At 61.3% G+C, this 866028-nt stretch carries 767 protein-coding genes, 22 tRNA genes, 1 other RNA gene and 14 pseudogenes; 295 read left to right on the top strand and 509 right to left on the bottom strand.

Translation table 11 applies throughout. The features are described from left to right. The 3 genes and pseudogenes from LJY18_RS07110 to LJY18_RS07120 form a co-directional block, all read left to right on the top strand. Positions 1-193: pseudogene (locus LJY18_RS07110) on the top strand (alginate export family protein); the annotation flags it as partial. 80 nt (positions 194-273) lie between these two features. After that, positions 274-1047 (top strand): type IV pili methyl-accepting chemotaxis transducer N-terminal domain-containing protein, encoded by a 774-nt coding sequence (locus LJY18_RS07115; RefSeq protein WP_238041130.1) that lies wholly within the window; start codon positions 274-276, stop codon positions 1045-1047. 68 nt (positions 1048-1115) lie between these two features. After that, the gene (locus LJY18_RS07120) at positions 1116-1793 is read left to right on the top strand and encodes a Crp/Fnr family transcriptional regulator (protein ID WP_238041131.1); all 678 of its coding nucleotides are present in this window, start codon (positions 1116-1118) and stop codon (positions 1791-1793) included. A gap of 66 nt (positions 1794-1859) precedes the next feature. Here LJY18_RS07120 and LJY18_RS22665 read toward each other — a convergent pair whose 3' ends face one another. The 9 genes and pseudogenes from LJY18_RS22665 to norR all read right to left on the bottom strand — a co-directional run bounded on the left by LJY18_RS22665 (position 1860) and on the right by norR (position 11123). Then, positions 1860-2708: a methyl-accepting chemotaxis protein gene (locus tag LJY18_RS22665; RefSeq protein WP_442964478.1), complete on the bottom strand. Its 849-nt coding sequence runs from the start codon at positions 2706-2708 to the stop codon at positions 1860-1862. Between the two features lie 18 nt (positions 2709-2726). Further along, positions 2727-3455, bottom strand: a pseudogene (locus tag LJY18_RS22670) (type IV pili methyl-accepting chemotaxis transducer N-terminal domain-containing protein); the annotation flags it as partial. A gap of 97 nt (positions 3456-3552) precedes the next feature. Then, positions 3553-4056 (bottom strand): ubiquinone anaerobic biosynthesis accessory factor UbiT, encoded by a 504-nt coding sequence (gene ubiT, locus LJY18_RS07130; protein ID WP_238041133.1) that lies wholly within the window; start codon positions 4054-4056, stop codon positions 3553-3555. Then, the gene (locus tag LJY18_RS07135) at positions 4053-4940 is read right to left on the bottom strand and encodes a U32 family peptidase (RefSeq protein WP_238041134.1); all 888 of its coding nucleotides are present in this window, start codon (positions 4938-4940) and stop codon (positions 4053-4055) included. Before LJY18_RS07135 ends, ubiT begins: the two co-directional genes overlap by 4 nt. 10 nt (positions 4941-4950) lie before the next feature. Continuing rightward, complete coding sequence (gene ubiU, locus LJY18_RS07140) at positions 4951-5946, bottom strand: ubiquinone anaerobic biosynthesis protein UbiU (RefSeq protein WP_238041135.1); 996 nt, start codon at positions 5944-5946, stop codon at positions 4951-4953. A 131-nt stretch (positions 5947-6077) separates the two neighbouring features. After that, entirely contained in the window at positions 6078-7310 is a 1233-nt protein-coding gene (locus tag LJY18_RS07145; RefSeq protein ID WP_238041136.1) for a molybdopterin molybdotransferase MoeA, read from the bottom strand. Further along, complete coding sequence (gene moaB, locus LJY18_RS07150) at positions 7307-7864, bottom strand: molybdenum cofactor biosynthesis protein B (protein WP_238041137.1); 558 nt, start codon at positions 7862-7864, stop codon at positions 7307-7309. Before moaB ends, LJY18_RS07145 begins: the two co-directional genes overlap by 4 nt. Positions 7865-8036: 172 nt before the next feature. Then, positions 8037-9383, bottom strand: coding sequence for a coproporphyrinogen III oxidase (locus LJY18_RS07155; RefSeq protein ID WP_238041138.1), 1347 nt, complete (start codon positions 9381-9383; stop codon positions 8037-8039). A gap of 210 nt (positions 9384-9593) precedes the next feature. Continuing rightward, a complete protein-coding gene (gene norR, locus LJY18_RS07160) occupies positions 9594-11123 on the bottom strand; it encodes a nitric oxide reductase transcriptional regulator NorR (RefSeq protein ID WP_238041139.1) in 1530 nt (509 codons plus the stop codon). 157 nt (positions 11124-11280) lie between these two features. Between norR and ytfE the strand changes: the two genes are divergently transcribed. Next, a complete protein-coding gene (gene ytfE, locus LJY18_RS07165; protein WP_238041140.1) occupies positions 11281-11946 on the top strand; it encodes an iron-sulfur cluster repair protein YtfE in 666 nt (221 codons plus the stop codon). Between the two features lie 65 nt (positions 11947-12011). On the opposite strand, the gene LJY18_RS07170 is transcribed toward ytfE, so the two are convergent. The 5 genes from LJY18_RS07170 to LJY18_RS07190 form a co-directional block, all read right to left on the bottom strand. Beyond that, the gene (locus tag LJY18_RS07170; RefSeq protein WP_238041141.1) at positions 12012-12455 is read right to left on the bottom strand and encodes a CopD family copper resistance protein; all 444 of its coding nucleotides are present in this window, start codon (positions 12453-12455) and stop codon (positions 12012-12014) included. Positions 12456-12507: 52 nt separating this feature from the next. Continuing rightward, the gene (locus LJY18_RS07175; RefSeq protein ID WP_238041142.1) at positions 12508-13698 is read right to left on the bottom strand and encodes an NnrS family protein; all 1191 of its coding nucleotides are present in this window, start codon (positions 13696-13698) and stop codon (positions 12508-12510) included. A 40-nt stretch (positions 13699-13738) separates the two neighbouring features. After that, entirely contained in the window at positions 13739-13912 is a 174-nt protein-coding gene (locus tag LJY18_RS07180) for a hypothetical protein (RefSeq protein WP_238041143.1), read from the bottom strand. Between the two features lie 86 nt (positions 13913-13998). Beyond that, a complete protein-coding gene (locus LJY18_RS07185) occupies positions 13999-14349 on the bottom strand; it encodes a hypothetical protein (protein ID WP_238041144.1) in 351 nt (116 codons plus the stop codon). Positions 14350-14757: 408 nt separating this feature from the next. Further along, positions 14758-15774: a zinc-dependent alcohol dehydrogenase family protein gene (locus LJY18_RS07190; protein ID WP_238041145.1), complete on the bottom strand. Its 1017-nt coding sequence runs from the start codon at positions 15772-15774 to the stop codon at positions 14758-14760. 245 nt (positions 15775-16019) lie between these two features. Here LJY18_RS07190 and LJY18_RS07195 point away from each other — a divergent pair, with 245 nt between their 5' ends. The 4 genes from LJY18_RS07195 to LJY18_RS07210 all read left to right on the top strand — a co-directional run bounded on the left by LJY18_RS07195 (position 16020) and on the right by LJY18_RS07210 (position 22998). Then, positions 16020-16937 carry a LysR family transcriptional regulator gene (locus LJY18_RS07195; protein ID WP_238041146.1) on the top strand — a complete coding sequence of 306 codons (918 nt, stop codon included), beginning with the start codon at positions 16020-16022 and terminating at the stop codon, positions 16935-16937. 232 nt (positions 16938-17169) lie between these two features. After that, positions 17170-18411, top strand: coding sequence for a multidrug efflux RND transporter periplasmic adaptor subunit MexE (mexE, locus tag LJY18_RS07200; protein ID WP_238041147.1), 1242 nt, complete (start codon positions 17170-17172; stop codon positions 18409-18411). A gap of 13 nt (positions 18412-18424) precedes the next feature. Continuing rightward, complete coding sequence (locus LJY18_RS07205; protein WP_238041148.1) at positions 18425-21598, top strand: efflux RND transporter permease subunit; 3174 nt, start codon at positions 18425-18427, stop codon at positions 21596-21598. Further along, complete coding sequence (locus LJY18_RS07210) at positions 21595-22998, top strand: efflux transporter outer membrane subunit (protein WP_238041149.1); 1404 nt, start codon at positions 21595-21597, stop codon at positions 22996-22998. Before LJY18_RS07205 ends, LJY18_RS07210 begins: the two co-directional genes overlap by 4 nt. Before the next feature lie 127 nt (positions 22999-23125). Here the strand turns inward: LJY18_RS07210 and LJY18_RS07215 are convergent, their stop codons facing one another. Then, complete coding sequence (locus tag LJY18_RS07215) at positions 23126-23338, bottom strand: hypothetical protein (RefSeq protein ID WP_238041150.1); 213 nt, start codon at positions 23336-23338, stop codon at positions 23126-23128. A 136-nt stretch (positions 23339-23474) separates the two neighbouring features. Between LJY18_RS07215 and LJY18_RS07220 the strand changes: the two genes are divergently transcribed. Continuing rightward, positions 23475-23984, top strand: coding sequence for a disulfide bond formation protein B (locus LJY18_RS07220; protein WP_238041151.1), 510 nt, complete (start codon positions 23475-23477; stop codon positions 23982-23984). Between the two features lie 11 nt (positions 23985-23995). Here the strand turns inward: LJY18_RS07220 and LJY18_RS07225 are convergent, their stop codons facing one another. Then, complete coding sequence (locus tag LJY18_RS07225) at positions 23996-24730, bottom strand: SDR family oxidoreductase (RefSeq protein ID WP_238041152.1); 735 nt, start codon at positions 24728-24730, stop codon at positions 23996-23998. 364 nt (positions 24731-25094) lie between these two features. Here LJY18_RS07225 and LJY18_RS07230 point away from each other — a divergent pair, with 364 nt between their 5' ends. Continuing rightward, a complete protein-coding gene (locus tag LJY18_RS07230) occupies positions 25095-26102 on the top strand; it encodes a TRAP transporter substrate-binding protein (protein ID WP_330872720.1) in 1008 nt (335 codons plus the stop codon). Positions 26103-26176: 74 nt separating this feature from the next. Here LJY18_RS07230 and LJY18_RS07235 read toward each other — a convergent pair whose 3' ends face one another. The 3 genes from LJY18_RS07235 to LJY18_RS07245 all read right to left on the bottom strand — a co-directional run bounded on the left by LJY18_RS07235 (position 26177) and on the right by LJY18_RS07245 (position 31739). Continuing rightward, positions 26177-27718 (bottom strand): response regulator, encoded by a 1542-nt coding sequence (locus LJY18_RS07235; RefSeq protein WP_238041153.1) that lies wholly within the window; start codon positions 27716-27718, stop codon positions 26177-26179. 17 nt (positions 27719-27735) lie between these two features. Then, entirely contained in the window at positions 27736-28095 is a 360-nt protein-coding gene (locus tag LJY18_RS07240; RefSeq protein WP_238041154.1) for an Hpt domain-containing protein, read from the bottom strand. A 65-nt stretch (positions 28096-28160) separates the two neighbouring features. After that, complete coding sequence (locus LJY18_RS07245; RefSeq protein ID WP_238041155.1) at positions 28161-31739, bottom strand: response regulator; 3579 nt, start codon at positions 31737-31739, stop codon at positions 28161-28163. A 191-nt stretch (positions 31740-31930) separates the two neighbouring features. Between LJY18_RS07245 and LJY18_RS07250 the strand changes: the two genes are divergently transcribed. Continuing rightward, positions 31931-32782: a transporter substrate-binding domain-containing protein gene (locus LJY18_RS07250; RefSeq protein ID WP_238041156.1), complete on the top strand. Its 852-nt coding sequence runs from the start codon at positions 31931-31933 to the stop codon at positions 32780-32782. A gap of 4 nt (positions 32783-32786) precedes the next feature. Here LJY18_RS07250 and LJY18_RS07255 read toward each other — a convergent pair whose 3' ends face one another. From LJY18_RS07255 to sohB, 7 genes are all read right to left on the bottom strand, one after another. Next, on the bottom strand, positions 32787-34253 hold the full coding sequence (locus LJY18_RS07255; RefSeq protein ID WP_238041157.1) for an efflux transporter outer membrane subunit: 1467 nt from the start codon (positions 34251-34253) through the stop codon (positions 32787-32789). Beyond that, positions 34250-37357, bottom strand: coding sequence for an efflux RND transporter permease subunit (locus tag LJY18_RS07260; RefSeq protein WP_238041158.1), 3108 nt, complete (start codon positions 37355-37357; stop codon positions 34250-34252). Before LJY18_RS07260 ends, LJY18_RS07255 begins: the two co-directional genes overlap by 4 nt. After that, positions 37354-40446 carry an MdtB/MuxB family multidrug efflux RND transporter permease subunit gene (locus tag LJY18_RS07265; RefSeq protein ID WP_238041159.1) on the bottom strand — a complete coding sequence of 1031 codons (3093 nt, stop codon included), beginning with the start codon at positions 40444-40446 and terminating at the stop codon, positions 37354-37356. The genes LJY18_RS07260 and LJY18_RS07265 overlap by 4 nt, the downstream gene beginning before the upstream one ends. After that, complete coding sequence (locus LJY18_RS07270) at positions 40443-41654, bottom strand: MdtA/MuxA family multidrug efflux RND transporter periplasmic adaptor subunit (protein ID WP_238041160.1); 1212 nt, start codon at positions 41652-41654, stop codon at positions 40443-40445. Before LJY18_RS07270 ends, LJY18_RS07265 begins: the two co-directional genes overlap by 4 nt. A 156-nt stretch (positions 41655-41810) precedes the next feature. Beyond that, complete coding sequence (tpx, locus tag LJY18_RS07275) at positions 41811-42311, bottom strand: thiol peroxidase (protein ID WP_238041161.1); 501 nt, start codon at positions 42309-42311, stop codon at positions 41811-41813. Positions 42312-42772: 461 nt separating this feature from the next. After that, positions 42773-43765 carry a YhdH/YhfP family quinone oxidoreductase gene (locus LJY18_RS07280; RefSeq protein ID WP_238041162.1) on the bottom strand — a complete coding sequence of 331 codons (993 nt, stop codon included), beginning with the start codon at positions 43763-43765 and terminating at the stop codon, positions 42773-42775. Positions 43766-43846: 81 nt separating this feature from the next. Beyond that, positions 43847-44866, bottom strand: coding sequence for a protease SohB (sohB, locus tag LJY18_RS07285; RefSeq protein ID WP_238041163.1), 1020 nt, complete (start codon positions 44864-44866; stop codon positions 43847-43849). 213 nt (positions 44867-45079) lie between these two features. Between sohB and LJY18_RS07290 the strand changes: the two genes are divergently transcribed. The 4 genes from LJY18_RS07290 to LJY18_RS07305 all read left to right on the top strand — a co-directional run bounded on the left by LJY18_RS07290 (position 45080) and on the right by LJY18_RS07305 (position 48279). Beyond that, positions 45080-45790, top strand: a complete 711-nt coding sequence (locus tag LJY18_RS07290) for a histidine phosphatase family protein (RefSeq protein WP_238041164.1) — start codon at positions 45080-45082, stop codon at positions 45788-45790. Between the two features lie 56 nt (positions 45791-45846). Next, positions 45847-46161 carry an SCP2 sterol-binding domain-containing protein gene (locus LJY18_RS07295; protein ID WP_238041846.1) on the top strand — a complete coding sequence of 105 codons (315 nt, stop codon included), beginning with the start codon at positions 45847-45849 and terminating at the stop codon, positions 46159-46161. A 205-nt stretch (positions 46162-46366) separates the two neighbouring features. Beyond that, complete coding sequence (locus LJY18_RS07300; RefSeq protein WP_238041165.1) at positions 46367-47434, top strand: phosphotransferase family protein; 1068 nt, start codon at positions 46367-46369, stop codon at positions 47432-47434. Between the two features lie 77 nt (positions 47435-47511). Further along, positions 47512-48279: an SDR family oxidoreductase gene (locus LJY18_RS07305; RefSeq protein WP_238041166.1), complete on the top strand. Its 768-nt coding sequence runs from the start codon at positions 47512-47514 to the stop codon at positions 48277-48279. 135 nt (positions 48280-48414) lie between these two features. Here the strand turns inward: LJY18_RS07305 and LJY18_RS07310 are convergent, their stop codons facing one another. Beyond that, on the bottom strand, positions 48415-49062 hold the full coding sequence (locus tag LJY18_RS07310) for a hypothetical protein (RefSeq protein WP_238041167.1): 648 nt from the start codon (positions 49060-49062) through the stop codon (positions 48415-48417). 106 nt (positions 49063-49168) lie between these two features. On the opposite strand from LJY18_RS07310, the gene LJY18_RS07315 reads away from it, so the two are divergent. Next, the gene (locus LJY18_RS07315; RefSeq protein ID WP_238041847.1) at positions 49169-49948 is read left to right on the top strand and encodes a TSUP family transporter; all 780 of its coding nucleotides are present in this window, start codon (positions 49169-49171) and stop codon (positions 49946-49948) included. A 33-nt stretch (positions 49949-49981) separates the two neighbouring features. Here LJY18_RS07315 and nudC read toward each other — a convergent pair whose 3' ends face one another. The 4 genes from nudC to LJY18_RS07335 all read right to left on the bottom strand — a co-directional run bounded on the left by nudC (position 49982) and on the right by LJY18_RS07335 (position 55867). Then, complete coding sequence (nudC, locus tag LJY18_RS07320) at positions 49982-50812, bottom strand: NAD(+) diphosphatase (RefSeq protein ID WP_238041168.1); 831 nt, start codon at positions 50810-50812, stop codon at positions 49982-49984. Beyond that, on the bottom strand, positions 50813-52492 hold the full coding sequence (locus LJY18_RS07325; RefSeq protein WP_238041169.1) for a ferrous iron transporter B: 1680 nt from the start codon (positions 52490-52492) through the stop codon (positions 50813-50815). A gap of 50 nt (positions 52493-52542) precedes the next feature. Next, on the bottom strand, positions 52543-53355 hold the full coding sequence (locus LJY18_RS07330) for a crotonase/enoyl-CoA hydratase family protein (protein ID WP_238041170.1): 813 nt from the start codon (positions 53353-53355) through the stop codon (positions 52543-52545). A 241-nt stretch (positions 53356-53596) separates the two neighbouring features. Then, positions 53597-55867 carry an Orn/Lys/Arg decarboxylase N-terminal domain-containing protein gene (locus LJY18_RS07335; protein WP_238041171.1) on the bottom strand — a complete coding sequence of 757 codons (2271 nt, stop codon included), beginning with the start codon at positions 55865-55867 and terminating at the stop codon, positions 53597-53599. 327 nt (positions 55868-56194) lie between these two features. Here LJY18_RS07335 and pfkB point away from each other — a divergent pair, with 327 nt between their 5' ends. Further along, on the top strand, positions 56195-57130 hold the full coding sequence (pfkB, locus tag LJY18_RS07340; RefSeq protein ID WP_238041172.1) for a 6-phosphofructokinase II: 936 nt from the start codon (positions 56195-56197) through the stop codon (positions 57128-57130). An 8-nt stretch (positions 57131-57138) separates the two neighbouring features. On the opposite strand, the gene LJY18_RS07345 is transcribed toward pfkB, so the two are convergent. Beyond that, complete coding sequence (locus LJY18_RS07345; RefSeq protein WP_238041173.1) at positions 57139-57543, bottom strand: 2-oxoadipate dioxygenase/decarboxylase family protein; 405 nt, start codon at positions 57541-57543, stop codon at positions 57139-57141. An 11-nt stretch (positions 57544-57554) separates the two neighbouring features. On the opposite strand from LJY18_RS07345, the pseudogene LJY18_RS07350 reads away from it, so the two are divergent. From LJY18_RS07350 to LJY18_RS07380, 7 genes and pseudogenes are all read left to right on the top strand, one after another. Then, positions 57555-57749: pseudogene (locus tag LJY18_RS07350) on the top strand (DUF1302 family protein); the annotation flags it as partial. A gap of 341 nt (positions 57750-58090) precedes the next feature. Continuing rightward, positions 58091-59188 (top strand): saccharopine dehydrogenase family protein, encoded by a 1098-nt coding sequence (locus LJY18_RS07355; RefSeq protein WP_238041174.1) that lies wholly within the window; start codon positions 58091-58093, stop codon positions 59186-59188. Between the two features lie 348 nt (positions 59189-59536). Then, the gene (locus tag LJY18_RS07360; protein ID WP_238041175.1) at positions 59537-60310 is read left to right on the top strand and encodes an ABC transporter ATP-binding protein; all 774 of its coding nucleotides are present in this window, start codon (positions 59537-59539) and stop codon (positions 60308-60310) included. A gap of 14 nt (positions 60311-60324) precedes the next feature. Next, on the top strand, positions 60325-61077 hold the full coding sequence (locus LJY18_RS07365) for an ABC transporter substrate-binding protein (protein WP_238041176.1): 753 nt from the start codon (positions 60325-60327) through the stop codon (positions 61075-61077). A 58-nt stretch (positions 61078-61135) separates the two neighbouring features. After that, on the top strand, positions 61136-61831 hold the full coding sequence (locus LJY18_RS07370) for an ABC transporter permease (RefSeq protein ID WP_238041177.1): 696 nt from the start codon (positions 61136-61138) through the stop codon (positions 61829-61831). Continuing rightward, a complete protein-coding gene (locus LJY18_RS07375) occupies positions 61828-62517 on the top strand; it encodes an ABC transporter permease (RefSeq protein ID WP_238041178.1) in 690 nt (229 codons plus the stop codon). Before LJY18_RS07370 ends, LJY18_RS07375 begins: the two co-directional genes overlap by 4 nt. Positions 62518-62639: 122 nt before the next feature. Further along, positions 62640-63101, top strand: a complete 462-nt coding sequence (locus LJY18_RS07380) for an Lrp/AsnC family transcriptional regulator (protein WP_238041179.1) — start codon at positions 62640-62642, stop codon at positions 63099-63101. A gap of 48 nt (positions 63102-63149) precedes the next feature. Here the strand turns inward: LJY18_RS07380 and LJY18_RS07385 are convergent, their stop codons facing one another. From LJY18_RS07385 to LJY18_RS07405, 5 genes are all read right to left on the bottom strand, one after another. After that, positions 63150-64832: a thiamine pyrophosphate-binding protein gene (locus LJY18_RS07385; protein ID WP_238041180.1), complete on the bottom strand. Its 1683-nt coding sequence runs from the start codon at positions 64830-64832 to the stop codon at positions 63150-63152. An 86-nt stretch (positions 64833-64918) separates the two neighbouring features. Beyond that, positions 64919-66319, bottom strand: a complete 1401-nt coding sequence (gene hglS / locus LJY18_RS07390) for a 2-oxoadipate dioxygenase/decarboxylase HglS (protein WP_238041181.1) — start codon at positions 66317-66319, stop codon at positions 64919-64921. 174 nt (positions 66320-66493) lie between these two features. Continuing rightward, positions 66494-67726 carry a DUF3422 domain-containing protein gene (locus LJY18_RS07395; RefSeq protein ID WP_238041182.1) on the bottom strand — a complete coding sequence of 411 codons (1233 nt, stop codon included), beginning with the start codon at positions 67724-67726 and terminating at the stop codon, positions 66494-66496. A gap of 107 nt (positions 67727-67833) precedes the next feature. Beyond that, positions 67834-69084, bottom strand: a complete 1251-nt coding sequence (locus tag LJY18_RS07400; RefSeq protein ID WP_238041183.1) for a 2-aminoadipate transaminase — start codon at positions 69082-69084, stop codon at positions 67834-67836. A 107-nt stretch (positions 69085-69191) separates the two neighbouring features. Then, on the bottom strand, positions 69192-70100 hold the full coding sequence (locus LJY18_RS07405) for a LysR family transcriptional regulator (RefSeq protein ID WP_238041184.1): 909 nt from the start codon (positions 70098-70100) through the stop codon (positions 69192-69194). 145 nt (positions 70101-70245) lie between these two features. Between LJY18_RS07405 and amaB the strand changes: the two genes are divergently transcribed. Next, the gene (gene amaB / locus LJY18_RS07410; protein ID WP_330872721.1) at positions 70246-71736 is read left to right on the top strand and encodes an L-piperidine-6-carboxylate dehydrogenase; all 1491 of its coding nucleotides are present in this window, start codon (positions 70246-70248) and stop codon (positions 71734-71736) included. 132 nt (positions 71737-71868) lie between these two features. Here the strand turns inward: amaB and dnaQ are convergent, their stop codons facing one another. The 3 genes from dnaQ to LJY18_RS07425 are packed head-to-tail and all read right to left on the bottom strand — an operon-like array spanning position 71869 to position 73846. Beyond that, positions 71869-72597, bottom strand: coding sequence for a DNA polymerase III subunit epsilon (dnaQ, locus tag LJY18_RS07415; protein WP_238041185.1), 729 nt, complete (start codon positions 72595-72597; stop codon positions 71869-71871). Next, the gene (rnhA, locus tag LJY18_RS07420) at positions 72590-73042 is read right to left on the bottom strand and encodes a ribonuclease HI (RefSeq protein WP_238041186.1); all 453 of its coding nucleotides are present in this window, start codon (positions 73040-73042) and stop codon (positions 72590-72592) included. Before rnhA ends, dnaQ begins: the two co-directional genes overlap by 8 nt. Positions 73043-73087: 45 nt before the next feature. Beyond that, on the bottom strand, positions 73088-73846 hold the full coding sequence (locus LJY18_RS07425) for a class I SAM-dependent methyltransferase (RefSeq protein ID WP_238041187.1): 759 nt from the start codon (positions 73844-73846) through the stop codon (positions 73088-73090). A 76-nt stretch (positions 73847-73922) separates the two neighbouring features. Between LJY18_RS07425 and gloB the strand changes: the two genes are divergently transcribed. Then, the gene (gene gloB / locus LJY18_RS07430) at positions 73923-74696 is read left to right on the top strand and encodes a hydroxyacylglutathione hydrolase (RefSeq protein WP_238041188.1); all 774 of its coding nucleotides are present in this window, start codon (positions 73923-73925) and stop codon (positions 74694-74696) included. Between the two features lie 99 nt (positions 74697-74795). Beyond that, on the top strand, positions 74796-76352 hold the full coding sequence (locus tag LJY18_RS07435; protein WP_238041189.1) for a LysM peptidoglycan-binding domain-containing protein: 1557 nt from the start codon (positions 74796-74798) through the stop codon (positions 76350-76352). Between the two features lie 11 nt (positions 76353-76363). Here the strand turns inward: LJY18_RS07435 and LJY18_RS07440 are convergent, their stop codons facing one another. Next, complete coding sequence (locus tag LJY18_RS07440) at positions 76364-77809, bottom strand: HDOD domain-containing protein (RefSeq protein WP_238041190.1); 1446 nt, start codon at positions 77807-77809, stop codon at positions 76364-76366. A 146-nt stretch (positions 77810-77955) separates the two neighbouring features. Here LJY18_RS07440 and LJY18_RS07445 point away from each other — a divergent pair, with 146 nt between their 5' ends. From LJY18_RS07445 to fabI, 6 genes are read left to right on the top strand one after another with little or no spacing between them, the layout of a single operon-like run. Next, positions 77956-79785 carry an extracellular solute-binding protein gene (locus LJY18_RS07445; RefSeq protein ID WP_238041848.1) on the top strand — a complete coding sequence of 610 codons (1830 nt, stop codon included), beginning with the start codon at positions 77956-77958 and terminating at the stop codon, positions 79783-79785. Then, complete coding sequence (locus LJY18_RS07450) at positions 79782-81626, top strand: extracellular solute-binding protein (protein WP_238041191.1); 1845 nt, start codon at positions 79782-79784, stop codon at positions 81624-81626. The genes LJY18_RS07445 and LJY18_RS07450 overlap by 4 nt, the downstream gene beginning before the upstream one ends. A gap of 1 nt (position 81627) precedes the next feature. Next, positions 81628-82701, top strand: coding sequence for a microcin C ABC transporter permease YejB (locus tag LJY18_RS07455; protein WP_238041192.1), 1074 nt, complete (start codon positions 81628-81630; stop codon positions 82699-82701). Position 82702: 1 nt separating this feature from the next. Continuing rightward, the gene (locus tag LJY18_RS07460; protein WP_238041193.1) at positions 82703-83722 is read left to right on the top strand and encodes an ABC transporter permease; all 1020 of its coding nucleotides are present in this window, start codon (positions 82703-82705) and stop codon (positions 83720-83722) included. Position 83723: 1 nt separating this feature from the next. Continuing rightward, a complete protein-coding gene (locus LJY18_RS07465) occupies positions 83724-85337 on the top strand; it encodes an ABC transporter ATP-binding protein (RefSeq protein WP_238041194.1) in 1614 nt (537 codons plus the stop codon). A gap of 31 nt (positions 85338-85368) precedes the next feature. Further along, the gene (fabI, locus tag LJY18_RS07470; RefSeq protein ID WP_238041195.1) at positions 85369-86163 is read left to right on the top strand and encodes an enoyl-ACP reductase FabI; all 795 of its coding nucleotides are present in this window, start codon (positions 85369-85371) and stop codon (positions 86161-86163) included. Positions 86164-86225: 62 nt separating this feature from the next. Here the strand turns inward: fabI and LJY18_RS07475 are convergent, their stop codons facing one another. From LJY18_RS07475 to LJY18_RS07520, 10 genes are all read right to left on the bottom strand, one after another. After that, entirely contained in the window at positions 86226-88100 is a 1875-nt protein-coding gene (locus tag LJY18_RS07475) for a SurA N-terminal domain-containing protein (RefSeq protein ID WP_238041196.1), read from the bottom strand. Between the two features lie 97 nt (positions 88101-88197). Next, positions 88198-88274: transfer RNA gene (locus tag LJY18_RS07480), tRNA-Asp, on the bottom strand. A 49-nt stretch (positions 88275-88323) separates the two neighbouring features. Continuing rightward, a complete protein-coding gene (hupB, locus tag LJY18_RS07485; protein ID WP_025165694.1) occupies positions 88324-88596 on the bottom strand; it encodes a nucleoid-associated protein HU-beta in 273 nt (90 codons plus the stop codon). Positions 88597-88732: 136 nt separating this feature from the next. Then, a complete protein-coding gene (gene lon / locus LJY18_RS07490; protein WP_238041197.1) occupies positions 88733-91129 on the bottom strand; it encodes an endopeptidase La in 2397 nt (798 codons plus the stop codon). 153 nt (positions 91130-91282) lie between these two features. Beyond that, the gene (gene clpX / locus LJY18_RS07495) at positions 91283-92563 is read right to left on the bottom strand and encodes an ATP-dependent Clp protease ATP-binding subunit ClpX (protein ID WP_238041198.1); all 1281 of its coding nucleotides are present in this window, start codon (positions 92561-92563) and stop codon (positions 91283-91285) included. Between the two features lie 108 nt (positions 92564-92671). Next, positions 92672-93313, bottom strand: coding sequence for an ATP-dependent Clp endopeptidase proteolytic subunit ClpP (clpP, locus tag LJY18_RS07500; protein ID WP_238041199.1), 642 nt, complete (start codon positions 93311-93313; stop codon positions 92672-92674). 92 nt (positions 93314-93405) lie between these two features. Beyond that, entirely contained in the window at positions 93406-94716 is a 1311-nt protein-coding gene (gene tig, locus LJY18_RS07505; RefSeq protein ID WP_238041200.1) for a trigger factor, read from the bottom strand. A gap of 127 nt (positions 94717-94843) precedes the next feature. Continuing rightward, positions 94844-94928 (bottom strand) — tRNA-Leu (locus tag LJY18_RS07510). Between the two features lie 54 nt (positions 94929-94982). Further along, positions 94983-95058: transfer RNA gene (locus LJY18_RS07515), tRNA-His, on the bottom strand. Between the two features lie 33 nt (positions 95059-95091). Further along, positions 95092-95168: transfer RNA gene (locus LJY18_RS07520), tRNA-Arg, on the bottom strand. 270 nt (positions 95169-95438) lie between these two features. Between LJY18_RS07520 and folD the strand changes: the two genes are divergently transcribed. Further along, complete coding sequence (gene folD, locus LJY18_RS07525) at positions 95439-96293, top strand: bifunctional methylenetetrahydrofolate dehydrogenase/methenyltetrahydrofolate cyclohydrolase FolD (protein WP_238041201.1); 855 nt, start codon at positions 95439-95441, stop codon at positions 96291-96293. A gap of 61 nt (positions 96294-96354) precedes the next feature. Here the strand turns inward: folD and LJY18_RS07530 are convergent, their stop codons facing one another. The 6 genes from LJY18_RS07530 to LJY18_RS07555 all read right to left on the bottom strand — a co-directional run bounded on the left by LJY18_RS07530 (position 96355) and on the right by LJY18_RS07555 (position 102358). Beyond that, complete coding sequence (locus tag LJY18_RS07530) at positions 96355-98097, bottom strand: ABC transporter substrate-binding protein (RefSeq protein WP_238041202.1); 1743 nt, start codon at positions 98095-98097, stop codon at positions 96355-96357. 85 nt (positions 98098-98182) lie between these two features. Then, complete coding sequence (locus LJY18_RS07535) at positions 98183-98455, bottom strand: DUF2160 domain-containing protein (protein ID WP_238041203.1); 273 nt, start codon at positions 98453-98455, stop codon at positions 98183-98185. A 12-nt stretch (positions 98456-98467) separates the two neighbouring features. Next, the gene (locus LJY18_RS07540) at positions 98468-99268 is read right to left on the bottom strand and encodes a carbohydrate ABC transporter permease (RefSeq protein WP_238041204.1); all 801 of its coding nucleotides are present in this window, start codon (positions 99266-99268) and stop codon (positions 98468-98470) included. A gap of 8 nt (positions 99269-99276) precedes the next feature. After that, positions 99277-100140 (bottom strand): carbohydrate ABC transporter permease, encoded by an 864-nt coding sequence (locus LJY18_RS07545; protein WP_238041205.1) that lies wholly within the window; start codon positions 100138-100140, stop codon positions 99277-99279. Then, positions 100137-101264, bottom strand: a complete 1128-nt coding sequence (locus tag LJY18_RS07550) for an ABC transporter ATP-binding protein (RefSeq protein WP_238041206.1) — start codon at positions 101262-101264, stop codon at positions 100137-100139. The genes LJY18_RS07545 and LJY18_RS07550 overlap by 4 nt, the downstream gene beginning before the upstream one ends. Then, entirely contained in the window at positions 101264-102358 is a 1095-nt protein-coding gene (locus LJY18_RS07555; RefSeq protein ID WP_238041207.1) for an ABC transporter ATP-binding protein, read from the bottom strand. The genes LJY18_RS07550 and LJY18_RS07555 overlap by 1 nt, the downstream gene beginning before the upstream one ends. Positions 102359-102634: 276 nt before the next feature. Between LJY18_RS07555 and LJY18_RS07560 the strand changes: the two genes are divergently transcribed. Together LJY18_RS07560 and LJY18_RS07565 are read left to right on the top strand one after the other, a co-directional pair. Continuing rightward, entirely contained in the window at positions 102635-104491 is a 1857-nt protein-coding gene (locus tag LJY18_RS07560; RefSeq protein WP_238041208.1) for a sigma-54-dependent Fis family transcriptional regulator, read from the top strand. Positions 104492-104713: 222 nt separating this feature from the next. After that, positions 104714-105694, top strand: a complete 981-nt coding sequence (locus LJY18_RS07565) for a polysaccharide deacetylase family protein (RefSeq protein ID WP_442964479.1) — start codon at positions 104714-104716, stop codon at positions 105692-105694. Between the two features lie 436 nt (positions 105695-106130). Here LJY18_RS07565 and cysS read toward each other — a convergent pair whose 3' ends face one another. Both cysS and LJY18_RS07575 read right to left on the bottom strand, forming a co-directional pair. Further along, positions 106131-107513: a cysteine--tRNA ligase gene (cysS, locus tag LJY18_RS07570; RefSeq protein ID WP_238041209.1), complete on the bottom strand. Its 1383-nt coding sequence runs from the start codon at positions 107511-107513 to the stop codon at positions 106131-106133. Positions 107514-107575: 62 nt separating this feature from the next. Continuing rightward, positions 107576-109240, bottom strand: a complete 1665-nt coding sequence (locus LJY18_RS07575; protein ID WP_238041210.1) for a glutamine--tRNA ligase/YqeY domain fusion protein — start codon at positions 109238-109240, stop codon at positions 107576-107578. Between the two features lie 188 nt (positions 109241-109428). Here LJY18_RS07575 and LJY18_RS07580 point away from each other — a divergent pair, with 188 nt between their 5' ends. Together LJY18_RS07580 and lpxH are read left to right on the top strand one after the other, a co-directional pair. Beyond that, entirely contained in the window at positions 109429-109923 is a 495-nt protein-coding gene (locus LJY18_RS07580; protein ID WP_238041211.1) for a peptidylprolyl isomerase, read from the top strand. Next, positions 109920-110642 (top strand): UDP-2,3-diacylglucosamine diphosphatase, encoded by a 723-nt coding sequence (gene lpxH / locus LJY18_RS07585; RefSeq protein WP_238041212.1) that lies wholly within the window; start codon positions 109920-109922, stop codon positions 110640-110642. Before LJY18_RS07580 ends, lpxH begins: the two co-directional genes overlap by 4 nt. Here lpxH and LJY18_RS07590 read toward each other — a convergent pair whose 3' ends face one another. Beyond that, entirely contained in the window at positions 110643-111533 is an 891-nt protein-coding gene (locus LJY18_RS07590) for a LysR substrate-binding domain-containing protein (RefSeq protein ID WP_238041213.1), read from the bottom strand. Between the two features lie 135 nt (positions 111534-111668). Here LJY18_RS07590 and LJY18_RS07595 point away from each other — a divergent pair, with 135 nt between their 5' ends. Continuing rightward, positions 111669-112871, top strand: a complete 1203-nt coding sequence (locus LJY18_RS07595) for an MFS transporter (RefSeq protein ID WP_238041214.1) — start codon at positions 111669-111671, stop codon at positions 112869-112871. Between the two features lie 33 nt (positions 112872-112904). On the opposite strand, the gene LJY18_RS07600 is transcribed toward LJY18_RS07595, so the two are convergent. Beyond that, the gene (locus LJY18_RS07600) at positions 112905-113507 is read right to left on the bottom strand and encodes a tRNA-(ms[2]io[6]A)-hydroxylase (protein ID WP_238041215.1); all 603 of its coding nucleotides are present in this window, start codon (positions 113505-113507) and stop codon (positions 112905-112907) included. Positions 113508-113687: 180 nt separating this feature from the next. Between LJY18_RS07600 and LJY18_RS07605 the strand changes: the two genes are divergently transcribed. Continuing rightward, complete coding sequence (locus tag LJY18_RS07605; RefSeq protein WP_238041216.1) at positions 113688-114551, top strand: universal stress protein; 864 nt, start codon at positions 113688-113690, stop codon at positions 114549-114551. A 249-nt stretch (positions 114552-114800) separates the two neighbouring features. Beyond that, positions 114801-115703: a universal stress protein gene (locus tag LJY18_RS07610; RefSeq protein ID WP_238041217.1), complete on the top strand. Its 903-nt coding sequence runs from the start codon at positions 114801-114803 to the stop codon at positions 115701-115703. A gap of 51 nt (positions 115704-115754) precedes the next feature. On the opposite strand, the gene LJY18_RS07615 is transcribed toward LJY18_RS07610, so the two are convergent. Further along, positions 115755-116231 carry a DUF1289 domain-containing protein gene (locus tag LJY18_RS07615; RefSeq protein WP_238041218.1) on the bottom strand — a complete coding sequence of 159 codons (477 nt, stop codon included), beginning with the start codon at positions 116229-116231 and terminating at the stop codon, positions 115755-115757. A 550-nt stretch (positions 116232-116781) separates the two neighbouring features. Between LJY18_RS07615 and acnB the strand changes: the two genes are divergently transcribed. From acnB to alaC, 7 genes are all read left to right on the top strand, one after another. Continuing rightward, positions 116782-119391 (top strand): bifunctional aconitate hydratase 2/2-methylisocitrate dehydratase, encoded by a 2610-nt coding sequence (acnB, locus tag LJY18_RS07620; RefSeq protein WP_238041850.1) that lies wholly within the window; start codon positions 116782-116784, stop codon positions 119389-119391. 137 nt (positions 119392-119528) lie between these two features. After that, the gene (locus tag LJY18_RS07625; protein WP_238041219.1) at positions 119529-119738 is read left to right on the top strand and encodes a YgdI/YgdR family lipoprotein; all 210 of its coding nucleotides are present in this window, start codon (positions 119529-119531) and stop codon (positions 119736-119738) included. Between the two features lie 292 nt (positions 119739-120030). Next, entirely contained in the window at positions 120031-121242 is a 1212-nt protein-coding gene (locus LJY18_RS07630; protein ID WP_238041220.1) for a CmpA/NrtA family ABC transporter substrate-binding protein, read from the top strand. A 17-nt stretch (positions 121243-121259) separates the two neighbouring features. Next, entirely contained in the window at positions 121260-121838 is a 579-nt protein-coding gene (locus LJY18_RS07635; protein WP_238041221.1) for an ANTAR domain-containing response regulator, read from the top strand. Between the two features lie 224 nt (positions 121839-122062). Further along, positions 122063-123004, top strand: coding sequence for a pyridoxal phosphate-dependent decarboxylase family protein (locus LJY18_RS07640; RefSeq protein WP_238041222.1), 942 nt, complete (start codon positions 122063-122065; stop codon positions 123002-123004). 6 nt (positions 123005-123010) lie between these two features. After that, on the top strand, positions 123011-123427 hold the full coding sequence (locus tag LJY18_RS07645) for a hypothetical protein (protein ID WP_238041223.1): 417 nt from the start codon (positions 123011-123013) through the stop codon (positions 123425-123427). Positions 123428-123558: 131 nt separating this feature from the next. Beyond that, the gene (gene alaC, locus LJY18_RS07650) at positions 123559-124800 is read left to right on the top strand and encodes an alanine transaminase (RefSeq protein ID WP_238041224.1); all 1242 of its coding nucleotides are present in this window, start codon (positions 123559-123561) and stop codon (positions 124798-124800) included. 64 nt (positions 124801-124864) lie between these two features. Here the strand turns inward: alaC and LJY18_RS07655 are convergent, their stop codons facing one another. After that, on the bottom strand, positions 124865-125257 hold the full coding sequence (locus LJY18_RS07655) for a hypothetical protein (RefSeq protein WP_238041225.1): 393 nt from the start codon (positions 125255-125257) through the stop codon (positions 124865-124867). Between the two features lie 211 nt (positions 125258-125468). On the opposite strand from LJY18_RS07655, the gene LJY18_RS07660 reads away from it, so the two are divergent. From LJY18_RS07660 to sufT, 13 genes are all read left to right on the top strand, one after another. Further along, positions 125469-125786, top strand: coding sequence for a transcriptional regulator (locus LJY18_RS07660; RefSeq protein ID WP_238041226.1), 318 nt, complete (start codon positions 125469-125471; stop codon positions 125784-125786). A gap of 602 nt (positions 125787-126388) precedes the next feature. After that, a complete protein-coding gene (locus tag LJY18_RS07665) occupies positions 126389-127708 on the top strand; it encodes a CmpA/NrtA family ABC transporter substrate-binding protein (RefSeq protein ID WP_442964480.1) in 1320 nt (439 codons plus the stop codon). Between the two features lie 59 nt (positions 127709-127767). Next, on the top strand, positions 127768-128757 hold the full coding sequence (locus tag LJY18_RS07670; protein ID WP_238041228.1) for an ABC transporter permease: 990 nt from the start codon (positions 127768-127770) through the stop codon (positions 128755-128757). A gap of 22 nt (positions 128758-128779) precedes the next feature. Continuing rightward, a complete protein-coding gene (locus LJY18_RS07675; RefSeq protein ID WP_238041229.1) occupies positions 128780-129574 on the top strand; it encodes an ABC transporter ATP-binding protein in 795 nt (264 codons plus the stop codon). 230 nt (positions 129575-129804) lie between these two features. Next, positions 129805-130494, top strand: a complete 690-nt coding sequence (locus tag LJY18_RS07680) for a polysaccharide lyase family 7 protein (RefSeq protein ID WP_238041230.1) — start codon at positions 129805-129807, stop codon at positions 130492-130494. A gap of 108 nt (positions 130495-130602) precedes the next feature. Next, a complete protein-coding gene (locus tag LJY18_RS07685; RefSeq protein ID WP_238041231.1) occupies positions 130603-131049 on the top strand; it encodes a thioesterase family protein in 447 nt (148 codons plus the stop codon). Between the two features lie 253 nt (positions 131050-131302). Further along, positions 131303-131617, top strand: coding sequence for a Rieske (2Fe-2S) protein (locus LJY18_RS07690; RefSeq protein ID WP_238041232.1), 315 nt, complete (start codon positions 131303-131305; stop codon positions 131615-131617). Between the two features lie 116 nt (positions 131618-131733). Beyond that, entirely contained in the window at positions 131734-133182 is a 1449-nt protein-coding gene (gene sufB, locus LJY18_RS07695; protein WP_238041233.1) for a Fe-S cluster assembly protein SufB, read from the top strand. 15 nt (positions 133183-133197) lie between these two features. After that, complete coding sequence (gene sufC / locus LJY18_RS07700) at positions 133198-133959, top strand: Fe-S cluster assembly ATPase SufC (protein WP_238041234.1); 762 nt, start codon at positions 133198-133200, stop codon at positions 133957-133959. Beyond that, complete coding sequence (sufD, locus tag LJY18_RS07705; RefSeq protein ID WP_238041235.1) at positions 133956-135275, top strand: Fe-S cluster assembly protein SufD; 1320 nt, start codon at positions 133956-133958, stop codon at positions 135273-135275. Before sufC ends, sufD begins: the two co-directional genes overlap by 4 nt. Beyond that, a complete protein-coding gene (locus tag LJY18_RS07710; protein WP_238041236.1) occupies positions 135272-136537 on the top strand; it encodes a cysteine desulfurase in 1266 nt (421 codons plus the stop codon). The genes sufD and LJY18_RS07710 overlap by 4 nt, the downstream gene beginning before the upstream one ends. Continuing rightward, on the top strand, positions 136534-136989 hold the full coding sequence (sufU, locus tag LJY18_RS07715) for a Fe-S cluster assembly sulfur transfer protein SufU (RefSeq protein WP_238041237.1): 456 nt from the start codon (positions 136534-136536) through the stop codon (positions 136987-136989). The genes LJY18_RS07710 and sufU overlap by 4 nt, the downstream gene beginning before the upstream one ends. Before the next feature lie 3 nt (positions 136990-136992). Next, positions 136993-137823, top strand: a complete 831-nt coding sequence (gene sufT / locus LJY18_RS07720; protein WP_238041238.1) for a putative Fe-S cluster assembly protein SufT — start codon at positions 136993-136995, stop codon at positions 137821-137823. A gap of 258 nt (positions 137824-138081) precedes the next feature. Here sufT and LJY18_RS07725 read toward each other — a convergent pair whose 3' ends face one another. The 3 genes from LJY18_RS07725 to LJY18_RS07735 all read right to left on the bottom strand — a co-directional run bounded on the left by LJY18_RS07725 (position 138082) and on the right by LJY18_RS07735 (position 141298). After that, positions 138082-138555, bottom strand: a complete 474-nt coding sequence (locus tag LJY18_RS07725; protein ID WP_238041239.1) for a YbhB/YbcL family Raf kinase inhibitor-like protein — start codon at positions 138553-138555, stop codon at positions 138082-138084. 114 nt (positions 138556-138669) lie between these two features. Next, a complete protein-coding gene (locus LJY18_RS07730; RefSeq protein WP_238041240.1) occupies positions 138670-139827 on the bottom strand; it encodes a trans-sulfuration enzyme family protein in 1158 nt (385 codons plus the stop codon). 106 nt (positions 139828-139933) lie between these two features. Further along, entirely contained in the window at positions 139934-141298 is a 1365-nt protein-coding gene (locus tag LJY18_RS07735) for a pyridoxal-phosphate dependent enzyme (RefSeq protein ID WP_238041241.1), read from the bottom strand. A gap of 299 nt (positions 141299-141597) precedes the next feature. Here LJY18_RS07735 and LJY18_RS07740 point away from each other — a divergent pair, with 299 nt between their 5' ends. From LJY18_RS07740 to LJY18_RS07760, 5 genes are read left to right on the top strand one after another with little or no spacing between them, the layout of a single operon-like run. Continuing rightward, complete coding sequence (locus LJY18_RS07740) at positions 141598-143061, top strand: c-type cytochrome (RefSeq protein WP_238041242.1); 1464 nt, start codon at positions 141598-141600, stop codon at positions 143059-143061. Between the two features lie 41 nt (positions 143062-143102). After that, positions 143103-144878 carry a cytochrome c oxidase subunit I gene (ctaD, locus tag LJY18_RS07745; protein ID WP_238041243.1) on the top strand — a complete coding sequence of 592 codons (1776 nt, stop codon included), beginning with the start codon at positions 143103-143105 and terminating at the stop codon, positions 144876-144878. Next, positions 144875-145564, top strand: a complete 690-nt coding sequence (locus LJY18_RS07750; RefSeq protein ID WP_238041244.1) for a cytochrome c oxidase subunit 3 — start codon at positions 144875-144877, stop codon at positions 145562-145564. Before ctaD ends, LJY18_RS07750 begins: the two co-directional genes overlap by 4 nt. Positions 145565-145568: 4 nt before the next feature. After that, positions 145569-146276: a heme-copper oxidase subunit III family protein gene (locus tag LJY18_RS07755; RefSeq protein ID WP_238041245.1), complete on the top strand. Its 708-nt coding sequence runs from the start codon at positions 145569-145571 to the stop codon at positions 146274-146276. Positions 146277-146297: 21 nt separating this feature from the next. After that, on the top strand, positions 146298-146633 hold the full coding sequence (locus LJY18_RS07760) for a cytochrome C oxidase subunit IV family protein (RefSeq protein ID WP_238041246.1): 336 nt from the start codon (positions 146298-146300) through the stop codon (positions 146631-146633). Between the two features lie 29 nt (positions 146634-146662). On the opposite strand, the gene LJY18_RS07765 is transcribed toward LJY18_RS07760, so the two are convergent. Further along, complete coding sequence (locus LJY18_RS07765) at positions 146663-147217, bottom strand: magnesium transporter (RefSeq protein ID WP_238041247.1); 555 nt, start codon at positions 147215-147217, stop codon at positions 146663-146665. A gap of 758 nt (positions 147218-147975) precedes the next feature. On the opposite strand from LJY18_RS07765, the gene LJY18_RS07770 reads away from it, so the two are divergent. The 6 genes from LJY18_RS07770 to cobA all read left to right on the top strand — a co-directional run bounded on the left by LJY18_RS07770 (position 147976) and on the right by cobA (position 157729). Continuing rightward, positions 147976-149187 carry a nitrate/nitrite transporter gene (locus tag LJY18_RS07770; protein ID WP_238041248.1) on the top strand — a complete coding sequence of 404 codons (1212 nt, stop codon included), beginning with the start codon at positions 147976-147978 and terminating at the stop codon, positions 149185-149187. A 197-nt stretch (positions 149188-149384) separates the two neighbouring features. Then, positions 149385-151052, top strand: coding sequence for a bifunctional protein-serine/threonine kinase/phosphatase (locus tag LJY18_RS07775; RefSeq protein ID WP_238041249.1), 1668 nt, complete (start codon positions 149385-149387; stop codon positions 151050-151052). A gap of 273 nt (positions 151053-151325) precedes the next feature. Further along, positions 151326-153779, top strand: coding sequence for a nitrite reductase large subunit NirB (gene nirB / locus LJY18_RS07780; RefSeq protein ID WP_238041250.1), 2454 nt, complete (start codon positions 151326-151328; stop codon positions 153777-153779). After that, positions 153776-154102, top strand: coding sequence for a nitrite reductase small subunit NirD (nirD, locus tag LJY18_RS07785; RefSeq protein WP_238041251.1), 327 nt, complete (start codon positions 153776-153778; stop codon positions 154100-154102). The genes nirB and nirD overlap by 4 nt, the downstream gene beginning before the upstream one ends. A 60-nt stretch (positions 154103-154162) precedes the next feature. Beyond that, positions 154163-156880, top strand: a complete 2718-nt coding sequence (locus tag LJY18_RS07790; RefSeq protein ID WP_238041252.1) for a nitrate reductase — start codon at positions 154163-154165, stop codon at positions 156878-156880. Between the two features lie 111 nt (positions 156881-156991). Further along, positions 156992-157729: a uroporphyrinogen-III C-methyltransferase gene (cobA, locus tag LJY18_RS07795; protein WP_238041253.1), complete on the top strand. Its 738-nt coding sequence runs from the start codon at positions 156992-156994 to the stop codon at positions 157727-157729. Positions 157730-157835: 106 nt separating this feature from the next. Here the strand turns inward: cobA and LJY18_RS07800 are convergent, their stop codons facing one another. The 8 genes from LJY18_RS07800 to ppsA all read right to left on the bottom strand — a co-directional run bounded on the left by LJY18_RS07800 (position 157836) and on the right by ppsA (position 165938). Then, complete coding sequence (locus tag LJY18_RS07800; protein ID WP_238041254.1) at positions 157836-158804, bottom strand: OmpA family protein; 969 nt, start codon at positions 158802-158804, stop codon at positions 157836-157838. 109 nt (positions 158805-158913) lie between these two features. Beyond that, positions 158914-159504: an RNA polymerase sigma factor SigX gene (gene sigX / locus LJY18_RS07805; protein WP_238041255.1), complete on the bottom strand. Its 591-nt coding sequence runs from the start codon at positions 159502-159504 to the stop codon at positions 158914-158916. 90 nt (positions 159505-159594) lie between these two features. After that, positions 159595-160419 (bottom strand): mechanosensitive ion channel family protein, encoded by an 825-nt coding sequence (locus tag LJY18_RS07810; protein WP_238041256.1) that lies wholly within the window; start codon positions 160417-160419, stop codon positions 159595-159597. A gap of 1 nt (position 160420) precedes the next feature. Continuing rightward, positions 160421-160678, bottom strand: coding sequence for a CrfX protein (locus LJY18_RS07815; RefSeq protein WP_079201792.1), 258 nt, complete (start codon positions 160676-160678; stop codon positions 160421-160423). A gap of 54 nt (positions 160679-160732) precedes the next feature. After that, positions 160733-161728, bottom strand: coding sequence for a zinc transporter ZntB (locus LJY18_RS07820; protein WP_238041257.1), 996 nt, complete (start codon positions 161726-161728; stop codon positions 160733-160735). 18 nt (positions 161729-161746) lie between these two features. Beyond that, complete coding sequence (gene rraA, locus LJY18_RS07825; protein WP_238041258.1) at positions 161747-162235, bottom strand: ribonuclease E activity regulator RraA; 489 nt, start codon at positions 162233-162235, stop codon at positions 161747-161749. A gap of 191 nt (positions 162236-162426) precedes the next feature. Continuing rightward, positions 162427-163425: an alpha/beta fold hydrolase gene (locus tag LJY18_RS07830; protein ID WP_238041259.1), complete on the bottom strand. Its 999-nt coding sequence runs from the start codon at positions 163423-163425 to the stop codon at positions 162427-162429. Between the two features lie 140 nt (positions 163426-163565). Further along, positions 163566-165938 carry a phosphoenolpyruvate synthase gene (gene ppsA, locus LJY18_RS07835; RefSeq protein ID WP_238041260.1) on the bottom strand — a complete coding sequence of 791 codons (2373 nt, stop codon included), beginning with the start codon at positions 165936-165938 and terminating at the stop codon, positions 163566-163568. Positions 165939-166114: 176 nt separating this feature from the next. Here ppsA and ppsR point away from each other — a divergent pair, with 176 nt between their 5' ends. Then, positions 166115-166933, top strand: a complete 819-nt coding sequence (gene ppsR / locus LJY18_RS07840) for a posphoenolpyruvate synthetase regulatory kinase/phosphorylase PpsR (RefSeq protein ID WP_238041261.1) — start codon at positions 166115-166117, stop codon at positions 166931-166933. Between the two features lie 14 nt (positions 166934-166947). On the opposite strand, the gene prpD is transcribed toward ppsR, so the two are convergent. From prpD to LJY18_RS07870, 6 genes are all read right to left on the bottom strand, one after another. Beyond that, positions 166948-168432, bottom strand: coding sequence for a 2-methylcitrate dehydratase (prpD, locus tag LJY18_RS07845; RefSeq protein WP_238041262.1), 1485 nt, complete (start codon positions 168430-168432; stop codon positions 166948-166950). A gap of 258 nt (positions 168433-168690) precedes the next feature. After that, positions 168691-169881 carry a 2-methylaconitate cis-trans isomerase PrpF gene (gene prpF, locus LJY18_RS07850; RefSeq protein ID WP_238041263.1) on the bottom strand — a complete coding sequence of 397 codons (1191 nt, stop codon included), beginning with the start codon at positions 169879-169881 and terminating at the stop codon, positions 168691-168693. Positions 169882-170035: 154 nt separating this feature from the next. Then, complete coding sequence (acnD, locus tag LJY18_RS07855; protein ID WP_238041264.1) at positions 170036-172627, bottom strand: Fe/S-dependent 2-methylisocitrate dehydratase AcnD; 2592 nt, start codon at positions 172625-172627, stop codon at positions 170036-170038. Between the two features lie 2 nt (positions 172628-172629). After that, on the bottom strand, positions 172630-173793 hold the full coding sequence (gene prpC, locus LJY18_RS07860) for a bifunctional 2-methylcitrate synthase/citrate synthase (RefSeq protein WP_238041265.1): 1164 nt from the start codon (positions 173791-173793) through the stop codon (positions 172630-172632). A 72-nt stretch (positions 173794-173865) separates the two neighbouring features. After that, entirely contained in the window at positions 173866-174762 is an 897-nt protein-coding gene (gene prpB / locus LJY18_RS07865; RefSeq protein ID WP_238041266.1) for a methylisocitrate lyase, read from the bottom strand. Beyond that, positions 174759-175481, bottom strand: coding sequence for a GntR family transcriptional regulator (locus tag LJY18_RS07870; protein WP_238041267.1), 723 nt, complete (start codon positions 175479-175481; stop codon positions 174759-174761). The genes prpB and LJY18_RS07870 overlap by 4 nt, the downstream gene beginning before the upstream one ends. A 304-nt stretch (positions 175482-175785) precedes the next feature. On the opposite strand from LJY18_RS07870, the gene rloA reads away from it, so the two are divergent. The 4 genes from rloA to pabB all read left to right on the top strand — a co-directional run bounded on the left by rloA (position 175786) and on the right by pabB (position 180518). Further along, positions 175786-176337, top strand: coding sequence for a retropepsin-like aspartic peptidase RloA (gene rloA, locus LJY18_RS07875; RefSeq protein ID WP_238041268.1), 552 nt, complete (start codon positions 175786-175788; stop codon positions 176335-176337). A gap of 5 nt (positions 176338-176342) precedes the next feature. After that, on the top strand, positions 176343-177869 hold the full coding sequence (gene rloB / locus LJY18_RS07880) for an osmotic stress tolerance membrane protein RloB (protein ID WP_238041269.1): 1527 nt from the start codon (positions 176343-176345) through the stop codon (positions 177867-177869). A gap of 3 nt (positions 177870-177872) precedes the next feature. Beyond that, entirely contained in the window at positions 177873-178859 is a 987-nt protein-coding gene (locus LJY18_RS07885; RefSeq protein WP_238041270.1) for an alpha-L-glutamate ligase-like protein, read from the top strand. A gap of 309 nt (positions 178860-179168) precedes the next feature. Continuing rightward, positions 179169-180518 carry an aminodeoxychorismate synthase component I gene (gene pabB / locus LJY18_RS07890; protein ID WP_238041271.1) on the top strand — a complete coding sequence of 450 codons (1350 nt, stop codon included), beginning with the start codon at positions 179169-179171 and terminating at the stop codon, positions 180516-180518. A gap of 80 nt (positions 180519-180598) precedes the next feature. On the opposite strand, the gene thrH is transcribed toward pabB, so the two are convergent. Then, positions 180599-181216, bottom strand: coding sequence for a bifunctional phosphoserine phosphatase/homoserine phosphotransferase ThrH (thrH, locus tag LJY18_RS07895; protein ID WP_238041272.1), 618 nt, complete (start codon positions 181214-181216; stop codon positions 180599-180601). A gap of 232 nt (positions 181217-181448) precedes the next feature. Between thrH and LJY18_RS07900 the strand changes: the two genes are divergently transcribed. After that, the gene (locus tag LJY18_RS07900) at positions 181449-182183 is read left to right on the top strand and encodes a phosphoadenylyl-sulfate reductase (protein WP_238041273.1); all 735 of its coding nucleotides are present in this window, start codon (positions 181449-181451) and stop codon (positions 182181-182183) included. Positions 182184-182243: 60 nt separating this feature from the next. Here the strand turns inward: LJY18_RS07900 and cysB are convergent, their stop codons facing one another. The 3 genes from cysB to LJY18_RS07915 form a co-directional block, all read right to left on the bottom strand. After that, a complete protein-coding gene (gene cysB, locus LJY18_RS07905; RefSeq protein ID WP_238041274.1) occupies positions 182244-183218 on the bottom strand; it encodes an HTH-type transcriptional regulator CysB in 975 nt (324 codons plus the stop codon). Positions 183219-183348: 130 nt separating this feature from the next. Then, positions 183349-183849: a universal stress protein gene (locus LJY18_RS07910; RefSeq protein WP_238041275.1), complete on the bottom strand. Its 501-nt coding sequence runs from the start codon at positions 183847-183849 to the stop codon at positions 183349-183351. A gap of 178 nt (positions 183850-184027) precedes the next feature. Further along, the gene (locus tag LJY18_RS07915) at positions 184028-184933 is read right to left on the bottom strand and encodes a 5'-nucleotidase (RefSeq protein ID WP_238041276.1); all 906 of its coding nucleotides are present in this window, start codon (positions 184931-184933) and stop codon (positions 184028-184030) included. Between the two features lie 535 nt (positions 184934-185468). Between LJY18_RS07915 and LJY18_RS07920 the strand changes: the two genes are divergently transcribed. Both LJY18_RS07920 and LJY18_RS07925 read left to right on the top strand, forming a co-directional pair. After that, the gene (locus tag LJY18_RS07920; RefSeq protein ID WP_238041277.1) at positions 185469-185885 is read left to right on the top strand and encodes a PilZ domain-containing protein; all 417 of its coding nucleotides are present in this window, start codon (positions 185469-185471) and stop codon (positions 185883-185885) included. A gap of 167 nt (positions 185886-186052) precedes the next feature. Continuing rightward, positions 186053-187129 (top strand): 3-deoxy-7-phosphoheptulonate synthase, encoded by a 1077-nt coding sequence (locus LJY18_RS07925; protein ID WP_238041278.1) that lies wholly within the window; start codon positions 186053-186055, stop codon positions 187127-187129. A 55-nt stretch (positions 187130-187184) separates the two neighbouring features. Here LJY18_RS07925 and LJY18_RS07930 read toward each other — a convergent pair whose 3' ends face one another. Together LJY18_RS07930 and LJY18_RS07935 are read right to left on the bottom strand one after the other, a co-directional pair. After that, the gene (locus LJY18_RS07930) at positions 187185-187466 is read right to left on the bottom strand and encodes a GNAT family N-acetyltransferase (protein WP_238041279.1); all 282 of its coding nucleotides are present in this window, start codon (positions 187464-187466) and stop codon (positions 187185-187187) included. 209 nt (positions 187467-187675) lie between these two features. Further along, positions 187676-189052, bottom strand: coding sequence for a GntP family permease (locus LJY18_RS07935; protein WP_238041280.1), 1377 nt, complete (start codon positions 189050-189052; stop codon positions 187676-187678). A 433-nt stretch (positions 189053-189485) separates the two neighbouring features. On the opposite strand from LJY18_RS07935, the gene LJY18_RS07940 reads away from it, so the two are divergent. Further along, the gene (locus tag LJY18_RS07940; RefSeq protein WP_238041281.1) at positions 189486-189737 is read left to right on the top strand and encodes an Lpp/OprI family alanine-zipper lipoprotein; all 252 of its coding nucleotides are present in this window, start codon (positions 189486-189488) and stop codon (positions 189735-189737) included. A gap of 292 nt (positions 189738-190029) precedes the next feature. On the opposite strand, the gene LJY18_RS07945 is transcribed toward LJY18_RS07940, so the two are convergent. The 5 genes from LJY18_RS07945 to LJY18_RS07965 all read right to left on the bottom strand — a co-directional run bounded on the left by LJY18_RS07945 (position 190030) and on the right by LJY18_RS07965 (position 195023). After that, the gene (locus LJY18_RS07945) at positions 190030-191037 is read right to left on the bottom strand and encodes an NAD-dependent epimerase/dehydratase family protein (RefSeq protein ID WP_238041282.1); all 1008 of its coding nucleotides are present in this window, start codon (positions 191035-191037) and stop codon (positions 190030-190032) included. Positions 191038-191206: 169 nt separating this feature from the next. Beyond that, positions 191207-191938: a hypothetical protein gene (locus tag LJY18_RS07950; protein WP_238041283.1), complete on the bottom strand. Its 732-nt coding sequence runs from the start codon at positions 191936-191938 to the stop codon at positions 191207-191209. A gap of 250 nt (positions 191939-192188) precedes the next feature. Further along, positions 192189-193502 (bottom strand): MFS transporter, encoded by a 1314-nt coding sequence (locus LJY18_RS07955; protein ID WP_238041284.1) that lies wholly within the window; start codon positions 193500-193502, stop codon positions 192189-192191. Between the two features lie 136 nt (positions 193503-193638). After that, entirely contained in the window at positions 193639-194421 is a 783-nt protein-coding gene (locus LJY18_RS07960; RefSeq protein WP_442964475.1) for a class II aldolase/adducin family protein, read from the bottom strand. Positions 194422-194429: 8 nt separating this feature from the next. Continuing rightward, positions 194430-195023, bottom strand: coding sequence for an HD domain-containing protein (locus LJY18_RS07965; protein ID WP_238041286.1), 594 nt, complete (start codon positions 195021-195023; stop codon positions 194430-194432). A 208-nt stretch (positions 195024-195231) separates the two neighbouring features. Between LJY18_RS07965 and LJY18_RS07970 the strand changes: the two genes are divergently transcribed. Next, the gene (locus LJY18_RS07970; protein WP_330872722.1) at positions 195232-196173 is read left to right on the top strand and encodes a LysR family transcriptional regulator; all 942 of its coding nucleotides are present in this window, start codon (positions 195232-195234) and stop codon (positions 196171-196173) included. A 383-nt stretch (positions 196174-196556) separates the two neighbouring features. Next, entirely contained in the window at positions 196557-197345 is a 789-nt protein-coding gene (locus LJY18_RS07975; protein ID WP_238041288.1) for an SDR family NAD(P)-dependent oxidoreductase, read from the top strand. 726 nt (positions 197346-198071) lie between these two features. On the opposite strand, the gene LJY18_RS07980 is transcribed toward LJY18_RS07975, so the two are convergent. Next, positions 198072-199061 (bottom strand): NADP-dependent oxidoreductase, encoded by a 990-nt coding sequence (locus tag LJY18_RS07980; protein WP_238041289.1) that lies wholly within the window; start codon positions 199059-199061, stop codon positions 198072-198074. Between the two features lie 380 nt (positions 199062-199441). Between LJY18_RS07980 and LJY18_RS07985 the strand changes: the two genes are divergently transcribed. From LJY18_RS07985 to LJY18_RS08025, 9 genes are all read left to right on the top strand, one after another. Next, positions 199442-200857, top strand: coding sequence for a VOC family protein (locus tag LJY18_RS07985; RefSeq protein WP_238041290.1), 1416 nt, complete (start codon positions 199442-199444; stop codon positions 200855-200857). Between the two features lie 64 nt (positions 200858-200921). Beyond that, complete coding sequence (locus LJY18_RS07990) at positions 200922-201932, top strand: thiamine pyrophosphate-dependent dehydrogenase E1 component subunit alpha (protein WP_238041291.1); 1011 nt, start codon at positions 200922-200924, stop codon at positions 201930-201932. A gap of 16 nt (positions 201933-201948) precedes the next feature. After that, positions 201949-202992 (top strand): alpha-ketoacid dehydrogenase subunit beta, encoded by a 1044-nt coding sequence (locus LJY18_RS07995; RefSeq protein ID WP_238041292.1) that lies wholly within the window; start codon positions 201949-201951, stop codon positions 202990-202992. A gap of 10 nt (positions 202993-203002) precedes the next feature. Beyond that, positions 203003-203245, top strand: coding sequence for a lipoyl domain-containing protein (locus tag LJY18_RS08000; protein ID WP_238041293.1), 243 nt, complete (start codon positions 203003-203005; stop codon positions 203243-203245). Between the two features lie 14 nt (positions 203246-203259). After that, on the top strand, positions 203260-203949 hold the full coding sequence (locus LJY18_RS08005) for a 2-oxo acid dehydrogenase subunit E2 (protein ID WP_238041294.1): 690 nt from the start codon (positions 203260-203262) through the stop codon (positions 203947-203949). Positions 203950-203953: 4 nt separating this feature from the next. After that, complete coding sequence (locus LJY18_RS08010; protein ID WP_238041295.1) at positions 203954-204664, top strand: lipoyl protein ligase domain-containing protein; 711 nt, start codon at positions 203954-203956, stop codon at positions 204662-204664. A 19-nt stretch (positions 204665-204683) separates the two neighbouring features. After that, the gene (locus LJY18_RS08015; RefSeq protein ID WP_238041296.1) at positions 204684-206324 is read left to right on the top strand and encodes an arylsulfatase; all 1641 of its coding nucleotides are present in this window, start codon (positions 204684-204686) and stop codon (positions 206322-206324) included. 451 nt (positions 206325-206775) lie between these two features. Further along, positions 206776-207855 carry a zinc-binding dehydrogenase gene (locus tag LJY18_RS08020; protein ID WP_238041297.1) on the top strand — a complete coding sequence of 360 codons (1080 nt, stop codon included), beginning with the start codon at positions 206776-206778 and terminating at the stop codon, positions 207853-207855. 198 nt (positions 207856-208053) lie between these two features. Beyond that, positions 208054-208842: a hypothetical protein gene (locus LJY18_RS08025; protein ID WP_238041298.1), complete on the top strand. Its 789-nt coding sequence runs from the start codon at positions 208054-208056 to the stop codon at positions 208840-208842. Between the two features lie 538 nt (positions 208843-209380). Here the strand turns inward: LJY18_RS08025 and LJY18_RS08030 are convergent. The 16 genes from LJY18_RS08030 to LJY18_RS08105 form a co-directional block, all read right to left on the bottom strand. Then, positions 209381-210991, bottom strand: coding sequence for a long-chain fatty acid--CoA ligase (locus LJY18_RS08030; protein WP_238041299.1), 1611 nt, complete (start codon positions 210989-210991; stop codon positions 209381-209383). 291 nt (positions 210992-211282) lie between these two features. Next, positions 211283-212482: a BatD family protein gene (locus LJY18_RS08035; protein ID WP_238041300.1), complete on the bottom strand. Its 1200-nt coding sequence runs from the start codon at positions 212480-212482 to the stop codon at positions 211283-211285. Then, the gene (locus LJY18_RS08040) at positions 212479-213942 is read right to left on the bottom strand and encodes a VWA domain-containing protein (protein ID WP_238041301.1); all 1464 of its coding nucleotides are present in this window, start codon (positions 213940-213942) and stop codon (positions 212479-212481) included. Before LJY18_RS08040 ends, LJY18_RS08035 begins: the two co-directional genes overlap by 4 nt. After that, the gene (locus tag LJY18_RS08045) at positions 213942-214907 is read right to left on the bottom strand and encodes a VWA domain-containing protein (protein ID WP_238041302.1); all 966 of its coding nucleotides are present in this window, start codon (positions 214905-214907) and stop codon (positions 213942-213944) included. The genes LJY18_RS08040 and LJY18_RS08045 overlap by 1 nt, the downstream gene beginning before the upstream one ends. Continuing rightward, positions 214894-215370, bottom strand: coding sequence for a DUF4381 domain-containing protein (locus LJY18_RS08050; RefSeq protein WP_238041303.1), 477 nt, complete (start codon positions 215368-215370; stop codon positions 214894-214896). The genes LJY18_RS08045 and LJY18_RS08050 overlap by 14 nt, the downstream gene beginning before the upstream one ends. Further along, positions 215363-216334 carry a DUF58 domain-containing protein gene (locus LJY18_RS08055; RefSeq protein ID WP_238041304.1) on the bottom strand — a complete coding sequence of 324 codons (972 nt, stop codon included), beginning with the start codon at positions 216332-216334 and terminating at the stop codon, positions 215363-215365. Before LJY18_RS08055 ends, LJY18_RS08050 begins: the two co-directional genes overlap by 8 nt. 6 nt (positions 216335-216340) lie before the next feature. Then, the gene (locus LJY18_RS08060; protein ID WP_238041305.1) at positions 216341-217315 is read right to left on the bottom strand and encodes an AAA family ATPase; all 975 of its coding nucleotides are present in this window, start codon (positions 217313-217315) and stop codon (positions 216341-216343) included. A 279-nt stretch (positions 217316-217594) separates the two neighbouring features. Beyond that, a complete protein-coding gene (locus tag LJY18_RS08065) occupies positions 217595-219055 on the bottom strand; it encodes a GGDEF domain-containing protein (RefSeq protein WP_330872723.1) in 1461 nt (486 codons plus the stop codon). Positions 219056-219316: 261 nt separating this feature from the next. Further along, positions 219317-221671, bottom strand: coding sequence for an arylsulfatase (locus tag LJY18_RS08070; RefSeq protein WP_238041307.1), 2355 nt, complete (start codon positions 221669-221671; stop codon positions 219317-219319). Between the two features lie 83 nt (positions 221672-221754). Further along, a complete protein-coding gene (locus LJY18_RS08075) occupies positions 221755-224109 on the bottom strand; it encodes an efflux RND transporter permease subunit (RefSeq protein ID WP_238041308.1) in 2355 nt (784 codons plus the stop codon). Continuing rightward, positions 224106-225230, bottom strand: coding sequence for a WD40/YVTN/BNR-like repeat-containing protein (locus LJY18_RS08080; protein WP_238041309.1), 1125 nt, complete (start codon positions 225228-225230; stop codon positions 224106-224108). Before LJY18_RS08080 ends, LJY18_RS08075 begins: the two co-directional genes overlap by 4 nt. Before the next feature lie 105 nt (positions 225231-225335). Beyond that, entirely contained in the window at positions 225336-226685 is a 1350-nt protein-coding gene (locus LJY18_RS08085; RefSeq protein ID WP_238041310.1) for a DUF1329 domain-containing protein, read from the bottom strand. A gap of 14 nt (positions 226686-226699) precedes the next feature. Next, positions 226700-228559, bottom strand: a complete 1860-nt coding sequence (locus LJY18_RS08090) for a DUF1302 domain-containing protein (protein ID WP_238041311.1) — start codon at positions 228557-228559, stop codon at positions 226700-226702. Between the two features lie 739 nt (positions 228560-229298). Next, positions 229299-230843: an arylsulfatase gene (locus LJY18_RS08095; RefSeq protein WP_238041312.1), complete on the bottom strand. Its 1545-nt coding sequence runs from the start codon at positions 230841-230843 to the stop codon at positions 229299-229301. Positions 230844-231453: 610 nt separating this feature from the next. After that, positions 231454-232476, bottom strand: coding sequence for an NAD-dependent epimerase/dehydratase family protein (locus LJY18_RS08100; RefSeq protein WP_238041313.1), 1023 nt, complete (start codon positions 232474-232476; stop codon positions 231454-231456). A gap of 55 nt (positions 232477-232531) precedes the next feature. Continuing rightward, on the bottom strand, positions 232532-233044 hold the full coding sequence (locus LJY18_RS08105; protein ID WP_238041314.1) for a 2,4'-dihydroxyacetophenone dioxygenase family protein: 513 nt from the start codon (positions 233042-233044) through the stop codon (positions 232532-232534). A gap of 281 nt (positions 233045-233325) precedes the next feature. On the opposite strand from LJY18_RS08105, the gene qhpR reads away from it, so the two are divergent. After that, positions 233326-234384 carry an AraC-like transcriptional regulator QhpR gene (gene qhpR, locus LJY18_RS08110; RefSeq protein ID WP_238041315.1) on the top strand — a complete coding sequence of 353 codons (1059 nt, stop codon included), beginning with the start codon at positions 233326-233328 and terminating at the stop codon, positions 234382-234384. 106 nt (positions 234385-234490) lie between these two features. Continuing rightward, positions 234491-235543, top strand: coding sequence for an AraC family transcriptional regulator (locus tag LJY18_RS08115; RefSeq protein WP_238041316.1), 1053 nt, complete (start codon positions 234491-234493; stop codon positions 235541-235543). Here the strand turns inward: LJY18_RS08115 and LJY18_RS08120 are convergent. Next, positions 235528-237819, bottom strand: coding sequence for a cytochrome c3 family protein (locus LJY18_RS08120; RefSeq protein ID WP_238041317.1), 2292 nt, complete (start codon positions 237817-237819; stop codon positions 235528-235530). The genes LJY18_RS08115 and LJY18_RS08120 overlap by 16 nt on opposite strands. 158 nt (positions 237820-237977) lie before the next feature. Between LJY18_RS08120 and LJY18_RS08125 the strand changes: the two are divergent. Next, positions 237978-238196 (top strand): annotated as a pseudogene (locus LJY18_RS08125) (IS110 family transposase); the annotation flags it as partial. Between the two features lie 31 nt (positions 238197-238227). Here LJY18_RS08125 and LJY18_RS08130 read toward each other — a convergent pair. From LJY18_RS08130 to LJY18_RS08200, 15 genes are all read right to left on the bottom strand, one after another. After that, positions 238228-238935: an NAD(P)H-dependent oxidoreductase gene (locus LJY18_RS08130; RefSeq protein ID WP_238041318.1), complete on the bottom strand. Its 708-nt coding sequence runs from the start codon at positions 238933-238935 to the stop codon at positions 238228-238230. A gap of 164 nt (positions 238936-239099) precedes the next feature. Next, complete coding sequence (locus LJY18_RS08135) at positions 239100-240518, bottom strand: aldehyde dehydrogenase family protein (RefSeq protein WP_238041319.1); 1419 nt, start codon at positions 240516-240518, stop codon at positions 239100-239102. Further along, positions 240511-241701 (bottom strand): pyridoxal phosphate-dependent aminotransferase, encoded by a 1191-nt coding sequence (locus tag LJY18_RS08140; RefSeq protein WP_238041320.1) that lies wholly within the window; start codon positions 241699-241701, stop codon positions 240511-240513. Before LJY18_RS08140 ends, LJY18_RS08135 begins: the two co-directional genes overlap by 8 nt. Positions 241702-241720: 19 nt before the next feature. Beyond that, positions 241721-243331: a 5-guanidino-2-oxopentanoate decarboxylase gene (locus tag LJY18_RS08145; RefSeq protein WP_238041321.1), complete on the bottom strand. Its 1611-nt coding sequence runs from the start codon at positions 243329-243331 to the stop codon at positions 241721-241723. Positions 243332-243341: 10 nt separating this feature from the next. Then, positions 243342-245447 (bottom strand): acetate--CoA ligase family protein, encoded by a 2106-nt coding sequence (locus tag LJY18_RS08150; protein WP_238041322.1) that lies wholly within the window; start codon positions 245445-245447, stop codon positions 243342-243344. A gap of 10 nt (positions 245448-245457) precedes the next feature. Continuing rightward, positions 245458-246618, bottom strand: a complete 1161-nt coding sequence (locus tag LJY18_RS08155; protein ID WP_238041323.1) for an acyl-CoA dehydrogenase family protein — start codon at positions 246616-246618, stop codon at positions 245458-245460. A 29-nt stretch (positions 246619-246647) separates the two neighbouring features. After that, complete coding sequence (locus LJY18_RS08160; protein ID WP_238041324.1) at positions 246648-247439, bottom strand: enoyl-CoA hydratase/isomerase family protein; 792 nt, start codon at positions 247437-247439, stop codon at positions 246648-246650. A gap of 252 nt (positions 247440-247691) precedes the next feature. Beyond that, entirely contained in the window at positions 247692-249188 is a 1497-nt protein-coding gene (gene nhaC / locus LJY18_RS08165) for a Na+/H+ antiporter NhaC (RefSeq protein WP_238041325.1), read from the bottom strand. A 127-nt stretch (positions 249189-249315) separates the two neighbouring features. Further along, positions 249316-251604 carry an ATP-binding protein gene (locus LJY18_RS08170; protein ID WP_238041326.1) on the bottom strand — a complete coding sequence of 763 codons (2289 nt, stop codon included), beginning with the start codon at positions 251602-251604 and terminating at the stop codon, positions 249316-249318. After that, positions 251601-252398, bottom strand: coding sequence for a substrate-binding periplasmic protein (locus LJY18_RS08175; protein ID WP_238041327.1), 798 nt, complete (start codon positions 252396-252398; stop codon positions 251601-251603). The genes LJY18_RS08170 and LJY18_RS08175 overlap by 4 nt, the downstream gene beginning before the upstream one ends. After that, a complete protein-coding gene (locus LJY18_RS08180) occupies positions 252395-253120 on the bottom strand; it encodes a response regulator (RefSeq protein ID WP_238041328.1) in 726 nt (241 codons plus the stop codon). The genes LJY18_RS08175 and LJY18_RS08180 overlap by 4 nt, the downstream gene beginning before the upstream one ends. Before the next feature lie 125 nt (positions 253121-253245). Then, on the bottom strand, positions 253246-253875 hold the full coding sequence (locus LJY18_RS08185) for a TetR family transcriptional regulator C-terminal domain-containing protein (protein ID WP_238041329.1): 630 nt from the start codon (positions 253873-253875) through the stop codon (positions 253246-253248). 319 nt (positions 253876-254194) lie between these two features. Then, the gene (locus LJY18_RS08190) at positions 254195-255094 is read right to left on the bottom strand and encodes a crotonase/enoyl-CoA hydratase family protein (protein ID WP_238041330.1); all 900 of its coding nucleotides are present in this window, start codon (positions 255092-255094) and stop codon (positions 254195-254197) included. A 77-nt stretch (positions 255095-255171) separates the two neighbouring features. Further along, positions 255172-255822 carry a TetR/AcrR family transcriptional regulator gene (locus tag LJY18_RS08195; protein WP_238041331.1) on the bottom strand — a complete coding sequence of 217 codons (651 nt, stop codon included), beginning with the start codon at positions 255820-255822 and terminating at the stop codon, positions 255172-255174. Between the two features lie 78 nt (positions 255823-255900). Next, the gene (locus LJY18_RS08200; RefSeq protein WP_238041332.1) at positions 255901-257085 is read right to left on the bottom strand and encodes an acetyl-CoA C-acyltransferase family protein; all 1185 of its coding nucleotides are present in this window, start codon (positions 257083-257085) and stop codon (positions 255901-255903) included. A 204-nt stretch (positions 257086-257289) separates the two neighbouring features. Here LJY18_RS08200 and LJY18_RS08205 point away from each other — a divergent pair, with 204 nt between their 5' ends. The 3 genes from LJY18_RS08205 (at position 257290) to LJY18_RS08215 (ending at position 261808) form a co-directional block, all read left to right on the top strand. Next, the gene (locus tag LJY18_RS08205) at positions 257290-258300 is read left to right on the top strand and encodes an AraC family transcriptional regulator (RefSeq protein WP_238041333.1); all 1011 of its coding nucleotides are present in this window, start codon (positions 257290-257292) and stop codon (positions 258298-258300) included. A gap of 743 nt (positions 258301-259043) precedes the next feature. After that, positions 259044-260459 (top strand): site-specific integrase, encoded by a 1416-nt coding sequence (locus LJY18_RS08210; protein ID WP_238041334.1) that lies wholly within the window; start codon positions 259044-259046, stop codon positions 260457-260459. 245 nt (positions 260460-260704) lie between these two features. After that, complete coding sequence (locus LJY18_RS08215) at positions 260705-261808, top strand: hypothetical protein (protein WP_238041335.1); 1104 nt, start codon at positions 260705-260707, stop codon at positions 261806-261808. A gap of 28 nt (positions 261809-261836) precedes the next feature. Here LJY18_RS08215 and LJY18_RS08220 read toward each other — a convergent pair whose 3' ends face one another. From LJY18_RS08220 to LJY18_RS08240, 5 genes and pseudogenes are all read right to left on the bottom strand, one after another. Beyond that, a complete protein-coding gene (locus tag LJY18_RS08220; protein WP_238041336.1) occupies positions 261837-262928 on the bottom strand; it encodes an inovirus-type Gp2 protein in 1092 nt (363 codons plus the stop codon). A 326-nt stretch (positions 262929-263254) separates the two neighbouring features. After that, the gene (locus tag LJY18_RS08225) at positions 263255-264787 is read right to left on the bottom strand and encodes a YfjI family protein (RefSeq protein ID WP_238041337.1); all 1533 of its coding nucleotides are present in this window, start codon (positions 264785-264787) and stop codon (positions 263255-263257) included. Next, positions 264784-265113, bottom strand: a complete 330-nt coding sequence (locus tag LJY18_RS08230; protein ID WP_330872724.1) for a helix-turn-helix transcriptional regulator — start codon at positions 265111-265113, stop codon at positions 264784-264786. Before LJY18_RS08230 ends, LJY18_RS08225 begins: the two co-directional genes overlap by 4 nt. Positions 265114-265532: 419 nt before the next feature. Continuing rightward, positions 265533-266628: pseudogene (locus LJY18_RS08235) on the bottom strand (IS3 family transposase). Positions 266629-267152: 524 nt separating this feature from the next. Then, complete coding sequence (locus LJY18_RS08240; RefSeq protein WP_238041338.1) at positions 267153-267776, bottom strand: hypothetical protein; 624 nt, start codon at positions 267774-267776, stop codon at positions 267153-267155. Positions 267777-268949: 1173 nt separating this feature from the next. On the opposite strand from LJY18_RS08240, the gene LJY18_RS08245 reads away from it, so the two are divergent. The 4 genes from LJY18_RS08245 to LJY18_RS08260 all read left to right on the top strand — a co-directional run bounded on the left by LJY18_RS08245 (position 268950) and on the right by LJY18_RS08260 (position 275311). After that, positions 268950-269954 (top strand): helix-turn-helix transcriptional regulator, encoded by a 1005-nt coding sequence (locus LJY18_RS08245; protein WP_238041339.1) that lies wholly within the window; start codon positions 268950-268952, stop codon positions 269952-269954. Positions 269955-270066: 112 nt separating this feature from the next. Then, positions 270067-270336, top strand: coding sequence for a hypothetical protein (locus LJY18_RS08250; RefSeq protein ID WP_238041340.1), 270 nt, complete (start codon positions 270067-270069; stop codon positions 270334-270336). Between the two features lie 20 nt (positions 270337-270356). Continuing rightward, positions 270357-273608, top strand: coding sequence for a DUF726 domain-containing protein (locus LJY18_RS08255; RefSeq protein WP_238041341.1), 3252 nt, complete (start codon positions 270357-270359; stop codon positions 273606-273608). Beyond that, complete coding sequence (locus LJY18_RS08260; RefSeq protein ID WP_238041342.1) at positions 273608-275311, top strand: LeoA/HP0731 family dynamin-like GTPase; 1704 nt, start codon at positions 273608-273610, stop codon at positions 275309-275311. The genes LJY18_RS08255 and LJY18_RS08260 overlap by 1 nt, the downstream gene beginning before the upstream one ends. A 55-nt stretch (positions 275312-275366) precedes the next feature. Here LJY18_RS08260 and LJY18_RS08265 read toward each other — a convergent pair whose 3' ends face one another. Continuing rightward, complete coding sequence (locus LJY18_RS08265; protein WP_238041343.1) at positions 275367-276014, bottom strand: HEPN domain-containing protein; 648 nt, start codon at positions 276012-276014, stop codon at positions 275367-275369. 354 nt (positions 276015-276368) lie between these two features. On the opposite strand from LJY18_RS08265, the gene LJY18_RS08270 reads away from it, so the two are divergent. The 3 genes from LJY18_RS08270 (at position 276369) to LJY18_RS22490 (ending at position 277590) form a co-directional block, all read left to right on the top strand. Continuing rightward, positions 276369-276818, top strand: a complete 450-nt coding sequence (locus LJY18_RS08270) for a hypothetical protein (RefSeq protein ID WP_238041344.1) — start codon at positions 276369-276371, stop codon at positions 276816-276818. An 81-nt stretch (positions 276819-276899) separates the two neighbouring features. Beyond that, complete coding sequence (locus LJY18_RS08275) at positions 276900-277454, top strand: DUF4339 domain-containing protein (protein ID WP_238041345.1); 555 nt, start codon at positions 276900-276902, stop codon at positions 277452-277454. Between the two features lie 13 nt (positions 277455-277467). Next, positions 277468-277590: a hypothetical protein gene (locus tag LJY18_RS22490; RefSeq protein ID WP_269137754.1), complete on the top strand. Its 123-nt coding sequence runs from the start codon at positions 277468-277470 to the stop codon at positions 277588-277590. 130 nt (positions 277591-277720) lie between these two features. Here LJY18_RS22490 and LJY18_RS08280 read toward each other — a convergent pair whose 3' ends face one another. Next, positions 277721-277960: a hypothetical protein gene (locus LJY18_RS08280; protein WP_238041346.1), complete on the bottom strand. Its 240-nt coding sequence runs from the start codon at positions 277958-277960 to the stop codon at positions 277721-277723. Positions 277961-278163: 203 nt separating this feature from the next. On the opposite strand from LJY18_RS08280, the gene LJY18_RS08285 reads away from it, so the two are divergent. The 6 genes and pseudogenes from LJY18_RS08285 to LJY18_RS22680 form a co-directional block, all read left to right on the top strand. Continuing rightward, complete coding sequence (locus LJY18_RS08285) at positions 278164-280359, top strand: ankyrin repeat domain-containing protein (protein WP_238041347.1); 2196 nt, start codon at positions 278164-278166, stop codon at positions 280357-280359. Then, on the top strand, positions 280353-280694 hold the full coding sequence (locus tag LJY18_RS08290) for a hypothetical protein (RefSeq protein ID WP_238041348.1): 342 nt from the start codon (positions 280353-280355) through the stop codon (positions 280692-280694). Before LJY18_RS08285 ends, LJY18_RS08290 begins: the two co-directional genes overlap by 7 nt. Beyond that, complete coding sequence (locus LJY18_RS08295; protein WP_238041349.1) at positions 280691-281917, top strand: B12-binding domain-containing radical SAM protein; 1227 nt, start codon at positions 280691-280693, stop codon at positions 281915-281917. The genes LJY18_RS08290 and LJY18_RS08295 overlap by 4 nt, the downstream gene beginning before the upstream one ends. A gap of 1 nt (position 281918) precedes the next feature. Next, entirely contained in the window at positions 281919-282482 is a 564-nt protein-coding gene (locus LJY18_RS08300; protein ID WP_238041350.1) for a dTMP kinase, read from the top strand. Positions 282483-283737: 1255 nt separating this feature from the next. Then, positions 283738-283923 (top strand): annotated as a pseudogene (locus tag LJY18_RS22675) (hypothetical protein); the annotation flags it as partial. Positions 283924-284382: 459 nt separating this feature from the next. Further along, positions 284383-284493: pseudogene (locus tag LJY18_RS22680) on the top strand (SEC-C metal-binding domain-containing protein); the annotation flags it as partial. Between the two features lie 322 nt (positions 284494-284815). Here the strand turns inward: LJY18_RS22680 and LJY18_RS08310 are convergent. Next, a protein-coding gene (locus tag LJY18_RS08310) for an IS3 family transposase (RefSeq protein ID WP_238041352.1) occupies positions 284816-285903 on the bottom strand; the annotation gives its coding sequence in 2 pieces (ribosomal slippage) (positions 284816-285651 and positions 285651-285903; 1089 coding nt in all). 187 nt (positions 285904-286090) lie between these two features. Between LJY18_RS08310 and LJY18_RS08315 the strand changes: the two genes are divergently transcribed. Then, positions 286091-287293, top strand: a complete 1203-nt coding sequence (locus tag LJY18_RS08315) for a PDDEXK-like family protein (RefSeq protein ID WP_238041353.1) — start codon at positions 286091-286093, stop codon at positions 287291-287293. A 271-nt stretch (positions 287294-287564) separates the two neighbouring features. Here the strand turns inward: LJY18_RS08315 and LJY18_RS08320 are convergent, their stop codons facing one another. From LJY18_RS08320 to LJY18_RS08360, 9 genes are all read right to left on the bottom strand, one after another. Further along, positions 287565-288026, bottom strand: coding sequence for a hypothetical protein (locus LJY18_RS08320; RefSeq protein ID WP_238041354.1), 462 nt, complete (start codon positions 288024-288026; stop codon positions 287565-287567). Between the two features lie 93 nt (positions 288027-288119). Beyond that, the gene (locus LJY18_RS08325) at positions 288120-288779 is read right to left on the bottom strand and encodes a hypothetical protein (RefSeq protein ID WP_238041355.1); all 660 of its coding nucleotides are present in this window, start codon (positions 288777-288779) and stop codon (positions 288120-288122) included. 11 nt (positions 288780-288790) lie between these two features. Then, positions 288791-289249, bottom strand: coding sequence for a hypothetical protein (locus tag LJY18_RS08330; protein ID WP_238041356.1), 459 nt, complete (start codon positions 289247-289249; stop codon positions 288791-288793). Between the two features lie 461 nt (positions 289250-289710). Continuing rightward, complete coding sequence (locus tag LJY18_RS08335) at positions 289711-289896, bottom strand: hypothetical protein (protein ID WP_238041357.1); 186 nt, start codon at positions 289894-289896, stop codon at positions 289711-289713. A gap of 38 nt (positions 289897-289934) precedes the next feature. Beyond that, positions 289935-291746: a DUF262 domain-containing protein gene (locus LJY18_RS08340; protein WP_238041358.1), complete on the bottom strand. Its 1812-nt coding sequence runs from the start codon at positions 291744-291746 to the stop codon at positions 289935-289937. A gap of 198 nt (positions 291747-291944) precedes the next feature. Further along, a complete protein-coding gene (locus tag LJY18_RS08345; RefSeq protein ID WP_238041359.1) occupies positions 291945-292559 on the bottom strand; it encodes a hypothetical protein in 615 nt (204 codons plus the stop codon). Between the two features lie 410 nt (positions 292560-292969). Beyond that, positions 292970-293377 carry a hypothetical protein gene (locus LJY18_RS08350; protein ID WP_238041360.1) on the bottom strand — a complete coding sequence of 136 codons (408 nt, stop codon included), beginning with the start codon at positions 293375-293377 and terminating at the stop codon, positions 292970-292972. 32 nt (positions 293378-293409) lie between these two features. After that, positions 293410-294426, bottom strand: a complete 1017-nt coding sequence (locus LJY18_RS08355) for a helix-turn-helix transcriptional regulator (protein WP_269137755.1) — start codon at positions 294424-294426, stop codon at positions 293410-293412. Positions 294427-294496: 70 nt separating this feature from the next. Then, positions 294497-295192 (bottom strand): hypothetical protein, encoded by a 696-nt coding sequence (locus LJY18_RS08360; protein WP_238041362.1) that lies wholly within the window; start codon positions 295190-295192, stop codon positions 294497-294499. Between the two features lie 203 nt (positions 295193-295395). On the opposite strand from LJY18_RS08360, the pseudogene LJY18_RS08365 reads away from it, so the two are divergent. Continuing rightward, positions 295396-296072: pseudogene (locus tag LJY18_RS08365) on the top strand (tyrosine-type recombinase/integrase). Positions 296073-296203: 131 nt separating this feature from the next. On the opposite strand, the gene LJY18_RS08370 reads toward LJY18_RS08365, so the two are convergent. The 3 genes from LJY18_RS08370 to LJY18_RS08380 form a co-directional block, all read right to left on the bottom strand. Then, entirely contained in the window at positions 296204-298066 is a 1863-nt protein-coding gene (locus LJY18_RS08370; RefSeq protein WP_238041363.1) for a nuclease-related domain-containing DEAD/DEAH box helicase, read from the bottom strand. Positions 298067-298166: 100 nt separating this feature from the next. Continuing rightward, complete coding sequence (locus LJY18_RS22495) at positions 298167-298523, bottom strand: topoisomerase DNA-binding C4 zinc finger domain-containing protein (RefSeq protein WP_330872740.1); 357 nt, start codon at positions 298521-298523, stop codon at positions 298167-298169. Continuing rightward, on the bottom strand, positions 298417-298671 hold the full coding sequence (locus LJY18_RS08380; protein ID WP_238041880.1) for a hypothetical protein: 255 nt from the start codon (positions 298669-298671) through the stop codon (positions 298417-298419). Before LJY18_RS08380 ends, LJY18_RS22495 begins: the two co-directional genes overlap by 107 nt. Positions 298672-299608: 937 nt before the next feature. Here LJY18_RS08380 and LJY18_RS08390 point away from each other — a divergent pair. From LJY18_RS08390 to LJY18_RS08420, 7 genes are all read left to right on the top strand, one after another. Next, positions 299609-299938: a hypothetical protein gene (locus LJY18_RS08390; protein ID WP_238041364.1), complete on the top strand. Its 330-nt coding sequence runs from the start codon at positions 299609-299611 to the stop codon at positions 299936-299938. Between the two features lie 73 nt (positions 299939-300011). Then, a complete protein-coding gene (locus LJY18_RS08395) occupies positions 300012-300980 on the top strand; it encodes a DUF932 domain-containing protein (RefSeq protein WP_238041365.1) in 969 nt (322 codons plus the stop codon). 79 nt (positions 300981-301059) lie between these two features. Next, on the top strand, positions 301060-302064 hold the full coding sequence (locus LJY18_RS08400) for a YqaJ viral recombinase family nuclease (protein WP_238041366.1): 1005 nt from the start codon (positions 301060-301062) through the stop codon (positions 302062-302064). An 80-nt stretch (positions 302065-302144) separates the two neighbouring features. Beyond that, positions 302145-303071, top strand: coding sequence for a recombination directionality factor (locus tag LJY18_RS08405; protein ID WP_238041367.1), 927 nt, complete (start codon positions 302145-302147; stop codon positions 303069-303071). Positions 303072-303118: 47 nt separating this feature from the next. Beyond that, complete coding sequence (gene radC, locus LJY18_RS08410) at positions 303119-303616, top strand: RadC family protein (protein WP_238041368.1); 498 nt, start codon at positions 303119-303121, stop codon at positions 303614-303616. 854 nt (positions 303617-304470) lie between these two features. Next, positions 304471-304692, top strand: a complete 222-nt coding sequence (locus LJY18_RS08415; protein WP_238041369.1) for a hypothetical protein — start codon at positions 304471-304473, stop codon at positions 304690-304692. A 184-nt stretch (positions 304693-304876) separates the two neighbouring features. Beyond that, complete coding sequence (locus tag LJY18_RS08420) at positions 304877-305032, top strand: DUF4113 domain-containing protein (protein ID WP_238041853.1); 156 nt, start codon at positions 304877-304879, stop codon at positions 305030-305032. Between the two features lie 9 nt (positions 305033-305041). On the opposite strand, the gene LJY18_RS08425 is transcribed toward LJY18_RS08420, so the two are convergent. The 22 genes and pseudogenes from LJY18_RS08425 to LJY18_RS08535 form a co-directional block, all read right to left on the bottom strand. Next, the gene (locus LJY18_RS08425) at positions 305042-305497 is read right to left on the bottom strand and encodes a hypothetical protein (RefSeq protein ID WP_238041370.1); all 456 of its coding nucleotides are present in this window, start codon (positions 305495-305497) and stop codon (positions 305042-305044) included. 68 nt (positions 305498-305565) lie between these two features. Continuing rightward, positions 305566-305796, bottom strand: coding sequence for an AlpA family transcriptional regulator (locus LJY18_RS08430; RefSeq protein ID WP_238041371.1), 231 nt, complete (start codon positions 305794-305796; stop codon positions 305566-305568). 231 nt (positions 305797-306027) lie between these two features. Next, a pseudogene (locus LJY18_RS08435) lies at positions 306028-306262 on the bottom strand (IS3 family transposase); the annotation flags it as partial. An 8-nt stretch (positions 306263-306270) separates the two neighbouring features. Beyond that, a complete protein-coding gene (locus LJY18_RS08440; RefSeq protein ID WP_238041372.1) occupies positions 306271-306711 on the bottom strand; it encodes an EcoRII N-terminal effector-binding domain-containing protein in 441 nt (146 codons plus the stop codon). After that, positions 306708-308531 carry a DEAD/DEAH box helicase gene (locus LJY18_RS08445; protein WP_238041373.1) on the bottom strand — a complete coding sequence of 608 codons (1824 nt, stop codon included), beginning with the start codon at positions 308529-308531 and terminating at the stop codon, positions 306708-306710. The genes LJY18_RS08440 and LJY18_RS08445 overlap by 4 nt, the downstream gene beginning before the upstream one ends. Beyond that, positions 308524-309348 (bottom strand): HNH endonuclease, encoded by an 825-nt coding sequence (locus LJY18_RS08450; protein WP_238041374.1) that lies wholly within the window; start codon positions 309346-309348, stop codon positions 308524-308526. The genes LJY18_RS08445 and LJY18_RS08450 overlap by 8 nt, the downstream gene beginning before the upstream one ends. A 1-nt stretch (position 309349) precedes the next feature. Then, positions 309350-310978: an ATP-binding protein gene (locus LJY18_RS08455; protein ID WP_238041375.1), complete on the bottom strand. Its 1629-nt coding sequence runs from the start codon at positions 310976-310978 to the stop codon at positions 309350-309352. 49 nt (positions 310979-311027) lie between these two features. Continuing rightward, complete coding sequence (locus LJY18_RS08460; RefSeq protein WP_238041376.1) at positions 311028-312110, bottom strand: hypothetical protein; 1083 nt, start codon at positions 312108-312110, stop codon at positions 311028-311030. A gap of 3 nt (positions 312111-312113) precedes the next feature. Beyond that, entirely contained in the window at positions 312114-313316 is a 1203-nt protein-coding gene (locus tag LJY18_RS08465; RefSeq protein ID WP_238041377.1) for a type II restriction endonuclease, read from the bottom strand. Positions 313317-313326: 10 nt separating this feature from the next. After that, a complete protein-coding gene (locus LJY18_RS08470; RefSeq protein WP_238041378.1) occupies positions 313327-314283 on the bottom strand; it encodes an HNH endonuclease in 957 nt (318 codons plus the stop codon). Positions 314284-314380: 97 nt separating this feature from the next. After that, positions 314381-314815: a very short patch repair endonuclease gene (locus tag LJY18_RS08475; RefSeq protein ID WP_238041379.1), complete on the bottom strand. Its 435-nt coding sequence runs from the start codon at positions 314813-314815 to the stop codon at positions 314381-314383. After that, the gene (gene dcm, locus LJY18_RS08480; RefSeq protein ID WP_330872728.1) at positions 314812-316125 is read right to left on the bottom strand and encodes a DNA (cytosine-5-)-methyltransferase; all 1314 of its coding nucleotides are present in this window, start codon (positions 316123-316125) and stop codon (positions 314812-314814) included. Before dcm ends, LJY18_RS08475 begins: the two co-directional genes overlap by 4 nt. A gap of 537 nt (positions 316126-316662) precedes the next feature. Continuing rightward, positions 316663-316739: transfer RNA gene (locus tag LJY18_RS08490), tRNA-Pro, on the bottom strand. A 90-nt stretch (positions 316740-316829) separates the two neighbouring features. Beyond that, positions 316830-317186: a MerR family transcriptional regulator gene (locus LJY18_RS08495; RefSeq protein WP_079202152.1), complete on the bottom strand. Its 357-nt coding sequence runs from the start codon at positions 317184-317186 to the stop codon at positions 316830-316832. Next, positions 317167-317469, bottom strand: coding sequence for an integration host factor subunit alpha (gene ihfA / locus LJY18_RS08500; RefSeq protein WP_003243414.1), 303 nt, complete (start codon positions 317467-317469; stop codon positions 317167-317169). The genes LJY18_RS08495 and ihfA overlap by 20 nt, the downstream gene beginning before the upstream one ends. 3 nt (positions 317470-317472) lie before the next feature. Then, a complete protein-coding gene (gene pheT, locus LJY18_RS08505) occupies positions 317473-319851 on the bottom strand; it encodes a phenylalanine--tRNA ligase subunit beta (RefSeq protein WP_238041380.1) in 2379 nt (792 codons plus the stop codon). Positions 319852-319890: 39 nt separating this feature from the next. Further along, positions 319891-320907: a phenylalanine--tRNA ligase subunit alpha gene (gene pheS / locus LJY18_RS08510; protein ID WP_238041381.1), complete on the bottom strand. Its 1017-nt coding sequence runs from the start codon at positions 320905-320907 to the stop codon at positions 319891-319893. Positions 320908-321002: 95 nt separating this feature from the next. Further along, positions 321003-321359 carry a 50S ribosomal protein L20 gene (gene rplT, locus LJY18_RS08515; RefSeq protein WP_079202155.1) on the bottom strand — a complete coding sequence of 119 codons (357 nt, stop codon included), beginning with the start codon at positions 321357-321359 and terminating at the stop codon, positions 321003-321005. A gap of 25 nt (positions 321360-321384) precedes the next feature. Beyond that, entirely contained in the window at positions 321385-321579 is a 195-nt protein-coding gene (gene rpmI, locus LJY18_RS08520; protein ID WP_079202156.1) for a 50S ribosomal protein L35, read from the bottom strand. Between the two features lie 59 nt (positions 321580-321638). Then, positions 321639-322190 (bottom strand): translation initiation factor IF-3, encoded by a 552-nt coding sequence (infC, locus tag LJY18_RS08525; protein ID WP_238041854.1) that lies wholly within the window; start codon positions 322188-322190, stop codon positions 321639-321641. Continuing rightward, positions 322190-324112 carry a threonine--tRNA ligase gene (thrS, locus tag LJY18_RS08530; protein ID WP_238041382.1) on the bottom strand — a complete coding sequence of 641 codons (1923 nt, stop codon included), beginning with the start codon at positions 324110-324112 and terminating at the stop codon, positions 322190-322192. The genes infC and thrS overlap by 1 nt, the downstream gene beginning before the upstream one ends. A gap of 237 nt (positions 324113-324349) precedes the next feature. Beyond that, positions 324350-324426 (bottom strand) — tRNA-Val (locus LJY18_RS08535). Positions 324427-324610: 184 nt separating this feature from the next. On the opposite strand from LJY18_RS08535, the gene LJY18_RS08540 reads away from it, so the two are divergent. Then, positions 324611-325894 carry an NAD(P)/FAD-dependent oxidoreductase gene (locus LJY18_RS08540; RefSeq protein WP_238041383.1) on the top strand — a complete coding sequence of 428 codons (1284 nt, stop codon included), beginning with the start codon at positions 324611-324613 and terminating at the stop codon, positions 325892-325894. A gap of 56 nt (positions 325895-325950) precedes the next feature. Here LJY18_RS08540 and LJY18_RS08545 read toward each other — a convergent pair whose 3' ends face one another. The 10 genes from LJY18_RS08545 to pqqA form a co-directional block, all read right to left on the bottom strand. Then, positions 325951-326925, bottom strand: a complete 975-nt coding sequence (locus tag LJY18_RS08545; RefSeq protein ID WP_238041384.1) for a PA2778 family cysteine peptidase — start codon at positions 326923-326925, stop codon at positions 325951-325953. Further along, complete coding sequence (locus tag LJY18_RS08550) at positions 326910-327311, bottom strand: PA2779 family protein (RefSeq protein WP_238041385.1); 402 nt, start codon at positions 327309-327311, stop codon at positions 326910-326912. Before LJY18_RS08550 ends, LJY18_RS08545 begins: the two co-directional genes overlap by 16 nt. Positions 327312-327427: 116 nt before the next feature. Beyond that, positions 327428-329173, bottom strand: a complete 1746-nt coding sequence (locus tag LJY18_RS08555) for a hybrid sensor histidine kinase/response regulator (protein ID WP_238041386.1) — start codon at positions 329171-329173, stop codon at positions 327428-327430. Next, a complete protein-coding gene (gene ercA / locus LJY18_RS08560) occupies positions 329157-330320 on the bottom strand; it encodes an alcohol dehydrogenase-like regulatory protein ErcA (RefSeq protein WP_238041387.1) in 1164 nt (387 codons plus the stop codon). Before ercA ends, LJY18_RS08555 begins: the two co-directional genes overlap by 17 nt. 216 nt (positions 330321-330536) lie before the next feature. Continuing rightward, the gene (locus tag LJY18_RS08565) at positions 330537-332414 is read right to left on the bottom strand and encodes an alpha/beta hydrolase family protein (protein ID WP_238041388.1); all 1878 of its coding nucleotides are present in this window, start codon (positions 332412-332414) and stop codon (positions 330537-330539) included. 16 nt (positions 332415-332430) lie between these two features. After that, positions 332431-333585, bottom strand: a complete 1155-nt coding sequence (gene pqqE / locus LJY18_RS08570; RefSeq protein ID WP_238041389.1) for a pyrroloquinoline quinone biosynthesis protein PqqE — start codon at positions 333583-333585, stop codon at positions 332431-332433. Beyond that, positions 333557-333835: a pyrroloquinoline quinone biosynthesis peptide chaperone PqqD gene (gene pqqD, locus LJY18_RS08575; RefSeq protein ID WP_238041390.1), complete on the bottom strand. Its 279-nt coding sequence runs from the start codon at positions 333833-333835 to the stop codon at positions 333557-333559. Before pqqD ends, pqqE begins: the two co-directional genes overlap by 29 nt. Continuing rightward, positions 333832-334584: a pyrroloquinoline-quinone synthase PqqC gene (gene pqqC / locus LJY18_RS08580; RefSeq protein WP_238041391.1), complete on the bottom strand. Its 753-nt coding sequence runs from the start codon at positions 334582-334584 to the stop codon at positions 333832-333834. The genes pqqD and pqqC overlap by 4 nt, the downstream gene beginning before the upstream one ends. A 12-nt stretch (positions 334585-334596) precedes the next feature. Next, on the bottom strand, positions 334597-335511 hold the full coding sequence (gene pqqB / locus LJY18_RS08585) for a pyrroloquinoline quinone biosynthesis protein PqqB (RefSeq protein WP_238041392.1): 915 nt from the start codon (positions 335509-335511) through the stop codon (positions 334597-334599). 46 nt (positions 335512-335557) lie between these two features. After that, positions 335558-335629 (bottom strand): pyrroloquinoline quinone precursor peptide PqqA, encoded by a 72-nt coding sequence (pqqA, locus tag LJY18_RS08590; RefSeq protein WP_003284930.1) that lies wholly within the window; start codon positions 335627-335629, stop codon positions 335558-335560. Positions 335630-336219: 590 nt separating this feature from the next. Here pqqA and LJY18_RS08595 point away from each other — a divergent pair. From LJY18_RS08595 to nuoN, 14 genes are all read left to right on the top strand, one after another. Beyond that, positions 336220-336558 (top strand): DUF190 domain-containing protein, encoded by a 339-nt coding sequence (locus LJY18_RS08595; RefSeq protein ID WP_238041393.1) that lies wholly within the window; start codon positions 336220-336222, stop codon positions 336556-336558. A 203-nt stretch (positions 336559-336761) separates the two neighbouring features. Next, the gene (locus tag LJY18_RS08600) at positions 336762-337178 is read left to right on the top strand and encodes an NADH-quinone oxidoreductase subunit A (RefSeq protein WP_238041394.1); all 417 of its coding nucleotides are present in this window, start codon (positions 336762-336764) and stop codon (positions 337176-337178) included. 9 nt (positions 337179-337187) lie between these two features. Further along, entirely contained in the window at positions 337188-337862 is a 675-nt protein-coding gene (locus tag LJY18_RS08605; protein ID WP_238041395.1) for an NADH-quinone oxidoreductase subunit B, read from the top strand. Positions 337863-337897: 35 nt separating this feature from the next. Next, entirely contained in the window at positions 337898-339679 is a 1782-nt protein-coding gene (gene nuoC, locus LJY18_RS08610) for an NADH-quinone oxidoreductase subunit C/D (protein WP_238041396.1), read from the top strand. A gap of 1 nt (position 339680) precedes the next feature. After that, a complete protein-coding gene (nuoE, locus tag LJY18_RS08615; protein ID WP_238041397.1) occupies positions 339681-340178 on the top strand; it encodes an NADH-quinone oxidoreductase subunit NuoE in 498 nt (165 codons plus the stop codon). Then, positions 340175-341518 carry an NADH-quinone oxidoreductase subunit NuoF gene (nuoF, locus tag LJY18_RS08620; RefSeq protein ID WP_238041398.1) on the top strand — a complete coding sequence of 448 codons (1344 nt, stop codon included), beginning with the start codon at positions 340175-340177 and terminating at the stop codon, positions 341516-341518. Before nuoE ends, nuoF begins: the two co-directional genes overlap by 4 nt. An 81-nt stretch (positions 341519-341599) precedes the next feature. Next, positions 341600-344329, top strand: coding sequence for an NADH-quinone oxidoreductase subunit NuoG (gene nuoG, locus LJY18_RS08625; protein WP_238041399.1), 2730 nt, complete (start codon positions 341600-341602; stop codon positions 344327-344329). Next, on the top strand, positions 344326-345306 hold the full coding sequence (nuoH, locus tag LJY18_RS08630; RefSeq protein WP_238041400.1) for an NADH-quinone oxidoreductase subunit NuoH: 981 nt from the start codon (positions 344326-344328) through the stop codon (positions 345304-345306). The genes nuoG and nuoH overlap by 4 nt, the downstream gene beginning before the upstream one ends. Before the next feature lie 10 nt (positions 345307-345316). Beyond that, the gene (gene nuoI / locus LJY18_RS08635; RefSeq protein WP_238041401.1) at positions 345317-345865 is read left to right on the top strand and encodes an NADH-quinone oxidoreductase subunit NuoI; all 549 of its coding nucleotides are present in this window, start codon (positions 345317-345319) and stop codon (positions 345863-345865) included. 16 nt (positions 345866-345881) lie between these two features. Next, positions 345882-346382 (top strand): NADH-quinone oxidoreductase subunit J, encoded by a 501-nt coding sequence (gene nuoJ, locus LJY18_RS08640; RefSeq protein ID WP_238041402.1) that lies wholly within the window; start codon positions 345882-345884, stop codon positions 346380-346382. Next, complete coding sequence (gene nuoK, locus LJY18_RS08645) at positions 346382-346690, top strand: NADH-quinone oxidoreductase subunit NuoK (protein ID WP_238041855.1); 309 nt, start codon at positions 346382-346384, stop codon at positions 346688-346690. The genes nuoJ and nuoK overlap by 1 nt, the downstream gene beginning before the upstream one ends. Then, positions 346687-348534 (top strand): NADH-quinone oxidoreductase subunit L, encoded by a 1848-nt coding sequence (nuoL, locus tag LJY18_RS08650; RefSeq protein ID WP_238041403.1) that lies wholly within the window; start codon positions 346687-346689, stop codon positions 348532-348534. The genes nuoK and nuoL overlap by 4 nt, the downstream gene beginning before the upstream one ends. Before the next feature lie 25 nt (positions 348535-348559). Beyond that, positions 348560-350092: an NADH-quinone oxidoreductase subunit M gene (gene nuoM / locus LJY18_RS08655; protein WP_238041404.1), complete on the top strand. Its 1533-nt coding sequence runs from the start codon at positions 348560-348562 to the stop codon at positions 350090-350092. Positions 350093-350097: 5 nt separating this feature from the next. After that, a complete protein-coding gene (gene nuoN / locus LJY18_RS08660) occupies positions 350098-351564 on the top strand; it encodes an NADH-quinone oxidoreductase subunit NuoN (protein ID WP_238041405.1) in 1467 nt (488 codons plus the stop codon). A 60-nt stretch (positions 351565-351624) separates the two neighbouring features. Here nuoN and LJY18_RS08665 read toward each other — a convergent pair whose 3' ends face one another. Next, on the bottom strand, positions 351625-352944 hold the full coding sequence (locus LJY18_RS08665; RefSeq protein ID WP_238041406.1) for a Na+/H+ antiporter family protein: 1320 nt from the start codon (positions 352942-352944) through the stop codon (positions 351625-351627). A gap of 560 nt (positions 352945-353504) precedes the next feature. On the opposite strand from LJY18_RS08665, the pseudogene LJY18_RS22685 reads away from it, so the two are divergent. Together LJY18_RS22685 and LJY18_RS22690 are read left to right on the top strand one after the other, a co-directional pair. Further along, a pseudogene (locus tag LJY18_RS22685) lies at positions 353505-354572 on the top strand (PDC sensor domain-containing protein); the annotation flags it as partial. 345 nt (positions 354573-354917) lie between these two features. Then, positions 354918-355430 (top strand): annotated as a pseudogene (locus LJY18_RS22690) (methyl-accepting chemotaxis protein); the annotation flags it as partial. A gap of 248 nt (positions 355431-355678) precedes the next feature. Here the strand turns inward: LJY18_RS22690 and LJY18_RS08675 are convergent. Next, positions 355679-356530 carry an HD domain-containing phosphohydrolase gene (locus LJY18_RS08675; protein ID WP_238041408.1) on the bottom strand — a complete coding sequence of 284 codons (852 nt, stop codon included), beginning with the start codon at positions 356528-356530 and terminating at the stop codon, positions 355679-355681. Between the two features lie 264 nt (positions 356531-356794). After that, positions 356795-357139 carry a hypothetical protein gene (locus LJY18_RS08680; RefSeq protein ID WP_238041409.1) on the bottom strand — a complete coding sequence of 115 codons (345 nt, stop codon included), beginning with the start codon at positions 357137-357139 and terminating at the stop codon, positions 356795-356797. Positions 357140-357305: 166 nt separating this feature from the next. Here LJY18_RS08680 and LJY18_RS08685 point away from each other — a divergent pair, with 166 nt between their 5' ends. The 6 genes from LJY18_RS08685 to LJY18_RS08710 all read left to right on the top strand — a co-directional run bounded on the left by LJY18_RS08685 (position 357306) and on the right by LJY18_RS08710 (position 362469). After that, on the top strand, positions 357306-358028 hold the full coding sequence (locus LJY18_RS08685; protein ID WP_238041410.1) for a transglutaminase-like cysteine peptidase: 723 nt from the start codon (positions 357306-357308) through the stop codon (positions 358026-358028). A 456-nt stretch (positions 358029-358484) separates the two neighbouring features. Beyond that, positions 358485-359564: a patatin-like phospholipase family protein gene (locus tag LJY18_RS08690; RefSeq protein WP_238041411.1), complete on the top strand. Its 1080-nt coding sequence runs from the start codon at positions 358485-358487 to the stop codon at positions 359562-359564. Positions 359565-359634: 70 nt separating this feature from the next. Next, positions 359635-360477 (top strand): hypothetical protein, encoded by an 843-nt coding sequence (locus tag LJY18_RS08695; RefSeq protein ID WP_238041412.1) that lies wholly within the window; start codon positions 359635-359637, stop codon positions 360475-360477. A 196-nt stretch (positions 360478-360673) separates the two neighbouring features. Further along, positions 360674-360943: a hypothetical protein gene (locus tag LJY18_RS08700; protein WP_238041413.1), complete on the top strand. Its 270-nt coding sequence runs from the start codon at positions 360674-360676 to the stop codon at positions 360941-360943. A 247-nt stretch (positions 360944-361190) separates the two neighbouring features. Then, entirely contained in the window at positions 361191-362186 is a 996-nt protein-coding gene (locus LJY18_RS08705) for a GlxA family transcriptional regulator (RefSeq protein ID WP_238041414.1), read from the top strand. 28 nt (positions 362187-362214) lie between these two features. Further along, a complete protein-coding gene (locus LJY18_RS08710) occupies positions 362215-362469 on the top strand; it encodes a DUF1272 domain-containing protein (protein ID WP_238041415.1) in 255 nt (84 codons plus the stop codon). A gap of 225 nt (positions 362470-362694) precedes the next feature. On the opposite strand, the gene LJY18_RS08715 is transcribed toward LJY18_RS08710, so the two are convergent. The 3 genes from LJY18_RS08715 to nfuA all read right to left on the bottom strand — a co-directional run bounded on the left by LJY18_RS08715 (position 362695) and on the right by nfuA (position 365429). After that, the gene (locus LJY18_RS08715; RefSeq protein WP_238041416.1) at positions 362695-363651 is read right to left on the bottom strand and encodes a sensor domain-containing diguanylate cyclase; all 957 of its coding nucleotides are present in this window, start codon (positions 363649-363651) and stop codon (positions 362695-362697) included. 2 nt (positions 363652-363653) lie between these two features. Next, complete coding sequence (locus tag LJY18_RS08720; protein WP_238041417.1) at positions 363654-364652, bottom strand: response regulator; 999 nt, start codon at positions 364650-364652, stop codon at positions 363654-363656. A 192-nt stretch (positions 364653-364844) separates the two neighbouring features. Further along, positions 364845-365429 carry a Fe-S biogenesis protein NfuA gene (gene nfuA / locus LJY18_RS08725; RefSeq protein ID WP_238041418.1) on the bottom strand — a complete coding sequence of 195 codons (585 nt, stop codon included), beginning with the start codon at positions 365427-365429 and terminating at the stop codon, positions 364845-364847. Positions 365430-365573: 144 nt separating this feature from the next. Here nfuA and LJY18_RS08730 point away from each other — a divergent pair, with 144 nt between their 5' ends. After that, positions 365574-366335 carry a DUF1223 domain-containing protein gene (locus LJY18_RS08730; RefSeq protein ID WP_238041419.1) on the top strand — a complete coding sequence of 254 codons (762 nt, stop codon included), beginning with the start codon at positions 365574-365576 and terminating at the stop codon, positions 366333-366335. Between the two features lie 157 nt (positions 366336-366492). Beyond that, the gene (locus LJY18_RS08735) at positions 366493-366909 is read left to right on the top strand and encodes a universal stress protein (protein WP_238041420.1); all 417 of its coding nucleotides are present in this window, start codon (positions 366493-366495) and stop codon (positions 366907-366909) included. 62 nt (positions 366910-366971) lie between these two features. Here the strand turns inward: LJY18_RS08735 and LJY18_RS08740 are convergent, their stop codons facing one another. After that, positions 366972-369251: a fatty acid cis/trans isomerase gene (locus LJY18_RS08740; protein ID WP_238041421.1), complete on the bottom strand. Its 2280-nt coding sequence runs from the start codon at positions 369249-369251 to the stop codon at positions 366972-366974. A 156-nt stretch (positions 369252-369407) separates the two neighbouring features. On the opposite strand from LJY18_RS08740, the gene metH reads away from it, so the two are divergent. The 3 genes from metH to LJY18_RS08755 all read left to right on the top strand — a co-directional run bounded on the left by metH (position 369408) and on the right by LJY18_RS08755 (position 374402). After that, positions 369408-373124, top strand: coding sequence for a methionine synthase (metH, locus tag LJY18_RS08745; RefSeq protein ID WP_238041422.1), 3717 nt, complete (start codon positions 369408-369410; stop codon positions 373122-373124). Between the two features lie 446 nt (positions 373125-373570). Beyond that, positions 373571-373936 carry a RidA family protein gene (locus LJY18_RS08750; RefSeq protein WP_238041423.1) on the top strand — a complete coding sequence of 122 codons (366 nt, stop codon included), beginning with the start codon at positions 373571-373573 and terminating at the stop codon, positions 373934-373936. Positions 373937-374264: 328 nt separating this feature from the next. Continuing rightward, complete coding sequence (locus LJY18_RS08755) at positions 374265-374402, top strand: hypothetical protein (protein WP_238041424.1); 138 nt, start codon at positions 374265-374267, stop codon at positions 374400-374402. A 209-nt stretch (positions 374403-374611) separates the two neighbouring features. On the opposite strand, the gene LJY18_RS08760 is transcribed toward LJY18_RS08755, so the two are convergent. The 3 genes from LJY18_RS08760 to LJY18_RS08770 form a co-directional block, all read right to left on the bottom strand. Then, complete coding sequence (locus LJY18_RS08760) at positions 374612-375595, bottom strand: L,D-transpeptidase family protein (RefSeq protein ID WP_238041425.1); 984 nt, start codon at positions 375593-375595, stop codon at positions 374612-374614. A 126-nt stretch (positions 375596-375721) separates the two neighbouring features. Further along, on the bottom strand, positions 375722-376006 hold the full coding sequence (locus tag LJY18_RS08765) for a hypothetical protein (RefSeq protein WP_238041426.1): 285 nt from the start codon (positions 376004-376006) through the stop codon (positions 375722-375724). A 58-nt stretch (positions 376007-376064) separates the two neighbouring features. Then, positions 376065-376670 carry an arylesterase gene (locus LJY18_RS08770; RefSeq protein ID WP_330872731.1) on the bottom strand — a complete coding sequence of 202 codons (606 nt, stop codon included), beginning with the start codon at positions 376668-376670 and terminating at the stop codon, positions 376065-376067. Between the two features lie 10 nt (positions 376671-376680). On the opposite strand from LJY18_RS08770, the gene LJY18_RS08775 reads away from it, so the two are divergent. The 3 genes from LJY18_RS08775 to greB are packed head-to-tail and all read left to right on the top strand — an operon-like array spanning position 376681 to position 380400. After that, the gene (locus LJY18_RS08775) at positions 376681-377364 is read left to right on the top strand and encodes an ABC transporter ATP-binding protein (protein WP_238041428.1); all 684 of its coding nucleotides are present in this window, start codon (positions 376681-376683) and stop codon (positions 377362-377364) included. Continuing rightward, entirely contained in the window at positions 377364-379868 is a 2505-nt protein-coding gene (locus LJY18_RS08780; RefSeq protein WP_238041429.1) for an ABC transporter permease, read from the top strand. Before LJY18_RS08775 ends, LJY18_RS08780 begins: the two co-directional genes overlap by 1 nt. Positions 379869-379902: 34 nt before the next feature. Then, positions 379903-380400 carry a transcription elongation factor GreB gene (gene greB / locus LJY18_RS08785; protein WP_238041430.1) on the top strand — a complete coding sequence of 166 codons (498 nt, stop codon included), beginning with the start codon at positions 379903-379905 and terminating at the stop codon, positions 380398-380400. Positions 380401-380425: 25 nt separating this feature from the next. Here the strand turns inward: greB and LJY18_RS08790 are convergent, their stop codons facing one another. Beyond that, positions 380426-380734, bottom strand: coding sequence for a class I SAM-dependent methyltransferase (locus LJY18_RS08790; protein WP_238041431.1), 309 nt, complete (start codon positions 380732-380734; stop codon positions 380426-380428). Between the two features lie 224 nt (positions 380735-380958). Between LJY18_RS08790 and thpR the strand changes: the two genes are divergently transcribed. After that, positions 380959-381507 carry an RNA 2',3'-cyclic phosphodiesterase gene (thpR, locus tag LJY18_RS08795; protein WP_238041432.1) on the top strand — a complete coding sequence of 183 codons (549 nt, stop codon included), beginning with the start codon at positions 380959-380961 and terminating at the stop codon, positions 381505-381507. 165 nt (positions 381508-381672) lie between these two features. On the opposite strand, the gene LJY18_RS08800 is transcribed toward thpR, so the two are convergent. Both LJY18_RS08800 and LJY18_RS08805 read right to left on the bottom strand, forming a co-directional pair. After that, the gene (locus LJY18_RS08800; protein WP_238041433.1) at positions 381673-382107 is read right to left on the bottom strand and encodes a DoxX family protein; all 435 of its coding nucleotides are present in this window, start codon (positions 382105-382107) and stop codon (positions 381673-381675) included. A 99-nt stretch (positions 382108-382206) separates the two neighbouring features. Continuing rightward, entirely contained in the window at positions 382207-383622 is a 1416-nt protein-coding gene (locus LJY18_RS08805; RefSeq protein ID WP_238041434.1) for a transglycosylase SLT domain-containing protein, read from the bottom strand. Positions 383623-383855: 233 nt separating this feature from the next. Between LJY18_RS08805 and LJY18_RS08810 the strand changes: the two genes are divergently transcribed. Continuing rightward, complete coding sequence (locus LJY18_RS08810) at positions 383856-384689, top strand: TatD family hydrolase (RefSeq protein WP_238041435.1); 834 nt, start codon at positions 383856-383858, stop codon at positions 384687-384689. 1005 nt (positions 384690-385694) lie between these two features. Beyond that, the gene (locus LJY18_RS22695) at positions 385695-386399 is read left to right on the top strand and encodes a methyl-accepting chemotaxis protein (protein ID WP_442964481.1); all 705 of its coding nucleotides are present in this window, start codon (positions 385695-385697) and stop codon (positions 386397-386399) included. 49 nt (positions 386400-386448) lie between these two features. Here LJY18_RS22695 and LJY18_RS08820 read toward each other — a convergent pair whose 3' ends face one another. From LJY18_RS08820 to selD, 11 genes and pseudogenes are all read right to left on the bottom strand, one after another. Next, a complete protein-coding gene (locus LJY18_RS08820; protein ID WP_238041437.1) occupies positions 386449-387246 on the bottom strand; it encodes an acyl-CoA thioesterase in 798 nt (265 codons plus the stop codon). Positions 387247-387621: 375 nt separating this feature from the next. Next, complete coding sequence (locus LJY18_RS08825; RefSeq protein WP_238041438.1) at positions 387622-388392, bottom strand: CHAD domain-containing protein; 771 nt, start codon at positions 388390-388392, stop codon at positions 387622-387624. 109 nt (positions 388393-388501) lie between these two features. Continuing rightward, entirely contained in the window at positions 388502-390532 is a 2031-nt protein-coding gene (locus LJY18_RS08830) for a transglutaminase TgpA family protein (RefSeq protein WP_238041439.1), read from the bottom strand. Beyond that, complete coding sequence (locus tag LJY18_RS08835) at positions 390529-391485, bottom strand: DUF58 domain-containing protein (RefSeq protein ID WP_238041440.1); 957 nt, start codon at positions 391483-391485, stop codon at positions 390529-390531. The genes LJY18_RS08830 and LJY18_RS08835 overlap by 4 nt, the downstream gene beginning before the upstream one ends. Further along, positions 391482-392399, bottom strand: coding sequence for an AAA family ATPase (locus LJY18_RS08840; protein WP_238041441.1), 918 nt, complete (start codon positions 392397-392399; stop codon positions 391482-391484). The genes LJY18_RS08835 and LJY18_RS08840 overlap by 4 nt, the downstream gene beginning before the upstream one ends. 118 nt (positions 392400-392517) lie before the next feature. Further along, the gene (locus tag LJY18_RS22700; RefSeq protein ID WP_442964482.1) at positions 392518-393390 is read right to left on the bottom strand and encodes a methyl-accepting chemotaxis protein; all 873 of its coding nucleotides are present in this window, start codon (positions 393388-393390) and stop codon (positions 392518-392520) included. Continuing rightward, positions 393373-394482, bottom strand: a pseudogene (locus tag LJY18_RS22705) (HAMP domain-containing protein); the annotation flags it as partial. The pseudogene LJY18_RS22705 and the gene LJY18_RS22700, both read right to left, overlap by 18 nt. A 145-nt stretch (positions 394483-394627) precedes the next feature. After that, positions 394628-395233, bottom strand: a complete 606-nt coding sequence (locus LJY18_RS08850; protein ID WP_238041443.1) for a flavin reductase family protein — start codon at positions 395231-395233, stop codon at positions 394628-394630. After that, the gene (locus LJY18_RS08855) at positions 395233-395511 is read right to left on the bottom strand and encodes a hypothetical protein (protein ID WP_079202388.1); all 279 of its coding nucleotides are present in this window, start codon (positions 395509-395511) and stop codon (positions 395233-395235) included. The genes LJY18_RS08850 and LJY18_RS08855 overlap by 1 nt, the downstream gene beginning before the upstream one ends. 100 nt (positions 395512-395611) lie before the next feature. Beyond that, on the bottom strand, positions 395612-396712 hold the full coding sequence (gene mnmH / locus LJY18_RS08860) for a tRNA 2-selenouridine(34) synthase MnmH (RefSeq protein ID WP_238041444.1): 1101 nt from the start codon (positions 396710-396712) through the stop codon (positions 395612-395614). Continuing rightward, entirely contained in the window at positions 396712-397746 is a 1035-nt protein-coding gene (gene selD, locus LJY18_RS08865) for a selenide, water dikinase SelD (RefSeq protein ID WP_238041445.1), read from the bottom strand. The genes mnmH and selD overlap by 1 nt, the downstream gene beginning before the upstream one ends. 110 nt (positions 397747-397856) lie before the next feature. Between selD and LJY18_RS08870 the strand changes: the two genes are divergently transcribed. Beyond that, positions 397857-398876, top strand: coding sequence for a patatin-like phospholipase family protein (locus tag LJY18_RS08870; protein WP_238041446.1), 1020 nt, complete (start codon positions 397857-397859; stop codon positions 398874-398876). On the opposite strand, the gene LJY18_RS08875 is transcribed toward LJY18_RS08870, so the two are convergent. From LJY18_RS08875 to LJY18_RS08920, 10 genes are all read right to left on the bottom strand, one after another. Continuing rightward, positions 398873-399955, bottom strand: coding sequence for an AI-2E family transporter (locus LJY18_RS08875; protein WP_238041447.1), 1083 nt, complete (start codon positions 399953-399955; stop codon positions 398873-398875). The two genes, LJY18_RS08870 and LJY18_RS08875, sit on opposite strands and share 4 nt — an antisense overlap. Before the next feature lie 245 nt (positions 399956-400200). Further along, on the bottom strand, positions 400201-401016 hold the full coding sequence (locus tag LJY18_RS08880; RefSeq protein ID WP_238041448.1) for a DUF4892 domain-containing protein: 816 nt from the start codon (positions 401014-401016) through the stop codon (positions 400201-400203). An 8-nt stretch (positions 401017-401024) separates the two neighbouring features. Further along, positions 401025-401687, bottom strand: a complete 663-nt coding sequence (locus LJY18_RS08885) for a glutathione S-transferase family protein (RefSeq protein WP_238041449.1) — start codon at positions 401685-401687, stop codon at positions 401025-401027. Between the two features lie 50 nt (positions 401688-401737). After that, positions 401738-402601 carry an alpha/beta fold hydrolase gene (locus LJY18_RS08890; protein ID WP_238041450.1) on the bottom strand — a complete coding sequence of 288 codons (864 nt, stop codon included), beginning with the start codon at positions 402599-402601 and terminating at the stop codon, positions 401738-401740. Next, positions 402598-403407 carry an alpha/beta fold hydrolase gene (locus LJY18_RS08895; RefSeq protein WP_238041451.1) on the bottom strand — a complete coding sequence of 270 codons (810 nt, stop codon included), beginning with the start codon at positions 403405-403407 and terminating at the stop codon, positions 402598-402600. The genes LJY18_RS08890 and LJY18_RS08895 overlap by 4 nt, the downstream gene beginning before the upstream one ends. Before the next feature lie 147 nt (positions 403408-403554). Continuing rightward, a complete protein-coding gene (locus LJY18_RS08900) occupies positions 403555-403950 on the bottom strand; it encodes a hotdog fold thioesterase (RefSeq protein WP_238041452.1) in 396 nt (131 codons plus the stop codon). A 112-nt stretch (positions 403951-404062) separates the two neighbouring features. Further along, complete coding sequence (locus LJY18_RS08905; protein ID WP_238041453.1) at positions 404063-405730, bottom strand: AMP-binding protein; 1668 nt, start codon at positions 405728-405730, stop codon at positions 404063-404065. A gap of 115 nt (positions 405731-405845) precedes the next feature. After that, positions 405846-406310 carry a phosphohistidine phosphatase SixA gene (sixA, locus tag LJY18_RS08910; protein ID WP_238041454.1) on the bottom strand — a complete coding sequence of 155 codons (465 nt, stop codon included), beginning with the start codon at positions 406308-406310 and terminating at the stop codon, positions 405846-405848. A gap of 10 nt (positions 406311-406320) precedes the next feature. Next, a complete protein-coding gene (locus tag LJY18_RS08915) occupies positions 406321-406668 on the bottom strand; it encodes a DUF4389 domain-containing protein (RefSeq protein ID WP_238041455.1) in 348 nt (115 codons plus the stop codon). Positions 406669-406693: 25 nt separating this feature from the next. Next, complete coding sequence (locus tag LJY18_RS08920) at positions 406694-407716, bottom strand: NAD(P)H-dependent glycerol-3-phosphate dehydrogenase (RefSeq protein ID WP_238041456.1); 1023 nt, start codon at positions 407714-407716, stop codon at positions 406694-406696. Positions 407717-407949: 233 nt separating this feature from the next. On the opposite strand from LJY18_RS08920, the gene LJY18_RS08925 reads away from it, so the two are divergent. The 5 genes from LJY18_RS08925 (at position 407950) to fabB (ending at position 414833) form a co-directional block, all read left to right on the top strand. After that, positions 407950-410025 carry a TonB-dependent receptor plug domain-containing protein gene (locus tag LJY18_RS08925; protein ID WP_238041856.1) on the top strand — a complete coding sequence of 692 codons (2076 nt, stop codon included), beginning with the start codon at positions 407950-407952 and terminating at the stop codon, positions 410023-410025. Between the two features lie 31 nt (positions 410026-410056). Continuing rightward, a complete protein-coding gene (locus LJY18_RS08930) occupies positions 410057-410950 on the top strand; it encodes an ABC transporter substrate-binding protein (RefSeq protein ID WP_238041457.1) in 894 nt (297 codons plus the stop codon). Continuing rightward, complete coding sequence (locus LJY18_RS08935; RefSeq protein ID WP_238041458.1) at positions 410947-412875, top strand: response regulator; 1929 nt, start codon at positions 410947-410949, stop codon at positions 412873-412875. Before LJY18_RS08930 ends, LJY18_RS08935 begins: the two co-directional genes overlap by 4 nt. Before the next feature lie 209 nt (positions 412876-413084). Then, the gene (gene fabA, locus LJY18_RS08940; protein WP_238041459.1) at positions 413085-413600 is read left to right on the top strand and encodes a 3-hydroxyacyl-[acyl-carrier-protein] dehydratase FabA; all 516 of its coding nucleotides are present in this window, start codon (positions 413085-413087) and stop codon (positions 413598-413600) included. 12 nt (positions 413601-413612) lie between these two features. Next, complete coding sequence (gene fabB / locus LJY18_RS08945; protein ID WP_238041460.1) at positions 413613-414833, top strand: beta-ketoacyl-ACP synthase I; 1221 nt, start codon at positions 413613-413615, stop codon at positions 414831-414833. An 88-nt stretch (positions 414834-414921) separates the two neighbouring features. Here the strand turns inward: fabB and mddA are convergent, their stop codons facing one another. The 4 genes from mddA to LJY18_RS08965 form a co-directional block, all read right to left on the bottom strand. Continuing rightward, entirely contained in the window at positions 414922-415683 is a 762-nt protein-coding gene (gene mddA / locus LJY18_RS08950; protein ID WP_238041461.1) for a methanethiol S-methyltransferase, read from the bottom strand. A 54-nt stretch (positions 415684-415737) separates the two neighbouring features. Further along, a complete protein-coding gene (locus LJY18_RS08955; RefSeq protein WP_238041462.1) occupies positions 415738-416013 on the bottom strand; it encodes a DUF4242 domain-containing protein in 276 nt (91 codons plus the stop codon). A gap of 115 nt (positions 416014-416128) precedes the next feature. Continuing rightward, entirely contained in the window at positions 416129-418930 is a 2802-nt protein-coding gene (locus LJY18_RS08960; RefSeq protein WP_238041463.1) for a PAS domain S-box protein, read from the bottom strand. 100 nt (positions 418931-419030) lie between these two features. Next, positions 419031-419759, bottom strand: coding sequence for a response regulator (locus LJY18_RS08965; RefSeq protein ID WP_238041464.1), 729 nt, complete (start codon positions 419757-419759; stop codon positions 419031-419033). A 174-nt stretch (positions 419760-419933) separates the two neighbouring features. On the opposite strand from LJY18_RS08965, the gene LJY18_RS08970 reads away from it, so the two are divergent. Continuing rightward, on the top strand, positions 419934-420368 hold the full coding sequence (locus tag LJY18_RS08970; protein ID WP_238041465.1) for an OsmC family protein: 435 nt from the start codon (positions 419934-419936) through the stop codon (positions 420366-420368). Positions 420369-420383: 15 nt separating this feature from the next. Here LJY18_RS08970 and LJY18_RS08975 read toward each other — a convergent pair whose 3' ends face one another. Both LJY18_RS08975 and LJY18_RS08980 read right to left on the bottom strand, forming a co-directional pair. Continuing rightward, the gene (locus LJY18_RS08975) at positions 420384-420848 is read right to left on the bottom strand and encodes a DUF3859 domain-containing protein (protein WP_238041466.1); all 465 of its coding nucleotides are present in this window, start codon (positions 420846-420848) and stop codon (positions 420384-420386) included. A 64-nt stretch (positions 420849-420912) separates the two neighbouring features. Then, positions 420913-421935 carry an amidohydrolase family protein gene (locus LJY18_RS08980; RefSeq protein ID WP_238041467.1) on the bottom strand — a complete coding sequence of 341 codons (1023 nt, stop codon included), beginning with the start codon at positions 421933-421935 and terminating at the stop codon, positions 420913-420915. A 209-nt stretch (positions 421936-422144) separates the two neighbouring features. Between LJY18_RS08980 and LJY18_RS08985 the strand changes: the two genes are divergently transcribed. Continuing rightward, complete coding sequence (locus LJY18_RS08985; RefSeq protein ID WP_238041468.1) at positions 422145-423023, top strand: pirin family protein; 879 nt, start codon at positions 422145-422147, stop codon at positions 423021-423023. Positions 423024-423068: 45 nt separating this feature from the next. On the opposite strand, the gene LJY18_RS08990 is transcribed toward LJY18_RS08985, so the two are convergent. The 5 genes from LJY18_RS08990 to LJY18_RS09010 form a co-directional block, all read right to left on the bottom strand. After that, positions 423069-423854 (bottom strand): dienelactone hydrolase family protein, encoded by a 786-nt coding sequence (locus LJY18_RS08990; RefSeq protein WP_238041469.1) that lies wholly within the window; start codon positions 423852-423854, stop codon positions 423069-423071. A 103-nt stretch (positions 423855-423957) separates the two neighbouring features. After that, the gene (htpG, locus tag LJY18_RS08995) at positions 423958-425862 is read right to left on the bottom strand and encodes a molecular chaperone HtpG (RefSeq protein ID WP_238041470.1); all 1905 of its coding nucleotides are present in this window, start codon (positions 425860-425862) and stop codon (positions 423958-423960) included. A 240-nt stretch (positions 425863-426102) separates the two neighbouring features. Continuing rightward, positions 426103-427359: an MFS transporter gene (locus LJY18_RS09000; RefSeq protein ID WP_238041471.1), complete on the bottom strand. Its 1257-nt coding sequence runs from the start codon at positions 427357-427359 to the stop codon at positions 426103-426105. Between the two features lie 50 nt (positions 427360-427409). Beyond that, entirely contained in the window at positions 427410-427856 is a 447-nt protein-coding gene (locus LJY18_RS09005; RefSeq protein WP_238041472.1) for a PaaI family thioesterase, read from the bottom strand. Next, positions 427853-428329, bottom strand: coding sequence for a PaaI family thioesterase (locus LJY18_RS09010; RefSeq protein ID WP_238041473.1), 477 nt, complete (start codon positions 428327-428329; stop codon positions 427853-427855). The genes LJY18_RS09005 and LJY18_RS09010 overlap by 4 nt, the downstream gene beginning before the upstream one ends. 277 nt (positions 428330-428606) lie before the next feature. Here LJY18_RS09010 and LJY18_RS09015 point away from each other — a divergent pair, with 277 nt between their 5' ends. Then, complete coding sequence (locus LJY18_RS09015; RefSeq protein ID WP_238041474.1) at positions 428607-428798, top strand: hypothetical protein; 192 nt, start codon at positions 428607-428609, stop codon at positions 428796-428798. Between the two features lie 101 nt (positions 428799-428899). Here LJY18_RS09015 and LJY18_RS09020 read toward each other — a convergent pair whose 3' ends face one another. Both LJY18_RS09020 and LJY18_RS09025 read right to left on the bottom strand, forming a co-directional pair. After that, the gene (locus LJY18_RS09020; protein WP_238041475.1) at positions 428900-429289 is read right to left on the bottom strand and encodes an MAPEG family protein; all 390 of its coding nucleotides are present in this window, start codon (positions 429287-429289) and stop codon (positions 428900-428902) included. After that, a complete protein-coding gene (locus tag LJY18_RS09025) occupies positions 429286-430023 on the bottom strand; it encodes a DUF599 domain-containing protein (protein ID WP_238041476.1) in 738 nt (245 codons plus the stop codon). The genes LJY18_RS09020 and LJY18_RS09025 overlap by 4 nt, the downstream gene beginning before the upstream one ends. Positions 430024-430368: 345 nt before the next feature. Here LJY18_RS09025 and LJY18_RS09030 point away from each other — a divergent pair, with 345 nt between their 5' ends. Then, positions 430369-430506 (top strand): hypothetical protein, encoded by a 138-nt coding sequence (locus tag LJY18_RS09030; RefSeq protein ID WP_238041477.1) that lies wholly within the window; start codon positions 430369-430371, stop codon positions 430504-430506. A gap of 72 nt (positions 430507-430578) precedes the next feature. Here the strand turns inward: LJY18_RS09030 and brnQ are convergent, their stop codons facing one another. The 10 genes from brnQ to sdhC all read right to left on the bottom strand — a co-directional run bounded on the left by brnQ (position 430579) and on the right by sdhC (position 443546). Continuing rightward, entirely contained in the window at positions 430579-431892 is a 1314-nt protein-coding gene (gene brnQ, locus LJY18_RS09035; RefSeq protein ID WP_238041478.1) for a branched-chain amino acid transport system II carrier protein, read from the bottom strand. Positions 431893-432174: 282 nt separating this feature from the next. Continuing rightward, positions 432175-433062, bottom strand: coding sequence for a succinate--CoA ligase subunit alpha (gene sucD / locus LJY18_RS09040; RefSeq protein WP_238041479.1), 888 nt, complete (start codon positions 433060-433062; stop codon positions 432175-432177). Beyond that, the gene (sucC, locus tag LJY18_RS09045; RefSeq protein WP_238041480.1) at positions 433062-434228 is read right to left on the bottom strand and encodes an ADP-forming succinate--CoA ligase subunit beta; all 1167 of its coding nucleotides are present in this window, start codon (positions 434226-434228) and stop codon (positions 433062-433064) included. Before sucC ends, sucD begins: the two co-directional genes overlap by 1 nt. 206 nt (positions 434229-434434) lie before the next feature. After that, on the bottom strand, positions 434435-435871 hold the full coding sequence (lpdA, locus tag LJY18_RS09050; RefSeq protein WP_238041481.1) for a dihydrolipoyl dehydrogenase: 1437 nt from the start codon (positions 435869-435871) through the stop codon (positions 434435-434437). Positions 435872-435934: 63 nt separating this feature from the next. Beyond that, entirely contained in the window at positions 435935-437158 is a 1224-nt protein-coding gene (odhB, locus tag LJY18_RS09055) for a 2-oxoglutarate dehydrogenase complex dihydrolipoyllysine-residue succinyltransferase (protein ID WP_238041482.1), read from the bottom strand. 70 nt (positions 437159-437228) lie between these two features. Then, on the bottom strand, positions 437229-440060 hold the full coding sequence (locus LJY18_RS09060) for a 2-oxoglutarate dehydrogenase E1 component (RefSeq protein WP_238041483.1): 2832 nt from the start codon (positions 440058-440060) through the stop codon (positions 437229-437231). A gap of 248 nt (positions 440061-440308) precedes the next feature. Continuing rightward, complete coding sequence (locus LJY18_RS09065) at positions 440309-441013, bottom strand: succinate dehydrogenase iron-sulfur subunit (protein ID WP_238041484.1); 705 nt, start codon at positions 441011-441013, stop codon at positions 440309-440311. A gap of 11 nt (positions 441014-441024) precedes the next feature. Then, the gene (gene sdhA / locus LJY18_RS09070; RefSeq protein WP_238041485.1) at positions 441025-442794 is read right to left on the bottom strand and encodes a succinate dehydrogenase flavoprotein subunit; all 1770 of its coding nucleotides are present in this window, start codon (positions 442792-442794) and stop codon (positions 441025-441027) included. A gap of 3 nt (positions 442795-442797) precedes the next feature. Beyond that, a complete protein-coding gene (gene sdhD, locus LJY18_RS09075) occupies positions 442798-443166 on the bottom strand; it encodes a succinate dehydrogenase, hydrophobic membrane anchor protein (protein WP_238041857.1) in 369 nt (122 codons plus the stop codon). Beyond that, positions 443160-443546: a succinate dehydrogenase, cytochrome b556 subunit gene (gene sdhC, locus LJY18_RS09080; protein WP_238041858.1), complete on the bottom strand. Its 387-nt coding sequence runs from the start codon at positions 443544-443546 to the stop codon at positions 443160-443162. Before sdhC ends, sdhD begins: the two co-directional genes overlap by 7 nt. Before the next feature lie 373 nt (positions 443547-443919). Here sdhC and gltA point away from each other — a divergent pair, with 373 nt between their 5' ends. Continuing rightward, on the top strand, positions 443920-445194 hold the full coding sequence (gene gltA, locus LJY18_RS09085; protein ID WP_238041486.1) for a citrate synthase: 1275 nt from the start codon (positions 443920-443922) through the stop codon (positions 445192-445194). A 21-nt stretch (positions 445195-445215) separates the two neighbouring features. Here gltA and LJY18_RS09090 read toward each other — a convergent pair whose 3' ends face one another. The 5 genes from LJY18_RS09090 to LJY18_RS09110 form a co-directional block, all read right to left on the bottom strand. Then, positions 445216-445869 (bottom strand): START domain-containing protein, encoded by a 654-nt coding sequence (locus tag LJY18_RS09090; protein ID WP_442964483.1) that lies wholly within the window; start codon positions 445867-445869, stop codon positions 445216-445218. A gap of 30 nt (positions 445870-445899) precedes the next feature. Further along, positions 445900-446160, bottom strand: coding sequence for a YkgJ family cysteine cluster protein (locus LJY18_RS09095; RefSeq protein WP_238041488.1), 261 nt, complete (start codon positions 446158-446160; stop codon positions 445900-445902). Between the two features lie 89 nt (positions 446161-446249). After that, positions 446250-448148 carry a sensor histidine kinase gene (locus LJY18_RS09100; protein WP_238041489.1) on the bottom strand — a complete coding sequence of 633 codons (1899 nt, stop codon included), beginning with the start codon at positions 448146-448148 and terminating at the stop codon, positions 446250-446252. After that, on the bottom strand, positions 448148-450367 hold the full coding sequence (locus LJY18_RS09105; protein ID WP_238041490.1) for a putative bifunctional diguanylate cyclase/phosphodiesterase: 2220 nt from the start codon (positions 450365-450367) through the stop codon (positions 448148-448150). Before LJY18_RS09105 ends, LJY18_RS09100 begins: the two co-directional genes overlap by 1 nt. A 271-nt stretch (positions 450368-450638) precedes the next feature. Further along, entirely contained in the window at positions 450639-451517 is an 879-nt protein-coding gene (locus LJY18_RS09110) for an NAD(P)-dependent oxidoreductase (protein WP_238041491.1), read from the bottom strand. Between the two features lie 131 nt (positions 451518-451648). Between LJY18_RS09110 and LJY18_RS09115 the strand changes: the two genes are divergently transcribed. From LJY18_RS09115 to rhtA, 3 genes are all read left to right on the top strand, one after another. Continuing rightward, positions 451649-452191, top strand: coding sequence for an exonuclease domain-containing protein (locus LJY18_RS09115; protein WP_238041492.1), 543 nt, complete (start codon positions 451649-451651; stop codon positions 452189-452191). Positions 452192-452269: 78 nt separating this feature from the next. Continuing rightward, positions 452270-452551, top strand: coding sequence for a pyrimidine/purine nucleoside phosphorylase (gene ppnP / locus LJY18_RS09120; RefSeq protein WP_238041493.1), 282 nt, complete (start codon positions 452270-452272; stop codon positions 452549-452551). Positions 452552-452698: 147 nt separating this feature from the next. Further along, entirely contained in the window at positions 452699-453571 is an 873-nt protein-coding gene (rhtA, locus tag LJY18_RS09125) for a threonine/homoserine exporter RhtA (RefSeq protein WP_238041494.1), read from the top strand. On the opposite strand, the gene LJY18_RS09130 is transcribed toward rhtA, so the two are convergent. The 3 genes from LJY18_RS09130 to LJY18_RS09140 all read right to left on the bottom strand — a co-directional run bounded on the left by LJY18_RS09130 (position 453568) and on the right by LJY18_RS09140 (position 457183). Then, positions 453568-455349 (bottom strand): ABC transporter transmembrane domain-containing protein, encoded by a 1782-nt coding sequence (locus LJY18_RS09130; protein ID WP_238041495.1) that lies wholly within the window; start codon positions 455347-455349, stop codon positions 453568-453570. The two genes, rhtA and LJY18_RS09130, sit on opposite strands and share 4 nt — an antisense overlap. 134 nt (positions 455350-455483) lie before the next feature. Beyond that, positions 455484-455918, bottom strand: coding sequence for a thiol-disulfide oxidoreductase DCC family protein (locus tag LJY18_RS09135; protein WP_238041496.1), 435 nt, complete (start codon positions 455916-455918; stop codon positions 455484-455486). Between the two features lie 149 nt (positions 455919-456067). Next, positions 456068-457183: an ATP-NAD kinase family protein gene (locus LJY18_RS09140; RefSeq protein WP_238041497.1), complete on the bottom strand. Its 1116-nt coding sequence runs from the start codon at positions 457181-457183 to the stop codon at positions 456068-456070. 181 nt (positions 457184-457364) lie between these two features. Between LJY18_RS09140 and LJY18_RS09145 the strand changes: the two genes are divergently transcribed. Next, positions 457365-457544 carry a PA1571 family protein gene (locus LJY18_RS09145; protein ID WP_238041498.1) on the top strand — a complete coding sequence of 60 codons (180 nt, stop codon included), beginning with the start codon at positions 457365-457367 and terminating at the stop codon, positions 457542-457544. Between the two features lie 132 nt (positions 457545-457676). Here LJY18_RS09145 and pdxB read toward each other — a convergent pair whose 3' ends face one another. Then, entirely contained in the window at positions 457677-458819 is a 1143-nt protein-coding gene (gene pdxB, locus LJY18_RS09150; protein ID WP_238041499.1) for a 4-phosphoerythronate dehydrogenase PdxB, read from the bottom strand. A gap of 137 nt (positions 458820-458956) precedes the next feature. Between pdxB and LJY18_RS09155 the strand changes: the two genes are divergently transcribed. Both LJY18_RS09155 and LJY18_RS09160 read left to right on the top strand, forming a co-directional pair. Then, positions 458957-460345, top strand: a complete 1389-nt coding sequence (locus tag LJY18_RS09155; protein WP_238041500.1) for an MATE family efflux transporter — start codon at positions 458957-458959, stop codon at positions 460343-460345. Then, entirely contained in the window at positions 460345-461427 is a 1083-nt protein-coding gene (locus LJY18_RS09160) for a DUF3080 family protein (protein WP_238041501.1), read from the top strand. Before LJY18_RS09155 ends, LJY18_RS09160 begins: the two co-directional genes overlap by 1 nt. Here LJY18_RS09160 and LJY18_RS09165 read toward each other — a convergent pair. Both LJY18_RS09165 and tusA read right to left on the bottom strand, forming a co-directional pair. Beyond that, a complete protein-coding gene (locus LJY18_RS09165) occupies positions 461385-461840 on the bottom strand; it encodes a gamma-glutamylcyclotransferase family protein (protein ID WP_238041502.1) in 456 nt (151 codons plus the stop codon). The two genes, LJY18_RS09160 and LJY18_RS09165, sit on opposite strands and share 43 nt — an antisense overlap. Before the next feature lie 2 nt (positions 461841-461842). Further along, positions 461843-462094, bottom strand: a complete 252-nt coding sequence (tusA, locus tag LJY18_RS09170) for a sulfurtransferase TusA (RefSeq protein WP_238041503.1) — start codon at positions 462092-462094, stop codon at positions 461843-461845. Between the two features lie 132 nt (positions 462095-462226). Between tusA and LJY18_RS09175 the strand changes: the two genes are divergently transcribed. Continuing rightward, on the top strand, positions 462227-462427 hold the full coding sequence (locus tag LJY18_RS09175) for a hypothetical protein (RefSeq protein ID WP_238041504.1): 201 nt from the start codon (positions 462227-462229) through the stop codon (positions 462425-462427). 58 nt (positions 462428-462485) lie between these two features. Here the strand turns inward: LJY18_RS09175 and rlmM are convergent, their stop codons facing one another. Further along, complete coding sequence (gene rlmM / locus LJY18_RS09180; protein ID WP_238041505.1) at positions 462486-463535, bottom strand: 23S rRNA (cytidine(2498)-2'-O)-methyltransferase RlmM; 1050 nt, start codon at positions 463533-463535, stop codon at positions 462486-462488. A 441-nt stretch (positions 463536-463976) separates the two neighbouring features. Here rlmM and acnA point away from each other — a divergent pair, with 441 nt between their 5' ends. The 3 genes from acnA (at position 463977) to LJY18_RS09195 (ending at position 470037) form a co-directional block, all read left to right on the top strand. After that, positions 463977-466718, top strand: coding sequence for an aconitate hydratase AcnA (acnA, locus tag LJY18_RS09185; protein ID WP_238041506.1), 2742 nt, complete (start codon positions 463977-463979; stop codon positions 466716-466718). Positions 466719-467009: 291 nt separating this feature from the next. Next, positions 467010-468575 (top strand): methyl-accepting chemotaxis protein, encoded by a 1566-nt coding sequence (locus LJY18_RS09190; RefSeq protein WP_238041507.1) that lies wholly within the window; start codon positions 467010-467012, stop codon positions 468573-468575. Between the two features lie 487 nt (positions 468576-469062). Beyond that, positions 469063-470037 (top strand): phosphoethanolamine transferase, encoded by a 975-nt coding sequence (locus LJY18_RS09195; RefSeq protein ID WP_238041508.1) that lies wholly within the window; start codon positions 469063-469065, stop codon positions 470035-470037. A 121-nt stretch (positions 470038-470158) separates the two neighbouring features. On the opposite strand, the gene LJY18_RS09200 is transcribed toward LJY18_RS09195, so the two are convergent. Further along, on the bottom strand, positions 470159-470506 hold the full coding sequence (locus LJY18_RS09200) for a DOPA 4,5-dioxygenase family protein (RefSeq protein ID WP_238041509.1): 348 nt from the start codon (positions 470504-470506) through the stop codon (positions 470159-470161). A 1147-nt stretch (positions 470507-471653) separates the two neighbouring features. Here LJY18_RS09200 and LJY18_RS09205 point away from each other — a divergent pair. Then, positions 471654-473747, top strand: coding sequence for an autotransporter family protein (locus LJY18_RS09205; protein WP_238041510.1), 2094 nt, complete (start codon positions 471654-471656; stop codon positions 473745-473747). Between the two features lie 1380 nt (positions 473748-475127). Here LJY18_RS09205 and rpsA read toward each other — a convergent pair. The 8 genes from rpsA to mtnA form a co-directional block, all read right to left on the bottom strand. After that, positions 475128-476813: a 30S ribosomal protein S1 gene (rpsA, locus tag LJY18_RS09210; RefSeq protein ID WP_079202462.1), complete on the bottom strand. Its 1686-nt coding sequence runs from the start codon at positions 476811-476813 to the stop codon at positions 475128-475130. 151 nt (positions 476814-476964) lie between these two features. Beyond that, on the bottom strand, positions 476965-477654 hold the full coding sequence (gene cmk / locus LJY18_RS09215; protein WP_238041511.1) for a (d)CMP kinase: 690 nt from the start codon (positions 477652-477654) through the stop codon (positions 476965-476967). Beyond that, positions 477651-479873: a bifunctional prephenate dehydrogenase/3-phosphoshikimate 1-carboxyvinyltransferase gene (locus tag LJY18_RS09220; RefSeq protein ID WP_238041859.1), complete on the bottom strand. Its 2223-nt coding sequence runs from the start codon at positions 479871-479873 to the stop codon at positions 477651-477653. Before LJY18_RS09220 ends, cmk begins: the two co-directional genes overlap by 4 nt. A gap of 44 nt (positions 479874-479917) precedes the next feature. Beyond that, on the bottom strand, positions 479918-481024 hold the full coding sequence (gene hisC, locus LJY18_RS09225; protein ID WP_238041512.1) for a histidinol-phosphate transaminase: 1107 nt from the start codon (positions 481022-481024) through the stop codon (positions 479918-479920). A gap of 88 nt (positions 481025-481112) precedes the next feature. Next, positions 481113-482219, bottom strand: coding sequence for a prephenate dehydratase (pheA, locus tag LJY18_RS09230; protein WP_269137758.1), 1107 nt, complete (start codon positions 482217-482219; stop codon positions 481113-481115). After that, positions 482219-483304 (bottom strand): 3-phosphoserine/phosphohydroxythreonine transaminase, encoded by a 1086-nt coding sequence (gene serC / locus LJY18_RS09235; RefSeq protein WP_238041513.1) that lies wholly within the window; start codon positions 483302-483304, stop codon positions 482219-482221. The genes pheA and serC overlap by 1 nt, the downstream gene beginning before the upstream one ends. Positions 483305-483399: 95 nt before the next feature. Then, the gene (gene gyrA / locus LJY18_RS09240; protein ID WP_238041514.1) at positions 483400-486105 is read right to left on the bottom strand and encodes a DNA gyrase subunit A; all 2706 of its coding nucleotides are present in this window, start codon (positions 486103-486105) and stop codon (positions 483400-483402) included. Between the two features lie 244 nt (positions 486106-486349). Next, positions 486350-487426 carry an S-methyl-5-thioribose-1-phosphate isomerase gene (mtnA, locus tag LJY18_RS09245; protein WP_238041515.1) on the bottom strand — a complete coding sequence of 359 codons (1077 nt, stop codon included), beginning with the start codon at positions 487424-487426 and terminating at the stop codon, positions 486350-486352. Between the two features lie 198 nt (positions 487427-487624). Here mtnA and LJY18_RS09250 point away from each other — a divergent pair, with 198 nt between their 5' ends. The 5 genes from LJY18_RS09250 (at position 487625) to LJY18_RS09270 (ending at position 492570) form a co-directional block, all read left to right on the top strand. Next, positions 487625-488947 (top strand): TRZ/ATZ family hydrolase, encoded by a 1323-nt coding sequence (locus LJY18_RS09250; protein ID WP_238041516.1) that lies wholly within the window; start codon positions 487625-487627, stop codon positions 488945-488947. Positions 488948-489154: 207 nt separating this feature from the next. Continuing rightward, positions 489155-489853 carry a bifunctional 2-polyprenyl-6-hydroxyphenol methylase/3-demethylubiquinol 3-O-methyltransferase UbiG gene (gene ubiG, locus LJY18_RS09255; protein WP_238041517.1) on the top strand — a complete coding sequence of 233 codons (699 nt, stop codon included), beginning with the start codon at positions 489155-489157 and terminating at the stop codon, positions 489851-489853. Beyond that, a complete protein-coding gene (gene mupP, locus LJY18_RS09260) occupies positions 489853-490524 on the top strand; it encodes an N-acetylmuramic acid 6-phosphate phosphatase MupP (RefSeq protein WP_238041518.1) in 672 nt (223 codons plus the stop codon). The genes ubiG and mupP overlap by 1 nt, the downstream gene beginning before the upstream one ends. Positions 490525-490676: 152 nt before the next feature. After that, the gene (locus tag LJY18_RS09265; protein ID WP_238041519.1) at positions 490677-491417 is read left to right on the top strand and encodes a YciK family oxidoreductase; all 741 of its coding nucleotides are present in this window, start codon (positions 490677-490679) and stop codon (positions 491415-491417) included. 226 nt (positions 491418-491643) lie between these two features. Then, the gene (locus LJY18_RS09270; RefSeq protein ID WP_238041520.1) at positions 491644-492570 is read left to right on the top strand and encodes a GGDEF domain-containing protein; all 927 of its coding nucleotides are present in this window, start codon (positions 491644-491646) and stop codon (positions 492568-492570) included. A gap of 59 nt (positions 492571-492629) precedes the next feature. On the opposite strand, the gene rluB is transcribed toward LJY18_RS09270, so the two are convergent. From rluB to LJY18_RS09290, 4 genes are all read right to left on the bottom strand, one after another. Continuing rightward, a complete protein-coding gene (gene rluB / locus LJY18_RS09275) occupies positions 492630-493781 on the bottom strand; it encodes a 23S rRNA pseudouridine(2605) synthase RluB (protein ID WP_238041521.1) in 1152 nt (383 codons plus the stop codon). Positions 493782-494181: 400 nt separating this feature from the next. Further along, on the bottom strand, positions 494182-494967 hold the full coding sequence (scpB, locus tag LJY18_RS09280) for an SMC-Scp complex subunit ScpB (RefSeq protein WP_238041522.1): 786 nt from the start codon (positions 494965-494967) through the stop codon (positions 494182-494184). A gap of 2 nt (positions 494968-494969) precedes the next feature. Continuing rightward, on the bottom strand, positions 494970-495668 hold the full coding sequence (locus tag LJY18_RS09285; protein WP_238041861.1) for a segregation and condensation protein A: 699 nt from the start codon (positions 495666-495668) through the stop codon (positions 494970-494972). Positions 495669-495818: 150 nt separating this feature from the next. Continuing rightward, positions 495819-497033, bottom strand: coding sequence for a tryptophan--tRNA ligase (locus LJY18_RS09290; protein ID WP_269137759.1), 1215 nt, complete (start codon positions 497031-497033; stop codon positions 495819-495821). A 200-nt stretch (positions 497034-497233) separates the two neighbouring features. Between LJY18_RS09290 and LJY18_RS09295 the strand changes: the two genes are divergently transcribed. After that, complete coding sequence (locus tag LJY18_RS09295; RefSeq protein ID WP_238041523.1) at positions 497234-497587, top strand: PA2779 family protein; 354 nt, start codon at positions 497234-497236, stop codon at positions 497585-497587. Positions 497588-497635: 48 nt separating this feature from the next. On the opposite strand, the gene LJY18_RS09300 is transcribed toward LJY18_RS09295, so the two are convergent. Both LJY18_RS09300 and LJY18_RS09305 read right to left on the bottom strand, forming a co-directional pair. After that, positions 497636-498262 (bottom strand): L-threonylcarbamoyladenylate synthase, encoded by a 627-nt coding sequence (locus tag LJY18_RS09300; RefSeq protein ID WP_238041524.1) that lies wholly within the window; start codon positions 498260-498262, stop codon positions 497636-497638. 13 nt (positions 498263-498275) lie between these two features. After that, positions 498276-499139, bottom strand: a complete 864-nt coding sequence (locus LJY18_RS09305) for a PHP domain-containing protein (RefSeq protein WP_238041525.1) — start codon at positions 499137-499139, stop codon at positions 498276-498278. Positions 499140-499456: 317 nt separating this feature from the next. Between LJY18_RS09305 and LJY18_RS09310 the strand changes: the two genes are divergently transcribed. The 5 genes from LJY18_RS09310 (at position 499457) to LJY18_RS09330 (ending at position 502885) form a co-directional block, all read left to right on the top strand. After that, complete coding sequence (locus LJY18_RS09310; RefSeq protein ID WP_238041526.1) at positions 499457-499756, top strand: YciI family protein; 300 nt, start codon at positions 499457-499459, stop codon at positions 499754-499756. A gap of 59 nt (positions 499757-499815) precedes the next feature. Continuing rightward, on the top strand, positions 499816-500214 hold the full coding sequence (locus LJY18_RS09315; RefSeq protein WP_238041527.1) for a translation initiation factor 2: 399 nt from the start codon (positions 499816-499818) through the stop codon (positions 500212-500214). A 7-nt stretch (positions 500215-500221) separates the two neighbouring features. Then, entirely contained in the window at positions 500222-500899 is a 678-nt protein-coding gene (locus LJY18_RS09320; RefSeq protein WP_238041528.1) for a response regulator transcription factor, read from the top strand. A gap of 129 nt (positions 500900-501028) precedes the next feature. Continuing rightward, the gene (locus LJY18_RS09325) at positions 501029-501457 is read left to right on the top strand and encodes a Spy/CpxP family protein refolding chaperone (protein WP_238041529.1); all 429 of its coding nucleotides are present in this window, start codon (positions 501029-501031) and stop codon (positions 501455-501457) included. A 96-nt stretch (positions 501458-501553) separates the two neighbouring features. Next, entirely contained in the window at positions 501554-502885 is a 1332-nt protein-coding gene (locus tag LJY18_RS09330; RefSeq protein WP_238041530.1) for a sensor histidine kinase, read from the top strand. Positions 502886-503089: 204 nt separating this feature from the next. Here LJY18_RS09330 and LJY18_RS09335 read toward each other — a convergent pair whose 3' ends face one another. Further along, a complete protein-coding gene (locus LJY18_RS09335) occupies positions 503090-503653 on the bottom strand; it encodes a nitroreductase family protein (protein WP_238041531.1) in 564 nt (187 codons plus the stop codon). 370 nt (positions 503654-504023) lie between these two features. Then, positions 504024-504395: a YkgJ family cysteine cluster protein gene (locus tag LJY18_RS09340; RefSeq protein ID WP_238041532.1), complete on the bottom strand. Its 372-nt coding sequence runs from the start codon at positions 504393-504395 to the stop codon at positions 504024-504026. Positions 504396-504651: 256 nt separating this feature from the next. Between LJY18_RS09340 and LJY18_RS09345 the strand changes: the two genes are divergently transcribed. Then, complete coding sequence (locus LJY18_RS09345) at positions 504652-506103, top strand: TrkH family potassium uptake protein (protein ID WP_238041533.1); 1452 nt, start codon at positions 504652-504654, stop codon at positions 506101-506103. A gap of 93 nt (positions 506104-506196) precedes the next feature. Next, a complete protein-coding gene (locus LJY18_RS09350) occupies positions 506197-507651 on the top strand; it encodes a TrkH family potassium uptake protein (protein ID WP_238041534.1) in 1455 nt (484 codons plus the stop codon). A 17-nt stretch (positions 507652-507668) separates the two neighbouring features. On the opposite strand, the gene LJY18_RS09355 is transcribed toward LJY18_RS09350, so the two are convergent. Continuing rightward, complete coding sequence (locus LJY18_RS09355; RefSeq protein ID WP_238041535.1) at positions 507669-508670, bottom strand: AraC family transcriptional regulator; 1002 nt, start codon at positions 508668-508670, stop codon at positions 507669-507671. A gap of 164 nt (positions 508671-508834) precedes the next feature. On the opposite strand from LJY18_RS09355, the gene LJY18_RS09360 reads away from it, so the two are divergent. Together LJY18_RS09360 and LJY18_RS09365 are read left to right on the top strand one after the other, a co-directional pair. Beyond that, positions 508835-509152, top strand: a complete 318-nt coding sequence (locus tag LJY18_RS09360) for an Mpo1-like protein (RefSeq protein ID WP_238041536.1) — start codon at positions 508835-508837, stop codon at positions 509150-509152. Between the two features lie 192 nt (positions 509153-509344). After that, positions 509345-510733, top strand: a complete 1389-nt coding sequence (locus LJY18_RS09365) for an adenylate/guanylate cyclase domain-containing protein (RefSeq protein WP_238041537.1) — start codon at positions 509345-509347, stop codon at positions 510731-510733. A gap of 67 nt (positions 510734-510800) precedes the next feature. Here LJY18_RS09365 and LJY18_RS09370 read toward each other — a convergent pair whose 3' ends face one another. Together LJY18_RS09370 and LJY18_RS09375 are read right to left on the bottom strand one after the other, a co-directional pair. Then, positions 510801-511838 carry a glycosyltransferase family 4 protein gene (locus tag LJY18_RS09370; protein ID WP_238041538.1) on the bottom strand — a complete coding sequence of 346 codons (1038 nt, stop codon included), beginning with the start codon at positions 511836-511838 and terminating at the stop codon, positions 510801-510803. Then, positions 511835-512665 carry a UDP-2,3-diacylglucosamine diphosphatase gene (locus LJY18_RS09375; protein WP_238041539.1) on the bottom strand — a complete coding sequence of 277 codons (831 nt, stop codon included), beginning with the start codon at positions 512663-512665 and terminating at the stop codon, positions 511835-511837. The genes LJY18_RS09370 and LJY18_RS09375 overlap by 4 nt, the downstream gene beginning before the upstream one ends. Positions 512666-512999: 334 nt before the next feature. Here LJY18_RS09375 and LJY18_RS09380 point away from each other — a divergent pair, with 334 nt between their 5' ends. From LJY18_RS09380 to LJY18_RS09390, 3 genes are all read left to right on the top strand, one after another. Beyond that, a complete protein-coding gene (locus LJY18_RS09380; protein WP_238041540.1) occupies positions 513000-513752 on the top strand; it encodes an AraC family transcriptional regulator in 753 nt (250 codons plus the stop codon). Between the two features lie 80 nt (positions 513753-513832). Beyond that, positions 513833-514168 (top strand): tRNA-binding protein, encoded by a 336-nt coding sequence (locus LJY18_RS09385; RefSeq protein WP_238041541.1) that lies wholly within the window; start codon positions 513833-513835, stop codon positions 514166-514168. Then, positions 514165-515016, top strand: a complete 852-nt coding sequence (locus LJY18_RS09390; protein ID WP_238041542.1) for a DMT family transporter — start codon at positions 514165-514167, stop codon at positions 515014-515016. Before LJY18_RS09385 ends, LJY18_RS09390 begins: the two co-directional genes overlap by 4 nt. A gap of 65 nt (positions 515017-515081) precedes the next feature. Here LJY18_RS09390 and LJY18_RS09395 read toward each other — a convergent pair whose 3' ends face one another. The 3 genes from LJY18_RS09395 to ffs all read right to left on the bottom strand — a co-directional run bounded on the left by LJY18_RS09395 (position 515082) and on the right by ffs (position 517111). Then, the gene (locus tag LJY18_RS09395) at positions 515082-515891 is read right to left on the bottom strand and encodes an SDR family oxidoreductase (RefSeq protein WP_238041543.1); all 810 of its coding nucleotides are present in this window, start codon (positions 515889-515891) and stop codon (positions 515082-515084) included. 373 nt (positions 515892-516264) lie between these two features. Beyond that, entirely contained in the window at positions 516265-516633 is a 369-nt protein-coding gene (locus LJY18_RS09400) for a DUF2784 domain-containing protein (RefSeq protein ID WP_238041544.1), read from the bottom strand. A 381-nt stretch (positions 516634-517014) separates the two neighbouring features. After that, positions 517015-517111: signal recognition particle sRNA small type (ffs, locus tag LJY18_RS09405), an RNA gene on the bottom strand. 589 nt (positions 517112-517700) lie between these two features. Here ffs and LJY18_RS09410 point away from each other — a divergent pair. Beyond that, positions 517701-517979, top strand: coding sequence for an HU family DNA-binding protein (locus tag LJY18_RS09410; protein ID WP_238041545.1), 279 nt, complete (start codon positions 517701-517703; stop codon positions 517977-517979). A 229-nt stretch (positions 517980-518208) separates the two neighbouring features. Here LJY18_RS09410 and LJY18_RS09415 read toward each other — a convergent pair whose 3' ends face one another. The 14 genes from LJY18_RS09415 to LJY18_RS09480 all read right to left on the bottom strand — a co-directional run bounded on the left by LJY18_RS09415 (position 518209) and on the right by LJY18_RS09480 (position 531587). After that, positions 518209-519252, bottom strand: a complete 1044-nt coding sequence (locus tag LJY18_RS09415; protein WP_238041546.1) for a tetratricopeptide repeat protein — start codon at positions 519250-519252, stop codon at positions 518209-518211. 1 nt (position 519253) lies between these two features. Beyond that, positions 519254-520222 carry a type II secretion system F family protein gene (locus LJY18_RS09420; protein WP_238041547.1) on the bottom strand — a complete coding sequence of 323 codons (969 nt, stop codon included), beginning with the start codon at positions 520220-520222 and terminating at the stop codon, positions 519254-519256. 24 nt (positions 520223-520246) lie between these two features. Then, positions 520247-521233: a type II secretion system F family protein gene (locus LJY18_RS09425; protein WP_238041548.1), complete on the bottom strand. Its 987-nt coding sequence runs from the start codon at positions 521231-521233 to the stop codon at positions 520247-520249. After that, positions 521230-522666: a CpaF family protein gene (locus tag LJY18_RS09430; RefSeq protein WP_238041549.1), complete on the bottom strand. Its 1437-nt coding sequence runs from the start codon at positions 522664-522666 to the stop codon at positions 521230-521232. The genes LJY18_RS09425 and LJY18_RS09430 overlap by 4 nt, the downstream gene beginning before the upstream one ends. 3 nt (positions 522667-522669) lie before the next feature. Continuing rightward, positions 522670-523893: an AAA family ATPase gene (locus LJY18_RS09435; protein ID WP_238041550.1), complete on the bottom strand. Its 1224-nt coding sequence runs from the start codon at positions 523891-523893 to the stop codon at positions 522670-522672. Next, positions 523887-524396: a TadE/TadG family type IV pilus assembly protein gene (locus LJY18_RS09440; protein ID WP_238041863.1), complete on the bottom strand. Its 510-nt coding sequence runs from the start codon at positions 524394-524396 to the stop codon at positions 523887-523889. Before LJY18_RS09440 ends, LJY18_RS09435 begins: the two co-directional genes overlap by 7 nt. A 14-nt stretch (positions 524397-524410) precedes the next feature. Then, on the bottom strand, positions 524411-524896 hold the full coding sequence (locus LJY18_RS09445; RefSeq protein ID WP_238041551.1) for a TadE/TadG family type IV pilus assembly protein: 486 nt from the start codon (positions 524894-524896) through the stop codon (positions 524411-524413). A gap of 153 nt (positions 524897-525049) precedes the next feature. Beyond that, complete coding sequence (locus tag LJY18_RS09450) at positions 525050-526342, bottom strand: Tad domain-containing protein (protein ID WP_330872734.1); 1293 nt, start codon at positions 526340-526342, stop codon at positions 525050-525052. Positions 526343-526413: 71 nt separating this feature from the next. Continuing rightward, on the bottom strand, positions 526414-526686 hold the full coding sequence (locus tag LJY18_RS09455) for a hypothetical protein (RefSeq protein ID WP_238041553.1): 273 nt from the start codon (positions 526684-526686) through the stop codon (positions 526414-526416). 268 nt (positions 526687-526954) lie between these two features. Beyond that, the gene (locus LJY18_RS09460; protein ID WP_238041554.1) at positions 526955-528463 is read right to left on the bottom strand and encodes a type II and III secretion system protein family protein; all 1509 of its coding nucleotides are present in this window, start codon (positions 528461-528463) and stop codon (positions 526955-526957) included. A 195-nt stretch (positions 528464-528658) separates the two neighbouring features. Beyond that, positions 528659-529471, bottom strand: coding sequence for a Flp pilus assembly protein CpaB (gene cpaB / locus LJY18_RS09465; RefSeq protein WP_238041555.1), 813 nt, complete (start codon positions 529469-529471; stop codon positions 528659-528661). 35 nt (positions 529472-529506) lie between these two features. Continuing rightward, positions 529507-530835, bottom strand: coding sequence for an AAA family ATPase (locus LJY18_RS09470; RefSeq protein WP_238041556.1), 1329 nt, complete (start codon positions 530833-530835; stop codon positions 529507-529509). Between the two features lie 11 nt (positions 530836-530846). Further along, positions 530847-531362, bottom strand: a complete 516-nt coding sequence (locus tag LJY18_RS09475) for an A24 family peptidase (protein WP_238041557.1) — start codon at positions 531360-531362, stop codon at positions 530847-530849. A 15-nt stretch (positions 531363-531377) separates the two neighbouring features. After that, positions 531378-531587 carry a Flp family type IVb pilin gene (locus LJY18_RS09480; protein ID WP_238041558.1) on the bottom strand — a complete coding sequence of 70 codons (210 nt, stop codon included), beginning with the start codon at positions 531585-531587 and terminating at the stop codon, positions 531378-531380. A gap of 791 nt (positions 531588-532378) precedes the next feature. Here LJY18_RS09480 and LJY18_RS09485 point away from each other — a divergent pair. After that, a complete protein-coding gene (locus LJY18_RS09485; RefSeq protein WP_238041559.1) occupies positions 532379-533302 on the top strand; it encodes a response regulator transcription factor in 924 nt (307 codons plus the stop codon). A 256-nt stretch (positions 533303-533558) separates the two neighbouring features. On the opposite strand, the gene ligA is transcribed toward LJY18_RS09485, so the two are convergent. The 4 genes from ligA to LJY18_RS09505 form a co-directional block, all read right to left on the bottom strand. Continuing rightward, positions 533559-535937 carry an NAD-dependent DNA ligase LigA gene (ligA, locus tag LJY18_RS09490; protein WP_238041560.1) on the bottom strand — a complete coding sequence of 793 codons (2379 nt, stop codon included), beginning with the start codon at positions 535935-535937 and terminating at the stop codon, positions 533559-533561. Between the two features lie 347 nt (positions 535938-536284). Beyond that, positions 536285-537112, bottom strand: a complete 828-nt coding sequence (gene zipA, locus LJY18_RS09495) for a cell division protein ZipA (RefSeq protein WP_238041561.1) — start codon at positions 537110-537112, stop codon at positions 536285-536287. 316 nt (positions 537113-537428) lie between these two features. Beyond that, the gene (gene smc / locus LJY18_RS09500) at positions 537429-540917 is read right to left on the bottom strand and encodes a chromosome segregation protein SMC (RefSeq protein WP_238041562.1); all 3489 of its coding nucleotides are present in this window, start codon (positions 540915-540917) and stop codon (positions 537429-537431) included. Between the two features lies 1 nt (position 540918). After that, entirely contained in the window at positions 540919-541578 is a 660-nt protein-coding gene (locus tag LJY18_RS09505) for a GntR family transcriptional regulator (RefSeq protein ID WP_238041563.1), read from the bottom strand. Between the two features lie 657 nt (positions 541579-542235). On the opposite strand from LJY18_RS09505, the gene LJY18_RS09510 reads away from it, so the two are divergent. The 6 genes from LJY18_RS09510 to guaD all read left to right on the top strand — a co-directional run bounded on the left by LJY18_RS09510 (position 542236) and on the right by guaD (position 550922). Then, positions 542236-544212 (top strand): S8 family peptidase, encoded by a 1977-nt coding sequence (locus LJY18_RS09510; protein ID WP_238041564.1) that lies wholly within the window; start codon positions 542236-542238, stop codon positions 544210-544212. A gap of 450 nt (positions 544213-544662) precedes the next feature. Beyond that, the gene (xdhA, locus tag LJY18_RS09515) at positions 544663-546102 is read left to right on the top strand and encodes a xanthine dehydrogenase small subunit (protein ID WP_238041565.1); all 1440 of its coding nucleotides are present in this window, start codon (positions 544663-544665) and stop codon (positions 546100-546102) included. Next, on the top strand, positions 546095-548494 hold the full coding sequence (gene xdhB, locus LJY18_RS09520; RefSeq protein ID WP_238041566.1) for a xanthine dehydrogenase molybdopterin binding subunit: 2400 nt from the start codon (positions 546095-546097) through the stop codon (positions 548492-548494). The genes xdhA and xdhB overlap by 8 nt, the downstream gene beginning before the upstream one ends. 50 nt (positions 548495-548544) lie before the next feature. Beyond that, positions 548545-548694 (top strand): hypothetical protein, encoded by a 150-nt coding sequence (locus tag LJY18_RS09525; RefSeq protein ID WP_238041567.1) that lies wholly within the window; start codon positions 548545-548547, stop codon positions 548692-548694. Next, positions 548691-549527 carry a xanthine dehydrogenase accessory protein XdhC gene (gene xdhC, locus LJY18_RS09530; protein WP_238041568.1) on the top strand — a complete coding sequence of 279 codons (837 nt, stop codon included), beginning with the start codon at positions 548691-548693 and terminating at the stop codon, positions 549525-549527. The genes LJY18_RS09525 and xdhC overlap by 4 nt, the downstream gene beginning before the upstream one ends. 90 nt (positions 549528-549617) lie before the next feature. Beyond that, positions 549618-550922 carry a guanine deaminase gene (gene guaD, locus LJY18_RS09535; protein ID WP_238041569.1) on the top strand — a complete coding sequence of 435 codons (1305 nt, stop codon included), beginning with the start codon at positions 549618-549620 and terminating at the stop codon, positions 550920-550922. Between the two features lie 261 nt (positions 550923-551183). Here the strand turns inward: guaD and LJY18_RS09540 are convergent, their stop codons facing one another. Continuing rightward, on the bottom strand, positions 551184-551954 hold the full coding sequence (locus tag LJY18_RS09540; protein ID WP_238041570.1) for a GntR family transcriptional regulator: 771 nt from the start codon (positions 551952-551954) through the stop codon (positions 551184-551186). Positions 551955-552582: 628 nt separating this feature from the next. Between LJY18_RS09540 and LJY18_RS09545 the strand changes: the two genes are divergently transcribed. Both LJY18_RS09545 and LJY18_RS09550 read left to right on the top strand, forming a co-directional pair. Continuing rightward, the gene (locus LJY18_RS09545; RefSeq protein ID WP_238041571.1) at positions 552583-553932 is read left to right on the top strand and encodes an NCS2 family permease; all 1350 of its coding nucleotides are present in this window, start codon (positions 552583-552585) and stop codon (positions 553930-553932) included. Positions 553933-554002: 70 nt separating this feature from the next. Next, complete coding sequence (locus tag LJY18_RS09550) at positions 554003-554629, top strand: LysE family translocator (RefSeq protein ID WP_238041572.1); 627 nt, start codon at positions 554003-554005, stop codon at positions 554627-554629. A gap of 38 nt (positions 554630-554667) precedes the next feature. Here the strand turns inward: LJY18_RS09550 and prmB are convergent, their stop codons facing one another. Beyond that, positions 554668-555582: a 50S ribosomal protein L3 N(5)-glutamine methyltransferase gene (prmB, locus tag LJY18_RS09555; RefSeq protein ID WP_238041573.1), complete on the bottom strand. Its 915-nt coding sequence runs from the start codon at positions 555580-555582 to the stop codon at positions 554668-554670. A 235-nt stretch (positions 555583-555817) separates the two neighbouring features. Between prmB and nhaD the strand changes: the two genes are divergently transcribed. Further along, positions 555818-557047 carry a sodium:proton antiporter NhaD gene (gene nhaD, locus LJY18_RS09560; protein WP_269137761.1) on the top strand — a complete coding sequence of 410 codons (1230 nt, stop codon included), beginning with the start codon at positions 555818-555820 and terminating at the stop codon, positions 557045-557047. Positions 557048-557077: 30 nt separating this feature from the next. Here nhaD and LJY18_RS09565 read toward each other — a convergent pair whose 3' ends face one another. Beyond that, entirely contained in the window at positions 557078-557215 is a 138-nt protein-coding gene (locus tag LJY18_RS09565; protein WP_238041575.1) for a hypothetical protein, read from the bottom strand. Positions 557216-557372: 157 nt separating this feature from the next. On the opposite strand from LJY18_RS09565, the gene LJY18_RS09570 reads away from it, so the two are divergent. The 4 genes from LJY18_RS09570 (at position 557373) to folE (ending at position 559684) form a co-directional block, all read left to right on the top strand. Next, complete coding sequence (locus LJY18_RS09570) at positions 557373-557969, top strand: cysteine hydrolase family protein (RefSeq protein ID WP_238041576.1); 597 nt, start codon at positions 557373-557375, stop codon at positions 557967-557969. Positions 557970-558084: 115 nt separating this feature from the next. Further along, on the top strand, positions 558085-558405 hold the full coding sequence (locus tag LJY18_RS09575; RefSeq protein ID WP_238041577.1) for a hypothetical protein: 321 nt from the start codon (positions 558085-558087) through the stop codon (positions 558403-558405). Between the two features lie 73 nt (positions 558406-558478). After that, positions 558479-559054, top strand: coding sequence for a Smr/MutS family protein (locus tag LJY18_RS09580; RefSeq protein ID WP_238041578.1), 576 nt, complete (start codon positions 558479-558481; stop codon positions 559052-559054). An 81-nt stretch (positions 559055-559135) separates the two neighbouring features. Then, the gene (gene folE, locus LJY18_RS09585) at positions 559136-559684 is read left to right on the top strand and encodes a GTP cyclohydrolase I FolE (protein ID WP_238041579.1); all 549 of its coding nucleotides are present in this window, start codon (positions 559136-559138) and stop codon (positions 559682-559684) included. Positions 559685-559774: 90 nt separating this feature from the next. On the opposite strand, the gene LJY18_RS09590 is transcribed toward folE, so the two are convergent. Then, a complete protein-coding gene (locus tag LJY18_RS09590) occupies positions 559775-560431 on the bottom strand; it encodes a transglutaminase-like domain-containing protein (protein WP_238041580.1) in 657 nt (218 codons plus the stop codon). Between the two features lie 157 nt (positions 560432-560588). Here LJY18_RS09590 and LJY18_RS09595 point away from each other — a divergent pair, with 157 nt between their 5' ends. Together LJY18_RS09595 and LJY18_RS09600 are read left to right on the top strand one after the other, a co-directional pair. Continuing rightward, positions 560589-563036: an acyl-CoA dehydrogenase gene (locus tag LJY18_RS09595; protein WP_238041581.1), complete on the top strand. Its 2448-nt coding sequence runs from the start codon at positions 560589-560591 to the stop codon at positions 563034-563036. Positions 563037-563139: 103 nt separating this feature from the next. Then, positions 563140-563550: a PA2817 family protein gene (locus tag LJY18_RS09600; RefSeq protein ID WP_238041582.1), complete on the top strand. Its 411-nt coding sequence runs from the start codon at positions 563140-563142 to the stop codon at positions 563548-563550. 111 nt (positions 563551-563661) lie between these two features. On the opposite strand, the gene LJY18_RS09605 is transcribed toward LJY18_RS09600, so the two are convergent. The 4 genes from LJY18_RS09605 to LJY18_RS09620 all read right to left on the bottom strand — a co-directional run bounded on the left by LJY18_RS09605 (position 563662) and on the right by LJY18_RS09620 (position 564084). Then, a tRNA-Gly gene (locus LJY18_RS09605) sits at positions 563662-563737 on the bottom strand. Between the two features lie 19 nt (positions 563738-563756). After that, a tRNA-Glu gene (locus LJY18_RS09610) sits at positions 563757-563832 on the bottom strand. 73 nt (positions 563833-563905) lie between these two features. Further along, positions 563906-563981, bottom strand: a tRNA-Gly gene (locus LJY18_RS09615). A gap of 27 nt (positions 563982-564008) precedes the next feature. Continuing rightward, positions 564009-564084, bottom strand: a tRNA-Glu gene (locus tag LJY18_RS09620). 222 nt (positions 564085-564306) lie between these two features. Between LJY18_RS09620 and LJY18_RS09625 the strand changes: the two genes are divergently transcribed. Then, the gene (locus tag LJY18_RS09625; RefSeq protein ID WP_238041583.1) at positions 564307-565077 is read left to right on the top strand and encodes a hypothetical protein; all 771 of its coding nucleotides are present in this window, start codon (positions 564307-564309) and stop codon (positions 565075-565077) included. A gap of 39 nt (positions 565078-565116) precedes the next feature. Then, on the top strand, positions 565117-565779 hold the full coding sequence (locus LJY18_RS09630; protein WP_238041584.1) for a glutathione S-transferase family protein: 663 nt from the start codon (positions 565117-565119) through the stop codon (positions 565777-565779). A gap of 30 nt (positions 565780-565809) precedes the next feature. Here the strand turns inward: LJY18_RS09630 and LJY18_RS09635 are convergent, their stop codons facing one another. Next, positions 565810-566292 carry a GAF domain-containing protein gene (locus tag LJY18_RS09635; protein ID WP_238041585.1) on the bottom strand — a complete coding sequence of 161 codons (483 nt, stop codon included), beginning with the start codon at positions 566290-566292 and terminating at the stop codon, positions 565810-565812. After that, positions 566289-567185, bottom strand: a complete 897-nt coding sequence (locus LJY18_RS09640; protein ID WP_238041586.1) for an ATP-binding protein — start codon at positions 567183-567185, stop codon at positions 566289-566291. The genes LJY18_RS09635 and LJY18_RS09640 overlap by 4 nt, the downstream gene beginning before the upstream one ends. Positions 567186-567286: 101 nt before the next feature. Here LJY18_RS09640 and LJY18_RS09645 point away from each other — a divergent pair, with 101 nt between their 5' ends. After that, on the top strand, positions 567287-569611 hold the full coding sequence (locus tag LJY18_RS09645; protein ID WP_330872735.1) for a response regulator: 2325 nt from the start codon (positions 567287-567289) through the stop codon (positions 569609-569611). Here LJY18_RS09645 and LJY18_RS09650 read toward each other — a convergent pair. The 3 genes from LJY18_RS09650 to msrB all read right to left on the bottom strand — a co-directional run bounded on the left by LJY18_RS09650 (position 569595) and on the right by msrB (position 571102). After that, entirely contained in the window at positions 569595-570065 is a 471-nt protein-coding gene (locus LJY18_RS09650) for a MarR family winged helix-turn-helix transcriptional regulator (protein ID WP_238041588.1), read from the bottom strand. The two genes, LJY18_RS09645 and LJY18_RS09650, sit on opposite strands and share 17 nt — an antisense overlap. Beyond that, complete coding sequence (locus LJY18_RS09655; protein ID WP_238041589.1) at positions 570062-570547, bottom strand: glutathione peroxidase; 486 nt, start codon at positions 570545-570547, stop codon at positions 570062-570064. Before LJY18_RS09655 ends, LJY18_RS09650 begins: the two co-directional genes overlap by 4 nt. A gap of 156 nt (positions 570548-570703) precedes the next feature. Beyond that, positions 570704-571102, bottom strand: coding sequence for a peptide-methionine (R)-S-oxide reductase MsrB (gene msrB / locus LJY18_RS09660; protein WP_238041590.1), 399 nt, complete (start codon positions 571100-571102; stop codon positions 570704-570706). 169 nt (positions 571103-571271) lie between these two features. Between msrB and LJY18_RS09665 the strand changes: the two genes are divergently transcribed. The 4 genes from LJY18_RS09665 (at position 571272) to htpX (ending at position 574654) form a co-directional block, all read left to right on the top strand. Then, a complete protein-coding gene (locus LJY18_RS09665; RefSeq protein WP_238041591.1) occupies positions 571272-572483 on the top strand; it encodes a pyridoxal phosphate-dependent aminotransferase in 1212 nt (403 codons plus the stop codon). Between the two features lie 12 nt (positions 572484-572495). Next, on the top strand, positions 572496-573239 hold the full coding sequence (locus LJY18_RS09670) for an SDR family NAD(P)-dependent oxidoreductase (RefSeq protein WP_238041592.1): 744 nt from the start codon (positions 572496-572498) through the stop codon (positions 573237-573239). Continuing rightward, positions 573239-573691: a hypothetical protein gene (locus LJY18_RS09675; RefSeq protein ID WP_238041593.1), complete on the top strand. Its 453-nt coding sequence runs from the start codon at positions 573239-573241 to the stop codon at positions 573689-573691. Before LJY18_RS09670 ends, LJY18_RS09675 begins: the two co-directional genes overlap by 1 nt. Before the next feature lie 90 nt (positions 573692-573781). Next, the gene (gene htpX / locus LJY18_RS09680; RefSeq protein WP_238041594.1) at positions 573782-574654 is read left to right on the top strand and encodes a protease HtpX; all 873 of its coding nucleotides are present in this window, start codon (positions 573782-573784) and stop codon (positions 574652-574654) included. A 127-nt stretch (positions 574655-574781) separates the two neighbouring features. On the opposite strand, the gene LJY18_RS09685 is transcribed toward htpX, so the two are convergent. Continuing rightward, complete coding sequence (locus LJY18_RS09685; protein ID WP_238041595.1) at positions 574782-575441, bottom strand: thiopurine S-methyltransferase; 660 nt, start codon at positions 575439-575441, stop codon at positions 574782-574784. 101 nt (positions 575442-575542) lie between these two features. On the opposite strand from LJY18_RS09685, the gene LJY18_RS09690 reads away from it, so the two are divergent. Both LJY18_RS09690 and LJY18_RS09695 read left to right on the top strand, forming a co-directional pair. Next, positions 575543-576310: a DODA-type extradiol aromatic ring-opening family dioxygenase gene (locus LJY18_RS09690; protein ID WP_238041596.1), complete on the top strand. Its 768-nt coding sequence runs from the start codon at positions 575543-575545 to the stop codon at positions 576308-576310. A 153-nt stretch (positions 576311-576463) separates the two neighbouring features. Continuing rightward, a complete protein-coding gene (locus LJY18_RS09695; protein ID WP_238041597.1) occupies positions 576464-576685 on the top strand; it encodes a hypothetical protein in 222 nt (73 codons plus the stop codon). A 92-nt stretch (positions 576686-576777) separates the two neighbouring features. Here the strand turns inward: LJY18_RS09695 and LJY18_RS09700 are convergent, their stop codons facing one another. Beyond that, on the bottom strand, positions 576778-578481 hold the full coding sequence (locus LJY18_RS09700) for a DEAD/DEAH box helicase (RefSeq protein ID WP_238041598.1): 1704 nt from the start codon (positions 578479-578481) through the stop codon (positions 576778-576780). Positions 578482-578916: 435 nt separating this feature from the next. Here LJY18_RS09700 and LJY18_RS09705 point away from each other — a divergent pair, with 435 nt between their 5' ends. After that, entirely contained in the window at positions 578917-579708 is a 792-nt protein-coding gene (locus tag LJY18_RS09705) for a crotonase/enoyl-CoA hydratase family protein (RefSeq protein WP_238041599.1), read from the top strand. A gap of 6 nt (positions 579709-579714) precedes the next feature. On the opposite strand, the gene LJY18_RS09710 is transcribed toward LJY18_RS09705, so the two are convergent. Continuing rightward, positions 579715-580488: a spermidine synthase gene (locus LJY18_RS09710; RefSeq protein WP_269137763.1), complete on the bottom strand. Its 774-nt coding sequence runs from the start codon at positions 580486-580488 to the stop codon at positions 579715-579717. A 261-nt stretch (positions 580489-580749) separates the two neighbouring features. On the opposite strand from LJY18_RS09710, the gene LJY18_RS09715 reads away from it, so the two are divergent. Beyond that, positions 580750-582096 carry a class II 3-deoxy-7-phosphoheptulonate synthase gene (locus LJY18_RS09715; protein ID WP_238041600.1) on the top strand — a complete coding sequence of 449 codons (1347 nt, stop codon included), beginning with the start codon at positions 580750-580752 and terminating at the stop codon, positions 582094-582096. An 18-nt stretch (positions 582097-582114) separates the two neighbouring features. Here LJY18_RS09715 and LJY18_RS09720 read toward each other — a convergent pair whose 3' ends face one another. Together LJY18_RS09720 and LJY18_RS09725 are read right to left on the bottom strand one after the other, a co-directional pair. Next, complete coding sequence (locus LJY18_RS09720; RefSeq protein ID WP_238041601.1) at positions 582115-583032, bottom strand: response regulator; 918 nt, start codon at positions 583030-583032, stop codon at positions 582115-582117. Between the two features lies 1 nt (position 583033). Further along, positions 583034-584338 (bottom strand): sensor histidine kinase, encoded by a 1305-nt coding sequence (locus tag LJY18_RS09725; protein ID WP_238041602.1) that lies wholly within the window; start codon positions 584336-584338, stop codon positions 583034-583036. 269 nt (positions 584339-584607) lie between these two features. Here LJY18_RS09725 and LJY18_RS09730 point away from each other — a divergent pair, with 269 nt between their 5' ends. From LJY18_RS09730 to LJY18_RS09740, 3 genes are all read left to right on the top strand, one after another. Continuing rightward, positions 584608-584793 (top strand): DUF2897 family protein, encoded by a 186-nt coding sequence (locus LJY18_RS09730; protein WP_238041603.1) that lies wholly within the window; start codon positions 584608-584610, stop codon positions 584791-584793. A gap of 67 nt (positions 584794-584860) precedes the next feature. Next, entirely contained in the window at positions 584861-586159 is a 1299-nt protein-coding gene (locus LJY18_RS09735) for a hypothetical protein (protein WP_238041604.1), read from the top strand. A 49-nt stretch (positions 586160-586208) separates the two neighbouring features. Further along, complete coding sequence (locus tag LJY18_RS09740; protein WP_238041605.1) at positions 586209-586967, top strand: CPBP family intramembrane glutamic endopeptidase; 759 nt, start codon at positions 586209-586211, stop codon at positions 586965-586967. Here LJY18_RS09740 and LJY18_RS09745 read toward each other — a convergent pair. The 3 genes from LJY18_RS09745 to LJY18_RS09755 all read right to left on the bottom strand — a co-directional run bounded on the left by LJY18_RS09745 (position 586918) and on the right by LJY18_RS09755 (position 589332). After that, positions 586918-587739 carry a transporter substrate-binding domain-containing protein gene (locus LJY18_RS09745; protein WP_269137764.1) on the bottom strand — a complete coding sequence of 274 codons (822 nt, stop codon included), beginning with the start codon at positions 587737-587739 and terminating at the stop codon, positions 586918-586920. The genes LJY18_RS09740 and LJY18_RS09745 overlap by 50 nt on opposite strands. Before the next feature lie 72 nt (positions 587740-587811). Next, a complete protein-coding gene (locus LJY18_RS09750; protein WP_269137765.1) occupies positions 587812-588597 on the bottom strand; it encodes a substrate-binding periplasmic protein in 786 nt (261 codons plus the stop codon). Between the two features lie 111 nt (positions 588598-588708). Further along, complete coding sequence (locus tag LJY18_RS09755) at positions 588709-589332, bottom strand: TetR/AcrR family transcriptional regulator (RefSeq protein WP_238041607.1); 624 nt, start codon at positions 589330-589332, stop codon at positions 588709-588711. Between the two features lie 241 nt (positions 589333-589573). Here LJY18_RS09755 and LJY18_RS09760 point away from each other — a divergent pair, with 241 nt between their 5' ends. The 7 genes from LJY18_RS09760 to LJY18_RS09790 all read left to right on the top strand — a co-directional run bounded on the left by LJY18_RS09760 (position 589574) and on the right by LJY18_RS09790 (position 598950). Further along, entirely contained in the window at positions 589574-591373 is a 1800-nt protein-coding gene (locus LJY18_RS09760) for an acyclic terpene utilization AtuA family protein (RefSeq protein ID WP_238041608.1), read from the top strand. Between the two features lie 2 nt (positions 591374-591375). Then, positions 591376-592245, top strand: a complete 870-nt coding sequence (locus LJY18_RS09765; protein ID WP_238041609.1) for an SDR family oxidoreductase — start codon at positions 591376-591378, stop codon at positions 592243-592245. 5 nt (positions 592246-592250) lie between these two features. Continuing rightward, on the top strand, positions 592251-593867 hold the full coding sequence (gene atuC, locus LJY18_RS09770) for an acyl-CoA carboxylase subunit beta (RefSeq protein WP_238041610.1): 1617 nt from the start codon (positions 592251-592253) through the stop codon (positions 593865-593867). Positions 593868-593937: 70 nt separating this feature from the next. After that, positions 593938-595098 (top strand): citronellyl-CoA dehydrogenase, encoded by a 1161-nt coding sequence (atuD, locus tag LJY18_RS09775; protein ID WP_238041611.1) that lies wholly within the window; start codon positions 593938-593940, stop codon positions 595096-595098. 73 nt (positions 595099-595171) lie between these two features. Then, on the top strand, positions 595172-595969 hold the full coding sequence (locus LJY18_RS09780) for an enoyl-CoA hydratase/isomerase family protein (RefSeq protein ID WP_238041612.1): 798 nt from the start codon (positions 595172-595174) through the stop codon (positions 595967-595969). A 76-nt stretch (positions 595970-596045) separates the two neighbouring features. After that, complete coding sequence (locus LJY18_RS09785) at positions 596046-598034, top strand: acetyl/propionyl/methylcrotonyl-CoA carboxylase subunit alpha (RefSeq protein WP_238041613.1); 1989 nt, start codon at positions 596046-596048, stop codon at positions 598032-598034. Between the two features lie 91 nt (positions 598035-598125). Continuing rightward, a complete protein-coding gene (locus LJY18_RS09790) occupies positions 598126-598950 on the top strand; it encodes an SDR family oxidoreductase (RefSeq protein ID WP_238041614.1) in 825 nt (274 codons plus the stop codon). Positions 598951-599096: 146 nt separating this feature from the next. Here LJY18_RS09790 and LJY18_RS09795 read toward each other — a convergent pair whose 3' ends face one another. The 8 genes from LJY18_RS09795 to LJY18_RS09830 form a co-directional block, all read right to left on the bottom strand. Beyond that, entirely contained in the window at positions 599097-601451 is a 2355-nt protein-coding gene (locus LJY18_RS09795; protein ID WP_238041615.1) for an efflux RND transporter permease subunit, read from the bottom strand. Between the two features lie 18 nt (positions 601452-601469). Then, complete coding sequence (locus LJY18_RS09800) at positions 601470-602549, bottom strand: WD40/YVTN/BNR-like repeat-containing protein (RefSeq protein ID WP_238041616.1); 1080 nt, start codon at positions 602547-602549, stop codon at positions 601470-601472. A gap of 580 nt (positions 602550-603129) precedes the next feature. Continuing rightward, positions 603130-605817, bottom strand: a complete 2688-nt coding sequence (gene pepN, locus LJY18_RS09805; RefSeq protein ID WP_238041617.1) for an aminopeptidase N — start codon at positions 605815-605817, stop codon at positions 603130-603132. A gap of 53 nt (positions 605818-605870) precedes the next feature. After that, the gene (locus LJY18_RS09810) at positions 605871-606707 is read right to left on the bottom strand and encodes a DUF2797 domain-containing protein (protein WP_238041618.1); all 837 of its coding nucleotides are present in this window, start codon (positions 606705-606707) and stop codon (positions 605871-605873) included. After that, a complete protein-coding gene (locus tag LJY18_RS09815) occupies positions 606707-606970 on the bottom strand; it encodes a YeaC family protein (protein WP_238041619.1) in 264 nt (87 codons plus the stop codon). The genes LJY18_RS09810 and LJY18_RS09815 overlap by 1 nt, the downstream gene beginning before the upstream one ends. A 75-nt stretch (positions 606971-607045) precedes the next feature. Further along, a complete protein-coding gene (locus LJY18_RS09820; protein WP_238041620.1) occupies positions 607046-607906 on the bottom strand; it encodes a rhomboid family intramembrane serine protease in 861 nt (286 codons plus the stop codon). Further along, positions 607903-608877: a metallophosphoesterase gene (locus tag LJY18_RS09825; RefSeq protein WP_238041621.1), complete on the bottom strand. Its 975-nt coding sequence runs from the start codon at positions 608875-608877 to the stop codon at positions 607903-607905. The genes LJY18_RS09820 and LJY18_RS09825 overlap by 4 nt, the downstream gene beginning before the upstream one ends. Next, positions 608878-609768: an NAD(+) kinase gene (locus LJY18_RS09830; RefSeq protein WP_238041622.1), complete on the bottom strand. Its 891-nt coding sequence runs from the start codon at positions 609766-609768 to the stop codon at positions 608878-608880. It abuts the gene before it with no gap. A 142-nt stretch (positions 609769-609910) separates the two neighbouring features. On the opposite strand from LJY18_RS09830, the gene LJY18_RS09835 reads away from it, so the two are divergent. Then, a complete protein-coding gene (locus tag LJY18_RS09835; protein ID WP_238041866.1) occupies positions 609911-610870 on the top strand; it encodes a DUF1853 family protein in 960 nt (319 codons plus the stop codon). Between the two features lie 50 nt (positions 610871-610920). On the opposite strand, the gene LJY18_RS09840 is transcribed toward LJY18_RS09835, so the two are convergent. From LJY18_RS09840 to LJY18_RS09860, 5 genes are all read right to left on the bottom strand, one after another. Further along, positions 610921-612030, bottom strand: a complete 1110-nt coding sequence (locus LJY18_RS09840; RefSeq protein ID WP_238041623.1) for a cyclic nucleotide-binding domain-containing protein — start codon at positions 612028-612030, stop codon at positions 610921-610923. A gap of 69 nt (positions 612031-612099) precedes the next feature. Further along, entirely contained in the window at positions 612100-613044 is a 945-nt protein-coding gene (locus LJY18_RS09845; RefSeq protein WP_238041624.1) for a 1-aminocyclopropane-1-carboxylate deaminase/D-cysteine desulfhydrase, read from the bottom strand. A gap of 3 nt (positions 613045-613047) precedes the next feature. After that, positions 613048-614418 (bottom strand): chromosome partitioning protein ParA, encoded by a 1371-nt coding sequence (locus LJY18_RS09850; RefSeq protein ID WP_238041625.1) that lies wholly within the window; start codon positions 614416-614418, stop codon positions 613048-613050. A gap of 266 nt (positions 614419-614684) precedes the next feature. After that, the gene (locus LJY18_RS09855; protein ID WP_442964484.1) at positions 614685-615056 is read right to left on the bottom strand and encodes a nuclear transport factor 2 family protein; all 372 of its coding nucleotides are present in this window, start codon (positions 615054-615056) and stop codon (positions 614685-614687) included. Positions 615057-615130: 74 nt separating this feature from the next. Continuing rightward, positions 615131-617164: an NADPH-dependent 2,4-dienoyl-CoA reductase gene (locus LJY18_RS09860; protein WP_238041627.1), complete on the bottom strand. Its 2034-nt coding sequence runs from the start codon at positions 617162-617164 to the stop codon at positions 615131-615133. Positions 617165-617346: 182 nt separating this feature from the next. Here LJY18_RS09860 and LJY18_RS09865 point away from each other — a divergent pair, with 182 nt between their 5' ends. Both LJY18_RS09865 and LJY18_RS09870 read left to right on the top strand, forming a co-directional pair. Then, positions 617347-618291, top strand: a complete 945-nt coding sequence (locus LJY18_RS09865) for a hydrolase (RefSeq protein WP_238041628.1) — start codon at positions 617347-617349, stop codon at positions 618289-618291. Further along, positions 618288-619325: an AraC family transcriptional regulator gene (locus tag LJY18_RS09870; RefSeq protein ID WP_238041629.1), complete on the top strand. Its 1038-nt coding sequence runs from the start codon at positions 618288-618290 to the stop codon at positions 619323-619325. The genes LJY18_RS09865 and LJY18_RS09870 overlap by 4 nt, the downstream gene beginning before the upstream one ends. Positions 619326-620100: 775 nt before the next feature. Here the strand turns inward: LJY18_RS09870 and LJY18_RS09875 are convergent. The 12 genes from LJY18_RS09875 to gspE form a co-directional block, all read right to left on the bottom strand. Then, positions 620101-620177, bottom strand: a tRNA-Asp gene (locus LJY18_RS09875). Positions 620178-620277: 100 nt separating this feature from the next. Further along, positions 620278-620354, bottom strand: a tRNA-Asp gene (locus LJY18_RS09880). Positions 620355-620389: 35 nt separating this feature from the next. Then, positions 620390-620465, bottom strand: a tRNA-Val gene (locus LJY18_RS09885). Positions 620466-620613: 148 nt separating this feature from the next. After that, a complete protein-coding gene (locus tag LJY18_RS09890; RefSeq protein WP_238041630.1) occupies positions 620614-621138 on the bottom strand; it encodes a type II secretion system protein M in 525 nt (174 codons plus the stop codon). A 2-nt stretch (positions 621139-621140) separates the two neighbouring features. Continuing rightward, a complete protein-coding gene (gspL, locus tag LJY18_RS09895) occupies positions 621141-622277 on the bottom strand; it encodes a type II secretion system protein GspL (RefSeq protein ID WP_238041631.1) in 1137 nt (378 codons plus the stop codon). Beyond that, positions 622274-623239 carry a type II secretion system minor pseudopilin GspK gene (gene gspK / locus LJY18_RS09900; RefSeq protein ID WP_238041632.1) on the bottom strand — a complete coding sequence of 322 codons (966 nt, stop codon included), beginning with the start codon at positions 623237-623239 and terminating at the stop codon, positions 622274-622276. Before gspK ends, gspL begins: the two co-directional genes overlap by 4 nt. Next, complete coding sequence (gspJ, locus tag LJY18_RS09905) at positions 623236-623913, bottom strand: type II secretion system minor pseudopilin GspJ (protein ID WP_238041633.1); 678 nt, start codon at positions 623911-623913, stop codon at positions 623236-623238. Before gspJ ends, gspK begins: the two co-directional genes overlap by 4 nt. After that, a complete protein-coding gene (gene gspI / locus LJY18_RS09910; protein WP_238041634.1) occupies positions 623910-624302 on the bottom strand; it encodes a type II secretion system minor pseudopilin GspI in 393 nt (130 codons plus the stop codon). Before gspI ends, gspJ begins: the two co-directional genes overlap by 4 nt. Beyond that, the gene (gene gspH, locus LJY18_RS09915; RefSeq protein ID WP_238041635.1) at positions 624299-624859 is read right to left on the bottom strand and encodes a type II secretion system minor pseudopilin GspH; all 561 of its coding nucleotides are present in this window, start codon (positions 624857-624859) and stop codon (positions 624299-624301) included. The genes gspI and gspH overlap by 4 nt, the downstream gene beginning before the upstream one ends. A 17-nt stretch (positions 624860-624876) precedes the next feature. Next, the gene (gene gspG, locus LJY18_RS09920; RefSeq protein WP_442964476.1) at positions 624877-625311 is read right to left on the bottom strand and encodes a type II secretion system major pseudopilin GspG; all 435 of its coding nucleotides are present in this window, start codon (positions 625309-625311) and stop codon (positions 624877-624879) included. Between the two features lie 139 nt (positions 625312-625450). Further along, positions 625451-626668 (bottom strand): GspF family T2SS innner membrane protein variant XcpS, encoded by a 1218-nt coding sequence (gene xcpS / locus LJY18_RS09925; protein WP_238041637.1) that lies wholly within the window; start codon positions 626666-626668, stop codon positions 625451-625453. 3 nt (positions 626669-626671) lie between these two features. Continuing rightward, a complete protein-coding gene (gene gspE, locus LJY18_RS09930; RefSeq protein WP_238041638.1) occupies positions 626672-628159 on the bottom strand; it encodes a type II secretion system ATPase GspE in 1488 nt (495 codons plus the stop codon). Between the two features lie 225 nt (positions 628160-628384). Here gspE and LJY18_RS09935 point away from each other — a divergent pair, with 225 nt between their 5' ends. Both LJY18_RS09935 and gspD read left to right on the top strand, forming a co-directional pair. Further along, the gene (locus LJY18_RS09935; RefSeq protein WP_442964477.1) at positions 628385-629029 is read left to right on the top strand and encodes a type II secretion system protein N; all 645 of its coding nucleotides are present in this window, start codon (positions 628385-628387) and stop codon (positions 629027-629029) included. A gap of 4 nt (positions 629030-629033) precedes the next feature. After that, positions 629034-630965, top strand: coding sequence for a type II secretion system secretin GspD (gene gspD / locus LJY18_RS09940; protein WP_238041640.1), 1932 nt, complete (start codon positions 629034-629036; stop codon positions 630963-630965). A 156-nt stretch (positions 630966-631121) separates the two neighbouring features. Here gspD and LJY18_RS09945 read toward each other — a convergent pair whose 3' ends face one another. Continuing rightward, a complete protein-coding gene (locus tag LJY18_RS09945) occupies positions 631122-632306 on the bottom strand; it encodes a thiolase family protein (protein WP_238041641.1) in 1185 nt (394 codons plus the stop codon). Between the two features lie 146 nt (positions 632307-632452). Then, the gene (gene pap, locus LJY18_RS09950) at positions 632453-633940 is read right to left on the bottom strand and encodes a polyphosphate:AMP phosphotransferase (protein WP_238041642.1); all 1488 of its coding nucleotides are present in this window, start codon (positions 633938-633940) and stop codon (positions 632453-632455) included. 185 nt (positions 633941-634125) lie between these two features. Between pap and mnmC the strand changes: the two genes are divergently transcribed. Then, positions 634126-636135 (top strand): bifunctional tRNA (5-methylaminomethyl-2-thiouridine)(34)-methyltransferase MnmD/FAD-dependent 5-carboxymethylaminomethyl-2-thiouridine(34) oxidoreductase MnmC, encoded by a 2010-nt coding sequence (gene mnmC, locus LJY18_RS09955; protein ID WP_238041643.1) that lies wholly within the window; start codon positions 634126-634128, stop codon positions 636133-636135. A 176-nt stretch (positions 636136-636311) separates the two neighbouring features. Here the strand turns inward: mnmC and LJY18_RS09960 are convergent, their stop codons facing one another. After that, entirely contained in the window at positions 636312-636785 is a 474-nt protein-coding gene (locus tag LJY18_RS09960) for a MarR family winged helix-turn-helix transcriptional regulator (RefSeq protein WP_238041644.1), read from the bottom strand. Positions 636786-636896: 111 nt separating this feature from the next. Here LJY18_RS09960 and LJY18_RS09965 point away from each other — a divergent pair, with 111 nt between their 5' ends. The 5 genes from LJY18_RS09965 (at position 636897) to LJY18_RS09985 (ending at position 645185) form a co-directional block, all read left to right on the top strand. Then, a complete protein-coding gene (locus LJY18_RS09965) occupies positions 636897-638666 on the top strand; it encodes an N-acetylglutaminylglutamine amidotransferase (protein ID WP_238041645.1) in 1770 nt (589 codons plus the stop codon). A 164-nt stretch (positions 638667-638830) separates the two neighbouring features. Next, on the top strand, positions 638831-640567 hold the full coding sequence (ngg, locus tag LJY18_RS09970) for an N-acetylglutaminylglutamine synthetase (protein WP_238041646.1): 1737 nt from the start codon (positions 638831-638833) through the stop codon (positions 640565-640567). Positions 640568-640684: 117 nt separating this feature from the next. Continuing rightward, entirely contained in the window at positions 640685-641875 is a 1191-nt protein-coding gene (locus LJY18_RS09975) for an osmoprotectant NAGGN system M42 family peptidase (RefSeq protein WP_238041647.1), read from the top strand. A 92-nt stretch (positions 641876-641967) separates the two neighbouring features. Next, positions 641968-644721 (top strand): hybrid sensor histidine kinase/response regulator, encoded by a 2754-nt coding sequence (locus tag LJY18_RS09980; RefSeq protein WP_238041648.1) that lies wholly within the window; start codon positions 641968-641970, stop codon positions 644719-644721. A gap of 224 nt (positions 644722-644945) precedes the next feature. Further along, on the top strand, positions 644946-645185 hold the full coding sequence (locus LJY18_RS09985) for a YheU family protein (protein ID WP_238041649.1): 240 nt from the start codon (positions 644946-644948) through the stop codon (positions 645183-645185). A 163-nt stretch (positions 645186-645348) separates the two neighbouring features. On the opposite strand, the gene rlmKL is transcribed toward LJY18_RS09985, so the two are convergent. Continuing rightward, entirely contained in the window at positions 645349-647616 is a 2268-nt protein-coding gene (gene rlmKL / locus LJY18_RS09990; protein ID WP_238041650.1) for a bifunctional 23S rRNA (guanine(2069)-N(7))-methyltransferase RlmK/23S rRNA (guanine(2445)-N(2))-methyltransferase RlmL, read from the bottom strand. A 442-nt stretch (positions 647617-648058) separates the two neighbouring features. On the opposite strand from rlmKL, the gene rmf reads away from it, so the two are divergent. Then, positions 648059-648274 carry a ribosome modulation factor gene (rmf, locus tag LJY18_RS09995; protein ID WP_079201465.1) on the top strand — a complete coding sequence of 72 codons (216 nt, stop codon included), beginning with the start codon at positions 648059-648061 and terminating at the stop codon, positions 648272-648274. 151 nt (positions 648275-648425) lie between these two features. Here the strand turns inward: rmf and LJY18_RS10000 are convergent, their stop codons facing one another. Together LJY18_RS10000 and LJY18_RS10005 are read right to left on the bottom strand one after the other, a co-directional pair. Continuing rightward, the gene (locus tag LJY18_RS10000; protein WP_238041651.1) at positions 648426-649454 is read right to left on the bottom strand and encodes a quinone-dependent dihydroorotate dehydrogenase; all 1029 of its coding nucleotides are present in this window, start codon (positions 649452-649454) and stop codon (positions 648426-648428) included. 206 nt (positions 649455-649660) lie between these two features. Further along, the gene (locus LJY18_RS10005; RefSeq protein WP_238041652.1) at positions 649661-649882 is read right to left on the bottom strand and encodes a DUF2835 family protein; all 222 of its coding nucleotides are present in this window, start codon (positions 649880-649882) and stop codon (positions 649661-649663) included. Between the two features lie 150 nt (positions 649883-650032). Between LJY18_RS10005 and LJY18_RS10010 the strand changes: the two genes are divergently transcribed. Then, a complete protein-coding gene (locus LJY18_RS10010; RefSeq protein WP_238041653.1) occupies positions 650033-650956 on the top strand; it encodes a DUF6685 family protein in 924 nt (307 codons plus the stop codon). 188 nt (positions 650957-651144) lie between these two features. On the opposite strand, the gene ahpF is transcribed toward LJY18_RS10010, so the two are convergent. The 3 genes from ahpF to LJY18_RS10025 form a co-directional block, all read right to left on the bottom strand. Beyond that, positions 651145-652701: an alkyl hydroperoxide reductase subunit F gene (gene ahpF / locus LJY18_RS10015; protein ID WP_238041654.1), complete on the bottom strand. Its 1557-nt coding sequence runs from the start codon at positions 652699-652701 to the stop codon at positions 651145-651147. A 244-nt stretch (positions 652702-652945) separates the two neighbouring features. Beyond that, a complete protein-coding gene (ahpC, locus tag LJY18_RS10020) occupies positions 652946-653509 on the bottom strand; it encodes an alkyl hydroperoxide reductase subunit C (RefSeq protein WP_238041655.1) in 564 nt (187 codons plus the stop codon). A 117-nt stretch (positions 653510-653626) separates the two neighbouring features. Beyond that, positions 653627-654592 carry an NAD(P)H-quinone oxidoreductase gene (locus tag LJY18_RS10025; RefSeq protein ID WP_238041656.1) on the bottom strand — a complete coding sequence of 322 codons (966 nt, stop codon included), beginning with the start codon at positions 654590-654592 and terminating at the stop codon, positions 653627-653629. A 128-nt stretch (positions 654593-654720) separates the two neighbouring features. On the opposite strand from LJY18_RS10025, the gene LJY18_RS10030 reads away from it, so the two are divergent. Both LJY18_RS10030 and LJY18_RS10035 read left to right on the top strand, forming a co-directional pair. After that, entirely contained in the window at positions 654721-656802 is a 2082-nt protein-coding gene (locus LJY18_RS10030; RefSeq protein ID WP_238041657.1) for a carboxy terminal-processing peptidase, read from the top strand. Between the two features lie 106 nt (positions 656803-656908). Beyond that, a complete protein-coding gene (locus LJY18_RS10035; protein ID WP_238041658.1) occupies positions 656909-658669 on the top strand; it encodes a bifunctional diguanylate cyclase/phosphodiesterase in 1761 nt (586 codons plus the stop codon). A 178-nt stretch (positions 658670-658847) separates the two neighbouring features. Here LJY18_RS10035 and LJY18_RS10040 read toward each other — a convergent pair whose 3' ends face one another. Genes LJY18_RS10040 through LJY18_RS10050 form a run of 3 tightly spaced genes read right to left on the bottom strand, consistent with a single transcriptional unit; the run spans position 658848 to position 659998 of the window. Next, positions 658848-659315, bottom strand: a complete 468-nt coding sequence (locus LJY18_RS10040; protein ID WP_238041659.1) for a sel1 repeat family protein — start codon at positions 659313-659315, stop codon at positions 658848-658850. Further along, complete coding sequence (locus tag LJY18_RS10045) at positions 659316-659681, bottom strand: hypothetical protein (RefSeq protein WP_238041660.1); 366 nt, start codon at positions 659679-659681, stop codon at positions 659316-659318. Further along, entirely contained in the window at positions 659678-659998 is a 321-nt protein-coding gene (locus LJY18_RS10050; protein ID WP_238041661.1) for a helix-turn-helix domain-containing protein, read from the bottom strand. Before LJY18_RS10050 ends, LJY18_RS10045 begins: the two co-directional genes overlap by 4 nt. A gap of 176 nt (positions 659999-660174) precedes the next feature. On the opposite strand from LJY18_RS10050, the gene LJY18_RS10055 reads away from it, so the two are divergent. Continuing rightward, positions 660175-660873 carry a substrate-binding periplasmic protein gene (locus LJY18_RS10055; RefSeq protein ID WP_238041662.1) on the top strand — a complete coding sequence of 233 codons (699 nt, stop codon included), beginning with the start codon at positions 660175-660177 and terminating at the stop codon, positions 660871-660873. Positions 660874-660877: 4 nt separating this feature from the next. Here LJY18_RS10055 and LJY18_RS10060 read toward each other — a convergent pair whose 3' ends face one another. The 4 genes from LJY18_RS10060 to LJY18_RS10075 all read right to left on the bottom strand — a co-directional run bounded on the left by LJY18_RS10060 (position 660878) and on the right by LJY18_RS10075 (position 662803). Continuing rightward, positions 660878-661327, bottom strand: a complete 450-nt coding sequence (locus tag LJY18_RS10060; RefSeq protein WP_238041663.1) for a YkvA family protein — start codon at positions 661325-661327, stop codon at positions 660878-660880. A gap of 410 nt (positions 661328-661737) precedes the next feature. Further along, entirely contained in the window at positions 661738-662442 is a 705-nt protein-coding gene (locus tag LJY18_RS10065) for an FKBP-type peptidyl-prolyl cis-trans isomerase (protein WP_238041664.1), read from the bottom strand. 188 nt (positions 662443-662630) lie between these two features. Continuing rightward, positions 662631-662707, bottom strand: a tRNA-Asp gene (locus LJY18_RS10070). Between the two features lie 20 nt (positions 662708-662727). Then, positions 662728-662803 (bottom strand) — tRNA-Val (locus tag LJY18_RS10075). Between the two features lie 161 nt (positions 662804-662964). Between LJY18_RS10075 and rdgC the strand changes: the two genes are divergently transcribed. Beyond that, positions 662965-663885, top strand: a complete 921-nt coding sequence (gene rdgC / locus LJY18_RS10080; RefSeq protein ID WP_238041665.1) for a recombination-associated protein RdgC — start codon at positions 662965-662967, stop codon at positions 663883-663885. 222 nt (positions 663886-664107) lie between these two features. On the opposite strand, the gene uvrB is transcribed toward rdgC, so the two are convergent. Next, positions 664108-666123 carry an excinuclease ABC subunit UvrB gene (gene uvrB, locus LJY18_RS10085; protein ID WP_238041666.1) on the bottom strand — a complete coding sequence of 672 codons (2016 nt, stop codon included), beginning with the start codon at positions 666121-666123 and terminating at the stop codon, positions 664108-664110. Positions 666124-666298: 175 nt separating this feature from the next. Between uvrB and LJY18_RS10090 the strand changes: the two genes are divergently transcribed. Together LJY18_RS10090 and LJY18_RS10095 are read left to right on the top strand one after the other, a co-directional pair. Then, positions 666299-667495, top strand: a complete 1197-nt coding sequence (locus LJY18_RS10090) for an amino acid aminotransferase (protein WP_238041667.1) — start codon at positions 666299-666301, stop codon at positions 667493-667495. A 65-nt stretch (positions 667496-667560) separates the two neighbouring features. Continuing rightward, positions 667561-667636: transfer RNA gene (locus tag LJY18_RS10095), tRNA-Asn, on the top strand. A gap of 241 nt (positions 667637-667877) precedes the next feature. Here the strand turns inward: LJY18_RS10095 and zapE are convergent. Beyond that, complete coding sequence (zapE, locus tag LJY18_RS10100) at positions 667878-669005, bottom strand: cell division protein ZapE (RefSeq protein ID WP_238041668.1); 1128 nt, start codon at positions 669003-669005, stop codon at positions 667878-667880. A gap of 171 nt (positions 669006-669176) precedes the next feature. After that, on the bottom strand, positions 669177-669500 hold the full coding sequence (locus tag LJY18_RS10105) for a ComEA family DNA-binding protein (RefSeq protein ID WP_238041669.1): 324 nt from the start codon (positions 669498-669500) through the stop codon (positions 669177-669179). A gap of 257 nt (positions 669501-669757) precedes the next feature. Here LJY18_RS10105 and LJY18_RS10110 point away from each other — a divergent pair, with 257 nt between their 5' ends. The 6 genes from LJY18_RS10110 to LJY18_RS10135 all read left to right on the top strand — a co-directional run bounded on the left by LJY18_RS10110 (position 669758) and on the right by LJY18_RS10135 (position 674225). Next, positions 669758-669982: a DUF2061 domain-containing protein gene (locus tag LJY18_RS10110; RefSeq protein ID WP_238041670.1), complete on the top strand. Its 225-nt coding sequence runs from the start codon at positions 669758-669760 to the stop codon at positions 669980-669982. A gap of 131 nt (positions 669983-670113) precedes the next feature. Continuing rightward, positions 670114-670596, top strand: a complete 483-nt coding sequence (locus LJY18_RS10115; protein ID WP_238041671.1) for a GNAT family N-acetyltransferase — start codon at positions 670114-670116, stop codon at positions 670594-670596. A 93-nt stretch (positions 670597-670689) separates the two neighbouring features. Next, on the top strand, positions 670690-671988 hold the full coding sequence (locus LJY18_RS10120; protein ID WP_238041672.1) for a serine/threonine protein kinase: 1299 nt from the start codon (positions 670690-670692) through the stop codon (positions 671986-671988). A 34-nt stretch (positions 671989-672022) separates the two neighbouring features. Continuing rightward, positions 672023-672757, top strand: coding sequence for an MlaA family lipoprotein (locus LJY18_RS10125; RefSeq protein ID WP_238041867.1), 735 nt, complete (start codon positions 672023-672025; stop codon positions 672755-672757). Positions 672758-672830: 73 nt separating this feature from the next. Next, the gene (locus LJY18_RS10130) at positions 672831-673274 is read left to right on the top strand and encodes a MerR family transcriptional regulator (protein WP_238041673.1); all 444 of its coding nucleotides are present in this window, start codon (positions 672831-672833) and stop codon (positions 673272-673274) included. A 96-nt stretch (positions 673275-673370) separates the two neighbouring features. Beyond that, positions 673371-674225, top strand: a complete 855-nt coding sequence (locus LJY18_RS10135; protein WP_238041674.1) for a pirin family protein — start codon at positions 673371-673373, stop codon at positions 674223-674225. A 190-nt stretch (positions 674226-674415) separates the two neighbouring features. Here the strand turns inward: LJY18_RS10135 and LJY18_RS10140 are convergent, their stop codons facing one another. The 10 genes from LJY18_RS10140 to ccmA all read right to left on the bottom strand — a co-directional run bounded on the left by LJY18_RS10140 (position 674416) and on the right by ccmA (position 681682). After that, positions 674416-674736: a hypothetical protein gene (locus tag LJY18_RS10140; RefSeq protein WP_238041675.1), complete on the bottom strand. Its 321-nt coding sequence runs from the start codon at positions 674734-674736 to the stop codon at positions 674416-674418. Further along, positions 674733-675938: a c-type cytochrome biogenesis protein CcmI gene (gene ccmI, locus LJY18_RS10145; protein WP_238041676.1), complete on the bottom strand. Its 1206-nt coding sequence runs from the start codon at positions 675936-675938 to the stop codon at positions 674733-674735. The genes LJY18_RS10140 and ccmI overlap by 4 nt, the downstream gene beginning before the upstream one ends. Continuing rightward, entirely contained in the window at positions 675935-676420 is a 486-nt protein-coding gene (locus LJY18_RS10150) for a cytochrome c-type biogenesis protein (protein ID WP_238041677.1), read from the bottom strand. Before LJY18_RS10150 ends, ccmI begins: the two co-directional genes overlap by 4 nt. After that, positions 676417-676953, bottom strand: a complete 537-nt coding sequence (locus LJY18_RS10155) for a DsbE family thiol:disulfide interchange protein (RefSeq protein ID WP_238041678.1) — start codon at positions 676951-676953, stop codon at positions 676417-676419. The genes LJY18_RS10150 and LJY18_RS10155 overlap by 4 nt, the downstream gene beginning before the upstream one ends. Beyond that, complete coding sequence (locus LJY18_RS10160) at positions 676950-678923, bottom strand: heme lyase CcmF/NrfE family subunit (protein ID WP_238041679.1); 1974 nt, start codon at positions 678921-678923, stop codon at positions 676950-676952. The genes LJY18_RS10155 and LJY18_RS10160 overlap by 4 nt, the downstream gene beginning before the upstream one ends. Continuing rightward, entirely contained in the window at positions 678920-679387 is a 468-nt protein-coding gene (ccmE, locus tag LJY18_RS10165) for a cytochrome c maturation protein CcmE (RefSeq protein ID WP_238041680.1), read from the bottom strand. The genes LJY18_RS10160 and ccmE overlap by 4 nt, the downstream gene beginning before the upstream one ends. Next, positions 679384-679560, bottom strand: a complete 177-nt coding sequence (gene ccmD, locus LJY18_RS10170; protein ID WP_238041681.1) for a heme exporter protein CcmD — start codon at positions 679558-679560, stop codon at positions 679384-679386. Before ccmD ends, ccmE begins: the two co-directional genes overlap by 4 nt. Next, positions 679557-680315 carry a heme ABC transporter permease gene (locus LJY18_RS10175; RefSeq protein WP_238041868.1) on the bottom strand — a complete coding sequence of 253 codons (759 nt, stop codon included), beginning with the start codon at positions 680313-680315 and terminating at the stop codon, positions 679557-679559. Before LJY18_RS10175 ends, ccmD begins: the two co-directional genes overlap by 4 nt. Positions 680316-680378: 63 nt before the next feature. Beyond that, positions 680379-681050, bottom strand: a complete 672-nt coding sequence (gene ccmB / locus LJY18_RS10180; protein WP_238041682.1) for a heme exporter protein CcmB — start codon at positions 681048-681050, stop codon at positions 680379-680381. Then, positions 681047-681682, bottom strand: coding sequence for a cytochrome c biogenesis heme-transporting ATPase CcmA (gene ccmA, locus LJY18_RS10185; RefSeq protein ID WP_300650390.1), 636 nt, complete (start codon positions 681680-681682; stop codon positions 681047-681049). Before ccmA ends, ccmB begins: the two co-directional genes overlap by 4 nt. 152 nt (positions 681683-681834) lie before the next feature. On the opposite strand from ccmA, the gene fliK reads away from it, so the two are divergent. Both fliK and LJY18_RS10195 read left to right on the top strand, forming a co-directional pair. Next, positions 681835-683379 carry a flagellar hook-length control protein FliK gene (fliK, locus tag LJY18_RS10190; RefSeq protein ID WP_238041683.1) on the top strand — a complete coding sequence of 515 codons (1545 nt, stop codon included), beginning with the start codon at positions 681835-681837 and terminating at the stop codon, positions 683377-683379. After that, a complete protein-coding gene (locus LJY18_RS10195) occupies positions 683376-683702 on the top strand; it encodes an EscU/YscU/HrcU family type III secretion system export apparatus switch protein (protein WP_238041684.1) in 327 nt (108 codons plus the stop codon). Before fliK ends, LJY18_RS10195 begins: the two co-directional genes overlap by 4 nt. A 202-nt stretch (positions 683703-683904) precedes the next feature. Here LJY18_RS10195 and LJY18_RS10200 read toward each other — a convergent pair whose 3' ends face one another. The 60 genes from LJY18_RS10200 to LJY18_RS10495 all read right to left on the bottom strand — a co-directional run bounded on the left by LJY18_RS10200 (position 683905) and on the right by LJY18_RS10495 (position 746881). Then, positions 683905-684300, bottom strand: coding sequence for a DUF2802 domain-containing protein (locus tag LJY18_RS10200; protein WP_238041685.1), 396 nt, complete (start codon positions 684298-684300; stop codon positions 683905-683907). A 3-nt stretch (positions 684301-684303) separates the two neighbouring features. Beyond that, a complete protein-coding gene (locus LJY18_RS10205) occupies positions 684304-684783 on the bottom strand; it encodes a chemotaxis protein CheW (protein WP_238041686.1) in 480 nt (159 codons plus the stop codon). A gap of 102 nt (positions 684784-684885) precedes the next feature. After that, positions 684886-685686 (bottom strand): CheW domain-containing protein, encoded by an 801-nt coding sequence (locus tag LJY18_RS10210; protein ID WP_238041687.1) that lies wholly within the window; start codon positions 685684-685686, stop codon positions 684886-684888. Positions 685687-685773: 87 nt separating this feature from the next. After that, positions 685774-686562, bottom strand: coding sequence for a ParA family protein (locus tag LJY18_RS10215; protein ID WP_238041688.1), 789 nt, complete (start codon positions 686560-686562; stop codon positions 685774-685776). A gap of 51 nt (positions 686563-686613) precedes the next feature. Then, complete coding sequence (motD, locus tag LJY18_RS10220; RefSeq protein ID WP_238041689.1) at positions 686614-687486, bottom strand: flagellar motor protein MotD; 873 nt, start codon at positions 687484-687486, stop codon at positions 686614-686616. A 2-nt stretch (positions 687487-687488) separates the two neighbouring features. Continuing rightward, positions 687489-688229 carry a flagellar motor protein gene (locus tag LJY18_RS10225; protein ID WP_238041690.1) on the bottom strand — a complete coding sequence of 247 codons (741 nt, stop codon included), beginning with the start codon at positions 688227-688229 and terminating at the stop codon, positions 687489-687491. After that, positions 688229-689341, bottom strand: coding sequence for a protein-glutamate methylesterase/protein-glutamine glutaminase (locus tag LJY18_RS10230; RefSeq protein WP_238041870.1), 1113 nt, complete (start codon positions 689339-689341; stop codon positions 688229-688231). The genes LJY18_RS10225 and LJY18_RS10230 overlap by 1 nt, the downstream gene beginning before the upstream one ends. 43 nt (positions 689342-689384) lie before the next feature. Next, complete coding sequence (locus LJY18_RS10235) at positions 689385-691556, bottom strand: chemotaxis protein CheA (protein WP_238041691.1); 2172 nt, start codon at positions 691554-691556, stop codon at positions 689385-689387. 11 nt (positions 691557-691567) lie between these two features. Further along, positions 691568-692356, bottom strand: a complete 789-nt coding sequence (locus LJY18_RS10240; RefSeq protein WP_238041692.1) for a protein phosphatase CheZ — start codon at positions 692354-692356, stop codon at positions 691568-691570. A gap of 19 nt (positions 692357-692375) precedes the next feature. Further along, positions 692376-692750: a chemotaxis response regulator CheY gene (locus tag LJY18_RS10245; protein WP_177345177.1), complete on the bottom strand. Its 375-nt coding sequence runs from the start codon at positions 692748-692750 to the stop codon at positions 692376-692378. 136 nt (positions 692751-692886) lie between these two features. Continuing rightward, entirely contained in the window at positions 692887-693633 is a 747-nt protein-coding gene (gene fliA, locus LJY18_RS10250; RefSeq protein WP_238041693.1) for an RNA polymerase sigma factor FliA, read from the bottom strand. Continuing rightward, positions 693630-694460: a flagellar synthesis regulator FleN gene (gene fleN, locus LJY18_RS10255; protein ID WP_238041694.1), complete on the bottom strand. Its 831-nt coding sequence runs from the start codon at positions 694458-694460 to the stop codon at positions 693630-693632. Before fleN ends, fliA begins: the two co-directional genes overlap by 4 nt. A gap of 117 nt (positions 694461-694577) precedes the next feature. Then, a complete protein-coding gene (gene flhF / locus LJY18_RS10260; protein WP_238041695.1) occupies positions 694578-695879 on the bottom strand; it encodes a flagellar biosynthesis protein FlhF in 1302 nt (433 codons plus the stop codon). Between the two features lie 15 nt (positions 695880-695894). Continuing rightward, positions 695895-698003 (bottom strand): flagellar biosynthesis protein FlhA, encoded by a 2109-nt coding sequence (flhA, locus tag LJY18_RS10265; RefSeq protein ID WP_238041871.1) that lies wholly within the window; start codon positions 698001-698003, stop codon positions 695895-695897. A 264-nt stretch (positions 698004-698267) separates the two neighbouring features. Continuing rightward, positions 698268-699404 carry a flagellar biosynthesis protein FlhB gene (flhB, locus tag LJY18_RS10270; protein ID WP_238041696.1) on the bottom strand — a complete coding sequence of 379 codons (1137 nt, stop codon included), beginning with the start codon at positions 699402-699404 and terminating at the stop codon, positions 698268-698270. A gap of 3 nt (positions 699405-699407) precedes the next feature. Next, a complete protein-coding gene (gene fliR, locus LJY18_RS10275; RefSeq protein WP_238041697.1) occupies positions 699408-700184 on the bottom strand; it encodes a flagellar biosynthetic protein FliR in 777 nt (258 codons plus the stop codon). A gap of 103 nt (positions 700185-700287) precedes the next feature. Further along, entirely contained in the window at positions 700288-700557 is a 270-nt protein-coding gene (fliQ, locus tag LJY18_RS10280; RefSeq protein WP_238041698.1) for a flagellar biosynthesis protein FliQ, read from the bottom strand. Continuing rightward, complete coding sequence (gene fliP / locus LJY18_RS10285; RefSeq protein ID WP_238041699.1) at positions 700554-701315, bottom strand: flagellar type III secretion system pore protein FliP; 762 nt, start codon at positions 701313-701315, stop codon at positions 700554-700556. Before fliP ends, fliQ begins: the two co-directional genes overlap by 4 nt. After that, positions 701315-701746, bottom strand: a complete 432-nt coding sequence (gene fliO / locus LJY18_RS10290) for a flagellar biosynthetic protein FliO (RefSeq protein WP_238041700.1) — start codon at positions 701744-701746, stop codon at positions 701315-701317. Before fliO ends, fliP begins: the two co-directional genes overlap by 1 nt. Before the next feature lie 20 nt (positions 701747-701766). Next, the gene (gene fliN, locus LJY18_RS10295; protein ID WP_238041701.1) at positions 701767-702237 is read right to left on the bottom strand and encodes a flagellar motor switch protein FliN; all 471 of its coding nucleotides are present in this window, start codon (positions 702235-702237) and stop codon (positions 701767-701769) included. A 62-nt stretch (positions 702238-702299) separates the two neighbouring features. Beyond that, complete coding sequence (gene fliM, locus LJY18_RS10300) at positions 702300-703271, bottom strand: flagellar motor switch protein FliM (protein WP_238041702.1); 972 nt, start codon at positions 703269-703271, stop codon at positions 702300-702302. Positions 703272-703284: 13 nt separating this feature from the next. Further along, entirely contained in the window at positions 703285-703806 is a 522-nt protein-coding gene (gene fliL / locus LJY18_RS10305) for a flagellar basal body-associated protein FliL (protein ID WP_238041703.1), read from the bottom strand. 336 nt (positions 703807-704142) lie between these two features. Then, positions 704143-705438, bottom strand: a complete 1296-nt coding sequence (locus tag LJY18_RS10310; RefSeq protein WP_238041704.1) for a flagellar hook-length control protein FliK — start codon at positions 705436-705438, stop codon at positions 704143-704145. Positions 705439-705577: 139 nt separating this feature from the next. Next, on the bottom strand, positions 705578-705931 hold the full coding sequence (locus LJY18_RS10315; RefSeq protein WP_238041705.1) for an Hpt domain-containing protein: 354 nt from the start codon (positions 705929-705931) through the stop codon (positions 705578-705580). A gap of 30 nt (positions 705932-705961) precedes the next feature. After that, the gene (locus tag LJY18_RS10320; RefSeq protein ID WP_238041706.1) at positions 705962-707659 is read right to left on the bottom strand and encodes a fused response regulator/phosphatase; all 1698 of its coding nucleotides are present in this window, start codon (positions 707657-707659) and stop codon (positions 705962-705964) included. 16 nt (positions 707660-707675) lie between these two features. Next, entirely contained in the window at positions 707676-707981 is a 306-nt protein-coding gene (locus LJY18_RS10325) for an STAS domain-containing protein (protein ID WP_238041707.1), read from the bottom strand. A 137-nt stretch (positions 707982-708118) separates the two neighbouring features. Then, entirely contained in the window at positions 708119-708568 is a 450-nt protein-coding gene (gene fliJ / locus LJY18_RS10330; protein ID WP_238041708.1) for a flagellar export protein FliJ, read from the bottom strand. Next, positions 708569-709933 (bottom strand): flagellar protein export ATPase FliI, encoded by a 1365-nt coding sequence (fliI, locus tag LJY18_RS10335; protein ID WP_238041709.1) that lies wholly within the window; start codon positions 709931-709933, stop codon positions 708569-708571. After that, the gene (gene fliH / locus LJY18_RS10340) at positions 709923-710723 is read right to left on the bottom strand and encodes a flagellar assembly protein FliH (RefSeq protein ID WP_238041710.1); all 801 of its coding nucleotides are present in this window, start codon (positions 710721-710723) and stop codon (positions 709923-709925) included. Before fliH ends, fliI begins: the two co-directional genes overlap by 11 nt. A 15-nt stretch (positions 710724-710738) precedes the next feature. Beyond that, complete coding sequence (fliG, locus tag LJY18_RS10345; protein ID WP_238041711.1) at positions 710739-711755, bottom strand: flagellar motor switch protein FliG; 1017 nt, start codon at positions 711753-711755, stop codon at positions 710739-710741. Then, positions 711748-713544, bottom strand: coding sequence for a flagellar basal-body MS-ring/collar protein FliF (gene fliF, locus LJY18_RS10350; RefSeq protein ID WP_238041712.1), 1797 nt, complete (start codon positions 713542-713544; stop codon positions 711748-711750). The genes fliG and fliF overlap by 8 nt, the downstream gene beginning before the upstream one ends. A 16-nt stretch (positions 713545-713560) precedes the next feature. Beyond that, positions 713561-713890, bottom strand: a complete 330-nt coding sequence (gene fliE / locus LJY18_RS10355; RefSeq protein ID WP_238041713.1) for a flagellar hook-basal body complex protein FliE — start codon at positions 713888-713890, stop codon at positions 713561-713563. Between the two features lie 353 nt (positions 713891-714243). Then, on the bottom strand, positions 714244-715635 hold the full coding sequence (locus LJY18_RS10360) for a sigma-54-dependent transcriptional regulator (protein WP_238041714.1): 1392 nt from the start codon (positions 715633-715635) through the stop codon (positions 714244-714246). 4 nt (positions 715636-715639) lie between these two features. Continuing rightward, positions 715640-716854: a sensor histidine kinase gene (locus tag LJY18_RS10365; protein WP_238041872.1), complete on the bottom strand. Its 1215-nt coding sequence runs from the start codon at positions 716852-716854 to the stop codon at positions 715640-715642. Between the two features lie 709 nt (positions 716855-717563). Next, the gene (locus LJY18_RS10370; protein WP_238041715.1) at positions 717564-719036 is read right to left on the bottom strand and encodes a sigma-54 dependent transcriptional regulator; all 1473 of its coding nucleotides are present in this window, start codon (positions 719034-719036) and stop codon (positions 717564-717566) included. 419 nt (positions 719037-719455) lie between these two features. Further along, a complete protein-coding gene (gene fliT, locus LJY18_RS10375; RefSeq protein WP_238041716.1) occupies positions 719456-719752 on the bottom strand; it encodes a flagellar protein FliT in 297 nt (98 codons plus the stop codon). A 29-nt stretch (positions 719753-719781) separates the two neighbouring features. Then, a complete protein-coding gene (gene fliS / locus LJY18_RS10380) occupies positions 719782-720162 on the bottom strand; it encodes a flagellar export chaperone FliS (protein ID WP_238041717.1) in 381 nt (126 codons plus the stop codon). 156 nt (positions 720163-720318) lie between these two features. Continuing rightward, a complete protein-coding gene (gene fliS, locus LJY18_RS10385; protein ID WP_238041718.1) occupies positions 720319-720705 on the bottom strand; it encodes a flagellar export chaperone FliS in 387 nt (128 codons plus the stop codon). A gap of 3 nt (positions 720706-720708) precedes the next feature. Further along, positions 720709-722130 carry a flagellar filament capping protein FliD gene (gene fliD, locus LJY18_RS10390; protein ID WP_238041719.1) on the bottom strand — a complete coding sequence of 474 codons (1422 nt, stop codon included), beginning with the start codon at positions 722128-722130 and terminating at the stop codon, positions 720709-720711. An 82-nt stretch (positions 722131-722212) separates the two neighbouring features. Continuing rightward, positions 722213-722584 (bottom strand): flagellar protein FlaG, encoded by a 372-nt coding sequence (locus LJY18_RS10395; RefSeq protein WP_238041873.1) that lies wholly within the window; start codon positions 722582-722584, stop codon positions 722213-722215. Between the two features lie 80 nt (positions 722585-722664). Next, positions 722665-723843: a flagellin gene (locus LJY18_RS10400; RefSeq protein ID WP_238041720.1), complete on the bottom strand. Its 1179-nt coding sequence runs from the start codon at positions 723841-723843 to the stop codon at positions 722665-722667. Positions 723844-724037: 194 nt separating this feature from the next. Then, positions 724038-727682, bottom strand: a complete 3645-nt coding sequence (locus LJY18_RS10405) for a glycosyltransferase (protein WP_238041721.1) — start codon at positions 727680-727682, stop codon at positions 724038-724040. A gap of 57 nt (positions 727683-727739) precedes the next feature. Continuing rightward, positions 727740-728459, bottom strand: a complete 720-nt coding sequence (locus LJY18_RS10410; protein ID WP_238041722.1) for a WbqC family protein — start codon at positions 728457-728459, stop codon at positions 727740-727742. After that, positions 728456-729655, bottom strand: coding sequence for a DegT/DnrJ/EryC1/StrS family aminotransferase (locus tag LJY18_RS10415; protein ID WP_238041723.1), 1200 nt, complete (start codon positions 729653-729655; stop codon positions 728456-728458). The genes LJY18_RS10410 and LJY18_RS10415 overlap by 4 nt, the downstream gene beginning before the upstream one ends. Further along, positions 729652-730848, bottom strand: coding sequence for a DegT/DnrJ/EryC1/StrS family aminotransferase (locus tag LJY18_RS10420; protein ID WP_238041724.1), 1197 nt, complete (start codon positions 730846-730848; stop codon positions 729652-729654). The genes LJY18_RS10415 and LJY18_RS10420 overlap by 4 nt, the downstream gene beginning before the upstream one ends. Continuing rightward, a complete protein-coding gene (locus LJY18_RS10425; RefSeq protein WP_238041725.1) occupies positions 730845-731534 on the bottom strand; it encodes a class I SAM-dependent methyltransferase in 690 nt (229 codons plus the stop codon). Before LJY18_RS10425 ends, LJY18_RS10420 begins: the two co-directional genes overlap by 4 nt. A gap of 91 nt (positions 731535-731625) precedes the next feature. After that, positions 731626-732732 carry a methyltransferase domain-containing protein gene (locus LJY18_RS10430; RefSeq protein WP_238041726.1) on the bottom strand — a complete coding sequence of 369 codons (1107 nt, stop codon included), beginning with the start codon at positions 732730-732732 and terminating at the stop codon, positions 731626-731628. 167 nt (positions 732733-732899) lie between these two features. Continuing rightward, a complete protein-coding gene (gene flgL / locus LJY18_RS10435) occupies positions 732900-734138 on the bottom strand; it encodes a flagellar hook-associated protein FlgL (protein ID WP_238041727.1) in 1239 nt (412 codons plus the stop codon). A gap of 113 nt (positions 734139-734251) precedes the next feature. Then, positions 734252-736270, bottom strand: a complete 2019-nt coding sequence (gene flgK / locus LJY18_RS10440; RefSeq protein WP_238041728.1) for a flagellar hook-associated protein FlgK — start codon at positions 736268-736270, stop codon at positions 734252-734254. A gap of 8 nt (positions 736271-736278) precedes the next feature. Then, positions 736279-737460 (bottom strand): flagellar assembly peptidoglycan hydrolase FlgJ, encoded by a 1182-nt coding sequence (gene flgJ / locus LJY18_RS10445; RefSeq protein ID WP_238041729.1) that lies wholly within the window; start codon positions 737458-737460, stop codon positions 736279-736281. A 10-nt stretch (positions 737461-737470) separates the two neighbouring features. Next, complete coding sequence (locus LJY18_RS10450) at positions 737471-738568, bottom strand: flagellar basal body P-ring protein FlgI (protein WP_238041874.1); 1098 nt, start codon at positions 738566-738568, stop codon at positions 737471-737473. A 17-nt stretch (positions 738569-738585) separates the two neighbouring features. Then, on the bottom strand, positions 738586-739281 hold the full coding sequence (gene flgH, locus LJY18_RS10455; RefSeq protein ID WP_238041730.1) for a flagellar basal body L-ring protein FlgH: 696 nt from the start codon (positions 739279-739281) through the stop codon (positions 738586-738588). A 61-nt stretch (positions 739282-739342) separates the two neighbouring features. Continuing rightward, the gene (gene flgG / locus LJY18_RS10460; RefSeq protein WP_079201391.1) at positions 739343-740128 is read right to left on the bottom strand and encodes a flagellar basal-body rod protein FlgG; all 786 of its coding nucleotides are present in this window, start codon (positions 740126-740128) and stop codon (positions 739343-739345) included. Between the two features lie 46 nt (positions 740129-740174). Further along, complete coding sequence (locus LJY18_RS10465; RefSeq protein WP_238041731.1) at positions 740175-740915, bottom strand: flagellar basal body rod protein FlgF; 741 nt, start codon at positions 740913-740915, stop codon at positions 740175-740177. Between the two features lie 475 nt (positions 740916-741390). After that, positions 741391-742794 (bottom strand): flagellar hook protein FlgE, encoded by a 1404-nt coding sequence (locus LJY18_RS10470; RefSeq protein WP_238041732.1) that lies wholly within the window; start codon positions 742792-742794, stop codon positions 741391-741393. Positions 742795-742838: 44 nt separating this feature from the next. Beyond that, positions 742839-743504, bottom strand: coding sequence for a flagellar hook assembly protein FlgD (gene flgD / locus LJY18_RS10475; protein ID WP_238041733.1), 666 nt, complete (start codon positions 743502-743504; stop codon positions 742839-742841). Positions 743505-743525: 21 nt separating this feature from the next. After that, positions 743526-743969, bottom strand: a complete 444-nt coding sequence (gene flgC / locus LJY18_RS10480) for a flagellar basal body rod protein FlgC (protein WP_238041734.1) — start codon at positions 743967-743969, stop codon at positions 743526-743528. Between the two features lie 14 nt (positions 743970-743983). Then, positions 743984-744391 (bottom strand): flagellar basal body rod protein FlgB, encoded by a 408-nt coding sequence (gene flgB / locus LJY18_RS10485; RefSeq protein ID WP_238041735.1) that lies wholly within the window; start codon positions 744389-744391, stop codon positions 743984-743986. Between the two features lie 519 nt (positions 744392-744910). Next, positions 744911-745738 carry a protein-glutamate O-methyltransferase CheR gene (gene cheR, locus LJY18_RS10490; protein WP_238041875.1) on the bottom strand — a complete coding sequence of 276 codons (828 nt, stop codon included), beginning with the start codon at positions 745736-745738 and terminating at the stop codon, positions 744911-744913. A 210-nt stretch (positions 745739-745948) separates the two neighbouring features. Then, the gene (locus LJY18_RS10495; protein WP_238041736.1) at positions 745949-746881 is read right to left on the bottom strand and encodes a chemotaxis protein CheV; all 933 of its coding nucleotides are present in this window, start codon (positions 746879-746881) and stop codon (positions 745949-745951) included. A 76-nt stretch (positions 746882-746957) separates the two neighbouring features. On the opposite strand from LJY18_RS10495, the gene flgA reads away from it, so the two are divergent. From flgA to LJY18_RS10515, 4 genes are all read left to right on the top strand, one after another. Then, the gene (gene flgA, locus LJY18_RS10500) at positions 746958-747740 is read left to right on the top strand and encodes a flagellar basal body P-ring formation chaperone FlgA (protein ID WP_238041737.1); all 783 of its coding nucleotides are present in this window, start codon (positions 746958-746960) and stop codon (positions 747738-747740) included. 166 nt (positions 747741-747906) lie between these two features. Further along, complete coding sequence (flgM, locus tag LJY18_RS10505) at positions 747907-748248, top strand: flagellar biosynthesis anti-sigma factor FlgM (RefSeq protein WP_238041738.1); 342 nt, start codon at positions 747907-747909, stop codon at positions 748246-748248. A gap of 76 nt (positions 748249-748324) precedes the next feature. Then, the gene (locus tag LJY18_RS10510; protein WP_238041739.1) at positions 748325-748792 is read left to right on the top strand and encodes a flagella synthesis protein FlgN; all 468 of its coding nucleotides are present in this window, start codon (positions 748325-748327) and stop codon (positions 748790-748792) included. A gap of 125 nt (positions 748793-748917) precedes the next feature. Continuing rightward, the gene (locus LJY18_RS10515; RefSeq protein WP_238041876.1) at positions 748918-749625 is read left to right on the top strand and encodes a flagellar brake protein; all 708 of its coding nucleotides are present in this window, start codon (positions 748918-748920) and stop codon (positions 749623-749625) included. A 252-nt stretch (positions 749626-749877) separates the two neighbouring features. Here LJY18_RS10515 and LJY18_RS10520 read toward each other — a convergent pair whose 3' ends face one another. The 4 genes from LJY18_RS10520 to LJY18_RS10535 form a co-directional block, all read right to left on the bottom strand. Next, a complete protein-coding gene (locus tag LJY18_RS10520; RefSeq protein WP_238041740.1) occupies positions 749878-750495 on the bottom strand; it encodes a TIGR04282 family arsenosugar biosynthesis glycosyltransferase in 618 nt (205 codons plus the stop codon). Beyond that, positions 750492-751184 (bottom strand): TIGR04283 family arsenosugar biosynthesis glycosyltransferase, encoded by a 693-nt coding sequence (locus LJY18_RS10525; RefSeq protein ID WP_238041741.1) that lies wholly within the window; start codon positions 751182-751184, stop codon positions 750492-750494. Before LJY18_RS10525 ends, LJY18_RS10520 begins: the two co-directional genes overlap by 4 nt. Continuing rightward, the gene (locus LJY18_RS10530) at positions 751181-752503 is read right to left on the bottom strand and encodes an MFS transporter (RefSeq protein ID WP_238041742.1); all 1323 of its coding nucleotides are present in this window, start codon (positions 752501-752503) and stop codon (positions 751181-751183) included. The genes LJY18_RS10525 and LJY18_RS10530 overlap by 4 nt, the downstream gene beginning before the upstream one ends. 233 nt (positions 752504-752736) lie before the next feature. After that, the gene (locus LJY18_RS10535; protein ID WP_238041877.1) at positions 752737-753978 is read right to left on the bottom strand and encodes a glutamine synthetase family protein; all 1242 of its coding nucleotides are present in this window, start codon (positions 753976-753978) and stop codon (positions 752737-752739) included. Between the two features lie 549 nt (positions 753979-754527). Between LJY18_RS10535 and LJY18_RS10540 the strand changes: the two genes are divergently transcribed. After that, on the top strand, positions 754528-754776 hold the full coding sequence (locus tag LJY18_RS10540) for a hypothetical protein (protein WP_442964485.1): 249 nt from the start codon (positions 754528-754530) through the stop codon (positions 754774-754776). An 84-nt stretch (positions 754777-754860) separates the two neighbouring features. Here the strand turns inward: LJY18_RS10540 and LJY18_RS10545 are convergent, their stop codons facing one another. Next, complete coding sequence (locus LJY18_RS10545) at positions 754861-755526, bottom strand: YceH family protein (protein ID WP_238041744.1); 666 nt, start codon at positions 755524-755526, stop codon at positions 754861-754863. Between the two features lie 305 nt (positions 755527-755831). On the opposite strand from LJY18_RS10545, the gene sstT reads away from it, so the two are divergent. The 4 genes from sstT (at position 755832) to LJY18_RS10565 (ending at position 762683) form a co-directional block, all read left to right on the top strand. Then, complete coding sequence (sstT, locus tag LJY18_RS10550; protein WP_238041745.1) at positions 755832-757076, top strand: serine/threonine transporter SstT; 1245 nt, start codon at positions 755832-755834, stop codon at positions 757074-757076. Positions 757077-757433: 357 nt separating this feature from the next. Continuing rightward, positions 757434-759356: an IucA/IucC family protein gene (locus tag LJY18_RS10555; protein ID WP_238041746.1), complete on the top strand. Its 1923-nt coding sequence runs from the start codon at positions 757434-757436 to the stop codon at positions 759354-759356. Then, positions 759346-760563 (top strand): MFS transporter, encoded by a 1218-nt coding sequence (locus tag LJY18_RS10560; protein WP_238041747.1) that lies wholly within the window; start codon positions 759346-759348, stop codon positions 760561-760563. The genes LJY18_RS10555 and LJY18_RS10560 overlap by 11 nt, the downstream gene beginning before the upstream one ends. Next, the gene (locus tag LJY18_RS10565) at positions 760560-762683 is read left to right on the top strand and encodes a TonB-dependent receptor (RefSeq protein ID WP_238041748.1); all 2124 of its coding nucleotides are present in this window, start codon (positions 760560-760562) and stop codon (positions 762681-762683) included. Before LJY18_RS10560 ends, LJY18_RS10565 begins: the two co-directional genes overlap by 4 nt. Positions 762684-762742: 59 nt before the next feature. On the opposite strand, the gene LJY18_RS10570 is transcribed toward LJY18_RS10565, so the two are convergent. Further along, a tRNA-Arg gene (locus tag LJY18_RS10570) sits at positions 762743-762817 on the bottom strand. A 121-nt stretch (positions 762818-762938) separates the two neighbouring features. Between LJY18_RS10570 and LJY18_RS10575 the strand changes: the two genes are divergently transcribed. Further along, a complete protein-coding gene (locus LJY18_RS10575; protein ID WP_238041749.1) occupies positions 762939-763418 on the top strand; it encodes a GNAT family N-acetyltransferase in 480 nt (159 codons plus the stop codon). 106 nt (positions 763419-763524) lie between these two features. Here LJY18_RS10575 and LJY18_RS10580 read toward each other — a convergent pair whose 3' ends face one another. The 3 genes from LJY18_RS10580 to LJY18_RS10590 form a co-directional block, all read right to left on the bottom strand. Beyond that, entirely contained in the window at positions 763525-764925 is a 1401-nt protein-coding gene (locus tag LJY18_RS10580) for a sodium-dependent transporter (RefSeq protein WP_238041750.1), read from the bottom strand. A gap of 123 nt (positions 764926-765048) precedes the next feature. Next, positions 765049-766107 (bottom strand): Glu/Leu/Phe/Val dehydrogenase dimerization domain-containing protein, encoded by a 1059-nt coding sequence (locus tag LJY18_RS10585; protein WP_238041751.1) that lies wholly within the window; start codon positions 766105-766107, stop codon positions 765049-765051. Between the two features lie 99 nt (positions 766108-766206). Then, complete coding sequence (locus tag LJY18_RS10590) at positions 766207-769674, bottom strand: indolepyruvate ferredoxin oxidoreductase family protein (RefSeq protein WP_238041752.1); 3468 nt, start codon at positions 769672-769674, stop codon at positions 766207-766209. 201 nt (positions 769675-769875) lie between these two features. Between LJY18_RS10590 and LJY18_RS10595 the strand changes: the two genes are divergently transcribed. Beyond that, on the top strand, positions 769876-770343 hold the full coding sequence (locus LJY18_RS10595; RefSeq protein WP_238041753.1) for an Lrp/AsnC family transcriptional regulator: 468 nt from the start codon (positions 769876-769878) through the stop codon (positions 770341-770343). Positions 770344-770460: 117 nt separating this feature from the next. Here LJY18_RS10595 and phnP read toward each other — a convergent pair whose 3' ends face one another. The 13 genes from phnP to phnC form a co-directional block, all read right to left on the bottom strand. After that, positions 770461-771210, bottom strand: a complete 750-nt coding sequence (gene phnP, locus LJY18_RS10600; RefSeq protein WP_238041754.1) for a phosphonate metabolism protein PhnP — start codon at positions 771208-771210, stop codon at positions 770461-770463. Next, positions 771207-771767 carry a phosphonate metabolism protein/1,5-bisphosphokinase (PRPP-forming) PhnN gene (gene phnN / locus LJY18_RS10605; RefSeq protein ID WP_238041755.1) on the bottom strand — a complete coding sequence of 187 codons (561 nt, stop codon included), beginning with the start codon at positions 771765-771767 and terminating at the stop codon, positions 771207-771209. The genes phnP and phnN overlap by 4 nt, the downstream gene beginning before the upstream one ends. Beyond that, positions 771767-772912 carry an alpha-D-ribose 1-methylphosphonate 5-triphosphate diphosphatase gene (locus tag LJY18_RS10610; RefSeq protein ID WP_238041756.1) on the bottom strand — a complete coding sequence of 382 codons (1146 nt, stop codon included), beginning with the start codon at positions 772910-772912 and terminating at the stop codon, positions 771767-771769. The genes phnN and LJY18_RS10610 overlap by 1 nt, the downstream gene beginning before the upstream one ends. Then, a complete protein-coding gene (gene phnL, locus LJY18_RS10615; protein ID WP_238041757.1) occupies positions 772902-773621 on the bottom strand; it encodes a phosphonate C-P lyase system protein PhnL in 720 nt (239 codons plus the stop codon). Before phnL ends, LJY18_RS10610 begins: the two co-directional genes overlap by 11 nt. Before the next feature lie 103 nt (positions 773622-773724). Further along, positions 773725-774534: a phosphonate C-P lyase system protein PhnK gene (phnK, locus tag LJY18_RS10620; RefSeq protein WP_238041758.1), complete on the bottom strand. Its 810-nt coding sequence runs from the start codon at positions 774532-774534 to the stop codon at positions 773725-773727. Further along, a complete protein-coding gene (locus LJY18_RS10625; RefSeq protein WP_238041759.1) occupies positions 774531-775409 on the bottom strand; it encodes an alpha-D-ribose 1-methylphosphonate 5-phosphate C-P-lyase PhnJ in 879 nt (292 codons plus the stop codon). Before LJY18_RS10625 ends, phnK begins: the two co-directional genes overlap by 4 nt. Continuing rightward, positions 775406-776497: a carbon-phosphorus lyase complex subunit PhnI gene (locus tag LJY18_RS10630; RefSeq protein WP_238041760.1), complete on the bottom strand. Its 1092-nt coding sequence runs from the start codon at positions 776495-776497 to the stop codon at positions 775406-775408. Before LJY18_RS10630 ends, LJY18_RS10625 begins: the two co-directional genes overlap by 4 nt. Continuing rightward, positions 776497-777117 (bottom strand): phosphonate C-P lyase system protein PhnH, encoded by a 621-nt coding sequence (phnH, locus tag LJY18_RS10635; RefSeq protein WP_238041761.1) that lies wholly within the window; start codon positions 777115-777117, stop codon positions 776497-776499. The genes LJY18_RS10630 and phnH overlap by 1 nt, the downstream gene beginning before the upstream one ends. After that, positions 777117-777563 (bottom strand): phosphonate C-P lyase system protein PhnG, encoded by a 447-nt coding sequence (gene phnG, locus LJY18_RS10640; protein ID WP_442964486.1) that lies wholly within the window; start codon positions 777561-777563, stop codon positions 777117-777119. Before phnG ends, phnH begins: the two co-directional genes overlap by 1 nt. Positions 777564-777591: 28 nt before the next feature. Next, entirely contained in the window at positions 777592-778296 is a 705-nt protein-coding gene (gene phnF / locus LJY18_RS10645) for a phosphonate metabolism transcriptional regulator PhnF (protein WP_238041763.1), read from the bottom strand. 36 nt (positions 778297-778332) lie between these two features. Then, positions 778333-779127 (bottom strand): phosphonate ABC transporter, permease protein PhnE, encoded by a 795-nt coding sequence (phnE, locus tag LJY18_RS10650; protein ID WP_238041764.1) that lies wholly within the window; start codon positions 779125-779127, stop codon positions 778333-778335. 66 nt (positions 779128-779193) lie between these two features. Further along, entirely contained in the window at positions 779194-780198 is a 1005-nt protein-coding gene (gene phnD / locus LJY18_RS10655) for a phosphonate ABC transporter substrate-binding protein (RefSeq protein ID WP_238041765.1), read from the bottom strand. A 43-nt stretch (positions 780199-780241) separates the two neighbouring features. Next, positions 780242-781078 (bottom strand): phosphonate ABC transporter ATP-binding protein, encoded by an 837-nt coding sequence (phnC, locus tag LJY18_RS10660; RefSeq protein ID WP_238041878.1) that lies wholly within the window; start codon positions 781076-781078, stop codon positions 780242-780244. A 370-nt stretch (positions 781079-781448) separates the two neighbouring features. Between phnC and LJY18_RS10665 the strand changes: the two genes are divergently transcribed. After that, positions 781449-781775 (top strand): Arc family DNA-binding protein, encoded by a 327-nt coding sequence (locus LJY18_RS10665; RefSeq protein ID WP_238041766.1) that lies wholly within the window; start codon positions 781449-781451, stop codon positions 781773-781775. Positions 781776-781883: 108 nt separating this feature from the next. Here the strand turns inward: LJY18_RS10665 and LJY18_RS10670 are convergent, their stop codons facing one another. The 4 genes from LJY18_RS10670 to mgtE form a co-directional block, all read right to left on the bottom strand. Beyond that, positions 781884-783020, bottom strand: a complete 1137-nt coding sequence (locus tag LJY18_RS10670; protein WP_238041767.1) for a sodium ion-translocating decarboxylase subunit beta — start codon at positions 783018-783020, stop codon at positions 781884-781886. A 10-nt stretch (positions 783021-783030) separates the two neighbouring features. Further along, positions 783031-784812 carry a sodium-extruding oxaloacetate decarboxylase subunit alpha gene (oadA, locus tag LJY18_RS10675; RefSeq protein ID WP_238041768.1) on the bottom strand — a complete coding sequence of 594 codons (1782 nt, stop codon included), beginning with the start codon at positions 784810-784812 and terminating at the stop codon, positions 783031-783033. A 25-nt stretch (positions 784813-784837) separates the two neighbouring features. Beyond that, complete coding sequence (locus LJY18_RS10680) at positions 784838-785089, bottom strand: OadG family protein (protein ID WP_238041769.1); 252 nt, start codon at positions 785087-785089, stop codon at positions 784838-784840. Between the two features lie 187 nt (positions 785090-785276). Next, positions 785277-786719 carry a magnesium transporter gene (mgtE, locus tag LJY18_RS10685; protein WP_238041770.1) on the bottom strand — a complete coding sequence of 481 codons (1443 nt, stop codon included), beginning with the start codon at positions 786717-786719 and terminating at the stop codon, positions 785277-785279. Positions 786720-787042: 323 nt separating this feature from the next. On the opposite strand from mgtE, the gene LJY18_RS10690 reads away from it, so the two are divergent. After that, entirely contained in the window at positions 787043-787534 is a 492-nt protein-coding gene (locus LJY18_RS10690) for a DUF4124 domain-containing protein (RefSeq protein WP_238041771.1), read from the top strand. A gap of 160 nt (positions 787535-787694) precedes the next feature. Here the strand turns inward: LJY18_RS10690 and LJY18_RS10695 are convergent. The 44 genes and pseudogenes from LJY18_RS10695 to aspS form a co-directional block, all read right to left on the bottom strand. Then, positions 787695-787771, bottom strand: a tRNA-Arg gene (locus LJY18_RS10695). Between the two features lie 71 nt (positions 787772-787842). Next, positions 787843-787919 (bottom strand) — tRNA-Arg (locus LJY18_RS10700). A 108-nt stretch (positions 787920-788027) separates the two neighbouring features. Next, a tRNA-Ser gene (locus LJY18_RS10705) sits at positions 788028-788118 on the bottom strand. Between the two features lie 62 nt (positions 788119-788180). Beyond that, positions 788181-788366: a carbon storage regulator CsrA gene (csrA, locus tag LJY18_RS10710; RefSeq protein WP_010490393.1), complete on the bottom strand. Its 186-nt coding sequence runs from the start codon at positions 788364-788366 to the stop codon at positions 788181-788183. A 184-nt stretch (positions 788367-788550) separates the two neighbouring features. Continuing rightward, complete coding sequence (locus tag LJY18_RS10715) at positions 788551-789789, bottom strand: aspartate kinase (protein ID WP_238041772.1); 1239 nt, start codon at positions 789787-789789, stop codon at positions 788551-788553. A 92-nt stretch (positions 789790-789881) separates the two neighbouring features. Next, positions 789882-792521, bottom strand: coding sequence for an alanine--tRNA ligase (gene alaS / locus LJY18_RS10720; protein WP_238041773.1), 2640 nt, complete (start codon positions 792519-792521; stop codon positions 789882-789884). 261 nt (positions 792522-792782) lie between these two features. Further along, positions 792783-793841: a quinolinate synthase NadA gene (nadA, locus tag LJY18_RS10725; RefSeq protein ID WP_238041774.1), complete on the bottom strand. Its 1059-nt coding sequence runs from the start codon at positions 793839-793841 to the stop codon at positions 792783-792785. Between the two features lie 258 nt (positions 793842-794099). Then, on the bottom strand, positions 794100-794888 hold the full coding sequence (pcaD, locus tag LJY18_RS10730) for a 3-oxoadipate enol-lactonase (protein WP_238041775.1): 789 nt from the start codon (positions 794886-794888) through the stop codon (positions 794100-794102). A 194-nt stretch (positions 794889-795082) separates the two neighbouring features. Then, on the bottom strand, positions 795083-796288 hold the full coding sequence (gene pcaF, locus LJY18_RS10735) for a 3-oxoadipyl-CoA thiolase (RefSeq protein WP_238041776.1): 1206 nt from the start codon (positions 796286-796288) through the stop codon (positions 795083-795085). After that, positions 796285-797067 carry a CoA-transferase subunit beta gene (locus tag LJY18_RS10740; RefSeq protein WP_238041777.1) on the bottom strand — a complete coding sequence of 261 codons (783 nt, stop codon included), beginning with the start codon at positions 797065-797067 and terminating at the stop codon, positions 796285-796287. Before LJY18_RS10740 ends, pcaF begins: the two co-directional genes overlap by 4 nt. Next, the gene (locus LJY18_RS10745; protein ID WP_238041778.1) at positions 797067-797939 is read right to left on the bottom strand and encodes a CoA transferase subunit A; all 873 of its coding nucleotides are present in this window, start codon (positions 797937-797939) and stop codon (positions 797067-797069) included. Before LJY18_RS10745 ends, LJY18_RS10740 begins: the two co-directional genes overlap by 1 nt. A 124-nt stretch (positions 797940-798063) precedes the next feature. Then, positions 798064-798450 (bottom strand): annotated as a pseudogene (locus tag LJY18_RS22710) (methyl-accepting chemotaxis protein); the annotation flags it as partial. A gap of 631 nt (positions 798451-799081) precedes the next feature. After that, positions 799082-799810, bottom strand: coding sequence for an ABC transporter ATP-binding protein (locus LJY18_RS10755; protein WP_238041779.1), 729 nt, complete (start codon positions 799808-799810; stop codon positions 799082-799084). Further along, on the bottom strand, positions 799810-800568 hold the full coding sequence (locus tag LJY18_RS10760) for an ABC transporter ATP-binding protein (protein WP_238041780.1): 759 nt from the start codon (positions 800566-800568) through the stop codon (positions 799810-799812). Before LJY18_RS10760 ends, LJY18_RS10755 begins: the two co-directional genes overlap by 1 nt. Next, a complete protein-coding gene (locus tag LJY18_RS10765) occupies positions 800565-801596 on the bottom strand; it encodes a branched-chain amino acid ABC transporter permease (protein ID WP_238041781.1) in 1032 nt (343 codons plus the stop codon). The genes LJY18_RS10760 and LJY18_RS10765 overlap by 4 nt, the downstream gene beginning before the upstream one ends. A gap of 22 nt (positions 801597-801618) precedes the next feature. Beyond that, positions 801619-802479, bottom strand: coding sequence for a branched-chain amino acid ABC transporter permease (locus LJY18_RS10770; protein ID WP_238041782.1), 861 nt, complete (start codon positions 802477-802479; stop codon positions 801619-801621). Between the two features lie 242 nt (positions 802480-802721). Continuing rightward, on the bottom strand, positions 802722-803915 hold the full coding sequence (locus LJY18_RS10775) for an ABC transporter substrate-binding protein (protein ID WP_238041783.1): 1194 nt from the start codon (positions 803913-803915) through the stop codon (positions 802722-802724). 105 nt (positions 803916-804020) lie between these two features. Then, entirely contained in the window at positions 804021-805295 is a 1275-nt protein-coding gene (locus LJY18_RS10780) for an OprD family porin (protein WP_238041784.1), read from the bottom strand. A 143-nt stretch (positions 805296-805438) separates the two neighbouring features. Further along, positions 805439-806668 carry a benzoate/H(+) symporter BenE family transporter gene (locus LJY18_RS10785; protein ID WP_238041785.1) on the bottom strand — a complete coding sequence of 410 codons (1230 nt, stop codon included), beginning with the start codon at positions 806666-806668 and terminating at the stop codon, positions 805439-805441. A 120-nt stretch (positions 806669-806788) separates the two neighbouring features. Continuing rightward, positions 806789-807730, bottom strand: coding sequence for a catechol 1,2-dioxygenase (gene catA / locus LJY18_RS10790; RefSeq protein ID WP_238041786.1), 942 nt, complete (start codon positions 807728-807730; stop codon positions 806789-806791). A gap of 32 nt (positions 807731-807762) precedes the next feature. Beyond that, on the bottom strand, positions 807763-808053 hold the full coding sequence (gene catC / locus LJY18_RS10795; protein WP_238041787.1) for a muconolactone Delta-isomerase: 291 nt from the start codon (positions 808051-808053) through the stop codon (positions 807763-807765). 15 nt (positions 808054-808068) lie between these two features. After that, positions 808069-809190 carry a muconate cycloisomerase family protein gene (locus LJY18_RS10800; protein WP_238041788.1) on the bottom strand — a complete coding sequence of 374 codons (1122 nt, stop codon included), beginning with the start codon at positions 809188-809190 and terminating at the stop codon, positions 808069-808071. A gap of 30 nt (positions 809191-809220) precedes the next feature. Further along, positions 809221-810558 (bottom strand): MFS transporter, encoded by a 1338-nt coding sequence (locus LJY18_RS10805; RefSeq protein WP_238041789.1) that lies wholly within the window; start codon positions 810556-810558, stop codon positions 809221-809223. A gap of 73 nt (positions 810559-810631) precedes the next feature. Next, positions 810632-811408, bottom strand: a complete 777-nt coding sequence (locus LJY18_RS10810; protein ID WP_238041790.1) for a 1,6-dihydroxycyclohexa-2,4-diene-1-carboxylate dehydrogenase — start codon at positions 811406-811408, stop codon at positions 810632-810634. 121 nt (positions 811409-811529) lie between these two features. After that, positions 811530-812540: a benzoate 1,2-dioxygenase electron transfer component BenC gene (benC, locus tag LJY18_RS10815; protein WP_238041791.1), complete on the bottom strand. Its 1011-nt coding sequence runs from the start codon at positions 812538-812540 to the stop codon at positions 811530-811532. 108 nt (positions 812541-812648) lie between these two features. Then, positions 812649-813137 (bottom strand): benzoate 1,2-dioxygenase small subunit, encoded by a 489-nt coding sequence (gene benB, locus LJY18_RS10820; protein ID WP_238041792.1) that lies wholly within the window; start codon positions 813135-813137, stop codon positions 812649-812651. After that, positions 813138-814499 (bottom strand): benzoate 1,2-dioxygenase large subunit, encoded by a 1362-nt coding sequence (benA, locus tag LJY18_RS10825; protein WP_238041793.1) that lies wholly within the window; start codon positions 814497-814499, stop codon positions 813138-813140. It lies immediately after the preceding gene. 236 nt (positions 814500-814735) lie between these two features. Beyond that, complete coding sequence (locus LJY18_RS10830) at positions 814736-815689, bottom strand: AraC family transcriptional regulator (RefSeq protein WP_238041794.1); 954 nt, start codon at positions 815687-815689, stop codon at positions 814736-814738. A 261-nt stretch (positions 815690-815950) separates the two neighbouring features. Further along, a complete protein-coding gene (locus LJY18_RS10835; protein WP_238041795.1) occupies positions 815951-816796 on the bottom strand; it encodes an IclR family transcriptional regulator in 846 nt (281 codons plus the stop codon). 506 nt (positions 816797-817302) lie between these two features. Beyond that, positions 817303-817378, bottom strand: a tRNA-Lys gene (locus LJY18_RS10840). Positions 817379-817435: 57 nt separating this feature from the next. Continuing rightward, on the bottom strand, positions 817436-818110 hold the full coding sequence (gene queC, locus LJY18_RS10845; protein ID WP_238041796.1) for a 7-cyano-7-deazaguanine synthase QueC: 675 nt from the start codon (positions 818108-818110) through the stop codon (positions 817436-817438). Between the two features lies 1 nt (position 818111). Beyond that, a complete protein-coding gene (gene queE, locus LJY18_RS10850; protein ID WP_238041797.1) occupies positions 818112-818759 on the bottom strand; it encodes a 7-carboxy-7-deazaguanine synthase QueE in 648 nt (215 codons plus the stop codon). Between the two features lie 129 nt (positions 818760-818888). Continuing rightward, positions 818889-819704, bottom strand: coding sequence for a tol-pal system protein YbgF (gene ybgF, locus LJY18_RS10855; protein ID WP_238041798.1), 816 nt, complete (start codon positions 819702-819704; stop codon positions 818889-818891). A 5-nt stretch (positions 819705-819709) separates the two neighbouring features. Continuing rightward, on the bottom strand, positions 819710-820210 hold the full coding sequence (gene pal, locus LJY18_RS10860; RefSeq protein ID WP_238041799.1) for a peptidoglycan-associated lipoprotein Pal: 501 nt from the start codon (positions 820208-820210) through the stop codon (positions 819710-819712). Positions 820211-820279: 69 nt separating this feature from the next. Continuing rightward, positions 820280-821578, bottom strand: coding sequence for a Tol-Pal system beta propeller repeat protein TolB (gene tolB / locus LJY18_RS10865; RefSeq protein ID WP_238041800.1), 1299 nt, complete (start codon positions 821576-821578; stop codon positions 820280-820282). Further along, positions 821575-822573: a cell envelope integrity protein TolA gene (gene tolA, locus LJY18_RS10870; protein ID WP_238041801.1), complete on the bottom strand. Its 999-nt coding sequence runs from the start codon at positions 822571-822573 to the stop codon at positions 821575-821577. The genes tolB and tolA overlap by 4 nt, the downstream gene beginning before the upstream one ends. Further along, positions 822573-823025: a protein TolR gene (gene tolR, locus LJY18_RS10875; RefSeq protein WP_238041802.1), complete on the bottom strand. Its 453-nt coding sequence runs from the start codon at positions 823023-823025 to the stop codon at positions 822573-822575. The genes tolA and tolR overlap by 1 nt, the downstream gene beginning before the upstream one ends. A gap of 32 nt (positions 823026-823057) precedes the next feature. Beyond that, the gene (tolQ, locus tag LJY18_RS10880; protein ID WP_238041803.1) at positions 823058-823753 is read right to left on the bottom strand and encodes a protein TolQ; all 696 of its coding nucleotides are present in this window, start codon (positions 823751-823753) and stop codon (positions 823058-823060) included. A 2-nt stretch (positions 823754-823755) separates the two neighbouring features. Further along, positions 823756-824208, bottom strand: coding sequence for a tol-pal system-associated acyl-CoA thioesterase (gene ybgC / locus LJY18_RS10885; RefSeq protein ID WP_238041804.1), 453 nt, complete (start codon positions 824206-824208; stop codon positions 823756-823758). A 53-nt stretch (positions 824209-824261) separates the two neighbouring features. Beyond that, positions 824262-825314, bottom strand: coding sequence for a Holliday junction branch migration DNA helicase RuvB (ruvB, locus tag LJY18_RS10890; RefSeq protein WP_238041805.1), 1053 nt, complete (start codon positions 825312-825314; stop codon positions 824262-824264). A 6-nt stretch (positions 825315-825320) separates the two neighbouring features. Then, a complete protein-coding gene (gene ruvA, locus LJY18_RS10895; RefSeq protein WP_238041806.1) occupies positions 825321-825926 on the bottom strand; it encodes a Holliday junction branch migration protein RuvA in 606 nt (201 codons plus the stop codon). 21 nt (positions 825927-825947) lie between these two features. After that, positions 825948-826472: a crossover junction endodeoxyribonuclease RuvC gene (ruvC, locus tag LJY18_RS10900; protein ID WP_079201317.1), complete on the bottom strand. Its 525-nt coding sequence runs from the start codon at positions 826470-826472 to the stop codon at positions 825948-825950. Positions 826473-826648: 176 nt separating this feature from the next. Beyond that, entirely contained in the window at positions 826649-827395 is a 747-nt protein-coding gene (locus LJY18_RS10905; protein WP_238041807.1) for a YebC/PmpR family DNA-binding transcriptional regulator, read from the bottom strand. 88 nt (positions 827396-827483) lie between these two features. Beyond that, entirely contained in the window at positions 827484-829259 is a 1776-nt protein-coding gene (gene aspS / locus LJY18_RS10910; RefSeq protein WP_238041808.1) for an aspartate--tRNA ligase, read from the bottom strand. A gap of 282 nt (positions 829260-829541) precedes the next feature. Between aspS and LJY18_RS10915 the strand changes: the two genes are divergently transcribed. The 6 genes and pseudogenes from LJY18_RS10915 to LJY18_RS10935 all read left to right on the top strand — a co-directional run bounded on the left by LJY18_RS10915 (position 829542) and on the right by LJY18_RS10935 (position 834205). Continuing rightward, complete coding sequence (locus LJY18_RS10915; RefSeq protein WP_238041809.1) at positions 829542-830660, top strand: HD domain-containing phosphohydrolase; 1119 nt, start codon at positions 829542-829544, stop codon at positions 830658-830660. 100 nt (positions 830661-830760) lie between these two features. Further along, positions 830761-831579, top strand: a complete 819-nt coding sequence (locus tag LJY18_RS10920) for an SDR family oxidoreductase (RefSeq protein WP_238041810.1) — start codon at positions 830761-830763, stop codon at positions 831577-831579. Positions 831580-831715: 136 nt separating this feature from the next. Then, on the top strand, positions 831716-832186 hold the full coding sequence (locus tag LJY18_RS10925) for a Dps family protein (protein ID WP_238041811.1): 471 nt from the start codon (positions 831716-831718) through the stop codon (positions 832184-832186). A 173-nt stretch (positions 832187-832359) separates the two neighbouring features. Next, positions 832360-833427, top strand: a complete 1068-nt coding sequence (locus LJY18_RS10930; protein WP_238041812.1) for a GGDEF domain-containing protein — start codon at positions 832360-832362, stop codon at positions 833425-833427. Positions 833428-833596: 169 nt separating this feature from the next. Beyond that, positions 833597-833917: pseudogene (locus tag LJY18_RS22565) on the top strand (cold shock domain-containing protein membrane protein); the annotation flags it as partial. A 63-nt stretch (positions 833918-833980) separates the two neighbouring features. Further along, positions 833981-834205, top strand: a complete 225-nt coding sequence (locus tag LJY18_RS10935) for a cold-shock protein (RefSeq protein WP_172147515.1) — start codon at positions 833981-833983, stop codon at positions 834203-834205. Positions 834206-834274: 69 nt separating this feature from the next. Here the strand turns inward: LJY18_RS10935 and LJY18_RS10940 are convergent, their stop codons facing one another. Both LJY18_RS10940 and LJY18_RS10945 read right to left on the bottom strand, forming a co-directional pair. Beyond that, the gene (locus tag LJY18_RS10940) at positions 834275-834481 is read right to left on the bottom strand and encodes a SlyX family protein (RefSeq protein ID WP_238041813.1); all 207 of its coding nucleotides are present in this window, start codon (positions 834479-834481) and stop codon (positions 834275-834277) included. 3 nt (positions 834482-834484) lie between these two features. Continuing rightward, positions 834485-834910, bottom strand: coding sequence for an HIT family protein (locus LJY18_RS10945; protein WP_238041814.1), 426 nt, complete (start codon positions 834908-834910; stop codon positions 834485-834487). A gap of 746 nt (positions 834911-835656) precedes the next feature. Between LJY18_RS10945 and LJY18_RS10950 the strand changes: the two genes are divergently transcribed. Then, complete coding sequence (locus tag LJY18_RS10950) at positions 835657-836934, top strand: OprD family porin (protein ID WP_238041815.1); 1278 nt, start codon at positions 835657-835659, stop codon at positions 836932-836934. 212 nt (positions 836935-837146) lie between these two features. Here LJY18_RS10950 and LJY18_RS10955 read toward each other — a convergent pair whose 3' ends face one another. Continuing rightward, positions 837147-837554 carry a PaaI family thioesterase gene (locus LJY18_RS10955; RefSeq protein WP_238041879.1) on the bottom strand — a complete coding sequence of 136 codons (408 nt, stop codon included), beginning with the start codon at positions 837552-837554 and terminating at the stop codon, positions 837147-837149. Between the two features lie 116 nt (positions 837555-837670). Here LJY18_RS10955 and LJY18_RS10960 point away from each other — a divergent pair, with 116 nt between their 5' ends. The 3 genes from LJY18_RS10960 to LJY18_RS10970 are packed head-to-tail and all read left to right on the top strand — an operon-like array spanning position 837671 to position 840945. Beyond that, a complete protein-coding gene (locus LJY18_RS10960; RefSeq protein ID WP_238041816.1) occupies positions 837671-839386 on the top strand; it encodes a proline--tRNA ligase in 1716 nt (571 codons plus the stop codon). Positions 839387-839410: 24 nt separating this feature from the next. Continuing rightward, the gene (locus LJY18_RS10965; RefSeq protein WP_238041817.1) at positions 839411-840364 is read left to right on the top strand and encodes a hypothetical protein; all 954 of its coding nucleotides are present in this window, start codon (positions 839411-839413) and stop codon (positions 840362-840364) included. Between the two features lie 41 nt (positions 840365-840405). After that, complete coding sequence (locus LJY18_RS10970; RefSeq protein ID WP_372866785.1) at positions 840406-840945, top strand: transglycosylase SLT domain-containing protein; 540 nt, start codon at positions 840406-840408, stop codon at positions 840943-840945. Between the two features lie 269 nt (positions 840946-841214). Here LJY18_RS10970 and LJY18_RS10975 read toward each other — a convergent pair whose 3' ends face one another. Then, positions 841215-841490, bottom strand: a complete 276-nt coding sequence (locus tag LJY18_RS10975; RefSeq protein WP_238041819.1) for an acylphosphatase — start codon at positions 841488-841490, stop codon at positions 841215-841217. 4 nt (positions 841491-841494) lie between these two features. Then, entirely contained in the window at positions 841495-841938 is a 444-nt protein-coding gene (locus LJY18_RS10980) for a TlpA disulfide reductase family protein (RefSeq protein ID WP_238041820.1), read from the bottom strand. Between the two features lie 66 nt (positions 841939-842004). Here LJY18_RS10980 and LJY18_RS10985 point away from each other — a divergent pair, with 66 nt between their 5' ends. After that, a complete protein-coding gene (locus LJY18_RS10985; protein WP_238041821.1) occupies positions 842005-843414 on the top strand; it encodes a PilZ domain-containing protein in 1410 nt (469 codons plus the stop codon). Between the two features lie 127 nt (positions 843415-843541). After that, entirely contained in the window at positions 843542-843934 is a 393-nt protein-coding gene (locus LJY18_RS10990; protein WP_238041822.1) for a hypothetical protein, read from the top strand. Positions 843935-843986: 52 nt separating this feature from the next. On the opposite strand, the gene LJY18_RS10995 is transcribed toward LJY18_RS10990, so the two are convergent. Continuing rightward, positions 843987-844187, bottom strand: coding sequence for a hypothetical protein (locus tag LJY18_RS10995; protein WP_238041823.1), 201 nt, complete (start codon positions 844185-844187; stop codon positions 843987-843989). A 159-nt stretch (positions 844188-844346) separates the two neighbouring features. Further along, on the bottom strand, positions 844347-845567 hold the full coding sequence (locus LJY18_RS11000) for a virulence factor BrkB family protein (RefSeq protein WP_238041824.1): 1221 nt from the start codon (positions 845565-845567) through the stop codon (positions 844347-844349). A gap of 121 nt (positions 845568-845688) precedes the next feature. Here LJY18_RS11000 and arsC point away from each other — a divergent pair, with 121 nt between their 5' ends. From arsC to LJY18_RS11015, 3 genes are read left to right on the top strand one after another with little or no spacing between them, the layout of a single operon-like run. Beyond that, positions 845689-846042 carry an arsenate reductase (glutaredoxin) gene (arsC, locus tag LJY18_RS11005; RefSeq protein ID WP_238041825.1) on the top strand — a complete coding sequence of 118 codons (354 nt, stop codon included), beginning with the start codon at positions 845689-845691 and terminating at the stop codon, positions 846040-846042. Further along, positions 846039-846644 (top strand): NAD(P)H:quinone oxidoreductase, encoded by a 606-nt coding sequence (gene wrbA / locus LJY18_RS11010; protein WP_238041826.1) that lies wholly within the window; start codon positions 846039-846041, stop codon positions 846642-846644. The genes arsC and wrbA overlap by 4 nt, the downstream gene beginning before the upstream one ends. Continuing rightward, a complete protein-coding gene (locus LJY18_RS11015; protein WP_238041827.1) occupies positions 846637-847047 on the top strand; it encodes a DUF2069 domain-containing protein in 411 nt (136 codons plus the stop codon). The genes wrbA and LJY18_RS11015 overlap by 8 nt, the downstream gene beginning before the upstream one ends. Before the next feature lie 166 nt (positions 847048-847213). Here LJY18_RS11015 and hda read toward each other — a convergent pair whose 3' ends face one another. The 3 genes from hda to LJY18_RS11030 form a co-directional block, all read right to left on the bottom strand. Continuing rightward, positions 847214-847918 carry a DnaA regulatory inactivator Hda gene (gene hda / locus LJY18_RS11020; protein WP_238041828.1) on the bottom strand — a complete coding sequence of 235 codons (705 nt, stop codon included), beginning with the start codon at positions 847916-847918 and terminating at the stop codon, positions 847214-847216. Beyond that, the gene (locus LJY18_RS11025; RefSeq protein WP_238041829.1) at positions 847915-849006 is read right to left on the bottom strand and encodes an AI-2E family transporter; all 1092 of its coding nucleotides are present in this window, start codon (positions 849004-849006) and stop codon (positions 847915-847917) included. The genes hda and LJY18_RS11025 overlap by 4 nt, the downstream gene beginning before the upstream one ends. 138 nt (positions 849007-849144) lie before the next feature. Next, complete coding sequence (locus LJY18_RS11030; protein WP_238041830.1) at positions 849145-850188, bottom strand: DUF2066 domain-containing protein; 1044 nt, start codon at positions 850186-850188, stop codon at positions 849145-849147. 200 nt (positions 850189-850388) lie between these two features. On the opposite strand from LJY18_RS11030, the gene purM reads away from it, so the two are divergent. The 3 genes from purM to LJY18_RS11045 are packed head-to-tail and all read left to right on the top strand — an operon-like array spanning position 850389 to position 852822. Continuing rightward, the gene (purM, locus tag LJY18_RS11035) at positions 850389-851447 is read left to right on the top strand and encodes a phosphoribosylformylglycinamidine cyclo-ligase (RefSeq protein ID WP_238041831.1); all 1059 of its coding nucleotides are present in this window, start codon (positions 850389-850391) and stop codon (positions 851445-851447) included. Continuing rightward, positions 851447-852097: a phosphoribosylglycinamide formyltransferase gene (gene purN, locus LJY18_RS11040; RefSeq protein WP_238041832.1), complete on the top strand. Its 651-nt coding sequence runs from the start codon at positions 851447-851449 to the stop codon at positions 852095-852097. Before purM ends, purN begins: the two co-directional genes overlap by 1 nt. Before the next feature lie 8 nt (positions 852098-852105). After that, entirely contained in the window at positions 852106-852822 is a 717-nt protein-coding gene (locus tag LJY18_RS11045) for a DUF3108 domain-containing protein (protein ID WP_238041833.1), read from the top strand. A gap of 139 nt (positions 852823-852961) precedes the next feature. Here LJY18_RS11045 and LJY18_RS11050 read toward each other — a convergent pair whose 3' ends face one another. From LJY18_RS11050 to cysM, 5 genes are all read right to left on the bottom strand, one after another. After that, positions 852962-853501: a DUF2058 domain-containing protein gene (locus LJY18_RS11050; RefSeq protein WP_238041834.1), complete on the bottom strand. Its 540-nt coding sequence runs from the start codon at positions 853499-853501 to the stop codon at positions 852962-852964. Positions 853502-853558: 57 nt separating this feature from the next. After that, the gene (gene mazG / locus LJY18_RS11055; protein ID WP_238041835.1) at positions 853559-854395 is read right to left on the bottom strand and encodes a nucleoside triphosphate pyrophosphohydrolase; all 837 of its coding nucleotides are present in this window, start codon (positions 854393-854395) and stop codon (positions 853559-853561) included. 184 nt (positions 854396-854579) lie between these two features. Next, positions 854580-856823 carry a GTP diphosphokinase gene (gene relA / locus LJY18_RS11060; protein WP_238041836.1) on the bottom strand — a complete coding sequence of 748 codons (2244 nt, stop codon included), beginning with the start codon at positions 856821-856823 and terminating at the stop codon, positions 854580-854582. A 173-nt stretch (positions 856824-856996) separates the two neighbouring features. Further along, positions 856997-858349, bottom strand: coding sequence for a 23S rRNA (uracil(1939)-C(5))-methyltransferase RlmD (gene rlmD / locus LJY18_RS11065; protein ID WP_238041837.1), 1353 nt, complete (start codon positions 858347-858349; stop codon positions 856997-856999). After that, positions 858349-859254 carry a cysteine synthase CysM gene (cysM, locus tag LJY18_RS11070; RefSeq protein WP_238041838.1) on the bottom strand — a complete coding sequence of 302 codons (906 nt, stop codon included), beginning with the start codon at positions 859252-859254 and terminating at the stop codon, positions 858349-858351. The genes rlmD and cysM overlap by 1 nt, the downstream gene beginning before the upstream one ends. A gap of 185 nt (positions 859255-859439) precedes the next feature. Here cysM and LJY18_RS11075 point away from each other — a divergent pair, with 185 nt between their 5' ends. From LJY18_RS11075 to LJY18_RS11090, 4 genes are all read left to right on the top strand, one after another. After that, a complete protein-coding gene (locus LJY18_RS11075; RefSeq protein WP_238041839.1) occupies positions 859440-862193 on the top strand; it encodes a response regulator in 2754 nt (917 codons plus the stop codon). Between the two features lie 231 nt (positions 862194-862424). After that, the gene (locus LJY18_RS11080) at positions 862425-863420 is read left to right on the top strand and encodes a 2-hydroxyacid dehydrogenase (protein ID WP_238041840.1); all 996 of its coding nucleotides are present in this window, start codon (positions 862425-862427) and stop codon (positions 863418-863420) included. A gap of 27 nt (positions 863421-863447) precedes the next feature. Beyond that, on the top strand, positions 863448-863885 hold the full coding sequence (locus tag LJY18_RS11085; protein ID WP_238041841.1) for a hypothetical protein: 438 nt from the start codon (positions 863448-863450) through the stop codon (positions 863883-863885). Further along, entirely contained in the window at positions 863882-864286 is a 405-nt protein-coding gene (locus LJY18_RS11090; protein ID WP_238041842.1) for an META domain-containing protein, read from the top strand. The genes LJY18_RS11085 and LJY18_RS11090 overlap by 4 nt, the downstream gene beginning before the upstream one ends. Positions 864287-864340: 54 nt before the next feature. Here the strand turns inward: LJY18_RS11090 and dinB are convergent, their stop codons facing one another. Further along, entirely contained in the window at positions 864341-865402 is a 1062-nt protein-coding gene (gene dinB / locus LJY18_RS11095) for a DNA polymerase IV (RefSeq protein ID WP_238041843.1), read from the bottom strand. A 28-nt stretch (positions 865403-865430) separates the two neighbouring features. Next, positions 865431-865643, bottom strand: a complete 213-nt coding sequence (locus tag LJY18_RS11100) for a zinc ribbon domain-containing protein (RefSeq protein ID WP_238041844.1) — start codon at positions 865641-865643, stop codon at positions 865431-865433. Between the two features lie 262 nt (positions 865644-865905). Between LJY18_RS11100 and LJY18_RS11105 the strand changes: the two genes are divergently transcribed. Next, positions 865906-865982 (top strand) — tRNA-Met (locus LJY18_RS11105). Positions 865983-866028: the final 46 nt, after the last annotated feature.

The following is an 866028-nucleotide window of genomic DNA, read 5'->3' on the forward strand; positions in this document are numbered from 1 at the left end:
GGCGGCCTGGTACCACGACTTCAGCGCCGAACGGGGTAGCAGCCAGTACGGCGATGAAATTGATGTCTCCTACGCCCACCCGATTCCCGGCGTGAAGGGCCTGGTCGGCCTGATCAAGTACGCTGCCTACGATGCCGATGAGTTCTCCGTGGACACCGACAAGCTCTGGCTGCAGGCACAGTTCAGCTATTGATCGATAGGCTCGGTCGATTTTACCGAGCGCACCCTGGGCGCGTCTTCCCTGTGGGAGGCCGCCCCACCTGGAGAGATTCCATGCGCAAGAAAAGCTGGTACGGACTGCTGTTCGGCCTGGTGCTCCTCAGCCCTTCGCTGTGTGTGGCCATCGGCGTCGCTGAGGCGGTCAACCTGTCGGGCATGCAGCGCATGCTCAGCCAACGCATCGCCAAGAATTACCTGATGATCGGCGCCGAGGTTCGGCCTGAACAAGCCAATCAGCAGCTCGATGAGAGCCTTGCACGTTTCGAAAGCAACCTCCTGGCCCTGGATGGCTATGCCTCCAGCCCGCCCATCGAGCAGCAACTGCAGCGCGTCGCCCTGCGTTGGCAGGAGTACCGCAGCCTGATTCTGCAGCGCCCCGACCGCGACTCCGCGCTGCGGGTGCTGACCCTCAGCGACCAACTGCTCGCCGAAAGCGAGACCTTGGTGGCACAGATCGAACGATCCAGCGGCGGTCGCACTGCGCAACTGGTCAACCGCAGTGGACGCCAGCGCATGCTCAGCCAGCGTATCGCCAAGCTGTATCTGGCCTTGAGCTGGAAGCTGCCGCAGCAAGAGCTGCAGATCCAGTTTGAGCAGGCCGTGGACGAGTTCAACCAGACCCTGGACGAGTTGCGCGCGGCACCGGAAAACAATGCGGCTATCAATGCGGCACTGACCAAGGCCAGTGCCCAATGGGAATTCTCGCGACAGGGTTTTCAGCTGTCCGAGGACGCCCGCTATGTGCCGACGCTGATCAGCATAACCTGTGAGACGCTGCTCGAGCAGATGAACGGCCTGACTCGGGCCTACGCCGAGCTGCCCCTTTAGAGGTAGTCCTGAGGAGGAATGGGCAGCCCCGGTTGGCACACCTAAGATGGTGCCTACTGAGGTGAACCATGCTGAGCGACTCTACAACCCTTGCCATTCTGCGCGAGCACCAGTTGTTCGATAGGCTGCCCGACAGCGCTTTTCAGGAAGTCGGCAACCTGGCGATTCATCGACGCTTGCACAGCCTCGACATCCTTTTCCACCAGGGCGATGTGGCGGAGCGTTTCTACCTGTTGCTGGAAGGGCAGATCATCCTGACCCGCGTGCTGCCGGAAGGTAACGAAAAGCTGGTCGAGGTGATCCAGCCGGGGCAGATTTTTGTCGAATCCCTGCTATTTAGCGATACCCGCCACTATCCGGTAACCGCCAGCGCACTGAAACCCAGCAGCCTGGTGAGCATCGACGGCGCCCACTATCGCCATCTGCTCGAAGTTCAGCCGAGTATCTGCCTGGAACTGCTGGCCAGTTTCAGTACGCGCCTGGACCAACGCCTGACCGAAATCGACACCCTGGCCGTGGCCAATGCCAGCCGCCGCGTGGTGCGCTTCCTCTGCCAGGAACAGGCGGCCGGCAATGGGCAGATCAAGCTCAGCGTGCCGAAACGCCTGATTGCCTCGCAACTGGGAATCCAGCCGGAAACCTTCTCGCGCATCCTCCATCGGCTGATCGATGCCGGGCTGATCGCCATGGAGCGGCGCAATATTCGCATCATCAATACGCCCAGACTGGCCAGCTACTACGAGTGAAAACGCACGCCCGACGTCGCAGTCGGGCCGTAATGGGCAGACCAGCGCTGCCCATCGAGCGCCCGATCAATCCTGCAAACGGAAACGCCCGGTCAGCGCTTGCAGGCCATCCATGCTCTGGGTGATGGCCTGGCTGGTCGACGCGGTATCGCGGGTGGAAACGGCCGCCTGATCGGCGACTCCAGCGATATGGGTCAGCGAACGGTGCATGTCGTCGGCCACCTGGCACTGCTCCTCAGCCGCCGTGGCGATCTGATTGGTCATGCCGCGAATCGACTGCACTGCACCGACTATATTTTCCAGAGCGCCCTGGGCGGCTTCGATCTGCTGCAAGGTGGCATCGCTGCCGCGCCGTGACTCGTCCATGGCCCGGCCGGCACGCCCGGTTTGCTGCTGCAGGCGTTCGATCAGGCCGCTGATCTCGCCGGCAGAACTCTGCGTCCGTGCGGCCAGGCTACGCACCTCATCGGCGACCACGGCAAAGCCCCGGCCCTGCTCCCCCGCCCTGGCGGCTTCGATGGCAGCATTCAGTGCAAGCAGGTTGGTCTGGTCGGCAATCGCGCTGATCACTTCCAGCACCCGACCGATTTCCTGACTGTCGGCGGCCAGCTGCAACATCAGCTCGGACAATCCCTCGACATGCCCGGACAGTTCGCGAATGGCGGCGACCGAACTGCGCATGACTTCACGGCCATTGCCGGTTTCGCTGTCGGCGGTATCGGCCGCCAGCGCGGCCGCCACGGTGCTGCGCGCGACCTCCTGGGCGGTGGCGAGCATTTCGTGCATGGCGGTGGCCACCTGGTCGATCTCGGCCTGCTGGCCGACCACGCTGCGTGCACTCTCGCCGGCCACCGCGGCCATGTGACCGCAGTGACCATCGGCCTGATCGGCGGCCAGACGAACCGCACGGATCATCTCGCTGACCTGTTGCAGCAGTCGGTTATAGTCGCTGCCGATCCGGCCCAATTCATTGTCGGCGTAAGCCACCACCAACTGCTGGGAAAAATCGCCCTGGCTGACCCGTTCGAGCCTGCCGCGCAGCTCTTCGAGTTGGCGCATCAGCCAACTCATCCCGGCCACCCGCCCGAGTATCACCAGCAACAGGATGGCCAGGGTCGAACCGAGCGCCACCCAGCGCTGCACGCTGGCACTGCGGTTGGCCTCGGTCGAGATCAACAGCACCACCTCATTGCTCGCGGCCAGCAGGGATTCCGAGTCGCTGGCAAGCGTCTGCAGCGCGGCGCTGTCGCCCTGGGCAACGGCCAGCACCAGCGTGCGGTACCGGTTCCAGGCCTGATCGACCTGGCGCAGACGCTCCTGGGCGGCCGGCAGTTCCACCGCGGCGACGCCCTGCGCCGGATCGCCGTTAACCAGCAGTCGATGGGCGCGTTCGAAGCGTTGCAGGGTCGCCTCCAGACTTGCCAGCGGCAGCGCCCCCTGCGCGACCAGCAGGCTCTCCTTGGCCATTTTCTGGCTGAGCATGCGTTGCGCGCCGGCCATGTCCAGTTGCCTGGCATCCTGGTCGGAAGTGAACAGCACCCCCGCGGTGAGCGCCGCGCAGAGGAAGATCAGGCTGTAGGAAAAGAAGAACTGGGCGTTGAGGGTGCGCAGGCCAAAACCGCGCAATAGCCGCTGAATTCCGTGCGCCAAGGTGTCAGACATGTCGAGTCCTTTTGCATCATGCAGTTTGATTGATCATTCTTGGTAGCTCGGCACAGCGTTGCAATCAGACCTCAGGTGTAATTGCTCAGCGGCCGGCCTAGGAAAAAACTTCGGCCTTGGCCTTCTTCTGTGCGGGGACTTCAACCGCCTCGCCCAGCGCGCAGATCAACTGCCACAGCCGCGGTGGCAAGCCATCGGGATCGAGGCTGTCGAGCAGGTTCTTGATGCCCAGGCCCAGGTCGGTATCGCCTTCGATCATCAGGCGGCGGCGGAAGAACAGGGTGTCCGGGTCCTCCTGACGACTGGCCAGCAGGAGGAACTCGCGCCAGTTGCCGCGGATGCAGACATCCACCGGCGCCTCGGCGGCGATGCGCAGACCATTCTGGTCGCGGGTCAGGCACCAGGCCAGCTGCAAATCGCTGATTTCCAGGCGTAGCCAGCGGCCCTGCAACAGATCGAACTCACCCTCCGCCAGGGGTTCGGCGAACAGCCGGGCAATGACCTTTTCCAGTACCAGGCGCTGCAGCGGGAATGGCACATGGCGGCCCAGCGGCAAGAGTGGCGGGCCGACCCGCATGACCAGGCGGGCAAAGGTCTTCATAACACCACCTCGTCGGCGCGCAGCATGCCGGCGCGACCGTGCCAATAACCGTTGCAGCCTTCCACCGCCAAGGGCGGCAGCGCGCCGCAACGTACCGTGTCGAAGGCCGAAATGACCCCGGTCATGCCCTCGGCGCGCGGGCTCAGGCGTAGCAGATCGGCGCCGGTCTCGGCCAGTTGCGCATAGTCGGCGAGCAGGTTGTTGACCTTGGCCGACATGGTCTGGATGCCGTTGAGGGTGAACAACGCCTCGCCCTCCTGACTGTGCAGGACGATGCCTTCCGGGAAACTCTCGCAGCAGATCTGGCAGTCGTCCTTGGGCCGGTTTTCCGCGCGGGCGGTAAAGCAGCGTGCCGAGTAGGCCAACGGCAGATGCCCGTAGGCGAACAGTTCCACCTGCGGACGCGCCAGGCCGAGGCTGTCGAGTTGCTCCAGGGTGTTGCGGATCAGCGCGCCGGAGCATTCGACCGGCGGCACCCAGCGCTGCAGGCCGCAGTCAATCAGCTCGGCCAGGGCATGGCCGTTGTACAGGTTGAGGGCGGGCCCGGCGACGAAAGGCAGCTTGCGCTCGCGCAGGAACTGCACCGCGCCCATGTCGTTGGCCTCCACCAGCAGTTCGCCGTTGTCGCACAGGCGCTTCAGGCTGGACAGCTCGGAAGCCGCCTCGACCAGCGCCAGGCCCGACAACACCAGTTCGGCGCGCGTGCATTCGGCCAACTCACGGGCCAGGCCGAGCCAGTCATCCAGACCGAGGGCGCGCCGCTTGGAGCACACCGTCTCGCCGAGGTAGATGACATCGAGTGGCTGCTCGGCCATTTCGGCATAGAAATCCAGCAGCTTTTCGCGGCTCCAGTAGAACAGGACGGGGCCCAGACTGAGCTTCATGATGATCTCCTCATTGCCAGGAACGATGGTAGGCGCCCAGCGTGGTCTGGCTGCCCTCGGACAAGCTGTCCAGGGCGCTGCGCCACTGCGGCTGCACCGTGAAATTCTGTGGCGCGCTGGCGTAGGCATCCAGCGCCGAGCGCCAGACCCGGGTGACCTGCTCGACATAGGCCGGGCTGCGTTGGCGCCCCTCGATTTTCACCGCGGTCACGCCGATCGCGGCGAGCTGCGGGATCAGGTCGAGGGTATTCAGGCTGGTCGGCTCTTCCAGAGCATGGAAGCGCTGGCCGCCAACCAGGAAGCGGCCCTTGCACAGGGTCGGGTAACCGGCCGGTTCATCCTTGCCATAGCGGTCGATCAGCACGCCATTGAGGCGCGAGCTGAGCCCCTCGGCATCCTCCTGCCAGCGCACCGCCTTGGCCGGCGAACAGACGCCGCACAGGTTGGGCGACTCGCCCGTCAGATAGGATGAAAGGTGGCAGCGGCCCTCGGCCATGATGCACAGGCTGCCAAAGGCGAACACCTCGATCGGCACCGGACTTTTTTCCGCCACCTGGCGCACCTGCGCCAGCGACAGCACCCGGGGCAGCACCGCGCGGCGGATGCCGTAGCGCTGCTGATAAAGTGCCAGCGCGGCGGCATTGGTCGCCGAGCCCTGCACCGACAGGTGCAGGTTGAGACCGGGATGCCGGCGGCTGGCATATGCCAGCACCCCCGGATCGGCGGCGATCAACGCATCCACGCCCAGCGCCGCGGCCTGGTCGACCGCCCGCTGCCAGCGGGCCCAGCCATCCGGCTGGGCATAGGTATTGACCGCGATATACAGCTGCCGACCCTGCGCCCGGATCAGCTGCAGACCGCTTTCGAGCTGCTTGTCGTCGAGGTTCAGGCCGGAGAAATGCCGGGCGTTGGTGTCATTGCGAAAACCGACATAGACGGCGTCGGCGCCCTGCCGCACCGCGGCCTTGAGGGCAGGCAAGCTGCCTGCTGGACAAACCAGTTGCATGAAAACTCCTTCCGGGCGGAATACTGTCGGGCACTTTAGGGGGTGGCTCCGAGCGGGGCCTTGACCGCGGTCAACTAGCCTCGACTCGCGGGCAGGGCCGACTGCAATGTGCAGCCGGCAACGCTCAGGCGTTAATGCAGAAGCGCGCTGAACGGCAGGTAATCGAGCAGATCGCCCTCCTCCAGGGTCTGCCCGACCTCGACCAGCGCCAGGCCATCGGCCCAGCAGGCCGAGGTGAGCATGGCCGAGCCCTGCTGCGGGTGCAGGCACACGCGCAACTGGCCGTCGCGCGCTTCCAGCCGTGCCCGCAGGTACTGGCGGCGAGAATTGGCCTTGCGCCAGGCGAATCCGGCCGACAGGCGCAGGGCCTGTGGCATGACATCCAGGCAACCCTGGGCGCGCAGCAGAAAGGGCCGCGCCACCACCAGCGCGGTGATCAGGGCGGCCGCCGGATTGCCCGGCAAGCCCAGCCAGGGTTTGCCGCCCACTTCGCCGAAGGCCAACGGCTTGCCTGGCTGGATCGCCAGGCGCCACAGGTGCAACTCGCCCAGTTCGCGGATCGCCTGCTTGAGGTGATCCTCCTCGCCGACCGACACCCCGCCGGAGGTGATCAGCATGTCCCACTCCGAAGCGGCCAGGCTCAGGGCATCGCGGCTGGCCGCCAGTTCGTCGGCCATGATTGCGTAATCGTGGACTTCCAGGCCGAGACTGCTCAGCACTGCGGCCAGGCTGTAGCGGTTGGCGTTGTAGATTTGCCCGGGCTGCAGCGCCTCTCCCGGTTCGCGCAGCTCGTTACCACTGCTCAGCAGGCCGACCCGCAAGCGCCGATAGACCGCCACCCGGTCGATGCCGAAGCTGGCCAGCAGGCCCAGTTCCTGCGGCCGCAGGCGCTGCCCGACGCTCAGCACCGGGGTGCCTGCGGTCAGTTCCTCGCCACGCCGGCGCACATGCTCGCCGCCCGTTACCGGCGGCAGCCACACCCGCCCCTCCTCGAGCCGGCATTGCTCCTGCATCACCACGCTGTCGGCGCCCGCCGGCAAGGGGGCGCCAGTGAAGATGCGCACGGCATGGCCTGCCGGCAAGGCTTGCGCCGCCGCATCGCCGGCCGCGATCCGCCCGGCCAGTGGCAGGCAACCACCAGCGGCCGGCAGATCGGCGGCGCGCAGGGCATAGCCGTCCATCGCACTGTTGTCCCAGGCCGGCACCTCGAATGGCGCATGCAGCGGCTCGGCCAACACCCGCCCGAGGGCCTGGCCAAGGGCTACCCGCTCCACTGGCGGCGGTGTCGGCGCGCGCGCCAGCAGTTCGGCGATGGCCTGGTCTACCGGCCGCAGGTTGTTGCCGTCGCAGCCGCAGGCACTCATGAACGGGCTCCGCAGCGCGCGACTTGCGGCTGATCGGCCAGGCGCTTGAGGTGGGCGACGAAGTTGCACGGCCCGGTGCGACTGTCCAGCTGCTCACGGAGGATCTTCTCCCAGGCCGTGCGACAGGCATTGGGCGAACCGGGCAGGCAGCAGACCAGCGCGCCATTGCTGATCCCGGCCAGTGCACGCGACTGCAGGCTGGAGGTGCCGATCTCATCCAGGGAGACCTGGCGGAACAGTTCACCGAAGCCATCGACCAGCTTGTCCAGCAAGGGCGCCACGGCTTGCGGGGTATTGTCGCGCGCGGTGAAGCCGGTGCCGCCGGTGATCAGTATCACCTGCACCAGCGGGTCGGCGATCCAGGCACAGACCCGCGCGCGGATCTGCCAGATATCGTCGATCACCAGCGCCCGTTCGACCAGCGCGTGGCCGGCCGCCTCCAGTCCCTCGATCAGGGTCTGCCCCGAACTATCGGTAGCCAGAGTGCGGGTGTCGCTGACGGTCAGGACGGCGATGCGTAATGCCTGGAATTCGGCGCTGGACAGATGAGCCATGCTGGAAGCCTCCATAGAATGTCTGGCCGCAGACTGCACCGGTAGTTTGCTACAGCCCATTCCTCGTTGGAGGTATGCCCCCGGCTGAACGGGCCTCACCCCCTCGTTGCCAGCGGCTTGCAGCGGCGTTTACAGCGGCTGCGACTCAGGGTCGCAGGGGCCTGATGAGCGACTAGACGGCCCGGGAAACCGATTGCACGCGCGGCGCCCCGCTGTAGCGATCGAACAAGCGGCACACCGAGTACACCAGCAATCGGCCGGCGGGAAGAATAGCGATGGACGCTGCGTCGAGCATGATCAGACCGTCGCGCTGCATCTGCTCCAGGGCCGGCCAGGCATCGGCGAAGTACTCGCGAAACACCAGGCCGAAACGCGCCTCGATGCCTCGAATATCCAGGCCAAAGTCGCAGATCAGGCGTTCGATCAGCTCGCCACGCAGACGGTCGTCAGGCCCGCAGCGAAAGCCACGGCAACTCGCCAGCTGGCCCCTGTCAAGCTGGGCCTGATAGCCCTGCAGATTGCTGGTGTTCTGTACGTAAAGGCCGTCGATCTGGCTGATGGCGGCAACGCCCAGGCCGACATGATCGCAGTCTGGGTGCCGGCTGAAGCCCTGGCAGTTGCGCTGCAAGCTGGCGTTTTCCTGAGCGATGACCAGATCGTCATCCGCCAGGGCGAACAAGCCCATGCCGACATAGCGATAGCCCGCCAGGCTGAGCTGCTCGACGCCCTGGCGCTGCATGGCCAGCTTGTCCTCGCGGTCAGACAGGCCTCTTGCGGCCAAGCGGCCCAGCGGCCGATAACGCTGCGGCGGATCGGCATAGTCGAATACCGTCACCCGATTCGGCTGCAGTTCGACGATGGCCGCCACCTTGCGCGCGAAACTCGCGCGGGTTTGCCAGGCCCGGCCATAGCCAATATCGATATTCACCGAGCGATAGTTGAGCGCGCGGGCGGCATCGATCAGCGAGCGGATGTGCCTTGGGTCCTGCCAGGCCAGCGTAGCGTCACTGCCCGCGGCCAGATCAGGAACGCCAATACTGACGTGATTGAAGCCCAGTTCGCGCAACCGGCCCATGGTCGGCCAATCCGAATCGGCCAACTGGATCTCGATGCTGTAGTCGCCCGTGTCGTAATCGAGAAAATTGAAGCGCTTGCGCAGATGAGTCATCAGCCGCAGCAACTGAGCGGCGCTGGGCGTACTGCCGCCCGCCAGGTGAAATTGTTCGACGCGCTGCTGAGCACCCAGGTGGCAGCCGATGGTGTCGATCTCCCGCTCCAGGCGCTCCAGGTAGGCGGCGAAGTCGCTTGGCGAGCCACTGGCGCGCTGCTGGTTGATCGGCAACTGCACGGCAAGCGATAGCGCTCGCCGGGCCAGTCGGCTGCCACGCAAGGCGCGCAGCAGATCCAGCGAACCAATACCGCGATGAAAGGCGCTGGTCTCGGGATAGCAGCTATGGCTGGCATCGCCATGGGCGTAGCGACCGAGCAGCTTGCTGTCCCAACTGTTGGATTCACGCATCTGGCTCTCCCCCGTATGACCGCTAACACAGTGTCGGGGTATTGCCGGAATGCCTCATTGACCTGAGTCAACCTTGGGAAAAGCCGCGTATCCGGGTCGATCTGCTGCGCTCGAGCGAAGGTTGGCGCAAGACCACGCCTAGGTCCTGTGTGCCTATGCAGGATCTGCGACACCGCTCACCTGGCTTGAGTGAGCTGGCTTGCGGGCCAATCACTTCAAGCGCAGACGCCGCGCCAGTTTGTGCAGGTTGCTCGGGTCGAGGTCGAGCAGGCGCGCGGCACTGGCCCAGTTATCGGCGCACACCTCCAGGGCTTGCAGGATGCTCTGACGCTGACAGGCTTCGACGGCCTCGCGCATCGAACAGACGGCCGCTACGGGCGTATCTTGCTGCGCCAGCGCCTCGCTGGCGCCTGACCGGCGCACGCCATTGTCGAGGTCGAGCAGGTCGGGTTCCAGGGTCAGAATCTGCGTGCGACTGGCACCGCGACTGAGCAGCTTGATCGCCGCACGGCTGATCACATGCTCCAGTTCGCGCACATTGCCCGGCCAGCCATAGGCCAGCATGGCCCGCTCCGCCGCTGGCGACAGGCGCATGCTGCGCAAGCCCAGGCGCGCGCGATTGAGTTCGAGGAAGTGTCCGGCCAGCATCAGCACATCGTTGCCGCGCTCGCGCAACGGCGGAATCGGCACCGGATACACCGACAGCCGGTGATAGAGGTCGGCGCGGAAATGGCCGTCGCGAATGCTGTCCGGCAGGTGGCGATTGGTCGCGGCGATGATGCGCACGTCGACATGCAGTGGCTTGTCCGCACCCAGGCGCTGGATCTCGCCATTCTGCAGGGTGCGCAACAGCTTGGCCTGCACGCTGAGGGGCAGTTCGCCCACCTCGTCGAGCAACAGGGTGCCGCCATTGGCCGCATCGAAGCGCCCGGGGCGATCGCTGGTGGCACCGGAAAAGGCGCCTTTGACGTGACCGAACAGCTCGCTTTCTGCCAGTGACTCGGGCAGTGCTGCGCAGTTGACCTGAATCAGCGGCTTGTTGCGGCGCCGCGACAGACGGTGCAGGTGACGGGCGAACAATTCCTTGCCCACTCCGGTTTCGCCCAGCAACAGCACCGGCAACTCCGAGTCGGCCACCACCTCCAGCTCGTTCAACAGTTGGTGGATGGCCTGGCTATGGCCGAGGATTTCACTTTCCTCGGTGACCTGGGCGGCCGTCTGTACATCGCTGCGGGCCAGGCGCAGGCTGCGGTTTTCCTGCTCCAGGCGCGTCACCCGGACCGCCGCTTCGATCATCAGGGCATAGCGCTGCAGATCGCGCCGGGCATTGCTGTCGAAGGTGCCGGCATGCAGGGCGTCGAGCGTCAGGGCGCCCCACAGTTGGCCCTCGACATACAGGCTGACGCCCATGCAGTCATGCACCGGCAAGGGCTCGCCGACATGCGCGTCGAGCAAGCCGTCGTACGGATCCGGCAGGCGACTGTCCGGCTCGAACCAGGTCGGCTCGCGATCAGCCATGATCGCCGCCAGGCGCGGGTGCTGGGCGATCACGAAACGCCGGCCGAGCGCTTCATGCACCAGGCCCACGGCGGCCAATGGCCGCAGGCTGTCGCCATCCAGACGCAACAAGCCCACGGCGCCACAATTGAAGTGCTCGCGCAACGTATGCACCAGACGCTGCAAGCGCACGGCATTGGGCAGTTCGGTGATGAGATCGGCGAGCAGACTGCTTTCCATCATGGTATTTATCACCCTAATTGGTCGATCGGACCCTAACAGATCGGGGTTTTATCGACCATATGAAATAGAAATACCTTTGTTTTCAAGTGCTCGATCCTGGCACGGGTGCTGCTATTGACCTAAGCACCCCCATCGACCGATGCACAAGGAAATCGCCATGAGTCCGACCCTTCTCGACCAGCCCCTTGGCAGCCTGGCCTGCGAGATACCCGGTGCCACACGGGTGTTTCATGCCTTCAATCTCGACTTTTGCTGCGGCGGCCACAAGAGCCTGCGCGAGGCGGCGGCCCTGCGCGGCATCGAACCCGACGTGGTCGCCGCCGAACTGGACAGCCTGCAGGCCCGCGGTGGCACGCAACTGGACTGGCGCACCGAGCCCAGCACACGCTTGATCGAGCATATCCTCAAGCGCTATCACGCCCGCCATCGCGAGCAACTGCCGGAACTGATCCGCCTGGCCTGTCGGGTGGAACAGGTCCACGGCGACCGCGCCGATTGCCCGAACGGCCTGGCCGACTTGCTGCGCGACATGCAGCAGGAACTGGAGAGCCACATGCTCAAGGAGGAGCAGATCCTCTTCCCCATGCTCCTGAGCGGTTACGCCAAACAGGCCAGCGCACCGATCTCGGTGATGCGCTTCGAACACGACCACCACGGCTTGGCACTGGAACAGATGGAAGCCCTGACCCACGGTCTCACCCCGCCGCAAGACGCCTGCAATACCTGGTGTGCGCTGTACCGCGGGCTCAACGAACTGCACGATGACCTGATGCAGCACATCCACCTGGAAAACAACGTGCTGTTCGTCGCCGACCAGGCTTAACCCTATTCAGCGGTTCAATCGCCGGCATGCCGGCGATGCCTGGGTATCCGCCAAACCGGGCCAGATCACCAGCTCAGATAGAACATGCCCTTGGCCAGCAGCACGATGCCAACCATGTGCGCGAAAAGGCTGACGTGGATGATGCGCAGATATCGCGCATTCATGCGCTTGCTCCTGAACAGCCACATGGCGCTGAAAAAATGCCCCAGCACACTGGCGGCGAGCATGATCTTCAGGGTCAGCAAGGTATTGAAGGACGACGCCAGCGGCGCGGCCAACGCCGGCAGATAACGTAGCCAGAGCATGCCGAGGCCGGCGCCGAACAACGCCAGCAACACCCAGGGCATCAATTGCCGGGCACGCCGACCGACGCCCCGCTCGATCAGACGCATCGCCTCGGCCGGCACCTGCTTGCGCACGCTTTCCAGGATCAGCACTTCGAAGAACACCGTGCCGATGAAGATCAGCGCGGCGAACAGATGGAGGGTCAGCAGAATCGGATACATCATCGGCTACTCGCAGGCAGGACAGCTATTGACAAGGCATCACGCCCATACGCATTCACCCCGGATGGCCATCCACGCGGGCACTGCACAACATCGGCCCGTAGCGCCAGGCGAACAGGACAAAGGCCAGGCTCCAGCATCCGGCGGCCAGCCACAGCCCCCACAACGGCCAGACTTCGATCAGGCCAACGCGAATCAGGCAGGCCAACTGCATCAGGATAAACGCCAGGGTCATCCCGCTCGGCGGCGTCAGCGGGCGACCGGTATGGCCCAGGCTGACGCGGGCAACCATGGCCAGGATCAAGCCGCCAATGGAGCCGACGGTCAGGGCATGCAGCGGCTGGCTGGGGTTGCTCAGCAGGCCAAGGTGCCACAGCGCCATGCCCAGGCAGGCCAGGCCCAACCAGGCATAGGCCAGGTGCAGCGACCAGAGCAAGGGCACCCGCCACATGCCCGGGTCATACCAGCGCGCCAGGCGCAGCAGATGGCCGATCGCGAGTAGCGCGAAGAGCAGGCCAAGCCAGGCGCCGGGCTGCAAGGCGATGCCGGCGGCATACAGGATGGCGACCAATGCCGAGCCCAGCAACAACAGCAGATCGAGCCAGGGCCAGGGCTGCACGCCCGTCACTCGACCCAGCCCGCGCTGGGTGAAGAATGGAATCACCCGCCCACCGATCAAACCCATCATCGCCGCAACCAGCCAGACTCCGGCCAGGACGCCCTGGCGCTGCAGGACGTCGCTGGCACCGGCCAGCCCAAGCACAGCAACGGCATCCGCAGCCGTCAGCAGCAGCAACACCGCCACAATCGGGTAGTTGCGTTTCTGCCGGGCCTGCCATAGCGCGCGGCCCATAACCGCGGCCACCGCCAGCGGGAACGCCAGCTCCAGCACGGCCAGTACTGGCAACGGCAGGTCGCTGAGCCAGGCCAGTCGCGCCGCCAGCCAGAGCAGCGCCAAGAACGTCAGCGGGCGCCCCTGCAGCCCGGGCTGGCCGGTCCAGGTCTGCACTGCTGACAAGAGAAAGCCGGCAATGATCGCCAGGGCGAAACCGAACAACAGCTCATGCCGGTGCCAGGCCAACCAACCGCCGGCGGGCTGCCACTCGCCGATCCAGCCACTGTAGGCTGCCAGCCAGAGCGGCACGGCCAGCAGGGCGAACAGGCAGCCGCCCAGAAAGAACGGCCGAAACCCCAGACGCCACACCGGGGTAATCGCCAATGCCTTGCGGCGGTCAAGCACTTGCATGATGCAACTCCTTAAGCAGGCCGAGCGCAGCCGGGTCCGTTTACTCAACCAGCATGAAGGCAATCCAACCGAGCGCCAGCAGGCCCAACAGTGACCAGTGATTGATCAAGCGCGAGCATGCGCCAGCAACGGCAGCCTGTCGCCCGCGGCGAGCCAGCTGTGCGGCAAAACACTCGGCCCCTTGTTCCAGATTGCCAGTCATGACTTCAAACATAATGATCGCTCCTTTGCAGTAACAGGCCACTGACCAGCGTCAAGCAACCGCTGAAGTAGCCTGACAAATACGGATCGCCTTGAGCATCAGTGGATTGCTTGCAGGCGGCCAGCCTGGCGACTGACCCGATCGCCCTGGTGGAACTGCGCATTGGGCGAACGCACTGTGGTTTCCTCGCCTTGCGCGGTCTTGACCACATAGGCGCGCTGGCTCAACCCGCTGACCTGCTGAGCCCCCTCCCCGGCAAACACGCCAATGCCCGCGCCGACTAACGCGCCCAGCGGGCCGCCTGCGGCGCCACCTATCAGCACACCGCTGAGCCCGCCGTATAACGCACCGACGCTGTTGTCGGCAGTTTCCTTGATCACCTCGTCTGCCTGTGCACCGGCAGCGCCGAGCAAGGCGGCGCTAAGGAAAAGCATGTTGAACAATTTCATGACTGACTCCGGTTCAATGATTCGTTTCACCATTACTAATCCAGAAATCGTGCCAACATTTAAGCTATATAATTCAATACCTTGAGAAGGTTAAGGTCATTATAACCATCCATCAAATGGTTATAATGACCCATAAAAAGTCAAAATGACTACATTGCCGTACGAGGTATCGACTAGAGAGAAGGGCTAGGTTGGCGCTCAAGCCTGGAGACATTACGACCGGGTGGCGTTTCGCTTCGAAGGGATGATCTCCAGGCCGCTACGATCTGGAATGATCCGCGATCCACCGGCAGGGCGGCTTCGGAGCCAAGCGGCAACCCGCCAGATGTGCGCCGCGACAAGCAGCCACACTGCACTGCCTGCGGCGAAGCGCGCCAGGGCAACGCAGTCCGGCACAGGCTGGCGCGATCAGGGTAGCAGCAGCGCTACTCGCCCACGATTGGGGCAGGTTTCCATGTAGCGATGAGCCGCGATGAAGTCTTCGAAGGCAAATACCTTGTCGATGACCGGCGTGAGCACCTGATCCGCGGTCAACTGATTGATGTGGTGCAAGGCACGCTGCACGGCTTCCTGATTGGGCTCGATGCCCATTTCTGGAAGGCCGGTGAAGTCGAGCACGCAATGACGGAAGAACTGCAAGTGCTTCTTGAACGCGGCGCACGCCGGAAAAGCCGTGTCGTTGCCCCCGTTGACGCCACACATGATCAGTTTTCCGCGCAACGCGGCGACATCTCCGAGCAGCTTCATCTGCTGGCCGGCGCACTGATCGAGGATCACCTCGACCCCCTTGCCCTCGGTGTAGCGCTCGATTTCCAGGACCAGGTCCTGCTCTTCGGTGACCACCACCTTGTCGGCGCCCAACCCGCGCAGGAACTCGCGGTTACCCGCCTCGCTGGTCGAGGCGATGACCGTGGCGCCCAGCGCCTTGGCCAGTTGCACGGTCTGCGGGGCCAGGCAACGGCTGGCCTCGGTGATCAGTACATGCTGGCCGGGTTGCAACTTGGACAGGTCGACCAGGGCAAAATAGGCGAACAGCAGCGCGGAGTAATGCACGCTGGCCTGCAGCGGCGACAACACCTCCGGGTATCGGGTCAGGGCGTAGCGTGGCATCAGCACCAGATCGCCCCAGGTCGGGTAGCGATTGGCCGTGCTGGCCGGGAAGCTGGCGACCGGCGTACCGACTTCAAGGTCGTCGACGCCCTCGCCCAGGGCCTCGATGGTACCGGCCAGTTCGCTGCCCATGCCGGCGGGTAAGCGGGCCTGCTCGGCGGCCAGATTCTGCCGCCACAGAACATCGTTCCAATTCAGCCCTACGGCCTGGACGCGCACCAACACCTCGCCTGGGCCAGGTGTCGGGGTTGGCAACTCTTCATGCTGAAGCACTTCAGCGTCGCCGAATTTATGGAAACGGATCATGTGGGACATCGTTACCTCAACCTCTGATCACGAATTGACACTTCAATGACTGTGGACTTTATCTGCTGATGTCCGCCAACACCACCCGCTGACATTGATAGTTGTCATGCCTGGCAGTGATTGCCGGCTTTCCTTAACGGCATTACAGCTCGTACTATTCCCCGGCGCAGGCGCACATTGGCAACGCATTGCTGGAAAGTGCAGCATGCCACGCCTGATCGCATCAAGGCCGCTTCACTTCGAATGGTAACCGGATGAACCGTAACGACCTACGCCGCCTCGATCTCAACCTGCTGATCGTGTTCGAGACGCTGATGCACGAGCGCAGCGTGACCCGCGCGGCGGAGAAACTGTTTCTCGGCCAGCCGGCGATCAGCGCCGCCCTCGCCCGCCTGCGCAGCCTGTTCGACGACCCACTGTTCGTGCGCACCGGTCGCAGCATGGAACCGACCGCCCGCGCCGAGGAAATCTTCGCCCTGCTCTCACCGGCGCTGGATTCGATCTCCACGGCGGTCAGCCGTGCCGCCGACTTCGATCCGGCAACCAGCACCGCGGTGTTTCGCGTCGGCCTCTCGGATGACGTCGAGTTCGCCCTGCTGCCCGCCCTGCTCCGGCGCCTGCGCGCCGAGGCGCCCGGGGTGGTGCTGGTGGTGCGCCGGGCCAACTACCTGTTGATGCCCAACCTGCTGGCATCCGGCGAGATCTCGGTGGGCGTCAGCTACACCGAGGAACTGCCGGCCAACGCCAAGCGCAAGACCCTGCGCCGCAGCAAGCCCAAGCTGCTGCGCGCCGACTCGGTGCCGGGGACCCTGAGCCTGGATGACTATTGCGCCAGGCCGCATGCCCTGGTGTCCTTCGCCGGCGACCTCAACGGCTTTATCGACGCGCAACTGCTGAAGATGGGCCGCAGCCGCAAAGTGGTGCTGGCGGTACCGCAGTTCAACGGCCTGGGCACCCTGCTAGCCGGCACCGACCTGCTCTCGGTGGTGCCGGACTACACTGCCGCCGCCTTGACCGCCGCCGGTGGCCTGCGCGCCGAGGACTTGCCCCTCGAGACCCAAAGCTTCGAAATGTCGATGGCCTGGCGCGGTGCCCAGGACAACGACCCCGCCGAGCGCTGGCTGCGCTCGCGGATCCAGATGTTCTGCGGCGACCCGGACAGCCTCGACTGAAGCGCCGCGGACAACTGCGCTCCGGCATCAATCTCGCTGCTGGCACGCGCCAGTCTGCCCGCCAGCAGCTGCAGAACCGTAGCGGTCCTCCTGCACCAATATGACCTGCTCTTGATACGGGCCGTGCAATCATCATTCCCGGTGATATCCATCTTCGCGGCATTCGATTCGTCCGCCGCCACCTCGCCCCGCAGACTCCGCCCATCCATAACACCCTGCGGCGGAATCATCCATGGAACAGCCCAACAACCCTATCTGGCAGTTGCCTTTGGCCCTTGCCACCGTACTAGTGCTCAGCGCCTGCGGTAAAACCCCGGAAGCGAGCGCACAGATGCCGGCCGCGCAGGTCAGCGTCGCCGAGGTGATCGAACAGCCGATCAACGAGTGGGATGAGTTCACCGGCCGCCTGGAAGCCCCGGAATCGGTGGATATCCGCCCGCGGGTATCCGGGTTCATCGACCGGGTGGTGTTCGACGAAGGCAGCCTGGTGAAGCAAGGCGACCTGCTGTTCCAGATCGATCCGCGGCCGTTCGAGGCCGAGTTCAAGCGTCTCCAAGCCCAGTTGCAACAAGCCCGCGCCAGCCAGACCCGCGCCCTCAGCGAAGCACGTCGTGGCGAGCGCTTGCGCAAAAGCAATGCGATATCCGCCGAACTGGCCGACGCCCGCGCCAGCGCCGCCCAGGAAGCCAAGGCCATTGTCGCCGGCATTCAGGCCGAACTGGACAATGCCCGCCTCAACCTGAGTTTCACCCGCGTCACCGCGCCCATCGACGGCCGGGTCAGTCGCGCCGAAGTCACCGCCGGCAACCTGGTGACTGCCGGGCAAACCCAGCTCACCTCGCTGGTCAGCACCGACCGGGTCTACGCCTACTTCGATGCCGATGAACGGGTGTTTCTCAAGTATGTCGAACTGGCCCGCAAGGCCGGCAGCAATACCCGTGATGCCAGCCCGGTCTATCTCGGGCTGTCCAATGAAGAGGGTCATCCGCACTTGGGCCAGCTGGATTTTATCGACAACCAGGTTAACCCCGAGACCGGCACCATCCGCGGCCGTGCGGTATTCGACAACGCCGCCGGGGCCTTCACGCCGGGCCTCTATGCACGGCTGAAACTGGTCGGCAGCAGCCTCTATGACGCCACCCTGATCAAGGACGAAGCCGTCGGCACCGACCTCGGCAAGAAGTACGTCCTGGTGCTCGGTGCTGACAACAGCGTGAACTACCGTGCCATCGAACTGGGGCCGAAGCTGGACGGTTTGCGCATCGTCCGCAGCGGCCTGGCCAAGGGCGAGCAGATCGTGGTCAACGGCTTGCAGCGCGCCATGCCAGGCTCGATTGTCGACCCGCAGAACGTGCCCATGGCCGATGCAGAAACCCTGGCCAGCCTCGCGCGCCAGCGTCAGCTCGTCGAAACCCGCAACACCCCGAGTATGGCGGTGAAGAACCTGTCCTCTCCTTCGGCGCCGCGCAGCTAACAGGGTTACGACGATGAATTTCTCTCAATTTTTTATTCAGCGACCGATCTTCGCCGCGGTGTTGTCGCTGTTGATCCTGATCGGCGGGGCCATCTCGCTGTTCCAGCTGCCGATCAGCGAATACCCGGAAGTGGTACCGCCGACGGTCGTGGTCCGCGCGGCCTTCCCCGGCGCCAACCCCAAGGTGATCGGCGAAACCGTGGCTTCGCCGCTAGAACAGGCGATCACCGGCGTCGAAGGCATGCTCTACATGTCATCCCAAGGGACTGCCGACGGCAAGATGTCGCTGACCCTGACCTTCGCCCTGGGCACCGACCTGGACAAGGCCCAGGTCCAGGTCCAGAACCGCGTGACGCGGACCATGCCGACCCTGCCCAGCGAAGTGCAGCGCCTCGGTGTGACCGTCGACAAGGCGTCGCCCGACCTGACCATGGTCGTGCACCTGACCTCGCCGGATGACCGCTACGACATGCTCTACCTGTCCAACTACGCCGCGCTCAACGTCAAGGACGAGCTGGCGCGGCTGGACGGTGTCGGTGACGTGCAGCTGTTCGGTCTGGGCGACTACTCGCTGCGCGTCTGGCTCGATCCCAACAAGGTCGCCTCGCGCAACCTCACCGCCACTGACGTGGTCAACGCCATCCGAGAACAGAACCGCCAGGTCGCTGCCGGCTCCCTCGGCGCGCCGCCAAGCGACGCGGGTAACAGCTTCCAGTTGTCGATCAACACCCAGGGCCGACTGGTCAGCGAGGAAGAGTTCGAGAACATCATCATTCGCGCCGGGGATGACGGCGAGATCACCCGCCTGCGAGACATCGCCCGCATCGAGCTGGGCTCCAGCCAGTACGCCCTGCGCTCGTTGCTGAACAACAAACCGGCCGTGGCCATTCCGGTATTCCAGCGTCCCGGCTCCAACGCCATCGCCATCTCCGATGCGGTGCGGGCACGCATGGCCGAGTTGAAGCAGAGCTTTCCCCAGGGCGTGGACTACGAAATCGTCTACGACCCGACCATCTTCGTCCGTGGCTCCATCGAGGCGGTGGTGCACACCCTGCTCGAAGCCATCGTGCTGGTGGTACTGGTGGTGATCCTGTTTCTGCAGACCTGGCGCGCCTCGATCATCCCCCTGGTCGCCGTGCCGGTGTCGCTGATTGGCACCTTCGCCGTGATGCACCTGCTCGGCTTCTCGCTCAACGCCCTGTCGCTGTTCGGCCTGGTGCTGGCGATCGGCATCGTCGTCGATGACGCCATCGTCGTGGTGGAGAACGTCGAACGTAATATCGGCCTGGGTAAAACGCCGGTGGAGGCCACCAAGCAAGCGATGAAGGAGGTCACCGGACCGATCGTCGCGACCGCCCTGGTGCTCTGCGCGGTGTTCGTGCCGACCGCCTTCATCTCCGGCCTCAGCGGGCAGTTCTACCAGCAGTTCGCCCTGACCATCGCCATTTCCACCGTGATCAGCGCCTTCAACTCGCTGACCCTGTCGCCGGCCCTGGCCGCCGTGCTGCTGCGCAGTCACGATGCGCCCAAGGACGGTTTCTCCCGCTTGCTGGAAAGGCTCTTCGGTGGCTGGTTGTTCACACCCTTCAACCGCCTGTTCGACAGTGCCAGTCATCGCTATGTCGGCGCGGTGAAGCGTGTGCTGCGCGGCAGCACGATAGCCCTGGTGATCTACGCCGGCTTCATGGGCCTGACCTACCTGGGCTTTGCCAACACCCCGACCGGGTTCGTCCCGCCACAGGACAAACAGTACCTGGTGGCCTTCGCCCAGCTGCCGGATGCCGCCACCCTCGACCGCACCGAGACGGTGATCAAGCGCATGTCGGAAATCGCCAGCAAACACCCCGGCGTGGAAAACACCGTGGCCTTTCCGGGGCTGTCGATCAACGGCTTCACCAACAGCCCGAACAGCGGCATCGTCTTTACCCCCCTCAAGCCTTTTGACCAGCGCACTGACCCGTCGATGAGCGCAGGTGCTATCGCCGCCGAACTGAACGCCCAGTTCAGCGAGATTCAAGATGCCTATATCGCCATCTTCCCGCCACCACCGGTGCAAGGCCTGGGCACCATCGGCGGTTTCCGCGTGCAGGTGGAGGACCGTGCCAACCTGGGCTATGACGAACTGTACCAGCAGGTGCAGAACGTCATCAGCAAGAGCCGCAACGTGCCTGAACTGGCCGGGCTGTTCACCAGCTACACGGTCAACGTGCCGCAGATCGACGCCGACATCGACCGCGACAAGGCCAAGACCCACGGCGTAGCAATCAGCGACATCTTCGACACCCTGCAGGTCTACCTGGGTTCGCTGTACGCCAACGACTTCAACCGCTTTGGCCGCACCTACCAGGTCAACGTCCAGGCCGAGCAGCAGTTCCGCCTGGAACCGGAGCAGATCGGCCAGCTCAAGGTGCGCAACAACCGTGGGCAAATGGTCCCCCTGGCGGCCTTCCTCAAGGTCAGCCCGAGCGCCGGACCGGATCGGGTGATGCACTACAACGGCTTCCTCACCGCCGAGATCAACGGCGCCGCGGCCCCCGGTTACAGCTCCGGGCAGGCTGAAGCCGCCATGGAGAAGCTGCTCAAGGAAGAGCTGCCCAACGGCATGAGCTACGAGTGGACGGAGCTGACCTACCAGCAGATCCTCGCCGGCAACAGCGCGCTGTTCGTCTTCCCGCTCTGCGTGCTGCTGGCCTTCCTGGTGCTGGCCGCGCAGTACGAAAGCTGGAGCCTGCCCCTGGCGGTGATCCTGATCGTGCCGATGACCCTGCTGTCGGCCATCACCGGGGTGATCCTCACCGGTGGCGACAACAACATCTTCACCCAGATCGGCTTGATCGTATTGGTGGGCCTGGCGTGCAAGAACGCCATCCTGATCGTCGAGTTCGCCAAGGAGAAACAGGAGGAAGGGCTCGACCGCGTCAGCGCCGTGCTGCAAGCCTGCCGCCTGCGTCTGCGACCGATCCTGATGACCAGCTTCGCCTTCATCATGGGCGTGGTGCCGCTGGTGCTGTCCTCCGGCGCCGGCGCCGAGATGCGTCACGCCATGGGCGTCGCGGTGTTCAGCGGCATGCTCGGGGTGACCTTCTTCGGCCTGCTGCTGACCCCGCTGTTCTATGTGCTGATCCGCGCCTTCGTGGAGAAGCGCGAGGCGAGCAAAGCCGCGCGTTTGCTGGAGGTGCAGGCATGAGAGCAGTCGTTGGCAACACCCTGACAATCAGCCTGCTCGCCCTGGCGCTGAGCGCCTGCGCCGTCGGCCCGGACTATATAAGCCCACCAACCGCGCCGGCCAAACTGACCAGCGCCGCAACCGGTCACTACGACCGCACCCAGTTCGAAGCGGTCTGGTGGCAGCAATTCGATGACCCGACGCTGAACCAGCTGGTGCAGCAGTCGCTCGCGGAAAACCGCCAGCTGCGGGGGGCTTTTTCCCGCCTGCGTGCGGCGCGGGCGATCCGCGACGACGTGGCCAACGACCACTTGCCAACCATCAGCAGCCGCGCCAGTGGCGCGTTCGGCAAGGCCCAGCAGCCCGGCATCAGTAGCCAACGGGTCACAACCGAGCGTTATGACCTGGGCCTGGACATGGCCTGGGAGCTGGACCTGTTCGGCCGTATCCAGCGCCAGCTGGAAGCCAGCGAGGCGCAGATCGAGGTGGCCGAAGCCGACTTCTACCAGTTGCAGGTCAGCCTGATCGCCGAACTGGTGGATGCCTACGGCAACTTGCGCGGCGCACAACTGCGTGAACGTATCGCCCGGGAGAACCTGGCTAACCAGCAGGAGTCGCGCGGCATCACCGAGCAACTGCGTGATGCGGGGGTCGGCAGCGAGCTGGATGTATTGCGCAGCGACGCGCGCCTGGCCGCCACCGAAGCCAGCCTGCCGCAACTGCAAGCCGAACAACTGCGCGCGCGCAACCGCATTGCCACCCTACTAGGTCAGCGACCCGAGCAATTGACGGTGGATCTGTCTGCGCAGCCATTGCCGGCGATAGCCAAGGCGCTACCGATCGGCGACCCGGCTGAACTGCTGCGCCGCCGCCCCGATGTGCGCGCCGCCGAACGCCAGCTGGCGGCGGCTACGGCAAGCATAGGCGTGGCCACCGCCGACCTGTTCCCGCGGGTCAGTCTGTCGGGTTTTCTCGGTTTCACCGCCGGGCGCGGCTCGGCGCTGGGCTCCTCGGCGGCGCGGGCCTGGGGCGTGGCGCCGAGCATCAGCTGGGCGGCGTTCGATCTGGGCAGCGTGCGCGCCCGCTTGCGCGGCGCCGAAGCCGAGGCCGATGGTGCCCTGGCCAACTATGAGCAGCAGGTGCTGCTGGCCCTGGAGGAATCGGAAAACGCCTTCAGCGACTACGCCAAGCAACAGCAACGCCTGCTCGCCCTGCTGCGCCAGTCGGAAGCCAGCCGCGCCGCCGCCGAGCAAGCGGCGGTGCGTTACCGCGAAGGTGAAGTGGACTTTCTCGTGCTGCTGGATGCCGAGCGCGAGCGCCTGGCCGCCGAAGACGCCCAGGCCCAGGCCGAAGTCGAGCTGTACCGCGGCATAGTCGCGATCTACAAGGCGCTGGGCGGCGGTTGGCAGCCCAACGCCTAGCGTCGAATCTCTCCCCAAGGTTGGCCAAGCCAACCCCTTCCCGCCCCACGGCAGTTGCTCCTTGCCGTGGGGTTTTTTTTTGGGTTCTGGACACGTTAAGTATTGCCCAACCTGCGCTGACAGCTGTTCAGCAGAGATCATGGGCAAGATTCGACATCACGCTGTCGCGCAGCACACTGTGCAGTAGCCAGGGGGACGCCCAGTTCTTGCTGGCAATTGGCAGATCAACAGGATCCGCCGGAGTGCCGGACTGCAGCAAGCCGTTACCTACAGGGTTTTGCTGCATGCAACACATAACCGGGACAGTGCCTTTAACATCAGCCAGGCTGTCCAGCATCATTTGCGCCACCTGCTCGATTGCGCGCGAGGGTTTCAGCCGGCACCATAGCGCGCACGTCGACCAACGTTATCGCTCGCGATAGAACCACGACGTGGCAACCGCTTCAGGCCACTTCCAGCTTCCCACGGAATTTCACATGACCCGCCAGAAACCCATCATTGCGCTGCTCTCGATCATCACCGTTGCCTGTTTCGCCATGCTTGGCGGTGCGTTGCTCTTGCAGCACCTGTTCGGCTGGGAACCCTGCACCCTGTGCGTGCAGATCCGTTTGTGGCTGCTATTGGGCGGCACGCTCAGCCTGCTGATCATTGCCGCCGAGGCTGTCGGGCAACGCTGGTTGACCCTGATATTCTGGCCCCTGTTGCTGGCCGCAGGCTTTATGGCGGTGTTCGACAATACCCATCTGGTGCTGATCGAAACCGGCATCATGGAAAGTTTCAGCTGCTCCCCCTTCCCGTTCTATGCCTTCTACCTGCCCCTGCATGAGTACCTGCCCGGGGTATTCATGAGCGCCGGCGTTTGCGGGCAAAACGACTATGCAATCCTCGGCATATCCTTCACCAACTGGACGTTGCTGAGCGTCACCCTGCTGTTTGCATTGATGTTGTTTGTGGCGTGGCGTGCGCTCGGCAAAGCCAGGGGCTAGCCGCTGCTCGGCTAGACGATGCCGCCATTGACCCGCAGCGTCTGGCCGTTGACCCAGCCGCCCTGCGCGCTGACCAGAAAGGCCACGACACCGGCGATGTCCTCGGGCGTCCCCAGGCGCTCCAGCGGCGGTTGCTTGGCCAGGCGCTCGACCTGCTCGACGGATTTACCCTTGAGGAACAGCTCGGTCGCCGTAGGTCCGGGGGCTATGGCGTTGACGCAGATCCCCCGCCCGCGCAGTTCCTTGGCGAAGATTGCGGTGAAGATTTCCACCGCCGCCTTGGACGCGGCGTATACCGAATAACCAGGCAGCGCCAAGCCAACCACGCTGGTGGAGAAATTGACAATGCGCCCGCCATCGCGCAGGTGCTTGGCCGCCAGCCGCAGGGTATTGAAGGTGCCCTTGGTGTTGATCGCGAAGATTCGCTGGTACAGCGCATCGTCGCTGTCGGCCAGGCTGACCATGCCGGGCTGGATGACGCCGGCGTTGTTGATCAGGATATCGATACCCCCGAACTTCATCTGCGCCTGGTCGAACAAGGCTTCGACCGCCACCGAATCGCTGATGTCGGCCAGTACGGCATAGGCCTGACCGCCCGCTTTGACGATTTCGTCGACCACACGCTCGGCCTCCGCGGGCTGTGCGGTGTAATTCACCACCACACTGATGCCGTCGGCGGCCAGGCGTTTGGCGATGGCAGCGCCAATACCCCTTGAGGCGCCCGTGACTATGGCTACTTTTGACATGCTGACTCCTCCGATGAGGGCAACTCGCGCTGCTCAGGCTGTAACTACTGGTATAGCTGTGATCGGCGCGGGACGTTCAACCGACGGTCACGCGAGAGACGGTGCCGCCATGCACGGCCACGGCGAAACCAGCGAATAACCGCTCATCCATAGACCGAAAAGGCGTAAAGCCGCCAGCCCATGCGAACTGGATCACAGACCTGCGGCGGCGATGCCAGGGCTGCACGGCACCCGCATGGTTGGCACAGGCATTGCGATACACGGCGAGTGCTGGACGGGTCGCCACCCGCCGCTCTAACCACGGATGCCCCGCCGGTTCATGCCTGTAGGTGCAGACCGATCAATAACAAGAAAGGAAAGCCAGATGTTCAAGTCGATCTTCACCATGGCCGCCTGCGCCCTGGTGCTAACTTCTGCCAGCGCTTATGGCGCACCAACGCACAACCCCATCCTGGTCAAGTTCTCCCATGTGGTCGCCGACAACACGCCCAAGGGCCAGGGCGCCCTGCTGTTCAAACGCCTGGTCGAAGAGCGCCTGGATGGCAAGGTCAAGGTCGAGGTCTACGCCAATTCCTCACTGTATGGCGACGCCAACGAGCTGGAGGCACTGCGCAACAACGAGGTCCAACTGCTGGCGCCTTCGCTGGCCAAATTCGAGAAGTACACCAAGCAACTGCAGGTGTTCGACCTGCCCTTTCTGTTCGATGACCTGAACGCGGTCAACCGCTTCCAGAAGCGCGCCAAGGGCCGTCAATTGCTACGCGTCATGGAGGATCGGGGCATCGTCGGCCTGGCCTATTGGCACAACGGCATGAAGCAGCTGTCGGCGAACAAGGCGCTGCTGGTGCCAGGCGATGCGGCAGGCTTGAGCTTCCGTATTCAGCCCTCCAGCGTGCTCAAGGCACAGTTCCAGCAGCTACACGCCACAGCCCAAGTCCTGCCCTTCGCCGAGGTCTTCGCCGCCTTGAAGAGCGCCAAAGTACAGGGCGCGGAAAATCCCTGGTCGAACATCTACAGCAAGCAATTGCACAACGTCCAACCCTTCATCACAGAAACCAATCACGGCGTGCTGGACTACATGCTGGTGAGCAACCCACGCTTCTGGTACGCCATTCCCCATCAGATCCGCAGCGAGCTGGAAGGCATCATCGACGAAGTGACCTACGCGGTGAACAAGCAGGCCGAAGCCGCCAACCAGGCCGATCGCCAGCGCATCGAGACCTCGGGAAAAAGCCGATTGATCACCCTCGATGATCAACAACGCGCGGCCTGGCGCCAAGCCATGCAGCCGGTGTGGCAGCAGTTCGAGCAGGAAATAGGTGCCGATGTGATCAAGGCGGCGCAAACCGTCAACCGCAAGCAGCGCAACTGACCCGACGGACAAGCACCGCCGGGCCTGCGCCCTTTGCTCACTAGCCGCGATTAGCGGCATGAGGCGGTGACTCGCTAGGCAATCGGTTCGCTCGGCGCGGCCCCGCTGGCGGTCCGGGCCGGGAGCGAGGGATCGCTGCCCTCCGCCTGGTGCTTGGGTTCGACCAGGATCAGGCCGACGACCATCAGCCCGAGGGATAGCCAGGTCCAGGCCGACAGCTGTTCGCCCAGCAGCAGCATGCTCCAGGCAATGCCGGACAAGGTGATCGCATAGGCATTCTGGCTGGCGAAAACCGAGCCGGTGGTCGCCACCAGGTACAGGAGCAGGACGCCGCCGAGGACGTTGGCGCCTGCAATCAGCAGCACAGCCAGTTCCAATCCCCCTGGTGCAAGCCCCAGCGGCAGGTAGTCGTCGCTGAGTACCACGATCGGCAGCAACAGCAGGGTCGCCAAGGCCATCATCAGGCCCACGGCGGCCACCCTGTCGACGCCATCGAGGACATCGCTGGCGAACATGATGTCCTCGATCGCGTAGACCAGCGGAATCGCCATGGCCACCAGCAGCCAGCCCCAGTTGGCCAGATGATCGCCGTTGCCGCCTGGGATGATGATCAGCAGGATCGCACACAAGCCCAGGCCGAGGCCGACCAGGCGCTTCGCATTGGGCTGTTCGATGCGCATCAGCGCGGCAAAAGCAAACACCATGAAGCCTTCGAGGACGATGACGATGGAGATGAGCGAAGCCGGCAGCTTCTCCGCCACCCAATAGATCAGCGTATGGCCGATGACACCCCCCAGCAGCGCCCAGGCCAACAGATAGCGCGCCAGGGCCAGGCTGAAACCCGGCAGGCGACCGCGCGCCATGGACAGCCCCAGGCAAACCACCGCACCTAAGCCGTTGATCCAGAGCGCCAGCCCGAACGGGTGGGCATCCTCGATCGCCACCATGCGCGCCAGCGGCGCGATCAGGCCCCACAGCGCGCCGACTGCCAGCAGCACCAGGCTGCCCTTGAGCGTGCGGATGTTCTGCCGCAGACGCAGTTCGCGTTGATAGACCTGCTCGGCCATGCCGACGAAGACCCGCGCCAGCCGGCCCAGGGCGTCGTCGCGCGCGGCCACCTCCTGCAAGCCGAGGCGGCCGGGGTTGCAGCTGCCGGCCTCGAGAATGGCCGCGGCATCGGTCAGCCTCTCCACCTGCTGCAGGTACTCGACCTCCAGATCGCGCAGCCGCTTCTTTTCCAGACAGGCGTTGACCCTGGCCCGCAACAGCACCGGGTCGAAGGCCTTCGGCAGGAAATCCTCGGCACCCAGTTCGATGGCCCTGACGACGCTGGCCATGTCGTCGTCCAGCGAGGAAATCACGATCACCGGGATGTCGCGCAGGTGCTTGTCCGCCTTCATCCGCGCCAGCACCTCGAAGCCATCCATCTGCGGCATGACGATGTCCAGCAGCACCAGATCGAAGGGCTGCGTCTGCAGCAATTCCAGCGCCGCAGCGCCCTGTTCGGCGGCCTCGGCGACGTGACCCAGGGTCTTGACCGCCAGGGTCATCTTCAACCGGCTGGTGCCCTGATCGTCGACGACCAGTACCCGTCCGCTCTCCTTCTGCGCGGCCATGCCGCCCTCCTCATTCGTCAGCACAGGCTGCGCTTGTAGTCAGCCAGGGCACTCATTGCTGCGGGATAAGCCTCGGCAATCGCCGCCAACAGGCGCGCAGCGGTCGTCAGGTCGCCGTCGCGGCAATGCTGTTCGGCGCTGGCACACAGGGCCGAGAGTTCGCCGGCGCCAAAGTCGCGGGCACCAGACTTGAGCGAGTGCGCCGCACGCCGGAAGTCATCCAGGTTGTTGCTGGCGCTGGCGGCCCGCATCGCCTGCAGGAGGACCGGAGCTTCGGCTTCGAAGCTGTCGATCAGTTCCACCAGCGCTGCCGGGTCGCCACCGATGATTTCCAGCAGCCTGTCGAGGGCTGAACTGTCCAGAACGGTCTTCATCATCTGCCCTCCCCATCCAGTTGACATAAGCATAGCCAGTCGAGCACGCGTGACCTTTCGCGCCGAGCTCAGCCCGCAGGATCGCGGCGCAGGTGTTCGACGGCCTTGCCCAGACAACTGACCAGCTCGTTGGGACGCAGCGGCTTGCTCAGGTAGTCGTCCATGCCGGCCGCTCGGCAGCGTTCGCTGTCGCCGACCAGGGCATTGGCGGTCACCGCGACTATGTAGGGACGGCCAAGTTCAGGGCGCTGACGTATCTGCCGAGTGGCCTGCAGACCATCCATGACCGGCATTTCCACGTCCATCAGCACCAGGTCGTAGGCCTGTCGCTGCAGCGCTTGCAGCGCCTGCTCACCGTTCTCGGCAAAGTCGGCCGTGTAGCCGAGGCGCCCGAGTACCATGCCCCCCAGCTTGCGGTTGGTCGCGTTGTCATCGACCAGCAGGATGCGCAGCGGCAACCTGCTCGCCATCTGTCCATCGTGCTCGGCCGGCACGCGCTTGGCCGGTGCCGACGGCGCATGCGCCAGAATGCCGAGCAAGGCATTGAGCAGGGCCGATGACTTGATCGGCTTGGCCAGCACGGCAGCGAAGCCGATTTCGCCGATTTCGCCCTTCAACTGGGCATCCAGCGGCACCAGGGAGCCGAGCAGCACCAGCGGCAATTGCAGCGCCCCGGCGGCACGCAGCCTGCGCGCCAGTTCGATGCCGGTCATTTCCGGCATGTGCAGGTCGAGGATGGCCAGATCGAAGCCTTGGCCCTCGCCAATCCAGTGCAGCGCCTCGGATGGCTGCCCCGTCGACTGCACCTGCAGCCCCCAGCCCTGCGCCTGCAAGGCAAGGATTCGCCGGTTGGTCGCGTTGTCGTCGACCACCAGCAGACGCTTGCCGTCGAGCCCCTGCATCTCGACAGGGTCAGCCTGACTCGGCGCCGTCGCGTGCTCCGCTCGAAGGGTGAAATGGAAGGTGGTTCCAGCGCCCTCGACGCTTTCGACCCAGACACGGCCGCCCATCAGCTCGACCAGACGCTTGCTGATGGCCAGTCCCAGCCCGGTGCCGCCGTAGCGCCTGGTGGTCGAGGCATCGACCTGGCTGAACGACTTGAACAAGCGGTCCATGCGATCCGAAGGAATCCCGATGCCGGTGTCGCGCACGGCAAAATGCAACATCACCGCGCCTTTGCCCTGCCCGGCTTCAGCCGATTCGACGCCAGCGGGCTCGACGCTCAGGACGATCTCGCCCTGCTCGGTGAACTTGATCGCGTTGTTCAGCAGGTTCAGCAGTATCTGGCGTAGCCGCGTGCTGTCGGCCAGCAGCCGCTCGGGGGTGCCCGCCTCGATCACACAGGCCAGTTCGAGGCCCTTCTGCGCCGCTTTCGTCGCCACCAGATCGATCGCGCTCTCCAGGCATTGACGCAGGTCGAACGGCTGAGGGTCGAGTTCCAGCTTGCCGGCCTCGACCTTGGAGAAGTCGAGGATGTCGTTGATGATGGTCAGCAACGCTTCGGCACTGGCGTTGATGGTCTCGGCGATCTCCCGTTGCTCGGCGTCCAGCTCGCAACCCAGCAGCAGATTGCTCATGCCGATGACCCCGTTCATCGGCGTGCGTATTTCATGGCTCATGGTGGCGAGGAAACTCGATTTGGCCTGATTGGCCGCCTCCGCTGCCTCCTTGGCTTCCTGCAGAGCGGCCTCGGCCTGCTTGAGCCCGGTGATATCCTGGGCCGACACCATCACGCTCGACCAGTCCGCTTCGGGCTCGTCCGGCAGCTGGTAGGTCGCGATCACGAACAGCTCCGCGCCATCCATGCGCCGGTCCGGGCAATCGATGACGACCCGCCGGCGACCGGCGCAGAACTGGTGCATGGCTTCGAGGCAAGGCTCGCGGAACACTCCGCCGTGCAGTTCCACCATGTAGCCGTGCAACGCGGCATGATCGGGCGCCCGATAGAGCTTGAGCGCCGCCTCGTTGAAGTCCTTCCAGTGGATGCTGTGCGCGAGCGAGTCCAGCAGCCCGGCATGCGCGTGCAGGTGCGTACGCAGATCGTCGACGCCGCCACGCTGCAGGTCCTGCAATAGCGGCTGCAGGGCCGACCAGTCCTCCTCCCAGATGGCATTGGGCGCGGCATCGAACAGGTGCTGAAAGCGCACCGCGCCTTCGCGCATGGCCTCTTCGGCCTGCTTCAGCTCGCTGATATCGGAATACACCGCGACCGTGCCGCCGTCATCGGTGCGCCGCTCGCTGATTCTGACCCAGCGCCCATCCCCAAGCCGCAGGACATATGGCAGGCCAGGTCGCCGATGCTTCTCCAGGCGCTGGGCCAGCCAGTTCTCGCCCTCGCCTGGAGCCAGCGCGATCAACCCGCGGGCCAACGCCGTACGCACGACCTCCTCGAAAGGCATGCCCGGCTGCAACTCGCTGCCGCCGCTGTGCATCATGCTGGCATAGCGCGAATTGTGCAGGACCAGCCGGTCATCGGCGTCATACAGGGCAAACCCGTCGGAGATACTCTCGATGGCGTTGGTCAGGCGCAGCTGGCTGCTGCGGACCTGTTCGTCGCGGCGATTGATCTCCTCGGCGAAGTGGACGAAGGCACCGGCCATCTCGGCGATCTCGTCGCGCCCGTCTGCCAGCTGGTAGGCAATGTCCGGCAGCTCTTCGCTGAGCATGCTGTCACGCAGGGACTTCAGCCTGCGCACCACGGCCAGCTGGATGTACAGGGCGGCGGCAATGGCACAGAGCGCGCCGACGCTGGCGAGGCTCTGCAACAGCAAGGCGCGGGTCGAAATCCGCTGGCTCTGCTCACTGTTCTGCTTGGCAATGTCCACACGCACACTCTCCATCAGCGTGCTGACGGCATCGATCATCTGCTGCGCGGTACCTTCGTTCTGTTCCAGCAGCGCCCGCAGTTGAGTGTTCAGTTCGAGTATCTCGCGCAACGACCCCAGCGCCCCGGTGGAGTCCAGCATCGCTGCAACCAGGCGCGCATGACGCTGCAGGTCGGCGGGCCGGGCCCCGGGCGCGGCCGGCTCGGCGCGCTGCAAGAGACTGCGTACACGCCTGCTCAGGCGATCAATCTCCTGGCTGTCGGTCGCCGCCAGGGCCGTGAACAGCAAGGCGTCGCTACCGCTCAGATGTTCGCGCCAGACAGTGGTCGTGGGATCCGCTGCCGCCTCGGCCTGGATCGCGGCAATGCTCAGCAGAGCCTGGTGCAGCCGGCCCTCCGCCGCCGCCTTGGCGAAGATCGCTGTCGACAGACGGTCAATGTTATCGAACAGCAGGGCAGAGGAAGACTTGATGGTCGCCAGGCTGTCACTGGGGCCAACCACGCTACCGAGCTGCTCAATCAGCTTCTGCAGGCTTTCCTGCTGCAGATAGACCTGCAGGGAAAACTGCACCAGGGACGTCTGATCCAGGCCCTTGGCGAACAGCTTGGGGGCGAAACCGGCAAGTGCCTCGCTGCTCTGGCTCAGGCGCGCGGCGGCGATCAGCGAGTCTGTCTGGGTCGAGGCCACGCGGTCGAAGATCCGATGGATGTCCTTGAGCGAGAAGGCCGCGAGCAGGCCATTGACCAGCGTGAGCAGGCACAGGATGCCGACGATCGTCATCAGCGTCTTGCCAACTCCCAGGCTCGGCAAGCGGAATTGCATTCTAATGCTCCTCGCGCACGGCTGGCGGTCGGACGGGCTGGAGGCCGCCGGCTCAAAGTGCCGTTGACTTCTCCCCGGATGGGTATTCACTGAATGACGCTAGCCAACAAAACGCTGCCTCGCCAACAGCCCCCGCGGCGATCAGCGGGGTGATGTGCGGGCCCACCGGCGTTAGGCAGAGAGGTACCCGTATGCGCATCGCAAGCATTGGCATTCGCCTGCTGCTTCCCCTCATCCTGGGAGCGGCTCTCGCGGGGCCGGCCATGGCGGGAGAGGTGCTCGACCGGGTGCTGCAATCCGGTGAACTGCGGATCCCCAACGAACCGGGCTGGCCGCCCTACTCATTCATCGATGCGCAGGGCACCTACACCGGGTTCGACGTCGAGGTCGCCCGGGAGGTTGCCCGGCGCCTGCAGGTGCAGCTCAAGGTCGTCGATAAGCCGGACGGCTCCCACTACACCTGGGATGAGCAGACCGCCGGCAACTGGAACGGGGCCTATGACGCGGTGATCGGCAGCATGACCCCCACCGCCAAGCGCGACGAGAATCTCGACTTCCCGGTGATCTATTACTACGCAATCGGCTCGCTTGCCGTGCACCGCGACAACCACAGCATCCAGACGCCGAGCGATGCCAGCGGCAAGCGCATCGGCGTGCTGCTTGGCGCCAACTACGAATACTACGTGCGGCGCCAGGCCTTCGGCATCACCGGCATGGAACCGGTCGCCTACCTGATCGACAACCCCGTCGTGCGCACCTACGAGATGGAAAGCGATGCCTTCGATGCCTTGGCCAAGGGCGATGGCGTGGAACTCGACGCGGTCATCAACTACTTGCCGGTGATCATGGATCTGATCAAGCAGGGCAAACCGTTCAAGGTGGTCGGCAAGCCGCTCTATCGCGTGCCGCAAGCCGTGGCGATCGAGCCGGGCGATGCGGAGTTCGCCGCACGCCTGCGCGAGGTGGTCGAGGCGATGCACCGCGACGGCACGCTCAGCGCGCTGTCGGAAAAGTGGGTCGGCTTCGACATGACCCGGCAGTAGGCGCTCAGGGCATCTGCAGCCCCTGCCAGCCCCCACCCAGCGCGGCGATCAGCTGCACGCTGGCGGTCAGGCGGCTGCCGAGCAGGGTCAGGTTGCTGCGTTCGTTGCTCAAGGCGGTGGCCTGCACGTTGACCACGCTGTTGAAATCGACGGCACCGGCGCGGTACTGGTTCTCGATCAGGCGCAGGGACTCGCGGGCAGCGTCCAGTGCCTGCTGTTGCAACACCGCTTCCTGTTCCAGCACCCGCAGCTGCACCAGGTAGTCTTCGACTTCGCGGAAGCTGTCCAGCACGGCCTGACGGTATTGCGCGACCGTCTGGTCATAGGCGGCTTCGCTGCGCTCCAGCTCGGCGCGGCGGGCGCCAGCGTCGAACAGGCTCAGCGCCAGATCCGGGCCGAGCGACCAGAAGCGGTTGGGCAGGCTGACCCAGTCGGCGAAACTGCTGCCGCGGTAGCCGCCCGTGGCGGAGAGGGTCAGATCCGGGTACCAGGCGGCCTCGGCCACGCCAATCTCGGCGTTGGCGGCGATGACCCGGCGCTCGGCAGCGGCCACGTCCGGACGCCGTTCCAGCAGTTGCGACGGCAGCGCCACGGGAATCGCCGGTAAGGCCGGCAATTGCTCACGCGCGGCGATGCTCAGCTCGCTCGGCGGCACCCCGATCAGCACGGCGATGGCGTGTTCCAGCTGGGCGCGCTGCCACTTCAGGTCGATGGCCTGGGCTTCGGTACTCCGCAGCTGAGTCAGCGCCTGGCTGACGTCGGATTTCGGCACTATGCCGGCGTTGTACTGGTTTTCGCTGAGGCGTAGCGAACGCGCGTAGGCGGCCACGGTGGCATCGAGCAGGCGCTGCTGATCGTCCAGCACGCGCAGCTGCAGGTAAGTCTTCACCAGCTCGGCCTGCAGGCTGAGCTTGAGCGCGGCCAGATCGGCGGCGCTGGCCGCGAAACCGGCGCGGCTCGACTCCAGCGAGCGGCGCAGCTTGCCCCAGATATCCAGCTCCCAGGCGGCGTTCAGGCTCAGGCCGTAGCTGTTCGAAATGCTCGACGCAGTCGAAGCGCTGGCGCTGGCCGCGCCTGAGGGGCCCAGGCTGCTGTCGCCGCCCTGCCCGGCCCGGGTCACTCCGGCGCTGCCCGACAAATTTGGATAGAAGGCCGCCCGGGCGCCACGTACCAGCGCACGGGCCTGGCGATACTGGGCCTCGCTGGCGGCGAGGGTCTGATTGGACAGGTTGAGGCGAGCGACCAGGGCATTGAGTTCGGCATCGCCGTACAGCTCCCACCAGGCCCCGCGCTCCAGCGCATCGCCGGGCGCTGCGGCGGTCCACCCTTCGATCTGCTTGAACTGCAGCGGGGTGGCCAGTGGCGGGCGTTGGTAATCCGGGCCGATGGTGCAGGCACCAAGGCTCAGGCTCACGGCCAGTAGCGTGGCCACGCGGGTGCCGCGAATGCCGATAACAGATGAGAGGCTCATAGCGGAGTTTCCAGGGCAGCGTCGGTACGCACGCCACGCCAACGGTTGACCCGGTGGCGCAGGCGATCGAAATACAGGTAGATCACCGGGGTGGTGTAGAGCGTCAGCAACTGGCTGAGAATCAGCCCGCCGACGATGGTGATGCCCAGCGGCTGGCGCATCTCCGAGCCTTCGGCACTGCCCAACACCAGCGGCAGGGCGCCGAGGATCGCCGCCAGGGTGGTCATCATGATCGGCCGAAAACGCAGCAGGCAGGCGCGGCGAATCGACTCCTGCGGGCTCAGCCGCTCCTGGCGTTCCAGCTGCAGGGCCAGGTCGATCATCAGGATGGCGTTCTTCTTGACGATGCCGATCAGCAGGAACAAACCGAGCAGCGAGATCAGGCTGAATTCGATGCTCATCAGCTGCAGGGCAAGCAAGGCGCCGACCCCGGCCGAGGGCAAGGTGGACAGGATGGTCAGCGGGTGGATATAGCTCTCATAGAGCACGCCGAGGACGATATACACCACCCCCAGCGCCAGCAGGATCATCCACGGCTGGCTCTGCTGGGTCTGCTGGAAGGCGCCGCCGGTGCCGCCGAGCCGACCTTGTACGGCTGTCGGCAGGTTGAGCCGCGCCACCGCCCGTTCGATCGCCACGCTGGCCTGTTCCAGGCTGACGCCTTCGGCCAGGGCGAAGCCGATGTTCTCCGCCGCGAACTGACCCTGGTGGTACACCCGATCCTCTTCCAGGCTGCGTTCCCAGCGGGCGAAACTCGACAGCGGAACCCGGGCGCCCGCGGCGGTGATCAACTGGATCTGCGCCAGCGCCTCGGGGTGCTGGGCGTATTGCGGATTGACTTCCATCACCACGCTGTACTGGTTGAGGCTGTCGTAGATGGTCGACACCTGACGCTGGCTGAAGGCGTTGTTGAGCACCCCGGTGACCATGGCCATGTCCACGCCCAGGCGCTTGGCCGCATCGCGGTCGACCAGCAGGCGGATCTGCTGGGTGCCATCGGTTTCCTTGGCGTCGATATCGGTCAGCTCGGGCAAGCCGCGCAGCGCTTCGCGCACTTTCGGCAGCCAGATGCGCAACTGCTCCAGGTCGCCGGACAGCAGCATGTATTCGTTCTCCGAGCTGCGTCCTTCGCGCCCGCCGATCTGCAGGTCCTGATCGGGCATGAGGAACATCCGCCCGCCGGGAACCTTGGGCACCGTGCGGCGCAGGCGATTGATCACGGCCTGGGCAGACAGCTGGCGCTCGCTCAGCGGTTTCAGCCGCACGATTATGAAGGCGTTGTTGATCCCGCCCGAACCGCCGATAAAACCGGCCACGCTCTCCACCGCCGGATCGGCCAGCAGCGCGCGGCGGAAGATTTCCATCTTCGGCTGCATGACCTGGAACGACAGGCCGTCGTCGCCCCGCACGAAACCGATCAGCTGGCCGGTGTCCTGTTGCGGCAGGAAGGTCTTGGGCACGCTGACGAACAGGAACACATTCAGCGCGATGGTCGCCAGCAGGCTGAACAGCATCAGCAAGGCGTGCTGCAAGGCCCAATCCAGGCTGCGCTGATAAACGCCCAGCACCCGCGTTTGCACGCGCGCGCCCAGGCGTTGCATGGCATTGGCCGGCCGCTCGGACTGTTCGGCCTTCAGCCAGCGCGCGCAGAGCATCGGCGTCAGGGTCAGCGACACCAGCAGGGAGATGACGATGGCCACCGCCAGGGTGATGGAGAATTCGTGGAACAGCCGTTCGACGATGCCACCCATGAACAGGATCGAGATGAACACCGCGACCAGCGACAGGTTCATCGCCAGCAGGGTGAAGCCCACCTCGCGCGCGCCCTTGAAGGCGGCGGCCATGGGCGCGGCGCCGGCCTCGATATGCCGGGTGATGTTTTCCAGCACCACGATGGCGTCGTCCACCACCAGGCCGGTGGCGATGATCAGTGCCATCAGCGACAGATTGTTCAGCGAGAAGCCCAGCAGGTGCATCACCGCGAAGGTGCCGACCAGCGACACCGGCACCGCCAGAGCCGGGATCAGCGCCGCGCGCCAGCGGCCGAGAAAGGCGAACACCACCAGCAGCACCAGAACCACGGCAATCGACAGGGTGCGCTCGGCCTCGTGCAAGGTGGCGCGGATCACCGGCGAGCGGTCCATCGCCACTTGCACCGTGACGCTAGCCGGAATCACCGCACGCAGCGTCGGCAACAGCTGGCGGATGCCGGCGATGGTTTCGATGATATTGGCCCCGGTCTGGCGATTGACCACCAGCAACACCGCCTGTTCGTCGTTGTAGAAACCGCTGTTGTAGCGATCCTCCACCCCATCGCTGACCGTCGCCACATCGCCCAGGCGCACGGCGGCGCCATCCTGGTAGCGAATGATCAGCGGCAGGTAGTCGGCGGCTTTCTCCAGCTGGTCGCTGGCCTGCACCTGCCAATGGCGGTCGCCCTGTTCCACCGCGCCCTTGGGCCGCTTGGCGTTGGCTGCGGTGATCGTCTGGCGCACCTCGTCCAGGGCAATGCCGTACTGGTCGAGCAGGCGCGGTTCGAGGGCCACCCGCACCGCCGGCAACGAGCTGCCACCGATGCTCACCTCGCCGACGCCGCTCACCTGGGAGAGCTTCTGCGCCAGGATGGTCGACGCCACATCATAGAGCTGGCCCTTATCCAGCACCTCGCTGGTCAGCGACAGCACCATGATCGGCGCCTGCGACGGGTTGACCTTGCGGTAGCTCGGCATCGTGCGCATGCCGCTGGGCAGCAGCTCGCGCGCGGCATTGATCGCCGCCTGCACCTCGCGGGCGGCGGCGTTGATGTCCTTGTCCAGATCGAACTGCAGCATGATCCGCGTATTGCCCTGACTGCTGCGGCTGTTCATCTGGCTGATGCCGGCGATGGTGCCGAGCGAGCGTTCCAGCGGTGTGGCCACGCTCGACGCCATGATCTGCGGGCTGGCGCCCGGCAGGCTGGCCTGCACCGTGATGGTCGGGAAATCCATCTGCGGCAGCGGCGCCACCGGCAACAGGCCGAAGCTGACGCCGCCGAGCAGGAGGATCGCCAGGCTCAGCAGCAGGGTCGCCACCGGCCGGCGGATAAAGGGCGCCGAGAGGTTCACACCAGCACTCCCGCTGCGCTACGCCCACTCAGGCGCCGCGACAGGCGGTCGAAGTACAGGTAGATCACCGGCGTGGTGAACAGCGTCAGCACCTGGCTGAACAACAGGCCGCCGACCATCACCAGCCCCAGTGGCTGGCGCAGCTCGGCGCCGGAACCGCTCGCGAGCATCAGCGGAATGGCGCCGAACAGTGCCGCCAGGGTGGTCATCAGGATCGGCCTGAAGCGCAGCAGCGCCGCCTGATAGATCGCCGCCTCGGGCGTCATGCCCTGGTGGCGCTCGGCGTCGAGGGCGAAGTCGATCATCATGATCGCGTTCTTCTTGACGATGCCGATCAGCAGGATGATGCCGATGATCGCGATCAGACCGAGCTCATTTCCGCTCAGCAGCAACGCCAGCAGCGCGCCGACCCCGGCCGAGGGCAAGGTCGAGAGAATGGTGATGGGGTGGATATAGCTCTCGTAGAGCACGCCGAGGACGATGTACATGGTGACGATGGCCGCCAGGATCAGCAGCAGGGTGCTCGACAGCGAGGCGCGGAAGGCCTCGGCCGCGCCCTGAAACTGGCTCTGCACCCCGTCCGGCAGACCGATGTCCTGCTCTACCCGCTCGATCACGGCCACCGCCTCGCCGAGGGACACCCCTGCAGCCAGGTTGAACGACAGGGTCGCCGCCGGAAACTGACCGATATGGTTGATCAGCAGGCTGGCGGCGCGCTCGTCGATGCTCGCCAGCGACGACAAGGGAATTTGCCCGCCGTCGGCCGTGGCCACATGGATCTGGCGCAACGCGGCCGGGCCGATGCTGCCGGCGTTCTGGCTTTCCAGCACCACCCGGTACTGGCTGGCCTGGGTAAAGATGGTGGAGATCTGCCGCTGGCCGAAGGCGTCATACAGCGCGTTGTCGATATCGGCGATGCTCACACCGAGGCGCGAGGCAACGTCCCGATCGATCTGCAGGAACACCTGCAGGCCGCGACTTTGCAGGTCGCTGGCTACATCGTCGAGTTGCGGCTGCTGACGCAGCGCGGCGACCAGCTTGGGCACCCATTGCTCCAGCAACGCCTGATCCGGCGACTCCAGGCTGAACTGGAACTGGGTGCGGCTAACCCGGTCCTCGATGGTCAGGTCCTGCACCGGCTGCAGGTACAGCTCGATGCCGGGCAGTCGGGCCAGTTGCGGGCGCAGGCGCTCGATCACCTGGCTGGCGCTGACGTCGCGCTCGGCATGGGGCTTGAGGTTGATCAGCAGACGCCCGCTGTTGAGGGTCGGATTGTCGCCATCCACGCCAATGTAGGACGACAGGCTGACCACCGCCGGATCGTCCAGGATCACCTCGGCCAGGCGCTGCTGGCGCTCGCTCATGGCCGCGAAGGAAATCGACTGCGGCGCCTCGGAAATGCCCTGGATCACCCCGGTGTCCTGCACCGGAAAGAACCCCTTGGGCACGGCCAGGTAAAGCAGCACGGTCAGGCCCAGGGTGGCGATGGCCACCAGCAGGGTCAGCGGCTGACGTTTGAGCACCCACTGCAGCCAGATGCCGTAGCGCGCGATCATGCCATCGATAACCGCACCACTGGCCTTATAGAAACGCCCCTGCTCCGCCTCCGGCTCATGCTTGAGCAGACGTGCGCACATCATCGGCGTCAGCGTCAGCGACACCAGCAGGGAAATCAGGATGGCCACCGTCAGGGTGATGGCGAACTCGCGGAACAGTCGGCCCACCACATCGGCCATGAACAACAGCGGAATCAGCACGGCGATCAACGAGATGGTCAGCGAGATCAGGGTGAAGCCGATCTGCCTGGCGCCCTTGAGCGCCGCATTCAGTGGGGTTTCGCCCGCTTCCAGGTGGCGGGCGATATTCTCCAGCATGACGATGGCGTCGTCGACCACGAAGCCGGTGGCGATGGTCAGGGCCATCAGGGTCAGGTTGTTGACGGTGAAGCCGGCCAGGTACATCACGCCGAAGGTGCCGATCAGCGACAGCGGCACGACGATGGAGGGAATGATCGTCGCCGCCAGCTTGCGCAGAAACAGAAAGGTCACCAGCACCACCAGCAGCACCGCCAGCAGCAACTCATGTTGCACGTCCGTCACCGCCGCGCGAATGGTCTGGGTGCGGTCGGTCAGCACGCTGACCTCGACATTGGCCGGTAAGCCGGCGGTGAGGCTGGGCAGCAAGGCCTGGATCCGGTCGACCACCTCGATCACATTGGCGCCGGGCTGGCGCTGCACATTGACCAGTACCGCTGCGTTGCGGTTGGCCCAGGCCGCCAGGCGATTGTTTTCCGCACCGTCGATGATCTCGGCGACATCCTTCAGGCGCAGCGCCGCGCCGTCCTGATAATTCAAGATCAGCTCGCGGTATTCGTCCGGCGATTTCAGCTGGTCGTTGGCATCCAGTTGCGAGACCCGGGTCGGACCGTCGAAGTTGCCCTTGGGCTGGTTGACGTTGCTCGCGGTGATCAGGCTGCGCACATCCGCGAGGTTCAGGCCATAGGCAGCCAGGGCTTGCGGATTGACCCGGATGCGTACCGCCGGGCGTTGGCCGCCGGCCAGGGTGACCAGGCCGACGCCACTGGTTTGCGCCAGCTTCTGCGCCAGGCGGGTATCGACCAGGTCGAAGACCTGCGGCAATGGCATAGTGGCCGAACGAATCGCCAGGGTCAGCACCGGGGTGTCCGCCGGGTTGACCTTGTTGTACACCGGCGGCGCCGGCAGATCGGCGGGTAGCAGGTTGCTCGCACCGCTGATTGCCGCCTGTACCTCCTGCTCGGCGACGTCCAGTCGCACCTGCAGATTGAAGCGCAGGGTGATCACCGAAGCGCCAGCGGAACTGCTCGAGGACAGTTGCTGCAAGCCCGCCATCTGGCCGAACTGGCGCTCCAGCGGCGCGGTCACCGCGCTGGTCATCACGTCCGGGCTGGCGCCGGGATACAGGGTCAGGACGCGAATGGTCGGGTAATCCACCTCAGGCAGCGCCGACACCGGCAGCATTCGGTAGGCGATCAGGCCGCTGAGGAAGATCGCCAGCATGATCAGGGTGGTGGCGACCGGGCGCAGGATGAACAGGCGGGAAGCGTTCATGCGTCTGCCGGAGTCCGCACGCTGGTTTGCTTGGCGGTCGGTGCCTGGCCTTCGCCGACCACCTCGACTGCGCTGCCATCACGCAGGCGGTCGGTACCCTCCAGCACCAGGCGTTCGCCCACGGCGACCCCCTGCTCGATCAGCGTCATCTGGCCATTGCTCGGCCCCGCCACGATCGGCCGTATCTGCACCTTGTCTTGTTCATCGATCACATAGACGAAGGTGCCGCGCGCGCCGAACTGCAAGGCCGCTGCAGGAATCAGCAGGGCCTGTTCGCGAGTCTCCACCAGCAGGCGGACGTTGACGAACTGATTGGGAAACAGCAGCTCTTCGGCATTCTCGAAGCGGGCCTTGAGCTTGACCGTGCCGGTGGCCGTATCGATCAGGTTATCCAGGCTGTCCAGGTACCCTTCGGCCATTTTCAATTTATCGCTGCGGTCCCAGGCCTCGACGTGCAAGCGCTGCCCCGCCCTGAACTGGCGCAGCACCGCCGGCAACTCGGCCTCGGGCAAGGTGAACATCAGGGAAATCGGCAGGGTCTGGGTAATCACCACCAGCGGCAATGTATCGCCGGACTTGACCAGGTTGCCGCGATCCACCTGACGCAGGCCGAGACGCCCACTGATGGGTGCGCGCACCTGGGTGAAGTCGAGGTTCAGACGCGCCTCGGCGACTGCGGCCTGATTGCTCTTGAGGGTGCCGCGGTACTGGCTGACCAGGGCCTGCTGAGTGTCGAGGGTCTGTTTGGCGATCGAGTCTTCGGCGTACAGACCACGGTAACGGGCCAGGTCCAACTCGGCATTGCGCAACTGCGCCTGATTTTCCTGCTGCACCCCCAGGGCCTGTTGCAGGGCCACTTCATAAGGCCGCGGATCGATCACTGCGAGCAGATCACCGGCCTTGACCCGCTGACCATCCTCGAACAGCAACTTGACCAGCTCACCGTCCACCCGGCCACGCACATTGACCGTGTTGTAGGCAGTCACGGTGCCCAGGGCTTTCAGCTCGATCGGGAAACTGCCTTGCGTGACAGTCGCCACCCGCACCGGCACCGCACCACCATCGCCCCAACGACTGCCGGCCTGGCTCTGCGGTTTAGCGGGCCAGAACCACCAGATCAGCACGAGCAGAAGCGCCAACAAAACCAGGCCAACCAGCCATTGGCGTGACTGCTTAGCGGTACGGGGGATTGCAGTTGTTTCAGGCATGGCAGGATCACTTCCTTGGAATGCCTGAACGATAAGCAGTGTCAGGCATGAAGCAAAGCCTCTTTACCGGCTATTTACCTCCAGCTGACGTGCTAAGCCCCTGAGCCACAACTGAAAACGGCCTCCAAGGGAGGCCGTCGGCTGTGTTGCCGGGTATTACTTGAGGACGCTCAGCGCCGCCTCGTAATTCGGCTCGTTGCCGATCTCGGCAACCAGTTCGCTGTGCAGGACCTTGTCGTTCTCGTCCAGCACCACCACGGCGCGGGCGGCGACACCGGTCAACGGGCCGTCGGCGATGGCGACGCCGTAGTCCTTGAGAAACTCACTGCCACGCATGGTCGACAGGTTCATCACGTTTTCCAGGCCTTCGGCGCCACAGAAGCGCGCCTGGGCGAATGGCAGGTCGGCGGAGATACACAGAACTACCGTGTTATCCAGCTTGCTGGCCCCGGCGTTGAAGGTACGTACCGAGGTCGCGCAGGTCGGGGTGTCGATGCTTGGGAAAATGTTCAGGACTTTGCGCTTGCCGGCCAGACTGGCCAGGCTGACATCGGCCAGGCCAGCACCGACCAGGGTAAATGCCGGGGCTTGCTGGCCGGGTTGTGGCAGCTGACCAGCGACTTGTACCGGATTGCCATGCAGGGTTACTTGAGTCATGGAGACGTCCTCTTTTGTCGGGGGAGTAAAAGCGAAAGCAGAGTTAAGCATGCCAGCTATGAAAAAACTCCGAAACACAGGGCTTTATCCTGGCACTGCCCAGCGCGTAATAAGGCTAACCCATTCAACCCGCACATCAGGGCCAGCTTGCTGACGCTAGTCGTAGCAGACAACGTTTTGCAAATACCGCCAGGCCCGCACACTTGCCCTGCCGACCTGGGCCAACAACTCGCGGTATGGCAGTGGGATCCCTGGGCAAGGCCGACAGCGCAGCCGTCGACTGGAACAGCCCAGACGGTGCGACGTAGCGGTGAGGGCCGAGGTCGGCGACAAAGCAGTATTGCGCGCCGAGATCACTATCTACGTGAGCCGCGCCTGAAATGCGACGGCCCGGAACAACCGGGCCGTCGTTGGCATTCGAACAACTGCCGGTCGCAGGTAACAGAACCAGGCAGTATTTCTCAGTCCACCCGGACCAGCACCCGGCCAACCAGCTTGCCGGCGATTATCTGGCCGATGGCCTCAGGCAACTGCTGCAGGCTGACTTCAGTCACCAAATGCTCGAGGTCGTCGAGCTTCCATTGCAGCGAGAGTTTGTCCCACATGGAGGCTTTGACCACCAGCGGCAGTTCGACCGAGTCGACCCCCAACAGGTTGACCCCACGAAGGATGAACGGCAGCACGCTGCCCTTGAACGCCACCCCAGCAGTCAACCCGCAGCAAGCGGCGCTGCCACCGTAGCGCAGCGACTTGACCACATTGAACAGAATATCGCCGCCGACGGTATCCACCGCCGCAGCCCATTGCTCCTTGAGCAGCGGACGCTCCGCACCTTCCTGCAGCTCGTTGCGCGGGACTATCTGTCGTGCGCCCAGGCTCTTCAGAAACTCGCCCTGCTCGGCCTTGCCGGTAGACGCCGCCACGCTGTAACCAAGCTTGCTCAACAAGGCCACGGCAACGCTGCCAACGCCTCCGGTCGCCCCCGTCACCAGGACAGGTCCGGCATCCGGGAGCACGCCGGCTTGCTCCAGTTTGGCGACGCAGAGCGCCGCAGTCAGACCCGCGGTACCCAGCACCATGGCCTCACGCAGGGACAAGCCTTGCGGCCGTTTCAGCGCCCAGGCCGACGGAATCCGAATATATTGAGCAAAGCCGCCCGCGGTATTCATGCCCAGGTCATAGCCGGTCACGATCACTTCATCGCCCACGCTGAATTCGGCGACACTAGAGTGCTCGACCACACCCGCGGCATCGATGCCTGGCGTATGCGGAAAATGCTTGGTCACGCCACGATTACCAGTGGCGGACAGGGCATCCTTGTAGTTCAAGGACGAGTAGCGAACCCGGATCAACAGCTCGCCGGCCGGCAGTTCGTTGATAGTGCGCTGGACAATCGCTTGTTCGAACTCGCCCGTCGCACTTTCGCGGGCCTGCAGTGCTGTGAACATGGTCATCTTCATCCCCTAGGGTAAAAGTGGATTATCAGGCTGTTGGAAAACGACCTGCGTGGCCGATCCTGCGTTGCACATGGCTTGCTACCAGAAACGCTGCTGATTCAGGCGGCTTAGCCAATTCAAACTGAAACGATCCAAGGCTACGCTGGCCGCCAACCCGACACGCTCCTGCAAACTTTTCTTCTCAACGTAGTGCAAGTGAAACAGCTCAGCCTGCTTGGCCCGTTCAGCCAGGTATTCGTCGCTGGTCTTGAGTTCATCGACCAGTTGTTTTTCCAGCGCGGCCAGGCCCAGCCAGACTTCGCCGGTGGCGATGTCGTCGATGTCCAGTTGCGGCCGATAGCGGGCAACGAAGTTCTTGAACAGCTCATGGATGACTTCCAGGTCTTCCTGGAATTTCTCCCGACCCTTCTCGGTATTTTCGCCAAAGACGGTCAGGGTGCGTTTGTACTCGCCAGCGGTAAGCACCTCGAAATCGATGTCGTGCTTTTTAAGCAGGCGGTGCACGTTGGGCAACTGGGCAACCACGCCGATGGAACCGAGCATGGCAAAGGGCGCGGAAATAATCCTCTCACCGATACAGGCCATCATGTAGCCGCCGCTGGCCGCGACTTTATCGATGCAGATGGTCAGCGGGATGCCGGCCTGGCGAATACGCACCAGTTGCGAGGACGCCAGGCCATAGCTGTGCACCATGCCACCGCCGCTTTCCAGGCGCAGCACCACTTCATCCTCAGGTGTAGCCAGGCTCAGCAAGGCGGTAATTTCATGGCGCAAGCTGTCAGTGGCCGATGCCTTGATATCGCCATCGAAGTCCAGGACAAATACGCGCGGCTTGTGCACCCCGGCTTTCTTCGCCAACTTGTCTGCCTTGGCCTCTTCCTTGTGCGCTGCCTTGAGTTGGCCCTTGTCCAGCACGGCCTGCTCGAGTCGTTGGCGCAGCTGCTTGTAGAAATCGTTGAGCTTGTCCACCTGCAACTGCCCGCCAGCGCGGCGACCCTTGCCGCGTGCTGCAACTGCTGCCGCCAGAATCACCAGAACAGCCACTACCAGCGTTACCGTTTTGGCCAGAAAGGCCGCATATTCTGCGAAAAACTCCACGCATGTCCCCTCAATTATTCATTGCAGCGCACAGCGCCTGTCAGCGCTCATTGCAATCAAGCATACCGACGCCACCGGCTGCCGACCAGTTGCCTGCCGTGCACGCATGAATGACAGCCCATAAATTCAAACAAGCGTATGTTTTTTCGTTGACAGGTCTGCACGATCCTCATACGCTCGGCGAACTTTTACCGAACCAGGGCAGTGGCTAACGTGGGCAGCATTTACCTGATCAGACATGGCCAAGCTTCATTCGGCGCCGCTGACTACGATGTGCTATCACCCGTCGGGATTCGTCAGGCTGAAGTGCTGGGCGCCCACCTGGCTGATCTCGGTATTCGCATCGATCGCAGCCTGAGTGGCGCATTACGCCGCCAACAGCACACCGCCAACGCGGCAATGAGCCAGTTGAGCAACAGCGGCCAAGCCATTCCTGAACTGCACGTGGATGCCGCCTTCAACGAATTCGATGCCGATGCGGTGATCCACCGCCTGCTCCCCGGTCTGCTGGACGATGAACCCGAAGCCCTGCATGTGCTGCGCAACGGGGCACAGAACCGCGCCGAGTTCCAACGCCTGTTCTCATTGCTGATCGGCCGCTGGATATCCGGCGAACACGACCAGCCCGGCCTGCAAAGCTGGCAGGCATTCGTCGAACAGGTCCAGGGTGGACTGACCCGCCTGCTGCAACAGGCCGATAGTAAGCAGAACATCGCGATCTTCACCTCAGGCGGTACCATCACCGCATTGTTGCAGTTGATCACCGGCGTCCCGGCGGCCAAGGCCTTCGAATTGAATTGGCAAATCGTCAACACGTCACTGAGCTGCCTGAAATTTCGCGGCAGCCAAGTGAGCCTGGCTTCCTTCAACAGCCATGTGCATTTACAGCTGTTGAAGGAGCCGGAACTCATCACCTACCGCTGAGTACCGGCCTACCGCGCCCATAAGGGCGCGTGAAAACCCTGAAAACAAAGGAAGACATCATGAGCGTTGCAGACATCATCAATACCATGCAGTCCAAGTTCAATGCCTCTGCCGCTGCGGGTCTGGACCTGGTGTTCCAGTTCAACATCGAAGACGGTGAGAACCACTACCTGGTCGTCAAGGACGGCACCTGCGACGTCAAGCAAGGCGATGCCGACAACGCCAGCGTGACCCTGATCATGGACAGCGAAACCCTCAAGGGCATCACCAGCGGCGAGACCGATGGCATGCAGGCCTTCATGGCCGGCAAGCTGCGCGCCGAAGGCGACATGATGTTGGCCATGAAGCTGGGTGAGCTGTTCCCGGTCTAAGCATCATTGCAGTAGCCTCAGCGTAAAACCGGAGCCCCGTGCTCCGGTTTTTTTTCGCCTGCAGACTTGCCTGCAGATCGATCAGGCTGCTTGATTAAGCGGCAACACGATCGTCTATAACGACGTGTATTGCTTGTTACGGCCAGGGTGCAGTATTAGATTGACCAATAATCTAGGGTACCCATTATAAGTAGAAGGGATAAGCATGGCGCTTACTGACCAGTCCACTCGCATCCGCGAGGGCGAAGAGCTCGACTCTGCGATCATCGATCCGTACCTCAAGGCGCATATACCCGGCCTGACTGGCGAGCCACGGATCAGCCAGTTCCCCGGCGGCGCTTCGAACCTGACCTACCTGATCGAATATCCCGAGAAGGAATTCGTCCTGCGTCGTCCGCCCTTTGGCCACAAGGCCAAATCCGCTCACGATATGGGCCGCGAATACCGCATTCTCAACCAGCTCTACGAGGCCTTCCCCTACTGCCCGAAAGCCTATGTGCACTGCACGGACGAATCGGTGATCGGCGCCGAATTCTATGTAATGGAACGGGTCAACGGCATCATCCTGCGCTCCGACATGCCGGCCGAGCTGAACCTCGATGCCGACAAGACCCGTCAGCTGTGCAAGAGCTTCATCGACAAGATGGTCGAACTGCACAACGTCGACTACGCCGCTTGCGGTCTCGGCGACCTGGGTAAACCGGAGGGTTATGTAGAGCGCCAGATCGGTGGCTGGAGCGCTCGCTACGAGAAGGCTCTGACCCCTGACGCGCCATTGTGGGAGCCGGTCAAGGCCTGGCTGAAAGACAAGATGCCGGCCGACCACCCCAAATCGGCCATCGTGCATAACGATTACCGCTTCGACAACGTGATCCTCGACCCGCAAAACCCGATGCAGATCATCGGCGTGCTCGACTGGGAGCTGACCACCATTGGCGACCCGCTGATGGACCTGGGTAACACCCTTGCCTACTGGATCGAGGCCGACGATCCCGCGCCGGTGCAAATGATGCGCCGTCAGCCAAGCAATGCGCCCGGCATGCTCAGCCGTCAGGCGTTCGCTGACTACTACGCCGAACGCTCCGGCATCGACATCAAGAGCATCGACTTCTACTACACCTACGGCCTGTTCCGCCTGGCCGGGATCGTGCAGCAGATCTACTACCGCTATTACCACGGCCAGACCCAGGACAAACGTTTTGCGCAGTTCATTCAAATGAACAAACTGCTGGAGCAGATGAGCCTTCAGGTCATCAACAAATCGCAGCTGTAATTAAATGGCCCGGGGCTGGTTGATTGGATCGATTAACCCCTGCCGCGAACTCAGTACCTTTGAACAAGGGGAACCACATGTCCAAGACCCACCTGTTTGACCTCGACGGCAAGATCGCGTTCGTATCCGGCGCCAGCCGCGGAATCGGCGAGGCCATCGCCAAGCTGTTGGCTCAGCAAGGTGCCCACGTGATCGTCTCGAGCCGCAAGATCGATGGCTGCCAGGGCGTCGCCGACGCCATCATCGCCGACGGCGGCAAGGCTACCGCGATGGCCTGCCATATCGGCGAAATGGAGCAGATCACCAACGTGTTCGCGCAGATCCGCGAGCAGTTCGGTCGCCTGGACATCCTGGTCAACAACGCAGCCACCAACCCACAGTTCGGCAACGTCCTGGAGACCGACCTGTCGGCCTTTCAGAAGACCGTCGATGTCAATATCCGCGGCTATTACTTCATGTCCATCGAAGGCGGCAAGCTGATGAAGGAAAACGGCGGTGGCAGCATCGTCAATGTCGCCTCGATCAACGGCGTATCCCCAGGCGAAATGCAGGGCATCTACTCGGTGACCAAAGCCGCAGTGATCAGCATGACCAAGGTCTTCGCCAAGGAATGCGCGCAGTTCGGCATTCGCTGCAACGCCCTGCTGCCAGGCCTGACCGACACCAAATTTGCCTCCGCACTGACCAAGAACGATGCCATCCTCAACCTGGCGCTGCAGCGCATCCCACTCAAGCGCGTGGCCGACCCGAGCGAAATGGCCGGTGCCGTGCTGTACCTGGCCAGCGACGCCTCCAGCTACACCACCGGCGTGTCACTGAACGTCGACGGTGGCTTCCTGTCCTGATACGGATCAGGCGGGCATGCAAAGGGACCTTAGGGTCCCTTTTTGTTGCTATGCCCTGAACGCGGCGCATACGGCACGCCACAGCGGCGATAGAAGCAAGCAGCGCTTCCTCCCTGGATGCTTGCGCGCCTTGCTCTACTGCCAGTCCTGCAGCGCTTGCTTGGCCGCCTGGTTCATCGGCTGCGCCAGCAGACCGGTCGGCGTAAGACTGATGCTGTATACCGCCTGATCGGCAATTGGCAGATAGGAAACCCGACGTGCCTGGGCATCGAACATGAGCAGGTCGTGCTGGCCCAGACGCAGCCAGCGCCAAAGGTCGACACCGTAGGGGCTTTGCGTCAGCTCGACCTGACCCTGCTGTGCCTGCGCCTGTTGCTCGATGGAAAGGAAACGACCCGAGAGATTATCCAGTCGGTAGCCGGGCTCCAGCCCGATCAGAGCAGCGAGCCCCTTCCATTGGAGAAAACGCACATCCAGCTGCCACAAATCCCCCTCCAGCAGCACGCTGCGCTCGCCCCCGCCCTCCAGCAGATTGACCCGATATCGTGGGCCGTCAGCCTCGAAGCTCAAGGTCACCAGCGGCTTGTCCTCCGGCAATGGGGCATAGCTGTGAAGGTCGTAGGCCACCAGGCCGATGAAACCGGCCAGAGCCAGAAAAGCCAGGCCGCAGGTGCCACGCAACCAGCCGAGAAACCAGTGACTGTTGAACAGAATGCGCGCGGCAACCAACACCACCAGCACTGCCAGCAACGCTGTCGCCCATGCCAGACCGTTATATTGCATCGAGTCGATTCCTTGCCCGTGAAAATGTCGGCATTATGCGCAGCAACCCCGCCAGCGAACAGCAGCTTCGCTGCACAATCGGACACAGGTCGTCTTTTCCATGCCCTTGCCTTTCGAGCTTGCCATTGACCCGGCAACCCTAGCCATTCTCGCCCTAGTGGCCTTCATCGCCGGCTTCGTTGATGCAATTGCCGGCGGCGGCGGCCTGCTGACCATTCCGGCCCTGCTGATGGCCGGCCTGCCGCCGCACCTGGTGCTAGGCACCAACAAACTGTGCGCAACCTTCGGCTCGGCCACTGCCAGCTATACCTTCTACCGCCGCAAGCTGTTCGCTCCCCTGCCCTGGCGCAATGCGCTGATCGGTACCGCGATCGGTGCCCTGCTGGGGGCGACACTGGTGCACTGGCTGCCGGCCGCCTGGCTCAATCAACTGTTGCCGGTGGTGGTATTCGCCTGCGGACTCTATCTACTGTTCGGTCGCACCCCGGCGGCTCCGCTCAACGCCGATGCGCCTATTGCGCAAGGCCGGCAGTGGCCGCAAGGCCTCGGCCTGGGCTTCTACGATGGCGTCGCCGGGCCGGGCACCGGAGCCTTCTGGACAGTCAGCAGCCTGCTGCTCTACCCGCTCGACCTGGTCCGCGCCAGCGGCGTGGCACGCAGCATGAATTTCGTCAGCAATGCCTGCGCCCTGGCGGTATTCATCGTCGCCGGGCAAGTGGCCTGGCTGCTCGGCATCAGCATGGGCATCGCCCTGATGGCCGGGGCTTTTCTCGGTGCACGCTCGGCAATCCGCGGCGGCTCGAAATTCATCCGGCCGGTGTTCATCCTGATGGTGCTGCTACTCGCCGCGCGCTTAGCCTGGCAGCACTGGTTCGGCCTGGTGTAGATGGATGGCACTGCATCCACCCACCGAGCGCGGCTATTCCAGCAGCGCCGGCTCCGGCAGCCCGAGCCGGCGCGCCACATAGAGGTCGATCAGGTAGCGGGCGATCGAGCGCGGGGCTGGCAACGGCGGCAACTGGTGCACGCTGAACCACTGCGCATCCTCAATCTCGTCGACCTGCATGACAATTTCGCCAGTCGCATATTCGGCATGAAAACCGAGCATCAGGGAATGCGGAAACGGCCAGCCCTGGCTTCCCAGGTACTGCAGGTTCTTGACCTCGACCCCGACTTCTTCGCGCACCTCGCGGGCCACGCACTGTTCGACCGACTCACCCGCTTCGACGAAACCGGCCAGAGTGCTGTAGACGCCGGGGACGAAGCGCGGCGAGCGGGCCAGGAGGACTTCATCCTCGCGGGTGACCAGTACAATCATGCTCGGTGACAGACGCGGATAGTGGTGCAGCTCGCAGCGCGGGCAATGCATGGCGCGCTCGCCAGCGAAATGCAGCATCGGTTCGCCACAGCTGCCGCAATAACGGTGTTGGCGCGCCCAGGTACCGATCTGCGTCGCATAGCCGAGCATCTTGAAGGTCTCGGCATCGCCCTGCAGCATGAACTGGCGCAGGCTTTGCCAGCTGCAACCGGGCATATCGAACGGGTCCTGCAACTCCAGCAGGTAGATGGCATCGCCATCGAAATGGCCGATGCCGTGCTCGGCCAGAATCGGCAGCTCCTGCTTTATCAACCATTCGCGGGGAAACAGCACGCCGTTGCTGTCCGCCAGAAACTGCTGCCGGCAATGCACCAGCGCCCAACCACCGGGCAGCTGGCTATCGAGTAAGGCGGGCTGCCAACGCTGGGGCATTTATGCGGCCACCTGTATGCCAAGGGCGCGCACGCTCTCTGCGGCCAAATCGAGCACGCTGGGCTGGGTTTCCGGGCGCATTACCGCACCCGCCTCCAGATAGTATTCAAGACTGCTAAGCGCGTCGGCAAGGGTCTCCAGCATTTGCTCGGAAGGCATCTTCGGCGCTTCGAACATCTGCGTCTGGATGTATTCGGCGCAGGCGCCAATCAGCAAGGCCGCCCGCTCCTGGCCGAGGAACCACAGCCCGCCGCGCACCGCCTGCAGGCTGAACGGCACATTGGACAGGTGCATGCGGTCGCCGTCGGCTTCCAGATAGGCCGTGATCGCGCGCTTGGCCAACGCCAGACCGCCACGGGCCTCATCGACCACGACGATACGGGCCTCGTTGAGCTGGTAGTAGGCAAAGGATTCAAGCTCCTTGCCCGGCGCTGGCTGCCCGGCGCTGTTGTCACGCCGCTCACCGCGCTCCAGGCTGGCGACCATCCCTTCGACATAGAGCACCGCATCGGCCAGCTTGAGTAGTTCCTGCTGTTGCGGGGCGCGCGCCTCGCTCCAGAGCGCAACCGTCTGCAGTTGCGCATTCAGCATATTGCCCGCCGAGCTGAGGCCGACCATGCCCAGGGTCTTGCTCAGCTTGCCAAGCAGGGCATGCAGATTGCCGATGCTTTCAGCCTGCACGGTGCCCCGTTCGATCAGGTCGAGCATGTCTTTGACGCTGATCAGCTCTTCGCGAATGGCCGTGCTCAGCGAGCGCATCACCGCCTGCCCGGGGCCAGCCAGGCGCTGGTATTCCTCTTCCAGCAGATGATCGGTGAATGGCAGCGAGGTCAGAGCAAACAGCTCGCGTACAGGCGTGGCCAGAGATCCGCGGCTGTCGGCCAAGGCCACCAGATAAAGCAGTTCCTTGAGCAGGCTGCGCGGCGGCTCATACTGACTGTTAGCCAGTACCTGCTTGAGCTCACGGTCGATGCGCGAGAACAACTGCTTGCGCGACTTGCGCGCCAACAGCTGACCATCGAGCTGAGCCTCCATTGCCGCAGCGCCAAGCCAGCTCAGGCGACCACGCGGCTCATTGGCGTACAGGCTGTCCAGTCGACTCATGGCGCGACCCATCAGCTTCAAGCTGGCCTGCGGATTCTGATCGCGGATAAAGCCCAGCAAGCCCACCTGATACATGTGGCGCAAGCGCCGCCCTTCGGTTTCCTTGGCGGCTGCGTCCAGCGTTGCCGGTGCCGTACGCGGGCGGGCATGATCGAGGCGCACGCTGAAGAAGAAGCTTTCCGGCAGTGCCGGCTGGCCACCGGCCTGGCGCAGGTCATTGATCGCCGGCAGCAGCAACTCGGGCATTTCCTGACGGTGCACGTCGACGTTTTCCAGATAGCGACGCAGTACATGCAGCGCATTGCTCAGCGCCGAGAGCTGCACATCGCGCTCTGCACCAGCGCCGACAGGAATATCGGTGGCCTGTTCGAGCACTTCCTGCGCGAGCAACTCGGCACCGGCCAACTCGACCACATTGAGCGTACCGCGGACCTGATGAAGACTTTCCACCGCCTGTTGCAGCAAGCTGCCGTTATGTCGCTCGGCAATGAAATGCTCGAGGCTCGACTCGGCCTCCTCCATGGTGGTGAACAGTTCGTTACGCACCAGACTCAGTGACGTGGCTCCAGAAACCATGCGCTAGTGCGCCTCCCGCGCCGGTAGAGAAGACAATTGCATGGCTCGCATCAGTCGGCGAACTCCGGCTTCTGCTTGCTCATATGCGCAGCCATGGCCACGCGCAAGTCAACTGATTGCAACATCGCAGCGTTCCAGGTGGCGATGTACTCGAGGCCATCGTCAACCCGATGGTCGCGCATGTAGCGAATCATTTCCTTGGTACCACGCACCGCCACCGGGGATTTTTCGGCGATTTCACGGGCAATCTCCATCACCCCGTCGAGCAAGGCGGGCATGTCAGTGTAAGTGCGATTGACCAGGCCGATGCGCCGCGCCTCTTCACCGTCGATGGTGCGCCCGGTGAAGGCCAGCTCACGCATCATGCCGTCGCCAATGATCCGTGGCAGGCGCTGCAAGGTACCGACATCGGCGGCCATGCCAATATCGATTTCCTTGATCGAGAACTGCGCGTCGACCGTCGAGTAGCGCATATCGCAGGCCGAGACCAAGTCGATGGCGCCGCCCAGGCAATAACCCTGGATCGCCGCCAATACCGGCTTGCGACACTGGTCGACGGCATTGAAAGAGGCTTGCAGCTCGAGAATCTTGCGCCGCAGTTTTTCCGCGTTGCGTCCGACATCCGGCCCCATCTGGCTGCCGAGCTGGGCCAACATCATCAGGTCGATACCGGAAGAAAAATGCTTGCCGGCCCCCGATAGTACGACCACCCGCACCTCGTCCGTGGCGTCGATCCAGCGAAAGATCTCGATGATCTCCGTCCAGAAATCGGCATTCATGGCGTTGATTTTTTCCGGGCGGTTGATCAACACGTGGGCGATCTTATCTGCCAACTCGACACTAAAGGCTTTGTAGTCGGACACGGCAGTCATCCTCAGCAACTAAAGGCGCGAACGCGCGCAGAGACATTCTTGTGGTCATTGCCGCGCAACTATAACAAGCACGGCATAAATGTCGATGCCGGCCACTGTGACGCAGAACACGCCACTGGACTTAAGCAGCGCTTTGACTGTTGACGGTAACCACTTGATCTAGCGGAAATAGTCCGGCAAGGGCGCTGATCGCAGGGCGCACCCGCCCAAGCGCCAACGCCCTGCTCGCACCTCAGAGCTTGATGCAGTCCACCGTGTAGGCGTTGCCGTCCGGGCCTTCATTGCGTTGCAGGCCGTGCACGTCGGCGTCGAAGCCTGGGAAGCTGCGGTCGAAGGTGCGGGCGAACTCCAGGTAATCGATGATCGAGCGGGTCGCCGGGGTGAAGCGCTCGCCCGGCATGATCAGCGGGATACCTGGCGGATAGGGGACCAGCATGACCGCGGCGATCCGCCCGTCGAGCTGCTCGATCGGCACGGCCTCGACTTCGCCGCGTACCAGCTGGTTGTAGGCATCGGCGGGCCTCAGGGCGACTTCCGGCAGCACCGTGTACATGCGCTTCATGGCCTTGGCCGTGGCGTTGTCGCCGTAGCAGCGGTGCAGCGCATCGCACAGGTCACGCAGGCCCATGCCGTGGTAGTGCGCACCGCCGACCTTGGCAATCGAGGGCAAGGCGACCGTCAGCGGCAGGTTGACGTCATAGCTGCGCTTGAACTCCAGCAGCTCAGTGAGCAAGGTGCTCCACTTGCCCTTGGTGATGCCCATGGAGAACAACACCAGGAAGGAATACAGGCCGGTTTTCTCGACCACCAGGCCACGCTCCCAAAGGAACTTGCTGACCACCGCTGCCGGAATCCCGCACTGATCGAGCTTGCCGCCCGCGGTCAGTCCCGGGGTCACCAGGGTGACCTTGATCGGATCGAGCAGCACGTAATCCTCGGCCACCTCGCCGAAGCCATGCCACTCGGCTTGCGGTTGCAACAACCAGCTCTCGGTCGCCACCTCGTCGACGCCCTCGGCCTGGGGCGGTTGCCAGATACTGAACCACCAATCGTCGACACTGAGATTCTGCCGCAGGTTGGCCAGGGCACGACGAAAACTCAGCGCCTCATCGAAGGTTTCCTGGATCAGCGAACGCCCTGCCGGGCCTTCCATCATCGCCGAGGCCACATCCAGCGAAGCGATGATGCCGTACTGCGGCGAGGTCGAGATATGCATCATGAAGGCTTCGTTGAAGCGATCGCGATCCAGCTGACGGGCACCGCCATCCTGTACATGGATCATTGAGGCTTGGCTGAACGCCGCCAGCAGCTTGTGCGTGGAGTGGGTACTGAACACCAACGGCGCATTGGCTGAGCGGGTTGTGCCCATTCCATAGCGCCCGGCATAGAACTCGTGGAAGGCCGCATAGGCATACCAGGCCTCATCGAAATGCAGCACCTCGACGCTGTTACCCAGGGTTTGCTTGATAAGCTCGGCGTTGTAGCACAGCCCGTCGTAGGTCGAGTTGGTCACCACCACCAGCTTGACCATGGCCCCGCTACTGTTGGGCACGCGGCCTCGGGCCAGCGGGCTGGCGTCAATCTTCGCCTGGATCGACTCGCGGCTGAACTCGGATAGCGGAATCGGCCCGATGATGCCCAGTTCGTTACGCTCCGGGCACAGATACAGCGGAATTGCGCCGGTCATGATGATCGCGTGGAGAATCGACTTGTGGCAGTTGCGGTCGACCAACACCAGGTCGTCGCGCCCGACCATGCCGTGCCAGACGATCTTGTTGGCGGTCGAGGTGCCGTTGATCACGAAGTAGGTGTGATCGGCACCGAAGTTGCGTGCGGCGCGGGCCTCGGCCTCGGCCAGGGGGCCGGTGTGATCGAGCAGCGAACCCAGTTCCGGCACCGACACCGACAGGTCTGAACGCAGGGTGTTCTCGCCAAAGAACTGGTGGAACGCCTGGCCCACCGGACTCTTGCGGTAAGCCACCCCGCCGCCATGGCCGGGCGTGTGCCAGGAGTAGTTGGATTGTGCGGTGTGCTGCACCAGCGCTTTGAAGAATGGCGGCAGCAGGCAGTCCAGGTAATTACGCGCGGCGCGGGCGACTTGGCGGGCGAGGAACGGCACCGTATCCTCGAACAGATAGAGGATACCGCGCAGCTGGTTGAGGTCGGCCATGGCTTCGGCCGGCGCATTCTCGATGGTCACCTGCTCACCCAGGGCGAAGATCGGCAATTGCGGCGCCCGTCGCCGGGCGATGCGGATCAACTCGACCATGTCCTGCAGCAGATGCTCATTCTCCCCCGCGCCCTCGGCAGTGACCAGGATGCAGGCGAGGCCGTGATGGGTCGAGGCGACGATCCGCCCCTCGGCGGAGCTGGCAGTGGACAGGATGCTGAAACCGTCCTGCTCCAGCTCGTGAGCGATGGCCCGCACCCGATCACCGGCCACGGTATCGGCCTTGATATCGCGGTGCACGATCAGCACGGGAAACTTGAGGTCTTTATACATTGGGGTAATCCGGTATTCACGGCATGATTTGATAGTTGCCGTCAGTAAACACCATGCAATAACCTTTTAGGAAACCGGACCGTCGACCTTGGTAATGCTTTGTCGCTTTTTTGAATCATTACAGTATCCGCGGCCTTATCGAGTCGTGGATTGCCAGGTGTCGACAACCCCTGCGGTGACCACTTCGGTTCGAGGTTGTGGAAATAGCCAGTGTCGAAGTAGGCGGGTGTTTTTTCCTAAGCCCCTCCTCCCAGGCACTATCGTTATCCTCGAGGCCAGCCAATGGGCGCGGCCAGTGCGGGCATCCAGCCGCCCGGGGAGTCTTGCATGGCCAGTATCGTTACCCTGACCCTCAGCCCGGCGCTCGACAGCGCCACCAGCATTGCGCGCCTCCGTCCGGACGCCAAGCTGCGCTGCAGCGAACCCCGCTATGCGCCCGGCGGCGGCGGCATCAACGTTGCCCGCGCGATTCACCTGCTCGGCGGCAGTGCCCTGGCGCTGTTCCCGGCCGGCGGCCCCACCGGCCTGCACCTGGCCGAGTTGCTGGTCGCCGAAGGGGTGGCCTGCCAGGTCCTGCCGATCAGCGCCTGGACCCGCGAATGCCTGAATGTGGTGGAGCAGGCCAGCGCCCAGCAGTACCGCTTCATCCTGCCGGGTGCGCGCCTGAGCGAGACCGAACAGACGCAGCTGCTGACGGCGTTGGCCGACCTGCCCGCGCTGGACTACCTGGTGATCAGCGGCAGCCTGCCTGCCGGGCTCGCCGACGACTTTATGGCGCGCCTGCTACAGACCGCCGCGCAGCGTGGCGCACGCTGCATCCTCGACAGCTCGGGCGAGGTATTGCGCCAGGCGCTGGACATCGGTGGGCTGTTCCTGATCAAGCCTAATCTCAATGAGTTCGCCGCCCTGACCGGGGAGAACGTCGACGAATCGGACCAGCTGCTCAGGGTGGCTCGCAGCCTGGTCGATGCGGGCAAATGCGAAGCTGTGCTGGTCTCGCTCGGGCCCCAGGGCGCGCTGCTGGCAACCCGCGAGCTGACCGAGCGGATCATCGCGCCGACGGTGAAAAAACTCAGCACTGTGGGTGCCGGCGACAGCCTGGTCGGCGCCCTCACCCTCAAGCTCGCCCAGGGCGCGGGCCTGGCAGAAGCCGCACGCTATGGTATCGCCGCCGGCAGCGCGGCGATCATGACGACAGGCAGCGAGCTGTGCCGCCGCGCCGATACCGAGCGACTATTTGCCTGGCTGCAGGCCCGGTGCTGAACATCTTCCTAGCAGAGACTCAGACCAGGCAAGTCCAATTGCTCGGCGCACCGCTCCAGGGAGCGCTGCTGGGTGGCCGCGTAGAGTGCCAGCTCATCGAGCAGCGGAGCGCCCAGCGCGCGCTCGAATGTGTCCCTACTGGATGACTGCCCATAACAGCCGCGAGATGCATCACCCAGATTGGACTGAAAGATGCCGGCCGCGCTGACCGGCAAAAAGTCCTCATAGATCAGCGGCTCGAAACCCAGATGGCCCTGCTCGACCAGTCCGTCAAGGCTGTCGGCCAACTCGCCGCGGGCCTTGGCGACCAACCCCGCCGCGCTGACGCTGTAGCGGAAGTAGGCCAGGCCCTGCTGGCGCAGGCTGGGATAATCATCCGGAAAGGCGGCGAACTGCTTGCTCAGCACGGTCATATAGGCCGCGCGGCATCAACAGCATCAACCCGGTGGACGGCGCCAAGTTCAAGGAAGGCTTGATCCCGGTGAACATGTGCTATCTGCCGCAGAGTCTAATCGAGAAGCTGTCGGCCGAAGCCTTCTACCAGCTGGATTGGTAGCAGACGGTGATGGACAACTGCAGCACCTTCTTCTCGCAAAACGATTTCGTCGCCGTTGGCTGCCAGCCCCTCCCGGTCGGCCCGAATCTCAGCGCCAACCACAGACCCAACCCTTCCTTCGCACCTGGCATGTTTAGGCCAATCGCCAAGTACTTCACCGAGCTTGCGGGTAGTGATGGGGTATCAAGTCAAGTGGGCAGTTTCCTGATACGTGGCCGTTTACACAAATCGATGCGTCACCCTCTCTTGTCTCGCGTCGCATCAATGCAGATTCGACTAAACGTACACGCAGCCCGTCAGATCGTATTATTTTTTCATCTTATCGATATTTTATGAGTCTTATTGTCACACCAGGTGCTCTTTAGACTGAGCCGGTCCGAAATAAACCCCTGGAGAAAACAACAATGAACGTCCTCCTACTTGGCGCCGGCCACATCGGTTTCACCATCGCTCAACTGCTGCACAACTCCGGCGACTACAAGCTGCTGGTGGCTGATCGCGAGACCAGTTCGCTGAAGGCGATCGATGCCCTCGGCATCGCCACTCAGCAGCTCGATTCGGCCGATGCCGGCGCCCTCGAAGCACTGATGCAAGGTTACGATGCCGTGCTCAATGCCCTGCCGTACCACATGGCCATCAGCGTCGCCCAGGCGGCCAAGAACAGCACCACCCACTACTTCGACCTGACCGAAGACGTCCACGCGACCAAGAGCATCATGGAGCTGGCCAAGGACGCCAAGACCGCCTTTATGCCGCAGTGCGGCCTGGCGCCTGGCTTCATCGGCATTGCCGCGCACTCCCTGGCCCGCGATTTCGACAGCGTGCGCGAGGTCAAGATGCGCGTCGGCGCCCTGCCGGAGTTCCCCACCAACGCCCTCAAGTACAACCTGACCTGGAGCGTCGACGGCCTGGTTAACGAGTACTGCCATCCCTGTGAAGCAATCCGCAACGGCAAACTGCAGATGGTCCAGCCCATGGAAGGCCTGGAACACTTCTCTCTGGACGGCGTCGAGTACGAGGCGTTCAACACCTCCGGCGGCCTGGGCACCCTGTGTGAAACCCTGCAAGGCAAGGTCGAAGTCCTCGACTACAAGACCGTGCGTTACCCGGGTCACCGCGACCTGATGAAGTTCCTCCTGGAAGACCTGCGCCTGGCCAGCCATCAGGAAAAGCTAAAGGACATCCTGCGCGGCGCCGTGCCGAGCACCATGCAGGACGTGGTGCTGGTGTTCGTCACCGTCAACGGCATGAAGGATGGCAAGCTGGTGCAGCAGGTGTTCAGCCGCAAGATCTTCGCCGCGGTGCAGAACGGCCGCCTGACCAGCGGCATCCAGATCACCACCGCCGCCGGTATCTGCGCGGCACTGGATCTGTTCCGCGAGAAGCGCCTGCCGCAGGCAGGCTTCATCAGCCAGGAGCAGGTTTCCCTGGACGACTTCCTCGCCAACCGCTTCGGCCTGGCCTACGAAGAGCACAGCGATCAGACCCAGGAAGCTGCCTGAGTGTGTCCGGCGCGCGGCGGCCAAGCCGCCGCGCGCCACTGATTGCTGTACAAGGTGCCGGGATGGCTCGACCGCCCGGCCGCCGCAAGACCCGGCTCGCTCAGGCGGCAAGTTGAGTCGTTTGCGGAATGATACGTGCCCTTGTTTTCGCTGGCTGGATGCCCGCGGAGTCCGCTCGCACGCCCCGTCGAGGCGCCCCCGACAGCCATCTGGAACCCCCGTACTGGAGGGCCTGCAACTGGTCAACCTGACGCAATACTGAACGCCTTCGACGCATAACGAGCAGCAGCGATCGGCGTGACCCGGCAGTATCCGCTACGCGAAAAAAGAATAATAAGAGGTGCCTCAATGACTGGTTCTCCACCTGCACTTGAAATCCGCGACCTGCACAAGCGCTACGGCGCGCACGAGGTGCTCAAGGGCATTTCCCTGACCGCCCGGGACGGCGACGTCATCTCCATCCTCGGCTCTTCCGGCTCCGGCAAGTCGACCTTCCTGCGCTGCATCAACCTGCTCGAGTCGCCCCACCGCGGACAGATCCTGCTCAACGGCGAAGAACTGCGCCTGAAGAAGAGCCAGGATGGCGCCCTGGTTGCGGCCAGCAACCAGCAGATCAACCGGCTGCGCAGCGAGATCGGCTTCGTCTTCCAGAACTTCAACCTGTGGCCGCACATGAGCGTGCTCGACAACATCACCGAGGCGCCGCGCCGCGTGCTGGGCCTGAGCAAGGCCGAGGCCGTCGAGCGAGCCGAGGCCCTGCTGGCCAAGGTCGGCATCGCCGACAAGCGCCACGTCTACCCCAACCAGCTTTCCGGCGGCCAGCAGCAGCGCGCGGCGATCGCCCGCACCCTGTGCATGGAGCCCAAGGTGATCCTGTTCGATGAGCCGACCTCGGCCCTCGATCCGGAAATGGTCCAGGAAGTCCTCAACGTGATCCGCGCACTGGCCGATGAAGGCCGGACCATGCTGCTGGTCACCCACGAAATGAACTTCGCCCGCCAGGTGTCTAGCGAAGTGGTGTTCCTCCACCAGGGCCTGGTCGAGGAACAGGGCCCGCCGGCTCAGGTGTTCGACAACCCGAGTTCGGCGCGCTGCAAGCAGTTCATGTCCAGCAACCACTAACGGAGTGTCATCGCATGCATAAGTACAAGAAAATCTTGCTGACCACCGCCGCTACCCTGGCTTTCGCCAGTAGCGTAGTCGCCGCCGACAAACTGAAGATCGGCACCGAAGGCGCCTACCCACCGTTCAATCTGATCGATGCCAGCGGCCAGGCGGTCGGCTTCGACGTGGAAATCGCCCAGGCCCTGTGCACCAAGATGCAGGCCGAGTGCGAGGTGGTCACCTCCGACTGGGACGGCATCATCCCGGCCCTGAACGCCAAGAAGTTCGACGCCATCGTCGCCTCCATGTCGATCACCGAGGAGCGCCAGCAGGCCGTCGACTTCACCGCCCCCTACTACACCAACAAGCTGCAGTTCATCGCCCCCAAAGGCGCCGAGTTCAAGACCGACGCCGCCAGCCTGAAAGGCAAGGTGATCGGCGCCCAGCGTGCCACCATCGCCGGCACCTGGCTGGAAGACAACCTCGGCGAGGTGGTCGACATCAAGCTGTACGACACCCAGGAAAACGCCTACCTCGACCTCACCTCGGGCCGCCTCGACGGCGTCCTGGCCGACACCTTCGTCAACTGGGAATGGCTCAAGAGCGACGCCGGCAAGGACTTCGAGTTCAAGGGGGCGCCGGTGTTCGACAACGACAAGATCGGCATCGCCGTGCGCAAGGACGACCCGCTGCGCGAGAAGCTGAACAGCGCGCTGCAGCAGATCGTCGCCGACGGCACCTACCAACAGATCAACGCCAAGTACTTCCCCTTCAGCATCTACTGACCAGCCTGACGGGCGCGGCGCCTGTCGCGTCGTGCCCGTCCCTGTGGTGGGACGAACCATGACTCTCGATCTCTACGGCTTTGGCCCGGCGCTGCTGACCGGCGCCCTGATGACCATCAAACTGGCGCTCTCGGCGCTCTCCCTCGGCCTGGTGCTCGGCCTGCTCGGCGCATTGGCCAAGACCTCGGCCTACAAGCCACTGCAATGGCTCGGCGGCTGCTATTCGACCCTGGTGCGCGGGGTACCCGAACTGCTCTGGGTACTGCTGATCTATTTCGGCACGGTCAGCCTGCTGCGCAGCCTGGCCGACCTGCTCGGCCTCGACAGCCTGGAACTCAGCGCCTTCGCCGCCGGCACCATCGCCCTCGGTCTGTGCTTCGGCGCCTACGCCACCGAGGTGTTTCGCGGCGCCATCCTGGCCATCCCCAAGGGCCATCGCGAGGCCGGCCAGGCCCTCGGCCTGTCCAAGCCGCGCATTCTCTGGCGCCTGATCCTGCCGCAGATGTGGCGCATCGCCCTGCCGGGCCTGGGCAACCTGTTCATGATCCTGATGAAGGACACCGCGCTGATCTCTGTGATCGGCCTGGAGGAAATCATGCGCCGCTCGCAGATCGCCGTGACCTCGAGCAAAGAGCCATTCACCTTCTTCCTGGTGGCCGCCTTCATCTACCTGAGCCTGACCATCCTCGCCATGATCGGCCTGCACCTGCTCGAGAAGCGTGCCGGCCGCGGCTTTATCAGGAGCGCCGCATGAACTGGGAACTGATCATCAAGTGGCTGCCGAAGATCGCCGAAGGCGCCATGCTGACCCTGGAGCTGGTGGCGATCGCGGTGATCGCCGGGCTGATCCTGGCCATTCCTCTGGGCATCGCCCGGGCATCACGATACTGGTGGCTGCGTGCCCTGCCCTACGCCTACATCTTCTTCTTCCGCGGCACGCCGCTGCTGGTGCAGCTGTTCCTGGTCTACTACGGCCTGGCTCAGTTCGAGGCCGTGCGCGAAGGGCCGCTGTGGCCGGTCCTGCGCGATGCCTACTGGTGCGCCGTGGTCACCCTGACCCTGCACACCGCCGCCTATATCGCCGAGATCCTGCGCGGCTCGATCCAGGCCATTCCGCCCGGCGAGATCGAGGCGGCACGGGCCCTGGGCATGTCCAACCTGCGCACCCTGGTACACATCATCCTACCGCGCGCGGCGCGCATCGGCCTGCCCGCTTACAGCAACGAGGTGATCCTGATGCTCAAGGCCAGTGCCCTGGCCAGCACCATCACCCTGCTGGAGCTGACCGGCATGTCGCGCACCATCATCGCCCGCACCTACCAGCCGGTGGAGATCTTCTTCGCCGCCGGGGTGTTCTACCTGGTCGCCGCCTACGTGCTGGTGCAGGGCTTCCGCCTGCTCGAGCGGCGTCTGCGGGTGGACGCCTGCCAGGGTCGCTGATCTCCCCCTCAACGCGCCCTCCCTGAATCGCCGCGTTTGCTCCCTGCTCCCGCCCGGCCGCCCACAGCGGCCCGGGCGGTGCTTTGCTAAGATGCCGCCCCTGTTTCCTAGGTAGCCCCGTGATGTCCGAGTTTTCCCCCGTTCGCCTGGACGATATCGACCGCCAGCTGATCGCCGCCCTGCAACTCAATGCCCGCGAGAGCGTCGCCATGCTCGCGCGCAAGCTGGGCATCGCCCGCACCACTGTGATCTCGCGGATCGCCCGGCTGGAGAAGAACAACATCATCACCGGCTACGGCCTGCGCCTGGGCCAGCGCGTGCTCGATGGCGGCCTGCAGGCCTATGTCGGCATCACCCTGCAGCCGCGTTCGGGCAAGGAAGTGCTGCGCCGGCTGACCCACATGGCCGAGGTCCAGCAACTCTGTACGGTCAGTGGCGAGTTCGATTTCGTGGCCTGGCTGCGCGCCGAGTCGCCCGAGCGGCTCGACGAACTGCTCGATGAGATAGGCGCGGTGGATGGGGTGGAGAAGACCACCACCTCGATCATCCTGTCCTGCAAGCTGGATCGCGGGCAGAAACTCTGAGGATCAAAACGGCGGGCGTCGGACGCGCCCGCCTCGGCTCTATGGCAGTCAGGACTGCGCCAGGGCCTGCTCGCGGATCTGGCTGAGGCTCTGTCGCGGGGTCAGGGCCTCGGGGTCCAGGCGAATCTCGATCAGCGCCGGCACGCCGGCCTGGGCGGCCCGTTCAAAGGCCTCCGGGAACTCCGCGGTGGCCGCCACCACCTCGCCATGCACGCCATAGGCCTGCGCCAGGGCGGCGAAGTCCGGGTTGTGCAGGCTGGTGCCGGACACCCGCCCGGGGTAATGGCGCTCCTGGTGCATGCGGATGGTGCCGTACATGCCGTTGTTGACCACGATGACAATCAGGTTGGCGCCATACTGGGCCGCCGTCGCCAACTCCTGGCCATTCATCATGAAGCAGCCATCGCCAGAAAAGGCCACCACCATGCGCTCAGGCGCGGTCAGCTTGGCGGCGATGCCGGCGGGCACGCCATAGCCCATGGAGCCATTGGTCGGCCCCAGTTGCGTGCGGAAACGGCGGTACTGGTAGAAGCGCTGGACCCAGACTGCATAGTTGCCGGCGCCGTTGCTGAGGATGGCATCCTCCGGCAGACGCTCGCGCAGCCAGGCCATGATCTCGCCGAGCTGCACCGGCCCCGGCGAAGGCGGACAGTCCAGATTGGCCAGGTAGTGGACGTTGAGGCTGCGGGTCCAATCGGCGTGCAGGGCATTGCTGCCGGGTTCGAGCGTCGCAGCCAGCGCGGCGAAGGCCACCATGCCGCTGTTGATCGCCAGGGTCGGCTGATAGACCCGCCCCAGTTCCTCGATACCGGCGTGCACATGCACCAGCTTCTGGCGCGGCACCGGGATGTCCAGCAGGCTGTAGCCGCCAGAGGTGATCTCGCCCATGCGCGCGCCGACCACCAGCAGCAGGTCGGCATCGCGCACCGCCTGTGTCAGTTGCGGCCCGGCCGCCAGGCCCAGGTCGCCGGCGTAATTCGGATGGCCGTTGTCGAACAGGTCCTGGCAGCGGAAGGAGGCCGCCACCGGCAACTGGCGGCGCTCGGCAAAGCGCTGGATCGAGGCCACCGCTGCCTCGTTCCAACCGCCGCCACCGACGATCAGCAGGGGTCTCCGGGCCGCATCGAGCAGCTCGCTCATGGCCTGCAGATCGGCGGCGGCCGGGCTCGCCTCGATGCGCCGGCAGGGGCCGGCATCGGCCACTTCGACGCAATCGGTCAGCATGTCCTCCGGCAAGGCCACCACCACTGGGCCGGGACGGCCGTTGATGGCGCGGTGGAAGGCCTGGCTGAGCAGTTCCGGCAGGCGCCGGGCATCGTCGATCTGCACCACCCACTTGGCCATCTGGCCGAACATGCGCCGGTAGTCGATTTCCTGGAAGGCCTCGCGCTCCATCTGGTCGCGGGCCACCTGGCCGATGAACAGGATCATCGGGGTCGAGTCCTGGTAGGCCGTGTGCACGCCGACCGCCGCGTTGGTGGCGCCAGGGCCGCGGGTGACGAAGCAGATCCCCGGCTTGCCGGTCAGCTTGCCGTAGGCCTCGGCCATATAGGCGGCGCCGCCTTCCTGGCGGCACACCACCAGGTCGATCTGCTCGCGGGCATCGTGCAAGGCATCGAGCACCGCCAGGTAACTCTCCCCCGGCACGCAGAATGCGCGCTCGACGCCGTTGATGCGCAAGGCATCGACCAGAATTTGCCCGCCGCTGCGGGTACCCTTGCTGTTATCCATGTTGCAACTCCTCGAACACGGCCAGGCTCGCGCCTGGCGGCAAATGACTGAATACACCGAGCACGCGAAGTTGGCGGGCGTCGCCGTCAGTCGAGCAGCAGTGCCGCCAGCCCGAGCTGCTCGGCACACTGTGCCAGCGAGCACTGCTGGGTCTCGGCATAAAGCGCCAGCTCGTCGAGCACCGGCGCACCCAGGTCGCGCTCGAAGGCGTCCTGATTGGCCGAATGGGCATAGCTGTCGCGGGCGGCATCGCCGAGGTTGGACTGGAAGATGCCCGCCGCGCTGACCGGCAGAAAGTCTTCGTAGACCAGCGGCTCGCAACAGACATGTCCGGCAGCGAGCAGCGCCTCCAGCTCGCCGGCCAGCTCGCCGCAGGCCTTGGCGGCCAGGCCGGCCGGGCTGGCGAAATAGCGGAAGTAGGCCAGCCCCTGGCGGCGCAGGCTGTCGTAGTCATCCGGGAAATCGGCGAACTGGGCGGTCAGGGCCGACACGTAGTCGCCGTCTGCCTGACGCGCGTTGTCCAGCAAGCGGTCGTACAGTGCCCGGCCTTTGGGGGTCAGGGCGGCGCCACGCTGCTCTATCTCGCCGAAGCGGGCCGAGTGGCTGCCCAGCGCCCGCTCGCCATTCTCCTCGACGAACACCACCTGCTCGTGCAGCGCCTTGAAGCTGGTCTGACGCAACAGGATCGGGCAACGCCGTGCGGGCGGGCCTTCGACGATGACCTTGGGGTCGATACCGCGGCGCGGCATGCCGGCCTGCACCGCGTCGATGTCCAGGGTGCGCGGGGTCAGGTGATTGATGTGCGGGCCCTTGAAGGCCACCACATCGGCGATCAGCCGGTGCTGCTCGCTCAACTGCTGGTAGAGCGCCGCACTGACCGTCGCCTCGCGGTGCCAGCGGAACGTCTCCAGGGCCTGCGCGACGAATTCGGCTGCCTCGGTCTGATCCAGGCCGCCGGCCTGTTCGAAGCGCTCGATCAGCGCGAGGGCCCTCGGGGTGAAGATGGAGCGGCGCTCGAGTACGCTGTGCGCCAGTTCGCGCAAGCCCGGGTTTTCGATCAGCTCCAGACGCAGCAAGGAGGTGAACACCCGGAATGGGCTGTGTTGCAGGGAGCCTTCGTGAATCGCCCGGAAGGCGGTGGAATGCACCGGCACGCCGGCGCAGGAGAGGTCGTAGTAACCGACCGGCGACATGCCCATGACGGCAAACAGGCGGCGCATGGTGGCCAGCTCACGGGCGCTGCCGAGGCGGATGGCGCCATGGCGCTCCATGTCCAGGCGCTGGATCTCTCCGGTCAGCTCCAGCCGCTCGGCCAGTTCGCGGTCTTCGCCCAGCACCTGCCGGTTGACCTGGCTCACCAGCTCCAGCAACTCGCCGTAGAGTGGGACCTCTGCCCGGTACATGGCCGACATGGCACGGGAAAACTGCGCGCGGATTTCGTCCGGGTGGACCCACTCATCTTGGTTGGCGGCCGCTTGCACACTCATGGGGATTCGACTCCTTGCTTCGCCTGATCGATCGGACCGGGGTCTCCAGTGCGAAGACCTATTCCGGTGATTCATGCGAAACATTCTGGCGAGCTGAATAGCCCCTTTCAAACGACTAATCCTCTCCTGATCATTCCCTCAAAGAATCGTCAGCAGTGGCTGATGGCAATCCCGTCAGTGTTGCCCCGCCTGCTTCAGACGCCGCGCCAGCAGTACCAGGGTAAGCAAGAACAGCGGCGCCAGCAGGGCGAACAGCACCTTGCTGGAAAACGGCGAACCCAAGGCTGCCAGCCCTTCCAAGGTCATCTTGAGCAGGCCGATCAGGTAGTAGCTGATGGCGATCAGGGAAAAGCCCTCGACCGCCTTCTGAATCTTCAACTGGGTGTTGCTGCGTGCATTGAGGCTCTCGAGGATCTTCGAGTTCTGCTCTTCCACCTCCACCTGGGCCTTGGTCTGCAGCAACTCGCCAAGGTTGGCGATACCGGCGGCCAGGCGGTCGAGGCGCTGTTCGGTGGCCGCACAGTAGCGCACGCTGGGTCTGAAGCGGCGCTCGATGAAGACGCCGAGACGCTGGTGTCCGTCGGCATGGTTTTCTCGCAATTCGGCGATGCGCTCGAAGACGATCTGGGCATAGGCCGCGGTGGCGCTGAAGCGCTGCCGGCAGCCGGCCGAGCAGCGCATCAGCCGCGCCGAGAGCGAGGTCAGGCCATCGAGCAAGGCCTTGGCCTGGCTGTTGTCGGCGGCGGCATTGCGCTCGGCCAGGTCGATCAGCTCGCGGTCCAACTCCTGCAAGGTATCGCCAAGCTGCTGGGCGGTCGGCAACGCCAGCGAGGCGAGCATGCGGTAGGTCTCGATCTCCACCAGGCGGCGGACCATCCGCCCCAGCCGATAGGCATTCAGGCCGCGATTGACCAGCAGCATGCGGTTGAAGCCCTCCGCCGACAGGCGAAAGTCGCTCCAGACCGTGGCGTCGCCGCTGCCGACAAGCGAGGCGGCCGGGTCCTTGAAGCCATAGTTCGACAACTGCACATCGGCGTCCTGCTCGTCCTCGACCAGGATCACCAGGGCGTTGATGATCAGGTCGCGATGGCTGTCGAGCAAACCCCGCAGCGGCTGTGGCAGTTCGACCCAGCGCGCGTCGTCGGCCTGACGCGGCACCACCCAGGTCAGCGAGAGGAACTCGCTGTGACGCTCCCATTTGAAGCCCCCACCGGCGATGCGCAGCAAGCCGTGCCGCTGCACGCCACGCCCCGGGTTGTCCGCCAGTTCGTCCAGGCGGCGGACGATGCCGTCGAGGGACTTGCCGTCGTCCAGCAGGGCGAAGTGGTAGACATGGGCCGGACCACTGAAATAGATCGACGGACGGGCGTGCAGCTCATTGTGCAGGCTTTCTCTCAACGGGTGCATCAAGGGGTCTCCTGGAAATGCGCCGGCAGGCCTGAAGTTAAAGCCCTGCCCCTTGTTTCTAGACTGCACCCGCACCCGCGAGGGCACATCCGTATGGCGGCACCCGATCAGGTCAGCGCGGCCAAGCAGCGCTCGAAGATATCGAAACCCTCCTCGAGGCGCTCGCGTTCGCAGGTCAGCGGTGCCAGCAGGCGGATGATGTGCCGCGCCTTGCCACTGGGCATCAGCAGCAGCCCCTGTTCGCGAGCGGCGTCGAGCAGCGCGGCCAGGCGTTCGCTGCCCGGCCCGCCCGCGGCGCTGCGCAGTTCGATCCCGCGCATGGCGCCGACCCCGGTCAGACGCCCGAGCAGCGGCGCCCAGGGCTGCCCTTGCCAGTGCTGGTAGCGCGCCTCGATGGTACTTTGCTGCAGTTCGCCCCAGGTCGCCAGGTTGGCATCGCTCATCTCCACCAGGCTGACCAGGGCCGCGGCGCAGGCGATCGGATTGCCCGAATAGGTGCCGCCCAGGCCACCCCTGGGCAGCGCGTCCATCAGTTCGCGACGGCCGACCACCGCGCCGAGCGGCAAGCCGCCGGCGATGCTCTTGCCGAGCAGCAGCAGGTCCGGCTCGATGCCCAGGCGACTGAAGGCGAAGCGCTGGCCGCTGCGACCAAAACCGGACTGGATCTCGTCGATGATCAGGAGGATGCCGTGGTCATCGCAGAAGCGCCGCAGGTCCTGGGCGAAGGCCGCATCCAGTGCCTGGAAACCGCCCTCGCCCTGAATCGGCTCGACGATGAAGCAGGCGACTTCGGCACGATCGATCTCCACGCTGAACAGCCGTTCCATGGCCGCCAGCACCTGTTCGCGGCTGATACCGTTGTCGGCGCTGGGATACGGAAGGTGATAGACCGGTCCCGGCAGGGTGCCGACCTTCTGCTTGTAGGGTGCGACCTTGCCGTTGAGGTTGAGGGTGGCCAGGGTGCGGCCGTGAAAGCCTCCATCGAAGGCGATCACCGCGCTGCGCCCGGTGGCGGCGCGGACGATCTTCAGGGCATTCTCCGCCGCCTCGGCGCCGCTGTTGGTGAGCATGCCGGCCAACGGGTAGCTCACCGGCACGAAGCGCGCCAGCGCCTCCATCAGCTGGCCGTAGCCTTCATGCGGCACGGCATTGAAGGCCGAATGGGTCAGCCGGCCGGCCTGTTCGCGCACCGCCTCGACGATGCGTGGATGACAATGTCCCAGGTTGAGCACGCCGATGCCGCCGACGAAATCGATATAGCGCTTGCCCGTGGTATCCCAGACCTCGGCATTGCGCCCATGGCTGAGACTGATCGGATGGACGATGGCCAGGGAGTTGCTGATCGACGCGTGGCTCATGGGCGGGTTCTCTGGGTCTAGTTGGATGGGCAACTATAAAAACGAGAGAGCGCCCCGGCGCACAAACGAAAAAAAGCGCGGCTGTTATTCCTTAATTTCCGAGATCCCTACCCTCTGCGTGCCGATTCAAGCCTGACCTGCTCCTCGATCCACCTGACGAAGCTGCGAATCTTCGGCACCTCCGCCGCATGCTCGGCGTAGGCCAGGAAGTGCGCCCCCTTGCTGGGCACCGGGTGATTCCAGGGAATGACCAGCTTGCCTTCGACCAGTTCATCCTCGACCAGAAAGCGCGGCACCAGCGCCACGCCGCAACCGGACTGGGCCGCGCGGATGCACATATAGAAGGTTTCGAAGCGCGGACCGTGGTAGCTGTGCTCGGTCTGCAGGCCCAGGCCCTGGAACCACTCATGCCAGGCCTCGGGACGCGACGCGCACTGCAACAGGAGCATGTCGGTCAGCTGCAGCGGGCTGTCCAGCGCCGCAACCGGGATGATGTCCGGGGCGCACACCGGCACCACCTCCTCGCCGAACAACTCGATGCACTCGGCGCCCGGCCAGGTGCCCTGACCGAAGAAGAACACCACATCGGCCCGCGACTGGAGGAGGTCGAAGGGTTCCAGCTCGTTGCAGATATCCAGGTGGATACCCGGATTGGCGGCGCCGAAGCCCTTGAGATGGGGAATCAGCCAGCGTGCGCCGAAGGTCGGCTGGGTCGCGACCTTGAGCACCTCGGTCTCGCCGCCGTAGGAAAGGATGTAGCGGGTCGACATCTCCACCTGCGTGAGGATCTTGTTGACCTCGGTGAGGTACAGCGAGCCGGCCGGGGTCAGCTGCAGGCGCCGGCGGATGCGCCGGAACAGCAGGTGCTGGAGCATTTCCTCCAACTGCGCGACCTGCTTGCTCACCGCGCTCTGGGTCAGGAACAGCTCCTCGGCGGCGCGGGTGAAGCTGAGATGCCGGGCCACGGCCTCGAAACACTGCAGGGCGGCCATCGACGGCATCAGGCGTTTGGACATGGGGTACTCGCGAAGGCCCATCGGGGCAAATGAATGAATCCTAGGAATGACATGGCGAATAATGGTCGCTTGTTGTCTTCCAATCGGAAGATTAATACTGACCCGGATCGCAATTTTCAACCACCCGTATAAACAGGAGATAGCCATGGTTGACGGACTTTTGAGCCGCCTCGGGGTTAGCGCCCACGCAGTAGAGAATGGCAACCACCCGGTTCACACCCCCATCGACGGCAGCCAGATCGGTTCGGTCAGCCTCGAGGACCGCGCCGCGGTACTGACCAAGATCGAGCGTGCCGAGCAGGCCTTCCAGGCCTGGCGCACCGTGCCCGCCCCCCGTCGCGGCGAGCTGATCCGCCTGTTCGGCGAGGTGCTGCGCAAGCACAAGGCCGATCTCGGCGAGCTGGTCTCCTGGGAAGCCGGCAAGATCACTCAGGAAGGCCTGGGTGAAGTGCAGGAAATGATCGACATCTGCGACTTCGCCGTCGGCCTGTCGCGGCAGATCTACGGCCTGACCATCGCCTCCGAGCGCCCGGGCCACCACATGCGTGAAACCTGGCAGCCGCTCGGCGTGGTCGGGGTAATCAGCGCCTTCAACTTCCCGGTCGCGGTCTGGGCCTGGAACACCACGCTGGCCCTGGTCTGCGGCGATTCGGTGATCTGGAAACCCTCGGAAAAGACTCCGCTCACCGCCCTCGCCTGCCAGGCCCTGTTCGAGCAGGCCCTGCAGGCCTTCGGCGACGCCCCGGAAGGTCTCAGCCAGCTGGTCATCGGTGACCGTGACGCCGGCGAAGCCCTGGTCGAGGACCCGCGCGTGGCCCTGATCAGCGCCACCGGCAGCACCCGCATGGGCCGCGAAGTAGGGCCGCGCGTGGCAGCCCGTTTCGGCCGCAGCATCCTCGAACTGGGCGGCAACAACGCCATGATCCTCGCCCCGAGCGCCGACCTGGACATGGCCGTGCGCGCCATCCTGTTCGGCGCCGTCGGTACCGCCGGCCAGCGCTGCACCACCCTGCGCCGCCTGATCGCCCACGAATCAGTCAAGGACGAGATCGTCGCCCGCCTGAAAGTGGCCTACGCCAAGGTGCGCATCGGCAACCCGCTGCAGGGCAACCTGGTCGGCCCGCTGATCGACAAGGGCAGCTATGAGGCCATGCAGAGCGCACTGAACCAGGCACGCGAGGAAGGCGGCCAGGTATTCGGCGGCGAGCGCCAGCTGGCCGAGCAGTTCCCGAACGCCTACTACGTGGCCCCGGCCATCGTCGAAATGCCGGGCCAGAGCGCGGTGGTGCGCCACGAGACCTTCGCGCCGATCCTCTACGTGATGAGCTACAGCGACTTCGACCAGGCCCTGCGCCTGAACAACGAGGTGCCGCAAGGGCTGTCGTCCTGCATCTTCACCACCGACCTGCGCGAGGCCGAGCAGTTCCAGAGCGCCGCCGGCAGCGACTGCGGCATCGCCAACGTCAACATCGGCACCAGCGGTGCGGAAATCGGCGGCGCCTTCGGCGGCGAAAAGGAAACCGGCGGTGGCCGCGAGTCCGGCTCCGACTCCTGGAAGGCCTACATGCGCCGCCAGACCAACACGGTCAACTACTCCCGCGAGTTGCCGCTGGCCCAGGGCATCGTCTTCGACTGATTAACCATGCAATAACGAAGCAGCCCCGGCGCATTGCGTCGGGGCTGCTTTGTTATTGCGTGGATACGGCCAAACAACCTCTGTAGAAGCCCGTCTGCCGGCCCCTACAGAAGCGCCATCGGACTGTCCGGCCTAAGGCTCCAACGTCGACCACAAGGCAGGGCCGCCGGCCGCCTTCTCGATCGCAGCCAGGCGCGCGGCATGTGCCTCCAACTCGGCCTGAGAGGCGCGAACTACCAAGGTAGGCTGGCGTTCGGCAGGTAACCGGCGAATCGCGCTGGCTTGTTGGCGACCATTGCTGTCACCCTCAGAACCGTCGCCGGCGAGGGACAGATTGGTCTGCCCGCCAGTCATGGTCAGGTAGACATCGGCGAGGATCTCAGCATCGAGCAAGGCGCCGTGCAGGTCGCGTCCGGAGTTGTCGACGCCATAACGCTTGCACAGGGCATCGAGGCTGTTGCGCTGCCCCGGATGGCGTTCGCGGGCCATCAACAGGGTATCGAGGATCGAGCAATGCTCGCTGATGTCGGCGCGATCCTGCTGCTTGATCAGGGCAAATTCGTTGTTGATAAAGCCAACGTCGAACGCCGCGTTGTGGATGATAAGCTGCGCACCCTTGATGAATTCGAAGAACTCCTCGGCCACTTCCTTGAAGCGCGGCTTGTCCTGAACGAAATCGTTGGTGATGCCGTGCACCGCAATGGCGCCCTCGTCGATCTCGCGATCGGGCTGCAGATAGGCGTGGAAATGCCGCCCGGTCAGACGCCGGCCCATCAGCTCGACACAGCCGATCTCGATAATCCGGTGACCATCGGTGACCGGCATACCGGTGGTTTCAGTATCCAGTACTACGCTACGCACGTTGCAGCCCTCTCACTTCTTCGACGCCACGGTTGGCCAACTGGTCGGCACGCTCGTTGCCGGGATGGCCGGTATGTCCTCGCACCCACTGCCAGGTCACCTTGTGTCGATTGACCTGCTCGTCCAACTCGCGCCACAGATCGGCATTCTTCACCGGCTGCTTGGCGGCGGTTTTCCAGCCGCGTTTTTTCCAGTTCGGCATCCAGTCCTGGATACCTTGCATGACGTACTGCGAGTCGGTCACCAGACGCACATCGCAAGTCCGCTTCAACTCAGCCAGGGCGCGAATCGCTGCGGTCAGCTCCATGCGGTTGTTGGTGGTCTCGGCCTCACCGCCCCAGAGCTCCTTCTCCACGCCCTTGAAAATCATCAACGCGCCCCAGCCACCGACCCCGGGATTGCCCTTGCAGGCACCATCGGTGTAAATCTCGACTTGTTCATTCATGCAGAGCATTTCTCTCAGTAAATTCCGCTCGGCAGGCTCTGGCACTTACGGCTTCGAATCGCGGCGGATGACCTTGGCCACCGGCATGGGCACCAGCTTGCCCATGGGGGCTCGCTGCGTCTGCCGTAACGGGCGCAACCCGATCACCAGCTTGCGCGCCACCAATATATAGAAGCCGCCTCCTGGCGATTGCCAAGCGTCGCCCCAGGTTTCCAGTGGAGCCAGACGAGCCTGCCAGGCAGTGGAAGCAAGCGGCGGACGATAGCACCCGAAGCGGCGTTTCTCCAGCGCGAAGCCCAATAGGTGCAGCCAGTCACTGACTCGATTGGGTGCAATGCAGCGTGCCTGGCGCAAGGCATCACGGGCGAACAGGTGACGCACGCCCCAGGCGCTCATCGGGTTGATACCAACCACCAGCAGATGGCCTCCTGGGCGAACGCTGTGGGCGGCCTCGCGCAACAGGCCATGGGGCGACAGGCTGAAGTCCAGGCCATGCTGCAGCAGCACGACATCGGCGGCATACTCGGTCAGCGGCCAGGCCTGCTCCTCGCAGACGATCTCCACCCCGCTGAAAGGCGCGCCGACCCGTACGCTGCGCTGGATCTGCGCAGCATTCGGCAAGGCTTGCGCGGAAGGGCCGTAATGCACCATGTAGCCGCCAAAGAAGCGCGCCAGCTCTTCCTCGAGCAAACGCTGCTCGTCCTCCAGCAGCATCTGCCCATAAGGCCCATTGAACCAATGCCGGGCGGTGCCAATAAGCTTGAGCCAATCGGCATCGGCCTGGGCGAAAGGATGATCGGACATAAAGGATTACCTGCATAGCCAGCACCGCCAATGAGTCCTAAGATGCACCTTTATGACCTGCTTAGCGACCCGCATCATGATAAAGATCGACGCCCTGCCCGCCTTTTCGGACAACTATATTTGGTTGCTGCAAGACCTCGAACAACGCCGCTGCGCGGTGGTCGACCCCGGTGACGCGGCGCCAGTGCTGGCCTGGCTGGACAACCACCGCGACTGGCAATTGAGCGATATCCTGATCACCCACCATCACCCCGACCATGTGGGCGGCATCAAGCCGCTGAAGGCGGCCACGGGGGCACGGGTACTCGGCCCGGCGCAGGAAAATATCCCCGCGCGCGATCTGGCCTTGCGTGAAAACGACGAGATCGAGGTACTCGGCCAGCGCTTTCGCGTCATCGAGGTACCGGGCCATACCCTGGGGCATATCGCCTATTACCAGGCGGAGCAGCACTGGCTGTTTTGTGGCGATACCCTGTTCGCCGGCGGCTGCGGCCGCCTGTTCGAGGGCACACCTGCGCAGATGCACGACTCGCTCAGTCGCCTGGCCGCACTACCGGGGCAAACCCAGGTGTACTGCACCCATGAATACACCTTGAGCAACCTGCGCTTTGCGCAGGCGGTCGAGCCAGACAACCCGCAGATCGCTCAGCGTCTGAAAGAAGTAACCGCCTGGCGCGCCGAGGGCCGCATCAGCCTGCCCTCCAACCTGGCCCTGGAGTGCGCCACCAACCCCTTCCTGCGTAGCGCCGAAGAAGCGGTCAAGGCAAAGATTAACGAGCATGACGGCGTTCAATACCGCTCGCCCAGCGAGGTTTTCGCACGCCTGCGAGCCTGGAAGGATGATTTCTAAATAGTCGATAAGCCCACAAATAAGTGGTTAAAACTTGACCACCCCGGCATCGGTTCCTAGAATCGCCCGACCTTTACCCCGGGAAACCCCAGCCAACCAATGCCTTTATCACTACGTAACACATTGAATATAAAGGCATTTACACAAGGCGCGCAGGCGCTGATGGTGGTGTTTTGTGCACTAGTGGCCGGCTGTCAGACCACCGGCAAAAAACCCGAGGATAGCGGTAGCAACACCGAGCTGACGGTGGGTCTGGAGCGAGAGCCCGTCTGGCTGACTGATAGCATCGCCCCCGCCGAGCCCGAAGATATTTGGCAACGTGTGCGTGACGGTTATCAAATGCAGGATGACATTGGTGTCAATCCTCGCATCGAACAACAGCGCCTGTGGTTCGTCAGCAACCCTTCCTATATCGAGAAGTCCGGCGAGCGCAGCAGCCCCTATATCCATTACATCGTCGAACGTCTGGCCGAACGCAATATGCCGATGGAGCTGGCGTTGCTGCCGATGATCGAAAGCTCCTACAACCCCTTGGCCTATTCCAGCGCCAACGCCGTCGGTTTATGGCAATTCATCCCCTCCACCGGCCGTCATTTCAATCTGCGCCAGACCAGTTGGTACGACGGTCGCCGCGATGTCATGGCCTCGACCACTGCCGCGATGAACTACCTGTCGCGCCTGCATGAAATGTTCAATGGCGACTGGCTGCTGGCCCTGGCTGCCTACAATGCCGGCGAAGGCCGCGTCAGCCGGGCCATCGAGCGCAACCAGAAACTCGGCCTGCCGACCGACTACTGGAATCTGCCACTGCCCAAAGAGACGCAGAATTACGTGCCCAAGTTGCTGGCTCTGTCACAGGTGGTAATGTCCCCACAAGCTTACGGTGTGGACCTCGAGCCTATACCGAACGAGCCGTATTTCGAGCAGGTCGAACTCAAGCAGCACATGAACCTGTCGAGGGTCGCCGCCATGGCTGACCTGGATGAAGACGAGCTGTATCAGCTCAACCCCGCTTTTAAAAAGCGCATCACCCTGGACGGTCCGCAGCAGCTGTTGGTACCGACTGCCAATGCGGAACGACTGACCGCCAACTTGCTGCTGATGAAACCACAGGACCTGGTCGACTGGCAGCAGTACAGCGTCCGCTCGGGCGACAGCCTCAGCGGCATCGCCAACCGCCACCACCTGACGGTCAGCATTCTTAAAGATATCAACAAGCTTTCCAATAACCACTTACGCATTGGCCAGGTGCTGAGCATACCCGGGCAACCCGGTGTCACGCCGAAAGAGCCGCTGTTTCAGGCCGCCGCCGGACGCACCACGAAACCTCGCACTTACCGGGTCAAAAATGGGGACAACCTCTGGCAAATCGCCAAGACCCATCAGATTTCGGTCAAAGATGTAAAACGCTGGAACAACATCAAGGGCAACTCCCTGCGTGCCGGCCAGGCCCTGGCCTTATACGACGCTCAGGCGACAACGAAGACCAGCACCGGCCCGCGCGGTGGCGTGACCTATTACAAGGTGCGCAAAGGCGATTCGTTATATGTGATTGCCAAACGCTTCAAGGTCGAGATGCAGCACCTGCAACGCTGGAACCCACGTACGGGCAGCACCATCAAGCCGGGGCAGACCCTGACCCTGCGCCTGCCCTGACCATCGAGAGTTCAATCACGCTTGATCAGCGCCTCCAGGCAACGCCGGGTCAGCTGAGTGAAGCGCTGGAATGCAACAAACTGCTCATGCTTCAAGGCGCGTCCGGAAACCCGATTGTCCGCATAGATCACACCAATCTCGCGGCTGCCGGCCAATAACGGGGCGATAAAGAACATGCCCTGACCCAACCGCTGACGAATCGGCTGGGTCACCAGTTCGTTGAGGCTATGGCTGGCCGGTACGCCCATCCACAAGGCTTCTTTATTGCGCAGCACGTAGCTGAAGATATGCGGCTGTTCGCGCTGCTCGACCGGCAGGAGGAAATCGCTCATCCAGCCCTCGGCACCTTCGCCAACCACCCGCTTGGTCCGAAAGCAACTCTGCCCATCGGCCAGCACCACCAGCATCACCCGCTCCAGCCCCGCCCCCTGATGCAGGCCTTTGAGTAAGGTATCGAGGATCAAGCCCAGATCGCCTCGGCGAGACGCCAGCAAGCCCAGATCCTGCAGGGCTTGTTGCAGCAGCTGCAGATTGGGTTGCAGCAGGCGCGCCTTGCGCTGCTCCTGCTGCAGACGAATTTGCTCGGGATCGGTATTGGGGATCAGGCGGCAGAGCTGGCTGGCACCAAAGGTGGCGGCCACCTTGACCGCTTCATCGGCGCTGGCCAGTATCTGTTGCATCGCCTCTTCCGGGCTGACCCCGATGAATATCGCCATCTCAGCGACCAGGGCCTCCATCGCTGGCGAGTCCCAGCCTTCGAGCGCCGCCTCACTGATTCGTGCGCCAAGATTGACCGCGCGTACCGCCGGGTCGTTATGGTTGACGCTGTTATGCGCCAAACTGGCGATCTCGCCGATATTCCAACCTTTCACCAGACCCTGCGTCAACTGGCGGAAGCTGGTGCCAAGCACTGCGCGCACCGCTTCCTCGACAACGACGCCCGGCTGGGCCAAGGCACTGGCCAGCTCATCCGCCTGCTCACCGCCACAACCCCAGAAGGCCAGTTCACCCAAGTGATAGAGCAAGGCCGCGATGAAGACCTCCTCCTCATGCCGTGCCAGCACGTAACCGGCAATATTGCGTGCCTGTACGGCTGCGTGGAACGACCTCGCGAGCAACTCCTGCAACTGCTCGCGCGGAGCGCGGGTGAGCAATCCATCGATCAGGCTCACGGAGAGACTGATCAGGCGCACGTTGTCGAAGCCGATCAGCACGATGGCCCGCGAGATGGTCTTGATGGTTTCTTGCGAAGGGTTGTAATACGCACTATTACCGACACGCAGTACCTTGGACGTCAGCGAAGCATCGCGAAGCAGGACGTCCGCCAGCTGCTGAACAGACGAGTGTTCTTGTTGCGCCAAGCGCTGCAGATCCTGCACCACAGCCGCCAGGGCCGGCAATTCGGCCTCGTTCAGACGATCAATCCATGACTGCAGACCATGGCTACGTGTATCCAAGTTCAAGGCCTCGTTGTGAGTAAGCCAAAGATAGTAATAATGCCAGCATGCCTAGCCAATAGGCCCGGCCTTTTTCCTGCGGATACAAGCTGTTACTGTACCGGACTAGAAGCCCTAAAGCCGCTCCGGATCGGATCTTTCACTTGATACGTCCCCTCCTCTCGCTAATCATCAGTTTGGCCATCGGCTTTCCCGCGTGGGCGACCGTCAGCGAAAGCCACGGCTATGCGCAATTTGGTACGCTGAAGTATCCCGCCAGCTTTACCCATTTCGACTGGGTCAATCCCGATGCGCCCAAGGGCGGGGCAGTGCGATTCATGGGGGCTGGCACCTTCGACACCCTCAATGCCTACACCTTCAAGGGCACCAGCCCGATTTCCACCGCCAATTTCCTGCAATACGGTGTCACCGGGCTGAACGAAACGCTGATGGCGGGCACCGGTCATTACGATCCGTCCGGCGATGAACCGACCTCCAGCTACGGCCTGATCGCCAAGTCAGTCGAGTACAGCGAAGATCGCAGCTGGGTGGTGTTCAACCTGCGCCCACAGGCGCACTTCCATGACGGCAAGCCGATCACCGCTTATGACGTGGCCTTTTCCTATCGCCTGCTGCTCAAGGAGGGACACCCGCAGTACCGAACCAGCCTGCAAGAAGTGAAGCGAGTCGACATCCTCAATCGTCACCGCATCCGCTTTGTGTTCAAGCGCTCGGGCAACCCATTGCTGATTCTGCGTCTGGGCGAATTGCCGGTACTGCCGCAGCATTACTGGAAAGACCGCGACTTCAAGGTCACCACGTTCGAACCACCGCTGGGCAGCGGCCCCTACCGCATTACCCAGGTCAACCCGGGGCGCAGCCTGACCTTCGAGCGGGTCAAGGACTGGTGGGGCAAGGATCTGCCGGTCAATCGCGGCAAATACAACTTCGACCGGGTCGAGGTCGAGTTCTATCGCGACAGCCATGTTGCCTTCGAAGCCTTCAAGGCGGGCGAATTCGACTTCTATATCGAGCAACAAGCGAAGAACTGGGCCAACGGCTACCACTTTCCGGCGGTGGCTGGTGGCGAGGTGATTCGCGCCGAGATCCCGCACCAGATTCCCACGCAAACCCAGGCCTTGTTCATGAACAGCAGGCGTGCCGCATTCGCCGAACGCAAGGTACGTGAAGCCCTGGGGCTGATGTTCGATTTCGAGTGGACCAACCGCGCGCTGTTCAATGGTTCCTATGTGCGCGCCAAGAGCTATTACCCAAACAGCGAGTTCTCCGCCACCGGTACGCCCCAAGGTGCCGAGTGGCTGCTGCTGTCGCCTTACCGCAAGCAACTGCCGAAACGCTTGTTCAGCGAACCCTTCACCATGCCGCAAACCGATGGTCGCGGTATCCCCCGGGAAACCTTGCGCCGCGCCCTCGGTCTATTGGCCGAGGCTGGCTGGGAACCGTCCGGCCAGCAGATGCTGAACGCAAAGGGTGAGCCGCTGCGGTTCGAGATCTTGCTGGTCAACCCAAACCTCGAGCGAATCCTCCAGCCATTCACCGAGAACCTTGCCAGCATTGGCATCCAGGCCAACCTGCGCACCGTCGATCGTGCGCAGTACAAACAGCGCCTGGATCAATTCGATTTCGACATGATTTTGCTGACCTTGCCACAAAACCTCAGCCCGGGCCTGGAGCAATCGCTGTACTTCCACTCCAGCCAGGCAACGGTCAAGGGTGGCAAGAACTACGCCGGCGTCAACCATCCGGTGGTCGACGCCTTGCTCGACAAGCTGTTGGCGGCGCAAACCCGCGATGAACAGATCGCAGCCACCCGCGCACTTGACCGGGTGCTGCTGTGGCAGCACTACACCATCCCGAATTGGTACATCAACTATCACCGCCTGGCCTACCGCAACCGGTTTGCCTTCGTCACTACGCCGCCTTATACCCTGGGCCTGCGCACCTGGTGGCTGAAACCCACGGAGAATGCCCAATGACGCCGCCTCTGCGCTCATTTCTATTGCACGGCAGCGCTATCCTGCTGTTCAGCCTGGCCAGTTTGACCCAGGCCGCCGGCAAGCACGCTCTGACGCTGTATGACGAACCACCGAAATACCCGGCCAATTACCAGCATTTCGACTATGTGAACCCAGATGCCCCCAAAGGCGGCACCTTTCGCCAGACCGGTTTTGGCGGCTTCGACAGCCTCAACCCCTTCATCAACAAGGGTGTGGCGGCCGATGATATCGGCTTGATTTACGACACCCTGACACGCCATAGCCTGGACGAACCCTTCAGCGAGTACGGTCTGCTTGCTGAAAAAATCGAAAAAGCCCCAGACAACACCTGGGTGCGTTTCTATCTGCGCCCCGAGGCCCGCTTCAATGACGGTCAGGCAGTGACTGCCGAGGACGTCAAGTTCACCTTCGAAACCTTGGTGACCCATGGGGCGCCCACTTACCGCGGCTACTATGCCGATGTCGATCGGGTCGAAGTCGAAGGCCCGCGCCAGGTACGCTTCGTCTTCAAGCATGCCGGAAACCGCGAGTTGCCACTGATTCTCGGCCAGCTGCCGGTGCTGCCCAAGCACTGGTGGGCCGAGCGCGATTTCAGCAAAGGCAACCTGGAAATTCCGCTGGGCAGTGGTCCCTACACAGTGGCCGAGGTCAAAGCCGGGCGCTCTATTCACTATGAGCGGGTCAAGGACTGGTGGGGCAAGGATCTGCCGGTCAACCGCGGCTTCTACAACTTCGACACCATGCGGATCGAATACTACCGCGACAACACGGTAGCTCTCGAAGCTCTGAAAGCCGGGCAATTTGACTACTGGCTGGAAACTAGCGCGAAGAACTGGGCCACCGCCTACGACACCCCTGCCGTCGCCAATGGCCAATTGATCAAGGAAGAGATCGAGAACCACAACCCCACTGGCATGCAGGGCTTCATCTTCAACATCCGCCGGCCACTGTTCCAGGATAAACGGGTGCGCGAGGCACTGGGCCTGCTGTTCGATTTCGAATGGACCAACCGCCAGCTATTCAATGGTGCCTACACCCGCACTCGCAGCTATTTCGACAACTCCGAACTGGCCTCCAGCGGCCTACCAGGCGCCGACGAATTGAAACTCCTCGAGCCGCTGCGGAACATGATCCCCGCGCAGGTGTTCAGTGAGGAGTTCAACGTTCCCGTCACCGACGGCAGCGGCATCATCCGCGAACAGCAGAGGCGCGCCTACCAACTGCTGCAGGAAGCCGGCTGGCGGATCGAAGGCGACCATATGCTCAACGCCGAAGGCCAGCCGGTCAGCTTCGAGTTCCTCCTCGCCCAGACCGAGTTCGAGCGCGTGCTGCTGCCACTCAAGCGCAACATGGCCGATCTCGGCATGGAGTTGGTCATTCGCCGGGTCGATGTCTCGCAATATATAAACCGCCTGCGCTCGCGCGATTTCGACCTGATCGTGGGCGGCTTCGGTCAGTCCAATTCACCGGGTAACGAGCAGCGCGAGTACTGGCACTCCAGCAGCGCCGACAATCCCGGAAGCCGCAACTTCATCGGCCTGAAAGACCCAGTCATCGACCAGTTAGTCGATGGCCTGATCAACGCCAACTCACGACAAAGCCTGGTCTCCCATACCCGAGCCCTCGACCGCGTGTTGTTATGGGGCCACTACGTCATTCCCAACTGGCATATCAAGACTTGGCGCGTGGCCTACTGGAACCGAATCGAGCACCCGAAAACCACCCCTAAATATGACATCGGCCTGAATACCTGGTGGGCTCGCCCACAACAGGAACCCGCCACCATGGACAACGCCGAAGCGGCGAACACGGAGCAATAAGATGCTGGCGTATATCTTTCGTCGCCTGTTGCTGATCATTCCCACCCTGTTCGGCATCCTGCTGATCAACTTCATCATCATCCAGGCTGCCCCGGGCGGCCCGGTGGAACAGATGATCGCCAAGCTGGAAGGCTTTGAAGGCGCCACCAGCCGTATCGCTGGCGGCGGCACCGAAGTTGCTATCGCAGGATCTAACTATCGTGGCGCACAGGGCCTCGACCCGGAGCTGATCGCCGAGATAGAACGCCTGTACGGCTTCGACAAGCCGGCACCCGAGCGCTTCTGGATCATGCTGAAAAACTATGCCCGCTTCGACTTTGGCGAGAGCTTTTTCCGCGATGCCAAGGTGGTTGACCTGATCATCGAGAAGATGCCGGTGTCGATCTCCCTGGGGCTGTGGAGCACCCTGATCATGTACCTGGTCTCCATACCGCTGGGAATCGCCAAAGCCACCCGCCACGGCAGCGCCTTCGACGTGTGGACCAGTTCGGCGATCATCGTCGGCTATGCGATTCCGGCCTTCCTCTTCGCCATTCTGTTGATCGTGGTTTTTGCCGGCGGCAGCTACCTCGACTGGTTTCCGCTACGCGGTCTGACCTCGAACAATTTCGACGAGCTCAGCCTCACAGGCAAGATCCTCGACTATTTCTGGCACCTGGCGCTGCCCGTGACAGCCCTGGTAATCGGTAACTTCGCGACCCTGACCCTGCTGACCAAAAACAGCTTCCTCGACGAGATAAACAAACAGTATGTGACCACCGCCAGGGCCAAGGGCCTGAGCAATAATGGCGTGCTCTATGGTCATGTGTTCCGCAATGCCATGCTGATCATCATTGCCGGCTTTCCCTCCGCCTTTATTGGCATCTTCTTCACCGGCTCCTTGTTGATCGAGGTGATTTTTTCCCTCGACGGTCTTGGCCTGATGAGTTTCGAGGCAGCCATCAACCGCGACTACCCGGTGGTATTCGGCACCCTGTTCGTCTTCACCCTATTGGGATTGGCCGTGAAATTGATCGGTGATATCACCTATACCCTGGTCGATCCGCGTATCGACTTTGAAAGCCGGGAGGGTTGAAATGACACTCTCCCCACTAAATCAGCGACGCCTGCTACTTTTCAAGGCCCACAAGCGCGGCTGGTGGTCGTTGTGGATCTTCCTCGTGCTATTTGGCCTGAGCCTCGGCGCCGAACTGATCGCCAACGACAAACCCCTGGCCGTGCACTACGACAACGAGTGGTATTTCCCGGTGCTGAAACGCTACCCGGAAACCGTCTTTGGCGGCGAATTTCCCTTGCAGGCCAATTACAAGAGTCCCTATATCCAGGAACTGATCGCCCAGAGAGACGGCTGGATGCTCTGGCCGCCGATTCCCTTCAGTTACTCCAGCATCAATTACGATCTGCAAGTGCCGGCGCCAGCGCCGCCGTCGCGCGACAACTGGCTGGGCACCGACGACCAGGGCCGCGACGTCATGGCCAGGGTGATCTACGGCTTCCGCATTTCGGTGTTGTTCGCCCTGATCCTTACCATCCTTAGCTCAATTATCGGCGTATTCGCTGGAGCCCTACAGGGCTTCTATGGTGGCTGGGTCGACTTGGTCGGGCAACGCTTCCTGGAGATCTGGTCAGGCCTTCCGGTGCTCTACCTGCTGATCATCCTCGCCAGCTTCGTGCAACCGAACTTCTGGTGGCTGCTGGGCATCATGCTGTTGTTCTCGTGGATGAGCCTGGTCGATGTGGTGCGCGCCGAATTCCTCCGCGGGCGCAATCTGGAATACGTGCGCGCTGCACGGGCGCTAGGCATGCAGAACGGCGCCATCATGTTCAATCACATCCTGCCCAACGCCATGGTCTCAACCATGACCTTCATGCCCTTCATTCTCACCGGCGCCATTGGCACCCTGACCGCGCTGGACTTCCTCGGCTTCGGCCTGCCGCCGGGTGCGCCTTCGCTGGGCGAGCTGGTCGCCCAGGGTAAATCCAACCTGCAGGCCCCCTGGCTCGGTATCAGCGCCTTTACCGTGCTGGCACTGATGCTCAGCCTCCTGGTGTTTATCGGCGAAGCAGCCCGCGATGCCTTCGATCCGAGGAAATAAGATGACCCGATCCGATACCCTTATCGAAGTACGTGACCTGGCCGTCGAATTTGTCAGTGGTGAGTCGAAGCAACGCGTGATCGAGGGCGTCAGCTTCGATATACACCGCGGCGAGACCCTCGCCCTGGTCGGTGAAAGCGGCTCAGGAAAATCGGTTACCGCACACTCGATCCTGCGCCTGCTGCCCTACCCCTTGGCTCAGCATCCCAGCGGCACTATTCACTATGCCGGGCAAGACCTGCTCAAGCTGAGCGAGAACAAACTGCGCAATATCCGTGGCAACCGCATTGCCATGGTGTTTCAAGAACCCATGACATCGCTGAACCCGCTGCATTGCATCGAAAAGCAGATCAATGAAGTGCTGGCCCTGCATAAAGGATTGTCAGGCAAAGCCGCCACTGCGCGCACCCTGGAATTGCTCGGACTGGTCGGCATCCCCGAGCCGCACAAACGCCTTAAAGCCTACCCGCATGAACTCTCCGGCGGCCAACGACAGCGGGTAATGATCGCCATGGCCCTAGCCAACGAGCCGGAATTGCTCATCGCCGATGAGCCAACCACCGCACTAGATGTCACCGTGCAGCTGAAAATCCTCGAACTGCTCAAGGATCTGCAGGCGCGCCTGGGCATGGCGCTGCTGCTGATCAGTCACGATCTCAACCTGGTTCGACGAATTGCCCATCGCGTATGTGTCATGCAGCAGGGAAAGATCGTCGAACAAGCGTCGTGTGAGCAACTGTTCCACGCACCGCAGCATCCCTACACCAGGGAACTGCTAGGTGCAGAGCCAAGTGGCGAGCCGGTGGCCAACCCTGCCGGGGAGCCACTGCTGGAAGTCGATGATCTGCGCGTCTGGTTCCCGATCAAGAAAGGACTGCTGCGCCGTACTGTCGATTATGTAAAAGCGGTGGATGGCATCAATTTCAGCCTGCCCCAGGGTCAAACCCTGGGCATCGTTGGCGAAAGCGGTTCAGGCAAATCCACCTTGGGCCTGGCAATACTGCGGCTGATTGGCAGTCAGGGCGCCATTCGCTTTCAGGGCCAGACCCTGAATGGATTGACCCAACCGCAGGTTCGTCCGCTGCGCCGACAGATGCAGGTGGTGTTCCAGGATCCGTTCGGCAGCTTGAGCCCGCGGATGACGGTGGGCATGATTGTCGGCGAGGGTCTGCGCATTCATCACATGGGCACGGCGGCGGAACAGGAACAGGCGATCATCGATGCACTTTTGGAGGTAGACCTGGATCCGGATACTCGGCACCGCTACCCTCATGAGTTTTCCGGCGGGCAACGGCAGCGGATTGCCATAGCCCGCGCACTGGTGCTGAAACCGGCGCTGATACTGTTGGACGAGCCGACGTCGGCGCTCGACCGCACGGTACAGCGTCAAGTAGTGGAGTTGCTGCGTTCATTGCAGGCCAAGTACAACCTGACTTACCTGTTTATCAGCCACGACTTGGCGGTAGTTCGGGCGATCAGCCACCACCTGATCGTGGTCAAGGAGGGGCAAGCGGTCGAACAAGGCCCGGCGGCGGCGATTTTTGCCGCGCCACAGCATATTTATACCCAGCAGTTACTGGAAGCGGCTTTATTGGCTCCAGGCGCTGCTGACTAAATCCTTAAAAGCAGGAAGAGGAAGAGCACACATGGGTTTTCTAAGCGGTAAGCGCGTACTGATCGTTGGCGTTGCCAGCAAATTGTCCATTGCCTCGGGCATTGCCGCGGCCATGCACCGTGAGGGCGCCGAACTGGCCTTCACTTATCAGAATGAAAAACTCAAAGGGCGCGTCGAAGAGTTTGCCGCTGGCTGGGGTTCCGGTCCCGAGCTGTGCTTCCCCTGCGACGTAGCCAGCGATGAAGAGATCGCCACAGCATTCGAAGCCTTGGGCAAGCAATGGGATGGCCTTGACTGCATCGTTCACTCGGTTGGGTTCGCGCCCGGCGACCAACTCAATGGCGACTTTACCGACGTCACCACGCGTGAAGGTTTTCGGATCGCTCACGACATCAGTGCCTATAGCTTCGTCGCCCTGGCCAAGGCCGGCCGCGAAATGATGAGGGGCCGCAACGGCAGCCTGCTCACCCTCTCCTACCTGGGGGCCGAGCGCACCATGCCCAATTACAACGTGATGGGTATGGCCAAGGCCAGTCTGGAAGCCGGCGTCCGCTACCTGGCCGGCAGCCTCGGCCCTGAAGGCACTCGGGTCAACGCAATCTCCGCCGGCCCGATCCGCACCCTCGCCGCATCGGGGATCAAGAGTTTCCGTAAGATGCTTGCCGCCAACGAGAAGCAGACTCCCCTGCGCCGCAATGTGACCATTGATGAAGTTGGCAACGCCGGCGCCTTCCTCTGCTCCGATCTGGCATCGGGCGTCAGTGGCGAAATCATGTACGTCGATGGCGGCTTCAACACCACGGCAATGGGTGCAATGGAAGATTGATTTCCGCGCCATAAATAATAAAAAAGGCCGCTTATAGCGGCCTTTTTTATACACAACAGATATCAGAATCGCTCGATATCTGCCTTGGCTTCCAACTGCTTACGGAAGGCCGCAAAGTCCTGCTGACCACTGCGCGAGGCAAGGAAACGGCTGTAGATAGCCTTATCTTCATCCGCCAATGGCCCTTCAGGCTCGCTCACACCATCGAGGCGCACCACCACAAAATCACCATTATTCAGCGTGATCCCGGTAAACGTCGACTGGCCAGCCGCGCTCGGCTTGGGCATACGGAACAACGCCTGCAGTACCGCGGGTTCAACCCCCTCCTGACTGCGGGTCGCGGCTTCAACCACATCCCAGGTCTGCCCCGATCCCGCCTGCTCAACCGGCGTCTTGCCTTCATTCAAGGATGCCAGGAGAGCCTCACCTTCAGCCTTGGCAGCTTCAGTGGCACGGACCCTGGTCAACTGCTCACGAATGCTTTCTTCAACCTGCTCGAGAGCCAGTTGCTCAGGCTTCCTGTGCTCCTTGACGCGCAACACAACCACGGTATTCGGATCGAGTTCAATGGCATTGCTGTTACTGCCATCCTCCAACACCTCAGCACTGAAAGCCGCCTGAATCACTTGACGGTTAGCGGTCAACCCCTCGCCACCCTCACGCCCAAAGGCTTCGCTGGTTTTGACTTCCAGCCCCAGTTCCTGGGCAGGCTGCGCCAGATCTGACGCTTCGAATGCAGCATCTTCAAGCTGTTTGCTGACCTCAACAAATCGCCGTTCCAGCTTGCGCGTTTTCAAATCACGTACCAGCTTGTCTTGCAGGCTGGCGAAGCTCGGCACCTCTGGAGCCTGAACAGCCAACAGCTTGATCAGGTGCCAGCCAAATTCGCTGCGTACTGGTGCCGACATCTGGCCTTCGCCCAAGGCATACAGCGCCTCTTCAAAGACTGGGTCGTAGACGCCAGGGCCAGCAAAACCGAGATCGCCACCATTGGCAGCAGAACCTGGATCGTCAGAGTATTCCTTGGCCAGCGCTGCAAAGTCTTCGCCTTGCTCCAGGCGCTTCTGCACTTGCTCAATCTTGGCTTTGGCCTGCTCATCGTCGAGCGAATCGCTTACCTCTACCAGGATATGCGCGGCCTGGCGCTGCTCAGCCAGATTGGCAATTTCATTTTCGTAAGCGCTCTGCAGCTCTTCATCACTGACTTCAACCTGATCGAAGAATGCATCCTTCTTCAGTTCGACATACTCCAGCACGACCTGCTCAGGGCTCATGAATTGGCTAGCCTGTGCATCGTAGTAGGCCTTGATGTCGTCATTACTGAGCTGAACCGCATCGCTATCAGCCTTCAGCGTCAGGGTCGCGAAGTCACGAGTCTGCTTTTCCAGCCGCGCGAAAGCAGTTACTTCAGCATCGGTCACGAAGGCGCTACCGGATAGGCCCGAGCGCAACTGGCCAATCAGCATTTCCTGCTCGAGCATCTGGCGGAACTGCATGCGCGTGTAGCCGAGCTGGCGGATTACCTGATCGAACCGAGCGGCATCGAACTTGCCGTCGACCAGAAATTCGGGCGTTTGCAGAATCAACTGATCGAGGGCCTGCGGGGAAAATGCGAATTTTGCATCGATTGCACCCTGCAACAGCAAAGTACGCTCGATCAGGCCTTTCAGTGCCGCTTCGCGAAGCAACTTCTCGTCCAGCAAGGAAGCATCAAAATCACGCCCAAGTTGCTGCAAAAGCTGACGCCTCTGCATCTCGACCGCTTGGCCAAGCTGATTGATGGTGATTTTTTCGCCATTGACCTCTGCAGCATTCTGACTGTTGCTGGTACCGGTGAAAATGGCTTCGATACCGGTCAGCGCAAGCAGCACCACGATGAGACCGATAATGGTTTTGGCAATCCAACCTTGTGAATTGTCCCTGATATTCTGCAGCATGCTTCCCCCAGAACGACTGTACAAAATCAGCAGTCGTGCAGTGTGGGTAATAACCGGATAGAAGAAAGGCGCATCCGAGGATGCGCCTTCTCGTAACTGGCGGAGCGGACGGGACTCGAACCCGCGACCCCCGGCGTGACAGGCCGGTATTCTAACCGACTGAACTACCGCTCCGCTGCCAGATCAGCGATCAGGCTGACCTGGGGCAATGCTCGAAGGACGCTTAGTTAACGGCGTCTTTCAGTGCCTTACCGGCTTTGAAACCTGGAATCTTCGCAGCAGCAATACTGATCGGCTTGCCCGTTTGTGGGTTGCGACCAGTGCGCGCTGCGCGCTCTTTGACAGCAAAGGTACCGAAACCAACCAGTACAACGGAGTCACCAGCCTGCAGAGCACCAGTGACAGATTCAATTACTGCATCCAGCGCGCGGCCAGCAACAGCTTTCGGGATATCAGCAGATGCAGCAATGGCATCGATCAGTTCCGACTTGTTCACTCTAAGTCCCCTTAATTTCTGATGAGATTGTTTCTTGATTTTTAGTGTAAGCAAAACGAGTGCTGGATGATCTTCCGACACAATAAGAGCCGCTTTATAACAAGGGCTCTAAAATTGTGTCAAGGAAGCCTCCCAACTAGTGCGTGCTAATTCGCCCCTTGGAATCCGTCTCGCGCTTGTCATCCTTTGCAACCAGCTCAGGAGCCGCGTCAGGCAAGGGCTCCGGCGCGTATTGCAGCGCAATTTGCAGGACTTCGTCAATCCATTTAACCGGTTTAATCTGCAAGTCTTGCTTAATGTTCTCCGGAATCTCTTTCAAATCGCGCACATTCTCTTCCGGAATGATCACAGTTTTGATTCCGCCCCGATGTGCAGCCAAGAGTTTTTCTTTCAAGCCACCGATGGCCAACACTTGGCCACGCAAGGTGATTTCGCCGGTCATTGCTACATCTGCACGTACCGGAATCTGAGTCAGGGCCGAGACCAGCGCCGTGCACATGCCCACGCCTGCGCTAGGGCCGTCTTTCGGGGTTGCCCCCTCCGGCATATGGATATGGATGTCGCGCTTCTCATAGAAGTCCAGAGGGACTCCCAGGCTCTTCGCCCGACTACGCACCACGGTCTGCGCTGCAGTAATGGACTCAAGCATCACATCGCCCAGCGAACCGGTCTTGATTAACTGCCCCTTGCCCGGCACCACTGCGGCCTCGATGGTCAGCAACTCACCACCGACCTGAGTCCAGGCCAACCCTGTCACCTGACCGATCTGATCTTGCAGTTCCGCCAAGCCATAACGGTGCTTGTGCACACCGAGGAAATGCTCCAGCGAGTCCGCTGTCACCAGCACTTCGAAACGTTTCTCCAGACTGTGCTCTTTCACTGCCTTGCGGCAGACCTTGGCAATCTGCCGCTCCAGGCTGCGCACACCGGCTTCGCGAGTGTAGTAGCGAATGATGTCGCGAATGGCTTCGCGCTCGAAACTGAGCTCGTTCTTTTTCAGACCGTTGGCCTGGATCTGCTTGGGCGCCAGGTACTTGATGGCGATGTTGATCTTCTCGTCTTCCGTATAGCCGGGCAGACGGATCACCTCCATCCGATCGAGCAAAGCTGCCGGAATGTTCATGGAGTTGGCAGTACAGAGGAACATTACATCCGAGAGGTCGTAATCGACTTCCAGATAGTGATCATTGAAATTGTGGTTCTGCTCCGGATCGAGCACCTCAAGCAATGCAGAGGCCGGATCGCCCCGCATATCCTGTCCCATCTTGTCGATTTCATCGAGCAGGAACAGCGGATTACGTACGCCCACCTTGGTCATTTTCTGAATCAGGCGACCCGGCATCGAACCGATATAGGTACGGCGGTGACCGCGAATCTCTGCTTCATCGCGTACACCACCGAGCGCCATACGCACGAACTTGCGGTTGGTGGCGTGAGCGATGGACTCCGCCAACGAGGTCTTGCCCACACCCGGCGGCCCGACCAGACAGAGGACTGGCCCCTTGATCTTCTTGACGCGCTTCTGCACAGCGAGGTACTCGAGGATCCGATCCTTGACCTCATCGAGCCCGTAGTGATCGGCATCCAGGATAGCTTCGGCACGCGCCAGATCCAGGCGCACCTTGCTACGCGCCGTCCACGGCACATTCACCAGCCAGTCGATATAGGAGCGCACTACTGTGGCTTCTGCCGACATCGGCGACATCTGCTTGAGCTTGTTCAGTTCGGTCTGGGCCTTGCTGTAGGCCTCCTTGCTCAAGCCACCGTTCTCGATGCGTTTTTTCAGCTCATCGAGTTCATTGAGGCCGTCCTCACTGTCGCCAAGTTCTTTCTGAATGGCCTTCATCTGCTCATTCAGATAGTACTCGCGCTGACTGCGCTCCATCTGCTTCTTGACCCGGCCACGGATACGCTTTTCGACCTGCAACAGATCAATCTCGGCATCCAGCAGGGCGAGCACATGCTCAACCCGCGCCGACAAATCGGTGATTTCCAGGATTTCCTGTTTCTGTTCAATCTTCAGCGCCATGTGCGCTGCCATGGTATCAACTAGGCGGCTCGGCTCATCAATACCGCTGAGCGAGGACAACACTTCTGGCGGAACCTTTTTGCCAAGCTGCACATATTGCTCGAATTGACTGAGCAGAGTGCGGACAAACACCTCGGACTCACGTCCCGGGGCATCGACCTCGTCGATCAGCTGCACTTCCGCGCGGCAGTGGCCGTCCACCTCGATAAATCGCTCGACTTCACCGCGCTGCTCACCTTCGACCAGCACTTTTACGGTGCCATCGGGCAGCTTCAGCAGTTGCAGTACCGTCGCAACGGTACCGACACGGTAGAGCTCTTCTTCACCGGGATCATCATCGGCGGGATTTTTCTGAGCGATCAGCAAAATCTGCTTCTCGCCGGTCATCGCGGCCTCCAGGGCCTCGATGGATTTCTCGCGACCAACAAACAGCGGGATGACCATGTGCGGATAGACCACGACATCGCGTAGCGGAAGGAGAGGCAATTCGATGGTTGTCTTCATGATTTTTGGCTCTACAGCGGCCCTTAAGGCCTTAAATAGATGGGATAACCCTTAACCCTAAGATGGGGCTAGCCCCAGCAAAAAACAAGCGTTTCGACTGCAAAAGCAAAGGGGCCCGCAGGCCCCTTTGCTTTCAACATGTAACAGACCAACTCAGGCGTCAGGAGCCGCCTTGGCAGCAGGCTCGCTGTTCTCGTAAATCAACAGGGGCTTGGATGTTCCATCGACAACACTTTCGTCGACAACCACCTTGCTGACTTCCGACTGCGAAGGAATCTCGTACATGGTATCGAGCAGAATCCCCTCAAGGATCGAGCGCAAACCACGGGCACCGGTCTTACGCTCCAAAGCCTTGCGCGCAACGGATAGCAGCGCGTCAGGACGGAACTCCAGATCAACACCTTCCATCTCGAAAAGCTTGGCATATTGCTTGGTCAGGGCATTCTTCGGCTCGGTCAGAATCTGCATAAGTGCAGCCTCATCCAACTCGTCGAGGGTTGCAATGACCGGCAAGCGACCGACAAATTCTGGAATCAAACCAAACTTGACCAGATCGTCCGGCTCGACAGCACGCAGCGACTCACCAATCTTCTTACCCAGATCCTTGCTGCGAACCTCGGCATTGAAGCCGATCCCACCCCGAGTCGAACGACCCTGGATGACTTTTTCCAGGCCAGAGAACGCACCGCCGCAGATAAACAGGATATTGCGCGTATCAACCTGCAGGAACTCCTGCTGTGGATGCTTGCGCCCGCCCTGCGGAGGTACCGAGGCCACAGTACCCTCGATCAGTTTCAACAAGGCTTGCTGCACACCCTCGCCCGAAACATCGCGGGTAATCGACGGGTTATCAGACTTGCGCGAAATTTTGTCGATTTCGTCGATATAGACAATGCCCATCTGGGCCTTTTCCACATCGTAATCGCACTTCTGCAGCAGCTTCTGGATGATGTTCTCGACATCCTCCCCTACATAACCAGCTTCGGTCAGCGTGGTGGCGTCAGCGATGGTGAACGGAACATTAAGCAAGCGCGCCAGTGTTTCAGCCAGCAGGGTTTTACCCGAACCGGTTGGACCAATCAGCAGGATATTGCTCTTGCCCAGCTCGACATCGTCCTTCTTTTCGCGCTGATTAAGCCGCTTGTAGTGGTTATAAACGGCCACTGCCAGGATTTTCTTCGCCCGCTCCTGACCAATCACATACTGATCGAGGATGGCGCTGATTTCCTTTGGCGCAGGCAGCTTGTGCGCGCTGCTTTCGGCCTGGGCTTCCTGCACCTCCTCTCGGATGATGTCATTGCACAGGTCGACGCACTCGTCGCAGATAAAGACCGAGGGGCCGGCAATCAATTTACGCACTTCATGCTGGCTTTTGCCGCAGAAGGAGCAATAAAGCAGCTTGCCGTTGTCCTCGCCATTGCGGGTGTCAGTCATTCGATCAATCCAATACGGTAGGCTTGAAAAACAAGATGGAGGCAAATGCGAGCATTTTCAAGCCCGCAATGCGACCGACTGCATGCCGGCCGCGCACGATCACCTTAACTAGCTCGAAGCCAGGCGCTTATCGAGAACTTTGTCGATGAGGCCATAAGCAACCGCTGTCTCACCACTCATAAAGTTGTCGCGATCGGTATCACGCGCAATCACGTCCAGCGGCTGACCGGTATGACTAGCCAGCACGTTATTCAAGCGATCACGAATGGTCAGGATTTCGCGGGCATGAATCTCGATATCCGATGCCTGCCCCTGAAAACCACCCAACGGCTGATGAATCATCATCCGCGAGTGCGGCAGACAAAAACGCTTGCCCGCAGCACCAGCAGTCAGCAGCAGAGCACCCATACTGCATGCCTGGCCGATACAGATAGTCGACACGTCTGGGCGAATGAACTGCATGGTGTCGTAGATCGACATGCCTGCAGTCACCGAGCCACCCGGCGAGTTGATATACAGGTGGATGTCCTTGTCCGGGTTTTCCGCTTCGAGGAACAGCAGTTGCGCGGCTACCAGATTGGCCATGTAGTCTTCGACCGGGCCGATCAGGAAGATCACGCGCTCCTTGAGCAGGCGTGAGTAGATGTCATAGGCGCGCTCACCGCGGGCCGTTTGCTCGATAACCATGGGCACCAAGCCGCCAGCGGCCTGGATGTCTGGCATTTGTTGCATAAAAGGATTGCGGGACATTTCTTGCACTCGCTCCCTAAACAGTCATGTATCAAATACGCATAAGCCAGCACGGTGGCTGGCTTATGGTGTGCTCGAACGAGATAAAGAAATCAGGCGGCTTGCGGAGCTTCCACCGGCTTGACAGCTTCTTCGTAGGAGACCGATTTATCGGTCACATTAGCCTTCTGCAAAACAGTATCTACAACTTGCTCTTCCAGCACAACCGAACGGACTTCGTTCATTTGCTGGTCGTTTTTGTAGTACCAGGCCACGACCTGCTCAGGCTCTTGGTAGGCCGAGGCCATTTCCTGGATCATCTCGCGCACACGAGCATCGTCAGGCTTGAGCTCGAACTGCTTGACCACTTCGGCAACGATCAGACCCAGCACCACGCGACGCTTGGCTTGTTCCTCGAACATATCCGCCGGCAGTTGCTCGGGCTTGATATTGCCACCGAACTGCTGCACCGCCTGCACGCGCAGACGATTGATCTCATTGCCGATCAGGGACTTCGGCACTTCGATCGGATTGGCAGCCAGCAGACCGTCCATCACCTGGTTCTTCACCTTGGACTTGATGGCCTGACGCAGCTCGCGCTCCATGTTCTTGCGCACTTCAGCGCGGAAACCTTCCAGACCGCCTTCCTTGACGCCGAACTGGGCAAAGAATTCGTCGTTGAGCTCAGGCAGCAGGGGGGCGGAAACACTGTTCACGGTAACAGTGAACTCAGCAGTCTTGCCGGCCAGATCCAGGTTCTGGTAGTCATCCGGGAATACCGGGTTGATTACCCGGACATCGCCGGCTTTGGCACCAACCAGTGCATCTTCAAAGCCAGGGATCATGCGGCCGGAGCCCAGAACCAGCTGAGAACCGGTGGCAGAACCACCCGCGAATGCTTCGCCGTCGATCTTGCCAGCGAAATCGATATTCAGCTGGTCGCCATTCTCGGCAGCACGCTCAACCACTTCAAAGCGGGTGTTCTGCTTGCGCAGAATTTCCAGCATGTTGTCCAGATCGGCATCAGCCACATCGGCCTGAAGACGCTCGATAGCGATGGTCTCGAGACCAGCTACCTCGAATTCCGGAAAGACTTCGAAAGTCGCGACGTACTCAAGGTCCTTGCCCTTCTCGAAGGTTTTCGGCTCGACGGCCGGAGAGCCTGCCGGGTTGAGCTTCTGCTCGACCACGGCTTCGTAGAAGGTGGCCTGGATCAGGTCGCCCAGGGCTTCCTGACGAGCGGCGTCTTCATAGCGCTGGCGAATCACGCTCATCGGCACCTTGCCAGGACGGAAGCCAGCAACTTTAGCCTTGCGGGCAGTCTGTTGCAGACGCTTGTTGACTTCAGTCTCGATGCGCTCGACGGGCACGCCGACGGTCATGCGACGCTCAAGAACAGAAGTGCTTTCAACAGAAACTTGCATGGGTATTCCTCGTTGCACAGACATAGGCCGGCCGTTTACCGGCCCCGAATCAAGGGCATGCATTCTAGAGGGTCAATTTGCAGAAGTCACCCTAGATGCTAGCGGCAAACGGGAGGGAGCTAAAAGATGGTGCGGACGGAGAGACTCGAACTCTCACACCTTGCGGCGCTGGAACCTAAATCCAGTGTGTCTACCAATTCCACCACGTCCGCGTGGTAAGGCCTTCAAACAAAAACGCCAGGCTTTTGGCCTGGCGCCTTTAAATATGGGGTGGACGATGGGGATCGAACCCACGACAACAGGAGTCACAATCCTGCGCTCTACCAACTGAGCTACGCCCACCATATTGCATTTACTTGCGCCAAAGCTGCCAAATGGCACGCCCGGCAGGACTCGAACCTGCGACCATCCGCTTAGAAGGCGGATGCTCTATCCAGCTGAGCTACGGGCGCCTATCCATCTGCAAGAGCAGACTTAAAGCTTTCGGCTGCAGCAGAAGCCTTGCGACCTTTGCGTTTGCCGTCTTACCCAGCGACTGGCTGTGCTCGACAAGCGGGGCGAATGTTATAGAGGCGCCGGTAACACGTCAACAGGGAAAGCTAAAAAAATTCAGTTATATAAAGGAGTTACGCGAAAACCCTCGCACGCGCCTTTGCCCTGGGGTTTCGTCATGCGAGAATGCGCCTCCTTTTTCAATCCTTTCCAATGGTTAACCAAGCGCAATGACCGCACAACTGATCGATGGCAAAGCGATCGCCGCCAGCCTCCGCCAGCAGATCGCCAAACGCGTCGCCGAAAGGCGTCAGCAAGGCCTGCGAGCACCAGGCCTCGCGGTGATTCTGGTTGGCAGCGATCCTGCCTCTCAGGTCTACGTTTCGCACAAGCGCAAAGACTGCGAAGAAGTCGGCTTCGTTTCCCAGGCCTATGACCTTCCCGCCAGCACCAGCCAAAGTGAGCTTCTGGCGCTGATTGAACGGCTGAACGATGACCCGAGCATTGACGGCATCCTCGTGCAGCTGCCGCTGCCGGAAAGCCTGGATGCATCCTTATTGCTCGAGCACATCCGCCCGGACAAGGATGTCGACGGCTTCCATCCTTACAACATTGGCCGCCTGGCCCAGCGTATGCCGCTGCTGCGGCCCTGCACACCCAAAGGCATCATGACCCTGCTGCACAGCACCGGCGTGGATCTGTATGGCCTGCACGCCGTGGTGGTCGGGGCATCCAATATCGTCGGCCGGCCGATGGCCATGGAGCTGCTGCTGGCCGGTTGCACCGTCACCATCACCCATCGCTTCACCAAGGACTTGGCCAGCCATGTGGCACAAGCCGACATCCTGGTGGTGGCGGCCGGCAAACCTGGCCTGGTCAAGGGCGAGTGGGTCAAGCAAGGCGCCATCGTCATCGATGTCGGGATCAACCGCCAGGCGGACGGAAAATTGATCGGCGACGTGGAGTATGATGCCGCCCTGCCTCGCGCCGGCTGGATCACCCCGGTACCGGGCGGAGTTGGCCCCATGACCCGCGCCGGCCTGCTGGAAAACACCCTGCATGCGGCCGAACACCTGCACAAATAGCGTGTTCGACGGTCATGAAAAACGGCACCCGAAGGTGCCGTTTTTTATGACCTGTTAACTATCAATCACGCGCCTGCTCCCAGGACTTGAGCAGTTCGTTGTAATTGATGGTTTCACCCTTGGGCTTCTCGTTCGCCAGTTTCGGCTTGGGGGCGCCCGGCTGATCCAACCAGTACTGCGGATCTTTCGCCTCGTTCAGCTTAGGCCCGCATTCACCCAGCACGCCAGCGCGCTCCAGACGACCGAGCATGGTGTCCTGGGCTGCCGCCAGACCATCCAGCGCTTCTTGCGGCGACTTATCGCCACTGGCCGCTTCGGCGATGAACTGCCACCACAGCTGCGCCAATCGCGGATAATCCGGTACGTTGGTACCGGTCGGTGTCCACTGCACCCGTGCCGGGCTGCGATAGAACTCGACCAAACCGCCCAACTTCGGCGCGATATCGGTCATCGCCTGCGAGTTGATATCCGACTCGCGGATCGGCGTCAGACCAACCAGAGTCTTCTTCAGCGACACGGTTTTCGAGGTGACAAACTGGGCATACAGCCAAGCCGCCAGGCGCTGTTTGTCCGGGGTGGACTTGAGGAAGGTCCAGGAACCGGCATCCTGATAACCCAGCTTCATGCCCTCTTCCCAGTAAGGACCTTTCGGTGATGGCGCCATGCGCCACTTCGGCGTGCCATCTTCGTTGACCACCGGCAGACCGGCCTTGGTCATATCGGAGGTAAAGGCGGTGTACCAGAATATCTGCTGAGCGATGGCGCCCTGAGCGGGCACAGGGCCAGCCTCGGAGAAGGTCATGCCCTGAGCTTCCGGCGGCGCGTATTGGCGCATCCAGTCGACGTACTTGGTGGTCGCATAGACCGCCGCAGGGCCATTGGTAGCACCACCGCGCGCGACACTGGAACCGACCGGGCGGCAACCGTCTACCCGGATGCCCCATTCGTCCACCGGCAGGCCGTTAGGCAGCCCCTTGTCGCCGCCACCGGCCATGGAGAACCAGGCATCGGTGAAGCGCCAGCCCAGGGAGGGGTCTTTCTTGCCGTAATCCATGTGCCCGTAGACGCGTTGGCCGTCGATTTCCTTGACCTTCTCGGAAAAGAACTCGGCGATGTCTTCATAGGCCGACCAATTGACCGGCACACCCAGCTCGTATCCGTAGATCTCTTTGAACTTGGCCTTGAGTTCAGGGCGCTCGAACCAGTCGGCGCGAAACCAATAGAGGTTGGCGAACTGTTGATCAGGCAGTTGATACAACTTGCCATCCGGCGCGGTGGTGAAGTCCAGGCCGATAAAGTCCGGCAGGTCCAGGGTCGGTGAGGTGAAGTCCTTGCCATCGCCGGCCATCATGTCGGTCAGCGGCACGGCCTTGCCGTAGCGGAAGTGCGTACCGATCAGATCCGAGTCGTTGATATAGCCGTCGTAGATGTTCTTGTCCGACTGCATCTGGGTTTGCAGTTTCTCGACCACATCGCCCTCTTGCATCAGGTCGTGCTTGAGCTTGATCCCGGTGATTTCACTAAAGGCCTTGGCCAGCACCTTGGACTCGTACTCGTGGGTGGCGATCGTCTCCGAGGCAACGCTGATCTCCATGCCGCGGAACGGCTCCGCCGCCTTGATGAACCATTTCAGCTCTTCGAGCTGTTGCTGCGCGGTCAACGTAGAGGGACTGAACTCATCGGCAATCCATTTTTTTGCCGCTTCCTCATAAGCATCCGCCCAAGCTGCGCCGCTTAATCCGGACAACGTCAGCAAGGCAGCCAGCGCCATGCTATGTCGAGTTTTGTTGTTATTGTCGAACATAGAGAGACCTCCATCTCAGGGTTTTGGGCGAGGTAAGTTGGTTGCAGATCGCGACCCCAACGGTCGCGACCGGTGACAACCCGGCTTAGCCCCAACGCATCACTGCAAACAGCCAGAACAAGGACAGCACCGAGGCTATCCACACACTCCAATCGGTCGTACCCACCACCAGCAAATGCAGGTAGGCGCTTCCCAGCAGACCGATAAACAACCGATCACCACGGGTGGTGCTGATCGGCAAGAAGCCTTTGCGCTCGATACAGGGAGAGCGCAGTTCCCACACCGTCATGCCCGCCAGAATCGCGGCGATAGTGCCGAAGAACAACGCGGTGGGCAGAGTCCAGGCCATCCAATCCATAATCTTTACTCCTTAGACCCGGCCCAGGGCGAAGCCCTTGGCCACGTGGTTGCGAACGAACCAGATCACCAGCATCCCCGGCAGGATGGTCAGCACACCGGCAGCCGCCAGTACCCCCCAATCGATACCGGAAGCCGAGACTGTGCGGGTCATCACCGCGGCTATGGGTTTGGCGTTCACCGAGGTCAGGGTGCGTGCCAGCAGCAGCTCGACCCAGGAGAACATGAAGCAGAAGAACGCGGTGACACCGATGCCGGAGCCGATCAACGGGATAAAGATCTTCACGAAGAATTTCGGGAAGCTGTAGCCGTCGATATAGGCCGTTTCGTCGATCTCCTTCGGCACCCCGGACATAAAGCCTTCGAGAATCCACACGGCCAGCGGCACGTTGAACAGGCAGTGCGCCAGAGCCACGGCGATATGGGTATCGAACAGGCCAATCGAGGAGTACAGCTGGAAGAACGGCAGCAGAAAAACTGCTGGCGGCGCCATGCGGTTGGTCAGCAGCCAGAAGAACAGGTGCTTGTCGCCGAGGAAACGGTAGCGCGAGAAGGCATAAGCCGCCGGCAGCGCTACTGTCAGGGATATCAGGGTGTTCAGAGTCACGTAGTACAGCGAGTTGAGGTAGCCCTCATACCAACTGGGGTCGGTGAAGATCACCTGGTAATTGGCCAGGGTGAAACTCTGCGGCCACATGCTCAGGCCACCGAGAATCTCGGTATTGCTCTTGAACGACATGTTCAGCAACCAGTAGATGGGCACCAGCAGGAACAGGATGTAGAGCCCCAGCACCACTTTTTTACGTAGGGTCATGGTCGGCCTCAGCGCGTCTTGTCGTTATGGGTCATGGCGGTATAGAACAGCCAGGACACCAGCAGAATGATCAGGAAGTACACCAGCGAGAACGCCGCCGCCGGGCCCAGATCGAATTGGCCGATGGCCATCTGGGTCAGGGTCTGGCTGAGGAAGGTGGTGGCATTGCCCGGACCGCCCCCGGTAAGCACGAAGGGTTCGGTGTAGATCATGAAGCTGTCCATGAAACGCAGCATCACCGCGATCAGCAGCACGCTTTTCAACTTGGGCAGCTGGATATGCCGAAACACCGCCCAGGCCGAGGCGCGGTCGATGCGCGCCGCCTGGTAATACACATCGGGGATAGCCCGCAGACCGGAATAACAGAGCAGCGCCACCAGCGAGGTCCAATGCCAGACATCCATGATCAGCACCGTGACCCAGGCGTCACTGGTGTTGGCGGCGTAGTTGTAGCTGATACCCAGGCTGTTCAGCGCCCAGCCCATCAGACCGATGTCGGCGCGGCCGAAGATCTGCCAGATGGTACCGACCACGTTCCACGGGATCAGCAACGGAATCGCCATGACGATCAGCACCAGCGATGCCCAACGGCCCTTGGTCGGCATGGTCAGGGCGATGGCAATGCCCAGAGGAATTTCAATCAGCAGCACACAGCCTGAATAGATGAACTGACGCAGCAGCGAGTCATGCAGGCGCGTGTCCTGCAGCACCTGCCTGTACCAATCGACCCCGACGAAATAGCGCGTCGAATGGTCGAAGATGTCCTGCACCGAGTAGTTGACCACTGTCATCATCGGCACGATGGCGCTGAACGCCACCAGCAGAAATACCGGCAATACCAGCCACCAGGCCTTGTTGTTATATACTTTCATGGCTGCGCCTCCACTGATGGCGATCGAGCTGGCAGCTCTTGCACCAGGTATTCGTCGGCATAGAGCATCAGCCACTGCGCGGGAAAGCTCAGGTAAACCTGCTGGTGCGGTACCGGCTGATCCTCCTGCAGGCGCACTTTGAGCAGCTGGCCGTCCAGGCGCAGGGTGAGGATTTTATAAGTGCCCAGATCTTCGAGATGCACCACCTCACCGCACAGCGCGTCTTCGTTGGGGCCTTCCCAGACATGGACGAACTCAGGGCGAATACCGACTTTCAGACTGCTCCAGTCCAGCTCGTCCAGCCGCTGATTCAGTGCCGGCGACAAGGGCAGCACGGTATCGGCGAAACGTACACCGCCCTCGCAGCGGCCGACCTCGATCAGGTTCATCCCCGGGCTGCCGATGAAGTAGCCGACAAAGGTGTGACTGGGCCGCTCGAACAGCTCGCGCGGAGTGCCGAACTGGACGATCTGGCCGCCGTACATCACCGCGATCTTGTCGGCGAAGGTCGAGGCCTCCAACTGATCGTGGGTGACGTAGACCATGGTGATATTGAACTGCTCGTGGATCTGCTTGAGCTTGCGCCGCAGTTTCCACTTCAGGTGCGGGTCGATCACCGTCAGCGGCTCGTCGAAGAGAATCGCCGAGACGTCATCGCGCACCAGGCCGCGGCCCATGGAGACCTTCTGCTTCTCGTCGGCAGTCAGGTTGCTCGCTCGCTTGTGCAACAGCGGATGCAGATCCAGCACTTCGGCGATTTCGTTGACCTTGGCCAGAATCCTGGCCTTGTTCATGCCCTGGTTACGCAGCGGGAAGGCCAGGTTGTCGAACACCGTCATGGTGTCGTAGACCACTGGAAACTGGAAAACCTGGGCGATATTGCGCTGCTCGGGATGCAGGTGGTTGACCACCTTGCCGTCGAACTGCACCTCGCCGTGGGAGGGGCTGAGCAAGCCGGAAATGATATTGAGCAGGGTCGACTTGCCGCAGCCGGACGGTCCGAGCAAGGCGTATGCACCGCCCTGCGCCCAGACATGGTTCATCTCGCGGATCGCGTAATCCGCCGCGCCATTGGGCGCACGGCTGTAGCTGTGCGCCAGGTTGTGCAAGCGTATCTCGGCCATCAGGCGCTCCTCGCTAAACGGCGGCTCGGCGCCTGGATCAATCGGCCATTGGCCTCGAAGACGAACAGCTTGTGGGTCGGGATATAAATCAGAATCGGCGTATCAACGTCGTACTCGTGCACGCCCGGTAGGTGCAGCACCAGCACGAACTGTTCATTGCGCACATGCAGGAAGGTTTCCGAGCCACTGATTTCCGCCAGCTCCACGGTCACGGCCAATTCCAGATCGTCGTCGTTGGACGGCACCAGGCCGATATGGCTAGGGCGCACGCCGAAGCGGTACTCGCCTTCGGCGATGCTTTTCAGATCGGAGTTGAGCGGAAAATGCACGGCATCGGCAAAGCTCACCTCGGTGCCACTGATGCGTCCTGGCATCAGGTTGATCGCCGGCTCCGAGAACAGCTCGGCGGCCAGCACCTGCTGCGGCTGATGGTAGACCTCGGCGGTCTTGCCGCTCTGCACCACCCGCCCCTCATGCAGGATGGTGGTGGTGCCACCTAGGGCCAGGGCCTCGTTCGGCTCGGTGGTGGCGTAGATGGCGATGGTATGACGCGCGGCAAACAGCTCGCGCATCTCCTGGCGCAGCTCTTCACGCAGCTTGTAGTCGAGGTTGACCAGTGGTTCGTCGAACAGAATCAGCGATGCATCCTTGACCAGAGCCCGAGCCATGGCCGTGCGCTGCTGCTGGCCGCCGGACAGCTCCAGCGGGTGGCGCTGGAGCAACGCCTCGATGCGCAGCATCTTCGCGGTGGCATGCACCTTTTCGAGAATCTCGGCCTTGCTCACCCCGGCTTGGCGTAGCGGCGAGGCGATGTTCTCGAATACCGTCAGGGTCGGGTAATTGATGAACTGCTGGTAGACCATCGACACGTTGCGCTGACGCACCGAGACATTGGTCATGTCCGCGCCATTCATCAGGATGCGCCCACTGCTCGGCTTGTCCAGGCCAGCCATCAAGCGCATCAGGCTGGTCTTGCCGGACAGGGTGCGGCCGAGCAACACATTGAAGGAACCGGGTTCGAAGCTCAGGCAGACATCGTCGATGTGCACCTGCTGCTCGACGATACGCGTGACATTCTCAAGCGTAAGTGACATGGGCCGTCCTATTTTCTTGTTATTTGCTTTCTATCTGCGCAGTGACAAGGCGAGTTCCGTGCCAAGCGCCTGTAAAACCTGCTAACTGACTGATTTATTTGTACTTAGCCGAATATTGCCGCTGCTGGTATTTTCGCAAATGAACAATTTTGCACAGTCAATCATGAACAATTGAACAGTCATAACGTTGACTTTGAACAGCTATAGGCGACACTGGGGGCACGTCGGCGAAGACCGGAACCTAATAACAACAAGACCCACTGCGAGACTTACGTCATGGCTGAAACTGCCAGTGTCCTGCCCCACGAGACCATCATTCAGGACTCCTGGTCGCGTTGCCGCGACTTCGGTCTGACTCACCAGAGCACCCCCATCTTCACTCAGTCCAGCCCTGGCGAAGTGTCTGCCCTGCTGGAAAGTCAGCACGCTCTGGTGCACACCACCCATAAAGAAGTGCTGCCCTACTACGGCAACATCCTGGCCAACTCCAATTGCCTGATCATGCTCGCCGACAAGCAGGGTCAGGTGTTGCAGTCCTGGGGCGACCAGCGCTTTATCGAGCCCAGCCGCGCGCCCGGCTTCGTCGCCGGAGCCAGCTGGCTGGAGCGCTACACCGGCACCAATGCCATTGGCACCGCTCTGAACTGCGCGCAACCCGTGCATATCCAGCACGATGAGCACTTCCTTAAGGTCAACCGTTTCATGACTGGCTCGGCCTCGCCGATTTTCGACGAGCAACGGCAAATGATTGCGGTACTGGACGTTTCCAGCGACAGCTACCTGCCGCCCTCCCACACCCTGGGCATGGTCAAGATGATGAGCCAGTCGGTGGAAAACCGCCTGATCCTCAACCTGTTCCAGCAGCGCTACTTTCAACTGACGTTCAATACCAGCCTGGATAACCTGGAAAGCCCCTGGGCAGGTCTGCTGATCTTCGATGACCAGGGCCAGGTGGTGTCGGCCAACCGCCGCGCCGACAGCCTGCTCGGCGTCGGTCTGGCTCGGGTGAGTATCGAAAGCCTGTTCGATGTGCCCCTGCAACACCTGCTCAACCAGCCCGAAGCCCTGCCCTTCTGCCTGCGCGCCGGTGGCCGTTTCCGCTTTCACGCGCAGGTCAAACGCCCGCAGCAGCCGGCGCCGATCCAGGCCAGGGATTTCCGTCAACCCATCGAGCCCGAGGCCAGCAGCAAAGGCTTTACCCTAGCCTCGATCAACCTCGGCGACCCACGTGTCGATAAAGCCGTGCGCCAGGCCGAGCGCCTGCTGGAAAAAGACATCCCGATCCTGGTGCATGGCGAAACCGGCGTCGGTAAGGAAGTGTTTGTCAAAGCCCTGCACCACGCCAGCTCCCGCGCCAAGCATGCGTTGATCGCGGTCAACTGCGCGGCCATTCCCGCCGAGCTGGTGGAGTCGGAACTGTTTGGCTACGAAAAAGGGGCCTTCACCGGCGCCAACCAGAAAGGCAGCGTCGGCCTGATCCGCAAGGCCCATCAAGGCACCCTGTTTCTCGACGAGGTCGGCGACATGCCGCTACGCGTGCAGGCCCGTCTGCTGCGGGTGTTGCAGGAACGCTGCGTGCAACCGCTGGGCAGCAGCGAACTCTACCCGGTGGATATCCGCCTGATCTCCGCCACCAACCGCTCCCTGCGCCAGGACGTCGATGCCGGTCTGTTCCGCCAGGACCTCTACTACCGCATCAGTGGCCTAAACCTGGAACTGCCGCCCCTGCGCGAACGCACCGATATTGCCGCTATGGTGCAACGCATCTGGGAATACCATCGCGAACCCCAGCAATGGGCCAAACCCACCCCTGAAGTGATGGGACTGTTCGAGCGCCACCCCTGGCCAGGCAACCTGCGCCAACTCAGCAGCGTGCTGCAAATCGCCCTGGCCATGGCCGATGACCAGCCAATTAGGCCGGAGCATCTGCCGGATGATTTTTTTGCCGATCTGCAGGAAACCGATGACGGCAACTCGGCAACTGAGCAACCGGGGCTATTGGCAACCGCTGATGAGGATCTGGCCAGCCAGTTTAAGGCCTGTGGCGGCAATATTTCGCACCTGGCAAGGCGCCTGGGCCTGAGCCGCAATACGCTGTACAAGCGCTTGAGGGAGCAGGGGCTGAAGCTTTAAAACGCTGCCATCGTTCGCCCCTGCACCGCAATGCGGTGACGGGTTGAACTCAGGCAGCAGGCAAGCTCTTGTGGCGAAGAGTGGACCAACTCCAGTGATAATCGCTAATAAGGTGGCGAAACGAGCATAACCGCCAACGATCGATCCGCGCAGCTTGCGAGTTCTCCATCTTCCGCCGTCAGCCGGCAGTTGCCGGCCTCCACAGTAAAACCCCGAACCACCCTGGCTGCTGTACCCTTCGCCCCCGGTCTTCACGAGTCAAACAACCCGATGAGCTTTCCATTGCACCCTGCAGTCGCTGCTTCACGAGCATTGGCATGGTTTTGCCGCGCCCCACGAAAGCTATGCACATGGGGCTGGGCGTTGTCGGCTCTGGCGCTGTTGAGTGCCTGCGTCAGCACACCACCTCCCCTGCCATCACCCGGGATTGCACCGATACGTTTTCTGCTCAGCTTCGACGACGGCCCAAGTGGCCGCGTGGGACTCAATCCGACCCGGCAGATTCTCGACGCCCTGTCAGACAACCCCATCCAGCCCGGAATCAAGGCGCTGTTCTTTATCCAGACTCGCGCGCCTTACGCTGGCGGTAGTGCTCAAGGACAGGCATTGCTGCATCGCCAGCAGAAAGATGGCCACTTGCTGGGTTTTCACAGCGCCACCCCCAGGCATTCCAATCATCGTTTCCTCAACCCGGCCGAACTGGAACAGTCGCTACGCGATGGCGTGGCCGACCTCAGTGCCGTCAGTGACAAGCCGCCGCGCTTGGTCCGGCCGCCGTTCTGGAACTACGACCAGCGCACCTTTGCCGCCTACCAGGCGCATGGCCTGCATTTGCTGCTGACCGACCTGAGCGCCAACGACGGCAAGACCTGGGGCATCAACGGCAGCCTGCGCCGGCGCAGCAACCTGCGCGACCAACTCGCACTGATAGCGACTCAGGTCCAAGCCGGCCGCATGCCGGTCGTGGAGCGGGTAATCCCTGTGGTCGTGACCTTCCATGACCTCAACACCTACACCGCACGGCATATGCAGGAGTACCTGCAGATTCTGCTGGATGTGGCCGTTGACGTCGGTCTCGCCACTGACGCCAAACCCTTCTACGACCAGCGCCTGCCCCTCGAGCGGGCAGCCTTGAAGCGCAGCCTCAGCGACCCGCTGCAGCATGCCCGCCTGCCTGGAATCTGGAACTGGCTATGGAACTGAGCCTGACTCCCGATGACCTGCTGCAGCCAATGTGATGACCTAGGCGGGGGTGGCATGCGCACTGGGCGCCCCTCCGTAGCAAGCAATATCGCCAGCAGCTGGATCCTGCAAAAGCCTGTATCCAGTCATCACCGGCGCCCCCAACTCTTGGGCAGCCGCAGATATTCACGAGGCTGCAACAGATTGTTGGGCTGCGGCACCACAGGCTAATGCCCGGCCGGCATGAAGCCCCGCACGCTCTGCAGATTTCTCGAATTTGTAGCGCACTTGCCCAGAGCCCGGGATACACAAAACCGATTCATCGTCCTTACCGGGATAAATCGCTCTGGTTATCAGGCAGAAGGCTGACGATCGCGTCGCTCAAACGGCTGCCGCGCCTCATCCTGCAAAAAAGAAAAAGGCCGCTCGAAAGCGGCCTGTTTGGTCCGGCGAACGGTTATTCCGCCAAGCGCCAGGTGGTCCCACCCTTGCCGTCTTCCAGCACCACCCCCATGGTGGTGAGCTGGTCACGGATACGGTCGGATTCACCCCAGTTCTTCTCGGCGCGGGCTTGCAGACGCGCGGCGATCAGCGTCTCGACCTCTGCGGCATCGACCTTGCCTGCGGCACCGGCCTGGAGAAACGCGTCCGGTTGCAGCTGCAGCACACCGAGCACGCCGGCCAGTTCCTTCAAACGCGCCGCCAGACCGGCAGCCGCCGATTGATCGCTGTCGCGCAGACGGTTGATCTCACGCGCTAGTTCGAACAACACGGCGCAGGCTTCCGGCGAGTTGAAGTCGTCGTCCATGGCCGCGCCGAAACGCTCGACGAAGGCCTCGCCGCCGGCAGCGGGCGCATCCGGTAACCCCTTGAGCGCATTGTAGAAACGCTCCAGGGCGCCCTTGGCTTCCTTGAGGCTGTCTTCGGAGTAGTTGATCGGGCTGCGGTAGTGACTGGACACCAGCAGGTAGCGCACCACTTCCGGGTGGTACTTTTCCAGCACCTCGCGGATGGTGAAGAAGTTGCCCAGGGACTTGGACATCTTCTCGCCATCCACGCGCACCGCGCCCGCGTGCATCCAGGCGTTGGCATAAAGCTTGCCCGTGGCCGCCTCGCTCTGGGCAATCTCGTTCTCGTGGTGCGGGAACACCAGGTCCGGGCCGCCGCCGTGAATGTCGAAGGTCTCGCCCAGGCAGCAGGTGGACATCACCGAACACTCGATGTGCCAGCCTGGACGCCCCGCCCCCCAGGGCGATGGCCAGCTCGGCTCGCCGGGCTTGACCCCCTTCCACAGGACGAAGTCCAGCGGATCCTGCTTGGCTTCGTCGACCTCGATGCGCGCACCGACCTTCAGGTCTTCGATCTTCTTGCGTGACAGCTTGCCGTAACCGACGAATTTGCCGACCCGGTAATACACGTCGCCATTGCCCGGGGCATAGGCGAAGCCCTTGTCGATCAGGGTCTGGATCATCTGGTGCATGCCCGCGATGTGCCCGGTAGCACGCGGTTCCTGATCCGGGCGCAGCACGTTGAGCCGCGCTTCGTCTTCATGCATGGCGGCGATCATGCGCTCGACCAGGGCTTCGAACGGCTCGCCGTTCTCATGGGCGCGCCTGATGATCTTGTCGTCGATGTCGGTGATATTGCGCACGTAATTCACGTCGTAGCCGCGATGGCGCAGCCAGCGGGTGACCACGTCGAAGGCCACCATCACCCGCGCATGACCGATATGACAGAAGTCGTAAACCGTCATGCCGCACACGTAGATGCGCACCTGATTGTCCACCAGCGGTTTGAAGACATCTTTGCTTTTGGTCAGCGTGTTGTAGATCGAGAGCATCGGGATTCCTTGGAAACCACGGGCCAGCGCACCGGCCCGGTTCAAATCAAAGCACCTGAGCCTTAAGCCCAGGAGTCGCGCAGGGTCACGGTCCGGTTGAACACCGGGGCACCGGGCTTGCTGTCCTTGATGTCGGCACAGAAGTAGCCCTCACGCTCGAACTGGAAACGCTCCTCGGGCTGCGCCTGGGCCAGCGACGGCTCGGCGCGACATCCCTTGAGCACCACCAGCGACTCAGGATTGATGTTGTCGAGGAAGCTGCTGCCCTCTTCTGCCTTTTCCGGGGTCGGCGAGCGGAACAGGCGGTCGTACAGGCGCACTTCGCACTCGATGCTGGCGGCGGCCGGCACCCAATGGATCACGCCTTTGACCTTGCGTCCCTCGGGGTTCTTGCCCAGGGTATTTTCGTCGTAGCTGCAGCGCAACTCGACGATATTGCCCTCGGCATCCTTGACCGCTTCGTCGGCGCGGATCACGTAGCTGCCACGCAACCGGGCTTCGCCACCTGGGATCAGGCGCTTGAAACCGGCAGGCGGGACTTCCTCGAAGTCGCCGGCGTCGATATAGATCTCGCGGGCAAACGGCAGCTGACGTACGCCCATGTCCTGCTTGGGATGGCGCGCCAGCTCGAGGTTTTCCACCTGACCTTCGGGGTAATTGGTGATCACTACCTTCAAGGGCCGCAATACGCACATGGCCCGCGAAGCGGAGGCATCGAGGTCTTCACGAATGGCGAATTCGAGCATGCCGATATCCACCAGGCCACCTGCGCGGTTGACGCCGACCATGTCGCAGAAGGTGCGGATCGAACCCGGGGTGTAGCCGCGCCGGCGATAGCCGCTGAGGGTCGACATACGCGGATCGTCCCAACCCTGCACATGACCCTCATCGACCAACTGCTTGAGCCGGCGCTTGCTGGTGATGGTGTAGTTCAGGTTGAGACGGGCAAACTCGTACTGACGCGGCTTGGCCGGCACCGGCAGGTTGTCGAGGAACCATTCGTAGAGCGGTCGATGATCCTCGAACTCCAAGGTGCAGATCGAGTGGGTAATGCCCTCGATGGCGTCCGACTGACCGTGGGTGAAGTCATAGCTCGGGTAGATGCACCACTTGTCACCGGTCTGGTGATGATGGGCGTGGCGGATGCGATAAAGGATCGGATCGCGCAGGTTCATGTTCGGCGAGGCCATATCGATCTTCGCGCGCAGGGCGCGAGCGCCATCGGGGAACTCACCGGCCCTCATGCGGGCGAACAGGTCGAGATTCTCTTCCACCGAGCGCTCGCGGAACGGGCTGTTCTTGCCCGGCTCAGTCAAATTGCCGCGGTACTGGCGCGCCTCATCGGGCGACAGGTCACAGACGTAGGCCTTGCCGGCCTTGATCAGCTCGACGGCCCAGTCATACAACTGGTCGAAGTAATTGGAGGCGTAACGTTCCTCGCCGGCCCACTGGAAGCCCAGCCACTGCAGGTCGCTCTTGATCGCGTCGATGTATTCCTGGTCTTCCTTGGCCGGGTTGGTGTCGTCGAAGCGCAGGTTGCACTCGCCGCCAAACTCCTTGGCCAGGCCGAAGTTCAGGCAGATCGACTTGGCATGGCCGATATGCAGGTAGCCATTGGGCTCCGGCGGGAACCGGGTGATGATCTTCGTGTGCTTGCCGCTGTCCAGGTCGGCCTGGACGATGGGACGAAGAAAGTTCGAAGCGGCGACAATCTCTGGCTTGCTCATGGGGTCCTTGATCATGCAGGTTCGCGGCACAGGGTAGGCCGACTAAAACAAAGCGCTTATCATAGCCGAAGCTGTCAACCCCCTGACAGGCCCACGAACCGGTTCTCTATCCCCCGCACATCGCTAACGTGGTGTCAGCAAAGGATGGCGAGCAGGCTAATGGATTTCTCGACAGAGCGATTACCTACATGATCAAGCTGCACACCAACCATGGCGTCATCACCCTAAAGATGTTCGAAGACAAGGCGCCCGAAACCGTGGCCAACTTCAAGCAATACTTGAAGGAAGGTCATTACGACGGCACCATCTTCCACCGCGTGATCAGCAACTTCATGGTACAGGGCGGCGGTTTCGAGCCAGGCATGAAGCAGAAAGCCACCCGTGCGACCATCAAGAACGAAGCCAACAATGGCTTGCTCAACAAGGTCGGCACCGTGGCCATGGCCCGCACCATGGAGCCGCATTCGGCCTCCGCGCAGTTCTTTATCAACGTTGCCGACAACAGCTTTCTCAACCACAGCGCCCCCACCGTACAAGGCTGGGGCTATGCAGTATTTGCTGAAGTGGTCGAAGGCATGGACGTGGTCGAAAAGATCAAGGGTGTTGCCACCACCATGAAATCCGGCCACCAGGACGTACCGGTCGACGACGTCATCATCGAGAAGGCCGAGATCATCGAGTGATCCTGCTGATCTCCGACCTGCATCTTGAACAGGAGCGCCCGGACATCAGCCGGGCGTTTCTGCATTTTCTAGAGAGCCGCGCACGCGAAGCCGAGGCGCTGTATATCCTTGGCGACTTCTTCGAGGTGTGGATCGGCGACGACGCCATCAGCCCCTTCCAGCGCAGCATCGCCCAAGCCCTGCGCCGCCTCAGTGACAGTGGCACGCGCATCTACCTGATGCATGGCAATCGCGACTTCATGATTGGCCAGGCCTTTTGCCGCGAGGCTGGCTGCACCCTGCTGCGCGACCCCAGCCTGGTCGAACTCGGCGGAGAGAAAGTCCTGTTGATGCACGGTGACAGCCTCTGCACCCAGGATGAGGCCTACATGCGCCTGCGCCGCTGGCTACGCAACCCGCTGTCGCTGTTGATCCTGCGCAACCTGCCGCTGGCCACCCGCCGCAAGCTGGCGCGCAAACTGCGCAATGAAAGCCGCGCGCAAACCCGCATGAAAGCCAGCGACATTGTCGATGTCACCCCGGCAGAAGTGCCGCGGATCATGGCCACCCATGGCGTGCGCACGCTGATTCACGGCCACACTCACCGCCCTGCGATACATCCGCTGCAAGTGGCAGGTCAGCCTGCCAGACGGATTGTCCTGGGTGACTGGGACAGTCAAGGCTGGGCCTTGCAGGTCGACGAGCAAAACTGGCAGCTGGCCCCCTTCTCTCTCGGTTGATCAGCGCTGCTGCGGGCTTAACGCTCTAGCAGCAACGGCCTGGCGTCGGTATTGCGGGCTTGCCTCAATGGTTTGCGCCAGGCGTTGAGTCGCCTCGTTGACCTGCTCGGCGACGAACAAGGTGATATCCGTTCCTGGCAGACACGGCAGCCCTTCCTCGATCACGTGTAGACCAGGCTCCAGAGTCGAACGGGGAATGATCCCCACACCGATCCCTGCACGTACGGCCGCCAGGACGCCAGCCCGGCTCTGACTGGTGAAGGCGATCCGGTACGGGATCTGCGCGTTGGCCAGGGCCTTGCGCGCCGAATCACGGTGATAGCAGCCCTCGGCAAAGACCGCCAGCGGCAGCGGTTCGCGCTGGTGCGTCGAATGTGCCTCGTTGCACACCCAGACCAGTTCGTCGCGAAACAAGCGCTGCCCGCCATCCGACAAGGCCGGCATCTCAACCAGGGCCAGGTCCAACTTGCCCTCGGCCACCAGCGACGCCAGGTATTCGGGCCGATGATCACAGACCACCTCCAGATTGGCCTCTGGGTAGCTCAGCACGAAGGTCTCCAGCAGAGGGGCGAGGTTCCGCGTGGCGTATTGGTCATGGGTACCAAGGCGCACCTGCCCGCCTACATCGGCGTGCCGGAAGGTGCCGAGGATGCGGTCATGCAGGTTGAGCAGCTCTTGGGCGCAGGACTTCAGCTGCTCTCCGGCAGGGGTCAGCCTGACCCCGTACTGGCCGCGCTGTAGCAGTTCGGTCGCTACCAGCTCTTCCAGCCGCGTGAGCTGCATGCTGATGGTCGAGGGCGCGCGATGCAGGCGCTGGGCCGCGGTGGTCAGGTTTAGCGTGCTGGCAACCACGACAAAGGTGCGCAGCAAGACGATCGGCAGATCACGCATGGCAGAATTCAACTTTATTGAAGGTCACAATCAATATTTATCGTTTTTCTGAACGCTGGCAAGCCGATATGTTAGCCAGCACCCAGCTTGCCCATGTGGATTCCCGAGCACTGTCACGGAGCACGAATGATGCGAATGCCCACCACGTTCGGCATGAACCAGATCGTCAGCCATGGTTTCGGCATGTTCCTGTTTGCCGCCCTGATGCCCTATATGCGCGAGTCCATCGAGATCAGTGCCTGGCAGCTGGCGACCATCGGCGCCCTGACCCAATTGGCCTATCTCGGCGGCGCCATGCTCCTGGGCCTGCTCGGCCATCGCCTGGGCACCGGCCGCCTGGCCCTGATCACCGGCATCACCTCCAGCACCCTGCTGCTCACCATGTCGCAGCTGCGTGATCCCCTGCTGATCACGCTGGCCCTGACCTGCCTGGCCGCCAGCGCGGCGATCAGCTGGGGTTGCATCGTCGAGATCGTCAGCCGCTGCGCCCGCGCCGAGTCGCGCTCGACCTACCTGTCCTGCGCCTCCAGCGGCACGGCCTGGGGCTATGCGCTCAATGGCCTACTGATCCTTGTCGTGGTGCCGCTGCTTGGCTGGCAGGCCAGCTGGCAGGTCGCAGGGCTGTTCGGCCTGCTGGTCGTGGCCCTGACCTGGCACATGCTGCGCGACCTCAAGCCGGCGCCCGTCAATCCGACCGCCAGCGCCGGCCCGGTGGACTCGGTGATCCCCACTTCCCGGCTGTTCGCCACCATCATCGGCGAGCGCACCGCCCTGTTCGCCTGCCTCATCTGCCTGCTCGTCGGCTTCACTACCATGCCGTTTTCCTACTGGCTCAACAGCTACCTGGATGAACTCAGCCTGCCGGCGGCTCTGGGCGGCTACACCTGGGCGACGGTCGGCGGCACGGGCATGGTGGCCGGTTTCCTCACCGGCAAGTTGGCCGACCGCAAGGGCCATGGCACCGCGCTGATGGTGATCTTCAGCGGCTTCACCCTGGGCTTGCTGGCATTCGTCGCGGACCCGGGCAAGTTCGCCCTGGTCGCCGGCTTCGGCTATGGCCTGATGTACTTCCCTATGTGGGGCATCGTCGCCGGCTGGCTCAACCAGCACTATTCATCGACCGCGACCATGCAGATCAGCGGCATCTGCATGGTGACCTTCGGCCTGGGCGGCACCCTGGGCAACCTGCTGGCCGGCTATATCCGCGAAACCACAGGCTCGCTGCAGGACGTGTTCTTCGTGCTGACAGGCGCCTCGCTGCTGCTGGTGGCCCTCGCCATCGTCATCCTGCGCGGCGACCGCCAGGCAGCGCTGATGGCGAGGCCGGCAGCCGCGTAGTCCTGCTGATTTCCGATAAAGGTGGCGCTTGCCCTAAGCGGCTGCGCCGCTGTGAAAGCGGAATTCCTTGTCGGGCGTGAGGATCGCCTCGCGCTCGACCTCGGCGAAGTACGCCACTCGCTCATCGATAGGCTCTGCCGAATAGTCGCGCGCCATCTTCAGGTAACCCTGGTAGTGCCGCGCCTCGGACTTGAGCAGCGAGCGATAGAACTGACCCAACTCCTCATCGAGATGCGGCGCCAGGCGAAAGAACCGTTCGCAGGAACGCGCCTCGATAAAAGCGCCGACAATCAGGGTGTCCACCAGCTTGTGCGGCTCACTGGTGCGCATGTGCTTGTGCAGCCGCTGGGCATACAGGGCAGCGCTGACCGGACGATAGGTGATCCCACGCTTCTTCATCAGCGCCGCGACCTGCTCGAAATGACGCAGTTCCTCACGGGCCAAACGCGACAAATTGTGCTGCAAATCGGCCTTTTCGATATAGCGAAAAAGCAGGGTCAAGGCGGTTGATGCGGCCTTCTTCTCGCAATTGGCGTGATCTATCAGCATCAGATCCTGATTCTGCAAGGCTTGGGCAATCCAGGCGTCAGGAGTTGGGCACAACAGGAAGGCTTCAATTTCAGGTAACAGTTGCATAAGCTCACGAGATCCAATGGCAGCCTCGTCTGACGGGCTGGGCCGGCCATTATACGAGTGAAGCGGCGCGCGACCAGCCGGTCAGTTGATACCGGTCAAGAACTCAGTACTGTTGCTGCATCTATGCTGTACCTATAGTTAGGTGTTACGAGTCACAACCCACTTCGGACGGAGGCGAGCATGCAAGCCATTCGCAACATTTTAGTCGTCATGGAACCAGAACGACCCGAAGGCTTGGCTCTCAAGCGGGCCAAATTGATCGCTGGCGTGACCCAATCGCACCTGCACTTGCTGGTCTGCGGCAAGAAGCATGACCACTCGAGCTATCTCAGTGACCTGTGCGCCACACTCGACAAGGAGGGCTACAGTACCTCCAGTCAGCAGGCATGGCATGAAAACCTGCACCAGACCATCATCACCGTGCAGCAGGCCGAAGGCTGTGGCCTGGTGATCAAGCAGCACTTTCCTGACAATCCACTGAAAAAAGCCCTGCTCACCCCTGACGACTGGAAACTGCTGCGTTATTGCCCGGCCCCGGTGTTGATGGTGAAAACCGACAAACCCTGGACTGGCGGCACCATACTCGCCGCGGTCGATGTCGGTAACGCCGACGGTGAACACCGCACCCTGCACAACAGCATCGTCAACCACGGCTACGACATCGCCGCGCTGGCCAAGGCCAACCTGCATGTGATCAGCGCCCATCCTGCGCCGATGCTCTCGGCCGCAGACCCGACCTTCCAGCTGAAAGAGACCATCGAGGCGCGTTATCGCGAGCAGTGCAAAGCCTTCCAGGCCGAATACGACATTGCCGAAGAGCGCCTGCATATCGCCGAAGGCCCGGCCGATGTGCTGATTCCGCAAGTTGCTCATCAACTGAATGCCGCCGTGACCGTGATCGGCACAGTGGCTCGCACCGGACTGTCAGGGGCGTTGATCGGCAACACTGCCGAGGTGATCCTCGACGCGCTGGATTGCGACGTCCTGGTGCTCAAGCCCGATGACATCATTGCCCACCTGGAGGAACTGGTAGCACAGCACTGACCCCCCGCCACCCAAGCCGCCTGCCGGTGGCTTATTGCCTGCCGCCTACCTGTGCGGGTGCAACGGCAATAGCACCGCCTGGCGGCGGCTCCTCAACTAGCCGACATACGGCAAGGCAAAAGCGTTGAGCATCGACCATGCTGGCTAGGTTCCAGTCAGGCCAGCAGTACCTCTCCCATTGCACGGCATCATGAGGTCGGCCTCTATCACAGTCACTGTGGTGTAGATCGAACCTTGTGGGAGATAGCCATGCATAGCATTCGCCGCATCCTGGTGGCGCTCAATTCCGAGCAACCCGACAGCCTCCCATTGAGACGCGCCAAGCACATAGCCACGGGTATTCACGCAGAAATCCACTTATTGCTTTGTGACAACCGGCGCGACCAGGCGCCGTTCCTCCGCCACCTTAGCGAACAGCTCAAAGGGGAGGGATTTGTTGTATCCACGCAACAGATCGACTGCGACCATTCGCAACCAGCAAACGCAATTCTCGCCACCCTGCAAGCCAACCCTTGCGACTTACTGATCAAGCAGCATTACCCCGATAACCTGTGGATCAAGCACCTGATCACCCCTGAGGACTGGAGGCTGCTTCGTCAATCCCCGGTTCCGGTATTGCTGACCAAGACCGGGCGGCCCTGGAGTGGCGGCCGGGTTCTGGCAGCCATGGATATAGAAAACGCCGAGAACCAGCATCGTGAACTGCAAGGCAGCATCATAGGACATGCAGTCGATCTCGCCGCATTGATCGGTGGTTCCACCCATGTGGTCAGTGCCTATCCGGCAACACCCTTTCCCGCAGCTGACTCCTGCGCGCCACGCTACGACGGCAACGCGTCCCACTGTCTCGAGGCAAGCCGCTGGTTCAAAGAGGAATATCAGCTCCACGATTATCAACTGCATATTGGCGAAGGCCCTGCCAAGGCGCTGATCCTGCAGATCGCCCATCAACTGGAGATAGCAATCACCGTCATTGGCACCGTCGGGCGCAATGGTCTCGCGGGAATGCTGATAGGCAATACGGCAGAAGCGATACTAGACCGGCTCGACAGCGACCTGCTGGTTCTGAAACCTCACGACCACGCAGTCCATTTGCTGGAGCCCTACGAGGAACTCCAGCAAACACCGGACGAGACTATCCATCGGGCTTAGCCGCGAATAACCAATTCCGTGAGCAGACTGCCCTTTTGCTCCAGGCAATGATCAGAAGCGTGACTGCAAGCCCTCACGCATGAACTTCGGGGCCATGTAGCGCTCGTAGTGTGCCTCGGAGAGCAGGAAAAATTCGCGATCGATGGCATCACGCAACTCGGGAAGGCTCCAGTCGCGAAACTCGGGCAGCAACACCATGCCGTAGGCCTCCAGCTGGTTGATCGCCCGGGCGCCACGGGCAATCAGCTGGTATGCCCAGCAGTAAGGCGACTGCTGCGGCACGAAGCGGATTTTCCGTTGCTCCAACTGGTTGCGCAGGCGCGCCCCATCGAAAACTTCCAGCTTGGATGTCATCACCTGCACCAACAACACCTCGAGGCGCAGCCAGACCGCGTATTTTTCCTCGTCGCTATAGCTGTTCCAGTTGATCACTTCATGGTGAAAGCGTTTGCAGCCACGGCACACCACGTCACCGTAGACAGTGGAGCAAAGGCCGACACACGGGGTCTTGATGCGCTGATTGGACATGGCAAGGATGGATACATGCTGGCGGAAAGGCGGGCATGTTAGCCCTTTGTCTAAGTCAGTTCACCCCTGTCGAGCGACCGGCTGACAGCTACCGCACACTTGCCGGCAGCATGGACAAGAGACCGGATACCCACCTTGACCCGAGGAAAACTCGACGTTTCACCGACGTTCTCTACATCTGCCCTTTGCAGATGCGATTTGTACCTGGTCTGCTCGCTGCGGGGCTTTAGCTTAACTTTACCGAAGCTTTCCAGTAGAATCGGCCCGCCTTTTATAGGCGCCAATGTCCGTTGGAAGCTGTTTTCAAAGCGTCACGAGCACAGTAAATCCTGCAGGTACGATGTTGACGCAGGCCCTTGGAACGCCCTTTCAAGTGCCTGCGCCAGCCCTCATCAATCCGTCCTGCCGGCGTAAAACTTTGAAAACAGCTTCTGCAAGAAACCTCTGAAACCATGGCTGAGGGGCCCATAAAGCCACGAAGCGCCTGGTTCAGGGTTTTCTGGATCGCGTCCCGGACAACCCTTTGGGACCACTGATGAGGGTAATAACTGTGCTTGAAGCCTATCGCATACACGTAGCAGAGCGTGCCGCTCAGGGTATCGTGCCCCAGCCGCTGAACGCCGAACAAACCGCAGGCCTGATCGAGCTGCTGAAGAACCCGCCGGTTGGCGAAGAAGCCTTTCTCCTCGACCTGATCACCAACCGCGTACCGCCAGGCGTGGACGAAGCTGCCTACGTCAAGGCCGGCTTCCTCTCTGCCATCGCCAAAGGCGAAGCCACCTCCCCGCTGATCGACAAGCAACACGCCGTCGAACTGCTCGGCACCATGCAGGGCGGCTACAACATCGCCACCCTGGTTGAGCTGCTCGACGACAGCGAACTGGCCGCTACTACTGCCGCCCAACTGAAGCACACCCTGCTGATGTTCGACGCTTTCCACGACGTTGCGGAAAAAGCCAAGAACGGCAACGCTCACGCTCAAGGCGTGCTGCAGTCCTGGGCCGATGGCGAGTGGTTCAAGAACCGCCCGACCCTGGCCGACAAGATCAGCCTGCGCGTGTTCAAGGTGACTGGCGAAACCAACACCGACGACCTTTCCCCTGCGCCTGATGCCTGGTCGCGCCCGGACATCCCGCTGCACGCCCTGGCCATGCTGAAAATGGCTCGCGATGGCATCGTGCCCGATGAGCAAGGCGTCACCGGCCCGATGAAGCAAATCGAAACCATGCGTGGCGAAGGCTTCCCTATCGCTTACGTGGGTGACGTGGTCGGTACCGGCTCCTCGCGCAAATCCGCCACCAACTCGGTGCTGTGGTTCTTCGGCGACGACGTACCAAACGTGCCAAACAAGCGCGCGGGCGGCTTCTGCTTCGGCAACAAGATTGCTCCGATCTTCTACAACACCATGGAAGACGCCGGCGCTCTGCCGATCGAATTCGACGTATCTCAGATGCACATGGGCGACGTGATCGACCTGTACCCGCATGCCGGGAAGGTCTGCAAGCACGGCAGCGACGAAGTCCTGACTCGCTTCGAGATGAAGACTCCGGTGCTGCTCGACGAAGTCCGTGCCGGCGGCCGTATCCCGCTGATCATCGGTCGCGGCCTGACCGAGAAAGCGCGGGCCGAACTGGGCCTGGGCCCAACCGATCTGTTCAAGCTGCCTGAGCCGCCTGCTGAAAGCACCAAGGGTTTCACCCTGGCGCAGAAGATGGTTGGCAAGGCCTGCGGTCTGGCGGAAGGTCAAGGCGTACGCCCTGGCACTTACTGCGAGCCGAAGATGACCACCGTCGGCTCCCAGGACACCACTGGCCCGATGACTCGCGACGAGCTGAAAGACCTGGCGTGCCTGGGCTTCTCCGCCGACCTGGTCATGCAGTCGTTCTGCCACACCGCGGCCTACCCGAAGCCGATCGACGTGACCACCCACCACACCCTGCCGGATTTCATCCGCACCCGTGGTGGCGTGTCCCTGCGTCCAGGCGACGGCATCATTCACAGCTGGCTGAACCGCATGCTGCTGCCGGATACCGTCGGTACCGGTGGCGACTCGCACACCCGCTTCCCGATGGGCATCTCGTTCCCGGCCGGCTCCGGCCTGGTAGCGTTCGCTGCCGCCACCGGCGTCATGCCGCTGGACATGCCGGAGTCCATCTTGGTGCGCTTCAAGGGCAAACTGCAACCAGGCATCACCCTGCGTGACCTGGTCCATGCGATCCCTTACTACGCGATCCAGAAAGGCCTGCTGACCGTTGAGAAGAAGGGCAAGATCAACGCCTTCTCCGGCCGCATCCTCGAGATCGAAGGCCTGGACGAACTGACTGTCGAGCAAGCCTTCGAGTTGTCCGATGCCTCCGCCGAGCGTTCCGCTGCCGGTTGCACCATCAAGCTGCCGGAAAAGGCCATCGCCGAGTACCTGCAATCGAACATCACCCTGCTGCGCTGGATGATCAGCGAAGGCTACGGCGATGCACGGACCATGGAGCGTCGCGCTCAGGCGATGGAAGCCTGGCTGGCCGATCCTAAGCTGATGACTGCCGACAAGGACGCCGAGTACGCCGAAATCATCGAAATCGATCTGGCCGATATCAACGAGCCGGTCCTCTGCGCCCCGAACGACCCGGACGATGCCCGTCTGCTGTCCAGCGTTCAAGGCGAAAAGATCGACGAAGTGTTCATCGGCTCGTGCATGACCAACATTGGTCACTTCCGCGCGGCTGGCAAGCTGCTGGAGAAAGTCGAAGGCTCCCTGCCTACTCGCCTGTGGCTCTCGCCGCCAACCAAGATGGACCAGCATCAGCTCACCGAAGAAGGCTACTACGGCATCTACGGCAAAGCCGGCGCGCGCATGGAAATGCCAGGCTGCTCGCTGTGCATGGGTAACCAGGCACGCGTTGAAGCGAACTCCACCGTGGTGTCGACCTCGACCCGTAACTTCCCCAACCGTCTGGGCGATGGTGCCAACGTCTACCTGGCTTCGGCCGAGTTGGCTGCGGTTGCGGCGATCACCGGCAAACTGCCGACCGTCGAGGAGTACATGGTCTACGCGAAGGAAATCGACACCATGGCAGCCGATGTCTATCGCTACCTGAGTTTCGACCAGATCGCCGAGTTCCGTGAAGCTGCAGCGAACGCCAACATCCCGGTCGTTCAAGCCTAACGCTACAACGCTACAAAAAAAGCCCCGCCACCGTGCGGGGCTTTTTCTTGGCTGAAGCCCTTGCAGGCGAATGCCCAGCAGCTACCTTTTGCGAGAGGGGGTAACAGCGGACTCACTTCCAGCATAAGAAGCATTTCATGAAAATCTGGCTTATCGCAGCGCTATGCGCTTCTGCCCTGGCCGGCTGTAGCAGCGAATACATCATCACCACCACCGATGGCCAGATGCTGACCAGCGAGTGCAAGCCTCGCCTGGATAACGACACGGGCATGATCGAATTCACCGACAGTGAAGGGCGCAAGCTGCAAGTCCCGCCGGGCACCATCAAGCAGATGCTCGAACGTTGAGTGCAACCTGGGCTGGGGCTGTGAACAGATCGAGCGCCTTCGCGAGAGCGACTTCAGGCGCTTGCCGCCAGCGAAAATCATTTCACGACCCCCAACGCCTTCCCTTTCATTGCCCTGCGCCAGTCATGGTTCTGCCAACAGATCCCGCGTACTGGCATATCACTTGCTTAATCCCAAACAACAGAGCCCTTCCAACGGCGGAATCGGCTTGATAGACAATGGTGTCGCTCCAATCGCTGGGTCATGCAGCCATTGGAACGGCACCTTTTTGTATTGATCTGGGAAAAGCGCCATGAGCGAGCATACACACAGCCGTATCGATACACAGGCATGGCCTGCTGGAAGCGAGGCTCCGGAAAAGCGCGTACTGAACGTGGGCTTCATGGCCCTGACCGATGCCGCATCGGTGATTGTCGCCGCCACTCAGGGCTTCGCCGAGAAGCATGGGTTGACCATCAACCTGCAACGCCAGGCATCCTGGGCCAGCCTGCGCGACAAACTGCTCAGTGGCGAGCTCGATGCAGCGCACAGCCTCTATGGCCTGATTTATGGCGTGCAACTTGGCCTTGGCGGCGCGCCGGCCACCGATATGGCGGTGTTGATGGGCCTGAACCAGAACGGCCAGAGCATCAACCTGTCCCATGCCCTGCAATTTGCCGGCGTGACCACAAGCGACGCACTAAAGCTGCGCGCGCACCAAAACGGCGCAAGACTGACCTTCGCCCAGACCCTGCCCACCGGCACCCATGCCATGTGGCTGTATTACTGGCTGGCCAGTCAGGGCATTCACCCACTCAACGATGTCGATAGCGTGGTGGTACCGCCGCCACAAATGGTCGCTCACCTCAAAGCCAGGCGCATCGACGGTTTCTGCGCGGGCGAGCCTTGGTGCGCCCAGGCGGTCGATGAAAATCTTGGGTTTACCCTGGCCACCACTCAGTCGATCTGGCCGGACCACCCGGAAAAGGTCCTCGGCTGTACCCGCGCCTTTGTCGAGCAGCACCCCAATAGCGCCCGCGCCTTGGTGATGGCCGTACTGGAGGCCAGTCGCTTCATCGACGACAACGAAGAGAACAAGCGCAGCACTGCGCAATTGCTCAGCGGCAACGACTATGTGGGGGCGCCACTGAGCGCCATCCAGCCACGCTTCCTCGGTCAGTATCAGGACGGCCTCGGCCACGCCTGGCTGGATCCGCACCCGTTGCGTTTTCATGCCGACGGGGCAGTCAACATGCCCTACCTCTCCGACGGCATGTGGTTCATGACCCAGTTTCGCCGCTGGGGCCTGCTGCGCGATGACCCCGACTACCTCGGCATTGCCCGCCAGGTACAGCAGCTTGACCTCTACTGTCAGGCGGCAGAGGCTTTGCATATCAGGGTACCGGCCGAACAACGTAGCGCCACACTGCTCGATGGCAAGACCTGGAATGGCTCAGATCCAGCTGGCTATGCCCGCAGCTTCACGCTCCACGCCTTGGCCGACAGCGACGCTGTCGCCCTGTAATTGCCCGGAGAGTTCCTATGCTGCGCATCCTATTGATCAACGACACCCCGAAGAAGGTCGGGCGCCTGAAAGCCGCGCTGATCGAAGCCGGGTTTGAGGTGATCGACGAATCAGGGCTGACTATCGACCTGCCCGAACGCGTCGAGGCCGTACGTCCTGACGTAATCCTGATCGACACCGAATCCCCAAGCCGCGATGTGATGGAGCAAGTGGTACTGGTCAGCCGCGACCAACCGCGACCGATCGTCATGTTCACCGACGAGCACGACCCTGGGGTAATGCGCCAGGCCATTCAGTCCGGGGTCAGTGCCTACATCGTCGAAGGCATCCACGCTCAACGCCTGCAGCCGATCCTCGACGTGGCCATGGCCCGTTTCGAGAGCGATCAGGCGCTACGCGCACAGCTACAGGCGCGCGACGCACAGCTTGCCGAGCGCAAACGAATCGAACTGGCCAAAGGCCTGCTGATGAAAATGAAAAGCTGCAACGAGGAAGAGGCCTATACCCTGATGCGTCGCCAAGCCATGAGCCGGCAGCAGAAACTGTTACAGGTCGCCGAGCAGATCATCGCCATGCACGACATGCTGGGCAGTTGACCCAACTAGCGGCCATCGTCCGGTGGCCGCCCTCTATCATCAGCTTCGCCACCCATCTCCTCTAGCACCCGACTGTACTGCTCGACGGTCGACTGTTCCTATTGCCTGACGATTGCGCGCGCAACTGTATGGCCCCATGCGCCTGGGTGTGTGACTGTTGCGTCACTGCTCGGCCGACTAGGGTGGAGGCATCCGCATAGCCATCCGCCGACAGTGAGAACCCCATGTCCAGCCATGACGAAGAGCGCCAACTCCTGGCCGAAGCCGACCGGCGCGCGCTGCATTACCTTGACAGTATCGCGACCCGCCCGGTGTTTCCGCCACTCGCGGCCATCGCCGCTTTGCGCGCATTCGACGAGGCGCTGCCCGAAGACGGCAGCCCTTCGAGCCAGGTACTGCAACGCCTGGATGACATAGGCTCGGCCGCGACCGTGGCCTCCAATGGGCCGCGCTATTTCGGCTTCGTCATCGGCGCCACGCTACCGGCTGCCGCTGCAGCGGAACGCCTGGTGCTGGCCTGGGACCAGTGCGCTTCCTCATTCGACAACTCGCCGGTGGCCGATACCCTGGAGCGGATTGCCGGGCGCTGGATCGTCGAGCTGCTCGGCTTGCCGTCGTCCAGTGCAGTAGGATTCGGCCCCAGCGCCACCGCCTCGACCCTTGCCTGCCTGTCTGCCGCACGGCGTGCCTTGCTCGCGCGCAGGGGCTGGGATTTCGACGGAGACGGCCTGGCCGGCGCACCGGAAGTACGCGTGGTGATTTCCGCAAGCTGCCATGTAACCGTGCAGAAAGCCCTGCGCATCCTCGGTTTCGGCATCAAGCGCCTGATAGTCGCGCCAACCGATGCACAAGGCCGGATCGACCCCACACAACTGCCGGAGCTGGACGAGCTGAGTATCCTCTGCCTGCAGGCCGGCGAGGTGAATACCGGCGAGTTCGATCCCTTCGCCGAACTGATCCCCAGAGCCAAGGCCGCCGGCGCCTGGGTGCATGTCGACGGCGCCTTCGGCCTGTGGGCGCGCGCGTCCTCCTCAGCCGCACTCGCCGATGGCGTCGAGCTTGCCGATAGCTGGTCCACCGATGGCCATAAATGGCTGAACACGCCCTACGACGGCGCCATGGCCATCTGCCGCGATGCAGATGCCCTGGCCAGCGCGATGAACTGAGATGCGGTGTACGCCAGTGCTTCCAAGGATGCGCAGAAGAACCTGACCATGGAGTTCTCCCGCCGCGCGCGGGGCGTACCGATCTGGGCGGCGCTGTCCTCTCTCGGCCGCGCCGGCCTGCGTGAAATGATTGACCGGCATATCCGCCAGGCCAGCCATCTGGCGACCCAGTTGCGCGCAGCCGGTTACCAGGTGCTCAACCGTGTCGTGTTGAATCAGGTCCTGCTGCGCGCAGACAGCGACCGGCAAACGCTGGCGATCCGCGTCGCCGCACAGAGTTCGGGGCAGGTCTGGTTCGGCCCTACCGTCTGGCAGGGGCGCCCGGCGTTTCGTCTCAGCGTGTCATCCTGGCGTACCGGCGATGCCGATATCGAAACACTGATCGAGGTGTTGCGCGAACTCAAGCGCACCACCCCAGCTTGAATCAACATGCCCGCCCGGTGCATCGAGAATCCACTCGACAAGCGCCGGGCGCTGCGTTTATCGTCGCGCCTGGCCACCGCAGTGGCCAACGTCGCTCGGACGGTTCCGGGCGCTTACGTTTCGAGGACAGCATGGCTGACCAAGCTCCGCGCCGCTTTGCGCGCATCGATCGACTCCCGCCTTACGTATTCAACATCACTGCCGAACTGAAGATGGCTGCCCGTCGCCGCGGCGAGGACATCATCGACTTCAGCATGGGCAACCCCGACGGCCCTACGCCGCCGCATATCGTCGAGAAGCTGGTACAGGTCGCCCAGCGCGATGATACCCACGGCTACTCCACCTCCCGCGGCATCCCGCGCCTGCGCCGCGCCATCTCGCGCTGGTACCTGGATCGCTACGACGTCGAGATCGATCCGGACAGCGAAGCCATCGTCACCATCGGCTCCAAGGAAGGCCTGGCGCACCTGATGCTCGCCACCCTGGACCATGGCGACACCGTGCTGGTGCCCAACCCCAGCTACCCGATCCACATCTACGGCGCGGTGATTGCCGGCGCCCAGGTACGTTCGGTGCCGCTGGTACCCGGCGTGGACTTCTTCGCCGAACTGGAACGGGCGATTCGCGAATCCATCCCCAAGCCGAAGATGATGATCCTCGGTTTTCCCTCCAACCCCACCGCCCAATGCGTGGAGCTGGACTTCTTCGAGCGCGTGGTGGCCCTGGCCAAGCAGTACGACGTTTTGGTGATCCACGATCTGGCCTATGCCGATATCGTCTATGACGGCTGGAAGGCTCCGTCGATCATGCAGGTTCCGGGGGCCAAAGACATTGCCGTGGAGTTCTTCACCCTGTCGAAGAGCTACAACATGGCCGGTTGGCGTATTGGCTTCATGGTCGGCAACAAGGAACTGGTCAACGCCCTGGCGCGGATCAAGAGCTACCACGACTACGGCACCTTCACTCCACTGCAAGTCGCCGCCATCGCAGCGCTGGAAGGCGATCAACAGTGCGTGCTCGATATCGCAGAACAGTATCGCCAGCGCCGCAACGTGCTGGTCAAAGGCCTGCATGAGATCGGCTGGATGGTGGTGAACCCGAAAGCCTCGATGTACGTCTGGGCCAAGATTCCCGAAGCCTACGCCAAGCTCGGTTCGCTGGAGTTCGCCAAGAAACTGCTGCTGGATGCCAAGGTGTGCGTGTCACCCGGCATCGGTTTTGGCGATTACGGTGACGACCATGTGCGCTTTGCCCTGATCGAGAACCAGGATCGCATTCGCCAAGCCGTACGCGGGATCAAGGCGATGTTCCGGGCCGATGGCTTGATTCAGGCCCCAGCGCCGAGCAAAACGCGCAAGAGTACAGATAGCTAAGCAATTTGCTGCGTGCCCGCTGATGCATCTTGGCGGGCACGACAGCCAGCAGCTCGCCTGCGCCTTAGCCCGAATAATCCAGCACTGTCCAGACCCGGGCCAGCCCGCTGCCAAGCATGCAGCCAGCGCCACCAAGCTGCTGCTTGTTACGCGGCGATATCAGAGTGGTGGCACCGCCCGCATCATCGGCGCGTTCGGTCAGCCACTGCACCCGGCCGCAGTTGGCCGTTTCGATCACATAGCTGGCGGCCACTGCAGAATGCGGGCTGGGCAGCTTGATCACGTCCATCACGGTGCCGCGCTCCTCCACCCGCTTGCCATCCGAAACCATTACCGCCCAGGCCTCGCTGTTTTCAATTACCAGGTAGGAGCCATTGGCCTTGGGTCGCTCGACCTGCGGCTGGGCGCAGCCTGCCAGCAGCCCCAACAGCACAACTGTCATCAGCATCTGTTGCATTACTAGTTGCTCCTCTGCAGTCCCGCCGGTCAGTGGCTGTGCCAGCGAATGACCGGGGGTGATCGAGTGAATACCCAGTAGGGCCTGGTCTTACTATTGTTTAATACTGTTTATTTGTACAGTCTTTTTAGGCTACCCTTGTCCCTGCTACCTCGTCAGGTCTGCAGACAGCGAATCTGGCCAATCCACAGCGTCAATCAGGAGCACAACGATGCTGGATGTCTTGCAACTGAAACACAGCGTGAACCGGATGCCTCTGGATAGAGTTCGCGCCACAGCCGCCGAACTGCACCTGGAGGGGATTGTCACCGAGGGCCGAACCCCTTTCACCCGCGTGCACTTCAACACCTGCTTCGCCGAAATCGAAGCACTGCTGCAACGCGCCGGCTATCACAAGCAACTGGACGTGGTGGGCTATCAGGGTCTTGCCTATGCCATGTTCGACCCGGCGCGCTGGGATGCTGTCGATGTGCTCAAGTGGCTCAAGGAGTTTGTCGAGGAGGCGCAGATGAAACCTGCCGCTCGATAAACCGAGGCACCAGGACTCCTCGATTGCACAGGCTGCGGCGCATTGCGAAATGGCGCAGCCATCTGGTTTGCATTGACGACAGCTAGCGGCCAAACCATCCCCTTCGGGATACCGGGCAGGCCGCATGCAAAGCGAACCAAAAACGCTCATCCCCCCGTCAGCGCGCCCGCCATTGAATCAAATTACCGCCAACAGACAGACACTTCTACGCGTCTGTCTCCAGCGAGCGCCGCGCACATTAAATATATTCAACATTAGATAGCCATCTTATCTAGTTGATATATATAGCTTACATAACGCTGACCTAGAACCGGTCGAGGTACCGCAATAGCGACAGGCAAGCCGCCATGCCAATCGCCGCAGAAAACCTGGCAAGCCCTTTGCATTTATCTCCCCAAGACCTAACACCCGTCTTCGGATCGCCAACGGCGGTGATCGAGACGAATAGACAAAGACGTCAAAGGCACCCTGCCCTAGCTGGCAGAGTTGTCCGTTGACGTCTTTTTTTCGTTTCCGAGAACTGAGGAACCACCATGCGCAACTCCACCGCTCGCCGCTCCTTCATGAAAAAGACCCTGACTGGCCTGGGCTGCGCCGCCGTCATGCTGCTCACGCCACTGAGCATGCAGATTGCCCACGCCGCCAACCCGGAGAAGGACGAACTCAAGCTTGGCTTTATCAAGCTGACCGACATGGCCCCACTGGCGATTGCCTACGAGAAAGGCTTCTTCGAGGACGAGGGCCTCTACGTCACCCTGGAAGCCCAGGCCAACTGGAAAGTCCTGCTGGACCGGGTGATCACCGGCGAACTGGACGGCGCGCACATGCTCGCCGGCCAACCCCTGGGCGCCACCATCGGCTTCGGCACCAAGGCCGACATCGTCACCGCCTTCTCCATGGACCTCAATGGCAATGGCATCACCATGTCCAACGCCGTCTGGGATGAAATGAAGAAGCATGTGCCGATGGAAAACGGCAAGCCGGTGCACCCGATCAAGGCCGATGCACTGAAGCCGGTGATCGAGCAATACAAAGCCAAGGGCAAGCCGTTCAACCTGGGCATGGTGTTCCCGGTGTCCACCCACAACTATGAGCTGCGCTACTGGCTGGCCGCCGGCGGCATCAACCCCGGCTACTATGCCCCGGCCAAGGGCGACATTACCGGCACCCTCAACGCCGACGCCCTGCTCTCGGTGACCCCGCCGCCGCAGATGCCGGCCACTTTGGAAGCAGGCACCATCAGCGGCTACAGCGTGGGCGAGCCCTGGAACCAGGCCGCCGTGTTCAAAGGCATCGGCGTGCCGGTGATCACCGACTACGAAATCTGGAAGAACAACCCGGAAAAAGTCCTTGGGGTCTCCAAAGCCTGGGCCGACGCCAACCCGGAAACCCACAAGCGCATGGTCAAGGCACTGATCCGCGCCGGCATGTGGCTGGATGAGAACGACAACGCCAACCGCGAGGAAGCCGTAGAAATCCTCTCGCGTCCCGAATACGTTGGCGCCGATGCCAAGGTGATCGCCAACTCGATGACCGGCACCTTCGAGTACGAGAAGGGTGACAAGCGCGAGGTCCCGGACTTCAACGTGTTCTTCCGCTATAACGCAACCTACCCTTACTACTCCGACGCCATCTGGTACCTGACCCAGATGCGCCGCTGGGGCCAGGTTGGCGAAGCCAAACCGGACAGCTGGTACTTCGATATCGCCAAACAGGTCTACCTGCCGGCGGTGTACCGAAGTGCCGCCAATGAGCTGATCGCGGAAGGCAAGGCCAAGGCCGAAGACTTCCCCCCGGCTGGCGAAGAAGGTTTCCGGGCTCCCACCAGCGAGTTCATCGATGGCCTGACCTATGACGGGCGCAAACCGAACGAGTACATCAACCAGTTCAAGATTGGCTTGAAACCCGACTCAGTTCTGTAACGCAGCTATTGCCCTGGGGGCCGGACACGCCGGCCCCCCTCTGCTCCGAGGACAAGACGATGAGCAACCCCGCCGTCGCCCAGCCCATTCAAGACACCCTGAAATCCGCTCGCAACCTGGCCATCAAACGCTGGCTGCCCAGCGTGCTGATGCCCATGTTCGGCATTCTCGCCTTCCTGTTGTTCTGGCAGATGGTTGCCGGCAGCATTGATACCAGCCTGGGTAAATTCCCCGGGCCGGCCCAGGTGGCCAGCCAGTTCGGTACGCTGATCGATGAACACCTGCGCGAGCAGAAGCGCGCCGATGCCTTCTTCGAGCGTCAGGAAGTACGCAACGCCGAGAAACTGGCCAAGGACCCCGACGCCAAGGTCAGCATTCGCCCCTACACCGGCAAGCCAACGTTCTTCAAACAGATCGTCACCAGCCTGTACACGGTGATGACCGGTTTCTTCATCGCCTCGCTGATCGCCATCCCGCTCGGGATTGTCTGCGGCCTGAGCAAGCCGATCTACAACGCGGTCAACCCGCTGATCCAGATCTTCAAACCGGTTTCACCGCTGGCCTGGCTACCGCTGGTGACCATGGTGGTCAGCGCCGTCTACACCAGCAGCGACCCGCTGTTTGCCAAATCCTTCGTCACCTCGGCGGTGACCGTGGCGCTGTGCTGCCTGTGGCCGACCGTGATCAACACCACCGTTGGGGTGGCCAACCTGGACAAGGACCTGCAGAACGTCAGCCGCGTGCTCAGCCTGTCGCCCCTCAGTCATGTGCGGCGCATCGTCCTGCCGGCCGCGATCCCGATGATCTTCACCGGCCTGCGCTTGTCCCTGGCCACCGGCTGGATGGTGCTGATCGCCGCCGAAATGCTGGCGCAGAACCCAGGCCTGGGCAAATTCATCTGGGACGAGTTCCAGAACGGCAGCTCCAACTCGCTCGGGCGGATCATGGTCGCGGTGGTGGTCATCGGCCTGCTTGGCTTCGCCCTCGACCGGCTCATGCTCATGCTCCAGCGCTACGTGAGCTGGGACAAGAACGCCGACCTGCGCTAATCGCCACTTTCAGGAGCTCACCATGATCAATCCACACCTCGAACTGACCGGCGTCGGCATCAGCTTTCCCACCGACAAGGGCCTGTACTGCGCCCTGCAGAACGTCAATCTGAAAATCGACAAGGGCGAGTTCGTGTCCTTGATCGGCCATTCCGGTTGCGGCAAATCGACCGTGCTGAACATAGTCGCCGGCCTCTACCAGGCCAGCACCGGCGGGGTGATCCTCGACAGCCGCGAGGTCAACTCGCCAGGCCCGGAGCGCGCGGTGGTGTTCCAGAACCACAGCCTGCTGCCCTGGCTGAGCTGCTACCAGAACATCGAACTGGCCGTGCGCCAGGTGTTCCAGGGCAAGAAGTCGCGCAGTGAAATGCGCGAATGGATTGAACACAACCTCGAACTGGTGCACATGAACCACGCGCGCGACAAGCGCCCCAGCGAGATTTCCGGCGGCATGAAACAGCGCATCGGCATCGCCCGCGCACTGGCCATGCAGCCCAAGGTGCTGTTGATGGATGAACCCTTCGGCGCCCTCGATGCCCTGACCCGTGCCCATCTGCAGGACTCGCTGATGGAGATCCACGCCGACCTCGGCAACACGGTGATCATGATCACCCATGATGTCGACGAGGCCGTGCTGCTGTCCGACCGCATCGTCATGATGAGCAACGGCCCGGCGGCCAGTGTCGGCGAGATTCTCCACGTAGAACTGCCGCGCCCGCGCGAGCGCATCGCCTTGGCGCATGACCCGCGCTATCACGAATACCGCGCCGCCGTGCTGGAATTCCTCTACCAGAAACAACAGCGCCCGGCTGCTTGAGCGGAGCCGCTGTAAAGCCGCTACAACCCACGCAGGCGCGGCGCGGGTTGTAGCGTTCTTGCCTGAATCCAGGTCAAACGACGCCCCTGCTACCCCCGATAAAGCGGCCCTCCCCACGCGCTCAATCCCCGGCCGGCGGGTTGAGCAATTCTCGATCCAATGGAACTTAGTGCGCTGGCGGCCACCGAAGCCAAGCCATTCACAGTCGTGCAGACCATTAAGGATCAGTCGTGCTTGATCTCACCACCTGGAACCTCTCGATTCCCACCGACCCGTCTCCCACCACCATCGAAACCCCACGCCTGAACAACGGTTATGACAGCCAGTACTTTCGCCGCAATGGCGACGGCAGTGTCACCTTCTGGGTGCCGGTCGACGGCTCGCATACCGCTGATGCCCGCTACCCGCGAAGCGAGCTGCGTGAAACCCAGGCCGACGGCACACTGAGCAACTGGTACCACGCCAGTTCCGACAGCTACCTCAGTGCAGTTGTGTCGATCAACCAGCTGCCGAGCAAGAACAAGGTCGTGATCGGCCAGATCCACAGCAAGGACCAACCCGGCAGCGATAATGACCCATTGCTCAAGCTGCAATACCACTACCTGCGTGGCGTTGGCCGCCTCGAACTGTTGCTGCGCAAGCGCCCTGGTGACGCCGACGTGGAGAACATCCTGCTGGCCGAGCACATCCAGCTCAACGAGCGCTTCAGCTACAAACTGCGCATCACGCCGAGCGGCAAGCTCGGCGTCAGCGTGCTGAGCAGCGATGGCGACCATGGCTCGCTGTATCAGCAACTGAGCGGCTACTGGAGCAAGGAGCAGCTGTACTTCAAGGCAGGCGCCTACGTTCAGGATAACTATGGCCCGAGCAATGAAGGCGGCCGGGTAACCTTCTACCACTTGAATAGCCTGCATCGCTGATCCGTGGCCAGGGGCCGGCGGCGCGTCATTCACCGGGCAAATCATGCAATACCGGCACAAGCCCACGTACAATTGCGCCGCCCTATCCTGCCTGCACGAGACCTGCTCATGGCCCGCCTGAAACTCGAATTCCCCGAAAACCAGTTCTGCTACAGCACCCATCTGAGCGTCCGCGTTACCGACATCAATGCGGCCAACCACCTGGGTAACGACTCGATGATCTCGATGATTTCAGAGGCAAGGGCACGTTTCTTGTTCGAATTCGGCATTCAGGAAACCCGCGAAGATGGCACCGGCATCATCGTCACCGACCTCGCCACCACCTACCGGATGGAAGCCCATGCGCGCGATCAATTGCTGTTCGAGGTCGGCGTGATGGATTTCAACAAATACGGCGGCGACATCACCTTCCGCATCACCCGCCCGGCTGACGGCAGCCTGGTGGCGATGGCCAAGTCAGGCTTTGTCTTCTTCAATTACAAAACCGGCCAGGTAGTGGCGATGCCCGAGTCGTTCAGCGTCCTGTTCCCAAAGGTCAACTGGCTCGAGCAGTGACCTTTGGGTTGGTTACTGCCAGTTTGCCGCCGCAGAACTGCTTGCAGAAGTTCGCCGCCTGAGCGATCGCACAGTGGCTTTCCAGCAACTCCAGCGCGGCAGCTTGCGGGTCGCTCGGACTCGCTGCTGGCAACGTCCATCGCCCCGTCCTTTTTGCCAATAGGCAAACTTTGTACAGTGAGTTGTTGGCACTCTGCACGTGCTGGTCCAGCCGGCGGCCGCCTCTGGTCGCCGAGCGATACGGAGGTAGGCCATGAGTGAATTCGTCAAGGTCGCCCAGGTCGGCGACATCGCCCCTGGCACCGGTAAGACCCTGTACCTGGAGGCGACGCCGATCGCCCTGTTCAACGTCGATGGCCAGTACTACGCCATCCATAACGACTGCCCGCACGAGGACGGCCCACTGGGCGAAGGCAGCCTAGCTGGCAGCGTGGTGACCTGCCCCGTGCACGCCTACGAGTTCGACGTCTGCAGCGGCGAGTGCCTCACCGATTCGGCCTATTGCGTCGAGCGCTTCGAGGTGCGCGTGGAGGGTGCCGACATCCTGCTGCGCCGGCCCGAGCCTTGATGGCCGCGCCGCCTGCTCAGGCCGAACAGGGTATCTATACTTGGTGGAGAGCATTCTTGCCAAACTTGTCAAAGGAGTAGAGTGAAGGCAGTTGCCCGCAGCGCGAGGAGGCAACGATGAGCACTGACAATGCGAAGATCCGCGAACTCAGCGGCCGCGCCTACAAGTACGGCTTCGTCTCCGACCTGGAGAGCGATGCCGCTCCGCGCGGGCTCAACGAGGACGTCGTACGCCTGATCTCGGCGAAGAAGCACGAGCCGCAGTGGCTGCTCGACTGGCGCCTGAAGGCCTATCGCCACTGGCTGACGATGCGCGAGCCGACCTGGCAGAACGTCCACTACGCACCCATCGACTACCAGGACATCATCTATTACTCGGCGCCCAAGCCGAAAAGCGCGGGGCCCAGAAGCCTCGACGAGGTCGACCCCGAGCTGCGCGAGATGTTCGCCAAGCTCGGCATCTCGCTGGCCGAGCAGGAGCGCCTGACCGGCGTCGCGGTGGACGCCGTGGTCGACTCGGTGTCGGTGGCGACCACCTTCAAGCGCAAGCTGGCCGAGGTCGGGGTGATCTTCTGCTCCTTCGCCGAGGCCGTGCAGCAGCATCCAGAGCTGGTGCGCCGGTACTTGGGATCGGTGGTGCCCTACAGCGACAACTTCTTCGCCACCCTGAACTCGGCGGTGTTTTCCGACGGTTCGTTCTGCTACGTGCCCAAGGGCGTGCGCTGCCCGATGGAGTTGTCGACCTACTTTCGCATCAACGCCGCCGATACCGGCCAGTTCGAGCGCACCCTGATCGTCGCCGAGGATGGCGCCTACGTCAGCTACCTCGAGGGCTGCACCGCGCCGATGCGCGACAACAACCAGCTGCACGCGGCGGTGGTCGAGCTGGTCGCGCTGGATGACGCGCAGATCAAGTACGCCACCGTGCAGAACTGGTACCCAGGCGATGCCGAGGGGCGCGGCGGTATCTTCAACTTCGTGACCAAGCGCGGCAAGTGCGCCGGCAGACACGCGAAGATCTCCTGGACCCAGGTCGAGACCGGCTCGGCCATCACCTGGAAGTACCCGGGGGTCATCCTCCAGGGCGACGACTCGGTCGGCGAGTTCTACTCGGTCGCCCTGACCGCCAACCACCAGCAGGCCGACACCGGTACCAAGATGATCCACATCGGCCGCAACACCCACAGCACCATCCTGTCCAAGGGCATTTCCGCCGGGCACGGGCAGAACACCTACCGCGGCCTGGTCAAGGTGCAGAAGGCGGCGAGCGGCGCGCGCAACCACACCCAGTGCGACTCGCTACTGCTGGGCAGCCAGTGCGGCGCGCACACCTTCCCCTATGTCGAGGTGAAGAACCCCAGCGCCCGGGTCGAGCACGAGGCCTCGACCTCGAAGATCGGCGACGAGCAGCTGTTCTACTGCCGCCAGCGCGGCATCCGCGAGGAGGACGCAGTGCCGATGATCGTCAACGGTTTCTGCCGCGAGGTGTTCAAGGAGCTGCCGATGGAGTTCGCGGTGGAGGCGCAGAAACTGCTCGGCGTCAGCCTGGAAGGCTGCATCGGCTGAGGCCGGAGGTGACGCATGCTGGAGATCGAAGACCTGCACGCCAGTGTCGAGGGGCACGAAATCCTGCGCGGCATCAGCCTGCATATCCGAGCCGGCGAGGTGCACGCGATCATGGGGCCGAACGGCTCGGGCAAGAGCACCCTGGCCCAGGTGCTCGCCGGTAACCCGAGCTACCAGGCCAGCGGCGTGGTGCGCTTCCAGGGCAAGGATCTGCTCGCCATGCCAGCGGAAGCGCGCGCGGCCGCCGGCATCTTCCTCGCCTTCCAGTACCCGGTAGAGATCCCCGGGGTCGGCAACCTGTACTTCCTGCGCACGGCCCTGAATGCCATACGCCAGCAGCGCGGACTCGAGGAGCTGGACGCGATGGACTTCCTCGCCCTGGCCAAGGAGCGCATGCAACTGGTCGAGATGGACCCTGAGCTGATGAACCGCGCGGTCAACGAGGGCTTCTCCGGCGGCGAGAAGAAGCGCAACGAGATCTTCCAGATGGCGGTTCTGCAACCCAGCCTGGCGATCCTCGACGAGACCGACTCGGGTCTCGACATCGATGCCCTGAGCAGCGTCGCCGCCGGGGTCAACGCCCTGCGCGGCGGCGACCGCGCGCTGCTGCTGATCACCCACTACCAGCGCCTGCTCGACTACATCGTGCCCGACTACGTCCACGTCATGGCCAACGGGCGGATCGTGCGGTCCGGCGACAAGGCCCTGGCCGTGGAACTGGAGCGACACGGCTACGCCCACTTCGAGGCGCCGCCGGTGCCTGGGGAAGGCTCATGAACACTGCCACCCTGGTTCCCCTGCTGACCAGCCTGCAGGCCGCCGAGCCGGCCCGCCAACCCGCCTGGCGCCGGCAGTCGCGCGACGCGGCCTGGCGGTGGCTGGCCGAGCACGGCTTTCCCACAACCAGGGACGAAGCCTGGAAGTACACCCGGCTGGCGCCCATCCTGGCGGTGCCGTTCCAGGCGGCCGCCGCGCCACCGAGCCGGCGGCTGTCGACCGCCCGCCTGGCGCAGTGGGTCGGTGACTACGGCGGGCCGCGGCTGGTGTTCGTCAATGGCCTTTTCGTCACGCGCCTCTCGGCGCTGGCGGGGCTGCCCGCGGGCGTGCGCCTGAGCAACCTGGCGGCCTTGCCGCAGGCAGAGCGCGCGGCCCTCGAACCCCTGCTGACGCATAGCCTGCAGGTCTCGCCGCATGCCTTCGGTGCACTCAATGCCGCCCTCGGCGAGGATGGCGCCGTGCTGCAGATCCCCGCCCACTGCACGCTCGAGCGGCCGATCCACCTGGTGTTCCTCGCCGATCCGGGCGCCGCGCCGCTGGCGGTGCATTCACGCAGCCTGATCCAGCTCGGCGCCGGCAGCCGCGCGACCCTGGTGGAGAGCCATGTGGCCAGCGGCGCCGGGGTCTACCTGAGCAACCCGCTGAGCCAGGTCGTGCTCGAGGCCGGCGCAGCACTTGAGCACTACAGCCTGCAGGACTCTGGCCGCAGCGCCTTCCATCTCGCCCGCCTGGACGTGCGCCAGGCCCGGGACAGCCGCTTCAGCGCGCACCTCACGGCCTGCGGCGGGGCCATCGCCCGCCACGAGGTCCGGGTCGCGCTCGAGGGCCCTGGCGCCCAGGTGGCCCTGGACGGCCTGTACCTGCCCGGCGGTGAGCAGCATCTGGACAACCAGACCTGCATCGAGCACCTGGCGCCGTACTGCACCAGCCGCGAGCGCTACAAGGGGGTGATCGGCGGCCGCGCCCACGGTGTCTTCGACGGGCGGATCATCGTGCGCCCGGGTGCGATCAAGACCGATGCCAGCCAGACCATCAAGAACCTGCTGCTGACGGCGACGGCCCAGGCCAACGCCCAGCCGCGCCTGGAGATCTTCGCCGATGACGTCAAGTGCGCCCATGGCGCCGCCGTCGGCCAGCTGGATCGACAGGCGATCTTCTACCTGCGCTCACGCGGACTGGACGAGCCGGCGGCGCGCTCGCTGCTGACCTACGCCTTCGTCGGCGAACTGCTCGAGGCGATCCACCTGGCGCCGCTGCGGGCCGAGGTGCAACGCCTGGTCGTCGCGCAGTTGCGCAGCCTGGAGCTGACGCCATGAACCGGCGCGGGGGCAGCCTGCCCCCCCTGGCTGAGGGCTTCGTGCCCTACCAGGTCGAACGCTTGCGCCAGGCCTTCCCGATCCTCGCCCAACGCATCTATGGCAAGCCGCTGGTCTACCTCGACAGCGCCGCCACCAGCCAGAAGCCACAGGCGGTGATCGAGGCCATGTCACGCTTCTTCCTCGAGGAGAACGCCAACGTCCACCGTGGCGTGCATTACCTCTCGTTGCGCGCCACCGAGGCCTACGAGCAGGCGCGGGCCAAGGTCCAGCGTTTCCTCAACGCCGCGCACCCCGAGGAAATCGTCTTCGTCCGAGGCACCACCGAGGCGGTCAATCTGGTGGCGCAAACCTATGGCAAGGTGCATGTCCATGCGGGCGACGAGGTGCTGCTCAGCACCATGGAGCACCACTCCAACATCGTGCCCTGGCAGATGCTCTGCGAGCAGAGCGGCGCGCGGCTGCGGGTGGCGCCGATCGACGACAGCGGCGAGCTGCTGCTCGACGAGCTGGAGCGGCTGATCGGACCGAGGACCAAGCTGGTGGCCGTCACTCACGTGTCGAACGTGCTCGGCACCGTCAACCCGATCCAGCGCATCGTCGAACTGGCCCACGCCCAGGGCGCGCGGGTACTGGTCGACGGCGCCCAGGCGGCGCCGCACCTGAAGCTCGACGTGCGCGCGCTGGGCTGCGACTTCTACGCCCTGTCGGGGCACAAGATGTATGGCCCCACCGGCATCGGCGCGCTCTACGCTCGCCGCGAGCTGCTCGAGGCGATGCCGCCCTACCAGGGCGGCGGCGACATGATTCTCTCGGTCAGCTTCGAGAAAACCCTCTACAACAAGCCGCCTTACCGCTTCGAGGCCGGCACGCCGAACATGGTGGGTGCGATCGGCCTGGGCGCGGCGGTCGACTTCCTCACCGGCCTGGACCCGATTGCCTTGGCCGCCCATGAGCAGGCCGTGCTGACCTACGCCCAGCGGGCACTGGCAGCGCTGCCGGGGCTCAGGCTGATCGGCACCGCGCGGGACAAGATCGGCGTGCTCTCGTTCGTCCTCGACGGCATCCATCCGCACGATATCGGGACCATCCTCGACCGCGAGGGCATCGCCATTCGCACCGGCCATCATTGCGCCCAACCGTTGATGCAACGCTACGGCCTGGCCGCCACCGCCCGCGCCTCGCTCGGCTGCTACAGCAGCGAGCAGGACATCGATGCGTTGCTGGCCGGCCTGGCCAAGGTGCAGGAGGTGTTCCGATGAGCGACGCACTGCGCGAGCTGTACCAGGAGGTGATCGTCGACCATGGCAAGCGGCCGCGTAATTTCCACCGGCTCGAGGCTCCCAGCCACTCGGCCGAGGGCTTCAACCCGCTGTGCGGCGACCAGCTCAGGCTCGAACTGAAACTGGTCGACGGGGTGATCGAGGACATCGCCTTCCAGGGGCAAGGCTGCGCCATTGCCCAGGCCTCGGCCTCGTTGCTGACCCTGGCGGTCAAGGGCATGCGCCAGGAGCAGGCGCTCGAGCTGTTCGCCCGCGTGCATGCGCTGCTCACCGAGGGGCCGAGCGGTCAGGTACCCACGGAGGCGCTCGGCAAACTGGTGGTGCTCGCGGGGGTCTGGGAGTTCCCGCTGCGGGTCAAGTGCGCCACCCTGGCCTGGCACACCCTGCGCAGCGCTCTCGCCGGCGACACCACGCCCGTCTCGACGGAGTAAGCCATGACCACCGAAAGCCCGCTCCCATGCATTCGCCTCAGCGAGGCGGCCCGCCGCACTTTGGCCAACGCCCTGGCCCAGGGCGGCAGCAGTTGGCTACGGCTGAAGATCGACCAGCACTTCGCCCATGAGTTGCTGTTCGAGCCCGGCGCCGAGGGCGATATCGCCGTCGAGGTGGACGGCATCACCCTGCTCCTCGATGCGCCGAGCGCGCGGCGCGCCGATGGCCTGAGCATCGACTTCGTCCGGGACCTGCACGGCGCCGGCTTGCGCTTCGACAATCCCAACCAGCCGGGGCACGTCGAGCAGACCCTGCTCAAGCGCGACTGCATGGCCACCCTGATTCCGCGCGGAGAGCCGCTGCGGCTGGCACAGGGCGAGGCCGTGGTGCTGACCCAGGCGCTCGGCGGCAGCTTCACGGTGCGGACCGCCAAGGGCCAACTGGCACGGATCGCCGCCGAGGATGCCGACGCCCTCGGGCAGGTACTGGCGCCGGCGAGCGAGCCGGCGGCGGCCGGCGCCTTCGACCTCGACCAGGTGTTCGCCGTGCTGCGCAGCGTCTACGACCCGGAAATTCCGGTCAACGTGGTCGATCTCGGGCTGATCTACCAGTGCCAGGCGCAACCGCTGGCCGATGGCAGCCAGCGGGTGAGCATCAAGATGTCGATGACCGCGCCCGGGTGCGGCATGAGCGACATACTCAAGGAAGAGGCGCGGGCCAAGGTGCAGACACTTCCCGGGGTCAGCCAGGTGGAGGTCGAGCTGGTCTGGGAGCCGCCCTGGGATCAGAGTCGCATGTCCGAGGCGGCGCGCCTGCAGCTCGGTTTGTTGTGAGCGGCCGCTCATGAGGGCTCGTCTGGCCGGGAAAACTCGGCCGCTCTGCCGCTCTGCGCCAACACGCGGACTACCCCCTGCCCCTGGCGCCCTGTGATGGCCCGCGAATCCTTCGCCTGCCCGGACCTCGTCCGGGTACTGCATCACCATCAAGGTCGACTGTCGGCAGCCTCCCGACCTCGACCAGCGCTATCAAGGCGCAACGCCGCAGCGGTCGTGTGCAGGCGGCCGCAGAAGGCGAGCGTTTTTCACAAACGCTCAGCCACGCTGCTTGCGGTAGGTGCCGATCAACTCGGCCTTGGCCAGAACATGACCCTGCATGGCGCCTTCGAGCTGGGCCTTGGTCGGTCGTCCGAAATCCGGCAGGGCGCAGTCCAGCGCGTAGAGCTTGTGGAAATACCGGTGAGTGCCGATCGGCGGGCAAGGCCCGCCGTAGCCGGTCCGGCGCCAATCGTTGAGCCCCTGCAGGGTTCCGGGCGGCAGAGAATGCACGTCTTCCGCCAGCTCGCGAGTGGTCGGCGGCAGGTTATACAGCAGCCAGTGCACCCAGGTGGTCTTGGGCGCGGCCGGATCCGGCGCATCTGGATCGTCGACGATCAGCACCAGGCTCCCACTGCCCGGCGGCACGCCGCTCCACGCCAGCGGCGGGGAAATATCCTGACCCTCGCAGGTATAACGCGTGGGGATGCTGCCCTGGTCAGGAAAAGCGGCGGAACTCAGCCTCAATGTCATAACCGTTACTCCTTGGCGAACTTGCATGGACAAGCACTGGGCGCTGCTGCCCGCTAAGGAAAACTATAGTCAGCCGCACACCTCGCTGCGGCAGCAGATGCCATGCGGTCGTGATCAAGGCGCGATGGCCGCCAATGCCTGCCGCAGATCGCCGCGCAGGTCCTCGACATGCTCGATGCCCACCGACAGGCGCACCAGGTTGTCACTGATGCCGAGTTGCGCCCGTCGTTCCGCGGGAATCGAGGCATGGGTCATTTTCGCCGGCTGGCTGATCAGGCTTTCCACCCCGCCCAGACTCTCGGCCAGGGTGAACAACTGGGTGGCCTCGAGAAAACGCCGGGTGCCATCGCTGTCGCAGGCCAGGTACAGGCTGATCAGGCCGCCGCAACCGCGCATCTGCCGGGCCGCGAGTTCGTGCTGCGGGTGGCTGGGCAAACCGGGATAGAGCACCGACGCCACCTGCGGCTGGCGCTCCAGCCAGGCGGCCAGCTCGTCGGCGTTGGCGACGTGGCGTTGCAGCCGCAGGGCCAGGGTGCGCATGCCGCGCAGGCAGAGGAAGCTGGAGAACGGATCGAGGATGCTGCCCACCGAGTTCTGCAGGAAGGCCAGCTGCTCGGCCAGTTCCGCGCGGTCGGCGATAACCACCAGACCGGCGATCACGTCGGAGTGGCCGTTGAGGTACTTGGTCGCCGAATGCACGACTATGTCGAAACCGTGTTCCAGCGGCCGTTGCAGGTAGGGCGAGGCGAAGGTGTTGTCGGCCACGGTGAGGATGCCGCGGGAACGGCCCAACTGGCCGACCATCGCCAGGTCGCAGAGCTTCAGCGTCGGGTTGGTCGGCGTCTCGACCCAGATCATCCGCGTTTCGGGCGTCAGCGCGGCGGCCAGGGTAGCGGCATCGGCATTGGCCGGCACGTAGCTGACCCGCAACCCGGCACTGGGCTTGCGCACCCGCTCGAACAGGCGGTAGGTGCCGCCGTAGAGGTCGTCGACCGCGACTATGTGGCTGTTCGCCGGCAACAACTCGAGCACCGTGGCACAGGCCGCCAGGCCCGAGGCGAAGGCATAGCCATGGGCACCGCCCTCCAGTTCGGCGATGGCCCGTTCCAGCGCCTGACGCGTGGGGTTCTGGCTGCGCCCGTATTCGTAGCCGGCGTGCACCCCCGGCGACTGTTGACGGAAAGTCGAGGTGGCGTAGATCGGCGGCATCACCGCCCCGGTCCAGTCCGGCTCGTAACCGGCGTGCACGGTAAGGGTTTCGAACTCGCTCATTTGGGACTCCGGAAAAGTCATGCAGCCACGGCCGGCATTGCGCTCCGCAGCATGGGCCAGCCACGCAGCGCGCGTAATCCAGCCGGCGCATCCACGCACTGATTACTTAGCGCAGAGTGCGGCGCCACAGGTTGAGCACATCGCTCTTGGTGATCAGCCCGAGAAAACGGCCCCGCTCGACGATCAGCGCCACATGGCCCTCGTCGAAGGTTTGCAGCAGGCGCTCCAGCGGCACGTCCGGGTCGAGGGTCTGCAGGTTGCTGACCATCGCCTCGCGCACCGGCAACTGGAAATGCTCAGGGGCGTCCTTCACCGCGCGCAGCAGATCCCACTCGTCGATCAGGCCAATCACGTGATCACCGTCCATCACCGGTACCTGGTCGATGTCGTGAAAGCGCATGCGTCCGTAGACCGCCGCCAGGGTTTCCTCGGGTTTGCAGGTGACGGTGGTGCCCTCCTCGTAGCGCCGGGCGATCAGGTCGCGCAAGTTGCCCTGCTTGGGTCGTTCGATCAGGCCCTGATCGAGCATCCAGTAGTCGTTGAACATCTTCGACAGGTACTTGTTGCCACTGTCGCAGGCGAAGGTCAGCACCCGCTTGGGCATGGTCTGCTCACGGCAGTAGCGCAGCGCGGCGGCCAGCAGGGTGCCGGTGGACGAGCCGGCCAGCACGCCCTCCTCCTTGAGCAGCAGGCGCGCGGTGTTCAGGCTCTCGGCATCGCTGATGCGGTAGGCGCGCCTGACCAGGGCAAAGTCGGCGATGGCCGGGACGAAATCCTCGCCGATGCCCTCCACCAGCCAGCTGCCGGCCTCACCGTACTGCCCGGTCTCGACATAGTCGGCCAGCACCGAGCCTTCGGGGTCGGCCAGAACCATCTCGACCTGCGGCGCCACCTTCTGGAAGAAATGGGTCAGGCCGCCGAGGGTGCCGCCCGAGCCGACGCCGACCACCACCGCATCGACCCGCTGCTCCATCTGTCGCCAGATTTCCGGGCCGGTGCCGCTCTCATGCGCCCAGGCGTTGGCCGGGTTGTTGAACTGGTCGATGTAGAAGGCGCCCGGCATCTGCGCGGCGATGCTGCGGGCCAGGTCCTGGTAGTACTCGGGGTGGCCCTTGGCGACATCGGAGCGGGTCAGGCGCACCTCGGCACCTAGGGCCTTGAGGTGGAAGATCTTCTCGCGGCTCATCTTGTCCGGCACCACCAGCAGCATGTGGTAGCCCTTCTGCGCGGCGACCAGGGCCAGGCCCAGGCCGGTGTTGCCGGCGGTGGCCTCGATGATGGTGCCGCCAGGCTGCAACTGGCCGCCGAGCTCCGCGGCCTCGATCATGGTCAGGGCAATGCGGTCCTTGATCGAACCGCCGGGGTTCTGGTTTTCCAGCTTGACGAACAGCTGGCACGGCCCAGTGTCGAGGTGGGTGAGCGGCAAGACCGGGGTGTTGCCGATCATGTCGAGCAAGGGATTGGCGGACATCGTCTTGGCCCTCCGCGACCCTGTCGATCGCATTGCCGAGTCGGAATGACGCCTTAACTTATAGGTGCTGCACCCGCGGAGGGCCAATCCGCCCGACCGGCGACCCCTCGCCTGGTACACCTCCGGTTGACTTGGGCAGCGGGACTTTTCCTCCCCTATACTTCCCCCAGCGTTGCTCGCCGGCCTACTGCCAATGCCTGACGCGACGCAGGATGAATTGCTGGCCGAATTTATTCGACCTTGCTGTTTGGCAGGATGTTTGTGTAGCCAGTGTGCGACAGGAACAGGATGCAAAACACATGGTATTTGCAATTGTCTTGGTGCTAATCGTTGTGGCATCGGTACTGTTCCATGTACTGAGCCCTTGGCAGGCAACGGCGGCAGCCTCCAACTGGGGTTCGATAGACGCCGCACTGTTTATCACCCTGCTCATCACCGGCATCTTCTTCATCGCCGTCACCCTGTTCATGGCGCTGGCGATCATTCGGTACCGCCATAAAGAAGGACGCCGGGCGGCCTATCAGCCCGAGAACAAGAAGCTGGAATGGTGGTTAATCGGCGTCACCAGCGTCGGCATCATCGGCCTGCTGGCACCGGGCCTGGTGGTGTACCACGACTTCGTCCGGGTGCCGCAAGGCGCTCATGTACTGGAAGTGGTTGCCCAACAGTGGCAGTGGTCTTTTCGCTTCCCGGGCCAGGACGGCAAGCTGGGCAAGTCGGATATCAAATGGGTCAACAGCGCCAACCCCTTCGGCCTCGACCCCGATGACCCGGTCGGCCAGGACGATGTGCTTATCCGCAACAATGAAGTGCGCCTGCCGCTCGATCAACCGGTGAAGGTACTGCTGCGCTCCAAGGACGTGCTGCACAATTTCTATATCCCACAGATCCGCAGCAAGATGGACATGGTCCCCGGCATGGTCTCCCACTTCTGGTTCACCCCGACCAAACTCGGCACCTATGAAGTGTTGTGCGCCGAGTACTGCGGCCTGGCCCATTACAATATGCGCGGCAACATGATCGTGGAGCAACCCGCAGCCTTCGAGCAGTGGCTGAACAGCCAGCCGACCTTTGCCCAGACCCTGCGTAGCGCCGCCAAACCCAGCCGTGAAAGCGTGCTGGAGCAGGGCCGCCAGTTGGCGCAGAACTATGGCTGCCTGGCCTGCCACAGCCTGGATGGCAGCGCCAGCTTAGGCCCGAGCTGGAAGGACCTGTATGGCCGCACCGAGCGGCTGGCCGACGGCAGCAGCGTGCAGGTCGACGAGGCTTACCTGAGTGAATCGATCCTCGAGCCCAAGGCCAAGCTGGTGCAAGGCTATCCGCCGGTCATGGTGCCCTACACTTTCAAGCAGGAGGAGCTGGATGCGTTGCTCGCCCTGATCAAGTCGCTCAGCGGCGCGACGCCAGACGAACAGGCTCCAGCCGGCGCAGCGGCAGCCTCTGATGATCTGGCGGCGCAGGGCCGGCAACTGGCCAGTTCCCTCGGCTGCCTGACCTGCCACAGCGTCGATGGCAAGCCGGGCGTCGGGCCGACGTGGCATGGCCTGTACGGCAAAACGGAGAGCCTGGACGACGGGACCTCGGTGGTGGTCGACGAGGCCTATCTCAGGGAATCCATTCGCGATCCCAATGCGGTGATCGTCAAGGGATTTACCCCGATCATGCCGGCCTTCGAACTGACGGATGAGGAACTCGACGCCTTGGTCGCGTTGATCAAATCCACCGCCGGCGACGGAGACAGCACACCGGGAGCAGCACCCTAAGCCGCCAATATGCACTCAACCCTCACCCGGAGGATGATGTGATGGCCTACGCGGAACAGGTCGAAACAGAGGCTCTACACGAACCCAAGAGCTTCCTGACCCGCTATATCTGGAGCCAGGACCACAAGGTCATAGCCATTCAGTATGCCTTGACGGCGATCTTCGTCGGCCTGATAGCCCTGGTCTTGTCCGGCCTGATGCGCATGCAACTGGGTTTCCCCGGCAGTATCGGGTTCATGGACGCCGGCGCCTATTATCAGGCGATGACCATGCACGGCATGATCATGGTCATCTACCTGCTCACCGCCCTGTTCCTCGGCGGCTTCGGCAACTACCTGATCCCGCTGATGGTGGGATCGCGCGACATGGTCTTCCCCTATGTCAACATGCTCAGCTACTGGTTCTACCTGCTCTCGGTAATTATCCTGCTCGCCAGCTTCTTCGCCCCCGGCGGCCCCACCGGTGCGGGCTGGACCCTCTACCCACCGCAGTCCATCACCCAGGGCACCCCGGGCACCGAATGGGGCATCGTGCTGATGCTGGTGTCCCTGGCGATTTTCATCGTCGCCGCCACCATGGGCGGCTTGAACTACGTGACCACGGTGCTGCAGGCGCGCACCCATGGCATGACCCTGATGCGCATGCCGCTGTCGGTCTGGGGCATCTTCATGGCCTCGATCCTGGCCCTGCTGGCCTTCCCGGCATTGTTCGTCAGCGCGGTGATGATGCTGTTCGACAAGCTGCTGGGCACCAGCTTCTTCATGCCGGCGATCATCTCGATGGGCCAGTCACTGGAGCACCAGGGCGGCAGCCCGATCCTGTTCCAGCACCTGTTCTGGTTCTTCGGCCACCCGGAGGTCTACATCGTCGCCCTGCCTGCCTTCGGCCTGGTCTCGGACCTGATCAGCACCCATGCACGCAAGAACATCTTCGGCTACCGCATGATGGTCTGGGCCATAGTCGCGATTGGCGTGCTCAGCTTCGTGGTCTGGGCGCACCACATGTATGTCAGCGGCATGAACCCCTACTTCGGCTTTTTCTTCGCCACCACCACCTTGATCATCGCGGTGCCGACCGCGCTTAAGGTCTACAACTGGGTGCTGACCCTGTGGCAGGGCGACATCCACCTGACCGTGCCCATGCTGTTCGCCCTGGCCTTTATCCTCACCTTCCTGGTCGGCGGCCTGACCGGGCTGTTTCTCGGCAATGTGATCGTCGACATCCCGCTATCGGACACCTATTTCGTGGTTGCCCACTTCCACATGGTCATGGGCGTCGCGCCGATCCTGGTGGTGTTCGGCGCCATCTACCATTGGTACCCGAAAATAACCGGGCGCATGATGAATGAGCGCCTGGGTAAGCTGCATTTCTGGATCACCTTCCTCGGCACCTACGCCATCTACTTTCCCATGCACTACCTGGGTTTCCTCGGTATGCCGCGGCGCTACTACGCCTACGAGGACTATGCGTTCATCCCGCAGTCGGCGCAGGACCTCAACGCCTTCATCACCGTGGCCGCCCTGACGGTCGGCGTGACCCAGCTGCTGTTCCTGGTCAACCTGGCCTGGAGCGCCTTCAACGGCAAGCCCGCCGGTGGCAATCCCTGGAAAGCCACCAGCCTGGAATGGCAGACGCCGCAAACCCCGCCGGTCCATGGCAACTGGGGCACCAAGCTGCCAGTGGTGCACCGCTGGGCCTATGACTACAGCGTGCCGGGAATCGAACAGGATTTTGTCCCGCAGACGGTGTCCGCCGAGGAGTTGGAGCGTATGCGTCAGCGCGACAGCAAGACCACCCCAGCGGATGAACGACCATGAGCCGGCTGCTATTGAGGAACACCGACAGCTTCGAGCCCAGTGGCGGCTGGAACCCCAGCGCGGGCATTCCCAGCCCTGCCGCGATGGATAGCGCACGCACGGCAAGAGTCGGCCTGCGCCTGTTGCTCGCGGTGGTCAGTTCGCTCTTCCTGCTGTTCCTGATCGCCTTCATCATCCGCTCGCAGGTACCCGACTGGCAGCCCCTGACCGAACCGCTGGCGCCTCTGGCCCAGACCAACGCGCTCTGGCTGAATAGCGCCGCACTGATAGGCGCCAGCATCGCCCTGCAGTGGGCCCGGGTGGCCGCCCGCCGGGGCAACGCGCAGGCGACGCTGGCCGGCTTCACCCTCGGCGGCGTGCTGGCGATCGCCTTCCTGCTGGGCCAACTCTGGGTCTGGCAGCTATTCGCCGCCTGGGGCTATTTCGTCGCCAGCAACCCGGCCAACAGCTTCTTCTACCTGCTGACCGGCCTGCACGGCCTGCACCTGCTGGGCGGCCTGGTGGCCTGGGGCAGAACCCTGGTCAAGTTCCTGCGGCGCGTGCCCCTGGCGCGGCTCGCCGGCAGCGTCGAACTCTGCGCCATCTACTGGCATTACCTGCTGGGGCTTTGGCTGCTGCTCTTCGCCCTGCTGACCAGTACACCGCAAACCTATGAGGCCATCGCCGCATTCTGCGGCCTGAGGTGAAGCCATGGCAGCGCACTCAGCAACACCCATAGATCGCCCAGAGCTTGCACCCGATGCATCTGCCGCGGGCTGGCAGGGCATCACCCGCGACTGGTCGTCGGATAAGGATGCGTTCAAGCAGGTGCCCTGGGGCAAGGCGATGATGTGGATCTTCCTGCTCAGCGACACCTTTATCTTCACCTGTTTCCTGACCGGCTACATGGCGGTGCGCATCAGCAGCACCGAGCCCTGGCCGAACACCAGCGAAGTCTTCGCCCTGACCATCGCCGGCAACCACATCCCGCTGATCCTGATCGCCATCATGACGTTCGTGCTGATCAGCAGCAGCGGCACCATGGCCATGGCAGTCAACTACGCCTACCGCCGCAACCGCGGCAGGACCGCCGCCCTGATGCTGGCCACCGCCTTCTGTGGCGTGGCCTTCGTCAGCATGCAGGCGTTCGAATGGAGCAAGCTGATCGCCGAAGGCGTTCGCCCCTGGGGCAACCCCATGGGTGCGGCGCAATTCGGCGCGAGCTTTTTCATGATCACCGGATTCCACGGTCTGCACGTGTCGATCGGCGTGCTCTACCTGTGCATCATTGCGCGGAAGGTATGGCGCGGGGACTACGAGCGTTCCGGCAACTACCAGAACGTCGAGATAGCCGGGCTGTACTGGCACTTCGTCGACCTGGTATGGGTGTTTATCTTCGCTTTCTTCTATCTCTGGTAGCGCTGCAGAGGAGCACTGGCCATGACGCACACCGGACAACAGCATCCGATCAGCCTGTACCTGAAGATCTGGGGGCTGCTATTCGTCCTCAGCACCTTCTCCTACCTGGTCGACTACTTCCACTTTGCCGGCTACCTCAGGTGGACGCTGATCATCACCTTCATGCTGCTGAAGGCCGGGTTGATCGTCGCCATCTTCATGCACATGGCCTGGGAACGCCTGGCCATGGTCTACGCCATTCTGGTGCCGCCCCTGTGCCTACTGGTACTGGTGGGGCTGATGGTCAGCGAGGCGGACTACATTTTCCTCAGCCGGGTGCTTTTCTTTGGCCAAGGCTTAACCACGCCGTCACCTTGATGACCCCGGCGGTTGCGGTAATCACGGCTCTAGATCGTTCGCTTGAACTGATGCCATCTGTGTAGCCAGGCCACGATCCAGTGCGGGGCCGCCGAGCCCGTTCCGGCAACCTGCAGCCGCGGATGATGGTTGACCACCTGCTCCAGCACGGCCTCCTGTTCCGGCTCGACATCGACAAAAAAGACGTGCTTGCCCTCTTGGAGATTCTTCCTGAAACGGCGGAAGTGGGTATTGGGCACCTGGATGCCGAAAAAACCACCTTCCCAAGTACAGAAACCCAGCAGCACGATCGCCAGGAAGATAAAGGGCACCCACCCTGCAGCGGTTGCGGTCCACCCCAGCAGGTAGGCGCCACCTAGCATCAGCGAGGCAAGTACCACACCGACGACTGCACCAATCTCTCCGGAGTGAACGACATCCTGCTTCATGAAGGAAGGCACATCGTGCAGGTGATGTTGTTCGACATCGGCGTCCTTTTCACTGAGCACGTGAATCTGCTCGGTGCTGATGCCATTGGCCTCCAACTCCTGCTCGACGGTTTCAAGATCGTCGAGATTGTCACTGGTGTAATAGTGCCTATTCATGACGTACCTCCCATCTAGCGTAGCCGCCTCTGCAGCATCGCAATCGCCCGGCCATCAGCGAACGAGCCCTCCAGCCCGGTGCAGCGACATGGGCCTTTTTTCTCTTGTTCGATCAACTATAAGTATAGGTGCCGCGATAAAAACAACAATCAAGCAAAAGTCAAGGCTAAAAATCAAAACCTCTCAAAAATACTCGACTTAGAGCCCAGATCACGGATTCAGACCATAACTGCAGCCTTAGGCCTTTCTGACCAATGGAGCCGCGCTGGCGCCTGTGCACTAGAGGTTGTGAAAGAACTATCGACCACAGCGGTCGCCTGCCACACCTCAACTGACGATCCCGCCCCATCTCGGCGCACAAACAAGCATCACGCTCCTTTTTGCACCACAAACAGCACCAGGCGTTACCTGGATATCCCCTGAAACCGTTGAGTTCCTCTATTGGCTCGGGTCTTGCTAAGACATTGCCATAGGCAGCCAATGGCGGCTGCCCTCATGAACGACAAAGACGTCGCCTCACCCTCGCCCAAGCGCGAACGGTGACGCGGCGTTTTTTAGTTTCTGCCCCAACGCCTGGGGATGGTGGCTCCTCTGCGATCCAGAGGTTCTGCTTGTCACTCTCTCAACCCAGCTGTGGCCTCGGCCGCAGGGCCTTGCACCACAAGTGCATAGCCTCCCCGGCCAGTTGCGGTTCGCCGTGTCCACGACCACGACGAACCATAACTGGCCGGGACCCTTTTTTGCTGACGAGGTATTCGATGAATAACAGTTTCTGGAAAGCCGGCCATACACCGACACTGTTCGCCGCCTTCCTCTATTTCGACTTGAGCTTCATGGTCTGGTACCTCCTCGGCCCCCTGGCCGTGCAAATTGCTACCGACCTCGACCTGACGGCGCAACAACGCGGCCTGATGGTCGCCACGCCGATCCTGGCAGGCGCCATACTGCGCCTGCTCATGGGTTTTCTGGCCGATCGGCTATCGCCCAAGACGGCCGGCCTGATTGGCCAGGTAGTAGTCATAGTGGCGTTGTTCTGCGCCTGGCAGATCGGCATTCAAACCTATGAGCAGGCACTGTTATTCGGCCTGTTTCTCGGTTTTGCCGGCGCCGCCTTTGCCGTGGCCCTGCCGCTGGCCTCGCAGTGGTATCCGCCGCAGCACCAGGGCAAAGCCATGGGCATCGCCGGCGCGGGCAATTCCGGCACCGTATTGGCCGCTTTGTTCGCCCCGGGCCTGGCGGCGCTGTTCGGCTGGCAGAACGTGTTCGGCTGGGCGCTGATCCCGTTGCTGCTGACCTTGGTGATCTTTGCCTTTATGGCGAAGAACTCGCCTGAGCGGCCCAAGCCGAAGGCCGCGGCCGACTACTTGCGCGCCCTGGGCGACCGCGACAGCTGGTGGTTCATGTTTTTCTACAGTGTCACCTTCGGTGGTTTCATCGGCCTGGCCAGTGCCCTGCCCGGTTACTTCAGCGATCAATACGGGCTTAGCCCGGTGACCGCCGGCTACTACACCGCCGCATGCGTCTTTGCCGGCAGCCTGCTGCGCCCGCTCGGCGGCGCCCTGGCCGACCGCATTGGTGGCATCCGCGCCCTGCTGATGATGTATACCCTCGCCTCGCTGAGCATCGCCGCCGTCGGCTTCAATCTGTCCAGCTCCACTGCCGCTTTGGCCTTGTTCGTCACCGCCATGCTCGGCCTGGGTGCGGGCAATGGCGCTGTGTTCCAACTGGTGCCACAGCGCTTTCGTCGGGAGATTGGCGTCATGACCGGCTTGATCGGCATGGCCGGCGGTATCGGCGGATTTCTCCTGGCCGCAGGCCTGGGGGCGATCAAGCAGCAGACCGGCGACTACCAGTTGGCCTTGTGGTTTTTTGCCAGCCTCGGTGTACTGGCCTGGTTCGGCCTGTATAGCGTCAAACGCCGCTGGCGCACCACTTGGGGCTCGGCCGCAGTGACCGCAGCCCGAGTGTAATTGCATGGCGCAGGGTGGATCGGCAAGGTGCGATCCACCCTGCGCCCAACCCCGGGAGGATTGAGGCAAAGGCGGGGCTGACTGGCAGAGTTGAATCGCACTGGTCAGGAACGATGGGTGAAGCCGGCAACGGCCAACCCTGCAGCCATGCCCCGGCCCCGCCTTTGCCTCAACCCTTCATCCTCAGGAACGCCGCCATGGCCCTGCAACTCACCTTCGGCGAAGCCAGCGCTACCGGCCCGCGCCCTGAGAACCAGGACGCCATTCGCGTGGTGACCCCGGCTCCGGCCCTGGCCGCGAGCAAAGGCTACCTGTTTGCCCTGGCCGATGGCGTCAGCCAATGCGCCGACGGCGGCCTGGCCGCTCGCGCGACCCTGCAAGCGCTGGCGCTGGACTATTACGCCACCCCGGAAACCTGGGCCGTGGCGCAATCGCTGGATCGCCTGCTGGTCGCGCACAATCGCTGGTTACAAGCCAATGGGGGCGGCCAGCCGTTGCTGACCACCCTCACCGCCCTGGTGCTGCGCGGCCGGCGCTTCACCCTGGCGCATGTCGGCGACTGCAGAGCCTATCGCTGGCACTCAGGCCAACTCGAGCGCATCAGCGAAGACCACGTCTGGGAACAACAGGGCATGCAGCATGTGCTCAAACGCGCCATGGGCCTGGACCAGCACCTGGTGGTCGACTACCTGGACGGTGAGTTGCGCGAGGGCGAGAGCTTCCTGATGGTCAGCGATGGCATCTGGGCGACACTCGGCGACCCGGGGATCCAGCGCATCCTGCACGATGAACAAGACCCGGCAGCCGCAACCCGCGCGCTGGTCAGCGCGGCGCACCTGGCCGGCAGCCAGGACAATGCCAGCGCCTTGCTGGTGAGGATCGACGGCCTACCGGAAAGCGCCCTGGCCGATACCCTCGCCCAACTCGAGCATTGGCCCTTGCCGCCGAAACTACGCGAAGGCCAGGAGTTTGAAGGCTGGCAGATCGAGCGCTTGCTGGCCGAGTCGCGCCAATCGCTGATCTACCGCGTGCGCGATGGCCAGGCGCGCCGCTGGCTGTTGAAGACCCTACCCGCCAGCCGCGTCGACGAGCCGCAGGCAGGCCCCGCCCTACTGCTCGAAGAATGGTTCTTGCGCCGAGTGGCGGGGCGCTACTTCGCCGAAGTCCATCCCCTGCCGCAACGCCAGCACCTGTACTACCTGCAGCGTGAATACGCCGGGCAGACCCTGGCCGAACAGCTTCGCCTATCCGGCCCTCTCGGCCTGCCCGAGTGGCTGGATCTCGCCCCGCGCCTGGTCCGGGCTCTGGGCATGCTGCACCGGCGCAACATTCTGCACCGCGACATCAAGCCGGAGAACCTGTTGTGGGGCGACGACGGCGAACTGCGGGTGCTGGATTTCGGTCTGGCCTACTGCCCCGGCCTGTCGCGCGATGAGCCTAATGACCTGCCGGGCACCCCCAGCTACATTGCGCCTGAGGCCTTTACCGGCATCGCGCCCAGCGCCCAGCAGGATCTCTATGCGGCGGGCGTGACCCTCTACCACCTGCTGACCGGTCACTATCCCTATGGCGAGATCGAGGCCTTCCAGCATCCGCGTTTCGGCAACGCAACGCCGGCCAGCCGCTATCGCCCCGACTTGCCGAACTGGATCGACGAGAGCCTCAGTCGCGCCGTCAGCGCCGACCCGAAGCAACGCTACGAGACCGCCGAGGAGTGGTTGCTGGCCCTGGAACAGGGTGAGCGCCAATCACTCAGCAGCAGGCCACGGCCATTGCTCGAACGCGAGCCGGTGAAAGTCTGGCGCACCGTGGCCCTGATGTCCCTCCTGGTGAATCTGGCCCTGCTGGTCCTACTGCTGAAGTGACTCCGCAAACGCACCAGTACGGCGCAACACGCCTTATACAGGTGCAATTAACTACCGACCCAGCAGCCAGACCCTGCTCTAGCCCGTGAATATCCAGGTAATTGCCAAGTTGGCATAAGCCCTGCATTGATATTCGCAAATTTAAATAAAGTGTGTTCTTCAACGTTGAAGGCCGCACTTCCCGAGAGAACGGGACTTGGACAAAGGCGTCCTCGCTAGGTGACTAGCGGGACGCCTTTTTTGTTTTCCGGTTATGCGTGACGGTGAGGAACCATGAAAAAACTCAAGCTGGTAATGATCGGTAATGGCATGGCCGGAGTGCGTACCCTCGAAGAGCTGATCAAGCTCGCTCCCGATCTCTACGACATCACGGTGTTTGGCGCCGAGCCGCACCCGAACTACAACCGCATCCTGCTTTCCCCGGTACTGGCCGGCGAGCAGACCTTCGAGGAGATCGTGCTCAACGACCTCAACTGGTACACCGACAACGGCATCAGGCTGCTGCTCGGGCGCAAGGTGGTGCAGATCGACCGCAAGGCCCGCGTCGTTGTGGCCGATGACGGCAGCGAAGCCGAATACGATCGCCTGCTGATCGCCACTGGCTCCAACCCCTTTATCCTGCCGATACCGGGCAAGGACCTGGACGGCGTGATCGGCTACCGCGACATCGCCGACACCCAGACGATGATGGACACCGCCAAGACCCATAAGCATGCGGTGGTCATCGGCGGCGGCCTGCTCGGCCTGGAAGCGGCAAATGGCCTCAAGCTGCGCGGCATGGATGTCACCGTGGTACATATCGGCGACTGGTTGCTGGAACGTCAACTCGACGTTACCGCCGGTCGTTTGCTCCAGCAATCGCTGGAAGACCGTGGCCTGAAATTCCTCCTGCCCAAGCACACCGCCGAGCTGCTGGACAACGGTGAAGGCCGGGTCTGCGCGGTGAAATTCAAGGACGGTGAGGTGATTCCCGCCGACCTGGTGGTAATGGCCGCCGGCATTCGCCCCAACAGCGACCTGGCGGAACAGTCAGGGATCGCCTGCAATCGCGGCATCCTGGTCAACGACACCATGCAGACCTACGATCCGCGGGTCTACGCGATTGGTGAATGCGCCAGCCACCGCGGCATCGCCTACGGCCTGGTGGCGCCGCTGTTCGAGCAGGCCAAGGTCTGCGCCAACCACCTGGCCCAGCTCGGTTTCGCCCGCTACCAGGGCTCGGTGACCTCGACCAAACTGAAAGTCACCGGCATCGACCTGTTCTCCGCCGGCGAGTTCATGGGCGCCGAAGGTACCGAGACCATTACCCTGTCCGACCCGATCGGCGGCGTGTACAAGAAGCTGGTGATCAGGGACGACGTGCTGGTCGGCGCCTGCCTGTACGGCGACACCGCCGACGGTGGCTGGTACTTCCGCCAGATCCGCGAGAACCACAACGTCAGCGAGATCCGCGACCACCTGATGTTCGGCGAGAACGCTATTGGCGACGCCGGCCACCAGGGCCAGAGCAGCACCGCCAATATGCCTGACGACATGGAAGTGTGCGGCTGCAACGGCGTGTGCAAGGGCACCATCGTCAAAGCCATTCAGGAAAACGGCCTGTTCAGCGTCGACGATGTGAAAAAGCACACCAAGGCCGCCAGCTCCTGTGGCTCCTGCGCCGGCCTGGTCGAGCAGATTCTGATCAATACCGTGGGCGGCGCGGCGGACGTCAAGCCGAAGAGCGAGAAAGCCATCTGCGGTTGCAGCGATCTCAACCATGGGCAGATCCGCAAGGCCATCCGCGAAGAGCACCTGACCAGCATCCCGGCGGCCATGACCTTCCTCAACTGGAGCACGCCGAATGGCTGCGCCACCTGTCGCCCGGCCCTGAACTACTACCTGATTTCCACCTGGCCGGGCGAGGCCAAGGACGATCCGCAGTCGCGCTTTATCAACGAGCGCGCCCACGCCAATATCCAGAAGGATGGCACCTACTCGGTTATTCCGCGGATGTGGGGCGGCGTGACCAATGCCTCTGAGCTGCGCCGCATCGCCGACGTGGCCGACAAGTACAACGTGCCCATGGTCAAGGTCACCGGCGGTCAGCGTATCGACCTGCTGGGGATCAAGAAGGACGACCTGCCCGGCGTGTGGAAGGATCTCGACATGCCGTCCGGTCACGCCTATGGCAAGTCCATCCGCACCGTGAAGACCTGCGTCGGCAGTGAGTTCTGCCGCTTCGGCACGCAGAACTCGACGCAGATGGGCATCGACCTGGAACACGCGCTGTTCAACATGTGGTCGCCGCACAAGGTCAAGCTGGCGGTCTCCGGCTGCCCGCGCAACTGCGCCGAATCGGGGATCAAGGACGTCGGCATCATTGGTGTCGATTCCGGTTGGGAGCTGTATATCGGCGGCAACGGCGGGATCAAGACCGAGGCCGGCGAGTTCTTCGTCAAGCTCAAAACGGCCGAAGAAGTCATGGAATACAGCCTGGCCTTCCTCCAGCTCTACCGCGAAGAAGCCTTCTACCTCGAACGCACCGTGCATTACATGCAGCGCGTCGGCATGGAGCACATCAAGAAAGGCGTGCTGGAAGATGCCGAAAAACGCAAGGCACTGCACAACCGCCTGCTGTTCTCGCTGTCCTTCGAGCAGGATCCGTGGAAGGAGCAGCTAGCCAAACCGCAACTGAAGAAAGAATTCGACCGTATCGCCCTGCGCGACCTGGAGGTGCAAGCATGAGCTGGCTGGATATCTGCGCCCTGGAAGAAATCAACCCGCTGGGCTCGCGCATAGTCGCCGGCCCCAAGGGCGACATCGCCATTTTTCGCACCTCGACCGATGAGGTATTCGCCCTCGACGATCGCTGCCCGCACAAGGGCGGGCCGCTGTCCCAGGGTCTGGTCTACGGCAAGCGGGTGGCCTGCCCGCTGCATAACTGGCAGATCGAACTCGACTCCGGCGAAGCGGTGGCGCCGGACGTCGGTTGCGCGCACCGGCATGAGGCCAAGGTCGAGAACGGCCGGGTGCTGCTGACCCTCAATACCGCCACCGAATGTGCCTGATAGGTCATGCGTAGGCCCCGCATTGCGTGGCCTACAGGATTACCGCAGAGAGATGACGCCATGACCCAATCCCATCAGATCACCGCCTCCACCTGCTGCTATTGCGGCGTGGGCTGTGGCGTGCTGATCGAACACGATGACGAGAAGATTCTCGGTGTCCAAGGCGATCCCGAGCACCCGGCCAATTTCGGCAAGCTGTGCAGCAAGGGCTCGACCCTGCACCTGACCGGCGACCTCGATGCCCGTGGTCTCTACCCCGAACTGCGCCTGGGCAAGGGCCTGGCGCTTGCACGCACGGACTGGGACAGCGCCCTGGATCACGCGGCCAACGTCTTCGCCGCGACCATCCGCGAACACGGCCCGGACAGTGTCGCCTTCTACATCTCCGGCCAGCTGCTGACCGAGGACTACTACGCCTTCAACAAGCTGGCCCGGGCCCTGGTCGGCACCAACAATATCGATAGCAACTCGCGCCTGTGCATGTCCTCCGCCGTGGTCGGCTACAAGCGCAGCCTCGGCGCCGACTCGCCGCCGTGTAACTACGAAGACATCGAGCAGAGCGACTGCATACTGATCGCCGGCAGCAACATGGCCTACGCCCATCCGGTACTGTTCCGCCGCCTGGAAGAAGCCAAGGCCAAGCGCCCGGACATGCGCGTGATCGTCATCGACCCTCGGCGCACCGACACCTGCGACCTGGCCGACCTGCACCTGGCGATCCAGCCGGGCAGCGACGTCGCCCTGTTCCACGGCATCCTGCACATCCTCATGTGGGAAGGCTGGATCGACCGCCCTTTCATCGACCAGCACACCGATGGTTTCGAGGCGCTGAAGACCCTGGTGCGCGACTACAGTCCGCAAATGGTCAGCGAGCTGTGCGGCATCAGCCACGAAGACCTGCAACAGTGCGCGCGGATGATCGGCAGCGCGCCGAGCTTCCTCTCGCTCTGGTGCATGGGCCTGAACCAGTCGAGCAGCGGCAGCGCGAAGAACAGCGCGCTGATCAACCTGCACCTGGCCACCGGCCAGATTGGCAAGCCCGGCGCGGGCCCCTTCTCCCTGACCGGCCAACCGAATGCCATGGGCGGTCGCGAAACCGGCAGCCTGTCCAACCTGCTGCCAGGCCATCGTGATGCCGCCGATGCCGACCACCGCGCCGAGGTCGCCGATTACTGGGGCGTCGATACCCTGCCGCAAAGCACTGGCCTGAGCGCCATCGAGTTGTTCGAGGCGGTGCGGGTCGGCAAGGTCAAAGCCTTGTGGATCGCCTGCACCAATCCGGCGCAGTCCATACCGGATCAAAACAAGGTGCATGAAGCCCTCGCCGCCTGTCCATTTGTCGTGGTGCAAGAAGCCTTCTTCACCACCGAGACCTGCCACTACGCTGACCTGCTGCTGCCCGCCGCCAGCTGGGGTGAGAAGGAAGGCACTGTGACCAACTCCGAGCGCCGCGTCAGCCATGTGCGCCGCGCCGTGCCAGCACCTGCAGAGGCGCGGCCGGACTGGGCGATCACCACGGATTTCGCCCGCCGTTTGGAAAAACTGTTACGCCCCGGCCTGCCCAGCCTGTTTGCCCTCGACAGCAGTGAAGCTCTGTTCGAGGAATACAAATACCTGACCCAGCATCGCGACCTCGACCTCAGCGGCCTGAGCTACGCCATCCTGGACAACCAAGGTCCCCAACAATGGCCGTTCCCGGCCGGTGCCACCCAGGGAACAGCGCGCCTGTACGGCGACGGCCAATTTCCCACAGGCAATGGCCGTGCGCGGTTTCATGCCGACCCCTACCGGGCGCCCAAGGAAAAACGCGATGCGCGCTTCCCGCTGACCCTCAATACCGGCCGCCTGCGCGATCAGTGGCACGGCATGAGCCGCACCGGCACCGCTGCGCGCCTGTTCGGCCATGTCGAGGAAGCAGTGCTCAGCCTGCACCCGGACGAACTGCGCCGCCTGCGCCTGCAAGCCGGCGACCTGGTCAAGGTGCGCAGCCGCCGCGGTAGCCTTATCGTGCCGGTGCAGGCCGACGACTCGGTTCGCGCCGGCCAGGCCTATCTGCCCATGCACTGGGGCAACCGCTTTCTCAAGGGGCTGGGCACCAACGTGCTGACCCTGCCGGCCTTCGACCCGCTGTCCAAGCAGCCCGAGCTCAAGCACGCCGGTATCCAGGTGGAAAAGGTCGAGCTGCCCTGGCAGTTGTTCGCCCTGGTCGAGGGTGACGTACAGAAGCGCTTCGAGGCATTGCGTCCGCTGTTCGAGTCCTTGGCCTACGCCAACCTCAGCCTCACTGGCCGCGAGCGCCCGGCGCTGGTCATCCGTGCGGCAAGCGCGGTAGCACCCGAAGCCGAACTGCTGACGCAGATCGATCGATTGCTGGGCCTGCACGAAGGGCCGGTTCTGGCCTACGACGACCCACGCAAGGCGGTGGGCAAGCGTGTGCGCATCGAGGACGGCCGCATCACAGCCATCCGCCTGGCCGGAGAGACCGCGGCCCGCGACTGGCTGAAGAGTCTGTGGAGTGAAGGCCAGGCCGATGCCGACCTGCGCCGCTGGCTCCTGGCGCCGCTGTCCACCCCGCCGGGTGCTGCTGCAGGCATGAAGCCCGGCAAGACCCTGTGTAACTGCCTGAACGTCGGCGAAAATGCAGTCTGCGCCGGCATCGCCCGCGGCCTCGACCTCGACGGCCTGAAGCAGGAGCTGAAGTGCGGAACCAGTTGTGGCTCTTGCGTACCGGAAATCAAACGGCTCTTGGCCACCCAACAGGTGGTGCTGAATGCATAGCCGCAGGGTCGAAGGCCACCCCGTGGTAGGCCACGAAGTGTTTATTACCAAGGCAACTACCGCGGTGGGTATAGCTTCGCGCTTAGCCACCCCCACGACGAGGATTTTGATATGAGTGCAAAAGTCTGGCTGGTAGGGGCAGGCCCAGGTGACCCGGAGCTGTTGACGCTCAAGGCAGTGAAAGCCTTGCGTCAGGCTGAGGTCGTGATGATCGACGATCTGGTCAATCCGGCGGTGCTGGAGCACTGCCCAAACGCACGAATAGTCCCGGTGGGCAAGCGCGGTGGTTGCCGTTCGACACCACAAGCCTTTATCCATCGCCTGATGCTGCGCTATGCGCGCCAGGGCAAGTGCGTGGTTCGCCTGAAGGGCGGTGACCCGTGCATATTCGGCCGCGGCAGCGAGGAGGTCGACTGGTTGCAGCAGCACGGCATCGAGGTGGAGATGGTCAATGGCATCACCGCTGGCCTGGCTGGCGCCACCAACTGCGGCATTCCCCTGACCCTGCGCGGCGTTGCTCGCGGCGTGACCCTGGTGACAGCCCACACTCAGGACGACAGCACCCTGAACTGGCAAGCCCTGGCCCAGGGTGGCACCACCCTGGTCGTGTATATGGGCGTGGCCAAGCTGGCGGACATCCGCGATAGCCTGCTGGCCGGCGGCATGTGCGCCGACATGCCGGTGGCGATGATCGAAAATGCCTCACTGCCCCACCAGCGCGAATGCCGCAGCTCACTGGCGGCGATGCAACAAGATGCCCTGGCTTTCCAGCTGAAAAGTCCGGCCATCCTGGTGATAGGCGAAGTCGCTGCCGGACATCAAGCACAAGCCATGGCCGCGATTGCCTGACCTCTTCGCTCCTGCGGAGTAGTCTTTGCCCGGCCTGCGCCGGGTTTTTTTATGGACAAAGAAAAACCCGGCCGAGGCCGGGTTTTTCCTAGCAGCTTAAGACCAGTTACTGGACTTGAGCTTCTACTTGAGCTTCAACACGACGGTTGATGGCACGGCCCGACTCGGTTGCGTTGTCGGCAACCGGCTGAGTTTCGCCATAACCAGCGGCGTTTACGCGCTGACCTTCAACACCGTACTGGTTAACCAGAACTTCACGCACAGCGCTCGCACGCTTTTCGGACAACATCTGGTTGTAGGTATCAGTACCGACGGAGTCAGTGTGACCTTCAACAGTGGTGCTGGTCTGCGGGTACTGCTTCATGAAATCAGCCAGGTTCTTGATATCGCCATAGCTTTCTTCTTTGACTTGAGCCTTGTCGAAGTCGAATTTCACGTCCAGCTCAACGCGTACAACCTGGGCTGGCTCTTCAGCAACCGGAGCCGGCTCTGCCATCGGCTCTGGAGCGGCCTCTGCAACCTGGGCAACCGGCTTGCTGCCGCCACCGAAGTTCATGCCAATACCGATGCTTGGAGCCCACTCGGTGTCGCCCTGGTCGATGTTGTACTGGGCTTCAACGCCAGCACGAGCATAGAGATTCTCGGTGATGAAGTACTTGGCACCGCCGCCAATGTTGGCAAAGGTGGAGCCGTTACGACCGCCGCGACCGGTTTGACCGATGCTCTGATCCGAGAAACCTGCAGAGAGGTAAGGACGCAGCGCGTCACCTGTATTGTTGAAGTGGTACAGAGCATCGAGGGCGGTATTCGAGCCTTTGATGTTACGGCCGTCTTCGCCACGGGCGTTGTGCACTTCGTCGTAGGCCAGACGCAATTCAACGTCGTCGGTCAGGTAGTAACCGATGCTGCCGCCGAACAGATTGCCGTTGTTCTTGAAGTCACGAGCGCTGTCGAAGATTTCCTTCTTGGCAAAACCCTCCACTTCGACCGCACCTTGGCCCTGCGCTAGCACGCTAAGCGAAGAACTAGCGATTATCGAGCCGATGACAACGCCTAAAGTGTTTTTAAATTTCATCCGTAAATCCCTATATATCATTGGTGGCCAGTAAGTTGTCTGACAAACAAGACAACCAAGGAGCGAGTCTAACAGAAGCGCTCCGAGTGTTAGAGCAGGCTATATATAATTAAGTTTCAATATTGCCTGAAAATTTTTCTCGCAAGCGGTCGAGGGCGCGCTTGTAGCGCATTTTAGTGGCGCTCAGGCCCATGTGCATGATGTCGGCAATCTCTTGAAACTCCAGCTCTGCGACAAAACGTAGCACCAGGATTTCACGGTCGATGGGGTTGACATGCACAAGCCAGCGATCCAGCCCACCTCGGTCCTCAACTTTAGGTATCTTTTCTTCAGAGGCCTCTTCCAATGGATCCAGGCTCAATGCATCCATCAGGCGACGCTTGCGCCGTTCTTTACGGTACTGGGTGATGCATTCGTTATAGGTAATGCTGTAGAGCCAGGTCTTAAACTTGGATTTACCTTCGAAGTTCTTCAAGCCATAAAGAACCTTCAGCATCACCTCTTGACAAACATCATCGGCGTCACGCTCGCTGCCTAAATAACGTGCGCACACGTTAAATAGCGTGCGCTGGTAACGACGCATCAATTCTTCATAAGCGCGGGTAACGTGAAAAAGCTCGCCATGCGCACGAGCGACGAGCTCCTCATCCGAGAGTTCGCGGGGGTCATAGCGCAAGGACATCGGTTGGGCTTTATTCAAAACGAGTCAGGCCGACAGTCGGGGCGGAGGCTGCCAGCACCTGATGCATCAGGCGCTGGGTTGGCGGCATACATTAGCAGGATTGGCGCGTTAGCGACTGCACACCCGTTGCTCGAGCAGGGTGCGATTAGCCACCGAGACCAACTCGCCCGCATCGGTTAGCAGGATAGTCTTGACCGTGCCAATTTCCTCGATCTGTCCTTCGACCTCACCGATCTGAACTTGTTGCCCTACCTGGTACAACTCGCGCACATAAATTCCGGCCAGAATCTGCCCGGCAATTTCCCGGCTTCCCAAACCCAGTGCCAGAGCGGCAGCCAGCCCCACCGAAATCAACACGATGGCAATGACGTTGTTCAGCAAGTCGGTTTTGATCTCAAGCTGGCCGATGGCCACCGAAATACTGATGATGATCACCAGCCCCTGACCAATGCGGGCCAGGCCATGCGCATAATCCAGGCCCACGCCCTCGGCGGCTCCTCGAACCACACCACTGACCAATTGTGCCAGCAGTACGCCGGCGACCAGCACCAGTGCGGCACCGAACACCTTGGGCAGATAGGACGCCAGTACATCGAGCGTGGCCGAGACACGTTCCAGTCCTAGCGATTCCGCAGCCGAGACAAGAAAAATCAACAGCACGAACCAGTAGATGATCTTGCCGATCAAGGTCGAAACCGGCACCTGGATACCGGCGCGGCTCAGTATCTTGGTCAGCCCGGTACCCGCCATCAGGCGATCCAGACCGACCTTGCCGAGCAGCTTCGACAGCAAGGTATCGAGCAGCTTGGCCACGACAAAGCCGAGCAGTACCAGGATCAACGCCACGAACAGGTTCGGGATAAACACAGCGACTTTGGTCCAGAGCGCAGTCATCGCGGCTATCAGGCTTTGAGTCCAGGGATCTAGTTCCATTTCAGTCAGCCTTATTAGTAGAAGCAGAATTGGTAGAAGCGCTAGAGTCGCGACGGGTAACCGGTGCGACATGGGCCGAGCCGCTATTCAGGGCGATCATCAAGGCGCCGAGCCAATGGCCCATGAGCGCGAACAGATCGCCCGCGCCGACCTGGCGATTGGCAGTCTTCAATACGCGGTGCAAACAAGCGTCGTCGTCGTGATCGGACGCGCCGGACTTAAGCATATCGCGCAGGGATTCTTCAAATGGATCGGGCATGACGCACCTCACAGGACGTCTCGGCTAGACGAGACCAACTCAGGGCAAGTCACATCAGGCCCAGCGCAAACGGCGCAGCAGCCACCACTGAGCAAGGCCGACCACCAGCATGCTCAGGCAGGCGATAAGGAAGCCATAGGCGTTCTCAGCGCCAGGTATGCCGCCAACATTGATACCCAGCAGCCCAGTGAGGAAGCTCATCGGCAGAAACACCCCGGTGATGATGGCGAAGCGATACATGATGCGATTCATTCGCTGATCCATACGGCGGTTTTCCGCCTCCAGCAGCAGACCGACTCGTTCGCGACTGAGCTCCAGTTCTTCCAGGTATCGAGTCAGACGGTTGTGCAGTTCGTTCCAATAGCCGGGGTCATCGGCGAGGAACCAGGCCTGCTGCTTGCGCGTTAACTGCGCGAAGATTTCACTCTGTGGCGCGAGGAAGCGGCGCAGGCCGGCAGCACGCCGCCGCACGTGCAGCAACTGTGCGTGATCCGGCACGGCGTGTTCATCGGCATCGACCAGGTCTTCCTGCTCGTCGACCCGCTCGGACAACTCGGTGACCAGGGCGTCGACCTTGTCGGTCAGGTAATCGGCGAGAGTCAGGATCAGTTCTGACGAAGTTTTCGGCCCACGACCGGCGGCGAGGTCGGCGATCACATCTTCGGTCGCGCGCAATGGGCGCAGGCGCAAGGAAATAACCCGCCGCGCAGCGGCGAAGATGCGCACCGACACCATGTCCTCCGGTTCTGCGCCCGGGTTGAGATTGATCCCACGAAGAAACAGCAACAGCGCATCATCGGGCAGTGTCAGCAGGCGCGGCCGGGTATTTTCCTCCAGCAGCAGATCGCAAGCGAACTCACTCAAGCCACTTTCGCAGCGCAGCCAGTACTGAGTCTGCGGATGGCTGCGATCCCAGTGCAACCACAGACTTTCCTGCTCGGCTAGTTCCAGGCTCGCCAATTGCCCTTGAGCGATCGCACGCGCCCCGCCTGCACCATCCAGGACAAAAGCATGCACCAGCCCCCACTGCGAATTGTCTTGCTCGTGCATGCCCACTCCTGGCATTACTTATTCCGGCATTTTCAGTGCAGCGGGCGAAATGATGATGCCGTTGTTATCGGCATACAGATACTCGCCCGGGCGGAAGGTCACACCAGCAAAGGTCACGGCCACATTCAGGTCTCCAATACCGCGCTTGTCGGTCTTCATCGGATGGCTGGCCAGCGCCTGGACACCGAGGTCGGTCTGCGCCAGCACATCGACATCGCGTACGCAGCCATAGATCACCAGGCCTTCCCAGCCATTCTTCGCGGCTTTTTCCGCGAGCATGTCACCAAGCAGAGCGCGGCGCATGGAGGCACCACCGTCGACCACCATCACCTTGCCCTTGCCTGGCTGCTCGACCTGCTCCTTGACCAGCGAGTTGTCTTCAAAGCACTTGATCGTGACGATCTCGCCACCGAAGGAATCGCGGCCGCCGAAATTGCTGAACATCGGCTCGACGACCTGGACCAACTCCGGGTAGGCGTCACACAAATCTGGGGTGATGTAATGCATGGGAAAACTCCTGGTTAACTAGACATTGAAAATCAGTTTTCACAGATCGATGCTGGCCCGCTCACCGCCTAGATCACCAGCCGTGGCGCCAGGCCGCGCAGCACCTGACATATGACCGCGGACCCGTGCAAGGGTGCCTTCTTGAGGACAGCAGATCTCCCGAGCAGCCAACTGGCGGCATATTAGCGTTATCACTGCTCAGGCGGAACGCCCTGCCTCGGCTCAAGCGCGGCTCTTTTGATAGTCTGAGTCTTGTCCAGCCAGCGCGCCACCAGCGGCCATACCTCGGATTGCGCTTCTTTGCTGACCAACATCTCGACATGACCGAAGTCACTGGCGAAACCGTGTTCCTTGCCCAGAAAAAGGAACTCGCTGAGCGGCGAGCCAAACTGCTCGAGCAACTTGCGGCAGGCCCATGGCGGATCCTGCCGATCACCCGCTGCCGCTACCGCCAATACCGGAACCCGCACCTCGGCCAGGCCAGCCCACCAATCGCGCTCGGCATCGCCAAAGCGGCCAAACAGCCCATGCCAGCGCAAACTCTCCAATGCCAGACCAATCGGCTCATCTTCCGGCCCGCGTTTGAGCCGGCTGCCGGACAATACGGAAAAACGCTTGAGCAACAAGCGCCCGCCCCACTCCACCGGCGGTACTTTCAGCGGCCAGTAGGTGCGGCTGATCTGGCTGCCGAACAGCGCCGCCGACGCCACTCGATCTTGATCAAGATAATGCCCGCCCAGCGCACCGGCCAGGGTGATGCCGCCCAGCGAGTGCCCCAGCCAATGGGCCGGCTGTGGATTCTGCTCATGGACGAAATCGGCTATCGCCGGCAAGTCGTAGCGTACGTAGTCGCTGACGCGGTTGTGCCTGTAGCCCTTGTTGCGCGGCGACAGCCCATGCCCGCGCATTTCGGCGATCCACACATCAAAGCCGGCACGCGCCAGGTGAGGACCGAGACCAAGCCCCTTGGGCGAATACCAGAAGCGTCGATTGGAGAAACTGCCGGGCAACAGAATCACCGGCACGCCGCGCTCGGCCGCGTGACCGGCCACGCCCAAACGGGTGAGGGCCAACTGGACGCTGGCGTCAGGGCTGTTGCCGGGTTTGAGGCGATAGACATCCTCACTCAAGTCGAAACGAAATTCCGCGCTGATCAAGGCGACGGGGAAAAGCTCACTGCTACTTTGCATCGTCTTCGCTCTGGTACAACAAATTGCCGGGAGCAATTTTTCACGCCGCTAGCGACGGCCCTAAGGGTGGCCGCCAGGTATGGCAGGCCACAAAAAAGGGCAGGATTAACCTGCCCTTGAATCAGAAGGTTAACGGTTAATCAGGATGGCTGGGCTTCCGCCAGGAAGAACCAGGTATCCAATACCGAGTCAGGGTTCAGCGACACACTCTCGATGCCCTGCTGCATCAGCCATCTGGCCAGATCCGGGTGATCGGATGGACCCTGGCCACAGATGCCGATGTACTTGCCGGCCTTGTTGCAGGCCTGAATGGCATTGGACAGCAGCTTCTTGACCGCCGGATTACGCTCATCGAACAGGTGCGCAACGATGCCGGAATCGCGATCCAGGCCCAGGGTCAGCTGGGTCAGGTCGTTGGAGCCGATCGAGAAGCCATCGAAGAACTCGAGGAACTCTTCAGCAAGAATCGCGTTGGACGGCAGTTCGCACATCATGATGATGCGCAGCCCGTTCTCGCCGCGCTTGAGGCCATTGCTGGCCAGCAGGTCGATCACCTGACTGGCTTCGCCGAGGGTGCGCACGAAAGGCACCATGATCTCGACGTTGGTCAGGCCCATCTCGTTGCGCACCTTCTTCATCGCCCGGCATTCCAGCTCGAAGCAATCGCGGAAGGACTCGCTGATGTAGCGTGAGGCGCCACGGAAACCGAGCATCGGGTTCTCTTCTTCCGGCTCGTAGAGCTTGCCGCCGATCAGGTTGGCGTATTCGTTGGACTTGAAGTCGGACAAACGCACGATGACCTTCTTCGGCCAGAACGCCGCAGCCAGGGTGCTGATACCTTCGACCAGCTTCTCGACATAGAAGTTGACCGGATCGCTGTAACCGGCGATGCGCTTCTCGACACTGTCTTTGATTTCAGGCGGCAAGCCGGCGAAATTCAGCAGCGCCTTGGGGTGCACGCCGATCATCCGATTGATGATGAATTCCAGGCGAGCCAGGCCCACACCGGCGTTCGGCAGCTGGGCGAAATCGAAGGCGCGATCAGGATTGCCGACGTTCATCATGATCTTGAACGGCAGGTCGGGCATGGCATCCACGGAGTTTGTGCGGACATCGAAGCCCAGCTCGCCCTCGAAAATGAAGCCGGTGTCGCCCTCGGCGCAAGAGACGGTGACGCCCTGGCCATCTTTGAGCACCTGGGTGGCATTGCCACAGCCAACCACCGCCGGAACACCCAGCTCACGGGCGATAATCGCCGCGTGGCAAGTCCGCCCGCCCCGGTTGGTGACGATGGCACTGGCACGCTTCATGACCGGTTCCCAGTCCGGGTCGGTCATGTCGGAAACCAGCACGTCGCCTGGTTGTACCTTGTCCATTTCAGAAATGTCATTGATAACCCGCACCTTGCCGGCGCCGATCTTCTGGCCGATCGCGCGGCCCTCAACCAGAACGGTGCCAGTTTCCTTGAGCAGGTAGCGCTCCATCACATTGACATTGGTGCGGCTTCTCACGGTTTCCGGACGGGCCTGGACGACATATAGCTTGCCGTCATCGCCGTCTTTGGCCCATTCGATGTCCATCGGCCGGCCGTAGTGCTTCTCGATGATCATGGCTTGTTTGGCCAGCTCGCTGACCTCGGCATCGCTCAGGCAAAAGCGGGCACGCTCGGCACGGTCAACATCGACCACCTTGACCGACTTGCCGGCCTTGGCTTCATCGCCGTAGATCATCTTGATCGCCTTGCTGCCCAGGTTGCGGCGCAGGATCGCCGGACGCCCGGCCTCAAGAGTCTGCTTGTGCACATAGAATTCGTCGGGGTTGACCGCCCCTTGCACCACTGTCTCGCCGAGACCGTAAGCGCCGGTAATGAAGACCACATCGCGAAAACCCGACTCGGTGTCGAGGGTGAACATGACCCCGGCGGTGCCGGTTTCCGAACGCACCATGCGCTGCACGCCGGCAGACAGGGCCACCAGCTTGTGGTCGAAGCCCTGGTGCACGCGGTAAGAAATGGCGCGGTCATTGAACAGTGAGGCGAAGACTTCCTTGGCCGCGCGGATCACATTGTCCACGCCACGGATATTCAAGAAGGTCTCTTGCTGGCCGGCGAAGGAAGCATCCGGCAGGTCTTCCGCAGTGGCCGAGGAACGCACGGCTACAGCCATGTGCTCGTTGCCGCCGGACATGGTGGCGAAGGCCTTGCGGATCTCCGCATTGAGCTTCTCCGGGAAAGGAGCCTCCATCACCCACTGGCGAATTTGCGCACCGGTCTTGGCCAGAGCATTGACATCGTCAACATCGAGGGCATCCAGCGCCGCATGGATCTGCGCATTCAGGCCGCTCTGCTCGAGAAAGTCGCGGTAGGCCTGAGCGGTAGTGGCGAAACCACCGGGAACCGATACACCGGCGCCAGCAAGGTTGCTGATCATCTCGCCCAGGGAGGCGTTCTTGCCCCCTACGTGCTCAACATCGTGATTGCCGAGCTTATCGAGGGAAACTACGTACTCTACCAAGGTGATCTCTCCACTAAGGTGTTGGAAAAGCTCAAGGGGCTGGGAAATTCGGCGGCGCATGTCCGCACGATTGTGGCCGGGCCCTGGAAAATAAGTAACAATGCAGCCACTTCCGGCCTGCAAAAGCGGGCCCATGATAGCCAAGAATCGTCCTCAGCTTAAGGCCCACGGTACAAATGAAACGAACCGCTTTCTTCATCTCCGACGGCACCGGCATTACGGCCGAAACCCTGGGTCAGAGCTTATTGGCGCAGTTCGAAACCATCAGCTTCAAAAAACTCACGCGTCCGTATATCGACAGTGTGGAAAAAGCGCGCGCAATGGTACAACAAATCAATACTGCTGCCGAGAATGACAGTGCGCGGCCAATCATCTTCGATACCATCGTCAACCAGGAAATCCGCGAGGTTCTGGCCGAATCCGAAGGTTTCATGATCGACATCTTCTCGAGCTTTCTCGCGCCCCTCGAGCAGGAATTGAGCTCGCATTCGTCCTATTCGGTCGGCAAGTCGCACTCCATCGGGCACAACTCCAATTACATGGAACGTATCGAGGCGGTGAACTTCGCCTTGGACAATGACGACGGCGCCCGCACCCACTATTACGACAAGGCCGACCTGATCCTGGTCGGCGTTTCCCGTTGCGGCAAAACGCCGACTTGCCTGTATATGGCCATGCAATACGGAATTCGTGCCGCAAATTACCCGCTGACCGAAGACGACATGGAACAGCTGCAGCTTCCTGCCGTGCTGAAGAAGTACAGAGACAAGCTGTTCGGCCTGACCATCGACCCGGATCGATTGACCGCCATTCGCCATGAACGCAAGCCCAACAGTCGCTATGCCAGCTTCGCCCAGGCCGAGTTCGAGGTGCGCGAGGTGGAGAGCCTGTTCCGCCGCGAAAATATCAACTTCATCAATTCCACGTATTTCTCCGTGGAAGAGATTTCCGCGAAGATTCTGGTGGAAAAAGGCGTCGAACGCCGCCTGAAGTAGGCTGGAGTGGGCATTCATATCACCCACATATCCATGAACCGCTGCACCGGCGTGGCTTCTAGCGCCGCCTGATCCTTGCACAGGTGGAAAATCTGCCCGCTGCGCTGGGCGCTGAAGCGGGTTGCCAGATTGGCCTTGAATTTGGCCTCCAGCAACGCGATGCCCTCGGCGCGACGGCGACGGTGACCGACTGGGTACTCAACCGCGACCTGCATGGTCGATGAGCCATCCTTGAAGAACACCTGAACGGCATTGGCAATCGAACGCTTGTCGGCTTCCAGGTACTCGCGGGTGTAGCGCGGGTCCTCGACTATCTCCATCTTCTCGCGCAACTCGTCGATGATTGGGTGGGCGGCATGAAAGTCATCCTCGTACTGCTCGGCCACCAGATTGCCGAAGACCAGCGGTACGGCGGTCATGTACTGGATGCAGTGATCGCGATCGGCCGGATTGGCTAAGATGCCAACCTTGGAGATGATGCGAATCGCCGATTCGTGGGTGGTGATGACGATTTTATCGATCTCGTGCAGGCGATCCCGGACCTGCGGATGCAGGATGACTGCCGCTTCGCAGGCGGTCTGCGCATGGAACTCGGCCGGAAAACTGATCTTGAACAGCACGTTTTCCATCACGTAGCTGGCAAACCCCTGCGAGAAACTGAACTGGCGCGCCTCGACCGGCTTCAGCGCCAGGTCATTGTTGGTGTGACTGAACAGCACATCATAGAAACCCCACTGCGGCGCGCTTAGCGCGCCAGGAATACCCATCTCGCCACGCATGGCGATATCGGCCAGGCGCACACCGCGGCTGGTGGCGTCGCCGGCCGCCCAGGACTTGCGCGACCCGGCGTTTGGTGCGTGGCGATAGGTACGCAGCGCCTGGCCGTCGACAAAGACATGGGAGATAGCCGACAGCAGTTGCTCGCGACTGGCCCCCATCAGCCTGGCGCAGACGGCGGTAGAGGCCAGTTTGACCAGCAGCACATGATCCAGACCGACCCTGTTGAAGGAATTCTCCAGGGCGAACACGCCCTGGATCTCGTGGGCCATGATCATCGCATCGAGCACCGCACGCATGCTCAGCGGCGATTCACCCTGGGCCAATCGCTGCTGCGACAGATGGTCGGCCACGGCCAGAATACCGCCGAGATTGTCGGACGGATGACCCCATTCGGCCGCCAGCCAGGTGTCGTTGTAATCCAGCCAGCGCACCATGCAGCCGATGTCCCAGGCAGCCTTGAGCGGATCCAGGCGAAAACTGGTACCCGGCACGCGCGCCCCATGCGGCACCACAGTGCCCTCGACGAACGGCCCGAGATGCTTGGTGCACTCGGGGAAGCGCAGCGCCAGCAAACCGCAGCCGAGGGTGTCCATCAGACAGTTTCGCGCGGTATTCAGGGCTTCGGCGGACTCGACCTTGTAGGTCAAGACATAGTCGGCGACGTCCTGGATCACCTGGTCATAATCGGGGCGGATGTTCAGATCGACATTGGCGCTCATGGCTTCACTCCTTCTTCGGCTGCTTTGGAGCCCTGCCTCCCGGGGAAACGCGATACCACTGCGGGCAACACGGCGTTGGTGCAATCTGCAGCCCGCCCGATTTCAGCGAGCAGGTGCCGATGCCATGCGGGAGCAATCCGGGCCGAGTCAGCAGGCCACGGTTGGCCGCCTTGCGCCCCGACCTGGAACCACAACATGCCGGCCCAGAAGGCGAAAAACCCGCTTGCGCGGGCTCCTCTTCAGCTTAGGCCAAACCCCTCAGAACGCATCGCCGGGTACGCGCACCCAGCCCTCCATCAGCACGCGGGCGCTGCGGCTCATGATCGCCTTGACCACCGTCCAGTCGCCGTTGACCTGGCTAGCTTCGGCGCCAACCCGCAGGGTGCCCGAGGGATGGCCGAAGCGCACGGCGCTACGCGCACCGCCGCCAGCCGCGAGGCTCACCAGGGTGCCCGGAATCGCCGCGGCGGTGCCGATGGCCACGGCCGCCGTGCCCATCATGGCGTGATGCAGCTTGCCCATCGACAGCGCCCGAACCAGCAGGTCGATATCGCTCGCGGCCACTGGTTTGCCACTGGAAGACAGGTAGTCCGCCGGCCTGGCGACGAAGGCGACTTTCGGCGTGTGCTGGCGCTGGGCGGCTTCATCGACGCTCTGGATCAGCCCCATACGCAGTGCACCATAGGCGCGGATAGTCTCGAACATGGCCAGGGCCTTGGCATCACCGTTGATGGCGTCCTGCAGTTCGGTGCCGGTGTAGCCGATGTCCTCGGCGTTGACGAACACGGTAGGAATGCCGGCGTTGATCATCGTCACCTTCAAGGTCCCGACCCCCGGCACTTCGAGATCGTCGACCAGGTTGCCAGTGGGGAACATCGAACCACCGGCACCCTCCTCGTCAGCGGCCGGGCTGATGAATTCGAGCTGCACTTCAGCCGCAGGAAAGGTCACCCCATCGAGCTCGAAGTCACCGGTTTCCTGCACTTCACCCTGGGTGATCGGCACGTGGGCGATGATGGTTTTGCCGATATTGGCCTGCCAGATCCGCACGACAGCCACACCGTTCTCGGGAATGCGACTGGCATCGACCAGGCCGGCACTGATGGCGAACGAGCCAACCGCCGCGGAAAGGTTGCCGCAGTTGCCGCTCCAGTCGACGAAGGCCTTGTCGATCGACACCTGGCCGAACAGGTAATCGACGTCGTGGTCGGCTTTCTCGCTTTTGCTCAGGATCACCGTCTTGCTGGTACTGGAAGTCGCCCCTCCCATGCCGTCGATCTGCTTGCCATAGGGATCGGGGCTGCCGATCACGCGCAATAGCAAGGCATCGCGGGCCGCACCCGCAGCCTGCGCGGGCTCGGGAAGGTCTTGCAGGCGGAAGAACACGCCTTTACTGGTGCCGCCACGGATATAGGTGGCAGGAACCTTGATTTGGGGTACGTGAGCCATGGAATGCCTTTCCTCTGCAGCTGCGGCGGCAACTTGCCGCCGCGCTCAATCATGTTCGATGGGTTGTCGATCGGGCCACGCGGGTTAAGTGCAGCGATACCCACGCGCCTTGGCACGCGGGGCATCACTGCGCTCAACAGCAACCATCGGGCTGTCAGGCCGAGACAGTCGACTCCAGGAAGTCCTGGGCAAATCGCTGCAGCACACCACCCGCCTCGTAGATCGAGACTTCCTCGGCGGTATCCAGACGGCACGTCACCGGCACCTCCACACGCTCGCCATTCTTGCGGTTGATCACCAGAGTCAGCGTGGCCAGCGGCGTGCGCTCGCCAATCACGTCATAGGTTTCAGTACCGTCGATATTCAGCGTGTGGCGATTAGTACCCGCCATGAACTCCAGCGGCAACACCCCCATGCCGAGCAGGTTGGTGCGGTGGATACGCTCGAAACCCTCGGCGGCGATGGCCTCCACACCGGCCAGACGCACGCCCTTGGCGGCCCAATCACGCGAGCTGCCCTGACCGTAGTCGGCGCCGGCGATGATGATCAGCGGCTGCTTGCGCTCCATGTAGGTCTCGATCGCTTCCCACATGCGCGTGACCTGGCCTTCCGGCTCGATGCGCGCCAGCGAACCCTTCTTGACCTTACCGTCGACCACCGCCATCTCGTTGACCAGCTGCGGGTTGGCGAAGGTGGCGCGCTGTGCGGTCAGGTGATCGCCGCGGTGGGTCGCGTAGGAATTGAAGTCCTCTTCCGGCAGGCCCATCTTGTGCAGGTACTCGCCAGCGGCACTGTCGAGCATGATGGCGTTGGACGGCGACAGGTGATCGGTGGTGATGTTGTCCGGCAGCACGGCCAACGGGCGCATGCCCTTGAGCGAGCGCTCACCGGCCAGCGCGCCTTCCCAGTACGGCGGACGGCGGATATAGGTGCTCATCTCGCGCCAGTCGTACAGCGGGCTGATCTGTTCGCGGGCCTCGCGGGTGATGTCGAACATCGGGATATACACCTGACGGAACTGCTCGGGCTTGACCGAAGCCTTGACCACCGCGTCGATCTCCTCATCGCTCGGCCAGATGTCCTTGAGGCGAATTTCCTTGCCATCGACCACGCCCAGCACATCCTTTTCGATATCAAAGCGGATGGTACCGGCAATGGCGTAGGCCACCACCAGCGGTGGCGAAGCGAGGAAGGCCTGCTTGGCGTACGGGTGGATACGCCCATCAAAGTTGCGGTTGCCCGACAATACGGCGGTGGCGTACAGATCGCGCTCAATGATTTCCTGCTGGATAACAGGATCCAGCGCGCCGCTCATGCCGTTACAGGTGGTGCAGGCAAACGCCACTACGCCAAAGCCCAGCTGTTCCAACTCAGGCAGCAGCTGCGCTTCTTCCAGGTACATCTTTACGGTTTTAGAGCCCGGCGCCAGGGACGACTTGACCCAGGGTTTACGCGTCAGCCCCAGCTTGTTGGCGTTGCGCGCGATCAGGCCGGCGGCAATCATGTTGCGCGGGTTACTGGTGTTGGTGCAGCTGGTGATGGCGGCGATGATCACCGCGCCGTCTGGCATCTTTCCCGGCTGGTTTTCCACCACGCCGCTGATGCCTCGGGCAGCCAGCTCGGCAGTCGGCAGCAAGGCATGCGGGTTGGACGGGCCGGCCAGGCTGCGTGCAACACTGGACAGATCGAAACGCAGCACCCGCTCGTACTCGGCGCTCGTCAGGCTATCGGCCCACAGGCCGGTGTGCTTGGCGAACTGCTCGACCAGTTTGACCTGCTCGTCCTCGCGGCCGGTAAGCCTGAGATAGTCGATGGTTTGCTGGTCAATGTAGAACATGGCCGCCGTGGCGCCGTATTCCGGGGTCATGTTGGAAATCGTGGCGCGGTCACCGATGGTCAGCGCATTGGCGCCTTCGCCGAAGAACTCCAGGTACGCCCCCACCACCCGCTCGCGCCGCAGAAACTGGGTCAGCGCCAGCACCATGTCGGTACTGGTAATGCCCGGCCGCAGCCGGCCAGTCAATTCGACGCCGGTAATATCGGGCAGGCGCATCCAGGAGGCGCGACCGAGCATCACGCTCTCCGCTTCAAGGCCGCCGACGCCCACGGAAATCACACCCAATGCATCGACCATCGGGGTGTGGCTGTCGGTACCGACACAGGTATCGGCAAAGGCCACCCCGTCGCGTACCTGCACCACCGGCGACATCTTCTCCAGATTGATCTGGTGCATGATGCCGTTGCCCGGCGGGATCACGTCGACGTTCTTGAACGCCTTCTTGGTCCAGTTGATGAAGTGAAAACGGTCTTCGTTGCGCCGGTCTTCGATGGCGCGGTTCTTGTCGAAGGCGTCAGGATCGAAACCACCCGCCTCGACCGCCAGCGAATGGTCGACGATCAGCTGGGTCGGCACCACCGGATTGACCAGTGCCGGATCGCCACCCTGATCGGCAATCGCATCACGCAGACCAGCCAGGTCAACCAGTGCGGTCTGACCGAGAATGTCGTGGCACACCACACGGGCCGGGAACCAAGGGAAATCCAGGTCGCGCCTGCGCTCGATAAACTGGCTCAGCGAGGCTGTCAGCGTGGCCGGGTCACAGCGCCGCACCAGGTTTTCCGCAAGCACGCGGGAGGTGTAGGGCAATTTGTCATAAGCACCCGGCTGGATCGCATCGACCGCGGCACGGGTATCGAAGTAATCCAGCGCGGTGCCGGGCAGGGATTTGCGGTATTGGCTATTCATGGTTATGGGCGGTCCTTGAGCGGCACGAACTTGAGGTCTTCAGGGCCGACGTAGTTGGCGCTCGGCCGAATGATCTTGCCGTCGATACGCTGCTCGATGACGTGGCTGGACCAGCCCGAGGTGCGGGCAATCACGAACAGCGGGGTGAACATGGCAGTAGGCACGCCCATCATGTGGTAGCTGACCGCACTGAACCAATCGAGATTGGGGAACATCTTCTTGATTTCCCACATGGTCGATTCCAGGCGCTCGGCGATGTCGTACATCTTGGTGCTGCCCTGCTCGACGGAGAGCTCGCGGGCCACTTCCTTGATCACCTTGTTGCGCGGGTCGGCCACGGTGTAGACCGGATGGCCGAAGCCGATGACCACTTCCTTTTTCTCGACCCGCGCGCGAATGTCAGCCTCGGCCTCGTCCGGGTTGTCGTAGCGCTTCTGAATCTCGAAGGCGACCTCGTTGGCCCCACCGTGCTTGGGTCCGCGCAACGCGCCGATGCCACCGGCAATGGCGGAGAACATATCCGAACCAGTGCCGGCGATCACCCGTGAGGCAAAGGTCGAAGCATTGAATTCGTGCTCGGCGTAGAGGATCAAGGAGGTGTGCATGGCACGCACCCAGGACTCGCGCGGCGTCTCGCCATGCAGCAGATGAAGGAAGTGACCACCGATGGAGTCATCGTCGGTTTCCACCTCGATGCGCTTGCCGTTATGGCTGAAGTGGTACCAGTACAGGAGCATGGAGCCCTGCGAGGCCATCAGCTTGTCGGCGATATCGCGGGCACCGGGGTGATTATGATCATCCTTCTCCGGCGACAGGCAGCCGAGCACGGACACCCCGGTACGCATCACATCCATTGGGTGAGCGGACGGCGGCAACTGCTCCAGGGCGGCTTTCAGCGCCGCCGGCAGGCCACGCAGGGCCTTGAGCTTGGCCTTATAGCCCGCCAGCTCGGCGGCATTGGGCAGCTTGCCGTGTACCAACAGGTGAGCAATTTCCTCGAACTCGCAGCTGGTGGCGACATCGAGGATGTCATAGCCACGGTAGTGCAGGTCGTTACCGCTGCGACCGACGGTGCACAGCGCGGTGTTGCCGGCGGTGGTGCCGCTCAGGGCTACGGATTTCTTCGGCTTGAAGCCTGGGGTAGTGGTTTCTGGGGTCGGGCTCATCGCTTGTCTCTCCTCATCCGATCCGGTCGGGTATTTCTTGTTATGCGCAGGCCGCGGCGGCTCGCGCGCCGGTTATTTCTTGGCAGCAAACAACGCGTCGAGATGCTGTTCGAAGGCGTGGTAGTTGATGCGCTCGTAGAGCTCCATGCGGGTCTGCATGGTGTCGATTACATTCTTCTGGGTACCGTCACGGCGCAGCGCGGTATAGACGTTTTCGGCCGCCTTGTTCATGGCGCGGAAGGCCGACAGCGGATAGAGCACCAGGGACACGTCGACACTCGCCAACTCATCGGTGGTGAACAGCGGAGTGGCGCCAAACTCGGTGATGTTGGCCAGGATCGGCGCCTTGATGCGGTCGGCGAAGGTCTTGTACATCGCCAGCTCGGTGATCGCCTCGGGGAAGATCATGTCGGCGCCGGCCTCGATGCAAGCCTCTGCGCGATCCAGCGCCGAGTTCAGGCCTTCGACGGCCAGGGCATCGGTGCGCGCCATGATCACGAAGCTGTCGTCGGTGCGCGCATCCACCGCCGCCTTGATCCGGTCGACCATCTCCTGCTGGGTGACGATTTCCTTGTTCGGCCGATGACCGCAGCGCTTGGCGCCCACCTGGTCTTCGATGTGAATCGCCGCGGCGCCAAACTTGATCATCGACTTGACGGTACGCGCCACGTTGAACGCCGAGGAGCCGAAGCCGGTGTCGACATCCACCAGCAGCGGCAGGTCGCAGACGTCGGTGATACGTCGTACATCGGTCAACACATCGTCCAGCCCGGTGATTCCCAGGTCCGGCAAGCCCAGCGAGCCGGCTGCCACGCCGCCGCCGGACAGGTAGATCGCCTTGAAACCGGCGCGCTGGGCCAGCAGTGCATGGTTGGCATTGATCGCACCCACGACCTGCAAAGGATGCTCTGCTGCAACCGCATCGCGAAAACGCTGGCCGGGACGGCTCTGGCTGGAAAGCTGACTCATGACTCACCTCGGGGTTTGGCTGTCTTGGTTGACGCGCCTTGGTAGTGGCGCTCGATATTGCGTTTGGAGGCACCGATGTGACGGCGCATCAGCAACTCTGCGAGTTCGCCATCGCGGTCGGCGATGGCGTCGAGAATGCGGTGGTGTTCGGCGAACGCCTGACGGGGGCGGTTCGGTGTAGCCGAGAACTGCAGGCGGTACATGCGCACCAGTTGATACAGCTCACCGCAGAGCATCTGTACAAGGGTACGGTTGCCGCTGCCTTGGATGATCCGGTAGTGGAAATCGAAGTCTCCTTCCTGCTGGTAGTAGCCGACGCCCGCCTTGAAGGCCGCATCCTGCTCATGCAGATCGAGCACCCGGCGCAGGTCATCGATTTCCGCCTGGCTCATTCGCTCGGCGGCCAGGCGGCAGGCCATGCCTTCCAGCGACTCGCGGATCTCATAGAGTTCGATCAGCTCGGCGTGATCTAGCGACACCACCCGCGCACCCACATGGGGAATGCGCACTAATAGACGCTGACCCTCCAGGCGGTGAATCGCCTCGCGCAGCGGCCCGCGACTGATGCCGTAGGTGCGCGCCAGTTCCGGTTCGGAAATCTTGCTGCCTGGTGCGATCTCGCCCTTGACGATAGCAGCCTGAATGCGGCGAAAAACATGCTCGGACAGCGTTTCCGAATCATCTTGAACGATACGGGGCAACTCAATGGTATCGGGCATATTGTCGACACTGCCTACTAGATTTGCCCAAAAAATTACCCGCTAACCGAGTAAATGTCAAATAACCAATCAAGACTGTCGACAATCGTCCGGATAACAAAAAGTTCTGACCTAGCCTAATTTCTTGGATAAACGCCTATAAGCGTCTGTCGCAGCGGCAAAACCCCCGTGATAGAATGTCGACCACTTGCGTCCGGCCTAGCTTTGCTGCCATGCCCGCTAGAGATCACACCAGGCGCAGCGGCCATGCCGCCTCGCCCGCTGGTCTTGTTATCCGATGACCGCGCTATACCTAATAGGACTTATGAGACTCAAGCCCTTCGCCCTGCTGTTCTGCCTGCTGTTATCGCCTGGCCTGGGTCTCGCCGCCGCAGAGAAGGCCGTATACGGCCTGAATGAACACGCCATGCTGTTCAACCTAGGCCTGCAAATACCGGCCAAGCTGGACACAGGCGCCAAAACGGCGTCCTTGAGCGCGCGGGATATCAAACGCTTCAAGCGAGAAGGTGAACCGTGGGTGCGCTTCTACCTGGCAATCGACGATGCCCACGCCCACCCGATAGAGCGCCCGCTGGCGCGGATAAGTAAAATCAAACGCCGCGCTGGCGACTATGATCCAGAGGAAGAAAAAACTTATACCGCACGCCCTGTCATCGAACTGGATATCTGCATGGGTTTAGCCCTGCGCACAATCGAAGTGAACTTGACCGACCGTAGTGCATTCCAATACCCGTTATTGATCGGCTCCGATGCCCTCAAGCGTTTCAGCGCACTTGTCGATCCAAGCCTTAAATACGCAGCTGGGAAACCTGGCTGTCCTCCTGACGCAAACATTGGCGCCACCCCTAATGAGTAATGCCTATGCGCTCTCTTAACCTGCATCTGAAAATCCTGATCACGCTATTGGTGGGTCTGGGCATTCTGATTACGGCCTATCAAATTTTCATTCTCGGCATACCGCTGACCGAAGATGAAACCGATGACCTGTGGAATATCGACGCCAGAGTCGAGTTCCAGGCCAGCCCGCGTGAGCCAGTCAAGCTACAGATGTTCGTGCCACCATTGAATCAGGATTATGTCAGCCTCAACGAGAGCTTCATCTCCAACAATTATGGCGTGAGCATCAACCGCGCCAACGGCAACCGCAAGGTCACCTGGTCTGCCCGGCGCGCCAGCGGCAAGCAAACCCTGTACTACCGCCTGGTATTGACCAAGCGCTACAGCGGCGAGCAAACCAAGAGTGAAGGCCCGATCTTCCGCGACAGCATCCCCGTGGAAGGTGCCGAGAAGATTGCAGCCGAGGCCCTGCTTGCACCGATCCGGCAACACTCGGCGGACGTCGAAACCTTTATCAGCGAGACCATCAAACGGGTCAATAACGTCAACGACGACAACGTCAAACTGCTGCTGGGCGGTGATGCCTCGACCGCGAAAAAAGCCGATGCCATCGAGCTGCTGCTGTCCATTGCCCACGTGCCCATGGAGCGCGTACACACCATTCGCCTGGCTGCCGAGATCCAACAAAGCCCTGAGTTGTGGTTGCGCAGTTTCAACGGTGAAAAATGGCTCTATTTCAATCCTGATACCGGCCAGCAAGGTATGCCGAACGATCGCCTGATCTGGTGGATCGGCGACGACAACCTGGTCAGCCTCGAAGGCGGCAAGCAAGCGAGCGTCAGCTTCACCCTGAGCAACAGCGAGATGAATGCCATCCGCCTGGCCAAATTGACCGACGAAAACACTGACGCCGACTTCCTCGAATACTCAATGTACAGCCTGCCGCTCTCTACCCAGAAGACATTCCAGATCATGATGGTGATCCCGCTCGGCGTGCTGGTGATCCTGGTCCTGCGCAACCTCGGCGGCCTGCAGACCCTGGGCACCTTCACACCGGTACTGATCGCCCTGGCCTTCCGTGAAACCCAGCTGGGCTTCGGCATCATGCTGTTCACCATCATTACCGCCCTGGGCCTATCACTGCGCTCCTACCTCGAGCACCTGAAACTGCAGATGCTGCCCAGGCTATCGGTGGTCCTGACCTTTGTGGTGGTACTGATCGCGACAATCAGCCTGTTCAGCCATAAACTCGGCCTCGAACGCGGCCTCTCGGTGGCGCTGTTCCCGATGGTGATTCTGACCATGACCATCGAGCGCCTGTCCATCACCTGGGAGGAACGTGGTGGCGGTCATGCCTTCAAGGTCGGAATCGGCACCCTGGTTGCCGCGACCCTGGCTCACCTGCTGATGAGCGTGCCGCAGCTGACCTACTTCGTCTTTACCTTCCCGGCCGTGCTGATGATCCTGGTGGGCTTCATGCTGGCGATGGGCCGTTACCGCGGTTACCGCCTGACCGAACTTTTCCGCTTCAAAGCCTTCCTGAAGGATTGAGCCATGCTAGGTCTCTGGAAAACATGGAAGGCCCTTGAAGCCAAGGGCATCATGGGCATCAACCGCCGCAATGCGGACTACGTACTGAAGTACAACAAGCGCAACCTCTACCCGATCGTCGATGACAAGATCATCACCAAGGAGCGCGCCATTGCCGCCGGCATCGATGTGCCGGAAATGTATGGCGTGATCGAGACCGAAAAAGGCATCGACAAGCTGCGCGATATCATTGGCGACCGCCCGGACTTCGTGGTCAAGCCCGCACAAGGCGCTGGCGGTGACGGCATCCTGGTCATCGCCGACCGCTTCGAGGACCGCTATCGAACCGTGTCCGGCAAAATCATCAGCCATGAGGAAATCGAACACCTGATCTCCAGCATCCTCACCGGCCTGTACTCGCTGGGCGGTCACCGTGACCGCGCCCTGATCGAATACCGCGTCACTCCCGACCCCATCTTCAAGAGCATCAGCTACGAAGGTGTACCGGACATCCGCATCATCGTGCTGAAGGGCTACCCGGTGATGGCCATGCTGCGCCTGCCGACCCGCCAGTCTGGCGGCAAGGCCAACCTGCACCAAGGCGCTATCGGTGTAGGCGTGGATCTGGCGACCGGCGTCACCCTGCGCGGCACCTGGCTGAACAACAAGATCAGCAAGCACCCGGACACCACCAACTCGGTAGACGGCGTGCAGCTACCTAACTGGGATGGTTTCATGAAGCTGGCCGCCGGCTGCTATGAACTATGCGGCCTGGGCTATATCGGTGTGGATATGGTCCTCGACCAGGAGAAAGGCCCACTGATCCTCGAGCTCAACGCGCGCCCCGGCCTGAACATCCAGATCGCCAACGACTGCGGCCTCACTCACCGCGCCCATGCAGTGGAAGCACGCTTGGTCGAACTGGCGAAAAAAGGCATTACCGAGACTCCGGAGGAACGCATGCGCTTCGCCCAGGAACTGTTTGGCCACGCACCCAAAGCAGAGCCCTGAACCAGACCGCCTAAAGGGCTTTCACGCTACAGCCACTAAGCCAGGCGGGCGCCCCCAAGAAGCCCGAGAAACCTGAAATACCGCTCATTCAAACGAAGTGAGCGGTATTTTTGTAACCGGCCCATGGCCGGATTTACAGCCGCAGACACCGTCTTTCTCCGCAACAAGCATGACGCCGCTATTTCAGTGCAGACCCATGGATAAAGAGGAACCTGGCAACTCTTCCCCGCTCAGCCCCCAGACAGAAGCACTAGGATGAATGTTGCCGGCGTTCTACAATCGCCTGCCGCGCGCCTCTGAAAGCCTCGCATGCCTAATTGCCTTGTACACGCCCTGCCCTACAGCGCCGATCCGGCCACCTATTTCAGTGTCGTCTGTCACGCACCAGGCGCGGTGCTGTTGGATGCCGGCCGCCCGGCCGCCCAGCGTGGGCGCTATGACCTGATCAGCGCCTGGCCAACGGCCGAACTGATCCCGGCGCCTGACGAGCCGGCCAATGACTTCCTGCAACGCCTGCGCGCCAGCCTGGCGACGCTGGGCGAGGCCAAAGCACCTGACGACTGCCCACTGCCCTTCGTCGGCGGCTTGATTGGCTACCTGGGCTACGATTTCGGCCGGCGGCTGGAAAGCATGCCCGAACAGGCAAGCGACGACCTGGGCTTAGCCGATGCGCAACTGGGCTTGTATGCCTGGGCCCTGATTACCGACCATCACCTGGGCACCAGCCAGCTGATGTTTCATCCAACACTGCCCATTCATCAACAGCAGCGCCTGATCGAGCTGTTCGATGCGCCGCAGGCGCAGGCGCAGGCGCAGGCACCTTTCAAATTGGCGGGGACATTCCGGGCAGATATCGATGAACGCGAGTATCGCCATGCCATCGAACGTATCCAGGCCTATATCCAGGCCGGCGACTGCTACCAGGTGAACTTTGCCCAGCGCTTTCGCAGCCACTACCAAGGCGATCCCTGGACGGCTTATCGCGCCTTGCGCGCTGCCTGCCCGACGCCCTTCGCCGGCTACCTGGCACTGGCGGACAACGGCGCGATCATCAGTTTGTCGCCTGAACGCTTCCTGCGCGTCAGCGAAGGTCATGTAGAGACCCGCCCGATCAAGGGCACGCGCCCACGCCACAGCGACCCCGAGCAGGATGCCGCGCAAGCCGAAGTGCTATTGGGCAGCCCCAAGGATCGTGCCGAGAACCTGATGATCGTCGATCTGCTGCGCAATGACCTCGGCCGCAGCTGCACAATTGGCTCGGTGCGCGTGCCGGAGCTGTTCGCCTTGGAGAGCTATCCCAACGTGCACCACCTGGTCAGCGCGGTGACGGGCGAACTGGCGCCAGACAAAGACGCCCTTGACCTGGTCGCCGGCAGCTTCCCCGGCGGCTCGATCACCGGCGCGCCAAAAATCCGCGCCATGCAGATCATCGACGAGCTGGAACCCACACGCCGCGCACTCTATTGCGGCTCATTGCTGTATCTGGACGTGCGCGGCGAGCTGGACAGCTCGATTGCCATCCGCAGCCTACTGGCCAAAGACGGACAGATCAGTTGTTGGGGCGGCGGCGGGATAGTCGCCGACTCCGACTGGCAGGCGGAATACCAGGAGTCCATCACCAAGGTGAAGGTCTTGCTGGAAACGCTGGAGGGGATGTAGCGGCAAGCTGCAAGCGAGTCTTGATACGAATTGACGACCGTCATCCGCTTTCACCCTACGCTTGCAGCTTGCCGCTGCAGTTACAAGCTCAGGTCGCGATTGGACGCCTTGATGAACTCGCGCTTGAGGTCGTCAAAGGTGTGCACCGCCGGGAACTGCGGAAATTCGCGAATCACGTTTTCCGGCGCATGGAACAGGATGCCCGCATGGGCCTCGCTGAGCATGGTGGTGTCGTTGTACGAGTCGCCTGCGGCGACTACTCGGTAGTAGAGACTCTTGAGCGCAATCACCGACTGACGTTTGGGATCCTTCTGGCGCAACTGGTAGCTGACCACGCGACCATTCTCGTCGGTCACCAGCTTGTGGCACAGCAGCGTCGGGAAACCCAGTTGGCGCATCAGCGGCTGGGAGAACTCATAGAAGGTGTCCGAGAGAATCACCACCTGAAAGCGCTCACGTAGCCAATCGACGAACTCCACCGCGCCGTCCAACGGCTTGAGGGTGGCGATGACTTGCTGGATGTCGTTCAGCTTCAGGCCATGCTCATCGAGAATGCGCAGGCGCTGCTGCATCAGCACGTCGTAATCCGGAATATCCCGGGTGGTCGCTTTCAGCGATTCAATGCCGGTTTTTTCCGCGAAGGCGATCCAGATCTCCGGGACCAGAACACCTTCCAGGTCGAGACAAGCGATTTCCACGGGACACTCCTAGATTGAGCTTGAAAGAAGGCGGCACTCTAGCGGCTCGCTGGAGGCTGCGCAACGCAAGGCTTATACCCAAACCTAACGGACACCCTTGCACTTGGTTATTTAGCGGTATAACGCCTATTTGCTACCATCGGCGCACAGAGCGTCCCGAGGGCGCAAATATGCCAGGCACAGCAGCCTGGCGGCATCCTCCTAGCGCCACCCCAACCAGGAATCCAGCCCGATGAGCCACCCATTCGATGTAGCCGAACTGGCCGCAACCTACGCCAACAAATCCCCCCAGGACATTCTCAAACTTGCCTTCGAACACTTTGGCGATGAACTGTGGCTGTCCTTCAGCGGCGCCGAGGACGTGGTGCTGGTGGACATGGCCTGGAAACTGAACAACAACGTCAAGGTTTTCAGCCTCGACACCGGCCGCCTGCACCCGGAGACCTACCGCTTCATCGAGCAGGTGCGTGAGCACTATGGCATTGCCATCGAAGTACTCTCCCCCGACGCGGCGGCACTAGAGGCACTGGTCAAGGAAAAAGGCCTGTTCAGCTTCTACAAGGACGGCCACGGCGAATGCTGCGGCATTCGCAAGACCGCCCCGCTGCGGCGCAAGCTCGCCACGGTCAAGGCCTGGGCTACCGGCCAGCGCCGCGACCAGAGCCCCGGTACCCGCAGCCAGGTCGCGGTGGTGGAAATCGACACGGCCTTCTCCACTCCGGAAAATACCCTGTACAAGTTCAACCCACTGGCACAGATGAGCAGCGAAGACATCTGGGCCTATATCCGCATGCTGGAAATCCCCTACAACAGCCTGCATGAGCGCGGCTTCATCAGCATCGGCTGCGAGCCGTGCACCCGCCCGGTACTGCCCAACCAGCACGAGCGCGAAGGCCGCTGGTGGTGGGAGGAAGCCACGCAGAAGGAGTGCGGCTTGCACGCCGGCAACCTGATCGCAAAGAATTGACGCACTGATCAACAAGAAAAACCCGGCACGTGACCGGGTTTTTTCTTGCTTTCAAGCCACTCAGTAAGTCGGCAACTCGACATCGCGGAACATCTCTTCGAGCTCGGACTTGTTGTGACACTGCACGGCCTTGGCCAGTACCTCGCGGGTCAGGTGCGGGGCGAATTTTTCGATGAAATCGCACATGAATCCACGCAGGAAGGTGCCACGGCGAAAACCTATCTTGGTCACGCTGGACTCGAACAGATCGCTGGCATCGAGCACCACCAGATCAGGATCGAGTGTGGCGTCCACCGCCATCTTGGCCACGATACCCACGCCGAGGCCAAGCCGCACATAGGTTTTGATCACGTCGGCATCGGCGGCGGTGAAGACCACCTTGGGCGTCAGGCCGCGGTGACCGAAGGCTTCGTCGAGCTTGGAGCGACCAGTGAAGCCGAATACGTAAGTGACTATCGAGTGCTCGGCGAGGGCCTCCAGGGTCAGTTTCGGCAGCTTGCTCAACGGATGCCCCTGAGGCACTACCACGCAGCGATTCCAGCGGTAGCAGGGCATCATCACCAGGTCATTGAACAGCTCCAGCCCCTCGGTGGCGATGGCGAAATCCACGGTGCCGTCGGCGGCCATTTCGGCGATCTGCATCGGTGTGCCCTGGTGCATGTGCAGAGCGACATCCGGGTATTGCTTGATGAATGCGCTGATCACGGCCGGCAAGGCATAGCGCGCCTGGGTATGGGTCGTGGCGATGGACAAGGTGCCCTTCTTCTCGTTGGAGAACTCCTGGGCAATCTGCTTGATGCTTTCGACCTTGCGCAGAATTTCTCCGGCGGTGGTGATGATTCGCTCGCCCGCCGGGGTAACGCGGGTCAGGTGCTTGCCGCTGCGCGCGAAGACCTCCACGCCCAATTCGTCCTCGAGTAAACGTATCTGCTTGCTGATGCCCGGCTGCGAGGTATAGAGGCTTTGCGCTGTGGCCGACACATTGAGGTCGTGATGCGCGACTTCCCAGATGTAGCGCAGTTGCTGAAGCTTCATAAAAATCCCTCAAAGCAGATAAAAGCCGGCCACAGGACGGCTGCGCTATATAACCATATATATGGTTTAACCATTAAATCTAGACGATTAATTTAACTTTGCTGATTATTCGCCACCGTAAACAACCGCCTCATGCCTCACCCCGGGCTCGATGCTGCAGCATTGGAACCAGATACACGGGAACTTCGGACAACTGCACCAGCCGCGCAGCAGTGCGCCCCAAGGGGATATCCGAACAGGCACCATGACTGTGACTGCCGACGACCAGCATATCCACCCCCCGTTTCTGCGCCTCCTCGAGAATCACCAAGGGCGGATCGCCCTGCACCACCTGCACCGAACGGATCACTTCGAGTTCATGCTGGGACTCGCCGAGCTCATCACGAAAACCCTCCAGCACCCGCTGCTCGATACTCGCCATCACCGTACTGAGGCCTTTAGAGCGCAGTTCCTTGAGCCGCTCTTCATCCAGGTAGGTTTGCAACACCGACTCGGCAAACAACCCCATAGGCTCAACGGCATGCACCACATGCAGGCTGGCATTGAAAGCGCGAGTCAGCGCCAAGGCATGCTGCAATACATAGGGCGCATAAAGACCAAGATCGGTGGCATAGAGAATCGAGCGAATCATGCGGTCTCCTAGACTGCCTACGTCTGGCAGGCCTCTCTTGAGCTTAGCAGTGTCATCTGCAAGTCAACAAAACTGCGGTCATTCAGGACGAATGGTTATATGCACAGAATCTGCACCCCGCTGGATGCGACGTGCAGATCCCAGCCCTGGCAATAGAAAAGACCAAGATCGGGAGATTCTAGAGCTGCGGCTCGTTACTCACGCCATGCGGTACATGCCCGGTAGCAACGACCTCGCGGGCTTTCTCGCAGTGCCCCGCCTGGTCGTCGAAGAATACGTCGGCACCGAAGGTCTCGAGGATCGCCGCCTTCTCCAGCCCGCCCAGGAAGAACGACTCATCCAGGCGAATATTCCACTCGCGCAAGGTGCGGATCACCCGCTCGTGGGCCGGTGCCGAGCGGGCAGTGACCAAGGCCGTACGAATCGGGCAGGCCTCCTCGGGAAACTCCTGCTGCAGGAGGTGCAGCGCCGCCAGGAAGGGCTTGAAGGGCCCCCCGCCAAGCAACTCGCGAGCCGACTCGCGCTCGTGACTCTGGAAGGCTTCCAGGCCGCCCTGCTGATAGACCCGCTCGGACTCGTCAGAAAACAGCACGGCATCGCCGTCGAAAGCGATACGCAGCTCGTTGCTGGCGGCCCGCCGTGCCCCACCAGAGAGAATAGTGGCTGCACCAAACCCCGAGCGCAGGGCGCTGCGTACATCTTCGGCGTGAGTGGAGAGAAACAGGTGGCAGCCGAATGCCGCCAGATAGGGATCAGGGCTGCGCCCACCGACAAAAGCCGCACGCGAGATGCCAAGGCCATAGTGCTGGATCGAGTTGAATGCGCGCAATCCGGTATCAGCACTGTTGCGCGATACCAGAATCACTTCCACCCGCGCCTGACCCAGCGTCGTGTTCAATCCCAGCAGCTTCTCGACCAAGGGAAACGCGTCGCCAGGCATGAGAATTTCGTCCTCATGCTCGATCTGGTAGCGACGATAGGCTTCGACCCCTTCCCCCTCATACACGCGATGACTCTCACGCAGGTCGAACAGTGCCCGTGAGGAAATCGCCAGCACCAGCTTGTCGCCCATTCCCTTGCTCATGCTTACCTCGGTGTCTGTGAAAAATGTTCGATTGCAAGGCCGCTTCACGCAAGGCCGGAGGCGGCAGTCTTCTTGCCAGCCCTCAATCCTGCTGGTTACGCCGCTCGAAAAAAACAATGACTGATAAAAAGCGCGCATACGCGGCAACTTGCAACCCGCCTGTTCAGCGGCGTGGCGTAAATTGCCTGCAATTCCATTGACCCTGGTTGGACTAAATCGTGAGACATGCTCGGCAGGTAATCGGGCATACGATCAATCGCGACCAACAGTCTCCCAGGGTATCCCTGCGGCATCTTATGCTCACTGGCAAGTGTTGCGTCGACGTGTGGCGGCTTCGCTACCGGCACCCGAGGGATCGCCAAAGTAGTTTAGGTGTGCCCGCCAGCAACGGCTACAGGCTGTACTGGCGAACATAACCGGAGCAGTGATCGGCCGATCAATAAAACAATAATCTGCATCAAAGTCAGTGCGTTGCAATCCATTCACTATACTAATCACAACGGTGTCAAATTGACGGCATAGGGAGTTGGTTGTCATGCGACGTTTTCTGCGTCACCCCAGTGATATGCCAGTGGAGTTGGTGCTCCGCAAACAACCCTTTATCCCCAAACAACGCCTGAACAATATCAGCCTCGGCGGAGTGGCGTGCAATTCCAGCTGCGGCTTTCGTCGTGGCACTGCGATAGAACTGCGCATCCCACTGCTGGGCGAGCAGGCACGCTACCCTGGGGTAGTAGCCTGGTGCCGCACACGGTCCGATGACTACCTGGTTGGCATCGCCTTTATCGACGAAGACACGTTATTTCGCGCACGCATGGTCGAACAGGTCTGTCAGATCGAACATTACCGCCAGCAACGTGAACTGGAGCTGGGCAGACATCTGGCGATAGAGAGCATTGCCGAGGAATGGATCGCACATCACGCTGCAGAGTTCGCCGATGCAAGCCTGTAATCCCTGTTTCCTTACGTTTAACGGCCTTAGACCCATTGTCTAGCCCGCCCGTAACGCGCTAAGGTTCTGTATCCCCGCTGTGCTCATAAATGGCTGTGCTCCGCCACACGGGGATCGCTGGCGGCCGGCACCCGTGACCTGACGACCCTGACCTGATGAAAAGCACGATGGCTGACTTACCGATCGATGACCTCAACGTTGCCTCCAACGAAACCCTGATCACTCCCGATCAGCTAAAGCGCGAAATTCCGCTGACCGATGCCGCACTGCACACTGTCGCCACTGGCCGCCAGGTGATTCGCGACATCCTCGATGGTAAAGACCATCGCTTGTTTGTCGTGGTTGGCCCCTGCTCGATTCACGATATCAAAGCGGCCCACGAATACGCCGAACGCCTCAAGGCGCTTGCGGCAGAAGTGTCGGACACCCTGTATCTGGTGATGCGCGTGTACTTTGAAAAGCCGCGTACCACAGTGGGTTGGAAAGGCTTGATCAACGACCCTTACCTGGACGACTCATTCAAGATTCAGGACGGTTTGCACATTGGCCGCCAGTTGCTGCTCGACTTGGCGGAAATGGGCCTGCCAACCGCTACCGAGGCACTCGACCCGATCTCCCCGCAATACTTGCAGGACCTGATCAGCTGGTCGGCCATCGGCGCACGCACCACAGAATCGCAAACTCACCGCGAAATGGCCTCTGGCTTATCCTCGGCAGTTGGCTTCAAGAACGGCACCGACGGCGGCCTGACCGTAGCGATCAACGCGCTGCAATCGGTTTCCAGCCCGCATCGCTTCCTCGGCATCAACCAGGAAGGTGGCGTGTCCATCGTCACCACCAAGGGTAATGCCTACGGTCATGTGGTGTTGCGCGGCGGCAACGGCAAGCCGAACTACGATTCGGTCAGTGTGGCCGTTTGCGAGCAGGAACTGACCAAGGCCGGTATTCGCCCGAATATCATGGTCGACTGCAGCCATGCCAACTCGAACAAGGATCCGGCGCTGCAACCTTTGGTGATGGACAACGTTGCCAACCAGATCCTCGAAGGCAATCAATCGATCGTTGGCTTGATGGTCGAGAGTCATCTGGGCTGGGGCAGCCAATCTATCCCGAAAGAGCTCGATGAACTCAAGTACGGCGTGTCCGTCACTGACGCCTGCATCGACTGGGATACCACTGAAAAAACATTGCTCAGCATGCATGCCAAACTCAAGGATGTACTGCCTAAGCGCCACCGCGGCTAAACGCTGCAGTTACAAAAACGCCGGGCTATGCCCGGCGTTTTTGTAAGCCTGATCGTCAGCCTTTGAGACTATGGCGCTGACGGCGCTCCATATAACGTTCGACGTAGGAACACGAAGGAATCACCGTGTAATCCATACGCTCGGCGTACTGCAAGGCATGCTCGGTCAATGCTGCGGCAATGCCACGACCACGCAGCGGATTCGGTACGAAGGTGCGGTAAATATCCAAGGTCTGCTTGCCCAGATCCATATAGGCCAGGTATGCACGATCACCACCCACTGTGGTCTCGAACTGGTGACCCTTAAGGTCATGGTGAATGGACAACGCCTCGCTCATCGCAACTCCTCTGTAAATAACCTGCAAACCATACCTGCACCTTAGCGATATTTTCCGATCGAAGCGACCTCGGCATTTCGCCATCATCGCACTTGCAGCCGCAATCGTCGGCATTCATCAGCGCTGCGCCTACCCAAAGGCATGTTCAGGAAAAGGCGAAGACGTACACGGAAGCCCCGACAGCCCTGGCAATCTTGACCTCGCCTTGCCTAGAACACACTCAGGAAAGCGATGCAGCACAGCACCGCAATCACCGGAATCAATACCGTCACCACGAAAATATCCTTGTAAGCCTGCTTGTGGGTCAAGCCCATGATCATCAGCATGGCAATCACTGCGCCGCAGTGTGGCAGCGAATCAAACCCGCCCGAGGCAATAGCGGCTATTCGGTGAAGGACTTCAGGTTCGACGCCCATTTCCAGGTATTTTGGCGCCAGGGTCTGCATGAATATCTGCAAGCCACCGGAGGAAGAGCCGACGATTCCGGAAACCACACTGGCCGAGGCAAAAACCGACAGCAGCGGCGGCAAGTCAACCGCCAGAATCCACTGGGAAAATTGGGCGAAGCCAGGCGTCTGGGTGACCACACCACCAAAACCAATCACCGCAGCGGTATTCAGCAGCGGCATGATCGCATCGTCGGCGCCCTGCCCGAGCAACCCCAGCGTATTGCGCCGCAAGCCAGCGAACAGCATGACCGCAACCCCGGTCGCGACCACCAGCGCCAGGCTCGGCCAGAGAATGGGCTGCTGTTGACTGAAGCCCACCAACGAACCCAGCATGCCCTGCCCGGGGACGACTGCACCACTCAACAACAGCAAGCGCGGCAGTATGATGATGCCCAGCACCACCAGGATAGGCACCAGAGCCAAGCTCCAATGCGGCCCCGCGCCAGGCGCGCTGGCCAATTGCTCCATGCGCAGATCCTGCGCATTGGCCTCAAAACCTTCGCCGCGCTCGCGCGCCAGGCGCCATTCACGCTGAACATAAGCCATGCCCAGCGCCACCATCAACACGCTCGCGGCCACACCGATCCAAGCCCCGGCAAACAGGTCGGTGCCCAAGGCGCTGGCGGCGATGACATTGTGAATCGAGGGCGTGCCCGGCATCGCAGTCATGGTGAAGGTACCGGCGCCCAAGGCGGTGGCTGCACAGAATAAACGCTTGGGCAGGTTGGCCTCACGCATCAAGCCGATGCCCAGCGGGTACATGGTAAAGATCACCACGAACACCACCACCCCGCCATAGGTCAGCAATGCACAGACCAGCATGGTGACCCACAGGGTTCGGCCAATGCCCAGACTGCGCGTAATGGCCTGAGCAATACTACTGGCCGCCTGGCTTGCGGCCATGACCTTGCCAAATATGGCGCCGCAAAGAAACAGCACGAAGAACTTGCCGGCAAAGGTAAAGGCGCCCAAGGGGCCGAAAGGGAAATACTCGAGTAGTGCCTTGGGGGCTTGCAAACCATTGCTAAGCGCCACAACCAAGGCACAGAGCAAGGCCGCGATGAATATATTCACCCCACGCAATGCCATGAAAATCAGTAAGGCCAAACCAACCAACAACCCTGCATTCCCGAGCATTTGTAACCCTCCATTATTGTTGTACTTCTCGCCTAACCTTCAAAAATCACAGTGCATACCTCGCCCTCTCCAGCCAGGGCCGGCTCAATATGGATCACTTAGCGCCGTGAGCGGCATTGTGTTTGGCCATAAAGCCCAGGGAGCCCAGCGTCTACAAACGCCCGCAGATTTTATCCAGAACCCTGCTTGCGATACACGAAGTAGCAGAGCCCTTCAAGCGCAGGCACGACGTGGCAGAAACCACGAGAACTGTATATTTTTCATACAATGCAGCACAACTTGTTGTGCTGCTTCCTTAGCCAGCATAAAAAAACATGCTGCACTTGCACAGCCTACATTTACTTACTAAAAGTTATGGGTAGTATGTACGCCGGCCAATTTCCGACTGTTTGGGAATTGCTTATATGGAAAATTCCACCTCAAGGGGAACACGATGAACAACGTTCTGAAATTCTCTGCTCTAGCTTTGGCCGCAGTTCTGGCTACCGGTTGCAGCAGCATGTCCAAAGAAACTGAAGCACGTCTGACCGCTACTGAAGACGCTGCTGCACGCGCTCAAGCCCGTGCCGATGAAGCCTATCGCAAGGCTGATGACGCTATGGCAGCCGCTCAGAAGGCTCAGCAAACTGCTGACGAAGCCAATGAGCGCGCTCTGCGTATGCTGGACAAAGCCAGCCGCAAGTAATAGCCCTTCAAGGCTAATTAAAGCCGACCCCTCCAAGGGTCGGCTTTTTTATGGTACTGAAATGGGTGAAGTCAAAGGCCTGCTGCGCTATGACTTAGCTCCCGCCGGTACCCCGATTGCCGAAAATATCATATGAAAGGATGGATAACGTCACTCCGCCAAGCCCTGGTTCGACTCTCACCAATAGCGATTTAGCGCTCACTTCCGGACACGGCCGAGGCTCATCAAATCAACTCATACGACATCTCCCTGACGCGGCAACATCTCCACCAATATAAGCTTACGGGCCGTATCAATGAGTCAATCGAGGGGCACTCTGCGTCGCTTTCCACCACTGGCAAAACTCGTCCAGTGCAGCCCACACACTGACTTGCGGCGCATAGTTGAGATGCTGTTGCGCTCGACTGATATCCAACGAGAAGTCCTTCGCCATTACCGCAACCCCGAGGCGGAACAGGCTCGGTTCCGGTCGCCCCGGGAGCAGTTTGCAGAGCGTTTCGTTTAGGGTCGCCGCCGCGTATGCCACGCCATAGGGTAGATGTCGGGTGACTGGCGGCAGATTGAGTTGCTGCAGTACGTAATTGACTGCATCCCAGAGTGGCACCGGCGTACCGTTGCTGATGTTGTAGACCTTGCCGAGTGCCGGGCCGGTGTCCATTAGGCCACTGAACAGCGCATCATTGAGGTTCTGCATACTGGTGAAATCGACCTGATTGAGGCCGTTGCCGATAATCGACAATCGACCTTTGCGCTGCATATCAATCAAGCGCGGGAATATATTGGTGTCACCGGCACCAGTAACAAAGCGTGGCCGATAAGCAATCACCTCCAGGCCGAGCGCCTCGGCAGCGAAAACCTTTTCCTCCGCCAGGTACTTGGTCGCGCCGTAATGGTCGGAAAAGCGCTTGGGGACTTGGCCTTCCTTGATCCCAACATGCGCTTGGCCGTCGAAATAAATCGACGGCGACGACAGGTGCAGCAAGCGCCGTACCTTCTGACCCAGGCAGGCCTTGATGACGTTTTCGGTGACCGTGACATTGGCCTGATAGAAGTGCTGGTAATTTCCCCACACACCCACAGCGCCGGCGCAATGCACCACGACGTCGATGTCTCGGCACAACCGTTGAACCAACAGCGGATCGCCCAGATCACCCTGAACAAACTGGGCACCGTGCTTAACCAGGTGCTCTACAGCTTCAGGTCGCCGACCGTTGATCCGCACCGACAGCCCCTGTTCGAGTGCGAACTTGGCGAAACGCCCACCGATGAAGCCACTCGCCCCGGTCACCAGAATTTTCATGCTATCGCTCCGTGTGGCAACTTCAGCCGTTGCTCATTTAAGTTTCGAGTGTGTCGCGCAACCGTGCGCAAACCATGTATTCCTCGTCGCGGCCACCGCGATCGATGAGGGTCGCCGTCGTGTACACCTGAAAACAGCCAGCCTCCCTACGCGGGGTGGCCGGCTATGCTCAGCGCCACTCGCCCATTACGGCTTCAAAGGGCGTGTCGCCGACGTTGGTCAGCGTCAGGGTGGTGGGACCGTCGCGCCACACATGGTCGCCCGGTTCGTAGGAAACGACCTGACTGCCGCCGGTGGCCTCATCTATCTTCAGGCTCGACTGGCTCAGCACCACGGTCAGGGCGGAGAAGCCGTAACGGATCTCGCCAGTGGACATGCCCGGGACCAGCTTGATGCGGTACATGCGCACCCGGTCGACGTCGAACATGTTCGGCGCCAGTTCGTGATGCAGGGCTTGCAGCGGCGCCTCAGTGGTGACCGCTGGGCGCTTACGCACCTCGGCACCGATCATGCGCATCGGGCCCTCGCCCGTGTTGCTGACCTGATGGATCAGTGGCTCGCCCAGGTGACCGCGACACATGCTGAACCCTGCAGGCAGATCGTGCTCGGCACCTTGCTCGGCATCGAGCGTCTGGTCGTAGACCTTGGTCGCGTGCACCGCTACGTAGAAGGTGTCTTGGCTGTGGCGGTGATAGAGCGATTTCTCGCCCGCCGCGAAACGCACGTCGTAAACCCGCGCGTAGTCATTTTCGAAGCGATGGAAGTGTTGCGGCTCGTCAGCTACATCGACCCACTCTGGTTTCGACATATCGCTCTCCTGGGTTGGGTTCGCCTGAACTTGCGCCAGCAGGGATAGCGCCACGGCGCCCCCCAGGCTGGCGAAAAAGGCTTTGTTGCTCATGATGTATTTATCCAAGATCGGAGGATTTACGCCGCTACGCAGAGGTGACCGCTAAGTCGCTGGCTAGGCTGGCCCCATGCAGTTGGCCGAAGCCAAGGCGCTGACCCGCTCGCGCTCGAACAAGGCTTCACCACCCTGCCCCATCCGTCCGTTCTCTCGGTAGACAGCGCATTTCACTGCACCGGTCCGCCATAAAAAGCGCACGACAGCAACGGCCGTAAGATCAAGATCCCACGCCCCGCACAGGGGCTCAGCGCACCAGCCGCACGCTGATGGCAGTCCACAGCATGCCCAGCAACAGCAGCCCGGCGATCACCAAAAAGCCTGGCGCCAGACTGCCGGTGAGGTCGCTGAGCTTGCCGGTCAGCACCGGCGCGACAAAGCCGCCCAGGTTGCCTACCGAAGCAATGATCGCGATGCCCACGGCCGCCGCCGAGGGCGTCAGCATGCGGGTGGGGATGGTCCAGCTCATCGGCACCCCGGCGAGAATGCCGGCATGGGCGATGCTCAGGCCCAACAGCATCCCCGGCACGCTACCCAACTGGTTCGCCGTGATGATGTAGCCAACGGTGGCCAGGGCGAAGCAGCCGGTCAGGTGCCAGCGGAACTCCTGGGTCTTGTCCGAATGCCGGCAGATCAGCAGCATCGCCACCACGCCGACTAGGTTGGGCACGGCCACCAGCAGGCCGATATCGACGTTCGAGACTACGCCGGCCTTGCTGAACAGGCTCGGCATCCAGAATGAAAGACCGTAACCACCGCACACCAGCAGGAAGTAGATCCAGGCGCTGTTCCAGCTCCAGAAGTTGATGAAGCCGGCCCGCATCGAAGCCTTGGGCCGTTCGTGGTTACCCAGGCTGGCTTTAAGCACGGCCCGTTCGCGATTGCTGAGCCAGCGCGCCTGATCGGGATGATCGGTCAGCAGAAAGTAAATGCCCACGCCGACCAGCAGGCAAGGCGCCCCGGTGGCAATCATCAACCATTGCCAGCCCGCCAGGCCTACACTGCCGTCGAGAAACTCCATGATCGCCCCGCATAGCGGCCCACCCACTACCCCGGAGATCGCCAGCCCGGTCATGAACAGCGCCATCATGCGGCCGCGGTGCGAGGCGGGGAACCAGTAGGTCATGAACAGCACCACCCCTGGGAAAAAGCCCGCCTCGGCAAAGCCGATCAAGAAACGCAGCAGGTAGAACTCCAGCGGCGTGCTGACAAAGGCCAGGGCGGCAGTCGCCAGCCCCCAGGCGACCATGATGATTGGCACCCAGCGGCGCGCGCCGATACGCTCCAAAATCATGTTGCTGGGCACTTCAAAGAAGAAGTAGCCGATGAAGAACATCCCGGCCCCAACGCCGAAAGACACATCGTCGAGGCCCAGGGCGTGGCCCATCTGCAGCTTGGCGAAGGAGATGTTGATCCGGTCGATGAAGTTGATCAGGTAGGCGACAAAGAGGATCGGGAGCAGGTGCCAGGCGGCCTTGCGGACGACGGCATCGAGCTCACTGGAGGGCTGAACGGGAGCCAGGAGCTCGACGTCAGTCGGCACGGCAATGGGCGTGTTCAATTTATTGTTCTCCGGGGCGTGACCGGCAGGTACTGCCTAGCCTGCACGGGTCGCCCCTTTTATAGGAATAACCAAAACTTCAGGGGCAGCACGCAAGTGATTGCACCTTGTTCGATCTACGCCCGGTGAACGGGTATCAAAACTTGTAGCTTGGGTCGAGCCTATCCAGCTTGCGCAGCAGCGCCGGCCAGGCGATGTCGGCCCCCATGCCACTGGTTGCCTGCTTGAACACCTCGTCGAGCCCGCGGCGAATAGATGGATCGACCTCGATCAGCTTGCCGCCCGCCTGGGCATCGATCTGGATCCGGCAGGTGTTCTCGAAGGTGTACATCTTCAGAAAGGCGTCCGCCACGCTGCGCCCCACGACCAGCAGACCGTGATTGCGCAACATCAGGTAATCCGCCGTCCCCAGATTGGCCTGCAGGCGCGGCTTCTCGTCCGCGCGCAGCGCCACGCCCTCGTAGTCGTGATAGGCCAGCGAATTGAGCACGAAGATCGACTGCTGACTGATCGGCAAAATCCCGCACTCCTGCGCGCTCACAGCAACGCCGCTGCGCGTATGGGTGTGCAGCACGCAGTGCGCATCTTCACGCACGGCGTGGATGGCGCTGTGGATGGTGAAGCCGGCCGGCGTTACCGGGAACGGCGAGTCGCTGAGCTTGTTGCACTCGGCATCAATCCTGATCAGGCTCGACGCCGTGATCTCGTCGAACAGCATGCCATAGGGGTTGAGCAGGAACTGTTCCGGCTCACCCGGGGCCGTGGGCAGGCGCACACTGATGTGGGTAAACACCAGGTCGGTCCAGCCATACAGGCCGGCCAGGCGGTAACAGGCGGCAAGGTCCACGCGCAGTTGCCATTCGGCGTCGCTGACCTTGCCTTTCAGGGAATCGATTTGCATGAGTTTCTCCGGGGCCAAGGGTGGGTTCAGATCTGCTTCATGACGTGTTCCAGCGCCGCCTTGTACAGGGTGTGCTTGGGCTTGCTGAAGACGTTGCGCAGCATCGGTTCGAAGAACTCGATTGGCAGGATTTCGCCCTTCGCATCGAACGCCGGGTTGTCGTAAAGATCGACGAATTCGCGGGTGTACTCGTAATGCGGATGATCGGCAAACATCTCGCGCATGTTGCGATCCATGCCGATGAAGTGGAAAAAATTGTAGCCCTGGAACACCCCGTGATTCTGGATCATCCAGTGGTTGGCCTCACTGACAAAGGGCTTGAGGATAGCGGCCGCCACCTCTGGGTGGTTGTAGGAACCCAGGGTGTCGCCAATGTCGTGCAACAAGGCGCAGACCACGTACTCCTCGTCGCGGCCAGCACGATAGGCCAAGGTGGCCGTCTGCAGGCAGTGGCTCAGGCGATCGATGGGGAAACCGCCATAGTCGCCGCCGAGCAACTGCAGATGGGCGATGACGCGATCCGGCAAAGCCTTGACGAAGTGCTGGAATTCGGCGCCGATCAGGTCCCAGTCGGCCTGGACGCCTTCATCCATGCGGGTAAAGCTGGCGTGCTGGTTCATAGTCTGTCCTCACGAGAGTGGCACCGTGGCGGTGCGCATTGTTGTTATTAGCGTGATCATCGCAGCGGGCGCTGGCTCACGCAGGCACTGCGCATTGCGAATGCTGAGCACTGATCAATCAGCGACCCGGACTCCATACGCGGCATTTGCCAATACACTAGTGCCGGCCTACGATCAGCGTCCAATGCATGTTTATTAGGTAACTTATGTGCCCAGAGCAACAATCGACTTAAAGAGGCTTCAGCATCTTGTGTTGCTGGCCGAGGAGCTGAACTTCTCCCGCGCGGCCGAGCGGGCCCACCTCTCGCAGACCGCCTACAGCCGCAGCATCCAGTCGCTGGAAGCCGACTTCGGCCTGCGCTTGTTCGACCGCAACACCCGCTCGGTAAGGCCGACGGCCGCCGGACGGCATCTGATCGCGCGAGCCAAGTCCTTGCTCGGCCGGGCCCGTGACATGTCGGACGAGATCTACTACCTGGCCCACGCCGAAGCCGGAGAGCTGAACTTCGGCACCAGTCTGCTGGCCATTGACGGCCTGGTGCGCCAGGCCCTGATCGAGCTGAAGCAGCAAAGCCCGAAACTGAAACTGCATATCGAAGCCAGCCAGACGCCCAACTTGCGCCAGCATCTGGAGCAGGAGCGCATCGAGTTTTTTGTCGCCTACCCTGGTGCCCTGGAGCTGGACGAACGGTTCTTGCTGACCTGGCTGCCCGCAGAACCCGCCTCCATCTACTGCCGAGCGGGCCATCCACTGCTTCAGCAAGATTCGCCCCCTGCACCCAGCCAGGTAGCGGACTACCCCTGGGCCGCCTTGCTGCTCGACGAAGCGCTGGCCCCGCGCTTGCGCAAGATATTCGGCATGAAACCGAACCAGGCGCTGCCAGTGGGGCTGTCCTGCGACAACCTTTCGCTGCTGCGCGACCTGACCCTGTGCAGCGACAACCTGCTGTTTACCTGGAACTCCTGGCTCAAGCGCGGCGGTCGGCACGACGGGCTGGTGAACCTTGGGGCCTTGTTGCGCCCGGCGCTCTCACCTGCCGACCTGCGCATCGACTGCGCCATCGTGCAGTTGGCGGACCGAACCCTGTCGCCCCCGGCGCAACGCCTGGTAGATCTGATCCTGCGCCATGCCCAGGGGGCGATGGCATAGCAGACGCCCGGCCAGATCGCCGGGCCTCAATGGCCGTGTCAGGTCAGTGCGGCGCAGTACCTCGCTGGTGACCTCATCAGTCTTCATCAGCACCACGGTCAGGCCAGAACACTCGTGGCACTGGTCTCGCGGGGCCGCTCAGCAGCGACCCACAGACCGGCGTCCTTAGAAATGTCAACTTTTCGGCGTGATCTGCCAAGTTCGTCCCGGCTCATCTACCTAGGCTCAATCCCACCCGGCACAGCCTTCTGGCTGGGGCTGCATGTCTTGCTGCCCTGTTCCAGCCAGCCCAACAACTGGCCCACCAGCGCATCAAGAACGTGGCACTAGCCGCGCAGCCGGGAGCCATTGAGCCCCTCCCCACCACAAAAAAGGAGATCCCCATGGGATTGCTGAACAATAAGAGAGCGATTGTCACCGGAGGTGCCTCGGGCATCGGCGAACAGGCCGTGCGTCTGTTCCTGGAACAGGGTGCCCGTGTCGTGATTGCCGACATGAACGCAGAGCGCGGTCAGGCGCTGGCCGACGAACTGGGTGACGATGCCATCTTTTGTGAGGTCAACCTGACCGAGCCGGGGCAAATCGAGGCCATGATCAACCAGGCCGTGCAGGCACTCGGCGGCCTGGACATCCTGATCAACAACGCCGGCTACGGCATCTACGGCCGCACCCACCTGATCGACCCGGTGGACTGGTACAAGATCATCGAAGTCAACCTCAACGCCCTGTTCCACACCTGTCGCCACGCCCTACCGCACCTGATGAAACAGGGCGGCAGCATCATCAATACCGCCTCGGTATCCGGCACTCGCGCTGACTATGGTTTCAACGCCTATGCCGCGGCCAAGGGTGGCGTGCTCAACTACACCCGCAACCTGGCCCTCGACTATGCCGAGGACGGCATTCGCGTCAATGCCATCTCCCCCGGACTGATCGAAACGCCGTTGACCACGCCACTGCGTGGCCACCCTGGTGCCCTCGAGGAGTACCTGCACAACATCCCCATGGCACGCGCCGGTCAGCCGATCGAAATCGCCAAGGTCATGCTGTTCCTGGCCTCTGACATGGCCTCTTATGTAACAGGGCAGGAAATCGCCGTGGACGGCGGCGTCACCGCCTGGAACGGCCAACCGCGCTTCTCTCGCCACTTCGGTGACACCGTCATCCGCTGAGTCAGCGACTCGCCCGACCAGTATCCCTGGATCTAAGCCCTGGCCCACTCACAAGGTGGGCCAGTTGCATTCCAGCTGCTTTCACGGACAACGCGACAAACCCACGCCAATTCCCAACAAAGACTCGCTCGCAACCACCAGCGGCAAGAAACAATCGCAGAGCAGCCCTGCCCACGCTTAGGTCTGCGGATCATGGGCAGCCAGGTCTTTCATCACTGGCCAGTCCGACTCGGCAGCAAGCAGAGCAGTTCGCGCTCCATCAGGCCTTGAGTCAGCCCCCAGCAGACCGGGATCCTCGCGGGTGATGCGACACTCTGCCTGGAGTGACTCAAGCGACGACGCTGGCGACCCCATGCTGGTGGCGTCAGCATCACGCAGGGGCACCGGCAACCACCAGATCGCCGCGATGGTCGGGCGCGACCGCCTTGGGCTCCATACCCACAACCTCAAGGTCTATCTCAGCCGGATCAAGCTCGGGATGAGCTGTCTTCATGGCCTCCCGCTGTCTGCTCAACCAGCTAGGCTGGTGGCGCAAACCGGAGCGCTAGCGGCGAGCCCCCAGCCTGTCCTCTGCGGTCAAGGAAGCCGTTGGCGCCCCCTGCAACACCTAACAGGCCGTTGAAAAACGCAGGTGGTTTTTCAACGGCCTGCTAATGGTTACATGGCCAAACAAAAAGCCCCGGGGCTAGGGCCCGGGGCTTGGTGAAGCAAGCCTTAGCTGAACGCTTAGAGCTCGACCAGCAGTTTGCCCTGATTATCGCCGTTGAACAGCAGGTTGACACCTTCTATGGCGCTCTCCAGGCCTTGCAGCACGTGGGCGCGATACTTGATCTGGCCCTTCTGCAGGTAACCGGTCAGCACCTCGACAGCCTTCGGGGCCTTGTCGTAATGGTCGACGATCACGAAGCCCTCGACACGCAGTGCCTTGAGGTTGATGTCCATCCAGTTTGGCCCCGGCAATGGGGTCTCACGGTTGTAGTCGGAGATCATGCCGCAGACGCTGATCCGGCCGAAGCGGTTCATACGATCAAACACCAGCTGCTGGATCGGCCCGCCGGTATTCTCGAAATAGGCGTCCACGCCGTTCGGTGTGGCTTCAGCCAGTTGCTCGGCCAGGTTAGCGGAGCGGTAGTTGATGGCACGATCGAAGCCGAGTTCCTCTTCCAGCCAGCGACACTTGTCGTCGCTACCGGCGATGCCGATCACCCGCAGCCCCTCGGCCTTGGCCATCTGGCCGACCAAGGAGCCCACCGAACCGGCCGCGCCCGAGACCACCAGGGTCTCGCCCGCCTTCGGTCGCAGCACTTCGAACAGGCCGACATAGGCGGTCAGGCCCGGCACGTGCAGCACGCACATAAGCGCCTCGACCGGCAGCTCGTGCGGGACGATCTGCATGTCCGCACCGCCCAGTACATATTCGGCCCAGCCGGTGATGCCAATGACACGGGCGCCGACCGGGAAGGCGGGGTTCTTCGACTCGACCACCTCGCCGACACCGAAGGAGCGCATCACCTCACCGATAGCGATCGGGGGAATATAGCTATTGGGGTTGTCCTGCATCCAGGTACGCATGGCCGGGTCGAGCGACATGTGGGTCTGCTTGACCAGGAATTCGCCATCCTTGAGGACCGGAGTCTCCAGGGTGACCAGCTCGAAGGTATCCGCGGTGATATCGGCAATAGGACGTTTTACAAAGGTAATGGCTTTGTACTGCATTAGGTTCTCGCTCGCTAGGTATGGGAACGGCAAAGGAGGAAGCCGGCATGCAGGCACATTTCAACTGCCGCCGAGCGACGGATGATCAACCAGTCGATGGTCATCACCTCGATCCACCCGATTCATGCAGCAGCCTAATAAGCCCCCCAACCCAATACTTACCATTTCGCGCCAGGTAATTGGTATTTCATACAGCGCATCGCTCATTTAGCCGCCCTGCTGGCGCCAGCCAATCCAAGGGGCCGGCCGCTGTCATGGAATGCACGGCCATTGACGCCATTTGACAAGTTAGCCCCGGCGAGTCGCCGAATAATTCGTTGACCCGCAGTTTGACGTGGGTACGGGCAGACCCATTCATCACAACAACAAAGGTCAAATCCATGAGCCAGCGGCTTTCTCAGATCGCCTTCAGCGTCAGCGACCTACGACGCTCTCACCAGTGGTACCAGGACCTGTTCGGCTTCACCCCTGCCGGTGGTACCGAGTCGTTCAAGGGCAAAGCATGCTCCACGGTGCAGGGCATACCCGGAGCTCGCACCACCTGCTGGTGGCTGCTGGATACCCAGGAACAGTTTCAGATTGAGCTCTTCGAATATGATCGGCCGCTAAGTCGTCCGCTCCCGGACGATTGGCGCATGTGCGACATCGGCTACAACCTGGTCGGCATCCATGTGCCGGACTTCGATGCTGCCCTGCAGCGCGCCGAACGCCTGGGCGCGAATCTTTACGGTGACGTGGTTGGCCAGCCCGGCCAGCGCCGCGCCTGCCTGCGCGACCCCGATGGCGCCCTGCTGGAGCTGATGGAGGACGATCCGCGCGCGCCGAACCCGCGTTTACGTCCACGCGGTGGCCAGCGTCCGACCGTGCGCTTCATTACCCTGTCGGTGGCCGATCTGGAGCAGAGCCGCGACTTCTTCCGCAATGCCCTGGACATGGAAGAAGCCAAGGGTGTTCGCCTGCACGGCCCCGAGCACGAAGCCCTGTGGGGCCTGGCCGGTGCCGAGCGCAAGAGCGCGCTGTTCTGGGCCGATGACATGCTGATCGAGGTGGTGCAGTACCTCAATCCGTTGGGCCGTGCATTACCGGCCGACTACCGCATCAGCGACCTGGGTATCCTCAATATCGCCTTCGGCTTCCGCCAGGAAACCGAGCTGCGCCGCGTCTTTAAACGCACGGTCAACGCCGGTGCCAAACCCAACTTTCCGATCCCGATCAGCGTGCTCAACTGGGCGGTGATGTACGTCAACGACCCGCAAGGCTTCTCCATCGAGTTGCTCAGCGTGCGCCCCTATTTCGACCGGTTCATGGGCTTCACCGCCAAGCACTTCGATACCCAGGTACACCACCAGGTTCGAGTGAACGCCCCGCGCGAAGTGATCTGGGACGTGCTCGCCGACCACGCCAACATCGGTGACTGGTGGTGCTACCAGGGCAAGTTGCTGCAAGAAGGCCGCGAGCATCCCGCCGGCGTCGGCGCCCTGCGCGAGCTGACTCGTCTCGGCGAGAAAGTGGTTGAGGAAGTGATGACCTTCGAACCGCTGCAGCGCATGGACTATCGCCTGATCAGCGGCGCACCGGTGAAGTTTCACTTCGGCCGTATCGATTTGCGCGAAACCGCCGATGGCCGCGTCTTTGTCGATTACAGCATCCGCTTCAAGGCCAAGATCCCCGGCACCCAGTGGCTGATGCGCCTGCTCATCGGCGGACGTATGAAACAGGCCACCGAACGCCTGAAAACCCTCTGTGAACAACGCAGCCGCCAAGCCTCGCAGGCGTCGGTTAGCCACGCGGCCTGATAGTTCTGCGGTCCGGTAACGGGCCGCCGACACGGTCGCCACTCAACCCAAGGGAGACACCTCCATGCAAGCAACCCATGACCAGCTGCTGTGGATGTACCACCGCATGCTGCTGATTCGCGAGTACGAAGACACCCTGGCCATGGTGTACTTCGAAGGCAAACTGCCGCCGCACATCCAGAAAGGCCTGGCCTTCGACATCGGCGCCGGCACCATCCCCGGCGAGATGCACCTGTCCGCCGGTCAGGAAGCCGCCGCCGCCGGTGTCTGCGTGCACCTGGAGCCGCAGGATTCGGTGTGGGGCACCCACCGTGCCCACCACTTCGCCATCGCCAAAGGCGTCAACCTGGACCGCATGACCGCCGAGATCTTCGGCAAGGTCGACGGCCTGTGCCGCGGCAAGGGCGGCCACATGCACCTGTACGACCCCGAGGTCAACTTCGCCTGCAACGGCATCGTCGGCGCCGGCATCCCGCATGCCGTCGGTGCGGCGCTGGCGGCCAAGCTCAAGGGCAACGGCGCCGTGGCCATTGCCGAGTTCGGTGAGGGTGCGGCCAACCAGGGCTCGTTCCACGAGTCGCTGAACCTGGCCAGCCTGTGGCAGCTGCCGGTGGTGTTTGTCTGCCAGGACAACAACTACGGTATCTCGGTAAGCAAAAAAGCCTCGACCGCCGTGGAAAGCAACGTCGAACGCGCCGCTGGCTATGCCATGCCGGGCATTCGCGTGGCCGAAAACGATGCCGTGGCCATGCACGTCGCCGCCGGTGAAGCCATCGCCCGCGCCCGTCGTGGTGAGGGCCCGACCCTGATCGAGATGAAGGTCGACCGTTACTACGGTCACTTCCAGGGCGACCCGGAAGGCTACCGCCCGAAAGGCGAAGTGCGTGCCCTCAAACAGAGCGACCCGATCATCCGTCTGGAAAAGCAGCTGCTGGAACAGGGCGTACTGAACGAAGAGCAGGTCAAGCAGGCCCGCAGCGCCGCCAGCGAGCGGGTCCAGGTGGCCATCGCCTTCGCCCGCGCCAGCGCCTACCCGGACGCCGCCGAAGCGCGTCAACACCTCTTCGCCGAATAGCATCAGGAGCCAGCCAATGAGCAATGCCAACACTGCGGCCGAAGTCCGCAAGCTGCCCTTCTACATGGCGATGGTTGAAGCCATCCGCCAGGAAATGGCCCGCGACAGTTCCGTGTTCTGCCTGGGCGAAGACGTCGGTCAGATCGGCGGTGTGTTCCAGTCCACCGTCGGCCTGCACAAGGAGTTCGGCGCCGAGCGCGTGCGTGACACGCCGATCTCCGAGACCGCCATCCTCGGTACCGCCCTCGGCGCCGCGGCTCAGGGCATGCGCCCGATCGCCGAACTGATGTTCGTCGATTTCATGGGCGTGTGCTTCGACCAGATCCTCAACAATATTTCCAAGACCACCTACATGTCCGGTGGTGCGGTGAAGCTGCCGCTGGTGATCACCGCCTCCACCGGCGGCGGCATCTGCGATGCGGCCCAGCACTCGCAGACCCTGCACGGTTACTTCGCCCACACCCCGGGTATCAAGGTGGTGATCCCGTCCAATGCTTACGACGCCAAGGGCCTGATGACCACCGCGATCCGCGATGACAACCCGGTGGTCTACCTGTTCCACCGCGGCCTGCTGGGCCTGCCGGTACTCAACTTCATCGACGCCCAGTTCGCCACCGACGTACCGGAAGAGCCCTACGCCATTCCCTTCGGCGAAGCGCGCATCGTCCGCAAGGGCAGCGACGTGACCATCGTCGCCTTCGCCCAGATGGTGCACAAGGCTCGTCTCGCCGCCGCCGAACTGGAAGCCCAGGGCATCAGCGTCGAGATCATCGACCCGCGCACCCTGGTGCCGCTGGACATGGACTCGATCTACACCTCGCTGAGCAAGACCGGCCGCCTGCTGGTGATCGACGAGGATTACCTGAGCTTTGGCGTGACCGGCGAGATCATTGCCCGGGTGGCCGAAAACCTCGGCCGCTTCACGCTCAAGGCCGCCCCGCGCCGCCTGGCTATTCCAGACGTCAACATCCCCTACAGCCCGGCCCTGGAAAACCAGGTTATCCCGCAGGTCTCGAACATCGTCGAGGCCGTGGAATCTCTGATGAACAACCCCCTTTGAGGTGCACACCATGACCGCAATCCATCTGCAAGACGACGCTTGGGAAGACATCGAAGAAGGCACCGAGGCCCTGCTTGACGAGTGGCATGTCAAGGAAGGCGACGTGGTCGAGGCGGGCCAACTGGTGGCCAGCGTGATGGTCATCAAGACCAGCTTCGACGTGCTCGCCCCGGCCGCCGGCACCATCGGCAAGCTGCTGGTCGCCGCCCAGGACAACTTCACCCGCGGCCAGGCATTGGCCGAGCTGAACTGAACTGAGAGTCGAACATGAGTGAGCAAGCACAGGCACCGGATCGTACCCTGGTGCCACTGACTGGACTGCGCGGAATCATCTCGCGCAGCATGACCCAGGCCTGGCAGGCGCCCCGCGTTGCCCTTGGCCTGGACGTCCCCATGGACGCCCTGCTGGCACGGGCCAAGGCCATCAGCGCCGAGCGTGGCGTCAAGGTCACCCCGACCGCGCTGATGTTGCAGGCCCTGGCACTGACCCTCAAGGAGCATCCGCGCCTCAACGCCCTGCTCACCGACAAGGGCATCGAGGAAATCCACGCGGTCAACCTGGCCGTGGCCGTACACACCGACAAGGGTCTGGTGACTCCGGTGATCCGCGACGCCGAAACCAAGGATGCGGTGCAACTGGCCGAGGAACTGGGGCAGATGGCGACGGCGGCACGCACCGGCAAGCTGGCGCCGGCGGCCTACCAGAAAGGCACCTTTACCCTGAGCAATCTGGCGGCGGCCGGGATCGACTGGGTGACGCCGATCCTCAACCCGCCCCAGGTCGGCATCCTCGGTGTCGGCCAGACCCGCGAAGCCGTCGTGGTGCGTGATGGCGTCCCCGCTGTGGCCAAGGTCGCCACCCTCAACCTGGTGTTCGACCACCGCGCGGTGGATGGCTACCCGGCCAGCCTGTTCCTCCGTGACCTGGGTGCCCGCCTGCAAGCGGCCGAGCTGTAAGCCCATGACGACCCGGGTCAGGATCAGTCGACTGCAAAGCGGCCAAGCCGAACAGTTGTGGATCGACCAGCACCTGGCCACGGGCCTCACGGCCCCGGCACTGGCCTTCATCAACTATCGCAGGCCCTGCCTGATTTACGGTCGCCGCGGTGGCGACAACGAAGCCGCGCAGGGACGAGCCGCCCTGCTCTACTGCGGCGTGACCCAACGCCGCAGCGGCGGCGGTGCAGTCCTCGCCGGCCCGTGGATGCTCGGGCTCAATCTGCTGTTGCCCGCCGAACATCCCCGCGCGGCACTCAGTCATGTGCAAGCCTTCAGCTGGTTCGGCCGCTGCTGGCAACACGCATTGGCCGATCTCGGTATCTCCACCCACCTGGCCACACCCGATGTATTTCAGCAGCACCAGGACCTGGTCCGCCAGCACAGCCTGGACTGGGTCTGCTTTGCCGGTATTTCCCACGGCGAACTGCTCGACGCCGACGGCCGCAAGGTGCTCGGCCTGGCTCAGTACCGCGGTCGTTGGGGCACCTTGCTCAGTGCCGGCCTGCTGGTGGGCCAAACGCCCTGGGAACAACTCGAATTTATTCACTCGGGACACATGCCCGAGTACTCACACCTGCATGCCCTGACGGCACCCGTTCCTCTCGGTGAGTCCGAGCAGGCCCGCCAGCGCTTGCACACGCACCTGCTTGGTCATTTGCACGACACCCGATAACAACAACAGGAAAATGCTCATGCAAAGAACAACGAAACACCTCGATGTCGTTACCGCCATCCAGCGCCCTGGACTGCTCAAGACCCTGGCCGTGGTCCTGGGGATTGGCCTGGGGGCAATCGCCACTGGCGCACTGGCGCAAAACCCTTTTATCCAGGCGCAGCCCATTTCCGAGTCGCTGGAGCCGGCCCGACTGCATGCCGACCAGCAGAGCGAAGTGGCCAAACACCTCAAGGAGCTGGAGGCGCGCACCGGGCGTAAGCCGAACGTCCTCATCATGCTGGTCGACGACATGGGCTGGGGCGATCCGGGTGCATTCGGCGGTGGCATCGCCATCGGCGCACCCACGCCACACATCGACAACATGGCCCGTGCCGGACTGAAGCTGACCTCCACCTACGCCCAACCCACCTGCACCCCGACCCGCTCGGCGATGATGACCGGCCGCCTGCCGGCGCGTACCGGCCTGACCCGCCCGACCCTCACCGGCGAGCGGGTACTGGTCAACCCATGGGAAAGCGAGAAGACCGCCGCCGGCCTGCTCAGCGAAGCCGGCTACATGACTGCCCTGTCGGGCAAGTGGCACCTCGGCGAAGCCGACGGTGGCCAGCCGCACCAGGTGGGTTACAACGAATACCTGGGCATCCTCAGTGTGGTCAGTGAAGTGACCCAGGGCCTCGATCCGCGCCGCTACCCGGAGCTGACCCTGAACCCCGAGCGCATGGCCGCGCTGCACCAGGTCAGCCACCCTGCCGTAACGGCCGGGCACAAGGGCAAAGCGCTCAAGGTCATCACCGAACTGGACTCGCTGGAAAAAGTCGCGGAGATCGACCAGCAATTCGCCACCTACTCGGAAGACTTCATCCACCGCGCCGTACAGGCGAAGAAGCCGTTCTACCTGGTGCATTCCTTCTCCCGCGTGCACAACGACAACTTCCCGGCCAAGGCCTTCACCGGCAAGAGCCCGGCCAGAACGCCCTACAAGGATGCCGTTATAGAAGTCGACGACATCGTCGGCCGTCTGCTGACCAAACTGAAAGAAGAAGGCGTCGCCGACAACACCCTGGTGTTCTTCACCTCCGACAACGGTGCCAACGAAGACGCCTGGCCGGATGCCGGTTTCCACCCGTGGCGTGGCGGCAAGGGCACCACCTGGGAAGGCGGTGTGCGGGTCCCCGGTATCGCCTACTGGCCCGGCATGATTGAACCCGGTCGTGAGAGCGATGAGCTGTTCGACCTGATGGACCTGTTCAACACCAGCCTGACCCTCGGCGGCGTGAACGTGCCAACCGACCGCTACATCGACGGCGTCGACCAGACCTCCTTCCTGCTTGCCGATAACGGCCTGAGCAACCGTGAAGCGGTGTTCATGTACAGCGAACGCAACTTCACCGCCCTGCGCTGGAACGAATTCAAGGTGCACTTCAAGGTGTTCCAGACCCCGGTGCCGGGTTCCAACATCGACGAATCCATGCTGATCGGCACAGGCATGTCGCCCTGGGTCTACAACCTCTACCTCGATCCCAAGGAGATGAAGAGCGTCGGCCACCGCACCTTCGAGTGGGGCCTGCCGAACATTCTCAACCTGGTCACCCGGCACATGGCCAGTTATCGCCAGTACCCGATGAAGGAGCTTGGCCTGGCCAAGCCCGTTCAGTAAGTCGCCGAGACGCCGCGTCAGCGGCGTCTCGGCGTCTGCTTATTGAGCACCAGGCGTTGCGCAAGACCTAACCATGTACAACGCCTGGCACCTCAAACCACTGGACGGCGGCGCCCTCGCCGTCTGGCGGAGCCCGGTTCGGAAGACGCCAATGCCTGGTTTCCCCAGCGCGCCGGCCCTCAAACAGCCGAGACCCTGCAACGCGACCAAGCGCTTGTTGCGCCTGTCATGTAATGCATGGCGATTGTCGTCATTTGTTAATTATTTGCACAAAGGGATCGAATAATCTTTTGACACCAGCCAGAACAGTCACCTCCAGCGCCGAGGCAACGGGACAGCCCCTTGACCCGGACAACCCGCTAACACTGTTCGGTCAAGTCCATAGCTATTCGTCGCTCCACAGCCTCGCTACACGAGCGACAACAGTACAACCACAAGAGAGGACAACCCCATGAAAGCGGTCGTAATGCGTGACCAACAGCTGTTGGTAGACGAAATCCAGGCGCCGACACCAGGCCAAGGCGAAGTACTGGTCAAGACCCTCGCCTGCGGTATCTGCGGTTCCGACCTGCACATGTTCCACCATTGCGAGCCGGTGCTGGCCACCTTCAAGCGCGCCAACCTGCCGATCGATTTCGACACCAAGCAGGATGTGGTGTTTGGCCACGAGTTCTGCGGCGAGGTCCTCGATCATGGTCCCGGCAGTGACAAGAAGCTCAAGGTGGGCACCAAGGTCTGCTCGCTGCCATTCGTGATCCGTGGCGACAAGTTTCACCACGTTGGCTATTCCAACCAGTACCCCGGTGGTTACGGCGAGCAGATGGTGCTGGCCGAGCAGATGGTGATGCCGGTACCCGGCGACCTGCCTGCCGATATCGCTGCGCTGACCGAGCCGCTGACGGTCGCGGCACATGCCGTCAACCGTGCCCAGCTGAACGGGGATGAGGTGCCGGTGGTCATCGGCTGCGGGCCGATCGGCCTGGCCGTGATCGCCATCCTCAAGTCGCGTGGCATCGGCCCGGTGGTGGCCTCTGACTTCTCGCCCAAGCGCCGTGCACTGGCGGAAAAACTCGGTGCCGATATCGTGGTCAACCCCGCCGAGCAGTCGCCCTACCAGTCCTGGCTGCAGGTCGCGGCACCGGAAGGCTACGACATCAACGGCCCGATGGCCCTGCTCGGTCTCGGCCCGCAACCGCGCCCCTGCGTGGTGTTCGAGTGCGTGGGGATTCCCGGCATGATCCAGCAGGTGATCCAGCATGCGCCGCCGCGTTCGCGCCTGATCGTCGTCGGCCTGTGCATGGAAACCGACAAGATCGAGCCGGCTGTCGCCATTGGCAAAGAAGCCAACGTGCACTTCTCCTTCGGCTATAACGGCGAGGAGTTCCATCAGACCCTGCACGCGCTGGCCGATGGCAAGCTCGATGCGTCCCCGATGATCACCGGCCACGTGCCGATGACGGGCGTGGCCGATGCCTTCAGCACCCTGGCCAAGCCGGATGAGCACGCCAAGATCATCATCACCTTCGAGTGAACCACGGCGTCGACCCTGCAACAGAGGCGCGGGCGATCCATCGCCGTGGCAGTGGTCGCCCTTGTCAGACAGAGGCAGCGCCAACCGCAACTACCCGATGAAGGACCTGGGCCCAACTGGGCCCCATCCCCGTTCAATGACCCCCAGAAGCGCGAGCCACAAGCCTGTGCTTCTACCCTCACACCCTGGAGCGAAGCGATGAACACACAGGAATGGCAGCCCTGCCCGATCGACATGCACGATCTCGACCTGGCCGGCGAAGGCCTGCAGCAACACTGGGAAGCCCTGCACCAGGGGTGCCCGGAGTCGTTCCCGGCAGATCCGGCTGTTCAGGATGCCTGGCGCCACTACCACTTGGGCGAGTTCGCCCAGGCCTATGAGCAAGGCCTCGCCGCCGGAGGAGTAGGCGTGGTTCCGGCAGCCTTCGCGGCCACTATCTATGCGCAGTACATCGAAACCGATGACAAGCGCCGTGGCGCACTGTTCAAGCAGGTCATGAAGCTTTGCGAAGAAGCCGAGGATGCCGGCCTGGTCAGCGCCAACCTGCACTACATCCATGCGGTAGCCATGGGCCGCTACAGCCAGTCGATCTCCATCATCGAAGCCCTGGCCCAGGGCTTCGGCGGGCGCATCAAGGAGCAGCTGCAGAAGTGCCTGGAACTGTCGCCCAGGCACCCGGAAGCCCACGCCACCTTCGCCGGCTGGCACGCGGCGATCTCCGACCAGGCTGGCGCCCTGATGGGCCGCATGCTCTATGGCGCCACCCAGGACGGCGCACATGAGCACTATGAGCAAGCCGTCGATTACGCCCCCCAGGCCCTGATACCGCGCACCGAGTACGCGCGCGGCCTGGAAGTGATGTACGGCGACAAGGAAGCGGACATTCGCGGCCACCTGGAGCAGGCCATGCAGCTCAAGGCTCTGGACGCCATGGAGCGCCTCGACCAGCAGGCCGCCCGCGAGCACCTGGCCCGCCTGATCGCCTGATCCCCTTGCCCCGCCTAGCCATCGGTGCGGTCATAGGCGGGCGCATCAGCCCCAGCGGACGGTCAATCGTCGATGCAGAGAAGGCTGCTGGCCACCCTCTCTGGCGCAACCCCGGCCACGGGCAGCGGCTTGACTACCACTCGATCGCGCCCGAACTCCTTGGCACAGCACAACGCCTGATCCGCAATTGGCGATCCGTATCATGGCTTCGAGGCTGCCGGATGCCTGAGGCGAAGCGCTGGCGCCAACGCTGACGGAGCAAGCAATCGATAGCCCCTCGCCCAACGCGTTCCGGCTGTCGACGCATCTCACGCGGATTTGTTGGCTGAGCGAGCAATTGGGTAGCAGCGCTATGGCAAGCTCATGGATGGCTTGACGGTCAAGCAGACCACTCAACTGGTCACGGTCAGCGCCGGCAGATTTGAGTAACCGTCCAGCTCAAGGTACCGCCGACCAATTGCTGGACGACGGGTTGCCTTGTTACAGCGCAGCAGGGAAGCAATGGCGCCAGAAAGTCTTCTGGCGCAGGTGCGACGACTCAGTGGGGCCACTGGTAATCGGCGAAACGCTCGCGCAGGTCCTTCTTGCTGACCTTGCCGGTGGCCGTGTGCGGCAACTCCTCGACCAGTTCGCAGGCGTCCGGCAGCCACCACTTGGCCACTTTGCCCTCCAGGAAACCGATAAGTTCCGCCGACTGTGGCGCATGGTCGGGCCGCGCCACCACAACCATCAGGGGGCGTTCTCCCCAGCGCGGATGCGCCAGACCAATGACCGCGGCCTCGGCCACCGCCGGATGGGCCATGACGGCGTTCTCGATATCGATCGAGCTGATCCACTCGCCGCCGGACTTGATCACATCCTTGGTGCGGTCGGTAATCTGCATGTAACCCTGGGCGTCGAGCATCGCCACATCGCCCGTGTCGAACCACTCGCCACCGGGCTCCTTGCCGAAATAGCCACTGCACACCCAGGGACCGCGTACCTGCAGTGCGCCGGCACTCTTGCCATCGCGCGGCAGTTCGGCGCCTTGCTCGTCGACAAGCCGCATGCGCACACCAAACATCTGCCGACCGGCCTTGACCCGCTGCTCCCCGCGAGCGCGCTCATCGAGCTGGGCATACCAGGGCTGTTCGCGATTGTAGGAGCCGAGCGGACTGGTTTCGGTCATGCCCCAGCCAACCTCCAGGGCCACCCCATGCCGCTGCATGGTTTCGATCAGCGCCAACGGGCAGGCCGAGCCCCCGGACACCGCCCGGGTCAGGCTGGGAATCGACTCGCCGGTCTTTTCCAGATACGTGGTCAGGGCGAGCCAGACGGTCGGCACGCCCAGGGCGAAACTCACGCCCTCATCATTGATCAGACTGGCCAGGGTCGCCCCATCGCCAGCCTTGGGCCCTGGCAGCACCAGCTTGGCGCCGACCATGGCGGCGTTATAAGGCATACCCCAGGCATTGACGTGGAACATCGGCACGATCGGCAGCACGCTGTCGCTGGCGCGCAGGCCGACCGCATCCGCCAGGTTGCCGGCCAGGCTATGCAGCACGGTGCTGCGGTGGCTGTAGAGCACGCCCTTGGGATTTCCGGTCGTACCGGACGTGTAGCAGAGCCCGCTGGGGGTGCGTTCCTCCACTTCGGGCCAGTCATAATGCGGCGTCTGCGCCGCCAGCAGCGCTTCATAGCTCTTCAGTTCGAGCAGCGTCGAACCCGGCAGCTCCGCCTCGGCGCAGAGCACGACGATGTGGCGCACGTCAGACAACTGCTCGTGCAGCGTCTCCAGCAGGGGAACGAACTGGGGGTCGACGAAGATGGCTTCGTCCGCGGCATCGTTGATGATGAAGGCAACCTGTTCGGCGAACAGGCGCGGGTTGATGGTGTGGCAGACCCGGCCGGAGCAAGGCAGCGCGTAGTAGAGCTCGAAATGGCGGTAGTCGTTCCAGGCCAAGGTGGCGACTCGCGCGCCTGGGCTGATCTCCAGGCGGTCGAGCGCATTGGCCAGCTGGCGGGCACGGGCGAAGGCGGCCGCATAGGTGTAGCGATGACGCTGCCCCGTGCCGAGCACGGAGACAATCTCAACATTGCCGGCGATCTCTTCGGCATGCTGCATGATCATGCGGATATTGAGCTGGTCCTTCATCATCAGGTCTTGCATGGCAAACTCCAGATTGTTGTCGTTGTCAGGAGACTTGAGGAGCAGGCCAGCAGGCGGAAGATGCCGCCGCTCGGGCAGCAGGTCCCCACCCGGCTATCGGGACAGCGCCTCAAATGTGCTTGGTGGTGGGAGGTTGCCCGCAACGACCGTTGAGAACTTAGCAATTTGCGCCAACCGACTGACATTTCCTGACGGCCTGCCCGGCAGACTGAGCGTCGCGGCTGCCGGGCTACAGCCAGCAACCGCCACTTGCCGTAAGCCGTTCTGCCGCACCGGCAAGGCCTGTCGAAACTAGGGATTGAGACCGTCGTGGGTGACCGCCGGCTTCGCCGGTCGAGGCAGGCGCGCCGCAGCAGCGAGCAGGGCCTTGGGATCCCAGGCGACCACGTTCCTGCCGTAGCGGTAAACCAGCAACTGCTGTCGAGCCTGCTGCAGCCCCGGCAACTGCTCGCTCGCGGACGGGTGCAGGGCGAGCCAGGCATCCAGGGTCACTTCCGTCTCTGCCGCCTGTCTCGCGTGACAGGCCTCGCGCAGCCGGCGCCAGCGGCGGCGCCGCTCAGCGCGGGCGGCAAGCCACTGGCGCCAGGCCTGCGGTGCGAAGCGCCACAGCAACACGGCCAGCAGGACCAGCAGCACGCCGCCAGCCAGCAGCCAACGCCAGAGCGGTGCCGGCGCGTCCTGCACCGCGGCGCGTGGGGCAATCTGCAGGATCCTGGATGGCAGGGCCAGCGTCTGCCAGCGGCCGCTGCGGGTATCGCGCCACCGCAGCTCGATCGCCGGCAGTACCACGCTACCCGGCCTGGTGAACAGGTAACGCACCGTCTCGCGACTGATCCGCCGCCGCTCGCCGCGCTGATCGTCCAGCTCCAGCCGGGGCGCCGTGCGATACAGGCGTACGCCAGCCGGCGTGGCCAACGGCGCGCGCGGCGGCAGCAAATTGCCGGCGTCATGCAGTTCGGTGGTGAGCTGGCGAACCAGCACGTCGCCCACCTGCAAGGTGGCGGCGGCCGGCTCGTAGCTGTCGCTGAGCGACAGCTGTCCAGGCCCGGCCTCCTGCGCCTGCGCCGCACTACCCGCCCCGGCCGGCCTGACCTGGAAATGCCGGCTCGGCAACGGCAGGCGCGCTTCCAGCGGCTGCCCGTCCTCGCCGGCAAAACGCAGGCGGATCTCGGCAGGCGCCAATTCATGCTCGCCCGCTGGCAGTGGCGGCAGCTGGTAGCGGCGGGTGATCCCGGCGTAGGTCTGGCCATCGATCCGCTCGACCCGATTGGCCGAACCGCCGACCTGCTCGGCCAGGGTGCCGTCGCGCAAGCGCAACGGCTGCACCACCGGTGGCGCGAGGAAGTAGTTCGGCACCAGTATCTGCAATTCCAGCACCGGTGCCTGGCCGGCGACCAGCTCGCCTTCCGGCTCGACCTTCATCCGCACGAACGGCTCGCCCGCCCAGGCGAGCGGCGCCAGCAGCACCAGTAGCAGGATCCAGGCTCTCATGGCATGACCTCGCGCCGTTGCTGCTCCAGTTGCAGGGCCATCTTGTGCCGCAGGAAGCCAGCGGGGCCGGCATCCAGGCTTTCCAGCCAGCGCTGCGCCTGCTCCTGCTCGCCCTGCTGCTCCGCCGCCTCGCCGCCCTTGCGGGTCAGGTCCAGGCGTACCTCATCCGGCTCCTCGGTCACCTCGCCGCCCTCGTTGTCAGCCGCCAGCTGCTCCTGCAGGCGCAGGACCAGCCCCAGGTTGTCCTGCGCCTGCTGCCACTCGGGGGCCAGGGCCAGTGCCCGCTGATAGCGCTCGGCACTCTCGGCGTAGCGTCCCAGCATGGCCAGGGCGTTGCCCTGGTTGTAGAAGCCGTCGGCCGAACCAAGCGCCTCGAAGGCCGCCAGCGCCGCGGCGAAATCGCCGACGCGGTAGAGCGCCGCGCCGCGCCACAGGGGATCCTCGAACAACTCGGCGGCGCCATCAAAGTCACCCGTGCGGTACAGGTGCAACGCCTGCTGAGCGGGGGTTCGCCAGAGTTGCCAGAGCGCCAGCTCGGCCGCCATGGCAGGCGGCGGCAGGCCCAGCAGCGGCAGCAACAGCAGCGCCGCCAAGGTCCCACGGCGAAAGCGCAGCAACAGCAGCAACGCAGCCGGCCACATCAGCCACCAGCCCTGGTCCCGCCACTGCGCATCGGGCTGATCCGCCAATGCGGCGCGGTAGTGGGCATTCAGTTCACGGTCGATACGCGGCACATCGCTGTCGTCCGTGCTCATCGCCACCACGGGCACCCCCAGCTTATCTGCCATGCGCTCGGCATCGCCTCCCGCCGCCCAGATCACCGCGGGCTGCCGAGCTAGGCGCTGCGCCAGCTGCGGCTCCAGCGCATCGGTCACCAGCAGACGCATGGCCGGCCGCTCCAGGCTCGCCTGCAAGCGGTCCAGGGTGTCCAGTGCGGCCTCGGTATTCTTGCCGGAGCGCGGCATCAGGCTGGTTTGCAGGCTGTCCAGATACAAGGCGAACAGACCGCGGTCTTCGGTCAGCGGCAGCAGCACATGGGCACTGCCGGCGTAGACGATCAGCGCAGTACGCCCGCCTTCGCGGCGCTGCAGCAGGTCGTGCAGCTTCAGCTTGGCCCGCTCCAGGCGACTGGGGGCCAGATCACTGGCGTTCATGGCCGACGATAGATCGAGCGCCACCAGCAAGGGCGCGCGGCGCTCGGCAAAGGGCAGTGGCTGCTTGAACCAGGCGGGCCCGGCCAGGGCCAGCAGCAACAGCGCGAGCAGCACCAGCAAGCGACCATGGCCGCGCAGGCGACCCGCGCCAGGGACCAGCAGATACGGCAGCAACTCGGGCGCGATCAGGCGCCGCCAGCTCGCCAGACTGCCGCGGCGCTGCAGGCGCCAATAGGCCAGCAGCAACACGGGCAACAGCAGCAGCCAGCCGGGACGCAGCAAGTGCAGGGGCAGCCAGGCGTCCATCAGCCCTCCTCCGCTACGCGCCGGGAGCGCCCAGGCAACAGCTGCAGCAACAGCAGGCCCAGCGCCAAGGCCAGCGGATAGGCATAGAGCGGCGTGCGCGGCTGGAACTGCAGGGTCTCCTGCAGCTGCGGGGTCGCGGCATCCAGTTCGGCGAACACCGCCTGCAGCTGCGTCAGGTCGCGGGCCTGCAGGTAGCGCCCGCCGGTCACGCTGGCGATGCGCTGCAATTGCGCCTCGTCGAGGCGTTGCTCGCCCTCGCCATCCGCCTGGCCGAAGCCGATGCAATGGATACGGATACCGGCCTGGCGGGCAATTTCCGCGGCCTTGTCGGGCGCCATGAGGCTGGCCGTATCGCTGCCATCGCTGAGCAGGATGAGCAGACGCTCGCGCGCCGCGCTGTTCTGGAACAGGCGTATGGCCAGGCCGATGCTATCGCCCAGCGCCGTTCGCGGGCCGGCGATGCCCGGCTGCAATTCGGCCACCAGGGCATGCAGGGCCTGGCGGTCCTGGGTGAAGCCGGCCTGGGTATGCGGCCGGTCGCCGAACACCAGCAGGCCGATGCGGTCCTCGGCCCGCCTCTCGATGAAGCCATCGAGCACCTGCTGCACCGCGGCCATGCGGGTGAGCCCCGCCCCGGCATCGGCCGTTTCCATCGACAGCGAGGTGTCCACCGCCAACAGCAGGTCGCGCAGTGGCCGCGCCTGGGTCAGCGGCGGCTCCAGCCGGCTGGGGGCGGCCAAGGCCAGTACCAGCAGGCACCAGGCCAGCGCGTCGAGCACAGCCCGCCAGCGACCCGCCGCAAGCGGGCTGGCATCCGTCGGTGTGACGCCGGCGATGGCGGCCAGCTGGCGGAAGAACGGCAGGCGCACGGCGTCCTGGCGCACGCGCTGGCCAGGCAGATAGCGCCGCAGCAGCCAGGGCAAGGGCAGCAGGAGCAACAGCCAGGGCAGCTCAAGGACGTACATGGCGCTGCAGCCACAGGCGCACGGCCTGAATCAGTTGGGTACGCGCAGGCGCGGAGAGCCGTGCGAAATGCTCGGGGGGCCAGCCGGACAATTCGCCCAGTGCCTCGGGCAACTCGCACCCCGGCGCCTGCTGGCGCAGGAAGCTCAGCCAGGCCGTGCCAGACAGCGCGGCCACCTGCTGGCGCGGCCAGGCCTGCAGCGCGGCCAGCTTGAGCAGCTGTGCCAGCTCGCCCAGCGTGGCGGGTTCGCGGCTGGCCTGTAGCTCGATCCGCACCAGCCAGGCCAGGGCGCGACGGCGATAGGCGTCGGCCCGCCAGCGCCGCCAACGGCGCCAGGCCAGCAGCCCGGCCAGTGCCAGCAACAGCCCGGCCAGGCCCAGCAGAAAAGGCGCCGGCGGCCAGTACGCCGACAGCGGCGGCAAAGCCAGGTCGTGCAGCTGCTGCAGGCTGGCCCGTTCAGCCACGGCGCACACTCCCGGCCTGTACCGGGCCGAGCAAGCCGCGCAGTTGCTCGGCCACCGGTTCGGCCGTGGACACCGGCAGCAGCGGTATGCCCAGTCCATCGGCCCAGGCGAAGATTTCCTCACTGCGCTGTTCACGCATACGCCCCAACGCCTGCCGCAGCTCGGCCCGCCCGAAGTCGAGGGTCATCTGCAGGCGGCCATCGCTGACGACCAGGTCGTCGCTGGGGGACAGACCGGTCAACAGGGGATCCTGGGTCCAGCAGGCCAGCACCTCGTTGTGCCGGCGCAATTGCGTGAGCAGCGCCCGAGTGTGCGCGTCCATGCCGTAGAAGTCGCTGATCAGCACGACCTGGTGATCGTGGCGCGCCAGGCGCAGCGCCAGGCCGAGCGCCGCATTGAGCTGCTGCGGGGCATCCCCCGGGTTCAGTGCGTGCAGCGCCTGATTCTGCTGCACCAGGCAGCGCAGCAGGTGCAGAAAGCTGCGGTCGCCGCGGCCCGGGCGCAACTCCCGGCAGCGCTGGTCGTCGAACAGGATGGCGCCGACCCGGTCGTGTCGGGCCAACCCCGCCCAGCCGAGCAGGGCCGCCACCTCGGCCGCGATGACGGACTTGAACGCACGCTGGCTGCCGAAGAACTGGTTCATGCGCTGGTCCACGACCAGCAGCACCGGACGGTCGCGCTCCTCGGTAAACAGGCGCAGGAATGGCCGGCGCAGGCGGGCGGTCACCTTCCAGTCGATCAGCCGGGCATCATCGCCGGCCCAGTAGGGCCGCAGCTCCTCGAAACTCAGGCCGCGCCCGCGCAAACGGGTGGCATGACGCCCCGCCGACAGGCTGTGGGCCGGTTGGCGCGACCCCAGGGCCAGATCATTGGCATGACGGCGCAAGGCGACCAGCTGTTGCAGGTCGACATAGGCGCCCGCTGCCACGCCGGTGGCCGTGGCCGTGCCTGGAGCGCGGGCCACCATGCCTCAGGCCACGGCAACGAGTTGCAACAGGCGCAGGAGGATGTCATCCGCACGGATGCCGGCCGCCTGGGCCTCGTAACCGAGCAGCAGACGATGACGCAACACCGGCAGAACCACCGCACGCACATCATCGGGGCTGACGAAATCGCCGCCGCGCAGCCAGGCCTGGGCACGCGCCACGCGCTCCAGCGCCAGCGTGCCGCGCGGGCTGACGCCGACCTCGATCTGCCGCGCCAACTCGACGTCGTAGCGCCCGGGCTCACGCGTGGCACGTACCAGGTCGAGGATGTAGCGCTCGATACTGGGGCTGACATGCAGCTGGGCGATTTCGCGACGCGCCGCCAGCAACACGGCCTGCGGCAGCAACTCCGCCTCCTCCCGCCCTGGCGAGCGGCCAGCGGCCAGCTCCTCGCGCAGCAGGCGCATCATCGCCAGCTCGGCGCCCTCGTCCGGATAGTCGACCTTCAGGTGCAGGAGAAAGCGGTCCAGCTGGGCCTCGGGCAACGCATAGGTGCCCTCGTGCTCGATCGGGTTCTGGGTCGCCATCACCAGGAACAGTTCCGGCAGCGGGTGACGCACACCGGCCACCGTCACCTGGCGCTCCTCCATGGCTTCGAGCAGAGCCGATTGCACCTTGGCCGGTGCCCTGTTGATCTCGTCGGCCAGCACCAGGTTGGCGAACAGCGGACCTTGGCGGAAGGCCAGGCCGCCCTCACCGAGCTCGCCGAAATACTGTTCGGCACCGGTGACGTCCGAAGGCAGCAGGTCGGGGGTGAACTGAATACGCGAGAAACTGGCCTCGACGAAACCGGCCAGGCACTTGATCGCGCGCGTCTTGGCCAGGCCGGGCAAGCCCTCCACCAGCAGGTGACCGTCGGCCAGCAGGCCTAGCAGGATGCCCTCCACCAGCCCCGCCTGACCGAGAACCGCTCCTCCCAGGCGTTCGCCCAGACGAAGTAGTGCTTGTCGATTGTCCATTAGCGCCCCCGGATTGCTTGGTCCACGCACAGTGATGCCTTACGCGCACTACCCTTCAACTTATTAGCTTAACTGCAGACGCGTCGATTATTTTTTGCATATCGCGCCATATCGCAGGCATCTGCTGCCAGCACAACAGCCCAGGGCTCACGCTGCAACCTGTCAGGTAATGCATGGCCATTGTCGCCCTCTGACAAGTTAGCGGCGGCAAGGCGTCGAATAATCCTCGGAAGCAGTCACTGCACAGCGCTCGGGATGGCGGGGCTGTCCCAGCATGACTCAAGCCTCTCCAGTGACTGCAGGCAGGCTCTCCAATATCCATCCGTTTTCGACGCGATTGCGCCCCAGCCGCTTGGCGCAGTACAAGGCTTCATCCGCCGCCTGCAACATCCGCTCGAGGGAGTGCGAGGACTGCTCTACCACGATCAAACCGATGCTGACCGAGCAAGAGATGCTGCGCCCGTCGTCGAGCTCTATCTCTGTGCCGGCAAAGCTGGCGCGAATGCGTTCGGCGATGATTTGCGCCTGCTCCTGCGAGCAGCCGGGCAGCAGCACGGCGAACTCTTCACCGCCCAGCCGCGCCAGGGCATCGTCGCCCCGCACGCAGTCACTGGCAACTCGGGCAAAGGACTTAAGCGCAATATCACCGGCGACGTGGCCATAGGTGTCGTTGACTCGCTTGAAGAGATCAATATCCAGCATCAGCAAGGCCGTAGGGCGTCCATTGCGCTGGAACTTGGCCAGCAGCTGCGCGGCGATCTCGTAGAAGGCCCATCGATTGAGCAGACCACTCAGCTGGTCGTGGGTGGCCATGAACTGCATGCGCTCCAGCAGTGCATTACGCGTGACCATGACGCTCGCAACCGTGAGCGGCGCAAAGGCCACCATCGACACGCCCAGGCGCAACGAGAGCAGCATCGGTCGCGAGTTCATATCGAGCATCGCCAGCGGCAGACTGCCGTAGGAGATCGAAACGAGTATCCAGCCGCTATACCCCAGGGTCAGCAGCGCGGTGCTGAAAAGACTGTAGCTCAGGGCACACCAGAGCAGCGCAGGCACCGGAAAGACGATCGCCCCCGGGCCACCGATCACCAAAGCGGCGCAACCGGACAGCAGCAGGCTGACCGCCGGCAACGCCTTGAGCAACTCATTACGCCCCCACTGCGCCGCCCGTCGCCGCTCCACAGGGCGCTTGGGCCACTCCGGCAGGGTGAGCAGGGCCGGAAGAATGGCCATGAAGTTAACCAGTTCGGTAACGAACCAGAAGCTCCAGCCGCTGATTGCGCTGCCACCAAACAGCAGGGGCTCGGCAATCGCGCCGACCAGCCCCGCAGCACTGGAGGCCGCTACGATGACCAGCGCCAGATACAGTACCGAATAGGGGGTACGCAGGCGACGCTGGTCATCGCCCAGACGCCGCAACAGCAGATACCCGACCACCACCCCGGCGAGGTTTGCCAGCGTCAGCAACAGAGTCTGCAGAGCACTACCGCCGGTCATGGAATCGGCCAGTACGTAGCCTGCAACTGCCCCCAGCCAGCCCGCCGGGCTGGCCAGTCGCGGATAACGTACCAGGAGGCCGAGGAGCAGGGCATTGGCCGGCCACAATGCCGCTAGATGCCCCAGGGGCCTGGTCATGATGCCCAGCAGGCAGGCGCCGAGAACCAGCAGCAAGACCAAGCAGGCAATAGTGAAATGGCCGGCCCAGGCCTTTGCAGAAAAATTGGCGCCACTATCCACAGCTCAACTCCGAATAACCGCTACTGACAACAGTTCGGGTAGATCCGGAGTTCATCCGAAGCTCGCACTTTACGGCGCGCATTTTCCTCGGTTTTATCCACATATACCATGTTGATATACCTCGCCGCGCCAGCGTGCTCGTCGCCAGATACCTCCATTAGATCGATAGCAGCCACCGCGTAAGCCAGCTACCGCATTTACCTGCCCCTCTACACCTTCCCCGAGTTGGGTTAACGCAGAGGGCCGTCAACCAGAGTTCGCTTACTTGATAACCGGCCGGGTCGGCGAGATCTCCACGGCGACCTCCTCGATGGTGCCGGTGAAGGCAAAGGGCAGCTGCTCGCGGTAGACCGCCGAGGCCGGCGAGCCTAGATCCATGCCGACATCCAGGGTCTCGGTGGCCGAGAAACGCACCGGCACCACCTTGTCCACCCTTCCCTCGCCGATGCGCTTGCCATTGGCCAACAGTTCGACAGTGCCGCCGGTCTGCTCGGCCAGGAAGCGGAACGGTTCCTGCTCGTACTTCATCTGCACCTGCAGCTTGCCCTTGGGCAGCGGTTGCTCGGAGACCACGCTGTAGGTGGTTTTGCCGAAGAAGTTGTAGTCGTAGTGCAGGCGCCCATCACGCACATACAGGGCGAAACCGCCGGCGCTACCGCCCTCGGCGAGGATCACCCCTTCGGCGCCCTGCTCCGGCACCACCAGGTTGGCGCTGATGCTGTGGCTGCGCTGGTAGATGGGCAGCGCGCTGCCTTCCGGCACGCGACTGATGCCGGCGACGTAGCGCACTCGAGTGCGGCCGGCGACGATGGAGGGACGTACGCTCAGCGCGCGCTCGACGAAGCGGTCGTCCAGCGGATAGACCTGATTGGCGCGCGCCTGCTGGTCGAACAGGGCCTGCAACTGCTTGAGCTTCTGCGGCTGCTGGGCCGCGAGGTCACGGGCCTGGGAGAAGTCCTCATCGACGTGATACAGCTCCCAGCGACTGTTGCTGAAGCCCTGCGAGCCAACCAGCTTCCATGGCACGCCCTGCATGGCCGCGGCAATCCAGCCGTCATGGTAGATCGCCCGGTGGCCACCGCTCTCGAAGTACTGGGTAGTGCGGGTTTCAGGGGCCTTGGCACTGGCGAAAGTGGAGCTGAAATCATGCCCGGCCATCGGCGTCTGTTCGATGCCATCGACCGCCTTCGGCGCCGGCAGGCCGGCAGCGGCAAGAATAGTCGGGGCGACGTCGATGACATGCTCGAACTGTGAACGCAGGCCACCGCGATCCTCGATGCGCGTGGGCCAGGAGACAATCACGCCGTTGCGGGTGCCGCCGAAATGCGAAGGCACGCGCTTCATCCACTGGAATGGCGCCGACCCGGCCCAGGCCCAACCCACCGGATAGTGGTTCTCGTGCAGCGGCCCGCCGATCTCGTCGAGCTTGGCCAGTTGCGCCGGCACACTGTCCGGCACGCCGTTCTGGGTCATCACGTTGTTCAGCGTGCCGGTCATGCTGCCTTCGGCGCTGGCACCGTTGTCGCCAGTGACATAGATCACCAGGGTGTTGTCGTCACGCACCGCATCGAGCAGGCGTCCGACCTCGTGGTCGGTATGGGCGACGAAACCGGCGAACACTTCCTGGTGGCGGGCGAACAGTTTCTTCTCGTCGGCGCTGAGTGAGTCCCAGGCCGGGATCTGCGCCGGTCGCGGGGTCATCTCGGTGTCTGCTGGGACCACCCCCAGGCGCTTCTGCCGGGCCAGGGTTTCCTCGCGCAGCTTGTCCCAGCCCTGATCGAATTGCCCCTTGAAGCGTTCGATGTATTCGCGCGGCGCATGCAAAGGCGCATGCACCGCGCCCGGGGCGAAGTAGAGGAAATACGGTTTGTCCGGGGTAATGGCCTGTTCGCGCTTGACCCAGGTGATGGCGTCATCGACCAGGTCGGTGGTCAGGTGATAGCCCTGCTCGGGCTTTTTCGCCGGTTCCACGGCCAGGGTATTGCGGTACAGCTGCGGCTCGTACTGGCTGGTCTCGCCGCCGTGGAAGCCGTACCAGTATTCAAAACCGACGCCGCTGGGCCAGTGCTGGTAGGGGCCATTGGGCTGGGTCTCCCAGTCCGGGGTGTTGTGCCACTTGCCGAAGGCGGCCGTGTGGTAGCCGTTGTCGCGCAGCACCCGCGCCACGCTGGCGGTCGACTGCGGCCACACGGTGTTGTAGCCGGGAAAACCGGTAGCCAGCTCGGTGATGGTGCCAAAGCCGGTCTGATGATGATTACGCCCGGTCAGCAGCGCGGCACGGGTCGACGAGCAGATGCCGGTGGTGTGGAAACGGTTGTAGCGCAAGCCCTCGCTCGCCAGCTTGTCCATCCCCGGCGTGGGCACCGGACCGCCGAAGGTACCCGGTTGGCCAAAGCCCAGGTCGTCGAGCAGGATCAGTACCACATTGGGCGCCCCGGCCAGTGCCGAGTGCGGTTGCGGGAAGTCGGCCGTGGAATCGGCGAAGGTGGTGCCGACCTGGCCCTGGAAGGCCGGATCGGCGAGGGGCAAGGACGTACGATCGGGTTCGCCAGCCATGGCGCCAGCGCATAGCAGCGCCAGGGATGCGATACGGAACAACAGCTTGCAAGCTCGCATGGCGAGACTCTCCTTATTTTTGTTTTCCAGTTCGCCCGTTAGTTATCAGCCGCGACCCGCATGGCGCGGGTCGCGGCACTGACTCAGCGGGTCTCGCGGTTGCAGACCAGCAGCGAGGCGATGGCCGGCAGCAGCACCAGCGCGCCGATCATGTTCCAGATAAACAGCAGCACCAGCAGCAGGCCCATGTCGGCCTGGAACTTCAGCGCCGAGAAGGACCAGGTGGCGACACCCACGGCCAGGGTCAGGCCGGTGAAGGCAATCGAGGTGCCGGTGGTCTTCAGCGCCTCGAAGTAGGCCGCCTGGAACTTCAGGCCCTGGTGCAGGAAGCCTTCCATACGGCTGTACAGGTAGATGCCGTAGTCCACGCCAATACCCACGCCGAGAGCGATCACCGGCAGCGTGGCGATCTTCACCCCCAGGCCCATCTGCGCCATCACCGCCTCGCACAGCACGGTGGAGAGGTACAGCGGCGCCATCAGGGCGATGGTCACCTTGAGCGACTTGAACTCCCACCACACCACCAGCGAGATGATCACGAACACCAGGATCAGCATCTGCTTCTCGGAAACCTTGATGACCATGTTGGTGGCTGCTTCGATACCGGCGTTGCCCGCGGCCTGGAGGATCTCGATCTCGCCGGTTTCGTACTGCTTGCTGAAGGCCTCCACGGCCTGGGCTACACGGCTCAGGGTCTCGGCCTTGTGGTCGCTCAGGTAGAGGTTGATCGGTGCCACGCTGCAGTTGGGATCGACAAACTCACTGGGCGCACCGGAGCGGGCGTTGTTCATGACGTACTGGTCGCGGGAGAACTCCGCCCATTTGGGGTTGCCCTCGTTACGCGCAAAGATCGAAAAGCGCATGTGGCCATACAGCGAAGCCACCGATTCCACGCCCTCGACATCGCGCAACGTCTGCTCCATCTGATTGGCCAGATCCGCGGCCGCGAAACGCGAGCACTGCTCCTGCGGGGTCTTGAACATCACCACATAGACGTCAGTGCTGGTGGTGTAGTGCTTGAGCAAATAGGCATTATCGCGGTTATAGCGCGCCTCGGGACGGAACTCCGGTGCACCGACGTCGAGGTCACCGATCTTCAGATCGTGGCGGGCGTAGTAGCCCACCCCCAGCAGCACCAGACTGATGAGAATCAGTGGCATGGCGAAGCGCGGCTCCACCACCCGCGCCAGGCGACGGAATACCGGCCAGGAGGAATTGGCACGCTTTTGCTGCTGACGCATGCCACGCGCACTGACGCCAGCGTAGGACATCAACACCGGCAGCAGGAACATCTTGGTGAAGATGGCGACGAACACGCCGATGCTGGCGGTAACAGCCAGTTGCTGGATCACCCCGATATCGATCACCAGCAGGGTGATAAAGCCCACCGCGTCGGCCAGCAGCGCAGTGGTGCCGGGGATGAACAGGGCGCGGAAAGTACGCCGCGAGGCCTGGACCGGCGTACAGCCGTGGCCCATCTCGCTCATCATCAGGTTGATGTTCTGCACGGCATGACTGATGCCGATGGCGAAGATCAGGAACGGCACCAGGATCGAGTAAGGATCCAGGCCATAACCCAGCACACTGAGCAGGCCGAGCTGGCAGATCACCGTGAGCAGGCAGGTCAGCACGGTCACGGCAGTGCTGCGCCAGCAATGGCAATAGAGGTACAGCAGCACGGTGATCAGGCCGACGGTGATGGCGAAGAACAATGCGATATCGGTGGCAGCCGCAATCAGGTCACCGATGATCTGGGCGAAGCCGATCACGCGGATGGTCACGCCCTGTGCGGCGAAGTGCTCGCGTACCTGGTTTTCCAAGGCCTGGGTGAAGCTACCGTAGTCCAGCGGCTTGCCGGTCTCCGGATCGACCTCCAGCAGTGGCACGCGGATAATGGTGGAGCGGAAGTCGTCGGCCACGTAGCTGCCGAGCATGTTGGCGCGCAGGATGTTCTGCCGCACCTGGGCCAGCGATTCCTCGCCGCCGTCGTAGCCGTCGGGAATGATCCGTCCGGCACGGACACCGTCGGTGGCCACCTCGGTCCACAGCGCGTTGGGTGTCCATAGTGACTTCAGGTTGCCGCGGTCGACGCCTGGCAGGTAGAAAATCCGGTCGCTGACCTCGCGCAGGGTTTCCATGTACTTCTTGGTAAAGATCTCGCCATCGGGATTCTCGACGACCACACGCAATACGTTACTTTGCGGACGCAGCACATCCTCGAACTTCAGATAGTTCTGGATGAACGGATGGCTTGCCGGAATCATCCGGGTGAAGCTGGCATCTGGACGTATCTCCAGTGCCTTCCAGCCCAGCAGCAGCGAGGCGATAAGGAAGAAAGCCAGCACCAGCAAACGGTTATGGAACAGGGCTCGCTCGGTGAGGCTCACCAGGCGCTGCAGCGCGGATTCGCTGCGCACCAGCTCGGTCTGGGCGTTCATTGCAGTTGCTCCGTGAGTGCAGCGCGAGACAAAAATTGCAGGCCGTCATTGCCGACCAGCGCCAGCTCCTCCTGACTGAAGGAAGCCACGCCCAGCAGGGCAGTCTTATCCGGCGCCTGCCAACGCTTGAAGTCTTGCCCGTCCTGGCTGACCAATAGCACGCCGCCCTGGCCGACGAGCAGCAGCGTGCCGTCGCTCAGTTCGTCGGCGCCATACAGGCTGGCGCGCACTGGCAGAGTGACGCTCTGCCAGTTCTGTCCTTGGTCGCGACTGAGCAGCAGCGTTCCGCCGAAGCCAAGGGCAAGCAGACGGCCGTCAGCCACTTGCAGCAGCTTGTATAGCGAGGCATCGGTGAGTTTTCTGACTGGCTCCCAGGTCTGGCCGCCATCGCTTGAGCGATGCACACGCCCCCCCTCACCAGCAACCAGCAGGCTGCCGTCGGCAAGACCGAGAACCGTGTTCAGGTGCAGTCGCTCGGGATTTTCCAGGGTAGAGACGAATGTCCAGTTCTGCCCACCGTCTCGGGTGTGCACGATCATGCCGTAGGCACCCACTGCCCAACCTTCCTGGGCGCTGCGGAACCATACGTCGAGCAGTGGCCGTGAAGGGCCTGCCTCGACACCTGCCCTGGCGTCATCGACCGCGAAATAGGCGTTATCCAGCGCCGTGCTCAGCGCGTCATCATCGGGTGCAGCAGCACTGGCCTCCTCCAGACGCGCCACCTCGGACTCTGCCCAATCCAGCATCAGCTTACCGATGGCACGACCGTCGAGTTGCTTGCTCCAGCTCTTCCCCGCGTCCGTGCTGTGCAGGATCACACCGTCATGGCCCACAGCCCAGCCGAACTTGTCATCGACAAAATGCACGGCCGTGAGCAGAAGATCGACCGGGACTTGAGACTGCTCGAGCGAGCCACCAGCACCTTGCACGAGAACATGGCCGCTGGCACCGACCATGACCATGTCATCGCCAACGCGCTGCAGGTCCGTCAGTGGAGATTGGGCCGCCAGCGGTGACATGCGCGACGGACGTTCGAGGCGATCGGGTAGCCCGGCCGCGACGACCGGCAGCGCTACCAGCGCGCCCAGCAACGGCAGCAGGGAAGCAAATTTGGCCTTCATTGCACGTAATCTCAAAAAAAGGGGGCACGGGACGCAGGTTCCCTGCCCCAAAGCATGAAGTAACTCGATGGACCTGCCTCGCCCAACGGGCGAGGCAGGTCAAGGTCAACGGCCGGCGCGACGCAGCGCGGCAGCGCTGAAGTCCTTGAGCGTGGCCTTAAGGCCGAACGTATACGGCTTCTCTTCGTTCCCCAGGCCGTAGACGATGTAGCGACGGGCCTGCAGGTCATAGGACAGGTCGCTGACCAGGAGCGAGGAAAGCACGTCATAGCGTTGCAGGCTGTGCGACTCCTGCAGGCGCCACAGCTCGCCACGACCGTCGTACAGATCAACTGCGAGGATCTGCCAGCCGTCCTCATCCACGTAGAACACGCGCTTGGCGTAGATGTGACGCTCACCCGGCTTCAGGCTTGCCTCGACCACCCAGACGCGGTGCGGCTCGTAACGCACCAGATCCTGATTGAGGTGGTTGGTCTGGATGATCTGGTCGTACTTCAGCGAAGTGTCGGCCAGTTTGTAGGTGTTGTAAGGCACCAACATTTCCTTCTTGCCCACCAACTTCCAGTCGTACTTGTCCAGCGCACCGTTGAACACGTCGACCATGTCGGTGGTGCGCAGACCGTCCGCGGTGGCCACCGGGTTGTCGTAGGACACCTGCGGAGCACGCAGTACGCGACGCTGGCCCGGGTTGTACTGCCAGGCCAGACGCGACTCGGCGGCCTGGTTCATTGGCTCATGCACCAGGGTCTGCAGACCCGCCACCGACTCCGGCGCGACGACCTTGTCCAGGTAGTAGAACAGGCGGTTCGGCTCCGGGTTACCCATCGCCCAGGCCATGACCAGCTTTGCCTCGCGGCGCACCGGGGTGAAGCTGCCGTTGGACTGAACCACCATCTCGGTCGGGTGGTACTCGTAACCGCTGGTGCGGTAGCGCACCAGGTGGTTGAACATCACTTCGTTGCCCGACTTGGGAATCGGGAAAGGCACCGAGGTGGACTGATAGCCAACCAGGCCCTGGCCGCCCGGCGCCAGATCGATCTGGGTCGCTTCCTTGGCAATCTTGTCGTATTCGGCCTGCGGCAGTGCCGCGGTACGGTGGCTCGGGTAGACGTCCATCTTGTAGCTGGGGTACTTCTCCAGCATCGCCTTGTGGCCGACCGTCAGCTGCTCGGCGTACTGCCCCATGTTGGCCGCGGTCACGGTGTACAGCGGCTTCTCGTTGGCAAACGGGTCGACATAACCCTTGTCGGCGCTGTAGCCAGCCGGCGGCTGGGTGATACCGCCATCCCAGGCGGGGATGGTGCCCGAGGCATTGCCGGCCTTTTCGGCACCGACCGGAGTCAGATCCTGGCCCAGACGGGCCGCTTCGCTGGCATCGATCTTGGCCAGGGCCTGACCGCTGGCCAGGCAGAACAGACCGCTCAGAATAGCGGCGGAAAGCAGATTCTTTTTCATAGCAAACCTCATGATCAGAAGCCCATACGCAGGCTGAGGGCGACGAAGTCGCGGTCGGTCGCACCCCAAGGCGTGTTGCCGGTACCGGCCCAGGACAGCTCGGCGGAGTATTTCTGCAGGTAGTCGGCCTTGACGCCGACCGAGCCGAGGAGACGGTCTTCGACGAAGTTGCCGTCGTAGGACCAGCCCTTGACGTCATGACCGAAGGCGACGAACGGCGAGAGGTTGACCCCGGCGAACACGTTCGAATAGCTCAACTGGCCACGCACGCGATAGCCCCAGGAGAAGGCGGTGGCGTTGCCATCCTTGGAGCAGGCGTACTTTTGATATTTCGCTGTGACTAGCGCATTACAGGCAACAGTGTTTCCGTCGGAGAGATCGGAGCCATACAGGTCGCCCTTGATATAGCGGCGCTCATCCAGCCCTGGCATATCGTGCACGTACTTGGCAGCCACTTCGCCGATCAGGCTCAGGTTGTCGGCACCCAGTACCTGAGGGAAGGACTTGATAAAGCCCAATGACATCTGCGAGATCTTGCGCCGGTCATAGCCGTTGTACACCGAGCCCGGTGCGGCATTGATCGCATCCTCACCCAAGGTGGTGCCAAAGAACTGGCTCTGCGCATCGCTGAGCAAGGCGAAGGCCGGGATCAGGTCGCCGGTAGCCAACTGGATCGGCTGATTGGGCCGGTAGCTGTACTCACCGAATACCGAGGTGCCCAGAATGTTGCTCGAAAAACTCAGGCCATAAATGCGGATGTCTTCGGCGTAATCGGCAAAGTACTGGACGTTGCTATCCTGCTGGCCGGCCTGCCAGCCCGCACCCGTATCGTTACGCGAGTTGGTGAGCACACTGGCATTGGGCGTGCGCGAGTGGATGTTCATCGCATAGGCGCCGAACTCGGTACCGATGCTGTCGGCGAAGTAACGGAAGGCCACGCCAAACTGGCCCTCGTCTTTCGCATCGTTGTCCTTGCCGCGGCGGATGATCAGGTCGGCAGGGCCATAGGCGACATCGTCCGCCACGGGTCCCAGGGGCACACCAAAGCAGCCATCCTGGTCACCGGTGATGTAGTCGTTGGCCGCAAAGTAGGTGCCGCAACCTTCCAGCACGGTCTTGCGCCATTTCAACTGGTAGAACGCTTCCATACTCAGGGCGTCGGTCAGGCCGAGGTTGAAGTAGGCGATGGGCACCGGCAGCAGGGCTTCCTTGAGCTGCGAACCGGGACGACGAAAGGCCGCAACGTCGATCGGGTTGATCGAGTTGATGCCGTTCTGGAAGAACAGCCCCTCGCCCCAGCTAACTACCTGGTTACCCACGCGGACATGCAGAGGGTGTTCGGCAATCTCGAAGTCGCCAAACACGTAGGCATCGAGCAGGGAAGCGCCCTGGAACTTGGCCAGTCTGTCGAAGTTGCTGTCATCGAGCTTGCTGTCGTGCTGGTAGCCGTTGGCCGAATGGCCGTAATCCACCTTGTTGTTGCTCAGGCTGTAGTCATACCAGGCCTTGCCACGCACGAAGGCACCGTAGTTGTGCCAGTTCAACTCCACTTCGCCCAACAGGGTAATCGGAGACGAGACGATGTCGTGCTTGCGGTAGTTCAGGCGGCTGTCGTCGATGGTACGAGCACCCCCGGGGTTACTCCCGGTCCGACCGATGCTGGCCGCATCACGTTGATTGATGTAGTTGCCATCTGCATCTTCGGCACTCCAGAGAGTACCGACGCTGAGGCTGCCGTTATAGCGACCACTGACTTCACCCAGGTCGAATTCGCCAGCGAATGCCTGATGCGAGATGGCCAGAGCCAGTGGAGTGAGTACGGTTCCAGCCAGCAAGTTGCGGGCGCGGGCGGTTAGGCCCAGTGATGAGGTCATGGAGCACCCTCCGATTGTTGTTATTAGGGTGGCTCTGGGCGGAATCGACTGAGCGACTCTGATGCGTGAATTTTCCGCATCACCAGAGAACCCGATCATGGATCCAACCCCCGGGCCATAACTTGTCAAACCACGCCATATTGCTGACATTTAACGCATCAAACCCCAACCGAGGACTCACCCCAGCGGTGCCTGCGAACCGCCTGCAAATCAGCTGCAGCCACTCTTGCAGATGGCCACACGAACTCCCCTCGCCCCCTACAACAGAGCGTTCTGAGTCTTCGCCAGAGATCAAGGAACCGGCATCATCTACCGCGCATGGGCAGGGACTGGATTGCATGCTTGGGCAGCAGCGGCTATCGATACCGATCAGGCGATACCCATGCACCTGCGGCCTTCGCAGGTCTTGGACGGGCGGCGCGCTGGCAGGATCGGCAGCACCGACAGACAAGGCAGCCTGCAAGAGGCACCAGGCGAGGGATCATCGGCTTCGTCAGTCGAGGTCCTGGCTCGTGCCATCGACAACCGCACAGAGTCAGGGCAAGCCCTCGATGGCCCGACAGCAAACAGTCCATTCGCCACTTGCGCCAGCGGCAGGGCTGCCCCGCCGGGGAGCAAGGAGCTAGGCCCATTTCGAACCTGAAGGGGGGGAAAGCGGCCAACCCGGCATTGCTGTTGCCCTTGCCGGAAAATTGCCCGTGAACGATGAAAACGGGCGCCTATGCGCCCGTTTTTTGTTTCATTGCGCCTGATAGCGCATGAACTTCTCCATCATCTGGTCGACGGTGAACGATGCCGGGCGCTGCCGCGGCGGGAACTCCTGGAAGGTGCTGAGGAACTGCTGAACCCTGATCATTGCCGGCATAGCGACGATGGGTGCTTTCTTGTCCCACCAGACGTTGTAACTGTTGGAGTCGGTGTCCGCGCGCTCGAACGGGTCGCGTCGCAGGTTGAAGACTTTGGGCGCACGCAGCTCCACGAACGGGTCACGCCAGACATCGAAGCGATGCGCGCGTTGCTCGGCGAAGACCACCTTCCAGTCACCATCGCGGACGGCCAGCAGCTTGCCGTCGTCGCTGAAATAGTAAAAGTCGGTACGCGGCGACTTCGGTTCCTTACCCTCCAGGTACGGCAGGAAGTTGTAACCATCGAGGTGCACCTTGAAGTTCGTGCCGCCGGCCTGATAGCCCTTGAGCAGCTGCTCCTTGACGTTGCTCACACCCGCCGCCGCCATCAGGGTTGGCAGCCAGTCCTGGTGCGACATGATCTCGTTGGATACGCTATTGGGCTTGATGTGATTCGGCCAGCGCACGACCGCGGGCACGCGGAAGCCACCCTCCCAGTTGGTGTTCTTCTCACCGCGGAACGGGGTGATGCCCGCATCCGGCCACTGGTTGAAGTGCACGCCGTTGTCGGTGGAATAGATGACGATGGTGTTGTCGGCAATACCGAGGTCATCGATCTTGCTCAGCAGCTGACCGACATGCCCATCGTGTTCAACCATGCCATCGTTGTAGAAGTCCTGCCCAGACTTGCCTGCCACCTTCTCGCTGATGTGGGTGTAGTAGTGCATCCGCGTAGAGTTGAACCAGACGAAGAACGGCTTGTCGGCCTTGGCCGCGCGATCCATGAAGTCGAGCGAGGCGCCGAGAAACTCTTCGTCGATGGTCTCCATGCGCTTCTTGGTCAGCGGCCCCAGATCCTCGACCTTGCCATCGGCGCTGCTCCGGATCACGCCGCGCGGGCGAATAATTTTGTCGATGGCCGGATTCTTGGTCCAGTCCGGATCCTCGGGACCCTCCTCGGCGTTGAGGTGGTAGAGGTTGCCGAAAAACTCGTCGAAACCATGGTTGGTCGGCAGGTACTCGTCGCGGTCGCCCAGGTGGTTCTTGCCGAACTGCCCCGAGGTGTAGCCCAGTGGTTTGAGCAGCTCGGCCAGGGTCGGATCTTCGGGCTTCAGGCCCACGGGTGCGCCAGGCAAACCGACCTTGGTAAGCCCTGTACGCACAGGGTGCTGACCAGTGATAAAGGCCGAACGGCCAGCGGTGCAACTCTGTTCACCGTAGTAGTCGGTGAACATCACGCCTTCGTTGGCGATACGATCGATGTTGGGCGTCGGATAACCCATCATGCCGTGGCTGTACTTGCTGATATTAGTGATGCCGATGTCATCGCCAAAGATCACCACAATGTTCGGCTTGTTCGCGGCAACCGCGACCGATGCCATGCAGGCCGAGGCCAAGAGCATGACGGTGCTGCACCAGCGCTTGAGCTGTGTTCCCATTTTGTTCACCCCTAGGGTTCTCATTCTGATTGTTGTTCGAGAGTGGCGCCGCGACTTCGCACATAAGGGCAAGCGTAGCCGACAAGATCAGCTCGCCCAGCGCCAACGGCTGAAGCCCAGTCGGTCAGTAATACCTGAAGACCTCACCGATAGTGGCGACTGGAATTCCCACCGGGGGGCTGGCCACACTCATTGGGGTAGGCCGAGTGGTGAGGTAGGCAGTGCCGGCGATCAAAGCCACGGCCAGGCAGACGAGCAGGATTGGACGCATTGGTAACCTCCGTCATCCGGCCTTGAACCGAATGCAGTGTCTTTTGTTCTTGGAAGCTTTGATTCTGGTCGCCGCCAAGCCAGAAAACTTTGCAGATAGCGCCATAATCCATACCTGTCATACCTGCAAACAGACGTTGGTCGCCTTGCCTCACTGGATCACGCCCTCCCCACCACAAAAAAAACCACCCACCGCTTTAAGCAATGGGTGGCCTGGGAATGCCCCACAAGAGGGGGACGCGTAGTGTGTACGACCCCGAGTCTGCTATCAGTTACCAAGGCTGGCTGCCACCGCAGTACGCCCAGCCCCGGTTAGACAAAATCCTCTGCACCCTGGCTATCAGCCCAGTTGCCCGGTCTCGCGCAACCAGGTTTCGGAACGGCGAAGCCCTTCCTCCAGCTTCACCTTGGGCTGGTAACCCAACAGCTTTCGCGCCTTGGCACTGGACACGCCGGCCTTGCGCGCAAACATGTACATGACATCCGGGGCCACCTCGTTTGGTCGCCTGAACAGCGTGTTAAATCCCCAGATCATCCGGGTGAGCAGTACCGCCAGTGCCAGCGGGAGGGTACGCGGCGAGCCGGTGCGACCGGACCAGCGCCAGTGGTTGGAGAAGAAGTCCATGCAACTGACCGCCTCTTCGCCGCCGATGATGAAGATCTGCCCGCTAGCCTGAGGCAAGCCGGCCGCCAGCATCACGCCGTCAAGCAGGTCATCGACAAAGACCGGGGCAAAGATGCCGCTACCGCCGTTGGGCAGCAGCAGATTGCCGGACTTGGCCATCTTCAGCGGCTCGCTGAGCCAGGCTCGCGAGCCAGGGCCATAAACATCGGCTGGCCGTATGACGGTGCAGTCGATTTCGCCAGCGGCGTGTGCCGCCAGCACCATATGCTCGCAGGCGCCCTTGGCAACGCCGTAGCGATAGTCGGAACCGATCACCACGCCATTCTTTTCATCGGCCGTGCTGGTGTAGTCCCAGCCCATCGCCGCAATCGAGGAAAACTGCACGAAGCGCTTGGCGCCACCGGCGATGGCAGCGTCGAGACAGTTACGCACGCCAGCGACCGAGACCGCGCGATAGGCCTCCCAGGAGGCGGCCAGGGAAACGATTGCCGCCGTGTTGATGAACAACTCGCAGCCCTTGGCGTGCTCGGCCCACTGCGACGGCTGGGTCAGGTTGCCGGCAACAACGCCGTGCGCCGGGTCGGCCTGCAGATCCATGCCGCGCACCTCGACGCCCAGCGCCCGGTAGCGGTTGAGCAGCGCCCGACCGATGAAGCCGTTGGCGCCCGTGATGAATACACTGGCAGGCAGGCCCGGCGTCTGGCCATCGGCGCCGACGGGCATCTGGGTATCAGTCATTTTATTGTTCTCGATCGATGCCGCGGCAGCCTGCTCGGGCTGCCGCGCCAGGTCATCAGGCGCCGGTAGTGTAGTCGGGCTGCTGCGGGCGGATGTAGCGGGCCGGTTCCAGGCCACGGTCGCGGATCAGCTCGTCGATCATCCTCATGATGTCGCTGGCGTCCATCAGGCCGAGGTAGTTGCCGTCCTGGTCGAAGTTGACGTTGGCGCCATGGACGACCATGAAAGTGTCAGTGATCTCGGTATTGTCGGCCGGCACCATGAGGCTGTGGATCGAGCCACCCGGCTCGAACAGGTAGCTGCCAGCGGTCTGCGGCTGGTCGGGATACTCAACATAGTTCCAGCAGCCAGACATGGTAAACAGGTGCACCACGCCGGTGTGGTAATGCGTGGGCAGGAGTACCCCGGGGTGAAACTTGACGCGCAGCACCCACACGCCGCCCACCGGGTCGAGGAACAGCGGTTGTACATCGACCCCCGGAACCAGGGCGTCGTGGTAGGTAGGCAGCTCATTGGTATTGAGCGTGAGCAGGCTTTTATGATCGGCAATGATAGTTGGGAAGGCCATAATTGTTCTCATTGTGTGGGGATTGGCAGATTTCCGACACTGTTACTGTCGCGCTCAATCACTCATATAGCTTTGCATATCACGCCATAAACCAGACAATTAGCGACACGCACATCCAGCGATCAGCCCTCGGGTGTAGCATCCATGTCCAAGGGTGTGGCAACGCACCCGGTCGGGAGCCCGCTATTGGCTGGGCTATATTTTCAACGCCGCGGCGAGCGCAGGCCCGGATTTGTCACATCAAATCCCGGCATCCTCGCTGACTCAACTGGGCACTTGATATGACCTCCGTAGTCCGTGCCATCGCCCTTCTGGGATTTGACGAGTTCGCCTCCAGCCAGGGCCTCGACCCACGCCAACTGTTGATGGACGTCGGGCTGCCCGTCGATACACCGGAGCGTCTGGAAAGCATGATTGCCTATTCGAGGTACATCGCGCTGCTGGATCTGTGTGCCAAGCAATCCGGCAATCCGTTGTTCGGCCTGCAGTTCGGTCTGCATCAGGGTGCGCAGGTGCTCGGAAACCTGCTGTATATCATCCAGAACGCCAAGACCGTGCACGAGGCGCTCAAGGCCTTGAAAACGTTTTTCCATGTCCACAGCAGCGGAGGGGAAGTCCGCCTCGAGTTCCACGGCGAGAACGCATGGCTCACCTACGATGTGACCGATGGCGATGCCACATCCGTACGGCAAGACGTCGAACTGGCCATGGGAGTGGGTACGCGTTTGATGCAAAGTCTGTTGGGCAGCCGCTGGCATCCAAGCGCTTTGCAGCTACGCCACTCCGCCGCTGCCGCACCGAGTGTCTACAGGCATCTGCTGGGTGTCACACCGCGGTTCGACAGCCAGTGCAATGCCTGGATATTTGATGCCCGGCTACTGGATGCGCAGCTGAGCGCTGCGGACGAACGACTCCAGCAACTGATCCAGCGCCATGTGCAAGACCTGGAGCGGATCACCCTGCAGGAGCTACCGGCTTACGTGCAGAGACTGCTATGGGACATGCTGCCCAATGGCAAGGTCACCATCGAGGACGTGGCCGGGTACATGATGATCAGTCCGCGCACGCTGCAGCGTTATCTCCTGGCGGAAGACACCGGCTTCCAGGAGCTGCTGGACAAGACCCGACAGTCGATGTCCATACGCTACATCTGCGACTCGTCGATCAGCCTGACACAACTTGCCGGGCTACTTGGCTATGCCGAGCTCAGCACCTTCTCCCGTGCTTTTACCCGCTGGAACGGTGCAAGCCCGCGCAAGTGGAAGCAGCGTTATATCCAGGATCAGGCTGGCAGGTTGCATGCAGCAGAAGCCGCCAGCCAACAGCCACGGCCTGACTGAATCTGGCCGTTTCACTTCGCGTCATGCATGTCCAACGATGGCATTGCAGGCTGAAATCGCCCGCTACACTGATGTGGCGCCGATCGACCCTATAAGAATAAAAACTATGAATGTGAACCCGTTTGTCCGTGCACTCAGCTTGTCCTGCTTCGAGGAATTTGCCTCCAGCCAGGGGCTTAACCCCGTGGAGATGCTCCGCCGCGTCTCGCTACCGGCGGAGCTCCTGCGACGGCCGGAAGGCATCCTCTCCTATCGGCGTTTCTGCGCCCTACTGGACCTCTGCGAGTTGCAATCGGGCAACCCGCTGTTCGGCCTGCAATATGGACTGCACCAGGGTGTCAGCATCTTCGGCCCCCTGCTCTACCTGATTCGCAACGCGAAGACGGTCGGCGCCGCGCTGACAGAGCTGCGCCAGAATTACTCACTTCAGAACGGCGCCGCAGAGGTCCGGCTCGAGCTGGAGGGCGAACTGGCCGTTCTCAGCTATCACATCATCGAGTCCGACCTGCCGGGCGTCTGTCAGGCCGAGGAACTGGCCATAGGCATCGGCGTAAAGCTGATGCGAACCCTGGTGGGCGGCAGCTGGCAGCCGGGCACCGTGCTACTCAGGCATGCCCCGCTGACGGATCCCGCCGCCTACCGGCGCACCCTGGGCCTGATCCCGACTTTCGAGGCCAGCTGCCCCGGCCTGGTCTTCAGCTCCGACGCCCTCGACTTGCCGCTCAACTCAGCGGACGTGACGCTGCATCGGTTGCTCGAGGAACACATCGGCAACATGGAACGCCTGACCGCCGACGATTTGCCCTGCCATGTCAAACAGCTGCTGCGCAACCTCCTGCCCAGTGGCCGCGTGACCATAGAGAAAATCGCCGACTGCATGGCCTTCAATCCGCGCGCACTACAACGCCGACTGGCTCAGGAAGGGATCTCTTTCCAGGACCTGCTTGACGAGACACGCCAATCGATGGCCCGCCACTACCTGGAAGACCCGTCGATCAGCCTGGCGCAGATGTCGGGGCTGCTCGGCTACTCCGACCTCAGTGCATTCTGCCGCGCCTTTCATCGCTGGTTCTCGGTCAGCCCCCGCGAGTGGCAGAAGCAGCACTGTCCGAACAAGCAGCCACACCTACTCAGGAGCCGCCGCTACAAGCCCAGCTGACGCAGTACGGCGGGCAGACGAGGATCTGACGGGGCAACCTGGCGCATGCGCCTGGCGTATCCCATCGCCCGCTCGCGATCACCCGCCGAACCGTGCAGGAAAATCAGTCCATACAGCAGGTCGGCATCATCCGGTGCCAGGGCCAGACCTGCCTCCAATGACGCCCGGGCTTCATCCCTGCGCTGCAACTGGAGCAAAAGCAGGCCGTGGTTGTAGTGGATCCGCGGATTGTCCGGCAGCGCCTTGGCCGCCTCCCCCATCCAGTCGACCGCTTGTCCCGGCTGGCCATGTTCGACCAGCAGCAGGGCCAGCATATAGGCAAGGTTGCCCCTGTCGCCGCCGGGCATATCCGGCAGTCCCAGGCCGTCTTTCAACACCTGGATGGCCTCGTCCGCTCGCAGCGTGTCATTGGCCAGCGTGGCCAGGTTGACCCGCGCCGGGGCAAAATAAGGGTCCAGGCGCAACGCCATGCGGTACTGCTCCAGGGCCTCCAGCTTGCGCTCCTCGCGCTCCAGCAGCACGGCCAGGTTAAGCCGGTTGCCTGGCAGATCGGCGTTGCCACGCAGCCTATTCTCGTAGTCCGCCAGTGCGGTCTGGAACGATGCCCGACGCGCTTCGGGAAGGGCGATCCGCGGAATACCGGACAAGGCTCGCAGCGCCTCATCACGCACCGCCCGGTTGTCATCGTCGAGCAGTGGCAGCAGCCGCCTGACTCGCTCTACCGGCGGCAGTTCGGCGAAAGCCGGTATCGCATAGGCGCGGACCAGTGCACTGTCCTGCTGCAGCGCGGCCTCCAGAGTCGGTATGGCCGGCGCCCCCAGGTCGGCCAACCGCTCGGCGGCGGTTGCCCGGACGATCTCGGGCTTGCCCAGATCGCCAATCACTTCGGCCAGGCGCTGCACGGCATCGCGGCTGCCCTGTCGCGCAGCCTGCAAGGCTTCGCCATAGTGCGGCGGGCGGTTCGGTGCGTCGAACCAGCTGTCGATCTGGGTTGCCGCCCAGCTGGCGTCCTTGTCTTCATGGCAGCGGGTGCAGGCGTCCGGGCTGGCAGTCTTGTGCGACAGGTCCGGGCGCGGCAACCGGAAGCTGTGGTCGCGGCGCGAATCCACGCCCATGTAGGTGGTGGCGGGCATGTGGCAATTGACGCACTGCGCCCCCTGAGAGCCCGGCGCATGGTGGTGGTGTTCGACGCTGTCATAGTGCTTCGCCCGCAGGCCAGGGAAGCGCGCCGACGGCTCTTGCTGGTGGCACTGGCCACAGAGTGCATTGCCCTCCAGCTTGACCCGCGAACTGTGCGGGTCATGACAGTCGGTGCAGGTAACCCCCGCGGCGTACATCTTGCTTTGGGTGAACGAGCCATACACATAGACCTCGCCCTGAATCTGCCCATCGGCGTGATAGAGATCCGGACGCAGGGTTGCCGGCAGCGCGGCATCAAGCAGCGGATGCCCGGGCTGCTGGCCCACCCCCAACCCCTGGCGGCGACTGTGGCAGAACGCGCACTGCTCGATCAGGCCCTTGCCGCCCAGTGCCTTGAAGTCGACCTTCAGGCCCATCTCGGTCGCGGAGGCGGCATGCCCGGCGGCGCCCGCCGGATAGTTCGCCGCCCAGTCGACATGCGCCTGAGCGGGGCCGTGGCAGGCCTGGCAGCCGACGGTCTGCTCGCTCCAGGTCGTGGCAAACGTATCGGTCTGGTCGTCGTAGTGCTTCTGCAGGTTGGTCGAGTGGCAGTCCGCACACATGGCGTTCCAGTTCTGGTAGCGCCCGGTCCAGTGCAAGGAGTCCTCGGGCCTGAAGCGCTGGCCAGGGTAAAGCGAGAACCAGCGTTGACCACCCTGCTCCTTCGCCCGACTGTCCCAGGCGATGGTCAGCGCCTGCAACTTGCCCCCAGGGAAGGCAACCAGGTACTGCTGCAAGGGGTAGTGGCCAAAGGTGTAGCGAATCTCGAAGTCCTGCGCCTTGCCATCCGCGCCCTCGGTGTTGACCAGGAACTTGCTGCCTTGGCGAAAGAAGCGCGCCGCGACGCCGCTGTCGGAGAAACGCACACCAGCGAAGTCGCCCAGCACGTTCTGATCATTGGCATCGCGCAGCGCCCAGGCATGGTCGGACTGCGCCCAAACCTTCGCTTCCTCGGCATGGCAGCCCTGGCAACTCGCCGCCGGCGCATAGCCAGCCGCCTGCGTAGACAGCGTAGGCAGCTGCGCATCCTCGCCGTAGGCGGCCAGGGCAACCAGCAGAAGCCCTCCCAGGCCAAGCAGATATCGAAAAGCGGCCAAAGGGCCTCCTCAGGCAGTCTCGGTGATCTAATCGGCCAATACGCCGAAGGCACGCAGTCTAGCGACTGGCCGGAGAAACGGCTTGGCAGATCACGCCAGGATTGACTACTCCCAATCCTAAAAACATTTCTCAGCTGGCTGGTTCACATGGCGCATACGTCGCGGTCAACCAGGCTGATCAGCGGGCGATCCTCTCGCTGCATCGCATCTGCGCCCAACTGCTGAACTTTCGGATTATGCAGAGCAACGGCTTACGGGGCCTGCTTTATGCATTTTCGATTCTGCTGCCCGAGGGTTATGCCCAGCGGAGTAACGCCACTGCGGATGCCCTCGCCGCCGTTAGCCAACAGCCCGAGGCGCTAGCTGTCAGCAGGCGTCCCATGAGATGGCAACCAGAGTGGCCTCCGCTCAGGCTTGCGGCAAGGGATAGAGTCGCTCGTCGAACTGCTCCAGGCGCGGGAACGCCAGGGGCTGATCCTGTTCCAGTCCGCTCAGGCGCTGCTGGTAGGCAATCAGGAAACTTTGACGCGCCTCATGACTTATATAGGGCACGTGCCAGGCAATAAAGGGCGCCAATACGTCCATACCGACATAGGCCAGGGTGCCGCGCAACAAGGGCCGCAACATGTCCTCCAGCGGGCCATGAATGGCGCCATCGCCAAACATGTGCTCGCGTCCGCCCAGGGTCAGGCTGACCAGCACCCGCTTGCCACTCAGGCCGCCCTGGTCGTAGAAACGCTTGCCCCCGTAACAGACACCGGACACGAGCACCCGGTCAATCCACCCTTTGAGGATGGCTGGCACCGAGAACCAGTACAACGGAAAGTTGAGTATCAGCGTGTCGGCCCACAGCAGCTTGTCCAGCTCGCCCTGGATATCTGCAGCCAAACAGCCTTTCTTGACGCCCAGGCGCTGTTCCAGGGCATACACCAGATATTCTGGGTTCTCACGCTCGACGAAATCGGCAGCGCTGGCCACCGGATTCCAGTTCATCGCATAGAGATCGGAAACCTGCACTTCATGGCCCTGGCCCTGCAGGGTTTCCACCGCCAGGTCGCGCATCGCCGTGGTGAAGGATTGCGGTTCGGGGTGAGCGTGGACGATCAGTATCTTCATAAAAACTTCCTTTGAGCTTACAGGGCCTTTGTAGGGTGGGTTAGCCGAAGGCGTAACCCACCAAGCGGGTATCAGGCCAATATGGCCGATACCGAGGGCATCCATGGTGGGTTACGCCGCTGCGGGGGCTAACCCACCCTAGGAAAAACACGAAAAGCCGTGCCTCAACACTGCACGGCCTTGATTTCGACAAACTCGGCCAACCCCTCCTCGCCCCATTCGCGACCATTGCCCGACTGCTTGTAGCCGCCGAAGGGCGCGTGGTAATTGAAGGCCGCCCCGTTGATAAAGCATTGGCCCGCGCGCAACTGCCGCGCCAGACGCAAGGCGCGCTCTGGAGTACCGGCCCAGACGCCGCTGGACAGGCCAAACGGCGATTCGTTGGCCAGCTGCACGGCCTGCGCTTCGTCGGCATAGGGGATCAGGCAGAGTACCGGGCCGAAGATTTCTTCCTGGGCGATACGCATGCGGTTGTCGACGTCGGCGAACAGGGTCGGCAACTGGTAGAAGCCGCGCTCGAGCCCGCTGGGTAGTTCGCTGCCACCACAGAGCAGGCGCGCGCCTTCATCCTGACCGATACGAATGTAATCGCGCACCGTGCGCCGCTGTCCGGCCGAACACATGGGACCGAGGAAGCTCTGCGGATCCAGCGGATCGCCCAGGCGCAGGCTAGCGGTCTCCGCGATGGCCAGTTCCAGGGCCTCGGCGTATCGGCTGGCCGGCAGCAGCATGCGGGTCAGGGCGGTGCAGGTCTGCCCGGAGTTGAGCATCACGTCCTGCACGCCGTGGCGCACTGCGGCGGCCAGGTCGGCATCCTCGGCGATCAGCAGCGGCGACTTGCCGCCCAGCTCCAGGCACACGCGTTTGACCGACGGCGCGGCGGCCTGGGCCACGCGCACCCCGGCACCGGTGGAACCGGTGAACGACACCATGTCCACCTCTGGGTGCTTGGCCAACGCTTCGCCGACCTTGGCGCCTGGGCCACTGACCAGATTGAACACCCCCGCCGGCAAGCCGATGGACTGGATAATCTGGGCCAGCAGGAAGGCATGCAGCGGCGTCTCCTGACTCGGTTTGACCACCACGGTGCAGCCAGCCGCCAGAGCCGGAGCGAGCTTGCCGAGCAATTGGTGCAGCGGGTAGTTCCAGGGATTGATGAAGGCGCACACCCCCACCGGCTCGCGCAGCACCAGGGAGTTGCCGACCTCGCGCACCTCATCCATCAAGGCGGCGACCTCTACGTAGTGGCGCAAGCCTTCGAGTGGCCCGTCGACCTGGATAGACCGGCACCATTGCACCGGCATGCCCAGCTCGGCGGTGATCAATGCCGCCATCTCGTCGGCGCGGGCCTCGAGCTGATCGGCCAGGGCCTGGATATAGCCGGCGCGCACCTTGGCCGAGGTCGCGGCCCAGACTGGGAAGGCCCGACGCGCGGCCTGCACCGCACGCTCGACATCACGCTCGTCGCCCAACGGCACCAGCCCTGCGACCTGCTCGGTCGCCGGATTGAGCACCTCGGCCAGGCCATTGCCTGCGGGCGCCACCCAGGCTCCATCGATAAACAACTGGGTGTGCTTATGCATGACACGGCTCCTCGACCAGTTCGGCAGCGCAGCGGGCAATGCGCCGGCAGGCGTCCTGCAACGCCGCACTGCCGAGCACCAGGCCCAGACGTATATGCCCGGCAGCGCTGGGACCGAAGGCTTCGCCGGCCAGCACCGAGACGCCATGGCGGTCGAGCAGGCGGTCGGCGAAATCCTGGGCAGACAGCCCGGTGGCGCGGATATCGACCATCACGAACATACCACCGTCTGGCTTCAGAGGACGTAATCCGGGGCAGTCGGCGAGGCACTCACAGACCAGATCGCGTCGCTGCCGATAGGCTTCACGCATCGCCTCCAACTCTGGCATTTGTGCCTCCAGGGCGACACAGGCGGCGTCCTGGATAAAGTCCGGCGAGCCATACAGCATGCACAACGCCAGGTTACCGAGGTGCTCGGCAAGCTCTGGCGGCGCCACCACCCAGCCGACCCGCCAGCCGGTCATGGCGTGGGACTTGGACAGGCTGTTGAGGGTCGCGGTGCGCTCGGCCATGCCCGGCAGGCTGGCCGGGCTGACATGCTCACCCTCGTACAGCAGCTCGCTGTACACCTCATCGGAAATCAGCCACAGATCATGGCTAATGCACAGCTCGGCCAGGGCCTCCCAGGTGGTGCGCGGCAGGCTGGCGCCGGACGGATTGTGCGGGCTGTTCAGCACCAGGGCGCGGGTGCGCGGCGTGATGGCCGCAGCGACGTCCTCGGCCTGTACCCGGAAGCCATGCTCGGGGCGCACCGGCAGCGGAATCACCTTGGCTCCGCAGGCACCGAACACTGCCTCGTAGGTCACGTACATGGGCTCGGCGACTATCACTTCATCGCCGGGCTCGAGCACACACTGGGCCACACAAAACAGCGCACATTGGCCGCCGGCCAGCACCACCACCTGCTCGGCATCGACTGCCTGACCGCTGCGCAGCCCATGGCGCTTGGCGATGCTTTCACGCAGCGCACGCTTGCCGGTGACCTCGGTGTAGTGGGTATTGCCGGCCAGCAGGCTGTCGATGGCGGCCTGCACCACCGGCTGCGGAGTGTCGAAATCCGGGTCGCCGACCGACAACAGCAGCACGTCCTCACCGAGCGCCTGGCGAGCCAGGGCACGGTAGTGAATATCCCAGGCAGCGGCGCCGTCACCGGCGATACGTTGGGTCAGGGTGGAAAAACGCATTTAGATCTCCTTGCCCGCCTTATTGGGCGCAGGCGTGCTTGAGTTCGATCAGGGTCACGCCGGGATGGCTGAAGCCCGCCGCCAGCTGGTCTTGCAGCTGATCCAGGCTCTGCGGCTGGCGCACTTGGCAACCAAAGGCACCGGCCAGCGCGGCGAAATCCGGGTTGCGCGGCAATACGCCAATCGGCTCGATGTCCAGATCGAGCATGTCGTCGCGGATCTGCCCCAGGGCATCGTTGTTCCACAGCAACACCACCAGCGGGCTGTCCAGCTCTTCCACCGCGGTGGCCAATTCCTGGGCGGTATAGAGAAAGCCGCCATCGCCGACCAGCACTAGGCCAGGCCGCTCGGGGGCGCCCAGCTTGGCGCCGATACCCGCCGGCAGACCGTAGCCGAGGGTGCCGTATCCGGTGGGGTGCAACCAGCTACGCGGCGCACGGCTGGCAAACAGGTAGTTGCCGCTGTAGGCCAACTGGGTCATGTCGGTGCTGATAAAGGCGTTGTCCGGCAGCACGGCGGCGATGCGCGCCAGAATGGCCTGATGAATGCGTTGCAACGGCCCCTGGCCGTCCTCGACCGCCGCACGCAGCCCGGCCACCGCGGCAATTGCCGACGCTGGATCACGCGCCTGCTGCGGCAAACGTACCAGCAGCGCCTCGACGGTCTGCCGCGCATCGCCCTTGAGCGCCACTGCGCAGGGGTAGAAATCGTTGAACTTGCGCGGGTCGATATCCACCCGCAACAGCTCGCCGGTCAGCGGCAGGCGTTCGCGCCAGAAATCGGTATCGGCCATTTCGCTACCGACTGCCAGCACCACGTCGGCCTGCTCGATCAACTGCCAACCGGGTTCGACGCACAGGGTCGCACCGGCATGCAGTGGCGCCTGTGGTGGCAACAAGCCCTTGCCGGCGACGCTGGTGAACAGCGGCGCCGCCAGCCGTTCGCTGAGCGCGGCCAGTGCCGCACCGGCCTCCAGGGCACCGCCGCCGGCGATGATCATCGGCCGCTTGGCGCCAACCAGTTTGTCGGCGGCCTGTTGCAGCGCCTCGGCACTCGGCAGGCCACGGCCTGGCCGACGTACCACCTCGGCACTCCAGTCGCGGGCGATCGGCTCGGCGAGTACATCCAGCGGCACCGAGATATGCACCGGCCGCGGCCGTTCGCTGTCGAACACCGCATAGGCGCGGGCGATCAGTTGCGGCAGGTCCTCGGCGCTGGTGGCCACGGCCGAGAAGGCGGTGATCGGCGCGGTCATCGCCCGCTGATCCTGGGTTTCGTGCAGGCAACCCCAGCCCTTGCCGAGACTGGCGCTGTGGTTGACGCTGGAGATCACCAGCATCGGGATCGAGTCGGCATGCGCCTGGCCGATCGCCGTGGCGGCATTGGTCACGCCGGGGCCGGTGATGACGAAGCACACCCCGGGCTTGCCGGTCACCCGCGCATAGCCGTCGGCCATGAAGCCGGCGCCCTGCTCGTGGCGGGTCAGCACGTGGCGAATACCGCTGCCGGGCAGACCGCGATAGAGTTCCAGGGTGTGCACCCCGGGAATCCCGAATACGGTGTCTACGCCGTAATTGGCCAGCAGGCGCACCAGCGCCTGGCCGCCGGTCAAAGCTTTTGTTGTTGTCATGGGGTGGTCCTCAACAATGATCGGCGGGTTGGCCGAGGCGGATCAGGGCATCCACGGCAACGGCGCCCTGGGCATTAACCAGCAGCGGGTTGACGTCCAGTTCCAGCAGCTGCTCGGCGTACTCGCAGGCGTACTCCGCCACCGCGCGAATCGCCTGCACCAGGGCATCCAGATCGACCGCCGGGCGGCCGCGGAAACCTTGCAGCAGCGGTGCGCTACGCAGACTCAGCAGCGCCTCGCGAATTGCCGCATCGGTGGTCGGCAGTAACAGGCTGCGGCTGTCCTTGAGCAACTCCACAAGAATCCCGCCGGCGCCGAGCACCAGGGCCAGGCCAAAGCCGTTCTCACGTTTGATGCCGACGATCAGCTCGGCCAGCGGCGCCGGCGCCATGCGCTCCAGCAGCACCTGCTCGAAGGCCAGCTCAGGAGCATGCCGCGCCAGACTGACGCGCATGTCGTCGAGCGCCGCCTGCAGAACCTGAGCGTTGCCCAGATTGAGCGCCACGCCACCGGCCTCGGTCTTGTGCGGCAAATCGGCACTGACCACTTTGAGCGCCAGCGGATAACCCAACGCCTGAGCCGCCTCCAGCACCTGCCCGGGGGTGCTCAGCATGCCCTCAGGCAAAGGCAGGCCGAAACCGCCCAGGGCCTGCTTGGCTTGCCACTCATCGAGCAAGCGGCCGCTGCCCGTCAGTGCTTGTGGGCAGATCGGCGTCAGGGCCGATTCACCGCGCGCCAGCAGGGCCTCGCGGCGCTGCCGGTAATGGGCGATACGACCCCAGGCCGCCAGGCCATCTTCGACCCCCTGCAGAGCCGCCACGCCGTGCGCGTGCAGACGCTCGCGAGCACTGGCCGGGAGCAGTTCGGGGAAGGCCGAGGCGACGAACCCCGGTTTGCCGTGACGCGCCAGGGCGGCGCAGTACAGCTCCAGCAGCAGGTCGCACTGCGGGCGCTCAGCCGAGGCTTCATCGGGATAGTCGAGCACCAGCAGAGCGGCATCGGCCGGGCTGCGCAAGACACTGTCGAGCATTCGCTCGAGGGCTTCGCTTTCGCCCCAGATGGCGGTGGTGAAGTCCAGCGGATTGACGATATTGGCGTAGCTCGGCAACACCTCGGCCAGTTCGCTGCGCTGCTTGTCGTCCAGCGGCGGCAGACCCAGGCCGTTGCGTTCGGCGTAGTCGGCAATCAGCCCGGCATCGCCACCGGAACAGGCCATTGCGGCCAGGCTCGGCCCCGCCGGCAAATTGCCACAGGCCGCCGCCTTGAGGGTTTCTACGAAGCTCACCGGGCCGCTCACGCGGATCACCCCGAGGCGCTCGAACAGCGCGTCATACAAGGCATCGGAGCCGGCCAGGGAACTGGTGTGGCTGAGTGCCAACTCGGCGCCGATCTGCGATACCCCGGTCTTCAGGGCGATGATCGGGATGCCTTTTTCCAGCGCCTTGTGCGCTGCCTGGGCGAAACCGGGAACGTTTTTCAGCCCCTCCAGGTGTAAGCCGATGGCGGTGACGCGTGGCTCGTCGAGCAGCACGTCCATCAGCTCGGCGACGCCCATTTGCGCCTGATTACCCACCGAGGCCATGTAGGCCACCGGCAGCGAGCGGTCGCTCATCGACAGGTTGTAGGCGAAGTTGCCACTCTGGGTCAGCACCGCCACGCCCTTCTCCACCTGCTCGCCACCATGGGCCACCGGCCACAGTGCGGCGCCGTGCAGGTAGTCGAGCAGGCCGTAGCAGTTCGGCCCGAGCAGGGCCATGTCACCAGCGGCTTCGAGCAAACGGGCCTGCAGCGCCTCGCCCTCGGCGCCGGTTTCGGCGAAACCGGAGGCGTAGCAGATGACGCCGCCCGCCCCTTTGGCGGCCAGTTCAGCCACCGCCTGCACGGTCAACTCCTTGTTAGTGGCGATAAACACCGCATCCGGCCCACTGGGCAACTCGGCGATGCTGGCGACGCAGGACACGCCTTCCAGCTCGGCATGCTGCGGATTGACCAACCACAGGTCACCCGCATAGCCGCCTTCGGCGCAGCGCTTGAGGGCGCGGGCCATGCTGCGCCCGCCGATAAAGGCCAGATGGCGCGGCGCCAGCAGGCGCTTGAGGTTATCTCTTTGGCTCATGACGATCCCCTTAGCGCAACAGCGGCCGCAGCATTTCACGGGAAATGATGTGACGCTGGATCTCAGACGTGCCCTCCCAGACCCGCTCGATCCGCGCATTACGCCAGATGCGTTCCACCGGACCTTCATCCATCAAGCCCATGCCGCCGAATATCTGCACCGCTTCGTCGGCCACCTTGCCCAGTACTTCGCTGGCAAACAGCTTGGCCATGCCGGCGTCGGCATCGGTCATGCTGCCCTGGTCCATCTTCCAGGCGACATTCAGCGCCAGTAACTCCGCTGCGCGAATCTGCGTGGCCATATCGGCCAGCTTGAACGACACACCCTGATAGGTGCCGATCGGCCTGCCGAACTGTTGGCGGTCGGCTGCCCATTGCAGCGACAGATCCATGGCGCGCTGGGCCTGACCGACACAGTTGGCGGCGACCATCACGCGGCCTGCCGTCAGCCAGGCGTTGGCCACTTCCCACCCCTTGTCGACTTCACCAAGGACTTTGCTTGCGGGTACGCGGCAGTCGTCGAAGAATATTTCATAGGTGTGATAACCGCGGTTGCTCACGCACTTTGGCCCACGGCGAATGGTCATCCCAGGGGTGTCGCGGTCGACCAGAAAGGAGGTCACGGCGTTGCGCTTCTTGCCGTTTTTCTCGTAGCTGTCGGTGACGGCGAAGACGATCGCATAGTCGGCGTGACCGGCGTGGCTGATAAAGTGCTTGCTGCCATTGAGCACAAAGTCATCACCATCGCGCAGCGCGCGGGTTTTGATGGCGTTGGCATCGGAGCCGGCACCCGGCTCGGTGAGGGCGAAGCAGTCGATTTTTTCGCCGCGCACGGTGGGCAGCAGATAGTCGTCGATCTGCTGACCCTTGCACGCCATGAGAATTTTCGACGGCCGCGCGACAAATACATGCAGGGCCCATGAACACTTGGACAACTCACGCTCGATCAGGGCCTGGGAGAAATAGTCCAGGCCACCGCCGCCCACTTCTTCGGGCATGTTGAAGGCATACAGACCCGCCGCAATCGCCTTGTTGCGAATCTCTGCGGCCAACTCGGGGGAGACTGCATCGGCGCGGTCGACCACCTCTTCATGGGGCAGCAATTCTTTTTCAACGAAGCTGCGCGCCGTGTCGACCAGCATTTCGTGTTCATGACTGAGTTGGAAATTCATCACTATGTCCTGTGGTGTAAGGCGGCGCTTCAGCGGCCAATAAATAGGGGGGCACGTTTTTCCATGGCGGCGCGCAGGGCCTCGGCGCCATCCTCACTGCGACCGCAGAGCAGGCCGGCTTGGCGCTCGGCCTCGAGCTGCTGAGCCAGGCTGCGCTGGGCGCCGGCCTCGATCAGGGTCTTGGTGTGGGCGAAGGCGAAGGTCGGCCCGCTGGCCAGGCGCGTCGCCAGTTCGCCGGCCACTGCCAGCAACTGCTCATCGGCGCAGACTTCACCGACCAGGCCGGCAGCCAGGGCCCGTTCGGCGCCCCAGAGTTCGTCGAGAAACAACAGGCGCTTGGCCTGCTCGCTGCCGATCAGGCGCGGCAGGTGCCAGCTGGCGCCGGCATCCGGGGCATAGGCCATGCTGGTGTAGCCGGCCTTGAAGCGTGCCGACTGCGCGGCCAGACGAAAATCGCAGCACAGGGTCAGATCCATGCCGGCACCGACCGCGGTGCCGTTGATGGCGACGATGGTCGGCTTGGCAAAGGCATGCAGACGAGTCATCAGGGCATGGGCGGCTTCGGTCCAGCCGTAGCTTTCCAGATCGCCACGCGCCTCGGCCGCAGCCCACTCGGCCAGATCAGCACCGGCACAGAAGCTTCTGCCGCTGCCGGTCAGCACCAACACGCGCACGGCGGAGTCGGCGCTGAGCTCATCGAGCAAAGCATGCAAGGCCTTGAGCGTGGGAATGTCCAACGCATTGCGTTGCTCGGGGCGATTCAGGGTGATCCAGGCGACGCCGCCTTCCACTTGGGTCAACAGACTCGATGCAGTGCTCATGAGAATCCTCGGCTTTTATTTTGGTGAGAAGGACGGGATACACGCCCTTCCGAGAGGCAATACTAAACACTTGTTCAATAGCATGGCAATCAATTACCGCAGTTAGAAAAACACTCTATCTATCTGTATTTAATAGGTTTTATATTTTTAACCGACCACGCGTTACAACTTCGAACAACCGCTTACAGCAGCAAAACAAAGGCCTGACCGTTGCCGGCCAGGCCTGTGTGATGCACCCAGCGAAGCCCGTGGTTAGCCGGCAGCACCGACCAGCGGCTTGGCTGAGGCGAGTTGCGGCTCAGGCTCAGAGTCGTGGCTGACCAGCGGCAGGATCTTGATACAGAAGATGCCGTAGATCAGCGCGATGATCGGGTTGATCCAGTTGAAGAAGGCGAAAGGCGCATATGACAGGGTGGCGACCCCCAGGGTCGCGGCCATGTACACGGCGCAGGCGTTCCAGGGGATCAGCGCGGATGTCACGGTGCCGCCGTCCTCGATGGTGCGTGACAGGTTGACCGCAGCCAGACCGCGAAGACGGTACTCCTCCTTCCACATCTGCCCAGGCAGTACCAGGGACAGGTATTGGTCACCGGTCAGCACGTTGACGCCGATGCTGGTGGCCAGGGTCGCGCCGATCAAGGCGCCGACTGAGTGCACGCTGCGCACGATCAAAGCGAGCAAGAAGCGGATGAAGCCAATACGCTCGAGCACGGCGGTCATCATCATCGAGCAGAACACCAGGAAGGCCATGAACACCATGCCGGCCATGCCGCCACGGCTGAGCAGGCTGTCGACCACCTCGTTACCGCTGCTCGAAACAAAGCCGGTGGCCATCACGGTCCACAATGCCTTAACCACCATGAGCGCACCGGTCTGCCCGCTATCAGCCATGAAGCGCTCGATCACCGGCGCCTGGAACAGCACCGCAAACACACAGGCCAGAATGCTGCACAGCATGATCGCTGGAAAGGCCGGCGCCTTGCGCACCGACAGACCTAGCAAGGCCAGTAGTGGAATCAGGTTGTACCAGGCGATATTGAACGAGCCGGCCAATTGCGCCTTGAGTTCGCCGACATTGGAAACGGCTTCACCCTGGATATCCGCAGTCAGCGCCAGGATGGAAAACAGCACCAGGGCAATCAGGAAGCTGGGGACCGACACCCAACTCATGTGGCGAATATGGGCGAACAGATCAGAGCCCACCACGGCCGGAGCCAGGTTGGTGGTTTCCGACAGCGGCGACATCTTGTCGCCAAAATAGGCGCCCGCGACTACCGCACCCGCGGTTATTTCCGCCGACAGGCCGAAACCGTGGGCGGTGCCCATCAGGCCCACGCCGATGGTCGCAGCGGTGGTCCAGGAGGAGCCAATGCACAGCGAGACGATGGCGCAGATCATACAAGCCAGGGGGTAGAAAAAGGCCGGCGACAGCAGGCTGAGCCCGGCATACAGCAGGGTTGGCACTGTACCCGCGATGATAAAGGCACCGATCAGCACGCCGATCGATAGAAAAATGAAGATTGCCCCTACCGTCTTGGCGTTGGTGGCGACGATCTCGCGCTCCAGTTCACCCCAGGTGACCCCATTCTTCATGCCGATCAAGGCGGCAAAGCAGCCCACCATGATCAACGCGAGTTGCAGCGGACCGGACATCGGATCGTCGAACAGGCTCAGCGAGCCGGCGATCAGTGCCAGCAGGACGGCGCCGACCAGCAGCGCGTCCAGAGCGGACAGTTTGCGGAGCTTCATTGTTGTTATCTCCCAAAGACCAAGGTTTTACCGGGACCAGTGCCCGGTTCCGCCTTGAGTATTGGCAAGCGATGTAAGCCCCCGTTGAACACCGGGAAAGAAGATGTAAGAAGTGGTAACGCGACTGTTACACGGCGGGCAGCTGCACCAGGGTTTGCCTAATCGCCTGCTGGGTGTCCGCGATCAGTTGGCGCAGCGGTTCCGCCAGTTCCATACAGAGGGTCTCGACTTCCGCTTCGCCGGCCGCTTCAAGACGGCGCAGCATTACCGCCAGTTGCCGCCCGCCGAGTGACTCGCTGGCGCTGGCCAGGCGATGGGCTGTGCCGGCGATTTCCGGGTAGTCCAAGGCCTGCAGGGCCGTCAGCAAGAGCTCGCCCTGTTGCTGCAGGAGGCCTTGCAGCAGGCGCAACAGCTGGGCGAGTTTACCGCCCCCCAGCGCTTCGCGATGGGTGTGCAACACGTGCGGATCGAGCAGTGCCTCGCCCGCCATCACCAGCTCATTTTGCACCATGCCGGCCAGGGCCTGACGCAAGGCCGGCAGCTGGATCGGCTTGGCAATCACCCCCTGCATACCGGCATCCAGGTAGCGCTGGACCATGGCCGGTTGCAGGCTGGCGGTGAAGGCGAAGATCGGCGTCTGCCGATTGGCCCCCAGCGGGTCCTGACGAATTTGTCGACACAGCTCCACTCCGCTCAGCCCCGGTAGCTGCACATCGAGCAGAATCAGGTCGAAACGGCATGCCTGGCAGTGGCGCAGGGCCGGCGCAGCATCTTCGGCCAGGCTCACCCGGTGCCCTTCGCGCTCCAACAGGCCCTGGGCCACCTCGCGATTCAGCGCAATGTCTTCCACCACCAGCACATGACGAGCCTCAGGGGGGGATTCCAGTGCCGCACTGGCCGCGAGCGGCTGCGGGGGCTGCGCCTGCTGCAGCCAAATATCGAACCAGAACCGGCTGCCATGGCCTTCGCGGCTGTGCAGGTGGATCTCGCCGCCCATGGCCTGCACCAGACGCTTGCAGATGGCCAAACCAAGTCCGGCACCGCCATAGCGCCTGGCCACCTGTTCGTCGGCCTGCACGAAGCGCTCGAAGATCCGCGCCTGCATCGCCTCGGGGATGCCTATACCGTCATCCTCCACTTGGATGCGCAGGCGCTGGCGTCCTGCATCCTGTTGCAGCAGCGCCACCTGCAGCTGGATCCGCCCGTGGTGGGTGAACTTGATGGCATTGGCCAACAGGTTGGTCAGAACCTGCCGCAGGAACTGCTCGGGGCCGCGGAAGTAGCTGCCCAGGCCCGGATCGAGGTGACTCATGAGCTGGCTGGCACTGGCCTGCGCCCGAGGCTCGAGCAAGGTGAGTACCTCGTCCAGCAACTGTTGCAGAGAAAAGCCCACCGGCTCGACGCGGGCCTCGCCCTCCTCCAGCTTGGCGAAATCCAACAGATCGTTGAGCAACGCCAGCAGCCCCTCGCCGGCCTTGTGCAAGGCCTGCAAGCGCCGCTGGCCGAGCTTGTCCCGAGGTGCGTCGCGCAGCAGCTCGGCCATGCCCAGTATGCCGTTCAGCGGGGTACGCAGTTCGTGGCTCATGGTGGCAAGGAAGCGTGACTTGGCCAGGTTGGCCGCTTCGGCCTCCTCCTTGGCGCTGTGCAGACTGGCGGTACGCCGCTCGACCATCTTCTGCAGTTCGTCCTTCTTGTCCTGCAGGGCCAGGCGGTCAGCCTCGCGCCGGCCCATATCCTCGACTATGGCCTGGCGCATCTCGTCCAGGGCATGGGCCACCGCATCGATCTCATCCTCTGCCGCGCCGCGGCCTTTTTCCAGACGCAAGGGCAGCTGCCACTCGCCACCGGCGAGTTGCCTCGAGAAGGCCGCCATGGCCAGCAGGTGGCGAGTCACCAGACGGTGGAATAACCAGGACAGGGTTATGGCCAGGCCGCAGATGAACAGCCCCATCCACAACAGGTTGGTCAAGCCGCTGGCATACAAACGCCGGTGTACCGCCTCCAGATCTACGCCTATCTCCAGGGAGCCGAGTGCGCGCAATTCGCCATCGGCCATGCGGTAACTCAGACCGAAGCGCTCGGTGCGCGCCGCGTCGGCGGGCAGCTGATGGCCTTGCAACAGATCGAAATCGGTACTGCGCAGCCGAACCCAGGCGATATCGGGGAAGTCGACCAGGCCGCGCAGTTGCACGTCCAACTGAGCCTGGTTGAGGTCCCACAGGCTGCGCTCGATGCTGGCCAGGTAACCGCTGCGGATCAACTCGAGTCGCGAGACGATGCCCTGCATCTCGCGACGATACTCGAAGTACAGTTGCAGGGCGCTGGCCAGCAGGGTGAAGCACAGACTGAACAGCAGAATGAAACGCAACAGGCGTCGCGACAACTCGCCGGACGGTGACACGGCCCAGGACTTCACGGCTGCCTGTCCGACTGCGACTGCAGCAGCCGATAAGCATGCTCGCTTTCCCGCAGCCAGCGCTCGACGTACTCACTGCTCGCCAGACGTTGCAGCTCCCGGTCGATATCGGCCATCCGCGCCGCCAGCGGCGAGCGCTTCGACACCGCAAAATAAAGGTGGTCCACGGCCAGGGTCAGCGGCAGCACCTCGATCTCGTCGGCGCCCGGAAGGTATTCGAGGAACAGCTTGCCGGTGCGCCGTTCATGGGCGATGAAGTCGATCCGCCCGCGGATCAGTTTGCCAAAGTTCTGCCGATTACTGGCCACCCACTCGACATTGCCATGAACGGCCACGAAACGGTCGAAGGCCTGGCCATAACTCTCGCCAAACAGCAGGCCGCCGCGATAGCGCGCCAGGTCCTCAAGTCGGGTCACCGCCAGTGGCTTGCGCCGGTTGTAGAAAACCGCCACCTCTTCGCGCAACAGGGCCACCTGGCTGAACAGCAAGCTGCGCTCGCGCTCGGCCGAGCGGTAGGCAATCACCAGATCGACACGGCCCTCGGCCGCATCCGTCAGGCACCGCTTCCAGTTGCCGAGCACCACCACCTCCAGCGGCAGGCCGAGCCGGCCGACCACCTCGCGCACCGCGCGGGGCGCCAGGCCCTGCACCTCGCCACTGGCATCGCTCCAGGAAATCGGCGGATACACCGGATAATCGCAGTAGCGCACAGGCGCAGGCGCAGGCGCCGCCAGGCTCGCCGCGCTCAGGCACAGTCCAGCCAGCAGCAGCGCCAGGCGCAGGGGAACAGTCATTGCCTACTGCTGACCGCAGCGCTGAACAGGTAACCGGCGCCGTGAATGGTGATGATCAACTGCGGGTCGGCCGGGTCGTCGTTCAACTTGCGCCGCAGACGGCCAACCAGTACGTCGATCGATCGGTCATTCGGTAGCCACTCACGGTTGCGGATCTGATCCATCAGTTGGTCGCGGCTCAGGGTGTGCCCGGCGTTGCGCAGCAGCACGCTGAGCAGCTGGAACTCGCCCTGAGTCAACAGGCCCTCGCTACCGTCGGCGGCCACCAGCCGACGCCTATCCACGTCCAGAGCCCAGTCGCCGAAACACTTCAGATGGCGGGCTTTCGCCTGCGGCTGTAACGCCTGAACGTGGCGCACACGGCGCACCAGATTCTTCGCCTTCGACACCAGCTCACGCGGATTGAAGGGCTTGACCACGTAATCGTCGGCGCCGCACTCGAGGCCGACGATACGGTCGATTTCATCATCACGGCCGGTGATCAGGATGATCCCCACCTCCGAGCGCACGCGTAACTCACGCGTCAGGGTCAGGCCATCCTTACCCGGTAAGCGGATGTCCAGCATGACCAGATCTACCGGGAACTCCAGCAGCCTGTCCTCAGCCTGTTCCGCGGTCTCGGCGCAGTGCACCTGATAACCATCGCGCAGCAGATAGGATGCGAGCAATTCGCGGATCACTGGATCGTCATCAACGATCAGTACACAGGGTTTTGTCGTCATCACTGTGCCCCCACCGCAACATAGGCGCGGCCAACTCTTGGATTTATTTTGGGTAAAACAGGGTACTTGCTTTGCCAGCCAATGTAGTCATTACTGAACGAATGATCAATAGCCTCAAAGAGTGGCTACACACAACGACGAAAGCCGCTCACTTGCAGGCCATCGACCCAAGCTTCGCAGATCTGCACACCCTGCGCCGGAGTGAAAGTCGCACTGCTGAGCCCGTACTCCAACCACAGGCCATCGAGCAGAGCGCTCAGGCCGATGGCCGCAAGTTCGGCATCGAAGTCGGTCCAGCCTTTCGATTCAGCCAGCTCTGACAGGGCGAGCGCGAGGATGGCCCGGTATTCACCGTAAGACTGTTCGTGGGCCAGATTAATCACTTCGGCCGTTTTGACTGCCCCCCAGAACGCTAACCAAGCGTCGAGAAGTTCGGGGGCGAGTACCTCGGGGGAAAACGACGCACGAAATAACGCCGATAACCGCGCCCTGGGATTTGCTGCAGTGGCTCCGATGGCTTCGCGCAATAGCCCCATAACCCGCCCGGTGACCGTCAGATAAGCCTCAGCCACAAGCTCTTCCTTGCCCCGGTAGTGGTGATTGATCAGGCCGACCGACACCCCCGCCTCGGCGCATATCTTGCGGATCGAGGCTCCCTGAAAGCCATGGCGCTTGAGGCACACCAGAGTCGCTTCGACCAAGTGCGCCTTACGTTGTTCAGGTTCCAGGCGAGAGAAACGCGTTCCCAGGGTCATGCCGACAACTCCATTGCTGATTCCGATCGATTTGAACGAATGTACAGCAAGATCGGTGACCTTACCTACCCGACAGGGGTATGGCTGCGCGCAAACCAGGCTTGGATAATGGCGCCAGCCGCCTGATTGGCAACCATCTCCAGTGAACATGCGTCGGGCTCTGAAAGGCATGTTTAGAACCGTTCAGACCGCTTGAGGTTGAACCTGGAATGCAGGGCAATTCAGATGTTGAACTGACCCGCTGCCATGCTCCACTTCCGGCCTGCGGAGATTTCTTATCCCGCTTAGCCTGTTACACCGACCAACTCAGGCATAGCCTTCATGTTTGTTCATCGGCGATATTAGCCGTCCACTGCTCGTAGAACGCGGGCAGCTCTGAAGCCTTGCCGACAAAGCGTGGCGCACGTTTGTCGAGAAAGGCTGCGACACCTTCCTTGCCATCACCAATGCTGGTGTAGAACATTGCCAGCGATTCGATGCGATGCGCCTCAAACGGATCGGCTTGTGCACTGTTTCGATAGAGCATCTGCCGGCTGAGCGCGGTGGCAACGGGCGAGCGATCCTGCACCAGTCGTCGTGCAAATACCTCAGCCTCTTCCAGCAGTGCGTCGGCGCTGTGAATCGAGCGAACCAGGCCGCCACGCAGAGCTTCGTTCGCATCAAATATGTCGGCGGTGTAGACCCACTCCAGCGCTTGCTGCAAGCCTACGATGCGCGGCAGAAACCAACTCGAACAGGCTTCGGGGACGATGCCAAGACGACCGAAAACGAAACCAAAGCGTGCTTTTTCCGAGGCGAGGCGAAAATCCATCGCCAGCGTCATGGTGGCCCCGATGCCTACCGCAGGGCCATTAATCGCGCCAACCACAGGCTTGCGGCAGGCCTGGATGGCCAAGGTCACTTGACCGCCGGTATCGCGAACCCCGTTACGAATTTCCGGCGTATCAATGCCTTCGTGCATGTCCCTCAGGCTGGGCGAGAGAGTCTCATCCAGGCCGAAAACGTTGCCCTCCACCGACAGATCCATGCCGGCACAAAAAGCTCGACCCGCGCCCGTCACCAATACCACGCGAACGTCATCATCCACGCTGGCGCGCTTGAAGGCATGCTCCAGCTCGCCCGCCATCTCGACGGTAAACGCATTCAACAGTTCGGGTCGGTTGAGTGTCAGCTTCAACAAGCCATCGTCGACATGCCAGTCCAGCGTTGCATAGTTCATCGAATCATCCTCGTGGTCTGGCTTTGATCGTAACGCCATGTAGGCGCCGGGCATGCCTCGAGCCCCGAAGCGAGGCATCACCCGGTTGCGCCATGGCCCGGCAAGGGCACTATGGCTGGATTGCCAACATGTAGCGGCTGTTGGATGACGCCGGACAGCGAGCCCAAGACGATCCCCTTGACCAGTGCTTGTCGCTCCGCTGGTTCCAAAGCGGACTGTTGCAGCCAACTCGGCAGATTGTTCAGCCACGCAATCACAGCGTGCACAGTCGCCCTGAGCAGCCGAATCGGGCCCGTGGCGCCGGCATCGAGCAAGCGCCTCAGGACGCTGTCCTCATAGCGCTGGCGCATCTGCTGGATCTGCTTCTGGTGTTGTGGGGAAAGGCAGCGGAACTCCTGCTCGGCCATCATAAAATTCAAACTGCGCCGTTCATGCAGGGCGATATGCGCCCACAAAAGGCTTAGCAGGCGCTCATGAGCGTTGCCCCGGGACGTGGTGAAAACCGCTTCGAGCAGATCGTCATAGAGCTCCTCGATCAGCTCGAACAGCAGGCGCTCCTTGCTTTCGAAATGGTGATACAGGGAACCGCAGCCGATCTCCACGTGGAGGGCAAGTTCGCGCATGCTGACCCGGGCGAAGCCGCGCTCGGCAAACAACTCAAGTGCCTTGTGCCGAATCTGTTCCAGCCGCGAGAACGGGGCTTCGCCGGAGCCTGTGGGCAATGCCACGGGAGCACTACAGGGTGCGCGCCGGCTATGCATATCGACCCATTCCCCGCCCAGAACCAGTGGCGCGCCCGACAGTCATCAGACTCGCTCGAAGATCGCGGCAATGCCCTGGCCACCACCGATGCACATAGTCGCCAAGGCATAACGACCCTGAATACGATGCAGTTCGTGGATGGCCTTGGTGACGATGATCGCACCCGTGGCACCCACAGGATGACCAAGGGAGATGCCGGAACCATTCGGATTGACCCTGGCCGGATCGAAATCCAGTTCGCGGGCCACCGCACAGGCCTGTGCGGCAAATGCCTCGTTGGACTCAATCACATCCAGGTCGGCGACGCTCAGTCCGGCCCGTTTAAGTGCCAAGCGCGTGGCAGGAATGGGCCCCAACCCCATAAACTCGGGCTCGACACCGGCATGCGCATAACTGACCAGACGGGCCAACGGACGCAGATTGTCGGCCTGTAGCGCCGCACCCGTGGCCAACACCAGCGCCGAGGCGCCGTCGTTGAGTCCTGAGGCATTGCCGGCCGTCACACTGCCGCCCTCCTTAAAAGCAGGTTTCATTCGCGCCAGCTGCTCGAGTGAAAAGTCATTACGGACATGCTCATCGACCTCGAACACTTGAGTGCCTTTGCGGCTTTTGATTTCGAGCGGCACGATCTGACCGAGGAAATGCCCCTGAGCTATCGCCCGGGCTGCGCGCTGCTGGCTCTCAAGAGCCAGGCCATCCTGTGTTTCACGACTGATGCCATAGCGCTCGGCAACATTTTCCGCGGTGATGCCCATATGAATACGATGCAAGGGGTCATGCAGAATACCCAGCATGTAATCGACGGCCTGCATATCGCCAAGACGCCCCCCCCAGCGAGCACCGGGCAGCAGGTATGGGCCACGGCTCATGCTTTCGACACCGCCCGCAACGGCAATATCGGTTTCGCCCAGTAGCAGGCTCTGGGCCGCCGAGATGATCGCCTGCAAACCCGAACCACACAGGCGATTGACGTTGAACGCGGGGGTTTCCTGCGGAATCCCGGCGTTGAGGGCGGCGACACGCGAGATGTAGCTATCCTGCGGCTCGGTCGGGATCACGTTGCCCATTACCACATGGCCGACGCGCTCGGCGGCGCAACCGCTCCGCTGCAGAGCGGCCAACACCGCTGTCGTAGCCAGCGAGGATAGCGGGATGTCCTTAAGCGTACCGCCGAAGGAGCCGATTGCGGTTCTCACGGCGCTGACAATGTAAACTTCGGGGTTGGGCATAGGGCACTCCGGCGGCTTGGCCGCGACGGACGCGGCCTGATTCGACTGATTAACAACGACCAGGAAGGACACGGCATCGAACCGGCCTGGCGCAAACATCCAGTTAGTCTAAAGACCAGGCCAGTGCGGGCCTATGCCGAAAATAGCCGATGTGGCTGATGTTTTTTGCCACCCCAATGAGTGGATTCGCAACGGATCAAGGCCATGCAAGAGAAAGATTCGGTGTCCGTTTATTTCGTCCAGGCGGCGCTGTATCGCCTGCGCGATCAACCAGTTCGAATGGATGCTCTCTTGGCGCAGGCAGGTATACCTAAGCAGCTGCTCTGCGATAGTGCGGCTCGGGTACCGGCCACGGCATTTGCCAAGTTGTGGCTGGTGGTAGCCGAAGAACTGGACGATGAGTTCTTTGGCTACGACTCCCACGGCATGCCCGTGGGCAGTTTCTCCTTGATCTGCCGAGGCCTGATCCAGACAGCATCCATTGGTCAGGCGCTGCGCCAATGCCTGTCCAGTTGCCGGCTGTTTCTCAGGGATATCCAGGGCAGTGTGTCGCTGCGCGGAAAACACGCCGTGATCACATTGCACAATCGCCAAGAGTCCCCGTTCCTGCGCAGCATCCTCGAGGAAACCTTCTTGACGGTGGTCATCAGCCTCATGTGTTGGCTGGCTGGCCGACGCATACCGATTAGTCGTACGCAATTTGGCCACCCGCGACCCGCCCATGATGACGATCACCTGCTATGGGGACCGGATCTGACATTCGAGGCCACACATACCGAAATCGAGTTCGATGCCGACTATCTGAAACTGCCCGTTGTGCAGGATCTAGACTCGCTAAAAGCCTTCCTGCGCACGGCTCCGCAATGGGTAATCATCCGCTTCAGCAATCGCCAAGGACTGAGCGCTCAGGTGCATAGACGACTGCGCAATTGCCGTTACGAGCAATGGCCGACCCTGGCGGACTTTGCCCTCGAACGCGCCTTGAGCGTCACCAGCTTCCGTCGCCAGCTGCAACGGGAAGGTTTCTCCTTTCAAGAGATCAAGGATGAAGTGCGCCGCACCATAGCCTTTGACTACCTGCGCAACACCGACCTGAGTGTCACGGCAATTGCAGAGATGGCAGGTTTCCGTGAAGCAAGCGCGTTTCATCGAGCGTTCAAGCACTGGACAGGAGAGAGTCCGGGCAGCTATCGGTTGAAACAACGCCCAAGCTGAAACACCCCGAAGTTTCGTAGGCATCTCCCAACCTTAAAATTAGGCCCATTAGGAGGTGCCCTGAGCAACCCGCGTTACCCCCGAAGAATTCAAGATGGAAGCAGTCAAGCAAGTGACCGAGGACGGCCTGCCTGGCTGGCTGGGTAACCCAAAACGACGACATGGCTTCAACAATCAGCTATCCCCGGTAGCGTTTGAAAATCGCTTTTTCCAGAGTAGGGAGAGTGCCTAAAAAACCAGGGGCGATTCAGCCACCAGGAAAGCCACTCGCGCGGACACAATCGGCGGGCAATCCATAAGGGGGCACGCAGAGGGTGAGCCACGACGCCCTCCCCCCTCAAAGCCCACAACCGAGCCAAGTAGCTCTGCTAAGTACAAATTGGAACCGCACACTCACTCGGCGGGGCAAAAAGTGGGGGGAAATTCTGAATCAACGCAAAATACTCGCCCATAAAAAAATCCAGTCACTGCTAAGTGACTGGATTTTTTAGGATTATATGGTCGGGACGGAGTGATTCGAACACTCTACCCCTAGCACCCCATAAAGGTGAGTTATAGTCCTACCAGCTCCAACCACATTCAATAATTCCTCATAAATCCCCTTATTTTAAAGGCCTGTAGCCATTCCATCATCCTAATCCATCCGATACCATCTCCTCGAAGCCAATCTCAATTGGCAACCAATTGGCAACCAGATCACCTTAATTGGCAACCAATTGGCAACGGAGAAACCGGAGCATTGCATGGGCAAGATCACAGACCGGCAGATGACCGCCAAGCCGGGCAACAGCGACAAGTGGCTTAGCGAAGTCGCCATCTGGGGACATGGCAGTCTCGTGGCAAGGATCACTCCCAGCGGCGAACGCCTCTTCTATTTCCGGTACCTGAACAGCAAGAGCGAGCGAATTACCTACCCCATCGGCACCTACAGTCGTGACAACTTAGAAGGCACCATGACCCTTGCAGAGGCAGGCCAGCGAGCCAAAGAGCTCGCTGGCCTACATAAGGCAGGTATGCGTGATATTCGAGAGTACTTAAAGACCGAGGAAGAGTCCCGTATTGCAGCACGCGATGCCGAGCTTGCCCGCCTGACCTCAGCAAAGGTCGCTGCAGAAGTAGAAAAGGCTCGGTATGCCGCGAGGAAAAGTGTCACCGAGCTATTCGAGCACTGGGCCAAGGTTGATCTGATCAACCGCAAGGACAAGGGCGCAGAGGTACGCCGCATGTTTGAAAAAGATGTCCTTCCTTTTATAGGAAGCTTGGCTGTAGCTGACATTAAAAAGGGCCACATCACAGAAGTGACAGACGCCATGCTAGCCCGCGGTGTCAATCGAGCGGCGAAAATTGCCTTTTCCCTGATGCGCCAAATGTTCCGTTTTGCAGTAGATCGTGACTTAATTGAATACGACCCTTCTGCCAGCATCCGCAAAGCCAAGATTGGCGGCAAGGATGTCGAGCGCGACCGTGTCTTGAGCGACGATGAAATTCGCAACCTAGCCAAACTTGCTCCAGAAGCAGCCTTGCTGCCATCCACCGAAGCTGCAATTTGGATTGCCTTGTCTACCTGCTGCCGGGTTGGTGAACTGCTCAAGGCACGCTGGGAACACTTGGATCTTACCCATGCCACATGGCTGATTCCAACTGAGAACAGCAAGAACGGAAAGCCCCACAAAGTGACGCTATCGGCCTTCGCAGTTAAACAGTTTAAGCGCGTTCACACGCTCAATGGGAGTTCGACCTGGTGCTACCCCAACACAGACAATAGCGGTCCGGTCTGCTCCAAGACCGTAACTAAGCAGCTTGGCGATAGACAACGCCAACCGGGGCAAAGCAGCATGAGTCGTCGAAGCGCCAAAGCTCATGTCTTGCTTCTGCCGGGAGGGAAATGGACGCCCCATGATCTCAGGCGTACAGGAGCTACAATCATGACCGCTCTCGGTGTACTCCCTGAAGTGGCAGAGCGCTGCCTGAACCACACAGAAGAAAACAAGGTAAAACGCACCTATCAGCGACATAGCTATACTCAAGAGATGACTGAGGCTTGGCGCTTACTTGGAGAGCACCTAGAAGCACTAGCCACGATAAACATAGAAAACCCGGCGCGCTTTAACTCACACGATGACTCTCCTGAACAACTAACTAGTGACCTGATAGGTTAGTCCGTTTATCTACATGCTCAAACTTGTCCAAAATCTTGCAGGCGGCGCGCCCAGCGACGGATGCATCATGAAGGGCTGCCAGTTTGTGGTATCGCGGTGTAGGCAAAGGTTGCGCCCTAGGTCGACCTCCCACAGACAAAGCTCAAGCCTGCGAATTTGAGCAAATCAGCTAACCGAACATGCCACTAGCATTTGTTATAAACCTGTGATAAACAACCAGCAACCACAGAGCAACGAGTATACGAATGACATCCATCAAGGATAGAAGCCAGAAAGTACTCTCAGTCGAAAAATCAATAAACGATCTAAGCATTAATCGTCAGGTTTTTTTTGACATCGTAGAAAAACTAGACATCAAGCTACTCATCTACCCTCCTGACAATGCAGAAGTCCATCTGGTAGAGAAGCATTATTACAACCCAAAGATGCGGCTCCATTTCCCGAACTACATTAACAGCTCACTTACAATAAATGTAACCAAAGCAATAAAATTTATTTGCCTCTCGCCAAAAGAGTGCAAGGCGGCATTGCGTTTCGAAGGACTAAAACAGAGCAAATTCCACGCAGTAGCAAAACACTGCGCCGAAAGTGATGAAATAATCATCACCTACCCTCACAGCAACACAAAAGGCTGCCAACAAAGAGGCTTGCTTAAAAGCCCATACCTAGACGGTCTATTTATCACCACAAAACTCAATCCACCCTCGCAAGACCCTAAATCAACAATGAGAGCAATAGAAAAACCCATCAAGATAAAACCAAAAAAAATGTTTATCCTCAGCGAGGACCTTAAAGAAATTAGAAAAGAATTGAATCACAACACCGACTACGAAAATTTCAAGCCAGGGAAGTGGACTTCATTAAAGCTAGCTCAACTTAACGAAGCGTCTACTCATTTTTTCTCAGAAAATAATTTGAACGGAAAACACCCAGACGACATAGAAACTATCGCGATTGAAAAATGGCTTAGAACACTCTGGGGACCGAACTCAGGAGTAGACCTAACAGAACAAGCCATCAATGCAATTCTTCCTGACCACCGCTACTCAAACTCACCACCCAAGGATAGAGTAAGCAATGTGCAGAGAAAAAAATATAACACCTACACTTCAACAACCCTAGTAATGATTAACGAAATAGCAATAAAATATTGGCTGGAAATGATCGACAGAGGTCGAATCTACGGGAGAGAAAAATACCCAACAAGAGACAGCATCAAAACGGAATTATCAGACACATCAGGCCCCTGGAAAGTAACCGCTAGGCTCGCCGCCGCAATTGCGACAATTATCAAGCCTGATGACGCTGATAAAACGAAAAAACAAAAAAACGAAAAAGGCCCATCATAAAAGCTACGAAGATTCCACACACTACCCGTCAACTGTTTACTTTTAACACGTCGCATGCACCACCTGAGCCACCTATTCTTGGCCGCCCTCTCTTTACGCCGGTCAGTTTAGGCATATTCCCCCGAAAGAATGTTCTTCCACAACGAGGGGAAAACCTCACCCAGTAATCAGTTTTAGCAAGGTAGCCCGCTACCCCGCCCTTTAAGTTCTGAATGAGATCAGCGTCAAGGTGACCTACGACGCCTATGCCTCTGTGCCGGTATTTCCACTGCTGATTATTACAGTTAAAATAACGCCCTTTCCCCTTGGTTATAACGTTCTGCCAGTGCTCACCTAGTAATTTAGCCAAGACAACATCCTGGCAATACATCGCCCCGTCATAGAAAGCCAAAAGGTGAAAGTGAAAGCCCTTGCTATGACCGTATTCCAGCTTACAAGCAAATCCTAACAGCCCCTTGATAGGAACACCTTTGTACAAATCACGCTGCATCCTAGCCCAGTCGTCCTTCACCTGTAACAAGGGTCCCTGCAGACCTACCTCCCGGTGAAACAACCCCGACCCATAAGACAAATCCAAACGAATTACCACCAACCTAGAGCGTTTTTCAAACAAGGCGTCAATATAGGCATCTAGACTCTTGGCTCTTTTGTTTGCCGCCTTCGCAAAGCCCCTGATAAGGCGTTTAAATTGATGCCCGGATGCCATCTGCCTCATGTCATCGACAAGTCCGTTCAACGCCTCCACGGCGCTCTCAAGCTGTTCCGGGCGACTCCTAGTCGGAGTTGAGAACAGCAATGTACTTTCAATTCCTCTAGCGCAGCTAAATAGTAGATCCACATATGGGTTCAGTTCATGAACTGGGAAATAATAAGCGAACTCACCTTGCCCATTACTTAATACTTTGAGCAGTCGCTTCCCAATCAACGACGCCTGGAAGCCGAGCTTACCGTCAGCACTCTTAATCACAGAAAACAACTGCTCATCACTGCTGGTTATTTCAACCACTAGCGGCTCAATTACTTTCAACCGGCCTAGCAAGCCATCCTCTACCGCCACCTCAAGGAGCGGTCTTTCCTCCACATCATTAGCAAACCCACGATGAACTTCGTCTAGGTACATCCCCACACCACCAACTAATTAAATTGAAGAAGAATATGTATACACCACAAGCCAAAAGCATGACCTCATACTGCAACAACAACAAGCGCCTCAAGCACAATAGTTAACCTTGCATATTGGCTATACTGGCCATATGCACCACCCACTGCACCTATAACACCACAGAGCACCAAATGATCATAATACTTATAATTTTATAATTAAATAACACTCCATAATCAACATATCAACACTACTCCAGCCAAACACGCCACGCAAAGCCAGACCACCAAGACAACCTATGAATAAGCAGAAGTAAAATTAAACTAAGTTAGTTCCAACACCACTCAAATCACACTACCACTATACTCATAAATAAAATCACCATGCATAAATTGCGGTTCTGGAGGCAACCCTGGCTTCAGGTCAATGAACACCTTCGCCCCCAACCCGCAGAGCGAAATCATGCGATGAGAACAGAGACATTCTAAAGCAAGGTCTAAGCGACTCTTCTTTCGTATTTTATTAGGCCCGTATTGAAGGACATGATTTTTTAACACGTATCGCTGACCACCATAGCTACGCCCACGTAACCACTCCATCAATTCCACAGCGTCAGATTCATCTTGCGGAGACGGTACAAAAATCCTAACAAACTCATCTGAATACCACTTACATAGATTAATCGCGATGTTAAGCGTATCTAGAGAAATATCACCATCTAACCCTTCAAAATAGTGAAGTACCGCCGCCACCCTTGCTATATTTTCAAACAGCTTAGATGCATGATCACCCGCACCATGCAATCGCCCCCCTTTGCGAATCTCCACCTCGATGGTATTGGCAATTTGTATCCCACGCTCACAAGCTTCTGCCGTAAATTTAACAACTTTCCTTTCTCTATCCGGCTCTTCCAACAGACCCAGATTCTGCTGGAGCACCTCTGTCATGCGCTGGTTGTACTTGTCACGATGCTCCCATGATCGAGTAATGTTATTTTCCATACGGATGCCCTGGGTCGATTGTGGCTCGCACACTAGAAACCGTGCGAACAAACCTGACCCGCGCGCCAACTCTCCACGTCGAACCATATAGTCTTTGAAGCCCGCCCCCTGCACCATAATCGATACAGTCAGGCGCCCATCCTTCAGCTCAAAGCAGTCGGATGTCTTACGGTCAACGGTGATTGAATCTCCACTCCAGATAGCATTCTGCTTTGATAAGTCATTAAATGCCCGCCCACTTAAAACGCCACCACCCTCGCTTGAGATCAATCCTGCGGTTCGCAAATTTTGGTACATTCCGTAAAAAAATGCCTCAGACGTAGCGTCCTCATAGAGGAATTTGAACTCTTTAGGCCTTTCCGGTTTAGCCATCTCATGCTCATGCATCCGAAGCACTTCATCGTCCGAAGGCAGCCCCTTTTCAACGTTTTTTGTCACGCACCTCAAAATTGCTTTTTTCTTTGATTCCCAAATGGACCGTTCAACGTCCCACGCCCTAAACAGCTTCTGATATTGCACGCTTTGCTGTTCCTGGAAATCACGAATTGAATTCATCAAGATTTTTTCTGTCGCGGACTTCCGCTCCCCTGAATCCGCAATAATGAGTAGCATCAGTGATACAGGGACAACTTGACCGGTTGGTTTTTGCACATCTATTAGTCCTTGTACAGCAACAGAAATTGCTGCCAAAGCTGTTGATAAAATCAAGGGGCGAGGAGCCTTAATATTGCCCTGAAGCTCATCGATTACTGCGTTCAACAATGGTAGTAGGGTTAAACTTGGCAATACCGCCTCAGCGCCTGATAGTGGTGGCTGATAGCCCGGAACACCTACCCACGTAGCGGATTGATCTCCAAAACGGAGATGTGAACTCATTGCCCACACCTGCCGGCAACCAAAGCACTCTGCACCATGAGCGACTGAGGAACCGTTGTGCTAACCGCTCTAGACGAGTACACACACTGCTCCAGCCATGCGTTTACTTCTGCTTCAATAAAGCGAACCGCTGAGCCTCGGCCAAGACGAACCTGTTTTGGAAAGGTCGAATCGTAATGCGTCGAGTTTTGATCAAGCTTACTGTAGATGGTCGACCGCGACAGGCCCGTTCGCTGGACTACCTGCGTCAGCCTAAGCATGACCAGGGGTGATTGGTTTATAGGTGTCATCGTGTTACTCCGTTTAGTGGGTGGGTTTGTGCCCATCCTAGGAGCTTTGAGGATGAAAACTAAAGAACGTGACCGTAACCTTTGCTAACGGTGCCAGCCTAAAACGGCGAGGCCACGGATACCGTGGCTTTGGCGGACAATGACAGCACCTGGCTCGCTTAGCGTAACGGTGGGAGTGGGGGGATATAACGACGTGAAAAGCCTAAAGCAGGCCTAGCCATATATAAGCAACCGCACTGAAGGTTTAAACAAGAATCCGGCATGAACCGCTATTCCTGCTATTAAGTAGCGGAAATAGCAGTTCGACTGCGCACCACTCTGTCGACTTGCGCTTTCCAGGGTCGTCTGGAGAACCATCACCGTCTGCCCCCATCAGCGAGCTGTAGCTCCGTTGGGCCTGAAAGACTTTCCTCCTGAAACAACTTTTTAGAGTCTGCTTCATCGCCCCGGGTTTTCTAGACACTCCCCAAGCCCTGGAAATACCGCTTTTCGAACTCTACCGGTGACAGCTGATTGTTGAAACCATGCCGTCGTTTTGAGTTGTAGAACATCTCGATGTAATCGAATACATCACTGCGGGCATCCTGCCGAGTGCCGTAGATCTTCCGCTTGATCCGTTCCCGCTTCAGCAGCTGGAAGAAGCTTTCCGCCACCGCGTTGTCATGACAATTTCCTCGACGGCTCATGCTACCGATTAAAGTTGTTGGCTCTCAGAAAACTCTGCCAATCGGAGCTGCTGTACTGACTGCCCTGGTCTGAGTGGATCATCACTTCCTGCCTCGGCTTACGTCGCCAGACCGCCATTTGCAGCGCATCAATCGCCAGGCCGCTCGTCATCTGCGGCTTCATTGACCAGCCGATGACCTGCCGTGAAAACAGGTCGAGCACCACTGCCAGATACAACCAGCCTTCATAGGTTCGGATGTAGGTGATGTCCGTGCCCCAGACCTTGTTGGGCTCTGTGACGTTGAAGCGGCGCTCCAGACGATTGGGGGAAGCTACCGGCGGCTTGCCACCATAACGGCCAGGGCGATGCCGATAACCGGTCTGCGAACGCAGTCCCTTCAGGCGCATCAGCCGGGTAACCCGATGTCTGCCGCACTGCTCGCCGATCTCACGCAGGTCGTCATGGATTTTGCGGTAACCATAGACGCCGCCGCTCTCCAGCCAGCAATGCTTGATCACCCCGAGCAGCCGCTGATCTTCCTTTGCTCGTGCAGATTTCGGCTCTGCCAGCCAGGCGTAGTAACCGCTGGCATGCACTTTCAAGGTCTGGCAAAGACGCCGAACCGGGTAATCCACTGACAGTTTTTTAGGATGTCTCGCTATTCGGTCACGCGCTTGAGTTCGGCACGCAGGCGACGCAGTTCCGGTTGCTGATCATCCTCTTGTGCTCGCTGCTCCTGGGGCTTGCTGTAGCGCTTGATCCGCATACAGGCTATGCACGGACATACCTAATCGGGCAGCTACCTCGGCGACAGGCAGGCCTCGCTTGGTCACTTGCTTGACCGCTTCTATTTTGAATTCTTCGGGATAACGCTGGTTGCTCATGACACCTCCTAATGGGCCTCAGTTTAAGGCTTGGAGGTGTCTACGAAACCCGGGGCGATTCTGGGGCAGCGAGGTGCAGGAAGGAAAAAGCCCAGCACAATGGCTGGGCTTTTACAGAGCAGAGAAGCTCAAATCAGAGCAGCATACAGGGCACTTGCAACGCATCCGGCACCCACATTGCTGATGGTGTCGAGAAACGCGGTATCAATGTTAGCGATAAAACTAACCTCCTTCGTAGACGGAGCCACTACGGTTGGCTGTTGCAGTTTAAGACTTAGGAACCTCGTTGCTACAAGTACTAAGAATCCAACAGCGCCGAATACGAGCAATAACCCTGCTGCTGATACTCCTTGCGGGAGAAGATCACCGACCCTAGAAATCTAGGGCCGACAGGATTTGGAGATTTTTTTCGATCTGGCAATAAAAGTCAAACTGAATCGTCTCCCGTAAACGCACTTACACATGTCTGCCATCGACCAAAAGCGTTCACTCCTGAACAGTTGTAGTTGGCCGGACACAGTTTTTCAGCCAGTCATTGACTCGAGCAATTTCTTGCCATCGTTCAAATAGGTCAGTGTCTGAGCGAATTTGATGTTACGCCCAAGCCGCTGGCAGATGTCCTTTGCCGATACTGGCTTCTCTAGAATCTTGAAATTCTCAAGGCGCTGGAATCGGGTCTTACCGGGCACTCCAAAGTGATCTCGCTCCTCGGTCAGGCCGTTCGCCCAACCGTACGCCACGATCCCTTTCCCTGACTCATACAAGAAAACAACGTCGCCCTTCCTGAGGCGATCAATCTTTTCCTTGTAACCATCTTCAAACGCAGCAGCGATGCTCTCAGACAACATTGCATCGTGATCGTCAGAACAGTTGGCTTTGTTGGTGTTTAAAACGTAGTGGAATAGGTTGTCATCATCCCTTGGTGGTGGGGGTGCCATCTGAGCCAATGACTCGGTTTCGACCTTCCGCCAAGTGGGTAGGACATATTCAACTATCAAATCGTGTATCAGGTCTTGCCGGGTCAGATCGTAAAAGTTTGCAAGCTCCTTGATGGCAGCGTCCTCCTCGACCGTCACACGTATCGTCATTGATTCCGTTAATGCCGCGCGCTTCCGCTTTGCCTCAAGCTTCGAGAAAAAGTCACTCATGATTGATACCTCGCCAAAAAATGGGTAAAGCCCCAAGAATAACCCCAGCGTGATTCTATATGGATCCACAAAAGAATCACAGATGAATCTATAAAGAATTTAACACAGCAAGCCAAGGGCAGCCCCTGCCTTGACTGACGCTCAGAAAACCAGCTTTGAATGCGAGATCAGCATCTTACTAGCGGCGAGCCGAACTCCGGGGTTATGGGTATGAAAGTGATAGTGAAGCGCAGTGTTCGCTTGCGTGCCCTTACGCAGTCGGCCCAGCGGCCGTTTCGCTCTGCACATTCGGTTTCCACCCCCGATCCGGTGGGCTCATCAACGGCCTTTGCGTCGAAAGTAGCCAGACGTGAAGCTGTTATTGGCCGCTTTCTGCCCGTCGCCACCGACCGCTTTGGGTCGGCAGCAGCCTTTCGTGACCGGCAGCTACCGACCCAGCAGCCATTAGTTGAACCTAGTGAGTTGCTGACAACACGCGAGCCCGCAAGCGGTTCTCACTATCTGCCTTTACCGGATTTGGGCGTGCGGGCTGTTAGCCCGTCTTGGCGAAGCCGAAATGGCGATGGCCTCCTGAGCATTCCGACTTTCCTCCAAACGAAGAGTATGGATCATTGGTCATGGAGTCACCAAAATCCAAAAATGGAGACTTATGTCGAAGGTCTTAAGTAAAAATATTGCCGTGCCGGAGTCAGGTTCATCGATTGAAGATGAAACCCAACGAGCAATTGGGAAAGTGGCTGCTATCGGCTGTAGCTTCAACAAAAGCGACGCGTGCATGAGCCGAGGCGAACAGCCGAGTACCAGCTAGATACCGCGACAGGATTTGACGCTACGACTGTGTATTGTCTTCTACAGCCGCCAGAAAAAGGAGACTCGGCGAATGAGAAAGGCTCTGACCCACTGCTGCCTCCAGTGTGACTGGCAGCAGACGTTGATGCTCGACGATGGAGAGAGAGGCATGCAAGTACGCTTCGATCACTGCCCTCGGTGCCGCTCGCATGGCCTTCTAAAGCGCCAAGCAAGCCGCCTAGAGACCCTAGCGGCCAGTGCCGTTCTCTCGGGCTCAATCGTCACCTACCGCCGACATAGCAAATTGCCATTAAAAAGGTTAGATTCGCCATATAAGTAGCGCCAATAAAGTCCACGCCATTTCAATACGACAGGGAAGTAATTATGTCCGAGGCTAAGGACACGCTCCTAAGGCTCATCGCTCTGCTACGCCTTATCCCGCGAACACCAGGTCGCATAGCGACCACAACCTTGCTGGAGAAGCTCAAGGATGATGGTTTCTCGGTAAGTCTACGTACAGTTCAACGCGACCTTGACCGACTCTCTATTCCGTTCGCCCTACAGCGTGACGAGAGTTCCCCGTCATTTCGCTGGAGTCTGTCGGACAAAGCACCTATCGATTTGTCGGCTATGGACACCCCCACAGCACTGGCGCTGTACCTCGCGGAAAGCCACCTGCAGACACTGCTCCCACAATGCGTGCTGGATCAGCTCGGCCCACAGTTCCGCATGGCACGCGATTACCTCGACAATCTGGAAAACAACGGCCTGGCGCGCTGGGCGCACAAGGTTCGGGCGATTCCCAACGGCAAGTCCCTGCAGCCCGCGCAGATTGCCCCATATGTCTGGGGCCAGACCTCCACCGCCCTACTGGAACGTAAACAGCTGCAGATCCGCTACCTAAGTCGCAGCAAAATCGAAGTGAAGCAACTGCTGATCCACCCCGCCGGCCTAGTTTCCCGACACGCCATCAGCTACCTGATCGGCAGCGTCGACGGCTACGACGACCTGCGCCAGTTCGCCCTGCACCGTATTCACCAGGCCGAGTGCCTGGAAGCTCTGGCCCGAGTCCGTGACGACTTTGAGATCGAGCGCTACATCCGCCAGGATTTCAATACCGACACGCCCATTGAGCAGGTGGAGCTGGTCGCCGACGTATCACCGCAGATCGCTTGGCTGCTAGGCGAAACTCCGCTAAGTGCGCAGCAGAGTCTGGAGCTTCTGGAAGGCAGCGACTGGAAACGTCTGCGCGCCTGGGTGCCGGACGATCAGGAGACTCGGTGGTGGGTATTTAGCTTGGGGGAGAATGTGCGGGTGTGGGCACCAGCAGCATGGGCTCAGACCATCCGACACAAAGCCGCCAAAGTAGAGGCTCTATATGCACAATAAGCGCGACAGAACGGTCGATGGGCAAATAACGCATTACAACCACCCGGCTCGGGAGACCTCCCAAAACGAGTCTTCTGGCAAAAACGCAATCAAGGATGCCAACAGGTAAATCATGGGCATCGTAGTTGGCATCGTCATCTTTCTCGTCGTGCTTGGCACCGCGGCAAGCCTTATCGAGCGCGGGGCCGCATCGAGGCTATTGCGCCCTTACATTGGCCTGCTACTGATAGCCGCACTGATCGCCGGCCTGGGCGTGATTGTGGGTTTTCTTTTCAGCGGTCTGCAGGGCTTCTTTCTCATCACCGCCAAGATCATCGCCATATTCGCCTGCGCGGGCTTGTGCCTGCATTTGATCGTCATAGTCGCCAGGCGCTGGCTGTAACTCCCGGCTAAGGAAATAAGATGATCAACGCCTTCAGCTTCCAAGCTTCGCCAGTCGCCAATCCAGGCACGACTGAAGCCAATATCTTCGTACACGGCTACAGCGCCGGGCATAGCGCCGAGGATAAACAGCTCTTACTCGACAAAATCCCGGATCAACTCTGTCACTACACCAATATCTTCGCGTTCTGGCCCTCGAATCACTACCTCCATTTCGACAAGTCGTCGCTCCTGGCATTTGGCACGGCAGGCCTGAGTTTGATAACCGGCGGCCTAGCGTCCCCCATTGCTTATTCGAGCCTTGCTGGTTCTTTCGCCAAGGACCGGCGAAAAAACTTTACCGACGCTCGCTCTCGTGCAGACAGGATGGGTGCCGTATTGCTTGAGCAATTGGGCGAATACCTGCGCCACAATCACCCACAGATCGAAACGATCAACCTGATCGGCCACTCGCTCGGAGGCCGACTGGTCGTCAACAGCCTAAAAACCTTTACCAAGAGGCAAAGGCTAGCGATCAATGATGTCTTGCTGATGGCCGCCGCGGTCGAGGTCACCCCTGACGAAGCACAACAAATGCGCGGCCTGCTCCAGGGTCGACTGATCAATGCTTACTCCAAGGCAGACCGAACTCTTCTGCTGAATTGGGGGGAGACCTGCCTTGGGCGTATCGAGGTAGAGCATTTCGAGAGTGTGGAAATGGAAGACTTCGGCCATACCCACTATTGGGAGCGGCTGCAGGATGTACTGAACAAAACCAAGTTCAAAGCCTCGATAAAAAACTCAGCGGTGCCTGCGCAAGAACCTGCCTACGCCACGACCGCTAATACCTCCCAGCCTGAACAATCATTCGCAGAGCCACCCATGACGACACTTGACCTGAAGGCCCCAGGCGACATTTACCAGCACATCAACGAGGAATTGGTCCGCATCATCGACTCATTGAGCGTGCAGTCGAACGACCCCACCTTGGCCCAAGCGAAAAGCGATGCGCACTCGCGGCTTACCCAGTACCAAACAGCGTTAGAAAAACAACTAGCCGAACTGCAAAAGAATGCCGAGTGGAATACCTTCACCATCGCCTTCTATGGCGAAACCGGAGCAGGTAAATCGACCATCATCGAGACCCTGCGCATTCTGCTGCAGGAACCTAAGAAGCTCGCCAGCCAACAGGTGTTCCGCGAACTGAAAAGCCAGTACAACCTGAGCGAGGAAAGCCTGCAGAACCTGCAACTGGCCATTGCGCAAACCGATGCCCAGCTCCACGAACTAGCGCAGAAGCTGAGTGCCACGCTGCAGCAATACGAACAACCGTACAAGCAAACCCTGGCGGCCATCGACCAAGCCGACGCCCACAGCAACGAGCGGGCAAAGCAGCTGGGCAGACAATTCCAGCAGCATGAACAGCTCTATGGCAGCGCCATTGATGCTGTCACGCAGCTTCAGACCCTTCTCGCCGAGCGCAAAATGAACGCTTCTCTCTGGCAGAAGCTGTTAAATCTGTTCAGGAAAATGCCGGAAGAAATCGAGCTAGACCAAGCAACTGTCACACTCTCGGAAGCCACCGCGACGCGTGACAGAGCAGCATCGACCCTAGGAGCCGAAGAGCAGCAGGCCAGGCAGGAGCGGCTCGCACTGGAGCGGCAGCTAGGCGAGATCGTCGCGGCCCGCGACAACGACAGCGCAACTCTTGTCGCCCAGCAGACCGAAGCGGAACACAACCAGCAAGGCCTCGTCCAGCAGCGCCAGAAACATGAAAGCCAGTTGGCACAACTACTGGCTGAACTGGAGAAACAGGCCGACGGTGAAATAATCGGTGACGGCAGGGCCGATTTCACCCGCCAGACACAGCGTTATGACCTCGTGCTGAACGGCCAGCCCTTCGCCCTGCTGGATGTGCCCGGCATCGAAGGCAAGGAAGGCCTGGTGCTAAGCGAGATAGAGAGCGCCGTCCAGACCGCGCACGCGGTGTTCTATGTCACCAACCAGCCCGCACCACCACAAACCGGCGACAAGCAGCGCCAAGGCACGCTGGAGAAGATCAAGCAACACCTCGGCGCGCAAACCGAGGTGTGGACAATTTTCAACAAAAAGATCACTAACCCCAAGCAGTCACTGACTGGCCGGCCACTGACCTCCGACGATGAGAACACCAGTCTGACCGGGCTGAACGAAAAAATGCGCGAGCAACTCGGCAAGCACTACCGCGAAGTGTTCCCGCTCACCGCACGACCTGCGTTCCTGGTTTCGACGGATCACTTCACCCCAGAGTCGAAGAACGCCAGAGATCGCGACAAGAGTCTCACGGACTTCAGCTGCGACGAACTGCTGGAAAAGTCCCGTGTGCGCGCCTTTCTACAGTTGCTCGACGACCAGTTGCTCCACGACGGTCAAGCCAAGATCACTCGGGCCAATTTCAACAAGGCCAAGGAATCGCTCGACCAGACCAGCCAAACCCTCTCTGGAGTTCAACAGACCCTGGCCACGCTAGCAGAAGAACTTTCCCAGGAAGGACAAAGCGCCAAGAGCCAGTTGAACAGTAGCTTCCAGGCCCTGAAAAAACGCGTGGAGTCGTGCGGTGAAACCTTAATCGATGATTTCACCAGCAAGGTGCGCAACAACATCTATGCGCGTATAGCGAACGACATCAGCAACGATGCCTTCAAGGATGCATTACACAGCCAGTTCGAAACTCAACAAGAACACCTGGGCAAGCAACTCCCCAGCGTCGTGAGCGCAGAGATCGGCAAATTCCAGCAAGCCGCCGATGACATCCTCACGCGCTTCGAAGAGCATGCCAAAGAGTTGGCCGCAAGCTATGAAAAACTCGGCAGCACACGGTTCAACGAGAGGTTCGACCTCAAAATAAAAATCGACAACGGCATTAAGGTTGCTGGATTACTGGGTGGCCTTGTCGGCCTCGCACTGGCGCCTTTCACCGGAGGAGCCAGCTTGTGGCTCGCCGGGGCCGCTGTTGTTTCCGTGCTCGCCTCTATCGGTAAGGCCGTCTGGGGCGCCCTCAGCTCCGATTACAAGAAATCCCAACAACGCGAAGCTACCGAGAAGAACCTGCGCAGCGCCACCGAGCAATTGCGTAATGCGCTGCGCGACAACGTGGAAAAGGCCCTGTCCGAAATGCAACGCACTATTCACCAGTTAGACCTGGCACTTGAAGCACCAGCCAAACAGGCCGCCGCACAGGTGCAAGCTCTGGATAGTTCTACCAGCCGCCTGAAAACCCTATCCCGCCAAATCGAAACCGCAGGAAAACTGTAATGGAACACACTCTCGACACCTTCAAGGCCCAGCAGGCAAGCGCGCTGGAGCTGCTCGGCAAGCTGCAACATTTCCTCGGTCAAGGCGTGGCAGCCGGTGTGCCTATCGACCCAGCCTTGAACAGCAAGCTGCAAGCTGCCATCGACAGCGTATCCGGCGAAAAACTCAAGGTCGCTCTGATTGGCGGCTTCTCCGAAGGCAAAACCTCAATCGCGGCAGCCTGGATGGAGAGGCTGGATAAATCCAGCATGAAGATCAGCCACCAGGAGTCCTCCAATGAAGTGAAGGTCTACGAAGTCGGTGAAGACTTCGTCCTGATCGACACGCCCGGGCTGTTCGGCTTCAAAGAGCAGGAAAACGCCGAGACCCACGCCATCGAGAAATACAAGGACATCACCAAGAAGTATGTGAGCGAAGCTCACTTGGTGCTCTATGTGATGAACTCGACCAACCCCATCAAGGAAAGCCACCAGGACGATCTGACCTGGCTGTTCAGTACCCTGGGTCTGCTGCCGCGCACCATTTTCGTCCTCAGCCGCTTCGACGAAGTGGCCGACGTGGAAGACGAGCAGGACTATCAGACCAACCTGCAAATCAAACGCGCCAATGTGACCGGTCGCCTGCGCGAGCTGATCGGGCTGACCGAGCAGGAGGTCGCTGAACTGTCCATCGTCGCCGTGGCCGCCAACCCGTTCGACCTGAGCGCGGAGCACTGGCTGGCCAACGTCGAACAGTTCAAGGCGTTGTCGCATATCGCCACACTGCAATCGGCCACTACCGACAAAATCCAGCAAAATGGTGGTAATGCCGCGCTGGCCAACGAGATGCGCGCCAGCGTGATCCGTGACGTACTCAGCAACCAGTTGCCGATCGCCATCGAAAACGACCAGAAGGTATCCCTTGAAGTCGGCAAGCTCGACGAACTCAATGCCCGCCTGGCAACACAGCTGGCAGGAACCGGGCAGCAAATTGAAGACGCACGCAATAGCCTGCGCGAGTTCGCCATGCGCTATTTCACCGACCTAATCCTACAGGCCAAGGGTTGCAGCCTGGAAACCTTTGGCGACTTTTTCGAGCGAGAAGTCGGGGCTGAAGGTATCATCCTGGCCACACGTATGCAGGCCGAGTTCAGCCGCCAGACTCAATCCATCACCCTTGAAGTGCAAAAAATGCAGGTCGGCTTCGATAGCGAGGTCAACCACTTCAACACCACCGTCAAGGCGCTGGGCAAGCAGGGCATCAATCACGTGCTCAAGGGCAACCTGATCAACAACACCACGGTACTGGCCGCCCGCGACGGCATCGCCACCATAGCCAAGACAGTGGGCATGGATATCGGCAAATACCTAAAATTCAAACCCTGGGGCGCCCTAAAGTTCGCCAAGGGAGCCAACGGTGCACTGGCCTTTATCGGTGTGGCTCTCGAAGCCTGGGATAGCTGGGAGCAATACAAGCGCGAAGAGGCGTTCAAAAAGGTCATTACAGAAATGGTCAGTAACTTCGAACAGCAGCGCCAGGACTTTCTAGACCTCGTGAACTCCGAGCGCTTCAAAGAAGAGTTCTTTCCCGACTACCTGCTGCTCACTAACCGCCGACAAGAGCTGCAAAACAATCTGGATGAAAGCCGCAAGCGCCAGCAGCGCTTCCAAGCATGGCGGGTCGAAGCAGAAACTATAGACGCGGAATTCAGAGCACTTGATTGAATCCCGGTAGCATCTACGCCCGTTGCAAGGTGCCGCGGGCCTTATGCGTGCAGGACTAATCCACCACCGGATAACAAGCATCCCCCCATAAGGTATCCGCGCTATCCATCATGAGTTCGATGATCAGCGGCACCAGCTTGCCCAGCAAGCTCGTACAGTCGCGCATCTGCTCGCGATTGACCGAGCCGCTCCAGGTGGCACCGCCGTGGATGAGCTGGTTACGCAGGGTATACAGGCGGTTGAACAGCACACCAAGCAGCGCTGGTGAATCACCGCTGGCCAGAGCCTGCTGAGCGGAGCGCTTGCCGCTGGCGAAGCGAGATTTCCAAATGCTTTCGTCGATCTTTCCGTTCTGGTAATCCCAGAAACTCTGAAACACATACGGGTTATCCAGCAGGACTCTAATGCTGCCGGAAAACTCCTGCCAGACCAATGCATCGATGTGCTTGCTCTTGTCCAGAGAGCAGAGTTTCTCCAGAAAGGCCTTGAAGGTCTCTTGCTCCGATAGGCGTTCTCGCTCGTCGATCTCGGTGGCATAGGCTGCGTTGAAGGCAATCCACAGGAAGATGAAGCGACCGTCGAGATCGTCCGCCTGCTCAGCACGGTCGAGCCAGCTCAGTGCACGATGGACACGCAGACGCAGATTGGGGTGTTGGGCATCACGCTCCTGGCGGTGACGTTGCTTCAGCGACTGGAACTGCATGGTTCTCTCCTTGAATCAGCTCCGTACCCTAACAGAGCAGTACTGAGTCGCAATACCGCGACACAATCTGCCGCGCTACTCCGGCACAGTCTCTTAAAGCACAACGGAGAGACCATACATGCCAATACAGCCCCATCCTCGCACTTTCATCTGCGCACACTGCGGCTGGCAACGCACAGCCATTCCTGTCAGCGATGCCCTCCGGTTGGAAGTCGACTGGTTCTTCCAGTGCCCAGCCTGCCAACACACTGAATTGGAAACCCGCCCGGCCAACCGCGCAGAAATCATGCGAGAGCGGCTGGCCCAGTTCTTTCGCTAGCCACGGATCTGAACCACATGACAGGAAAACGCATCATGCACAAAGCCAAGATACTGCTGCTCTGTAGCCTGCTGACCTGCGCCAGCGCCCATGCCGGCACCTACGAATGGACTTCCGGCTGGGGCATGGGTGTCAGCGAGCATCTAGTGGACGACGGCAATGGCAACGAGCTGAACATCTCCTTTCCGAACCATGAGGAGGATGGCTACGTCCGCGCCTACGCCAGCATCGGCGGCCAGCAATACAGCTCCGATGAGGGCAACGGCTTCGATGTGATCGTCGACGGCGATACTTATAGCAACCCCTTCTTCACCGACTGCCGAGCTTGCGGGGCCAACTTCCCGGGTTTCTGGGAGGCCCTGCGTAAGGCCAACAACCTGAAGCTTGCTGCTGGCGGACAGACAGTCAATCTGCCCACCCAAAATATAACCACCGTACTCCAGCCGCTGTACAGCCCGGAAAACAGCTGCAACTCGGCCTGGTAAGACAGCCAAAACAGCGACACAGGCTGTCGCCAGGAGCAGAGACACTGCTCCACGCAATCATTCGAATCGAGGAGTGAATCGATGTCCGATACACAAAGCAGTACGAGCCTGTGGTTCTACGAGGAAAGGGGCGAGCGTAAGGGCGGTGCCAGCGAACAGGAGATGGTCGAGCTGATTCGCTCGGGGCACCTCGGCTACGGCAGCTCCGTGTGGATGCCCGGCTTCAACGAGTGGGCGAAGCTGGAGGACACCCCACTGCGGCAACACCTGCAGCAGATTCCGCCACCACTGACCGGTAGCCGAGTGAACAACACCTTGGTCTGGGTGCTCGCCTTCGCCCCCATCATCGGCTACCTGATGGAATGGTTCATCGCTGGTGCCCTCAATGGCAGCGAGTCGGCAGCTGCACGAGCGATGGAAAACGGCAGTTATTGGTACATCACGCTAGCGCTCAATCTGCTGCTGTCCTTCTTTGACGAGAAGCGCTTGCAAAAGGCCGGGCACAATACCAGTCGCTTCAGGGGCTGGGTCTGGCTGGTACCGGTGTATTTGTATCAACGTGCCCAAAATCTGCAGCAGAACCTGGCCTACTTCATTGTCTGGCTGGTGTGTTTCGCGCTGGTTCTTCTGGCCTGACGGAGCCCACTACATGTTCAAGAATCTTCTTGCCACCATAGGCCTGGCTGTTGTGATCAAGGCCGCCTTTGAACACTACCGCGAGTTCCAGGAGCTGAAGCGCGAAAAGCAGGGCAGCAGGGAGCCGAATCCCTGAATGGCTGCGGGCTTACACTGCTCTACTAGCGACTGCAGCTAACTGACAGTGTCGGAATTAGCAAATGTTGATTGAGGTTCATCTGATTGAGATGAACCTCATCCATTTTTCGCAAGCGAACGCTCGCAAATCACTTTAACTCTTCCTTAAGAGCTTCAATCAGAGCCTGCAGCGCAGACTCCAAACGAGATGCCTCCCATGGGTCAGACGAGCATTGCTCCCGTGCATTAACTTGCTGTGCAAAACGCAGCAGAGCTTCAGCGTCGGCGTTTGGAATCTCAAGCGTGATCGAGCTCATCTCTACCTCTTCAATACTAAAAGCGCCACTAGCTAACGGCAGAAACAGCCACTGCTCAATTACTTTTTGCACGGAAGCCTGCTCTACTCCCGGAGCATATGCCCCCCTGACTAGATTACCTGAACCTCTGAGTAGCATTGTCCTAGGGGGATTTGGACAACTCTGCTCAACATCACAGAGGCTCAGACAAGCCCAAGCGATAACAAACCCACCAATGTCTGTACAAAAGCTGACCTCTCCGGTCGATAGAAAATGGCACACAGCAAGGAAAAGCAATGAGTGATTTGGCGGTTTTGCCTACACCCAGCAATCTCTTTCGGACGTTGTTAACCGCTACCGGTTACCGCCCCTGCCTAGAAAGCAAAGGGTTGGGTCGGGACATCGATCACCTAGCCCTAGAAGAGCGCCCGGGCAGCAACTTCGACTTATTGGAGAACTGCCAAACTCAACTGCTACGCGCCATTCGGGACGATGCTGGTGCGGACTGGAGCAATCTGGTCGAGTCGGCCTGGAATAGGCACAGCAACCTGTTGCGCTTACTGGCGCGAAAGACTGATACAACCAGGATGATTCAAGATCGTGCGCGACCTGCCATCTTCAGGATGGTGGTGATCCCTGAAATTTCAGGCTTTGTTCGTCGCGTACATCAGGAGTTACCGTTGCTGGATGTGCGGCAGTGGTGGGATTCCCCCTTTGCCACCTGGCTTATCGTTGCACAGCAACAAAGCTCACTTTCTGCACAACAATTGTTAGAGCGGCTTGCCAATCATGTGGATTTGGACGGGCGCACGTTGGAGCGCTGGCAGCAAGGCAAAGCTATCGGTAAAGGGTTGTGGCCTTACCGCGATACGATTGCGGCACTCATTGGCGACTGCCAATTGCCCCGCCAACAGGTCGAGCGACTAACAGGTTGGCTGATCATAGTGGTCGCAATACAGTCATTGACCGCCGAGCTACGCGATACCGTCAAACGCGACTTTTTTATGCAAGGTCAGCAGCCTACAGAGGAGCAGCTCATTGCCTTACTGAACCGCGAGGCAGCAGACCGGCATAGCCTGCCTGTGCGCGACCAGGGTGCACCTGTACTCAACGAGATGCATAGCTTGTTTGCCAATCCAGTGGGCAACCAAAAGGCCATTCGTGATCGCCTTGACTGGCTACGCTCGCTCTGTGAGCGCAGCACACCTGAAATCTCTGCAGCCCATGAGTATCTTTGGCGTTGGTTTTCGGCAAAGCTGGCCGCGAATCTTGGTGAAAAAGACAATGCACTAAAACTCTACGCAACAGCATGCCATGCGGCCTGGTGGAGAGCCGGGCCGAGCCAGCATCCACTTCTCCATGAAGCGTTGTGCTATGCCGTAGGCGTGGGTGAACAGGTGCAAGCAAACCACTACTGGGACAAATGTTTTTTGCTTGGATTGAATAGACCGCCAAAACAGACGTTGGATAAGCAGAAGATGCACCTTCTCTCAACCGAGTTCGAGCGGCTGTATGCGCCACAAAAGGCTGCGCAACGTATTCCACCAGCCATACGTGTAGTGGGACCGTTTGTCCTGTCACCCAAGGATCTGACCAATCCAAACCGCAAGCGCTCCCAAGCCGATGGACGTGTTCGCTATACGCCGCTGATGGATGCAGTGCTGCTGGGGACGCTTGAGGATGTCAGAAAGCTTGTGTTGGCAGGCGGAGATCCAAATGTTTTTATCCCGGAATCTGGCGAGAACGCGCTGATCATGGCGCTGCGTCGAGCCTATGATCGCAAGGATCCGGAAATTCTGCAGTATTTGCTGACTCTGGATATCGCTCCAGAAACGGCCAACCGGCCGGCGTCCAGCAAGCGTGAAACGCCGTTACAGATCGCACTGAACATGGGTGATGCCGAAGTCGTCACCAAGCTGATCGAACTGGGAGCAGATGTCGAACAGTCCTGCTTCACTTCGCCCAGCGCGCTGGTTTACGCCATGGCGTTGCTACACGACAGCATTCATGTGAATGACCCCGCACAATTAAATGCCTACATTGAGGGGCGTGTCCCGGCAGATTCCTTCGATGCCAAAAATGGCGCGATTCTGGATTGCGAGCTGTCGGGCCAACGCCATGGTTGGTTGTCTATGCTTGAGGAACCGCGCAAGAAGCTGATCTTCGAGGGTGTAGCACAGTATTACAACCGGACCGCCGATGAGCGTCGTAAGGTGGTCATGACTTTGTTGGAAAAAAACGCTGACCCCAACCGGCGCTACCCAGACCTCAATGGTTATCGCGATCTCTGGACGCCAACGCTGTTTTCCGCACAGATTGGTGATTTGGCTGTGCTGAAGTCCATGATCAAGGTAGGCGGCAATCCGTGGGTTTCGTTGGACGATGAATCATCTTTGAACGAGAAAAATGCACTTTGGGTTGCCGTCGCCTACAAGCGTGAAGGCGTCGTCGAATACCTTCGGTCTCAGATTCCAGAGCCTTCCAGTTGCTGATCGATCATTTTCGTTTTTTCTTTCGTTCGGCTGTCGGGCTTGAGCCGAGCCTCTGTTGCATCGTTCGCGAAACGCAACGCAACAGAGGCATCACCATGTATTTCAGCAAGAACAAAGACATCAACCAGCTCACGTTTGAGCTGGTTCAAATGGGCTGGACCTACGCCAAAGGACGGCACTACAAGCTTTTCCCACCCAACGGCTGCGGCATGGTAATAGTCCCCACCACGCCCGGCGACCGAAGGGCCTTCCAGAACTTCCGGCGCGATGTGCGACAACGCTTACGCGGCCACGCCGAACGATACCGACACGCCCGCCAGGAGCTGATGCCATGAGGCCGGTAATCCTGGTTTCATTGGATTGGCGTCGGCCGCAGGACGGTAAAACCGGATTAGGGATCGCCTCTATTGCTGCGGCCCTGCGCGCAGCGGATGTGCCATTTCAGATCATCGACGCACAAGTTAACAGCCTTGCTTTCTCACTAGAGCAAGTACTCGCTCGCCTCCTGCAAGCCATCACGCAGGCTGGCTCTGGCTGCCTGATTGGCTTCGGCACCTTTGTCTGGAACGACGCCGAGGTTCGCACCTTGACTCATTCGATTCAGAACACTGGAGCAGAGGTTGTTCTTGGTGGGCCACAAATCTCCTATATGGCCAAGGGGCAATTGGAAAGCACATATCCGCTAGTAAGGTATTTCGTTCGTGGCCAGGGCGAGATGGCCATGGTTGCACTGGCCTGCGGCACCACACCCGATGACTGTGGCATCCATATCGCCGGTACTCCCGATCAGGGCCGCAAAGCAGATCATGATCTGCTGAGTCTGCCCTCCCCTTATCTACATGAAACCGCAGAGTTGCAGAGCAACATTCGCTGGGAAACTCAGCGCGGATGTCCGTTCAAGTGCTCATTCTGCCAACACCGCGAGCCAGGCATACGTCTCAAGCATCAATGGTTTGATGGCCATCGACTGGAAAAAGAACTCGCGATGTTTGCCACCGCGAAGGTGAAGCGCATCTCGGTGCTGGATCCGATTTTTCACACTGATGCCAAGCGTGCCATTCAGATCCTGAACAGCGTTAAAGCGGCGGGCGTGACTGCGCATCTTTCTTTGCAATGCCGCTTCGAGACCTGCAGCACGGACTTTCTAGATGCACTTGAGGGACTCAATGTCACTCTGGAGTTCGGACTGCAGACCACAGTAGAAGCCGAATACCAAGCGATCAAAAGGCCCAACCATCTGGATATCATTTGCAGCCGAATCCGTCAGTTACATGAACGGCAAATAGACTTTGAGGTTTCACTGATTTACGGCTTGCCCAATCAAACTCTGGACAGTTTCCGTAGAAGCGTTGATTGGTGTTTGCAGCGGCGAGTGCCTCGCGTAAGGGCCTGGCCACTGATGCTGCTCAGGGGAACGCCGATATACGAGCAGAAACAGCTCTATGGATTCAAGGAAAGCTACGATCAGGTCATTCCCATTGTGATCGCCAGCAATAGCTTTTCTGAAACGGAGTATGCCGAGATGGCTCGCATTGCCCAGTTGCTGGAGGAGAACTGAAATGGCTGGATTTGTTGTTATTGAGGGCCTCGACGGTGTTGGAAAGTCTACAGTTCTGGACAAGCTGGCCGAGCGTTTCTCGGGCCACGCAATGAGTACCCCTGGACCAGCATTGCGTAGCAGCCGCCCAGCCATCCTAGAGGCTTTTGCCCATGATGAACTTGCCAAGGCGCTGTTCTATGCGGCCAGCGTTTCTAGTGAAGGGAGGCATGCACTCAGCCTTGTTGAACGTGGCGAGTGGGTATTTATGGATCGCTACTGGGCCTCGACGCTGGCATACGCAAAAGCTCGCGGTGTATCGGCCGAGCTGGAGCTTTTGGGCCAAAGCCTGATCAAGCCGGACATAACGATATTGCTTCTGCTAGACGAGCCTGACCGCCAACAACGTCTCCTTGCTCGTGGCGCAACCGCAGAGGATATGGAAACGCTTGATCCCGGCTTTCGTGAGTGCGTACTTGATGAGCTAATGGCGCATGCAGACATTTCAGTGAATGCCACTCACCTTACTGCGGAAGCCTTGGCGATTGAGCTGGAGCAGATGATAAGACGACAGTCTTGTAGCTGATCAGACATGTTCATGGACGGACCGCTGATCACCCATTCATACGGCCATGCTGCGCAACTCTTACGGAAAACCGCTTACAGTCCCCCTGAGGAAACTTTATTCGCGTGCCCCAGGATTTCCTGGATGGACTCAAAGCAGAAGATCCAGGGCCTGCTAGCGGAGTAGGATCTCGCTTGGGTGCATTTGTCATGGGATCACCAAAATCCCAAAACATTGATGCTCCGAGCCTTGAGCAAAATGTTGCTACATCGGCAGACAGGCTCATCGATTGAAGACGAGACTGATCAATTATCGATGACTGCTTACGGCCAATTGCAGTCACTCGCCAACCCTTCGACCTCTAAAAACAGCGCCGCACTAGCATGGCGGTGAGTGAGTCAAGGCCTGTCACACATCCTGTGACCATCCGTGCGAGTCGAGGTATCTTGAATCTAGATTTTCTGCCCCTTGATTTGGATGCGCATGAGAGTCTCGATAGCTCTAGCCCGCATATAGGCCATCCATGAACGATATTGAGTTTGCCCACAGCGTCAGCCCCCGGCTGGGGGCGTTATACGAACAGGCAAAAGAACTAGCATCCACGACACCAGGTCACGCACTCACCTTTTTGCGCAGCTTTGCGGCTATTTTCTGCGAAACGCTTGATCCAAGTACTAAGGGAGAGCCAAACCTAAACCGCAAGATTGCCACCGTGCTAACCGGGGGACTGACAAGCGAGAAGGTTCTGGCTAAACTGCGCACCCTGCAAAACAGTGGGAATAAGGCGGCTCATCCCGAGGAATATGATTGGACCACCCTTGACTTCCCAGCAATGGTTGAAGAGGCACTTCCCGCTGCCCGTTACCTGCTTGAGCATCTGCGCTGGCTCAGTCAAGGCCCCGCGCTGCCTGAATATACGGTCTCCAAACCTACCCTGCACAATCAGCGGGAACTCAGCTTCAGAGCCATTTTTGAGGAAAACCCTGACGCGCAGTACACGCTAGGAATCCATTTCAAAGAAAAGGCAGATCACCTAAAAGCTTCAGATTATATTTTCAGATCCGATGATGGTTACGGCTTTACCTCGCGCTCAGCCATCGATCAAGCCATTCACTGGCTCAAACTCGCCGCAGTGAGTTCACACATTGAAGCAATGTATGAATACGGAGCATACCTTGCTCGCCTACAAGGCGATGCATTCGAGGATAAGCGCCGAGAGGGAGAGCATTATGTATGGCAGGCAAGCGAAAGGAACCATGCCGAAGCCTTGGCAGTCATGGGCGACTACTACTTTTGGGGCTCAGCTCGATACGAGCAAGATCTTGAATACGCACGAGAGCTCTACCAGCAGGCAGCGGTCCATTCTCACCCAAGAGCACTTGCTCAGTTAGGGAGAATGCACGAGCGTGGACTCGGCGGTCGGGTAGATTTCCATGCTGCTTTCCAATGCTCTCTACAGTCTGCTGAGGCTGGATTCCCGCAAGCTCAATTTCACTTATACACGTTGCATCTCCAGGGGCATGCTTTTGCCGGTGAAAGCTCTGCAGCCGTCAATTGGCTAATTGAGGCGGCAGAACAAAAGCATCCAGAAGCCATGCTGGAGCTTGCTGGCCTAATCACTCAAAAGCGTGTTCCAGACCGAACTGTGATTGATGCTCAAGCCCTCTATGAGCAGTGCATCGGCCCCCATCACACTCGCATAAAAGCTTTATATGCGTTAGCCAACCTATTGGCGATACGCTCTGAGGAGCTCGATGCACTGAACCATGCACTGTCGTACGTGTACAATTGCAAGGATGAGATTGTGAATAGGGCGGAACATCATGACCTGCTTCCGGGCTGCGAAAGACTTACTGCGTTCATCGGGGAGAAGATCAACACCCTTATGGCTCGTGCCTACCCTCAGTTTTCTTTTCGCGCCGCCGTCCCGCCAACCATAACGCACCAGCCAGCCTACATTGGCCCGCCGGTAGGCCGGAACGAGCCTTGCCCTTGTGGCTCAGAGAAGAAATACAAGCACTGCTGCCGCTAACAACTTTCTTAAAAGCGATGCCTCTTTGCAGCGCGACTTAACTCTGCAACTGACCCACTTTGAGATCGAAGCTGCGTGAAGGGAATGGCCGCTTTTGGCCGGAAGCTGCCCCGATAATTGGTCGGTTTCTGGGAGCGCTGCGCTTCTTTTCGGCAGCTCAAAAACCGCTCGATTTCGACGTTTCTACTTAAGATCCAAGACAGCTCCGTCTTCTGAGCGAACCAAATTTCAACGTCGATAACGCACTTTCATTGCCTGAAGCCGCCATTCGGAGAACTCCCAAGGTAATCCCCCCATTTTTAGCACTCGCCAGAAGTAGAGGTCAGGCCGCGCGGGCCAACTTCTGTTTGGGGGTGATGCCTCCCAGGGCCATGTTTGGCCGTTCGTGATTGTATGTCCACATCCAGCGAGTTGCATGTTCCTGCACCTCAGTAATCGACTCGAACAAATAATGCCCCAGCCAGTCGTAACGCACCGTGCGGTTGTAGCGTTCGACGTAGGCGTTCTGCTGTGGATTTCCTGGCTGGATATACTCCAGGCGAACGCCGTGCTTTTCCGCCCAGAGCACAAGCTTGCTGCTGATGTACTCTGGGCCGTTGTCACTACGGATGGCCTGTGGTTTACCGCGCCACTCGATGACTTGATCCAGTGCGCGCACCACTCGCTCCGCAGGGAGTGACAGGTCGATATCCATGGCCAGGACTTCGCGGTTGAAGTCGTCGATCAGGTTGAACAGGCGGAAGCTGCGGCCATCGGCCAACTGATCGTGCATGAAGTCCATCGACCAGCAGTGATTGATCGCCTCAGGTACTGCCAGTGGCTCGGGTTTCTCCCGCACGATGCGTTTGCGCGGTTTGATTCGCAGGTTCAGCTCCAACTCCCGATAGATCCGATACACCCGCTTGTGATTCCAGCGGTAGCCTTTCACGTTACGCAGATATAGGAAGCACAGGCCGAATCCCCAATTACGCTGATTGTGCGTAAGCCGGATCAGGTGATCGGCAATCTCGGCATTTTCCGAGGACAGCCGTGGCTGGTAGCGATAGCAGGTCGTACTGATGCTGAACGACAAACACGCCAGCTTGATGCTGGCCTTGCCCGAGCGAACCGTCTGTTGCGCCATCTCTCGCCGCTGAGATGGCTTCACCACTTTTTTGCCATGGCTTCCTGGATGATCTCGGCCTTCAGGCGCTCCTCGACGTACATCTTCTTGAGGCGGCGGTTTTCTTCCTCCAGCTCACATAGCCGGGCCATCAGAGAAGCGTCCATACCGCCGAACTTGGCGCGCCACTTGTAGAAGGTCGCCGAGCTGATGCCGTGCTCTCGGCACAGCTCTGGGACTGGGCTGCCGGCCTCGGCCTGCTTGAGGATGGCGATGATTTGGCTGTCCGAAAAACGCGATGTCTTCACGCAAAATTTCCTTGATCCGATTAGGAGAAAATTCTACTTCTGACGAGTACTGATTTCAGGGGGGATTACCCCAAAATGAGGTGCGATTCATACTGAATCACACCCCGACTTCATAAAGTGGCCATGTTGTGGTTCAAAATGCTGGCGAGCATACTGCGACATAAAATCCAAACCGCAGGTATTACACATGGATGTCACTCCGCGCTTCGACGAGCTAACTGCGTGTGATCAATTCTTGGCGTTAACTCGATACACGCGGCTATTCGACCCGTTCAGGGTGATGGGTGTTAGCACTAAAGAGCTACTGCACTCCAGAGTCATCGCGGTGTTTCTCAACGCCAACGAACCCCATGGTTTGGGTAGCAAATTTCGTGACGACTACTTAGCGTCGCTAAAAAATTGCCGCCAGGTAGGCGCTGCTCAGCCTATTGATGCAACGGTACTATTAAACGCTGCAGGCGCTCGCGCCAAGGTCGTCAGGGAACTGGCGGATATCGATATACTCCTGGACTTTCCCGACTTGCGCCTGGTCATTGGCATCGAAAATAAAATTCATGCGCTTGATCAGGATAAGCAAGTGGCACGGTATCAAGCGTCGCTGTGTGAGCTTTTCCCACATTACCAGCACCGCGCAATGGTGTACCTGACACCCACCGGACGCGACTCCCCAACCGCGAACTTGGACTGTCAGCGTGTTCCGGTTTATTACCAGTCCTATGCAATGGTTTCAGACTTGCTGAAACGTTCCCGCCCCCTCGCAACCCCCCCGGCCGGTCAGTTTCTTGACCAATTCGTCACCCATGTTGAGCGCACCATGACCGATAGTACTGAACTCAAAAGCCTGTGCTGGGGCGTCTTTGAACAAAACGAAGAAACATACGAACATTTGGCAGAGCATCTTTTTTATTGCCGGCAGCGCAAGTACAAAGAGCGATTTGATGCTCTGGAGCAGGAGGTAAAGAACAGCGGCCAGTTCAATGAATGGGTAAGCGAGGTACAGACGCAGATTGTCAAGGGACGTAAGGGCGACAACCCATTATTTGCTCTGGATGTCCGGTTGCAATCGTGGCCAGACGGCGTATGGGTAAAGCTCTATAAGCACGACTGGCTCGGCGCATTCCCGTACTTTCTAGAGAAGGATGGTGAAATGGTTTCTCAGCGCCTTGGGCAATTCTGCAGGCCGTCACGAGATGTGCCGGGCTGGGCCGGGCACAAGTTTGCATCCTTGCGGTTTCAGGTAAAAGAAGATCGGGCAATAAACGTGCAAGGCAATCGCGCAACTGATTCAGACTACAACACGGCTCTGGCTCGTGTGCGTGAACTCATCGTGGAAATCAACAATGCCCTGAATCCCGCACTTACCTTGCCCAGCGAACTATCAATAGCGTGACCCTTTGAATCTGTTGTCTTAGACATAGCCGAAGTCAATTTTTTGCTCGGCTTGATATAGGTGCGTAATTGCATCCATCTGACAAGTCAGTTGCATTTGTGCTGACCACGGATTGCATCCGAGTATACCTGTAGACTTGAGTCGTTAGACCGGCAGAAAGCGGCCAAAAGGAGCTACTCGGATGAGCAGGGTAATTTAAATCAATGTGCACGTGGCATAAGAGGATGGCGGGTGCGAATCGCACGGAGCGTGGCCACCTATTCGAGGTTGGCTAGGAAATCTTGTTGTCGCGATATTCGAGATCTTTCGCGTTGAGAGCCTTCGTAGCCTTCTTGCTAGCTCTTGCCTGGTGTCTTTTCTCTATAGCGCTGTAACGCCAGCACCGATCAAATCTAGAAACAAAGACCCCACCTAAGGCTCGGATCGGAACGGCCATCAACATCGCGACCACTAACCGATCATCAGGATCATTACAAAGTAATCTGACTGTTGTAAAGATAAGTAAAAAGCAGACCGCTATTAGCAAGAATGTTTTTTTAAATCCATATCGGTACCATCCAATGACTATGAAACCATAGAAGAATGCAGAAAACAGAGCCCCCCAGAGAAAGCCCCAGGTACCTTCGCCCTTTTTTACGTACTCAGAACCTCTTCCCACCATTAGCCACGCAAAACAATAAAGAACAACAGCTGCAATAGTTAGAGCAGCTAAAATCGAACTAATTTCGCCCATAAAACTACCTGGTCAGACTGAGATAGTGAGTCCAGCAGATAGCTGGCCACAAGAATCCTGCGCCGTGTAAGCTTTCGGTTACTCACGATTACCCTAGTTTCGAGAAAATGCCCTGCCCTTCAGATCGATAGCTCGAAGGCGTTGCGCGGCGCGTTCTAGACTCAAATGACCTTTCTCAACCAAGGATACCACTCGTTGTGCAGCCTCAGGGGTGATAACACCAGCCTCAAGTCGCTCACCGATCAAGCGCCCAATCTCGAGATCACTATCTATGGCGCACCGTTGTTCAAGAGTGTTCAGCCGAGTGTTCAGCCGATCACTCATTTCGGCTCGCAGACGATCCTGCTTGCCGCCTGATCGCACCAGCTTCACCGCTCCGTAACCTAGGGCGCCGGCCACAACAGCCGAACCCAGCACCCAGCCGACTGGGGTTGCCGTTACAAATACGCCACCAAGTACTCCAGCTAAAGTAGTGGAGCCGAGCAACGTGCTTGCACCCGCTGCGCCGGCAACACTCCCTGCCAAAGCAGCGCCTGCGGCAGCGCTGCCCGCCACTGCCGCACTTTCACCGGCCACTCCTACACGGTCTCGTCCTCTCATCATATCCAAGGCATAGCGCAGCTTCTCGACTTCCGCTCGCTGCTCATCTGACAGAACTGAGGACTGAATCTCTGCTCTATTTTTTCGCTGAGCACGTTCACTCGCAGCTTGTCGTAGCTTCTTTACCTTCGACAGATAAGTGTCAATACCCATAGCCCGCGCCCTCAATTCGCCGAGTAATAATCTCGGACAGCCAGAAAGATTGACTGAAGGAACTCAAAGAACGCTCTCGCCAACTGGATCATCGCCATCAGCGGGTCGCTAGAAGGGGCCCCTGCATCAAAAGTCGCCCCAATAGCTGCACCTGCGAGCATCGAAGCGCTGGCTGCGATTGGCGCTAACAATGGGCCAATAAAGGGAAATCCTGCAGTCAATGCGCCAACCGCAGCCCCAAGCAACACACCGATCGCAATACCTGGGTGGGCCCTCAGAAACGCAAAAATCTGCGTCACGAGAATTCTTCCGATGGCAATCACCTCACCTGCGATGGCCTTGGTGACAGTCCAAAGCGACTCCAGCCGAGTCATGATCTCTGCCGGAACGCCAAGCGCTAGGCCCTCGACCAAAATATCGTCGAACTGATCTCGGGCGTGTTCAGCGTTCAGCAAGGTCAGTTCGAACATCCCCTGCTCCCTTGTTAAAACCTGCATACATATCTCCCTCTGTTGGCGATGATGTCTTGGCAATCTAGCTATAGCGCTAATTTGCACGAGCCCCATCTTCACTATAAATCCTGCCTTCAAATACTAAGGCGTTGCAGCCGATGCACTTTTGACCCACGTACCGGAATTTCATTGACCCTGTTTCGGACGCCGAACTCGTTGTTGCATTTCGCTTTTCAGACTGCTGGGTTGGGTCAGCATAGGGTCGGCACCCGGGTCAATAATGCGTCGGCGGCGACACGATGTTTTTCTTTTCAGTCCAGCAGTTACGTTGGCCCGCGCCGGAGAGGCTCGAATTGGTAGTTATGCAAACCAATGTAGGTTCAGACATGAAATGCTCGCTCTCGCGCCAATGAACATTGCCTGGCCCGCATTTCAACTCCGATCAATACGCAGAGATGCCAGCCCATGGTCGCATCGATTCAAATCATCACCCAACGTACTACTGCCACAATTCCCCAGTTTCCTTTTTCATTTGGTCGACGCCAATAGGCCGTGGGCAGGCTCGCCAAATACACCAGCGCATTTCCATAGCCATGTATTTTTCTCTCGTCGCCCTTGCGTCCCACGGTGAACCAGCCGTCACGTCCTAACGTGGGTAAGAACATGGAGCCGTCTCGCGCTTGCGGAATGTAGGTCGACGAGATTAGTGCTTTTTTTCCGTATCTACCTCTTCGATATACGACTCGGAGGTTTCAGCGCTCACTTGCTCTTCAAAGCCCAATATCTGGGCATAACGAGTTCGCAATAAACGCTCCCGAGCCTTGAGAAAGTCGAGAAATTTATTGGTTTGGTAGAGCTGTGAGTCGGAAGGAATTGAGTGCTGGTCGGTGAACTCTAGGCTGCGCGATTTTAACCATTCGTCAAAGACGGTGTCGGACTTTTCGATGTTGTCTCGATATGGCAATAGCTGCAGATTACCGAGGCGATCTTTAGCCTCTACGTAGGCGTCGACGGCCCATTCAGAAACGCCTTGGCTGAGGAGCTTTGACTTAGTGAGGGCGGCTTGGGGGAAGATATGATCAATATGGTATTGAGCTGTACCCCACCGGGTGTCTGGGTGTAGTAACGACAACGCGAAAAAGCTTGTCCTGTCTTTGTAGGTCAGCGATAGCAAGTCGTCCAAGCTGCGTGAATCAGTGAAATCGATCTGGCTTTGGCGACGCAAGCCGAGAAGCAGTGCTCTTTCCGGGAATTCTTTTGAGGTCTCAAGGCTTTCTTGAATGATTTTGCGGGACTGGCTGATAGTAAGGTCTGAGGAGCCGCCAAATGTGCTACCGAGAAGTGCCTTGACCAACCACCGGTGCATGGCCTGTATCGCGCCAACGTGATGGGCATCGGTAGAGTTAAAGCGTACTGATGTACGGAAGAAATAATATGCAATCGGCAGTAACGTGTTGGCACTGGTCAGCGTCTCGCGGTCTATGCCGAAATCGTTTGCCATGCGCACAGTCATTTCCAGCGCCGCCTTGATTCGTTCCCAGTTATCGCGGATGAGCTCCAGGTTCTTCTTCGTGAAGTTCGAGACTTTGTACGCATTCGGGAGGTCGGACAGAACCAGGCAGGCTTTCATCACCCAGTCCTTGTCAAAGTTATTGTTCCTCGCAAGCCCCGTATTTAGGTATTCCACATAGCGATAGATCTCCTCACGAGCATTGAGATCGCCCCAGGTGGTGGTAATGGTCGAAAGCAGAAGATCCGACTTACTGAGCTTCGTACCACCTTCATTCGCGCGCACGAAGATGTCCAAGACTCGCTCAAGTGAGCGGCTGGTTTCGGTGAAGTACGCTATCGATTCGTCACGCCATATGGAGGAGTAGAGCTTGCCTAGATTTCGCTCAACGATTTTGCGATCAGTTCGGTCTACGTTTTTGTCCTCCAGAGTCTGGAGGAGGTTGTCGAGGTAGGCTTCGTACTGATCCTTGTCATCGAATTGCATGATTCGGCTGACCGGAAACCAATGAGACTGTTCGGATGTCGCTGGAGGGGCATCGAAGAACGCCAGTCCGTAAGTAACGTCAGTTACTGCTTCCTCGTCGCTCGCGTCGAGCATTAGATCGAGATAGAGATTCTGTCGTACCCACGCGTCGGGGTTCTCCCAACGCTTACCCTTCAGCTTCACTTTGTAACTACCACGTAGGCCTATCAACAGGGATGTTAGTCGCTGCTGGCCATCGAGCACCAAGGTCAACGCCTTATCTGTGATCGTAGCAGCATCGTTATGGAAGTCGCCGTATTTGAAATCTTCGACAAATTTATAGATGTCGAGGTTCTCTGTACGGCCTGGCTCAATATCCCAAAAAAGAAACGAGCTAATGGGGTAGCCCTTCAACAAACTGTCAAAAAGGCGAACTATCTGGTCGGGAGTCCATACGTAGGGGCGTTGAATCGCGGGGAGGTAATAGTCCCGGTTCAGTCGGCGAATGACACTCGCAATAGTGCTGGATTTGTAGGCCATTTCTTTCCTTGGGCATGGGTTGCTCACTGAGCGATGGTATCGTGGAGGTTGCTTATGGGATCTCTGAGTCAAAAAACTGGCTCCCCAACACACTGGATGTCGTCAAAGCTGGTTTATATCAGCACACGAGATGGTATCGCCGCCCCCTACCAGGCGGGAACAGCCCGTAACCGTCAGCTTGCTTGGCGAGTTCCATGATTAAACAACCTCTGTTGGGTTAAAGCTGCGACGTCCAGACAACCACCTGAGTGCCTCAGAGGTCTCGACAACGGTTCGTGTGCCTTGCTTGGAGGTAATGAGTCGATCCTGAGCGGTCGGCAGTGTCGCGTTCCTGACAGACTTCTCACTCATCTGAGCCATGATCGCGATCTCGATCAAGGTCAGAAACTCCGAGTAGAGTCCCTCCAAGACTGCCGGAACCCCTTCAATGTCAGGTCTGTCGGAGTCCAGACTCGCGCGGACTCCCCCCATCACCAACACCTTTTCCAACATCTTGGGCGGCGCCGCTCCGTAGTGCTCTACAAAAATTCGACCCGTTCTCACAAAAGCACTCAAATCCAGCCAGTCCGCGTCATTGTCATGACCTTGAACCGGCCATTTACCTTCCACTGCATATTCGTAGCAGACCTGAGCCAACTGCTTGGGACGATTGGCCCCCCCAAGGGTAAGCCTCACCGCTGCCTCACTAACCTTGTAAAGCGTGGATAGTGCGGTGACCTGAACGTCGAATATTTCTTCGACTTCTTTCAGCAGGGCTCGTAGGGAAACAGGGTCGGTAGGTTGGACGAACTGTAGGTGTTGGCTGGTCTTCATGGCACGAATCTCCGCTGGATGTAGGAATCCTGGATTCACTAGCCGTGCGCGTCAAGATAATTTACAGGAACATTTGGAATAAATACTTAATCTGCCATTGATCCCACTCCGACGCCGCGCGCTAAGCCACTAAAACCCAGTACATCTGGTGTTGAGTTATGCAGCGTAAGCTGAATCGGATCGACCACAGCATGTGTGTCGAGAGTCCGTGAGGTGCAGGATGCCGTGTCTCGCGAAAGACCGCTCCTGGCCGTTTTCTGCCTGTCGCGAACGGCAAAAAACGACCCGGAGTAGAGGTCCAGGATCATCAATATCGCGGTCTGTCCCCTGCTCACCTGCTGGAAAGCGGCTATGAAGCGCGTCAGTATCCAGTTCGAAGATCGGTTGATGCCGGATTAATAGATATCCCTTTACGCATAATCCGCCACCCTGGGACTCAAGCTTATGTTCACCGAAACAGTACGAGTGATCTTGCGTCGGATACTATCGGACGGCCCGCGTGCCTGCTCGAGCGGATCGAAAAAACGCTTTCCATCAAAGGCAACCCAGTGACGATATCTCTCGCAATACACCACATAGACCGCGGACCAAGGTGAGACAGTAGAGTGGTTCGAGACCCGCACAGCTTTTTTATCGAAGTAGGCACCAAGCGCCGCTTTCATTTGTATGGTTGTCATATGGTGACCACGAGGACCAACCCACCCCCCTTTCAGCAGATAAGCCAAAGACTCTTCAAATTTCATATGCGTCAGCATCGCAAACACGGCAACGCCGCAGCCCGTCTCTTGCTCTGGCTGCTTCACCATTTTCATTTCCATACGCCATCTCCTTTGGATTTTGTGACGGTTGATCAGAGATCTTGAATTTCAAGGCCGGCTTTTAATCGGCGAATGTAGTTTTCGCGAAGGCTGGCCGGCTCTTGTACTTGGATTGAGCCCGCATGGGAGAGCAACCACCAGAGCAGCTCCCAGGAGTTCTGGACTGTGGCCGTTAAAGTTGCCCCACCCTCTTCAGGGGCCAATTCCATGTCATCTGAAAGAGGGCGCTCTCGCAGCAATTGGGACAGTCCTTCGTTGACCCACGCACGAAGCTGGAGCATTTCCATCCCACCAAACTGTGCATTGCCATTGCTGAGGTATCCGGCGAGCGTGAAACCCTCGACTTTCCGACATGCTGTCTCCAGTACCTGAGCCTGCATGAAGCGATGAAGGACGTAGCGACGGATATCGCCGAAGGGTTCGGCGGTGGCTAACAGGTAGGTGACCTGCCCCCGCTGGATCAAGGCGTGGGGATTGAGGGTGAAGTCGTGAGTCTTGCCCTTGAATGCGGCGCTGTATCGACATGAGAGTTGCTTGCTATCCATCAGGGCCTGCTGAATCGCATCGAGACATTCCGTCCGGACGTTCGGTGGCTGCAGATGGAATTCCGGCGGGATGCTCACGACGTTGTTTATCCAGCGGGCTGCAGGATTTTCCTCAGCGAGCACTTTCAACTTCTGCCTGGCTTGATCGAAGCGTGGCTCCAGGCTTTGCAGCATGGAATGGGGAATCAGCGGTCGAATGCCGTCTTCAACCAGACGCAACGTCAGTGCCTCACCCAGAGTGATACCGGGCAGGTGGCATGACACTCCCGGCTGCCAGGACCAGCCGTAGGGCATGCCTTTATCGTTGCAGAGAAGCGGAAAGAGATGTTGCAGCTCCTGCAGATCTCGCTCAATCGTCCGTTTGGTGGCGTCATGGCCGGCGTCCCGCAAGAGGATCGTCAGCTCCTGTGCAGTTTGACCATTGCCGCGAGTTGGGAGCAACTTGAGCAGCTCCCACTGACGGGTAAGAGCGCGGCGGGTTGAGTTGGCAGGCACAACAGGCATCCGTGTCGAGTTTTCAGACTGCAGAGTGGCAGATTGCCGCTATCTCTGGCAACCAAGAAGGGGCCCGCTCTCAGAAGCCCGCGGGATCAATTGTTTTGCATGCAAGGCTCGCCGAGATATCAGTCTCAGGCTCCCCAAGCAGCAACAGCATGGGAGGCTCGCAGGGGTAGAACTTGAGACCTAGTTTGTAGAAGACGAGGTGAGGGTTGAAGTTGGGCAGCGCTTCATCCAACTCGATGTACATGGCCAGTGACAAGTCGGCTCTGCCGAACAAATTGGCGAAAACAGTCTTGAAGCTGAGACCATCCAGTTTGGCTGCCGGGAGCTGCGAGGGATGGTCGTAACTAATCAGCTCGCACCGTAACCGGCGGCTGGTCGATTCGGCCAACACGCTCACGAAATCAGCGTAGTCAGTGCAGATCATTCCGCTTCCCAGCAAAGCCTCCCGCAGATAGGGCATCACGGCTTCGGCCCAGGCTCTGAAGTCCGAGTCTGCGTCTCCGGCCTGATAAATCACTTGGTAGCCATTTTTCGGCAGTTTGCGATCCATTGGCATCTGGTCAAGGAAGAAAACCACTTCCGAATGAGTATCGACGGCAGTGTAATCAAACGGCGCGTTGACCGCGAAACACACGTCGCTATTGCCAAGACTTGCTCTAGGTGCGTCACGCCAAAAGGTGGTGTGTAGGGATTCATCGCAAGCGTCGAAATCCATCGTGCGGATAGTCAAACTCAGAGACACCGGTTCTTCTTTCAGCTTTGCCATACCTATCACTATCTCAGTTGGTGGTGTAGGAGCCCGTCTTTGCTCAGCGGGTAAGCCCGGACGCAATAATCTACCTACAGCGCGACAGAATAAGACGCATGAAAAATGTTACGCAGAGCACTACGCCGAGCAACGACCACGTCTCATTTTGTCGCGTTGCTATTGGATGCTGTTTCCGTCAGCCATCTAAGGCAGCAGTACCAATGAAAAATAGAGATCTAATCATCAGCAACCTCCGCGAGAGCATTTACTCTCTGGAAACGATCATCGCTACCTGCAGCCGTCAGCCCTGGAACAAAGGAAAATTGGTCGGGCAGAAAACCCCACTCCGACTAAGAGATATCTGGGCCATCCGAGTAAGGCTTCAAATTGCAGAAAGAACCCGGGATCTGGCTCTTTTCGATCTGGCCATCGCCAGCAAGCTTCGAGCCTGCGACTTAACCAAGCTCCGAGTGCGCGACGTTGCCCATGGCGAGCACGTGTTATCACGAGCCATGGTGCTGCAGCAGAAAACGCAGCGGCCAGTGCCGTTCGAGATCACTGAGCAAACACGGTCTGCTCTCGCTGCCTGGATACTTCAAGCCCATCTCTCCGCAGCGAGGACTGCCTTTTTCCGAGCCGGCTGCGTACCTCAGACCATCTATCCACTTGGCAATACGCTCGTATCGTCAAAGGCTGGGTGAAAGCCATTGACCTTGATCCAGCCATCTATGGCACTCACACAATGAGACGTACGAAAGCATCACTGATCTATCGCAGGACGAAGAACCTGCGGGCGGTTCAACTGCTGCTCGGCCATACGAAGCTTGAGAGCACCGTTCGATATCTGGGGATTGAGGTCGATGACGCCCTAGAAATGGCGGAACAGACCGAGGTTTGACCATGCATAGCGACGGTCGAAGTCAGGCCGTCGCTAACCGGCCAGAAGCAGTCAGTGCCTAACGCCTGAATTAAGCCGTGCCGCGAAGCGGCGTCGGCTTGAATGAATTAATAGGCCACAATTCGCACACACTACTTTTCCTCATAGCTTGGCCATGACTTTCCGAACTCAGTAAGAGCGGCTGCGCACGAAACAACCGTTAAATAACTGCCTTTTTCATGACGCTTTAGCCGTGTGAGCCCCGTATAAATTAATGCACAGGCTTGATTGTCAATTCCCCCCCCCACAAAAAGAACAATTGCACGAGACTCCCAGCCTTTAAAGCTATGAAGTGTTGTTGCCTTGACTCTGGCATCCCCCATATAGAACCCCATCTTCTTCCGACGAGATTCTTTTTTGTCAGAGCTGTATGTGTGGACTGCGTTTACTCCTTTGGAATCAAGAGCATTTACTACATCCGCGCCCATCGCTTGGCTGCCCGTCAAAAAAGTAATATCTGTAATTGCCAGAATGTCATCTTTAGCTCTGGGCGCCATTCTTAGGATTTCTTCCGCACAGATTTGCACGCATTCTTCAGGGCGTATTTGTACCCACCGCAAGTGGCATGGATACAGATCAAGCTCCCCCTGAGGGCCGTTGGGCAAATCGACTGTGTCACTGGGCAAGTACCGACTAGCAAAATTGCGCGCAGCCTCCATCGCTCTTGGCGGAAGTCTGTAACAAGTCTGAAGCTCTGCCCATCTACCACCAGGAAACCCAGCGCCAGTCATAGCCTCGTCGGTCCAAGATCGGGCAGTCCCATAGATATCCTGTGTCGCGTCAGCGACGAGCAGCATCTCTCCATTCTTCCGACATACCTTTCTTAACACACCCCACCAAGTTGGAAGGAAATCCTGACCTTCATCGACAAGCACAGCATCATATCTTTGTATGATTTCTTCAGCGTCTGCGTCTATACAACTTGCGACGAGTGCAGGAAGTCGTGTGCTCAGGACTTGATGTTCCTCCCCTTCGCTTCCTTTCCAAAGATCGCGATACTCATCCTCACGGTCAGATTCTTCGCAAACCCGTTTACACCAAGCGTGGAAGTTAAGCCAAGTTACTCCTTGCCTTGTCCGCCCATGAGCATTTGGCCACCTCACCGCTACATCCATAAGGTAGTGCAGCAATGTAATGTTGAAGGTTACAACAAGGACTTCCTTGCCTTCGCTAAGCAATTGCGCTGCTCGGGCTGCAAGAATTAGAGACTTTCCAGAACCTGCTGGGCCTTTGATTCGCCTGTAGCCTGATTGAGTACGTGAAGTTACATAGCTTCTTTGTGCAGCATCTAGCTCGATAGGCTTTCGTTGCGTGGCAGCGTAATCTGGTTCAACAAGCCAGTTTCTCATGTCGTTAGCCTGATCCTCAGTCATAAATCGTGACGAAGATCGACGGCTTTCTGGAAACACCAAGTTAATTCTGCTTTCTGCAATTGCTTCAGAACCAGAGATCGGATTGTATTGGGGCCAATCCAGCATTCCTCTATAAGCTAGGCAGGGCCTCAGTAAGCTATTAATCTGCTCTTGCTTTGCAAACGGAAATATCACGCCTGCCGTGATGGTGGCAAAACCTGCATGTCCGTCCAACCTTGGGCAGTATAGATTGTGTATTTCCTGCTTATACCTAAATATTTTCTCAACAGGGTTCTGACTTTGAATTGAGAACGACTTATTTCCATCGCTTGCAAATAGCTTGGGAGCCTTCCCGTCTTTCTCCTCAGTCCAGTACCGCATTGCATCGAAGCTCCAGTCTTTAACCTCGAATACCGCAATCCCAACATTAGGATTAAGAAGAACGAAGTCCGGCCTCAAGCCATTTAGATGCGGCTGGATGTAAATTTCCCATTCGGGTGCCAGTCTTTCGTTGAAGAGATTGAAAACAAGTCGTTCGCCTGCGGTAAGAGGCTGGCGGAGTCTCTCTAATTGGTCAATCGACGGTGATACGAAACGTTCCATGTTCTCGAGAATCCCAACCTTGCGGTCTAACGTTGGAGTTAAACGGCGCCGAGTCAGCGGCGCCCGCTTGAACGACTTCTTATATTTCTGCGAAAAATATTTATATATTTAGCAGGCCTTTGCACCTTGGGTATTTTGAGCAGCCCCAAAATTTTTTACCCGAATATGGGCCACTTTTTGCCGTTCGGAGTGTCATTAATGAGCCGCATTTAGGGCAGCATGGTGTTTGAGCTTCCTCAAAATCATCGTCTTTGATTTCTATTTCTGGCTGAGTAAATTTAAAATCTTTGTATTTTTCTTTGGTAATTGACTTTTCTGATAAATTCGAGTCATTGGTTAGAATAAAATAATTAACCAAAAGAGTAATCACAAAGGTGTGTGGTAGTGCGGCTATTAAGCAGTAGGGAGCAAAGCACGCCCCAAAAATAAATAATTGATTGGCAATTATTATGATCACCCATGCAACTAATAACGTTTGAAAGTTCTTTAGCGCACTTTTGAATATTTCCTTTATCATGCTTCAAACCGAAAAATATAACTATAGCAGGACGCGCAAGTGGGGTAATGTTTTCCGCCACTTGTGCCTGATAACGTTCCTTGTCCATGGATAACTCATTCAGCAGCATACAGGGCGCGGTGGAGACGTGATATGACGCGGGAAGAAAAAGCGACATGGCCTGCACAGAGATTACGAAGTCGGTAGCAACGTGTCCATGGTCTGTTTTGGACGGGCTACTGCTGCTCGTGACGAGGAATTAGCCACTTTCGAGGGTGTGCAGAGGTCGGCTCCAGCACACATTCCATGCGCCGCAGCAGGATGATGCGGCCATACTAGGACTGCTTGAAGTCGCCGCGCAGCAGGTCGGCAATCGACCAGAGAAATGCGGCCGTCTGGGAATGGTTTTCCGTGTTCACGCTACTGCTCCTGGGTGATCGGTCAAAATCGCTACTTTAACCTGATGAGCGCCACAAGATCAGACCAATCAGCCCTCAACCCTAGCCGTAATCGCTGGAAGCAGTAGTGCGCAATGCCAGTAAACAACCCGGAATGCATGGAATCAGTGAATTGCCCCTATTTTTAGACAAATCCGAATGGCTGGTTTTGGCCGAAAGCAGCCTGTTATGAAAGGCCGCTACCGCCCCGCAGGAGGCTTTGGTCATCGGCAAAAATCGGCCAATTGCCGGCAAAGCACAGGCCTCGCACATCCATTGCGGCCTGAATGCAACTCACGGCTATTTGAGTCGGGCGCTGACAGCTCAGATTCAGCCTGACTGCGCATAAACCTCAGCCATTTTGCAGTCCGGCAATGCTTGAACTGCGCCCTCTCGCGCGACGCGGCGTAGCAGACCGCATTTTTTAACCCGGATTTACAACAACTTACTACTAGAAAAAGACGGGGGGGACGCTCAGTGCTTAGTGACGGCCGGTCCGCCTGTTTAGTATCTGATTCAAAATAAATTCAAACCTATATCACTCGAATGAACGCTCAGCGATGAGTGGATCGTTAAGCACTTACGCGTGAAATAGAGAGGAATTTGCATATGTATACCCCATGCCCTTGCTGCAACTCAGGACGTGTCATAACGAAAAATATCGGACGAACAACCGGAGGCGTCATCGGCTCCGTTGGTGGAGCCGCTAGTGGAGCTGCTGGTGCTTTGTCAGGTGCAGAAATCGGAGGGGCTCTAGGTGTTGTGGGCGGCCCCGTGGGCATAGCCCTCGGGGGTATTGCCGGCGCGATCCTTGGCGGGCTGTTTGGCGGTGCAGCTGGAGGTTTGGCCGGAGCAACAATTGGCGAGCAACTCGATGAGCGCGTACTGAATAACTACGAATGTTTGGAATGCGGACACGCGTACAGCGCTAACAGCTGATCCAGCTAACCCATCCAGCCAGCATCGGCCCCACGATGCTGCGCTATTCCCCCTTGAGCAGGAGCAACTCACCATGGCCCATCTCGTCGAGCAAATGGCTTACGTTGGCGCAGCACCCTGGCACGGCCTAGGCAGTCGCCTTTCACCCAAACAACCGCTGGAAGTCTGGCAACGTGAAGCCGGTATGAACTGGCAGATCCAGCACAGCCCGGTGCATTTCAAAGCCGACACGGTTGGCAACCTGGGCACCATTCACTCCTTCCCGGAACAGAAGGTGTTGTTCCGTTCGGACACCAAGACACCGCTGTCTGTAGTCTCCAGCCGCTACCAGATCGTGCAACCCGGCGAGGTGCTGGAGTTCTACCGCGATCTCACCGAGGTCTCCGGTTATGAGCTGGAAACGGCAGGCGTATTAAAAGGTGGCCGCAAGTTCTGGGCCTTGGCCCGCACTGGTCAATCGACCGCTTTGAAGGGCAATGACCAAGTCAACGGCTACCTGCTGCTGGCCACGTCCTGTGACGGCACCCTGGCCACTACCGCTACCCCAACCACCGTTCGCGTGGTCTGCAACAACACCCTGACCATCGCCCTGGATGGCACCACCCGAGCGATCAAGGTGCCGCATAACACGCGCTTCGATCCCCATGCGGTGAAGAAGCAATTGGGTATCGCCGTCTCGCAATGGGACGAGTTCATGTACCGCATGCGTGCGCTGGCCGAACGCAAGGTGCAATGGCATGAGGCCATGGGCTACTTCATGAATGTGTTGTGCGAAGTCAGCCCGACCAGCCAGCTGCCCGAGGTACTGCCCAACGAACGGGCGCTGCGCAAGGTGCAGGCGCTGTACGAAGGGCAAGGTCGCGGAGCCAATCTGGAATCGGCCAACGGCACCGCCTGGGGCCTGCTCAATGCCGTGACCGAATACGTCGACCACGAGCGCCGGGCTCGCAGCAACGAGTACCGCATGGACTCGGCCTGGTTCGGCCAGGGTGCGCAGATCAAGCAACGCGCGCTGGATGCCGCCCTGCAGCTCGCCGCCTAACCCCCTACTTCCTCACACCCAATCACGCCCGGTCAGCCTCGTGCTGCTCGGGCGTTTTTATGCCCGCAAGGTGACCGTTATGAAAGCCAAAAACCTGACTAGCACCACCGCAAAACCTCGCCAGGCCCTGCGCCTGGTCAACACCAAAGAACTGCCGCGTGAAGACTGGCTGGCCGTGCGCAAGCAAGGCATCGGTAGTTCCGATGCAGCAGCGGCCGTCGGCCTCAATCCCTACAAGTCGCAACTGGAGCTGTGGCTGGAGAAAACCGGTCGCGATACCACGCTGCCCAAGCTTGACCCGCACGATGAGGAAAGCCCGGCGTACTGGGGCAATATCCTCGAACCCATCGTTGCCTGGCATTACAGCAAACGCACCAGCAACCGCGTGCGGCGCATCAACGCCGTGCTGCAGCACCCTGACCCTGAGTTGCCCTGGATGCTCGCCAACATCGACCGGGAAGTGATCGGTGCGGACGACGTGCAGATCCTCGAATGCAAGACCGCCGGCATAAACGGCGCACGCCTCTGGAAGGAAGGCGTGCCCGAGTATGTGCAATTGCAGGTCATGCACCAGCTGGCGGTTACCGGTAAGCAGGCGGCGGATGTGGCCGTGTTGCTGGGTGGCCAGCACCTGGAGATCCATCGCATCGAACGGGACGAGCAGATGATTGCTCGCCTGATCGACCTGGAGCGCAAATTCTGGGCGTGCGTGGTAACCGATACCCCGCCGGCTGCCGATGGCTCCGCATCAGCAGAAGCCGCCCTGCGCTGCCTCTATCCCGAGGACAACGGCCAGGTGAAGGACTTCAGCTCCAATCCTGCTCTGTCGATTGCATACGTGGAACTCAAATCAGTACGCAAGAACATTGCCCAGCAAGAACAGCGCGAAGCCCAGCTCAAACAAACCCTACAACAGGCCATGGGCGAAGCAACCCGAGCGGAGTTCTCCAGCGGCTACATCAGCTGGAAGAAATCCAAGGACAGCGTCGGGCTGGACGTCGAGCGCATGCTCAAGGACAAACCCTACCTGCAAGCCCGTTACCTCAAGATCAAGGACGGCAGTCGCCGCTTCCTGATCGCCTGAACCCAGCCATTCACCCTCAAGCCACCCGCTTAGCTCGCTGACCCGGTGGCTTTTGTTTATTCAGATTAAGGAGAACCATCATGCTCAAAGGTCTGGCTATCACCCCTCCGGTGCTCGGGCGTATCTCCATCGGCAAGGTCGTCGAGAAAAACGGCAAGCGCCTGCCGGAGAAGGACGATCAATTCACCATCACCTCGCAAGTCCAAGGCCGCGAAGGCTGGCTGCTGCACCCACTCAACGACGAGCTGCGACAGACGCAGGAAGACAAGCTGCGCAGCATCCCGATTCGCTTTCTGTTCAATGAGCCGGATCTCAACTTCCGCGCCGACTACACCCTGTTCGATCGCACCACGGGGCGGCCGGTGTGCGTCGGCAACGGAGAAACCTGCAAGCGGCAATGTGAGGATGGGGTCAAGTCCATGCCCTGCCCCTCGCCGGATGCCTGTCCGTTGGCCAAGGGGGGAGCCTGCAAGCCTTACGGGCGACTGAACGTGGTGATCGGCGACGATGACCCGCTCGGCAGCTTCGTGTTCCGCACCACCGGCTTCAACAGCATCCGCACCCTGGCGGCGCGCCTGCAGTACTTCCAGGCCATCTCCGGTAATCGGCTGGCGTGCTTACCCCTGGAGATGCGTCTGCGCGGCAAGTCCACCCGGCAGAGCCACGGCACGCCGATCTTCTACGTCGACATCACGGTACGTGGCGGCCTTTCGCTGGAGGCAGCGCTGCTCGATGCACAGCAAACCGATGAGGTCCGTCGCAACGCGGGCTTCGATCAAGAAGCACTGGATCGTACTGCGCGGCAGGGCTTCAACAACGGGGCATTCGAAGACAGCGAGGAAGATACCGGCGCCATCGTTGAAGAGTTCTTCTCCGCGTCTGGAGAGGAAACCCGTACCGCTGTACCCACCACCAAACCTTCAGCCTCGGCCCAACCTTCACTGGCGGAAAAGCTCGAATCCAAAGCCCTGCAGGGCAGCAGCGAGCAACCTGGCCGCACCCACTAACCCCTCCATCTTCATCACCCAACGCCTTAAACCTCAGGAGAATACTGATGAAATATCACAAGCTCAGGGCCGGTGAAGCGACCGGCACCTATGTCATGGAGTCGCCGGTTACGGAAGCCGACATCCTTCGCATGGCCCAGCAGTTCGCCAGTAAACGATTGGCCAAAGGCCGACTGCTGGCCGATCTACAACACGTATTCAGCCACCTGCAAACACTGCTGCAGCACCACGAACATGAAATCTTTGCCCTGCTATTGCTCGACAACAAGCACCGGGTAATCGGCTTTCGTGAGTTGTTCCGAGGCACCCTGGACAGCGCCAGCGTGTATCCACGGGAGGTCGTCAAGATCGCGCTGGAGTGCAACGCAGCTGCAGTGATCCTGGTGCACAACCATCCCTCTGGTGATCCGGAGCCCAGTAAAGCTGACCGCCACCTGACCACGACGCTCAAGGACGCACTCAACATGGTCGGCACCAGGACACTGGACCATATCGTCGTCGGCAGCGAAGGCTGCGTGTCGCTGGCTGAACGAGGCTACCTATAGCAGCTCCCTTTTCATTTGCTATTCCTCCGATGGCTACGCCGACCTAGGTCGGCGTAGCCATTGGCATGAGGGGCCTCTCCAACCGCTTTTTTTTCAGCGTGATTCACGGAGAAAACACCATGGATGGCGCACGCGACATCTACACTCCCGCCAGGAACAGTGCCTCCGGCTGTGCTTTCGCTAGCTGCTCTGAAAATCGCATTAGAAAACGCTAAGTTGCGTCGCCGAGACTGGAGCCGCCCTTCCTCGCTGTGCTGCGGGAAGTACCGCAGACTCATGGTCTGTTACTCTGCGGCATGGCGAGGCGCTTGCCTACCTGAAGATCGAGATCGGAGATGTGTTAACGGCTACATAAATCCGCATATATCCGGCGAAATAGCGGCTGCTGAAAGCCGCATGTAGATATCGAGTCTTCGGGCGATGCGCAGGGAGTTGTCCGGTCGCAGCGGATGCTTAGTTCTTCGCCCTGCTGCCTCATATGGTAGGCCAGCCCTACGCTGAGGGCATGGCACTGCTCAGCACGCTCCGGCAGGGTCAACGGCTGCTCGGCCACGTTGCAGCGAGGGAATGACCGTGAGACGGCTACTAGGGCGGCGGAAGGCAATGAACTGGGGCCCCTCCCCCCGGTACCGGCCAGGCCATGGATTAGTAGGTCGCGAGTTGCGCTCGGCAGTTCCGCTCCCTCCTGCAGTAGGGCCTAGAACAGCTCCCAACTGTGCGGGCTCGGCTGGCTATATTGAATAAGACCTCGGGCTATAAATGCAGGAAGGCACCCACATCGGGGTGGATGGTGTCGCGCTGAGGAGCCATGCTGATAAGCAATCGGCTACCTACACCTGCTGGGGAGGAATGCAATGCGCGATACTCTGCTCAGTTTTAGCTCGCAGTGTTTCTGGTACGGAGTACAGCTGTGGTTTCTCTGGTTGTGTCTGGCTATTGTCGTCGACAGCTTGGGAAAGGTTTCGCAGTCGATCGAAAGTAACCGCGACCTCATTATTGGCGTGGCGCGCACCCTCTGGCAGTTGCCCCTGAGCCTGGGGCTGCTGCTATTTGTCGTGACTCTGTACATGGATTGATGCCAGCGACCTGACTGACGAAACCCGCCTGATCATTGCGGCCACCCGCGAAGGCATCAAGCGCTTGTACCGCGATGGATTCAGCTACGCCAAAGCCTAGGTATTGCTGCTTGATCTCTGTCGGGGCGATGAGTACACACCGGATTTCTTTGCACCCGAGCATCCGGTCAAAACCGAACGCCTGATGAGCGCGCTGGATGCCATCAATGGCCGTTGGGGGCCCGGGACCTTGCAGCCAGGGCGGATAACCAAGCTGGCAGAGTGGGCCATGCGCAGAGAGCTTCTATCTCCTGCGTACACGATGCGGTGGCACGAGTTGTTAAAAGTGCACGCTCAGTAGCCGGGTTACCTAAACCACATCGCGCCAGACGTTCTCAGACTCAATCACCTGGACGAATGCAGGGGCGCTGAAACCCTTTGGATACAGGGTTTCTTCCTCGACCTCGCCCACCTGATCAAGCGGTCTCAGGAAATGCTTTTCATCGCGCAAAGCTATCTCCATAACCTCGCGCGAGACGACTCTAAATCCATCGACTGCTTCGCCATCGAACTCGATGGAGGTATCGACGACCCAGGCATACAGGGCCGGAGACTGACCGGCTTCACTAAGCCCCAAGCCGGCAAGAAGCTCTTGATCAGAATATAAAGCCTGGAGCACCGCCGGGCGCTTACGCCTCAATTGCCTGGCGGCCTTACGTAAGGTGTTGGTGCGATGAAGCCAGGCCTCATGCCTCGTTGAGCGAATATATCCAGACGTCACTTCGAGCAGCAGCACTATGCCGTCAAGGTGACACAGCAGATCCACCTCACCGGCATCGATGTCTCCTACCAGAAGGGGCTGGTAGCCAACGACTACCTGGAAACCTCTCAGTCCTAGCGGGCCATACTCAGGTGGCCGGTGGAACGTCCAACGGCCCGCTCGCCCAGGTCGCGTTCCTCAATCCTGGCCAGGATCCAATCGTGCACCTCGCTATCGACCCAGCCGACGCTGCGACCCACTAGGGGGACAGGCTTCGGAAACTCGCTTAATCCGATGAGTTTGTAAATCGTCGATCTCGCAAGGCCTGTCGACTCGATAACCGCGCTTAACCGTAATATTTTCATAATGAAAAACCCTCTTCATAATTTGGGGATTCATAATGAACACGAAATACAGCTGCCAGTTCCGATACTTGCCACTGCCGTTGATACGGGGCATAAATCACACTAGGCTTTGGGGATGCCGTTTCGTTTAAGTGAGGCGGAAATGGCCTCTTTGTTGCCGTAGAGGTTTGCCTCAGCCCCCGGAGCTCAGCAGACGCTCATTATCGCCCTTGATACCGGCCGAGGACTCGACTCCACCGTGCACTCAACAGCCTCTATGCCCTCTCGTCTGAGCGGCTTCCAGATCTTCACCGCGCCATAGCAATGCATACTGGCATTCCAAACTCGCTGGATTTCCGGGATCAATGCGTCGTCACGCAGAGCACGACAGGGGCGCAGTGCAGGTTTACGAAGTCGGGCAACATGCCTGTGGTAACCGGACGGGCGATCCGCAAACGCGACTGACCGTTTGGACCCAGAGACGGTCAGCCGCAATCAATGAACGCGACGCCACGTCGATTTGATCTTGATCCGTACCTCTTGATGCTCCTCGCTCTCAACAAGCTGTTTCTGCTCGCGCGCAATACGAATTAAATAACGGGCGTCATTGCCATCCCTAGATATTTCAAAACTTTCACCCTTACCAGCGACCATTTCCTTGAAATAACCAGTCATGTAGGTGATGCGATACTCGTTTCTGGTGCCCGCAATGTCATGCAGCTTGTTGTTGTAGTAAACAAATCTGAAGCGGCGTACCGTCCCACCTTCATCCACACATTCGATCCAAGCATCAGGGTTTTTTATTGCAGGATCTAGCGATGGCAGTATGGACAGCAGCTCCGCTTCAGACTTCGGAATAAGGATGCCTCCCTGGTGTCCGCCAGTGGCACCTACGTCGTTGGCACTCAGCGTCTTGCTAAATGTCTTTCTCGTCATGACTTCTCCGGAGCAATTTCGAGTGCGCGCTTGAAGTCGGCTGCGTCCCTAGACGAAACGGGAACACTTTCATTTGCCAGCTCGCTTTTCCACAGGGACCGATCGATCATCACTTCCTCGACGGTATCTTTGTAAAACAGGCGGTAGACGGTGACGGGTTGAGTCTGGCCACGGCGGTGGGCCCGAGCGCTAGCTTGGGCCTCTATGGCCGGGTTCCAGACCGGTGTGAAATGGATCACTACGGTTGCCGCGGTAATATTAAGACCAGCCCCGGCAGCTTTAGGGTTTAGAACCAGGCACCCAGGCCCGTCATGGGCCGAAAAATCATCGATGATTGCTTGACGCTCCTCCTGCGGAGTCGAGCCATTGATAGCCCCCCAGTAGGCATTGGGAAAATCCGGGAATGCCTCCCGCAGCAGCCCGCCGACCCGGTTGAACAACGCGAAAACAATCACCTTGCGCCCATTGAAGAATGCCTCATGGAGGAGAGTCACCGCCCGCTCCATTTTCGGTGTCATCAGGGGATAGGCATTCGTGCGCAGAACTCCTGCGTCTTCTCCGTCAGTATCATATTCATCCTCTCTGCGTAGCCACGGATGGGCGCAAACCAGCTGCAACTGAAGCGTAGCAACCAAAGCTCCGGCGACAGGATACTTGGCTAAAGTCGCCTGCCGCACCATCAGATAATGATCAGCAAGTTGCGAACCCAGCTCGAGGGGCACATCGAAATCAAGACGCTCCGGCAGATCGCCAGCAACGTCAGCTACTCGACGCTTGAGAATCAGCGGGTCCGTGAGGAGTCCAACCGCCTGAGCCGATTCGAAACTGTCAGGGTATAAAGCTTCAAACTCATGGCGATAGCCAAGCAGACCAGGAATGGCAAAGTCTGCCAGCGACCATAGATCAAGAAGGCTGTTTTCTACAGGGGTGCCAGTCATCGGGATAGTCCGGCGACGAGGGATGGTCGCGATTGCACGCCGTCGGTTCGAGTCCGGATTCTTGATCGCCTGAGCCTCGTCGCAGATCACCCAAGACCATTCGAAAGAGGAAAAGATTGAGATGTCATTAACCATCGTGTCGTAGGTGGTGATCACGACACTTGTCTTCTGAAGCTCCCGGTAGACTCCAGCCCTACTTGGGCCGCGATGCACCATCACCGTAATGCCGGCCGCGAACCGCGCAAACTCCCGCACCCAGTTAGCGATCAGACTGGTGGGGCAAACAATCAGAGCAGGACGATTAACCCCGGGCGGATCCAGCAACAGCAGAGCGATGATCTGGAGGGTTTTGCCCAATCCCATTTCGTCGGCAAGAATTAATCCGCCCGTATGGTTTATGGTTTCCCACATCCAGCGAACACCGCGCACCTGATAGGGAAAAAGCGTTGCGGTTAGCCCGGGGATAACAATCTCGCCGTCAAGATCCTCAGCCGCGACTCTCCCTGCTCTGAGAAACGCGTCATCAGGCTCGACTTTCATAACCGCACCTGCATCGCGAATCAGCCTGACCGCCTCGCTGTAAGGCAGGTTCTCCGGGGCAGCACCTCGCAGCATTTCAACAAAGACACTGGCTGCATCTCGTGGAAGAGGACGGATTGTAGATCCATCCACCACCCAGGCGTGGCGATTACTGGGAGTACGAAGAATGTTTCTGCTCCCCCCCCTTAACACATGGACACCGGCAAGGCGGGCCACGATGTTTTGCCCAACCTTGTCGATGACAATCAACGGATCAATGACTCGCTCCGAAAGCGTAAACCCCTCAGGCGGACTGCCATGCAACGCCTCGAAGGTTTCCGGAAGACTGGAGATATCAGTCACGGCAGCTCCCTCTCAAATCCTTTAGTTCTTCGATACTGAACGGTATGGGGTGCCTTGTGTGAGCCGCACGATGACAGTTAGGGCATAGCGGAACCAGATCAGTACGAGGGTCGTAAGGCCGGGGTTCAATGAGCAAGGACAGCGGCTCGAGGTGATGGACCTCAATGATCGAGCCAGCCTCACCATACTCAAACCTCGGTTCTAGGCCGCAGACTACACATTTCTCACCGTGGATACGGATACATAGAAGCCTGTTACGCGGGTTCCGCTCTCGCCGCTGCACGACAGACTTCAGAGTGGCGCCTTCGAAAGCCGGAGACTCGTCATCTACCGCTTCCTCGATAACGTCATACCCAATGAGTTCGGCCATAGCGGCCATCATCGGCACGATCACGTCACGACAAGTGCCGATGATCTCTGCATCTTCAAGTGGTTGCGCCAATTCACGAATTGTCGCCCTCATCTGGAACGCGCCAGTCGTAACACTCCACTGCGAAAGACTCTCTCCTGGAATTTCGATCTCGATATCTTGCCGGATAGACGCTACCAAAGCGCGGGCTAACTGAACATCCTCTGGCGACGCCTTCCTAATTTGGCCGATAACTGCTCCCGAGAAATTACCGAAAATCAGGGTTACTCGATGGCCCTTCAACCCGTGAGGCCGAAGCTCCGAAACAGGACCATGTTTCTCGTCAAGGTCTCCGAACCATATTCTTAGTCCGGACCGAAGACCGCTGCGGTCAACCGCTACGGCAATGGCGGCACCGGTCCCATCTTCAAGTTCTCTCAGGATCAGGTCCTTCTTACCTGCGATCATCTCAGGCCTCTTCTTCGGCGATCAGCTCACCTGGTTCCGGGTCTGTAAAGTTACGCAGAAGCTTGTGAAGATTTCTCGAGACCTCGTTGCGGATATCCTCGAATATCGGTTCCAGCTCTTCGTTTGTGTTGTTCTGCTCGGCCACGGCGAAGGCCCAGAGCAGCAAGTCCATTCCCTCTACAGCGAAACCATTGGCAGCCGCCCGCTTATAGATTTTCTGGTAGAAATCATGATGTTTATTTAGCAACACCGCAGGGACATGACCACTTTCACCTGCACTCCGGTATGCCGGCTGCCAGAGTTCGCCAGTAGTGATCTCTTCAACCGCCTCGACATAAACAGTTTCGGCACTGACATTGCTTTGTACGGCCAACTTGAGCTTGATCTTGGAACCCATGTTGTTCGAAACAACCACGGACTGTGTTGCCGGATCGACAGAGTCGACTTGGGGCTTGCTGGCGTTTCCTGTTTCCGCAATGTTCTTGTTCGAGCTGGTATGGTCGACTTTATGAGTGTTCGCCTGCTCACGACTTTGCCTGCGATATCGCTTGCCCGCTTCACGGTAGACCGGCTGTAGCAATTCGCGCAGGCCATCCTCGAGATCGGGATGAAACAAAATCCGGGACTTTTTGACGTCGATCCGGAATGCGTCATCAAGCTTATGACCAAAATCGAACTCAATACGCAACAGAGAAGTGTGAGGCTCAGGAGCACCGAAAACCTCCAGCCAGCTGCCATCCTGAATCAGGCGGCCTTCGCGGTAGACGTAAAAACCTTGCGACCGGTTCGAGATACGCGCATAAGTCTTTTCTTCAATTTTAGTCATGTCACTGCGGTGCGGCAGAATCCATGCCCGAATATTAGCTACCTCCTCAGAGCTGTCAGGCAGTTCCACTAGGAGTTTTTGCTTTATCGGCGGCAGAACCTGCTCGGAGCGTTCTGGATAGAAAGGATTCCAATGCTCAACAGGGATCTTGTTAATAGAGATTTCAATGTTTCGCTCACGCTCATCTGTCTTGTCGAGGAAACGGTGATAAACAAGCGAAAGGTGTTTTGCCAGACTCTCGGCAAGCCTGTTAATCGCAGCCTTTTCTTTACTGCCACCGGGGTCATAGTCCTTGGTTAGGATTCTGTCGCACTTCTCCCAAATGACGAGGGTTCCTTTGTCTCCACACAACTCATCGAACATCTCACGCTCATCTGAGGTAACCGAATCTTTGAGCATCTCCCATTTGTTTGCGTGGGCAACATGCTCAAGATCCCATGCAAGCTTTGCCAGCTCCTGATCCGCTGCCTTACGCGAAATGAGGGTGTACTTGAGGCAGACCGAACTAGAAGCAGTCTTCAGGCCTAGGCCAAACTTGCCAAGGCTTTCAGGGTTGTCACGTACGGGAGCCCCATAACGCATCGCTCGAAAGATGCCATTGGCATCCATGCCATCCCCATTATCACCAAAGTAGACCAGCTTGCGCCCGTCCTCACGAAGAATGATCTCGACACTGACCATGTCCGCCTTCGCGGCAATCGAGTTATCGATGATGTCTGCAGCTGCTGTCCTGACGTTGTAGCCTGTATCTCGAAGACCGAAGATAAGACGCGGGGCATCAGGCTCGTTGATCCGATCGTTCATTCTGAAATCCTTCCGTATTCCGATGCTAAAAAATGGCCGCGCTGCAGTGCTATTTTTCTATCTTTAGCGCTCTGAGCTGATCATCCGTACAATGCTCATTCAACTTACCCCGTAGCAAGAGGCAAATACGCTTGGCTATTTCCTCTCGGTTAGCGAGGAAGGACAGCGGGGTGAAATCCGTTACTGGAATCGGTTTGTATTTCGGCTTGGACTTGCCGCTAACGCTGGTATGGGCAGGCGAACTCTCATCCGGGCGAGACAGAATTGCAGCAATCTCACTTTTACCGATGATCATTCCTAGCAGCAAAGCCTGGTCACGAACATCGTAGTTAGATACAAGGTAGGATGAACCTGTATTCATATTCCAATATGGCTTGACCACAATCGCGTGAAGTCCCTTGATGCCGCATTTTGCGAGATCTTTAAGCAGATACGCCTCACCGTTATTCAGCCCGAACTTCAGTGGGCCCGGTTCTCCGTATGGAAACTTGTGTTTTACTTCCAGCGCCCAGATCTGGTCATCTAGGATAAGTACCCGGTCAATGTTCCAGACGCTTTTGAACCATGGCTGAATCCCCCAATTGACCAGTAGCCGCGGCAATGCAACACGATCCCTGAGGAACTTGCCATGACTCTCCCTCAGATACCCCCAAAAGGCTCCAAGCTGACGATCCTGGCTACGCACATCGGGAGTAACCTCGTAGCGTTCACCGTGATAATGCCCCAGCTTCTCCACTAGCGCTTCAAGAGGAACCCAATCTCCCGTCGTCCCATTAACGTAGGTACTGGCTTCAAAACCTGCGGGTGAACTACTCCATTTGACGAGGTGCACATTGAAACCTTTTGACAGTGCATCGAGATATCTTCGAAGCCCCCTGCCTCTTGTTCGCGGCCAGACAAATGCATGGAGCTTTAAAAAGTCTTCAGGATCACGTGTGACAAAGGTTTCAACATCCATCAATAGTGCTGACTCCCCCCCGACAACCTTGGGGATGTACTCGATAATCTGGTCAAAAAGGCTTTCAACTACCATGCCTTCGGCGATCTGATGCTTGTCGTGAGCGAGGATGTCATACGCTGTTTGCACACTATCCAGATCAAGATCCGCGATATGCCCAAGTGGTGTTTGCATAGTTCAGCCCCAAACTACTTGTCGTGTCTGATTAACGTACTGATCAAGGCTTTGCAGCCACTGCTGCTGGACGTCGCTGTAGCTACCAAACAGGCTAGCAGGAATTACCAGCTGGAGATTGTGAGCCCGCATTTCGCTGGTCTGGTGAGCACTGATGGCAGGCTCCAGGGTAAAGAGGTGCTTGACCCTGATACGTCCGGCCTCGGTCAGCACCTGACGCCAGCGGTCCTTGCAACTTGATTTGGAGGCAAGCATTACCAGCCTCTCATCGGGATATTCCGAATCAAGATAGGCTTGCTGACTGGGAAACAGGAAGTCCACAGTAGCGCGGTTTTCGGTCTGAACCTGCCTGCCAAACGGCATCTCGCGCAAGGTGAAGATGGCCGCAAGATGATGCTCAAGGGCGTGCCCTACGCGGGACTTCCTGCGGTTCTGAACGCTGAGGGATACCCTGATAAAGTCATCTACGCTCTCAAAGCCTACATTCAACTGGATCTGAACAAGGTAACGCTCCAGAGTGCGGAACAGCATTTCTTCATGCTCCATCCAAGCCATCAGAACAGCATCGGAGGAGCCAAGGTCGCCAATATTTTGCGGACAGGTATCGCGAGCGAACTGACTGAAAACTGCGGTGGCAGGAAAAGCGGGGCCGAACCGCTGAAGCAGTACGTCAAGCCAGTTTTCATCACCACCTGTCGGTGCAATCCCAAGCTCTTCCAGAATCATCGATTCTACGATGCTGACCTGCCGTGCTCCTTGCACTTCCTGAGTCTGAAAGCGATCACTGGATACGTGATCGATACCAAACAACCAGCGCAACTGCCGTTCACTCGTAGAGCCCGGTGGAGTGACAATTATCATCACTGTGTTATCGGGACGAACTGCAATCACACAAAAGTCCGCCTCGGTCATCCGGAGAGTAACGGCATTGTCCGGGTAATAAAGACGATACTCAGAGGCTCGTTGTGGCTGATGACGCCTGGAGTCGTACCAAGTCAACTGACCGGTGGCGCGCAACGGCTCTTCAGCGCCGTCACTGAAATAAAGAAAAACTCCACGCAGAAATACAGAGATCTGACCTGGGTCTCCCAAGATTCTTACGAAGGCATTCGAGCCAATTTCGTGCTGGTTAGAGTTGCGGGTAGCGTCAACGCGGGACAAATATTTGGTAGCGATGCCGGTAAAGTGCTGCCGGAGGGACTCCATAGGTACTTCCTTATTTTTTATATACCAGTGTGTCCAGGTGCCATTTGAAAGCTGCCGGATCTACTCGCAGCGCAATATCGACAGCCTGCAATACTGTCTTACCATGAAGAACTGCCAACGACTTGTTTGCAGGCATGACCATAACTGACGGAGGCACGAATACCCTGAGGTCATCACCAACGCCAAAAAGCCCTGCATCGAATGCCCAGTGGTGCTTTCTGCAAAGCGCGAGACCATTCCGAACGTCATCCGCTCCCCACTCGGATCGGGGAACCACGTGTGCAGCCTCCACCTCATAGAGGCCGGCCGGTGTTTGAAGACCAATACTGCAAACTGCGCAGCGATTACCGTACTGAGTCAAAACACCTTTTCTGAATGCCAGAGAACGGGCAACTTTCTTGACCACTGACACGTTGATACCCGGTGCGTCGTCGAACAGCACGAAATCCTCTGCTTCCCTTTCCGCCTCATGTGCCAAGGCTATTTCCAGCTCTATAGAAAAGGATTCAGGAACCTTCCGGGTATCGAGTACTCCCCAGCGACGTGTCCCTGCGAGCCTCAGTGCAGCTTCATGTTGAGGTGTATCTTGATGTAGAAGCTCAAGACGGTAGGCAGTGCAGGTGTCAGCCTTTCTCTGGAGCAGCAGGATATCCCCCTTAATCGCAGGCCCCAGTAGAGATTTCAGTGCAGAAGTTATTCTGTGCTCTCGCTTTAGAGCCCCCCAAGACTGAACCTGGTATTGGGTTCTAACCTCACCTAGGCGGACACCTGCAGCATACAGGTGAGCAGTGAGAGGAATAGCTATGGATGGCCTTTCCTTGCATGGCTGCCCCTGAATAACAGGGAGGTACTGCTGGATAGGGATAGGCACAACAAAACCGGACTGATGCCCGCGTGCTTGGCCGGTATCATTTTTTGCAAGCACTTTAAAAAACGGATGATCCCACTGGGGCGATTTACCGGGCATAGCTCAGTGCCAGCTCAGCCCTTCTGAGAAGATACCCAGATAATCTGCCTTGAGAAAGGAGATGTGGAGAGACGCTTTCCATGCATAACAGTCCTGCTCACTCTTGAAGTGCGCATGATAGCCACTGTGTGACGCCGTCGACAACCGGAAGATATCCTGACTTCTTCGATGCCCGAAGCTCACACTCCCAAACCTCCATTACCCGCCAGCCCATAGAGTTCAGCGCAGCACGGGCATTAGCGTCATTTTCACGATTGCGGTTTATTTTTTTTTCCCAGAAATCTGTACGGGTCATCGGCATTTTGAAAAGTGGGCAATCGTGTCCATGCCAGAAGCAGCCGTGGATAAACAAAACACTCCTGTATCGCGGAAAAACCAGATCCGGCTTACCCGGCAGATCCTTTACATGTATGCGATAGCGATAACCGCGGGCGTGCAATGCACGCCTCACGATCATTTCCGGCAGGGTGTTCTTTGAACGGATACCGGACATCATCTGGCTCCGTTTCTCGGCGCTGACGATATCGGTCACGCTTCAACAGCATCCTTGCGACGAGACGCCTTCTCCTCATCAACAAAGAGATCAGCAATAGCCAGATGTGGTGAGTGAAGTCTCTCACTCTCAACGCTGGCTATCACTTGAGGCCGCATATGATGGGCAATTGCCTTAACGACGGGAACAACTACTGCATTGCCGAACTGCCGATATGCCTGGGTATCAGACACCGGGATTTCGAACAGGGGCTCACCTGGCATGTCAAAACCCATCAGACGGGCACACTCACGCGGAGTAAGTCTGCGCGGACGCTTACCTTTCTGGGCAATGAGGATCTCCGAGCCATCCTTGTGATAACGAGCAGACAGTGTGCGGGTGATGTCATCTTTGCCATTGATTCCAAAACCAAATCCGTTCCCCTTCGCCTTGTGCTTGTCAGCGTAGGCCTGCAAATACTCCCACAGTCGCTCAGTCAGAGTGTACTTATCAGCAACCTTTGCCTTTGCTCCGGTAGTGAAAGGTTCTTCTGCTTCTTCATCACCATTGCCCGGATGCAGGATATCCCCGAGCTTTGGATTTATATCCGGGAGTTGAAGCTTGGAAAAATCAAACTCAACACCGTCGCGAAAACCGACAATGAATACACGCTCACGATGTTGTGGCACCCAGTGCTGGGCATCTAACACACGGTACTGAACGTTGTACCCAAGCTCTTCTTGCAGAGTTTCCATGATGGTGCTGAAGGTACGCCCCTTGTCATGACTTTTGAGATTCTTCACATTCTCAAGCAAAAAAGCCGCAGGACGGTGGTGCTCAATAATTCGGGCAACATCAAAAAACAGGGTGCCCTGTGTCTTATCGAGAAAGCCATGGGCGCGACCCAGAGAGTTCTTCTTCGAAACTCCGGCAATGGAGAATGGCTGACATGGAAAGCCAGCAACCAGCACATCATGCGCAGGGATTTCACTCGCATGAATCTTGGTAATGTCACCTGCTACATCATGATCGCAGTCAAAATTTGCCTGGTAGGTAATGCGTGCGTACTTGTTCCACTCACTCGTGAATACACAACGACCACCAGCACTTTCAAAGGCCCTTCTCATACCGCCAATACCAGCAAAGAGATCTATAAAGCAAAAATCAGAATCATCCTTGCGGGTAGTGCCCGAGCGTGAGATTCGCTCATTGATCACTTTGATAGCCAGCTTCTCTGCAGGGACCTGGCCCTTTTCCCAACGGTAGACGGTGCTCTTCGATTTACCGGTCAACGCCATCACATCCTCAAGGGTCATGCCGGCTTTCTCACGCAGCTGAGAGAAGCTCGTAAGTGGTTCCTGAATGGTCATTTTAATCCTCTGGGAATGTTTTTCTCATTTTGGAAGCAATTCTGGACGGAGAGTGCTCGAGCTGCAACCCCCAGAAAGGGCATTGGGAAAATAGTTTTCGCATGCGAGAAAGAATGGGGGCAGTCGGAATTTTATGGCCATAGCCAATCACTGCCTGTTCAAACCGGCAGACTGCACGCCGGCGTCAGACTGGGAGAAGGGCCGGGTGGAAAATCAAGTCGGCAATGTGTGCGAGTGGCCGCCCACGCCAATGGTGCGATTCGCCAGCGTTGCGGTTTTGAATGACGGACTGGCACCACGTTGCTGGGAACTGACGCAGCGCCCACCGCCGGCTACGATGCGGGCGGAAACACCAGCTGTCACTGTTTACCCTGACCATATAGGTCACTGCACACTAACGTGAACCTCCCGCACGCTTGATTCCCCACTTAGGCTGAAGCCAATCTCAATTGGCAACCAATTGGCAACCAAAAGAGAAAAAGTGCAGGCATGAAAAAACCCGGTCGTTTCCGAACCGGGCTAAGTCATTGAATTATATGGTCGGGACGGAGTGATTCGAACACTCGACCCCTAGCACCCCATGCTAGTGCGCTACCGGACTGCGCTACGCCCCGACTAGGCGTTAAACTGTTTTCGAGTATCCGAAAACGAAGCGAACTATACTATAAGCTTCTGAAATATGGAAACTTTTTTGAATAGCTGCGCTATTTTTTGAGCACATGCAGGACATCTTCCAGCTCAGCAATTGTCTGCCTGATGAGCTGCTTGTACTGCGTGGTGTCATCTTTGGCCTCATCACCAGAAAGGCGCTGACGAGCCCCACCGATGGTAAAGCCCTGCTCATATAGCAATGCGCGGATTTGACGAATCATCAGCACATCCTGGCGCTGATAATATCGCCGATTTCCGCGACGCTTGACCGGGTTGAGCTGGGGAAACTCCTGCTCCCAATACCGCAATACGTGCGGTTTGACTGCGCAGAGCTCGCTTACCTCGCCGATCGTGAAATACCGCTTGCCTGGTATGGCGGGTAATTCGTCGTTATGACTTGGTTCCAGCATACGCCTCAACCCTGGCTTTTAGTTTCTGGCCTGGACGGAAAGTCACCACACGGCGCGCCGTGATTGGGATTTCCTCTCCCGTTTTTGGATTACGACCGGGGCGCTGACGCTTATCGCGCAGATCAAAGTTGCCGAAACCCGAGAGCTTGACCTGTTCGTTGAGCTCCAGCGCTTGGCGGATCTCTTCGAAGAACAGTTCGACCAATTCCTTGGCTTCCCGTTTATTCAGGCCCAGCTCTTCATACAGACGTTCCGCCATTTCAGCTTTCGTCAGAGCCCCCATACGCTACTTCCTTAACGTGGCGTTAAACCTTTGTTCCAGGGAGGTGAGGACATTTTGTGCCGCAGTGCTCACCTCATCGTCATTAAGAGTGCGCGATGGATGCTGCCAGGTCAAGCCGACGGCAAGGCTTTTTCTATGCGGATCAATACCTTTACCGTGATATACGTCAAATAGCTTGAGGTCAGTCAACCACTCGCCCGCCGCCTCACGAATTACCGCGAGCAATGTTGCAGCCGGCACATCACGATCCACCAGCAAAGCCAAGTCGCGACGCACCTCAGGAAAGCGCGACAGCTCCTGAAACTTCGGCATACGACCTTGAGCGATTTCCGCCAATACCACCTCGAACATATACACAGGCTGATCAAACCCTAGCGTCTTGCCCAGCTCAGGATGCATGGCACCCAAGAAGCCGACCAATCGACCATCACGCTCAATACGCGCAGTTTGCCCTGGATGCAAAGCCGCATGCTCGTCGGGAGCGAAACTGAAGCTGTCACCCGCGCCAGCACTGGCCAGCAACGCCTCAACATCGGCCTTCACATCATAGAAGTCGACATTGTCGCGGCCATGGGCCCAGTTTTCCGAGAGCCGGCTACCGCAGATCACCCCAGCGAGCATCGGCTCCTGCTTGAGACCTTCCAGCTGACCAACAAAGCGCAAGCCGCTTTCAAACAGGCGCACGCGTGACTGTTGACGATTGAGGTTATGCTCCAGCGCCTTGACCAAGCCTGGCCATAGCGATGAGCGCATAGCCGCCATGTCGGCCGATATCGGGTTGGCCAACATCAGCGGCTCAATACCAGGGTGAAACAGCTCGAACAGCTTGGGATCGATAAAGCTGTAGGTAATGGCTTCCTGGTAACCCCGCGCCACCAACAAACGACGCAGAGCCGGCAACTCGACAGCCGCCTCGGCCTGCGGCTGCGGCGCCAGGCGCGCTTGCGGATAACGCACCGGCAAACGGTTGTAGCCGTACAAGCGCGCCAGCTCTTCAATCAGATCGACCTCGATGCTGATATCGAAGCGGTGACTGGGAACTGTCACTTGCCACTGCCCCTCACCACTAGCACTGACCCCCAGGCCCAGCCCGGCCAGCAAACGGACGATCTCTGCATCATCCATTTTCAATCCGAGCATTTGCTCGATGCGTTCAGCGCGCAGGGTAACCGGGGCGATGCTCGGCAATTGCTGCTGATCAACGACCTCAATGATCGGACCTGCCTCGCCACCAACAATTTCCAGCAATAACCCAGTGGCCCGCTCCATGGCTTCACGCGCGAGCTGCCAATCCACGCCACGCTCGAAACGGTGCGAAGAATCGGTGTGCAGGCCATAGGAACGTGCCTTGCCGGCAATCGCAATGGTGTCGAAAAAGGCGCTTTCCAGGAACAGATCGCAAGTTTTTGCGCTCACGCCGCTATGCTCCCCCCCCATCACTCCGGCAATCGCCAGTGCACGATCGTGGTCGGCGATGACCAGGGTGTCGGTACGCAGACTGATGTCCTGGCCGTCGAGCAGCACCAGCTTCTCGCCCTCCTCGGCCATGCGCACACGGATGCCACCATTGATCTCGGCGAGGTCGAAGGCATGCATCGGCTGCCCCAGCTCAAGCATGACGTAGTTGGTGATATCCACCGCGGCATCGATGCTGCGCACATCGGCGCGGCGCAGACGTTCGACCATCCACAACGGCGATGGCCTGGACAGATCGACGTTACGCACCACGCGCCCGAGGTAACGCGGACAGGCTTGCGCCGCCAACACCTCGACCGGGCGCACCTCGTCATGACTCGGTGCAACCGCAGCAATCTGCGGACGCGTAACAGGCGCGTCATACAAGGCACCAACTTCACGGGCCAGGCCCGCCAAGGACAGGCAGTCGCCGCGGTTCGGCGTCAGGTCGACCTCGATGCTGGCATCGTCCAGCTCGAGATAAGTACGAATATCCTGACCCACCGGCGCGTCGCTCGGTAGTTCCATCAGTCCATCGTTTTCTTCACTGATCTGCAACTCGGAGGCCGAGCAGAGCATGCCGTTGGACTCGACGCCGCGCAGCTTGGCCTTTTTGATTTTGAAGTCACCCGGCAGCTCGGCACCGATCATGGCAAAGGGAATCTTCAGGCCAGGGCGCACGTTAGGCGCGCCGCACACCACCTGAAAGGTTTCCGCGCCATTGCTGACCTGGCACACACGCAGCTTGTCGGCATCCGGATGCTGTTCAGTGCTGAGCACCTCACCCACCACTACGCCGCTGAATACCCCGGCAGCCGGGGTCACGCTATCTACTTCGAGGCCCGCCATGGACAGGCGCGCCACCAGCTCGTCACGGGAAACCTCGGGGCTTACCCAGCTACGCAGCCACTGTTCACTGAATTTCATCCTGCTCTCCTAAAACTGATCGGGTACGGTCGTGCGGCCCTAGCGAAATTGCGCCAGGAATCGCAGGTCGTTATCGAAGAACAGACGTAAGTCGTTGACACCGTAACGCAACATGGCCAGGCGCTCGACGCCCATGCCAAAGGCGAAACCCTGGTACTTCTCGGGGTCGATACCGGACATGCGCAGCACGTTCGGATGCACCATGCCGCAACCCATGACTTCCAGCCAACCGGTCTGCTTGCATACGCGGCAACCTTTGCCGCTGCACATCACGCACTGCATATCGACTTCAGCCGAGGGCTCGGTGAACGGAAAGAAGGACGGACGGAAGCGTACGCCCAACGGCTTCTCGAAGAACACCCGAAGAAACTCTTCAATGGTGCCCTTAAGGTCAGCAAAGCTCACGTTCTCGTCGACCAGCAGCCCTTCGACTTGGTGAAACATCGGCGAGTGAGTGATATCCGAGTCGCAGCGGTAAACGCGACCGGGGCAGACAATGCGGATCGGCGGTTGCTGCGATTCCATGGTGCGCACCTGAACCGGAGAGGTGTGAGTGCGCAGCAACATATTCGCGTTGAAATAGAAGGTGTCATGCATCGCCCGCGCCGGGTGGTGGCCGGGGATATTGAGTGCCTCGAAGTTGTGGTAGTCGTTTTCCACTTCGGGGCCTTCGGCGATGCCGTAGCCAATCCGGGTGAAGAACTGCTCGACACGCTCCAGGGTCCGGGTAACCGGATGCAGGCCGCCAGAGGTCTGGCCGCGCCCAGGCAGAGTCACGTCTATGCGCTCGGCCGCCAGCTTGACACTCAGCGCCGCCTGCTCAAGGGTCGCCTTGCGACTGTTCAGGGCTTCCTGAACCTGGTCCTTGGCGGCATTGATCAAGGCGCCAGCTTGCGGACGCTCTGCTGCCGACAGGTTGCCCAGGGTCTTCATCACCTGGGTCAGCTCGCCTTTTTTGCCCAGATAGTGAACCCGCAATTGCTCGAGGGCATTCACATCGTCGGTGTGGCTAACGGCCTCAAGCGCTTGCGAGACCAGCACATCCAGATTTTCCATTTACAGACTCCAGATACGAAATAGGGGAAGAGCTTAAAGGCTCTTCCCCTATTGGTGACGTTTAGCACCGGGCGAACCCGGTGATTGTCGGGGACTTAAGCCAGGGTGGCTTTCGCTTTTTCGACAATCGCAGCAAACGCCGCTTTTTCGTTCACTGCCAGATCAGCCAAAACCTTACGGTCGATCTCGATGGACGCTTTTTTCAGGCCGGCAATGAAACGGCTGTAGGACAGACCGTTAACACGAGCACCAGCATTGATACGAGCGATCCACAGGGCGCGGAACTGACGCTTCCTCTGGCGGCGGTCGCGATAGGCGTATTGGCCTGCCTTGATCACTGCCTGTTTGGCAACGCGGAATACGCGCGAACGCGCACCGTAGTAGCCTTTAGCGAGTTTCAGAATCTTTTTGTGACGCTTGCGAGCGATAACGCCGCGCTTAACACGAGCCATGAGTAATTTCCTCTATCTTGACCGATTAACGAACGCGCAGCATGCGCGCCACTTTTGCCACGTCAGACGGATGCACCATGGTGCTTCCGCGGAGTTGACGCTTACGCTTAGTGGACATCTTGGTCAGGATGTGGCTCTTGAAAGCGTGCTTGTGCTTGAAGCCATTAGCGGTTTTAAGAAAACGCTTGGCTGCACCACTCTTGGTTTTCATCTTTGGCATGTTCGGTACTCCGCATTCAGTTGATAAACATAACCGCAAGGCCTGCCGTGCCCTGGTGGTTACTTCTTCTTTTTGGGGGCGATGACCATTATCAGCTGGCGTCCTTCCATCTTTGGATGCTGTTCAACCGAGCCATATTCAAGCAGGTCAGCTTCAACCCGCTTCAACAGCTCCATTCCCAGCTCCTGATGCGCCATCTCACGGCCACGGAATCGCAAGGATACCTTGGCCCTGTCCCCTTCACTCAGGAAACGTACCAGGTTGCGCAGTTTTACCTGGTAATCCCCTTCCTCCGTCCCTGGACGAAACTTGATTTCTTTAACCTGGATTTGCTTCTGGTTTTTCTTCGCAGCTGCAATCTGCTTCTTCTTTTCGAAGATCGACTTGCCGTAGTCCATGACTCGGCAAACCGGAGGAATCGCATCAGCAGAAATTTCCACCAAATCCAGTTTGGATTCTTCGGCGATTCTAAGCGCTTCATCAATCGAGACGATGCCAATTTGCTCGCCTTCAGCGCCAATTAACCGAACCTCGCGTGCCGAGATATTCTCGTTGATCGGGGCTTTCGGGGCAGCTCGTTTATCTTGTCTCATTTCACGCTTAATAATGATTACTCCACATCTTGGCGACCACGCCGGGAAACCGCCTGCGCGAGAAATTCAGCGAATTGAGCGACGGGCATCGAGCCCAGATCAGCACCTTCACGGGTACGCACGGCGACAGTTTGCATCTCTACTTCCCGATCCCCGATAACCAAGAGATAAGGAACCTTGAGCAAAGTATGCTCGCGGATTTTAAAGCCAATTTTCTCGTTTCTCAAGTCGGACTTGGCACGAAAGCCGCTTTGGTTGAGTGTTTTTTCCACTTCCAAGGCAAATTCGGCCTGTTTGTCAGTGATATTCATCACCACGACCTGAGTTGGAGCCAACCACGCGGGGAATGCACCCTCGTAGTGTTCGATCAGAATCCCGATAAAGCGCTCGAAGGAGCCGAGAATCGCGCGGTGCAACATCACCGGATGCTTACGGCTGTTGTCCTCACTGACGTACTCGGCGCCCAAACGTACTGGCAGGTTGAAATCGAGCTGCAGGGTACCACACTGCCAGACCCGACCCAGACAATCCTTCAGCGAGAATTCGATCTTCGGCCCGTAGAAGGCGCCTTCTCCCGGCTGCAGATCATAAGGCAGACCCGCACTGTCGAGCGCCGAGGCCAGCGCCGCTTCGGCACGATCCCACAGCTCATCGGAACCCACGCGCTTGTCCGGGCGGGTCGAGAGCTTGAGCTGAATATCGGAAAAACCGAAATCGGCATAGACCGCCAGCGTCAGCTTGATGAAATCTGCGGACTCCGCCTGCATCTGCTCTTCGGTACAGAAGATATGCGCATCGTCCTGAGTAAAGCCACGCACGCGCATGATGCCGTGCAGTGCACCGGACGGCTCATTACGGTGGCAGGCGCCGAACTCGGCCAGACGCATCGGCAGCTCGCGGTAGCTCTTCAAGCCCTGATTGAACACCTGCACGTGGCACGGGCAGTTCATCGGCTTGATCGCGTAATCGCGACTTTCCGACTCAGTGGTAAACATGTTTTCGGCGTAGTTGGCCCAATGCCCGGACTTTTCCCACAGCGAGCGGTCCACCACCTGCGGCGTCTTGATTTCCAGGTAACCATGCTCGTGCTGCACTTTGCGCATGTACTGCTCAAGCACCTGGTACAGGGTCCAACCATTGGGATGCCAGAACACCATGCCCGGCGCTTCTTCCTGGGTATGGAACAGGTTCAGGCGCTTGCCGATCTTGCGGTGATCGCGCTTCTCGGCCTCTTCGATGCGCTGAATATAGGCCGCCAGCTGCTTCTTGTCGGCCCAGGCGGTGCCATAGACGCGCTGCAACTGCTCGTTTTTCGCGTCGCCGCGCCAATAGGCGCCGGACAGCTTGGTCAGCTTGAACGCCTTGAGAAAACGGGTATTCGGCACGTGCGGACCACGACACATATCGACGTATTCTTCATGGTAATACAGACCCATGGCCTGTTCGTCCGGCATATCTTCGACCAGGCGCAGCTTGTAGTCCTCACCACGAGAGGCAAAGACGTCGATCACTTCGGCACGCGGGGTTATCTTCTTGACCACGTCGTAGTCTTTTTCGATCAACTGCTGCATGCGCTGCTCGATCGCAGCCACGTCCTCCAGCGTAAAGGGCCGCTCAGAGGCTATGTCGTAGTAGAACCCCTCCTCAATGACCGGACCGATCACCATCTTGGCAGTGGGGAACAACTGCTTGACCGCATGACCGATCAAATGCGCGCAAGAGTGGCGGATAATCTCCAGCCCTTCCTGATCTTTTGGCGTGATGATTTGCAGGGTCGCATCGCTGTCGATTAAATCGCAGGCATCGACCAGCTTGCCATTGACCTTGCCGGCCACCGTGGCTTTAGCCAAGCCAGCGCCAATGGACTGCGCCACTTCGAGCACGGACACCGGATGATCGAATGGACGCTGACTGCCGTCGGGAAGAGTAATGATGGGCATGGCGCCTCCTCTCCTAGTGGTGACCTCTACCAAAGGCCACATGGGTTGGGATGAGCCAGTAAGCGATTCGGCGGTATACCCGCCTTACAGTGGCAGGAGCTTGGAAGCCAACCTGAACCGAACCGGAGTCACTGGAGGTTTATACGGATTTAGCAACGACTGGATGCTTCCAGAAAGCCTAGAGACTGGCAAGCCACCCAATAAAAAAGGGTCGCCTGGGCGACCCTTTTATCGAATTGGTAGGCACAATTGGATTCGAACCAACGACCCCCACCATGTCAAGGTGGTGCTCTAACCAACTGAGCTATGTGCCTCCGATGGGTGCGCATTCTACGGAGGCCCCGAAAAGAGTCAACACTTTTTTCTCTAACTGACTGAATAAATGAATTTTTTACTGTTCTGCTCGGCGTTTAATATTTCGCACAGGGCACTAGCCGGGCAATTTCAACTCGGGTAGCATCACAGCATCCGTAAAAAATAAAGAACAGAGGTTGCAATATGGCACACACGGCTTATCCACAATCCTACTATGCCGCTTCAGCCAACCCGGCTCCGCCACGCCCGGAACTGAATGGCGAAGTGGAAACCGATGTCTGCATCGTTGGCGCGGGCTACACCGGCCTGTCCACAGCCATCGCCCTGCTGGAAAGCGGCTTCAAGGTGAGCATTGTCGAAGCTGCCAAGGTCGGTTTCGGTGCCTCGGGTCGCAACGGCGGTCAAATCGTCAACAGTTACAGCCGCGACATCGACACCATAGAGCGCACCGTCGGCCCCAAGCATGCTCAACTGCTGGGCCAGATGGCATTCGAAGGCGGCCGGATCATTCGAGAGCGGGTTGCCAAGTACAACATCCAGTGCGACCTCAAGGATGGTGGCGTGTTCGCCGCGATCACGCCCAAGCAGATGGGGCACCTGGAAGCGCAGAAGAAGTTGTGGGAACGCTATGGCCATACCCAGCTAGAGCTGCTGGACGCCAAACGCATCCGCGAAGTGGTGGCGAGCGAAAACTATATCGGCGGCATGCTCGACATGAGCGGTGGACATATCCACCCGCTCAATCTGGCGCTGGGCGAAGCCGCGGCAGTCGAAACCCTGGGCGGAGTAATTTACGAGCAATCCCCGGCCATCCGTATCGAGCGGGGCGCCAATCCGATCGTGCACACCCCCCAGGGTCGGGTTAAAGCCAAGTTTGTGGTAGTTGCCGGCAACGCCTACCTAGGCAATCTGATTCCCGAGCTGTCGGCAAAATCGATGCCTTGCGGTACCCAGGTCATCACCACCGAACCGCTATCGGACGAGTTGGCAAAGAGCCTGTTACCGCAGGACTACTGCGTCGAAGACTGCAACTACCTGCTCGACTACTACCGCCTGAGCGGCGACAAACGCCTGATCTTCGGCGGCGGCGTGGTCTATGGCGCGCGCGACCCGGCCAACATCGAGGCGATAATTCGGCCGAACATGCTCAAGACCTTCCCCCAGCTCAAAGATGTGAAGATCGATTACGCCTGGACCGGAAACTTCCTGCTAACCCTGTCGCGCTTACCCCAGGTCGGCCGCCTCGGTGACAACATTTACTACTCGCAGGGCTGCAGCGGTCATGGCGTGACCTACACCCACGTGGCAGGAAAGGTGCTGGCCGAAGCCCTGCGCGGCCAGGCCGAGCGTTTCGATGCCTTCGCCGAGCTGCCGCACTACCCCTTCCCGGGTGGCGAACTGTTGCGCATCCCCTTTACCGCAATGGGTGCCTGGTACTACAGCCTGCGTGACAGGCTCGGTTTTTAACCAGTCGTCCCGACAAACCAACGGCGCCTTATGGCGCCGTTGGTTTGCCAGCTCTGTCAGTTAGCTTGCGGGCAGACCGGAGGAGCTAAACACTGTTTTGTTGCTCCACCGGTCGTGTGTTTCACACCTGGAGTAAATCGCTGATCATCTGGAGCCAGTCGTTGGGCGCAGACCCTCGCCTGCTCGGCTGCCTGCAGACAGCCGCGATCGGCCAATACCTGCGACAGGTTGAACCAACCCGCAGCAAAGTCAGGCTGCCGCGCCAGGCTTTTACGTAAAGCCGCTTCAGCCCCGAGCGCATCGCCACTGGCATAGCGGCTGTTGGCCAAGGCAAACCAAGCCAACGACTCATTTGGCCACTGTTGAGTGGCGGTACGATAGGCGCGCTGCGCCGCAGCGAGCCGCCCGGTTTCCTCCAGATCGCTGGCGGCCTTGAGCCAGGGCCGCAGTTCAGCCTGAGCCGGAAGAGTATCTGTTGGCAAGGTCAAGACAGCCCACCGGCCACCCCGCGCCCAGGTCTTGTCGAAGCTCCTGAAGCTGGTCAGCAAGCGCCGGGTGGTGCCCGAACGCAAAATCAAGGTGCGTTCCCGCTGGTCATAGCCGACCACCACGGCAAAGTGCCAGCGCGGATACCAATCGAAGGCCAGGTTCTGCAGAACCAACACCGGATTACCTGCTGCCACTTCGGCAATCAAGGCTTGCAGGCGCGGTTGCAGCGGGTACACCAACATATCGTGGGCCCGCGCGGTCGCCACCATCTCCACCTGCAGGCTGCCGTCACGCGCAGGAATAAACACCCGATCCTTGAGCAGGCCGGGACTGGTCACTACGCCGCGCTGGTTGAGCATGGTCGCCAACGCTGCCGGTCCGCACTGATAGGCACTCTGCGAAAAAAACGGCACGTCGCTCAGCTCTACTCGTTCAGGCAAACGCGAAGTCTCCGGTGGCAACACCGGAGACTTCGCGCAGGCGGCAAGCAGAGCAATCAGAACGAGTGGAAGGAGGTTCCTGCCAATCAACGATTTATGCATTTGACGAAATTGAAGATGTTAGTGGCGCAGAGCAGATCGGTAATGATGAAGATCACCAGGAACAGCACGATGATCCCAACAACACCGGCCCCTGCGGGGGCTTGTGACAATTGCTGATTGAACTGCGCCAACTCGGCACTGGTCAGGCTATTGATACGTCCTTCAACCTGGGAACGGTCAACGCCCATACTCAGCAACTTTTCCTGAACACCCTGCTCATCAAGCATGCGCAGCAATTGTTGGCGATCGACCTGCTGCTGTTGCTCGGCCAACACCTCGCCGGTGCCTATCATGGCCGCATTCGCCAGGGGGATTTGGACAATCATCAGAACGTGGAACACCGCCAACATGGCAGCCATACGCCGGAAGAACGAGTGAGTGTGCATGAGGGTTATCTCCTTGAAAGACCATGCCCCTAGACCTGAACGGCTAGAAGGACTCCACCCAGCATAGTCAATAAAAACCACCCGACTGTCTGACAGCACACATATAGCCCTCTTTCTTACAAGAGAGTCGAATCGTGCAGCATCTGACTGACGACCGCGCGCAACTTGCCGGGCTTGACCGGTTTATTGAGCAGCGGCATGCCCATGCGCTGCAACTCGCGGCGGCACTGATCACTTCGATCCGCGGTGATCATCACCGCTGGAATCGGTAAATCAAAGTGCTGACGCAACTTGGTCACCACAGCGCAACCCAGAACATCATGATCCAGATGGAAGTCCGCCAGAATCAAATCCGGTGCCTGCCCATCAAGCGCCTGCACGGCGGCCTCCTGATCGACCGCAGTTACCACCACGCACCCCCACTGCTCGAGCAACGCCGCCATGCTATGCAGGATGCTCAACTCGTTATCCAGCACCAACAGGCGCCGCCCCGGCAGCGGATCACCAATCATCGGTTGAACAGATACAGCCACCGGGGCCGCGTTAATAACCCGCTGCGCCAAGGGTACCCGAATGGCAAACACCGACCCGCGTCCAGGCTGCGAGCGCACCTCGATCGGATAGCCCAACATCCGCGCAATCCGCTCGACTATCGCCAGCCCCAGACCAACGCCCCTGCGTTCGGCGGCGCGGCCGACATTCAGCTGGTTGAATTCGAGAAAGATGTTTTCCAGCTGATCCTGGGAGATGCCGCGGCCAGTGTCCCACACCTGCAGATCGAGGAAGTCGCCGCGTTTACGCACGCCCAAGAGGATGCGGCCCTGCTCGGTATAGCGACAGGCGTTACTGAGGAAATTACGCAGGATGCGCGTCAGCAGGCGGAAATCCGTGCTGATCGTAAAGTCGGGGATGCGCACCTTCAGGTGCACCCCCTCGGCGGCGGCGACCGATTGAAACTCGGAGGCCAGAGGCGCCAGCAAATCCTGCAAACGATAGGCATCAATATCCGGTTTGATCGCCGCCTGGTCGAGCTTGGAAATCTCCAGCAAATCGGTGAGGAGATCCTCGGCCCCCTCCAGGGCCTGGTGGCTGCGCTCGACCAGATGGTGCTCGGCGGTCGGCAAGCTGCGCTCGCGCAGGGTGGAAATCAGTAGGCGCGCCGCATTCAGCGGCTGCAACAGGTCATGACTGGCGGCCGCCAGGTACTTGTCCTTGCTGTGGTTGGCCGTCTCGGCGGCATCGCGCGCATCGCGCAGGGCCTGTTCGATGCGTTTGCGCTCGACGATCTGCTGCAACAGGTTGCGATTGGCTTCCTGCAACTCGGCAGTCCGTGCGCTGACCCGTTGTTCCAGCTCTTCATTGAGCTGCTGCAAGCGCTGCTGGGCCTGCTTGCGCTCGGTAATGTCGGCGACGAAGCCTTCGAACAGCCCCTCCGCGTCCGGTTTGAGCAGCAGGTTCATCAGCACATCGATAACCCGGCCGTCCTTGCGCCGCAGCTGGGTTTCGTAGCCGATCAGGCCGCGCTCAGCTTCCAGCGCTTGACGAATGTGCTGCATTTCCTCGGCACCGCCAACGAACAGGTAGGTGGCCAGGTCGGTCAGCGACCAGAGCACTTCTTGCGGGTCGTCATACCCGAGCATTCGCGCCAGGGCCGGATTGGCCGCGCGCAACCCCTCCTGCAGGCTGGCCTGGAAGATGCCGTGCACGGCATGCTCGAACAGCCATTTGTAGCGATTGCGCTCGGTTTCCAGGTCTTCCAGGCGCGCCAGCAGTTCAGGGTAATGGCTCTTGCGCACCGAATGGGCGCCCAGCCCGAGCAGGTCGGTGAGCGCCTGACGTTGCTGCTCAGAGGGCTTCGGCATAGACGACCTCAACATCGCCCTGGGTCGAATCCCGCGGGTTGGTGAGAATGCACGGATCCTGCATGGCATTGCGCGACAGGAATGGAATGTCGGAACTGCCGACCCCATGCAGCCCCAGGGTTTCATGGAAGCCGACCGCGTGCTTGAACTGGATCAGGTGCTCGACCAGGCGTTGGCGGATCTGTGGATGACTGAGGCCACGACTGTCGACACCGAGGGTCTCGGCGACCATCTTGAAGCGATCCGGCGAGGCGTTGTAGTTGAACGCCACCACATGTTCGACCAGCACTGCATTGCACAGACCGTGCGGCAGGTCGAGGAAGCCACCGAGGCTGTGCGACATGGCATGCACAGCACCGAGGATGGCGTTGGAAAAGGCCAGGCCGGCCTGCATGCTGCCGAGCATGATCTTCTCGCGCAGGGCGATATCATTGGGGTTGGCAATCATGGCCACCAGGTTGCCATTGATCAGGCGCATGGCCTCCAGGGCATGGGAGTCGGTCAAGGGTCCCGAACCGGTGGAGACGAAGGCCTCGATGGCATGCACCAGGGCATCGATGCCGGTGCAGGCAGAGAGGAACGGATCCATGCTCAGGGTGGTTTCCGGGTCGATCAGCGAGACGTCGGGCACCGCGCCCTTGCTGACGATGGAGAACTTCATCCGCTCGTCCTGATTGGAGATGATCACGAACTGCGACACGTCGGCCGAAGTACCGGCTGTGGTGGGGATCAGGATCAGCGGCGGACTCGGCACGCGCAGGGTATCGACGCCCTCGAACTCGATAATATTGCGGCCATGGGCCACGGCGATGCCAATGCCCTTGGCGCAGTCCATCGGGCTACCGCCGCCGACCGCCACTATCACGTTGCAGCCCTGGCTGAGGTAGGTCTCGGCACCGAGCATCACCTCTTCGCTGCGCGGGTTGGGCGATACCTGGGTGTACAGGCAGTGCTCGATGCCCTGGCGCTGCAGACTGGCCTGCACATCGGCAACCCAGCCGGCCGCCATGACGCCCGGATCCGAAACCAGCAGCACCTTGCGCGCGCCGTAGTTGGCGGCGTAGTTGCCCACGCTATGCCGGCAGCCTGCACCAAAGACGATTTCCGGCGAGACGAATTTACGATGAAAACTGATATCGGCGCTCATGCCACGGCCTACTGCTAGTTATTCTGACTACCACTCAGCGTACTGGATTCACCTGCCAATGCAATGCCACCTGAGTCGGGTGGCTGTCGGGGTGTAGCAGGGGTGTTCCGGCAGCAGCAATCTTGGCCGCGTACGGCAAATCCTCGCGGATGCAGACGGTAGCGTTCGCAGTCGAGACCGCTGCCACAGGCATCCCGGCAAGCTATTGCGGGTGGTTCAAGCAGGCTGCAGCAGGCGCTGGTAGAAGCGCCACTCCTGTTCCAGGGCATGGGCCTGATTGCGTGCCTGGCGAAAGCCGTGACCTTCCTGCGGATACAAGTGGTAGTCCACCGCCATGCCGCGCGCACGGAGGGCGGCAACCATGGCCTCGGTCTGCGCCGGGAGCACCACCGCATCCTGGCCGCCCTGGAAGAAGATCACGGGCGCCTCGATCTGCTCGACATGCAGCAAGGGCGTGCGCGCGGCATAGCGCTGCGCATCCCGAAGCGGATCACCGATCAGCCAATCGAGGTAGTCGGCCTCGAACTTGTGCGTCACCTGACGCAAGGCCAAGGGGTCACTGACTCCGTAGAGACTCGCGCCGCCGCGAAATGTCCGGCTGAAGGCCAAGGCGCACAGGGCCGTGTAGCCGCCGGCGCTGGCACCACGAATAAAGGCCTTGGCCGGATCGATCAGGCCGAGACCAGAGAGGTGCTCGACCAACGCGCAGGCGTCCTCGACATCCAGCGCGCCCCATTGCTCATGCAGACGCATCCGATAGGCACGGCCAAAGCCGGTGCTGCCGCGATAGTTGAGGTCGGCCACGGCAAATCCGCGCTGAGTCCAGAACTGGATGCGGGGGTCGAACACCGGGTAACACGCCGAGGTCGGCCCGCCATGCAGGAACACCAGCAGCGGCGGCTTTTCCCCTACCGGGCCACGAAAGCCGCCGTTATGTGGCGGGTAGAAGAACCCACGGCAGTCTTGCGCACTGCCGCTGGCGAACAGCAGCGGCTGCGGGCGTGATACCTCGGCCTGCGGCAAGGCGACTTCGGCACTGGCCAGCACCCGGCACTGTCGGCTACTGCGGTCGATCGCCAGCACTTCACTGCCGCGTTCGGGTGAGGCAGCGATCAGGTAGAAGTTCGTCTGATCGGCAGCCAGTTGGCGAAAGCGGCTGTAGCCCTGGGCCAGGCGCGGCCCGCTGGCGCCGCTGAGCTCGCGCTCGGCCAGCAGCGCGAAACCCTCCTCGAACCAGCTCAGCAGAAGGCTGTCGCCATCCAGCGCCAGATAATTGCGGTTGCCCAACTGCCAAGGCGCTGCCGCATGATCGGCAGCGGCGCTAGGCAGGGCAAGCAAATGACCCTGGTCAGCCTCGCGCCAGGGTTGCCAAAAACCATGGCGATCGCTCAGTACCAGCAAGCGTCCCTGGATGTCGAAACAGGGTTGTTGCAGCGATTCTTCAGCCGTTTGCCCGGCGACTACCCGCGTATCGCGCCAGACCCCCTGGGCATCGCGCCGGGCGCAGCACAGGCGTGTGGCGATCCAGGGTTGCTGCGGACGATCCCACTCGATCCAGGCCAGACGCTGGCCATCGCCGCTGACTGCCGGCCCGGCATAGAAATCGCAACCTTCGGCCAGCACCAGCCGCGCACCATCGGCTAGGGCGATGCTGACCAAGCGATGGGTGACCTGCCCTGCCCCATGACTTTCCTCGACGGCAACTATCGCCTGGGCCAGCGGGTCGAAGTGCAGATCACCGAAACGGCAGTCGAGTTGCCGGCTCAGCGCCTCGGGGACTGCCCCCAGACGCTGCCAATAGATCTGCTGATCGGCCTCGTTGACGAACGCCAGGCCATCATCGGTCAAACAGAAGGCGCCGCCGCCGTATTCATACACCCGGCTACGCACCGACATCGTCGCAGGCGTCAGGCACTCGCGCTGCTGCGGCGTGCAGTACCACAGCGTCGAGCGCGCATCGACCGGATCATATTGCAGCCATACCACACCACCCAGCCCGGCGCGCAGCTCGGCGAAATCGCGACCGGCCGCAGCCGCCTGATCGCTCGACCAGGCGCTGTGCCAAAACCCATAAGCTGCGGTCGTAGTGCTCAAGGCGATAGTTACTCCCTCAGACCTTGCAGATCAGCTTAGAGGCTTGCTCGTTGCGGAACTGCAACGTATCCAATGCCCCTGGCGCCTCTTCGGCTTCCAGGCGGGCTTGCACAATCAGGTCATGATGCGCCGACTTGCTGCACACCGGATCGGCATTACTGGCGTCACCGGTGAGCATGAACGCCTGGCAGCGACAGCCACCGAAATCCTTGGCCTTCTCGTCACAGGAGCGGCAGGGCTCGGGCATCCAGTCGTCGCCGCGAAAACGGTTGAAACCGAAGGAGTGGCGCCAGATGTGCTCGATGCTGTGCTCGCGCACATTGGGAAACTGCACCGGCAACTGGCGCGCGCTGTGGCACGGCAGTGCGGTGCCGTCCGGAGTGATGTCGAGGAACAGGTTGCCCCAGCCGTTCATGCAGGCCTTCGGCCGTTCCTCGTAGTAATCCGGAGTGACGAAGATCAGCTTGCACGGGTGGTTCTCGGCCGCCAGCTTGACCCGCCATTCGTTGGTGATGCGCTCGGCACGCTCGAGCTGGGCGCGGGTCGGCAGCAGGCCTGCGCGGTTGAGTTCGGCCCAGCCGTAGAACTGGCAGGTGGCCAGCTCGACGAAGTCCGCCTCCAGCTCTAGGCACAGCTCGATAATGCGTTCGATATTGTCGATATTGTGCCGGTGGGTGACGAAATTCAGCACCATGGGATAACCGGCCGCCTTGACCGCCCGGGCCATCGCCAGCTTGTGGGCGAAGGCCTTCTTCGAGCCGGCCAGCATGTTGTTCACTTCCTCATCGGCGGCCTGAAAGCTGATCTGGATATGATCCAGGCCGGCTTCGCTGAAACTGGCGATGCGCGCCTCGGTCAGGCCAATTCCGGACGTAATCAGGTTGGTGTAATAGCCAAGATCCCGCGCGGCCTTGATCAGCTCGGCGAGGTCCTGGCGCACCAGCGGTTCGCCGCCGGAAAAACCCAGCTGCGCCGCACCCAACGCACGGGCCTGGCGAAACACCTCAATCCATTCGGCAGTCGTCAGCTCCTGACCTTGCTGGGAAAAATCCAGCGGGTTTGAGCAATACGGGCACTGCAGCGGGCAGCGATAGGTCAGCTCGGCCAGCAGCCACAGTGGCGGGCCCGGCTCATGGCCCGGTTTACTGCAACTCGATCCAGAACTGAGCATTGGCTACCTCCATAAAGGCCAGGATGTCCTCATCGAGTCCCGGCACGTCCGGGAAACGCTCACTCAAGGTGTCGATGATCTGGCCGACGCTGTGCGCACCATTGACCTGCTGGAGAATTTCCCCGGCACTGTCGTTGAGTTTGATCATGCCTTCCGGATACAGCAGCACATGGCAGTTCTGCACGGGCTCCCATTGCAGACGAAAGCCGCGGCGCAGCTTGGGCACTTGCTGCATGGTCAACTGATTCATAGGCTGATACCTCGATGCCAAACCCGCGCACTGGTGACCGTGTGGTAAGGCGCACGCTCCAGCTCGTAAGCCATGCTCATGGCATCGAGCATGCTCCACAGTACGTCCAGCTTGAATTGCAGAATCTCCAGCATGCGCTGCTGATCCTCGTAGGTCGTGTAGTGCTGCAGGGTAATGCGCAGGCCGTGCTCGACATCGCGGCGAGCCTCTTTCAGGCGCTTGCGGAAGTAGTCGTAACCGCTGGCGTCGATCCAGGGGTAATGCTGTGGCCAGGCATCCAGGCGCGACTGGTGAATGGTGGGGGCGAACAGTTCGGTCAGCGAGCTGCTGGCCGCCTCCTGCCAGTTGGCGCGGCGGGCGAAGTTGACGTAGGCATCGACGGCGAAGCGCACCCCCGGCAACACCAACTCCTGGGACAGCACCTGCTCGCGGTCCAGGCCCACGGCCTCGGCCAGGCGCAGCCAGGCTTCTATGCCGCCCTCCTCGCCAGGCGCGCCGTCATGGTCGAGGATGCGCTGCACCCACTCGCGACGGGTGTCGCGATCCGGGCAGTTGGCCATGATCGCCGCATCCTTCAGCGGGATGCACACCTGGTAGTAGAAGCGGTTGGCGACCCAACCCTGGATCTGCTCGCGGCTGGATTGGCCGGCGTACATCGCCCGATGAAATGGATGATGGATATGGTAGTAGGCGCCCTTGGCGCGCAATGCCTGCTCGAACTCGGCAGGGCTCATCGCGGTTTGGCTCATGTGCCTGGCTCCTTACAGATTGATGCTCAGGCCGTCCCAGGCGACGTCGATAGCGTGGGCATTGAGCTCGGCACGTTCCGGCGAATCGACATCGAGGATCGGATTGGTGTTGTTGATATGAATCAGAATTTTCTGCTGGGCCGGCAGGCTGTCGAGCACCTCGATCATGCCGCCAGGGCCGCTTTGCGGCAGATGGCCCATTTCGCTGCCGAGCTTGTCGCCGACCTCGCACTGGCGCATTTCATCGTCGCGCCACAAGGTGCCGTCGACCAGCAGGCAATCGGCGCGGCGCATCCAGCCCAGCAGCCGATCATCCACCTGCCCCAGCCCGGGGGCGTAGAACAAAGTGCCCCCCGTGCGCAGGTCTTCGACGAACAGGCCAATGTTATCGCCCGGGTGCGGGTTGCCGCGGTGCGGCGAATACGGCGGTGCGCTGCTGCGCAGGGCAATCGCGGTGATCTGCAGATCCGGGCAGACGGGAATGCTGAACGGCACGCCATCCAGTTCGATCAGGTTGTGCCGCAAGCCACCGTTCCAGTGCTCGAGCATGGTGAACAGAGGAAAGCCCGTAGTCAGATCCTGATGCACCATCTCGGTACACCAGACTTGATGCGGACAGCCTTCGCGCAGGGTCAGCAGACCGGTGCAGTGATCAATCTGACTGTCCATCAGCAAGACGGCGCCGATCGCCGTGTCCCGCGGTTTACGCGCGGGCTGCAGGGCCGGGAACGACTCGATCTGGGCGCGGATATCCGGCGAAGCGTTGCACAGGATCCAGTCCTTGCCGTTATCACTCAGGGCAATCGAGGACTGGGTGCGTGGCTGCGCGCGCAGGCTGCCGTCACGCACGCCACGGCAGTTGCGACAGTTGCAGTTCCACTGGGGGAAGCCGCCGCCGGCGGCGGAACCGAGAATCTGGATATGCATGGCGAATACCGAGTGAGATGCCCCGACAGTGCCGGGGCAAGGCCAATCAACGATTGGCGAAGTACATGGTGACTTCGAAACCAATACGCATATCGGTGAAGGCGGGTTTAGTCCACATGGCGCGGTCCTCTTCTTAGCAAGCCGGCAAATTCCGGTGGTGCTAGTTATGCACCCAGAAAGCGCGCGACAGAATGGTACTTTGGGAGGAGGCCGGACTGGTATTGGTAGGACAGGCCGAGGCCCAGGCAAGAGCCCGCATCCTGCACAGGGGAGCCAGGCTGCGCGGATTCAGTTGGCTTTTTTAAGTTTGAACGACGACCGTCACGTCAAAGGCCTGTGTGCAAGTGCGCTGTTGCCCGACGCCACTGCCAGCTCCTGATAGCGAGTTCGCAAGGTGTAACCCTGCTTCAGGATGGGACAGCTGCTGCAACAAACTCCAACACCGATGCCCCAGCTTTCTCATTGCCGAGGATCCCGCTATGCATTGGCTGTTTCCATGACACCGCTGTGCTCTATCGAATAAGGGGCAGCGCAATCCGCAGACATTCCTGGACTGTTCGGCGCCGCCAGTTTATCCAGGTGACCCAAGGTGATTCGCCATGCTGGCGATCCACCGCAGCCCGACGCATCAGCACAGCGCCGGACCATCAGCAAGCGGGTTCCTGGAAAGCAAAGTGGCGCTATGCTGAAACTATCGGGAGAGCAATCATGCACGGTTATCAGGTGACCTTCTTCACCCAACAGAATCGGCGTTACAAGGGCAAGATGCTCGCGGATTGGCTGGTCACCGTGGCCAAGGAAATGCATTTGCGTGGCGCCACCCTGGTTTCCGGGATCGAGGGCTTCGGGCACACGGGCAAGCTCCATTCCTACCACTTCTTCGAACTGGCCGATCAGCCGATGGAAGTCTCTCTCGTGCTCAGCGAAGAGGAATGCCGTCAGCTGTTCGAGCGATTGCAAGAGGAAGATTTCAGCTTGTTCTACGTGAAAATCCCAGTCGAATTCGGCACCCTCGGCCAGCAAGGCGGGACCGCGACGACCTGTTGAAACCCGCCAGCCCGGCAAGACGCCGTACGCAAACCCACCCTCGCCTCCAACAAGGGCGCAAGACTTGAGCAGGGCTGTCGAAGGATTTTTTTCAGCACAAAGCCACCGGATCAGCGAAGCACGCCTAGTATTGAGTAAACCACTGTGACTCAGTCACAGGGAGTGATGCGTCAGCAACACCCGTCCTTGTCGAGGAGTACGGCATGCCTGAGGTGGTATCGAGCCTGGCCCATAACTGGGGGTTTGCGATTTTTCTGCTGGGCGTAGCTGGGTTGTGCGCCTTCATGCTGGGGGTCTCCAGTCTGCTGGGCAGTAAGGCCTGGGGGCATAGCAAGAACGAGCCATTCGAGTCGGGCATCGTTTCTACAGGCGGTGCGCGCCTGCGCTTTTCCGCCAAGTTCTATCTGGTTGCGATGTTGTTCGTGATCTTCGATGTCGAAGCCCTGTTCCTCTTTGCCTGGGCCATTTCGCTGCGCGAAAGTGGTTGGCCTGGGTTCGTCGAAGCCTTGGTGTTCATCGTCATTCTGCTGATCGGGCTGTTTTACCTGGTGCGCATCGGTGCACTCGACTGGGCGCCACAAGCGCGGCGTGAACGCCTCGCCAACCAGCACAAACCTTGAGGTGCAGGCATGCAGTACACACTCACGCGAATTGATCCCGACGCCGCCAACGCGCAGTACCCGATTGGCGAGCGGGAGACCGTCGCTGACCCACTCGCCGGCCAGGTGCACCGCAACATTTACATGGGCAAGTTGCACGAGGTACTCAACGACTCGGTCAACTGGGGCCGCAAGAACTCGCTGTGGCCCTACAACTTCGGCCTGTCCTGCTGCTACGTAGAGATGACCACGGCCTTCACCGCCCCGCATGACATTGCCCGCTTCGGCGCCGAAGTGATCCGCGCCTCGCCGCGCCAGGCAGATTTCATGGTCATCGCCGGCACCTGCTTCATCAAGATGGCGCCGATCATCCAGCGCCTCTACGAGCAGATGCTCGAGCCCAAGTGGGTGATCTCCATGGGCTCCTGCGCCAACTCCGGCGGCATGTACGACATCTACTCGGTGGTCCAGGGGGTCGACAAATTCCTCCCGGTGGATGTCTACGTACCCGGCTGCCCGCCACGGCCCGAGGCGTTCCTGCAAGGTCTGATGCTGTTGCAGGAGTCCATTGGCCAGGAGCGCCGGCCGCTATCCTGGGTGGTCGGCGACCAGGGCATCTACCGCGCCGATATGCCCTCGCAACGCGAGCAACGACGCGCCGAACGCATTCAAGTGACCCACCTGCGCAGCCCCGACGAGGTGTGAAGCTAGATTTCCGCTAACGGACAGCGAGCGAACGCATGACTGCATCAAGCGCCCAGCACACACAGTCGCAACCGCCCGCCACGCCTGACGTGGTGACAGAGTTGCAGGCACGGTTCAGCGCCGACAGTCTGACCGTGCAAGACACCCGTACTGGCATGCCGGTGCTCTGGGTCGAGCGCGACCTGCTGCTGAAGGTGCTGAACTACCTGCGCCATCTGCCCAAGCCCTACGTGATGCTCTACGACCTCAGCGCCATGGACGAGCGTCTGCGCACCCAGCGCCGCGGCCTGCCGGTCGCGGACTTCAGCGTGTTCTACCACCTGCTGTCGATCGAGCGGAACAGCGACATCATGCTCAAGGTCGCCCTGCAGGAACACGACCTCAGCCTGCCCAGCGCCACCCGCATCTGGGCCAACGCCAACTGGTACGAACGGGAAGTCTGGGACCTGTTCGGCATTCGTTTCGACGGCCACCCACACCTGACCCGGATCATGATGCCGCCGACCTGGGAGGGGCATCCCCTGCGCAAGGACTACCCGGCGCGCGCCACCGAGTTCGACCCCTACAGCCTGTCCGCCGCCAAGCAGGATCTGGAGCAGGAAGCCCTGCGCTTCAAGCCGGAAGACTGGGGCATGCAGCGCCACAGCGAGTACGAGGACTTCATGTTCCTCAACCTGGGCCCCAACCACCCCTCCGCCCACGGCGCCTTTCGCATCATCCTGCAACTGGATGGCGAAGAAATCGTCGATTGCGTGCCGGAAATCGGCTACCACCACCGCGGTGCCGAGAAGATGGCCGAGCGCCAGAGCTGGCACAGTTTCATTCCCTACACCGACCGCATCGACTACCTCGGCGGGGTGATGAACAACCTGCCCTACGTGCTGGCGGTGGAGAAACTCGCCGGCATCAAGGTGCCGGAGCGGGTCGATTTCATCCGCGTGATGCTCGCCGAGTTCTTCCGCATCAGCAGCCACCTGCTGTTTCTCGGCACCTATATCCAGGACGTCGGCGCCATGACCCCGGTGTTCTTCACCTTCACCGACCGCCAGCGCGCCTACCAGGTTATCGAAGCGATCACCGGCTTTCGCATGCACCCGGCCTGGTACCGCATCGGCGGCGTCGCCCATGACCTGCCGCGCGGCTGGGACAAACTGGTGCAGGACTTTGTCACCTGGCTGCCCAAGCGCCTCGACGAGTACGAAAAAGCCGCACTGCAGAACAGCATCCTGCGCGGTCGCTCCATCGGCGTGGCCGCCTACAACACCGCGCAGGCGCTCGAGTGGGGCGTCACCGGCTCGGGCCTGCGCGCCACCGGACTGGACTTCGACCTGCGCAAGGCGCGGCCCTATTCCGGCTATCAGCACTTCGATTTCGAGATCCCCCTGGCGCTCAATGGCGATGCCTACGACCGCTGCATCATCCGCGTCGAGGAAATGCGCCAGAGCCTGCGGATCATCGAGCAGTGCCTGCGCAATATGCCCGCCGGCCCATACAAGGCCGATCACCCGCTGACCACGCCGCCGCCTAAGGAGCGCACCCTGCAGCACATCGAAACCCTGATCACCCACTTCCTGCAAGTGTCCTGGGGGCCGGTCATGCCGGCCAACGAATCCCTGCAGATGATCGAGGCGACCAAGGGCATCAACAGCTACTACCTGACCAGCGACGGCGGCACCATGAGTTACCGCACGCGCATCCGTACGCCGAGCTTCCCGCACCTGCAGCAGATCCCGGCGGTAATCAGGGGCAGCATGGTCGCCGACCTGATCGCCTACCTGGGCAGTATCGACTTCGTCATGGCCGACGTGGACCGCTGATATGACTGACTCGCTGATCCAAACCGACCGTTTCACCCTCAGCGCCAGCGAACGCCTGGCCATCGAGCACGAACTCGGGCATTACGAAGACCCGCGCGCGGCGTCCATCGAGGCGCTGAAAATCGTCCAGCAGCACCGCGGCTGGGTGCCGGACGGCGCGATCCCGGCCATTGGCGAGATGCTCGGCATCCCGGCCAGCGACGTGGAAGGCGTAGCCACCTTCTATAGCCAGATTTTTCGCCAGCCGGTGGGCCGCCATATCATTCGCCTGTGCGACAGCATGGTCTGCTACCTGCAGGGACATGAGTCGATTCAGGCCGCGTTGCAGCAACGGCTGGGCATCGGCCTGGGTGAAACCAGCAGCGACAACCGCTTCACCCTGCTGCCGGTGTGCTGCCTGGGCAACTGCGACAAGGCGCCGACCCTGATGATCGACGACGACACCTACAGCCACCTGGATGCCGACCATGTGGCCGAGTTACTGGAGCGCTACCCATGAGCTGCGTCTCCTTCAGTACCGCCAACCTGAGCCCGCGCAGCGCGGAAAACCAGCCGTTGACCTGGCGCCTGCGTGACGATGGCGAACCGGTCTGGCTCGACCAATACGTCCACCAGAATGGTTATGCCGCCGCGCGCAAGGCGCTCGCTCAGTTCAGCCCGGAGCAGATCACCCAACAGGTCAAGGACAGCGGCCTCAAGGGCCGTGGCGGCGCCGGCTTCCCCACCGGGGTGAAGTGGGGGCTGATGCCCCAGGACGACACCCAGAACCAGCGCTACCTGCTGTGCAACGCCGACGAGATGGAGCCCAACACCTACAAGGATCGCCTGCTGATGGAACAGCTGCCGCACCTGCTGATCGAGGGCATGCTGATCAGCGCCCGCGCGCTCAAAGCCTATCGCGGCTATATCTTCCTGCGCGGCGAATACGTCGACTGCGCACGGCACCTCAAGCGCGCCATCGCCGAGGCGGAGGCGGCCGGCCTGCTCGGCCGCAATATCCTCAGCAGCGGCTTCGACTTCGAGCTGCTGGTGCACAGCGGCGCCGGTCGCTATATCTGCGGCGAAGAAACCGCGCTGATCAACTCCCTGGAAGGGCGCCGGGCCAACCCGCGGGCCAAACCGCCCTTCCCGGCCGCCGTCGGTGTATGGGGCAAGCCGACCTGCGTCAACAACGTCGAGACCCTGTGCAACGTGCCGGCGATCATCGGCAACGGCGTCGACTGGTACAAGGCCCTGGCCCGCCCCGGCAGTGAAGACATGGGCAGCAAGCTGCTGGGTTTTTCCGGCAAGGTGAAGCATCCCGGGCTGTGGGAGTTGCCCTTCGGCATCCCGGCCCGCGAGCTGTTCGAGGACTACGCCGGAGGCATGCGCGACGGCTATCGGCTGAAAGCCTGGCAGCCGGGCGGCGCCGGCACCGGTTTTTTGCTGCCCGAGCATCTCGATGCGCCGATGTGCAGTACCGGTATCGCCAAAGTCGGCACGCGCATGGGCACAGGTCTGGCCATGGCGCTGGACGACAGCGTCAACATGGTCGGCCTGCTGCGCAATATGGAGGTGTTCTTCGCCCGCGAGTCCTGCGGCTTCTGCACCCCCTGCCGTGATGGCCTGCCCTGGAGCGTCAAGCTGCTCGGCGCCCTGCAACATGGCCAGGGCCAACCCGGCGATCTCGAGATCCTCGAACAACTGTGCACGTTCCTCGGCCCGGGCAAGACCTTCTGCGCCCATGCTCCGGGCGCCGTCGAGCCGCTGGCCAGTGCACTCAAATATTTTCGTGACGAGTTCGAGGCGGGGATTGCCACAACGCCCCCGACCCCGACCAACCAGGCGCTCGCGGTGTAACGGCATTTGCGACGCAGGCCGCAGGCGCATCAACGATGACCTTAGCCCGCCCACTCCCATGGGCATGAGAAGACTGAAGAAATGGCCACTATTCACGTAGACGGCAAAGCATTCGAAGTCGATGGTGCGGCTAACCTGCTCCAGGCCTGCCTGTCGCTGGGGCTGGATATTCCCTATTTCTGCTGGCATCCGGCGCTCGGTAGCGTGGGCGCCTGCCGGCAGTGCGCAGTCAAGCAGTTCAGCGACGAGAACGACACGCGCGGGCGCCTGGTGATGTCCTGCATGACCCCGGCCAGCGACAACAGCTGGATTTCCATCGACGACGAGGAAGCCAGGCAGTTCCGCGCCAGCGTGGTCGAGTGGCTGATGACCAATCACCCGCATGACTGCCCGGTGTGCGAGGAAGGCGGCCACTGCCACCTGCAGGACATGACGGTGATGAGCGGGCACAACCGCCGGCGTTACCGCTTCAGCAAACGCACTCACCAGAACCAGGAACTGGGCCCCTTCATCGGCCACGAAATGAACCGTTGCATTGCCTGCTACCGCTGCGTGCGCTACTACCAGGACTATGCCGGCGGCAGCGATCTGGGCGTATATGGTGCCCACGAAAATCTGTACTTCGGCCGCGTAGAGGACGGGGTGCTGGAAAGCGAGTTCTCCGGCAACCTCACCGAGGTCTGTCCCACCGGGGTGTTCACCGACAAGACCCACTCGGCCCGCTACAACCGCAAGTGGGACATGCAGTTCGCCCCGAGCATCTGCCATGGCTGCTCGCTCGGCTGCAACATCAGTCCCGGCGAGCGCTACGGAGAGATACGGCGCATCGAAAACCGCTTCAATGGCGCGGTGAACCAGTATTTTCTCTGCGACCGCGGGCGTTTCGGCTATGGCCATGTCAACCGCACAGACCGTCCGCGCCAGCCGATGATGATGCTGAGCAAGATGACGATGGGCCTCGACTCGGCCCTCGATCAGGCGGCGGCGTTGCTCAAGCCGCGCAAGGTGATCGGCATCGGCTCGCCCCGCGCCAGCCTGGAGAGCAACTTCGCCCTGCTTGAGCTGGTCGGCGGCGCAAACTACTACTGCGGCATTGGCGCCGCAGAACTGGAGAACCTGAGCCTGATTCGCGATCTGCTGCTGAACGGGCCGCTGCCGGTACCGACCCTGCGCGAGGTGGAAAGCCACGATGCGGTGTTCGTCCTCGGCGAAGACCTGACCCAGACGGCCGCCCGCCTCGCCCTGGCCCTGCGCCAGGCGGTGAAAGGCAAGGCCACTGCCATGGCCGCCGCGATGAACATTGCGCCATGGCACAGTGCCGCCGTGCAGAACATTGGCCAACAGGCGTTGCACCCGTTGTTTATCGCCAGCGTCACGGCGACCCGCCTGGATGACATCGCTGCCGAATGCGTGCATGCGGCCCCAACCGACCTGGCACGCCTGGGCTGCGCCGTGGCCCACGCCATCGACCCGAACGCGCCAGCGGTACAGGGCCTTCAAGGAGAAGCCGTCGACCTGGTGCAGCGCATCGCCGCGGCCCTGCTCGAAGCCGAGCGCCCCTTGCTGGTCTGCGGCGCCTCCCTGGGCTGCACGGCGCTGATCGAAGCGGCCGCGAATATCGCCAGTGCCTTGCACAACCGTGGCAAAAACGCCTCCATCAGCCTGGTCGTCGCGGAAGCCAACAGCATGGGCCTGGCACTGCTGCTGGATGAACAGCTCGGCGAACAGTCGCTGGACGCCGCCTTGCAGATCCTGAGCAGTGGTCAGGCCGATGCCGTGGTGGTGCTGGAAAACGACCTCTACCGCCGCGCCGACAGCGCCAGGGTCGACGCCGCGCTGCATGCCGCCAAGCTGGTGATAGTCGCCGACCATCAACACACGGCCACCACCGCCAAGGCTCATTTGCTGCTGCCCGCGGCCAGTTTTGCCGAAGCCGACGGCACCCTGGTCAGCCAGGAAGGCCGCGCCCAGCGCTTCTTCCAGGTATTCGATCCCGCTTACTACGACGCCAAGGTGCTGGTGCGCGAGAGCTGGCGCTGGCTGCATGCGCTGCACAGCACCCTGCTTGGCAAGCCGGTCGACTGGACCCGACTGGATGAAGTCACCGCCGCCTGCGCGGCCAGCAACAGCCTGCTGGGTAGAATCGGCGAAGCCGCCCCGAATGCCTCGTTCCGCATAAAAGGCCTCAAGTTGGCGCGCGAACCCTTGCGCTACAGCGGCCGCACCGCCATGCGCGCCAATATCAGCGTGCATGAGCCACGCCAGCCGCAGGACCAGGACTCGGCCCTGGCCTTCTCCATGGAAGGTTATTCCGGCACTCAGGAACAGCGTCAGCAGATCCCCTTTGCCTGGTCACCCGGCTGGAACTCGCCGCAGGCGTGGAACAAGTTCCAGGACGAAGTCGGCGGCCATTTGCGCGCCGGCGATCCGGGCGTACGCCTGATCGAAGCCAAGGGTGAAGCGTTGCCCTGGTTCGGCGTGCCCGCCGCGTTCGAGCCGGCACCTGGCACCTGGCAGGCCGTGCCCTTGCATCATCTGTTCGGCAGTGAAGAAACCTCCGCCCGCGCCGCGCCGCTGCAGACGCGCATCCCGCAGCCCTATGTCGCAGTGGGCGAGGTCGACGCCGAGCGCCTCGGCCTTGGCGATGGCGCGCTAGTCGCGCTTACCCTTGATGGTCAGGTGCTGCGATTGCCGTTGCGCCTGTGTGCCGAGCTGGCCAGCGGACTGATCGGCCTGCCGGTCGGCTTGCCCGGAATCCCGGCGGTGATCGCCGGCGCCGTGGTGACGGAGTTGCAGGAGGCGACGCCATGAACTGGTTGACTCCCGAGCTGCTGGCGATCGTGCTCGCGGTACTCAAAGCCGTGGTGATTCTGCTCAGCGTGGTGATTCTCGGCGCCCTGCTCAGCTGGGTCGAACGCCGCCTGCTCGGTCTCTGGCAGGATCGCTACGGGCCTAACCGGGTGGGACCGTTCGGCATGTTCCAGATCGCCGCGGACATGCTCAAGATGTTCTTCAAGGAAGACTGGACGCCACCGTTCGCCGACCGGTTCATCTTCACCCTGGCGCCGGTTATGGCCATGAGCGCGCTGTTGATCGCCTTCGTGGTGGTGCCGATCACCCCGACCTGGGGCGTGGCCGACCTCAACATCGGCCTGCTGTTCTTCTTCGCCATGGCCGGCCTGTCGGTGTATGCGGTGCTGTTCGCCGGCTGGGCCAGCAACAACAAGTACGCCCTGCTCGGCAGCCTGCGCGCCTCGGCGCAGACGGTGTCCTACGAGGTGTTCATGGGCCTGGCGCTGATGGGTGTGGTGGCCCAGGCCGGCTCGTTCAACCTGCGCGACATCGTCGACTACCAGCACCAGCACCTGTGGTTCATCATTCCGCAGTTTCTCGGTTTCTGTACCTTCTTCATCGCCGGAGTGGCAGTCACCCACCGCCACCCGTTCGACCAGCCGGAAGCCGAACAGGAACTGGCCGACGGCTACCACATTGAATACGCCGGGATGAAGTGGGGCATGTTCTTCGTCGGTGAATACATCGGCATCGTGCTGATCTCGGCGCTGCTGGTGACCCTGTTCTTCGGCGGCTGGCACGGCCCGTTGCTGCCGCCTTTCGCCTGGTTCGCGCTGAAGACCGGGCTCTTCATCATGGTCTTCATCCTCCTGCGCGCCTCCATCCCCCGGCCACGCTATGACCAGGTGATGAACTTCAGCTGGGTCTTCTGCCTGCCTCTGACCCTGCTCAACCTTCTGGTAACCGGCGCCTTGGTGCTGGCCGCCGCCGACTAGGAGAACCAGTATGTTCAGGTATATCTGGCACATCCTGCATGGCACCTTCACCCAGTTGCGCAGCCTGGCAATGATCTTTGCCCATGCCTGGCGCAAGCGCGACACCCTGCAGTATCCGGAGGAGCCGGTGTACCTGCCGCCGCGCTACCGCGGACGCATCGTGCTGACCCGCGACCCGGACGGCGAGGAGCGCTGCGTGGCCTGCAACCTCTGTGCGGTGGCCTGCCCGGTGGCCTGCATCTCCCTGCAGAAGGCCGAAGGCGCCGATGGCCGCTGGTATCCCGAATTCTTCCGCATCAACTTCTCGCGCTGCATTTTCTGCGGCCTGTGCGAGGAGGCCTGCCCGACCAATGCCATCCAGCTGACCCCCGACTTCGAGATGGCCGAGTTCAAGCGCCAGGAACTGGTGTACGAGAAGGAAGACCTGCTGATCGCCGGACCCGGCAAGTACCCGGATTACAATTTCTACCGCATCGCCGGCCTGGCCATTGCCGGCAAAGCCAAGGGCGCCGCGCAGAACGAGGCCGAGCCGGTCAACGTCAAGGGGTTGCTGCCATGATGCCGAGGAGCCGCTGATGGAGTTCGCCTTCTATTTCGCCTCGGGTATCGCGGTGCTCGCGACCCTGCGAGTGATCAGCAACCGCAACCCGATGCACGCCCTGCTCTACCTGATCATCTCGCTGCTGGCGGTGGCGATGTGCTTTTTCGCCCTCGGCGCGCCTTTCGCCGGCGCCCTGGAGGTCATCGTCTATGCCGGGGCGATCATGGTGCTGTTCGTCTTCGTGGTGATGATGCTCAACCTCGGCCCGGCGGCCATCGAACAGGAGCGCAGCTGGCTGACCCCGGGCATCTGGCTGGGACCGGCGCTACTGGCGCTGTTGCTACTCGCCGAGCTGCTCTACGTGCTGTTCGGCATGTCCAGTGGCGCCGTGCTGGGCACTCAGGTAGTGGAAGCCAAGGCCGTCGGTATCAGCCTGTTCGGCCCGTACCTGCTGGTGGTCGAACTGGCGTCACTGCTGTTGCTGGCGGCGCTGGTCGTCGCTTTCCACCTGGGTCGATCCGAGGCGCAGCCATGATCAGCTCCATTCCGCTGGAACACGGCCTGGCGCTGGCAGGGGTGCTGTTCTGCCTGGGCCTGGTCGGCCTGATGGTGCGGCGCAACATCCTCTTCGTACTGATGAGCCTGGAGGTCATGATGAACGCCGCCGGCCTGGCCTTCATCGTCGCGGGCAGTCGCTGGGCACAGGCCGATGGCCAGGTGATGTTCATCCTGGTAATCACCCTGGCGGCCGCCGAAGCGGCCGTGGGCCTGGCCATACTGCTGCAGCTGCACCGCCGTTTTCACACCCTGGACATCGACGCTGCCAGTGAGATGCACGGATGAACCTTCTTTACCTGACGCTGCTGTTTCCCCTGTTGGGTTTCTGCCTGCTGGCCTTCTCCCGCGGGCGCTTCACGGAACAGCTGACGGCGCTGATCGGCGTCGGCTCGGTGGGCCTCGCCGCTCTGGCCGGCCTGCTGGTGGGCTGGCAGTTCTTCACCGCCCGGCCAGCCGACGGCGTGTATGTGCAGGTGCTCTGGCAGTGGCTGGCGGTAGAAGGCTTGACCCCAAGCGTCGCCCTGCACCTGGATGGTTTGTCGCTGACCATGCTCGGGGTGGTCACTGGCGTGGGTTTTCTGATCCACCTGTTCGCCTCCTGGTACATGCGCGGCGAGGAAGGCTATTCGCGGTTCTTTGCCTACATGAACCTGTTTATCGCCAGCATGCTGTTGCTGGTGCTCGGCGACAACCTGCTGCTGCTGTATTTCGGCTGGGAAGGCGTGGGCCTGTGCAGCTACCTGCTGATCGGTTTCTACTACCGTAATCCGGCCAACGGCGGCGCGGCGCTCAAGGCCTTTATCGTCACCCGCATCGGCGATGTGTTCATGGCCCTGGGCCTGTTCGTGTTGTTCCATGCCTTCGGCACCCTAAATATCCAGGAAATACTGGTGCTGGCCCCGCAGAAATTCGCCAGTGGCGATCCGCTGTTGACCACTGCGACCCTGCTGCTGCTCGGCGGCGCGGTGGGCAAGTCGGCGCAATTGCCATTACAGACCTGGCTGGCCGACGCGATGGCCGGCCCGACCCCGGTCTCCGCACTGATCCACGCCGCGACCATGGTCACCGCCGGGGTCTATCTGATCGCCCGCTGCCATGGCTTGTTCAGCCTGACGCCCCTGACCCTGGGGCTGGTCGGCATCGTCGGCGGCGTGACCCTGCTGCTGGCCGGTTGCGCCGCCCTGGTGCAGACCGACATCAAGCGCATCCTCGCCTACTCGACCATGAGCCAGATCGGCTACATGTTCCTCGCGCTTGGCGTTGGCGCCTGGCAGGCGGCGGTCTTCCACCTGATGACCCATGCCTTCTTCAAGGCCCTGCTGTTCCTCACCGCGGGCGCGGTAATCGTCGCCTGCCACCACGAGCAGAACATCTTCAAGATGGGCGGACTGCGCAAACCCCTGCCGCTGGCCTACCTCTGCTTCCTGGTCGGCGGCTCGGCACTGTCCGCCCTGCCCCTGGTCACGGCCGGCTTCTACTCCAAGGATGAAATCCTCTGGGAAGCCCTGGCCAGCGGTAACCAGCCGCTGCTGCTGGCCGGTCTACTCGGCGCCGTACTGACCTCGCTGTATACCTTCCGCCTGATCTTCATCGTCTTCCACGGCCCGCAACAGACCGCGGTCCACGCGGGCAAGGGCATCGCCTACTGGCTGCCGCTGACGCTGTTGATGCTGCTGTCGACCTTCGTTGGCGCGTTGATCGAGCCGCCCCTGGCCGGGGTGCTGCCAGACAGCGTCGGCCATGCCGGTGGCGAAGCTAAGCACAGCCTGGAACTGCTCTCCGGCCTGATCGCGGTGCTTGGCATCGCGGCTGCCGCGGCCCTGTTTCTCGGCCAGCGCGAGCTGGTCAGGCGTCTGGCCGCCAGTGTGCCGGGACGTTTCTTCAGTGCCTGGTGGTTCGCCGCCTGGGGCTTCGACTGGCTCTATGACCGGCTGTTCGTCAAACCCTACCTGTGGCTCTGCCGGGTGCTGCGGCGTGATCCGTTCGACCGCAGCATCGGCCTGTTGCCACGTCTGGCGCGGGTTCTGCATCTGCTGCTCAGCCGCAGCCAGACCGGCCAGTTGCGTTGGTATGCGCTAAGCATGGCCGGTGGCACGGTGCTGCTGCTTGGCCTGTTGAAGGTGCTTTGATCATGGAACCAAGGAGCGTGACCGCGTGATTCTCCCCTGGCTGGTCTTGATTCCCTTTATCGGCGGCCTGCTCTGCTGGCTGGCCGAGCGGCACAGCAGCACCCTGCCACGCTGGCTGGCGCTGCTGACCATGGGCCTGGTGCTGCTGATCAGCCTGTGGCTGTGGCAGCAGGGCGACTTCCAACTGGCACCGGGCGGCGGCCGCGACCCGACCTGGGAGCTGGAATTCAAACACGTGTGGATTGAGCGTTTCGGCATCAACCTGCACCTGGCGCTCGATGGCCTGTCGCTGCTGATGATCCTGCTCACCGGCCTGCTCGGGGTACTGTCGGTGCTCTGTTCCTGGCAGGAAATCCAGCAGCGGGTTGGGTTCTTCCACCTCAACCTGATGTGGATTCTCGGCGGCGTGATCGGCGTGTTCCTCGCCCTGGATTTGTTCCTGTTCTTCTTCTTCTGGGAAATGATGCTGGTCCCCATGTACTTCCTCATCGCCCTCTGGGGCCACAGTGCGGCGGACGGCAAGACCTCGCGGATCAACGCGGCGACCAAGTTCTTCATCTATACCCAGGCCAGCGGCCTGATCATGCTGGTGGCGATTCTCGGGCTGGTATTCGCCAACTTCCACAGCAGCGGGGTGCTGACCTTCGACTACGCCCTGCTGTTGCAGGCCAAGCTCGACCCGGCGGTTGAATACACCCTGATGCTCGGGTTCTTCATTGCCTTCGCCGTGAAGCTGCCAGTGGTGCCGCTGCATTCCTGGCTGCCCGATGCCCATGCCCAGGCGCCAACCGCCGGCTCGGTCGACCTGGCCGGGATCCTGCTGAAAACCGCGGCCTACGGCCTGCTGCGCTTCGGCATACCGCTGTTCCCCAATGCCTCGGCCGAGTTCGCCCCGATCGCCATGGGCCTCGGGGTGCTAGGCGTCGTCTATGGCGCGCTGCTGGCCTTCGCCCAGACCGACATCAAACGGCTGATCGCCTACACCAGTGTGTCGCACATGGGCTTCGTGCTGATCGGAATCTATTCCGGCACTCAGCTGGCGCTGCAAGGCGTGGTGATCCAGATGCTCGCCCATGGCCTCTCTGCCGCGGCGCTGTTCATCCTCTGCGGCCAGCTCTACGAGCGCCTGCACACCCGCGACCTACGCCTGATGGGCGGCCTGTGGGGGCGGCTGAACTATCTGCCGGGAGTCATGCTGTTCTTCGCCGCCGCCTCGCTGGGCTTGCCCGGCACCGGTAATTTCGTTGGCGAATTCCTGATTCTGCTCGGTACCTTCAAGGTCGCCCCGCTGGTCACCGTGATCGCCACCGGCGGTCTGGTGCTGGCCTCGGTGTACTCGTTGATCATGATCCAGCGCGCGTTCTATGGCCCGGCCAAGGCCGAGGGAGCGCTGCGGGGGCTGGGTGGCCGCGAGCTGGCGATGATGCTCGGCCTGATTGGCTTGTTGCTGCTGCTCGGAATCTATCCGCAGCCGGTGCTGGACACGTCGGCGGCGAGCATGCACGGCGTCCAGCAATGGCTGGCTACGGCCTTCTCTCAACTGCTTTCGGCCCGGTAGCGCACATGGACCTGACCCTGGATCATTTCATCGCCCTGCTGCCGCTGCTGGTGACCAGTGCCACCGCCGTGCTGGTAATGCTCGGCATCGCCTGGCGGCGCAGCCATACCCAGAGTTTCGTCCTCTCGGTGATCGGCCTCAACCTGGCCTTGCTGTCCCTGCTCCCCGCGCTGCAGGTCGCCCCGCTGCAAGTCACCACGCTGCTGGTGGTCGATCGTTTCGCCTGCTTCTATATGGCCCTGATCCTGGCCGCCGCCCTCGCCTGCCTCACCCTGGCCCACGCCTATCTCGGCGAGAAGCAAGGCAAGGGCTACCCGGGCAACCGCGAAGAACTCTACCTGCTGATGCTGCTGGCCGCCGCAGGTGGCTTGGTGCTGGTCAGTGCCCAGCACCTGGCCAGCTTGTTCATTGGCCTGGAACTGCTCTCGCTGCCGACCTATGGGCTGGTGGCCTATGCCTTCTTCAACAAGCGCTCGCTCGAGGCCGGCCTCAAGTACATGGTGCTCTCGGCTGCCGGCTCGGCGTTCCTGCTGTTCGGCATGGCTCTTCTGTATGCCGACGCCGGCAGCCTGAGCTTTGCCGGGATCGGCACCATCCTGGCGCCAGCCGCGCAGCCGGGTCCGCTAGTACAGTTGGGCATGGCCCTTATGCTGGTCGCCCTGGCGTTCAAGCTGTCGTTGGTGCCCTTTCATCTGTGGACACCGGATGTCTACGAAGGCGCGCCTGCACCGGTTGCGGCCTTTCTCGCCACGGCCAGCAAGGTCGCAGTGTTCGCCGTGCTGCTGCGCCTGTTCCAGCTTTCGCCCGCAGCCGCGAGCCCGGCGCTGCACGGTCTCCTGACAGTAATCGCAGTGGCCTCGATCCTCTTCGGCAACCTGCTGGCCTTGCTGCAAAGCAACCTCAAGCGCCTGCTGGGCTACTCCTCGATTGCCCACTTCGGTTATCTGCTGGTCGCCCTGATCGCCAGTGAGGGCCTGGCCGTCGAAGCGGTCGGCGTGTACCTGGTCACCTACGTGTTGACCGTACTCGGCGCATTCGGCGTGGTCACCCTGATGTCCACGCCCTACAACGGTCGCGACTGCGACGCGCTCTACGAATACCGCGGGCTGTTCTGGCGCCGCCCCTACCTGACCGCCGTACTCACGGTGATGATGTTGTCGTTGGCGGGCATTCCGCTGACCGCAGGCTTCATCGGCAAGTTCTACATCATCACCGTCGGCGTGCAAGCCGAGCTCTGGTGGCTGCTCGGCGCACTGGTAATCGGGAGCGCGATCGGGGTGTTCTATTACCTGCGGGTGATGGTCACTCTGTTCATGGTCGAACCCAACCTGCGCCGCCACGATGCGCCATTCAACTGGGGTCAGCGGGCGGGCGGGATCATGCTGCTGCTGGTCGCCCTGCTGGCGTTCGTGTTCGGCGTCTACCCGCAACCCTTGCTGGACTTGGTGCTAAATGCAGGGCTCGTCCAGTAAACGCGAACGGCCCTGAATTGTTGTTTCGGCAAACGGCAAGCCTGAGCGGCATTTATGGGCTTAGAGCACCATCGCCGCGACCCAGCCGAACACCAGCAGCGGCAGGTTGTAGTGCAGAAAGGTCGGTACCACGCTGTCCCAGATATGATTGTGCTGACCGTCGACATTCAGTCCCGAGGTTGGTCCGAGGGTCGAGTCCGAGGCCGGTGAACCGGCATCGCCCAAGGCGCCGGCAGTACCGACGATGCAGACGATGGCCAGCGGACTGAAACCCAGTTGTACGCCCAGCGGCACGAAGATCGCCGCGATGATCGGCACCGTGGAGAATGACGAACCGATGCCCATGGTTACCAGCAGGCCGACCAGCAGCATCAGCAGCGCGCCGATGGCCTTGTCCTGCCCAACCAGTTCGGCAGCGCTGTCGACCAGGGTTTTCACTTCGCCGGTGGCCTTCATCACTTCGGCGAAACCGGCGGCGGCGATCATGATGAAGCCGATCATCGCCATCATCTTCATGCCCTCGGTGAACAGACCATCGGCCTCTTTCCAGCGCACCACGCCGGACACCGAGAAGATCACGAAGCCGACCAAGGCGCCGATGATCATCGAGTCGAGCCACAACTGCACGACAAATGCCGCTCCAATCGCCATAGCGGCCACCAGCAGGCTCAACGGGTTGTAGGCCACATCGATACGCTCGGCCTGTTCGATCTTCGCCAGGTCATAGACGCGTTTCTTGCGGTAGCTGAACAACACCGCCACCAGCAAGCCGAACAGCATGCCCAGCGCCGGAATCGCCATGGCCTCGGTGATGCTGATACCGGTCACATCCACCCCGGCCTTGGCCACATTGGCCAAGAGGATTTCATTGAGGAAGATGCCGCCAAAGCCGACCGGCAGGAACATGTAGGGCGTGATCAGGCCGAAAGTCAGCACGCAGGCGATCAGTCGGCGATCGAGTTGCAGCTTGCTCAACACATAGAGCAACGGTGGCACCAATAGCGGAATGAAGGCGATGTGAATCGGCAGCACGTTCTGCGAGGCAATCGCCACCGCCAGCAATAATGCGATCAACAGCCACTTGAGTAACCCGCCCCCCTGCGCATCCTGTTGGCCGACCAGAGCCAGGGCCTTGTCGGCCAGCGCGTGCGCCAGGCCGGACTTGGCGATGGCCACGGCAAAGGCACCGAGCAAGGCATAGGACAGCGCCACCGTGGCACCGCCGCCAAGCCCCTGATTGAACGCCGCCAGCGAACCTTCCACCCCCAAGCCACCGAGCACACCTCCGGCCAGTGCGCCGACGATCAGCGCGACCACCACGTGCACGCGGCACAGGCTGAGGATCAGCATGATGCCGACTGCTGCGATTACTGCATTCATGAACCGCTCCTAATGAAGCTTTGCTGGAAAAACCGAGATTGGAGGCTGCGTAACCGCGCCGATGCATGCCAGGCATGCATGAACGCTGAACAGCCGTGCATCAGAAGATGCGCCGGCAATCGGCTGCGCCCCGAAAAAAGTCGCGTACTCTGCCGCAAGGACTCAGGGCTGTCAAAAATACTCCGTGCGAAATATTGATCATGCCGTGCATAATCCCGCCACTTCTCTATGCCTCCGGCCCACAAGCCGCAGTCATCTCGTCACGATGCCGTCAGTTCGATCAAGAAAACCGCACCCGCGCCGATAGACGATCTGTAGAACAACAACGTAAGGAGCACTGCATGCCGTTCAGCCGTCTTTCGATCCAGTGGAAAATCACCCTGCTTGCCGGCCTGTGCCTGCTGGCGATCGTGACGTTGCTGGTCGGCGCCTCGCTCTATCAATCCACCCGCAGCGCCGAGTTGGTGCGCACTTCCAGCAGCAGCATGCTGGCCGACAGCGCCAAGCTGCGCCTGCAGGCACGCGGCGAGCTACAGGCGATTCGCATCCAGCGTTACTTCATGGATACCTACCAGTACGGCAAAGGTTTTTCCCGGCAAATCCTGTTTCTTCGCGACCAGGCCGAAAAACGTTTCCTGGATGCCTTCGACCTGCGTGAAGACCTGACCCGGCAAGTGCGCAGCAGCCTGGAAGCCAATCCGTCGTTGCTCGGTTTGTACCTGGTGTTCGAACCGAATGGACTGGATGGCAAGGACGAGTTGTTCGCCGATCAGGCCGAACTGGGCAGCAACGATCAAGGCCGCTTCTCGCTCTACTGGTCGCAAGCCAAACCGGGCCAACTGGAATCGGAGTCGATAAGCGAGCAGATGCTCAGCGACACCAAGACCGGTCCTAGCGGCGACCCCTACAACGCCTGGTACACCTGCCCACGCGACAGTGGCAAGACCTGCGTGCTCGAGCCCTACTTCGACGAAGTCGGCGGCCAGCAGGTACTGATGACCAGCATCGCTTTCCCGCTAGAACTGGAGGGCAAGGTGATTGGCGTGGTCGGTCTCGATATCAGCCTGGACAGCCTGCAACAGCTAAGCATGCAGGCCAATCGCGAACTCTATGGCGGTGTCGGTCACGTCAGCATTTTCAGCCCGGCGGCATTACTGGCCGGCCACAGCCGTGACGCCAGTCTGCTCAGCAAGTCAGTCGACAAAGCTTACAGCGAGCACGCCAGCGAGTTAGTTCCGTTGATCAATAGCGGCACCGCCGCCCAACTGCAGCACGGCGACATGCTCCGGGTGCTGCAGCCGTTCAAGCCAATTCCCGAGGCCAAGCCCTGGAGCGTATTGCTCGAAGTCCCCGAACAGGAACTGCTCGCACCCGCCCTGCAACTGGAGCAGCAACTGGAACAGCGCCGCACCAGCGACAGCGCAGTGGCCCTGACCATCGGTCTAGTGGCGATGCTGCTCGGCCTGCTGCTGATGTGGCTGACCGCCCGCGGAGTGACCAGGCCGATCCTCGGGGTCGCCGCCATGCTCAAGGACATCGCCAGTGGCGAAGGCGACCTGACCCGCCGCCTCGAGTACCCCAAACAGGACGAACTGGGCGAGTTGGCCGGTTGGTTTAACCGTTTCCTCGACAAGCTCCAGCCGATCATTGCCGACGTCAAGCGCAGCGTGCAGGATGCGCGCAGCACTGCCGACCAGTCCTCCGCCATCGCCAGTCAGACCAGCGCCGGCATGCAGCAGCAGTTCCGCGAGGTCGACCAGGTCGCGACCGCCTTCCAGGAAATGAGCGCCACCGCCCAAGATGTAGCGCACAATGCCGCGCAAGCTGCCGACGCGGCACGCAGCGCCGATCAGGCCAGCCGTGAAGGCCTCGGGGTGATCGGCAAGACCACCTCGACCATCGAGTTGCTGGCCAACGAAATGAACGTAGCCATGCAGGAAGTCGAGGGGCTGGCCAACAGCAGCGAGCAGATTGGTTCGGTGCTCGAAGTGATTCGCTCGATTGCCGATCAGACCAATCTGCTAGCACTCAATGCCGCCATCGAAGCGGCCCGCGCCGGTGAAGCCGGGCGCGGCTTCGCGGTGGTCGCCGATGAAGTGCGTAATCTGGCCAAACGCACCCAGGACTCGGTCGAGGAAATCCGCCAGGTGATCGAAGGCCTGCAAAAAGGTACCCGCGAGGTGGTCAGTACCATGCATAGCAGCCACCGCCAGGCCCAGGGCAGTGTCGAGCAGGTCGAACAAGCTGTTGCCGTGTTGCAGCGGATCAGCCAGGCGGTGAGCGTGATCACCGACATGAACCTGCAAATCGCCAGCGCTGCCGAGGAGCAAAGTTCGGTGGCCGAGGAAATCAATCGCAACGTCGCCTCCATCCGTGATGTCACCGAATCCATTTCCGGGCAGGCCAATGAGTCGGCGAATATCAGCCAGAACCTGAACAAGCTGGCCAACCACCAGCAGAGCCTGATGGATCAATTCCGCGCCTGAAGCCTTGCCGAGCGCGGCCACCCCGCAACCCTTTGCCGCAGAGCAAGGTGCGGGCAATGTGTGCTCCATGGGCGACGCGTAACCGGCACCTTGACCTGCGCCTGCGTATGGCCCAGCCATAGGCTTTGCTCAGCGCAGTTGCAGGCTGAAGTAGCGATGCGCCACATGCGCAATACACTGCTCAGCGGCACCCCACAGCACTTCACTTCGCTTGATCAGTTGGAGAATGCTGGCCACGCAAAAGGAGATCAGGCGATAGCCGAGAACGGCTGCCCGGCACTGGCCAGCATCTGCTCAAGCGGCATCATTTCGACGGCCTCCCGCACCACCCTGCGGATCAGGTCATGGTCGACATCCGGCTGCAGATCCGCTGGACTTCCGCTTCTTCCAGTAGGGCGCGCCACAAGCCTGGCATCCTCGGCTTCCAGGGCAAACTCTCCACCGCAGTTGCGGCAATAGATGTGTTCGCACGCCTGCTGACTGCGCTTGAGAACCAGGACGGGGCCGCACATGGGGCACTCCTGCAACGGGATGCCATCATCCGAGTGCCCCATCACATGGTCGAGCACGCCGTGCTTGCCCAGCTCGATAAACACTCGACTCAAGTCGAGGTCGAACTGACTACCGCTCAGGCTTTGGATAATGGCCAAGGCCTGCTCGCGATTCATGCCGACACGGTACGGACGGCTGCTGGTCATGGCATCGAACGCATCGCAGATACCGACGATCCGCGCATCCAGATGCATGTCCTCGCCCCGCAAGCCACGCGGATAGCCCTTGCCATCGGGGCGTTCGTGATGGCTGAAGACCGCCTCTTTGATCAGATCGGCCAACGGGTGGCCGGCCAGCATGCGCCAACCCATCTCCGGATGGGTGCGTACGACGGCGAACTCGCCTTCAGTCAAGGCGCTGGTCTTGCGCAGCACGGCGTCGGGGATGCCGATCTTGCCCAAGTCATGCAGAAAGCCGCCCAGGCTGGACCGCGCCACATCGGCTGAGGGCAGCCCAGCCGCCTCGCCAAGCAATCTGGCATACCGCGACACCCGCCACAGATGGCCACCGGTATAAGGATCTCTGGCTTCGACGAACCACGCCATCATCAGCAGGCTGCTTACCAGCGCTTTCGACGGTTCGTCAGCGTGACCCGTCCTCTGCGCAGCCCTGTTCCACCAACCAGGAAAAAATGACCGCATCGATCAGTCCTCCAGTGTCAGGGGCAACAGTCTGGATTACACCCGCAAGTAGAACTATCTTGCTACGGTTCTACGTTCCAGCGATTGGGTGGCACGTCCCTGTGCCTCGGGGTGGGAAATGCCGGCTTTGTTGGCATTGCCCCCCTGTTTCAGACGGCAAACTACATGCCCTCAATGAGGACCGTAGAGCGCTCTATCCTGTTCGATAAGCGACTTGTAGCGAGGCTCTTCCGACGGCTTCATTGGCTCCTGCTGCCCGCGCGCACTACCCGCGGCAGTGGGCTGTTCTTTGATCAGCTGAACAAAGCGCTCACGGTCACGCGACATATCACGCTGGCTAGCCAGTTCCCGCATGCGTTCTTGATGAAACATAAGCTGTGCACTACCGCCCTCTGCCAGGATCATCTGTGGCGCCTGCTTTAACCACTCACCGACCGGTTCTCCAGCCTGAGCCGAAGTCACGCTGGCACCTATCAGCAGAGCCGTCAGTGCCGTCATACTAATTATGGATTTCATCGCGGCATCCTCCCAAGATGCATGACTCACTATTAAGAGTATTGAGGAGGCGCTTTGTTACAAGGCACTCCGTCGGGAGCGCTCACGTATCCGACAAACGTGCCTTGCCCGGGGCCAGGATCTGGCTATATGGTAATTAAGCCTGTCAGCCTCTTCCGGCAGGTAGATGATCGCCATTTGTTTGCTCACCTTTACAAAGGATCGCCACTTGCGCCGAGTGCATTACCTTCTATTGATGTTATTCGGTCACCGGCGGCAGATTCTCGCCGGCCTCCTGCTCGGTGGCGGGCTGATCATGGGAACGGCCAAGGCGATGCCGCAGGTGCCGAAAGAGCACCGAAACGAGCAGGCGGCACAGCGGTTACACGACTGGCAGTCACTGATCGCCCAGTCGATGCATCTGAGCGATGCTGAGAAGCTCAAGGCAGTCAACGCGTTCTTCAATCAGCATGTTCGTTTCGGCGAAGACCAGGAGCTGTGGGGACAACTCGACTACTGGGCCTCGCCGCTGGAAACCCTCGAACTGGGTGCCGGCGACTGTGAAGACTTCGCCATTGCCAAGTACTTCACCCTGCGCCTGCTCGGAACCTCCGAACACAGCCTGCGCCTCGTCTACACGACCCTGGTCTCTACCAAGCAGGCTCATATGGTTCTGGGCTTCTGGCCCGGTAGTGGCACGACGCCCCTGGTACTGGACAATCTGAACCTGGAGATCCTGCCCATCGCCCAGCGCCTCGATCTGCAAATGCAGTTCGCCTTTGGTCCCACTCACTTGTACCGATTCGAGCAGACCAGCTTGCAGGTCGCAGGCAACACTGAACTGCTGCCTAATTGGCAGGTGCTGATGACCAGGATGAAACGCGAAGGCACGGGCAAGGTCAGTCTTTAGCGACGAACCGTCCGTTGAAAACCCAGATGAGGCGCAATCCAGGCCGTTTCAACGACAGGCACAAAACCTAGGCACGTGCGCGTTCCTCGCGTACGGCGAGCGACTAGACAGATGTAGCGGTCGCATTCTTCTTGCAGTCCGGTTTCCTGGATCTTGCCACCGCGATGTCGGACCAGGGCAGCGGTCTTGAACTTCTCGAACGAGTTGGACGGTGCCAGGTATGCGCTTGAGCAATACCGGCAGCGACGCTCAGGCCAGCAGCGACGATCTGCGCGGTCAAGGCTTGCAGGGTGAGTCTCCGGGTAAGGCCTTGGCTGAAGTCACTGAACCTGAATGAACTCAAGCCGCATTCAGCCAGAAATGTGACAAACCATACCGACATCATTCAGCGGATCAAGTGACTTGGCCTGTCCGCCGGTAGCTCTATACTCGCGTCCTTACTGGATGGAGGCGAGCATGAGTGCGATTCGGATCAAGTACCCTGCCCTGACGATCAAGGCTGGTTCGCGAGCCTTGCTACGTATTCGCGAGCGCGGTTTGCAACCCGCCGATGTGGGCATTCTGCCTGGAGCTGCTGGCGGTCCCAAAGCCCTCGGCATCCAGGGCCTGGACTTGGCCCTCTTCGGCGACTGGTTGCCGCGCGCGCCACGTGAGCGTTCGCTGATCGGCGCCTCGATCGGATCCTGGCGTTTCGCCAGTGCCTGCCTGCCGGACGCAGTCGCCGGTATACGCCGCCTCGGCGAACTCTACGCCGGGCAGCGCTTTGCCAAGGGCGTGAGCATGGCCGAGGTCTCGCGCAGTTGCCGGCAGATGCTCGAGGACCTGTTGGCCGGCCAGGACGCCAAGGTGCTGAGTAACCCGCACTATCGCCTGAATATCCTCGTGGTCAAGAGCCACGGCCTGCTCCGACATGACCACCGTGGCTCGTTGGGACTGGGTTTGTCCTCGGTGATCGGCAACAACCTGCTCGGGCGATCGCGCCTGGCCCGGCATTTCGAACGCTGGATCCTGCATGATGCCCGCCGGGCTCCACCGCTGGCTGAGCTGCACGACTTCCCTTCGCGCTACCTGGTGCTGGACAGTGCCAACCTACGCCACGCCCTGCTTGCCTCCGGGTCGATCCCGATGATCATGCAAGGGGTGCGCGACATCCCGGGTGCCGGTCCGGGCACTTACCGGGACGGTGGCCTGCTCGATTACCACCTCGACCTGCCCTACAGCGGCGACGACATCGTGCTCTACCCACACTTCACCGACAAAATCATCCCGGGCTGGTTCGACAAGGGTATGCCCTGGCGTCGGGGCGATGCCGGACGGTTGCAGGATGTACTGCTGCTGGCGCCCTCGGGTGACTACCTGGCCCGCCTCCCCCACGGCAAACTGCCGGATCGCAAGGACTTCAGCCGTTATCTGGGTGATGACACCGGCCGCGAACGCTATTGGCGCAAGGCCATGGACGAAAGCCAGCGCCTGGGTGACGAGTTTCTGGAGTTGGCGGACAGCGGCCGCTTGGCCGAGCGCATGCTGGCACTTTGACCCTTCGGGTGATTGCAACGACAACCGCGGCCGGTTAGGTTAATTCGCGCTCATCCACGGAAGGACAGTCATGAAACTTGCGGTCGCCATCGTCCACGGCATCGGTACCCAACCAGACAGCCGCGACAAGGATGGTCAACACGTCTTTGCGCAAAACCTGATTGCCGGTCTGCGTCAGCACCTGGGAGCCGAAGCCGAGCAAGTCGCCTTCCAAACCCTGCACTGGGCCAGTGTGCTGGATAAACGTCAACTGGCCTTTCTCGATCAACTGCGCGACCAGCCGATTCGGTGGCGCTGGCTACGACGCATCGTCACCCTGCTCCTCGGCGACGCCAGTGGCTACCGCAAGGTCAGCGAGGCCTACGACACCACCTACGAAGAAGTCCATCAATGCCTGCGCGGCGGCCTCAATGCCCTGCGCGCCAAGGTCGATGCCGATACGCCACTGGTGGTGCTGGCGCATTCATTGGGCGGGCATATCTTTTCCAACTTCGTCTGGGACCAGCAGAGCATCAACAAGACCCCGAGTTGCCCGCACGATCCATTTCTCGCCCTGGAAACCCTCGCCGGCCTGGTCACCTTCGGCTGCAACATCCCCCTGTTCACCTTCGCCTACGACACGGTGGTACCGATCCGCTTCCCCGGCCATTGCCTGCACCAGCCGGTGCGTGAACAGGCCCGCTGGCTCAACCTCTATGCACCTGCCGACGTCCTTGGCTATCCCCTGCGCCCCGTACCTGCCTACGCCGCGGTGGTCGCCGTAGATCGCGCCATGCCAGTCGGCCCCTGGTACAAGCGCCATACGCCCTTATGCCATCTGGCCTACTGGGACGACCGCCGCTTCCAGAAATACGTCGCGCATTATCTGCAGCATATGTTGACGGCCTGCAGGCTCGAGACAGATCGGGGCTAATCGCGGGTAGCAGGAATCGCGATCGCTAACTGGCATTTGCGACATGCACTTATTTTTCTTCGCCAAACTGCACATTTTCCGAACATTGATGTGACTTGACGGTCAACTCATATCATCAACACCTATGACTGGCCAGTGAGCGACCCACGCCGCAGGCCTCTAAGACTTTTGGGATTACCTCGGAGAAACCGACCCCATGAACGCCCCGCTGCGTTTCAACGAAGCACTGCTGATCGCCGATCGCGCCTTTCAACCCTTCCAGTGTGTCGCCTGGGCACCGCAAGATGGCACTGGCGAGCTGAGCCTGACGGTCATCGACCGTACCAGCACCCGCCTGCTGGGCCGTACCCAGCTGTCGAGCAGCATCTACAGCGACCCCGTACAGCTAGCCAATGTACTGATCAAGTCACGCGCTGAATTGAGCCAGCAGGGTTATGACCTGGCTCCCTGGAGCATGCCGGAGTAATCCTCAGAGGTCGGGGATTATCGAATGCCGTCTCCAGGCGTCGCTCTGGAGTCGGCAGTTTTTCACAAGCTTCCAGGCCTTTACGGGCTCCCTGTAAACCAGCGCCCGACACCAGGGTCGCGGTGTCCTCCCCCTGACCTGCCCTCATCTGGAGCAAGTCGAACTAGCAATATCTGTGGGCCTATTGTCCTTGTTGCCGCCCTCTCGCTGAGCGCAGACTGCATCCATTGCTCATCGAGAACGCCCCATGGATGCGCTGAAAACCATTGCCTGCCTGCTTTACCCGAATGTGATGAGCCTGGATGTGACCGGCCCGTTGCAGGTTTTTGCCTCGGCCAATGTCGAGCGCCAACGCCAAGGTTTGCCGGCGTTCTACCGAATTGTCGTGCTCGGCCAACAGGCCGGCGCTATCGCCACCTCGGCCGGTTTCCAACTGGTGGCCGAACAATCCTGGCGCGAGATCGACACCGCGCAGATCGACACCCTGCTGATTCCTGGTGGCGTGGGCGAACAGGCCCAATGCCAGAACCAGGCACTGTTGACTTGGTTACGTGGCGCCGAACCGCAGGTACGCCGCCTGGGCTCGGTCTGCTCCGGCGCGCTAATACTGGCCGCCGCCGGCCTGCTCGATGGTCGCCGTGCGACTACCCATTGGGCCGATGCGGAAAACCTGCGCCTGGGTCATCCAGATGTCGAGGTGCTAGCGGACTGCCTGCACACCTATGACCCGCAGGATCTGCACGGCAATGGCCATGTGTTTACCTCGGCGGGAGTAACCGCCGGAATCGACCTGGCCTTGGCCTTGATCGAAGCCGACCTCGGGCGGACCACCGCACTGGCGGTGGCGCGACGCTTGGTGATGTTCCTGCGCAGGCCGGGCGGGCAAGCCCAATTCAGTGCCCTCCTCACTCCCGAACCAAGCCGCGTGCCGCGTCTGGCTGCGTTGCTCGAATGGATTCCCGCGCACCTGAGTGACAACCTGTCGCTCGAGATGCTGGCCGCCCAGGCGCACATGACGCCGCGCACGCTATCGCGGGTCTTCGTCCAGGAACTGGGCATGGGACCGGGACGCTATGTAGAACGCATTCGTCTGCAAGCGGCACGCAATCTACTGCAAGACGCACAGGCGTCGATCAGTACGGTGGCGCGCCTGACCGGCTTCGGTCACCCGGAAAACCTGCGTCGCACCTTTCACAAACATTTATCCGTCAGCCCGCAGGAATACGCCCAGCGCTTTGCCTGAAGCCTAATCATCCAAGCAGGAGTCAAACATGCTGCAAGTACGGCCCAACTGCGAATGCTGCGACCGCGACCTGCCTGGCGACTCGCCAGAGGCGCTGATCTGTTCGTTCGAGTGCGCCTTTTGCAGCGACTGCGCGAATCAACGCCTGCACGGCACCTGCCCGAACTGCGGCGGCGAACTGCTGCCCAGGCCGCGGCGTCCGGCAGACAAACTGGAACTCTATCCCGCCTCCCGCGAACGCGTCCACGTCCCTGACGGTTGCCCGCAAGCAGTCGAGTCCTGAGGAGAGACCCCCGCTGGTTGATCTACTGGGCGCACTGATCTTGCTTTGCCACGGTTCACCTCGCCGCAGTTTATCGCTTAACGGGGTGTCTCTGAGTCTGGGCAAGATCAGCCTGGTCCTGCTGCACTAGTGGCAGTTGCCTTGCTGATGCCATTGCCGATATGCGGCAAGGCGGTTGTCCGTCACTCTTGACTTGCTCCCTGGCCAGCGGCGGCAAGCACGGTTTCAGGCGCGGTAGCAGTTGACCTGGTTACGGCCGCCCGCCTTGGAGGCATACAGGGCCTGGTCGGCTCGTTCGATCAGCTGCTGATACTTCTGAGTAGGCAGGCTCAGGTCGGCCACCCCCAAACTAATGGTGAACGGGATACCTTGCCCCTCATAAGTGACCAGCAGGGACTCGATGCGCTGACGCAGGCGGTCGGCAAATAGCATGGCCCCGGCACTGTCGACATCCGGCAGCAGCACCACGAATTCCTCGCCGCCATAACGCCCGGCATAATCGGTGTCGCGCACCTGCTCGCGCATTACCTCGGCGACGGCCTGAATCACCTTGTCCCCGGCCGGATGACCATAGGTGTCGTTGACCTTCTTGAAATGATCGATATCGAACATCACCAGTGCGGCCATGCTCTGATAACGCCGGTGCCGGGCGTATTCGTGCTGCAGGCACTCTTCCCAGTAGCCACGGTTATTCAGGCCGGTCAGGCGATCGGTACGCGAGAGTTGTTGCAACTGCAGGTTTGCCGCCTGCAATTGCAGCTTGTTTATCGCCACGCTGGTCACGTCATAAATGATCAGGCAAATATGCTCGATACTGGTATTGGTGGCCTGCAGCGGCAAAATGGTGGTGTTCTGAAACATGAACTCTTCCTGCCCGGTGATCGGCTGGTAGTTCTTGAACTTCACCAGATAGGGTCGCTGTTCCCAGATGGTGAACGCCGGCGTGCCTAGCGTCACCACCCCTTCGACCTTGTGGCGGAACCAGTTTTCCTCGATTTCCGGAAACAGGCTGAACAAGGATTGCTGATGCACCACATGGGGCTGCAGGCCCGAGCGGTTCTCCATGAAGGTATTCCAGACGTGTACGCGGTATTCGCGATCCAGCACCACGACACCGACATCGATGCTCTGCACCACGGCCAGCAGCCAGTGAAACTCGTTAAACTCCAGATTCTCGTTCATGTTCAGTTCATCAGGTAAGCAAGCTTGTTGGAAAGCAACGCCACCGAATCTTCAGTAAACAGCAGCAGTAAGTCGAAATGAATATGGTGGCCTTCGATGCTGTAGCTGATCTCCACGGCCAGGGTGGTTTTCCAACGTGGTCGGTTGAGCTTGATCAATTCCTCGATCGAGGCATGCTCGCCCAATACGGAGGGGTGGCTGAGGGAAAACTGCGCATCGATCTGCCCGGCAATACCATTCAGGCAGGCGCCGATCAGTACAGTGGAAAGGTCTAGGAGCATTTCCATTTCGGAATACTCGGACGAGAACCCACTCATCAGTCGGGCCATCTCGCCCAGTTCCGAGTCATGGAAAATCAGCAGCGCCTCACCAGCGATGCCACTGCCGATAAACCCCTGGCACACGGCGGTCAACCCGTCACCGCGCTGGGCATCCGCCAGGGCCATGTGCAGCTCGCCGACTTCAAACAGATTGACATTCGGCACCGGCAGTTGCACAAACACGTCCAGCAGCTTGGCTAGCAAGGCGGCAGCGCGGCCCATGGCAACGTTGACCACCTCACGAAAGGCATCGATAAAACTGATGGTGGAGTCATCGCCGACCGCATGCACGGCCAGTTCACTGCCGCGGCTGCCAAGTAACTCAAGGCGCTCGAGGGTTTGTCTGAGCAGATCGGGATCAGCCGGCTTTTGCACAAAGGCCAGCGCGCCGAGCGCCATGACCCGCTGCATCGCCTGCTCCTGAACATCGCCAGACACCACAATGACCTTGCAGGTCAGGCCTTCGGCCTGCAAGGCAGCGAGCACCTGATAGCCGTCCATCTCGGGCATCGTCAGGTCGAGTAGCATCACATCGATCTGCCCTTGACGCAGAATGGCCATGGCCTCCATGCCGTTGGCCGCCTGCGTTATGGCGACAGGCCAGTCGACAGGCAGCGCACGGAGCAATTGCTTGCGCGCCATACTGGAGTCGTCACAGATAAGCAGAGTGCTGACAGTCATGCGCATCACTTTCTATAGTTGCCTGCCGGCCGGGAACGCGGCGGACCTGTTGTTGCCGGTATCAATACGCCATGCGTTGCATCGTTACGGTAATCGCTAGTTTTACGGTAAAACACCCCGCAATGGTGGAAACATAGCAACAAAAAAGGTGGCCAATGGCCACCTTTAGTAGAAGCGACTGGAAAAGGCGCCTCAGTAGTAGGCGTTTTCCTTGTTGCTGTGGTCGGTTACGTCGCGCACACCTTTGAGCTCCGGGATGCGTTCGAGCAGGGTTTTCTCGATGCCTTCCTTGAGGGTCAGGTCGACTTGCCCGCAACCCTGGCAGCCACCGCCAAACTTCAGAACCGCGATGCCGTCTTCGACCACATCGATCAGACTCACTTCGCCGCCATGGCTGGCCAGCCCAGGATTGATCTCGGTCTGCAGGTAATAACTGATGCGCTCGTTGATCGGGCTGTCTTCGTTGACCATCGGCACTTTGGCATTTGGCGCCTTGATCGTCAGCTGACCGCCCATGCGATCGGTCGCGTAATCGACCACGGCATCTTCCAGGAAGGGTTCGCTGACCGCATCGATCCAGGCCGTAAAGCTGGCCAGGGCTATCGCCGTATCATCCGGCTTTTCCTCGCCCGGCTTGCAATAAGCGATGCAGGTCTCGGCGTACTGGCTGCCCGGCTGGGTTATGAAGACACGGATGCCAATACCAGTGGTGTTCTGCTTGCTCAGCAGATCAGCCAGATAGTCGTGGGCAGCGTCGGTAATGATAATGGTGCTCATGGCAACTCCTCGCAAACATGGTCGCAGTGTACGCCAACCTCCGGGCTTCAATAAAGCCCGAGTGTTTATCTCGGAATAGCTTTGCTGTAACGCCACCCCCGCCCACGAGTCCAACACTCATTGGACACTCAGAGGTGACCGCTGATGAAACTACTGTTCCCCGCCCTCTGGGTCGCACTCTGCGTACTCTGCACGCCGGTTCACGCGGATCCCCGCCAACGCATGACCAGCAGCGAAACAGCGACGCCGGTGCTGGAATTGTTTACCTCGCAAGGTTGCAGTTCGTGCCCACCGGCAGAACGCTGGCTATCTGCTCTGACCGAGCATGCAGCGCTTTGGAACGAGGTTATCCCCCTGGCATTCCACGTCGATTACTGGGACCAGCTTGGCTGGGTGGATCCATTCGCCAACCCAGGCTATAGCGCCCGGCAACGGGCATATGCACGCTACGGTGGCAGCAAAGGGGTATATACCCCGGAATTCATCCTGGCCGGCCACGAGTGGCGCGGCTGGTTCCAGCGTCAGCCGCTGCCACTGGCGCAGACACCGTCGCCGCCAGTTGGCAGGCTGGTGCTTGAGATTGACGGCGACAATCTGCAACTGACGTTCAATCCAGCCCCTTCGGCTCCAGCCCATCTGACGGCCCATGTTGCACGCCTGGGCTTCGGCCTGAGCACCGCGGTAGTGCGAGGCGAAAATGCCGGGCGCACGCTAACCCATGACTTCGTGGTCTTGACCCTGCAACAGCTTGGAGCCAGTGCAACGAATCACTGGCAGACCCGTCTTGCCGCCGACTCGCGTGGCGAGCGGCAGGCATTGGTCGCCTGGCTCACCGCGCCAGGGCAACCAGCGCCCTATCAGGCGGTCGGTGGTTGGCTGGTAACTGCCGGTACAGATGGCCAATAGCAGGGCCGCACAACGCCTCTGCAACAGATCATTTCGGATGGCGGCGCGGTCAGGTCGGTGTATGGCCGCGTGCGGCTCAATCCTCTGCAATACTCCAAGCACAGTCGATGCGTCTGCAATTGCAGGCGCGATAGCCTGAAAAAGGAGCTTCCCCACGATGTACAAGCAAATGATGATTCCCGTCGACCTCGCCTATATCGACCGCCTCGAGAAAGCGCTGAGAACCGGCGCAGACCTGGCGAAGCTGTATGACATACCGGTCTGTTACATCAGCGTATCGGCCAACACGCCAACCGAAGTCGCGCACAATCCGACGGAATTCAAGGAAAAACTGCAACAGTTCACTCTGGATCAGGCAGAGCGATACGGGCTGAAACAAGTCAGTGGGGTTCCCTATTTCAGCCATGATCCGGCGGTAGACCTGGACAAGACCTTGCTCAAAGCGGCCAAGGATTGTGGTGCAGACCTGGTGGTGATGGCGTCCCATGTTCCCGGCTTGGCGGAACACCTATTCGCCTCGAACGCCGGGTATTTTGCGTCCTATTCCGAGGCTTCGGTGCTGGTAGTGCGCTAAGCGTGCAGGCACGAGCCAATTCGAAAGCTTAACCTGCACGCCCGTGGTGTTAACCGCCGGGCTTAGAGGTTTTCATAGCGGTGCATATCCAGCACGCCGGCCTCGATCGGCTCGGTTTCGCGGATATACGCCGACAGCTCATGGAAATAGCGCCAGAAATCGGGGTGACTGCGACGAACCCCCCAGCGCCCGACCAGTGTGTCGAACGCTTGGGCGTCACTCACCAACTCCATACTGCGCACGAATTCCGGAACCTCCTGCGCAGTGAGGCTGAACATGAAGTTCGGGTAACTGGTCAGTACCCCCGGGTAAACGGTCAGGGTATCCAGCGCCGGCTGATAACGCAGTTCCTCGCCATACATGAAGGCCACGCTACTGTGCGCACGGTTGCGCAGCAGGCTATAGACCTCACGCGTGCCGTCGGCCAGTTCGACACGCAGCAGGGTCGCTTCCGGCAGCTGGTGAATGACCTTGAGCCCGCGGGCCGGTTTTCCTGTCAGGCGACTCAGCGCCTGCTCGGCCGCCTGCATCTCGGCCGGCAGCCCAGCGCGATGACAGTGCAGGCCATTACAACGGCTGATCGGGTCAGGCCGCGCGTTGAGGCTGCCGTAGCGGCTCAAGAGAGCCTCGGCAAACCCCCGTTTGGGGTCTGCAGCAGGCAGTTGCAGCGCTGTCCGGCTATGGGTATCGATGCGTTGGTAGTCCAGCCACAGCTTCAGCTGGCCACTGTACTGATACCAATCATCGAGGATCGCCTGGCGGGCGTCGGCCGGCATCAGACGCAGGAAGTTCTGCTCGGCACCGTTACGGATCAGGTCGAAATACAAACGCGTCTGCGCCTGATGAGACAGGTTGCCGAACACGTCGAAATTGACCACCAACTGATAATAGGCCCGTTCAAGCAGCGGATAGTCCATCCACCAGAGCGTCTGCGGGATTTCGCCGATCAGGCCTTTGCGCACCGAGGCGCTATCGTGCTGGCGGAAGATGGTCAGCAGCGCATTGTCGTTACCGGCCCAGATGTGCGACCAACTGGGTGCGGGCGCAGCGGCGTAGCTGTCCTTGCGCAGGACCTCATACGCGTTGCGCCTGTTGCGATAAATACGCCACAGACTGAGCAGATTACCGATATCGTCGAACTGGCCAGGCATGGCCAGCAGCGGCGTCGCCTCGGCGCGGTAGCGAGCATCGACCATATACAGATCATGTCGCGGATCCTGGAACACCACCCAGAAGTTGTCACGGATCACATCGGTGGCAATCTGGCCGCGGCACACAGGGCCACGGATAAAGGTGCGCACGAAATATTCGGCGTTATCCAGCATGAACTGATAGCGCGCCTGCGGCGGAATCGCCGCGAACGTCTCGAACGGATTGGCGCGGCGCTGGGCGCCATAACCGGGCAGCGCATCCACCTGCCAGTCGTCGGCGAAGAACAATGCTTTGACTCGCGCCAGCTTGTTCGCACTGAGCGGATAGGTCATGTGGGTCTTGTGTACGATCACGCCCTGGACCGGCGCCAGACGATAATAAAAGGTGCCGCCCGGATCCTCGTTCGGCCGACGCGTAGCAATGGGATCGACCGGTTGGCCAGTCGCTGTGCGCGAACGCAACAGCTGGAAGAAATGCCCTGGCTCGCCGCCCTTGAAATGCAGGTGCGCGAGAAACAGGTGCTCGTACAGCCAGCGTGAGACCAGGCTTTCACGCGCCCCCGGAGCGTTGAGAAACTGCTCCCAGGTCGCGACCTGCTCGGCCTCGGCCTTGCTCGCCTGGAGTGCTTGCTGATCGACGGGCGCGCCTTGCTCCAGCCAGCGCTGCAGGGTTTGATAATCCACCTCGCTCAGGCCGGTAACCGCGAAAGGCATGCCCGCTTGAGGGTTTTTCCTGGCGAAGCCCGCGAATTGGTCAGGCCGAGGACACTGATTGTCACGCCTGATGCTGATGTCCAGGTCCGCCGGCAGCTTGGCATTGGCGGTTAGTACTTCAGCGTGACCCAGTTCGAGCATGCGGGTCAGCAAGGCCGCCTGACTGTTCTGCGGCTCGAGCACCGAAAAGAAATCCTTGCGCCGCCAGGCCGCAGCCCCGTGGGCATCAAGAAACAGCCGACTGGTGTCCTGCGCCGCGAGGCGTTTGCCATCGTATACCGGCAACTTGCTCGCCCCACGCTCGAGACCTTCGGCACTGCCCAGATTGAGCTGGCAGGGTGCGTCGTAGCAGGCATGGCAGGCCACGCAATAGCGGGTAAAGATCGGTTGAACATCGCGACTGTAGGAAATCGGCTCAGCCGACAGCAGCAGGCTGATGAACGACAAGCAAGCACCGAGTAGTGCGCGATATGGCATGAGCCGATTCCAAGGATGACTGTACCGGTGAGTTTAACCGCCCCGCACGGTCAACATGAGCAAAATTCATGCAAAACACCGGAGCACTGCAAAAGCGCGCAGCTTTGTTATCATTGCGCATCCCCATTGTGTCAGCTTTGCTCAGGTAGTTCCGCCATGTCCCTGTCCGATCGCAGCGCCCGTCTCCACGCCCTTCAGCAAGCCCTGCAGGAACGCATCCTGATCCTCGACGGCGGCATGGGCACCATGATCCAGAGCTACAAACTGGAGGAAGAGGACTACCGTGGCGCGCGCTTTGCCGACTGGCCGAGCGACGTGAAGGGCAACAACGACCTGCTGATCCTCAGCCGCCCGGATGTCATCGGTGCCATCGAGAAGGCCTATCTGGATGCTGGCGCCGACATTCTCGAAACCAACACCTTCAACGCCACCCAGGTATCCCAGGCCGACTATGGCATGGAAGCACTGGTCTATGAACTGAACGTTGAAGGCGCCCGCCTGGCGCGTCGGGTGGCCGATGCGAAAACTGCCGAGACCCCGGACAAACCGCGTTTCGTTGCCGGCGTGCTGGGCCCTACCAGTCGCACCTGCTCGCTGTCACCCGACGTCAATAACCCCGGCTACCGTAACGTCACCTTCGACGAGCTGGTGGAAAACTACAGCGAAGCGACCCGCGGCCTGATCGAAGGCGGCGCGGATCTGATCCTGATCGAGACCATCTTCGACACCCTTAACGCCAAGGCGGCGATCTTCGCCGTACAACAGGTGTTCGAGGACGACGCCGTCGAGCTGCCGATCATGATCTCCGGCACCATCACCGACGCCTCCGGTCGCACCCTGTCCGGGCAGACCACCGAAGCCTTCTGGAACTCGGTGCGCCATGCCAAGCCAATTTCCGTGGGCCTGAACTGCGCACTGGGGGCCAAGGATCTACGCCCCTATCTGGAGGAGCTGTCGAACAAGGCCGAAACCTTTGTTTCTGCGCACCCCAACGCCGGCCTGCCGAATGCCTTCGGTGAATATGATGAAACCCCGGCGCAAACCGCGGCGGTAATCGAGGAATTCGCCCAGAGCGGTTTTCTCAATATCGTCGGCGGCTGCTGTGGCACCACCCCGGCGCATATCCAGGCGATTGCCGAAGCAGTGGCCAAGTACCCGCCGCGCGCCATCCCCGAGATTGCCAAGGCCTGTCGCCTGTCCGGCCTGGAACCCTTCACCATCGATCGCAACTCGCTGTTCATCAACGTCGGCGAACGCACCAACATCACCGGCTCGGCCAAGTTCGCCCGCCTGATCCGCGATGACAACTACACCGAAGCCCTGGAAGTCGCCCTGCAGCAGGTGGAATCCGGCGCCCAGGTGATCGACATCAACATGGACGAGGGCATGCTCGACTCGAAGAAGGCCATGGTCACCTTCTTGAACCTGATCGCCGGCGAGCCGGACATTTCCCGGGTGCCGATCATGATCGACTCCTCCAAGTGGGAGGTGATCGAAGCCGGCCTGAAATGCATTCAGGGCAAGGGCATCGTCAACTCGATCTCGATGAAAGAAGGCGTCGAGCAGTTCAAGCAGCATGCCAAATTGTGCAAGCGCTACGGCGCCGCCGTGGTGGTGATGGCCTTCGATGAAGACGGCCAGGCCGACACTGCCGCGCGCAAGCGCGAGATCTGCAAGCGCAGCTACGACATCCTGGTCGATGAGGTCGGCTTCCCGCCGGAAGACATCATCTTCGATCCGAACATCTTCGCCATTGCCACCGGCATCGAGGAACACAACAACTACGCCGTGGACTTCATCGAAGCCTGCGCCTACATCCGCGACCACCTGCCCCACGCCTTGACCTCGGGCGGCGTGTCCAACGTGTCGTTCTCGTTCCGCGGCAACAACCCGGTACGTGAGGCGATCCACTCGGTGTTCCTCTACTACGCGATCCAGAATGGCCTGACCATGGGCATCGTCAACGCCGGCCAGCTGGAAATCTACGACGAGATTCCCAAGCAACTGCGCGACGTGGTCGAAGACGTGGTGCTCAACCGTACACCGAACGGCACCGAGGCCTTGCTGGCCATTGCCGACAACTACAAGGGCGATGGCAGCGTCAAGGAAGTCGAAACAGAGGAGTGGCGCACCTGGGACGTCAACAAGCGCCTCGAGCACGCGCTGGTCAAGGGCATCACTACGCATATCGTCGCAGACACCGAAGAATCGCGGCAGGGCTTCAAGCGGCCGATCGAAGTGATTGAAGGCCCACTGATGTCGGGCATGAATATCGTCGGCGACCTGTTCGGCTCGGGCAAAATGTTCCTGCCCCAGGTGGTGAAATCGGCGCGCGTGATGAAACAGGCCGTGGCCCACCTGATTCCCTTTATCGAAGAGGAAAAAGGCGACAAACCGGAAGCCAAGGGCAAGATCCTCATGGCCACGGTCAAGGGTGACGTGCACGACATCGGCAAGAATATCGTCGGCGTGGTCCTGGGCTGCAATGGCTACGACATCGTCGACCTTGGCGTCATGGTGCCGGCGGAAAAGATCCTGCAGACCGCCATCGCAGAGAAGTGCGACATTATCGGCCTGTCCGGTCTGATCACCCCATCGCTCGACGAGATGGTCCACGTCGCCCGCGAGATGCAGCGCCAGGGCTTCAGCCTGCCGCTGATGATCGGCGGCGCCACCACCTCGAAAGCCCACACCGCAGTGAAGATCGAGCCCAAATACCAGAACGACGCGGTGATTTACGTCACCGACGCCTCGCGCGCGGTCGGCGTGGCCACCCAGTTGCTGTCCAAGGAGCTGAAAGCCGGCTTCATCGAGCGCACCCGCCTCGACTACATCCAGGTGCGCGAGCGCACTGCCAACCGCGGCGCCCGCACCGAACGCCTGAGCTATGCCAAGTCGATCGAGAGCAAACCCAAATTCGATTGGGCGACTTATCAGCCCAGCGTGCCGACCTTCACCGGGGTCAAGGTGCTGGAGGATATCGACCTGGCCGTCCTCGCCGAGTACATCGACTGGACACCGTTCTTCATCGCCTGGGACCTGGCCGGCAAGTACCCGCGCATCCTCACCGACGAAGTCGTCGGCCAGGCCGCCACCGACCTGTTCACCGATGCCCAGGCCATGCTGAAAAAACTGATCGACGAAAAGCTGATCAGCGCTCGCGCCGTATTCGGCTTCTGGCCGGCCAACCAGGTGCAGGACGACGACCTGGAACTCTACGGCGATGACGGCCAACCGCTGGCCAAGCTGCACCACCTGCGCCAGCAGACGATCAAGCCCGACGGCAAACCGAACTTCTCCCTGGCCGACTTCGTCGCGCCCAAGGACAGCGGCCTCACCGATTACGTCGGCGGCTTTATCACCACCGCCGGCATCGGCGCCGAGGAAGTGGCCAAGGCTTATCAGGAAGCCGGCGACGACTACAACTCGATCATGGTCAAGGCCCTGGCCGACCGCCTGGCCGAAGCCTGCGCCGAATGGCTGCACCAGCAGGTACGCAAGACCTACTGGGGTTACGAGCCGGACGAACAGCTGAGCAACGAGGAGCTGATCAAGGAAGCCTACAAAGGCATCCGCCCTGCCCCCGGCTACCCGGCCTGCCCGGATCACACTGAAAAAGGCACCCTGTTCGAGCTGCTGGACCCCGCCGCCAAAGAAGGCCATGCCGGCCGCAGCGGCGTGTTCCTCACCGACCACTACGCCATGTTCCCCGCCGCCTCGGTCAGCGGCTGGTACTTCGCCCACCCACAGGCGCAATACTTCGCCGTCGGCAAGATCGACAAAGACCAGGTGGAAAGCTATACGGCGCGCAAGAACCAGGCCTTGAATGTCAGCGAACGCTGGCTGGCGCCGAATCTGGGGTATGACAACTGAGTTAAGCCCTGCCAAACGACAAGGCCCGCATATGCGGGCCTTGTCGTTCTACTACAGATTGAATGGAACACGCACACAGGCATAGCCGGCAACCACTACTCCATCGCCAGTAATCAGAAAAAACTTGCCAGGCGTGCTGCATAACGCCTTGATGACGTACCACGCCAATGGTTCTTACGGCTCACATATAATGTGAGCGCCCGGCCGTATGTTAAACACTCGTATGCGCCCGTTACTTAAGAAGGAGAACGCCCTAGCGGCGGCAATAGCGACCCATTGTCACCCAACAGGGGCAAGATTGTTCGCTGCCCCCTCGGAACGGGTTAAAAACCACATCCTGGCCCACTCATCAAACGTAAATAAATGCCGTACATAACTGAACTTCGCCAACCGACGTTTCTCGGCACATGCTAACGGTAAATAAGATAATCAAAGGAGTCATACATATGAAAATTCATCGTATCAACCCAACAAAACGCTGGTCTGATATCACCGTATTCAACGGCATCGCGCACTTTGTTGAAATAGCCGACGCCGATACTAAAGCCGATATCAAGGGACAAGCTGAACAGATTTTTGCTCAAGCAGAGCAGTCGCTGAAAAAAATCCACAGCGATAAGACTCGCATTTTATCAGCGACCATTTATCTCACTAACTTTACCAACCTGACGGCTTTTAATGAGCTGTGGGACGCTTGGCTTGAAGAAGGCACGGCGCCTAGTCGAGCATGCGTCAAAGCAGAACTGGCTAACCCCGACTATTTAGTCGAGATCTCCTTCGTCGCCGCGGCCGGCGAAGGCTATATAGCGTAGTACGCTTGATGATCGCCATGCTCAGGCAATGAGGCTCAGCCCCTCCACTTCAGGAGGATGGCTACAGGACGGGCACCCCTGATCACCTCAGATTCGCCAGATAGATTCTGCAGGAATGCCAGCACCTCATCAGTTCGCTCCGTGCTGGCTATGGAGCCCCCGGATATCACGCGGCTAATTGCTCACTACTGCTCATGAACCTATCCAGAGCGCCCACAGGCGAGCCGCTGTAAAGCAGTTCTAGCAGTGGCTCGTCAGCAGCGCTGCGAGCGAACAGCCTCTCCTGCGCCATGGGCACCACACGTCCGCAAGCGTCGAGCGTGACGCTGTGGATCGTCACCTAACAGGCAACACCCTGGTCCCGCCAGGCCTGCTACAGCTGACGCGCCAGCGCCATTGCCTGATCCGCGCCGACGCAAGCCTCTATGCCTATACGCCCCTGCGCTACCAGCAAGCGCGCCAATAGTTGCGGCATGACCCGCAGTGAGCTGAGACTCTGACCCAGCACGGGCGCCGGGTTGACCTGATTGATGATTGCGACGTTTTCGTGCCAGGCCGGGTTATGTCCGGCGAGATGATATCGATACCCGCGACATCGAGACCGAAGAGCGCAGCCGCCTGACGCGCAATGGCCGCATTATCGGGGTGCAGGGTTGCCGGGCAGCTATTTTCGCCTCACTGCAAGAGAAATTGATTGTATGACAGGCTCTCGGTGATGGTTCTACTGGCAACTGCCGCACCGGGCTGAGCGATGGGTACCGGCAAGCCGTCTTCGGCCGCCACCACTTCGCGCACCATATCCCAGTCGAGGCGCAGGTTGGCCAGCTCTTCACGTTTGAGCAGTGTATTGATCACGGCAGCATGTCGATCGACAATGGAAGACTCACCCGTGTCGTCAAGCGGCGCATGCGCTTCCAGATACACCTTGCCGTTACTCAAGCCAAATTTGTATGGCTCGTTGATGATGCGCACCGAGGTGCCGACCGGCACCATTTCAGCCAGTTGCAGTACGTTATGGTTAAGCATGCGGAAACAACCATGGCTGACGCGCATACCAATACCGAACTTCTTGTTGGTGCCATGGATCAGGTAACCGGGTACCGACAAGGTCATCTTGTAGGGTCCCAGCGGGTTATTCGGTCCTGGTGGCACGTAAGCCGGCAGCGGATCATTATCGGCCGCATGCTCCTCAAGAATCGACTTCGGCGGGGTCCAGCCAGGATTCGGCGTCTTCGCGGTGATCCGTGCGTCGGCTACTGGCGAACTCCAACCCTCGCGACCGATCCCCAGCGGATAGGTGTGCACTACGTTCTGCCCTTTAGGGAAGTAGTACAGCCGGTACTCGGCGAGATTGATCACGATCCCCTCGCGCGGCCCTGGCGGCAAGATGAAACGCGTAGGCAGAATGATTTCCGTGCCTTCACCAGGCAGCCAGGCATCAACCCCTGGGTTGGCCGCAATCATTTCCAGATAACCCAAGTCGTTGGCCATGCCAAGGTCGGCAAAGGTGTCTTCGTATTTGGCTTTGATCACCCGCACCTGACCGACAATATCGTCGCCAGGCGGTGGTAACGGCCACTCCATGGCAACCACCGAGTTGACGCTGAACAACGCACAGAGTGACAAGCAGCGGGCGACGGCAGGAATGCGCGACAACATCCGAAAATCCTTGACGAAAAGGGCTGACAATTGACAGGGCGATTGTACATCGGCGCTCAGCCGTTGGGAAAAGATCCGACGCCACGGGTGAGCACACTTCAGTGGTTCAGCGCAGGCGAAATCTGTTCACAACTGGCCAGACCAGAGCGGCCGATGCCCGCGACGCTGGGCGTCGAGGGTCGTCCGGCACGCCGAACACAGGCGCGTGTCGCGCAGCATGGTCTTGTCCAGCTCGCGCCAGAGTGGCTGTGCCGGCAACAATCCGCCACACAAGGTACGATCGGCAAAACCGCCCAGCTCGAGCTGGCGCGCGACCAGATGCACGCGCACCTCACGACAGGCGAACAGGTCAAGCTGCTCGTCTGGCTCGATCAGTTGATAGGCGTACAAGGACCAGGCAGAACGCGGCATTGATGGCTCCTAGGCGGGGGCGCCACATTAGCCGAAAGACCGCTCGCGGAAAAGCCTGTCACAGCAGCGACTGCAGGGTCGGCCAGAGGTTTTCCAGGAGTAATGGCTGAGCAGCGGCGGCTGGATGAATACCGTCACGCTGCATCATTCCAGGCACGCCCCCTACCCCATCAAGAAAGAACGGGACAAAGGCCACCTGCTTCTCCTCCGCCAAGCTGGCAAACACCTGGGCAAAAGCGGTCGTGTAGCGCACGCCGTAGTTGGGCGGCAAGCGCATCCCTAACAGCAGCACCTTGGCCCCAGCGGTCTGCGCCTGCTCAATCATCGACGCAAGATTCTGTTGCAATTGAGCAGGGGCCTGGCCACGCAAGCCATCGTTGCCGCCCAGCTCCAAAATGACCAGGTTCGGCTGGTGCTCGACAAGCAGTCCAGGCAGCCGCGCAGCGCCGCCTGCACTGGTATCGCCACTGATCGAGGCGTTCACCACCTGGTGCTCATAACCCTGCTCGGCCAGGCGTTTTTCCAGCAAAGCGACCCAACCCTGACGGGTATCCAGGCCGAAAGCCGCGCTGATACTATCGCCAACGACCAGCACGGTGTCCGCCAGCGCGACCTGCCCCCAGCACAACAGGGTAAAAATCGCACTCATTAACCCTGCACGCATTGGATTCCCCATGAGCTCAAGCATTCTTACCGCCCGCAACCTTAGCAAAGTGGTTGCCAGCGCGGAAGGCGAGTTGACCATACTCCATGACCTGTCCCTGGCGCTGAACAAGGGCGATAGCCTGGCCATCGTCGGCAGCTCGGGCTCGGGCAAGTCGACCCTGCTCGGCCTGCTTGCCGGCCTCGATCTGCCGAGTGGCGGCGCTGTCGCCTTGGCCGGCCACGACCTCGGCGCACTGGATGAAGACCAGCGTGCCCGGGTGCGCGCCGAGCATGTCGGCTTCGTCTTTCAATCCTTCCAGTTGCTCGACAGCCTCAACGCCCTGGAGAACGTCATGCTGCCACTGGAGCTGGAAGGCCATGCCGACGCCCGCGAGCTCGCCCGTGCCCTGCTCGAACGGGTCGGCCTGGGCCAGCGCCTGACCCATTACCCGCGTCAGCTCTCCGGTGGCGAGCAGCAGCGCGTGGCCATTGCCCGCGCCTTTGTGGCAGAACCGGACGTGCTGTTCGCCGACGAGCCCACCGGCAACCTCGACAGTCACACGGGCGAACGCATCAGCGACCTGCTCTTCGAGCTTAACCGGGAACGCGGCGCTACTCTGGTTCTGGTGACCCATGACGAACGCCTGGCCCATCGCTGCCAACGCCTGATTCGCCTCGAAGGCGGTCATCTAGTCGACCACGTGGAACCCTGATGACTCACTTGCCGTTTACTCGATTGCTCTCGTTGGCGACCCGCCAGCTGCTGCGCGACGCCCGCGCCGGCGAGTTGCGCGTGCTGTTTTTCGCCCTGTTGGTAGCAGTCGCAGCCAGCACCGCGATCGGCTATTTCAGCGCGCGACTGAACGATGGCATGTTGATGCGTGCAACCGAGTTCCTCGGCGCCGACCTGCGGCTCAGCGGCAGTTCGCCCGCCACCCAGAAACAGATCAGTCGCGGCACCCAGCTGGGGCTGGATCACGCTCAAGTGGTCGAATTTTCCAGTGTGATTGCCAGCGATGCCGGCATCCAACTGGCCAGCGTCAAAGCCGCTGACAGTGCTTACCCCCTGCGTGGCCAGTTGAAAAGTGCGGCGGCCCCCTACGAACCCGAGCAAACCGGCCCCGGTCCGCAGCCTGGCGAGGCCTGGGCCGAGGCGCGCTTGTTCGCAGCGCTTGAACTGAGCGTTGGCGATGCCATAGAGGTCGGCTCGAAAACCCTGATCCTGCGTCGGGTCCTGACCTACGAACCGGATCGCGCCGGTGACTTCTACAGTCTGACCCCGCACGTGCTGATACACCTGGATGACCTGGCCGCTACTGGCGTGGTTCAACCGGGCAGCCGAGTGCGTTACCGCGAGCTCTGGCGTGGCACGCCAGAAGCCCTGAGCACTTACCGACAAGCAATCGCCCCCAATCTGGCGGCCAACCAGCGCCTCGAAGATGCCCGCGACGGCAATCGGCAAATCGGTAGCGCCCTGGGTCGTGCCGAACGCTACCTGAACATCGCCAGCCTGGCGGCCGTGTTGCTTGCCGGGGTTGCGGTAGCCCTTTCGGCCGCGCGCTTCGCCGCCAGGCGCTTCGATGCCAGTGCCTTGCTGCGTTGCCTTGGCCTGTCGCGCAATCAAGCGCTGGGTCTGTTCAGCCTGCAACTGGCCCTGCTCGGGTTCGGCGCCAGCCTGATCGGCGCCCTGCTCGGCTGGCTTGCCCAGCACGGTCTGTTCTACCTGCTGCAGGGTCTGTTACCCGCGCAGATCCCGGCGGGCGGTTTATGGCCAGCGCTCGCCGGCATCGCCACCGGCCTGGTCGCCCTCGCCGGTTTCGCCCTGCCACCCCTGGCCGCCCTTGGCCGGGTGCCGCCGCTACGCGTACTACGTCGCGACCTGCTACCTGTGCCCGCCAGCTCCTGGCTGGTGTATGGCGCGGCCCTGTTTGCCCTCGGCCTGATCATGTGGCGCCTGAGCCTGGACCTGCAACTGACCTTCGCCCTGCTCGGCGGCGGCCTGGTTGCCGCCCTGCTGCTCGGCGGCCTGCTCCTGCTCGGTTTGCAAAGCCTGCGTCGCCTGCTGGCCCGTTCTTCACTGCACTGGCGCCTGGGGCTCGGCCAGCTGTTGCGCTACCCCTTGGCCGCCGCCGGACAAGCCCTGGCATTCGGCCTAATCCTCCTGGCCATGTCACTGATCGCCCTGCTGCGCGGCGACTTGCTCGATACCTGGCAGAATCAACTCCCCGAGCAGGCGCCCAATCATTTCGCCCTGAATGTCTTACCGGCCGACAAGGATGCGTTCGCCGCGCGCCTGGCCGAGCTCTCGCCCCACCCTGCCCCGCTCTACCCTGTGGTGCCCGGTCGCCTGACCATGATCAATGGCGAGCCGGTACGGCAAATCGTCAGCAAGGAATCCCAGGGCGAGCGCGCCGTTCGCCGTGACCTCAGCCTGACCTGGTCAGCCGATCTGCCGGAGGGTAATGAGCTGCTCGCTGGCGATTGGTGGACCCCCTCCACAACCGACGACTTGCCGGGCGTCTCGGTCGAGTCGGAACTGGCCAAGAGCCTGAAGCTCAAACTGGGCGATCGCTTACGCTTCAATGTCGGCGGCCTCGACCGCGATGCGCGGGTCAGCAACCTGCGCCAAGTCGACTGGAACAACTTCAAGCCCAACTTCTACATGATCTTCGAGCCCGGCACCCTGCAGGACCTGCCGGTCACCTACCTGACCAGCTTCTACCTGCCCGCCCAGCAGGAACGGCAATTGGTCGAACTGTCACGCGCCTTCCCCGCGGTCACCCTGCTGCAAGTCGAAGCCCTGCTCGCGCAACTGCGCAGCATCCTGGCCCAGGTCACCCTGGCCATCGAATTCGTCTTGCTGTTCGTGCTCGCCGCCGGCCTGGCGGTGCTGTTCGCCGGATTGCAGGCCACCCTCGACGAGCGCATCCGCCAAGGCGCCTTGCTGCGCGCGCTGGGCGCAGAACGCAAATTACTGGTCAGGTCGCGACGGAGCGAGTTTGCCCTGCTTGGTGCAATCAGTGGCCTGCTGGCGGCCATCGGCTGCGAATTGATCAGTTTCCTGCTGTACCGCTTCGCCTTCGACCTGGCCTGGCACGCTCACCCCTGGCTATTGCTCCTGCCGCCAATCGGCGCACTGCTGGTGGGTGGCGCTGGCGTGCTCGGCACTCGTCGTGCGTTGAATGTCAGCCCGCTGACGGTGCTACGCGAGGGCTGATAGACTCGCGCTTTATCGGCCAGACAGCAGTTATATGAGTCGCTATCGTCCACCCCGCTCTGCCGGCACGCCACTGATCACCCCAGAAGGCGAAGCACGCCTGCGCGCCGAACTGCACGAGCTCTGGCACGTACGTCGGCCCCAGGTCACGCAGTCGGTCAGTGAAGCGGCCGCACAAGGTGATCGTTCGGAAAACGCCGAATACACCTACGGCAAGAAAATGCTGCGCGAGATCGACAGTCGCGTGCGCTTTCTCACCAAGCGTCTGGAAAGCCTGAAAGTGGTCAGCAGCCGCCCCAGCGATGCCGACAAGGTCTACTTCGGTGCCTGGGTCACCCTCGAAGACGAGAACGGCAACGAGTCACGCTATCGGATTGTCGGCCCGGATGAGCTGGAGCTGAAACTCAACCTGATCAGCATCGACTCGCCCCTGGCCCGCGCCCTGGTTGGCAAGGCCCTGGATGCCGAAGTCCGGGTGCCAACCCCGACCGGTGAAAAGACCTGGTACGTGATCGCCATCGAGTACCCGTGATGGCGGGAGCCGCACGAGACTAGATTCAACGCCGGGTGATCAAGCCCTGCCGGGCGACCCGCGTCAACTCATGCACGGTGGCGTGCAGATCCTCGGCACTGGGTGCTTGCAGCACGGCCATATCGAAGCTGTCGCTGGCGAAGCGCGCCAACCCCTGATGGTCATCGACGAAGTGGATCAGAAAGGCGCGCGGCCCGCCCCAGCGCTTGGGCCAGCCGTCGAGATAGCGCAGCAGGGTCGGCTGGTGACTGCCGCCCAGGAGAATTTTCGGATTGCCTTGACTCAGCCCGGAAGTGATCGGGGCCAAGCGAGTCAGCGATTGGGGACAACTCATGCTCATGTCTCCGCCTCATGAATCCCGCCGGGCAGGTGAGAGGCGACACCGAACCAGCGCTTTAGCGGTATTTCGAAGCCTCCGCAGAGTACTTCTCAGAGCCTTGCAGTCTGCAAGTAACTCGGCGCCCCGCAAGTAGCTGTTTAAATCGGCGCATGGGTCAGCATCCTAGAGAAGCCTGCGCAATACTGTCAAGACAGCGCCGCGCATGGGAATCGAAAGCCATGAAAAACGATGTTCTGCGCCTGTTCTTTGCTCTGGGTTGCCCGCCTGAACTGGCCGAGGGCATCGCCACTTGGCGCAGCAGCCTGCACCTGCCCGGCCGCCCAGTCGCAACAGCCAACCTGCACCTGACCCTGGCATTTCTTGGCCAGCAACCGTGCGCTCGCGTTGCCCAGATGCAAGACCTGGCGGGCGAAGTACGCGCTACGGCATTCGACCTGCATCTGGATCGCCTCGGACGGCAGCGCAATGGCCTGCTGTACCTGGCTCCGAGCCACACACCGGAGGCATTGCTGGAGCTGGTTGAGCAGCTGTACAGCAACCTGAGCAGTGCCGCGATCCAGCTGGACAGCCGACCTTTTCGCGCTCATCTCAGCCTGCTGCGGCACTGCCCCACGCAAGCAATCGACGCGAACCCATCCTTCGATTGGCCGGTATCCCGGTTTTCCCTGTTCGCATCCGAGCAGAACGCACGCGGCACCCATTATCGGCAGCTGCACACCTGGCCATTATTGCGCGACGAGCAAGAGGGAAGTTTCACCGCGGAATAAACCGGCGCCCACCAGTTGCCTCGCCCTGCGCTCAATAGCAGCACAGGAGATCCGTAGGTGCCGTGCTGTTCACTCAATAAAAATGCCGCCTTCCCTTGGCAGGAAAGCGGCATTTTTCTGAGATGGGAACCGCAGGGCGGCGCCCGTTAGGTTCGGCCGAGTTGCTTAGCCGGCGATTTGCTTGTCCAGCGACAGCTTGCCTGCGCCCTCGATCAGAACTGCCAGGCTTATCACCAGCAATGCCAAGGCGAATTCATAGCCGTTGTTGCTCATGAAGAAGCCGTTGGCCATGTGTACGGTGACAATCGCCACCAGCATGGTTACCGCCAGCACTGCCGCCGCCGGACGAGCCAGCAGGCCGACGATCAACGCCAGGCCGCCAAAGAACTCAGCGCTGCCAGCCAACAATGCCATCAGATAGCCCGGTGCCAGGCCGATGCTCTCCATCCACTGACCGACACCCGCCAGACCATAACCGCCGAACCAGCCAAACAACTTCTGCGAACCATGCGCCGCAAAAGTCAGGCCAGCGATGATGCGTAAAATGGTCAGGCCGTAACCTGCTTGAGTAGCGACGACAGATCTGATCAGGGTGTTCATGGGCTGAAATCCTTGTGAGTGAGGTGATGGAGCAAAGAATAAACTAATTATCAGATACTAAAAGCCGATAAAGTCGCTTGTTGGTATCGTATAAATAGATCAATTACGCACACCCACCACTGCCTTCTGCGGCTCCAGCAAATAACGCTCGCGGTCATAGGCAAGGTAGTACTTGTTCACACTGCTGACATAACTGACCACGCCCATCCCGACCTGCTCCATGGCGATCCGCTCGACCTGAAAGAACCACTGATTGGGGTTCAGGCCTCGTCGGCGCGCCTCGGCACGCATGCTCTGCACCCGCTGTGGCCCCATGTTGTAACCCGCCAGCACAAAGGCCATGCGCTCGCGCTCGTTGAGCTGGGGGCTGTTGAAGAAGTTGCGCCGGATCATCGCCAGGTACTTGGCGCTGGCTTGCACGTTGTTCTCCAACACGCCGATATTGGCGATCCCGACAGTGCGCGCCGCGCCCGGGGTTATCTGCATCAAGCCGGTGGCACCACCGGCCCCCCGCGCCGCCGGATTGAGGGTGGACTCTTTGAACGCCAGCGCCGCCAGGAACAGCCAATCGAAGTCCTGCTGCGCGGCATGCCGCTGCAGCACCGGGCGCACCTTCTCCAGGCGTTGGCGCTCGGTTCGTCCGAGCGGGTAATGCACCCTGTAGAGGCGCCGGTAGACTCGCTGAAAGGCACCATCCAGATCGGCCGGATCGCGATAGGCCGCCAGGAAGCGGTCGACACTGGCGCCGAGCATCGGTGCTTCACGTCGCAGGTACCAACGCATGTTGCCGTCCCTGGCCAGCACCAGGTGCGGCTCCAGGCGCAACTTGGGCATGACCTTGGCCCAGCGCTCGGCAATCGGCTGCTCCACCGCGGTGATGCTATAGATACCAGCCTGCACCATTTCCAACACGTCCTCGACGGCCAGGCTGGGGTCGACCCACTCGATGATGATCGGAGGTCGCTTGTCCTGCAGCAGTTTCTGGTTGAACGCCTGCACGGCAACGCCCGCTGCGCTACCGGCCGCCAAGGCCAGGCTGCGCCCGGCCATCTGCTCGAGACTCTGATAACGCCGATCGCCCTGACGCGCCACTATGATCAAGGGAACATTGCTGCGGATCGCCGCACTGGCGCTGATACCGTTGCCACCAAGCACACTGAGCAATTCCCCTGGCGCGACAAGATCGCCCTCGCCACGCTGCAAGGCAGCGAGCAGCTGGTCCTTGGCTTTGGGAATAATCGTCAGCTTGAGCGCGCGGCCATCGCGGGCATTACGATTGAGATACTGCTCGAATGCACGCAAGCGATGGTATTCCACCCCAATGCTCTGGCCTTTGATTTCACCGGAGCTATTACGGCTCTGGTTGACCAGCACACGCAGTTCACCGCTGCTGCGAATGCTCGCCAGATCACGCGCCTGGGTCGGCTGCCGGACCTCCGGCGGCCCAGCCACACGTGCAGCAGCCGACAACGGCAGCAACAGCAAAACACAGAACAAAAGCAGCGGGCGCGACATCGAGTCTCCACGGCAAGGGCGGCCACCAGGCGGCATTGGCCGAGTGAGACTACCGCAGCGCTCGCCAAGTACCAGGAATGCGTGGGGCGCGGAGATTCGCACAGCTCGCTTTCGGATACCAGCCCAAGGAACTACTTAACATTACAAAGACGCTATAAATAACTGTAATTTATAGCTTTTTTTAAATCAAAAAAGCTCTGCTATGCTGCCATCCCCAAACCATAGGTCGCACCATGCAACTCATCGACATTGGCGTCAACCTGACTCATCCAAGCCTCGCCGAACAGGCTGAAGCCCTGCTCGCCCGCGCCTACGCGGCCGGTGTCTGCCAGTTGCTGCTGACCGGCACCAGCCTCGAACAAAGCGAACAGGCTCTGGAACTGTGCCGCCAGCTGGATGAAAACGGCCAGCGCCTGTTCAGCACCGCCGGCATCCATCCGCACGACGCCAGCAGCTGGAACGCCGACAGCGCCAAGCAACTGCAGGCTTTGCTGCGTGAGCCACAGGTGCGCGCCGTCGGTGAATGCGGACTCGACTTCAATCGTGATTTTTCCCCACGCCCGCAACAGGAAAAAGTACTCGAGGAACACCTGGCCCTGGCCGTCGACCTGCAACTGCCAGTGTTTCTCCATGAGCGTGACGCCGATCAGCGCCTGCTGGAGATCCTGCGTGACTACCGCGACCGCTTGCCCGCTGCGGTGGTGCACTGCTTCACCGGAGAAAAACGCGCCCTGTTCAACTACCTCGACCTCGATTTGCATATCGGCATCACCGGCTGGATTTGCGACGAGCGTCGTGGCACTCACCTGCACCCGTTGGTGCGGGAAATTCCGGTCGGCCGGCTGATGCTGGAAACCGACTCGCCGTTCCTGCTGCCACGCAGCCTGCGGCCGAAACCGAAAAATGGCCGCAACGAACCCGCCTTTCTGACCGAGGTACTCAGGGAGGTGGCGCTGCACCGCAACGAAAGCCTGGAAACCCTGGCGGCGCACAGCACCGCCTGCGCCAGGCAGTTCTTCAGCCTGCCGGTCGTTGTCGATACCACTGCCGAGCGCGAGGACAACTGAAGCGTGCGACAGCGCTTCGTCGAAGACGCCCAGACTCCTCACAGGGCCAACGGCTCTAGCCTGCGCAACGCTTAACCAGAATTGGGCATTTTCTAAAGTCCACCCAAGAGCAGTCGTTAACAAGGACGGAGCGTCCTGTTGATAGAGATCAACAGGCGCATTGCAGTTTCGCGAGACAGTAGCGGCACTTTGCCAATACCACTTTCGCCGCCATCAGAAGAAGACACCATGGGCTCTTGGGTTCGCGACCTTTCACTCAAATACAAGTTCTGGGCCGTCAACGCCGTGGCCTTCTTCACCACCCTGCTGCTGGTGCTGTATGCCCTGCAACTGGAACAACAGGTACGCGTCGATGCGGCCAAGAGTGCCGCGCAAGCGCAGGCCAGGCTGCTGAGTGCCTGGCCGGCAGGTCAGCCGCTGCCAGGCGGAGCACAACTGCTGCAATTTGCCGATGGCCAGACACCCCCGCTGGCCAATAACCAGGGCGCCAGTCTTAGCCGGGCTCGCGGCTGGGTAGCCTTGGAGCATGACCCGCTGTCGACGCAAGACGGCTTGATCGGCGCCGAAGTCATCGACCTGGGCCAGGGCCAACGCCTCGCCGTACTGGCCCACGCGCCCAGCCTGATGCAGGTAATCGCCGAGCGCGCACCCAGCTATGCGCTGGTTGTCGCCCTACTGATGCTGGCCCTACTGGCGGCCTCGCAACTGCTGATCCACTTCCTGTTGAGCCATCTCAACACCCTCAAGGATGTGATGCTGCAGGTAGAGAAAAGCGGCGACCTGGCGGCACGCGTGCCACTCGAGTGCCGTGACGAAATCGGCCAGATGGCCACGGCCTTCAATGCCATGCAGGCCGGTTATCAACGTGTGGTCGGCATCGTTGCGCAGACTGCCGCACGCCTGGACGAAGGCGCCGAGCGCATGGCTGTAAGCATGCGCGACGTGCGCCAGGGCATGCTCGACCAGCAAAGCGAGACAGAACAGGCGGCCACCGCGATCAATGAGATGTCCACCACCGTTCACCATATCGCGCAACACACGGCGGATACCCGCGACCAGTCAAAAACCGCCGAGCAACTGGCCGGCAGTGGTCAGCAAGTGGTCGACCGTGTCGGTCAGTCGATCGCTGGGTTGTCCAGCGGCGTGCAACAGACGGCGCAAATGATCCAGCAACTGGCCGTCGACAGTCAGAAAATCAGCAGCGTCGTCAGTGAGATTCACGGCATTGCCGAACAGACCAACCTGCTCGCCCTCAACGCCGCCATCGAAGCCGCCCGCGCCGGCGAAATGGGCCGCGGCTTTGCGGTGGTGGCCGATGAAGTGCGCAATTTGGCCAAGCGTGTGCAGGTATCGACCGACGAGATCACCCGGATGATCTCCTCCCTGCAAAGCGGCACCCACGACGCCGTCGAGTTCATGCAGGAAAGCTCGCTCAAGGCCGATGACTGCGTGCAACAGGCCCACGCAGCAGGCGAGGCGCTGGTCGCTATCACCGGCTCGGTGGCGCAGATGCGCGAGAGCAACACCCAGATTGCGGTAGCTGCCGAACAGCAGAGTCAGGTGGCCGAAGAAATGAACCGCTCCATCGTGAGCATTCGCGACGTCACCGAACAGACGGTGCAGCAAACCTCAGGCTCAGCCACCACCAGTTCCGAGCTGGCGGCCTTGGCCGGCGAGCTGAACCGGGCCATTCGCCAGCTCAAGCTCTAGACGACAAGAAGCCTCAAGCTGCACGTGCTGGAGGCTTTTTGTCCACGGTTTAACCGAACACCGTGACTGTCTGCCGGCTGATCGCCAGCAACTCACCGCGCGGGCCCCACAAGGCGGCGGCAATATGTCCGTAGCCGTCGCGGGCGTGTTCGATCTGCGCACGGTACTGGCACCAATCGAGGGTATTCAACTCGGCAACCGGCTGGATGAACTCGATAGTCCAGGTCAACGAACTGCCCGGTGCTGGCGCAGATAGGTGCGAGAGCACTGCCGGCGGCCAGGCATCGACCAGGGCCAGCAGGTGCGCCTCGCTGACTGGCTGTACGTCACCTTCCTCGCGCAAGCGCACCCAGCCGCCCATTTCCCGCGAGGGATTGTTGCTGAAGGGCATGCCGCCGATCCCCCAGCGCATCGCCAGGAATCGCGTGAACTCCGGCGTCACATTGCGCACGTAGGCGAGTTCCTGGCAGTCCTCGACCGGCCTGATCTGCGGCGCGGCTTCAGCCGCAACCGTGATCGCCGACTCGCGCGCCGCGCCGAAACTGCCCTGCACCAGGGTCACCACCTGACCATTCTGCAGCGCTCGCCCCAGCACCTGACTGACCGCCTTGCCTTCACGCAACACCTCAACCTGGAAGCTCACCGGTACATCCGGCTCGGCCGGGCCGACGAAGGTGATAGCCAGCGAACGCGGCGGCCGCCCCGCAGGGACATGAGCACGCATGGCTTCATACACCAGCGCAGCCATCAAACCACCGAAACTGGCCCGTCCCTGCGCCCAGGCGGACGGGATGACCACGGCCTGCGGCTTGCTGCGAACGGCCTGGAGCAACTCGGAAAATTCCATAACCACCTCAAGATATCTATAGCCGGTGATCTTAGGGGAAATGCCCCATCGTGCGAAACGGCGTTTCGGCCAATTGAGCCGGGCAAACGGCGCATCGAGCACGGAGCCCCTGCTGGCCTGGTCGGTTAATCCGTTTAGCCTGCACCACCGACGCCACCACCTGGCAGTCCTGCGAACTGCAGTGGCCGCGGCGCGCGCCCTATGGTTGGGGAGCGGTAGATAAAATGTCGGGAACATTCTCCGCGAGCGGGCGCGGCCGCCTGCCTGGCTCTCGCAGGCTTGAGCCCAAGACAAGGATTTCGCCCCGAGGTCGGGCCTCCCACGGCAAAGACTCGAGCCTGCGCATTTGAATTAAGCAATTGACCGGACAGGCGTCTACTCGGCCGTGGGGAAATCCGCTTGCAGCGCCAGCAATGCCAGGTCAGCCGTCTCCTCGGCTGCCTGCAATGCTGTGCGCCAGGTGGCAACGCACACGGCAAGATCCGCTTCCTGTTCGGCGCGCTGCAGCCACTGCAAGAGGTCATGCCAATCGCCCAGGGCCGACTGCGCCGCCTTCAGGCGCGCCAGGGTCTTGGCCGACAATCCGCTCAGTTTAGGGTAAGCCTCGGCGCCATAGCGCACACGCTTGATCAACAAGCGCAGGCGATGACGATCATGCGCAGGATCGACCAAGGCCTCGGCCAGGCGCCGCTGCTGCTTGGCCAGGCGTCGCCTGACCCGTTTAGCCAGGCCACGCAGCTCAGCGTCCGCCGCCGCTTGGCGCCACAACTGCGGCCACTGGTCCAGCGCCTCGAACAGCGCCGGCAGCGCATCACCATCCAGCAACGCCGCATAGCCGGCGAGCAAGCGCGACTGACGCAGGTTGACCGCGTCACGCCGACCCTGACTCTGCAAATGGGCGAGCAACACCTCGAGTTCACGCAACGGCCCGCTGCTTCGCCCAAGCTCGGCCGCTTGTTGCTGCAGCGCAGCGCACGCAGGCACTCCGCGCAGCGGCTGCAGCAGGCTGCGCAGCTTGCGCAGAGCAATGCGCAGGTCATGCAGGGCTTCAGAATCGGTCTTGGCCAGCAACCGCTCGCGGCAGGCATACAGCGTGACCTGCAGACGCAGAACCTGCTGCAACTCGCCCTCGATAAAGCACCCCATGGAATCTTCCCTTCCAGCCCGTTAGAACTGCCAGCTTAGCAGCGTAAGTCGACCTGGGCGGCGCTCCGTTCGCAGCGCAGCGACAGCCCGCCAGATTGGTGCCGCCCGATTATCTGCGGCGATCTCGAGCGGCTCCCACCCCTGGGGCTGCCCGCCAGATCGCCTTGTGCCAAGGCAGCGCCCGGCGCAAGACGGCCAGGTGCACGCGCAACTCTGCCGGGCGCGCCTCGCCCCCGGCATAGCGCTGCGCCTCGAAGGCTGCCGCGAAGTTGCCAATGGCCTGCGCCTGGGCTGGCAAGGCCTGCGCCGCGCGTTCGGCATAGGCGCGCGCGCCTTCGCCCGGCTGACGGTGCACGGCATGCCGCGCCAACAACTGTTCGAAGCGCCTGAACAGACGCTGCTGGGGGTCACGCTCGCGCTGCCAGGGCTTGAATAGCCAGAGCGCCAGCAGCCCCAGCAATAGCCCACCAGCGCCCACCAGGCTGAGTGCCAGGACCCGGGCATCGATAAGACCGAACCAGCGTTGCAGCAATTGCAGCTGCTGCGCGCCCTGATAGCCGAGCACCAGACGCTGCCAGCCATGGTTGAGGTTGTCCCAGGCCAGGCGCAGTTGGTTCAGCCAACCCAACTGGCGGTAACGCAACGGTGAAAACGGCGAGCCCTCGAGAAAGCTCTGCTCGTCGGCCAGCGCCTCTTCCAGGCCCAACTCGATACGCTCAGGCGCCACCTGAAAGGTCGGATCGACACTCACCCAGCCCTTGCCCGCCTGCCAGTATTCGACCCAGGCATGCGCATCGAACTGGCGCACCTGGACGTAGTTGCCGCCGGGGTTGTACTCGCCGCCCTGGTAGCCGGCCACCACCCGCGCCGGAATGCCAGCAGCGCGCAGGACGAAGACCATGGCGCCGGCGTAATGGGCACAGAAGCCGTTGCGGCTCTCGAACAGAAAATCATCGATGCTGTTCAACCCCAACCGTGGCGGGCGCAAGGTATAGCCGAAGGGCTCGCGGTTGAAATGACTGAGCACGGCCTGCACCAGCTGCTCGGCGGGCGGATATTGCCGCTTGAGCTCGGCGCCCCAGGCACGACTGCGTGGGTCACCGTCCTCCGGCAGCTGCAAGGCCCGCCGCAGGCTGTCGCTGGAAGCTGCCGTGGCACGTAGTGACGCTGGCCAGGACGTTACCTGATAGAGCAAGGTGCGTTCGACCGGCCGCCTGCGCTGCAGGCGGTAATCACTCATCTGCCGGGTGTTTTCCAGGCGGGTCTCGGCGACGTCCAGGGCAAACAGCCAGGACTGCGAACTGGGCTGCATGACGATGCTGTAACGCAGCGGCTCACCCTGTTTTTCCCAGGCTGGGGTCGGCAACAACTGGGCAAAGCTCGCCTGCGACCAGCGTCGACCGTCGAAGCGCTCGAAGGTCAACGCCCGCCAGTAGAGCTGCTCGTGCGGTGGCACCTCGCCCTCGAAGCTGGCACGAAAGGCCAGCCCGCTCGAGCGGCTCAGTTCGGCTATATCCGCTGGCGCCATGCTCTCGGCCAACCCGCTGACCGCGCGCTCACTCGGCAGTGGCAGTGACCACAGCGGCCCCATGCGCGGGAAGAAAACAAACAGCAGGAGCATCAGGGGCACGGCCTGCAGCAGCAAGCCGGCAGCCAAGCGTGCGGTCGCCCAAGGCTGCGCGGCGACGCCGCTCTGTTGCAGGCCGATCAGGGCCGCCAGCAAGGCGGTAACCGGCAGCAGGCTATACAGCGCGGCGAGCATGCTGTCATCGAACAGATAGGCGCTGACCACAACGAAGAAGCCGAGAAAGATCACCACCAGAGCATCACGGCGGGTGCGCATTTCGAGCAACTTGAGGATGAAGGCGGCAATCAGCAACACCACCCCGGCATCCAGGCCGATCAGGCTGCCGCGGGAAAACAGCACGCCGACGGCCGCACCCAGCATCAATCCGGCCTTGACCCAGGCATTCGGATAACCGGCATGCATACGCAAGATCTGGATGCGCCAGGCCGCGCAGCCCAGCCACAGGCCGACGATCCACAGCGGCAGATGGCCCAGGTGCGGGATGATCACCAGCACCTGGGCGACCAGCAACCAGGTCAGGCTGATGCGCGGGATTGCCCCCGGCCGGCTCATGCCGGCGTGCCGAACAGCGCCAGCGCGCGCAGGCAGGCTTCGCGGTGCTGCTCGCCACTGGCGGGCGCCAGCACCTGGCCCGGCAAACGCAGGGCAAAGGGCTGCTGACGCTCGGACAGTTGCAGCACCCAATGACAGAGCAGCGACAAGCGCAGCTCGACATCCCCCGCCAGCGCCTCGAAATCCAGCCACGGGTCGCGCCCGCCGAGCGCGGCGAAGTCCTTGACCAACAGCCCCTGGCCACGGGAATAGGCCTTCCAGTGCAGGCGCCTTTTGGAGTCGCCGGGCTGGTAACTCTTCAGCCCCTGAAAATCCTCGGCGCCCTGGCCGTGGGCGCGCATACCCTGCTGGTGCAACTCGTCAGCACCACCTGCGGCCAGCGGCAACTCGCCCTCCCGCGGTTGCGGATAGACCAGCAGTGCCTGGTCCAGGTCGACCCAACTCCAGGCCACCAGGAGGCCCAGCGGGAAGCGACTTTCGACCCGCAGGCGCCCCGGCCGCAGCCAGCCGCGGCGCAGCGCCGGCAGGCTCAACTCGCACTCACTGACGCCGTGCGCGGGCACATCCTGAGTCTGATAAGGCTGCGACGGCCAACCCAGGGCGATCGCCTGGTGCGCCCGTGCGCTGCTTTCCAGACGCAGGTGAAACTGCCCTTGTTCGCCGACGAACACCGCCCTTGCACCAGAGGCCTTGAGCACCAGGCCCGCCAGGTTACGGTAGGTGTGCAGGATGGCGACGATAAACAGCGACGTCAGCAGAAAGGTCAGGGCATAGGCCAGGCTGTTCTGGTAATTGATCGCGGTCAGCAGCATCAGCAGCAGCGCCAGGGCAAATGCCAGCCCGACCCGCGTCGGCACGATGAAGATCCGCCGCTGGGTCAGGCGCACGCTGGCGGCCGGGGGAATCCGCCGGGCCAGCCAGCGACTCCAGCGCCGCTTGAACTCTTGCCTCAAAGCGCCGGCACCTCGCGCAGCAACCATTGCACCAGCGCGCCGCCGCCATGCCCGGTCGGATCGGCGCGCTCGCGCAGGCGATGACCGACCACCGACGGCAGCACGGCCTGCACATCTTCCGGAATCACATAATCGCGGCCGTCGAGAAAGGCCCAGGCGCGGGCGGCGGCGAGCAAAGCCAGGCTGGCCCGCGGCGACAGCCCCCAGGCGAACTGCGGCTGGCTGCGGGTGGCATCGACCAGACGCAGCACATAGTCGATCAGGGCATCGCTGGCGCGTACCTTGGGCACCTCGGCCTGGATCAGCGCCAGCGCGGCATGGTCGAGAAGCGCCTCCAGGCGCGGCAGCAACGAGCGCCGCGAATCGCCGAGGAGCAAGGCTTTCTCAGCGGCCTTGGCCGGGTAACCGAGCGACAGCCGCATGAGGAAGCGATCGAGCTGCGACTCGGGCAGGGCGAAGGTGCCGCCCTGGCTCACCGGGTTCTGCGTGGCGATGACAAAGAAGGGTTCCGGCAGCGCTCGGGTCGCGCCCTCGATGGTCACCTGGCCCTCCTCCATGGCCTCGAGCAATGCGCTCTGGCTTTTCGGGGTGGCCCGGTTGATCTCATCGGCCAACACCAGTTCGGCGAATATCGGCCCCGGATGAAAGACGAATTGCCCGCTGTCCTTGACGAACACCGAGGTGCCGAGGATATCGCCAGGCAACAGGTCGGAGGTGAACTGGATACGCTGAAAGCTCAGTCCCAGGACCCTGGCCAGCGCGTGGCTGAGGGTGGTCTTGCCCATGCCCGGCAAGTCCTCGATCAACAGATGGCCGCGGGCCAACAGGCAGGCCAGGGCCAGGCGCACCTGCGGTTCCTTGCCCAGCAGCACCTGATTCACCGCATCCAGGCAGGCATTCAGTCTTGTGCGCATCGTTCGCTCCGGCCTTTATCCAAGTGCGTCGATGCTACTGGCCAGCGTCAGGCGGGCAAAGCACCCTGTAACCTTTGCTGACGAAACTGTGAGCGCGGTTCTCACTTTGCGGCGAACGCTACAAGCGGAAATGCTCAGCCATGCCCTGCAGTTCGCGGCCCAACTGCGCCATGCGAATGCTCGAGTCGGCCGTTTCGTCCATCGCCACTGAGGACTGATCGGCGATATCGCGAATCGAGGTCACGCTGCGACTGATCTCTTCGGCCACCGCCGTCTGCTGTTCTGCCGCGGCGGCGATCTGCTGGTTCATCTCGAAGATCAGGGTCACTGCCTCGGCAATCCCGGCCAGGGCGCCCTCGGTCTGATTGGCATCCTCCACCACATGCGCGACCAGGGCACCGCTCTGCTGCATGTCGGCCACCGAGCGCCGCGCGCCCTCGCGCAGCGTGGCTATCAGGCCTTCGATTTCCGCGGTGGACTGCTGGGTACGCTTGGCCAGGGCACGCACCTCATCGGCCACCACGGCAAAGCCACGGCCCTGCTCGCCGGCGCGCGCGGCCTCGATGGCGGCGTTGAGGGCCAGCAGGTTGGTCTGTTCGGCTACATTCTTGATCACATCCAGCACCGAATCGATGCGCTGGGTGTCCTGGCTGAGGCGCTCGATGCTCTGGGTGGTGGTGTCCATCGCCGCCGCCAGCTGGTCGATCCGCACCAGGGTCTGGCGTACCACCTCGGCACCGCGACTGACCCGGTTGTCGGCGTCCTCGGTGGAAGCGGCGGCGGCTTCGGCGTTGCGCGCCACCTCATGTACGGTGGCGGTCATCTCGCTCATGGCGGTCGCCACCTGATCGGTTTCCACCCGCTGGCCATTGACGCCCAGGCGGGTCTGCTCGGTAATCGCCGACAACGACTGGGCCGACGCGGAAATCTGGCTCACCCCGCCCTGCAGCTGGCCGACCATCTCGCGCAGGTTGTTCGACATGCCCTGCATGGCGGCCTGCAACTGCCCCACCTCGTCGCTGCGCCGTACCTCGATGTGCACACTGAGGTCGCCCTCGGCGATCTGCCGAGCCTGCCCGATCACCTGCTTGAGGGGACGCACGATCACCAGGGTGATGGCCAGGGTCGCGAGCAGGCCGATCACCAGGGCCAGCACTGCGGCAAGCAGGATCAGCCAGCCACTGGCTTGCAATTGCGCCTGCATGGCACTCTTTTGGTGAGAGTAGGCCTGTTCCACCAGCTCGACGATGCGCTCGGCCTGCGCCACCAGCAAGGCGTATTCCTGCTTCTGCTGGCGCAAGTGGCCGTTGTACTCCTTGAGCCGTTCGTTGAACGAGTCGACGTTGCCGATGACCTCCGCCAGCACCGAGGCATACCCCGGATCAGTCATGGCATCGCGCAACTCACCGGCCAGGGTTTGTGCATCGAGGGCTTGCTGGATTTCACCCTGGGCGACCTCGGCAGAACTGCGGCTCTGCTGCAGGCGTACACGGGCCTGTTCGAGCGCCTGCAACAAGAGCTGATGGACCTTGCCGATCTGCCCGGCCTGCAGCACCGACTCGCCGCCTTGCGTACCCTGGCTGCTCTCGAGCAGGTCGACACCATCCTCGGCCAGCCCATCCTTGAGCAGCTCCAGGCTGTTGGAGGCACTCACCACCAGCCAATTGGCCGCTTCCAGGGACAGGCTCATGTTTCCGGTAAGATCGACATAACGGTCGAAGGCCGCGCGGTACTGGTCAACGGCACCGTTGACCTCGCCCAGCACCTGTCCAGCGGCGGCCGGCAGTTCGGCCTGCAAGGCTGCGCTGCTCGCCAGCAGCGTCTCGACCTGCTCATGCAGGCGCTCGACATGAGCGGTATCGGTCGTCAGGGCAAAATCCTGCTCGCGGCGGCGGATCTGCAGGACCTGGGTATTGATCGCGCTCATGCGCTCGAGCAACGCCGAGCGGGCAGCGACCTCACGCAGGGCCGAATAGCCGGTGGCGGCAACCACCGCCGTGAGCGCCAGCACCACGCCGAAGCCCAGGGCCAGTTTTTTCGCCGTACTCAAGCTGGCGACGTGCCGTTGCAGATCAGTCCACATAATTGCGCTCCATCCCAGCCCCTGGCGAACCCAGGTTCGCCAGCCTTATCGCCCAAGATAAGAGCGCAAGGCTGCTGGCGACAAGCCAGCAGCCTTGTCGATTGTGCTTTTAGCTATATGCAGGTCGTTTTCAGAGCGGGTTGATTCAGGGGCGGCGCATCTCGAAGCTATCGCGAGTCCGGGTATAGGCCATGCCGCCCAGGCGGCCGATCAGATCGAGCTTGTGCGGATCGATCCGGCCCTGGTCGTTGAGCACTGCATCGTCGACATGGGCGAGCAGCACTTCGGCGAAGATCAGGTGGCAGTTCGGCGTATCCGGCGGATACGCCAGCACCTGCGCCACACGGCACTCGAAGGCCACCGCCGCGCCGGCCACGCGCGGCACCTCAACTCGTTCGCTGGCCAGGCTGGCGATGCCACAGCTCTCGAACTCGCTGACCCCGTGGGGCAGGTGGGCGGCACTGGCATTCATCGCCTCGGCCTGGGCGAAGGACACCAACTGGATCACCAGCTCGCCGTTCGCCTGCACATTGCGCAAGGTGTCTTTCAGGCTGCCGTCGTCGCGCAGGTTGACGTTGACCATCAACGTCGGCGGTGCGTCGCTGATCACCTGAAAAAAACTGAACGGCGCCAGGTTGCTGATGCCGTCACGGGAAACACTGGACACCCAGGCGATCGGCCGCGGCGTTACCGTGGACGCCAACCAGCGGTAGGCATCCAGTGGAGTCAGGCTGGCGAAATCGAGCTGCATCAGCGCCCTGCTCGCGACTCACGGATGTAGAAGCGCGCGCGCTCGGCCTTGCTGGTGCAGCCCTTGTACCCTTCAAATTGCTGCTGGGTTTTCGCCGCGGTCAGCAGCGACAGGGCTTTGGAATAACTCACGGTGCCGGTAAAACCTTCGGCCTTGGCCAGATCCAGCTCGGCCCACGCCGCGTTGAGTTGATTGGCGCAACTGTCGCGATAGGCGGTTTTGCCGGCACAACCGGCCAGCACCAGGGCGATCATCGGTAGCAAGATCCAAGCTTTCATGTTGCGCACTCCTTGATATCGGAAAACAAGCAGATGGTGATGATGTCAATATGACGCCAGCCAGACGGAAAAGTGCCCGCTCCGGTCAAGATTGACCCGATCAAGCATGGCTGCGCTGACGCAGGAACGCCACTACGTCAGCCTGTTCGCCCACGAACTCGATGCGTCCGGCCTTGCTCTCGCGCTGGAAGGCGTACATGGGATCGTAATACTCGACCAGCAACGCCTCGATCCAGCCGCGGTGCAGATCCACCACGCCCTGGCTCTGCTGCTGCAACAGGGCTTGATCCATGATCGCCGCCAAACGCTGGTAACGTTCACCGCCCAGACGCTTGAGGATATTCGCCAGGCTTTGCTGCAGGCGCTCGGCGAAGGCCTTGAATCCCTCCTCTGCACCCTGAAGGGCGATGAATTCGGCGCACAGGTCGATCACATAATCCTTGAGAATGCGCTCGACCCGGCCCGCCAGGCTGTCTTCCAGCCAGACCATGGGGAATTCCTGCATGCCCTGGTAGAGCTCCAGCGGCAAGGCGCTTTTGCCGATGATGCGGCCCTCGTCCTCGAGCACGAACTGCTCGATACCCCTCGCACGTTTTTTCAGGATATCGACCGCCAGGGCATTCTCGAAATCGATCTGCGCCGGCTGGACAGTGGCGCGCTTGCCGAAGCTGGAACCGCGGTGATTGGCATGGCCTTCCAGATCCAGGCTGTTGTCGAGCTGGGCGATCACCTCGGTCTTGCCGGTGCCGGTCATGCCGCCGACCAGAATGAAGTCGCACTGCGCCGTCGCTTGCTCGGTGGTTTCCAGGAGAAAGGTACGCATCGCCTTGTAGCCGCCGATCACCCGCGGATAGTCGATGCCCGCCTCGCTTTTCAGCCATTGCTGGACAATCTGCGAGCGCAGGCCGCCGCGAAAGCAATACAGATAGCCCTCGGGATTGGCCCTGGCAAAGGCCGCCCAGGCCTCAATCCGCTGCGCCTTGATCGCACCGCTGACCAGTTGATGACCCAGTTCGATGGCAGCTTGCTGGCCGCGCTGCTTGTAGCAGGTGCCGACTCTCTGCCGCTCATCGTCGTCCATCAGCGGCAGGTTGCGCACGCCGGGGAAGGCACCCTTGGCAAACTCCACCGGGGCGCGGGCATCCATCATCGGCGTGTCGTTGAGAAACAGTTGGCGGTAGTCCTGAGTGTTGTCGCGCATCACAGCACCTCGACGGCGTAGTGCTGTCGCTCGAGCAATTGGCCGATCGGCTCGAGCGCCAGGCCCAGTTCGGCGGCGAGGACCAGAAACTCCGCTTCGCCCTCGGCGGTCACCGCGATCAGCAGGCCGCCACTGGTCTGCGGGTCGCACAGCAGAAGTTTGTACAGCTCGGGTAGCGGCGCAATCTTCTCGCCGTAACTGTCGAAGTTTCGCTGGGTCCCGCCCGGCACACAACCCTGCTCCAGGTAGTACTCGACGCTGGCCAGGCGCGGCACCTTGGCGAACTCGACACGTGCCGTCAGGCCGCTGCCGTCGGCCATCTCGACCAGGTGGCCGAGCAGGCCGAAACCGGTGACATCGGTCATCGCGGTGACTCCCGGCAACTTGCCGAAGCGGCTTCCGGGCTTGTTCAGGGTGCACATCCAGTCGCGCGCCAGGCCAACATCCTCGCTGCGCAGCTTGGCCTGTTTCTCCGCCGTGGTGAGGATGCCGATGCCCAGGGGTTTGCTCAGGTACAGCTTGCAGCCCACGGTAGCGGTGTCGTTGCGCTTCATATGGCGCTTTTCCACCAGGCCGGTGACGGCCAGGCCGAAGATCGGCTCGGGGGCATCGATGGAGTGCCCGCCCGCCAGCGGGATACCTGCCTGGTCACACACCGAGCGGGCGCCGCGAATCACGTCACGGGCCACTTCCGGGGCCAGCACATTGACCGGCCAGCCGAGAATGGCGATGGCCATCAGCGGGTCGGCGCCCATGGCATAAATGTCGCTGATCGCGTTGGTAGCGGCGATCCGGCCAAAATCGAAGGGATCGTCGACGATCGGCATGAAGAAGTCGGTGGTCGACACCACGCCGCGTTCTTCGTCGATGGCGTAGACCGCGGCATCGTCACGCGAGGCATTGCCGACCCAGAGATTGGGGTCGAGATTCTGCGCGCCACTGCCAGCCAGGATCACCTCCAGCACCTTGGGGGAAATCTTGCACCCGCAGCCAGCGCCGTGGCTGTACTGGGTCAAACGGATTGGCTCGCTCATGGAATCTCACTCATATCGTCGACAGGCGGCGGCATTCTATCAAATGTGGCCTTGGCGCCAGTGGTCGGCGCGCGGTATGTTGATAAAACAATGCGTTACGGGGGTAAATGATGACGAAGCGAGTAGCGTTGGTCCTGGGCTCAGGCGGCGCGCGTGGCTATGCGCATATCGGCGTGATCCAAGAGCTGGAAGCGCGCGGCTACGACATTGCCTGCATCGCCGGTTGCTCCATGGGCGCGGTGATCGGCGGCATCTATGCCGCTGGCAAACTAAAGGAATACAGCGACTGGACCCAGAGCCTGGATTACCTGGATGTCCTGCGCCTACTCGATGTCAGCTTCCGCCTGGGCGCCATTCGCGGCGAGAAGGTGTTCGGCAAGATCCGCGAAATCGTCGGGGAGATCAATATCGAGGATCTGTCGATTCCCTTCACCGCAGTCGCTACCGACCTGACCAACCAGCAGGAAATCTGGTTCCAGGAAGGCTGCCTGCACCAGGCCATGCGTGCCTCGGCGGCGATCCCCAGCCTGTTCACCCCGGTGATCCAGGGTAAGCGCATGCTGGTCGACGGCGGCTTGATCAATCCGCTGCCAATAGTGCCGGTGGTGTCCAGCCATTGCGACCTGATCATCGCGGTCAACCTCAACTCGACCAACCAGCAGCATTACCAGTTACCCGTGATCGAAAGGCCGCCGGCGCTGAAAGGCCGCTTCGACCTGGTGATGAACTCGCTCGGCTCACGGCTGCCCACTTTTCGCCGCAAGCACGGCGAGGACGACGAATTACTGATGGCAGAACCGCCTCACGAGCAGCCAAACCCCTGGCTGCAGCGACCTGCCGAGCCCACCCCCACTGAGGGGAAAAGCGCAGGCGCCACCAAGTCTGCCAGCGGTTCGCGGGTCGCCGACCTGAGCGGGCCGGCCTCCCTGCTGGAGCTGATCAACCAGAGCTTCGAGGTCATGCAGACCTCACTGGCACAGTACAAGATCGCCGGCTACCCGCCTGACATCCTGATCAACGTACCCAGGCGCGCCTGCCGCTTCTTCGAGTTCTACAAGGCCCCGGAATTGATCATGCTCGGTCGACAGATCGCCCGCGACACCTTGGAGAAATACGAACAGGATAACTAGTCCAGCCCATCGGGTGGCAGGCTCTCGCGCGGCGACTGAGACACTGGTGCCTTGTTTGCCACCCAGTCGGTGAGCAGGCTGTAGGCCACGGCGAGCAAGGTCGGACCAAGGAACAGGCCCATGAAACCAAAGGCCAGAAGGCCGCCAAACACGCCGAGCAGGACCACCACCAAGGGCAGGTTACCGCCGCGACTGATCAGATAGGGCTTGAGGATGTTGTCCACGCCACTGATCACGAACATGCCCCAGATTCCGAGAAAGATGGCAAAACCATAGTCGCCCTGAGCGAACAGCCAGGCAGTGGCTGGTACCCAGACCAGTGGCGGCCCCATGGGGATCAGGCTGAACACGAAGGTGAGGATGCCGAGGATCAGCGCACCCGGTACGCCGGCTATATAGAACCCGATAAACGCCAACAGCGCCTGCGCCGCCGCCGTACCGATGACGCCGTTGACCACCCGCTGTACGGTGCCGGCAACCAGCTCCAGGTAGTGTTCAGCACGATCCCCGATCAGGCGCTCAAGCAGGCTCCGAGCAAACTCCGCAAGACGCGCCCCGTCGCGGTAGAAGAAGAACACCAGCACCAGGCTCAGGGACAGCTCAAGAATCCCCCCGCCCACTTGCGCACTTCGGGCCAATAACCAATTGCCGACCTGACCGAGATAGGGTTTGAGGGTGGCGAAAAACGCCACGCCCTGCTGATCGATGGTCTGCCAGAGCCTGAGCAGACTTTCACCTACCAGCGGGATGCCCACCAACCAGTCCGGCGCTGGAGGCAGGCCTGTGACCTGGTAACCCTTGAACAGCGCCGTGGCTGCGCCGACATGCTCGGCCAGGTTTAACCCCAGCATCACCAAGGGCACCGCCACCAAGCCAATCCAGCCCAGAGTCAGCAGTCCGGCCGCAGCGGTTTGTCGGCCATTGAGCAAGCGGGTCAGCCCGCGCATCAGCGGCCAGCTGGCAAAGGACAACACGGCAGCCCAGAACAGCGCCGAGCCAAACGGCGCAAGTACCCACAGGCTCGCGCCGAGTAGCCCGAGGAGCAAAATCTGCACCAGCAAGCGATCGTTATTGAGCATTATTGCAACTCCGAAAGAGAGAAACGACGCTAGGAGCCTGTCGGACTTGACCGTCCGTAGCGAGGGAAATCCGGCTTGAGTCAGTCTTGCTGATCTTTCGCGGCGAATAGCGAGCTATTTAACGAGAAAGAGCGGCAAAAATGGGCAAATCCGGCTTTTCCGCAGTAGGTCAGGGTTAAGTCTGACAGGCTCCCAGACCCTGCACCTCAGGTGCAGGGCCCAGTCAGCAGGCCATTACCGGATGGTTAGCGCAGCAGGTTGATACGGAACCCTGCCACGGTGGCATCGCCCAGCTCTAGCCGTGACGCCCTGACCCGCTGTTCGACCAGCGCCTGGCGCCAGGCTTCGGCCTGGGCACCGGACAGGCTAACGCGCAAGGTGCTGTCGAGGTTGAGGCAGCGCGCCAGCAATGTCACCCAGGCTTCACTTGGCTCAGCCTGCTGAGGCAGGCGCAACTCGCCACCGTCCTTCAGCTGGCGGAGCAAGGTGGCCGGCGTTGGTAACACTTCAGCCAGCGGTGCATCAGCCGCGAGCAGCTCGACATGCAAATAGGCTCGTTTATTGCCCCGAGTGATGCTGTAGAGCGCCAGCAAACTGTCGTGTCGCGGCTCGGCCAAGCGCATCAGCACGTAGGCCTGCTCGTCATCGGAGCCATAGAGGATGCGGTTGCCGAATACCGCATTGGCCCAGAGGCTGCTCGATCCGCACTCACGGGCCTGACACCAGTAGAGCAACTCGGCATCCTGCGCCTGCAACGCTTCGCGGGCAGCGGTGAATACATCATCGGCCGTATGGGTGCGCGGCAACTCATACGTCAGCGAGGTCAGCTGCCCCTGCACCGCCACTTCGCGCTCATAGCGCAGGCGGCCACTGATACGTCGAATCGAACCTTGCGGGTAGATCCGCTCCTGCTCGGCGGCTTCGTTAAAACTGACGATCTGGCTACCGGGAAAACGCGGCAACACTTCGAGATCGCGGCTACCGGCGACATCCGCCGCAGATACAGCTGCCACCATGGCTGCGCTTGCCACCCCCCCTGCCAACAGACTGAACCAACCCATGTGAGCCCTCATTGGATTAGCATCGACTGGGCGGTCTTAACCGCGCTGTCATCCAGTACTTCGCGGCGCGGCAAGATTATGCCGCGCTGCACCGCCGGGCGGCTCTCTAGCGCATCGATCCAGCGCTGCAGGTGCTCCAGCCCCTCGATCGAGACCCCCGACCAGTCATGAATGCGCACCCAGGGGTAGGTGGCGATATCGGCAATGCTGTAGTCGCCGGCCAGGTATTCGGCCTCACCCAGGCGTCGATCCAGGATCTCGTAGAGACGCCGGGTTTCGTGCTGGTAACGGTCAATCGGGCCTTGCAGCTTCTCCGGAAAATAGCGGAAGAACACATTGGCCTGACCCTGCATCGGGCCGATACCACCCATCTGGAACATCAGCCACTGCAACACCAAGGAGCGGCCCTTGAGGTCCTGCGGCAGCAATTTCCCGGTCAGTTCGGCGAGGTAGATCAAAATCGCGCCGGACTCGAATACGGCGAAGTCCCCGTTATCGCGGTCGACGATAGCCGGAATCCGGCCGTTGGGGTTGATCTTGAGAAATTCCGAAGTCTTCTGCTCTTTGCGCTCGAAACTCAGCGCATGCAAGTTGTAGGGCAACTGCAGCTCCTCGAGCGCAATGGTCACCTTGTGACCATTGGGGGTCGCGGCGGTATAAAGGTCGATCATGCGATTCTCCATTGCAATCGGCCCCACCTTCCCCAGTTGCCTTTGGCAAGTCAAGACGAGTGTAAGAAAGGATTGAAACAGTCTGCGACGAGTTGCGCGCCAGCTTCGTCATCCAGATGCAGATGATGCCCGCCGGGCAGGCGGGTCAGGTCGATCGGCAAGCCGCTCACCAGCTCGGCGAACTGCGGCTGCGCCACGAACATGCCCTGCTCGGCCAGCAGCAGGCTGACCGGGCATTGCAGGTGCCGGACAAAAGCCATGGCATGGGCATGGGTCAGGCGCAGTGGCGATGGCAGGGTCAGACGGCTGTCGGTGCGCCAGGTATAACCACCCGGCACCGGCATCAGCCCGCGCTGGGCCAGCAACTCGGCGGCTTCGCGGCTGACCGCTGCGGTTCCGCGCATGCGCGCCTGAACCGCACGTTCAAACTCGGCGTAGACCGGCTTGCGCTTGCCGGCCAGGGCCATCTGCGCCTTGAGCGCCTCGGCCAGTTTCTGCGGCGCCGTGTCGGCCTCGCCAGTGTAGGGAATCAAACCGTCGATCAGCGCCAGGCGTTCGACTCGCTCGGGCAGTGCACCTGCCAGCAAGACCGAGACGATGGCGCCCATCGAATGACCGAGCAGGGAAAACCTCTGCCAGCCGAACTGCTCGGCCACCTGCAAGACATCGTGCACATTGTCCCAGATGCTATAGCTGGCCCCCGGCGGACGGTGATCGGAATGGCCATGACCGGCGAAATCCAGGGCGACGATGCGCAGCCCCGGCAACTTGGGCGCCAGCCGGGCGAAACTCGCGGCATTGTCCAGCCAGCCGTGCAAGGCGATCACCGGCAGGCCATCCGCCGGGCCATACAGATGGGCCGCCAGCTCGATATGCGGCAGGCTCAGGCGTACTTCCTCGAACGGCAGCTTCATGCGGATACCTCAACAGGGGGTTGACCGGACCAGCGCTGGAACAGTGACCGCAACAGCTCGGCCGTGTCCTGCGGCCGCTCCAGGGGGAACATGTGTCCGCCCGGCAAGGTCAGGTACTCACCCCTGGCCATGCGTCGAATCAAGTGCGCATGATGCGGTAGCACCACACGGCTGTGCCGACCCCGGATCATGGCCAGCGGCACTTGCAGCTGCTGCGGGCGCCCTGGACTCGTGTGCGGCACGCTGCGGTAGATACTGATTTCCGTGGCCGGGTCGAAACGCAGGCGCAGGCCCGACTCTTTGCCGTGCAGGCCATGTAGCAGATAGGCCTCCAGGCATTCCGGATCGAAACGGCGAAACAGGCTCTTGGCGGCGAAGTAGCTGCGGGCCTCGATCAGGTCGGCGAACTCTTCGCGCCGCCCCAGGGTGCGTCCAGCCGGGGTGATGCGATCGATAAAGCCGAAGCGCTTGGCCGCACGAATAACGATGCGGTCGGCCAGGGTCAGCACAGGCGAATCGAGCATCACCACCCCGCGGTACAGCTCAGGCCTGAGCAAGGCCGCGTGGTAATGCAGCACACCGCCGAGCGAGTGGCCGACGCCCCACACGGGCTCGCCGTGCTGCTCGAGATGATGCAGCAGCTCGTCGACCAGGTTGCTCCAGTTGTCATTCACCGGGAAGCGCGGATCGTGGCCGTGTTGCGGCAGATGCAGCATTTGGTAATCCGGGGCCAGGGCGGCGAACAGCTTTCCGTAGGTGGCCGAGGGAAAACCATTGGCATGGGCGAAGAACACGGGCTGAGTCATGGTGGCAGGCTTAGGCGAAATGATCTGGGGATTGTCCGGCAGCCACGCCGACACGGCAATGACGAACCGGCCAGTGAATGACGGCACTATGGCCAAACGCAAGGGGAGGCCCGCCAGCAAGTCGACGCGGGCCGGTTGCGACCCGATTCAACGGAGCGCCGGGCCGTTCTTGCCCAACGGCACGATGGCCATGGTCAGCCGGGAGATGCAGCTGATTTTGTCGTCCTCGCCGCTCAGGCGAATGTCCCAGACATGGGTGGTGCGCCCCAGATGTATCGCGCGCGCCACTGCCGTGACCCTCCCGCTGCGCAAGCCGCGCAGGTGGTTGGCATTCACCTCCAGGCCGACGCAGTAGAACTGACTGCTGTCGATACACAGGTGGCTTGCCATGGAACCGAGAGTTTGCGCCAACACCACAGAGGCGCCACCGTGCAGCAGGCCATAGGGCTGATGAGTGCGGGCATCGACCGCCATGCTGGCGCTGAGGGAGTCGTCGAAAAACTCGAAGCGAATGTCCAACTGTTCGCCGATGGTCTTGTGCAAGGTCGCGTTGAGCTGTTCGACATCCGGGGTTTACCGCCACAGGCTCATGGGAAATCCTTTTTTGCGGTTTAAGGAAAGCGGTTCGGTCCGGGAACTTCCCGGACCGAAGCCGTCACTCGTGCCATAGCACCGTTTCGTGGCGCTCGACCCAGTCGGCGAAGCGCGGCCCGTAAGCGCCTTCGACCACCGCGCGCTTGATCTTCAGGGTCGGCGTGAGGAAGCCGTTGTCCACTGCCCAGACGTCCTTGACCAATACCAGACGCTGCAAGCGCTCGTGCTTGTCGAGATCCAGATTGACCTGCTCAAGCAGGGCCTTGAGGCTGCGCTCCAAATCGCCACGGCTGCCATTGGCGACCTCCAGACGGCCGACATCGGAAAGCACACAGAGCGCCATGGGCTGAGCCATACCATCACCGACCACACACACTTGCTCGATACGCGAATGCACGGCCAGACGGTTTTCGATCGGCGCCGGGGCGACATACTTGCCCTTGCTGGTCTTGAAGATTTCCTTGATCCGTCCGGTCAGGCGCAGGTTGCCCTCGCTATCCTGCTCCCCCTTGTCGCCGGTGCGCAGGAAGCCGTCGGCGGTGACGGTTTCCGCGGTTTTCTGCGGATCCTTGTAATAACCCTGCATGGTCGCACCACTGCGCACCTGCACCTCGCCATCCTCGGCGATACGCACCTCCACACCGGGGCTGTTCTGGCCAATCCAGCCAGACTTGAATTTGCCCGGCCGGCCGACATGCGAGTAGCCGCAGTTCTCGGTCATGCCATAGACCTCGAGTACTTCCAGACCCAGGCGCTTGTACCAGTTGAGCAAGGTCTCAGGCACAGGCGCGGCGCCAGACAAGGCATAACGCACCGAATCCAGGCCAAGACCGGCAAGCACCTTGTTGCCGACCACACGACCGAGCAGGGGCAACTTGAGCAGGAAGTCGAGTCTTGCAGCCGGCATCTTGCTGTACACCCCCATCTGGAACTTGGTCCAGATCCGCGGCACGCCGAAGATTACCGTCGGCCGGGCCCGCTTGAGATCTTCGAGGAAGGTCTCCAGGCTCTCGGCGAAGAATACCGTCTGCCCAGAGTAGATCGACGCCATCTCGACGAACATGCGCTCAGCCACATGACACAGCGGCAGGTAGGAGAGGACCCGATCGTCTTCACCGACCCCGAACAACTCGGTGGCATGGCTGGCGGCAAAACCCAGGTTGCTGAAATTGTGCATTACCCCTTTCGGCGTGCCTGTGGTGCCGGAGGTATAAATGAGGGTGGCCAGTTGATTGGCTGAAGGCGTGGGATTGTCCTGAATCGGCGCGCAGGCTTGCAGCTCATCCCACAGGTAACTGAACGGCCCCGTGGGGCGCAACGGCAAGCCGATGGTTGGCAGCTCATCAGGCACCCCCGCCGCCATATCCGGCCAGTCGTCCAGCTTGCCGACGAACACCAGCACCGCCTCGGAATGGTTGAGCACCTGACGCACCGAGTCGGCGGTCAGGTTGGGGTACAGCGGCACCGAGACGTGTCCGGCCATCCAGATCGCCAGGTCGGCGATGATCCAGTGCGCACAGTTCTTGGAAATGATCGCGATACGGCTGCCTTGCGGCAGCTCCCGGCTGCGCAGCCAGTTGGCGCTACGCCGTGCCTGCTCGCCGACATCGGCCCAACTCAATTCCTCAAGCTGACCACCTGGCAACGGCTGAACCATGTAGCGCTTATTCGGGTGTCGGGCTTCACGCTGGTAAAACATGTCCAGCGGCAAACGGATTGCATCGGCCACAGGCCTTCCTCCTTTGTTGTTTTTGTGGAGCAAACCAAGCAATTGCTTGGTTTGACTATATCCACGCACAAAGGCAAGCGGCAAGTGAAGAAGTGTTTCGCTGTGTAGTCCAATTTCAGCCGTGTTGCGGGTGCACCAACGCGAGCAAATCCATCAGGCCGGCAGCCAGAACGTCGCCTTCCAGCTCGGCCAAGCTGGCGGTGTGCATGGGCAGCGGCTGCTGCCTGTGACCGTGGATCAACAGCCCGGCCAGGGTGCCGACCAGTGGCTGGTGGCTCACCAGCAGCAACTCGCCATCGTCGTAGCGATCGAGCTGGCGAAGGACTTCGCGCGGGTCGCTATCCGGCGTCAGCCAGGGCACGGTGTGGATAGCGCCGGTGTAACCCAGGGCGTCGCGGACCAGCGCGGCGGTTTGTTGCGCACGGACATAGGGACTGGCCAGGATCGCGCCGAGCGCACGCCCCTCCAGCTGCACCGTCGCCTGGCGCACCTCCTGGCAACCATGCGCCGTCAAGGCGCGCTCGGCATCGCTGCGCGCCTGTACTTCGGCCTCGCCATGGCGCAATAACCACAGCCTCATTGGCCAAGCCTCACAGCTTCGGTTCTTCGTCACGCACCGGGTGTGGCGCGGGTGGCACGCTATGCGGCGCCTGACCTTGCGGGAGCTGCGGGGTCGGCCAGTCGGCGAATGGCCAGGGCTTTTCTTCGCTATTGAAGGTACCGAAGCGGCCGATCTGTGCCAGGTACTGGCTCAGGCTGTCACCAAATCCGAGCAGGCTGGCGCTTGGCGCACCATAAAACAGCCGGTAGCCCAACTGCAGCAAGACCACGCCCCCGAGCACCAGCTCGGCCAGTTGCCAGACGATGACGAACACTGCCATCCAGAGAATCCGCAGCAGAATGGACTCGCGTTCCAGCTCTTTAGGCTCTTCGCTCATGAAAATCTCCTTGTGCAGTCGCGGGTCAGAAACCCGTGGTGGGAATAAAATCGACATCGGTCTTGGGCTCGGCAAGCATCAACTCTCCGATCACCTGATCCAGCGTGCGCCCCTCGAACACAATGGCATGCAAACCTGCAACCAGTGGCATGTATATCTGCAATTCCTCGGCCTTGTCCTTGAGCACCTTGATGGTGTTGACGCCTTCGGCCACCTCGCCCAATCGTTCCACCGCATCCTCGAGGCTCAGGCCCTCGCCCAAGGCGAAGCCGACCTGATAGTTACGGCTTTTCTCCGACGAACAGGTGACGATCAAATCGCCGACCCCAGCCAGACCGAGGAAGGTCATGGGGTTGGCACCCAGTTGCACGGCAAAGCGGGTCATCTCCGCCAAAGCACGAGTGATCAGCATGCTCCGGGTGTTCTCGCCCATGCCCATGGCCGAGGCCATTCCGGCCATGATTGCGTAGACGTTCTTCAGTGCGCCGCCCAGCTCCACGCCAAAGCGGTCGCCACTGGCATAGACGCGGAAGGTACGGCCATGCAGAGCCTCCTGAACGCGCAGGCACAGCTCTTCATCCTCACTGGCGATCACCGTGGCAGTCAGCGCATGTTCGGCGACCTCCCTGGCCAGGTTCGGACCGGACAGTACGCCGATGCGTGCCCGCGGGGCGATCTCTTCGAGGATCTGGCTCATCAGCTTGAAGCTATGCGCTTCGATGCCCTTGATGGTGCTGACCAGCAGCTTGCCATCGAGCTGCTCAGCTACCGGCTGCAGCACCTGACGCAGGACGCTGGAGGGCAAGGCGACAAAGACCAGCTGGCAGGCATCCAGGGTCGCGGCAAGGTCAGAGAGGGGGACCACACCCGAGTGAATTTTAATCCCCTTGAGATAACGCGGATTTTCGCGCGTAGCGAGGATGGCCTCGACTTGCTCCGGGTCACGCATCCAATGCAACACATGCTGACCATTCTCCGCCAGCAGGTTCGCAATTGCAGTGCCGAAGCTGCCGCCGCCGAGTACGGCTATGGGTTGCTGCTCAGTCATAAAGGTATCCGTTTTGGGCCGTGCGCAATGGCAATCTGGATTGCATTATACGGGCCGACAGGGCTGCGGCCAGCTTTTAGCTGGAGCCCAAGCCTTGCGCGGACTGGCAGAAATGCGCTCCCGCGTGTGCAGGTCGACTGAAAAAGCCGCGTGGCTCGGTTAATATGCCACCCCCTAACCACGAACAAGGCCGTTGCGTGGCAATCAACATCCGAGCCTCACTCCACCTGTCCATGCTGGCATTGTTGGCCACTGGCGAAGTGTTGGGCAATGACCTGTTCGACAGCGACTACGCCATGCCTGAGGTACTCACTGCCACGCGCCTGAAGCAGTCGCCGGCGGCAGTTCCCGGCAGCGTCACGGTACTCGACAGCGCCTTGATCACAGCCAGCGGCGCCCGTGATATCCCGGAACTGCTGCGCCTGGTACCAGGCATGATGGTCGGCTACCGCAACGGCAACCAGGCTACCGCCAACTACCATGGCAGCAATGTCACCGAGGCACGCCGCCTACAGGTGCTTATTGATGGTCGCTCGGTCTATCGTCCCGGCCTGGCTAGCGTGGACTGGACGGATATCCCCGTGGCCATCGAAGACATCGAGCAAATCGAGGTGTTTCGCGGACCGAACACCGTCAGCTATGGCGCCAACGCCCTGATGGGGGTGATCAATATCCTCACCCGCCACCCCCTCAACAGCCGCGGCACTCGCCTGAAAACCACCCAGGGCCAGCGCGGCATCCATGACTGGTATGCCAGCCACGGCAATGCCTGGCAGGACGGCGCACTGCGCCTGTCACTGTCAGGCCTGCAAGATGACGGCTTCGATCACGACCAGTTCGGCCGCGATTACCGCGACAGCCGTCGGCTCAACCGCTTCAGCCTGTCCGCCAGCCAGCAACTCGACAGCCGTCACAGCCTCGACTGGCAACTGGCGGCCAAGGAAGGCAGCAACCAGCGGCCCTATGGCTATACCCCGGTGTTCGACGCAATCGCGCCTGGCGACAAGGGGTCGGACGTAAAGGCCCGCGACTACGCCGGCTCACTGCGCTGGACCCTCGACTTGAGCCCCGAGCACAGCCTCCATCTGCAAAGTTCGGCACAGCACTGGCAACGCAAGCAGGTCTGGCGCGCCTGCGAGGCGGAAGTCGCCTTCAGCCCGGCCCTCGGCGAGTTGTGGGATCTCAACCCCTTCTATGTGGTCAAGTTCGGCGAGAACCCGCTCGGCGCGGTGCCTCCCGGTACGGCCCAGGAACAGGCACTGGCCACCGCCGTGCGCGCGCAATTGCTCGGCGGTGCCGCGGCCCCCGTCTGCGGCGACGTCAACCAGAGCATGCGCGAGACCCGCTACGATTTCGAACTGCAAGACACCCTGAGCCTTTCCGACGACTTGCGCCTGCTCAGCGGCCTGGGCTATCGCTACGACCAGGCGGACTCCGAGACCTATTTCAACGGCGCATTGAGCAACCACATCTGGCGCCTGTTCGGCCACCTGGAGTGGCAACTCGGCGCCCACTGGCTGGTGCAGGGTGGCGCCATGCTGGAAGACGACCAGCTGTCCGGCAGCTCGCTGACCCCGCGCATCGCCGTCAATTACCTGATCACTCCGCGCCACGGCCTGCGCGCGGTGTACTCCGAAGCCGTGCGCTCGCCAGACATGTACGAGAACAACGTCGACTGGCGCTACCGAGTGCGCAACCTGCAGCCGCAGGCCTTCGGCCAGAGCAGCGCGACCTATTTCGCCCGTTCCCGTGGCCCCGGCAACCTCGACCAGGAAATCATGCGTTCGCGTGAACTGGGCTACAACGGCTCATTTGCCGATGCGGGCATCAGCCTGGATATCAAGCTGTTCTACGACGAAATCCACGGCATGATCAGCGAGCCGCTGCGCAACGACAGGTTTTTCCCGAGCAACGCCAACCGCATGCGCTTCAGCGGTGCCGAGACCCAGATCGACTGGCAACTCAGCCATGCCGACCGTCTGCGCCTGAGCTACGCCTACGTCGACTTCAGCGCCAGCAGCCGCCTCGATCGGCGCCTCACCGCGCGCCACAGCGGATCCGCCGGCTGGCTGCGCGACTGGGGTCAGGGCTGGTCGAGCGCGCTGTTCTATTACGGCGCCGACCAGCTCAATCAATTCCATTTCCAACGATTGGACCTGCGCGTGGCCAAGCATATGGTCATCGGCAATACCGCCCTGGAACTGGCCGGAGTCTTGCAGCAGCGCCTCGACGATGAGGCTCTGACCTGGCAAGAAAACCGCCACGACCAACGACACCTGCTGTATTTCAGTGCGGAGCTAGACTTCTAGGATGGATTACACCGCCTCACGGATGAGCCCCATGCACTATTCATGGACACGCTACTGGCTCCTATTCTGCTGCCTCTCGTGCAGCTTGCCGTTGCGTGCTGCCGAGATCATTCTCAGCGGCGCCGAAGACAACCCAGCCATACACGCATTCAGCGCCGCCCTGGCCGAGCTGCGGCCGCTGGATCGGGTGCGGTTCATGCCGCTGGCACAACTGCCGAGCCCCAAACAAATCCCTGCCGATACCCGCCTGATTCTGCTTGACCTGCCCGCCCTCGACTGGCGCCTGAGCACTGCCGGCCCACCGACCCTGATGCTGCGCATCAGTCGGGTGCACGCCCAGGAACGCCTCGGCGATCGCCGTCCGGCAAATATCAGCCTGCTCTGGAGCGACCCGGCTCCCGCCCGCCAATTACGCCTGACCCGCCTGCTGTTGCCGCAGGCACAACGGATCGGCGTGCTTTACGACGAGCACAGCCAGTTCCTGCTCGACGAACTGCGCCGCGCCGCCACATCGCTGGGGCTGGAAATCGTTGGCCAAGCCTGGCCGGACAACCGTGACAATCGCCCCCTGCTGGCCCTGCTGCAGCGCAGTGACCTGATATATGCAGTGAACGATGAGGACCTGTTCAATCCACGCACAGCAAAAAACCTGTTGCTCACCAGCTACGCCCAACAGCGCGCCATGATCGGCCCCAACTCCAGCTTCGTGCGCGCCGGCAGCCTGGCGAGCATTTACAGCGACCGGCAAGACTGGCTGAACAGCCTCAACCAACTGCTCGACCAGCCTCCCGAGAGCTGGCCGCGCAGCGCTTACCCCGCCTATTTCAAAGTACTCGGCAACCGCCAAGTGGCGCGCGCACTGGCCATAGAACTGGCCGATGATGCGCGCCTGGCGCAGCAAGTGGCTGAAGGAGAAAACCTATGAAGCTGGGCCGTGGCTGGGACCTGCATACCCGCACTCAGTTGATCAGTGTCGGTCCGGCGCTGCTGATGACTTTGCTGTTGACTGGTTTTTTCACCTTCGAGCGCCTACAGGATCTGCGCCAAGAGCTCGACCACACTGGCCAGTTGATTGCCAGTCAGCTGGCCCCGGCGACTGAATATGGGGTTATCTCCGGCAACCTTGAGGTGCTCGACGCCCTGTTGCAGGCGACCCTGAAGACCCCGCACGTGCGCTTTCTCGAAGTGCGTGACCACGCCGACAACATCCTGGTGTATGTCGAACAGCCCAGCAGCAAAGGCCAGGGCAACACACAGGTGGAAATCTTCCATGCGCCCATTCGCCTGCAGCGGATCGCGCTGGACAGAGACTTTCTGCAAACACCGACTAGTGACGCGGGGCAAGCAACCGAGCACGACCTTGGTCGTGTTGTGGTCGGCATGTCGAATGACGCCTTCAACAGCCGGCAACAGGAAATTCTCCTCAAAGCCGCGGCGCTGGCGCTGCTCGCCCTGATCCTGACCTTTATCCTCGCCCGCCGCCTGGCGCGCCGCTTGTCACAACCCCTGAGCGCCATGGGCGACGCAGTCACGGCAATCCAGGGCGGCGACTTCCGCACCGCCCTGCCCGAACCCGAGGATGGCGAACTGGGCGCCCTGGCCCGACATATCAACAACCTGGCCAATGGTCTGAATCGCGCCGGCCTCGAGCAGGAGCAAGCCATGGCGCTGCTGATCAAGGCACGCGAAGAGTCGGAGCGTGCCAACAGCGCCAAATCCGACTTCCTGGCCATGATGAGCCACGAACTGCGCACCCCGATGAATGGCGTACTGGGCATGCTGCAACTGCTGGAAACCACCCAGATGACCCAGGAACAGGTGGAATATGCGGCGCTGGCTGCCGAGTCCACCGAGCACCTGCTCAAGGTCATCAACGACATTCTCGACTTCTCACGCATTGAGCGCGGGGCACTGGAACTGGAATCCATCCCCTTCAACCTGCTGGAACTGGTGCAGGCCTGTGTGCAGGTGTTCCAGCACAGCGCCCAGCAACGCGGTCTGGAGCTGCAACTGGACACTCAGGGCGGCCTGGAGTCGCTTGAAGTTCAAGGCGACCCGACGCGCATTCGGCAGATCCTGGTCAACCTGATCGGTAATGCACTGAAGTTCACCGAATCCGGCAGTATCCGCGTGCAAACCCGCTGGCAAGCGCTGGATGATCAGGTGTTGTGGCTCACCTGTGCAGTGCACGACAGTGGCATAGGCATCTCGGCCGAACGCCTGGAACACATGTTCGACGCTTTCCAGCAGGCCGACACCTCGATTTCCCGGCGCTACGGCGGTACCGGCTTGGGCTTGCCAATCGCCCGCACCCTGGCCGAGCGCATGGGCGGCACCCTGCGCGGCGAAAGCCAGGAGCAGTGCGGCTCGGTTTTCACCCTGGAAATACCCCTGCCCTTCTCCCGCCAGCTCCGCCAGATCACCGCCAATGCCCCGGCACAAGAGCACCAGGGACAAGGTCAGGATGTGCTCCTGGTCGAGGACAATCCAGTCAACCAGACCGTGATCGAGGCCATGCTGCGCAGCCTCGGGTATCAGGTCTGCCTGGTCGGCGATGGTGCCCAGGCGGTACAAAGCGTGGCGCGCCAGCACTTTGCCGCCATCCTGATGGATTGCCGCCTGCCGATCATGGATGGCTATGAGGCCACCCGACAAATTCGGCACCTCACGGGCCAGGCCGATATACCGATCATCGCCCTCACCGCCAATGCCTTGCAGGGCGATCGCGAGACCTGCCTGGACGCAGGCATGAATGATTACCTGGCCAAACCCTTCAAGCGCGCTGATCTGCAACGGATACTGCTACGCTGGCTGCCACCCCGACCTTCGACCAGTGTTCAAGACAGCTAAAGTATTGCAGGCTTGACCTGCATAGGCTTACCAATGCGCCCCGCTGTGGCAAGATATCGGGGTCGGAGTACCGTGTTACTCAGCGCGCTGTGACTTTCACCACAACGCAACAGTCTATGACTAGGCTACCGGTAGACGCACAATAAGTGGCGTGACCGCCCAGGACGATTCACCCAGCCTTGGCGCATGGGAAATATTGAGGAGCTCGCATGACCAAACAAAACGCCTTCACCCGGGAAGACCTGTTGCGCTGCAGCCGCGGCGAACTGTTCGGCCCAGGTAATGCGCAATTGCCCGCCCCGAACATGCTGATGATCGATCGCATCACCCACATCAGCGACACTGGCGGCAAGTATGGCAAGGGCGAGATCGTTGCAGAGCTCGATATCACCCCGGACCTGTGGTTCTTCGGTTGTCACTTCGAAGGTGACCCGGTGATGCCAGGCTGCCTTGGCCTCGACGCCATGTGGCAGTTGGTCGGTTTCTTCCTCGGTTGGCAAGGCAACCCTGGCCGCGGCCGTGCGCTCGGCTCGGGCGAAGTAAAGTTCTTCGGTCAGATACTACCGACGGCCAAGACAGTGACCTATAACATACAGATCAAACGCACCATTACCCGCTCGCTGATCCTGGCCATCGCAGATGGTACTGTCAGCGTCGATGGCCGCGAGATCTACAGCGCCGAAGGCTTGCGCGTCGGCCTGTTTACTTCTACCGACAGTTTTTAAAGGATTCCCCCCATGCGTCGCGTCGTGATTACTGGTCTGGGCATCGTTTCCTGCCTGGGCAATGACAAAGAAGCCGTCTCCGCTAGCCTTCGCGCTGGCAAGTCGGGCATTCGGTTCAATCCTGAATACGCCGAGAAGGGCCTGCGCAGCCAGGTTTCCGGCTCTGTTGACCTGAATCTGGAAGAGCTGATCGACCGCAAGGTCTACCGCTTCATGGGCGATGCGGCGGCCTTCGCCTACCTGTCCATGCAGCAGGCCATCGCCGATGCTGGCCTTAGTGACGAGCAAGTATCCAACCCGCGGGTCGGCCTGATTGCCGGCTCCGGTGGTGCTTCGACCTTCAACCAGATGGAAGCCATGGACATCCTGCGCGAGAAAGGCGTCAAGCGTGTCGGCCCCTACCGCGTACCGCGGACCATGGGCAGCACCGTTTCCGCCTGCCTGGCCACCCCGTTCAAGATCAAGGGCGTGAACTACTCCATCTCCTCGGCCTGCGCCACCAGCGCCCATTGCATCGGCAACGCGATGGAGCAGATCCAGATGGGCAAGCAGGACATGGTGTTCGCCGGCGGCGGCGAAGAAGAGCACTGGAGCCAGAGCTTCCTGTTCGACGCCATGGGCGCCCTCTCCACCCAGTACAACGAGACCCCGGACAAGGCCTCGCGCGCCTACGACGCCAAGCGTGACGGTTTCGTCATCGCCGGCGGCGGCGGCATGGTCGTGGTCGAGGAACTGGAGCATGCGCTCAAGCGCGGCGCCAAGATCTATGCGGAAATCGTTGGCTACGGCGCCACTTCCGACGGCTACGACATGGTCGCCCCGAGCGGCGAAGGTGCGGTGCGCTGCATGCAGCAGGCGCTGGCCACCGTGGATACGCCCATTGACTACCTGAACACCCATGGCACCTCGACTCCGGTCGGTGACGTCGCGGAAAGCCGCGCCGTGCGTGAAGTGTTCGGTGCCAAGGCGCCGGCCATCAGCTCGACTAAGAGCCTGACGGGCCACTCCCTGGGCGCTGCCGGTGTCCAGGAAGCGATCTACTGCATGCTGATGATGGAAGGCAACTTCATCGCCGGCTCGGCCAACATCGAGGAAATCGATCCCGAGATCGCCGACCTTCCGATCCAGCTCAAGACCGTCGAGAATGCCAAGATCGACACCGTCATGAGCAACAGCTTCGGTTTCGGCGGCACCAACGCCACCCTGGTACTGAAGCGCTGGACCGGCAAGTAAAGCGGCACCTGTAGCGGCTGGTTCAACCAGAACCAGTTGATCGCACGACAAAGGGCGCCCATGGGGCGCCCTTTGTTTTGCCTGGCATTCAAGCCACTTCCTTCACTTCATCGCTTGCCGTCTTGGCCCTGAAGCGCGGCAACAACATGGGCACACGCTGGCGATAGGCCTGGTACTCCGGATGAGCCCGCAGCAGATCGCGCTCTTCGAAGAAGATGCCGATCAGGATGTAGGCACTGGTCAGCAGTGCGAACAGCAGGTGCGTGGCTGTCATCTGCGGGGTGCACCAGAAGGCGAAGAACCAGCCCAGATACAGCGGATGACGCACCACCTTGTACGCTGCCGGAGTCTTGAACGGCAGCGCGGTGTAAGGCTTGCCCAGCAGTTGCAACCAGACCTGACGCAAGCCGAACAGGTCGAAGTGGTTGATCAGGAAGGTGCTGTACAGCACCAGCGCCCAACCGAAGGCAAACCCGGCCGACAGCAGCAAACGAGCACTGCGATTGTCCACCTGCCAGATGACCCCACCCAGCGGCTGCCAGAAGTAGAACAAGGCAATCAGGGCCAGGCTGGAAAGCAGGACATAAGTGCTGCGTTCGGCTGCCTGGGGGATGATCCGTGTCCACCAGGCCTTGAAGGCCGGCCTCGCCATCACACTGTGCTGTACAGCGAACAACGTCAGTAAGAGCACGTCGATCACCAGGGCATTGCCCAGAGCAAGCTCGGGCACACCGTCTATCCGCTGTGGCACCAGCGGCAAGTTGCCAACAAAAGCGATGGCATAGAGAAACGTGGCAAAGAACACGGCATAGCTGGCCACACCGTAGAAAAAGATCGCAAGGCGTTTCATGGTAGGAACCTCATGGCAGACCAGATCTGATCGGCTGGTCGCTGAATCAAGGGATTAGCAGGCGGCGTGACCGGCATCCAGCACGTTGCACACCTCGGTGATGCGATCCGCCGGAAAGCCACTGATCTGTGCATGGCGCCGGATCAACTCCGGGCTCTCGGCCAGGTAGATACAGAACAGCTTGTCGTCGGTGACATAGGAGTGCAGCCACTGGATATCGCCACCCAAGCCTTTGAGAACCTGATGAGAGTGGCGAGCAGCAACGGCCAGTTCGGCCTGGTTAATTTGCCCGGCACGGGGGATATGGCGTTCGATCACATAGCGTTTCATGGGTACGTCCTGCCTCGTTTTGCAAAGCTGCAGACCGTTCTGCAGTTGAGGTCAGGTTGCACTGCGCCTGTATCAGTAGAACCACTGGGCGTGCATGCTTTGTATGGGTTTGGTTTCAGTCGGTTTTGTGGGCCAGCGTTGCGCTTAACCAATCATGCAGCCGAACTTGGTCGAGGGGCTTGTGCAGCAGTGCACAGACACCCTGGGCCAGCACCTCGGTCTCACTCAAGCCATCGCTGAACCCGGTATAGAGCGCGATCGGCCAATCGGCACGGGCAGCCAGCAGGCGCCGGGCTAGCTGCAAGCCGGTCAGGCGTGGCATGCACTGGTCGAGGATCACCAGATCCCAGGCATAGGGGGTGCTCAACAACTCCACTGAAGCCTGCTCGGCGTCACACCAAACCTGCACTTCGAGGCCCCAGCCAGCCAGACGTTCGGCCATGAATTCGACCACCAGCGGCTCATCATCGACCACCGCCACGCGCCCACGCAGCCTGGGCAAGACGTCCTCAGCTAGCGCAGCAGGCTTGACTGACAGCATCTGGCTCAAGTCTTCGTCGAGCAACGGAATCAGCACCTCGAAGCGAGAGCCCTTGCCGAGCTCGCTGCGCAAGCGGATATGCCCGGCATATTCATGGACGATGCCATGGGCCATGGACAGCCCCATGCCGCTGCCTTGCCCCTGCGCCTTGGTACTGAAGAATGGCTCGAAGATTCGGCCCTGCAGCTCCTCGGCAATACCTGGCCCGGAATCCTCCACCGACAGCCGCAGATAATCGCCAGCGAAGCACTGCTGACAGGACGCGCACACGCCCTGCTGTACCCGGCAACGCTGCAGGTCGATACGCAGGCGGCCGACGCTCCCCATGGCATCGCGGGCATTGATGCACAAGTTCATCAATACCTGCTCCAACTGCACCGGGTCGACCAGCACCGGCGGCAGGTCGGCGGTCAGCTCTGTCACTATTTCCACGCTGGCGGGCAAGGTCGACTGCAGCAGCTGCAGGAAATCGCCGATCAACTTGCTCAGTCGCACCGGCTGCGGCTGGCCGCGGCTGCCGCGACTGAAGGTGAGCATTTGCTGGATCAGATCGCGGGCTTTTTCCGCCGACTGTTGCACCCGCGCCAGGTAGCGGCACAGGCGCTCATCCTGCTGTTGCTCGGCCAACTCCTCGGCCATCACCGTGTAGCCGAGCATGCTGGTCAACAAATTGTTGAAGTCATGGGCGATACCGCCAGTCAGATGGCCGATTGCCTCCATCCGCTGAGCCTGGCGCAACTGCTGTTCGAGTCGCTCGCGCTGCTGCTCGGCCTCCTGGCGCTCGGTGATATCGCGTACGAAACCGATGAAGTGGGGCCCCTCTGGGCTCTCCACCACGGAAATGGCCAGTTCGGCAGGGAACTCCTCGCCGCTGGCGCGCTGCGCCCGCACCTCGACCCGCCGTCCCAGATAGGGTCCTTCGCCGGTTTCCAGGTAATGCTGAAACCCCTGCTGGTGAGCGGCGCGGGTGCGTTCGGGAATGAGCAACTCGGCCAGGGGCCGGCCCCGCACTTCGTCTCGGCGATAGCCAAAACACTGCTCGGCCGCGGGATTGAAGGTGGTAATACGCCCCTGGGCGTCCATGCCGATGATGCAGTCCAGCGCACTGCCGACGATGGTGCGGTACTGCTGTTCACTTGCGCGCAAGGCACTTTCGGCTTCCTTGCGCTGGGTTATTTCGCGGGTGAAGGCGAGAATGCGGTCGATCCCGCCGATGGTCGCGCGCTTCAGGAACACCTCATCCCAGTGCAGGCTGCCGTCGCGGCTGCGCCTGCGCCACTCGAAGCGCTGCGGCCCCTCGCTGCGTGCCCGCCTCAGCCAGCTGGCGGCGTCCTCGCCGGTGTAGGGTGAAGAGCCGGCACTGAAGACGTCAATATTGCGCTGCAACATTTCCGTGTAGCTGTAGCCATAGGCCTGGCAGGCGCGTGGATTGACATCCACCAGGGCGCCGCTGTCCAGGTCATGAACGAAGATAGCGTCCTCCGAGGCCTCAAAGATCGCCCGGTAGCTGGCCTCGGCATCCAGCCGCTGCAGCTCTGCGGCGGCCCGTACGGAGAAGATGCGCAGGATCGACTCGACCTGATTGCGCGCCGGCAGCGGCCCGCTGTGCCCCACGGCGATCAGACCCAGTGGTCGACCATCGCTGGCGAACAACGGGTAACCGGCATAGCTGTCCAGTTTGAATACGCGCAGGCTTTCGTCGGCGGCATAGCGCTTGCCCAACTCAGACTCGACCAGGTGAAAGGCTTTGCCGAATACGTCCTGACAGGGGGTACCCGCAATCGGGTAACTGACATTGCCGCGCAACTTGCCGGCGTAGTAGAGCGCCAGGGTGCTCAATTGCTGACTACTGGGGTCACTCATGCGACTGACGAAGGCGAAGTCGGCATGCAGCGACCGCGCCAGATAATGCACCAGCGCCTCGAACACCTCTTCGCTGCTGGCCGCCGCCACACCCAGGGCGACATGCCGCAGCGCCTCCTCGACCCGCTTGCGCTCGCTGATATCGGTGGAGATGCCGCACACGGCGATCACCTGTCCACTCTCGTCGAACAGCGGGAACTTGCTCGACAGATAGGTCCAGGAACGATTCTGCAGCAGCAGCTGCTCCTCGAATTCCACTGAATGGCGCAGGCTGATCACGCTCAGATCATTGGCACGCAGTCGATCGGCCACCTCGCTGGCAAACAGTTCATGGTCGCTGCGTCCCAGCACCTGCTCGGCCTGCATTTTGAAGAAGCGTTCAAATGCCGGATTGACCAAGCAGTAACGGCCTTCCAGGTCCTTGATGTAGATCACCGCACTGCTGTTGTCGACGATCTGCCGCAACGGATGATCGAGGACACTGCTGACCAGTGTCGGAGTCGGCTGAGTCATGTCATGTCTCCCCCATAACCGCTTTATCCTGAGTATAGGGAGGCGCAGCGCCGCCCAGTCGTGGCGGCAACCAGGCTGAAACAATTGAAACAAGCCGGACTCAGAGCACCAGCATGTAGCCAACGCCGCGCACAGTACGAATGATCTGTGGTTTTTCCGGGTCGTGCTCCAGCTTGCGGCGCAGACGAGCGATGCGAATATCGATGGACCGATCGTAAGGATTCCAGTCGCGGTTCTGGGTCAGATTGAGCAATTGATCGCGAGACAGGGGCCGGTTGGGGCGCTGCACGAAGGCCTGCAACAAGTCGAATTCCATGGCCGTCAGCACGACTTCCTGTCCCTGCTCGTCGCACAGTTGGCGGCGCTGCAGATCGAGGCGGTAACGTCCCAACGCAATGCCGGCGGCTGGTTTATCGGGCTCACTGCGCGCTGCTCGCCGATAGCGGCGCAACACACTCTTGACCCGCGCGAGCAGTTCACGAAGATCAAAGGGCTTGGCCAGGTAATCGTCGGCCCCCACCTCCAGGCCGATGGTGCGGTCAACCGGGCTGCCGGCGCCGGATATCATGATCACCGGCAGGTCGTGGTGTTCGCGCAGAAAGCGCGCTAGGCTCAGGCCGTCCTCGCCGGGCAGGCCGACATCCAGCAGCACCAGGTCGGGAATCACCGATTGCAGGGACTCGCGCATCTGCACACTATCGGCGCAACCCGCCACCCGATAGCCGTGCCCTCCGAGGTAATCTTCCAGTAGTTGACGTACAGCGTCGTCATCGTCGACCACCAGGATCTGCACGCCCTCCTCCATGCCACCACCTCGCCGACAGGCCATTCCTTACAGCATAGACAGGTCAGCCGCTGACGCTGCTGCGTTCAAGACGCATGCGCTCATGTCGCCCGACTGATTGACCAGGATCAAAGCCCAGGTCCCAGCACACCCTATGCTGTTACCCAGTCAAAACACGCCTGCCTTAAGGGCGGATGACCACTACATGAGGAATGCGGCATGACCCTAAAGACCATCAGCGCCCAGGGACAGATGAATGCGGGCATGAGCATCGAAGTGCAATGCGGCGAGCACCGCCTGGTCATGGACCAACCCCAGCACGCCGGTGGCCAAGGACTGGGGCCGACGCCCCTGGATGTGGTGATGGCCGCTGTGGCCGGCTGCTTCGGCACCCTGGGTCGCTACATCGCCCATCAGCAGAAGATCGAGCTGCGCGGCATGCGTTTCGAGATCGAAGCCGACTACGACCCCGACGGTTTGCTTGGCCGGCGCGATGACGTGCGCCCAGGGTTCCAGGCGCTGAGGGTCAAGGTAGAGATCGACGCTGACCTCAGTCGCGAGGAAAAGCAGGCCTTTCTCGAAGAGATCGAACGACGTTGCCCGCTGGCCGACAACCTGCTCAACGGTACCCAACTGCACAGCCAACTGGCCTGACCTGCCTGATCAGGCTCAGCGCACCTGAAAACGCTGCTCGGCCAGCTTGCGGTCATCCTGGAACACCAGGAAATGCCACTCACCCGCAACGACCTCATGGGGTTCGCTGAACTCGAAGGCCATGAGGTCCTGGGGTGCGCCCGGAACCAGCGCCTGTGTCACCACGAACTTGTCGTGATGCTTGCCATCCGGGGTGGTGATGCCAGGCGTGAGATAGAGCAGGGTCAGCGGCGCATCCCCGGCTGTTTTTCCCGCCAGGCTGTAACGCATGCCGAACTTGGTGCCGAGCTTGGCCGGGATCACCTCGCGGCGTTCGATTGGCTGGTTGCTCCGGGTCAGCAGCCGCTCGCCCGGTTTGAAGTCATCATATTGGCTGGCGAAGATACCGTATTCCACGGGCCCCTCGACCCGTACCTCGGCCTGCACCAGTCCAGTCATCAGCATGAGTGCGGCCAGCGCACTGAAACGGGGGTATTGCATGTCGCGCTCCTTGTTTGGGATGGCGCGAGCCTATGACACCCTTGTGACAGGCGAATGACAGCTGCTACTTGGCAGGCGTCGCCCCTGCCTTGCGCGGCAGTATGGCGAGGAAGTTGTCCCGCGCGACCCTGTGCGCCACCTCGGCGGGCAACGCATCGAGGAACGGTTCGAAGCCCTGCATGAGTTCGCCCACGCTATCGAAACGGCCGACCACGTCGGAGCCGAGCATGAAACGCTCTGGATAGCGACTGACCAGTTCCAGCCAAGCCGGGTCGGGCGCGCCCTGCTCATCCAGCAAATAAGGCCTGAGCATGCTCCAGGACAGATCGATATAAAGGTTCGGGTAGGCTTCGAGCATACGATCGAGAGTCGACAGGAGGAAATCCAGCTTGTCCTGATGCCGGTGTACTTCCAGGCTGGTGCCGGCATGTGCCCAGATAAAGCGCACGTGCGGATGATTGCGCAGCGGCGCTTCCATTTCCGCCAGGTACAGCGGGTTGCGCTCACGCTGGGAGGTGATGTTGGAATGCAGCATCACCGGTAAATCGTACTCGGCGGCGAGGTGATAGACCCGCGCCAGCGCCTCGTTGTCGGCTCGAGGAGCATCCCCATGGATCAGCGCGGTCAGGTCGTCGTGCCGGGTGAACACCTCGCCGATGCCCTGCCACAACCCCGGATCCATTTCGAGCATGCGGCGGATATGCGCATCGGCGTTCATGTCGGTGGGATTGAAGCCGGACAGGAAGGGGTGAAAGCGCCTACGCTGTTCGGCGGGCAGCTGCTTGAAAGCATGCGCGATCAACACATCGGTGGCGCTGTACCAATAGGCATTGGCGTCATCGCCGGCGTAGTAGCGCGGACGCTTTGGTTCGTTCTCGTCCCATTTCTTCGCCACCGGGATGCCCGACAGCATCACATGCTCGACCTTGGCCTCGTCCATGCGTTTGAGCAGCTTGTCCATGCCGGCGCTTTCCTGGAAAAAATCGACGTAATGCAAGTGGGCATCGCTGTAGCGATAATCGCGGGAATGCGCACTGCTCGCGGCCAAAGCGAGGAACAGAATCAGGCTCAAACGTAGAAGTGGCAAAGCAGTGTCCTCCTGACAGCATGGACTGGGTAGACCCAGCAGATGCCCAGCAAGTTCAGCCAGCAGCCTGGCGTGACCAACGCCACCAGGGTGAACATGCAAGGCCAACGATAACCTGCACACCGTCGCTGCGCTCTGGCGGCGCTGGTCTGCAACCGCAGCCATGGGCTAGGCTGGCAGCCTAGCCCTATGCCGTATCCGGAGTTGCCATGAGTGCTAACCACAATGCAACCGGCCTGCTACTGATCCGGCCGCGCCAGGAGGACATCGCGGGGCAACCGATCCTGCGCCTACTGCCATCGGCCAAATGCCGCAGTGTCGGCCCCTTCGTATTCTTCGACCATATCCTCGAGAAGACCTATCCGCCCGGACCCGGCCTGAACATCAACCAGCACCCGCATATCGGCCTGTCGACCCTCACTTACCTGTTCGAAGGCCAATTGCAGCACAAGGACAGCCTCGGCTCGGATCAACGGGTCAAGCCTGGCGAAGTCAGCTGGATGACCGCCGGCCGCGCGGTGGCACATATCGAACGCACCCCGGCCAGGTTGCAAGATAGCGGCTCGCGCCTGCATGGCCTGCAAATCTGGTTGGCGCTGCCCGAAGCTGACGAACAAGGCGAACCCAGCTACAGCCATTACCCAGCCAGCACGTTGCCGCGCAGCGAAGCCATGGGTGTGCAGATTTGCCTGATCGCCGGTACTGGTTTCTGCCTGGAATCGCCCGTACCGGTAGGCTCGCCAACGCTGTATGCCGAGCTTAAATTGGTCGCCGGTGCCAGCCTGGTTATTCCCGCTGAACACCCGCAACGGGCACTGTATCTGATCGCTGGAGAAGCCCAGCTTGACGATCAAGCGCTGCCGCTGCGTGGCCTGGCGATACTGCCCGAGGGCGAAACCTTCACCCTCAGCGCTTGTGGCGAAAGCCACCTGGTGCTGATCGGCGGTCAATCCCTGGGACCACGACGGATCGATTGGAACTTCGTTGCCAGTGACCCGGCGCTGATCGAGCAAGCCCGCGAGCGCTGGAAAAACAACGATTGGCCCAAGGTGCCGGGAGAAACCTCGCGCATCGAACTGCCACGCTAACGAGGCGCCAGCGGCCTTGACCTTGGCCCGTTGTTTGCGCGCTCGTCACTGCGCCGCGAACACCTCGTCGAACAACTGGTTCATCGCCTTGTAGGCCCGTGCCGCCACCCGGGGATGATAGTCGTTGCGCCCCGGTACATTGGCCTGCGGGTTGGTGAAAGAATGCACCGCGCCGCCATAACTGATCAGTTGCCAATCGGTGTTCGCCGCCTTCATCTCGGCGATGAAGTCCTCGACTTGCTTCGGCGGTACCGATGGATCCTCAGCACCGTGCAACACCAGCACCGGCGCCTTGATGTTCTGCGCATCGGCCGGGTTCGGCGTATCCAGATTGCCATGGAAGGACACGAAGCCTTGCAGGTCGCCGCCCGAGCGGGCCAGCTCAAGCACCGCGCCGCCGCCGAAACAGAAACCAATGGCGCCCAGCTTGCCGGCATCCAGGGCGACCTGGGGCGCTTGCGCCTTGAGCATCTCGACCGCAGCCTGGGCCCGCTTGCGCATCAAGGCCCTGTCGCCGCGTAGCGCACCGGCTGCCGCTCCCGCTTCCTCGGCATTGCTCGGGCGCACCGCCTTACCGTACATATCGGCCATGAACACCACGTACTTGTCAGCGGCGATCAGCTCGGCCTGCTTCGCCGAGTTCTCGGTCACCCCCAGCCAATCCGGCACCATCATCAAGCCGGGTCGAGGCGTCGTCACCGCATCGTCATAGATCAGCAGGCCCTCGAAGGGTTCACCGTCGATCTGGTAAGGCACGGGCTTGACCACGACTGCGGCCTCGGCGAGGCCGACCAGGCCAGCCAGCGCCACAAGCATGAGTGATTTGTTCATCGAGCTGCTCCTGTTCAGTGGGTCACCCTGAAACAGTAGCGCCTGCCGCCGCACCGCCAAGAAAAAAGCCCGCTAATGCGGGCTTTTTTCATTGCTACAGGTGTCAGGCCGAGAGTTCGACCAGCAGCTTGTTGAGCCGCTGCACGTAAGCAGCCGGATCTTTCAGGCTGTCACCAGCCGCCAGCGCAGCCTGGTCGAAGAGGATGTGGCTGAGGTCGGCGAAACGCTCTTCGTCGGGTTCGGCATCCAGCTTCTCGATCAGCGGATGGTTGGGATTGAACTCGAAGATCGGCTTGGATTCCGGAACTTTCTGTCCACTGGCTTCGAGAATCTGGCGCATCTGCAAACCCAGGTCCTGCTCGCCGATCGCCAGGATCGCTGGCGAATCGGTCAGGCGGTGCGACACCCGCACCTCCGCGACCTGCTCGCCCAGCGCGGCTTTCAAGCGCTCGACCAAGCCTTCTTTAGCCTTGGCGACTTCTTCCTGTGCCTGCTTGTCCTCTTCCGAGTCCAGCTTACCCAGATCCAGGTCGCCACGGGCGACATCGACGAAGTGCTTACCGTCGAACTCGGTGAGGTAGCTCATCAGCCACTCATCGATGCGGTCGGTGAGCAGCAGCACTTCGATGCCTTTCTTGCGGAACACTTCCAGGTGCGGGCTGTTCTTCACCTGGGCGTAGGATTCGCCAGAGAGGTAGTAGATCTTGTCCTGGCCTTCCTTCATGCGGCCGATGTAGTCCGCCAGGGCCACGTTCTGCTCGCCCGCCTCGCTGCTGGTGGAGGCGAAACGCAGCAAACCGGCGATCTTCTCCTTGTTGGCGAAATCCTCCGCCGGACCTTCCTTGAGCACCTGGCCGAAGTTCTTCCAGAACGCCTGGTACTGCTCGGGATCGTTCTTCGCCTGTTTCTCCAGCATGTCCAGCACGCGCTTGGTCAGCGCCGACTTCATCGAATCGATGACCGGATCCTTCTGCAGGATCTCGCGGGAAATGTTCAGCGACAGGTCGTTGGAGTCGATAACACCCTTGATGAAGCGCAGGTAAAGCGGCAGGAACTCGTCAGCCTGGTCCATGATGAACACGCGCTGCACATACAGCTTGAGGCCCTTGGAGGCATCGCGCTGGTACAGGTCGAACGGCGCGCGGCCCGGCACATAGAGCAACGAAGTGTATTCCAGCTTGCCCTCGACCTTGTTGTGGCTCCAGGTCAGCGGATTGTCGAAGTCGTGGGCGACGTGCTTGTAGAACTCCTGGTACTCCTCGTCCTTGATCTCGTTGCGTGGACGGGTCCACAGCGCACTGGCGCGGTTGACGGTTTCCCACTCAGGCTCGGCCGGTTTATCAGCCTCTTCACCCTGGTGCTCTTTCGGCAACTCGATCGGCAGGGCGATATGATCGGAGTATTTCTTGATGATGTTGCGCAGACGCCAGCCGTCGGCGAACTCTTCCTCGCCCTTCTTCAGGTGCAGGACGATACGGCTGCCACGCTCGGCCTTTTCGATGGTCGCAACCTCGAAATCACCCTCACCCTGCGACGACCAATGTACCCCTTCGGCTGCCGTCAAGCCGGCACGACGGCTGAACACATCGACCTTGTCGGCGACGATAAACGCGGAATAGAAGCCCACACCGAACTGACCGATCAGGTGGGAATCCTTCTTCTGATCACCCGAAAGGTTCTTCAAGAAGTCGGAAGTGCCCGACTTGGCGATGGTCCCAAGATGGGCAATCGCCTCCTCGCGGCTCATGCCGATGCCGTTGTCTTCGAGGGTGAGGGTATTAGCCTTCTTATCGAAGCTGACGCGAATCTTCAGCTCGGCACCGCCTTCCAACAGCTCAGGATGGGCAAGCGCTTCGAAGCGCAGCTTATCAGTCGCATCCGATGCATTGGAAATCAGCTCCCGGAGGAAGATTTCCTTATTCGAATACATCGAATGGATCATCAGGTGAAGCATCTGCTTCACCTCGGTCTGGAAGCCCAGGGTTTCTTTTTGAGTTTCCACACTCATGGTCGTTTAACTCCACATGGTTGACTAAGCCGAAATCCGGCGGATGTCATGCAGATGGGGGCAAGCTGTGGGATTTCAAGTAGTTGACCAAGCGCCTCAGCGGTTGTGGAAATCCCCCAACACTGTGCCAAGGCCCTCTGCCGGCGTTCGCGGCAAGGCGTGCTACGCACGAACGGGGGATTACTCGCTTAGCGCACCGTCAGCAACGACTGCGCAGTAGGCGCGTCTCTTCACGACCTTTCAGGGCTCTAGCAGCTCGATCGTGCTGATGTCCTCAGGCCGCAAGGCATAGCTGGCCGCGCCCGAACCGCTCAGACGCTGACGGATGATCAGGCGACCCTGCTGGTCGACTCCCTGAAACCGCCCCTCCGCCGAACTGCCGCGCGTAGTCGATACGCGCATGGTCAGGTTCTCGTAGCGGCTTGGGCTGCGCAGCAGACCTTCCAGACTAAATCGCAGGCGCCTATCCAGCGGACGGCTAATGCGCTCGCCCTTTGCCGTCTCGACTGGCGCGACGTCCACCTCAGGAGCGGGCGTCGCGACTGTCCGCTCCGCTAATGGCGCAAAGCGATCGGCGTCAACCGCCCAGCCGCGGGAGGCGCTCTTGTTCAGGCGCACGGGCAGGCGCTGCGTCTGCCCGTTGATCTGCGCCTCGACGGTCAGCTCGAGGACCTCGGCCGGCAGCGTCACTACTGGCAAGTCGCCCACCTGCACCGAGCGAGTGGCAAAGCGCCGCTGCAGATAATCCTTGATGACATAGGCCAGGGTGTCGATGGAGTCGACTTGCCGGTCGACCTTGCCGTCGCGATAACGCAAGCCATCGCGAAACACCTCGATCCTGCCGCTCAGGGTGGTCTTGAATTGCGCAGGCAGGACCAGATGAAAATCACCGGCCAGCTTGTTCGGCGGCAGCGGCTGCAGGTCCAGGTGCAGGGTGTAGCCGTGACTCAGCCGACGCGCCTCGGGCAACTCCTGCTCCGGCAGCAACCAGCTCACTTCGATGTCCGGCAATGGGCCTGGGTCGCCTGGCAACACGTCAAGGCGCAAGGCGCCCGTCACGGGCTGCAGCAGGCGGATGACCAGTTCGCGGCTGGCAAAAAAATCCTGGCCTTCGCGCAGGCTGAGCACGTTGCCGAGCAACTCGCCCTGCCGCGGCACAAATGGCTGGCCATTCAGCTCGCCGTTCAACTCGATGGACAACTCCGCCGGAGCCTGCACCTCTGGCTTGAGCCACTGCAAGCTCAACAACGCATGCAGGCGCTGCGAATCCTGGCTGGCCAGCAGGGTCAGACCGACGACCAGCGGGATAAACCCCAAGGCGCTGAGGCCCAGCGCCTGACGCGCACTGCGCCAGTGGCGCAGCACATACAGCAAGGTAAACGGCGGCAGCAGGCTCGCCCAGCCCCAGAGCAGACCCGTGCCAAAAGCACGCATCACCAGCCAGACCAGGCCGGCCAGAATCAGCAGCAAGCCACCGAGGATCAGCAACGCGTCCATTCAGGTTCCTTTAGTAGAGAGACCAAGCCGGTCCGCTGGCGGTGGCGGACTCAAGGCTCATCGACCTTGAAGTGCGCCCGCGCCGTGGCAATAGGCTCGGTTTGATTGGTTTGCCAGGCGGTAATTGCCACGTTGGCGACGCGTCGACCTTGTCGCCACACCTGGCACTGGGCATAGGTGTCACGATAATGACCGGCGCGCAGGTAATCTATCGAGAAGTCGATGATTTTCGGCAAATGTGGAATGCCCATGAACATCAACAGATGGAGCATGGCGGCATGCTCCATGAAGCCGGCGATCACCCCACCGTGCAACGCCGGCAGGATCGGGTTGCCGATGTTGTCCTGGTTGGACGGCAAGCGGAAAACCATGTCCTCGCCCAGTCGCAGGCATTGCATGCCGAGCAATTTGGCATAAGGCATCCGGCTGATCAGCGCGTCGTAGTCACCGTTTTCATGGGCCAGGGATACCAATTGATTGAGCGTCAACTCACTCATGCACCAGCCCCTTGAATGTCACGTTTGAGTTGCTTATCCCCCGGCACGCCTTTGCCCATGCGCATGAAAGTCCCGACTACGTGGGCAATCGGCTGCGCTGGGTCGTCCTGATAGGCATAACCGCGGGTGAAGATGATATTCGGCGTAACCCGGTAGCATTCGGCAAAACCGAATACGTCCTTGTTTGGCTCGGCCGGATGCATGTAGTCGATGCGCAAGTCGAGGGTTGGGCAAACCTCGAACTCAGCTAGCGCACAGACGGTTGAAATGCCACAGGTGGTATCCATCAGGGTGGTTATCGCACCACCGTGAATCACCCCGGATTCCGGATCACCCACTATCTGCCTGCTATAGGGCAAACGCAGGGTCAGACCGAGGGGACTGGCATCATGTACCTGGATACCGAGCACCTGGCAGTGACGCAGCGCCGCCAAGAAGCGCTGCGCCCGCTCGAGAATGAGGGTATTGCTCATCGATTCAGTCCACCACAACGGTATAAAGGGCGCGCATGATAGCCCCTCACCGGAGCCAGGCACATTACCGCAGTGCTGAGACGCTGTGACTCCCGCCGCGGCTGAAGGCGCGCGACGCACACCTGGAGACGGCCTTGCGACGGCGGTCGATAGTTTCCCAAGCGCTGAAGCAGCCCCCTAAACACAATTGGCTGGGAACTTAATCGAACGGGCATGCTCGAATTGGCTATGCCTGGGGCAACTCAGCCATCATAAATGTCTACAAGGAGTATTGACCGTGCAAAAAACATTTACCTACAGCCTGCTTCTCGCTGCTGTCCTGGCCTTGGCCGCCTGCGAAAAAACCCCAGAAGACAAGATGGAGTCGGCCAAGGAGTCCATGTCGGATGCAGCTGAATCCATGGGTGACGCGGCCAAAGATACCGGCGATGCCATCAAGCAGAAAACAGAAGAAGTGATGGAAGACTAAGCCGATCACCGGCAAGGATCGCGAATCACGCCATCTGCGATGCCGGTGTCCCGCTCAATGACAAGGCCCGCGTTATGCGGGCCTTGTCATATCTGCTGTCTTTACAAGACTGGAGTCAGCATCAGCAACAGGCTGGACAGCAAACCAACCCCCCACACCAGGCTGCGCTGCCAGTGCATATCTGCCCAATAGAACAGCAGATACAGCACCCGCGAGATTACGAAAGCCAGCGCCAGCACATCCACCAGCACCCCATTGGTCTGGGTGACATGGGCCATCAGAACGCCCACGGCAAACAGCGGAAAGGCCTCAAAACTGTTCAGATGGGCCGCCAAAGCGCGCGCGCCGAAACCCGTCAGCCGGGCTTGCTGGCTGCGCGGGTGATGATTGTCATACACCCCGCTCTCCTGCTGCATGGCCCTGGCCACTGGCGCCTTGGCAATAAAAATCAGTATCGCGCTAATAAAGATGCACCAGAACGGCAGGCTCATTCGCTTTTCTCCTTGACGGCTTCGAACGTCGGGGTCTGGGTATAGACCATTACTTCCAACACATCGGAATGAAATTCCCGACGGTACAGCACAAGTACCACACCCGCGCTGAGTAACATGAATAGCCAGGGATTGATAAACCAGGCCAGAATCGCCATGCCGAAATAATAGGCGCGCAAGCCTTGGTTAAATTGGTTGGCTGCCATCGAAATCACCCGCGCAGTACGCTCGGCAAACGCCTTGCGCTCCTGCGCAGTGACATCTCGCTCGCCGATCATCGGTGCCGAGCCGATAAGAACCGCGGCAAAGTTGTATTGGCGCATGCACCAACTGAAGGTGAAGAAGGCATAGATAAACACCACGCCCAGACACAACAGCTTGACCTCGGACATTTCCCGGCTGGCAGCCTGAATAAATGGCAGGTCGGCGAGCAGTGAGACGGCGCGATCAGATGCACCGAGCACAGTGAGGATACCGGCCAGGATGAGCAAAGTGCTGGAGGCGAAGAAGGAGGCATTGCGCTCCAGATTGCCAATCACACTGGCATCGGCAATGCGGTTCTCGCGCAGCAACATGCGGCGCATCCAGTCCTCCCGATAAAGGTGCAGAACGCTGGCTAGGCAGGGCGTGGTCCGCCCCTTGAACAAGGCGTAACGGGTGTAGCCACCCCAGCACAACAGAAACCAAGAAATTGCGACTAACTGTTGCCACACATGATTGTCGATAGCGTCCATGAATCCTCCCTATGCAGGGCAGGATTATAACCAGCAAGTTTCGACCTGACTGCCTTCACTGCTTAACTTGCATAACAGCAATCGGGCATGCACGGCTTCATGGCACGCCAGCGCGCCCCCCTCTCAAGCGCCACGTCGACCACACCTCTTTATGCTGCTGATTTCAAAGTCACCACCCACTTCGCGATTGACATCGAGAGTTGCGCGTATGCGCCTCAGCCAGAGCTATTCAGTGGCTTGCAAAATGGGAGGCGATAGTGATGCTTCGGGGGGTGATGCCCGTACTGGGCATCTACGCCATTCGGTACAAGGTGACCGGCAGTCCTGTGGCGTCTGATTGATCAAGTGCGCCAGGTCGCCGCCGGGATCATGAGCCAGAACTGCAGCCAAGCTGAAACCGAGACCAGCCTGAGCGCGGCCGAATTGGCCGAACGCGGGCACACCCAGGCGCACCACTTCAACCTGGGCAGCGGCACTGGTTAACAGTGTTTGGCCGCGTTTGCAGATGAAACCAGCAGCGCCAGTGCCCCTGCAGAGGGACGCTGGCATGGTGCTTTAGGCCAGCACGCTCTGTGGCTTGCCCAGACAGCGGTCCAGCACCGCGACCAGCAACAGCGTGGTCAGCACCGGTACCAGCCAACCCAGGCTCTGTCCGGCCAAAGGCAATTTACTGAACAGCGCTGGCAGCCACTGACTGAAGCCTGCGGCGCCTATACCGTCGACCACACCGAAGATCAGCGTCACCGCCATGACGGGCACGAACACCCGACGAGGCGATAGCCACAAGGCGTCGAGCAGGCTCAGTGCGATCAACACGATAGCCAGCGGATAGAGGCCAACCAGTACCGGAATGGAGAAGCTGATCAACTGGGTCAAGCCCTGGTTAGCGACGAACAGGCTGAACAGCCCAAAACTCACCACAACCACGCGGTAGGACACCGGCAGCAGGCCGCTGAAGAACTCACCACAGGCGGTCAGCAGGCCTACGGCAGTGGTCAGGCAGGCCAGGGTGATCACCACCGCCAGCAACAGGCTGCCGGCGGTGCCGAAGGTGTGCTGCACATAGGCGGTGAGAATCTGTACGCCATTCTGCGCCTCACCGGCTATGCCTTGGCTGGTCGCACCCAGATAGAACAGCGCCAGGTACACCAGCGACAGCCCAGCAGCGGCGATCAACCCGGCGATCACCGAGTAGCGGGTTATAAGCTTGCCATCGGTGATGCCATGATCGCGGATGGCGGTGGCGATCACGATGCCGAATACCAGCGCGCCCAGGGTATCCATGGTCAGGTAGCCCTGCAGAAAGCCCTGCACGAAGGGCGCGGCCTGATATTCGGCCGCCGCCTGACCGATCTCGCCGGCCGGCAGGATAAAAGCCGCACCGCCCAACACCAGCAGCGCGGCCAGCAGCACCGGAGCGATGTACTTGCCGATGCGCTCGACCAGCTGCCCCGGATTGAGCGAGAGAAACATCACTGCGGCGAAGTACGCCAGGCTATAAAGCAGCAGCGGCGCGCCGTCGTTGCCGGTAAAGGGCGCGATGCCCATCTCGAACGAGACCACGGCGGTACGCGGGGTGGCGAACAAGGGGCCAATCGCCAGGTACACCGCAACGGCGAACAGCACTCCGGCGCGCTTACCCAGTGGCGCGGTCAGGAGCGCCATGCCACCGCCAACCCGCGCCAAGGCCACGATGGTGAGCAACGGCAAGCCCACTCCTGTGAGCAGAAAGCCCAGCGCCGCCAGGCCGATATTGCCGCCGGCAGCCATGCCCGCGCTAGGTGGGAAGATGATGTTGCCAGCGCCGAGGAACAGCGCAAAGGTCATAAAGCCAAGGGCCAGGATGTCCGAGCCTTTCAAACGATTCATAGAGGGAAATACCACAGGCAAAGAGTCATGAGTTCCGAGGGTTTCCCGAGGGTTCGGGGGAAACGTCGCCCAGCGCGTTGAGCTGAGCCCTGTTACACCGCTCACCGCTTGTGGCAGTTTGGGCGTGAATAGTTGCAAGCCTAACGAATTTGCCCGTTCTGCGGCAGGGCCGAAGGTCAGGCTGTCCGACCGGCATACATAGCTGTCGCTTCGGCAACAATTCTGCTGGTCGGAAATAGAAAAGGCCGCCCGAAGGCGGCCTTTTCAGAGGGCCAGCAACGCTTAGGCGTTTTTGACTTCCCAACCGGTCAGCTCGGCCAGGGCCTTGCCGATGTCGGCCAGGGAACGCACGGTCTTCACACCAGCGTCCTGCAGGGCGGCGAACTTCTCGTCCGCAGTACCCTTGCCGCCGGAGATGATGGCACCGGCGTGGCCCATGCGCTTGCCCGCAGGGGCAGTCACACCAGCGATGTAGGACACCACCGGCTTGGTCACGTGGGCTTTGATGTAGGCAGCAGCTTCTTCTTCAGCCGAACCGCCGATCTCACCGATCATCACGATCGCTTCGGTCTTCGGGTCTTCCTGGAACAGCTTCAGGATGTCGATGAAGTTGGAGCCCGGGATCGGGTCACCGCCGATGCCGACGCAAGTCGACTGACCGAAACCGGCGTCAGTAGTCTGCTTGACGGCTTCGTAAGTCAGGGTGCCGGAACGCGACACGATGCCTACTTTACCTGGCAGGTGAATGTGACCCGGCATGATGCCGATTTTGCACTCGCCCGGAGTGATCACGCCTGGGCAGTTAGGGCCGATCAGAACCACGCCCAGCTCGTCGCACTTGACCTTGGCATCCAGCATATCCAGGGTAGGAATGCCTTCGGTGATGCACACGATCAGCTTGATGCCGCCGAACGCTGCTTCAAGGATGGAATCCTTGCAGAAAGGAGCAGGGACGTAGATCACGCTGGCGGTGGCGCCAGTCGCTGCTACGGCTTCTTTCACAGTGTTGAAAACAGGCAGGTCCAGGTGAGTGGTGCCGCCTTTGCCCGGGGTTACGCCACCAACCATCTGGGTGCCGTACTCGATGGCCTGCTGGGTGTGGAAGCTACCTTGCGAACCGGTAATACCCTGGCAGATAACCTTGGTGTCTTTGTTGATCAGGACGCTCATTATTTGCCCTCCGCAGCTTTGACGACTTGTTGAGCAGCGTCGGTCAGGCTGGTAGCCGCGATGATGTTCAAACCGCTTTCTGCCAGTACTTTAGCGCCCAGCTCAGCGTTGTTGCCTTCAAGGCGAACAACAACCGGGATTTTCACGCCGACTTCTTTCACTGCGCCGATGATGCCTTCGGCAATCATGTCGCAACGAACGATGCCGCCGAAGATGTTGACCAATACTGCCGCGACGTTAGAGTCGGACAGGATGATCTTGAACGCTTCGGTAACGCGTTCTTTGGTAGCACCGCCGCCCACGTCGAGGAAGTTGGCTGGCTTGCCGCCATGCAGGTTGACGATGTCCATGGTACCCATGGCCAGACCAGCACCATTGACCATGCAGCCGATGTTGCCTTCCAGTGCTACGTAGTTCAGCTCGAACTTGGCAGCGTGCGCTTCACGCGGATCGTCTTGCGACGGATCGTGGAAAGTCTTCAGCTTAGGCTGACGGTACATGGCGTTGGCGTCGATGTTGATCTTGGCATCGAGGCAGTGCAGGTCGCCGTCAGCCTTGATCACCAGCGGGTTCACTTCCAGCAGAGCCAGGTCGTGATCCTTGAACAGTTTGGCCAGGCCGACGAAGATCTTGGCGAACTGAGCAACTTGCTTGCCTTCCAGGCCCAGCTGGAATGCCAGCTCGCGGCCCTGGAACGGCTGTGCGCCGACCAGCGGATCGATAGTGGCCTTGAGAATTTTCTCAGGGGTATCGTGAGCGATCTTCTCAATGTCCACGCCACCTTCGGTGGAAGCCATGAACACGATGCGACGGCTGGAACGATCGACTACCGCGCCCAGATACAGCTCTTTGGCGATGTCGGTGCAGGACTCAACCAGGATCTGGTGGACCGGCTGACCGGCGGCATCAGTCTGGTAAGTCACCAGACGCTTGCCCAGCCAGTTGGCGGCGAAGGCCTTGGCGTCTTCCTTGCTCTTGACCAACTTCACGCCGCCCGCTTTACCGCGGCCCCCGGCATGTACCTGAGCCTTGACGACCCACTCGGTGCCGCCAATTTTGTCGCAGGCTTCTGCGGCTTCTTCCGGAGTGCTTACGGCGAAACCCTTGGATACGGGCAGGCCGTATTCAGCGAACAGCTGCTTACCCTGATACTCGTGGAGATTCATGCTTGTCTACCGTCTTCGTTAGGTATTGCGCATTCGGTGCTGCACTTGTGATGCCGCACCACCTGTGACTGCTGTTACGAGCAGTCCGGCGACATTCCGCGCTTGAGCCAGGCTCTGCGCGGGCAATCCGCCGTGGTTCTTCTTGCAACGTCGCCAGTACCGGTGAACTGCAAACAGCAACCGGCGTGGCGACCTAAAACGACTGCTTAGCGCTTCTTGCGATTGACGACGTGGATGGCATGGCCATTCACGGCCAGCGCCGCTTCGTGCAGCGCTTCGGACAGCGTCGGGTGGGAGAAGACCATCATTCCCAGATCCTCGGCGCTGGTGCCGAACTCCATACCGATTGCGCCCTGCTGGACCAACTCGGCGGCGCTCGGGCCAATTACGTGCACACCCAGTACGCGGTCGGTCGCAGCATCGGCAATCACCTTGACCATGCCGCCGGTATCATTGGCAGCCATGGCGCGGCCACTGGCAGCGAACGGGAAGGTACCGACATTGACGGCAACACCCTCGCCTTTCAGCTGCTGTTCGGTCTTGCCCACCCATGCAATTTCCGGATGGGTATAAATGACCGACGGGATCAGGTCGTAGTTCATCTGGGCTTTGTGCCCGGCGATGCGCTCGGCAACCATCACACCCTCTTCCGAGGCCTTGTGCGCCAGCATGGCGCCGCGAACCACGTCACCGACAGCGTAAACGCCCGGCACGCTGGTGGCGCACTGGTCGTCAACGTAGATGAAGCCACGCTCGTCCAGATCGACACCGCTATCGGTGGCCAAGAGATCGGTGGTTACCGGACGACGGCCGACCGCAACGATCAGCTTGTCGAAGGTCATCTGCTGCTCGCCTTCGGCGTCGGTGAAGCTGACGGTGACCTGCTTCTTCTTCACGTCGGAAGCGGTCAGGCGCGCGCCCAGGCGAATCTTCAAGCCTTGCTTGGTGAAGGTCTTCAAGGCTTCCTTGGCGATCTGGTCATCGGCAGCCGGCAGGAATTTGTCCTGAGCTTCGATTACGGTGACATCAGCACCGAGACGGGCCCATACCGAGCCGAGTTCCAGGCCGATCACGCCAGCACCGATAACACCCAGAGTCTTGGGCACGCTCTGGAATTCCAGGGCGCCGGTCGAATCGACGATGGTGTCGTGGTTGACCGGGGCTGGCGGAATGTCGATCGGCTTGGAGCCCGATGCGATAATCACGTTTTCAGCCTGAACCACCTGTGTGGTGCCGTCCAGCGCGGTAACTTCCACTTGCTTGCCGGCCAGCAACTTGCCATGACCTTCGAGCAGGGTCACACCGTTGGCCTTGAACAGCGTGCTGACACCGCCGGTGAGGTTCTTGACGATGTTGCTCTTGCGGGCAACCATCGCCGGCACGTCAATGCTGACGCCCTTGGCCTCGATACCGTGGATGGAAAAGCCCACTTTGGCTTCGTGATACTTCCAGGAGCTGTCCAGCAGCGCCTTGGACGGAATGCAACCGACGTTCAGGCAGGTGCCACCGAGCGCGATCTTGCCTTCATTGTCCTGGTACTTCTCGATGCAGGCGGTCTTCAGACCGAGCTGAGCTGCCTTGATGGCGGCTACATAGCCGCCAGGGCCGGCACCGATGACTACCACGTCAAATTTCTGGGTCATACATGATTCCTTCTCGAATAAACCGGACGGCCCCTTGCGGGGGCCACCTTGGGAGAGACTGGCTTAGATATCCAGCAGCAGGCGAGCCGGGTCTTCCAGCAAGTTTTTGATGGTCACCAGGAAGGTCACGGCTTCCTTACCATCAATCAGACGGTGGTCGTAGGACAACGCCAGGTACATCATCGGACGGATAACTACCTGACCGTTGATGGCCATCGGGCGCTGAAGGATATTGTGCATACCCAGGATGGCGGCTTGCGGCGGGTTGACGATCGGCGTCGACATCATTGAACCGAAGGTACCACCGTTGGTGATGGTGAACGTGCCACCGGTCATGTCATCGATCGACAGCTTGCCGTCTTTGGCCTTCTTGCCAAAGGTCGCGATGCCGCCTTCGATTTCAGCCAGGCTCATCAGCTCGGCATTGCGCAGTACCGGCACCACCAGGCCACGGTCGCTCGATACGGCAACACCGATATCGGAGTAGCCGTGGTAAACGATGTCGCTGCCGTCGATCGAGGCGTTAACCGCCGGGAAACGCTTCAGCGCTTCGGTGGTGGCCTTGACGAAGAACGACATGAAACCCAGGCGCACCCCGTTGTGGGACTTCTCGAACAGGTCTTTGTATTTCGAACGCAGCGCCATGACTTCAGTCATGTCGACTTCATTGAAGGTGGTCAGCATGGCCATGGAGGACTGAGCGTCAACCAGACGCTCGGCAACCTTGGCGCGCAAGCGAGTCATTGGCACGCGCTTCTCGACCCGGTCGCCAGCGGCGAGGACCGGTGCCGCAGCTGGGGCGGCAGGTTTGGCGGCAGGTGCTGCAGCCGGTGCGTTTTTCTTGGCTTCAACCGCAGCGACCACGTCTTCCTTGGTCACCCGACCACCTTTACCGGTGCCGGCAATGCTATTCGGGTCGATACCATTTTCTTCGGCCAGCTTGCGCGCGGCCGGCGAGAGGATTTGCTCATCGCCCGCAACACCCGGAGCGGCAGCGGCAGCGGCAGGCGCGGCAGCCTGTGCAGCGGCAGCCGGTGCAGGAGCAGCAGCACCTTCACTCAAGGTGCCCAGTAGTTCGTTGCTGAGGACGGTGTCGCCTTCGTTCTTGACGATTTCGGCGAGGACGCCGTCGGCCTCGGCCAGCACTTCGATCACTACTTTATCGGTTTCGATGTCGACGATCAGTTCGTCGCGTTTGACCGCATCGCCCGGCTTCTTGTGCCACGTGGCCACGGTGCCGTCGGCAACCGATTCCGGGAAAGTAGGGGCTTTGATCTCGATAGCCATTCTGTGTGGTTCCTTAAATTCGGTTTCTTCTACGAGGCGGCCTCATCAGGCCGCCTCTTGCGCAAAGGCGTTAAACGGTGAAGGCGTCTTGCAGCAGTTTGTCCTGCTGCTCGGCGTGCATCGAAGCGTAACCGCAGGCCGGGGCAGCTGAGCCTTCACGACCGGCGTACTCGAGGAACAGAGTCTTCTTGTACGCAGTGGCGACGCGACGCATGTGATGCTGGCTGCAATACCAGGCACCCTGGTTCATCGGCTCTTCCTGACACCAGACGATGTGCTTGAGGTGCTTGTACGCCGCGAGCACTTCGGCCAGGTCTTCTTCCGGGAACGGATAGAGCTGCTCGATGCGCACGATGGCAATATCTTCGCGAGCCTCGGCACGACGTTTCTCCAGCAGGTCGTAGTAGACCTTGCCGCTGCACAGGACAACGCGCTCTACCTTCTTCGGATCGATGGCATCGATCTCCGGAATCACGGTCTGGAACGAGCCTTCGGCCAGTTCTTCCAGGGTCGAGATGGCCAGCTTGTGGCGCAGCAACGACTTCGGAGTCAGGGCGATCAGTGGCTTGCGCAGTGGGCGGATCACCTGGCGACGCAACATGTGGTAGACCTGCGCCGGCGTGGTCGGCACGCACACCTGGATGTTGTGTTCGGCGCTCAATTGCAGGAAGCGCTCGAGACGCGCGGAAGAGTGCTCCGGGCCCTGGCCTTCATAGCCATGCGGCAACAGCATGGTCAGACCACACAGTCGACCCCACTTATGCTCGCCACTGGTGATGAATTGATCGATTACCACCTGGGCACCGTTGGCGAAGTCGCCGAATTGGGCTTCCCAGATCACCAGAGCATCCGGCTTGGTGGTGGCGTAACCGTATTCGAACGCCAGCGCTGCTTCTTCCGACAGCAGCGAGTCGTACAGGTCGAAACGCGGCTGACCGCTGTACAGGTGCTTGAGCGGTACGTGCGAACCGGGCTCCTTCTGGTTATGCAACACCGCGTGACGGTGCGAGAAGGTGCCGCGGCCAATGTCCTGGCCGGTCATGCGGATCGGGTGACCTTCGAACAACAAGGTGGCGTAGGCCATGGTTTCGGCGTAGCCCCAGTTGATCGAGAGCGCACCGGCACCCATCTTCTGACGGTCTTCGAGAATCTTCGCGACCTGGCGCTGGACAACAAAGCCTTCTGGAATTTCCAGCAGTTTGGCGGACAGGTCTTGCAGGGTCTTGAGCTCGAAACGGGTGTCGTGACGCGCGGTCCAAGTATGGCCCAGGTACGGGCGCCAGTCGACGAACAACTCCTTGTTCGGCTCCTTGACCAGACTCTTGACCACATGCTGGCCATTGTCCAGCGCCGTGCGGTAGTCATCGATCTTGATCTGCACGTCATCCACTGAATGGCTTACGGCAGCGGTCAGCGCTTCGGCATACAGCTCACGGGTGGTGCGCTGCTTGCTGATCTGCTGGTACATCATCGGCTGGGTGCCGCTCGGCTCATCGGCCTCGTTGTGCCCGCGACGGCGGTAACAAACCAGGTCGATCACCACATCGCGCTTGTACTGCATGCGATAGTCGACAGCCAGTTGGGTGACGAACAGTACCGCTTCCGGATCATCGCCATTCACGTGCAGGATCGGCGCCTGGATCATCTTCGCCACGTCGGTGCAGTACTCGGTGGAACGAGAATCTTCCGGGTTACTGATGGTGAAGCCGACCTGGTTGTTGATCACGATGTGAATCGTGCCACCCGTCTTGAAACCACGGGTCTGCGACATCTGGAAGGTTTCCATCACCACACCCTGACCGGCGAACGCCGCGTCACCGTGTAGTGAAACCGGAAGAACCTTGTCGCCATTGCTATCGTTGCGACGATCCTGTCGAGCGCGCACCGAACCCTCGACCACTGGTGAAACGATCTCCAGGTGGGAAGGGTTGAATGCCATGGCCAAGTGGACTTCGCCCCCGGCGGTCATGACGTTAGAGGAGAACCCCTGGTGATACTTGACGTCGCCGGAACCGAGGGCGGCCTGCTTCTTGCCCTCGAACTCGTCGAACAGATCACGCGGGTTCTTGCCAAACGTATTGACCAGCACGTTGAGGCGGCCACGGTGGGCCATGCCGATGACGATTTCCTTGGTGCCGTAAGAGCCGGCGCGCTGGATCATTTCATCGAGCAGTGGAATCAGGCTCTCGCCGCCTTCCAGACCGAAACGTTTGGTACCCGGATATTTGGTGCCCAGGTATTTTTCCAGACCCTCGGCCGCAGTCAGGCGCTCAAGCAGATGGCTCTGCACCTCGGTCGAAACGCTCGGACGCCCACGCACACTTTCCAGGCGCTGGGCAAACCAGTTGCGCTGCTCGGAATCGACGATATGGGTGAACTCGGCACCGATGGTGCGGCAATATGTCTGCTGCAAGACTTCGTGAATTTCACGCAGACTCGCCTCTTCCTTGCCAATGAACAGACCACCGGTACGGAAGGTAGTGTCCAGGTCGGAATCGGTCAGGCCGTAGTGATTGATCGACAGATCAGCCGGAGCATGCCGTTGCCACAGACCAAGCGGATCGAGCTGGGCAGCCTGATGGCCACGCATGCGAAATGCCTGAATCATGCGCAGGACTTCAACCTGCTTCTTCTCGTGCTCACTGCTCACGCTACCGGCGGACACCGGCTGGGCGCGGCGCTGGTTTTTCGCCAGCAACACGAAGTGATCGCGAACCGTAGAATGCGATACATCAGTAGCAGCGTTGCCATCTGTCGGCAACTTCTGAAAGTAGGTGCGCCACTCTTCGGGCACAGCGTTGGGATCGTGCAGGTAAAGCTCATAGAGCTCTTCCACATAGGCAGCGTTACCACCGGATAGGTGGGCACTGTTCCACATGCGCTGCATCACGCTTTCTTGCATGCTTGGTCACCCTCGGTAAGGGGACACCACCGGCGAAGAAACCGTTCAGGCTTCCGAAGTCTTGAAGCAGCGACTTCGGTAAAGCCACCACGGATCCCGCAGATAGTCCGGGCACCAGCCCGGATGCCCCTGCTGGTCGTCATATTTTTCAAAGTTAGAGCCACGGCTTTGTGAGCTGCGGCTCTGGCTAGACTGCGACGCTGGCTTAAAACCAGGCGCCGCAGGGTGTCACAGGTAGATCATTTGAATCAGATACCGCTCTGCAACAGCATGTTGCGTACGTGGCCGATTGCCTTGGTCGGATTAAGACCTTTAGGGCAAACATTCACGCAGTTCATGATGCCGCGGCAGCGGAACACGCTGAACGGATCATCCAATGCAGCCAGGCGCTCTTCGGTCTTGGTGTCGCGGCTGTCGGCCAGGAAGCGATAAGCCTGCAGCAACGCAGCGGGACCAAGGAACTTGTCCGGATTCCACCAGAACGACGGACAGCTGGTCGAACAGCAAGCACAAAGGATGCACTCGTAGAGGCCATCCAGTTTCTCGCGTTCTTCCGGCGTTTGCAGGCGTTCGATGGCCGGAGCCGGTGTATCGTTCTGCAGATACGGCTGCACCTTCTCGTATTGCTTGTAGAAGATGCTCATATCGACGACCAAGTCACGAATGACTGGCAAACCCGGCAAAGGACGAACCACTAGCTTGCCACCTTTCACCACCGCCGATAGCGGGGTGATACAGGCCAAGCCGTTCTTGCCGTTGATATTCATGCCGTCGGAGCCACACACACCTTCACGGCAGGAGCGACGGTAGGAAAAGGTCACATCCTGTTCCTTGATCAGCGCCAGCACATCAAGAACCATAATGTCCTTGCCGTCGGTGTCGATCTGGAAATCCTGCATGAACGGCGCAGCATCCTGCTCCGGGTTGTAACGATAAACACTGACTTGCAACATATCCGCCACCCTTAATAAGTCCGAATCATGGGTTCAAACGTCGGAACTGTCTTCGGCGAGAAGTTCACAGCGCGCTTGGCAACGCGCTTTTCACCCGGGAAGTACAGGGAATGGCAGAGCCAATTCTCGTCATCACGATCTTCGAAGTCTTCGCGGGCATGGGCACCACGGGATTCTTTACGAACCTCCGCAGCCACCGCAGTCGCCTCGGCCACTTCGAGAAGGTTTTGCAGCTCCAGCGCTTCGATACGCGCAGTGTTGAAGGCTTGGCTCTTGTCCGCGATCTTGACGTTCGCGATCCGCTCACGCAGACCGACCAGTTGCTCGATGCCTTTCTGCATGTATTCGCCGGTACGGAATACCCCGAAATAGTTCTGCATGCAGGTTTGCAGCTCTTTACGCAGCGGTGCTACGTCTTCGCCGGTGGTGCGCTCATTGACGCCGGACAGACGCTTGAGCGACACCTCGAGGTCAGTCTCGGAGGCGTTACGGTAGTCGACACCCTCTTTCAGGGTACGTTCCAGGTGAATGCCTGCGGCACGACCGAATACCACCAGATCGAGCAGCGAGTTGCCGCCCAGACGGTTGGCACCGTGCACCGACACGCAGGCCACTTCGCCCACGGCAAACAACCCTTCGATGATCTTGTCGTTACCGTTGGCATCCTGAGTGATGGCCTGACCATGAATGTTGGTCGGCACGCCGCCCATCATGTAGTGGCAGGTCGGCACGACTGGAATAGGCGCAACCACCGGATCGACGTGGGCAAAGGTCTTGGACAGCTCACAGATACCCGGCAGGCGGCTGTGCAGCACCTCTTCGCCGAGGTGATCGAGCTTGAGCATCACGTGATCGCCATCCGGACCACAGCCATTGCCGGCGATGATTTCCTTGACCATGGAGCGCGCAACCACGTCGCGGCCCGCCAGGTCTTTGGCGTTCGGCGCGTAGCGCTCCATGAAACGCTCACCGTGCTTGTTGATCAGATAGCCACCTTCACCACGACAACCTTCGGTCACCAGGGTACCGGCGCCGGCAATGCCGGTCGGGTGGAACTGCCACATTTCGATGTCCTGCACTGGCACGCCTGCACGCAGGGCCATGCCGACACCGTCACCGGTATTGATCAGGGCGTTGGTGGTAGAGGCATAAATACGGCCTGCACCACCGGTGGCCAATACTGTGGCCTTGGAGCGAATGTATACGGTCTCGCCAGTTTCGATGCAAATGGCAATCACACCGACGATCACGCCATCCTGGTTCTTCACCAGGTCGACCGCGTACCACTCGTTGAGGAACGAGGTGCCGCTTTTCAGGTTGGCTTGATACAGGGTGTGCAGCAACGCATGGCCGGTACGGTCGGCGGCGGCGCAGGTACGAGCGGCCTGACCACCCTTACCGAAGTCCTTGGACTGACCACCGAACGGACGCTGATAGATGCGGCCCTGCTCGGTACGCGAGAACGGCAGCCCCATATGCTCCAATTCGAACACGGCTTCCGGGCCAACGGAACACATGTACTCGATAGCGTCCTGGTCGCCGATATAGTCGGAACCCTTGACGGTGTCGTACATATGCCAGCGCCAATCGTCATTTGGATCAGCCGAAGCGATGGCGCAAGTGATGCCACCCTGAGCGGAAACGGTGTGCGAACGGGTCGGGAACACCTTAGTGACTACAGCGGTCTTGTGGCCGCCCTGAGCCAGCTGCAGTGCAGCGCGCATACCTGCGCCGCCCCCACCAATAATGATGGCGTCATAAGAAAGAGTACGAATAGTCATGAATCAGTTACCCCAAAAAATCTGCACGCCCCAGACGAAGAACGTGAACATGGCAATGCCACACGCCGCCTGGAACAGGAAACGCACACCAGTCGCCCACTTACCCAGCGCCATTGGCGTCAGGTAGTCGGTGGAAATTGTCCACATACCAACCCAGGCGTGTGCGCTGAGCGCGACCAGAGTCAGCAGACTGAAAATACGCATTGCGTTATTGGAGAACAGAGCATGCCACTCGGCATAACCCATACCGGGGTTAGCTACTATATAGCCGAGCAAGAACAGCACATAAGCCGCGAGAACGACAGCAGACACACGCTGCGCCATCCAGTCATATAGACCTGAACGCGAGAAGTTCGTGACGTTGGTTACCATATCCACACCCCCACCAATACGATCAAGACCGCCGAAACGACGAGAACGATCTTCGAGCCCAGCTTGCCGCCTTCCAGCGTCTCACCGATACCCATGTCCATGATCAAGTGGCGAACTCCGGCCACCAAGTGGTAAAGCAGAGCGGACAACAATCCCCAGATCACGAACTTGGCCAGCGGGCTGGTCAGACATTCTTTCACCTCGGCGAAGCCTTCCTCTGACATCAGCGACTTGTCGAGCCCGTAGAGCAGCACGGCAATACCGACGAAGAGAATGACACCGGAGATACGGTGAAGAATGGACGTGTAAGCGGTGACTGGGAGTTTGATAGTCCTAAGGTCGAGGTTTACAGGTCGTTGGCTATTCACGGCTTTTTTTATCACACTGAGAGCCCTAACCATCAGGGCAAAGTTGTCGGGAAGTGCACTGGTCAGGTACCCATCACCCAAGGAGTGACAACCACCAGAATGAGGGCCCAAAGCCCTTGGTGGTCGGGCGCAGAGTATAGACAGTTAGGTCGCTAATGACAACGAAATAGGTCGCTATTGACAGTGCAAAGGCCTGCGCCTAATGGCTCATTGCACACCCCATTCAATTGGCGTAAACAGCCCCATCTCCTGCAAAAAAACAGCCCGCAAACCCTTCTGCTGCTTGGGTTTTCCCAAATTGACTTTCGAATTTATCTCACTATAGTGATGCGGGCCCTGCGTGGGGGGCCGTCAGATGATTTCAAGCATAACTAGGAGGCCACACATGGCTGACAAAAAAGCGCAGTTGATCATCGAGGGCGCAGCCCCCGTCGAGCTGCCCATTTTAACCGGCACCGTTGGTCCCGATGTAATAGACGTGCGGGGCTTAACTGCCACGGGCCGTTTCACTTTTGATCCTGGCTTTATGTCCACCGCCTCTTGCGAGTCGAAGATCACCTATATTGATGGTGATAAGGGCATTCTGCTGCACCGTGGCTACCCCATCGAGCAGCTGGCCGAGCAGTCCGACTACCTGGAAACCTGCTACCTGCTGCTCAACGGCGAACTGCCTAATGCAGAAGAAAAGGCCAAGTTCGTCAGCACCATCAAGAACCACACCATGGTTCATGAGCAACTGAAGAACTTCCTCAACGGCTTCCGCCGCGACGCTCACCCAATGGCCATCATGTGCGGTGTGGTGGGCGCGCTTTCCGCCTTCTATCACGACTCCCTGGACATCAAGAATCCGCATCATCGCGAAGTATCGGCCATGCGCCTTATCGCCAAGATGCCGACCCTCGCTGCCATGACCTACAAGTACTCCATGGGTCAGCCCATGATGTACCCGCGTAACGACCTCAACTACGCGGAAAACTTCCTGCACATGATGTTCAACACCCCGTGCGAGATCAAACCGATCAGCCCGGTGCTGGCCAACGCGATGGACAAGATCTTCATCCTCCACGCCGACCATGAGCAGAACGCTTCGACATCGACCGTACGCCTGGCTGGCTCATCGGGTGCAAACCCGTTCGCCTGCATCGCCGCCGGCATCGCCGCGCTCTGGGGCCCGGCCCACGGGGGCGCCAACGAAGCAGTCCTGGCAATGCTGGATGAAATCGGCGACGTATCGAACATCGACGCCTTCATTGCCAAAGCGAAGGACAAGGACGACCCGTTCAAGCTGATGGGCTTTGGTCACCGCGTCTACAAGAACCGTGATCCGCGCGCTACCGTGATGAAGCAGACCTGCGATGAAGTCCTGAAAGAGCTGGGCATCACCAATGATCCGCAGCTGGAACTGGCCATGCGCCTGGAAGAGATCGCCCTGACCGATCCGTACTTCATCGAGCGTTCGCTGTACCCGAACGTCGACTTCTACTCGGGCATCATCCTCAAGGCGATTGGTATTCCAACCAGCATGTTCACCGTAATCTTCGCCCTGGCGCGGACCGTCGGCTGGATCTCGCACTGGAAAGAAATGCTCTCCAGCCCGTACAAGATTGGCCGCCCGCGCCAGCTGTACACCGGCTACACGCAACGCGACATAAAGAAATAAGCTTCGGCGTTCTTCGAAGCACTAAAAAGGCTGCCACTGGCAGCCTTTTTTACATCCCGAGTCATTCACAGGGCGAATAACTCGCCGCCTTAGCGCTTCGAGGGTGTTGTAGGGCGCATCCACCACAAAACTACCGGCCAGCCAGGCAGGCACGCTGCCTCCCGGCTCGCTATGCATCTGGTAAATCACCTCGACTTCACCTGCCGCTTTCGGGATGAATGCCCAATAGCCTTCGGCCTTGCTCACCCGCACCCAGCCCTTCTGCTCCGGCAGGTAATCGGCAACACCGCTGAGAATACGGGTGACACTGCCATCGACACCTTGCCGGGTGGTTACCCGCAACACTGCATCGCGCGGCCTGACCGGCCACGGCATATTGAAACGACTATAGATCCAGCTTTGCCCGTCCTCATGTTTGAGCAATCTTTGCTCTCGGCACGCATAGATCCAGGCGCAGGAACCACTGACATCTTCCTGCAACGCCAACAAGGTCGGGATATCCGTCTTGAGCCTGACGATGCCGCGGTACGCCTGGTACTTCGAGCCCGGCACCTTGCTCAGGAATACCTGGATACCCGCCTGATCCTTGACCAGGCGCCAAGGTTCGGCCTGCAAGGGACCTGCCACCGCCAGTAGCGCACCTGCGCCTAAAAGCATGGCCGCCAGCGCCCTCATCATTGCCAGCCTCTCACCTTACTCAAACCCTCAGCTCGCCAGAGACGTCTGCTGCTCCAGCCAGCCAAGCAGCTGGATCGCCTCTTCATTGCTAGAACCACAGACATCCGGTTCTGGCAAAAAAGCCGAACACACCGCCGGCCGCTCCGACTGACCGAACAGACCGCAATAATTATCTGTGGAAAGTTGAATGCAACGCTCGCCTGCCGCCTTGCCATGCGGCATACCGGGGATAGGCGAACTGATCGAAGGAGCAATACAACAGGCACCACATCCAGCACGGCATTGCATGACGGTACGACCTCGATACAGTTAAAACAGCGCGCCGATATTACTCGCCCGACAGCGAATTGGGTAAGCCGCGCGACGCATCGCAGGACTCAGGCCAAGTCCAGGTGCAAACGAAACTGACTGCCCTGCCCCGGCGAACTGAGCACTTGCAGTTCAGCACCAAGAATATCCACAGCCAACTGATGAGTGATGTGTAAGCCCAACCCAGTGCCACCCTGACCACGACGCGTGGTAAAAAACGGGTCAAAAATCTTTGCCAGCACCTCGCCGCTCATGCCGCACCCATTATCCAGCACTTCGATCAGACAACGCCGTGTCAAAGAGTCGTGGTCGAGCCGGACTCGCACGGTACCCTGCAAGCCCGGTTCAAAAGCATGGATCAGGGCATTGTCGATCAAGTTTTGCAGGATTTGCCCCAGCGGCCCCGGATAGCTGTCGAGCATGAGGCTATCGGGCAAGTCCAAGATGACCAGATGAGGCGACTGCTTCAATTTCAGCGCGAAAACCAGCATCACCTCGCGCACCAACTCGACCAGATCGAAGGTGCGCCGTTCGGTACTGGCCCGATCACTGGCCAGCTGCTTGAAGGCCCGGGTCAATTGCGCCATGCGTGTCACGTTGCCAAGAATGATCGTCAAGCCTTCATCATTACGCTGCAAAAATCGCTCGAGGGTTGAGCGCTGCAAACCCTCAGCGAAACTCTTCTGCAGCTCCTGACCACCTTTTTGCAGGGTCGAGGCAGCAACACTGACGGCGCCAATCGGCGTATTCAGCTCATGCGCGACACCAGCCACCATGGTTCCCAGCGAAGAAAGCTTGTCGGCCTGTAACAGGGCGCCACGGGTACGTTGCAACTGTTCGACAGTCTCGCGCAGCTCACCATTGCTCTGCGCCAACTCCAGGCCGCTCGACTGCAGATCCTCCAGCGCCTGATCACGCTCAAGTTCTGCCCACGCCAGGCGCATTACCACCACCATGCCCAAGCTCAGCATGACGCAGGCAAACAGCAGCACTTGCCACAACACCCCGACACGCAGCATTTGCACTTGCTCGTAGGGTAAGTGAGAAACCAGCAACCAGTGCTCACCGAGCGGATGCGCCTGCTCATTCTGCTCACGCGGGTCGAAATGACTGAAAGCCCAGAAGCCATCGCTGTCGTCAAATGCGCCACTGTTCTGCGCCTGCATCTGCTGCCAACTTCGCGGATGCTGCTTGACCATGCTCACCTCAGTCCGATCCCGCATAAAGCCCCAGGTATCCTCTGGATCGGCGGCGAGCATCCAATAACCCTCGGCATCGACCAGACTTAGGGTGCCGCCATAGGCTTCGGAAACCTGGCTCAAGCGGGACAATAAGCCTTGCCCGAGGTAGTTCAACAGCAGGACGCCGCGTCTCTTGCCGTGTCGGTCGAATACCGGCGTAGCCGCGCGCAGGGTGGGCTTGAACGGCCGTTCGAGTTCACCAAACTCCAGATTGAGATCAAAACGCGACAGGAAAAACTCTCCTGCCGGCAGTGTCATGGTTTCCGCGAAATAATAGCGGTCGGCCTTGTTCTGCAACTGGGCGGTATCGCGCAGCGTGGCCTGCCCTTCCCGCAGATCGACACGCACCCGCTCCATGCCATATTCGTCTAGCCAGCGAATCTGATCATAAACTCCGGTGCTTGCAGAAAATTCGAGAAACAACTGACCCAGGGCATGCAGATTATCCTGGCTCGACTCGTCCAGTACTCTGGCCAACAGCGGCTGCAGGCTGAGGAACTTGAGATTGCCGCGCTGAATGGCCAGGTGCCGGTTGAGCACCCCGACACCCTCGCTCAAGCTGCTTTGTTGATCACGTAACAGCGGGTCGAGCTTGGCGGCCAGCAATCGCTCATAGAGCAAGGCCGTCAGCAGTACAATCAATAACGCCCAGGGCAGAAACAGCAGCAGCAGGTTGCGTCGTACCGGCGTGGCCTGGCGCAAGGTGCGCCACCCTTGCCGCAACATCAGGCCATGCGTCCCGACCAGGTTGCGAGCCAAACCAGCAAGTCCGCACAGGGCATCGGCCTGGCAAATAAATAGCCCTGCGCTTCCAGGCAGTCATGCTGCAAAACCCAGTCAGCCTGCTGCTGGGTTTCCACACCCTCGGCGATGACCTGCATGCCAACGCGCGCCGCAATCTGGATCACCGCTTCGGCAATCATGTGCTGATCGGCAACCTCGCCGATCTCCTCGACAAAACTGCGGTCGATCTTCAAGCGGTCGGCTGGCAGCAGACGCAAGTAGCTCAAGGAGGAAAAGCCGGTACCGAAGTCGTCGATGGCTACGGTGACGCCCATCTGCCGCAGCGCCATCAATTGCTTGCAGACCGTCTCGAAAGAGCGCATGGCCACCGACTCGGTGATTTCCACCTCGACCTGTTGCGGCTGCACGCCCGCCACCTGCAAATGATGGGTAAACCGCTCAATAAAATCGTGTTGTAGCAGTTGCGGTGCCGAGACATTGACCGCCACGCGAATCTGCGGATAGCCCGCATCAACCAATTGCCGGGCAGCTTGAAGCGCCAAGCGCAGGAGCAAATCACCCAGCGGCATGATGTAGCCTGTTGCCTCGGCCAGGGGGATGAAGGTTAGCGGCGGCACCATCTTGCCATCGGCCTGGCGCCAACGAGCCAGTGCCTCGACCCCCGTGACGGCACGGCTGCGCAAATCAATCTGTGGTTGCAACTCGATACTGATGCGCCCGGCATCAACCGCATCGCGCAGTGACAACAGCATCCGATAGGACTCGGCATGGGCTCTCTGCAACCTTGGGTCATAGACTGCATGCTGGTTGTGGCCAAGCTGCTTGGCTTGTTTGAGCGTCAGGCGGGCATCCTGCAACGCCACACTGGCGCTGCCGGTAAAATCAGCCAGACGCATGGTGACGCTGCTCAGGCTGTGCACCTGGCCAAGCTCATAGGCCCGGTTGTGACGGCGAAACAACGCAACAATTTCCGGCGCACGCACCTGCGATTCAGGCCCGAGGATGGCGAACAGGTCGTCCCTGACCCGAGCAATCAAGACATTGCTGGAGAAGGCATCGCGCAGCTTTTTCGCCACCAGGCCAAGGATGAAGTCGCCATAACCGGTACCAAAAGCCGTATTGGCACCGGAAAAGTTATCGATATCGATCAGCACCATGGCCCACTCGGCCTTCGCCTCGCTCTGCAGCGTCATCTCAAGCAGGCGGATCAATGCGTTGCGATTGGGGATTTTCAGCAAATCATCCTGGTACGCCATCTCCTCCAGGCGACTGAACAAGGCAACGTTGTACAGGCCACGACTGATGCTGGCGCTGAACACCTTGAGCAACTCCAGCTCGGTATCATCGAGCGACCGCTCGGTGGCAACATAACAGGCGTAATCGGCCCCGGCCTGGTAGCGCGAGAAAAACAGTACCGTACAGTTATCCAGACGCAAGGTCTGTTGCTCATGCAGGCAGCGGCGCAAGGCAGCCACCACATCAGGATCATCCAGGCTGTCGATATCGCCATCAATGCCACCGAAGAAGCGGCCGTTGGCGCTGACGACGCGCACTGACGGCAGGGAACCCGGCTCACCCTCATCCGCCCGAACGCAGACGATGCCTTCGGCCTGCAGGTCGAGCAGCGAGGCGATTTCCGAGAGAATTTTGGCCGACAGCTCGCGGGTGTTCTTCGAGCAGAACAGCGAATTGCTCGATTCCACAATCATCTGCAAACCGCGCCGCGCCCGAGCCACCGTGCGCAACTGGGAGTAGCCGCGAACCCCTGCAGTCAGCACCGTGAGCAAGCGCTCGGCGGTCAGTTCGCTCTTGGTCCAGTAATCGTTGATATCGTAATCACGCATCACCTCCTGCACCGGCGCCATCCCCGGCTCGCCAGTCAGCAAGACCACACGTGTCTCGGCATTGCCGATCACCTCGCGCAGAGCCTTGACCAGGCGCAAGCCGGCATCATCGGTCTCCATCACCACATCGAGCAGAATCAGCGCGATATCTTGCCCTTCGGCCAACATCATCGAGGCTTCGCGGTAACTGAAGGCTTGCTGCAATTGGATACGCCCACCGAGAACTTCGACTTCACTCAGGGCGAATGCAGTGGCGCGCTGAAAGTCTACGTCATCGTCAATTGCCAGTACCCGCCAGACAGGTTTATCTGTGGTAGTGGCAACTTCATCATCGAAAAACATCAACTGATCATCCATGAAGAGCGCCTGCCTTGTTCATCTAACGATGGGAAAAACACAACCGTTCCAAGCTGGCTGCAGCAGGAGTATAGATAGCAGCAAGCCAACCGTAGCCGCTTATTCGTCAAGCGAATTGTGACCAGAAAAGACCGCCATTGGCGCACTGCAACTGCAGCCGAGCGAGCTCAGAACCCGAAGTCTTGTGCGGGTACAAATATCAAGCGCCACCGCGAGGCCACCTCCAGGCGTCAAGTAAATGCCTGGAGGCGCCGCGCAGCAGGCGAGAGTTTCAGGGCTTGTTCGGCACCTTCAGGCGGGCAATCAGGCTGGACGTATCCCAACGCGCGCCGCCCATGGCCTGGACATCGGCATAGAACTGGTCGACCAGCGCCGTAACCGGCAGTTGCGCGCCGTTGTGCCGCGCCTCTTCGAGCAGAATCGACAGATCCTTGCGCATCCAGTCGACGGCAAAACCGAAATCGAACTCACCGGCCAACATGGCCTTGTGACGGTTTTCCAGTTGCCAGGATTGCGCGGCGCCCTTGCTGATCACCTCCATCGCCCCCTGCGCGTCGAGGCCTGCACACTGAGCAAAATGCAGCGCTTCGGACAATCCTTGAACCAGACCGGCAATGCAGATCTGGTTGACCATCTTGGTCAGTTGCCCACTGCCGGCCGCGCCCATCAGGCGCACCATGCGCGCGTAAGCCTGAATCACCGGTTCGGCACGCGCATAGACAGCCGCTTCGCCGCCAACCATCACCGTCAGCGCAGCATTCTGCGCACCGGCCTGACCGCCAGACACCGGCGCATCGAGGAAACCCAACTGCAGCTCATCGGCCATGGCCGCCAGCTCACGGGCGACATCGGCCGAGGCAGTGGTGTGATCGACCAACACAGCACCCGGCGTCATGCCGGCAAAGGCACCGTCCGCGCCCAATACCACGCCGCGCAAGTCATTGTCATTGCCCACGCAGACCATCACCAGCTCGGCACCCTGGGCCGCCTCACGCGGGGTAGGCGCACTGCTGCCGGCAAACTCGGCCAACCACTGCGCAGCCTTGGCCGGCGTCCGGTTATACACACACACTTGATGTCCGCTGCGTGCCAGGTGTCCCGCCATCGGATAACCCATTACGCCCAGCCCGATAAAGGCTACCTTCGCCATACACACCTCCGAATTCAGGGATACTCAGCCTAACATGCGACTTGGCGGGCCAGAAAAGCTTCGCGCTCACGATCAAGAGACCTGTACGGTCAGTTGACTGATGAGACTAACCACTCAACAACGGAGGACATATGGGACATTGGTTGGTCATCGACCTGGAAGCCACCACCGACGAAGGGAGCTGGCCGCTGGAAGACATGGAAATCATCGAGATTGGCGCCAGCCTGGTCAGCGCCGCCGGTCATGAGGTGGATCACTTCCAGCGTTTCGTGCGTCCAGTCCGGCGGCCGCACTTGACCAGTTTCTGCCGCGAACTCACCCATATCAGCCAGGCCGATGTCGATGCTGCAGCGCCGCTGACCGACGTCTGGCCGCAGTTCGAGCACTGGCTGCTGAATCACCTGCCGCACCTGGTCGGCTGGGTCAGCTGGGGCGAGTACGACCGTCGTCAATTCGAGCAAGACTGGCAGCACTACCAGTTGGTCAGCTGCCTGAGCCAGATCCCCCACCTCAACCTCAAGCGGCGCTTTGCCGAAGCCCGTCAATTACCCCGTTCGGTCGGCCTTACTAGCGCCTTGCAACTGGCAGGCCTGCAATTCAGCGGCGAGCAACACCGAGCGCTGACCGATGCACGCAACACTGCCCGGCTGCTGCCCTTGGTGCTACCGCTCTAAGGTCCAGCAAAGCAGATGACGCACCGCCGCGGCTTGGGCATACTTGCCGGCCTTTTCAGCCCATGCGAGGAATTGCAGATGTTCAAGGTCAATGAATACTTCGGCGGCACCGTCAAATCCATCGCCTTCGGTATGGCTGAAGGCCCCGCCACCATTGGCGTGATGGCCGCCGGCGAATACGAGTTTGGTACCGACAAGCTGGAAATCATGCATGTTGTCGCCGGTGCCCTGACCGTCAAACTGCCAGGCAGCGACAGCTGGGAGACCTTCACCAGCGGCAGCAACTTCACTGTGCCGGCCAACAGCAAGTTCCAGCTCAAGGTTGCAGTAGACACCGCCTACCTGTGCGAATACCGCTAAGGTATTAGGTGCACAGCGACCGGCCAGTTCAGATCGAACTGGCCGGTTTTTTTTATTGGCGATATTCACCTGTAGGAGCCAGGCTGCTGGCCATGGTGCCTGCAGCTAGCCAACACAACGCCTCCCTGATCATTTGGAACAACCGAAATGCCGCGCTCTTCGCACTTCGCCTTGGTGATTCTGCCGATCATGCTGTTGCTGATCGCCATGACCTCGATCCAGAGCGGCGCCTCCCTGGCCAAAGGCCTGTTCCCGCTGATCGGCGCCACCGGCACCACCGCGCTGCGTCTTGGCTTGGCCGCCTTGATCCTGTGCGTCCTGATGCGCCCCTGGCAAGCACGCCTGAGCCTGCGCTCTTGCCGCTCACTGGTGGCCTACGGTCTGGCTCTGGGCAGCATGAACCTGCTGTTCTATCTGTCGCTGCAGACCATCCCGCTGGGCATCGCCGTGGCCCTGGAATTCACCGGACCACTGGGCCTGGCGTTGCTGTCTTCGCGGCGGTTGCTGGATTTCGTCTGGATCGCCCTTGCGGTCTTCGGACTCTGGCTGCTGCTGCCCAGCGCGCAAGCCGAAGTCCAGCTCGACCCACTGGGCATGGCCCTGGCATTGGGTGCTGGCCTATGCTGGGCGCTGTACATCATCTTCGGCCAGAAAGCCGGGGCCGAGCACGGCCGGCAAACCGTCGCCCTTGGCACCATAGTCGCTGCCTTGCTGGTTTTCCCGATTGGTGTGTGGCACGCAGGCAGCAGCATGTTCTCGCTCGACCTGCTGCCCATCGCCCTGGGGGTGGCGGTGCTGTCTTCGGCACTGCCTTACAGCCTGGAAATGGTCGCCCTGACCCGCTTGCCGGCGCGCACCTTCAGCATCCTGATGAGCATGGAGCCCGCCATTGCCGCCCTCTCCGGCCTGCTGTTTCTCAGCGAGCGGCTGAGCCTGAGTCAGTGGCTGGCAATCGGCGCGATCATCCTGGCCTCGGCCGGCGCGGCAGCGACCATCAGACCCAAAGGTCGCCTTCTCTAAACCGCTGACTCCACCTCGTCATTACTGAACTGCAGCTCAGCCAGGCGCGCATACAGCGGACTGCGGGTGACCAGTTCGGCGTGCTTGCCGATGGCCACCAGCTTGCCCTGTTCGATTACCGCAATACGATCGGCGCTTTTCACCGTGGCCAGGCGGTGGGCGATCACCAGGGTAGTGCGCCCTTGCATCAATCGCGGCAGCGCTTGCTGGATCAGGTGTTCGCTTTCCGCATCCAGCGCGCTGGTGGCTTCATCGAGCAGCAGGATAGGCGCATCCACCAGCAGCGCGCGGGCGATGGCCAGACGCTGGCGCTGCCCGCCAGACAAGCCGAGACCGGCATCGCCCAGGTGGGTCTGGTAGCCCTCGGGCAGCTGCATGATGAACTCATGGGCGTGGGCGACCTTGGCCGCGGCTTCGACCTCGGCATGGCTGGCGTCGGTCCTGCCGTAGCGAATGTTGTCCGCCACCGAGCCGAAGAACAGCGCCGGATTCTGCGACACCAGGGCGAAGCAGCGGCGCAGCTCATGGGGATCGAGGAGCTCGATCGGCTGGCCATCGATGAGGATGCTTCCGGCCTGCGGGTCGAAGAAGCGCAGCAGCAGATCGAACAGCGTGGATTTCCCTGCCCCCGACGGCCCGACCAGAGCCAGGGTTTCACCCGGCGCGACCTCGAGATCGATGCCATCCACGGCAAAACTGCCTGGGCGTGACGGATAGGCGAAACGCAGCCCCTGCAACTCGATACGCCCCTGCACCGGCTGCGCCAGCGTCAGGCCATCGGCAGTCGGCGGGGTAATTTCATTGCGTGCCTGCAGCAGTTCGGCGATGCGTTCGGCGGCACCGGCTGCGCGCTGCAACTCGCCGATCACCTCGCTGAGGGTGCCGAATGAGCCACCGACGATCAGGCTGTAGAAGACGAAAGCCGCCAGCTCACCACCGGAAATGCGTCCGGCGATCACGTCCATCCCGCCGACCCAGAGCATCACCCCCACCGCCCCAAGTACCAGCACGATGACCACGGTGATCAGCCAGGCACGCTGCTTGATACGCTTGCGTGCGGTGTCGAAAGCCGCCTCCGCCGACAGGCCGAAGCGCCGTTTGTCTTCACGCTGATGGTTGTAGGCCTGCACCGTCTTGATCTGCCCGAGCACCTCGCCGACATAGCTGCCGACATCGGCCACGCGGTCCTGGCTCAGGCGCGACAGGGCGCGCACGCGGCGGCCGAAGATCAGGATGGGCGCCACCACCAGCGGCAGCGCCAGCAGCACGATGCCGCTGAGCTTGGGGTTGGTGACCACCAAGAGCACGCTGCCGCCGACCAGCATGATCAGGTTGCGCAGGGCCATCGACAGCGAAGAGCCGATCACCGACTGCAGCAGGGTGGTGTCGGCGGTCAGGCGCGACTGAATCTCCGAACTGCGGTTGCTTTCATAGAAGCCCGGATGCAGATCGATCAGGTGGTTGAACACCCGTTTGCGGATATCGGCGACGAAGCGCTCACCGATCCACGACACCAGATAGAAGCGGGTATAGGTACCGATGGCCAAGGCCAGCACCAGCACGAAGAACAGCCCGATCGACTGTTGCAGTGCCTGCGGCGACTGAGTCGCCAGGCCCTGATCAACCAGCAGTTTGATGCCTTGACCCATGGACAGGGTGATCGCCGCGGTAAACATCAGCGCCAGCAAGGCGCCCACCACGCGCCAGCGATAGGGTGCGACGAAACGCCAGGCCATGCGCAGGGCATTGCGCTGGCGGGAAGACAGGATCGAAACCATGGTTACTCGCTGCTGGGCGGGTCAGCCCTGAGATTAGAGAAGGCGCCGCCTATGCCGCGCGCAAGACCGTACCTCTGCTAGATGGGGGCTAATCAGGCACAGATCAAGCGGATCGAGCTGAAAGCTCAGCCCTATCAGTCCTGGAGAAATCGCCGCGGGTGGTCGGCGTTCGGCAGTAGGCAGTGTTCATGACGACCGAACAGCCGATAGCGATTGAGCGCAATACGGTCGTAACACCAGTCGCGCACTGGCCGGGGGATTAGCCGTAACAACGTTAAAAATCGCCAGGGACGGGGCAATTGCGCAAGGATGTGCAGCAGCGCGTCCGAACGCACCAGCAATTCTCCCCCCTCGATATAGGCCATGGTCTCGAACTGCTCAGTGGGCAAGCCGAACCAGGCCAGCAGCGCCTGGCCCTGGACCGACTGAACCGAGGCCAGGCGAAAGCGCTGCGCAGGGTCATGAGCGATCAAAAACTTGACCCAGCCGTTGCACAGTTTGCACACGCCATCGAACAGCACCACGCGCTCGCCCGGCTGAATAAAAGGAGGAAGTTTTGCATCCGTCATATCCAGCTCCTGCGTCTGACCTATCCGGTGCGACGCCCAACACGCCATGGTAATCAGGGCCACCAACAGCGTAACCGCCCCCGCCATGCACAGCGTCAGGGCCGGTGACTAAAACCCAACAAGAGTAGTCGGCTAGGCAGCCCTGGCCATCACCGGCCCACGGGGTACAACAACTCTTCCTTATACCCTGCCCACACCCGCACCACGTCGGGAAAGGCATCGTCCAGCTGCACATCGCCGCTATCGACCAGCAGTGGCCGGCCCTCGAGCGTGCCCAGTTTGCGTTTGGTCGCCACCACGCGCAGATGATCCAGGCCTATGGCGCGCAGCACCCGCGGGCTGATCTGCTGGTTGCCGCGGCCGATGATATGGCCCTGGCCGCCGATGGCGGTGACCAGCAGGCGCGCCGGATGCTCGGCCACCAGTTCGAACAACTGCGCCTCGGTGACATCGCGGGCAATTACTTGGGCGTTCTCGATGACATCGACGCCAAGCAAGGTGGTCTCCAGCCCGAGGTTCTGCGCAAGCCCGTGCAGGGTCGAACCGGGACCGAAGACGTAGCGCACATCGCTCTCCCAGCTCTCCTGCAGCCAGTCGGCCAGGTCGCTGAGCACCAGCTCTTCGGATTCCACGCCACCCTGTTTGACCTGCTGCATATAACCGCCCTCTTGCGGCACTGTCAGCTCGCCATACCAGCGCGCCGTCACCCTGCCTTCGCGCAAGGCGTGTTCGTCGATATCGCGCACCTCGCCGCTGGCCAGACGCACCAGGCCGCCCTCGATCAGCCGTGCGGCCAACTCGCCAGCGGCGCGCGGGCTGATGGCATAGACCCCGGACTGAATCTTCACCCCGGCCGGAATGCCCAGCACCGGCTGGCCGTCGCGCACGGCGGCGCAGATATCCCGCGCCGTGCCGTCGCCACCAGCAAACAGGATCAGCGCAACGCCGGCATCCTGCAGTTGTTCGACTGCCTTACGGGTATCCGCCGCGCTGCTCACCCGCTCATCCAGCTCGCCGACCACCCGGAAACTGAAGCCCATCTCGGCCAGCAGATCGGCGCCCATCGGCCCGGGAAAGGTCAGGAATTCCAGGCGATCCTGCACCACACGCAGACACTCCAGCGCCGTGCGCGTACGCATTGCCGCCAGCGGCTGACTACCCAGGGCCAGGGCCTGTTCGGCCACGCCATCACTGCCCTTGAGCCCCGCCGGACCGCCAAGACCTGCCAGGGGATTGATGATCAAGCCCAGGTGAAACCGCGACATAAACACCTCTGTGAGCCCCCGAGTGTCCCGGGGGTCTTTTCAACCCATACGTTGTTTTGGCACAGTGACAACCTAGTCACTTGTGAACTATATCTTTGACAGAACTTCATCGTTCGAGACTGTCACAGCCCGTTCAGTCGACTCTTTAGACTGCGCACACCACCTGATGAGGAGACCGTTCATGAGCCCACAGCAGCAGACGTCAGAACCCCATGTTGCTCCTGAACAGGCGCAACAGCCGGTAGGTGGCGCCATCATCGACGAACAAGGCCAGGAAATCCCAATCACCGAAAACATGATCCAGCGCGCGTGCCAGGAGCTGGAAAAAGACCTGACCAAGCCCCATACCGACAACGGCTGACCGGACCCTATGAGCCGACCCAGGCAAGGCCTGGTTTTTTCTTGGGCAGCGCCCCATTGGTGCGTTGAGGCGCTCGGCTGCAGCGCAACGCCGCTCGACCCGGGCTGACTCGGCTCATGAATAACCGCTCACTCAACGCAACGTCGCCCCCAGCGCCTTGATCATCCGTACCAGTTGCGGCGCATCGCCTTGCAGCTTGACGCTCAGCCCATCGATCTCGCGGCGCATCGGGTAATGTTTGCGCAACGCATCGAAGGCCGCACGCTGGCTGGCCGTGTCGCCCCGCAGGCTGCGGCGAAAGTCCGCATCGTCACGCCGCGGGTCATAGACCGCACGACACACAGTCGTCAACGCCCAGGCCGGATCGACGCCGGCATCCAGGCTCAACTCAGATAGCCAGGGAGCTGGCATCAACTCGTCGAGGCTGACCGCTGGCGGCCAGCCGAAATGCGCACACACCGCCGCATAGATCTGCGCCGTGCCGCGCAGCTTGCCGTCCAGGCTATAGCCGGCGATGTGCGGGGTGGCGATGCGGCACCGGCCGGCCAGTTCGACATCCACCTGCGGCTCGCCCTCCCAGACATCCAGCACCACCTGCAGATCGTCGCGCTGCTTGAGCAACTCGCGCAGCGCGGGGTTATCCACCACCGCGCCGCGGCTGGCATTGATCAGCCAGGCGCCCGGCTTAAGCTGAGCCAGGCGCCGCGCATCGAACAGATGATGGGTCGGCTGCGCGCCGCCACGCTCGAGCGGGGTGTGCAGGCTGAGCACATCGCACTCGGCGATCACCTGCTCCAGGCTGACGAAATCGCCGCCCTCGGCGAGCTGGCGCGGTGGGTCGCAGACCAGCACGCGCCAGCCCAGACCGCGTAATACTTCGACCAGACGCCCCCCCACCTCGCCGGCGCCGACCACCCCGTAGGTACGTGTCGCCAGCTCGACGCCCTGCTGCTCAGCCAGCAGCAGCAGGCTGCCGAGCACATAATCGACCACGCCGCGCGCATTGCAGCCGGGCGCACTGGCCCAGCCGATGCCGGCCTGGGCGAAATAATCGAGATCGAGATGGTCGGTGCCGATGGTGCAGGTGCCGACAAAGCGCACCGCACTGCCTTCGAGCAACGCTTGGTCGACCCGAGTGACCGAGCGCACCAGCAGCAGTTCGGCATCGGCTACGGCCGCCGCCGCGATACCGCGACCGGGCAAGCGACGAACCTCGCCGAATCCGGCAAAGAACTCATCGAGCAGGGGAATGTTCTCATCCGCGACTATTTGCATGATCGGCTCCATACGTCAGGCCGTCATTCTAACCCGTCGGCGCCCTCGCCGGCAGCGCGCTGAAACAGCGGCATAAGCGGCTTTCCTGACCGAAGTGTCAGCGCGTAGACTACGCGGTTTTCCCGGAGAGCCAGCGGATGACCTCTACGCCTGCCGTATCGCGCCAGCAGCGCGTGCGCACCGAACTGCGCACCCTGCTGGTGCTGGCCACGCCGATCATCATTGCCCAGTTGGCGCATACCGCCATGGGCTTCGTCGACACGCTGATGGCCGGCCGGGTCAGCCCCCAAGACCTGGCTGCGGTGGCGCTCGGCAACTCGATCTGGGTGCCGGTATTCCTGCTGATGACCGGCATCCTGCTGGCGACCACGTCCAAGGTGGCGCAGCGTTTCGGCGCCGGCCAGCAGGCCGAGATCGGCCCGCTGGTGCGCCAGGCCATGTGGCTGGCGCTGGCGGTCGGCGGCGCAGCCGCGATCTTGCTGTGGAACGCCGAAATAGTCCTGCAGCTGATGAATATCGAGCCAAGCCTGATTGAACCGTCCATGGACTATCTGCGTGCGGTGGCCTGCGGTTTCCCGGCAGTGGCGCTGTATCACGTGTTGCGCTGCTTCAGCGACGGCCTCGGCCACACCCGCCCCAGCATGATGCTGGGGCTTTGCGGCCTGCTACTGAACATTCCAGCCAACTACATCTTCATCTACGGCAAGTTCGGCCTGCCGGCCATGGGCGGGGTCGGCTGTGGCTGGGCTACCGCACTGGTGATGATCTTCATGCTGCTGGGTATGCTCTGGTGGGTGAAATGGGCGCCCTTCTACCATCCGAGTCAGCTGTTCGGTCGCTTCGACTGGCCGCAATGGCCGGTGATCCAGCGCCTGCTGACGATTGGCTTGCCGATTGGCATCGCGGTATTCGCCGAGTCGAGCATCTTCGCGGTAATCGCCCTGCTGATCGGCGGCCTCGGCGCCAGCGTGGTCGCCGGTCACCAGATCGCCCTCAACTTCAGCTCGCTGGTGTTTATGATCCCCTACTCCCTGGGCATGGCCGCCACTGTGCGCGTCGGCCAGATGCTTGGGCGCGGCGATCCCCGTCAGGCGCGTTTCGCCGCCGGGGTGAGCATGGCCACGGCGCTGGGCTATGCCTGTCTCTCCGCTAGTTTGATGCTGCTGTTGCGCGAGCAGATCGCGCAGATCTACACCGCCGATCCGACGGTGATTGCCCTGGCCTCCGGCTTGATCGTGTATGCCGCGCTGTTCCAGTTCTCCGATGCGATCCAGGTCACCGCTGCCGGCGCCCTGCGTGGCTACCAGGACACCCGCATCACCATGCTGCTGACCCTGTTCGCCTACTGGGGCATTGGCTTGCCGGTGGGTTACGCCCTCGGCCTGTCCAGCCTGTTTGGCGAGCCGAGCGGCCCGAGCGGGCTCTGGCAAGGCTTGATCGTCGGCCTGACCTGCGCCGCCATCATGCTGGCGATTCGGCTTGGCGGCAGCGCGCGCAAACGCATCCGAGCCGCTAAGATGGCGTGATGATCGCCAGAACCCTAGCCCTGCTCACCCTCCTCATCCTGTCGGCCTGCCAACCGACCGATGACGGCCTGGCCCTGCAGGCGGACTACCTGCAGCGCCTGAGCAATGTCGTCGAAGGCGAGGCCGTGGTGGTCTTCGATAAGGTCCAGTTGACCCGTTATCGCTTGCCGCCGCGCCGCGAGCGGGTGGTGGAGATCCCCGAGGTACGCATCGGCCTGCTCGATCTACTGATCGACGTGCGCCGCTGCCCCACACTGCAGCAGCAGATCAGCTTGCGTAACAGCATCCTCGGCAAGCAGTTGGTACCCAGTAGCCGCCTGGGCTATGAAGGCGACCTGTTGCGCGCCATCGATGCGTGCTTGCTGCGTCTTGCCGACGAGCAGGATCCACAGTTGCACGGCACACTCAGCAGCCTGGCCCTGGAGAAACGCGCCCAGCTGCCCAGTGTGTTCTGGAATGCGCTGAACGCCAGCCAGGAAGTCGAACGCTACCTGCGCTTTGCCGATCAGGCGCTACCGATCGCACCCGGCGAGGACAATGCGGCCCTCGCGGCCCTGGCCCAACTGGCCACCATGGCCAATGCCCTGCCGCAAACCCTGCCACCACCAACAGCCGAGCTCGACCCGCTGTTCTTCGCCCTGCATGCCAGCCCCCAGGGCGGCCAGTTGATCAGCAGCCTGGTCAGCCTGACCCATACCCTCAATGAGGGCAGTCGCCTGCTCGAGGAGCGCCAGCGACAGCGGCCCATCTGCCCGCAGGGCCGAGCGACTCCGCGCGGGCGCATTCTGCAGAACATCTTCGTCAAGTATTACGCCGGTGGTATGCAGCCCTATCTGGCCCAGGTGTACCAGCGCGGTCAAACCTGGAGCAGCAGCCTGCGCCAGCTCAGCGCCACAGCCGAGGTGCCGGCGGCCACGCGCAACTACCTGCTGAACCTGGCTGGCCCTGGGCAATCCCTGTGGGTTGATTTTCAAGCCGCCACCTCCCGGCATGTACGCGCCTGGCAGGACAGCCTGAAAAGCTGTGGCCTGGCGCCCGGTCAATCCGGGTGGAATGGCGAGGCCGCCAACGCCGACCAGTAGGCCGCGGAGAGGAACTCACGCCCCTGCAGCAGATGCGCCAGGTAGTCAGCGCTGGGCAACAGGCCATCCTGGCGAAACGCCGGATTGGCGATATACACCCAGGCAGGCTGCACGCCCCGGGCCGTGACAATCGCCAGGCGCTCGCGGCTGTAATAAATCGGCGTGCCCTCGAAGGGGTCGAGCTTGGCGATTTCATCCCGTTCGGCCAGTCGGTAGAGCACGCCTTCCACTACGCCATCTCGCTGGTAACGGATATTGGCGTAGGCACGACCCGGAGCACGGTCCACCGCGCGCTTGTTGAAACACAAGGCAAAGCCGATCAAGCGGCCCGGCATCACCTCACTCACCCGCAGACCGCGGGCCTGCATGCGCGCCGGGTTCATGTTCGAGCCGTAGGCGAAGTACCAGCCCATGGTCAGTCGGCCTTTTTCCGGATCAGGTACAGATAGGTACCCGCCTCCTCGCTCTGCTCGAGCAGTTCATGGCCGAGAAACACGCAGAACTTGGGAATGTCGCGCCGGGTCGAGGGGTCGGTGGCGATCACCTTGAGCAGGCCGCCAGCCGGCAGGTCGCGCACCTTGTTGTGCAGCATCATCACCGGTTCGGGGCAGTTCAGCCCGCTGGCGTCGAGGGTGTCATCGAGAATGGCGTCGGATTGCAGGGGCATCTGGCTGGCTCCAAAAACAGGCGGCTATTGTCGCGCAAAGCGGCCCCTCAGACCACCCGCCGCGCACATGCGCCAAGGCGAACCCGAACTAGCCTTTAACAGGTAGCCCCGCAGGCGGCGCAGGTGGTGAAAATGTCCGCACCCAACCAACCCCGGAACTGGTGCCTGGTGCGCCTGGACGACAATGGCAACGAGTTCGTCGTGCGCGCCGACCTGACCCGTGCCGGCGCCGAAGCTCTGGCGCGGCAATTCGAGGCGCACGGCCACAAACAGAGCTACTGGGTCAGGCAACAGCAGCCCTCTGGCCCGGACGAAAGCCGGGAAGATCGTTGACGCCGCCCCCGAGGCTCATTCGGGCCTTAGACGCGCAATGGACGCGCAGTCCCCGCGCCTACAACCGGCGCAGGTGGCAGGTCACTTCCTCGCGGTCGTGATAGAGCTGCTTGCAGGCTATCGACACCTTGATCTTGCGTTCGGCAAAGCCATCTTCCAGGCGCTGCAGCAGGCGACGCACTTCGGCATAGCGCTGCTTCATCGGCAATTTGAGGTTGACCACTGCCTCGCGGCACAAGCCTTCGCCGATCCAGGTTTCCAGCAAGGCGGCGCTGCGCGCAGGCTTCTCGACGATGTCGCAGACCATCCAATCCACCGGCTGGCGTGGCTTGTAGATGAAGCCATCGACCATCAGGTGCTGCACCAGGCCGGTCTCCATCAGGCTTTCGGCCATGGGGCCGTTGTCGATGGCAGTCACCAGCATGCCGCGCTTGACCAGCTGGTAGGTCCAGCCGCCCGGCGCGGCGCCGAGGTCGACGCCGGTCATGTCGCCCGACAGGCGCTCGTCCCACTGCTCACGCGGAATAAAGGTGTGCCAGGCCTCTTCCAGCTTGAGGGTCGAACGGCTCGGCGCCTCGCGGGGGAACTTCAGGCGCGGAATGCCCATCGGCCACTGCGCAGAATTATTGGTCTCGGCCAGGCCGACGAACACCTCGCGGCCGCTCTTGAAGGTCAGCAACAGGCGCGGCTTGAGAGGGTCTTCCACCAGTTTGCCGGCCTTGCTCAGCGCATTGCGCAGCGGCGCCTCGAACTTCTTGCAGAAATTCGACAATTCCTTGCCATCGTTGGTGTCGAGCACTTCCAGCCACAGGCTGCCGAACGTCGGCAGGTCCGCCAGATGGGTCAGCAACACGCTGATGCGATCCAGCTCCGGCAGGTCGATGAACATGCCTCGCGCCCATTGCCGCGGGAAAATCAGCTTACTGAAACGCACACCGCCCATCAGGCGCTCGGCGCCGTCCGGCTCGGTGCAGATAAATTCGGCGCAGGCCGTACTCGGCTTGGCCTTGGCGTAACCGACCACATCCAGACGCGCGGCATGCTCGGCGATCTCCGCACACACCTCGTTCTCGAACCCAGGGCGGCAATGCAGTAACAAAGTATTCATCGGTGATCTCCTCAAGGCGCGCATCATAACGGAGTCGGCAACCCGGGGCGCACCTGACCTGTCCAGTTAATGGCACGCTAGATTACGCCGGCTGCCGTTTTGTCGCCCTGCTCGGCGGACGCCATCGCTTCACGAGCATGGCCCCGGCCTTATGCCTACAGCTGCATCCATGGGCTGCCTGCGGGCACACCCCACATCCTACTAGTAGGAGGCGCGCCCCGCGGCGATGCGTGCCACCGGCCCGCTGAACTCACAGGCATCGCCCCGGCTCGACCCTGCTGCAGGTTCAGGTGGTGTCTGGCGTCGGCAGCAATGACTGAGTGAGAAAAGGCCGCACCGCCATAAGACCTATGACATGGCAAGCCTCGCCAAGCAGAGCTAGCTTGAAGACTCTGCAGCAAACAATCCGGTTTGCACCGTGCAAGCCACAGGAGACGCGCAATGCCTTCCTTAGATAGCCTGAACAGCCGCCGCAGCCTCGCCGTCGGCGACCAGACCTACCAGTATTTCAGCCTGCCGGACGCGGCCAAGACCCTCGGCAATATCGACAGGTTGCCGATGTCGCTGAAAGTCCTGCTGGAAAACCTGTTGCGCTGGGAGGACGGCAAGACCGTCACCGGCAGCGATCTGCAGGCCATGGCCGATTGGCTGAAAAGCCGCGGTTCCGAACGCGAGATCCAGTACCGCCCGGCGCGCGTGCTGATGCAGGACTTCACCGGCGTCCCGGCGGTGGTCGACCTGGCCGCCATGCGCGAGGCCATGGCCAAGGCCGGCGGCGACCCGCAGAAGATCAACCCGCTGTCGCCGGTCGACCTGGTGATCGACCACTCGGTAATGGTCGACAAGTTCGCCAGCCACGCCGCCTTCGGCCAGAACGTCGCCATCGAGATGCAGCGCAACGGCGAACGCTACGCCTTCCTGCGTTGGGGCCAGCATGCCTTCGCCAACTTCAGCGTGGTGCCGCCGGGCACCGGCATCTGCCATCAGGTCAACCTGGAGTACCTCGGCCGCACCGTCTGGACCAGGGAGGAAGACGGCCAGACCTTCGCCTTCCCCGACACCCTGGTCGGCACCGACTCGCACACCACCATGATCAATGGCCTCGGCATCCTCGGCTGGGGCGTCGGCGGCATCGAGGCGGAGGCGGCAATGCTCGGCCAGCCGGTGTCGATGCTGATCCCCGAGGTGATCGGCTTCAAACTGAGCGGCAAACTCAAGGAGGGCATCACCGCCACCGACCTGGTACTGACCGTCACCCAGATGCTGCGCAGCAAGGGTGTGGTCGGCAAGTTCGTCGAGTTCTACGGCGACGGCCTGGCCGACCTGCCGCTGGCCGATCGCGCGACCATCGCCAACATGGCGCCGGAATACGGCGCGACCTGCGGTTTCTTTCCGGTCGATGCGATCACCCTCGGCTATCTGCGCCTGTCCGGGCGCCCGGAGCAGACCGTCAAGCTGGTCGAGGCCTACTGCAAGGCTCAGGGTCTGTGGCGCGAACAAGGTCAGGAACCCCTGTTCAGCGACAGCCTGGAGCTGGACATGGGCAGCGTCGAAGCCTGCCTGGCCGGGCCGAAACGGCCACAGGACCGGGTCGCCCTGCCCCAGGTCAAACAAGCTTTCGACGACTTTACCGGACTGCAGGTAAAACCCGCCGCCGCTGAGGAGGCGCGCCTGCTCGACGAGGGGGGCGGCGGCGCCGCGGTGGGTAGCGCGGCACTGGTCGGCGAGGCCGACTACCACCATGAGGGGCAGACTTACCGCCTGAAGAACGGCGCCGTGGTGATCGCCGCCATCACCTCCTGTACCAACACCTCCAACCCCAGCGTGATGATGGCTGCCGGCCTGCTGGCGAAGAAGGCGGTGGAGAAAGGCCTGCAGCGCAAGCCCTGGGTCAAGAGTTCGCTGGCGCCCGGCTCCAAGGTGGTGACCGAGTACTTCAACGCCGCCGGCCTGACCCGCTACCTGGATGAATTGGGCTTCGACCTGGTCGGCTACGGCTGCACCACCTGCATCGGCAATTCGGGGCCGCTGCTCGAGCCGATCGAACAGGCCATCCAGCAGTCCGACCTGACGGTCGCCTCGGTGCTGTCCGGCAACCGCAACTTCGAGGGCCGCGTGCATCCGCTGGTGAAAACCAACTGGCTGGCCTCACCGCCGCTGGTGGTGGCCTATGCCCTGGCCGGCAGCGTGCGGGTGGATATCACCAGCGAAGCGCTGGGCCAAGGCAAGGACGGCCGGCCGGTGTACCTCAAGGACATCTGGCCGAGCCAGGCGGAAATCGCCGAGGCTATCCTGCAGGTCGACACCGCGATGTTCCACAAGGAATACGCCGAGGTGTTCGCCGGCGACGCGCAATGGCAAGCCATCGCAGTGCCGCAAGCCGCCACCTATGCCTGGCAGGCTGACTCAACCTATATCCAGCATCCGCCGTTCTTCGAGGACATCGCCGACGCACCGCCGCATATCGGCGACATCCACCAGGCGCGCATCCTCGCCCTGCTCGGCGACTCGGTGACCACCGACCACATCTCCCCGGCCGGCAACATCCAGGCCGACAGTCCGGCCGGACGCTACCTGCGCGAACAGGGCGTCGAACCGGTCGACTTCAATTCCTACGGCTCGCGCCGCGGCAACCATGAAGTGATGATGCGCGGCACCTTCGCCAATATCCGCATCCGCAACGAAATGCTCGGCGGCGAAGAAGGCGGCAACACCCTGCACGTACCCAGTGGCGACAAGCTGGCGATCTACGACGCGGCCATGCGCTACCAGGAGGCCGGCACCCCGCTGGTGGTGATCGCCGGCAAGGAGTACGGCACCGGATCCAGCCGCGACTGGGCGGCCAAGGGCACTAACCTGCTCGGGATCAAGGCGGTGATCGCCGAAAGCTTCGAGCGTATCCACCGCTCCAACCTGGTCGGCATGGGCGTGCTGCCCTTGCAGTTCATGCCCGGTCAGAATCGCAAGAGCTTGCACCTGACTGGACAGGAAAAGCTCGGCATCTACGGACTGGACGGCGTCGAGCTGCATCCACAGATGAAGTTGATGGTGGAAATCGCACGCGCGGATGGCACGCGAGAAAGCGTCGAAGTGCTGTGCCGCATCGATACACTCAACGAGGTGGAGTACTTCAAGGCTGGTGGCATCCTGCACTATGTATTGCGCCAGCTGATCGCCGGCTAGTTGTGAGGCTCAGCCTGCCGACTCGCCGGCGAAACCGCCCTAGCGCCATCCGGGAAGTGATCCCGAATGACGCTAGGACAACCTCAGCAACCACAGATGCATAGCGCCGCTGCCACTGACAGTTATTGCATCCCAAGCCCCCATTGCAAGCACGAACGGTCCCGCTCTGTTTTGTCGCCCGCGCAAATGTGAAGCCGTTGAAGATCCAGTTACACTGCGCGGCATATTTACCTCTCAACTTCAGCCCTGCCTGGCCGATGACAAGGCATAACCCTTAGGGACAAGCTCCTCATGCGCAACAATCAGCCCATCACCCAACGCGAACGCACCTTCGCGCCCCAGCAGCGCCTGATCTCCACCACGGATGCCAAAGGCCAGATCACCTATTGCAACGACGCGTTCGTCGAAATCAGTGGCTTCAGCCAGGACGAGTTGATGGGTGCGCCACACAATCTGGTGCGTCACCCGGATGTGCCGTCGGCAGTGTTCGCCCACATGTGGAACACCCTGAAGCAGGGTCGCCCCTGGATGGGCATCGTCAAAAACCGCAGCAAGAATGGCGATCACTACTGGGTCAATGCCTACGTCACGCCGATACTGGAAAAAAGCCAGGTGGTTGGCTACGAGTCGGTACGGATCAAACCGACCGCCGAGCAAGTGCGCCGCGCCGAAGCCCTGTACCAGCGCATCAACAGCGGCAAGTCCGCCGTCCCCAGCCGTGATCAGTGGTTACCGACCCTGCAAAACTGGCTGCCCTTTATCCTGGTCAGCCAGATCGGCTTCCTTATCGGTACCTGGCTCGACTCCAGCTGGGGCTTTGCCGTTGCCGCCCTGCTCTCGGTACCGCTCGGGCTGATTGGCCTCAACTGGCAACAGCGCGGGATGAAACGCCTGCTGCAATTGGCCGAGCAAACCACCTCCGACCCGCTGATCGCCCAGATGTACACCGACAGCCGCGGTGCCCAGGGCCGCCTGGAAATGTCCCTCCTCGGCCAGGAAGCACGCTTGAAAACCTGCCTGACGCGCCTACAGGACAGCGCCGAAGGCCTGGCCAAACAGGCCAAACAGGCCGACACCCTGGCACACAGCAGCTCGGCCGGCCTGGATCGCCAACGCCAGGAAACCGAGCAGGTTGCTACCGCAGTCAACGAAATGGCTGCCACCACCCTGGAAGTCGCCAGTAACGTCGCCCGCACCGCCATCGCCACCCAGGAAGCGAATCGCCTGACCAGCGAAGGCCGCTCCATCACTGCGGAAACCCGGGCTGCCATTCAGCGCCTCTCGCAGTCGGTCGGTGACACCGGCGAAACTGTCACCCGCCTGGCCCAGGACAGCAACGAAATCGGCGGCGTAGTTGACGTAATCAAAGGCATCGCCGACCAGACCAACCTGCTCGCCCTCAACGCCGCCATCGAGGCTGCCCGCGCCGGTGAAATGGGTCGCGGCTTTGCCGTGGTGGCCGACGAAGTCCGCTCGCTGGCACAACGCACCGCCGAATCCACCGGGCAGATTCACCAACTGATAGCCAAGCTGCAGCGCACCGCCGAAGAAGCGGTAATGACCATGGAAATCGGCCGCAAACAAGCCGATGAAGGCGTCGACCGCGTACAACAAGCCGACCTGGCCCTTGCTGGGATCAGTGACGCGGTGTCCAATATCGCCGACATGGCCGACCAGATTGCCGCCGCCGCCGAGGAACAAAGCTCGGTCGCCGACGAAATCAACCGCAACATCACCAACATCGCCCAACTGTCCGACCAGACCGCCAGCGAAGCGCAAAGCTCCGCCGTGCTCAGCGAAGCACTCACCGCCACCGCGCAAGGGCAGTACTCGCTGGTCGAACGCTTCAACCGCTAAACACAACCAGGGCGCCCGAGCAGACTCGGCGCGCCCTCAGTTTTGGGCACAGCTGGTTCCTCGGCGGCTCTCCGACGGTTGTGCTGCGGATGGTATTCAACGTACGCCAGCAACAGCCCACCGCCAATCCTATCGCCGCGCCCATCTCAGCTCGACGCCAGAACTGAGCGCTTGTGAAAAACGCTCGCCTACGGCAGCCAGCTGCAAACGACCCGACCGCAGCGCGCCTTGCCGCACAAGCCTGGAGACGGTCTCGCAACATCACTCGATACTTTCACAACCGCTAAGGACTGACCGGCTCGCAGCTTGAGTTGCTGGCGGCTCGGCGCGCATTGCGCTCGATCGAACGCCGCCCCAGAGGCGGCGTTTTGCGTAAGAGCCTGCGGCTCTGCAGTCGGCCAACAAATTCCTCACACAGTCCGACACGCCCTTCACATCGAGCTCCTTAGGCTTCAGCGATTCTCTCGACCTACGCATAGAGGTTGTTGTGCGAAAAAACTCGCAGTCAACCGAAACCCCCGAAGGCGCTGCCAAGTGGACCTTCGCCATCAGCCGCAACGTTCTGATCATGGTCGTTGCTCTGTGGTTGATGCTGACCACGAACATCCCCTTCTGGCGTGATATATGGCAAGGCGTGGGCGGCTGGAGCAATGACAACACCCTGTTCCTGATCACCTTGCCAGTGCTGGTTTGGCTGTGGCTTTACCTGTTGCTCAGCCTTCTGGCCTGGGGCCGGTTGACCAAGGCGATCCTGGGAGTGCTGCTGGTGTCGGCGCCGGCCAGTTTCTTCATGAGCAGCTACGGCATCGTCATCGACTACAACATGCTGACTAACGTGCTGCCGACCGACAGTGCCGAGGCCCTGGATCTATTCAGCTGGGGCATGTTCGGCTGGCTGTTGATACTCGGCGTCTTACCCGCATTAGTCGTCAGCCGGGTACGCCTGATCGCTCGGCCTTGGGCGCATGAGCTGGGCTTCAAGTTGGCGAGCATGGTCCTGGGTCTGGTTTGCCTGGCCGGCATCATGATGAGCAACTATCAGTCGTATGCCTCGCTGCTGCGCAATCACCATGAACTGCGCCTGCTGCTGACCCCGTCCAACGTGGTGGCGGCGGTCCATGGTTATAGCAAGCGTCAGTTTGCGACTCCGACCAAGCTGCAGGTGGTTGGTGCCGATGCCTACCAGGTCAAGCCGGTAGGTGGAACCGCCAAGCCCAAGGTGACGATCCTAGTCGTCGGTGAAACCGCTCGGGCGGCAGACTTTTCACTCAACGGTTACGCTCGCCCGACCAACCCGGAACTGGCCAAGCAGGATGTCATCAGCTTCAGCAATGCCAGCTCCTGCGGCACCGCCACGGCAGTATCGGTGTCCTGCATGTTCCTCGATGTCGGCCACGACCACTATCGATTGGCACCGCAGAATTTCAGCCGCAGCCCAAGTTCCACCGCGATGGCGGAGTAGAAGCTGAACGCGCGGTCGAAGTCGGTGATCCCGACACATACATGAGAAATCATGATCCATCCTTAATCTGCAGCCTGATGGACAGCCACTAGAGTATCCAGCGAAGCGGGTTAACCAAGGCTCAGGTCCTGAACATGGACAAATCCAGCGGCAACTCTTCACCCAACCACGCCGCATGGGTGCTGTGGTCGGCCAGGTCGTCACCGGTCACAGCATGCACCAGGACGGACAAACCCTGGCGATTGCTCTCCAGCCAGGGCAGCAGCTGATCGAACTGCGCCTGGTCGAAAGACAGCTGGCAGCTCCAGCGCGGATGCGGACCAACCAGGCGCTGATGAATACGCCCGACCTTGACGGCGAATAGCTCTCCGGCCCGTTCGCAGAGCGAGGTAGTCAGCGCCAGAGACTGCCCATCGAAGTAGACATGCGCATGGTACTGGAGGTAGTCATTGCTGGGGCGCTTGGTCATGGGTGGGCCTCGGTGGGTCGCATAACGAGCAGCATGCCTGCCATGCCTGGCTGATTAGTCTGCTGCGCTCTAGGATAATCCCGCATCTGCACTCTCGATGGCCAGCACATGAACCGCTTTCGCACGATAGATCGCAAGACCACCAGAGAGAACACGAGCTGCGCCTGATCGGGCCACACACTCACATCGTCCAGCACGGTGACGGGCACTTTATCAATCCCGAACAAATAACCCTGCGCGGGCAGAGTGCACAACTCGAGTGCATCTTGGGTCTGTCGGCATCGAGGTCTTGCCTGGCCAGGCCGGGCCTGTGCTCACAAAGCGCACGCTGCGCCTGATCCGGCTCGCACGGACGTATCCACCCCGGACGCCATACGGCTTTATGACGACCTATAAGGCCCACACCCGGGCCGAAATCCACGAATGATAGGCAAGGCAGGTCAACGGTAATGACATCCATGGCCACATGCCATTCAGGGCGCCACTCGAATAGTGCGAGCAGCGGCCTTGGCTATTTTAATGCATCACATCAATTTTCAGCCTGGCCGCACCTGGCATCGCCTTTAACCGCGCAAGCAAAGGCGGCAGCCTGCTCACGTTTTAGCAGGTTGCCGCGTTTATGAAACATCCGAGCAAGCAGTCGGTCAGCGCTTAACCCAGGATTACGGTGAAAAAACGCAACCTGCTCATTTTGCCAACCGCTATTACAGGTAATGCCACCCGCGCCACAAAAACTGCACACTGAGCCGCCCACCCAGATCAAAGGACCAGACCACCGACCGTCCGAAGTGCAGGCCTGAATTAACCCTGCGAAGCGCCTACTAGGGGCAACACCAAGCCTTTGCAGGTTTAATTCAAGGGCGTTTTCTTGATGAAGTCGTTATTTAATTAAGCACTCGAGAATACAACTGAACTATAGCGGGCACTTAAGATCTCACCCAGGTTAATGACATTGTGTTGCATTCAGATTTTGTGGGCGCCAGGTTATTTGAATGCCAAAATGGCCCCCATGCCAATAAACTGGCGTAGTGCAAATTCACACTCAAACCCCGCTCCCACTTAAGTATTTAATTGTTTAATTGCTCATTATATTTATTAGGCCTAAGCTGCAATTTCAATTATGACATCTGAATTTATAGGCCCTAACATGAAAGCCAGCTTAATCTCTCTAGCGGTGGCGACTGCCATTTTGGCTTGGGCACCAATCAGCTCGGCGCGCGAGGCCGTCGCGCTTCCAGGCGTGGTAGGTGCAGAAGGTGAGCTGAATGGCGTAGACACCACGGGCGGTGCCACATTGACCATTACCGACGGCCAGAATATCAATACCAATAACGATCTCGGTGGTGCTTTTACCACTGACTCCAACAATACGGGCAACCTTCTGTTCCTTGGCGACTCGATCGTGACCGGCTCTACCGGTGAGCCAGGGGTTCTGTTCCTCAATATCAGCGCCGGCGCCGCTGGTAAAGAGGTGACCTTCAACGGTGATGTCCACGCAACTACAACAGAGATCAGCGGGACAGGGACCATAAACTTCAATGGTGACGTGATCTCAGCACCGGTATTTCTTGGTGATGGCTTTCTCAATCTCGGTGCCGGCAACTTATTGACAGGCGCCATTACGACCAATACCGCAAATACCGGTACGTTGACGCTGAATAGCGGTAGCAATGTAAACGGGGCTATTGGTGGCGCAAGTGGGCTGAAGCAAATCATTGTATCGGGTGGCGATGCGTCTATTACCGGTTCCGTGCAGGCTCAAGGATTCAGCCTCGGCGCGAACACACTGAACATTACTGGGGCGTTGACCACTAACGCCAACGGCACGATTGCGACCACGCTCGCCGGTAATACCGTGTACGGTAATATTCAGCCGTCCGGCTCCTCGAATATTAGTGCTGCTGGCATTACGGTAATTCCAACCGTATCTGGCGTATTGACCGCCGGTACGACATTCAGGATTGTTGGCGGCCTTTCCGGCACCAACGGGGCATTGGTGACGGTTCTCAACACCAACCCGCTTTACACCTTCTCCAGCGTGCCTACCACCACTGGCGACGTACTCATAACGGTTGAGTCGGTTTCCTTGGGCTCGCCTGTCGCCGACTTGGCAGCAGGGTCACTCCTTGGCGCAGCTGCTCCAGTGGGTTCCGATCTGCTGGCCATTCAGGGCGCAGTCCTTGCTCTTCCCAATGCACCCGCCGTCAAGAATGCCTTGGTTCAGCTGGCCCCGAGCAGCACCAACCTGGCAGCCCCCTGGGTTGCAGGTCAGACGACGCGTCTTATGGAAGACATGTTGCAGGCTCGCGTGGAAGAGATCCAGAACATGTGCTGTGACGCCAACTGCGGGCCAAATAAGCCCAAAGAAGTGCGTAACTGTGAAGGTGACGAGCAGCAGAGTAACTGGTGGGCCAAGAGCTTTGGCAGTGTAGGCAACCAAGACGATGTCAATGATAGTAACGGCTATGACACTGAAACCTATGGTCTGGTGCTGGCTTATGATCGACCAGTGAGCGTCGACACCCGCATTGGTGTAAGCGCGGGTTATGCAAATAGCACAATTGATGGAAATGGCTCCTCTGGCGAGACAAATATCGATTCTTACCAGCTGACCGGTTATCTCAACTACACGCCCGGCCCTTGGTATGTTCAGGGCGCTTTGACCGCCGGGATAGACCATTATGACGGGAAACGCCAAATCACATTGCCAGGCGTGAATCGCGTCGCGAAATCTGACTATGATGGGCAGCAGTACACCGCTCTCGTCTCGGCAGGGAAACATTTTTACCTTGACCAAGCGGTCACTGTTACACCGTTCGCATCACTGCAGACGTCGCTTATCAACGTCGACAGTTATACCGAGCGCGGCGCTGGTGCATTGAATCACCGCGTGGATGATCAAGATTACACCCTGACACAATCAGGTTTGGGTGTGAAAATTGAACGCGTCATTCAATCCGGTGCCAACACATATTCCCCTGAGGCTCATGTTAAATGGCTGCATGATTTCAGCGACACGACCACGGAACAGACCGCAGCCTTCGCGGGTAGCGGCTCAGCGTTTAACGTGAAAGGGATAGAGCAAGATCGGGATATGTACAACGTCGGAGCAGGCGTTACATTCCTCTCCTGCAATTGCGATAACAATTCTTGGACGGTCAAGGGCCAATACGACTACAAGTGGAATGATAGCGACTACTCGTCAAATCAGTTGTCACTTATAGCGAGTCTTAAATACTAATACGATGTAGCTAGGACGGGCCGCGATTCTTTCTGTGAGTGTTATTGCACAGAAAGAATCGCGGCCCTTAATTTCGAGGCATGCGCCAGTAATGGTCGCTGCCTACCCCTCCGCAATGCCAGCAACTTAAGAAACTTCCCAATAAATATCCTACGGGTATCGCTCCAATCAGCACATGGGAGAATTTCTCTTCGCCTCCCAATCCACACCCCGTGATAACGACCGCCATACCCTGGCCTGAAAGTTGTAGTCGAGTAGACTATGGCGTTAGCACCGCGGCTCCCACAGATTCGGTGTTTAAGCCCGTAGCCCTATGCTCACCAATAGCGGCGACAGCGGGCCGCCTTACGGCGCTCCAGAGCAGTTTCTCTCGACCGCACCATCAAACACTGTCCCCGTATTCAGATAATTAAAAAATCCGTCGGATATCCGTCCGCGCCAATCCGCCTGCCTAAACGATCAATCAAAATATCGTGATCGATCCACTCGAAGAACTGGACCAGATCACCATCCACTCCTACTTTCCAAGCCGAGGACATGTAGCGCTAGGCAGCCAAAATGGCGTTCTGCCTACAACGCCCGGGCGAAAAGCGTAGCGGTGTTTACTGAAAGTCGGATCCAGTAATGACAGCAACACTTGCAGCAATGTTTGCTGGGCCAAACGGCCGGCAGGTTACCCTGCTCGCTTTCACCGCCGCCAGGATTGGGGATCGCCACTCATTGGACCGATAGACACCTGATAGAAGCTGTTCACAGATCGCAGCTCACTGTGTGAGCAGGTCCGCGGTTGTCCGATTGATATCCAGACCATCGACCCCGCCACACCTTTGTTGGCCTTGACCCGGTTTTCTCTCGCCAAGGCCCGCTCCAGCAGTCACTGTCCGGCGCTGGCGGATTCATCCTGTGGGAGATTGACCTTGTCGCTGATGGGGCCGACCACGACTTCACCGCGCCCAATCTCAATCAGCCCCACGTTGGCGGACATCTGACCGACGGGCTACATGATCATGGCCTATCATGCTTTCTCTGATTCAACCCTTGGTCAAAAAAGACTACTCCGGCCCCTGCTGACGTCTCGTTCCGAGCAACGCCGTCGCCCATTCAGGCACAAAGCGAGAGCTCCCCGGGTAGGCACGCAATCCTTCGCCGACAACCGCCAGATTTACGCCGCAGCCCCTTACAGGAGCGTAGCGGTTATCTGCCCGCTCGCCCTGGTCGGCCTCGTCTCGCACTTGGTACTTGTTCATCGGCTCACAGCTGCGATTCACTTCGCTCACTGTGGCCAGCTTACGGCAGGACTTTCACCCGCAAGATTGCGCCCATAATGGACGCGCACAAAAAAGGGCGACCGAAGTCGCCCTTTTTCTGGATTAGCTGAACTTAGTTCTGCTTTTCCATTTGTGCACGGAGCAGATCACCAATGGTGGTCGGACCCGAAGCATCAACTTCCTGCTTGCGCATTTCCTTGATAGCTTCTTTCTCGTCTTCAACGTCTTTCGACTTGACCGACAAGCTGATTACACGGCTCTTGCGATCGACGCTGATGATCTTGGCTTCTACTTCTTCGCCTTCTTTCAGCACGTTGCGCGCATCTTCAACGCGATCACGGCTGATTTCGGAGGCTTTCAGTGTGGCTTCGATACCATCGGCCAGAGTGATGATGGCGCCTTTAGCGTCAACTTCTTTAACGATACCGCGCACGATGGTGCCTTTATCGTTAACAGCAACGTAGTCGGAGAACGGATCTTCTTCCAGCTGCTTGATGCCGAGGGAAATGCGCTCACGCTCCGGATCAACGGAGAGGATAACGGTTTCCAGCTCGTCGCCCTTCTTGAAGCGGCGTACAGCTTCTTCGCCTACTTCGTTCCAGGAGATATCGGACAGGTGAACGAGGCCGTCGATGCCGCCATCCAGACCAATGAAGATACCGAAATCGGTGATCGACTTGATGGTGCCGGAGATCTTGTCGCCCTTGTTGAACTGACCGGAGAAATCTTCCCACGGGTTAGTTTTGCACTGCTTGATACCCAGGGAGATACGACGACGCTCTTCGTCGATATCCAGAACCTGAACTTCCACTTCGTCGCCAACCTGTACGACTTTGGACGGGTGGATGTTCTTGTTGGTCCAATCCATTTCGGATACGTGCACCAAGCCTTCCACGCCTTCTTCCAGCTCTGCGAAGCAGCCGTAGTCGGTCAGGTTGGTTACGCGTGCATTGACGCGAGTGCCTTCCGGGTAACGAGCCTTGATAGCAACCCATGGGTCTTCGCCCAGTTGCTTCAGACCCAGGGAAACGCGGTTACGCTCGCGATCGTACTTCAGTACCTTGACATCGATCTCGTCGCCAACATTGACGATCTCGGACGGGTGCTTGATACGTTTCCAGGCCATGTCGGTGATGTGCAACAGTCCATCGACGCCGCCCAGATCGACGAATGCGCCGTAATCCGTGAGGTTCTTGACGATACCCTTGACTTGCTGACCTTCCTGCAAGGATTCCAGCAGAGCTTCGCGCTCGGCGCTGTTCTCGGCTTCCAGCACGCTGCGGCGGGAAACGACAACGTTGTTGCGCTTCTGGTCCAGCTTGATGACTTTGAATTCGAGCTCTTTGCCTTCCAGGTGAGTGGTATCACGCACCGGACGGACATCGACCAAGGAACCTGGGAGGAACGCACGGATGCCGTTAACGTCGACAGTGAAGCCGCCTTTAACCTTACCGTTGATAACGCCCTTGACCACTTCCTCAGCGGCGAAAGCTGCTTCCAGAACAATCCAGCACTCTGCACGCTTGGCTTTTTCGCGGGACAGCTTGGTTTCACCAAAGCCATCTTCAACCGCGTCCAGCGCAACGTGAACTTCGTCACCGACCTTGATGGTCAGTTCGCCAGCGTCGTTGTGGAACTGCTCCAGCGGGATGAGGCCTTCCGACTTCAAACCAGCGTGAACGGTTACCCAACCAGCTTGGTAATCGATGTCGACGATGATAGCGGTGATGATTGAGCCAGCCTGAAGATTCAGGGTTTTTAGGCTTTCTTCAAACAGTTCAGCAAAGCTTTCGCTCATTTTAATTCCTGTAGATTCAGGGCGGGGGATCCGCCCAAACCACATTCCAGACAATGTGGGTACGTTCATATAAAAGAAGGCACACGGGACTAGGACTGGTCTCCCGCATGCTTCCTGGTGAGCTGATCAGCTTAAGCAGCTGAGGCTCTTGTCATCCGACAAGATCGCGGTTGGCGACCTCGTTCAGAATCAGTTCCAGCACTTGCTCGATCGAGAGGTCGGTGGAATCCAGCTGTATCGCATCGTCTGCCGCTTTGAGCGGAGCCACTGCACGCTGGGTATCGCGTTCATCACGCGCCCGAATCTCGTCGAGAAGACTCGCGAGATTAACATCATCGCCCTTAGCCTTCAACTGCAAGTAACGTCGCCGGGCACGCTCTTCGGCACTGGCGGTTAGAAAAATCTTCAGCGGGGCGTCAGGAAATACCACGGTGCCCATATCGCGACCATCAGCGACCAATCCGGGCATTTCTTGAAATGCCCGCTGACGCTGCAGCAAGGCCTCGCGTACGGCGGGCAATGCTGCCACTAGTGAAGCCCCGGCGCCAATTCCCTCATTGCGGATGGCATCGGTGACTTCCTCGCCTTCGAGAATGATCCGTTGACCCTGCCCCTGGGCGCCGGCGTGGAACTGCACATCCAGATGCGCGGCCAGCACCTTCATTGCCTCTTCGTTGGTCAGATCGACACCATGATTGCGCGCGGCAAAAGCCAGCAAGCGATACAGGGCGCCGGAATCCAGCAGGTTCCAGCCCAATTTCTGCGCCAACAAGCCGGCAATCGTGCCCTTGCCAGAGCCGCTAGGTCCATCGATGGCGACTATCGGTGCCAGAGCAGTCATGACTTGGCCTCCTGAGTCACGCGGATACCGACCTGCGCCGCCAGGGCCAGGAAGTTCGGGAACGAGGTCGCAACGTTGGCGCAATCATGAATATGGATCGGTGCCGCAGCGCGTAGCGATGCCACGCTGAAGGCCATGGCGATACGGTGATCGCCATGACTCCAGACCTCGCCACCGCCCATGCTCCCGCTGTCGCTGGCAACCCCATCGATAATAATGCCATCCGGCGTCGGCTCGACCTTGACACCCAGTGTCAGCAGACCATCGGCCATGACCTGGATACGGTCGGACTCCTTGACCCGCAGTTCCTCGGCACCGCGCAGCACGGTGCGCCCTTCGGCACACGCAGCCGCCACGAACAGCACGGGGAACTCGTCGATCGCCAGCGGCACCAGATGTTCTGGAATATCAATGCCATGCAACTTGGCGCTGCGTACGCGAATGTCCGCCACCGGCTCGCCACCGACTTCGCGCTGGTTCTCCAGGCTGATATCGCCACCCATCAATTTGAGGATGTCGATCACCCCGGTACGGGTCGGGTTGATACCGACATGCTCGAGCAGCAGCTCTGAGTCTTCGGCAATACTTCCGGCGACAAGGAAGAAAGCGGCCGAGGAAATATCCGCCGGCACTTCGATATGGGTCGCCGTCAATTTATGGCCCGACTCGACGCTGGCCGTACTGCCGTCGACCGCCACCGGATAGCCGAAGCCGCGCAGCATGCGCTCGGTATGGTCGCGGGTCGGTGCCGGCTCGGTGACCGAAGTCTGCCCCGCCGCATACAGACCGGCCAACAACAGGCAGGATTTGACCTGGGCGCTGGCCACCGGCATTTCGTAGTGCATACCGCTCAGGCGCTGGCCGCCGCGAATGGTCAAAGGCGGCCGCCCTTCGGGGCCAGTCTCGATCATCGCGCCCATCTCACGCAGTGGTCGGGCCACCCGGTTCATCGGCCGCTTGGACAACGAGGCATCGCCCGTCAGGGTACTGTCGAACGACTGCCCGGCCAGTAACCCGGAGAGCAGGCGCATGGAAGTGCCCGAATTGCCCAGATAGAGCGGCCCGGGTGGCGCTTGCAAACCATGCAGACCAACGCCATGAATGGTCACCCGACCATGGTGCGGACCTTCGATTACCACCCCCATATCGCGAAAGGCCTGCAGGGTTGCCAGGGCGTCTTCACCCTCGAGGAAGCCTTCGACTTCGGTGGTGCCTTCGGCCAGCGAACCGAGCATGATCGAGCGGTGCGAAATGGACTTGTCGCCCGGAACGCGAATTCGTCCAGACAGTTTGCCACCGGGATTAGCCAGAAAAATCAGATCATTCGAGTGCATAGCGTCCACATAGGCCCGTCGGGCTAGAATTTTGCTGAAATGTTCGCGGGCCACACGAGCGCGGGTAAACACCCCCAGCAGCTGATGCCCATCCCCAGCGTCGACCGCATCGCGCAAGGCGTCGAGGTCGCCGCGAAATAGATCCAGGGTGTGTAGCACAGCCTCGCGATTGGCGAGAAAAATGTCGTGCCACATCACCGGGTCACTGCCGGCAATCCGCGTGAAATCGCGAAAGCCTCCAGCGGCATAACGGAATATCTCCAAGTTTTCGCTGCGCTTGGCCAGCGAATCGACCAGACCAAAGGCCAACAGATGTGGCAAATGGCTGGTGGCGGCAAGCACCTGATCATGGTGCTCGACCTGCATATGCTCGACGTCGGCGCCCAACTCGCGCCACAGCCGATCGACCAACTGCAGCGCCTGCGAATCGGTTTGCTCCAGTGGCGTCAAAATCACCTTATGCCGACGGAACAACTCGGCATTGGCGGCCTCCACCCCACTCTGCTCGGAACCGGCAATCGGGTGACCCGGCACGAAGCGCGCAGGCATCTCGCCGAAGGCCAGACGCGCGGCGCGAACCACATTGCCTTTGGCGCTGCCAACATCGGTGAGCACAGTATTGCCCAGATCGAGCTTGGCCAGTTCCACCAGCAGCTTTTCCATGGCCAGGATCGGCACCGCCAACTGGATCACCTCGGCGCCCTGACAGGCCGCAGCCAGCTGCTCTTCACAGCGGTCGACCACCCCAAGCTCGACGGCCAGGCGGCACGACTGCGGATCGAGATCGACCCCCACCACTTCCCGGCACAGGCCGCTCTCACGCAAACCCTTGGCGAACGAGCCACCGATCAGCCCGAGACCGACCACCACCAGGCGGCCGATCATAGGTTGACTGGATTGCACCTTGGTTACAGCGGTCTTCGATTCGCTCACGCGCCCAGCACCTTGGCCAGCGCTTCGAGGAAACGACCATTCTCTTCGGGCAAACCGATGGAGACACGCAGGTAGGTTGGCATGCCGTAATTGGCCACCGGCCGCACAATTACGCCCTCACGCAACAACGCCTGATAAAGCGGCATGGACTCGCGACCGAGATCGACGGCCACGAAGTTGCCCTTGGACGGGATCCAGTCCAGCCCCAGCGCACGGAAACCCGCGACCAACTGCGCCATGCCGGCATCGTTGCACCGACGACTTTGCGCCAGGTACTCGGCATCATCAAGCGCCGCGCAGGCTGCGGCCAAGGCCAGACTGTTGACGTTGAAGGGCTGGCGCACACGGTTGAGCACATCGGCAATCTGTATCGAGCTGATGGCGTAACCGACGCGCAACGCCGCCAGGCCATAGGCCTTGGAGAAGGTGCGCGAGACCAGCAGATTCTCGTACCTGGCCAGGTAGTCGAGGCCATCCGGCAACTCGTCGCCTTCGGCATACTCGATGTAGGCTTCGTCGAGCACCACCAGAACATGTTCCGGCACACGAGCGAGAAAATCGCTCAGTGCCTGCGGACCGAACCAGGTGCCGGTCGGATTGTTCGGGTTGGCGATGAACACCACCCGGGTATTGGCGTCGATGGCGGCCAACATGGCCTCCAGATCATGGCCATGGTTCTTGGCTGGCACGACCTTGCCTTGTGCACCGACCGCCTGAGTAGCAATCGGATAGACGGCAAAGGCATGCTCGCTGAACACTGAATTCAGACCGGGCGCCAGATAGGCACGCGCCACCAGCTCGAGAATATCGTTGGAGCCGTTACCCAGGGTGACCTGGCTGGACTGAACCCCGCAGCGCTCGGCCAGCAGGCTTTTCAGGGCGAAGCCATTACCATCGGGATAACGGGTCAGCTCGGCCAGCTCGGCACGAATTGCCTGCAAGGCTTTCGGGCTGGGACCGAGCGGGTTTTCGTTGCTGGCCAGCTTGACGATGGTGGCTGGATCCAGATCCAGCTCGCGGGCCAACTCATCTACCGGTTTGCCCGGCACATAGGGCGACAGCTTCTGCACGCCTGGCTGAGCCAGGGCAAGGAAATCGGTCATACATAAGCCTCAAGCTTCAAGCGGCAAGCTGCAAGACAAAGCCGGGCGAATCCGCTGCTGGCTTGGGGCTTGAGCTTGCGGCTGCTATTTAAAGTACCGCCTTCGGATACGACCCCAACACCTTCAGCGCCACGGCTTCCTGATTGATCTTCTCCAGCACATCCTTGATCAGTGGATCACGGTGATGGCCGACGAAGTCGATGAAGAACACATAGGTCCACTTGCCGCTGCGCGAAGGGCGAGTCTCGATGCGGGTCAGGTCGATGCCGTTGTTATGAAACGGCACCAGCAGCTCATGCAGGGCACCCGGCTTGTTGCGCATGGAGACGATGATCGAGGTCTTGTCATCGCCAGTCGGAGGCACCTCCTGGCTACCGATGATCAGGAAACGCGTGGAGTTGTCCGGACGGTCTTCGATCTTTTCGGCCAGCTTGGTCAAGCCATACAGACTGGCCGCCATATCGCCGGCGATCGCCGCACTGTTCCACTCGCCCTTGACCCGCTTGGCCGCGTCGGCGTTGCTCGACACCGCCACCCGCTCGACGTTCGGGTAGTGCGCATCCAGCCACTTGCGGCACTGGGCCAGGGACTGGGCATGGGAGTAGATGCGGGTGATCTTGTCGACCTTGGTGGTTTCGCCGACCAGCAGATGATGATGGATGCGCAGCTCGACTTCGCCGCAGATCACCATGTCGTGTTCGAGGAAGCTGTCCAGGGTGTGGTTGATCGCGCCTTCGGTGGAGTTCTCCACCGGCACCACGCCGAAGTTCACCCCGCCCGCAGCCACTTCGCGGAACACCTCGTCGATCGCCGCCATGGGCACACTGATCACCGCGTGACCGAAATGCTTCATCGCCGCCGCCTGGGAGAAAGTCCCCTCAGGCCCCAGATAGGCGACTTTCAGCGGGTTCTCCAGCGCCAGACAGGAGGACATGATCTCGCGAAACAGCCGCGCCATTTCCTCATTGCCCAGCGGCCCCTGATTGCGCTCCATGATGCGTTTGAGTACCTGGGCCTCACGCTCCGGACGGTAGAACACCGGCTTCTCGCCTTCCGGCAACGCCAGCATCTTGACCCGCGCCACTTCTTCGGCGCAGCGCGCGCGATCGCTGATCAGCTCGAGAATTTTTTCGTCGAGGTTGTCGATGCGTAGGCGCAGGGCTTGCAATTCTTGCTCGGAGATCACATCCGTCATTAGCCGTGTTCCTTCTCGAATTCCGCCATATAAGCCACCAGCGCCTCAACGGCATCCAGGCCCACGGCGTTATAGATGGAAGCACGCATGCCACCGACCGAACGGTGCCCCTTCAAGTTGAGCAGGTTGCGGGCCTCGGCACCGGCGAGGAACGGCTTGTCCAGACGGTCATCTGCCAGGCGGAAAGGCACGTTCATCCAGGAGCGGGCATTGATTGCAATCGGGTTGCTGTACAGCTCGCTGCTGTCGATGGCACCGTAAAGCAGTTCTTTCTTGGCGCGGTTGCGCTGCGCCATGGCCTCTACCCCACCCTGCGCCTTCAGCCACTCAAAGACCAGACCGGAGAGGTACCAGGAGAAGGTCGCCGGGGTGTTGTACATCGAGCCGTTATCGGCGGCGATCTTGTAGTTGAGCATGGTCGGGCAGACGCTACGCGCGCGGCCGAGCAGGTCTTCACGGACGATGGTGACGACCAGGCCGCTGGGGCCGATATTCTTCTGCGCACCGGCATAGATCAGGCCGAATTTCGACACGTCGATGGGCCGCGAGAGGATGTCGGAAGACATGTCTGCCACCAACGGCACGTCGCCGACCTCGGGGATCCAGTCGAACTGCAGACCGCCGATGGTTTCGTTGCTGGCGTAGTGCAGGTAAGCGGCGTCTTTCGACAGCTGCCACTCGTTCTGCCCGGGAATCGCGAAGTAGTCGTAGGGCTTGGCGCTGGCCGCAACGTTGATATTGCCGTAGCGGCTGGCCTCCTCAATGCTCTTCTTCGACCAGATGCCGGTATCGATATAGTCGGCAACACCGTCTTCCGGCAGCAGGTTGAGCGGAATCTCAGCGAACTGCTGACTGGCACCGCCCTGCAGAAACAGCACTTTATAGTCGGAGGGGATGGCAAGCAGGTCGCGCAGGTCTTGCTCGGCCTTTGCCGCGATGGCCATGTATTCATCGCTGCGATGGCTCATCTCCATCACGGACAGGCCTTTGCCCTGCCAATCGAGGAGTTCCGCCTGGGCGCGCTGCAGAACAGCTTCAGGAAGCGCGGCCGGGCCGGCGCAGAAATTATAGGCTCGCTTGCTCACATCCACTCTCGCTCAAATGTTGGACGACTGACCACTGCCGGTCAGCCGCCGAATCCAACGCTGCAAGGTACGAGGTCAAGCCTCGCCCATGCAGATCACTCCTCGCTGGCCGGACTCTCGTCAGCCGCAGCATCCGACGCATCGACCACATCGTCGTCCAGAGCCTCGTCACCTTCAAGCAGCTCATCCATCTCTTCTTCGGATGGTTCCTGCACCCGCTGCAGACCGACAAGCTTTTCATCCTTGGCCAGCTTGATCAGGGTCACGCCCTGGGTGTTACGGCCGAGACTGGAGACTTCACCAACGCGGGTACGCACCAGGGTGCCCTGGTCGGAAATCAGCATGATTTCCTCGCCATCGAGCACCTGCACAGCGCCAACCAGCTTGCCGTTGCGCTCGCCGCTGACCATGGCGATCACGCCCTGACCACCGCGCTTGTACTCGGGGAACTCGTCAATCGCCGTGCGCTTGCCATAGCCACGTACAGAGGCAGTCAGAATCTGGCTGCCCTCTTCAGGAATCAGCATGGAAATCAGCTTCTGTCCTTCCGGCAGACGCATGCCACGCACACCGCGAGCGGTACGGCCCATGGCACGCACATCGGTTTCCTTGAAACGGGTAACCTTGCCGCCGTCGGAGAACAACATGACCTCACGGCTGCCATCGGTGATGGCGGCGGAAATCAGGGTATCGCCTTCGTCGAGACCCAGGGCGATCAGGCCGACGCTTCGTGGTCGGCTGAACTGGGTCAGCGGGGTCTTCTTCACGGTACCGTTAGCGGTGGCCATGAAGATGAACGGACCTTTTGCTTCTACCGCACCCTCAACATCGTCCAGCACACCGTCGACATCCTCGACGTCGTCCTGCTTGCCCTTGGCCGCAATTTCCACCGGCAACATGGTGGTGATGTACTCACCCTCACTCAATGGCAACAAATTGACCAGCGGGCGACCACGAGCAGCGCGCGAGGCTTCTGGAATCTCATAGGTCTTCAGCCAGTACACCTTGCCCTTGCTGGAGAACAGCAGCAACGTGGTATGACTGTTGGCGACCAGCAGGTGGGCAATGTAATCCTCCTCCTTGATGCCGGTGGCCGACTTGCCTTTACCGCCGCGACGCTGAGCCTGATAAGCGGTCAACGGCTGGGATTTGGCGTAACCGGTGTGGGAGATGGTCACCACCCGGTCTTCTTCGGTGATCAGATCACCCAGGGTCAGATCCAGACGGGCATCGAGAATTTCGGTGCGCCGCGCATCGCCGAACTCGGCCTTGATGCTCTCCAGCTCTTCGCGAATCACTTCCATCAGGCGTACGGCGCTGGTCAGGATGCGGATCAGCTCGCCGATCTGGGTGAGAATTTCCTGGTATTCGGCCAGCAGCTTCTCATGCTCCAGACCGGTCAGGCGGTGCAGTCGCAGCTCGAGGATCGCCTGGGCCTGCTCCGGCGAGAGGTAGTACTTGCCGTCACGTAAACCGTACTGTGGCTCGAGGGTGTCCGGGCGGCAGGAATCGGCGCCAGCACGCTCGACCATGGCTTCCACCGCAGTGGATTCCCAGGCGGTGGCAATCAGCGCGGACTTGGCTTCGGCCGGAGTCGGCGAGGCCTTGATCAGGGCAATAACCGGGTCGATATTGGACAGGGCAACCGCCTGACCTTCGAGGATATGCCCACGCTCACGCGCCTTGCGCAGCTCGAACACGGTGCGCCGGGTGACCACTTCACGACGGTGCAGGACAAAAGCTTCGAGCATGTCCTTGAGATTCAGGACTTTCGGCTGGCCGTCGATCAGTGCCACTACGTTGATGCCGAATACGCCCTGCATCTGGGTCTGGGCGTAAAGGTTGTTGAGCACCACCTCCGGCACTTCGCCGCGGCGCAGCTCGATCACGATACGCATGCCGTCCTTGTCGGACTCGTCACGCAGCTCGGTGATGCCTTCGAGCTTCTTCTCTTTAACCAACTCGGCGATCTTTTCGATCAGACGCGCCTTGTTCAGCTGGTATGGCAGTTCGCTGACGATAATCTGCTGGCGACCGCCGACCTTGTCGATGTCTTCGATGATCGCCCGCGCGCGCATATAAATGCGCCCACGACCGGTGCGATAGGCCTCGATAATGCCGGCACGGCCGTTGATGATCGCCGCGGTCGGGAAGTCCGGGCCCGGGATGTACTGCATCAGCTCATCGACCGTCAGCTCGGGGTTGTCGATCAGCGCCAGGCAGCCATTGATCACTTCCGTGAGGTTGTGTGGCGGGATATTGGTTGCCATGCCCACGGCAATACCGCTGGAACCATTGACCAGCAGGTTGGGTACCCTGGTCGGCATGACCGCCGGGATCATTTCGGTGCCGTCGTAGTTCGGCACCCAGTCCACGGTTTCCTTGTGCAGGTCGGCCAGCAGCTCGTGGGCCAGCTTGGTCATGCGCACTTCGGTGTAACGCATGGCGGCAGCGTTGTCGCCGTCCACCGAACCGAAGTTGCCCTGACCGTCGACCAGCAGGTAACGCAGGGAGAATGGCTGAGCCATACGTACGATGGTGTCGTACACCGCAGTGTCGCCATGCGGGTGGTACTTACCGATCACGTCACCGACCACGCGGGCGGACTTCTTGTATGCCTTGTTCCAGTCGTTACCCAACTCACTCATTGCAAAGAGCACACGACGGTGCACGGGCTTCAAGCCATCGCGCGCATCCGGCAGGGCACGTCCGACGATTACGCTCATCGCGTAGTCAAGGTAGGACTGCTTGAGTTCGTCTTCGATATTGACCGGGAGGATTTCTTTGGCCAGTTCGCCCATGAGTAGCCTGGTTCCTTTTTCTGGTGATACCCCGCGCCATTCATCCCGAACGAGGCGAAGCGTGCCGCGCGGCCCTAGGCCAGCAGCGACTCACGACAAATCAATGAGTTATGCCATGTATCTGCGCAGTTAAGGCGACCGTTGCCAGCGCCCCTGAAAACGGCCGGATATTACCACAATCGACGCCTCACACCTATCCCCAACCAGCCGCCACAGCAACGCTCGCCAAGCAACGGCGACAAGCTCAATGCAGACGCTTGCGGCACATCAGCCTGGTCATTTTCGCCGCATCCGGTCGCTCGACCACGCCCTTCTCGGTAACGATGAAGTCGATCAGGTCGGCCGGTGTCACATCGAACACCGGATTGAGCGCATCCACTCCCGCCGCCACTCGCTGCCCATTGAGTTCCAACAACTCACTGGCATCACGCTCCTCGAGAGGAATATCGTCGCCACTCTCCAGCGCCATGTCGATGGTCGAGCTCGGCGCCACCACCATGAAGCGCACGCCATGGTGCATGGCATTGACCGCCAGCTGGTAAGTGCCGATCTTGTTCGCCACATCGCCATTGGCGGCAATCCGGTCAGCACCGACGATGACCCAGGTAATACCGCGGGTCTTCATCAGGTGCGCGGCGGCCGAATCGACATTCAGGCAGACCGGGATGCCTTCGCCGGCCAGCTCCCAGGCAGTCAGGCGCGAGCCTTGCAGCCAAGGACGGGTTTCGTCGACATAGACGCGCTCGACCAAACCCTCCAGATAAGCTGCGCGAATCACCCCCAGCGCCGTGCCAAAGCCGCCAGTCGCCAGGGCACCGGCATTACAGTGGGTCAACAGGTTCTGCTGATTGCCTTGATGCTTGCGAATCAGGTCGACACCGATCTGCGCCATGGTCAAGTTGGCTTCACGATCACTCTGGTGAATACCCAGCGCCTCGCTCTCCAGCAGCGCAACCGGATCGTCACCCTCTTTAATACGTGCCACGCGTTCGCGCATTCGACTGAGCGCCCAGAACAGGTTGACGGCGGTCGGTCGCGAATCGGCCAATAGCTGAAAGTCTGCCTCCAGGGCCACACGCCAGTCGCCCCCCTCGGCCACCCGCGCGCGCGCGCCAAGCACCACCGCATAGGCCGCACTGATCCCGATGGCCGGCGCTCCGCGCACCACCATCAGGCGAATCGCCTCGGCTACGGCAGCTGACGAATGGCAGGCATACCAGCTTTGCTCGAACGGCAAAACGCGCTGATCGAGCAAATGCAGAGCGCCATCGCGCCATTCAATGGCCTGAACCTTCTCCGCCGCTAGCAATTGCTCGCGCATTAGACACACCTCGCCCCCAAAAAGCCGACCATTATACCCACAGACACACCCGCAGGCCGCAAGCTTCATACCCGGCGCGCGGCAAACTGTGCCCGCCTACTGGCTCTCTGAAACAGGCAACTCATGGCGGCACCGCTTCAAGCGTGAGGCGTTCCCCTATAAACTCATCCGCTCAGACACCCGCAGGAAACCCCTGGCATGCCCGAAGCCCCTCTCGACCTCCTCCTTCTCCCCACCTGGCTGGTGCCGGTCGAGCCTGCCGGAGTGGTACTGCACGAGCATGGCTTGGGCATCCGCGATGGTCGCATCGCCCTGATCGCGCCACGCGCCGAGGCGCTCAAGCACAAGGCCCTGGAAGTTCGTGAACTGCCCGGCCGACTGCTGACCCCAGGGCTGGTCAATGCCCACGGCCATGCTGCCATGAGCCTGTTCCGCGGCATGGCCGATGAACTGCCACTGAACAACTGGCTGGAACAGCACATCTGGCCAGCCGAGGCCAAGTGGGTTGATGAGCAGTTCGTCCTGGACGGCACCGAACTGGCCATCGCCGAACAAATCAAGGGCGGCATCACCTGCTTCTCGGACATGTACTTCTTTCCCGAAGTGGCCAGCGAGATAGTGCACAAGAGCGGCATTCGCGCCCAGATAACCATTCCGGTACTGAACTTCCCCATTCCCGGCGCCCGCGATGCCAACGAAGCGCTGCGCAAAGGACTGGCGCTGTTCGACGACCTCAAGCATCACCCGCGCCTGAGCGTTGCCTTCGGCCCTCACGCCCCCTATACGGTGAGCGACGACAAGCTGGAGAACATTCGCACACTCGCCGAGGAACTGGATGCCGGCATCCATATGCATGTGCATGAAACCGCCTTCGAGGTGCAGCAGAGCCTGCAACAACATGGTGAGCGACCGCTGGCGCGACTGGCGCGACTCGGCCTGCTTGGCCCGCGCTTCCAGGCCGTGCACATGACCCAGATCGATGATGACGACCTGGCTCTGCTGGTGGCCAGCAACAGCAGCGTGATCCATTGCCCGGAGTCAAATCTCAAGCTGGCCTGCGGCTTCTGTCCGGTAGAAAAGCTCTGGCAGGCCGGGGTCAACGTGGCCATTGGCACCGATGGCGCCGCCAGCAACAACGACCTGGATCTGCTTGGCGAAACCCGCACCGCCGCCTTGCTGGCCAAAGCCGTTGCCGGTTCGGCCAGCGCCCTGGATGCACATCGAGCGTTGCGCATGGCAACCTTGAATGGCGCACGCGCCCTCGGCCTGGATGACCAGATCGGTTCGCTGGAGCCAGGCAAAGCCGCCGACCTGGTGGCATTCAACCTGTCCGGCCTAGCCCAGCAGCCGATCTACGACCCGGTGTCGCAATTGATCTATACCAGCAACCGCGACTGCGTCGAAGATGTCTGGGTCGGTGGCAAGCACCTGCTCGACAGCGGCCGACTGACGCGCTTGGACGAACAACGGATCATCGCCAACGCCTGCGCCTGGGGAACCAAGATCGCCACCAAGCAATAGAGTTCATAGATGACGGTCAGGAGCCAGCTTGCCGTGACTGGGCGCCCCGGCGAAAAACCGATGACTGCCAACAAGCTGGCACCTAGCGGCTGCGACAAACTGACATATATCGGGCGATCAATAGACGCCCACTCCAGACTGCGAAACTGGCAACATGGATACATTCAGCCCAGGCTTGCCATTTTACAGCTTCACCCAGGGATATTTATGAGCAACGTCGATCACGCCGAAATCGCCAAATTCGAAGCCCTCGCCCATCGCTGGTGGGATCGCGATAGCGAATTCAAACCCCTGCACGACATCAATCCACTGCGGGTCAACTGGATTGAAGAACGCGTCAGCCTAGCCGGCAAGAAGGTGCTCGACATCGGCTGCGGCGGCGGCATCCTCAGCGAAGCCATGGCCCAGCGCGGCGCCGAGGTCACCGGCATCGACATGGGCGAAGCCCCCCTGGCCGTGGCCCAGTTGCACCAACTGGAATCCGGCGTCTCGGTACAGTACCGGCAGATCACCGCCGAAGACCTGGCTGCCGAAATGCCCGAGCAGTTCGATGTGGTCACCTGCCTGGAAATGCTCGAACACGTCCCGGATCCAGCCTCGGTGATCCGCGCCTGCCACACCCTGGTCAAACCCGGCGGCCAAGTGTTCTTCTCCACCATTAACCGCAACCCCAAGGCTTATATGTTCGCGGTGATTGGCGCGGAATACCTGCTGCGCCTGCTGCCGCGCGGCACCCATGACTTCAAGAAGTTCATCCGCCCCTCGGAACTGGGCGCCTGGAGCCGCGACACCGGCCTGCAAGTCAAAGACATCATTGGCCTGACCTACAACCCGCTGACCAAACACTACAAGCTGCAAGCAGATGTCGACGTCAACTACATGATCCAGACCCTCAAGGAGGCCTGATGCGTTTGCGCGCAGTTCTTTTCGATATGGATGGCACCCTGCTCGACAGCGCCCCCGACTTCATCGCCATCTGCCAGGCGATGCGCGCCGAGCGCGGCCTCGCGGCCGTGGATGACAAGCTGATCCGCGATCAGATTTCCGGCGGCGCCCGCGCCATGGTTGCGGCGAGCTTCGCCATGGACCCACTGGCCGAGCCGTTCGAGGCACTGCGCCTGGAGTTTCTCGAGCGCTATCAGCATCACTGCGCGGTGCTGACCCGCCCTTTTGACGGCATCCATGAGCTGCTCGCCGATATCGAGCAGGCCAAGCTGATCTGGGGTGTGGTGACCAACAAGCCGCTACGCTTCGCCGAACCGATCATGCAGCAACTCGGCCTGGCCGAACGCTCCGCCATCCTGATCTGCCCGGATCATGTGACCAACAGCAAGCCCGACCCAGAGCCGATGACCCTTGCCTGCAGCCAGCTGGGCCTGGATCCGGCCAGCGTCCTGTTCGTTGGCGACGACCTGCGGGACATCGAGTCGGGCCGCGCCGCCGGGACCAGAACTGCCGCGGTGACCTATGGCTATATTCACCCGGACGACAACCCCAGAAACTGGGGTGCGGACGTGGTAGTCGACCACCCACTGGAGCTGCGCACGGTACTCGAACGGGCGCTGTGCCGCTGCTGAGCGGGTACAGGCCTTAGACTGGGCATTATCGAGCACCGCTTGCGAGCGTAAGGCTGGGCTTTGCCGAGCGAGGCTCACCTACCCACATCAATATTCAACCGCGCAACTTGCAGCTTGTGGCTTCAAGCTTGTCGCTCTTTGGAGAAGCCCCCATGTTCCAATATTCAGCCCGCCCCGACCTGCTCAAGGATCGGGTGATTCTGGTCACCGGCGCTGGCCGCGGGATTGGCGCTGCCGCCGCGCAGACCTTTGCCGCCCATGGGGCGACCGTACTGCTGCTGGGCAAGACCGAAGAAAACCTCAGCAGGGTCTACGACGCCATCGAGGCCGCCGGCCACCCGCAGCCCGCGGTGATCCCGTTCAATCTGGAAACCGCCCTGCCGCACCAGTACGACGAACTGGCGGCCATGATCGAGCGCGAATTCGGCAAACTTGACGGCCTGCTGCACAACGCCTCGATTGTCGGCCCGCGCACACCACTGGAGCAGCTCTCCGGCGATAACTTCATGCGCGTGATGCAGGTCAACGTCAACGCCACCTTCATGCTCACCAGCACCCTGCTGCCGCTGCTGAAACTCTCCAGCGATGCCTCGGTGGTATTTACCTCGAGCAGCGTCGGACGCAAAGGCCGCGCCTACTGGGGCGCTTATGCCGTCTCCAAATTCGCCACCGAGGGTTTGATGCAGGTACTGGCCGATGAAGTCGACGGCGTGGCGCCGATACGGGCCAACAGCATCAACCCGGGCGCCACCCGCACCGATATGCGTGCCCAGGTTTACCCGGGGGAGAACCCGGCCAACAACCCGCTGCCCGAGGCAATAATGCCGGCCTACCTGTACCTGATGGGCCCCGACAGTAGCGGCGTCAATGGCCAGGCATTCGATGCCCAATAACACCAGTAACCAGCGACTTAAGCGGCAGAAAAATGGCTATGCCTCCACAAACCGGCAACCGCTTGCCGGCCAAGGCGGCAAGGGAGCTGCCAATACTGGCCATTTGCCGCAACGAACCGCTCTAAGTCGCTGACTTCAAATAATTTTCATAATTTCTGAACCCTCTGGCATGGAATTCGCTCTATAGCCAGTGTTGCCGCATCAATGCGCCAGAGGCTCAGCATTTATGGTTACTCCAAGCCAGACCAACACCATCGATTTCGATACGGCCAAGCTTCAGCGCCTGGGTTTTTCCGGCAATCGCGCGCAGTCCCTACACCCGGTCAGTCTGGCGCAACTGCGCCAGCAACTCGGCATGCAGCTGCAGACCAGCCTGGATGCCGAACGCATCCTCAAACTGTTCTTCACTGCCGTGCAAAGTCTGGTGCCGCTTAACGCCCTGACCTATCAACAGCCAACTGCCGACCTGCGCCTGGAATTGGGCGAACGCGCCAGCCACTCGGCCGGCTACCGGCTGAGTCATGAGGGCGAGTACCTCGGCGAGCTGATTTTCCGCCGCCAGCAACGCTTCAGCGACGAGGAGCTCGGCCAACTGGAGTCCCTGCTGGCCAGCCTGCTGTTCCCGCTACGCAATGCCCTGCTCTACCGCACGGCAGTCCAGAGCGCACTGCGTGATCCGCTGACCAACACCGGCAACCGTATAGCCATGGACCAGATCCTGCAGCGCGAGATCGATCTGGCGCGCCGCAATTTGCAACCACTCTCACTGCTGATGCTCGACCTCGACCATTTCAAGCGGATCAACGACTGCCACGGCCACAGCACCGGCGACGAGGTATTGATCGACGTTGCTGCCACGCTGAAAAGCCAGCTGCGCAACATCGACATGGTGTTCCGTTACGGCGGTGAGGAGTTCCTAGTACTGCTCTCGGGAACCTGCCGCGAAGCCGCCGCCATGGTCGGCGAGCGCCTACGGCATGCCGTGCAAGAACTGCAATGCCTGGCCCAAGGAGTACCGATTGAAGTGTCGATCAGCCTCGGCTGCGCGAGCCTGCTGGCGGGCGAGTCGGCGGAAAGCCTGTTGCGACGCGCCGACAGGGCACTCTATGCAGCCAAACGCGAAGGGCGCAATCGCCTGAACATGGCCGGCTAAGAACAGCAGACAAAAAAAAGGGACTCAATCGAGTCCCTTTTTTCAATCCCAAGGTCGAGCTACTGCGGCTTGCGACCACGACCAAAGCCCGGGCGCTGCCCATCGCCCGCAGGCTGGTCGCGGCGCTTGGTTGGAGCGGCCGGCTTGCGCCCTGGGCGCTCGCTCAACTCGACACCTGGACGCATAGGCTTGGGCTTGCTCGGGCTCTTCTTGTTGACATCCCGCGGCCGCTCGGCAACCGCTGTCCCCTTGTCCGGACCCGAACGACCTTGTTCCGTACGCCCCTTGTCTGCGCGCGGAGTACGCCCGGATCCAGCTGGGCTGCCATGGGATGGGCGCAGCGTCCGCTGCGGACGCTCGCCGCGGCCGACCGGCTTGGCCGACTTGCGCTGCAGGCGATCGAGCTTGTCGCGGGTCTTCTCTTTCATGTCCGGCAAGGCGACCGACTTGAGGCCAACTTCCTCGCTGAGAATATCCACTTCGCGCTGGCTCATTTCACGCCAGCGGCCCATGGTCAGGTCCGAGGTAATAAATACCGGCCCGAAACGCACGCGCTTCAAGCGGCTGACGACCAGGCCCTGGGACTCCCACAGACGGCGCACTTCGCGATTACGCCCTTCCATCACCACGCAGTGATACCAGTGGTTGAAACCCACACCACCCGGTGCCACCTTGATATCGGTGAACTTGGCCGGCCCGTCTTCGAGCATCACCCCGGCTTTCAGCCGCTCGATCATTTCATCGTCGACTTCACCGCGCACGCGCACCGCGTACTCACGATCCATCTGGTAGGACGGGTGCATCAAGCGGTTAGCCAGCTCACCGTCGGTGGTGAACATCAGCAAACCGGTGGTATTGATGTCGAGACGACCGATATTGATCCAGCGACCTTCTTTCGGCCGTGGTAGCCGGTCGAACACGGTCGGACGCCCTTCAGGGTCGTCGCGAGTGCAGATCTCACCTTCGGGCTTGTTATAGATGATCACGCGACGCACGCTTTCGGCGGCTTCTTCGCGCTTGATCAGGCGGCCATCGATGGCGATGGCATCATGCAGGTCGACACGCTGGCCGAGGCCGGCAACCGCGCCATTGACCTTGACCCGGCCGGCACTGATCCAGCCTTCGATTTCGCGGCGCGAAGCCAGGCCCATGCGCGCCATGACTTTCTGCAGTTTCTCGCCGGCTGGACTGTATTCTTCGGATTCACTCATCTGGGCACCTCCCGGTGTATCTCTAGTGATGGACGACAGCAAGTCGTCGAAGGGGCGCGGATCATACGCGAAACGCGCAGCGCGCGCACGGGTCAGAGTAGTCGGCAGACGAGCAGCCATCAGTCTTTACGACAGTCGGCATCTCGGCGATCCGCTGAACAGGTGCCGTTATCGTTAAATCGGATCCGGCGCCAATGACTCAGAGTCGGTGAAAATATCGAGTACAACGCCGCAGCGGACGTTATGCCGATTCGCAGGGAGCCCAGTGCGCCGCGGTGCAACCGAGCGACATACAGCTGGTGGGTTGTCGCTGCGCGCCGAAGCCAACCTTGGCTCCGAACGGATCGCCGAGCAAACCGCCCTGAAGCGCTGAAGCACTAGGCGAGGGTATTTTCACAGCTCAGAGCGTCTCTTTATCCGCAGCCTCGGTTAGCTCATCGCCTTGGTCTTCTTCCGGCGCTGGCGCCGAAAAATCATCGAAATCGGTCTTCAACCCCTGCTCCATGGAGTCCAGCTCGGCCAGCAGGCTGCTGAAGCTGGTTTCCTCGCCTGCCTCCACCTGCGGTTCATCGGCAAGCGCCAGGTCGGCGCGATCCTGCAGGCTTTGCGGCGCAGCGAGGTCGTCATCGAAGGCCAGCAACGGCTCGGGCTCCAGCTCACGCAGGGCCGCCAGCGGCGGCAGTTGATCGAGACTCTTCAGATTGAAGTGATCGAGAAATGCCTTGGTGGTCGCCAGCATCGCCGGTTTGCCCGGTACGTCGCGGTAACCGACCACGCGTATCCACTCACGCTCCAGCAAGGTCTTGACGATATGGCTGTTAACCGCCACGCCACGAATATCCTCGATCTCGCCGCGGGTAATCGGCTGCCGGTAAGCAATCAGTGCCAGGGTCTCCAGCATGGCCCGCGAATAACGCTGCGGGCGCTCTTCCCACAGGCGCCCGACCCAGGGCGCGTAGATCTCGCGGACTTGCAGACGGTAGCCGGATGCCACCTCGACCAGTTCGAAGGCACGCCCTTCGCAGGACTGGCGCAGCCGCTCCAGGGCCTTTTTAAACACCGCCGGCTCGGGGCGCTCTGCCTCCTCGAACAGTTCGAACAGACGCTCCAACGACTGCGGCTTGCCGGAGGCAAACAAGAAGGCTTCCAGCAGGCTGGCCAGTTCACGGGGATTGGTCAGGTTCATGGTCATTCAGCTCGCGCACGCACGTGGATAGGCCCAAAGGCTTCATTCTGCACCAACTCGACCAGCGATTCTTTGATCAGCTCGAGCACCGCCATAAAAGTCACCACCACGCCCAGGCGCCCCTCTTCGGCCGTGAAGAGTTCGACAAAGGGCACGAAAGCGCCACCCTTGAGGCGCTCCAGCACTTCACTCATGCGCTCGCGAGTCGACAGCGTCTCCCGACTGACCTGGTGACTCTCGAACATATCGGCGCGGCGCAAGACTTGCGCCATCGACAACAACAGTTCCTCCAGATTGACCTCCGGCAGCAGCTTGCGCGCCTGAGCCTGCGGCGCATCCAGGCGCGGTACAGTCAGGTCACGACCGACCCGCGGCAGCATATCGAGGCCTTCGGCAGCGGCCTTGTAGCGCTCGTATTCCTGCAGGCGACGAATCAGCTCGGCGCGTGGGTCGTCTTCTTCCTCCGGGGCCTCGCTCGAACGCGGCAGCAGCATGCGCGACTTGATCTCGGCAAGCATCGCCGCCATCACCAGGTACTCGGCGGCCAACTCCAGGCGCACCGACTGCATCAACTCGACATAGCCCATGTACTGCCGGGTGATTTCCGCCACGGGAATGTCCAGCACATCGATATTCTGTTTGCGGATCAGGTAGAGCAGCAGGTCCAGGGGGCCTTCGAAGGCCTCGAGAAACACTTCCAGCGCGTCCGGCGGGATATACAAATCCAGCGGCATCTCGGTCACCGCCCGGCCGTATACCAAAGCGAACGGCAGCTCTTGCTGGGCGCCTGCTTGGCTGTCGGCGGGCTGTTCAGGGGACTGGCTGTGCATATCGATTTAAGGCGTTCCTACTCAGCGGTAATTCAGACCCAGGGCCAAACGCACCTCGGTCAAGGTTTCCCGTGCTTCATTGCGCGCGCGCTCGGCGCCTTCGGCCAGGATACTGCGCAGCAAATCGGGGTTGCCCTGGTAATCGGCGGCACGCGCCTGCAGGGGCTGCAGCTCTTTTTGCACGGCCTCGATCAATGGTCCCTTGCAGTCCAGACAGCCAATGCCGGCACTCTTGCAGCCTTGCTGCAACGCAGCACGCGCCTCTTCGCTGGTGTAAATCTCGTGCAGCGGCCAAACCGGGCAATGGGCAGGATTACCTGGATCGTCCCGGCGTACCCGCGCTGGATCCGTGGGCATGCGCTTGATCTTCTCTTCGACTTCGGCATGGCTGTCACGCAGAAAAATTGCATTGCCGCTGGATTTGGACATTTTCCCGCCATCCAGCCCCGGCAGCTTCGGCGCATCGCTGAGCAAGGGTCGCGGCTCGGGCAACAACACCTTGCCGCCACCTTCCAGGTAACCGAATAGCCGTTCCTTGTCGCCGATGGTGATGCTCTGTTGCTCTTTAAGCAGCGCCTTGGCGGTTTCCAGGGCCTCGACGTCACCCTGTTGCTGGTAGGCCTTGCGCAAGTTGTTGTAGAGCGTGGCGGTTTTCTTGCCGAGTTTACGGATTGCCGCCTCGGCTTTCAGCTCGAAGCCCGGCTCACGGCCATAGAGATGATTGAAACGCCGGGCGACTTCGCGTGCGAACTCGATATGCGCCAATTGATCGGCGCCGACCGGCACCACCCCTGCCCGGTACAGCAGGATATCCGCCGCCTGCAGCAACGGATAACCCAGAAAACCATAGGTAGCGAGTTCCCGGCCCGGCAGCCGGTCTTGCCGCTCCTTGTAGGACGGCACCCGCTCCAGCCAGCTGAGCGGGCTGATCATCGACAGCAATAGATGCAGTTCGGCGTGCTCTGGCACCTGCGACTGGATAAACAAAGTGGCTGAACTGGGGCTGACCCCAGCCGCCAGCCAATCGACCGCCATGTCCATGACATGCTGGGAGATCGTCCCGACATCCTGGTAGTTGGTCGTCAGTGCATGCCAGTCGACGATGCAGAAAAAGCATTCGTATTCGTGCTGCAACTTGATCCAGTTCTTCAGCACGCCATGATAATGGCCTATATGCAAAGGGCCACTGGGACGCATACCAGACAGCACGCGGCGTTCGGAATCAACAAGGCTCAAACCAGGCTACCTAAGCGAATCAACAAGACGCGAAGTATAGCGAGGCGAGAAGCTGCCGCGGGAAAAACGACCGTGGAACCGTTCAGGCTCACGGCCGGTCATAATCAATGATGCCGCCCGGCAAACTCGACGGCAGAATCGTGCGCCAACATCAGTGCAAGATTTGACGCGAATCCTGACCACTCGCTGAGGGTCACAGCATGAAAATTCCCGCCGCCACTTTCGCCGCCGCCCTGCTGGGAGCATCACTGCTCCTGCCGCCGCTAACCGCTCAGGCCGGCTTGGTCGGCACCCACGAAGTCCTCGCCGAGCAAACACTGCAAGCCGATCGCGATAAAGTCAGTGAGTTCCTCAACCGCGCCGACGTCGAGGAACGGTTGCAAACCATGGATGTCCCTGCGGCTCTGGCCCGTAGCCGGGTGGATGCTCTGACGCCAGCGGAAACCGCCACCTTGGCCCGCCAGATAGACACTTTGCCGGCCGGCGGTGCACTCAGCGGTAGCGACTTCGTCGTCATCCTGCTGGTGGCGCTGCTGGTGGCACTGATTCTGTAGCCGCTGACAGCCAGGCGTGCGGAATTCAGCGCTTATCGTGCGAGGCTTTCACACCTCGCCGAAAGGCGCGGGATCACCGCAGCCGACGCGAATGATTTGCGGCTCATCATCCGCCAGATTGATTACGGTCGAGGCCTCCAGCCCACCAAAACCGCCGTCGATGATCAGGTCGACCTGATGTTCGAGAAATTGGCGCATTTCATAGGGATCGCTCATCGGCAGCGTCTCACCCGGCAGAATCAGACTGACGCTCATCAGCGGCTCGCCGAGTTCGCTGAGCAGCGCTTGGGCAATGGGGTGATTGGGTACCCGCAGACCAATGGTGCGGCGCTTGGGGTGCAGCAACATGCGCGGCACTTCGCGAGTGGCATTGAGAATGAAGGTGTAAGGCCCTGGCGTATGGTTCTTCAGCAAGCGAAAGGCCCCGGTATCGACCTTGGCGAACAGACCAATCTGTGACAGATCGCGGCAGACCAGGGTGAAGTTGTGCTTGTCGTCCAGCTGGCGCAGACGACGGATACGATCAACCGCATTCTTGTCGCCGATATGGCAACCAAGCGCATAGGACGAATCGGTGGGGTAGACCACCACGCCACCGGCTCTGATGATCTCTACCGCCTGCTTGATCAGGCGCAGCTGTGGGTTTTCCGGGTGAATCTGGAAAAATTGACTCACAGAAATTCCCTGTTCAAATTGCAGTAGGCTGTCGGACATGCTGGAAACGCGCCCAAAGGGGCGACAAGTCCTCGGGTACAGGGCGATACATGCCCAGTTCGGACCAGTCGCCAGGTGCATGAAAATCACTGCCGGCACTTGCCAGCAGACCGAATTCGCGGGCCAGAATCGCCAAGCCGCCGATCTGTTCAGCCGGTTGCATGCCGTTGACTACCTCCAGCGCATGGCCACCGGCAGCGACAAATTCGGCAATCAACTTGCGCCGCTTACTACGAGTAAAGTCGTACTGCCACGGGTGTGCCAGGCTGATCGAGGCACCCGCCAGTTGCAAGGTTGCAACGGCCTGCTGCAACGTCGGCCAATGCTGTTTGACGTCTCCCAACTTGCCCGACCCAAGCCACTTACGAAAGGCCTCGGCGCGATCCTTGACGTAACCGGCGCGGACCATGAAGTCGGCAAAATGCGGACGGGCCGGAGCGTTGCCACTGTCGCCCAACTCCTGCTGCACGGCCCGCGCCCCTTCCAGCGCGCCGGGCATGCCTTTGCTGTCCAGGCGCTTGCTGATTTCTGCGGCCCGTAACCAGCGCCCTTCATGCAACTCGGCGATCGACTGGAGCAATGCTGGCGAATCACTGACGAAGGCATAACCGAGGACATGAATGGTGGCGCCACCCCAGGTGCAGGACAACTCGATGCCATTGACCAGCTGCATATCCAGCGCCTGGGCTGCGGCACGCGCCTCCTCAAGGCCTTCCAGGGTGTCATGATCGGTCAGCGCAAGCAGCCGCACACCGCGCTCATACGCCCGTGCAACTACCACAGCGGGCGCAAGCGCACCGTCTGAGGCTGTGCTGTGGCAATGTAAATCAACATCCATAAGGAACGCTTTCTCGGTAATTTATGTTTGTTATTATGCCGACACCGGCGAACTCTTGCTGACATCACGAGTAGATGATTGAAATAAAGTGGTAAATGAAGACTGGCCCACCGGGCAAGCGAAGCACATCAACAACGAAATTATCGTGCTGTGAATGAGCATTGTGATGACCGCTCAGCCGTCGATCACTACCTTGTTCAACGGCCTGCTACCCGGCTAACTTTTCATCCGCCTGCCACAACTATTGCTCGACTTTGCCAGTCCGTACTGTTTTTCTGCGCTAACACCAACTGGCGCCCCAGCCAATAAGGATTGAGATGCTCTACGCTATTATCGCCACCGATGTCGAAAACTCCCTGGAAAACCGTTTGGCAGCTCGCCCCGCGCACGTTGCTCGGTTGGAGCAGTTGAAGAGTGAAGGCCGTCTGGTGCTCGCCGGCCCGCACCCTGCGATCGACAGTAACGACCCGGGTTCGGCAGGCTTTTCCGGCAGCCTGATCGTTGCCGAGTTCGACTCGCTCAATGCCGCCCAAAGCTGGGCCGATGCCGACCCTTACCGCGCGGCGGGTGTTTACGCCTCGGTGCTGGTCAAGCCGTTCAAACTGGTACTGCCTTAATCCGCATACCGGCTGCTCACTGCTCAGCCACAACAATCCAACAGGACATAGGAGTTACGATGCGCCCAGGCCCGTGGTCTTTTCTGTTAGCGCTGTTGCTGTTGCCTCTTGAGCTGCATGCCGAGCAAACCCCGCCCGAATTTCCAGCAGCGGCTACGGCAGAGCAAGCGCAGATAGACGCCCTCAAGCAGCGCCTGGCCATCAGCGAGCAACAACGCGAAGCGTTGGGCGCGGAACTGCAGGCCAGCGAAAGCGAAAGCGTGCAATTACAGCGCCTGCGCCAGGAAAACCAACGCCTCAAGCTGCAACTGAAAAAAAACCAGGGCGTTGCGCCCCAGCCCTTACTCGGCGATCAACAACAATGGCTTGTCGTCGGCGCTGGAGCCGCACTTCTGGGAGTGATCCTCGGCGCACTGTTGCGTGGCAATCGTCGCTCGCGGCGTGAGTGGATAAATTGAAATCAGTATGAGCGCTCTTCTCCTGATCGACGACGACATCGAACTGTGCGAACTGTTGGCCAGCTGGCTGAGCCAGGAAGGCTTCCAGGTCAGCGCCTGTCATGATGGCAACAGTGCACGTCTCGCTCTGGCCAACCAGGCACCCGATGCGGTGGTACTCGATGTGATGCTGCCGGACGGCAGCGGTCTGGAGTTGCTCAAGCAATTGCGCAGTGATCACCCGGAGTTACCAGTGCTGATGCTCTCAGCCCGTGGCGAGCCGCTGGACCGTATCCTCGGCCTGGAGCTTGGCGCCGACGATTACCTGGCCAAGCCCTGCGACCCCCGCGAACTGACTGCCCGCTTGCGCGCTGTACTGCGCCGCAGCCTGCATCCTGCCGTATCCAGCCAGCTGCAACTGGGCGATCTGTGCTTCAGCCAGGCACGTGGCGTGGTGACGATCGGCGAGCATGAGGTCATTCTCACCCTGTCGGAAAGTCGCCTGCTCGAAGCCTTGCTGCAGCAGCCCGGCGAACCCGTGGACAAGCAGGAACTGGCGCAACTGGCGCTAGGCCGCAAGCTGACGCTGTATGACCGCAGCCTGGACATGCACGTCAGCAACCTGCGCAAGAAACTCGGCCCTCACCCCGACGGACGCCCGCGCATCCTCGCCTTGCGCAGCCGCGGTTACTACTACAGCGCCTGAGATTCTGGGTAAAGCCAAGTCCGGCTCGCCTTTACTCAGGCTTTACCCTTGCCTGACGGCCCTTGACCTTGACCGCTCTAGACTGGGCACATCCGGTAACTGACCGGCATCGAGACAAGGAGACACACCATGCGCAAGACTCTCACCGCCCTGTTACTCACACTGACCCTGCCGACGCTGGCCATGGCCATGCCCGACGGTGGCCCGCACCATGGCGACGGTTATGGCCACGGCGGCGGACATGGCTCGCGGATGTTCAAAGACCTCGACCTGAGCCAGGAGCAACACCGCGAAATCCGCAAACTGATGGGCGAGCAGATGAAAAGCCGCCACGAGATTACCCAGCGCTATCTGGAAAAACTGTCCGCTGCCGAGCAAAAAGCCATGCAGGATGAGCTGAGAACCGCCAAGGACAAGCAGCACAGCACCATTCGCGACATGCTCAAACCCGAACAGCAGAAGGCCTTCGACGAGCACCAGAAGAAAATGCAGGAACGCCGCGCCGAGCGTGCAGCCTTCAACGCCTGGAAAGCCGAGCAGGCCAGCAAGGTCGAATAACGGCAACAGACTGGCCACGGCCAGCCGAGCATGCCAGCACAAGCCCACCCATCAAGCTCCGGCTTGGTAGGTTTTTTCGCTACCAAGGAGTAATCCGTGCGTTCATTATTCTGGCGCATCTTCGCCAGCTTCTGGCTGGCCCTTGCCCTGGTTGCCGGGCTTTCCATGCTGCTGGGACGAGCGCTGAATCAGGACGCCTGGATTCTCAGCCAGCACCCGGCCCTGGATGGCTTGGCCGAAACCTGGACCAGCCTGTATGAAGAGCAGGGCAGCGCCGCCGCCCAGACCTTTCTCGAGCAACGCAAGGAGGCCTCGCGCCTCAACGTGCAAGTGCTCGATGACAACGGCCAACCCCTGGTCCGAGGCACCTTCCCACCGCGCGCCGCCGCCTTCGAGGCACGCCAGCAGAATGACAAACGCCTGCCCTGGCGCCGCCTGACTACCGACTACAGCAGCCCCCAGACCGGCGAAACCTACCTGTTCATTTACCGTATTCCGCACCGGCAACTGGCCGCCTGGCAACGCGACAGCCTGCTCTTGCCGCTCAGCGCGCTTGCCATCGCCCTGGTGGTACTGACCCTGTTCAGCCTGCTGGTGACCCTGTCCATCACCCGCCCACTGAATCGCCTGCGTGGCGCCGTACACGACCTCGGCCAGACCGCCTACCAGCAGAACAGCCTGGCCCGCCTGGCCAACAGACGCGACGAACTGGGGGTACTGGCCCGCGACTTCAATCGCATGGGCGCGCGCCTGCAAGGGCTGATAGGCAGCCAGCGCCAGTTGCTGCGTGATGTATCCCACGAACTGCGCTCGCCTCTGGCACGCTTACGCATAGCACTGGCCCTGGCCGAACGCGCCGACGCCGCCGAGCGGGAAAAGCTCTGGCCGCGCCTGGCGCGAGAGTGCGACCGCCTGGAAGCCTTGATCAGCGAGATTCTCGCCCTCGCCCGCCTCGACGCCGATCCCGGCGCAGCCCAACCAATTGACCTTGCCGCGCTGCTGCGCAAGCTGCAGGAAGAGGCACAACTCGACACCCCACAGCAGCGGGTGGAGATCAAACTGCCACCCGGAGTGAGCCTGCACGGCTGGCCGGACATGCTCGAACGGGCGCTGGACAACCTTCTGCGCAATGCCTTGCGCTTCAACCCGGCAGGCGAGGCGATCGAACTCAAGGTCGAGCGGCAGGCCGACGACCTGTGCCTCAGCGTACGCGACCACGGCCCTGGCGTTGCCGCCGAATACCTGGCCCGACTGGGCGAGCCCTTCTTCCGAGCGCCAGGGCAAAGCACGCCCGGACATGGCCTCGGCCTGGCGATTGCCCGGCGCGCCGCCGAGCGTCACGGCGGCCGACTGGTACTGAACAACCACCCAGAAGGTGGCTTCAGTGCCAGTCTGCTGCTACCGCTACAGCCGCAGACTGACAAGTAGGGTGGCTGCCCGCCAGATAGGCGCCGCCTGAGCAATCTCCGGCGTACTGTCTGCGGCGAGTAGTGCCCTAGGTGTCGCGTGCCGGCGGCGTTCCATGCGGCGCGTAGGGCGATCCGGGCGGCGATCCGTTCGGAGCGCAGCGACAGCCCGCCAGGCTTGTGCCCCCTGATCATCCGCGGCGAGTAGCGCCCGGCGAATCGCCCGCTACACGCCCGGCCAGGCGCTGACGAAATCGGCTACAGGCAACGGCGCGGGTTTGCGCAATTCACGTTCGGCAGTGCCCAGGTAGAGGAAGGCGATGATTTGCTCGTCACTGCCCAAGCCAAGCCCCGCCGCCACTTGAGCGTTATAGGCCAGCTCGCCGGTGCGCCATACAGCGCCTATGCCTTGGGCATGAGCGGCGAGCAGAATGGCATGAGTAGCGCAACCTGCGGCAATCACCTGCTCCTGTGGCGGCACTTTGGCATGGGCCTTTACGTGTGCGATCACCACTACCAGCAAAGGCGCCCGCAACGGCATGGCACGCGCCTTGGCCAAGGCTTCTGCACTGACTTCAGCAGCGCCGGCCGCCATGGCCTGGGCAAACAATTCACCGAGGTGCTCACGTGCAGTGCCCTCGATCGTAAGAAAGCGCCACGGTCGTAACTGTCCGTGATCCGGTGCACGCAATGCCGCGCGAAACAGCAGTTCGCGCTGTGCGGCATCCGGTGCAGGCTCGCACAACCGCGGCACTGAAACACGATTGAGCAGAGCATCGAGAGCATCCATCGGCCACCTCTTGAACAGAAATAAGCGGGAATTCTAGAGCGTGGCGCAGGATGGCGGGGAAAAACTGTTGCGCGGCGCGCAAACCGACAGCCGCAATATACGGCACGGATTCGCGCAAAAAACGCGCAGGCCCTAGTGTCACGCCAACGTTGAGAGGTCGGTTAATCGCGGTCTTACCCATGTACCGCGACCCCCTGTAGGGCGGGTTAGGCGCGTGGCAGTCGATCAACGGTTGCCACCGAAACCATACGCGCCGTAACCCGCCATCGGCGCAACGCAGCCCAGTTTCGAGGCGAGGCGCCTGGTGGGTTACGCGGCGCGCCAAGATGGCGTTGCCTGATCGTTCGCAGGTTGGCGCCGCTAACCCACCCTACGCAACCCGCTCCGGCGCCACACTCGGCTGCACGGTCGGCGTCAATGGCGGCAAGCCGTGGGCGCGCCGGGCATCATCGCAGCGCGGCTCGGGCTCGCCATTGGCCCAGGATGCCTCGAATTCGCGGCATGGACTGGCGCGCTGCTCATAGAGCGTGCAGCGCACGCCCTGCCCCACCTCACCGAGCAGGGCGACACAGCGGGCGGGCTTGTACTCAGTGCCGCGCATGGCGACCCGATGCGGAGTGATCAGCACCACCTGGTCATCCGGCACTGTACCGCCGGCCGACTGGCATTCACCCCAGAAGAAAGACACACGAAAATGCGCGCAGCAGGCGCCACACGTAAGGCAAGGATTAGCGTTCGACATGATTTTAGAGGGCTCAGAAACCGGCAAGGGCCGGCACCTGGCGGCTATTCTATGCCGAGCCATGCGCTTGTAAAGCGCCATATCGATGGCCCGGATGAAAAGTCGATGCGCGGATGCCACACACGCTAGGGCAATTGATGGCCACGCGGCATAGGCCGGCGCAATGGCTTATGCGCGGCACGTGCGAGTTGGTTTACAGCCCTTGCGGCACGAGTAGAATGGCGCCCTTTGCCGCACTCAATCCGAGCCTCATCTCATGGCCTTGCCGACGCTGCGCATTATCGGTTTCATCCTCGGCATTTTTCTGATTACCCTGGCCGTCAGCATGACCATTCCCATGCTGACGCTACTGATATTCGAGCGCACCGATGATCTCGATGCCTTTCTCTGGTCGAGCCTGATCACCTTTGCCAGCGGCCTCGCCCTGGTGTTGACCGGGCGCCCGGCCAACGCCCAACTGCGCCCACGCGACATGTACATGCTGACCACCGCCAGCTGGCTGGTGGTATGCATCTTCGCCGCCCTGCCGATGATGCAGATTCAGCACATCAGCTACACCGACGCCTTCTTCGAAACCATGTCGGGCATCACCACCACCGGCTCCACCGTACTGACCGGACTCGACAGCGCCTCGCCAGGGCTGTTGATCTGGCGTTCGCTGCTGCAGTGGCTGGGCGGCATCGGTTTTATCGGCATGGCCGTGGCGATTCTGCCGCTGTTGCGCGTGGGTGGCATGCGCCTGTTCCAGAGCGAGTCATCGGACTGGGGCGAGAAGGTCATGCCACGCTCGCACATGGCGGCCAAGTACATCATTGCTATTTTCGTCGGCATAACCCTGGCTGGCGCCCTGGCGTACTGGCTGTCAGGCATGAGCTGGTTCGAGGCGGTCAACCATGCGATGACCTCGATTTCCACCGGCGGCTACTCCACCTCCGACAGCTCCATGGCCCACTTCGGCCCAGCTTCGCACTGGGTGGCGATCGTATTGATGCTGCTCGGGGGCTTGCCCTTCACCCTGTTCGTCGCCACCATCCGCGGCAATCGCCGGGCCCTGTTCAAGGACCAGCAAGTGCGCGGTTTTGTCTCGATGCTGGCCTTCATCTGCCTGCTATTCAGCCTGTGGCTCTGGCTGCACTCCGAGTACGCCTATTTCGACGCCCTGCGCATCGTCACCCTTAACGTGGTTTCGGTGGTTACCACCACCGGCTTTGCACTCGGCGATTACAGCCTCTGGGGCGACTTCGCCGTGATGGTGTTCTTCTACCTGACCTTCGTCGGCGGTTGCTCCGGCTCAACTTCGGGCGGCCTGAAGATCTTCCGCTTTCAGGTGGCCTATACCCTGCTACGCAGTGGCCTCAACCAGCTGGTCCACCCGCGCGCGGTGATCAAGCAGAGCTACAACGGTCACAACCTCGATGAGGATATCGTCCGCTCGATCCTCACCTTCTCGTTCTTCTTTACCATCACCATCGGCCTGATCGCCCTGGGGTTGTCGCTGATTGGACTGGACTGGGTAACCGCGCTGACGGCAGCGGCCACCGCCGTCTGCAATGTCGGCCCGGGACTTGGCCCGATCATCGGCCCGGCGGGGAACTTCTCCAGCCTGCCGGATGCGGCCAAATGGCTGCTGACCCTCGGCATGCTGCTCGGTCGCCTGGAAATTCTTACCGTGCTGGTGCTGGTCACCCGGGCGTTCTGGAGACACTGAACACCGGCAAGGCTGCCGATGACTCGGCGCTTTGCTGGCAGCCCCACCTAGAATGACGTCATTATTTGCTTGATTTGCTTGGAAGCTGACTAGATGGCCTTGCCGACCCTACGCATCATTGCCTTCATCAACGGTATTTTCCTGATCACCCTGGCGGTGAGCATGGTGGTGCCGATGCTCACCCTGGTGATCTTTGAGCGCGCTCATGAACTCAATGCCTATCTCTGGTCGAGCCTGATTACCTTCGTCGCCGGGCTGTCCATGGTTGCCCAGGGCCACCCGAAAGGCGTCGAACTGCGACCACGCGACATGTACATGCTCACGGTGTCGAGCTGGCTGCTGGTCTGCATCTTCGCCTCGCTACCGTTCATGCTGGCCCAGCACATGGGCCTCGCCGACGCCTTCTTCGAGAGCATGTCCGGCATCACCGCCACCGGCGCCACGGTGCTCAGCGGTCTGGACAGCATGTCGCCGGGCATCCTGATCTGGCGCTCGCTGCTGCACTGGCTCGGCGGTATCGGCTTCATCGCCATGGCCGTGGCGATCCTGCCGATGCTGCGCATCGGTGGCATGCGCCTGTTCCAAACCGAGTCGTCGGATCGCTCGGACAAGGTTATGCCGCGCTCGCACATGGTCGCCAAGTTCATGGTCGCGGCCTACGTGGGTATCAGCCTGCTGAGTTTTCTGGCGTTCTGGGCCGCCGGCATGGGCGTATTCGATGCCATTAACCACACCATGTCGGCGATCGCCACCGGCGGTTTCTCCACCTCGGACAGCTCTATTGGCAAGTGGTCGCAGCCGGCGGTGCACTGGGTGAGCGTGGTGGTGATGATTCTCGGCAGCCTGCCGTTCGTCCTTTACGTGTCGATGCTGCGCGGCAACTTGCTGGCGCTAATGCGCGATCAGCAGGTACGCGGTTTTCTTGCCATCTTGCTGAGTACCTGGCTGGTACTCGGCACCTGGTACAGCCTGACTACCGAACTGCATTGGCTGGAGGCGGTACGTCACGTGGCAGTGAACACCACCTCGATCATGACCACCACCGGCTTCGCCCTGGGCGACTACACCCTGTGGGGTGGCTTCGCCGGCATGCTGTTCTTCTACCTGGGCTTTATCGGTGGCTGCTCCGGCTCGACCGCCGGCGGCCTGAAGATTTTCCGCTTTCAGGTCGCCTATATCCTACTCAAGGCCAACCTGCTGCAACTGGTGCACCCACGCGCGGTCATCAAGCAGCAATACAACCAGCACCGCCTGGACGAGGACATCGTCCGTTCAATCCTGACTTTTTCGTTTTTCTTCACCATCACCATCGCCCTGTTGGCGCTGGCCCTGTCACTCTGCGGCCTGGACTGGATCACCGCGCTCAGCGGCGCCGCCAGTACCGTATCCGGTGTCGGCCCAGGGATGGGCCCGGTCATCGGTCCAGCCGGTAACTTCTCGAGTCTGCCTGACACGGCCAAGTGGCTGTTGACTGTCGGCATGCTGCTCGGACGCCTGGAAATCCTTACCGTGCTGGTGCTGCTGATGCCGGCATTCTGGAGGCACTGAGGTAGCCCGGCGCCAACCTACAAGCGCGCGCGATACTCGCCCGGGGTGATGTCGAACCAGCGACGGAACGCGCGGAAGAAATTGCTCGGATCGGCAAAGCCGAGCAGATAGGCCACTTCCAGCAGGGTCAGGTTGGGCTGGGCCAGGTACTGTTCGGCCAACTCGCGACGGGTGTCATCGAGCAGCCGCTGGAAACTCGTCCCTTCGTCCTGCAGGCGCCGCTGCAAGGTCCGTTGCGACACATGCAGCGCCTGCGCCACCGTCTCGCGCTTGGGCTCACCCTGAGGTAGCAGGCGGCACAGCACTTGCCTGGCCTGGTGACTGACGCGACTTTCCGAGAAGCGCGCCAGGTATTCGCCGGCAAACCTGTCGTGCAACTGGGCCAGCGATTCATTGGCCGTCGGTAATGGCCGATCCATGTCGGCCCGTTCGAACAGCAGCGCGTAGTGCCCGGCGTTGAACTTCAGCGGCGCCTGAAATACCTGCTGAAAGGGCACTAGATCCGCCGGTGGATCGCCTTGAAAAAGCGCCTGCTGCGGACGAATCGGCTGACCGGTCAGCCAGCGGCAAAAGGCCAAGGCATAGGCCATCGAGGCCTCGGCGCTCTGCCGGGCCGGCGGCAGGCGGTCGCCATGAATCGCCAGGATCAGTTCATAACCCTTGGCCGTGGGACGGAAACTGAGGTCAGCGCCCTCGGCAATGATCCGCTGATAACGCACCAGACGCGCCAGCCCCTCGGTCAAGGTGCGACTGGACATCAAGGCGTACCCGACCACATGAAATGAAGCTGGGCGCACCACCTTGGCCATGTTCAGGCCAATCGCCGGATTGCCCGACAGCTCCACCGCGCGCAGCCACAGGCGCGTCATGCCGTCCTGGGAAAAGCGTGCATCCGGATCCTCCAGCGCGGCGTAATCCAGCCCCAGCTGGCGAAATATCGCGCGGCAGTCGACGCCGCCCATTTCCAGGGCCTGGACGATGCCCAGAGCCCAATTCGACGAGGTGGTGCGTTCGCTCATGACGTTATTCTTGTTTGAGTCATCTGAAAGTCGCTCCTGGCGGCCTGGCAGGATACTAAACTGGCACTTAATGTCACTGGCCCAACAGGACAGCAAGCCTAGACTGCCAACACTCGGCCGCCGCTGCCCTCCAGTGCGGCCAGATCACGACCAGGAGGCAAACCATGGCTACGCAAACCAGCGATCGCTACACCAGCTTCGCCGAGTTCTACCCCTATTACCTGCAAGAACACAGCAACTCGGTCTGCCGCCGCCTGCATTATGTCGGCAGCCTGCTGGTGCTGGGCATTCTCGCCTACGCCCTGGGCACACAACAGTGGCTGTGGCTGCTGACGATACCCGTCGCCGGGTATGGCTTTGCCTGGGTGGGTCACTTCGTCTTCGAAAAAAATCGCCCGGCCACCTTCCAATACCCGCTGTACAGCTTCATGGGTGACTGGGTCATGCTCAAGGATGCCTTTACCGGACGTATTAAATTCTGACCCACCAGCTTTCTGGCTGCACCGAAGACACCCGCTGGCCGACATCTTCTCACCGTTGAGCAGTGGTGCTTGGCTCGCGCATCCTCGCTTGGTTATGATCCCCGCTCTGTCGCAATCCTGGTTCAGCGCTAGCCGCGCTACTTAGACGTCCAGCAGAGGCGTCGGATAATCAGCAGGGATCGTTTTCACAGCATGAATGCCACTACCCAGAACCGGCTCCACGCACTGCCGGCGCCACCACTGCGCGAATATTACTCGCGCATCCTGGCCTACATTGCCGTGGCCGCGAGCATCGCTGCCGGCACCTACACCCAGCATTTCGGCTACGACATTCTGTGGATAGTGCCGTATGCCCTGCTCTATCCGCATCTGGCCCACCACTTGGGCCAACGCTTCAAGCGTGATCATCCGCAAATCGCCAGCCTGACCCTGCTGTTCATCGACGCCCTGCATTGTGGCGCAGCACTCGTCCTGCTCAGTTTCTCGGTCGTACCCAGCCTGATGTGCCTGTTGATTCTGGCCTTCAGCTCGATGGTGGTCGGTGGCCTGCGCTACCTGGCCCTGGCCATGCTGGTCGCGGTCAGCAGCATGCTGCTCAACGCGGCGCTGATCGAGCTGAAATTCAACCCCGACACCCCGGCCCTGGTCGCCCTAGTGAGTATCACCTTCAGCATCCTGTACATCTGCATCACCGCTTATTTCATGCATCAGCAAGGTTTGCGTCTGGCCCAGATGCGCAGCGATATCAAACGCGAACAGGAAAAAGCCGCCCGCCTGGCACGCAACCTGGCCAAGTACCTGTCACCGCAGGTATGGGAGTCGATCTTCACCGGCAAGAAGAGCGTGCGCCTGGAGACCCAGCGCAAGAAACTCACGGTGTTCTTCTCCGACATCAAGGGCTTCACCGAACTGTCCGAGGAACTCGAAGCCGAGGCCCTGACCGACCTGCTCAACAGCTACCTCAACGAGATGTCGAAGATCTGCCTGAAATACGGCGGCACCATCGACAAGTTCATCGGCGACAGTGTCATGGTGTTCTTCGGTGACCCGGCGAGCAAAGGTGCCAAGCATGACGCCATGGCCGCCGTATCGATGGCCGTGGCCATGCGCAAACACATGAAAGTGATGCGCCAGCAGTGGCGCGCCCAGGGCATTACCAAACCCCTGGAAATCCGCATGGGCCTGAACACCGGCTACTGCACGGTGGGCAATTTCGGCGCCGACACGCGCATGGACTACACCATCATCGGCCGTGACGTGAACCTCGCCAGCCGCCTGGAAAGCGCGGCAGAAGCCGGCGAGATCCTCATCTCCCACGAGACCTACTCGCTGGTCAAGGACCTGATCATGTGCCGCGACAAGGGCCAGATCAACGTCAAGGGGTTTACCCGCCCGGTACAGATCTACCAGGTGGTGGATTTCCGCCGCGACCTGGGTGCCACCTCCAGCTATGTCGAGCATGAGTTGCCCGGCTTCTCCATGTACCTGGACACCAACGGCATCCAGAACTTCGACAAGCAACGGGTGATCCAGGCGCTGCAGCAGGCGGCCGAGAAATTGCGCGACAAGGTGATCATGTAAGCCAGGCCGGTTCGCGTTGCCGGGACGGGGTGCGCACGGCGCCCTCCACCCGGTTAGCCACCGCCACTTAATCCTGGCTTATCGCCAACGTCCGAGCGGCGCACGGCTCACCATCGAGCAAGGGCTGGCAGGCCAGGAACTCCAGCGCCGATACCCGCCAGGACTGCCCTGCAGCCAACTCGGCGCAGCGCGTCCTGTCGAGCTCAAGTGCCGCCAGGCAAGCCGCCCGCAAATCCTCGCTCATCACCCCGTTGACGCCCGCCTCCAGCACATCCAGCGGGCCGGGCACCGGGAAGGCCGCCACCGGCGTGCCGCAGGCCAGCGCCTCGAGCATTACCAGGCCATAGGTATCGGTACGCGAGGGAAATACCAGCACGCTGGCCTTACGATAGGCCTCGGCCAACTCTTCGCCATGCCGATAGCCGAGAAATTTCACCGCCGGATAACGCGCCTGCAAGGCTTCGCGCAGCGGACCGTCACCGACCACCCGCTTCTCACCGGGCAACTCGAGGTCGAGAAAGGCCTGCAGGTTCTTTTCCGCGGCGATCCGTCCGACGCACAGGAACACCGGTTTGAGCGCCCCGAGCAGCGGCACCTGCGGCTGAAACAACCGCGTATCGACGCCCTTGCGCCACAGCGCCAGACGCTGCAGGCCCCAGCCGGAAAACTCCGTACGCAGCCGTTCGGTGGTCACCAGCACCGCCTCGCTCGGGCGATGGAAGGCGCGCAGGTAGGCATAACCCCAGCGCAGCGGCAACCAGGGCCAACGGCCATGGACGTACTCGGGAAAGCGCGTATGAATGGCACTGGAAAACGCCAGGCCGCGCTTGCACAACCAGCGTCTGGCGGCCCAACCAAGCGGACCTTCGGTGGCCAGATGGACGCAGTCGGGCTGAAACTCGCGGATCGCCGGACCGACCCGCCAGAGGTTCCATGTCAGCGGAATCTCCGGGTAGGTCGGGCAAGGCCAGTGACGAAAATCTTGCGGCGCCAGCAATTTCACCTGATGGCCCAGGTCACGCAGCTCGCCAACCAGTGCCTGCAAACTGGTGACCACACCGTTGACCTGCGGCAGCCAGGCATCCGAGACGATCAATATCCTCATGCAACTGGCTCGCCTGCAGCCACCGGCTCGACCTGAGCCTGAGCCTGAGCTTGCCGTAGCTGATCGTCGGCCAGCCGATACAGCTCGATGCGTCCATCCAGGTGTTCGATCAGGGCCGTGCAGGACTCGACCCAGTCGCCGCAGTTCATGTAGTCAACTTCACCCATCGGCCGGATCTCGGCGTGGTGAATATGCCCGCAGACCACACCATTGAAACCACGCTTGACGCATTCGTGCACGATCGCCTGTTCGAAGTCGCTGATGAAGTTCACCGCCCCCTTGACCTTGTGCTTGAGGTAGGCCGACAGCGACCAATAACCGTAGCCATAACGGCTGCGCCAATGATTGAGCCAGCGGTTGAGGGTCAGGGTGATCTCGTAGGCCGAGTCGCCGAGAAATGCCAGCCAGCGGTGGTAACGGGTGATCACATCGAACTGGTCACCATGGATCACCAGCAAACGGCGGCCATCGGCGGTGATGTGCTCGGCCTCGTCGACCAACTGGATATTGCCCAGCAGCAGCGACGAATAACGGCGCAGGAACTCGTCGTGATTGCCGGTGACATAGATCACCTCGGTGCCGCGCTTGCTCATGGTCAGCAGGCGACGGATCACGTTGCTGTGCGCCTGCGGCCAGTAGATCCCGCTACGCAGCCTCCAGCCGTCGATGATGTCGCCCACCAGGTAGATCCGGTCGGTGTGATAGCGCTTGAGGAACGCCGCCAAATGCTCGGCCTGGCAATCCCGGGTGCCTAGGTGGACGTCGGAAATCCACAGGGTGCGGACTCGTTGCTTGCGACTCGGCTTGGCGAGCTGGGCGCTGGTCATGGGCGGCCTCCGGCTGGGTTTTGCCGAGCTTGCGCGCCGGTGGTGAAACATCTGTGACGAGGCCATGGCAGTTTAGTGACAGCGCCCCACCACGACCCTCTGCTAGCAGGCTGTTGAAAAATGTAGGCGAGGCAGGCAAGACAAGGCAAAAACGGCCGAGGAAGCGGAGTTTACTGGCTGTAAATGAGCATTACTCGCTTCACTCGCCCTACGGGCCGCGCTGAAGCGCGTTAGCCGCAAGCGGCTTGCCGAGGCCGTTTTTAACGCAGTATTGTCAACGCAGGTAGTTTTTCAACTGCCTGCTAAACTGGCCGCCTGTCACGAGGACCCTGCCATGCCGTCGCTGCTCTCTTTGCGTCACTACAGCCATGAACTGCTCAACCACAGCCATGCCCATGCCCAACTGGTCTTCGGCCTGAGCGGCCAGCTGGACTTCGAAGTGGCCGGGCTGGGCAGCCAGGTGATCCGCCAGACTCTCGCCGTGGTGCCAGCGGCTGCGCAACACGCCTGTGGCAGCAGCCGCGGCAGCCAGTGCCTGGTGCTCGACGTGCCCTCCGAGCACTGGCTGCAACAGCACCTGGGCATGCATGCCGATGCCAGCCGCCGTCTGCTCGACCGTCCCGGCGCCCTGAGTCTCAACCCGGCGCAAAGCCAGCTGGTCGGTTGGCTTGCGGCCAGCCCGATCAAAGACCCGGTGATTGCCGAGCAAGGCGCAGCCCTGTTGCTCGCCAGCCTGGCGAGCGAGCGCATCGAGCTGCCGGGTGCGCAGGGTTTGCCGCTGGCAGCCCTTGACGCGCATATCGACCGGCATGCCGCCTACCCGCTGCAGGTTGGCGACCTGGCGCGGTTGGCCGGTTTGTCGCCGGCGCGTTTTCATGCGCGCTTTCTTGACGAGACGGGCCAGACGCCCATGGCCTATGTGCGCAGCCGGCGCCTGCACCAGGGCCGACAGTTGTTGTGCACCAGCCAGCTGGCCGTCGGCGAGATCGCTGCCCGCGTCGGCTACAGCTCACAAAGCGCCTTTACCGCGGCGCTATTGCGCCAGTTCGGCTGCACCCCGCGCGCGTTGCGCCAGCGACACGAGTAACGCGACAAAGCCCGCGACTCCTGCGACAGACAAGGCACGCTTCTCTCCCTAGACTTGTCTGCACTGGACAGGGAGGCGTTATGCAGCAGATCGAATGGGCAGACTTTCAACGGGTGGAATTGCGCGTGGGCACGGTGCTGTCCGCCGAGCCGAACGACAAAGCCCGCAAACCGGCCTATGTGCTGCGGGTCGACCTCGGCGAACTCGGGGTGAAAACCTCCAGCGCGCAACTCACCGAGCACTACCCCTGTGCCGAGCTGGTTGGCCGCCAGGTGCTCTGCGTGTGTAATTTCGCCCCCAAACGCATCGCCGGCATCCGCTCCGAGGTGCTGGTCACCGGCGTCTATGACGCCGACAACAAGGTGGTACTGGCCAGCTTCGACAAACCGCTGCCCAATGGGGCGCGCCTGGCATGACCGAGCGCAAGGCACTGCTGGCGATTCACCTGGGCGCCCTGCTGTTCGGCCTGTCGGGGATTTTCGGCAAACTGGCCAATACCGTACCCATGGCCATCGTCGGCGGTCGGGCAATCTTCGCCGTCATCGCACTGGCCCTGTTCGCCCGCCTCCTCAGCCAGGACAACAGCCAACGGCCAAGCGCACGGCAACTGGCAATGCTGGCACTGGGTGGCTTGTTGCTCGGCAGCCATTGGCTGACCTTCTTCGAGGCGGTGAAGGTTTCCGGCGTGGCCATCGCCACCCTCGGCTTCGCCAGTTTCCCGGCGTTTACCGTACTGCTGGAAGGTCTGCTGTTTCGCGAACGCACGCGGCCCAGCGAATTCGCCATGGTCGCGGTGGTCTGTCTGGGATTGATCCTGGTCACGCCGAATTTCGACCTCGGCAACCAGGCGACCGTCGGACTGCTCTGGGCGGTGCTGTCGGGTTTGCTGTTCGCCTTGCTGTCGCTGCTCAACCGCGCCAGCACTCGCGGCCTGGACCCGGTGCAGGCCGCACTCTGCCAGAACCTCACAGTGCTGCTGTGCTTCATGCCTTTCGCCTGGCCCTTGCTGCCCAGTCTGGCGCTGCTCGACTGGTTCTGGTTGGCCTTGCTCGGGGTGTTCTGTACCGGCTTGGCGCACAGCCTGTTCGTCGCCAGCCTGCGCGTGATCAAGGCGCGCAGCGCCGCGGTGATCTTCGCCCTGGAGCCGGTCTACGGCATCGCCTTCGCCTGGTGGCTGTTCAATGAAATCCCCACCCTGCGCATGCTGCTCGGCGGCACGCTGATCATCCTGGCGATTTTCTTCTCGGCGCGCATGGCGCGCTGAAGAGCCGACTGGCCCAGCTGGCAAAGAAGGGAACCCTCGCCAGTCTGGCCGCAGCCGAGGCTGGATTACGCCTGCTTGACCTTGGCGCGCATCTTGTCGGCCATGCGGGTCATTTCGTCATACAGCAGCTGTGGGTTCTTCTGCTTCAACTCCCAAGCCATGCGCCCCTGCTCATGGGGCAGGATCATGAACTCGCCCTTGGCCATCTCGTCATAGATGTAGTCGGCGATGTCCGCGGCGCTGATCGGCGAGCTTTCCAGCAATTTGCCGACCTGGTCCTTCATCGCTGGCGTCGGACCACGGAAAGAGTCAAGCAGGTTGGTCTGGAAGAACGACGGGCAAACCACATGCACCCCGACTTCCTGTTGTTTCAATTCGATCAGCAGGCTTTCCGACAGCGCCACGACGCCGGCCTTGGCCACGTTGTAGTTGCTCATCGCCGGGCCTTGCATCAGGGCCGCCATCGACGCGATGTTGACGATCTTGCCCTTGCTGCGCTCGAGCAAGGGCAGGAACGCCTTGCAGCCCTTGACCACACCCATCAGGTTGATCGCGATCTGCCAATCCCAATCCTCCAGCGACAGCTCGTCGAAGAAACCGCCTGCAGCCACACCGGCGTTATTGACGATCACATCGATGCCACCGAACTTTTCCTCGCAGGCTTGTGCCAGAGCGGTCAGCTGACTGTAATCACGCACGTCGCAGCGTTGGGTGAAACCATCGCCACCGGCTGCGCGGATCAATTGCAGGGTCTCGGCGAGACCTGCCTCGTTGACATCGGCGAGCGCCAGGCGCCAGCCCTCGCGCGCCCAGCGCAGGGCGATTTCCCGACCCAACCCCGAACCTGCGCCGGTAATCATCATACGATTTTGCATATGGAAGTCGCCTTGTGTTGTGCGATGAAAGAGAAGACAAGGCGCAGTGTAGCCAAGGAAATATTCAGCCCCGCGCACCATCATGCAGCTGAATGTCCAAGGCAAACTGCCGCCACTGCCACCCGCCACTGGCAGTATCAGGCAGCGGCTTTGCCAACTCTGGGCGTGTGAAAATATCTAGCGACATGGCGGCAAGGCGCAGCAGCGCGCCGCTAGGAGTGTCGGGAGGCCCGGCCGGCGTTTCGTTTGGAGCGAAGCGTCAGCCCGCCACAGGTTTACCGCACCGATCAACCGGTGCGAGCGCTCGACGTAATGGGTCGGAACGTTGGACGTCTGGAGGCACTTGCAGAAGGCGAGAGTTTTTCATAACCGCTCAACGCACACGCCGCCAACGCCAGAGTAACAAGCCATAAATCAGCAGATTCAGCGACAGCACGAACGCTGCCAGCCACAGCTGAATAGCGGGTGTAAGCCCGGCCGGGTAGATAATCGGCAGCAGATAGTGTTCGATAAAACCCGTGCTGTAACCCGCTTGCCCCGCGGCATGACGCAAGTCGTTTTCAACAAGCGTCAGTGGGCATACCAGCTGCAATGCTTCGACCGTCACCGCCCAGAACACAGCGGGTAGATGCAGCCAAGCAAGCCAGTGCCAGCGCAACACCAGCAAACCACCGAGTAGCGCGAAGGCAATGAACAGCAGATGCAGCAGTAACACGGCATCTGCAGCCAGACGCAGGAGCATGGATCCCCCTACCTGGAACGTAATGAACGTATGTCAGGATAACCTCGACGCAACCATCGAGCGACAGCCCGGGCTCATCACGATTAAAGCCGGCATTCAAAAATGGCTAAGTGCCCGTTGCGCACTGATGGCGGACATAGGGATCGCCGCCGAATAGGTCAATCCATGCCAAGAGAACGGCGAAATGAGCTCAATCCGCGCAGGAATTAGCGAAACGCCGAAATATGGCAGCCGATAGATTACGCCAGTTCTGGACGCTTAAAAATGTCACACCTGCCGGCTTGGTGCCGCTGGAGCTGAATTTTCAACGAGCCGTTAGAGGCTTCAGATAAACAGATAAGGATTAACAGACAACCCGAACGGGTTTAGAAATGGAGGCGACCCCACCAGCCACACCCCGGCACACAATGTCACCGCTGCGGCTGCTCCCTTCCAGGCCTGACCGGGTTCACGGTTGATCGTTGCGGGGGGACCGGCAGGGCCACCATAACGCTACTCGCCTTGCAGCGAGCGGGGCCATTGTACCGGCTTGTCTAGAACTTACAACTGCTTCAAACACTTAGCCCTATTTTTGCGCTATTGCCACATTGAGGATCAAACCTGCAAACGTCCAACCAGCTGCGCCAAAACACTAGTGTTTTCCGCATTAGCTGCATGTCATTGTTCAAAGCACTCAGCAGGGGCTATGCCAGGCACGCTGCACTCCGCAACGAAAACATACCCCTGCTAGCCGCTATAGGCCTGAGTGCTTCGCAACAGCCGATTAGCAGAACGCCTAAGCGCAGCCCAATGCACCCCGTAAAAACAAATCACAGCAGTTAATTTTGGCGATGAGTTCAGTCATGAATTCATGCATCGAGTAGGTGGATCAAGACCTCCATACTCCGCTCGAAATACGTCGCTGCATGACAAACCGGTACAAGCGCGGAATTTCCGGCACGGTCGCAAGTCAGAAACAGCTACGGTGTTTGCAGAATCTGCCTGGAATCAATGTCGACGAGACAAAATCGCAGTACTCTGCGCGAGGCATTATCAGCGTCACCCTCTCATCCCAAGGAGCAACAACAATGGCCATGACTAAAGACCAACTGATCAGCGATATCGCCGAAGCCATCGACACGCCGAAGGCCACCGTGCGAGCGGCGCTTGAACATCTCAGCGAAATCGTCAGCGACGCCCTGGAAAACGGCAGCGAAATCACCCTGCCCGGCATCGGCAAGTTGAAAACCAGCGATCGCCCAGCCCGCACCGGGCGCAACCCGCAAACCGGCAAGGCAATCGAAATCGCAGCGAAGAAAGTAGTCAAGTACGTCCCGGCCAAAGCCCTGACCGACGCGATCAACTGATCAACACCAGAAGCAAGCTTGAAATCGGCTTCCGCTGCGCTGCCAGACCAATAGCCGACAGCGGAAACCTTACCTGAGCGGAGCCTCCAGGCTTTGCAGCCATGCACAGTTGGCTCATACAGAATAATGCCATCACCGCGAGCGGTGATGGCATTCAATGGCGGACTGTTCGCTACGCTCCGAACGGATCGCCGCCCGGACCGCCCTACGTTCTGCTCCGCCTACTTCACTACTGCACCGTCGGCTCTTGTGGCGGGAGGGCAGCTGTCGAGCTGGGGTTGCCGCCCATTTGGCGAATCCGCCGTACCTGCTGAACCCGGTTGAGGTTATCCCAGGCCATGTCGTAATGCGCGGGGGATTGTTCGATCGCGCTGCGGAAGAACTGCTCGGCGACATCCAGCTTGCCTTCCACCAGGCAGATGTAACCGACATCGTTACTGGCCTGGGCACGATTGCCAATCTGCTCGAAGGCGGAGAGCGCTTCCTCGTAACGCTCCATGCGTGCCAGCAGCAAGCCATAGTTGCGCCATAGCGGCTTGTAGCGAGCGTCGTAACCGATACCGCGCTGGTAGGTGCGCTCGGCTTCGGGCCACTGCCCGGCCATGTAATAGGAATAACCCAGGCTGTTCTGCACTAGCACCGAGCGCGGCTCGATCTGCATAGCCAGGCGGTAATAAGCCTCGGACAACGGGAAGTCGTTGTTCAAGTCGGCGAGTACGCCAAGGGCGTTGTAGACCTTGAGCGGCGACTTGCTATCCACCTTGAGGCCGTCCACCCCGAGTGCAGCCACCTCCGGCAGATCATCGCCCTGGTCATTACCCAGGCGCCGTTGGTCCAGCGCCACCGCCTTGAACAGCAGCTTCTGCGCGTCTGCGTGGTTACGCTGGGCCAAATTCAGCATACCCATCTCGGCCAAGGCGTCGAGGTTATCCGGTTGGTTCGTCAGTACCTCGCCGAAGGCCATCGCGGCGAGTTGAGTATTTCCGCGCTCGCGGTGGATACGCCCGACCCCGACCAAGGCCTCGTAGCGCTTCGGCTCCAGCTCGATGGCGCGCAGATACTGGTACAGAGACTGATCCAGGTCGCCAGCCTGGTAGGCCATCTCGGCCATCTGCATGGCCTGATCAGCCGAACTGGCCTGTTTGCGTACCTGATATAACAACGAATTGTCGCCGCTATAAACCGAGCGGGTATTTAGCTCTGGCTCCGGCCCCATGGTCTGACATCCTGACAGCACGGCCGTCATGGCCAACAGCAGACTGATCCTTTTCATTTCATACCTTCCCGAAGACTTTGAGTACCCCAATGAGTGCAGGACCGATGGCCACCAGGAAAAAGCTTGGCCACAGGCACAAGATTAGTGGGAATACCAACTTGGTGCCGATTTTAGCCGCTTGCTCCTCGGCGGCCTGGGTGCGCCGGTCGCGGAATTCCTCAGCATAGATGCGCAGGGTATCAGCCACGCTGGTGCCGAAGCGGATGCTCTGGGCCAGAAGACTGACCAGTCCACGAATGTCTTCCAGACCGGTACGCGCGGCCAGGTGCTTGAGCGCCTCGGTGCTGGGGATGCCGGCACGGATCTCCGCGTTGACCAGGGCCAGCTCTACCGCCAACTCCGGCTGGCTGACCGACATTTCGTCGGCCACCCGCTCAATCGCCTGGGGCAAAGCCAGCCCCGACTCCACGCAGACCACCATCAAGTCAAGGGCATCGGGAAAGGCAACCAGTAACCGCCGCATGCGAGCTTGTTTGCGCTTGTCGACATAGATGGCCGGCACCAGCCACCCGACAGCGGCGGCCGCAAGCACCAGCAGGATGCCCACGGCCAGCGACATCTTGGGAATCAGCGGCAATGCCAGCAGAGTAAGGCCAACCAGTACCAGCGGCGCCAGCAGACGCACGGCCCAGTAGATCTGTACCGCCGCCGGTGAGCGATAACCGGCATGGGTGAGCAAGGCGCGAGTGGCCGACTCCTGCCCCTCCTCGCCTGTATTGAAGCGCTGGCCCACCTGTTCCAGCATCAATTGCAAATTGCTCGGTGGCTCCTGGCCAACCGCCACGCCAGCATGTCCGCGCTTGATCAGGGTCAGGCGCCGCTGCACCGGGTCACGCAAGCCCAGCACCAGTATTGCCAAGGTGGCCACAGCCAGTACCGCACTCAAGCCAATGGCACTGACGAACAAAAACCGCGCCAACTCCTCATTACCCACCACGCGATTGAGCAAACTCAGCAGATAGTCCATGACTTATACCTCCTCTGCCTGCAGTTAAACCTGGATACGGATGATCTTGCGAATCCAGAAAATTCCCAGCAGCATAGCGACAAAGGCCGCCATCACCATCTTCTGCCCAAGGGGATCCTTGATCAGCAGGGGCAAATAGGTCGGACTAGTGAGCACGATCGCCGCCGCCAATACGAAAGGCACAGCCACCAATATCCACCCGGACATGCGCCCTTCGGCCGACAAGGTCTTGACCTTGCGCTGAAAGCGGAAGCGCCCACGGATCAGACTGCTCAAGCGTTCCAGCACTTCGGTCAGGTTGCCGCCGGTGTCGCGGTGGATCATCACCGAGGTCACCAGCATCATCACCGTCATGCTCGGCATGCGCTCAAGTAGACCGAGCATGGCCCGGCGCACGTCGTTGCCGTAGTTGATATCGGCGAAGGTCAGGCCGAACTCGTGGGCCACCGGCCCCTTGTGCTCCTCGGCCACCAGTTGCAGGGTCTCGTTGAACGGGTGACCGGCGCGCAGGGCGCGGCACATCGCATCGAGGGCATCCGGCAAGTCCTCCTCGAACTGGGCGAAGCGCTTGCTACGGTCGCGTGCGACCTTGAGCACCGGCAACCAGCACACCCCCAGGGCCAGCGGTAGTGCCAGCCACCAGGTCTGAGTGAATAGCCACAACGCGATGCCCGTTACCACACCGAGGATCAGCCCGAGCAGCACCACCCGATAAGCACGGTAGACATGTCCGGATTGATCGATCATCTGCGCCAGGGCCTCCATCGCCGGCAACTGCTCGAGCCGGGCCTCCAGCGGCGACAGGCGCTTGAGGTACTTCTGCCGCAGCACCGTCTGCATGTTCGGCAGGTTACTGGCCCGCTCCAATACATGCAGGCGCCCGCGAATGCGCTTGCGCACTTTGCCCGCCTCGCCGAATACCGGCACCACCAGCCCCTGGCTGAGCAGGAACACCGCGGTGAACACCATGCCAAGGAACGCCAGGATAAACTCGCCGGGAATCTGGTTCATGACTGTCCCTCCATCCACTCCGGCCGAAACATCTCGAGCGGCAACTCGATGCCGCGTTTGCTCATCACCTCACGGAAAGCCGGCACCATGCCGGTCGGCCGGTAGTCGCCGAGCACTTCGCCGTTCTCGCCCATACCACGACGAACGAACGAGAAAATCTCAGTCATGGTGATGATCTCACCCTCCATGCCATTGATCTCCTGCACGCTGATCAGGCGCCGTTTGCCATCCTCCTGACGCTCGAGCTGGATCACCACATCGATGGCCGAGGCGATCTGCTGGCGCATCGCCTTGATCGGGAAGGTCGCGCCGGTCATCGACACCATGTTCTCGATCCGACCCAGGGCATCGCGGGCGGTATTGGCGTGAATGGTGGTCAGCGAACCGTCGTGGCCGGTATTCATCGCCGTGAGCATGTCCAATGCCTCGGCGCCACGCACCTCGCCGATGACGATGCGATCTGGGCGCATGCGCAAGCTGTTACGCACCAGCTCACGCTGGCCCACCTCGCCACGCCCCTCAATGTTCGATGGACGGGTTTCCAGGCGCACCACATGCGGTTGCTGCAGTTGAAGCTCGGCCGAGTCCTCGATGGTGACGATTCGCTCGTTATGCGGAATGAAACTGGACAGCACATTGAGCATGGTGGTCTTGCCGCTGCCGGTACCGCCGGAGATCAACACATTCAGGCGCCCGCGCACGATGGCCTTGAGCATCAGGGCGATCGCAGGGGTCAGGGTGCCCATCTGCACCAGGCTCTCGGTATTGAGCAAGTCCACGGCGAAGCGGCGAATTGACACGCTCGGACCATCGATGGCCAGCGGCGGGATGATCGCATTCACCCGCGAACCGTCCTTGAGGCGTGCGTCGACCAACGGCGAGGACTCATCAATGCGCCGCCCAAGGTTGGAAACGATGCGGTCGATGATGTTCATCAGGTGCTGATCGTCGCGAAAGCGCACATCGGTGCGCTGCAGCTTGCCGAAGCGTTCGACGTAGACTGAGTCATGTCCGTTGACCAGGATGTCGGACACACTGTTGTCGGCCAGTAATGGTTCCAACGGCCCGAGGCCGAGTACCTCGTCGGTAATCTGCTTGATGATCAACTGGCGGGTAGTCGCGCTTACTGGTGCGTTATGGTCATCCAGTAAGCGCTGGCAGATCTCACGAATCTGTCGCACCGCATCGGCATGCTCCAGCGAATCGAGCAGCGACAGATCCATGACCTTGAGCAACTGCTGGTAGATCTTCTCCCGCCACTCGGTCTCTACCGGGTTGAGATGACTCTTGGTTTCGTAGAGTTCGGCTGGGGTGATGTGCTCCCAGGCCATCATTGCCTTGCCAGGCTCGCCCTGCGTCTTGCTCTCGACAGATGGCGTAACCACAGCCTTGATCGGTTGCTGACGCAGGCGATTACGAAATTCACTGAGCATGATTCACTCCCCGAATAAACGGCTGAAGGCGCGTTTGAACACACCTCGTTCGACGCCAGCTTGCTTACCAAGCAACTCCTTGCTTAGCTCCTGCAGCGCCAGGGTGATCGGTGCGCGCGGCGCGTGCAGATCCAGCGGCACGCCGGTGTTCTGGCTCTGACTGACTACGGCGAAATCGTTGGGTACCTTTTGCAACTCACTGCAGCGCAAGGCCGTGGCGATATCGCGCAAGGTGATGGGGTCAGACTTGTTGTAGCGGTTGACCACCACCTGCAGATTCTCACCGCGCACCCCCAGTTCATCACGCAGGATGCGCGCCAGACGACTGGCATCCTTGAGGTGGCTCAGGCTCTGCTGCACCACAATGTAGACGCGGTCGGCCTGTTCCATGGTGATGCCGGTGAGGTGATCGATCTGCCGCGGCAGGTCCACCACCACCCAGTCGTAGGTATTGCGTGCCAACTCCAGCAAGGCCTCGAGTTGCTCGATATGCACATCTTGCGGCAGACACAACTCGTGCTCGCGCCCGCCCAACACATGCAGATTCGGACTGAAGTGGCTGCAAAATCCGCGCAGCGCCACACCGTCCATCTCGCCGATCTGTTGCAGTACCTCGACATGGCTGTGGTTGGGCTGCACATCCAGGTAATGGGCGACGCTGCCGAATTGTAGGTCCAGATCCAACAGCAGGACGCGGCTACCCTTGGCACTGAGTTGATGGGCCAGGTTGCAGGCCATCAGCGTCGCGCCGGACCCACCCTTGGCGTTCATCACCGCCACCAGCTTGCCGGTCGCGCCGTTGCTGGAATGAGTCTCGGCGACCATGCGACTCAGGGCCGCCAGCAACTCCTCGGCGGCCACCGGCTCCGGCAAGAAGTCGCGAGCGCCGGCCTGCATTGCCATCCGTATACCTTCGCGCTCCTCCAGCGGGCCACACACCAACAACGGTGGGCGGTCCTGGATAGGGTGCTGCAACAGTGCCGCCAGCTCCTCGCGCCACAAGTGGCTGACCCGCAGCAAGAGGAAATCCGGTTTGTGCTCCAGCCCATAGAGTGGGTCGGTATGCCCGTTGCTGACCAGGCGGGTATTCACCTGCATGCCGGGAACACGCCGACAGATACCATTTAGATGCTGCAAGGCATCCGCGTCACGGCTGCTGATCAGCAGGTGCAACCCCTGCTTGCTGGGCGAACTGGTTGGTAGTGGTGTTTCTCTGAGATTCAGCATGGTGTGATCTCCGGAAATACGCCCGCCTCTGCATGACGACCGAGGCTTTCGCGGGGAATGGTCGACCTGAATGCCGGCAGGGTGAACACCCCATGGAATCCAGGAATAAGTAGTTCAAAGGGGAAACTTTCCACCCGCAACTGCACGTAGCGGATAGCGCGGAAGCCGGTGGCGCTGACGAGGTCGTCGGGATTGGTCACCATGGCGCCGTCCTCGTTCAGGTAGACCAAGGTCAGGTCGGCGGTCTCCAGGCTGCCGATCAGCGAACTGGGGACGTCACCATCAGGACCCGCCTTGTTGAAGATCGCCCGACGCAGGATGTCCTCGTCTCTGATATTGCATACCGCCGCCAGGCGCGCGCCGCGGCGCACCACCTCGTCCAGAGCATTGACCGTGAAGTACAGGCGACCCATTTCCAGCACGCCGAACAGCAGGGTGAACAACAGCAGGCCGATAATGGCGAACTCCACCACGTACACCCCGCCCATGCGCCGTTTGTTTATCTTTATCGCCGTCATCACAGCCCCCTCATCACGGTGGTGGCCACCAGTGGGAAGTTCAGCGGGATGGCATCGCCGATCAGGGCAGGCAGGCCTGTGCCGATTACCGGGCGGAATGTAAAGTTAATGCTCACCTGCACATGCTCAGTGCCCACTGAAGTAACCTGGACATCCGCGGCGCTCAAGCCCGTGACGACGGCGCAACCCGCTACTTCGACGTCGCAGCCCGGATCGTTTGGCAACCCGTAGACCGCGAGATTCACGGTCTGCGTCAGTAGGTCGCTGGTCAACACGACCTGGCCGAGGGTAGTATTCCAGGCCTTGCCAGCGACAAAACGCCCTGCGTCGCGACTGGCCTGCAGCAAGCTGTTGTACTGGTAGAGCATGCGACCGAACTCGGCGATACCCAGCAACAGCAACAACAGCAACGGCAGGGCGATGGCGAACTCAACCATGGCCACACCGCGCTGAGGCTGACCGGGCTTGAATGAATGACTGTGCATAAAACACCTCCCAGTGCCCACCCGGGTTGCACCCGAGCTACCTTGTTGCGGCCTCGTGGCCCGAATGCAATCCGGGAATAACGTTGTACGAGGCTCCTGCCTCTCCGGTATTTCATCCCGACCACATCGCTCCATCTCCCCCGGCGCAACGGCCTAGGAATCGGGGCTCGGTGTCGAAACGTCGCTAAAGTAGGTCTTGTACAACTGGATGATGTTCGGACCGGCATCATCGGCCGGCGTTGGCCCCGCGTAACCACTGCCTTCACACTCCTGCATGAATTGACCGAAGACCTCCTTCTCACCGCTTTGCTCTACCTTCTGCAGCAGATAGAAACAGCCGAATCCCAGCACCGGCACTGAGGTAGCCCCCCCTCCCGCCACTGCGGCGCAGTTGCCGATCACAACATTGAGGACGCGGCGCTCGGCGACCCCCGAGCAGGATCCAGGGCTTGTGGCACAGTCTATGTAGGCATTCTTCCAATCGTTGACATCAGTCAACTGGTTACCGCCGGCTGACAGATCGCCGTTGCTGGAAACGACCTCGGCCTCATTCTGCTTAGGCACGCCGCCGTCCATTGCGACCAGTGGCTCGCTGTAATCGATGTACCAGTCCGGAGGGCAAGTCGCCGGGTCGACGGGTCCGTTGTACAGCCCCAACCGGGTATTCAGGCCCTGGGCCACCGGCCCCCAGGTAATACCTGGCTCGGTATCCACCGATCCCGTGTCATCTATGCATTGCTCGGTTCCGGCGCAAAACGCCTGGCGGATATCTGCGCCGCCCGTACTATCGCCCAGCCGCAGCAACTGACAGTTACCCGCGCTTGGACTGCCGGGAGTACCGCAGGTCAGCGTTTGCAGGTCGCCATAGTGATACCCCCAGAAGTTGCCATTCTCCGGGTCGTATTGCGCCGGATCGCCGCACACCACGATAGGGTCAATATTACAGGTCGAGGCCGTTGGGCTCGGCCCGGCGGTGGCGATGGCTGCCACCGCCTTTTCGATTTCGATGTTGCTTGAGCTAAATGGATTCTTATTGAAGAAGTCCCAGAAGAATCCAGTCAGTTTGTAATTTGGTACCGACACCCGCACATAGGCGGCATCCTCCGGGCCGGGAAAAAAGAACGGGCCGTATACGCTGTCCGATAACTCCACCACGGCGAAAGCCCCTACCCCGCCACTGGCACCGATACCGCTGCTGAGTTCGCCATTGCCGCTGGCGCTGGCATTCAGCATCAGCGTGTTCCACGCCGCAGTCCGCGCCGCAATTGCCGCTGCGACATAACCGTCGGGATCGCCACCTACCTGGCTAAGGGTCTTGGCCCCACTCAGCGCCGCCGCATCCACGGCATTCTGCAGGCGCGCCTTGTTCAGCAGCATATGCCCGCCGTCCAGCGCCAAGGCGCCCATCAACAGCATGGAAGCCAGGGCAATCACGATCAGCACCATCACCGCCCCGCGCTGGCGCGCTGGCATCGCGGTGAACGGCCGTTGCATACAGGGTTTCATGAGCGTAACCCTCAATTACCGATATTGATCTGGATCGGCTGGGCAACCTGGGCCGCATCTCCGGTTACGCCGCGGTAGCCGTCCATGACTTTTTCGGTCAGCGGGCCATCGCTGCCGGTGGGCGAAATTTCGGTGCCCGGGTTGGCGGCCAGCTCCTTATCGGCGATCTGCTGATAGTGGGTCTCGTACACGCTGTAACCCAGCTGCCCGACCCGTCCTTCGTCGTAGGTCATGCAACCGCTTGGCCCCAGCAACAGCAGCGTCAGAACGATCGTGCGTTTCATGGTGGTTGCCTCCACTGGTTGATCCTGTGTGGCTCGCCTGGGCGAACCACCTTGCAAATTTGACCTGGCCGGTCGTTGCCTTTGTAGGAGCTAGGGGGACGCCTCGTCCTTGCTGCGGTCCGGCGTCCCGGCGATCCGGCATTCCTGCGATCCCGCGTTCCAGCCAATTCATTGTTGGTACGCCAGATCACCAGGCAGCAGCCGTTCCCTACGGCTGACTGCATTTCCCACATCCCTGTGGGTCACAAGCTTGCTCCTACACCCACATCTAATTCAGATCGTGGCCAAAACTGCCCTCGCTGGTCCCGAGGCTGACCGGCACCGGGCGGCCCATCTGACGACCCTTGGTCTTGCCGAGCAGGTAGAAGTCCACATCGCTCGGCTCGACGAATTTTTCGGTGGGCAAACGCACGCTTCTGGCATCTATTGGCTTGGCCAGGTGCGGCGTCACCATGATCACCAGTTCGGTTTCGCCGTTGACGAACTCCTGGCTGCGAAACAGTTGACCGAGTACCGGTATATCGCCCAAGCCGGGGAAGCGGCTGACGAAATCGCGGGTGTTTTCACTGATCAAGCCGGCGATGGCGATGGTCTGGCCATTGCCCAACTCGACAGTGGACTGGGCGCTGCGCTTGGTCAACGCCGGCACCAGCACGGCAGAGACACCTGCAGCAACCCCTGTATCCACCACCAGGCTATTGGTCGACACTAACTCGCTGACCGAGACATTCAGGTTGAGGTTGATCCGCCCCGAATCGAGCACCACTGGGAGGAATTTCACCCCGACACCGAATTCCTTGAACTCGATGGTAATGCCATCTTCGTCGGACACCGGGATGGGAAACTCGCCACCTGAGATGAACTCGGCCTGCTGCCCCGTCAAGGTGGTCAGGGTCGGCTCGGCCAGCACCTTGGCTGAACCATCGTCCCGGGCCGCATCCAGCGCCACGTTAAAGAGAAAATCGCCCGAGAGGAACTGGGCAAACAGCCCTCTACCATTGCCGAGCAGGGTACCCGCCGGAAGAATCGCGCCATCCGAGGTCAGGCCACTATTGGCACCGCCACCGCTCCAGCGACTGGAAGAGCCGAAGTCCAGGGCGTTGAAGCGCACATCGAGACTCTTGACCAGGCTGCGCTTCATTTCCGCGACCTTGACCTCGAGCATGACTTGCTGGCTGCCGCCGACGGTGAGCAGGTTGATCACCTCCAGCGATTGGGTCGGCGCCGCCACTGCGGCCTCACCCTCACCCTGGACGATACTGGCGGTTTGTGCGGTATAGGTCTTGGCCAGTTTGACCGCATTATCCATAGCCGCTGCACTGCTGACCTGGCCGCGCAGCACCAGGGCACCCTGGGCGCTATAAACCGAGATGTCCTCGTTGGGCAGCAGTTCATGCAACTTGCTCTTCAGCCCGCCGAGGTCGTGCACCACCTCGAGATCGAGGCTGTCGATCAGCCGGTTGCGGCTATCCCACAACAGCACGTTAGTGCTGCCCAGGGCACGGCCGAGTAAATACAACTGGGTCGGGCTGGTGACCAGGATGTCTGCGATTTCCGGGTTACCCACCGAGACCTTCTTCACCGGCGCCCGGGTGGTCAGTACCCGCGACTTGTAGATCGGCACCTGAATATTGGTGACGTTCGCCGCCGGCATGGCACTGACCGCAGGCTCCGGCTCGGCAGCCTGCAGCACGGCGCTCGACAGCAGCCCTGCGCCGCCGCCGGTGAAGAAGAGAACGTACAACGTGAATGCCCCGACTCTCCGGATGATATCCATGCCCTACTCCTTGCGTGGTTTGTGCTTTACCTGCTTATCAGGAGCACCGGACTTGCCGATGCGATTACCTTTGCCTCTGTCTCATCCCTGGGAATGAGGAATCAGGGATAGACGACTGAAACTTGACTGCCAACTGCCGTTGCCTCTGCTCTGCATCGTTGTGCAACGCATCGCTTCGCTCGGCCTCATCCCTGCCTAGAGCTGAACCTTTGTCGCCTGCACATCGATGCCGCGAATAATGGTGACGCCAGCACTGCTGCCGCTGCTGCTGCGGCGGACCACTCGCTTGGCTGCTTGAGGTACGGGCGCTGGCGCTACCATGGCCACCGCTTCCTCTACTGGCGGTTTTTTCTGGTTATCCAGCGGGTTGCGCAGGGCCAGTTGCAGCTTGCCTTCGGCCTGTGCCTTGATCAGGATCTCGGTCTCTTCCGGGGTCATCTCCAGGGTCACCGCGCGCACCACTACCGGCTGGGTCTTGTCGGTGCTGGCAGTCTGGTCCACGGCCAATACCCGCAAGTCCTCGAGGATGGTTTCCGACTGGGCATTGTTACCGCCACCATTGGCCTTCTTGGCCACCAGCACATCGACCCGGTTGCCCGGCAGCAGGAAGCCACCTACGCCGACCACATCGTCGACCCGCACCGAGATGGCGCGCTTGTCCGGTTCGATCAGCGAGGCCAGGGTGCTGCCGCCGAGGTGCTCAGCCAGACGCGCACCACGCACGATATCGCCGCGCAGCATGGCGAAGGTGGCAATCTTGCCCACCACCTTGTCGGTGGCATCGAAGGCATCGTCCGGCACCGTATCCTTGGGCATGCGCACCAAAGTGACGTGCTGGGCCTCGACCATCTGGCCGAAGGGGATCTCCAGCGTGGCCACCACCACGTTCTGCAGGTTGTCGTCGGGGGCGGCATTGAGCCGCGCACTCAGCCAGTTGTTGGCCATAAAGGCCGCGCCCAGGCCGAGAATGAGTGAAAGACCGATCAATACAAGCGTGCGTGAGTTCATGACGATGTCTCCTTGATTCGACTGGCGTCGTACTATTAGCTACTGGCATCGAGGCTGACGAAGTAGTTACGCCAAGCCCAGGTCAGCGTCTTGGGTGTCAGGGCTTGCGCATCATCCACACTCTGATAGCGCTGGCGGTCCAGTGCCATACCCAGCAGATCGCGCGGATGACAGGGCAGTAACGGCCGGGCCTCCGGGCGATGCAGCTGTTCGATGGCATAGGCCACCAGCTCGGGGTCGTAAGGGATGCCCAGCTTTGCGCACTCCTGCTGCCAGATGCGTTGGTACTCATCGGCTTGCAGGTGGTCGAAATGCAGCTTGTAACCAATGCGCCGGAGGAAGGCCTCGTCGGCCAACTCCAGCGGATTGAGGTTGGTGGAAAACACCAGGATCAGGTCGAAGGGGATTTCGCAGTGGCGACCTCCGCCCAGGTTGAGGTAGTCCTTCTTCTCCTCCATCGGCACGATCCAGCGGTTGAACAGGTCAACGGGCGCCACCCGCTGACGACCGAGATCATCGATAATGAAGATGCCATTACTGGCCTTGAGTTGCAGCGGCGCCTGGTACAGGCGGGTATAGGGGTCGAAGCGGATATCCAGCATATCCAGGGTCAACTCGCCGCCGGTGATGATGATTGGCCGCTGGCACTGCAGCAGACGGCGGTCGATGCCCTGGTCAATGCGCAAGCTGCGCTGCTTGACCTCTACCGGAAGTGGCTTGTGCACCTGGGGGTCGAAAATCTCCACCACCGCCTCGCCGATAGCGATGGCGCGTGGTATCCAGATAGCCTGTTGAAAAAGGCGGATCAGTCGCTGGCTGATATAGGTCTTGCCCGTACCGGCCGGCCCGTAAATCATGATCGCCCGCCCCGAGTTCATCGCCGGGCCGAGTTGATCGAGTAACTCATCCTGCAGCACCACACCAGCGAAAGCCTCGCGCATGGCCTGGGCGTCAATCCGGCTGCTGTGCACCGTTTGTGCTGCCAGCAGTTGCCGGTACCGCTCCACCGGGTAGGGCGCCGGGCCGATATAGCCGCTACGCGCCAGGGCATCCTTGGCTGCGCTTCTGCCACGCTCGGTCAAGCCATAACGCAGGCCCTGCCCTCCGGCCTGGCCAAGCACCTCGATGCGGCCGTCCTTGCGTTGATAGCCGAGCACTTCCTCAAGCACCGAGCCGGTCAGCGCCATACGCTCGACCAACTGGGCCATATCCAGTACGCCGGCATCGTGCAGATGCTTGCAGATCAGGTCGCCAATAAAGTTGTCTGCCAGGCCGGTCTCAGTCACGTTGCGCGGTTGCGGCGCCAGCCGTTGAATCGGATCGAGGCCATCCTGTTCGGTGTCTATAGGACTCAGCGCATGCATAACCGGACTCCTTAAAGGACAAACATGAAATAGCCAATGGTCAAGGTCCCCAGCAGAATCGCGATCGAATAGGGGAAGGGCTTGCCGGCCACCTCATCTGGTGCAGGCGCCAGGTAAGTCCGCGCCATTAGCATTAGCCAGTAGCGCCCCAAAGTCTGCTTCATCTGACCGCGTAGCAGTACTAACAACAAACCGCACACCCCACCGGCCATCAGGCTGAAAAACGCCGCCCAAAGTGCGGGTTGGGGAGCTAGAAAACTGCCGACCATGGCCATTAGCTTGACGTCGCCAGCGGCCATGCCGCCGAGGGCATAGAATGGAAGAAAAATCCCGAAGCCGATCAGCAGCCCCAGCACACCATCGCCCAAGCCACCTATACCGCCTGCATAAGCCTGACCGACCAGCCCCAGGACGAGGCCTAGCACAACCAGGAAGTTGGGAATGCGGTGGCTGCGTATATCGCTCACCACCGCAACACCAAGCAGCCCTAGTAGCACAATGACGGGGAACATCTGCTCCATGGACATCGCTGCATTATCTTTCTAAGCACAAGCGGCAACGGGGGTAGCTGTGCCCAAAACAGCATCTTTCAGGCTAGTGATTACGCCACACACGTTTTTTCCCAAAGCTACGAACACGGTGACAACTGCTATCGTTATCAACCCGCCCGCCACCGCATACTCCACGATGGTCAAGCCGTCTTCGTCCTTAACGAACTTCATCACCGAAGTCTTGATTGCTTGAATAGTCATTTCATTCACCTCACTCGAGTGTGTGTTCAGAGAAGGCGGGGCTGCTATCTCCGGCATGTACTCCATGCCTGGTTCCATCTACTTCCTCCGCCTGCTTCAACCCTAGTAACCCGCCAACAGATCGGTTAGGAGGTTTTTTGCACATCACTGGTAATTTTTTGCAGGCGTTCGCGCAGGCACTAATCCAGCGCCCTGCACTTGGCAAATATGAGCGGGCAAGGTCGAAGCCGGCGGGGAGCGCACCTGGAGACGTAGCAAGTTCATGCAGATCTGCCCCAGGATAAGTCGTGGCGGCTCGTTGCCATTAGATCGTTCGTAGGCGCAGAGAACATGCGGGCAGCGGAAGGCTCAACGGTCAAGAAATGCCAACCCCAGAATATGAAGAGCCAGGGGAGACGCTTAGTCCTTGCTGGCGCCCACAAAAGCTTGCGCTGCGCGATTTCGGTGTGTGGGGGGGGTACGGCTTGGCTAAAGGCGTGCCGTTGGATCCAGGTTTTTGTTACGAGGCGTATGGCCGCTCGTCTGGATGTGCTGATCCAGCCCTCGTCGCGGACGAAGTGTTCACATACTGCAACAGGCTAAAGTACTGCTCAAACGCACCATGCATGCCCCCTCGAACCAAGCCAATATGTCACGATGATTCGTGATTTATCCAGAAAAACGGGGGGTTAGAACACACTCTGCTGCCTGGCATGCGTTATCAAACGGGAGCACTTAAAACACTTTGTTCTAATAGTTATGAAGATTTGATCTTTGCGCGTAGGTCTATCCAACTCTTAAGTGTTAATTGGATGAAGCACTTGATGCTGCGTGTAACACATAAGGATTTTTTGCTAACGAACTGTTTCATGGCGCATATGAATACACATGCTCTCACCGCTCCACGGTTGCTGTGGTTCGATCTGACGCACGATGAATCGGCTCAGGACTGCATGGCTACTTTCGCCAGCGTGTGCCAAATCAATTTGGCGCGGGACCTGAGTGTTGCAGGGATAAAGGCACAGCAACGCCCAGACATGATCTGCATGCATTACGATCGACCGGACACCATGAGTCTCAACCTGCTGATCGAGGTCAAGCGTGCGGTGCCCTCTATTCCGATCACCATGCTGACCATGCACCATTCGGAAGAGCTGGCAGTCTGGGCTTTTCGATCTGGCGTCTGGGATTACCTGGCGTTACCGCTGGTACAAGCAGAGCGCAATCGCTACCTCAGTGCGTTGCGAGAGCTTTGCAGCTTGAGGCGCAACGCTGAAATACCGAGACAGAAACAACTGCTGATGCGCAACAATGACTTGCCGGAAAGCGTGCGGCTCACCGCCGATCACCAGAGGCAACGCCCCCTGCAAGATGCCATCCAATACATCGACCTGCACTTCAAGGAGCACATTGAACAAAAGGAACTGGCCAAGCGTTGCGGCATGACACCTTTTCGCTTTAGCCGACTGTTCAAACAGACCTATGGGGTTGGCTTTCTCGAATTTATCCAGAGCAAGCGCATGGAAAAGGCCGAGGAGCTACTGAACAACAGCGAGATGCCGATCACCAGCATCGCCTACGCTGTGGGGTTTCAGGACCCTTCCTATTTCGCGCGAATCTTCAAGCTGCATTTCGGCTGCAGCCCCAGTGACTTCCGGAGTATCGAGCCAAGCCCTGGGCCGGCCATCGCGCCCTTGCTATTATCGAGAAGCTCTCTCACTGAAGAAATATGTTGAGCTGCTGAAGCGCCCACCTCTCCCCGAGCCCCGCTCAGGCAGCCCGCGACTTTTACTGAGGTTCATCGACCCGGTATCGCAATCCTTGCATACGATGAAAGCGTGCGGCGTACGGCTTCGCGAGTACGCCCTGCTGGGCAGTTGGTTCACAGCAAGAAACACGACAGTGCTGCGGCAGGTTGAATCCGCGGAGGGCGGCCCGCCGCGGTAGCCGCTCAGGAGCGAAGCGAACAATCCGTCCGTGTGTCACTGGTCGTCACAGCGCCACGCCGTAACCCGCCATCAGTGCGACAAACTCAGCTTCATCAATCACCCGCACGCCCAACTCGCTGGCCTTGGCCAGCTTCGAACCGGCGCCTGGCCCGGCGACTACGCAACTGGTCTTGGCCGATACCGAGCCGGCCACCTTGGCGCCCAGGCTTTCCAGCTTGTCCTTGGCCAGATCACGGCTCATGACTTCCAGGCTGCCGGTCAGCACCCAGGTCTGGCCGGCCAGGGGCAAGCCCTCGATGGCTTTCTTCTCGCTCTGCCAATGCATGCCGAACTCGCGCAACTGCGCCTCTATGGCACGTGCATGCTCGACATTGGCTGGCTGGGCGAAAAACTCGCGCAACGCCTGCTTGCCCTTCTCGTTAAGGCCCTTCATCACGCTCAGTTCCAGCCAGTCCTGGCTGAGCTCGATGACCCGGTCGAGGCTGCCGGCCTTGTCCGCCAGGTTTTTCGCGCCGGTGACGGCGATGCCGGCAATATTCAATTTATCGAGCAAGCCCGCCAGCGTCGCGCAGCCGGCGAACTCCGGATGTACCTCGCCCTCCTCCTGCAACACAATGCCACGCTCAAGCAACTGGTCGATCACCTTGCGGTTGTGCGCGTCGCGGAAAAAGCTGTGAATTTCATAAGCGACTTCCAGGCCGACGTCGGGCAGGTAGGTCAGCACTTCCGGCAGCGCCTGTTCAATGCGCTGCAACGAAGCCAGCGCGCGGGCCAACACCTTGGCGGTTTCCTCGCCTACATCGGGAATCCCCAGGGCATAGATGAAGCGCGCCAGACTCGGCTTGCGGCTGGCGGCGATGGCCGCCAGCAGGTTGTTGCTCGACAGCTCGGCAAACCCCTCCAGACCGACGATCTGCTCGAACTTCAGGGTGTAGAGATCGGCCGGCGAACTCACCAGGCCTTCGTCGACCAGTTGCTCGACGCTTTTCTCGCCCAGGCCTTCGATGTCCATGGCGCGACGCGAGACAAAATGGATGATTGCCTGCTTGAGCTGGGCAGCACAGGCCAGGCGGCCGACGCAGCGGTAGATCGAGCCGGCGCTGAACGACTCCTTGCCTTTGCTGCGCTTGACCAGCTGGGTGCGCTCGACCTGGGAGCCGCATACCGGACAGCTCGCGGGGATCTGCACCGCTCGCGCATCGGCTGGGCGGCGCTCGGCCACCACCTGCACGACCTGCGGAATCACGTCGCCGGCGCGGCGAATGATCACCGTATCGCCGATCATCAGCCCCAGCCGCGCCACTTCATCCATGTTGTGCAGGGTCGCATTGGATACCGTGACGCCCGCCACCTTGACCGGTTTCAAGCGCGCCACTGGGGTGACGGCGCCGGTACGACCAACCTGGAACTCGACATCCAGCAGCTCGGTCAGCTCCTCCAGCGCCGGGAACTTGTGGGCGATGGCCCAACGCGGCTCGCGCGCACGAAAACCGAGTTCACGTTGATAGGCCAGATTATTGACCTTGAACACCACACCGTCGATTTCATAAGGCAAGGCGTCACGCTTCTCGCCGATGGCGCGGTAATAGGCCAGGCACTCCTGCACCCCCTTGGCCAATTTCAGCTCGTTGCTGATCGGCAGGCCCCAGCCCTTGAGCGCTTCGAGGATGCCGATGTGGGTGTCCGGCAACTCGCCCTGGACCTGGCCGATGCCGTAGCTGCACAACTGCAAGGGACGACTGGCGGTGATCTTCGGGTCGAGCTGGCGCAGGCTGCCCGCCGCGGCGTTGCGCGGGTTGGCGAAAGGCTTGCCGCCGTTTTCCAGTTGCCGGGCATTCAACGCCTCGAAGCCGGCCCGGGAGATGAACACTTCGCCGCGCACTTCCAGCACCGGCGGCCAGCCGCTGCCCTGCAGCTTGAGCGGAATATTGCGGATGGTGCGCACATTGACGCTGATGTCCTCGCCGGTACTGCCATCGCCACGGGTGGCGCCGCGCACCAGCAGGCCATCGCGATACAGCAGGCTGACAGCCAGGCCATCGAGCTTGGGCTCGCAACTGTATTCCACCTCGGCGCCACCACCGAACAGGTCGCCGGACGGCAGGTCAAGGCCCTCGCGCACGCGGCGGTCGAAGTCCAGCAGGTCGGCCTCCTCGAAGGCGTTGCCGAGGCTAAGCATCGGCACCTCATGCTTGACCTCGCCGAAGGCGCTCAAGGCGCTACCGCCGACGCGCTGGGTCGGGGAGTCTGGTGTTACCAGCTGCGGATGCTCGGTCTCCAGCGCTTTGAGCTCATTGAACAGGCGGTCGTACTCAGCGTCTGGCACGCTCGGTTCGTCGAGTACGTAATAGCGATAGTTGTGTGCATCGAGCTCGCTACGCAGCTGGGCAATGCGCTCGGCGGCGGTTTGGGTGACGGACATAATTCACAAGCCGTAGCTGCAGGCGTGAAGCTGGAGGCGGTTGCCGGGTGTTCCGGCCCTGGCATCCAGCTCAACCTTTGGTTGATATTCAGGCGCAGGATTCTAGCCGTTTGCCGGCGGACTTGCCTTGGCTATGTGGCCGCGTAGCTTCTGCCGCGGAACAGAGCGGCTCAGCGCGCGCCAAAAAGCCAAAAGCATCGCGCCGGGGCGGCCCTCCCACAAAGGCCGCAGATACCCAGCAAACCCTGAAGGAGGCGCGACCTCGCGGCGATTGCGGACGTCAGAAAAAGCAAAGCCCCAAACCAAGCGCGCGGCTTGCAGTTTGAGGCTTATCGTTTGCAGCGGGTTCAGCGCTTGCTGGTCAACTGCTTGCGCTCATATTCAACGATACGCTGGCGGTAATGCTCGATGGTTTGTGCGGTCATCACGCTGCGCTGGTCGTCCTTGAGGTCACCGTTGAGTTCGTGGGCCAGTTTGCGCGCGGCAGCGACCATCACATCAAACGCCTGCTTGGGATGGCGCGGCCCCGGCAGACCGAGGAAAAAACTCACGGCGCGGGTGTTGAAGCCTTCTATATCGTCGAGGTCGAAAGTGCCCGGTTTGAGCGCATTGGCCATGGAGAACAACACTTCGCCGTTACCGGCCATGCTTTCGTGACGATGAAAAATGTCCATCTCGCCGAAACGCAGGCCACTTTCCAGAATGTTCTGCAGTAATGCCGGGCCCTTGAAGCCGTAGTCGTCGCGGGCCACTACATTGATCACCAGCACTTCTTCGACCGGTGGCAGCTCTTTGCCAGCGTTGTGCGCCTTGTCCTTGCGCGACTTGCTCGCGCCCTCATCCACCGGATTGAGCAGCGTCGGCACTGGCTCGTCCAGACCCAGATTGAGGTCACCCTGATGTGGCTCACCACCGCGGCGGCGGTTCAGCTCGCGGGCGCTCATTGAGGGCAGATCGTGTTCGTCCAGCAACGGCTCCTGGTCGCGGTCGATGACCCGCGGCGTGCTGAGCAAACCCGGGTCGCCATCGGTATCCGGCAGATCGGCAAAACTGCGGTCGAGTTTGAACTTCAATTTACCCTTGCCACCGCGCATGCGCCGCCAACCATCGAACAAGATGCCAGCGATCACAATAATGCCGATGACTATCAGCCATTCGCGCAGACCGAATTCCATGAAATACCTTGACCCCTGATTGAAGATTTTACGAAAAAAGGCATCCTGCCCCTGCTATGTCAGCTGTAAACCGTGGCGCCAACTCCATGTTCTGACGGGCGTTTCCCACGTGTAACAAAAGTGGACGATAAGCTAGCACGACGAAAGGTAACTTTACACAGCCAACCGGCCGTTAAAACGCTATGTCGCTACTTAGCAGTTGTTAAATGAAATAGTCGGGCGACGTTATGCTTGAGTCGCGAGCTCGTCTAAGATGCGGCAGCGCTTGGTAACAACAGCCGCTGCTGCAAATAGGCGAACGCGCCAGGCCAAAGGATCACGCCTCCACCATTGCCAGCGCCTCCTCCACATCCACGGCCACCAAACGCGAACAACCCGGTTCATGCATGGTCACGCCCATCAGTTGATCGGCCATTTCCATGGCGATCTTGTTGTGGGTGATATAGATGAACTGTACCGTCTGTGACATTTCCTTGACCAACCGGGCATAACGCCCGACGTTGGCGTCGTCCAGTGGCGCGTCGACTTCGTCGAGCATGCAGAACGGCGCCGGATTGAGCTGGAAGATGGCGAAGACCAAGGCCAGCGCGGTCAACGCCTTCTCGCCGCCCGAGAGCAGATGGATGGTGCTGTTCTTCTTGCCCGGCGGGCGCGCCATGATAGTCACCCCTGTATCGAGTAGATCTTCGCCAGTGAGTTCCAAATAAGCGTTGCCGCCGCCGAAAACCTTGGGAAACAGGGCCTGCAAACCGCCGTTGATCTGATCGAAGGTTTCCTTGAAGCGATTGCGGGTTTCCTTGTCGATCTTGCGGATGACATTTTCCAGAGTATCCAGTGCCTCGACCAGGTCGGCATTCTGTGCGTCCAGGTAGCGTTTGCGCTCGGATTGCTGCTGGTATTCGTCGATGGCCGCCAGGTTGATCGGGCCGAGACGCTGAATCCGCGTGGCCAGGCGCTCGAGCTCCTCCTCCCAGGCTTTCTCGCTGGCCTCGCCGGGCAAGCTTGCGAGCACGCCGTGCAGGTCGTAATTGTCTTCCAGCAGCTGATCCTGCAAGGCCTTGCGCCGTACGCTCAGCGCTTGCCACTCCATGCGCTGCTGCTCCAACTGGCCGCGTAACAGCTGGGATTGCTGTTCGGCCTGGGTGCGCCGCTTCTCGGCATCGCGCAACTGGAGGTCGGCGTCTTCCAACGCCAAGCGGGCCAGTTTGAGTTCGTCTTCCACGGACATGCGCTTGTCGAGCAACTCTTCGAGCTTCAGGCGCAGCTCTTCCAGCGGTGCCTCGCCCTCTTCCAGGTTGAGACTGAGCTGCTCGCGCTTCTCGTGCAGGCGCTCGGCCTGCGATTCGAGACGTTCCAGGGCCTGGCGGGTGGAATCATGCTGGGCCTTGAGCGAGCCCAGGCGTACGGCCAACTGATGGGCGTGGTCCTTGTGCGCTCTAGCCTCCTGGCGCACCCGGTCGAGCCGTTCGCGCAGGGCATCGCGGCTGGCCAGCAGGCTTTCGCGCTGCTCGTTGTCGGTGGCCATGGCGTCGAGGGCATCTTGCAGTTGCAGGCGAGATTCGCCCAACTGCTCCTGCTCGATTTCGCGCTGTTCGGCCAACTCGAGCAGCTCGCTGTCGAGGCGGCGACGGCGCAGGGTCAATTGCTCGACCTTGGCCTGTCCGGCGGACAGCTGCGCCTTCAGCTCACCGAGAAGGCGGGCCTGATCCTGCAATTGACGGCGCTGCTGCTCACGCAGCTCCTCCTGCTGGCCCTGGCTTGCGCGCAACTGCAGCAAACGCTCATCGAGCAGCGCCAGCGCCGCTTCGCGCTCTTCGCGCTCCAGGCCCAGGCGTTCGAGCTCCTGGCCACGCGCCAGCACGCCGCTTTCCGCTTCGCTGGCGCGGCGCACCCGCAGAAAATGCCGACCGACCCAGTAACCGTCGCGACTGATCAGGCTTTCGCCTTCGCCCAGACTGGCGCGAGCGGCCAGCGCCTCGTCGAGGGTTTGCACCGGTTTGACCTTGGCCAGCCAGGGCGCCAGGTCGACGCTGGCCTCGACCTTGTCGAGCAGACTGCCGACGACCCGCGCGCCGCCGCGATTCGGGCTGGCCAGGCGCAGGTCGCCCTGGGCCAGGCTGCTGAAATCCAGGCCATTGAAGTCGTCCAGCAACACCGCCTGCAGGTCGGCACCGAGCACGGTTTCCACCGCCAGTTCCCAACCGGCCTCGACACGCAGCCCTTCGGCCAGGCGCGGACGCTCGCTGAGTTGCTGTTCACGCAACCAGTCACCCGCGCCCTTGCCCGGGTCGAGCGCCGCCTGTTGCAGGGCTTCGAGTGACGCCAGCCGGCCATTCAGGCGCTGCAGTTCGCCTTGCGCCTGCTGCTGAGCCTGGCCGGCTTGCTGCAATTCGCTGCGCAGCTGTTGCAGGCGCTCGGCTTGCTGTTCTTCGGCAAGTTGCAGGTCTTCCAGGCTCAGTTCGCTGACGGCGATCTGCTCGCTCAGCTCGACAATGGCCGCGTCTTCCGGGTCGGCGGCCAGTTGCTGTAATTCATCCGCGAGGCGGCGTTGACGCTCGGCCAGCCGCTCCAGGCTGAGTTCCAACTGCTGGATCCGTGATTGTTCCACCTCGGCCTGGCGGCGCGGTTCGGCACTGCGCTGGTTGAAGCCGTCCCACTGTTCCTGCCAACCCTGCATGGTGCTTTCGCATTGCTCCAGCACGACGGCGGCCTCTTCGGCAGCGGCGGAGGTCAGCTCCTGCTCGGGTTCGAGCATGGCCAGTTCTTCGCCGAGGGTGGCCAGCAGGGTGCGGTCGTGGCCCAGGTGAGATTCGGTTTCCAGGCGCGCACGTTCGGCCTCGCGCAGGTCGTCCTGCAATTGACGCAAACGCTGCTGGCCATGCTGGATACTCTGCTCGACGCGGGCAATATCGCCACCGACCGAATAGAAACGCCCCTGCACCAGGTTGAAGCGCTCGCTCAGTTCATGATGGCCATCGCGCAGGCGCTCGATGCTGGCGTCGGCGTTACGCTGCTCGGCGACCAGCGCCTCGAAGCCAATTTCCTGAGTGCCGATCACCGCCTCGCGCTGACCGACCTGTTGATTCAACGCCTGCCAGCGCAAGGCCGTCAGTTGGGCCTTGAGTTGGCGTTCTTCGGCCTTGTATTCCTGATATTTCTCCGCCGCCTGGGCCTGGCGGTGCAGCCGTTCCAGCTGGCGCTCCAATTCTTCACGCAGGTCACTCAGGCGTGCCAGGTTCTCGTGGGTGCGGCGGATACGGTTCTCGGTCTCGCGGCGGCGCTCCTTGTACTTGGAGATGCCGGCGGCTTCCTCGATGAAATTGCGCAGATCCTCGGGCTTGGCCTCGATCAGCTTGGAGATCATGCCCTGCTCGATGATCGAGTAGCTGCGCGGGCCCAGGCCGGTGCCGAGGAAGATGTCGGTGATGTCGCGGCGACGACATTTGGTGCCGTTGAGAAAATAGGTGTTCTGGCTGTCGCGGGTTACCCGGCGGCGGATGGAAATCTCGTTATAGCTGGCGTACTCGCCGGTCAGGGTGCCGTCGGAGTTATCGAAGATCAGTTCGATGGACGCCTGGGTCACCGGCTTGCGCGTATTGGAGCCGTTGAAGATGACGTCGGTCATCGACTCGCCGCGGAGGTTCTTCGCCGAACTCTCGCCCATCACCCAGCGCACGGCGTCGATGATGTTGGATTTGCCGCAACCGTTAGGCCCGACCACCGCCGCCATGTTGCTCGGAAAGCTCACCGTGGTGGGGTCGACGAAGGACTTGAAGCCGGCCAATTTGATACATTTCAGACGCATATCAGCGCTCGGCCAGGGTCGCCAGGACCAGTTTGCAATTGTGCTCGCCATAGGCCAGCAACACTTCACGCGCGCGCGAGTGATCGCGGGCGATGATCGCCTGGAACAACTCGCCAAAGGTGTTGAGGAATTGCCCCATTTCGCTTTTGCGTCGTTCCAGCGCCAGGTAATAGGTACGACTCATGGCCGGCAACAGGTTCTCCACGGTTTCCTGCAGATAGGGGTTGTCGGCGAAAGGATAGGCCGCGCGCATGATGTTGAAACTGTCCTCGACGAAAACGTTGATGTCTTCGCGCTGCAGACTGCCGAGCAGACGCTGCTGGATGAGCCGAAACGGCGCCAGATCGGCCTCGACCCGCCAGCCATCGGCCACCGCCCGAGCCAGCAGGATATACAGCTCGATGACCAGGGCGTAGAGGCTCTTGACGTTGTGCGCGCTCAGCTCGCTGACCTGGGCGCCGCGGCGCGGCGGGATCACGATCAGATGACGACGTTCGAGAATCAGCAGCGCCTCGCGCACCGAACCGCGGCTGACGCTGAGCGCCTGGGTGACTTTCTGCTCTTGAATGCGCTCACCCGCCTTCAATTCACCACGAATGATGCGTTGCGCGAGGTGATGGGCGATCTGTTCTGAGAGGCTGTCCGGCGCCGTCAACGTCATGGAAATCCTTAGGCTCTATCCGACCCATTCAGGGCAAGCGACGCGGCTGCCCGCTCCCGCCAGGCATGGCTAAGCGCGACTAGGCGCCGGCGGCGAGTGTAACACAGGGTGTTACTCGGCCAAGGTCACCCAGCTCTGGGTTTCAGGGCAAAACATAGACGCTGGACAGCCGGCCTGCCTTGATCCACTAGATACCCGACGATACAAGTATCTCTGCGCCAACTAGTCTGCTGGCATGATCGGACATCAGGATGCTCCCCCCTGAAAACTGGCTACTGGATCTTGCCGCTTCCGCTGCTGGGGAGCGCTTGGCTTTCAGCAATGTACAGTTGGGCCGCTACTCATGCCGGCGAAGAACACCATCTGAGCGATTCGCAATCAGCCTGCGCCAACTCAAGGAGCCGTACTCCTCTCATCGGCGCGTTTGCCTCGCTGAATTCGGCTTACCACCTCCAGGCTGGTTACAGATTCCTTGCAGTACCTCTTGGGGGCGTAAAGAATCTGAACGACCGGTCGTCGATATGGCTACCGTTCGTTACATTCACTCTGGCCGTATCATTCAAAGCTTCTAGGCTTTTCATCGAGAGTCTGTCGTTTCCATATACTGCTACGGTGCATCCCCCCTGTCACAACGGTGCATCGGGGGAGAAGAGTGCCATGCGCGCCACCCTAGTTTTGCCTGCTTTTATCTGTGCATTGCTGCTACCCACCCTGCCAGTGGCGCAACCTGCACCCGCCGACCAGCAGCAGCAAGTGCAGCCCCGCCAGTTAGAGCGCTATGCGCCAGATCGTGTACTGGTCAAGTTCAAGCCAGGCACGGCGGCCAGCCAGGTCGCGCAAGCCCATCGCAGCGCCTCGGCCATGCCCATCAGGGAGATTCCCGGCATCGGTGTGGAGGTGGTGAATGTCCCGGCCGGCTCGGTGATGGCCCAGGTCGCCGCCTACCAGGCCAACCCGAATGTGCTCTATGCCGAGCCCGACTACTACCGCCTGCTGGTGGTGCCGAACGAGGAACCTGGTCCGACACCGGTAAACGGCGCCAACTATTTCGAAGAACAGTGGTATCTGGACAATAAAGGGCAACGCTACTCGCTCAAGCAATACAACATCTTTGGTCAACTTACCTTCAAGTTCACCACCGGTACCGTGGATGCTGATATCGATGCGCCTGAGGCCTGGGATATCAGCCAGGGCGCAGTCACCAGCAGCCCCACGGCATATGACACGGCCAAGGTGGCGGTGCTGGATAGTGGCGCCGATTGCGCTGCCATCGAGCTGAGCGGCAAATGCCTGGAGCAGGTCAACTATGTGGAAGGGCAAAGCTTCATTGGCGATTCATGCCCACCGTCGGCCCCTGCCTGCGACAACCTCGGCCATGGCACCTTTACCGCCTCGGAAATAGTCGCCAACACCGATAATGGCGAGGGCATCGCCGGCGCCGCCTGGAACACCAGTGCCGGCATTTTCAAGGTCTGCTACCTGGAATGGGTCACCGACGGGATCAATCTGTTCCAAGTTGGGCTTTGCCCGGTTTCCGCCTCCGCGGCCGCCATCACGGAAGCGGCCAGCGATCGGCTCGACGGCAGCGGCCAGCTGGCCCGAAGCCAGTACCACGTCATCACCATGAGCTATGGCAGCGATTTTATCGATGCGGAGGGCGGCATCACGCCCACCGACCCCTCCAATGCCGAATGCGATGCGGTCCAGTTGGCCGTGGATAACGGTGTGGTGGTGGTGGCTGGCGCAGGTAACAACGGCGATACACAGCGCTTCTATCCTGCTGCCTGTACCGATACCAACGGAGAGTCCACGGTGATCGCCGTGGCCGCATCTGACCACAACGACTATCGCGCCAGTTTCTCCACTTACAGCCAGAACTTCGACGACTGGGTGTCCCTGGCCGCGCCTGGCAAGACCATCATCGGCATCCTGCCCGATGTCCAGTGCGGATTCGCTTCCGGAACCGACAGCTGCGTCGACTGGTGGGACGGCACCTCGATGGCCGCGCCGCTGGTGGCCGGCGGTGCTGCGCTGGTCTGGGCAGATCTGTATGAAACCCTGAAAGCAGGCGGCGCATCCGGCCAGGACCTGCAACCTGCGAACTGTTCATGGGCCGGCCTGCCCTGCAACCAGGTAGTCCGCCAGCGCCTGGAAGACGGCGCCGACAAGATCGGCGCCCAGGGCCAGAACCTGCAGGACTGGACCCGCCATGGCCGGCTCAACATCGCCGGCGCACTGGCCTTGGGCGGCGGGGAGCCACCGCAGCCTCCGACGACGCCCGAAGCCCCCCAACTCGCCAGCACCCAGGTGATAGACCCCCAGGGCGACGGCAATCAGTGGGTACGTGTGAACTGGAGCCACAATGGCGAGAACGTCACCGGCTTCGACCTGGAGCGCAATACGCTGCACAAGAAAAACGGCTCGATTACCTCGACGACGCTGATCCCGGTCAACGGCGCAGCCACTCGCGCCTACGAAGACGACGTCGCCAGCGGCCGCTACAGCTATCGAGTCCGCGCGCGCAATGGCCAGGAAACATCGACTTGGAGTGGCATGTCCGGCGTAATGACCGTAAGCGACGCCGGCTCGGGTGGCGGCAAGGGCGGCGGAAAAGGCGGTAAACCCACCAGGTGATAAATGGCTAAACCGCCCGGCCGCTCTGTACCCCTGCGGGCAGGAGCGCCTCCCGTCGACAACCTCACTGCCGGGCCGAAATCCACGGCCCGGCAGCGCGCGATTACCAACTCAGATCCCTCTCCCCCCATACCGCGCTTGCTCCAACAAGCGCGCCCTTTCCGCCCTCCCGGCTGCCTCACCATCCATGTCCTGGCGCCCTTCCTACAATCACGGACAGAAATGAACCCAAGCCTAGCGCCGGGCTCGCGGCTGCATGCAGGCATGCATAACTGAATCGCATGACAATCACCTGACCAGATAGTCAAATATTTGTTGACCCAAAAGTCAGAATTCTCTAAATTTGCCCCATGAATGGCCGCGTCAGAACGCCGCACAAGCAGACGCCGCGTTTTACACCGCCCCATACAACCGGCTTGTAAAGAACAATAAAGTGCCTGGAGGTCGTCCTTGATCCAGTTTTTAGTCAATCGGGAGCTGCGCAGCGAGCAGCAACTCGACCCAAATCTCACCGTGCTCAATTACTTGCGTGAGCACCTCGGCAAGCCTGGCACCAAAGAAGGCTGCGCCTCCGGCGATTGCGGTGCCTGCACTGTGGTGGTCGGCGAACTGGATGGCGAGCGCGTGCGTTATCGCACCCTGAACTCCTGCCTGACCTTTGTCTCCAGCCTGCATGGCAAACAACTGATCAGCGTCGAAGACCTCAAGCACCAGGGTCAACTGCACAGCGTGCAGCAGGCCATGGTCGACTGCCACGGCTCGCAGTGCGGCTTCTGCACGCCGGGTTTCGTCATGTCGTTGTTCGCCCTGCAGAAAAACAGTAACGGCTTCGACAAGGCCGAGACCCTGGAAGCCCTGGCCGGCAATCTCTGCCGCTGCACCGGCTACCGGCCGATCATCGACGCCGCCGAGCAAGCCTGTTGTCAGAAGCAGCCGGATCAGTTCGACGCCTTCGAGGCCGACACAGTCGCGCAACTCAAGGCCATCGCCCCACGCGAAACCGCCGAGCTGAACAGCGGCGACAAGCGCTGCCTGCTGCCGTTGACCGTCGCCGACCTGGCCGACCTCTACGCCGCCAACCCCGAGGCGCGTCTGCTCGCCGGCGGCACCGACCTGGCCCTGGAAGTCACCCAGTTCCATCGCGAACTGCCGGTGATGATCTACGTCGGCCATATCGAGTCGATGAAGCGCGTGGAAGTCACCGCCGATAGCATCGAGATCGGTGCCGCAACTTCGCTGTCCGACTGCTACGCCGCACTAGCCGAGGACTACCCGGACTTCGGCGAGTTGCTGCACCGCTTCGCCTCTCTGCAGATCCGCAACCAGGGCACCCTGGGTGGCAACATCGGCAATGCCTCACCAATCGGCGATGCCCCGCCGCTGCTGATTGCCCTCGGGGCACAGATCGTCCTGCGCAAGGGCAGCGACAGCCGCAGCCTGCCGATCGAGGACTACTTCCTCGACTACAAGGTGACCGCTCGCCAGGAAGCCGAATTCATCGAGAAGATCATCGTGCCGCGCGCCCAGGGCACCCAGGCGTTCCGCGCCTATAAAGTCTCCAAGCGCCTGGACGACGACATTTCCGCAGTCTGCGCCGCCTTCAACCTGCGCATCGACGAGGGTGTGATCAAGGAGGCCCGCATCGCCTTCGGCGGCATGGCGGCGATTCCCAAGCGTGCCGCCGCCTGCGAGGCTGCGCTCACCGGGAGCGCCTGCGGTGCAGAAGCCGTCGAGCGCGCCTGTGCGGCGCTGGCCGAAGACTTCACGCCGCTCAGCGACTTCCGTGCCAGCAAGGAATATCGCCTGCTCATCGCGCAGAACCTGCTGCGTAAATTCTTCCTCGAGCTGCAAGCTCCCGAAGTCGAAACCCGGGTGACCGCCTATGTCTAGCCATCACAAGACCGAAAAAACTCAAGCTGAGCTGGCGGAATTGTTCCGCGCCGATATCACCACCGGCGTTGGCCGCAGCGTCAAGCATGAAAGCGCGGACAAACACGTATCTGGCGAAGCGGTATACGTCGACGACCGCCTGGAGTTCCCCAACCAATTGCACGTCTATGCGCGCATGAGCGACCGCGCCCATGCCCGCATCCTCAGCATCGACACCGCGCCCTGCTACGCGATTCCCGGGGTGGCCATCGCCATTACCAGCAAGGACGTACCCGGCCAGCTGGACATCGGCCCGGTGGTCGCCGGCGATCCGTTGCTGGCCGATGGCAAGGTCGAGTATGTCGGCCAGGTGGTGCTCGCGGTGGGGGCTAATAGCCTGGAAACCGCGCGCAAGGCGGCCATGGCGGCAATCATCGAATACGAAGACCTCGAGCCGGTACTCGACGTGGAAGAGGCGCTGCGCAAGCAGCACTTCGTCCTCGACAGTCACCAGCACAAGATCGGCGATTCTGCCGCCGCACTGGCCAGCGCCCCCCGTCGCCTGCAAGGCAAGCTGCATATCGGTGGTCAGGAGCACTTCTACCTGGAGACCCAGATTTCCTCGGTCATGCCCAGCGAAGACGGCGGCATGATCGTCTACACCTCGACGCAGAACGCCACCGAAGTGCAGAAACTGGTCGCCGAAGTGCTTGGCGTGCCCATGCACAAGATCGTCATCGACATGCGCCGCATGGGTGGCGGCTTCGGCGGAAAGGAAACCCAGGCGGCGGGCCCCGCCTGCCTCTGTGCGGTGATCGCCCACCTCACCGGCCAGCCGACCAAGATGCGCCTGCCGCGTATGGAGGACATGAGCATCACCGGCAAGCGCCACCCGTTCTACGTGGAATATGACGTCGGCTTCGACGACAACGGCCTGCTGCACGGCATCCAACTGGAACTGGCCGGTAACTGCGGCTATTCGCCGGACCTGTCCGGCTCGATCGTCGATCGCGCCATGTTCCACTCGGACAACGCCTACTTCCTCGGCAACGCCACCATCAACGGCCACCGTTGCAAGACCAACACCGCCTCGAACACCGCCTACCGCGGCTTCGGCGGCCCTCAGGGCATGGTCGCCATCGAAGAAGTCATGGATTCAGTGGCGCGCAGTCTGGGCAAGGACCCGCTGGAAGTGCGCAAGCTCAACTATTACGGCAAGACCGAGCGCAACGTCACCCACTACCACCAGACCGTCGAGCACAACATGCTCGCCGAGATGACCGCCGACCTGGAGGCCAGCAGCGAATATGCCAAGCGCCGCGAGGACATCCGTGCGTTCAATGCCAAGAGCCCGGTACTGAAGAAAGGCCTGGCGCTGACTCCGGTCAAATTCGGCATCAGCTTTACCGCCACCTTCCTCAACCAGGCCGGCGCGCTGATCCACATCTACACCGACGGCAGCATCCACCTCAACCATGGCGGCACCGAGATGGGCCAGGGCCTCAACACCAAGGTGGCGCAAATAGTCGCCGAAGTGTTCCAGGTCGAAACCTCGCGCATCCAGATCACCGCGACCAACACCGACAAGGTGCCCAACACCTCGCCGACCGCAGCCTCCTCGGGCACCGACCTGAATGGCAAGGCGGCGCAGAACGCCGCCGAAACCATCAAGCAGCGGCTGGTCGATTTTCTGGTGCGCGAGTACAAGGTCACCCCGGAAGACGTCGAGTTCCGCAACGGCCAGGTACGCGTGCGTGGGCAGTTCCTGTCCTTCGAGGAGCTGATCCAGAAGGCCTACTTCGCCCAGGTCTCGCTTTCCAGCACCGGGTTTTACCGCACACCGAAGATTTTCTATGATCGCGACAAGGCCGCCGGCCGGCCGTTCTACTACTTCGCCTACGGCGCCGCCTGCGCCGAGGTGATAGTCGATACCCTGACCGGCGAGTACAAGATGCTGCGCACCGACATCCTGCACGACGTCGGCGCCTCGCTGAACCCGGCCATCGATATCGGCCAGGTGGAAGGCGCCTTCGTCCAGGGCATGGGCTGGCTGACCATGGAAGAATTGGTGTGGAACGCCAAGGGCAAGCTGATGACCAACGGCCCGGCCAGCTACAAGATCCCGGCCATTGCCGACATGCCGCTGGACCTGCGGGTCAAGCTGGTGGAGAACCGCAAGAACCCGGAAGACACGGTGTTCCACTCCAAGGCCGTCGGCGAGCCGCCGTTCATGCTCGGCATCGCCGTGTGGTGCGCGATCAAGGACGCCGTGGCCAGCCTGGCCGATTACCGCGTGCAGCCGGCAATCGACGCCCCGGCTACCCCCGAGCGGGTACTCTGGGGCGTAGAACAGATGAAGAAACTACAGCAAACGGCCAAGGCCGCGGCGGCAATCGAGATCGAACCGGCCTGAACCCTGGCCCGGATGAAATCCGGGCCAGGCCAAACCAACGGTGAACAACAATGACAACACACACCGAGCAACCCGAAACCACCCGGCACGGCTCCAAGCTCGTGCTGTTGGAAACGCTGCCCGCGCCAGTTCGTCTCAAGGACGACTGGCGCCTGTCGCGCACCGCCAAACCGCTACGCACCTGGAGGCTGAGCAAATGAGCTGGATCAGTGCCCTCGCCGACCTGCAGCAGCAAGGCGAACCTTGCGTGCTGGTGACCATCATCGAAGAACGCGGCTCCACGCCGCGCAACGCCGGCTCGAAAATGGTGGTCACCGCCGAGCGCATCTTCGAGACCATCGGCGGCGGTCACCTGGAATACAAGGCGATGGAACTGGCCCGCGAGATGCTCGCAAATCGTAGCCAGGACACCCGCCTGGAGCGTTTCAGCCTGGGTGCCAGCCTCGGCCAATGCTGCGGCGGCGCCACCGTGCTGCTGTTCGAGCCCATGGGCCAGCCCCAGGCGAAGATCGCCGTGTTTGGCGCCGGCCATGTCGGCCGCGCCTTGGTGCCCCTGCTCGCCAGCCTGCCGTGCAAGGTGCGCTGGATCGACTCGCGGGAAAACGAGTTTCCCGCGCAGATTCCCGCCGGGGTGGAGAAAGTGGTCAACGACGAAGTGGTCGACGAGGTCGAGTCCATGCCGGCTGGCAGCTACTTTATCGTCATGACCCACAATCACCAGCTCGACCTGGAACTGACTGCGGCCATCCTCAAGCGCAACGATTTCGCTTACTACGGGCTGATCGGTTCGAAGAGCAAACGCGCCAAATTCGAACACCGCCTGCGTGACCGCGGCTTCCAACCGGAGGTGGTACAACGCATGCGCTGCCCCATGGGTTTGCCCGAGGTCAAAGGCAAGCTGCCGATCGAAATCGCCGTGTCCATCGCCGGTGAGGTGATCGCCACCTACAACGCCGCCTTCGGCCAGGACGTGAAAAAAGGTGAGACGTCGGTCGCCAAGCTGCTGCCCCATTCCCGTCGCGCCCAACCTTAGGCCACGCCGCACCTACTAATAACCCGGCATTGTCAGTGGCGCGCATCGCGCCCCCGACGTAGCGCCAGCCCCAAAATCGAGACGTAATAGATGACCAGTAATCTGAAAGCCTACCGCGCCGCCATCCTGCACAGCCTTGCCGACCCCGCCGTGGTCGGCGTCGAGCAGTCCTACGAGTATTTCGAGGACGGCCTGCTGCTGGTCGAGGACGGCCAGGTTGCCCAGGTCGGCCACGCCGCCGATCTGCTGCCCACGCTCAAGGGTGTTGAAATCACCGAGTACCCGGACGCGCTGATCACCCCCGGCTTTATCGACACCCATATCCACTACCCGCAAACCGGGATGATCGCCTCCTACGGCGAGCAGTTGCTGGACTGGCTGAATACCTACACCTTCCCCACTGAGCGCCAGTTCGAAGACAAGGCCCACGCGGCTGACGTTGCCGGCATCTTCCTCAAGGAACTGCTGCGCAACGGCACCACCACCGCCCTGGTCTTCGGCAGCGTGCACAAGCAGTCGGTTGACGCCTTCTTCGAGGCCGCCGAGGCGCTGAACCTGCGCATGATCGCCGGCAAGGTGCTGATGGACCGCAACGCCCCGGACTACCTGACCGACACGCCGGAGTCCGGCTACGCCGACAGCAAGGAGCTGATCGAGCGCTGGCACGGCAAAGGCCGCCTGCACTATGCCGTGACCCCGCGCTTCGCCCCGACCAGCACCCCGGAGCAACTGACGCTGGCCGGCCAGCTTTTCCAGGAATATCCCGACCTGTATATGCATACCCACCTGTCCGAGAACCGCCAGGAGATCGAATGGGTCAAGGAGCTGTTCCCCGAGCGTAGCGGCTATCTGGACGTCTACGACCATTTCAAGCTGATCGGCGCGCGTTCGGTGTTCGCCCACGGCGTGCACCTGTGCGACGCGGAATGCCAGCGTCTGGCCGAAACCGGCTCGGCGGTAGCCTTCTGCCCCACCTCCAACCTGTTCCTTGGCAGCGGACTTTTCGACCTGAACAAGCTGGAACAACACGGAGTGCGCGTCGGCCTGGGCACCGACGTCGGCGCCGGCACCAGCTTCAGTCAGCTGCAGTCGCTGAATGAGGCGTACAAGGTCATGCAGTTGCAGGGCAACAAGCTCGACCCCTTCAAGTCGTTGTACCTGGCCACCCTGGGTGGTGCCAACGCGCTGTACCTGGACAACAAGATCGGCAACTTCGCCAGCGGCAAAGATGCCGACTTCGTGGTGCTGGACTACAACGCCACACCGTTGATCAGCTATCGCATGCAGCAGGCCACGAGCCTGGCCGAGAAGCTGTTCGCCCTGACCATGCTCGGCGACGACCGCGCGATCAAGGAAACCTTCGCCGCCGGCCAATCGGTGCACCGCAGGGATTGAGGCATGCGGCGATCCGTAGGGTGGGTTAGCGGCGCATGGCGAGGTAAATGAAACAGTACAAGGCTCGGAGCGCCGCGTAACCCAGCGCAATTGCCCGCCATGATGCGCAGTTACATAAATCGCTTTTGGGTTACGCGGCGCCTAAACCATGGACGTAACCCGGCATCGCATCGCCGCTAACCTGCGCGGCCCGACCCAACCTACGAATCTATGTCGCGCCGCCAACCCCGCAACCGCCCCACCGCAGAGGATGGGCGCCAATCAACGACTGCTTGGAGTACGCCCCGGCTTTTTCTTGGCGGTCGGCAGCAGATGCGAAAACACCGCATGCAGGTCATCCGAGGCGCTCTCCTCATCGAGGTTGAGCTTGCTGTCGATATGATCCATGTGATGCATCATCAGGCTCACTGCCCGGGTCACATCGCGGGCCTCGATGGCATCGATCAGCTGGTTGTGCTCGTCGTAGGAGCAATGCGAACGACTGCCGCTTTCGTATTGGGCAATGATCAATGACGTCTGTGACACCAGACTGCGCTGGAAGCTGATCAGCGGCGCATTCTTCGCCGCTTCGGCCAGCTTCAGGTGGAACTCGCCGGACAGGCGGATACCTGCACCACGGTCGCCACGGGAGAAGCAGGCTTGCTCGTCCTTGACCATCTGCCGCAGTTCGGCCAGTTGCTCGGTCGTGGCATGCACGACCGCCAATTCGGTAATTGCACGCTCGACCAGGCGCCGTGCATAAAAAATCTGCCGGGCTTCTTCCACGCTAGGGCTGGCGACCACCGCACCACGATTGGGTCGTAGCAGCACGACGCTCTCATGGCCCAGGCGGGACAAGGCGCGGCGGATAATGGTGCGACTAACGCCGAAGATTTCGCCCAAGGCCTCTTCGCTCAGCTTGGTGCCAGGCGCCAGGCGCTGTTCGAGGATAGCGTCGAAGATATGCGCATAGACAACATCGTCCTGAGTCCCGCTATGGCTGCTTTTGCCGGTACCCGGCTGTTTCCTGAGAGGCTGCAATTGCTCGTTCATTCTGGCTCGCGTTAAAGAGGGTCGGCCTGTTTCCGAGACTCTACTGCTATTCACCCGGCGACTGGCAATCAGTACGTGGCGAAAAACAGGAAAATACCGACGCATTGTACACAATTCGATCAATTTATACACGACATGCACAAGCGTCGTGATGCCACGGCATCGCCCACCCGGCCTTTGCGAACGCTGCCCGTGCTTCCAGTACCGCTGGAGCCCCCTAAATTGATTTCTTATAAGAACCGATTTTTCTGCGAAAAATCAGCTTAAGGCACCATTGATCGCACTTAATTTGTCGCACTAAAAAATTCACCACAGGCGACCTGAAGATCTATTTTACTTTTTATCTATCTGATTTTAATTGCGTTTTTATTAAACGATGAATGAAATGACCGCCCTGACAGCAACGTCCAACCTCGCATGATGCCGACCCGGCATGCGGCCGAAACATAAAACATTATTTGCTTTTTTTGTATACAACATCATAATCGCGCCAGTGTAGCTTCCTGACCTTATGGTCAACAAATGAGCCAGTGAGCACACCCAAACGCACCACCTACCTCAGAGAGCCGAAGCGTGCGCAATAACGACTCTGGGTGGTACACAACAAGAGAAATGAGGAGTACCCACTGTGGAAAGCGCTAAACAAGAACAACATGCAACTCACGTTCTAGGGTCGATAAAACCTGGCCTGCTCGATCGTTTTTTCAAACTGACCGAACACCGCACCAACATCAAAACCGAGCTGATTGCGGGCATCACAACCTTCTTCACCATGGTCTACATCATCTTCGTCAACCCCAATATCATGGCAATGGCAGGGGTGGATCAGGGCGCAGCCTTTGTCGCCACCTGTGTGGGTGCGGCGCTGGGTTGCTTCCTCATGGGTCTGTATGCCAACTGGCCGGTAGGTCTTGCACCCGGCATGGGGTTGAACGCCTTTTTCACTTTTACCGTAGTCGGCGACATGGGCTATAGCTGGGAAATCGCACTGGGTGCGGTATTCCTCTCCGGCATCCTGTTCATGTTCATGAGCCTGTCGAGCATTCGCGAGTGGTTGCTCAACAGCATCCCCATGAGCCTGCGCTTTGCCATGGGCGCCGGTGTCGGTCTGTTCCTCGGCCTGATTGGCCTGAAAACCGCCGGTATCGTGGTCGACAGTCCGGCTACCCTGCTGACCATGGGCAGCTTCGCCAATCCTGACGCACTGCTGGCTGCCATCTGCTTCCTGCTCATCGCCGTGCTCAGTCACCGCAACGTGTTTGGCGCCATCCTGTTCAGCATGCTTGCGGTAACGGGTATTGGCATGGCCATGGGCCTGGTCGAGTACAGCGGTGTGGTCTCGATGCCGCCAAGCCTGGCCCCGACTTTCCTGGCGATGGATATCGCCGGCGCCTTCCAGATCTCGATGATCAGCGTGATTCTGTCGTTCCTCTTCGTCAACATGTTCGACACCGCAGGCACCCTGATGGGCGTTGCCCATCGCGCCAATCTTATCGATGAAGACGGCAAGATCCAGAACCTCTCGCAAGCCCTGAAAGCTGACAGCACATCCAGCGTGATTGGTTCCTTGGTCGGTTGCCCGCCCGTGACCAGCTACGTGGAAAGCGCCTCTGGCGTGGCCGCAGGTGGCCGCACCGGTCTGACAGCGGTAACTGTAGGAGTATTGTTTCTGGCTGCGATGTTCTTTGCCCCACTGGCCGGCATGATTCCCGCCTATGCCACTGCAGGCGCACTGATCTATGTCGCCATGTTGATGATGAGCGGCCTGGCGCATATCGACTGGAAAGATCAGACCGACACCATTCCGGCGATCGTGACCGTGGTGATGATGCCGCTGACCTTCTCTATTGCCAACGGCATTGCCCTGGGCTTCCTGACTTACGCCTCGCTGAAGTTGCTGACCGGCCAACGTGACAAGGTTTCCGTCAGCCTCTATGTGCTGTGCATCATTTTTATCGCCAAATTCGCCTTCCTGTAAGGTTGGCCCAAGCAGTACCAAGCCTCAGCGTTTCGACGCTGGGGCTTTTACATTCCAAGGAGCGAATGCCATGAGTCTGGAAACCTGGCTGTTGTTCAGCAGCGCCGCACTGATCGTTATTTTGATCCCCGGGCCCCTATCGTTGCTGATGGTCAGCAACAGCCTGAATTATGGCCTGCGCCGCTCACTGCCGGCGTTCCTCGGCGGGGTTTCGGCCTCGATCTGCCTGCTCAGCGCCTCGGCACTTGGCCTTGGCGCCTTGCTGTTGGCCTCGGAGCGGTTGTTCAGTGCCCTGAAGATCGTCGGTGCGCTCTACCTGTTCTACCTTGCCTGGCAAAGCTGGCAGGCCTCGCGCCAAGCTGCCCAGCCAGTGAGCACCGAGGCGCAAGCGATCAACCCGAGCTTTCAGGCCATGTTCTGGCAGGCCTTCGGCCTGGGCGCGAGCAACCCCAAGGATATTCTGTTTTTTGCCGCCTTCCTGCCGCAGTTCATTAGCGGCGAAAGACCGATGATGACCCAGCTACTGCTGATGATTGCCACCTGGGCAGTGCTCGATCTGAGCTGCAAGCTGTTCTATGGCCTCAGCGCCCGTGGTGCGGCGCGCTACCTACGTTCAGGCAAGGGCCAGACCTGGTTCAACCGGGTTAGCGCGGCCCTGTTTGGCGGTGCTGGCGCGGCCTCGTTGCTGAGCCGCTGAACTGATCAGCAACGAGACCGCGCAGCTATCGTCCCCAATCAGCCGGCAAGACGCTCGCGAAACAACGCCTGGTGCTCACGGCACTGCTGGGCCGCCAGCAGGAACACGCCATGGCCACCGCGCTCGAACTCCAGCCAGGTGAAGTCCACTTCCGGGTACAGGTCGCTGACATGCACCTGGCTGTTGCCGACCTCGACGATCAGCAAACCCTTGTCATGCAGATGATCGGCCGCTTCGGCCAGCATGCGCCGCACCAGATTCAGGCCATCCTCGCCGCACGCCAGGCCCAGGGCCGGCTCGTGCTGGTATTCGGCCGGCATGTCGGCGAAATCCTCGGCATCGACGTAGGGCGGGTTGGACACGATCAAATCGAAGCGCTGCCCCGGCAAACCGTCAAAGCCATCGCCCTGCACGGTGTAGACGCGGTCATCCAACTGGTGGCGCTCGATATTCTGGTTGGCCACCTCCAGCGCCTCATACGACAGGTCAGCCAATACCACCTCCGCCTCGGGGAATTCGTAGGCGCAGGCAATACCGATGCAGCCGGAGCCGCTGCACAGATCGAGAATCCGCGCAGGCTCCTGGGGCAGCCAAGGCTGGAAATGCTGTTCGATCAGCTCGGCAATCGGTGAGCGGGGAATCAGCACACGCTCATCGACGATGAATGGCAGGCCACAGAACCAGGCCTCGCCCAACAGGTAGGCGGTTGGCACACGCTCCTCGATGCGGCGCTTGAGCAGGGCGTGCAGATGCGCCTGCTCGTCATCCTCCAGGCGGCAGTCAAGGTAGCTGTCGGATATCTCCCAAGGCAGATGCACTGCGCCCAGCACCAGCTGGCGCGCCTCGTCCCAAGCATTGTCGCTGCCATGACCGAAGAACAGCTCTTCACGATTGAAACAGCTGACAGCCCAGCGAATGTAATCGCGCAGGGTACGTAAACGAGTAGCAGTCACAAGCGTCTCTCCTGGAAAAAGTTGGCGCAGTTTAGCCGAACCACTCGCCCTGCACCCGGAGACGAAAATAAATCGGCCAAGTCGGGCAGTGGACACTGCTCGTGTGCCAGGGGGTTCGATATAATTTGTAACGAATTATTAACCCCTCCCGCCTTCCTTTCGAGATCCATCACAAATGGTCATAGAACCCTTCTCGCTCACGGGCTTGCTCGTGTTGGCTATATTCCTGTTTGGCATGACGCTTATCGTTTTTGAAGCTCAATTGGAGATGGATAAATTCAAGCCTGCCATGTTCATGATGTCCGGCTTGATCGTAATCGGCGCCCACTACGCCATCAATGATCCCAACGGCTTCCAGTACTTCCTCCACGCGCAAAGCGAGACCAAAGAGGAACTGTTCGGCCTGATAGCCTTCATGGCGTTCATGTGGATGGTGGTGGAGTTGCTCAACGAGCGGAACGTATTTACCGCGCTCAACGGTTACCTGATGCGCAAAGGCCTGGGCGCCAAAGGCATGTTCTGGGCCACCGGCGCCCTGTCGGCGATGCTCTCGCCGTTTCTCAACAACATCACCACCGCGATGATCTTTGGCAAGACGGTGCAAAGCATTTCCACCAACCAGCGTTACACCCATGTGGCGCTGTGCAATATCGTCGTGGCGTCCAATAGCGGCGTGTGGTTTCTCGGCACCTCGACCAGCCTGATGGTGGTCTTGGCGGGCAAGATCAGCATCGCCGGGCTGTTGCTGTTGATTCCCTCGGCACTGATCGGCTGGTTGCTGTTCGCCGCCACCCTGCATTTCTTCTATCTGAGCAAGCTGGATGGCAAGGACCTGATCCACCTGGCGGATCCCTCGGAAACCGCCCTCAAGCCCGGAGGCGCGGGGCTGGCTATCGTTGGTTTCTTCGCCGTGGTCGGTGCGGTGCTGTGCAACATCCTGCTCAAGGTCAGCATCGAATTCGCCATCGGCATCGGCCTGGGCCTGGTCGCGCTCTACGCCTGGTTGCTAATGCGCCGCGGCATCGAACTGCCCTGGCAGGATCAACTGCAGAAGGTCGAATGGAACGCCCTGCTGTTCTTTATCGGCATCATCACCTCGGTCGCCTGCCTCAACCACGTTGGCTGGCTGACCTATATCTCGCAACTGTTCGAAGTAATGAGCCCAACCGGGGTCAACGTGATTCTCGGCATAGCCTCGGGGGTCATGGATAACGTGCCGGTCGAAGCCGCCGCCCTCATGTCCGACCCGCAACTGGGTCTCGATCAGTGGGCGCTGAACGCCTTGATGGTCGGGATTGGCGGTTCATTGACCGTGGTCGGCTCGGCTGCCGGGGTCATGGCCATGTCGCTGGACAAGAGCTACAGCTTTGGTGTGCACCTGAAGTTTCTGCCGGCCATCCTGGTCAACTTTTTCGGCTCATTGGGCATCTGGTACCTGCAGTTCATGGTATTCGGCCTCTATTGAGCGATCGGCGCCCGGCGAGCTGCCGGGCGCTCACTCAGTTTTCTTGCGCCGCGGTGCGCGCAAGGATGGCTCATTCGGCTCACGCCTGAGCTCGCGAAACACCGCGATGGCAACCGCCAAGGCGAACAACAACCAGAAATGCGCGGAAAACAGTGACAGCAAATCCATAAGCAACTCCTTTTGCGTACGACTCCAGACCCTCTGGATAGGTTCGATTCTGTTCGTACCCGGGTTAGCGCGCAAGGCCGCACACCGAAGAGGTTCACAGCAGCCTCGCACAGGCGGACAATGGACGCTGTCGTCCGCGCCAGCGAGGAGTTAGGTCATGTCTCATCCGCAAACACTGTTTCAGCTCACAGGGCGCAGCCATGCTCCCGCCACCCTGGGCAATGCGACCCTGCTGATCATCGACGCCCAAGAGGAGTACCGCAGCGGCGTACTGCAACTGCCAGGGCTCGATCCGGCACTCGCGGAGATCGCCAAGCTGCTGACCGCCGCGCGCAACACCGGCGCCTCTATCGTCCACGTCAAGCACCTGGGGATTCCCGATGGTCTGCTCGACCCCCGCGGCCCCCGCGGCCACCACCTGCCTGAGGTGGCGCCGTTGCCCGGCGAGATCGTGGTGGAGAAACGCATGCCCAACGCTTTCTCCGGGACCGAGCTACATGACCAACTGCAGTCGCTTGGCCACCTCGACCTGATCGTCTGCGGCTTCATGACGCATTCGAGCATCAGCACCACGGTGCGCGCAGCCAAGGACTATGGCTACCGCTGCACGGTGGTCGATGCCGCCTGCGCCACCCGCGACCTGCCGACACTGGACGGCAAGGTCATCAGCGCCGCCGACATGCACCGTGCGGAAATCATTGCCCTGGCAGACAACTTCGCGGCAGTGGTAGCGCAAGCCAGTGCCCTGATCTGAGCCGCACGACCAGCAAACCCAGACCAGCTCACAGCCTGCGGCCATGCCTGACATGCCGCAGGAACCAGCACAGCACCTGCCGGTCATACCGCCGATACCCAATGAGGAAATCGGAATGAAGTTATCCGATGGTTTCGATGCTCGCCGCCTGCGCCCACGCGGGCCGAGCAACTGGCGCATGCGCTTCGCCGCCATACTGGCAGCACTGCTCGCCGCCTTTGGCGTACTGCTGACGATGGCCGGCGCAGCCAGCCTGCTCGGCCGGGCGCCGACACTTGGCGCGCTGAACGATTCGACCGGCGCCGCCGTGGTATTGCTGGTATTCGGTTTGTTCCTGCTGTGGGCCGGCATCGCGTTGTGGCGCCTGTGCCGACGCCGCCTGCGCCGCCCCAGCGACTTGAGCATGGCCCCGCATCTGATGAAGAAACGCGACTGATGGCCGGCCCATCGATCGAGGCAGCACGAAAGCTGCCGCCTTGGTTACACTAGCGGCCTTCGCGGAGGCCCAGATGCAAGACGACAACAGAGAAGATAACGACAGCGCCCTGTTCAAAGCCGAGTTGCGCGGTGTCCAGCCGATCAAGCACGATCGTGCCGACACAGGCAAAGCCAAGCCCGACCGCATAAAATTGGCTAGCCTGCGCCAGGCGGCGACGGTGCGCGTGGACACGGTAAGAGTCGACGGTCTGTCGGACCAGTTCGTCATCGACGTCGGGCCCGAAGACCCGCTGTACTGGGCTGCCAATGGCGTGCAGGAAGGCCAGATGCGCAAGCTCAAGCTTGGCCAGATCAGCTTCGAAGGCAGCCTTGACCTGCACGGCATGACCGTTGAAAAAGCCCGCGACACGCTATGGGAGTTCCTCGCCGAAGCCAGCAAGCTGGAAGTGCGCTGCGTGCGCATTACCCACGGCAAGGCCGTGCGCATGGATGGGCGCAAACCGATGATCAAAAGCCACGTCAACACCTGGCTGCGCCAGCATCCACAAGTGCTCGGGTTCACCTCCTGCGTGGCCAAGCATGGCGGCACCGGTGCGGTTTATGTGATGCTCAAGCGCACCATGCTGGATGGCCGCGACGAGTGGTAGCAGACTCCTGATCCTTGTCAGCCTGAAACTCACCCCTACCCTGCGCCCTAGCGTATTACCCCGAATGCCACAGGAAGATCCATGTCCCTGGAACAAAACTACACCGCGATTCTTGGCCAACTAGGCGAGGACGCGTCCCGCGAAGGCCTGCTCGATACCCCCAAGCGCGCGGCCAAAGCCATGCAGTATCTTTGCCGCGGCTACCAGCAGACCCTGGAAGAAGTCACCAACGACGCGCTGTTCAGCTCAGACAACAGCGAAATGGTGCTGGTCAAGCACATCGAGCTGTATTCGCTGTGCGAGCACCACCTGCTGCCCTTCATCGGCAAGGCTCACGTTGCCTACATCCCCAACGGCAAAGTGCTCGGCCTGTCCAAGGTCGCGCGGATCGTCGACATGTACGCCCGCCGCCTGCAGATCCAGGAAAACCTCAGCCGGCAGATCGCCGAAGCCATCCAGCAAGTCACCGGCGCCCTTGGCGTCGCCGTGGTGATCGAAGCCCAGCACATGTGCATGATGATGCGCGGCGTGGAAAAGCAGAACTCCTCGATGGTCACCTCGGTGATGCTCGGTGAATTCCGCGACAACCCCGCCACCCGCAGCGAATTTCTCAGCCTGATCAATAATTGATCAGCGCTACACCATGAGAAAACCTGGCTAAGGTCAATCATCAGCCAGCTGCAGACGACCCATCTTGTGTAGATGGGTCGGGGGCAGAATCTAGCGCGCGGCTTCGCCGTGAAAATCGCCCATAAGCAGCGGCGCATCTTCGGCGAACAAATGTGGATAGACCGCCGCCAAATGGCTGAAGAACAGCTCTTGCGGCACGTCGGCGAAACGCCCGTGGTCGACCAGATACTCCATGTAACGCTGCCCCTGCTGGTTGAACGGATGGAACACGCTGTCGCCAAGCCCATCGAACTCCAGCGGCGCCACCTTGAACGCCCGGCACAACTCCAGGTTGAATGCCGGCGTGGCCTTGACCCAGCGTCCCCGTAGATACAACTCGGTATACCCGTGCATGGCGAACACTTCGCTGCGCAGCAGCTCGAGCAGCCGCGGGGTGGCCAGGTGGTTACGCACATCGGCCAGCCCGATTCGCGCGGGAATCGCGCAATGCCGCGCACAGGCCGCCAGCAGCGTGGCCTTCGGCACGCAGTAGCTCTCGCCGCTGAGTAGCGCATGACTGCCTTTCAGTGTTTGCGGGTCTCGGCTGAACACATAGGGGTTGTAACGAATGCCATCGCGAACGGCGTAATACAGCCTGACGGCCTGTTCGACTGGATCACCATTGCCGCCACGCGACGCTTCAGCGAACTCAATCAGCGCCGGGTGGTCACTATCGATGCAGGGGCCGGGTTGCAGATATTCATGCATTGCTGTTCCTCCTGACGGGAACACCAGTCTAACGACGCCGATCGAGCACCTGTCACGACTATCCGGCCAAGCTTGCCGCCCTTGTTGCCATCTTTGTCTGGATGGCGGCTAAACTCACCACTGGTTCTTACCCACTCGTCGTCACGGAGGATTTTGCATGCTCGCTGTCTGGTTGCTCGTTCTGGTCGTTGCTACGGCCTATCTGGCCCACCGCCGCACTGCACCGCTGCCTGCTCTCGGCATGGTTGCTGGGTACCTGGTTCTCATGGGTCTATTTAGTCACGCCCCAACCTGGCTTTTGACTGTCTTCTGGCTCTTGCTCCTGGTCGTGGCACTGCCGCTGGTGCTACCGGAACAACGGCGAAAACTGTTCAGCGCGCCCATGTTCGCCTGGTTTCAGCGGGTACTGCCGCCCATGTCAGCCACCGAACGCGACGCCATCGAAGCCGGTAGCGTCTGGTGGGATGGCGAGCTCTTCAGCGGCCGTCCGGACTGGGACAAACTGCTGGCCTACCCCAAGGCGCAATTGAGCGAGGAGGAGCAAGCCTTTATCGACGGCCCCACCGAAGAACTCTGCGCCATGGTCAGTGACTGGGAAATCGGCCAGCAAATGGACCTACCGGCCAAGGCCTGGGAGCACATCAAGCAGCATGGCTTTTTCGCCCTGATCATCCCGAAGGAATACGGCGGCAAAGGCTTTTCCGCCTATGCCCATTCCCAGGTGGCGATGAAACTGGCGACCCGCAGCGGCGACCTGGCCTCTACCGTGATGGTGCCCAACTCCCTCGGCCCGGCCGAGCTGCTGCTGCACTACGGCACTGATGAGCAGCGCCAGCACTATCTGCCGCGCCTGGCGCGCGGCGATGACATCCCCTGCTTCGCCCTTACCGGCCCATTGGCCGGCTCGGACGCGGGGGCCATGCCCGACACCGGGATTATCTGCAAAGGTCAGTGGCAGGGCGAGGAAGTCCTTGGCCTGCGCCTGAACTGGGAAAAGCGCTACATCACCCTGGGCCCGGTTGCGACCCTGCTCGGCCTGGCATTCAAAGCCTACGACCCCGATCACTTGCTCGGCGAACAGGAAGACCTCGGCATCAGCCTGGCCCTGGTCCCCACCGAAACGCCCGGCGTGGAAATCGGCCGCCGCCATCTGCCCCTCGGCGCCGCCTTCATGAACGGACCGAACTCAGGGAAAGACGTGTTCATCCCGCTGAACTACCTGATCGGCGGCCAGGACATGCTCGGCAAAGGCTGGATGATGCTGATGAACTGCCTGTCGGTCGGCCGTTCCATCTCCCTGCCGGCCGGGGCCACCGGCTCGGCCAAGTTCACCAGCCTGGTCACTGGCCAGTACTGCCAGATACGCGAGCAGTTCAATGTCCCGCTGGCGGCCTTCGAGGGCATCCAGGAGGCCCTGGCCCGCATCGGCGGCAATACCTGGCTGATGGACAGCGCACGGATCCTCACGGCGGGCGCGGTGGATCTGGGCGAAAAACCGTCGGTGCTCTCGGCGATCCTCAAGTACCACCTGACCGAGCGCGGCCGCGAATGCGTCAGCCACGCCATGGACGTGCATGGCGGCAAGGGCATCATCATGGGCCCGAACAACTACCTGGGCCGGGCCTGGCAAGGGGCGCCCATCTCCATCACTGTGGAGGGCGCCAACATCCTCTCGCGCAACCTGATGATCTTCGGTCAGGGCGCGATCCGCTGCCACCCCTATGTACTCAAGGAAATGGCCCTGGCCGGCCGTGAAGACAAGGAGCAAGCGCTGCTGGAGTTCGATGCACTGCTGCTGCAACACATCGGCTTCGCCGTGAGCAACGCGGCCAGCAGCCTGATCCTCAGCCTCGGCCTGGGCCGGCTCAGCGATGCGCCGGGCGACAACCTCAGTCGCCCCTACTTTCGTGCACTGAATCGCCTGGCTGCAGCCTTCGCCCTGATTGCCGACTTGAGCATGATGCTATTGGGTGGCGAACTGAAACGCCGCGAACGACTGTCCGCACGCCTGGGCGATGTGCTCAGCCATCTGTACCTGGCCTCGGCAGCACTCAAGCGCTACCACGATCTGGATTACCCGGCGCATTCACGCCCGCTGCTGTGCTGGGCCATGGAGGAAAGCCTGGGCCATGCCGAACGGGCGCTGGATGAACTGCTCAGCAACTTCCCGAACAAACCGCTCGGTTGCGCCCTGCGTGTACTGGTCTTCCCCTTCGGCCGCCGACACAAAGGCCCCAGCGATGCACAGGACGCCCAGGTCGCCGAGATCATTGGACGCAACAGCGGCGATCCGGCCCTGGAAGAGTTGCTCGCCGGTTGCTACCGCCCACAGGTGCAGAACGATCCGGTAGGCGCCCTGCAGCAGGCGATGGACCTGCTGCAAAGCGTGCAACCCCTGCAGAAAAAACTGCACCAGGCACTCAAGGACGGACAACTGCAGGAGGCGCCGGAACAGAGCCTGATCGACGCCGCAGCCAGTGCCGGCATCCTCACCGCAGAAGAAGCGCAGAGCCTGCAACAGGCCGAAGCCGCGCGACGCCTGGTGATCGACATCGACGACTTTGCCAAGGAAGAACTCAAACTCGGTCGCGGCAAGGTGCGCTAGGGCCGCTAACCCACGGCCAAACGCAGCAGCTGTTCACAGCCAGGGACAGTGGGCGCGCAGAGCTTTATACTTGCGCGCCCGTTTTACCTACAGGATTTTCGTCATGGCCAACACTCACCTCGATCATCACCTCGCCCTGCTCGCCCATCTGCGCACCATTCTGGTTGCCTTGGGCGAAGCCGAGCAGATTCTCGATGACAGCCATGCCATGTACCTGGAACGCTATGACGAGTTGCTGGCCGACCTGCCGAACGACCCGGAAGCCAGTCTCTACCTCGGCCAGGATCTGATCAGCCAGATCTTCCAGCGCTACCCGCAAATCGCTCACCTGGTCCCGCGTGACCTGCTCTGGTTCTTCGGTGGCGACTGCCTGCATTTCATGCCCGACGAAGAAATCGAGATGTACCAGACCCTGGAAGAGCACCGCTTCGAGGCCCTGGAAAACGACGCTCCATTCGACTGGAATCAGGAAAAACAATTGCTGGCCATGCCCACGCAGGGCAGCAAGCACTAATAACGCTAGAGCAACGACAAAGCCCGCACGGCAATACCGGCGGGCTTTTTCTTGCGTCAGCTATATTACGGATACAAAAACGCCGCTCAGTGAGCGGCGTTTTTGTTTATATGGAGCGGGAAACGAGACTCGAACTCGCGACCCCGACCTTGGCAAGGTCGTGCTCTACCAACTGAGCTATTCCCGCAGTGTATCTACAACAAAAATGGCGTCCCCTAGGGGACTCGAACCCCTGTTACCGCCGTGAAAGGGCGGTGTCCTAGGCCACTAGACGAAGGGGACCTGGAACTTATTGCATCACCCGATTATTCACCGAATGACCCAAGCGACACCCAACAGGTGCCACTTGAAAATCTGGAGCGGGAAACGAGACTCGAACTCGCGACCCCGACCTTGGCAAGGTCGTGCTCTACCAACTGAGCTATTCCCGCTTATACAACAGACATCTACAACAATAATGGCGTCCCCTAGGGGACTCGAACCCCTGTTACCGCCGTGAAAGGGCGGTGTCCTAGGCCACTAGACGAAGGGGACGCAACCCGGAAGCTGAAAAATACTATCCGGCTTCTTGCTCACTGCAATAAAGCATTGCGCTGGAAGTGGCGCGCATTCTATGGATCCTGCGCAGAGTCGTCAACCTCTCTATAATTTTTTTTTAAAATCAACGACTTCAGGTCAGATCTTGAGGCAACTCTATCAGCCCAGCGGCTAAGGCACTACACTCCGACGAAAACCAGCACTTGCGAGGCGATACCGATGTCCCCACTGGTCATTACCCTGCTGATTGTCGGCGGCATCGCCCTATTGATCGCCATTGCCTTCGTCAATCACATGGTCGAGAACAACAAGCTGGAAAAGGCCCGCCTCCGGACCGAGCTCAATGACCGCATCCGCCGCTGCGCCAACATATCCGAGTCCTTGCCCGGACAGCTGATGACGCCCCAGCTGAAGCTCATGCTCAGCCGCCTGCAAATGCACTTCACCCAGCGCCTGACGCACTTACAGCCAGGCAATGCCGACAGCAAAGCGCAACACGAAGCACTGCGCCAGTTGATTGCCCAAGGCGATGCGATTCCGGTACAGAATCCGCCGCAGCAGATCATCAGCGAAGTCAAAGCCAAAGAAGTGCGCTTTCAACTGGAAAACCTGCACGGACAAATCACCCGCTGCGCCCAGGATGGCATCCTGCCTGCCAATGAAGCCAAGCACTGGGTCAATGAAATTCGCCACATGCTGGTGCAACTACATATCGAGCTGTTTGGCAACCTTGGCCATCAGGCCCTGCAACAGAACCAGCCCGGCCAGGCGCGTCTGGCGTTTGAGCGCGGCGCTCAGTACCTGCGCAAGCAAGCCGACAACGTGCGTTACCAGACGCCCCTGAAAAAATTCGAAGAGCAACTGGCCCGCGCCAATGCCATGGTGGTGGACATGGGCAAGCCGGCAGCCGACGACGCCAGCGAGCTGACCGAGGGTCTGAAAAGCCTGGAAGGCAATGAAGACTGGAAGAAGAAGAATATTTACGACTGACAGCCACACGCCTTAATCCACCGCAGACAAGGACGCTTGATGAACCTGACAGTATATGGCGCCCCGCTTTCGCCCTTCGTACGCAAAGTACGCCTGTGCCTGGCGGAGAAAGACCTCGAGTACAAACTGGAAATCATTCTGCCCTTCGGCCAACCCGACTGGTATCGCCAACTCAGTCCGCTGGGCCGCATCCCGGCCTTGAAGCATGGCGACTTCAGCCTGGCCGACTCCAGCGTGATCTGCCAGTACCTGGAAGACAACTACGCCGAGCGCCCCCAGCTGCAGGGCCGCAACGCAGAGCAACGCGCCCGCGTACGCTGGCTGGAAAAATACAGTGACTATGAGTTGGCGCCACTGTGCACCTTCAGCGTATTCCGTAATCGCACCCTGAAGCCGTCCATGGGCCAGCCCTGCGATGAGGCAGCGGTGCAGAGCACGCTGACGGATAAGCTGCCGGTGCACTTCGACTACCTGGAGCAGAGCCTGGGCAATGCCGAGTACTTCGTCGGTGACGGCCTGACCCTGGCCGACCTGGCATTTGCCTGCCAGATAATCAACATGGAACATGGTGATGAGCAACTGGATGCCCAGCGCTGGCCTAACCTGGCCGCCCTCTATCAGCGCGTGAAAGCGCGTCCCTCGGTGCAAGCGCTATTGCCCGACGAGCAAAAAATGCTGGCCAAGATGGCTGCCAAGGTTTGATAGGGCGAAGCGCCGCCAGCATCGGCGGTATCAACAATCGCTGAGCTGCAAGAAAATCTCGACCAACCGCTCGATCCCAACCTGGTCCGCGACTGTAAAGCGGGCCAGCTGCGGACTATCCAGATCCAGCACGCCGATCAGCCGCCCCGCCTTCAGCAGCGGCACCACCAGCTCGCTGCGCGAGGCACTGTCGCAGGCGATATGCCCGGCAAAGCCGTGCACATCCTCCACCCGCTGTGTTTCCCAAGTAGCCGCAGCCACTCCGCACACACCGCGTCCCACGGGTATTCGCACACACGCCACACGCCCCTGGAATGGCCCCAGCACCAGTTCATCGCCCCGTAACAGGTAGAAGCCAGCCCAATTGAGCTCGCTCAGCTCCTGGAACAACAAGGCGCAGAACTGCGCGGCGTTGGCAATGAAATCCCGCTCATCTGCCAACAGTGCCTGCAGTTGCGCGGCCAGCAGTGAATAGTCATCAGACTCAGCGTCAGCCTGCGTAAGGTCGATCATGCTTGGCTCTCCAGGAGTTGCAGCCCGACCCAGTGCCGGGCGAACTGATAGGCACAGCGACCATTGCGATTGCCACGACCCAGGGCCCAGCGAATCGCCGCCTTTTCCAGCGCCTCGCTCCACTGCCAGTGCAAGCCAGCCTGCACCGCCTGCACCTCGATCCAATGGCGCACCACATCGAGGAAGTGATCCTGGGTGAATGGGTAGAAAGACAACCACAGGCCGAAACGATCAGACAAGGCGATCTTGTCCTCGATCGCCTCGCTGGGATGCAGTTCGCCGTCGACCACCTGCGAGGCCTCGTTGTCGCTGTGACTCTCCGGCATCAGATGGCGGCGGTTGGAGGTCGCGTAGAGCAGTACATTGTCTGGCGAGCGCTCCAGCGAGCCATCCAGCACGCTTTTCAGCACCCGGTAATCGCCCTCGCCGGCCTCAAAGGACAGGTCGTCGCAAAACAGCACGAAGCGCTGGGGCAGCCGAATCAGTTGCTCGACCACGCGTGGCAAATCCGCCAGATGGTCGCGCTCGATCTCGATCAGGCGCAGTCCGGCCGCGGCATGTTCGGCCAACAATGCGCGTACTAGCGATGACTTGCCCGTGCCACGCGCGCCCCAGAGCAAAGCGTGGTTGGCTGGCAGCCCCCGAATGAATTGTCGGGTGTTGCGCGCCAGCTGGTCACGCTGAGTGTCCACACCGATCAGGTCGCTCAGATTCAGGTCGAGGTTGATGCTCAACGGCTGCAAGTAACCGCTACCGCTGCGCCCCTCACGATGCCAGCGCGCGGCCAGGCTATGCTGCCAGTCGATAGCGCCACGCTGGGCCGGCAACAGCGGCTCGAGTCGGGCAAGCACGCTCTCGGCGCGCTGGAGAAAAGCATTCAAACGGGAATCCACGATGTGCTCCTTGATGCGACACCCTGCCAACTGCTCCCGCCGAAAGGCAGAACGGATGGGTTATGCTTGGCAAGCGCACGGACCCGAGATCATTGCCACCCATGGATATACCGCTCACCCAACGCCTGTCGTTCAAACAGGCCAGTTTGACCGTACTGGTGGCGTTTATCCTCGGCACTGCGCTCAGTTTGATTCAAGTGGGCATCGATTATGCCAGTGAAGATGCCTCCATCAACCGCGAGATTAGCGCACTGATGGAGATCAGCCACAATCCCGCGGCACGCATCGCCTACAACATCGACGCCGAACTGGCCCAGGAACTGGTGCTGGGCCTGCTGCGCTCGCCAGCGGTAATTCGTGCCGAGATCATAGACAACAGCAACATGACTCTGGCCAGCGTCAGCCGCCCGCCCAGCACAAGTAGCTACCGACTGTTCAGCGATTACCTCTTCGACGCACGGCGCCAGTTCGAAACCCAACTGTTCGTCAGTCACGCCCCCCAGGAAGCCCTCGGCGTGCTGCGCCTGGAAGTCGACACCTATGCGTTCGGCAGTCACTTCCTGCGGCGCGCCATGCTTACCTTGCTGACCGGCTTCGCCCGCAGCCTGCTGCTCTCGCTGATCCTGCTGGTGCTGTTCTATTTCATGCTGACCAAGCCACTGATCGAGGTGATTCGCGCGCTCAGCGGTCGCGACCTGCACACCCCGAACCGCAACAGACTGCCCTGCCCGCATGGGCATGAGCGCGATGAAATCGGCATTCTGGTCGACGTCACCAACCAACAACTGTCCAGCATAGCCAAGGAGATCGAGCAACGTCGCGAAGCGGAGAACCGCCTCACCCAGTACCTGAGTGAACTGGAGAACATCGTTTCTGCGCGCACCACCGAATTGAAGGCCACTAACGCGCGCCTGCTCGAATCCAATCAGGAGCTGGAGCAGGCAAAACGCACCGCGCTGGACACGGCCCAGGCCCGCTCGGCATTTCTCGCCAACATGAGCCACGAGATCCGCACCCCGCTCAACGGCCTGCTCGGCATGCTCGCCCTGGCCCTCGACGGCCCGCTGAGCAACGAACAGCGCCAGCAGCTGTCGATTGCCCACGACTCCGGCAAGATACTGGTCGAACTGCTGAATAACATCCTCGACTTGTCGAAATTCGAAGCCGGACAGCTCGAGTTGGAAAGCATGCCTTTCGACCTCGGCACCATGGTCGAAGACACCGCCAGCCTGCTGTCGCAAAACGCCTTGCCGGGTGTCGAATTGACCTGTTTGATCGACCCTCTACTGCCCGCACAAGTGCTCGGCGACCCGACACGGGTGCGCCAGATCATAAGCAACCTCCTGTCAAACGCCCTGAAATTCACCCGTTTTGGCCGCGTCGACCTCCATGTCGACAGTAGCCCGACAGGCATACGGATCCTGGTGCGCGACACCGGCATAGGTATTGCCGAAGAGGCACGCGCGCGCATCTATCAACCCTTTGCCCAGGCAGGGGTCGGCATTACCCGCCAGTTCGGCGGCACCGGTCTGGGCCTGGCACTCACCCGCCGCCTGTGCGAAGCCATGCAGGGTCGGCTCGAACTGGAGTCCAGGGAAGGCTTCGGCAGCCAGTTCTGCGCCGAGCTGCCATTGCCTAGCCACACCCCTGCGCCTTCTTTGCCAGCACTGACCGGAAAGGTCATTGCCCTCAGCTCGGCCAACTCAGGCCTCAGCGAACTGCTTGGCAAGCTGTTGCCCGCATGGGGGCTGGAGTATCAACGCCTGGACACCGATACAAACCTGCTCGGCGTCACCGCCGACCTGTTGATCAGTGACTGCCCCGAGTGCCTGCCGGGCACGCGCCCGACGTGCAAGATGCCGATCCTGCTGGTCACCGCCTACGGCAGCTTCCTACCTAGTGAACAGGCGCACGCCCTGGCCCCGTTCGAACAAATCGCCAGGCCGCTGTCGCGCCAAACCCTGCGCGAGGCATTGCGCCGCAGCCTCGGCCAGCAAGTGGAAAGTGGTCCGACACCAAGCCCCATCGAGCAACGAACTGGACGGCGGGCACGGGTGCTGCTGGTGGAGGACAATCCAGTCAACCAGCTGGTGGCAAAAGGCATGCTGGATAAACTCGGCTGCGAGGTCGTGCTGGCCAACCATGGCGCCGAAGCCCTGAGCCAACTGGCTCAGCACGACATCGACCTGGTGCTGATGGACTGCAACATGCCAATCATGGATGGCTATGAAGCCAGCCGCAGGATTCGCCAGGGCGGCCACCATCCCGAGCTGCCGATCATCGCCCTGACTGCCAACGCCCTGCCCGATGAGCGCGAGCGCTGTCGCGCCGCCGGCATGAGCGATTACCTGGCCAAACCCTTCCGCCGCGAAGAACTGGCGGCCCTGCTCGAGCGCTGGTTGTCAGCGTCTAGCGCAGCGCCATGAAGCGGTCGAGTAACTGACCAAGGCGGCCACGCAACTCGGCCAATTCGGCCACCTCGAGACCCTGTTCGCACAGTAGCTGCTGGCGTAATGGCAGTACCCGCTCACGCAAGGCACAGCCCGCTTCAGTCAATGCCAGGTGCACCTCGCGCTCATCTTCAGTCGAACGCTGGCGCAAGAGCAAACCAAGTTGCTGCAACCGCTTGAGCAGTGGGGTCAAGGTGCCCGAATCGAGCAGCAAGCGCTCGCCCAGAGCCTTGACCGTCGGCTGTGCCGGCGGGTCAACCTGCCACTCCCAGAGCACCAACATCGCCAGGTACTGCGGGTAGGTCAGGTTCAACTGATCGAGCATCGGCTTGTAGGCACGAATCACCGCGCGTGAAGCCGCGTAGAGCTTGAAGCACAGCTGGTTGTCCAACTGCAAAGGGTCCTCCCGCTCGAATGACACTGGCTTCATTTGAGCAGGGCTTCGATCTCGGCAGTCAGGTCTTCCGGCTTGGTAGTCGGCGCGAAACGCTTGACCTGCTTACCGTCGGTACTGATCAGAAACTTGGTGAAGTTCCACTTCACACCCTGGCTTCCGAGCAGGCCGGGTGCATTCTTCTTCAGCTTGACGAACAGGGGATGGGCATCGCTGCCGTTGACATCGACTTTCTTGAACAAGGGAAAGCTGACACCGAAGTTCAGCTCGCAAAACTCGGAAATAGCCCCCTCATTGCCCGGCTCCTGCTTGCCGAACTGGTTGCAGGGAAAGCCGAGCACCACCAGCCCCTTGTCCTTGTACTGCTGCCAGAGGTTTTCCAGGCCCTTGTACTGTGGAGTAAAACCGCATTTGCTGGCGGTATTGACCACCAGCACGGCCTTGCCACCGAAGTCGGCCAGGGTTTTCTGCTCACCCTTGATCGTGGTCACAGGGATATCAAACAGTTCGTTGCTCATGGTTCTGGCTCTCTATTGACAGGGGAACGAGGGACAAGATAGCGAGCAATTGAATTGCACACAATTTATCTTTCCAATATATGTCCTGTAGATAGGCGACCACAGGGTGGCCGGGTGACGCTCCGCTTCAGCCCGCCACCCCTGCCCGCCCTATGGTTACTGCGGCCGGGGGACCAGCTTCAGCGATGCCGAATTGATGCAATAGCGCAAACCGGTGGGCGCCGGCCCATCGGGAAAGACGTGGCCCAGGTGGGCATCGCACTTGCCACACTTCACTTCGATGCGGTGCATGCCGTGGCTGAAATCATCCAGGCTGGTAATCGCATCCTTGCCCAGCGGCTGAAAGTAGCTGGGCCAGCCACTCCCGGAGTCGAACTTGGCGTCCGAGTCGAACAATGCAGTACCGCAGCAGGCGCAGTGATAAATGCCCGGCGTCTTGCTGTCATGGTATTCACCGGAAAAGGCTCGCTCCGTGCCACCCAACCGGCAGACATGGAACTGCGTCTCCGACAGTTCTTCGCGCCAGGCTTCCAGGGGTTTTTCGAGCTTGTCCACAGGCAGGTCTCCTCAACAGAAAAAAGCCCGACCAGTACCTTTGCCAAGGTCAGGCTGCAACGTATCATTCGACCCCAGTCTGTCACCCGCGTTACAACCTGCCAAGGCTCGCCTGATCGAGACTTTTACACGGTAATTCAACGGCGTTTCACCACTCGGGAACACTTACATGCAGTTCAGCAAATCGAACAAGCTCGCCAATGTCTGCTATGACATTCGCGGCCCCGTGCTCAAGCACGCCAAACGCCTGGAAGAGGAAGGCCATCGCATCCTCAAGCTGAACATCGGCAACCCGGCGTCGTTCGGTTTCGAAGCCCCGGAAGAAATCCTCCAGGACGTCATCCGCAACTTGCCGACAGCCCAGGGCTACAGCGATTCCAAGGGTTTGTTCAGTGCGCGCAAGGCGGTGATGCAGTACTACCAGCAGAAGCAGGTGGAAGGCGTTGGCATCGAGGACATCTACCTGGGCAACGGCGTGTCCGAGCTGATCGTCATGGCCATGCAGGCGCTGCTCAACAACGGCGATGAAGTACTGATCCCGGCCCCCGACTATCCGCTGTGGACTGCCGCCGTAGCCCTGTCCGGCGGCAAGCCGGTGCATTATCTGTGTGACGAACAAGCCGGCTGGTTCCCGGACATTGCCGACATGCGCGCCAAGATCACGCCGAACACCAAGGCACTGGTGCTGATCAACCCGAACAACCCCACCGGCGCGGTGTATTCCAAAGAAGTCCTGATGGACATCGTCGAACTGGCGCGCCAGCACAACCTGGTGCTGTTCTCCGACGAGATCTACGACAAGATCCTCTACGATGAAGCCCAGCACATCTGCACCGCCTCGCTGGCGCCAGACGTGCTCTGCCTGACCTTCAACGGCCTGTCCAAGTCCTATCGCGTAGCGGGTTTCCGCTCCGGCTGGGTGGCCATTTCCGGGCCCAAGCACCGCGCGCAGAGCTATATCGAAGGCATCGACATTCTGGCCAACATGCGCCTGTGCGCCAACGTGCCGAGCCAGCACGCGATCCAGACGGCACTGGGTGGCTACCAGAGCATCAACGACCTGGTGTTGCCGCAAGGGCGTCTGCTCGAGCAACGCAACCGTACCTGGGAGCTGCTCAATGACATCCCCGGGGTCAGCTGCGTCAAACCCATGGGCGCGCTCTATGCCTTCCCGAAAATCGACCCCAAGGTCTGCCCGATTCACAACGACGAGAAGTTCGTCCTCGACCTGCTGCTTTCCGAGAAACTGCTGATCGTCCAAGGCACTGCCTTCAACTGGCCTTGGCCGGATCACTTCCGCGTGGTCACCCTGCCGCGGGTCGATGACCTGGAACAGGCCATCGGCCGCATCGGCAGCTTCCTCAAGGGCTACCAGCAGTAACCGGAGACGAGCATGACCCAGGGCAAACGTTATCTGCTGACCGGCGCCAGCTCCGGTATTGGCGCCGCACTCGCCCGCGAACTGGCGAGCAAAGGCTATGACCTGGCCCTGGCGGCGCGCCGCGAAGACAGCCTGCACCTGCTGGCGGCGGAACTGCAGGCGCGCTTCGGCCGCAAGGCCATCGTCCTGCCGCTGGACGTGACCGACTACGCGGCCTGCCAGGACGCCATAGGCCTGGCTGCCAACGCCCTGGGCGGACTGGACGGGCTCATCGCCAACGCTGGCATCGCCCTGACCAGCAAAGTCGGTGGCGGCCACTTCGAGCGCGCCAGGCTGACCCTGGAAACCAACCTGATCGGCGCCATCGCCTGCCTGGATGCCGCGGCCGCGTTATTTCGCCAGCAAGGCCATGGTCACCTAGTCGCGGTCGCCTCGGTCGCCGGCAAGCGCGGCCTGCCCTATGCCGCTGCCTATTCGGCGAGCAAGGCGGGCCTGATCAGTTACATGCAAGCCACCCGCGCCGAACTGCAAGGCAAGGGTATCGACACCACCCTGCTGCTGCCCGGCTTTATCGATACGCCCCTCAACAGCGATATGCCCAAACGACCCTTTGTGATCGATGTGCAACGCGGCGCCACGCTGATCGCCCGACACATCGACAAACGCCACAGCAGCGCCTATGTACCGGGCTGGCCCTGGGCAATTCTCGGTCGCCTGCTGCCGCTACTACCCACCTCGATGATTGCCAAATTCTGATGGATCTACAAATCGACGATTTCTACAAGGATGCGGCAGCCGCCATGCTGCACCTCTATCAGGTCTTCCCGCGCAAAATGGCGCTCTACGTAGAAGACCTGATCGGCCGCGAGGAGCCGGATGAGTTCGGCCTGCCGAGCAAGCGCCATGAGAGCTGCCTGGGCACGCTGCTGTGGCTGGCCGAGGAAGGCTACCTGCGCTTCGACTCGACCATCGCCTACGACGCCCTCGATCAGGCGGTGCTCAGCGAAAAAGGCTTTCTGCGCCTGAGTCGCAGCGTGCCCCATGCCCTGCGTGAAGGCGAAGCACTGCCACCAAGCGTGCGCCGAGTGCATGCCACCCTGGCCTTTCAACTGCGCGAAGCACTGAGCCAAAAGCATGGCGAACGCCTCGCCCGCCTCACTCGTCTGCTCTTCGAAAGCAGCCTGAGCGCTACGGGCGACACAGTTTGAAATAGTCCCCCGGTTGAAGAGCCGGGGGGCGCGCCCTTATATAGCCGGCATATCTAGCAAGTCTTATCCCGTGAGGAGTCGTTTCACACCATGATGCGCATTTTGCTGTTCCTGGCTACCAACCTGGCGGTGCTGATAATCGCCAGCATCACTCTCAAGCTCCTGGGGGTAGACCGTTTCACCGGCCAGAACTACAGCAGCCTGCTGATTTTCTGCGCGGTATTCGGTTTTGCCGGCTCATTGATTTCGCTGCTGCTGTCCAAGTGGATGGCGAAGATGAGCACCGGCACCGAGATCATTACCCAGCCACGCACCCGCCACGAGCAGTGGCTGCTGCAAACCGTCGAAGAACTGTCGCGCAATGCCGGCATCAAGATGCCGGAAGTGGGGATCTTTCCGGCTTACGAATCCAACGCCTTTGCCACCGGCTGGAACAAGAACGATGCCCTGGTGGCCGTCAGCCAGGGCTTGCTGGAGCGCTTCTCACCGGATGAGGTGAAAGCCGTACTGGCCCACGAAATCGGCCACGTGGCCAACGGCGACATGGTCACCCTGGCGCTGATCCAGGGCGTGGTGAACACCTTCGTGATGTTCTTTGCGCGGATCTTCGGCAACTTCGTCGACAAGGCGATCCTGAAAAACGAAGGCAGCCACGGCATCGGTTACTTCGTCGCAACCATCTTCGCCGAACTGGTACTCGGCATCCTGGCCAGCATCATCGTCATGTGGTTCTCGCGCAAACGCGAATTCAAGGCCGACGAAGCCGGCGCTCGCCTGGCCGGTACCGGGGCCATGATCGCCGCCCTGCAGCGCCTTCGCGCCGAACAGGACGTGCCGGTGAACATGCCCGACAGCCTGACCGCCTTCGGCATCAACGGCGGCCTGAAGCATGGCCTGGCCGGCCTACTGATGACCCACCCGCCACTGGAAGATCGCATCGAAGCCCTGCGTCAGCTGCGCTAACCGGCAAGCATGAAAAAGGGGCGACCTTCGGGTCGCCTTTTTTTGCTGCGCCACACCTACCAACGCGGGCTGAGGGCCGGCGGCGTTCCGCTAGGAGCGCAGCGACTCGCCCGACCTGTGCGCGGCATTATTCGCGCTTGACCAATCGGTACACCACCTCGTCCAGCGCCTGCAGGTTGTGCTTGATGAACTTCCAGTTGCCCTGCAGCACATCCAGGCGCTCCAGCGTCTCGATCTCCCAGCCCGCCCCGAACAATGCCTCTACCTCGGCATCAGTCACCGCGAAGGGCGGGCCGTCCATCTGGCTCTGCTGGTAATCCAGGGTAATCAGCAGGCCCCGGCATGCCGCCGGCAAGATGGCCTGCAGGTGCGCCACGTACCTTCTACGCATCTCAAGCGGCAAGGCGATCAAGGCCGCGCGATCGTAAAGCGCCTGGCAATCACCGAGCTGCTCTGCCGTCAGGGCGAAGAAATCGCCGCACCAGAGTTCCACCGCTCCAGCGCAATAGACCTTGAACACGCCCTCCTGGCGGATCTCTGCGCTCAAGCCATGCTCCGCGAAGAAATCCTCGACCGCCTTCTGCGCCAGTTCGACGCCCAGCACCCGATAGCCCTGCCCCGCCAGCCAGACCAGATCCAGACTCTTGCCGCACAGCGGCACCAGCACCCGCGCCCCCGGCTGCAGCGCCAGCGCCGCGCAGTGGCGCTGCAGATAGGGATTGACCTGATCCAGATGGAAACCTATCTGATCGCGCGCCCAGCGCGTCTGCCAAAATGCTTCGTCCACTCTACCCCCTAAAAATACGATCAAATAGTTCAAGAATTTATACTGGAATTCGATAATAGCAGCCATGAAGATAGCGATATCCTACTGCAGGAACCGACCCCATGCTGCCTTCGCTATTTATCTCCCACGGCTCGCCCATGCTCGCCCTGGAGCCCGGCGCCAGCGGTCAGGCCCTGGCCCGCCTGGCCGCGGTGCTGCCCAGACCACGAGCCATCCTGGTGGTGTCCGCACATTGGGAAAGCGGCGTGCTGCGCGTAACCAGCGCCGCCCAGCCTGAAACCTGGCATGACTTTGGCGGTTTTCCCCCGGAGTTGTATCAGCTGCAATACCCGGCACCCGGCAATCCGCCGTTGGCCGCAGAAATCGTCCAATTGCTGGGCGCTGCCGATCTCCGTGCACAGCTCGACCCTGAGCGCCCATTCGATCATGGTGCCTGGGTGCCCCTGTCTCTGATGTACCCGGGCGCCGACATCCCGCTCGTGCAGCTTTCGCTGCCCAGCCGCCAAGGCCCTGAATTACAGACCCGTATCGGTCGCGCCTTGGCCGGCCTGCGCGATCAAGGCGTATTGCTGATCGGCTCCGGCAGCATCACCCATAACCTTGGTGAACTCGACTGGCACGCCGGCCCCGAGCTGATCGAACCCTGGGCCCAGGACTTCCGCGACTGGATGGTGGCCCGGCTCGCCGCCGACGACGAGGCAGCCTTGCACGACTATCGCCAACGGGCCCCGGCGGCCGTACGCAACCACCCAAGCGACGAACATCTATTACCGCTGTTCTTCGCCCGCGCTGCTGGCGGCCTGTTCAAGGTCGAGCACAGTGGTTTCACTCTCGGCGCCCTGGGCATGGATATCTACAGCTTTGCCTGACACACCCAAGGGGTCGGCAAACCTGGGCGATCGCTGGCTGCCAAGGTTATCGATCACGGAACAACAGCAATCTGTGCTTCAATCACCCCCATGACCCTGCCCTTGGAACCGTCGGCCACGAGGCTCAGGTGTCACGCAGAAGGTGTGGAGAATATGAACTCGATCAGGCTTGCAGCAATAGCACTTGTGGTAGCAGGTACCCTGGCGCTGATTTATGGCGGTTTCAGTTACACCAAGGACACCACCGCGGTCAAAGTTGGCCCGCTCGAGTTCTCTGTACAAGAGAAGGAAACGGTCAACGTCCCCGTTTGGGCTGGGATTGCCGCCATAGTAGCCGGCGGCCTTATGCTCGCAGCTGGCAGCAAGCGGTCTTAGTGCCGATGTAGACCTTGCCTGCCAGGTGGACGGATACAAAAAAGCCCCGCATCTCAACAATGCGGGGCTTCTTGTTTAGCGCTTAACGCGAATCAATCTTCGCGATAACGACGCAGCTTCAGCGGCTTGCCACCGACGCGGGTGTCTTTCAGCTTGCTGAGCAGACTCTCGAGACCATCTTCCGGCAACTCGACCAGGCTGAAGCTCTCGCGCACCTGGATGCGACCGATGGCTTCGCGAATCAGACCACCCTCATTGAGGATGGCGCCCAGCAGGTTCTTGGCGGCGATACCGTCACGCGCGCCCAGCGCAGTCCGGCAACGGGCACGACCTTCGGCCAAGGGCACTGGCGCACGACGCTCACGGCTGTCACCGCGATCCGAACGTTCGCTGCGCTCGCTACGCTCACGCGGCGAACTGGTCGGAACCAGCGGCTGTTCGCGCTCGACTTCCGCCAGGGTCAGGGCCTGACCGTTGGTGGCTTTGCGCAGCAGCGCGGCAGCCAGGGCACGCGGGGTGCAACCGATTTGCGCGGTCAAGCGGTCGAGCAGCTCGCCATGGCTGGCTTCGGCGTCGGCCACCAGGGGTGCCAGGCTCGAGGTCAGCTTCTTGATCCGGGCGTCCAGTACTTGCTGGCCGTCGGGCAGGCGTACTTCCGTGACTTTCTGCCCGGTGACACGCTCGATTACCTGCAGCATGCGACGCTCACGCGGCGTTACCAGCAACAGCGCGCGACCGGTACGACCGGCACGGCCGGTACGGCCGATACGGTGAACATAGGATTCTGGGTCGTACGGCATGTCGACGTTCATCACGTGGGTGATGCGCGGCACGTCCAGACCACGGGCTGCGACGTCGGTAGCGACGACGATGTCCAGGCGGCCATCCTTAAGGGACTCGATCACCCGCTCACGCTGGTTCTGGGCGATGTCGCCGTTCAAGGCAGCGGCCTTGTAGCCACGCGCTTCGAGCACGGCGGCCAGATCCAGAGTCGCTTGCTTGGTACGCACGAAGGCGATCAGCGCATCGAACTCTTCGACTTCCAGCAGACGCAGTACGGCAGCGTGCTTCTGGTCGGCATGGACCAGCAAGTGAGCCTGCTCGATGGCAGTCACGGTCTGGGTCTTGGTTTCGATCCTGACGTGCTTCGGATCACGCAGGTGCTTTTCAGCGATGGCGCGAATCGAATGCGGCAAGGTCGCCGAGAACAGGACGGTCTGGCGGGTTTCCGGCATGGCCTTGAAGATCACTTCAAGGTCGTCCATGAAGCCCAGCTTGAGCATTTCGTCCGCTTCATCGAGCACCAGGTGCTGAATGGTCGACAATACCTTCTCGTCACGACGCAGGTGATCGACCAGACGACCCGGAGTGGCAACGACAACCTGCGCGCCATTGCGAATGGCTTTGAGCTGCGGGCCCATGGGCGCACCACCGTAAACGGCGATGACGTTCAGCCCCGGCATTTGCTTGGCGTAGGTTTCAAAGGCAGTCGCGACCTGCAGGGCCAGCTCGCGGGTCGGCGCGAGAATCAGCGCCTGCGGCTGGCGCTTGGTCGGATCGATGCGGCTGAGGATTGGCAGGGCGAAGGCAGCGGTTTTACCGGTGCCGGTCTGCGCCTGACCGATCATGTCGTGGCCTTCGAGAATCACCGGAATCGACTGCAACTGAATCGCCGAAGGCTCTTCGTAGCCAGTCGCGATCACTGCGGCCAGGATATTAGGATGAAGATTGAGTGCGGCGAAGCCGCCGAGTACTTGGGTCATGGGTCTGCCTCTAGTGCATCCGCAAAGACCCATGCTCCAAAGCTGCGCATGCCGTGTAAGACTCTAAAGTCGCCCTGGCAGCCGTGTCGGCGGGGATTTGCGAAAACGTGGTTGTAAATGAATCGTCAAGGATAGTCCGCTACGCAGACTGACTGCCGAAGGTGACCTCCGGGCGAGTTGTGTAACCTGAACGTGGCCATGAATTGACCGGCGCGCACTATACCGGAAAAATTGGCAGTTGTGATGGTTTTCCAACAATTCAAACAGAGACACCGCCAAACGGTCGTTCAGACCTGGACTGAATGCAGGCCATTCAATGCTCGCGAAACGGGGGCCATATGAAGGCACTTATGTGTCGACGCCGCACCAACACTCATTCAGCAGTGGCCAATGCGGCCCACCACGTGCGGTTTGCAGAAGCCCTGCTATAACCTTTTGCACGACATCTCCTGCGCAAGGATTTCTGCCATGACTCAAGACACCAGCGGTCGCGTCAGCCGTGAGAAACGCGGCCAGATCATGCTGATCGGCCTGGACCGATCGACCAAGCGTAATGCCTTCGACCTGGACCTGCTCAATGAGCTGTGCCTGGCCTATGGCGAATTCGAGCGCGACGGCGAGGCTCGCGTCGCCTTGGTCTTCGCTCATGGCGAGCACTTCACCGCGGGGCTTGACCTGGCCAATGTCGCCGCCAGCTTTGCCGCGGGCTGGCAGATCCCTGCCGGCGGCTGCGACCCCTGGGGCGTGTTTGGCGGCCCACGGGTGAGCAAGCCGGTGATAGTGGCTGCCCAGGGCTATTGCTACACCATCGGCATTGAACTGATGCTTGCCTCGGACATCAACCTGTGCGCCAGCAATACCCGCTTCGCCCAGATGGAAGTGCAGCGCGGTATTTTTCCGTTCGGCGGCGCCACCCTGCGCATGCACCAGAGCGCCGGCTGGGGCAATGCCATGCGCTGGCTGCTCACTGGCGATGAGTTCGACGCTCACGAAGCCTACCGCCTGGGCCTGGTGCAGGAAGTGCTGGCCAGTGAAGAACTGCTGCCACAGGCACTCAAGCTGGCCGGGCGGATTGCCGCCCAGGCACCGCTGGGCGTACAGGCCACCCTGGCCTCGGCACGCCAGGCAGTGCGCGAAGGCGAAGCCGCGGCGACGGCCAACCTGCATCCGACGGTCACCCGCCTGATGGCCAGCGAGGATGCCCAGGAAGGCGTGCGCGCCATGCTCGAACGTCGCCCCGGTGACTTCAAGGGCCGCTGAGCCCAGTCAACTGGCCGGACGCAGTGCCTCGATCAAGGGCTGCAGGGAGTACCCAAGTTGCGGCGCCAGCGCCGCAGCCCGAGCGTGCAGATCGTCCAGGTCGAGCTGTTGCTCGAGATCGGCAGGCACCAGCAGGATGACATTGCCTTCCTTGACCGGGCACTCCCAATAATGCCGATGGTAGAGGCCGCGCAGCAGCGGTGCGCCGAGCGGCTTGCCGTCATTGCCGGCCCACTGATTGATGATCAGCCAGCCGCCGGGACTCAACTGCTTCTGGCAATTCTCGAGAAAATTCCAGGCCAGGTGGCCAACACCCGGACCGTGGTCGGTGTAGAGGTCGACGAAGATCAGATCCGCGCTTTCCGCGCTTTCCAGTAGATCAAGGGCGTCGCCGATGCGGATGGTCAGACGCGGGTCATCGTCCAAGCCAAGGTACTCCATGGCCAGGCGCGGCACCTCGGGCCGCAGCTCGATGGTTTCGACATCCTCCAGCGGCAGAAACTTGAGGCAGGCCTGGGTCAGGTTACCGGCACCGAGCCCAAGAAAAAGTGCGTTCTCAGGCGCAGGATGGCACAAGCCGCCGAGCAGCATGGCGCGGGTATAGTCGTATTCCAGCCAACTAGGATCGGCAGTGAACACGCAACTCTGCTCAATCGAGTCGCCAAATTCGAGAAAGCGGTACTCGCCAATCTCGACCACCCGAATCACGCCGAACGCATCCTGCACTTCGGCGAGCAGGACCTCGTCTTTCAACTCTTCCACCGGGGGTAAACCTGGCATTGATCGCTCTCCAGCCTGACAGCCCCGACCAATCGCATCAGGGTAAAGACGACAATTGTCAGTGAAGCACCCGCGCCGGGTCACGCAATAATTCACCGTTGCCTGCCTCGCGGCGTCTTGCGGCTCGCACAGAACAAGGCCTGCCAGGCCCTCATCAGTGTGGTTATGCAGCGGCTCTATCGCGCCTATCAGCTTGAAGGCACCGGATGATCGGTTACCATGCCCTCCTGCCTAATTAACAGTCCGAAACCGAGAATCGTCATGTCGCAAGCCTGGAGTCCCGAAAGCTGGAGAAGCAAGCCAATCCAGCAGCAGCCACACTACCCCGACGCCGCCCACCTGGCCAAGGTCGAGCAGACCCTGGCCGGCTATCCGCCGCTGGTGTTCGCTGGCGAAGCCCGTGAACTGCGCCGCCAGTTCGCCGAGGTGACCCAGGGTCGTGCCTTCCTGCTGCAGGGCGGCGACTGTGCCGAGAGCTTCGCCGAATTCAGCGCGGCGAAGATCCGCGACACCTTCAAGGTGTTGCTGCAGATGGCCATTGTCATGACCTTCGCCGCCGGCTGCCCCGTGGTGAAAGTCGGGCGCATGGCCGGGCAGTTCGCCAAACCGCGCTCGGCCAACGACGAGACCATCGGCGGGGTCACCCTGCCGGCCTACCGCGGCGACATCGTCAATGGCATCGGCTTCGATGCCAAGAGCCGGGTGCCGGATCCGGAGCGCCTGCTGCAGGCCTACCACCAGTCCACCGCCAGCCTCAACCTGCTGCGCGCCTTCGCCCAGGGCGGTTTCGCCGACCTGCACCAGGTGCACCAGTGGAACCTCGATTTCATCGCCAACTCGGCCCTGGCCGAGAAGTACAGCCAGCTGGCCGACCGCATCGACGAAACCCTGGCCTTCATGCGTGCCTGCGGCATGGACACTTCGCCGCAACTGCGCGAGACCAGCTTCTTCACCGCCCACGAGGCGCTGCTGCTCAACTATGAAGAAGCCTTCGTGCGCAAGGACAGCCTCACCGGCGGCAACTACGCCTGCTCGGCGCACATGCTGTGGATCGGCGACCGCACCCGCCAGCTGGATGGCGCCCACGTCGAGTTCCTGCGCGGCGTCGGCAATCCGATCGGGGTCAAGGTCGGCCCGAGCATGGACCCGGACGAGCTGATCCGCCTGATCGACATCCTCAACCCGGACAACGACCCCGGCCGCCTCAACCTGATCGTGCGCATGGGCGCGGACAAGGTCGAAGCCCATATGCCGCGTCTGGTGCGCAAGGTGCAGGGCGAAGGCAAGCAGGTGCTATGGAGTTCAGACCCCATGCACGGCAACACCATCAAGGCCAGCAGCGGCTACAAGACCCGCGACTTCGCGCAGATCCTCGCCGAAGTGAAGCAGTTCTTCGCCGTGCACCAGGCCGAGGGCAGCTACGCCGGCGGCATCCACATCGAGATGACCGGACAGAACGTCACCGAATGCATCGGCGGCGCCCGACCGATCACCGAAGATGGCCTGTCGGATCGCTACCACACCCACTGCGACCCGCGGATGAACGCCGACCAGTCGCTGGAACTGGCCTTCCTGATCGCCGAGACACTCAAGCAGGTGCGGCGCTAAGCAGCGGCCTGGGCCACCTCACGCCGTCAGGCGTTCGCGCAGGCGGCCCAACATCCCCAGCAAACTGCCGACCTTCTCTCGCTCACGCGCCTCGCGCGGCACCTGGGCCAGGCGCGTGACCAGCGGCGTCGGCTGAGCGCGCCACAGCAGTGCCTGCTCGGCGGCGGCCAGCAGGCCTTTCTCGAACAGACCACGGCGGATCGGCTTGGGCAGGTAGCGGAATATCTGCGCTTCATTGATCAGTTTGAGCAGCGCCTGGGTGTCGCAGAACGGCGTCACCACCAGGGTCAGCAAGCGCGGATGCGCCTGCGCCAGGGTTTTCAGCAGGGGCGCGACCTCCTCGCCGGCCAGCTTGAGATCGCTGACCAGTAGATCCACCGACTGCGCGTTGAGCACGGTCAGCGCCTCATTGAGGTTGCTCGCACGCACCAGCCGATGGCCGCCGCTCATGCAAAAATCGCCAACCACGGCCAGCGTTTGCGGATCGTCATCGAGCAGCAGCACATTGAGCGGCGCGGCCAGCAGGCTGGCACTCGGCAATAGCGGCACCTGGGCCTGACGCGCGGCAATTTCCGCCGCCTGGCGCAGCGTGAAGGCCATTTCCTGCTGGTCCCAGGGCTTGGTCAGGTAGCGGAAGATGCCGCCACTGTTCAGCGCCTGCACCGCTGCATCCAGGTCGGAATAGCCCGTGAGCAGGATGCGCAGGGTCTGCGGGGCGATCTCGCGGGCCTGGGCGAGCAGCTCGGCGCCGCTCATCTGCGGCATGCGCTGGTCACTGACCAGAATATCCACCGTCTCGCTTTTCAGGCGTTCCAGGGCGCGGCGCGGATCGCTCTCGGTGAGCACCTGGTATTGACGACGAAACTGCAAAGCCAGGCTGCGCAAAATGCGCTCCTCATCGTCGACAAACAGGATGCGAATCGGTGCTGCGGTCATGTCAGGCGCTCCGTTGCAGTGTGGCCGCCTGCGGACGCGGCAGACGGATCAGGAAGCGCGTACCGCGCCCCGGTTCGGAAGCGACGCGGATCAGGCCGCCGTGATCCTGGATGATCTTGAAGCTGATCGACAGGCCCAGGCCGGTGCCCTGGCCGACCGGTTTAGTGGTGAAGAAGGGGTCGAAAATCTGCGCCATTACCGCGGGCGACATGCCCCGGCCGCTGTCCTGCACCGAGACGAACACTGCCGTTGCCTCGACCCAGGTTTTCACCCGAATCTGGCCAAAACCGTCGATGGCCTGGGCGGCGTTGGTGAACAGGTTGAGCAGTACCTGATTGATCTGCGAGGGCGCACAGGGAATGTGCGGCAGGTCGCCGAGCTGCAGCACCGCTTCGGCCTTGTCCTTGATGCTGTTGCGCGCGATCACCAGGGCGCTACGAATACAGTCGTTGAGGTCGACCTCCTCGCTCATGGCGCGATCCAGGCGGGCGAAGTCCTTGAGACCGACCACCAGCTCGGCGATCTGCTCCAGCCCATAGAGGGTGTCGTCGAACAGCTGGTTCAGATCGTCGACCAGCAGCTCCGGCGCGGCCCGTTCGCGTGCGCTGGCCGCGTTGTCCAGTGCCATGGCCAGGCGCGCTGCGTCGCAGTTCGGCTCGGCCAGGCAATCGGCCAGGGTCGCCTGCACCTCGGCCAACTCGAACAGTGGCGCGCTCAGCTCACGCAGCAGCTGCACATTGTTCTTCACGTAGCCCAGCGGCGTATTCAATTCGTGGGCGACGCCGGCGACCATCTGCCCGAGCGAGGCCATCTTTTCCGACTGCACCAGTTGCGCCTGTGATTCCTTGAGATCGACCAGCGCCTTGCGCAGCACCGCATTGCGCTGGGCAATGCGCGCCTCCATGGCCTTGAGCAGATCCAGCACGGTGCCAAGACCGCGGTACTGGCCCTGCGCATCGACCAGGATAAAGTCTTCGGTGATCGGGTATTGCAGCTGCCCGGTGATCTGCTTGGCCGCCTCTTCCAGGCTGGTATCCAGGCTGACCACCAGCGGCGCTGGGTTCATCACCTCATGCACCGGATGACGACCGCGCAGGTCGCGGCCGAAGCGCTGCATGAAAATGTCCTGCAAGACGCTGCGACTGACCAACCCCAGCGGTTTGCCCGCCGCATCGACGATCGGCAGGGACAGGAAAGCCCTGTGTTCCGGGGTCAACAAGCGATCCGCGACATCCGCGATGCTCATCGCCGGCGCCAAGGGCGTAACCGATTTGAGCAGGCGCACCAGCGCACTGGTGGTGGTCATTGGCAAAGACTCCCTGATGCTGGAAAGTCGCCATTCAATCAGCGCCAGGTTGCCGTCGTGTGACACTTCGCACGCTACCACCGACGGTCCTGTTGCCAGTCATCACCGTGTCATCTTGGCCCAGGCCAGTGTCGCCAGAGGCGTCGACTGGCAGAGGGGCAAGCCGCTGCGACGCTGAAAACGTGACAGCGACCTGCACGATTACCAACCTGACAAGCCCGGCCAGGCGCGATATGGTGAGGACTCCTCCTCCCTCCGCAGAGCCGACCATGCCCTGGTATATCTGGTTACTGATAGTTCTCGTTCTAGGCTCTATTGTGGGTGGCTTGCTGGTGCTGCTGCGTACTGCCAAACCCCTGCCACTAACCGACGAGCAACTGCAGAAAGTCCGTGAACGAAAAATCGAGATGGAAGCCCAGGATGCCGAGGACGCCGAGGACGCTGGCAAGCGTTAGCCTGCTGGCCGGCCTATTGGCCGGCTGTGCTCAGTGGCAACCTGCACCGACTGAAACCTGTGCGGCATTGTTCAAGCAATTGCCGGTGGCCACCCAGGCCTATCAGGATGCGCAGTACCATCGTGTACCCGGCTTTATCGGCCTGCGCAGCGATAGAGTCCTCGCCGCCCTTGGCCCAAGCGCGAACAATCCGGCGCAACGCCGGCTGTGGCTGCAGCGCCTGGCTGCACGCGACGCCGAGGCCAGCCGAATCGAAATTGCCCAACTACCCTCGACCCAGCATCACGAATGGAGCAGCCCCGCTCGGCAGGACACGCTCGACGCCTGCCGCGCCCAGCAGGTCGAACGCCTGAGCGCCGACCCCAAGGCGTTTGCCCGAGCTGTCGAGGCCGCGCAGGTACCCGACAACTATCGTGACTGGGCACGCACCCTGGGCCTCTATCCGCTGTTCAAGCCGATCTTCCGCCAGGGCATTGCCGCCTGGCAGCAGGCTGCCGCCGAGGCCACCGCCCCCGAAGACGGCGCACACTGGTTGAGCTACCAGCCGATTGTGCCAGCCGCGCAGCCACTGCCGCTGGTGTTGCATGAAGATGGCCTGGGCCTGCCGCAGGCGGATGCCCAGCAACTCGACGCCCTGTTCACCCGCCACGCCCCCTGGTTGAAAATCGCCCAAGCCAGCCGCAGCGACCGTATCGGCAGCCCCCACTACCGCCCTGATGGCAGCCGAGCTTTCAATCCGCTGCAGGCACGGCTTTACCAGCACAGCAGTTGGAGCCAGTTGAATGGCCGCTGGCACCTGCAACTGATCTACCAGTTCTGGTTCAGCCAACGACCCAAGCCCAACGCCCTGGATCTGTACGGTGGCGAGCTGGACGGTTTGCTCTGGCGCGTCACCCTCGACCAGCAAGGCAAGGCCCTGCTCTACGACAGCATCCACCCCTGCGGCTGCTGGCACAGTTTTTACCTGCCCGCGGACTCGCCCCTGCGATTGCGTCAGCATGCCGATGAAGAAGCACGCCATAGCCAACGCCTGGACTTCAATGGCGATACGGCGCCGACCCTGTGGTTGAGTGCAGGCGAGCATCGCCTGCACTGGGTCGATGCCCGCCGCTCGCGCTACCCCACACTGCTCTACCAACGCAGCCCGCTCGATCAGTTGCGCCAATTGCCTCACCCACAAGGCCAGCGCAGCCTGTACGGCACAGACGGCCTGGTACCCGGCAGCGAGCGCCTGGAGCGCTGGCTGCTGTGGCCATCCGGGGTCGTTTCGCCAGGCGCCATGCGTCAGTGGGGCACGCATGCCACGGCCTTTATCGGCCGTGCCCACTTCGATGACCCGCATCTGCTGGAGCGCTATTTCCAGTAACCCTCAACGGCCTTCGCCGCTAAACTGCAGCCCTTCACAAGGAGCTGCCGTGCCGCTACCTCTTCGCCTGCTGCTGCCAACCCTCGGCCTGGCGCTGGGCTTTGGCCTGGGTTTTATCCAACCTATCGGGCTGACTGCTGGTCTGCTCTTCATCGCCCTCCTGCTGGCTGCCGACCAAGCACTGCCCAAGCGCCTGTGGTGGAGCCTCAGCCTGCTCGCCAGCGTTGCCCTCGCCGCCCACCTGGTACCGGGTTTCGCGCCCTGGCCACTGGCGCCGCCACGGCAGATCAGCAGCGATGCGGCGCCTTACGCCGTGCGCCTGTCCTGGGATAAATTGCTGGTCGGCTTGACCTTGCTGGCCTGGTGGCTGGGCCAACCCCGCGCCCGTCCCAGCCACGCGCAACGTGCCTGGGCAGTGGCGCTGCTGACCTTGGCCGGTGTGCCACTGCTGGCCCTGGCTCTGGGCCTGGTTGGCTGGCAGCCAAAATGGCCGCAGGAGGTATGGCTGTGGCTGGCGGTCAACCTGGGCGTGACGGTGCTGGCCGAGGAGTTGCTGTTTCGCGGCCTGCTGCAGACTTACCTGGTCGGCTGGCTAGGGAGCGGCCCGGGAATCCTCCTGACTGCCCTGCTGTTCGGCGCCGTGCATGCGCCCTTCAGTCCGTTATTCGCCGTGGTCGCCGGGATCGCCGGCCTGGGTTACGGCCTGGTGTTTCACTACAGCGGCCGACTGAGCCTGGCGGTTGCCTTGCACGGTGCGGTCAATCTGTCACACCTGCTGCTACTGAGCTATCCGCTGCGCCTGAGCTGACCGTAATCAGGTAGGGTTCGAAGATCGTGGCCAATTGACCATTGCTGCGCAGCTGCTCGAATAACCGGCCAAGTTGCGCCGCACTGATCGGGGCTGCGGGGCGCAACAGCACCCGATGCTGGTAGCGCTGGTCGACCCGCTGGGATACCAGCAACTGCCCGGCGTATTGCCGGTGATGCTCGAGAAAATCGCTGACATAGGAACGCGTGACCAGGGCGATATCCGCTCGCCCATGCAGCACCATGAGCAGGTTGCTGTCGTGGGAATAGCTCAGGGTCGCATTAAAGTTTTTCGCGAGGAATTGCGGCTCGGAATTGAAGTCGGCAAAGCCATAATGGTAACCATTGAATAGCGCCAGACGCTTGCCTCTGAGCCGCTTGAAATACCCCTGCCCACGCTCCGGCTCGACCCGCGCGACAAACACTTCAGCATCCTCCAGCCCCATGTCGACAACGTTGTGGGCAATACCCTGCCAACCCCAGGCCGGGTTTTCGAACATCGACATGTCGATCCGGCCCTGCTCGAAATCCTGGAAACGCCGGGGAATCGAAGTCGGTCGCACAATGAAGCGGAAATCGCTCTGTACCCGGTTAAGCGCATCAAGCAATTGCGGCAGCAAGCCGGCGTGCTGCGACTGCTCCGCCTTGGCCACATAGGGCGGGAAAAACGCGCCGCCGACATGCACCACTTGCTGGGCTGCAAGCGGCCCAGCAGCAAGTATCGCCACAAATAATGCACAACCCCTGACCACCCTGCTCAGCACCCGCGGCATATGCCCCCCAGCATCCAAATTTGCCCTCGAAAAACAGCCTACCCGAGGAAAAGCTGACCGAACAGAATGATTTCAGTCACTCAGCAGAGCTTCCGGCACCACCAGATGATAGTACTGAAGCAAGGGATCCAGCTGACCATTACGCTTGAGCGCCAGCAATAAGCCGGCGAATGCCTCAGGCGTCAGCGGGGATTGGCCGCGGAACAGCGCATAGTGGCGGTAAAACTGATCGACCCGCTGCGATACCAGAAAAGCCTTACTGCGCTCGGGGTAACGACGCTGGTAGCTCTGCAGATACGAGCGGGTGATCACGGCGATATCCGCCCGATCGCGCGTCAGCATCAGCAGGTTGCTGTCATGCGAGTAGGTCAGCACCGCGGCAAAGTTGTCACGGAGGAATTGCTGATCCGCATTGAAACCGGCGAATCCGTAGTGATAGCCATTGTAGAGCGCCAGCCGCTTGCCCTTGAGCTGTTCGAAATAGCCCTGATCGCGCCCCGGCTCGACGAGGGCGACATAGACTTCAGCATCCCCGATATGCAGATCCAGGGCGACATGCGCCGTATTCTGCCAACCCCACCCCGGTGACTCGAACAGAATCAGATCGAAACGGCCACTCTCCAGATCGCGGTAACGGCGGGTCACCGAGGTAGGCACCAGACTGAACTGAAAGTCGCTCTGCAAAGCATTCAGGGCTGCCAACAATTCCGGCAGCACCCCTCTGGGCGCGGCGCTTTCCGGCTTAATCGCATAAGGGGGAAAATGGTAGGCGCCAACCCGCACCTGCTCGGTGGCCAGCACCGGCAGGGCGATCAAAAGACACCCGGTAATCAGCAGTCCCCGCAATACCACGCGCAAATCACACACCTCGAAACGACACCAAACCGCGAGCGGCTCCTTGTGTTAGCTGGGCGGATACTCCCTAACCGCTGCGATACTACCAAAAGGCCATTATCGGGTATTGGACGCTCAAACCTCCTTGAGTACCAGCGAAAGCGCCTCTTCAGCCAGTTGATCAAGACTCATTGGCCCATCAGGCCGGAACCAGGAAGTGGTCCAACTCAGGGCGCCGGTGAGGAAGCGGCGGAGGATGAAGGGATCGGCCTTGAAGTATCCCTCTGCCTTGGCCTCGCTCAGGACATCCAGCCACAGCTGCTCGTAGGTATCACGCAACGCCAGAATAAATTGCTGACTGGGTTCGGAGAGCGAACGCCATTCATAGACCAGTACCGCCATGGCCTCACCGGTGCCGCCCATGATCGACTGCAGTTCGCAGCGGATCAGCGCCAACACTCGCTCACGCAAGTTGCTGGCTTCGGCTAACGAAGCCCGCATCAAGGCGGTGTTGTAGCGGATGGTTTCCTCCATCACCGAGCGCAGGATCTCGTCCTTGCTCTTGAAGTGATGAAAGATACTGCCCGATTGAATACCCACCGCACTGGCCAGATCGCGCACCGTAGTGCGTTCGTAACCCTTGCTGCGAAACAGGTGCGCCGCAGTTTGCAGCAGCTTGCCGCGAGCGCTGTCCGGGTCGGTGATCTGCCCACTGGCCACCAGTTCCCGCATCACCGCCTGAGCTTGTTGATCATCCACGCTAATTACTCTCCAACTCTCTTATGACTGGAGCAAAGCAGGAAAAAACTGCAATTGCCCGCGCACACCCAGCAGGTTTGCCCAAGTGCTTGTCGCTATTGGTGAAATTTATGCTGCGCCGGCTACCCAAGCAAGCGCTTGGGCAGATTTCGAGCCATAAATATCAATCCAGGGGCTTTTCAACCAAGCGCTTGCTTGGTAGTGTTTGGATCACCTCATTCATGTGTTGCGGACCCTTCCAATGACTAAAACCGTACGCATCGGTTGCGCCTCCGCATTCTGGGGCGACACCTGCACCGCCGCCGCCCAGTTGGTCCAGGGCACTGAACTGGATTACCTGGTGTTCGACTACCTGGCTGAGGTGACCATGTCGATCATGGCCGGGGCACGAATGAAGCAGCCGAATGCCGGCTACGCCAGCGATTTTGTGGAAACCCTGGCGCCGCTGCTGGCCGACATCGCGCAGAACAACATCCGCGTGATCAGCAATGCCGGCGGGGTCAACCCCAGCGCCTGTGCCGCCGCCCTGAGCGCCGCCTGCGAACAGGCCGGGGTGAAGCTGAAGATTGCCGTGCTGCATGGCGACGACCTGCAGCCCAAGCTCGGCGAGCTGGCCAAGGCCGGCACCGTTGAGATGTTTACCGGCGCCGCGTTGCCGCCCATGTGCGTTTCGGTCAACGCCTACCTCGGTGCTCCGGGCATAGTCGCCGCGCTCAAGCTCGGCGCGGATATCGTCATTACCGGCCGCGTGGTCGACAGCGCCGTGGTCAGCGCCGCCCTGGTGCATGAATTCGGCTGGGCCTGGAGCGACTACAACCAGCTGGCCCAGGCCGCGCTGGCCGGGCATATCATCGAATGCGGCGCGCAGTGCACCGGCGGCAACTTCACCGACTGGGACAGCGTGCCGGACTACGAGCATATCGGCTTCCCGGTGGTGGAGGTGGCGGCCGACGGCAGCTTTGTCGTGAGCAAACCGCAGGGTTCCGGCGGGCTGGTTACGCCCTTTACCGTGGGCGAGCAGATGCTCTACGAAATCGGCGACCCACGGGCGTACTACCTGCCCGATGTCCTCTGCGATTTCACCCAGGTGCAACTCAGCCAAGTTGGCGAAAATCGCGTTGAACTGAAAGGCGCACGCGGCCTTGCACCCACCGATCAGTACAAGGTCAGCGCGACCTACCCGGATGGTTTCCGCTGCACCGCCAGTTGCCTGATGGCCGGCATTGATGCGCTGAAGAAAGCCCAACGGGTCAGCCAGGCAATAATCAACAAGACCGAAGAGCTGTTCGCCGAACGCGGCTGGGGACCTTACAAAGAAGTCAGCATCGAATTGCTGGGCTCCGAAGCCACCTACGGCCAACGCGGCCAGCGCTCCGATACCCGCGAAATCGTGATCAAGATTGCCGTGCGCCATGCGAAGAAAGAAGCGCTGATCCTGTTCTCCCGCGAGATCGCCCAGGCCGCTACTGGCATGGCGCCAGGCCTGACCGGCATCGTCGGCGGCCGTCCCACGGTGTACCCGGTAATCCGCCTGTTCAGCTTTCTCGCCGACAAATCTGCCTGCCAGTTGCAGGTCGAAATCGACGGCGAACGCACGCCGGTCGCACTGCCGCAGTTGGCGGTGCTGGACAGCACGCAGATCGCCGCCGATAGCGCCGTCCCGCTACCAAGCGGCCAGGCCGACACCCACGTGCCACTGATCAAGCTGGCCGTGGCCCGCTCTGGCGACAAGGGCAACCACAGCAATATCGGGGTAATGGCCAGAAAGCCCGACTACTTGGCCTGGATCGCCGCTGCGCTGAGCGCAGGTGCCGTGGCCGAATGGATGCAGCACACGCTGGACCCGCAAAACGGCAAGGTCAGCCGTTGGTACCTGCCCGGCAGCCACAGCCTGAACTTCCTGCTGGAGAACGCCCTGGGCGGTGGCGGCGTCGCCAGCCTGCGCATCGACCCGCAAGGCAAGGCCTTTGCCCAGCAGCTGCTGGAATTCCCGGTGCCGGTGCCCAAGGCGCTTGCCGCTAGCCTCGAACAAGGACAATAACAATGAGCTACGACTCGGTCTTCAAACCCGGCCTGTTCAGCGACCAGACCATCATGGTCACAGGTGGCGGCAGCGGTATCGGCCGTTGCACCGCCCACGAGCTGGCCCACCTGGGGGCCCATGTGGTGCTGGTGGGGCGCAAGCTGGAAAAACTCGAAGCCACCTGCGCTGAAATCGGCGAGGACGGCGGCAGCGCCGGCTTACAGGTCTGCGACATCCGTGACGAGGAAGCGGTCAAGGCCATGGTCAAAGCCGTAGTGGCCGAGCGCGGGCAGATCCATCATCTGGTCAACAACGCCGGTGGCCAGTTTCCCGCGCCACTAGTTGGCATCAACCAGAAAGGCTTCGAGACCGTGGTGCGCACCAACCTGGTCGGCGGTTTCCTGATTGCCAAGGAAGTGTTTTTGCAGAGCATGAGCAAGCACGGTGGCAGCATCGTCAACATGCTCGCCGACATGTGGGGCGGCATGCCCGGCATGGGCCACTCGGGCGCGGCGCGCGCCGGCATGGAGAACTTCACCAAGACCGCCGCCGTTGAATGGGGCCACGCCGGCGTGCGGGTTAATGCCGTGGCACCGGGCTGGATCGCATCCAGCGGCATGGACACCTACCCCGAATCGATGAAGAGCATGATCCGCTCGCTCAAGGATCACGTACCACTGCAGCGCATCGGCAGCGAATCGGAAGTGGCATCCGCCATCGTCTTCCTGCTCACGCCGGGGGCCAGTTTCATCAGCGGCAATACCATCCGTATCGACGGCGCCGCCAGCCAGGGCAGTCGAGCCTGGACATTGGGCAAGGCAAAAAACAGCACCACCTACGACGGATTCCACCGGGCCTATGTGCCCGATGTACTCAAGGGCGAGGAGTAACTTCTATGCCGGTTCTGCAATCCGCTATCGACGTGCATGGCCAAGACTTCGCCAGCAACCGTGAAGCCATGCTGGCCGCCGTGGCCCGTTTTCGCGAACTCGAACAGAACTGCCTGAACAAGGCGTTTGAGGCCAAGGCCAAGTTCGAAAAACGCGGCCAGCTGCTCCCGCGTGAGCGCCTGAACCTACTGCTCGACCCCGGCGCGCCCTTCCTCGAGCTGTGCTCGCTGGCCGGCTACCAGCTGCACGATGACAAGGATGGGACTCAAGCGGGGGGCGGCATTATCGCCGGCATCGGCTATATCGCCGGAGCACGTTGCCTGATCAGCGCCAGCAACAGCGCGATCAAGGGCGGCACCATCAGCCCCAGCGGCTTGAAGAAGACCCTGCGCCTGCAGCAGATCGCCTTCGAGAATAAGTTGCCGGTAGTGGCGCTGACCGAAAGCGGCGGCGCCAACCTCAACTATGCCGCCGAGATCTTCGTCGAGGGCGCGCGCGGTTTCGCCAACCAGGCGCGCATGTCGGCCATGGGCCTGCCGCAGATCACCGTGGTGCATGGTTCCAGCACTGCCGGCGGGGCTTACCAGCCAGGGTTGTCGGATTACGTGGTGGTGGTGCGCGGCAAGGCCAAGCTGTTCCTCGCTGGCCCACCGCTGCTCAAGGCCGCCACCGGCGAAATCGCCACCGACGAGGCGCTGGGCGGCGCCGAGATGCACGCCCAGGTCGCCGGCACCGCCGAGTACCTGGCGGAAAACGACGCCGACGGCGTGCGCATCGCCCGCGAAATTGTCGCCATGCTGCCGTGGAACGCGCAGCTGCCGGCTCGCCCGCAGAAAACCTGGCACGAGCCGCTGTACCCGGTCGACGAACTGCTCGGCCTGGTGCCGGCCGATGCCAAGAAGCCCTACGACGTGCGCGAGATCATCGCGCGCATCGCCGACGGCTCGGTCTTTCTCGATTTCAAGAACGAGTTCGACAACCAGACCGTATGCGGCCACCTGCAGATCGAAGGCCAGAGCTGCGGCTTTATCGGCAACAACGGCCCGATCACCCCGCAAGGCGCGGCCAAGGCGGCGCAATTTATCCAGCTGTGCGAGCAGAGCAACACGCCGATCCTGTTCTTCCACAACACCACCGGCTTTATGGTCGGTACCGAGGCGGAACAGCAGGGCGTGATCAAGCACGGCTCGAAGATGATCCAGGCGGTGGCCAACGCCACTGTACCCAAGCTGACCATCGTGGTCGGCGGTTCTTACGGCGCCGGCAACTACGCCATGTGCGGCCGTGGCCTGGACCCGCGCTTCATCTTCGCCTGGCCCAACAGCAAGACCGCGGTGATGGGCGGCGCCCAGGCCGGCAAGGTGCTGCGCATCGTCACCGAGGACAAGCACGCCAAGCAAGGCAAGCAGGCCGATCCGCAGATGCTTGACATGCTCGAGCAGGTCACCGCGCAGAAGCTCGACAGCCAGTCCACCGCCCTCTACGGCACCGCCAGCCTGTGGGACGACGGCCTGATCGACCCCCGTGACACGCGCAAGCTGCTCGGCTACCTGCTGGATATCTGTGCCGAGGCCAATCTGCGCCCGCTAAAACCCAGCACCTTTGGTGTGGCCCGTTTCTAACCCGTAGGGTGCGCCGTGCGCACCAGCCAAGATCACGGTGCGCACGGCGCACCCTACAAGGAGAACAACAATGATCTTTACCCAGGAACACGAAGAGCTGCGTCGCACGGTCCGTAATTTTGTCGACCGGGAAATCAACCCGCATGTCGAGCAGTGGGAAAAGGATGGCCGCTTCCCGATCCACGATATCTTCAAGAAGGCCGGCGACCTGGGCTTGCTGGGCATCTCCAAGCCGGAACAGTTCGGCGGCATGGGCCTGGACTACAGCTATTCGATAGTCGCCGCCGAAGAGTTCGGCACCATCATCTGCGGTGGCATCCCCATGTCCATCGGTGTACAGACCGATATGTGCACCCCGGCGCTGGCGCGCTTCGGCTCCGACGAGCTGCGCGAACAGTTCCTTCGCCCGGCCATCGCCGGCGAGATGGTTGGCTGTATCGGCGTTTCCGAAGTAGGCGCCGGCTCCGACGTGGCCGGGCTGAAAACCAGCGCCAGGAAAGACGGCGACGACTATGTGATCAACGGCAGCAAGATGTGGATCACCAACTCGCCATCGGCCAATTTTATCTGCCTGCTGGCCAACACCTCGGACGATAAACCGCACATCAACAAGTCGCTGATCATGGTGCCGATGAACACGCCCGGCATCAGCGTCAGCCCGCACCTGGACAAGCTCGGCATGCGCAGCTCGGAAACCGCCCAGGTGTTCTTCGACGATGTGCGCGTGCCACAGCGCTACCGCATCGGCCATGAAGGCGCCGGCTTCATGATGCAGATGCTGCAGTTCCAGGAAGAGCGGCTGTTCGGCGCGGCCAACATGATCAAGGGCCTGGAACACTGCATCGACGCCACCATCGCCTACTGCAAGGAGCGCAAGACCTTCGGCAACGCGCTGATCGACAACCAGGTCATCCACTTCCGCATGGCCGAGCTGCAGACCGAAGTCGAGTGCCTGCGCGCCCTGGTCTACCAGGCCACCGAGCAGTACATCCGCGGCAAGGACGTCACCACCCTGGCCTCCATGGCCAAGCTCAAGGCTGGTCGCCTCGGCCGCGAAGTCACCGACAGCTGCCTGCAGTACTGGGGCGGCATGGGCTACATGTGGGACAACCCGGTGGCCCGCGCCTACCGCGACGTACGCCTGGTCTCCATTGGTGGCGGTGCCGACGAGATCATGCTGGGCATCATCTGCAAGCTGATGGGCATTCTGCCCGGCAAGAAGAAGGGCTGAAATCGTGATGGTTCCCACGCTCTGCGTGGGAACCATCACGATCCTACGATCACGCGCTGGCGGAATACTGAACATGCAATTACCGAACTGCCAAACCCTGCTACTCAACCTCGAAGCTGGCGTGCTGCGCGTCACCCTCAACCGTGCGGACTGCCGCAACGCGATGAGCCTGGCGATGGTCGGCGAACTGCGCGCGGTGCTGGCCACCGTGCGCGATGACCTGAGCGTGCGCGCCATCGTGCTGCGCGGCGCCGGCGGGCATTTCTGTGCCGGCGGCGACATCAAGGACATGGCCAGTGCCCGTGCTACCGGCGCTGACGCCTACCGCGCCCTGAACCGCGCCTTCGGCAGCCTGCTGGAAGAGGCGCAGCACACTCCCCAGGTGCTGATTGCCGTGCTCGAAGGCGCGGTGCTCGGTGGCGGCTTTGGCCTGGCCTGCGTTTCCGATATCGCCATCTGCCAGCAGGACGCCAAGTTCGGCCTGCCGGAAACCAGCCTGGGTATCCTGCCGGCGCAGATCACGCCCTTTGTGGTGGGGCGCATCGGCCTGACCCAGACCCGTCGCCTGGCGCTGACCGCCGCCCGCTTCAATGGCAGCGAAGCCGAGCGTCTGGGCCTGGTGCACTTCAGCGAAGCGGACAAGGCCGCCCTGGAGCACAGACTGGCCGAGGTACTAAGCCAGGTACGCCAATGCGCGCCCCAGGCCAATGCCCAGACCAAGGTACTGTTGCTGGCCAGCCAGAACGAAGCTCTTGGCCCGCTGCTGGACCGCGCCGCCGAACAGTTCGCCGCAGCGGTAACCGGCGCCGAAGGTGTCGAGGGCACCCTGGCCTTCGTGCAGAAACGCGCGCCCAAGTGGGCCACAGAATAATCCTGTGGGATCGCCCCCCCGGCCCGTCCCACACACAACCTGATCGCCAGGCCTACGACCAAGCAGGAGCACCCAGATGCCCGCCTTCAACAAGATTCTGATCGCCAACCGTGGGGAAATCGCCTGCCGGGTCATGCGCACCGCCAAGGATTTGGGCTACCGCACCGTGGCGGTCTACTCCGAGGCCGATGCCGATTCGCGCCATGTGCAGGTGGCCGACCAGGCGCTGTGCATCGGCCCGGCCCAGGTCAACCGGTCTTATCTGCAGATCGACGCGATTATCGCGGCGGCGCTGAAGACTGGCGCCGATGCGATTCACCCCGGCTACGGTTTCCTCTCGGAGAACGCCGACTTCGCTCGCGCCTGCGAGGCCGCCGGCATCGTGTTTATCGGCCCGAGCGTCGAGGCCATCCACCTGATGGGCAGCAAGCGCCTGTCCAAGCTGGCCATGCTCGAGGCTGGCGTGCCTTGCATCCCGGGCTACGAAGGGGCCGAGCAGGACGACCAGACCCTGAGCCGCGCAGCCGGCCACATCGGCTTTCCGCTGATGATCAAGGCCAGCGCCGGCGGTGGTGGCCGGGGCATGCGCCTGGTCCATGAAGCCTGCGAGTTGCTGGCGCAGATCCGCACCGCTCGCTCCGAGGCGCAGAACGCCTTCGGCTGCGGCGAACTGATCCTCGAGCGCGCGGTGATCCAGCCGCGCCATGTCGAAATCCAGGTGTTCGGCGATGCGCACGGCAACATCGTTTACCTCGGCGAGCGCGACTGCTCGGTGCAGCGCCGCCACCAGAAGGTGGTCGAGGAGGCGCCCTGCCCGGTGATGACGCCTGAGTTGCGACAGGCAATGGGCGAGGCCGCGGTCAAGGCGGCCGCCTCGGTCGACTATGTCGGCGCCGGCACCGTGGAGTTCCTCCTGGACCGCAGCGGCGAGTTCTTCTTCCTGGAAATGAACACCCGCCTGCAGGTCGAGCATCCGGTCACCGAGCTGGTCACCGGGCAGGACCTGGTGGCCTGGCAGATTCGCGTCGCCGCAGGCCAACCACTGCCGCTCAAGCAGGAGGACATTCGCCTCGCTGGCCACGCCATGGAAGTGCGCCTGTATGCCGAGGATACGAGCCGTAATTTCCTCCCGAAAACCGGCCAGGTGTTGCGCTGGGAGCCGGCATTGCGCGACGGCATCCGCATCGACCACGGACTGCTCGAAGGCCAGACCATAAGCCCGTTCTACGACCCGATGCTGGCCAAGGTCATCGCCTATGGCGCGACCCGCGACGAAGCCCGCCGCAAACTGCTGCGCGCGGTGGAGGACTGCGTGCTGCTGGGGGTCAACGGTAACCAGCGCTTCCTCGCCAACCTGCTGAAGCATCCCGAATTCGCCGCAGGTAACGCCACCACGGCCTTTATCGCCGAGCATTTTTCCGCGGATCCGAGCCTGAGCCCGCAGCTGCCGGCTGCCAGCGAACTGGCCGTGGCCGCCGCCCTGCTCTATCAGCAATCGGCCAACGCGCGCGCCCACCAGAGCAGCCTGGCCGGCTGGCGCAATGCCGGCAACGCGCCCTGGCGCTTTGCCCTGGAACACGGCGAGCAGCAGCATAGCGTCGAGCTGGAAGTACTGGCCGACGGTGCGCAACCCAGCCTGCTGGCCAAGGTCGGCGGGCAGTCGGTCAGCCTCACGCTGCTGGCATGCGACGGTCGCTGGGCCACCCTGCAGCTGGACGGCATTCGCCAGCGCCTGGCCTATCATTTGGAAGACGGCAAACTCTGGCTGTATGGCCATGACGGCAACCTGCAATTCACCGACATCACCCACCTGCCGGCCAGCAGCGCCACCGGTGCCGGCTCCGGCAAGGTCAAGGCGCCGATGGATGGGTCGATTGTCGAGGTACTGGTCGAGCAAGGCAGCCCGGTCAGCAAAGGTCAACTGCTACTGGTGCTGGAGGCGATGAAGATGGAGCACTCGCTCAAAGCCAGCATCGACGGCGTGGTCCGGCGTGTTGACGTCAGACAGGGCGATCAGGTGAAGAACCGCCAATTGCTGGTGGAGATCGAAGCCAGCGAGGCCTGACCCGTAGGGTGCGCCGTGCGCACCAAAATTCCCGCGGTGCGCACGGCCTAGGCGGCCCCGCACCCCCTACGCAATGCACAGGAGCCACACCATGTCACTGCAAGGCAAAACCCTGTTCATCACCGGCGCCAGCCGTGGCATCGGCCGCGAGATCGCCCTGCGCGCCGCTCGCGACGGTGCCAACATCGTCATCGCGGCGAAAAGCGCCGAGCCCCATGCCAAGCTGCCGGGCACCATCCATTCGGTGGCCGCCGAGGTCGAAGCCGCCGGCGGCAAGGCCCTGGCCGTGCAACTGGACGTGCGCGACGAGGCTGCGGTAAAGGCCGCCATGCTCAGGGCAGCCGAGCATTTTGGCGGAATCGATGGCCTGATCAATAACGCCGGCGCAATCAAGCTGACTGGCGTCGAGCACCTGGAGCCCAAGCGCTTCGACCTGATGTTCCAGATCAACACCCGCGCGGTGATGGTCTGCAGCCAGGCCGCCCTGCCCTACCTCAAGCGGAGCAACAACGGTCATATCCTCAACCTGTCGCCGCCGCTGAATATGGACAGCAAGTGGTTCGCCCAGCACGGCCCCTATACCGTCACCAAGTACGGCATGAGCATGCTGACCCTGGGCATGAGCGAGGAATTCAAGAAATACGCCATCAGCGTCAATTCACTGTGGCCCAAGACCATGATCGCTACCGCCGCCATCGAGTTCGAGCTGGGCAGCCGCGACGCCTTCAAACGCGCGCGCACCCCGGCGATCATGGCCGACGCCGCCCACGCCATCCTGGCCAGCAGCGGGCGCAGCATCAGCGGACGCCTGTTGATCGACGAGGAAATCCTGCGCGAACAGGGCCAAAGCGAGTTCGAGCAGTATCGTTTCGATCCCGCGGGCGGCACGCTGATCCCCGATCTGTTTGTCGACTGACCACAGTCCCCCGCGGTAACTTCACGCACACTGCCAGTGCGCCTTGCCTTGATCCCTGCCAGCGGGGGCATCTTGCCGCTGACGATACGCAGAACATAAAAAAACCGCGGCCCAGAGGCCGCGGTTTTTTGTGCTGCGTCTGCCTATCAGGCCTTGTTACGCAGCTTCTCCGGGTTGATCAGGAAGCGTGCCAGAGCTGGCAGCAGCCAGATCGCGCCGATCATGTTCCAGAGGAACATGAAGGTCAGCATCAGGCCCATATCGGCCTGAAACTTGATCGCCGAGAAGATCCAGGTCGCCACGCCGATCGCCAGGCATACACCGGTGAACAGCACGGCCTTACCGGTCGACTTGAGGGTCTGGTAGTAGGCCTCCTGCAGCGACAGTCCTTGACGCAGGTAGGTCTCCAGACGGCTGTAGATATAGATGCCGTAGTCGACACCGATGCCGACGCCCAGCGCGATTACCGGCAGGGTTGCCACCTTGACCCCGATGCCCATGTAGGCCATCAGCGCGTTGCCCAGTACCGAGGTCAACACCAGCGGCAGAATCACGCAAAGGGTCGCGGCAATCGAGCGGAAGGTCAGCAGGCACATGAAGCTCACGGCGACATAGACCGCTACCAACATGGTGGTCTCCGACGCGGCGATCACCTCGTTGGTGGCCGCTTCGATGCCGGCGTTACCGGCTGCCAGGATAAACTCCAGGCCTTCCTTGTTGGTTTCCTTGGCGAAGTCTTCGACCACTGCAACCGCACGCTCAAGGGTTTCCGCCTTGTGGTCGTTGAGGAACACCAGCACCGGCGCTACCGAGCAATCGGCGTTGTACAGACCGTCGGCACGCGCAATCGAGTTATTCAGCACATCCTGGTTACGCGACAGGGTTTCCCATTTCAGGTTGCCCTCGTTCATGCCCTTGATCACCTGCTTGGACACAGTGACCATGGAGATGGCCGACTGCACGCCTGCGGTGTTTTCCATCGTCCACATCAGTTCGTCCATGGCCGACAGGGTCTGGTAGGTCGAACAGCCTTCCTTGCCAGTCTTGACCATCACCACCAGCACGTCGGAGCTGGTCGAGTAGTTGCGGATGACGAAGTCATTATCCAGGTTGTAGCGCGAGTCCGGGTGCAGCTCGGGCGCGCCCTGGTCGAGGTCACCGATCTTCAGGTTCTGGCCGTACCAGACGCCACCGGCCAGGGCCACCACCGCAATCAGCACGGACACCGGTGCCACCATCGGGTGGGCGAAGTTGGAAATCAGACGCCAGATCGGGTGATCCTTGGCCGCATCTTCACGGCTGATCCTGACGGCCTTCTTGCTGATGCCGATGTAGGAAATCATCACTGGCAGCAGGATCAGGTTGGTCAGGATGATCACCGCCACACCCATCGACGCCCCGATGGCCAGCTCACGGATCACGCCGATATCGATCAGCAACAAGGTAATGAAGCCAACCGCATCCGACAGCAAGGCAACCAACCCGGGGATGAACAGCTGGCGGAACGCCATGCGTGCAGCAGACAACGGACTGGTCGCCTCCCCCGAAGCAATGGCGATGCCGTTGATCTTTTGCACCCCATGGGAGATACCGATGGCGAAGACCAGAAACGGCACCAGCATCGAATAGGGATCCAGACCGAAGCCCAGGGTATGCAGCAAGCCCAGCTGCCAGATCACCGCAATCAGGGTGGTTATGACCACCGCCATGGTGCTCTTGAAGCACTTGGTGAACCACAACAGCAGGGCGAAGGTGATGGCAATGGCCACGGCAAAGAACAAGGCCACGCCGACCAGCCCATCGATCAGGTCGCCCACTTTCTTGGCAAACCCGATGACGTGAACTTTCACATTGGGGTTTTGTGCCTGGTACTTATCGCGAATCTTCTCTTCCAACTCGTGGGAGAATTTCTGGTAGTCCAGCGGGACCAGCTTGCTCTGATCCTCGGGGTCTGGATAGGCCTCCAGCAGCGGCACATCGACGATGCTCGATTTGAAGTTGTTCGCTACCAACCGCCCGACCTGCCCGGACTTGAGGATATTGCTGCGCAAGTCCTCCAGGCTTTCGCTGGAGCCGTCGTAGGTCTGCGGAATCACCGGGCCGCCGGCGAAGCCCTCTTCGGTCACCTCGGTCCAGCGTACGCTCGGGCTCCACAGCGATTTCAGGCCGGAACGATCGGCACCGGGAATATAGAACACTTCGTCGTTGATCTGACGCAGCGTCTCCATGTACTCCTTGGTGAAGATGTCGCCATCGACCGCTTCCACGGAGATGCGCACGGTATTACCCAGGTTTGCCAGGTCATTGCGATGCTCGAGCATCTTCTGGATATACGGATGGCCCAGCGGGATCATCTTCTCGAAGCTGGTTTGTGGGCGCACCTGGGCCGCTTGATAGAACAGAAAAACACTGATCAGCAGGCACAGCACAATGACGGCCGGGCGATTGTTGAAGATCAACCGCTCGAGGACAGACGCAGGTTGTTGTTGATGCTTACTCATGCAAACTCTCCCGGCTTATTATTGTTGGCGCAGATCGGCGCCAGTCGGCGAAGCGACGTGGACGCCGCCCTGCCCCACCAGAATCAGGTTGCCGTTATCCAGTGCAGCGATACCCGCCAGCGAGAGGCGGTCGACACGATTGAGCAAACTGAAGGTGCGCCCGTCATCGCTGCTTTTCAGCACGGTACCGCCATGCCCAACCACCACGAGTGAGCCATCGGCAAGTCGACTGCCACCGGCCAGGCCGAACTCCAGCGGACCGTTATTTGGAGTATTCAGCTCGATTCGTTGCCAGCTATCCCCGAAATCGGCAGAGCGGAACTGATGGCCACGCAGACCAAATACCAGCAGGCTGCCGGCTTCGCTGGTACCAAGAGCGCCAAACAACGAGCCCTCATAGGGACCCTGGATGGTTTCCCAGGTTTGCCCCCAATCGGCCGAACGGAACATGCCACCCAGTTCGCCAACGATAAACAGCCCCGCATCCTTGACCGCGACGATGGCGTTCAGGTGATAGCCATCTTCGTTGTCAATCCGCTCGCTGACGTCTTGCCAGTTCGCCCCACCGTCGGTGGTTTCCAGCAGCGCGCCGTAGGCACCTACGGCGTAACCGTTGTTACGGTCCTTGAACCAGACATCGAGCAACGGCGCCTCGCGATTCAGGTCCTCGAACTGCTTGACCCAGGTAGCACCACCATCGTTACTGGCGAGAATCTGAGCGTCGTGGCCAACCGCCCAACCGTGCTGGTCATCGACAAAGAACACCGCGGTGAGCATCTGCCGGGTCGGTACCTTGGCCTGGGTCCAGCGGGCGGCGTTGTCGTCGGAGTAGAGGATATGACCACGATCACCCACGGCCACCAGGCGCTGACCAACGCGGGTGACATCCAGCAGCAGTTTTTCCAGTGCTTTCGGCGATTCGATCGAGTAACGGACAGCGGCATCGGTGGCGGCTTGTGCCTGCAATGGCGCGGCAGCGAAAATCAGCATGGACAGCACACTGCAGAGCGAGAGCGCTTTAGCCAGCGGCGAGTAGAAGCGCAACGCCGGTGCGTTGAACAGACCGGCCTGGGTGCGCCGCTTGACGGGCTCACTCATATACCTTCCCCCTTGTTGTTATTGTGGTACTGCTTTTTAACAGACCGCCTATGCTAGCGAGCTTTCGAAAGGCCTGACAATCAGCGTGACGTTATGTTTTGTTAAGGCCAGGCCACGTGATTGAACGCTTATTCGACTGACTGATGTACAAAGCCCGCCTTCACTGTAGCGGCCTTTGGCCAACACTACACGAACATCAACCTGGGCGGCGACGACGCCGGGCCGTCGATTGGACATAACCGTGATCCGCAATCGGCTGACTGAGGGCGATGGCGCTTGCCTCAGGGTGCACGGCCTGCGGGCAGTGCGTTCCGATCAGCGCGCAGCGACAACCCGCCAGCGTTGTGCCGCGCCGGTGAATCCAGAGTGAACGGCCTGCGGCGAGTGACTGCCTAGGGATCGATAATTGCTCCAGACCGCAGGACCGCGTGCGCTCGCGCAGCCTGCATGCGTGCGCCGCAGTGATCCCACGGTTCATGAAAAGAGCTGCCAAACCCAGCAGCTCTGCTGATGCGCCATTTGGCAAGAACACACTACCGATCAGCGACCGGCAATATGCCCAAGGCCGACAACGCAGGTATCAGGCCAGGCTTTTGCTGACCACCTCGAACACATCGCTGGATAGTTCGCCAGACACGAGAATTCTCTCCAACTCGGCCTTCATCAAGGCCTGACGAGTGTCGTCGTATTTACCCCAGCGGGTTAACGGCCCGAGCAGCCGCGCGGCGATCTGCGGGTTGAGGGCATTCAGGGTAATCACCTGATCGGCCAGGAAGCGATAGCCGCTGCCGTCGACCTGATGAAAATTGACCGGGTTCTGCCCGGTGAACGCCCCGATCAGGGCGCGCACCTTGTTCGGGTTTTTCAGGGTAAAGGCCGGGTGTTCCATCAGTTGCTGCACCCGTGCCAAGGCGCCCGGCAGGCTGCAAGCCGCCTGCACGCTGAACCACTGATCCATGACCAAGGGGTTGTCCTTGAAGAAGTCGGCGAAGCTGGCCAACGCCTTGGCTTTTTCCTCCTCGAATGGCGAATTGACCAGCACGGCCACAGCCGCCAGGCGCTCGGTCATGTTGTCGCACACCTCCAATTGCTCCAGACATACCGCCAGCACCTCGGGCTTGCCGCTGAGCATCAGGTAGGACAGTGCAATGTTCTGCAGGCTGCGCCGGGCAAAGTGCTCGGCCTCGGCGACATACACAGTGCTGCGCGAAAGCTCGCGATTGGCCTGGTAGCGCTGCCAAAGCAGATCGAACAGGGCGTCGGCCAGTTGCTTGCGGGCGAATTCGCGGGCGCCATGGATGGCATCGACATCGGCCACTTCGCTGATTTCGCTGAGGTAGGCCTCCCCCGGCAACGAAAGCAGTTCGGCGACCATCGCCTGATCCAGCTGATCGTTCTCCAGTACGCTGCGCAGGGCGCTGACCAGGCGCTGATCGAGCTGCAAGGTCTCGCCGCGCTGATGCTGGCCGATCAATTCCTGCAACACCTGCACGGCCAACTGCTGACCGGCTTCCCAGCGGTTGAAACCGTCGGAGTCGTGCTGCATGAGGAACATCAACTGATCGCGGCTGTATGGGAAGCTCAGCTTGACCGGCGCGGAGAAGCCGCGCAGCAACGAAGGCAGCGGGTGCTCGGCCACATCGACAAAGGTCACAACCTGCTCGGCCTCCGTAATCGAGATCACCCGCGACGCCACGCCAGCGACGGCTTCACCTTGCAGGCGCAACGGCAGGGCCTGACCCTGCGCGCCGAGCAAGCCCAACTCCACGGGAATCACAAAGGGCTGCTTGTCCTTCTGCCCCGGCGTCGGCGGGCAGCTCTGCCTGAAGGTCAAGCTGTAGGTCTTGGCGGCGCCATCGTAGGCCTCGCCGACGGCCAAACGCGGCGTACCGCCCTGACTGTACCAGCGCTTGAACTGGCTCAGGTCGACGCCATTGGCGTCTTCCATGGCCTTGATGAAATCATCGCAGGTCACGGCCTGGCCATCGTGGCGCTCGAAGTACAGGTCGCTGCCCCGACGGAAGCCCTCGGTGCCGACCAGGGTGCGGATCATGCGCACCACTTCCGAGCCCTTCTCGTAGACGGTCAGGGTGTAGAAGTTGGAAATCTCCATGAAGGCCTCAGGCCGCACCGGATGGGCCATGGGGCCGGCATCCTCGGCGAACTGGTGAGTGCGCAGATAGGCCACGTCCTCGATGCGCTTGACCGTGCGCGAGTTCATGTCGGCGCTGAACTCGGCGTCGCGGAACACGGTGAAGCCTTCCTTGAGCGACAGCTGGAACCAGTCGCGACAGGTCACCCGGTTGCCCGACCAGTTGTGAAAGTACTCGTGGGCGACCACCGCCTCGACCCGCTGGTGGGCGGCGTCGGTGGCGGTCTCGGCCTTGGCCAGCACGCAGCTGGAGTTGAAGATATTGAGGCCCTTGTTCTCCATGGCGCCCATGTTGAAGTCGTTGACCGCGACGATCATGAAGATGTCCAGGTCGTACTCGCGACCATAGACCTGCTCGTCCCACTTCATCGACTTCTTCAGGCTGTCCATGGCGTGCTGGCACTTGTCGATGTTTTCCGGCTCGACATAGATGCGCAGCGCCACTTCCCGCGCGCTCATGGTGGTGAAGCTGTCCTCCACGCACCATAGGTCGCCGGCGACCAGGGCGAACAGGTAGGCCGGCTTCATGAATGGGTCCTGCCAGGTCGCCCAGTGCCGAACACTCTTTCCAGGGGCAGTATCTTCCGGGCCGCTGGCAATCGGGTTGCCGTTGGACAACAGCACCGGGTAGCGATGTTGCTCGGCGCTCAGGGTGGTGGTGAACTTGCTCATCACGTCTGGGCGATCGAGGTAGTAAGTGATCTTGCGGAAGCCCTCGGCCTCGCATTGGGTGCAGAACATGCTGCCGGACTTGTACAACCCCTCCAGGGCGGTATTGCGCTCCGGGTGAATGCGCACGCTGCTGTCGATGACGAAACTGGCACTTTTGGGCTGCAGGCTCAGGTGGCTGGCGCTGAGCTGGTAATCGCCGGCAGCCAGCGTTTCACCATCGAGGGACAGGTTGAGCAGCTCCAGCTCCTGGCCGTCGAGCACCAGCGCCGGCAGCTCGCGGCCCGGGTCGCCGGCCACACAGGCCGGATTGCGCCGCATCACCAGCTGCGCATGCACCAGCGTGTGATCCTCGAACAACTCGAAGGTCAGGTGCGTCTCGTCGATCAGGTAGTCCGGCGCCTGATAGTCCTTGAGGTAAATCATCTTCGGTTGTTCGGTGCGCATGATGGCCTCTTCGAGGCAGCCGCAAGCGTCAAGCCGCAAGCTGCAAGTGGTGGTCAGACGGCCAGTTGGTGGATGGCCAACTGATAGCTGGTGTATTTGCGGATATTGATCACGCCGGTGTCGAACATCAGGTACTGGCCCTTGATGCCGAGCAGGGTGCCTTCGGCAAGCGGGTTCTTGTCCAGGTTGAAGCTGCTGATCTTGGCCGGGTAGGCCTCGATCGGATAACGGATATCCACCGGCTGCTGATCGTTCAGCGGCTGGATCGCCTGAATGCCGAAGCGCTGCTGCAACTCGGTAAGCCCCGCGCTGCAACTGGCGAACAGCTGATCTCGAATCGCCGGCAGGTCGACCGGCGCGGCATCGCCCTTGAGCAAGGCGCGCCAGTTGGTCTTGTCCGCGACCTGTGTGCGCAGCAGATCCTCGACGAAGCCCGACTGCTGACGGGTGGCCACGCGCAAAATCGGCAACGCCTGGCTCGCGCCCTGGTCCATCCAGCGTGTCGGAATCTGCGTGGCGCGAGTGATACCGACCTTCACGCCGGAGGAATTGGCCAGGTAGACCACGTGATCGGTCATGCAGAACTGCTCGCCCCAGCTCGGTTCGCGACAGGTGCCGGCGTCGTAGTGGCAGCGTTCTGGGCTCATGATGCAGATATCGCACTGCGCCAACTTCTGCATGCAGGGGTAGCAGTAGCCCTGACTGAAACTGGTCTTGGTCTTGCGCCCGCAGTGGCTGCAATGGATAGCGCCCAGGTACTCGAGGCGCAAGGTCTTGCCGATCAATGGATTGACCGCCAACTCTTGATCGTCCAGGCGAAAGGCGTACTGCACAGGCGCATCCAGACGCACCGCCATCTTGTTCAGGGCACCGCGTGCCAACTCAGCCATCAGTGCAGGGCATCCGTAGACTTGAATAGCAGGTTTGGTGCCGGCTCGGACTTGGAGCCGCAGGCCTGCTCCCCCATGTAGCCGATACGTTGGTCTTCGGGGAGATTACGCGCTTCCCAAGCGATCAGCGCCTGCAGAGTCAGTTCCTTTTGCTCCGGGGTCAGCTTGCGACCATCTGGCCACTTTCCGATTTCCAGGGCCAACTTCAGGCTCTGGTGAATCTCCGGGGTGATATTTTCTATTGCTTGGAGAAAGGACGACATGGATACCTCCGAATACAAAGCCGCAGTTTACCGGCTACGGCGGGCGCTCGCGAGCGCCTGGCGCAGGCCGGGCAATCATCTGCCAGCACGCCGACGCGCCAGCGCGCCGCCGAGCAGACCGGTCGCGCAACCGGCGAGCAATCCACCGACATGGGCGGCATTGGCAATCGCGCCAAACTGCAGCAGTTCGAAGATGCCAGTCATGCAGATCAACAGCCAGGCCAGCATCATCACCAGCACGCCCCGCGGCAGGCGATACTCGGCATTCGGCGCCAGCAGCTGAAACAGCCAGCAGTGTCCCAGCATGCCGTAGAGCACGCCGGACAGGCCGCCAAACAGGGCCGGACCGGAAAAGCTGTACTGGGCAAGGTTGGATGCCAGGCTGAACAGCAGCGTCAGCCCGAGCAGCATCCACGGGCCCTGGCGCGCCTCGATACGCCGCCCCAGTACCCAGTACCAGAGCGCATTCATCGTCAGGTGCAACAGGCCGAAATGGATCAGCATCGGCGTGATCAGGCGCCACCACTGCCGCGTTTCGAGCATTTCACTCAGGTAACTGAAATAGATGTAATCGCCCTGAATGCGGAAATCGACAAAGCTCAACCAGCGGATCGCTGCGAAATTGTCGCCCAGCGCGGTCAGCGCGGCCACCAGCAGGGTCAGCCCGAGCATGCCAGCCGTCAGCGGGCTGTCGCGCAACTGCTGGACAAACCCTGCGGCAGCCTGCGGCGAGGCTGGCGCCTGCAACGCCGCATCGCCCTGCGGGTAGCGCACATACAGTTCGTGCACCTGCTCGGCCAATTCGTTCGGCACCCACAACACCTGTTCGCCGGCTTCTTCGGAGACCCGGTGCGGCACCTGCAAGCGCCGCAACAGGACGATGAAGCCCGTGAGATCGGTCTGGATTGGCAGACGCAAGACGGCAACTGGGCTCATCGCGGAGCCTGCGAGCGCTGCACGTCGACCGAGACGAACTTGTGCGGATCCAGGCGTGCTTCCTGATCCAGCCGGTAAGCCACCAGCTTGCCGTTCAATACGGCGCTGTAATCCAGACAGGCCAGATTGGGACGGATCGGTGCCGGCTTACCGCTGCGCCAATAGTGACCGACGAACAGCAGAGGCTGATCGGCGCCATAGCGCAGCAGCTCGTTTTTTTGCAATTCGCTCAGCGGCGTTTGCGCGGCCAGCACCGGCAAGGCATCGGGCTGGAAGACGATATCGCCGTAAGTCTGCGGATCTTCCTCCCAGAACTTGGTGCGAAAATGCGCCCGGGTGAAACCCTCGCCACTGGTCAAGGTCAACCCGTGCGGCAGGCGCATGTCGGTACCGCGCAGCAGGCGATCCAGGGCGGTATTGGCAAAACTACCCGGCACGGCCGAGGCCTGAAGAAAGTGCTCGTCGATGCAGGCGTCGGGAAACTGCGCGCGTAGCGGCTCGATCAGGTCGGCGTCCCAGCAGGCATGCACCACACGGAAATGCCCGGCATCGATGAACAACGGCAACTGGTAGAACCAGGCAAGAAACTCGGACCATTCCGCGGGATAGGCCTCGAACTGCTCCAGGGTCTCCTTGATCAGCCGTGCATGCCGCGGTGTGTGCTCGCGCACATAGTGCTGACCACTGCCGGGGGCGGCCAGGGTGCTCCAGCCGAGGGCATAGAATTCATGGTTACCCATGATGCACAGCGCCTCGCCGGCCTGAACCATGTCATGGACCAGATGCAGGGCTTCACGGATACGCGGACCGCGATCGACCAGATCACCGAGAAAAATCGCCATGCGCCGCGGATGTCGCCAGACACCGCCCCGGCGCCGATAACCCAGGGTATCGAGCAGGCGTTCGAGGGTCAGCGCACAACCGTGAATGTCGCCAATCAGGTCGTAGCCACGGGCGGGATCGAGGTGCATTCAGCCGCCCCCGCCCCCGAGCCGACTGCCCCAACCCAGCTTGTCACGGCAGACCTCGTAGTAGTTGTGATCGAGCGGATGGATCAGGCACAGCTTCTGCGGCTTCTTGCTTACCGTGACGGTGTCGCCGGGGGCGCAGGTGAAGTGATTCTGGCCATCGCAGGAAACCTGCGGGTAGATCTGCATATCCTTGGACACGATGATTTTCAGCTCGCTGTTGCCATCCACCACAATCGGCCGGCTGGACAAGGTATGCGGGTACATCGGCACGATGACCATGGCATCCAGCTTGGGGTGCATGATTGGCCCGCCGGCGGACAGCGCATAGGCAGTGGAGCCGGTCGGCGTGGCGACGATCAGGCCATCGGCCTTCTGACTGCAGACGAACTGGCCATCGATGAACAACTCGAATTCGATCATCCGCGTCGACTTGCCCGGGTGCAGCACCACGTCGTTGAGCGCATCGCCCTGACCGATCGCTTCGCCATGACGACGCACTTCGGCCTCCAGCAGGAATCGGTTCTCGGTCAGGTAGTTGCCTTCCAGCACCTGGGCGACCTTGAGTTCCAGTTCATCTGGACGGATATCGGTGAGAAAGCCCAGACTGCCGCGGTTTACCCCCAGCACCGGCACCTTGTGCCGCGCCAGAGCGCGGGCCGCACCGAGCATGCTGCCGTCGCCGCCGACGACGATGACCAGGTCGCAGACCTCACCAAGAATTTTCCGCGAGGACGTTTGCAAGCCATGACCGGGCAGGACTTCGGCGATGGTGTCTTCGAGAATCACATGCAGGTGACGGTCGATCAGAAACCGCTTCAGCCGGCGCACGGTATCCAGCACCTGGGTGCTACCCAGACGGCCGATGATGCCGATATTTCGAAATTGCTCCATGGTGCTCCCGCAGGCTCTGGATCTAGAGAGCCTCGATTATGGGCGAAAGCCTGCGGCAGCGGCAAACTCGGGGCATTTGCGCCATGCCGAACCGGCAACGTTCAACCACCGCCACGCAAGGATTTGGCGCTATGCTCGAATGATGATGCCTTTTTCCGCGCTTACCGACCTGCAGCAGCAATTGCGCCAACCCCCGGTGCGGGATCTGGCCTGGGTGTTGTTATCACCGCCGCTGTTCAGCAGCCTACCATGGCCGCAACGCCACCCGTTCAGCGCCAGCCCATGGGGCCGCGCGCCTAGTACGCTGGCCGACTGGCTGATCAGCCTCGACCGCGACCCCGGCAGTTTGCTGAACTGGCTGGCGCAGAGTTCGGTGCGGCGCCTGGGCCTGTATTACGAGCGTCTCTGGCAATTCGCCCTGCACGCCGCCCCCGGTATCGAATTGCTGGCGGCCAACCTGCCGATCCGCCAAAACGGACAGACCCTCGGCGAACTCGACTTGCTGTTGCGCGACGAGGAAGGCGTGCACCACCTGGAACTGGCGATCAAACTCTATCTTGGCCCGCAACGACAGAGCGGCGCCGAACTCGCCCACTGGATCGGCCCGGGCTGCCATGACCGCCTGGATATCAAGCTCGCGCATCTCAGCCAGCACCAGTTGCCCATGTCAGCACGCGGCGAGGCACGCCCGGCGCTGGCGGAACTCAACCTGTGCGCAGCCCAGGCCGCGCTCTGGCTCGGCGGGTACTTGTTCTACCCCTGGCCGAAACCTTGCGTGCCACCTCTGGGGGCCAACCCGCAGCACTTGACCGGCCGCTGGCTGCACCGGCGTGACTGGCCAGGTTTTGCCGCACAGAACAGCGACGGCTGCTGGCAGCCGTTACCGCGCGCATCCTGGCTGGCGCCGGCACGAATTGACCGGACCGAGCTGTGGTCGGCCGAAACCCTGCAAGCCTGGCTGCACGCACTGCAGCCGCAGGCCAAGGCGCAATTACTGGTGAGGCTGCAGCCCAGCCCGCAGGGTGACTGGCAGGAGCTCGAGCGGGTGTTTCTGGTCAGCGATAACTGGCCGTCAGCAATAACCGAAACCGCCGAAAAATAGCGCCGAGGACATCCCTCACCCACTGAGACCGAGCCAGACGTCAGTCGCCATTAGCGGCTGCGCTCTGTATGTCCTCCGGAACGTGCCAGGTAACCCGAGCCGCTTTCGCACAGCAGGGAAGCGCGCTGCACCGCCGGCAACACATCCAGACCATTGCGCAGGGCGTAGGCGTTGAAACCCAGCTGCGCGAGCAAGAACACTGCACTGGCGCTGCGCTTGCCACTGTCGCAATAGCACAGATAGGTGCGCGCCTTATCCAGCAGTCGCGCCTTCAGCCGCAGCAGCTGCAACGGCATATGCAGTGACTCCAATGCATGGGCCTGCTCGTATTCCTCTTGCAGGCGCACGTCCAGCCACTGTGCGCCGGCCGCCAGCAGGCGCGCCGCTTCGCCCAGGGAAACGTCGTCGACCACCGGAGACTTGAGCAACGAGAAGAAATCCTGACGATCGAGGCGCAACACCACGCCATCCTCGATCAGCGTCACCGTGGCGTTGCGCGGGCGGTCGGCAAGCAAGGCCTCTTCACCGAAGCAGGCGCCCACCTCCAGCTCGGCCAGCACCTGCTGCTCGCTACCGGCGCCGCGAATCACTTCGGCACGACCGCTTTCGAGGAAATAACAGCAATCGCCTGACTCCCCTTCACACAACAGGGTTGTGCCCGCTGCCAGCTCGATGCGCTGCAAACGCTCCAGCATGGTGCGCACATTGCTTGGCGGTACCTTGGCGAATACGGGGTTCTGCAGAAGTCGCTCCAGCCACTCCACATCAGCATGGTTCTGACCCAGCTCGAGGAGCAAATCCTGGTAGGCCAGGCGCCAGGTCAGCAGCCGGTCAAGCGTTGCCGTATCCACCGCCAGCAGGCTGGCATCGGTGGCGGCCCGCACTTCATGCAAACGCGGCAAGCTGGGCGACAGCGGGTGACAGCTGGCCTCACTGCCGGCGACCAGACGCTGCTGCTGGCCATCGGGTGTCTGCATCAGCAATTCCCCAGCAAGCAGGTAGTAGGTCCGGCCCGCCCGGTCGCCGTGGCGAAAGAGCAGCTGCCCGGCCAGCAGCGGCCGCGGTACCAACTGACTGCGCAGCTCCCGCCACTGCTGTTCGGAGAGCACATTGAGCGGCGTAAAACTGCGCAACTGCGCGGGATTCAGGGGATCACTCATGGATATCCAGGCTCCGCTGGTCAAGACTCGGAGGGTGCGCAAATCGCCAGCGCCGTTGCGAGCGTTTAGTCACAAGCGCTGTTGCTCCGCCTCATACTGGCGCAACGCCGAGGCACGTCCTTGCAAGCCGCCGGTATGCACGAACAGCAGGCGACTGCCGCGCTCAAAGTAACCGGCCTCGACGCGCTGACGCAACGCCATTAGCGCCTTGGCGGTATACAGCGGCTCCAATGCCAGACCACTGGCCGCCTCGCTGACCCGAAGAAACTCCAGCAGCGCCGCATCGACCTTGGCAAAACCGCCACGACTGGCATCCAGCAACTGATAGCCGCCATCCGTGGCTCGCGCCTCGTCGAGCAGCGCCCGCACGTTGTGCGCCACGCCATGATCGGCAGGTACCGCCACGGCACCATAGACCGGATGAGCGCCGGCCTCGCCCAGCACCAGGCCCGCCAGGGTCGTTCCCGTGCCCGCAGCGAGCCACCAGCCGTGATAATCCGCCCAGCCGAGCGCGCTCAGCTGCTCCTGCACCTGCTGCACCAACCCGCTACAGCCCATGGCTCCCAGCAACCCACCGCCACCCTCGGGCACTGGATACAGGTTGCAATAGCGCTCACGCCAGGGATCCCAGAAATCCGGCTGATGGCGGGCGCGATAGCCACCATAGCCGAGCCAGTGCAGCTGCATGCCGAAGCGCTGCAGATCGTTCACGGTAGGCGTGTCCCGCGGCGTGCCGCGGAGCAGACCAACCGTGGGAAAGTCGAAGCGTTTTCCTGCAGCGGCCAGCGCGTGCAGATGATTGGAATGTGCGCCGCCGAGACTGATCAACCCCTCGGCGCCGTTCGCGCAGGCCGCCTCAAGGTAGGGCGCCAGCTTGAACCACTTGTTGCCACTGATCAGCGGATCGATCAGATCCAGGCGCAACACTGCCAGTTCGACATCGGCTGCCTCCAGCCAATCGAGGTGCAAGGGCTCGAGCGGCGCCTTGGGCGCCCAGCCCGGGTCAATGAGCAAAACCTAACCGACGGTGCGCAAGCGGCTACCGGCCTTATGCCGCTCGCAGCAGTTGGAATTGCCGACAGTGAAACGGCTCGGCGTGTCGATCCGATCGATTGGGATGGCGCAACGCTGGCCACTGGGCAGTGTGGCCTCGCAACTCGGTTGCTGATAGTGCGCCAGCCACTGGCGGTACTGCACTTCGGAAACGAAACATTTGGCCGCCGCATAGGCCATGGGGTTGTCACGATAGCTGCCAATGTCCTGCAAGGGGATGGTCAGGTGTCCGGCGCCGGGGTGATAGACCACGAAGACCACACCGAGCGTGGCCAGGCGCTCGAGAATCTGCTCGCCGCCCTGCCCGGCCAGTTCGTCGCGCTCACGCTTGAGCCGCTCGACCTCCTCGTGTGTCTGCGCGTCCTGTTCATTGCGATAGGCGAGTTCGACATCGCGAATGGCGACTTGCTCTTTGTATTCGGCCACCGCCGAGGCGATTTTGGCTTGCAGTTCATTCTCGAACTGGACTCGCAGGATCTCGCTTTCGGTCCGATCATGGCGTTCCAGCTCGCGCATCTGCTCGGTCATTTCCTCGCGGAACGACTGCATGCTGGCCGCTTGAGCTGCCAGTTGCGCCTTAAGGGTGGCATTCAACTCCTGTTGTTGGCGCAATGCCTTACGCAGCTCGCTTGCCTGCGCCTGGAGACTTTCGCTTTGCTGTTCATTAGCCAACTTGAGCTTGGCCACTTCCTCTTCGTGTTGCTGGCTCAGGCTGCTGATGCGCAACCGCTGCTGCTTGATCAGCTGCGCGGTCTTCAAACGATGCTCCTGATCCATCGTCTCGGTGACCCTACTGGCCACTTCCGCGGCCGCATCGGGCGCATACCACTTGTCTTCCGACGCCATGTGCAGGCGCTCGGGCGCAATCGCCTGGGGGCTGTCATCCTCGACCAGCAAACCCAGGTTGTTGCGCTTGACCGCGTCACGCAGCAACACCAGGTCATTGTGCCCAGGCGCCAGGTTCGGATCCCACAGGTGCATCTGGTGCCAGGAAACCGGGCACTGACTGCGGCAGGCCAGCCGAATCGGCCCGGCGCCAAGGTCAGGTCCACGCCCGGCACGCTCGGACAGATGCTGCAGGGGAATATTCCAGCCCGAGTCCGGCGCGCCTTTCTCGTCGAAATCCAGATAGAAAAACACCACAGCACGGATCAACAGGCGCGGATTGATCGCCACATAGGCAATGCGCATCTGCTGATCGGCGAACTCCGGCATGTTGACCACGCCATCGAGCAAGGCCTCGAACTCGGCAAAGAACATCTGTTTGCAGACGCCACCGCGCTCATTGAAGAACATCACGGCCTCAACCATCTGCGGCTTGTTCTGCATGCTCATCGGTTTCCCTCTAGGCCAATACGGTGGAATCAGCTAACGCAGGTAATGAGCAATCAGAGGAACGCTCTGTTCACAACCGTTTTCCACGGTTTCGCGAGATGCCTGACAGGTTAGAAGAAGCCCACTATACAGCCGCTATTCCTATGTTCAGGCAAGTTTAGGGGAAAAGCCGACGCCAGCAATGTGACTGGGTTGGCAGTCGCTCGGCCGCCAAGCTCGAACGAGCCGGCGGCAGAGCGAAACTGTGATGGGTTTGGTGCAATCGGCTAGGACACCTGACCAGACAGCAATGGTGCCAAACGTCTGGCCATTTCATCGCCCAACACTTGCAAGCCGCTCATTGGCCGGATCATCACCTCGAACTCGACAATCTTTCCCTGCTCATCGAAGCGGATCATATCGATACCTTTAAGCTCACGTCCAGCCACCTTGGCCGCGAACTCCAGCACCACATCGAGGCCATCGACGCTGGCCAGTTGGCGCTGATAATGGAAGTCCTCGAAGACATTGAATACCGTGCCGAGAATCAAGGTCACCAGCGGAGCGCCCAGATAGGGCTTGAAGGCCATGGGCGAACGAAATACCGTCTGCGGATGCAGCAGCGCTGGCAGTGCACTCAGATCACCGGCAGCAATCATGGCATGCCATTTATCCAGCGCCTCGGTCACCGCCGGTTGCACGGCCAGCGCTGCCGTCGTGTCCGGCGCGCTCGTCATAGCTGCGCAGCCAGACGCGAGCCCTGATCGATCGCCCGCTTGGCATCCAGCTCGCTAGCCACATCGGCACCGCCGATCAGGTGCACGCTTTGCCCGGTCGCGACCAGCCCGTCCTGCAACTCGCGCAGCGGGTCCTGACCGGCGCACAGGATCACGGTATCGACCGCCAGTACCTGCGGTTCGCCCTCGCCAATACGGATGTGCAGCCCCTCGTCATCGACCTTGAGGTACTCGACCGAATTGACCATCTGCACATTCTTGTTCTTCAATCCGGCACGGTGAATCCAGCCGGTGGTCTTGCCCAGGCCGTCGCCAACCTTGGATTTCTTGCGCTGCAGCAGAAATACCTGACGCGCTGCGGCATGGGGCTGAGCCTGAATCCCGGCGACCCCGCCACGGGCTTGCAGCTGGGTGTCGATCCCCCACTCCTTCCAGAATGCCTCGCGATTGAGGCTAGTGGACTCGCCCTGATGGGTGATGAATTCGGAGACGTCGAAGCCGATACCACCGGCTCCGATCACAGCGACCTGCTGGCCAACCGGCTTGCGCTCGAGGATGGCATCCAGGTAGCTGATCACCTTGGGGTGATCCACACCGCTAATCGCCGGCGTGCGTGGGGCAATGCCGGTAGCCAGGATGACCTCGTCGAAGCCGCCTTCGGCCAATTGCTCGGCACTGACCCGGGTGTTCAGGTGCAGATCGACGCCCGTGGTTTCCAGCTTGCGCTTGAAATAGCGCAGGGTTTCGAAGAACTCTTCCTTGCCCGGAACGCGCTTGGCTACGTTGAACTGGCCGCCGATCTCGCTGGCCGAGTCGAACAGGGTCACGCTGTGGCCACGCTCGGCGGCCACGGTGGCGGCTGCCAGGCCAGCAGGGCCGGCGCCCACCACGGCGATCTTCTTGACCTGGGTGGTGGCAATGTAATTGAGCTCGGTCTCGTGACAGGCGCGCGGGTTGACCAGGCAACTGGTCAGCTTGCCGCCGAAGGTATGGTCCAGACAGGCCTGATTGCAGCCGATGCAGGTGTTGATCTCGTCTGCGCGGCCGGCGGCGGCCTTGTTGACGAACTCCGGGTCGGCGAGGAACGGACGGGCCATGGAGACCATGTCGGCGTCGCCTTCGGCCAGCACCTGCTCGGCAATTTCCGGGGTATTGATGCGGTTGGTGGTGATCAGCGGGATCTTGACCTCGCCGCGCAGCTTGGCGGTGACCTTGGTGAAGGCCGCACGCGGCACCTTGGTGGCGATGGTCGGAATGCGCGCCTCATGCCAGCCGATACCGGTATTGATCAGGGTTGCACCAGCCTGCTCGATGGCCTTGGCCAGCAAAACGATCTCGTCCCAGCTGCTGCCGCCTTCGACCAGGTCGAGCATCGACAGGCGATAAATGATGATGAAGTTCGCCCCCACCGCCTCGCGCACGCGGCGCACGATCTCCACCGCCAGGCGCATGCGGTTGGCGTAGCTGCCACCCCAGCGGTCGCTGCGGTGGTTGGTGTGGGCAGCCAGGAACTGGTTGATGAAGTAACCTTCCGACCCCATGATCTCGACGCCGTCGTACTCGGCCTGCTGGGCCAGCAGCGAGCAGGTGACGAAGTCCTGGATCTGCTTCTCGATGCCCTCTTCGTCCAGCTCTTTGGGCTTGAACGGATTGATCGGGGCCTGGATGGCACTCGGCGCCACCGACTTGGGGCTGTAGGCATAGCGCCCGGCATGCAGGATCTGCATGCAGATCTTGCCGCCCGCCTCATGCACGGCCTGGGTGACGACCCTGTGCTTTTGCGCCTCTTCGGCGGTGGTCAGCTTGGCCGCCCCGGAGTAAACACCCCCTTCCTCGTTGGGGCCGATGCCGCCGGTAACCATCAGGCCGACGCCGCCACGGGCGCGTTCGGCAAAATAGGCGGCCATGCGCTCGAAGCCACCCGACTTCTCTTCCAGACCAGTGTGCATGGAGCCCATCAGGGTGCGGTTGCGCAGGGTGGTGAAGCCCAGATCCAGCGGGGCCAGCAGGTTCGGATAGCGTGCAGTCATGGAAGTCTCCACATCGAGCGTGTGCATTTCACGGAATGCCGCGGCCTCAACTGGACCACGGTCGGTATGGACCAGACAATAAAGAGCCGGCCCCGGCGCCTCAATGACCAAAAATTACAAAATGATGATCAAAATTAACTCTGCCTCTTGGCAGCCCCCACTCATCGCCCTACCCTGTAGCCATGATCCGTAAACTTTCGATATTGCTCGTCACCCTGATCGTCGCGGGTTGCCTGTTGGCATTCCTGATCTGGGCCGAACGGCGTCCAGACGCCCACTACCTATCCGATCTGCGCAGCGCGATCAGCAGCGAGCCGGCACCGGCGCAGGCGCGCGGCAATCTGCTGTTGATCCGCCCGCAACTCTACCCGATGGATTACCAGAGCCCGGCCCACCTGCGCCTGAAACTCGCCGCCGCCTTGGATAAGGCTCGCGAGGCCGGCCTGCTCGGCCCCGACACCCTGGTGGCCCTGCCGGAACATATCGGCACCTGGTTGCTGGCTCGCGGCGAGAAAGTCGAGTTCTATCAGGCCCGCAGCCGCCAGGAAGTGCGCGACTGGCTACTGCTCGGCAACCCGCTGCTGGCCATCAAGGCGCTGCTGCTGAACCTGGATGCCGAGCGCCTGGACGAAGCCCTGCTGCGAATGAAAGCCGAGCAGATGGCCGAAGACTACCAGCAGCTGTTCGCCGGACTCGCCCGCGAGTACCGCGTTACCCTGCTGGCCGGCTCCATCCTGCTGCCCGAGCCGCGGGTGGAGGACGGTCGCCTGCGCAGCGGCGCAGGCCCGTTGCACAACCTCAGCCTGGTGTTTTCCCCGCAAGGCACGATCCAGGGCAGCCCCCACCTCGAGCCCTGGCCCTGGCGAGCCGGCGCCACGGCGGCACAACTGCTCAGCGTCGGCGCAGTGCACTACCGGGTCGAGCGCGACTGGCGCCCCGGCTATCCGCAGAGCACCGTGCACCTGGTTGATGGCAATCGCAGCAGCCCACCGCTGTTCCTGCGCGGCAAGCTGGACTGGCCGATTGGCGGGGCCTCGCGGGACATCCCGCTGACCCCCCGCGAGGTCGAGCAAGCCAGTACGGCGCCAGGCAGTCATCTGCTGAATATCTGGATTGCCCGCGAGTGAAAGCGCAACGGGTTCGCCTCGGCGACCTCTCGGTCGGCTTCGTCCACAGCCTGGACGATGCCGTGCGCCAACTGGGACAGGACCCTCAGCCACTGTTCGACGATTATGGCCTCGATCCGGCCAGACTGGCCGAGCCCGGGGCGCGCCTGTCAATTCCGCGCTACATGCGCCTGGGTCATGCGGCCATTCAACTGACCGGCGAACCCGGCCTCGGCTTGCTGATGGGCCGACTGAGCCGCCTCAGCCAGGTGGGCTTGGCCGGCGTCACCGCAGCCCAGGCGCCAACCGTGCGTGAAGCAGCGCGGGCGCTGATCCGTTTCGAGCCACTGTATGCGTCCAATTACCGCGGCCAGTCCAGCCTCCACGAAGACGCCCGAGGAGCCTGGCTGCGCTTCTATTCGATCAGCCCATACAACGCCTACAACCGCTTCGTCATCGACTCGGTGCTGGCCGGCTGGGCTCAGCAACTGGGTAATCTGGCCAAGCAGCGTCTGGTCGTGGAAAAAGTCCAGATCGAGTTTCCCGCGCCCAGTTACAGCGCGCAGTACAGCGAACTGTTCGACTGCCCGGTGGAGTTTGCCGGCGAGCACAACCAACTGCGCCTGCAGCAGGCCACGCTCAATCTGCGCAACCCCGAACACTGCCCGAGCACCTGGCACCAGCTGCTGGCCATCTGCGAACGAGAACTCGAGCACCTGACCCGCACCCGCAGCCTGCGCGAACGCATCACCCGCATGCTCGGACCGCTGCTGCACGGACGCGAGCCCGACCTGCAGGAGGTCGCCGCGCGCCTGCAGCTGCCAACCTGGACCCTGCGGCGCAAGCTGGCCGAGGAAGGCACGCAATTTCGCACCATCCTCAACGAAACCCGCCGCGATCTGGCCATGGCCTATATTCGCGACACCGAACTGGCCTTCGGCGAAATCGCCTACCTGCTCGGTTTCGCCTCGGCCGAGGCCTTCCAGCGCGCCTTCAAACGCTGGAACCAGCAGACCCCGGGCGAATTCAGGCGCGCCCAACGCCAGGCCGGCTAACGGCCAGTGACCGAGATTCAAATCTCGGTGGCGTCTTCAACCGGCTCGGCGTCATCCTGGTCAAAGGCCCGGGATTCGAGCAGCTCTTCTTGATAGTCATCCATTGGTGGTTCCTCCTGCTTGATGCTTTGGCCGATAAGTACACAGGCCAATCAAGCTAAAGGGGAAAGATGAACACAAGATGACAGTTTGCCCCGTGCAACCAGCATAGGGCACGACCCTCACGGACCGCGCCCCCGCGATACCATCCGGCATACGCGTACGCACCGGGCGGTTCGCGAGGTCACGGTCATGCATCGGGGACGTACCAGCCCCAAGCTGCCGGACCCCGCCATATGCAACTCGCGATTCAGGTCCAGACGACCGTTGCGCCACCCACGCCGTGAGCTCGTGGCCACCGCCTGCATAACCGGCGACCTCGCGCCCGGTGAGCGCCAGTCTCGACAGAGACCAGGGCCGCGCTTCCACTGCTTGGACTGGATCGATCTAAGGGGGTGTCGTATCCATTCGTCCAGCTTGCGCCGGCACGAAGCCGGCTAGCCGTGCTCACTGCAAGTCGGATCGGGTTAGCCCAGGAGCCTGGCGGCTTTATGCCCGCCCTGATCGGCTCATGGCTTGGAGTCACGCTCGCGCCCCACACTCGCCACCCTCAGGCAGCTGCGCGTTACTTCGTTCGCTGTGGCGAGCTGAAGGAGGGACGTTCACCCGCAAGCGTGCGCCCATAGCGGACGCACATAAAAAACCCCCAGGTATCGCTACCTGAGGGCTTCGTATATGGCGCAGCGGACGGGACTCGAACCCGCGACCCCCGGCGTGACAGGCCGGTATTCTAACCGACTGAACTACCGCTGCGTGTCGGATGGGCTTGCGCCCAAAGAACTCTTGCTTCATCGGGAAGAACGGCTGTACTAGCCGTTCTGCCTCATGCCAAGCGAACCTGGCATGGAAAATATGGCGCAGCGGACGGGACTCGAACCCGCGACCCCCGGCGTGACAGGCCGGTATTCTAACCGACTGAACTACCGCTGCGCGTCGGTCGGACTTTCGTCCGAATTCACAAAGAGTGGTGGGTGATGACGGGATCGAACCGCCGACCCGCTGCTTGTAAGGCAGCTGCTCTCCCAGCTGAGCTAATCACCCTTCGCTTTGTGAGGCGCGCAATTTACGGGTGAGACGGACCTAAGTCAATACTCTGCTTAAAGTTTTTCTGAAAATGCAGAAAATATCGCGACACTGCCCAAGGCCATCAGCCACGCGCCATTCCCTGGCGCGGGATAGAAACACCGCTCTATTGCGCCACGCTCAAGGTCAACCTTGCCGCCACGCGATTGCCCTCAGCCCGGTCCAGCCCGGCCTCGACGATCCGCACGCCCTGCTGCTCCAGCCGGCTGAACCAACGCAGTAACTGGTCGAATGGCGCCGACTGCACACTGACCTGCAGCGAACCGTCGCTGTCGCTGTCCAGTCGCTCGATGACCAACCCCTGCTCGGCGGCGCTGGCGGTAACCAGCCCCTGCAAGCGTGCCGGATCGAGACTGACCTGGGGCTTGCTCATCAGGCTGCGCGCCAACGGCGCCTGGGCCTGCAGGTAGGCATGCAGGGCACGCTCCTGCTCAAAGGCGCTGCGTGCCGCGCTCACCCCTTGGCGCGCCGGCTGCCAGAGCATCAGATACAACAGCGCCAGCAGCACAAACAGCGCCAGCAGCCCCAGGGCCAGACGCTCGCGGGCCTGCAGGGCACGCCAACGCTGCAACACCAGCGAGCCTTGCAGCTGCGCCGCAGAGGGTTTCATCCACTCGTTCAAACGACCCATGCTCATCCTCCGATTACCAGACGGGCGCTGACCCCTGCCCCTTCGCGACTGGCCGACCCCAGCTGCACCGCCAAGCCGGCTTCCTGCAGACGCTCACGCAGTCGCTCGAGTTCGGCAAACCCCGGCGCCTGAATCTGCATGGCCAGATCACCCCGCACCTCGCTGAAATCCACCTGTTGAACCAGGATCTGCGTGCCCTCCGCGCTCAGCGCCTGATTCATCTGCGTGAGCAGACCGAGCAAGCGCCCCTGAGCGCTGGCCCCGCCCACCGCCAGGTGCTGATCCAGCTGGGCACGCAGGTTGACCAACTTGTGGTCGTCGGGGAACAGCTCTCTATAGAGCGCCGCGCTGGCCTCGGCGTAGGTCTGCGCCTGATCCTGCAACTGCCAGCCCTGGGCCAGATTGAAGCCCCACTGCAACACCAGCCACAGGCCGACCAGCCCCAGCAGCGGACGCCAGCGCTGCCAGTGGCCACGGCTCTGCTGCGCGGCAAATTCGCCCTGGGCCAGATTGCTGCTGACCACCTGAGCGGCCAGCCAGGCATGGCCATCGACCACCTCGGCAGCCTCATCCAGCGACTCCAGCCCCGTCGGCTTGGCGCTTCGATAGAAGATATGCGGATGCGCGCAGCCGGCGGCCAGCGCCGGCCAATCCTCGCCCGCCAGCGCCAGACGGGCCACTCCTTCGCCGCCGAGCAACCAGCGCGAGTCCAGGTGCAGCAGCTGGGTGCCCTGACGCGGCAGCAGATCGGCATCCACGGCAATCGTGCGTGGCGGCGTTGTGCACAGCGCCAGCCAGCTTGCCAACCAGTCGCGGCGCACGGCAAACACCCGATGACGGCCGTCCTCGAGCCGCTCACCCAGGGCCAGGTGCAACTGCTCGATATCCTCGGCGAGCAACTCTTCCACCGCGAACGGCAGAGCCTGGCGCAACCAGCGGGCCTTCTGCGTCGGCAGGTTCACCGCACAGGCGGTGACCGCCTCGACCGGCAAGACCAGGGTCCAGGCAGCGCCCGCCCCAGCCACCGCTTCGGCAAACGGCAGGCACTGGCTGTCACCCTCATACACTCGCTGCACCGGCAACGCCGCCAGGGCGCCGGCACAGGCCGCAGGCGGCAGAAATACATACAACTGATTCATTGCTCGACTTCCTCGACGGGTGCAGGCGCAACACCGCTCTGCCCCAGATCACGGGCCAGCACATACAAGCTGCCATCGCTGGCACGCTGCAGGGTGCTGCGTAAAACCTGACGGCGATCACCGACGCTGACCTCGCTGATCACCTGAAAATACTGGCTGCCCACGGCCAGCCTCTGGCCCTGTACTTGCAACCTGGGCAATTGCGCGAGAAAACTCGGCAGATCGGCATACCCCTGCCCCGCGCGCCGGACCACCAGATCCTCGGCCGTACTCAGCGGCAAGCCCTCGACCAGGCTCGCCAGCACCCGAGCACTGGCGGTATTGACGTTGAGGGTCGCATCCGCGGGCAAGGCACTGACCCAGGGCAACAGGCGCCGGTAATCGACTTCAGTCATCTCCAGCAGCAGGCGCAACTCGGACACATCGGCCAGCGCACGATTGGCCGCGCGGTAGGCCGGCTCTGCCAGCAGGTACTGATTATCCTCGGCGCCATAGCCACCACTCGACTCCTGATCGGCGTCCAACCAGTCGAGCAAGCGCTCGGCATAGGGCGCCTCGATCTGCAGACCGGAGAGCAGACGACGAAACTGCGCGACTGCCGCGTCGTTGGGCGCCCCCTGGTCTACCAGGCTATTGAGATTGAAACGCCCCGTCGGATCATTGATATGCACTCGCAACTCACCGCCCTCGTCCAGGGCGAACGGCGTCAGCGCCTGCGCCCAGGGTTCCTCCAGATGATCCACCGGCGCACGCGGATCACCCTGCAGCAGGTCACGCCGCAACAGCGCCTTGGCCAGGGTTTCGCCACCCAGCGCGTATTGCCAGGCCTGACGCACATGCAATTGATTGGCGCTGCTGCGAATCGACAGTTGCTGGCGGGCGATTATGCCGGCGCAGACCACCGTCACCACCGCCACCACCAGCATCACGGTGATCAGCGCCACCCCGCGCTGCGCTTTCATGGTTCGGGCACCTCATCCGGTTGTTGCGCCTCGCCCGACTGATCCGCCTGCGCCGCGCCCTCGGGCAGCGCATCGGTCAAGCGCAATAGGCGCCGCAACTCGCCATAACGCCGGTGTTCGAGCACCAGCTCGAGTGCCTGGGGCAAGGTGCTCAAACGTTCTTCTCCACTGGCCGCAGGAGGCGGCCAGCTGCTTTGCCAGTTGCCGTCGCCATCCAGATAACTCAAATGGATGGCTGTCACCCCGTCCAGCGCCTGCTGCACCTGGGGTTGGCTGTCCTGAGCCTGGTCGAGCACCTTCCAGTACAGCCGCTGCCACTGCTCGCCGCTCAGCTGCCAGCGCACCCGCTGCACCTCGGCGCGCGCCAGGCCGAGCGGATTGCGCCAGCCGGCGCGGCTCAGCTCAACCCCGGCGTCATCGCCCTCCTCGCCGAGCAGGGCCGGACGCGGCTCACCAAAGGGATCGCGCACCGGGCGTGCGCTCACCTGCAGCAGGTCGCGCTCGAAGGCCGCGATGGCACGCACCAGCTCGCGCAACTGGTGTTCGTGCTCGCGCGTACTGGAGTCGGTCTGCAGCACGCTGTCGAGCATGCGATAGGTGGCCAAGCCGAGCAGGGCGAACAGGGCGATGGCAATCAGCAATTCGAGCAGGGTGAAACCGCGTGCGCGCCTCATCGGCCATCCTCGAGAAAACCGCTGAGGCTGACCACCGCGCGCTCGCGCGGGTCGCCCGCCAGACTGCCGCTGTCCAGGCGCGGCGCCACCCACAGGGTGACCCGGCGCATGCTCGGTTCACTGGTCGCCTGGATCTCGCTCTGCCATTGCCAGCGCCGCCCGGCGAATGTCAGCTCGCCCTGATCGCGGCCATCACCGGGCAGCGTTTCGGCCAACTGCAGCTCGCTCAAGCGATTATCGGCGATCCACATCGCCAGGGTCTTGTCCTCCAGGCGCGAGGCGGTTTGCAAGCTGCGCGCGCTGGCCGTCAGCACGCTGGCAGCGACCACGGCGAAGATCGCCAGGGCAACCAGCACTTCGAGCAGGGTGAAACCACGGCAGCACCTCATCCGCGCCGCCCCGCCCGGCCGTCATCCTCGACCTCGACCGTGGGCAAGCGGAAGCCATCGCTGGACAACAGCAAACGCAAACCGTCCTTGCGTCGTTCGTTCAGGCGCAAGCGAAAGGGGCTGAGTTCGCCGCTGGAGAGCAGCAGCAATTGCGGTACGGGATCGCCCGCAGCGCGCGACTCGGCCGCCGGCTGCGGCAATTGCAGCGCCTCGCCCTCCAGCTCGACGCTCAACTCGGCCCAGGCGGGCAAACGATGCGACTCATCGTCCAGTGCCTGCCAGCGCGCGGCCAGCGGATCGTAACGCAGCACCCGATAGCCATCGGCGTGCAACAGCAAGCCGTATTCGCGGTTGTCCAGCACCGCTTCTTCGGCCAGCACACCAATCAACCCGGCCAACCGCTCGGCCTCGTTACGCAATTCGCGGGCCGGGCCGGCGATGCCGGTACTGAGCACGGCCAAACCGATCAGGCTGCCGAGAATCACGATAACCACCAGCAGCTCGACCAGGGTAAAGCCCTGGCCTGGTCTGGACGCGCCAATGCGCCGGGCACGCATGGTTCAGTCGAGCCTCATCAGAGATCCCAGTTGCCGATATCGGCATCCAGCTCGCTACCGCCCTGCTTGCCGTCGGCGCCCAGCGAATAGAGGTCGAACGCCCCCTGGGTGCCGGGTGCCAGGTATTGATAGGCAGTGCCCCACGGATCCACGGGCAGGCGCTTGAGGTAGCCGTCACGGTTCCAGTTCTTCGCCGGCGGGTTGCCGGAGGGCTTGTCCACCAACGCCTCCAGCCCCTGCTGGGTGCTTGGGTAGGCGTAGTTGTCCAGTTTGTACATGTCCAGCGCGGCGGCCACCGCCTTGATGTCGCCCCTGGCCACCGTGACCTTGGCCTGATCCGGCCGGCTCATGATCTGCGGCACCACCAGGGCGGCGAGAATGCCGAGGATGACCACCACCACCATTATTTCGATCAGGGTGAAACCCGTTTGACGCTTAGCGGACCGTCGCAAAGCTACCTGCGTTGCCGATCCTGCGTTAGTCATGCTCTCAGAATGCTCATTTACAACACGTAAACTGCGCTTCTTCGAGCATTCCTGCCTTGTCTCGACTGCCTCGCCTACGCTTTTCAACAATCCGCTATTCACCTATTTACCCCACCAACTGATTGAGAGACAGAATCGGCAGCAGGATGGCCAGCACTATGACCAGCACCACCGCGCCCATAAACACCAACATGAAAGGCTCGAACAACCCGACCAGCAGCGCCACCTGGGCGCCCAGGTCGTTTTCCTGATTGCGCGCCGTACGCGCGAGCATCTGGTCCAGCTCGCCGGAGCGCTCGCCGCTGGCGATCATGTGCAGCATCATCGGCGGAAATTGCCCGCTGGCCTCCAGCGCACGAGTCAAGCTACCGCCTTCACGGACCTTTTGCGCAGCCACCACCACCTGCGCGCGGATCACCCGATTGACTATGACCTCGGCGCCGATGCCCAGCGCCTCCACCAAGGGCACGCCACTGCGGGTGAGAATGGCCAGGGTCGAGGCGAAACGGGCGCAGTCAGTGGCGCGAATCAGGCCGCCTAGCAAAGGTACGCGCAACAGAAAGCGGTGCCAGCGCAGCCTCACTGCCTCGTCGCGCAAGGCGAAGCGCAGGGCGAAAAAACCCAGCACGGCGAGAATCAGAGCCAGCCAGCCCCAGCCCTTGACCCACTCACTGGCGACGATCAAGCCGCGCGTCAGCGCCGGCAAGGTCTGCCCGGAGTCGACGAACACCCGCACGATGTCCGGCACCACGTAGCCAAGCAAAAAGCCGACGATCAGCAGCGAGGCGCACATCAGGATCAGCGGATAGAGCAGCGCCAGCTGGATCTTCTGCCGCGACTGCTGGCGCTGCTCGGTGTAATCGGCCAGCTGTTCCAGCACCGGACCGAGGTGCCCGGCATGCTCGCCGGCCGCCACGGTAGCCCGGTATAGCTCGGGAAAGGCCGCGGGAAATTCCTTCAGACTGCTGGCCAGGCCATGGCCCTCCAGCACCCGCGCACGCACCGCCAGCAGCATGCCCTGGATCCGCGGGACGCGGGCCTGGGCCGCCGCCGCGCGCAGCGCTTCCTCGATCGGCAGCGCGGCCTGGATCAGGGTCGCCAGCTGGCGAGTGAGCAAGGCCAGGTCGCGCGCCGACAGCCCGCGCGCCAGACTGAAATGCCCGCCACCAGGGGCCTGCTCACGGGTGCGCGTGGCCTGGACATCCAGCGGCGCCAGCTGCCGCTCACGGAGGATCTGCCGTACCTGGCGGGCACTGTCGGCCTCCAGCACGCCTTTCAGCTGGCGACCATTGCCATCGAGGGCGAGGTATTCGAATGCGGCCAAGCGCTACTCCTCCTGGGTCACGCGCAGCACTTCTTCCAGGCTGGTCAGCCCTTCCAACACCTTGCGCCGACCGTCCTCGCGAATGCTCGGGCCGAGGGTTCGCGCGTGACGGAGCATGTCCTGCTCGGCGGCGGCGTTATGGATCAGGGTGCGCAGGTGATCGTCGAACATCACCAACTCGTAAATCCCGGTACGGCCACGGTAGCCCTGCTCATGGCACTCGCTGCAGCCGCGCGGGTGATACAGGGTCGGCGGCGCTGCGGGCGCGACGCCAAGCAGTGCGCACTCGGCGGCATCGGCCTGGTAGGCCGCCTTGCAGTGCGGGCAGAGCACCCGCACCAGGCGCTGGGCCAGCACGCCGAGCAGGGAGGAAGACAACAGGAACGGTTCGACGCCCATGTCCACCAGCCGCGTGATGGCGCCGATGGCGCTGTTGGTATGCAGGGTGGAGAGCACCAGATGACCGGTCAGGGAGGCCTGCACGGCGATCTCGGCGGTGTCCTTGTCGCGGATTTCGCCAACCATCACCACGTCCGGGTCCTGGCGCAGGATGGCGCGCAGACCACGGGCGAAGGTCATGTCGACCTTGGGGTTGACCTGAGTCTGGCCGATACCCTCGAGGTGATATTCGATCGGGTCCTCCACCGTGAGGATATTGCGCGTGCGGTCGTTGAGGCTGACCAGGCTGGCGTACAGCGTGGTGGTCTTGCCGGAACCTGTGGGACCGGTGACCAGCAGGATGCCATGGGGCTTGCGCACCGCCTCCTCCATCAGCCGGCGATCGCGCGCGCTCATGCCCAGATGCTGCAGATTGAGGCGTCCAGCCTGCTTGTCGAGCAGGCGCAGCACCACCCGTTCGCCATTGGCCGAGGGCAGCGTGGAGACGCGGATATCCACCTCGCGGCCGCCGACCTTGAGGGAGATGCGTCCGTCCTGGGGCACGCGCTTCTCGGCGATATCCAGGCGCGCCATGACCTTGATCCGCGACACCAGCAGCCCCGCCAGCTCGCGCTTGGGCTCGAGCACCTCACGGAGGATGCCATCCACGCGAAAACGCACCACCAGGCGTTTCTCGAAGGTTTCCAGGTGGATATCCGAGGCGTTTTCCTTGATCGCTTCGCCGAGGATGGCGTTGATCAGGCGGATGATCGGGGCATCGTCTTCCTGCTCCAAGAGGTCTTCGATTTGCGGCACCTGCTCGGCCAAAGCCGCCAGATCGAGACTGCCGCCGAGCCCCTCGGCCAGCTGCATGGCCCCGGCTTCGTGCTGGTACGCCTTGGCCAGGGCCTGCTCGAAAGCTTGCGCGCCGAGCGCCAGCAGCGGCAGTCGCTGGCCAAGGAAACGCTGCGCCTCGGCCAGCGCCACCAACTCGACCGCGGGCCTGTAAGCCAGACAGGGCGTCGGCTCGGCAGCCAGCAGCACCACCCCGTGACGCTTGGCGAAACTGAAAGGCAAACGGCGCAAGGGTTGTTCAGTGAGTAAAACGCTCATCCTGGAAATGCCTTGAATCTGTTACGTGGGGTAAGCATCAAGGCCTAATGCTGGCCCACGCTGATATTGGTTAATGATTATTATTATGTGCTGCGAGACTCGAGCACGGGGCCATCTTTAGCACATCATGCACGTCGACACACCACCCTGACGGGTGACTGAAAAATCCTCGTCAACTGACTATGATCGGCGCGCGAACCCTGCCGCACACCCTTGATCCCTGGAGTGACGCCCTTGCCTTTTTCGGCAACTCGACGCTGGCTACAACAGCACGCCACCGCCCTGATCGGTGCCCTGCTGGTCCTGATCATGAGCATCAGCCTGGCCTGGCAGACGGCCGACTGGCTGCGCCTGCTGCGCACACCGGCAGTACCCCCGTCGGTGCAAACGGCACAACAGACAGTCAACGCCGCCGGCCATAGCCTCGCCCAGCTGTTCGGTGCCAATGCATCCGACAGAGCTGCCGCACTGCCCACCAGCCTGCGCCTGACCCTGCTGGGCAGTTTCGTGCATGCCGACCCTGCGCGCTCGAGCGCAATCATTCGCGACGCAGACAACCAGCCTCAGCGCTACTCGATCGACAGCGAAATCAGCCACGGGGTTCGCCTCGCTGCCGTTCATGCAGACCACGTCGAGTTGCTGCGCAATGGCCAACGGGAAATGCTGGCCTTCCCTCGCCGCCAACCCGAGCAGCTGTCCCAGACGCCAGCGCCATCCGCAGCGGATACCCTGAGTCAATTCGACGAACTGCAAAACGATAACCTCACGCAACTGCACGAACGCATGGACGCCCTGCGCCAGCAGATGGAGGCGTCCGGCAGCCTGCCGAGCGACGTCGAAACCACCGACCAGACCACGGAAAGCAACTGAACCGATGACCCCGATTTTCTCGCGCCTCACCTTCGCCCTGCTTGCCGCAGGCTTGGCCATCAGTTCCTTGCCCCTGAATGCCGCCATCAATCCGGTCACGCCCAGTACCACCCAGCAGGAAGAAAGCTGGACGATCAATCTGAAGGGCGCCGATATCCGCGAATTCATCGAGCAGATCGCGCAGATCACCGGGGAAACCTTCATCGTCGATCCGCGGGTCAAAGGCCAGGTCAGCGTGGTATCGAGCACGCCCCTGACCCTCAGCGAGGTTTATCAGCTGTTTCTCTCGGTGATGGCCACCCATGGCTTCAGCGTCCTCACCCAGGGCGAGCAGGCGCGCATCGTGCCTAACGCCGAGGCCAAGGCCAATGCGGGGCAAGGCCCAGCAGCGCCGGATCGCCTGGAAACCCGCCTGATTCAAGTGCAGCACACCTCGGCAACCGAACTCATTCCCTTGCTGCGCCCGCTGGTGCCGCAATATGGCCATCTGGCCGCAGTCACCTCGGCCAACGCCATCATCATCAGCGATCGCAGTGCCAATATCGCGCGCGTCGAGGAGCTGCTGCACCAGCTCGACCAGAAAGGTGATCGCGATTACAGCGTGCTCGACCTGCAGCATGCCTGGGTCATGGATGCCGCCGAATTGCTCAATAAAACGCTGGAGCGTGGCCAGGCAAAAGGTTCTGCCGGTATCCAGGTGATCGCCGACTCGCGCACCAACCGCCTGATCATCCTTGGCCCGCCAGCAGCGCGCGCCAAGCTGGTGGCCCTGGCGCAATCGCTGGACAGCCCGACCAGTCGTTCGGCCAATACCCGGGTGATTCGCCTGCGCCATAACGACGCCAAAACTCTGGCAGAAACCCTCGGCGAGATCTCCGAAGGGCTGAAAACCCAGGGCGACGGCGAGTCCAGCGCAAGACCGCAGAAGATCCTGATCCGCGCCGACGAAAGCCTCAACGCCCTGGTGCTGCTGGCCGATCCGGATATGGTGGCGACCCTCGAAGACATCGTCCGCCAGCTCGACGTACCGCGCGCCCAGGTGATGGTGGAGGCGGCCATCGTCGAAGTCTCTGGCGACATCAGTGACGCCCTTGGCGTGCAGTGGGCGGTGGACGCCCGCGGCGGCACGGGTGGCCTGGGCGGGGTGAATTTCAGCGGCACGGGCCTCTCGGTCGGCTCGGTGCTGAGTGCGATCCAGGAGGACACCATCCCGAGCAATCTACCGGATGGCGCCATCATCGGCCTCGGCAGCAACAGCTTCGGCATGCTGATCACCGCGCTGTCGGCCAATACCAAGAGCAACCTGCTGTCGACCCCCAGCCTGCTGACCCTGGACAACCAGAAAGCGGAGATCCTGGTCGGCCAGAATGTGCCCTTCCAGACCGGTTCCTTCACCACCAGCGCTTCGGGGGCGGACAACCCGTTCACCACCATCGAGCGCCAGGACATCGGCGTGACCCTTAAAGTCACCCCGCACATCAACGAAGGCGCCAGCCTGCGCCTGGAGATCGAACAGGAAATCTCCTCCATCGCCCCCACTACCCAGGGGGTCAATGCGGTGGACCTGATCACCAACAAGCGCTCGATCAAGAGCACCATCCTCGCCGAAGACGGTCAGGTCATAGTGCTCGGCGGGCTGATCCAGGATGACGTGACCCAGACCGTCTCGAAAGTGCCGCTACTCGGTGATATCCCCCTGCTCGGCCGCTTGTTCCGCTCCAACAAGGACACCCGCATCAAACGCAACCTGATGGTGTTCCTGCGCCCCACGGTGATCCGCGACGCCGCGGGCCTGGCCGCACTCTCGGGCAAGAAGTACAGCGATATCCGGGTGCTCGGCGACGTGCGCAGCGATTACCGCCCCGGCATCCTGCCGCGCGACCCCGGCAAACTGTTCGATCGCGACCCTACGCCGGCCATCGACGTACGCCAGTAAAGCCCCGCCCATGAAAAAGCCTATGTAGCAGTTATGGCTTCAGGGAAGCCGAGTATTTGTTCCTGAAGTTGGAAGTTACCCTGCGCGACGAACATAAAAAAACCGCGTCTAACGACGCGGTTTTTTTGTGGCCAGGCCCTGCTACATGGCTACGTCTCAGCGATACGCCTCGAACAAGCCGGTAGCGCCCATGCCGCCACCCACACACATGGTGACGATGCCGTAACGCAGGTTTCGCCGCTGCAGCTCACGCACCAGATGACCGACCTGGCGCGAGCCGGTCATGCCGAACGGGTGGCCAATCGAGATCGAGCCGCCATTGACGTTGTACTTTTCATTGTCGATGCCCAGGCAATCACGGGCATACAGGCACTGCGAGGCAAAGGCTTCATTCAGCTCCCACAGGTCGATATCGGCAACGCTCAAGCCCTTGGTCTTGAGCAGCTTCGGCACCGAGTACACCGGGCCGATGCCCATTTCGTCAGGCTCGCAGCCAGCGACGACGAAGCCGCGGAAATAGGCTTTTGGTTCGAGGCCCAACTCCAGGGCTTTCTCCAGGCTCATCACCAGGGTCATGGAGGCGCCATCGGACAACTGCGAGGCGTTGCCGGCCGTTACAGAGCCGTCATCGGCAAACACCGGCTTGAGTCCGGCCAGGCTTTCCAGGGTGGTGTCGGCACGGTTGCAGTCGTCGCGATCGACCACCGCGTCGAGCAGCTGCTTCTCGCCAGTGGCCTTGTCTTCGACCAGGTACTTGACGCTCATCGGCACGATTTCGTCGCTGAACAGGCCTTCGGCCTGGGCTCGCGCGGTGCGCTGCTGGCTCTGCAGGGCATAGGCGTCCTGGGCTTCGCGGCTGACGTTGTAGCGCCGTGCGACGATCTCGGCAGTCTGGCCCATGGGGTAATAGATACCCGGTACATCCTTTTGCAGGATGGGGTTGAACAGATTGTCGGTGTTCATGCTTTTCATGGTCATGGTGATCGACTCGACACCACCGGCGACGATGATCTCGCTGCAACCCGAGGCGATCTGGTTGGCGGCAATGGCGATGGCCTGCAGACCCGAAGAACAGAAGCGGTTGAGGGTCATGCCAGCAACCTGGGTGCCCAGGCCGGAAAGCACTGCCACGTTGCGACCGATGTTCATGCCTTGGGCGCCTTCGTTGGAGCCGGCACCGACAATGCAATCTTCGACCAGCGCCGGGTCCAGGCCACTGCGCTGCAGCAGCGCATTCACGCAATGAGCCGCCATATCGTCCGGACGGGTCTGGTTGAACTTGCCACGGAAGGATTTGGCCAGGCCAGTCCGCACGCTATCGACAATCACCACTTCACGCATGATGCACCTCATTGTTGTTGACGTTGAATATGCCGTGAGAATAAGGCTGAACAATCCCGGCCTGCGACGATCATTCACCAGTCGTATGCGCGGCCATCGTTGCCTGGCCGGATTCTCGCCATGCTAGGCTGCATCGGCGGAGACCCTCAGTCCTTGGCAAACGCCGCCTCCAGCGCCTCATTGATGGTGCGCAGCACCTTGACCCTGGCAAAGCGCTTGTCATTGGCCTCGACCAATGTCCAGGGCGCAATCTCGGTACTGGTCCGGTCGACCATATCGCCCACGGCATCGCGGTACTGCGGCCACTTCTCGCGATTGCGCCAGTCGTCCGCGGTGATCTTGAAGCGCTTGAAGGGGGTCTGCTCACGTTCCTTGAAGCGCTGCAACTGGGTGTCCTGGTCGATCGCCAGCCAGAACTTGACCAGCACCATGCCGGCGTCAGTCAGTTGCTCTTCGAAGTCGTTGATCTCGCCATAGGCACGCAGCCAGTCAGCGGGACTGCAAAACCCTTCGACCCGTTCCACCAGCACCCGGCCGTACCAGGAGCGATCGAACATAGTGAACTTGCCACGCGCCGGGATATGCCGCCAGAAACGCCACAGGTAGGGCTGCGCGCTCTCCTCGTCGGTCGGCGCCGCTACCTGCACGATGCGGTACAGGCGCGGATCGAGCGCCGCCGTCACACGGCGAATCGCGCCCCCCTTGCCGGCGGCATCGTTACCCTCGAACACCGCCAGCAGGGCATGCTTGCGCATGCGTTTGTCGCGCAACAAACCCGACAGCCGCGCTTGCTCGGTGATCAGTAGCTCGTTGTACTCATCCTTGTCCAGCGCCTGGCTCATATCCAGGCTGTCGAGCAAGCTCAGATGATCCAGGCTGGGCGTCGGCGGCGGCGCATGGGGCTGAACCTGCGACTGGCCACTGGCTTTGAGCGCAGCTTGCAAGCCATCGAGGAGAATTTGCCCGACCGTCAGGCTGCGGTAATTCTCGTCCACGCCTTCGACCACATACCAGGGCGCAAATTCACGACTGGTGCGGCGTAGCACCCGTTCGCCGACCCGCACATACTTGTCGTAGGTTTTCGACTGTTGCCAGTCCAGCGGGCTGATGCGCCAGCTGTGCAAAGGGTCGTCCTGCAACGACTTGAGGCGCGCCTTCATCTGCTTCTTGGACAGGTGGAACCAGAACTTGAAAATCAGCGCGCCCTCGTCACAGAGCATGCGCTCCAGGGCCGAGGCCGCATCGATGGCCTGATCCAGTACGGCATTCTTGAAATGGCCCTGCACCCGCCCCTGCAGCATCTGGCTGTACCAGTTGCCGAAGAAAACCCCCATGTGCCCCTTGGGCGGTAACTGTCGCCAATAGCGCCAGGCCGGTGGCCGGGCCAGCTCCTCGTCAGTCTGTTGATCAAAGGTACTGACCTGGATCAGGCGCGGGTCCATCCACTCGTTGAGCAGCTTGACCGTCTCACCCTTGCCGGCCCCCTCGATACCGCAGAGCAGGATGATCACCGGAAACCGCCCCTGACCTTTCAACTCGTACTGGGCTTCCAGCAATGACTCACGCAACTCCGGCACGACGGCATCGAAGGTGGCTTTATCGACGGCGTGGCCAATCTCGGCGGACTCGAACATGACTAGCTCCCTGATCTGATCAGCAGAGCCTAGCGGATCGCGCGAGCGATGAGGTGAACCATCTGCGCTTGCCCGGCAGATCGAGCCGCGCGCCGGGTCGGCCCGGCGACAAAAGCCACGGCGCCCCCTGAAGTGCTCGGGCAACCGCGTTAGAATGCCCGCCTGCTCAATCTGGTGCCCTTGCCATGCCCGACACGCCGCTCGACCTACCCGACACCCAACCCGCGCAGCTCGACTGGGACGCCGAGGGGCAGCCATTATCGCGGCTATTCGGCGATGTCTATTTCTCCAACCAGAACGGCCTGGCCGAAACCCGCCATGTGTTTCTCGCCAATAACGATCTGCCGGCGCGTTTCAGTGCCCTGGGCGAGGCTGAGCAGCTGGCGATAGGCGAAACCGGCTTCGGCACCGGGCTGAATTTCCTCTGCGCCTGGCAGCTGTTCGAGCAACAGGCGTGTCCTGGTGCGCGGTTGCACTTCGTCAGTGTCGAGAAATACCCGCTTACCCATGGCGACCTGCAGCGCGCCCTGGCCTTGTGGCCAGAGCTGGCGCCCTTCGCCCACGAGCTGCTGGGCCAGTACGTCGCCCTGCACCCGGGCTTCCAGCGCCTGATCTTTGCCGGCGGACGGGTGATCCTGACCCTGTTGATCGGCGATGCCCTGGAGCTGCTGCCGCAACTCGACGCACGCATCGACGCCTGGTTTCTCGACGGTTTCGCCCCGGCGAAAAACCCGCAGATGTGGACCCCGGAACTCTTCGTCGAACTGGCCCGGTTAAGCGGGCCCGGCACCAGCATCGGCACCTTCACCAGTACCGGCTACGTGCGTCGCCGCCTGAATGACGCCGGCTTCAAGATGCAGCGCGTGCCGGGCCTGGGCAACAAGTGGGAAGTACTCAAGGGCCAGTTCATCGGCACCGCCGTGGGCGCCGGCAAACCCTGGTTCGCCCGCCCGGCGCAGCGCCACAGCCAACGCCAGGCACTGGTCATAGGCGCGGGGCTGGCCGGCTGCGCCACGGCGGCCAGCCTGGCGGCACGCGGCTGGCAGGTGACCCTGCTGGAACGCCACGCCACTATTGCCGCGGAAGCCTCGGGCAACCCGCAAGGCGTGCTCTACCTCAAGCTGTCGGCCCACGGCACGACGCTGTCGCGCTTGATCGTCAGTGGCTTCGGCCACACCCGCCGCCTGCTCGAGCAGCTGCAAAAAGGCCGCGACTGGGACAACTGCGGGGTACTGCAACTGGCCCTCGACAGCAAGGAAGCGCAGCGCCAGGCGCAACTGGCGGCGGCCTTCCCCAGCGATCTGCTGGTCAGTCTCGACCAGGCCAGCGCCGAAGCCAAAGCCGGCATCCAGCTGCCGGCCGGCGGCTTGTTCTACCCGCAGGCCGGCTGGGTCCACCCGCCAGCGCTGTGCCGGCTGCTCGCCGAGCAACCGAACATTCGCCTGCAACTGCACCGGGAGGCGCTGGAGTTACGTCGCGACGGCCAAGCCTGGCAGGCCTGGAACGGCGAACAGCTGCTGGCCAGTGCCGCCGTGGTGGTGCTGGCTGGCGCCGCCGAGATCAAGCGCTTCCCCTACAGCGCCGAACTGCCGCTCAAACGCATTCGCGGGCAGATCAGCCGCCTGCCGGCCACCGCACAGAGCTCGGCACTGCGCAGCGTGGTCTGCGCCTCGGGCTATATCGCCCCGGCGCGCCTCGGCGAACATACCCTGGGCGCAAGTTTCGACTTCAACAGCGACAACCTGACGCTCAACAGCGCCGATCATGCGGACAACCTGGCATTGCTGGAGGAAATATCGCACGACCTGGCCGATCGCCTGTGCAGCGCCCAACTCGACCCGGCGCAGCTTGAAGGCCGCGCGGCCTTTCGTTGCACCAGCCCGGACTACCTGCCTATCGTCGGCCCCCTGGCCGATCGCCCGGCGTTTATTGAGGCCTATGCGGTGCTGGCCAAGGATGCCCGCCAGGTGCCGGATGCCCCCTGCCCCTGGCTCGACGGCTTGTATATCAACAGCGGCCACGGTTCGCGCGGGCTGATCACCGCGCCCTTGTCCGGTGAACTGATTGCCGCCTGGCTCGATGCGGAACCGTTGCCCGTGCCCCGGGATGTCGCCGAGGCCTGCCATCCCAACCGTTTCGCCCTGCGCACGCTGATCCGCAACAGCAACCCCGGCAACCGCACAACCACGCCCTAGGGCGCTACTCGCCGCAGGCAGTCCACCCGGGATAAACGCTGCGGCGCAAAAATGGCGGGCTGTCGCTTGGCTCCGAGCGAAACACCGCCCGGTGCGCCCTACCCGCAAGCGGAGCACCTATGGCTCGTGCGGCGTAAAGCGGCGGGTCTGGTGCCCAGAAGAATACCTCTAGCGCCTCACTCCATCTCGCCGCAGAGTTCCGCCGCGCGCAGCAGCGCGGCGGTCAGGCTGTGTCGTTCCCACTCCTTGAGCGCGGCGAAGCGCCGGCGAAACTCCGGCGGCAGCAGCGTCGGCGCTTGCTGCACCAGTTCACGGCCGGCATCGCTGAGCAGCAACCACTGGCGGCGCCGATCCTGATCGTCACGCTGGCGCTGCAACAGGCCGCGCTCCTCCAGACGGTCGAGCATGCCCGACAGGGTCGCCGCCGTGAGGCTGACCCGTCCGCTCAGGTCGCTGGCAGTCAGACGGGCCTCACCGGCCAGCACCTGCAGGATCATCAACTGCATAGGGCTCAGCCCGCCGAAACGGGCCAGGCGCTTGGCATGCACCTCACCGGCCTGCTGCAGGCGTCTGAGCGACTGGAAAATCGGCAGATCGAACGCTGTCACAGATGACAGTTCTATTTCAGTAGGAACTATTTTTTCAGCCATACACGCCATCCAAGTCACCCTATCACTTTGACATGAAAGCATTTATTTGTTTCCCTGTAAAAGGCTCGGCAAGTCCGAGCCACTCCCCAACGGCAATACCGGTAAGGAATTATGTGCGGAATAGCTGGAGAATTACGTTTTGACCAACGACCGGCCGACCTGGCTGCAGTCGAGCGAATCACCCACCACTTAGCCCCGCGCGGTCCCGACGCGCATGGCTTTCACAGCCAGGGTCCAATCGCCCTCGGCCACCGCCGGCTGAAGATCATGGATCTCGCCGAAGCCTCCGGCCAGCCGATGATCGACAGCGACCTCGGCCTGTCCATGGTGTTCAACGGCGCCATCTACAACTACCCGGAACTGCGTACCGAGCTGCAAGGCCTTGGCTATCGCTTCTTTTCCGGGGGTGACACCGAGGTACTGCTCAAGGGCTATCACGCCTGGGGAGCGGACCTGCTGCCCAAGCTCAACGGCATGTTCGCCTTCGCCGTGTGGGAGCGTGACACCCAGCAACTGTTCATCGCCCGTGACCGCCTGGGGGTCAAACCGCTGTACCTGTCGCGCACCGGCCAACGCCTGCGTTTCGCCTCCAGCCTGCCGGCCCTGCTGCAAGGCGGCGATATCGGCAAGACCCTCGACCCCATCGCACTCAACCACTACCTGAACTTTCATGCCGTGGTACCGGCGCCGCGCACCATCCTCGCCGGCGTGGAGAAACTCCCCGCGGCCAGCTGGATGCGCATCGACGCCCAGGGCAACTGCGAACAGCAGACCTGGTGGAACCTGCAGTTTGGCGCGCACAGCGATGAAGTCGATTACAGCCTGGAAGACTGGAGCGAGCGCGTCCTCGATGGCATGCGCGAGGCGGTGTCGATCCGCCAGCGTGCCGCCGTGGAAGTCGGCGTTCTGCTGTCCGGCGGCGTCGATTCAAGCCTGCTGGTCGGCCTGCTGCGCGAGGCCGGGGTGGAACAGCTGTCGACCTTCTCCATCGGCTTCCAGGATACCGGTGGCGAGCGTGGCGACGAGTTCCAGTACTCCGACCTGATCGCCGAGCGCTTCAATACCCGGCACCATCAGCTGCGCATCGGCGAGAACGAGATTCTCGAACAACTGCCGGCCGCCTTCCGCGCCATGAGCGAGCCGATGGTCAGCCATGACTGCATCGCCTTCTATCTGCTGTCGCGCGAGGTGGCCAAGCACTGCAAGGTGGTGCAAAGCGGCCAGGGCGCCGACGAACTGTTCGCCGGCTACCACTGGTACCCGCTGGTGGACGGCGCCGAGGATGCCTTCGCCGCCTACCGCCAGGCGTTCTTCGACCGTGATCACGACGAGTACGCCGCCTGCGTACAGCCTGCATGGCTGACGGGCGACATGGCCGGCGACTTCGTCCGCCAGCACTTCGCCCAGCCCGGCGCCGATGCCGCAGTGGACAAGGCACTGCGCCTGGATAGCACGGTGATGCTGGTCGACGACCCGGTCAAGCGGGTCGACAACATGACCATGGCCTGGGGTCTCGAAGCGCGCACGCCGTTCCTCGACTATCGTCTGGCCGAGCTTTCCGCGCGCATTCCCGGTCGTTTCAAGCTGCCCAACGGCGGCAAGCACGTACTCAAGGAGGCGTCGCGCCAAGTCATTCCGGCTGAAGTGATCGACCGCCAGAAAGGCTACTTCCCGGTGCCGGGCCTCAAGCACCTGGAAGGCGCTACCCTGGGCTGGGTGCGCGACCTGCTGGTCGATCCGAGCCAGGATCGCGGCTTGTTCAACCCGGCCATGCTCGACCGCCTGCTGACCGACCCGCATGGCCAGCTCACACCGCTGCGCGGCTCAAAGCTGTGGCAGATGGCGGCGCTCAACCTGTGGCTGAGCGAGCAAGGCCTGTAACACCGTCATCTCCGTCAGGGTGGATGTAACCAGCGACATCCACCCGCTCCCTTGTGGAGTGCGTACCGTCGCCATAGCCCGGATGCAATCCGCGGATGTCGCGACACCCTTAGCGCCCCGGCAGCCAATCCGGGCGCGGCCAAACAGCAAAGGACACTTCTCCAATGCGCGCCACTGCCTTCAACCAACGTCTTCTGCGCGGCCAGGCGCCCTCCTACGAGCGTCTGCAGGCCCGCTTTGCCGAAGATAACGGCACCGAACCCTGCCAACCCCTGGCCCTGCACTGCGGCTGGGGCCGTCTGTTGATTGGCCATACCTACCCTGACGCGGCAGTGCTGGCGCAAGAATTGTTGAGCGAGCAACCGGGCGAGCGCGATATCGCCCTGTACGTCGCCGCCCCGCAGCAGGTGTTGGCGCAAGCGCCGCAACAGTTGTTTCTCGACCCCTCGGACACCCTGCGCCTGTGGTTCAGCGACTACCGTCCGGCGCACAGCGGCTTTCGCGGCTACCGCATCCGCCGCGCGCAGAATGCCGAGGACTGGCAGGCGATCAACTGCCTGTACCAGATGCGCGGCATGCTGCCGATCGACCCAGGAAAACTCACCCCACGCCATCAGGGTGGGCCGGTGTACTGGCTGGCCGAGGACGAAGACAGCGGCGCGGTGATCGGCAGCGTCATGGGCCTCAACCACCTCAAGGCCTACCGGGATCCGGAGCACGGCAGCAGCCTCTGGTGCCTGGCGGTCGATCCGCGCTGCAACCGCCCCGGGGTCGGTGAAGTACTGGTGCGCCACCTGATCGAACACTTCATGAGCCGCGGCCTGAGTTACCTCGACCTCTCGGTGCTGCACGACAACCACCAGGCCAAGGGGTTGTATGCCAAGCTCGGCTTTCGCGAACTGCAAACCTTCAGCATCAAGCGCAAGAACAGTATCAACCAGCCCCTGTTCCTCGGCCCCGGCCCTGAGGCCGACCTCAACCCCTATGCCCGGATCATCGTCGACGAAGCCCTGCGTCGCGGCATCGAGGTGCACGTGGACGACGCCGACGCCGGCCTGTTCACCCTGAGCCACGGTGGCCGGCGTATCCGCTGCCGCGAATCGCTGACCGACCTGACCAGCGCGGTGAGCATGACCCTGTGTCAGGACAAGCGCCTGACCCACCGCACCCTCAGCCGCGCCGGCCTCAGCCTGCCGGCCCAGCGCCTGGCCGGCAGCGCCGAAGAGAACGCCGCCTTCCTCGCCGAACATGGCAGCCTGGTGGTCAAGCCGGTGGACGGCGAACAGGGCCAGGGCGTCGCGGTCGACCTGCACAGCCCGGCCGAGGTGCAGGACGCCATAGAACGCGCCGAGGTATTCGACAGCCGCGTGCTGCTGGAAAGCTTTCATGAGGGCCATGACCTGCGCATCCTGGTGATCGGCTACGAGGTGGTCGCCGCAGCCATTCGCCGCCCGGCCGAAGTGATCGGCGACGGCCGTCACTGCATCGGCGACTTGATCGACGCGCAAAGCCGTCGCCGCCAGGCGGCCACTGCTGGTGAAAGCCGCATTCCCAAGGATGCGGAAACCCTGCGCACCCTGCATGCCGCCGGGGTCGACTACGCCAGCATCCTGCCCCAGGGCCAGCGCCTGGCCGTGCGCAAGACCGCCAACCTGCACACCGGCGGTTGCCTGGAGGACGTCAGCGCAATTCTCCACCCGGCGCTGGCCGAGGCGGCGGTGAAAGCCGCGCGAGCGCTGGATATCCCGGTGGTCGGCCTCGACCTGCTGGTGCCGGCGGCCGACCAGGCCGAACACGTGTTCATCGAGGCCAACGAACGCGCTGGCCTGGCCAACCACGAGCCCCAACCGACCGCCGAACGCTTTATCGACCTGCTGTTCCCACTGAGCCGGGTGGGCTAACACGGCAGAGCGGAACCTGTAGCCCGGATACGCCTTGGCGCACTCCGGCTACATGCTTGCCGCACGACCCTGCCGCGCAACAAAGCACCCATTCTAGCGGCACGCAAGGAGACGTTAATGCAGCAACTCCCCGAACCCGATCTCGACTACCTGCAAAAAATCCTCCTGGAAATGCTTGCCATTCCCAGCCCGACCGGCTTTACCGACACCATCGTGCGCTATGTCGCCGAACGTCTGGAAGAGATCGGCATACCCTTCGAGATGACCCGTCGCGGCACCATTCGCGGCACCCTGAAAGGCAAGCAAAGTAGCCCGGACCGGGCGGTGTCGGCTCACCTCGACACCATCGGCGCGATTGTCCGCGAGCTGAAGGACAGCGGCCGCCTGGCCCTGGCACCCGTGGGCTGCTGGTCGAGCCGCTTCGCCGAAGGCAGCCGGGTCAGCGTATTCACCGATCACGGGGTGATCCGCGGCAGCGTATTGCCGCTGATGGCGTCGGGGCATGCCTTCAATACCGAGGTGGATCAGCTGCCGATCAGCTGGGATCACGTCGAGTTGCGCCTGGACGCGTACACCACCACCCGCGCCGATTGCGAGTCGCTGGGCATCTCGGTGGGCGATTTCGTGGCCTTCGACCCCTTGCCGGAGTTCACCGAAAGCGGCCATATCAGCGCCCGCCACCTGGATGACAAGGCCGGCGTCGCCGCTCTGCTCACGGCGCTCAAGGCCATCAAGGAAAGCGGCCTGGAAGCGGAAATCGATTGCCATCCGCTGTTCACCATCACCGAGGAAGTCGGCTCCGGCGCCGCCGCCGTCCTGCCCTGGGACGTCAGCGAGTTCGTCGGCATCGACATCGCCCCGGTCGCGCCCGGCCAGCAGTCCAGCGAGCACACGGTCAGCGTGGCCATGCAGGACTCCGGCGGCCCCTACGACTATCACCTGTCCCGGCACTTGCTGCGCCTGGCCAGCGAGAACGAGATCCCGGTGCGCCGCGATCTGTTTCGCTACTACCACAGTGACACGCAATCGGCCGTCACTGCCGGCCATGACATCCGCACGGCCCTGCTGGCCTTCGGCTGCGATGCTACCCACGGCTACGAACGCACCCATATCGACAGCCTCGCCAGCCTCAGCCGCCTGCTCAGCGCCTACCTGCTGAGCCCGCCGGTGTTCGCCAGCGACGCGCAACCGGCCCAGGGCTCATTGGAGCGCTTCAGCCATCAACTGGAACACGATGCCCAGATGGCAAGCGAAACCCGCGTGCCGACCGTCGACAGCCTGCTCGGCCAGCGTGACAAGGACGCTTGAAGGCCAACCCACATCCGGGCAAAGTGGCTGACATGTAATGTCCGGCGTGGCGCGTTTCACGCGCCCCCGCTAACGATAATGGGGGGGCGCGGATGCCGCGTATCTGTCTGGCGGTGCTATTGCTCTGGCTTTGTGGCCCGGCGTGGGCGTTATTACCTGTCGAGCTGGATAAACCAGAACTGCGCCTGTCGCTCGGCTCCGCCATGGGTTATCTGCAAGACCCGGACGGCAGCCTGACCCTCGAACAGGTCAGCACCCTGGCCGACGAGCGTTTCGAACGGGTCCAGGGCGACCACGCCAACCTTGGCAAAAACAGTTCGGTCTGGTGGTTCAAGGTGCGCCTGCACAACAGCCTGGCGCAGGATCTGGCGGGCTATCTGGAAGTCAATTACCCGCTGCTCGATGATATCCAGATCTACCTGAGCGGCAGCGACGGTAACTGGCTCATGCAGGAAAGTGGCGACCGCTACGCATTCACCCAGCGCCCGGTGCAGGTGCGCAACTTCTGGTTTCCAGTCACCCTGCCCGCGGGCGAGCACACCTTGCTGGTGCGCGTGGACACCAGCAGCACGGTCTTCGTACCGCTGTTTTTCAGTACCCATGATGCCAGCGCGGCCGCCCAGGAAAGCCTCATGGGCCTCAATGGCGCCTTCTACGGCGTACTGTTCGCGATGTTCTGCTACAACCTGTTCCTGTTCATCTCACTGCGCGAAGCGGCCTACTTCTGGTACCTGGTCTACAGCCTGAACATCGGCCTGTTCAGTGCCAGCTTCGACGGCACGCTGTTCAAATTGCTGCCGCAGCACATCGACCTCCAGTCGACCAGCATCTACATCCTCATGTTCCTCCACTGCCTGAGCGCCAGCCAGTTCAGCCGTCACTTCCTGCATACCCAGCAGCATTTCCCCCGCCTCGACCTGGGCCTGCGCCTGTTCATGCTGGCCACGCTCGGCTGCCTGCTGTCGCTGCCGCTGATCGGCCTGCAAGCCTGGAATATCCTGGCCAGCCTGACCGTACTGGCGGTCTCCCTACTGCTATTGCTCAGCGGCGCCTATGTCTGGCGCCGAGGCTTGCGCTACGGTTCCTATTACATCCTCGCCTGGGGCATCCTGCTGGCCTCGTTCATCATTGCCACCTCGGGTTCGCTGGGGCTCGAACTGTTCGGCCTGTACGGCGCCGCGGTGGTCAAAGTCGGCGTGACCATTGAGCTGATCGCCTTGTCCATCGGCCTGGCCGATCGCATCAACATCCTCAAGGAAGAAGGCTTCCAGTCGCGCCGCGCCGCCGAACAGGCGGAAATCGAAAACCAGGCCAAGAGCCGCTTCCTGGCCATGATGAGCCACGAGATCCGCACCCCGCTCAATGGCGTACTGGGCATGCTGCAACTGCTGCGGGAAACACCGTTGGATCGCAGCCAGCGCCTCTATGTCGACACCATCTCCAGCTCCGGCAGCTCCTTGATGGCGGTGATCAACGACATCCTCGACTACGCACGGATCGAATCCGGCAAGCTGAGCCTGGAACATATCGACTTCGATCTCGAACAACTGACCTCCGACACCCTCGGCCTGTTCGCCGGGCAAGCCGTGGACAAGCACCTGCGCCTTTACATCAGCTTCGATGCGGACGTGCCGCGCTGCATCCGCGGCGACCCGACCCGGGTCAAGCAGATATTGATGAACCTGCTGAGCAATGCCCTGAAATTCACCGACGCAGGGCATGTCGCAGTCAATGTCTTCCGGCGCAACGACTCCCTCGGCACCGCGCACCTGGTGTTCTCGGTCAGCGACAGCGGCGTCGGCATCAACCAGGAGAATCAGGCCCGGCTCTTCGAGTCCTTCTCCCAGGGTGACTCCAGCACCACCCGGCGCTATGGCGGCAGCGGTCTCGGCCTGGCAATCAGCAAGGAGCTGGTGGAAATGATGCACGGACGCATCGAAGTACAGAGCAGCCCAGGCCAAGGCACACGCTTCGCCTTTGACATCCCCCTCGATGGCGAAACAGACGAAGTCGATGCCCTGAGTCTGCTGCTCAAGGGCCGCACCGCCCTGCTCTGCTCGCTCGACGGCCTCGGCCTGGACGCCTTGAGCCGCCTGCTCGGACGCTGGGGGATGTGCACCGAGCACTGCCAAAACCCGGACAACCTGCACAACTACCTGGACGACTTCGCAGTCGCACCGCTACTGGTACTGATGTCACCCTGGCCCGGCAGTGCCAGCCACTGGCTGGACTCACTGCGCCCGCACCTGCAACCCGGCCAGCGCATCATGCTGCTCTGTCCACCCCAGCAAGGCCAGCAGTTGCCACCCAGCACCGGACTGCGCCTGCTCAGCCTGGCACAACCGCTAACGGTCAGCGCCCTGCGCGCCACGCTGGTCGAGCTCTATGCAGAACACCGCGTCGAAGTACTCAGCCCGCCCCGCGTAGCACGCCTCGACCAGGATGTAACCCCGTGCATCCTGGTCGCCGAAGACAACCCGGTGAACCAGATGGTGGTGCAAGGCTTCCTGAAGAAACGCGGCTATAGCGTGCGCCTGGTCAGCAATGGGCTGGCGGCACTCAACGAATACCAACGCGACCCGGCGGCAATACAACTGATCCTGATGGACTGTGAAATGCCGGTGATGAATGGTTTCGAAGCGACCGAAAAAATTCGCCAACTGGAGCGCCAACAACACCTGGCGGCGGTACCCATCGTCGCCCTGACCGCGCACACCCTCGACGAACACCGCCAACATGGCTTCGACGTCGGCATGGACGATTTTCTCGGCAAACCACTGGACAGCGCTCAGCTCTACGGCACCCTGGAGCGTTATCTGCTCGAGCAAACCATGCAAGACACATAAGCCGAAATCGCAAAGGCCAGATAACCCGTAGGGCGTACTCGCGCGGCAGTAGGTCGCAAGCGCTGGGCGCCGCAATCTGGCGGGCTGTCTTACACGCCGAACAGAACGCCGCCCGGAGGCCTGCTTGAGCGCGCAATGGCACTCAAGCAGGCGGATCAACTGCGGGCATGGCCAGCAGGCCCACGGCGCGTTAGCATCGTCGCTGCGTTCTGGAGATACAAACCGTGCTGATCCCCGCATCCCTGCTCGAAACCGACACACTCACTCGCCTGATCGAGGACTTCGTCACCCGCGAGGGCACCGACAACGGCGACGAAACGCCCCTACAAACTCGCGTGCAACGTGTACGCCGCGCCCTCGACAAGGGCGAAGCGGTCATCGTCTTCGATCCGGAAAGCCAGCAATGCCAGCTGGCCTTGAAACGCGACGTGCCCAAGGAGTGGCTGCAAGCGCCCGGCGAGTGACAGGCGGCATCAGCCTGCTCAGGCACCCATCGTGCGCTGAATGATGCGCTCGGGCGGCGCGTAAATCGCCGCTGAAGCCCCACCTGGGTTTCGACCTGCAAACCAGCCAGCTGGCTTTGCGCGCGACTGCCCGTTGTCATAGACGACGGACAGTCGCTGGTGATCAACCGTGCGCGGTCAAACGCCAGGCGCGGTGGATCTTAGGATTACGGGCAAAATCCGGATCCAGGGTCGCGGCGCTGATTTCCTCCAAGCCATAACGCGCCGCGAGCCCCTCATCGAGCTGGAACTTGCGGAAGTTATTGGAGAAATACAACACGCCGCCCGGCGCCAGGCGCGCCATGGCCAGGTCGATCAACTGCACGTGGTCGCGCTGGATGTCGAACACGCCTTCCATGCGCTTGGAATTGGAGAAGGTCGGCGGGTCGATGAAGATCAGGTCGTATTCACCGCGATCCTCCTCCAGCCAGCTCATCACATCGGCTTGTTCCAGCCGGTTCTTGTCCGAGAAGCCATTGAGCGACAGGTTGCGCCGCGCCCAGTCCAGGTAAGTCTTCGACAAATCGACGCTGGTGGTGCTGCGCGCGCCACCCTTGGCCGCATGCACGGTCGCCGTGGCGGTGTAGCAATACAGGTTGAGGAAACGCTTGCCGGCCGCCTCACGCTGGATCCGCAGGCGCAAGGGCCGGTGATCGAGAAACAGCCCGGTGTCGAGGTAATCGGTAAGGTTGACCAGCAGCTTGACCCCGCCCTCGCCAACCTCCAAGAACTGGCCCTGCGCGCTCTGTCGCTGGTACTGCTTGGTGCCGCTCTGGCGCTCGCGACGCTTGATCACCACCTTGTTCTTGTCGATGTTCAGCGCCTGGGGAATCGCCGCCAGGGCATCGAACAGGCGCGCCTGGGCTTTTTCCGGGTCGATGGATTTGGGCGCGGCATATTCCTGCACATGCACCCAGTCTTCATACAGGTCGATGGCCAGGGCGTACTCCGGCATATCGGCGTCGTACAGCCGGTAGCATTCGACGCCTGCCTTGCGCGCCCATTTGCCCAGCTGCTTGAGGTTCTTTTGCAGACGATTGGCGAACATCTGCCCACCCTCGCTGAGGCGCGCCTGCTCGACGACAGGGGCCGGCAGCGGTTTGACCGGATTGCCGTTCTTATTGTACTGACGCTCCAGCGGCTCCAGCGGTGCCTTGTCGGCTTCAGCCTGTTCACGCTCGCGTTCGCGCTGCTCGGGCGTACGTCGCTCGCCGGTGACGAACTGCTCCGGCTGCACCTTGATCAGCAGCAACTTGCACGGCAAGGCGCCGTTCCAGAAGGCATATTGCTTGTGGCTGCGAATGCCCATCCGCTTGCCCAGATCCGGCGCGCCGGTGAACACCGCCGCCTCCCAGCCCATGCAGGCCTGGCGCAGACGTTCGCCGAGGTTCTGGTACAGATACAGCAGGCTGGCCTCATCACCCAGGCGCTCGCCATAGGGGGGATTGCAGATCACCAGGCCTTTCTGATTCTGGTCGGGGCGCGGCTCGAAGGTCGCCAACTCGCCCTGGTAGACCTTGATCCAGTGGCTCAGTCCGGCCCGCTCGATATTGTTGCGCGCCGGCTGAATCAGACGCGGATCGGCCTCGTAACCACGAATCCACAACGGCGGCTTGGCCAGCCCTTCGGTCGCACGCTGCTCGGCTTCAGCGTGCAGCTTCTTCCACAGGGCCGGGACATGACCCTGCCAGTGGCTGAAGCCCCACAGCTCACGCTTGAGGTTCGGCGCGATGTCGGCGGCGATCATGGCCGCCTCCACCAGGAAGGTGCCGACACCGCACATGGGATCGGCCAGAGCGCCGCCCTCGGCGGCAATACGCGGCCAGCCTGCACGCATCAGCACCGCAGCCGCGAGGTTTTCCTTCAGCGGCGCAGCGCCCTGCTGCAGGCGATAGCCGCGCTGGTGCAGGCTATGCCCAGACAGGTCGAGCGAAAGAATCGCTTCGCCGCGATCCAGGCGAAGGTGCACGCGCATGTCGGGATTGAGCTTGTCGATCGACGGCCGCGTGCCGTCTTTCTGCCGCAACTTGTCGACGATGGCATCCTTGACCTTCAACGCCCCGAAGTGGGTGTTGTCGATCCCTGAGCCATTGCCGCTGAACTCCACGGCCAGGCTGCCGTTGGGTTCCAAGTGCTCGAACCAGTCGACCTCCAGCACGCCCTCGTACAGGCTTTCGGCGTCCTGGATCGGGAAGCGCTTGAGCACCAGCAATACCCGGTTGGCCAGGCGCGACCACAAACACAGGCGATACGCCGTCTCCAGCTCGGCAACTCCCCGAATGGCGGATGTATGCTCGCGCGCCTCCTCCAGCCCCAGGTTGCCGGCTTCTTCAAGCAGCAAGCCCTCCAGGCCCTTGGGGCAGGTGAGAAAGAGTTCGTAACGATCCGACATGGGAATATCCAGTGCCTAAGGCAGTAAACGGCAGGTGAGCGAGTCAACACGGCCAAAATAAGTGACAAAACGTCGCAAGGCGACCCTTCATCGGAATAAACAGAGCGTGCAACCGCGAGTTATTCGCGGTGGCAAAACACCAGTACGCAGGCTGCAAACGCCCGTACCATCGGTGGCCGCCCCAAGAAACAGAATCTTTTGCGTGTCGCCTTATGGCTTGAACGGCAAAAGTGTTACTTCCTTATGACAAAACGATCATTCCCAGGCACCTAAGCATTCGTTAGAAATCTACCCAGGCCTTCGTTGCAACGATGAGGGCGCGAGGCAGAACCGCCACGCCGGCAGCGGATTTCTCCTCTGGCAGATTTTTCTGCCTGACCTCGCGACGACGAGGTCGACGAGGTCTAAGGGACATAACAGTCAACATTGAGGGCAGCACCCTATGAGAAGACTTAAGCGTGATCCGTTAGAAAAAGCTTTTTTGCGCGGCTACCAATACGGCATCCATGGCAAATCCCGCGAAATGTGTCCTTTTACTCTTCCTTCGGTTCGTCAAGCCTGGTTAAACGGCTGGCGCGAAGGTCGCGGTGACAACTGGGACGGACTGACCGGCACCGCTGGCATCCATCGACTCAACGAACTCCACGCTGTCGGCTAACAGGCTACTAACTAACCCTAGGAAACTACCGACTTCACATGCACGCCCCATCCGGGCGGCGGGCGAGAGCCCAGGGGCTCCTTCAGGGAGCCCCTTTTTATTGCCTGCGCTACCGCGCCCGCTAACCATTCCCGACCATCACCAAGGCCGCTCAAACCTTGCGTGGCAAGCCAGCGATCGCATCCACCGCCTCGCGGATCAGTGCCGGCCCCTTGTAAATGAACCCGGAATAAATCTGCACCAGGCTCGCCCCGGCGGCGATCTTCTCGCCGGCGTGCTTGCCTTCGGTGATGCCGCCTACGGCAATGATCGGCAAACGCCCCGCCAGTTCGGCAGCCAGAACCTTGACGATATGGGTGCTCTTGTCGCGTACAGGCGCGCCGGACAACCCGCCGGCCTCGTCGCCGAACTCCAGGCCCTGGACGCCTTCCCGGCCCAGGGTGGTATTGGTGGCAATCACCGCATCCATGCCGGCCTCGACCAGCGCCTTGGCCACCTCGACGGTCTCTTCGTCGCTCATGTCCGGAGCGATCTTGATGGCCAGCGGCACGCGCTTGCCATGCTGCCGGGTCAAGTCTTCCTGACGAAGGCGCAAGGCTTCGAGCAGCTGCTTGAGCGAGTCGCCGAACTGCAGGCTGCGCAAGCCCGGGGTATTCGGCGAGCTGACGTTGACCGTCACGTAACTGGCGTGGGCATAGACCTTGTCCAGGCAGAGCAAGTAATCGTCCACCGCTCGCTCGACCGGGGTATCGAAGTTCTTGCCGATATTGATGCCCAGCACGCCCTTGTACTTGGCCGCCTGCACCCTGCTCAGCAGATGGTCGACACCGAGGTTATTGAAGCCCATGCGATTGATGATGGCCTCGGCTTCCGGCAGCCGGAACAACCGCGGCTTGGGGTTACCCGGCTGCGGACGCGGTGTCACGGTGCCAATCTCGACGAAGCCAAAACCGAGCTGGGCAAAACCGTCGATAGCATCGCCATTCTTGTCCAGACCGGCCGCCAAGCCGACCGGATTGGCGAATTCCAGTCCCATCACCTTGACTGGCAAACTCGCCGGTGCCTTGCACAGCAGGCCATTGAGCCCCAAACGTCCACCAGCACCGACCAGATCGATGGTCAGCTCGTGGGAGGTTTCCGGGGAGAGTTTGAACAGTAGCTGGCGGGCCAGGGTATACATGGGCAGGCTTAGCTCGATAATGACGAAGTCGGAAAGGCGGCGATTATACAGGCCGGGGGAACAGCTAGCGAGCGAAGGTCGAGCAAGCCCCCGGACCGGGCACAACGCCAGCAGAAACTGCGAGTGGTATCAGAGCGCCAGCTCGAGAACGTCTCTAGGTACTCGCGGCAAGGGGCGCTCGCACTAGGCGGGTTTTTTTCACACGCTCAGCCCAGGCGGCGCAAGCCGAGTAACTGGCCGGTCGAGTTAAACTCCAGCTCGAAGCATCCGTAGACGCCTTCGTGAGTCAAAAACGGTCGAAAATGATGGGCCGGCACACTGACCCGCCTGCCATCACGACTCTGCACCAGGATGCGGTTCGCCCGCCCCTGATAGACCGCACGCATGCGCTCGGCAGATAACGCGAGATCCAGCAGCAGACTGGCCATGCAGACACCTTGGAAAATGAATGCGCTCATCTTGCCACAAGCAACCACCAATCTCCGTCCAGAACCCGCCATTTTGAGCAGCAAAGCCTGTGCAACTGCCGTGTGGCTCTGCCACACTTGCGCCGGTGTCCTTGGAGTTCGCACCCGGTCATGAGCCTGTTCGATCACCCCTCCTCCCTCAGCTCACGCCTTGCCGCCCTGATCCAGCGCCTGGGCTGGAGCGGCCGTGCGCCGCGCTTGATCCTGGAACGCGCCAGCCGTCTGGATCTGCCCTTCAAAGCCATGCCCTCGACCCGCGACAGCATCTGCTGGCTCGAAGGCCCGCCACTGCAACGCCTGGTCGAACTGCCGCGCGACGCCCTGTCTGGCCCGGTGCAGGAAGACAAAGCCCAAGCCCATGCGGTACTTGTTCAGGTCGTCGAGGTGCAACAGCAGCAACTGGCATCGTTCGACCTGCGCCTGATCGACGGGCTGAGCAGCTGCGACCCCGAACAGGTCCACGTCACCAGCTTCGAGGAATACGCTGCCAGCGAAGCCTGCCGCCAGGTGCGCATCATCAGCTACAAAGACTTCGTCAAGACCATCAGCCAGGCCTTGCCCCGCTTCCTCGCTGGCGAATGCATCAGCCTGCGCCAGGCCAGCTGGCACGGCGAGCGGATATTCTGGGGCGGCGAGCAACATAGTGAAGCCTTGGCCTGCGCCGTCGCCTATGCGCGCCGCCGCCAACTGGAAATACTCCTACCTGCCGAACTGTCCAGCTACCGCTTGAGCAGTAGCGGCCTGACCGAACTGCAACAGCGCTATCACGTCCTGGCCATGCCTGGCGCAGCCTGGAGCGACCCGGCGTTCATGAGCCTGCTGCTGGATACCGGCCTGCCCTATGCCCGCCTGTCACTGCTGCGCAGCCCGGGCGCACCGGAGTTTCTCCTGCTGCCCAAGCACTCCACGGAGGCCACCGCCCTGGGCGAAGGTCTGCGCCTGGCCGGTGCACCCGATGTGGTGCACTACCTGCAAGGGCTTGCAGCGGCCAAAACCGAGACAGCGCCGGCCCAAGGCGCAGCATTGTTGCCTTAAGACAAGGCTGCTCACCCATTAACGGTGGCATCTCGCGTTTTTCGGATGGGCCGTACGGTCTTGCGCTCTAGCCCACCGCCGCCAAATAAGCAGCCTTGGTGGGCTGCAGCCCAGGCTTTGCCCTCAACGACTGAGGGCTACCTGGTCTTTGGCATTCCCAGAACGGCAATGGCACTCAGCCAGCAGCCTCAGACCGATCGGATCAGGTGATCGAAGGCGCTGAGCGATGCCTTGGCGCCCTCGCCCACGGCGATGACGATCTGCTTGTACGGCACAGTGGTCACGTCGCCGGCGGCGAAGATACCGGGTACGTTGGTGCCACCCCTGGCATCGACGATGATCTCACCGCGCGGCGACAACTCGATCACGCCTTTGAGCCAGTCGCTATTGGGCAGCAGACCGATCTGCACGAAGATGCCCTCCAGCTCGACACGGTGCAGTTCGTCAGTGTGGCGATCCTTGTAAACCAATGCATTGACCTTCTGCCCATCGCCCAGCACTTCGCTGGTCAGCGCGCTCTTGATGATGGTCACGTTCGCCAGACTGTTGAGCTTGTTCTGCAGTACCGCATCGGCACGCAACTGGCTGTCGAACTCGATCAGGGTGACGTGGGCGACGATGCCAGCCAGGTCGATGGCGGCTTCCACACCGGAGTTGCCACCCCCGATCACCGCCACCCGCTTGCCCTTGAACAAAGGACCATCGCAATGCGGGCAGTAGGCCACGCCCTTGCCACGGTAGGCCTGCTCGCCGGGCACGTTCATCTCCCTCCAGCGCGCGCCAGTGGCCAAAATCAGGGTCTTGGCTTTCAGTGACGCTCCGCTGTCGAACCTGACTTCATGCAGGCCGCCGGCCTGCCCTGCCGGAATGATGGCACTGGCACGCTGCAGATTCATGATATCGACTTCGTACTGCTTGACGTGCTCTTCCAGAGCGCGGGCCAGCTTCGGCCCATCGGTTTCCTGTACCGAGATGAAGTTCTCGATGGCCATGGTATCCAGCACCTGGCCGCCGAAACGTTCGGCCGCCACGCCGGTACGGATGCCTTTGCGCGCGGCATAGATAGCCGCAGCAGCGCCAGCCGGTCCACCACCGACCACCAGCACGTCGAAGGCCGCCTTGGCATTGAGCTTGTCGGCATCACGGGCACCGGCATTGGTGTCGATCTTGGCGATGATTTCTTCCACCCCCATGCGGCCCTGGCCGAACAGCTCGCCGTTGAGGTAGAGGCTCGGTACCGACATGACCTGCCGCGCCTCGACCTCTGCCTGGAATAGCGCGCCGTCGATGGCGACGTGGCGGATATTGGGGTTGAGCACGGCCATCAGGTTCAGCGCCTGGACCACGTCCGGGCAGTTCTGGCAGGACAGCGAATAGTAGGTTTCGAAATTGAATTCGCCGTCGATGCCCTTGATCTGCTCGATCACATCGGCTGCGATCTTGGATGGATGGCCACCGACCTGCAGCAACGCCAGCACCAGCGAGGTGAATTCGTGACCCATGGGAATACCGGCAAAGCGCAGGCCGATGTCCGCCGCTGGGCGATTAAGCGAGAACGACGGCGTGCGACTGTCGCGGCCATCGGTCTTGAGGGTAATCTTGTCGGTCAGGCTGACGATGTCTTGCAGCAGGCCGAGCAATTCGCGGGATTTGTCACTGTCATCGAGGGACGCGACGATCTCCAACGGCTGGGTGACCTTCTCGAGGTAGGTCTTCAACTGGGCTTTCAGATTGGCGTCCAACATGGCGAAATGTCCTCAATGACGAAATTCGGGCAATAAAATGCCCGGGCGGATCGCGCCCAGGCATCGGGCGCCTTTAGAAACCGGTGGGCTTCATGAGGCGTGAATAAAATGGAATGGAGAGTGTCGCGAGCGACGGCAGTGCAAGGCGAAGTCAGGCGAGGACGCGGAGTGTACTTAAGCACATGACAAGTCCGAGCCTGACTTCAACGCAGCAATGCCTAGCGCAGCAGCTCTACAGCCATTTTTAGATCTTGCCAACCAGATCAAGCGAAGGAGCCAGAGTGGCCTCACCTTCCTTCCACTTGGCCGGGCAGACTTCGCCCGGGTGAGCGGCAGTGTACTGAGCAGCTTTCAGCTTGCGCAGGGTTTCGGATACGTCGCGGGCGATTTCGTTGGAGTGGATTTCCACGGTCTTGATCATGCCTTGCGGGTTGATCAGGAAGGTGCCGCGCAGCGCCAGGCCTTCTTCGGCGATGTGTACACCGAAAGCGTTGGTCAGGGCGTGGGTCGGGTCGCCGATCAGCGGGAACTGAGCCTTGCCCACAGCAGGGGAAGTCTCGTGCCAGACTTTGTGCGAGAAGTGGGTGTCGGTGGTGACGATATAGATTTCGGTACCGGCATCACGGAACGCGGCGTAGTTATTGGCAGCGTCTTCGATCTCAGTCGGGCAGTTGAAGGTAAAGGCTGCCGGCATGAAGATCAGCACAGACCACTGACCCTGCAGCGACTGCTCGGTGACTTCGATGAACTTGCCGTTGTGGAAAGCGTTGGCCTTGAAAGGTTGAACCTGGGTGTTAATGAGGGACATCTGTCATTCCTTGTGAGGGTTGAAAATCTACTGGGGGGGCATGTTAGCCACTTCAGTGCAGAAAGCTTATTGATTGCCGCCATGGTTTCGATTGATTAAGCCAATCGATACCCGGCTTCACGCCAGGGTCGGGTCTATCACCAGCACCAGTTTGCCGTTGACCCGGTTGCTCGCCAGTTCGGCAAAGGCCGTTTGCGCGTCCTCGATCGGGAAACTGCGCTCCAGCTGCGGCTTGAGCCGGCCTTCGGCAAACAGCGGCCACACCTGATGCTGCAGATCGTGCAGAAGATCGGCCTTGAACTGATCATCGCGACTGCGCAGGGTCGAACCGATGAGATGAATGCGCTTACCCAGCAGTAACCCCATATCCAGTTCGGCCTTGCGCCCGCCCATCAGACCTATATTCACCCAGCGACCATCGAGCGCCAGCAACTCCAGGTTGAGCGCGGCGTAGTTGCCGCCAACAGGATCGAGGATCACATCGAAGGGGGCGAAATCGCGTATGGCCTGCAGGCTGTCATCGCCACGCAACACACCCGCCTGGGCACCCAAGGCTTCGCAATAGGCCAGGCGCTCGGCAGAACCGACGCTGACCCAACACGGACTGCCAAACGCCTTGCACAACTGGATCGCCGCCGACCCCACACCGCTGGCCCCCGCATGCAACAGGACCTTTTCGCCAGGTTTCAAGCCAGCCAACTGGAACAGGTTGAGCCAGGCCGTGGCATACACCTCGGGCAAGGCAGCCGCCTCTTGCAGCGAGACACCCTCAGGCACTGGCAAGGCATGCCGTGCATCGATCACCACGTCCTCAGCCATGCCGCCGCCGCTGAGCAACGCGCACACCCGATCACCAACCTTCCAGTCACTGCCGGCCCCAACCTCGCTCACTACACCGGCGCATTCCAGACCCAATATATCGCTGGCACCCGGCGGCGGTGGATACAGACCGGCACATTGCAGCAGGTCGGCCCTGTTCAGTCCGGCTGCCGCCACTCGAATACGAATCTGCCCTACATCACAGGCCGGGGTGGGCTGCTTCGCCCATTCCACGCGCCCGTCAACGCCTTGCAATGCCTTCACGCTGCCTCCATAGTGCATTTGAACCGAGCCCGACGTTTAACGTCGGTCTATTGCTTTGCGCCGATGGAACTTGGCGCCCTGAATGATGGCCTAATATGCGTTATCAATTGTCCCTACGTCGAGTAAGCATGAAGCGACCACTGCTTAGCACCCTCCTTGCCCTTAGCCTTGGCTTAAGTGCTTTGCCGTTGTCTGCGAAAACCACCAGTGCCGATCCGTGGGAATACTTGCAGCCAAACCGCGAGCAGGTCATCGCCAGCCTCAATGTTGTAGAACTGCTCAACCGGCACCACTACAACAAGCCACCGCTCAACGATGAGCGCTCGGTGAAAATCTACGAGTCTTACCTGAAGATGCTCGACCCCTCGCGCAGTTACTTCACTGCGGGTGATATCGCCGAGTTCGACCAGTGGCGCAACCAGTTCGACGACCTGCTGAAAAGCGGAAATCTGGAGCCGGGATTTCACATCTACAAGCGCCAACTGGAGCGTATGCAAAGCCGCTTGCAGTTTGCCCTGAACATACTCGAACAAGGTGTCGACAAGATTGACTTCAGCAGCGATGAAAGCCTGCTGATCGACCGCGAAAAAGCCCCTTGGGCCAAGAATATAGGCGAGCTGGACGAGCTATGGCGCAAACGCGTCAAAGACGAAGTGCTGCGCCTGAAAATCGCCGGCAAGGAACCCAAGGCGATTCAGAAACTGCTGATCAAGCGCTACAAGAGTCAGCAGGCGCGCCTGCGCCAGACTCGCGGCGAGGATATCTTCCAGGCCTACGTCAATGCATTTGCCATGTCCTACGACCCGCATACCTCCTATCTCTCCCCCGAGAGTGCGGAGAACTTCGACATCAACATGAGCCTGTCGCTGGAAGGCATTGGCGCGGTACTGCAAAGCGACAACGAGCATGTCAAAATCGTTCGCCTGGTGCCCGCAGGCCCGGCCGACAAGAGCAAGCAGATTGCACCGGCAGACAAGATCATCGGCGTGGCCCAGGGCAACGACGAGATGGTCGACGTGATCGGCTGGCGCCTGGACGAAGTGGTCAAGCTGATCCGCGGACCGAAAGGCTCGCTGGTGCGCCTGGAAGTGATTCCGGCGAGCAACGCACCGAATGACGAAACCAGCAAGGTCGTCAACATCACCCGCGAAGCAGTCAAGCTGGAAGAGCAAGCCGCGAAGAAATCCGTGCTGCAGCTCAATCACAATGGACGCGATTACAAGCTGGGCATCATTGATGTTCCCGCGTTCTATCTGGACTTCAAGGCCTTCCGTGCCGGTGATCCGAACTACACGAGCACTACCCGTGACGTCAAACGCCTGATCACCGAACTGGAGCAGGAAAAGGTCGACGGCGTGGTCATCGACTTGCGCAACAACGGCGGCGGCTCGCTGCAAGAAGCAACCGAACTGACCGGGCTGTTTATCGACCAGGGTCCAACCGTACTGGTGCGCAACAGCGACGGCCGGGTCGATGTGCTGGCCGATGAAGATACCGGTATCTTCTACAAAGGCCCCCTGGCCGTACTGGTCAATCGCCTGTCCGCCTCGGCGTCGGAGATTTTCGCCGGCGCCATGCAGGACTATCACCGCGCCCTGATCCTCGGCGGCCAGACCTTCGGTAAAGGCACAGTACAGACCATTCAGCCGCTCAACCATGGCGAGCTCAAGCTGACCCTAGCCAAGTTTTACCGCGTTTCCGGGCAAAGCACCCAGCATCAGGGGGTGATCCCGGACATCCAGTACCCCGACGTAATGAACACCAAGGAAATTGGTGAAAGTGCCCTGCCCGAGGCATTGCCGTGGGACAGCATCAAGGCAGCAATGACCCCAAAATCGGACCCGATCATGCCCTTCCTGAAGGAACTGCAGACTCGCTACGATAGCCGCACGGCAAAGAACCCCGACTTCACCTTCACCCGCGAACGCCTTGCTCTGGCGCAGAAGCTCATGGATGAAACCAGCGTGAGCCTCAACGAAAGCAAACGCCGCGCGCAACAGACTGATATAGAAGCGCAGCAGCTGGCAATCGAAAACAACCGCCGCAAAGCCAAGGGTGAAACCCTGCTCAGCGAGTTGAAGACAGAAGACGAAGACGCTACGCCGGTCGAGCCTGAAAAAACCAAACCGGAAGATGATGCCTTCCTTGCCGAAAGCGGGCATATCTTGCTCGACTACCTGGGGTTGAGTTCGAGCCTGGCCAAACAGTAAGCGCTAGCCGCTTACGGTTGTCATCAAAGGGTCATCAATCTGTCGTGAAATGCAGGGGCTGATAGCGATATCAGCCCCTTCGCTTTTCTGCATATCGAGACCCGCCATGACCGCCACCGAGCAACTGAGCGCGCTGGACCATATTCTCGCTCACGGCGACCTGCATAGCTTGTTCCAGCCGATCGTCAGCCTTTCCGAACGCCGCATCCTCGGTTACGAAGCCCTGACTCGCGGCCCGTCCAACAGCCCTTTGCATTCGCCGATCAATCTGTTCGCCGTGGCACGCAATGCCGGGCGACTGGGCGAACTGGAGGTGGCCTGTCGCAAAAATGCCTGCCGGCGCTTCAGCGAACTGCAACTGCCGGGCAAGCTGTTTCTCAACGTATCACCGGATTCGCTGTTGGAGCCCGGCCATCAACCCGGCCGCACCCTGCAACTGCTGCAGGCCTATGGCATCCCCCCCAGCCAAGTGGTAATTGAGCTGACCGAGCAGTCTCCCACCGATGACTTCACCCTACTCGATACCGCCCTGCACCATTACCGCGCCATGGGCTTTTCGATTGCCCTGGACGACCTTGGTACTGGCTACTCGAGCCTGCGCCTGTGGTCAGAACTGCGCCCTGAATACGTGAAAATAGACCGCCACTTCATCGATGGCATTCATCAGGATGCGGTCAAACGCGAGTTCGTCGGTTCGATCCTGAAGATGGCCAAGGCGTCACGCGCCCAGGTGATTGCCGAAGGGATCGAGTTGGAAGAAGAACTCGTGGTGCTGGCCGAGATGGGCATCGACCTGCTGCAAGGCTATTTGCTCTGTCGCCCTCAAGAACAACCGCCACGTGACGCACACACGCTCTTACCGAAGTACAACGGCAATGCCCTTGTCTTGAGCGAGGAAGGCAGCAACCTCAGCGCCCTGCTCAACGCACAGCCGGCAGTGGCTCAGCACACACCGATTGCCGAGGTGCTGGAAGCCTTTCGCGCCCAGGCCAACCTCAACTCCCTGGCCGTTGTCGATGAGCATGGACAACCGGTCGGCATCGTCAACCGCCATGCGCTTTCCGAAGCACTGCTCAGGCCCTTCGCCGCCGACCTGTTCGCCCGCAAACCGATCAGCCGCCTGATGAGCAATGATTTCCTTGTCGTCGAACTGAAGCAATCACTGCAGAAAGTCAGCCGCCTGCTTACCAGCCGTGCCCGCCAGCGCATCGAGGAAGACTTCATCATCACCCAGGACGGCAGTTACCGAGGGCTGGGGCGGGTAATCGATGTGCTCAAGTTGATCACCGAGCTGAAAATCCAGCAGGCACGATACGCCAACCCGCTGACCTTGCTGCCGGGCAATGTACCGATCCAGCAATGCCTGACCCGCTTGCTGCAACAAGCCCGAGAAACGGTGATCTGTTATGTGGATATCGACAACTTCAAGCCGTTCAACGACCTTTACGGCTACGCCAAAGGCGATGAAGTATTGCTAAGCCTGGCGCAATGCTTGAGCGAGCGGGTGGACCCTGCCCGCGATTTTGTCGGCCATATTGGCGGTGACGACTTCCTGCTGGTACTCGGTTCGCACGATTGGCGAGCCCGCCTGAATCGCCTGCTGGAAGACTTTCAGAGTCAATGCCGACGCTTCTACAGCGACGAGCACCTGCAAGCTGGTTGCCTGATCGCCCACACCCGGCAGGGCCAGCGCCAGGAATTTGCGTTGCTCTCCCTGTCATTGGGCGTGGTGCATCTGCGCCCGGAACAATGCGCACAACTGGACGCCAGCCAGCTCGCCGGCCTGGCCTCGGAAGCCAAGCGCCACGCCAAGGCGGTGCCCGGCTACAGCCTGCATATCATCGATACGCACAAGCTGTCGGCGTAAGCTAATCAGCCTCAGGGTTTAAATTCTTATCAGGGTATAGAAAAGCTGAAGGAGCCAGCTTGTTGTGACCCGGCGATCCTGAGGCGTCCTGGGACTTCGATCGCCTGATCGCCGATCACCGCAGACGCAATAGCAAAGCGGGTAGCGTTGCGCCTCCCGCATGACCCGCCCCTCCCCGCTACAATCCCAGCTCTTGGGCCCTCTGGACAAAGCGCGCCGCCTGCTCGGCGTCGGCCGGCAAGCCCGGATGACCCTCGCGATATAGGTCGGCCAAGCGCTGAGCCGCCAAGGCATGACCCGCAGCTGCCGCCAGCGTCCACCAGCGCACGCTTTCGAGAACATCGGGAGCTTGCCGGGTGTTGCCCGCCAGGCTCAGCACGCCGAGCTGATAGGCGGCCTTGGCATCGCCACCAGAGGCAGCCAGGCGCAACAGACGCACGCCTTCGTCACGGGCGGCAAAGCCCTGCCCACGAAACAGCAGGATATGCCCGTAGAAGCTCTGCGCGGCCACGTCACCGAGGCTGGCCATGCGCGCGAACTGACCTTCCAGCCAGCGCCAGCCACGTGGCTGCTTGACCAACCACGACCAGTGGAAAAGTCGCCGGGCCACGACATAGCCTATTCGTGCACGCAGACGCCACAGCACTCAGAGCCCCTCGGAGTAATCGAACTCGAACACTCGCACCACTTCGGACGCATGCCAGGAGGCAGCAGCTACACCATCCGAAGCACCGTTAAAGCGGCCAAGACGAATCACGCAGTCGAAGAACCCGGTTCGCGGCAGCCGGCTGGCGCCCTGACTGATCACCAAGGCGCTACGCAGCGGCCGTTCGGCACGGGCATCCAGGGCCGCCAGATGCTCTAACGCAGCAGTGAGCGTTTGCATCGCCGGGGTAGGCAAGGCCAAACGCTCGACCAATGCTCTATAGGTCAGCAGATGACGCTGACGTCGAGCATCTTCCAACTCATCGAGCAAAGCCTGCCAATGCTGACGACTGATACTTACGCTCAAAGCTTCTCCTCCCAGCCTGCGACACCGAGCGCCCAGGCCAAGGCCCGCTTGATAGCGGCATCTGGCTGGCGCTCGGCGCTTTCGATCATGCCCAGATAATGCGGACTGATCCCCACCGAGCGCGCCAACTCTTGCAGCGTCAAGCCCTTTTCTTCACGTAAACGCGTCAATTCGCTCAGCGCCGGCTTGACTGCATCCGCAGCCGCCTGCGGCACTTGCGCAGCCTGACCCGCAGCCTGCAACAAGGCCAGGTAATCTGCCCAGGGCAGTACCGCATATTCAGGCTCGCCATCACGTTTGATTACTTGCACTTTCATTCTCGACTCTCCGTGGAAAGCAGTACCGACAGCCTCAGCACCTTCCTTGCAGTTGACTATGTTAACAGCCCGAAACTCTAAAGGGCGTGACCTATACTGCCTTGAGACTATAAGGGCAGTGTCCCGGGGGTATTTTGAGAGCGCTGGCGATTCTTCTGCTGGGCTGCTGGAGTGCCATGAGCGATGCAGAAGCATTGCGCTGGGGCTTTTCTCCAGCCGACGACATGCCTTATGTCGAGGTCCGCAATCATCAATTACTTGGTGGATTCACCCACCAGCTTGGCAGCAGGGTCGGCCAACGCCTGAACCTCGAGCTGCAGTTCGTCGAGACCCCGAACAGGCGCATTGAAGAGTTCATTCAGCGCGGACGCATTCATCTGATCTGCAACGCCAACCCGGAATGGGTGGCCGAACCACAGCGCTATCGCTGGTCACCCAAACTTTACCAGGAGGAGGACGTACTCCTACTGCATGACCGACAGGCGCCTGTGACCGGATTGCATGATCTGTACGGCAAATTCCTCGGCACTCAACTCGGTTACATCTACAGCCTGCCGCTGATGGAGGCTTTCGCGCGTGGACTGGTGATTCGCCAGAATGTCCGCGACCTCGACAGCGGACTGTACCTGCTGAGCAAGCAACGCCTGGATGCGCTGATCGACATGCGCCGCCCCCTGACTTACAAGCTGGCCCAACGCCCAGAGCTGCCCCTGCACTTCAGTGACTGGGTGGTACAGCGCTACGACCTGTATTGCATCTATGGCCAACACCTGCCGATCGGTACCGAGCGGCTGAATGAGGTGCTGCTGGAACTGCGTGACTCGGGCGCGATCGCGCAGATGCTCGATGGCACCTCCGTCCCGCCTCCTCAGTAGCCCATCACGGCTTCGGCTTATCCAACGCCAGGCTTTGCTCATCGGGCAAGCGCTCGATAACCTCGAGCGCCTCTGGCGCCTGGGCATCTCGCCAGGCACGATATGCCGCCAACTCATCGCTCCAGGTGCGCAGCACCCAGGCCAGTACGGCCAGATCATCGATAAAGCCGACCATCGGCAACCAATCCGGTAGCGCATCCAGTGGCGTGACGAAATACAGCAACGCAGCGACCACCGCCAATAACGCCTGAGAACTGATCGCTCGATACTCACCTCGCCACCAAGCCATGCAGAGACCTTGAAGAAGTCTCAAATCATCTTTCAAGGCACTCAAGCGCCGGCCTGGCTTGCCACTCTTGCGTGCCACTGCCAGCAGCAAAGCAGGCAAGCGCCCACGACGTAAAAAAGCCGGTGCCAAGCGCAGGTAACTGGAAAAATTCCACGGCTGTTTCATTGGGATTCCTCGTCAACCCGCATGCTTGCTGGGCTGGCTTGGGTTATCCACTAAAGCTGTGGATAACCTTGTGAACAGTTTCCAGATGGACCGACCAAACGCCCGCCCCACAGGGCCTCGCTACAGATCGGACATTTTTTACTCAGCTCATTAAATTGTTTTAAATCAACAACTTGAAATTTGCAAAGAGTTTTGCAAGAAGCGCAAGATCAGCTCGCGCATCAGCCGGGGAAAATGTGCATAACCGTGGCGCCCGAATTCCAATGAAGCTATTTTTCGACCCACCAGTCACTCTAGGTCGCACTTTGTAATCGGCAAAAACGACAACGCCCCGTCATACGGGGCGCTGCCTGCAACACTGACGGCCTGCCGAACTCTGGACTATCCGAGACTCGACAAACGCCTAGCGCTTACTGCTCGGCACTGGCGGCCTTGATTGCCAGCAGCTCCAACTCGAACACCAACACCGAGTTGGCCGGGATCGCCGGAGTCGGGCTTTGCTCGCCGTATGCCAGCTCACTCGGGATATAGAGCTTGTACTTCTCGCCGACATGCATCAGCTGCAAGCCTTCGACCCAACCTGGAATCACGCCGCTGACAGGCAGCTCGATCGGGGTACCGCGCTCGATAGAGCTGTCGAACACGCTGCCATCGGTCAACTTGCCTTCATAGTGCACGCTCACCACATCAGTGGCTTTCGGCTGATCGCCTTCGGCTTTTTTCAGCACTTCGTACTGCAAACCGGACTCGGTGGTGACCACGCCTTCACGCTTGCCATTCTCTTCGAGGAACTTCTTGCCAGCCTTGGCCGACTCCTCGTTCATGGTAGCCATGCGTTCTTCGGCACGTTTCTGCAGGAACGCAAAAGCCTCGACCAGCTCGTCGTCTTTCAGGCGCTGCTCTTTCTTGCCGATGGCATCTTCGATGCCTTGAGCCACAGCTTTCGAATCGAGGTCATCCATACCTTCCTGTGCCAGGCTCTTGCCCATGTTCAGGCCGATACCGTAGGAGGCCTTTTGTGCCGGGGTCTCCAACTCTGGATTGGTTTGCGAATCACAACCCGCGAGAACCAGGCCTGCCAGAGCGACCGCCGCCGCTAAACGATACTGTTTCATGCTTATTCCTTGTTCGGTGCGCCCTAGGGCAATCGAGTGAAGGCGCGAGCTTAGCAGGCTGCCGCAATCACTGGCTACCAGGATACGAACGAGGAAATGCGTATAAGTTCAAGTGTTTAGGCGAAATTCGACAGGAATGAAGCGAGTCTTGCGGAAGGGGCATAGCAGAGATGGAGCGAGGTAAAAAATGGCGCAGCGGACGGGACTCGAACCCGCGACCCCCGGCGTGACAGGCCGGTATTCTAACCGACTGAACTACCGCTGCGCGTAACTTCAAAAACGAGTTGGTGGGTGATGACGGGATCGAACCGCCGACCCGCTGCTTGTAAGGCAGCTGCTCTCCCAGCTGAGCTAATCACCCTTCACTCTCGAAGTGGGCCGCATTCTAGACAGCCGACCCCACCTTGGCAAGCACTGATTTAAAAATTTTTTATCGACGTGCCAAAGGCTTAGCGCAGGCTTGGCCTGAGGCGCCAAGGGGAGAATAATGCGCGCTTTGCGTTAATGGAGAGTCACCCCCTCATGTGGTTTCGTAACCTGCTGGTTTATCGCCTCACCCAAAACGTCCCCTTCGATGTCGAGGCACTTGAAGCCGCACTGGCTGCCAAACCGGCGCGCCCCTGTGCCAGCCAGGAGCTGACCACCTATGGCTTCGTCGCCCCCTTCGGCAAAGGCGGCGATGCACCCCTGGTGCATGCCAGCGGCGACTTTCTGCTGATCGCGGCACGCAAGGAAGAACGCATCCTGCCGGGCAGCGTGGTGCGCGATGCCTTGAAGGAAAAAGTCGACGAGATCGAAGCCGAACAGATGCGCAAGGTCTACAAGAAGGAACGTGACCAGCTCAAGGACGACATCGTGCAGACCTTCCTGCCGCGCGCCTTTATCCGCAAGTCGGCGACCTTCGCCGCCATCGCACCCAAGCAAGGCCTGATCCTGGTCGACGCCTCCAGCCCGAAACGTGCGGAAGACCTGCTCTCCACCCTGCGTGAAGCCATCGGCTCGCTTCCGGTGCGCCCCTTGACGGTGAAGATTGCCCCCAGCGCCACCATGACCGAGTGGGTCAAGACACAGAAAGCCGCCGACGACTTCCACGTACTCGACGAGTGCGAACTGCGCGACACCCACGAAGATGGTGGCGTGGTGCGCTGCAAACGTCAGGACCTGACCGGCGATGAAATCCAGCTGCACATGACCTCCGGCAAACAGGTCACTCAACTGTCCCTGGCCTGGCAGGACAAGCTGTCGTTCATGCTCGACGACAAGCTGGTGGTCAAGCGCCTGCGCTTCGAAGACCTGCTGCAGGATCAGGCGGAGCAGGATGGCGGCGATGACGCCCTCGGCCAACAGGACGCCAGCTTCACCCTGATGATGCTGACCTTCGTCGACTTCCTCCCCGCGCTGTTCGAGGCCCTGGGCGGCGAAGAGACGCCACAGGGTATCTAAGGGGAATTGTCCGAGAGCAGACTGCCAACCGGCCGGCCGGACTCGCTCAATCTGCGCCGCGCCAGTTGTCTGCAGGTTTCATGCTGAAGCCCCGCTGAGCGCCCGGGCAATCCGGGAGCGCCTCCCGGAATGCGCCGGGACCAGCAGCTCGGCCCTGGTCCCGGATGCCATCCGGGACCTGACATGGGTCGCTGCAGCTCAGAGTCGGGAACCAGCGTGTAATCACACCTGCAACAAGCGCTCACGCAGTTTGTGGATCTCATCACGCACCTGCGCGGCGGCCTCGAACTCCAGATCCCGGGCCATCTGGTACATTTTCTCTTCCAGTTGCCGAATGCGCTTGGCAATTTCGCTCGGCGAACGTAGCTCGTTCTCGTAACGCGCACTTTCTTCCGCCGCCTGGGCCATGCCCTTGCGCTTCTTGCTACGCGAACCCGGCACCGTGGCGCCTTCGAGAATATCCTGGACATCCTTAAACACGCCCTTGGGGATGATGCCATTGGCCGTGTTGAAGGCGATCTGCTTGTTGCGCCGCCGCTCGGTTTCGCCGATGGCGCGCTCCATCGAGCCGGTCATGCGGTCGGCATAGAGGATCGCCCGCCCATTGAGATTACGCGCCGCGCGGCCGATGGTCTGGATCAGCGAGCGCTCACTGCGCAGGAAGCCCTCCTTATCCGCATCGAGAATCGCCACCAGCGAGACTTCCGGCATGTCCAGGCCTTCGCGCAGCAGGTTGATACCGACCAGCACGTCGAAAGCACCGATGCGCAAGTCACGAATGATTTCGACCCGCTCCACCGTATCGATGTCGGAATGCAGGTAGCGCACCTTGGCGCCATGATCGGCCAGGTAGTCAGTCAAATCCTCGGCCATGCGCTTGGTCAGCGTGGTGACCAGCACCCGCTCGCCCAGAGCCACACGCTTGTGAATTTCCGAGAGCAGGTCGTCGACCTGGGTCAGCGCCGGACGCACCTCGATCTGCGGATCGACCAGGCCGGTCGGCCGCACCACTTGCTCGATCACCCGCCCGGCATGCTCGGCCTCGTAGTTGCCCGGGGTAGCCGAGACGAAGATAGTCTGCGGGCTGGCCGCCTCCCACTCCTCGAAACGCATCGGCCGGTTATCCAGCGCCGAGGGCAGGCGAAAGCCATACTCAACCAGCGTTTCCTTGCGCGAGCGGTCACCCTTGTACATGGCGCCGACCTGCGGCACCGAGACGTGGGACTCGTCGATCACCAGCAGCGCCTCGTCCGGCAGGTAGTCGTAAAGGGTCGGTGGCGGCTCACCCGGCCCGCGCCCAGAGAGGTAGCGTGAGTAGTTTTCGATGCCGTTGCAGTAGCCCAGCTCGAGAATCATCTCCAGGTCGAAACGGGTGCGCTGCTCCAGACGTTGCGCCTCGACCAACTTGTTGTTGCTGCGCAGGTAGTCCAGGCGTTCAGCCAGTTCAACCTTGATCTTGTCCACCGCCTCCAGCAGCACCTCGCGCGGGGTGACGTAGTGGCTCTTGGGGTAGAAGGTGAAACGCGGCAACTTGCGGATCACCTCGCCGGTCAGCGGATCGAACGCTGACAGGCTCTCCACCTCGTCATCGAACAGCTCGACGCGCACGGCCTCCAGCTCCGACTCCGCCGGAAACACATCGATCACGTCGCCGCGCACTCGAAAGCTGGCACGGGCAAAATCCATATCGTTGCGCGTGTACTGCAAATCAGCCAGGCGGCGCAGCAGCTCACGCTGATCCAGCTTGTCGCCGCGATCGACGTGCAGCACCATCTTCAGATAGGACTCGGGGCTACCCAGACCGTAGATACACGACACCGTGGTGACGATGATCGCATCCGGTCGTTCCAGCAGCGCCTTGGTCGCCGACAGGCGCATCTGCTCGATGTGATCGTTGATCGAGGCATCCTTCTCGATAAAGGTGTCCGAGGAAGGCACGTAGGCTTCCGGCTGGTAGTAGTCGTAATAGGAAACGAAATACTCCACCGCGTTGTTCGGGAAGAAACTCTTGAACTCCCCATACAGCTGAGCGGCCAGGGTCTTGTTTGGCGCCAGAATCAAAGTTGGACGCTGGATCTGCGCAATCACATTGGCGATGCTGAAGGTCTTGCCCGAGCCAGTCACGCCGAGCAGGGTCTGGTGCGACAAACCCGCCTCAATGCCTTCCACCATCTGCCGAATGGCCTCCGGCTGATCGCCGGCAGGCTGGAAACGGGTGACCAGTTGGAACTTGGACATGACTAACCTCGACGAACGACTGTGACGCGATCTGAAAGCGTACGTCAAAACAGTTGAAATGCGTGTACCCGCTGTCGCGACGCACGTTATGGGTCGTTATACTACCGACCCACTTACGCAACCCCTAGTGGGGCGTTGCAGACATTCACCCCTCTTCATTCGAGCTGCCGCATCCATGAGTCTGTTCTCTGCCGTCGAAATGGCTCCGCGCGACCCCATTCTGGGCCTCAACGAAGCATTCAACGCCGATACCCGCCCCAACAAGGTCAACCTCGGTGTTGGCGTGTACACCAATGAAGATGGGCGAATTCCGCTATTGCGGGCCGTGGCAGAAGCAGAAAATGCGCTGACTGCCACCCATGCGCCCCGCGGCTACTTGCCGATTGAGGGCATCGCCGCTTACGACCAGGCCGTGCAGACCCTGTTGTTCGGCGCCGACTCGGCCCTGATGAAGGAAGGCCGGGTGATTACTGCCCAGGCCCTGGGCGGCACTGGCGCGTTGAAAATCGGTGCGGACTTTCTCAAGCGTTTGCTGCCTGATGCAGCGGTTGCCATCAGCGATCCGAGCTGGGAAAACCATCGCGCACTGTTCGAGGCGGCGGGCTTCCCCGTGCGCAACTACCGCTACTACGATGCCTTCAGCAATGGGGTGAATCGCGGCGGCCTGTTTGAAGACCTGAAAAACCTACCCGCCCGGTCGATCGTAGTATTGCATGCCTGCTGCCACAACCCGACCGGCGTCGACCTGAGCATGGACGACTGGCAGGCCATTCTCGAAATCCTGCGCGAGCGCGAGCACGTACCCTTCCTCGACATCGCCTACCAGGGTTTTGGCGACGGCATCGAAGAAGACGCCGCCGCCGTGCGCCTGTTCGCCGAGTCCGGCCTGACCTTCTTTGTCTCCAGCTCCTTCTCCAAGTCGTTCTCGCTGTATGGCGAACGAGTCGGCGCGCTGTCCATCGTTACCGGCTCGAAAGACGAAACCGGTCGGGTGCTGTCGCAACTCAAGCGCGTAATCCGCACCAACTATTCGAACCCGCCGACTCACGGCGCCAGCGTGGTCGCCGCGGTGCTCAACAGCCCCGAGCTGCGCGCCATGTGGGAAGCCGAACTGGGCGAAATGCGTGAACGCATTCGCGCCATGCGCATGGCCATGGTCGAACAACTGACCGCCCTGGGCGCCAAGCGCGACTTCAGCTTCGTCGCCCAGCAGCGCGGCATGTTCTCCTACTCGGGCCTCACCACCGAGCAGGTGGAGCGCCTGAAGAACGAGTTCGGCATCTACGCGGTCGGCACCGGCCGCATCTGCGTCGCGGCACTCAACCACAAGAACCTGGATTCGGTCACTCGCGCCATCGCCCAGGTTCTCTGAGCGGGCCAGGGAAAGTCCTAGATACTTGACTTTCCCTTCCTAATCAGTAGGATACGTATCGTTGTTCCGCGATAGCTCAGTCGGTAGAGCAAATGACTGTTAATCATTGGGTCCCAGGTTCGAGTCCTGGTCGCGGAGCCAAATTCGAGAGCCCAGCCATCCAGCTGGGCTTTTTATTGCCTGCGGACTCTCACCGGGACTGCGTCCCAGGTTATTCGCCAAGGCTCACCCCTCCGGGGCCGCGCTGAAGCGCGTTCAGCGACGCTGTCGAGTCCTGGTCGCGGAGCCAAATTCAAGAGCCCAGCCATCCAGCTGGGCTTTTTATTGCCTGCGGACTCTCAGCAGCACTGTCTTTAGGAAGCTGACGAGTGCATCGATCCAGCTAAACAGCGGAAAATCGCTGCAGTTGCATTTCCCGCAGGCGGCTCAGGGTGCGGCGGAACGGGAATGCCAGGTAACCCTCGGTGTAGAGCGTTTCCAGCGGCACCCGAGCTTCCAGGTAGAGCGGCACGCGGCGGTCGTAGCATTCATCCACCAACGCAATGAAGCGTCGTACGCTATCGTCATGCGCCGCCAGCGCGGGCAGCTCGCGATCGCCGGCCAGCACCCGTTCGATGCCGTCCTCGGTACCACGGGCGATATTACCTGGCCTCTGTTGGCCGCTCAGTGCCGGCACTTCGCTGAGCACAATCACCGAGAAACGATCGCACAGGGCAATAAAATCCAGTGCCGAGATTGGCTGCTCGCACAGATCGGCAAAGCGGCACCAAAGCACTGCCGCAGCCCTCTGCACGACGCTAATTGAGCGTTGCCCGAGTAAAACGGGCGTATCAGTGGAGCGCTCGCCTGCCGTTAATCGACGGAAAACCTCCGGCAGCGCACTGGGCCGATCCGACTCGGCCTGCCAATAGCGCTGATGCTGTATGCCTGGATGCAGGCGGTGGTCCTGACCACCATCGACACTGACTACCTGCATGTACTGGTTGATGGCGACTATCGCCGGGATAAAGCGCTGCCGATTGAAACCGTCGGCATACAGCTGTTCCGGCATCTGGTTGGACGTGGCAACCAGCACCACACCCTCCTCGAACATCAGCCGCAACAAGCCCCCGACCAATATGGCATCGCCAATATCACTGACGAATAACTCGTCAAAACACAGCACCCGGACCTCGACGCTCAGCTCACGAGCCAAAGCCCGCAAGGGATCGGGCGTGCCGGTCAATTGGAACAGGCGGCGGTGCACCCAGCGCATGAAATGATGAAAATGCTGACGCCGCGCAGGCACCCGCAGGCTTTGATAGAACTGATCCATAAGCCAGGTCTTGCCGCGCCCTACCGGCCCCCAGAGATACACCCCACTGACTGGCTGGGCAGCGGCCTCTGGTTGATGCAGCGCCCCATGGCAACTTTCCAGCGAGCTCACCGCCCGCTGCTGGGCCTCATCCGCCTGGAAACCATGCTGTTCGATAGCATGCTGGTAGATCGCCTGGGGAGACATCACATTCATCGAAAAGATAACCGTCGGTTGATCTGCACCTGTTTATGCCAGGTCACGTCATTACAGGACGACCAATGGCCGCCCAGAAAACGCGCACTGTATGGCAGAGCCAGGCTTGCGGTCACCCCCAGAATACAAAAAGGCCGGTCAGCGACCGGCCTTCGTTTTCCAGCGATTCGGCTAATTGATGCTCAGCTTGTCGCGATTCTTCGCCAGAATGGACTCACCGATACCCTTGACCTCGAGCAACTCGTCAACCGAAGCGAATGCGCCATGGGCATCACGGTAAGCCACGATAGCCAGGGCCTTGGTCTCGCCGATACCGCTCAGTTCACGCTGGAGCGTCGGAGCATCGGCGGTATTGAGATTGACCATGCCGACCTCAGCCACTTGCACGGCCGCAGCCTTAGCGGGTGCAGTCTTGCTGGTTTCGGCGGCGGATACGCTGAGAACGGTTGCGGTCAGAACAGCACACAGCAGGGAAGAGAGATAGCGCTTATGCATGTTGGAACTCCATTTCAGAAAAGCTCAAGTCGACGCGCGGGACATCCATGCGCCGCGCAATTCAAGTTAGCCGCCATCATCGCCTTGTCAAATTAACTCACGCAGTTTTGTCGCCTTTTCGCTGCTACGCACTGCAGGGCAGACCGCCGCGTAAATCACTAAATACTATCGATTGAATATAATTGAGTCATTTCATCAATCGACATTGAGCCACTAGCCTCAGATCTCACGATAATTATTCTCATCAGAGTCCTGCCATGCTCAAGACCCTAACCTTCACCCTGATGCACTTTTGTATCGCTTTTTCGGTGACCTATGCGCTGACCGGCAGTGTTGCGGCAAGTGGCTTGGTGGCTGCACTCGAACCACTGTGCGACTCGGTCGGTTTCTACTTCCATGAGAAGGTCTGGCAGCACCTGGAGATCCGTTCGGGCCCGCCCACAGCGCGACCAACACACTCCTGGTTACCCCCTCAGGCTTAAAGACTGATGAAAGAAAGCAACGTCGCGACGGCCGTGGGTTAATCGTAAAAACAGCCGACCGCATGGGTATGACTTGCAAGCCCCCATGCCCTCACTGCATGCTCGCCTGATCCACAGTTCAAGGAACGACCATGCCCCAGTTGCACATCCGCAGTGCCCAGCGTGACGATGTTGCGTTGATTCTCGGCTTTATCCGCGAACTGGCCGAGTATGAAAAGCTCAGCGACCAGGTGGTCGCCGACCCCGTACAAATGGCCGAGCACCTGTTCGGTTCGCGGCCCTTTGCCGAGGTACTGATCGGCGAGGTGGATGGTGCCGCCGCCGGCTTTGCTCTGTTCTTCCACAATTATTCGACCTTCCTTGGTAAACCCGGTATCTATCTGGAGGATCTCTATGTACGCTCCAGCGCCCGCGGTACGGGCCTGGGCAAGGCCTTGCTCGGCAAGCTGGCAAGCCTGGCTATAGAGCGTGGCTGCGGGCGCCTGGAATGGTCGGTACTAGACTGGAACGAGCCAGCCATCGGCTTCTATCAGCGTCTGGGAGCCGAGCCGCTGGGTGACTGGACGGTGTATCGCCTGACCGGCCCTGCGCTGCACGACCTGAGTCAAACATAGGTTTGACCGGCACTTTGTGAAGGTTTCGCTGTCCAACATTTCCAACTCGATCAATCCGTGATCAATCCGCTCTCTTTTAAAGGGATTTAAGTCATGCCGCTTGTATATCGTCTCGCTGCTCTGCTTTGCGGCATAACCCTCGGCGGGCCACTGTTGGCAGCTGATATCGACGCGCAAAGCTATGGTTACCCTCTGACTAACCCGTTCGAGGCGACCATCGCCACCACGCCACCCGAACTGCAACCGCAACTGCCGGCCGATGCCGACATTGACCAGGAGGACTACCGGGTCAAACTGCGCCCGGAGCGCGAGTTTGAATTGCCGGATAACTTCTGGCCGGTGACCAAGATGGGTTATAGCCTGGCCGAGCAAAAAGGTGAGGCCCCGCTGATTTTCATCATCGCCGGCACGGGCATGCCGTATAACAGCAGCACGGCGGAATACCTGAAAAAACTGTTCTACGGTGCCGGATACCACGTCGTGCAGCTATCCTCACCGACCAGCTACGATTTCATGAGCGCCGCCTCTCGCTCCGCCACACCGGGACTCACCGGCGAAGATGCCGACGACCTCTATCGTGCGATGCAGGCCGTGCGCGCCCAGCACCCACGTCTGCAGGTCAGTGCTTTCAACCTGGTGGGTTACAGCCTGGGCGCCCTGCAAGCGGCATTCGTCAGCCAACTCGACGAAACCCGGCGTAGCTTCAATTTCAAACGTGTGCTGATGCTCAACCCGCCGGTCAATCTCTACACCTCGACCGGCAACCTAGACCGCCTGGTACAAACCCAGGTCGAGGGCATCAACAACAGCACCACCTTCTACGAGACGGTGCTGGCCAAGCTGACCCGCTATTTCCAGGCCAAGGGTTATGTTGACCTCAACGATGCGATGCTCTTCGATTTCCAGCGCTCCAAGGAGCAGCTTTCCGATGAGCAGATGGCCATGCTGATTGGTACCGTGTTCCGCTTTGCTGCTGCCGACATCGCGTTCACCTCAGACCTGATCAACAGGCGTGGTGTGATCACCCCGGCGCGCTACCCGATCAACGACAGCACAAGCCTCACACCGTTCTTCAAGCGCGCCCTGCAATGCAACTTCGACTGCTACATCAGCGAGCAGCTGATCCCGATGTGGCGAGCGCGCGATGACGGCGGCAGCATCACCCAAATGATCGACCAGATCAGTCTCTATGCCGTCGAGGACTACCTGAAAAACTCCAGCAAGATCGCCGTGATGCACAATGCCGATGACTTCATCCTCGGCCCTGGCGATCTGGGCTTTCTGCGCAGAACCCTGGGTGATCGTCTGACCGTCTACCCATTCGGCGGGCACTGCGGCAACCTCAACTACCGCGTCAACAGCGACGCCATGCTGGAGTTCTTCCGTGGTTAAGCCTCTTGCTACAACCCTGCTGCTGACCCTGCTCATGATCAGCGGCCTGACCCAGGCCCAGCATCAGGCCGACGAAGACGGCTTCAAGCGCCCCCTGGATCACCTGCAGTTTAATCCGGGCCTGAATCAGCGCGAATTCGAGCGCTCGACCCTCGATGCCCTGACTGTCTATGACCCCCTGGAGTCCTGGAACCGGCGCGTCTACCACTTCAACTACCGCTTCGATCAATGGGTGTTTCTGCCCATAGTCGACGGTTATCGCTATATCACCCCGACTGTCGTGCAACATGGGGTGAGCAACTTCTTCAGCAACCTCGGCGACGTGCCCAACCTGCTCAACAGCGTGCTGCAGCTCAAAGCCAAGCGCTCAATGGAAACCACCGCGCGCCTGTTGCTCAATACCACCATCGGCGTGGCCGGGCTGTGGGATCCGGCAAGCCGCATGGGTCTGCCAAAACAGCGCGAAGACTTCGGCCAGACATTGGGGTTCTATGGTGCACCGGCCGGGCCTTACCTGATGCTGCCGCTGCTCGGCCCCTCCAACCTGCGCGACACTGGCGGACTGGTGGTGGATTTCAGCGCCAAGAGTCAGGTCAACTGGCTGAACGTGGCCGAGGCCACCAACAGCCATCCGGAAATCTTTTTGCTCGAGACGGTCGACCAGCGCTCCACTGTCAACTTTCGTTACGGCCAGCTCAATTCGCCGTTCGAGTACGAGAAAATCCGCTACTTCTACAATGAGTCGCGCAAGCTGTTGATTGTCGAGTAAGCCGACCGCTTGACCATAGGGTCGCCCCAGGGTTTTAACCTGGCGCGACCCTTGTTCTTTCAGGAGTACCCCCATGCGTGTCGCCCAACTGGCCAAAGCCGCTACCGTCAGCGCGGAGACTGTGCGCCATTACACCGACCTCGGCTTACTGCGTCCCAGCCGCGATCCGCATAACGGCTATCAGCACTACGTCAACGACGACCTGCAGCGCCTGCGCTTTATCGCCCGCGCTCGCCGCCTGGGCTTCAGTCTCAAGGACGTGCAGAGCATTCTCGCCCGCGCCGACAGTGGTACCGCGCCCTGCAGCGAAGTTCGCGACCTGCTTGGCGAACGCCTGCTTACCCTGCAGGCGCATATCGAGGAATGTCAGCGTCTGGCCCTGGTGATGCGCAATGCGCTTGACGAGTGGGCCGAGAAACCTGAATGCGCCCCGGATGGCCAGGCCATCTGCCGGCTGATCGAAGATTTCGAACTGCCCAGCGAAAATCGTCCAGCCACGCCCTGCCCGGCCCACTAGCCATCTAATAAACTGATGATTATCCCGCGTATTTCGCAACCATCGATCTGATTGACCGGCATATGATGGGCATATTCCAACTTGAGGAGGTGCCCGATGAATCCACTGCGCAGCGTACTCGCCATCCAACCTGGCCAACCCGCGTCCGACGGTGCAGGGGTGCGCTTGAACCGGGTGATTGGCGGCGGCGGGATCGAGCGCTTCGACCCCTTCCTGATGCTCGATGAATTCGCCTCGGACAATCCTGACGACTACATCGCCGGCTTCCCGCCGCACCCCCACCGCGGTTTCGAGACCATCACCTACATGCTCGAAGGCCGCATGCGCCATGAAGACCACCTGGGCAATGTCGGTCTATTGCAAAGCGGCGGCGTGCAGTGGATGACCGCCGCCCGCGGCATCATCCACAGCGAAATGCCCGAGCAGGAACAAGGGCTCATGCGCGGCTTCCAGCTGTGGCTCAACCTGCCGGCCAAGGACAAGCTCGGCGATCCCGGCTACCGCGACATTCCGGCCAGCGAGATTCCGCACCTGACCACCTCCGCCGGGGTCGAGGTGGTGGTGATCGCCGGGCAGTTCGACGACGGCGACGTGCAGCAAAGCGGCGCGGTGCAGCGTCCGCATACCGAGCCACATCTGTTCGATTTGCGCCTGCCAGCCGGCAGCCAGATCGCTCCGCGCCTACCGGAAGGCCATCGCGCCATGCTCTATGTCTACGCCGGTACGCTTGAATTACCAGGCGCCAGTGCGCAGGCAGTACCGGCCGGACGCCTGGTGCGCTTGTCCGACAGTGGGGAGCTGCTGCTAAGCAGCCGCGACGGCGCCCAGCTGCTGCTGATCGCCGGCAAGCCGCTGGGCGAGCCCATCGTGCAATACGGGCCATTCGTGATGAATACCCAGGAAGAAATCGAGCAGGCGCTACGCGACTTCCGTGATGGCGTGCTGGCCTGATACGCGGCGCATGGCCCTGGACCCGATGTTCATGCGCAAGGACTGCAACAGCGTAGGAGGGGATGACGCTTAACCCGCCACCAGCAACGGTGGCGTAGGCTCCCAAGGCCCTATGAACCCGGAAACTCTCCCGCCCCGACGGCAGCGGTGGGCTGAAGCGGATCGCCGCCCCGCCCACCCGACGACAGCGTTACTGCGCGTACCGGCGGTACAGGCCCGGTGGCACGCCGCTGCTGTCGGTCGGTTGCCACGGCCCTTGCGGATTGGTCGCCCAACTCCAGCCACTGCTCCAGCGGTAGTAGGTGCGCTCGCGGTAATACAGATCGCGCGCGCCTTCTACTACATAGACCCCCAACCCCGCATCCCAGTGGCTTTGCGCCCCTGGCGGTGGCGCATAGCGCGGATGTGACTTGGTCACTGGCAATTGACCGATCGGCGCCGTGCTCTGCACCGCACAGCCGGCCAGACTCGACAAGCCGATGGCCAGGACAATCGCTCGCCATCGGCTCATTGCGCTTGGCCTTCGGCGGTATCGATGGTCAGTTGTTGCGGCTCGGTGGTGCTGCTGGCCAATGGTTGGCTGCGGCCAATCCATTCACCGGCGGTGGCATCGCCGCTGCGCGAAATCCGTGCGACCAACAGGACTTGCTCGAATCCGGAAATTTTCAGCTGCGGCATCATCGCGTCACTGTCCGACAGACTGACCTCGGCCGGCAGATCGGCCACGGTCAGGCGCTTGACCGCCAGCGGCATCGGCGGACCGGACGCGGCACGGGCAAAGACGAACACGCTGTCGTTCGGCTGTACCTTGTCTTTCAGTGCCGCAGCCAGGTCGACCTTGACGGTCAATTGCTGGGGCACGGCGGCAACTGGCGGTGCATCCGTCGGCGCAGCAAGGCGTTCACGGGCACGGGCAATTCCGCCCTGAATGGCTTGCCGTGAGGGGTCCTGTTCAGGCAATACGGCCACCAGACGTTCCCAGAAGCCAATGGCCTTCTCGAAACGCCCTTCCTCATAAGCGGCAATGCCGAGCAGGCCGAGACTGGTGACTTCCGCCGGGTCGGCCTTCAACGCTTCATCGGTCAGCGCCTGCAGCTGCTCGGTCCACTGTTTGTCGCTTGCGAAATACAAGGCCTGGGCCCACTGGCCGAGCAACTCCGGCTCGCGCCCGCTGTTCTCCACCGCGCGTTCGAACGCTGTGGCAGCGTCAGCTGCACGCCCCTGGGCCATGTAGGTACGACCGAGGAAATACCAGCCTTCGGCGGACTTCGGATCAGCCTTCACCGACGCCTCCAGGCGCGCGGTCATCGCTTCGATGGTCTGCGGCTGCTCGGCGAAGGTCCGCGCGCGTTCGACGTCGTCGATCGCGCCCCAATAGAGGTACAAGCCGTAACCCAGCAGCGGCATCAGCAAGGCGGCGGTCAGCGGCACCTTGCTGCCGAGCACGCCGACCCTGGCCTTGCTCTCGGCACCCTCGGTGTCGGCCAACAGTTCGCGGGCCGCTTCGTCGCGACCGTTTTGCCATTGCTCATCGCTCAGCGCACCGGCCTGGCGCTGATTCTCCAGCTCCTGCAGGCGTTCCTGATAGAGGGTGACATTCAATGCGGTGCGGTCTTCTTCGGCCTGGGCCTTGCGGCCTCGCAGGACCGGTATCAGCAGAAAACCCAGGGCAGCCAGCAACAGCAGGCCGGCGGACAGCCAGAATTCGATCATCGGTCTTTCTTATCCTGAGGCGTGTGATTTAACAGGGCAGCCAGGCGTTGCTGTTCATCGGCGGAAAGACCGCTCGAGCCCACGGACTTTCTGCCCCGGCGACGCAGTACCACCACGCCGAGCAGCACGAAGCCACTGAGCAACAGACCGGCCGGGCCATACCAGAGCAACAGGGTGCGCGCCGTGACCGGCGGCTTGTAGAGGACGAAATCGCCATAACGCGAGACCAGGAAATCGATGATCTGCTCGTTGCTCTGGCCCTCCCCCATCATCCGATAGACCTCGGCACGCAGATCCATGGCAATCGGCGCATCGGAATCCGCGATGTTCTGGTTCTGGCACTTGGGGCAGCGCAGTTCCTCAATCAGGCTGCGATAACGCTGACGCTGCGCCTCGTCGGCGAACTCGTAGGTATCGATGGCCGCCTGGGCGGTGCCGAGCAGGACCAGGCCGAGCACGGCGGCGCTGAGCAAACGCTTCATGGTGTGACCTCGTCGACCAGCGTTTGATACAGCGGCGCCAGTTTTTCGCGCCAGACCCGCTCGTCGATCACACCAACGAACTTGTGGCGAATGATGCCGTCCTTGTCGATCAGGAAGGTCTCGGGCGCGCCGTACACACCCAGATCCAGACCCAGCGAACCGCGTGCATCATTGATATTGAGCTCGTAGGGGTCGTGGAAGTCGGCCAACCACTTCTGTGCCGCGGCGTTGTCATCCTTGTAATTGACCCCATGGATGGTCACGCCCAGCTGCGCCAGCTTGTTCAATACCGGATGCTCGACCCGGCAAGAGACACACCAGGTGGCCCAGACATTGACCAGTGCCGGCTGGCCCTTGAGGTCTTCCTGGCTGATGCTTTTATCGCCCTCTACCGCGGGCAGGGAAAACGCCGGGAATGGCTTGCCGATCAACGCCGAAGGCAACTCGGAGGGATCGAGGAACAGACCGCGGTAGAGAAACAGCGCCACGCCGAGAAAGATCGCCAGCGGCAACAACAGAATCAGCCGCTTCATGCTTGCGCTCCCGCCATGCCCAGGGCCTCCCGCACGCGGGTGGTCACCTTCATCCGGTAGCGCTTGTCGGATGCCGAGAGGAAGCCACCAAAGCCCATCAGCAAGGCGCCGAACCAGATCCAGCGCACGAACGGCTTGATGTGTACGCGCACGGCCCAGGCACCCTCTTCCAGCGGTTCACCCAGGGCAACGAACAGGTCGCGGGTGATGCCGGCGTCGATCCCGGCCTCGGTCATTACCGATTGCTGCACGGTATACAGGCGCTTCTCCGGGTGCAGCACGGCGATCTGCTGGCCGTCTTCAAGGATGCGCACGGTGCCTTTGTCCGAGGTGAAATTCGGCCCTTCGAAGTGTTCGGCGCCCTCGAAGATGAATTGGTAACCACCCATTTCCACCGAGTCGCCTGGTGCCATGCGCATGTCACGCTCGAAGCTACCCATGCTGGTGAGGATAACCCCAAGCGCGCACACGGCCAGGCCGAGGTGCGCCGTCTGCATGCCCCAGTAGCTGCGGGTCAGGCTTGGCAGGCCCCTGAGCAGGCCCTTGTGGCGGGTCTTGGCATGAATGTCGCGCACTCCAGCCAATACCACCCAAGCGGACAACAGGCAGACACCCAATACCGCCCAACTGAAATCGCCAAGCATGAAGGTCGCCAGTACCGCCAATACCACGCTGCCGATCAATACCGGGGCCAGCATGCCAAGCAACCAACGCAGCGGCGTGTCCTTCCAGCGCACCAGCACACCGATCGCAATCATCGCCATCAGCAGGCCCATCAGCGGCACGAACAGCGCGTTGAAGTACGGCGGACCCACCGACAGCTTGGCCCCGGTCATGGCATCCAGCACCAGCGGATAGAGGGTGCCGAGCAGAATCATGGCGGCCGCCACCACCAGGATCAGGTTATTCACGAACAACAGGGTCTCGCGCGACCAGAGGGCGAAACCGACCTGACTCTTGACCACCGGCGCCCGGATGGCGAACAGGGCCAGCGACCCGCCGACCACGATTAACAGGAAGGCCAGGATGAACACGCCGCGCGCAGGGTCGGTGGCAAACGCATGCACCGAGGTCAGTACCCCGGAACGGACCAGAAAGGTGCCGAGCAGACTCAGGGAGAAGGCGGCAATCGCCAGCAGCACCGTCCAGCTCTTGAACACCCCGCGTTTCTCGGTCACTGCCAGAGAGTGGATCAGTGCGGTACCGACCAGCCAGGGCATGAAGGAGGCGTTCTCCACCGGGTCCCAGAACCACCAGCCGCCCCAGCCGAGTTCGTAATAGGCCCACCAGGAGCCGAGGGCGATGCCGATGCCGAGGAAGGCCCAGGCAACTATGGTCCAGGGCCGCGACCAGCGCGCCCAGGCCGCATCCAGCTTGCCGCCGAGCAAGGCGGCGATGGCGAAAGCGAAGGCCACCGAGAAACCGACGTAGCCCATGTAGAGCATCGGCGGATGGATGATCAGGCCGAAATCCTGCAGCAGCGGGTTGAGGTCGCGGCCGTCCATCGGAGTGTTCGGCAGCAAGCGCTCGAAAGGGTTGGAGGTGACGATCAGGAATAGCAGGAAGCCAATACTGATCATGCCCATCACCCCGAGCACGCGGGCGAGCATCTCCTCGGGCAACTGACGGGAGAAGATCGACACGGCAAAGGTCCAGCCGGCCAGGATCAATGCCCAGAGCAGCAGCGAGCCCTCGTGGGCGCCCCACACCGCACTGAACTTGTAGTACCAAGGCAGCGCGCTGTTGGAGTTATGGGCCACATAGGCAACGGAAAAGTCGTCGACCATGAAGGCATAGGTCAGGCACAGGAAGGCGAAGACCAGGAAGGCGAACTGGCCCCAGGCTGCGGGCTGCGCCAGGCTCATCCACTGCCGATCGCCGCGCCAGGCACCGATCATCGGCAGGCTGGCCTGTACCAGGCTCAGGCACAGGGCCAGGATCATCGCCAGATGGCCGAGTTCAGGAATCATTGCGCACCCCCTTGTGTGGCCGCGTCATGCTTTTGCTTCATTGCGCTTTGCTCCAAGGCCTGCATGACTTCCGGCGGCATGTAGTTTTCATCATGCTTGGCCAGCACCTGGTCAGCGATCAACACGCCATCGGCATTGACCTTGCCCATGGCCACGATGCCCTGGCCTTCGCGGAACAGGTCAGGAAGGATGCCGCTGTAGCGAATGGTCACGCTTTCCGCTCCGTCGGTCACCACGAAGTCGGTTTCCAGGGAATCGCTGGAGCGCTTGACCGACCCCTCTTCCACCAGCCCGCCAGCGCGGATGCGCGTGTCTTGTGGCGCCTCGCCGTTGGCGATCTGGGTCGGCGTATAGAACAGGTTGATATTCTGCTGCAGCGCACTCAGGGCCAAGGCCACGGCGATACCCACGCCGGCGAGGATCGCCAGGATGATGAACAGGCGCTTCTTGCGAACAGGCTTCATTGCAATTTCTCCCGGCGCAAGCGACGCGCCTCGTCTTGCAGGTAACGGCGGCGTGCCAAAAGCGGCAGTACGATATTCAGCGCCAGCACGGCCACGCTGATGCCAAAGGACGACCAGACGTAGGCGCCATGAGTGCCCATGGCGAGAAACTCGGCAAACGAGTTGAAGCTCATAGTTTTTTCTCCACCTGAGCTTTGACCTCGGCCATGGCCCAGCTGCTGCGCGCCTCACGCTTGAGCACCTCGAGGCGCATGCGCAGCAACAATACGACACCGAAGAAACAGTAGAAGCCAAGCACCATGATCAGCAGTGGCAGCCACATTTCCAGCGGCATGGCCGGTTTTTCGATCACGCTGAAAGTGGCGGGTTGGTGCAGGGTATTCCACCATTCCACCGAGTATTTGATGATCGGGATGTTGATCACCCCGACGATGGCCAAGACCGCACAAGCCTTGGCCGCACTGTCGCGGTTGGTGATGGCCTGGCCGAGAGCGATCACACCAAAATACAGGAACAAGAGGATCAGCATCGAGGTCAGGCGTGCATCCCAGACCCAGTAGGTGCCCCAGGTCGGCTTGCCCCAGATGGCGCCAGTCACCAATGCGATCACGGTCATCCAGGCCCCAATGGGTGCCGCCTGTTGTACCGCGACATCGGCGATCTTCATTTTCCACACCAGGCCGACCACACCGGCCACCGCCAGCATGACGTAGACCGACTGGGCCAGAAACGCTGCCGGCACATGGATATAGATGATGCGGAAGCTGTTGCCCTGCTGGTAGTCCGGTGGCGCAAACGCCAGCCCCCAGACAATCCCAACCGCCAGCAACACTATGGCAGCCGCGCTCAGCCAGGGCAGCAAGCGTCCGCTGATTTCATAAAACCACTTGGGCGAGCCCAGCTTGTGAAACCACGTCCAGTTCATCAGATTACTCATCATTCTCCGAGGTAATGGCCGCGCATTGGCCGTCCTCGGTAGCACGGTTGTAGATCACTCGCCGACACTAATCGTCAGACCGGCGGCAATCGCAAAAGGTGTCAAGGTCACCGCCAAGGCGGTGAGGCTGGCCAGCCACAACAGGTGACCAACCGCCGGCAATCCTTGCAGGCTGGCTTGCAACGCCCCGCTGCCAAGAATCAGCACCGGGATATACAGCGGCAGAATCAGCAGCGCCAGCAGCAGGCCGCCACGCTTGAGGCCCACCGTCAGCGCCGCACCGACTGCGCCGAGCAGGCTGAGCACCGGCGTGCCGAGCAGCAGCGAGAGCAACAGCACCGGCAGGCAACGCCCGGGCAAACCGAGCATCAGGGCCAACAAGGGCGCCAGCAGCACCAAGGCCAGGCCAGAAAACAGCCAGTTTGCCAGTACCTTGGCCAATACCAGAAGAGGCAAGGGGTGCGGCGAAAGGACCCACTGTTCCAGCGAGCCATCCTCGAAATCGCTACGAAACATGCCATCCAGCGAGAGCAAGACAGCCAATAATGCCGCCACCCACACAAGACCTGGCGACAGGGTTTGCAACAACTGGGTCTCCGGCCCCACGGCCAACGGAAACAGCGCGATCACGATGGCGAAGAACACCAGCGGATTGGCCAGCTCGGCAGGCCGGCGAAACAACAATCGCGCTTCGCGCGCGACCAATAAACTGAACACATTGCTCATAGAATACGCTGCCCCAGATCAAGCTCGCGGTAACCGGCGGGCTTGACCGTCAGCGTATGGTGGGTAGTCAGCAGCACCAGACCACCCATTTCGCAGTGCCACGCCAGGTGGTTTTCCAGTTGCGCCACCGCGAGCTTGTCGAGGGCGGTGAAAGGTTCATCGAGGATCCACAATGGTGGCCCGTCCAGATACAAGCGGGCCAGCGCGACACGACGCTGCTGGCCGGCAGACAGGGTATGACAGGGCACATCCTCGAAACCGCGCAGGCCAACGGCCTCCAGCGCCTGCCAGATCGCCGTGCGTTCGGCCGGACGATGCAGCGCACACAACCAGGCCAGGTTTTCTTCGGCCGTGAGCAGACCCTTGATCCCGGCGGCATGGCCAATCCACAACAGATTACGTGCCAGCTCGCTGCGCTGCGAGCCCAGCGGCTGCCCATTCAGGCGGACTTCGCCGGCCGTCGGCTGCATCAGCCCGGCGAGCAAGCGCAGCAGACTGGTCTTGCCACTGCCGTTGGGACCGCAAACCTGCAACATCTCACCGGCCGCCAAACGCAACTCGAGCCGTTCGAACAGCATGCGCCAATCCCGCTCACAGGAGAGCGCCACGGCTTCAAGAAGAGGGCTGGTCACGGCATATGCACCTAAAAAGCGGTTCAAGTCGGCAGTGTCCCGGCCGCTATACTGACGCAAGTTAAATGCGCAGCCGACCCAGACGGGGCGCGATTATACATGCCATGCCCTGCCCCCCGCAGTGGGCATTTTCGACAGGGTGTAACCCGCCAATGAGCGAAATCAGCAGTTCCCGTCCAATCGCGCCAACGCCACCGAGCAGTCGTGCCAGTGCGCCGGCAAGCGACCTGGCACTAAAGCTGCTGCAGCCACTGCAAGGCCTGCTGTCCAGCGGCGAGACCGCCAAGGCCGAGGTGGTCGCCCTCAAGGAAGTCGCGCAGAGCTTCCAGCTGCTGCTCAAGGTGACGCTGAACAATGGGCAGCAGACCACCCTGCAGGCCAGCAGTCCACGCCCCCTGGCCCAAGGCACCGCCCTGATGGTCACGGCACTCTCGGAAAGTCGCCTGGCGGTGGCCCTGCTGGCCGGTGGTGAAAAAGCCCTGACCAGCCTGGACCTCGAACAACTGCCGATCGGCACCATGCTGCAAGGCAAGGTCGTGGCGCGCGAACAGCTGGCCCAAGCCAAAGCACAGCAGGTGCTCTACAAGGTAGTCGTGAGCCTGCTCAACACCCCGCTGGCTGGCAGCAAACTGTCACTGGAAACCCCCCTGGCGCTGCCCCTCGGCAGCCTGCTCAGCGCTCAGGTGCAAGGCAGCCAGGCACTGAGTTTCCTGCCCCTCAGCGGGCGTCTCGATCAGCTCGAGTTAAGCCAGCAACTGGCCAGCCAGCAAAACCGCCAGGGCTCACTGGAGGGCTTGTTCAAGGCCCTGCAAGGTGTAGAGGGCAAGGCGTCACTGCCGGAAGGCCTGCGCACCAGCATCGACAAACTGTTCACGACCCTGCCCGATGCCGCCCAACTCAGCACCGGCAAAGGACTGAGCCAGGCCATGGCAAATAGTGGTTTGTTCCTCGAAAGCAAGCTGCTCGGTGGCCAGGGCCAGGCCCTGCCGACGGACATGAAGGCCAACCTGCTGCGCCTGATCAGCCAACTGCTGCCCACTCTGGCGAGCGGCGCACCGCTGGCCACGGCCAACGCCAGCGCAGCCATGGCCCAGGCGCTGCCGGCATTCGCCCGTGACCTACTCGGGTCCCTGGGCCAATCCAGCGCACGCCAACAGGCCTTACGCTTTCCCCTGCCATCGCGCCTGTTGCAGTCGATGGAGGGTGAAGCGGATCTGCAAACCCTGCTGAAACTGGCCGCCGCCGCCGTCTCGCGCCTGCAAACCCATCAGCTGTCGAGCCTGGCGCAGAGCCAGATCGGCCCGGATGGCAACCTGCTGACCACCTGGCAACTGGAACTGCCCATGCGCGACCAGCAGGCGCTGGTGCCCCTGCAGGTAAAAATCCAGCACGAAGAACCGCAGAAGCCGAATGACCACGAACCCAAGGAATCGCTATGGAAGGTCGAACTGGCCTTTGACCTGGAGCCCCTGGGGCCGTTGCAAGTCCAGGCCCAGCTGGCCCGTGGCAGCCTCTCCAGCCAGCTCTGGGCCGAGCGCCCGCATACCGCCAGCCTGATCGATGCCGAGCTGAACACGCTGCGTGAACGCCTGACCGCCGCCGGCCTGAATGTCGGCGAACTGGCCTGCAATCAAGGCACTCCACCCCAGGGACCAAGGACCAGCCTGGAACAACGCTGGGTTGACGAAACCGCATGAAAACACCAGCACCGCGCCAAGCCATCGCCCTGACCTATGACGGGCAAAACGCGCCCAACCTCAGCGCCAAGGGCGATGACGAGTTGGCCGAAGCGATTCTCGCCATCGCCCGCGAATATGAAGTGCCCATCTACGAGAATGCCGACCTGGTGCGCCTGCTGGCACGCCTGGAACTGGGCGAGGCGATCCCCGAGCAACTGTATCGCTGCATTGCCGAAATCATCGCGTTTGCGTGGCACTTGAAGGGCAAGTGCCCGCCGGGTTTCCAGCGCGACAACGACATCACCCCGCCACTTCCACTGCTCGACGGCCCGCCACGCTGAATAGCAGCGCCAGGCTGCAGATGGCCAGGATTCGGCGCCGATGAAATCAGTGAATGTGGGTTGCGGGGCCGGCTTTTGCCCCCACGCTAAGAGGTTGTGAAAATATGGAGTGTCGTCGTGAGACCGTCTCCAGCCGTTCGCGGCAAGGCACGCTGCAGGCGTTTGGAGATGGCCGCTGTAGGCGGGAGTTGTTTACAAGCGCTCAGCGCCTGGGCTGGTTGAGCTTGCTGATCAGCTCCGCCTCGGCCTTGCTCAGCCCGCAGGACTGGGTCAGGTCATCGACGCTGGCCCCCAGACCAACCAGGCGTGCGGCCTGGGTGAACGACAGACTGCTCGGGTCGCGCTGCTCGATCTGACTGAGCTTGTCCGGCAGTGGCGCAACGATCTGCCGTAGCTCGTGCAGTTCTTCACCCATGCGCACGCTGCCTGCCAGATAGATATCCAGGCGCTTACTCAACTCCTTGATCCGCAGATCGCGCGCCGCATCCCGCTCGGCCTGCAGCGACGCCAGATGGCGCTGCTGCATGGCCAGCCAGACGCAGGTGCCAACCAACCCAAGGCACACCACCCCGAGCAGGAATAGCGCGATCTCAAGCATTAGTTAGATACTCTCCAGCTCGGACCACTCTTCTTCGCTCATCATCTTGTCCAGCTCGACCAGAATCAGTAACTCGCCATTCTTGTTGCACACACCCTGGATGAACTTGGCCGACTCGTCGTTACCGACATTCGGCGCGGTTTCCACCTCGGACTGACGCAGGTAGACCACCTCGGCCACGCTGTCGACCATGATGCCGACCACTTGCTTGTCCGCCTCGATGATCACGACGCGGGTATTGTCGGTGACCGGCGCCGAGTCCAGGCCGAAACGCTGGCGGGTGTCGATCACCGTCACCACATTGCCCCGCAGATTGATGATGCCCAGCACGTAGCTAGGTGCGCCGGGAACGGGAGCGATCTCGGTGTAACGCAGCACTTCCTGAACCTGCATCACATTGATGCCATAGGTTTCATTGTCCAGGTGGAAGGTCACCCATTGCAGGATGGGATCTTCAGCGCCCTGTGCAGAATTCTTCTTCATATCCCTAGCCTCGTCGTAAGCCGCTCTGGGCGGCGTGCGCGGTTCAAACCGCCTGTCATCATCCGTCAGGCTCGCCACAAGGGCGAGCCTATCATTTATCAATCAGTGAGCTCGGCCATTGGCCATGCGCTTGGCCGCGCCACTGGCAATCAGCTCGGCCAGGGCCGCCACATCCAGCAAGGCGCACATGTGCTCGATCACGGTGCCTGCCAGCCAAGGTCGCAACGTGCGCTGACTGCGCCACTTGATCTCATTTGGATCCAGGCGAATCGAACGACTGACCTGATGCACGGCCAGCCCCCACTCATAGCCTTCGACTGAGATCACATACTGCAAACCCTGGCGAAAATCATCGCGATAACGATCAGGCATTACCCAGCGCGCGGTATCCAGGACTTTCAGGTTACCGGCCGGGCACGGCAGTATGCCGAGAAACCAGTCCGGCTGGCCAAATAATGGCGTCAATTCCTGCCCCGCCAGCGGAAAGATCGAACCCAGGCATACCAGCGGCACGGCCAAGGTCAGACCGGCGACGTCGAACAACAGGCATTCGAATGGCTCCTGTGCCCACTCCGGCCGCTCTCCCGGCTGCAAGCCAGGCAGCAGATTCAGCGTTGCGGCGGGCAGATTGACCTCGATCACCGACTCAACCGACACCGGCTGAGCGACCACAGCAGGTATCGGTTCGAGCAGCGGCATGACAACCGGCTGCGGCTCAGCCAGCGCCTGCACGGGTACTGCTGAGGGCAGGCCGGCATCGCGCACCTGCTCCTCCAGCACCGCGGCCGCGAACTCGTCGATGCTGCTCTCGGCCAGTTCAACAGCAGCCTCCTGCAACAAGCTGTCCAGATAGGACTGCAAGGCCAACTGGGGACGCGTGGCGGTGGCGACGGGACGACTCATAGATGGAATCCGCAAAAATAATCTGTACAACCTATCGGCCGCAGTGGCGGCATACTTGAGCTTATCGGCTCAACATTGACCATCATCTCAAGCGACCTGCGCGGCCAACTGTTGCGCCAGCAGGTGCTTGAGCAGCGCCCGATAGGCCAGTACACCGCGGCTGTTGGGGTCAAACTGTGAGGGCGTGCGCCCTGCGCGACTGGCATCACGCAAGCGCGTGTCGATCGGAATATAGGCTGGCCACAGATGCTCGGGATAGCTGTTGCGCAGCATGCGCAAGGTGCTCAGCGAGGCCTGGGTACGCCGGTCGAACAGGGTCGGCACTATGCTGTAGGGCAACGCCTGTTTACGCGACCGGTTGATCATCGCCAGGGTGCTGACCATGCGTTCCAGGCCCTTGACTGCGAGGAACTCGGTCTGCACCGGAATCACCAGATGCTGGCTGGCCGCCAGCGCATTGACCATCAGCACGCCCAGCAGCGGCGGACTGTCGATCACCGCATGGTCGTAGCCCTGCCATAACTGCGCCAGGCTCTTGGCGATGACCAGGCCCAAGCCGTTCTGCCCAGGCGATTGACGCTCGAGCGTGGCCAATGCGGTACTCGATGGCAACAGGGCTATGCGTTCATGGCTGGTGGACAACAGCAGTTGCTCCGGCAGCCCCTGGGGGACCACGCCCTGATGCAGGAACAGATCGAAGCAGCTGTGCTCAAGCGCGTCCGGATCGTGGCCGAAATAACTGGTCATCGAGCCGTGGGGATCGAGATCGACCACGACCACGCGCTTACCGGCATCGGCCAGCAGGCCGGCCAAGGCGATGGCGGTGGTGGTCTTGCCAACACCACCCTTTTGATTGGCTACTGCCCAGACTCTCATGGTGTTTGTCCTCCCGGCATGATCCAGACCCTACCGAGAACAGGCGCTGCCCTAGGGGGCAAGCGACGGGGAATTGACGGCACCCGTTGAAGGGGCCTGCATTGCAGCTGGTGCTGCAGGTTGTGTGCCAGCCCGCTGCAGGGCGCTATCGGGGCGTGCATTGGCGCTGCCGACACCGCTCACGCTGCGGCGCACATCCAGGTTGCGCGACACCACCAGCACCACCCGGCGGTTACGTGCCCGGCCATCGGCCGTGGCGTTATCCGCCACCGGTTGAAACTCACCATAGCCCACTGATGCCAGCCGCCCAGGGTTAACCCCATCCATGGCAAGCATGCGCACGATGCTGGCCGCCCGGGAGGCAGACAACTCCCAGTTGGTTGGATACTGGGCGGTCTTGATCGGCAGGTTGTCGGTAAAGCCCTCGACATGCACCGGATTCTCATAAGGCGCCAGAATCTTGGCAATCTTCTCGATAAGGTCGAAGGCCGCATTGTTCGGCAGGGCATCGCCACTGGGGAACAACAGACTGGAACTGAGCTCGATCTCGATCCACAACTCGTTGCCGCTCACCTTCAACTGCTTGGAGTCGATCAACCCGGCAAACGCCAGGCGCATGCTGTCGGCAATGCTCTGCAGAGAGTCGGCAGGCTGACTGGCCTGCTCGTCCTCATCGACCAGCGAGCGGTCCGGTTCCGTGGTTCGCGGCCGCTCATCGCCCACCGGGATAGGCTTGATCGCACGGTCGGGCTGGTTGAACACCCCGGTCAGGCTGTCCGAGAGAATCTTGTACTTGCCCTCATTGACCGAGGACATCGAATACATCACCACGAAAAAGGCAAACAGCAGGGTAATGAAGTCGGCGTAGGAGACCAGCCAACGCTCATGATTTTCGTGCTCTTCATGGTGCCTGCGACGAGCCATGGTTACTCCATGAAGCCTTGCAGCTTCAACTCGATGGAGCGCGGGTTTTCACCTTCGGCGATCGACAGAATGCCTTCCAGCAACATCTCACGGTAACGCGACTGACGCTGGGCGACGGCCTTGAGCTTGTTGCCAATGGGCAGCAGCAGCAGGTTGGCGAAACCGACCCCGTAGATGGTGGCGACAAATGCCACGGCAATCCCGCTGCCGAGCTTGCTCGGATCGGCCAGGTTGCCCATCACATGGATCAAGCCCATCACCGCGCCAATGATGCCGATGGTCGGTGCGTAGCCGCCCATGCTTTCGAAGACCTTGGCGGCCTGGATATCGCGGCCTTCCTGGGTGTACAGATCGACCTCAAGAATGCTGCGGATGGCTTCCGGCTCGGCGCCATCGACCAGCAGCTGCAAGCCCTTGCGCGCATAAGGATCGGTCTCGGTATCGGCCATCGCCTCGAGGCCGAGCAGGCCTTCCTTGCGCGCGACCATACTCCAACCGACGACATGCTCGATGCCGCCGACCAGATCGATGTGCGGCGGGAAGAATATCCAGCGCAGAATCACCAGGGCACGCTTGAATACGCTGACCGGCGCCTGCAGGAACGCCGCGCCCAGGGTGCCGCCGATCACGATCAACGCCGCCGGGCCATTGAGCAGCGCCATGACATGACCACCCTCCAGATAGTTACCACCCAGAATGGCGACAAACGCCAGGATGACCCCTATCAGGCTCAGCACATCCATTACACACAGGCCTCTGCCAAGTGCCTACCGATGTCGTCGAGGCTGTAGATGGCGTCCACCAGATTGGCTTTGACCACCGCCATCGGCATGCCATAGATCACGCAGCTGGCCTCATCCTGCGCCCACACGTGACTGCCCTCCTGCTTGAGCAGGCGCGCACCCTCGCGCCCATCGGCGCCCATGCCGGTCAAGACCACCGCCAGCACCTTGTCATGAAAGGCCTTGGCCGCCGAGCCGAAAGTAATGTCGACACAGGGTTTGTAGTTCAGGCGCTCATCGCCCGGCAAAATCCTGATGGCGCCGCGACCGTCGATCATCATCTGCTTGCCGCCCGGAGCCAGCAGCGCCAACCCTGGACGCAACAGATCGCCATCCTCGGCTTCCTTGACGCTGATCCGGCACAGCTTGTCCAGACGCTCGGCAAATGCCTTGGTAAAAGCCGCGGGCATGTGCTGGATCAGCACCAGCGGCGCCGGGAAGTTGGCCGGCAACTGGGTCAGCACACGCTGCAGAGCCACGGGCCCCCCGGTCGAGGTGCCGATGGCCACCAGCCTGTAGGACTTGCGTTTTGGCGCACTCGTGCGCGCAGTAACCGACGTGGAGGCTGGCACAGGCACCGGGATGCTGACGCCAGGACGACCGAGGCTACTGCGCGCCGCCGGCTTTCCCAGGGTGCTGACGCTCGCTGCTGGCGCCGCGACCAGTCCGCGGCGATTGCTGCGGGCAATGCTGTGCACCTTCTCGCAGAGCAGTTGCTTGACTTTTTCCGGGTTACGCGAAATGTCTTCGAAGTTTTTCGGCAGGAAATCCACCGCCCCGGCATCCAGCGCATCGAGCGTGACGCGGGCGCCTTCGTGGGTCAGCGAGGAAAACATCAATACTGGAGTCGGGCAGCGCTGCATGATGTTACGTACCGCGGTGATGCCGTCCATCATCGGCATCTCGTAATCCATGGTGATCACGTCGGGTTTGAGCGCCAGCGCTTGATCGATGGCTTCGCGACCATTGGTCGCCGTACCGATTACCTGGATATTCGGATCGGCAGAGAGAATTTCAGAAACGCGCCGGCGAAAAAAGCCGGAATCGTCCACCACCAACACCTTAACCACTATAAACACTCCTAAACGGCGCCGAGCGAGTCGGCGCCGCGATCAATCAGATGCGCCGCGCGTAGCGCTTGAGCATGCTCGGCACGTCGAGAATCAAGGCAATACGTCCATCGCCCGTGATGGTAGCGCCAGACATACCCGGAGTGCCCTGGAGCATTTTGCCCAACGGCTTGATCACCACTTCCTCCTGACCAACCAGCTGATCGACGACGAAACCGATGCGCTGGCTACCAACAGTGAGAATCACCACATGGCCCTCGCCCGGCTCGTCATGGGCAGCGCTGCGTACCAGCCAGCGCTTGAGGTAGAACAGCGGCAGCGCCTTGTCGCGCACTATCACCACTTCCTGGCCATCGACCACGTTGGTGCGCGACAGGTCGAGGTGGAAAATCTCGTTGACGTTGACCAGCGGGAAAGCGAAGGCCTGGTTGCCCAGCATGACCATCAATGTCGGCATGATCGCCAGGGTCAGCGGTACCTTGATGACGATCTTCGAGCCCTGGCCCTTGACCGAGAACACGTTGACCGTGCCGTTGAGCTGAGAAATCTTGGTCTTCACCACGTCCATGCCGACCCCGCGGCCGGACACGTCGGATATCTCGGTCTTGGTCGAGAAGCCAGGGGCGAAGATCAGGTTGTAGCATTCGAACTCGTTGAGCCTATCGGCTGCGTCCTTGTCCAGCAGGCCCTTCTCCACGGCCTTGGCACGCAACTGATCGGCGTCCATGCCTTTGCCATCATCGGAAATCGACAGGAGGATGTGATCGCCTTCCTGCTCGGCCGAGAGCACCACCTTGCCGCCGCGCGACTTGCCCGCGGCCTCGCGCTCTTCCGGCGTTTCGATGCCGTGGTCGACGGCGTTGCGCACCAAGTGCACCAGAGGATCGGCGAGCGCCTCGACCAGGTTCTTGTCCAGGTCGGTTTCTTCACCGACCAGTTCAAGATTGATCTCTTTCTTCAGGCTGCGCGCCAGATCACGAACCAGCCGCGGGAAGCGGCCGAAGACCTTCTTGATCGGCTGCATGCGCGTCTTCATCACCGCCGTCTGCAGGTCCGCGGTGACCACATCGAGGTTGGAGACGGCTTTGGCCATGGCCTCATCGGCGCTGTTGGAGCCCAGGCGCACCAGACGGTTACGCACCAGCACCAGTTCGCCGACCATGTTCATGATCTCGTCCAGGCGCGCGGTATCCACCCGTACGGTGGTTTCCGCTTCGCTGGGTGCTGGCGCCTTTTCGGCGACCGCGGCGGTCGGTGCCGGCGCTTTCAGCGGAGTCACCTTGGCCGCGGGTTTGGCGACGGGCTGAGCGGCGGCTGCGGGTTGGGCCGCAACAGCAGCCGCTACCGGTGCTGCGGGCGTCTTGGCGAGCGCGGCCGGCTCGACAAATTTGCCCTTGCCGTGCAACTGATCGAGCAATGCCTCGAATTCATCGTCGCTGATCTCGTCGCCAGCGCCTGGCGCAACGGGCGTTGCGACCGGTGCAGATGCCACGGCCACTGCTGGGGCAACGAACTGGCCCTTGCCATGTAACTGGTCGAGCAGCGCCTCGAATTCATCGTCGCTGATCTCGTCGCCAGCGCCTGCTGCAACGGGCGCTGCAACCGGCGCAGCTGCCGCGGCCACTGCAGGTGCCGCGAACTGGCCCTTGCCATGCAACTCATCGAGCAACGACTCGAACTCGTCATCGCTGATTTCGTCGCTGCCGACGCTGCTGCTCGCCACCTTGTCAGGCGATTCGGTCAGCGCATCGAGCAACTGTTCGAATTCATTGTCGGTGATATCGCCAGACGTGGCCTCGGCGACGGCTTGTTCGACCGCAACGGCAGCAGCCGGCTCGGCAAGACGCGCCAGGGCCGCCAGCAACTCCCGGGTGGCCGGAGTCGGCGCAACGCGCTCACGCACTTCAGTGAACATGCCATTGACCGCATCGAGTGCTTCCAGCACTACATCCATCAACTCGGAGTCGACGCGCCGCTCACCCTTGCGCAGGATGTCGAAGACGTTTTCTGCGATATGGCAGCATTCAACCAACTCATTGAGCTGGAGAAAACCGGCGCCACCTTTGACGGTATGGAAACCGCGAAAAATAGCGTTGAGCAGATTCATGTCGTCCGGGCGGCTCTCAAGCTCCACCAGCTGCTCGGACAGTAGTTCAAGAATCTCGCCGGCCTCTACCAGGAAGTCCTGGAGGATTTCTTCATCGGCGCCGAAGCTCATAAGACGTGCTCCTAAAATCCCAGGCTGGAAAGCAGATCGTCGACGTCATCCTGATTGGATGCGACGTCTTCACGCTTATCGGCATGAATCTGCGGACCTTCACCGTGGGAAGGCTCTTTTTGTTGTTCTTGTTCAGCACGCAGCACGGCGTGGTCATGCTCGATACCGGCAAAACGGTCGACCTGACTGGCCATCAGCACCAGTTTGAGCAGGTTGCTTTCCACTTCGGTGACCAGTTGCGTCACCCGCTTGATCACCTGGCCAGTCAGATCCTGATAATCCTGCGCAAGCAGGATATCGTTGAGCTGGGCCGACACCTGGACGCTGTCGCGCTCACTGCTGGCGAGAAACAGTTCAATTCGCTTGGCCAGGTCACGGAAGCCATCGGCGCCCATTTCCCTGCGCATGAAACGGCCCCAATCGGCACTCAGGCTCTGCGCCTCGGCACCGATACTGTTAACCAGGGGTGAACTCTGTTCAACCAGATCCATGGTGCGATTGGCCGCTTTCTCGGTCATCGTCACCACATAGTTCAGGCGCTCGGTGGCGTCGGTGATTTGCGAGACTTCCGTGGCATGCGGTACACGTGGATCGAGCTGGAAATTGACGATGGCGTTATGCAGCTCGCGCGTCAGCTTGCCGACTTCATGATACAGACCACGGTCGCGAACCTTGTTGATATCGTTGATCAGTTGTACCGCTTCGCCAAAATCGCCGTGTTCCAGGCTATCCACCAATTGGCGAGCGTGGGTTTTCAGGGTCGACTCGAAGTCACCCTGAGTGGAATCATCGTGTTCCATAGTGCCCTCGCGGCAGACATCAGCCGTTGACCCGCTCGAAGATTTTTTCAATCTTTTCTTTCAGCACCTGGGCTGTGAACGGTTTAACCACATAGCCATTCACCCCGGCTTGTGCGGCCTCGATGATCTGATCGCGTTTCGCTTCAGCGGTCACCATCAGCACCGGCAACTGCTTCAGGCGCTCGTCTGCACGCACCGCACGTAACAAGTCGATTCCGGTCATGCCTGGCATATTCCAGTCAGTCACCAGAAAATCGAAACTGCCGCTTTGCAGCATCGGCAGTGCAGTGGTGCCGTCATCGGCCTCCGCGGTATTGGTGAACCCCAAGTCACGCAGGAGGTTCTTGATGATCCGGCGCATCGTTGAAAAGTCATCAACGATGAGGATTTTCATGTTTTTGTCCAAGTCGACCTCCGTACAGTCCCAAACGAACCCAGCACCTGGGCACGCTTTTAATCGTGAAACCGGCCTGTCAGGCCGCTGCAAAACTACTTCGCTAGATTTTCCAACGGTCTGCTGATTTAACTGCTCAGCTCGCTCGCCATTCCTCCAGTCGTGCGCGCAAGCGTGCGGCACACTGACTATGCAACTGACTGACGCGCGATTCGCTAACCCCCAGAACCTCACCAATTTCCTTGAGATTCAATTGTTCGTCGTAATACAGCGACAGCACCAGCCGCTCCCGCTCGGGCAGGTGGCTGATGGCATCGGCCAACGCCGCCTGGAACCGCTCGTCCTCAAGCTCCCGCGAGGGTTCTGGGTGAGTGGAACTGGCGTCTTCGTGCAGCCCGCCATGCTCGCCGTCCTGCAGCAAATCGTCGAAGCTGAACAGCCGGCTGCCCAAAGTGTCGCCAAGGATGCCGTAGTAATCTTCGAGACTCAATTGGAGTTCGGCCGCAACCTCCTGATCTTTAGCGTCGCGACCGGTTCTTGCTTCAATTACCCGAATTGCGTCGCTGACCATGCGGCTGTTGCGATGCACCGAACGCGGCGCCCAATCGCCTTTGCGCACCTCATCGAGCATCGAGCCGCGAATGCGAATGCCGGCGAACGTTTCGAAACTGGCACCTTTGCTGGAGTCGTATTTCTTCGAGGCTTCGAGCAGGCCGATCATCCCGGCCTGGATCAAGTCATCCACCTGCACGTTGGCCGGCAAGCGCGCCAACAAGTGATAGGCAATCCGTTTGACCAGGGGCGCGTGGCGCTCGATCAACTGGTGCTGGGCGTCCTGGGTCTGAGCCTTGCTGTACATACGGAGTCCAGAAGCTGCTGTCATATGGCCGTATCCGCGGTCGGTTGCTGCACCAGGCGCTCGACGAAAAACTCCAGATGGCCGCGTGGATTGGCCGGTAGCGGCCAGGCATCGACTTTCTGGGCAATCGCTTTGAACGCCAGGGAACACTTCGAACGCGGGAAAGCTTCGTAGACCGCACGCTGTTTTTGCACGGCCTTGCGTACCGATTCATCGTAAGGCACCGCGCCGACATATTGCAGCGCGACGTCGAGGAAGCGGTCGGTAACCTTGGTCAACTTAGCAAACAGGTTGCGGCCTTCCTGTGGGCTGTGCGCCATATTTGCCAGAACGCGGAAACGGCTCATGCCGTGGTCGCGATTGAGCAGCTTGATCAGGGCGTAGGCGTCAGTGATCGAGGTTGGCTCGTCACACACCACCACCAGCACTTCCTGGGCGGCGCGTACGAAGCTGACCACTGAATCGCCAATCCCGGCGGCGGTATCGACAATCAACACATCGAGGTTTTCGCTGATGTCGCTGAAGGCTTGAATCAGCCCGGCATGCTGCATGGGCGAGAGCTGCACCATGCTTTGCGTACCGGAGGCGGCGGGTACGATACGAATGCCGCCGGGGCCTTGCAGCACCACGTCACGCAGCTCGCACTCGCCACTGATCACATCGGCCAGCGTACGCTTGGCCGTGAGGCCAAGCAGCACGTCGATGTTGGCCAGACCCAAGTCGGCGTCCATCACCATCACCCGCCGACCGAGATCAGCCAGGGCCATCGCCAGATTCACCGACACATTGGTCTTGCCGACGCCACCCTTGCCGCCGGTCACCGCAATCACCTGTACGGGATGCATACCCATGTTATCTACACACCTTGTCTGACTTCGACTGGAACCATGTGGCTGCCTGCACTCCGCCAATCCACTGCCGGGTACCACGCGCTGCCGCATTTCGCTTGATCATTGCCGCTATGGCCATTAACCGGCGCGTCGCGCCGGGTGCTGATAAAGCCCGGCGAACATTTCGGCCATTGTATCTTCACTTGGGTCCTCGGCGCTTTGCAGCCCCACTGCACGACTCACCAGCTGATGGCTGCGCGGCACCTGCAAATCATCCGGAATCCGTGGACCATCGGTGAGATAGGCTACCGGTAGACGCTGGCCAATAGCCAGACCTAAAACCTCGCCCAGGCTGGTGGCTTCATCCAGCTTGGTCAGGATGCAACCGGAAAGACCGCAGCGCTTGTAGCTGTGGTAGGCGGCCTTGAGCACCTGGCTCTGGCTGGTAGCCGCCAGGACCAGGTAATTCTTGGCCTTGACTCCGCGACTGGCCAGGGTTTCCAGCTGCATGCGCAGGGCGGGATCACTGGCCGGCAAGCCGGCGCTATCGATCAAGACCACACGCTTGCGTGCCAGCGGCACCAGCGCCTGGGTCAGCGACTGACCGGGATCGACCAGGGTCACCGGCACATTGAGGATCCGCCCCAGGGTCTTCAGTTGTTCCTGGGCGCCAATCCGATAGCTGTCCAGACTGACCAGGGCGACATGCTGGGCGCCGTACTTGAGCACATAACGCGCGGCCAGCTTGGCCAGAGTCGTGGTTTTACCCATGCCGGCCGGACCGACCAGGGCGATCACCCCACCCTCTTCCAGCGGCTCCTGCTGCGGCGTTTGAATCGCATGGGCCAGGTGAGCGAGCAGCATGCCCCAGGCCTGGCGAGGTTCGGCGACATTCGCCACACGCTCGAGCAACACCCGCGACAACTCGGCGGGCAAGCCCATGCGCTGCAGACGCCGCCAGAGATTGGCCTGCTGCGGCCGACGCGTCTGCATCTGCCCCCAGGCCATGGAACCCAGCTGCACTTCGAGCAATTCACGCAAACCGTGCAATTCGGAGCGCATGGCCTCGAGTGCACCCTGGTCGCCGCTGGCCATTGGCGCTGGCGCTGCCATATGCAGGGCGGTGTCCAGGTTGTCGAGCGGCGCCACCGGCTCTTCAGCGAACAGCTGGCGGTCCTTGCTGGCGTCGGCCTGAGTACGCGTGACCAGCTCGGCCTGCGCCGAGGCGATGCGAGCTTGAGTCTGGCGCAGCTCGGCTTCCAGCGCCGCGTTCGGTTGCCGAGCAGGTGCGGCGGGGATCTGGTAGTCCAGTGCGGCGGTCAGCTCGACACCGCCGGCAACCCGACGGTTACCGATGATCGAGGCGTCCGCGCCCAACTCATCGCGGACCAGCTTCATGGCTTGGCGCATATCGGCAGCGAAAAAGCGTTTGACCTGCATGGCCTGTTACCTCGGTTAATTCTGCCCCACCGTTGCGACGATGGTGACCTGCTTGTTGTCCGGGATTTCCTGGTAAGCCAGCACATGCACACTTGGCACTGCCAACCGTGCAAACCGCGAGAGCATCGCCCGAACCGGTCCGGCTACCAGCAGGATCACTGGCTTGCCGAGCATTTCCTGGCGCTGCGCTGCTTCCACCAGGGAACGCTGCAGCTTCTCGGCCATGCCCGGTTCCAGGAGGATGCCCTCCTCGGAGCCTTGACCGGCCTTCTGTAGACTGTTTAGCAATATCTGTTCCAACCTTGGCTCAAGGGTGATCACAGGCAGCTCCAGCTCTAGTCCCACGATGCTTTGCACGATGGCGCGAGCCAAGGCGACCCGCACTGCCGCAACCATCGCGGCGGGATCTTGACTCTTAGGCGCCACGTTGGCGATGGCTTCGGCGATGGTGCGGATGTCGCGCACCGGAACCTGCTCCTGCAGCAGCGCCTGCAACACCTTGAGCAGGGTCGACAGCGACACCAGGCCCGGCACCAGCTCCTCGGCCAACTTCGGCGAACTTTTCGCCAGCAACTGCATGAGCTGCTGCACTTCCTCGTGGCCAAGCAGCTCATGCGCGTGCTTGTGCAAGACCTGGTTGAGGTGGGTCGCGACCACGGTGCTGGCATCGACCACGGTGTAACCCAGCGATTGCGCCTGATCGCGCTGGCCCGGGTCGATCCACACCGCCTCCAGACCGAACGCCGGATCTTTGGCGGCAACCCCATTGAGGGTGCCGAATACCTGACCCGGATTGATCGCCAATTCGCGATCCGGGTAGACCTCGGCCTCGGCCACGCTGACGCCCATCAAGGTCAAGCGGTAGGCGCTGGGCTGCAGGTCGAGGTTGTCGCGGATATGCACCGAAGGCATGAGAAAGCCCATCTCCTGGGAGAGCTTCTTGCGCACGCCCTTGATCCGCGCGAGCAACTGGCCACCCTGGTTGCGGTCGACCAGCGGAATCAGCCGGTAGCCGACCTCCAGGCCGACCATGTCCACCGGCATGACATCGTCCCAACCAAGCTCCTTGACCTCCTGGGCGCGCTGGGCGGGCAGCAGTTCCTGCTGGCGCTGCACCTCATGCACTTCCTCTGCCTTGGCCTTGCGCTGCTTGTTGGCGATCCAGTAGGCACCGCCCGCAGCGACCAGACCGAGACTGATAAAGGAAAAATGCGGCATGCCGGGCACCAGGCCCATGGCGATCATGATCGCCGCGGCCACGGCCAGGGCGCGCGGCGAGGCGAACATCTGCCGATTGACCTGAGCGCCCATGTCTTCCGAGCTGGAGACGCGGGTGACCATGATCGCCGCAGCGGTCGACAGCAGCAGCGAGGGGATCTGGGCGACCAGGCCGTCACCGATGGTCAGCAGGGTGTAGACCTTGCCGGCATCGGCAAAACTCAAGCCGTGCTGGAAGATGCCGATGGCGATACCACCGATCAGGTTGATGAACAGGATCAGCAGGCCAGCGACCGCATCGCCACGGACGAACTTGCTGGCACCGTCCATGGAGCCGTAGAAGTCGGCCTCCTGGGACACTTCGGCGCGGCGTATCTTGGCTTCCGCCTGCTCGATCAGGCCGGCATTCAGGTCCGCGTCGATGGCCATCTGCTTGCCGGGCATGGCATCCAGGGTAAAACGCGCGCTGACCTCGGAAATCCGCCCGGCCCCCTTGGTCACCACCACGAAGTTGATGATCATGAGGATGGCAAACACCACGATACCGACCACGTAGTTGCCGCCGATCACCACTTCGCCGAAGGCCTGGATCACCTGCCCCGCCGCACCATGACCGTCATGACCGTTGAGCAATACCACGCGGGTGGACGCGACGTTCAGCGCCAGCCGGAGCAAGGTCGCCGCCAGCAAGATGGTCGGGAAAACCGCGAAATCCAGCGGCCGCAAGGAATAGATGCCGACCAGCAGCACCACGATCGACAGGGCGATGCTGAAGGTAAACAACACGTCGAGCAGGAACGGCGGAATCGGCAGCATGACCATGCCGAGCATGACCAGCAGCATCAAGGGGATGCCCAGATTGCCCTGACGCAACCCCGACAGGTTGCTGCGCACGTTACCGACCATTTGTGAGCGATCTACTGCCACATCCCTACCCCAGCCAATTCAATCTTTTGACGCTAATTGCGCCTTTGCCTAGGGATTTGCAAGAAGCTGTCCAACTTTGACGGCACGGGGAATATGCGATGGGGGCCGAGCACATCGGCAGTGCGGGCTGGACCAGACCGTCTCGCCAAGCCGCAGGTGATGTTCGCGCAGGACAGCCGATTACCCAGGGCGTGACCCACGCCATGTCGGCTTACACGCACCTGCCGGCACGGTCCTCGCGACCTACTCGTCGCGGCGTAAATCCGGCGGAATCGGCAAATCCGGCAACGGCGCCGGGCGCTTGCCTTTGCCAGCCTGGTACTGGCGAATCTGGTAGACGTAGGCCAGCACCTGGGCCACCGCCAGGTACAACCCGGCCGGGATTTCCTGGTCCAGCTCGGTGGAATAGAACACCGCGCGCGCCAGCGCCGGCGACTCCAGCAGCATGACCTGGTGCTCCTGAGCGATCTCGCGAATCTTCAAGGCGGTAAAGTCGCCGCCCTTGGCCAACAACACCGGCGCACTGCCTTTGGCCGGGTCGTATTTCAAGGCCACGGCGAAGTGGGTCGGGTTGGTGATCACCACGTCTGCCTGCGGCACCGCCTGCATCATGCGCCGCTCGGTCATCTCGCGCTGCAACTGGCGGATCCGCTGCTTGACCTCGGGCTTGCCCTCACTGTCCTTGTATTCGTCGCGCACTTCCTGCTTGGTCATCATCATCTTCTGCTTGTTGTCCCAGAGCTGAAACGGCACATCCACCGCCGCAATCAACACCAGCCCGCAGGCCATCCACAGCGCGCTCCAGCCAACCACCTGGGCCGCGTGCATAATCGCCGACTCCAGCGGTTCATGAGCGATCGCCAGCAGGTCGCCGACATTTGCCGCCAGCACCGCCAGTGCCACGGTAAGCACGAGCGTGAACTTGGCCAGTGCCTTGAGCAGCTCGACCAGCGCCTTGGCCGAGAACATCCGCTTGAGCCCCGCCAGCGGATCCATCCGGCTGATCTTGGGCGCCATGGCCTTGGCCGAGAACAGCCAGCCGCCCAAGGCAATCGGCCCGACGATCGAGGCAATCAGCAATGCCAGAAACAATGGCAGCATGGCGTCCACGGCAACTTTTCCCGAGGCCAGCAGCCCGATCGCCATGGAGCGCTCATCCATGATGACCTCGCGCGGCAGGGAAAAATTACTGCTCATGATGGATATCAAGGCGCTGCCCAGGCTGCCGCCAAAAGCCAGCAAGCCGCCAGTTCCGGCCAGCATGATCGCCAGGGTATTGAGCTCGCGGGAGCGAGCAATCTGACCTTTCTCACGGGATTCACGAAGGCGTTTCTCCGTGGGTTCTTCGCTTTTATCGGCACCGCTTTCCGATTCGGCCATGACTTAACTCGCTCGCGCCATTTCGCGCAACAGTTGCAGGGCTTCGCTGGCGAATACCTGGTACTGCGCGAGAATATCGGCCATGCCAATCCAGAGAATCACCATCCCCATGACCAGGGTCAGCGGAAAACCGATGGAGAAAATATTCAGCTGCGGCGCGGCGCGGGTCATCACCCCGAACGCCAGGTTGACCACCAGCAGCGCGGTGATCGCCGGCAACACCAGGATCAGCGCCGCGCCTATTACCCAGCCCAGCTTATTGGCCAGCTCCCAGTAGTGCTCGACCAGGAAGCCGCCGCCAACCGGCAGGGTGACGAAACTCTCGGCCAACACCTCGAACACCACCAGGTGGCCGTTCATGGCAAGAAACAACAAGGTCACCAGCATTAGCAGGAACTGACCGATCACCGCCACTGAGATGCCATTGGCCGGATCGACCATGGAGGCAAAGCCCAGGCCCATCTGCGTCGCCACGATCTGCCCGGCAACGACGAATGCATGGAAGAACAACTGCAGGACAAACCCCAGCATCACCCCGATCAGCACCTCCTGGGCGATCAGGATAAATGTCGGCAGGCTTAGCGCATCGACCTGCGGCATTGGCGGCAGATTGGGCATCAATACCAGGCAAATCGCCAGCGACAGATACAGGCGCACGCGCATCGGCACCAGTTGCGTGCCAATGATCGGCATCACCATCAGCAGAGCCGCGATACGAAATAGCGGCAGCAGGAAAGAACCCACCCAGCCGCCGATCTGCGCATCGCTCAGTTCCAGCATGTCAGCACCCGTGGAGAGAACGTGGCGAGTAGCGCCCGCAGATTCGCCGCGAGCAAATCTGCGCGGCGGCAAGCTGGCACGCAGTAGATTTATGCATGGGCATTCAGCCGATCAACAGCGGAATATTCATGATCAAGTTCTGCATGTACTCGATCATCCGCTGGGCCAGCCAGGGCCCGGCAACGATCAGGGTGATCAAAATCACCAGCAGGCGCGGCAGAAAGCTCAGGGTCTGTTCGTTGATCTGGGTGGCGGCCTGGAACATGGCGACCATCAAGCCGACCAGCAGGCTGGGCACGACGATGATCGCGACTATGGTGGCGGTCAGCCACAGCGCCTCGCGAAACAGGTCGACGGCAACCTCGGGCGTCACGGCGAGACCCCGCCGAAGCTGGCGGCAAGGGTACCCATGATCAACGCCCAGCCATCGATCAGGACAAACAGCATGATTTTGAACGGCAGGGAAATGATCAGCGGCGAGAGCATCATCATGCCCATGGCCATGAGGATACTGGCCACCACCAGATCGATCACCAGAAACGGAATGAAGATCATGAACCCGATCTGGAACGCCGTTTTCAGCTCGGAGGTCACGAACGCCGGCACCAGGATAACCAGCGGCGCGTCTTCCGGACTGGCGATATCAGTACGCTTGGACAGGCGCATGAACAGCTCCAGATCGCTTTCGCGGGTCTGCGCCAGCATGAAGTTCTTGATGGGCCCCTCAGCCTTGGCAATCGCCTCCTGGGCGGGCAATTGCTCGTTCAGATAAGGCTGCAAGGCATCGTTATTAATCTGCTCGAACACCGGCGCCATGATGAACAGGGTCAGAAACAGCGCCAGGCCGATGAGAATCTGGTTGGACGGCGTCTGCTGCAGGCCCAGGGCCTGACGAAGAATCGAGAATACGATAATGATGCGAGTGAAACTGGTCATCAGCATCAGGAAGGCTGGAATGAAACTCAGCGCCGTCATGATCAACAAGATCTGCAGACTGACTGAGTACTCCTGCTGACCTGCCGCGTCGGTGCTCAGGGTAATCGCCGAAATCGACAACGGATTGTCGGCGGCAAACACCACGGGTGCGACCAGGGTGAACAGCAGAACCAACAGCAGGCGCAACGCGCTCATCAAGACTTGTCCTTCTGATCCTTGCCCAACAACTCCATCAAGCGCTGGGCGAACTCGGTCGACGCCGGCTCGCCATCAGGCAAGTGCACCGGCTCTTTCAGCACATGCAGGGGCGCAATGCGTCCCGGCGTCAGACCGAGAAGCAGCTGTTCGCCGCCCACCTGCACCAGCACCAGTCGATCGCGGGGGCCGAGCGCCTGACTGGCGACTATCTTGATCACCTGGCCGCCGCGCGGACCTAGCTGCTGGACCCGGCGCATCACCCAGGCGAGCAGAAAAATCAGGCCGACCACCAGCAACAGGCCAAGCAGCAACTGCAGCAGCTGCCCGGTGATGCCGCTGCCGGCCATGGGCATGGCTGCTTGCGCTGCCGGCTCGGCAGCCAGGGCGGTGAACGGCAGAAGCAAGGCAACGCCTGAAAATCTGAACATGAGCGGGCTCTGTCGGTGCATTAGCGCAGTTTCTTGATCCGTTCGCTGGGGCTGATCACGTCGGTCAGGCGGATGCCGAACTTCTCGTTGACCACTACCACTTCGCCATGGGCAATCAGGGTGCCGTTGACCAGCACGTCCAGCGGCTCGCCCGCGAGACGATCGAGCTCGATCACCGAACCCTGGTTGAGCTGCAACAGGTTGCGAATGGTGATGTCGGTGTTGCCAACTTCCATGGAGATCGACACCGGAATATCGAGAATCACATCGAGATTCGGCCCGTCCAGACTGACGGGCAGATTACCCTTGGGCACGCTGCCGAATTCTTCCATGGGTGCACGGGGCGGAGCCGCTGCAGCCATCCCACCGACGGCGAGCATGGCATCGATATCATCCTGATTGGCATCGTCACCGGACTCGGACAAGGCGGCTGCCCACTCGTCGGCCAGCGCCTGCTCCTCGGGGGAGGTGTGTTCATTTTCGTCTGCCATCGTGTGTCCTCGGCTGGCTGGTAGCGGGTTGGGCGAGCGCGGTGCGGGGCAATAACACCCTGTCAGCGCTGGCGGTCGATAGGCTCTAACACTTGCAGCGCCAGGTTGCCTTTGTGCGCGCCAAGCTTGACCTTGAAGGTCGGTACACCATTGGCGCACATGATTACGTTTTCAGGAATATCCACCGGAATCACATCGCCCGGCTGCATGTGCAGGATGTCACGCAGCCTCAGCTGGCGCTTCGCCACCGTGGCGCCGAGCGGCACGCTGACGTCGAGAATGTCTTCGCGCAGGGACTTGACCCAGCGCTCGTCCTGATCGTCGACGTCGGACTGGAAACCGGCATCGAGCATCTCGCGGATCGGTTCGATCATCGAATAAGGCATGGTGATGTGCAGGTCGCCGCCACCGCCGTCCAGTTCGATATGGAAGGTCGACACCACAATGACTTCGCTGGGGCTGACGATGTTGGCCAGGGCCGGGTTGACCTCCGAATTGACGTACTCGAAGTTGATGTCCATGACCGCGTGCCAGGCTTCTTTCAAGTCAACGAACGCCTGATCCAGCACCATGCGCACCACGCGCAATTCGGTCGGGGTGAACTCGCGGCCCTCGATCTTGGCATGACGGCCATCGCCGCCGAAGAAGTTGTCAACCAGCTTGAACACCAGCTTGGCATCCAGGATGAACAGGCCGGTACCGCGCAACGGCTTCATCTTCACCAGATTGAGGCTGGTCGGCACATACAGCGAATGCACGTACTCGCCGAACTTCATCACCTGCACGCCGCCCACCGCCACATCCGCCGAACGACGCAGCAGGTTGAACATGCTGATGCGGGTATAGCGGGCAAAGCGCTCGTTGATCATTTCCAGGGTCGGCATGCGCCCACGGACGATGCGGTCCTGGCTGGTCAGGTCATATTGCTTGACGCTTCCCGGCTCGACTTCGTCCTCGGCATCGACCAGCCCGTCATCGACGCCGTGCAGGAGCGCATCGATTTCATCCTGGGAAAGCAGGTCTTGCACAGCCATACGAAGCTCCCGGCTATTGCAGCACTAGATTGGTGAACAGCACTTGCTCGACGGTCAGGTTACCCGTCTCCTTCTCTGCCAGCTCCTGCACGCTTGCCGTAGCCTGCTGGCGGAGCATTTCCTTGCCTATCGGGGTGATCAACGACTCGAAATCCTGGCCGGAAAACAACATCACCAGGCGATTGCGCAATACCGGCATATGCACCTTGAGCGCATCCAGCGCCGCCTGATCACGCACCAGCAAGGCAATACTGACCTGCATGTAGCGCGCCCGCCCCTTATGGGTGAAATTGACCACGAACGCTGGCGTAAGCTCTTCGTATATCGCCGCTTGCTTGACGGGCACCGCAGGCTCCGCGGATGCCGCCTCGACCTCACTCTTGGCCGCGCCCTTGTGGAGGAAGAACCAGGTGCCGCCCACCGACAATCCCACAGCCAGGAGCAAGGCCACGACAATCACGATGATGAGTTTCAACTTACCGGCCGGTTTCGCTTCGGCGCTGACCGAGTCTTGCGCCGCGTCTTTCTTAGCCATGCCAATTATCCGTCACTAATCGGAGTTCAATCCGTATTCAAAGGGTGTGAGCAAGTGTTATGCCAGCTTGCAAACATCTGCAGCTCGCCGGGATCCGATTGCGCGCAACACCCGGACAAATAGCGCGGCAGCCAGCATGATCGAGGTTCGACTCAACGATGGCCAGCGGGTATACCAGTCCCGCCTCTTGCTGTCACCCGAAAACGACCACGCCCGACCCCATTACGGAGCCGGGCGTGGGTGAGTTCCGCGCACTGCCGAGTTGCCAGCCTTTGCCGTAGTCCGACGGGCCTGAATGACGCAGCGGGTCTGGACGCAGTGTTTTTCAACCATCGGCTAGGCGTAGTAATCGACCATGCCACGCCCACTGTCGGCCAGGCTGCTCTGGAGTTCCACGCCAAGGGGGGCATGCGCTTCGTCAACGCCACCCAGCCGCTCATTGCCCGCCTCGCCACGGCTTTCAGCATCGCGGCCCTGCCCCTGCCCCTGCCAACCACGGCTGAGCGACTGATCGGAAACGCTCACATCGAGCAAGTTCATGCCTTGCTGGGTGAACATCTCGCGCAGCCGATGCATTTGCCCTTCCAGGGCGTCACGCACCCCGGCGTGGGCGCTGGCGAAAGTAACTTGAGTCTGCTCCTGATTCACGCTAATGCGCACTTCCAGACGCCCCAACTCGGCCGGATCAAGCTGGATCTCGGCAGACTTGAGGTTCTGGCTGGAGAGCATCATCACCCGATCCACTACCGCCTCGCTCCAACCTGCCTGCTGCATCGGCACCGGCTGGCCGGCCATCAGCCCGGCGCGGGGTGCTTGCGCGGTCTGCTGAGCAACGGCCTGACTCAGCGCGCTGAGCCTGGCGACGAAGTTTTCCGGCCGAGTGTCGGCGGCGCTCTCTTTGAGAGCCTCCAAACCCTCGGCGGTAAGCTCGAGCGCCGGCAAATCGGCCTCTGGCTCTGCTCGCTCGGAGCCCATGGCCGCGATGGCGCTGGCAAAGCTTTGCCCGGCGCTCTGCGCCGTTTGCGTAGCCACACTGCCAGGCGCACTCTGCTCGGCCACTGCTGCCTTGGCTTTAGCACCCAGCTCAAGGGCCATACGCACGGCCGGTAGTTGATCGAGCGCATCCAGCTCGGGATCAGCGTTCGCCGCCGACAACTGGGTCGGCCAGGCATTCGGCAGCGCAGTCGTCATCATCGGCTGCGGCTCACCGGCGAGGTCGAGGTCGAGGTCGAGGTCGAGGTCAAGGTCGAAGTCTAGCGCTTCGCCATCTGGCGGCTGCTGAGCGACTGGGCCCAACGCCAGCAATGGATCGAGGGCAGGATCATCCACGCCTGCATCGCTCGGCAAAAGCTTGCCGCTATCGGCAAACTCCGGCTGCTGAGCGACAGCCGCAGCCTCCTGGGCTTGCGGGTCCCGGGCATCCTGCGTCTCGGATTTACTTGGGCGATGGGGCTTGGCAGAGGCATCGCTGCGCTCTGCTGCTTTCGCCTGACGCTCCTTGGCATACACCTGGGCAAAACTGGAAGCCTCGTTCTTGCGGGGCTCGGCCGGCTTCTCCGGGGCCTTGCCCGCAGAAGCTTTCGGCTTTAGTTGCGGTGCCGACCGGAGGAGCGGATCGGGGGCGACGGCCATGGGCATTCTCCATTCAAATGGGGTCGTGCCATAGGTTTTGCAAAGGCCGGGCCAAGTTGGCGGCAAGCAGGGAAATCGGGATCGTGAACCGCTCCAGGCCGGTTCAACCGCCTGCAAACCTGACCGATCCGGCACCCCTTCATGTTCGATAACGCTGGCGCTCGGACTTGAACAAGATGCGCACGATGGCAAATTCACGCTCGATCTGCTCGATCAGCTCAGGGGCTTCATCCAGTAAATCGCGCCGACCAACTTCTTCGAGTTGCTTGCACAGGCAGGCAAGCATGGGCGCGCCCATGTTGCTGCAACTGCCCTTGAAGCTATGCGCCGCCAGACGCAAGCCCTGCGCGTCAGCCTCGCGCACGGCCTGTCGCAACAAGCGCAGACGCTCTTCGGAATCCGCCAGGTAGGTATCCAGCAACACCGGATACTCATCCTCCATGACATCCTGCAACGCGGCCAATACCGCGCTATCGAGATGAATATCTGACATCGACTCACTCCCTGATCATCAGGCGCGGGATTATGCCCCAGCCAACCAGGAAAACTCCACGCTGACTCCTTGCCCATCCACGGGCCAGGTGCAGCGCTCGCTCAATTGACGAATCAGAGCCAGTCCACGACCACACAAGCGGTCAATGCGCAGTTGTTGCTCCAGGATCGCCTGCCCATCGAAACCCGAGCCACTGTCTTCGACGCGGATGATCAAACGCCCACCGCCCGACTCGGGAAGCAGACGCAGATGGAAGCGCACATACCCCTCGCGCAACTGAGCCAGGCGGGTGCTGCGCTGCAGGTAATATTCGGCAAAGCCTTCGGCATTGCATTTCAAGCTCGAATCCAGGCCCAGCACCCCGTGTTCCAGGGCATTCGAATAGAGTTCGGCGAGTACGCTATAGATGGCGCCTCCCTGGGGACGCAAGCCCTCGACCTCGATCAGCAACTGCAACAAAAATGGCAGCGGATTGAAACGGCGCAAAGTTTCGCCACGGAACTCGAAGCTCGCCGACCAATCCAGCGGGCTGTGCTGGCCACTGCCCGTGAAGATCAATGGCCCACGACTCTGACTACCCTCCTCGACCATGCTGATTTCGACCAGACTGACATCGTCTTGCAGCTCGCCGCGAAAACTCAGCAACGCCTGCTGAATTTCCGCGAACAGCAGCGCCGGCTGCCGGTTGGCGGCAAACACCCTGTGCAGACGCATCTCGCCGAACAGCTCGCCTTGCTGGTTGCGGGCTTCCAGTACGCCATCGGACAAGAGGAAAATCCGGTCACCCAACTCTAAGGGGAAAACCTCGTAGTGGTCATTGAACGCCGCCGAATCCAGGATACCCAACGGCAGGTGCCGTGAAACCAGGGGCACCCGCGCGCCGCCGCTGGCGCGCAGCACATAGCCATCCGGCAAACCGCCGTTCCACACCTCCACGACGCGACGCTGAAAGCTGATATTGAGCAGGGTGGCACAACAGAACACACCCAGCGGCAGAATGCGTTTTAGCTTGGCGTTGATCTCGCGCAGGATCTCCGTCAGGGAATAGCCCTTGGCGGTCATGCCATAGAACACCTCGGCCAGCGGCATGGCGCCAATCGCCGCCGGCAGGCCATGGCCGGTAAAGTCGCCGAGCAGCACATGCATGCCACCGGAAGGCTTGAACGCGGCGAGTAGTAGATCGCCATTGAACAAGGCATAAGGCGATTGCAGATAGCGGATATTCGGCGCCGCCAGGCATCCGGAGTGCGCCACCTTGTCGAATACCGCCTTGGCCACGCGCTGCTCGTTGAGCAGGTACTCATTGTGCTGGGCGATCAGGTCGCGCTGCTGCAGTACAGTGTCCTGCAGGCGGCGCAAGCGATCCATGGCATTGATCTTGGCCTCGAGGATTACCCGGTTATAGGGTTTGGCAAGGAAGTCATCGCCGCCCGCCTCCAGGCAGCGCACCAGAGCTTCGCCTTCGGTCAGCGAGGTCAGGAAGATGATCGGCACCAGTTCCTCACCGGCCATCTGCTTGATCCGGCGCGCCGCCTCGAAACCATCCATGACCGGCATCAGGGCGTCCATCAACACCAGCTGCGGACGCTCCTGCTCGAACAAGGCAACCGCCTCCAGGCCATTGCTGGCGGTCAGACTCCGATGGCCCTGACGACTGATGATGGTCGACAACAGCATACGGTCGGCCGCATTGTCCTCGGCAATCAGAATCGACAGGCGCGCAGACATGGCTGAGGAACTCGAGCTAGGTGATCTGGAACAGTTGTTCGAAGTTGGAAATGGAGAGGATCTTGCGCACATCCGGGTTGCAGTTGAGCAAACGGATTTGCGCGTGATCGCCACCGGCGTGATCACGCAACAACAGCAACATGCCGAGCGCCGAACTGTCGAGGTAGGTCGTGCCCTTGAGGTCCACTACATAGCGCTTGGGGCTGAGGTTGACGCGCTCATAGGCATCACGAAATTCCTGATGCGCGCCGAAATCGAAACGTCCCTGAATCACAATGGTCAACTCTTGCCCATCAGGCGAGGGCAGCGAGGTGATAGCCATACAGAACTCCTTACTCCAGCAGAACAGTCGATCGCCCCAGACACAACTGCGCGATGATTATCGCGACCGGTCAAGTCTGAATGCACGATCCGTATGGTCAAGATGTAGCACTCGCAAGCGCCAGCGGCAACAGGCAATCAAGCGAAATCGTCCCGCCGTAGGCGTTGGGCCAACTCATCGAGGAGTTTTTGCTCGCGCTTGTCCGCACTCAAGCGAGCCTCATCCTGATAGCGCTGCACCAACTTGCGCAGACCTTCCAGGCGCGCATAACGCTGCTGCCAGACCACTCGCACCTTGTCCAGATTGTTGCCATGCCAGGCCATGGTCTGACGCTGCTGGCCGATGGCGGTTTCCAACTGGGAAAGAAAACGCTGATAGTTCATCAGCCATTGCCCGGAAACGCCGCGCTGACCTTCGCTGATCCACTGCTGCTGATAATCGCCGCGGTACTGCTCCAGCTCGCCCAGCTTGACCCGGGCCTGATTCAACAGCCCCTGGCAGTGACCCAACTGCATGGCAGCCTCGCGTTCGGCGCGCTCGGCCATGACGATAACAGGCGCCAGACGCGCGGCGCGACTTGTCGACACTTAGCCCCCCGGCGCGGCATTGGGGTTGAAGGTCGCCGCCAGCAGCGTACTGCTGCGTTCAAGGCCTTCACTTTCGCCCAGGCTCTGGCGCAGGTATCGGACCATCGCCGGCTGGCGCGCGATGGCCAGGTCGGTATCGGCATCGCCACCGGGCACGTAGGCGCCGACGCTGATCAGGTCGCGGCTCTGCTGATAGCGTGCCCACAGCTGCTTGAAGCGTTGCGCACTGCGCTGGTGTTCGCTCGTCACCACTTGCGGCATGACCCGGCTGATCGAGGCTTCGATGTCGATGGCCGGGTAATGGCCCTCCTCGGCCAGACGCCGCGACAGCACGATGTGACCGTCGAGCACGCCGCGTGCGGCGTCGGCAATCGGATCCTGTTGATCGTCACCTTCGCTCAATACCGTATAGAACGCGGTGATCGACCCACCACCTTCTTCGGCATTACCGGCACGCTCGACTAACTTGGGCAGCTTGGCAAATACCGACGGCGGGTAGCCCTTGGTCGCCGGGGGTTCGCCAATGGCCAGGGCGATTTCACGCTGGGCCTGGGCGAACCGGGTCAGCGAGTCCATCAGCAACAGGACATTCTTGCCCTTGTCGCGAAAGTATTCGGCGATGCGCGTGCAATACATGGCCGCGCGCAGACGCATCAGTGGCGCATCGTCTGCTGGCGAGGCGACCACCACGGAACGCTTGATGCCCTCAGTTCCGAGGATCTCGTCGATAAATTCCTTGACCTCGCGGCCACGTTCGCCGATCAAGCCGACCACGATGATATCGGCCTCGGTAAAACGCGTCATCATGCCCAGCAGCACACTCTTGCCGACCCCGGTGCCGGCGAACAGTCCGATACGCTGGCCGCGCCCGACCGTGAGCAGGCCATTGATGCTGCGGATGCCGACATCCAGTGGCTGGCTGATCGGATGACGCTTCAGCGGGTTAATCGTCGGCCCATCCATCGGCACCCAGTCTTCGGCCTTCATCCCGCCCTTGCCATCCAGCGCGCGCCCGGTGCCATCGAGCACCCGACCGAGCATCGACTTGCCCATCGGCAAACGTCCGCTGTCCGGTATCGGCACTACGCGTGCCCCAGGCGCAATGCCGGCCAGGCTGCCAACCGGCATCAGAAAGCTCTTGTCGTTGGCAAACCCCATCACCTCGGCTTCGACTTGCACCGGGTGATAGCTGTCATCGTTGATCACCAGGCAGCGGCTGCCGAGGGCCGCGCGCAGCCCCTCGGCCTCCAGGGTCAGACCAACCATGCGTTGCAAACGCCCTTCGACCACGGGCTGGCGGGGAAGCTTCACCACCTCGCTGTAGCCGGCCAGACGCTTGGCAAAACTGATGCGCTCAAGACGCATGCGGGGGTTCCTCGGCCACGTCCAGGTCGATATGCAGATCGGCCTCCAGCGGATGCGTGGCCTGTTCGCGCTGTTGTTCGAACAGCTGCTTGAGCGCTTGGCTGAGGCGGGTTTCGATGCTCGCATCGATGCGGCTATGCTCGCTCTCGACTCGGCAACCACCGGGCAACAAGGCGTCGTCTTCGACTATGCGCCAGCTTTCATCGTGTCGCTCGCGTAGGGCCTTGACCATCTCGAAGTCTTGCGGGTTGAGATGAATACGCACATTGCCGGCGCCCATTGGCAACAACTTGAGGGCTTCACGCAAGACCTGGCGAATCTGGCTGGAATCGATGTTCAGCTCGCGCTGGATCACCTCACGGGCCATATGGCTGACCAGGTTGACCAGCGCCACTTCGAGCTGCTGATCCTGCTCGGCGATGGGCTCGAACAGTTGCTGCATCAACTGCTCCACGGCGAGCATTTTGCTTGCCAGCGCGGTATCGGCCTCCTGTTTGGCTTTCAGCTGACCACTGTGATAACCGTCCTTCTCGCCGGCGCTGAAACCTTCGTTGTAGGCGTCCTGACGTATCGCCTCCAGCTCATCCAGCGTCAAGGGCTTGACGTCCTCCAGGGCAACATCCTCGGACTCGACCGGAGGCGCTTGGCCTGCCTCGGTCGCGGCCGCCTCGCTCGCAGGATCAACGGCGGCATCCTCAACCTGCGGATCGAAGCTGGGCAAGGCCCAGCGATCGATAGCGCTGATGTCCTGGGCGCGAATCAACTCGCTGGGCGCTTCCTTGGGGGCCATGCCGATTTTCTCCGGTTAAACCATCTCTTCGCCACCCTTGCCACCGAGGACGATTTCCCCGGCTTCGGCCATGCGCCGGGCAATGGTGAGAATTTCCTTCTGCGCCGTTTCCACGTCGCTGACCCGCACCGGGCCCTTGGCTTCCAGGTCGTCGCGCAGCAACTCGGCCGCGCGCTTGGACATATTCTTGAACACCTTCTCCTTGATCGCCTCGTCTGCGCCCTTGAGCGCCAGCACCAGCACATCGGAGGAGACCTCGCGCAGCAGCGCCTGGATCCCGCGGTCGTCGACCTCGGCGAGGTTGTCGAAGACAAACATCAGGTCTTCGATCTGCGACGACAGATCTTCGTCAACTTCGCGGATCGAGTCCATCAACTGACCTTCGGTCGAGCTGTCGAGGAAGTTCATGATGTCGGCCGCCCGCTTGATCCCACCCAAAGCGGCGCGGGTACTGTTGGTGCTGCCGGAGAATTGCTTCTCGAGAATCTGGTTGAGCTCCTTGAGTGCCGCTGGCTGCACGGTATTCAGCGAGGACACGCGCAGAACGATATCCAGACGGACCTTGTGGTCGAAATGGCCGAGCACTTCACCGGCCTGATCGGGGTCGAGGTAGGCCACCACAATCGCCTGAATCTGCGGATGCTCGTAGCGGATCACATCGGCCACTGCCCGCGGCTCCATCCATTTCAGGCTGTCCAGGCCGCTGGTGCTGCCGCCGAGGAGGATGCGGTCGATCAGGTTGCCGGCTTTGTCTTCGCCCAGCGCCTGGGTCAGCATCTTGCGGATATAGCCGTCCGCACCTACGCCCAGGCTGGTCTGGTCGCCGACAATGTCGACGAACTCACCCATCACCTGCTCGACTTTCTCACGGTGCACGTTGCGCATGCCGGCCATGGCCACGCCAACCCGTTGCACCTCCTTCGGCCCGAGGTGGCGCAGTACCTGCGCGGCATCGGTTTCACCGAGCGAAAGCAAGAGGATCGCGGCCTTCTCGACCTTGCTCAACTTGGCGGCTGTACGATTCTCATTCATCGGCGTTGATCCACTCTTTCACCACCTGGGCGACCCGACCCGGGTCTTCCGCCACCAGGCTCTTGATTGCATTCAGCTGCGCATCATACCCCTCGCTCGGACTTGGCAGGAGGATGCTTTGCGGGCCGCCGAGGCTGACCCTGTCGGCCGCCAGCTCGCCATCAAGACCACCCATCTCACCCAGCTCGACATCGCCATTACGGCCACCCGCCATCAGCTCGCGGCCTTTGCCGCCGCCGGTGATGTTGTTCAGCACTGGGCGCAAGACACCAAATACCAGGACCAGAATGAACAGCACGCCGAGCACTTGCTTGACGATGTCCCAGAACCAGGGCTGGGTGTAGAACGGAATTTCGATGATTTCTTCGCCCTGGACGGCTGAGAACTGGGTATTGATCACGCTCACGCTGTCGCCGCGACTGGCGTCGAAGCCGACCGAATCCTGTACCAGGCGGGTAAAGCGTGCCAGTTCGTCGACGCTCCAGGGCATGCGGCTGGTTTCGCCAGTGGCGGCATCGATCTTGAACTGATCATCGACCACCACCGCCACCGACAGACGACGCAAGCGCCCCTGCTGCTGCTTGGTGTGGCTGATCGAGCGATCCAGTTCGAAATTGCGCGTCGACTGTTCGCGCTTGTCCGCAGGGAACGGCGCCAGCATCGGCTGACCGGTCACAGGATCCATGACCTGCTGGCCGTTGACGTCCACCAGCGGTTGACCCGCGGCGACTGCCCCGGCTACGGCAGCCGCACCACCGGCCTGCTGAGGGGCTGTTGCCGCGCCCGGCGGCTGATTGCTCAGCGCGCCCGGAACGCCTTGGGGCGACAGACTACCCGTACTGCGTTGCTCATTGACCTGCTGCTCACTGCGCAAGGCCGGTTGATCCGGGTTGAACATTTCCGAGGTGGACTCGACCGCGCTGAAATCCACATCGGCCGACACTTCGGCCTTGTAACGTCCGGCACCCAGCACCGGCTGCAGAATATTGTGCACGCGCTGGGTGAGCATGCTCTCCATGCGGCGACTGTAGTCGAACTGCTTGCCGGCCATGCTCAGCTCGGACATTTCCTGCTGGTCGGACAACAGGTGGCCGCGCTGATCGACCACAGTGACTTGCGCCTTGTCCATCTCCGGCACACTACTGGCGACCAGGTTGATAATGGCCATCACCTGGCTCGGTTCCAGGTTGCGCCCGGAATACAACTCGACCAATACGGAGGCGCTCGGCTTGCGCTCGTCACGCACGAACACCGAGCTTTTCGGAATAGCCAGGTGCACCCGCGCGCCCTTGACGTTGGTGAGACTGGATACGGTGCGCGCCAACTCGCCTTCCAGGCCGCGCCGATAGCGGGTGGCTTCCATGAACTGGCTGGTACCGAGCCCCTGCTCCTTGTCGAGAATCTCGAAACCTATGTTGTTATCGCTCGGTGCCACGCCGGCGGCAGCCAGACGCATGCGCGCCCGCGCCAAATCATCGGCCTTGACCAACAGAGCGCCTGAATTTGGCTCGACGGTGTAGCTGATGTCGGCTGCGCCCAGGGTTTGCATGACCTGGGATGCGTCCATCCCATCCAGGCTGCCATACAGCGGACGGTAATCCGGCTGTTGCGACCAGAGCACTACGGCAAAACCAATCGCGACGCTGGCGGCCAGGCCAACCAGCAGACCGAGCTGGCGCAGCATCGACATATCCGAAAGATTTTCCAGAAACGCCAGGCCGAACAGCGGCTTGTTCGAATCATTGCCAGCGGTGGTGGCAGGAATGTTGGTGGCGAGTGCGTCGGCCATGATCTAGAACCTACCCTTAAACCGGCATCTGCATGATGTCTTGATACGCCTGAACCAGTTTGTTGCGAACCTGGGTCATGGCCTGGAAAGACACGCTGGCTTTCTGCGAAGCAATCATCACATCGCTCAAGTCCACGCCGCTCTTGCCCATCTCAAAAGCCGTAGCCAGTTGATTGGAGGCCTGCTGGGTTTCGTTGACCTTGTTCACCGCCTGACCGAGCATATCCGAGAAACTCGGAGCGCCGGGTTCCGGTGCGCTGGCGACCGGCTTCTGCCGCGCCATCGCCTCGGTTTGCATGGAACGCATTTCCAGCATCAAGCGATTGAATTCAATACCCTGGCTCATGACCTTCCTCCACTGGCCGCGGTTTTTTGACACTACGCGGCTCTTACCAGGGGTATTGCAACAAGGGTGCCAGGTAAGCTGGAAACGGGGGAGCAGGAAACGCACTCCCTCGCAGGAGGCGCGACCTCGCGGCGATTGGCGGACAAGGTCCGCCCACAAGCAACAGCATCGCGCCGGGGCGGCCCTCCTACAAGAGCAGCAGGCAATCTGGGGATAGCCGACACAACTTCCCGGATTTCATCCGGGCTACCCGCTGAAATGTCGGCTCCGACATAGTTTGCTGAGCGATAGCGCGACGTCGAAGACGGCAGGCAATCGCCTACGAAAAGCGCAATCTGAGGCGTGACGCGCCGCTAGCTGGCAAACAAATAGGCCTCTACATCCATGCCGGCATCGCGCATCTGCGCCAGCTTGTAGCGCAGGGTGCGCGGACTGATGCCCAGGCGCTCGGCGGCTTCTTTGCGACGCCCGCGCTCGGAGCGCAGGATATCGATGATCATCTGGAACTCATGTCGGCGCAGGTCTTCGCCCAAGGCGCCGGCCTCGGCCGGCGCGGCTTCCGGCGTCGCCGGCACCACCGCCAATAACGGCGTGGTCGCAGGCGCGAGACTGCCAACAGTGGCCGTCAGACACAGATCCTGCGGCTGAATCAAGCCACCCTGCTGCAGGATCAGCGCGCGCTGAAGGGCATTATCCAGTTCACGCACGTTACCCGGCCAGGCATGACTCACCAGGCTCGCCTGCGCCTGCGGCGAAAGACGAATAGGTGCGTGATTCATTTTTTTGACGTACTTGGCCAGCAGCCGCTCGGCCAACGGCAGGATGTCGGCCGGCCGCTGACGCAACGGCTGCCAGGCCAGCGGGAAGACCGACAGGCGATAGTAGAGGTCTTCACGGAAGCGCCCCGCCGCCACTTCGCCGGCCAGGTCGCGGTTACTGGTGGCCAGCACGCGAATGTCCAGGCTGATCGGCTTGCGCCCCCCCACCCGCTCCACTTCACGCTCCTGCAGCACGCGCAACAACTTGGCTTGCAAGCCTTGCGGCATTTCGGAAATCTCATCGAGCAGGATGGTGCCACCCTCGGCCAGCTCGAACTTGCCCGGCGCGCTGGCAATGGCGCCCGTGAAAGAGCCCTTCTCATGGCCGAACAGCGTGGCTTCAAGCATGTTGTCGGGAATCGCCGCACAGTTGATCGCAATGAAGGGCTTGGCCGCCCGCGGCGACTGCTGGTGAATGAAACGCGCCAGCACCTCCTTGCCGGTGCCGGATTCACCGGTGATCAACACTGTCGAATCGCTCTGCGCCACCCGCGTAGCCAGCTCGAGCAATTGCACGCTGGCCGGCTCCAGCGCGACCGGACCATCCTGCTCGGTCGCCGGCACACGCCCGAGGGCATGGCGATCGACCAGGGTCAGCAAGGCCTTCGGCTCGAATGGCTTGACCAGATAATCCGCCGCACCCCGACGTATCGCATCCACCGCGCGCTCGACCGCGGCGAAAGCCGTCATCAGCAACACCGGCAGTTGCGGCTGACGCTGGCGAATCAGGGCCAAGAGCTGGTGACCATCCATGCCCGGCATGTTCACATCGCTGATCACCAGACCGAAGGGCTCTTGCGCCAGGGCCAGCAACGCCGCCTCGGCACAATCCACCGCCCGGTAGTCGTGACCACCCAGCGCCAGGGTATCGGCCAGGGCTTCGCGCAGGGAGCGGTCGTCTTCGACCAGCAGAACTTTGGCAGCCATGGTGTTACTCCTGAATCGAGGGTTGCGCCGCGGGAATCAACGGCAAAATCAATAGGGCGCAGGTGCCGCGTGCGAGTCGCGAGCGCATCTGCAATTCGCCCTGATGGGCGCGCGCCACCGCCTTGACCACGGCCAGGCCGAGGCCGGTACCGGTGGTCTTGGTGGTAAAGAAGGGTTCGCCCAGACGGGCCAGGGTGACGCTGTCGATGCCCGGGCCGCTGTCGCTGATGCACAGGCGCAAGCTGTTGCCACGCTGATACAGATGAATCTTCAAGCGCGCCTCGCGCCCGGTGGCCTGGATCGAGTTCTCGATCAGGTTGAGCACGGTGCCGACCAGGGTGTCGCGATTACACAGCAACTCGCCGTCTCGACTGTCGCATTGCCAGCGTACCGCCATGCCGCGCACATGGGGCTCGGCCGCCGCCTGCAGGGCCTCGAACAATGCCTTGGGCGTCAGGCGATCCGACAGTGGCAGGTCGCCACGGGCGAAGATCAGCATGTCGCGCACCTGGTGCTCCAGTTCATGCAGACGCTCTTTCAAGCGTCCGGCGAAGCGCTGCTGCTGCTCGACCGGCAACACCTGCTCGGTCAAATGACTGGCATAGAGCAACGCCGCCGAGAGCGGCGTTCGGATCTGATGGGCCAGGGAGGCGACCATGCGCCCCAGCGCGGACAAGCGCTCATGCCGCGCCAGCTGATCCTGCAAGCGCCGGGTTTCTGTCAGGTCGGTGAGCAGTACCAACTGCCCCGGCTCGCCTTGCAATGAGCGAGTGGCAATCGACAGGCGCCGACCATCTTTGAGGGAGATTTCATGACCATCGTCCTCGCGCGGGGCGAAGTTGCGCGCGATAACCTGGCGCCAGAGCATGCCGAGCAACGGCAGCCCAAGCAGATTGCGCGCCACAGGATTGGCTTCACGCACCACGCCCTGGCCATCGATGACGATGACCCCACCCGGGAGCAAGTCCAGCAGGCTTTGCAGGCGGTAGGCCAAGCGTTCCTTCTCGGCCAGCTCCTGCATGCGCTGAGCGCTGACCAGGGCCAACTGCCCCTTCAACTCGGCAACCCGATCCTCCAGCATGCTGTAGGACTCACTGAATTGAGTCGACATCTGGTTGAACCGCGCAAAGGCCTGCTCCAGGCTCGCGCGACTGGCGACTTCCTGAGGCGCAGTAGGTTCGAGTTCGGCACTGTGGGAGGGTTGGGCGTTGGGCTTCATCATTCTCTCTCGCCTGGCGAGCCGTCATAAGACAGTCAGTTAGCAGAGAGATAGCAATACCCGTGCCTAAAGAAGATATTCTTGTTTTTCAACAACTTGAAAAGCAGGACAAGCAAATACGTCAAGCCACCGGCTGAATTGGTCACTGCCGCGCCAAGACGCTGACTCTGCAACACCGCGACAGCGGGCTGGCGGTTTCCATTGCACATAGAGCTGTCAGACAGACTAGAAAGGGGAACTTTGACTGCCCTGTTGCTTGGTCAGCTTAAGGGTAAGCCGGGTGGCGACGTACCTGCTGACGCGGTACCGGGTCTGGAGCAACCCGCAATCCGGGTGTCACACACCACAGGCCGTGCAGCGTGGGTGATAGGCGCGGCACAAAGCTGGCGGGCTGTCGCTGCGCTCCGAAGCCGCCCTACGGACAAACCGCAGAATTTGGAACAATCCGCAATCCGTAGGGTGTAATCGCCGCAGGCAGTGCACCGCGGTTAATCGACACGGCGCAAAGTTGGCGGGCTGTCGCTGCGCTCCGAAGCCGCCCTACGGACAAACCGCAGAATTTTGAACAATCCGCAATCCGTAGGGTGCCACTCGCCGCAGACAGTGCACCGTGGTTAATCGACGCGGCGCAAAGTTGGCGGGTTGTCGCTGCGCTCCGAACGGATCGCCGCCCGAGCCGCCCTGCCTTCGAACGGAACGCTGCCCGGTCTCACTCCTCCGTAACCTCGTCCTCGCGCCGGCTCATGCCGTACTTGCGCATCTTCTCGACCAGGGTGGTGCGGCGAATGCGCAGGCGTTCTGCCGCCCGGGCTACCACACCGCTGGCGTCATCGAGCGCCTGCTGGATCAGGCCCTGCTCGAGGTTGCCCAAGTAGTCTTTAAGATCGAGGCCTTCGGCCGGCAGCATGGCTGGCGTATTGACGCCCGGCAGCCCGGCGATGATGGCCGCGCGCTCCTCCAGATCCTCGCGCAGGCTAGCGGTCAAGTCCTCGTCTTCATCGTCAACATGGCGGAATTTCTTCGGCAGCTCACCCACCCCAATCACCCCATAGGGATGCATGATCGCCATGCGTTCGACCAGATTGGCCAGCTCACGCACATTGCCCGCCCAGTCATGGCGGCACAGCGACATGATCGCCGCCGAATTGAAACGAATCGAACCGCGCTTCTCGTGCTCCATGCGTGAGATCAGCTCGTTCATCAGCAGCGGAATATCTTCGATACGCTCGCGCAGCGGCGCCATTTCAATGGGGAATACATTCAGCCGGTAGTAGAGATCCTCGCGAAAACTGCCCGCCTCAATCATCTCTTCCAGATTCTTGTGGGTGGCCGCGATGATGCGCACATCGGCACTTTGCGTCTTGTTGCTGCCAACCCGCTCGTAGGTGCGTTCCTGCAGCACACGCAGCAGCTTGACCTGCATCGACAGCGGCATGTCGCCAATTTCATCGAGGAACAGGGTGCCGCCGTTGGCCAACTCAAAGCGCCCGGCGCGGCTGGTGATTGCGCCGGTGAATGCACCCTTCTCATGGCCGAACAGTTCGCTTTCCAGCAACTCCGCGGGAATCGCACCGCAGTTGATCGGCACAAAAGGCGCCTCTCGACGCCTGGAGTGATAGTGCAGATTGCGCGCCACCACCTCTTTACCGGTGCCCGACTCGCCGAGGATCAACACGCTGGCCTCGGTATCGGCCACCTGCTGCATCATCTGCCGCACCTGCTGAATCGCGCGGCTGGTGCCGACCAAGCTGCGGAACAGGTTCGGCTCACGCTGACGACCGCGCTCACGCGCCTCGTCGTACATCTCGCGGTAAACCTGAGCACGGTGCAAGGAATCGAGCAACTTGTTGTAGCTAAGCGGCATTTCCAGGGTTGCCAGCACACGGCGGCGCAACTCTTCCGGCCATTCCGCAGCAGCCTGCTCGTCGATCAGCAGGATCGGCATGAACTCGTCCCAGGCAGCAGTTTGCTTGAGGACCTCCAGGACCCCACCCTTGGCCTGCACATCACCGAGCAAGACGCTGAGCACGTCCCGACTGGAAGCCAATTGAGCGACCGCGTCCTGCCAGTCATGGCTGCCACACGCAAGATGATCTTCACCCAGGAAATTCAGGATCACCGTCAAATCACGGCGTCGTTCGCGGTCATCGTCAATCAGCAGAATTTTCGTTTCACGCCACATATTTTTGATTTGATCCTGGGAGCGAACGGAAGCGCACTTGTCGAACACGACAAGTACGCTGGCAATTGGCCGCTAGTAAAGTCAATTTTTCGAGCACAGTCAATTTTATGGCGTGCCTTTTTTGATCTGCCCGACCAATTACCTGAGCGACTGCTTGCAAGAAGGGATAAACAAGATCAGAAACGATAACGAAAAGAAGCACAAGCGCGCGTAACAATACTGTCCACGGGGAACCGCGCGGCATTCCGCTAGAGCTACCAAGCAACAATCAGCTCGTAGGGCGGCTCGGACGGCGTTCAGCTCGGAGCGAAGCGACAACCCGCCAGCTTTGTGCGGCGACACCGAACCATGGTGCACTGCCTGCGGCGAGCGACCCTACGGATTGTGGGCTGCTCCATCGGCAAACTACCGATGACCAATCAACCGAACAACTGGTAAACCTTGGCCCCCTGCTGGCCCTGGTTCAGCTGCATCAACTCACCCGCCAGACGCCGCTGCTCCGACTGACAAACATCGACCAGCTCGCGGTACAGATCCAGCAACTCCTGCATGCGCGCCCGCAGCACGTCTTCGTCCTGCACGGACTCGACCATGGCTTCGTCAACGGCTTGGCGACACTGCAAATCCAGTTCGCCGATGGCGGCCCAATCCTGGGCGGCCAGGGCATCGCGCAAGGCGCTTCCGGTCTTCTCCAGACGCTGCACAGATGAACTCATGAGTGTGCTCCTTAAAGCGTCAGACACCATCACTGGCCGATCGCGTCCCAGCCGGATTTCACATTACGCAGCAGCCCCGCTACTTCATCGAGCGGCGCGGCCTCGTTCTTCACATTGGCCTCGAACAGACGGGAAACCATGTACTCATACAAGCTATCCAGGTTAGTCGCCAACTCGCCACCCTGTTGCAGATCCAGGCCTGCACGCAAGCCACCGACGATACCGATGGCCTTGCCGATCAACTCACCCTTCATCGCCGTCTGCTGCCGCTCCATGGCGCCACGCGCCTGGGCGATACGGGTCAAACCACCCTCCATCAGCATCTGGATCAAACGATGGGGACTGGCATCCACGGCCTGGGCCTGGGTGTTAACGCTTTGATACTGCTTCATGGCCGTCATCGCGTTCATGCTGAAGGTACTCCAGTGTAATGCGGGAATACCTCATGTATCGGCAGTTCAAGCAGCAGCTTTAGGGATACTTGCAAATAACCCAGCTGATTGATTTAAATCGAGAAACAGGTACTGGCAGGGAATTTTTCAAGCGCCCACGAAGTGCCTTAGCCCTCAGCAAGCGGCTGGCTCTACCTCAGGGCCGATGGCGACCCAGGCGTCACGGATCTGCACCAACAAACCCCGCACCTCGTGGAGGCTACGTGGAGTGCTATCAAGCGCCACACCTGCAAGCCTCCGGGTCATGTAGTCGTAAAGCGAATCCAGACTCTGCGCTATCTCCCCGCCGAGCTCTCTATCCAAGCTGCTCTGCAGAACGCTAATGATGGACATAGTAGTACCGACAGCCTCACCTCGCATGCCATGGTTGCCCTGCTCCTGTGCCAACAGTGCCAGGGAAATACGCTCAAGCGCACCATCCAGCAACAACTGCACGGTTTGATAAGGCGTTACTTCTTGGCTGACCTTGACGCTCTTGTAAGTATCGATTGGCTTGCTCACGAATTAGCTATCCTTTCTTACGACACCTGGGAGGTTGGCAAACACTTGAGCCAGCTGATCACCTGTACTCTTCAATTGCCCGACCAATGCATCCATGGCATTGAATTGAGCAAGCAAGCGTGATTGCATTTGCTCAACGCGTCTATTCAGATTTTCTGTCTGTGTCTTGATATCGCTTCGCGTACTTTCTAGCGCTTTCATGCGCTGTTCAAGAATACCGCCAGTCTGAATAAACCCATCAATACGTTTATCCACCCGGCTCATCAATCCGGTATCGCCAGTAAAAAATGCACCTACCGCATCGAAATTATCCTGCAGCGCCGAATCAAGCTTGGTGTCGTCGATTTTCAGGGTACCGTCTTTTTGGGTAGTGATCCCTAAATCGACAAGCATTCGCACGCCATCCTGACCGGAAGGATTAACCAGTTCATTACGCACGCCACTGAGCAAACTCCGCACTGTGGAGTCGCCTACCAGGCCACCAACAAGCGGTGCACCGTCCTCGCCTACCTTGGTGACACTGGTCAACCTGTTACTGGTAGCGATCAACTTGTTATATGCATCAACAAAGGTCTTGACGCTGGCTTTTACGCCAGCACTGTCCTGCCCCACCGTCAACGTAATGGGTTTATCAACCTCAGTCTTGGCCAGTAATTCGAACTCGACATCAGCGATAGCACCACTGACCTTATTCGTCGCGCTACTGAGGGGCAGACCATCGACCGTAAACTCGGCATTCGCGGCCTGCACGATATAGCCCGCGCTGGATGCATTGCCGGCGCTCAATGCGATGCTGCCATCAACATCCAGCGCCGACAGGTTGCCCGTGCCGGCGACTATCACATCTTTACCAGCCCCGGTTTCAGTGGCGCTAAACACCAAGCGCGATTCACCATTTAACGGGTTATTGACGATGGTTGCGCTGATACCCTGGTCTTTCAGAGCGGCATTAAGCTGATCGCGGGTACTGGCCAGATCGGACCCGGCCGCAATCGTGACAGCGGTACCCGTATCACTGGCACCTAGCCTGACCGTAAGCGTCTCATCGCTTGCGCCACTCGAGAAACCACTAGCCACAGCTGCCGTGGCCACCTTGCTGGCGGTTGCCAGGCTCTGCACTTCTATTTTGTAGGTACCCGATGTGGCCGTTTTACTGGCGCTGGCAGTCAAGGTGCTGATATTGGACGATACGGCCGTGCGCGTCTCGAACAAGGTCGCGCTGTTCAAGTCCTTCATGGCTGTTTGAAAGGCGCTCAACGCGCTCTTGAGCTCACCCAGGGCCGAGAATTTGGTGGTAGTGGACTTCTCCAGGCGGGCCAATTGCGCCTCTTTCGGCGCCTTTTCCGCGTTGACTATCGCCGTCACCATATTGGTAATGGGAAGCCCGCTATTAACACCTGTGATGCCATCAATTACGCCTGCCATACTGGTTACCTCGCCATGAAGTTGACGCTTAAACGCTTACGCCTGCCCAATCACAATGGGCACTCAAGAAACATGCCAGCGATCAAGCTTCAGCCTTGAACAACAGACTACGAACCTCTTCCAGGCTTTCCGCCAAGCGCAACGCTTCCTCTGATGGCAGCTGACGAATAACTTCGCCCGACGCACCATCGGTTACCTTTACCACTACGCGACCACTTGAATCATCCAGACTGAAATTCAAATCTCGCCGTATGCTCTGTACAAAGCTTTGGATTGCAATCACCGCATCCTCGACCGGCTCACGGCTCTGAGTGGCTTCCTCAGGCTCTTTCTTAGACACCGCGGAATCAATCTCTGCCGCTTTGGCGGCCGCTGCAACAGGTGAGACTGGCGTAGCTGCAGCAGTCGCTTTGGAGAGCGATGCAGACAGAGAACTGTTTATCCCTATATCCATTTTCATTTACCTCGCAAGGCAAAACGGGGAGAAGTGCTATGCACTTCCCCCCGCAGTCTGATGCAGACTAGCCGTTTAGATTACTGCAGGAGGCTGAGCACGGCCTGCGGCAACTGGTTGGCCTGGGCCAGGATCGCGGTGCCAGCCTGTTGCAGAATCTGGTTCTTGCTCAGATTCGCGGTTTCGGCGGCGAAGTCGGTATCCTGGATACGGCCACGAGCGGCCGACACGTTTTCGCCGATGTTCTGCAGGTTGGTAATGGTGTTCTCGAAGCGATTCTGTACCGCACCCAGATCGGCACGCTGAGCGTCGATCGTCTTGAGGGCATCATCGATGACCAGCACGGCTTCTTGCGCACCTGCCGCATTGGTGATGTCGATTTCTTTAATGGAGTTGGTGGTAACAGCTGCCCCCGGCGTTACAGTGGCGAAAGTCGCACCTGTAGTGTCGGTGTCGGCAAAGGTAATAGTGGTGAGCGCACTGGTGGTCGGGTCGGTGGCATCGCCCTTGTTGATCACCTGATACGCGCCGGCGGCATCTTTATGCACACCCACTTCCAGGTTGGCGTCGTTGATAGCCGCCGCCAGCTTGTCGGTGATTTCGGTAGCCGTATCGGTGCTCAGCAGCTCGGCCTCCACAACCTCGCTGGTACCGTCCTCGAAAGCGAGCGTCAACGACACAGTGCCGTCGGCGGCGCCGGCGCCACTGGCAGCAGTAGCCGCGCCGAAGGTGGTTTGATAGAAGGTGCCGTCAAGCGAATCGGTACTTATTTCGTCGATGCTGACGCTGATGCTTTCGTTCGCAGCCGCACCCACCTGGAAGTTTTTGGTGCCGAAATCGCCATTGAGCAATTTCTGGCCGCCGAAGGTGGTGGTGTTACTGATACGGTCCAGTTCCTTCTTCAACTGACCGACTTCGGAGTTCAAAGCGGTCCGCTCAGACTCACTGTTGGAGCCGTTGGCCGACTGCAGGGACAGGTCACGCATACGCTGCAGAATATTGGTCGACTGCTGCAGGGCGCCTTCCGCAGTCTGCGCCAGGGAGATGCCATCGTTGGAGTTACGTACCGCTACACCCAAGCCGTTGATCTGGCTGGTCAGGCGGTTGGCAATCTGCAGGCCGGCGGCATCGTCCTTGGCACTGTTGATGCGCGAACCGGTGGACAGACGCTGCAGGGAAGTCGCCAGCGCATTGGAGGAGCTGCTCAGGTTGCGCTGGGTATTCAGGGACGCAATGTTGGTATTGACTGTAAGGGCCATGATGTTTGCCTCCAATGGGCTGATACTTGTAGGTAGCCTGGATGTGCGAGAGGTTGGACCGTTGCCTTGCTCAGGCACCCAGTTACTTCGCATTCGTAATCTATATCGCCCCTGCTGGGAAAAACTTAAGGGCCACCATTCAAAAAATTTCGCTGCCGACCGCGAGACCAAGCGCTAATTGGGTCGCAGGCCACTCAATCAGGCAGCCAAGCCTTGCGCCAAGCCTCCAGGCCAGGCCCTTCGAGCATCCATTCACGGTTTACGGAAGCACGCAATTCATCGCCCATGCGGGCGGCGGCGTCCAGATCGGACAGATGCAGGCGAATGGCGTCCAGCCAATCCCTGAAGCGGTTCTTGACCCGTGTCACCGGCAACGCGCCCTGATAGCAACGCACATCACTGCAGATCACCGGAAAACCACAGGCCCCGTACTCCAGCAAGCGCAGATTGCTCTTGCACTCGTTGAACAGATTCTGCTCAACCGGTGCCAGCGCCAGATCCAGGTTCAATCTGGCCAATGCCGCCGGGTACTGTTCGATGGGAACTCCAGGGTGAAACTCATGGATAAAGGGCCTCAGCTTGTCCGGGCACATGCCGAAAAACACCCAGTCGACTTCTCCTGCAAGCTCCTTGACCACATCGGCGATTATCTCCAGATCACCGGCATGGCCCGCGCCCCCCGCCCAGCCGACTCTTGCCCGGGCACTGGTCCGGCGCCGAGCTTGCAACCCTTGCCACCACGACACGGGCAAGCGGTTTTCGATTACCCGAATATCCTCATGCAAGCCGGCAAAGGCCTCGGCCAATGTCTCGGTGGACACTACAAACCTGTCGACATGACTCAGGCCACGGCGCAGGGACTTGAGAATGTCCTTAGGCATATGCTCGCGGTTAGAATTTTTCATCGGCAAATTGGGCAGGTAGTCATCCAATTCATAGACCTTGAACGCTCGGGAGAAGGCCTTCATCCTGCGGATCGCCTCCAACCGCTCGTCACCGATCTGTCGCTGCAATACCACCACGTCAGGGTTAAAGCGCTCCAGATCGCTGACCTGCAGCATTCCCATAGACAGCGCACCATCGATCAAACCTGCCTCTTGCTGCGCGTTGAAGGGTTGCATGACCCGGTAATGCCCACAGCCAAAGAGATCGGCAGGATGCGCCAAAATCACCGGTAATGGCCGCCAGGCGTCAAGCGGCCGCCAGGACAACTTGCTATCGGCCAGCTTGAAACCGCCGGTTTGCATCAGGGAGAAGTTGGAGTTATAAGCCGGATCTCTCGCCAGCGCGGGCAGCCATTTCGCATACATGGCATCTTGCTCCGCGACAAAGCGCTTGCGCTTGAAGTCGCTGGTCTGTTTGTCGACCTTCGTCTGACTGACACCGCCCTCGTGCATAAGTACGGCATGAGGCGTCCACACCGTTAAATAACCGACTTCGCGGGTTTTTAAACATAAATCGATATCGTTATAAGAGACCTTGAACTGCTCTTCATCCATACCACCCACGTCCAGGTAAACGGATTTTCGAATCATCAGGCACGCCGCCGTCACCGCGCTGTAGTTCTGGTCGACTTGCAAGCGCTGCATATAACCCGGGGCATCCATTGGCTCACCGATAAAGGGGTGTTCCGCTGGGCCACACAATCCAAGCACTACGCCCGCGTGCTGGATACGACCATCCGGATAGAGCAACTTCGCCCCCACGATACCGACCTCCGGACGCTGGGCATGGTTGAGCATCTCATCCAGCCAGTCGCTGCGAATAGCCGCGGTGTCATTGTTAAGCAAAACCAGATAATCACCGCGCGCCGCTCGCGCCGCCATATTGTTGATCGCCGAGAAATTGAACGGCTGCGGATAGCGGATCACCCTGACCTTCTCTTCAGCCATGGCCTCGACCCCCGCCAACCACTCGAGCGCCTCGGGCGTCTCGCTATTGTTGTCGATGATCAGGATTTCGTAATGTTCGTAGCGGGTATGTTCCAGCACGCTTTCAACACAGCGTTGGAGCATGGGTAGTTGATCCTTGGTTGGAATCAGAATCGAGACCAGCGGTTGCTGCTGATGACCATAGCTGATGCGATAACGCCCCGGCAGGTCGGAACCGACGTGCGACTGCGGATAGTCGCGCACAGCAAGATGACGGGCAATGCTTGCACGCTCATCTGGATTATCCAGCAGGGCCGGGGCCTGGGTGATAAGTAGCGGTTCACTCACATGCCCCAGATCCTGCATGCCACCCGACTCGACCAGACGCAGAATCAGATCAAGTTCCATCGCTGCGCCGTAACGCTGATCAAAACCGCCCAACTCGACGAACGCATCGCGGCGAAACAGCCAGTGACGCGCCATGCCTGCGGGAAAACTCAGCAGCAGATCCAGATTGAATCCCGGCCGGAACATCGGCCCAAGCGAGCCATCGCCCAAGCGCAGCATTTCGTCGCCATAGATGGCTCGGCAACCCGCTGAAGCGATCAATTCCAAGGCCGCAATCATCAGACCGCTTGTAGTGAACTCATCCCCCGCGTCGACCATCATGACCCAGTCGCAATCCGCCTGCGCCAACATTTGGTTGATGGTAGTGACCTGCCGATCGGCCGACACGCGCCTGCACCCTACGTGCGCATCGGCACGCTCGAATTGCGCGCCCTCGCCAACGCACAAGAGCAGAGTCTGCAGCCTGAGATAAGGCTGCTTTTCCTGGCTTAAACTGTCGAGCGTCGCCCGCAGCTTCCCTGCGTCATCCTGCTTATCCAGCACCAGGATGCCGAATCGCGGCGCGCCACCATTCGCTTGCAGGTACTCGCCGATCAAGTGTTCCTGAACCGCTGTTGGCACGCGCGTATCCAGCCATGGCCGGAAGCCCTCCCGTTCCTCTTGAATCATCTCACCGCCGGCGTCCCGCAATGGCGGGAATGCCCCAAGCCCGGGCAGTAGGGCGGCAACTGCCTCAGGTTTCTCTGCGCGCTCGGCCGCCTCGGCTAGGCGCCGACGCAAGGGGAAGTCGTGCCACTCCTCGGCGCCAGCAACCAGCGGGTGACAACGTACCTGCTCGTTTGGACGCGGCGCATACAGCCCCATGACCCGGATTTGCCCGGCGAATACCTGCACACCCTTCTGCCACAGCGGCAGCATATCGCCCTGTTGTTGACGCTGCTCGGCATGCTTACGGAAGCAGGAAAGCGGTTCGCACAGATAGGCTAGATGGCCATGCCGCAGCACATTCACATACATCGCCAGGTCGTTGATGGCGCGCACCGTCTGGCCGTCAAGGCAACATACGTTCGGCTTGATCTCGGCCAGATGCGCACGGCGGAACATCACGGTGCTCGGCTCGCCGATGAAGTTCATCGGTGAGTCGGCGAGGTAGGCGATCAGATCGCCACCGTGCAGGATGCCATCCTGATCGAACGGGCAGCAGGTCGCAGGGACATCCGCTAGCGGCAAGCCGGATTCGTCGATCAACAGGCGCCGCGAGGTCACTAGGCTGACCTCTGGATTGGCGCTCAAGACTTCCACCATGCGCTCGACGCAGTCATTCAACAGGATGTCATCGTCATTGAGGAACTTGACAAACTCGCCCTTGGCCTCGACCACGCACTGGGTGTAGTTCATCAGCCCGCCAAGGCCCGGCTGGTTGCGAATGACGCGAATCGGGTGGCGGCTGTGCCTGCGGTGACGCTCGACGATCTGCTGAATGCCATCGTCCGGGCAATCGTCGCTGATCAGGATTTCCAGCGGCTGGTAGCTCTGGGCGAGCGCACTGAGCAGCGCCGCCTCGAAGTGCCGCGGCTTAAAGGTGGGAATCACGATGCTGACGAGGGGACTCTTGCTCACGTTGTGCTTTCCTCAGTGAATGGAGGCGAGTGGCGTTTGCGCCACTCGCGCTTCATTTCAGGGTTCGAGAATATGGGAATGACTGGCCAGAACATGACGCACCGCCTGTGGACTGTTCCACATCAGCACATCGAGGACGGAAAGACCCGGCTCGCAGGTATAGGGCTGGGCGTCGTAGCGGAACTCGTCGAATTGCAGAAAGCCGAGCCGGATGCCGTGACGGGCGAAATCCTGCGGCTCGAACAGGTCACGGCCACCAGGCGGGTTCAGGTAGAAGCTGGCGTCCAGCTGTCGGCTGATTGCCGGTGCCCAGCCGCCGGGGCTGTCGATATGCTGCAGGTCCAGGTTCAGTTCCGAGCAGATCGCATAGTCGAACGGCAACTCGAGATAGGCACAGACCGCCACCAACCCTTGCACGTTGAGTTCGACCAGCGAATCGCTAGCCACAGCGTCGAAAGTGCGGTTCACCAACTGCACCACCTGCTCGTAGAACGGCGCCTTGCGCCGATAGTGAGTCAGTTTGCCGAGCACATTGGCGCGGGTCTTGGGCAGATCCTGCACGCGGGCTTCGCGGGTAGTGATAGCGATGGAAGAATTGGCCAAGGGCACGTTGACGTAGTTCCAGCCGACCTGCGGATGCAGCACGCGGTTGCGGCTCATCCAGGACTTGGGCGTGTACTGGCTGACATCGAACACCACCCAGCGCTCGGTATGGGCGATCAACGCGAAATGCCCGAGGTACGGGAAAAAGTACGGTTGCATAATGCCCAGCTTCACGCCCGCCCTCCCAGGCTGTGGCGAACGCTGGCGGCCTGCTCCTGGGCGGCGCGGATGATTTGGCCGATGCGCCGCGCGCCGGCCACATCTACCGGTTGGCCGATCGGCAGCTGCAGCACCTTGGCGCACAGCGCCTCGGTCACCGGCAGGCGTTCGGCTGCTTCAGGATACAGCTCGTCATAGGGCGTGCAGCGGTGAATGCCGGGGTAGAAATAACGCCGCGCCAGCACGTTTTCCGCACGCAGCACCGCCTGCAGCTCATCACGGCTGAGGCCGAAGCGTTCCGCGTCGATTTCGCAGACCACATATTGGTAATTGGTCGTGCTCACCGCCTGCGGTTCGATCAGACGCAAGCCCGGCAAGCCGGCCAAGGCGTCGCGGTAGGCGGCGAAAATGCCCCGGTTGCGTTCGAGGGTCTGGGCGAAACTATTCAGGCTGAGCAAAGCAATGGCCGCCTGCGCCTCGGACATACGGCCGTTGGCGGTGCGACTGACATGCACCGGGTGCCCGGCACCGTAACTGCTGCGGATATTGCGCAGGCGTGCGGCCAGTTCGTCGTCGTTGGTACACACGCAACCGCCTTCGGCGGCGCTCAACACCTTGGTGGCGTGGAAGGAAAACACTTCGAGGGCGCCGAAGTTGCCGACCGCCCTGCCCTGCACCGCGCAACCAAAGGCATGGGCCGAGTCGTAATACAGCGGCACGCCGCGCCTATCGGCGAGCTCACGCAACTGGTCCTGGGCGCAGACATCGCCCCACAGGTTGACCGCCAATATGGCGCTGACGTCGTTGTCTTCCAGCAACGCTTCCACCAGGACCGGGTCGAGCTGATGAGTCAAGGGGTCGACGTCGCAGAACAGCGGCTCCAGTCCTGCCCAGGTCAGCGACTGCGAGGTGGCGATAAAGGAGAACGCCGGGGTGATCACCTTGCCGCGCAGACCCAGGGCATCGGCGGCCATCAGCAGGCCGATGGTGGCATTGGTGACGCAAATGGCGTGACGCACGCCCAGGCGCTCTTGCAGTACCTGCTCCAGTTGTTGGGTCAACGGCCCTTGGTTGGTGTAGTACTGGCGCTCGAAGATGCCGCGCATGGCCTGCTCGTAGGCGGACCATTCGGGGAAATACAGTTGACCGACCGGCAGCGGCTGCTCGAACGCCGGTGTGGCGCCGAGGATGGCGAGTTCGACGGCGCTCATACGGCAACCCTCTGGCGCAGTTCGGCGGCATGGGCATGGACAAAGCCCAGCATGGCGACGATGGCGTGGACGTCCTGTTCATCGACGAAATGGCCGCAGGGCAGCAGCACAAAGCGTTCGGCGAGCCGCTCGGTCACCGGCAGCGAGCCGCCGATGGTCGGGTAATCGGTGGGTTTCTGGTGCAGCGCCGGCGAATAATAGGCGCGGGCGAGAATGCCTTCGGCGTTGAGCAGGCTCAGGGTCTGCGCCCTGGGCAGCGACCAATCGTCGAGCAGTTCGATCAGGATGTTCTTGAAGCCGCTCCGCTCGCTTTCGTCGAACTCGACCAGGCGCAAACCCGGCAGCCCCGTCAGCTCCCGTCGATAAGCCAGGTAGCGCTCGCGATTGCGTGCCACCTGAGCGTCCAACCCATCCAAGCCGGCCAGGGCCATGGCCGCGTGTACCTCGTTGAGCTTGGCGTTCATGCCCAGTTCCTGGACGTTGTCCGGGGTGTAGAAACCGAAGCCGCGCATGCGCACCAGTTTGGCCGCCAGCTCGGCGTCGTTGGTGGTGATATAGCCGCCCTCGAAACCGTTGAGCAGCTTGCTCGCATGCAGGGAGAAGCACTCGGCCCGACCGAAGCTGCCGACTTTACGCCCGGCACAGGTTTCATGGACCGACTCGACGGCGTCGATAAACAGCGGAATGCCGCTTTCCTCGGCCAGCGCTTCCAGCCCGAGTGCATCGCAGCAATTCATGATCGGGTGCACACCGAGGATCAGCGCGGTCTGCTCGTTCAAATGCGGGCGTACGGTGTCGGCGCTCAGCGACAGGGTCTGCAGATCGACCTCGCAGAAGCGCGGCACCAGGTCGGCCCAGGCCGCCACATCGGCCATGCGCCTGTATGTCAGCGAGGGCATGACGATTTCCCGCCGCCCCGGCAGGGCCAGGCATTTGATCGCCAACACCAACGCCCAGAAGCCGCTGCAAAAGGTTACGCAGTGGCTGGTCTGGTGAAACTCGGCCAAGCGCCGCTCCAACTGCTGCACCAGCGGCCCGTTGTTGGTGAACTGATGCGCCTCGTAGAAGGTGCGCGAGTACTCCAGGAAACGTTCGAAATCCGGCTGAACCAGGCTCGACGTCGAGCGCGGCAGGTCGAACAGCGGCTGGCCGCCAAACAGCGCCAGCTCATCGCAACTGGATTTGGTACTCATGGGCGCGCGCGTTCGAGCAGAGCGTCATAGCGGTAGTGCGCCGTGTAGAAGCCCTTGGGCATGCGCTGGATATGCGCCTGCCAGCCGCAATCGGCGGCCAGCTGGCAGAACTCCTCGGCGCTGCGCCAGATGCCGATTTTCGAATCGTGGTGCTTGAGTTCGGCGCTGTGGTCGCGGCCATCGGTGTAAAAATCCTGATGCCGTTCGAGGTCCGGCAGATTGCCGATAAACACCCGCTCGACCTTGCTGTAATCGCGGCGCAGCGTGGTCAATACCAGACGCGCAGTGGCCTCGGGAAAATACGGGAAGCTGCCGTAGCACAGCACCTTGGTGAAGCGCGCCGGGTCGGTCTCGGCGACAATGTACTCGCCGACGTCGGCCAGATCCAAACGACGCAGCGGCAGCTGTTCGAAATAACGCTTGGCCACCTCGATCAGCACCTCGGAATAATCCACGCCATAGACTTCGGCGCAGTCGTCGAAGAAGTAGCGCGACAACGCGCCATTGCCGCAGGCCAGATCCAGCAGACGGTCGCCGGGCTGGAAGGCCAACGCACCTTTTATGGTCGCGACAATCAATTGAATCTGCTCTTCCGAAACTGGCTGGCCATTGACCGACCGCTTGATCTGCCCCCAGAAGTCGTCGGGAGCCAGGGTTTTCGGATATTCCTTGAAATCTGATTCCACGGGAGTTAGCCCCTACCTGCTGCAATTAAGTTGATCACCGACTTCGGGTGACCGTCTGCCAACAGACCAGGCCACCGATCCTGCCATGCCGTTATGCACGCGCGATATAGAGAATGCTGCTCGGCTTCAGGCCCATTGCTGCATACACTTCAGAACCGAAGTAGTCGATTCCGTATTGGTCGACGCCGAAACCGTTGTCCTCGATTTTGCGCACATAGTCATCGTGGGCATACAGCCGCACGTGATCGTTCTGTCCATACAGGCGCCAGCGCCCGGCCTCGTCAGTAACGCTGGGGTCTTCAAGGGTGTGTTCGATCCCGACGATGATCGGAGCCATTAAAATGCCGCAGCCGCCGTCACGGGTGATCCGGCGCAACTCGCGAATCGCCGTGCCGTCGTCAGCCACGTGCTCGAGCACATGGCTGCAGATAAAGAAATCGAATGCGCCATCGCCGAAGGGGGTGTCCATCAGGTCAACCTGATGGTCCACACCAGGCATCGATAGATCGGCAGTGGCGTAATCAAAGAATTGGCTAGCGCGGATAACACGGGACATCGCCTGTTCCGGTGCAAAATGCATAACCTGGGCACCCTTGCACAGTCGACCAGCGGCTATCTCTTGCTCCATCCAGTACACATACAGTCGCTCGCGATCAGAGGCGCCGCAGCGTTTGCAGGTATAGGTGTCGTGGGCGGTCATCTCGCCTTGGCCGTAATGTACGAAGCCGTAGCGGCGTGCGTTTTCCCGGTAGAATTCGGGGATCGCCACGAAACTCACCTCAGCCTGTTTGCACACCGGGCAGTTGTAAGCGGGCTGCGCAATCGCTTGCGGTGCCGAAACGCAATCCGGTGTGGCCGTCGATGGCGCCAACTGGCTGATCAGTGCATGCTGCTCCTCGAGAATTTCGAGCAGATTATTGGCCACCAGATGCTGGCTCTCGCCCTGCATCGCCAAGGCCTCGCGAAAAAGCTTCAATGCAGTCTGCGCATCGCCCAGACGGTATTGCACCACAGCCAAATCGTTGGCCAGTTCGGCATGCAATCCCGCAGACTGCTTGACCTGCTCGAGCAGATGCAATGCGGACGCAAAATCACCGTCACCGAAGGCCTGGTAAGCCTGCGCTTTCAACGTTTGCAAATCGGATCCCATGAATAACCTCATGCACTGGTTCTCGCGAGGCTCGACTAAAATAGCCAAGCCACGACGGAAAACGTGACTGATTCGGCCAAAGGCCTAACTGAAACCTGTCCCGCAAGAACCCCGGCGACAGGCCGGCAGAGCGTTCGAGAATGGGCACAGGCGAGATGGAAGGAAATGATGGAAAAAGCATGTTCCTGGCCAGTACAGCAGCCACCCGTGGCTAATCAGCGCAACTTGTTGAACAGACTGAGTCCGGCGATCTTCACATAGCTTTGCTGCGACGCCTCCAGAACGATGGTCTGGAAGGACAACCGCGACAGGGCTTCGGCGTAGTCCAGCTCGCGCAGGTCGGCCTGCACGGACTTGTTGACCAGCGAAACGTCTTCATTATCGGTCTGGGTCGAGTCGATGATGTTCAGGCGTGCGCCGATTTCGCCGCGCACACTGTCGACGGTGCTCATGCCGTGATCGAGGTTGGTCAGGGCCACCGCCACCGCATCGCGCACCTGCAAGCCAGTTGCAGGGTTTTCCAGACTGGTGCGCAGCTGAGAAATGGTGTCGAGGATGCCCTGTGTTTGCCGCGCGGGATCAGCGGTGATGTCGATGCTTTCGCCGCCCACGGGCACCCCGTCGAACTGCACGCTCACCCCGCGAAACACCAGCTGGTCACTGGTTTCATCGTCAGCATCCATACGCCCGCTGGCGAGCACAGCGGCGGCAGGAATGTCATAGACGTCGTAGCGCTTCGGATCTGTCGGATCGAAGCGGATTTCAACACCCGTAACAGGAAACGCAGGGTTGCCGGTAAAGGCCACTTCGTCCTGAACCAGCGGTGCCGACACGCGGAGAGTGGAACCGGGGGCCAGTGAGGCGTCGAGCGCCGCATCCAGGCGCCCGGCATTGGTGACGTTCTGGAAGATTTTCTTGCCGCTGTCGCTGATCGCCAGATCCAGCGAGCTGGCCACCTGCAGCTTGCGCTGGCCTTCGTCGCCCTCATAGCTGTAGCTGCCATCGCCCTGGCGCACGAAGGGCTGGGTCTTGCCCTGAAAACCGGCGAACAAATATTCGCCGCGGGCATTGCGAGTATTCATCAGGCCGAACAGTTCCTCCTCGCGCGCCCCCAGCTCCGCTGCAATGGACTGACGATCCGGCTGGCTCAGCGCTCCATTGCCTGCCTGCACAGCCAGCTCGCGCACACGCTGGAGAATGGTGTTGACCGAGTTGAGGGTGACTTCTTCCTGGGTCAGGCTGTTGTTCGCGGCGGTGAGGTTGTCCTTGTACTGGGTCAGCACATTCTGCTGCTGCTCCAGTTGCAGCAGGCGCACCGAGGCCACCGGGTCGTCCGCCGGGGTGAGGATGCGGTTGCCGGTGCTGATCTGCTCCTGGGTGCGGGTGGCACTGGCGTAGTTGCGCTGGATGCCGGCGACTCCGTTGTTGAACGCCTGGATGGTGGAGATGCGCATGCTTGAGCCTCTTGTTGCAATCCGGAGTCTGGCCGCCGCTAGCAGCCCTTCACCCTAGCCCGCTCCCGGAGGGAGAGGGGATTGTCCTGTACGCGCCTGACATCGGCGCACATTTATCTAAAGGTATTGATCAGGGTATCGAACAAAGAGCGGGCAACTTGAATGACCTGCGCCGATGCGTTGTAGTACTGCTCGAATTTGATCAGGTTGGCGGCCTCTTCGTCGAGGTTGACCGCAGACAGCGAGTCGCGGTTGTTGGTTGCCTGCTTGAGGATGGCGCCGGTCGCCTCGCTGTCCTGCCGGGTCTGGGCGGTCAGGGTGCCGACTCGCTCGACCAGATCGCCATAGCCGTCGGTGAAGCTGACGCCGGTACTGATACCCACTGACGGATCCACGCCTACGGTCTGCTTGTTCTGCAGGTCTACCAATTTCAGGGCGTTGCGGTTGTCCGATACGCCGTTGCTGTTGAATCCCAAGGTGAAGGTGTCGCCACTTTCTGGACGACCGCTGATAGCGAAACTGACAACGTTGCCCCCTCCCAGATCCAACTCATAGCTATTCGACTGCCCAGTGACAAAAGCGCCAGCAGGCACTCGGGTCAAGCCGGTTACCGGAGTGCCTGGCGGGTTTTCAAAAGTGCCGGCGCCGTTATAAATGAACCCCATCGGCAAGGCCGCGGCGATAGCGGAAGCGTCTATGGGGCTACTACCCGCCGCAATCAAATCAGGTTGAGAAATCGAGCCATTACCGCGGTTCTGCAAGTCAGCTTCGGAACGCACTGGCGCGGCGAACGCCAACTGATCAGGCTGATCCAGCACAGCGCTTATAGTCGTAGCGCCCCGCCGGGTCGGTTGCAGCAAGAACGTGTCATCTGCCGCCGGGGCAGAATCGATGGCCAGCTCGAAGCCCTGATCGCGGCCGGCCGCATCGGTGAACGTCAGGGTCGCCGGATAGCTGCCAGGCGAGCTGGGGCTGATCGTCATCGCCGCCCCATCGCTCAAGCGCCGGGCGCTGTAGTTGCTGCCGTCGAACTCCAGGCGGTAGTCGCTGGTGGTGAGCACACTGGTATCGGTGATATTCAGCGCCGGCTGGACGTTGCTGGTATTGCTCGAAAATGCCCGCACCCGCAGCTGGGCCAGCGCCGTATCGTTGTAATCGCCGAACAGCGCCGTGCCCACCTGGCCTTTCAGGTCCAGGCCCTGGCCGAGCTGGGTGTTGACTTGATCGCTGACCGCCAGGGCCAGTCGCCCCAGTGAGTTGAGGGTCGGGTCCAAGGATTCTGCGCGGTAGCGGATCAGCCCGCCCAGTTCGCCGCCGGTGATCAGGGAGGTTATGCCCTGGCTCGAGCCGCCGCTGACGAAGTTCACCTCGAAACGTGTCGGGTCGCCCTGCCCAGGCCCGACTTCCAGGCGGCTGGTGGTGCTGCCCACCACCAGCGGCTGACCGGAACCAACGAACAGGTTGAGCGAACTGTCATCCTGCGCCACCACGGTCACGCCCACATAGGTGGACAGCTGGCGGATTGCCTCCTCGCGCACATCGAGCAAGTCGTTGGGTTGCTGGCCGTTGGCGGCAGCCTTGGCGATGGCATCGTTGTAGCCGGCGATCGAACTGGCCAGACGATTGACCTGGTCGCTGACGGCCACCATCTGTTTGTTGATAAAGCTGTTCTGCTCGGTAATCCGGTCGGACACCGTATTGAAGCGCCTGGCCAGACCTTCCGCCTCGGACAGCACCAGTTGCCGCGCCGGGATATTGGACGGGTCTTCGGCGGCCGTCTGCAGGGAAGAGAAGAACTTCTGCAGCGAGGGCGTGATGCCGGTGGTGGTGCCGGCCAACAGCGAGTCGAGCTGTTCGATCTGGCTTCTATATGCCTCGACATCGGAACTGAGGGCGGTACTGCTGCGCACCTGCGTGGTCAGAAATTCACTGTAGGTACGACGGATATCGACCAGGGTGGTGCCCGAGCCTATATAGCCGGCGCCGCTGAACTGCGGGTTACGCGTGGCCTGCACCGCATCCTGGCGAGAAAACCCGGGGGTGTTGACGTTGGTGATGTTATGGCCGGTGACTGCCAGCGACGTCTTGTTCGCCGACAACCCGGACAGGCCAATACTCAGTAAGTCAGCCATGGCTCAATTCACCCCTGGGTCAGCGCTGTGCCGCTGGACGCGATCGTTTGGTAGGTCGACATCTGCCGGGCGATCTGCGCCACCTTGCGGGCGTACTGCGGGTCGGTGGCGTAACCGGCCTTTTGCAGCTCGCGGGCGAATTGCTCAGGGTTCTGCGTGGCATCGAGGGCTTTCTCGTAGCGGCCGTTGCTCTGCAAAAAGCTCACATAATCATCAAAGCTGTGGGCATAAGAGTCATAGGAACGGAAGGATGCCGCCTCTTTGACAGCCTTGCCGCCCTTGTATTCGGTGGTCAGCACCCGTGCCGACTCGCCATCCCAGCTGTTGTGGCTCTTGATACCGAACAGGTTGTGGCTGCTGCTGCCGTCCTGCTGACGAATGATCGACTTGCCCCAACCGGTTTCCAGAGCGGCCTGGGCCACCAGATAGCGCGCATCGACACCGATCTTCTCGGCGGCCTGCTCGGCCATCGGCAGCATGGCCGCGATGAACTCGTCCTTCGACGCGAAGGCTGTCTTGCCCGGCGCTTGAGCGGTCTGTGCCAGACGACGTCCGCTGATGGCATCTGCGCCATTCAGGCTCAGGGCCTTGTCGGCGGGAGCGGCAAACGCCTTGGCCGCAATCCAGTCGTTCTGCGCCAACGGCTGTGTATCCGCCACGCCGGTCGTTGGCACGATGCCCGCCATCATCCGGTCGCTCAGCCTGCCCGGCAACGACAGACGCCGCTGGTTGAGCAAAGATGAATCGTCGCGGCTGCTGTCGACCCTGGCCAGTGGCTTGCTCGGCGCGCTCGGCACCGGCTGATCGACCTGGGCGAAAGGATTGGGCCGACTGCCGGCGTCCTTGAGCTGCGACATCTGCCGCACCATCACGTCGGCCAGGCCGATACCATTCTGGTTATTCGACAGGGTCACCGACAATTGCTGGTCGTGCATGTCCTGATAGGTCTTGCTCTCGTTGCTGTTCATGAAATTGCCTTCGGCGAACACTTCGTTGGCCGACCGCATGGCTTTGAGCATTTCATTGAGAAACAGCGATTCGAACTCTTGCGCCACCTTGCGAATGTTCTTTTCGCTGTCGCCACCGAGCTTGAACTGGTTGAGCCGGTTCAGGTCGGTGAAGGCGCCGCTGTCCAGCGGGCTGTTGGTGTTGACGCTGCCGAGCAAGCCGGCCGAGAGTCGAGAATCCATAACCTATACCTCAAATGACAATCAGGTCAGCCTGCAAGGCGCCGGCTTGCTTGAGCGCCTCCAGGATGGCCATCAGGTCGGAGGGCGATGCGCCCACCTGGTTAACCGCCCGGACAATTTCATCCAGAGTGGTTCCGGGACCAAACTTGAACATCGGCTTGGCTTCCTGCTGGGCACCGACCCGCGAGCGTGGCACTACTGCGGTCTGCCCGCCGGATAAGGCTTCCGGCTGACTGACGATAGGGTCTTCGGTAATGGTTACCGTAAGGCTGCCGTGGGTTACGGCGGCCGGCTGCACGCGCACGTTCTGGCCAATGACGATGGTGCCGGTGCGTGAATTGATGATGATCTTGGCCACTGCCTGGCCGACTTCCACTTCGAGATTTTCCAGGATCGACAGGTAATCGACGCGCTGATTCGGATCGAGTGGCGCACTGACGCGGATCGAACCGCCGTCGAGCGCCTGGGCGACACCGGGGCCAAGCAGGTCGTTAATCTGGTCGACGATATTCTTTGCGGTGGTGTAGTCCGGGCGATTGAGGTTGAGCGTCAGGGTATTGCCCTGATTGAAACCGCTGGGCACCGAGCGCTCGACCGATGCGCCACCAGGTATACGCCCCGCCGAGGGTACATTGACGGTAATCCGCGAACCGTCGCCGCCTTCGGCATCGAACCCGCCGACAACCAAATTGCCCTGGGCAATGGCGTAGACATTACCGTCGATACCCTTGAGCGGCGCCATCAACAAGCTGCCGCCGCGCAGGCTCTTGGCGTTGCCGATAGAGGAAACGGTGATGTCGATGGTCTGCCCCGGCCTGGCGAACGCGGGCAAGTCGGCATGGATGGACACCGCCGCGACGTTCTTCAATTGGACGTTGCCACCTTGCGGTACCTTGATGCCGAACTGCGCCATCATGTTGTTGAAGGTCTGCACGGTGAACGGCGTCTGGGTGGTCTGGTCGCCGCTGCCATTGAGGCCGACCACCAGGCCGTAACCGATCAGCTGGTTACTGCGCACGCCCTGGATGCTGGCCAGGTCCTTGAGCCGCTCAGCTTGCGCGACAGACGTCAGCAGCAAGGCGGCCAGGAGAGTCATCCACTTCGACATGGTCATGGTTTCCAGCCTCAAAACGGCCACAGCGGGCTGATGAAAAACCGATCGAGCCAACCCGGCTGACTGGCTTCGGCGAAGGAGCCGGTGCCTGAATAAGTGATGCGGGCGTCGGCGATGCGGGTCGAGGCCACCGTGTTATCCGTGGAAATGTCGTCGGCGCGAACCAGGCCGGCAATGCGCACCAATTCATCGCCCGTGTTGAGGGTCATCCACTTCTCACCACGTACGGCCAGAATGCCGTTAGGCAGCACCTCGGCCACGGTTACCGTGATCGAACCACTCAGGCTGTTGCTCTGGGCCGCCTTGCTGCTGCCCTGGGTGTCGCGGCTAGCGTTGTACTCGGCACCGAGCGACAATTTATTGTCGGAAAATGGATTGGCCGCCGATACCGCGCCCCCGAACAGCGAGGTCAGGCCGATGTCGGCGCTGCTGTCCTTCTGGATCTGCGAGCCGGCATTCTTGCTGGCCTGGGTACGCTCGTTGAGGGTGATGGTGATGATGTCGCCGACGCGATAGGCCTTGCGGTCACCGAACAGGTTGTTCTCGAAGCCGGCCTGATAAATCGAACCATTGTTCTGCTCCGCCGGTAACGGCGTGCGTGGCAGGACCGGCGCGTAATACGGGTCGTTGGGCTTCGCTGGCGGCGAGACGCAGCCACCCAGAAGCGCAAGACCCAGCATCGAGAGCACTATTACCAGCCGGTTCATAACCACTACCTCACCGCGTTTTATATCGAGCCAGGGCCGGGCTGACGCCCAGCATCAAGGGTTAAAGATTCTGCGAAACGAAGGCCAGCATCTGATCGGCGGTGGAGATGACTTTCGAGTTCATCTCGTAGGCGCGCTGGGTGGTGATCATGTTCACCAACTCCTCGACCACGCTGACGTTGGAGTTTTCCAGGGTGTTCTGCAGGGTGGTGCCCAGGCCGTTGAGGCCCGGCGTGCCGACCTGCGGTGCACCGCTGGCGGCCGTTTCCAGGAACAGGTTGTTGCCGATCGCTTCCAGGCCCGCCGGATTGATGAAGTCGGCGGTCTGCAAATTGCCGACGATCTGCGGCTGCGGACTGCCGTCGGTGGTCACCGAAACCGTACCGTCTTCGCCAACGGTGAAGGTGCGCACTTCGTTGGGCAGGACGATCGCCGGCTCCAGGGCATACCCGTTGGAGGTAACGACCTGGCCATCCGAATTCAAATGAAAGCTGCCATCACGGGTATAGGACACTGTGCCATCGGGCATCAACACCTGGAAGAAACCGCGACCATTGACCGCCATGTCCAGGGGCTGCTCGGTGGTTTGCAAGCTGCCGGCAGTGAAGATCTTCTGCGTGCCGACTACGCGCACACCGGTACCCAGTTGCAAACCGGACGGCAGCTGGCTGTCCTGGCTGGACTGGCCACCTGGCTGGCGGCGGATCTGATACAGCAGATCTTCGAACTCGGCACGATCGCGCTTGAAACCCGTGGTCGAGACGTTGGCCAGGTTGTTGGAAATGGTGGTCAGGTTCATGTCCTGAGCGGACAGACCGGTCTTGCTGACCCACAGTGCCGGAAGCATATCGATTCTCCTCGAGCGCCATTATCAAGGCGCTGCGTGCTGGTAATTAGCTAATTTGCAAAACCCGCGCCACAGCGGCCGCATTGTCTTCGGCAGTGCGCATCATCTTGACTTGCAGTTCGAACTGGCGGGACAGGGAGAGAATTGCAGTCATCTCCTCCACCGCATTGACGTTGCTCGATTCGAGAAAGCCGGAGGTCACCTGCACCGTGGCATCCGCCTGCACCGGCCCGGTCCCCTTGAAGCGAATCAGGCCGTCGCTGCCCTTCTCCATCTGCTTGAGATCGGGATTGACCAGCTTCAGCCGGTCGACCTCGGCAAGCACACTCGGCCCCTCGCCGAGGGCACGAATGCTGATGGTGCCGTCCTGGCCGATCTCGATTTTCTGCTCCGGCGGTACGGCAATCGGCCCACCATTGCCCATCACCGGCAAACCGTTGCCGGTACGCAACACCCCCAGAGCGTCAATATTCAGGCTGGCAGTGCGCACATAAGCCTCGCTGCCATCGGCCGCCTGCACGGCCAGCCAGCCCCGACCGCCAATCGCTACATCTAGGTCGCGACCGGTTTCCTGCATTGAGCCTGGCGTGAAATCGGTACCGGGGCGTTCGGTCATGGCATAGACCCGCGCCGGCAGCGTGTCGCCGAAGACCTGCATCGAGCGCGCCTGCTCGAAGTCGCGGCGAAAGCCGTTGGTCGAGATATTCGCCAGGTTGTTGGCGTGGGCACTCTGGGCCAGGCTGTTGTTTTGGGCTCCAGTCATGGAGACGTACAGCATCTTGTCCATGGTTATCCTCCGAGGTGGGCGTGACGCCCGCTGCTCTATACAAGGTAATAGAGCAAGCGTCGTGCCATCCTCGAAAACTAATCATAGAACGTTGAAATATATGGTTTTTAAAATACAGAAAAGGCTCCGCAAGGAGCCTCTCAAGATCGAGCCGGCGAGATATTGCCGCCGGCGGCAAAACCATTGCCTGCCGAGTTGAGCCGTCGCAGCGCCCGGACCACCTTATTAATCGGTAATCCGCTTGGCCGCCGACAGCGATTGCTGCGCCCAACCTACGCGCCCACACCATCCGGCGAATCACCAGCCCATCAATACGTTCAGGGCTGTTGCAGGATGGGGTTGAACGCCACGATAGCCATCACAACGATCCGCATGAAAGCCGAAAACGCCCGCACCAACCCAGCCGCACCCCGGACTGCACCGGGGCGGACTCTACATCACCGAATGATCGGCAGTGTTCAAACGCCACGATCTATCAGCGCAGGTTGATGATGGTCTGGGTAATCGAGCTTTCGGTCTCGATGGTCTTGGCGTTGGCCTGGTAGTTGCGCTGGGCGACGATCAGGTTGACCAACTGGTCGGACAGCTCGACGTTGGAGTCTTCCAGGGCGCCGGACTGCAAGGCGCCCAGGGTACCGCTGCGCGGCGTGCCAACCACCGGCTCACCCGAGGCAAAGGACTGTACCCAGGCGGTTTTACCCACCGGCGTCAAGCCCTGCACGTTGGCGAAGCTGGCCAGAATCACCTGCCCCTGCACCTTGGATTGTCCATTGGTGTAACGGGCGAAAATCACCCCGGTGTCGTCGATCTCCAGACCCGCCAGCTGGCCGGTGGTGTAACCGTCCTGACTGACGCTGTTGACCGCAAAGGAGCTGGAGAACTGGGTGGAACTGCGCATATCGACCAGAATGCCGGCGGGGCTGGCATTCGCACCATTGCTTGACCATACCGGCGGTTCCCCGCCATCCGACGCCGCCGGTACCCAGCCATTCATGGTAAAGCGCCCGGTGGCATCGACGGTGAAATCGGCACTGGAGGTCAGGCTGCTGGTATCAAGCTGACCACTGGCAGTAAAGCCGACGGCCATCGAATAGGGCGTGGTGGATGTGGGTGTTGCCGGATTGCGCCCATCGACCAATACATTCATCTGCCACTCGTTGGCACCCGTCTTGACGAAGTACTGACTGAGCACATGGGCATTACCCTGGGTGTCGTAGACGTTGGTCGACGTGGAGGAGTTGTAGGTGGTCGGATCGGCCGGATTGAAGGTGGCGTTGCCCGCCGCTTCGGCAGCGGTGACTTCTGCGGCCGTCGGGTTAAGCGGATCGAGCGCACCGGCTATCGATGCGTCGTAAGCGCCCTGCCAGGATGTCGGCACCGTATTGGTCGAGTTCAGGTTGAATGCCTGGTCCAGTGTCGTGGTGGCGCGCGGCGCCTGGCTCGCGGTTTCGATACGCAGATCGCTGATCACGCCATTCTGCAGGTTGCCGCTGCCATCGACGGCATAGCCCTGCAGTTTGAAGCCGAAGTTATTGACCATGAAGCCATCGCGATCGGTACCAAAATAGCCGGCACGGGTGTAGCTGACCTCGCCGTTGTTGCTGGTCTGAAAGAAGCCGTTGCCGTTGATCGCCAGATCCAGGGCATTTTGCGTGTAGTTGACATTGCCCTGATTGAACAGCTGCGAGACGTTGCTCAGGAGCACACCGCTGCCCTGCGCATTCTTGCCGGAACCGTTCACCGAGGCCGCATAGACATCGGAAAACTCCGCACGCGACTGCTTGAAGCCCGCCGTACCGGCGTTGGCGATGTTGTTGCCGGTCACGTTGAGATCGCTGGTCGCAGCGCGCAGGCCGCTAAGACCGATATTGAACGCCATGGAAGTCTCCTTTGCCGGTATAGCCGGCGATTAAAACCCTGAAATTACTGACCGATGACCTGCACCTGGGAGAGCGGCACACTGCCAAGCCCCGCCAGGTTGAGCATCAACTCGCTGCCGCCCAACACCACGCTGTCGACGTTGGCCGGGAGCATGGTGTAAAGCGCCTCAGTCTTGCCTTCGTAGGTGGCCTGCGCCTCGAACTTGTAGGTGCCGGGCGGCAATTGTTTGCCGCTGGCATCTTTGCCGTCCCAGATAAAGCTGACATTGCCGGCGGCCTGCTCGCCCATATTGATTCGGCTCACTGCTGTCCCCGCGCTGTCGTAGACATTGACATAGACGTTGCTGCTGCTGGTCGGCAGTACCATGCTGGCCTTGAAGCTCTCGCTGGTATCGACCACCGCCTGGTCGGTCGGAATGATTACCTTGCTGCCGACCAGAGACGAGGCCTGCAGCGCCTGGGAGGATTGATAGCCCGACAACAGAGAACCCATGCTGGTATTGAGCTTATCGATGCCTTCTACCTGGCTGAATTGGGCTAGCTGGGCAATAAACTCGCCATTACCCTGCGGCTCCAGGGGGTTCTGGTTATTCAGTTGCGCCACCAACAGGTTGAGAAATTCGTTCTTGCCCAGTTCTTTATTGGCCGAGGTATCACTCTTGATCTGGTATTGATCGAGTGTCGAACTGACGCCATTTACAGTGCTCATGCCTTATCCCCTTCCTGCGATTTACTGACCCAGGGTCAGTACGCGCTGCAACATTTGTTTGGCCGTGTTCATCATCTCGACGTTGGTCTGGAACGCCCGGCTAGCGGAGATCATGTCGGCCATTTCCTCGACCACATTGACATTGGGGTAGTACACATAGCCGCCCTCATCCGCCGCCGGATGGTTCGGCTCGTAGCGCGGTTTCAGATTGCTCTGATCCTCGACGATACCCAGCACCTGCACGCCGCTGCCGGCCTGATCTTGCTCGGCGAACAACGAGACACTGCCATCGCCCATGGACTGCTGGAACATGGTGGCAAATACCGGATGGCGTGCGCGATAGGTCTCATCCACGCTCGACGACACCGACTCGGCGTTGGCGATGTTGCTGGAAATGGTATTCAAACGAGTGCTCTGGGCACTCATGCCGGTTCCGGCGATATTGAAAACACTGGCTAGTGACATGGCATCAGGCTCCTTTAATCGCCGCGCAGGGCGCTGACCAGCCCTTTGAATTTGCTGTTTAGAAAGGTGAAGCTGGCTTGGAAGTTCACCGCATTTTCCGCGTAAGTGGTCTGCTCGACCTGCACATCAACGGTGTTCTGATCGATCGATGGATGCGAGGGGATGCGGTAGGCCAGGTTGGCATTGCCCATGGCCATGCCCTCGGCGGCGATGTGCCGGCTGTTGGTGCGGGCCAGACCGGCCGAACCACGCTGGGTATTGGCACTCTGCTCGGCCAGCACCGTAGCGAAATCCAGATCACGCGCCTTGTAGTTGGGCGTATCGGCGTTGGCGATGTTGTTGGCCAACACCTCGGCACGATCGGCGCGGAAGCTGAGTGCCCGTTCGTGGATGCCTAGTGCGCTGTCGAAGCTGATGCTCATGGTCAGGAACCTTTGCCGTTGGGCTTGCCTGTTTTGCGTACAAGACATTTAGCAAAGGTCGTGCCATTTAATTTGTTTGTTATATTTCAATAACTTAGTGAATATTTAAGGCGCCTTGAGCGGTCAAGCGGCAAGACTTTTCCGCCTCATGGCAAACAATTCGACAAGCAGGTCAAGGTTTTGCCGCTGCGTATGGCCACAGCCGATCCAGTGCTTTCTTCAACCACGAACCATGAGTCAGCAACGGAAGCGGCGTCACAGCCTGGATCAGCCAGAGCGCAATCCAGACCGGGCGACTGTCCAGATCCTCGGGCAGGCACCAACCTGCAGAAGGCGCGACCAGCGGCGATAGCAGGCATGGCCGCGCCATAGGGAAAGCATCGCGCAGGGGCGCCCACTTACAGGCTCGGGGGAGGCCTGCGGCGAGGACAATCGGCGAACCTGGCACGTAAGCATTTAACAAAAACGGGAGGCCACTGGCCTCCCGTTTCTATATCAGTGCAATCCTGTGCCACTGGCTCACTTCACCTTGTAGATGATCCCCGGACTGCATTGCACCATCTGATAACGATCAGGCAGGCCGTTGAGTGCCTCCGAGGCGCCCAGGAACAAGTAGCCACCCGGTTTCAACATGGCATGAATGCGCGTGAGGATGTCTTTCTTCATGTCGGCGGAAAAATAGATCAACACGTTGCGACAAAACACGATGTCAAACTTGCCCAGGCTGGCATAGCTGTCCATCAGATTCAGCGGACGAAACTCGACGCGACTCTTGATCGCCGGTTTGACGACCCAACGCCCAGGTGCTTTCGGATCGAAATAGCGCTGCAAGCGCTCTTGAGACAGGCCGCGCCCCATTGCCAGGCTGTCGTATTCACCGGATTTGCAATTAGCCAACATCGACGGCGAAAGATCGGTGGCAACAATTTGCACGCCTGCCTTGAGTTGGCCGATATTGGTTTTCTCAAATTCATCGATGCTCATCGACAGGGAATATGGCTCCTGCCCCGAAGAACAGGCCGCTGACCAAATGCGCAGACGCTGGCCCGGAGCCGCCTTGATCATCTCGGGCAAGACCCGGTTCTTCAGTACCTCGAAGGGATAGGTGTCACGAAACCACAGCGTTTCATTGGTGGTCATGGCATCCACCACCTGCTCACGCAAACCGCTACGCGGCTGGGCTTGCATACGCTGCACCAACTCCCCCAGGGTCTTGATCCCGTGTTGCTCCTGCAACTTGTTCAGTCGGCTGGATACCAGGTACTGCTTATTGCTACCCAGCAAAATGCCACAGGCCTTTTCCAGGAACGTCCGGAACTGCTCAAAATCCAAATTACCTGAAGACACTAGCCAGGCCTCGCCAATCAAAGTATTGCACTGAAAGATGCACCCACTGCCCTATCTCAGACCTAAGCAGAACTGCTGCATTCGGAGGTACTGCGATTAAACAGGCTCAACAACTCATTTACGCGTGAAAAAGCCAGGTCCGGCAAGCGGCAACAGCCTGCGGTTCTGCGAGCGCGAGACGATCCCCTGCAGGCGTTCGCCCAGCGCTCACTAGGTCTGATCGACCTCATTGATGCGTGCAACTACCCGCGATGCCAGGTCATCAGGACGAAACTTGGCAAGAAAGTCATTGGCACCAACCTTCTTCACCATGGCCTGATTGAACACCCCGGAAAGCGAAGTATGCAGGAGGATGTGCAACTTCTGCATACGCACATCACTGCGGATCTCTGCGGTCAGGGTATAACCGTCCATTTCCGGCATCTCGATATCGGAAATCAGCATCAGCAGCTCCTCATCGGCATGCCTGCCCTCATCTGCCATGTTGCGCAGGTAATCCAGGGCTTGCCGACCATCGTTTAGCGCCGTGACCTCTACCCCAACGGTTTGCAGACAACGAATCACCTGCTTGCGGGCCACCGATGAGTCATCGACGATCAGCACGCGCTTGCTGAGCGCCTTGCTTTGAGTTTGAGCATCGACAACACCGACAGAAATCACCTCGGAGGTTGGGGCTACTTCGGCGAGGATTTTCTCCACGTCGAGGATCTCCACCAACTCCTTGTCCAGGCGGGTCACCGCAGTGAGGTAGTGGTCACGCCCCGCCCCCTTGGGTGGCGGATGGATCTCCTCCCAGTTCATGTTGACAATGCGCTCGACCGAATGCACCAGAAAGCCCTGAACCTTGGTGTTGTATTCGGTGATGATGACGAAGCTGTTCTTCAGATCCTGCAATGGCGGCCGACCGGTAGCCATGGACAGATCGAGAATAGGGATGGTGCCCCCCCGAATACTCGCCACCCCCCGCACGACCGGGCTTGATTTAGGCATGATGGTGAGCTTGGGGCATTGCAGCACCTCCTTCACCTTGAATACGTTGATGCCATAAAGCTGCCCGCCATCTAGACGAAACAGCAGCAGTTCCAAACGATTCTGCCCAACCAACTGCGTGCGCTGGTTAACCGAATCCATTACACCGGCCATGCCCCAACCCCTGTGTTTGAGTAGCGCACATTGTGCTTAGCGTAGCAGGCGGCACGCGCCTTGCTAATCACTCTGCATGAACGCAGAAACGACAACTTTTCGACACTTCTACCGGAGCAGGTATCGATACCTGCCGGCAAAAGGCCGCCATTGGCTGGCAGTTTTACCTGCTTTGCTCGCGCTCGGCTACAGCTCCGTGGCACTCGCCGCGGCAACCTTGCCTGAACAGCTTATCGGCGCCACCCAGGGTTTTCTTGAGCTGACAGTAGCCGACTACCTGCAGCGCAGCGACATTCAAGGGCGACATGAGGTTGAAATCAACCGTATCGACCCACGCTTGCGCCTGCCCCTGTGTGACAAGGAATTGACGATTAGCCTGGAAAGCCCTGCCCAACCCATCGGACGCGTCACCATGCGGGTGCGCTGTGATGGCAGTTCACCCTGGACGGTTTTCGTTCCCGGCGAGGTCAGACTCTACCGTGACGTGGTTACCGCCATCCGCCCGCTCAAGCGCGAGGCCGTGCTGACAGACATGGACGTAAGCCTGACGGAGCGCGAAGTCGGCCTACTCAACCAAGGTTATATGACCAGCCTCAGGCAAGCTGTCGGCAAAAAACTGACGCGGCCGATGCAAACAGATCAGGTGTTGGCGCCGGTGAATGTCGAGCAAGCCGAGGCCATTCGCAAAGGCGACCAGGTGGTGATCAGCGCACGCAGCGGCAGCATGAGCGTGCGCACGCCGGGCGAAGCCCTATCGGACGGGGCCATCGGCAAACAGATCAGTGTGCGCAACCAACGCTCGAAACGTGTAGTCAAAGCACGGGTAATAGGGCCCGGCCAAGTTGAAGTAGCCATGTAGGCACGATTCTCGCCTCTTCCAGAGAGGCTGCAGCAGCATGGGCTGGCTGACGATTTGTCACACAGTAGTTAGACTGTTAGTTGAAACACTGCTTTTTTCTCTAAAGTTTTGCCCAGGACGGCCGAGAACTAGGCAAGCGTCCCAATACTGCTCGAGGTTTTACATCATGGTCATCGACTTCAACCGGCTAAACAATGCCGCCACTTCTGCCAATTCAGGGCGTGTGGGCGGTGCTCAGTCTGGTGGCCGGAATGAAGCCATCAGCGACAAATCGACCAGCCCGTCAGCAGCTCAGGCCCAGCCGGCAGACACCAGCCAGAGCGGCGAGTCGGTACAGTTCAGTCGCGAAGCACAACAGCTGCAAAAGATCAGCGAAAAACTGGCTGAACAACCAACCGTTGATAAAGAACGCGTTGCCCAGCTCAAACAAGCAATCCTTGACGGCAGTTACCAGGTCGACAGCCAGCGTGTTGCCAGCAAACTGCTCGACTTCGAATCCCAGCGCTAGTCCCAGGGCAGCGCCAGGATGTTAGGCTTACAGCGCAGTGACGCTGCTACGGCCCCTAAACATCTGAGAGCCTGCAATGCACGATACAACCCTGCTTAAGCTTTTCAACGACGATATCGACAGCGCCGAGCAACTGCTCGAACTGATCGATAATGAATTCCAGGCCCTCGGCGAGCGCGACCTGGTTCGTTTGCAAAGCATTTTGGAAAATAAACAACCACTGCTGGCGCTGCTCGATCAACACGGTCAGGCGCGCAGCCAACTGCTGCTCAGCCTACAATTGAGCGCCGACAAAGCAGGACTGCAAGCCCTTGCTGAACGCTCGAGCCAAGGCGCTGAACTACTTGAGCGCGGCGAGCAACTGCATGCTCTGCTCGAACGCTGCCAAGCTGGCAATTTACGCAACGGCCGCTTGATTCGCTCCAGCCAGGCATCGACAAGCAGCATCCTCGGCATTCTCCGGGGTGGCGAAACCCCCAGCCTCTATGACAGCCGCGGCAGTACCGCTAGAATCGGCCAGCAGCGCCCGCTCAGTCAGGCCTGAACACTTAATATAAGACACAGAAAAAATGCTGGCATAATGACAGCATTCTAGTGTCACTGTATCTGCCTGGAGAGTTCTGGACCGTGTCCAATCCCTTTATCGAGGACGATGGCCCACAACCACCGATGGTTCTCAAAGCCCCCGTGGAAATCGTGGCCAATCTGCGTCAACTGCAACAACACCACGACCCGTTGGTCATCACTTTCCACGAGCGCAACCAACGCTTCCAGAGCTACCTGATCGAAGTCGATCGCGACAATAATCGACTGATTCTCGATGAGATGATCCCCAATGACGCCGAGCGCTTTCTGCAGAACGGCGAGCCTTTTCGCATCGAAGCCTTCCATGAAGGCGTGCGCGTAGCCTGGGAGTGCCTGCAGCCGGTACAGATAGACCAGCACCAGGGGGCACGCTGCTACTTCAGCCCGATGCCTGAAGAAGTGCATTACCATCAGCGACGCAATGCATACAGAGCGCCGCTCAAGCAAACCGAACAGATCAAGATCGAACTGGCCGGCGCCAAGTTGCGCAGCCCTATAACGGGACTACTGCTGGATATTTCCGCCACTGGTTGCAAAGTACGCTTGCCGGGCAATGTCGCCAGCAGCCTGCACTCTGGCCAGGTTTATGAGCGCTTTACCGCTCAACTGCCCTTCGGCGCTATGACCACTGCCGTGGAACTGCGCCATGTGCAGTATGAAGAGAAACTCGACACGACCTTTGCCGGTGTGCGCTTTCATCGCATGAGCGGCCTGGAGCAACGCCAGGTCGAACGTTTCGTCTACCAACTGCAACGCGAGGCACGCCGCTTCGACAGCGAGGGTTTGTTCTAGCAGCCTGCCGAGCAAGCACAACTGACCCGTAGGTTGTGCCGAGAAACGAACGGCCACGCTCGGCGGAGTTCGATCTGCACGGCCCGGCCCAACCGACAAAACTGCTATTCCCGCAAAGGCTGCCAGGATCTTATCGGGAATTACCCGTCATCTTTGCCGAACTCTCGTCACGCGACAAACCAGGTCGCCAGGCTCGAGTTCAAAACCACTGGTACCAATGGCCAGGCTGACCTGTAAGCCGCCAGAAAGCGGTCAGACGTCGACCCGAATGCCCAGCGCCGCCAGGCGTGGCAGATCTTCCGGGCGATCGACATCCCACAAGGCCGGCAATAGCTGATGATGCCAGTCCAGCTGTTGCAGCCGCTCGCAGGTCATGCTCAAGACCTGGTCAGTTCCCCAGGGCATGGCGTGAAACAGCAAGGGATCGACGCGGCGCAAGCCAAGCAGAACGTAACCCCCATCCTCGGCCGGCCCCAGTACTACTGGCTTCCCGTGCAATGCCTGACAAGCACCATTGAGGTACTCGCCATCCAGCGCCGGGCAATCATTGCCGATCAACACCACTGCATCGCTTTCCGCCAGCCCCAAGGTCGCTATGCATCGCATGCGCTCACCCAGGTCGCCGGCGGGCTGCTCAACCAACGTCCAGTTCAACTGATCGGCGAGTGCCTGCAACTGTGCGTCCGGACTGTCGTCCAACCACAAGAACCGCTGATTGAACCCTTCCGACGGAAGCTGCAAGGCTCGCTCGAGCAATAACCGCTGCAGGTCACACGCGCCCTCTTCACCCAGAACAGGGATCAGCCTGGTTTTCACCCGCCCAGGCACAGGCGCACGCGCCAGCATGTGCAAAGAGATAGACAGATTCATAGCGGTGGCCCTCGATGATACTGCCGCGCCAACTGATCAGGGCTGGCGCCACAATAGTAGGCCAGCCGCAAACGCCACATGAACAACACAGTACGCCAAATGCCATCGTGCTCCCAGCGTCTGCTTGAAGTTGACAGCGCAGGGCGCAAGCAACGCGGTCGCGCTCGCTTTTTCAGGCGCCCGCAGAGCTCGATGTCTTCCATCAAGGGGATGTCCGCGTAACCTCCCAGCGCCTCAAACGACTCGCGGGCGGCGAAGATTCCCTGGTCGCCCGTTGCCACACCGGTCAACCGTGAGCGTAGATTGATCATCGTACCGATCAAACGCAGAGCCAGGCCACTGCCCGACAAACGCACATCGAACCGCCCCCAGAGCGGCCGCTCTGCCAATACGGTAAGCAGCCGCTGGATGGACGCGGCACTAACCCGGGTATCGGCATGCACAAACCACAGATAATCGCCCCTTGCGACCGCGGCCCCGGCATTCATTTGCAGGGCGCGCCCCGCGCTCGTCTCGAGCACCTTATCGGCCTGCGCCGCCGCCAACGCACCTGTCGCGTCGCTGCTACCGCCATCCACCACAATCAGCTCCGCTCCAGCCGCGCGCAGCGGTGCCAGATCCGCCAGCAGCAAGGGTAGAGCCGCTGCTTCATTGCGAGCAGGGATGATCACGCTGAGCAAAGGCCTCACGGCAGCTTCGTCTCCTCAGCCAGATCAACCGCTCCGGCAGCGGCCATATCGGCGGTGTTGCCGTCGAGCATCTGATCCTGCACCACCTGCTCGTCGACTCGCGGGTCAAGGGCAGCCACCAGGGGTGAACTGGTCATGTTGTCCGGCATCGCGATGTGATGCAGCGGAGCATCGTCGACCTGGTGCAAGTGGGTGATGTTATCCGGGCGCACCCGCCAGATCAGGATCAAGGCCGAAAAACAGACGAAGACATAAAGCATATTGGCGCCCCAAAAGCGCATCAGCACACCGGCCAGCAATGGGCCGACACTGGCACCGACGCCGAAGGTCACCAACAACATGGCGGTCAGCGAGACGCGCCGCTCGCCCTCGACATGGTCGTTGGCAAAAGCCACGGCCAGGGGATAGAGGCTGAACTGCAACACCCCGATGACGAAACCGACACCGAGCAATACCCACATGTCCGCTTCCGGCATCAATGCCAGAGGCAACGCCGCCAAAGCCAACAACACCGCACAGCCACGGATCAACGCAGCCCGATCGCAACGATCCGACAACCAGCCGAGCGGCCATTGCACCAGCAGGCCGGCAAAAATGCAGCTACCCATGAATAGACCGACCTGCACGGTAGACAAACCCATGCGGGTCGCATACAGCGGCGCCAAACCGTAGAACGCACCAATCAGCAGGCCGGCAACGGCAATGGTGGTCAACGACAAGGGCACCCGCTTGATGAAAAAATGCAACTCCAGCGGTGCCGGATGCATGGGCGCCGGGTGCAATCGATGGGTCAATGCTACCGGCACCAGGCACAGGGCAAAACACAGCGCGACCAGCATCAGCAGTTCAAGACCGAGAGTCGGATGCACCACCAACACCAGTTGACCGAGGATTAACCCCAGATAGGAAGCGCCCATATATCCGGAAAACACCTGGCCGCGTTGAGTGGTATCCGCCTGCTCGTTGAGCCAGCTTTCGATCACCATGTATTGGCACATCATGGCCAGGCCCACCAGCAAGCGCAGTAGCAGCCAGGCCGGCAGCCAGTCGGTCAGGCCGTGGCCCAGCACCGCTGCAGTGACAACCCCGGCACAGGCGACATAAGCGCGAATGTGCCCGACCCGGCCGATCAGCCGGTGCCCCAACTTGCCGCCCAGTACCAGGCCCAGATAGTTGGCCGCCATCAAGGCACCCACCCATAGACCATCGACCGTTTCAGCCAGGCGCAACGCCAGGTAGGTACTCAACAAACCCGACCCCAGCAACATCAACAGGGTAGCGAAATACAGCGAACGAAAAGACTTCCAGATAAGGCGCATGACTCTGCGAATAACTCCTTGATTGACGAGTGAACCGCTCGACGCGAACGGCGCGGCCGCGATGGCCGCAACAAACAAATGAACAAATGGGTGAAGCATGCAGCACAGGGGTGAAGCCCAAGCGCAGTGCACGCTAGCATGCGCTTGGCCCACATCAGTCGGCACTGCCGTGTGCTGGGTCGGGCCGCATGGCCTGAATTGTATAGCGGCTGAGCCCAATAACTCGCCACTGGCTATGCCGAGGCGGCGAGAACGCGGCGCTCCCAGGGCGTGATCTCGTCGAGGTAACTGCTAAACTCCATGGTTTTGCTGGCGATGTAGCCTTCGATGAATTCCTTGCCAAACAGTTCTACGGCCAATTGACTGTTTTTCAGACGCTCGATGGCAGCATGCAGGGTACAGGGCAGGGTTAATTTATCCGGCACCTGAAATTCGCCCTGAATCGGCGCGCTCGGCTGCAACTGCTGCTCAAGACCATGCAGGCCGGCAGCCAGGCTGGCCGCCAGCGCCAGATAGGGGTTGGCATCAGCGCCTGGCAGGCGGTTCTCCACTCGCCGTGCCATCGGCGTACTGGCCGGAATGCGCAGGCCCGCGGCGCGGTTATCTTGCGACCAGCAGGCATTGTTCGGCGAAGCAAAGGGATGACAGAGCCGCTGATAGGAGTTCACGTTGGGGGCGAACAATAGGGTGAAGTCCGCCAGTGCCGCTTGCTGACCAGCGATAAAGTGATAAAAGGCTGGCGTCGCCTGACCATCCGCGGCACTGAAGATATTACTGCCGCTCCCCTGCTCGACCACGCTCTGGTGGATGTGCATGGAACTGCCGGGGGTATGCGCCAACGGCTTGGCCATGCACACCACTGTCAGCCCGTGCTTGAGTGCGACCTCCTTCAGCAGGTGCTTGAACAAGAACGTTTGGTCGGCCAGCAATAGCGGGTCGCCATGTAGCAGATTGATCTCGAACTGACTGACGCCCATCTCATGCATAACGGTATCGCGTGGCAACCCTAGCGCTGCCATGCACCGATACACCTCGCTGAAGAACGGCCGCAGACCATTATTCGAGCTGACGCTGAAGGCACTGCTGCCATGCTCGCGCCGTCCATCCAGACCTACGGGCGGCTGAAACGCTTGCTGTGGGTCAGGGTTGGGCGCAAATACGAAGAACTCCAGCTCTGTCGCGACCACCGGCTGCCAACCATGAGCGGAATAGTTCGCCACCACCTGCTTGAGCAAGCCGCGGGTGGACAGGCCTGAACTGCGGCCATCCAGCTCATCCGCATCACAGATGGCCAGGGCGCACGGCGTATCACTCCAGGGCAGGCGATGGATCTGGGTCGGAACGGCATTCAGCGCCAGATCGCCATCATCGCTGCCGTAAAACCGCGGTGCAGGGTAGCCGCCCATGATGCATTGCAAGAGCACCCCGCGGGCCATCTGCAACCGCCGGCCTTCGAGGAAGCCTTCGGCGGTCATCACCTTACCGCGCGGCACGCCATTGAGGTCCGGGGTCACGCAGGCGACTTCATCGACGCCACGCAATATTTCTTCCAGTGCAGTGCGGCTAGCGGTGTTCATCTGTTCCTGTCCTTGTGCGCAAGAGCCGTAACGAAACAGCGGTCCGTACAAAATACGCATCACCCGTTCGTAATTTCAAGCAACCCCAACCTGTAATTCCTTGCAAAGCAAGCCTACAGACAAACCATCTAATATTTCGATCATATAAAACAAGAGAATATCAACCGAATCAGCCCATATAAGAACCCGAAGATACCCGCAAAACAACCGAAATAGAGAGTCTGGAGCCTACTATCGACAGCATCGATTATTACCATGCTTGAGCTGCACTTCTTCATCTATTTTTCATCAGTAATATGGGCCCCGTAGCCACTTACCGCCCCCACGAGGAGCCTGAAGATGAAAAAGCAAATACTTACCAGCCTGATCCTGGCCAGCTTGTCCGTTAGCGCCTTCGCCCTGCCGCAGAGCACTCCGCAATCCCGGACCGATGGCAGCAATGTTGCCATGACTATCGTCGAGGACGGCTTCGACCGCACCGGCGGCAATCGTCTCGCCGAAGACGGTGCCGACCGCACTGGCGGCAACCGCATCGCCGAAGACGGCTTCGATCGTACTGGCAGCAACCGCGTCGCCGAAGATGGTGCCGACCGCACTGGCAGCAACCGCATCGCCGAAGACGGCTTCGATCGTACTGGCAGCAACCGCGTCGCCGAAGACGGCTTCGACCGCACAGGGGTCAACCGCTTAGGCTAAGAACCACAAGCTGAACGGGCCGACCATCTCCGCCCCGCGCAAGCAAGAAACAAAAGGCGCCCTACCCCGGCGCCTTTGTTGTTTCTAGTCTCCCCGACTGCCCTGCTCCAAGCGCGCCAGACGTTCTTCCAATTCGGCGATTCGTGCTTCCAGCGCATCCAGGCGGCTCTCCTCGTAGGCACCGACAGCCGGGCGTTCGACGTGGCTCGCGCGGGCGGCCATGATGGCCTGGAGATCGTCGGGATCACCCAGCAGGTGCATATAACGGTCCTCGCGCTGCCCGGTCTGGCGCGGCAATTGGCAGAGCAAGCCCCGGGTAATCAAGCGCTCCAGATTGTGCTGCAACTGCTCGGCATCCTCGAAGGCATACATGCGGCTGCTGCGCGTCAGCAACTCGTTGACCGTTTGCGGCCCGCGCAACAGCAGCAGGCCGATCAACACGGTCTGGGCCGCCACCAATTCCAATGCCTTCTCCGTGCGGTGCTCCCAGCGATCGGCGCGACTGCCCATCACCAGACGCGCCAGGCCTCGCCCCTCCAGACTGCGCAAACTCTGGCCGACCTGTCCGGAGGTGAGGTTCATCAAGGGTTCACGGCTGGTTTTCTGGTTACAGGCCAGCACCACGGCATTCAGGGTCAGCGGATAGGCCTCGGGCGTGGTGGCCTGCTTCTCGATCAGGCAGCCGAGAATACGGGCCTCGATGGCGCTCAGGGGCGCGTCGCTGAAAACACTCGGGTTGTCATTGGTCATGGCAGGTTCTCTAAGACTCCAATATGCCGCTAGCCTAGCCTGCCTGATGCAGGCTTGGCACTTTTACCTGGCAATGCCGCCATTGAGCGCCTACCCGGCATCGCCAGGCGCCACGTGCCGGGCGCTGTGCTAGAGTCGCGCGCTGTTTTTTTCGCTCGGGTTCCGGCCCATCGCCAGACCCTGACATTTCGCGCGCCGCCGCCTCGCCCATTCGCCCATCTGCCCAGCCAGAGCAAGGCAACTTGCCCCGGGGCTGGCTATTTGACGCAGTGGCGGGGCGGTCGGCAGATCATGAGACACACGCAATGACCAACGCTCCACACCCGCTCGTCCATCTACTCAGCCGCACCAGCCTGGTGGCGCAGATCGCCATCGGCCTGGTTGCCGGAATCGCGCTGGCGCTGCTGGCTCCACAAGCCGCGCTGTCCGTCGGCCTGCTGGGCACGGTCTTCGTTTCGGCACTGAAGGCGGTGGCGCCAGTACTGGTATTCGTCCTGGTCGCGGCTTCGATCGCCAACCACCGGCACGGCCAGCAGACCCATATCCGACCGATCCTGCAGCTCTATCTGCTCGGCACCTTCAGCGCGGCGCTGATCGCCGTGCTCGCCAGCTTCGCCTTTCCGTCCAGCCTGACCCTGGTCAGCAACGCCGCGCAGCTGAGCCCCCCTGGCGGAATCGGCGAGGTGCTCAACACCCTGCTGCTGAACCTGGTCGACAACCCGGTCAATGCCCTGCTCAAGGGCAACTTCATCGGCATCCTGGCCTGGGCTGTCGGCCTGGGCCTGGCCCTGCGCCACGCCGCCCCGGGCAGCAAGCAGATGCTGGCTGACCTGTCCGCTGGCGTGACGTCGATCGTCCGGCTGGTGATCCGCTTGGCGCCGCTGGGGATCTTCGGGCTGGTCGCCGCCACCCTGGCCGAGTCGGGCATGGGCGCCCTGCTCGATTACCTGCATCTGCTGCTGGTGCTGGTGGGTTGCATGCTGTTCGTAGCCCTGCTGGTCAACCCGCTGATCGTCTTCTGCAAGATCCGCCGCAATCCCTACCCGCTGGTGTTCACCTGCCTGCGCGAGAGCGGCCTGACCGCCTTCTTCACCCGCAGCTCGGCGGCCAACATCCCGGTCAACCTGCAGCTGTGCCAGCGCCTGGGTCTGCATGAAGAAACCTATTCGGTGTCGATCCCGCTGGGCGCCACCATCAACATGGCCGGCGCGGCGATCACCATCAGCGTGCTGACCCTGGCCGCGGTGAACACCCTGGGCATCGCCGTCGACCTGCCGACCGCCCTGCTGCTGAGTCTGCTGGCCTCGATCAGCGCCTGCGGCGCCTCCGGGGTGGCCGGTGGCTCGCTGCTGCTGATTCCGCTGGCGTGCAGCCTGTTCGGTATCCCCAACGAGGTGGCCATGCAGGTGGTCGCCGTCGGCTTCATCATCGGCATCGTTCAGGATTCGGCGGAGACCGCGCTGAACTCCTCGACCGATGCACTGTTCACCGCCGCCGCCTGCCTGGCCCAGGAACAGCCAGTCGTCCCGCTGGCAGAGCCCGCGCACTGATCCCTGGCAGCGGTAATTAAGCAAAAGGCTTGCTCATCGCGCAGGCCTTTTTTGCATGGGCAACCCTGTCCGCCCGCCTGCTGCTGAACCGAACACTCTCGCCCCCCAATCCGCTCGCCACCAGCCGGCAACGCGCCTGAACCCAGCGAGCGCGCCCTTCCGCCCCCAGACCCAGCCTGTCGATTTCGACACCGCGCCTGCGGCCTCAAGTGGCACGTGCAGAGCGCATCTCCGTCAAACACAAATGCGAATGCGTTGCATTACCTTGCGCAACTCAATACCATTGGCACCGCGCGCACCTTCACAGGCAGCAATGGAATGCCTGGTTTCCGATTTTCTTGCCCAAGGAACCCCCATATGACGGTCGCCCTGCCCGAAAACATGCAGCTGCTCCTCAGCCACTGGAGCGAAGCGCTGGCCACTCCGGCGTTTCGTTTGCGCCAAGTCACCCTCGACCAGCTGATCGAGGCGCTGCCAGCGGCACGCGAGCGCAGTTTTCAGCGTCTGATCCAGGCCCTGCTTCGCGAGAACCTGCTCGACCCGACCACTCTCACCCGCGACGAACACAACCACTGCTGGCTGGCCCTCGGCGATCCCGGCGCAAGGCTGCGCTTCGACCACCTGCAGCCCGGCCGCATGGCCAGCTGGCAACTGCGCGGCAGCGTGGCCCTGTGCCGCGCCCAGGCGCTGCCGTACACGCTGCAATATCCCTCGGAACTCCTGCAACTGCTGAGCGACCAGCTCAATTGTCGCGCCTCGTCGGCAACCCTGTCGCGGCTGGCGCGGGAGCTGGACGACAGCCTGCGCAACGACAGCCTCTGCCTGGCCTACCACCAGAACTGGAACCGCCAGCAACGACATGAGCTGGGCAGCGTCGACGGCCTGCTGGCCTGGCTCCAGGCCGGCGCCTGTCCGGACAATCCGACCCTGCTGCTCGAACAATGGGGCACCCTGGGTCATCCCTGGCACCCGAACTACAAGACCAAGCTGGGCCTGAGCGCCGCTCAGGTCATCGACCTGTCGCCGGAGTTCGAGGCCCGCATCCCCATCCGTTTGGCGGCCCTGCAGCGCGGCTACGCGCACAGCGAAAGCCTCGACGGCGACCTCGACTACCGGCACTGGTGGCGCTCGCAGTTCCCCGAGGCGGCCGGGCGCCTGGACACGGAACTGCACCGCCAGGGCCTGGACCCCGACGACTATCTGCCGCTGCCGGTCCATCCCTGGCAGGCCGCCGAGGTGCTGCCCCGGCAATTCGCCCGGGAACTGGCCGAGCAACGGCTGGTGCTCACAGGCATCGAGGCCTTCCCGGGACATCCGACCATGTCCTTTCGCACGGTGCTGCCCGACGCCAGTCGCGAGGCACCCATGGTCAAGCTGCCGGTGTCGCTGCGCCTGACCAGCGTGCAGCGCACCGTGTCGCCCCGCTCGGCGCGCATGGGACCCAGGGTCAGCCGCCTGCTCCTGCAAATACTCGGCCAGGAAACCGAACTGGCTCGACACCTGAGCGTGATCCCCGAGCGCGTCGGCCTGCACTTCTGCCCAACGCCGGCCGATGACGAGCGCGCCCGCCAACTCGCGGTGCTCTATCGCGACAACCCGCTGAGCCTGACCGGCCCCGGTGAACTCGCCGTGCCGGTGGGCAGCCTGTTTGCCGCCGATGGACGGGGGCAGCCGCTGCTGCGCCAGTGGGTGCGCCTGGCCCAGGGTAGCGACGACAGCCGGGCGATGCTGGCGTTCTTCCGCGACTATCTGGCCGTGGCGGTACCGGGACTGCTCGGCATCTACCTGCTCTACGGCGTCGCCTTCGAGGCGCACCAGCAGAACAGCTTCATGCTCATGGACCGCGCCGGCCAGCCGCGACGCCTGTTGCTGCGCGACTTCGGCGACATCCGCATCCATCGCCCCAGCTTGCACGGCCAGGGCTTCGATCTGGACCTGCACGACCCGAAGCTGACCCTGTTCGACGATGCCGAGATCGTCCGCGACAAACTGCTGCACACCAGTTTCATGTGCCACCTGGGCGAACTGGCCCTGCTCTGTGCGCGCCACTGGCAGGTGCCTGAACGGCTGTTGTGGGAGGTGCTGGCCAATCAGGTCGAACACTGCTTCGCCACGCTGCGCGGCCGGGTCGACGAGCCGCGCTGGCAGACCGAGCGCCAGGCCCTGCTGGAACAGGACTGGCCGGCCAAGTCGTTCATGCGCATGCGCCTGGAAGACAGCCAAACCGACATTGTCGGCCGTCTGCGCAACCCGCTGAGTCGCCACGCCGATGCGTGTTGAGCGTTCAGCGCTGGCCCTGCTGATCGCGATCCAGTGCATCTCCATGGGCGCCATGGAGATGAGCGGACCGTTCTGGCCGCTGCGCATCCAGGCGCTGCTCGCCCCCGCCCAGCAGCCCTACCTCGCCACCCTCTCGGCCCTGGTCTACGCCGGGCCGATGCTCGCGGCGATGCTGCTGACGCCGTTGTGGGGTCGCCTGGGCGATCGCACCGGGCACAAGCCGATGATCCTGCGTGCCCTGCTGGCCCTGGCGCTGTGCCAGGCCCTCGCGGCACTGGCCAGCGACCCCTGGCTGCTGGTGCTGATCCGCGTACTGCAAGGCGCACTCGCCGGTTTCATCGCCGCGGCCCAGGCCTATGCCATCGCCAGTTGCGCCAGCGCTCGGCGCGGTCAGGTGCTGGCCCGTCTGCAGGCGGCCACCGCCGTCGGCTCTCTGGCCGGGCCGGTGTTCGGTGGCTGGCTGATGGATATTGCGGGCTTCGCGGCGCTGTGCAATGCGGCGGCGCTGATCTGCCTGCTGTGCGCATTGAGCGCATTCGCCCTGCCGCCCGATTCGCCCAGCCCGCGACCTGGCCGCCAGCAGCCCGGCGCCGCATTGCCCGGTGCCTGGCTCGGCGGTGTGCTGGCGATCATCGTGCTGGTGCAGGCGGCGAAGATGATGCCGCAGCCGTTCTTCGCCCTGTATGTCGCGCAGGTACTGCAGGCGCCCGGCTGGCTGATCGGCGCCAGCTATGCCGCCAGTGCCGTCACCCTGGCGCTCTCCGCCCCGCTATGGGGCCGCCTGTTCGATCGCGGGAACCCGGCCCGCACCCTGCGCGTGGTCGAAGGCGTTGCCTGGCTCTGCGCCCTGACCCTGGCCCTGACCGCCCTGACCAGCGACTGGCTTGGCTTCATCGCCAGCCGCCTGCTCTGGGGCATCTGGCAAGGCGCCCTGTTGCCGGTGGCCTATGCACTGATCGCCAGCAGCGTGCCGGCCAGCCGCCTGGGCTTCGCCCTCGGCCTGGGCAACAGCGCGGCCAAGGCCGGCGCGCTGCTCGGCGCCCTGCTCGGAGCCGCCGGCATGGGCCTGTTCGGCCTGGCCAGCGGTTTCTGGCTGGTGGCGCTGACCTATGCCGTGGCGGCCCTGGGCATCCGCCTGATTCGCCGCATCCCGCAACGACCGCAAACCCCGGTCCTTTCTGCCAACACCAAGAAGATGACGCAATGAACAGAACCCCGCTTTCCCTGCTGATCCCGCTGCTCGGCTCCCTCGGCGCCGCCGCCACGCCCCTGGTCATGGCCGCCGAGGCCGGCGCACCGAGCAGCGATGCCGTGCAACTGGCCAACACGGTGGTTACCGCCACCCGCAGCCAGGCCAGCATCGCCTCCATCCCCGGCTCGGTGCAGGTCATCGACGAGGCGCAGATCCGCCTGCAGAGCGGCGCCGGGCGCAAGGTCGCCGACATCCTCGGCACCCTGGTCCCGGGCCTCGCACCCGCCACCGGCGGCATGAGCAACTTCAGCCAGAGCCTGCGCGGACGCAACATGCTGGTGCTGATCGACGGCGTCTCGCAGAACGCCAGCCGCGACAACTTCCGTCAGCTCAACAGCATCGCCCCGGCCAGCATCGAGCGAATCGAGGTGGTCTCCGGCGCCAGCAGCCTCTACGGTGCCGGCGCTGCGGGCGGGATCATCAACATCATCACCAAGCGCCACCAGGGCGAGGAACTGGCCCTGAGCAGCCGCGTGGGCCTGAGCAGCGGCAACAACCTCAATCCGAAGGGCTTCGCCTACGAGCTGTTCCAGAGCGCCGGGGCTCGCCAAGGCGCGCTGGACTGGTACCTGTCGGCCGACTGGACCCAGCGCAACGACCAGTTCGACGGCGATGGCAAGCGCATTCCCCAGGACACGTCCCAGGGCAGCGCCATGGACACCGAGACCTATGACCTGCATGGCCGCTTCGGCTATGCGCTGGACGCCGACAAGCGCCTGAGCCTGGCGCTGCAGGACTACCAGGACCAGCAGGACAGCGGTTACACCCAGCGCGCCATCGCTGGCGAAGCAGTGGCGGTGCAGGGCCTCGACCTCGACGACCAACCCTACACCCACAACCAGGCGGTCAACCTCAACTACAGCGACAACGACCTGCAGGGCCAACGCCTGCTCCTGGAAAGCTACTGGCGCCGCGCCGATGCGCTGTTCTTTCCGGATCGGCCGCGGGGCCTGGCAGGGGTCTCCGACAACAACAGCCGGCAGGACGTCTATGGCCTGCGCGCGGCCGTAGAAAGCGCCCTGCCGGATATCGGCGCGGCCCGTGGCAGCCTGGTCTGGGGCGCCGACTATGAGCACGAGCTGACGCGCCAGCGCGGCGACCGCTATGCCATCGACGGCCTGGTCTACCGCAAGAGCGGCGAAAGCTATGAACTGGGCCCGGATATCGAGACCGCCACCCAGGCGCTGTTCGCCCAGATGTCCTGGGATGTCGCCGACTGGACCCTGCGCGGCGGCGTGCGCCGCCAGTGGGTCGACAGCGAGGTGGCCGACAGCATCGCCTATGGCGAGATCTGGCAGACCGGCAATCGCGCGGTATTGCCAGGCGGCACCCTGAAATACGACGCCACCCTCTATAACCTGGGCGCGGTCTACCACCTCAGCGACAGCCAGGACCTGTTCGTCAATTTCAGCCAGGGCTTCTCCCTGCCGGACATCCAGCGCTTCCTGCGCGACGTCGACAGCCACTTCGACATCCAGACCCTCAATGCCCAGGCGATCGAAGTCGATAGCTACGAGTTGGGCTGGCGCGGCAACTGGAGCCGCTGGCAGGCCGACATCACCCTTTACGAGAACCGTTCGGACGTGACTCAGTTCTACGACGCCAGCGCCCGGGTGCTGCGCCTGATCGACCAGAAGGAGCGGGTTCGCGGCCTGGAGAGCAGCCTGAGCTACGACCTGAGCGAGCGCTGGACGGTCGGCGGCAGCTACGCCTGGACCAAGGGCGAAACCCGCCAGGACGGCCAGTGGATCGACCTGCCGGCCACCCGCGTGTCGCCGGCCAAGATCCTGCTGTTCCTCGGCTACCAGCGCGACCGCTACAACCTGCGCCTGCAGGCCGTGCAACTGGCCGACTACGATGCCGCCGCCAAGGACGCCAACGGCCGGCAGATCGACGGCTATACCCTGGTCGACCTGCTCGGCGAGGTCGAACTGCCGACCGGGCGCCTGCAAGGCGGCCTCTACAACCTGAGCAACCGCCACTACCAGAACCTGTTCACCCAGGCCAATGCCCGAGCACCCTTCCCCAGTGCCGAAGGCCGTACCCTCAGCCTCGCCTACTCGGTCGACTGGTAGCACGCGCCGCAAGGCGCATAACGAAAAAAGGCTTACGCAATGCGTAAGCCTTTTTTATATGGTATCCCCTGCTGGAGTCGAACCAGCATCTAGCCCTTAGGAGGGGCTTGTTCTATCCATTGAACTAAGGGGACTCGGTAACGCTGATCGGCAATGCTGCCGACCGGGCCGCATGTTAACCAGCCCCGACGGATTTGTCATGTTGCTGCCATCAACCTGCGGCCATACTTTAACTCCACCGCCCAGGAGATCGCCATGACTCAGCCAGCATCTAGGCATGTGCCAGATTCCCCATTTACCCACTTGACCCTGCGCGCCGCCTGCCCCGGCGATGCCCAGGCGCTCAGCGCACTGCTGCGGCAACTGACCCCGGACGAGGCATGCCCCGATGCAAAACTACTGGCCCTGCGCCTGAGCGAACTGGCGCTCGACCGTGTCGTCCTGGTGGCTGAGCGCGACGGCAAACTGCTCGGCACCTGTACGCTCAACCTGATCGAACACCTGGCGCACAACTTTGCCCGCTCGGCGATTCTCGAGGATGTGGTAGTGGATATGGACGCGCGCGGCCTGGGGATTGGCCAGGCCTTGATCGACAAAGCCGTCGAACGCGCCCGCGCCTGGGGCTGCTACAAGCTGGCGCTATCGAGCAACCAGAGCCGCGAGCACGCCCATCGTTTCTACGAAGGCCTAGGCTTCAAGCCGCACGGCATCAGCCTGGCCCTGGCACTGGACTGAGGCAACGCGGCGTACTGTTCACCACGCGCGCCTACAAGCGGCGCCAGGAGCGGACAAGCTGCGCGTTGTCCGCACTCGCCAGACAGAACCCCCGGCTGGCTGACGCCTATGCGAACAGCCCCAGGGTATGCAGGAACACCACCAGAATGCCTACCGGGGTGACCCAGCGCAGCAACTGCCACCACAGCTTGAACAACGGCGCGTGGCCAAGCCCCAAGGCGTCCTGCACGGTTGTGCGACTCAACGCCCAACCGGTGAACAGCACCGTGCCCAGCCCGCCGAGCGGCATCATCAGGTTGGTGGTCAGGTAGTCCAGACTGTCGAAGAAGGTCTTGCCGAACAGGGTGAATTCCGCCCAGGCGTTGAACGAAAATACCGTCCCAAGACTGAGCACCCACAGCGCCAGGCCGCTCAACAGCACCGCCTTGAGCCGACCGATAGCGAATTTCTCGCCGAGCCAGGCGATGGTCGGCTCGCTCAGCGAGATCGCCGAGGTCAGTGCGGCGAGCGCCAGCATGATGAAGAACAGGCCACCAACCACCTGACCGAACGGCATCTGGCCGAAGGCGATCGGCAGGGTGACGAAGATCAACCCGGGGCCCGCGCCCGGCTCCAGGCCATTGGCAAACACCAGCGGGAAGATCGCCAGACCGGCCAGCAAGGCCACCCCGGTATCGGCCAGGGCCACCATCAACGACGTCTTGACGATAGAAGTACCGGCCGGCAAGTAGGAGCCGTATACCATCATCGCGCCACTGGCCAGGCTGAGGGTGAAGAAGGCGTGCCCCAAGGCCACCAGCACGCCCTCCGTGCTGAGCTTGCTGAAATCGGCGTCGAACAGGAAGTGCACGGCCTCAAGGAAATACCCGGTGGTGGCGGCATAGCCCACCAGGATCAGCAGCAGCACGAACAGTCCCGGCATCATGAAGCGCAGCGCGCGCTCCAGGCCTTCACGTACGCCCAGGGCGACGATGCCCAGGGTCAGCAGCAGCACCAGGGTGGCGTAACCGGCCAGCTGCCAGGGATCGCCAAGCATGGCGCCGAATAACGCGCCACTGCTCTCGCCGTCCAATCCGGCGAAGTTGCCCATGGCTGCCGCTGGCGCATAGGCCAAGGCCCAGCCGGCGACGACCGCGTAGAAACTGAGGATGAGAAAACCGGTGAGCACGGCCAGCGTGCCCAACCAACGCCAGTGGCGACTGGCGCCCGCCTGCCTGGCCACGGCGGCGAAGGCACCCTCGGGGTTGGCCCGGCCACGACGACCGATCATCACCTCGACCATCAGCAGCGGAATGCCAATGGCCAGGATACAGGCCAGGTAGACCAGGACGAAGGCCCCACCGCCGTTCTCCCCGGTGATATAGGGAAACTTCCAGATATTGCCCAGGCCCACCGCCGAACCGGTGGCGGCGAGGAAGAATACCCAGCGCGACGACCAGAGGCCGCGCTCGGCTGCGCTGCTGATGGGACCGGCACTGGCGCCGGCGACGATGCTGTCTTGACTCATTGGGGCTTGCCCTCTTGTTGTTGTAAAAACGCAGGGTGGATGACGCCTCAGCCACGCCTGACTTAACGCTGGTGGACCGAAGCGGATTGCCGCCCGACCCACCCTGCGCAGGCGTGCGAGCGCTTAGATGCCGGCGTGCAGACGTTCCTGGGCCATGCGATCGGCCACCGCCGTGGTGGTGCCGCCCTCGCGCTCGGCGCGCTGGAAAATCTCCTCCAGGGTGGCGCCGATACCTTCGATATGCGCCTTGAGGTCAGCGGTGCTGCCACCGTTGCGCTCGTAGCAGACATCGATGATGCCACCGGCATTGATCGCGTAATCCGGGGCATACAGACAGCCACGACGGCGCAGCTCCTCGGCCAGTGCGGCATCGGCCAACTGGTTGTTGGCCGCCCCGGCGATGACCGGCGCGCGCAATGCTTCGAGGGTCTGCGGGTTGATGATCGCGCCCATGGCGCAGGGGGCGAACACGTCGACATCCAGGCCGTAGATATCGTTCTGGCCGACTGCAGTGGCGCCCAGTTGCTCTACTGCGCGGCGCACATTGGCCTCGACGATGTCGGTCACCCACAACTCGGCGCCCGCTTCCTTGAGCTGCTGCGCCAGACCGAAGCCGACCTGGCCAACGCCCTGGATCGCCACCCGCAGCCCCTTGAGATCGTCACGGCCAAGGCGGTGCTTGACGGCCGCCTGCAGGCCGATGAACACCCCGTAGGCGGTGGACGGCGACGGGTCGCCATTGCGCATACCGCCGCCAAAGGCCTCGCGCTGACCGGCGCCGGCGACATGGCGGGTGCGCTCGGCCATGATCTGCATTTCCGCCACCCCGGTACCGGAGTCGGCGGCAGTGATGTAACGCCCACCCAGGCTGTCGACGAAATCGCCCATGGCCTGGAACAGCGCCGCGCTCTTGCCGGTGTGCGGATTGCCGATGATCACCGCCTTGCCGCCACCCAGTGGCAGCCTGGCCAGCGCCGACTTGTAGCTCATGCCACGCGACAGGCGCAGCACATCACGCAGCGCTTCCTCGTCGCTGGCGTAGGGCCACATGCGGCAACCGCCCAGGGCCGGGCCGAGGTTGCGGTTATGGATGGCGATGATGGCCTTCAGACCGCTGGCCTGATCGTGGCCGTAGACCACCTGTTCGTGGTGATCGAATTCGATATGGGAAAACACGGACATGGGGATTCCTTGAGACGTTCTTGTTTTGGGGTCGGGGTTGCAAAGGTCGTTGCAGGAGGCCCGCCTTAGAGGCGGGCCTCCTGCATTACAAAGTGCGCATCAGGCCGCCGGCTCGAACAGCTGCACCGCCTGGATCTCGTTGACCAGCAGGCGCGCCTTGAGTTGGCGCTCCTGCTCGCGCACCTTGACCAGGCTCTGCTCCTTGACGTGGCCATAACCGCGGATCTGCTCCGGCAATTCGGCCAATGCCACGGCGCTGCGGTAGTTGTCGGCATTCAGCTGCTTGAGCAGGAAGTCGACGCTGCGTTCGTAGTCCTCGATCAGTTGCAGCTCCAGCTTGCGCTCGGCGCTGTAACCGAACAGGTCGAGCGGCGTGCCGCGCAGGATCTTCAACTTGGCCAGCAGGCCGAAGGCCTTGAGCATCCAGGGTCCGAACTGGCGCTTGCGCGGCTGGCCGGTACTTGGATCGGGCTTGGCCAGCCAGGACGGCGCCAGGTGGAACTCCAGACGGTAGTCACCCTGGAATTGCGCCTCGAGTTGCTGGATAAAGTTACCGTCACTGTACAGCCGCGCCACCTCGTACTCGTCCTTGTAGGCCAGCAGCTTGGAGTAGTAGCGCGCCACCGCACGGCTCAGGGCCTGATCGGCGCCCTGGTCGGCCAGGCGCACGCGCTGCACCAGCGCGCGGTAGCGCTCGGCATAGGCGGCGCTCTGGTAGGCCGTGAGGAAGTCGACGCGGAACTGGACGATCTGGTCCAGGGTTTCGCAGCGCGGCGCCTCCACCACCTTGGGGCTGGCCAGCTTCTCCACTGCGGCGACATCGTGCGCCGCACGGCGGCCCCAGAGGAACGCCTGCTGGTTGAGCTGCACGGCCACGCCGTTGAGTTCGATGGCTTTGCCGATGGCTTCGGCAGACACCGGCACCAGGCCTTTCTGATAGGCATAGCCGAGCATGAACAGGTTGCTGGCGATGCTGTCACCGAGCAGGCGGGTGGCCAGGCGGGTGGCGTCGACAAAATGCGTCTTGGCCGCGCCCACTGCCTCGATCAGCGCCTCGCGCATGGCCGCGCCGGGCACCTGGGCGTCAGGGTTACGGGTGAACTCGGCGGTGGCCGCTTCATGGCTGTTGATCACCGCATGGGCAATCTTGTCGTTGAGCTTGGCCAGGGCGTCCTCGCTGGCGGCGACCACCAGGTCACAACCGAGCAGCAGGTCGGTCTCGCCGGCGGCGATGCGCACGGCAAAGATATCGTCCTGCTTGGCGGCGACGCGAATATGGGTAATCACCGGACCGAACTTCTGCGCCAGACCGGCCTGGTCGAGCACGCTGCACCCCTTGCCTTCCAGGTGCGCGGCCATGCCCAGCAATGCGCCGACCGTGGTCACGCCACTGCCGCCGACTCCCGGCAGAAGGATGTTCCACGGCCGCTCGAGGCTCGGCTGCCTGGGTTCCGGCAGGGCCTCGAACAGGGCGTTCTTGCCGACCCCCTCCGGCTTGCGCAAGCTGCCGCCGTGCACGGTGACGAAGCTCGGGCAGAAGCCCTCGACGCAGCTGAAATCCTTGTTGCAGGAATTCTGGTCGATCTCGCGCTTGCGCCCCAGCTCGGTTTCCAGCGGCAGCACCGACAGACAGTTGGACTTGACGCTGCAATCGCCGCAGCCCTCGCACACGGCCGGATTGATGAAGGCGCGCTTGGCCGGGTCGACCAGCTTGCCGCGCTTGCGCCGACGGCGCTTCTCGGTGGCGCAGGTCTGGTCATAGATGATCACCGAGGTGCCCTTGAACTCGCGCAGCTCGCGCTGCACTGCATCCAGATCGTTGCGGTGATGGAAGCTGACGATAGGCGCGAAGCCGGCGCGGCTCGGGTACTTGTCCGGCTCGTCGCTGACCAGGGCAATCCGCTTGACGCCCTCGGCGAACACCTGCTGACTGAGCTGGTCGACGCGCAGTTCACCGTCGATCGGCTGGCCGCCGGTCATGGCCACCGCGTCGTTGTAGAGGATCTTGTAAGTGATGTTGACCCCGGCAGCCACCGCCGCACGCAGGGCCAGCTGGCCGGAATGGAAGTAGGTGCCGTCGCCGAGGTTCTGGAAGATGTGCGGGGTGTCGGTGAACGGCGCCTGGCCAATCCAGGTCGCGCCCTCGCCGCCCATCTGGGTGAAGGTGTCGGTGTTGCGGTCCATCCATTGGGTCATGTAGTGGCAACCGATGCCGCCCTGGGCGCGGCTGCCTTCCGGCAGTTTGGTCGAGGTATTGTGCGGGCAGCCGGAGCAGAAATGCGGGGTGCGCAGGGTGTGGTGCTTGGGCGCCGCCAGGGAGGCTTCCTTGGCCGCCAGAAAGGCCAGACGCTCGTCGATGCTGGCACTGCTGTAGATCGGCGCCAGGCGCTTGGCGATGGCGCGGGCGATCATCGCCGGGGTCAGCTCGGACAGGTTAGGCAGCAGGGAATTGCCGTCCTCGTCGAACTCGCCGACCACCCGCGGACGCTTGCCCAGCGGCCAGTTGTACAGCTGACCGGTCAGCTGGTCCTCGATGATGCTGCGCTTCTCCTCGACCACCAGGATCTCGTCCAGGCCCTCGGCGAACTCGTGCACCGACACCGGCTCCAGCGGCCAACTCATGCCGATCTTGAGGACGCGCAGACCGACCTGGGCGCACAACTGTTCATCCAGGCCGAGGTCTTCCAGGGCCTGACGCACGTCCAGGTAGGACTTGCCGGTGGTGACAATGCCCAGCCGCGGATTGGGCGAATCGAGCATCAGCGGATTCAGGTTGTTGGCACGGGCAAAGGCACGGGCAGCGTAGATCTTGTAGGTGTTGAGGCGTTTTTCCTGGGCCAGCGGTGGATCCGGCCAGCGGATATACACGCCGTCTTCCGGCAACTCGAAGTCCTCGGGGATCTTCACCTCGACGCGCAGCGGATCGACATCCACCACCGCCGAGGAATCGACGTTCTCGGCGATGGTTTTCAGCGCCACCCAGCAACCGCTGTAACGCGACAGCTCCCAGCCGAGGATGCCGTAGTCGAGGATTTCCTGGACATTGGCCGGATTCAGCACCGGAATCGAGGCGGCGATAAAGGCGTGCTCGCTCTGGTTGGCGATGCTCGAGGATTTGCAGCCATGGTCATCACCGGCCAGCAGCAAGACGCCGCCATGCTCGGAGACGCCGGCCGAGTTGCCGTGCTTGAACACATCGCCGCAGCGGTCGACGCCCGGGCCCTTGCCGTACCACATGGCAAACACACCGTCGTAGCGGGCGCCGGGGAACAGGGTGGTCTGCTGGCTGCCCCACACCGAGGTGGCGGCCAACTCTTCGTTGACCCCAGGCTGGAAGTGGATGGCGTTTTCCTGCAGGAAGCTCTTGGCCTCCCACAGGCTCTTGTCCAGGTTGCCCAGCGGCGAGCCACGGTAGCCGGAGATGAAACAGGCGGTGTTCAGGCCGTGGGCCGTGTCGCGTTGCTTCTGCAGCATCGGCAGGCGGGTCAGCGCCTGGGTGCCGGTGAGGTACAGGTGACCAGTGGCAAGGCGATACTTATCATCCAGGCGGATCTCAGCCAGAGACATGCGGGCGCTCCTTTTATTTTTATGGCGAGCTGCGAGGGCACCGGTTAATGCCTTCGCGGTTCTGTTTACCCCGGGATCACCGGGCTAAACGACTGGCTAAGAATATGACTGAGCGGTACGGAGATTTTATTTCTAATTTCGGGAACAAAAGCCAATACTGCGCATGACGATTGCAACAATTACAAAAAATCGGGATAAATCATGCAAGAAAAGCTCGGCCCCATCGATCGCAAGATTCTCCGCCTGCTGCAGCACAACGCCGACCTCTCCGCCGCCGAGATTGCCGAGAAGGTCGAGCTGTCACAATCGCCCTGCTGGCGGCGGATTCATCGCATGCAGGAGGAAGGCCTGATCGAGCGCAAGGTCGCCCTGCTCAACCCCAAGTTGCTGGGCCTGGGCATGACCGTATTCGTCGACATCAAGCTGTCGGCCCACGGCCGCAAGAACCTGGAGGAATTTGAACAGGCGGTGGTTGGTTACTCTGAAGTGCTGGAGTGCTACACCATGGCCGGCGGTTCGGACTACCTGCTCAAGGTAGTGGCCAAGGACATCGCCAGCTACGAGCGCTTCCTGCGCGACCACCTGCTGCAACGCCCGCACGTGCAGGAAGCGCATTCGAATATCGCCATGAGCGAAGTCAAACGCACCACCGAATTGCCACTGGATTGAGCTGTGCTCTACAGCTCGTGGACCTGCATCAGGCCCGACGGATGTCTGCCCGCAACGCCAACGGCCGGGAAAGACGCCCAGAAACAGTTCCTCCGACACTTTCGCTGCAGGCCTGGGTCACAGCACCCGACCGTCATGGGCCAGGCTCACGCCCGCGGGCAATGCCTTGGGGTTATCCAGCAGCCAGGTGTCGAAGCTGTGACCGATATGGGTCAGCACCGCTTCGCCCGGCTGCAGCCTCTTGATCACCTCCAGCGCCCGTGTCAGGTCGTTGTGGTTGCGCGGCGCCTGCGGCTGCGGCGCGGTTGAGCAATCCAGCACCAGCAGATCCAGCGACGATTGCAGCAAGACCTGACAACTGTCTTCCGGCACGCCGAGGGTATCGGTGAGGTAGGCGATACGCCGGCCCTCGGCTTCCAACAAATAGCCGAAGGTTGGTCTGGAATGATTGAGCGGCAACGCGGTGACCGCTAGCGCGCCCCACTGACGCCGCTCGAAGGCGGCAAAGGGCTGGCTAAAATCAAGAATGCCAGGGTGCTTGTACAGGTCCGCCAGGCCCTCTGGATCATCCGGGCCATGCACCGGAATGATCAAACCCTGGCCCCAACGCAGCTGCAGCAAGCCCTGGGCGTGATCGGCGTGATAATGAGTCTGCAAGATACCGCTCAGGCTATGAGGCGCAAAGCGTTCGCCCAGATCAGTCAGGCCAGAGTCGATCAACCAGCGCTCAGCGCCACATTCGATCAAGGCGCAGCAGGGGCCCCGCCGCCGTGACGGGTCGAGCCGGGCGCTGTCGCAAGCCGCACACGCACAGTTGTACACCGGTACCTGACGGGCATCGCCGGTGCCCAGCAGAGTCAGGATCATGTGCTGCTGGCGCCGATCAGCGCCAGCAACTTGTCCACCGAGTGTTCGAAATGGCTGGAGTTATCCAGCAGGTGTAGCCCCTCTGCGAGAGCCGCGGCACTGCTGTCGAACTCGGCATTGCGTGCCAGGCGCTGTTCAATTTGCGCTGAGGTTTCACGCCCACGCGCATGCAAACGCTGGCTCAGGACCGCATGATCCACCGTCAGCAACACGCCCATCAATTCGGGATAACGCAGCCGTGCTTGCAGCAGATAACCCCGTGAGCCATTGACCAGCACGTCCTGCCCTGCCATCAGCCACTCATCAATCCGCCGCGAGATGCCATAGGCCAGGCCATTAGCGCGCCAACTCAAGGCAAAAGCGCCCTCGGCTTCCAATTGATCAAACTCGGCAGGAGTGACGCCAATGGCGTCCTCCCCAACCGCCTCTGCCGAACGGGTGATAATCCGACGGGCGACCTGGCAACCGCGCTCGGCCAGACGCTCACGCGCCGCATTCAACAGGCTGTCCTTGCCCGAGCCCGAGGGTCCCATCAAATAGATCAACCTGCCGCTCATCAAAACACCCTGTTCGCTTGTCGCCAGACCTGCTGGATCACCGCCTGGCCGTCATGCACCTGTGCGTGGATCAAGTCCGCACGCAACCCGACGCGAATTTCGCCGCGGTCATACAGCCCCGCCGCTTGCGCGGGCGAACGGCTTACCGTGGCAATCGCCCGCGGCAAATCATACCCGTTGTCCTGTTCGGCCAGCATAAAAGCTGCCTGCAGCAAGCTGGCCGGATAATAGTCACTGGATAGGATATCCAGCACCTCATGACAAGCCAGTTCGGCCGCGGCAATGTTGCCCGAGTGCGAACCGCCACGGACGATATTCGGCGCGCCCATCAACACCTTGAGCCCCAGCTTGTGGCTGGCCGTGGCGGCTTCCAGGGTGGTGGGGAACTCGGCGATCGACATGCCAAAACCTGCCGATTCCTGCACATGGGCCAGGGTCGCGTCATCGTGACTGGCCACCGCCAGGCCACGGGCATGACACTCCTCGACGATGGTGCGGCGATAACGGTCGCTGAATTCGATGGAGTTGGCCACTTGCTCCTTGATAAAGGCATCCATCTCTGCGGTGCTCAAGTGGTACTTACCCATGTAGTACTCACGGTACTTGTCTTCCTTGGCGAACTGACGCTGGCCCGGCGAGTGATCCATCACCGACACCAGTTGTACCAGCGGGTGTTCTACCAGATCGCGGAAAACCGCCAGGCTATCCGGGTGGCACAACTCGCAGCGCAGGTGCAAAAGGTGATCGGCGCGCGTGTGGCCGGCCGCCGAGGCCCGGGCAATGGATTCAAGCATGGCGGGCAACTGCTGCATGCGTTTGCCACGCGGGTTGATGTCGCCAATGGCCAGGGCATCGAACACCGTGGTGATGCCGGCCGAGACGATCTGCGCATCATGGGTCAGCACCGCCGAGGTCGACGGCCAGTCCACCCCCGGCCGCGGGCTCATGTATTTTTCCAGGTTGTCGGTGTGCAGCTCGACCAATCCCGGCAGCAGGAAATCGCCACCGAGGTCGAGCGCTTGGGGCAAACCACTGACCCCCTCCTCCACCTGCGCAAGCAAACCGTCACGTAGCACCAGGGTGCCGACGAACGCCTGCTCGGCCGTCACCACCCGCGCATTGGTCAAAATCTGTTCAACCGGCATACACATACTCCTGCATGGGCGCGGCATCCGGGGTCATGTCGAGGAAACGATCCGCCACCGCCTCGCGGGCGGCGCGGTCATGGAAAATGCCGATCAGCGCCGAACCGGCAGCCTTGGCTTCATTGATCAGCGCCAGTACCACCTGACGATTGGCGTCGTCCAGCGACGCGGTCGGCTCATCCAGCAGCATCAATGGCCAGCTGACCATGAAGCCGCGGGCGATATTCACCCGCTGCTGCTCACCGCCGGAGAAGGTGCCGGGGGCCAGCTGCCAAAGGGCCTCGGGGATATTCAGGCGGCTCAGCAGTTGCTTGGCCCGCGCCTGGGCATCAGCGCGACTCCAGCCACGGGCCAGCGCCGGCTCCATCACTACATCCAGGGTCGCCACCCGTGGAATCACCCGCAGAAACTGGCTGACATAGCCCAGGGTCTGCCGGCGCACCGTTAGCACCTGACGCGGCTCGGCACCGACCAGCTCGACCCAGCCACCCTGATGACGCACGCGGATGCTGCCGCCGGCGGCCAGGTAATTGCCGTACAGGGTGCGCAGCAAGGTCGACTTGCCGGCACCGGATTGACCGTGCAACACCAGGCACTCGCCAGCGCGCACGCTGAAGTTGAGCCCGCTCAATACATTCAGCACCACGCCGTGTTGCTGATGCAGGGTGAAGGTCTTGCTGAGGTCGGAGACCTCGATCAGGTTGTGCATATAAACCTCGGATTAACCCTGTGGAAGCCAGCTTGCTGTGGTCTGGCATTCCAGCGATGTGACCATTGATCGCCAGCAAGCCGGCTCCTACAAACAGCAACTGTCATGGCTGCAGGACCGACGACACCAGCAGCTGCGAATAGGGATGCTGCGGGTCATCGAGGATCTGGTCGGTCAGGCCGGCCTCGACCACATGGGAGCGGCGCATCACCATCAACCGGTCCGCCAGCAGACGGGCGACCGCCAGGTCGTGGGTGACGATCACCACCGCCAGGTCCAGTTCGCGCACCAGACCGCGCAGCAGATCGAGCAAACGTGCCTGCACCGACACATCGAGGCCGCCGGTAGGTTCGTCCATAAAGATCAGCCGAGGGCTGGAGACCAGGTTGCGGGCGATCTGCAAACGCTGCTGCATGCCGCCGGAGAAGGTGCGCGGCAGGTCGTCGATGCGTAGCGGGTCGATTTCCACCTGGCGCAGCCAGTCGATGCCGGCCGCACGCAGTTCGCCATAATGGCGCACGCCCTGGGCCATCAGCCGCTCACCGATATTGGCGCCGGCTGACACGCCCATGCGCAAGCCGTCACGCGGGTTCTGCTCGACAAAGCCCCACTCGGTGCGCAACAGCGTGCGCCGCTGCGCCTCGCTGGTGCTGTACAGGTCAAGCGGATGACCGTCCGTATTGCGGTAGCTGACCGTGCCGCGATCCGGCGGGCAGCGTCCAGACAGCAGGCTTAGCAGGGTCGACTTGCCCGAGCCGGACTCGCCAACGATGCCCAGCACCTCACCTGGATAGAGGTCGAAGGACACGCCCTGACAGCCTTTTTCCGGGCCGTACAGTCGGGTCAGGTCGCGCACGCTGAACAGCGGCTGGGCCGTTGCGCTATGCGGCTGCAATTTCTCGGCGGCACTCATTGCGCGACCTCCTCATTGGCATCACGGCGTTGTATGCAGTAATCCGTATCGGAGCAGACGAAGCGCTTGCCGCCAGCGTCGTCGACGATCAGCTCGTCGAGGTAGGACTCGCGGCTGCCACAGAACGCACAGGACTCGTCCCAGCGCTGGATTTCGAAGGGGTGATCTTCAAAGTCCAGGCTGACCACCCGGGTGTAGGGCGGCACGGCATATAGGCGCTTCTCACGGCCGGCGCCGAACAGCATCAGCGCCGGGCTCATATGCAACTTGGGATTGTCGAATTTGGGGATCGGCGAGGGGTCCATCACATAGCGCTGGTCCACCGTTACTGGGTATGCATAGCTGGTGGCGATATGGCCGAAGGTCGCGATGTCCTCGTACAGCTTGACGTGCATCACCCCGTAATCCTCCAGCGCGTGCATGGTGCGGGTCTCGGTTTCCGAGGGTTCGATAAAGCGCAGCGGCTCGGGAATCGGCACCTGATAAACCACGATCTGGTCACCCGTCAGCGGCGCTTCCGGAATCCGATGGCGGGTCTGGATCACCGTCGCCTCGGGGGTGCGGGTCGTGGTTTTGACCCCTGTTGTACGGGCGAAAAAACGTCGTATCGACACCGCATTGGTCGTGTCGTCCGCGCCCTGATCGATCACTTTGAGGACGTCATCGGCACCGAGAATCGCCGCGGTAAGCTGCATACCACCGGTGCCCCACCCGTAGGGCAAGGGCATCTCGCGGCCGGCGAAAGGCACCTGATAACCTGGCACAGCCACCGCCTTGAGCAGGCCACGGCGGATCATGCGTTTAGTCTGCTCATCGAGGTAGGCGAAGTTATAACCCGTCTCGGTAGCGTGGTTGGCTTGAACCTGGGCATTCATGCGCCTTGCTCCTCGGCGACTGGCTGCTCGTTACTTGGCTTGCGCAGCTTGCGGATCAGCTCCAGCTCGGACTGGAAGTCTACGTAGTGCGGTAATTTCAGATGGGAGACGAAACCGCCGGCCTCGACGTTGTCGCAGTGCATCAGCACGAACTCCTCCTGCTGCGCCGGGCCCTCGACCTCTTCAGCGTATTCGGCGGCGCGCAACGAGCGGTCGACCAGGGCCATGCCCAAGGCCTTGCGTTCGGCGTAACCGAAGGCCAGGCCATAGCCGCGGGTGAATTGCGGATCGATGCCCTTGCCACCGACGAACTGGTTGACCATTTCGCATTCGGTCACCTCGATATCGCCGAGCGGTACGGCAAAACCCAGCTCCTCTGGCTCCAGCCAGACGTCGGCCTCACCGATGCGAATTTCCCCGGCGAATGGGTGGTTGCGCCCGTAGCCGCGCTGGGTCGAGTAGCCTAGCGCCAGGAGAAACCCTTCATCGCCACGGGCCAGGGCCTGCAGGCGCTGAGCACGACTGGCGGGAAAGCCCAAGGGCTCGCGGGTGATATCCGCTACCGCTGCGCCATCGTCCACTTCGCGGGCCATCAGGCCTTCCTCGGCGAGAAAATCCAGCACCTGCGGGCAGGCTGCCGGTTCGGCGCTGGCGTCCAGCTGCGGGCCGGGATGCATGCCTTCGGCCATGAGGGTGAAGTCCAGCAGGCGATGACTGTAGTCGAAGGTCGGGCCGAGCAACTGGCCTCCGGGCAGATCCTTGAAGGTCGCCGAGATGCGTCGGCTTAGCTGCATCTGCGAGGTTTCCAGCGGCGCACTCGCGGCGAAACGTGGCAGCGTGGTGCGGTAGGCGCGCAGCAGGAAGATGGCCTCCATCAGGTCACCGGCGCCCTGCTTGATAGCCAGGGCGGCCAGTTGCGGGTCATACAGCGAGCCTTCACTCATTACCCGGGCCACAGCCAGAGGCATCTGCTCGCGAACCTGATCGACGCTCAGCTCGGGAATGGCGGTATCGCCACGGCGTTTTTTCGCCAGCAGCAGGTGGGCATTGTCGATGGCGCGCTCGCCACCTTTGACGGCTACGTACATCAGGCGGCCTCCTCTGTACTCACGAAGCCTTCAAGCACGTGGGTGCTGCGCGGCAGGCCAATGATCTGGCGATTGGCGGCGAAGAAAGCATCCAGCCCCCGCGGAAAAGCGCTACGTGTACTGCGTTCTCGCCAGAACGCCGGTGTCAGTGGCAGATCAACACTGCGCACGTCCTTGATCCCGGGTCCGCGCCAACGCAGGGCCGGACCACCGCTCAAGGCAGCTAGTTGAATCAGCAAGGTGCAGGACTGGTCCGGGTAGCGTTCGCTGCCGTTATCGAACGCCGAGAGGTCTCCCAGTTCGCGCTCATCAAGCAGGGCGAACAGTGCCAGCTCGCGCTCAGCGACGATCGGGCAACCACAATGAAACGACAGATTGGCGCGGATCACTGGAGTATCGAAGCACGGGGCCAGCCACAACGGCGTATCGCCATCGAGAAAGGCCAGGCACAGGGCATAAGTGGCGGGCTGTAGACCATCCAGCGCCAAGGCACGATCCATGCCCTGCACCAGACCCGGTTCGGCCAGCGCCTTGAGCGCGGCACGGAAACTGGCCTGGGCATCGAGCACCGGATCGTTAAAGGCAGGTTGCAGCCAGTGCGAGCTATTTACCGGGCTCATCAATCTTCTCCTCTGACCAGGGTGAAAAATTCCACCTGGGTGGTTGCGGTTTCCGCGGCCCTGGTCGCCTGTTTGACGCGGTGAGCGGCAGCCAGGGGATCGATCATCCGGCTCAGCCAGTCCTGCTGCTGCGCACCCTGCAGGTGTGCATCGGCCAGGGCCGCCAGCTCGGCATGCTGCTTGTTGCGACCGGCCACATAGCTGTAGCCAGTACGGCCATCGGCCAGGCGCACCACGCAGCGGGTCACGCTCATCTCTCCGAGGTTGAAGGGGCTGCCGGTGCCGCCCATGCGCCCGCGCACCAGGGTCATGCCGATTTCCGGGGCGCGAATCAGGCGGTACTCGACCGCCTTCAACGCCGACTCGTAGGCCGTCAGCTGGCCAGCGGCGCGGGCGAGCACGCCCATCCAGCGCTGGCGGGTGGCGATGTACGGGTCGTTGTGCAACAGGTTGCGGTTCATCAACAAACCTCCATCAAAGGGCGAGCTGGTACTGGAAACGGTCGGCGCGGCTGGTCGAAAACGACAGCTCCACCGGCTGGCCAGCCAGATCGCGGGAAAGGGTCAGGACGCTGAGCAAGGGCGCGTGCCTGGGCATCAACAGCCGCGTTGCTTCCTCGCGGCTGGGCAAACGTGCACCAATCAGGCTGAAGGTGCGGGTCAAAGGCAGATCGCGCTGGATCAGGTACTGGCGCAGTGAGCCGCCTTGGTAGTCGGCCAACAACGGCGCATGGGTCAGGCTGAAGGCATGTCGAATCAGACTGACCGGCTGCCCCTCGATCAGGCGCAGGGTGGTCAACTCCAGCAGTTGCGTGCCCTCCGGCAGCTGCAGGTAACCGAGATCGTCCTGGCTGGCCGGGCGCACGCGGCGCCCCAGTAACTGCGCTTCGACCTTATGCCCGAGGGCCGATAACGAGGCGGTGAAGGCACTACCAGCTTGCATCGGATAGATCAGCGGCATGGCCAGCACCCGCGTGCCCTTGCCCTGCTGACGCAGCAGGCGGCCTTCAAGCACCAACTCGTCCACCGCGCGGCGCAGGGTGTGGCGGTTGACGGCAAAACGCGCGGCCAGCTGCACCTCGGCCGGCAGGTACTCGCCGGGGGGGATGCGCTGCAGCTCATCGCGCAGCACGGCGGCCAATTCGCGGTACAACGGCTCGATTTGTCTAGACAAGTGCATGGCTAATAAAGGGCATCCGCAGATGCCCAATCTCCGTCAGATAAATTGCTTACGCAGGCGCTGCGAGATGATGTCGAGCACGCTGACCACCAGGATGATCACAATCAGCAGGGCGCAGGTCTGAGCGAACTGGAAGCCGCGAATCGCCTCCCAGAGAATCACCCCAATGCCACCTGCTCCGACCATGCCGACCACCGTGGCCGAGCGCACGTTGGACTCGAAGCGGTACAAGGCATAGGAAATCCACAACGGCAGGACCTGCGGAATTACCCCGTAGATCACCTCCTGCAACGCGCTGGCACCGGTGGCGCGCACCCCTTCCACGGGACCGGGATCGATGGCCTCCACGGCTTCAGCGAACAGCTTGGCCAGCACCCCGGTGGTGCCGATAAATAGCGCCAGTACCCCGGCGAACGGGCCGAGACCGACGGCCACTACGAAGAGCATGGCGAAAACCATTTCGTTGATCGAACGGCAGGCATCCATCACCCGCCGAATCGGCTGATAGACCCACCAGGGCACGATGTTGTCGGAGCAGAGAATCCCTAAGGGTATGGCGCAGACAATCGCCAGCACTGTGCCCCACAGGGCAATCTGCACGGTGACGATCATCTCCTTGAGGTACAGCTCCCAGTTGCTGAAATCAGGCGGAAAGAAGTCCGCGGCAAAAGTCGCCATGTTGCTGGAGTCGCGGATCAGGGCCAGCGGATTCATCTCCGCGCCTTGCCAGGACCAGGCCAGTACAGCGAAAAACAGCCCCCAGCCAATCAGCTGCGTCCAGGAACGCTTAGCGGTCAATTCAGGTCTGGAAGCGGTGGTCAAAGTGGTCATAACGACTTCTCGATTGGTGCGGCATAAGCGATCGGCTCACCCTCGCAGGTGAGCCGACAACTGCAATCAACCTGCGCTGTTTGGGTTCTTCCGGGAGATTTCCGCCAGGCGCTTTGCCAGCTTGGCCAACTCGGCATCCAGCGCCTTGAGCCGCGCCTGCTTGTCGCTGTCCGACAACTTGTCGCTGTTGACCACTTCGGTGCGCTTCTTGAACAGATCAAGCTGACGGATCGGCAGCAGTTGATCGTCATCCGAGGACTTGAACTTGGCCCATTGCAGGCTTTCCAGGACTTTCTGCTCAGCCGGTTTGTCGCCGTAAGTCATGAAGAACTCGCGCACTTTGTTCTTGCTGGCGTCGTCAAGGTTTTTGCGCCAGACCATCGGGTCAGACGGGATCAGTGGTGAAGTCCAGATCACCTTCAATTGCGCTGCCTTATCCGGCGCGGTGACCTGCAGTCGCTCCATGCCTTCGCTGTTGAAGGTACCGACATCGATCTGCTTGTTGGCCACCGACAAGGCATTGACCTCATGACTACCGTTGAGCGCACGCTTGAAGATCTTGTTGGCATCGACATTGTTCTGCGCGAACACGTAGTAGCCCGGTACTAGATAGCCTGAAGTGGAGTTCGGGTCGCCATTGGCGAAGGTCAGGTTCTTGGCATTCTTCAGCATGTCTTCGATCGAATTCAGCGGGCTATCCTGGTGCGCCACCATCAGACTGTAATAACCCTGGGCGCCATTGGCGGCGACGGTTTGAGCGAAAATCTCGCCACCGGCGCGATCCACCGCCTCCATGGCCGCCTTATTGCCGTACCAGGCCACATCGACCTTGTCGAAACGCATGCCCTGGATGATGCCCGCGTAGTCGGGAGCGAAGAAGGCGTTGATCTTCAGGCCGGTCTGCGCGCCCATGTCCGCCAGAAAGGGGTCCCACGTAGTCTTGAGGTTTTGCGAGGACTCGGTGGAAATGATGCCGAAGTTGATTTCCTGCTCGGCGGCCTGGGCCAGGCCCAGGGTGGCGCTACTAAGCAGTATGGATGCAGCAAGAACACGACTGATGTGTTTGAACATGCGGAGCACTCCTAATCACGGATTGGCTAATGGATAGAACGGTTCAGGCGCTGGCGAGGCTCAGCGGTGCTTGTTGCGCCCCCTGCCGGCGCGGCTTGTCAGCCGGCAGTGCATCGCCAGGCAACTCCGCGCCGTACAGGTCATTGAGAAAGCTCGGAATGAGGCCTGCGGTTGGCCCGTCGAAATTGATACGCCCGGCCTTCAGCGCCACCGCACGCTGGCAATAGCGCATGGCGTAGTCGACCTGATGCAAGGTGACCACCACGGTGGTGCCGTCTTCACGGTTGATATCGGCGAGTATCTGCATGACCTTGCGTGCCGACTCGGGGTCGAGAGACGCAATCGGTTCGTCAGCAAGAATCACCTCGGCGCGCTGGCACAACGCCCGAGCAATGGCCACACGCTGCTGTTGGCCACCGGACAGCGTCGAAGCCCGCTGCAGGGCCAGGTCGGCCAGGCCAACCCGCGCCAGCGCCTGCATGGCGCGCTGCTTTTCTTCGGCACTGAACAGGCCGAGAGTGCCTCGCCAGCGCGGCATGCGCCCGAGACAACCAAGCAGGACGTTTTGCACTACGCTTAAACGAGCAACCAGATTGAATTGTTGGAAGATGTAGCCAATATCAGAGCGCAGGCGCCGCACTTCTCCATTTAAGCGCCCTTGCGCCTGCACTTGACGACCAAGCACTTGGATACAGCTGCCAGCACTACGGTCGGCGCAGGCCAGCCCGGCCAGATGGCGCAGCAAAGTGGATTTTCCGGAACCCGACGCGCCAATCAGTGCAACCATTTCACCTGGCTGGACGGACAAGGCAAGAGAGTAGAGCGCCTGCTTGCCGGCAAACGTTTTGTTTAGGCTCTCAACGCGGATCGCTGCGTTCATGGACTTGCCTCTTGTTAACGGTTTGACGGACCAGAGTCGCCGCCTGGTGTAGACCAAGCTAGGCAAACCCTGTGTCAGTCCCATTAACAGGCCATGACACTTCAGTGACTGTTGTTCTATTTCTTATATCGGGTAAGTAAATGCCTATTTTTTGCCCAACAATTCGCATTTCTAACAACGGGTGCTGGCAATGAGCCTTCATCCAAAATACAGTTAGACATGAACTTGACGTCAAATATTTGTTTAAGTGCGCAAGTGTCTTGAGGAAATGGCGATTCCGAGTGAACAGCTAGTGCTAAAGACGGTCAAACCAGTGACAATCACGTGGCTCACTGCCAGCATCGCTTCCCTGAACTAATCGGTTAAATGTATGCGCCCTATGAAACAGGCTATTTATTCCAGCCGCACGGCTGACAAATTCGTCGTTCGCTTGCCTGATGGTATGCGCGAGCGCATCGCTGATGTCGCGCGCAATCATCATCGCAGCATGAACTCGGAAATCATCGCCCGCCTTGAGCAGAGCATGCTTCAGGAAAGCAGTCTCGGCGATGAACTCAACGTAACCCTGGACAGTCCCGAACTGTCCTTGCACGAACGCGAGTTACTGCAGCGCTTCCGCCAGCTGTCACGTCGCCAGCAAAACGCCCTGGTGGCATTGATTGCCCATGACGCTGAAATAGCTGCCGAAGAAGCGTAAGTTGCGACGATAAAAACCGGCTCCCGAACCGGTTTTTTTGTTCGCCAAAGAAAAGCCGCCCTGAACAGGCGGCTTTTCTTTGTCTACAGCACCTAAAGGCCCTTGTCGCTATCCAACAAAGTTGAGCAGCACACCGGCCGCCACTGCCGAGCCAATCACCCCGGCCACGTTCGGGCCCATGGCATGCATCAGCAGGAAGTTCTGCGGATTGGCTTCCAGGCCGACCTTGTTCGATACCCGCGCGGCCATCGGCACCGCCGACACCCCGGCCGAACCGATCAAGGGGTTGACCTTGTGCTTACTGAACACATTCATCAGCCTGGCCATCAACACCCCCGACGCCGTTCCGGCACAGAAGGCCATCATACCCAGCAGCAGAATCGCCAGGGTCTTGATCTGCAGGAAGGCTTCGGCCGACAGCTTGGACCCCACGGTCAGACCGAGGAAGATGGTGACTATGTTGATCAGCGCGTTACGCGAGGTATCGGCCAGACGCTCGACCACACCGGCTTCGCGCAGAAGGTTGCCAAGGGCGAACATACCCACCAGCGGCGCCGCATCTGGCAGCAGCAAGCCGACCAGCAGACACAGCACCAACGGGAAGATGATCTTCTCGGTCTGCCCGACCGGACGCAATTGCTCCATGACGATGGCGCGCTCGGCCTTGGTGGTCAGCGCCCGCATGATCGGCGGTTGAATCAAGGGGACCAGCGCCATATAAGCATAGGCCGCCACGGCAATCGGCCCGAGCAGATGCGGCGCCAGCTTGGAGGTGACGAAGATCGAGGTCGGACCGTCCGCGCCGCCAATGATGGCGATCGAGGCCGCTTCCTTGAGGGTGAACTCCAGCCCCGGAATACCCAGGGAGGCCAGGGCCAGGGCGCCAAGCAGGGTACCGAAGATACCGAACTGCGCCGCTGCACCCAACAGCAGGGTCTTGGGATTGGCCAGCATCGGCCCGAAGTCGGTCATCGACCCGACACCCATGAAAATCAGCAGCGGAAACACGCTGGTGGGCAGGCCGACCTCATAGATCATGTGCAGGAAGCCGGCGCCTTCGCCCATGTTGGCAACGGGAATGTTCGACAACAGGCCACCGAAGCCGATCGGGATCAACAGCAGCGGCTCGAAACCTTTCTTGATCGCCAGGTAGATCAGCAGCAGGCAGATCGCGATCATGAAAACCTGACCCGGCTCTACATGATAGAGACCCGTGCTCTGCCACAGCTTGAGGAGCTTATCCATGATCCGCCCCTTAGCCGATGGTCAGCAGGCTGTCGCCCACCGCCACTGCATCGCCGACCTTGATGTTGACTGCACCGATGACGCCCGCCTTGAACGCGCGAATCTCGGTTTCCATCTTCATCGCTTCGAGGATGATCAGCAGTTGGCCGTCCTCGACTGACTGCCCAGGCTGCACCAGCACCTTGAAGATGTTGCCGGCCAGCGGGGCGTTCTGCGGTTCGCCAGCACCCACCGGCGCCGCCGCGACAGCAGGCGCAGCACCGGCTGCGGCGCCACCGAGCGGCTTGAGGCCTTCGATGTTGCCACCCTCGTTAACCTGCACCACGAAGGACTTGCCGTTGACTTCAACGGTGTAGACCTCGGGCTTGCCGGCTTCACGCGCTGGCAGCTCGTTGCCGCTCGGCGCCGGCTCGAAGGCCGCCGGGTTGCCACGGTTCTCCAGGAACTTCAGGCCGATCTGCGGGAACAGCGCATAGGTCAGTACGTCGTCGATTTCATCTTTGGCCAGCTTAATGCCCTTCTCCTGGGCGATACCCTTGAGCTCGGCGGTCAGCTTGTCCATCTCGGCATCCAGCAGATCCGCTGGGCGACAGGTGATGGCTTCGGCGCCATCCAGCACCCGTGCCTGCAGCTCCTTATTGAAGGGGGCCGGCGCTGCGCCGTACTCGCCCTTCAGCACACCGGCGGTTTCCTTGGTGATCGACTTATAGCGCTCACCGGTCAATACGTTGATCACCGCCTGGGTGCCGACGATCTGCGAGGTCGGCGTCACCAGCGGGATAAAGCCCAGATCCTCGCGCACTCGCGGAATCTCGGCCAGCACTTCGTCGAACTTGTCCTGGGCGCCCTGCTCTTTCAGCTGGCCTTCCATATTTGTCAGCATGCCGCCCGGCACCTGGGCCACCAGGATGCGCGAATCCACACCCTTGAGGGTGCCTTCGAACTTGGCGTACTTCTTCCGCACTTCGCGGAAGTAGGCGGCGATTTCTTCGAGCAGCAACAGATCCAGGCCGGTATCGCGCTCGGAACCCTGGAAGATCGCCACCACCGACTCGGTCGGCGAATGGCCGTAGGTCATCGAGAGCGAGGAAATCGCAGTGTCGACGTTGTCGATACCGGCCTCCACCGCCTTGACGATGGCCGCGGTCGACAGACCGGCCGTGGCATGGCATTGCATGTGAATAGGGATCGACAGGCTGGCCTTAAGGCGCGTCACCAGCTCGAAGGCGATGTACGGATTGAGGATGCCGGCCATGTCCTTGATCGCGATCGAATCGGCGCCCATGTCCTCGATCTGCTTCGCCAGGTCGACCCACATGTCCAGGGTGTGCACCGGACTGGTAGTGTAGGAAATGGTGCCCTGGGCATGCTTGCCCTGCTCCTTGACCGCCCGCAGCGCGGTCTGCAGGTTGCGCGGATCGTTCATCGCGTCGAACACGCGGAACACATCGACGCCATTGATGGCCGCACGCTCGACGAACTTCTCCACGACGTCATCGGCGTAGTGCCGATAGCCGAGCAGGTTCTGACCACGCAGGAGCATCTGCTGGCGGGTATTGGGCATCGCCTGCTTCAGCGCGCGGATGCGCTCCCAGGGGTCTTCGCCCAGGTAACGGATGCAGGAATCGAAAGTCGCGCCGCCCCAGGACTCCACCGACCAGAAGCCAACCTGATCGAGTTTGGGCGCGATCGGCAACATGTCTTCGAGGCGTACACGCGTCGCCAGAATCGACTGGTGAGCATCGCGCAGCACCACATCGGTAATTCCGAGTGCTTGTTTAACGGCAGTCATACAGGTGCTCCCTTTCGAACCTGACTCAACCGCGGCGAGCGCGGTGCTGATTGATAGCGGATTGAATAGCGGCAAGTACATCGCCATCCGGCTGCTGGATAGCGGACTTGGCGGTCGAGTGTGCGGCCGCGGGCACTGGCGTGTGGGGGGCGAACAGCTCGATCAGACGCGACATCACGCGGATCGCCACTACCAACATAATCAGGAAGAGGAATACAAAACCCAGGCCGAACAGCATGAGCTCGACACCCTCGAGCAGGAGTTGACTGGAGGCCATCTTGACTCCTTTTTGCCAGCAGCACTGAGCTGCATTCAGAATTGAGAGAAGCGCCCGAGGAATGCCCCGGGCAAAGCTGGCGCACCTTAGCTTGAAACAGTCGTTTGAAGCAAACCCCAGACTGCATTTGGCGACAAATACGGACAAAAAAGCGCCATACATTCACCCAATAAATAAGCGCCCCCTGCTAAAGCAGAAACACAGTGGCCAGCCCGAGGAAGATGAAGAAGCCGCCACTATCGGTCACAGCAGTAATCATCACGCTGGCCCCCATCGCCGGGTCGCGCCCCACACGCACCAGGGTCATGGGAATCAGCACCCCCATCAATGCCGCTAGCAGCAGGTTCAAGGTCATGGCCCCGGTCATCACCACACCCAGCGACCAGCTGTCGTACAGCATATAAGCCACCACACCAATCACCCCACCCCAGACCAGGCCATTGATCAAGGCGACGCTCAACTCCTTGCGAATAAGCCGCGCGGTATTACCGGTACTGACTTGGTCCAGCGCCATGGCGCGGACGATCATGGTAATGGTCTGATTGCCCGAGTTACCGCCGATACCGGCAACGATCGGCATCAAGGCGGCCAACGCCACCAGCTTCTCGATGGAACCCTCGAACAGGCCGATGACCCGGGAGGCAATGAACGCCGTAATCAGGTTGAGGGCCAGCCAGGCCCAACGGTTGCGCAGCGACTTCCAGACTGAGGCGAAGATGTCCTCCTCCTCGCGCAGACCCGCCATGTTCAGTACTTCGCTTTCGCTTTCTTCGCGAATCAGATCGACCATCTGGTCGATGGTCAGACGACCAATCAGCTTGCCGTTCTTGTCGACCACCGGCGTTGAGATCAGGTCGTAACGCTCGAACGCCTGAGCGGCATCGTAGGCATCTTCATCGGGATGAAAACTCACTGGATCGGTCGCCATCACCTCACTGACCAGCTTGTCCGGGTCGTTGACCAGCAAGCGTTTGACTGGCAACACACCCTTGAGCACGCCGTCGTAATCGACCACGAACAACTTGTCGGTATGTCCCGGCAGCTCTTTCAGCCGCCGCAGGTAACGCAACACCACCTCCAGGCTGACATCTTCGCGGATGGTGACCATCTCGAAGTCCATCAGCGCGCCAACCTGCTCCTCCTCATAGGACAACGCCGAACGAACCCGCTCACGCTGCTGCGCATCGAGGGTTTCCATCAACTCATGCACGACATCGCGCGGCAGTTCGGAGGCCAAATCTGCCAGCTCGTCGGCATCCATCTCCTTGGCCGCCGCAAGGATCTCGTGGTCATCCATGTCGGCGAGCAGCGTTTCGCGCACCGCATCGGATACTTCGAGGAGGATATCGCCGTCGCGCTCGACCTTGACCAGTTGCCAGACGGTCAGACGGTCGTCCAATGGCAGTGCTTCGAGGATATGGGCGACGTCGGCGGAGTGCAGTTCATCAAGCTTGCACTGCAACTCAGCCAGGTTTTGCCGGTGCACCAGGTTTTCCACCCGGTCATGATGCGGGCCTTCCTGACGATGCGTCAGGTCTTCGACCAGCTTATGCCGATGCAGCAACTCAACCACCTGGGCAAGGCGGTCCTGCAGGCTTTCTTGCGGCTTCTTGGCTTCTACTTCAGTCATGGCACGCTCCACCCCCAGCGGCGGCGCGCGCCAAAGAGGGTCAATCAATCAGTTCGCGATTGCACAATCGAGATTCAGAGTAACTACTGGGTAAGTCCATGGTGGTGGTCCACAAGCCCCGGCGGGGCTGACGGGCAAAATGATAACACCGCTCGGCGGCATTGCACGCTACAAAAAGCAGGCCCGAACAAGCCTTTACAGCGCAAACTTCAGCGCTTTCAAGAACCCGTAGCTACGACGCCGGAGACACCGTTCAAGGCACCACTGGCAAAGCCGATCTGATCAACTAGGCTTGCCAAACGACCGTCAAGGAGGACGTCACGATGCATGGACTGCACCGCGCAGCTTTCTGCGCCATCCTGTTATGCCCACCACCCCTGCTGGCCTCGACCGTTTTCCGCTGCGAAGACGCCAACGGCCATGTCACCTTCACCCTGCAAGGCTGCCCTGCCGAACACACGCTATATCTGCAGAATGCCTACAACGCCACACCAGGCAGCGGCAAACCCATTCCACTGGCCAAATCAACCGAACCATCACGCAGCAAGGTCGCGAAAAAGACCAGTGCGCTGGTAGTGATTGGTGAGCAGCAGGATGGTTGCGGCAACCTGGTTACCGGTAGCGAGCGCCGCACAGCCATCATCAAACAGCAGATACGCAGCGGCATGAACCGCAGCGACGTGGAAAGCAGCCTGGGCACACCGGACAGAGTCAGCAGCCAGAACGGCCAGACGCGCTATCACTACCGCGACCAGCAGGGCAACAGCCGCCAGGTCAGCTTCGATGAATCCGGCTGCGTGAAAGGCAAGCGTTAAGGTCCTGCCGGATGCCCACGATAAACCAGCGACTGAATGCGCCGGCACCAACCTCGACTTCGGCTGACAAGCGAGCCGCAGCAAGACCGGGCCAGCAGGACACTGGACAATAACGGCAGACAAAGAAAAAGGGCCTGCATCGCTGCAGGCCCTTCTATGTTGGTGCACTCAGGAGGATTCGAACCTCCGACCGCTCGGTTCGTAGCCGAGTACTCTATCCAGCTGAGCTATGAGTGCAAATGGCGCTTTTTAACCAGATCACCGCTGGCTTGAACTACGACCCGCATCGCTGCCAGTCATCTTCAATATGGTGCACTCAGGAGGATTCGAACCTCCGACCGCTCGGTTCGTAGCCGAGTACTCTATCCAGCTGAGCTATGAGTGCACTGTACGGGCGCATTATAGGGATTCAAATTTTTCAATCAAGCTTAAATCAGATTAATTTCAACAACTTACTGATAAAGCAGACTCTACACCCTATAACACTAAATAATGGCGGAGAAGGGGGGATTCGAACCCCCGACACCCTTTTGAGATGTACTCCCTTAGCAGGGGAGCGCCTTCGGCCACTCGGCCACCTCTCCGCAACACGGGGCGCATGATATCCATATTTGCCCCGCTTGCAAAGCCAAAAATTAGATAAAAATTAGTGGCTTGGTTCTTCGTCCTTCTCTTTCTGGATGCGCTGGTAAATTTCCTCACGGTGCACGGCCACTTCCTTCGGCGCGTTAACGCCGATACGCACCTGATTGCCCTTAACGCCCAACACGGTGACAGTGACCTCGTCACCCACCATCAGGGTCTCACCGACCCGGCGAGTTAGAATCAGCATTCCTTTCTCCTCACGGATTTAAATCCAATACAACAGTCTGCAAAAAAGAAAATGATGGCAGCCCCCATGCATATCAAGCGAGGCCTTCACCCAAGTATTGACTAGTGTGGGCAGAAAGAAAGTCCATCCACGCCAACCAAAAAGACAAAAGGCGCGCAGTAGTGCGCGCCTTCCGGGCGATGCCTCAGTCGCCCTGTCGGGCCGGGGCATCCAATTCAAAGGCGGTGTGCAGAGCCCGCACCGCCAATTCCAGATATTTCTCCTCGATCACCACGGATACCTTGATTTCCGAGGTAGAGATCATCTGGATATTGATATTTTCCTTGGCCAGGGCCTCGAACATGCGGCTGGCAACCCCGGCATGGGAGCGCATGCCGACGCCGACGATCGACACCTTGGCAATCTTGATGTCACCAATCACTTCGCGAGCACCCAGCTCACGCGCGGTATTTTCCAGCACCTGCTGCGCAGCCTGATAATCGTTGCGGTGCACGGTGAAGGTGAAATCGGTGGTGTTATCGTGCGCCACGTTCTGCACGATCATGTCGACTTCGATATTAGCGGCACTGACAGGGCCGAGAATCTTGAACGCCACGCCCGGGATGTCCGGTACGCCACGGATAGTCAGCTTGGCTTCGTCGCGGTTGAAAGCGATACCGGAGATGATCGGCTGTTCCATGGATTCCTCTTCATCAATCGTAATGAGGGTGCCCGGACCCTCCTTGAAGCTGTGCAATACGCGCAGCGGGACGTTGTATTTGCCGGCGAACTCCACCGAGCGGATTTGCAGCACCTTGGAACCCAGGCTGGCCATTTCCAGCATTTCCTCGAAGGTGATCTTCTCCAGGCGCTGTGCCTGGGGCACCACACGCGGGTCAGTGGTGTAGACACCATCGACGTCAGTATAGATCTGGCACTCGTCGGCCTTAAGCGCCGCCGCCAGGGCCACGCCCGTGGTGTCGGAGCCACCACGCCCCAGCGTGGTGATATTGCCGTGCTCGTCCACCCCCTGGAAACCGGCGACCACCACCACACGACCGGCCTTGAGGTCGGCACGCAGCTTCTGATCGTCAATCTGCAGGATCCGCGCCTTGTTGTGCGCGCTGTCGGTGAGAATACGCACCTGATTGCCGGTGTAAGACACCGCCGGCACACCACGGCGGATCAGCGCCATAGTCAACAGGGCAATGGTCACCTGCTCACCGGTGGACAACATTACGTCGAGCTCACGCGGCACCGGCTGGTCATCACTCGCCTGTTTGGCCAGCTCGACCAGCCGATTGGTTTCACCGCTCATGGCGGAAACCACGACCACAATGTCATCGCCGTTTTCGCGGAACTTCTTCACCTTCTCGGCCACCTGCTGAATCCGCTCAACAGTGCCGACGGAGGTGCCGCCAAATTTCTGTACGATCAAAGCCATTTCAAAGCCGCCTCAGCCCGTGAAGGGCGCCCATTAAACATTCAACTCAATATGCTGCCAAGGTCCACCGGGCGTAATGCGGACCCCGGTGCTTACAGACCTTGCTCGGCAAAGGTGGCGGCCAGCGCCAAAGCGCCATCCAGGGCACCGGCATCGATGCCGCCGCCCTGCGCCATGTCCGGACGACCACCGCCCTTGCCACCGACTGCCGCTGCAGCCTGCTTCATCAGCTCGCCGGCCTTGAGCTTGCCTGTCAGGTCCTGGGTCACGCCGGCCACCAGCACGACCTTGTCGTCCTGCACACCGCCGAGCAGGATCACTGCACTGCCAAGCTTGTTCTTCAACTGGTCGACCATGGCCAGCAAGGCCTTGCCATCCAGCCCGTCAACCCGCGCACTGAGCACCTTGATGCCCTTGACGTCCACGGCGGAGCCGGCCAGATCATTGCCAGCCGCACTGGCGGCCTTGGCTTTGAATTGCTCCAGCTCTTTTTCCAACTGACGATTACGTTCCAGCACGGCAATCAGCTTGTCCAGCAGGTTGTCGCGGCTGCCCTTGACCAGCGCGGCGGCCTCTTTCAACTGTTCTTCGGCTGCATTCAGGTAAGCAAAAGCTGCTGCACCGGTGACAGCCTCGATACGCCGCACCCCCGCTGCCACACCGCCTTCGCTGGTGATCTTGAACAGGCCGATGTCGCCGGTACGGGATACGTGAGTGCCACCACAGAGTTCGACGGAGAAGTCACCGCCCATACTCAGCACCCGTACCCGATCTCCGTATTTCTCGCCGAACAGCGCCATGGCGCCTTTTTGCTTGGCGGTTTCGATATCGGTCTCGACCGTTTCGACCTCGCTGTTGTTGCGCACCTGGGTGTTGACGATATCTTCCAGGGCCTTCAGTTGCTCCGGCGTGATCGCCTCGAAGTGACTGAAGTCGAAACGCAGGCGCTGGCTATCGACCAGCGAGCCTTTCTGCTGCACATGCTCGCCGAGCACCTGACGCAACGCGGCGTGCAGCAGGTGGGTCGCCGAATGGTTGAGCGCGGTGGCCTGACGCACGCTGGCGTCGACTTCGGCCTTGATCGCGGCGCCGACACTCAAACCGCCCTTGGCAACGATGCCGTGGTGCAGGAAAGCACCGCCGACCTTGGTCGTGTCGCGCACATCGAAACGCACAGCAGTGTTTGAGTTTGCGCCTTCCATAAGAAAGCCGCAGTCCCCGACCTGGCCACCGGATTCGGCATAGAACGGCGTCTGATCGAGAACCACGACGCCCTCCTCGCCTTCGCTCAGGCTATCGACCGCCTGGCCATTGGCGAACAAGGCGATGATGGTGCCGCTGCCACTGGTGCCCTCGTAACCGAGGAAACGCGTGTCGCTGTCGACCTTGACCAGGGCGTTGTAATCCATGCCGAAGGCGCTGGCGGAACGGGCGCGTTCGCGCTGGGCCTGCATTTCGCGCTCGAAGCCGCTCTCGTCGAGAGTCAAGCCGCGCTCGCGGGCGATATCGGCCGTCAGGTCGAAGGGGAAGCCATAGGTGTCGTACAGTTTGAATACTGTCTCGCCGGGGATCAGCTTGCCTTTGAGCCCGACCAGATCCTGCTCGAGGATTTTCAGGCCCTGCTCCAGGGTCTTGGCGAACTGCTCCTCTTCGGTTTGCAGCACACGCTCGATATGCGCCTGCTGCTGTTGCAGCTCGGGGAAGGCTTCGCCCATCTCGGCCACCAGGGCCGCGACTATCTGGTAGAAGAAGCTGCCCTTGGCGCCCAGCTTGTTTCCGTGACGACAGGCGCGCCGGACGATGCGGCGCAGCACATAGCCGCGACCTTCATTGGACGGGGTGACGCCATCGGCGATCAGGAAGCTGCAGGAGCGGATATGATCGGCCACTACTTTCAGTGACGCCTGGCCTTCGTTGGCGCAGCCGATGGCCCGAGCCGAGGCGTTGAGCAGGCTCTGGAACAGGTCGATCTCGTAGTTCGAGTTGACGTGCTGCAGCACCGCACTGATGCGCTCCAGGCCCATGCCGGTGTCCACGCTCGGCGCCGGCAGCGGGTGCAGTACGCCGTCTGCGGTGCGGTTGAACTGCATGAACACGTTGTTCCAGATCTCGATGTAGCGATCGCCATCCTCTTCCGGCGAGCCGGGCGGGCCACCCCAGATGTGCTCGCCGTGGTCGAAGAAGATCTCGGTGCAGGGGCCGCACGGGCCGGTATCGCCCATGGTCCAGAAGTTGTCGGAGGCGTAAGGTGCGCCTTTATTGTCGCCGATGCGGATCATCCGCTCGGCCGGCATGCCGACTTCCTTGGTCCAGATGTCGAAGGCCTCGTCATCGGTGGCATAGACGGTGACCCACAGCTTGTCTTTGGGCAGGTTCAGCCAGCGCTCACTGGTCAGGAATTCCCAGGCGAAGTGGATGGCATCGCGCTTGAAATAGTCGCCAAAGCTGAAGTTACCCAGCATTTCGAAAAAGGTGTGGTGACGTGCGGTGTAACCGACGTTTTCCAAATCGTTGTGCTTGCCGCCGGCACGCACGCACTTCTGGCTGCTGGCGGCGCGGGTGTAGGCGCGTTTTTCCAGGCCGAGGAAGCAGTCCTTGAACTGGTTCATCCCCGCATTGGTGAACAGCAGCGTCGGGTCGTTGCCCGGAATCAGGGAGCTGGAAGCGACACGGGTATGCCCCTTCTCTTCGAAGAAGCTGAGGAAAGCTTCACGGATTTCAGCGCTTTTCATAGGATCATCCACGGAAACAGGCGGCCACGGCGAAGCCGGCAAAGGGCCGCATTATATCGGCCCTTTAGCATCGGTACAGCGTGTTTATCAATAGATAACGGCTATCGCTCTTCTCGCCACTCAAGTCAACGAGGGACACCACCGCCTAAGCCAAGGCAACGTCAGTCTGCAGAATGCACTGAGCTGCCCCCATGGCGATGAGCAAGCGTGCTTTTCAGTCGGGCGAAACTAGCTTCGCCCGGCGGCAGACACGACAGCGGCTCAGGCGTTGCCCGACAGCTTGAGCCGCGCCGCCTGGGTGAAATCGAGCATGCGCTTGAGCGGCTTGATTGCCTTGGGGATCAGCGCGGGATCGACGAATATTTCGTTGCTGCCTTCACGCAGGCTCTGCAGGGTGCGCTGCAGGGTGTTCATCGCCATCCACGGGCAGTGCGCACAACTGCGGCAGGCGGCGCCGTTACCGGCGGTCGGCGCCTCGATGAATTCCTTGTCCGGACACAACTGCTGCATCTTGTAGAAGATGCCGCGGTCGGTGGCGACGATGAAGGTCTTGTTCGGCAGGCGCTGGGCCGCCGCGATCAGTTGACTGGTCGAACCGACCGCATCGGCCAGGTCGATCACCGCCGTCGGTGACTCCGGATGCACCAGCACCGCAGCGTCCGGGTACAGGGCTTTCATGTCCTCGAGTTGCTTGGCCTTGAACTCCTCGTGGACGATGCAGGCGCCGTCCCACAGCAGCATGTCGGCACCGGTCTTGTTCTGGATGTAACGCCCCAGATGCTGATCCGGCGCCCAGATGATGCTTTCGCCGTTGTCCATCAGGTGCTCGACGATCTCCACTGCGCAACTGGAGGTCACCACCCAGTCGGCCCGCGCCTTCACCGCCGCTGAGGTATTGGCATACACCACCACGGTACGCTGCGGGTGCTGATCGCAAAACGCGGCGAACTCCTCCACCGGACAACCCAGATCCAGCGAGCAGGTCGCCTCCAGGGTCGGCATCAGCACGCGTTTTTCCGGGTTGAGGATCTTCGCCGTCTCGCCCATGAACTTGACCCCGGCCACCAGCACGGTCTGCGCCGCATGCTGGTTACCGAACCGGGCCATTTCCAGGGAATCGGAGACGCAACCGCCGGTCTCTTCGGCCAGCGCCTGCAACACCGGGTCGCAGTAATAGTGGGCCACCAGCACCGCATTCTGCTTTTTCAGCTCGGCAGCAATCTCGGCGCGGTAGAAGGCCTCCTGCTCGGGCGTCAGCGGCTTGGGCTGTTTGGCATCCAGATGAGCCTGGACCAGAAGGCGTTCGGAAATCTGCGTCATGTCATCGGGTCCTGTACAGGTCGATCAGCGGGGGCTCGAGTATACCCGCCAGATTGACTACGCGAGAGCAGACTGGACAGGCATTCGGGGAGTAAGGCGCGCTGCAAGAAAGAAAATCCTGCGCCCTCTAGGACCGCAGGATTTTCATAATAGTTTGATCTTAAAAGACTTTGCAAATAGGCCCAGGCGCTGTCCTGGTGCTCCAGAGCGAACACCGGGCGCACCCTGGCAGAAAAATCGCAAGGTGCGCCGTTGCCATCACTGCAGCAGGAAATCCACCACGGCCCGGGTGAAGGCATCGTCGGCTTCGACATTGGACAGGTGCGCGGCCGGCAACTCGACCAACTGCGCGCCAGCGATGTGTTGCTGCATGAAACGGCCATGCTCAGGCGTGGTGACCGCGTCGGCCGTGCCGCAGACGATCAACGTCGACTGCTTGATCGCGCCCAATTGCTCGCGGAAATCGGCATCGCGTACCGCCGCGCAGTTACCGGCATAGCCCTGGGCCGAGGTGGCCGCCAGCATCGCGGTGATGCGGTTGGCCTGTGCGGCCTGGAGGGCGGCGAACCCGGGGGTGAACCAGCGCGCAATGGACGCATCGCGCAGGTCACTCATGGCCCGCTGGCCGCCTTGCAGCACGGTATCGATACGACTGTTCCATACTTCGTCGTTGGCAATCCTGGCCGCGGTGTTGCAGAGCACCAGCTTGTCCAGGCGCTCGCCGGCATGGATACCCAGCCACTGGCCGATCAGGCCACCCATGGACAAACCACAGAAATGCACCCTGGGGATATCCAGGTGATCGAGCAGGGCCAGCACGTCGCGGCCCAGTTGCTCGATGCTGTAGAAGCCCGCACTGACCTGCGACTGGCCGTGACCGCGGGTGTCGTAGCGCAGCACCCGAAAATGCGCGGTAAAGGCCGGCATCTGCGTGTCCCACATGCCCAGGTCGGTGCCCAGGGAATTGCTCAGCAGCAACACTGGCGCATCGGCCGGGCCTTCGAGCTGGTAATTCAGGTCGCCATCGGCGAGGTGGACAACAGGCACGGAAAACCTCCTTCAAATAAATAGGACTCGATGTTCAGTCGGGACGCGTGCGCCCCAACAGCATTGACGCCTACGACCAAGAGCGTTGCCACTGGCTCATAGGTGCCATGGTGCAGGCCGGCGCGGCTCGACACAACGAGGTTGGCCTGCGATACGCACGGCGCACTTCAGGGATCAGGGCGCGCCGCAGCGCCTCAGACCCGCTCGATGGCCAGTGCCAGCCCCTGCCCCACGCCGACGCACATGGTCGCCAGGCCACGCTTGCCGCCGGACTTCTCCAGCTGGTGCAAGGCGGTCAGGACCAGGCGCGCGCCGCTCATGCCCAGCGGGTGGCCGAGGGCGATGGCGCCGCCATTGGGATTGACTTGGGGCGCGTCGTCGACCAGGCCGAGGTCGCGGGTGACCGCCAGGCCCTGGGCGGCGAAGGCCTCGTTGAGTTCGATCACGTCGAAGTCGCTGATCTGCAGATCCAGGCGCTCGCACAGCTTGCGCACCGCCGGTACCGGGCCGTAGCCCATGATCCGCGGCGCCACGCCGGCGCTGGCCATGCCCAGCACCCGCGCCCGCGGGATCAGGCCGTGCTGCTGCACCGCTACGGCGCTGGCCAGGATCAATGCGGCGGCGCCGTCGTTGACCCCGGAGGCATTGCCGGCGGTGACCGTCTTGCCTTCGCCGTTGACCGGCTTGAGCTTGCTCAGCGCTTCCAGGGTGGTCTCCGGGCGCAGGTGCTCGTCCTGCTCGATGACGCTAACGCCCTTGCGACCCTTGATGGTGACCGGGACGATTTCCTCGGCGAAGAAGCCGGCGGCTTGGGCCGCCGCCGCGCGCTGCTGGCTGCGCAGGGCGAAGGCGTCCTGATCGGCGCGGCTGATCTGGTAGTCGTCGGCGACGTTGTCGGCGGTCTGCGGCATGGCGTCCACGCCGAACTGGGCCTGCATCAGCGGGTTGATGAAGCGCCAGCCGATGGTGGTGTCCTCGATCTTCTGGTTGCGCCCGTAGGCCGTGTCGGCCTTGCCCATGACATAGGGCGCGCGCGACATCGACTCGACGCCGCCGGCGATGGCCAGCTCCATCTCGCCGCTGGCGATGGCGCGGAAGGCGGTGCCGACCGCGTCCATGCCCGAGGCGCAGAGGCGATTGAGGGTCACCCCGGGCACGCTGTCCGGCAGACCGGCCAGCAGCAGGGCCATGCGCGCGACGTTGCGGTTGTCCTCGCCGGCCTGGTTGGCGCAGCCCAGAAAGACTTCGTCGACCTGGCTCAGGTCGAGTTGCGGGTTGCGCGCGATCAGCGCCTTGAGCGGCACCGCCGCCAGGTCGTCGGCGCGCACCGGCGCCAGGCCACCGCCGAAGCGGCCGATGGGGGTGCGCACGGCATCGCAGATAAATACGTCGCGGCTCATTCCTCACCTCCGGCCTGGCCGTGGGCAGCCGCGGTGCGGGCTTCCAGGGCACGCAGGGCAGCGAGTTCGACTTCGGTCGGCTCGGCGGTGACGCTGAGGTTGTCGGCAAAGCGGATCTGCCAGCCGGTGGCCTCGATCACCTGTTCGCGGGTCACGCCCGGATGCAGGGTGGTGACGATGAACTCGTTGCTGCCGGCTTCCGGCTCCATGATGCACAGGTCGGTGATGATACCGACCGGGCCCGCGCCGGGCAGGCCCAGACGCTGGCGGTGGTCGCCGCCTTCGCCGTGGCCGACCGAGGTGATGAAGGCCAGCTTGTCGACGAAGGTGCGGTGCGACTGCTTGAGGATGATCAGCACCTGCTTGGCCGAACCGGCGATCTCCGGCGCGCCGCCGGCGCCGGGCAGGCGCACCTTAGGCTGGTGGTAGTCGCCGATCACGGTGGTGTTGATGTTGCCGTACTTGTCGACCTGGGCCGCGCCGAGGAAGCCGACGTCGATGCGCCCGCCCTGGAGCCAGTAGCGGAAGATCTCGCCGGTCGGCACTACTGTGTCGGCGGTCTCGGCCAGCTCGCCGTCGCCGATCGACAGCGGCAGCACGCTCGGCTTGGCGCCGATCGGGCCGGATTCGTAGATCAGCACCACGTCCGGCGAGGAGGTCAGGCGCGCCAGGTTGGCGGCCTTGGACGGCAGGCCGATGCCGACGAAGCACACCGCGCCATTGCGCAGGCGGCGGGCGGCGGCCACGGTCATCATTTCATTGGTGCTGTAGGCGCTCATTATTTGGCCTCCTGCTGTGCGGCCAGCTTGGCCCCGGCTAGTTTTTCCTGGAAAGCATTGAAGTCGACGGTGCCGCGGATGTATTCGTCGATCCAGGCCGTGAAGGTCTCGCGGTCGCGGGCGATCGGGTCCCAGGCCTGGTAGAAACGGTTATCCCGCTCGGAGTAGCCGAGGGCATAGGACGGATGGGCGCCGCCGGGCACGTGGCAGACGGCGGTCAACGCCCAGCTCGGCAGTACGCAGGCGTTCATCGGCGCGTTCAGGTCATCGACGATTTCTTCCACGGTGACGATGCAGCGCTTGGCCGCCAGGGCCGCTTCCTTCTGCACGCCGAGGATGCCCCAGAGCAGCACGTTGCCCTTGCGGTCGGCCTTCTGCGCGTGGATCACGGTGACGTCCGGACGCACCGACGGCACCGCCGCCAGCACTTCGCCGGTGAACGGGCAGGTCACTGTCTTGATCAGCGGGTTGACCTTGGGCAGGTCGGAGCCGGCGTAGGCGCGCAGCACCGCGAACGGCAGGCCCGAGGCACCGGCGACGTAGGCGTTGGCCATGTCGGCGTGACTGTGCTCCTCGATTTCCAGCGGTTGCGGCCAGCCCTTCTCCACCGCGTCGCGCAGGCGGTGCAGGGAGCCGACGCCGGGGTTACCGCCCCAGGAGAACACCAGCTTCTTCGCGCAACCGGCGCCGATCAGCAGGTCATAGACCAGGTCCGGGGTCATCCGCACCAGGGTCAGCTCGCGCTTGTTCTGGCGGATGATCTCGTGGGACGCCGCGGTCGGGATCAGGTGGGTGAAGCCTTCGAGGGCGATGGTGTCGCCGTCGTTGACGAAGCGCTGGATCGCCTCGCCAAGGGAAATTATTTCGGCCATTGCGGTTGCTCTCGCTTGGTTGACGGTGCCACCGGCTGAGGGTGGCGGCTGAGTCCACAGTAGGCCCAGAGGCGCCGGCAAACAATCCGATAATCGACTTACTGTTCGATTATCGAACACTGCTTTACTCAGTTCGTTCGAGCAGGCAGCCCAAGCCCTCGGCCAGTTCGCGCTGGCGCTGCAAGCCCTGCATCACCCGGCCGACGATCTCCATGCGCTCGCGGGCACCGGCGCGCAGTGCGTGCATGGCCTCGTGGGCCGCCGCCGAGGTGCTCAGGCCACTGCGCGCCGACTGATCGACCTGCCCCAGGCCGCTGCTGGCTTCATCGGCGGCGCTTTTCAGGCCCTTGGCGATCTGCATGATCTGTTCGCTGGAGTCGTTGGCGCGCACCGCCAGGCTGCGCACCTCGTCGGCCACCACGGCAAAGCCGCGGCCGTGCTCGCCGGCCCGCGCCGCTTCGATGGCCGCATTCAGTGCCAACAGGTTGGTCTGGCGGGCAATGTCCTGGATGCTGCCGACAATCGCACCGATGCGCCGCGACTGCTCGCCGAGAGTGTTGAACACCTCGCCGGTGCGACGCAGGTAATCGGCCAGCTCGCCGATCGATTGGCTGGTGGCCTGGATGCTCTCGGCACTGCTGCTGACTTTCTCGCCGGACTGCTGCGCCAACTCGGTGGCGAAGTGCATGTCGGCCTGACTCTGTTCGATGGCCCGCAGCAGCTCACCCTGATGCTGGCGCAGTGCCGGATCGACAACCGGGCTGGGCAACGGCGCGGACACCAGATCCACCGGTGGCTCCAGGCGCACAGGCGGCTGTGACCAGTCACAGTCCTGCAGCACCCGCTCGATCACCTGGGGCGGCTGGGTCAGATAGAAGAAGCCGGCCAGCAGCCCCAGGATGGCCAGCAATGACGCCAGGCCCGGCTCCCAGCTACCACTGGCGAAAAAGACCAGGGCGACAGTCCCCAGCAGGTTGCCGGCCAGCAGCACGCTGGCCAACTGTTTTTGCCAGGTGCTGGCCTCACCGACGGCACGATAATTATCCATAGTTTCTCTCTTGTTGGCTGGAGCAGTCGAAACCACGCGTATTGGCACCCTGCGCGGCTGCAACCAAGGGTGCCGGTTGTGGCAACGCGTGAAGTTACAAACCGATATGGGTCTGCAGGATCTCCTGTTGGCCCTTCAATTCCTGGCTGGGTCCGTCATACAGCACCCGGCCCTTGACCATGATCATGCTGCGGTCGGTAAGGTCGAGCAGCACGTTGACGTGCTTGTCGACCACCAGAGTGGCGATGCCGCTGGCCTTGATCAGGCGGATCACGTCCCAGATTTCCTTGCGGATCAGCGGTGCCAGGCCCTCGGTGGCCTCGTCGAGGATCATCAGCTCGGGGTTGGTCATCAGCGCGCGGCCGATGGCGACCATCTGCTGCTCACCGCCGGAGAGGTTGCCGGTGAGGTGGCTGAAACGCTCGGTCAGGCGCGGGAAGGTCGCCAGCACCCGGTCAAGATCCCAGTCGCGGCGACCGTCGAGACCGGGGCGCGCCGCCATCACCAGGCTTTCGCGTACCGTAAGGTTGGGGAACATGCCACGGCCTTCCGGCACATAGCCGATGCCACGACGGATCACCTTGTGCGCGGCGCTGCCGGTGAGGTTCTCGCCCCTGATCCGTACCTCGCCACTGCGCGGCGGGGTCAGGCCGAGCAGCGAGCGAATGGTGGTGCTCTTGCCCACGCCGTTGCGCCCGAGCAGGGCCAAGGTTTCCCCCGGCGCGATCTGCAGATCGACGCCATGCAGCACATGGCTGTTGCCGTAGAAGGTGTGCAGGCCGCGCACCTCGATCAGCGGGGTTGCTGTGATTGTAGTGCTCATCAGAACTGCTCCTCGCCATCGCCCAGATAGGCTTCCTGCACCGCAGGGTCGTTACGCACCTGATCCAGCGGACCGCTGGCCAGCATCTGCCCGTTGACCATCACGGTCAGGGTCTTGGCGATGCTGAACACCGCCTCCATGTCGTGCTCGACCAGCACCAGCGAGTACTCGCGCGACAACTCGGCGAGCAACTCGACGACCCGGCTCGACTCTTCCTTGCCCATTCCGGCCATCGGTTCATCCAGCAACAGAAAGCTCGGTTCGGTGGCCAGGACCATGCCGATCTCCAGTTGCCGCTGCTCGCCATAGCTCATGGAACTGGCAGTGCTGTGACCCTTGCTGCTCAGGCCGCAAGCGTCCAGCGCCTGCTCGGCGCGCTCGCGCACCAGCGGGTAGCGGTCGCTGCGACGGAAGAAGCGGAACGAGTTCTGCATCCGCGACTGCGCGGCGAGCATGCAGTTTTCCAGGCAACTGAAGCTGGGGAAGATATTGGTACGCTGAAAGCTGCGGCCGACACCCAGGTGCGACACCTTGTTCGGTGCCAGACCGGTGATGTCCTGGCCATTGAAGATCACCTGGCCGCTGCTGGGACGCAGGTGACCGGAGAGCAGGTTGACCATGGTGCTCTTGCCGGCGCCGTTGGGGCCGATGATGGCGTGGATCTCACGGGGCGCCACCTGCAGGCTGATGTCGCTGACGGCGCGCAAACCACCGAAGGTTTTGCTCAGGCCACGGGTTTCCAGTATCAATCCGCTCATTGCTCAGCCTCCTGCTTGCTCACGCTGGGCAGTTTCATCCCGGCGGTTTTGTTGCGCTTGCGCGCGGCCAGTTGCAGCAACAGGCCGGCGATCCCACGCGGCAGCAACAACACCATGCAGATCACCACCACACCCATCGGCAATTCCCAATGCGGGGTCAGGCTGGCGAACCAGTGGTGCAGGCCCTCGAAGGCGAAGGCGCCGAGGATCGGCCCGAACAAGGTGCCCATGCCGCCGAGAATCACCATCACCAGGATATGCGCCGACATCTGCCAGCTCAGCTGGCCGGGGCTGACGAAGCCGTACTGGGTAGCTGACAACATGCCGGCGTAACCGGCGATGGTGCCGGCGATGACAAACGCCGCCAGCTTGTAGAACAACGGGTTGTAGCCCAGGGCGCGAACCCGTTGCTCGTTCTCCTTGATGCCCAGCAGAACCCGGCCGAACGGCGCACGCAGGAAAGTGCGCAGCAGGACGAACAACAGCCCCAGCGAAGCCAGCACCACATAGAACAGCGTGGTGCGGTTCTCCAGGTCGAGTAGCTGCACCCCGCCGACGGCCACCGTGGGTTTCATGAACAGGTAGGCGCCATCCGAGCCGCCAGCGAAGGACGCATCGTGGAACAGGTAATAGAGCATCTGCGAGAAGGCGATGGTCACCATGATGAAGAAGATCCCCGAGGTGCGGATGATCAGCACGCCCATCAGCAGTGCGGCCAGGGCGGTGATGCCCAGGCATACCGGCAAGGCGACCCAGATGCTTACCGCCTCGTATTCCGGGGCCAGCAGCACCAGGGCATAACCGGCCATGCCGAAGAAGGCCGCCGAGGCCAGGCTGACCATGCCGCTGACGCCGACCAGCAGGTCGAGGCCCAGGGCGACTATGGCCAGGATCATGATGCTGGTCAGTTGCTGGAGGAAGAAGTCGTGCTTTTCACCGGCCAGGCCGGCACCGAACAGCGGATAGGCGGCCATCAGCAGCAGCAATGTCATAAGCAGCAACTGGATCGGGCGAGGTATTGCATGCATAAGAAAGTCCCCGAAATGGTAATTAGGCGAACAGCCCGCGCGGCTTGAACAACAGCACCACGGCCATCAGCACATACACGGCCATGCCTGCGTATTGCGGCACCAGCACCGCGCCCCAGGTGGCGGTCAGCCCCACCAGCAGGGCGCCGAGAAAGGCGCCGCGAATCGAGCCCAGGCCACCGATGACCACCACCACGAAGGCGATGATCAGGATCTGGTTGCCCATGCCGGGATAGACCGACGACACCGGCGCGGCGATCATCCCGGCGAAGGCCGTCAATGCAGCGCCAGCGGCGAACACCAGGGTGTAGATCAGGCGGATATCGATGCCCAGGCTCTGGACCATTTCGCGGTTGCTCGAGCCGCCGCGAATGATCATGCCCAGCCGGGTGCGTTGCAGGATCAGATACATGGCCAGGGCGATTGCCGCGCAGACCGCGGAAATGAACAGGCGGTACACCGGGTAGTCGAGGGTTTCGGTCAGCTGGATCGAGCCGCTGAGCAGCGCCGGGATGGCCACGCTGTGCACGTCATTGCCCCAGACGATGCTGCGCAGCGAGTCGATCACCATGATCAGGCCAAAGGTCATCAGCACCTGGTCGAGGTGGTCACGCCGGTACAGCGCCTGGATCAGGAAGCGCTCGATCAGCACCCCGAGCAGCGCCGCCAGCGGCACGCCGATGAGGATGGCGAGAAACAGATCGCCGACCAACCCGGTCAACCAGTACACCAGGTACGCGCCGACCATGTAGAGGGCGCCGTGGGCCAGGTTGATGATCTGCATGATGCCGAAGATCAGGGTCAGACCGCTGGCGATGAGAAACAGCAGCAGGCCGTACTGCAGACCGTTCATGGTCTGGATGAGAATGGTGGAAAATTCCATCGGGCATACCAAGGTCAGGAATGAGGCAGGCCCGCCCCCTGGCCAGAGTTGGCCGGCAAAGCGGGTCGATTGATCCGGGTGGAACCGGCCGGAGGCTCCAGACCAGGCGCTGCGACGGGTCATAGCCGGCTATGACCAGGTACAACAACGCGGTATCCAGAGTTCGGCAAGCGCACTCGATGCAACCGACCCGCTCCACTGGTCAGCCCTAGGCGGCCAGGACGCGGGGACAACGGTGCGGGCTAGAGCTTGCAGCCACGCGCAGGATCGGCCAGGCCAGCGGCGGCCGTACTGACCACTACATTGGCGCCGTCACGCACCTCGCGCAGGTAGATGTTCTGCACCGGGTTGTGCGCCTTGGAGAAACTCCACGCCCCCCGTGGGCTGTCGATCCTGGCGTCGGCCATGGCTGCACTCCAGGCAGCGCGGTCCTCGGTATTGCCCTTCACCTTGGTCAGCGACTGGGCCAGCAGCAGGCCGCTGTCGTAGCCCTGCACCGCGTAGATGTCGGCCTCCTTGCCGAACTTCTGCCGGTAGTCGTCGCGAAACTTGCTGTTCTGCGGGGTATCCAGGCTGTCGGCGTAATGCAGGGTGGTCAGCACGCCGCTGGCCGCTGCGCCTTGCGCGGCCAGGGTGCCCTCGGTGAGAAAGCCCGAGCCGAGCAGCGGGATCTTGCCTTGCAGGCCGGCTGCGGCGTAATCCTGAACGAACTTGGCCGCGCCACCGCCGGCGAAGAACACGAACACCGCGTCCGGCTTGAGCGCGGCGATCTCGGTCAGTTGCGACTGGAACTCCACGTCAGGAAAAGGCACGTAGATTTCCTTGCTGACCGTGCCGCCGGCCTTCTCGAACCCTTCCTTGAAGCCTTCCACCGACTCGGTGCCGAAGCCGTAGCGCCAGGCCACGGTGACGATGTTCTTGTAGCCCTTGTCCGCCGCCACCTGGCCCATCGGGTAGGCGGTCTGCCAGGAGGTGAAGGAGGTGCGGAAGATGTTTGCCGCGCACAACGGGCCGGTGGCCGCGTTGAAGCCGGCATTGGGGATGATCAACGGCACGCCGGTTTCGCGGGCAACCTTGACCGCGCCCATGCCGACACCGGAGTGCACCGGGCCAATCACCACGTCGACCTGGGAGCCGGCAATCAGCTTCTGCATATTCGGCACCGCCTTGCCGGGGTTGGCCTCGCTGTCGACCACCACGTACTCGACCGGACGACCGCCGAGGCTGCCGCCCTGCTGCTCGATGGCCAGTTTCATGCCGTTGGTAGTGGCCTCGCCGAGGGCGGCGAAGGTGCCGGTGTAGGGCAGCAGCAGGCCGATTCTTACCGGCTCGGCCGCCAGGGCCAGGCTGCTCATGGAAGCACTGAGGGCCAACGCCAGGGCGCTGGCGGTGAAGGTGGAGCGGATCGAGCAAGGCATCTTGTTATTGTTGTGCATTGTTATCTCCAGCGGCGCTCTGCGGCGCAGCGTGCAAGGAAAACCATCATGGGTTGCCGTTGTGTCTGCGACCCACCGACGCCAGGGTCGGCAGGTCGCCCGTGCCTAGAGCAGCTTCCAGGTGTAGTTGAAGATCAGGCGGTTCTCGTCGACGTCGGTGCGGTAGTTGGAACGCGCGGCGACGTTGCGCACCTTGACGTTCAGGCCCTTGAGCGAGCCGCTCTGCACCACGTAGCCGATGTCCAGATCGCGCTCCCGGTCCTTGCCCTCGAAGCCGCGGCCGGTATCGACGTTGTCGCCCTTGAGGTAACGCACCCCGGCGATCAGGCCCGGCGCGCCCAGAGCGGCGAAGTCATAGTCGTAACGGACCTGCCAGGAGCGTTCGTCGGCAGAGGCGAACTCGTAGGTCGGCACCTCGTTGCCCAGCGGGCTGACGTTGGCGAACACCCGCGGCAAGCCGTCGGCGCCGAACATTGCCTGATAGCCGAGGTAGAGGGTGTGGCCGCCGTACTTGGCCGACAGCAGGGAGAACGCCGCCTGGTTGTCCAGCTTGCCGAGCAGCTGTTCGCCATCCTCGGCCGAGTCGAAGTAACCGAGACTGGCACCAAGCACCCAGTCACCGACCGGCTGGCTGTGCTTGAGGCTGAAGTAACGCTGGTTGTAGAGGTCATCCAGCTGGGCGTACCAGGCGCCGACCGAGGTGCGGTTGGCATTGAAGCTGTAGTCGGCCCCGGCATAGTTGAAGCGATCGCTGGTGATCAGCTGGCCGGCACTGCGCCGCGGCGCATAACCGACCAGGACACCCATTTCCCCATCGCCGGCCTCGTTGCGCAGGCTGGTGGAGCGCAGCTGGCCACCTTGCAGGGTCAAGCCGGCGATCTCGTTGGAGACAATACTCGCCCCCTGATAGGTCGGCGGCAGCAGGCGGATATCGCCGAAGTAGAGTACCGGCAGCATGGGCTGCAACTCGCCAACCTTCAATTCGGTCTTCGACAGTCTGACCTTCAGCGCGGCGCCCAGACGGCTGTATTCATCGGCCGCCTTGCCCTCGTCGGTCACCGGCAGCAGGCCGCTGTTGACCCGGTCACGGCTGCTGTCGAGCTTGAGCCCGAGCAGGCCGATGGCATCAACGCCGAACCCCACGGTGCCCGGGGTGTAGCCGGATTTGACATTGAGGATGAAGCCCTGGGCCCACTCCTCGGCCTTGGACTGCTGGCTGGGCCCAACGATGTCGGCGTAGTCACGGCTGAAGTAGTAGTTACGCGCTTGCAGGGTCGCGCTGCTGTCTTCGATGAAACCGCCCGCCTGCGCCAGGGCGGGCAGACTGAGGGCGACGGCGAGGGACAACAGGACCGGCTTTGCATGGGAATAGTGAGTCATCGTTTAGCTCTTTGTTGTTATTGAAGTTGTGCTGTTGCGCCACCCTTGCCGGGGGCGAACCCGGCAACGCAAGTGGGTGGTGTGACTACCGACGCGTCGACGCCAGGGAAGACGCGGCGGCAATGCTCATGGGCCGAAGGCGTCTAACCGCTTGCCTGCTCCTTGGCCAGATTGGTGGTGTCCAGCGGCGCGGCGACGGCCGCGGCTTTACGCCGGGCGCCGAGCAGCAGGTGCGCGGCAATGCCGAACACCAGCCCCCAGAAGGCCGCCGACAGGCCGAGGAAAGACATGCCCGAGGCGGTCACCAGAAAGGTGATCAGTGCCGCCTCGCGGTCGTTCGGTTGGGCCATGGCGCCGGCCAGCGCACCGCCGATGGCGCCGAACAGCGCCAGTCCGGCCAGGGCGGCGATCAGCTCGCGGGGAAAGGCGCTGAACAGCGACACCAGGGTGGCGCCGAACAGGCCCAGCAGCAGGTAGACCAGGCCGCCAGACACGCCGGCGACATAGCGCCTGGCAGGATCCTCGTGAGCCTCGCGGCCGGTGCAGATGGCTGCGGTGATGGCCGCCAGGTTCAGACCGTGGCAGGCAAAGGGCGCCAGCAGCAGCGAGCCCAGGGCGCTGCTGCTGATGATCGGACTGGCCGAGGTCGGGTAGCCGGCGTTGCGCAGCACCGCCATGCCCGGGACGAACTGGCCGGTGAGCGCCACCATCACCAACGGCAGGGCGATATTCAGGCTGGCCGCCAGGCTGAACTCCGGGCTGATCCACACCGGCGTGGCCAGGCCGATGACCAGTGCGTCCTGGCGCAGATCGCCAGTGGCAAGCGCGATCGTGCAGCCGACCAGCAACACCGCCAGCACCGCATAGCGCGGCAGTAGCCGCTTGACCAGCAGGTAGCTGGCGAACATCGCCATCACCAGCACCGGTTTGCTTTGCAGCGAGACGAACAGACCGGTGCCGAAGCTGAACAGGATGCCGGCCAGCATGCCGGCTCCAATTGCGGCGGGAAGCTTGCTGATGATGCGGTCGAAGGCGCCGCTGATGCCGACCAGGAAGATGATCAGGCTGGCGACGATGTAGGCGCCGACCGCCTGATTGAGGCTGATCTGCGGCAGCAGTGCGACCAGCAGCGCCGAGCCGGGGGCCGACCAAGCGATGATGATCGGCACGCGGTAACGCAGGCTGAGGCCGATGCCGAGCACCGCGCTGCCAATCGAGATCGCCCAGACCCAGGACGACAGCACGGCATGCGACAGCCCAGCGCTCTCGGCCGCCTGGAAGATGATCACCAGGGGACCGGCGTAGGAAATCACGGTGGCAATGAAACCGGCCACCACGGCGGACAAGGAGCAATCGTTGATCAAGGCTTTCATGGAACCTCGCTGCAAGGCGCATCAGGCCATCCGTGACACGCAGTCCGGATCGCTCTTGTTATGGGTGAAGCAGGCCCGACGAACCGGCGGCAGCCCTGGGGCCGCCGCCGGCCAGTCACATCAGGCTTGTTGCAGGGCGCGGGGACGCTTGCTGCGCTGCTCGGCTTCGGCGACCGGAGCCTTCTGCAGCTGGAAGTCGAACTGCAGTTCGGCGAAGCGACTGCCCTGCACACCGCGATCATTGGCGGCAGCGGCGTCCTCGACAAAGGTGATGTCGCCGACCAGACCTTCGCGGGTGGCGTAGGCGAAGTCGTCCCACAGGTACTGCTCGCCGGCCAGGTTGATCTGGGTGGTCAGGTGGCGATGGCCGGGGGCGGAGATGAAGAAGTGGATATGCGCCGGACGCTGGCCATGGCGGCCGAGCAGATTCAGGCACTCCTGGGTCGGGCCGTCCGGGGCGCAACCGTAGCCGTTGGGCACGATGCTGCGCGCGCGGTAGCGACCCTCGGCGTCGGTGACGATGCGCCGGCGCAGGTTGTAGTCGGACTGGCTCTTGTCGAAGTAGGAGTAGTTGCCCTGGGTGTTGGCATGCCACAGATCGACCACGGCGCCGGCCACCGGCTGGCCGGCGGTGTCGCGCACCACGCCTTCGAGGAACATCACGGTGGCGCGGTCCAGCTCGCTGCCGTCGTCCATGCGCACCTCGCCTTCGGCCAGCGGCGCGCCGGCCACGTACAGCGGGCCTTCGATGGTGCGCGGAGTGCCGCCGGTCAGGCCGACCTCGGCATCCTTGGCGTCCTGTAGGATGTCGAGGAAGTGCTCCAGGCCCAGGCCCGGCACCAGCAGGCCGGCTTCATTGCGGCCGCCCAGGCGGTTGAGGTAGTCCACCGTGTGCCAGAATTCGTCGTCGGTGATTTCCAGGTCTTCGATGATCTTCGCCGCGTCGTTGATGAGGCGCAGCATGATCTGCTTGACCCGTGGGCTGCCCTGGTCGTTGTTGAGGCCGGCGGCCTCGTTGAACAGGTTCTGGATTTCGGCAGTGTGGCTAACTTTAACGGTCATGGTGGTGTCCTCGGTTTTTGTTCTAGAGCTAATCAACGGTCGTCGTCACGGATGGATGAGGGATGCCGGCACAGCGGCGCGACCTCGATATCCATGTAGGGAAACAGCGGCAGCTGCATCAGGGTGTCGTGCAGTTCCTGCACGCTTTCCAGGTCGAATACGCTGTAGTTGGCGTACTGCCCGGCGATGCGCCACAGGTGGCGCCACTTGCCCTCGCGCATCAGGCGCTGGGCCAGTTCCTTCTCGTCTGCCTTGATCTGGGCGGCCTGGGCCGGATCCATATCCACAGGCAGTTTTACGGTCATCTTTACGTGGAACAGCATCGGAATTTCTCCAGGTTAGGGGCGGCGGAAGAACGCCAGGCGCTCTTCATTGAGGCTCAGACCGAGGCCCGGCGTGCGCGGCACGTGCAGCTGGAAGTCGCGGTACTGCGGCGCCTCGTTGACGATTTCCTCGGTCAGCAGCAAGGGGCCGAACAGCTCGGTGTGCCAGGTCAGCTGCTTGAGGGTGAGGAAGGCGTGGGCCGAGGCCAGGGTGCCGATCGAGCCCTCGAGCATGGTGCCGCCGTACAGGGCGATACCGGCCGCCTCGGCGATCGCCGCGGTACGCAGCACCGCGCGCGGACCGCCGTTCTTGGCGATCTTCAGGGCGAAGATGCTGGCCGCGCCGTCGGCGGCCAGGCTGAAGGCGTCTTCCACGCTTTCGATCGACTCGTCGGCCATGATCGGCGCCGGGCTGCGCTGATTGAGGCGCACCTGGCCGCCGCGGTTGATCCGCGCGATCGGCTGCTCGATCAGGTCGATGCCGTTATCACCGAGCACCTGGCAGGCACGCAGGGCCACCGATTCGTCCCAGGCCTGGTTGACGTCGACGCGCACGCTGGCGCTGTCGCCCAGGGCGTGCTTGATGGCAATCACGTGCTTGAGGTCCTGGCTGACCTCGCCCGCTCCGATCTTCAGCTTGAAGATGCGGTGACGGCGCATCTCCAGCATCTGCTGGGCCTCGGCGATGTCCTTGGCGGTGTCACCACTGGCCAGGGTCCAGGCCACTTCCAGGCTGTCGCGCACGCGGCCGCCGAGCAGCTCGCTGACCGGCAGGCCCAGGCGCTTGCCCTGGGCGTCGAGCAGGGCGCTTTCCAGGCCGGACTTGGCGAAGGTGTTGCCCTTGGCGGCTTTATCCAGACGCTGCATGCAGGCGTTGATATTGGCCGCGTCCTGACCGATCAGCAGCGGCGCCAGGTGGCTGTCGATGTTCTGCTTGATGCTTTCCGGGCTCTCGTTGCCGTAGGCCAGGCCGCCGATGGTGGTCGATTCGCCCAGGCCTTCGATGCCGTCGGCGCAGCGCAGGCGAATGACCACCAGGGTCTGCTGCTGCATGGTGTGCATCGCCAGCTTGTGCGGGCGGATGGTCGGCAGATCGACGATGATCGCCTCGACGCTTTCGATCAGGACTTGGCTCATTTCGGCTCCGGTAGATTCCGCAGGTTGAGGTCAGGAGGCCATGGCCGCCGGCAACGGCGCGGCACTGCTGCGCTGGCTGCTGATGGCGAACACGCTCATGGCAATGGCGGCGATGGCACCGGGAATGGCGAACGCCAGGAAGTTCAGTTGCAGCGGCAGGTTGATGCCCAGCAGCGCGCCACCAAGCAGCGGGCCGACGATGGCACCGTTGCGACCGATGCCCGAGGCCCAGCCGAGGCCGGTGGAGCGGAACGACAGGCCGTAGAACTGCGCGGCGCAGGCGTACAGCAGGATCTGCGTGCCGATGGTGGTCGCGCCGGCCACACCGATCAGCAGGTAGAGCAACGGCGTCGGGCTCTTGAACCCCAGCAGGCTGATGGACAGGGCCGCGGCGACAAAGAAGCAGACCATCACTTTGCTCAGATTGAAGCGGTCACCCAGCCAACCGCCAAGGATGGCGCCGGCCATCCCGCCGAAGTTCAGCGCCAACAGGAACGAAAGGCTCGAGCCCAGGCTGTAGCCGGCGTTGGCCATCAGTTTCGGTAGCCAGGAGCTGAGCGCGTAGACCATCAGCAGGCAGCAGAAGAACGCCACCCAGAGGCACAGAGTGCGTAGCAGGCGCCCCCCGCGAAACAACTCCAGCACCGAGGCCGAGCTGCCTTGCACAGCCGCCAGGCTCAGGGTGTCGCCCGCCGCGATGGCCCGACTCGGGTCGACCCGACGCAGGATCGCGCGGGCTTGCTCGGTACGCCCCTGGCGAACCAGGAAACCGACCGACTCAGGCAGGAACCAGAGAATCAATGGCAGCAGCAGCAGGGGTAGGGCGGCGGCGAAGAACATCGATTCCCAACCAAAACGCGGCAGCATGTACATGCCGACGCCCGCCGAGAGCATTCCGCCTACCGAATAGCCGCTGAACATGATGGCGACCAATGTGCTGCGCAGCTTCTTCGGCGCGTACTCGTTCATCAGCGCCACCACGTTGGGCATCAGGCCGCCACAGCCGAGACCGGCGATAAAGCGGCAGATGCCGAACTCGGTGGGATTGCTGGCAAAACCATTGACCAGAGTCGCGCTGCTGAACAGCAGGAAACACAGGGCGATGCCCTTCTTGCGGCCGATCTTATCGGCCAGGGTGCCGAAGACCAGGGCACCGAACATCATGCCAAAGAGCGCATAGCTACCCAGCGCGCCTGCTTGCAGCGGGGTCAGCCCCCACTCCTGCATGATTACCGGCAGGACTACTCCGTAGATGAACAGGTCGTAGCCGTCGAAAATCAGCAGCAGCGCGCACCACAACATCACCATCCAGTGATAGCGATTAAAGCGCGCGTTATCTATTACCTCGTGTACGTCAACATTGCGCATGGCATCGGTTCTCTATTTTATTTTTGTTGTAAAACACCGCTCGAATCGCTGGCGGGTATTTAGCTGAAGTCACCTAGCCCTGGTCGCCACCACCCACGGGCAAGGTCACTCCGGTGATGTAGGCGGCGTCGTCGGAAGCGAGAAACAGAATTGCCCCGGCCTGATCGTCCATGGTCCCGTAACGCTTCATCAGACTGCTGCTAACGGTCTGGTCGACGATCTGCTGGTACCAGGCCTTTTCCTGCTCGCTCTGCTCGGCGCCGTTGCGCGGGATCCGCCGTGGCGGCGCCTCGGTGCCGCCCGGGGCGGTGGCGTTGACGCGGATGCCGCGCTCGGCGGTCTCGAACGCCAGGCAGGCGGTCAGGGCGTTGACGCCGCCCTTCGCGGCGCCGTAGGGCACGCGATTGATCCCGCGGGTGGCGATCGAGGAGACGTTGACGATGGCACCACTGCCCTGTTCGAGCATCTGCGGCAGCGCGGCGTGGCAGCACCACAGGGTCGGGAACAACGAGCGCCGCACCTCGGCTTCGATCTCATGCGCCTGGTAGTACTCGAACGGCTTGGCCCAGATGGTGCCGCCGACGTTATTGATCAGGATGTCCAGGCGACCGAAGCGCTCGACCGCCGCGGCCATCACGCGCTGACACTCGGCGAACTGCTCGAGATCGGCGGTCAGGGTCAGCACCTCGGCGACCCCGGCCAGCTCGTCGGCCAGCTCATGCACCAGCTCGGAACGGTCGACCAGCAGCAGTCGTGCGCCCTCCGCCGCCATGCGTTCGGCCACGCGGCGACCGATGCCCTGGGCGGCGCCGGTGACCACGGCGACTTTGTGTTGAAAACGCATATTCATAGTCCCGACCTCGATGAAGGATGGCGGCGCAATGGCGCATCGCTGCCCCGTGGGCGCGGGCTACGGCCCGCGCCGCGAATAAAACAGGCCCGCCTAACCGGTAAGCGGACCAAAGGAGCCCTTAGGCGCTGGCGGCGAACTTTTCGTAATAGAAGTTCGCCGGTTGCAAGCCTTGTTCGCGGATGTAGCCGCTGACCGCCTCGACCATCGGCGGTGGACCGCACAGGTAGACATCCACGTCGCCGTCATTGAGATGCTTGGGCGCGATGTGCTGGGTGACGTAACCCTTCAGTGGATAGCTGCTGTCCGGGCTGGCCACGCAAGCGCTGTAGGTGAAGTTGGGGATGCGCGCGGCCAGGGCCTCGAGCCTGTCCATCTCGACCAGGTCGAAATCGTTGGTCACCCCGTAGATCAGGTGCAGCGGGTGCGCGCTGCCCTGCTCGGCGATCTTCTCGAGCATTGCGGTGAACGGCGCCAGGCCGGTGCCGCCAGCCAGCAGCAACAGCGGCCGCTTGATCTCGCGCAGGTAGAAACTGCCCAAGGGACCGGCCAGGGTCATGCTGTCGCCGGCCTTGGCCAGGCCAGTGAGGAAGCTGCTCATCAGGCCGCCCGGCACGTTGCGGATCAGGAAGCTGACTTCGCCGTCCTTCTGCAAAGTGCTGAAGGAGTAGGCGCGACTCTGCTCGCTGCCCGGCACCTTGAGGTTGACGTACTGGCCCGGCAAGAACGCCAGCTTGCTCAGCGACTCGCCCTTGATCGACAGCGCGATGGTGCTGTCGGAGAGCTGGCGCACCGCGCTGATCGCTGCCTCGTAGCTGGCCTGCTGGGTCTTGCACACGTCACTGGACGCCGGCACGCGCACCACGCAATCGCTCTCGGCGCGCATCTGGCAGGTCAGCACATAGCCCTGCTCGGCCTCTTCCTCGCTCAGCGCGTCTTCGACGTATTCCTCGCCGAGGTCGTATTGGCCGGCTTCGGCGAAGCACTTGCAGGCACCGCAGGCACCGTCACGGCAATCCAGCGGGACATTGATGCCCTGACGATAAGCGGCATCGGCAACGGTTTCGCCGACATTGGCGTCAATGAAACGGGTGACCCCGTCTTCGAAATTCAGTGCGATCTTGTGGCTCATGGCACACCTCGCTATAGCAACTCGTGGCGATTTCGGAGCGCAGACAACCCGCTAGCGGGAGGATCAACCTCCCACCGGCAATCCCCGCCCGGGCTCCGAAGCGGCTATTTAAATGTGGTAAACGTCGATGACCTGACGCACGTAGTCGTTCTTCAAGACCACCTGCTTGGCCTTGATCAGCGGATTCGGCCCGCTGGTGTCAAGGGTGTAGAAGCTGGTGCCATAGAAGTGGTCGACGACCTTGTAGCGAAAGCTCATGGTGTGCCAGTTGAAGCGCAGCTTGCACACACCGTCGGCCTGCTCGAGCAGTTCGATGTTGCTGATGTTGTGCGAGGTGCGCGTATCCGGAATGGTGGCACTGGAGCGCTCGGTGCGGATGCGGAACACCCGGTCTTCCAGACCGCTGCGATTGCCGTACCAGATCAGCGAGATCTCGGTCTGCGGGTTTTCCACCAGCTGGTCGCGGTCGTCCCAGGCCGGCATCCAGAAGGTCGCGTCGCTGGCATACAGCTCCAGCCACTCGTCCCACTGCTTGTCGTCCAGGTAGCGCGCCTCACGGTAGAGGAAGTCGCGCGCGGCTTCGTAAGTCAGGCTCATTTACGCGCCCTCCACGTGAATCAGCTGGTCCTGCTGCTCTTGCAGCGCCTTGATCATCTGCTGCTGCCAGTAGTGGTGCTGCAGCACGAACAGGCCCTCGTCTTCGGTGCGCACGCCGCTCATCAGCGGGTGCAAATCGATCTCCTGGGCAGCCTCGTCGGCGCCCTCGATCCAGTGCTCGGCACCGCGGGACATGTCGTTCCACTCCATGGCGCGACCGGCGAAGCCCTGCTGGCAGGCACGGAACTCTTCCAGGTCGTCAGGAGTAGCCATGCCGCTGACGTTGAAGAAGTCCTCGTACTGGCGGATGCGTCGGGCACGGGCCTCGGCACACTCGCCCTTGGGTGCTATGCAGTAGATGGTCACTTCGGTCTTGTCCACCGATAGCGGCCGGGCGATGCGCAGCTGCGAACCGAACTGGTCCATCAGGTACAGGTTCGGGTACAGGCAGAGGTTGCGCGAGTTGCCGATCATCCAGTCGGCACGCGCTTCACCGAACTCGCTGGCGAGACGATCACGCTCGGCGAACATCGGCCGGTCTTCCGGGTTATCCCAGCGGGTCCAGAGCAGCAGATGACCGTTGTCGAAGGAGTAGAAACCACCGCCCTTCTTGCCCCAGCCGCCAGCGCTCATGGCGCGGATATCGTCACCGGCTTCTTTCAGCTTGCGCTGCTGCTGGGTGGCGGCGTAGTTCCAGTGCACGGCAGTGACGTGATAGCCATCAGCGCCGTTCTCGGCCTGCAGCTTCCAGTTGCCTTCGTAGACATAGGTGGAGGAGCCGCGCAGCACTTCCAGGCCATCGGCGGACTGGTCGACGATCATGTCGATGATCTTCTTCGACTCGCCGAGGAAGTCCTCCAGCGGCGCAACGTCTTCACGCAGGCTGCCGAACAGGAAGCCGCGGTAGGATTCGAAGCGGGCGACCTTCTTCAGATCGTGGGAACCGTCGCAGTCGAAGCTGTCTGGGTAACCCGCTTCCTTGGGGTCCTTGACCTTGAGCAGCTTGCCCGAATTGTTGAAAGTCCAGCCGTGGAACGGGCAGGTGTAGGTGGCCTTGTTACCACTCTTGAAGCGGCAGAGCATGGCACCGCGATGGCTGCAAGCGTTGATAAAGGCGTTGAGCTCACCGGCCTTGTTGCGCGCGATGAAAATCGGCTGACGCCCCATGGTGGTGGTGTAGTAATCGTTGTTCTCGGGGATCTGGCTTTCATGGGCCAGATACAACCAGTTGCCCTCGAAGATGTGCTCCATCTCCAGATCGAACAACCGTGGGTCGGTGAACATCTCGCGCTTGCAGCGAAAAATGCCCTTGTCTTTATCTTCTTGCAGCAGGCCGTTCAGGTAGTCGAGTCGCAGGGTCATCGCCATGGCTCCGTTATTATTGTTTCAACGGAATTAAGGTTACGACTCAGGGTTGTCCGACAATATCCACTTTGTACACGACCTCTATCCGTTTTCTGCAGGGCGGCGAAAACTGATAAACGGCATGAGCGGGGGATCGGGAAACAGGCAGCGGGTGAACGCTAGCGCGCCCACGGAGGGGAGAAGCTCAGTAAACGGAACCTACGCGCGAAGCCAGACGGTAAGGACCAGATGGCTTAGCCGCGGCGACGCAGGGTGTCGGAAGGCAGCTCGCCGAAGGCGCTCTTGTAGCTCTCGGAGAAACGTCCCAGGTGCAGGAATCCGTAATCCAGCGCCACCTCGGTGATGTTACGCACCCTGGCGGTCGGATCGATCAGGCAGGCATGCACCTTCTCCAGCTTCTTGTTGCGGATGTAGTGCTTGGGCGTAGTGCCGGCATGCCGCTCGAACAGCGCGTAGAGCGAGCGCGGACTCATGCGCACCACCTCGGCCAGCTGTTCCAGGCAGATGTCCTGCTTGAGGTTGTCTTCGATGTACTGGGCGATGCGCTCGAACGACGGGCAGCTTTCGCCCAACTCCTCGCGACTGACGTTGTTGGCCAGCAGGCCGAGCAGCTTGGTGGCGATGATCCGCGTGTACTGCTCCTGCACCTGGGGAATCTGCTGCACGCCTTCGGCCTCGTCGCAGACCAGGCCGAGCAGGTTGATGAAGCCATCCAGCTCGCTGAGATCGTGGCGTGCATCGAAGCGGATGCCATCGGCCGGCCGGCGCCAGTGGTTTTCCGCGCAGGACCGGTCGAGCAAGGTCGAGGGCAGCTTGACGATGAACTTCTCGCAGTCGTCCGAATAGGTCAGGTCGACCGGGTCGTCCGGATTGATCAGCAGCAGCTCGCCGGGGGTGAAAAAGTGCTCCTCGCCCCGCCCGCGCCACAGGCAGTGGCCCTGCAGGAGGACCTGCAGGTGGTAGATGGTCTCCAGCGCCGGCGAGGTGACCCGTACGCTGCCACCGTAACTGATCCGACACAGGTCCAGGCTACCGAAGGTACGGTGGCTGAGACTGGCCTCGGGCCGTCCGCTGCGGGGCAGACGAATGCAATGCGAGCCAACATGCTGATTCACATAATCGGAGACGGCATAGGGGTCGGCATTGAGAAATATCCGACTCTTCTCGTTAAGCAGGCGACTGTCCATAACTCATGGGGCTCTTATGATTTTTTTGGCACTGAGGGTCGACACAAGCAAGGCATCCGCCCTCATATCTTTATAGATACAGGCAAAACAGCCATCCAACAGCCCGCACCGATCAACGGTCAACAAGCACCAGCCGCATCGATCGATGCGCCGGTGGCATTGATAGCGATTGCGACAGCTTAGTGAATTCGAACAGAAGTCGGATGCTCAGTGCGCGATAACCGCACACATTCGCTCAGCACTGTAGTTTCTGCACCTGACTCACAATGGCTTGAACAACTGACCGCTCAACTCGCGGCTGGCGTTGAGCATGATCGGCAGGAAGCGCTGCTCCAGTTCGCGGGCGGGCACCCGCCCGGCGTGGGTGCTGACGTTCATCGCCGCCAGCACATGCCCCGAGGAGTCGTACACCGGCACGGCCAGCGAACGCAGCCCTTGCTCCAGCTCCTGATCGACCAGGCACCAGCCCTGCTGACGCACCTGTTGCAGGCACTCCCACAGGGCTTCGGGGGTGTAGAGGGTGCGGCTGGTCTTGGCCTGCAGGTCGGCGTGATTGAGGTAGTCGTGCAGACTGTCGTCGTCCAGCGCCGCGAGGAGAATCCGCCCCATCGACGTGCAGTAGGCCGGCAAGCGACTGCCGACGCTGAGGTCCACCGAGATCAGCCGCTGCGGAATCGCCGAGCGGGCGATATAGAGCACCTGCTCGCCTTCCAGGGTGGCCAGGTTGCAGGCTTCGTGCAGTTGCTCGCTGATCCGGTCCAGATAGGGCTGCGCCGATACGGCCAGGGGCGTCGACGACAGGTAGGCATGGCCGAGGGTCAACACCTTGGGCAGCAACGAATAGGTACGCCCGTCGGTGGTCGCGTAGCCCAGTTTCATCAGGGTATACAGGCAACGACGCACGGCGGCGCGAGGGATCTCGGTGCGATGGCTGATCTGGGCGATGGTCAGGTGGCGCTTGCGCTCCTGGAAGGCATTGATCACCGCCAGGCCACGCGCCAGAGAGGTCATGAAGTTTGGATCGCCACTGAGATCGGCGATGCGTTTGGCCGGAGAAACATACGCCGGCGGCACCAGACCGGACAGCGATGGATGCGCATCGGTCATACAACCTCCTGAGCAGATGGGGGCAACAACGATGCGATTATCGAACGGGAGTTTGATAATCGCAATTGCACCACAGTCGTATCAGGCAACATTGCCGGCGCTCAGTCGACATCCGTTCCGATCAACTGGCCGTCACCCGCCGAGTATGATCCGGACCACGTACCGACTCTTGTGGCCGCGCGCCCTTCCCCCCCCGGTCATCGCGCCAATGGCCAGGATAAGACCCGGAGCCTTAGGTCATCCGGGCAGACCTGAAGATCAGCCAGTGAGCAACCCGGTCTTGCGCAATGCATTAGCTGAGAGGAGCGCACCGCATCGCCTGGGCGCGACCAGGGGAACAACTCCGGAGGGCTACCACCCGAGAGAAAGACGACAGAGGTCGCGGTACCGCCTGAGGCCAGCCGGACCTGCAATGGTGGCGGGCAAAAACAGCAGGCACAAAAAAGCCCGGATGCCTTTGAAGTAAGGACATCCGGGCTTTCTTTAACCTTCCGAGGAAGGACATATGGTGGGTCGTGTGGGATTCGAACCTACGACCAATTGGTTAAAAGCCAACTGCTCTACCAACTGAGCTAACGACCCGATGCAGGGCGCATGATACTGATTTAATTCAGGAAATCAACACCCAGCAGCAAACTTTTAACGGTAAGGAGTCGGATCGGCCACCGCCGCCGCGGCAAAACCGGCCGCGCGCAGGCGACAGCTGTCGCACTTGCCGCAGGCGCGGCCCTGCTCATCAGCCTGATAGCAGGACACCGTCAGGGCGTAATCCACGCCATGGCGCATACCCGCCTCAATGATCTCTGCCTTACTCATGTTCTGCAACGGCGCCTGGATCCGGAAACCCTGACCTTCGACGCCGGCCTTGGTCGCCAGATTAGCCATGCGCTCGAAGGCTGCAATGAACTCGGGGCGACAATCCGGGTAACCGGAATAATCCACTGCGTTAACCCCGATAAAGATATCCCGCGCGCCCAGCACTTCGGCCCAACCCAAGGCCAGGGAAAGGAACACGGTATTGCGCGCCGGCACATAGGTGACCGGGATGCCCTCGGTGGGGCTTTCCGGCACATCGATAGTGCTGTCGGTCAGTGCCGAACCACCGATGCCATCGAGACTCAGGCCGATCACCTTGTGTTCTACCACCCCCAGGTGCCTGGCCACCCGCTCGGCCGCCTGCAATTCGGCGCGATGGCGCTGGCCATAGTCAAAGCTCATGCTGTAGCAGCTGTAGCCCTCGGCCTTGGCCAGCGCCACCACTGTGGCCGAATCGAGGCCGCCGGAGAGAAGAATTACCGCTTTCTTGTCGTTCATATCAATGTCCCGGCTCGTCGTTCCAGAGAATCTTGTGCAACTGCATTTGCAATCGCACGGGCAGGTTGTCAGCGACTATCCAGTCGGCCAGCACACGTGCGCTCAACTCATGGTGGCTCGGCGAGAACAACACCTCACCCGCGCGCTCTTGCAATCGGTACTGGATCAGCTTGGTCACCGCCCAGTCATAGTCTTCGCGCGAGCAAATCACGAATTTGACCTGGTCGTTCGCCGTTAACAACTCGATATTCTCATAGCGGTTGCGCGCCACCTCTGCCGAGCCGGGGGTTTTCAGGTCGAGCACCTTGCTCACCCGCGGATCGACCGCCGTCACATCCAGCGCGCCGCTGGTTTCCAGCGACACCTGATAGCCGGCATCGCATAGGCGTCTGAGCAGAGGGATGCAGTTAGGTTGCGCCAGGGGCTCGCCACCAGTCACACAGATATAGCGCGGCTTGTAGCTGGCGATCTGTTCAACGATGGCGTCCAGAGACACGACTTCGCCGCCACTGAAAGCGTAGGCGGTGTCGCAGTACTGGCAGCGCAGGGGACAGCCGGTCAGGCGAACGAACACGGTCGGCAAGCCGGCGGTGCGCGTCTCGCCCTGCAGCGAGTAGAAAATTTCGGTAATTCGCAGGGTATCTTGCATATCAGCCACGGGCGTGACGGCTAAACAGGCCATCCGCCTCCGTTGCGGGAAAAGGGGCGCGGATTGTAACGAAAAAACCCGCGACAGGCGCGGGTTTATCACTACAGCTTGCAGCTTTCAACTGATTCCTTATGGCATCCGCTGCAAATCCCGCTGCGCCAGTTGCGCCGCAGAGGTCCCCGGATACTTCGCAATCACCTGCTGCAGAATACCTTTGGCCTTGTCCGTGTTACCCAGACGCATTTCAACGTCAGCGAGCTTGAACAACGAGTCGGGTACCTTCGCATGCTGCGGATAGGACTGACTGACACGAGCAAAGGCCTGACCGGCACCCTGCAGATCGCCTTTGGCCAGGTTCACCTCGCCCAGCCAATACTGGGCATTGCCGGCATATTGGCTGTTCGGGTATTTACGCACGAAGGCAGTAAACGCCTGGCTGGCCTTGTCAAAATCCTTGGCCTTGATCAGATCGAAGGCAGCGTCATAAAACAGCTTTTCCTTCTCCGGATCAGCCGGATCACTGTTGCCTGGCGACTGACCAGCTGCCGCCGCTGAATTGCCAATGGCGCCAGCAGCACCAACGGCAGGGGAATTCTGGGTGGCCGCAGCACCTGCTGCTCCACTACTCAAACGCCGATCAAGATCCTGGTAACGCTCCAGGGCTTCTTGCTTCAAACGCTGAATTTCATTCTGCTGCTCTTCGAGCATGCCGCGCAGTTGCGCGATTTCTTGCTGCATCTGTTGCAGCTGGGTAAACACCATGCCTTGCGCCGAGATCGGGGTTTCAACCCCTCCCCCGGCGTAGGCGCCGGACGTGCCATAACCAGCGGGCGGATAACTGCTACTGCCATAATCGGCATTGTTATCCACCACAGGAACCTCGGCCCAAGCCGTAAACGGCAGGCAGAGGGCCAAAATAGTCAGAGCACGGCGGCAGGTATGCATGGCTATTACTTACGCAGTTCTACGCGACGGTTCTGAGCCCAGGATTGCTCGTCGTTGCCAGTGGCAATCGCACGCTCTTCACCGTAGGAAACCAGTTCCAGCTGAGCTGGGGAAACACCCTGCAGCACCAGGTAACGCTGAACGGCTTTCGAGCGACGCTCGCCCAGAGCCATGTTGTATTCACGAGTACCGCGCTCGTCAGCGTGGCCTTCCAGAACAACGCGAGCGCCGTTGCTTTTCAGGTCCTTAGCGTGAACGTCGAGTGCACGCATAGCTTCGGCTTTCAGGTCGGCGCTGTCGTATTCGAAGTAGAACGTGGTGATAGCGCGCAGAGCAGCTTCTTCGCTCATGCTGCTATCTACGGAAGCAGTGTCAGCACCGTAACCAGCGTTCGGATCTACAGCGTCACCTTGACCAGCGGCATCACCGCCTTTGGACGAACAACCAACAGCAACGGCCAGAGCCAGACCCAGTACAGCAAATTTGCCGAATTTCAGCATTTCCATCATGTAACTCCTAATGAACCCCAGTGTGTTAAGCAGTATTACGTAGCAATACAACGGTGTAGCGCCGCATCAGTTCAGGTAGGGGGACCAGGAAGGCTCTCGAACTTCGCCTTGAGCGGTAGGAAGAGGGAGCCTTACACGTCCATTGATGGACGCTAACATCAAGACTCCCCGACCCTGCTGGCGGGTCGCGTAGATTAGCATGGTGCCATTGGGTGCAACAGTGGGTGATTCATCCAAACTTGTGTCGGAAAGAATGCGCAAATTGCCACGCTGCAGGTCCTGGGCCGCTACCTTGAACACGGTGTACCCCTCCTGGCGATGGATCATCACCAGGGTCTTCTCATCCGCAGAGAGCTTCGGGTTGGCATTGTAGTTACCAACGAAGGTCACCCGCTCCACCGCTCCGCTGTTGATATTGGTCTTATAGATCTGCGGCTTACCGGATCGATCCGAGGTGAAATAGATGGTACTGCCATCCTTCCCCCAGAATGGCTCGGTATCGATCGCTCCCTGATTGGTCACACGACGCAACTGTCGCGAGCCCATCTCCATCACATAGATTTCCGGGTTGCCATCTTTAGACAGAACGAATGCCAGACGGCTGCCATCCGGCGACCATGCCGGCGCACCGTTGAGCCCCTCGAAGTTGGTGACCTGCTCACGCCGGCCTGTGTCGATGTGCTGGACGAAGATGCGCGGACGCTTCTGCTCGAACGACACGTAGGCGATACGACGGCCATCCGGCGCAAACGATGGCGAGAGGATCGGCTCGCGCGACTGCAGCAAGGTCACCGCACGGGCACCGTCGTAGTCGGAACGCTGCAGCGTGTAACGGGTGTTGTTGACCGAGAAGCGTTCGGCAGTGACATAGAGCATGCGCGTGGAAAACGCGCCCTTGACCCCGGTCAGCTTCTCGAACGACAAATCGGCGATATGGTGCGCCATATCACGCAGCTGATCGGTTCCGCCGCCGACGCTACCAGTCAGCACCTGCTGCTCGGTGGCCACATTGAACAGGGCGAACTGCACCTGTAGACGCCCCCCACTGGGCAACATGCTGCCAACCAGGACATATTGCGCGCCCAGGGCTTTCCAGTCGCGGTAGATGATTTCACTGGCCTGGCTCGGCCGGCTGATCATGTTCTGCGGTGGAACAGGCTCGAATACCCCCGAGTTCCGCAGGTCATCGCCGATAATCTTGGCCATATCCTCCGGCAATACGGTGCCACCTTGCCAGCCGAATGGCACGACGGCGATAGGTGTCGCACGGTCAGTACCTGTGCTGATCACTAGCGGATCAGCCGCCTGCACCGCACCTGCCAACATGGCCAGACCGAGCAAGACGATACGCATCAGGGTATTCACAGACCTAAATCCTCCGGTTTGAAGACGGCACGTCGCTGCCGGTAAAGTCGATCGAAAGTAGCGCGATCCAATTGTTGCATTTCAGCGATACGGCCAACGTTACGCACCGCCTGTACCGCGGAACTGTCAAAGGGCGCATCGCCACTGGAGCGGGTGACACTGGCGTTGATGATGGTGCCATCGGGCAACATCTCGATCAGTACTTCTACACTCATGCCGTTACGCGCAGATGGCGGCCTGCGCCACTGCTCGCTGACCAACTTGACGATCAAATCATCGAGACTGCCGGCAACCTGGTCGCCCACTTCATCGGCCAGCGCTTGCTGACGACCGACATCCTCAGATAACAGTTCGGCCAAGGCGGCGGCCTTCTTGTCTTCTGTGGCCTTGCGCTGAGCTGCCTCGGCAGCCTTTTTCTTGGCATCATCCGCGGCTTTTTTCTTGGCGGCTTCGGATGCGGCTTTTTTCTTGGCGTCTTCGGCGGCCTTCTTCTTGGCGTCTTCCGTCGTTTTCTTCTTGGCGTCCTCGGCAGCCTTCTTCTTCGCCGCCTCATCCGCCGCCTTTTTCTTGGCGATCTCGGCTAGTTTCTTCTGCTCGGCCGCTTTCTTTTCTGCTTCCGACTGCTTAGCCGCATCGGCTTTCTTCGCCGCATCGGCCTTTTGAGCCTCCTCGACCTTCTTTTGTTCCGCAGCTTTAGCCGCAATGGCCTGTTTTTCCTTATCGGCCTTCTTTTGCTCCAGCTGTTCGCTCTCATAAATCGGCGCGGTGGTTTTCTTGGTCTCACCGGCAATTTTCTGGTTGGTCTGGGTGGTCGCCTGACTCTGTGACTTCAGCTGATACAGGGTTGCCTGGACGATCGGCCGGGCCGGCGGCAAGTCAGGAGCGAAAGCAAAGCTGACGAACAGCATGGCGAACATCAAGGTATGCAGCGCCACAGCCCAAACCACTGGCCAAAACAGACTTTCCGACGGAGACGGCTCGCGTTGCTGACGCATCAGGGGGCCTCGGTGATCAGCCCGACGTTACCCACGTCGGCCTGCTGCAAGCCACTCATGGCCGCCATGACGCTACCGTAATCGACCGCTTTGTCGCCGCGAACGAACACCTGTACCTGCTTACCCTGGGCACGGCTCTGCCGAATGATCGCGGTTACGGCCGCGGTCATGTCTTCCAGGGTCATGGCCTGATCCTGCACGGTATCGACATCGACTTCCGTGCCCATATTCCAGAAGTAGGACTTGTCTGCCTTGATCGAGATCGTCAGGACCTGAGCGTTATTATCCTGGGGCAAGACTTCACTGCTGACCTGCGGCAGATCGACCTTGACTCCCTGGTTGAGCATCGGCGCGGTGACCATGAAGATAACCATCAGTACCAACATCACGTCGATGTAGGGCACCACATTCATCTCGGAAACCGGCTTGCGTCTGTTGCGAATTCTGGCCATGGCTTGAAACCTATCTTGAGAGAGCCTAAGGCTTAGTCGTCGCTGGTGTGTACCTTGCGGTGCAGGATCGCCTGAAACTCATCGGCGAACGTGTAGTAGCGACCGATCAACATCTCGCCACGCGAAGTGAAGCGGTTGTAGGCGATGACCGCGGGAATCGCCGCAAACAGGCCGATAGCGGTGGCAATCAGCGCCTCGGCAATACCCGGCGCCACGGTGGCCAGAGTCGCTTGCTGCACCTGGGCCAGGCCGCGAAAGGCGTTCATGATCCCCCACACGGTGCCGAACAAACCGATATAGGGGCTGGTGGAGCCGACTGTGGCCAGGAATGGCAGGCTCTGCTCGAGCTTCTCTTCTTCACGCGAAATAGCCACGCGCATGCCGCGCGCCACCCCGTCCATTACCGCATCGGGATCGACACCCTGCTGCTGACGCAGTCGGGAGAACTCCTTGAAGCCAGCGCGGAAGATCTGCTCCAGCCCTGAGTCAGGGTCCGGGTTGCTACCCGCCTGGCGATACAGCTTGGACAGGTCGATACCGGACCAGAAACGCTCTTCGAAGTTGTCCAGGGCGCGCTTGGCGGCGCGCAGCAAGGTGCTGCGCTGGAAAATCATGACCCACGAGGTGACCGAGGCGGCCACCAGCGTCAACATCACCAGCTGCACCACCAGACTGGCATTGCTGATCAAACTCCACATCGACATGTGGTCAACTGCGTTGGCTTCCACGCTTACTCTCCTGCTTTGGCTTTATCCACGTCGCTGAGGCCGGCAAAGGCCGCACGCAGAGCTTCGGGAATGGCCCGGGGTTTCAAATTGTCGGCGCGCACACAGGCCACCAGGAACTGCCCTTCACAGAGCAGCGCATCATCCGTGGCCCGCCTGACCTGCTGACGAAAACGCAGGCTGGCACGGTTTAATTCCATTACTTGCGCACTTACCAGCAACTCATCATCCAGCCGTGCCGGCGCGTGATAGCGCGCCTCACTGGAGTGCACGACAAACAACAGGCCCTCACCCGCCAGCGTCGACTGGGCAAAGCCCAGGTCACGCAGCCGCTCGGTGCGAGCCCGTTCCATGAATTTGAGGTAGTTGACGTAGTAGACGATGCCGCCTGCATCGGTGTCTTCGAAATAGACCCGGCAACGATAGGCGAAAGGCTGAACTCCGTTTTGCGCGTGCATACTCTAGTGCTAGCTCCTGAACTTGCCAATCACTGGCAGAAAGTATTTTTTGCTTAGTCGTCATCAACAGCAGACAAGTCGACGGGCGGTAATTCCCCCATGCGTTTCGGCATGTTCAGGCCGAAATGCAGGTAGGCATGCCGGGTCACCACGCGTCCGCGCGGCGTACGCATGATGTAGCCCTGCTGAATCAGGTAAGGCTCCAGTACATCTTCGATGGTGTGGCGCTCTTCACTGATCGCCGCCGCCAGGCTGTCGACCCCTACCGGACCGCCATCGAACTTCTCGATCATGGTCAGCAGCAAGCGACGATCCTGGTGATCGAAGCCGCGCTCATCGACATCCAGCAAATTCAGCGCCGAATCGGCAATCTGCCGGGTGATGTCACCCTGGCCACGCACCTGGGCGAAATCCCGTACGCGTCGCAGCAGGCGATTGGCGATACGCGGCGTTCCGCGGGCGCGCCGGGCGATCTCGAAGGCGCCCTGGGCCTCGATCGGCAACCCGAGGATGCCTGCCGAACGGGTGACAATCGTGGTCAGGTCCTCGGTGTTGTAGAACTCCAGGCGCTGGACGATACCGAAACGATCGCGCAACGGGTTGGTCAGCATGCCCGCGCGCGTGGTGGCGCCAACCAGGGTGAAGGCCGGCAGGTCGAGCTTGATCGAACGCGCGGCCGGACCTTCACCGATCATGATATCGAGCTGAAAATCTTCCATTGCCGGATACAGGACTTCCTCGACGATCGGCGAGAGGCGATGGATTTCATCGATGAACAGCACATCACCCGGTTCAAGATTGGTCAGCAGTGCGGCCAGATCGCCCGGCCGCTCAAGCACCGGGCCGGAGGTGCTCTTGATCGACACCCCCATTTCCTGGGCGATGATATTGGCCAGGGTGGTCTTGCCAAGCCCCGGCGGACCGAAGATCAGGGTGTGATCGAGGGCTTCACTGCGCCCCCTGGCGGCCTGGATGAACAGCTCCATCTGCTCGCGCACGCTCGGCTGGCCGATGTATTCGGCCAGCTTCAACGGCCGAATGGCACGATCGACCTGCTCATCGCGGTCGCGGGTAGTGGCGGTAATCAGGCGATCTGCTTCTAACATCGGGAGTTACACCATTCCCTTCAGGGCACGACGGATCATATCTTCACTGCTCAGCCCATCTTGCTTGACGGCGGATACGGCGCGACTGGCTTCTTGAGGTTTGTAACCCAGGGAAATAAGCGCGCTGACTGCATCATTCTCCGCATGTGGGACTGCACCAGCGGCGCGAGGTTCAACGACCAGAGTCGCCATGCCCGGCACCGCCTCCCAAGCCTTGAAGCGATCTTTCAACTCAACCAGCAGGCGCTCGGCAGTTTTCTTGCCGACGCCGGGGATTTTCACCAGTACCGAAGTGTCTTGCGCCTGCACGCAACGCACCAGCTCATCGACTTCCAGCCCGGACATCAAGGCCAGCGCCAGTTTCGGACCAACGCCGTTAAGCCGGATCAACTCGCGAAACAGCTGGCGCTCGCGCTTCTCGAAGAAGCCATAGAGCAGGTGCGCATCTTCACGCACCACCAGGTGCGTGTGCAGGGTCAACGGCTCGCCGAGCGCGGGCAAACGGTACAAGGTTGTCATGGGCACTTCCAGCTCATAGCCCAGACCATTCACATCCAGAATCAAATGTGGCGGCTGTTTCTCCGCCAAGGTGCCGCACAAACGTCCAATCACCGCTGCTTTCCTTGAGTAAGGCTATAAACGAAGGCGGCCGCCGCGCCGCTTGGCGGCGACCAGACCGTGTGGAATCAGGCTTTGACGGTGATGGGCATGGCACAGCGCAATCGCCAGGGCATCCGAGGCATCGATCTGCGGTTTCTGCACCAGCTTGAGCAAGTGCATGACCATCATCTGCACCTGCTCCTTGTCCGCGCCACCGGTGCCGGCAATCGCCTGCTTGACCTGGGTCGCGGTGTACTCGGCAATATCCAGCCCCGCCTCGATCCCCGCCACGATAGCGACGCCGCGGGCCTGGCCCAGTTTGAGCGCCGAGTCCGGGTTGCGCGCCATGAACACCTGCTCGATGCCCATGGTCACCGGCCCGTAGGTCTCGATCACCTCGCGCACGCCGCGAAAAACGATTTGCAACCGCTCCGGCATCGAGCCGCTACCAGTACGGATACAGCCCGAGGCGACATACTCACAGCTGCGTCCGGTATCACGCACCACACCATAACCGGTGATGCGCGAGCCGGGGTCGATACCGAGGATCAACGTCATGCCCTACCATCCGCTCGAGTTGTCGACCAATGCCGACGGCCATACTGTTTATCTATCCAGTCGGCGAGTATAGGGGCAGGCATCGGCGCCGTCACCCACATAGCAGCCATAAAAAAGCCGGGAGCTCCCGGGCAACTTCTTCCCAGCAACTTCCGGCCCTTTCGCTCAAGCAACAATCAGCCAAGCTGCTCCATGATCTCGTCGGGGATCTCGGCGTTGTGGTAGACGTTCTGCACGTCGTCGAGGTCTTCCAGCATGTCGATCAGCTTGATCACTTTCTGTGCGGTTTCCAGGTCCGTGACCGGCGCACTGATCGACGGGATCATCGCCACCTCGGCCTCGTCACCCTTGAACCCGGCATGGCCCAGCGCCTCGTTTACCGCGTGGAAGTCGGCAAACGCGGTATAGACCTCGACCGAACCGTCCTCCGCACTGACGATATCGTCGGCACCGGCCTCCAGCGCCGCCTCCATCAAGGCATCTTCATCGACCCCCGGGGCGTAGCTGATCTGCCCTTTGCGCTCGAACATGTAGGCCACCGAACCATCGGTACCCAGGTTGCCGCCGCATTTGGTAAAGGCATGGCGCACTTCGGCTGCGGTGCGATTGCGGTTATCGGTCATGGCTTCGACGAAGATTGCCACGCCACTGGGCGCATAACCTTCGTAACTCAGCTCGACCATGTTGTCGGCTTCGTCCGAGCCGACGCCACGGGCGATTGCCCGGTCGATGGTGTCCCGGGTCATGTTGGCGGTCAGCGCCTTTTCCACGGCCAGGCGCAGACGCGGATTGTCGGCCGGCAGACCACCGCCCTTGGCGGCAACGGTCAGCTCACGAATGAGCTTGGTGAAGATCTTGCCGCGCTTGGCGTCTTGACGCCCTTTGCGGTGTTTGATGTTGGCCCATTTGGAATGACCAGCCATAACTCACTCCGTCATCACTTAAATCAGGTTTCGGACAACCCATAACGAAGAAGCCTGGCAAACCCAGGCTCCTTGTCGTCGGCAAGGCTTACTCGGCCTTGGGCTGCTCGCGCAGGCGAATGTGCAATTCGCGCAACGCCTTGGTATCCACCACACCCGGTGCCTGAGTCATGACGCAGGCCGCGCTCTGGGTTTTCGGGAAGGCAATCACTTCGCGGATCGATTGGGCGCCGGTCATCAGCATCACCAGACGATCCAGACCGAAGGCCAGACCACCATGTGGCGGCGCACCGAACTTGAGGGCATCGAGGAGGAAGCCGAACTTCTCCTGCTGCTCCTCCTCGCCAATGCCGAGCAGGCGGAACACCGCCTGCTGCATTTCCTTGCGATGGATACGGATCGAGCCGCCACCCAGCTCGGTGCCATTGAGTACCATGTCGTAGGCACGCGACAGCGCGGTGGCCGGGTTGGCCGCCAACTCCTCGGGGCTGCACTTCGGCGCGGTGAACGGGTGGTGCAGTGCATTCAGGCTGCCATCGTCGCTCTCCTCGAACATCGGGAAGTCAACGACCCACAGCGGTGCCCACTCGCACGTGAACAGATTGAGGTCATGGCCCAGCTTGATCCGCAGCGCGCCGAGGGCTTCGCTGACGATCTTGGCCCTGTCGGCACCGAAGAACACGATATCGCCATCGACCGCACCGACGCGATCGAGGATCACGTTGAGATTGTCCAGCGGGATATTCTTGACGATCGGTGACTGCAGACCTTCGACACCCTTGGCGCGCTCGTTGACCTTGATATAGGCCAGGCCACGGGCACCGTAGATGCCGACGAACTTGGTGTAGTCGTCGATCTGCTTGCGCGGTGTGCTCGCCCCACCTGGCACGCGCAACGCCGCAACCCGGGATTTCGGGTCGTTGGCCGGGCCGCTGAACACCTTGAAATCGACGTCCTTGAGCTGATCGGCAACATCCACCAGCTCCAGCGGGATGCGCAGGTCCGGCTTGTCCGAGCCATAGCGGCGCATGGCTTCCTCGAAGGTCATGTGCGGGAAGTCGGCGAATTCGACATCCAGCACTTCCCTGAACAGCTGGCGGATCATCTTCTCGGTAATGCCCATGATGTCGGCTTCATCGAGAAAGCTGGTCTCGATGTCGATCTGGGTGAATTCCGGCTGACGATCGGCGCGCAGGTCTTCGTCGCGGAAGCACTTGGCGATCTGGTAGTAGCGGTCGAAGCCGGCGACCATCAACAGCTGCTTGAACAGCTGCGGCGACTGCGGCAGGGCGAAGAAACTGCCGGCGTGGGTGCGGCTCGGTACCAGGTAGTCACGCGCACCCTCAGGCGTGGCGCGGGTGAGGATCGGCGTCTCCACGTCGAGGAAGCCGTTCTCGTCCAGGTAGCGACGGATGCTGGTGGTGATGCTCGAACGCAGCTTCAACTTGGCCGCCATTTCTGGACGACGCAGGTCGATGAAGCGGTAACGCAGGCGGGTTTCTTCGCCGACATCGCTGTACTCGTTGAGCGGGAACGGCGGGGTTTCCGCCTCGTTCAACACTTCCAGCTCATAACCGAGCACCTCGATGGCGCCGCTGGCCATGTTGGCATTGCCAGCACCAGCGGGACGCAGGCGCACCTTGCCGGTGATCTTCACCACATATTCGCTGCGCACTTTATCGGCGACGGCAAAGGTCTCGGCGCGATCAGGATCGAATACCACCTGGGCCAGACCTTCGCGGTCACGGATGTCGAGGAAGATCACCCCGCCATGGTCTCGGCGGCGATGTACCCAACCGCAAAGGATGACTTCCTGGCCGTCCAGGCTCTCGTTCAGTTGGCCGCAATAATGGCTGCGCATCATGGTGGTAATCGCTTCTCTTGAGTCTTGAATTCGTTGGACCGCGTGGATTGCGGCGCTTGTCCGGGGCCATGCCTGCCGGCAGGTTCACGCGGTATTTTCTGCAATTGCTACATGCGACGGGGCCAGCAATCGACCAACGGCGCGCTTGCGCCTGACCGCCCTCAACCCGCGTTTCGCGGCAAAGCGCGGGATTATATATGGTTAAGCCGCCACTTGCAGCCGCCGCCCCAAGCGCTTTTGTCCGTCCGCCTATACTCAGCTCCACCTAGACGGAGATCGCCCATGACCGCACCCAGCCCTGCCGACCTACCTAATGATGTGCTGGCAGATTTTCGCCAGGAAACCGCAGAGCAGTTTCAGCGCAGCGAACAACTGCTTATCGAGCTGGAGCACTGCCCCGACGATAGAGCAAAGCTGAACGACCTGTTTCGCCAGGTTCATACCATCAAGGGCAATCTGGGCTATATCGGCCTGAGCGCGCTAATGCCCCTGCCACAGGCCATGGAAGATGTGCTGGCCTGCTTGCGCGAGGCACGCTTGAACTTCGACAACCTGCTTGGCGACATTTTGCTGGTAACCCTGGATCACCTCAAAGAGCTGATCGCGCATGGCCTGGGCGGCCCCACTGCCCGCCTCGACCGCACGCAGCTCGATGCACTCAGCCACGCCTTGCGCGAACTGGCCGGCGCACCCGCATTTCGACAGACCGAGGCCCGCCGTTCGCTCCTGCAACAGCTCGACCCCCACAGCCAGCTCCCCGCCCCCACAACGTCATGCGACCCAAAGGCCGCCGAACTGCTCGAGCAGCACGGCATTGTGCCGGACGAAGACCTGCTGTTCTTCATCGAACTGATGCAAGCCAGCGAGCGGCGCTCGCACTTTTGGCAGGGCCGCGGCTTGCGCCAACTGGACCTGGCCCTGGCCATCAACCAGCTCGGCAATACACCGGAACCCCCAGCGCAGCTGGCAGCTGCCGTGTGCCTGCATGACCTGGGCATGACCTTTCTGCCGCTGGACACGCTGCACAAGGAAGCCCGCCTCAATCACGATGAGCGCCAGCAGATGCAATCACACCCACACCTGGCTTATGACCTACTGAAACGACTACCCCAGTGGGAAACGGCCGCCGACATCGTCCTGCAACACCATGAACATGCCGACGGTGGCGGCTACCCTAGAGGCCTGTCGGAGCGTGAAATTCGCCCCGGCGCCCTGATTATCAATATCGTCGACACCTTCGATGCCCGCACCCACGAACGCGCCCACCAAACCCTGAGCAAGCGCCCGCTACTGCGCGCCATCCTCGAAATCAACGGCCTGGCAGGCCAGCAATTTAGCCCGCACTGGGTCGACATATTCAACCGCACCCTCCAGCAACTCCCCGCACTCGCTCACCCCTGACCCCCCTTGCGCCAGGCGGCCGCGCCGACCTACGCTCGCCCCACCGACCATTCATCGACAGACACACATCGTCGAGCCCCGGCTCGACTCAAGGAGCAATATGCAATCGCTTGCAGGCAAGGTAGCCGTAATAACCGGTGCAGGCTCAGGCATTGGCCGCGCCCTCGCCGAACTACTGGCCCAGGAGGGCTGCCACTTGGCCCTGGCGGACATAAATGCCACCAACCTGGAAAGCATCGCCAGCGCCTTGCACCAGCACGGCCACCAGGTCAGCAGCCACATCCTCGACGTAGCCGATCGCACAGCAGTCTTCGCCTTTGCCGACGCCGTACTGGCCCACCACGGCAGCGCCCACCTGATCATCAACAACGCCGGCGTGGCTGTATCACAAACCATTGCGAACCTGGGCTATGAGGACTTCGAATGGATAATGGACATCAATTTCTGGGGTGTCGTGCACGGTACAAAAGCCTTCCTGCCGCACCTGCTGGAAAACAACGCAGGTCACATCGTCAATGTTTCCAGCATTTTCGGCATCGTCAGCATGCCCTCACAGGGGGCGTATAACGCCAGCAAGTTTGCCGTCCGCGGCTTTACCGAAGCCTTGCGCCAGGAACTGCACAACAGCAACGTAAGGGTCAGCTGTGTTCACCCTGGCGGGGTCAAAACCGACATCGCCCGCTCGGCGCGCTTTTACCAGGGCATCAACGGCCAATGCGACGCCACCCGAGCCGCCTCAGACTTCGACAAGCTGGCCCGAACCACCCCGGAACAGGCCGCCAGGATTATCGTCGAAGGACTCAAAAGCAAACGTCCACGCATCCTGATCGGTAACGACGCCCGCCTCCTCGACTGGATTCAACGGCTGCTGCCAGGCGCCTACCCCAAGCTGCTGGCCATGCTCTTGCGCAAGCGTTGAACCTCATGCGCCCCATAGCCTCAGACAATGGTGCCTATTAACTTTAAGCCAAGATCAAGCTCGCAGAGCCCATGTTAGGCTCTGCCCATCACGGAGCCAGACAAGCTCCGACTCACCTGATAAAAGGATAAATGGTATGGAAATCAATATCGGAATCGCTGAGCAGGATCGCGCTGCCATCGCCGAAGGCCTGTCTCGCCTGCTCGCCGACACTTATACCCTGTATCTGAAAACCCACAACTTCCACTGGAACGTCACCGGCCCGATGTTCAACACCCTTCACCTGATGTTCGAAGGGCAATACACCGAACTGGCACTGGCCGTCGACCAGATCGCCGAGCGAATCCGCGCCCTGGGCTTCCCGGCACCCGGCACTTACGCCGCCTATGCACGCCTGTCCTCGATCAAGGAAGAGGAAGGTGTACCCAGCGCTGCCGACATGATCAAGCAACTGGTTCAGGGGCAGGAGGCCGTGATTCGCACGGCTCGCGGGATCTTCCCCCTGCTCGACAAGGTCAGCGACGAGCCTACCGCAGACGTACTGACCCAGCGCATGCAAGTGCATGAAAAAACCGCCTGGATGCTGCGCAGCCTGCTCGACGCCTGACAGGGCACCGCCCCGATACCCGTCAACTGATTGAAACAACCAACAGGTGAAGACCAGCCCCGGTCTTTACCTGTAACTTGCAACAGGCTCGCGGTGGCGCCGAAATGTTCCTAGGCGCAAGACTGGTGCTTGTTCTATGCTTCGACCATCTGCAACTTGTCACAGTGACGTGCATGAGCAAGCCAAACAAAACCCCCAGCATTGTTGAGCGCTACCCAGAAGACACGCGTGAAGCGGCCGCCCTGCTCAAGCAGGCCGTACCCCTGATGATGCGGCACGGCATCGCCCCCAACCCGCTGCACTACGCCCTTTGGTACACCTACTGCCAAGGCCAGGAGCCGGAACTCAATCGTCGCCTGGACAAGATCGCCACAGACTTCGACAGCTTTCCAACGGAAGCCGCCGTCAAACTGTTCCGCGACTACATCATTCGCCATGAACTCGAAGAAGCCCGCGCCGGTCAACAACAAGTCATCGAACTGGTCGATGGCATTGAAGACGATGTTTCTATCAGCGTAGCCGGAAGCCACAACTATCAAACCAGCCTGGCACAGGGTCTCGCCGCACTAAGAGAACCGATTATCGATGACCTGCCCAACGTATTGAACGACCTGCAACAAAGCACCCAGCTGATGCAGGATCAGCAAGAGAAGTTCCTCTACCGCATACGCGCAGCGCAGAATGAGATCCAGCACCTGCGCGGCCAACTGGAACGCGCCCACGTCGCAGCAACCCTCGACAGCCTGACCCAGGTATTCAACCGGCACGCCTTTACCCGCCTACTCGAACAGGCGCTGACTGGCGAACATCAGGGCGTGGCCCTGGTGATGCTGGATATAGACCACTTCAAACAGTTCAATGACCAATATGGCCACCCCCTGGGTGATCGGGTTCTGCAGCATGTCGGTCAACTGCTGCGCGATGCACTGCCACCGCGCGCCACCGCCGCACGCTACGGCGGCGAAGAGTTCTGCGTAATTCTTCGCGAATGCTTCGATACCCAGAGCGCATACGCCTTTGCCGAAAACCTGCGCACAAAAATCCAGTCGCTGCGTATAAAAGTGCGCCGCACCGACCAGGTACTCGACAGTATCAGCGCCTCCTTCGGTTTCGCCCTCGCCAAACCCGGCGACAACCCGGAAAGCCTGCTGACCCGCGCGGATGACGCGCTTTACCAAGCCAAACACAGCGGTCGCAACCAGGTACACCCCGAGCTCTGCGAAAGCGCCCTAAGCGCTTGATTTGAGTAGCTCACCTCTTTGCTGTTAAATACGCCCCGTGCCGCTGTTCCGAGCCATTGGATCAGCGCATAGGCCGATTACACGCGCATCCACAACGCCCTCAACCCAAGGCAATGCGTGTGCAACTGGCTCTTCCTGGCGATCCTTTTACTAAGTGAGCTCATTGAATATGTTGAAAATCGTCCACCTGCTAGCGGGCTTCAGCGCCCTGCTGCTTTCATTTGTGCCAAGCCTCAGCAATGACACCCTGCCATTCCTGCAACAGCCAGAAACCCTGTGCCTTGCCTTGCTCGGCCTAATTAACCTGATCCTGGCACCCCAACTGCCTATTTGGCATGCCGGCCTGCGCCATCAACTGCAAAATCTGGTTTCTGCCTTGCTGATACTGGGTACATTGCTGCAAGCCTTGATCCTACTGGCACCCCTACCAACGATTGCCGATCTGCCTGCCACCCTGCTCAGCCTGCTCACTGTGCTCATCGCAGTGCTGCTTCACCTGGCAACCAACCTGCGCTTGCAAGTACGCAACAACACCGCCGCGGCAACTCACAACATGACCGATCGGGAAACCGGCACAGTCAAGTGGTTCAATACATCCAAGGGTTTCGGCTTCATTTCCCGCGACTCAGGTGACGACATCTTTGTGCACTTTCGCGCAATTCGTGGTGAAGGGCATCGGGTACTGGTCGAAGGTCAGCGCGTCGAGTTCTCCGTCATGCAACGCGACAAGGGCTTGCAGGCGGAAGACGTAATTGCCGCCTCCCCCGCCCGCCGCTAACCACAGGAAAAACAGAAAAGCCCGCAGAATGCGGGCTTTTCTGTTTATTACGGCGACCGGCTCTAGATACTAATAGTGAGGCGGTGGCGCCTCATCTTCAGCCGCGTCGAGCTGCCCACCCAACTCATCCTGACGCCTGGCTAAAGCCGCGACCTGCAATTGCAGTCGATCCAACTCACGCTGCTGCGCCACCAGCACATCGTTGAGTGCCTGAATGGTGTCATCCTGAAAAGCCAAACGGCTTTCCAGCTCGGTGATTCGTTGCTCCGCCTTCATCCCTCAGCCCTCGATAAAACAGAAATTTTCGGTCAGCACCAGGCGCAACCTGTCCTTGATCGCCAGTACCTGCTCATCGCTATACGGCTGGGCAGGCAGCCTGCCCCACACAGGGGCCGGCCAGGCGGCATCATCACGACGCCGAGCAATCACATGCATGTGCAGTTGGCCGACCATATTGCCCAGGGTGGCGATGTTCATCTTGTCGGCCCCCAGGGCATCCTTCAGCGTCTCGGCAAGCCTTGTGGTTTCTTGCCACAAGGCTTGCTGATCGTCGGTATCGAGCTGAAACACCTCACTCACCTCTTCGCGCCTGGGCACCAAGATAAACCAGGGGTAGTGCGCATCATTCATCAACAGCAAACGGCACAGCGAAAAATCGCCCAGCGGCAGAGTGTCCTGCTGCAAACGAGAATCCAAAACAAACATAGGCCACCCTCCTGCCACACCATTGAATAGACAAAGCTTAGTGCCATAAGCACAAACCCGTCATGCCCAGCGACGGCCAGCAGGATACGCGGGAGCCGCAGCAGATTCACCTACACACTCGCGCACTGCAAAGGCGCTACAAGCAGGCCATGCAGCAAGTGAGCCGCGCACCACTATTGCGCACACTTGCGCATGGTTTGTTTCCTACCGTAATCAGAATCGCGGCAGGCGTTACCACTGCAACCTGCCCCCTTCCCAGCAGAATGCTGCCAACAACACGGAAACAGGCGCCAGACCAACCATTCCTTCGCCGCACCCACAAGCGACAAAGAGCGCCTGCACCCCCTATGAAACCTGACGACGATGCCTTTAGAATGCCTGCAAGAGAGAGCCCAGCCACGGCAAAAAGCTCAACAAATATTGAAAGCCCGGTTTTTTGTGCACGACTTTTGCTTTAGGTTACTGCGACGCCCGGGACACCTTGCCACCAGGTAACAAATCCAGGCTAACCGCAACCGAAAATCCAGATTTTGTCAGCGCTGCTGTATACACGCAGGAATCTACATAATTGCGACATGCTTCATCGTCTTTTGCGACACGACCGTGAACAAAGTGCAATGAGTGGATTGCAACTATCGCCAACTTTAGCTGCGTGCTATAAGTTAGCGCCGACACAAAAAGAAAGAGCTGTCCATATAACAATCAACTGGACAGCGCAACTCTTCTAAACCAAAGGAGCAATCACGATGCAAGTGATGAAGTGGAGCGTAATCGCCCTCGCAGTAGCAGCGGGCAGTACCCAAATGGCCGTGGCATCCAGCCAATCCGAATCCAAGGGCTTTCTTGAAGACAGCACTTTCAATATCTTCAATCGCATCCTGTATCACAACCGCGATTTTCGGAATGGTGGCTCCAATACCAATTCTGTAACCGGCAAAAGCCATGGCTACCGTGAAGAAACCGGCTTGGGCATTCGTTTGCTGGCCGAGTCCGGCTTCACCCAAGGCACCGTTGGCGTAGGCGTTGATGCCCACTCCCTCTCCAGCATCAAGCTGGACAGCGGCCGCGGTCGTTTCGGTTCGGGCCAATTCGACCAGACCGATAGCGGTCGCGGCGATGACACCCAGACCGAAGTTGGCGGCGCAATCAAGTTCCGTATTTCCGACACCGTCCTGAAATACGGCAACCAGATGACCGGCAGCCCGGTCTTCAGCACCGACGACAGCCGCATCCTGCCTGAAGTGGCTACCGGCACCCTGCTGACCAGCAATGAAATCGAAGGCCTTGAACTGACCGCCGGTCGTTTCACCGCCCTGAGCAGCCAGACCAGCACCGATCGCGACACCTTCGGCCTGAAGTCCGCCAATATCGTCGGCGCCAGCTACAGCTTCACCGACAACTTCAGCGGCGCCATCCACGCCTCCGACGTCGAAGACCACTTCAAGAAGACTTATGTCAACTTGAACTACAACCTGCCACTGGCAGACGATCAGGCGCTGAACTTCGACTTCAACGGCTACAAAACTACCGATGACGGCCAGAAACTTTCGGGCGACGTCGACAACAAGATCTGGAGCTTGGCTGCTGCCTACTCCCTGGGTGGCCACAAGTTCACCCTGGGCCATCAGCGCTCCTCCGGCGACTCTGCCTATGCTTACGGCGTCGACGGCGGCGGCACTATCTGGCTGAACAACTCCGTTCAGTACTCCGACTTCGATCGTCAAGACGAACGCTCCTGGCAGGTTCGCTACGACCTGAACATGGCCACCTATGGCGTTCCGGGCCTGAGCTTCATGACCCGCTACACCACCGGTGACAACATCGAAACCGGCGCAGCTAGCGAAGGCAAAGAGCACGAGTGGGATCTCGAAGCCAAGTACGTGATCCAGGAAGGCGCCGCCAAGGACCTGTCCTTCCGCGTGCGTAACGCCATCTGGCGCGCCAACGGCGTACAGAACGACGAGTATGGCGCTGACGTGAATGACTTCCGCCTGATCGTCGAATATCCGCTGAGCGTGTTGTAATTCAGCTGTAATTCGTTAGCGATATGAAAAGCCCGGCTTCTGCCGGGCTTTTTCTTGCCTGCCGATTACACACCGGGCACTAATCAACCAGCCATAAATTTAAAGACGCCGGACTGAAACCCACCCTACTCAAACGACCCACAGCAGCTAACGAGTAGAGCACTTTTTCTTGCCCACCAGCTGGCCATTGATCAATATTTAACCAGCCATTATCAAAGTGGCAATGCGTAAGTGCCGGTCACGTGCGCCACCAACTCTTCTTCATTACCCAAAGAATAAAGCGATACTTCGCAAACTGCCTGCCGCCTGCTTAAACGCAGAATCCGCGCTTCGGCCAACAGGTCTACCGGTTTTGGCTTGACCAGAAAGTTGATATTCAGGTTCGAGGTCACCGCCATTTCCACCCGCCCCAACCGCCCCAACACCACCGCATACATGGCTGCATCCGCCAGCGCCATGATGGTCGGTCCCGACAATGTGCCGCCAGGGCGTATCAGCTTGGCGTGAAAAGGCACCCGCGCCAGTACACCCCGCGTATCCAGCCGGTCGATGCACAGTTCGATGTCTTCCGCGATCGGCAACCCAGCCCGAATCAGCGCTTGAACCTGTTCCGCCGTCAATACCGTCACTCTCAACCTCCTGCTTGAGTCACCTGCCTGCCTCCTGTACGCAACAGTACAGGCACCGTACAATGCCGACCTATTAAAAGCCCTTGCAACCGACAGAACGGCCAAATATGCGCACCAGTCAGTTCCTGCTCTCGACACTCAAAGAAACCCCTTCCGATGCCGTGGTGATCAGCCACCAGCTAATGCTGCGCGCCGGAATGATCCGCAAACTCGCCTCCGGCCTGTATACCTGGCTGCCGATGGGCCTGCGCGTACTGCGTAAGGTCGAGAAGATCGTGCGCGAGGAGATGAACGCCGCCGGCGCGCTCGAGGTGTTGATGCCAGCCATCCAACCGGCCGAACTGTGGCAGGAGTCGGGCCGCTGGGAGCAGTACGGTCCGGAGTTGCTGCGCCTGAAAGATCGTCACGGCCGCGAATTCTGTGTCGGCCCGACCCATGAAGAAGTGATCACTGATCTGGCCCGCAACGAACTGAGCAGCTACAAGCAGTTGCCGCTCAACATGTACCAGATCCAGACCAAGTTCCGTGACGAGATCCGCCCGCGCTTTGGCCTGATGCGCGGACGCGAATTCATCATGAAGGACGCCTACTCCTTCCATACGGATCAAGCCTCACTGCAGCAAACCTACGACCGCATGCACCAGGCCTACTGCAATGTGTTCAACCGCCTGGGCCTGAACTTCCGCCCGGTGCAGGCCGACACCGGCTCCATCGGTGGCACTGGCTCCCACGAGTTCCACGTGCTGGCCGAGTCCGGTGAAGACGACATCGCCTTCAGCGACAGCTCCGACTACGCCGCCAATATTGAGAAGGCCGAGGCCATTCCGCGCGAAACTGCACGCGGCGCCGCCACTGAAGAACTGCGCCTGGTCGATACGCCGAACACCAAGACCATCAATGACTTGGTCGAAGGCTTCAAGCTGCCCATCGAAAAGACCATCAAGACACTGGTGGTGCATGGCGCCGAAGACGGCAAGCTGATTGCCCTGATCATTCGCGGCGATCACGAACTGAACGAGATCAAGGCCGCCAACCTGACCCAGGTCGCCAGCCCGCTGGTCATGGCCACCGAAGCCGAACTGCGCGATGCCATCGGCGCTGGCGCAGGCTCCCTGGGCCCGCTTAACTTGCCGCTGCCGTGCATCATCGACCGCTCCGTGGCCCTGATGAGCGACTTCGCCATCGGCGCCAATATCGACGACAAGCACTACTTCGGCGCCAACTGGGAACGCGACCTGCCCTTGCCTGAAGTCGCCGACCTGCGCAACGTCGTCGCTGGCGATCCAAGCCCGGACGGCCAGGGCACCCTGGAAATCAAGCGTGGCATTGAGGTCGGGCATATCTTCCAGCTCGGCAGCAAGTACAGCGAAGCCATGAACTGCACGGTGATGGGCGAAAACGGCAAGCCGGCGATCCTCAGCATGGGCTGTTACGGCATCGGCGTATCGCGCGTAGTCGCGGCCGCCATCGAGCAGAATAACGACGAGCGCGGCATTCTCTGGAACGACACGCTGGCCCCCTTCCAGATCGCCCTGGTGCCGCTGCGCTATGAAACCGATGCCGTACGTGAAACCACCGACCAACTCTATGCCGACCTGAGCGCTGCCGGTTTTGAAGTACTGCTCGATGACCGTGACAAAAAGACCAGTCCGGGCATCAAATTCGCCGATATGGAATTGATTGGCATCCCGCACCGCATCGTGATCAGCGATCGCGGCCTGGCCGAAGGCAATCTGGAATACAAGAGCCGCCAGGAAACCGAGGCTCAGGTGGTTGCCGTTGCCGACATCCTGCCCTTCATCCACGCACGTATCCGCCGCTGATTTCAGCCTTTTAAAAGAGCCGTCATGTTCACACGAAGCACCCTAGGCCGCGTCGGCGCCGCACTCTGCGGCGCCCTCTTTTTGAGTGGCTGCGCCAACCAGCTGCCGCAACGCAGCGAACACGAGGAGCGTGTCGAACGCAAACTGCTGGACCACAGCCTACAGATAGACGTTGGCGAGCCGCGCGTACTGGAACTGCCGCAGCGGCGGGTGCGGGTGCACGAACAGAAAACCTTTGAGGTGACCGCGTTCGAGGTCAGCCGTCGCTACGACCGCTACACGCCCTATCAGCCCTGGCGCGAACTCTACGAAGTGCCGCTGGGCGCCGTTGCCGTGGTCTCCGGTATCGGCGCCAACGCCCTCAACGTGGTGTTGCTCGGCAGCCTGCCGGACAGTGCCACAAAAGACTGGATCAGCTATGGCTTTGCCGGGCTTAACCCGTTCATCAACGTCGAGTCCAACGGCCGCTCGCAGCAGAACCTCGCCAGCCTCGACGAGCAACGCCGGGACGCCCGCATGGAATACTCCAGCCTGCCCTGGGCCGAGCGCTCGGTACTGGTCAAAGCCGACGGACAAACCCATGAACTGCTGACCGACCGCAATGGCGTGCTGCGCCTCAACCTGCTCGACAGCCCCTTTGCCGAGCAGGATGTCAGCCGCATCGGCACCTTGCAGCTGAGCGTCGCAGACCCGCAAGGCTCGACCCGAGCGGATGCCTCCTTACTGGTCAGCCTCACCCTGCGCGGCAAATTGCAGGAAGCGCACACGCTGATCTATGACGACCTGGAAGGCGATGACGTCGAACAGTGGGTGCATCGGGTTAAGCGCTTGTCCGAGCTGGGCCTGGAGGAAGAGGCCAGTGAACTGGAACAGAGCCTGATCGAGCTGACCCGCAACGATCCCGAACTGCAGGAGAGCTTTCTGCAGGCGCTGATGCAGGACGCCGGGCGCCTGGTCGCCGATCCCGGCAACGACTGAGCTGGAGCATGGCCGTGCGCCTGTGTCTGACACTTCTGATTATGCTGCTGTGCCTGCCCAGCCATGCCAACCTGCGCCAGGCCCCCGAACCGGAACTACGAGTGCTGCTACAACGCACCGTGGCCGAAGCCGACAGCTTTCAGGATCGTTTCGATGCGGAAGTCTGGCTACTGGACATGTCGACCCGCATGACTCGCTACATCCCCGCCACCGAAGAACGCCTGACCCTGCTCAGGCTGGTGCACCGCGAAGCCAGCAAGGCCGGTTTGCGTCCCGATCTGGTCCTGGCCCTGATTCACACGGAAAGCCATTTCGACCGTTTCGCCATTTCCTCGGCCGGCGCCCAGGGCATGATGCAGGTCATGCCCTTCTGGAAAGCCGAACTAGGTCGCCCGCAAGACAACCTCACCGATAACGCCACCAATCTGCGCTACGGCTGCACCATCCTCAGCTTCTATTTGCGCAAAGAGAACGGCAACCTGAGCCGCGCCCTGGCCCGCTACAACGGCAGCCTCGGCAAGCTGACCTACCCCACCAAGGTCATCGGTTTCTGGCACGACTTCTGGTACGTCAAGCCGTGACTCGCAAATGGCTGGACGCAGCCTCTAGGTTCCGAGTTCGTGTGCAAGCTAGCCGACATCGCAGGCCAAGCGCATAGCTCGCAGAAGGGGCCGCCCCGCTGTCGACTCCACGCTGTCGCGCAGCAAACTGGGTGCTCGGCCCTGCTGTAGATAAGGCGAGACCTTCTACCTATACCACCCGTCACCCGTCTGCCATCCGGAGAAGATTCGCGCGCACCGCCCCCCCGCATTGCAGCCTGGCAACCACGCCATCGTGCAGCTGCACGCCATCAGCGCCGCACGACGAACCCGGCGATCCCTTGCAACGCCTGTTCCTCCAACGCGAGCGTGGTGACCTTGGCCTTTGCCGGCCCCTGCTCCAGCCAGGCGGCCAGCTCGCGCACCGCGGGCTCCTCACCTTCGAGCAACACCTCGACGCGACCGTCGCCGAGGTTACGAACCCAGCCATCCACATCCAGGCGCTCGGCTTGCTCGGCAGTGGCCTGGCGAAAAAACACCCCCTGCACCCGACCGCTGACATACCCATGTAAACAAATTCGCTGCATGCCACTAGCCTCCATTACGCAATACCTGCACCCGCGCCGCCAACCCGGCCGCCGTCTGCTCGCCGAGCAAGCGTTCGCGCATCTGCCCCTGGTCATCGACAATATAGGTGGCCGGCAACACGGAATTGGCCGGCAGTCCAAAGCGCGCGGCAGGGTCTTGCGCGAGCACGGTGTAATCAATCCCCATCGCATCTGAGGCCTTGCTCAACTGTGCGCCCAGCAGGCCATCGAAGTTAACCCCCAATACGCGCACCGACCGCGCCTCGAGCTGGGCGGCCAGCGCATTCAGTTCGGGAATTTCGCTACGACAGGGCGCGCACCACTCGGCCCAGTAATTAATCACCAACCACTGGCCTTCCAGGCGCTCAGCCGGTACCTTTCGTCCATACTGATCGACGCCGACATCTTCAGCGCAACCCGCCAGAATCAAGCCGGCGCAAATTCCCATTAGCGTTCGTATAACAACCTGGAGTCGCGTCCCCATGCATTCGCTCCTCGTCCTGATTGGCTTGATATGACCCTAGATGCCTTGCGCCTTGAAGTGCCGGACATCCTCGAAGAAGACGCGGCTCCGCTGGCCGACCTCAACGAGCGTTTAGCTCAAGCTCGTTTGCTGCAACATGAAGAGGCACTGCAACAAGTGTTCAGCCTGCTGTTCAAGCTGAACCGCAGTGCCATGACCTTACTCGAAAGGCAGCGCGCGCTGCAAAATTGCAGCGATGAATATCGACACTATGCCGCGGTCTACCTTGACGGCAAGCCCCCATCGCAGTTGTTCGTGCGCCTGTGCGACGAGCTGGCTATCGGCTTCAAACGCCTGCTGCTGCAGATCCTCAAAGGCCGGCAACCCTCGCGCCCACATTTGGCCTGGTGCCTGTACATGGCCCTGCACTTCATCGCGCAGAGCCTGTTGCGTCACTACCAGCTGTATCAGGAACCGCCGCCCAGCCTGTGGCGCGACAGCCATCTGCTGTATTGGATCGGCGAACATCAGGAATGTTTGGATGAACCGGTCGCAGCAGCCTTCCAGCCAAAGCCGGCAAGCACCTTGCGCGGCCTATACCAGCAGATGCTGCTGCTCGCCTTGAGCAACCCGTTTCATCTTGGCGAGGGCGAATGTCCGCAGCTGTTTGGCGCACTGGCACCCCTGGCAGGCCTGGCGCGCTTACGGCCCTGGGATGACGAGGGCGACAGCGAAGCCCCGGTCGTCGATCTGACAGAGTCGCAACCCTGTCTCGGCTATGCGCAACAACCCGACGGCAGCCGCGACTACTTGCGGCGCTTCGAACTGGGCGCATTGCTGGTTGCTCTGCATGATCCGGCCCCACTGCAGAGCACCAGCGAGCGCCAACTGCTCGAGCGTGTACAGCACCACTGGATGGGCCAGCAACAGCGTCGCTACCCGCGCGAAGAGTTTGATGTTGCCTGCAACCTGCTGATCGGCTTGCCAGCCATCCACGCCCAACTGCTGGAGCAACGGCCTTCTCCCTCGACAGCCCAGATGCTCGATGCCAGTGCAGGAGGCGCGCGCCTGCTGTGTCACCCCGATCAAGTAGCGCAGGTAGCAGTGGGTCAGTTGGTGCTCTTGCTGACCAGCAACCCGGCACCACTTCTGGCGTTAGTGCGCTGGCGCCATATCAATATCGAGGGGCTGCACCTGGGCCTGCACTACCTCAAAGGCCTGGCAAAACCGGTGTGGCTGCGCCGCACCCCCAGCGCACAAACTCACCAAGGCGTGTTGCAGAGCACACCAACACCCGGCAATGGCTGGCATCACGGACTCTGGCTGCCCAATGGGCAGTTCGGCGAAGGGGAAAACCTTTGGCTGCAGCAGGCCAACGTGCATAACCAGGTGATCATGCCACTCCCCCCGGCCAACCTCAGCACTGCCTCGGTCACGCGCCATCCGCTGCAGCTGGCCTGAACCACAGAAACTGCGAGACGGATCACAGCGAACGACGGCCGAGTGCACAGTTTGCTCGACACACCCCTGCTTATAATTCGCTGGCCATCGTATCGCTACGCTCCGCCATAAGACCGGGAACAGCACAATGACCAACGCCCACGACAAGTTGATCGGCCCTGCGCCATCGCGCATCGTCGATGCTGCCCATCTGCTGGTCACGCCCTACGACGGGCGTGTAGCCGAATACAACATCGCGACCTGGCTACAATTGCCGGGACTGGCCAATCTGCCGGTATCTTTGCTGGTCAGCTACCGTGATGGCGACAAGCGCCACGAGGTCAGCGTGGATCACGGCAAGGTCAGCCCGCACGACAAAATTCTGCTGTCCGGTGTCGCCCGACTTCCGGTCCGGAAAAAGATCGAAGACATGCAGATACGCCTGCGCTCGGCAGTGCCGACGGCAACTCTGGTGGTCGAAGAGCTGTTCATACAAGCGGTCGAAGCGACCCGCCAAAACAGCCGCCAAGCTTCAGCCTGAGCCAGCAGATCGTCGACCACCCCCCGCGCAGAGCCGCGGGGTTTTGCTTGGCTCATCCACCCACTCGCGCCGCACAGCCGTTTCGCTCGGCCAGTGGTTCAGGTTCGGGCAGAGGAGACACCAGCGACTCGGGCCAGCGTGCAAAATTCAGCCCGGTAATCCGGTTCAGTCGCTCCAGCGCCTCGTGCGGATCGCGCTGATGCAGGTAGATCAACTTGCCCTTAGTGGCGTCGCTAAAATGTTCAGCTGTCATGGCACGCCTTCAACCCCATCAATCCCGGCAACCTGATTGCAATATGCCATAACGATTGCCAGAAGCGTGCCAGCCTGCATTTCGTCCCCCACCGCGGGGCTGTCATTGCCCACGCAGGTAACCGAAGATCGACTGCGCGCCGCAAACTGACGCTTTTTGTCACTCCGTTACAGGGTTCAGCCAGTCCGCCAGACTGCCATCGAACAGCACTGCCTGCTCCTCATACAGCCGCTCCAACGCATGACGTAACGCTGGATACCAGGGCTCATCGAGCCGCTCCGGCAACTGGCTGAGCTGCGGTAGCGGCCAGGGGCTGCGGTTCAGCAGCTGCTGCAGGCTGTAATGATCGAGATCACGGATCAACACCCAGGCCCCCGCGCTGGTCGGCGCGACCAACTGCTGCCGCTCGAGAAACTCGAGCACCTCTTCCCACTCATGCTCCGGCAACTGCCAGCCCAGGCGCTGCACATCGCGATGTCGTACTTTCAGGCCCGACTGCTGACGCGCATAAAACACCCGCAAGATCCCCATCACCACCAACAACCGCGGCATGGCGAGCTTGCGCCACTTATGCGATGAGCTCAGGTTGCAGACCAATTCGGCACCAAACAACACGATCAACCAGGACAGGTAAATCCACAACAGGAACAACGGCACCGTGGCAAAGGCCCCGTAAATCAACTGATACCCCGGAAACCGCTGAACATAGAGCCCAAACAGCGCTTTAGCCACCTCGAACAATACGGCGGTGAATACTCCGCCCAACAGCGCATGCTGAAAGGGCACTCGCGCATTGGGTACCGTGGCATAGAGCAAGGTAAAGGCCGCCACGCTGAAGAGCAGTGGCGCGAAACTCAACAAGGTTTTTGCCCCAATCAGCGCATCAGGCCCAGAGATCAGCGACAGCGAAGCGATATAGGTACTGACCGCGAAGCCAGCGCCGAGCAGGATTGGCCCCAGACTCAAAATCGCCCAATACAGCAGAAAGCTCGAGGCTCCCCGGCGCGGCTGACGTACCCGCCAGATGGTGTTGAAAGCCTTTTCAATGGTTAGCAGCATCAAAAAAGCGGTAACCGCCAGCACCACCACGCCAATCCAGGTCAACTGACGGGCTTGGGCCGTGAAGTTGCGCAGGTACTCCTGGACCATTTCCCCGGCCGACGGGACGAAGTTTCGGAAAATAAACGCCTGGATTTGCTCGCCCGTGCCTTGAAATGCCGGCACGGCAGAGAGCATGGCAAAGGTTACGGTCATCATCGGCACCACCGCGAACAGCGTGGTGTAGGTCAAGGCGGCGGCATTGTTGGCGCCGCGATCGGCGAGAAAGCGCTGCAGCAGAAAGCGCCAGAATTCCATCCAATCATTCAAGCGCTGACGCATGCCCTCTCCTTAGCGATTAGCCAACTGGCCCCATTGCAGACCACAAACACACCGCCCTGTTCAGACTAGGACGCCGACGCGGTTAGAATAGCCGCCACCTGCCGCAAGATGCGACCCGCTTATGACCGATCTGACGCTCTATCACAATCCTCGCTGCTCGAAATCCCGTGGCGCCCTGCAACTGCTCGAAGAGCGCGGCTTGAAGCCGACCATCGTGCGCTACCTGGAAACCCCACCCAGCGCCGCCCAATTAAGCGACTTGCTCGGCAAACTCGGGATCGGCGCCCGGCAACTGCTGCGCAGCGGCGAAGACGAATACCGCACGCTGAATCTGGCCGACCCTGGCCTGAGCGAGGCGCAATTGATCGAGGCCATGGTGGCTCACCCGAAGCTGATCGAGCGACCGATCCTGATCGTCGGCGGCAAAGCGGTGATTGGCCGGCCACCCGAGAAAGTCCTGGAGATCCTGCCGTGAGTGCGCCCTATATTCTGGTGCTGTATTACAGCCGCCACGGCGCCACTGCCGACATGGCCCGACAGATCGCCCGTGGCGTGGAAATGACCGGCCTGGAGGCGCGCCTGCGCACGGTACCGGCAATCTCCAGCGAATGCGAAGCGGTAGCCCCGCAGATACCAGCCGAAGGCGCGCTGTACGTCAGCCTCGACGACCTGAAGAATTGCTCAGGCCTGGCCCTGGGCAGCCCGACACGCTTCGGCAATATGGCGGCACCGCTGAAATACTTCCTCGATGGCACCAGCAGCCTGTGGCTGACTGGCGGCCTGGTCGACAAACCGGCTGGTGTATTCACCTCCACCGCCAGCCTGCACGGCGGCCAGGAAACCACCCTGCTGTCGATGATGCTGCCATTGCTGCACCACGGCATGCTGATTACCGGCCTGCCCTACAGTGAGTCCGCTCTGCTGGAGACCCGCGGCGGCGGCACGCCTTATGGCCCCAGCCACCATGCTGGCGCCGACGGCAAGCGCGCCCTCGACGAACATGAAAAAACTCTCTGTCGCGTACTGGGTCAGCGCCTGGCGCAGACTGCAGTGAAACTGGAGACAGCCCGTGGCTAAAACCCAAAAACCCCTGCCGTCACTCGACTGGCTAAAGCCCCGCATGGCCGTCAGCCGCGTCATCAGCCTGGTGAGCTTCATCGCCCTGGCGCTGTTGCTGCTGGTATGGAACCTGATGTTCGCCGAAATACCGGCCAAACTGCTCTGGGTGATTCTGGCCTTCCAGCTGGCGCCGTTGCTACTACTCGCCCCTGGCCTGATCCTCGGCAACGCCCGCGCCCATGCCTGGACCTGCTTCGTGGTCAACCTGTACTTCATTCAGGGGGTACTGGCCGCCTTCGATCCGTCCAAGGCACTGTTTGGCTGGGCGCAAACCCTGCTTAGCATCAGCCTGTTCTGCGCCGCGCTGATGTATACCCGCTGGTGCTTCCAGTACGACCGCAAGTTAGCCGGGGAAAATTGAGCTGGCTATTAGGACTGCTTCGCTGCACCGCGTTCCAGAGGCCGGGTTAGCGACGCTTACTGGCGACATCGACTCGAATGCCTTGCGACCCGGCAAAGCGCTGACAGTCACCTGGTAACGCAGGGCTGTAGCGCCGCCAACCCGCGAACTGTTGGCAGGCAACGGTTTACCAGCCCAGGATTTCTTTCAGAAAGGGAATGGTCAGCCGGCGCTGAGCCTGCAGGGAGGCCTGATCCAAGCGTTCGAGCAACTCGAACAGCGCACTCATGCTGCGCTCGCCTCGGGTCAGGATAAAGCGACCGACTTCATCGCTGAGGTGCAGGCCGCGGCGTGAAGCGCGCAGCTGCAAGGCGCGCAACTTGTCTTCATCGGACAGCGACTGCAACTGGAAAACCAGGGCCAAGGTCAGGCGTGACTGCAAGTCGGCCAACTTGACTGGCAGTTCACGCGGCGAACTGCTGGCTGACAGGAGCAAACGCCGGCCGCTATCGCGCAAGCGGTTGAACAGGTGGAACAGGGCTTCTTCCCAGTCGTTGCGCCCGGCCACGGCATCCAGGTCATCGAGACAGACCAGTTCGAACTGCTCCAGGTTATCCAGCATGTTCGGGCCATGCTCGACCAACTCGGCCAGCGGCAGATACACCGCGGGCTCACCGAGCTGCTCGAAACGCAGGCAGGCCGCCTGGAGCAGATGGGTACGGCCCACCCCCGCGCCGCCCCAGAGGTAGATCAGGCTTTCCGCCCAACCAGCCTCGGCTTCGCACAGGCGTTCGACATAGCCGAGCGCCGCGGCATTGGCGCCCGGATAGTAGTTGGCAAAGGTGGCGTCATCTCGCAGACGCACGCCCAAGGGCAGTTGAATGGGTCTCATGCGGGGTTGATCGGCTCGTCAGAAACGCTGGGGGGTTCCCCATATAGATCAGAAAGTTTATATAAATCATGCGCATGACGCACTAAAACCATGATCACGGCAGCCACTGGCAGGGCCAGAAGCACGCCGGTGAAGCCGAATAGCTGGCCGCCGGCCATGATCGCGAAGATCACCGCCACCGGATGCAGGCCGATACGGTCACCGACCAGCCAGGGGGTCAGCAGCATCCCTTCGAGCATCTGGCCGAGGGTGAAGACGGCGGCAATGGCCAGCAGCGGGTAGAAATCGCTGCCGAACTGAAACAGGCCGGCCGTCAAGGCCGCACCGATCCCCACCACCACCCCCAGGTAGGGCACGATGCTGGCCAAACCGGCCAACAAACCGATCAACAACCCCAGCTCCAGGCCGATCAGCATCAAGCCGACGGCGTACATCACCCCCAACGCCAGCATCACCAACAGCTGCCCGCGCAGAAAGGCACCGAGTACTTCGTGACATTCGCTGGCCAGCTTCACCACCAGACCTTCACGGGTGCGGGGCAACAAGCCACGCAACCTGGCGACCAGCAGATCCCAATCGCGCAGCAGATAAAAGCTGACCACCGGGATCAGCAGCAGATTGACCAGCCAGGCCAACAGCGCCAAGCCCGAGGCAGACGCTTTGGACAGCAGCATGCCGAGAATGTCGGTGGTTTGCCCCAGGTGCTCGGAAAATGCCGCCTTGAGCTGATCGAAACGCCAGAAACCGTTATGCAGCCCCAGCTTGGCCTGCACCCAGGGCAACGCCTGCTGCTGTGTCCAGTCGATCATTTGCGGGGCCAGTTCGTAGAGGCGCATCAGCTGCTTGCCGAGCATAGGCACCAGCACCAGCAGCAAGACCGCCAGAATCAGGCTGAACAGCGCGAAAACTACGATCACGCCCCAGGTGCGCGAAAGCTTCCAGCGCTCGAGCCGATCGACCAGCGGATCCCCCAGATAGGCCAGCAGCACGCCGATCAGGAACGGCGAGAGAATCGGCTGCAACAGATACAGCAGCCAGCCGAGCAGGAGCAGCCCAGCTATCCATAGCCAGCGACGTGAATCAATCATGCTCAACCCTCGAGTGGTACAACCAGACAGTCAGCAGGCCCCTGCACAAAAACCTGGCCGCGCAACCTAACAAGCGCGAGTTCCGCGCCGAAGTGGCCGGCAGGTTTCAAGCGGGCTTATCCGCCGACCCGCGGCAGTCTACCAGCGAAAACGCAGCACATCGTCACGCCGTAATACTTGGGGAGTTGGCTCGCCGGTCGGCGGTTGCAGCGATTGGCTGGCATCAACTGGCTGGGCCTCGATCGTTACTTCCTGCAAATGCACCAACGCCAGCTGCGCGCGCAACTGTTCGGCACTGGCCGTGATGCGGTAGATCAGGCGGTCGCCCTCGACCTTGAGCAACTGCGCAGCCAGAGGTTCGAGAATGCGCTGCAGCTCGGCATAGCGCCCCAGGTCGGCACCCTGCACCTCCAGGGTCAGGTTGGTTGCTGCGCCCGGGGCAACCACGTAGCGTTGAGCCAACCGCTCGCTGACCATCAGCAGCACCGCATCGGCCAATGCAGCTTGATCGGCGCCCTTGACCTTGCCCTGCTCACGCGTATCGTCCACCCACAGACGCCATTGGGCCTGCCACTGGCCGTTATCTTCTCGGGCCCGCACTGCCAACAGGGCATCGGCCGCGTAACGCTCGGACGCATCGCGCAGCGCCTCTGGCTCGGTTGCGCCAAGGTTCTCGGCGGTTGCCAGCAACTGCTCGTTCAAGTCGGCAATCGGCAACCACAGCGGCAGCCCCCGGTGTTGCGCCGCCTGCCGCAAGAGCGTGGCGCTGCTCTGGCCATCGCCAACCAGGCTCGAGCCGTCGCTGGCATCATTCAGCCACCAGGCCAGAATCGCCGGGCGATTGGCCCCCCACAGTGACAACCCGGCCTGGCGCAAGCTGCGGTCGGTACTGACGGGATCGAAATCAACCAGCAAGCGGTCTTCTTCATAGCCATACCGGCTGATGATTTGCTGCGGATCCTGGCGCAGTTCGGCCAGCGCCGGGCTCTTCACCGCCTCGCGGTCACCGGTCAAGCGCAACACCAGGGTCTGCAGGGCGCGACCCAGGGCCGCGTCACGCTCCTCCGGCTGCTGACTGGCAACCGGTTCGCGGACTTGATACAGGTCACTCACCGTCTCCGCTTCGCTGGACAGGCTGAACAGTGGCAGGCTGAGGATTAACAGGCGAGCGATCAGGCGCATGAATAGGTTCTCGACAGACGGAAGGCGGCGTGCAGGCCGTAGCACAGGCCTTATACCTTAAACAGCCGCCCGCGCCCCGGCAACCACCGCACGCCGTGGGTGGCCGCTGCCCGGCAAGCCTGATAAAATCGCGCGCCTTCGCAGACCGACCGCCGCAGCGCCGGTGCACATCCGATATTCCCCTTCAAAGGCCTGGATCTATGAGCAAGCAACCCTCCATCAGCTACAAGGACGCAGGTGTAGACATCGACGCAGGCGAAGCCCTGGTCGAACGCATCAAAAGCGTGGCCAAACGCACCGCGCGTCCGGAAGTCATGGGGGGGCTGGGCGGCTTCGGCGCCCTCTGCGAGATCCCGGCGGGTTACAAGCAACCGGTTCTGGTCTCCGGCACTGATGGCGTCGGCACCAAACTGCGCCTGGCACTGAATCTCAACCGACACGACAGCATCGGCCAGGACCTGGTTGCCATGTGCGTCAATGACCTGGTGGTGTGTGGCGCCGAGCCGCTGTTCTTCCTCGACTACTATGCCACCGGCAAGCTCAACGTCGACGTGGCGGCCACCGTGGTCACCGGCATCGGCGCCGGTTGCGAACTGGCCGGCTGCTCCCTGGTCGGCGGCGAAACCGCGGAAATGCCGGGCATGTATGAAGGCGAAGACTACGATCTGGCCGGCTTCTGCGTCGGCGTGGTGGAAAAAGCCGAGATCATCGACGGCTCCAAGGTTGCCAGCGGTGATGCCCTGATCGCCCTGCCGTCCTCCGGCCCGCACTCCAATGGCTACTCGCTGATTCGCAAGATCATCGAAGTCGCTGGCGCCGATATCGAAACCATTCAGCTCGACGGCAAGCCGCTGACTGACCTGTTGATGGCACCGACGCGCATCTACGTCAAACCGCTGCTCAAGCTGATCAAGGACACCGGGGCGGTCAAGGCCATGGCCCACATCACTGGCGGCGGCCTGCTCGACAACATCCCGCGTGTGCTGCCGGACGGTGCCCAGGCCGTGGTCGACGTGGCCAGCTGGACGCGCCCGGCGGTATTCGACTGGCTGCAGGAACAAGGCAACGTCGATGAGACCGAGATGCACCGGGTACTCAACTGCGGCGTCGGCATGGTCATCTGCGTAGCCCAGGATCACGTCGAACTCACCCTCAAGACCCTGCGCGACGCCGGCGAGCAGCCGTGGCTGATCGGTCAGATTTCGGCTGCTGCCGAAGGCGCCGAGCGCGTCGTACTGAACAACCTGAAGCGCCATTGATGCCGTCAGCCTGCAATGTAGTGGTGCTGATCTCCGGCTCCGGCAGCAACCTGCAGGCGCTGATCGACAGCAGCCAGGCGGGCGATAACCCGCTCAGCATCCGCGCGGTGATCTCCAACCGCGCCGATGCCTATGGCCTGGAGCGCGCCAAGGCCGCCGGTATCGATACCTGCGTACTCGACCACAAAGCTTTCGCCGGTCGTGAGGCTTTCGATGCGGCGCTGATCGAGGCCATCGACACCTTCGAGCCACAACTGGTGGTACTGGCCGGTTTCATGCGAATCCTCAGCAGCGACTTCGTCCGCCACTACGACGGCCGCCTGCTCAACATTCACCCCTCGTTGCTGCCCAAATACAAGGGCCTGCATACCCACCAGCGGGCACTCGAGGCGGGCGACAGTGAGCATGGCTGCAGCGTGCACTTCGTTACCGAGGAACTCGATGGCGGCCCCCTGGTCGTACAAGCAGTGATTCCGGTACGCTCGGGCGAGACGCTGGACAGCCTGGCGCAACGGGTACACGAGCAAGAACACCTGATCTACCCGCTGGCCGTACGCTGGTTCGCCGAAGGCCGCTTGCGCCTTGCTAAGCAAGGCGCAATGCTGGATGGCCAGCCACTGCCGAGTACCGGCCACCTGATCCGCACCTAGGAGATACCATGCGTCGCGCCTTACTGTTCGCCCTCGCCCTATTCAGCCTGCCGGCCCTGGCCAGCGAGCTGAAGCCGTTCTCCGCCAGCTATACCGCCGACTGGAAACAACTGCCGGTCAGCGGCACCGCGGAGCGCAGCCTGAAGGCTCTGGACAACGACCGTTGGCAGCTCAGCTTCGAAGCCTCCATGCTGGTCGCCGGCCTCAGTGAACAGAGTACCTTCCGCCTGGACAATACAGCCCTCCTGCCATTGACCTATCGCTTCGAGCGCAGCGGCCTGGGCAGAGGCAAGAAAATCGAACAGGACTTCGATTGGACCGGCAAGCGAGTGACCGGCAACGACCGCGGCAACCCGGTAAGCTTTCCGCTCAATCGCGGCCTGCAGGACAAGTCGACCTATCAGCTGGCGTTGCAGTATGACGTTGCCGCCGGCAAGAAAAGCATGAGTTACCAGGTGGTCGATGGCGACGAAATCGAGACCTACGATTTCCGCGTCCTCGGCGAAGAAGTCGTGCGCACCAAAGCCGGGCAGGTCGACGCGATCAAGGTCGAGCGCGTGCGTGACCCGACGCAAAGCAGCCGTAAAACCATACTCTGGTTCGCCAAGGACTGGAGCTACCTGCTGGTCCGCCTGCATCAGGTCGAAAAAGACGGCAAGGAATACCAGATCATGCTCAAGGACGGCACGGTCGACGGCAAAGCGGTCGAAGGCCGACGCGACTGACGTTCAGGTAACGAAAAAAAGCCGGGCATTGCCCGGCTTTTTCATGTGCTGGATTGCATCCGGCCACGCCATGCACCAGAGGGCATGAGCAAGCAGACTCTGCGCACCGCTGGCAGTAGACCGCTGGTGCGCGACAGCACTACCACATCAGGTCATCCGGCACCTGGTAGGCGGCGTATGGGTCATCGACGTCTGCGGCTTCGGTCGGGGTGTTGAGCAAGATCACCCGCTGCGGATCACGCTCCTGAATTTTCAGGGCCGCCTCGCGCGGGATCACTTCATAACCGCCGCCGCTGCGCACAATGGCCAGCGAGCCGCTACTGAGTTTGTCGCGCATCAGCTTGTTCACCGACAGGCGCTTGACCTTCTTGTCGTCGACGAAATTGTAGTAATCCTCGGTGGTCAGCTTGGGCAGGCGCGACACTTCGATCAGTTGCTTGATCTGCGCTGCACGGGCCTTCTGCTCGACCTTTTCCTGTTGCTGACGATTGAGTTCCTGATCGCGCGCGGCCTTCTCGGCCATGGCCTGCTGAGCAGCGAGCTTTTGCGACTCATCCTTCTCGACCTGGCCCTTGTGCTGCAGACGCTGCTGCTTCTGTTTTTCCTTGCTAACCTGTTTGGCCTGCTTTTCGTTGACCAGCCCGGCTTTGAGCAGCTGATCGCGTAGTGAGATTGCCATAACGTTCCTATACCCAACGAACCATAAATAAGGACTGCACGCCCCACTGCGCCGACGCTAGCAAGCCGACGGCCTATCCAGTTTTTCCAGCTTCTTGGCTTCGCCCCAGAGCGCATCCAGTTGTTCCAGGTCGCAATCTTCCATGGCCCGCCCTGCTTCGCGCAATGCCTGTTCGATAAAACGGAAGCGCCGCTCGAACTTGCTGTTGGCGGCACGCAGCGCCGACTCCGGATCGACCTTGAGGTGGCGGGCAAGATTGGTGACGACGAACAGCAGATCACCGACCTCTTCGGCAATCGCCTGCGGGTCATTTTCGCTCATGGCCTCGAGCACTTCATCCAGTTCTTCACGCACCTTGTCCACTACCGGCAAGGCCTCGGGCCAGTCGAAACCGACCTGAGCGGCGCGCTTCTGCAATTTGACCGCACGGGTCAGGGCCGGCAAGGCATTGGGCACATCGTCGAGCAACGACAGCTGTTCGGGCGCGGCGGCTTTCTCGGCGCGCTCTTCGGCCTTGAGCTCCTCCCAGCGCTGCTTGACCGCCGCCTCTGCCAGCCTGGAGGTATCGGGGGCGCCATACAGATCGCCATCGACAAACACATGGGGGTGACGGCGAATCAGCTTGCGGGTGATGCCATCGATCACCTCGGCAAACTCGAAACGCCCCTCCTCCCGCGCCAACTGGCTGTAATACACCACCTGGAACAGCAGATCGCCCAACTCGCCCGGCAAATGCTCGAAGTCGCCGCGCTCGATGGCGTCCGCCACTTCGTAGGCCTCTTCGATGGTGTGGGGCACGATGCTCGCGTAGGACTGCTTGAGGTCCCACGGACAGCCATGCTGCGGGTCGCGCAGACGGGCCATCAGGTACAGCAGATCGTCGAGTTGGTACATGAGAATTTCCAATTCAATCGCAGGGGATGCCGCTTCGTCCCGCCTGCGCGACTATAAACAATCGCTCCTGAGCGTCGCGAGCAAAGGCCAGACAAGGCGAAGGCGAGATGAAAAAGCGGAGTTGGCTTTTGCCAATGAGCATTTTTCATCTCCCCTTCAACGCCGTATGGCAGAGCGCAGCAGCTCAGGAGGCCCGGTGGCGACGGGCCTCGATGATATTGGGCAACTGCGAGATGCGCCCAAGCAAACGCCCCAGGGCATCCAAGCCGGGAATCTCGACGGTGAGCGACATCGTTGCAGTGTTGTCTTCCTTGTTCGAGTGGGTGTTGACCGCCAGCACATTGAGCTTCTCGTTGAGCAACACCTGGGTTACGTCGCGCAGCAGGCCGGAACGGTCGTAAGCCCGAATGACCACATCCACCGGGTAAGTCTGTACCGGTACAGGCCCCCAGTTGACCTGAATGATCCGCTCCGGCTCGCGCCCACCCAGTTGCAGCACCGAGGCGCAATCCTGACGATGGATACTGACCCCGCGACCGAGGGTGATGTAGCCGACGATCGGGTCGCCTGGCAACGGCTTGCAACACCCGGCCATCTGCGTCAGCAGGTTGCCGACCCCCTGGATCTGGATGTCGCCGCGCTTGCCCGGCTTGAAGCCGGTGGCCTTGCGCGGGATCAGCTCGAGCTGCTCGTTGCCGCGCTCCGGCTCGACCAACTGCTGCGCCAGGTTGACCAGATGGGCCAGACGCAGGTCGCCGGCGCCGAGGCTGGCGAACAGGTCTTCGGCATTCTTCAGGTTGGCCTTCTCGGCCAGCTTCTCGAAATCCACATGCGGAAGCGCCAGGCGCGCCAGCTCGCGCTCGAGCATCGCCTTGCCGGCGGCGACATTCTGGTCGCGATCCTGCAACTTGAACCAGTGGACAATCTTTGCCCGTGCCCGCGAGGTGGTGACATAACCCAGGTTGGAGTTCAGCCAGTCGCGACTTGGGGTGCCGTGCTTGCTGGTGATGATTTCCACCTGCTCACCGGTTTGCAGGCTGTAGCTGAGCGGCACGATACGCCCATTGACCTTCGCGCCACGGCAGTTGTGGCCGATCTCGGTGTGCACCCGGTAGGCGAAATCCAGCGGCGTGGAATCTTTGGGCAGGTCGATGGCATGACCATCCGGGGTGAACACATAGACCCGATCCGGTTCGATATCGACGCGCAACTGATCGGCCAGCCCACCGATATCGCCCAGTTCCTCGTGCCATTCGAGCACCTGACGCAGCCAGGAAATCTTCTCTTCGTAATGGTTGGAGCCGGACTTGACGTCGGTGCCCTTATAGCGCCAGTGCGCACAGACCCCCAGCTCGGCCTCCTCGTGCATGGCGTGGGTGCGGATCTGCACTTCCAGCACTTTGCCTTCCGGGCCGAGCACCGCAGTGTGCAGCGAGCGGTAGCCGTTTTCCTTGGGGTTGGCGATGTAGTCGTCGAATTCCTTGGGGATGTGCCGCCAGAGGGTGTGCACGATACCCAGGGCCGTATAGCAATCGCGCATCTCCGGCACCAGCACGCGGACCGCGCGCACGTCATAGATCTGGCTGAATTGCAGGCCCTTTTTCTGCATTTTTCGCCAGATCGAATAGATATGCTTGGCCCGCCCGCTGATGTCGGCCTTGACCCCGGTGGCCTCCAGTTCCACACGCAGATGGCTCATCACATCGTTGATGTATTGCTCGCGATCCAGCCGACGCTCGTGCAGCAGCTTGGCGATCTGCTTGTACTGCTCAGGCTCAAGGTAGCGGAAGGACAGGTCTTCCAGCTCCCACTTGATATGGCCGATGCCCAGGCGATGCGCCAGCGGTGCATAGATGTCGAAGACTTCGCGCGCCACCCGCTGACGCTTTTCGTCATCGGCATGCTTGACCGCACGAATCGCACAGGTGCGTTCGGCCAGCTTGATCAGCGCCACGCGCACGTCATCGACCATGGCCACCAGCATCTTGCGCAGGTTTTCCACCTGAGCCTGGGAGCCGAGTACCAGGGAGTCGCGCGGATTGAGGCTGGCACTGATCGCCGCCATGCGCAGCACGCCATCGACCAGCTTGGTCACCACAGGGCCGAAGCGCTGCTCCACCGCGGCCAGGGTTACCTTGCCCTCGCGTACGCCACGGTAGATGACGGCGGCAATCAGGGAGTCCTGATCGAGCTTGAGATCGGCAAGAATCTCTGCAATCTCGAGGCCGGCGCGGAAGCTGGAAGCCCCCTCCGACCACAGATTCTGTGCCGCATTGGCCTGCTGCTCGGCCTCGCGGGCGAACTCGCAGGCGTCGAGCAAGGCATCGTGCTCCAGCGCCGGGTCGACGCTGAGCACATGGGCCAACCAGGCCTCTAGGTTGATGCTGCCGTCATCGTTGACCGGCTGGTGCGCTCTAACCTGAACCATCTTGTTTACCTTCCCTAAGGTGCGCGCCATGCACACCGAACAGTCGCCGGACTTCTTCGACCCGGTCGGTTTAACCACTTAAGGCACACTCCTTGTGCGCCCCTGCACAGCATAGATAAGGGTTGATGGCGGCAAAGCCAAGCGGCCTTCATCCCTAGCTATGCGCTTTCACTCTACGGCCTGACGAACAAGGCCATCGCCTCTACATGCGCCGTTTGCGGAAACATATCGAGGATGCCGGCCTTTTCCAGCCGGTAACCTTGCGCCAGCAACTCGGCCGTGTCACGCGCCAAGGTGGTCGGGTTGCACGAGACATAGACCAGACGCTTGGCGCCGAGACTGCCGATCTGCCTGACCACCTGCAACGCACCGTCTCGCGGCGGGTCGAGCAACACGGCGGCAAAACCGCCTTGCGCCCAACCACTCTCGGCCAGCGGATTCGACAGGTCGGCCTGAAAGAAGTGTAGGTTGTCGATGCCATTGCTCTCCGCATTCTGCGCCGCCCGCTCGACCATCGCCTGCACCCCTTCCACCGCCACCACCTCACGCGCCTGGCGCGCCAGCGGCAAGGCGAAATTACCCAGTCCACAGAACAGATCCAAGACCCGTTCATCCGCCTGCGGCGCCAGCCAGTCCAGCGCCTGGGCGACCATCGCTTCGTTCACCGGCGCATTGACCTGGACAAAATCGCCGGGCCGATAGGCCAGCTGCAGGTCCCAGCGCGACAGGTGGTAACCCAGGCTCTGCTCTGGTTCGAACGGCTGCGGTGCACCGACGCCATGCAGCCAGAGCTGCCCGTCATGGGCCACGCAGAATGCCTGCAAGCGAGCCAGATCGGCCTCGCCCAAGGCGCAGGTATGACGCACCAATACAGCGCTGGCGCTGCCATAAAACAACTCGACGTGACCAATGGCCTGGGGGTTTTCCAGCGCCTGCAAGACCGCTGGCAACGCGCGCAGGATTGGCTGCAAAGGCTGCACCAGAACGGGACAATCGGCGATGGCGACGATGTCCTGGCTGGCCGCGGCGCGAAAGCCGACGTCCAGCCGTTTGTGTTTGACGTCCCAGCGCACGGCAATGCGCGCCCGGCGACGGTAGCCGAACTCCGGCCCGACCAATGGTGGTGCCCACTCATCCGGTTGCAAGTCAGCCAAGCGGCTGAACTGATCGCTGAGCATGCGCTGTTTCAGGGCCAGCTGGTCGGCATGGCTCATGTGCTGGACGCTGCAACCGCCGCAGGTGCGCGCATGGGCACAAGGCTCCAGCCGCCGCTCGGGGCTGGCGCTGAAAATTCGCTCGCTGCGTGCATCGACCACCTGACTGCGCGCGCCCAGAACCCGGGCTTCGACCTGCTCGCCGGGCAGCGCGCCACTGACGAACCAGGTGCGCCCCTCGACAAAAGCAATACCGCGACCATCGTTGGCCAGCCGCTCGATGCTGAGCTTCTGCTTCTTGCCGACCGGTATCTGCGCCGCGCGTACACCGCCGCTGGGCTGGAAGCGCAAACCGCTGGTTTTCTTGGCCATCAGAGCTCCGGCGTGTCGTACACGCCCGTCGACAGGTAGCGGTCGCCGCGATCGCAGATGATCGCCACCATCACCGCATTCTCCACTTCAGCTGACAGGTGCAGCATCGCCGCCACCGCCCCGCCGGAGGACACCCCACAGAAGATGCCTTCTTCACGCGCCAGGCGGCGCATCACATCCTCGGCTTCGCGCTGGGCCATGTCGACAATCCGGTCAACGCGGCTGGCCTGGTAGATCCTCGGCAGATACTCCTCGGGCCAGCGGCGAATACCGGGAATGGTCGCGCCTTCCATCGGCTGCAAGCCGACGATCTGCACCTGCGGATTCTGCTCCTTGAGGTAGCGCGAGACGCCCATGATAGTTCCGGTGGTGCCCATGGAACTGATGAAGTGGGTGATCTGGCCCTGGGTCTGGCGCCAGATTTCCGGGCCGGTGCCCAGGTAGTGGGCCTCGGGGTTATCGCCATTGGCGAACTGATCGAGCACCTTTCCGCGCCCCCCTCGCTCCAGACTGTCGGCCAGATCGCGGGCCCCTTCCATGCCCTCCTCGCGCGACACCAGCACCAACTCGGCACCGTAGGCGGTCATCGCCGCCTTGCGCTCGGCGGTGGAGTTGTCCGGCATGATCAGGATCATCTTGTAACCCTTGATCGCCGCGGCCATCGCCAGGGCAATACCGGTGTTGCCGGAAGTGGCCTCGATCAGGGTATCGCCGGGGTGAATGTCGCCGCGCAACTCGGCACGGGTAATCATCGACAGTGCCGGCCGGTCCTTCACCGAGCCAGCCGGATTGTTACCTTCCAGCTTCACCAGCAAGGTATTGGAGGTATTGCCGGGCAGGCGCTGCAAACGCACCAGCGGAGTGTTGCCGACGCAATCGGCGATAGTAGGGTATTGCAAAGTCATGGCGTCGATCAGGTCCAGATGGCTGGAAGGGTCCCTATGATAGCGGCAAACGGGCAGCGGCCATAACCGGCGATGGTCCGCCTTGTTGCAGCATGCTGCCAGGGCGACGCCACTCTTGTTCAGCCAAGACCAGCCGTTACACTGCCAGCTTGAGTTCAGCCGACAGGCAACGAGGAAGGAAGTCCGTGTTCAAGGATCTAGGCATAAAAGGCCGTGTGCTCATGCTCACTCTGCTGCCCACCAGCCTGTTGGCGCTGGTGCTCGGTGGCTACTTCACCTGGGCGCAACTGTCTGACTTGCAGGCGCAACTGCTGCAACGCGGACAGATGATCGCCGAACAGCTGGCGCCGCTGGCCGCGCCTGCTCTGGAGCGTCATGACGCAGCGCTGCTGCAACGTATTGCCACGCAGACGCTCGAGCAGCCGGACGTAAGAGCCGTGAGCTTCCTCGGTGCCGAGCGCGAGCGCCTGGCCCATGCCGGCCCAGGCATGCTCGACCAGCCACCCGCCGATGATCCGAGCCAGGGGGGACGCCGCAGCAGCCAGGATGCCACGCGCTTTCTCCTCCCGGTGCTGGCACAACAGTTGAGCCTCACGGGCGAGCCGCTGACGCAGCCCGACAGCAACCTGCTCGGCTGGGTCGAACTCGAGCTGTCACACCAGGGCACCCTGCTCAAGGGTTACCGCAGCCTGCTAGCCAGCCTGCTGCTGATTGGCACCGGCCTGATCGTCACCGCCCTGCTCGCCCTGCGAATGAGCCGCAGCATCAACGACCCCCTGCGGCAGATCAAATACAGCGTCGCGCAACTCAAGGATGGTCACCTGCACACCCGCCTGCCATCGCTCGGCAGCCATGAACTTGACGAACTGGCCTCGGGCATCAATCGCATGGCCGAATCCCTGCTCAACGCCCAGGAAGAGTTGCAACACAGCGTTGACCAGGCCACTGAAGACGTACGCCAGAACCTGGAGACCATCGAGATCCAGAATATCGAACTGGACTTCGCCCGCCGGGAAGCCCTGGAGGCCAGCCGGATCAAATCCGAATTCCTCGCCAACATGAGCCACGAAATCCGCACCCCGCTCAACGGCATTCTCGGCTTCACCAACCTGCTGCAGAAAAGCGAACTGACTCCACGCCAGCAGGATTACCTGGGCACCATCGAGAAATCCGCCGACAGCCTGCTCGGGATCATCAACGAGGTCCTCGACTTCTCCAAGATCGAAGCCGGCAAGCTGATCCTGGAAAGCATTCCCTTCAACCTGCGCGACCTGCTGCAGGACACCCTGACCATCCTCGCCCCGGTTGCCCATGAAAAACGCCTGGAGCTGCTCAGCCTGGTTTACCGCGACACGCCGCTGACCCTGCTGGGCGATCCGTTGCGGCTCAAGCAGATCCTGACCAACCTGGTCAGTAACGCGATCAAGTTCACCCGTGAAGGCAGCATCGTCATGCGCGCCATGCTCGAAGATGAGAGCGACGACCGCGCCCAACTGCGCATCAGCGTGCGCGATACCGGTATCGGCCTGTCCAGCGAAGACCTGCGCGCACTGTTTCAGGCCTTCAGCCAGGCCGACAACTCACTGTCGCGCCAGGCTGGCGGCACCGGCCTGGGCCTGGTGATTTCCAAGCGTCTGATCGAGCAAATGGGCGGCGAGATCGGTGTCGATAGCACGCCTGGCGAGGGTTCGGAGTTCTGGATCAGCCTGAGCCTGCCGAAAGCCCGGGATGACGCCGAAGATCTGCCCCGCGCCCCGCTGCTCGGACGCCGCGCGGCCATCCTGGAAAGTCATGAGCTGTCACGCCAGGCCTTGCAACATCAACTGGAAGACTGCGGCCTGCTGGTCAGCGCCTTCGACAATCTCGACAACCTGCTTGAAGCTGTCGCCAGCGCGCACCACAGCGGCCAACCGATGAATATCGCCGTCCTCGGCGTCAGCACCCAGCACCTGCCGCCGGAGCGCCTGGGCCAGCGCATCTGGGATCTCGAGCGCCTCGCCTGCAAGACCGTGGTGCTCTGCCCGACCACCGAACAGGCGCTCTATCACGAAGTCCTGCCCGACGCGCACAGCCAACTGCAGGCCAAGCCGGCCTGCACACGCAAGCTGCAACGCGCGTTGGCCGAACTGGTCAGCCCACGGCAAGCGCGTACGGAGGCCACTACTCTGGCCCCGAGCCGGCCACCGCGAGTGCTCTGCGTCGATGACAACCCGGCCAATCTGCTGCTGGTGCAAACCCTGCTGGACGACATGGGCGCTCTGGTCAGCACAGCCAGCAGCGGCTACGAAGCCCTGGAAAAGGCCCAGCAGGAAAGCTTCGACCTGATTCTCATGGACGTGCAGATGCCCGGCATGGACGGCCGCCAAACCACCGAAGCGATTCGCCAGCATGAGAGCGAACACGACCAGCCTCCCACGCCGATAGTCGCCCTGACTGCCCACGCCCTGGCCAACGAAAAACGCGCCCTGCTGCAAAGCGGCCTGGATGACTACCTGACCAAGCCCATCAGCGAACGGCAACTGGCCCAGGTGGTGCTCAAATGGACCGGCCTGGCGCTGCGCAACCAAGGCCCCGAGCAAACCAGCGACAGCGCCAATGCAGGCCGTAGCCTGCGTGTACTGGACTCCGAAGAAGGCCTGCGCCTGGCAGCCGGCAAAGCCGACCTGGCCGCCGACATGCTGAGCATGCTGCTGGCCGGCCTGCCCGCCGATCGTCTGGCCATCCAACAGGCCCGCGAGACGGGTGAGCGCAATGCCCTGATCGAACGCGTGCACCGCCTGCACGGCGCTACCCGCTACTGCGGTGTGCCGCAACTGCGTGCCGCCTGTCAGCGCAGCGAAACCCTGCTGAAACAGAACGACCCCGCTGCGCCCGGCGCGCTGGACCTGCTCGATGCCGCGATCGAACGGCTGGCCAAAGAGCTACAGATCAGTGCCTAGCAGCCTGATCGGTAAAGCCGTTGATCCATGGACTCAAGCCTGTCCGAAGCCCTGCCGGCAGGCTTGCGGCATTTTCGACAGCCATGCGCCCCGCGGCGAATGCGGTCCGCCGGGCTAACAGGGTGTGCTGTCACGGTGCAGGACAAACCGAGGCGCAGCCCGCCCACGGACAAGGCTTGAGCCGGCGAATTTGATCTAATCAACTGACCGTACAGGCCACCAGGAGGCAGCATGCAAATCCTCTTTTTCAGTAGCAAGCCCTATGACAGCGAGAGCTTTAATGCCGCTGGCGCGCCCGCTGACTATCAATTGCATTTCCAGCAGGCGCGCCTGACCATCGACAGCGTTGCCCTGGCTGCGGGCCATGATGTGGTCTGCGCCTTTATCAATGATGAACTCTCGGCGCCGGTGCTGGAGCGCCTGGCCGCCGGCGGCACACGCCTGATTGCCCTGCGCTCGGCGGGCTACAACCATGTCGACCTCAAGGCAGCGCAGCGGCTTGGCCTCTGCGTGGTCCGGGTGCCCGCCTATTCACCGCACGCGGTGGCCGAGCATGCGGTGGCGTTGATCCTGGCACTCAACCGGCGCATTCACCGCGCCTTCAACCGCACCCGCGAAGGCGATTTTTCCCTGCACGGCCTGACCGGCTTCGACCTGCATGGCAAGAACGTTGGCATCATCGGCGGCGGCAAGATCGGGATGGTCTTCGCACGGATCATGGCCGGCTTTGGTTGCCGCCTGCAGGTGTTCGACCCGACTCCCGTAGCGGGCCTGGGAGCACTGGGCGGCAACCAGGTCTCACTGGCGCAACTGTTAGCCGATAGCGACATCATCAGCCTGCATTGCCCGTTGACGGAGAGCAGCCACCACCTGATCAACGCCCAGAGCCTGCACCAGATGAAACCCGGGACCATGCTGATCAACACCGGACGCGGCGCCCTGATCGATACCCCGGCGCTGATTGGCGCGTTGAAAAGCGGCCAGCTCGGCTACCTGGGCCTGGATGTTTACGAGGAAGAAGCCGAGCTGTTTTTCGAGGACTGTTCCGACCTGCCACTGCAGGACGACGTATTGGCACGCCTGCTGAGCTTCCCCAACGTCATCATCACCGCCCACCAGGCCTTCCTCACCCAGGAAGCGCTGGCAGCCATCGCCCGCACCACCCTCGACAACATCGCCGCCTGGGCCGCCGGCACACCGAGCAATCAGGTGCAGGCCGGCGCGTGATAGCATTTGCGCTGACTTGGAGGAACCATGGCCGAACACGACTTTCGCTACACCCTGCTCAACCCCGAACACACCCTGATTGAATGCCGCGCACTGGCACCGGGCCGCTACCAGGTCACCGGCAACGGCGGCTCGATGCGCAGCGGCGACAGCCTGCTGGTCACCCTCAAAGGCAGTCGCGAGCTGAGCATGCGCTTAGAGGTCGAAAAGGTACGCCACCTGATCAACCCAGCCGGGCAATGGGTTGCAGTCGCCAAAGGCCCGGTCTTTGGCGAATTGGCGATCTTCAATTGGCAGGTCAACTGCGACGGCTGTGCTGCCCAGCTCGACTTCGAGTTCGCCGTCGATGCCGCGCTGGGCAAGAAAGCCCAGGCGCCAGCAGCCGAAGCACGGATCCAGCAACTGGGCTGGAGCAGCCAGAAAGGCCACCACCTGTGCCCGCAATGCCGGCAGGAAGCGCCATGACACGTGCCCTCGCCGCCAGCCTGCTCAGCGCCAGCCTGCTCGGCTGCGCCAGTGCCCCGCTGCAACTCGAGACCGAACGCAGCTACCAAGTGGAATGGATTGGCGAACACCCGCTGATCGACCGCAGCCACCTGACCATCACATTCGGCGAGGACGGTCGTGCCTACGGTAACGCCGGCTGCAATCACTGGTTCGCCCGGTACAAGCTGGCCGGCCAACAACTCGCCTTCGACGCCGCCGGTAGCACCCGAAAAATCTGCGCCCCGGCGCTGATGGAGCAAGAAGCACGCTTCCTCGACAGCCTGGGCAAGGTGCGGCGCTGGGATGTCTCGCCGATCGAGCAGCTGCGCCTGTGGCCCGCAGAAGGCAAGCCGCTGCGCCTGTGGCCGGAACAAGGCTGATCTTCAAGCTGGGGGCAAACCGAACGCCTTGCGGAGACGCCTCCGCGGGGCCGGTTACCGCGTAAACAACTCCAACTGTTCATGGCGCCCACGCAAGTCGTGCAGGCGCACACCAACACCCAATAAACGCACCGGTTTGTTGCCGCGAGCGAAAGCCGCGCTCAGCAGCAGCCGGTAACTATCCAGATCCCAGCGTGCACCGGCCTGCTCCAGGGTGGTCTGGGTGAAGTCATGGAACTTGATCTTGACGAAGGGTTTGTCCGGCCGATAACTCGCATCCAGCCGCGCCATGCGCCTCGCCAACTCGTCGAGCAGCTGCGGCAGCTGCCCCAGACAGGCCGGCAGATCCGGCAGATCCTGATCGTAGGTGGTTTCCACGCTGACCGTTTGCCGGCGGCTGTCGGTCTGCACCGCACGCTCGTCAATGCCGCGAGCCAGCCCCCAGAGACGCTCGCCGAAACTACCAAACTCTTTCACCAGGCCCAGCTTGTTCCACTCACGCAGATCCGCGCAGGTACGGATACCGCGCCGCGCCAGCTTGTCGGCGGTCACCTTTCCGACCCCGTGCAGCTTACTCACCGGCAAGACAGCAACAAACGCCTCGACCTGATCCGGGGTGATCACGAACAAGCCGTTGGGCTTCTTCCAGTCGCTGGCGATCTTGGCCAGAAACTTGTTCGGCGCCACGCCCGCGGAGACGGTGATGTGCAGCTCCTGCGAGACCCTCCGGCGAATGTCCTGGGCAATTCGCGTGGCACTGCCGGCAAAGTGCGGGCTGTCCGAGACATCCAGATAGGCTTCATCCAGCGACAGCGGCTCGATCAGCTCGGTGTACTCACGGAAGATCGCCTGGATTTCGCGCGAAACCATCTTATAGGCATCCATCCGCGGCTTGACGATCAGCAAGTCCGGGCACAGTTTCAACGCATGCATGGAGGCCATCGCCGAGCGCACTCCATAGGCGCGGGCCTCGTAATTGCAGGTAGCGATCACCCCACGGCGATCTGCGGCGCCCCCCACCGCCAACGGCTTACCGGCCAGGCTCGGGTCGTCACGCATCTCGATAGCGGCATAGAAGCAGTCGCAGTCAACGTGGATGATTTTTCTCGCGCTCATGATTCGCAGTCGTTAATTCAGCAACCCGCTACTCGGCCGCAGAGGCCGCTGGCGCCGGCTCGACGGCGCCAGCCTCGGGCTCAGGCTTGTCCATATATGCCTGAATCACCAGGATGACGATCAGCATGAAGGCCGCCAAGGGCAACAGCTTCATCTTCTTCGGCACTGCGGCGCCACAGGCCGGACAAGTCGTTGCCTGGTTCGGTAGCGGCGCACCGCAAGCTTTGCATTCAAGTCCCATCATCATCCTCCAACTGAATAACCGCCGACTCTAGCCCAACAGCGGGTTGATGGGCTACGCCAGTGATCACCGGCCGGCACATGACCGCACCTATCAGACCCGCCCAGACATACAGCACGCCCAGCCTTATTCCTCCTCAAGCCCCGGCCTGCCAGGCCAGACGCCTGGCTGAAGCCCCCGGAACAACGCTAAGCATTTGAACAAACAACAGTTTTTCCAAGACAAGAGTTGACAGGCGGGTTTTTGACGATAGAATTGGCGCCGCGGGATGGAGCAGTCTGGTAGCTCGTCGGGCTCATAACCCGAAGGTCGTAGGTTCAAATCCTGCTCCCGCAACCAGATACTCAAGAAAGGCCACTCAATCGAGTGGCCTTTTTTGTTTGTG

Source organism: Pseudomonas sp. MMS21 TM103 (genome assembly GCF_022132145.1).
GTDB lineage: Bacteria > Pseudomonadota > Gammaproteobacteria > Pseudomonadales > Pseudomonadaceae > Aquipseudomonas.

Coding starts and splice junctions, on each gene's coding strand:
- LJY18_RS11090 (WP_238041842.1), top strand. CDS start 863,882: ATGACACGTGCCCTCGCCGCCAGCCTGCTCAGCGCCAGCCTGCTCGGC.
- LJY18_RS10545 (WP_238041744.1), bottom strand. CDS start 755,526: ATGACCAATGACAACCCGAGTGTTTTCAGCGACGCGCCCCTGAGCGCC.
- catC (WP_238041787.1), bottom strand. CDS start 808,053: ATGCTGTTCCACGTAAAGATGACCGTAAAACTGCCTGTGGATATGGAT.
- LJY18_RS08345 (WP_238041359.1), bottom strand. CDS start 292,559: ATGAAGACCAGCCAACACCTACAGTTCGTCCAACCTACCGACCCTGTT.
- LJY18_RS10060 (WP_238041663.1), bottom strand. CDS start 661,327: ATGAAACAGCCGTGGAATTTTTCCAGTTACCTGCGCTTGGCACCGGCT.
- LJY18_RS08225 (WP_238041337.1), bottom strand. CDS start 264,787: ATGAGTTCACATCTCCGTTTTGGAGATCAATCCGCTACGTGGGTAGGT.
- LJY18_RS08240 (WP_238041338.1), bottom strand. CDS start 267,776: ATGAGTGACTTTTTCTCGAAGCTTGAGGCAAAGCGGAAGCGCGCGGCA.
- nuoF (WP_238041398.1), top strand. CDS start 340,175: ATGAGCTGCGTCTCCTTCAGTACCGCCAACCTGAGCCCGCGCAGCGCG.
- LJY18_RS07265 (WP_238041159.1), bottom strand. CDS start 40,446: ATGAACGCTTCCCGCCTGTTCATCCTGCGCCCGGTCGCCACCACCCTG.
- LJY18_RS08715 (WP_238041416.1), bottom strand. CDS start 363,651: ATGAACGAGAATCTGGAGTTTAACGAGTTTCACTGGCTGCTGGCCGTG.
- LJY18_RS07685 (WP_238041231.1), top strand. CDS start 130,603: ATGGCCCGCCTGAAACTCGAATTCCCCGAAAACCAGTTCTGCTACAGC.
- rdgC (WP_238041665.1), top strand. CDS start 662,965: ATGTGGTTTCGTAACCTGCTGGTTTATCGCCTCACCCAAAACGTCCCC.
- gspJ (WP_238041633.1), bottom strand. CDS start 623,913: ATGAGGCGCGCACGCGGTTTCACCCTGCTCGAATTGCTGATTGCCATC.
- LJY18_RS10680 (WP_238041769.1), bottom strand. CDS start 785,089: ATGGCCTCCAGTCAACTCCTGCTCGAGGGTGTCGAGCTCATGCTGTTC.
- LJY18_RS09305 (WP_238041525.1), bottom strand. CDS start 499,139: ATGGATGTTGATTTACATTGCCACAGCACAGCCTCAGACGGTGCGCTT.
- mnmH (WP_238041444.1), bottom strand. CDS start 396,712: ATGCGCGACAACACTCAGGACTACCGCCAACTGTTTCTCAACGACACG.
- LJY18_RS09835 (WP_238041866.1), top strand. CDS start 609,911: ATGATGCCTTTTTCCGCGCTTACCGACCTGCAGCAGCAATTGCGCCAA.
- phnP (WP_238041754.1), bottom strand. CDS start 771,210: ATGATCCTGACTCTGCTGGGCACCGGCGATGCCCGTCAGGTACCGGTG.
- LJY18_RS10940 (WP_238041813.1), bottom strand. CDS start 834,481: ATGAAGGCGGAGCAACGAATCACCGAGCTGGAAAGCCGTTTGGCTTTT.
- pqqC (WP_238041391.1), bottom strand. CDS start 334,584: ATGAGCCAAACCGCGATGAGCCCTGCCGAGTTCGAGCAGGCATTGCGC.
- motD (WP_238041689.1), bottom strand. CDS start 687,486: ATGGCTCGTCGCAGGCACCATGAAGAGCACGAAAATCATGAGCGTTGG.
- ubiT (WP_238041133.1), bottom strand. CDS start 4,056: ATGAAGACCTTTGCCCGCCTGGTCATGCGGGTCGGCCCGCCACTCTTG.
- LJY18_RS07665 (WP_442964480.1), top strand. CDS start 126,389: ATGCTGCTCACGCCACTGAGCATGCAGATTGCCCACGCCGCCAACCCG.
- LJY18_RS10160 (WP_238041679.1), bottom strand. CDS start 678,923: ATGATTCCTGAACTCGGCCATCTGGCGATGATCCTGGCCCTGTGCCTG.
- purN (WP_238041832.1), top strand. CDS start 851,447: ATGCCGTCAGCCTGCAATGTAGTGGTGCTGATCTCCGGCTCCGGCAGC.
- LJY18_RS08220 (WP_238041336.1), bottom strand. CDS start 262,928: ATGTACCTAGACGAAGTTCATCGTGGGTTTGCTAATGATGTGGAGGAA.
- cysS (WP_238041209.1), bottom strand. CDS start 107,513: ATGCTCTCGATCTACAACACGCTGACCAAAAGCAAAGATGTCTTCAAA.
- LJY18_RS09155 (WP_238041500.1), top strand. CDS start 458,957: ATGACCTCTACGCCTGCCGTATCGCGCCAGCAGCGCGTGCGCACCGAA.
- gloB (WP_238041188.1), top strand. CDS start 73,923: ATGATAAAGATCGACGCCCTGCCCGCCTTTTCGGACAACTATATTTGG.
- LJY18_RS10415 (WP_238041723.1), bottom strand. CDS start 729,655: ATGAGCGCCGTCGAACTCGCCATCCTCGGCGCCACACCGGCGTTCGAG.
- flgH (WP_238041730.1), bottom strand. CDS start 739,281: ATGAACCGGCTGGTAATAGTGCTCTCGATGCTGGGTCTTGCGCTTCTG.
- LJY18_RS09000 (WP_238041471.1), bottom strand. CDS start 427,359: ATGGACGCGTTGCTGATCCTCGGTGGCTTGCTGCTGATTCTGGCCGGC.
- sucC (WP_238041480.1), bottom strand. CDS start 434,228: ATGAATCTCCACGAGTATCAGGGTAAGCAGCTGTTCGCTGAATACGGC.
- LJY18_RS09095 (WP_238041488.1), bottom strand. CDS start 446,160: ATGCAATGCCGTGCTGGATGTGGTGCCTGTTGTATTGCTCCTTCGATC.
- LJY18_RS09780 (WP_238041612.1), top strand. CDS start 595,172: ATGCAATTACCGAACTGCCAAACCCTGCTACTCAACCTCGAAGCTGGC.
- LJY18_RS07460 (WP_238041193.1), top strand. CDS start 82,703: ATGACACTCTCCCCACTAAATCAGCGACGCCTGCTACTTTTCAAGGCC.
- LJY18_RS10105 (WP_238041669.1), bottom strand. CDS start 669,500: ATGCATAAGCGCTATCTCTCTTCCCTGCTGTGTGCTGTTCTGACCGCA.
- LJY18_RS07215 (WP_238041150.1), bottom strand. CDS start 23,338: ATGATGCTGGACAGCCTGGCTGATGTTAAAGGCACTGTCCCGGTTATG.
- rlmKL (WP_238041650.1), bottom strand. CDS start 647,616: ATGTCGGATCGTTACGAACTCTTTCTCACCTGCCCCAAGGGCCTGGAG.
- fliE (WP_238041713.1), bottom strand. CDS start 713,890: ATGAGCCAGGGTATTGAATTCAATCGCTTGATGCTGGAAATGCGTTCC.
- LJY18_RS10320 (WP_238041706.1), bottom strand. CDS start 707,659: ATGTCTGCGCGCCTGTCGATTCTGATTGCCGAGGACAATGCGGCCGAC.
- lon (WP_238041197.1), bottom strand. CDS start 91,129: ATGAAGACAACCATCGAATTGCCTCTCCTTCCGCTACGCGATGTCGTG.
- LJY18_RS10830 (WP_238041794.1), bottom strand. CDS start 815,689: ATGGACAGTCGCCTGCTTAACGAGAAGAGTCGGATATTTCTCAATGCC.
- fliL (WP_238041703.1), bottom strand. CDS start 703,806: ATGGCTAAGAAAGACGCGGCGCAAGACTCGGTCAGCGCCGAAGCGAAA.
- LJY18_RS07640 (WP_238041222.1), top strand. CDS start 122,063: ATGTCCAGCCATGACGAAGAGCGCCAACTCCTGGCCGAAGCCGACCGG.
- LJY18_RS07155 (WP_238041138.1), bottom strand. CDS start 9,383: ATGCGTGAATCCAACAGTTGGGACAGCAAGCTGCTCGGTCGCTACGCC.
- benC (WP_238041791.1), bottom strand. CDS start 812,540: ATGAGCCACAAGATCGCACTGAATTTCGAAGACGGGGTCACCCGTTTC.
- LJY18_RS08380 (WP_238041880.1), bottom strand. CDS start 298,671: ATGGACAAGGAACGTTATCAGGCACAAGTGGCGGAAAACATTACCCCA.
- LJY18_RS08830 (WP_238041439.1), bottom strand. CDS start 390,532: ATGAGCCGGCCGGGGGCAATCCCGCGCATCAGCCTGACCTGGTTGCTG.
- oadA (WP_238041768.1), bottom strand. CDS start 784,812: ATGACTGCCGTTAAACAAGCACTCGGAATTACCGATGTGGTGCTGCGC.
- ubiG (WP_238041517.1), top strand. CDS start 489,155: ATGAGCAACGTCGATCACGCCGAAATCGCCAAATTCGAAGCCCTCGCC.
- LJY18_RS08930 (WP_238041457.1), top strand. CDS start 410,057: ATGCACTATTCATGGACACGCTACTGGCTCCTATTCTGCTGCCTCTCG.
- greB (WP_238041430.1), top strand. CDS start 379,903: ATGAGTCGCTATCGTCCACCCCGCTCTGCCGGCACGCCACTGATCACC.
- LJY18_RS07240 (WP_238041154.1), bottom strand. CDS start 28,095: ATGATGAAGACCGTTCTGGACAGTTCAGCCCTCGACAGGCTGCTGGAA.
- pqqB (WP_238041392.1), bottom strand. CDS start 335,511: ATGCATATCCAGATTCTCGGTTCCGCCGCCGGCGGCGGCTTCCCCCAG.
- LJY18_RS08190 (WP_238041330.1), bottom strand. CDS start 255,094: ATGAACTATGCAACGCTGGACTGGCATGTCGACGATGGCTTGTTGAAG.
- LJY18_RS08840 (WP_238041441.1), bottom strand. CDS start 392,399: ATGCGCACAAGACTGAATGCCTGCCTGGATGCGGTGAATCAGGTGCTG.
- pal (WP_238041799.1), bottom strand. CDS start 820,210: ATGGAAATGCTGAAATTCGGCAAATTTGCTGTACTGGGTCTGGCTCTG.
- LJY18_RS09550 (WP_238041572.1), top strand. CDS start 554,003: ATGAGTCTGGAAACCTGGCTGTTGTTCAGCAGCGCCGCACTGATCGTT.
- LJY18_RS08675 (WP_238041408.1), bottom strand. CDS start 356,530: ATGATGGCGTGGTTCGTCGAAGCCAGAGATCCTTATACCGGTGGCCAT.
- ytfE (WP_238041140.1), top strand. CDS start 11,281: ATGAGTCCGACCCTTCTCGACCAGCCCCTTGGCAGCCTGGCCTGCGAG.
- LJY18_RS09190 (WP_238041507.1), top strand. CDS start 467,010: ATGCGCAACAATCAGCCCATCACCCAACGCGAACGCACCTTCGCGCCC.
- pheA (WP_269137758.1), bottom strand. CDS start 482,219: ATGACGGATGTGATCTCCGAGCAAGAATTGCAAGCCCTGCGCCTACGC.
- LJY18_RS07530 (WP_238041202.1), bottom strand. CDS start 98,097: ATGTTCGACAATAACAACAAAACTCGACATAGCATGGCGCTGGCTGCC.
- ahpF (WP_238041654.1), bottom strand. CDS start 652,701: ATGTTGGACGCCAATCTGAAAGCCCAGTTGAAGACCTACCTCGAGAAG.
- gspE (WP_238041638.1), bottom strand. CDS start 628,159: ATGAGCGTTTTACTCACTGAACAACCCTTGCGCCGTTTGCCTTTCAGT.
- LJY18_RS07120 (WP_238041131.1), top strand. CDS start 1,116: ATGCTGAGCGACTCTACAACCCTTGCCATTCTGCGCGAGCACCAGTTG.
- LJY18_RS08820 (WP_238041437.1), bottom strand. CDS start 387,246: ATGGAATTTTCCGAGTTGCTCCAGGCCGTTCGCAGCAAGCCGCAGGCC.
- LJY18_RS10065 (WP_238041664.1), bottom strand. CDS start 662,442: ATGAAACAGTATCGTTTAGCGGCGGCGGTCGCTCTGGCAGGCCTGGTT.
- LJY18_RS07630 (WP_238041220.1), top strand. CDS start 120,031: ATGAGCGAGCATACACACAGCCGTATCGATACACAGGCATGGCCTGCT.
- LJY18_RS08005 (WP_238041294.1), top strand. CDS start 203,260: ATGAGTGAGCAAGCACAGGCACCGGATCGTACCCTGGTGCCACTGACT.
- LJY18_RS07365 (WP_238041176.1), top strand. CDS start 60,325: ATGCATAAGTACAAGAAAATCTTGCTGACCACCGCCGCTACCCTGGCT.
- LJY18_RS09105 (WP_238041490.1), bottom strand. CDS start 450,367: ATGGATGATCAGTTGATGTTTTTCGATGATGAAGTTGCCACTACCACA.
- LJY18_RS08800 (WP_238041433.1), bottom strand. CDS start 382,107: ATGAACACCCTGATCAGATCTGTCGTCGCTACTCAAGCAGGTTACGGC.
- benB (WP_238041792.1), bottom strand. CDS start 813,137: ATGAGCCTGACTTACGAAGCCGCGCGCGACTTCCTCTACCGTGAGGCG.
- gspD (WP_238041640.1), top strand. CDS start 629,034: ATGACCCCGATTTTCTCGCGCCTCACCTTCGCCCTGCTTGCCGCAGGC.
- LJY18_RS09690 (WP_238041596.1), top strand. CDS start 575,543: ATGCTGCCTTCGCTATTTATCTCCCACGGCTCGCCCATGCTCGCCCTG.
- LJY18_RS10310 (WP_238041704.1), bottom strand. CDS start 705,438: ATGGCCGTCGCCCCCGATCCGCTCCTCCGGTCGGCACCGCAACTAAAG.
- phnH (WP_238041761.1), bottom strand. CDS start 777,117: ATGAGCCCGGTAAATAGCTCGCACTGGCTGCAACCTGCCTTTAACGAT.
- LJY18_RS10010 (WP_238041653.1), top strand. CDS start 650,033: ATGAGCCTGTTCGATCACCCCTCCTCCCTCAGCTCACGCCTTGCCGCC.
- LJY18_RS09450 (WP_330872734.1), bottom strand. CDS start 526,342: ATGGTGCTGATCGTGATTGCCCTGGCTTCCATGCTGTTGATGGGCGCC.
- flgJ (WP_238041729.1), bottom strand. CDS start 737,460: ATGGATTCTCGACTCTCGGCCGGCTTGCTCGGCAGCGTCAACACCAAC.
- LJY18_RS08965 (WP_238041464.1), bottom strand. CDS start 419,759: ATGGCCTGTCGGCGAGGTGGTGGCATGGAGGAGGGCGTGCAGATCCTG.
- queC (WP_238041796.1), bottom strand. CDS start 818,110: ATGAACGACAAGAAAGCGGTAATTCTTCTCTCCGGCGGCCTCGATTCG.
- LJY18_RS07995 (WP_238041292.1), top strand. CDS start 201,949: ATGAGCAATGCCAACACTGCGGCCGAAGTCCGCAAGCTGCCCTTCTAC.
- LJY18_RS09855 (WP_442964484.1), bottom strand. CDS start 615,056: ATGATTGCTGCCGGTGATCTGAGTGCACTGCCAGCGCTGCTGCATCCG.
- tolR (WP_238041802.1), bottom strand. CDS start 823,025: ATGGCCAGAATTCGCAACAGACGCAAGCCGGTTTCCGAGATGAATGTG.
- LJY18_RS09670 (WP_238041592.1), top strand. CDS start 572,496: ATGACCCAGGGCAAACGTTATCTGCTGACCGGCGCCAGCTCCGGTATT.
- hda (WP_238041828.1), bottom strand. CDS start 847,918: ATGAGACCCATTCAACTGCCCTTGGGCGTGCGTCTGCGAGATGACGCC.
- LJY18_RS08825 (WP_238041438.1), bottom strand. CDS start 388,392: ATGGGGTGCTTTATCGAGGGCGAGTTGCAGCAGGTTCTGCGTCTGCAG.
- LJY18_RS08450 (WP_238041374.1), bottom strand. CDS start 309,348: ATGATCGCAGGTAAGAAGGACCTGATCCTGAGAGAACTTGAAGATGGG.
- LJY18_RS07465 (WP_238041194.1), top strand. CDS start 83,724: ATGACCCGATCCGATACCCTTATCGAAGTACGTGACCTGGCCGTCGAA.
- LJY18_RS10030 (WP_238041657.1), top strand. CDS start 654,721: ATGAAGCGACCACTGCTTAGCACCCTCCTTGCCCTTAGCCTTGGCTTA.
- LJY18_RS08140 (WP_238041320.1), bottom strand. CDS start 241,701: ATGCGTTTTTCCACCCTGACCCAACGTATCGCCGGTGACGGCGCCGCT.
- scpB (WP_238041522.1), bottom strand. CDS start 494,967: ATGAACCTGACCAATCCCCGTGAACTGGCCAGCCTGCTGGAAGCCTTC.
- LJY18_RS08250 (WP_238041340.1), top strand. CDS start 270,067: ATGGGCATCGTAGTTGGCATCGTCATCTTTCTCGTCGTGCTTGGCACC.
- ctaD (WP_238041243.1), top strand. CDS start 143,103: ATGGCCTACGCGGAACAGGTCGAAACAGAGGCTCTACACGAACCCAAG.
- LJY18_RS08265 (WP_238041343.1), bottom strand. CDS start 276,014: ATGCAGTTCCAGTCGCTGAAGCAACGTCACCGCCAGGAGCGTGATGCC.
- LJY18_RS10365 (WP_238041872.1), bottom strand. CDS start 716,854: ATGAAGCCCAACGCCCAACCCTCCCACAGTGCCGAACTCGAACCTACT.
- LJY18_RS08540 (WP_238041383.1), top strand. CDS start 324,611: ATGGCACACACGGCTTATCCACAATCCTACTATGCCGCTTCAGCCAAC.
- rraA (WP_238041258.1), bottom strand. CDS start 162,235: ATGCATTACATCACCCCAGATTTGTGTGACGCCTACCCGGAGTTGGTC.
- LJY18_RS09325 (WP_238041529.1), top strand. CDS start 501,029: ATGCGCAAGACTCTCACCGCCCTGTTACTCACACTGACCCTGCCGACG.
- LJY18_RS07925 (WP_238041278.1), top strand. CDS start 186,053: ATGGCTGACTTACCGATCGATGACCTCAACGTTGCCTCCAACGAAACC.
- LJY18_RS09945 (WP_238041641.1), bottom strand. CDS start 632,306: ATGCGTGAAGTGGTGATTGTCGATAGCGTGCGGACTGGCCTGGCCAAA.
- LJY18_RS07185 (WP_238041144.1), bottom strand. CDS start 14,349: ATGAAATTGTTCAACATGCTTTTCCTTAGCGCCGCCTTGCTCGGCGCT.
- LJY18_RS10005 (WP_238041652.1), bottom strand. CDS start 649,882: ATGGCCAGTCTGCTGCTGGATCTCGCGTTATCTGCCGAGCGCATGCGT.
- LJY18_RS10215 (WP_238041688.1), bottom strand. CDS start 686,562: ATGAGAGTCTGGGCAGTAGCCAATCAAAAGGGTGGTGTTGGCAAGACC.
- radC (WP_238041368.1), top strand. CDS start 303,119: ATGAAATATCACAAGCTCAGGGCCGGTGAAGCGACCGGCACCTATGTC.
- catA (WP_238041786.1), bottom strand. CDS start 807,730: ATGACCGTTAAAGTTAGCCACACTGCCGAAATCCAGAACCTGTTCAAC.
- nuoI (WP_238041401.1), top strand. CDS start 345,317: ATGTTCAGGTATATCTGGCACATCCTGCATGGCACCTTCACCCAGTTG.
- LJY18_RS08285 (WP_238041347.1), top strand. CDS start 278,164: ATGAGTGATTTGGCGGTTTTGCCTACACCCAGCAATCTCTTTCGGACG.
- LJY18_RS10035 (WP_238041658.1), top strand. CDS start 656,909: ATGACCGCCACCGAGCAACTGAGCGCGCTGGACCATATTCTCGCTCAC.
- prpD (WP_238041262.1), bottom strand. CDS start 168,432: ATGAGCGCCAATGTCGATCTGAACATCCGCCCCGATTATGACCAGGTG.
- LJY18_RS07175 (WP_238041142.1), bottom strand. CDS start 13,698: ATGCAAGTGCTTGACCGCCGCAAGGCATTGGCGATTACCCCGGTGTGG.
- LJY18_RS08180 (WP_238041328.1), bottom strand. CDS start 253,120: ATGACGACAAAACCCTGTGTACTGATCGTTGATGACGATCCAGTGATC.
- LJY18_RS09590 (WP_238041580.1), bottom strand. CDS start 560,431: ATGCATGAATATCTGCAACCCGGCCCCTGCATCGATAGTGACCACCCG.
- LJY18_RS10140 (WP_238041675.1), bottom strand. CDS start 674,736: ATGAGCCGATGGCGAGCGATTGTCCTGGCCATCGGCTTGTCGAGTCTG.
- LJY18_RS09785 (WP_238041613.1), top strand. CDS start 596,046: ATGCCCGCCTTCAACAAGATTCTGATCGCCAACCGTGGGGAAATCGCC.
- LJY18_RS08730 (WP_238041419.1), top strand. CDS start 365,574: ATGAAACTACTGTTCCCCGCCCTCTGGGTCGCACTCTGCGTACTCTGC.
- LJY18_RS10995 (WP_238041823.1), bottom strand. CDS start 844,187: ATGACAGCTGAACATTTTAGCGACGCCACTAAGGGCAAGTTGATCTAC.
- queE (WP_238041797.1), bottom strand. CDS start 818,759: ATGCAAGATACCCTGCGAATTACCGAAATTTTCTACTCGCTGCAGGGC.
- hglS (WP_238041181.1), bottom strand. CDS start 66,319: ATGAGTGTGCAAGCGGCCGCCAACCAAGATGAGTGGGTCCACCCGGAC.
- LJY18_RS09705 (WP_238041599.1), top strand. CDS start 578,917: ATGACTCAAGACACCAGCGGTCGCGTCAGCCGTGAGAAACGCGGCCAG.
- rlmD (WP_238041837.1), bottom strand. CDS start 858,349: ATGGCCAAGAAAACCAGCGGTTTGCGCTTCCAGCCCAGCGGCGGTGTA.
- mupP (WP_238041518.1), top strand. CDS start 489,853: ATGCGTTTGCGCGCAGTTCTTTTCGATATGGATGGCACCCTGCTCGAC.
- nadA (WP_238041774.1), bottom strand. CDS start 793,841: ATGACGCAGATTTCCGAACGCCTTCTGGTCCAGGCTCATCTGGATGCC.
- LJY18_RS10585 (WP_238041751.1), bottom strand. CDS start 766,107: ATGTCCGTGTTTTCCCATATCGAATTCGATCACCACGAACAGGTGGTC.
- ligA (WP_238041560.1), bottom strand. CDS start 535,937: ATGTCCGTCACCCAAACCGCCGCCGAGCGCATTGCCCAGCTGCGTAGC.
- prpC (WP_238041265.1), bottom strand. CDS start 173,793: ATGAGCCCGACCCCAGAAACCACTACCCCAGGCTTCAAGCCGAAGAAA.
- clpX (WP_238041198.1), bottom strand. CDS start 92,563: ATGACTGACACCCGCAATGGCGAGGACAACGGCAAGCTGCTTTATTGC.
- LJY18_RS07250 (WP_238041156.1), top strand. CDS start 31,931: ATGCGCATCGCAAGCATTGGCATTCGCCTGCTGCTTCCCCTCATCCTG.
- LJY18_RS07800 (WP_238041254.1), bottom strand. CDS start 158,804: ATGAAATTTAAAAACACTTTAGGCGTTGTCATCGGCTCGATAATCGCT.
- ubiU (WP_238041135.1), bottom strand. CDS start 5,946: ATGCAACTGGTTTGTCCAGCAGGCAGCTTGCCTGCCCTCAAGGCCGCG.
- LJY18_RS09790 (WP_238041614.1), top strand. CDS start 598,126: ATGTCACTGCAAGGCAAAACCCTGTTCATCACCGGCGCCAGCCGTGGC.
- LJY18_RS08460 (WP_238041376.1), bottom strand. CDS start 312,110: ATGCAAACACCACTTGGGCATATCGCGGATCTTGATCTGGATAGTGTG.
- clpP (WP_238041199.1), bottom strand. CDS start 93,313: ATGTCCCGCAATCCTTTTATGCAACAAATGCCAGACATCCAGGCCGCT.
- LJY18_RS08355 (WP_269137755.1), bottom strand. CDS start 294,426: ATGCCTGTTGTGCCTGCCAACTCAACCCGCCGCGCTCTTACCCGTCAG.
- LJY18_RS09355 (WP_238041535.1), bottom strand. CDS start 508,670: ATGAGCGAACGCACCACCTCGTCGAATTGGGCTCTGGGCATCGTCCAG.
- htpG (WP_238041470.1), bottom strand. CDS start 425,862: ATGAGTGTGGAAACTCAAAAAGAAACCCTGGGCTTCCAGACCGAGGTG.
- LJY18_RS08135 (WP_238041319.1), bottom strand. CDS start 240,518: ATGCATAAGCACACCCAGTTGTTTATCGATGGAGCCTGGGTGGCGCCC.
- LJY18_RS08760 (WP_238041425.1), bottom strand. CDS start 375,595: ATGTTGTCGCGCATTCCTGCCGTCGCCCGCTGCTTGTCACTCTGTGCG.
- phnE (WP_238041764.1), bottom strand. CDS start 779,127: ATGACCACTTTGACCACCGCTTCCAGACCTGAATTGACCGCTAAGCGT.
- LJY18_RS09575 (WP_238041577.1), top strand. CDS start 558,085: ATGAAGTTATCCGATGGTTTCGATGCTCGCCGCCTGCGCCCACGCGGG.
- LJY18_RS08095 (WP_238041312.1), bottom strand. CDS start 230,843: ATGGGAACACAGCTCAAGCGCTGGTGCAGCACCGTCATGCTCTTGGCC.
- phnN (WP_238041755.1), bottom strand. CDS start 771,767: ATGAGCGGCAGGTTGATCTATTTGATGGGACCCTCGGGCTCGGGCAAG.
- LJY18_RS09315 (WP_238041527.1), top strand. CDS start 499,816: ATGCGCCCAGGCCCGTGGTCTTTTCTGTTAGCGCTGTTGCTGTTGCCT.
- LJY18_RS09010 (WP_238041473.1), bottom strand. CDS start 428,329: ATGAGCAATACCCTCATTCTCGAGCGGGCGCAGCGCTTCTTGGCGGCG.
- LJY18_RS07655 (WP_238041225.1), bottom strand. CDS start 125,257: ATGCAACAGATGCTGATGACAGTTGTGCTGTTGGGGCTGCTGGCAGGC.
- LJY18_RS07310 (WP_238041167.1), bottom strand. CDS start 49,062: ATGCAATATAACGGTCTGGCATGGGCGACAGCGTTGCTGGCAGTGCTG.
- LJY18_RS07210 (WP_238041149.1), top strand. CDS start 21,595: ATGAGAGCAGTCGTTGGCAACACCCTGACAATCAGCCTGCTCGCCCTG.
- phnD (WP_238041765.1), bottom strand. CDS start 780,198: ATGTTCAAACACATCAGTCGTGTTCTTGCTGCATCCATACTGCTTAGT.
- LJY18_RS09815 (WP_238041619.1), bottom strand. CDS start 606,970: ATGTCGTCCTTTCTCCAAGCAATAGAAAATATCACCCCGGAGATTCAC.
- LJY18_RS07790 (WP_238041252.1), top strand. CDS start 154,163: ATGACCCAATCCCATCAGATCACCGCCTCCACCTGCTGCTATTGCGGC.
- LJY18_RS10950 (WP_238041815.1), top strand. CDS start 835,657: ATGCAAGTGATGAAGTGGAGCGTAATCGCCCTCGCAGTAGCAGCGGGC.
- LJY18_RS07980 (WP_238041289.1), bottom strand. CDS start 199,061: ATGCAGTACAAAGCCATTACCTTTGTAAAACGTCCTATTGCCGATATC.
- LJY18_RS07395 (WP_238041182.1), bottom strand. CDS start 67,726: ATGCACCCGTTGAGAGAAAGCCTGCACAATGAGCTGCACGCCCGTCCG.
- LJY18_RS08295 (WP_238041349.1), top strand. CDS start 280,691: ATGAGGCCGGTAATCCTGGTTTCATTGGATTGGCGTCGGCCGCAGGAC.
- LJY18_RS07810 (WP_238041256.1), bottom strand. CDS start 160,419: ATGGAACTAGATCCCTGGACTCAAAGCCTGATAGCCGCGATGACTGCG.
- LJY18_RS10745 (WP_238041778.1), bottom strand. CDS start 797,939: ATGGCCGAAATAATTTCCCTTGGCGAGGCGATCCAGCGCTTCGTCAAC.
- benA (WP_238041793.1), bottom strand. CDS start 814,499: ATGACCCTGCGACTCGACTACCTGAACGGCCTGCTGCAAGAAGATAAA.
- fliT (WP_238041716.1), bottom strand. CDS start 719,752: ATGAGTTCATCTGTGCAGCGTCTGGAGAAGACCGGAAGCGCCTTGCGC.
- LJY18_RS10325 (WP_238041707.1), bottom strand. CDS start 707,981: ATGGCTATCACCTCGCTGCCCTCGCCTGATGGGCAAGAGTTGACCATT.
- LJY18_RS07535 (WP_238041203.1), bottom strand. CDS start 98,455: ATGGATTGGATGGCCTGGACTCTGCCCACCGCGTTGTTCTTCGGCACT.
- LJY18_RS09760 (WP_238041608.1), top strand. CDS start 589,574: ATGACTAAAACCGTACGCATCGGTTGCGCCTCCGCATTCTGGGGCGAC.
- relA (WP_238041836.1), bottom strand. CDS start 856,823: ATGGTTCAGGTTAGAGCGCACCAGCCGGTCAACGATGACGGCAGCATC.
- LJY18_RS08420 (WP_238041853.1), top strand. CDS start 304,877: ATGAGCGCGCTGGATGCCATCAATGGCCGTTGGGGGCCCGGGACCTTG.
- norR (WP_238041139.1), bottom strand. CDS start 11,123: ATGATGGAAAGCAGTCTGCTCGCCGATCTCATCACCGAACTGCCCAAT.
- mgtE (WP_238041770.1), bottom strand. CDS start 786,719: ATGACTGAAGTAGAAGCCAAGAAGCCGCAAGAAAGCCTGCAGGACCGC.
- flhB (WP_238041696.1), bottom strand. CDS start 699,404: ATGGCCGAATCGGAAAGCGGTGCCGATAAAAGCGAAGAACCCACGGAG.
- LJY18_RS07765 (WP_238041247.1), bottom strand. CDS start 147,217: ATGAATAGGCACTATTACACCAGTGACAATCTCGACGATCTTGAAACC.
- LJY18_RS09425 (WP_238041548.1), bottom strand. CDS start 521,233: ATGAACCAGATTCCCGGCGAGTTTATCCTGGCGTTCCTTGGCATGGTG.
- LJY18_RS08695 (WP_238041412.1), top strand. CDS start 359,635: ATGAAACTTGCGGTCGCCATCGTCCACGGCATCGGTACCCAACCAGAC.
- LJY18_RS09160 (WP_238041501.1), top strand. CDS start 460,345: ATGATCGCCAGAACCCTAGCCCTGCTCACCCTCCTCATCCTGTCGGCC.
- LJY18_RS09205 (WP_238041510.1), top strand. CDS start 471,654: ATGAAAGCCAGCTTAATCTCTCTAGCGGTGGCGACTGCCATTTTGGCT.
- fliA (WP_238041693.1), bottom strand. CDS start 693,633: ATGACAGCAGCTTCTGGACTCCGTATGTACAGCAAGGCTCAGACCCAG.
- sufB (WP_238041233.1), top strand. CDS start 131,734: ATGAGCACTGACAATGCGAAGATCCGCGAACTCAGCGGCCGCGCCTAC.
- LJY18_RS07205 (WP_238041148.1), top strand. CDS start 18,425: ATGAATTTCTCTCAATTTTTTATTCAGCGACCGATCTTCGCCGCGGTG.
- csrA (WP_010490393.1), bottom strand. CDS start 788,366: ATGCTGATTCTAACTCGCCGGGTCGGTGAGACCCTGATGGTGGGTGAC.
- arsC (WP_238041825.1), top strand. CDS start 845,689: ATGACCGATCTGACGCTCTATCACAATCCTCGCTGCTCGAAATCCCGT.
- LJY18_RS10470 (WP_238041732.1), bottom strand. CDS start 742,794: ATGGCGTTCAATATCGGTCTTAGCGGCCTGCGCGCTGCGACCAGCGAT.
- LJY18_RS07405 (WP_238041184.1), bottom strand. CDS start 70,100: ATGTCCAAACGCCTGATGCCGTCGATGGCCGCCCTGCAGTGTTTCGAG.
- LJY18_RS09745 (WP_269137764.1), bottom strand. CDS start 587,739: ATGCCGCGGGTGCTGAGCAGGGTGGTCAGGGGTTGTGCATTATTTGTG.
- LJY18_RS10625 (WP_238041759.1), bottom strand. CDS start 775,409: ATGAATGCCCAGGTTCAAGCCAACCACGCTACCGAGACGGGTTATAAC.
- LJY18_RS09700 (WP_238041598.1), bottom strand. CDS start 578,481: ATGGGTCTTTGCGGATGCACTAGAGGCAGACCCATGACCCAAGTACTC.
- pheS (WP_238041381.1), bottom strand. CDS start 320,907: ATGGAAAATCTGGATGTGCTGGTCTCGCAAGCGCTTGAGGCCGTTAGC.
- flgD (WP_238041733.1), bottom strand. CDS start 743,504: ATGAGCACTGTAAATGGCGTCAGTTCGACACTCGATCAATACCAGATC.
- LJY18_RS10395 (WP_238041873.1), bottom strand. CDS start 722,584: ATGGATATAGGGATAAACAGTTCTCTGTCTGCATCGCTCTCCAAAGCG.
- pheT (WP_238041380.1), bottom strand. CDS start 319,851: ATGAAATTCAGTGAACAGTGGCTGCGTAGCTGGGTAAGCCCCGAGGTT.
- LJY18_RS09140 (WP_238041497.1), bottom strand. CDS start 457,183: ATGTCGCGGTTTCACCTGGGCTTGATCATCAATCCCCTGGCAGGTCTT.
- LJY18_RS07270 (WP_238041160.1), bottom strand. CDS start 41,654: ATGCCTGAAACAACTGCAATCCCCCGTACCGCTAAGCAGTCACGCCAA.
- LJY18_RS08805 (WP_238041434.1), bottom strand. CDS start 383,622: ATGTCGCGCCCGCTGCTTTTGTTCTGTGTTTTGCTGTTGCTGCCGTTG.
- odhB (WP_238041482.1), bottom strand. CDS start 437,158: ATGGCTATCGAGATCAAAGCCCCTACTTTCCCGGAATCGGTTGCCGAC.
- LJY18_RS11050 (WP_238041834.1), bottom strand. CDS start 853,501: ATGGCAATCTCACTACGCGATCAGCTGCTCAAAGCCGGGCTGGTCAAC.
- LJY18_RS07180 (WP_238041143.1), bottom strand. CDS start 13,912: ATGTTTGAAGTCATGACTGGCAATCTGGAACAAGGGGCCGAGTGTTTT.
- LJY18_RS07710 (WP_238041236.1), top strand. CDS start 135,272: ATGAACCGGCGCGGGGGCAGCCTGCCCCCCCTGGCTGAGGGCTTCGTG.
- LJY18_RS09765 (WP_238041609.1), top strand. CDS start 591,376: ATGAGCTACGACTCGGTCTTCAAACCCGGCCTGTTCAGCGACCAGACC.
- nuoC (WP_238041396.1), top strand. CDS start 337,898: ATGACTGCATCAAGCGCCCAGCACACACAGTCGCAACCGCCCGCCACG.
- fliI (WP_238041709.1), bottom strand. CDS start 709,933: ATGCGTCTTGAGCGCATCAGTTTTGCCAAGCGTCTGGCCGGCTACAGC.
- LJY18_RS10690 (WP_238041771.1), top strand. CDS start 787,043: ATGCATGGACTGCACCGCGCAGCTTTCTGCGCCATCCTGTTATGCCCA.
- LJY18_RS07690 (WP_238041232.1), top strand. CDS start 131,303: ATGAGTGAATTCGTCAAGGTCGCCCAGGTCGGCGACATCGCCCCTGGC.
- LJY18_RS07435 (WP_238041189.1), top strand. CDS start 74,796: ATGCCTTTATCACTACGTAACACATTGAATATAAAGGCATTTACACAA.
- sixA (WP_238041454.1), bottom strand. CDS start 406,310: ATGAGGCTGTGGTTATTGCGCCATGGCGAGGCCGAAGTACAGGCGCGC.
- LJY18_RS09060 (WP_238041483.1), bottom strand. CDS start 440,060: ATGCAAGAAAGCGTGATGCAGCGCATGTGGAACAGTGCCCACCTATCC.
- LJY18_RS07450 (WP_238041191.1), top strand. CDS start 79,782: ATGACGCCGCCTCTGCGCTCATTTCTATTGCACGGCAGCGCTATCCTG.
- LJY18_RS07355 (WP_238041174.1), top strand. CDS start 58,091: ATGAACGTCCTCCTACTTGGCGCCGGCCACATCGGTTTCACCATCGCT.
- LJY18_RS09005 (WP_238041472.1), bottom strand. CDS start 427,856: ATGAGTGAGTTGACGCTCAATCAATTGGTATCCCTGGCCCATGAAAAC.
- ahpC (WP_238041655.1), bottom strand. CDS start 653,509: ATGTCCCTCATTAACACCCAGGTTCAACCTTTCAAGGCCAACGCTTTC.
- folD (WP_238041201.1), top strand. CDS start 95,439: ATGACCGCACAACTGATCGATGGCAAAGCGATCGCCGCCAGCCTCCGC.
- LJY18_RS08735 (WP_238041420.1), top strand. CDS start 366,493: ATGTACAAGCAAATGATGATTCCCGTCGACCTCGCCTATATCGACCGC.
- LJY18_RS09165 (WP_238041502.1), bottom strand. CDS start 461,840: ATGGGCTGGTACTTCGCCTACGGCTCGAACATGAACCCGGCGCGCATG.
- LJY18_RS10155 (WP_238041678.1), bottom strand. CDS start 676,953: ATGAAGCGGCTGATTCTGTTGTTGCCGCTGGCGATCTTTCTCGGCGTG.
- LJY18_RS10785 (WP_238041785.1), bottom strand. CDS start 806,668: ATGAAAGCCTTGATCAACGATTGCTCCTTGTCCGCCGTGGTGGCCGGT.
- LJY18_RS10400 (WP_238041720.1), bottom strand. CDS start 723,843: ATGGCCCTTACAGTCAATACCAACATTGCGTCCCTGAATACCCAGCGC.
- fliP (WP_238041699.1), bottom strand. CDS start 701,315: ATGAGCGCGTTGCGCCTGCTGTTGGTTCTGCTGTTCACCCTGGTCGCA.
- LJY18_RS08870 (WP_238041446.1), top strand. CDS start 397,857: ATGACGAAGCGAGTAGCGTTGGTCCTGGGCTCAGGCGGCGCGCGTGGC.
- LJY18_RS08750 (WP_238041423.1), top strand. CDS start 373,571: ATGAAAATTCATCGTATCAACCCAACAAAACGCTGGTCTGATATCACC.
- LJY18_RS09510 (WP_238041564.1), top strand. CDS start 542,236: ATGCGCGCCACCCTAGTTTTGCCTGCTTTTATCTGTGCATTGCTGCTA.
- atuC (WP_238041610.1), top strand. CDS start 592,251: ATGCCGGTTCTGCAATCCGCTATCGACGTGCATGGCCAAGACTTCGCC.
- LJY18_RS10610 (WP_238041756.1), bottom strand. CDS start 772,912: ATGCCGGTTGAACAGATTTTGACCAATGCGCGGGTGGTGACGGCCGAG.
- LJY18_RS07830 (WP_238041259.1), bottom strand. CDS start 163,425: ATGCAAAGTAGCAGTGAGCTTTTCCCCGTCGCCTTGATCAGCGCGGAA.
- LJY18_RS10360 (WP_238041714.1), bottom strand. CDS start 715,635: ATGGCTGCCAAAGTTCTGCTGGTCGAAGACGACCGCTCCCTGCGCGAA.
- LJY18_RS07670 (WP_238041228.1), top strand. CDS start 127,768: ATGAGCAACCCCGCCGTCGCCCAGCCCATTCAAGACACCCTGAAATCC.
- LJY18_RS10315 (WP_238041705.1), bottom strand. CDS start 705,931: ATGTCAGATATTCATCTCGATAGCGCGGTATTGGCCGCGTTGCAGGAT.
- LJY18_RS10665 (WP_238041766.1), top strand. CDS start 781,449: ATGCGCCCTATGAAACAGGCTATTTATTCCAGCCGCACGGCTGACAAA.
- LJY18_RS08555 (WP_238041386.1), bottom strand. CDS start 329,173: ATGCCGAAGCCCTCTGAGCAGCAACGTCAGGCGCTCACCGACCTGCTC.
- LJY18_RS07605 (WP_238041216.1), top strand. CDS start 113,688: ATGCAAGCCATTCGCAACATTTTAGTCGTCATGGAACCAGAACGACCC.
- LJY18_RS08430 (WP_238041371.1), bottom strand. CDS start 305,796: ATGAAAATATTACGGTTAAGCGCGGTTATCGAGTCGACAGGCCTTGCG.
- LJY18_RS10765 (WP_238041781.1), bottom strand. CDS start 801,596: ATGCATGCAATACCTCGCCCGATCCAGTTGCTGCTTATGACATTGCTG.
- LJY18_RS09725 (WP_238041602.1), bottom strand. CDS start 584,338: ATGACCACCACCAGTGCGCTGGTGCGCCTGCTCAAATCGGTTACGCCC.
- LJY18_RS10715 (WP_238041772.1), bottom strand. CDS start 789,789: ATGGCTTTGATCGTACAGAAATTTGGCGGCACCTCCGTCGGCACTGTT.
- LJY18_RS10920 (WP_238041810.1), top strand. CDS start 830,761: ATGCAATCGCTTGCAGGCAAGGTAGCCGTAATAACCGGTGCAGGCTCA.
- LJY18_RS09415 (WP_238041546.1), bottom strand. CDS start 519,252: ATGAAAAGGATCAGTCTGCTGTTGGCCATGACGGCCGTGCTGTCAGGA.
- LJY18_RS09065 (WP_238041484.1), bottom strand. CDS start 441,013: ATGTTGCAAGTCAGTGTTTATCGTTACAACCCGGAGCAGGATGCTGCG.
- LJY18_RS09840 (WP_238041623.1), bottom strand. CDS start 612,030: ATGAGTGATCCCCTGAATCCCGCGCAGTTGCGCAGTTTTACGCCGCTC.
- LJY18_RS09455 (WP_238041553.1), bottom strand. CDS start 526,686: ATGAAACGCACGATCGTTCTGACGCTGCTGTTGCTGGGGCCAAGCGGT.
- LJY18_RS08175 (WP_238041327.1), bottom strand. CDS start 252,398: ATGACTGTTCCCCTGCGCCTGGCGCTGCTGCTGGCTGGACTGTGCCTG.
- LJY18_RS10985 (WP_238041821.1), top strand. CDS start 842,005: ATGACCCTAGATGCCTTGCGCCTTGAAGTGCCGGACATCCTCGAAGAA.
- LJY18_RS09975 (WP_238041647.1), top strand. CDS start 640,685: ATGCAGCAACTCCCCGAACCCGATCTCGACTACCTGCAAAAAATCCTC.
- flgA (WP_238041737.1), top strand. CDS start 746,958: ATGAACGCAGAAACGACAACTTTTCGACACTTCTACCGGAGCAGGTAT.
- LJY18_RS07550 (WP_238041206.1), bottom strand. CDS start 101,264: ATGGCCGAGATACGCTTGCACAACCTGGCGCACAGCTACAGCCGTGCG.
- tig (WP_238041200.1), bottom strand. CDS start 94,716: ATGCAAGTTTCTGTTGAAAGCACTTCTGTTCTTGAGCGTCGCATGACC.
- rmf (WP_079201465.1), top strand. CDS start 648,059: ATGAGAAGACTTAAGCGTGATCCGTTAGAAAAAGCTTTTTTGCGCGGC.
- LJY18_RS09710 (WP_269137763.1), bottom strand. CDS start 580,488: ATGCCAGGTTTACCCCCGGTGGAAGAGTTGAAAGACGAGGTCCTGCTC.
- LJY18_RS08010 (WP_238041295.1), top strand. CDS start 203,954: ATGACGACCCGGGTCAGGATCAGTCGACTGCAAAGCGGCCAAGCCGAA.
- LJY18_RS07985 (WP_238041290.1), top strand. CDS start 199,442: ATGAGCCAGCGGCTTTCTCAGATCGCCTTCAGCGTCAGCGACCTACGA.
- LJY18_RS11030 (WP_238041830.1), bottom strand. CDS start 850,188: ATGCGCCTGATCGCTCGCCTGTTAATCCTCAGCCTGCCACTGTTCAGC.
- LJY18_RS09400 (WP_238041544.1), bottom strand. CDS start 516,633: ATGCTCCTGCGTCTGGCTGCAGATGCCGTGTTACTGCTGCATCTGCTG.
- cysM (WP_238041838.1), bottom strand. CDS start 859,254: ATGACTTTGCAATACCCTACTATCGCCGATTGCGTCGGCAACACTCCG.
- smc (WP_238041562.1), bottom strand. CDS start 540,917: ATGCGTCTGAAATGTATCAAATTGGCCGGCTTCAAGTCCTTCGTCGAC.
- LJY18_RS09135 (WP_238041496.1), bottom strand. CDS start 455,918: ATGACGGATGCAAAACTTCCTCCTTTTATTCAGCCGGGCGAGCGCGTG.
- LJY18_RS10905 (WP_238041807.1), bottom strand. CDS start 827,395: ATGGCTGGTCATTCCAAATGGGCCAACATCAAACACCGCAAAGGGCGT.
- LJY18_RS07975 (WP_238041288.1), top strand. CDS start 196,557: ATGGGATTGCTGAACAATAAGAGAGCGATTGTCACCGGAGGTGCCTCG.
- LJY18_RS09220 (WP_238041859.1), bottom strand. CDS start 479,873: ATGATCGGCCGCCTGGTGGTGGTCGGTCTCGGGCTGATCGGTGGCTCG.
- LJY18_RS08115 (WP_238041316.1), top strand. CDS start 234,491: ATGAATGTGAACCCGTTTGTCCGTGCACTCAGCTTGTCCTGCTTCGAG.
- LJY18_RS08105 (WP_238041314.1), bottom strand. CDS start 233,044: ATGGCCTTCCCAACTATCATTGCCGATCATAAAAGCCTGCTCACGCTC.
- LJY18_RS07915 (WP_238041276.1), bottom strand. CDS start 184,933: ATGAGCAAGGGAATGGGCGACAAGCTGGTGCTGGCGATTTCCTCACGG.
- LJY18_RS07910 (WP_238041275.1), bottom strand. CDS start 183,849: ATGATTCGCTCGATTCTCTATGCCACCGATCTTGGTCTTTATGCGCCC.
- nhaD (WP_269137761.1), top strand. CDS start 555,818: ATGACGCTTATCGTTTTTGAAGCTCAATTGGAGATGGATAAATTCAAG.
- LJY18_RS08245 (WP_238041339.1), top strand. CDS start 268,950: ATGTCCGAGGCTAAGGACACGCTCCTAAGGCTCATCGCTCTGCTACGC.
- LJY18_RS08855 (WP_079202388.1), bottom strand. CDS start 395,511: ATGAAAGCTTGGATCTTGCTACCGATGATCGCCCTGGTGCTGGCCGGT.
- LJY18_RS08740 (WP_238041421.1), bottom strand. CDS start 369,251: ATGCCATATCGCGCACTACTCGGTGCTTGCTTGTCGTTCATCAGCCTG.
- LJY18_RS09635 (WP_238041585.1), bottom strand. CDS start 566,292: ATGATCGACCTTACGCAGGCTGACGCTGAGTCTGATGACTATTCACTG.
- tpx (WP_238041161.1), bottom strand. CDS start 42,311: ATGACTCAAGTAACCCTGCATGGCAATCCGGTACAAGTCGCTGGTCAG.
- LJY18_RS11100 (WP_238041844.1), bottom strand. CDS start 865,643: ATGGGACTTGAATGCAAAGCTTGCGGTGCGCCGCTACCGAACCAGGCA.
- LJY18_RS07595 (WP_238041214.1), top strand. CDS start 111,669: ATGCCCACCACGTTCGGCATGAACCAGATCGTCAGCCATGGTTTCGGC.
- LJY18_RS07235 (WP_238041153.1), bottom strand. CDS start 27,718: ATGGCCGCGCAGAAGGAGAGCGGACGGGTACTGGTCGTCGACGATCAG.
- LJY18_RS08470 (WP_238041378.1), bottom strand. CDS start 314,283: ATGCCCGGTAAATCGCCCCAGTGGGATCATCCGTTTTTTAAAGTGCTT.
- LJY18_RS07750 (WP_238041244.1), top strand. CDS start 144,875: ATGAGCCGGCTGCTATTGAGGAACACCGACAGCTTCGAGCCCAGTGGC.
- LJY18_RS08685 (WP_238041410.1), top strand. CDS start 357,306: ATGATCGCCATTTGTTTGCTCACCTTTACAAAGGATCGCCACTTGCGC.
- ruvB (WP_238041805.1), bottom strand. CDS start 825,314: ATGTTAGAAGCAGATCGCCTGATTACCGCCACTACCCGCGACCGCGAT.
- nirD (WP_238041251.1), top strand. CDS start 153,776: ATGAGCTGGCTGGATATCTGCGCCCTGGAAGAAATCAACCCGCTGGGC.
- LJY18_RS09795 (WP_238041615.1), bottom strand. CDS start 601,451: ATGAGTAAGCATCAACAACAACCTGCGTCTGTCCTCGAGCGGTTGATC.
- LJY18_RS08030 (WP_238041299.1), bottom strand. CDS start 210,991: ATGCAAGACCTGATGATGAAGGACCAGCTCAATATCCGCATGATCATG.
- LJY18_RS10670 (WP_238041767.1), bottom strand. CDS start 783,020: ATGGATAAGCTCCTCAAGCTGTGGCAGAGCACGGGTCTCTATCATGTA.
- LJY18_RS08550 (WP_238041385.1), bottom strand. CDS start 327,311: ATGCACACTCACTCGTTCTTCCGGCGTATGGCTGCCATGTTGGCGGTG.
- LJY18_RS08705 (WP_238041414.1), top strand. CDS start 361,191: ATGGATGCGCTGAAAACCATTGCCTGCCTGCTTTACCCGAATGTGATG.
- LJY18_RS07345 (WP_238041173.1), bottom strand. CDS start 57,543: ATGACCGTGCTGAGCAAGCAGTTCGCCGCCTTTCCGGATGATTATCCC.
- pap (WP_238041642.1), bottom strand. CDS start 633,940: ATGTTCGAGTCCGCCGAGATTGGCCACGCCGTCGATAAAGCCACCTTC.
- rplT (WP_079202155.1), bottom strand. CDS start 321,359: ATGGCTCGTGTTAAGCGCGGCGTTATCGCTCGCAAGCGTCACAAAAAG.
- LJY18_RS09340 (WP_238041532.1), bottom strand. CDS start 504,395: ATGTCGAACGCTAATCCTTGCCTTACGTGTGGCGCCTGCTGCGCGCAT.
- LJY18_RS07935 (WP_238041280.1), bottom strand. CDS start 189,052: ATGCTCGGGAATGCAGGGTTGTTGGTTGGTTTGGCCTTACTGATTTTC.
- LJY18_RS08765 (WP_238041426.1), bottom strand. CDS start 376,006: ATGCCGCGTTCTGCCTGGTCCTTGTACGCCTATCAACTGATCGAGCCA.
- LJY18_RS08770 (WP_330872731.1), bottom strand. CDS start 376,670: ATGCGTGCAGGGTTAATGAGTGCGATTTTTACCCTGTTGTGCTGGGGG.
- LJY18_RS10755 (WP_238041779.1), bottom strand. CDS start 799,810: ATGAGCACTACAATCACAGCAACCCCGCTGATCGAGGTGCGCGGCCTG.
- LJY18_RS08260 (WP_238041342.1), top strand. CDS start 273,608: ATGGAACACACTCTCGACACCTTCAAGGCCCAGCAGGCAAGCGCGCTG.
- LJY18_RS07380 (WP_238041179.1), top strand. CDS start 62,640: ATGTCCGAGTTTTCCCCCGTTCGCCTGGACGATATCGACCGCCAGCTG.
- LJY18_RS08035 (WP_238041300.1), bottom strand. CDS start 212,482: ATGAGAGCCTGGATCCTGCTACTGGTGCTGCTGGCGCCGCTCGCCTGG.
- LJY18_RS09460 (WP_238041554.1), bottom strand. CDS start 528,463: ATGGATATCATCCGGAGAGTCGGGGCATTCACGTTGTACGTTCTCTTC.
- LJY18_RS09175 (WP_238041504.1), top strand. CDS start 462,227: ATGTCCGCACCCAACCAACCCCGGAACTGGTGCCTGGTGCGCCTGGAC.
- LJY18_RS08145 (WP_238041321.1), bottom strand. CDS start 243,331: ATGACAACAACAAAAGCTTTGACCGGCGGCCAGGCGCTGGTGCGCCTG.
- LJY18_RS09800 (WP_238041616.1), bottom strand. CDS start 602,549: ATGAGTGAGCCCGTCAAGCGGCGCACCCAGGCCGGTCTGTTCAACGCA.
- LJY18_RS22490 (WP_269137754.1), top strand. CDS start 277,468: ATGTTCAAGAATCTTCTTGCCACCATAGGCCTGGCTGTTGTGATCAAG.
- LJY18_RS09100 (WP_238041489.1), bottom strand. CDS start 448,148: ATGTTGCGGCAAGGGTGGCGCACCTTGCGCCAGGCCACGCCGGTACGA.
- LJY18_RS10965 (WP_238041817.1), top strand. CDS start 839,411: ATGTTCACACGAAGCACCCTAGGCCGCGTCGGCGCCGCACTCTGCGGC.
- LJY18_RS09655 (WP_238041589.1), bottom strand. CDS start 570,547: ATGAGCAACGAACTGTTTGATATCCCTGTGACCACGATCAAGGGTGAG.
- LJY18_RS08690 (WP_238041411.1), top strand. CDS start 358,485: ATGAGTGCGATTCGGATCAAGTACCCTGCCCTGACGATCAAGGCTGGT.
- fliH (WP_238041710.1), bottom strand. CDS start 710,723: ATGGCCCCCAAGGAAGCGCCCAGCGAGTTGATTCGCGCCCAGGACATC.
- pdxB (WP_238041499.1), bottom strand. CDS start 458,819: ATGCAAATAGTCGCGGATGAGAACATTCCCCTGCTCGATGAGTTCTTT.
- LJY18_RS07360 (WP_238041175.1), top strand. CDS start 59,537: ATGACTGGTTCTCCACCTGCACTTGAAATCCGCGACCTGCACAAGCGC.
- cysB (WP_238041274.1), bottom strand. CDS start 183,218: ATGAAGCTTCAGCAACTGCGCTACATCTGGGAAGTCGCGCATCACGAC.
- LJY18_RS08960 (WP_238041463.1), bottom strand. CDS start 418,930: ATGACTCAGCCGACTCCGACACTGGTCAGCAGTGTCCTCGATCATCCG.
- LJY18_RS10590 (WP_238041752.1), bottom strand. CDS start 769,674: ATGTCTCTGGCTGAGATCCGCCTGGATGATAAGTATCGCCTTGCCACT.
- LJY18_RS07135 (WP_238041134.1), bottom strand. CDS start 4,940: ATGAAGCTCAGTCTGGGCCCCGTCCTGTTCTACTGGAGCCGCGAAAAG.
- LJY18_RS07475 (WP_238041196.1), bottom strand. CDS start 88,100: ATGCTGCAGAATATCAGGGACAATTCACAAGGTTGGATTGCCAAAACC.
- LJY18_RS08370 (WP_238041363.1), bottom strand. CDS start 298,066: ATGGAACGTTTCGTATCACCGTCGATTGACCAATTAGAGAGACTCCGC.
- LJY18_RS10125 (WP_238041867.1), top strand. CDS start 672,023: ATGATCAGCGGCCTGACCCAGGCCCAGCATCAGGCCGACGAAGACGGC.
- LJY18_RS08040 (WP_238041301.1), bottom strand. CDS start 213,942: ATGGACGCCTGGCTGCCCCTGCACTTGCTGCGTCCCGGCTGGCTGCTG.
- LJY18_RS10930 (WP_238041812.1), top strand. CDS start 832,360: ATGAGCAAGCCAAACAAAACCCCCAGCATTGTTGAGCGCTACCCAGAA.
- LJY18_RS10520 (WP_238041740.1), bottom strand. CDS start 750,495: ATGAATCTGTCTATCTCTTTGCACATGCTGGCGCGTGCGCCTGTGCCT.
- LJY18_RS09600 (WP_238041582.1), top strand. CDS start 563,140: ATGGCCAACACTCACCTCGATCATCACCTCGCCCTGCTCGCCCATCTG.
- LJY18_RS08875 (WP_238041447.1), bottom strand. CDS start 399,955: ATGCTCAATAACGATCGCTTGCTGGTGCAGATTTTGCTCCTCGGGCTA.
- LJY18_RS07385 (WP_238041180.1), bottom strand. CDS start 64,832: ATGGATAACAGCAAGGGTACCCGCAGCGGCGGGCAAATTCTGGTCGAT.
- flgM (WP_238041738.1), top strand. CDS start 747,907: ATGGTCATCGACTTCAACCGGCTAAACAATGCCGCCACTTCTGCCAAT.
- LJY18_RS09505 (WP_238041563.1), bottom strand. CDS start 541,578: ATGACGTTGACGGCGCCGGACAGCCTCTCAGAACAGATCGCCCATCAC.
- LJY18_RS10240 (WP_238041692.1), bottom strand. CDS start 692,356: ATGGAACACGATGATTCCACTCAGGGTGACTTCGAGTCGACCCTGAAA.
- LJY18_RS09965 (WP_238041645.1), top strand. CDS start 636,897: ATGTGCGGAATAGCTGGAGAATTACGTTTTGACCAACGACCGGCCGAC.
- LJY18_RS10810 (WP_238041790.1), bottom strand. CDS start 811,408: ATGAATATGCGTTTTCAACACAAAGTCGCCGTGGTCACCGGCGCCGCC.
- LJY18_RS10120 (WP_238041672.1), top strand. CDS start 670,690: ATGCCGCTTGTATATCGTCTCGCTGCTCTGCTTTGCGGCATAACCCTC.
- uvrB (WP_238041666.1), bottom strand. CDS start 666,123: ATGTCCAAGTTCCAACTGGTCACCCGTTTCCAGCCTGCCGGCGATCAG.
- LJY18_RS10115 (WP_238041671.1), top strand. CDS start 670,114: ATGCCCCAGTTGCACATCCGCAGTGCCCAGCGTGACGATGTTGCGTTG.
- LJY18_RS10055 (WP_238041662.1), top strand. CDS start 660,175: ATGAGCGATGCAGAAGCATTGCGCTGGGGCTTTTCTCCAGCCGACGAC.
- nuoJ (WP_238041402.1), top strand. CDS start 345,882: ATGGAGTTCGCCTTCTATTTCGCCTCGGGTATCGCGGTGCTCGCGACC.
- LJY18_RS07870 (WP_238041267.1), bottom strand. CDS start 175,481: ATGCCCGATACCATTGAGTTGCCCCGTATCGTTCAAGATGATTCGGAA.
- LJY18_RS10000 (WP_238041651.1), bottom strand. CDS start 649,454: ATGTATACCCTGGCCCGCCAGCTACTGTTCAAACTCTCCCCGGAAACC.
- LJY18_RS08720 (WP_238041417.1), bottom strand. CDS start 364,652: ATGACTGTCAGCACTCTGCTTATCTGTGACGACTCCAGTATGGCGCGC.
- sucD (WP_238041479.1), bottom strand. CDS start 433,062: ATGAGCGTCCTGATCAACAAAGACACCAAGGTTATCTGCCAGGGTATT.
- LJY18_RS10580 (WP_238041750.1), bottom strand. CDS start 764,925: ATGAGTCAAGACAGCATCGTCGCCGGCGCCAGTGCCGGTCCCATCAGC.
- LJY18_RS10915 (WP_238041809.1), top strand. CDS start 829,542: ATGACCGCACCCAGCCCTGCCGACCTACCTAATGATGTGCTGGCAGAT.
- LJY18_RS10200 (WP_238041685.1), bottom strand. CDS start 684,300: ATGCTTGAGATCGCGCTATTCCTGCTCGGGGTGGTGTGCCTTGGGTTG.
- metH (WP_238041422.1), top strand. CDS start 369,408: ATGTCCCTGTCCGATCGCAGCGCCCGTCTCCACGCCCTTCAGCAAGCC.
- tolA (WP_238041801.1), bottom strand. CDS start 822,573: ATGCGTCAGCAACGCGAGCCGTCTCCGTCGGAAAGTCTGTTTTGGCCA.
- LJY18_RS08925 (WP_238041856.1), top strand. CDS start 407,950: ATGCTGGCATTGTTGGCCACTGGCGAAGTGTTGGGCAATGACCTGTTC.
- LJY18_RS08790 (WP_238041431.1), bottom strand. CDS start 380,734: ATGAGTTGTCCCCAATCGCTGACTCGCTTGGCCCCGATCACTTCCGGG.
- LJY18_RS10800 (WP_238041788.1), bottom strand. CDS start 809,190: ATGAGCCAAGTCCTGATCGAAAGCGTCGAGGCGATCATCGTCGATCTG.
- fliR (WP_238041697.1), bottom strand. CDS start 700,184: ATGCTGGAACTGAGCGATGCGCAGATCGGCGGCTGGGTGGGTTCTTTC.
- LJY18_RS09595 (WP_238041581.1), top strand. CDS start 560,589: ATGCTCGCTGTCTGGTTGCTCGTTCTGGTCGTTGCTACGGCCTATCTG.
- LJY18_RS07775 (WP_238041249.1), top strand. CDS start 149,385: ATGGCCCTGCAACTCACCTTCGGCGAAGCCAGCGCTACCGGCCCGCGC.
- LJY18_RS07540 (WP_238041204.1), bottom strand. CDS start 99,268: ATGACCCTACGTAAAAAAGTGGTGCTGGGGCTCTACATCCTGTTCCTG.
- rnhA (WP_238041186.1), bottom strand. CDS start 73,042: ATGAATGAACAAGTCGAGATTTACACCGATGGTGCCTGCAAGGGCAAT.
- LJY18_RS07990 (WP_238041291.1), top strand. CDS start 200,922: ATGCAAGCAACCCATGACCAGCTGCTGTGGATGTACCACCGCATGCTG.
- LJY18_RS08210 (WP_238041334.1), top strand. CDS start 259,044: ATGGGCAAGATCACAGACCGGCAGATGACCGCCAAGCCGGGCAACAGC.
- LJY18_RS09570 (WP_238041576.1), top strand. CDS start 557,373: ATGTCTCATCCGCAAACACTGTTTCAGCTCACAGGGCGCAGCCATGCT.
- LJY18_RS07635 (WP_238041221.1), top strand. CDS start 121,260: ATGCTGCGCATCCTATTGATCAACGACACCCCGAAGAAGGTCGGGCGC.
- LJY18_RS07590 (WP_238041213.1), bottom strand. CDS start 111,533: ATGCGTGATCTGCCGATCGTCTTGCTGCGCACCTTTGTCGTGGTTGCC.
- ccmE (WP_238041680.1), bottom strand. CDS start 679,387: ATGAAGCCTGTTCGCAAGAAGCGCCTGTTCATCATCCTGGCGATCCTC.
- nuoE (WP_238041397.1), top strand. CDS start 339,681: ATGACTGACTCGCTGATCCAAACCGACCGTTTCACCCTCAGCGCCAGC.
- LJY18_RS08390 (WP_238041364.1), top strand. CDS start 299,609: ATGTATACCCCATGCCCTTGCTGCAACTCAGGACGTGTCATAACGAAA.
- LJY18_RS09335 (WP_238041531.1), bottom strand. CDS start 503,653: ATGGATGCTCTCGATGCTCTGCTCAATCGTGTTTCAGTGCCGCGGTTG.
- LJY18_RS09865 (WP_238041628.1), top strand. CDS start 617,347: ATGATCCGTAAACTTTCGATATTGCTCGTCACCCTGATCGTCGCGGGT.
- LJY18_RS08130 (WP_238041318.1), bottom strand. CDS start 238,935: ATGAAGATACTGATCGTCCACGCTCACCCCGAACCGCAATCCTTCACC.
- gyrA (WP_238041514.1), bottom strand. CDS start 486,105: ATGGGCGAACTGGCCAAAGAAATCCTCCCGGTCAATATCGAAGACGAA.
- LJY18_RS10975 (WP_238041819.1), bottom strand. CDS start 841,490: ATGCAGCGAATTTGTTTACATGGGTATGTCAGCGGTCGGGTGCAGGGG.
- mddA (WP_238041461.1), bottom strand. CDS start 415,683: ATGAAACGCCTTGCGATCTTTTTCTACGGTGTGGCCAGCTATGCCGTG.
- LJY18_RS08810 (WP_238041435.1), top strand. CDS start 383,856: ATGCAACTCATCGACATTGGCGTCAACCTGACTCATCCAAGCCTCGCC.
- LJY18_RS10150 (WP_238041677.1), bottom strand. CDS start 676,420: ATGAAGCGTTTGCTCAGCGCCGCCGTGCTCGGCCTGGTCCTGCTCGGC.
- LJY18_RS07725 (WP_238041239.1), bottom strand. CDS start 138,555: ATGACATTGAGGCTGAGTTCCGCCGCTTTTCCTGACCAGGGCAGCATC.
- LJY18_RS08340 (WP_238041358.1), bottom strand. CDS start 291,746: ATGGCCTACAAATCCAGCACTATTGCGAGTGTCATTCGCCGACTGAAC.
- LJY18_RS08155 (WP_238041323.1), bottom strand. CDS start 246,618: ATGAATTTCCAACTCAGTCATGAACACGAAATGCTGGTCGACACGGCG.
- LJY18_RS08070 (WP_238041307.1), bottom strand. CDS start 221,671: ATGCGAGCTTGCAAGCTGTTGTTCCGTATCGCATCCCTGGCGCTGCTA.
- moaB (WP_238041137.1), bottom strand. CDS start 7,864: ATGGCTCATCTGTCCAGCGCCGAATTCCAGGCATTACGCATCGCCGTC.
- LJY18_RS09480 (WP_238041558.1), bottom strand. CDS start 531,587: ATGACTATTCAAGCAATCAAGACTTCGGTGATGAAGTTCGTTAAGGAC.
- ybgC (WP_238041804.1), bottom strand. CDS start 824,208: ATGCACGCGCAAAACGGAGTTCAGCCTTTCGCCTATCGTTGCCGGGTC.
- LJY18_RS09025 (WP_238041476.1), bottom strand. CDS start 430,023: ATGGACGCTATCGACAATCATGTGTGGCAACAGTTAGTCGCAATTTCT.
- nfuA (WP_238041418.1), bottom strand. CDS start 365,429: ATGAGCACCATTATCATTACCGACGCTGCCCACGACTATCTGGCTGAT.
- thrS (WP_238041382.1), bottom strand. CDS start 324,112: ATGCCCATCATTACTCTTCCCGACGGCAGTCAGCGTCCATTCGATCAT.
- LJY18_RS08455 (WP_238041375.1), bottom strand. CDS start 310,978: ATGAACGATCGGATCAACGAGCCTGATGCCCCGCGTCTTATCTTCGGT.
- gspK (WP_238041632.1), bottom strand. CDS start 623,239: ATGAAAGCGCAGCGCGGGGTGGCGCTGATCACCGTGATGCTGGTGGTG.
- LJY18_RS10775 (WP_238041783.1), bottom strand. CDS start 803,915: ATGCACAACAATAACAAGATGCCTTGCTCGATCCGCTCCACCTTCACC.
- LJY18_RS10225 (WP_238041690.1), bottom strand. CDS start 688,229: ATGGATGTGCTGAGCCTGATAGGGGTCATCCTGGCGTTTGTCGCCATT.
- LJY18_RS07625 (WP_238041219.1), top strand. CDS start 119,529: ATGAAAATCTGGCTTATCGCAGCGCTATGCGCTTCTGCCCTGGCCGGC.
- gspI (WP_238041634.1), bottom strand. CDS start 624,302: ATGAGGTGCTGCCGTGGTTTCACCCTGCTCGAAGTGCTGGTTGCCCTG.
- LJY18_RS09365 (WP_238041537.1), top strand. CDS start 509,345: ATGAATGCCACTACCCAGAACCGGCTCCACGCACTGCCGGCGCCACCA.
- nhaC (WP_238041325.1), bottom strand. CDS start 249,188: ATGAAGCTCCGCAAACTGTCCGCTCTGGACGCGCTGCTGGTCGGCGCC.
- flgB (WP_238041735.1), bottom strand. CDS start 744,391: ATGAGCATCAGCTTCGACAGCGCACTAGGCATCCACGAACGGGCACTC.
- nuoG (WP_238041399.1), top strand. CDS start 341,600: ATGGCCACTATTCACGTAGACGGCAAAGCATTCGAAGTCGATGGTGCG.
- LJY18_RS08160 (WP_238041324.1), bottom strand. CDS start 247,439: ATGAGCACTGCATCGAGTCTGTTGACCCAAGTGGAAGGCGGCGTCGCC.
- LJY18_RS08090 (WP_238041311.1), bottom strand. CDS start 228,559: ATGACCTCATCACTGGGCCTAACCGCCCGCGCCCGCAACTTGCTGGCT.
- LJY18_RS09090 (WP_442964483.1), bottom strand. CDS start 445,869: ATGAGGGCGCTGGCGGCCATGCTTTTAGGCGCAGGTGCGCTACTGGCG.
- LJY18_RS08275 (WP_238041345.1), top strand. CDS start 276,900: ATGTCCGATACACAAAGCAGTACGAGCCTGTGGTTCTACGAGGAAAGG.
- LJY18_RS09485 (WP_238041559.1), top strand. CDS start 532,379: ATGAAGCACTTGATGCTGCGTGTAACACATAAGGATTTTTTGCTAACG.
- LJY18_RS11045 (WP_238041833.1), top strand. CDS start 852,106: ATGCGTCGCGCCTTACTGTTCGCCCTCGCCCTATTCAGCCTGCCGGCC.
- LJY18_RS22665 (WP_442964478.1), bottom strand. CDS start 2,708: ATGATCCGTGCGGTTCGTCTGGCCGCCGATCAGGCCGATGGTCACTGC.
- LJY18_RS09410 (WP_238041545.1), top strand. CDS start 517,701: ATGGCCATGACTAAAGACCAACTGATCAGCGATATCGCCGAAGCCATC.
- LJY18_RS07545 (WP_238041205.1), bottom strand. CDS start 100,140: ATGAAAGTATATAACAACAAGGCCTGGTGGCTGGTATTGCCGGTATTT.
- mnmC (WP_238041643.1), top strand. CDS start 634,126: ATGCCCGACACGCCGCTCGACCTACCCGACACCCAACCCGCGCAGCTC.
- LJY18_RS10935 (WP_172147515.1), top strand. CDS start 833,981: ATGACCGATCGGGAAACCGGCACAGTCAAGTGGTTCAATACATCCAAG.
- LJY18_RS10510 (WP_238041739.1), top strand. CDS start 748,325: ATGCACGATACAACCCTGCTTAAGCTTTTCAACGACGATATCGACAGC.
- LJY18_RS08775 (WP_238041428.1), top strand. CDS start 376,681: ATGAGCTCAAGCATTCTTACCGCCCGCAACCTTAGCAAAGTGGTTGCC.
- pqqE (WP_238041389.1), bottom strand. CDS start 333,585: ATGCTCAGTTCTGGATCGAGTTGCAGTAAACCGGGCCATGAGCCGGGC.
- LJY18_RS07900 (WP_238041273.1), top strand. CDS start 181,449: ATGAGCCACCCATTCGATGTAGCCGAACTGGCCGCAACCTACGCCAAC.
- LJY18_RS07945 (WP_238041282.1), bottom strand. CDS start 191,037: ATGAAAATTCTGGTGACCGGGGCGAGTGGCTTCATCGGTGGGCGTTTC.
- LJY18_RS10630 (WP_238041760.1), bottom strand. CDS start 776,497: ATGTACGTAGCCGTCAAAGGTGGCGAGCGCGCCATCGACAATGCCCAC.
- guaD (WP_238041569.1), top strand. CDS start 549,618: ATGACCAGTAATCTGAAAGCCTACCGCGCCGCCATCCTGCACAGCCTT.
- LJY18_RS07245 (WP_238041155.1), bottom strand. CDS start 31,739: ATGCAATTCCGCTTGCCGAGCCTGGGAGTTGGCAAGACGCTGATGACG.
- LJY18_RS09470 (WP_238041556.1), bottom strand. CDS start 530,835: ATGCATGCGCTGAGTCCTATAGACACCGAACAGGATGGCCTCGATCCG.
- LJY18_RS09430 (WP_238041549.1), bottom strand. CDS start 522,666: ATGCTCAGTGAATTTCGTAATCGCCTGCGTCAGCAACCGATCAAGGCT.
- LJY18_RS08545 (WP_238041384.1), bottom strand. CDS start 326,925: ATGCATAAATCGTTGATTGGCAGGAACCTCCTTCCACTCGTTCTGATT.
- zipA (WP_238041561.1), bottom strand. CDS start 537,112: ATGGAATTCGGTCTGCGCGAATGGCTGATAGTCATCGGCATTATTGTG.
- amaB (WP_330872721.1), top strand. CDS start 70,246: ATGGTTGACGGACTTTTGAGCCGCCTCGGGGTTAGCGCCCACGCAGTA.
- LJY18_RS08920 (WP_238041456.1), bottom strand. CDS start 407,716: ATGACTGAGCAGCAACCCATAGCCGTACTCGGCGGCGGCAGCTTCGGC.
- pfkB (WP_238041172.1), top strand. CDS start 56,195: ATGGCCAGTATCGTTACCCTGACCCTCAGCCCGGCGCTCGACAGCGCC.
- LJY18_RS07170 (WP_238041141.1), bottom strand. CDS start 12,455: ATGATGTATCCGATTCTGCTGACCCTCCATCTGTTCGCCGCGCTGATC.
- LJY18_RS10925 (WP_238041811.1), top strand. CDS start 831,716: ATGGAAATCAATATCGGAATCGCTGAGCAGGATCGCGCTGCCATCGCC.
- LJY18_RS08000 (WP_238041293.1), top strand. CDS start 203,003: ATGACCGCAATCCATCTGCAAGACGACGCTTGGGAAGACATCGAAGAA.
- LJY18_RS08440 (WP_238041372.1), bottom strand. CDS start 306,711: ATGACGAGAAAGACATTTAGCAAGACGCTGAGTGCCAACGACGTAGGT.
- fliF (WP_238041712.1), bottom strand. CDS start 713,544: ATGGCCGACGCACTCGCCACCAACATTCCTGCCACCACCGCTGGCAAT.
- LJY18_RS09310 (WP_238041526.1), top strand. CDS start 499,457: ATGCTCTACGCTATTATCGCCACCGATGTCGAAAACTCCCTGGAAAAC.
- flhF (WP_238041695.1), bottom strand. CDS start 695,879: ATGCAGGTCAAACGCTTTTTCGCTGCCGATATGCGCCAAGCCATGAAG.
- LJY18_RS08895 (WP_238041451.1), bottom strand. CDS start 403,407: ATGACTCAGCCCGTGTTCTTCGCCCATGCCAATGGTTTTCCCTCGGCC.
- LJY18_RS07770 (WP_238041248.1), top strand. CDS start 147,976: ATGAATAACAGTTTCTGGAAAGCCGGCCATACACCGACACTGTTCGCC.
- LJY18_RS10530 (WP_238041742.1), bottom strand. CDS start 752,503: ATGCGCCTTATCTGGAAGTCTTTTCGTTCGCTGTATTTCGCTACCCTG.
- fliK (WP_238041683.1), top strand. CDS start 681,835: ATGAGCGAAATCAGCAGTTCCCGTCCAATCGCGCCAACGCCACCGAGC.
- ybgF (WP_238041798.1), bottom strand. CDS start 819,704: ATGCATACCTGCCGCCGTGCTCTGACTATTTTGGCCCTCTGCCTGCCG.
- phnF (WP_238041763.1), bottom strand. CDS start 778,296: ATGCACTTGTCTAGACAAATCGAGCCGTTGTACCGCGAATTGGCCGCC.
- rpsA (WP_079202462.1), bottom strand. CDS start 476,813: ATGAGCGAAAGCTTTGCTGAACTGTTTGAAGAAAGCCTAAAAACCCTG.
- LJY18_RS07115 (WP_238041130.1), top strand. CDS start 274: ATGCGCAAGAAAAGCTGGTACGGACTGCTGTTCGGCCTGGTGCTCCTC.
- LJY18_RS07740 (WP_238041242.1), top strand. CDS start 141,598: ATGGTATTTGCAATTGTCTTGGTGCTAATCGTTGTGGCATCGGTACTG.
- fliD (WP_238041719.1), bottom strand. CDS start 722,130: ATGGCAGGCGTAATTGATGGCATCACAGGTGTTAATAGCGGGCTTCCC.
- LJY18_RS09320 (WP_238041528.1), top strand. CDS start 500,222: ATGAGCGCTCTTCTCCTGATCGACGACGACATCGAACTGTGCGAACTG.
- LJY18_RS09825 (WP_238041621.1), bottom strand. CDS start 608,877: ATGCACCTCGATCCCGCCCGTGGCTACGACCTGATTGGCGACATTCAC.
- LJY18_RS08595 (WP_238041393.1), top strand. CDS start 336,220: ATGCACGGTTATCAGGTGACCTTCTTCACCCAACAGAATCGGCGTTAC.
- LJY18_RS08360 (WP_238041362.1), bottom strand. CDS start 295,192: ATGGCAAAGCTGAAAGAAGAACCGGTGTCTCTGAGTTTGACTATCCGC.
- LJY18_RS08315 (WP_238041353.1), top strand. CDS start 286,091: ATGGATGTCACTCCGCGCTTCGACGAGCTAACTGCGTGTGATCAATTC.
- alaC (WP_238041224.1), top strand. CDS start 123,559: ATGGCTGACCAAGCTCCGCGCCGCTTTGCGCGCATCGATCGACTCCCG.
- LJY18_RS07280 (WP_238041162.1), bottom strand. CDS start 43,765: ATGACCATGTTCACAGCACTGCAGGCCCGCGAAAGTGCGACGGGCGAG.
- LJY18_RS11085 (WP_238041841.1), top strand. CDS start 863,448: ATGGCCGAACACGACTTTCGCTACACCCTGCTCAACCCCGAACACACC.
- fleN (WP_238041694.1), bottom strand. CDS start 694,460: ATGGGTATGCATCCCGTACAGGTGATTGCGGTGACCGGCGGCAAGGGT.
- LJY18_RS08970 (WP_238041465.1), top strand. CDS start 419,934: ATGACCCTAAAGACCATCAGCGCCCAGGGACAGATGAATGCGGGCATG.
- LJY18_RS08205 (WP_238041333.1), top strand. CDS start 257,290: ATGCAAGAGAAAGATTCGGTGTCCGTTTATTTCGTCCAGGCGGCGCTG.
- LJY18_RS08605 (WP_238041395.1), top strand. CDS start 337,188: ATGCAGTACACACTCACGCGAATTGATCCCGACGCCGCCAACGCGCAG.
- LJY18_RS09380 (WP_238041540.1), top strand. CDS start 513,000: ATGCCGTCGCTGCTCTCTTTGCGTCACTACAGCCATGAACTGCTCAAC.
- LJY18_RS08395 (WP_238041365.1), top strand. CDS start 300,012: ATGGCCCATCTCGTCGAGCAAATGGCTTACGTTGGCGCAGCACCCTGG.
- LJY18_RS08985 (WP_238041468.1), top strand. CDS start 422,145: ATGAGTGCTAACCACAATGCAACCGGCCTGCTACTGATCCGGCCGCGC.
- fliS (WP_238041717.1), bottom strand. CDS start 720,162: ATGAACGCGATGACGGCCATGAAGCAGTATCAAAGCGTTAACACCCAG.
- LJY18_RS09695 (WP_238041597.1), top strand. CDS start 576,464: ATGAACTCGATCAGGCTTGCAGCAATAGCACTTGTGGTAGCAGGTACC.
- ccmB (WP_238041682.1), bottom strand. CDS start 681,050: ATGAGCAATGTGTTCAGTTTATTGGTCGCGCGCGAAGCGCGATTGTTG.
- LJY18_RS09980 (WP_238041648.1), top strand. CDS start 641,968: ATGCCGCGTATCTGTCTGGCGGTGCTATTGCTCTGGCTTTGTGGCCCG.
- fliO (WP_238041700.1), bottom strand. CDS start 701,746: ATGTTCAGATTTTCAGGCGTTGCCTTGCTTCTGCCGTTCACCGCCCTG.
- prpF (WP_238041263.1), bottom strand. CDS start 169,881: ATGGCTCACGTACCCCAAATCAAGGTTCCTGCCACCTATATCCGTGGC.
- LJY18_RS09650 (WP_238041588.1), bottom strand. CDS start 570,065: ATGAAGCCAGTGTCATTCGAGCGGGAGGACCCTTTGCAGTTGGACAAC.
- LJY18_RS07560 (WP_238041208.1), top strand. CDS start 102,635: ATGGCTGAAACTGCCAGTGTCCTGCCCCACGAGACCATCATTCAGGAC.
- LJY18_RS08665 (WP_238041406.1), bottom strand. CDS start 352,944: ATGAATGCAGTAATCGCAGCAGTCGGCATCATGCTGATCCTCAGCCTG.
- LJY18_RS08955 (WP_238041462.1), bottom strand. CDS start 416,013: ATGAAACGCTATGTGATCGAACGCCATATCCCCCGTGCCGGGCAAATT.
- brnQ (WP_238041478.1), bottom strand. CDS start 431,892: ATGAATCGTTTGAAAGGCTCGGACATCCTGGCCCTTGGCTTTATGACC.
- LJY18_RS08400 (WP_238041366.1), top strand. CDS start 301,060: ATGAAAGCCAAAAACCTGACTAGCACCACCGCAAAACCTCGCCAGGCC.
- LJY18_RS08915 (WP_238041455.1), bottom strand. CDS start 406,668: ATGAGCGAAGAGCCTAAAGAGCTGGAACGCGAGTCCATTCTGCTGCGG.
- alaS (WP_238041773.1), bottom strand. CDS start 792,521: ATGAAAAGCGCTGAAATCCGTGAAGCTTTCCTCAGCTTCTTCGAAGAG.
- LJY18_RS07675 (WP_238041229.1), top strand. CDS start 128,780: ATGATCAATCCACACCTCGAACTGACCGGCGTCGGCATCAGCTTTCCC.
- gspH (WP_238041635.1), bottom strand. CDS start 624,859: ATGCGTGCCCGGCGCATTGGCGCGTCCAGACCAGGCCAGGGCTTTACC.
- LJY18_RS07755 (WP_238041245.1), top strand. CDS start 145,569: ATGGCAGCGCACTCAGCAACACCCATAGATCGCCCAGAGCTTGCACCC.
- LJY18_RS10740 (WP_238041777.1), bottom strand. CDS start 797,067: ATGAGCGCCTACAGCACCAATGAAATGATGACCGTGGCCGCCGCCCGC.
- rluB (WP_238041521.1), bottom strand. CDS start 493,781: ATGAGTGAATCCGAAGAATACAGTCCAGCCGGCGAGAAACTGCAGAAA.
- LJY18_RS08990 (WP_238041469.1), bottom strand. CDS start 423,854: ATGAACAAATCACTCATGCTTGTGGCGCTGGCTGGCCTGGTCGGCCTC.
- LJY18_RS10770 (WP_238041782.1), bottom strand. CDS start 802,479: ATGGAATTTTCCACCATTCTCATCCAGACCATGAACGGTCTGCAGTAC.
- LJY18_RS11080 (WP_238041840.1), top strand. CDS start 862,425: ATGCAAATCCTCTTTTTCAGTAGCAAGCCCTATGACAGCGAGAGCTTT.
- LJY18_RS09390 (WP_238041542.1), top strand. CDS start 514,165: ATGACCGAGCGCAAGGCACTGCTGGCGATTCACCTGGGCGCCCTGCTG.
- mexE (WP_238041147.1), top strand. CDS start 17,170: ATGGAACAGCCCAACAACCCTATCTGGCAGTTGCCTTTGGCCCTTGCC.
- LJY18_RS09850 (WP_238041625.1), bottom strand. CDS start 614,418: ATGAGCATGCAGAACAAGCCGCAGATGGTTGAGGCCGTGATGTTCTTC.
- qhpR (WP_238041315.1), top strand. CDS start 233,326: ATGACCTCCGTAGTCCGTGCCATCGCCCTTCTGGGATTTGACGAGTTC.
- nuoL (WP_238041403.1), top strand. CDS start 346,687: ATGAACCTTCTTTACCTGACGCTGCTGTTTCCCCTGTTGGGTTTCTGC.
- dinB (WP_238041843.1), bottom strand. CDS start 865,402: ATGAGCGCGAGAAAAATCATCCACGTTGACTGCGACTGCTTCTATGCC.
- sufC (WP_238041234.1), top strand. CDS start 133,198: ATGCTGGAGATCGAAGACCTGCACGCCAGTGTCGAGGGGCACGAAATC.
- LJY18_RS09565 (WP_238041575.1), bottom strand. CDS start 557,215: ATGGATTTGCTGTCACTGTTTTCCGCGCATTTCTGGTTGTTGTTCGCC.
- LJY18_RS07610 (WP_238041217.1), top strand. CDS start 114,801: ATGCATAGCATTCGCCGCATCCTGGTGGCGCTCAATTCCGAGCAACCC.
- LJY18_RS08015 (WP_238041296.1), top strand. CDS start 204,684: ATGCAAAGAACAACGAAACACCTCGATGTCGTTACCGCCATCCAGCGC.
- LJY18_RS09645 (WP_330872735.1), top strand. CDS start 567,287: ATGGATATACCGCTCACCCAACGCCTGTCGTTCAAACAGGCCAGTTTG.
- LJY18_RS08890 (WP_238041450.1), bottom strand. CDS start 402,601: ATGAAGCTGCCGTTCGAGGAAGTACGCCTGAGCCTGCCGCATATCGAG.
- LJY18_RS10575 (WP_238041749.1), top strand. CDS start 762,939: ATGACTCAGCCAGCATCTAGGCATGTGCCAGATTCCCCATTTACCCAC.
- LJY18_RS09630 (WP_238041584.1), top strand. CDS start 565,117: ATGAACCTGACAGTATATGGCGCCCCGCTTTCGCCCTTCGTACGCAAA.
- fabA (WP_238041459.1), top strand. CDS start 413,085: ATGACCAAACAAAACGCCTTCACCCGGGAAGACCTGTTGCGCTGCAGC.
- LJY18_RS07600 (WP_238041215.1), bottom strand. CDS start 113,507: ATGCAACTGTTACCTGAAATTGAAGCCTTCCTGTTGTGCCCAACTCCT.
- LJY18_RS07930 (WP_238041279.1), bottom strand. CDS start 187,466: ATGAGCGAGGCGTTGTCCATTCACCATGACCTTAAGGGTCACCAGTTC.
- nirB (WP_238041250.1), top strand. CDS start 151,326: ATGAAAAAACTCAAGCTGGTAATGATCGGTAATGGCATGGCCGGAGTG.
- LJY18_RS08085 (WP_238041310.1), bottom strand. CDS start 226,685: ATGAAAAAGAATCTGCTTTCCGCCGCTATTCTGAGCGGTCTGTTCTGC.
- thpR (WP_238041432.1), top strand. CDS start 380,959: ATGAAAAACGATGTTCTGCGCCTGTTCTTTGCTCTGGGTTGCCCGCCT.
- LJY18_RS10960 (WP_238041816.1), top strand. CDS start 837,671: ATGCGCACCAGTCAGTTCCTGCTCTCGACACTCAAAGAAACCCCTTCC.
- LJY18_RS09860 (WP_238041627.1), bottom strand. CDS start 617,164: ATGACTGCACGCTATCCGAACCTGCTGGCCCCGCTGGATCTGGGCTTC.
- LJY18_RS07400 (WP_238041183.1), bottom strand. CDS start 69,084: ATGAGCCACGCGTCGATCAGCAACTCCCTGGCCATCGTCCATCCGATC.
- flgC (WP_238041734.1), bottom strand. CDS start 743,969: ATGTCACTAGCCAGTGTTTTCAATATCGCCGGAACCGGCATGAGTGCC.
- phnL (WP_238041757.1), bottom strand. CDS start 773,621: ATGCACAACCTGATCGAGGTCTCCGACCTCAGCAAGACCTTCACCCTG.
- LJY18_RS09525 (WP_238041567.1), top strand. CDS start 548,545: ATGACAACACACACCGAGCAACCCGAAACCACCCGGCACGGCTCCAAG.
- LJY18_RS10130 (WP_238041673.1), top strand. CDS start 672,831: ATGCGTGTCGCCCAACTGGCCAAAGCCGCTACCGTCAGCGCGGAGACT.
- LJY18_RS11000 (WP_238041824.1), bottom strand. CDS start 845,567: ATGCGTCAGCGCTTGAATGATTGGATGGAATTCTGGCGCTTTCTGCTG.
- pabB (WP_238041271.1), top strand. CDS start 179,169: ATGCCTAATTGCCTTGTACACGCCCTGCCCTACAGCGCCGATCCGGCC.
- mtnA (WP_238041515.1), bottom strand. CDS start 487,426: ATGCGCGAGCAATTGCTAGCGGCGGAGAAGGTTCAGGCCATTGAATGG.
- LJY18_RS10420 (WP_238041724.1), bottom strand. CDS start 730,848: ATGAGTACCAAATCCAGTTGCGATGAGCTGGCGCTGTTTGGCGGCCAG.
- LJY18_RS10990 (WP_238041822.1), top strand. CDS start 843,542: ATGACCAACGCCCACGACAAGTTGATCGGCCCTGCGCCATCGCGCATC.
- cobA (WP_238041253.1), top strand. CDS start 156,992: ATGAGTGCAAAAGTCTGGCTGGTAGGGGCAGGCCCAGGTGACCCGGAG.
- LJY18_RS09020 (WP_238041475.1), bottom strand. CDS start 429,289: ATGAGCCTGCCGTTCTGGTGCATCTTTATTAGCGCGATACTGATTTTT.
- LJY18_RS10805 (WP_238041789.1), bottom strand. CDS start 810,558: ATGCGCAATGTTGACGTACACGAGGTAATAGATAACGCGCGCTTTAAT.
- ppnP (WP_238041493.1), top strand. CDS start 452,270: ATGTTCAAGGTCAATGAATACTTCGGCGGCACCGTCAAATCCATCGCC.
- LJY18_RS07370 (WP_238041177.1), top strand. CDS start 61,136: ATGACTCTCGATCTCTACGGCTTTGGCCCGGCGCTGCTGACCGGCGCC.
- LJY18_RS08200 (WP_238041332.1), bottom strand. CDS start 257,085: ATGCCCAACCCCGAAGTTTACATTGTCAGCGCCGTGAGAACCGCAATC.
- LJY18_RS08080 (WP_238041309.1), bottom strand. CDS start 225,230: ATGAAGGCCAAATTTGCTTCCCTGCTGCCGTTGCTGGGCGCGCTGGTA.
- atuD (WP_238041611.1), top strand. CDS start 593,938: ATGATCTTTACCCAGGAACACGAAGAGCTGCGTCGCACGGTCCGTAAT.
- ihfA (WP_003243414.1), bottom strand. CDS start 317,469: ATGGGGGCTCTGACGAAAGCTGAAATGGCGGAACGTCTGTATGAAGAG.
- LJY18_RS08600 (WP_238041394.1), top strand. CDS start 336,762: ATGCCTGAGGTGGTATCGAGCCTGGCCCATAACTGGGGGTTTGCGATT.
- LJY18_RS10980 (WP_238041820.1), bottom strand. CDS start 841,938: ATGGGAATTTGCGCCGGCTTGATTCTGGCGGGTTGCGCTGAAGATGTC.
- LJY18_RS10370 (WP_238041715.1), bottom strand. CDS start 719,036: ATGTGGCGTGAAACGAAAATTCTGCTGATTGACGATGACCGCGAACGA.
- LJY18_RS08300 (WP_238041350.1), top strand. CDS start 281,919: ATGGCTGGATTTGTTGTTATTGAGGGCCTCGACGGTGTTGGAAAGTCT.
- LJY18_RS22700 (WP_442964482.1), bottom strand. CDS start 393,390: ATGCAGGGCATGTCGAACAACCTGCGCGAGATGGTCGGCCAGCTGCAG.
- LJY18_RS09715 (WP_238041600.1), top strand. CDS start 580,750: ATGTCGCAAGCCTGGAGTCCCGAAAGCTGGAGAAGCAAGCCAATCCAG.
- LJY18_RS07580 (WP_238041211.1), top strand. CDS start 109,429: ATGATCAAGCTGCACACCAACCATGGCGTCATCACCCTAAAGATGTTC.
- fliM (WP_238041702.1), bottom strand. CDS start 703,271: ATGGCTGTGCAAGACCTGCTTTCCCAGGATGAAATCGATGCGCTCCTG.
- pqqD (WP_238041390.1), bottom strand. CDS start 333,835: ATGAATCAGTTGACCATGCAGCAAGTGCCCAAGCTGCGCCGCGGCTTT.
- LJY18_RS10835 (WP_238041795.1), bottom strand. CDS start 816,796: ATGACCGATGCGCATCCATCGCTGTCCGGTCTGGTGCCGCCGGCGTAT.
- rhtA (WP_238041494.1), top strand. CDS start 452,699: ATGCCGCGCTCTTCGCACTTCGCCTTGGTGATTCTGCCGATCATGCTG.
- lpdA (WP_238041481.1), bottom strand. CDS start 435,871: ATGACCCAGAAATTTGACGTGGTAGTCATCGGTGCCGGCCCTGGCGGC.
- LJY18_RS08330 (WP_238041356.1), bottom strand. CDS start 289,249: ATGTTCGAACTGACCTTGCTGAACGCTGAACACGCCCGAGATCAGTTC.
- nuoH (WP_238041400.1), top strand. CDS start 344,326: ATGAACTGGTTGACTCCCGAGCTGCTGGCGATCGTGCTCGCGGTACTC.
- LJY18_RS08270 (WP_238041344.1), top strand. CDS start 276,369: ATGCACAAAGCCAAGATACTGCTGCTCTGTAGCCTGCTGACCTGCGCC.
- LJY18_RS09890 (WP_238041630.1), bottom strand. CDS start 621,138: ATGGGTCGTTTGAACGAGTGGATGAAACCCTCTGCGGCGCAGCTGCAA.
- LJY18_RS09730 (WP_238041603.1), top strand. CDS start 584,608: ATGCCCTGGTATATCTGGTTACTGATAGTTCTCGTTCTAGGCTCTATT.
- LJY18_RS07965 (WP_238041286.1), bottom strand. CDS start 195,023: ATGAACCAGCACGCCAGCTTTACCCGCATGGATGAAGGCGTCCAGGCC.
- LJY18_RS09540 (WP_238041570.1), bottom strand. CDS start 551,954: ATGAACGAGCAATTGCAGCCTCTCAGGAAACAGCCGGGTACCGGCAAA.
- rpmI (WP_079202156.1), bottom strand. CDS start 321,579: ATGCCAAAGATGAAAACCAAGAGTGGTGCAGCCAAGCGTTTTCTTAAA.
- prpB (WP_238041266.1), bottom strand. CDS start 174,762: ATGAGTCAGCTTTCCAGCCAGAGCCGTCCCGGCCAGCGTTTTCGCGAT.
- fliG (WP_238041711.1), bottom strand. CDS start 711,755: ATGAATGAGAATCGTACAGCCGCCAAGTTGAGCAAGGTCGAGAAGGCC.
- LJY18_RS07305 (WP_238041166.1), top strand. CDS start 47,512: ATGTCCAAGACCCACCTGTTTGACCTCGACGGCAAGATCGCGTTCGTA.
- LJY18_RS09350 (WP_238041534.1), top strand. CDS start 506,197: ATGGCCTTGCCGACCCTACGCATCATTGCCTTCATCAACGGTATTTTC.
- LJY18_RS09270 (WP_238041520.1), top strand. CDS start 491,644: ATGGTTACTCCAAGCCAGACCAACACCATCGATTTCGATACGGCCAAG.
- LJY18_RS09345 (WP_238041533.1), top strand. CDS start 504,652: ATGGCCTTGCCGACGCTGCGCATTATCGGTTTCATCCTCGGCATTTTT.
- nudC (WP_238041168.1), bottom strand. CDS start 50,812: ATGCCCCAGCGTTGGCAGCCCGCCTTACTCGATAGCCAGCTGCCCGGT.
- fliN (WP_238041701.1), bottom strand. CDS start 702,237: ATGGCAGACGAAAATGAACACACCTCCCCCGAGGAGCAGGCGCTGGCC.
- LJY18_RS10205 (WP_238041686.1), bottom strand. CDS start 684,783: ATGAAGAAGAATTCTGCACAGGGCGCTGAAGATCCCATCCTGCAATGG.
- ppsR (WP_238041261.1), top strand. CDS start 166,115: ATGAAACGAACCGCTTTCTTCATCTCCGACGGCACCGGCATTACGGCC.
- htpX (WP_238041594.1), top strand. CDS start 573,782: ATGATGCGCATTTTGCTGTTCCTGGCTACCAACCTGGCGGTGCTGATA.
- LJY18_RS10465 (WP_238041731.1), bottom strand. CDS start 740,915: ATGGACAAGATGCTGTACGTCTCCATGACTGGAGCCCAAAACAACAGC.
- LJY18_RS07335 (WP_238041171.1), bottom strand. CDS start 55,867: ATGTATAAAGACCTCAAGTTTCCCGTGCTGATCGTGCACCGCGATATC.
- LJY18_RS09580 (WP_238041578.1), top strand. CDS start 558,479: ATGCAAGACGACAACAGAGAAGATAACGACAGCGCCCTGTTCAAAGCC.
- acnA (WP_238041506.1), top strand. CDS start 463,977: ATGCCTTCCTTAGATAGCCTGAACAGCCGCCGCAGCCTCGCCGTCGGC.
- LJY18_RS08350 (WP_238041360.1), bottom strand. CDS start 293,377: ATGGAAATGAAAATGGTGAAGCAGCCAGAGCAAGAGACGGGCTGCGGC.
- LJY18_RS09265 (WP_238041519.1), top strand. CDS start 490,677: ATGTTCCAATATTCAGCCCGCCCCGACCTGCTCAAGGATCGGGTGATT.
- rlmM (WP_238041505.1), bottom strand. CDS start 463,535: ATGAATACTTTGTTACTGCATTGCCGCCCTGGGTTCGAGAACGAGGTG.
- rloB (WP_238041269.1), top strand. CDS start 176,343: ATGCGCTCTCTTAACCTGCATCTGAAAATCCTGATCACGCTATTGGTG.
- LJY18_RS07815 (WP_079201792.1), bottom strand. CDS start 160,678: ATGCCCGATCCATTTGAAGAATCCCTGCGCGATATGCTTAAGTCCGGC.
- LJY18_RS10090 (WP_238041667.1), top strand. CDS start 666,299: ATGAGTCTGTTCTCTGCCGTCGAAATGGCTCCGCGCGACCCCATTCTG.
- LJY18_RS09360 (WP_238041536.1), top strand. CDS start 508,835: ATGGCTACGCAAACCAGCGATCGCTACACCAGCTTCGCCGAGTTCTAC.
- LJY18_RS07820 (WP_238041257.1), bottom strand. CDS start 161,728: ATGCACGAGCAAGACAATTCGCAGTGGGGGCTGGTGCATGCTTTTGTC.
- sdhA (WP_238041485.1), bottom strand. CDS start 442,794: ATGACTATTCGTACTCTTTCTTATGACGCCATCATTATTGGTGGGGGC.
- LJY18_RS09445 (WP_238041551.1), bottom strand. CDS start 524,896: ATGCACAGTCATTCATTCAAGCCCGGTCAGCCTCAGCGCGGTGTGGCC.
- LJY18_RS09395 (WP_238041543.1), bottom strand. CDS start 515,891: ATGCAAAATCGTATGATGATTACCGGCGCAGGTTCGGGGTTGGGTCGG.
- LJY18_RS07615 (WP_238041218.1), bottom strand. CDS start 116,231: ATGTCCAATCAGCGCATCAAGACCCCGTGTGTCGGCCTTTGCTCCACT.
- xdhC (WP_238041568.1), top strand. CDS start 548,691: ATGAGCTGGATCAGTGCCCTCGCCGACCTGCAGCAGCAAGGCGAACCT.
- LJY18_RS07455 (WP_238041192.1), top strand. CDS start 81,628: ATGCTGGCGTATATCTTTCGTCGCCTGTTGCTGATCATTCCCACCCTG.
- LJY18_RS10235 (WP_238041691.1), bottom strand. CDS start 691,556: ATGAGCTTCGGCGCCGATGAAGAAATCCTCCAGGACTTCCTGGTAGAG.
- LJY18_RS09435 (WP_238041550.1), bottom strand. CDS start 523,893: ATGCTGAATCTCAGAGAAACACCACTACCAACCAGTTCGCCCAGCAAG.
- LJY18_RS08335 (WP_238041357.1), bottom strand. CDS start 289,896: ATGTTCTTACCCACGTTAGGACGTGACGGCTGGTTCACCGTGGGACGC.
- LJY18_RS09145 (WP_238041498.1), top strand. CDS start 457,365: ATGAGCCCACAGCAGCAGACGTCAGAACCCCATGTTGCTCCTGAACAG.
- LJY18_RS09295 (WP_238041523.1), top strand. CDS start 497,234: ATGAAAATTCCCGCCGCCACTTTCGCCGCCGCCCTGCTGGGAGCATCA.
- sufU (WP_238041237.1), top strand. CDS start 136,534: ATGAGCGACGCACTGCGCGAGCTGTACCAGGAGGTGATCGTCGACCAT.
- LJY18_RS09960 (WP_238041644.1), bottom strand. CDS start 636,785: ATGGCTGAAAAAATAGTTCCTACTGAAATAGAACTGTCATCTGTGACA.
- LJY18_RS10245 (WP_177345177.1), bottom strand. CDS start 692,750: ATGAAAATCCTCATCGTTGATGACTTTTCAACGATGCGCCGGATCATC.
- LJY18_RS10450 (WP_238041874.1), bottom strand. CDS start 738,568: ATGTCGAAGTGGATGACTCTCCTGGCCGCCTTGCTGCTGACGTCTGTC.
- tusA (WP_238041503.1), bottom strand. CDS start 462,094: ATGCCCCTGCAATCCGACGCCATTCTCGATGACACCCTCGACGCCAGC.
- flgK (WP_238041728.1), bottom strand. CDS start 736,270: ATGGCTGACTTACTGAGTATTGGCCTGTCCGGGTTGTCGGCGAACAAG.
- LJY18_RS08075 (WP_238041308.1), bottom strand. CDS start 224,109: ATGAACGCCCAGACCGAGCTGGTGCGCAGCGAATCCGCGCTGCAGCGC.
- pepN (WP_238041617.1), bottom strand. CDS start 605,817: ATGCGCACCGAACAACCGAAGATGATTTACCTCAAGGACTATCAGGCG.
- LJY18_RS08975 (WP_238041466.1), bottom strand. CDS start 420,848: ATGCAATACCCCCGTTTCAGTGCGCTGGCCGCACTCATGCTGATGACT.
- LJY18_RS07575 (WP_238041210.1), bottom strand. CDS start 109,240: ATGAGCAAGCCAGAGATTGTCGCCGCTTCGAACTTTCTTCGTCCCATC.
- LJY18_RS07145 (WP_238041136.1), bottom strand. CDS start 7,310: ATGAGTGCCTGCGGCTGCGACGGCAACAACCTGCGGCCGGTAGACCAG.
- LJY18_RS09665 (WP_238041591.1), top strand. CDS start 571,272: ATGCAGTTCAGCAAATCGAACAAGCTCGCCAATGTCTGCTATGACATT.
- phnK (WP_238041758.1), bottom strand. CDS start 774,534: ATGAGTGCCGCCGAGAAATTGCAGCCGCATAGCGCAACGGCCCAGCCG.
- LJY18_RS08255 (WP_238041341.1), top strand. CDS start 270,357: ATGATCAACGCCTTCAGCTTCCAAGCTTCGCCAGTCGCCAATCCAGGC.
- acnD (WP_238041264.1), bottom strand. CDS start 172,627: ATGAATAGCCAATACCGCAAATCCCTGCCCGGCACCGCGCTGGATTAC.
- LJY18_RS10110 (WP_238041670.1), top strand. CDS start 669,758: ATGCTCAAGACCCTAACCTTCACCCTGATGCACTTTTGTATCGCTTTT.
- LJY18_RS09820 (WP_238041620.1), bottom strand. CDS start 607,906: ATGAGCCCAGTTGCCGTCTTGCGTCTGCCAATCCAGACCGATCTCACG.
- LJY18_RS09370 (WP_238041538.1), bottom strand. CDS start 511,838: ATGAGGATATTGATCGTCTCGGATGCCTGGCTGCCGCAGGTCAACGGT.
- LJY18_RS08100 (WP_238041313.1), bottom strand. CDS start 232,476: ATGACTGATACCCAGATGCCCGTCGGCGCCGATGGCCAGACGCCGGGC.
- LJY18_RS07375 (WP_238041178.1), top strand. CDS start 61,828: ATGAACTGGGAACTGATCATCAAGTGGCTGCCGAAGATCGCCGAAGGC.
- LJY18_RS07555 (WP_238041207.1), bottom strand. CDS start 102,358: ATGTCACTTACGCTTGAGAATGTCACGCGTATCGTCGAGCAGCAGGTG.
- dcm (WP_330872728.1), bottom strand. CDS start 316,125: ATGACCATTCAGGAACCACTTACGAGCTTCTCTCAGCTGCGTGAGAAA.
- LJY18_RS08325 (WP_238041355.1), bottom strand. CDS start 288,779: ATGGGTATTGACACTTATCTGTCGAAGGTAAAGAAGCTACGACAAGCT.
- LJY18_RS10135 (WP_238041674.1), top strand. CDS start 673,371: ATGAATCCACTGCGCAGCGTACTCGCCATCCAACCTGGCCAACCCGCG.
- LJY18_RS07325 (WP_238041169.1), bottom strand. CDS start 52,492: ATGGTTTCTGGAGCCACGTCACTGAGTCTGGTGCGTAACGAACTGTTC.
- LJY18_RS08185 (WP_238041329.1), bottom strand. CDS start 253,875: ATGACCCTGGGAACGCGTTTCTCTCGCCTGGAACCTGAACAACGTAAG.
- zapE (WP_238041668.1), bottom strand. CDS start 669,005: ATGAATGTGATGTCTCCCCAGGCGATCTACCAGCATGCTATCGAACAG.
- ercA (WP_238041387.1), bottom strand. CDS start 330,320: ATGAGCGCCGATATCAGTTTTCATCGTAAATTCGTCTCGCCGGAAATC.
- sdhD (WP_238041857.1), bottom strand. CDS start 443,166: ATGGTAACCAACGTCACGAACTTCTCGCGTTCAGGTCTATATGACTGG.
- LJY18_RS08465 (WP_238041377.1), bottom strand. CDS start 313,316: ATGGAGTCCCTCCGGCAGCACTTTACCGGCATCGCTACCAAATATTTG.
- LJY18_RS10760 (WP_238041780.1), bottom strand. CDS start 800,568: ATGAGCGGATTGATACTGGAAACCCGTGGCCTGAGCAAAACCTTCGGT.
- LJY18_RS10535 (WP_238041877.1), bottom strand. CDS start 753,978: ATGACCGCCGAAGGCTTCCTCGAAGGCCGGCGGTTGCAGATGGCCCGC.
- LJY18_RS08700 (WP_238041413.1), top strand. CDS start 360,674: ATGAACGCCCCGCTGCGTTTCAACGAAGCACTGCTGATCGCCGATCGC.
- LJY18_RS08880 (WP_238041448.1), bottom strand. CDS start 401,016: ATGGGTTGGTTCAGTCTGTTGGCAGGGGGGGTGGCAAGCGCAGCCATG.
- LJY18_RS07920 (WP_238041277.1), top strand. CDS start 185,469: ATGCGACGTTTTCTGCGTCACCCCAGTGATATGCCAGTGGAGTTGGTG.
- flgG (WP_079201391.1), bottom strand. CDS start 740,128: ATGCTTCCGGCACTGTGGGTCAGCAAGACCGGTCTGTCCGCTCAGGAC.
- LJY18_RS07940 (WP_238041281.1), top strand. CDS start 189,486: ATGAACAACGTTCTGAAATTCTCTGCTCTAGCTTTGGCCGCAGTTCTG.
- LJY18_RS08935 (WP_238041458.1), top strand. CDS start 410,947: ATGAAGCTGGGCCGTGGCTGGGACCTGCATACCCGCACTCAGTTGATC.
- LJY18_RS07950 (WP_238041283.1), bottom strand. CDS start 191,938: ATGAGCAACAAAGCCTTTTTCGCCAGCCTGGGGGGCGCCGTGGCGCTA.
- aspS (WP_238041808.1), bottom strand. CDS start 829,259: ATGATGCGCAGCCATTATTGCGGCCAACTGAACGAGAGCCTGGACGGC.
- LJY18_RS08230 (WP_330872724.1), bottom strand. CDS start 265,113: ATGGGCACAAACCCACCCACTAAACGGAGTAACACGATGACACCTATA.
- LJY18_RS08680 (WP_238041409.1), bottom strand. CDS start 357,139: ATGAAATCCATAATTAGTATGACGGCACTGACGGCTCTGCTGATAGGT.
- LJY18_RS10210 (WP_238041687.1), bottom strand. CDS start 685,686: ATGAGTCGTCCCGTCGCCACCGCCACGCGTCCCCAGTTGGCCTTGCAG.
- LJY18_RS10050 (WP_238041661.1), bottom strand. CDS start 659,998: ATGAAAGTGCAAGTAATCAAACGTGATGGCGAGCCTGAATATGCGGTA.
- ruvC (WP_079201317.1), bottom strand. CDS start 826,472: ATGACGTTGATCCTCGGTATCGACCCCGGCTCGCGCATCACCGGTTAT.
- LJY18_RS07735 (WP_238041241.1), bottom strand. CDS start 141,298: ATGTCCGCCAATCCCTTGCTCGACATGATCGGCAACACCCCGGTCTTG.
- LJY18_RS07220 (WP_238041151.1), top strand. CDS start 23,475: ATGACCCGCCAGAAACCCATCATTGCGCTGCTCTCGATCATCACCGTT.
- ccmD (WP_238041681.1), bottom strand. CDS start 679,560: ATGAGCTTCAACTCGTTTGCCGAGTTTCTCGCCATGGGCACTCATGGC.
- LJY18_RS07760 (WP_238041246.1), top strand. CDS start 146,298: ATGACGCACACCGGACAACAGCATCCGATCAGCCTGTACCTGAAGATC.
- LJY18_RS22695 (WP_442964481.1), top strand. CDS start 385,695: ATGTCCACCACCGTTCACCATATCGCGCAACACACGGCGGATACCCGC.
- sufT (WP_238041238.1), top strand. CDS start 136,993: ATGACCACCGAAAGCCCGCTCCCATGCATTCGCCTCAGCGAGGCGGCC.
- LJY18_RS08150 (WP_238041322.1), bottom strand. CDS start 245,447: ATGAGCCAAAGAGATAACCTCAAGCGCCTGCTGGCGCCGCGCCATCTG.
- LJY18_RS08320 (WP_238041354.1), bottom strand. CDS start 288,026: ATGGGCGAAATTAGTTCGATTTTAGCTGCTCTAACTATTGCAGCTGTT.
- LJY18_RS07230 (WP_330872720.1), top strand. CDS start 25,095: ATGTTCAAGTCGATCTTCACCATGGCCGCCTGCGCCCTGGTGCTAACT.
- sstT (WP_238041745.1), top strand. CDS start 755,832: ATGACCAACGCTCCACACCCGCTCGTCCATCTACTCAGCCGCACCAGC.
- cmk (WP_238041511.1), bottom strand. CDS start 477,654: ATGACTGCTCTGGCACCGATAGTCGCCATCGATGGACCTAGCGGCTCT.
- LJY18_RS10495 (WP_238041736.1), bottom strand. CDS start 746,881: ATGGCCGGTGTAATGGATTCGGTTAACCAGCGCACGCAGTTGGTTGGG.
- LJY18_RS07660 (WP_238041226.1), top strand. CDS start 125,469: ATGCTGGATGTCTTGCAACTGAAACACAGCGTGAACCGGATGCCTCTG.
- xdhB (WP_238041566.1), top strand. CDS start 546,095: ATGTCTAGCCATCACAAGACCGAAAAAACTCAAGCTGAGCTGGCGGAA.
- LJY18_RS09115 (WP_238041492.1), top strand. CDS start 451,649: ATGGGACATTGGTTGGTCATCGACCTGGAAGCCACCACCGACGAAGGG.
- LJY18_RS10540 (WP_442964485.1), top strand. CDS start 754,528: ATGACTATCGTCGAGGACGGCTTCGACCGCACCGGCGGCAATCGTCTC.
- LJY18_RS08045 (WP_238041302.1), bottom strand. CDS start 214,907: ATGTACGTCCTTGAGCTGCCCTGGCTGTTGCTCCTGCTGCCCTTGCCC.
- LJY18_RS09110 (WP_238041491.1), bottom strand. CDS start 451,517: ATGGCGAAGGTAGCCTTTATCGGGCTGGGCGTAATGGGTTATCCGATG.
- LJY18_RS10560 (WP_238041747.1), top strand. CDS start 759,346: ATGCGTGTTGAGCGTTCAGCGCTGGCCCTGCTGATCGCGATCCAGTGC.
- LJY18_RS07730 (WP_238041240.1), bottom strand. CDS start 139,827: ATGAGCGAGTTCGAAACCCTTACCGTGCACGCCGGTTACGAGCCGGAC.
- nuoN (WP_238041405.1), top strand. CDS start 350,098: ATGGACCTGACCCTGGATCATTTCATCGCCCTGCTGCCGCTGCTGGTG.
- fabB (WP_238041460.1), top strand. CDS start 413,613: ATGCGTCGCGTCGTGATTACTGGTCTGGGCATCGTTTCCTGCCTGGGC.
- LJY18_RS08495 (WP_079202152.1), bottom strand. CDS start 317,186: ATGCTGGAACCAAGTCATAACGACGAATTACCCGCCATACCAGGCAAG.
- cpaB (WP_238041555.1), bottom strand. CDS start 529,471: ATGAACTCACGCACGCTTGTATTGATCGGTCTTTCACTCATTCTCGGC.
- LJY18_RS08850 (WP_238041443.1), bottom strand. CDS start 395,233: ATGCAGCTCGATTTCGCCAGCCTGACTCCACTGGATGCCTACCGCTGG.
- LJY18_RS07425 (WP_238041187.1), bottom strand. CDS start 73,846: ATGTCCGATCATCCTTTCGCCCAGGCCGATGCCGATTGGCTCAAGCTT.
- LJY18_RS10195 (WP_238041684.1), top strand. CDS start 683,376: ATGAAAACACCAGCACCGCGCCAAGCCATCGCCCTGACCTATGACGGG.
- LJY18_RS09675 (WP_238041593.1), top strand. CDS start 573,239: ATGGATCTACAAATCGACGATTTCTACAAGGATGCGGCAGCCGCCATG.
- LJY18_RS08885 (WP_238041449.1), bottom strand. CDS start 401,687: ATGATCGACCTTTATACCGCCGCGACCCCCAATGGTCACAAGGTGACC.
- gltA (WP_238041486.1), top strand. CDS start 443,920: ATGGCTGACAAAAAAGCGCAGTTGATCATCGAGGGCGCAGCCCCCGTC.
- gspL (WP_238041631.1), bottom strand. CDS start 622,277: ATGAATCAGTTGTATGTATTTCTGCCGCCTGCGGCCTGTGCCGGCGCC.
- LJY18_RS10595 (WP_238041753.1), top strand. CDS start 769,876: ATGCAAGAAAAGCTCGGCCCCATCGATCGCAAGATTCTCCGCCTGCTG.
- selD (WP_238041445.1), bottom strand. CDS start 397,746: ATGAGCGAGCCAATCCGTTTGACCCAGTACAGCCACGGCGCTGGCTGC.
- flhA (WP_238041871.1), bottom strand. CDS start 698,003: ATGGTCGGTAACGTGCGCAGCAACCTGTCGGGGTTGCGTCAGGGCAAT.
- ngg (WP_238041646.1), top strand. CDS start 638,831: ATGCGCGCCACTGCCTTCAACCAACGTCTTCTGCGCGGCCAGGCGCCC.
- LJY18_RS08415 (WP_238041369.1), top strand. CDS start 304,471: ATGCGCGATACTCTGCTCAGTTTTAGCTCGCAGTGTTTCTGGTACGGA.
- fabI (WP_238041195.1), top strand. CDS start 85,369: ATGGGTTTTCTAAGCGGTAAGCGCGTACTGATCGTTGGCGTTGCCAGC.
- LJY18_RS11025 (WP_238041829.1), bottom strand. CDS start 849,006: ATGATTGATTCACGTCGCTGGCTATGGATAGCTGGGCTGCTCCTGCTC.
- LJY18_RS07885 (WP_238041270.1), top strand. CDS start 177,873: ATGCTAGGTCTCTGGAAAACATGGAAGGCCCTTGAAGCCAAGGGCATC.
- rloA (WP_238041268.1), top strand. CDS start 175,786: ATGAGACTCAAGCCCTTCGCCCTGCTGTTCTGCCTGCTGTTATCGCCT.
- LJY18_RS09130 (WP_238041495.1), bottom strand. CDS start 455,349: ATGGTTTCGATCCTGTCTTCCCGCCAGCGCAATGCCCTGCGCATGGCC.
- LJY18_RS07255 (WP_238041157.1), bottom strand. CDS start 34,253: ATGAGCCTCTCATCTGTTATCGGCATTCGCGGCACCCGCGTGGCCACG.
- phnC (WP_238041878.1), bottom strand. CDS start 781,078: ATGAACGCAGCGATCCGCGTTGAGAGCCTAAACAAAACGTTTGCCGGC.
- LJY18_RS09830 (WP_238041622.1), bottom strand. CDS start 609,768: ATGGAGCAATTTCGAAATATCGGCATCATCGGCCGTCTGGGTAGCACC.
- LJY18_RS08710 (WP_238041415.1), top strand. CDS start 362,215: ATGCTGCAAGTACGGCCCAACTGCGAATGCTGCGACCGCGACCTGCCT.
- LJY18_RS09720 (WP_238041601.1), bottom strand. CDS start 583,032: ATGACCGCAGCACCGATTCGCATCCTGTTTGTCGACGATGAGGAGCGC.
- LJY18_RS09250 (WP_238041516.1), top strand. CDS start 487,625: ATGCCCGAAGCCCCTCTCGACCTCCTCCTTCTCCCCACCTGGCTGGTG.
- hisC (WP_238041512.1), bottom strand. CDS start 481,024: ATGACCGATTTCCTTGCCCTGGCTCAGCCAGGCGTGCAGAAGCTGTCG.
- LJY18_RS09200 (WP_238041509.1), bottom strand. CDS start 470,506: ATGACCAAGCGCCCCAGCAATGACTACCTCCAGTACCATGCGCATGTC.
- LJY18_RS09810 (WP_238041618.1), bottom strand. CDS start 606,707: ATGGCTGAGTTGGCACGCGGTGCCCTGAACAAGATGGCGGTGCGTCTG.
- LJY18_RS08020 (WP_238041297.1), top strand. CDS start 206,776: ATGAAAGCGGTCGTAATGCGTGACCAACAGCTGTTGGTAGACGAAATC.
- LJY18_RS10565 (WP_238041748.1), top strand. CDS start 760,560: ATGAACAGAACCCCGCTTTCCCTGCTGATCCCGCTGCTCGGCTCCCTC.
- LJY18_RS09420 (WP_238041547.1), bottom strand. CDS start 520,222: ATGGACTATCTGCTGAGTTTGCTCAATCGCGTGGTGGGTAATGAGGAG.
- LJY18_RS07300 (WP_238041165.1), top strand. CDS start 46,367: ATGGCGCTTACTGACCAGTCCACTCGCATCCGCGAGGGCGAAGAGCTC.
- LJY18_RS07195 (WP_238041146.1), top strand. CDS start 16,020: ATGAACCGTAACGACCTACGCCGCCTCGATCTCAACCTGCTGATCGTG.
- LJY18_RS08025 (WP_238041298.1), top strand. CDS start 208,054: ATGAACACACAGGAATGGCAGCCCTGCCCGATCGACATGCACGATCTC.
- sufD (WP_238041235.1), top strand. CDS start 133,956: ATGAACACTGCCACCCTGGTTCCCCTGCTGACCAGCCTGCAGGCCGCC.
- ccmI (WP_238041676.1), bottom strand. CDS start 675,938: ATGATCGAATTCTGGCTGTCCGCCGGCCTGCTGTTGCTGGCTGCCCTG.
- LJY18_RS08060 (WP_238041305.1), bottom strand. CDS start 217,315: ATGGACAATCGACAAGCACTACTTCGTCTGGGCGAACGCCTGGGAGGA.
- purM (WP_238041831.1), top strand. CDS start 850,389: ATGAGCAAGCAACCCTCCATCAGCTACAAGGACGCAGGTGTAGACATC.
- mazG (WP_238041835.1), bottom strand. CDS start 854,395: ATGTACCAACTCGACGATCTGCTGTACCTGATGGCCCGTCTGCGCGAC.
- pcaF (WP_238041776.1), bottom strand. CDS start 796,288: ATGAGCCGCGACGTATTTATCTGCGATGCCGTGCGCACCCCCATCGGC.
- LJY18_RS10555 (WP_238041746.1), top strand. CDS start 757,434: ATGACGGTCGCCCTGCCCGAAAACATGCAGCTGCTCCTCAGCCACTGG.
- LJY18_RS10945 (WP_238041814.1), bottom strand. CDS start 834,910: ATGTTTGTTTTGGATTCTCGTTTGCAGCAGGACACTCTGCCGCTGGGC.
- LJY18_RS10780 (WP_238041784.1), bottom strand. CDS start 805,295: ATGACTCACTATTCCCATGCAAAGCCGGTCCTGTTGTCCCTCGCCGTC.
- LJY18_RS09625 (WP_238041583.1), top strand. CDS start 564,307: ATGTCCCCACTGGTCATTACCCTGCTGATTGTCGGCGGCATCGCCCTA.
- LJY18_RS09375 (WP_238041539.1), bottom strand. CDS start 512,665: ATGACCAGCGCCCAGCTCGCCAAGCCGAGTCGCAAGCAACGAGTCCGC.
- LJY18_RS10515 (WP_238041876.1), top strand. CDS start 748,918: ATGGTTCTCAAAGCCCCCGTGGAAATCGTGGCCAATCTGCGTCAACTG.
- LJY18_RS08405 (WP_238041367.1), top strand. CDS start 302,145: ATGCTCAAAGGTCTGGCTATCACCCCTCCGGTGCTCGGGCGTATCTCC.
- LJY18_RS07225 (WP_238041152.1), bottom strand. CDS start 24,730: ATGTCAAAAGTAGCCATAGTCACGGGCGCCTCAAGGGGTATTGGCGCT.
- LJY18_RS07190 (WP_238041145.1), bottom strand. CDS start 15,774: ATGTCCCACATGATCCGTTTCCATAAATTCGGCGACGCTGAAGTGCTT.
- flgL (WP_238041727.1), bottom strand. CDS start 734,138: ATGCGCATCTCCACCATCCAGGCGTTCAACAACGGAGTCGCCGGCATC.
- LJY18_RS09385 (WP_238041541.1), top strand. CDS start 513,833: ATGCAGCAGATCGAATGGGCAGACTTTCAACGGGTGGAATTGCGCGTG.
- folE (WP_238041579.1), top strand. CDS start 559,136: ATGTCCCTGGAACAAAACTACACCGCGATTCTTGGCCAACTAGGCGAG.
- LJY18_RS08215 (WP_238041335.1), top strand. CDS start 260,705: ATGACATCCATCAAGGATAGAAGCCAGAAAGTACTCTCAGTCGAAAAA.
- LJY18_RS08780 (WP_238041429.1), top strand. CDS start 377,364: ATGACTCACTTGCCGTTTACTCGATTGCTCTCGTTGGCGACCCGCCAG.
- LJY18_RS10970 (WP_372866785.1), top strand. CDS start 840,406: ATGCTGCTGTGCCTGCCCAGCCATGCCAACCTGCGCCAGGCCCCCGAA.
- LJY18_RS09475 (WP_238041557.1), bottom strand. CDS start 531,362: ATGTCCATGGAGCAGATGTTCCCCGTCATTGTGCTACTAGGGCTGCTT.